This is a genomic window from Paenibacillus sp. OK076, from assembly GCF_900110055.1.
Taxonomy (GTDB): Bacteria; Bacillota; Bacilli; order Paenibacillales; family Paenibacillaceae; genus Paenibacillus.
Genome location: NZ_FOCH01000002.1, coordinates 57,672 through 883,432, shown reverse-complemented (window position 1 = coordinate 883,432; position 825,761 = coordinate 57,672). Strand labels below are relative to the sequence as shown.

Here is an 825,761-nt window from a genome sequence, read left to right as displayed (position 1 = left end):
CTACGCATCGTCGCCTTGGTGAGCCGTTACCCCACCAACTAGCTAATGCGCCGCAGGCCCATCCCCAAGTGACAGATTGCTCCGTCTTTCCAGTTTCCTTCAGGAGAAGAAAACAACTATTCGGTATTAGCTACCGTTTCCGGTAGTTGTCCCAAGCTTGAGGGCAGGTTGCCTACGTGTTACTCACCCGTCCGCCGCTAACCATCTGAGAAGCAAGCTTCTCATCAAGTCCGCTCGACTTGCATGTATTAGGCATGCCGCCAGCGTTCGTCCTGAGCCAGGATCAAACTCTCCAATAAAGTATTGAAAAGAGCGATAAGCTCATTTTGAAACTGACGATTCATTATGAATCAAAAGTTACTATCCATTTGTTCAGTTTTCAAGGAACTTGTTGTCCGTTCGTGTTAATGCTTGTCAACCGGACAGGAATCTTATCTTATCATGTTGACTAACTAACTGTCAACTCTTTTTTTCGTCAGCGTTCAAAGCGTTTCGACAATCATTCGTTTGAGGCGACAAGAAATAATATATCATGATCTAATTTATTTAGCAAGCACTTTTTAATAACCTTTATATAAATGATTTATAATCCACAACTCCCGCTAACTCAAGAGACTCTCAACTACATCATTCGACAGATTATATGAATGCAGAAGGATCAACTCTATTTACATAAAGATACTTCGGGTTACTGAATAAATGAATTCTATTTACTAAAAATAGATGAACACATCTACTTGTGAACAAATAGTATTTAGATAACCACTTAGAGGATACTTTTATATAAGAGGTGTTTCCCCTCCCCTTTTGATGCAAGTGATCCAAACGCTCTATAATAAGGTATATATAATATAGAATAAGGAATGAATATGATACTCCCTCAAGTAGTCACTGACACAATACTCAATAATACTAAATTCAGAACCCTCTCTCTAATCACAATAAGACTTCATTTATATCAAAGATGCTCTGATGAATAACCTATATGGGGTGAACGCAAATGCTGCAATGGCTGAAGAACATTCGAAAGGGTTATGGTAAAAAGCTCGTTTCCATTCATGCCTGGAATGCCTGGATTGTTGTCATCCTCGCGGTAACAGGCCTTATGTTGGTCGGTGGTTTCTGGCGCGAGTTACTTGGGATTGGACGCGTATGGTTAAAGTGGCTACATATTGTCGTCGGGCTAGCTATGCTGGCACCCGTGGTGTATTACTTACTTTTGGCCGGAAAGCATTGGAAACAACTTCGTAATCGGCCTTGGCAAAGAGCAAATACAATCGTTGTTCTTATACTGCTGGTAGGGTGGCTGTTATCAGGAATTGTGTTATGGCAGTTCAAGCTCGCTGGGCCGAGATTGTCGAATACCGCGCTTCTGGTTCATGATTTGCTGACATGGTTTGGCCTGCCTTATATTATCTACCACTCCATCACGCGAACGAAATGGTTAAAAGATCCTGCACGCCGTGCAGTAAAAGCAACGACAGTTGTAGCAGAGGGTAGAAATATGGTGCATCCAGCTGATGCTCCTGATGAAAATACGACGCCAGCTGCGTTAGTTTCCACCGAATCTATACGTACCATTAAGGAGAGTCCTGTCCATCAACCAGAGAAACCTCAACCCGTGTATACACGGCGGGCCTTTATTCGGTCTGCTGTAGGCGTGAGCCTAGCTGTGACTTTAGGGCCTACTTTTATATCATGGGTTGGACGAAACCTCAAACTAGACAACAGTATAGATAGCATGCTGGAGAACGATCCCAATCACATGGTGCCTTTGCCACAAGCACTGCCAGCTTCCTCACCGCCCGTCGGAGGCGGGGCTGAAGGACATTTTCGCGTATACACCGTAACACCGATACCTTCCTTTTCCAATGCAAACTGGTCATTCCGGATTGATGGGCTCGTTGAACGGGCGCAAGTATGGAACTGGGAGCAGTTTGTGAAGCTTGCACGTACCGTTCAGGTCAGTGACTTTCATTGCGTTACAGGCTGGTCTGTATATAAGAACACCTGGGAAGGCATATCTCTTAAGCAACTATTGAACCAAGCCGGCGTAAAACCCGAAGCGCACAGCGTTAAGTTCTACTCCGGCGATGGTGTATATACGGACGCCATTACGATGGATCAAGCTCAGATGGAGGATATTATGGTAGCTGTCATGCATGATGGTAAACCGATTCCAGCAGATCTGGGCGGTCCGGTACGATTGGTCATTCCCCAGATGTATGCCTATAAGTCCGTCAAGTGGCTGAATCGTATTGAACTGATTGACAGCGAACATATCGGATACTGGGAAGAACGAGGTTACGACAAGGATGCATGGCTTACTGGCGCTTCTCAGGCGCGTTCCTGATTGGAGTTACTGTCGATATACAGTTGAGTTTAAATAAATGTGCAAACCAAAGACCCCCGTTCCACTTATCGTGGTACAGGGGTCTTTAAGTTATCTATTACTTATTCGAGTTACGCTGCGATTTAATCAAAGCCTACTCCACATTCAGAATCTATCCTTCTTGATTCAAAAGACGTACAAGTTCGTCCTCATCCTCAATGGTAGGAATGCCGAGATCATGAGCTTTGGTCAGTTTAGAACCTGCCTTCTCTCCGGCTATAACGAGGTCTGTCTTTTTGGAGACACTGCCCGTTACCTTCGCTCCAAGTGCTTCTAGTCGTTGCGTCGCTTCTTCCCGCGTGAGTTGATGCAGCGTTCCGGTCAGCACGACCGTTTTGCCACTGAAGAAGGAATCTTCCACAATCGCTGCTGGTGCCTCAGGTGCCTGGGCTTTCACACCCAAATTCAGCATCTTCTCGATAGCTGCCTGTGTAAACGGGTCTGCAAAGAAAGTCACGATGCTCTCAGCTACAATGCCGCCTACGTCCGGAAGTTCAACGAGCTCCTCTGCCGTTGCATTCATAATGGCATGCAGGTCGCGATAATGGTCAGCCAGCATACGTGTAGTTGATTTACCTGTGTTCGGAATACCCAGTGAGTATAGGAACGAAGCGAGGTCACGATCCTTGCTCTGCTCTAGGGCAGCAATAAGGTTGTTTGCTTTCTTCTCACCAAACCGCTCCAGCTTCACCAAATCATCGAATTGCAATGTATACAGGTCAGCGGGCTCACGCACATTCAATTCATCGTACAGTTGAATCGCCGTTTTCTCGCTGAATGTCTCAATGTCCATTGCATCACGGGAAGCAAAATGAGAAATCCGGGCCACCGTCTGCGGTTTGCACGCCAGCTTGTTGTTACAGAACAAATGCGCTCCACGCTGTTCCAGCGGGAATCCACATGCCGGACATTGCTCAGGGAATACAATCTCCTCGCCGTCACTCTCTTCAGTCACTTTACCCAGGATTTCAGGAATGACATCATTGGAACGACGGATAAAGACACGTGTACCCAAGGCAAATTTCAGATTTTTCCGCTCAATGTCACCTACGTTATTCAACGTGCAGTTCTGTACCGTTACCCCAGCTAACTCAACCGGTTCAACTCGAGCAAGTGGTGTCACTTTACCGGTACGGCCCACATTCCAGACAACAGAGTTCAGAACGGTCGTGGTCTCTTCCGCCTCAAACTTGTAAGCTACCGCCCAACGAGGGAATTTATCGGTGTAACCCAGTACCTCACGGGTGCGCATGTCTGTGATTTTGATAACAGCTCCATCAATCAGGTAGTCCAGTTGACCACGGCTCTCCTGTATCGCAGCCAATTGCTCCATCACATCATCAAACTCATGGAAATACGTAATGGATGGATTGACTTTGAATCGATTCTCACGGAGAAAGTCCATCATCTCCTGATGGTTGGCAAACTGAATATCATCCGAATAACCTACATTATAGAAATAGGCGTTCAACCGCCGCTCAGCGGTAGTCTTCGGATTCAGGTTGCGCAGTGCTCCTGCTGCGGCATTCCGGGCATTTTTAAGCGGCTCTGCTGCTGTTTCATTATAACGATTCAATACAGACAGGTTCATGATGCCTTCACCCTGGACTTCAATCGTGCCGCCTGTATAAGGTATTTTGAGGGGAACCGACTTAATCGTTCTAACCTGAGCCAAAATGCCCTCGCCTACGGTTCCGTTTCCACGCGTAGAGGCTTGAACCAACTCACCGTTTGTGTACGTTAGATTCAGGGTCAAACCGTCAAACTTCAGTTCAATCACATAGCCAGGTTCGGGCAACGGATTGTCCGGATTTTTGGTGTTGTAGTCATTGACCAGCTTGAGCACGCGAGTATTCCAGCTTCGCAGCTGCTCTATATTCTGGGCTTTGTCCAAGCTCCACAATGAGGATAAATGTCGATGCGGTGTAAACCCTTTGAGCAGTTCACCACCCACACGCTGTGTCGGAGAATCAGGCAAAACCATACCACTCTCCTGTTCCAGCGTAACCAGTTCGTCGTACAGAAGATCATACTCCTTATCACTGATCTGCGGCTGATCCATCGTGTAGTACTGATAATTATGCTGGTTCAGCTCGGTAACGAGTTGCTCCATCCGGTGCATCGGGTCCATACAGGGCCATCCCTCCGTTATTATAATTTGGATCTATGTAGAACGAACGTTAGAGCAATCTCTACGTTCGTTCATGAATATCTATTCCACTTTGGTGATTGGGGCAAAGCCTGCAAGCAGACGTTTTAGGCCAACCGGGGCCGGGAATGCGATCTGAAGCTCTGTGTCATTACCCGAGCCTTTCACCCCAACAATGGTACCTGTTCCCCATTTTCCGTGTTGTACTTTATCTCCTGCTTTGAAACCATCAGAACCAGCTCCGGCAGCAACCGGTTTAGATGCCGACGACGGGGCAGGCGTGCTGGATGTGCTGGACGACGTACTCATGGTAACCCGTGAGGAAGTAACTGACGAAGCGGAAGAACCGCTTTGGCTCTGACGATCAAACAGCTTGCTTGCTCCGCCACCAAAATTGCTCCCTCCACTTGCACCAAGTCCACGGCCACCATATGATCCACCTGCGCTGCTACCACGACGATAGCGGTCACGAGCGATGGAGGTATCTTCTTTGAGCTCATCCGGAATTTCATCCAGGAAGCGTGAAGGCGGGTTCGCCGTTGTGCGTCCGAACAAGGTCCGCATTTGTGCGCAAGACAGGAAGAGTTGTTCTTCCGCACGCGTAATGCCCACATAAGCCAGTCTGCGTTCTTCCTCCAGCTCCTCGTTATCCATAAAGGCCCGGCTGTGCGGGAAAACTCCCTCCTCCATACCAACGATAAAGACGACAGGGAATTCCAGACCTTTGGCACTGTGCATCGTCATCAGAGTAACCGCGTCACTCTGATCCTCTTCATCATCGTTCATGCTGTCGATATCCGCAATCAGTGCGAGATCGGTGAGGAACGAAACAAGTGTTTTGTCTTCATTATTTTTCTCAAATTCCATGGTAACGGACAGAAACTCATCAATGTTCTCGAGCCGTGCACGGGATTCAAGTGTGTTTTCATTTTGCATCTCAAGTCGGTACTGGCTCATCTCGAGAATCTTCTCGGTCAATTCGGTCACAGACAAGTATTCTACCATCTGATGCAGCGCGGCGATCATGTCATAGAACTCCACCAGCGCATTCCGCGTTCGACCGGCAAAACCGAGATCGTCCACGACCTGAAGCACACGGTATATTGAAATCCCTCGTTCTCCTGCTGCAGCTGCCAGCTTCGCTACCGTTGTATCACCAATGCTGCGTTTCGGTACATTAATAATCCGGGTAAGGCTGATGTCATCATCAGGGTTGGAAAGCAGGCGCAGATACGCCAAAATGTCCTTGATCTCTTTACGATCATAGAACTTGATGCCGCCAACGATCTGATACGGAATATCAGACTTGATCAGAATTTCCTCTATAACCCGGGACTGGGCATTGGTACGGTACAAAATAGCATGGTTCTGATAGGATTTGCCGTTCTTCACATTTTTACTAATCTCGGACGTTACAAAATACCCCTCATCATGTTCGGAATCCGCACGGTACACCTTGATCTTTGAGCCACCCTCTTTGTCCGTCCACAGTTTCTTCGGTTTGCGCCCAGTATTCAGGCCGATTACCTCGTTTGCTGCATTCAGGATATTCGAAGTGGAACGATAGTTCTGCTCGAGCAAAATCGTATTGGCTTCAGGGTAGTCTTTCTCAAAATTCAGGATGTTGCTAATATCCGCTCCACGCCAGCGATAGATGGATTGGTCACTATCCCCTACGACGCAGATGCGGTGATGACTATCAGCGAGCATACGGCACAGCATGTACTGCGCACGGTTGGTATCCTGGTACTCATCCACGTGAATGTACTGGAATTTCTTTTGGTAAAAGTCGAGAACTTCCGGTACCTCTTTGAAAAGTTGAATAGTTGCCATGATGAGATCGTCAAAGTCAAGCGAGTTGTTAGCACGGAGCCGTTTCTGGTACATCTTATACACTTTCGCCACAATGCCTTCAAAATAGTCAGCAGCCTGCTTCTCATATTGCTCCGGACTGATCAATTCATTCTTCGCGGTGCTCATCATCGATTGAACAGCTTTTGGTTCAAATTTCTTGGTGTCGATGTTTTGGTCTTTCATACAACTACGAATGACAGATAATTGGTCAGATGAATCCAAAATGCTGAAATTGGAGGTGAAGCCGATGCGTTCAATGTCACGGCGCAGAATACGCACGCACATGGAGTGGAACGTTGATACCCAGATGTCACGACCCTGAGAGCCGCCAACCAGTTGGGATACCCGGTCTTGCATCTCGCGTGCTGCTTTGTTCGTAAACGTAATAGCCAAAATGCCCCACGGGGGTGCTTTCCGTGTTGCAATAAGATAAGCAATCCGGTGTGTGAGCACCCGCGTCTTGCCACTGCCGGCTCCAGCCATAATCAATAGCGGTCCATCCGTCGCCTCGACGGCTTGCCGTTGAGGGGTGTTAAGCCGTGCAACGGCATCATGTATATTTACAGGTTGCATGCATGCATGCTCCTTTCGTTGGTTAATCGGTTAAGCAAAATCAGAAGGTTACACTTGTCACTCCGATGGCAGTACCATCTTCCGATCGTTGTTATCCCCAGATTTTTTGATCCCCTTCTTCAAAGGGAAAATCCGGTGATAAACACGACCACTTCGTTTCTTCAGATTGGTTCTGCCCTCTCCGTTATTGTGTAAACGTAATTGTGCTTAATATAACTTTTTAATTAGTAAGGTCAAAGTTCTATTTTAACAGATCAAGAGGGGAAATTGGGGGAATGGTAAACTCAACCGATTAAACAGATTGTTTCACAGCTTGGACCGTCTCCAGCGCCTTGTTCAAATCACTGTAAACAATGTTGCCAACCACTACGGTGTCTGCGACCTGTGCGGCTTGTCCAGCTTTCTCCGGACTATCAATCCCGCCGCCATAGATGAGATGCGCCTTGGTGAGTTGTCTGTGTGTCTCTCCAACCAGCTCCATATCTCCAAACGTTCCGCTGTACTCCATATATACGATAGGCAGGTTCAGCAGACGTTCCGCAGCCTGGGCGTAAGCAACTGCAGCATCCGTCGTTAATTCCGTATCCGCTCCGGTCATTCGGGCAACAGTGGATTCGGCATTGAGGACAATATAGCCTTCTGCAATAAGCAAATCCCATGGAATCAGATATCCGTAACGCTCGATGGCTTGCTGGTGCTGTCCGATCATCCATTTGCTATCCGTTGCATTCAGCACCATCGGAATCAGATATCCGTCAAAACCAGGCACAACTGCCTCCAGCTCGGATACTTCAAGCACGCAGGGCAGCTCGTAGCGACGTACTCTGGACATCAGGTCCACCGTGTTGTCATAGGTAATTCCCGAAGACCCGCCAACAATAATGGCATCGGTTCCCGACATGCAGATCAGGTCGAGTGCTTCATCCGTTATTTCCCGGTCCGGGTCTAGCTTAAATACATGTCTCCACTGCTTAATCATGTCTATCAACGAACATTCCTCCAGAGGTTCTTCTGCATCCTAAAAAGCTTGTAAACTAAGTCTAAGTCAGCAGGCAGTGAGTGTCAATGTTCGTATAAAAAGGGGAACAAAAAAACACAGACTTTTCCCTGGAATTGCAGGAGAAGCCTGTAATTTTAGATGGCAGGGGTGTAATGCAACAAAATTTAAGTCAGCGCCTGGTGTTACTACGAACACGAACATGCATATCTTAGGTGGGGTTAAACAGTCTCAAGTAGGAGCAACTGCATGATTTGAAGCACTATTTAATACTTAAGGCTTCCAGGCAAAACGTGTGTTCATCTCATCCAGTTCCTGCTCGGTTAATACATCCGAATACACGCCGTACACGCCCCATTTCTCATAGTTCGCTACCTGGTCGGTGTCATTAATGGTATGCACGTAGGTGACGGCTCCTGCCTGCTTCAGCTTGGCAACAAAATTCTGGTTTACTTTATATTCCGGCATGGTTACGGCATCGATGTCATTCTTTTGTACAAAATCAACCACCTGAGCTTCAGTATCCTGCGTAGCGTAAAGAGTATAGATAATAGAAGGAAACGCGTAGATTTCTTTCACGGTTTCGAGCATCGGCTCGTTATAGATCTGAACTACAACCCGATTAAGGATTGAAGGGTCATGTTTCTTGGCTGCGTCCACGAGTGATTTTAGCACCTGCTGAATATCCTCGTCCTTCTGTTCTTTGGTATCAGTCACGATATACATATCCGGGTACTTGGCCAGTACATCCATAATGCCTTCGGCATCCATCGGTTGGTACATGCCCAGAATGGGCGTATTCATAAATTCATCATGTGTCAATGCTCCAGCCTGTTTGTCTTCGGGTAACTCCTCGTCCTGTCCCAGCATTTTGCTCATGTTGGCGGTCCATTCATGTCTGGCTACTGCTTTGCGGTCCGAGGTCAGCATAAAGTCAATCTCAAACACCCGTGTACCCTTCTCATAGTTGGCAATCATCGCCTCATAGGCGTTGGTGTAAGGCTGCTCACGGATACTGCCCATCGCATGAGCAATCAGTCGATAGGCCGTAAACCCATCATGCTGCTCCTCACTTTGACTGTCATAGGCAAAAAAGAGTGTGCCCACGGTTACGATGAGTAGTATAATGACGGCGGCAATTCGTTTCATATGGCGTTCACATCCTTAGTAAGGTGTAGGGAAGAAAGAAAGTATGATAATTATGATATGACGAAGCATGTGCGGTATTTCCTTTTTGATAGCTAACTACCCTGATTGGAGAGGTGTAAAACAAAAAGCCGCCCGAAGGCGGCTGTTAAATCTAGGGGTGCAGTATTTCGGATGGATAAGAAGCAGCATCTATTCGGCTTGTTGTATACTCAATTCATTCAGAAATGCGATCAAAGCTTCACGCCAAGCTCTCATGGGTGGCAGACCGTTTGTACGAATAGCGAGATGATCCATTACGGAATATTGAGGTCGAGGAGCAGGACGTGGGAATTGTCCGGTGGTGCACGGCTCGAGAACAGCATTCTGTTTGAATCTGGATTGCTTGGATGCTTCTTCTGCAATCGCCTGTGCAAATTCATACCAGGTGCATGTTCCAGAATTAGAGGCATGGTAGATACCATATTTCTCAGTTAATGAAAGGTTACTCACGAGTCTGGCTAAATCCACAGTATATGTGGGCGACCCTTGTTGATCATGAACCACCTGCAGTCGGGGACGCTTCTCCAGAAGTTCCAGCATGGTTTTGACAAAATTACTGCCGCGTACTCCAAACACCCAGGATGTTCGTATAATAAACCATCGCGTGCAGAGACTCTCGACCAATCTCTCTCCGGCAAGCTTTGACTTGCCATACACGGTCTGCGGGTTCGTCAAATCAAATTCCTGATAAGGTCTCGTTGCGGTGCCATCAAATACGTAATCGGTACTAATATAGATCAGTTTGGCTTTCACTTTCTCTGCAGCAACGGCTATATTTCTAGTGCCTGTTACATTGACTGTGTACGCCATATCCTCATCTGACTCGGCCTTATCAACGGCTGTATAGGCAGCACAATGAACGATGATGTGAGGCTGAAAAGCGTTAATGGTATCTCTGCATTGCTGTTGGTCTGTAATGTCCAATTGATCCCTGTCACAGGCCATGACATCATGACCACCTGCTTGAAAGGTCTTTACAACGTCGTATCCGAGCTGTCCCGCAGCCCCTGTAACCATCACTCTATACTTCATTCTGCAGGATCACCCATTCTATTACCATACTGAAGCTTTACATAATCTTGATACGTACCCGATTGAATTCGTGTCCACCATTCCTGATGGTTCAGATACCACTGGATGGTTTCCTTGATCCCTGTCTCAAAATTGTGCACGGGCTTCCAGCCAAGTTCGGTATGCAATTTGGTCGGGTCAATCCCATAACGTCGGTCGTGGCCCAGTCGATCCTTTACATATTGAATCAAACTTGCAGGTTTGCCTAGTTGTTCTAGAATCTTTTCAACAATATATATATTAGTACGTTCATTATTTCCCCCGATGTTATATACCTCTCCAATCTTGCCATTATGAATGACCAGATCGATAGCACTACAGTGATCTTCTACATAGAGCCAATCACGAATATTAAGCCCATCCCCATAGACAGGAATAGCCTCATCATTTAATGCACGAGATATAATAAGCGGTATAAGCTTCTCTGGAAATTGGAAAGGTCCATAATTGTTCGAACAACGTGTAATGTTTACAGGCAAACCAAAGGTTTCATGATACGCTCTTACAAGCAAATCCCCACCCGCTTTACTGGCAGAGTAAGGACTGTTCGGCATTAGAGGCGTCTCTTCTGTAAACAAACCTGTTGGACCAAGCGAGCCATATACTTCATCCGTAGACACCTGAACATATTTGGTAACCTGATATTTTTTCGCGGCATCCAGCAACACCTGAGTTCCAAGTACATTGGTGCGCACAAAAATATCCGGGGACAGAATGCTGCGATCCACATGAGACTCAGCCGCAAAATTGACGATTACATCGATCCCTTGGGAGATAATTTGTTCCATCTGTTGTACGTCAGTGATATCCGCTCGGATAAACGTATATTGAGAATTCGATTCTACCGATTGCAAATTCTCAAGGTTGCCCGCATACGTTAAGGAATCCACGTTAACAATTTCATAATCAGGATGTTCACGAAGCATATACATCACAAAGTTGCTGCCAATAAATCCAGCCCCTCCAGTAACGAGCAGTTTCATGTTATCTCTCTCCTTCTGCCCCCAGATACTGTACGATCCGAGAAGCTTGTTTTAGTTACCCAAAATTCAGTTCCGCTCCTTGAAGTAAAGGATGCTTCTGATCTTTCTCGGAGAGAATGGGATCCGACACAGGCCAATCAATTCCGAGCGCTGGATCGTTCCACAAAATACCCCTGTCATGTTCAGGCGAATAGTATGCATCCACCTTGTATGTCACCTGTGTATGTGGCACCAGTGTACAGAATCCATGAGCGAAACCTTGAGGGACAAGCAACTGCCGCTGATTATACTCACTGAGAATGACACTTTTCCACTGTCCGAAGGTTGGTGAAGTGGTACGAATATCTACAATAACATCATAAATGGCTCCAGATATAACTCTGACCAACTTGGTCTGTGCTCTGGGCTGAAGCTGGTAATGAAGTCCACGAAGAACTCCAGCTTCTGCGGACAGGGATTGATTGTCCTGAACGAATACATGATGTATACCATTTTCATACAGAACACGTTCATTATAACTTTCCATGAAATATCCCCGATGATCGCCATAAACCTTAGGTTCCAATATAGCTGCGCCATCCATAAACAGCGGAATCACCTTCATGTTATCCCTCCGTTATTGCTATTAACAGCATTTCTTCATATTAATCTATGTATATGTAAGGCGTCGGGCAAGTGATCGTTCATTGGCCTGGTTAAATCATGATATTTCAATACTGTTCCATAAAAGAATAAAAACCCAGCCGGTGTCTAACTTTCGGCTGGGTTTAATCATAGCTATTTCTCTATTTGTTCTGTACTATCTGCTCCAAATACTTCAACAAATCCTCCCGCAAATCCGGGCGCTGAAGTGCATAATGAATCGTGGTTTCAATAAAACCAAGTTTCTCCCCAACATCATGACGTAGGCCATCAAAGTGATAGGCAAGAATCTGTCGTTGGTCATTCAGACGGGACAAGGCATCCGTTAATTGGATTTCTCCACCCACGCCAGCAGACTGCTGACCTAGGATATCGAAGATATCTGGCGTCAGAATATAACGTCCCATAATCGCCAGATTGGAAGGTGATTCATCCGTCTTCGGTTTCTCGATCAAACGACGCGCGCGGTACACACGATCTTCGGTGCGAGAGAGCAATTCCCCATCCACAATGCCGTAACGTGACACTTCGCTCCAATCAACAGGCTGTACACCTACGATCGGAGATTGCAATTCATCATAGACTTCGATCATTTGCTGAAGACAGGGATGATTGGACTCCACAATGTCATCTCCTAGCAAGACAGCAAATGGTTCATTTCCGATAAACTTGCGGGCACACCAGATGGCGTGTCCAAGACCTTTCGGTTCCTTTTGACGGATATAATGGATGTCTGCCATCTCGGAGGGTTTGCGAACTTCATTCAGCAGATCCCATTTCTGTTTACCAGCCAGGTTCTGTTCCAGTTCGAATGAATAGTCAAAATGATCCTCGATGGCCCGTTTACCTTTACCTGTCACGATAATGATATCCTCAATGCCTGAAGCCACAGCTTCTTCAATAATGTACTGAATCGTCGGCTTATCGACGATGGGCAGCATTTCCTTGGGCATCGCCTTCGTGGCAGGCAGAAACCGGGTACCGAGCCCGGCTGCTGGAATAATTGCTTTACGGATGCGCATGCTGAGCCCCACTCCTTTTTTTTGCTAGAGTCATATTTAAATATATTAAATGATGGCAAACTCCAATGTGATTGGACTTCATTATACCATCAGCAGTTCCCGGATATCCTGCTCGGATAAGGTAGTCGATCCTCGATCTCCGGGTTCAATGACTTCGGCAATCAAATCTTTTTTGCGCTGCTGCAGTTCCAGAATCTTCTCCTCAATTGTACCTTCCGTAACGAGGCGGATAACCTGTACGACTTGTTTCTGTCCCATACGATGGGCACGTCCAATGGCCTGTTCTTCAACTGCGGGGTTCCACCACAAATCATATAAAATAACCGTATCTGCACCCGTTAAATTCAATCCGGTACCGCCAGCCTTCAACGAGATCAGGAACAGTTCGGCTTCGCCCTCATTGAATCTGCGGCACATTTCTACCCGACTCTGGGCAGGTGTCTGACCATCTAGGTAGAACAAATCTCTCCCCTGTGCAGCGAGCGTCTGTCGAATCAGATTCAGCATGCTAGCGAACTGGGAGAAGATGAGAATTCGCTTGCCAGCAGCCAGACAATCCTGCACCGTCTCCAGCAGCTGTTCCATTTTCCCGGAATCCCCTTGATACCCCTCCACAAAGAGAGCCGGATGACAGCACAACTGGCGCAGGCGTGTAATACCAGCCAGAATTTTAATGCGGTTCTTCTGAAAACCGTTCTCTTCCATATCCTTTGATGTCTCATCCTGAAGCTGTGACAGGTACGCGGCATACAGTTTCTTCTGTTCGTCCTTCAGCTCGGAGCGTTGTACGGTTTCAATACGATCCGGCAATTCCTCCAGCACATCTTTCTTCAGACGGCGGAGAATAAACGGACGGACCATTCGCGCGATCCGTTCAGGAGGCAGATCCCGGAATCTGCGATAACTTGGAAACAAACCCGGGAAGACGGCTTCAAAGATTGACCACAACTCATCCAATGAGTTTTCCACGGGTGTTCCTGTAAGAGCAAAGCGACGTGGTGCCTGAATCTGTTTAACAGCCTGAGCCGTCTGGGAAGAAGCATTCTTGATCGCCTGGGCTTCATCCAAAATAAGCGTATGAAACGTTCTTCCGAGATATGTGTCCAGATCGCGGCGCAATAGCGGGTAGGACGTCACAATGACATCTGCATCATCCATACCTTCGAGCATACTGGCTCGTTCGTCTTTGTGCCCAGCTGCAATCAGCACTCGCAAATGCGGCGCAAATCGGGCAAATTCATTCGCCCAGTTGTACGTTAATGAAGCTGGTGCAACGACGAGTACCGGGGGATGAGCAGTTTGTTGGTCTAACATTCCGGCCTGCACTTCATCTGGGATGTTACTCTCGAAAGTTCCCTCATCGACAGTGTGACTAGCATCACCTGGATTGCTAATGTGCAGTTTCGGCTTTTCTTTCAGTTCTGCCGCGATATAGGCGATACTTTGCAGCGTTTTACCAAGTCCCATATCATCTGCCAGAATGCCGCCAAATCGGTAAAATGCGAGTGTACGCAGCCACTGGTATCCACTCGCCTGATAATCACGCAGCACAGGAGCAAGCGTATCCGGCAGTGCAAAATCCATCCGCTCGGGATCACGAAGATCATCCAGGAAACGTTTCAGGGAACCTCCCCACTTCACATGGCCCGAAACCTCGTCCCGGCCAGGAAGCTGCAACGCTCGAACTGCCGGCATCCGAATATGACTGCCCTTGATATCGCCCGACGCAAGTCCAAGCGAGTCCGCCATGTGTGCGAAGCTGTCCGCTCCTTCATTTTCGAGAGAGACAAACACACCGCTGCGCAAGCGGAAATACGGTTTCTTTTCTACAATGCTGCGCATAATTTCCTGAAGCTCCAGCTCATCTACACCTTCCATCTCGAATGAGATCTCCAGCCAGTCCAAGCCTTTGCCCAGATCTGCACGAACTTTGGGCGGTGTCGGATAGGATTGCACCATGGCCTTCACCGTATTCGGAATATAGATATCTACCTGCTTCTCAAGCTCTGGAAGCAGATGGTACATCACATCGTATACCGCATCTTCTCGTTCACTTGCCCATACACTGCCATCCCGTTCCAGGAAAGAGCGATCTAGTCGGTCGATCAGGTTACGCTCCGCATGACGGTCACGTACCAAAATCACCTTTTTCTCTTCCTCATCGATCAAATATTCGGCCAGCGGATTAATCACCATTACACCATAATCAAACTCCAGACGCGCAGTAATCCGTTCTCGGTAGAAATCGATATACAACTTTGGCGCAAGCTCCGGTTCTGCGATTCGTTCTCTCACCTGGGAGTCGATGGACAGATGTCCAAGTGTACGTAGTTCCGGCACTACATGCTGCACAAATTCATCCACCTGCTGAGCTGAAATATCGATACTTTCCTTGATTCCATAAGAAGTGAGCGCTCTGCTCAAATCCTCCAGACTTCGCATCTGCATCGGCTCCAACATATGCAATTGCCCTTCCACTACGGCAGCATCATAGGCTGGAAGAAGAATCAACTCACGCAATCCGGAGATCTCCAGCTGATATCCTTCATTAGTCCCCTGTGCAATACGGTAAAATAATGGCAGTGCCCCCTCGCCCAAAGTGAGCGGTCCATTCGCTAACCCTGTTCCCTCCATCCGGCTATCTGCCTGAAGCAGCAAATCCAATAGAGGCTTCCAGACCAGAGGAGCAATCAATATATCTCTTCCGTCTGAAGCACCCAAGTAACCGGAGATGGATTCGCGGTAAGCCTCCTCACTCTGCCTCATCCGGATAAGCATAGACAGGATGGCCTGATCCTGGGGACTAAAATAATGCATTGAAGGGTCATAGAAAAATAGCTTGGTAAACGACATTGGCTCACCATTCTCAATGCAATTCAGGAATTGCTTCACTTTCTGAACGACATACAGGCGTTTATTTCCGACCTTCAGTTCGAGTGCGAGCTTGGCTCCGCCTTTGTGAACTTGCACAAGCTTGCATATAAATTGGAGCTGCAGCTCCTCCCGCAATGAAGACCGGGTTACAGGCGCAGTGTATTTACGATCATTTGATTGCAGGGGGCTGCGTTCTTTGGCAAACATGGAAAGAATCTGATCGGCTGTGCGGTACGAAGGTTTATCTGCTGATCTGCCCCATCCAGGAGCAGAGCTTGGACGACCTGCTTGAGCGAAATGCACAGACGGACGATCCCTATCCGCATGGTCATCAAGCTTGGAATCGGAAGGCAATGGCTCGGCTGCAAAGGCCTGAGCAGATGAAGTTGAATGAGATCCCACATTCATTACTGAGTCGGTATTTGAAATGGAGTTTGGACGCTCCCACTCCTTCTCCTCCACCAGCGTTCCTACTCTGGAAGCGGAGCCACGATCAGGTTTAGACACCAGCTTCGACGATGTTTGAGAGCCCGTGTCACGCTGTTCTCCCCATTCATGGATCGCCAGCAAAACGGCAGCCACATGTTTGCAATAGTCATAATATCTCCCATCGCCCGGACAGCTGCATCCGGCAACCACCTCACCTGCATCATCCAGATCAACCGTTACTTTGTATCGTTCTGTACCTCGAACCACAGCTTCGTAATGGCGTTCATCGTGACTGGCGAACAGGTTGGTCACCCTGCCAGATTGGTTATACGCTTCTCCCCGTTTGAATGCCGTGACCCCGCACAGCAATTTGATATCCATCATCGTGAATGGCGCCACGGTTCTTCGCCTCCTATATTACTCTGACAAACAAGATACCACATACGAATTTAGTATCGGTATAATTCAAGTCTCTTTTATAGAAAAAACCCCAAGAGCTCCGTAAAGCAGAGATTGGGGTTGCTTCAAACTTTCATGCCTGTTGCGTTGCTGATTGTTCCAGTTTCGATCTATTATTTCACCAGTTGACCACGCGTTACGCCAAGCTGGTTTGTTGCTTTCAGTGTTTTCCAAACTTGTGTACCACTGATCTCGCCACGCAGAGCACGGTTGTACAGATCAATAACCTCGCGCACTTGCTCTGGAGTTTCCTCCAGGAATTCCACACGGTAACGGGATACACCCAGATCCATGAAGTTGGTCAGGTATTCAGCACCAGATTGTTCCACTGCATTATACACGGTATTACGGCAGCCTTCGTCCACACGTACCGGGTGGGACATACCGATCCGGTCTTGCAAGGAAGCCCGGTGATCTTCACATGGACGTCCACAGTTCGTATAGTCCGTTCCTTCACTCATAAACGTACAGTACACACAGTGCTCGGTATGGAACATCGGCAGATGCTGATGAATAACGACTTCCGTCTGACTTGTACGGGAGTGTCCCAGCAAATCAACCATTTGCTGAATGTTCAGGTCATAAGAAGGTGTAATCCAGTCACAACCTGCTTCCAGGAACAGTTCCACTGCTTTGTGATTGGCAATGTTCAGCGAGAAGTCACCGATCAATTCAGGGTGCTTCGCATCCGGATTCTCCATCCGATGGCGCAAGTAGAAGTACAATGCACCCGTATTACGTACGAGCACAGCATCCGGCTGCAAACGCAGGATGTTGTTGTGATACCCGTTCTCGCCAGGCATATGAATGCGTGGTGTTGCCAACGCAATCTTGCGGCCTGCGGCACGAACAGCTTCCACTGCTGCCGGGAACTGCTTGATAAACTCGAAGTCGGCATAGATCATGCCGACACCCGCTTCCAGCGCTGCCTCCACTTGTGGCAGGCTGCGGCAGAGCGCGGTCAGCTCCGCATGACCGCGAGCAACTGGCGCTGCCGGTTTAACCGCATCGCCGTAGACTTCCACCGCCCGTTTCACGTAGACGGGCGGTTTAGGGCGCTCGCCCGCGAGTTGTTCCACCGCCTGACGGCGAATGTTATTCAACTCGCGCATCGGGATGATGACGTCACCGTGCAGGTTGACGTCCAATTCTTCCAGCTGGAACACAGTGCCGCCCAGACGTCCGAATTGCTCTTCGAGCAGTTCGTGCGTCATTGGACGCTTCTGGGCAATATCCAGTTCCATCTCGGAATTCACACGGACTGTCGTGCCCTTCTGCACGTCCGTCCACCATGTGCTAAGCGGCTGCCCTGGGCTGCCGATAACTTTTACGTGTACCGGGAAGATACGATAAGGCTTCTCGGTTTCAAAGCTCTGACGCAGACGTTTGTCCAGCGCCGGATCATTCGTTTTCCATACTTTGTCGCCAACTTTCACGCGGCGCAGGTCGACGTCACTACGGCCTGGTACAACGTCCACGATCCAGCCTTCCTCGGCTTCGCCTTCAAGCTTCACGCCTTTGCGACGTACATCGTAGACACGTCCGCCCTCTTCCTTCTTCGTCGGATCTCCGGCATCAAATACGATTCCGTCTCCACGTTTCACTGGTGCATCGAGCTTCAGGACGACACCATCACGCAATACCTGGTCTACACGACCCAAATAGACGCCACGGCTTTTCGGGAACGTACCGTCAACGAGTTGTTTATTGTTCGTTCCGTCCAGGAAACCGTGTGTGAATCCACGAGAGAAGCTCTGCTGCAATTCACGAACTTCTTCCTTACTTGGAGGAGTGTTATCTCCATCAAAGTAACGGTCGATCGCTTTGCGGTATTTACTAACCACGTTGGCCACGTATTCCGGCGTTTTGAGACGTCCTTCGATTTTGAAGGAAGTTACGCCCGCTTCGATCAGTTCCGGCATCAAGTCAATTGCAGCCAAATCCTTCGGAGACAGCAGATACGCCACATCGCCCATCGGTTTATGCTCGCCATCCACCATCAGGTCGTACGGCAGACGGCAAGCCTGTGCACATTCCCCACGGTTGGCGGAACGTCCGCCCCACATTTCAGAAGTCAGACATTGCCCAGAATAAGACACACACAATGCACCGTGGACAAAGACTTCCATCGGCAACTTCGCCTGTTCTCCGATCTTCTGGATCTGCTTGAGGTTGTTCTCCCGTCCAAGCACGACACGTTCCATATCAAACGGCTTCGTAAACTCTACCGCTTCCGGTGACGTAATCGTCATTTGGGTGGAACCGTGAATCGGGAAATCCGGTGAGATCTCGCGAATCATTTTGACCAGACCCAAATCCTGTACAATCACGGCGTCCACACCTGCATCGACACAAGCGTCAATCAGTTCTTTGGCATCCGTCAATTCATTTTCAAAAATCAATATATTAAAGGTCAAAAAACCTTTTACGCCATAACTGTGCAAAAACGCCATAATCTCCGGCAGCTCGTCCATGCGGAAATTGTTCGCCCGTGCCCGTGCATTAAATTTTTCGACTCCGAAGAAAATCGCATCCGCGCCGTTGGCTACCGCCGAACGCATACAATCCCAGTCACCTGCGGGTGCCAGAAGCTCAACGTCTTCTCTTCGTATTGTTGCTGTTTTCATGTGTATCCTCCCCATAACCGGCATAGCCGGATTTCATCCCTGTACCCTGTCTGCTAACATCCTGTACCTTGATCCATACGCCTGCATTGTCACTGTATCGCTATATCTATACATTATGTCTGTATTGCCTGATTCCCAAGCCTACAGTCATTCTTATTTTTCAGAACAGCAGTCATAACTCCTGAACTAGTATAGTGTACCACTTCTGCAACGACTCTTCTACGCTTTCCTGAAAAAACCGTTTATCATTTTCATTTCCATTAAACTTTACACTAGACACTCCGATTGCAGTACCATCTTCCGATCGCTCGATAAACACGTAGCATATGCTTCCGATGCAGCTTTCCTTCAGAAAGCTTGTAGCTTCGCTTCTTCAGATCGGTTCTGCACTCTTCGTTCCAGTGTAAATGTCCATTTTTTTATATAGAAACCAAATAAACCGGAAGGTCTCTCGACCCTCCGGCAAATTGCATCTCTGTTGTTTCAGCATTTTGCATTATTTAATAAAAGTAAATGAGTTCACGGCTTTTTCCAGCGCTGCTGCCTGCACTTCCGTCTTGTTGGCATCATTCAGCCCGCTCGTAATCGTATACGTCGTTCCATTCTGTTCAAACACGATCTGACGTCCGGTATACGGCACACCATTGTCCACTTCATGATAGATAAAGGAAAACGCAGGCACACCCGCAAACGTCAACTCCTCACTGCTAAGCAACTTGAAGTTTTTACGCGTTTTGGTTGCTTCCGTATATGCCTCTCTAAGTTGACTGACGGTCATTTCAATGGATTTGTCCTCACTCGCGGCAATGGAGAATTGACCACCTGTGAAGGTATACACAACAGGAGAATACTCAAACCGATCATTGTACGGCGTCCAGTAACGCGGAATATCAACACTGTAATGATAACGTTTGGACGTTCGTGTCACAGCTTTTGTTTTATCCGTCAAATACGGGTCTTCATCCAGCTGGCCGAAATTATCGGATACAGTATCAAAATCAATCACGACACTCTTCATGATACTCTTAAACCATTCACGGTCCTTTGTCTGCTCCTCAGGGAACGTATACTCTGCATAATAGCGATAACCGTTTTTTTGCAAAAGAACATCGAACTCCGTCTGCCATCCATCTCCAAAGTTATAACGGAACTCATTCACCTCAGCAGTCTCGCCTGATACATCCATCGTATACGAACCTATCGGTTCATAACTATCCGGCGTGAACGTCTCGCGCATCCACTTGTCCAGTTGGCCACTCCACTCTTTGACCGTCGCACCTTTCGGTGCAGATGTAACACGCAGCTGCAGATATGCACCATCCTTGGCTTCGTATATCATCTGGTTGTTGTCCATAGACCAGCCTGCTGGAATCTTCAGTTCAATGCCATAATCGTCATTCCAGGTAGAGCGCATACCCTCATCCACGGTTGAAAGATCCTTAATTGTACGATCGGACTGAACATACGTAGGCTGGAATGAATTGAGCAGTGCTGCACGCTTGCCCAGATCCTTGTAATTCAGAGCTTCATAGTCCGCGAGGTATACGTCATATTGGCGACCATCATGGATATATTGGCGCATTTCCCATAACACCCCGTCCGCATCTTTAACCACAATCCGGGCATAAGGGGTTTTCCCTTTGGCAATCGATTCCCGATCGAGCACCGTATCTCCGGTTTCTTTTGCTTCCTGAACAAGCTGCTGTAACAAATCATCCGAATCCAGACTCACATCCTGGTCACTCACGTACACTTCAAGATAATAACTGCTGTCCTCCGCGCCAAATGTCATCATGCGCTCCTGCTCACCCGTTTGCAAAATCATGAGGTCGGATGGGTAATTAATGGACCAGCCGTAATAACTGTTACCAATTCTCGTTTTGCCTTCGTCCAGATTAATGCCGCCCTCGTCCTCATCCGTCGATTCATCCGTTTGCAATAATCGAATGACCATTTCTCCTGAGCTGCTTGGGGCAAGTGTAGCGCCTATCCCCGCAGCTATTGGGCGAAGTGGTACCATGAGCACGCCATTCACCATTTTTGGAGCAGCGCCCATCTCTTTTTTGACTCCATCCACCCAGGCAATCGAACTGCCAATCGTTAAGGTGACTGTATGCGGACCTTCCTTCACTTTGACCACATCATTCTTCTCCAGTCGGATCTCGCTGCCAAAAGCTTTCTTGAATACACCGACAGGGACCATCGTAACCCCTTTGAACTTATATGGTTTCACGATTGTCTGTTTGCTGCCGTTGATGTAGGCGCTCGTGCTACCTGCTGTGATCCGCAGCTCACTCGTTGTAAGATCGGATGCCCACGCAGGCAATGCCGCTCCAATGCTCAGCATCCCGGCTAACACACCTGTGTTCAGCACACGTAAAAATGTTTTTTTCATTCCGTTCATTCGTCCTCTCTGGATCCGGATGGCTCGCCGGGCTTTATTGATCTTCTTCTACAGGGAACTGCTCATCTTCCTCTTCTTGGATATCCGCTCGATCAGCAAGGACCACCGTACGAGTGATAATATCGCCGTCCGTTTGCATTAACAGTTTGACCTTCTGTCCTGGCAGATACGTTTTGAGCAACTCATTGATATCCACCACAGAGGACACACGTGTGCCTGCCACACTGTATAACACATCTCCCTCTTTGATTTTGGCTTTCTTCGCTTGAGCAGACAGCACGCCCGTAATCGTCAAAGGATCATCTGTAGGCAGGCCCACAATCGCTGACCAGCTCTCTTCCAGTTGCAAGCCGAGGCTTGCACGCTTGATTTTTCCGTATTCAAAGAACTGATTAATAATATATTGGACGGTATCTACTGGAATCGAAAATCCCATGCTCTCGATACCTACTGCTGAAAATTTCATAGAGTTAATACCCACAACTTCACCTTTCAGGTTGACCAGCGGTCCGCCGCTGTTACCCGGGTTAATGGCCGTATCTGTTTGAATCAACCGATATGTTGCCTCCACTCCCCGATTAAGACCACTGATTACGCCCACTGTCGCCGAGTTACGCAAAGAGAAGGAAATCGGTGTGCCGATAGCAATGACGGCTTCTCCAACGGTTGTTTGTGAAGCTTTGGCAAAGGTCGCCGGTTTAAGAGATTTAGCATTAATTTTGATTAGAGCGATATCGCTTAACGGGTCACTGTATGTTTTGGTGATTTTATATGTATTGCCATCCGTCGTCACGACCAAAGGATTGATTAATCCATCAACTACATGGGCATTCGTTACAATCCAGCCGTTGGAGCGGATGATCACGCCCGTGCCATGAGCCAGGTTATAGCGATCCGATGTGACGCCATCCTGTGATTCAGTAGATTTGCCGATAATGCCTACAACAGAAGGAGATACTTTTTCAATTACTTTCGGGACTGCTTCACTGCCCTTATACTGAAACGTTCCAGATTTGGCGTCATATTGCCCACTTCCTCCAAGCGCTTTGACCAAATCCGTTGAACTAACATAGACTTGTCCATCTACCACTTTGGCTTGCATACCTGATGAAGACTCCGCTGCTCCAGCAGTTGCTGCAACACTGATCGAGAGTACAGCAGCCATTAGTATGGCTACACCCTTTTTCCCCAACACTCTCATTCTCTCACCTAACCCTCTCTATATATCCTCCGTTATGCAACCGAACCATATGATCCATGACTGAATCTCTTTCTCTATTATCTGCAATACCGGTATCCTCAAATTTAACATACAAATTATTCCTATACAATCGCTTTAAGACCTAATTTCAATAGAGAAGACCGTATTGTTCGAACCACTCTGCAAAACACAAAAAAACACCCTCCTTCATTCCCTGGAAAGTGTTTGTCTGTTCTTCTACTTGCTGCTTTCAAATAAGTCCAGCCTTGTCTCTACGAACCAAACCAACCGGTAATCATGGCATAGTCCGTCAAAAGAAATACCAACAGACTAACCACTGCAAATCCGATAGCAAACAAATTCTTCTTCGGCGCGCGAATCAGACGGACCACTCCGATGAAAATCAGGATCGTAAATAAGATGACAAAAATATCAAACGCATTAAAATTTGAAGTACTCGCCGCGGCAGCTTCTGCAAACAGCATGGATAGACAGACCTCCTCACCATAGTTGAACAGCTAAACGCATACCCTAATATCTTCCTCTATGTTATCTGTACCCTGCTTGTAATGCAAGCCCTATCATCCAGAAAAATGAAAAAAATCCAGTTTGGCAGTCGATTGTTGGAATGCTTGCTCTACCGCATATGTAAACACTTTCACCGATGTCATATTAAGATTGGCACAACGGCAAAATATCAGAAAACCCTTCTCCTCGGAAGAAGAGGACATCATATCATACACCGATGCCGCCTACTTCATGAAAAGAAGGGTTATATATTCACAAACAAGCTGTAAACTGGAGCATTTATTCCGTCAATTGTAACGTCTTGCTTCGTTCCGTATCCCGCTCCAATACTGGCTTCAAGTACTTACCAGTATAGGAAGCTTCCACTTTAATAATATCCTCTGGTGTACCTGTCGCAACAATAGTTCCGCCACCACTTCCACCTTCTGGACCCAGATCAACAATATAATCGGCTGTTTTGATAACATCCAGGTTATGCTCGATAACCAGTACCGATTCTCCGGAATCCACCAGACGGTGCAGGACGTTCAGCAGACGATCAATATCATCGACATGAAGACCGGTCGTTGGCTCATCCAGAATATATATTGTTTTACCCGTACTGCGACGATACAACTCGGAAGCGAGCTTCACGCGTTGTGCTTCACCGCCAGACAACGTTGTTGCAGGCTGACCCAGGTTAATATAGCCCAACCCTACGTCAAGTAAGGTTTGCATTTTGCGATGAATTTTCGGAATGTTCTCGAAGAACTGCGTTGCATCCTCTACCGTCATTTCCAGCACATCTGCAATATTTCTGTTTTTGTATTTGACTTCAAGGGTTTCGCGATTATACCGTTTGCCTTTGCAGACCTCACAAGGCACGTAGACATCTGGCAGGAAGTGCATCTCAATTTTGATAATGCCGTCCCCACGACATGCTTCACAACGACCACCTTTAATATTGAAACTAAATCTGCCTTTTTTGTATCCACGCACTTTGGCTTCATTGGTCTGTGCAAACAGATCACGGATGTCATCAAAGACGCCTGTATAGGTAGCCGGGTTGGAACGTGGTGTCCGTCCGATTGGCGACTGGTCAATATCAATAACTTTATCGATATGTTCCAGACCCCGAATCTCTTTGTGCTGACCAGGGCGTACCCGTGCGCGGTTCAAATCACGAGCCAGCGTTTTATACAAAATCTCATTAATTAGCGTTGATTTACCCGAGCCGGATACACCCGTTACTGCGGTGAATACACCCACTGGAATTTTTACATTCAGGTTTTTCAGGTTATTTTCCTTCGCTCCGCGTACTTCCAACCAGCGGTCCCCGACACTACGGCGTTCGGTACGTACCGGAATAAACTTGCGCCCACTGAGATATTGACCCGTTAGCGAGTTCTCGTCATTCATGATTTCTTCCGGTGTGCCCTGAGACATGATGGTACCACCGTGGATACCTGCCCCCGGACCAATATCGATAATATAATCGGCGGCCATCATCGTATCCTCATCATGTTCAACCACGATCAGTGTGTTACCGATATCCCGCATGTGAGCGAGTGTGGAGATCAGACGATCGTTATCCCGTTGATGCAGGCCGATACTCGGCTCATCCAGAATATACAGCACGCCCATCAGGCTGGAACCAATCTGTGTCGCCAGTCTGATCCGCTGGGCTTCACCACCGGACAACGTTCCTGCAGCACGGCTCAGGGTCAAGTAATCCAGTCCTACGTTTACCAGGAAGCCGAGACGGCTGTTGATTTCTTTTAAAATAAGTTTAGCGATTATTTCTTCTTTCTCACTCAATTGCAGCGAGTCGAAGAAACGACCAGCTTCTCCAATGGACAAACTTGTCACATACGCCATGTTGTGATCGTTAATCGTAACTGCAAGGCTTTCACGTTTCAGTCGCTGTCCTTTACATGTTCCACAAGGCTTAGCACTCATATAACCTTCAATGAATTCACGGATACCTTCGGATGCTGTCTCACGGTAACGACGCTCCAGATTATTCACAATACCTTCAAAGGTAACCAATGCTTCTTTCCGTTGTCCAAAATCATTCTCGTACCGGAAACGAATTTTCTCCGTACCTGTACCCTGCAAAAGCTTGTTCATTTGTTCAGCAGGCAGGTCTTCTACAGGTACGTTTTGCGGAATGTTAAAGTGTTCGCATACCGATTTGAGGAACTGCGGATAATAGGTGGATGTACCACCTGTCCAGGCATCAAACGCACCCTCTTCAATGGTTTTGCTGCGATCCGGTACCAACAGGTCCGGGTCAACAATCATTTTGACACCTAATCCATCACAATCCGGGCAGGCTCCAAATGGGCTGTTGAACGAAAACATGCGCGGCGCAAGCTCTTCAATACTGAATCCACACACCGGGCAGGCAAAGTTGGAACTGAAACGCAGTTCTTCTTCACCCATAATATCTACCAGCAGTTGTCCACCGGACAGATTAAGTGCAGTCTCAATAGAATCGGCCAAACGTGATTGCACATCTTCCTTGATTACTATCCGGTCAACCACAACTTCAATCGTATGCTTTTTGTTCTTCTCCAATTGAATATCTTCGGACAGATCACGTAATTCCCCGTTCACCCGAACACGGACAAAACCTTGTTTGGAGATATCGGAAAACACACTTTTGTGTTCACCCTTGCGTCCCGAGACAATCGGTGCCAGAATCTGCAATCGGGTCCGTTCAGGATATTGCATGATGCGGTCAACCATTTGTTCTACGGTCTGGGAGCTAATTTCCACGCCATGATCCGGACAATGAGGATGTCCCACACGTGCAAACAACAGACGCAGGTAATCATAGATTTCCGTAACGGTTCCCACGGTAGAACGCGGGTTACGACTTGTCGTTTTCTGATCTATGGAGATGGCCGGAGACAATCCTTCAATGGAATCAACGTCCGGTTTCTCCATCTGCCCCAGAAACTGCCGTGCATAAGCCGATAATGATTCAACGTAACGTCGCTGTCCTTCGGCATATATCGTGTCAAAAGCCAGCGAGGACTTGCCTGAGCCACTCAGACCGGTTAATACAACAAAACGGTCACGCGGGATGGTGATATCAATGTTTTTGAGGTTATGCGCTCGCGCGCCTTTGATGACAATGTTCTCGCTCGCCAATGGGTTTCATCCTTTCAATGTTGAAATTCCAACCTTTTTTAAAGGCTTTTCAATCCCTCCCAAACCCTCCCTTCCAAGGGAGGGCCCCAAAGGGCGCAGCCCTCTGGACACCCGAAACAAGCGGTGCAATGGTGAATGGTCGGGTCTTGCTATGTGAAGGTTGTCGTGTGCCCGCAGCTTCGTCCAAGATCCCGGCCGATCGCCGGTCTCTTGGACGGCCGCTCTACCACGAGAGGGCGCTCACAGCTTCGCCTCGTTCGCGATGGTCGCCATTCCCTTCGGCTCGGCTCCCGAGTACACGACTTCCAAATGTTTTCCCTATAAACCTTTTAACCAATTTCAACTTTTCTATCAGTATAGACCTGATTTTACGTTTTCAACATATCTAATTATCGGTAGATATCACTGATTTCCTGACTCAACAAGAGAACGGCCACCCGGCCGTTCTCTTGTTGCAGATCTATCCTTGTTGCGACACATTCATTAACTGTGCCTTTATCTTATATCTCTACAGTCTACTTAATAAGCTATTCTGCGCGCAGTTCCAGCAATGCATCACGAAGTTCAGCAGCACGCTCAAACTGCAGGTTTTTGGCTGCGTCTTTCATCTCTGCCTCTAGGCGCTGAATAAGTGACTGACGTTCCTTCTTCGACATCTTCTCGGCAGCGCCTGTAAGATAATCTTTCTTGGATTCGGCAACTTTGGTTGCTTCAATCACATCACGCACTTTTTTACGAATCGTCTGTGGTGTAATGCCATGTTTTTCGTTATATTCAATCTGGATTGCACGACGGCGTTCTGTTTCCTTAATCGCCTTATCCATGGAATCCGTCACTTTGTCACCATACAGAATGACTCTACCTTCGCTGTTCCGCGCTGCCCGACCAATCGTTTGGATCAGTGAGCGTTCCGAGCGCAGGAAGCCTTCTTTGTCGGCATCCAAAATGGCTACCAGAGAAACTTCAGGAAGATCGAGACCTTCCCGGAGTAAGTTGATTCCGATCAGCACATGGAACGTACCCAGCCTTAGATCACGCAGGATCGCCATACGCTCCAACGTCTTGATCTCGGAGTGCAAATAACGTACCTTGATTCCAATCTCCTTCAGATAATCTGTTAAATCCTCGGACATCTTCTTCGTTAATGTTGTGATCAGGACCCGCTCGTCTTTCGCAATCCGGTCGTTAATCTCACCGATCAGATCATCGATCTGTCCCTTCGTTGGGCGCAGTTCAATAATTGGATCAAGCAGACCGGTTGGACGAATGATCTGTTGTACCATCGTATCCGTATGCTCTATTTCGTAAGGACCCGGTGTCGCGGATACATAGATGATCTGATTCATCTTTTCTTCGAACTCTTCGAATTTGAGCGGACGGTTATCCAACGCAGATGGCAGACGGAATCCGTGGTCAACCAGTACAGTCTTCCGTGCTTGGTCACCGTTATACATTGCACGGATCTGTGGCAGCGTCACGTGGGACTCATCGACCACAATCAACATGTCATCCGGGAAATAGTCCATCAGTGTGTAAGGTGTATCGCCACGTTCACGGAACGTCAGTGGTCCGGAATAGTTCTCAATCCCTGAACAGAACCCGACTTCCTTCATCATCTCGATATCGTAACGTGTACGTTGCTCCAGTCGCTGAGCCTCCAGCAATTTCCCCTGTTCTCTCAGCACTTCAAGACGCTCTTCCAGTTCACGCTCAATGTTCACCAACGCGACGCGCATCGTCTCTTCTTGGGTTACGAAGTGAGATGCCGGGAATATGGCGATATGTTCACGTTCGCCAACCAGTTCTCCGGTTAACACGTCAATCTCCGTAATTTTCTCAATCTCATCACCGAACAATTCCACCCGAATCGCATGTTCACCCTTTGATGCCGGGAAAATTTCGATAACGTCTCCGCGAACGCGGAACGTGCCACGCACAAAGTTAATATCATTGCGCTGATACTGAATCTCTACCAGACGAGACAAAATCTGATTGCGTGGTTTCTCCATTCCTACCCGCAGGGACAGAAGCATGCTCGAATACGAATGCGGCGAACCCAAACCATAGATGCAGGATACACTCGCTACAATAATGACATCTCTGCGTTCGAACAATGAACTCGTAGCCGCATGGCGCAATTTATCGATCTCTTCATTGATACTTGAATCCTTCTCGATATACGTATCCGAGGAAGGAATATAGGCTTCTGGCTGAAAGTAATCGTAGTAACTGACAAAATACTCAACCATATTATTTGGAAAAAAGTCTTTGAACTCACTTGCAAGCTGTGCTGCCAGCGTTTTATTGTGGGCAATAATCAGCGTGGGACGTTGCAGCTTGGCAATCGTCTGTGCAATGGTAAACGTCTTACCCGTACCGGTTGCACCCAGTAGCGTCTGATATCTCTTCCCCTCCTGAACACCCTTCACCAATTCTTCAATGGCTACAGGCTGATCACCTTGGGGAGAAAACTCTGACTCGATTTCGAACGTTTTGTCGCTCATTATAATATCGCTCATTGCCGTATCTCACCCTATCGTCTAAAATAATAGTCACTATATATTGTCGAAGTTCCCCGAATTTACATATGGGAAAACTTATAGTAATAGGAATATTTGTTCCCGTTTAATTATACCTCGTCTGTGCAAGTGATGCAATCGCGAACTAAAGATAGGAGTGGGTTAATTTATGGATATTGCGACACTTATCGGCATTATTGCCGGGATTGCCGCAGTCATTAGTGGTTTTTTATGGGAAGGTGGCCAATTATCCGGTCTGATGCAAAAGACCGCTGCTCTAATTGTATTTGGTGGAACAATTGCCGCAGTTGTTGCCAGTTTCCCTGCACATCGGCTGCGTACGATTCCTGCTGCCCTCCGCATGGCCTTTGGGCGTAACAACAATGACTCAAGCCAGTGGGTTGAAGAACTTGTAGATATGTCTTCAATTGCTCGCCGCTCAGGCGTGCTTGCACTGGAACGAAAAGTGATGTACCATCCGCATCCATTTTTACAAGATGGTATTCAGATGGTTGTCGATGGCACAGATCAGGATGTTGTTCGCCAGATCATGGAGATGGAAATTGATTCCGTCGAACAAAAATATGAAGGTTATGCCAAAATTTTTGAATCAGCAGGCGGTTATGCTCCAACGATGGGTATCATTGGTACCGTGATGGGACTTATTCAGGTACTTGGCAGTCTGACCGATCCTACCGGACTCGGACCAGCCATTGCTGTTGCTTTTACCGCAACCCTTTACGGGGTCGCCAGTGCCAATCTTATCTTTTTACCCATTGCTTCCAAAATCAAATCCCGTGGAGCAGACGAAATTCAGACGATGGAAATGCTGCTCGAGGGCGTACTATCCATTCAGAACGGGGAGAACCCTCAGCTTGTGCGTAAACGGCTGGAGTCCTTCACACTCTCTCACCGCCAGATCACACGTCCTGTAGTGAAGGAGGGATTGGATGAGTCGGCGCAGTAAACGGCGCGGAAAACGTGAACCTGGAGATCATCGAGATCGCTGGATGATTACCTATGCCGATCTCATTACCCTGCTGCTGATCTTTTTTGTGATCATGTATGCCATGAGCAATCTGGATTCTGGCAAATACGATGTGGTTACTCAATCGTTGCAAAATACTTTCAACCAATCCAACTCCCTGCTTGATCAAGGTGAAGGCATTGGTGGTACAGCTGGACAAGCCATTACCAAAAATCCACCTTCCCAGATTCAGGGCGAAGACCCTGGAGAAGGCGAAGGATCCTCTTCCGACTCCGAAACAGGCAAGCCAGATGATGAAGATCAGCCACTTACGGAGCGGGAAGAGCAATTCAGATCACAGGAGCAGGAGCTGCAAAATCTGTTCAATGTGATTACCCAGTATATCGAGGACAATAAACTGGAAAATCAGATTTTTGTTGCAGACAAGCCGCAAGGCATCTCTATCACACTCAGTGACCGCTTCCTGTTTGATCAGGGAAAAGCTGCACTCAAAAGTGATGCTTCACCCACACTAAGCAAATTGGCAAGCCTGTTCCGTGACCTGAGCACAGTTGTCAGCATTGAAGGACATACGGACAACGTTCCTGTCGGGGCAAACGCTACCTATAAAGACAATTGGGAGCTTTCCGGTGCACGTGCACTGTCTGTATTGCGATTTTTTCTCGATAAAGAAAAGCTTGATCCTGACGGTTTTCAATATGCCGGATACGCGGATACCCGCCCAACCAGTGACAATACCACGGCGGCTGGACGGCAAAAGAACCGCCGTGTAGAAATTACCGTGTTGCGGCAACTCCAGCCATAATAACTGTAATTTCCAATCCAGGATTAGTTCATCACTTCATATTTTTATAAAAGAAGCACGATCTGTCTCAGAACCTGAGCAAGATCGTGCTTTTCTTTTTCCAACGTATGAATATCAATTTCATAACAGAAGGCTATTGTAACGAAAGATTCCAATCTATCTTTTTATAGATGCTGTTTGGATGAACAAACAGATTCTGTAGATAATTCATTTGCCGCTTTACAACCGATTCATCGGTTTTTTCAAGCCAGTATAGCCTCCCTGCCATAAAAGCCACCGTGTAGGCCTTCCAGGACGTATACGCGGATTGTGCGTCTAATGCCGCCTGTAAAACCAGCTGTTCTGATTCAGTTTCAGTTATATAACCCACATGGGCGCTTTGTCGACACAGGTTCGCATAACATCCCCAGTCCCACGCTGCAACTCCTTCGGCTGGTAATTTGTGCATATATGTTTTAACCACCAGATATTCGTGATATTTCCCTGTATCTGGATCCAGTGAGTTCATATAATTCCCCTGATCCTTTTCAGACATTGTACTCAAGAAAGTCCGCTTCTCATCAAATGATATACGATATCCTTCGTTCCGAATCCAATCCAGTGAAGACATCAAACTCTTCCTGTCATGAATTTCCCAGTTTTCCTCTAATTTGGTGCAAAATTTTTCTCGTTGTTCTTCATCTGCATGATACTCATAATCATTGTTAATATCCAGATCGATGATTTCGTTAAGTATAGCAGCCATGCCACGAAACCAAAGTTCTTTGTCCGTAACACGATGTATAGACGAGGATTCTGTCGCATGGTGTCCTCTCAACGCAGTGCCTCCTTATACAAAATGTAAACTCACGACGTCATCAGGCATCAGATGTTGAAGCGGTAACCTGGATGGCCACAGTTCATACGCCGGTTTTGATTTTCTCAATCTTCTCCAAAATGGAAGTCCTCGCTGTTCTGCACGGGCAACGATAGCTTCCCATCTCAGAACGTAGTCTGGATGTTCCGGCTGTTCACGAACTGCTTTTTCGGCATAAATACGCGCACGATCCATATTTCCGATATCGTAATAGACCATGCTCAGGTAACTGCATACATCACCTTCAAGCCCTCCACGATACGCTTTGTCGAGATCAAGCAGCGCCTGATTCAAATCCCCCATACGGTAAGCAGCAATCCCCGCGTACAACCAAATATGAGGATCAATATTCTCTGATGGTTCTCCGTCTATATAAACCTCAACCCAAGAAAGGGCTCGCTCCCAAGAATGACTTTCCACATGATAGCGTGTTATGAAGAGTATTCCCCACAGCTGAATCGAATCGAAGTTAGACATCTCTTCAGCCAGCCGATTCAATATATCATCTCGTTTTTGAACATCGGACTCCATGACGCAAACAATTACCATTCTGATCAGTTCATATGTGCCGGGGTTTTCGTTCAGGCCATTCCTGTACACATTCAGTGCCTCGTTAACCCTTCCTTGCTCACGCAAAATATCCCCTTCAAGCAGAGGACCGTCCGGATCTTCAGGATTTTCCCTGCGAAATGTTCTAACTTCCTCCAGCGCCTGAACGCCCTCCCCCAATCTTGCATGAGCAACCGCCAAATAATAGGGTGTGTTTGTAGAGCACCCAAATGTTTGTGATACTTTAAGTGATTGGAGCGCTTCGGCATATTGCTGCCTTTTCAGATGTGAGAAGCCCTTGCGAAACCAGTCCATCGTGTGATCCGAATCATCAAGTGTAACATGCTCATAGTCAACCAACGCTTCTTCATATCTTCCGTTAATATAGTAACAAAATGCCCTTAATGATCGGTATGCATATACGTGAGGATCAAGTTCAATGGCCTTATCTGAAAAATAAATACATTTCATGTTTTGTTCCTGGCGATGATGTGCAATCGCAAGAGAGTGCCACGCCCCTGCATGGGAAGGATTCAACTGGGTCGATTTATCCAGATCAAGTATTGCCTCTGGGCTGTTTCCCATTTCGAGATGCAACTGACCGCGTTCAAAAAGGATTGCAAAAATATCGCCTTCCGCTTCGATTGCTGCCATTTCCGCATTTTTTAGGATCTCCAGCGCTTCCTCATTTTTCTCCATCCGAATGCATGCCTGCGCCCACAATACATATAAACCTTCATCGAGCTTATCCGCCATGTGAATTTCGGCCATATATCGAAGAAGCTGTTCATCTTCATCCATTTCGACATAACTTAGGGCAACCAGACGTTGAAGCTCTTTGCGAGCACTCCAATCCTTCTCATCCTCTGCCGTTTTCTTCTGCGCCTCAACTAAAGCCAGATTTAATTCTATCAAAGCAATCTGTGCTTCAAAATCAAACGGATGAATGGAGACAATCCGTTGCAATAGATGGATTGCCTTGGCGTCATCTCCGTGATGTTGATGATATCTCGCAAGTCCATTTAAGGCATCCAGATGATTGGGATGAAGCTCCAGAATCTTATTGTACAAATTGACGGACAGCTCAAGATGTCCCGCATTTTCCAACAATCTTGCACGGTGAAGCAATCCGTCTATAGATTCAGGAACCAGTTCAATCAGTCGTTCAAACAACATCTCTGCAGCCATTTCCTCTCGATTCCACAGACGAAATTTGCCTGCCAACAGAAGCATATCGGGATCGTCTGCATATAACTCCATCGCAGCGTCAATATGGGGACTGACTTGTCTCCACTCCCCCTGTAACATCCTTTGAAATACAGTATCCCGGTACCGTATGAACGTTTCATAATCCACTTCTTGTTCAGGATCAAACGTGTCGTAACGCAATTCCCAAGCACGTTCCAGCTCTAGAGTAGGACGATCAGCAATTTCATCCGATAACAACGCTCTTAATTCATCCTGACGCTCCGTCCATCCGAAGAATTCATTTAATATGCGCCAGATTGCTTTCGGCATATAAGGATATTCCACCAGAATCTGCAGCAATTCAGTTCCGGTGTGATATTTCACATCGAGCCGCCATAGCTCCTCTCTCTGTGTCCATTCTTCCCAAACAGTGATTTCTGGGCGCCTAAAAATATCCTCCAGAATACCTCGTGCCTGAGCCAGCAGCAACACTGAATCGCTCAGGTCTCTGGAACCTTCAAGCGATAATGCCTCCATCCACGATGGAGATACCCAATTCGCTCTATTCAGCGGTAAAACAGTAGCACTTAGATCTTCTGCAGGAGCAGAGACTTCAATCCAAGACGGAGGCACCCAGTGCTCTTGTTCTATGGAGGGATACACTGGTTTAACATCAGCCTCATTCTCCTGCAACCATTCCTGATTTTCAATATCATGCTTGGCATCAACTTCGATCAAAGTCTCCCGATCCAAGTTATTTAGTTGTTCAGTTTGTCTATCCTCATCATGTCTTATTTCCTGCCTATGCACGGGTCTCAGTTCAATCTGATCTCGATCACTTAACAGAAAGCCCTCTTTCTCAAGCTCTTTAGCAGCCTTGAGTGCTTGTTCATAAGCGGATCGAAGTAACTGAAAACCGTCCGGATCATCTTCCGGATGAGTCATCCGAAGTTGCTTGGCATAAGCTCGTTTGATAACCCTCACATCCTGCGTCGGCTCGAGTTCTAATCGCGCCCAGAAGTCCATTCACGAATCACCCCCAAACTTTTTCGATTTGATCCAGCACTTCCTTCAACTTCTCAGCTTCTTTCTTGATTTCCTTGTCATCCTGACGTTTAAGGGTCTCTTCATATCCAAGCATGGCCTTGGCGATGATTTCCCGATGCTCAGACAGCGATTCTTCATACATTCGTTCTCCCCGAGCCAAAAGCAAGCGATTCTCCATCCGTTCCCGGGGATGAATCTTGATAGCCTCCAACGCTTTGAAACGTTCGATAATCTCCTCCTTGGACAACTCAGTTTCCTTCGCCTGAATGATCGCTACCTTCTTCTCTCCCGTTCCAACCGCTGTGACTTCCACTTCAAGGATGCCGTTAATGTCATACGTGAACCGGATATCCACAGCTTGCTCTCCTCCAGGAGCTGGAGGTATTGAGATGGCCAGATCCCCAAGCTTCACGTTGTTTTTGGCCACGCGGCTCTCACCTTGGTAAATGTCCGCAGTAAGAGAGGTCTGATTATCGTCTATCGTGTAGTAACGTTCCACTCTACTGACCGGAATCACTGTATTTCGTTCGATAATTGGGGAAAACATCCCGGATTCGTATCGTCCATTTCCGAGTGATACGGAAACCGAAGTCCCCAATGTATATGGACATACATCCGTCAGGATGACTTCCTGTAAATCTTCATGGCGCGATTTCATTGCCGCCTGAATGCCGACACCTAGCGCAACAGCTTCATCGGGATGCAAGTGATTGGCAGGCAATCTACCAAACAGCTTGCCAGTAAATGAATAAATAAGTGGCATGCGAGTAGCTCCTCCCACGAGGATTACTGCATCCAATTCACTTAGTTTAACTGAAGCATCACGCAGTGCCCGTTCAACCGGTTTTTGCAGACGTGCCAGCAATGGCTTCGCCGCCTGATCGAAACTGGAACGATCTATACCAAACTCTTTCAACCCTTTTTCAAAAGTCAGGGACATTGCACCCTCACGTCCATCGCTTAATGCCCGCTTACACAACTCTGCCTGCTTCCATAATGCCGACTGCTCTTTGGCTGACAAGGTATCTTGCTGAATCTGATGCTCCAACGCAAACAAATCCGCGAGCAGACGTGTGAAATCTTCACCACCCAGAAAGTTATCCCCAGCAACCGATTTTACTTCCATAATCTGATCAAACAGCTCCAAGACGGATACATCAAATGTACCTCCACCCAGATCAAATACCAAAAACTTGGTTTCAGATTGCTGTTGATGCAAACCATAAGCAATGGCTGCCGCAGTCGGTTCACTAAGAAGGCGTTCCACCTTAATGCCGGCAAGCTCACCTGCACGCTGAGTTGCCTTTCGTTGAGCATCATTGAAATATGCTGGCACGCTGATGACAGCTTCTGTCACTACTTCTCCCAGAAAAGCTTCTGCATCCGCTTTGAGTGATTTCAAAACAAACGCCGAAAGTTCCTCCGGTAAAAATCGATATGTACCCAAACTAAAGGTTCTTCCAGTACCCATGTATCTTTTGAAAACGGATGCTGTACGCTCAGGATGCGTGATCATTCGCTCCTTGGCCACTTCTCCTACCAGTACCTCTCCATTGTCATCCACGCTGACAACTGAAGGCGTCAAACGATTACCCAGGGCATTCGGAATAATAACCGATTCTCCATTCATCCAGCAAGATACAAGGCTGTTCGTTGTCCCCAAATCAATACCAATAATTGTCATTAACGTATACCTTCTTTCTAATTACAATCTAATCATGCATAGAATAAATCCACATGCCTTGTTGTTATGTGATGGCATGTTAGGCCAATCTTTGAAATCTCAATCTTTCTATAGTTCTAACGATCAATTTATCACATATGAGTAGCACCAGGACATAGGTATAACTTCACTGATTCTTCCCCAGCAATTACACGAAACAGAAATCGGCACGCTCCATGCCTTATGGCAGCTCAAAAAGCCGGATGCATAATTGTGCATCCGGCTCATTTATTAAGCGTTACTCCTGTAAGTTATGCATTCACCCCCGGCTGGCTGGGACGAAGAATCGCAGAACCCACCGTCAGCAAAATGGCTGCCATGCCAAATAATATCAGCAGCGGCAGTGTAATATCCGACAACGTACCACCTGCAGAGATCGTTTCCACCGCTTGAATCGCCCATTTCTGCGGAACAAAATTGGCGAGTTTTTGCATATAATCCGGCATGATCGACAGCGGCCAGAAGCAGCCACCAATCATACACGTCGGTGTAATAATCAGTGAATTCAGCATGGTTGCATTTTTCGATTCACGAATCAAGCCGGCAACCGTACTTGCAATCCCCATGGAGACCAGCATAAATGCGGCCAGAATGAGAAGGTGAATGCCAAATGGGATCCCCGCATCATAATGAAGCACCCATCTGCTAATCCCCAGCACCAAAACAATTTGGATCAAACCGATTGCAAAACTCCCAAAAAAATTGCCCAGTGCAATTTCATAAGCCCGGACTGGCGCCGTGTAGACTCTTGCCATCGTCCGCTGCCTGCGGTCTTCCATAATAACAGCAACTGTACTGGTCAGCAGCCCCATCATGAACATGATCGTAAAACCTGTGACATTGTTCAGACCCGGTTTGGGATACATCTGAAGCTCCGTTGCTTCACCCGAAATTTGATGTTTGCCAAGTTCAAGTAACAACTCTTTCAATTTTGCTTCTGCCAGAGCTGGATCAGGAATCTCACCCGATGCCGCATCTGTTGCTGCCAGTACTGCCGAAGCAGATTGATTCAATCCCGCCGCCAAACCTTCAACCGCAGCTCTCAGCGTATAAGAGCTTTCTCTGACACGAAGTTCTACCAGTTGGACTTCAGGCTGTTTGTCTTGCAGTAGATCGTCCGTGTAATGCGTCGGGATAACGAGTCCTGAACTCCCCGTTTGCTGCGCGATGGCTTCATTAACTTCCACAACGGTTTTCATGGGTTTGAGCAGATATTCCTCTTTGCGGCCAAGCTCATTCAAGATCCATGCTCCTGCTGGACCCTGATCCTCGTTTACATAAGGAATGACCGCACGCGTTCCCTCCTCGCTCCCAAACAGCGCAATTGTTCCTGTGACGACAAGGCAAGGAAGAAGAAAAAACGTGATAAAGCCGCGTTTGCGCAATATCGTGCGCCTGATCATCAGCAAGGCAATATTGAGGCTATTCATACCGATATCCCGCCTTTCTATAGATCAGTCCCGCTGCCGTCACCATTACCGTACATACCGCACCAAGCATCATGATGCTATACATAATCTCACTTACGGGAGCGTTCAGCATCATTCGCAGAAAACTTTGCAGAGCCCAGTGATTCACCGTAAATTCGCTTATTCGCTGTACAAAACCAACGGCAATGGGTGTAAATCCACCGCTAATAAACGTCATGGCAATAATGATGCCTTGAAGAGCGGCGCTTGCGGATGCGGCATTCTTGAAAAGTAGGGCAACGATCACACCGAGAGTCATGGAAGCCAGCGTAATTAGCACACAGATCAGAACAATCAGCCAGGGATGTGTGCCCCAGTTCACACCATATAACCAATGTGTCATCAATACGATGATGATGGCCTGCGAGAAAGCAATCAGGCTGTTGCCTGCAATTTTCCCTGCAAAAATGACCCCATTGCCGATTGGAGCTGCCTGTAAGCGAGTTAGCGTTTTTTTGTCTCTCTCACCAAACAGACTGTTGCTAGTTGTCATGCCTGAGTAAAGCATGAACATGGCGAGCATGGAAGCCGCATAATATTGTGAAGCACTATAAGAGGTGCCCACTTCTCCGGGACTGCTGACGGCTATATATGAAGAGCTCGAACTATGGGTCTGCGAATGCTCAGCCATTGCAGCTGCTGCATCAGGACCTAACACTTTCGCCGCAGCGACCTGTCTGTTCAGTTCATCCGTGAACCGCGTAAACAAAGTTTCACCTATAACATTGAGTGTTCCGTCTTTCCCCAGTATCCATTGTAACCTTGCCTCTTCCCCCTTCATGACCTGCTCTTCCAGATCTGATGGGACGATTACAGCAAAATCCAGATCACCACGTCGCAGTGCACTTACAGCCTCTTTTTCCGTAGGTACGTTCTGTACCTTCATCATTTCGCTTACTGCCAAAGATGTCACAAATGTATTTAAAGCTTCGCTGATCGCATCCGAACCGGAATTTTTTTCAGTTTGAATGATCCCTACTCTCACCGGGTCAGGAATGGCTTCTTTTGCCGTTCCCATTGTACTGGAAAGTGCAGTACCCAATATAAAGATGAGCAGCAGCGGCAGAATAAATAGATTCAGCAGAACCGAGCGAATTCTCAGAATCCGTCTTAACTCAAAGATGCAAATATGCCATATGTTCATCTGAATCCTCCTAGTCCCGAAGCGTACGTCCGGTCAGATTGAGGAAGAGCGTTTCCAGATCAGGCTCTTCGACCTTGAGCGATTGAATGGAGATTTCATGTTTGCTGCAAATGAAGAGCATATCCTGTAGGTCCTGCTGTGCAGAAGGCAGCGTAACGGTCAATGTATCATCTGATACTTCTACCGTTCGCACACGGGGATGAAGTTTTAACTCCTCCACAACATCGGGACCAATGCCCGAAGTGGTGAGCACTATTTTTTCCTCAGATGCAACTCGTTCTCTCAGCTCTGCTTCGGTGCCACAGGCAATGATATGCCCCTGATCCATAATCGCTACCCGGTGACTGATTGCAGCAACTTCCTCCATGTAATGACTTGTATAAATAATGGTTGACCCCATCTGATTAAGCGTACGGACCGACTCCAAAATATGATTCCGTGATTGCGGGTCAATGCCCACTGTTGGTTCATCCATAATGATTAAATCCGGCCGATGCATAATGGCACACGCAATGTTCAGCCTGCGTTTCATACCGCCAGAGAAAGTGGATGGGGCATCCTTCGCTTTGTCCTGCAAACCTACAAATTCGAGGGATTCCTGCACTCTTTCTTTAAGCATTTTTCCACGGAGTCCATATAGTCGGGCAAAAAAAGTGACATTCTCCGCAGCGGTCATCGTTTCGTATAGAGCCAGATCCTGTGGTACCAGCCCGATTTTGCGTTTTACTTCAAGCGGCCGCTCCTTGACTGATATGCCATCCAACCGAATTTCACCCTGATCCATATTTAAAAGACCAGCAATCATGCTAATGGTAGTACTTTTCCCAGCTCCATTGGGTCCAAGCAATCCAAAAATTTCACCTTTACCGACACTCAGATTTAAATGATCCACTGACAGCTTGCTACCGTATCGTTTCACGACGTGATCCACTTCAAGCATAGCCATAGATTATACACTCCTCTTCCGTCCAGCTTCCTGCGACTGGATTTTCATATCTGTATTGTAACGAATTGTGATCTTCTGCGAAGGTACGAAAGGTCATGAAACAAAGGTGACTTAAGTCATCTTCGGTTGGGAAAACTGCCTATGATATAATCGACATACATTACCGGAAGGTATACCTTCACTTCTAAAATAAAGGATGTCTCTGACATATGCCGATGCGGTTGCTGCAATATGGTTTACTCATAGTTCCTGCGGTCCTGTACATTCTGGTGCTACCCCTGGAACAAGAAGATAGCTATACTCTGTATATTATCATTGCGCTAGGACTCACGGTGTGGAAAGACTTCTCCCGTTCAGGTATGCAGAGTTTTCTTCTCGCAGCCGAAATCCTCTTCAGCTGCTGGTTGATCGCTCTATACGGCCCATTTATGTTTTTCCTCTCCTTATCTGCGCTTTATGTATATATGTACAGACTGGATAGGACCCAGCGTTGGTTAATGCTCGCCATTCAGCTTATCGCCAGCAATATTGCGCTACATTGGTATTACGCCCCACCACAGGAGCTTCATGCATGGCTTACACTTCACACAAATACAGCCATTCCTTTTAGCTTCACCCAAGAGACAATGGCTCGGGTTGCAGGTAACTTGCTCCTGCTCATCACCGCAACACTCTCATGGCAGGGGTCTAAAAGCGCGAGCAGCCGTGGGCAGCTTGAACAGGTGTACGATGAGCTGCGAAGTAAACATTACGAGCTTCAGGAGACACGCGAACAATTGCTGCAATTCACGAAGCAGCTTGAAGGAGCGGCACAGGTTGAGGAACGTACCCGGATATCCAGGCAGCTTCATGATGATATTGGTCATCGCCTGATTCGCACCAAAATGATGTCTGAGGCAGCCCTCCTCACCCTCCCTATACATCCAGAACAGGGCACGGAAATGGTGAGACAGATTCGGGATCAATTGGCCGCCAGTATGGATGACATGCGGACCACGCTTCACAAGTTGCGGCCTGACTCTTATATATCCGATGCCTACGCATTAGATCGTCTGCTTGAAGACGTTGGAAGGGAAACGGGTGTGAAGACGAGTTACAAAGTTCGTGGGCATTCACATGTACTTTATCCCAGTATGCAGATTGTCTTGTACAAAAATGCCAAAGAGGCCGTGACCAATGCACTCCGTCATGGTAATGCCACTACGATTAGTGTGGAACTGGAATTTGGGGAAAGAGAGATCTGTATGTCCATCAGCAACGATGGGAAGATTCACACCCTTTCCACCAACGAACAAACGAAAGGAAGACATGAAGGATCTCGTGCTAAACCGGACTTAAAGGCAGAGTCTACAGGACTCGGCATGGGACTTGAAGGAATGCGCCTACGCACACAATTGGTTGGTGGGAAACTGGAGATCAAGTCGGACTATCCCTATACGGTGATTACACACCTGCCCATGACGAACAAAGCTGAACTGATCTGAAAAAGGAAGTGATTTGCTCATGTCTGACCTGAATGAAATAAATAACTCGAGCCATTCTGTCCAACCTCAGTCCATTCGGCTGATGCTTGCGGATGATGATTCCTTTATCCGTGAAAGTCTCAAAGTCCTTCTCGGACTCGATCCTGGTATTAACGTTACAGGTACAGCTTCAAACGGACGAGAAGCTTTGGAACTGTTGGAGTCAGGGACAATTGCCGACGTTGTACTTATGGATATTCGCATGCCAGATTGTGACGGAGTTGAAGGCACCCGAATCATTAAGGCAAACTTCCCTGACGTGCGTGTACTGATGCTTACCACGTTTGACGATGATGAGTACATCATCCAGGCTTTGCAAAACGGAGCAAGCGGTTATTTGCTCAAAAACGTGCCCCCTGACCGGATCATTCAGGGCATCAAGACTGTACATAACGGGGACATGTTGATTCATCCCGATATTGCTCGTAAGCTCGCGAGTCTACTCCGTCCTGCTGCAGCGCCTCAGACACACGAACCCATTGACTCTTACGGGCTAACCCGTATGGAAATGGCTGTTGCAGAGGCTATATCAGAAGGTCTGTCCAATAAAGAAATTGCCGCAAAACTATTCTTGAGTGAGGGCACGGTCAAAAACTATGTTACCGATATTCTTGGCAAGCTTAGTTTGCGTGATCGGACTCAAATCGCCATTTTCATGTTAAAAAAGTAGCAAAAAGGGTATTTCCCTCGCCTAATTAGGCGGAGGAAATACCCTTTCGTCATTACATCTCTACAGATCTTTGCTCCCCCGCCGGGGCGGGTGGCAATGCCAGTGGAGCCTCAACATCTAGCTGATCTTTCCGACGTCGTGCGAACAACTTAAGACTTACGATATGAAACAGCGTTAACGGACGCAAGCGGAGCGCCCAGGCTTCATGATTGTCCGGGGCCATGAGCACCCCGAGCTGATGATGCTCACCTTCATAGATCGCCCGTTGCATGAACTTGCTCTCACCCTGATGATTACGTACCTCCAGCTTACAAAAAGCCGGATTCATACGCAAAGCGCGATGTAACTGCTCAGGCGAATGCACCAATACGCCATTCACCTTGTACAAGGTCTCCCCAGCTTCTATCCCCAGCTCTTCCGCAGGACTATCAGGAATGACGCCCAGCACCTTCAAGCCGTGCTCAGGGTGTACAAACAGCGGGCTGCGGTTTTGCTCCTCAAAGCCGCTGTACCACACCAGGAACTCATGCCCAATGAAAGCAGCCAATGCTGCGACAACCATGAGTGGAGACCACCACGCAGCCAGGAGGCTGAGTACAAGCAGCCCTGTCCCATATAGCAGCAATCGTTTTGCGGAAATCTGGACTTTTTTCCCCGGGAGCATACTTTGCGTAACTTCTCCAAATCCCAGCATAATCGGCAGCGCAACCAGCATGTAGCCATTCCCTCCGCTGATCCAAGCGGTCCATGGCAATTCGGCCCCGCCCGTAACTGGAACAAGAATCAGTAACGGAATTGGCCAGAAATGCTGCAACTGGTATCCTCCAACGAGCTTGCCTCGTTTACCTTCGAAGAGCAAAGGCGATGCCATCGATACCCCTTGCATGCGTACCATCAGTGCTTCACCGATATGTAATACAGCTGCGAGCACAAGCAGTGCAGGCATATCCAGCGCACGTAATGCTTCTGTGACACTTCCTACCCATCCTGCCGGGTGCCAGCCCGAAGCCATATTTAAGCCAAACTGCAACACGCCAAGCAAACCTGCTGCATAAGCAAAACATAAGTATCGGATACGGAATAATGCCAGGAATAACGTAGCTGCCCAAATACAGATCAGGCTGCTCAGTGTAAGATGTGCCCCAAGAAACAGCGACACGATTGAGACCATTACACCAATCACAATACCTCCAAGTACTGCACGAATGGTCTGTGTTATCGAGCTTTGCAGACGAACGTGGAACAATTTACGTTCCTGTAAGAGTTGACGATGATAAACGAGAGCAATCAAGATTACCGCAATATAATAAAACGGCTGAATAAACAACTGCAACAATGCTTCTCCTAATGTGGTCAACCATGGCCAAGCCCATTCCATTGTGGACGGTCACCCCTCTCCTTCAGCCGGTTCAGAAAAAAAGAAGGCTGAAAATCAGCCTTCTTTATGGCTTCGACACTGCGGACGAAATATCCTTTGAGACATTTTCGATCGCGCGCTTCAGCTGTGCATCATATTGAGGATTGGCAATGCGTTCAATCAGAGCCGCTTCCAGTGATTCCGCGGTTTTCTCATCAATCTGGCCAGTTGCCTGAATGCCTTTTTGTTTCTGGAATGCTTTGACCGCTTCTTCTGTCTTCTGGTCATAGTATCCGTCCACACGATCCGGCTTAAAGTCAAGTCCTCTCAGCATCGTCTGCGCACTTTTCACATCCGTGCTATTGCTGTCGTATTTCAAAGGTAATTTTTCTTTGTTGATTGGTGCCACCGAGAAGTAATCCGGCTGGTTCACAGCGATATCCGGTTTAATACCTTTTTCATGAATCCAGTCTCCGTTCGGAGTCAGCCATTTCGCGATGGTGATTTTCAGCAAGCTGCCATCACCCATCTGTTTGTCATAACTCGTCTGTACGGTTCCTTTACCAAAGGAGTTTTCTCCAACCAGCGTTGCGCCTGCCGACTGTTGCAATGCACCAGCCAAAATTTCCGACGCACTCGCGCTCCCCTTGTTCATCAATACCGTAATGGGGTACGATTTACCTGATCCGTTCGATTTGCTTTGTTCCTTTTTACCGTTCTTGTCTTCGACTTGAACAATAACTTTGCCTTTCGGAACAAATTGCTCTGCAATATCAATAACGACCTGCAAAACACCACCCGGGTCATTACGAACATCAATGATCAAGCCCTTCATGTTCTGCTTCTCCAGCTTCGCCAGTTCTTCCTTAAAGCGATCTCCTGTGTTCAGCGAGAATTGGGTGATTGTAATCACACCAACACCATTATCCTCCATGTGGGCGTACACCGTCTCCAGATCAATGTCATCACGCACAATGACAAATTCAATCAGCTCGGAAGATCCGGCACGTTTAACCTGTACCTTCGCTTCACTGCCTTTTGGACCTCTGATTTTATTAACGGCTTTGTTCAGTTCCAATCCTTGCAGGGATTCACCATTCACGGACATGATCATGTCTTTCGCGCGAATACCCGCTTTCTCGGCAGGCGATCCTTTGATCGGTGATACCACTACCACATTTCCATCCTGTGAGGATACCTCTGCGCCGATTCCGGTAAACGAACCTTCAATCGACTCCTCGAACTGGGCTGCTGTTTCCTGTCCCATATAGTTGGAGTACGGATCACCAAGAGATTCCATCATGCCGTTGATCGCACCATCAATCAGTTTGGTTCGATCCACGTCTTTATAATAGTTGCTTGAGATCAAATCCATCGCGGTTTCAATCTTCTTCAAATCGTTCTTCTGCTGCGAACTGCCAGTAACGCTGGCGAGCAATCCTTCGCCAGGTGTCGTCTGTGCCAGGCCAGGAGAGCTCATCAGCACCAGCGTAAGCAGGCTGCCTCCGAGAAGGGCTACAATGACAAGCAGCAGGGCCGATCTTTTCTTCATCATCCGTTTGTCACCGCCTTTAGTATTGAAGCGTGTCAAATTCAATTGTTCTGTGAATCATTCCCTGAACATGCCAGCTTAGTATATGCCTAGCTTGTACGGAATATGTTTGTTCCATTCCAACTGTTGGCTAAAAACTACAAATAGTTGAATGGATTCACTGCTGTTCCATTATCACGTACTTCAAAATGCAAATGCGGTCCAGTGGAGTTGCCTGTATTGCCTGATTCAGCAATAATGTCGCCACGGCTTACCGTGTCACCCTTGCTAACCTTAAATCCGCCTTCACGTAAATGACCGTATAGCGTCCATAATCCGCCTCCATGGTCAACAATGACGGTGTAACCATACCCGCTATACCATTCAGCCATGATGACGATCCCGCCAGAAGCGGCATGAACGGACGTTCCTTGAGCAACAGCAAAGTCTACACCTGCGTGCAATTTACCCACTTCACCCGTGATCGGGTGAATACGAGGTCCAAAACCGGAAGATACACGCGCACCTGATACTGGCATGCCAAAGATGCCGTTACCACTTGAGTATGAAGTACTGCTACTGCTGTTGGAGCTGACCTTGGTCGGTGCCTTCGCAGCAGCCGCGGCACGGGCAGCTGCTGCTGCTTTTGCTTTGGCAGCCGCCGCCGCTTGCTGCTCACGCAATTTATTTTTCTCTTGCAGAAGGGCCGAACGTTTGCTGGCAATCTGCATCAATACATCTTCCTGCTCTTGCGTCAGCTCTTCCGACTCTTCAATTTTAGCATCATAGGAAGCGAGAAGCACCTGCTTCTCCTGCTCCTTCTCATTCAACTGGGACTTGCGCTGTTTCTTCTGTGCATACAGACTCTTGGCTTCTGCATATTGCACATCGAGTTCTGCTTTTTTGTCCACGACGAGCTGCTTGTCCTTTTTGTGTTCATCCAGCAAGTGCTGGTCCTGATCCACAATCGTTTTCAGTGAATCGGCACGAGTCAGAAAATCAGAGAAGCTTGTAGAAGTTAGCAACACATCGAGATAAGAAACGGCACCGTCTGTATACATCAGCCTTACACGCGATTCAAGTAATTTTTCTCTTGCAACGATACGTTCTTCTGCGGCCTGCAGATCTTTTTTCGTTGTCCGGAGATCCTCTTCCGTATTTTCAATCTGCAACGATACGTTTGCCAGCTCATCACTAACTACATTGATCTGCTCCATGACGACTTTCAAGTAAGCATTGGTCTTGTTCTTGTAATGTTGAGCTTCCTTTTTGTTACTGGCAGCCTTTTGCTGCTCCTTTTTGGCCGAAGCCGCCTTGCTCTCCAGTTGCTGAATCTGCTGATCAATGTCGCTAATGCTACTCTTGGCATATCCGTCAGAAGGTTGAAGCGTCAAACTGGCCAATAACGTTAGGGCCAGCAGCGAAGCTGTTTTTTTCAAAATGTGATCCCCCATCCTATGAATTCACAAGAAAGCAACCTGCACAGGTGGTGAACAGCATGTTCTTTTGCTTTCTTACACTAAAGACTCCGTCTTTACTACATATCGTCAAACAGCGTTCAGTTGTGAACCTGCTTTGCCATTCTTTTTGGATTAAACGTTAAGAGACTTTCGGATGGACAATGTGCTTCCCAAAATACCAACCAGCACACCCAGTCCGATCAACAGTGTTCCAAACAGCAGCCAAATATCACCGAGTGGAATCAGGTTAAGCATCTGCATGAATACATCCTGACCGATCGTAGCCATCAGGCGGCTGTAACCGAAGAACAGTACCGCTACCGTAATCGCCGAACCGATCAGTCCAATCAATGCCCCTTCGACAAAGAAAGGCCAGCGAATGAACGTGTTGGTTGCTCCAACCAGTTTCATAATACCGATCTCCCGGCGCCGGGCCAGAATCGTTACGCGAATCGTATTCGAGATCAGGAACATGGACATCAACCCCAGTCCCCCAACAAAAATAAATCCGATATTCCGGACAAGCTTCGTAAATTTGAACAACACTTCCACCGTTTCCTTGCCGTAGTTCACTTTCATGATCGGCTTCTCCGGGTGTTTATCGTTCAATGCTTCGATTTTTTGCGCCACAAAAGTGACGGTTTCCGGTTCAATGACCTCTACTTCAATGGTCTCCGGCAGTGGATTGTTATCCACATCGAAACCGCTTAGCACATTGTCTGCACTTTCTCCGAGACGTTCACGGAACTCCTTGAGTCCCTCTTCTTTGGAAACAAAACGAATTTCACTGACTTCAGGCATGGCACTGATTTCCTGCTCCAGCGTGTTACGCAGGTTCTCATCCACGTTCAGCTCAAGAAACGTACTGATCTCGACCTGACTGTCCACCTGGTTGGCCATGGAATTCACATTAAGCACCAGCAGCATGAACACGCCCAGAATGAGCAGAGACACGATAATGGACATGATGGAGGCCACGGACATCCAGCCGTTGCGGAATACGTTTTTGAATCCCTCCCGTAAATGGCGCAAGAGAGTACTAAAATTCATAACCGTATTCCCCTCTCATCTGATCCCGTACAATCTGTCCCCGTTCAATCGCAATAACCCGTTTACGCATCGTATTAACGATATCCTTGTTGTGGGTCGCCATAACAATGGTTGTCCCGCGAAAATTAATTTCATCCAACAGCTGCATAATGCCCCATGACGTCTCCGGATCAAGGTTCCCCGTAGGCTCGTCCGCAATAATAACAGACGGATTGTTCACGATGGCACGTGCGATGGCAATACGCTGCTGTTCCCCACCCGACAACTGTGAAGGTTCACGATTCGCCTTGCTGCGCAATCCAACCAGATCAAGTACTTCCATCACTCGTTTCTTGATGTGGCGCTTCGGTGCTTCAATAACTTCCATGGCAAATGCCACGTTCTCAAATGCCGTCATGCGTGGCAGCAACCTGAAATCCTGGAACACAACGCCGATATTCCGGCGTACATAAGGAATTTTGCGTGGCTTTAACTTTCCGATATTAAATCCGTTAATGGATATTTGTCCTTTGGTCGGAACTTCTTCCCTGTACATCAATTTCATAAATGTCGATTTGCCTGCGCCGGACGGACCGACGATATAGACAAATTCATTGCGGTCGATCTTCACCGACACCCCTTGTAATGCGTGGGTACCATTGGCGTAGGTCTTCCACACGTCCTGCATTTCTATCACATCATCACTTCCCGTTGCATAGTTAGCCATTATCATTTCGACACAATCCCGGCATTTCCTTTAAAAAGACCTGAATTTCATCAGGGAAAATCCATTTCGCCCTTTTTTCGATGGTGAAGCATGGATTCATATGAATTTTATTGTAACAAATTTGTTACCTATTGAGTACCCGAAAGTTTTCCATCATTGGATCATATATATGGAAAGTGTTACGAAATGCGGAACAACAGAAGTACAAAGGAGCGTACGGATATGAAAAAAATACATTTGATGGTCATTGCACTGTTCTCCATCCTATTAATCGGTTCCGCGTCCTATGGATTGCTGTATATGTACGTGAACCAACCCACCCTACCAGAAGGTGTACGTGTTGGTGAGTGGTCGGTTGAGGACGTGAAGCGCAAGGAAGTTCTACTGGGACTGGATGAACGATTGAAACAAATGGAAGCGTGGCCGATCACCCTGGAGGTTGACGGTTCTACACCCAAAGCAATGACGTTCACCGCCGCCCAGACAGGCGCAAGCTACAGTGCTGACGACTTCCGGACAGCTGTGCAGCAGCTGGATGAAGGCAATCTGTGGGAGCGCGCTTATGCCCGATATCATTTCATCAAGGAATGGCCCCTGAAGCTGACGTATAATTCAAAAACACTGAAAGAGCAGCTTACCCCTGCCTGGGAAAAGGAAACCTTCGGTACACCCGCGAACGCCGTTCGCCGCATTACCGCAAGTGACAAGGTCCAGTACATCCCGGAAAAAGGCGTCCGCCGGATCGCCTGGGATGAACTCGCGAGCCTGATGCAGGCTAAACTGCACCGGGATTTCGCTCCACTGGACCATGATGCGAAGCCCAACCCGCTGTTGATTCAGCTGCCGTTGTATACGCTGCAGCCCGAAGTGACTCTCGATTCGCTGCGCCAAGAAGGAATTGACCGGAAGATCATTCAGTTCTCCACTAGCCTCGGAAACAGCAGCGCAGGCCGGATACATAACGTCAGCGCAGCAGCACAAGCCGTTAACGGCATGATTTTGCCGCCGAATGGTACTTTTGATTATGAGAAGGTCATTAAGAAGGCCGAGGAAGACTATGGTTTTCGGGAAGCCCCGGTAATCGTGAATGGGCAGCTGACTCCTGGCATTGGTGGTGGTATCTGTCAGGTATCAAGCACCGTTTACAACGCAGCCCTGTTGACCGGACTGGACATTGTAGAGCGCCGCAATCACTCCCTGCCCGTCAAATATTTGCCGAAGGGGCTGGATGCCACGTTTGCCTCAGGTTCCATCAATTTTCGGTTCAAAAACAATACCGGCAAGTCTCTGCTCATTCATGCCAAAGTGGAAGGTGGAAGCTTAACGGTCAAATTTTTCGGCACCTTCCCGGAGAACGTCAGTTATGCACTGGAATCCCGCACAATTGAGACATTAAGTGCTCCCGTGAAATATGTATCGAGCAATGTGCTGCCTGAGGGTGCCCAGCAGGTGCTCCAGAACGGTCAACCCGGATATATTGTAGAGACGATGCGCACCAAAAAGGTGGATGGCAAAATTGTCGAATCCAAGACCATTACACGTGACACGTACAAAGCACAGAATCGCCTGATTGCCCGCTCTGGTCATACTAACTTACCTGATCCCAGGGAGCCTTCTGTTGTAGAGGATGGCATCAGCGACACGAAGGAGCCTTAATCTTCATTTCACTTGCGTACACTTGGATAGGCTCAACTCAGCAAGTAATAACAGATAGAAAAAGACACATCTCCCGTTTCCCATTATGGGACCCTCGAGAGATGTGTCTTTGGTTTGTTGTACAGATACATATTAGGTTTGATTAGACTGAAACATCTAATGTCCGCCTGTGTACTCTTTCTGCTCCTCGCCGATAACCATCTTCTCATTACCCATGAAGAAAGCAGCAATCAACGCGAGTGCAGCCGGGATCGCAGCCCAGGCAAAGAGCTGCACGATAGATGAAGACAACGCGTGCGTAATGGCATCCAGCACCTGAGGCGGAATCGCCTTTCTCAGCTCTGGCGACAGCAACGCATGTGGATCGCTCAGATTCACTCCCTGAGGCACGCCGCCTGCTGCAGGAGCACCAGCTCCACCCGCTTCCGCCGCTGATCCGGCGAGGGCATCATTCATTTTGCGCGTAAATACCTGACTCTGCACGATACCAAAGATCGTAATGCCCATCGTCATCCCAAGTGAACGCAAGAAGTTAAGTGTGGAGCTTGCCGCTCCGCGTCTTTGCGGTTCAAACGCGTTCATGGCTGCATTGCTGAGTACCGAGAACGACGCTCCGACACCGAGACCAATCATCACCATGAATAAACGTATCGTCCATAGAGATGAACTTTCATCCAGCGTTGTCAGCAATCCAAGACCAAGCACCAGCAAGGCCAGCGTAGGAATCATAATGTTCCGGTACTTGATTTTGGTCATAAGTACCCCACCCATGGAAGCCGTCACAACGGACCCCAGCATCATAGGCAATAACACGAGACCAGAGTTGGTCGCTTTGCCACCGAGTACCCCCTGGATGAAGATTGGAATGTACACGGATGCGGTAATAAACGCCGCACCACTGAACATGCCAATAACGTTACTGGACCAGTACACCCGGTTGCGGAACATGCCGAAGGAGATGATGGGTTCCTTGGCTCTCGTTTCTGCAAACAGGAAAAGCAGCGCAAGCACAACGAATCCGGTAAACAAACCGAGGATCTGCCATGAACCCCAGGCATACGTTTTGCCACCCAGTTCAAGCCCGAAGATGAGACAGACTACCGCACCAATCAGTGTGATTGCACCGAGCCAGTCAATCTGTTGGGATTGATGCTGATGAGATTCTTTGTAGAAAAATGCAATAAACACAAACGCAATCAGACCAAGCGGCAGGTTGATATAAAATACCCATTCCCATGTCGCATACTCTGTAATGTAAGCACCCAGCAGCGGACCAAATACGCTCGATAAACCAAACACGGCTCCGAACAAACCGCCCAATTTCCCCCGTGATTCCGGTGCGACCACATCAAACATGATCGTAAAGGCAATCGGCACCAATGCACCTGCACCAATACCCTGAATAGCTCTGTACATCGTCAGCTCAACGATTGATGTTGCCGTTCCACATAACGCAGATCCGAGCATAAATACCAGTATTCCGAAAACAAAAAACTTCTTTCGTCCGTACATGTCGGATAACTTACCGAAGATTGGCATACCCGCCATCTCGGCCACCATGTAGGCGGAAGTCACCCAGACGAACTTGTCGAGTCCACCCAACTTCCCGACAATGTCGCCCATAGCTGTTGCCACGATGGTATTATCCATCGAAGCCATCAGTATGCTCAGCAGTAACCCTGCCAGCACCAATCCAATATTATTTCTACGTGTAGCCATTCTACTCAATCTCTCCCATTCACATCCGATTCATATGACTGAATTAGTATATCCGAAAAGTTACGGCGGATAATCAGTCCAAGGACCGATTGCTTTGCACCAAAACTTCCGATTGTGGATGAATTTGCAGAGAAGAGCGGTATTCTACTGTACCAATCCGGCAGCCTGGGCCAATTTTTATTTTATCTCCTCGTACAACCTCGGCCTCCGTGTTCTCAAGTTCAATTTCGTCGCCTTCGATCATGTTCACTTTGAGAATCGATTTGTTACCAGTGAACAAACCCTCCAGCAGTTTCCCCCGCGAACTCTTCACTGAAATGATGGAACCGCCCATTTCCTTCACCTCGGATGGCCCCATAATTTTGAGTGTCATTTGTTCGGCACTGAGCATACCCGTTATCGTAAAACGGCCATTCAACTTCATATTCTCCACCTGACAATCGCCTGCTACATGAAGCTCGCCTACCACTTTCATATGTTCAGCTTTGGCATACAGGTTAGAGGCAAAATCGCCCTCCTGATCTTCGTCGCCGGCAGCAGCCCGCTCTTTCAGGGTAAGGGTTCCTGTAATTTTGATATCGGTTGATTCCAGAGATCCGTATACAACCGATGTGCCAGTGCATTTGAATTGATCACAGCTCAGATTATCGTTAAATGAGGAATCCCCCACTACCTTGACCTTGCCGTACACACCGCCAGAAGAACTGCCGTCGCCGATGATGCTAATATCGTGTTTTTTAGCCAATGAACCAGCAAAATGGTTATTCAAATCGATCAATCCCTTTCTCTCCAGGTCAAAACTTAAACTAAAACTTAAATCCGCTGACTGCTGCCCACCTTGGCGTCTGGATCAACCTCTAGTTCACCCGAATATTCGACCAACCTGATGTTACAGCCACGACCGATATGAACCTTGCTGCCACGAACAATATCAGCCTCGGTATCTTCCAGCACGATTTCATCTCCCTCAATTAAGGCTGACTTAAATGAAGGTGTGCCTCCCAGGCCAATACTTTTCCAAAAACCAGTCTGTTCCTTACGACGAATATCGATGCGTTCCCCGCCGATCTCTTTGGCGGAAGAGGATGTATGCAGCCTGATCTCTACCGTCCCCGCATTCAGAAAGCCACTGATTTTAATATTGCCCTGTACGTTCAGGGACTCACATTGTACGTCGCCTTCAATATCAATCACGCCACCAATATCGATCCGTTCCCCATCTACCCGACCGCGTACAGTACACTTCCCGTTAACTTCGATCTCCGGGCTTCGGAGGTCTCCGTTAATGGTTGTCAAGCCATCCACACGAACACGAGAACTAACCAAGGGGCCGTTCAGCGTGCACATACCGTTGATCGTTGCACTCTCTGAGCTCAAAGCTCCGTGCATCTTCATTGTTCCATTCACATTCAAAGAGGTACAGTCCAGGTTACCGTTTACTTTGGCCATGCCATCGATGGATACCCGGTGAAAATTCCCGCCTGCCGTTTGGCTCATGCCCGCTACATTCAGATCATTGCGCAAATTACGTTCCTCCATATATGAACCTCTCCTTATCCCAATTTGAGTTTTAACTCTTCCATGAACGTGCCCATTGGCTGCCTGAGAACGACCTTCACTCCATTGTCAAAATAAAGCTCTGTTCCTGCCGTTACCAGCAAGAATGAAGGGACACCCATTTTACGAATAAGCACCAGCTCGCTTAATTTGCCTGTGAAACGATAATAATGCTCGGACATGACATCGATCAGCAGCGAACCCTCCTGGCGGGTAATATCCCCGCTCATTAGCAGCTTGTCGAGTACATAAAGCGTCATGATCTGCTCCAAAGCGTACAGCGGCCGCTCCCGACCTGCTTCTTTCAACAGCTCAAGCGAAATATGCGAAACAATGTTTCGCTCTAATAGCTCCTCAGCGGACATTTCCACTTCACCCAACGTTGGTGAAAACACGTCTGCCAGTTCATCCAACGACAAGCCGTCTTTCATATTAAGAATCTTGTCAATCCGCAGTAAAATCTGTTGTTTTGGAAAAAAAGTTTCTTGTCCCGTAAAGGACGACTTCCGAATAAACCATTCCTCCGGAATGAGATTCTTCCGCTTCCAGCGGTACAACTGGCCGTAGGAGATACCCGTCAGGTCCAGCAATTCTTTTTTGGAGATCAAATCATCCGTCATATATGGTCCCCCTTTGTGTTGAAGACAGTGTAACATAACATTGTTATGTTGTAAAGAAGGCGAAGAACATTGGGAATTGAACCCCCATTTTCTATTCATATCTCCTGCTTCCACATTAAAATCCACTCATCTTCGGAAGCGCTTACTTCCCTCTCCCTACAGTGGACCTTGTTGTTGCATCGGAAGAGATTTACGTATAACCTGTTTACTATAAACACTTTGGAGCCATGACGGCTCCAGATCCCATCCCTTGTATCAAATCAGAACACTTCGACAATGAATTATGAAAGGGGTTACTTTAACACATGGCACTTATTCAATGTAATTTTTACTCGGACACGCTTGGTTTAAGCACCAGCATGCATGTCATCCTGCCACAACAGACCCACAATCAGATTGGCATGGAGAACGTATCGGGCCAAGGACTGCATCCCACACTGTATCTGCTGCATGGTCTATCGGACGATGACTCTATCTGGCTGCGCCGTACATCCATCGAACGTTACGTCGCTGACTTGGGGATCGCTGTGGTCATGCCTCAGGTACATCGCAGCTTCTATACGGATATGGCGGCGGAAGGCGGACGTTACTGGACGTTCATCAGTGAAGAGCTGCCTGCACTTGCACGTTCCTTCTTCCCACTATCACACAAACGTGAGGATAACTTTGTTGCGGGCTTGTCCATGGGGGGCTACGGTGCATTTAAACTTGCTCTGCGTAAACCAGATCAGTATGCCGCAGCAGCAAGTTTATCCGGGGCACTCGACATGACGGCGCATCTGGATAATATGAAATCCAGCCCACTCTGGCGGGCCGAAATGGAACGTATCTTTGGGCCGAAGATTGAAGGCTCGGAGAACGACCTGCTCCAACTACTGAAGAATAATCAAGCGAGCAGTGGACCTCGGCCATTGCTCTATCAATGCTGTGGTACGGAAGATTTCCTGTATGATCAGAACCAATCCTTCCGTGAAGCCTGTGCGCAGACCGATCTTCAATTGACCTATGAGGAGGAACCCGGTGAACATGAGTGGGGCTATTGGGATCAGAAAATTCAGAGTGTATTGAAATGGTTGCCTCTACGTGAGCGTAAATAGCCGAGAAGTTTAAATGAAGCCATTGCATTTTAGATGGATGTGTACACTGGCACTCCAATGACAGATTAACCTTCCGATCGCTGTTATCCAGTAAATGTTGAGTTGAACATATCTAAATCGTTGTAACACAAAAAAAAAGCAGGCCCTTGAGAAGAAATTCTCGGCCTGCTTTTGCGTTGTATATCTTTATTTCATTATGGTAAATGCGTCATTATCCTCGATTGGTGATCCATTGCTCCGTAATTTCCAGCACCTTTTCACTACGTGCAATCGCCTCAGCCACCTGGTTCGAAGCTGTTCCGCCGTATACGTTACGAGCATTTACAACCGCTTCCGGTTGCAGCACGTCGTAAATACGCTCATCGAACAACGGGGAGAATTGACGGAATTCATCGATGGTCAGGTCCAGTAGATACTTGCCGTTCTGGATACAGTACAATACCGTTTTGCCGATAACCTCATGTGCCTGACGGAATGGCAATCCTTCGCCCACAAGGAAGTCCGCAATATCTGTAGCGTTCGAGAAATCCTGATTGACCGCTTGACGCATCCGACCCTTGTTGACCGTCATCGTAGCAATCATCGGAGCGAACAATTGAAGTGCGCCTTCAAGCGTCGCTACTGTGTCAAACATGCCTTCCTTGTCTTCCTGCATGTCCTTGTTGTAAGCAAGCGGCAGAGATTTCAGCACTGTCAGCAAACCGATCAGGTTGCCGTACACACGCCCTGTTTTACCACGAACGAGTTCCGGAACGTCCGGATTTTTCTTCTGTGGCATAATGCTGCTGCCCGTACAGAATGCATCGTCCAGTTCAACAAAACCAAACTCCGTGCTGCTCCACAGGACCAACTCTTCGCTCAAACGGGACAAGTGAGTCATGATCAGCGAAGCGGCTGCCAGGAACTCCACAATAAAGTCACGGTCACTGACCGCGTCCAGACTGTTCTCGTACACACCATCGAAGCCCAGTTGTTCCGCCACAAAATGACGGTCAATCGGGAACGTTGTGCCTGCAAGCGCACCTGCACCCAGTGGCAGCACGTTAATGCGTTTGTAGCTGTCCATAAGACGCTCTGCATCCCGTTGGAACATCGATACATACGCCATCAGGTGATGGGCGAACAGAATCGGTTGTGCACGTTGAAGATGCGTATACCCCGGTACAATCGTATCAAGATTGTCTTTGGCTTGTCCGATCAGCGCTTCCTGCAACGAGTGCAGCATGCCAACAAATCCAACTACGCGCTCACGCAAGTACAAGTGCATATCGGTTGCCACCTGGTCATTCCGGCTGCGTCCCGTATGTAATTTGCCGCCTACAGGGCCGATGGTATCGATCAGATTTTTCTCAATATTCATGTGGATGTCTTCATCCGATACGGAGAATTCCACTTCCCCTGCACGGATTTTGTGCAGAACCGTGATTAGACCTTCCTTAATCGTCTCTACATCCTCTGCCGGCAGAATGCCGCATTTGCCCAACATCGTGACATGAGCCAGACTCCCTTGAATATCTTCCTCGGCCAACGCTTTGTCAAAATTGATTGACGCTGTATATTCCTCAACCAGGTGATTGGTTTGTTTGGTAAAACGTCCTCCCCACAGCTTGCTCACAGTGAGTACTCCCCTTTCGCTCATGGACAAAGCCGCTCCTGCCAGATGTGCAAGAACGGCCCGCCTTGTCAGTTATTATCGTGATGCTGTATATGCATAATGAAATTAGTTTTTGTTTTGTTCCACACCGGAATTCACTTTCAAACGCAATGCATTCAGGCGAATAAAGCCCGTTGCATCCCCTTGATCGTACGCTTGTGTTGGATCAGCTTCCATCGTGGCAATGTCCGGGTTGTACAGGCTGACAGGGCTTTTCACACCTGCACCGATGATGTTGCCTTTATACAGTTTCACACGAACGGTACCTGTTACATTTTTCTGGCTTTCGGTCACCAGCGCTTGCAGCGCCAGACGTTCCGGTGCGAACCAGAATCCGTTGTATACGAGTGTGCTGTAACGTGTGATCAGGCTATCACGCAGGTTCATGACTTCACGGTCCATCGTGATGGATTCCATTTTGCGGTGTGCCGTGAACAGAATTGTTCCACCTGGTGTCTCATATACGCCACGACTCTTCATGCCGACGAAGCGGTTCTCTACCATGTCCACACGGCCGATACCATGTTTGCCACCAAGTTCGTTCAGTTGCTCCATCACTTGCAGTGGGCTCAAGCGCTCACCATTCAGTGCAACACAGTCACCTTGTTCGAATTCAAGCTCAACATATTCCGCTTGATCCGGTGCATCTTCAGGTGCACTGCTGAGCAGGAACATGTCTTTGTTCTCGTCCATACTTGGATCGAACCAAGGGTCTTCGAGCACGCCGCTCTCATAGCTGATATGCAGCAGGTTACGGTCTGTGGAGTACGGTTTAGCCGCCGATGCGGTTACCGGAATACCATGTTTTTCAGCGTAAGCGATCATCTCCGCACGTCCCGGGAACTGGTTGCGGAATTCTTCCAGACGCCAAGGCGCGATGACTTGAATGTCTGGTGTCAGCGCAGCTGCGTTCAACTCAAAGCGAACCTGGTCATTCCCTTTACCCGTAGCGCCGTGAGCAATCGCAGTAGCGCCTTCTGCACGAGCGATATCCACCATACGTTTAGCGATCAGTGGACGTGCGATACTTGTGCCAAGCAGATACTGTCCTTCATAAAGAGCACCTGCCTGGAACATTGGATAGATGAAATCTTTGGCGAACTCGTCGCGCAGATCATCGATGTACACTTTGGAAGCGCCTGTAGCGAGCGCTTTTTCCTCAAGGCCGTCCAACTCATCCTTTTGTCCAATATCCGCCGTAAATGCAATAATCTCCGCATCATATGTTTCTTTCAACCATTTCAAAATTACAGATGTGTCCAACCCGCCAGAATAAGCGAGTACAATTTTTTCTTTAGCCATGTGTGGTGGTCCTCCCCAAGTTCAGTTGCTTAATCTATCATCGCGAAATCTGCGCCTAAAATCAACCCATTCAGGCAAACAGCATCTATTCGCTCATTAACGCAGCCATCAATGCTTTCTGCGCATGCAGTCGGTTCTCCGCCTGATCAAAGATCAGGGAGTTAGGTCCGTCAATTACCCCAGCACTCACTTCTTCTCCACGGTGAGCTGGCAGGCAGTGCAGGAACATGTAATCCGGCTTCGCGCCTTTCATCAGTTCCTCATCCACCTGATACGCAGCGAATGCTTGTTCACGAATCTTCTGTTCCTCTTCAAAACCCATGCTCGCCCATACATCCGTATACACGATATCTGCATCTTTCACAGCTTCCTGTGCACTGTACGTTACAGTCACCTGCGACCCGCTCTCCTGTGCGATGCTGCGCGCCTGCTCTACAACTGCGCTGTCAGGCTCATAGCCTTCCGGAGTCGCTACCGCAACATGCATACCCATCTTCGCTGCACCAAGCATTAGGGAGTGCGCCATGTTATTACCGTCTCCGACATAAGCCATTTTCAGACCTTCCAGCTTACCTTTGTGCTCCAGCACAGTTTGGAAGTCTGCGAGTACTTGGCATGGATGTGCTGCATCGCTCAGGCCGTTAATAACTGGAATATCCGCATGTTGTGCCAGTTCAGTCACATTATGGTGTCCAAAGGTACGAATCATGATGCCGTCCAGGTAACGTGACAGGACTTTGGCTGTATCATGTGTCGTTTCCCCGCGACCAAGTTGGATATCGTTTTTGCTCAGGAAGAGCGCGTGACCGCCGAGTTGGAACATGCCGACTTCAAAGGATACACGGGTACGTGTAGATGATTTTTCAAAAATGAGTCCGATCGTTTTGCCTTGGAGTGGCTTATACGGCACACCGTTCTTTTGTTTGCCTTTAATCTCAATCGCAAGGTCCAGCAAATAGCGAATTTCCTCTGCCGTATAATCTGTAAATTCAATAAAATCACGGCCTCTAAGATCGACCTTCTGGACTTTCTCCGTCTGTTGCGTTTGTGTCATGTTCTTTTTGTCCTCCTTATTTCCGGTTCCCTGCACCCGCATGGGCAGAAGAGTGTAGAACGTTAAGATTTTGCCATCCGGCTACTCACTATCAGCTTCCGCTAGTTTACCGCGCGGCTACAGGGATTCATGATTCATCATTATGTTCCGCTTCGAGGCCCGCGAAGGCCCCGAATCAGAAAGGTTGTATAAAGTCTTATTAAGCGTTCTTCGCTGCCACGTGCTCTTCAATCAACGTAGCTACCAAGGATACTGCCTCATCGATCTCTTCCTTGCTCACATACAAGTTTGGAAGCAGACGAATGACATTTGGTCCAGCGGATACAAAGAGAATGCCTCGTTTCTGACCGGCAAGCACGATGTCGCCTACCGCTTCAGCACATTCGATTCCAACTAGCAGACCCATACCCCGAACTTCTTTTACAAACGAGTTGCCTGCCAGACGCTCCCGCAGAGATTTCATCAGGTATTCGCCCATTTCAGCTGCACGTTCTGGCAGGTGGTCTTCAAGCATCGTTTCAATCGTTGCAATGACCACGGAGGAAGCAAGTGGTGTACCGCCAAACGTTGTAGCATGGCTGCCTGCAGTAAACGCATCCTTTAGATAACCTTTACCTAGCATCGCACCTACAGGGAATCCACTACCAATACCTTTGGCTACCGTGAAAATGTCCGGCTCAATGCCATAATGCTCATGCGCGAACAGTTTGCCTGTACGTCCCATTCCGGTCTGCACTTCATCCACAATCAACAGCAGTCCGTGTTCTTCACACAGTTTCCGAACGTGATGGACAAAATCCGGTTTAACCGGATGCACGCCACCCTCAGCTTGCACCATCTCCAGCATAATTGCTGCTGTATTGGGTCCGATTGCCGCTTCGAGAGCGGCTGTATCATGCAATGGTACGGTCACGAATCCGGCTGGCAATGGCAAAAATCCTTCTTTCACCTTATCCTGTCCAGTTGCTGTCAAGGTTGCGAGTGTCCGTCCGTGGAAGGATTGGGCAAATGTAATGACTTCGTACCGACCTGTGCCTTTTACCTTCTGGTGATAGCGACGCGCCAGTTTGATTGCCGCTTCATTCGCTTCTGCACCACTGTTACAGAAAAATACAGCATCTGCGCACGTATTTGCAGTCAACAAAGCCGCTGCTTTTTCCTGACCGGGAATCTGGAACAGGTTGGATACATGCCACAGCTCATCAATCTGAGCTTTCAGCTTGGCTCCCACTTTCTCCGGTGCATGGCCCAGACTCGTTACAGCCAACCCGCACATGAAATCAAGATAACGATTGCCCTGATCATCCCACAGCCAGCTGCCTTTACCTTTGACCAGACTGATTGGATAACGTGCATACGTTTGGAAAAGAGAGCTTTCCGTCTGTGACGCTGCACCTGTCGCTGCTACGCCCGCTACTGCTGTGCCAGAACCTGGCTGTTCATTGCCTTTTGCCATCACCTATCACTCCTATTGGTTGGTGCAACGGCAATCATATAAGAGCTATAATTTACACTAGACCACTCCGATTGCAGGACCATCTTTTGAACGTAAGCATACTCCACTTCGATGACAGAACAACCTTTCGATCGCTGTTATCCCCGGATTTTTTTGATTGATCCTTAAAGGGGAAAATCCGGGGATAAAGGCGCACGCTTCGCTTCTTCAGGTTATTTCTGTCCTCTACGTTATGCATTTTTATTCTTCAGATTGGTTCTGCACCCTACGTTATTGTGTGTGTAATATTAGATTTCTTATATAAAAAAGCGATGCACATATTTTTTTATTTACTATAAGACCATGAAGACACTAGCGCACTGAGAATAATTACTGCATACGGATAATTCGGGTTCCGATCGTTTCTCCGCCAAGCACACGGCTCAGGATCTGTGGTTCGCTGCCATCTACGATGATGACCTCACGCACTTTGCCGTGAATACAAGCGATGGCTGCACGCACCTTTGGAATCATGCCGCCATAGATTTCTCCGGTTTGGATCATATCCTCGATCTCTTGTACAGAGACGGATGGCAGTACTTTTTTCTCGCCACCTACATTTTTCATAATGCCAGGGACATCAGTCACTACGATCATCCGGCTCACTCCGAGGTGGGAAGCTACCGCACCTGCTGCTGTATCGGCGTTGATGTTATAGCGTTGCCCAGATGCATCCACACCAACTGGCGCGATAACTGGCATATAGCCCATTTCCACAATACCTTGAATAATCTCCGCGTTAACGCCCGTTACGTCGCCTACAAAACCAATCTCTGCATGGTTGCTAACCGGTTTCGCCTGGATCAAACCACCGTCCACACCCGACAAGCCCAGCGCACGTCCACCAACACGTTGGATTAAACGTACGATCTGTTTGTTAATACTCCCCGCAAGAACCATTTCCACGACGTCCAGCACAGGTTCCGTTGTTTTGCGCAATCCGTTCACAAACTCGGTCTCTATGCCCAGCTTCGCCAGGTTATTCGAGATCGCAGGGCCGCCACCATGTACGATGACAGGCTGTGTTCCCTGGGACTGCAAGTCACGCAGATCTGCAAAAAAGGATTCAGGCAACGCCGCCAGCGTGCTGCCTCCGCATTTCATGACAAACGTCTGCTTCTCGGCACCTGCTTCAGTTCCGGTACTCTCATTTTGCAATGTTGAATTCATGAGGGCACTCCTTTCGTTCAAATATTCTAAAAGGCCTAACACTTAATTGATGCGATATTCGGTGGCTGACCGTTCCGAATCCGGATCGTTCTTTCGATCGCTGTTGTCTCCAAGTTTTTTTGGGATTCCCCTTCTCTAAGGGGAAAACTCGGAGACAAAGGCGAACGCTGCGCTTCTACAGAATCGATTCCGACTTCTCCACTGCCTTCGCCAGTTATCAACTACCAAATAAAGTTCAATCCTTATACATTTTCTATATATTTACGAAACAGCTTCTCATAGGGAAGCTGTTAGCTTCAATAAAATAAATGCGTAATAATTATTACGTGCGGTATGCCGCGTTAATTCGTACATAGTCATACGTCAGGTCACAGCCCCATGCGATGGCCGTTCCCTCGCCGTGGTGCAGATCGACCACAATCCGTACGGTATCGGTCTGCAAGTAGGCCAGCGCCGCTTCTTCGTCGAATACGACTGGACGGGATTGTTCAAGTACAGAGATGTCTCCCAGACGGATATCAACCGTCTCCGGGTTCACCGGCTGTCCTGCTCGCCCTACGGCTGCAATAATGCGTCCCCAGTTGGCATCCGCACCAAACATCGCGGATTTCACCAGGCTGGACCCAATGACGGTCTTAGCAATAGCTTGCGCAGATTCATCACTTACGGCACCCGTTACGTATACTTCTACCAGCTTGGTTGCTCCTTCGCCATCGCGCGCGATGGCTTTGGCAAGCACTTCGCACACATATGTGAATCCTGCAGCAAAAGCATCCCAATCCGGATGTTCCACGGTCAGCTCTTCGTTACCTGCCAGACCACTGGACATTGCGACCAGCATGTCGTTCGTGCTCGTATCTCCATCCACTGTAATCATGTTAAATGTATGATTGGTCGCCTGGCGCAGCAGGCGCTGCAACGCTTCTGCACTAATGACCGCATCCGAGGTCATGAAGGCCAGCATGGTCGCCATATTCGGATGAATCATCCCCGATCCCTTGGCGGCACCTGCAATGGTAATCGTTTTGCCGTTCACCTCAACGGAGACGCAGGCTTCTTTTTTTACCAAATCGGTTGTCAGAATAGCTTGGGAAAAATGCTCCGCTTCTTCTGCTTCCTTGCCCAAACGTGCCGGAAGTGCGGTAATCCCCGAGTGTACAGCGTCCATCTTCAGCAATTCACCAATGACACCTGTAGAAGCGACAGCAACATCCTCTTCTGCTACTCCCAATTCACGTGCAGCCGCCGTACGCATGGCGTAGGCATCCTCTTCACCTTGCTGTCCAGTACACGCATTGGCATTCCCGCTATTCACGATGACTGCCTGAAGGCGTCCATTGCTCAAGCTCTCACGCGTGACTTTCAGAGGTGCGGCTTGGAACACGTTCGTTGTATACACCGCAGCTGCAGTTGCCGGCACGTCACAGCGGATCGCCCCGATGTCGTTACGAGACGTTTTTTTCAATCCGCAGTGCAGTCCGCCAGCAGTGAACCCGCGCGGAGTTAAAATCGTTCCGTTCTCAACTATAGTAAAGGCCTTTTGCTCCACATTTGTTCCCATATGTTATCCCCCGTTATGCGTTCGGCCGCATGCCGATTGTCCGCTTGCTTAGCCTGATCCGTCTTCCCCACATGGTTTCGGAATTGCGTCTGGACGCTCTCCCAATGATTCAAACCTTATGGATATACTGGAGTCATGTTCAGCCCGAGGTTCTCCTCCCATCCCATCATCAGGTTCATATTTTGAATGGCTTGCCCGGATGCACCTTTCACCAGGTTGTCGATGACCGAAATAATCGTCAAACGACCTGTACGAGGATCAGCCGCAAATCCGATATCACAATAGTTCGATCCGTACACTTCCTTCGTTGAAGGCCAGATCCCCGGCTCACGTACACGCACGAACGGCCGATTCTCATAATATTTGCGGTACAGATCAACGATTTCACGGTCACTATGTTCACCAGTTAGATTGGCATACATCGTACTCATGATTCCACGCGTCATCGGCACCAGTTGAGTTGTGAACGTTACTGTGACTGGAGTGCCAGTGATATTTCCCAGCACTTGCTCGATTTCGGGAATATGCTGATGTTTATTGAGTTTATATGCTTTGAAATTCTCATTCATTTCTGCATAATGATACGCCAGAGCTGTTCCCCTTCCCGCACCCGATACGCCGGATTTGGCATCAATGATGATACTGGAAGGGTCAATCCATCCTGCCTCAACAGCTGGAATCAATCCGAGTAACGTAGCCGTTGGGTAGCAGCCGGGGTTGGAAATAAAGTTCTTGCCCTCCACTTCGTCGCCATACACCTCTGCCATGCCGTATACCGCCTGTTCCAGCAATGAAGCAGATGGTGCCGGATGTTTATACCACTCTTCATACACCGTTCCATCCTTAAGTCTGAAATCTCCAGACAAATCAATGACCTTAAGACCTGCTTCAAGCAGGCTCGGAACGAGCTTTGCGCTTACACCAGACGGGGTCGCTGTGAACACCAGATCTGCACGACTTGCAATCTCAGCCGGGTCTACGCCGTCGAGTGGCCTCTGAATCACGTCCGTCAAATGCGGGAATCCATCTGCGATGGACTCACCACTGCTGGATGAAGAGATTACCGAAGTAATTTCAACCTGCGGATGATTCTGGAAAAAACGAATCAGTTCCACCCCGCCGTAGCCGGTGGAACCGACGATTGCCACTTTTAATTTGTTATTCACTCTCGCTCCCCCAATCTTGTCGTATGCGCTACTTATACTGTTCTCCTGCTCCCAATGAGCTTTCATACAGCAATTCCGTCGCTTCTATGCATATTTGTGTATTATTATACAACTCTAGTTATATAAATACAACACTCTATCATCAATTTTACATGGATTCTCATTGCTTCCGAACATATCTTTCCAACATCTGCGGACGAACCCGTATACTTCTGCTAAAATACGTATTATAGGAAACATTACAACCAGGGTCTATTTCATAATCAATCTACACGATGAAGGGTTTATGAATGGATTCATGATGGTCATTATGAGACATGGGGGACTACAGTGCATATCGAATCCATTTTACTTGTTGTACTCCTGGGCCTGAATATTATTTTTGCAGCAGCGGTCGTTTTCTTCGAACGAAAGGATGCCAGTGCATCCTGGGCTTGGCTGCTCGTCTTAAACTTTATTCCGGTTTTCGGGTTTGTACTCTACTTATTAACAGGGCAAAACCTGACGCGCTATCGGCTTTTCCAGTGGAAAGAGCGCAAGAAGCTTGGGCTTGAAAAACGTATTGCTGCCCAGCTTGATCAGCTGCAAGACAACCGAACACCGTTCCGTAATCAGGCGACGGAGAGTAGTCAGGACATGATTTATATGAACCTGAAGCAAAACGATGCTCTTTTGACCGAAGATAATGCAGTCGAGATTATTACCGACGGAACAGACAAATTTCAGCGGTTGCTCGATGATATCGAGGCAGCGAAGGATCATGTTCATGTGCAATATTACATTTATAGAGGCGACCGACTCGGCAAAAGAATCCGGGATGCACTCATCCGTAAAGCGCGCGAAGGTGTCAAAGTTCGTCTGCTGTATGACGCGCTGGGATCACGGCGCGTATCCAAACGTTTTTTCAAAGAATTGCGCGAAGCAGGCGGTTTGGTTGAGGTCTTTTTCCCATCCAAATTCAGTCTGATTAACCTGCGTATGAACTACCGAAATCACCGTAAAATCGTCATCATTGATGGTAACCTTGGATATACAGGCGGATTTAATGTGGGGGATGAATATCTCGGCTTGAATTCCAAGTTCGGTTACTGGCGCGATACTCATTTGCGTATTCAGGGTAATGCTGTTCATGCTCTTCAGACCCGTTTTCTTCTCGATTGGAATGAAGCGTCCAAGCAGCACGATACACCATATGTTCCGGCGCATTTCCCTCATATTGAGGGCACAGGAACAACTGCCATGCAGATTGTATCCAGCGGACCGGATGCAGAGACAGAGCATATCAAGAACAGTTATCTGAAAATGATTAATGGAGCCAAACATTCGATTCTGATTCAGACGCCTTACTTTATTCCAGATGCCAGTGTATTCGAAGCCATTCGTCTTGCGTGCCTGTCAGGAATTGATGTTCGCATTATGATTCCAAATAAACCGGATCACGCCTTCGTATATTGGGCTACGCTATCTTATATCGGTGAGTTGTTAAAAGTGGGAGCCACCGTGTTCATCTACGATAACGGCTTTATTCATGCGAAAACGCTCATTATCGACAGTATGGTCGCATCTGTGGGAACCGCTAATATTGATTACCGCAGCTTCCGATTGAACTTTGAGGTCAATGCTTTTATGTATGATGAGGCGATTGCGACTGCTCTTGTGCAGACGTTTGAGCATGATCTTCTTGTATCCCGTGAGATGACGCTGGAGGAGTACAATAAACGCAGTGTGAAAATCCGCTTCAAAGAAGCGATCTCTCGTCTGCTATCTCCGATTCTGTAGATACAGGTAGTAGTAGAAGGATTATCAGTCCAAAGAAAAAAGCAGGTGCTTACTTTCCAGCTATGTCTGGTGGAGGAGTACCTGCTTTTTTTCGGATTATAAATTTAATTTCTTATAAGTTAAACGAATGATCTCTACACTGTTCTCCGTTATCTTATGAATGTTAGTTTCAGTTATAAAGCCCCTACTCGCTGTACCTTAAAATTCCCCACGCTTAAAGCCTTCGCCGAGTACTTCATGCGCATTGCTAATAATGACAAAAGCCCCCGGGTCCACGGACCGGATCAACGCTTTCAGTCTAGGCACCTCATTCTGTCCAACGACCACCATGAGTACGGTTCGCTGATCGTCGGTGTAGCCACCTTTTGCCTCCAGCTTCGTCAGTCCGCGATCCAGATCATCCAGAATCACCTTCGTAATCGGTTCGGTCTGGTTGGAAATAATGTAAGCTACCTTCGAGTTACCAAGGCCCATCTCGACGGCATCAATAACTTTACCGGTAACGTATAACCCGATCAGAGCATAGAGCGACTGCTCCAATGACAATACAAAAGCAGCCATAATAATGACCGTAGCATCCATCATCACCACGCAAAGAGAGTAACTTAGTCCACTATATTTTTGTACGATCCTGGCCAGAATGCTCATGCCCCCTGTTGAGCCTCTACCCCGATATACGATTCCAATCCCAAGTCCAACCCCAATTCCGCCATAGAGTGAACCAAGCAGCGGATTCGTTGTTGGAATGGCCCAGTCTTTCGTGAGATAGACAAACAGTGGCAGTACAATACTGCCGAGTACAGAACGTATTCCATACTGCTTGCCAATCAGGAGAAAACCCGCGATCAGAAGCGGAATATTAATAGCCCACTGGGTGTATGCCGGCTCAAGCCCCAGCCAATGTTTGCCCAATATCGATAACCCGGATACCCCACCTGAAGCAATCTGATTCGGAAGTAAAAATAAATTAAAGGCCACGGCAATCAAAAACGAACCTAAAATAATGGATACGGTATCTACAACGTTTCTCCATGGGCCGTTCAGGGGAATGAGCGTGGTTAGCCTCTTCTTGCGGTTATTGTGTAACGGCTGTTGCTGTTGCATGTCATCTTGCTCTCCTTTTTTTGTATATATGCTCAAAAAAAAGCCCCTGTATACACCCAGCATACGCCTACACGTATCGGGTCTATACAGGAACTTTTGATTAATCGGTATCTACTTTAATCTGGCTGCGCAAATAACCATCGATGAATCCATCGAGGTCGCCATCCATTACTGCTCCTGTGTTTCCAGTCTCTACGCTCGTACGGTGATCCTTTACCATACTATAGGGATGGAATACATAGGACCGAATCTGGCTACCCCACGCAATATCCGACTGTTCTCCTCGGATTTCGTCCAGCTGTTGTTTTTGTTCTTCAATTTTACGTTCATACAATTTGGAACGAAGCATCGTCATCGCTCGCTCACGGTTCTTAATCTGTGACCGTTCATTCTGGCACGTTACAACCACACCTGTTGGAAGGTGAGTAATCCGTACAGCTGAGTCGGTGGTATTGATATGCTGTCCACCCGCGCCGCTCGCACGGTACGTATCGATCTTGAGATCTTCTGTCCGAATGTCCAATTCAATCGTGTCATCAATCTCAGGCACCACGTCACAAGATACGAAGGAAGTATGTCTGCGTCCTGAGGAGTCAAAAGGTGAGATCCGCACCAATCGGTGCACACCCTTTTCGGCTTTCAGATACCCATAAGCATTATGCCCCTTGATGGATAGCGTGACACTCTTTATTCCTGCTTCATCTCCTGCCAGATAATCCAGCACCTCAACCTTGAAGCCACGCTTCTCGGCCCAGCGTGTATACATCCGCATCAGCATCTGTCCCCAGTCCTGTGACTCGGTACCACCAGCACCCGGATGAAGCTCCAGAATCGCATTCATCTTGTCATACGGCTGATTCAGGAGAAGCTGTAGCTCGAACTCTTCTACCTTGCTCACGATGGCTGTCACGCTGTTGCCGATCTCCACAGCCAGATCATCGTCGCCTTCTTCGTCAGCCAGTTCTGCCATCATGACCGCATCGTCATAATCCTGCTGCAGCTTGATGTATTGGTCCACAGATCCCTTCACCGCGTTCAGCTCAGCGATTACGGATTGTGCCTTATCATTATTATCCCAGAAATCCGGGGCGGACATCTTCACTTCGAAGTTCTCAATCATCTCTTGCTTAAGATCTAAGTCAAAGAGACCCCCTAAGATTTGTTAGTTTCTTGCCTATTTCACGCAGGTCCTGCTTCACGCTTGGATCGATCATGTGCAATTCCTCTTTTCATTAAGATAAGCTCCCCGCATTCAGGGCATTCCTTCAGATCAAGTATCCGATGCTTCACCTTGGAGTCTCGGTTACCTTAATAACGGCAAGCCTCTTCTCCATGATTATGGTACATAGTTATAACTATGCACCAATTACAGGTTATGCATCCTTCATTTGATCATTTGGAATACCCGGCTGCAAGGAGCCGTTCATGTCATTCTATTTAAGTTGATCCAGCATTCGTTACACCTTATCACTCCGATTGCAGTAGCATCTTCCGATCGCTCTTATCCCCAGATTTTCTTGATTCCCTCTCACAAGGGAAAAATCCGGTGATAAATGCGAACGCTTTGCTTCTCCAGATTGCTTCTGCACTCTCCGTTATGGTGTAAAAATTCAGATCCAACTTATAAACAGGGTAATGTAGAGAGTCGTTTAACTACTCTTGACCGTGGCAGTGTTTGAACTTTTTGCCGCTACCACATGGACAAGCATCGTTGCGTCCGATTTGGTCAGACACTTTTACCGGACGTTTCTCTGTAGGTTCGCCGCTTGTCGAGATCTGACTTTCGTCAACAACCGCTTGACGCTCCTGATTGCTCTCGATTTGTGCTCTCATCACATAGGTTGCCACTTCTTCCTGGATCGAAGCAATCATCTGATGGAACATTTCGAAGCCTTCGAACTGGTACTCACGCAGCGGATCTGTACCGCCGTAAGCACGAAGGTGGATACCTTGACGCAATTGATCCATCGCATCAATATGATCCATCCATTTGCTGTCTACTGCACGGAGTACAACCACTTTCTCGAATTCACGAACCATCTCTTCACCGATCCGCTCTTCACGCGCATTGTACTTGTTCTGAACTTTCTCAAACAGGTAGTCGATAATCTCTTCTGCTTCTTTGCCCCACAGATCATCTTTCGTTACTGAGCCTTCATCCAGCAATTTGCTGTTCATGTAGTCGGCAACTTCCTGCAGCTCCCAGTTTTCCGGAATATCGTCACTGCAATGAGCTTCCACAATACGTTCAATGGAAGGCTTGATCATATCCATAACGATCTGTTTGATATTCTCGGACTCAAGCACCTCACGGCGTTGTTTATATATAATTTCACGTTGTTGGTTCATGACATCATCATATTGGAGAACGACTTTACGTACGTCAAAGTTATTACCTTCAACCCGTTTTTGTGCCGACTCTACCGCACGGGTAATCATCCGGCTCTCAATCGGTTGGTCTTCTTCAAAACCAAGACGCTCCATCATGTTCAGTACATTGTCTGCACCGAAACGTCTCATCAGCTCATCACCAAGTGACAGGTAGAACTGTGTAGAACCAGGGTCACCCTGACGTCCCGCACGTCCACGCAGCTGGTTATCAATCCGGCGTGATTCATGACGCTCTGTACCGATGATATGAAGGCCGCCCACTTCAGCTACGCCTTCACCCAGGATAATATCCGTACCCCGTCCTGCCATGTTGGTAGCAATCGTAACCGCACCAGCCTGACCCGCACCTGAGATGATCTCCGCTTCTTCCGCATGATATTTGGCGTTCAATACCTGGTGACGGACACCACGGCGTTTCAACATATCGGAAATACGCTCGGAGTTTTCAATGGAAACCGTACCAACCAGAACCGGTTGGTTCTTACTGTGACGTGCCACAATTTCTTCCACAACCGCGTTGAACTTGCCATCGATGCTCTTGTACACCACATCAGCCATATCATCCCGTTTGTTTGGACGATTGGTTGGAATCTGCAATACTTCGAGACCATAGATTTTTTTGAACTCTTCTTCCTCGGTCTTCGCTGTACCCGTCATTCCCGCAAGCTTACGGTACATCCGGAAATAGTTCTGGAATGTAATTGTAGCAAGAGTCATGCTCTCGTTCTGTACTTCAATACCTTCTTTGGCTTCGATCGCTTGGTGCAATCCATCGCTATAACGACGTCCTGCCATCAGACGGCCTGTGAACTCATCGACGATCAGTACTTCTTCATCACTCACCACATAATCGACGTCACGACGCATGATTACATTGGCTTTCAATCCCTGTACGATGTGATGGTTCAGCGTAACATTGGCATGATCATACAAGTTTTCGATACCAAATGCTTTCTCTGCCTTCGCCACACCAGCTTCAGTCAGTGCTACGGATTTCACCTTGATGTCCACCGTAAAGTCTTCCTCTGGAACCAGACGCTTCACGAAACGGTCAGCTGCATAGTACAGATCTGTGGATTTCTGAGCTTGTCCGGAAATGATCAAAGGCGTACGTGCCTCATCGACCAAAATGGAGTCCACTTCATCAATGATACAGAAGAACAATGGACGTTGTACCATCTGCTCTTTGTATAACACCATGTTATCACGCAGATAGTCAAAACCAAATTCATTATTCGTTCCGTACGTAATATCACATGCATAAGCATGTTGTTTCAAAGCATGGTCCATACCGCTCAGGTTAACCCCAACCGTCATGCCCATGAATTCATAAATTTGTCCCATTTCCTGGCTATCCCGTTGAGCCAAATAATCATTGACCGTTACCACGTGTACACCTTTGGACATCAATGCATTCAGGTATACCGGGAGTGTTCCTACCAGTGTCTTACCTTCACCCGTTTTCATCTCTGAAATCCGGCCTTCATGCAAGGCAATGCCTCCGAGCATCTGTACGTCATAGTGACGTTTGCCCAGTACACGGCGAGATGCCTCACGTACGGTTGCAAATGCCTCAGGAAGAAGTTCATCTGTCGTTTCTCCCTTTTCAATGCGGGCACGGAATTCCTCCGTTTTGGATTTCAGTTGTTCATCAGACAGAGCCTGAAATTGTGGTTCCAGTTTATTGATCACATCGACTGTCTTCATCAGACGTTTAACATCACGTTCGTTCATGTCGCCGAAGATCTTTTTGACAAGTCCTAGCATGGTATACCCCTTTCGTGCAAAACAGAATAGACCCCCTGCTGCCGCCGCGCGACACCATCGGATGGATATGAACCCACTTGCCCGGGGGTGACAAACGATATAATTTGAGCTTACTGAAGGTTACACTCCATTACTCAGCTGGCAGAATGTCCTTCCGATCGCTGTTATCCCCCGATTTCTTTAACTCCATCTCAGAGGTAGAAATCTGGGGATAAAGGCGAACGCTTCGCTTCTACAGGTCATTTCTGCCCTCTTCGCTATCCGTGTAAAAATCAAATTCAAATTATTATGAAGAAATAATAATATAAATGAATCAACTCCAGGCTTGCCAAGGTTCCCTCATGAAGCTGATTCGGTATTCATCCGGATCCGGTTATTAGAAACAACCGAATACCGAGCCTTATGAATCATGTTCATGGTGCTGTGCCTGTCATTGATTATGATTAGTGATCATTCGTTGACAATTCCTCATCAGGACAATGATTCTCTTTGTATAAATTGTAACAGTTTGTAAGGGTCGCCGCAACACGCCACGGCACACTTCTTTGAACTTCTGAAGCCTCTCCGATGGAGTTTAAGTGCAAAAAATCATAGTCGTTAGCGGAAGCCCTAAATTCTATCGTTTCATTTTCCAGTTGGATAAGGCATGTTAACGAATTTTGATGGTAAATTTGGATGAAAATCTCAATATAGAGAAAAAGAATACATCTTTAACGACTTCTCCGCAAGCACTGAAAATTTTTCATTCAATTTGCACGGATTTGTCTCATTCCTATTATCTATTAGACGCAGTAGCATGGGAAATAGTTTCACAATCTTGCTTCATCCACTTTTTCTAGCCCTAGTACGCACAAAAGAGCCCCATCCCATAAAGGATGGAGGCTCTTGTTAGTTCGAAGTCCTATACAGGAGATAAGACCCCTGTCTTCATTCATTATCATTTAAAAAAATCATTTTTTCATTTCAATTCAATGGTTCAGTCACCAAACTAGTTTAGTATTTTAACTCAATCCATTAACCTTGTTCAATTAAACCGTATTTCCCATCGTTCCGTTTGTACACCACGCTGACTTCTTCATTCTCGATGTTCGAGAATACAAAGAAATTGTGGCCAACCATGTTCATTTGGAGAATAGCTTCTTCCACGTCCATCGGTTTCAACATAAACCGTTTGGTCCGTACCACTTCCAAGTCATCGTCTTCCGTATCCGCATCCAGTTCAGCAGTAGCTACTGTGCCTGTCGGATCTTCCACGAAGAAAGTTTTTAGGCCGCCTTCCTGGCGGAACTTACGGTTAATTTTCGTTTTGTGTTTACGGATCTGACGTTCCAGCTTGTCTACCACCGAGTCAATGGAAGCGTACATATCGTCGCTCTCATCCTCGGCACGGAGCACAAAGCCTTTCAAAGGGATCGTCACCTCTACCGTATGCAAGCCTCTCGTCGTGCTCAATGTAACAGCACCGTCAGAGTTAAGGGGTGCATCGAAATACTTCTCGAGTCTACTCAACTTTTTGTCGACATAATCCTTCAAAGCATCGGTAACCTCGATTTGTTGACCTCGAATACTTAAATTCATAGGGCACTCCTCCTTTTCCTTTGCCACTTCATTATAACACGAATGTAAGCGCCATGTAAAAACTCCCGGTGACCGAATAATGACATCTGTTCAAGTCACATCAGCCAACATAGGCTTACCGCCATATTTCGCGATATTTCACCATTTTGGGGCATAATCGTTCATTAACATGGATGGTCTTATTAGGCGCTTGATGATGTAATTAACCGTTTCCGAGCTCCTTCAATCTATTATGTAAAATGAACATCAATTTACCTGTTGTATCTGCCAGACTCATACGAATATTGACCTCAACTGATTCTCAAATTTCGAATCTATTAGAACAAAAAAAGACCCCGGAAACACCGGAGTCTGATGCTAGCGATAATTCAATTGGTAACCATCTAACCATATATGTAGGTCGGATTGTCCGGATGATTATAATTTGATTACGTTAGCGGCTTGCGGTCCACGCGCGCCTTCGACGATGTCGAATTCTACGGATTGACCTTCTTCCAAAGTTTTGAATCCTTCGGATTGAATTGCGGAGAAATGTACGAATACGTCGCCGCCGTCTTCAGTTTCAATGAAACCGTAACCTTTTTCTGCGTTGAACCATTTTACTTTACCTTGCATGCACTAACATTCCCTTCGTCATCAAATGAAGTGAGGTTGTGTCAAAGACCCTTGCCCACAATTCAGACTATACCATCCAAAGTTATCCATTGTCAATTGGTAAAGAAAATGTTTTATTGTAAAATAATGTTTCTATTTGTGATTATGCCCCCTTCTAATAATAAATTTTTATAAGAAATGAAATTACTAACTACGAAGTACTTTCCATGCTTAAAATCGGAACATTGGATGAGTATTTTATGGAATAGAGATTTATTTCTGTTGCAATTTCCACGTCTCTAAGAATTAATTCTTCTCTGCTTTTGAACTTTAGACCTTTATCTTTCATGCAATAGTCGAATAGCATCAGAAAATCTGCATTTAAACCGTGCTCGATTGATTTAAAAATTTGCCCATTAATATCATTCACATTAACTTCATGTAAAGTGCAATTTTCGATTTTCCCACAAAAAGATCTCTTATCTGCTATAGTAATCAAGCTGTCACCGGAACCGTGAAATGATTGGATCTCGCACTTGTTTTTATTTTGTAAATAAATTTTTTCTAATCTTAGTATTTCTTTGTCTTTGACCATATTTCTAGCTATATAATCAAAGTTTACTACACTATCGTTTAAATACAGCTGTCTTGTAGCTTCAAGATACAACGGATACAACCAAGCAGAATTATCAATGATTAAACTGAACAAATCTGGGGATAGCGCATTCATTAAATACGCCAAGTACCCTCCATGTGAGTGACCATAAGCTATGATTTTACCTGCATTAAAATTCAAGTTATTATCTTTCAGGATCTGTCCGACTATACTTATAGCTGTAATATTATCTAATGCTTGCATTATTCCCATATCATTAAAATTATATCGACTTTCCGGCAAAGGATGACTCTGCATAAACTCCCAACCAAAGTAATTGCATTGAACGGAGACTAGATTATATTCGTCCGCAAACACAGATCTCATTTTTTTATAGACATTAGAGCCAGCATTAGCACCAAATCCAGGTATTAACAAAACAATACCTGTCTGTTGATTCACGCCGTAATCCGGTTCTGAAAAGAAAATTCTCAAGTTTCTTGGAGAATTATTGTTATATATATTAGGATGACCATGAATGGTCAAATCATAGTCTTTAGACACATCTAAATCCTCCTACCTTCTTGTTAAATACATTGAAAAAGACTTTTACTCTATATGGAAGTATGAGTAATCTATTTCATCTCAATTTAGAATATCTTTTAAGTGCCTAATCACTTGCTCTTGCTCTTCCTCACTCATATTTGTACCAGATGGCACACATAGGCCTGTATTAAACAAAAATTGACTAACATCTTGGTTTTCTTCATGGACAAAGTATTCACACTCTTTGAATAAAGGCTGTAGATGCATCGGTTTCCACACATTTCTACTTTCTATATTTAGACATTCAAGATAATTGATAATATCTGAAATTTTAGTGTTTGGTAAATGTGACTCTATTGACAATGCAGTTAGCCATCTGGTCGATTTTCCATAAGATGTTTCTGGCATAAACTGGATTCCTGTTGCTGTATCCGAAAAAGCCTGATGGTAACGATAGTATATAGATCGTTTTTGCTCAATTCGCTCATCCAACACTCTCAATTGCCCTCTCCCGATGCCAGCAAGTACATTACTTAAACGATAGTTGAACCCCACATGACTGTGCTGATAATGCAGGACTTTATCTTTGGCTTGGGTAGCTAAGAATCTTGCCTTGGTCAAGCTTTCAACATCATCAGAAACTAACATTCCTCCACCGGATGTTGTGATGATTTTATTACCATTAAATGAGTATATGCCAAACTTACCAATAGTCCCGCTCATTCGGCCTTTATACGTTGCACCTAGAGATTCCGCAGCGTCTTCAATAATAGGTACGTCATACTCATCGCATATTTTTTTCAGTGAATCGTAGTCGGCACTTTGCCCGTATAAGTTCACTACAATAACTGCTTTTGGTTTTTTTCCTTTATCTGCATATGCCTTCATAGCACGCTCAAGAGCAAGCGAGGACATATTCCAGCTGCCAGGCTCAGAGTCAATAAATACTGGTGTTGCTTTCTGGTATAAGATGGGATTGGCACTAGCGACAAAAGTCAAGGAAGAACAAAAAACAATATCCTCTTCCTGCACATTGAGTAATATTAGTGCCAAGTGGATGGCAGCTGTACCCGAACTTAAGGCAACTGCACCAGCACTACCAACATAATCGGAAAATTCTTGCTCAAATGCATCTACGTTCGGCCCAAGTGGCGCAACCCAGTTACTATTGAAAGCTTCATTTATATATTGTTGTTCCAAACCGCTCATATGAGGAGAAGCTAAATAAATACGATTACGCTCAGTCATCTTCTTTTCATCCCTTACTCTCATTGAATTGTTTGATCACTTTAGCTGGACAGCCAACGGCCAAAACACAGTCTGGGACATTATGAATTACACAGGACCCGCCACCAATTATAGTATCTCTTCCAACCTTGATCTTTGGAATCAAACATGCGGCAATTCCAACATGTGTAGAGAGACCAACCTCAACTCCGCCTGCCAAATGAACGCCTGGTGAGAGATGAACATAATCTTCTATACTACAATCGTGATCAACTGTCGTTCCCGTATTAATAATCACATGCCTGCCTATAGTGGCATCAGCATTGACTACTGAGTTAGCCATAATTACGGTCCCTTCTCCAATACTAGCATCAGCACTGATCACTGCACTTGCATGTACTGCCTTTCCAAAACGAACTTTTTTTTGTTCAAATAATGAAGTTATTTTTTTTCTTACAGAATTTTGACCTATAGCTATAATGAATAACGAATTTGGATACATCTCAACAACCCTGTCAATTTTATCCACCCCCCCAAGAAGCGGAACTCCCCGCCATTCTTTTTCAGACCACTGATCATCCATAACCCCAATAATATCATCACCATTTGATCTCAGGTTATCCAGTACTACTTTCCCATGTCCCCCTGCTCCGAAGATAATGTATTCCAAAATAACCACCCTCTGTCCCTATCAAGGCTAATGATGAATACTTCCAATCAATACGTTATTGTTTTTTGAATTAATTGATCGCTATTCTTTATTCTCCTGAGAATATCAACAATTAACTGGCTTGTGTTATCCTTTGCATAGACATTTTGAGTGGAGGAAACAATCTGCCGAAAATGAGGTGATGTAGCTTCTTCCAGTGCCTTTTTAAGTGCTGTGTGACTCTCATTAATATCTATTACATTGGAAGAACGTTCTCTACGACCTTGACGGGTACCGATATTGATAACAGGAACATGAAAGGAAGCAGCCTCAATAATTCCTGAGGATGAATTTCCAACCAGGACTTCAGCATTTTTCAACATGACCAGATAATCAAATGGCTCAAAATTAGTCACCAATTGAAAACCCTCTGTTTTGGCGAATTGATTGTACACCCCTATAAGTGCATCCGAACCCGCATCGGAGTTAGGCATAATACATATAATATCGTATTCGCTATTTGACAATACATTTAACATATTATTCATCATCTGCAGATCCGCAGACTCCGTAGTAACCGGATGATAAGCGAATAGTATGTAACCTTTAGAATGAATCCGGATACTATATCTATCCATTGTTTTTTGTATATCTGGGAGAACGGTATTCATTATCGTCTCAAGTCTTGGAGCACCTACGACATGAATTCTCCATGGATCTTCACCCAGTTTAAGCAGCCTTTTTTCACTTTGCACAGTGGCCACGAGATGAATATGAGCCAATTTACTGATTGCATGGCGAACAGACTCATCTATTGTTCCTGTAACTTCTCCACCGTGTAGGTGTACAAGTGGAATGTTCATATGTGCGGCAACAACTGCTGCTGCGAGCATTTCTCCTCGATCCCCCAATACGACCACAATATCAGGCTGAATGGATTCCAATGCCTGTGTCATGCCCAATATAGCTAATCCTATTGAACGGGACATGTTCCCATGCGTCGCGCCTTGCAAAAGGCAATCCACCTGCGCAGATATTTGAAATCCATCCTTTCGTATTAGTTCAACGGTATTACCGAATTGAGGAGATAGATGCATTCCTGTTACAAGAAGATGCAGTTCTAGTGACATTTCTTCTTCTATTGCTTTTAGAACAGGATAGTATATCCCGTAATCGGCACGAGTCCCGGTAACAACAGCTATTTTTCTCATTCGAAGTCTTCCCTTGACAAGAGCTGGTCCTCTTCTACATCTCTTGAAAGTATTTTTCCAACAACGTCAAAATAGTATTTGGGTGGAATCCCTGTTCCAGGACGCTTGATGACTACATCCTGTTCTTGTATTTGTTCACCAGCTTGCATAGCTCGTCCCGCAACAAGGCTTTTTCTAGCAACTGACTTTGTGCTTTCTTCGGAAGGCATACAGCGTTTAACCCCATCCCCCATTGATTGTTCAATTTTACGAATCGCCTTCACAAGAGCAGCAAATTCATCCGGCTCCAGGGACGCCTGATGATCTGGACCGGGAAGAGAACGATCTAGGGTGAAGTGTTTTTCTATAATCTGAGCACCTATTGCTACAGCAGCAATGGAGACTTCAATTCCCTTGGTATGATCTGAATAGCCAATAACTTTTTTGAACTCAGCTGCCATAGTACGGATTGCAAGGAGATTTACGTCCTCGATAGGAGCAGGATAATCTGAGGTACAGTGAAGCAAAGAAACATCACTTTTAGCAATAACCTCTAACGACTCTCTGATTTCGTTCAAATTTGCCATTCCCGTTGAAAGAATAATAGGACGTTCATATTGATCAACCTTTTGTAGAAAAGGGATGTTATTCATATCTCCAGAGCTGATTTTAAGCGCATCAACTTGAATCGAATTTAGAAAGTCGGCACTCTCTTCATCAAAAGGGGTGGATAAAAAGTCAATCTCTCTCTTGTCGCAATAACGCTTAATCTCTATGAAATCCGAATAACTTAGCTCAAGCTGCTGTAACATCTCCAGTTGACCCCCAGGATCACCAGTGTTTTCCGTCTGATATTCTGCTTTTTGAGCATGCCTAGTTACTAGTTTCTTGCTGTTAAACGTTTGAAATTTGACTGCATCTGCTCCACACAATAAAGCTTGGTCTACACATTGGAGCGCTCGATTCAATGATCCATTATGGTTGACTCCTACTTCAGCAATAATGTAAACAGCGCCTCCACTGATTCTCGATTGAAACTTACTCATTTCTCTGTTTCCCCCCTCACCGCAATTTCCCGTGCTATTTTGAGATCTGTATAAGAAATTCAGCCCATTTTAAATCCAGTTCATTATCTATATCAACAGATCGTTCTTGTGGCATAAGATATCCGTAATTATTTGAACCAGTCATCGTATTCTGAATCATTAACAAATCTCTTTTAACAATATAAATTGCTCCGTTCAAGATATACATTTCAGACAAGTCTTGTCTCCTAAGATTATCGGCCTTCTCCTTTAAATAAGGTTCAAGCTTCCCACAAGTCCACTCTCTTAGTAAATAAGGATGAGTATCAGTTACAGTAATGCTTTGTAGTGAATCTCCTTCATTATTTATAAATAATTGATAAGCTTCATCAATATCATGAGCATTCCGCAATGGAGAAGTTGGCTGAAGCAACATAATATGCTCAAAGGAGGTGTTCTCCTCCTGTTCATAATAAAGGACGGCATGCTTTAGAACATCAATACTGGCAGCTTGGTCTGTTGCCAATTCAACAGGACGGATAAAAGGTACTTCAGCACCAGCCGACTTAGCAACACGGGCTATTTCTTCACTATCCGTAGAGACAACTACCTCATCAATATAATGACTGTTCAGAGCCGCTTCAATCGTGTAATTAATTAACGGTTTAAGATTCAACAATCTTATATTTTTATGAAGCAAGCCCTTTGATCCGCCTCTAGCAGGGATTACAGCCAAGCATTTCGATTTCTTCATATCAACACCTTCGAGAAGCCTAATCCGTTAGCATCTATCAGGTCCCTAATCTCTGATGTATGCATTCGTCTCGCTGTTCTCGAGGAATATTCCTGATGTATGGCTTTTTTAAATCCAGTGTAATCATATTCTTGTGTATTAAATACGGAGGGAATGATATACATTTGCTCGTTTTCCTGAGCCCTCTCTGATTCTTCAAGTGTCATAAGTTCCTCATATAATTTCTCTCCAGGACGAATCCCCGTTTCAATGACTTCACCTAAGAAACTTCTGCCCTCAGACTGTTCATAAGAATCAATAAGACACTTGGCCAAGTCTGTAATTTTGAGGATCGGCATTTTCAGGACAAACACCTCTCCACCTTGAGAATATTTTGCTGCATCAATTACCAATTGAGCCGCCTGTGGAATTGACATCATAAAGCGAGTCATCTCCGAATGTGTAACCGTTACAGGCTTCCCCTCTGCAATTTGATTTTTAAACAGCGGAATTACTGATCCTCTTGAACCCATTACATTACCAAACCTTACACATGCAAATATTGTGCGTTTGCTACCTTTATAAAATCCAGCAGCTGAAATCAACTTCTCAGAAAGCAGTTTTGTGGCACCCATTGTATTCGTTGGATTGACAACCTTATCCGTGCTTATGGCTATAACTTTCTCAACATTGTGCTCAATGGCTGTCTCAATAACATTCTGTACACCAATAACATTGGTTTTAACAGCTTCCATGGGATTATATTCGCATGCAGGGACATGTTTTAAAGCTGCTGCATGAAAAATAACATCAACATCCTCCATAGCATATCCAAGTCTCTGTTTATCTCTTATATCCCCTATTAAATACCTGATATTATCATATTCTTTGAGTTCTTGTTGCAACTCAAATTGCTTACTTTCGTCGCGACTGAATATGCGAATCGCTTTCGGCTGATAAGTTAATAAGTTTCTTACTATTTCACTTCCTATAGACCCTGTGCCTCCAGTGACCATCACAACTTTACCCGTGAACATACATAACCTCCGGTTCAATAAGATGTTTTATATATTGCATTACGCTATGAACCTAGGCATCCATTATACTATGAATACTATTTATTCTCCTTGCACTTTCCAGTAATAACTCTTCCAAGTGAGGGAGTTTTTTTTCTATCTCATCTAACATCTCACCGATATATTCCTTTACATACCCTGCTTTAATGATAATGTTCTGTTCAACAACAATTGAAGGTAACATCCGATCAAAACGTGCAATCTGAAGGGGAATCAAGGATTCAAAAATTGGTGCAAACCACTCTCTATTGACTATCTCTCCCCATTTTTGTTCTATATCAAATATCACATTATGACATTTTAATGGCTTATTTCTGCTAAGTTCTTCAATAGTTAATAGCAATTTACGAATCGATCTAATCTCTGGAGATAATTGGTTAACATCGTTGATAACCAACTCAATTTTAGCCTTTACATTGGCATACCGCTCGTGACTTATTACTATAGGATGATCATTTATCCAATTTTCAATTATATTTTGCTCTACCATCTTCCCCTTATCAAGACCTCCATAAATTTCTTCTATAGGTTGGAATGGGGCACCTTCAATCACAGCTCCAAGACTTGACGAGTTATTAAATTCAATATGATTGAAATACTTGATTAAACTTTCAATTGATTCTTTCATAGACATAAAACTTGCATCTGTCGAATTCATTCCGCCCTGCACATTCTTAATTTGTTTCACAGCTCTCTGCAGCATTTTAACTTTAGTATCCTGAGAAAAATGCTCCACCCCATCGCTATACACTTTCTGTCCTGGATAAGACAGATCCTGACCTGCAAACACAACCTTTGTTGCTCCCAAAAAAATGGCCGTCTGAATCGCTGTTCCAGCAACAGTTGGTGTAGGCCTCATTAAGATATTACTCTTATTTATTTGTAGAAAGTATTGAGAAATTTGGTCATTTTCCATGATGCTATAAATTTTATCTTTTCCTTTTCGTTCAGAGATCCCATAATAAGACGATGAAGTGAACAACAGTGTGGGCTTAAGGGTTTCATCATTAGAAAAAATTTTATTATTCACTTCATGACCATCCATAATAACACATAGATGAGGCTTGATTCCGTGTTTCACCAAAGCCTGAACACTCGAACCAGCAGCAATAATTAATGCGTGTCTTGACATTTTCCTAATCCAGTCTATATCCTCTGTCAAAGAAGGACCTGACGATACAATAATAGCTGTAATCCCTTTAAATGCTCCAAACATTTTTTCGATAGAGTGTGTTGTCAGAGACTCGTGTAAATGATAAAGATAGTTTTGTGTCCACTCATTTCTAAATCGGTTTTCTACGTATTTATTGGAATGATAATCACTTTTAAAGGTAAGAAAATCTTTTCTCACATCTTGAAGCACTTCAATATGCTCTTCCAAAAACTTACGCAGTCCAATAAAAGCTAGGTTTTCTTGCATATAGCTACATAATAATTGAAATAGCATCCTAAGTTGGTCATCCCCAACAGAAATCCAATAAAGATTGGGGTGACTTAATAATAGACTAATATCATATTCGCTGATAACCCTGCTAAAAGATGCTATATCAGGTTCATATATAAACAACCACCGATCTGGAAATTCTTCTAAGAGGTCTGCAATACTTAATCCCTGTCCAAAACCATATACAAATATAATTTTGGATTCTTCTATCAGTTCTCCTACGGCTTGTAGCCATACCTCGTCCTTGTCAAATATCTCATACATAATTTGATCTTGGTTTATATCCAATGGATTGGATAACTTCATTTTTTCTGCTATATGTGGAAACTTTTGCTCTAACACTTCAAGATTCGCTTTATTCATAACTCATCCACCAATCTGAATTTTCTTCATACCTATTATTATCGGCCTATCTTTGTCAATAATGAAGCTAAATAGAAAAAGCATCGGTCCTTAACCGACGCTCTGCTCCAACTATTTTCGATAGTCTATAAAGACGCTGTCTGCAGAATAGGAATGCTGATATGCATTCTGTTGCGAACGAATATTCCCTCGCTTCTCCAGCCACTCTGCAGCTTCATTTTTAATCTCCAACATTCGTTCAACGATAACTCCTTCTCCAATGAGCAACTGCTTAATTTCAGCCTTCATGTCATCTGTTAACAACAAGGTATAGGAACCTATCTCGTTAACAATGGACTCTCTTTGTTCACTGTAATTAAGCAATTGCTCTTCATCCAGTTCAGATATATTGGCGATAGTATGATTGGATAAGAGACTATATTTATTTACTAGATGTCGTAGTTTTTCTGTATCGGTCATAATGCAAAACCTGCACCTAAAGATTTACTTGCCTCCACCCAAGCTTCTCTTAATTCCTTTAAATGTTCTAATACTTCTTTTGCAGGAGTAACGTTTTTATTCACATTAGATTCAATCAAACGATGTAACATATATTCATATATAGCAACTAGATTATTAGCTAAGGGGTATTCAAAATTTAATGATGAAATTAATTCATGTACGATGGCTTGGGCTTTACATAAATTCTTGTTTGCTAGCTCGTAATTTTTTTGCTCTATCCCCTCAATACCTGCTTGGACGAATCGAATTGCTCCATCGTATAACATAATTAGCAATTTGGGTTTGGAAGCAGTCTGAGTTTGAGTTTGTTGATATTTCTGGTACGGAGAATTAATCAATTTACTGTCCTCCTCACATAAAACTGGACAAATTAGAAGATGTATTATTATATCTATTAATAGCAGTTTCCATAGCTGTGAATTTTTTGTAGTAATTCGTTTCTTTCATATTTAATTTTGACGTGAGGTCACCTATACGAATATCAAGCAACCGTAATGATTCTCCCATAACGCTACTTGCATTGAATGAAGCAGTAATTTCTGTGCTAACTTTAGAGGTTCCCGCTGTGTTTGCCAAACTATCTAAAGTTTTATTTGATATTTTACGTAATCTAGAGAATATACCATCTGAGGAATCATATTCATTATTTAAGTAAGAGGAAGAATAGTTTTTACCCAAGTAATCACTAACAATATCCGGATTTTCTTCCAGAGATGCTCTTAACTTATCGGTATCTAAAATCAATTTCCCTTTTGTTTCATAGGTGCCTGTAGTAATCCCAATATGAGTCATGTTAAGTTCGTTTGTTGTCTTGGTTCCATTTTCTAATGTAATAGTTTTATCAAGCTTGACTGTCTGTACAAGGGCAGTTCTCATTTGTGAGATAGCGCCTTCCAAAATACTGTCACGCTTCAGCATTCCGCTTTTAGCTTTTTGTTCCCAAAGTTTAATCTCATCATCTGACATATCTTTTTTCTGTTCGCTTGTTAGCGGAGTATATTTTGAATTACGCTCTTCGTTAACTTTACCATTCAAGAAAGAAGAAAGTTCGTTATAAGAATCAACAAAATTTTGAACTGTTTCTATGATTTTATCAATATCCTTTGTTACACCAACCTGTGTAGTTGCACCATTACTTAATGCATTAAGGGTGATGTCAACCCCATTCATATTAAACGTATTTGATGCTTTAGTTACTTCAAGCCCATTGATCTTAACTTTTGCATCATCCCCACCAGTAAGTTGGTTGTTCAGCTTCAATGCTGTAAAAATACTCCCGTTAATCGTTATATTATTGGAACTCAAACCTGTATCTCTACTAGTAATTGACATATTGCCTGTTGCTGAATCATAGATTGCTGTTACACCTGTCTTTGTATTAGTGTTGATTTTTCTCACAAAAGAATCCAGAGTTTCTGTTGCACCATCAATTTCGATATCAACTCCATTAACTTGAACAGTTGATGTCCCACTTGTTGCAACTCCTGAACCGGTAATATCCGACAATAGAACTTTACCCCAATTGCTCTCTGAACCACCTTTAGTCGGTGCAGATGAGGATTTAGTAGAAGCCGCCTTAGCAAGTAGAAGAACTTCTATTTCCATATTACCGGCCGCTGTAGCAGATGCTTTGGCGGTTACTGCACTTGTATTCCCACTAATGTTAACTTTTTGAGCGTTAAGTGCACCCAATTTACTAAATGTATCGTTTATTTTGGTTTGTGCGAAAGTGACTAGCTTCACACTTGATTCACGATAACCTTCCCGTTTCCACTCCATCAGTTGCTTATTCTGATTAAGTTTGTTTAGTGGTTGACTTTCAGCGGTCATCAGTTTTTTCACTAATGCGTCGATATCCATTCCAGATGCCATTCCTGATATTCTTGTTACAGCCACTCGAATAACCTCCTTATTTAAGCTTTTTGATCTACAAGCAGACCAACAAATTCCATCATTTTAGCAGCTACATCTAAAATTTTTTCGGGAGGAACTTCCCTAATCAATTCACCTGTCTCCTTATTTAAAACCTTAATCATGATAGCATGTGTATCTTTATGAACAGAGAACTCCAAGAATCTTTGTGGTCCTTGAATAGCTTGAATAGCTTTATTAAGTTCTTCGATAGCCTTTTCCTGATCTTCAATTCTGTCGCTTGAGATACGCATACTTGGTGATAAGGCCGCCATACTCTCTGAAGTGGCCTTGTCTTTTGTTTCTACTGTTGGGGAAACAGACACCTGTGGCAAACCACCCTGAGCAAACGTTCCTGTGGATTTAACTGGCTCCATCGAAACCCTCCATAATTTTATTGTATTTGTATTCACAGCAAAAGATTCATTATCCTATATATCGGTAAAAGATAAGAAATATTTTATAAAAAATTGAAAATAAAAAAGCCCTGTATAAGAAATACAGGGCTCTAAGCAACGATTTAAAATTAACGAAGCAAGGACAGAACGCCTTGTGGAGCAGAGTTTGCTTGGGAAAGCATAGATTGGGAAGCTTGCAGCAAGATGTTGTTTTTGGACAAAGTAACCATCTCTTTGGCCATGTCAGTATCACGGATACGTGACTCGGATGCTGTCAAGTTCTCAATAGTTGTACCCAGGTTGTTGGAAGTATACTCTAGACGGTTTTGAACTGCACCTATTTTAGCACGTTGCTTAGCAACTGATTCAATCGCTTTTGTTGCACTAGCAAGGGTAACATTAGATGTCATAGCTTTGAAGTCTGTAGTGCCGATACCACTGATCGAAATTTTGAAATTGTCATCATCAGCTTGAATTTTAATGCTTGAAGTAATTTTGATTCCATTGAATTTTGTATTCGAAGTGATTGCATCAATTTGTGCACCCAATTGACCAAGTTCCATTTTGATATTGGATTTATCACTTGCTTGGTATGTTTCATTGCTGCTTTGTACCAACAATTCTTTCATACGAGTCAGCATCGAAGATACTTCGTTCATTGCACCCTCAGCTGTTTGTGCGAACGAAATTCCGTCTTGAACGTTACGTTGAGCTTGCTCCAAACCACGGATTTGACCGCGCATTTTCTCCGAGATGGAGAGACCTGCAGCATCGTCTGCAGCACGGTTGATACGCAGACCGGAAGATAGTTTCTCCATGTTTTTGCTTGCATTAGCGTTGTTCAGACCCATATTACGGTGTGTATTTAATGCTGGTAAGTTGTGATTGATAATCATTGTTTATTTCCTCCCTGAAATGGTTATATGCCCACATCCATGTGGTATTAGCGTCTTCACAGGTCGGCCGCCCTGAAGATTACCGCCTTAATATATATATCGACGACATGACATAATTTGTTTATAGCCATCTCAATTTTTTTTCTGTTTTTTTAACATCGTTCAAGGGAGGCTCTTTTTTTAACGTTATTTAGTTAGCCCCCCCAAGTCTTTTATCGTTTTTTGCAATATATCCAGATTCATAGCCGCATTTTGATTGTTTTGCTCAATCGCGTCGAGAACTTCCTTACGATAGATATCAATATCCCTTGGGGCTCTTATACCAAGTTTCACATTCTCACCTTCTACAGATAGCACTGTCAATACGATATCATCTGAAATGACAATAGATTCCCCTTTTTTGCGAGTAAGTACCAACATCAGATACCACCGTCCTTATTGAGAAAATCTTCATTTCTCCATAATGCGTGTTTTGTTTTGTATGATGTATTTTGCAGTACAATTTGCTTGCCCATTTTTTTGTGTGTATTAAACACAACGGGAGCCAATAAGTTAGCTGTTGCATGTCGAATCTCTTCATGCAACGTGACTATGCATCGAACCTGTACATCACTTGGATCGGTTACAGCGAGATCTTCTACACTTTCAGGAGAAAGTTCGAACTCATATTCCGGGTCAAAGTCAAATGGATTTACAGTCACAAAGGCCACTGAATGTTCTTCAACTGCACTAAACAAGCAAAATACTTCATCATGTTGCTGCAACTCAAATGATTTCAGTTCTTCAAAACCTAGGATTCCTTTCGGGAAAATGTATGTTTCTTTCACCAATTGCTCCTGTGGAGTCTCCGTTCTGTTATGTTGACTCATTATGTTCATCCTCCCCCAAATTCGTAAAAAAAGCTACGGACTACTTACTGTCCATAGCTTACAGTCTAAACTGGATTAAAATCAAATGGTTACCTCATAAAGTCCATCAGCGATGGTTGCATGATTTGAGCAGAAGACTTCAGCGCCGCTTCATAGATCGTCTGCGCGGAAGTAGCCTGAATCATAAGACTAGCCACATCGGCATCCTCTGTCTTGGATTGAAGAGTTGTAAAATTCAAATCTTGATCCTGCAAACGATTTTGCACTAATTCAATCCGATTAGTTCGCGCACCAACTTCAGATAGACACGCTTGCATTTTGGTTGAACGGGATTCAATGTTCTGTAGTTGTTGCTGTACCCCTGCCTGATTCCCACTATTTAGCGCAGTTGAAAGATCATCAATAATTTTAAAGACATTATCGGTCTCGCCTTTATTACCAAAAAATTCTGAACCTGAAGTATTAATTTGAAAAGTAACCTGCTCACTAATAGAATACAGCACTCCTTGTGTATCTGTCTCTACATCCGCATAATCTGTCACAGTACCCGTTAATTCATAAGGGGCTTTGTCATACGTTTGACCATTGAAGATAAACTTTCCACGAATCTGCGTATTACCTATATCCACAAGGTGTTTCTTCAATTGTTCTACTTCAAGGTTAACAGCTTCAAGATCTGAGTCAGACAACGTTCCATTAGATCCTTGGACTGCCAGTTCCTTCAACCTTTTCATTACATCATTAGCTTGCTGCATATTTGAATCCGTCGCATCCAGCCAACTTACCGCTGCATCCGTATTAGATTGGTACTGCTCATTCGCCGCCAACTCTGCACGGTAACGGAGCGCGTAAGTCACACCAACAGGATCATCGGATGGTTTATTGATTTTGCGCCCTGTGGAAATCTGGTTGGACATGTTATCCATACGGTTCAGGTTGCGGTTCAGGTTGCTAAGCATCTGAGTGCTCATCATTCCTGAGGTTACGCGAATAGCCATTATTGGTTACCCCTCTCTACGTCTTAGCGACCGACTACACCGGTGCTGTTAATGAGTTTGTTCAGCAGTTCATCGTAAGCAGTCATAAAACGAGCAGCTGCACTATACGCGTGCTGAAACTTGATCAAGTTACTCATTTCTTCATCTAGCGATACTCCACTTACCGATTGACGATTCAAGTCGACCTGTTCAGTGAGGAGTTGAGCATTTTGTGCTTGACGGTTAGCTTCTTGGGTCTGTACACCAAGTTGTCCTACAATTGCGCCGAAAAAGTCATCTACCGTGGTTGGTTTGGACAATGCCGATCCAAAATCAAATTTCGCATCTTTTAAGCCAGCTAAAGCCAGCGCCAGGCTATTATTCCCCAGTACTACACTCTCACTTGTACCTGTTCCGGTCGTACGCATCGAAGTTGCGATGTTATTCGGATCATTTTGGATATCTTTACTTAATGTAATATTTCCAGCCGTGATCGTTCCTGAACCGTCTTTGGTTGTAAAAAAGTCCCCGCCCGCAGTTGGTGTACTCCCACTAAGCGTATAACCCAGTTTATGAAGCCCATTAATCCCTTGAACCGTCACTTTCAGATCAGAAGTTATCGTTCTGTTGTTGTTGGCATTGGAATACGTAACATTGTTCAGGACTGTGCCTTCTGGCAAAACCGATCCCGCTGGAATTGTAATCTCAATATCCCCGGTTGCGAGCGTATTCGCCAGTTGATTGATTTGATTACGATAGTCTGCTACATATTGATCACGAGAATGGATCATTCCGTAGACTTCGCCACCAGTTAAAGTCCCCGCTTGATAGGCATTCTCTAAAATATCAGCCGTGACAGGAACCACCGCAGCTCCAGTGACTGCTACTTGGCCTGCAATCGTTACCTGGTAGCCACTATCCAGTTCTGTTATCTGAACGCCTGCAATCTTGGAGAGCTGGTCTACGGCGTAATCACGTTGGTCACGCAAATCATTGGCATTGTCTCCGAGTTGCTCCACTTTTACGATGTTGTTGTTCAGATCCGCTATGGACTGCAAATATGAGTTGATCTCAGTGGTTTTTAACGAAACGTTATTGGTCAAATCACTAGTCAGTGCATCCAATTGGAGACTGATTTGATTTAAACCATCTGTTAACGCCAAAGTTGTCTCTTTCACAATTTTGCGGTTTGTAACATCCTGTGGATCTTGACTAAGATCGGACCAAGAGTTCCAGAAGTTATTCAGCACTGTGCGAATACCCGTATCCGAAGGCTCATTCATGATGGTTTCAAGCTTTTCAAGTGTACTATTACGAATGGTCCATCCTCCAAGAGAGGTATTCTCATTGCGGAATTGGCCATCCAAAAAAGATTCACGAACACGCATAATTGAGTTAAACTCCACACCCGTTCCAAGCTGACCTGGTGCTGTTGTACGGTAAAATGCCACTGCATCAATTGGATCTGCTGCCGTCATGTTGACAACTTGTCGTGAATAACCTGGTGTATTCGCATTGGCAACGTTATGTCCTGTTGTGTTCAAAGCGGCCGTTTGTGTGATCAGACTGCGTTTGGCCGTTTCAATTGAATGAAATGTTGAAGCCATATTATTTTTCCCCCATTGTTAACCACGAGTATCAAAAAGACCAGAGCGAGCTATACCATAAGATTTCTCTAAAGGATTCTGATACGTGGCTTCTGATTCAGCATGAAATGACATTGTCTCAATAAAAAAGTCGATGTACGAGAGCGACTGCTTAATAAGCTGTTGATTGGATTCATTAAGATATTTCACCTTTTGTAGCACATCTGTTAATGAAGTTTGAGCTTGAAGAAGCCTCTTTTTCTCTGCGGTATCAAAGACCAGTCTTGTCAACTCACTAATGGTCAGATTTAACTTGGACTTAATACCACGTCCCTCCAGAAACTGGTGGACAGCCAGAAATCTTTGCTGCTCGATCAACTCAATCCTTTTCAGCAGTTTAGATTCCTGGTTAATTAGAGAAATCAGTATATCAACTTTGTTGGCAACAACAGCTTCCTTCTTCCGTTCCCCCAGCTCAAGCATCTCCACATGTGCGGCTTCCAACTGTTCAAGTACATCAATTATCGATTCAATTGCCATGTGTCCTCCTATTGATTAGGGAAGTTCTTAAAGTATGGAGCGAGCTTCTCGGCAAGCTTCTGGCTGTCTACTTGATAAGTTCCCGAATTTACCTGTTCCTTTAATTCTTGAATACGTTGTATACGTCCTGCATCCTGTGTACGACCTTGTTCCTCAAGCATCTTCATCGCCTCCGGAGAAATGGATACTTCGTCCTTACGGCGGCTCTTTTTGGCATCAGCCTGCTGATTGGATTCAACGTTTCTCTGATAGGAATTGATAGCACCAATTCTATTTGGTTCATTGATTTTCATACAAACTACACTTCCTTTACCCTAGGATTTTTTACATTATCTTTATGTTATTGAATGATTGAGATAATAAAAAAAACCGATAATCTTTAATAAGTTTATCGGTACGTTCCAAAACATTTGTTATAGCAAAAAGTGTATTTAAGCCCTCGCTCCTATGAATCGCGCAGTTTGTCGACAGCATTGTAGGCTCGCCCGCCTATATTATTGTTATCCTTCTGGCCTACTTCACGGGCTGCTCCTGCCAAATCTTTGGTCAAGCGGCTTCGACATGAATCACACATATGTCCTTCACGAATCAGCGTTCCACATACTTCACAAGGATACATCATGTTAGGGGCGTTTTCGATGGAAATCCGACCCTCCCGAATAAAGCGTGTGATTTGCTTAATCGAAATCTCCGTTGCATCAGATAATTCCTGTATATTGGTACCCTTATTCTCACGTAGGTAGTCTACACATGTCTGGTATTCCTGCTCAATTTCTTTGATACAGTTCGAACATACATCCCGAAAATTCAACGCATATAATCTGCCGCAGCGAGGACAATTACCTAGATTCATTGCTAAAACGCCCCTCTCATACTTCCTTTTCCGAATGGATAATAATTATACATTACCTTATTTTCACACATCAAGCCATAGTCTATTGCAAACATAGCAAGGGGTTAAAATGCATGTATGCGCAATCTTATGGATATTAAACAAGTTGTTTTTGCAGAATTACACATTAATCTTTCTCAGTGAAGAACAGATGAGCATAAACCTAGATATGTTGTTATTTAAAAATTAGTAAAGTGATCCCCAGTAATGGAGACAGGGATCACGTTAAATTTAACATACATTTTCATATATCACTTATCGATTTTCAAACTTAAGATCTGGCCAAAGTCAGCGTGTAAATCTCGATTGGAATGTTCATGGAATATCCGGCGTTCAGTATCACCTGTCCACAAGCATTCAAAGTGCTACCCGTTGTGTAAATATCATCGATTAACAGCAAGCGTAAGGGAGGAATATGCCAGCTTTGTGGGGATGATCTGAAATGTGCAGAGACTCTTTCTCCAATGGCGTATGAATTTGTTGATGGCTGTGAATGTATCTCCTTTTGCGCGAATTGAGAGTTGGCTTGATACAAGTCATGTATCAACTCCAGTCCATCCGGCTGCATTGCAAATGCATCCTGCATGGTCTGAATACGCTCGCCGCGTGTCTTGAAGCTTTGTTTGGTAGTGTTGATCCGACGCTGCAGCAGATCAACTACAGGCAGGCGGACGGCTGCGGCAAGTCCTGCTGCGAGCCGCTCGGCCTGGTTGAAGCCGCGCTCGGCCAGGCGTTCGTCGCTGACGGGCACATAGGTCACCGCGTCTGGCCGCCATCGCTGCTTGTTGTTTTGGAGCAGCGACTGGCGGTGGCGCCTCGCTGCTCCGGGATGAGCCACGGGGGCCAGGGTTTCTTTTGCCAAAACAGGGTTGAGTTCTTCGCTCATTGCTTGAAATGCTTGAATCATAAGAGCTGTTAACAGTGCTGCATAGCGCTCGTGGCCTCTGAATTTGTACATCCCAATCCATTCCTTCATAAGAGCGTTATACTGGACAGCGCTGCGGTTGCATATGAATGAACGGTTTTGCATGTGTGGGCGGACGCAGTCCGGGCAGCCGATCCCTCGACCACAACGCAGACAGCGGATGGAACGAATCCATGGAATTTGCTGCACACAACGCGGACAGATGCCGGGGTAAATCGGAGACAATATCGCACGTGTACCACAGGTTAGACAAGTCGCTCCGGGTGGGGCGAGTAATCCATGCAGGCGATGGGTAAGTTGGTGCACGTGATCAGCGATGCTGCTTAGCCAGTTCGACATTAGATTGTTGCCTCCCTCTGTATCTATTGGTGATTTGGCGGGTGAAGGTAACCTTTGCGTTTTGCGATGATGTTCATTTTTTGGATCTGGGCCACCGCTTTTACCTGGGAACGCGTACGACGGGATGATGCGAAGACGACTCTTCCTGCTGGATCATCCATAGATCGACCCGCTCTACCCGCCATCTGTACCAGAGATGCTTCGTCGAAGAGACCATTGTCCGCATCCAAAATAAATACATCGCTGCGCGGAATGGTGACGCCCCGCTCCAAGATAGTGGTGGTCACGAGCAGACGTATGGTCCGTTCACGAAACGCAATAACTTTGCTCGCGCGATCCGGATCTTGGGATGATGTTCCTTCGATATGGATTTGCGGAAACATGCGACGCATGAGATGTACAAATGCCTCGATCTGAGCGATCCGTGTCACAAAAACAAATACCTGAGCTTCGCGCAGCAAGGAGGTTTGAATACTGTTTTTTAGTGTGGCGGGCAGCTCTCGCTTTCGAATACATTCGGCGACGGTAGCCATTTTCAGTAAACGCGGTACAGGTAAAGGGTGGCGGTGGAAGCGGACGGGAACTTTGGCGTGAGTGAGTTTTCCTTGCGCTGCTTCCCGCTGCAGCCTAGCTGGTGGGGTAGCAGACAAGTACACAAAATGACCATCAGGCTTGCACGAGGATGCAGCCGCATGAGCGAGCATGGGATCATTATGGTAGGGAAATGCATCGAGTTCGTCGATAATGACAAGATCGAATGCCTGGTAAAAACGCATCAGTTGGTGTGTGGTCGCGAGTGTGAGCTGTGCGTCTTTCCAGCGCTCGGTGCTGCCTCCGTATAGCGTAGCGAGCGAGATGTCGGGGAACGCCTTCGCCAAACGAGGGGCAAGCTCCAGAACGACATCCCGGCGCGGCGTAGCCACAAGCGCACGTCCACCGCGCTCCAATATGTATTGGAGCAAAGGGAATATCATCTCGGTTTTACCCGCCCCGGTCACGGCCCACAGCAAAAACCGCCCCGGCCCATCCCCTGCGGATGGCTGGGCCAAAAACGCCAGCGCCGCGGCAGCCGCCGCGCTCTGCGCAGGGCTAAGCCCCCACCGGGCAAGTCCGCCCTCGGTGGGGACAACGGCCGTGCCACGCTGCGATGCCCCGCGTGGCACGGCCCCTGGCGCTGCGCTGCGCAGCAGCAGCGCACAGGCACGGCTGCGCCCCAGCGCGAGGCAGGCCTCGCAGTAGGCGCACGCCGCCAGGCCGCAGGCAGCGCAGGGCACGCGCTGCCCGGCAAAGCTGCCGCATCGGCGGCAGCGGGGCGCGCTCTGCGCGCGACCAAGCCACGCGAGGCGTTGCCGCCGCGTGGCAGGCCCTTCCAGGGCGGCTGTTATGCTCAGCCGCCCACGCAGGTGCGCGAGCTGCGCAGCCGCACGCCAAACCGAGGCAAGCTGCGGCGACGTATCCGCCAGCAGCGCCTCTGCCTCGGCCGCCAGCAATTGGCGGCCGCGAAGCCGCTCAGCCAGCAGGGCAGCGCCCCGCTCCAGGTGAGCCCATTCCCCGGCGGGATATGGCTCTGACATCTCGCCCACCTCCGCACCTCTTTCAGCGACAATCCCTACATTGCCCGCCATGTCTCCCCTAGCCTCCATATCCCCGGAGGCCCGCTCGTACATTTCCAGTTTGCGCTGCATATACACCTGCCAGTGTTCCTCTCCCCACTGATCCATACCTCGCTCCACCTCAAAATTCTCTACCATCCACGAGGCCTGACTTAAAGGTAATTCCCTGCCTAACATCAACCATCGCAACACCCGCCGTCCGCTCACCCCCTCAAGCCACCACGCCACATCCACTCGGATATCCAGTGACAGCGCCATCTTCCACTCTTCTCTCACTCGGCACACATACAACCCAACCTTCATCTGCTCTCCTCCCTCATTCTCCATGTCCCGAAACGCAAAAAAGCACATGCCAACCGACTATTCGTCGGAGCATGTGCTTCATGTCCATATCTCATAAATCCAATATCCATTTGTATTATCACTATATCAATTGTGGAGTCGTCCCACAAGTCGTTTAGTTTCCAAAAGTAATTGTTACGATCATTTTACCCATTCAATGAGTACCGATAATCTTTCTTTGATCATGCGAAACTTTTTCCAATCTGCATCGTCTATACTTTTAACTTAAGAGTTCTGATTTCAAAAAGGTTCATGCAACGCTCCCTACACAACTCTAACAGGGACAATAACCATAGATTGCATAAAAACCCATATTTAATTTAACAGCAAGCTTGGCTACAATGACAAAAAAAGACTACAGCATACGCTGTAATCTTTAACCTCAAACATGATGAAATTCACGCTTATTTGAGCAAGCCGGCATGACTTCATTGAAAGTGCATTCTGACTGATGACACGCTTTAGCCAGTCTGTCTCAGCAGCTTGCACGATGAATGAGCCCAACTGTTGCAAAAAAAAGCATCTACTGCTTTGGCTCACGCAAATCGATAAGGCGAATAGAACGATTCCCGGTCTGATTCCCCTGTTCCATATCAGTAGGGACAGCAGACAAGTAGGATAACTCCATTCCTTGCCTAAGCATAAGCTTTTCAATAATACGAACCGTTTCGGCTTCCGTGCGATCAGCGACAACCGTCAACGTGAAGCTCTTTCCACGGTAAAATAATTCCCGGCAAAGCGCTCTTACAATGCCTTCAATCCGCTGCTCCTGATTGGAAGGAATGAGCATAATCTGCTCGTAGCCTTCAGGGTCTGGACGGGAAAGATGGCGCTGGTGCATGGCATGAACGGCCATTGCCGCCAGGAAGTATATGAGCAGAATCATAGTCAGATGAGCAACCATGGCAACTGCACCTCCTCGGAAGGTCATGCTCACCCATGGCGAACATCCCTGTATACAGCAGTATATGCCGCATTCCCCGAAGGGTTACACTTGCAAATCCCATACGCGCATATTCCATTCTGATCGACACCGGACGAAGAAGACAGGCCAGGTCGTTCACTCATTCATGCCGAAGCTTGCACATAAGTTCTCCTAACTTCACACTTTGCTCATTTGCAGTAATAAAGTCCATTAACCCGCTAACCAGTCCAATATTATGGAATGGGCGCGAGTAAACAGAATCCTATAATTGCTACATCCAAATTACATCTAAATACAATCGTATATTAAAGGGTAACCCAACCATATTTGATCGAGTTGATAACCGCTTGCGTACGATCGTCCACTTCCATCTTCTGCAGAATACTGCTGACATGGTTTTTTACTGTTTTCTCACTGATGAACAGGAACTCACCAATCATTTTATTGCTCTTACCTTCAGCCATCAGACGCAAAACTTCAGCCTCACGACGAGTAAGCGGATTATTGTCGCCAGCGACAAATTTAACGCCTGCTTCCTTCGAAGCTCCTTCGCTCATTGCCCCTGTCTCATTAAGGTACGTCATCCGACGCAACTGCATGATCAGTTTGCCAGTTACTTTAGGGTGGATGAATGCATGCCCTTCATGAACGGAACGAATCGCATTGATCAGGGACTCGGCCTCCATGTCTTTCAGCAGGTATCCGTTAGCACCTTTACGGAGCGTTTCGAACACATAACTCTCATCATCATGAATAGACAAGATAATCACTTTGACATCTGGGAACAGCTCACGCAATTTCTCCGTCGCTTCAACCCCGTTTTCCACCGGCATGTTGATGTCCATTAATACGATGTCCGGTTTATCCTGATTACAGAATTCGAGCACTTGAATCCCATCGCCGCATTCGCCGATGACCTCAATGTCGTCCTCCATATTTAAAATGCGTTTCAGACCTTCACGGAACAGCTGATGATCATCAGCCAAAAGAACTTTAATTGATGCCTTGCCAGTATCACGGTTTTCCATCCTGCTACTCCTTTCCCTTATCCACGTTTGTCGGGATATGAATCACTATTTTGGTTCCTTGATTTTCCGCGGATTCAATCTCTATTCTTCCTTCTAACAGTTCAACCCGCTCTCTCATCCCAATCAGACCGAAGTGGGTATGATCCTTGCTCTTCTTCGCAAGAAGCTCCGGTTTGAACCCAAGCCCATTGTCCTGCACGACAATCTTAACGAGCTGAGCCTGGTATGTAATTTCCACTACAACATAAGTGGGATAAGCATGCTTTGCAGCATTGGACAGACCTTCCTGCACGAGGCGGTAGATCGCAGCCTCCATTGCCGAAGATAAACGGTGTTCCTTGCCTCTCGTTTCAAAAAGCGAGCGGATTTTTGTTTTTTCTTCAAAATCCTGCACGTACTTCCGAAGCGTTGGAATCAATCCCAGGTCATCCAGTGCCATAGGACGCAAATTGAAAATAACTTTTCTCATTTCTCCAAGACTCGAACGAACCTGGCCTTTCAAATCTACTATTTCGGCCTGGACCATCTTAAAATCCTGCTTTATGAGCATTCTTTCTACAATTTCCGTCCTAAGTACTAGATTTGCGAGCATCTGCGCAGGTCCGTCATGGATCTCACGGGCAATACGTTTCCGCTCTTCTTCCTGGGCCAAAATTATTTTCAAACCAATCATTTGTCGATTTTTGGCGGATTCAATGATGCGGGTCACTTGACCCAGCTCACCCGACAGATACTCCAGTACAACCCCCATCTGGGAACCGATCGTCTCGGCGCGCTCCACGGAAGCTTCCACATTTTTGGCACGCTTCTGCAGATCATCCCGACGGGCTTTCAGATACATTTCCTTCTCACGGTAAATCATCAGATCCAGCTGTAACTGCGTCGCTTTCTCATACGCCTGCTTGATATCATGCTCGGAATAACGGACGAAGTCACGGCTAACCTCAGTTAGCCGGATCCGGGAGCGGCGGTAGTTGAGCTCCAATTGATCTACTTTCTCGATCGTTTCCGCCGTCTCCTTCAGAACCGACTTCAACTCCTCGTTCAGCGTTTTCAGCTCATTGCGAGTCGAGTCCATAATCTCAAACATTTGATATTTACTGTTTTCCATGACTTGTATGGCGTTTTTTATGACGCGGTCTATGGCATCGGCTTGTAAATCCACGTTTGTTCGACTCCATTTCTATCGTTTCCGGTATATATCATACCATATCACGATGAGATGGTAACGGTCTTCGTGTTCTGTTCCCATTTTACAGTCAGTCCAAGCTGCTCCGAAACGAGTCTGAGCGGGACTAAAGTCCTACCACCAGATACGTAAGGTGCTACTGTTGCACTTTGTCTTTTGCCATTGATAATGAATTCTTTCTGGCCTACCACCAGATCAATCAGCTTGCCGCCACGTACAACCGTAATCCGTTGGTTTTTGCTATCCCAGCTCGCCTGTCCGCCAAAAGCATCCAATACATGCTTGATTGGAACATATGTTGTACCATTTTTCAGTACTGGCGCAGCATCGATTGCCTTTTTCGTTCCGTTTACGGTCATGGATTTCTGTCCAAGCACGAGCGAAGCAGTTCCTGTAGGCAAGCCCACTTCACTGGATTTGGATGGCATGGTGAAAGCAATGTTGTCAAAAGCAACCGTGCCTGTCTTCGCACGCTCATCCTGACCTTCTTCCACATTCACCACATAAACACGTTTCAGCTTCGCCGGATAAGCCATGTTCAGCCCATTTAGGTCCACATTCAGCTTTTTCCAACCATCCCAATCAATCGCTTTAGCGAGATCGGCATATACCGTTTTGCCATTGGCATCGGTAAATTCGGCACGCAGCCAGTTCAGACTCTTATCTCCCATAACATCCATCGACATGGATGTCGCTGTTGCAGATACCTCTTTGCCAGTGGAACCGTTCAATTGGGCATATGCATACATTTTACCTATTCCTGCGGTCATATCATAGCTCAGCTGCAGCACCTTGGAACCGGCTTTTTCACCTGTTCCCGCTGTCACGGATGCCGATCCAGTTACACCTGATGCGTTGGTCGTGAAGTTGATCGGGTAGCTTACATTCTCGAAGTTCTCCCATATCGTTTCACTTCCCGCAGCAGAGAGCACAACCACCGTGCTGTAGCCGTCATAACGACCGATCGCATAGCCAACTTGAGCACCAGAGTTCACAGAGGATACGGTTAATTGGTCTGCAACCACTTTACCTTTGAAGCCAATAAATTCCCAAGTCAGCGAGTCCGCCGGAACTGTCACACTTTGTCCGTCTTTGGTCTTCGCCGTTACCGGTATGGAAATCGTTGTGCCCGCTTGGAGCGATCCCAAGCCAGACCCTGCTGTCAGGGAAGCCAGTTCATTTCCGCCCAGCACGGTAACTTTAATGGAAGATGAAGCACCATTACTTGTTGCAGTCAACGTCGCTGTACCTGGTTTCACACCTTTGATCGTTCCATTGCTTACACTCACGATGCCGTTGTTGCTCGATTTCCAGGTCATCTTGATATCGCCTGTGGCAATCGGGTTATAGTAGGTGTCATATCCTTTGGCTGTATACTTGCCCTCTTGTCCGACCAGCAACGTTTGGCTGCCACTCACGGCAAAGCCCTTCAGCTTACCTTCCGGAGCCGTAGAGAACACGCCCAGCGTGTTTACGACCTGACGCTGCTCTGTACCATACTCCGTGTTGAACGTAAGCCCTGCTGTCTCCTCACCAAGTGGACGAGTTACCATCGTTGTGGAGCCGCCTCCGTCCAGATTCATGCCTTTCCATACACCAATGCTGGTCATGAAGGATTGCAGTTCAGTCAGCGACAAACCACTGCTGTTACTGTTTTTCTCCGCTGCAATAATGTAGACATACCGACCATCTTGAGAGTAGCCGACTGCTGTTCTCGCACGAATGCCACCAATGCCGGAAGCAGCAATATCGCGGGAAAAAGTTGCCGCCTTGCCACCATTCACCAGAATGGTATGGCCACCGATCATCATCTGCAGGTTGCTTGGATCAACGGTTTCCCCCGTCGTTTTGGCTTTCAGCTTGTAATCTGCATTCAGCGTCTGGCCTACCGCCAGGTGAGTCATAATCCATGTCGCTGCCGTTCCGTGCGCACGCAAAATGTACCCATCCGCCGGCACCGTCATGTTTAACGCCTTTTTATCCGAAATCTGCGTGATCACACCGTTCTGCACAAGGACCTCGGTTGGTGTTGTGGAAGGATCATTCGGCCGCTTCGTTGACGTCCAAGCCGGTGTATAAATATACATCGAATTGGCATGACTGTACTTCACCGAGCTCGATTCGACCGTGTAGTCCTCTTTATTTATCCCACGCAAAGCAAACGTTGAACCATCATCTGCCTTCACGGTGCCATCGAATGAATATTCATCAATCATCGGCTTGCCGTCTTTGGTTACGGTGAGGGCATACATCCCTGACAGTTCTGATGGAGTAGATACGAGGACCCCATCCGAGACCTGTCCACCGATTGGAGCAAGTTCCCCGGATACATTGAAATAATCGCCGTTCACGGCGGCTACTGCACCATTTTCCTTAGCCATGCCACCCGTGCTTTGTTTACTATTCAGATTGCCACCTTTGCCTGTCATGACATCCAGCTTCACATAGGGATTCTGCAAATCCACTTGAATGACGTCAGCCAGTACGTTCACCTTCGAGCCGGAACGTGTTGTTGTATAATTGTATTTCATTAACTTCGCACCCGAAGTCAGAATTTCTTCACTCAATTTGCTTGTTGTTGTAGAGGCCGCTGCAGCCACCGACTGCCATGTACTTCCCGACCACACCTGTTGTCCTGCTCCCAGAACCGGTGCAATCCAGATCACGCCTGCCAGCGTCACAATCGCCCATTTCTTCGCCTTGCTACCCTTAACGTCGTTCAGCCGTTTCCCTTGTTTCCCCAGCATGTTTGAAACGTCTCTCCCATCTTGTATATCAATCTTAGATATCACGATCTCTACCACGTGGCAGCAGATAGCGAGATTTCTAGTATACTCTTCTATTAATAGACTACTTTTTGTGGAAAAAGTTACGCCCCGAGCCTGAATTCAGGTATTTATTGGGTTATACGACATCTTATGATTATGTTATACGAATAACGTATAGAGCAAATAGACTTCCGCTATGCCTAGTTCAGCACATCAGAAGTCTGCTTGGATTAGATTTGACTGTTGAAACTATTGCCGGAACTCAATCGACTCTTTACATGTAACTCCATTTGATATGATGCTATTATTCCCCTGAAGGTCTCGACATGATAAATTCACCGATAATTGTTGTTCCATCTTTCTCGTACACAGGTATGCTTCGATCCATCTTCTGCTGGCTCTGCCATTGCAACGCTTCTTCAGGGGTTCTGTGATCTGGTCCTTGTAAATCCGCCTCTAGCACATAACCGATAGCCCCATTAGTGGCTTCAGCCAATACCAGATCTGGACCTACAAGCTCCTTGCCATAATCGCCAGAATTCCCTCCGTACGTCTGACCTGCCTGGTTTACTGGATAGGTGGTGTTACTTCCTTTCGCTCCATCTTCATTCTGTGCGGAATTAGCAGAGTCGATATAAATAGAACCCGAAATAATTACTACAACAGCCGTTATAGTTAATATAGCTAACAGAGATTTCTTTATTTTCATCGTATCCTTACCTCCCTATCAGTTCAGCATGCCAACACTGTGTAATTTCACATATATATTCTCTCACTATTGACTAGCGTACCACTCTAACCACAATAATGTAAACATTTCCCTCTTTCAAATTAAAAAGGAACACCTCAAGAAATGAACTTTCTTGAAATGTTCCAACCTTGTTACATATCGTTATCATGACCATTCTTGAATAAAATGAATGATGTAATAATCTCGTTTTTACAAATATCCTAACTTATCCAGAACACGTTTCAACATTACCGCCGCTTGTGCACGAGATGCATTCCCCTGGGGTTCAAATGTCTTTGAAGTCATTCCCTGAATAATGCCTTCCTGCACCGCTTTGGCGACAGAATCCTTGGATTGGATCTTTTTATTATCCTTAAACTTAGCTAATGTTGATGCAGCCGAAGCATTCAAAGCAGTTGGTTGACCACCATAATTCAAGGCACGAACCATCATGATTGCCATCTGCTCTCGCGTGATTGGACGATCCGGCTTGAAGGTACCATCGGTATTGCCTGTAATGATTCCCGCTTCAGCTGCAGCACCGATATAGGCACTGGTAACACTGCCACTACGAACATCCCGGAAACGACTTGCTGCGTTTGGTTCTCCCTTCAGCCCCAGACCTCTAGCTACCAATTCTGCGAATTCTGCACGTGAAATATTCTCATTTGGCCGATAGAAGGAACCATTCGACGCACTAATAATCCATTTAGCAGAGAGCTCATTAATAACTTCACTAGCCCAGTGTGAATACGTATCCTGATAACTAACGATGTGGTTAACAGGAACTACTGATTGATTGCCATTCAGCTGTCCTTGGACAACCACACCCCCGGCAGTACTTTTAAAAGAACTTGGTACATTAGATAACATAAAGGTAACCGGATCAATATACGTAAATCCGGATGTTAATCTAGGCGTATTTGCAGACAATTGCATGGCCAACTGGCTTTTGATATTCTGCTCCACACGTTGATCGGCATTTCCATTACTAGCAGACACATATACATCTGTATAATTGCCAAGTTTCTGCGCCCCTGCACTTGCAATCAAACCTTCGATTGAGCCTGATGAAGACACAGGAACCGTTTCTAACTGAACGTACAAGGATGGGGTTGTAGCTCCTGTCGTTGTACTTGTGTTGATTGGTGCTCCTACGTTCTGGCTTATAGCTGCTAAATTCAGATTAGACAGCGGTACAGTCCAGAGCCGCTCCCCATATTTCACACCGATTGTACCCGTTCGATGACTTGCCGCAATCTGAATAAGTGCATTTAATGGGAACCCAACATACGCAGAGGATTCGCTATCTGGAATCTCAATCACAACAGGCTGACTCAATTTCCCGACGGTTGAAGCATATTCAAAAGTCTGGATCAACTTGGTCGCATCCACATTGAATTGACGAGTCGAACGATTATTACGTGATACCGCAGATACGGCAGAAGCCGTATTGTTGTTCATCACAAGTAAAGACTGACCATAGCTCGAAGAATCTAATTCCTCCAACCAGGCAGGACGTGTCCCCGTTTGACCACCACTACCCGAACTATTGCTCGATTGTTGCAGCGTAAGAGGACCGAATGCCGCTATAGTAACATTCGACGAATCCCTTAATGGTACTGCGCCGGGTACATAACTCACCGTTCCCGTCTGAACAGCTGTCGTTGCTCCTGATGAAGTAGAGGTATCCAATTTCAACGTCACCACTGATCCAGAAGCTGAAGCTGACAATACCGTTGTGGATGAATTGCCAAGCAGCACACTGAACTGACCTACCGTTAATGTCGCCTGAGACTGAATTGCATCACGGAAGTTTATCTGAACGGTGTCTCCTTGGAGCGTGGCCGACAGAATTTTACCATTTCCGTAGGTGTACGTTACTGGAGTCAGATTGAGATAGCCCGCAGGGTTATTATTCAGATCCGTTAATCGCAGGACTCCAGGTACATACGATAAAGATATATTTTGTGTATCCTTCACGGCGGATGCCAGTGTTAACGTTACCAGATCATCTTCAATGATGGAATCCGTTACGTACAGTGGCTTGCCATCCACAAGAACCGAATATTGGCTATTGAGCGGCTTATTCGTCGTTTTCAGTGGTTCATTGTATCGAATCCATAATTTATTCCCACTGACCTCAGCGCTCTTGAACTCAGGCGGTTTGGTATCAATCGTATTTCGGACATAGAAGCCACTGAATCCAGCAAGAGCCTGTCCACGAGTATCTTTTACAGGCCATGAACCTGGCGTGTACGCAACACGAACGACTTCACCATCTGTAATAGACCGACTGAGATTCAATGTCACAACAGAACTATTATTGACCGATATGCTATTAATGCCTACAGCTGACTGATCAGCAGTTACACTGAATTGTTTCGCTGCATCACTTGAGGTAATGTACACCGTCTCAGGGTAATACAACGTAATTGTACTGTAATATACGCTACCTTCTCGCGGCTTGGACATGACGGAGTCCAAACTGTTCTCCACATCCCGTGCACCAAAAGCAGCTGCAGCGTTCAGAGACTGATCTGTAAGGCGATTACCTGTACCTGGGGCATAAGCAATCCGCACGACTTGGCCTACCGCTACACCAGTATCCAATACAACATATACACTATCACCTGAAATATAGGTGGAACTAACGTTCCGATTCTCTCCATTTACGGTGACTGTATAACTGCTACTGAGTGAATTAGTGCTGTACAACCATTCATCGTACGTCAGACGAATGGTGTTATTACTATGCATTTTCGCGCTCTTTAGCACAGGTGCCTTTGTATCCGGGCTGAGCGTCCGGAATGTCCATGACGTTGCGCCGTTCAGACCAACGAACAAGTTCCCTGTCGTATCCTGCAAAGCCCCGCCTGCGATATCTACAGTATAGCTCGTATTGCTAGCCAAACTGGTGTTTGGGGTTATGCGCAGCTGCCTTTTGTTAGAACTGATAAATGAAGGAGTAGTCGCTATTATTGAACCATTAGCATTCTTCAGCGTAATCCGTCCAATAAAGCTCTGGTCCAAGTCCTTGTTGAACGTTACAAGTAAATCGCCAGTTAAAGCAACATTACTTGCTCCGTTGGCAGGGGATAAAGTCGCTACAGTCAACGCAGACGGATCGGATTGGAATGCCGTAAAAGTCCATTCCCCCTGTTGGATGGCCGATACGTCATTGCCTTGTTTAAGGTCTCGTAATGCACCTTCTGGAACAATGACCGAGTATGTAGCCTTGTTCTCGAAGTTTTTGGACGGCGTAATTGTAATGGAACTATCACTTATACGAATCCGGTTGGAGTCCTTGACATTGAATTTCTCAAACAAGGTGTTACCCTGCATGATCTGAATTTCACCTGCTCCAGCTTTAATCGGTTCACTGTATGTCAGTTGAATATTCGATGCAAGAGGAACTGAATTAGCCCCTTTCGTTGGAGAAAACGCTGTTGCTTTCGCCGTACCTATTCCCTTCGTGGTAAACTTCCATAGGCGATAAGATGGAGAACCTATTCCTATGGTGTTTGCTACAGTGACAAAAGCTCCTGCATCATACATCACATAATATGTACCACCTGGCAACTCTTTGTGATTAATGGTTACTTCAGTGCCAGTTCCCGTACTGCTTGCAGGGATCGCTGGATCAGCAGAAGGGTCACCGATTAGAACATTTTCACTATTAAGAACAATGCTTTCTTCATATTCGTCATCTTGATAACGTTTGATATACACCTTTGCATCATACTCTGTTTTTCTAACCGCTTCCTTAAAATGTATAACCAGCGGCTCCTTACCGTCTACTTCCTTAGCATCAACAGCTGGAATAGTTGATTCAATAAATATCTCATCCCAACGCGGATCTTCTGCTGCATATGCCTTATTTTCCGCATTCGGGAATCCAAAACTGCCTTGGACTGCCAATAGTGAAACCAATAAGACAATCATGCTTTTACGAGCCAATCTTGATATGCTCACCTTTTTCTTCCCCCTCATCCGTATCAAATGTCCCTAATTCTATTATGTAGACCTCATTGTGTATATCGGGTTTAGGAGCGCTTTCCTTTAGTAATATGGAAAATAACGTAACAAAAAAACATTTAATCGTAATGGTCAGCTAAGCACAAAAAAAGCCTTAACCCCTTTTAAAGGATCAAGGCTCTTATTACTTTCACCATTTTAACTTACAGACCTGCCTGCTCTTTCAAAACGTCTGCTTTGTCCACTTGTTCCCAAGGTACATCGAGGTCTGTACGACCGAAATGACCATAAGCAGCCGTTTGTTTGTAGATAGGGCGACGCAGATCCAGCATACGGATGATACCAGCAGGACGAAGATCGAAGTTGTTACGCACAAGCTCAACTAATTTCTCTTCGCTGACTTTGCCTGTTCCGTATGTATCTACGTTGATCGATACCGGGTTGGCTACCCCAATCGCATAAGCGAGCTGGATTTCCACTTTGTCGGCAAGACCTGCAGCAATGAGGTTTTTGGCTACATAACGAGCTGCATAAGCTGCGGAACGGTCTACTTTTGTTGGATCTTTACCCGAGAACGCGCCACCGCCATGACGTGCATAACCGCCGTAAGTATCTACGATGATTTTACGTCCAGTCAGACCCGCATCTCCTTGAGGACCGCCAATAACGAAACGTCCTGTTGGGTTGATGAAATATTTAGTCTGCTCATCCAGCAATTCAGCTGGAACGACAGGCAGGATTACGTGTTCTTTGATGTCTTTTTGGATCTGCTCCAGTGTGGTCTCTTCAGCATGCTGAGTAGACACGACGATGGTATCGACACGTACTGGTTTGTCACCGTCATATTCAATCGTTACTTGAGTTTTACCATCCGGACGAAGATATTCCAATGTACCGTTTTTACGCACTTCAGCCAAACGGCGAGCGATACGGTGGGATAATGCGATTGGCAAAGGCATGAGTTCAGGTGTTTCATTGGTAGCAAAACCAAACATAAGACCTTGGTCACCAGCACCAATGTTCTCTGTCTCGCGAGCCATTTGTTCCGGATCACGATGCTCAAGAGCTGCGTTAACACCTTGCGCGATGTCAGCAGACTGCTCGTTCAGAGAAGTCAGGACTGCACAAGTATTATAGTCGAAACCGTATTTGGCACGAGTGTACCCGATTTCCTTAACCGTATTACGAACGATGGACGGAATGTCAACATATTCAGACGCTGAGCTGATCTCACCGATGACAAGTACAAGTCCTGTAGCTACGGAAACTTCGCACGCTACACGAGCGTTTGGATCATTCGCCAGGAACGCGTCCAACACGGCGTCCGAGATCTGGTCGCAAATTTTATCCGGATGTCCTTCAGTTACAGACTCCGATGTGAATAGATGTCGGCCTTTAATAGACATTGAAGTTTCAACCTCCCATAACGAGTAGTATGGCGATTGCCCGAACAAAACATTTACGTTGATTCGTTCACTGTACCCTCGAAAGCTTTCCGGGCGGAATAAGGACGCAGGGTCCGCAGTTACGAAGATAAGGATTTTTCAGGTAATGGCCTCAACAAAAAAATCAACCTTTCCCTAGCGGAAAAGGCTGTGTACCTCAACTGCCATCTTAACGTATTTGTCAAGAGGTGTCAAACAAACGGGGATAAGGAAAACATCCTATAAGTGCTGCTCTGCCTGGCGAATCAGCCTTTTGGTAATCTCTCCACCGACCGATCCATTCTCACGAGAAGTCAGATGACCCCAACCTTTATACTGGCCGTAAGAGTGATCACTCACCTCACCCAGTTCAGAACCAAATTCGGTATCTGCACCAGCAAGACCTCGACCGCCATACCCCACATTCAGACCAAACTCGGCGGCAATTTCATATTTCATCTGATCCAGCATCTGACGACTTTCCGGTACCACTTTGCGGTTGTTTCTAGCCATGATTCCTGCACCTCCGGTTATTGGTTGTGTACAGTTATAGAGTGAGCAGGAACAAGGCTGGCTAGCCGTATTAATGTTTGTTAGAACTGGGTAATCTCAGCAACTTATTACGTAATATTGAATAATTTCAGCTTACAATGCTTAAACTACTTCAAAGAATATCCACCGCGAACCATAACGGTCAGACTGTATTTGTTGCCATCGAGAACTGTAATCCCCCGTCCATCCCTTGGAAAAGAAAGCAAGTGATTGGTCGGCGCTGCCTGTCCATTCGTCAGGTCAATCCCGTCAGTCAGATCAGCAACACCATTCGTACCTTCACTAACGATCACAGCTTTGCCGCTGCGTACAATGAACTCCGCGCCGGATTTACCGATCAGCTGTTGACCCGGCTTTACGGTTACGATCTCAACCGCATCTGTCGCACCGGATACCAGTGGTGGAAGTGTTGTGTCTCCACCTGTGGTACCTGTTCCAGTAGAGCCGTTGTTTGCACCCGATGTATTGCCAGTTCCTGCATTGTTGCCTCCACTATTCGTGTTACCACTGCCCGTAGAAATTTTGCCCCCCAGCGCCTGCTGGATTTGTTGATCTACATAACTTTTGGTGACTACAGGATCATCTGCTGTTCCTGGTTGACTTGTGCCTGCACCTATTGCCGTATTGCTGTATACAGACCCAACCCATACGCCAACACCAATTGCCAGCGCAGCCAGGGATACTTTCATATAAGGTTTCATGTAATTTATTTTCCTCCTCTGGAAATCTATTAACTTTAACTATAGAGAAAAAAACACCATGCGACAAGCAAAACCTCGTCTCCATATTGTCGAAGACGAGGTTTTGCTTGCTTAAATAGCAAAAAATAATAGCAAGTATATACGGTACGTATTCTTGATTTGTTGTTATCTGGTTATTCAGCTCCACCCACAGGAATTTCAGGTTCTTCTTTTGGCAACTTGGACACATCGTATCCATAAGCTTGCTCTGCAAGGAGCAAACGTTGTCCTTGGAACTGATCATATATCGCTAAGCGGTAAGACCCACCTCTCAATTTTTCGAAGAAGCTGTCCTCTACGCTCCAACTTAAAGTCTGATTACTTCCTACTTTCAAATCCGTACCTGGAGTCAGTTCTTTCTCGAATACTTTTCCATTCTGAGCTGTAAATGCGAGAATCCATTTGTGTTCATACTCAGCCATTTCGATCTCTTCACTACGATTAAGCGTGTAATTCATGTCAACTTGTACAGAATTGCTGCCCACCAGATAAGCACGAACGCTGTTAGCAGTTAATGCATACGGATAAAGATCAATACTGGTGAAGTTGCCTTGAACACTTATAGTAGTTGGAGGTACCTCGAATGCCATTGCATTCACATAAGCGGTAGCTTCTCCATCACCAGTAACAAACTTGCTATCCGCAATACCTTCACCTACAAGCAGACGCAAATCTGAGAATGTAACTGACTTCGGAAGTTTAGCCGAGAACGTAACAATTGACTTCTGACCCGGCCCAGGAGAACGTTCGGATTGTTTAGACGTTGCTTTGTAATACTGACCATCTGGTGTTTTAAAGTAAGCTACTAATTTGCCAAGTCCATTCTGACGGAGTGATTTATTGGTCATCTCAAACTCAGTATATACAGTATCTGAGGATGTTCCAGGATAACGTATCGTTCTACGCACACTCATTTCGGTCTCTTTATCCACTGTTCCAGTTGTATAAGTCTTGCCAGCTCCAACGTATGATACAGGTTGAATTAATCCAGATGTGTTAAGAGTAATCCACTCATTCGTTTCTTCTTCACTAACCTTCTCAATCAAACTCACTTCAAGACGTCCCATACGCAGTTCTGAAGGTATCTTCGTCAATAGGTACGCTTCGGTACTCATACCCGCGCCAAGGAGCTTCCCGCTTTGAGTGTAGATTAGTTTCTTGTCTCCATCAATCTGAGCCGAATCAATCGTAAACATCGCTTCAAGCTCTGGAAGCTGTACCGTTTTGGTGCCTGCATTACGAATTGTAACTTTAGCCGCCACAATATCACTGTCTAACCATGGTAACCGCTGTAACGAACCTAATGATACCCCAAACGTTCCTTTATTGTTCTTAATTACAGTCTCTGTAGTTAGACCATCACCGCTCGATACAGACTCGGGAATTGCATAGATTCCGACAGGATAGGAAAATACAAAGGTACTAGACGGACTCGTAGTCTCCGTATTCTCGCTCTTATCCACCGGACTCATCGCATACAGCTTAATCTGGCTGGCATCACCATTGCCTTGAAGTGTAGCATTCAGTTTAATGGTTTTGATATCTCCAGGATTTAACTTCAACGCATCTAATACCTTTGTTTCAATCGGATAAATGGTGCCATCCTCAGTCCGCACTTCAAAAGTATAGGTCGGTACCTTAATTGCCTTCTTGCCCTCATTCTTCAATATGAATTGCATATTCAAGTCGTACTCATTGTCAACTACACGGATTTTTGCCGATTCAAGCAAGGTAGACAGACGCTGTCCATCGACAGAGATAATATTCGGTTGATTAACTGCCGTTTCTACATTAGATGTACTTGCCTCTGGTAATTGTAAAGACGCAACAGGCAATACTGTTTTTTCTTCACCCTGTTCCTCAACCAGCAACAATTCTGATTTTTGTAGCTTAATTGATGTTGGCAGGGATGCCATCAAACTTAGTGTTTTGTTGGCTTGTGCCTGGATACTGATGCTTGTATTATCCTTATCTGGAGTTAGAGGATAATTCACTCCGCTTGGCGTGCGCAAAATCCATTTGATATTCGGGTTTTCAAGCAATTTATAACTGATGTTATTCAGGTTTACACCGACTTTGACATATTGATTCTTATTTTCCCCAGGAAACACCTTAATACCTGAAACCTTCACCTTTACAGATGAATCACTGAGACGAACGGTTTTAGTTTTCCCTACAGGTGTTGTAATGCTATACGATGCAGGAACATTAAATTTCCCCAGCGTGCTTTCATAATTAGGCTTATTGAAATCCCACTTCACGATCAAGAAGTTCAGATCACTCAACTTCACTTCACGTCCAACCTTCATCGTGTAGGCTAGGTCTACACTTGATCCAGCAGCCACGGTTTTCTTTTCTTGATCCTTAGCAATCAGTTTAGGTGAGAACAACGTACCACCTTTCGTTTTCACCTTACTCCAGTAATCTAGCATCATTAATGGCTTACTGTCATTGTTCTTATAAGTCAATGTATATGTGACAACATTACCATCATCTTGAGATAGAAAATTCACATCGGTTAACCTAACTGAACTACGTGGGGTTACTTTTACAGGGGATAAATTCCCCAATGTATGTACTACCTTGTTTTCAGATGTTGTTGCTCTTGATGTCGTTTTTGAACTATTGGTAGTAGTTTTATCCGTATTATTAGCAGTGTTCGCTGCTGCTGTAATTCCAGCAGTTGAACTTAATACCAATACACTCGTCAAAAAACTCACTAAAACCTTCCTTTGCTCCACTTTCCAAACCTCCCATAAGTTGCTTATTGCTTTATATTATAAACGTTTGAGAGAGGTTGAAAGTTACGATGTTGTTGGTTTTAGTAAATAATTGATCAATTACTCAGTTATTTTTTGAATGAATTTTCAGTTTTATGTACAAAAAAACCTTTTGGATACTAAGTATCCAAAAGGTTTTTCATTGAAAAATTAATTATGGAGTAGTTACTGTATACGTTACAGACCCTGTTTTAGTAGTGTCATCAGCCGATGTAGCGACTACAGAGAATGTACCAGCAGGAACAGTAGTAGCAACATTCAGTTGGCCAGTTGTTGTAAGTGTAACTCCAGCAGGTGCATTAACCAAGCTCCAAGTTACATTACCAGTAATTGCTTGACCATACTGGTCTTTAAGAGTTGCTGTGTATTGTACTGTATTTGCAGTACCTTCTTCTGAAGTAGATGGAGAAGCACCAGCTACTTCAACAGTAGTTACAACAGCAGTACCTTTAGTAATTGTTACATCTGTTTCTTTTTTAGCACCAGAAGCATGGGTAGCTACAATTGTAACTGTTCCAGCAGAAGCAGTATTGTCAACTGTCAACAATCCAGCAGGTGAGATAGTTACACCAGTTGCAGGTGCTTTCAATGCAAATGTTGTTGCACCAGTTACTGTATTATCATTTTGATCTTTAACAGTCGCTGTATACTGTTTAGTAACAGGAGTTGCACTAGCTGGAACCGCAACAGTAGTATCACCTGCTACAGTTACAATAGCAGTAGTAACGAAAGCAACCTCTTGAGCAGTTTCTCTGTCAGTAAAAGCAGCTACTTCGTTTTTAACTGGGCTCAGATCTGTAAGGTACTTAGATCCTGTAAAGCTTACAATATACTTAGTTGATGCTTTTCTAGTAGCTTCATCTTTAAGTTCGATAGTAACAGATGTAGCACCATTAGTGATTGATTTAACAGCATAATCAATACCAGCAACCAAAGTTTTGTTGTCGGAATAACGAACAACTTTAAAGTCTTTTGCAAGCAAATCAGTATTAGCAGCGCTGTCCAACTGAACTGGCTCAGAAAGTTCAATTACAATGTCACTGCCATTTACTACTTGGAGATTTTTCACAGTTGAAGTGTTATCTACTGCAACTGGAGCAACTTTATCCAATACTTCAGTTGATTGTTGAGGAACACTTGTAGTAGTACCAGCCAAAGTACCAAGTCTATTAACGTCTACTGTTACGTTCACTCCGTTTGTAGCAGTACCAATATCATTTTCAAGAACCAATTTAACAACAGAAGTTCCATCAAGTACAACATCTTTGATAGCAACTACATTACCAGCAGCATTAGTTACAGTAAATGCATTTTTAGGAGCAGATGTTACGCTAGAAGACAATTTAACTTGAATTGTGTTTTTAGCTGTCAGAGCTGCTTTATATTTAGCATCATAATCTGTATCATAAGTAGCCAATCCAACAGTCAAATCAGCAGTTGTTGGAATTACGTTCAATCCACTGTTATCAACGAATTGTTTCAGCAAGTTGCCAGCTGTATCTTTTACACCAAGAACATACAAGTTTTGTACATTTCTTTGTGTAGTAGAGTTGCCCGCTGCGAATACAACAGATTGATTTTTGTAAGTTTCAACGAATTTAATAGAAACAGCTTTGCTGTCATTCAGTACAGTGATATCAGCCAATTCAGGAGTCAATGTAACTCTTTCTCCGTTAATTTGGACATGATAGTTAGAGTAATCAGCAAGTGTTGCAGGATCCATTTTCTTGTCAAAGCCAACAATTACAGTGCGGTTAATAACGCTAACCAATTTCGAATCCAATTTAGGAGTCGTTACATCAGCCAAGTTCACTTTACCGCTGTAGTCAAGCATTGTGTTACCAAGTCTTGTGTTGTCTTTGATGTTTTTAATTGTCACTGTGTTATCACCTGTGGACAATGCAGTGTACAATTCAATTGTAACGACATTATTGTCATTACCACTTCTTACTGCGTCTTTCACAGCAACAACTTTTCCATCTTTATCAGTTACACTATAGTTCTTAGTTTCTTTTACAGAATCATTAAGAAGAGCTTTAGAGAAAGTAACTTGAATGTGTTTGGAATCGATTGCTTCTGCTTTTCTTACTTCAGGACGAGTTTGATCAATTTCAGCGTTAACTGTAACTGAAGTGTCCTTAGCAATTTGGTTGCCGGAGTAATCCTTCACTCCTTCAACATAGATCAATACAGCACCTGTTGGCAGAGCGTTTGCTTTGTCAAAAGTGAATTTGTATTTGTTGTCAGCCAATGCTTTTGGTGTTCCAGTAGCTTTGATTTTGTCAGTACCGGATTTCCAGTATACATTATCAGAATCAAGCGTTTCTGGATCAACTTCTTCAGAGAATGTAAGAGTTACACTTTCCAAAGTTGCTGTTGCTGCAGTAATTGTTGGAGCTTCTTTATCTTCAACAACTGTAATGTCATGTGAAGTTGTCAGGGATACAAAACCAGCATAGTCTTTAACTCCAACTACAGTAAGTTTGTGATCTCCAACAGTAAGAGCGGAAGTGCTGTAAGGTGTCAACACAACTGTTCTCAAAGTAGGTTGAGTGATTTTACCGAAGTATGCTTTACCATCAAGTTCGAAGTTACCTTGTGCTGGCAATTGTACCGGCTCACTGAATACTACTTTAACGGATTTAGTACCCAAAGATTTAACTGATTCAACTTTAGGAAGCTCATTGTCCGCGATTGAGAATTCAACGTCTTTTGCACTTACTACAACATTACCAGCTTTGACATTGGAGACATTCAAGAAATCAACTTTATTGTTGTTCAGAGTGCCTTGCAACTCAACTGTAACTGTTTTCTTGTCATCAGACAATGTAGCAGTTTTGATTGCTTTACCTGATTTCAAAGAGTAGTTAGAGATGTCTGTAGCAGTATCTTCGTCAACAGTACCATCGAAAGCAACAGTTACTTCTTTCAAGTTAGCTGCAGATACTTTTTCTACTTTAGTAGCAGTAGTTACTACATAAGTAACTTTCTCAGTAAACTCTTTATCTTTGTAAGTGAATTTCACTTCAGTTTCTTTGTTAGCTTCGAGAGCTTTATCCAAAGTTACTTTAACGGATTCACCGTCGCTGATTTTGAAAGTAACAACTTTACCAGCTTCGCTCACTTCATAAGAAGCAACTTTCAAGCTTTGAGCTTGATCGATTGCGTAAGCAGCGCCTACAAGCAATTCACGGGAAGCATTAGATTGGAAGTTCAATTTGGAATCAAGCAATCCAGCGTTGATTGCCGCTTGAACATAACCTTTAGCCCAAGTTGTTGCTGAGTTGTTAGTTTCAGCTGGAACTTCAAGTTCCAAAGCGATTGTCAGAACTTTCGCCATTTCTTCAACAGTTACTTTACCGTTAAAGTCGAAGATTTTCTTCTCAACGTTTTTACCTTCCATGATGCCCGCAGCTGTTACTGCTTCGATGTAAGGAGCAGCCCAGTTTTTAGCATTGTAGTTTTTATCGTTGTAAGAATATACACCAGTGATTTCTTTCAGGCCAAGCAATTTAGTGATAACTTTTGCGAACTCAGCGCGAGTCATCTCTTTGTTCAAACCAGCAGTTCCATCTGGGTAACCAGTGAAAATACCTTTTGCTTTCAATGCATCAAACTGTTGTTGTGCTGATACTGCTGTATCACCGAATGCTACAGATGCAAACATTGAGAATGCCATTGCTGTAGACAGAGCTACGGATAAAATTTTCTTCATAACCTTTTTTTCTCCTCCTTGGGCGTTCATAACATTTGAATTTTCTTTAATAGGGTCGCTCGTGTTCCTCATATATTGTTGCACCCCCTTTCCAGAGTTGTGAGCAAGTTAATATAAATGATGTCTGTGAGCATATCACAGAAACTTGTAAACAAGAATAATAATAGAACCATACGAAAATAGAGTAGTTTCCTAATCCTACCTTACGTATTATACAATGGGTCTTCCGTGCCGTAAAGCAATTTTTTCTAATAAATAGACAAGATTCTTCACGAGGTCATTCTTGGTAAGTTCCCCAATGTTTTTGACTCTACATCTTAAACGCAGAAGATTTCAAAAAGTTGCGGATTCAGCAAAAAAAGTTTTGAACTTATTTATGTATTGATGCGGTGCAGGTAAATGCGAGTTTCAAAACCTTTAAAGCGTTGGTAATGATGCAAGCTGTGTGTAAATATACCGTGTATGAATTGAAGGGAACGTTTATTTATACCCGTTAACTCGCTCCATGAAGCGACAAATTATTCTATTTGAGAAAATAAATAAAAGGCATTCCATGAGGAATGCCTTTTGTACCATTCTGGTTATATAGATTAGCGAATCTTCATTGCAAGGTCAATAATTTGAGCTCGCATATTCGGATCACTGTTCAATCTCAGATACATATCATCGATTGGTTGTCTGTTCTCACGGTACGTTTTCTCATGCTTCATCGTTGTATGAGACCATTCAATCAATTCATTCTCAGCCAGAACCAAACTGTTATACGCATCATGGAAGCCAGTTGCCTGAACGAGCCCTTCCATCACTTCTTGGGAAACTTCCTGTACTTTGCGTGTATCTTCTATTTTCTTCTCCAGAATGACTGCCTGCTTCTCGAACTGTGTCTTTGCTTTCATGTAGCCCAGCTGGGCCTTCGAATAAATCGGTTTCATTAGCTAACTTCACCCTCTAGATCATTGTGTATTTACCGTTATTGTATCTTAAACTCTAGCAAATTACAAAAATAGTTATTGGTAAAAAACTTATTTCTTCTATTATAAAAGTGTTCTTTATCAGTTACATAACACTCATAAAAAGGACCTGCCCCTTTAGCGCAAGGGACAGGTCCTTCCTAAAATGCATCCATGCTATCACATAAATTAACTCAAGTTTTTAGGGAATACTTTGGTACTCTTCTTGAGCAATTCAACCGCGATCTTACCTGCTTCTGCACGAGTCAGGTTTCCTTTCGGGTTAAATGCGTACTGTGGTTTGCTTTGGCCGGCAACTGTTACAGGAGATCCTTCCATGATCTTCGCTTTGGTAACAGCTTGCACAGCAGGACCGGCGTAGTTCTCCATACTGCCTGAGTCGATGAAAGACTTGGCCAATGCACTTTGGAGCTTGTTGTCATTTGCAGCTAACTTGAGCTCAAGTGCTCTCGCTATCATGACCGCTGCCTGTTCACGTGTGAGAGGACGATCCGGCCCAAACACACCATCGGTCAATCCTGTAATGATACCTGCTCTGGCGGCTGTCTCAATACTGTCATAATCCCAAGTATACGAACTTGTTCCAGGCGCTACATCTGTAAATGTCCTTCTGCTATCAGAAGTAATCGGAAGATTCAATCCTTTTACCAAAAGTGTGGCAAATTCTCCTCTGGAGGTCCGATCATCTGTTCCAAATTGTTCAAAACGCAATGGTGCCATAAATCCTTTGGCGTATAATGCATTAAGAATATTTCTGGCCCAACCATGGTTCGTGATATCGTTGTAACTTCTTCTAAGCTTCATGACTTTATAGTACCCGAAATTATCGAACGGAACGGTTACTGTATGCTTCTTGGAATCCACTTCTCCACCAATGCGTTTCCATTCTCTACTTGAAGAGTAGTAGAATACCGAGATTGTGGAGCCCGCGTCATCTACCACATTAGAATCGTAAGTCAATGTCAATGTACCACGTTGAGATGGTTTGATTTTGCGCTCAGCAGGAGTTAATGGATTACCATACAATGAATCTATAGTGTATGGACCTAAGCCATTTGTTGGCTCTTTGTAGTTGTCAGTGCCTCTTGTGCCCGACTCCCCTAAACCTCCACTAATCCAGTAAATGTCTGAAATCGGACTAAAGTTCACAGAATCTCCCGTGATCGCCGAGAACCTTCTGTAATAATCATCCGGTACGCTTAATGGATTAGGATCTCCTTCTTCTGTTTTGAAACCAACAATACTTCCGTAATCGTTACGGCGTTCCACAATACCGGTATTCGGATCTGCAATACCAAACAACAGTTTGTTATTCGGATAGAACTTTGCGATTCCACTGGTGTCTAGACTTTCCATTACCGTCCCTTTCGGGAAGCTTAGCTCAAGCTGTTTATTGAACGCAGAGTACTTAGTGGCTACTTTAGGAGCCATATACTGTGAATCCACTCCGGTAGCACTAGTATAGTACACTTCAATTGTATTCGTTGTTTTTACACCATTACGATCAATTGTTAGTTTAATTTTGTTCACTTTATCGGATTTGAGTCCAACATAATCAAGAGCAAAACGGTCCGTTTCTGTTCCTTGAAGCTTTTTAGCTGTCTCTTTATCAATAATAACGGACGTTGCTCCCTCTGCCTCAATATCAAAATGAACAAAGTTTTTGTTGACAACAATTTGACTACCTGAAGTAGGTTGCGGAGCTATAATACGATAACCTGCAGCTTCTCTGACCACTTCTACCTTCTGACTTGTCTTTGCTCCAGTTTTGTTATAAAGGTCCAGTGTATAGATGTATGTCCCTGGTGTCTCAGCTTTCAGGTCTCTTAACCGTACAACAAAGTCCTTTTGATTTCCGGCACGATCCACAATAACATTACCATTGTTCAGGGCATACTCAGGAGAAATTGTTGGATCTTCCCAAGTTGTATTACCTGCCGATCCTTCTGGTATATTCACGTCAAAAATAGTTTGAGTACCCATACTCAGGCTCATTCGAATAGCCCCTGCACCACGGATTGCCAAGTCAAAATTTTTAAGGCTGGTCGTGTATTTCTTGTCTGCAAATGTGAAATCCGTGGACAGGTTAAACAGGTTTTTCACCCATTGATCATCCGGGTTATACGGATCAAGAAATGTGGAGCGATTTTTACTTGGTGCCGGCTGGAAATTGTTGATTGTCGATACATTATTATCATTAATGTAAATGCGCAATTCTTTGGTTACTTCATTCAGCTGGCCTTTATCTCCAATTCCTGTACCCGTTAATACAATGCGGTTTTCCCCAAAGAATAAAGGTCCATTATCCCCGTCAATATCAATTTCAACGTCTTTAAAGCTTCCATCCGCGCCCAAAGTCAACTGTTTTTGAGTCGTGTTCGCTGCAGGATGTGTAGAGTACACTTTTACACCGTTTGCGAAAATCTCTGCTACAAAGTATTTGCTATCTAATGTTGCAAAGTCAACGTACTTACCTTCAACCAACAATTTATCTGTTTTTTTGGAGTTCATGTCATATGTCTGACCATCCGTCAGGTTGCTCACAAAAATATAGTTTTTGGAGGCAAATGAGATCGTCGCATTACGACTTGATGTTGATCCAGCAAACTTGAACTGAACGGTTTGATTTCCGTTTTTGAAGCCTTTGATTTGATAGATGTATTTAGTTGGTGATACTTGTATCGGTGGTGAGAGCTCAATTGCACTTGTACCTCTTGGAAGGTACTCAGCTGTCAACTCACTTCCATTAGGATTTCTGCTGGTTTCTACGAGGATATAAAAATCCGCAGAAGTGACACTTGAACCCGAAAGAGGTACCCCTTCTGGTGCTACACCAGTACCACTGTAGTCTTTAAGATACCTTAAATCCGTAATAACCGTTTCATTCTCTAGATATTGGAAATTCATATTTACACTTGCTGTGTTTTTTCCATACTTCACACTCAACGAATGATTTTGCAAGCGATCGATCGTAGTATCAGGGGCAGTTCCTGATTCTGTAAACTTCAATGATGGTATTTCAAACGAAATCAGAGCATATGAAGGCGTGTTGATTCCCACACTAGGAATGGGTTCAATTTTTGGAACAATGCCACTCAATGCGCCATCCACCGAGATTTCAGGAACAGCAGTTGTTTTATCATCCGGCAAAAGTAATTGAACAGTCACACTGGCTTGTGAAGGGTCACCTCCATAAGTAGGCCTTTCCGAGAGCATACTCTGCGACAGTCCACCTGATCCCTCATTCAAATCCAGTTGAGAGAACGGATTTTCCTCATCATAGTAGAGCAGAGAATAAGTGTATTTATTTTTGTCTACTCCGCTTTCAATAGTGATGACCACATCATTCTTGCCTGCCTTCAATCGAAGCATTGGCGAGAAAAATGCACCGTCTTGTTGAGACAATGATGTTGGTAATGCCTCACCATTATTCAAACTTACTGTTACTTTAGAGGAGTTGTGGGCTACACCTTGAATAGTCACATCACCCGTATCTACAACAACCTGTGATCCTTCATTTAGATCAAGGTTATCAGCTCCACCCAAAACTTGCAGCTTTTCAATGTATGGTACAGAGTCATACAAAATATAGAAGCTTTCAGAACGTTCGCTTGGTCCCTGGGAACCGGTAAACGTTACTTTGTTCATTCCGGGAAACAATGTAAGTGTTGCTTTAAAACGATTGTCTGGTCGATCTGGATCAACCGTTACAACCGCTGGTGCTACCCGCGTGCTGTCTGGAACCCAAGTGCCATCCTTCAGATTCATCAGTTGAACGTTGGCACCCAATGTAGAGCCTGTTACGTTAGTGAACGTACCCGTTACGGCCTGTTCGCTGTTAGTTACAACAAATGCTGTTGAGCGCGATAGCACATCCGTGCCAGTTCCACTCATTTTGAGACCTACTGTATCTTTCAATTGGACGTTCCCAGCATTATCCGGAGTAAAATAACTCGTCTGTCCTGCCGCCGATGCGACTGGTGCAAGGCCTGCTGGTATTAGAGATACAACCAGTGCCACCATCATCAGCCAAATCATCGGCTTCTTCGTACGCTGCATGCAATCATCTCTCCTCTTTTTAAGTCAGTTACCGTTATATATCGGCCGAAAGGTTCCAATTATTTAGTAAAAACAGCAAAATAAACAAAAAACCTTGTCCACGAGGGACAAGGTTTGGGTTGATAGAATATTCAATAAGATCAGTAAACGAGCGTTTCTATTTAGGATTTCGAACGGGTTTCCGGGTTCAACTTGACGCGCATGCGCAACAGGAAGTTAATGACCGGCCTTCTGGTTTTGCTTACAAGTCCGATGACTTCTGCTCCGACCTGGAGGAAGAACATCATGATACAGATCACGACGAACGTTACCCAGTTGGCTTCGAACATCGCAGCGGAAGATTGGATAATCGCCAGTACACCGAAGAATGCGGCAATACCGTAGATGATCAGAACCGTCTGACGGTGACTGAATCCAAGTTCACGCAGGCAGTGATGCAAGTGACCTTTATCCGGTGAGAAAATCGGTTTCCGTTGTACCGCACGACGAATGATCGCGAAGAAGGTATCCGAGAGCGGCACACCGATAATGATCAACGGTGTAATGAAGGACACGACAGCAATTTGTTTGAATCCAAGCATGGACAGCATCGCCAGAGAGAAACCAAGGAATAGCGATCCCGTATCCCCCATGAAGATCTTGGCCGGGTGGAAGTTGAAGAACAAGAATCCAACAATACTACCGAGCAGTACAAGACACATCAAGGCAATCATCATGTTACCCATCAAGAAGGACATCACGGCAATGGTACCAATGGCAATACCGGATACACCGGCAGCCAGACCATCCAGACCATCAATCAGGTTAATCGCATTCGTTACACCAACAATCCAGAGAATTGTCAGCGGAATGGATACCCAAGCTTCCAATGAGGAGTATGCATCCTGAAAAGGAATATTGACAAAGTCTACACGGATATTGAATCCGAATACGACTACAGCAGCAGCAACAATCTGTCCGAGCAGTTTCACTTTGGCTGACAGTTCAAAACGATCATCCAACGCACCAATCAGTACGATGATCGATCCACCAATCAGAAAAGCACTGACAAAGCTCATATCTCTTGTCGTAAACCATGCCGACACAAAAGGAAGCAGTGCAGCAACCGTTATGATAAAGGCCAGGAAAATTCCTAAACCACCAAGACGCGGCATAATCCGAGTGTGCACTTTACGTGCATTCGGCGTATCCATTGCTCCGATTCTGACTGCGAACTTTTTGACAAGCGGTGTCAGGGCAAGAGCCAGTCCCATTGACACGATAAATCCAATGATAAAGATCGCTACCATTTGAACATTCGACCCCCAATTATAATACCTGTAAGAAATTATAAATCCCCTGATCTCTTTTTATATATAAATTATTTGTTAGTTATTTTTGAATACTTGTTACACGATAACGAAGAGAGCAAGGAAAACCTGAAGAAGCGAAGCGGTCGCCTTTATCACCGGATTTCACCCATATAAAAGGGTAATAAAAGAAATCTGGGGATAACAGCGATTGGAAGGTTGCCTTGCTATCGTAGTTGCTCAGTGTAACGTTTTAATTCAAGCAGTACGACACATGTAATCCGGAATGAATTATACGCTGATCACAGGCGAAATGCCAACCTCAATTTTTAGCAAAAACGTGCATTTTACTCGTAATAGCCTAATTTTAACGGACTTTAGTCACGTTTTCTTTGTCCCGCATCACTTTGACAGCAAATTTCGGAAGCGCAAGCATTCGGCCAGCCCGACTAGGTTCGCGAAGCAGACGATAAAACCATTCCAGTCTTAACTTTTGGAACAGTTTAGGTGCACGTTTGGTTTTGCCCGAAATCACATCAAAGCTGCCTCCAACCCCCATCGTAACGGGAACCTGAAGTGCATCTTTGTACTTGTGAATCCACGGTTCCTGTGTGTCTGCCCCACGTGCAACAAACAGCAGATCAGGTGCAGCTTCACGGATGGAAGCAACAACCTGCTCGTCCTCAGCCGGACCAAAATAACCGTCGCGATAACCTACAATTCGAATCGCCGGATATTGCTCTTGTAACCGAACTGCCGTTTCTTGAATCACCTCAGGTGTGGAACCGAGCAGATACACGCCCCACCGATAGTTTTCTCCAACACGCAGCAATTCATGTAAAAGCTCAAATCCAGGCACCCGCTCTGCCACAGGCTCCCCACAATAATTGGCAGCCCATACAACGCCTGTTCCATCAGGAACAATCAACTCCGCAGATTGCATAACCTTCATCATCGCCGGATTCTCCAGCGCGGCCATAACCATGATAGGATTCGCTGTGATGACTTGGTGCGGCTGCTTCATGAGCACAGCTTCGCGTAGTACCTCCACCGTTTCTTTCATCGTTAGTTTGGAAAAAGGAATACCATAGATCGAAACGGTAGGTATTGGTCCGGTCTGATTCATCTTATTTCACCCTTTGCGGCCTAAATATTTAATAATTTGCTGAGCAGGCACTTTGGCTTCCTGCTTCAATTCGGTAATGCCTTCTTCATGTTCCTTCAGCCACTGTGAACGCTGATCCAACAGGTTAGCCACCGTCTTTGCCAGTTTATCCCCATCCAGCGTATCCGTACTGCCCACGGTTTCGCTATCCAGACGCAGCATGAACTGATCAATCTTCGGATCATACGAGATACCAACGGGTGGAACATACTGTGATGCTGCATAGATCAGACTGTGCAGACGCATGCCGATAACGACATCACAATTGCTAACTTCCTGCAGCATCAGCTGCGGATCGGTGAGATCCTTGGTAATGCTGACTTCGCTACCCTTGTTACCGAGGTCACCGAGCATTTCCATGACAAAACGTGAAGCCTGCTCATCAATCGGTAAGTGAAATGGCATAAAGCGCAAGTGAACGGCTTTTTTGGAGCAAAGCTTCTTGAGTCCAGCAGCAATCGCTGTAAGCTCTTTACGATCCGACTCCCAGAAACGTACCGAAACGCCAATCACTGGGAGTTTGGTATGAACGCTTGCTCCTTGGGCATTTAGCGTGACTGAACTTACTTCTTCCGCTTGGGCTTCAGGCAGCGGCAGACCCATCACCGGGTCAGGGACCACATGAATCTGATTCCACTGCAATCCGAGCCCACGCAAATATTCAGCGGATTGTTCATCACGGACAGATACATACTTGCAGGCCTTAAAGACCGAACGAATCATCGGATTGAACATTTTACGATTTACAGGTCCAATGCCCTGCGCATAGATAAATGTTGGCTTTTTCAACCATTGGGCCAGTTTAATGACCCCCAGGTAGTAGGGGATGGATTTTAGTCCGGTTGCATCCTGCAACAAACTTCCTCCCCCACTAATTAAACCATCACTTTCCTTGATCGCTTCGCGAACCTCCTTCAACTTCATCCGATGTACTGAACGTACACCGTACATTGAAGTGGTCCACTCCGGGTCACCGGAGAGCACAATCGGCTCAATCGTGACATTCGATCTGTGACTCTCCTCTTCCAGCGCCGTCAAAATTGACTTTAGTACCGCTTCGTCTCCGCTGTTGTGGAATCCGTAATAACCCGAGATGACTAACTTTTGAGAAGTGGTGACCATTTTTTCCAACATCCTTCCGCTACTTGCCACACACCCACAGCAACGATACCGAAGATTAAGCCAAGTCCCAATCCCATCACTCCACGAATGAGTGACAATACAGCTGGCGTATGGATATGCGCGAACGTATCCACCATGGACAATTGTCCAATTGCTGCAATAATGAGCACAAAGATGACTTTACGATATTTTAAAGCGGCGAACACGCCAACGATAAACAGCGGGTGTCCCAGCATAAATTCTTTGAATCTTGGCCGCACGCCGAACGTATCTTCTAGCGTTGTACGCAGGAACATCTCGAATGGAGTAACCGAACCCGAGTTGCCTGTACGGCTCAAATAATAGTATCCAACCACAGCAGCAACCAGTGCCAATACAACCATCAATACGTTAATCGGTGTACGAAGAATATCCTTAATTTGTTTAATGGAGAACGTACCCGAACCACGGTAAAACACAATATATATCGCTACCAGCGCCATCGGTGCAAAGTGCAACAGACTCACGCCTCGGAACTGGTTGATGACCAGACTGTACGTAATGCTGTTCAGCAATGCGATGACAAAAGGCACCGCCAGGAAAGAAAGAATTGATGTTCTTACATATAAGAAGATCGTTTGTGCCAATCGACGACCCGCAGGGGCGTCTGGCTGACGCTGTTGCTGATAGTTCACTGTTCGAACCGCCAGCACCATCGCAATGGTTGGCGCGCTAATAGCGACCAGCAAGGCGATTCCTTGCTCCAGCAGCGTCGGTTTGAGCAAGAATAATCCGGCACTACCCACCAGAGCCAGTGCAAATACCAGCAATGTCAGCAGTGGTACAAAATATGAAACCATAAGCGTAATCATTGCGATTGCACCAATCAGAGCAACCAGCTTGGCATAACGCTGAATGGAAGAATCTTTCACCGTGAACGCTTCAGCTTGTCCCAGTTCGAAGCCGTGTTTGCCCATACGTTCAATTGCATGACCTGGCTCACCCAAACTGTTGATCAGATTATCAATCGGATCGGTGATCATGGCTTTGGCCGTATTCCGACTTGGCGAAGCATTCATATAAATCATCCGAATGTTACGGTCTTTGGTAGCCAAAACAAAACGGTCAGCAATGGTGTCTACATCCAGATTGGCATCCCCGTCACTTAAGGAGTACAGACGAGTTACATTGTAGTCAATTTTATAGGAGAGAGTCTCAAAACCAGATTGTGGTTTCTTCAAATTCTCAATAGCCGCCAGTCCAATATGATGTTTGTTCAGCAACTGGGCGAACATATCGAGACTCTTCATCTCTGCATTATCATTGTACCCTTTCACAGCATCGCCATCAAACAAGATGCGCTTAACCCCATTCTCTTCAAAGAACGTAAGCAAGCGTTCCATGGATTCCTGATTGTAAGGAACACTGTCAGCGATCCGTGGCAAAATGTAAAATCCTTTATCACGCAGCATCTTCACGGCAACCGGATCTGGTTGCAAAGGCTGCATGTTCGCATTCTCCGGTGGAGTCTGCAATATTAAGCCGCTACGACCTTCATATTCCCATGGAAGCACAGGAATCTCCCGATCGGCGAACGTTTGTTCAATGATAGGGGTATACGTTTGTGCATTTTCTTCATTTGTGAACAGCACATACGTGTAATTATCGTTAGCAGGAATGACATTTTTGGTCATGTTCGCAAGATCCTGCCCGCTATATACCATTAGTCGACGTGACTTCTTCAACTCATCCAGTGTACTTTCGAACACCGCCATCGTTGTCACTCCGGCATCTTTCAAACGAGTCAGTTGTTCATTCATGAAGTCTTGCGGATGGGCCTGATAAGCCGAGATATCCAATAGACCCCGATAATTGAAGACAAGCTCCACCTTTTTGGCGGAAGATTCCGTCTGCACCCGATCACTGATGACAGGGATGGAAGCAATCAAACCGATAATGACAACAATCCACAGCCACTTCCGTGAAGCGGTATTCCAATAAAGCCATTTTTGACGCACTACATGTACCTCCTCAAGTGTTGGAACCAAATGCACGTTCAGCTCATGATTTTCATTGCATAATAGTGAATAAATACCGGATACAAACAGCTTGTGTCAACAAACGTGCATCTATCCGCAATTCATCCAAAATAGACGCAGGAATTCACCCTTTTACCTAAAAGAAAAGCCCCTCCGCCAACCAACCTTACGGTGCGGAGAGGCTTTCTCATGTTCTTGCTCAGTACTGCATTCGTATTTATTGTGCGTCTACACGCGTCATTACCGTAGTAGCCAAACGTTCGATACGGCTTTCGGCGTCTTCCAAGCTCTCTCCACGCACGGCGAAGTATACTTTGATCTTCGGTTCTGTTCCCGAAGGACGCAGGCAGAACCATGATCCGTCTGCCAAAATAAATTTCAGAACATTCTCTTTCGGCAAGCCATCCAAGCCAAGGGAGTAATCCAGCACATCTTGTACAGCGATGCCGGCTACTTCTTGTGGCGGATTAGAACGCCAGTCGGTCATTTTCGCCTGAATTTGAGCTACGCCATCCTTGCCTTTCAGCGTACGGGACTCCAGCTTCTCCAGGAAATATCCGAATTGGCTGTACAGCTCTTGCAGGACATCATAGAGCGTTTTGCCTTGGTTTTTATAATAAGCAGCTGCTTCAGCAATCAGCATTGCAGCCAGGACTGCATCCTTGTCACGTGCGTAGCTGCCTGCCAGGTAGCCATAGCTTTCCTCATAACCGAACAAGAACGTGTGACTGCCGGTTGCTTCGAACTGGTTCATTTTTTCACCGATATATTTAAAGCCTGTCAGAGTGTTCATCACTTCTGCACCGTAATGCTCGGCAATGACCGCTCCCATCTCGCTTGTTACAATCGTTTTGACAACCGCGCTATTTTTCGGCAGTTTACCTGTCTCTTGCAAGCGGCTCAACACATAATGCACCATGATGGCTCCGGATTGGTTACCCGACAGTACGAAATACTTGCCATCATTGTCTTTCACTACCGCACCCATGCGGTCTGCATCCGGATCTGTACCGATCAGAATGTCCGCACCCACGGATTCACCCAGCTTCATTGCAAGCGTAAATGCTTCGCGCTCTTCCGGGTTAGGGGATTTCACTGTGGAAAATTCAGCATCAGGCTGTTCTTGTTCTGCCACAATGTGAACCTGCTCGAAACCGATCTGTTCCAACACACGACGTACAGGCACATTACCTGTTCCGTGCAGTGGAGTGAAGACGATTTTGAAATCACGGCCGACGCCGGATTGAATCAGATCACGACTAAGACTTAGGCTTGCAACGGTATCAACAAATGCCTGATCCTCCTCTTCCCCAAGCCATACGAGCAATCCTTGAGCTTCGGCTTCTTCCTGCGTCAGCTTTTTCACGTCCGCGAGAGAAGGAACTTCCTGAATGTATTGAATGACTTTCTCTGCTTCGTGTGGTACCAATTGTCCACCCTCGTGGTTGTACACTTTGTAGCCATTGTATTCAGGAGGATTATGACTCGCCGTCACCACAATACCGCCGGTTGCTTGCAGATGACGTACACTGAAGGAAAGCTGAGGCGTAGGACGCAGGGATGTAAACAGCTTAGCCACAATGCCATTTCCAGCCAGAACGAGGGCAGCATCCAGTGTGAACTCCGGTGAGAAATGACGGGAATCATGCGCGATCACTACAGAAGGTTTACCTTCTTTGTCGCCATGCTGCTCCAGCAAATAACGGGCAAACCCTTGCGTTGCACGACCTACCGTATAACGGTTCATCCGGTTGCTTCCCGCTCCGATCACACCACGCAATCCACCTGTACCAAACTCCAGATTTCTGTAGAAACGATCTTCCAGCTCTTTCGGCTGATCCTGCAAATCACGAAGCTCCTGTTTCGTCGCTTCATCAATCGAAGCATCCTCCAACCACTGCTGCAATGTTTGTGCTGCTGTTGCGCTTAACTGTTCCATTCCTGCAAACCCCTTCCTTCTATATAAAATTCAATCAAGTACTGAACTAAACAATATTTAGCTTGGGTCAGACAGTGCGAACATGATCTCGCCTTCAGCTACCACTTTGTCGCCTACTCTTGCTGTAGCTTTGCCTTTACCAATTGAACCTTTGAGACGCGTAATCTCCACTTCCAGCATCAATGTATCTCCAGGCACAACTTGTCCACGGAATCGGAAATTATCCAGTCCCGCCAAAAAGCCGATTTTGCCTTTGTTGCCTTCCAAATTAAGAATGGCTACTGCACCGACCTGTGCCAGTGCTTCTGTAATCAACACCCCCGGCATTACCGGATACTCTGGAAAATGACCAATGAAGAAAGGTTCATTAATGGTTACATTTTTTAATCCAACGGCACGTTTGCCATCCTCTAACTCTACAATCTTGTCCACCAGCAGAAACGGGGGACGGTGTGGAATAATTTCTTGAATCTGTTTGATATCGAGCACAGTATAATCTCCTCTCAGGGTCATTTATATGAGATTCTCCATCATGATTGAAGTTAAGCGCAATAGAGGTCGTTACGGTTACGGATCATTCTTTCGATCGCTGTTGTCCCCGAATTTTCTGATACATTTTAGAGTTGTCTAAAATTCGGTGACAAAGGCGAGCGCTTCGCTTCTTCTGAACGATTCCGTTCCCTCCACTTACTTTAGTGCGGAAGCCGTCAACCCCAACATGATCAAGTCGATGCTCATATAAAATGTGTTTTTCATTTTAATTTGTATGAAAAGCATATTTTCAGTTAACACTAGTTATATCCTTCATGACTGCAGTAGTGAAGGTTGAGATAAGGGGTCTCTCTTCGCGATGACGAATGTCTTTCGCAGGGGAGGCCTCTTTTGACGTCAAACGTCATCCATCATTATACTGTTTTCAACGCCAAAAAGAAAACTCCTGCCTGCGCAGGAGTTTTAGCATATGTCGTTCATCTACGGAGCGAACACCAAATCATATACATGTTCCCATGTACTCCACTGCAATACGGAACCGATATCCTGTTTGCCCAGTACCACGTAGCCAGCCACCAATCCGCCAGCGAGGGCAAGAACAAGCAGGACCGGAACCAAAAACCATCTTGCGATGCGCCATCCACTCTTCTTCTTCTTGACTTTCGTCTTATCCGGCTTGCTGTTCTGCTGCTGTGTATCTGTCATCACATTCACCTTTTATGCTCTCATATTGTTGGCAAGACCCGCCATAGAATCACTGGATGTCAGCGCACGTGCCGCCAGTTGGTAAGTCCGCTGTCCTTGCATCAGCAAAGCCATCTCTTGTGTCAAATCCACGTTGGATTGTTCAATGTAGCCTGCACGAATCATAGCTGTCGCTTCACGTGTAGCTGCATTGGCCCCAAATACATCATCCTCGGTTAGACCCGCATCCAGACCAAACAGGTTATCCGCATACTGCACAAGCCCTTCCGGGCGCTCGATATCTACGAGTTGCAGTTGTGCTCCAATCGTTGCATTGGCTTCATTGCCACGACGGATCAACAGATTGCCTTTTTCATCAAATGCAACCTTGCTGTTATTCGGCGCTGTAATTCGATTACCTTGACGATCCAATGCAAAGTGGCCTTCGCCGTTGACCAACACCATCATATCTGGCGCATTGGGATTCGTTTTGGGTCTTGTATCAGGGACAAAATGGAATGCACCCTGACGCGTCCACATTTTCTCACCATTTGCTTCCACGGCAAACATCGCATTGCCTTCAATCGCCAGATCGGTAGGATTGCCTGTCTCATTGAGTGAACCCTGAGTCATATCCTTGGTCACGTCAGCCAAACGTACGCCAAACCCGAGATTGTATCCCATCGGGGTCGAGCGTCCATCCAGCTTGTACTTGTCCGGCTGCTGCTGCACACGTGTCAGTACATCTTCGAAGGCAGCTTGCTTACTCTTATAGCCTGCCGTATTCACGTTGGCAATATTATCGGAAATGACATCCAGTCGCTGCTGTATTCCTGTCATGGAGACCATTGCACTAATCATGGAATTATTCATTCGGTGGTTACCCTCCCTGTTTTCACCCTCCCAAACCCTCCCTGGTAGGGAGGGCCCCAGATGGCGCTGCCCTCTGGACGCCCGAAACAGGCGGAGTGGGTGCGTGGGGTACGATCTTGCTAAGTGACGGTGGTGTGTTTGCGCCGCGACTGCCCAGCTATGATTCTCGCCATGGTTCACATGGCTGAATCATAGCTGGGCACGCTCTTTGTGCGGCGGGTAGCTCCGCGTGGTCTCTCCTTGCTTTGCTTCGCAAAGGGCTGTCGAGACCGTCGCTACGCTCAGCTTAATGCTGCGCAATCCTCGCATAGGCTCGACTGCGTTTAGGCTTTTGCGCTCCGCGTGTTCTCTCCTTGCTTTGCTCCGCAAAGGGCTGTCGAGACCGTCGCTACGCTCAGCTTAATGCTGCGCAATCCTCGCATAGGCTCGACTGCGTTTAGGCTTTTGCGCTCCGCGTGAGCCCCTCTGCTTTGCTTCGCAAAGGGTGTTTGGCTCTCCGCTACGCGGCTATATTATACGTTGGCGTTATACACGCCCAACTTCATTGACGGCTTTATCCAGACTGCGGTCGTAGAATTGTACGACCTTCTGGTTCGCTTCATAAGCACGGAATGCTGCGTTCATATCTACAGTTGCTTGTGATGCATCCACATTCGAACCTTCCAGGTAGCCCTGACGGATCTGCACATTATCACCGGCAGCCATCATCCGGGCCGTTGCTCCATTCTGATCATTCAGGCTGAAATTACCATCGCCTTGACGTACCAGTTGGTTGGGTTGGTCGATGACACTGATTCCCAATGTAACACCTGTGGGTGCACCCGTGTCTGCATTAACAAGACGACCTTGCTCATCCACTTTAAATTGGTCAACCGAGCCTGTCAATACAACAGGTTGTCCATTATTATCCAGGACTTGTGAACCTGTTGAGCTGAGCAGCTGTCCAGTTCCTGTAACGTCGAAGTGACCATCACGTGTGTACCTTGTGTTACCTTCTGCATCCTGTACTGTAAAATACGCCTGAGGTTGGTAAGTTACCGTGCCATCAGCTCGTACAAATTTGCCTGAACCGTCAAACGGGACAGGTTGTCCTGTCTGTGGATCATTCACGGCCAGATTGGACGAAATGGCAAAATCACTCTTTTGCCCACTTTCCATAATGGCTCCCTGCAAATTCATGGACAAACTTTCTTCCGCGAACACACCCGTGTTCAGCTTGCCCAGCCGCTTTGTCGGAAGATTGGCATCTCCGCCTACCAAAGTAATGAGCATCTCCGGGAAAGATCGGCTTACGCTGTTCACTTGTTTATATCCCGTTGTGTTCATATTTACGATATTCTGCGTTGCTGTGTCATGGCGGCGTTGTTGCGTAATCATTCCCGCAGTAGCGGTGTACAGACCTCTTAACATGTATTAACCCCTCTCCTCAAGCGCTTGTCCTGCATTACAAGATGGCTGCTTGTCTGTTCTAATCCCGAGCTTGGGCGAACCTTTGCTTTTTATATCGGCAGATTAGAACTTTTTCTTAACTACTTGATCCAAATTATTCAGCATAATGCCAGTCCCCTTCACGACACAATGCATCGGATCCTCTGCAACCCATACCGGTACATGCAATTCATTGGACAACAGTTCGTCCAGTCCGTTCAGCAAAGCGCCTCCCCCTGTCAACACGACACCACGATCAATAATGTCTGCTGACAATTCCGGTGGCGTCCGCTCCAATACCGACTTGGCTGCAACGATGATGGATTGCACGGAATCCCATAGCGCCTCCTGTACTTCATTTCCCGACACCGTTACGGTGACAGGTAAACCGGATACCATATCCCGACCGCGAATGTCCATCTCCGTTTGACGTCCACCCGGATGCACGGAACCAATCGCAATCTTGAGATCTTCGGCTGTACGTTCACCGATCATGAGCTTGTATTTAGCTTTGATAAACTTGGTAATCGCTTCGTCGAACTTGTCCCCTGCGACTTTAATAGAAGAGGCGGTGACTACGTCGCCCATAGACAGGACTGCAACGTCAGTCGTTCCGCCGCCGATATCCACGACCATATTGCCGCTCGGCTGAAAAATATCCATTCCCGCACCGATCGCTGCCGCTTTCGGCTCTTCTTCCAGAAATACTTCTTTGGCACCGCTGCGCTCTGCAGCTTCACGGATAGCCTTCTGCTCCACGGAAGTAATGTTGGTTGGTGCACAGATCAGAATACGCGGGTGGCTGTACCAGCTTCTTGCCCCCACACGATTAATGAAATGTCTAAGCATTGCTTCCGTAATTTCGAAGTCCGCAATAACACCGTCACGCAGCGGTCTAATGGCAACAATGTTACCTGGAGTACGCCCCACCATACGACGCGCTTCTTCCCCAACAGCAAGGACCCGCTTCGTATCGCTTTCAATGGTCACGACGGAAGGTTCATCGAGGACAACCCCACTTCCTTTCACGTGAATAAGCACGTTCGCCGTGCCAAGATCAATACCGATATCCTTGCTAAACATAAAAGAGCCCCCAAAGTGATATTATTTGGTCAGCGTATCCTGTGAAAAAGAGTCCCTTATCACGTCACCGCTCGTTCGACAAAGTGCAACATATATATGTAAAAATCGGGCTGATAAGATGTCATAATTCGATCCTGTACCAGCTTTTAACATATCATACTTCAGGGGAGGGATTCAATGCATGTGTGAGCTTTTTGGCCTACGTCTTTCCGCAGGTCCCTACGATTTAGCGGAAGCCAGCACCTCGCGTTTTTTACCACTTGTTTTTTTGTATTTAATTTTGGTCGCTTCACCGCCCCGCAAATGACGGATGGACTTGTGATACTCCAGAATGTGTTTCACCTGGTCAGCAAGATCAGGGTTAATTTCCGGCAGACGCTCCGTCAGATCCTTATGCACAGTACTCTTTGACACGCCGAATTCCTTGGCTATGGTACGGACCGTATTCCTCGTCTCAACAATGCAGCGACCAATTTTGATGGTCCGTTCCTTGATGTAATCGTGCACGCTCCCGCCTCCCTACTGTGTGGATAGTTTGGTACATTATATGAGGAGCATGCCTATATATTCGCGGTTTAAAGGTGTGACAAGCTTCGAAGGTCCCATTATTTTCTGAAAAGCACAAAAAGAGCAGAGGAGAATTCCCTCTGCCCATCATGTTGCTGCGGTAAAAATCATTTATTTTTCCGGAAGATATCCTTGCGGGTTAACCGGTTGTCCGTCTTCGTAAACTTCAAAGTGAAGGTGGTTGCCCAGCGTTTTTTCCAGTTCATTAACGCCAGCCGATGCAATTGCATCTCCTTGCTTCACTTCATCATCCTGTTTTACTTTAACGTCAGCCAGGCTTTGGTATACAGTCTTGAGGTTATCACTGTGTGTGATTTCCACAACTTGACCTGTTATTGGGTTTTGTTCTACCCGGGTAACTTTTCCGCCGAGTGCTGCTTTGACTTCGAACGTTTTGTTATCCCCACGTGCCAGATCTACACCCGTGTTCGGAATAAATGTGTCATTGTACTGCACCATCGCTGCTTCATGTTCCTCAGTTGAAGCTTCGTTGTCATAGAAAGGTTTGACTACCGAAATTTCGGACGGAACCGCTACCGGCCATACAAAATTCTCCGACTTTGCAACAACTTCCACACTTTCCTCTTCTCCGTTAACCGCTGTTCCTTCTGTACCCGCCGATGCGCCTGTTTCTACTACCCCGTTAGCAGGGTCCGAGTTCAGCGTTTTGTCGCCTGTGCCCTGATAGACCCACACTAAGGTTAGTATAATGCCTGCTGCTGCGATGTAGGCTGCCGGGAAGACCCAACGTTTGGACATTGCTCTTTTCCATGAAGAGGGCTGGCTAGCCGGTACTCCTTGAGTTGTTTTAGGAGTTTCTTCTTGGACTGTTTTTTTGTTTTGTTCATTCATCTTGATCACCTCAGTAACAAGTGTTACCGGGTGCAACTCTTTTATACACGCGCGACTCTAATTATTTTCACGGAGCTTTCAAAGAGTGCTATATATGCTGAGATGAGTGTTAGTACGTGCACCGCTTCGGGGCCAGAAAACCTTTCGACCGGCTGTTACTCCCAGATTTCTTCTATCACCTTCTTCAAAGGTGAAATCCGGGAGTAAAGGCGGACACTTCGTTTCTACAGGCCTTTTCTGTCCCCTGCGCTCTCCATACGCTCGCACACTCCGCATATATAGCCAAGTCTTGAAAGCCCGGAAGGGGTGGTTGGTAGAGAAACCTGGATTGGCTGTAATAAGCCAATCCTTCTATGAAGTGAGTTGATGAAATCAATTTAACGTGATTATTAGGTAGGATGAGATTAGCTATATTAGGCGATATAAGACGTCTGGGATTCGTTAGATTGCTCCGCTAGAGTAGCGAGAAGAGAAAGCACAGGGACGAAGAGGCCGCTCTAATGGTTATTTCTAACGCAAACAATTCGGGAGCACTATAATACTACCAGATACCTTTCTAACAATACTGTGCGCTTTATTAACAGAAGGACAGTTTTCTGGAAAATAACATATCATCATGTCTTATGACAGTAAAACTTCTAACGAACCTGATCGACGCTATTGCGGCATTTCACGTCCACAAGGTGACTCTGATTCTTTAACTCTCCAACAGAGAAGATGGGGAACCTGCACAAATCACTGTTCAACTGCTGGTTTTATCTTTATCCATTCATTCCAGTGTTTCTACTTCGATGCCAGCATCTTGGATGCCTGTCCGAAGGAGATACCTGTGTAGTAGTGTTTGAGAATCTGGGTCGCTGTGTGACCCTCCTGTGCCATGCCGTTGGCTCCCCACTGGCTCATGCCGACTCCGTGACCGTATCCATACGTTGTAATCTGAACCTCGTCTCCATCGGTCTTCCAGCTGAACTGGCTGGATCGAAGCCCAAGCAGCTTTCGAACCTCCGGCCCGCTAAACGTTTTACCTGCAATCTGCATCTCCTTGATGCGATGGCCCTGCGTTGTAGACAACACTTCCATCCACCCACCGCTCTGCTGCGCGCTCACAGGGATGGCATTTGCCCCCAGATTCAACTTTTGGAGAATCTCATTGCGCTTCATGGTGATGGTTTCCTTAAAGCCCGGAGCCAGGTTTTTATCCCACGGACTCGCTACGCTTTGTAAATAAGGTACAGGGTTGCCCCATACATCCTCAGCATTTTCCGTATACCCATTACTTGTGGAGAAAAAGGATGCAGTAATTGCCTTGCCTTGATATGTCATGACGGAATCTTTGCTTTCGCGTACAGCCTGCTGCAGCTTCTCCCATTCCTTCGCTTTCCCCAGACGTGTCCAGTCGGCTTTTACTTGTTCTGGTGGTATAAATACCTGATGACTCACAGTATCCGTTACATCAGCTTCTCCTGAAGGTACACCGCTTGTATCGTTGGCTGCCAGCCTTCTCACGATAAATGTCCTTGCAGCAATAGCCTGTGCCTTCAGAGCCTCCAATCTGAACTCCGCTGGCATCTCGGCAGCGACAACTCCGGTAACATAATCTTCAAGGGGAAGATTCATCGTTGTACCGGTTGCTGACAGGTAAACCCTTACTTGAGGTTCAGGATAGGTAACAGGTACAGCTGGAGAAGGTGCTGGAGTCGTTACACTGCCTGTACCTGGTGGGACAGGGATGGGTTTAACAGGATCATCCGTCCGAGGCCAGACCAAAATGGCGGGGATCAACAACGCAAGCGCCAGTACTGCCGATACAGCTGCTGCGGGCTGCCAACGAGTATTGTTCTTGCCCCATCTGCGGCCTCGGCCGAACGTACGCATTCGGCGGCGCTTCACACGACGAAACTGATCTAATTCAATGACAGGCATGTGTATACGTGCCGCAGGCTGTTGAGCTGGCTCCTGTTGGGAGCCAGGCCGTCTAGGAGATGTTGTTACGGGCTCATCTGGAACCGTTCTAATGTTCGTTGAAGCAAGCTTGTCTTTTTCCACACCGAAACCAGCAATTTCATCTGGCTCCTTCACTAGTGGACGTGGGACAAGAGGTACCTTAACCTGCACACGGGCTTCTTTCATTTTGATATAACCCTCCGTTGTCCATGGCCGGTCAAACGCCGGTCCTTTTGTTCAAATCCATAGTTTAGGGTATGAGCTGGCTGGATCTGATAGAACCTGATTTAAGAGAAACGAAGGCATTCCATATGTGGCGATTTCTAACTTACTTTTGCTATGTATTATGGAAAAACATTGATCTGTCGCGGAATCCGGTTCCATAAGGTACCACCCGTTCCTCAAAAAGCAGGCTCTTTCATTTGTTCAGAATTGGTACAGAATATGATGTTATGCTATATAAGTTAGGACCAGCTATTAATAGAATCAGGTACTGATTCAATTGATCGTTGAACACAAAAAAAAGCCAAGCCAGATGGCTTAGCTTTTGATCTGAATTTAAAGGACAGCACGCATGCTCTCGTATCCGCAATATACAATGATGTGTGATTCATATTAGAGAGCAGCGCCTATTGTCCAATTCGATGTTATGCCCAGGTCGGTTGTACTTTGAACAGCGGTACTTCTTCCCCGACTTTTTCATTCGATGCTTTAACTGCATCCAGCTTAGGCTCTTCAACCGAAATACGATAAATATCGGCTCCAAGTCCGTTAAGCTTCTCAGCGAGATGTACGTAGCCACGGTCGATGTGATGAACACCGCCCACTTCTGTTGTACCTTCAGCAACAAGACCCGCAATAATAAGTGCGGCACCCGCACGCAAATCGGTAGCAGTTACTTTGGCACCCTTCAGCTTGGCATTGCCCGTGATGATGGACGAACGTCCTTCAACTTTGATCTCCGCATTCATCAATTGGAATTCATCCACATGCATGAAGCGATTTTCAAAAACAGTCTCTGTTACAACAGAAGTTCCTTCAGACGCAAGCAAAAGCGCCATCATTTGGGATTGCATATCTGTAGGGAAACCTGGGTATGGTAATGTTTTCACATCCACAGCCTTGAGGGGACGATCTGCAATGACACGAACGCCATTCTCGTCAGGATGAATGGTTACACCCATTTCTTCCAGCTTCGCAATAACAGAACCCAGGTGGTCTGAAATCGCACCTTCGATATACACATCACCACCGGAGATTGCAGCAGCAGCCATATAGGTACCTGCTTCAACCCGGTCAGGAATGACGGTATGCTTCACGCCAGACAGTTTCTCCACACCTTCGATGCGGATGACTCCTGTTCCAGCACCTCGTACTTTTGCACCCATTCCATTCAGGAAGTTGGCAAGATCCACAATCTCTGGTTCTTTAGCCGCGTTCTCCAGAACAGTTACACCCTCAGCCAATGTTGCAGCCATCATAATATTTTGAGTGGCACCTACGGAAGCCACATCCAGATAAATTTTCGCGCCACGCAACCGTCCTTGGCTGCGAGCTTCTATATAGCCTTGGCCCAAGCTGATCTCAGCGCCCATGGCTTCAAAACCTTTCAAATGCTGATCAATAGGCCGTGTACCGATGGCACATCCACCAGGAAGCGAAATTCTTGTATGACCCATACGCGTCAACAATGGCCCCATGACCAGAAAAGACGCCCGCATTTTACTTACCCATTCATACGGTGCCTCACAGGAAGTAAGTTTCTCCGCATTTACGGTAATCACTTCGTCCCGGTATGTAACACCCGCTCCCAGCGATTCCAACACCTTGTTAATCGTCATCACATCGTCTAGAGGAGGAGCGTCAATAATAACGCTTTGTCCTTCTTCCCCTAAGAGAGAGGCAGCGATGATCGGAAGAACAGAATTTTTAGCGCCGCTAACTTTGACACTTCCGGTCAACCTTTTGCCACCGCGGACGATAAATTTGCTCATCATGGTTCCCTCCGCGCTTTTATTCCCTTTTCTTCATTCCGGAATACATGAGCCCTTCTGTAATAGAAAAGACTGTTGCTGTGTGTGGAATTTCGACATAACCTGGCAAATAATGCCCTTGATGTCTATTCAGAAAAGAATTGGTTTATAATCCATATCGATGATACCACGTGCGTTGCATGATGCCCTCCGACTTGTAAATATAACGCCTTACAGGCCAGCAAACATCTGAACAGACAGATTGGGATGATTATTAGCCGGATTCAACCGGATATCCCGTTTATAACCACAAAATAAGTGAACAATTGTGAATTCCCTAACTTCCATCATAACATTGTTGAATTGTACGATACAAGCATTTTTACATAAAACATCTCAAATCCATCCAATTAAACGTCACACTTTTTTCTTAATTCCTTTGCCGACAACTCATACTCTAATTGTTAACACAATTAATCGATGTTATTCGACATTACACTGCTTGAAGAACCTAACAGATGATTAACCAACCATCTCAACATTAAAACAAATGGTGCAACATTTGTGTCCATGACAAATAGTCAATGACAAAGCCTGAAACAGCATGCCCAAGTATAATGGCCAACAGTAAATGTAACAGTCTTCCCTGTGCTCCTCTTGGCTGCCTGATGATTAAATCCAGCTTGAGATTCTGCAAAGCCCACCACGACAACGCTATACATAAAAGAGAGACGATAATCGAAACTAAGCCATTCGTACTTAATGTCTGGTTCAACTGATTCGTCAGGTCAGTATCCATATATTCATTACCTCCACATTTGTTGCAGCGATCAGCATAATTATGCCTGGCATCCATAACTTGTTAGAACAATGGAATGACTTGAACACAACACACTGAACCTACTGTCAGACTTACTCCTGCTATGCAGGAAATCTGGATGCCCAATCACGGAGCAGCAACAATCTGGCTGTGAATGACTATGGAATTCATCAACGCAGCTTCCTGCATCTGCTGACTCTATGGAATATAGGCTCTTTCATCATACATTGTCAATTACATTGATTTCCACTTTGATAATATTTTAAATTCAAAATGCCGGGATTTTGTGACTAAAACGACATAAAAGAGCGTTATTTCGATATCGATCTTGTCATTTCCTCGGAAATAATTTGGATTTACGTCGTTAAAAATGGTTCCAACAGTGATCATTATCGCCACGACTTTAGTCCTACATTCTATTCAACTGCCCATAAACGGTGAATACAATTAAACTTTATTTCCCGTTAAATCAAGAGCTTCAACCGAAGAAAATGAACATATATTCTACTGTAACTGGAAAAGAGAACGTTCTAAAAACTCAAAAAAGCCCGGCAGACTAAGCCGCCAGGCTCCAATGAACAGTTTATTTGCCGTATACGTTGATCCGGTTAACCGCTTTTTGCAGAGCAATCTCTGCCCGGCGGTGATCAAAATGGTCCTGATTGCTTTGGCTGCTGAGACGGCGTTCTGCCCGCTCTTTCGCTGCACGCGCACGGTCCACATCAATATTTTCCGGGAATTCGGCACTTTCTGCGAGGACAACAACCTTATCTTTACGGACTTCGATAAACCCGCCGCCAATAGCGACCTGCTTGTTCTGTTTTCCGTTTTTGATAATGATTGGTGCGATCTGCAATGGTGTGACCATAGGGATGTGACCTGGCATAATACCCAGTTCCCCTTCAACACCACGAACGATGATACTATCCACTTGCTCTGTAAATACCAAACGCTCAGGTGTTACAATTTCCAACAAAAAGGTGCTCAATTCCATCCCTCCTGAAACTATCCGATAGCTCGCTTCATAAGGACAATCCTGGATTCAGATTATACCAGTGTTTTGGCTTTCTCCACTGCCTCTTCAATTGTACCCACGAAGAGGAAAGCTGCTTCCGGAAGATCGTCATGCTTGCCTTCGAGAATTTCTTTAAAGCTGCGCACCGTTTCTTTAACCGGAACGTATTTACCCGGAATACCGTTAAATGCTTCAGCAACGTGGAATGGCTGGGACAAGAAACGTTGAATTTTACGAGCACGGTAAACGAGCGCTCTGTCTTCCTCACTCAGCTCGTCCATACCCAGAATCGCAATAATATCCTGCAATTCATTATAACGCGCCAAGATACGTTTAACGCCTTGAGCTACGTTGTAATGCTCTTCGCCTACAACTTCAGGGGACAAGATCCGGGAGCTGGATGCCAACGGATCTACCGCAGGGTAGATACCCATCTCGGAAATTTTACGTTCCAGGTTCGTCGTTGCATCCAAGTGGGCAAACGTCGTTGCTGGAGCCGGGTCAGTATAGTCATCCGCAGGCACGTAGATGGCCTGGATGGATGTTACGGAACCTTTTTTAGTCGAAGTGATACGTTCTTGCAGTTGACCCATTTCCGTTGCCAGCGTTGGTTGGTAACCTACTGCGGAAGGCATACGTCCGAGCAAGGCAGATACTTCTGAACCTGCTTGGGTGAAACGGAAGATGTTATCGATAAAGAGCAACACGTCACGGCCTTCTTCATCACGGAAGTATTCCGCCATGGTCAGACCAGTGAGGGCTACACGAAGACGTGCACCTGGAGGCTCGTTCATTTGTCCGAACACCATTGCTGTTTTGTTGATAACGCCGGAATCACTCATCTCGTGATACAAGTCATTACCTTCACGTGTACGCTCACCAACACCCGCGAATACGGAGATACCACCGTGTTCTTGTGCGATGTTGTTGATCAATTCCTGAATCGTTACGGTTTTACCTACACCGGCACCACCGAAGAGACCGATTTTACCACCTTTGGCATAAGGAGCCAACAAGTCGATAACTTTGATTCCTGTCTCCAGCATTTCAGCCTGGGTAGTCAGTTCATCAAATGCAGGAGCCGAGCGGTGAATCGGATTTTTATGTGCAGCAGCTACAGTGCCGCCAGTATCAATGGCTTCGCCGAGTACGTTAAATACACGACCCAGTGTCGCTTCCCCAACAGGTACAGAGATTGGAGCTCCTGTATCTACGGCTTCCATACCACGAACGAGTCCGTCCGTGGAGGACATCGCGATACAACGTACCCGGTTGTCACCCAGATGTTTCGAAGCTTCGAGTGTCAGATTCACACTCACGCCGCTTTCGCTTACTGTAGTGATCGTAATGGCATTGAGGATTTCCGGCAGACCGCCGCGATCAAACTCGACGTCAACAACCGGACCCATGATGCTCACAACGCGTCCTTTGTTCATCTTAACGTTCCCCTCCTACAAGCCTGCTACTTTTGCAAAAATAATGTACCGTTCGTTTATCTTTGCTCTGCAAGCCTTCATTAATAAAAAACGGTTAGCCTTGTGCTGCGTTGGCACCTGCCACAATTTCCGTAATCTCCTGCGTAATCGCCGCTTGACGGGCACGGTTATAGGTCAATGACAAGTCATTGATGAGTTTGGATGCATTTTTGGTTGCATTACCCATGGCCGTCATTTTCGCGCCCAGCTCACTCGCTTTACCGTTCAGAAGTGCACCATAGATCAGCGTTTCCGCATAACGCGGAAGCAAAACCTCCAGTACAGCTTCAGGAGACGGCTCATACTCGTAGCTTGCAGTCGGTCCTTCTGCAGCAGTTACCTCAGGTGTTTCCATCGGAAGAAGACGTTCTACCGTAGGAATCTGGGTCAACGCATTTACAAAGCGGTTATAACAGATGTACAATTCATCAAATTTACCCAATTCAAACCCTTGAACAGCTTCGTGTGCGATGGATTTGATATCTGCAAATGATGGCGAATCGGAAAGATCCGTTGTAGTGGATGTCATCGCCATTTCACGCCGTTTGAAATAATCGCGTCCCTTACGTCCAATGACGAACAATTCGTAGTCATTCTGAGAGTTGTGTTTTTCTTTGAGTGTCAGGTTAACCTGACGCAAAATATTCGCATTGTAACCACCCGCAAGACCGCGGTCCGATGTAATAACCAGATAAGCTGTCTTTTTGACCGGACGACTTTCCAGCATCGGATGCTGAACCCCTTGCGTGCTTTTTGCAATACTTGCCACAACTTCCTTCAGCTTCTCCGAATAAGGACGAGCTGCTTCCGCTTTTTCCTGCGCCTTACGCAGTTTTGCGGCAGCTACCATCTCCATTGCTTTGGTGATCTGCTTGGTGCTTTGTACGCTTTTAATTTGCCGCTTTATTTCGCGCATGCCTTTTGCCATGATTTCACCACCTTCAAGTTTTGACGTAGTCAAAACTACTTCGTAAGCCCAAACTTAAACTTTGGCAGAGCCAAAGTTACTTCGTAAGCATTCACTAGTTTTGACATAGTCAAAACTACTTCGTAAGCATACTGAAACTTTGATAGATCAAAGTTTTACATGCAGACATGCGGAATCGGTTAAACAACTCCGCAACTGCATATCATCTATTTAGACAGAGACAGCAAAGCTCTTTCTGAATTTCTCAATAGCATCTTTCAGAGCGGATTCATTGTCTGCAGTCAATTCTTTTGTATCACGGATAGACCCGAGAATTTCCGGATGGCTGCTCTCCATGAACGCGAGGAACTCACGCTCGAAACGAGTAACATCACCTGTAGGAATCTCATCCAGGAATCCTTTAACCGCTGTGTACAAGCTGACTACCTGTTGTTCTACAGGCAGAGGCTGGTTAACACCTTGCTTCAGGATTTCCATCATACGAGCACCACGATTCAGGCGGGCCTGAGTCGCTTTATCCAGATCGGAACCGAACTGGGAGAACGCTTGAAGCTCACGATATTGAGCGAGGTCGAGACGCAGGGAACCTGCAACCTTTTTCATCGCTTTGATCTGAGCAGAACCACCGACACGGGATACGGAGATACCTACGTTGATCGCCGGGCGTTGTCCAGCATTGAACAAGTCAGCTTCCAAGAAGATTTGTCCGTCCGTAATGGAGATTACGTTCGTCGGAATGTATGCAGATACGTCGGAAGCTTGTGTTTCAATGAACGGCAGTGCGGTTAAAGAACCACCACCAAGCTCATCATTCAGCTTCGCAGCACGCTCCAGCAAACGGGAGTGCAGGTAGAAGACGTCACCCGGATATGCCTCACGGCCCGGTGGACGGCGAAGCAGCAAGGAAAGCTCACGGTATGCTGCCGCTTGTTTGGTCAAGTCATCATAGATGACCAGTACGTGCTCACCTTTGTACATAAAGTACTCGCCCATCGAACAACCGGAATACGGTGCGATGTACAACAATGGTGATGGGTCAGAAGCTGCTGCAGTTACAACAATCGTGTACTCCATTGCGCCTTTACGACGGAGAGTTTCTACGACTTGTGCAACTGTAGATTGTTTTTGACCGATAGCAACATAGATACATTTCATGCCGCTGCCTTTTTGGTTCAGGATGGCATCGATCGCGATCGATGTTTTACCTGTTTGACGGTCACCGATGATCAACTCACGTTGTCCACGACCGATTGGAACCATCGCATCAATCGCTTTGATCCCTGTTTGCATCGGCTCATGAACCGATTTACGATCCATTACGCCTGGTGCTTTACCTTCAACCGGACGGAATTCTGTTGTAGCGATTGGCCCTTTGCCATCAACAGGAATACCGAGCGGATTTACAACGCGTCCAATCAATGCTTCGCCAACTGGCACTTGCATGATTTGACCGGTACGTTTTACTTGGTCGCCTTCACGGATGTCCGAGTAAGGTCCCAGGATAACGACACCGACGTTGCTCTCTTCCACGTTCATGGCGAGACCCATAACACCGCTTGGGAATTCAACCAACTCGTTGGACATGACGTTCTCAAGTCCGTAGACACGAGCGATACCGTCACCAACCTCAATAACCGTCCCGACTTCGACTACATCGATATCGTTCTTGTATTGTTCGATCTGGCTCTTAATTAATGTACTGATTTCTTCTGGTTTGATACTCAAGTGTCCTCACCCCAATCTACTGTACTCGTCTGTTAAAAGACTGCTCAAGACGTTCGAGCTTGCCAGCCAAGCTGCCGTCATAGATCGTATCGCCAATGGCAACTTTCAATCCGCCCAGCAAAGTCGGATCGACAATGTTCTCGATACGGATCTTTTTATTCACACGGCCGCCGAATTCACGGGCTACCGCTTCTTGTTCTTCATCATTCAAGGCATAAGTCGAGTACACGCGCGCATCGGCTATGCCGAGCGATTCGCCCTCGATCTTCACATAATCATTCAGCAGATCTTCCAGCAGTTCAACACGTCCACGCTCAATCAAAAGCAAAACGGTTTTCAGAACAGGTTCAGACACCTTGCCGTCAAGACTTGTGCGAAGTACGTTCTGTTTTGCTTCTTCAGAGATGTTGGGTGACTCGATAAATTTACCGATTTCCGCATCACCTGTGATGGCAATTACTACAGTACGCAGCTCTTGTTCGACTTCGAGCACCTGATTCTGTCCGAGAGCAACTTCAAACAATGCTTTCGCATAACGCTTAGCAACAATCGTATCGCGGCTCATTGTCGGCCTCCTACCTCATTGAGGTATTGGTTCACAAGCTCCTCTTGTGCAGGACCGTTCTCAACTTCTTTTTTGATCAGCTTGGAAGCGATTTGAACGGAAGCTGTACCCAGTTCACTGCGAAGCGCTGCAACCGCTTTGTTCTTCTCGCTCTCAATCTCACGCACAGCATCGTCTTTCAGGCGATTCGCTTCTGCTTTTGCATCCGCCAGAATCGTTTCAGCCTGTTTGCCGCCTGTTTGTTTGGATTGTTCAATGATGTCATAAGCATCTTTACGCGCTTTTTCAAGAGCCTGCTTCTGTTCCTCAACATAGGCAATAGCCTGATCCCGCGTTTGGGCAGCCTCATTCATTTGCGCCAATACGAGCTCACGACGTTTTTCCATAATGGAGAAAAGTGGACCAAATGCATAACGGCTAAGCAGCCAATATAAAATACCAAATGCTATAATCGCCAGAACTGTATTTTCCCATACGAAATTCAATCTGTTCACTCCTTCCTGAAGGTATCCTCAGGCCGCAACTCCGCGTTTACGGACGCTACCTAAAAAGAAGGCGCGGATGGCTGTGGCCTTCCCCGCCAAACCTGCACTGATTTTATTAAGCCGCTCCGTAGAAAATGAACGCGAGTACCACACCGATGATCGGCAATACCTCGATCAAACCTACACCGATAAACATTGTTGTTTGAAGAGTGGATTTTGCTTCCGGTTGACGGGCAATACCTTCCACCGTTTTGCTGATTACCAAACCGTTACCGATACCTGCGCCAAGTGCGCCCAATCCTGCAACAATTGCTGCTGCCAATAATGCCATTGCTCCCATTTGTATATCCTCCTTAGAATGTTCGTTCAAATTTTATAGTTCAGCCCTACAGGGTTAACCGTATTGGACTTGAATCTTAATGTTCCTCGTGCGATTCGACGGTTTGTGATATGTATACCATCATCAAAACCGTAAATACGAATGCCTGTATGGCACCGATGAAAATACTGAACCCCTGCCATGCCGTCAACAGCGGAATTGCTGCAATTGCGCCAATCCATTTGAATGCTGTAAGCTTCATAATCGTGGAGATCAGAACCTCACCTGCAAAGATGTTGGCGAACAAACGCATACCGTGTGTCAACAACTTGGATGCCGTCTCCACAATGTTGATTGGGAAGAACAGCCAGTGTGGTTGGAAATAATGCTTGAGATACGTTTTGGTGTTACGGAAAAGTCCCAATCCATGCGCGATAGCAAATGCAATCAACGCTAGACCCATGGTTACCGAAAGATCAGCCGTAGGTGATTTCCACCAGGCTACTTCGATATGTGGATGAGCTTCAGGATCCTTCTCATGAGCTTCATGGAACGCTTCTTGGACCGAGACAATTGGCTTGCCAAAGATTTCAGCTTGGCTTGCATCAGTAGCCCCAGTTACTACGCCCAAAGGGAGACCCAACATGTTTCCCACAAAGATAAACATAATCATTGTGGTTGCCAAGGTAAGGAAATGCTGCCCCTTCTTCATATCCATCGTGCTCGAGATCAGGTTGCGTACAAACTCAATCGCCCACTCCAGGAAGTTTTGCATTTTGCCCGGATTCTCTACCGACAAGTTCCGCGTAGCCAGCTTTGCAACAATAAATACAATGGCGGATGTTACGATCAGCATCAGCAGAACAGACAAATCCAGATGGAACCCACCCAGGTTAATTATCGGAGATTCATGCATATTTTTCTCACCCCTTTCTCATTCGAAAGCTTGCAGCACCACTATGAGTCTGCTTTGCGGGACAACAATATCCCTATAAATAGTAAGGAAAATTGCGCTATGACCAAGCCAGCTACAACCGCATATAAATTGAAGTATTGCGGATACTGCATCGCCATGAAAATAGCGAGTACTGCGAGAGCTGCTCTAGTCAAAAATCCCAGGTTCACTCGCTTAAGGTTTCCTTCCGCTGCACCATCCAACATTCTCCTGACTTTGCGACCCAGATACGAAGCGTTGATCCAACTGATCACCGTTCCAAGGGCCAGTCCCAAAGCTATTGTTTCCACACGGGGCAGAAAGGCCGCTGCGAGAAAACAAATCATAAGAAAGTACATGATGAAAACAGTCATCCATCTGCGGTATCTGGTTAGTTCACTCATCACTTTCCCCCATGAATTTTTTCGCGATAAAGTAGATGCTTACGCCGCCTGCTGCCAAAAAAAAGAGAACGCTTACGGCGATCCATATTCCGCTACCCCCGATGGTCTTGTCCAACCAGGAGCCAACGTAATATCCGGCAACAGCGAGAATGGCAATCTCGATTCCAAAAGCTGTCACGAGCCCCATCGCTTTCCACACATTATCGTCATGGTTACGGGATGAATTTGGTTTGTTCGAATCGGCCATTTTCCACGCCACCCTTGCAATCCCAGTTAATTTTACTGAATGATGAGAGCCTTTGTCAATTGAATGATTTTAGCGTTTTAAAGGGGAAAACGACGGGAATACAGGCCATCAGAGCCCATAAACCCGCGTAAACCGTACAGTTTAACTGTATGCTGTACCCTTTAATAATCCGTCAGAAAAAATGAATTATTTTTTGAATTTTCTGTGAAATGATTCCGGACGTTCACTATTCACACCAAAATGATGCAAAATCGCATTGACAATTCTTTCCGAAGCATGTCCATCACCATAAGGATTGGCAGCCTGACTCATGCTTGCATACAGTGTTTCGTCTGTAAGCAGAGCTTTGGTCCGCTCATATACACGTTCCTCTTCGGTACCCACCAGCTCCAGTGTTCCAGCCTCGATTCCCTCCGGACGCTCCGTAGTATCCCGAAGGACGAGAACAGGCACACCAAACGAAGGCGCTTCTTCCTGCAAACCGCCTGAATCTGTCAAAATCAAGTGAGTATGCGGGTAAAAGTTATGCAAATCCACCACGTCTAGTGGATCAATAAGTTGAATACGGGGGTGATTCCCCAAGATCGCGTGAGCCGGCTCCTTCACAGCAGGACTTAGATGCACCGGATACACGATGGCAATATCCTCAAACTCGTCGGCAATCCGTTTGACGGCCTGGAAAATGTTACGGTGAGGCTCGCCTTGGGATTCACGGCGGTGAGCTGTCATCAACACAAGACGCTTGCCCTGTGCCCAATCTAGTACTGGATGTGTGTAATCCTGCCGTACTGTATATTGAAACACATCTGTTACCGTGTTGCCTGTGACATACGTACTAGACTCCGATTTATTTTCTTTGGCAAGATTGGAAGACGACCAGTCCGTAGGCGCAAAATGCAAGTCAGCAAGCACTCCGGTTAACTGACGGTTCATTTCTTCCGGGTATGGAGAGAGCTTGTTCCACGTACGAAGACCTGCTTCCACATGACCCACCTGAATCTGCTGCAGGAACGCAGCATAGCTGGCTACAAACGTTGTCAGCGTATCACCGTGAACCAGCACAATATCCGGCTTTGCTTCACGCAAAACCGGCTCCAGGCCTCCCAGCACACGAATCGTAATTTCATTCAACGTCTGACGATCTTTCATCACATCCAGATCGTAGTCTGGATGAATATTGAATACTTCAAGAACCTGATCCAGCATCTGACGATGCTGTGCAGTAACGCATACGATCGATTCAATAGATTCGGGATGTTTCTGCAGTTCCAAAATAAGCGGAGCCATCTTGATGGCTTCCGGGCGCACCCCGAATATTGTCATGACTTTAATTTTCTTGGACATTGAAGCAAAGCCCCTTTTCTATTCAGCATGCAATATGCTTATTTAGTGCCGTACAGACGGTCTCCTGCATCTCCCAGTCCGGGAACGATATAGCCGTGATCATCCAGACGATCGTCCAGTGCAGCAACGTAGATGTCTACATCCGGATGTGCATCCTGAACAGCTTTTACGCCTTCAGGAGCTGCAACCAGGTTCATCATTTTAATTTGCGTGCAGCCGCGTTTTTTGAGCACGTCAATAGCAGCAATGGCAGAACCGCCAGTTGCCAGCATCGGGTCGATGACAATCAACTGACGCTCTGTAACGTCCGTAGGCAACTTGGTGTAGTACTCAACCGGTTGCAGGGTTTCCGGGTCACGGAACAAACCTACATGTCCAACTTTTGCCGCTGGCAGCAATTTAACAACACCATCCAGCATCCCAAGGCCTGCACGCAAAATCGGAACCAGTCCAAGCATACGTCCAGAAATGACTTTTCCTTGTGTTTCAGCTACTGGTGTCTGTACATCAATAGTCTCCAGCTCAACATCTCTTGTAATTTCATAAGCCATCAGTGTAGCCACTTCATCCACCAATTCACGAAAATCTTTCGTATTCGTACGCATGTCGCGTATAAACGTCAGTTTGTGTTGAATCAAAGGGTGATCACATATTACTAATTTTCCCATCTAATTTGTCCCTCCGGTATGTTCTTCATGTTCAGCATTACCAAATATGCCTAATCACCATTCATAGGCCCGATAAATCCTGTATATTATATCATCACCTACACCGAATTACACCATCAAAGGGCACTTAATCATTACAGAAAACCAAATCCTATAAAAATAGGACCGGAAACATGAGTCATCCGGTCCTTTTTGCTCTCGCTGTTATGTCAGTTGAATGTTAAAAAATGTGTAAACACTATGAAGCTCCGCAAACCGAATGACCTTCTGATCGCTGTTATCCCCAGAATTCTTTTGATCCATTAATAAATGGTGGAATTCCGGTGATAAAGGCGAGCGCTACGCTTCTTCAGGTTCTTTCGGTTTGCTCCGTCTGTATGTTTACATTTAGAACATCTCAAATACAAACAGCACGAGCAAGTTTTTTTAGTATTTAAGATCTGTGTAGAGTGGGAATTTGTCGGTGAGCGCCGTTACTTCCGCACGGGCTTCATCCAATTTAGCTGCATCTTTAGGGTTTTTCAATGTTTTGGCAATGATCTTACCAATGGCTACCATTGCTTCTTCGTTCATACCACGGGAAGTAGCAGCAGGTGTACCGATCCGGATACCGCTCGTTACAAACGGGCTGGTTGGATCAAACGGGATTGCATTTTTGTTCACGGTAATGCCGATGGAATCAAGTACATGCTCGGCTTCCTTACCTGTGATATTCACGCTGCGTGTGTCGATCAGCATCAAGTGGTTGTCTGTACCGCCGGATACGATGTTCAATCCTTCAGCAATCAGCGTTTCAGCCAATACTTGTGCATTTTTCACCACGTTTTGTGCATACGTTTTGAACGAAGGTTGCAGTGCTTCACCTAATGCTACCGCTTTGGAAGCAATTACGTGCATCAGAGGTCCACCTTGGGAACCCGGGAATACCGCTTTATCAATGGCTGCTGCCCAAGCTTTGCGGCACAGAATCATACCACCACGAGGTCCACGCAGCGTTTTGTGAGTTGTTGTCGTTACGAAATGCGCATGTGGAACCGGGCTTGGATGCAAGCCTGCAGCTACCAGTCCTGCGATGTGAGCCATATCCACCATGAACAAAGCACCTACATCATTAGCGATGGAAGCAAGCTTTTCAAAATCAATGATACGCGGATATGCACTTGCACCTGCAACGATCATACGAGGGCGATGTTTGAATGCCGCTTTGCGCACTTCATCATAATCAATCAGGAATGTATCTTCTTGTACACCGTAAGCCACGAAATTGTACAGCAATCCGGAAGCGTTAACCGGGCTACCATGTGTGAGGTGTCCGCCATGCGCAAGGTTCATACCCAGAACGGTATCACCTGGTTTCAGAGCCGCAAGGTATACTGCCATGTTCGCTTGTGCACCGGAGTGAGGTTGAACATTCACATGTTCTGCTCCAAACAATTCTTTGGCACGATCACGGGCGATATCTTCAACGATATCAACATGCTCACAACCACCGTAGTAACGTTTGCCTGGATATCCTTCAGCGTACTTGTTGGTAAGTACAGATCCCATTGCCTCAATTACCGCTTCGCTTACGATGTTCTCGGACGCGATCAGCTCAATGTTGTTTTGTTGACGTTTCAGTTCAAGATTCATCGCTTCCAGTACTGCCGGGTCATTCTTGCGCAATTGTTCCATGATTAAATTCCTCCCAGTTATAAGTGAAGTTATAAAGCGAAATCATGTTTACACGAAAACGGAGAGTGCAACACCAATCTGGAGAAGCAGAGCGTTCGCCTTTATCACCGGATTTCCCCTTATATAAGAGATTCAAAAAAATCTGGGGATAACAGCGATCGTAAGATGGTGATGCAATCGAAGTCAGGAGTGTAACCAATCGTTTCGGTTTATACGTTAGTCACAAAATGTCGAATCTGGTTGCTCTTCCATACGATACACTGCACGCTCGCCGCCAATCAACTTCGGACGGGTCAGTGCTGTAGTTACTCGGGCATCACCGATGTAGCGGAGTGATGTTCGGAAGGGTACTGCCACATGCCGCAAGTGCATGCCAATCATCGTCTCCCCAATATCCAGTCCCGCATGGGCCTGCACATGTTCAGCCAGGCATGGATCGGTCAGCGAACGATACGCTGCGGATGCCATGGAACCGCCTGCTTTGGGCACGGGTACTGCACCAACCTCAGTCAATCCAAGACGTGTAAGCAATGAACGCTCCATAACCAGTGCCCGGTTCAGATGCTCACAGCATTGGAATACAACATCAAAACCGAACTCCTGCTGCACCTCGCGTATACCCGCAAGAAGCTGCTGCGCCACTTCAACCGCACCGCTTGTACCAATCCGTTTGCCCGCAACTTCACTTGTACTTGTACCGATCACCACGATCTGTCCAGGTCCAAGCTGTCCGGCAAGCGCCAGTTCACGCAGAATGGATGCGGTCTGTTCATGCAATCCGGGTTGTTCCGAATCTAACTCAATAGTCATCCTATCGCCTCCCGATAAAATCATGCCCGGCTTCCTCTTGGCTGCCCTTGGTATTCTTACATGGCATTTCAGGTACTATTATAGCGAATAATCAGATGAAAGACGAAAAAAAGAGCAGTCTGCGGGTACCGCAGAATTGCTCTTTTGCCCAGGCGACCGGCCGTTTGTTCCGGTGCTCCATCGTGGTTATGCCCACTTCGTCGCCAGTTACACCGGATCCCTGTTTTCCCATTCATCATAAAACAACCTGCGTTTAAAATCAACGGGTAATTTACATCCCGTGTACGTTTTTATATGGAAAACCATCGGCAGCTGGGAATGATTAAGCAAATCCAATTAATCCAGCTTGTCCAAAAGTCTGTCGAGTGCAGTCCGAATCTCTGCCGCAGCGATGTTGTAATCATCACGACTGCCGCCAAACGGATCCGAAATATCAAAGCTCGGTATGCGTTGTCTGATCTCGATCGCCCGCTCACGTTCAGACGCCAAAATTTCCTGACCTAGCGCACGTTTCATTTCCATTGTCGCAAACAGGCTGTCCAGTTCCTGAAGATCATTCAGGACTTGTTCGTCATTTTCCACATACTCTTTCAAGGTATACGTCTTGTGTATAGAGTCAGGAAAAACCTGCATAACATGCTGTTTATGACTGCGTGTCAACGTAAGGATCAAATCGGCCCAACCGACCAGGTTAGAGCTCAAGAGCGTCGAATGAGGCGGTCCCTCAACGTTGTGATCCCTTAATACGGCCTCCGCATGACGGGAAATCGGCATGCCCGTAGTTGCGGCTACACCCGCGGAACGAACGTCCACCTGAATGCCCCGCTCAGACGCCAGTTTACGTAAAAGTCCCTCCGCCATGGGGCTGCGACATGTATTCCCTGTACATACAAACAAAATATGTTTCATTGTGGTTAGCCTCCCCATTTTGCAAATGTTGTCGAATCATGTTTGAAACTCCATCTGAACCAATGAAACTCATAACTATATATCGAAGACTGCACTAGGCTGTAATCATTATTAACGGTGTATTTTAAAATATAAACAAAAGTCCAAAAGCGAGCAAGATCGCTCCGCCGACCGCTTCCCCGTAATCCCCCATGTTTTGACTCACACGCCGTCCCAACAGCAGACCCATGACGGACATTACTCCACCACAGACACCGAAAGCCAGCACCGTTAACACCAAATCACTGCTGAACATGCCAAGCGAGACTCCAACGGAAAACGAATCCACACTGACACTCAGTGAGAACAGAATCACACCGAGCAGAGATCGATGATCCACCAGTTTGGTGTCTCCCTCCCGGAAAGCGTTCAAGATCATATGGGCGCCGAGCAGGACCAGCAGACCGCCAGCTGCATATGTCGTAATGTCACCAAGCAGGGAGCTGACGTATTTGCCCGTGTACATGCCGATGAGCGGCATGATGATGTGAAACAGGGCCGTTACGGTACTGATTCGCAATACGTCTCTCATCCGAATGCCCTTCATACCAATCCCGATGCCGAGTGAGAACGCGTCGAGTCCGAGAGCGACGGCCATAATCAAAATGGTTACCAACTGCCCTACATGGGCAGACACATCCCACATCCCCATACCCCCAAGTCACGTAAAGGTTCTTGTACACCATATGCGGACAAGAACATAAACATGACCTGAGAAGGCGTTTTCCATAGCTGCATTCAAAGAATGATTGGCTAGTCGTGGCTAGAGGTCAGGTGCCAGAGGGAAATATTCATAGCGATATTATGGAAAAAGGGAGCTATCGGTCACCGACCTGAATGAGTCGGTGACCTGCCGCCTTGAGCAGCCGGTTCATGACGGCTGCTCCCAGCCCTTCGCGTGAGCAGGCTTCAGCCACAATATATGTGGCCCCCTGCTCATCGCAGCTGCGCAGCGCGGCGTACAGCCGGCGCGCTGCTTCCTCCAGCTCGCTGGCTTCGCCCAGCGAGAACACGGCATCGGCGCGGTACTGCTCCGCGTGCTCGGCGAACGCCAGCACCGCGGTGCGCTCCCCGCGCTGCGCCGCCTCTGCGAGGGCGGCGCTGATCCAGGCCGCCACCGCTGCGGGCGGCCCCTCCACCACGCACAGCGCACCTGCGGGCGCGTAGTGCGTGTACTTCATGCCCGGCGAGCGCGGCGCCGGGCTGTCATCGCCACCGGGCCCCTCGGCGAGCAGCGCCGGGTCCGTGGCGACACGGGCGGCAACGGCGGACAGCTGTTCCGCCGTAATGCCGCCAGGGCGCAGGATGGTGACGGTACCGTCGTCACCGACCTGCACCACCGTGGACTCGACGCCCACCCCGGTGGGGCCGCCGTCCACGATGCCGCCGATGCGGCCTGCCAGATCCTCGCGCACATGTGCTGCGAGTGTCGGGCTTGGCCGCCCGGAGCGGTTGGCGCTCGGCGCGGCGACCGGGCATTCCGCCGCCGCGATCAACTGCAAGGCCACCGGATGATCCGGCATCCGCACGGCCACCGTGTCCAAACCGGCGGTAACCCGCGGGGATACCGCCCCTGGCCTAACCGGCAGCACAAGCGTAAGCGGCCCCGGCCAGAAGGCTGCCATCAGAGCCTCCGCTGTGCCATTCACATCTGTGACCAGCGAATCCAACTGGTCACGCTGTGCAATATGAACAATCAGCGGATTGTCTGAAGGCCGCCCCTTGGCTGCAAATACAGCTTCCACCGCAGCTGTACTGCGAGCATCTGCACCCAGACCGTATACCGTCTCGGTTGGGAATGCCACGGTCTGCCCTTGACGAAGACAGGCTGCAGCATCCTGTAAGTAAACAAGAGCCTGTTTATACGCACTCCCTTTTGCCACATCATCCGTGTTCTCATTGGCTAGCAGTACATTGACATCCCACATGCTCGTAACCATTTCCTCTGTACGTTCATCGTTCTCCATGCCTTTCATCGAAGACTGATGCAATTGCTTGTTCTCTCTTGTCATATATCCATCATTCCTAAACTTCAGTAGGGTAGTTAATGCAAGACATCACACTTCCGCGATGCCTTATTCACTTATGTTTTCTGATTCCTATAATTATAACATATCTGCTCTGCCCAAGGATGCGGTCTGAATCTTCCCAGCGATTAACATCATGCGATCTTTGACTCGAGCCTATGATAAAACAAAAGGGCACTTCCCTGAATCGAAGTCCCCTGATAAAGCTTATATCCAGCAGCATGTTCATTCAGTTATGCAAACAATCCCGTTACCCAATCCCACAATTTGACCGCCATATCCCACAGGAAGAAACGCGCTTCCGGTGTAGCTGCCTGCACAGATGCTTGTGCGTCCCCAGGCTCTGCGGCAGCTGCTGATGCTGTTGCAGGCTTCGCCAGTGCATCCCCTGTTCCTGCATCTATGAAGCACAATGGTGGAAACAACACACACCACCAGTTTTGACCTTCACCTTTACCCAGTGTTATCCGTACTGCCTCATAATCTCCAGCAGGATATACGGTACCCCCATATAATTTGGTTGGAAACGGAACCACTCCGAGTTCAACCTGATACGAATAGGTTAAGCCACGATTGGCAAGCTCTTCTCCCACACGATCCTCAATTTCAGATAGATGCTGACGAATGACCCCTCGCGCTTCTTCCAGACTTTGCGGATTCTCCAGTTCGGTTACCCACTCATTCATTTGGGCAACGACGGCGTCACGAATCTCGCGTTTGACCAACTGATCTCCCGCTGCATCCGAGTTTGCGAGAATACGTAAGCGAATGGATTGTTCTGGAATCGCTGTGGCCGCCACAGCTGCATCCGTTTTCTGACCTTCCCACATCATAATAGTCATCATAAGACATACAATTATAAGTCCAATTTGTTTCACGACTCTTCTGCTCATTCCGTTCTCCCCCTCGGCTCCCGTAATCATGATCCCTGTAACTCTCTCATGTCTATCAGTATGCCCGGAAGGGGCGGAAGTAAACCTGCTAGATTACAAATCTACTAAAATTTTAATAGGCGGGTTAGACCTAAAACAAAAGACTGTTAGCTCGCTCATGAAACTGACGAAAATCAAAAAAGCGCCTGCCTATGGAACGCTTGTCGGCTGGCACTTCTTTGAACAATCTAAAATCTCTAACCTACCTTGATGTTCCAATTAGCATGCTGTATGGATGCCCTTGCTTCTCTGTTACTTATTGACCCGAAAAGCTTCCCAGGCCCCGCCAACCGAATTGCGGCTCGCTACAAGCTTACCGCCATTATTCAGATCACAGGTTACATACAAGTTATTGGCAAGTGCCTGCAGCGCGATTGTTCCATCACCCAAATCCACACGATTGAACTTCTCCCATTGCTGAATGGTTGTCGCTTTTGCGATCAGGGCACCACCCACATTAACATCTGCTGTGACATATTTATTATTGATTTTGGACTTGAGGGACACCGTTCCATCGGAGTTCGTAATCCATTCAAAAAGCTCCCAGTCTCCTGCGGTCGTCCGATTGGCGACAAGCTGGTCATTGCCTTGATTTTCGGCAGAGACGATTTGCTGATTGGCTTGAGCAACCAGATAGTTGTACCCGCTTGGATTTGGAGGCTGCACCGTCCCACCACCCGTAACCTCTGAATATACGGCCTGAAGCAGCGCACCTGAGCGGTCATTGCTGTACTCCCAGAACATGATGCCACCCAGATTGCTATTTTTCACATATTGCACCTTCAAGCTGAGCGATTGCGGGTCATCATAGGAGATAAAGGTATTTCCATTAAACAGATAAGGAGCTTGGGCACTGCTGTCCCAGTACCGTGTATACCCGTTTTTATTCAAATATTGGCTGACAATAGTGTTGTAGTCGGGTTCAAAACCACCGGAAGCGGGCCTGTCCAGACCATTGTTCGAATTCTGAACACCCGTCCAGGCCCGGCCGTAAAAAGCTCCGCCAATGACCAGTTTATTCGCGGGAACACCGCTATTTCTGAACAGATTGACCGCGGACGTTACACTGATATCTCTTCCGGACAGATTCGTATGATGACCTGTGGTTGCATCCCAGGTTCCATGAAAATCGTAAGTCATCAGATTGATCCAATCGAGCAGAGGCGTGATATTATTGATCTCCACACCATTCAGATAACTGCTGCTCGCTCCTGCGGCAATGGTCAGCAGATATTGCTTGCCATTAATCTGCCCTTGAGCATTCAGCTTCTCACGAACCTTCGAGAGCAGTTGTGTGAAGTTTTGTTTATCCTGCGGTCGCGCAGTTGTTCCGGCCGCAGGGTTGGTCGGATATTCCCAATCCAGATCGACGCCATCCAGATTGTTGGAGGTTACCAGCTGCACAATACTGTCGGCAAAGGTTGTACGTGAGGCGTCCGTTAGCGCAGCGTCTGAAAAACCATTAGCTCCCCAACCGCCAACAGACAATAACACCTTCAGGTCAGGGTTTCTGGATTTCAATCCTACCATCAGTTGCAGTTTGGTACGATCTGAATTTGTGATTGTTGCTTTGCCGTTGGAGATGAGAGCGAAGGAGTAATTGATATGAGAGAGCTGTTCTGCCTTAATATCATTCGCGGTCCAGTTGGCCCAACCAGCCACATAAGCAATAATTTTCTTTGGAAGAGGAGCTGCGTCAGCTTGTTTCGCTGGTCCGATGGCAAATGTTGAAACGGTTAGTGCAAAAGATAAAAACAAGAGCATGAACACGTTGACGATCGAAGGGGTCTTAACAACTCGATTTTTATTCATCTCAAACTCTCCTTTTGGGTTTAAAATTAATCATTCAGCGACCTGATCCTTCGCCCACATCCCACTTCGGCAGGAGGCCCACGTACCGCACTACGCACCTCTTCCTTGATCACAGCCGCTGCACTGCCAAACTTGTTAAAACACATGGCTTCTCATCCTCTCAATTTCAAATCAGATAGAACTAAAAGAAAGTAAGCGTTTACAATTAATTGTGAAATCGATTTCATTTCATTGAGAAATAAACAAGCCATTGGATGTTCTGTACAGGAACCAATAGAATTTGTAGAAGTGTAACCAGGACGATAAGAATGGAATATCGAATGCTGATCTGAGAGACACGAGGAAAACAAGGATTCTCCAGGACTGCTGACTTATTCTGAGTATAGTTAAAATTAGGATAATACAGAATTGAAATATTTGTCAATGAAATTTAAATTTGTCATTCATTTAAAATTCAAAGTTCTCACTGCCTTTAAAAATAAAAAAAGATCTTCGCCTAGCTGCGCAGGCAAAGATCGGACTAACAAACCAAAAACTTACTGCTCCATAACCTACTCCAACATCCTCTGAATGGGAAGCTGGATTTCTATAGCAAAGATGAATCATACCAAAGTTCAGGATTACGCTGTTGTCTTTTCCTTTTTGACCATACTCCACAAACGTTCTAATAAGGTAGGTCGCTGTTCTCCCATAAGAAGCTCGTCCTCGTCTTCCTGACCATACAACTTAATACTCATCACCAGCCCGATACATGCCATATTAATGAGCAGCGAGGTGCCCCCATAGCTGATAAACGGCAGCGTAATGCCCGTAAGCGGCATCAGCCCAAGGAAAGCGCCAATATTTTCAAACACCTGATATAACAGCATCCCGATAATACCTACAATCACCACAGGTCCTGCCCGGTCTCTACAGTGTAATGCGATTAATACCATACGATGAATGAGGATAAAATACAGTAAGAGCAGAACAGATCCGCCTACAAAACCAAACTCCTCGGCAATGACCACAAAAATGGAATCCGAGTATGTATACGGTACACGCCCCGATTGAACAGATGTGCCTTGCATGTAACCTTTGCCTGTTATGCCTCCCGAGCCTATGGCCAGACCCGCATTTTTCGTATGCCAGGAAGCTTTCGACGTTGCTTTATCCGGTACAAGCCAAGGATCAATTCGCTCGGCCCAGTGCTCACGGTTCGCCTTTTCCAGAAAGGTGAAAATCTCATCGTGATACGACGTATATGCTTTGACGAATCCAAAAAAGGTGATCCCCACAATAGCAAGAGCAATTAATGCATGAGACCACTTGATATTCCCTATCCATAACACAGCGACCAGAATCACGATGTATCCGAGGGCGTTTCCCAGGTCATTTTGAGCCATTACTAACGCAAAGGGAACGAACGTCCATAACCCGATGGGCACGATATCTTTCCAGAAACGAAGCGTAGAATTTTTTCTTTTGACCAATACATGCGCCAGAAACAGAATCAAGATCATTTTAAACAATTCTGCTGGTTGAAAAGTGAGACTCTCACTAATCTTTATCCAGCCATTCGCATTATTAATCGTGCCACCTACAAAGTTGACAAGAATCAGCAGGACGATTCCAACTGCGTAAATATAAAACGCATATTGGATATACAGTTTATAATTGACTAATCCGATACCAATGATGGCTACGAATCCAATCCCGTAAAACAGCAAGGTTTTGATATGATGATTTCCAAGTTTCGGATCGGACTGAATCGCACTGTACACCGTAAATACACTCATGACCATAAGCAGCAGCAACACAAACAGAATAACCCCGTCCATCTTCTTCAGCATTCTCAGCATGTTCCCACGTATCCCCCTGAGGCTCAATAACCCAATAATTATTTCCAGTAGTCTTCAATATTACCATTGTATAGAATTGGAAGACAAATTGGAAATCCGTCAAACAACACAACGAAAAACCCTGAAACCCACAGATCCATCTTGCTCCGATCTGTTAATTCCAGGGTTAACTTATATCGTATTCACTCCGCAAAGAGTCTGTCCTTGGATAAAGACTATTGCTCCTGCTGCGTTGATTTGCGTCTAAATAGCTTCAATACCAACTCCGTAATGCTTGGCTGTTCTGCGGAACCGAGAATATCCTCGTTCTCTTCTGTATGCACTTTGATACTCATCACAAGACCCATACTAAGCATGTTGAGAACAAGCGAGGTGCCCCCGAAACTGATAAACGGCAGTGTAATCCCTGTCAGCGGCATCAGACCAATGAACGGACCAATGTTGACAAAGATCTGGTAGAGCAGCATCGCTATAATACCGACAATCAGATATGGTCCTGCCCTATCCTTACATTCCAGTGCAATCAGCACCAGCCTGTGAATCAAAATAAAGTAGAGCAGGAGCAGCACCGATGCTCCAACAAAACCAAATTCTTCACCAATCTGCACAAAGATCGAATCCGCATAGGCCAGCGGCACCCGATTCGACTGAATCGTGGTACCTTCCAAGTATCCTTTACCGCTAATACCTCCAGAGCCTATAGCCAACTTGGCATTGTAGGTCTGCCAGAGCACGTCCCTTGACGTCTGATCCGGTACAAGCCAGGGGTCGAAACGATCTGCCCAGTGAGAGCGACCAATGTCCTTCAGAAATCTTACAATTTCATCATGGTAATGAATATAGGCTTGTGTTCCACCAATCAGAGCGGCCACCGCTATAACAAAACCGATCAGGGCATGCGTAAATTTGATATTGCCTATCCAGAGAAGCCCTATCAGGATAACGACATAACTCAGCGCATTCCCCAAGTCATTCTGAAGCAAGACGAGCAGCAACGGAGGAAGCACACAGAGCGAGATGGGGATAACGTCTCGTCCAAAAAATAACGGCCTGTTTTTCTTTCTCGCCAGAAGTGCTGACAGAAAGACAATCAGACATAGTTTGAATAGCTCGGCAGGCTGCAAGCTCAGGCCAAATATGGATAACCATCCTTGAGCGCCGTAGTACTCCTTACCGATAAACATAACAAGAATAAGCAGTATCATGCCCACACCATAAATGTATAGGTAATTCTTAATGATCAATTTGTAGTTAATCATGGACATTCCGAAAAACACAATAAAACCGATAATGTAAAAAATTACTGCTTTCTGGGGATAAGCCTCCCACTTCGGTCGGCCGAAGGTGGTACTATAAATCGACAAAATACTAATAGCCATCAGAATGAGCAATATAAAAACAATCGAATAGTCTATTTTTTTGAATTTATGCAGCATGTAGTTATGTTCCTCCAAGCATTCAGCAATCTTCGGTATATCTCATTGTAGAGGATTTCACGGCAAAAAGAAAACCTGTGGAACCTTACATTTTCGTCACCTGTTCCGAAGTACGAACACCCAGTACATGCCGTTCAATGCCTGCAAGGTCTGGCACGACGATAATTTCCGACCAATATCCGGCCGATTCAAGCAGAGCTGCGATGTCCCCGGCCTGTCCCTGACCCAGCTCAAAACCGATGATCTGCGGTGGTGCAGGCAGCAGCGCCAGCTGCTCCAGCATGATGCGGTACGGCCCCAGTCCATCCGGGCCGCCGTCCAGTGCCGTGCGCGGCTCATGGTCGCGCACCTCAGGCTGCAACCCGGCGATATCTGCCGCCGGGATGTAAGGCGGGTTGGACACCAAGATGTCCACCCGTGCCCCTGCGAACGGGGCCAGCAGATCGCCTTCACGGAAGTCGATCTGTACCCCGTTCGCGGCCGCGTTGCGCGCGGCCACTTGCAGGGCAGCCGCCGAGATATCTCCGGCGCCTACCTGCCAGCGCGGGCGCTGCGCAGCCATCGTCACTGCGATGGCCCCGCTGCCCGTGCCAATGTCGACAGCGAGCGGAGCGCCGCCGGGAAACACGCGGTCGGCTTCGCGCAGCACAGCCTCGACCAACAGCTCGGTCTCCGGCCGCGGGATCAGCACGGCCGGCGTGACCTCGAACGGCAGCCCATAGAATTCCTGGCTGCCGATGATGTACTGCGCCGGCTCACCCGCAGCCTTGCGCGTGACGGCGTCTTCCCAGCGGCTGCGAAGCTCGCTGGGAAAGGGCTCCGGCTGCATCATATAGTACGCGGCCCCTTCGCGGCCGAGTACATGTTCCAGCAGCAGCCGGGCATTGTTGTTCGGCTCGTACACGCCGCACTTCTCCAAAAAAGAGGAAGCCTCAACGAAGGCTTCCCGACAACTCTGTTCCGGCGTCATGACAAACTGCGCGCGGGTCACAGCATTATTCTCCTCTATCCATCATATCCGTCTGCTCGGCAATCGTCAGTGCAGACACGATATCAGCAATCTCACCATTCATGATTTGATCCAGCTTGTGCATCGTCAATCCGATCCGGTGATCCGTAACACGGCTTTGTGGGAAATTATAGGTACGAATCCGCTCACTGCGGTCACCTGTACCCACTTTGCTCTTCCGTTCACTCGAAATTTTCGCTTCTTCTTCCTGACGCATCATATCGAAGATACGCGTACGCAGAACTTGCAATGCTTTTTCTTTATTCGAGTTCTGGGATTTACCATCCTGACAAGTAGCCACAATTCCCGTTGGAACGTGAGTTACCCGTACAGCCGATTTCGTGGTATTAACCGATTGTCCACCGGCACCACTGGAACAGAACGTATCTACACGGATATCTTTATCATGAATTTCGATATCGAAATCTTCGGCTTCAGGCATAACAGCTACTGTGGAAGTAGACGTATGAATCCGGCCGCCCGATTCCGTTGTAGGAATACGTTGCACACGGTGTGCGCCACTTTCGTATTTCATTTTGCTGTAAGCGCCGCGTCCATTAATCAGGAATACTACCTCTTTGAAGCCGCCCAGATCATTTGTGTTAACGTCCATCAATTCCACGCGCCAGCCTTGGGTATCGGCATAACGTGTATACATCCGATAGAGATCCGCTGCAAACAGCGCCGCTTCATCCCCACCAGCTGCTCCACGAATTTCAACGATGACGTTTTTATCATCATTCGGGTCTTTTGGCAGCATGAGAACACGAATCAGTTCGTCCAATTCTTTCTGGCGAGTGCTCAGTTCATCAATTTCCATTTTGACCATTTCACGCATCTCGTCGTCCAGCTTCTCGCCCTGCATTTCTTTCGCAGCTTCGAGATCCTGGCTTACCTGTTTGTACTCATTGTATGCTTCATAGGTGGGCTGCAGATCCGATTGTTCTTTGGAATATTCCCGCAGCTTCTTGTTGTCACTTGCTACATCCGGGTCACACAGCAGCTCGCTGAGTTTCTCGTAACGGTCGGCTAACGCCTGTAATTTATCAAACATGTATAGTCACCTCACGCGTTATTTTCGTTCCAGCATTTCAACATTCATTCGATTCCGATAGGCATACATTTCATGCATCATCAGACCATTTATATTTCACAAGGCACGGAGTTCTCAGAAATCCCTGACCGTAACATTCATTTTATGATCGACGTATAACATCGCTACAACGTCATCAAATCCTTTACGTTTAAGTTATATAAAAGAAATCGCGTACCCGGTATCAAACCCGCTTCAACCCATTCAGCCGAGCGTGAAATTTAACATAGGTATACGACTCTTAATTATAGCATATTCTTATGCTCCTGAATAGCAACTGTTTGCAGCATCTGCATCCAAATTTTGATTTACTTATTTTAAGCAACCAGATTGATTTGCAAAGGACTATAAGAGCTCATCTTCCATGAGCCTTCTTCCTTTTATTATATCCAGAGCGAGTAAACAATCCAGTAGGATGTACAGGATATAGAGCAATTTTATTGTTGAATGCTTATTGAAGAATATTCTGCCCTATGTAAAAAGCCCTGCCATCTTCAATAGAAGACGACAGAGCTGCTATACTCGTATATTCAAGTATGTTTTCTTATCTAGACTATCGATATTAAACGTTGAAGCGGAAGTGCATAACATCGCCGTCATTGACAACATACTCTTTACCTTCAAGACGAAGTTGTCCACGTTCTTTCGCACCGTTCATGGAACCGGCAGCAACCAGATCCTCGTAGGAAACAACCTCTGCCCGAATGAATCCGCGCTCGAAGTCGGTGTGAATGACACCCGCTGCGCCAGGTGCTTTGGTACCCTTACGGATTGTCCAAGCACGAACTTCTTGTACGCCTGCTGTGAAGTACGTATACAGACCCAGCAATTTGTAAGCAGCTTTGATCAACAGGTTCAGACCGGAATCCTCGATACCGAGCTCTTCCAGGAACATTTGTTTATCTTCGCCTTCAAGCTCCGAGATCTCTTCTTCCACTTTTGCACTGATCGGCACCACTTCTGCATTTTCAGCAGCGGCGAATTCTCTTACTTTTTGCACGTAAGCATTGTTTGCCACATCGCCGATTTCGTCCTCAGCTACATTGGCTGCGTACAGAACAGGCTTCAGGGTAAGCAAATGCAGATCGCGTACAATCAGACGTTCTTCGTCTGTAAGCTCCATGCTGCGTGCTGGCTTGTCTTCGTACAGAACAGCCTTCACTTTCTCCAGTACTTCCACTTCCTGAGCAGCTGACTTGTTGCCGCCCTTCATGTTTTTCTTGGAGCGATCAATTTTTTTCTCGACACTCTCGATATCGGCCAGAATCAGTTCCAGATTGATCGTCTGGATGTCGCTTACCGGATCAATTTTGCCATCGACGTGTGTGATGTTCTCGTCTACAAAGCAGCGCACCACATGTACAATGGCATCTACTTCACGAATGTGTGCAAGGAACTTGTTACCAAGACCTTCGCCTTTGCTCGCACCGCGAACAAGACCTGCAATATCTACGAATTCAAACGCCGTTGGTACCGTTTTTTTCGGTACAACGAGTTCTGTCAATTTGTCCAAACGCTCGTCCGGTACTTCAACGATCCCCACGTTAGGGTCAATCGTACAGAACGGATAGTTTGCCGATTCGGCACCAGCTTGTGTAATTGCGTTAAACAGTGTGGATTTACCAACGTTAGGCAGGCCCACGATTCCAGCTTTCAAAGCCATGTATATGACAACTCCTCATTGATTACTTGTTCGGTATGGATAATCCTATACATTATATATGACAAACCCCAAGGCATCAAGGAACTTCGCCAATTCGACCAGAGCACCCTCCGCTTTCCGAAATCCCCTGTTACAGAGGATGATTCGTTTTGCGTAGATCATACGTTTGACTTAGATTATCCGTGTTTAGATTTACCCTTTGATATCCTTGTACATCGTCAAATCGGTTACCTCATATCCCATTTTGCGATACAGGCTGCTCGCCCGCACATTATGTCCAAACACATGCAGACCAATGCGATCCACGCCAAGACTCAAGGCTTCCCTTTCAAGTGCTTCCATCGTCTCTGTACCATAACCCTTGCCCCGATAGGCTTCTTCGACCACAATATCCAGCAAAAAAGCGTCTTTTCCACGGCGGTTATCCGTAATGTTAAACCAGATATAACCCACATTCCCGTCAACGGCATGTACCAAATTATAGAGGTAAGCACCCGGTGTATTCAGCCCTTCAGGCAAATATCTGTCGTAGGATGCCTCTGCAAGTCCTTGCGCCTCTTCCGCAGCCCAAGTACCCGCCTCCACTTTCTCTTCTGCAAAATCTTTAATCGAGCGAACACGGAAATTTGCATATTCTTCTTGATTCATTGCGGTAAGTTTCATCAGAGTATCCCTCCACATTCATAAATATGTATACAGTTCTGGTGATGTATTTACCAACCAACAGAGCCCTATCTAAATTTGTTATCCTATTCAACAAAATGAAGATTATGGTATAATCACTGAAGCAACAGAAAGGCTAATATGGGCGGTCTCGGCTAACCTCTCGGAAGGGAGGTGATGCCCCGTGGAAGTATACCAAGCGATGACGCTAATGATTTCATTTGCGACTCTTGTTGTCTTGATACTTACAAACAAACGGAAATAGACCGCCCTCGGCAAAAGGAAGCGGTCTATTTTTAGGCTTTCATTCTAAATCCGGAGCCGAACCGCCCTTAAAAGCGGCTGTTGCAACGGGGAGTCGTGTTGGTATCACGGCTCTCTTTGCATTTTATACATTTCCTGACCTTATTATAACACGCATTTTAATGCGCAGTCCACAATTCAAGCCCCTGTTCCAACGTATTCCTATACAACTTTTAGTTACCTGATTCTGTTTATATCTATATGAAAGAAAGGAGCAGAAAACTTATGAATACGCGTCGTCCCTTTTCAAAAAGGAAAATAATCATCCTATCTACACTGATTCTCTTCATTGGATTAGTTATTTCTATGGGTTACCAGGCGATGGACCCCTTTAGACATTTAAGGATCACAATTTATAATCAGTCCGATTATGATCTCTCTAATATTACAGCACGTGTGAGCACCGGCGTTGACTCGTCCAATACAAACAATGAGGGTACTATACACGCCTTAAAGAAAGGTATACCCAGCGGTGAAAAATTGAAGTTCGCTCCACAGCTGCGACTCTCCGGTGAAGGATCCATCTATCTGGAGTTTACGGACAGCCGTGGTGAAACCTATAACAAGACGGTATGCGGTTATACCGAATACTTGTCTGGCAACTCTTATGTGACTGTAACCAACGAAACGATAACTGTGAAAGAAAAATGTATGTAATAACGATACTTCGTCCAAGAACTTATGTTAAAATATAGGGGCGAGCGACCCGCCAAAGTTTCTCGCCCAAAGTCGATTGAATTATTTAATCGGCTTTTTTATTTTAACTTGATTGTATTGATTAATTAGATCATCCAGGACCATAGATTGCTGTATAACATGAGGATGAAGCAGATCTCCGTTATAGTCCATCTTTAGTTGATAGAGCTTTTGTCTCGCTGCTTCGATCTGCAACTTGAGCTCACCACAATCCATATTCACCCCTCCCTGTTGTAACATTCTAGTCCATTCTGCTAATTAGTAGGAAATCAGGCGAACTCCAACACATTTTGGTCATCATCGTCTGTAACCATGTTGCCGAGCCTCACGGCTTCCTAATCTCCCTTCAAAAAAAACAGCAAAAAAAGACATTCCTAATACGAAAAAAAGCCCCCTATAAGGTAGACGGATTAAACCAGTCTGCTTAAGGAAGCATCTCAAATTAAAAAACGCTTTTTTTTGTTATGTTTGTTAACTTCCAAGTCCGTGACTGTTTGTTGTCATTTGGATAGCCGGTGGTTGTCCAGTATCTGCCTGAGTTGTTACTGGAACAGACATTACTACGACAATACTACAAACCACTATAAGCGAAACTAATTTTTTTCTCATTGAGATTTTGCACCTCACAGATCAGATTTTGGTACTGCTGAGTCACTGTATCAGAAGCATAACTTCGATATTTTTCAAATATCCCAACACATTTAAGCATAGATAAGCCACTGTTAATTTCAAGAGAAAAGAATAAACCGTCTAATAACGCTTTGAAACCTTTTTCATAGTCTTTTTTCCTTAAATAATACTCACTTAACCCCATTAATAGACGAACGTAGCGGTCACCTGTAAGCTGAGTGCTAATCTTTCCAATTCGGCTACCCTGTTCCTGATACAGCACAAATGATTCATATTCGTAAAGAACATAGTCAATATCCAAGTCATATTGATTAGCTGCAACGACAATCTCACATAAAGCTGGAAACACTTCATTTTCTTTATTTGAAATATACTCCAGGTATTCGGGTAGTACATGTAGTTGTCCATCTCTCAACATATACATAAAACGATTCGCTTCAGCCCATTCCTGGAATTGTTCCATCACAATTTGTTCAGCTTGACTAGGGGATTTCACCCAACTATGGTCAATATACTGTGTGATATAATCGAGGGCGATCTTGTAATCCTCAAGATAAAAACAGGCACTTCCCATGACTAAATAGGAATACAAAATATAAAATATAATCTCTTTTTTGACTTCTTTCGGCTTGGTGTTGCCCTGGAACTCATAATGAATGGTTGCTTTTACTTTCAGTTTCTCGCCCAATTCCAACAACTTATCCCATCGGCGCAAAGAAGCATACACATTAATCAGATCGTTCAACCCGTCCAGCTGATAAGGCTCGTCAAGCCGATCTACAAAAAACTCAAACTGCGTAGCAAGTGCAAGATTGCTCGTCTGGTCCTTGGAAAGCCCGATCGTGAACAAACGATACTGACTTAGAGCCAACCGTTCAGAGTGTTGCATTTTCTCACTTTCAGCTACACAACGATATAGGGGCTTGGCTGCTTCCAACTTCCCTTCGCGATATAGCTGCTCGGCCAACTCGAACAAAAGGGGTGCATAGGAAAGATTATCCATAATTAGATTAACGGCTTCTTCCATACAATTGACCTTACCGAGTTCGGCACAACGGTATAGAAAAGGCCCAAGTCTTCGCCAATCCGGGCTTGTATGTACAAAACACTCATTTATGTATAATTCATAGAAGTAACCCTCAGTTAAACCCATCCCTGCAGTAAGTCGATCCAGCTGCTGCATGCCTATGGGACGAAGCCCGTTCAGCGTACCACTCAACGTTCCTGAGTTAATTCCCGATATCTCAGAGAATTGATTGAGTGTCATATGGTTAGTTTTTAAATAGTCTGCCAAATGATCACGTATTGTGGTTACTGAGTTCAAAGGTACACCACCTTCCAAGCAAAATTAAGCAATGGTCAATAAAATAATACTATATTTTTGAATTTAATATCAATATTTTACTTGTAAATAATTTACTTTTACTATAAAAATACTTATCTTCATTGCCCATTTGCTGTAATGTGGTTCCAAAGGAGGTGGAATTGGTTATTTCTATAAAAATAAGATTGGACTACACATTAGATGCAGCCAGCGTCACTAAAAATGCACTAGCTAGGGAAGCAAAAGTCAGACCCAATCTTATATATGATTTGTGCGAAAGAAAAACGAAAAGGCTTGAGATTAATATGAAGCCTTCACCTTCTGACTTTAAAGAGAAACACAAACAAACCGTCCATTTTACTTTGGACGGTTTGTTTGGCTTTCTACTGACTCTAGTCATGTTAAAACACACGAAATAGATAAGGCTTTTCTTAGAGAGCTACATTAATTGTAAAAAAAATACAAAATTATCTTGATGAAAGCGCTTTATTTATGTTAGTGTTTATAGGGAAACAAAACCAAAAAAGGGAAGGTGTACAAATTTTGAATTTTAAAAGAAAACTGTTTGGATCGGTACTGTCTCTTGCTCTTATTCTACAGGTTTCACCAGTCAGTGCTACAGAAGATTCCACCTATGATCCTCTAACAGAATCAACTACTATTACTAAAGAATATCTTAAGAAAAAGGCAATTCGTGAAGGAAAGGAATTGGATGTGGCTGAATATGAAAGCAAACTTGAGAATGCAAAGACTCAATCCGAAATAGAAGAAATAATGGAATCTGTTGACGATTATTCAGTGCACACAGAAATTGAATATCAGAATAAGCTATATAGTGTAGATAATGTGGATAGTTTCGATAGATCTATAACCATTATGGCATCCCCTGGAGACACAAGACTGCGTACCGAATATTCTTATGGCGCACAAACATTATATGGAAATGAGCAAGGGGACTTAACTAAGATGGGATTTAAACTGCTTAATATTGGAGCTGGTATGACGCACCCTTATGTAGGAGCATTTATGACCGTCTTAGATCTATTTATCAAAGATAGTGAGTACGATAGCTATAAAAGTACAATCATTAGAACAATGCATGACTATGTAATAATTTATAAATATGTTGACGTGTACCAGTGGAATGGTTTCCAATATATCTGGGCACCAATGGCAACTTCAACTAAGAAAAATAGTTCTGCTCAGCTTAATGTTGTGTACTATAAAAATTCTGTCCGGTATACACCGAGTAATTATGATCTAGGGCAAATATCCGGTCAAGCTGGTGACTATTTTTACGATGAAGCAAGATTAACTCAACTCGCTAAAAATACTCTATCTCCTTTGTATTATGGTTACCAAGCTGGAACTGTTGTACCAGTAAATGTCTCCGGTAAATTTAAGTATTAAATATTATACCTTAAAGAGGGGGCAGAATTTTTTAGATTAAGTCCCCTTATCTTCTTACTTATTGTGGAGGTGTAAAGATGAAGAGAATAATTTTTGTTATTTTCCTTGGTTTGCTTGTTCTTTCAGCGTGCAGCAACAATGAGAAAATTGATATATCATCACCGTCTTATATGTTTAGTGAAGACTACAAAATAAGTAAGGAGATAGAGGTGAGTTTAAAAGGTCATTTCAATAAAGATGATAATAACTATGAGGGTTCGTTATCAATAAATGAAATTAATTTTAAAAAAGTACTTTTTAAACATAATTCCTTATTAATATCATATGAAGGCTCAGAAAGAACAGTACTAGGAGATATTTACTTGAATACTTCGGATAATCAATTTGCAATTGTAATTACTGAACCGTCATTATACAAGCAATTAACTAATGAGGAATACAATAAGGATGGTTTAATCATAAGTTCTCCCGCATCAAGCCTAGAGGAGGCGAGGAGTATAGAAGAAAATTTAAAAGCAATGGAGTGATTATGCAAGACACTCCCACTATAAATTAATATTTTCTCTTGTTTACTCACTCATTCTTAGATTTTTAACCATAGACTATTCGATATATGGATAATTCATGTAATAATTACATTATTTATAGTGGAGCCAGTGGCGGGAATAGAGATTGGAGGAAGTTGTCTCCAACCCCTGGATCATTCTTGTGATCGCACTTGGATATCCACACCTGACTCTTGACGGCTTACCCTCCATTTCACATTGGGTCACTGCCCTTACATTCCTTCGTTCTGCCTCTCAAGACATGGACGCCGTTTCTTGCTCCTTTACAGGGTCGTTGCCCTTATGGAATTGATTCCTGCGGCTGCTCCGTGCTTCCTTTGTCTTAGTTCTTTCATTCCGGTGAGAAACGTAAGTTCGGTTTTTCTTAAGCTGCCATCTGTAACTGAGCCTGACGTACTGGTCCTAGCACGTCGTTTGCATCGTACGGAATTTGCTTGGTGCCGAGCGTATGCAGGACACGTATGAGTTTCCCGCACAAGGCTACGAGCGATTGCTTTTTCTTCAGTGGATTCTGACTTCGCTTCGTGAAGTACTGGTGCAATGCCTTGAATTCCGTGTTTTTTGCTACCATGGGCATGACCGCCCGGAATAGCAGAGCCCTTAAGCGTGCGCGTCCACGTTTCGTAATGCTGGACTTGCCTTTTTTCTTTCCCGAACTATTCTCTTTGAGATTCAGTCCGGCCAGCCGAATAAGCTGCTGTCCATGCTCATAACCGCTCAGATCTCCAAATTCCGCCAGAAATCCCGCCAGCTTATTTATTTCCAATAGGTGTCGCACTTCATATTACAATCCGTCTATTATTAGTTATTTTACAAGAAAGAGATGGACAGTTATGATGGAATAAAATTAGCCTAATCGTTCTACAAAAGCTGTGATAAATGAAAATGTGGACATGATAGAATGCGTGAAAAGATGAAGGGATTCAAGAATACAATAATATAACATCACCAATAAAAGTTTAATTTTACCAATTATATTTATGCAAGTATAACAACAGAGAAACTATTACATATTAATTGTTGGAGGTATTGGATAAATGATCAGCAGAGCGAAAGATTTGATTCCAGTTGTTGAAGAGATAATTCAACTTAAACAAGTATGTGATCAAGCGGCAAGAGCTTTAGAAGAACACTACGGACACCTTAGTTCTATTGAGAAATTCGAAAAGTATGTTGAAGACAAACACAGTCAACACGCAAGAAGCAATATTGAAGATTATTTAGAAATATTATCCAAATACGATATTGCAATTATCCAATCAATAATGTATTCTGGACGCGATCATCACCGTTCTGTCTCTATTGAACATGAAAACAATGTTGAACAAACGGAAAGTTATGACGAAAATGATGGGTATACACCAAGGGATTCGTTTATTGCGTATTATAATAGTGTGAAAAATGATAATAAGAATGGAGCCATACAGCACCTATTGGGAAAGGGGCAGCTTACTCAATACTTAATTAATGGCATTCAAATAATTAGGACAATGTAAGAGAATGTTAAATAATAGAGCAATACATGTGTCGCTCTGTTTTTATAATGAAAGATTAATTTTACCCAGAAGAAAGCAGTCCTAATGGATTGTTTTTTTTATTTTATGAGTGGAATAAATTTCTTCGAACACCACTGTTGCCAAAAGGTCACGAAAACAATGTTTTCGACAAGATTCGAGGTGCCGAATCCCCCAGGGAAATCATGTAGGCTCAGGGTTCGCACCTCCGTTTTCGTCCCCGGCCTAACGCCGCTCCACCAGACGTGGTGTGCCTTTCAAATCCTCGATCCGCCCTGCACCAATGCCAAACATGACGGTACGCAGCTCGAATTCGACCTGCTCCAACCGCTCATTCAGCGCATCATCGGAAGCGACCGCAGATTCCAGCAAAGATCGCCCGAACCCAGCCAGATCCGCACCAAGCGCCAGCGCTTTGGCCGCATCCACGCCAGTGTACAATCCACCGCTGCCAATCAGAACACCTTCCGGGTTTACCGATCTCACTTCCTGAATACACTCCGCTGTCGGAATGCCCCAATCTGCAAAAGCTTCCGCTGCCGCACGACGTACCGGATTAGAATTCCGGAACTTCTCGACCTGCACCCAGCTTGTACCACCTGCTCCAGCCACATCGATAAAGGCCACACCTGCTTCGTACAATCGCTGTGCCGTTACTCCATCGATGCCAAAACCCACTTCTTTCACGCCAACAGGCACATCCAATTGACGGCACAGATCCTCGATTCGATAAAGCAATCCGCTAAAATCCGTGTTCCCTTCCGGCTGGAAAACCTCCTGCAACGTGTTCAAATGCAGCACCAGCATATCTGCGCCAGCAATCTCCACTGCCCGCTGGAAATCAGCAGTGTTGAAGCCGTAATTCAGCTGCACCGCACCGAGGTTCGCGATAACCGGAATATCCGGTGCCCAGCGCCGCACATCAAAGGTGGTTGCCAGCTCCGGCTGTTCCACGGCAGCCCGAATCGAGCCTACGCCGAGTGCCCAGCCTCGGGCGTTTGCCACACGGGCAAGCCGCTCATTGATGGCGCCCGTTGTTTTGCTTCCACCCGTCATCGAACTGATGAGCAGGGGTGTGCGCACCCTTTTACCAATAAACGCAGTCTCCAGACTTACCTCTTCAAAATTCAATTCAGGTAACGGGTTATGACGAAAAGCATACCGCTCCATTCCGCTGGTTACCCCTTCTCCTGCCACATTCTCTTCAAGACAGAGGCGCACATGCTCCAGCTTCCGTTCCCCCGTAGCCACCTCGGGAAGCAGCCGTTCGCCAGCTCGCTCTTGTTCATTCATGATGAGACCTCCTTATGTGAGAATAGTGCTGATGGACAGGATCATTGCCAGTTTCGGCCAGGTTCCGTTCAGGATGTTGCCCAGTGCAGCAGAGAGATTCTCAGAAATATTAATTCTTATTATGTAACGTACAAACAGTATGATTTGGATCTATATTATAAATGATATTTACACTCAATGCGTCAACTCTACCAGTATAACGTTCCGTCCCAGCAATGGAAAGGGTGCCCCGAAACCCAACAATAACTTGAATTTCGAGGCCCCATTTATATTGGCTGCTCAAATATTTGGAGGTTGGATCAGTTATTCTGTTATACGAATTGTTTCTATAACTTACGTTACGATCTCCGATGCAAGCTGCGCGCCAACAAGCTGCCCGGATAACGTCACAATGGGCGTGCCGCCGCCCGGATGCGTCGTGCCGCCCACGTACCACAGCCCTTGCACATCCTTGCTTTTGTTGCCGGGGCGCATGAAGGTCTGCTTCACGGAGTTGGACGAGATGCCGTAGATCGACCCTTGATGGGCCAGGGTTTCCCGTTCTATATCCTGTGGCGTGTACCGGATCAGGACATCCGACTGCTTCAATCCCATAATTCCCCTCTCGGCCAGCTTCTCCAACACCAATTCTCCATAACGATCCATCTGCTCATCCCAATGCCAGGAGTCCGACAAATACGGAGCGTTCACCAGAATGAACAGATTGCTGGCTCCCGCTGGAGCCATACCCGCTTCCGAATAACCGGAATAACAGATGTAGATCGTGGGATCGGCAGGCATTTTTCGGTCACGGAAAATATGGTCAAACTCCAGTTCATACCGTTCCGGAAAGAAGACGGTATGGTGCAGCAGGGATTCATACTGTCTCCGCACACCAGCCAATGTTACAAACCCGGATATCGAAGGCTCATACTTGCGAATCCGTTGATCACTCATCTGTTTCCGATATTCTGGCGCAAGCAGCAGCCGATTGACGCTCAGCACATCTCCATTGGCAACGACCTGATCGGCTTCCCGGAAGCCCTGATCCGTATCCACGCCTGCCACCTTACCATGTCTGACAACAATTTGCCGGACTTCGATGCCAGTAACGATCTGCACCCCTTTTTCCTGTGCAAGCCGTGTCATGGCTTCTATGAGTTGATAGGTTCCACCTTTCACCCCATAGATGCCCTCTTCTGCTTCCACATGACCCATCATGGCAAAGATCGAAGGCGCCTGATAGGGCGATGACCCAACATAGGTCGCATACCGACCGAACATTGCAAGGGTATGGGGGTGCTGGAAATAAGAACGCAGCAGCTTGTCCAGCTTCACTGTAGGCCGTACACGCAACAGACTGCGCAGCATTCGAAGATTATATTTATCCTTGGGCGACAACAGCAGCTTTCCAAGAAAATGACGATTAGCTTCCGCATACAGCGCAGCAGACTCATCCATAAATGCATCATAACGGGCTGCATCCTCTGGGCTGTAGTCAGCAATCTGCTCCTTCATCCACCCTCGATTACCCGACAAATCGACCACGGTCCCATCTGCAAATATATTACGCGTACGTGGTTCCAACTCATATAACTGCACGTAATCTTCCATATCTACATCTGCGTGATCGAAGACAGAACGGAAGCTTGCAGGCATCGTGATCGTACTTGGCCCTCGGTCAAAATGATATCCATCCTGCTCGATCTGCTGCAGCTTTCCACCGACCCGCTCCTGCCGTTCTAGAATGGTGACCCGTACGCCCTGTGAAGCTAACCGAATGGCACACGATAGACCTCCAAAGCCTGCTCCGATAATAATGACGTTACCCTTCAACTGTACCGCCTACCTTTCCATACATACCCCTTGCCGGAACGACCTGCCTGCCAGGAAGCTATACCAATCGCAATGACACAGGCCATACTAATCGGTTGCAGGAAAGCAAGCCACCAGGGTTGTCCTCCAGCGTGATCCGATACCCTTTTGACTGCTATTCCGAGCACGGTTCCCGTAAGACCATAGATGATGGACATAGCATTGCCCGTCAACAAACCGATAACCAGACCGAGCGGAGGCACAATATACATCAGTGTATACATCAGCATCGTGCCCAACAGCAGCACATCTTTACGCCCCATGCCTTCGTACATGTTTTTCTTATACCCGTTCCACACTTCTGCACCATTCTGGTACATGCGCGTATTGGTCACATCATGAACATCGGCCAGCATAACGGGATGTCCCGCACGCTTAACCGCCTTCGCCAGACTCATGTCATCGACCAGATCCGCCTGAATTGCAGCATGTCCGCCGGAGGCCTTATAACTGGAACGATGAATGAGCAAAAAAGCCCCAGTAGCGGCCACAAACATCGGATTAGATGATCTGCGTATCATGAAAATAGGAAGATGACTGATGATGGTGAACACCATCATGGGCACAACGAGCTTTTCCATCCAGGTCTTCGTCACCTGATAGGGGAATCCTGTGACGAGGCCCCCACCTTGCTCACACCCCGCAGCAATCGTCTGCCGAATGGCTGCAGGTTCCAAGCGCACATCGGCATCCACGAACATAAACCATTCACCCTTGGCCTCCTGCACCAGTCGGTGACAGGCATGAGATTTACCCATCCAGCCTGCGGGCAGCTCCACGCCATACAGCAGGCGCACACGTGGATCACGATCAGCAATCCCCTGAACTATAGCAGCGGTCTCATCTTCAGAGCGATCATCCAGCACCAGTACTTCCATCCGAAATCCTGATGTATCGCTGGCAAGCACACTTTCCAGACATCCTTGAATGTGGAGTTTCTCGTTGCGGGCAGGGATCAGCACAGAGACCAGAGTATCCTTGTTTTTCAATTCGTCTGCGTTGAATGAACGCACTTTGGGCAGACAGGAGACGTTCCATACTGCGAACACCAACTGAACGCCCAATACACAAGTCAGTATAATCCATCCTATTTCAGATGCATTCATCGCTAACGGTTCACCCGCTTTCGTGCAGCATCGTATTTTTCACTCGTAGAACGCACATGGCGGATCAGTGGAAAAGCACCCGGCAAACTGCCCTGCCCGATGCGTACCAGCTCTGATTTATGATCATTCAACTGCTGCTCCAGCACCCTGCTCAATCTGGCGGCAATCTCTTCACTCTTCCATGTCTTCCAATCTTCTATCACAGGCGTACCCACCTGCATCGATATTTCCGGCAAATCATGCTGAACCATGCCATGACACAAAGTCACGGGTACAGCTACGGCGCGCGAGGAGCGGCGTAGCAGCAGACCAATGCCTGGACGAAACTCGATTGGCCTGGCATCCTGATGCAGAATTTCCCCTTGGGGAAAGATCCAGACCCTTTTGCCAGATTGAAGCAGCTCGGTCGTATATTGCAAGGAGGTTCGAATGCTGGATGCATTCTCCTTGTTGATTGAATACGCGCCAAGTTTGCGAAAAAAGGCATATTGTCGCAGCTGCTCTTCTTCCATCATGACATAATGATCTCCACGGGAAGTCTGCTGCGACGCATGATAGAGCAGCAGACCATCCCACCAGGAGCTGTGGTTCATGAAATAGATGACCGGTTGATCCGGTTCCATGGGTGAATCCGTATTCGGGAGCAGCGGGTCCAATGAACCTGATAATGTAAACGAGCGAAAACGTCTCCGCAGCAAATAATAATGATTGTATAAGGAAAAAATCCGGTTAAACGGTTTTGATTTTACGGCGCGAATCATATAGCCAGCTCCCCTCAGCAAGAAGCACACCCACAATAGCAATGATAAAGCTGCCCGTAATTCCTTCTTTGAGAGCTAGTAACCCAAACAAAAGAATAAACAGCTGATACAACCATTTCGCACGCAGCAATGAGCTTCGATCTGAAGGCATTGCCGGAAGAAACAAGGAGAGGAACGCTCCCATTACAAACCAGCTTATGTAATTGGTCCAGGGCACACCGTAGAATCCACCTCGAGCCTGCCATTGCCAGAATCCTCTAGCATGCGCAACCGGGTCCAGTACCAGATCGAGCACGATAGCCCAAAATCCGGTCTTAACCGCCCGGATCAGCTTGCCGGTCCAGGTCGAGCCACCGCCACTGAGCAGAGCCGAGTTACCAACTACGGCAATCCAGGCGAAGCCTAATGTAACGGGTACACTGAACAGGTGGATTCCGAAGAAGTCCGAATACGAATACTCGCCAAAGGGCCAGTGTGTATGCACGCCGCCCCATTCTACCCCCATGCCGCCCAGCCATATAATAAAGGAAACCAGCCAGAGTTCAGGTTTCATCCAAATGACTGACTGGTCGGACAACCCTGTCCGTTTCCGTCCTTGATATATCAGATCCAGCACATACAGTGCATAGAAGATTAGAAATAGTCCGTTAGAGAAAGACAGTACATCCGGAACACCGATCGTCAGCATCAGTACCGCTCCGATGATATACCACGCCCAGTACAGGCCCTGAACCATCAGGATACCGCCGTGCGGGAGGCTTGGTAAGCCAGCATTGGATAACGTTTCACAATGGCACCCAGCATCTCCAGTTTCAGCTCATCACTAACAAATGCACGCTTGGTATACACGTCGTAGTCGTTGCGCTCAACCGCATGCAGAATGGTCGAGTAAAAGGCTGCCGCCAGCTCAATGGCAAATGCACTTTCGGTTGGATACGTATCCAGACGGTCCATACCGACTCGGAACCAGCCCAGCGCAGCTGCTTTTAGTTCATGAATAATGGCTTTAAACCTTTCGTCAACCACACCGTTAGTCCAATCCTGTTCGGAATATCCATGCTCCTCCATCAACTCCAGCGGTACATAGCGGCGGGCTCTTGCCCGGTCTTCGCCCACATCACGGATAATATTGACGATCTGCATACCTTTGCCCAGCGCAATCCCGTTGATTGCGACTTCAGCGCCGTTATCATCCCGCAATACAGGCAGCAGCATCTCGCCCACGGTTCCGGCAACCAGATAGCAATAATGCTCCAGTTCCTCCATCGTTGTATAATGCGTGACTTTAAGATCGGTTAGCTGTCCGTCCATTTGACGGAAGAAAGGCCCTTTATCCAAATGAGGGAAGCTTGTAAACAGCCATCGTAATGCCGGCCAAATAAAATGTCCTTCCGCTTCTTCCAACTGACAGAACAGATGGTGGATTTCATGAATTGTATAGGGCGACTGCTCCGGTTCATCCACACTGTCATCGATCATGCGGCAAAAAGCATAGATCACGTACACGGCCTCGCGGCGTGGGCTGGGCAGACCTCTGAAGGCTTGATAAAAAGATGACGAGCCCTTTTGCATTAATTCCTCACATTTGTTCAAAATCGCTTCATTCATGTTTCCATCTCCTTCGTGAGTAGATTTACTGCCATCCGTGCACTTTGCATCACAATAGGAACCCCGCCTCCCGGATGTACAGACGCTCCTGCCGCATATAGTCCCCGAATTGCCGGGAACGGCTTCGGTTGCGGACGATATACACCGGATTGGAACAGTACGGGTGCGATGCCAAAGCTGCCGCCGCCATACAGCCCGTCACGCTCAGCGTCAGCGGGAGTACGTATTTTTTGCCACCTGATCGCTTCACGGAGTCCCGGAAATCCACGTTGTTCCGCTTCTTCCAGCACACGCTCTGCCAGCGCCTCGCTCTCCCGAGACCAGTCGACACCATCGGCATCCGGCACCGGAATGAGGAAGTACAACACACTCTGACCTGGCGGAGCTGCCGTCTCGTCCAATGCAGCCGGATTGAATACATAAAAAGAGGACTTTGCCGGAATGCGGCGCTGGTTAAACACTTCACGTAAACTGCCGTCCAGACTTGGGGGCAGGAAAAACTGATGCGTCGTGGCATCCTCCCAGGTTTTGTCTACCCCCGCATAGATCAACACACATCCCGATGAGGGACGATATGGCTTTCGTTTGCGTGAACCATCAGGCGTCTGACCCAGCAGACCCGACAGGTGGGGGAAATCGCCATTGTAGATAACTGCATCCACATTTTCTGCGCCTGCTGCGGTTTCTATACCTTTGCATACACCATTTTTAATATTCAGTCCCGTCACTTCGGTATTTAATACGATGCGACCACCACGTGATATTAGTTCCTGTTCCAGTATGGCAGGTAATGCCGCATAACCGCCTTTCACCATCCAAATGCCATATTCGTGCTCTGCATAAGGAAGAAGGGAGTAAATGCCCGGCGTACCGAAGGGAGAGCCTCCAATGTAGAGACTTTGCAGCGAATATGCATCCAATAGTTCCTCATGCTGAAAATAATCACCTACAGCCTTCCGTACACTCTTGTGTGCGCGTAATCGGCCCATCAGGGACATCAGAGAGGGAGTGAAGAAATCCCTTTTTCGTGGAAAAGCCCGTTCCAGAAACGCAGCCCGTCCAGCCGGAAACAGCGTGTCCATATCTTTCATAAATTTCGAGAATCCTTGGCTTTCTCCAGGGAAGAGACGTTCAATCTCTTCGGCCTGCTGTTCACGAGCCGTCATTTTGGTCATCACACGTCCACTACTGTAATGCACCCTGTACAATGGATCACAACGCAGCAGCTCAACCTTCGAACGATCCACCCCCGCTTCCTCCAAAATGCCAAGCAGCATCTCGGGCAGAAGTACGATCGTAGGGCCCTGATCGATTCGATAGTCCCCTTCCTGCTCGTAGCCGATACGACCTCCAACTCTGGAACCCCGTTCGTATACCGTTACATCCCAACCCTGTTTATTCAGCAGCAACGCTGAAGTCAGTCCACCAATGCCTGCACCTACGATGGCAGCCCGTTTCATGAATGGCCTCCCGCTTCCGCCGTCTTCACATACGAGGATGGTTTAGAGCTCGTGCGAGCGTCCTCTTCCTGAATTAGCTTCACGCTGATCCGAGCTGATTCGAAGATGGTCGGTAATCCACTGCCCGGGTGGGTTCCGCCACCCACCAGCCACACTTTTTTCAACTCCTCAAACTGGTTATGCGGCCTCAAGTACATCATCTGTCCGAGGTTATGAGCCATGTTGAACGTTGCTCCGCGATACACATCCAGTTCATTTTGCCAGTCCAGCGGCGTAAACATCATGGATTCTTCAATACGGCTGCGGATGTCTGCCAGCTCAGGAATCGATTCCATCCGCTTCATCATCGCCTCCCGCACGTTCTCCCGTTCCACCTCCCAATTGATGTCGCCAGTCAGGTTCGGTGTAGGCATGAGAACATAAAGAGCAGATTTTCCTTCCGGTGCGAGCGTCGAATCGAGTCTGGACGGGTTATGAATATAGAGAGATGGATCAGCAGACAACACTTTGTGCTTCGTAATCTCGTCGACGTTCAGTCGATAGTCCTCGGGAAAATAAATGGAATGGTGCGGCAGATCGACATCACCGTCTACCCCCAGATACAACATCGCTGTGGAGCAGGAGAACTTCTTGCGTTTCATTTTCTCGGGTGTATATTTCTTGAGTACGCCTGGTTCAAACAGATGATTCACCGCATGTGCGAAGTCTGCATTAACAACGACATGATCCGTTTCGATGCGTTCACCGTTTTCAAGCAAAATACCTTCTGCTCTCCCATTGCGAACAATGACCTGTTGAACTGGACAGGATGTATGTATTCGTCCTCCGTACTCCTCCACGACATCAGCCATGGCTTGAAATACGCGATTGACCCCACCAATAGGATGAAACAATCCATAATGGTGCTCAATAAACGACAGAATCGTAAACGTACCCGGGCAATCCCAAGCGGACATGCCGAGGTATTTGGACTGGAACGTAAATGCCCAGCGGAGACGCTCGTCTGTAAAGTAACGGGACAGGATGCCGTAAACTGTATTGTTAATGTCCAGTTTCGGCAGAGCCGATATGGCGTCTTTTCTCAAATAATCGGCCAGTTTTCCGAAAGGCCTGCGCAGCAAAGGCATGACTTTGCCAAACTTCACTTCTTCTTCCTGCATGAACCGAAGGTAATTGTCCTCGTTGCCGGGGAAAAGTTCCTTGATCTGTGCGGCTGTATCTTCACGATTGCGGGAAGGCGTAAACACCTTATCGCCAAAGTTCAGAGCATACAGCGGAGTCAGCTCTTTCATCTCCACATAGTCGGATAGCTTGCGTCCTACAACATCGAACATCTCTTCAATCAGCTGAGGCATCATCAAAAACGTTGCACCCCGGTCGAACCGATATTCGCCCAGCTCCAGTCTGGCGGAACGTCCCCCAATGACTGGCTGTTTCTCATACACATCTACGTCGTACCCCTGGCCGGACAATAACATCGCTGCTGCAAGTCCACCCGGACCTGCACCAATGACAGCTGCACGTTTACGTTGCTGATTCGGTATCATGCCACTCACCTTTCCTATGTTAAGAACTATCTCTAGGACTATAGTCTTCAACCTATATTAAACCGCCCATGAACAGTTCAAGCGGGTAAACGCAAAAACATTATACAAATATAGTACAAATATTATACACCTATTAAAACAAAAAATGACCCGCTGGTCAAATTCTCTTGAAAAGATATTTTGGGATACAAAAAAAACACCCTCTGCGCTCTTGCGTCAAAGGATGTCCTGTATACCTAAACCTATACATTCTATTTTAAAATACATTTCATAAAAGCATACCCATCAGTATCTTCGTCCAGGCGATTGTTCAACAAAATACTCACGTTCCATCCACGATTGCCAATCCGCTGAATCTCCAGGCATAATCCACTGCGGATATCGTGCGTTCTCTGTACGCTCATAGCCCTTGCCTCCAAGTACAAAGCGCATATGCGGGAACTCGTCCACAATTCGCCCTATGAGTTGATCACACCGCTCAAGAAGTTCGGAACTGGTAACCGATAGACAGACCAATCGGATGTTCTGCTCCCGGATTATTGGGAATAGCCCCTCTTCCGGCGTGTTGGCTCCGAGATAGAGCACTTCGGCACCATTTTTACGCATAAACAGGGAGAACAGCAATAACCCCACCTGATGATGCTCCCCTTCTGGGCACAAGGCCAGAACTTTGGGCAAATGCGGATAGATCGGGAACAGATGGAAAAACTGATAAAAGCGCTGTGAGATCAACTGAGTCATAAAATGCTCCTGAGCGACCGAAGCCCTGCCCTGCTCCCATGCATCCCCAACCCGAACCAGAATGGGCACCAGCACATGATAAAACATGGAATCATACCCGTACATGGTAAAGCCAAAATCAATCAGACCATTGGCCCGTTCGCCCTGAAAGTTGTATAGCGAGTCGTAGATCTGATCGGCTATACGTACATATGCCTCTTCCATCGTGGGTACTGGAGGCGTTAACGACGTAGGTAACGCAGCTTCATGTGGACTGGTTTTATTCTCCTTGAGCATGCGTACCGCTTCCGAAATATTCGTCTGGTGCTGCTCCACCTGCTCTTTCAACCAGCGCAGATCTGCAACATTCTCTTCGGTGTACAAGCGATAACCCGATTCCGTCCGCTCAGGGGTGACCGCACTGTACCGATTCTCCCAAGCCCGGAGCGTTACCGTCGGAATACCCAGCATGGCAGCGACTTGTTTGATGGAATACACCTTATTACCCACTTTCTTTCCTGTAATAGCCAGACTTTCGCAGGTTAAACGAATCCTTATCCCGTCCTTGTCAGGTATATGAAAATCCGAACATTCCACAAAAATAATACACTCATTATACACAACGGTCATATTACTGTCGATGCATCCATACTATTCTTAAACCTGCCCGATCCATCCAAATACCATTCAACTCTTTCCCGGGTACAAGATGTAGACGAACGATCTCCTGACGATATAAATAATCCGTTAGTCTCTCTGCGTCAATGTTGTCATCCGGGTGGTAATAGAAGTCAGCACGTTCAGAAAGGGGAGTTATTTTTGTTTTCTTATCGCCGCCAAACATCCGACCGCAAATCTTCACGAGGCAAATTTCCATACATACGAACAGGTCTCCTACTACTGGTGCTATGGCTCATCGGCGTCATGCTCTACCAGACGTATAAACCGTTACCAGCTGGCATTTCCTATGAAAGCCCTGAATACCGTGTGGATCAGGTGCAATTTCTGCATGATCTGACCTATCCATCCGCTGATGGACAGATGGAGCACGAACAGCAGATTTTCCAGCGCATGCAACAGATCGTTGAAGACGCTGAACAGTTCGTCGTCGTTGATATGTTTTTATTCAATAATTACCAGCACAAAGGTCAGCAATTTCCACCCATCAGCACCGAGTTTACGGAAACACTGATTGCCAAAAAGCTTCAAAAACCCGATATGGATATCTGGTTCATTACGGATGAAGTGAACACCAACTACAACTCTGCACCCAACCCGTTACTGGAGCAGATGAAACAGGCCGGAATTCACGTGGCCATTACAAATGTGGACCCTTTACGTGACTCCACTCCTGTCTACTCCGCAGTCTGGCGCACCTTCTTCCAGTGGTTTGGACAATCCGGGAATGGCTGGATTCCGAACCTGATGGCAACCGATGGACCGGATGTTACTGTGCGTTCCTACCTTAAATTGCTCAATGTGAAGGCCAACCATCGCAAAGTGGTGGTCAGTGAGAAGACGGCTATTGTGTCCTCAGGCAATGTTCATGATGCCAGTGCCTATCATTCGAACATTGCTTTTGAAATAAGCGGACCGATCATCGGAGATATCCTTGAGTCGGAACAGGCTGTGCTGAATTTCTCAGGCGGGGGAAAGCTTCCTTCCTACACTGCTCCTTCGACAGATCCGAATAAGGGAGATTTGCGAATTCGCTATCTGACCGAGGGCAAAGTGAATGACGCAGCGCTCCATGAGATCAATCAATCCACAAAAGGTGATACCTTATGGATGGGCATGTTCTACATCGCTTCACCCAAAGTTCTGGACGCCCTGCTCGAAGCCTCGAAACGGGGAACCGAAATACGGCTTGTGCTCGACCCGAACGAAAATGCTTTTGGTCAGGAGAAAACCGGCATTCCCAATCGTCCTGTAGCTGCGGAGTTGCATGATAAATCGGATGGCAAAATCCAAATTCGCTGGTATAACACAACCAAGGAGCAATATCATACCAAGATGATGTACATTGCCAAAGGCACCGGGGATCACATCGTCCTTGGAGGATCGACCAACTTCACCCCCAGAAACATGAATGATTATAATTTGGAAAATGACCTCTGGGTGGCTGCCCCACCAGACAACTCATTTACTCAAGATATCGCGAATTATTTTGATCGAATCTGGAATAATGAAGATGCCGAGTTCACCCTGAACCTGGATGAATTTCAGGAGAAGACTACATTTTTGAAAGAAATCGTATATAAGCTGCAACTGATTTTGGGTTTAACGACCTTCTAATTGAAGATAAAATCTCAAGCATAAACCCGCCTGTACACTATCGTGCAGGCGTTTTTTGTGCCTTGACAGCGAATGTAAAATGTGAAAATATAGGTTACCTAACGACCGTTAGGAAGGTGATATTAATGACTGCACATTCGATTCGGGATGCTGCCCTGTTCTATTTTGCAAGAGATGGATATGAAGGAGCTTCCTTAAGAGCTATTGCTGACGAAGTCGGGATTAAAAAACCGTCCATATATGCACATTTTAGCGGCAAGGATGACTTGTTTTTGCACACCCTTGCGCATGCCTTCAAGGAGGTTCAGCGTCGAACGCTGGAATACTTCCGTGACCACGCCGATCTTCCTCTGGAACAAAGGTTGAAGGGTCTGCTGATATGGTTTGAGCAAGAGTATAACTGTAACGCCTCTGCCCGCTTTATGCTGCGTATGTGCTATTTCCCGCCGCTTTCGCTATATAACGAAGTGATGGATCTAGTTTATCCGTTTCTCGACGGTATGGAGCGGTCACTGACACGGCTGCTGCAAAGAGCGACACGCAAGGGAGAATTACAGGCTGTTCCAGCGGAACAAGCTGCGATTGCCTTTATGACTTTTCTCGATGGCATCACAGTTGAGATTATTTATGGAAGTTCACGTCGATACAAGAGACGGATTGAAGCTTCCTGGCCTGTTTACTGGCATGGCATTCATCATCTGAAACAAGAGGCACAGCCCGTTGTGCCGAAAGGAGATTCATCATCATGAACCGCAACTGGTTATATGTATTTGTCGGAGGGCTCATTGAGATTGTATGGGTAAGTGGGCTGAAACACGCCTCCAATGTTTGGGAATGGGCTTTGACGGCCCTGGCCATCATCCTGAGCTTTGGATTAATCATCGCTGCTTCCAAAAGATTGCCTGTGGGTACGGTGTATGCCGTATTTACCGGGATTGGTACCGCAGGTACGGTACTGACTGAAATGCTGCTATTTGGTGAAGCATTCTCACTAGCCAAAGTTTTGTTAATCGGTCTGCTGCTATGTGGTGTGATCGGACTGAAACTGGTCACGGATCAACAATCGGCAAAAGGAGGTGAAGCATAATGGCTTGGATGGCAATTGTGGGTGCAGGCATATGTGAAATTTTTGGCGTCATCGGCATTAATGGTGCTTCTTCCCGGAAGGGCTGGCCTTATATCGTGCTCATGCTTGTATCGTTCGTATTCAGCTTCTCCCTGTTATCCTATGCGATGACGTCCATTCCCATGGGTACCGCGTATGCGGTGTGGACTGGAATTGGTACGGTGGGCAGTACGCTTACAGGTATGTTCCTGTTCGGTGAGCGGAAGGAAGCAAAGCGGTTGCTGTTTATTGCCATGATTTTGGTGGCGGCGATTGGATTGAAACTGATTACGTAAGATATAATGTAAGGAAACACAGAAGAGGTTTTGCCGGAGGTAGTTTCAAGATGCTAACGAACCTACCGCACCTTAATAGGTGGATTATTGCAAATTGTAAAGTTTAACGAACTTCAGGCAACTTATTGTGGTACAAAACTGGGCAGAACTTGCAAAAACAACCCATTTGACGAAATAAAGCCTCTACGATTCGTTAGAACTCATACTTGAGCAAATAGGAGCGAATAGCGTGTGCTCGGTTCGTTACACCGCTTTAAGCTCAGTTATAAATAAGACGACTTCGTTCAGTAAGTCGTCTTTTTGGGATATGATATAAAAGGAAACCTCCTCACACTCTGTTACGTAAGAAAGGATGTCGTGTTGATGAAGAAATTGTTCGCGCGCATGGGTTCTTTAACCGGGTACATCTTCCTGATTGCTGTGGGAGCCTTTTATTTGTTTGCTCTTGTAGCCATCATTCTCCTAGCCATTTACGTCTTTAAGGGCGGAGCCTGAAAAAATTATTTTGAACTCATCATGCCAACTTCTTGCGCCCTACCTTGGATACTCATGATTATGATACATATTGCATTGCAATGAACATATTGTCACTCATTATACTGCCTTTATGGCGTCTTCATTACGTAGAAAAAATGCTCCAGTCCCCTTAAAATACACCCTCTTCTTTTTCCATTTTTCTCCCATTTGAATTCCATTGTCTTTATCGCTTATACTTAATTTGACCCTAAAGTCAATTCAAGAACTCATAAGTTCCGCAGGTGAGGTGGATGTATCGTTAATGAACCCTATCCATGAAATGAATGAGAAGAAAAAGCTCATTATTACCACAGCACTCAAGCTGTTCTCCGCCAAAGGCAGTGCTGCAACCTCCATGCAGGAGATTGCAGAGATATGCGGGATGTCGAAAGGCAGCCTCTACCTCATGTTCAAATCCAAAGAGGAATTAGAGGCCAGTACTATGGAGTACTGCATATTCACGCTCATGGACGAAATGTCCCAGATTGAACACGAAGCTGGGCTCACTTCGAGAGAACGTCTGCACAAACAGATTGAAACACTGCTTGGCCATGTATCCGAGCTGAAGGAATTTTTACGCGTGCAAATGCGCAGCATGATGATGGATGAAGAGCAGAATCGCAAGGAAAAGTGCAAACCGCAGAACAAGGATCTGGAGGTCCGTACCTTGCACTGGTTTAAGGACAAACTGGAGGATATGTACGGACCGGAGATTGAACCCTATACCATAGACCTTATTTTGCTCACGCATGGTCTGTTCCTCTCCTACATCAAAATCTGGTTTACGGAAATGCCTTCCCTTACCGTATCCAAGATGGCAAGCAACATGCTGCAAACGATTGATTATGCAGCTCGCGGATTACTCGATCAACGCCCCGCCCCTCTGGTTCCTTTGGAACATTGGCCAGCATGGAGCAGCGATTCAGATACAGATTCCACAATGATGCGTCATCCCATTCATATCATCAAACAGATGAAGGATATCATCACTTCGGATATGCCTCCAGGGCAATTGCGCAATGACGCGCTGGAGACCATCGCCATCCTGAGACAGGAAATGATGGAATTCACACCGCGACGTGCCATTATTCTGGGCATGATGCGCAATCTGGATCACATTCCTGTCATCCAGCCATTGCACTCCGAGCTTCAGCATATTATGGATGCCATGTATAGCCGGTTCATCCAGGCTGACTCGTCACAACAATAAAGAAATACAGGGAGAAACAGAGAGGAGAAGAAACCATCGTATGAAAGGAATTATTAATTTTTCACTGAACAACAAGTTTGCGATCTGGATTCTGACCATCATCGTTTCCTTCGCCGGTTTGTACAGCGGACTGACGATGAAACAGGAGACCATTCCAAACATCAATGTGCCCTTCTTGAGTATTACGGCCATTGATCCAGGGGCAGCTCCAGAAGGTATTGTCGAGGATGTCACCAAGCCACTCGAACAGACCTTAAGAAATGTAGAGGGAATTAAGACACTCACCTCCACCTCCATGGAGAACGCCTCTTCCATCACCCTCGAATTTGACTATGGTACTGATCTGGGCAATGCTACCGCAGCGGTACGCGAAGCACTGAATGAGGTGCAGTTGCCGGATGGGGTACAGAAACCAACTATCTCGAAGTTCAGCATCAACTCCTTCCCGGTTGTCTCGCTCAGCTTGTCTGACAAGGACGGCGGCGATCTGGAACAATTGACTCGACTTGTTGAAACGGATATCCAGCCTGCACTCGAAGATATTGAGGGTGTAGCTCAAGTCCAGGTTTCCGGCCAATATGTTAAGGAAGTTCAACTGAAGTTTGACCAGAAAAAAATGAATGAACTCGGTTTGACTGAAGATACAGTCAACGGTATCGTTCAAGGCTCTTCTGTCCGTGTACCACTCGGACTGTTCGAACTGGACAAAGCGCAGAAAGCTGTTGTTGTTGATGGCAATATCATCGATCTGGATGATTTGAAAAATCTCGCCATTCCGGTTGTACCAAGCGGTGCAGGAGCAGGCAGTAGTTCTGCCACAGCACCACAAGGCGCCGGCGCACAAGCTGGCGGGGCAGCTCAAGGCTCTGCGCAAGGTGCTGACCAGGCTGCAGGACAAGCCGCTGGCGGAAATGCCAGCGTGGGCAGTACTTCAGGTGCCGCTAACGCACCTGGAATTCCAACGGTTAAATTAAGCGAGATCGCCAAAATTGAAGTCATTGGTCAGGCGGAATCCATTTCCCGGACAGACGGTAAGGAATCCATCGGGATCTCCATCGTTAAGTCCAATGATGCCAATACGGTAGATGTCGTTAAGGCGGTTAAAGACAAAGCGGAAGAATTGCAAACGCAGTTCAAAAACGCCGATTTGACTGTTTTGCTTGACCAAGGTAAACCTATTCAGGACTCCGTAAACACGATGTTGTTCAAAGCGATGTTTGGTGCTTTGTTTGCCATTTTGATCATCCTGTTGTTCCTGCGTGATATTCGCTCCACCATTATTTCCATTGTCTCTATCCCGCTCTCCTTGCTCATTGCATTGACAGCACTGAATATGATGGACATTACGCTGAACATGATGACCCTGGGTGCCATGACGGTCGCGATTGGACGGGTTGTCGATGACTCCATCGTTGTTATCGAGAATATCTATCGCAGACTGACACTCAAGGGAGAAAAACTCAAAGGCCGTGATTTGATCCGGGAAGCTACCCGGGAAATGTTCATTCCGATCCTCTCTTCCACCATCGTAACCATTGCGGTATTCCTGCCGCTGGCACTGGTAAGCGGTATGGTCGGTGAGCTGTTCATGCCATTTGCCCTGACGATGGTCTTCGCTTTGCTGGCATCCCTGATTGTGGCAGTTACGATTGTACCAATGCTGGCACACACGCTGTTCCGCAAAGGTCTGAAGAACAAGCAGAATCATGAGGAAAAACCAGGTAAGATGGCAGAAGGTTACAAACGACTCTTGAACTGGACATTATCACATAAACTCATCACGGTCGGCGTTGCTGTATTGCTGCTGGTCGGCAGTTTGTTCCTCTATCCGTTCATCGGTGCAAGTTTCTTACCGGAACAACAGGATAAATATGTGACCATTACGTACAGCCCGGAAACTGGAGCTCTGCGTGAGGATGTAGAAAAAGAAGCACTTGTAGCCGAGAAGTGGTTGCTAACGCAGCCAGGTCTGGAGAAAATGCAGTACTCCATCGGCGGCAGCAATCCACTGAGCAGCATGGGTGGAGGCAGCTCCAACTCTGCTCTCTTCTATATCGAATATAACGAAGATACGAAAGACTTTACAAAAGTGAAAGAACAACTTGTGGAAGGTCTGAAGAAAGAAGTTACTGTAGGAACCTGGAGTGAGCTTGACATGTCCGGGGGTCTGGGAGGCAGCAGCTTGAGCCTTTCCATCTATGGTGACAATGTAGATCAGATCAAACCTGTCTCGGATGAAATTCTGAAACTGGTTGAAGCAGATACGGAATCTTTTGAAAAAGCCGACACCACACTCTCCGATACCTACGGGCAATACACACTCGTCGCGGATCAGGAGAAACTGAGCTCGCTGGGTCTGACTGCAGGCCAACTGGCTATGACGCTCAGCCCTGCACGTGAACGCCCTGTGCTCACAGAAGTGGATATCGACAACAAAACGTATAAAGTCTATGTAGAGACTGACAAAAAGACATTTACCAGCATTGCTGATATTGAAAACGAAAAAGTCACTTCACCACTCGGCATCGAAGTACCAATCAAAGATGTCGCCAAAGTGGAAGAAGGCACCTCACCGAACTCCATCATGCGTATTGACGGTAAGGTTGTCGCACAGGTGACTGCCAACATTCTCGCTTCCGATGTACAAAAAGCATCATCAAACTTGCAGGCGAACATCGACAAACTGGATCTGCCAGATGGTGTTGAAGTGAAGTTTGGCGGTACAACCGAACAGATTAATGACACGTTCACCCAACTTGGTCTGGCCATGCTGGCAGCCATTGCAATTGTGTACTTTGTGCTTGTCGTAACGTTCGGCGGTGGACTGGCGCCATTTGCTATCCTGTTCTCCCTGCCATTTACCGTCATTGGTATTATGGTCGGCCTGTTCGTGGCTGGTGGTACGCTTGATGTATCTGCCATGATGGGTGGACTGATGCTTATCGGGATCGTGGTCACCAACGCCATCGTCCTGATCGACCGTGTTATTCACAAGGAAAAAGAGGGAATGCCTACTCGTGAAGCCTTGCTGGAAGCCGGAGCAACGCGTCTGCGTCCAATTCTGATGACAGCTCTGGCTACCATTGGTGCCTTGCTGCCACTGGTGACAGGACTCGAAGAAAGCGCAGGGATCATCTCGAAAGGTCTCGGAATTACCGTAATCGGCGGTCTGATCAGCTCCACGCTGCTGACTCTGGTTATCGTGCCAATCGTGTATGAGTTCCTGATGAAGTTCAAAAAGAAAAGAATTGAAGATTAATCGACACCTTCTGTTGATCAAATCAAATCATCAGTCAGAATTAAGATGAGCTTCTAACTTAGAACACCCCTTAGTCCACATTAGAATGGTTTGTACATTCTGATCTGCGGCTAAGGGGTGTTTTACATTTACTATAATTTCTTAGCCTCGGTCATAGAAACATCTAGATGTCAGATAGAACTACATAGAAATAATCCATTTTGTTTTATTTCATAAAAGGAAGAGATCATTTTGTTAAATAAAACAAATGGACGTTAGATTTCAACCCATCTGCTGTAAACGGACTTATAATATGGCTTAATTATGTAAGTTCACGGCTTCCGGTCAGATGATGCCTTCAATACATCTCATCAAAACAGTACGCTCTTCAGAAGCCCGACTTACAAAGCGGGTATGTAAAACTGCATGTATTTGTGGGAAGGACGGTGATGGTGTGGGGGAAACGACGCTGCATATTCAGATGAGAGACATGCTGAAACGCCCCGTGTTCCGCAAGGCTGAGGTGCTCGCCAGTGAACGGGCATTGGAGCGATATGTGCGTTGGGTGCACATCATGGAGGTTACCGAAGTAGGCAATTTGCTAAATGGCGGGGAACTGGTGCTGACGACCGGCATTGGCTGGCAGGAGGATGAAAAGCAGGGACTGTCTTTCATGCGCCAGTTAATTGCTCGTGGAGCTGCGGGACTCTGTATCGAACTGGGGGCTCACACCAAGTCCCAGCTTGGACCCATGAAAGAACTTGCAGCAGAAGAGGATTTCCCACTGATCTGGTTTCACGAACAAGTACGTTATATCGATATTACACAGGACCTGCATTTCGCCCTGATTCGCAGCCACCAGCGTATGCTTGCCGAGCTCGACAGCCTCACCACCTCGTTCAACCAACTTCTTTTGAATGGAGACGGTGTACAACCACTGCTCCGACTATTGTCTCGCACAACGGGTTACCCTGTAGTGTTATATCCACTGGATGGGGAAGCAAGTGCCGTTCCCTACTGCCCTCCAGCCCAATTGGAGATTCGTCGGCAGGAGTGGTTGACACGTCGTGGTCATTCGGACGATGGAGATCATTTGGGAGATCATTCCGTGCAGAGGAATCACTCGGTGCATTCACTGGATGCACTCACCCTGCCTGTTCAGGCGCTTGATTATGCATTTGCCGATCTGGTGCTGACGCTCGACAAACTGCCGGATTACGATCAGGATCTGCATAACAGACCCTCTGATGAGTTCATCATTCAGGCACTTGAACGTTGTGCAGCCGCCATTGCTCAGGACTGGATGCGCACCAAATACATGGAGGAAAAACGACGCTATAAGGAAGATATGTGGGTCATTGACTGGCTTAACGGGCATCATTCTGCGAAAGAAATTCATGAATATGTATCTGCTGCCAACGCCCAGCTTGCTTCTGGAAACGGTACTGTCATTTTGTTCGATAGCAACCCCAGCTACACAGACAGTCTCAAACTACAGAAACTGCTGATTCAACGTAACATCGTTGCCCGTTCCGTTTTCTCGCGGGAAGGATTCGCCCTATATAGCACGGTTTTAAACCACCAGATCATTCTGATTATTATTGACCCTTTGCCTGGATCGCAGCGTAAAAGCAGTCTTTGGCGGTGCATTGAACAGTTACAGCAGCATGAACAGGAACAGACCCATCGCCTCTTCTCGGGTCTGTTCGGCATCGGTCACAGCTGTGCTGATCTATCACGTCTGAAAGACAGCCTTGAGGCAGCCAAGGATACCCTGCGCATTCAGAAGGACATCGGTGTGATGCAGCAGCCCTTTTACAGCAATCTTCACTGCTATCGCATTATAGCCAGCATGAAGCAGAGCGGCAGTCTGGATAACTTCATTGAGGAATATCTCGGGCCGGTCATTCGTTATGATGCCGAAAAAGGCGGCCAGTTGTTACGTACGCTTAAACAATATTTTATTCTGTGCTGCTCCAAGCAGGAGACGGCCACGGCTTTGTTTATCGTCCGACAGACGTTATATCACAGATTACACAAAATTGAGACACTCCTGGGTGATGACTATACCCTCCCCGAGAAACGCGTCGCCATCGAACTGGCCATCTATGCATATGAATACGTTCATGGGCCACTTGCGTGACCCTCTACGCTCCTTTTTGCTCCTGAAGCTGCCGGATCAGGATCTGGCTGAACCACTTCCGCCCAGACGCCGTACCCACATATTGCTCCTGTTTCTCTCCGGGAAGGTCGGGGTGCCCCCACACGACATGAGCACCCTCCAGATGTTCCCGAACGGCATAAATGCGATAACCCTGCGCCACCATTCGTTCAATCGCTATCTTTTCCGCTTCAAATACAACATGGTCAGACATCAGCTTCACCCTCCATTCACTGCCGTCACTGGCTGTCTCACAGGTAATGGTGCACCGGCATCATATTTGTCACGCTTCACATAACGGCCCGCGCCTGCCACTCCGGCAAACTGCCGGTCCCGAATCACATATTCCCCGCGGCATAGCACTGTCACCGGACATCCATGGATTGGCATGCCTTCAAAGGCGCTATAGTCCACATTCATATGGTGGGTAGCTGCCGAGATTACCCTTGAGATCGATGGGTCAAAAATAACGATATCTGCATCTGTTCCCACAGCAAGGGTTCCTTTCTGCGGAAATAAACCAAATAACTTGCTTGCCCGTGTAGAGCATAAATCCACCCACTGATTCAGCGAAATCCGCCCCTTCATTACCCCTTCGGAATATAAAATGCTGAGCCGATCCTCAATGACTGGCCCACCATTTGGGATTTTGCTGAAATCATCCCGCCCCAGATCCTTCTGTCCCTTGAAGTTAAACGAACAATGATCCGAGCCAATGGTCTGCAATTGACCGTTCTTGAGTGCATTCCACAGCACTTCCTGATGAGGGGCTTCACGCAGCGGTGGGGACCAGACATACTTCGCACCTTCAAAATCCGGTTGATCCATCTTGGATTGATCCAGAGTTAAGTACTGCGGGCAGGTCTCGCCCCAGATTCGGTAGCCCATGTCTCGCATACGCGCAATCTGCTCCACGGCTTCCGCACAAGTAACATGCACCACATAGAGCTGTGAATCGGCAAGTGCTGCCAATCGGGCCGCACGTCCTGTAGCCTCACCCTCCAGAATGGATGGTCGGGTAAGCGCATGGTGGATCGGCTCGGTTCTCCCATCCGCCAGCGCCTGCCGGACCAGCAGATCAATAACATCGCCGTTCTCGGCGTGTACCATGACGAGTGCGCCGTACTCTTTGGCCTTTTGCAGCGTCTGAAAGAGAATGCCGTCATCGGCCTGGAACTGGTTTTTGTACGCCATGAACACCTTGAAGGAAGACACACCCTCTTCTTCAATGATCTGTGGCAGTTCCTCCAGCACCTGATCATTCATCTCGCCAATCATCAAATGAAACCCGTAATCAATGGCGGCTTTGCCCTCGGCTTTGGCATGCCATTCCTGAAGGGATTCCAGCAAAGGTCGGCCTTTTTGCGTCAAACAGAAATCAATGACCGTCGTTGTGCCGCCGAAGGCAGCAGCTGCGGTTCCTGTTGCAAAATCATCCGCCGTCACCGTTCCGCCGAACGGCATATCCAGATGAGTATGCGGATCTATCCCGCCAGGAATAACATAACAGCCGGACGCATCCACAACCTCCGTTCGTTCATCCGGCACAAGTCCCATGCCAATCTGCACGATCTTTCCATTTTCAATGCAGATATCCGCTTCAAACGTATCCGACGCCGTGACCAACATTCCATTACGAATCAATTTGCGGGTACTCATGATATCGCCTCCTTGGTGGATTGATCTCTGGCCGATTGCAGCAGGGCAATCGCAGACTGACGGTCATTCCAGGTTAACGGTTCCTGTTCATGTGCGATCTCTACCATCTCAATTGCGCCGTCCACCGGACAGACAATCGAGCACAGATTACATCCGACGCAATCTTCCTCAACGACCTCCAGATAGGAGCCAGAGGGATCAGACAGCATATCAATACATTGATGCGAGGTGTCTTCGCAGGCGATATGGCATTTGTTGCAGTTGATGCAGACATCGCGGTTGATGCGGGCTACCACTTTGTAATTCAAATCGAGATTGCCCCAATCGGAATAACGCGGAACCGTTTGGCCAATCAATTCAGATACACTTCGCAGACCTTTCTCATCCAGATAGTCGTTCAAGCCATCGATCATGTCCTCCACGATACGGAAGCCATGATGCATGGCTGCGGTGCATACCTGAACCCCCGTCGCACCCATAAGTAAAAATTCTGCGGTATCCCGCCAATCGGATATGCCTCCGATGCCGGAGATGGGTACCCCAACTGCCGGATTGCGCGCGCACTCGGCAACCATGTTCAAGGCAATCGGCTTCACAGCCGGACCGCAGTAGCCGCCATGCGCCCCTTTGCCACCTACATGAGGCACAGTATTCCAGGAATCGAGATCCACACCCGCCAGGGAATTGATCGTATTAATCAGGGAAATCGCATCCGCACCGCCGCGCACGGCCGCCCGGGCAGTTGCCGTAATATCGGTGATATTGGGCGTTAGCTTCACAATGACAGGTGTGGTCGCCACTTCCTTCACCCACATCGTCTGTAATTCAACCAGATCCGGTTGCTGACCAGACGCTGCCCCCATGCCACGCTCAGCCATGCCGTGCGGACAACCAAAGTTCAGTTCCAGCCCGTCTACGCCGACAGCTTCGACTTTCTTCACAATCTCATGCCACTTCTCCCGTTTCGGTTCTACCATGAGAGAAGCAACCACTGCCCGATTCGGGAAACGCCTCTTGGTCTCGGCAATTTCACGCAGATTCACCTCTAGCGGACGGTCGGATATTAACTCAATGTTGTTAAAACCAGCGACGCGCTGTCCGCCAAAATGAACGGCTGCAAATCGCGAAGAGGTGTTAATGATTGGCTCGCCCAACGTCTTCCAGACGGCACCACCCCAGCCTGCTTCAAAGGCGCGCTGAACCTGATATCCGGTATTCGTAGGCGGCGCCGAGGCCAGCCAGAATGGATTGGGCGATCGAATACCTGCCAGATTAATGGATAAGTCAGCCATAACGATCCCTCCTTGGTGTGGTTTGAACTCACTAGTTACACTAGAATATTTGGTCGTGCTCAGGCTCTCTGCGTAGTAATGGTGTTTCTGGATAGCACCTAAATTCTAACGAACCGCAGACCTCTTATTTGACTCATATGTGGTGAATTCAAAATCTAAGGAATCGTAGAAGTCTTATATTGCTGTAATAACTCATTTCGGCTTTATTTCAACGGTTTTTCATCAAAGTAGGACGTGTGAGATTCGTTAGATTTTTCAATCCTTCATAATCGCCACTATAAGATGTGTGGGGTTCGTTAGCGCGTCAGGGACACGAGAATTTGATGCACACCCCCACCTCTTGCTCAGCTTTATTCCTCTGTCACTCTCGCTGTCCCCTTGCGCTCTCCCACCCGTACTCTCTCCTTGCACCCTTTCATTGCACGCTTTCCGTGCAATCTCCACTTTCCCTTGTCTCCCTCGCTGCTCACGCCGTCTCTTCCACCTGTCCGGGCAACACCTTCATCACCGATGCAGCCGCCAGCTTGCCCTGCTGTGCTGCGGAGACCACCATCGCTTCACCCTGCCCCTGTCCGAAGATCACATCACCTGCCGCATAGATCTGTGGATGGGACGTACGGTACGTCTGTGGTTCCACTTCAACAACACCCCAGTGATGATGCAGGCCAAATGCCTCAATTAATGGCAGCAAACGGTTCTGTCCAATGGCTCGAACAACAGTGTCACATTCAAGCATGAACTCCGATCCCTCTATCGGCACAGGCAGTGCCCGACCACCTCCAGGTGGAGTAACCAGCTTCATTTTCACACACTCTATCGCCTGAACTCGCCCATTCTCGTCTCCAATAATGCGCTTCGGCATGGTAAACCAGCGGAATTCCACACCTTCCTGCTTCGCAAATGTATATTCAAAGGCATAAGCCGTCATCTGGCTCTCCCCGCGTCGATAAAGCATCTGCACACGCTCGGCACCCAAACGCACCGAACAGGTTGCTGCATCCACTGCCGTATTGCCCGCACCAATAATGGCAACCTTCAGACCGTTCAGCGCCGGAGGCACACCCTGCTTCGTGGATTCCACCAGCTCAATGGCATCATAGACGCCCTCCAGCGTCTCTCCTTCAATGCCAAGCATCGGAACAGCGCCCATTCCGCAAGCCAGAATAACGGCTTCGTGCTGCTCCAATAACTCTTCAGCGGACACATCCACCCCGATACGCACACCATACCGAATCTGCACACCCAGTGCTTGCACCTGTTCGACTTCCCATAAAGCTACGGATTCCGGCAGGCGAAAGGACACGATACCATACGTGTTCAGCCCTCCGCCTTTCGCTTTGGCTTCATAGATCGTCACCTCGTACCCTGCACGCCCCAACTCTCTGGCCGCAGACAATCCCGCAGGCCCTGCTCCTACAATCGCAACAGTTCTTCCGTTGGCAGGCGCTGCCTTGAATAACGGTTCATTCTTCGTCCGTGCCCAGTCTGTTGCATATCTCTGCAAATCACCAATCCGAATCGGTTTGGATGACTCGTTCAGTACACAAGCGCCTTCACACAGTTCCTCTGTCGGGCACACCCGCGCACAACTTGCTCCCACCGGGTTGGCTTCCATAATGGTCCGAGCCGAGCCTTTGAGGTGACCTGTCGATATTTTTTTGATAAACGAAGGAATATTGATGTCGGTTGGACATGCCTTGATACAGGGTGCATCATAACAGTACAGACAGCGGTTCGATTCCTCCATCGCTTCCTTGCCCGTCATTGCAGGCTTCATTTCGGTAAAACGGCTCTCCCATCCGTAATCGGACAACGTTGCTCCTGTGCTGTTCATCATGTCTTACACCTCCAAGATTGATCTCTGTTATCCTTTCGCCGCCGGATCAAGGTAACGACTCACTCACACTGGGTAATGCAATGGCTGAACGATCATCGATCCATCGCTGTTAGCTCCGGATTTTTATCCCAGGTCATTGCTACAAGTTAACGAGATGTTCGTAGGTCTCGGGCCGTCGATCCCGGTAAAATTGCCATACATTGCGTACTTCCCGAATCAACTCCGTATCCATCTCGCCAATGATGACCTCATCCTGATCCCTGCTGCCTATGGCCACCATCCTGCCTCGCGGGTCCACCAGATACGACTGACCATAAAATTCACCCATATTCCATGGCGATTCTACGCCCACTCGGTTGATGGCAGCCACATAATAGCCGTTAGCCACCGCATGGGCAGGCTGCTCCAGCTTCCACAAATATTCCGATGTTCCGGCTACCGTTGCGGAAGGGTTGAATACAATCTCCGCACCCGCAAGCCCGAGCAGCCTTGCTCCTTCCGGAAAATGACGATCATAACAGATATACACGCCCACTCTGGCGTAGGCTGTATCAAATACCGGGTACCCCAGGTTGCCGGGCCTGAAATAATATTTTTCCCAGAACCCATTCGTGCCTTCGCCCGCTTCTACATGCGGAATATGATGTTTGCGGTATTTTCCCAGGTAGGAGCCGTCCGCATCAATAACAGCAGCCGTATTGTAATACGAAGCAATTCCTTCCACCTCGTATACAGGCAAAATGATTACCACCCCAAGCTCCTTCGCAAGCTCCTGAAAACGCCTGGTCGTCGGTCCTTCCGGCACCTGCTCGGCAGATGCATACCACTTGGGGCTCTGCTCTGTGCAGAAGTAAGGTCCGTAGAACACTTCCTGCAACCCAATAATCTGTGCTCCCCGAGCAGCCGCTTCACGCACCAGCGCCATGTGTTTCTGAATGGCGGCCTCCTTATGCACTTCAACTGGGGCCGAGCCCTCCACCTCGTGAGAGGCTTGAATCATCCCGATGCTGATTTTACCCATAACGCCACGTCGCCTCCTCTAAGAAACTGTCCGTTTATATGAAAATCACCATCATCTTATATGACTGTAAATCCCACCGATTCTATTGCATTTGAAGTATCCATCGGATCGTTACCAAAGAATTGAAAGAAATGAACTTCCATCGTCCTCCCTCCTGTATGTTCCCCTCGTTATTCGCCAATTTCCGGGCTGCACATCTGCCTGATCGTGCGGTACAGCACTTCTGTACCGAGAGCAATGTCCTCGGGCGAAGAATACTCACTTGGATGATGGCTGACCCCATCCTTGCTGCGAACAAAGATCATGCCATAGTCACACACGTAAGAAAGGGCCAACGCATCATGGAACGGTCCACTCATCAATTCCGGTAAAGGCAGGCCGATCTCTTCGGCAGACGAGCGAATGGCATTCTTGATCCGTTCTGCACAATATCGCGGCTCGCTGTTGGTATCTTCGGTCAAGGAGTAGGTCAGGCCGTATTGCGAGCTGACGTCATCCAAGAGGCTCATTAACCTTCCTTCAAGCCGATTTCTGCGCTCCATCTCCATATCTCGCAAATCAACCGTAAAGCTGACCTGCTCAGCAATGATGTTGCGTGAGTCCGGGAAGACACGGAGGCTCCCCACGGTCCCTACTGTCGGAGCTTCCGGTTCTTCTCTGACCATATCGTCAAAAGCCGCAATGACCTTGGCGCTGCCCACCAGCGCATCATGACGCATCCCCATCGGTACAGACCCGGCATGCCCTGCCATGCCTTTCATGGTCACCGTGAGCCACAGCGGGCCCGAGATGCCAGTCACCAGACCTACCGGAGCGGCCAGCGATTCGAGAACAGGTCCTTGCTCAATATGCAGCTCCAGATAACTGCCGATGGAACCTGCCGGATAGATCGCTTCTGTAAATTGTTCTGGTTCACACCCAAAGGCCTCCAAGGCCTCCAATGCCTCTCGTCGGGTCACCCCATTTTTGTCCTCCCGCTCCAATTCTCCCTCTTCCAGCTGTCCCGTTATGCCACGTGAGCCAAATAATCCTTTATTGAAACGCGACCCCTCTTCATCACAAAAAGCAATGACTTCAATCGGCATCCTTGGGCGAATGCCTTGTTCCATCAGACACTGCACAGCTTCCAGCGCGCCAAGGACGCCGATGGCCCCATCATACCGACCGCCATACGGCTGGGAATCGATATGCGAACCGATCATGAGGATCGGCAGGGACGAATCTGTACCCTCAAGACGTCCAATCAGATTGCCAAACGGATCAAGCCGAGTCACAAGTCCGGCCTCTTCCATCCATAGACGAACCTGGATAATGCCCTCCATATCTTCCGGAGTTAAGGCTAGTCGACAGACACCCGTCTCCACTATTCGGCCAATACGGGACAGCTGTTCAATTCGATCATCCAGACGCAGCTGATTAATAATTTTGCCGGTGGTGGTCTGCATCCTCCATCGCCTCCTTATGCCTATTCAAAATCACGATATATATAGAAATCCCACCTGAATTTCCGCTTCGACACCCTCACTACCCTGCATCCAGACTGCGTAGTGCAGCCAGCAAACTGCCAGCGATCAGGTCCAATTCCTCCTCAGTGGTGACAAACGGCGGAGAGATGGTCAAAATATTCGCAAATCCCGGCACCGTATCGCCGTTCTTGCCAATCAGGATGCCGTCCTTTTTGCAGCTTGCCAGCACGTTCATGACCTTATCCGCATGAGCAGGCGAACCATCGGCTTCAATCAGCTCCACCCCGCAGGCGAAGCCAAATGTGCGGATATCTCCAACCACCGATAGCTCCAGCAGCGGCTCCAGCTTATCCCGAAGCAGGTATCCAAGTTCATCGGCACGGCTGACCAGATTCTCTCGTTCCAGAATTTCGAGATTCGCCAGTGCCACACGGCAGGATACAGGATTGCCCCCGAACGTATTCACATGACGAAAGTGTGAATCGGTTCCGGGTTCTCTGAACGTGTCATACAGATCCGCTCGAACGGCTGTCGCCGATAGTGGAGCGTACGCACTCGTCATGCCCTTTGCCATCGTGACGATATCGGGCTGCACGCCATAATTCTGATGACCGAATTTTTGCCCGGAGCGACCAAACCCGCAAATGACCTCATCCACAATCAACAGCACACCATAGCGCTGACAAATCTCCTGTACAGTGCGCATGTAATCCGGAGGCGGGACAATCATGCCGCCCCCTGTAATGACCGGTTCCATAATGACCGCAGCTACCGTCTCCGGCCCTTCCCAGCGAATAACCTCCTCATAGATGGTGGCGCATTCCAATCCGCATCCATCCTTGTTTCGTCCAAATGGACAGCGGTAGCAATAAGGAGGCGGTACATGAGAGAAGCCTACGCCCAGCGGCTCGTATTTGATTTTGCGGGCGGCTTGCCCGGTAGCGCCCAGTGCGCCCATGGAGTTGCCGTGATAGGCACGGTGACGGGAGATGAATTTGTGACGAGTGGGCTCACCATTCTGGTGATGAAACTGACGGGCTATTTTGAACGCCACTTCATTGGCATCCGAACCTGAATTGGAGAAGAAAATGCGATATTCCCCCTCCAGCCAGTCATTCAGCTTCTCTGCCAGCAGAATCGCCGGCTCATGACTCTGGGTCATGGGCACGTACGCAAGAGCTTTCATCTGCTCATAGGCACTTTGGGCAATTTCCTCGCGTCCATGCCCGACGTTCACACACCACAGTCCCGACATCGCATCCAGATACCGTGTGCCATCCTGATCCGTGATCCAGCTGCCCTCCCCGCTTACGGCAATCATCGGATGATCGTTATGAGGCGAGATGTGATGCCACACATATTTGCGATCCTTCTCCAGCCACTCTTCCTTCGTACCACCAAAAGGCTGGGGTTGCTGATCCACTGAGCTCATTCGTCATCCTCCTCTCCAAGCTGAACCTAAGACTTTACAATTGAACACTTCGATTGCAGTACCATCTTCCGAACGCTCCACACTTATTTAGTTCGTCACATCCTTCACCGCTTCTTCATAGATGCTTTTCTCCAATGCTTCGTCCAGATTAGCGGCTTTCTTGATCAGGCCATACTTCAGGGCAATATCCGCAGTCCGGGTAAAAGACTCATCCACGAAACTGCCCACCTGTTTCTCCGTAAATCCTTCCGGTCGAATCAGCTTCGCAATCTCTTCGAGCATGGTCACCTGATGTTCACGGGTCGTGCTGCCGTCGGTTACGTTCTTCATGACGATATCCACCGTTTCATTCTGATTGTCGATAGCGTAGTTCCAGCCTTTCAGAACGGCACGGGTCACTTTCACCGCGAGCTCTTTATTACTGTCCACCCAATCCTTCTTGGCGATCAGCGTATCCTCCAGCATGCCTACCCCGGCATCCTCAATGTTGAATACATCCAGGTCGGACTCCTTCGTCCCACTTTCCAGTACCACGTGATATTCGTTATAGATTGTCGCCGTGGCAACATCCACCTGATCGTTGAAGAACTGATCCATCGTGAAGCCCTGTTTCACCAGTTCAATATCCTTCTTGGGATCAAGGCCGTTCTTCTCCATAAAAGCGAGAACCTGAAACTGCTGGCTGCCAAACCATGTGCTCACTTTCTTGCCTTTCATCTGGGCGGGATCGGTAATACCTGCGGACTTCTTGGCAATCAATCGATAACTGCTCTTCTGCGAAATCTGGGCGAGGGAGACGAGCGGAAGACCGTTATCCCGGCTGACCAGCAAACTGTCCACCCCGGTGATGCCCACATCGGCTGCGCCGTTGACCACCTGCTGTTCGATCACGATATCCGGGCCACCCGGAATAATCTCGGCATCAATACCTTCATCTGCAAAAAAACCTTTCTCCTTAGCGGCGTATATCCCGGCGAACTGAGCCTGCGGTACCCATTTAAGCTGAATTTTCACTTTGGTTAAGGGCTGATCTGACCCTCCCGCTCCCTCCGAGCTGGCAGCAGCAGGAGTGACAGGCTCTGATTTTGCGGAGCACGCTCCCAGCATCGCAACGACCAACAGTACCCACACCAGAAAACCCGGTTTTAACGTTTTGTACATATACAGAACAACCCCCTGTTTATATAAGGATTTTCAATCAGGTACTGTGAAGCGCTGCTTCACGAGTCAATCGATCTGTGGAAGGTTGGCACCTTGATGAGCTTACGGGTCTGTATGTGCACGATTCCACGGGGTCAGCCGTTTTTCGGCCAGAACGACGGCTTCATACAACACAATACCGAGCGCGGCGGCGATAACAATACAGGACCAGGCAAGTGGCATGTTTGCCAGTCGGATCTGATCCGAGAGCAAGTATCCCAGCCCCTGGGAGGCGATGAAAAATTCACCCACAATGGCGCCAATAATGCTGGTCGACATATTAATTTTCAGACCCGCGAAGAGGGAAGGCAGCGCATGTGGCCAGCGCAGCTTCACGAAAACCTGCATCCTGCTGGCAGCAAGACCACCCATCAGATCACTGTATTGCGGCTGAATGGAGGTTAATCCCTTGAATAAACTCACAGCCATAGCAGCCATCGTAATTACAGCTACAACGGCGATACGGGACCATATCCCGTCCCCGAACCAGTTGTTCATAATCGGGGCCAGCGCAACAATCGGAACGGCATTCAGTGCTGACATCACGGCAACCGCCGCCCTGCCGCTCGTCGGAAAGAAGGATGCACCCGCAGCGGCCAAGGCTCCCAGCAAGGAGCCGAGCAGAAATCCACCCAGCATCTCGGTTCCGCTGTACATCGCATATCGGAAAAGCATCTCTGCATTTTCCCTGATGGACGCTGCAATCGCTGACGGAACAGGCAATTGGTAACTTTCAAGCGAGAATAACTGATGGAACAATCGAAGCTGCCACAGGGTTAGAAATAAGGCTCCTGCAAGCCACGGCAATAGGCGCAATCCAATTGATCTTTTGCGAACACTACTGCCCAGCGGCCTCTGTGCGGCTTGTCCCTGATGTCCATCGATATCCGCACTTGAAGGAGATGGTACCCTAACCGAATCCGCGATAGACTCCCCCATGGAGGCCGTGCCAGAGACAGAGACAGTCGCACCCTCCTCACCTTTGCGACTTACCATCACACGTTCATTCATCATGCAGCACGCCCTCCCTTGGCCCTAAATTCGGGCTGCCATGGGGTTAGCCAGCGCTCAGCGAGGCTGATGGCAAGGTACGAGATAAGTCCAATGCCAATGCTGAGCATGATGGTTGCCCAGAACATGCCGATTTGGGCACTGCCGTAATACAAGGAACTGACCATTAGTACACCAAGTCCATCCGGGGCTCCCATCAGCTCCACCACAATGGAAGAGGTGACTGCGAGTGGAGCAGCTATTTTCATACCCGAAAACAGACCCGGCAGCGCAGAAGGCAGCAGACATTTGATATAACGCGCAGGCAGGGAAGCTCCACAGGAACGCATAAGCTCCAGATGCTCCGGCGCTGCACTTTTTAATCCTTTGAGTGTGTGGATGATAATCGGGAAGAACGTAACGTAAGCCGCCATTATAATTCGGGCCCACTCGGCGTTATGGATAATGCCATAGACAATGGGCGCAAGACCGATTACGGGAACCATCTGGGAAGAGATGACATACGGGGATAAGGTACGTTCCACCCAAACCGCCACACTCATGAGCAGGGCCAGAAGCAGACCTAACACAGTTCCACCGGCAAAACCAATTGCTGCATTCCCAAACGTTACGGCCCCCTGTTCAGCCAATGTGCCTGAGTAACGAAACAGGGCTGCGAGAACCTCGTGCAGATAAGGAAGACGGGATGCTGCCTGCTGGGGTGACAAGAACAAGTGGAGAATCCAGGCGATACCTTCCCACAGCAGCAATACGGACAAAATCCAGATCACTACCCATGAGCGAAAACCCAGCTTATTGGTGTGCAGGAACATGGATTGGATCACGCTCCTCATAGAAACAATTGCGGATGGTGGTCATCATGCGGTAAAAGGCTTCGGTTTCCCTCAGCTCTCGATCCCGCTCGGCTGGCAGGTTAACGGAATGAATGGAGTGCACCTGACCAGGGTGTGCGGAGAGGACGATGATGCGGTCAGATAGAAATACGGCTTCGGGGATACTGTGTGTAACAAAAAGGAATGTCTTGCCTGTAGATCGCTTAATATCAAGCAGCTCCAGTTGCAGCTTCTCCTTCGTGAATTCATCCAGTGCGGAGAAAGGTTCATCCATAAGCAGCAATGGCGGATCAAGCGCCAGTGCCCGTGCGATGGAAACACGCTGCTGCATGCCCCCACTGAGCTGCCATGGATAATGGTCAGCGAAGCGGGTCAGCCCGACCATTTCAAGCAGTTCACCACTCAAGCGGCGGCACTCCTTCCGGCTTGTGCCGAGCAGCTCCAGGGGAAGCTCCACATTGTGACGTACCGTGCGCCAATCGAACAGAGCTGGCGTCTGAAAGACAATACCGAACTGGCGCTGCAACCGCGCCCGCTCCGGTTCTTCCCCGGCAACCCGGATGCTGCCTGTCGTTGGCTGGAGCAAATCGGCTACAAGTCGAAGCAGTGTAGACTTGCCACACCCCGAGGGGCCAAGCAGAGAGACAAATTCATTGGAATGGATTTGAAACGAAACGTCAGACAGGGCGGTAACTTGTTGTGCTCCACTGCCAAATACAACGGACACGTGATCCAGCTCAATATGGCAGGTGTCGGGGACGATGATTGAGGACATGGGCATTCTCCTTTTCGCGGGAAGCTCGCAATCTTTTCACACCAAGGCTGAATGGAAGGTTTATATACACGAACGTAACAGGTTTTGCTTGTTAGGTAATACTATATATCTTTGGGCAGGGATTACATTATACAGACTGTTTTGAGTATGGGCCTGTTCATGTTACACAGTGTAAAATGATATCGATTCTCAGTCCTAAGCATGTTAATTTTCGTGTATGTTATCTTACATCTGCTTCACTCACACAGAATTCTTGTCATGTTCAATAAAGGCGGATAATCATTTGTATTTATTGAATAAATATTCGGAAAATATGACATATACCCTCGTATTCTTGTTGATTTTCTTGTATAAACATTGATAACAGCATTTTACAAAATGCTCATATAGAAGGACGTGAACTCTCGCCCCGATACGGTGTCTGGTTCCGGGATCATGAAGGCGGTGTCATTGATTCCCTTCCACCACCCATAGTGGCTGGATAATCGCGTTTCCGAACAGTCTCGCAAAGGATTTTCAAAATCAGAAATCGGGGTGGTCCGTATGTTTGATTGGCTGGGATGGAGAAAAGGGTGGCCGCTGTGGCGGTCGTATCGGTTGAATGCAAGTATGAAGCAAGACGTAGAGGAAATCTTTGAGGGCATCGCCGAGACCCGGCGGCAGCTCTTGATGGATTGGGCTGAGGAGCAGTGGAATCATCTGGATCGATTGCTTCAGCAGGTACGAGCTGTTCATCCGCAAGGTATGTTGCAAGGCACGGAAGATGTACACGGATTGGAGGTATGGTTCGCAGCAAGTTATGCACGCGCTACTGATAGTACTGAGCTTTTTATGCTGAACGAGCAAAACCAGGTTGTATTTTCTACATATAAGAAACATATTGGACAAGTCTACGAAGATGGAAATGCTTTGATTGGGCCAGGACTGAGGTATACCCAAGCGGATATCAACGGACAAAAGTGCCTGTTTGGACATTATTCTGATCCGCTCACACTAGAAATTGGACCACGTTCTTCCACGTTTCACGATGATGTAACCCTGATGTTTATCGTACCGATCATGGAAAACGGCCGTTACATCGGCTCCCTATGCAATCGCGTGCCTAATGATGTCTTGGGCGATCTTATCCAGCGTGAATCAGGCCACATCTACCCCGATTCCGGGGATAATTATCTATTCATGGCTGAGTCGAGACTGCGACCCACGCTTCAACCCGGGACTGCCCTGTCCCGCAGCCGCTTCGAGGATCATACATTCACCCATGGGGAGAATCTGAAAGACGGCGTAACCACCGAATGGGGCGTGGTATCTGTTAAAGAACATACCGAATTGGAACTGATGTTTACCGATCCTTCCACCAACGAACTTCGTCCTGGTGTAGCGAATACCATTCGCAATGGCTCCAATCTGTTTGTAGCATTTCCGGGTTATTCGGATTATCGTCATATTTCAGTTATCGGTAAAGGCATCACGTTCCAGCTTCCCCACTGTCCGGATCTGTGGGGCATGATGTGTGAAGGCGATCTGGAGGAAGTGTATCGGATACGCAGCATTGGCTGGCGCCAATTCAAGCAGCACAGCTTGTACATCCTGTTGTCAGGCATTGCAGGAGCGGCACTTGTATATGCGCTGACTGGAAGTGCATGGAGCGCAGCAGCCATCGCTGCCTTTAATATCATCTATGGATTCCTGACTGCAAACCAACTGCAACGCAAACATGTTCAACGGGTCCATGAGGATTTGCGCCGCATTAGCCGATTTATTCGGATTAACGCCGAAGGCAAAGGCGATCTGACCCAGCGTCTGGACACGTCGGCTTTTGCCCAGGATGAATCAGGTGAACTGGCGAAATGGATCAACAATATGATCGACTCTCTGGAAGGAATCATGCTCAAGGTACAGCTTGCCACCGTGGATGTGATGAACAACCAGCACCAGATGCGAGCCTCAACGGAAACTACACAGGGTACAACCGAACGTGTAAATCTCAAACTTGGCTCCATGATCAAGGGGATACGCAAGCAGCTAGAGGACCTGGATCAGGCCAAAGTAGCCGCCGACGAAATGCGCCTCACTCTACAGCAGCTTGAAGTGTCTGCCACAGAGCAGATTGACGTTGCCCGTCAGGAAGTGGAGCGTATCGGAGACAAAATGACCCAGATCTCGGGAGCCGTGTCTGACACCAACCATACGATTTTATCCTTTATGGCGACCATGCAGGACATCTACCGCGCACTTGCTGTCATTGATGAAATTTCGGCACAGACCAACCTGCTTGCACTGAATGCTTCCATTGAAGCAGCCCATGTCGGCGAACATGGACGCGGATTTGCCGTCGTTGCTGGTGAGATCCGCAAGCTTGCGGAATTATCTCGTTCCTCCACGGAAGATATTCATCAGATTCTGGATAATATATCTGTAGCAGCAGGAGCAGCCTCGCAATCCATCAAGGAAGGCGATCAGGTGCTGGCTGAAGGCACCACGCTTGTTCAGGCTGCTTCACGGTTACTGCAAAGTGCTACGGCTGAAGAACCCCAAAGAACACAGGTTGTAGATCAGGTCGTGGTATTGATGGAGAATATCGCCGCCATCAGCCACAAAAACAGTTCCACGTCTTCGGAGGTGGAAGCCGAGATGGTTGAGCTTATTAACGACATGCTGCACGTTCAGCATTCATCGCACAATGTAGAAGCCATCACGGTCTTCTTGCAGCAGCTTGTGGGGCAATTCCAACTGACCCATCCCGATAAAAACGCGATTATCTGACGTTATCATTGACGCGGATTGGAGAAATAGCTAAAATTTGATGCAACTGTTCGTTTAGTACATTGTCGGTTCATTTCATATAGAAGCTTTCCAATCTGATTCAATGAAAGGGTGGTCTGCATGGAAATGCTCCAGGATTCTTTTGGCAGAATACATGACTACATCCGTATTTCTGTTACGGACCGCTGTAATTTGCGTTGTGTGTACTGTATGCCCGAAGAAGGCATGGAATTTGCCCCGCATGACCAAATTATGAGCTATGAGGAAATTGCCCAGGTGCTCAAAGTGCTGGCTCCAATGGGGATGCGGAAAGTCCGACTGACCGGAGGCGAGCCTCTGGTACGGAAAGATCTGCATCAACTCGTAAGTATGATCTCGGCCATTGAGGGGATTGAAGATATTGCGTTAACTACCAATGCATTGCTGCTGGACAAACAAGCTCAGGCCTTGAAAGACGCTGGACTGAACCGAATTAACATCAGTCTGGATTCCCTGCAGGCGAGCCGTTTCTCCATGATTACTCGCGGCGGGGATGTAAACAAGGTGCTGAAAGGCATTGAAGCCGCCACGGCAGTTGGACTTGCTCCGATCAAGCTGAATGTCGTGTTAATGAAGGGCATCAATGATGATGAGATCAAAGATTTCATTGCCATGACCATAGATCAGCCACTGCATGTGCGCTTCATTGAATATATGCCGATTGGGCAGGCTTCGGACTCATGGCGCAAATCGTATTTGCCGCTGGAGGCAGTCACGGAGGTATGTGCTGAGGCTGGCTGGACGGTGGAAAATACGGCAGGTCCTGCAGGTAATGGTCCATCACGAAACATGAAGATTGCCGGTTCACAAGGGACATTCGGATTGATCCATCCGGTCAGTGATCACTTCTGTGACAACTGCAACCGTCTCCGCCTGACAGCAGACGGACATATCAAAGCTTGTCTGTACTGGTCGGATGAATACAACGTGCGCCGCTACGTAGATGCTCCCGATGCTATGGCGGCACTCTTCCTTAAGGCACTTGGCACCAAACCGAAGAACCATGAAATGGCGCTGGCCCTGGAGCAGAAAATGCAAAGCCATACACCGACGGTACGACGCATGTCCCAGATTGGTGGATAGGCAAAGCGTGATCTGGCGGGTACCTGCTCATCATTTAAATGCATCAGAGCAGGAAGAAATAAAGAATATAAAATTTCGATTTACTTCATGATTGTAACAATCATTGTTGTACAAAAAGCTGCTGAGGATGTTCTGTCTTCAGCAGCTTTTTGGATTATGTATTTATCTTTTTTCTGTACTTGTTCAACTAAACATTACACTATAACGGAGAGGACAGAAATAACCTGAAGAAGCGAAGCGTTCGCCTAAAAGCTTTCTGAAAGAAAGCTACATCGGAAGCATACACTTATCCCCGGATTTTCCCCTTTGGAAAAGGAAATCCAAAAAAAATCTGGGGATAACAGCGATCGGAAGGTTGTTCTGTCATCGGAGTACCTGTGTAATATTCATTAGTTGAACTTATATAGCATTCCTGATTCCAAGATTAAAATAAAATTAATCTGCCATATGCCCACTTCAGGCCTTCAAGAATCCCGCAATTCTGACGATGAATATACAATACATCACGATCATACGCACACATATATAGGAGTTGATCCAATTGAATATTGTTGAAGCACTTGTTGCAGCAAGCCCGTATTTTAAAATCATGCTCAAGGAAAATGATTTGATGATTGCCGTTACCGATATGGAGCAGTTCCGGTATTACGTACGGAGCGAAGATCTTGATCTGGGTATCAAGGCTGGAGATCCGATCTCGCTTGAAGATCCTACACTACGCCGGGCACTTATGCATGGTGAGACTTCAGCCAATCGTATTGAAGCGCATCACTACGGGACTCCCATTAACTCGGCGGCTACCCCGCTTCGCGATGAGGCAGGCCAGATCGTAGGCGCATTGGCCATTGGATTTTCACTCAAAAACGAGGAAAAACTGGAGCACTTCACCGAATTGATCGGGGAAATCAGCGGTAAGTTAACCGATATGGTTCAGACCGTAGCTGCTCAGTCCCAGCAACTGACCGCTTCATCTTCACAGATTTTGGACAACACACGGATGGCTGTGCAAAATTCCAGTGAAGTCACCAAAGTGGCTTCATTCATTCGTGAAATTTCGGAGCAGACGAACCTGCTAGGTCTGAATGCTGCCATTGAAGCGGCTCGAGCAGGAGAAGCAGGAGCTGGCTTTGGCGTCGTGGCTACCGAAGTACGCAAATTATCCACCGGAACCAAAGAAGCTACGGTGAACATTGAACGCTCCTTGAAGGAAGTACAGCATTCCATTCGTCAGATGGAACAGGAGATTACCTCCATCGCCCAATCCAGCAACCAGCAGGCCGAACTCGTCACCGAGTTCAGCGAGGTGATTGATCAACTGAACAACGCATCCAAGGATCTCAAGTCTTTCATTGAATCCATGCTATTGCAGGCAGAATAAGATAGAATACTCATTTGGCGCATTAACTATAAGGCCAGCATATAAACAATAGGGATGTCCCATAAGTCATGAATATGACAGGGACATCCCTTGTTCGTGTTATTTTGTTTGAATGAACCTGAGACACGCTATTCGCTTCCATTGGCCCAGATCTGAGATCTAACGAATCACAGAGACGTTATTTCGTCGATTTTTAGGTTTTGACAACGTGTTATGACGAAATAGCGTTACGGAGGTTCGTTAAATCTTGCAAACGTTGATGATCCGCCTTTTAAGGTACGGTAGGTTCGTTAGCGCTTGGAGCGAGGCAGAATTCCTTCTGAGACAGCCTCATTCTTTTCTATTTTTACGATACGATCAGCTTCCACAGCATCATGCCTGCCATTCCGACCATGACTACAGCAGACAATCGATTGAAGAAAATACTGATCCGGCCTGTACGATCTGTTCTACCTACTAGCCTGCCTGCACCTGCCAGTCCCAGAAACCATACCCATGATACCACTGCCGCCGTTATTGCAAAATAAAAGCGTGCCACCCCCTCGTATTGAAGTGAACTGGTGCCGATTACGGCTACCGTGTCCAGCAGGGCATGTGGGTTAAGTAAGGAAACGGAAGCAGCAAAGGCGATCTGTCTTCCCGCAGACAGCACTGCTGCTGAACTATTCGCAGGCCCGGAAGACTTCCAAATGCTCCATGCCATATAGAGCAAAAACACACTCCCTCCTGCATACAATACATTCGCCAGCACCGGCCATTGCAGTAAAATGAGGGACACCCCTCCGACGGCTGCTCCAATCAACAACGTATCACTGAGTCCTGCGGTTACTATCGCTGGCAGCGCCCGTGCATAACTTCGCTGACTCATGCCCTGATTAAAAATAAACACATTTTGTACACCGAGTGGCAAAATCAGGCCAAATGCCAGCACTGCCGCGTGAATAATTACCCCCATCGTTCATCCCCCTTAGATATGTCTCCATAGTAGTAGAGATAACATCAGGCGTAACCAACCACTTGGATGGCACTGGACCCAACCAAATGATATAGTGTTCAAAATAAGAGGAAACGTAAATCCCATCAATCATTCTATAAAGGAGGCAAAACTGCCCATGAATCGTTCTGATTCTCGACAGGGGGGCAGCTGGAAGCCGGACCCCTCCCATTCCCTACCTCTGTACCGACAGATTGAAGTCTATATCAGCGAGAAAATTACTGCCGGCGAATGGACAGCTGGATATCGGCTTCCTTCACAACGGACATTGGCTCAAACCATGGGTGTGAATCGCAGCACGCTGGTTACTGCGCTGGAAAACCTGGCCGCCTCAGGGATGATTGAAGGCAGACATGGCGGCGGAACATATGTCTGTGGCTCTGGCTGGCATGCGCTGGCTCACGGAGCCCTACCCAACTGGGAGGAAGCCATAGAAGAAGGCTGGTATTACCCCAATCTGCCAGAGGTACAGCAGATTAACCGGGCTGAGTTCCAGCCAGGCATCATCAGGCTTGGTACAGGTGAGCTTGCGCCTGAGCTGATGCCCCAGGAGGCTTTTAACGACATCCTCCATGCTCTATCCAGTCGTTCTCGTACACTAAACTACCTCGAACCTCAGGGTAGTCTGGAGCTCCGTCAGGCTTTGTCCGTTTACTTGCAAGCAAGAGGCATCCAAGCCTCCCCTGACTCCATTCTGATCGTATCCGGCTCTCTCCAGGCACTGCATCTTATTTCAGTTGGGCTTCTGCCCCGCGGATCGGCAGTCCTGCTGGAGAAACCGTCTTATCTGTATTCCATTCATGCCTTCCAATCCGCCGGATTGAAAATGAGTGGCATTCCGATGGATGCCCAAGGATTACACACTCCGCGTCTGGAAGATGCCGTACAGAACAATGCAAACAGGGACAGCATCTCGCTGCTCTATACGATTCCGAGCTTCCACAATCCTACCGGCTCCGTCATGAGTGACAGCCGCCGGGAAGAACTGCTCGCCACAGCGCGGAACACCGGCATCTCCATATTGGAGGATGCCGCCTACAGCGACCTGTGGCTGGACGAGCCCCCGCCGCCATCGCTGAAGGCGCGTGATAAAGAAGGAAGGGTGCTGCACATGGGCACCTTGTCCAAGGCGGTCAGCCCAGGTCTGCGCCTCGGCTGGCTGGTTGGGCCGGAGCCGGTCATCCGTCGCCTCGCAGACATCAAGATGCAGACGGATTATGGCACCAGCTCCCTCGCTCAGGAGGCTGCTGCACTCTGGTTTGCCGATGGATACCACAAGCAGCATATGGATCGCCTGCGGCCAGAACTGCGCAGACGCAGGGACTTTATGCTTGAGCTTCTGCAACGCAATTTCGGTGAACTCGCCGAGTGGAGCATACCTGCCGGAGGCTTTTATATCTGGCTCCGATTTACCGCCAGTCCTCTATCCATTCGCGAACTGTTCCATGCCTGTCTGGAGAATCATGTGCTGATTCATCCGGGTTATCTCTATGACCGCCTGGATGCAGAGCACATTCGTCTGTCCTATGCCTATGCTTCACCGGATGAGATGGAGCGTGGTCTTCACTTGCTGGCACAGGCAGTCAAGAAGCTAATGTCATCATGAAATAAAAAAACGCCTTGACCGGAAGGAATATCATCCCTCAGATCAAGGCGGCTCTTTCATGTTTTGTTATTAATAAGACAGATACGTCTCGTCTAGATCGCAGACAGATTTCCTTTATCCTTTTACCGCACCTTCTGCAATACCCTCCATGATGAACTTTTGGAAGAACGCATAGATGAGAACCACCGGAATCGCAGTCAGTACCAGAGAGGACAGGATCAACGGCCATTCCTTATTGTACTCGCCAAACAGCATGTTCGTGGACAGAATCAGCGTATAACGATTCACATCCGTCAGCATGAGCAGTGGCAGCAGGAAGTCATTCCAGATCCATAAGAAGTCCAAGATGGCGATGGTGACCGTAATTGGCAGCAACAATGGGAAGATGATCTGGAAGAACGTCTGGAACTCATTACATCCATCCATCTGTGCCGACTCTTCCAATTCACGCGGGATGGACTTAACAAACCCGTGATACAGGAAGATCGCCATGTTCACACCAAGTCCGATATAGATCAGAGCCAATCCGTATGTGCTTCCTTGGACGTGAAGTCCTTTGGCAACCCGTGTCAGTGGAATCATGATCGAGTGAAAAGGAACGAGCATGGATGCCACGAACAGGAAGAAGATCAGGTTGCTCAATCTGCCTGAAGTACGCGACAGCTTGTATCCGGCCAATGAAGCGCAGAATACAATACCGCCAATCCCCAGGAAGGATACAATCGCCGAGTTCAATGAGCTGCCCAGCAGGTTGATTTTGTTAAACGCATCCGAATAGTTTTCCCAATGAAAGGTTGTTGGGAGAGCTATAAAAGACTGGAACATTTCGCCTTGTGTTTTGAATGAGTTCACAATCGCCATGTAGATTGGCAGCATTGCGACGAGGGAGCCCAGCACCAGCAGCAGTCGAATCAGGTAGCTGTTAATTCGTTGCATCCTCATGCTTCCACCTCTTTCTTCTTCATCACCGTAATCTGAATGAGTGTGAAGATGAGCACGATGACGAATAACACAACCGACTTGGCACTGGCATATCCGTATCTAAAATTGTTGGAGAATGCCTCTTCATAAATATTCATCGTAATCACCTGAGTGGCTCTGCCTGGACCGCCACCTGTCAGACCGTACACAACTTCGAATACTTTGAAAGCACCGTTCAGTGTCAGGAAGAAACAGATCGTCACGGCATGAGTAATCATCGGCAATACGACATTACGAAGTACCTGGAACGCATTGGCTCCATCAATAACAGCCGCTTCCTTCAGACTCTTCGGCACACCCTGGAGTGCTGCCAGATAGATGATCATCATATACCCCACACCATTCCAGAGCGATACGATCAGGATGGAGTAGAATGAAAATTTCGGATCACCCAGCCACTGTTGGTCCAAAAAAGAGACCGCCAACTTCTCGGCCAGCTGCGGCAGCACCTGGGAGAAGATGAACGTCCACATAAAGGCGCTGATGATCGTACTGATCATGTTCGGCATGAAAAACAGGGTCCGGAATAACCCCTTGCTGCGCGTCCGTGTCTCAATGAACACGGCGAGCAGCAAGGCAATTCCATTTTGCAGAATCAGCATAAACACCACATATTTTAACGTGAACCACAGGGAATTCAGAAAGTCGGGATCTTCCTTGAACAGCTCCACGAAGTTTCCCAGACCGATAAAACTGTAATCCCGGTTCAGACCATTCCAGTCCGTCAAGCTGTAGAACAAACCGCTAAATGTGGGATACAGCAGGAAAATCGCATAGATGACAAAGGCAGGCGCAGTGAACGCTAGCAGCGACAGATACTTCTTGAATACATTCGTAGCCATTGGTTCTCCCCCTTTTCACTATAAGCAGACTCGCGGAAACGGGGGAACGAAGACCGTTCTGCCAGCCGTTTCATCTGCTTACTTGTTGACTTTGTTGTAGGATTTCCACGCCTTGTCGAGCGCATCGATCACCTGCTGCTGGTTCAGTTGTCCGGAGTAGTAACCTTGCAGCGCTTTGCCTGATTCATCTTTAACCGCTTGAGGAATGGATGGATCTTGATACGCTTTGCCTTCATTCACATATTTCAGGGCATCGTCTACCCAAGGGAAACTTTTGAAGTCATGAATTTTGGCAACCGGATTGAATTTCAGTGCTTCGTAGAATGCACTTGAATCCTTGTCATCGAGAATATAGTTTACGAAGTCGAGCGCCACTTCTTTGTTTTTGCTGGAGGAAGATACCGCCAGTGAAGTCGATGTGCTCAGGTTGATTTTGGTATCATCCGGGTTGTCATTGATCGGCAGTGGAGCTACGCCGAAGTTGATATCCGGATTGGACTTCAGGATGGTTTCCGCGAACCAAGGTCCTTGAATCCACATTGCTGCTTTGCCTGTTGCAAAGGCTGCTGAACCATCATCGCCGCCCACTTCAAGCGCTTTCTCCGTTCCATTGGCATTGACGAGATCGAAGATGTCGAACAAGGCTTTCATATCCGAGAAGGAACCTTGATCCTGATTCATCTTATCCAAGAAGTCTTTATGCTCTGACTGAGTCAGTGCACCTACGGTAAGTGGCAAGAACAGTTGCGGAATCCAGGCCTCTTTGTACGAAAGTTCAAACGGTGTGATGTTGGCTGCTTTCAGCTTTTCCACGACTGCTTTCATTTCCGTCAAAGTGGTTGGAACCTCTAGCCCCTGCTCTTTGAAAATATCCTTATTGTACAGGTATCCCCAAGATAACGTTTCCAAAGGAACGGCCACGACTTTGCCCGACGCATCTGTTACGGAAGGCTTAACGGAATCCAATAATTTATCGACAAAAGGCTGACCCGACAGGTCTTCCAGATAACCTGCTTTGCTGAACGGTGGGATTTCATTGACCGCATGAAGTGCGAACACGTCCGGTGCATCATTGGAGGCAAGTCGTGTTTTCAGAATCTGCGGCGCATTATCTGCTGGCGGCATCTCCAGTTGTACGTTGACCTCAATATTCTTTTCGGCTTTCTCCTTGGCTTTGAACTGTTCTATATATTTATCGTAATGTTCTTTCAGCCGCGGCTGTGCAATGAATACTTTGAGGGACACCGTACTGCCCGATGCAGTTCCCTCTTCCTTACCATCCGTACCCGCATTGGAACCGCAGCCTGCGAGCAGAACACTCACCAGTACCGCACTTGCTACGCTTTTCCATACTTTCATCTCTTATGACCTCCCGGTGTAACTGGTTTGTCTTTCATAGGATCATTATATATCACGAAATGAAAGCGCTTCATTGGACATTATTAGACTCGTTTATTGGATTATTTTAAACCTTAATCCAATAAGTAAACTGTCTGTGAACGAATTATTTGGGGCTGTTATCTGATTTACGAGGTTGTCCCTTTCGCATCTCTCCAGGCGAAATCCCGAAGTGTTTCTTGAATACCCGATAAAAGTACGATACATCCTCATACCCCGTCATCTCGGCAATATGTTTGAATGGAATCTGATCATCGAGCACCCACTCCCTGGCTCTTGCCATGCGTAACTGGACAATATAGTCGGTCACATTCACGCCGTATTCTTTTTTGAACACCTTGCTGAGATATTCTTTGCTGACAAAAAAGATCTGGGCAAGCTGCTCCAGTGTAATCATCTCCATGCAGTGCTGCTCAATGTATTGCTTCACCTCATCCAGGTTCAGCTTGTTCTTGAATTTGCGCTGCGCAATCAGCTGCTCCAACGAAGTATAATAAGGCGCTGATATCCAGTCCACTGCCGATGTGATGGACGCCAGAGCCGTTGGCGGCGGGAGTACAGCTGCTACAGGTTGCTCGCATAAGCCGTTGGAAACACACAGCTCGCCCAGCAGCGTCTGCAATTCGTATGCGACCCGTCCAAGCTGTTGCGGTCTTCGGATATCACTGGTATCAAGGCGGTGCTCCAGCTGCCCGAACAGCTCATGCAATCCCTGAACGTTCAAGTCGTTAAAACGTAAGCGCGCCTGCTGCTGAAACAGCGAGAACTCGCCAGAAAAAGCGGAAGGATAAGGTTCCCAGGATTCCGGCCCGGACTCGGTCTTTTCCAATTCACGTTTACACTTGGCCAGAACGTTATTCAATTCATCGGGATTCACCGGCTTGAGCAGATAATCAGCGGCACGGTGGCGAATGGCATGTTTCGCATAATTAAAATCATCATAACCGCTGACCACAATCACTTTGATATGCGGATATTGTGCACTCAGCGTCTGGAGCAGTTCCACGCCATCTTTACCCGGCATACGCATATCTGTAATGATAATATGGGGCTGATGCTGCTCAACCAGCCGGATCGCCTCTCCGCCATCCTCTGCCTCACCTGCTACCACCATGCCAAGCTCATCCCACGTGCCCAAATTGCGCAAAATATCTCTGTTCCATGGCTCGTCGTCCACTATTAGCACTCTATAATGATCCTTGTTCACGTGATCTCGCCTCCTGTATGGCAAGGAATTCGAACAGTGACACGGGTTCCCTGTCCTTCCCCACTCTCCATGTTCATACCGTATGCAGGCCCAAAGTGCATCACGATGCGTGATGCGGCATTGACCAGGCCAATGCTGGTGCCCGAGCTCCATACTCTGTCTCCTTGCCGGGACAGCTTGGACAGTCTCGATTGCATCTCGGCCAACCTCTCTTGATCCACACCCACCCCATTATCGGAAATGCGGATGGTTACCTCATGATCTAGTCGGACAACTTGAATGTTCAATTTCCACTCTCCCTGCTTTTTCTCCAGACCATGGACAAATGCATTCTCCACAATCGGCTGCAGGGACAACTTCGGAATGTAGCAGTCACTGAGCACGCCTTCAATCTCCAGTTTATATTCAAGTCTGCTGCCAAAACGCTGCATCTGGATGAGCATATAATGCTCCAGCTGGTCCAATTCGGACTGCAATGGCACGAGTCCATCCGGCGCTCTGACAATATATCGGAACATCTCACTTAATGCACGAATCACTTTATAACTGTCTGCCGGCTTCTGCGAGTACACCATACCTCCGATCATCTGCAGCGTATTTTGCAGAAAATGCGGGTGAATCTGAGACTGAAGCGCTTTGAGCTCGGCCGTCTGTTTCTCCAGATTCATGAGATAGTTATCCCGGATATGCTCCCGAATGCGGCTTGCCATACCATGCAGATTTTTCTCCAGCAGGCCAATCTCATCCACCCGACCACTGCGGACCACTTCCTTGTCCTTGATCAACTGGATTCCCTTCATGGAATTCGCCAGTCTGACAATCGGTTTGGATGTTCGCCAAGCCACAAATGCTGCCAACAACACCGAAACCACGGTAGCCAGCCCACCCACAACAAGACCATATTTCATCGTTTCCAGTGCACTCTCATTGATGACATGGGAAGGGACAATTTTGATCAGACGCATCCCTGACGGATCAATGGCATGATAGAATACATATTCCTTGGCTGTTCGAATGAAACCGGAACTGTCCTTCGTAACTGCAAGCTTTTCCAGTGCCTCTGCTGAAGGCTGTATCTCCTTGTTTGGCTGATAGACCGGACTTCCCGTACTATCCGCGATGTACACCGCATAATCCCCCCGGCTGTCCAGCAATTCCAGCGTCTGATTGAATTCGGCCCACTTGACTTCCAGACTGATTGCGCCAATCTGCGCCTGATCCTCGAAACGGTTCATGCTGCGGGTCATATGAAACTTCTCCGGATCATTCGGATCATTCATAATCGTAAAGTCCTTATGCTGCTCAAAAAGATCATGGTATGCCGCAGGAATGTCCGGCACCGATCGGATTCGGCTTTCCATCGAGTTGAAGGTGAACATTGTGTCCAGTTCCTTTAGGTATAATTCCACGCCAAATACATAGTTGCCAGCCGAATAATATACACTGTTCAGCATGTTGAACACGGCCTTCTGCTCATCGAATCGGCTGGCAGCTGGAGCATCCTGATTTAATGCCAAATACTGATGCAGCTCATCACTGATCTGAATGGAATAGATGAGATTGTTCATCCGCGCGAATTGTTCACCCAAATAGATAGAGGCCCAATTCATATTCGCACGGTTGGTCTCCATGATCTCTTCTTCCATGGAAGAGCGGGTATTTTCGGCCGCTACAACTGTCATGGCGATTACGGGCAGAATGGCCAGAAACGTCATGGTGAGGATTAATTTGTTGCGAATGCTGCGTTTGAACGGATCAGTAAGCTTCCGGTATAATTCGGTAAACACAAGGCATCCACTCCTGAGCTATGAGCTAAAATAAGATAAACGCCCCAGCATGAAGCCGAGGGCGCTTTGGTCTTTGTATTCTTTTTATAGTCATTGAACATGAACTTGTCAATTCATTTATGATTTCCCATTATTGCTCAATAATGCGCACACCCCAAGGTTCCAGGTCAATATTCTGCTCTCCGGACACCGCTGTTCCTGCCAGAAGTTCCGTTCCGTCTCCGTAGGCATTTACGAACGAAGTCGCATGATCGGAGTAGTTAAAGAAATATCGAATCGTATTCCCTTGCTCATTCACGCCGCTCTTCACGATGATTGGAAAAGCCAATTCCTGATCAGTTCCCCATAGTCCAGCTTCCTTCATGACTCGCTCCAGCACGCTGCGTATCACCGCGGAGCTGGTATAACATCCAACGTACGTTGCTTTGCCCTTGCCATAGGTATTCTGGGTAATTGCCGCATATTCTCCCCAGTGAGGATGATCATACCAGGCCAGCACTTCTGCAGTTGTTGGTGTGATGAGCTCCATCCAGGTGTGAATCTGATTCTGTTCCTCTCCAACCTCGAACGGATCATCTCGAAGCGAAACATTTTTCGGCTCTACAAAAAGGTTGTAACTGATGCCACAAGCCTCACTGATCAGTCCAGGCTGGCGGGTAGAGCGGACCTTAATATGCTCATTGGCGAATCCGCTCTTGAAGGAGTAAACGACATGCCCACCATCCTGTACGAATTGGTTCAGCCTCTCAAGCAAGACATCGGAAGCTGCGTACAAAGCAGGCACAACGATCACATCATAGCCTTCATAACTCTCCACGGACGGATCAATCAGATCACAGCCAATATTCATTTTGTATAATTCGTCATACATCCAGCGGATAACGTCGTTGTATTTTTTGTCACTCGTAAAATTAAACCCGAACCACTTGATCGACGTCAACGCCTCATTGCTGAACAGCACGGCTACCCGATTCGTTTTCTTCAAATTCACCAGTTGTGGGCTAAGTCTGGCAAAATCCCGGCCGATCGTTTTGGCCTCATTGTAGACCGGATTTGGTTCAAAATCATGGCTCAGCAATCCTTTCCAATACGTCTCGAATGAATTATGCAAGGAATGCCAGTGCCAATAGGCGACCATGTTTGCTCCCGATGCCAGGTGGCTAAACGCCTGAAGGCGAAGCTGTCCCGGGTAGGGAACCCAATGCCAGAAAGCCTGCGCTTCCGTCTCCAGTACGAGATAGTTCGATTGTTTGGTGGAACGTGCCACGTCACCGCCGAATGAAATCTCAATGCCGGTCAGATCATCCTGCGACGGATGGTAGATGTCCACACTGGTGATGTCAAAAGGTTTGGATGCGGCAAAATGGTCCACATCTCCCTGAATGCCGTACGAGTATCCACGCCAGTCGAAGTCAAAGTTCTGGGTGACGAACTGACCCTCCTGTTTGTACTCATTTACAATTCCGACCTGCCACGCTAGAAAGTTGGTTACCAGTTGGCGCTGGAACTTGGCAAATTCAGCTCCCAGACTGCCGTTGATTGTACCGACAACAGACGGGAAGTCCTCCCAGCTATTGATACGGTTACTCCAATAGTCGAGACCAAATTCCTTGTTCAGATCATCCAATGAGCTGAACTTGTTACGCATATATTTGACGAATTGCAATTGTACGTTATCACCGGCAGTGTTGTAATGCTTCGTTTCGTTATCCGTCTGATAGCCAATCACGGCAGGGTGTTTGCTAACACGGGAGATCAGCTTGCGAATAATGCGTTCCGCATAGAACAGATACGTTGGATGTGTGATATCCATGATCTGCCGCGCTCCATATTTCCCCGGTCCCTGTACCGTTGTGGCCAGAACATCCGGATGCTCCTTCACCATCCACGTTGGAACAGCATACGTAGGCGTACCCACAATAACCTGAATGCCCGCCGCATGCATGGCATCCAGTACACGATCTACTGAGGAGAAGTCGAATACGCCATTCTGTGGTTCATGCGTACTCCAGGTGGATTCCGCAATCCGCACCACATTGATGCCTGCATCTTTCATCATCTGGATATCCTTATCCAATCGCTCATAAGGCATATATTCATCATAGTAGGCTACTCCGTACAATAACTTGTCCATGTTAAAATCTCCTTTTCATCGGGAAGTATGTTTTGCTTGGCATTTATACAAAATGAAATGATTCAATTGAAAAATGATAACGTTTACATTAATATCTATTGAAGTACATTAGATGCTTAGCAATCTGGTCGAACGCCCTCCGTTCTGCCATTTTTCAATGTTGGCGTTAAACTGATTATAATGAAGTATACTATGGGTGCCGATTGTACAAGGCGAGTTGTTTTTACCCTTTTCCGAGGTGAATGTCATGGATATCCGATCGCAGCTTCGAGAAATGCCACATCATACACTGGCTCACTGGCTGCCTATTATCGACTGTAACATTAAATTCTATGGAGCGCACAGCCAACAAGTTCCATACGGTTGGGCGATGCCGGAGGAATCCCATCCGGGCTTTGAAATTATGCTAATTATAAAGGGGACCCAGGAAAGCGTGATTCACGGGTATACCTATACGGTTGAGGAAGGTTCCATTTTGCTGATTCCACCGGGATTCAAACATACGAACCAATGTGTATCATCAGAGGGCATGACGTATTTCAGTGCTCATTTCAATGTGGATGATCCCGTATTTACCCTGAAGCTGATGTCACATCACAGCCGAATCTATGAGGCAGGCACCACAGATAATATGCAAATGCGCCCTGTCCTGGAAAACTGGATGAACATGATCAGAACATCGGAGGCATACACTTCCACAGACAAATTTATCATGCAGGCAAGCATGTTTGAATTGTTTGCCCTGTTGTCCCGGGCGGCCGACCGTGAACCACTGACCACCCGCTCTGATGCTTCGCCCAGTGCTCCAGCTCCCGCAGCCATGCATTATGCAGGGGCCATCGCAGAAGCCATCAAGCAGGCGTTCCATACACAGCTTCGAGTCAAGGAGGGAAATGTATCCACCGTCAAAGTGGAGCAGATCATATCCTCGTTTGGCATCAGTCCGGGATATGGGCTGCAGATCTTTCGCAAGGTGTACGGACAATCTCCACGGGCCTATCTGTCCAGCCTGAAGCTGCAGGAAGCCAAAGTGCTGATCGAACAGCCGAAGCTCTCTTTGGGCGAAATTGCGTGGAAGCTGGGTTATACTCATCTGTCGCACTTCAGTCGGCAATTTAAACGATGGACAGGCCAGAGTCCGCTTCAATATCGCAACGCCGTTCAGGATCTATCCAACGGATCGGGTCCAATGGACCAGAGTTGGGAGTCGGAATCAGAATGAGGAAGAAATGGGAAGATGGGCTATATGTTAAAAGAGGCCATGAATGAATGAATGTTATGGGTTAAGGGCCGTAACATCGGTTACGAATATGCTCGTACTCTTCCGGGGTATTCATATTACTAAGCTGAATGGCCACCTCATGGACGCCAGCGCTTTCCAGCTCATCGACGTCGACATATTGGCAGCGGATCTCTTCAAGCCATTGGGTTACTTTCAGTCTGTCATGGCGTAAACACTGTTCAAGTTCGGGGAGAACACATCTATGATATGCACCTGCAAGCGGATGAACACGTCCTGCCAATCGTGGAACGATTGCCTGATGCTCTTGACCTGATTCGGTGAGCCACTTCATGCCTTTGAAAAAGGATGGCTCTAGCAGCGGCATATCACAGGCGCAGATGAGGTTCCAGTCTGTCTCCGAGGCTTCCAGCGCGGCATGCAGCCCTGCGAGCGGCCCTTTCCCCGGGTAGTGATCCTGAACGCAGTTGTAGGGCAATGCGCTGTATGCAGCTGTGTTGGTTCCTGCGGAAATGATAATACTATTCACAGCTGGTGCCATCGCTTGAATGATCTGCTCCAGCACGCTGGAACCATTCCATTGCAACAATGCCTTATTGGAACCCATACGACGGGATAAGCCTCCTGCCAGTGTAATACCTGTCCATTCCATCGTGCTCATGGTCATCCTCCTCGTTCAATAAACTTATTCTATACATTGAATACCCTTTCAACAAATGATACATTGAAGAATATGATTCTGAAAGGAATGGCTCTAATTGGACAGATCTGCACCCGGAAGAGGCAATCCCTCTTTGGTTTCGCTGAAACTATATAATTTTTTCATTTATGGAGCCATTTCAATCTTCGCCGGTTTTCTTCAGTTGTATTTGCAGGAAATCGGAATGACCAAATTGGAGATTGGCAGTCTGATGGCGATTGGTCCGTTTGTCTCCTTGTTTGCTAATCCGTTCTGGGGCTTCTGGAGCGATAAATCACGCAATATTCGCATTATTCTGATGATGATGATGGGTGGCACCTTTGTGCTTGCTCAGGCCGTATTTTATGCACCTACGTATGCCTGGATCTATGCAGCCATGATCTTTTTTTATTTCTTTCAAAGTCCGTTATTCGCCCAAACCAACAGCCTGATTCTCGGTTATATCGATGGCACGACTCAGAAATTCGGTACGTTTCGGCTATGGGGATCACTCGGCTGGGCTCTAACCGCGGTGGCTGCCGGACCGCTGATTGACCGCTTGGGAGCGGGCAGTGTATCGATTGTCTTTGCCTTTATGATTGTCATTGCCTTTATCTTTGCCTTGTTTCTACCCAGACAGCCAATCGCTTCAGATACACCTGTAGTGAGCTTTCGACGTTTCGGCAGGGTGATGTTCAATCCTTACTTTATGATCTTTATCGGGCTTGGGGTGCTCGTTTCCGTACCCAACGCCATGAACAGTACATTTATGTCATTATACATCGTGGAAATGGGTGGCGATAAACAGATGGTTGGCTGGGCCATCTTCACATCATCCATCCTTGAAGTGGGTGTATTCTTGCTCCTGGACCGTTTTCTCAAACGCAAAATGAGCATGCTTCTCTCATCACTTGTCCTGATCAGTCTGTTGTTCGCCATCCGCTGGGAGCTCATGGCCTTAGCGAACAACCCGTTAGAGATTGTGTTCATTCAGCTCATGCACTCCATTACGTTCGGCGGGTATTTCTATGTAGGTACCCAACTGACGATGCTGTTCATTCCAAGGCCGTATCGCTCCTCTGGTCAGGCGGTGTATACGATGGCCTGGGGCGGCATATCCGGTGTCATTGCCGGCCTGTTCGGCGGCTGGCTGTTCCAGAGCTTCGGTGCTGAGGTGATGTATAACATCGGAGTGTTCTTCTCCCTGATTGGTGCCGTTGGTTTTGCAATCATGTGGTTCTCGAACCGCCGCAACGGATATCAGCCAACTGTGTTGACGGAAATGGGTGAAAGGTAATCTTTTGTTGGCAAAGGTTGAACCTTTCAAGATTTACACTGGAGCACTACGAGGACAGAACAATCTTTCGATCGCTGTTATCCCCGGATTTTTTTGGATTCCCTTTTTCAAAGGGTAAAATCCAGGGATAAAGGCGAACGCTACGCTTCTCCAGCTTTATTCTGTCCTCTCCGTTATGGTGTAAATAAAGTTCAAACAATCAAACAAAAGATTAAGAATAGTAGTAATAAAAAGAAAGGCGTCTCCATGCGTTTGTCGCCCCTAACGAACCTTAGACGCCTTATTTACAGCAATTTCACGAAATTCTAAAGCTAAGGAATCTCATCCACCTTATTTCGCATAAGAGACGCTAAAAATCCAATAAAGACAGGCCAAACGAGGAAATAAGGTGTCTACGATTCGTTACGTTGCTGGAACGCCCGAATACACATGAATAGCGTGTTCTCGGTTCGTTAGATTCTTACCTCATACGCACAGATACGCTTGTTCTCATGTTCATGCCGTATTGTAGGCTCAGTCTAAAACTGAACCTGACTGTACCTGAAAAACAAAAGGGCATCCTTCGCCATGAATCATGACGAAGGATGCCCTTCATTTAACTAATAACTTGGCTGCTTACCAGCACACTGATGAACAACCTTAATTTCATCCATCGACCTTATGCCTTCGGCAGTTGGAACGAGCTTTTCAGGGATACGACCCGGTTAAATACCGGACGGCCTGGCTCGGAATGTTTGGGATCAACGCTGAAGTAACCGTGACGGAAGAACTGGAATTTATCCTGTGCTTTCGCTTCCTTCATCTCTTGCTCCACAAACCCTTGAACCACTTCAAGAGAGTTTGGATTCAATTGATCCAGGAACGTTTTCTCCGGTTGCTCTTCCACAACCTCCACCTCAGCGCCTGCCACGGCCACTTCTGGCTCGGTATCGGCTTCCGGTGCTTCTGCGGAGATCAGAGGTTCATACAGACGGAATTCAGCCGGTACCGCTTGAGTCGCTTCTACCCAGTGGATGGTCCCTTTAACTTTACGGCCAGTGAAGCCACTGCCACTCTTCGTTTCCACGTCATAGGTACAATGGATTTCAGTCACATTGCCTTCTGCATCCTTAATTACATCGTTACACTTGATGAAATACGCATGTTTCAGACGAACTTCGTTGCCCGGGAACAAACGGAAATATTTGTTCGGCGGATTTTCCATGAAATCGTCTTGTTCAATATAAATCTCACGAGAGAACGGAATTTGGCGATTGCCCATCTCCGGGTTCTCCACATTGTTCTCCGCTTCGAGCCATTCGACTTGCCCTTCAGGGTAGTTGGTAATGACCACTTTGAGAGGATGCAGGACAGCCATCGTACGCGGAGCTTTCAGCTTTAGATCTTCACGGACAAAGTGCTCCAGCGTTTGCAGATCGATAACCCCTTGGCTTTTGGAAATGCCTGTTTCGAATACGAAATCACGAATGGCTTCCGGTGTATATCCCCGGCGGCGCAGACCTGAAATTGTTGGCATGCGCGGATCATCCCATCCATCCACATGGCCTTCATCCACGAGCAGTTTCAGCTTCCGTTTACTTGTCACCATTTGCGACAGGTTCAGGCGCCCAAACTCATATTGATGTGGTTGGTTCTCCATCTCACATTCGGCAATAACCCAATCATAGAATGGTCGTTGGTCCTCAAACTCCAGGGAGCAGAGGGAGTGGGTTACTCCTTCAATGGCATCTTCAAGTGGATGTGCAAATGCGTACATCGGATAGATGCACCATTTGTCGCCCGTATTATGATGATGTGCATGAGCAATACGGTAAATGACCGGATCACGCAGATTGATGTTCGGTGAAGCCATATCAATCTTGGCTCGCAGCACTTTCTCACCGTTCTGGAACTCGCCTGCACGCATCCGTGTGAACAGGTCAAGGTTCTCTTCTACCGGACGGTCACGGTATGGGCTGTTCTTGCCCGGCTCGGTGAGCGTTCCACGCATAGCACGGATTTCGTCGGCGCTTTGATCGTCGATGTAAGCTTTGCCTTTTTGGATCAGCAAGACCGCGCGTCTGTACATTTCATCAAAATAATCGGAAGCAAAACGTTTCTCGCTCCACTCATAGCCGAGCCATTTCACGTCTTCCTGAATCGATTGGACATACTCTACATCTTCCTTGACCGGATTCGTGTCATCGAAGCGCAGATTTGTTTTGCCGCCAAATTCGCCGCCTAGCGCAAAGTTAATCCAGATCGCTTTGGCATGGCCGATATGCAGATAACCGTTCGGTTCCGGAGGAAAACGGGTAATGACTTCCTGGACTTTCCCTGACCGGAGATCTTCGGTAATAATATTTTTGATAAAGTTAGGTGGGGTTGTACGATTGTCCACAGGTATCAAACCTTTCATGAATTGATTGGAGCTTTCAGGAATTGCAGCAATTCCGGCTAAAATTCCTTTATAACGAAGTCATTTCCTGAAAAAATCTATTTTCTTGGAAAGTTTCGTACGCGTTTCATTTAAATATACCTTTAACGAGGGAGGAGTTCAATAAATAACGCCCCAAAATCAGGATCAGTTACACACAAGATAGGCCCAAAACCATTTTGACGGGTTCGCGCGAATCATGTAGCATGATAGAAAAACAGAATTTAAGGGAGGGTTTCCCATTGAACGCGCTAAAACTGTCCAAAGAACAACAGGATGAAGCCATACGTACCATCCAGTCGTATTTCGAAGAGGAACGCGGCGAAGAACTGGGCGATCTGGCAGCTTGGGGTGTGCTGGATCTTTTCATGACCCAGTTGGCTCCCTTCATATATAATCAGGCACTGGGTGACGCCCGTACTACGGTGAATCAACGCATGGCCTCGATGGAAGAAGACCTGTTTGCATTGGAGCGCAAGCTACCGAAGACTTCCCGATAATACATTATTTCAAAGAAAGAAGGTTGCACTCATGTTTACCTATTCATTGGATGAATATACCGAACTCCGCCCACTTGCCATGGAGCACACCAAACCGTTGTTCGAACTCACGGACCGCTCGCGGGATCAGTTGAGACATTGGTTACCGTGGGTGGACAACGTGACCGAGATTGAGCACACTTCGAATTTTATCAGCAATGCACTGAAACAGGGCGCGGACAACGGCGGTTTCACCGCAGGTGTCTGGCTGAAAGGTGAACTTGCAGGCATCATCGGCTTCCACGAAATCAACTGGACCAACCGCTCGGTAAGCATCGGATACTGGCTTGGCAAAGGTTTTGAAGGTCAAGGCCTGATGACCAGCGCATGCCGTGTTCTGGTGGACTACGCTCTCGTCACTCTGGATCTGAACCGTGTCGAGATTCGTTCAGCAACCAACAACAAGCGAAGCCGGGCCATCCCTGAACGGCTTGGATTCGTCCTTGAAGGCGTCATTCGTCAGGCTGAGAAGCTGCCTAAGGGCTATGTTAACCATGCGGTGTATGGCATGCTGCAGCATGAATGGGAACTTTTGCGCTAATTAGACTTACATAATTTAAATGGTTGGAGGACCATTTCTTATTGCGAATATGGTCCTCACACAATGGCATAGGCATACATTAAATCTTAAAGCCCCTCCTCCTCCACAACATGTGGAGATTAAAGAGGGGCTTATCTTATTTGGCATTTATGCATCCATATAACTTGTAATCTCTCGATCCAACTTCTTCTTAGAGCGCACGTACCATGCCACCGTCCACCACAAGAGATGTACCTGTAATGTACGTATTCGCTCCTGATAAGAGGAACACAACCGCTTTGGCGAACTCCTCGGGTTGACCATAACGTCCCAGTGGAATTTCCTTACGGAATTGCTCGGCAACCTCTTCCTCACTTATTCCGTTCTGCTCTGCACGCGCTGCGTCCAGTTCATGTATCCGATCCGTCCCGATTCTACCCGGTGCAACCGTATTGATCAGAATGCCATATGGCGCAAGTTCCTGTGACAAGGTTTTGGCCAATCCGAACACACCCGTACGGAACGTATTGGACAGAATCAGACCTGGAATCGGCTGCTTCACAGAGGTGGAGGCAATGTTCACGATATGTCCGCCGTTCTCCTTCATGTAAGGAAGTGCACCGCGAATCAGTCTGACATAGCTGAGTACATTTAACTCAAATGCACGTTCCCAATCTTCATCCGTCAATGACTCGAATGTTCCTGAAGGCGGACCGCCTGAATTGTTCACCAAAATATCAATCTGCCCAAACTGTTCGCCTGTCTTGCGAATCAGGGCATCAATATCCTCCTTGCTTGTCACATCGGTGGCACAATATTCGATACGTCCGCCACCACCGAGCGCCAGCAGCTCCTGCTTCACCGCTGCAAGCTTCTCTTCGCTCCGGCTGGCGAGCATGACATCAGCGCCTTCTCCCGCCAATTGAGCGGCTACCTCTTTGCCCAGTCCTCGACTGGATGCAAGCACCAGCGCCTTTTTACCTCGAAGTCCCATGTCCATTGTTGTTCCTCCTTCGACTCTGTTCTATCCGTTGGCCTGGATGAAATAACTCATAAGAATATCGTCCACATACTTGCCTGCAATATAAAATTCCGACACCAGTCTGCCTTCCGTCACAAATCCGCACTGTTTATAAAAAGCAATCGCCCCCGGATTGCTGGATAACACCCGCAACCTAAGCTTGGTGATCCCTTGTTCAGAGGCATGCTGCTTCATGGCATCCATCAGAGCTGTGGCAATACCACAGCGACGATCATGGGGATGAACGGCGATATTAATCTCGTATACATGGCGGTTAACGGGCATTCCTGTTGGCAGATAAAAGCCCACATAACCACATACCCGCTCTCCCTGAAGGGCAATCAGCTGACTTCCTGGCGGACAATGCTGCAAATATTGTTGTCTGGATCGCCACTGAAACGGGGCCGGAGAGGTATGCTTATCCCATACCAGTGCATCCAGTTCCATTAGTTGGGCAGCATCCTTGATCTCGGATGGCCGAATGGTATACGTATGGCTGATAAGCATAAAAATTCAACCTTTCGTGCAATAGTCGATAACACTGCGCAAAGCAGCGTTAGAAAAATGGCTTGTTCCTTACTCATTTCGACATTTTGCAGCTGAATACGTGCAAAATGCTCCTTTGCCTTATATTGTAGCATAGCCTCAGGTTTGACTAAAATTTCACTGTGTAGAATGAAATTCATGCTTAACCTTCACGTAACGTCATCGTTTATACTGATTCGATAAGGAGGTGTATGTAATGAACATCAAGGAAGCCGCGGACAGACTCGGCATATCGGCGAGAGCCATTCGCTTCTATGAGGAAAAAGGACTGATCTCCCCCGTCAAACAGACAAATAACGGATACCGTACATATACCGAGAATGATATCTGGCGGCTGCAAACCATTACAGCCCTGCGTGAGATTGGAATGTCACTTCAGGATATTACCCAAGCACTTGGAGAGATTGACCAGGGCAATCAGCAGCGGCTGGAAGAATATCTGGAGCTGCAGCAGGCAGTCATGTATGCCCAGTGGGTCGAGCTCAAACGCATGCTGGATACAACACAGCGCATGATTGATCTCAACCGCCAGGAGGGGCCACTGGATGTCAGCCATCTGCATGATCTTGCAGACAGTGCACGCCGCCTCAGGGAAGCCCGTCAGAACTGGCATGATCGCTGGAACTACGATACGCAGGCGGCCATCCACGATCAGCGGGTGCAGGCGGCGAATGGCCGTATGACCGGTCAAACTGCTTCTAAGGGCAGCATTGATTCGGGGCCTGGAGCCATGCAAGCAACGGTTGAGTCAGATCGAGAAGGAGGACCAGATCATTATGGCGATGAAGTTCGCAGTCAGAAGAAAAATAGCCTGACAGCACACAGATCAAACAGCGATGCAACGTATCCAGAAGATGCAGGATCAGGATTGAAAGAATGCGGAGTAGGAGTAGATACAGCACCTTTCAATATATATAACAACTATGACGAGGCGCTGGAGCAGACGGCAAGCTGGATATCTCCTGTGCCCGGCGAAAAAGGAATCGATATCGGTACAGGCACGGGGAATTTGGCAGGCAAACTGTTAGAGCGCGGCGCAGCAATGACCGCCATCGATCAATCCCGGGAGATGCTGCGTACATGCCGCACCAAATATCCAGAGATGCACGTGAAGCTTGGCAACTTTCTGGCGCTGCCTTTCGCCGACCATTCCTTCGATTTTGTTGTATCCAGCTTCGCCTTCCACCACCTGAGCCCAGACCAGCAGCTACTGGCTTTACAGGAAATGCAGCGGGTGTTAACTGCACGTGGACGGATCTGCCTGACAGATCTGATGTTTGCTGATGCAGCTCACCGACAGGCGTATATCCAACAGGCTGAGGCAGCAGGTCATGAGGACCAGCTGCAAACGATAAGGGAACGCCATTTCCCACTGCTGGACGGGCTGTGCGGCTCGCTGGAGGGCGCAGGCTATGTGACGAAGCATATACGCCATAATGCGCTTCTGCACACGGTACTGGCCGTTCCTTTGCGTTAGAATGATCATCCCACCGTAACAAGTTCCTCTGACCCGCCAATGAATCCTTCTCAAATAAAAAAAAGGTCACCCTGCCTGTTAAGGAGGATGACCTTCCACTCTAGTGAAACATCGAGCTTGTATTAAATTTACATATAAATTTCAACAATCGTGCGCTCCGAAGCATTACGCGCTTGTTTGAACTCATCCAGCGAGATACGAGCCCCACCTTGACGGTAACGGTTCGCCGTTTGCTCGGTGCGGATGTCCTTGCCATTTACCGTTACACGGTTAACCGAACCTTCGTTCAGATGGTAGATAAAGGTTACTGGCTCTCCTGCATATTCGAATTCGAATTGCATGCCATTCAGCTCAGCCGGCAGTACCGGGTCAATAACCAGATCTCCGCCTTCCTGACGAATGCCAAGTGCGTTGGAGATCAGTTGGTTCATGTAGATTCCAGGGCCGCTGGAGTAGATTCTCCATCCACCTTTCACCTGTACTGTTCCTTTGCGTAGTTGATCAAAGTGCTCCTGCGCCTCGTAGCGCGTGTTGAACTTGCCGTCGGAACTGCTGAAATACGCGTTCGCCTGACGAATCTCTGCATTAGGTACAACTTCGCCGATGCCAACCGGGTTAATCATGGCAAGACCATTCCACACCTGATCCGTCTTACCGAGCTTCGCCATCGCTTCCACGTAACGGATATGGGCGTGTACATATTGCAGACCAATTTCCCTACCGAAGTTGGACGCTTGCTCTGCCCGTTTGAAGTGGCTGCTCACACCGCCTGCATATTGAGCCGGACGATTCATCAGACGCACGCCATCCGGACACAGGAACTGCTCACGAATCAATGCGTAATGCGACTCTGCCTGTTCTGCATTCAGCAATTCACCGATCATGCTGCGCGTCATCGGCAGAAGGCGATATTGAATGCCTGTCTCCGTATCTGTTGGGTGAAGCATCAGCTTGGCCTGATCCGCTTCTTCCATGTATACGAAACCTGGGATCACATCTGTACCCAGCATGTAACGATTAAAGTCTTCACGGATGCCTTGAGCCAGAACGTCCAGCTCCTGTGCAAATGCAGCGTCTTTATGTTGCAGCGCCTGTGCGAGCACATTCACGGACTGATAAGTCAAAGCAACGGTCCAGCTGCTCACCATATATTGTTTGAGCTGTGCATTGGCTGGCTGGAGCGTATCATCCCAGTCGCCATCTCCGTAGGAAGACAGGAACGTATCATGCAGGAAGTGTGAACGGATATATTCGATCTCTTTTTTCGCGTGATCCAATACAGTTGCCGTTTCTTCCGTGAATCCGAAGCTGTGCTTTACAGTATAAGGTACTTTCTCATCTAGAATCGCATAGTCACGAGTCGCTGTCAGGTAGTCCGCCAGCACTTTTAGCGGCCATACGATGATATCACCGTGGCTCTCTTCCTGCTGAATGGCAAAATACTTATCGAACATGAACCATTGCGGCCAGTTGCCATCATCTTCATATTGGTGGGTATATACCATTTTGATGATATCGCGAACCTGCTCATATTTTTGCGTTGCCATGAAGTATTCAACCGGACCTTGGCACACATCCCGTGTACCCCATGCCGCGCCGCCATACTGTTCCAATCCGTGAGGCACGGAGTAGTGAACCAGCATGTTGTGTGTGTACCACCAAGCCAGCGCATTTACTTTGAACAGATCCTCTGCACTTTGCCCTTCACCACGAGACAAACGGAAACCGTTCATTACGCCTGCGAAGAATTCGCGGTACGCCTGAACTTCCTCTTCAAAAGTAAGGCTGGAGCCTGCTGTTACAGAACCTTCTGCTTCTTTAGCTTGACCTTCCAATACGCCTTGTACCTTCAGCGTCCATTCTGCACTTTCTTCCAGACTAAGTGTAACCAGCGATGCAGATCCACTGCGGATGCCACTCGCCAGCAACGTTTCGTCTCCAACATTTACGGCTGCGCCATCCACCGACATGCGGTATTGCAGGTCAGGATACGTTCCGGCACTAATCGCTTGCGGATCAGCCTTGAAGATCAGCGTGTTGCCATCTTGCGTCATATGCAGCGGGTACTCGTATTCATTTACATTCATCGTAATTTGGTTGGTTACCAGGTAACGATATGCTTTGCCACTTGTCGAGCGTACGTTCATGCTCACTTCAGTGGTGTGTGCTCCGGTGTAGTTGGTCACGATAATGGTATCCGATTCGGTTTTGTAGATCCAACGTACATAGTTGAAGCCAATCTCGAACAGGGAAGGCATCGTCAGCAGACGATATTGTGCGTCCATTTCCACATAAATGCGTTGTCCAGCCGTCTTCGGCACGTTCAATGCGTTGCGGGCATTACTGATCATTTTATTAAAATTGGTGTTACCAATTACGAGTTGTGAGTTGAAAATACCGTACATATACGATGTCGTCGTAATAACCTGCGCACCAAGCTGCACATTGCCACCACTCATCAGGATATGGCCGTGCGGACGCTCTACGAGCAATTCTTTCGCTTTCAGGACAATATGTTCATAACTGCCTGTGAAGAAGGATAACAGCGAATCACCGCTACGTTCTTCCTGATGACGGTCAGGGAACAGATCATTAATTTCATCTTGCGTCAAATCAAGCGCAGCAAGCGGTTCACCCAAGAAGGATGACAGTTTCACCTGTTCCAACGTCTCGCCTTGCTGAGCAGTCAATGCTTGTACTTCGTTCCATGCTGCAGTCACTTCATCCCCGAATTCCAGAGCGGAAATTCCGGACGGATGATCTGCTTTGGCCAGTCCGTAGAAGACCACTTGGGCTTCCCCATCCAGGTTTACGCGCTCCGATTGCAATGCTGTGTAGGCAAATTCATACTGGTATGTCTCATTTGCCAGTGTATTATGGCTCAGGCTCTCAGGCTGGTTCGTTTCCTTGTAGGACAGACCGAAGAATTGGAATCCGTCTGTAGAGTAACCAACTGCCTTAGTCAAAGAACCTTGTTGCATGTAAGGGAAAGCACCACCCTGAGGCTGGTTTTGACGGGAACATACCACATATCCCTTCGCTTCATCCTCGAACACCGTATGGTCAATATACTGCGACAGATAGGCTTCATTGCTGCGTACTGCACCTGGATCAGCAAGACCTACATCTTGTCCATATACCACGTCAACGTGATGTTGCTGTCCTGTAAGCTTCACATCCCAGAACCAGACGCCTTGCGTTGTGGCTGTAAACACAACCTGATAGCCAATGCCTTGTTCTTTGCCTTCAAGCTGTACTGTACCTTCCCAGATCAGTTGATTTCCGGATTGCGCTTTGCTTGTGATCACTTTGCTGTTCGAACGCACACCCAGCAGTGGGAACGAGCTGATTTTCTCTCCCTCGTGTACACGCAGATACAGGTTATTCAAAGATCCATCAATCTGGTTGCTGAGCAATTGATTCAACATAGTCGTACCGGATTTAGCTTGGTACAGGTCCCCACTGTTCAAAAAGGTAAAGTCTAAATCCCCGGCAGTCAGCCGGATTGGTTCATTAATCATCGTTGTCATGCAATTCACTCCTTCAATTAGTATAAAATCGAAACGTTTCGATAAATCTGAAAAAGAATAGGGGTCCTCTGCGAAATGACCTTTGTCTGGCCAATTCGGACGGTGATCCCCATCATTCAACTCTCCATTCAAAGAGGGCTAATCCCTTTTACAACCATATGAGTTGGAAAAGAACAACTTCACAAATTTAGACAGATCGGATATGGTATGACTTCTGTAAGCAGAATCCAAACCATATCCCGTCTGACGAGTTACATCCTAGGCCGGCTGGTTTCCTGACTCTTCCTTTACCGATCGTACAGACTCGCGCTCCACCAGATCAATGGTTAACGTATACGATGGATTCACAGCTTCGCCGTTCAGCATCTGGAAGAGCAAATGCCCTGCCAATGACCCTGCTTCATGCTTGGGCTGCCGTACTGTCGTAAGCGGAGGATGAACATATTCGGACAGTTGAATATCATCAAATCCGATGACCGAAATGTCTTTTGGTACCGAAATACCGCTCTCTTCAAATGCCTTTAGTCCACCAATCGCCATTTCGTCATTCCCGTAAAATACGGCTGATGGAAGCTCGCCCTGCATAACCATCATCTTGGTTGCACTATATCCGCCTTCACGTACAAAGTTACCGCTTAGGCGCCATTTGGACTTCTCTTCCAGGCCTGCCTCCTGCATCGCTCGCAAATATCCTTGATAACGCAGCGCATTATCATAAGAATTGGATGGCCCGCTGATATAGGCGATGGTCTTATGCCCCTTCTGAATGAGGTGACGTGTAGCCAGGTATCCACCCTGCTCCCCATCTACCAGCACGTTGACCAGATGGCTGCTCGACAGCTGCCGATCCATCACAATGATAGGGAAACGTTCACCTGCAGATTCCACCAGAATATCATCATGGATGTTATGAGCCAGGATAATAGCGCCATCTACCCTTTTCTCTCGCAAGAAACGAACTGCTGTAGAGTCGCGTCCTCCCATAGAACTGCATGCAATCAGATCATATCCGTTAGCCAGTGCTACGTCCTGTACGCTGCGAATCAATTCGGAGTAATATGGACCCGACAGATCTGTAAGAATCAATGCAATCGTGTTCGTCCGGCTCCGTTTCAGGTCCATGGCAAAGCCGTTTTTGCGATAATTCAGTTCTCGTGCTGCCGCCAGCACTTTAGCCTTGGTCTTGGCACTTACCTTGCTGTCCCCATTCAGTGCATAGGAAGCGGTCGAGAGCGCCACGCCTGCCAGCTTTGCCACATCCTTAATCGTTGCCATTCCACGTTCGCTCCTTCTAACTTTCTTGTTACCTATCATTTTATACTGTAAATGGTTGCAACAACCACCCATTCCTATTCATTAATTCAATAGGAGTGACATCAATCCCTCATCTATCGAAACGTTTCGAAGTATTTTCAAAAAAAATCTCTCTTCACGTCTTTTAAGCATCAGTGCTGAATCATACACCCTTTAATTGTACATATAGCTTGGTCGATTGACAACATTTCAATATTAGACTAGAGGGAGAATTCATTATAAATCACAATGAACATGCCTGTAAACCATAGATTGAAACGTTTCGACATTTTCATTATAGTCGGTGTTGATAGCGATTTCAACCTCTTTATCCATTTTCCGCAGAAATATATGAAGGGAATGATTCCAAGGTCCCCATTCCACCTTTGTGGTATTATACTGCTTAATAGTCCAATCCTCTATAAGGAGTCCGTTATGTTATGAGCAATCTGGATCTAACCTTTCATAAATCATCCCTGAACAAGCTCGGCCGCTTGCATCAAATCACAACCGTGCCTCCGGCTATGTTCAGACTTTGTCATCTGGTGCAGCTCCATGATCGGGAAGCCTTCTCCCGTATCGATGAACTGTGGAGCAGCAAGCATGTTCTTTATGTCATCACCTCTGGTCAGTCAAGACTGATCAGTCCGAATGGTCAATTGATGGTAAATACCGGCTCCGCTGTTGTACGCCAAGCTGGAACCCTGCTTCAGCATGAAAATAGACGAGGCTCGCTATCTCCCGTCCAGGGCATAGCCGTTGCCTTTGATTACACCGATAACAGCCAACCAATCTGGCCGTTCGGACCTTCCGTTCCTATTACGAGCCGCGTCATTGCCGAACTGGTCTCCGACTTATTTCTGGCCTGTTCCAAAAGCGATGAGTCAGGACCATTCAAACCTCATATGCTGTTTTATCAACTGCTGGAAACGTTGCGAGATCATGCTGTGCGTTTGGCTCATGAGGATCATTCCTGGCTGGATCTCGTTATCACGCACATCCATAAGATGGTTACTCATTCCCTCACTCGGGAGCAATTAGCGAGAGAGGCTAATGTGAGTCCAGAGCATTTTTCAAGAGAATTCAAGAAGTACACCGGACTTACGTTTGTGGAGTATGTCACCCGACTAAGAATTCGAATTGCCCAGGAACACCTGCTATTTGACAATCCCACATTGCAGGAACTTGCGCAATTGACGGGATACAGGGACACTTTTTATCTAAGTCGAAAATTTAAACAAACGGTAGGTTGCGCACCGACCCTCTATCGAAAAATGCCAAAAAAAATCGTAAGTCTTACATACAACTACACGGCTTCCTTGCTGGCACTGGGCCATATCCCGCATCTGGGTGCCGTTGCAGGATGGATGAAAAGTAGACTTATTGAAAATGGACAAGACCAATTTGATCAGTGTTATGAGCATGATCTTATGAATCATCCGGATCTGATTTCAGAATCCCGCCCCGACCTCATCCTTGGATATGCACCTCATTCCGGCATGGATGAATTAAGGCAGATTGCCCCAACTATTTTAATGCCTTTTGAAGAACTTGACTGGCAGGAGCAATTCATTCATTTAGGACGCATCACAGGCCTGGAAGCCAAAGCTCGTGCGCTGTTAGACCACTATGATACGCTTCAGCAAGAGGCCAATCGTACACTTGATCAGATCATGGGTGAACGTGGTTCAGCAGTATGTATATTCATGATTGGTGAGAGTGGAGCGTACATCTATGGTCATGGATGGGGCAGAGCTTCTCATATTTTATATCAATCGTTGGGCTTCACGCCTCCTGCACGGATGAAAAAGGATGGCCAACTGCTCACAGGCTACATCCATGTTCCTCTAAATGAGATTCATTTGTACGCTGCAGATCATATTTTTATTGATTATGACAGGGAATCATCAGAGCAGCCTGTGGACAAGCTGTTCGCTCAGGACTCCTGGAACACCTTGAGTGCTGTAAGGGAAGGGCGACTGTACGAGATTGATGCGGATATGTTTTATGGATTCGACCCCATCTCGGTTATGGAGCAATTACAGCACATCATGCACAAGCTGACATCACATCTGTCCATGCAATAGTCATCATAGATGTCCATGTACAAATGTTACGTCATCCTCTATGTTAGTAATGAGAATAATAATCATTATTGATTACATACACAGGGGGAACAATCATATGTTTACTGCAAAAAAACGCTTTTCCGGCTTGCTGCTCATGCTCGCCGTCATCATGATCCTGGCTGCCTGTAACAGCGGTACGGGTTCCGGCACAACGGAACCCACAGCGGCGGGTTCAGAAGCGACAACAAGTTCGACCGAAACAAATACCGACTCTTCGGGTGCTACGCGGATCTACAAGTCATTAAGTGGAGATGTGGAAATTCCGGCTGAACCGAAACGGATTGTTACGGATATGTACGTTAGTGATCTGCTCGCACTCGGTATAAAGCCCGTTGGATCTATTCAATATTATCTGGAAAATCCATTCTACGCAGATCAGGTAGAGGGTATAGAAAATATTGGTGATCGGGGTGCTGTATCTCTGGAGAAGGTCATCGCGTTGGACCCGGATCTGATCATTACCTACTCTGATCAAGCCGAAGAGATCGAGAGTTATCAAAAAATCGCACCTACTGTTGTCATCCCCTACGGTACATTTACAAACGTACATGATGAGATCCGGGGATTCGGTGAACTCATGAACAAATCGGAAGAAGCCGAAACCTGGCTGAAAACGTACGACGAACGTATTGAAGCCGCTCGCTCCAAAGTAAAAGCAGTCATTAAACCCGAGGAAACCTTCTCCATCCTCGAAGTATCAGACAAGAGCTATTATGGTTATGGAGACAACTTTGGTCGCGGTGGACAGGCCGTTTATCGCGCTTTGGAACTTACACCACTCGAAATTACGAAGAAAGAACTGATGGGTGATACCCAGTGGAAAGAGATTTCGCGTGAAGTCGTTGGTGATTATGCAGGAGACCATATCTTCCTGACGGTAGGGGAGAACAATAAAAATTACCAAGGTGACGCCATCTGGAAATCACTCCCGGCTGTGAAAAACAATCAAGTGTATGAATTGCTGGAGGACCGTTACTGGTACTTCGACCCGATTGCGATTCAGGGTCAGGCTGAAGAATTTGCCGATATGATCGTAGAACGTGCACAGCAAAATCGTAAATAAGAGGATGGATTCAATGATCATTTCATAGGAAGAAACGTAATGTCCGGACAGGCCGATGAGCCTGCCTGGGCTTTTGCGTTAGAGAGGAGTGGCTACATATGCTTCGCCGTTTCATGGCTTATTATCGTCCTTATCGGGGACTCTTTATATTGGACTTCTCCTGTGCCATTCTGGCTGCACTGCTGGAGCTTGCGTTTCCCTTGGCTGTAAACAAAGTTGTCGATCAGCTGCTTCCCGCAGGCAACTGGTCCATGATTTTATCAGCCTGTGCCGGACTGCTGGGCATCTATCTGCTCAGTTCCTTTTTCCACTATGCAGTCACCTACTGGGGGCATAAGCTGGGTATTAACATCGAATCCGATATGCGGCGGGAACTGTTCCAGCGTGTGCAGAAGCAATCCTTCCGCTTTTTCGATAACAACAAGACGGGACACCTTGTATCACGCATGACCAATGATCTGATGGATATTGGTGAGATTGCGCATCATGGACCCGAGGATCTGTTCATTGCCCTGATGACGCTGGCCGGAGCCTTCGGCATTATGCTGGGCATCAACTGGCAACTGGCTGTGATGACGTTTATCATTGTGCCGCTGATGATCTACCTGTCACTGTACTTCAGTCGCAAAATGTCCAAGGCATTCAAACGTATGTTTGCAGATATCGCCGATTATAATGCACGGGTAGAGAACAATGTGAGCGGCATCCGTGTGGTACAGGCTTTTGCCAATGAAAAGCATGAAGTAGGCCGTTTCGTTGAGAACAACGAACGTTTCAGACTCACCAAACTGATCACCTACCGCATTATGGCCTGGAACTCTTCACTTAGCTTCATTCTGATGAAATTTGTATCCCTGTTTGTACTGGTATGTGGAACCTGGTTTGTCATTCAAGGAAGTATGACTTACGGGGAGTTCATCGCTTTTGTAATGCTGTCCAATGTATTCCTCGGACCGATCGAAAAGATTAACTCCGTCATTGAGACTTATCCCAAAGGCATCGCCGGTTTCAGACGTTATCTGGAGTTGCTTGAGGCTGTACCGGATGTAGAAGATACTCCTCAGGCGAAACCGATTACGAATGTCAAAGGCGATATTACCTTCCATAACGTTACCTTTTCTTATGGAGAACACAAACGTACGCTGTCTCAGGTCAATCTGGATGTTCAGGCAGGCCAGACGGTTGCTCTGGTTGGACCTTCGGGCGGAGGTAAAACGACGCTATGCAGTCTGATCCCACGTTTCTACGATGTGGATGCGGGACATATCTCCATCGATGGTATTCCAGTGAAGGACATGACCCTGGAATCACTGCGCTCCCATATCGGGATTGTGCAGCAGGATATTTTCCTGTTTGACGGAACGATTCGTGAAAATATTGCATACGGCAAGCTAAATGCTTCCGATGAAGAAATCTGGCAAGCCATTCGCCGGGCCCAATTGGAAGAGCTGGTACAATCCCAACCAGATGGACTGGACACCATGATCGGTGAACGTGGCGTGAAATTGTCGGGTGGACAGAAGCAGCGTCTATCCATCGCAAGAATGATCCTGAAAAACCCGCCTATTCTAATATTGGATGAAGCCACTTCCGCACTCGATACCGAGACGGAAGCCGCCATTCAGCTGGCCTTATCCGAGCTGGCGCAGGGACGTACAACATTAGTAATTGCCCATCGACTGGCGACCATTAGACACGCGGATCGCATCGTAGTCGTGGAGAATGGCAGCGTCACTGAACAAGGAAGTCATGAAGAGCTACTCGCGCGCAAAGGCTCGTACAGCCGACTGCATCAAGCCCAGTTTGGATAAACTAACATAGCAACCATCGAAAAAAGCAAATACGGAATGAAAACAACCTTCCCTCTGCAAACGAGGTGAAGGTTGTTTTATTCATTTCAGGTATCCTTTGGATTTCCAAAATCGTTTTGCAAATGATTCAGCAGCGTAAGGCAGCTCCCCATTCAGTAGATCCTCATTTGCTTGAATGAGCACTTGGCGTCCACGTTCGAGCAATTGAACGGCATGTAGTAATTGAGAGCCGCCAATATAATGAAGTTCAAGCAACAACGATTCTTCTTCTTCATCCTCGTTCTTCTGAGCCGAGTATTCGATCAACACACTTTCCGAGCCGTCCGCATGTTGGTGCAGGGTATAATAGTATTTCTCCACCTGCGTCTCCCCTTGAGCATCCACATACTCTCTTCCAATACGTAGCATGGCTGGCTGGGGAACACCATTAAACATCTGACCTGCTTGTCGAAATGCATAATATAACTCTCCAATCCACAGTCCGTGCCGATCATCATCATAATAATCGTCATATGGCTCCACGACAGGCAGTGCTAATAAATCATGGATCAGTTGTTGCGAAATTAAGGAACGGGCATACTGATAATTCGATACAGACTGCAACAAGGTGCTCCATCCTTGCTCGCTTAACTGCTGAATATCAGCAGGTGAGTTCTCCGAGAATACGCTCCATTCCGAATTCTCATTGTGCAGATAACGATATGCTCCTGAGATCATCCAGACAGGTTTACCCGATTGTACGATATGTTTATCAGGAGAGTTGGAACCTTGATCTGATGGCTCCATCTTAAGCAACAATGCACAATTGTGGTCATCCTGAAAATACAGACTGCGGAAATACCCCTCCGTATGCTCATCTCCATAGACCGATACTCGGCAAAATTGCTCATCCAACCAAAATTCATAGCTGTTCAGTAACTCATCGTCCTCTCTTACAGGTAACAAAGATGGGTGAGTAAGACGCTCTATGTTCTCAGCGGTAACCCGATGATCTTCGAACCAATCCGGCACATCTGGCTCTGATTCATCAGCATGAATGTAGTTTCGGTTGATTACAGGTTGTCCTTGCTGCAGCCTCCTTAACATTTCTTCTCGCCAAGGAAACGGCTCTGTATCTTCATCAATCACACATTCAGGAACCAATAACGCCAACATGTCAAAGCCCCGCCATGGTCCGAGATCCTCCCATTCTTCAAGCTGACGCTTCACATTACGCTGTCCTTGAACCTGAATCGTATATTGCTCGGTACTTATTAGCAATCCACCTTCTACATTCCCTCTCACTGTCAATTCTCCATGGTTATAATCCCCCCAGAACATATCCTCCACATAGAGATTACCTGTAATATATATTTCCTGCCCACCCACGATCATATAGGGCGTCACAAGATTCCCAAGTACAACCAGATTTGAACTGGCCGCGTCGGAACTTGTATTTCCAATATAACGATCCACTGTCAGATTTCCTTCAACCAAGATCAAGAAAGGTCCTTCATCCAACAACAGTTCACCGATATGAAGGTCACCAGAATGTAACCATACTTCCTCGGCTTCAAATTCACCGTTGTGCGCTTCATTATGAGTGTACATCCAACTTTCCTGAGGCAACTTCGTTTGTATATCTGCAAAAGAAACCTTGTGACCTATCTGATGTATGGACATGTCCTGACACTCCTCATCCAATAATATATGGATAGAATCTATCTAATCTACAGATAGGACGACTACCCATTTTTATTATACTAGAGGAAATATACACCATTCCATAACAAAAACCCTCACCCGAGTAGAATGAAGGTTGAGCTTGTGAACGACAACAGCCCCAAGCCCATTAAATACATATATGATCTAGTTCATTCTTATAACTTCCCACCCAGAATTGCGTTTGCCCGCTCACGGAAATGCTTCGCCGCCTGTTCAGGCGTAATTTTGCCAAACAACAGCAGATCATACAACTCCCGCAGCACCGCAGTGACCTCGGGTGCACCTACAGGATCAGGCGGGTCCATCTGGGTGCTGTGATCGGCAACCCAATCAATATAATCAAACACCTGCGCCAGCTCCGGTTCAACCACCAGCTTCATCCGCTCTTTGACACGGGACGAGACAGGCACCCCCCGCTCCCCTTTGAGCAACAGATTGGCATCCAAATCATTCACAAAAAAGTTGATGAACTTGGCAGCTTCTTCCTTATGTCTGGAATTGCCCGCGATGGAGAAAAACATGCCTGGCTTCAAAAACAACCCCTCCTGGCTGTTTGGCCCAGGCATCGGGGATATAGTTAGGGGTTTGCCATAACGCTGAGCGGTACTGATAAATTGGTTGGAATACCCCCAGCTAAACAAAGCCTCTCCCAGATAAAACGGGTCATTGTCGGGTTTGCCAATATCGGATGTCCAGATATCCGGTGCAAAAATAAGTTTCTTCTCCGCGAGCTGCTGCATCCTGCCAAAGTAATCAATAAACAATCCATCATCCTCATAACCCAATCTTCTGCCATCCTCGGCGTATAGCTTGGAACCATACTGTCTCAAGTAATACGCGAAAAACTGTTCCGGCGTGAAGTAGGTTCCCAGATAGATGCCTTTCCCCAGCAATTGCTCGCCCATGCGGTCAAAATCCGCCCATGTCCACATATCCGTTGGCAATTCAATATCATTGGCCTTCAACACTTCCGGATCATAGATGCTGAGCATGGCGTTAACCCCCAAACTGAGACCATAGGTTTTGCCATTCAGGCTTCCACTCTCCAGCTGTTGCTTCTCAATATCTGTCGTGTCAATCAGTCCGCTCTGCATGTACGGCGTCATATCCTCCAACAGTTGCAACGAACTGTACTGGGACAGATAGGAGATGTCCATCTGGATGATGTCGGGCAACGCATTGCCTGCTGCATGTGGGGCAAGTTTTCTCCAGTATTCGTTGAAACTGCTATATTCGTATTCAATGTTTACATGTGGGTTCAACTTCTCATACAGATCGATAACGGCAATCGTTGCATTGTTGCGAAACTCCCCACCCCACCAAGCGATGCGCAGCGTTATCGGTTCTTCGTCAACGATCATGCCTGGCCTTTTATCCAGTTGGCTCACACAGCCAGGAAGAGTCAGCAGAAGACAGATCATGCCTATGATTCGCAACAATCTTCTCATGGCCTATCCTCCTTACCTGGTGATGGGGGTGGCAGCAGCACCGTCACTCTCGTTCCAAGCCCCGGCCTGCTCTCCAGCAGAACATCATATTCTTCGCCAAAAGCCAGACGTACTCGCTCCCTGATATTCAGGAGGCCAATACCTGTTCCTCTCGTTTTCACTTTACCGCGCAGTACCTGTTCCACATATTCGGGTTCCATGCCGGGACCGTGATCCTCCACGATAAGGGCCAGCTTGCCACCTGATATCTCGGCATACACTCGAATTAGACATGAACCAACCTGTGGTTCCAATCCGTATTGAATGGCATTCTCCAGTAATGGCTGTAGGGTTAACTTGGGAATGGCACATTCCAGATAAGGAGCGGGCACATCCAAGCGGAAATCCAGCCGCTGCCGGAAACGGTAGGTCTGAATGGTGATGTAATGGCTGACGATCTCCAGCTCTTCGGCAAGGGTGATGATATTTTGCTTGAAGCTGATGGAGGAACGCAGCAAATACCCGAGTGACAGCACCATACTGGAGATTTGCTCCTGCCTGTTCTTTTTGGCAAGCCAATGGATTGAATCCAGCGCATTATACAAAAAGTGTGGATTGATCTGCGCCTGAAGCGCCTTAAACTCCGTTTCTTTAATGACCAGCTGACTTGCATAATTTTCTTTGATCAATGTATTAATATGTGTAATCATCAGTCGATACGTACGCTGTAGCAACCCCAATTCATCCATGTGCTGGTGGGTTGGAATGGACAGATTGGCGTCTATGTTCTCCAGATCCCCATACTGAACCTCCTTCATCTGACTGATAAGCTGCCTGATCGGCCTTGTCAGACTGCGTGCGAACACCATACCAAGCGCGAGAACAACCAGAATGGCGATAAGATAAACGACAATCAAACTATTTTTCAGCCATATGATACGTTCAAAAATCTCATCATAAGAGGCCATATTATAATAAACCCAGCCGGTGTAGGCGGATTTTTTCTGAGAAAGGAATATCTCCCTCCCATCCAGATTTTTAATCTCATATCCCCCACTGCCTGGAAGTGGATTGAGCCCCGCGGACACCGCTTCTGGAAGCTGACGATAAGGATAGACCACCTCACTGCCTGCTTTTAAAATAATGTCACTGTCCCGGCTATCCATGCCCGCATACTCCTCAACGAGTCGCTCAATATTAATACGCAGAAACAGTATGCCTACCGGTTCCAGGGTCATCGGTTCGTAGGCCCGCACCTGACGCACCATAACCAGCATCGGGTCATCGTCATCCGGGTATAGCCAGCGCACTGCACCATTGGCCTGCTCCGCAGCCGCAATCATCCGATCATATTTCTCAGGAGATACGGTTAGTGTTTCGCCATATTTATTCACTCTTCCCCTGGAATCAATCAGATGAACGGACTGCACATATCGTGCAGCCCCACTAATATGCTCCCATAGCCGATCTGTGATCTTCTTCCGTTCAATAAAGCTTGAATATGCGCTATCGTCATCCAGCAATGACTTCAAAGCCCTTTGAATCTGCGTATCAGAGATCATGTTTAATGATAACGCTTCCAACTTCTGAAGTTCAACATCCACTGTAGACGAGGAAAGGTTCAGAAGACGGGAAGACTTATCAAACAGCTGTTTGTCATACACCGAGTACGTATAATACAAGGAACCAAACGCAAGGATGATGATAAACGCCATCATGACCATGATCATCAGAAACATTTTCATTTTGATGCTGAGTTTGCGGTAGGCTTTCATGACCAAAGCGCTCCTTTGAACCACGTGATACTACTAGGTATATCACATGCAGGAAGGTTTTCCCAAAGTTTTAGCGCTCGATTTCTCACGGTTTATTTGGACTGATATCGGTCATAGGCCGCCTGATGAACCTCAATCGCACGCTCAATGTCCATGCTCTTGATCGTTTCGGCCATGGTGTCAAAATCGGAGATCGGCTTCTGTCCGCTAATGATGGCTGTCATCGTCTCATTTAAATACGTATTTACCTGGCTCATAATGGACGTACTTGTGCTTACCTCATCTGTTGACAAACGAATTGGCGGAAGCGTCAAGGCAGAGCTTGCTTTCATCCATTCCGCATTCGCTGCACGCTGTCCATCATCAAACAGTAATGCATCCAGATAACGGCTATCCTGATTGATTGGACCGTCCATAATGGATAAAGCATAGGAAGCCAGTGCCTGGTCATAGGTCAGACCGTTCGGATTATTAATGATGGTATCTGAGAATTTGACACCGTCCCCATCGCGAACATAGCTATCATTTTCGATACCGAAGTTGAACAGATCACTACCCTCTTCGCTATAGTTGTAGTCCATCCACTGCACAATATATTTCAGTTTGTCTTCGTCTGCGGAAGCCGTAATGGCCTCACCATAACTCAACACTTTGGTGTCCATATTAAATGTCGCATAGGAAGTCCCATCCGGAGACACAGGCCACGGCACGCCGGTCACATTAAAGCTCGGATCGGTATCTCTCATCAGATTGAAATATTTACCCATACCGCTGAACACACCGCCCTGATACGCTCCTGCGAGATTGCTGGTGATCTTATAGTCGAACGCCTTGCCATCATTGGTCATAATCTCGGGATCAATTAGCCCTTCCTTATACCACTTGGCCATCGTCTCCAAAAAGTCACGGTAGCCCGGCTGGATGGGTCCAAACTCCACCTGGTCTCCATTCAGCTGGAAGCCCCCAATCACGCCAAAGGCTGCAGCAAAATCATGGAGCTTGGTCAGGTTGCCCGGCCCCCAGTTTCCGGTGAACGGCAGCTCATCTGGCTTGCCATTACCGTTAGGGTCCTGTTCCTTGAATGCCTTGAGGACCGTATACCACTCATTGATGTTGGTAGGTACCTTAAGGTTGAGTTTATCGAGCCAATCCTGGCGGATAATCAAACCGGATGTGGCATTCAGCTTCAAAGCATCCAACTTCAGGAGCGGGAACATATAAATCGTTCCATCGTCGAGAGCAATCTGCTTCTTCACATCCGGATCGGATTCTATGATCCGCTTCAAATTCGGTGCATAACTGTCAATCAATTCATTCAATCGGATGATCCGGCCGTCCTTGATCATTTTTTCCGGTCCGCCAACGGCATCTGCCCAGTTATAATAAATCACATCCGGCAACTCCTTCGTGGAGATCAACAGATTAAACTGGTCACGCTGTTGTCCAAGCGGAGGATGTGTGAACTTTACTTGGATGCCCGTCCGCTTCTCCTTCTCCTTGTAAGCCGCCATATCGCCAAAATTATTCAAGGAAGCCGTCAGTTTGGCATCACTCGCGCGCCAGTAGTCAATGGTAAATGGCTCGCTTGTAATCGGTAGCGGAATCTCGGTTAATGCCTGAACCGCAGGTTCTGTTCCTTCTACTGGCTCTGTGTTACCTGGCTCCTTATCCCTCGTACAGCCGGCTAGTAAAGACATCGTAAGTAGGGATGACAACAGGATGGACCCCATTCTCTTTTTCACGTAATTCGCCTCCATAGGATACATTTTTTATTGTTTCACAGCACCGATTAGAGCGCCCTGAACAAAATAACGTTGGATGAACGGATATACCAGCATAATCGGCAGCGTGGAGATAATGATGGTCGCATATTTGATGTTCTCTCCAATGGCAAAGCCGGTATCGGCTCCAGCGCCCATGGCCTCCGTACTGCTGCTGATCAGAATATCGCGCATAATAATCTGGATCGGATATAGCTCCTGACTGCGCAGGTAGAGCATCGGTCCGACATAATCATTCCAATGGTCCACCGCATAATACAGCATCATGACCGCCAGGATTGGCTTTGACAAAGGCAGTACGATTCGGAACAAAATCAGAAAGTCATTGGCGCCATCAAGCTTCGCCGATTCGATCAGACTGATCGGAATGCCCTCAAAGTTTGTTTTCATAATGAGGAAATAGAACGTACTGATGGCACCCGGAATAATAAGCGCGAAACGGGTATCCACCATCCCCAGATTCTGAATTAACAGAAAAGTCGGGATCATTCCCCCGCCGAAAAACATCGTGAACGTAATTAATTTCATCAGCGTTTTTCTGCCCATCAGATCACTGCGTGATAAGCCATAGGCTGCCAGCGAAGTCATGAGCAGATTGATGGCCGTGCCGACCACAACATAGAACAAGGTGTTCATATATCCGGTATAGATGCGAGTATCCTGAAATACCGACTTGTACGCTCCCAGCTGGAAGCCTTCAGGAATGAGCATCAGTGACCGGGAACGCAGCATCTGATCCGGATCACTAATCGAAGAATTGAACACGTACAGCATCGGGTAAAAGCATAAAATCATGATCACCACGAGCAGCAATGTATTGAATGCATCAAAAAGTCGTTCCCCTATAGACTGTTTCATCGCTTCACCTTCCAATTACCAGAGACTGGTTGAGTTAAGCTTTCTGCTAATCGCATTGGCCATAATAAGCAGTGCGAAATTAATGACGCCATTGAAAAGTCCGATGGCCGTGGAATACGTATAATTGCCCTCCAAAATACCGGATCGATAAACAAAGGTGGAGATGACATCCGATGTCTCATAGGTCGGTGCCGTTTGCATCAGCAATATTTTCTGAAAATCAGCGTTCATCACCGCCCCCATGCGCAAAATCAACATGATCACAATCGTTGGCATGATTCCCGGCAGTGTAATATGAAGCAGCTGTCTCCAGCGGCCTGCGCCATCAATTTTGGAAGCCTCATACAGCTGTGGATCAATCCCGCTGAGCGCTGCCAAAAAGATAATCGATGCCCAGCCCGCCCCCTGCCAGATGTTGGACAGGATGTACATCGGACGGAACATATCCTTCTCCGCCAGAAACATGATGGGTTGCAGGTCGAAAAAGTCACGAATGACGTTAAATAGTCCGCCATCCAATGCGGAGAACGTTTTCAACATTCCGACCACGACGACAACCGAGATGAAATGTGGCATGTAACTAATCGTCTGCACCGTGCTTCTGAACCACTTTTTCCGTACTTCGTTCAGTAACAGGGCCAGGATGATTGGAGCGGGGAAACCAAACACAATGCTGTAAAAACTCAAAATCAGCGTGTTCTTGATCAGTCGCCAGAAATAATAACTTTCAAAAAACATGGTGAAATTATCAAAACCAACCCATTCGCCTGCCAGGATTCCTTTGACCGGGCTGTAGGATTCCTGAAATGCCATCAGCAGCCCGTACATCGGCCCATAGCTAAAAATCAGATAGTAGGCTACAACCGGAACGAGCATCAGATACACGTATCTGTTGCGGACAAGCTCCTTTTTCATCGAACTCCATTTGCCAGCTGGCTTCAAACGCCCAGGTTCGATCCCCCGGCTTCGATTCAGCTCCATCCACTCAACCTCCACTCTCGATGTTCATTCACTAACATGACACCTCTAATAATAGAAGCGAGCGCCTTTTCTTCCCATGCTCATTTCCGTTAAATGGATGTTCAAAACCGAGTTCCGTCCGACAAAAAAAGACCCTGCTGCCGATGAAGGCAAACAGGGCGAGGTATGTAGATAAGGTACAAGTGAAATATGCCAGTGAGATATGTTCATGCGACAGTAACGCTGTTCTAGGGCACTTTCTTGTACTCGGAAGGGGAGAAACCCGTGTATTTTTTGAACATTTTGCTAAAATACGGCCAATTGGAGCCAAAGCCCGTCTGTTCGGCAAGCCAGGATACGGTACAGTTTCCGTCCTGCTCCAGCAGCTCCAATGCTCTTTGGATGCGGTAACTTAACACATAATTGGTGAATTTCTCACCTGTTTCTTTTTTGAACATTTTACCAATGTAGTCCGGATTCATATATATTTCTCCGGCGATGGACTGGAGCGTCAGTGTTTCGTCCCTGTAGCGCTTCTCTACGATCTGCTTCACACTGCCCACCATCTGTGATTGTCTGGAGCGGTGTTGTTCGTAGCGGCGAAGCGTAATTTCCTTGGCAACGGCAAGCAGAAACTGTTGAAAGGAATGCAACGTGCTGGATTCAATCATACCTGGCAATTGGTCCATATACCTTTTCATCTCGGTAGAGCCGCTGAGCCGAATCATTTCCATAAATATTTGAATAAGATAGGACTTCGTTTGAGATATATCGTATCGCAAGTCAGCGAGCAGCTGAAACACTCTGTTCAGCTCTGTTCCGGCTTCTTGCCAGTGTCCAGCCTTGATCGCCGTAGCCATCCGCTCTGGATCATATTCGAATTCAGGAAGAGTCCGCTCGCCTGGCGAGTAGACATCCCGCTTCATAATAAGACTGCCTTCACCGAGGTAAAAGCGGTAATTGAGATAGACTAGCGTCTGCATGTACAATTGCCGTGCCTGTGGAAGATCTCCTGGTTCGCTAAGAGCAATTGTGAGATCATCATGATAGTATCGGGTAAATGTGGCGCGGATCTCATCAATATTATGGAACAACTGCGTTTCAGACAACTTGTCCTCCATCATCAGTAGCACATGACCTCCAACCGTGGTACTTAAGATCGGATTATGAAAAATATCCTCGGCGATGTTCTTGACCGCGAACAAGTGCAAATACTCATGATCTCCCTCAATCTCTACCAACAGCAACCGCACACGCTGATCCTGAATTTTTACATCGAACAGCTCTCCGAAATACTTCCATTCCTTGACCCCATAAGTTCTGTTACTGACCAGCTCCTTTAGAAAATATTCCTTGGCATGCGGTAGTACACGCTCCAAATTATATTGGATCGATTGTACAAAACGCTCCTGATCCGTCCACTCCCGCTTCTCACTAACCAGTTCACCAATGGCCTGTACGAGATGCTCCTCACTGCAGGGCTTGAGCAGATAATGCTTCACGCCATACTGCATCGCTGTCTTCGCATATTCGAATTCCGTGAACCCTGTGAGCAGGATAAACGAGACATCTGGATACTTCTCCGCCACAGCTTCAATCAGCTGTAACCCATCCATTCCCGGCATGCGAATGTCCGAAATGATAATATCTGGACGCTGCTGTTCTATAAAAGATAACGCTTCCAATCCTTCCTGCGCAATGCCGATCAGCTCTGTCCCCAATTGGGACCAGTTCACGACACTGGAGATCCCATCTGAGATGATAAATTCATCATCGACAAGCAATATTTTGTACATCGTCCCCCTCCTCCTGCCTTTAACCAGATCCATTCTATTATATGAGCATTATGCACAAATGGAGGGCAGCCAGCCGAATGGCAAGGTTTTGAAGCTAAACAGGTCTGATCGTTAACGCTAACTATACAAGCGTCAACACTTGCAGGAACAATTTATTTTTTTACCGCGTGAATAAAATGTATCGTTTCAAATGCCATCAGATGATCGGTTCGATTCTGGAAAAACTGTTCATGGATCGCTTCTGGAGTCAAATGCTCATATATAAGCAGTCCTGCTTCATCAAGCAAGGCCTCCATCTCCACATAGGCGTACCCAGATTTCATCGGCTCACCGCCAGCGGCAGCCATCTGGACCATATGGTCCACACGATTATATATGCCCTTCGTTTCAAAAAGATGCTCGTCAGCGTAGTCAAAAACAATTGAACTCCCGGACGGTAGATTCGTAAACAACACTCGCAACAGCTCGGACAGGTCTTCTTTGGTCCAGTAAAAAGAGACGCCAAGTAGACTCAAAAAGGACTTCTCCCCACTTAACTCTTCGTCCAACGTTGGAAGAGAATCCTTATTGGTTAAATCCATGGCCACAAAGCGCAGATTCAATGGAACAGGCTGTTTTAAGGACGCCAGCCGACTGAGCTTGAATTGCTGTGTGGGCGGGGCGTCCACCTCAATAATCCTCAGGCTATTCTTTAATTCCATATGCCGCAGCGCAAACGTATCGAGACCGGCTCCAAGAATCACATATTGTGTGCTTCCCAATGCCAGTTCATGAAGCAACACCCTTTCACAATATGCAGCACGGGCCAAGGGGGTTGGAGCAAGCTGGGTCTGTACAATCCACCTCAATATTTTGTCCGGGTCGTCCTTGATCAGATGAGCCATGTCCGGGTTGAAAAAATGGATGCCTTGAATCATGTTCTCGCGGATATCCGCAAACTCTTGAGGAGTGATAAGCGCTTTGGCTAAATAATCATTAAAAATAAGCGGTGTATCGTATTGGCAGTGATAGGCTCGACCAAAAGCCGATATCAAGGATGTAATGCTGGACTGATTTTGCTTCATATTTCATCCTCCCGTACAAACAAAAATAAGATTCCCCCTGGCCAGGAGAACCTTAGTATATACGGAATATTTTTATATGTAAATTATAGCACAAAAAGATTATTTTGTCAATCTTAATTTACGGGATGATCCGACAGATTTAAGTGGCTTTCTTTGCCCCTCCACTCCAATCTGCCCTCTCACTCCTTCATACCACTCAACCCGAAAAGGCTAAGCGTCCAATCCGTACTCCTTCACTTCACGGTTGCGGTTCAGCACCGCATGCAGTACAAAGCCAAGCACCGCAATACCCGCCGTGCCAGTCGCCAGCCACGCTACAGGGATCAATCCCTGTTTGTCATACATGACCCCCATTACATACGGCCCGATAACCCGTCCAACCGCACCGATACCACCGGAGATCCCGATGTAGAAAGGTGCCGCTCTTCCGGCATGCTCTGAGATGAATGCAGGCGTAGCAGGTGAGATCAGCATTTCCCCAAAGGTAGCCAGTACCATTGCAAGCACCATGCCCGGATAGCTATACATGGTGATCATGACGATGTATGCCATGCCGTAGAACACGGCACTTGCAGTCATCTGAGCAGTCGATGTACGGGCCATCGTGCGCTTAACCCAGCTGGTAAAGGGTTGTCCTACAAAGATCAGCACCCCATTCAGGGTCCAGAGCAGACCGTACATTCTTTTCTCCATACCCTCGGAAATAATATACGGAGACACACCCGTATTCCAGATGGAATTACCGAACAGCAGGAACAGCACGCCCAGGCTCATGAACAGATATAATCTGGTGTTGCCCAGCAGCGCCCAGACCCCCGGCCCACCTTGAACCGTTTTGCGTTTGGTCAGATGTACTTCGCCCTGATCCGGTTCTGCCCGCGACAGATAATACCAGAAGAAAATCGCAAACCCGGCGGAGGTCACCCCGTTCAGTACAAAGCTGAGGTGATAGGAAAAGTCAGCGAGAAAACCACTCAGTGCTGTACCAATTGCCACACCGATATTGTTGGCGACATAGATCACATTGAACAATTCCCCGCGTCGCTCTGCAAACCGGAAGCCGATAAAGGCTTGAATCGCTGGTAACGACAATGAACTGAATAGACCGATCCAGCCCATGGCACATATAAATACAACCCAATACGCGCTAATCCACGGCAGAGCAAACAGCCCTAGAGCGTTCAACGCCAGTGATCCGATGATCAGCTTCTTGACCCCCACCCGGTGGTACAATGCACCGCCGAGCAATTGCCCGAAGATGCCGCCCAGGGACTGGATCAGAATAACAAACCCCGCGTTCGCCATCGTGCGTCCAAGCTCGTCAAATACATACATCGTGGTCAGCGGCCACATCAAGGCACTGCCTGTCGCATTGACCAAACTTGCCAGCAAAAATATTTTTACTTCTTTTGGATACGTATCCAGCCATCTCATCATTGTGTTTATTCTCCTTAGTACCTTCAAAAAGCATATTGCCATAAAAAATAGACCCTTGCCCTGACAGCATGATTAGCCAGAGCGAAGGCCATTTGAACTTAGAAATTTAGAATGTAGTACTTTGAATTCCGAATTTTGCTCTTTATCATTCTGCTTACGATCTATCCTTTGTTCATCTTACCTGAAAAGATCCGATCTGCAAGCACATTCATTGACGCTTCACTTCGACAGTGGCCGAGAAGAATGTGGCCCCGTTCCCCATGTCAGACAGACGATTGGACGTGAGCGAATTCGCCCGCTGTTTTTTGCCATTGCCATCCCACCATAAGCCTTGACTGATCACCGTTCCTGGCAGCATGGATTCACTCACCTTGGCGGTTAATTCGATCCGGCCACGGTCGTTCCATACGACCACCGCATCCCCGTCTTCCACCTGTCTGCGGGCTGCGTCCTCCGGATGCATTTGCAATAATGGCAACTTCTCCAGACGTTGATGTTTGGGCGAATTGGCAAAGGTGGAATTCAGGAAATTATGATTTGGCGGCGACAGAAACATCAGCGGATAAACATCTCCAGGTCCAGCTGGGTTTTCCCCGTCATACCCCTCCACGAGAGCACTATACGTAGGCAAAGGAGGCAATCCCTTCTGTGCCATCGTTTCCGAATACAGCTCGATTTTCCCCGAAGGCGTGGGCAACTGATCCAAATAGGAGTCATGTGCAGACATATCCAGCTTGACAAAATGGTGCTGCTTCAGCCCCTCCAAGGTTACTCCGTTCATGTAGGGATTACCCGTACCCTGAAGTGCTTCCTCAATCATCTGTTCCGGTGTCTCACCGAAAATCTCTGGGTCATACCCCATCGCCTGTCCAAGCAAAGAGAACAATTCAACATTGCTCTTGCTCTCACCCAAAGGCGCAATGACGGGCTCTTGCAAATGAACATACTGATGCCAGTAGGACGTATACAGATCCGTCGTTTCAAATGAAGACGTCGCAGGCAGCACAATATCCGCGTATTTCGCCGTATCCGTCATGAACAGGTCATGGACAACCGTGAACAGATCCTCCCGTGCAAAACCTCGCTCCACCCGCTCGGTATCCGGTGCCACCACCAGTGGATTGCTGCAGTAGACCATCAACGCCCGGATCGGCTGCTCCGCCTCCAGCAGCGCTTCGCCAATCCGGTTCATGTTCACTACGCGCGGCTCCGGGTTCTGCCGCAGCTCCGGACGCTCCAGCGCATCGCTATTGGTGCTCGCGTAGCTGTTGGTACGAATGGCGCCACCGCCGCGCTTCATCCACTGCCCTGTAATGGCAGGCAGACAGGCTACGCTGCGGACGTTCATGCCACCGTTGTCGTGATGCTGGAGGCCATTGCCGATATGAATATGGGCTGCCTGTGCGTTGCCATACAGCTCAGCCAGCTTCACGATGTCTGCTTCCGGCACGCCTGTAATACGTGCAACGCGCTCCGGGGTGTAGCTGCGGACATGATCACGCAGTGCCTCATGGCCGACCGTATACTTTTGCATAAAAGCCTCATCCGTCAGTCCCTGCTCGAACAGTACATGCATTAATCCGAGTGCCAATGCACTGTCTGTACCGGGGTAGAGTGGAATGAACCAGTCTCCCCATTGGGCGGTCCGATTGCGATGGACGTCGATGACGACGATTTGGGCTCCCTTTTTGCGGGCTTTCTCGGCCAGAACAACCTGATGCATATTGGTGCTGACGATGTTGCCTCCCCATACCAGAATGACATCCGCATGCTCTGTATCCTCGGGCAAGGTTCCCCGGTTCGCACCCATCGTATATTTCCACCCGGTATTTCCCGCTGCATTACAGATGGTCTGTTCTAGCATGCTCGCACCTAGCGCATTGAAAAATCGACGATCCATGCCGTCCACACCAAGAATGCCCATGTTTCCATAGAAGCTGTAGGGCAGGATGCTTTCTGGTCCGTAGGTATCTGCCAGTGAACTGAATTTCGCCGTAATCTCGCCGATGGCTTCGTCCCAACTGATTCGCTCGAACTGGCCTTCGCCCTTGGCTCCGATGCGTCGCATCGGATATTGCAGCCGCTCGGGATGATACACCCGCTCCGTCATATTTCGAACTTTGTTACAGATGGCGCCTTTTGTAATCGGATGGTCCGGATTGCCCGCTACCTTCACGATCTTACCGTTCTCCTTATGAAGCAGCAGGCCGCAAGTATCCGGACAATCGAGCGGGCAAACCGCCGGGAATACGCCATTCTCCTGATCGATCATATACAAGTTCCTCCCCCTTCAAAGCTATCCTTATATCATATCCTCTTCCTGGTAATCGCGTAAAGAGAACAGTCTTTTTTACCGCCACAACCGCTCCACATTTTTTTCAAAAAATCTTTTTTCCCCTTGATTCAATCTCGAAATCTAGGGGTAAATTAAAAATAAGGCATTAGGCTAGTGTTTCCCCACTTCCTCCTCATGCCATATCATGGACCACTCCCGAAATTCGCCATGAACAGGTTTCGTTCCCCCGAACCTTGTCATGGCGAATTTATTTTGCGTGGATAATTGTACATTAAAAAAAAGCGATTCCTCTCCCGCCCATCACAGCAGACAGCCATGACTTGAACGAGATCAGAATCGCCTCTCCTGTTAAATTTTGCACTCGCCTTTCCACTCGTTTTTGCACTTGTTGTACCACGGTTACAACGCTACTCGATAACTCGGAAAATGCCGCTACGCCTGCTTGCTCCACATCGGTCTGGCTTCCGTCTCCACAGGCTGGGCCGCCGCCATGGCCACCTCAGGCTTCACTTCCGGCTCATGCTTGCGCAGGTACACCATCCAGTAAGCAGCCGCCACAAACAGCGCCCCGCCCGTCAGGTTGCCAAGCCATACCGGAATGAAATTCATGATGTATTGCCCCCACGAATAATGCCCTTCGAAGATCGCCGCAGGAATCAGGAACATGTTGGCGACAACGTGCTGGAATCCAATAGCCACAAAGGCCATCGTTGGGAACCAAATGCCCAATACTTTTCCGCTCATCGTATCCGATGCATAAGACAGCCAAACCGCGAGAGCTACCAGCCAGTTACACCCGATCCCGGATATAAAAGCCTGAAGGAAGCTGTCGTCCAGCTTGTGTCCAGCCATATCAACCACTTTGGTCAAATAAGCCCCCTCTGCCGTCAGACCGAGCACATGCCCAAACGCATAGGCTACAAAGATCGCCCCAAGGAAATTACCTATTGTGACTAAGGTGAGATTCTTCAGCATGTTGCCTGCGGACAGTTTGCGTGCAATCGTCGCGAGTGGAACAGCCATCATATTACCTGTCAGCAGTTCCCCGCCGCCAATCAGCACCAATATTAAACCTACCGGGAACACTGCTGCACCAATCAGGTTAACCAAGCTGCCCCACTCGGCCGGAGCAGAGGCAATGACCCGAACATCCAGCAGAAATCCGAGCGCAATAAAAGCGCCTGCCAGAAAACTGAGTATCAGTACGGAGGACACCGGATTCCGGGCTTTCTTCATCCCCGTATGCGCCGTATATTGTGCAACCTCAAGAGGTGTTTTTGCTGCCATAACGATCCTCTCCTTCACAGTTCATGAACATCTAATTCAACTTGTTTGGTTGATATGTTCATTGTATCGCGAAGGTTTCGTGAGGTTTGTTACTTTTATCACAAAGTCTAAAAACTACATTTTAATATTTCCTTTGTATGTTGCTTGATGTGCAGAAAAAGTAAAAAAGAACTGCCGCAGAATGAATGCGGCAGTTCTCAGATATTATGGTTACACCATCGCTGGTGCTTTTACTTCTACTGGTGGCAGTGCTTGCAGACCAGCCGAGTTCAGGAAGTTCCAAGGTTTGTTGTAATGTGGCTGGAAGAAGAAGTCGACGAAGGCCAGCTCATCTACCGTCATGTTGTTCTGGATGCAGACAGAGATCGTATTGATCGACTGTGTCAGATCAGCCTGTGACATCACCTGCGCACCAACAATGCGGCGTGTAGCCTGTTCATAGATTACTTTGAGCAGCAGCTTCTCTGCCGTTGGCATGAACTCCGGACGGTAAGCATCTTCAAGCGTTACAGCTTCAACGACCAGGCCCTCATCCGCAGCAGATGCTTCCGTCAGACCTGTACCTGCAATATTTTGCTCATAAATTTTGATACCTGATGTGCCTTGTGTACCCATATACGGTGTCGTAGGACGAACCAGGTTCCGTGCTACGAGTGTGCCCATCCGCACGGCGTTGGTTGCCAGAGGAATGTACGCTGCCTTGCCGGTTGGGTTGTAATGAATCGCACAGCTGTCTCCAGCAGCGAAGACGTCTTTTTGGCTGGTTTGCATATATTTATCGACGATGATTGCGCCGTTCGGCAGCATATCCACTTGGCCTTTGAGCAGCTCCGTATTTGGACGGAAACCAATGCACAGAATAACGAGGTCCGTTTCGAACTCTCCTTTGGATGTAATGACCTTGTTCACTTTGCCATTCTCTCCGGTAAATTTCTGAACGGTTTGGCCCAGCGCCAGCTTGATGCCGTGTCCAGTCAACGTCTCTTCAATGGCATCCGTGAACTCGGGGTCGAGATATTTATTCAAGATCCGGTCTACGCTATCGATCAGTGTAACTTCCTTGCCGTTCATTTGGAAAGCCTCCACCAGCTCGATCCCGATATATCCTGCCCCTACCACGGTAATGCGTTTGGCATGTTTGGCTTTCTCAATGATCGTGTTGGAATGGTTGTAGTTTTTGCATAATAAAATGTTGTCCATCTCGATGCCTTCCAGCTTCGGTACGACAGGCCATGAACCTGTGGTCACGATCAGCTTGTCGAAGGTATCTTCGAATTCTTCCCCTGTTTTCAAGTTTTTAGCCTGAAGTTTGTGACCTGCAGCATCTACTGACGTCACTTCGTGAAGCATTTTGGTAACGACACCGAGCTCAGCCAGTTGATTTGGCGAAGAATAGAACAGTCCGTCCGGATCTTTCACCACGCCACCTACATAAAGCGCAATCCCACAGGATAAGAAGGAAATATTGTCATTGCGCTCATACACTGTAATGGTAGCATCCGGGTACAATTTGGCGGTGTTAACGATGGCTGCGGTTCCTGCGTGTGTACATCCGATAACTGCGATTTTCATGATAAGGTTCCCCCTTGGAGTATATAAATATAAGCATTTTCTTCATCTATCATTAGTTCCTGAATAACTGAAAATAGGCTGCGGCACTTGCTTTAACAGTTGTGAATATATTCACTAAACAATTTAGCAAAGTATTGTGAAAATATTCACTACCAATCTGTCATCTTTGTGATTAATTTCACTTCATGTACTCATTATAATGTGAACTTTTTCACATTTCAAGTCTTTTCTCAAATAAATTTAAATTTTAATCTATTTGTAACACCTATGCCCTACTCATCATTCATCGCATGAAGCAAAGTATGCCCGCATTTGTCGGGGATTATGCCTTTTTGACGCTCTTGCAGACAGGAATAAAAAAGTGTATTCGAGCAGCTTCCACCGCTGCCAAACGCTGTTATACTAGTACCACCGGAGACGGTAACGCTAATGTACATTTCAATGAATCTTCTCCCGAAAGGAAGGATTACACCATGCTGAGAGCCGTTGTATGTGATGATGAATCCATCGTTATTCAGGGTCTGCAAGGAATGATTGACTGGACAAGGTACGGAATTGAGTTAGTTGGGACCGCTGGGGACGGGCTATCTGCACTCCATATAGTCCAGGAGCTTCAGCCTGACATTATTCTTACCGATATTCGCATGCCCGGATTGAATGGACTTGAATTGATCGAGAAGCTTACCGCTATTCATCCCGATATTGCCTGTATTGTCTTCAGTGGCTTTAATGAATTCGATTATGTAAGGCGTGCCATCCATTTGGGAGTCATCGATTATCTGGAGAAACCCATTACGATTGAACATGTTGAACAGGCACTCGTAAAAACGGTTGATCGGCTTCAGCGTCATCAGACTCTTGTTACACTTCAAAGCCAGTGGTCAACTGGGAAACAGGAGCTGCTGGAAAAGGCAACGATGGATCTCATGGTTCTCGGAATTGAGGCTATCCCAAAATGGAAGGAACTGTTCGGCCCGGAGGCCGACCAGATTACAGAAATTCGTGCAGTCGCTCTGAGTTCCCCGCTCTCCCCTTCTGAGCCGAATTGTCCCGGTTATCAATGCATACATACAGGAACTGGAGGAGATTATTTGCTGGCTATGTTCCCTGTCATGCCTGCTGTCGAAGGAGATGTATCTGTGACCATCAATGAAATTCATTCCACGCTGTCACCTTTGTCGGATCACAGCCCTCTCGTTATCGGGTTAGGCAATGTGTATTCGCTCCATCAGGCGCAGCAAAGTTACCAGGAGGCCCGCAAGGCGTTACGACATGCTCAATTCACCGGGCAGCCCTGGGTCGCATATTCGGATATGGTCCAGATGGAACAGTCTGTCATGGATGTTATGACGCAGCATAGAAACGACCTCGAGCTATGTCTGCGAACCCGTGACCGCCGAGGGCTGCTGATCGCCTTGAAACAATTCCAAGCCTGGAGCAAGACTTCAAAGATTGGACCCGAACCGCTGGAAAAAGAATCGCTGCGACTCATCTACACAGCGCTGGATGCTGTCCGTAAACAAGGGGTTGACCCTGTTGCCCTCTCTCCTGTGCTTGAACAGATTCATGGCTTACATACACGCGATGCCATGTTTGATTGGCTTCGCGAGCAATTGGACCTCGTTTTTCAGGCCATCTCCACTGAACCGAATGTAACATCTAGGCATCCTGCTATTTTGAAAGCGCTATCTTATATGAACGAGCATTACTCCTCAGATATTTCATTACAGGAGGTTGCACAATATGCCGAATTGAATCCGACTTATTTCAGTCTTCTCTTCAAAGAACAGACGGGAACATCCTATATTAAATATTTGACCCATATGCGGATTGATCTTGCGAAGTCCATGCTGTCTCAAGGATTGCGTGTCCATGAAACAGGTACAAGGGTTGGGTACCCCAATTACAGACATTTCACAGACACCTTCAAGAAAATTACGGGCATAACGCCTGGGCAGTACAGAAGCAGTTGTGAAGAAGACAGATCTCATCAGGAGCGTGAGAAATGATGAAGCAATGGATGTATACGTTATCTATGCCACGCATTAAACGTGTCCGTACCCGTTTTCTGATCGCCATGATTATGCTCTCCCTGCCCTCCCTGTTTTTGCTCGGCTTCATCTCCTACAATGTTGCCAAACAAACCCTGGTGGAGATTAGCACACAAACAAACCTGGAGCAGCTGCAGATGTCGGGTGAAGTAGCTGATCTGCTGTTCAAAACAATAAACAATCTGCACATATCCATTGTCATGAATGATGGCATTAAGGACGCTCTTCGCGGCAGCAATGCGCAAGGAGGCAAGCAAACAGCGGACGGCGTAACACTCCAGCGTCTAAAAAACGTTCTGAGCAACAGCTCCATTGACAGCAAATATATTTCATCCGTCTGCCTGCTTGATCTAGATTTTCGCACGTATTGCGAGGGGAGATCGGATGAGGCAGGCATCTACGAAATTCCAGACAAAGTTAGCGCCATTACCGCTTCGGATTGGTATTCACGTGCCGTTACAGCCAAAGGAAAAATTGTATATTATCATTCTGATGTGTTTGGCACCTCTGATGACTCCTTCTCTACTGTCAAGCTATTCCGGGATGCGGACGACCCGGAGGGAAGGACGATTGGACTGCTTATTATCAACATTTCGGACGGGATCTTTAACAAAATTTTCAGCACCAGCCACTACGGCTCCTACATGGCTCTGGACACTGCACAAGCGAAGATTCAATCCGTATATGGTACAAACACCGGATGGGAATCGGATTCAGGCACCATGCCAAGTGTCATCCAAAGTCTGGAGCATGAAGGATACCTGGTCAACACATATCGCAATAGCGTGACTGGCTGGACGTTCATTCACATGGTCGAATCCAGCGAGCTGTTGAAACAATCCCGTTCAATTGGCTGGGCAACAACACTTATCGCCACCTTCATCGGTATAATAGCGCTTGTCTCTTCCTACACCCTCTCAGGCACCATTACACGGCCGTTATTACGGTTAAAGAAAATGATGGTGGACTGGACACTTGGCCATAGCAAATTCCCTGAACGATTTGCCCCGGACGAAGTGGGCGTCATTGCGGAAACCTTCAGGCGAGTAGCCCTCGAAAGGGACGAACTGAACGAACGCCTCCTGCAATCGAAACTTAAAGAGCGTGAGGCAGAGCTTCGAGCTCTTCAATCACAGATTAAGCCTCATTTTTTGTACAATACCCTCGATTCGATCTACTGGATGGCCACGCTGAAGCAAGATACAGCTATTGCCCAAATGGCGGTATCCTTGTCTGAAAGCTTTAAGCTCAGCCTGAACAAAGGACAGGAACGCATTCCGGTGTACATGGAGCTCAAGCATATTGAGCATTATTTGAATATTCAGCGCATTCGCTTTGGTGAACGGTTCACTTACATTGAAGAGGTGGACGAAGCAATCAAGGGAATGAGCATGATGAAGCTTATGCTGCAACCCCTGGTGGAAAATGCAATTTATCACGGCCTGGAGCCCCAGGTGGGTGAAGGCACCTTGCGTTTGAGGGGAATTCTGGATGAGGGATATATGCTGTTTATAGTGGAGGATAACGGTGTCGGCATGAAGGATATATCCCGCACTCAGCAAGGCTTCGGATTGCGCAATGTGCAGGAGAGGCTGGATCTAACCTATGGTGCAAGCAGTACATTTCAGGTGCAAAGTGAAATGGGACAGGGCACCCGGGTCACCCTCCGCTTTCCCGCCACCTAAAAAAAACAGACATTTATCCAAATAATAAAGCGCTTACATATATATGATCGCTCCCTTAACATATAAGCATCGGCAGCGCCTACCTTTTGGCAGCTATCAAAAATCTCAACAAGGGGATGAGAATATGTTCAAGAGAAAAACGGAGTCCGCATCTGCCCTCCCGAGAAGCAGGCAGCGTTCAAAGCCCACTATTATGTTCTGTGCCATCGCCATGCTGGCAGCTGTGCTGTCCGCCTGCTCTGGTACAACGGAGAGTAGTTCCAGCTCCTCAAGCGGAAGCTCAAGCAATCAACAGGAGCAAGTTACACTTACCCTGCTTGTCGATAATTCGCAGGATGCTGTAAACCAGGCCAATGCTTACATCAGCGCTTTTCAAAAACTGAATTCGGATATCAAAATCGAGCTGGAGACCCGTCCTAACGGTTCAGAGGGGGACAACACCGTGAAAACCCGGCTCGCCACCGGAGATATGGCTGATGTGTTTTTCTACAACTCCGGTTCTCTGATGCAGGCACTATCCCCGGAGAAAAATCTGCTGGACCTGACGGATGAACCACTTATGGACAACATTATGGATGCCTTTAAACCGGCGGTAACCTATAAAGGACGCATTTATGGTGTACCCTCGGGCTCCACTACAGCGGGAGGCTGGTTCTACAATAAAAAAATCTACAGCCAGCTCAACCTGACGGTACCCAAGACATGGAACGAGCTAATGGAGAACAGTAATAAAATCAAAGCCACCGGTATTACCCCCGTCATCGGCACCTATAAGGATTCCTGGACCTCTCAACTGGTCGTTTTGGCGGATTATTACAACATCCAGACCCAGGTACCGGATTTCGCTAATCAGTTTACATCCCATCAAGCGACGATTGCAGGCACACCTGCCACACTGCGCAGCTTCGAGAAGCTTCAGGAACTGCATGACCAGAACTTCATGAACAAGGATTTCCTAGCAACGACTTACGATTCCGGATTAAAAATGCTGGCCGAGGGCAAGGGAGCACAATATCCAATGCTATCCTCCGCTATTCCAGCCGTGGCTCAAAACTTCCCCGATCAAATAGAGGATATCGGTTTCTTCGCACAGCCGGGGGACGATGCATCAGCTAACGGCCTGACGATCTGGCTTCCAGGTGGAGCATACATCTACAAAGAAAGTGAGCACATCGAGGAAGCCAAGAAGTTTCTGGCCTTTATCGCATCGGTCGAAGGAACGAAGACTGTAGCTGCGGCATCCTCACCTACGGGACCCTTTCTGATTCAGGGGGCCTCGATTCCCGATAGTGTACCTACCGTTGTTAAGGAAATGCTGCCGTATTTCGATTCGAACCAGACGGCACCCGCGTTGGAATACCTCTCACCCGTCAAAGGCCCAAGCCTGGAGCAGATTACCGTCGAGGTTGGCTCAGGCATCAAAACGGCTGCAGAAGGCGCTGCCGCCTATGACAAGGATGTTGAGAAGCAGGCCAAGCAGCTTGGATTGGATGGATGGTAACCTCAATCTACGTTCATTTCATAAGAAATCCAGTTAACCCAGAGGAGAGAGCGATGTGAATAAAACCGTCAAACAGACGTATTCTTATTGGTTTTTGCTGCCGGCGGCACTCGTCTATCTGGTGATTTTTATTTTGCCGACGGCCCTGTCCTTCTTCTTCAGTCTGACACGATGGAATCTGACCGAATGGGAATTCATCGGGCTTGAGAACTTTGTTACTTTCTTTCAAGAGCAATCCCTTAGCATCGGATTCAAAAATACATTGATCTACGCTGTGGTGACCTGCGCTCTTAAAGTGGTCATCGGCCTGCTGCTCGGCGTGGTGCTGACGTCCAAAATTCGCTCCAAAAGCTATCTGCGCTCCGTCATATTTTTCCCGACCCTGATCAGTACGATAGCCGTTGGCATTGCCTTTAGCGCTATGATGCATCCGACAGAAGGGATCATTAACTCAGGCCTCGCCTTGATCAGAATAGAGGGACCAGATTGGCTGGGAGACGTCAGGCTCGCCCTGCTCTCGGTAGCTTTTGTAGATGTGTGGAAAGGCCTCGGCTTCGCGACCGTCATCTATATAGCAGGCATACTCAGTATCCCGGAAGATTACTATGAAGCTCTGCAGATGGATGGCGGCAACGGCTGGCACAAATTCTGGAACATTATTGTCCCACTTTGCCGCCCAGCTACGCATTCGGTCATTATCCTGTCCTTTATTGGCGGATTGCGTTCCTTCGACCTGATCTGGACGATGACCAAGGGAGGCCCCGGCTTCACCACCGACCTCATTGCTTCCATTATCTATAAACAGTACCAGGGAGGCTTTTACGGTCTTGCCACGGCAGGCAATGTGATTCTCTTCATCCTGGTTACACTGCTCGCCTTACCACTGTATTCCTATATGAATCGAAAGGAGGCCGAACTGTGAAGCTGCATCGCGCTCGCAACTGGATATTGGAAGCAGCGGGAGTGCTGTTCACTATCGTTGCTTTCTGGATACCGTTCTACTTCATCATCACCAACGCTGCCAAGGACGTGAAGGAAGCATCACTGCTCAATCTGGCGCCGCCCACCGTGTTCCAGTTGTGGGATAACATACAAACCGTGGTTTCGGCCCGCGATTTCATGCTGATTCGTGCCTTCTTTAACAGTACTGTATTAACCGTTGCTTCCATCGCCTTCATCATTGTTTTGTGTGCCATGGCTGCATACGTTATTCAGCGCAGACGTGACCGGCTTACGCCGCTGTTCAATTTTCTTGTGCTCGCAGGACTTATCATTCCTCCGGCCATCGTACCGACAATCTGGGTACTGGATGGGCTGGGGCTGTTCAAAACACTGCTGGGACTGATTCTCGTGGAGGTTGCACTGGGTTTGCCATTTGCAATCATTCTGTACCGTGGCTTTATGTCGGCGATACCGCGGGAATTGGATGAGGCGGCTGTGATCGATGGATGCAGCGGCATACGGCTGTTCTTCAGCATCATTCTGCCCCTGCTTCAGCCGGTAACAGCCACGGTAATCGTCCTGTCCTCCGTTACCATTTTCAATGATTTTACAAATCCACTCTATTTCTTGCCTGGCTCCAAAAATGCGACCGTTCAGCTGACCATGTACAACTTCCAGAGTCAGTATGTGACGCAGTACAACCTGTTGTTCACCAATATTCTGCTTATTACTCTGCCGCCGCTTGTCCTGTTTCTGTTCTTCAATAGACAGATTGTATCAGGCATGACGGCAGGCTCCGTCAAGGGCTGACCTTCAATCTACAAATACCCGAATGATACGGGTCCTGGGAGGAATTATTCATGTCTGATCTTTTTATTGAAACCTTAACCTGTGAGTACAGGGAGCATTGCCTAGGCACAGATGTCCGTCGCCCACGTTTCAGTTGGATCACACAGTCAAGTCGGCGAGGAGTTGTACAATCAGGCTACAGAATCCAGCTGACAGCAGGGCATGACTTCGAAGCTCCCTTATGGGATACAGGTCATGTGATCTCGTCGAATTCCGTTCATATCGAATATGCTGGTCCAGAACTCCAGCCGCGAATCGCATACCAGTTCAGAGTCCAAGTCTGGGATACCAACGGAAGCGAGTCGGATTGGAGTGAGCCTGGTCAATTGGAGACAGCTCTATACAGCTCGAATGCCTGGCAAGCGAAGTGGATTACGCCGGATACATCAAGGATTGATGCTGATGCACACCCTGCCTTTCTTCTGCGACGTGAATTTGGCCTGCGTTCATCCTCCCCTGTCGTGTCTGCCCGGGTCTATTCTACTGCTGCCGGCCTATACGAGCTGTACCTCAACGGTTCCAAAGTATCCGCAGATCTGCTGACACCGGGCTGGACAAGCTACCATCACCGACAACAGTACCAGACCTACGACGTGACTCATCTGCTGCATCAGGACGCCAACGCAATAGGGGTCATGCTGGGAGATGGCTGGTACCGGGGCGGGCTTGGATTTGAAGGGCGAAACTATATGTACGGGCCGAATCGCGCCGTACTGATTCAAATGCATATCCGCCATGAGGATGGCACGGAATCCGTTGTAATCTCCGACGCCGATTGGCGATGCTGCCTGGCGCCGATCCTATACAGCAACATCTACCATGGAGAAACGTATGACGCAAGGCTGGAGCAAAGTGGCTGGATGAACCCTGCCTTTGACGATTCGCAATGGGTGGAGGCTGAGCAACTGGATTTATCCTATGATCATCTGGTTGCCCAAGAGAATGTCCCCACCCGCGTTACAGAGGTCGTGAAGCCGATTCAATACCTGTTAACACCTGCGGGTGATCATGTGCTCGACATGGGACAGAACATGGTTGGGCGCATTCGGTTAAAAGTTCAGGCCCCTGCCGGGACGCAAATTGAACTGCGACATGCTGAAGTACTTGATCGGGATGGCAATATTTATTTTGGCAACCTTCGTCCGGCGAGACAGACGATTACTTATATTACCAAGGGTGAAGGTACGGAAGCATATGCCCCCTACTTTACCTTCCAGGGATTCCGTTACGTTAAGGTTGAGGGGTTCCCTGGTTCGGAGCAGGGGCTGCCCTTGGACGCATTTCAGGGAGAGGTCATTCATTCGGATATGGCTTCAACAGGGGACTTTGCATGCTCGGATGAGCGGATTAATCAGCTTCAAAGCAACATACGCTGGGGGCAAAGAGGCAATTTCGTCGATGTGCCTACCGATTGTCCACAGCGGGATGAACGATTGGGCTGGACTGGTGATGCCCAGGTGTTCATCGGCACCGCCCTGTTCAATTATCACGGTGGACCGTTCTTTACTAAATGGCTGCGAGATGTAAAGGCAGAGCAGCACTTGGATGGTGGTATTCCTTTTGTCGTGCCTGACATTATTGGCGGAGCCAGTTCGGCGGCCTGGGGAGATGCAGCCGTCATCTGTCCGTGGACCATCTATCAATTTTACGGTGACCTGAGGCTTCTTGCAGAACAGTATGATAGTATGAAACGCTGGGTCAACTATATCCGTGTCCAGGGCGATAACGAATTTCTGTGGAATACCGGATTTCACTTCGGAGACTGGCTGGGGCTGGACGCGAAGGAGAACAGCTATAAAGGGGCGACACCAGAAGATCTGATTGCCACCGCTTTCTATGCCCATTCGACACGGCTGGTACGAGATACGGCAAGTATACTTGGTAATGAAGAAGAGGCACGGCAATACGGGGAGTTGCTTGAGAATATTGTTCAGGCCTATCGGGATGAGTATATGACGCCGACAGGTCGGGTCGCCGTTCCTACGCAGACAGCTCATGTGCTCACTCTGATGTTTGATCTGGCAGAGCCGGTATTACAGCAGCGCGTGGCCGCAGACCTCAACGATCTCATTATTCAAAATGACTACCATCTGACGACAGGGTTCGTCGGGACACCATATCTGTGCTTTGCACTCTCAGGCAACGGTTACCATAGCACAGCGGTCCGATTGCTCATGCAGGACAGTTATCCTGGATGGCTGTACTCCGTCTCCAAAGGTGCAACCACGATCTGGGAGCATTGGGACAGCATCAAGGAAGACGGCTCCTTCTGGAGCGATGACATGAATTCCTTTAACCACTATTCCTATGGAGCCGTTGGCGAATGGATGATCCGCAGCATTGCCGGTCTGGACATGGTTGCTCCCGGATTCAGGGAGGTACGGATTGAACCGTTATTCGGCGCGAATCTGCTCACTCATGCCAGCGCCTGGCATCAGACCCCTTACGGTAAGCTGGAGTCAGGTTGGCACGTCCGAGGCAAGGAAATGGAAGTGAGCGTCACCCTGCCTGTTAATACAACTGGCCGAATCATTCTCCATGGCGCAAAGCTCGCCTCCCTGCAAGAGGGCGGAAAAGCTGTCACAGGCAGGGAGGGCATCACTTCCGCTAAAGAAACCTCCTCCGGTGTAGAGCTGATTGCAGGCTCAGGAAGCTACACCTTTATTTACGAGTACGGCGACCTGTTTGTGGAAAGCTACACTGAAAAAACAAGATTAAATGAGCTGCTTATGGACCCTCATGCGAAAGAAGTCGTAGAACGACATGCGCCCCAGTTATTGACCGGAGCTACCCATAACATCGTACGTACTTCCTCCTTCCGTGAGATTAGGGAAAATGGCATGTTTCAGATGTCACCGGATATCCTGGATGGCATTCTGGAGGAATTGTCTGCAAATCCCTCAGCCAAACAAAAAGTTGAGATGTGATGAAGCTTGGTAGAGCATAGCCTTCATTTCAAAATAAATTCAAAAAAAAGCCTGTCCTCCAATCGGGAGGCAGGCTTCTCGTTCATTTTATACGCCAAGCAGCTTTTCAATCTCAGCAGACATGGCTTCAGGGGATTCTTTTGGTTCAACACGCCCTACAACTTCACCATCACGATTTACGAGGAACTTGGTGAAATTCCATTGGATGCTGTTGTCTTCGCCAACACCAGGTTGCTGCTCACGCAGATACTTGAATAATGGATGCGCATCTTCACCATTTACGTCGACCTTGGCAAACACCGGGAAATTAACGCCATAGTTGATTTGGCAGAAGGATTCTGCTTCCTCACTGGTACCCGGCTCCTGGCCGCCAAACTGGTTACAAGGGAAACCCAGTACAACCAAGCCTTGATCACGATAGCGATCATAGAGCTTCTGCAATTCACCGTATTGTGGAGTCAGTCCACACTTGCTGGCTGTATTGGCGATCACCAACACTTTGCCTTGATACAGATCGAGTGGAACTTCCTGATTTGCGGTCGTTACCGCCTGATACGAATATACGGACATGACTGATTCCTCCCATGAGTATGATGTAGGTTGGGCTGCTGTATGTACTGTACCGAATGATCATGCGGCACACAGCCTGTCTCTATATTATAGACCTGAGGCGATCAATTACCAAATCTTTGATTACACCCTGCTCAAGTTTATTTGCAGAACCACAATTCCTCCATCAACATGGACAGACCTTTCGCCAATCATCCCGGTTGTTACTCGTCCACATTCCCGTAACCAGGTGTAGCTGATTGCTCCCATCCTGTAGAACTCCTAGAATGCGAATGAGCCGCGTGCATAACGCACAGCGGCTTCATTCTATCGTTTAGGACCACATACGGCCCGTTTCATTTAAATTCCTGTCGCGTGACGAACGCGTTGCTCTGTCCGTGCTCCAGCATGAACCATTGCACTGTTCATGACCACTTGTTCTGGAGGTGCTGGTTGCTGACGTTCACCCGCAAGGGCGTAAGGCAAGCAGAGCGGTACACCGGAACGTGGATCAATCACGATATCAGCTTCAATGTTAAATACTTCGCGAAGCACATCGGAGTTCATAACCTCTACAGGTGAACCTGTAGCGATGGCTTTACCTTTTTTGATACCGATCATGTGATGCGCATAACGGGAAGCATGGTTCAAGTCATGCACAACCATTACGATCGTACGGTTTGCTGTGGCGTTCAGCTGCTCCAGCAATTGCAGTACTTCAAGCTGGTGAGCCATATCCAGGAACGTTGTCGGCTCGTCCAGGAACAGAATGTCTGTCTCCTGTGCAAGAGCCATGGCGATCCAGGCACGCTGACGCTGTCCACCGGACAGTTGATCGATTGGACGATCATGGAACTCCGTCATGCCTGTCACTTCAATAGCCCACTCAATCATGCGTTTGTCTTCAGCACGCATTGATCCAAAACCTTTTTGATAAGGGAAACGTCCGTAGGACACCAGTTCGGTTACGGTAAGTCCTTCGGGCGCTGTTGGATTTTGTGGCAAAATCGCAAGCTGCTTGGCTACTTCACGCGTGGACTGCTTATGGATGGACTTCCCGTCGAGCAATACACTACCTGCTTTTGGATTCATGATCCGTGCCATCGTTTTCAGGATCGTAGACTTCCCTGAACCATTGGCTCCAACAAGTGCTGTAATTTTTCCTTGGGGAATTTGAATATTCAGATTATCAACAATCAGTCTTTCCTCATAAGCGATATCCAACTTGGACGTCTCCAGACGAAACATGCGATCATCCCTCTCTCATTTATCCCGGTTATGTATTCCGGCTATGACAACGAAAACGAAATTGTAGTTCAGCGTATTTCCGGCGCAACAAGATCTTATACTCTAAAGATACTGATAATCATTATCATTTGTCAACAGTAAATACTAAATTCCTTGACGGTTAAGAGCTATTTTTGAGGTGTTTTACTAGAAATCGATCAGATTGTCCGCACTTTATGTGAGAGCTTTTCTCATCGTGTACGTGCATTTCATCGCTTTGCGTTGGCCGAATTTACCCAGCATCTTAATAATGTGTCCGAATTGTGAAAAATAGACCTATATTGATTCATTTTGTAAAACTCACATCCATCGCTTGAACAAAAAAATACAGCCCCTACGAAATTCTTCGAGGTGGCTGTATTCACATTAATAGTATATTCACGTAATACCGCTTAGAGCTTCGGTTCCGGGACTAGGTTAATCACAGTCGTTCCACTCTGAACACTTACGATGTCCTTTAGATCAAAATCGGCCGGAAGTTCGACTTGGTGCCCATAAGGATACAGACGATCTGCTTCGGCAACAGTCAGGTTTTCCACTGAAGATGAATCTGCTCCTGTAGACTGAGACGAATCAGAAGGCGTGCCATCTACATCTCCCTGTCCTGTGCCTTCATCCGCAGTGTCAGAGGCTGTGCCAGTACCTGCATCCGTCGATGTGCTCCCTGCTGCTGGATCTGAAGTGTTGCCCTCCGTTGAGGCTGAATCTGCTCCTTGCTCGGTTTCTCCGCTCGGCTGAGTATCATCCGCAGTATCGGTAGAAGAACCTGCAGAGCTGCCTTCAGGCGTGCCTTCTGAGCTGTTCCCAGCAGTAGCTCCCCCATCCGGCTCCTCATTTCGGTTGAAACTCTCCCATTCACCCTCAGCATGGAGCTCCTGTGTCGTACCATCTTTCAAGTTCCATTGGAGAGTGCCCGTTTGCAAAGCATTGCTGTCCGTTTCATTTCTGTACCGGATCACCAACTGGGCAGGTGTTTGTGTACCGTCGTCCCCTTCGGATGCCGGAACGAGGTAGGCGATCTGTTCAGCGAGCTCCACCTCAGGTTCAGCAGGAACAACGGGCTCCTGTGTCGGTGGAGGTGATGCCGCAGGTGTCTCCGCCTTATCCCCTATCAAGGCATACGTGCCTCCTGCAATACCAAGAATCAGGATGATAATGACCAATCCTAGAAAAAGATTCTTCCTTTTACCTGTCAGTATGCGCACCAGCGGCGAAGACAACTCTGTTTTGGCGCGGTCGTAGGCCGGCTTCATCGTCTTGCTTGCTCTGGCATAATAGGGCTTGAAAGCTGCCTTTGACTTAAAGGCTTCGCGATCATGGGCCTTGAAATAGGCCACGATTGCATCCGCGTATCCCTTATGTGCGTTGGAGCCGCGAATAAACATGCGTTGATTCCCTGACCACTCCATAAATTGATACAAAACTTCTGTACGTCCTGAACTACTGTAGATAAATTCAATCAGGCCTGGATAATCGAGTCTGTTGCTGCCACTGCCACCGCGATAGAAAGCCAGCGGCAGTGCTTCAAATGAAGCCGTATCTGGGCGATCGCGAAGCTCTCCGGCAAGCCAGCGACGCGTCCAGCGCTGGAGCTCATTACGTTCGGCCAAAGAGAGGGATTCCAGTTCCTCTTCGTCACGCCCCTCACCGCTAAGCCATGCTCTCGCTGCCAACATCATGTTTGTACGCGCAGATACATCTGAGCCCTGGCGAGCAGCCCAGTCCCGAACCTCGTTTCCGTGCAGCAAAATATCAATGCTTAACAGCTGCTCACGGTTAACCCGCTCCAGATCGAGATCCTGGATCATAAATAAGTTAATGACGTAAGCCAGCTTATCTGCGAGCCGGGTTAAATCCTCCTGATACGCCGGTGGTTGGACAGCGGACCCAGGTCCACCTTTCCGATTAGCGCGTACTGCAGCTCCAGACTGCCCAATTCGGGCGGTAATACCTGTATCTAAGGAGCCTGCAGCTGGTACACGATCCAATATACTAACCCGCTTAAGTGCCTCATTGGCAGACTGAACGGGGTTGGGCGCCGAACACAAACGTTCACGCAGTTCGGTTGCTGTCCGTTCCAGCAAGAAGTTATTGTGAATGGCAGACGGGTGAGATGTAATCCATCTCTGGATCACTTCCACGACGTCGGCAGCTGATTCTGTGCGTTTCAACTGATTATCCAGATAGGGCTCGAACAGCAGCTTGGTCAGTGAGTCGTTCGCCAGCACTTTGTCGAAGAAAGCACGGCTTAACAGACTGTCCCGATCCAGCAAGCCATACAGTTCCTGTACAGCACGCATACGTTTCTGCGAACGGGCGTTATTGACGCCATAGATGAAATAATCCACGATTCGGGACTGTACGAGTGGCGCAGCGACCCGGAAATACTCCCCGATGCGTGCTGCAACCGATTCTTCAGGTACATTCTCCCGTTTGACGCTGTCCAGCTCACGACTGAGCAGCGTCAGGAACAACTCATTCAAACGTGAACGTTGCTGCGCTCCACCTTCCGGTTTCAAGTAGGTGAGCAAGCCACTCAGGATCTCGCTTTTGTTATTCAGGTACAACTCTTCCATACCCTGCTCCAGACGATAGAACATAGAAAGTTCCCCGTACGCTTCAATGGAGAGCTCCCGCCCAGGCTCCATTCCGGACAGCATCTCATCCGCAAAAGTATAAAATGAATCGCCGGCCGCAGGTTCGTGCAGCAGTGACCAGGCGAATTCGGCATAAGGAAGCTTCGCCACAGATGCATCTGCATGGGTAACTCTGCCCGATACCAGATCAAAGGTGAAATCCTTCTCCGTGTTCCGATCTTTCGGACGCAGCGTACCCCGCTCCACAAACTGGAGGTGGATGCCTTTCTTCGCCTGCGGCTCCTTCGCAAACGTCATAAAGCCGAGCTGCCGCCGAAACGCGTAAGGCAGCGCCGTATATAACAAACGCAGCAGTCCCTTGGCTCCGGTTGTAACTTCTTCAGCAGGCACATCAAGTGCAATATATACCTTCCGACGTGTCGCTACAGCTTGCATGACAGCGTAGAGCAGACGCTTGAATACGACCTCGTCCATTTTCAGAGCGCTAAGAATCTGGCTTGGAGAGCTTTGTCCAACACCAGCTGCTCGTGGTAATTCATTAAGCGATGGCAGCACTGTACCTTGTTCGATGTCATATGACGTGGCGAACACAGCATCCAGCCAGCCGCCTTGCTTCATCTGCTCTTCCGAGCGTTCAGGAGACAAGACATAGTTATGAGCGAAAAAGGCACTGCGCAGCCCAGTAAAGTCAGCAGACTGGTACACATTTTGCCCAAGGATCGTCTCTCCACTCTCCAGATGCAGCAGATGAATGGACGGGGGAAACTTCGTCTCATCCTTCTCACTCCGGCCCGTCAGCTCCGCTGGAGCGTCATAGACGCAGTAGGGATGAAGCACTTTTTTGATAAAAGAAGGGTCCAGTCCCGGCGATGCGGCAACCGTATCGAACCCCTCCGTTGTGCGGAACACCCCGCGCCGCTCTCGAGTATACAGCTGTTGTTCAATTGGCGGGGTTACGGAAGAACGCATCATCCCACTCTCCCCTCAATGTACTTCAGCTTGTACAGCAGCCAGAGGAATGGCTCATCGACACGGATTGGGCTGACCACACCTTGCAGCTTCATATCCACCGGATTGCTTCCCAGCGCAGACACCGCAAAGTAAGCTGTATCCTTAAAGTACACATCCATCGTGCCTTTAAACGGACGGTCCACCTTCTCGATAAAACGCCGGATCTCCCCGTCGATATTCTCGAATTCGGTAAGATCAAACCAGTCGCGGTGCACCATGTTGCGGAACACATTGCTGTTGGATTTGATATAATCACCCTCTTCGTCCTTGAGGGAATGCAGCATGTCGCTTTTGGTGAGTACAACGGCTGTTGGAATATTCGTCTTGGCTTTGTCCTGATACGCGATAAAGTCACCGAACATCGTTAACACCACGTCACGCGGCTCATCGTATCTTGGCGTCCACTCGCCTGGCTCGTTGCCAAGGTTGATGCGGATTTTGTCCCGGATCGAACGAATCTGAAGCGGGTCCACCATAAACAGAATGCCTGCCGAGTTCTTGATATGCTGCCCGTGAAGTCCCAGATAGTCCTGCTCCACCATACCTTCACCAGCGACGTCAAAGAACACCAGTGTAAGCGGCGCTTTATCTTCATCCTTGAACACAAATTGGAAAATAAACGGCTCCTGCAGCTTCTCCTTCTGCGTTGAATCCAGCAAATCGCCCCGCTCGAATAATGGTTCTTCATAATCGGCACGGAACCGGCGGCTAATCTCCGCATTCAGCGGCATGCAGGCCGCATCAAAATGATCGGCTGTGTAATGCTGCAATGTATGAATTAATGAAGTCATGTAGACGGATTTACCCACCTGGGATGCCCCGATAATGGAAATGATATTGCTTGGTGCTTTGCCTGCTGTGACAGGCAGCTCGTTGTGGCACTGTGGACATAGCCGACGCCGCGTAACGACACCGTAACGGTCGTTCAGGCCCATTACAATGTTATCCGAATAGATGCGATGTTCCTCCGGTACATCATGCGGAGCCAGCACGGCCTCCATATCAAACACCGTATCCAGTCCAAACCGTTCGCGATATCGATTGAGCTTCGCATCTTCCCCAAGTGCGTAGTCCTCATCGTCGTCGCGATGATGCGCAGCCCGGAACACAACCTCCTCCGGTGAAAACTTGCTGAAACAATACGGACATACGATATCGTAAAACAACGGCCGCTCTTCCGGCTGCTGTCTCTTCAAAAACCGACTAAAAAAGCTCATAGCCACTCCCCTCCCCTGATCCGTTAGACAACGTTGATTTACACTTGCACTACGATGACAGAGTTTCTGTGTAAGAACTCGCCTAACTATCTAGTCTGATATAAGCCGATAGGCGGCTCCATATTTCGGTCCATCCGTGAAGAACAACCTTACGTAATCGTCCTTGGCGACCTCGACGGGCGGCATCTCATTTCTCCCGGGAGCAAAATCACTCACAAAAGGGTACACCGTGCCATCTTCCTTATTCAACGGAACCCCGCCTTGCTTGCGGACATAACAGAGCGCTTCCTTCGGAACAGGTGCTTCCGTTGTGACGGTCATCAGTACACTTTTTCGTTTCTGAAAAAAACCGCTCTTGTACCGGATCGAAAAGCGAATATCCGCCTTGCCTGCACTGGCAACGACCGTGTTGTCCCCATCACGCTGACGCACCAGAACTGGCCCGTCCTCCTCCATCTGACACACATACACTGTATAACGGATGGCACCAAAACCCGTGATTCGATCCATATATCCATTGCTCGCCTTATATTCTTCTTTTGTGTATAACTTCAGCTTGCCCTGTGCAGCCTGTTCCCCGGTACGATCATCACCCATCATATCGAGCTCCAGCCGTTCAACATATACAGCTTCCACGCTCTCTGGCCAGAGCCAGCGAAGTGTACACTGGCTCTCGTCCACTGCAAGTGTCAGTCTGCGAATCAGGGGCGCTGAAGGGTCTGCATCCATAAAACGCATCTATCGCCTACCTCCAGACGTCAAAATCCTTTGCTGCGCGAATCTCTTGCCCGCTGACCGAATCCTTCCACCGAATTGGTTCCTCCACCTGCATCGCGGCGCCCACGCGTCTTCCGCGGTGTATTCTCCTTGATCGGAATGATCCAGCTGAACAGGGTTAACACACCAGATAAGATGAGCATCGCTCCAAATCTCACAAATGTATCACCAACTGTTGATCCGTCCAGACCCCATTCGAGCAGAAGTCCAGCCAATAGACCAGACACGGCACCCCCAATTCCGAAACTGAGTGCAAGATGACGGTTATCGAATACCAGTCCAAGCGACACGCCTAGTGCGACACCAATCAACAGTAAGGCAGCCACTCTAAAGATAGCCAGATACGTACTATGCTCCATCATGCCTGTACGTTCGGTCACCAGCGTTCGTTCATCAATCGTATCGTAAATTTGCTGGAATGCCAGATTAAGTCCACCGGAATCTGGTACATCATAGTACATACCGCCCGTCTGCTGGGCGATATGACGCAGCAAGTCGGTTCCGGAAGGGTCCACCAGACTCAGTCCCACCGTATTGACGGCAATCTGTTCATTCGCATACTCAGACAAAATGCCGGATGTGTCTGCATCACTGAATCCATCGGATAACAGGATCGCTACCGTTCCACGTTTCGGGTCCTGTTTGCCCTTAATCTGTTCCATCGCTTCCCGCAGTGCTGCATCGAAATTAGTTCCGCCCGAGGTCGTCACGATGCCGTCTATTTTGCTGTACACCTCATTTTTGGCAGCTTCGCTGTCCAACGGGGTGAACGGCTGAAGCAGCTCGGGGTGATCATCAAAGGTAATCACCGCCACCTGTTTGTCGCTTTCCATTTGGCTGATCAGTGTTTTGGCCGCTTCAAAGCGACCGTTATCCGGGTCTGTCTCACTCATACTGCCTGAGTTATCAATCATCAGTACGATGTCTTTGACTTGTTTCACACCGCCTGGGTTAATCTGATACAGCAATTGCAGGGCAAGTCCAACGACAAACAACAGCGCCAGCGTTGCTGGAACAAGCAGTTTCCAAGATAGTCCTAGATATCGAAGCTTCCAGGAAGCTCCGTTCAGCTTTGGCGAGATCATCTCTGCGAGTAAACAGAATAATCCAACACTAAGCGCCAACACGCCAAAGTATAATCCCATCAGCAATAGACGGGGCATTTCCCCGAGCCACTGACGCAGCATGATTTCTCCAGCCGCAAAGCCCACAGCTCCGCCAATTAGGCTGAACAGGACCAGGAGAAGATTGATTTTTCGCTGCATGTTTGCATGCATCCTTTCCAAACCAGCCGTTGAACAGCTGAATTAATACGAAACCGGATGAAGAAAAACAAGAATCTTCATGTTCATGAACGGAAAACAGATCGACGACGTCAAGCCACTCCCGGACACAGCGAGCCAATGAGATGCACTGTGCCCGGCTTTAGGCCCCTGGTTCCGTCGTCCATCTGTACCTCCCTCCCTTCCGTCCATATGAGATACAGCCTTATGTTTTAACGCATGGGTGACAGCTTCTCGGCCAGACCGGACGGATGGAGTTCATAACCATTCTCCGTATACGAATCGTAATACAACCGACCATTGCGATACACCATCAGGTCTTCCAGATGGAAGCCCCCCATCAGATTCAGCTTCTCCACACCACTGCTTCGTTCTTCGTATACCACACCCAGCTTATAGATCCGTGACGTTTCTTCGGCATGCGCCGCGTAGTCCATGAAGGCACTATGGTGATCACCAAAGAAATATTTTTCTTCATACCGATGTTCCTGCGTATAGTCGAATACTCTTACCCGAACCACTGCCTGTTCCTCCAGTGTACGATACAATCGGCGGAACAGATCATCACGGGTCAGTACATTTTTGTCTCCATAGGTAATGGTAACATTCGCTCGTAACAGCAATTCTTCCTCAAAAGGTACCCGGAGCGGTTCTGCTGTAAGCAGCATCACATGACATACTTCCATCAGACGTTGCAGGAGCCGCTCGTTTCCTTCTGTGGCAAGCTGGTTCATATCCCCCATATAGCGGTCCTCGAACCAGACATCCCGTCCACGCTTCGCCTCCAAATCTGCGATCAACGCTTCCGTCACTTTGCCGTAGTACTCCATTACGTTCTGACCGATATATTCATCTGCAGCCGCTATGCTCTCTACCGCTGTCTCACGCAAAACACGTTCCAACGTTGCCAGTGTCTCCGTTACACTGCGGCTGAACGTATGCAGTTGTTCCATCTCTGTGTCGTAGACACGAAGCAGCTGCAATTCATTCTCAAGACGCAACAATTCAACTTTGGGCACATACACGCGTTCCAGCAAACAATCGATTAAATTGCGCACGTTCTGTTTGTCACGGAAGAAGGCACGTTTGAACGACTGATCCTCTACCCGCTCCTGCTGACGCTGCTCCAGTAAGGCCCGTGCGGATTCAAGCTGCACCGATTTATCACGAATCAATCCAAGCAATGCCTCACGCACACTGCCGAACCCATTGTCACTCCAGGCGGCCCATTGAAAATAGCCAACCTCAGGATGCTCCGTGCGCGATTGCTCGGCCTTACGACGAAGGGAGCCTTCTGTGCTGCGCTGGCGTACTCGTTCCTCGGCAAGACGGACCACGTTATCACGGTAGTACGCCTCTGCCCCATGCCCGAACAGTGCTCTCTCCGCTTCACGCAGCGAGAGCGGCTTCAGATCGGTGAAGCTGACGTTATGCGTCATAATGCCGCTCATACCGCTCACCAGATCCTCATCAGGAAGAATCCCTTCCACTTTGCGCTCTACCGAAGCTCCATCCAGTCCGAAAAAGGCAAGCTTGTCCTTGATGCTCCACTCGGGTTCCTGCCGCATCCGTTCAAGCAAATAACGATACAGATGGTACAACACCGCGAGTGCAATGGGTTTGTTCGGCCGTCTAATCTCGGCAAAACCTGCACTGGCATAACCATGCTGATCCGAGGTCGTACGGATGTTATTTTTGAACGACGTATTGTTATACGTGTTGGCCCCTGTGCTCAATACGGAACCAGAGCTATCCCCATCCTGCTTCCGGTTCTTGAGCAGACAGATTCGGCAGATGATCTCGGCATTTTCGATCCACCCGCCGGGTACGCCAGTTCCCCGCTCATTCTTGTCTGACAAAATATATACGAGATCAAATAACGGAGAAGCGGGATGTACAACCGGAATGGAGATGCCGTCCTCCGTAACCAACAGATTGCCACTGAACGTATAGTCCAGCCCCTGCATGTAATCCAATTCCCGCAGAAAAGCGAGTCCCGCCGCGCTTGCATAACCGAAGGAATCGACCTGCTCCATCTCGCTGACCAGCACATGCAAATCGGTCTGTACCGACTTGAAGGATTGAGCCAATATTGTTTCGGTCAGCTTGGTAAGCTCCGGCAACAATACATTCAACGGATCATCTGCCCTGGTCACGACAGTCACGTAGATTCGATCGAACGATGAATATAGGCGTCCGTATTCGGCAATACGATTACTCACCCGCCGCAAGGTACGATTCAGACCAAAGAGTGCCTGATCTGAATCGTGGAAACTGCGATGTACGTCCTTGCGAAGCGTTTTGGAAGGTCGATCTGTCTGTATGGTGGACAAGGGAAGCACGTGACGTGTCACCTGACCCTCATCGGAAGTGCTGCCATTCCTTGCATCACTCAAGCCGTTAACACGTGCATATCCTGAATGAGCACCAGCGCTGTATTTCTTCGGTTGCACGGGGTCATGCTCACGATGACGGGCATCTTCCTGATTTTCCGTCCCAATCTGTACATAGACTACACCTTCTCCGTTATCCCACTTCAGCCGGTTGATTTCCTGGACAGCAGACACTGCCGGAGCGACCTGGTCACCCACAAACAGGAACAACGCGGGGTAATGGATGCTGCTGCGACCATCACCCAGGCTGCCTTGACGCTCCTGCTCTGCTGCATACTGTGCTGCATACTTCTCCAGATTGCGTTTCAGAGCATTGTTCGAGCTGAACTCCATCCCGGCCGCCACCCTTACTTCAGCCTTCTGCGAATGTCATTCAGTTTCGATGACATCGTTCTGTAGAACTGGTAGATGTCTTCCCCGTTCGCCAGTTCCACTCGCTCGTATTCCAGACGATCACGTGACTCCATGAACAATGCAGCCAGATCATCCAATTTCGTAAGCAGTGGCGTGATATCTTCGGAAGCGGTGAGGTCGTTATCACGGCGGGAAGCTTTGCGCAGCAACGTGCTGCGATCCTTCTCTACCAATCCACGGAAGTTGCCAAACACTTCATATTCGGCAAAGTTGCGGCTCTTCATCAGGTTCGCAAACGGCTCCCACGCGTCTTCTTCCGGATCACGGTCATAGACGTACAGCGCGCCTTTCTTCACGATGGTATCGGTGTATAGTGCTTCGATGAAGCGGTCGTACCACTGCTCCTCGTCCTGATGCTGGGCGAGAATGCCTTCCAGCTCGGTGACTTTGGCCGAGATGGCGTTCATCTTCGCCAGTTCTTCACGTACCCGCGCGATCAGCTGCGGGGAACGCACCAGGTTTTCTTTGGCCATATCTTCATTAATACTTCCGAAAATGTCCTTCACCGACACCCGTGGCAATCCTTCGGATTGCAGGCGTTTCAATTCCATGACTGCCCGCTTCACTTCACCCAGGTTCGGCGTGGTGGACGTCAGGCGCATGTCGTAGGCACCCAGCTTCGCAGACAGGTCAAACGGTTCTGTTGTCACAATTGCATAGCGGTTGCTTGTATTCTCATCAATGGATTTGGCTGTCACAATGTTGTATCCAAGCGCCTGCTCGAATTCGGTACGTACACGGGCGTTGTACTGCTTCACCCGGGCGTTCTCGTACACATCCCCCCATGACTTTTCTGGAATTGGCGACGGCAGATAGGTCCAGTTATTCTTTTCGGTTTGCACCAGATGGCGTCCGATACCTTCTTTGTCCAAAATGGTACGTTCATAACTTTCCTCATATACTTTGAGTGGTGTGTACACAAACAATGGTACCCCGTTGCGAGTGTTCAGCCAGAAGATCCGGTTGCGCACTTCACTTTCCTTAACGGTAAAATGAGATTTGCCCACCGCATTATTCTGATAATTGCGAATCCCTCTCAGAATGCCCGGCGCCTGTGCCGGCACCGATACGAATCCCCAGGATGGGAAATGCAGACTGCCTGTGCTGTTGCTCAGATTGAACACCGGAACGGCCTCATCATCCAGTTTGCCTGCAATGAAGCGTTCCACGAATTTCTCGACCGACTCGTCCTGTCCATATTTGATAACCAGGAAGTCCTCCATCGAGCGGGTAATCAGATCTCCGAACTTCTCGGTCAGGAAATCAGAGATGGAGCTGACGATATCGATCTCATTCTCTTTCACCCACTGGCTGGAGTTCTCCAGCAATTCACGCGAGAAGTCGCGGATCAGGTCATCCGTATCGCGCTTGTCCAGCAGTCCATCCACCACACTGACGATATCCGGCACACTTACAACGTTCCAGTAATACGTTTTGTTGCCTTTATGATCGGACTGTTCTTCGCCGCGTGTAAGGATATCCCCGTTTTTGGAGAAGATCGAGCTGAGTGCGTTCAGCGTTTCGGTAAATACGTTATAAATGCGGCTGTTCTCCTGGTTCAGCAATTCGTACAGGTCCTCGTAGAACTCGATCATCTGATCGTTGCGTTCCACATCGGCATGCAGCCAGTACTCATGAATTTTTGCTTCAATATAAGCATTCTTCTTCTTCTCTTTGGAGACAAACGCACTCTTCGCATCGCCCAGCTTCTCTTCGGACTGCTCCTGAGCGGCCTCAATGTCACGCGGAATGCGGAAGGCATTCTCACGCAGGGTTTCAATGTACGACTGAATCATCTTCAGTACACAGAAGCCTTTTTCCGTGTAGATCAGACGGGAGACATAGAACGGACCCTGTTCAGGATGCAAAAACATACGGCGGATCTGTTCGGTGAACTGACCCGCAATCTCACCCGGCAGCTGTTTCTTCGCCTTGATATATTCCTCACGGGCACGAGCCAGGAAGTTCTGCTCCAATTCGGTATCCATGTTCACAACCTGTGATTTCACCACATTGCCATAGGACAGACGCTCGCTGTTCTGATAACCTGGGAGCGGCTCCGGCACACGGGCTTCAAAGGACTTGACCACACTTTCGAGATCAATGCCGAGCTTGCGGGCAAATTTCTCGGTATCCTCCTGGTTTGGCGCTTTGGAGAACATGGTGTTCATTTTGTCGAACATGCGGTAAGCCAGATAAGTCGTCATTTCTTCAATCGGCAGTACCGCTGAGGATGCACCGATAATGTTGTAATCATAGTTGGCCGGATAGGCTTTGTTCATCTGTGCAATGTTCGTGCGAATGTTGCTAATATAATCGTGGATGGCAAACTCCTCGCCGGATTGCTTTTCCTCACTCGCCATAAAGTTAGTGATGTTCTCGGCGGTGACGTTCATGCAGTAATCATAGGCGTTCTCCAGCAGTTTGCCTTCCGTGTTGGTTGCGGAAATCAGATGACACAGGTTGAAAGGCGGCAGCGGTGAATTTACGGTCAGAATATTGCCGTATTTCTGAGAGAAACGCTCTCCCCGGCTATCCACGTTCATCCAGTAATCCAATTCCTTGAGCGCAGCGTATCCATTCTTGCGGATATATTCACGAGTGTGTTCACTCAAGCTTTTGTTGGACAGATTCACGTCTGGGGTGAACAGATAACCAAGCGTATTCACGCGGTCAATCCCGGCAGAGCCGTGATCACGTTCGATAATCCCGCGCACGATATAGGAGATATCGAGGAAACAACCACTGCCTGTACCGCCGGAAAGACCTGTCAGCAGGAACACCATCAGTTTTTTGTTGGTGCCTACAGATAATGTTTTGATCTTTTTGTCGATCGCCTGTACGACCTGGTTAATCTTCGTAAACAGCAGCAGACGTCCAGCCTGACGCACCCCTGCGGCTCCGTTCATGCCATCGGTGATGCTCAGCTCCGGAGACAGCCAGTCCGTAATGTACGGCTCCAATACGCTGCGGTTCTGAAGCAGTCCCCCAATCTCGGCATTGGACAGCAATACGAATTCATTAATTGGATCAAGTCCGATGCCTTTATACTTTTTGGCGCGATCCTGTTCATTCGTTTCAAAAGCAAGAAACTCCACGTTGGACGGTTTGTCCATTTTTTTCTTAGATACCGGGTCCTGCGGCAGCTTGAAACGTCGGTTAATCTGGTATTTAAGACGCAACAGTGCATCAATACCTGTTCCTCCAAGACCGATAATCAGAATCGGGTTATCAATTGTATCGACTCTGATTTTCTCACTGACAATCCCTCCGCCAAGCGATACATCCAGTTGCTGAATATGTTCTCTAACAATCGGTTTCATTCGTTGTCCTCCCTTTAGTTAACGCAGTCGGAACTACACATGATTACACTTGCCACTCCGATGACAGAACAACCTTCCGATCGCTGTTATCCCCAGATTTTTTGATTCTCTTTTTCAAAGGTGAAAATCTGGTGATAAAGGCGAGCGCTTCGCTTCTTCAGCTTTTTTCTGCCCTCTACGTTCTTGTGTAAACGGTTATTCCAACTTCTATTGGCAATCATTTTCAGACCAAGTACTCGATCAAAATCGTTTTGTCCGCCTGTTGCAGCGGGATGCTCAGTCGGTCACCGTTCTTCAGTTCAACGCCTGAGCTTGCATCAACGGCACGGCCGGATTTCTCCAGCGTTCCACCTGCAGTGTTACGGATTATAATTCGATCCCCATTGCCAGGTGTAAATACATATTTCTCGGTTTCCTTCAACTCAGGGTCCAGCTGTAACAGCTGGTGCAGATGGAATCTGCCCCGGAAGGATGTCAGCTTTTTATATTGCGGGTACGACTTGTCCCCGGTATTCTCATCACGAATTTCGACAACCATCTGTCCGACAAATCCACGGTTTTTGCGTTTCAACCAGCCTAACAGGAACCAGACACCCACAGCTACCACGATCAATGCGATCACGCCCAAAATAACAGGTATCCATGGAAATGGCTTGTCCTGCTCGCCCGCAGGAGTCGTTGGCTGAGTTCCGCTACCAGCTGCTCCGCCCGCATTGATCGTAATTGGAGCACTTTCCCGGTAGAAGCTGTCTTCTTCTGCACGGATAACAAGCTCGTAGTTATGGTTGTCCGGCACTTCAAACGTTCCGGCGAACCCGGTACCCGTGTTTTCAAGCGGCTGTTCTGTGCTTTTGCCTGTATCCTGATCGTTTACGACCAATGTCGCCTTCATATCGGCATACAGGTCATTATCCTGCAGCGGTTGTCCCCCATTCTCCAGCTTGGCAGTCAGATCGACTTTGTCACCCTTCGTATAGGACTTGGTCTTAATTGGGTCCACGACGAGCTGGAGATCATAGTTGAACAACAGGTTGATATCGATGCTGTCTTTCGGAGCCCCTTTTACCCGAAGTTTCCAATCGCCTTCCTGAGGCTTGAGCAGCTTCACCAAGGAATAACTCTTTGAAGTCGAGAGCTTGGCTGCGTCAGAGTTCAGATCTACGGCCTTGCCTGAAGGATCGGTCAATTCAATCTGGACTTGCTTTGAAGACATAATCGAGATGTTGGCTTCAAGTACACTGTCGTTCGGTACGTTCACGGTAACTTCCTGATAACTGCCGTTTCCTGTAATGGAGGGCAGCTTCACGACATTCAGTTTGGCATGATCGGCGAAAATCTCACTCAGAATCTGTGGCAGATCATCCGGTGTATCTGTGATAAAGGACTTGCCTCCGGTCTGCTGAGCCAGATCTGCAAGTGCGTCCTTGTTCAGTTTGCCGTCTGCGTTCAGTCCAATCGTATAGACGGGAATCCCCTGATCTTGTGCTTCCTTGACGGCCTTTGCCAGATCCGCATCGGACTGAGACTGGGTGCGACCTTTAGTTTTGTTAAAATCGTTGTTGCCGTCAGCCAGCAGCACGATCATTGGCGAGTGAGATGCGTCTGCTCCATGGTTCAGCACATTCACCGCTTCAGCCACCCCGACAGAGATATCGGTATATGGCCCTCGGCCGAGCTGATCAATAAAATCTTTCAGGCTGCTCTTGTCCGCATCGGACTGAATCTCCAGCAATGCCTTTTCCCGCTCCACCTGATCGGTGTAAGCGACAATCCCTACCTTGTCCCCCTGGACCGGCAGCATATCAATAAACATTTTCATGGCTTCATTGCTGATCTTGTCACGGTCACTTGTATTCATTGAATTACTGACATCGGCTACAAGTACCGCATCGATTCCGCTTGTCTGTGCCTGAGCCGCTGCAGCATGTGGCAGCAACGCCTGAGGTAGCAGCAGCGTTAGAAATGCCAGCAGAACCAGAGTTCCGCTGAGCCAGCGTATTTTGCTTGTCCGCAGCATTGGGTGTACTCCTTCACGTTTGAGATTAAAATGGGAATAGTTTATTATAGGCGTCAAGCCTTAAGGAAATCTTAACAGTCTACTAATAAATTCTGAAAAGCACCCCTATCTTCAGTTACAGTTTTGTAATGACTGACAAAAATCGACGAATTCATGTCAGTAGCTGGCATGAAAGTTCCAACTATGGAAATATGATATAGTTATTGCCAGCAAACTGCAATATAACGACGCTTGATCAGTAAACATTATCGTTTATAAGATGAATATAAGAATCACACGCTAACGGAGAGGTCAGAAAGGTTGTTCTGCCATCGAAATGGCTCGGGTGTGCAAACAATAGTTCATCTTACAACATAAGCAAAATGATCAAGCCATAGAAAGGAACGGATTATGGTTACATACGGATGCCTCGCCATATTGTTTCTTTTTGTCATTATAAAGGTGATTGCGTTCCTGCTTCATCGGCGCAAACCCGTTTCTCGGGAAGATGCCGATCGAACCCTCTACACTATTCTGAATGGCGAGCGTGATTGACCATGAGCAATAAACAAGTTGTATCCATCAGACCTTTTATAAGAACAACGCATGCGTTTCAAAAGTTGCGTGTCTGCAAACGATGCGGCCAGTATACCTGCCTGTGGGAGGATCACTGTACTGCCTGTGGGCGCGGCACCCTTGCCACAGTGGAAGAACGCGCCTCTTCCCGCGTGAAACGTCGGATTGCACGCGACCTGTTTATCACGGTAATCCTTGGTGCAGCGGCCACCTATTTTGGTGAAACCATAGACCAAACGATGGCGGCGGCCAGCATCTCACTGCTGCTCCTGATTGGATTGATCTTCATGCAAAAGCGATCGTTCCAGGTCGAACAGCAGCGTGAACTCAAACGCATGCTGCATCAGGATGAGGAAGCAATTCGCCAGGGCATTAACCGAAATTGGGCCCTTGTCGCTGAAGCACGCAAGCAGGATGAAGCGCTAGCCTACGAAATGCTCCGGGAGATCGGCTCACTCGTCTATAACGACCGGATTCGTCTGCAGCAGGTTGCGCTGCTGCAATCCTTTGTGCTGCGCAGTGATATGGACCTGCAGCTCAAACCTCTGCTGCTGCACAGCTTCGAGCGGCTGCTCGCTGAATATATCGGTGAAATCGCACGGCTGAAGCCCGAATTGGTCCGTGAAGATGCGATTCGATATGTCGCCACGTACGAAGTGAATATTTTGCAGCTGCACAACGGGATTCAGATTCTGACGGCAGTAGCCGCCGCTGCTGTACGCAAAAGTAAATATATTGAGTTGTTCCCCAGTCTTATTACTCGCTACGCCCGCTTTATGCCCAAAGATCGGTTTATGCGGCTCTATCGAACTCTGGAGCTGTATCCGGGTAAGGCACGTGGAGGTCTGGCGGAATCGGTTACTCGGGTGTATAACGAGAAATATCGGGATTCATACGCAGATGTTCGTGTGTAGAGCTGTTGTATATGGAACCGAAATGTAAATTAGTGCAAACTCAATCCCTGTATATAGACGAACCACAATTCGTTTACCCCTGCATGCGTACTGGAATTACACGTGACATTGTATAGTTTTTATCATATAAGCTTCAACGAAAAAACACCCCATCCTTAGGTCTAGGATGAGGTGTTTTGATATTTGGAAAATGTATGGCGTTCTTCCAAACTACTTGTTATGGGTTTGATCGTTTACCGTCCGCGACGAGAATCGCGGCGGTCGCTCTTGGCCGGCCCGCGTCCTACGGAGTCCGTCCGGCGTGAACCTTCACTGCCGCGCCCGGAGCTGCGCTTATCGGCGCTACGGCCGCCCCAGCCGCTGCTGCGCTCATCGCCGCTGCGACCTGCACCACGCCCGCCTTGACCCGCTGCACCGCGACTGCTGTCGCTGCTGCGCGCGGAACCACGGCCTGCGCTGCGCTCGTCGCCACTGCGGCCGCCACTACGACCACCGCTGCGTCCACCTTCGCCGCCACGGGAACCACCACGACCGCCACGTCCGCCTTCGCTGCGGCCGGTACGACCTGCACCACGACGGGCACTGCCTGTCCCAGCGGAGCGTCCGCCAGAACGTTCTTCATCACCCTGACTGTTGATGGAACGTCTATTTGCTCCAGTTGATGCTACCGGACCTTCACTTGTCCACTGGATACGGGACAGCTTCTGATTGGTGCCTTCCTCAATACGAGCAAGCTCCGGTCTGTCGTGCTGTGTTGCAAATGTCACGGCAAGGCCCGTGCCGCCTGCACGACCCGTACGGCCGATCCGGTGGATATAGCTTTCCGCATCATGCGGCATATCGTAGTTGAATACATGCGTTACGCCTTCAACATCCAGTCCGCGTGCAGCAACATCCGTAGCAACGAGGATTTGCAATTTCGCGTCGCGGAATGCTTTCATTACATTCTCACGCTTGGATTGGGACAGGTCCCCATGAAGTTCATCGCTCGCATAACCTGCTTCACGCAGATCTTCATTCAGCTTGGATGCACGGCGCTTGGTCCGGCAGAAAACAATCGCCAGGTACGGGCGATACGTATCAATCATGCCGCGAAGTGCCTCAAGTTTGCCACGATCCGTACACTCCAGCACCTGCTGGCGAATCTGATTGATCGGAATCACAGATTTGGAGGATACTTTTACATCTTCCGGGTCTTTCATGTAGTTCTTCGCCAGGTTGCGAATGCCTTTTGGCATCGTTGCCGAGAACAGCATCGTCTGACGTTTGTGTGGCAGTTCACGAAGGATAGTTTCCACATCATCCAGGAAGCCCATGTGCAGCATTTGGTCAGCTTCATCCAACACGAGTTTCTTCACATTATCCAGCTTCAACGTGCCACGACGCAGATGGTCCAGGAGACGTCCCGGCGTACCAATCACGATCTGTGTACCGTTTTGCAGTTTGCGGAGCTGCTTGTCCACATCTTGTCCGCCGTATACCGCAAGAACATGCAGCTTATCGTCGTTTGCAGTCAGCTTCTTCGCTTCTTCCGTAATTTGCAGCGCCAGCTCCCGCGTAGGGGCAATAATCAGTGCTTGCGGCGAGCGGTCGGATACGTTAATTTTCTGAATAATCGGCAGCAAAAAAGCCAGCGTTTTCCCTGTACCCGTCTGTGCCTCAGCAATAATATCACGCCCACCCAGCAATACCGGAATCGAACGCTCCTGTACCGGAGTCGGCACGGCGATGCCCTGATGTTTCAGGATCTCGCACCATTCCGGGCGAATGCCCAGTTGTTCAAAGTTTGCCAATCGTTACACCTCTGTATATTCATTTAGATAAGTCCATTTCATAATTGCTTTCACTTGGCTTCAATCAAGACTAGTTTTCCGTATATCAATCATGATTATGAAATGAATTTTTTAAAAAGCAATCGGTCCGTTGCTCTTCTTCTCCATACCCTGTAGTTTACACGTTAGTCAAGCAAAACAAAAGGGGATCAGGAGTTACTTTCCTGCATTTGTCCACAAATGTCTCGGATCGTTGTGTTTAAAGCGTTAACGAATCATACAGACCTTATACCGCAGTCATGACACTCTGAGAAATTGTAACGAACTTCAGCCCTGCTATTCCGGCTAGATTTAGCGATAGAATACAGATAGCGGGCATATAAATCGCCTACGGCTCGTTAGAATATAACAAAAAAGTGCCATCCCTGTCATGATCCATCATGACTTGCAGGACAGCACCTTTTATCATCTATTAATGTTACTCATTTGGATTCAGCTATAGCTATTAAATTACGAAGTGTGCCCTTGCACCGTGGCAAAACCACTCTTCTCAAGCAAACGAGAGCTTTCCTCGTTCAGTCCACGCAGATGCACTGTTTTTCCCAGCTTCGCATATTTGAACTTCACTTTACCAATGGCGACGACCGCCGTGTTATCCCAAATATGTGATCCGCCAAAATCAATCATGATTTCCTGCGGATCAGTCTCCGCATTGAACTCATCAACGAAGCGGGAAGATGAACCGAAGAAGAACGGTCCGTGGACACGGTACACCTTCTGCCCCTGCTCCTCCTTTGCCTGAACACGAATCTTGGTCTGTTTCCAACCAAAATGAAGCACACTAAGTACAACGCCGACCATTACACCGATAGACAGATCGTGGGTATACACCACAATAGCAACTGTGACTACCATAACAATGGCTTCCGCTCGTGGCACACGCGCAATGTTCTTGATAGAACCCCAGTCAAACGTACCGATGCACACCATAAACATGACACCTACGAGTGCACCCATCGGCACCTCTTTCACCACACCACTGAGCAATAACAACAATATGGCCAGAAAAGCGCCAGCCGTAAATGTGGATAATCGACCTCGACCACCAGATTTCACATTAATAACCGACTGTCCAATCATCGCGCAGCCACCCATGCCGCCGAAAAGGCCATTAACAAAGTTGGCAATCCCCTGACCACGTACTTCACGGTTTTTGCTGCTCTTGGTCTCGGTCATTTCATCCACAATCGTTGCAGTCAGCAAAGATTCCAGCAAACCTACCAGAGCCATCGTGAACGAATACGGCAGAAGGATCATTAGCGTATTGAGAGACCAGTCGATATTCGGCAGATGGAACATAGGCAGGGTACTCGTGAGATTCCCCATATCTCCTACCGTTTTGACATCCAGATGTAATAGCGCCGTAATGATCGTCATGATTACAATAGCAATCAGTGGAGCCGGAACGCTTTTGAAAAAACGTGGCAAAATATAAATGATCGCTAGCGTACCTGCTACCATCGCATACATGATCCAGTTAGCGCCCGTGAAATGGGTAAGCTGAGCCATAAAGATGAGAATCGCCAGTGCGTTCACAAATCCGGTCAACACCGAATGCGGCACAAACGTAATAAACCGCCCAACCTTGAAAATCCCCAAAATAAACTGAATGATGCCTGTCAAAATCGTAGCAGCAAACAGGTATTCCACGCCATAATCTTTGACGAGTCCCACCATCAGTACCGCCATTGCGCCCGTTGCTGCCGAGATCATGCCCGGTCTTCCGCCCGCAATTGAAATCACGATGGCAATCGTAATCGAAGCGTATAATCCGACCATCGGATCGACACCCGCAATGATCGAGAAGGCAATGGCTTCCGGAATCAGCGCCAAGGCTACCGTAATACCTGCCAGCACATCTCCGCGAATGTTACCAAACCATTGTTGTTTTAAAGTATTCATATCTTCCTTTGCCGGTCCTCCTACGTATTTAAAATCAAATTTGTCTTATCGCCTGAACGGCAAGAGAACGGTTCGTCACTGACCAACTTACAACAGACAACATAAAACAGCGGCATACCCTCCCGCAAAAATCCGTCTATATAAGTTGAATTACATGTTGCATTGAACATGATCCGAATATGTTATCCGATATCATGTCTGAACATGTCTCATCCGTTCCAGTGTGCACCTCTTATTTCCACTACAGCATTCAGGTGTCTTGCTTTCGAGACGTTGTGAGCCAATCACAATTTCTCTAGGTTTTACCCTCTCAGAAAACCGGGTCCGTTAATGTACTGACCTATTATTATAGTCATAGGAAGCGATATGTACTAATACAATTGAACTGAAAAAACAGGAGCATATCTCGTATTATCTTAATCTTGCGTTATTTAACTCGGAAATACTCTGTTCTTAAACAAACTATTCTCATAAAAATTGGTTGCGACTCTATCCTTTAGCCCGACGGTTTTTGTTTAATAAATAGCTTACCAGATAAAACATAGCCAAGATTCCTGTAATTGCTAAACAAACAAACCTCTCCCTTTCACAAATAAAAATAACCCGCAAAGATCCTTTTAAAAAGTCTCTTTACGGGTCTTGTTACTAATCTAAAATCTCCCCGATTTAAATATAGAATATAGCAGGAAGGCCACCATCAGAATGGCTACCAGAAAACCAATCTCAATGACCGGAATATCCCACAGCATGGTGGACTGGTGACTGATCGAAGAACCGATGATCAACCCGACCATAATGATACAAAATGCCAGCAGTACAATACTGAAAGACAGCCGATTACTAATCTGGTCCAGCCTGCGCAGGAGTGTTTCCAGTTCAGGTACGCTGACCTCCAACCGCAGCTTTCCTTTGCTGATGATCGATGAAATCTGTCTTAACTGTCCCGGAAGACCCATGACACTCTCGGCCATATCCGCCGCACCGCGGAACAGACGATTCTTGATCCTCCCAGGATTGAAACGTTCCTTGATCAGCTTTCGACCAAATGGCTCTGCCATGTCCACGATACTTAAGGAAGGATCGAGATGTTCAATGACACCTTCCATGGTGAGCAGCGATTTCCCTAGCAGAAGAATGTCGGCAGGCATTACGACCCGATGTCGCTGAGCCACACCGAACAGATCATTCAGTGCTTGACCCACGCTTATTTTGGAAAAGGGAATATCGTAGTATTTGCTGCGCAGCTTGTCCAGATCGCTATGAAGCCCTCGCAGATCCATATCATCCGGCATCATGCCCAGCTTCTCAATTGCCCGGATCATGCTGTCCGTATCTTTGCGCATCAATCCGATAATGAGCGAAGCCAGATGCTGCTTCATCTCATCACTCAGACTGCCCACCATGCCGAAATCGATAAAGGCCAGCCTGCCATCCTTCAACACCATCAGGTTGCCCGGATGTGGATCGGCATGAAAGAATCCATGAATGAAAATCTGATTCAACAATGAATCTACCAGTCGCTGAGCAATGTTATTTAGATCATGCCCACGTTTAATCAACTCGTCACGGTCATTCAGCTTGATGCCTTCGATGTACTCCATGGTGAGCACACGAGAGGAAGTTTGATCCCAGTAGATCACTGGTATTTTCACTTTGTTATCCTGCTGATATTGCTGTGCAATCTTCTCCGTATTACGGCCCTCGACTGTATAATCCAGCTCGGCCATTAGTGCCTGGGCGTACTCTTCTACCATTTGCGGGATCTGATATTGCTTCACCCAATCCCAGCGTTTCTCCGCCATCGCAGTCAATTCTCGTAAAATATCCAGATCGCGCTGAACAATACGCGATATGCCGGGCCGTTGGATTTTAATAGCTACGGCCTCACCGCTTCGAAGTTTGCCCAGATGCACCTGTCCAATACTAGCCGCAGCCACAGGGGTATCCTCGAACCGGGAAAAGATGTCCTCCAGCGGTGTATCCAATTCCTGTTCCAAAATACCCCGTGCCGTCTCCGAGGAAAACGGCGGGACCTGATCCTGCAGCTTCACCAATTCCCGGATCACAGACTCGGGCAGCAAATCTGCCCTTGTGCTTGCCAGTTGCCCCAGCTTGACGAAAGCCGGCCCCAGCTCCTGCAGCACGAGTCTTATGCGTTCACTCAGCGTCTTGGTGGTGTGGGCTTCACGCGACATCCACCGCCGGGGTATGGCCAGCAACTGGAACAAACCCAGCTCCTCGACCATATAACCGAAGCCATGACGCACCAGCGCCATGGCAATTTCCCGGTATCTGCCGACATGTTTGATTCGCACAGCCATCTACTCGATCTCGTTTCCTTTGAGAGGAGGAACTTCAAGTGGAGCTGGGGATACATCAGGTTGAAGCTGTGGTGTGTGACCCAGTTCTGCAAGCTTTTTCTCAAGGACGGCAACACGCTGTTCCAATCTGGTTACATCACTCTCGGATGGAACGCCCACTTCCTGAAGGACGCGCTTAACCTGTTCATGAATCATTCTTTTGAACTGGCCCTGTTCTTCATCGCCCCGTTCCATCAGGCGTTCGACCAACGCTTTGGATTCACCAGGCGCCAGTTCCCCACGCTTGACCAGATCATCCACGGTTTTCTCAATTTTCTCCTTGCTTACAACAGTAAGACCGAGCCCTAACGAGATTGCCTTTTTGAACAAATCGCTCATTCTTGTCATCCTCCTCTTCGTTGATCTCTATAGTATACCCTTAATTCATCCGCACACAAAAGAAACGGTCCCGCTATACGTAACGTGCAGCCCATTTTCCTGCCTGCAAAATCAACTGACGATAGGTTTCATGTGCAAACGAAGGTACATGATGTCCTGGCATCAGGTAAACAATGCGTCCAATGCCGTATCTATGCGCCCAAGCTGCGGGCTTTGGCCCTTCTTCGGATTGATACTCCAGCAGAACTTTCGTTTCGGCAAATGAACCAAACTCGAACTGATAAGGCTCTTCCTCCATCGTAAATCCCGATATGCCTTCCGTCACTGGATGACTCTCTGTCGTTACTGTGAACTCCAGTGGTGCATAAGGTGGATGATGCAGGAATTTGGCACCGATCATCTGTTTCAGCTCATAACGATTCTGGAGCGAAATCCCGTTATGTATGATGACCAGTCCACCTCCATTACTAACATAGGACAATAAGCCCGCTGTCTGCTGTGGAGAGACTTTCCCCTTCCAATCGTCCATGTAAGAGATACACACGTCAAATCCGGTTATATTTTCTTGCAGCAGCATGTTGCGATTCTCACTGCACTGCACAGTCATAGTATCGTGAAAAATCCGACTGATCTCCGCATCCACTCCTTGCAGCGGATGCCAGTCCGGATGAGTATAATCACCAAGTAACAACGCTTTTTTACGATGATCCATCAATAAAAACTCCTTTCAAATTACCTAGAACAGAATTACCAAGGAAGGGCTTCCCCCTTGTAATCTACATACGCGGGCTGATCTCCCATGAACTCCTTATGGCGATCAATGAGTGCTGTGATATGCTGAGCCGATTGATCTGGCGTAAGGTCTGCAGCGGTATTCAATTCCCCGCTCATATAACTCTGTACCCACCCGGGATGAATCAGCATCACTTGTCCACCCTCGTTCTTCAGACCATTATGCACAAGGCGAGCCTGCATGTTTAACGCTGATTTGGACATACAATAGGCAAACCATCCATCCCGGCTGCACTGCTCAATACTACCTGCCTCCGAAGAGATATCGACGATCAGCTTGTTTTCCCCTTGAAGCAGGAGGGGCAGCAGGGCATGAGTCACGCGCAATGTTCCCAAAGTATTGACGTTAAATACTTCTGCCATCTCCGCCATGTTTAACGGTCCGCGGATATGATCCGTAATACTTCCTAGTATAGCCGCATTATTAATAAGCATATCCAAATGCTCTGTATCCAGCTTCAGTGTTTCCGTGAACAAAGCTACGGACAGATCATCCGCAATGTCGAGTTCGATGGCGCGCAAATGTTTAGGATAGGCATCCGTCAGAAGACGAATCCCTTCGGACTTTTCCATGTCCAACCCTGCCGCATAAACGATATAACCTCTCTTCAGCATTTGTGCCGTCAGAGCCAGTCCCAGTCCACGTGCCGCCCCGGTAACACATACGGTTTTCATCATGCTGTCCCTCCCTCACAAGCTTAATCTGTCTTTAATTCATTCCACATTATTATCCAAAAACCTTTAATTATGAATGGGTACAACTAACTTCACGACCAAAGTCTCAGGTGAATTACCATGAATCAGAGTCGTTCAGCTTATAGAAAATATAAAAAAGTTCTGATCCATATATCAGACCAGAACCGGGAACCATTTGGCATCTTACATGCGTTTCATTTAACACTTCAATAGGAGTCCAGGCGGCTTCACATCTTATTGCAGAAGATGGGCCTTGTCCGCAGATTGGGCAGCGTAATAACGCCCCAGTTCAACGATTAGTGCCCCCATCTTCTCATCTTCCGGGACCACGAGCGCCTCAATACCTTCTTCACGCATCGCGTTTGCCGTAACCCTGCCCACTGAAGCAGGCACCACGCCTTGCCGGAAGGCTTCCTGCATGGCTTCGAGCTTGCCCTTTGACGCCGCATATTCAACCAAAAACCGCACTTGTGGTCCGCTTGTAAACGCGACAGCATCGACCTCATGCAGCAAAATCTCATTCAACAACTGTTCCAGCTCGCCCTCTTCGGGCGGAACGTGACGATATGGAAGCACCTGACGTACTTGAGCCCCTTGTTCCTCCAGCCACCCGACCAGCTTGGGCGCAGTTTCCCCGTGCAGTTGCAACATGACCTTCTGTCCCGCAAGTTCATGAGGCGCGAATTCACGAATCAGCCCGTCTGTACTGCCATCATCATCCCGCACCAGCGGGGTCAGTTTACGTTTTCGGAGTGCATTAACCGTTTTGTACCCTCTTGCGGCAATCAAGGATGCCGATAATACGTCCAGCAATTGATCAGCAATTTCCATATCCTCAGCCATATCAAAAATAGCATCCAATCCCATACCTGTGGTTAATACCGTCCAGTCTGGTGGATCGGATATCCAGGATACCAGACCATCCCGAATGTTACGATCGTCCAGAAAAACAGTTCCCTGTGCAGGCCGGACTAGTGGAATCCCGCCCAATTTCTCAACCAGCAAGGACATCTCTTTGGATTTTCGTGGTCCTGTCAATGCTACGCGTATACCTGCCAAATGTTGAGCCATCCATGTTCCCCCCGTTTATTCAGCCGAATGTCATCAGTCTGACTACAGTATACAGGGTACTTCTATGGAGGGAAACCGAGTTTCCCCTCTTTTCGGCGGTTCATCTATAACGATTTTTGATGGAATATATCAGGAAGGCTGTAGTTCTCCACCCTGATGTCCTTCCCGTTTCCCTTTGTCAGATTCATCTCGTTCCTGTGATGTTTTGTTTGATTTCTCCTCGTTGGAGTGCTGCTTCGGCTTTGTGCCATCCGTTACCTTCCGGTCGTTCATCCCCTTTTTGCGGGGACGAAGGAATATGAAAATGATGATGGGTAACAGCACCTCGAACAGAATCCCAATCCAAGTCCATTCCCGTGTAAAGCGGAAGAGCTGAACGGCGTTTTTGAAAAACCAGAAGGCGCAGACAAACCCGATCAACGCAACCGGCCCTGTCATGACTTTTCCTGAGACCTTCGGAATCATTCGTTTCAGGCCCCAACATACAAAATACAGGTCAAATGCAATCTTTGTAATTAACGTAGGTAGCGTTACCGCTGCTAGTGCAAGGTCAAACCGATCAAGGAAATCACTAATTTGAAGTTGCCTTGCAAGCTCATAGGAGGGATATACCAGTCTGGATGCAATGGGTACCCCCACCGCCAAGATGGTTTCGATGACAATCAGCATCATGATCAGGGCTGAGAACGTAATCCCCCCCATGACTGACTTGAATCGAAAATCACTGCCTTTAACTACAAAGGGGATGGCAATCATCTCTCCAAAAAAGGAAAATATGTACCAGCTTCCCTTGCCAACACCAGCAACATCGATGTCAAAATACGGCATGAGATTGTCCATGTTAATTTGCTTAATGAGCATAAATGGCAAAATTAATGAATTCAGCACAAACAATGTAACATACAGCTCGGACATTCCTATTAGGGATCCCAACCCTCCCCTCACGATAAAGACAGCCATGACCAAGAGGGTCAATACAATGATGGAAATCGGGGTCGTCTCCAGCAAGGTAATGCTTATATAGTCACCAATTAGCCGGATATCGCGGGCAAATATAAAGAGGAAAAACAGGATATACAATATACCTGTCATACGACCGAAAAAAGGGAATCGCTCCACCAGAGATTCAAACAGATCCTGATCGGGGAACCGTCGCTGAACACGGCTTAACATCCATAGGGATGCCACCATGACAAGAAACACAGGTATATAAGATAAGTAAGCGTGCTGTTCAGCATAAAAAATGGCTTGTGCATGGGGCTGCATCAACGTACCTGTAATGCTGAGCAGCATGATGAGCAGCACCAACTGACGATTGGTCACATTTTGATTCATGGAATACCTCCTTTCTGTCTGATCATTTATGCTTCAAAATTCGTTAGATAACCTTACGGTAACGGTAGCCAACGTTGAACCAATTGGGTAATCCATGTGGAGACAAAGACGGTTTTGCTCAAGGTGGTTACATAAAACCAAATTCCGGCGCTGACAGCGATCAGTCCGTAGGATAACCAGCGATTAATGGCCGCTGCCTGCTTCACATGTTTGAAGTCCATGATGATTACGGCAATAACCATACCCAAATAAGTGAAGAGCAGCGGCTTAATCATGGACAATATCCTCCTCTTGTAATCCAATCGGTTTATTGATAACCCCTACATTTTCAATAAGGATATGTGGCACTACGATTACCTTTACATCTGGATAAATATCATCCCAGCGATCCTTTATTTTTTTCCATTCCTGGGGGAGTTGCTGATGAATGGAACGGCCCAGACCCAAAATATCCGCAGGATATTGTTTTTGAATCAGTCTGACCCCTTCCTTAATGTCCTCTTCGATTTTCTTATGAAGGGCCTGAGTAAGGCTCTTCATTTCTTGGTCTCGCAAATCACCATAATTGGATTCGTTATCTACCAAGACACCCTTCGCATACAGCTCGATCGTCACCGTGACTTTTCCGTTTTCAACATGAGGATGCAATGAAGAGTTATTTTCGTTCAATTTGATGAAAATATCACCTTTTCCACGCGGAGCCTTGACCATCACTTCTGGTTCGTTGGCTTCACCCATTGCCAGTATAAGTGCACCAGCAGGTTCTTTTTCAATCATGCCTATCAGTTTGTCCTTCTTAAAGATGGCGATTCCATCCAACTTGATGTTCGTCTTGACGTCCTTCCAGTTGCCCGGTACATTGTCAGCAGTCGAAGCAACCGGAAGAAATGGATCTACTCCTTCGGAAAGAATCGCATCCGTGAATGTCTTGAGTGAACGCGGTTTGCGCATATTCAGAAAGCACAGTTCGCGTACCATTTCGGAAGGGAATTTTTCGATTGGCGCGTCAGTATCCAGCACTTTGTATGCATATCCTTTAGTCACAATGGGTAACGCTGAAAGCCGGTTAAGCGGATAACGTGTTAGTAAATCAAGCATGGGGGCCACACCATCTCGTGCGAGTTCCTCACCAATCAGCATGGTCCGCCGATGGGCATAATATAGTTCACGAGAGAGTGACTTTTGGCCTTCAACGGATGTTCCGCGCAAGGTTTTGGCTGTATTAGACAACATAAACCACGATTTATCCCCGCTTGTGCCTCCGCCGCCTCCTTCACTTCCAGAAGAACCAGATTGGCCTGGAAGAGCAATTTGAAGGCTGGACCTGTAATTGTCCTTTTCTTTGTCGATAGCAATTCCAATCACAAAAGCGATATCATTAATTTCCTTCCGGTCCCAGCATCCCGATATGAACATAGTACATAGGAGCAGTACGGCTATCGCACGTCGTTTACGGATGAGAACCATGCGCTCACCACCCTTCCTCAGCGTCAGGAGAACCGTTAATCTTTTCATTCATCCGCTGCTGGTCACGATGAACCGTTGATGGACGATGGATCATCTTCCACCATGGTGTACGAATCACAATATCCTTGGTATCCGTCTTGCTATAGGGACTGAGACCTGACAGATAAGGCACCCCAAAAGAGGTCATTTGCGTTAGATGTACGGAGATCAACACCAGTCCGATTACAATGCCATACAAGCCAAGCGCACCAGCAAGCAGCATGATCGGGAAACGCAATAAACGTACCGTAATGGCAAAGTTAAAACGTGGGATCGTGAATGACGCAATCCCTGTCATGGATACGATAATAACCATGGGCGCGGACACGATTCCCGCCTGAACCGCTGCCTGTCCAATCACAAGTGCCCCCAGAATACTGACGGCCTGACCTACCGTTTTGGGTAACCTGACCCCCGCTTCTCGCAAAGCCTCGAATGACAGCTCCATAATGAGGGCTTCCACCAGTGCAGGGAATGGAATGGCCTCCCTTGCCCCGGCAATGCTCAGGATCAGAGTCGTTGGCAGCATGTCCTGATGGAACGTTGTAATCGCGATATAAAGCGCAGGTAGAAATAGCGCGATGGCAACAAACAGAAATCGAATCCATCGCACCAGATTACTGATGAAGAACCGTTCGTAATAATCCTCACTGGCCTGAAGCATCTGCCACATGGTCACTGGCGCAATAAGGGCAAACGGACTGCCATCTACAAAAATGGCAAACCGACCTTCCAACAGGTTGCCCGCCACCGTATCCGGACGTTCGGTATAATGCATCTGCGGAAAAGGAGAATATGGATGATCTTCAATAAGTTCCTCTATATATCCCGTTTCCAGAATGCCATCAATTTTAATTTTATTGAGTCGTTTTTTGACATCCTTAATCAGCTTGGGATCGGCAATATCGTCGATGTAGGTCAGTACTACATTGGTTTTGGTTTCGGTCCCAATTGTCATGCTTAACATCTTCAGTGCAGGAGTTTTCAGTTTAAAACGAAGCAAAGCCGTATTGACGCGCAATGTCTCGGTGAAGCCTTCGCGTGGTCCACGAATAACCGACTCGGTCTGGGGTTCCTCGACACCGCGCCGTACGCCGCCCTTGACGTTAAATAGCCAAGCCTGCTTACTTCCGTTGATCAACAGCAGCGCGGAGGATTCAAGCACCCCATCCGCTGCATCCGCCCAGGTATCTACTTTCTTCACCTGCGTCAGGGCGATACGTGTATCATCCAGAGGAGCCGCAGGCTCATCCGTACGTTGCTCGACCAGACCACGAATTAAAGGCCGAAGCATATGATCCTGAATATCCGTCGAATTCACGATGCCTTCGATGTACACCAACAGTCCTTCCACTTCAGGTGAAATCTTGACATTGCGGAAGATCACATCCGAGCAATCTGAGAAAATGTCTTCCAGTGCCAACATATGGCTTTCATGTGAAAGTCCTATCGGTTGCCTCAGAATAGGGGGAGACGGCAGCCCCAAGGGGATGTGTTTCTTCTTTTCTGAATCCTTGGAACCATCTTTCCCTGATGTTTTGTCTGCCATATGCCGCCCCTCCGTTCCTGTTTTTTTATACAAGGTAGCTTGTGCCAGATCATGCGGAATTATGTGGTCTTTTTTTTCGAATCTTGTTGAACACATTTCTCCTCGGAAAGTGAATTATTAAAGTACAGTAAGCAGTGAGCAATACTATTATGGCTGACCTAGTATGCAAAAAGAGCCCTTAAATAGGGCTCTTTATCTTTCCAGTTTTAAACTTCCGAATGAATTGCCGTCGGTTTCTCCAGCATCAGTTCCTTGTTACATACATCATCAAATTCCTTGCCATGGTCTATAATCAGACAGATGTGATCTGACAACTGATGTTGGATCAATTCCTTGATGCTATTTTTCCCTTCATGATCCATGTGAGAGACTGCTTCGTCAAAAAGCAAGACACTTGCCCCTTTCAATAAGGCTCTCGCAATAGCAATTCTTTGAATTTGCCCTCCCGATAAATTCTTTCCATTTTCTTCAATCATTTTGTTATTCTTCTCCGGGAACGACTCCATAATCCTGTCCAGCCCCGTAATTCGAAGCACTTTTTCATACTCCATTACTTCAATATGTTCTGCTCCATATTTTATATTGTTCTCGATTGTATTATTGAACAAATATATTTTTTGAGAAACTACAGCCACTTTTTTACGAAGAGAACGTCTATCAAGTGTACGGATAGACACACCATTGATCAGAATATCGCCGTTGTTCTCTTTGAGCTGATAAAGCCCCGTAACTAGCCTGAAAACGGTTGTTTTCCCGGAGCCATTCTCCCCTTTAATGAGAAGTTTATCCCCGGAACTAAGACTGAATTTAACGTTATTAATAACATGTTCTTGTTCCTCATTATACCGGAATGACACATTTCGAAATTCAACTTTGTGAATAGAGTCTACTTTGTTCTTATCATCATCATACTCACCGACCTGGTCCAAGAAAATATGCAATCTTTTTAGGCTGGCTAATGCTGGCTGTATCGTCAGAGCAGTTGTTGATATACTTTGAACAGGTGCATACATTTTAGGTAAGTAATTCATAAACACCATATATCCCCCGAGTGTCATCCCACTTGTAATTACATCTCTTCCCCCAAGGATAATTAAGAGTACAGAAGATAGTGTTCCTAACAGGACAATTAGTTCAATACCAACGGAGTAAAGAATAGATTGCTTAATACTTGTATTCACCAAATCCTTAGTAGCCGTATTGATTTTTTTCGTTTCCTTGTCTTCTACTGAAAGATGCTTAACCTCTTCGATTCCCTGGACTGACTGCTGAATCTTTTCATTAAGGATTGAACTCTTCTCTGCAGCGTCTAAAGAAATACGGTGTATGGATAACAGGTATCGGTTAGATATGAAGTAATATACCGGCATCAGCAGACACAGAATTAATGTTAATTTTATGTTGATGTTAATAAGGATAATGAACGTTGCAATCAATTCAAAAAAACTTAGTATGACTTTAAATGTGTTTGCTGAAATGAGGCCACCAATAGCATTAACTTCATTCAGTCTGGATGTCAAATACCCACTTGAATATAACCCAAAAAAGTCCATTGGTGAATTAAGCAGTTTCGAAGATATGTCTGTACGAAGATTCAGAAGAATATTTTGGCTAACATTAGTAAATACCACATTAGATAAATAGTTCAAAGTGCTTTTAACAATATAAATGACGGCTAGAATTAACCCCAAGCGGACGACATAACCAAAATCACTCTGTGAAATCCCCTTGTCAAATATATTTTTTATAAGCAAAGCTGGTATAACAGACAATGCCGAAAGAACAATGAGCAATGAAACAGCTATCATCAGCTTACCTTTAAATTGCTTCATATAGACAAAGAGAACTTTCATATAATCGCCCATCCCAGATACCTCACTTCAGTTCACAAGTTTTAACCCCTGTATTCAAACGCTCACAATAGTACATGCCGTTTAATTTTTCGGATTTAAAGCTATCTAAAGCTCTACAATCAAAACAAGATAAGTTTTTTGGACAATCTGAACAACCTTCAATTTGTGTTTTAGACATTTCCCAGAATGGTTTATGGGATTTGCGGAAAAATATTTCCCATAATAACTCAGAGCGTAAATCCCCCAACTTGAATTGTCTCATCATCATACATGGATAGACCTGTCCTTCGGAGGAAACAAATATTTGTCCATATAGACAGTTATTATATTTTTTTAAGTACGGTACTGACTGAATGTTGATTGGAAATTCTCTACTCAAGGGACTGTACATTTCCTGTAGATATTTCTGTGAATAAAAATCATTAGATGGATATATATATATTTTTTGCAAGTTTTCATTACTATTATTATTAATTCTATTTACAGACTCCTCATTTAATGAGCATACAATTACAGAAGTAGTATAGGGTATCTGTTCTTTTACGATAATCTCCATAGCCCGCTTAACCTTCCCATAGGCTTCTTCATCTCCGGTAACTCTTGTGTATACTTCCGCATCATCTCCAAACAACTGAAGTGCGAGTGAAACGTTATTCCGTTTGATAAAGTGAATCATATCCTGTTCAAGCATTGTAGCGTTTGTAAACAAAGTTATATTAATGCTGTGCATAGTCAGAAATGAGATTACTTTTTGTAGAAGTTCTTTCTCAACAAGAGGTTCTCCTCCTGAAATGAAACACTCCTTAATCCCTAGTTTAATAGCCTGTTTCAGTACATCCCTCCACTTATCAAAACTCATTTTCTGTTCATTCGGCCATTTTTTACAGCCACAAGATCTATACACAATAGTACTTTCGGTACAGAATTTACAGTTAAGGTTGCACTCCCCCGTTAATTCAATAACAATTCGATTCAAATGGAACGGTACCAATTTATCGTATTTCAATGTTGTTACTCGGGTTGTCTTTATTTCTTCCACAAATACTTTCCCTTCAAATATTGATCCCAAATTCTGTTCTAGTAAGTTATGAAGTATATGGTCTTCAGGTAAATCCAAATCGATTGCTCTATCACTTAATAATTCTTCGAATGCCATCATGTCGTTCCCTCTAAAATATGCTTTCTTTCCTGATATGAGATCCGTTAAAGTGTATTGATCCAGTTCCTTTACTATTATAATTTCCGGATTCAATTTAAAGTACATCGACTCACCACCTACTCTCTTATTTCCATGAACAGATTTGGATTAGTCTCCATGATTGAATAATAAGTAGACAAAGAATTTAGAATGCCCTCTCTAAATTTCCTGCAAAAATTTTCTTTAAGTTTAAAGCCATTACCATCTGTTTCCGTTGTAACATAGCACAGATTACATATGTTCTTCAGGTTGCAATTATTACATTCACTGAGGCTTTCAAAAAACTGGTTCATATATTTAGCCTGCATTGAGAAGTCCAATCCTGTATTGACATCTCCAACAGGATAATGCGGATTAATCTTTTCACACATGTGAAACTTCCCATCAGAGTCTACAGCAAGTTTATGAATACCTGGTATACAACCTCCTCGCATGAGATTATCGTTGTAGGCGAGATTCATCATCGGTTCAAATATAATACTTTTCAATATAGTTTTCGAAAAATTTGTTGCCTCAGATTCAAACCTTTCACACTTACTAGCTTCAATCAAATCTCTAATGAATCGCTCTCTTTCTTTCAGATGACTCTGGTCTGACTGGGATACTCCATTATAGTACTCAGTATTTAAATCACTTACCCTATTAACTCTCTGAATGCGGATATCCATTTCTTTGTTTTTTTCAAAAAAATCGTCCAATTGTTTAAAATGAGTCAAATTGTCAAAAGTAACTAGAATCCCATAAGGAAGTGGTGTATCTCCTTTGTCTAAGTATTCTCTATACATTTTCTCTAATAAATTCAATTTTTTGAAGACCAAATCAAAGGTTCCCTTATTGTTAAGCGTAACTCTATTCCTATCATGATTTTCACGATCACCATCTAAACTAACTGATATTGAAAAATTATTCTCCAACATATAACGTATCTTGGACTCAGTTAGCAAGGAAGCGTTTGTTGTTAACGAGAAGCTAATATTCTTAAAAAATTCCGTATATTTATTTCGCACATATTCAACAGTTCCTTTCATTAATTCCCAATTTAACAGTGGTTCTCCTCCATAGAATCCGAGAGAAATACTTAGATTGGGGTTATTTTGAATACTCTTTAGATTTACATGCATAAAATAATCCACTGCTTTGAAGGCAGTAGAAGAGTCCATAAACTTATTTGAATAGCCTTTTGTAAAAAGGTAATGGTCAGAGTAGATACAATACTTACATCTTAAATTACAGGAATCTGTAACTATAAGACATAAGTGGGCAATTCCCTCTGTCTCCAGTTTGTTTTCAATGTATGCTTTGTCTATGTAAGGCATGTGAAAATCCGTTTGAAACAGATTGTACTTCTTTATTTTAGCCAGCAGGCTTTTGAGGTTATTATGAAGAAAGTACGAATTCTCCACTTGAGATCCACAATCCATTCTTTGCAGAAAATCTTGTTCTTTTTGTTGTAAAGGTATTACAATTCTCGTACTGTTATCAAAACAATAATGAGCACTCTCTGTTTTAAAAAGTAGCGGTTTAGATAGAAATGTAATCATCTATGCTCCTCCTTTAAGACAATCATGAAAAGGAACGCCGGGCCCACAACGTTCCTACGCCTCCATATTACATGCTAAAAAATCTTGCTTCCCCTGCAGCAAAGCCAAACACATCTGCAACCGGCGATACTAGGTCAGCAGCACAAGCTGCTGCACAGGTACCTACACACTTCACTTGACAAAATAATACAGCCACACTTAACACTCCTCTCATTTTATTTAATATAAGTAAATTTAATCAAAGAAATTGCAATTTCTGGTTATAATTTTACAACCAACCATTTACTTGAACTATGATTTTTTTTACATTTTATCAATTATAATCAATAGAATAAAAAAATGGCCCTAGTGGATTTAAGAGCCATTTTTTTGTTCATTATTTTAGTTAGTCGGCAAAATAATCTTCAGGAACATAGCGAATCTCCGATTCCGCATATATCGTCAATGTTTGGCTTTCTCCATCGTACTGCACCCGGTCTCCCTGAACGTAATACCAATGCTTCACCAAGGGCTGATCTTTACGCTGTACAAAGCGAAACACGTTGAGCTCCTGTCTAAGCTCCATAATGCTATCTACCACCTGTTGTTCCAGACCCGTAACGGTAAAAACAAATCCGGTGCCTTCTTTTTGATAGCGATAGGACATCGAATCTGTTTTGCTGTTCACCAGCCCTCGTCCAGTCACTGCATGCTTAACCATGAACCATTCCTGCTGCGTCATAAAAGTACATCCTCCTTTGATCTTGGAGTTTCATTGCATTTCAGTAATCTAGGGCAGATCGATCAACATATAGAAAGCGTCCTCGCTTGCATCCAGATTCATGGATGTCGTCTGTTCCACACGAGCCGTATCTCCTTCATTTAGCTGATACTCTCCGTTCAAGCCAAGCTTGCCTTCAATAGCAAAAATGTACATGCGGCGATCTTCCGCCTGTTCATATGTTAATGTCTGGCCTGCAGCCAATCGGCCAAGATAGATGGTCATATCCTGTTGAATGGATGCGATACGCGCCCCACCTTCAGGGGATACCACAGGTACCAGTGCTCCCGCAAGCGCGTCTGTATCAAAAGAAGTTGTCTCATAAGAAGGCTCAAGCCCTTTCGTATGTGGCATGAACCAGAGCTGAAGTATACGCACTTCTTCAGAATCGGAGGCATTGTGTTCGGTATGGATCATGCCACTGCCTGCTGACATGCGCTGAATTCCACCAAATGATGTAACAGCCACATTGCCCAGGTTATCTTCATGACGCAGCTTCCCGTTCAGCACGATAGACACAATCTCCATATCACTATGCGGGTGTGCCCCGAAACCACGACCAGGAGCAATTATATCGTCGTTAGCTACCCGCATGGGTCCAAACGCAGTATTCTCCGGGTCCTGATATTCACCAAAGGAAAAGCTGTGATTGCCGCGCAGCCAGCCCCGGTCGAAGCTGGAGCGGGAATCGGATGGAATGACGTTAATCATAAAGGCATCCTCCTATATGTTCTCTTATTTTTTCTTAGTAGCATACTTATTCTCATTGTACCAAATCGATGGGCTAGTCGTCCAAAACAAAATCAAAAAGCCTTTTCCCGGTTCGAACGGTTCACACGAATAATTACGCGTATTCCGAACTAGCGAGAAAAGGCTTGTATGCAGGATTACCTGCTTGAATGAACTTGTTATCCATCCCTATTGGATGATAATAGATATGTTATGCACTAACGTTCTGCCGAGCGTTCCCTTGTCTGGAGAAGAAATGATCCACCGCCAGAAAACGGCTGCCTGTAAAGAGTAGTGTCAATGAACCCGCCAGCAGCAGGTAATCGAATTCGGTACCACTCAAGAACGGCTGTCCCACTTTGGCAGTAAGCAGAACCCCGCCCATCACGACGATGAACAATGCAGCAAATACACGTGTTCCCAATCCCAGAATCATGGCTGCACCACCCACCAGCTCAATGATTGCGACAACCGATGCGAGAAAACCAGGAATGCCGATACTTTCAAAGAAACCAACTGTACCGCTAATTCCACCTTCGAATTTGCTCCAACCATGTAATACAAAGATGAGACCAATCATGATCCTTGAGAAAAACAAGCCAATCTCCACACTTCTATTCATATTCATCTTCCTCCTTGGAGTTTAAGTTCAACGTTACATTTCACCCAATTGACCAAACGAACAAGACAGACAGCAGCAGGATCACTGTGGCAGAAATAAATACCGCATAGCGGGGAAGCGTCAGCGTAACATCCTGTTCCGGGTCTAATAGACGGGAAATCCGCACATTCACCGAAGTATCGGCAAAAGATGATTGTATAGCTGTCTCTCTGATTCTCCAAGGTTCAGGGCAAGCCCGGATCAGTTTGAGCAGTGCACTACCGATGCCCGCAGCGTTCCCTGTACGTTCAATCGCTTCATTGTCAGCCAGAATTTCTCTAATGATACTGTATTGTTTTGAAGTATGCTTCAACACCGGAATATAAGGCATCATGACGGAAAATACCGACAGCAATGTCGTCTTGAGTGGATCACGATGCCACAGATGATGCACCTCATGGTACACAACCGCTCGTTCTTCTTCAGCATCCAGCATCGTGAGCAGGCCTGTGGAAAGCACTATACAGGGTTTCCACAAACCAATCGTAAATGCAACTGGAGACGGCTTGTCCACCACAATGAATCCAGGTTGTCTCAGATGACGGTACCTCGCCTCAAGTTTCCGAGACATGGCCCTATCTTCCATTGACCGAAGCTTCCGTACCGCTGCACGTGTCTTGATCATGCGATCAAACAGCAGCCAGCCTGTACCAGCAAACGTCAGGAGCACCAGTGCCATAAGAACATGCCCTATGGATAACCAGCCCAGCCTGCTCATCCAGTGATTACATAGCCAGAGCAAGTTAAACGGAATGTCCCAACCGAATATTTTGTACATCGCGTACATGAACATCTGCATGAACACGAATAACGGAATGCCAAACCCGACGGTAAACAACAGCTTCGAGCGGGCCTTCCACATGTCAATCGCTATCCTTTTTCCATTGCTTAATCTTCTGCTCCAGACGCTCAATCAACCCTGCATCTGCTTCATCCAGCGCATCCAGCATGTGATTCACAGCAAGTACCCCGAATTCATCCACCAGCTCATGTGACAATTCCTTGGATTGGTCGTTCATAAATTCCTCCCTGCTCTGCACCGGATGGTACAGTGACGTTCGGCCCTTCTGTGACTTGTGGAGCAGCTCCTTGTCCACGAGACGATTCATCACCGTCATGACTGTATTGAAATTAACGTCTTTATCTTTTTCTAGTGCGGTTTGCACTTCGCGAATGCTGCTGCCTGGGCGCGCCCATAAAATGTCCATGATCTTCGCCTCCAGCGGACCGAAAAACCGGTTCAGCCCACGCTCACCCACTTTAAAATTGTGTATTCTCATGTTCAGACACCCCTCACACTACCCATTGTAGTGCCAACAAACGAGAAGTCAACCTCTATGTCAGCTATTTATTGTAAATGATTTGTAAATATGTTTTCCATTTCAGAATATTATTTGGATGCACAAGGTCTGATTATAAGTAAAAAAATGCCTAAAGACCGGGAGGTCTGCTATTCTGCAGTCCCACCCGGCCTCATTCATAAATCGATTATTCATTTCTGAAATAATGATGAAATCAGTGCTTTATTTATTTACGATCCTGTGATGGCATAAATGCGGAGATGTCCACACCCAGTCCATGGGCCAAACGACCACCGAGCTGTCCGTCTGCCTGGAAGAAATGGCACAAGGCACGCAGCTGGGTCTGTTCCGGTACGGCCTTCAGGTCATTGATCAGGTTATCAAGCAAATGCTCCTGCTCAACCGCCGTGAATGAACGGAACAACTCCCCTGACTGCGTATAGTTATCGGTCTTCTCAATTTTCTCACGCGTAACATGACCCTGTAACGGAGCTTGACTGTCGCGATATTCAGGTGCTTCCTCCGGGCTGCTGCCCGAGCTGTTCGGTTCATAGTTTACCGGAGACGGGTCCTGATTCACATTCATGAGGCCATCACGCTGATGATTGCGAACCGGAGCATAAGGGCAGTTCACCGGAATCTGCAAATAGTTCGGTCCAAGCCGGTGGCGCTGTGTATCCGGATAGGAGAACAGACGGCCTTGCAGCAATTTATCCTCAGAAGGCTCAATCCCAGGCACCAGAGCGCTTGGTGAAAAAGCTGCCTGCTCCACTTCTGCGAAGAAGTTCTGTGGATTACGATTCAACGTCATGGTTCCAATCGTCTGGAATGGCAGTACATCTTCCGGCCAAGTCTTGGTTGGGTCGAGCGGATCGAAGGCGAAATCATCCATCTGCTCCGGCTTCAACAGTTGTACCTGCAGCTTCCACTGCGGGTATTGACCGTTTTTGATATGCTCGTGCAAATCCCGGGTGGCATGGTTGAAATCCTGTCCTTGCACCTCAGCCGCCTCTTGACGCGAAAAGCCTCGTACGCCTTGAGCCGATTCCCACTTGTATTTCACATAATGGACTTGCCCCTGAGCATTAATCCATTTGAAGGCGTGTACGCCGAATCCATCCATTTCACGATAACTTGCTGGTGTGCCGAGATCGGAGAACAACCAGGTCATCATATGAGTCGACTCGGGAGATAGTGTCATGAAGTCCCAGTAGCGTGCAGGGTCCTGGATATTCGTATCCGGCGCAGGCTTCAGGGAATGAACCATATCCGGGAACTTTATGGCATCGCGGATGAAAAAGACGGGTAAGTGGTTCCCCACAATATCATAGTTCCCTTCTCGGGTGTAGAACTTCACGGCAAATCCACGTGGATCACGTGCTGTCTCCGGTGAACCTGTACCGTGAATGACGGTCGAGAACCGCACCAGTACATCCGTCTCAGTGCCTGGTTCTTGCAAGAAGTCCGCTGTTGTATAAGCCTTCATGCTCTTCTCCAGTGTAAACACGCCATGTGCACCGGCACCTCTCGCATGAACGACCCGTTCCGGAATACGCTCACGGTCAAAGTGTGCGATCTTCTCAAGCAGATGATAATCCTCAAGTAATGTGGGGCCTCTTCTTCCTGCGGTACGGGAGTTTTGGTTGTCACCTACGGGTGCGCCCTGATTGGTTGTCAAGCGTTCTGTCATATCGTTATCCTCCTTATGTTGGTCTCATGCCTGCTGTATATACTCTATTAAAATCATATTCACCATCGGTTTAAATATACATTTAGACTTGATCTAACTGTTAAAATGATTCTAACATGTCCCACTTGCCTCTTGCATGAGGTTCGTATGAGATTAAGATGAGTTTCTCGCCCGTTTCATGAATGAAACATGAACATCAGCTTGGAGAAAAATGAGCGTTGATCCATTCCAAATGGTTTGATCTACTCTATCTATTGGATATACCCGCATAGGAGTGACATGAACAGCATCATGTGTGCACAAAAAAAAGCGGACTAATCCGCCAGGCGGTAGCCCACTCCTCTTACCGTTACGATATATTGAGGCGAAGCCGCGTTATCGCCAAGTTTTTTGCGCAAGCTTTTGATATGAACATCCACCACATTGCTTCCACCCGTAAAATCAGTCTCCCAAATATCGCTGAGCATCTCCTCACGGGAAATCACTGCACCTTTGGCATCAATCAGCTTCAGCAGCAGATCATACTCTGTCTTGGTCAGGTGAATGCGGTCATTATTCCGGTGCACACTCATCCGCTCACGATCCAGCCATAGATCCTTGAACCCGATGCGTTGGCCTTCCTGTGGAAGAAATCCGCGTTTCGGTGCTGCAGGGCTATTACCAATCATGCGTTGCACACGATACAACGCTTCCTGCGGACGTGCCGGCCAGACCAGTAATTCCTCCTGAAGCATCGGGCCACTGGCACTGCCAATCATCTTCTCCCCCACCAGATACAGACAGGGTGTTGCATGTTCCGCTTCACGATTCAAACGGCTGCTGATGCCCGCAAAAGCATCAATCGTTCCAGCAACAGACAGGTCATAGATCAACAGATCAAATACAAGCCGTTCATGCAAATCAGGCTCCCAGCGGTGGAACACCAGCACATCGAAGCAGCTATCCGTAAGTGCCTTAACCAGCTCATGTACTTGGCCGGGCATCGGACTGATCAGAATGACCCGTCTTGTAACCGGGCAATTATCCACAAGAGGAGTTGGATCTGTCAGGGCAGGCTTGACCCGGAGCGGCAAACGACGACCGGACAGGTTGATTTTTACTTGACCCGTTTGTTTCTGCATTCCGCGCAGACACCTCCAAAGACCACATGAGCGTGATCAATCGCATATCCGGTTTCCTCCGCGACTTGCTTCATCCATTGCGGAGGAACTTCCGTCATGACTTCATCCACCTTGCCGCATACTTCACACATAATATGTTGATGTTCGTCCATGCGGGCGTCATAACGACTGGCTGTCTCGCCCAACTTGAGCTCTCGAATCAATTCTTTATCTGTCAAATATCGGAGCGAATTATATACTGTACCATAAGCCAAATTATAACCTTGCTCCACCAGACGGTTCATCACTTCTGCTGCCGTTGGATGGTCTTCCGAATGACGGACTACATCATAAACAGCTTGACGCTGTATCGTCAGATTTAGAGTTCTCACCAGCAATTCTCCTTTATTTACCCATTCAATAGTATATAAGATGACACAGCAATCTGCTGATTGCTATGATTCCCGGAAATATCAAAATCAATTTTGATTTAGATTAAGTATAAATCTCATTGTATAATGAAGTCAATATCCGACTATTTTATTCATGAATAGCGATAACCAAGGCTCTTCTCCGTATCCACCTCTCCCATTTGGGATAATATGGTTCGCTACTAGACTGCTTTTCAGCTAAAATATAGTAATGTGCGCTAAAGGGGGGATGCTGGTTGCTAAGCACGTTTTTTGTCAATCTCTGTGTTATGATCACGTTCATGTATGTGTCCGGAATCGTAGCCAAATTCTATCGTATCCGTGTTCCCTTTCCCTCAATGCGTATTCAGATGATTGGTGGTCTGCTGTTCGGGATCTATGGAACTGTACTGATGAACTATTCCTTTCCTTTGAATGAAACGACCATTGTGGATTTGCGTCATTTGGCTATCGTCACAGCAGCCGTATATTTAGGAGGACTAGCTTCTGTCATCTCGGGGCTCGTCATTTCCATCCTGCGTATTGTCATGTTTGGAATGTCCTCTGCTGCCATCGATGCAGCATTTGTCATGACAATCATCGGATTGTCCGGTGTATATTTTGCCTATGCTCCCTGGTCCCGATTAACCAAGATTATTACCATGAACCTGCTGGGTATGACGCTGATCTTTGTGATCCTGATGCTGAATACAACCAGCATGAACTCATTAATGAAAGTATATCCGTTACAGATGACCATTTCTTTTGTCGGTGGAATCTTTATCTATTTCATCGCAGAATTCATTAATAAATCCAATGAGATGTTGTTCCTGCTCGAACGAAAAGCAACCACAGACCATCTTACCAACCTCAGTAATCGCAGGCAATTTGAGAAATCACTTGAGCTTGAACTGGAACGGGCACGTGAGTACAAGCAAAAACTATCGCTATTGGTCATCGACATTGACCGGTTCAAAAAAGTAAATGATACCTTCGGTCATACTTCAGGTGATGCGGTCCTGAAACAGCTCGGACAATTGCTCATTGAGCATTCCCGTTCGGCGGATATCGTCTCTCGAAACGGAGGCGAGGAATTCGCTATACTATTGCTCGATTGTGGTCATCATCAGGCCTTGGCCATTGCCGAGTCAATCAGACAATCGGTTGAGAAATACCATTTCGCTCTGCCTGATGGCAATACAATCCGGCTGACCATCTCGATCGGAGTCGCTGTTTTTCCAGATCACTGTGACGACCGGGATGATAACGATTTCTTTGAACAGGCAGACCGTGCATTATATGAAGCCAAGAATACAGGACGGAACCGGGTATGTGCCATTCCGCTGCGTTCCAGGTCACTCTCCGGCAGCCAAAGCCCATTCTAATCTCAAACCCAAAAAGGGATGTTCCCGCAGCCTATTAGGTTAGCCAGGACATCCCTTTCTTTCTTATCTCACCCATTTTGCAATCATTCAACTCAACTCGCTTACGGGTACAAGAGCCACCTGTGCGGTCGAGTATGACTGAGTTTGCCTTAAGCTAAGATTTGTTCGATTTCTTCAACGATGGCAGCATCCAGCTTCACACCGGAAGCGGCTGCGTTCTCTTTCACCTGTTCAGGGCGGCTTGCCCCTACAAGCGCACTGGAGACGTTATTTTGGCGCAGAATCCACGCCAGAGCCAATTGACCGACCTTCAGGTCCAGCTTGTCCGCCACTTCAATCAACTGGCGAACCTTGCCGATCCGATCAGCGTTAATTTTCCCTTCATCCCAGCCAAGCTTCGCTGCGCGGCTGTTCTCAGGAATATCGGACACCGAAGTGTATTTCCCGGTCAACAAGCCTTGCGCCAGCGGGGAGTAGACGACTTGTCCAATACCTTTACGCTCACCCAGCGGAATGATTTCACTTTCAATGTAACGGTCAAACATGTTGTATACCGGCTGGTTCACCACGATATGATCCAGCAGCAGGCGATCAGCGGTACCCAACGCAGCTTCCATCTGTGCCGCGGTCCACTGACTAACACCTACGTAGAGCACCTTGCCTTGACGCACCAGATCGTCCAGTGCTCGCAGTGTCTCTTCAATCGGTGTTTCGGTATGATAGCGATGGCAATAATATATGTCTACATAATCAACACCCAGCCGTTGCAAGCTGGCTTCGCATTGTTCCTTAATATGTTTACGGGATAACCCTTGGTCATTTGGACCGTCACCCATTTTGCCAAAAACCTTGGTTGCTAGCACATATGAATCGCGGGAATACGCTTTCAACGTCTGCCCCAGCAGTTCCTCTGCTGCACCCCGCTCGTACACATTGGCTGTATCGAAAAAGTTGATACCTTCATCGAATGCGGCTTCAATTGATTTCACCGCGTTTTCACGTTCCACATATCCTCCGTATGTCAGCCAGCTACCCAGGCTGATCTCGCTTACTTTCAGTCCGCTTCCACCCAATCTACGGTATTCCATTGAATGCACATCCTCCTCTAAACTGATTAATGATGAAGTTCCCTTTCTATTGTATCGTATTCGGCTCGGATTAAAAGGGCTTTGGTGAAGAATTTGGCAAATAGATAAGGTTGCATATGAAAAGCTCCGCTGCATGAGCGGAGCCACGATGCACATTAAATATTACCTAGTCACCACATTCTAATGAATGCACGCTAGTTTGACTTAGTTAGCTGTTACGATAAATTGTTCCCATGCTCCGCCCACGGCGTTACGATTGGCGTACAGTACGCCCCCGTTATTCAGATCTGCACTGACATATTTACCGTTCGCCACGGATTTAAAGGCAACCAGTCCCCCGCCCAGCTCTTCACGGGTAAACTTCTCCCATGTAGATGGATACGTGGCTGAGGCAATCAAGCGCCCGCCATTATTCAAATCAGCTTGCACATATTTGATATTGCTCATCGACAGCAAAGATACCGTTCCATCTGAATTCTGGATGATTTTGAATCGTTCCCAATGTCCGGCAGTGTCCCGATTGGCTACCAGAGCATCTGCACCGCCATTCTCTGCGCTGACAAAAGTGCCATTGGCGTTGGCTTTCAGACTGGACCATGTCTCTGTGAAGGGAGCCGTTCCCGTATGCTTCTTGACCACATTCTGGAACGAGGTATTAGAGGCAAAGTTCGCCGTTGTGAACTTGCTCCATTTGGAAGCAATCGTTGCCGCGCTGTCCGTATTCAGGTTAGGTGCCGGATTGTTGTTATTATTGTAATAGCCCCAGGTTCCGCCCCCTTTAACCTTATAACTCCAGTTCGTCCATGAAGCATTCAGTGCATTCAGACCAGACAGCCACTTCTCGGTCAGATCATCCTGACCAAACGAGAACTCGCCCGCTAACACCGGAACGTTCCAATTCTTCTGATAGGACGCCATATCCTTCAGCCAGCGATCCATCTCCGAATTGGTCAGATCCCAATTGTTATAATCCGTGAATTGATAATGATGCGTCTGATACATCACATTCGTCCAGCCATAAGTTGTTGGTGGTGAAGCTGCCCACCAGTCGAAGAATGCCGCGATGATGATCATGTGATCGGCATCCTTGGCACGGACGGCTTTGTACATCCGGTCATAGAAATCCATTTTTTGTTTGATTTGAGCTGCATTTTCACCTGTTCCCATCGTTACGAGAGGTTCATTGAGCAGGTCGTACGCGGCAACGGTTGGATTGCCTTTGTAACGTGTCGCCATCCGTTCCCAGATCTGAATCGTCCAGTTCTGGTATGTAGAGTTGGTCCACAGTTGGTTAGAATTCTCCTGACCGCAGGAATGCCATGGACAGGCTGCTCCCGGTGCACCGTGCAGATCGAGAATGACATACAGGTTCCGTTTGCCCGCTTCATCAATCAGCCAATCCAGCTTGCGGAACGTAACCGAATCAGGCTTCATGACACCGCTGGTGTTCATAAAATCCTCCCAATAGATCGGCACACGCACAACGTTCATGCCCCAGCTCTTGATGTTATCCAGATCACCAGCCTGAATCCAGTTGTCCTGATATCCATTGATCAGGCTCTGTGCACCCGATTCTCCAAAACGATTCGTCAACGTGCGACGCAGCGTGTATTCATCTACCGCGCCGGATGGCGTCATCCATTCTTCCTGCAGCAGCCACCCACCCAAATTTGTTCCACGCAGGTTTACCACGCTGCCTGTACCCGAATTATTACGGACAACTGTCCCGTTAGCCTTCAGGAAATCCCCTGGTCCAAAAGCCGCACTTGCCTTCGGTGAACCTACGGCCGAAGCCAGCAGTCCAAGCAGCAGACAGCTGCACAATAGCATGATGGTGCTCTTCTTCAACATGTTGACGCCTCCCTTAAATGGTCATATTTTGAGGTATGACTGAACCAGGATGCAGCACTCACGACGAGTAACGTAATGCTATAGAAACAGCGGGTACGAGCGGTATTATCCAAAGATGACCCCGCTATTTATCACAACCAAGGGATAGTGAAATCGATTACATTATGTTGAACGTTAAACCCTTTATTCCTGCACTATCCCAATTATTGTTTCAATCGGTTATAACTTGTAATCGTTTTCAATTGGAATTATAATGAATTTGAATTAATTGTCAATCACTTATTTGGAGTTGTGAAGAATATGGATGTCAAAATCATTGATGTAGCTGCCATTGCAGGTGTGTCCCCGGCAACCGTATCGCGGGTCATTAATCAGCACAGCAAAGTTAGCACCAAAACCAAAGATAAGGTGATGCGCGCCATCGAGCAATTGGGATATCACCCCAACGCAGCAGCCAAAAACCTTCGTTCACAGAGAACCATGACGATTGGCGTCATCGTTCCGGACATCAACAACTCCTATTATGCCGAAATTATCAAAGGCATTGAGAATATCGCCTACGCCCGACACTACAAGGTCATTATATGTGATGCCCATAACCAGAAAGAGCGAGAAGTTGATTATCTTAATTTACTGCTGGATCGGACCATAGACGGTGTTATCATTATCACGCCCATGCTGGCGGATGAGGAATTATTCCAGCTTGCAGATAAAGGCTATCGCATTGGCATCGTTGGCAAATACATCGAACATGATCAGATCCCGTGTATATATACGGACAACGTGAAATTCTCCCAGGAAGTTGTTCAGCATCTCGTTGAGGCCGGACATCGAAATATCGTTTTCTTAAACGGTTATCCTGAAGCGATCGACAGCTATGAACGACTTGAAGGTTATTTGAAGGCCCTGCGCAATCACCAGATTCCGTTCCGTCCCGAATTGATCGAGAATGGGAACTTTAATGAGGAAGGCGGGTACGAGGCTATCAAAAGACTGTTTAACAAAGGCCTGTCCTTCACCGCTGTATATGCGGCTAATGATGAAATGGCTCTAGGCGTTTACAAGGCATGTACGGAATACGGAATACGCATTCCCGAGCAATTGGCTATCGTAGGTGTGGACAACAATCGAATCAGCAAATACATCCATCCTACGCTAAGTTCGGTGAACCAGCCCAAGTATACGATGGGGGCCATTCTTATGGAGAAGATGATTGACACGATGAATACGAATGAATTTCAGGACAAACGTGTCTTTAAAGTCGACTCAGAGCTGCTTGTTCGAGGGTCCTCGTCCTTCAAAATAACAACATAAAGCGCACCCGTGAAAGGTGCGCCTAATTTAAACTATGTTCTCATGTTTTTAATGCACAATGATGCTTAATGCATTTAACAAATCAGCCTGCTTCACCGGCTTGGTCAGGACCGCATCGAAGACTTCCGCTTCATGCGAATCGATATGCATGCCATACGGAATCAGAACAATAACTGGTGAATCTGTAACCAGGCGTTTCAGCTTGTGTACAAAATCCACAGCGCCGCCCTCCAGCAGTCCCATATCCACAACAGCCACGTCCGGTTTAAAGCCCCCCTGAATCCAGTCGTACGCCTCGGTTGTAACCGAGGTCATGTGCACATCCATCTCCCATCTGCGCATCAGGGATGAGGCCCCTTGCAGAATGTCAGGATCCTTGGCAAGCAGCACCTTTTTGCCCTTCAGTCGATGCTGAATATTGGCAAGCTGAGGCAGTTCCCAATGTCTGCGGAGCGGCAGTCTAATTTCGAATTCTGTCTCCTTGTCGCCCATACCATGTACCTGAATACGCCCATTCATAAGGATGGCAAGATTCTGGCTGACCGCCAAACCGAGATTGGTCCCTACCAGCTTCTGTGTACTTATATTTCCGTCCAAACTGTTAAATGATCTAAGCTTTTTGTCCGAAGACAACATGCGGCCAGTGTACTTCACATGGAGTAGAAGCGTACCCGCCTCTTCTGTATCTCCACCAGCTACGGTTGCCGTAACCAATACGGAGCCTGTCCGTGTTGAATCTAGGGCATACTGCATGACATGGGCCAATAGTTGTCCGATCTTTATTTCATCCCCGACGAAAACCTGAGATACGTTCAGATCAAGGTTCAAACCCAGCTCAATGTTCTTGCTCAGCGCCAGTCCCGCGTAGAGATAAACGGTATTTTCAATCGTGGCGACCAGATCGAATGGATCATCATGCACAACCGTTTGGCCTGCGTCATTGACGTTAAAACTCATCATGTTATTGAGCAGGGAGAGCAGAATGTTCCCGCTGGTTTCGATCATATTCACATATTCTATCTGCTCGTCCGACATATCCGGTGTACGCATCAGATCCGTTAATCCCAGAATGCCGTTCAGCGGGTTACGAATTTCGTGGCTCATCAGCGACAGCATCTGTGTCTTGGTCAACGCCTCAGACTCCGCACGTTCCTTCTCTGCCTGCAATTGCTCTTGCAGTTGCTCCGAATGACTCAGCTTCTGTTCCTGAACTTGCAGCGTATCTTCCAGATCCACGACATACCCGAGAAAAACGGCCATGGCTTGCAGTGTTTTCATATCCGTTTCACTAATCACATAATCGGGATCATCCATGAGGCAGATCGTGCCGAACGTTTCCCCTGACCTCCGCATAATAGGAATCCCCACAAAGTAACGATTGCCCAGTCCGCTTGTTACGTCCATGGTTTTCGTAAGAGGATGTTCACATGTATCCGTAATGATCAGACTGCTGCCCTTATCTCTTAAGACCAGGCTGCAGTATGACGCTTCAAATGGAAGTTTACTACCTTTGGCGACCAACTCTTCCTCGCGGTTAAAAGCTTCCATAATAACATTGGTCACTCCATCGTTCGTGGCAACAAAAATGGTGTTCACTTTTAAGATGCCGCTTAATACGTCTACAATATGGGACGCGGCTTCCTGTATATTTTCATAGAAGCCCCTTGTAACACCTACCGTTCCCATGATTCACCCCTCTTGTCTTAGCTGCATTTTCAATTCATAGTGCACTGTATGATTCAATCCATTAACGAGGGTTCAAAAGTTGCGAAAAAGTGGTCACAACCTATACATATATAAAGTTTTCTATCTACTTCTAAGCATCGTCAACTGTAATTACACGGTAAATAGAAATTATACGCTTACCCTCCAGCTTTGAAAACCTCTATCATTCTGAGCGATGAATCATGACGAACGATCAGCCACTCACATGTGATCATTATCACACCAAAATAACAATATATAGTTTATAAATGAATAAAGAAACTCTACATGTAGTGTTCAATGAATGGACATTATCCCATACATTTCAATTTTATTATTTTTAGGAGGAACTGAGATGAACATGCTTGAGTATGCCTCTCCACCGGCATCCGACCTGCTATCTGACCTGGGAAGACGAATTATAGGTGCTGAAGACGCCGATACGCTGAGGGAGAATGCCAATCTGAACGGAGACTCGTTCAGCGGCAAGATGAGCAGGCTCGGTTCGGAGACCGCCAAGTGGCATGCTCTGCGTCATGTACTGCCTAAAGAGCTCGCTCAGGCTGTGGAGAACGGCGATCTGTATGTACACGATCTGGATCAGTATGCCCTCGGAACAACCAACTGTATCTTTATCCCATTTGACCGGCTGCTGGCCTCCGGATTCAACACCGGCAACGGTTCGGTTCGTACACCTCAGACGATCATGTCTGCCATGGCACTGGTCGCCATTATTTTTCAATCCCAGCAGAACAGCCAGTATGGCGGTGTATCCGCCAATAAAATCGATTGGGATCTCGCACCTTATGTGAAGCGTTCGTTCCGTAAGCATTACCGGAAGGGACAACGGCTGTTTGGAGAGAATGAACGAATTGAGGATGAGCAGCTGCATCTGGATAGTGATGAAGCGAAGAAGAAGTGTGCACGAGCCTTTGCCTATGCCTGTGAAGAAACGGAACTGGAGACCGGGCAAGCTGCGGAGTCCCTGATCCATAACCTGAACACCATGAGCAGTCGTGCTGGCGGACAGATTCCGTTCACTTCGCTGAACTACGGGCTCTGTACTTCAGCCGAAGGTCGACTCGTATCCCGGTCGTTGCTGGAAGCGACCATTCGTGGACTTGGTAAGGGGGAAACACCCGTGTTCCCTCAGCATATTTTCCAATGCAAGCAAGGAATTAACCAATCGGAGGCAGATCCGAATTACGATCTGTTCCGGCTTGCTGTGACCTGCTCCTCACGGCGCATGTATCCGAACTTTGTCAATGTGGATGCTTCCTTCAACCTGCCCTATTATCAACCGGAAGATCCCGATACGATCATTGCGACGATGGGATGCCGGACACGCACACTGGCTGATCGCTTCGGACGCAATCGTCAGAGCGGCAAAGGCAATCTGTCCTTTAACACTATCAATCTGGTCAAGCTCGGCATTCGATATGGAATCTGCCAGGGCGCAAGAGCCATCGCTGACCGGGCTGGATTCTATACGGCGCTGGAATCCGTCATGCACAATGCTACGGATGGACTGCTGCACAGGTATCGAATTCAGAGGAACCAGCCTGCCAAAGCATCGGACTTCATGATGCGGGAAGGGGTATGGGAAGGCGGTGAACAATTGGCTCCGAATGAACCGGTGGCCGATCTGTTGAAGCATGGTACGTTATCCCTTGGTTTTATCGGGCTTGCGGAATGTATGACCGCTCTATATGGCCGTCACCATGGACAAGACCTGCATGTACATCGAGAAGCCTTGAATATCATTCGTACGATGCGAGAGTTCTGTGACCGGATGAGTGAGCAGCATAACCTGAATATCACCTTGTTCGCTACGCCCGCTGAGGGTCTATCCGGCAAATTCACCAAGATCGATCGTGAGCGATATGGCGTCATCGCGGGGGTGAACGACCGGGAATACTACACCAATTCATTTCACATTCCGGTCTATCATACGCTTCCTGCCTATCGCAAGATTGAGCTGGAAGCTCCCTTCCACTCACTATGTAATGCCGGAGCGATCTCATATGTCGAACTCGACGGGAATGTAAGGGCCAATACCTCAGCTTTCCAACGAATCGTGCAATTCGCGCTGGCCCAGGACATCGGGTATTTCTCCATTAATCATCCGATTGACCGCTGTCCGTCCTGTGGCTATGAGGGCGTTATTGGAGATGTATGTCCCGGATGTGAGGCTCATGAAAACCATGTACATTTCCAGCGGCTGCGCCGGGTGACGGGATATCTGACCGGTGACTATAAAGTGCGCTTCAATGCGGCGAAGCAAGCCGAAGTGAGAGACCGGGTGAAGCATCAATGAATCTGTATGGTTACATCCCGGAATCGGTGAATGAGGGGCCTGGCCTGCGTGCCGTGTTGTTCATCAGCGGATGCCGCCATGCCTGTCCGGGCTGTTTCAGCCCCGGCTCATGGAGCTTCCGTGCAGGGGAACCATTTACGGAGAAGCAGCAGCAGCAGATTTTGCATGAAGTGTCTTCGCATCCCTTGCTGGAAGGGGTTACGTTATGCGGAGGTGATCCTTTTTTCTCTGCCGCAGCATGTGCCTCCTGGGTTCGGCAGCTTCGGGCTGCTCGGCCTGATCTGACCGTATGGGCCTACACGGGGTTTGTGTATGAGGAGCTGATAACAGACCCGTCACGGATGGAGTTATCCCGGCTATGCGACGTCATTATCGATGGACCTTATATCGCAGCTGAGCGTGATGTGTCACTTCCTTTTCGCGGCAGTCGTAATCAGCGCATCATCGATGTGGGGGCAACAACGGCTCGCCAGACAATCGTTACCATGCAGTTAGATGCATGGTAACGATTTTTTTATTGGGTGGAGTCAGCACTGCATATGCTGGATTTGATTCATTTTAATGAGCACATTCTGCCAATAAACCAAGGTTTCACAGGGCTCTATTTTTATTTCCAATCGGATTAATGATATATGTTGCAAGCCCTTAGGTTATCGTCTATGATTGGTAGCATAAGAGCAAGTATACGACGATTGCAGCATGATACAATCTATCATCTATGCTTGGTCACCAATTTCATAGCCGGAGATGTGTACGCACATTTCTGCACACGGAAACAGGTGCCGACCGCGCTGCATGCGTGGTCAGGCTTAAAAGGGAAGCACGGTGCAAATCCGTCGCGGTCCCGCCACTGTATACGGGGAGTCTATGCATATAATCCACTGGGGTAAACACCGGGAAGGAATGCATATGGCCATGATCCGCAAGCCAGGAGACCTGCCTGTTTCGACAGCATCGCATGACCTACGGAAGATAGGGAGGTGTTAGAGCAGCCGCTACAACGACTTATAGCAGGTGTTCTTTCCCATTCTATCTTTGTGCACAGTCGTCATTCATGATGCCTGTTTCTCGGGGGTATGGAATCGGAAGGAATGCCTTTTTTTGATGCTTTCAAATGAAACACAACACAATAGCTTCAACCGGATGATCATCATTATTAATGAGGAGGAATTTTACATGTCGCAATCACAGCAACAACAGCCACAAGTACGGACAGGCAACCTCGGTTACCCCCGCATCGGTGCGGGACGCGAATGGAAAAAAGCACTGGAGTCCTTCTGGGCTGGCCGAATCGATGAATCCACGCTTCATCAGGAGCTGACCTCGCTTCGGTTGCAGGATCTGAAGAAACAGCAGGCACAGCAGCTCGATCTGATTCCTGTGGGCGACTTCTCCTATTATGATCATATGCTTGACGTATCCGCGATGTTTGGCGTCGTTCCTGAGCGCTTTAACCATGCAGGCGGACCGGTATCCGTATCTACCTACTACGCCATGGCCCGGGGTAATGATGAGGCAACCGCCTGTGAGATGACCAAGTGGCTGAACACCAACTATCACTACATCGTACCTGAGATTCATAATGATACTGCATTTGCATTGCTTGAAAATAAACCCCTTGCCGCCTATCGCGAAGCGAAGCAGGAGCTTGGGCTGGAAGGTAAACCGGTTGTGGTCGGTCCGTACTCGTATGTACGGTTCGCCAAAGGCTATGACGCGGAACGCTTTGCAGAGATCGTCACACATCTCGTTCCAGTATACGCCCAGCTTCTGTCTGAGCTTCAGGCAGAAGGCGTACAGTGGGTACAGATCGACGAGCCTGCTCTGACGCTGACTGTCTCTTCCGAAGATGAAGCCTTGCTGCAGCAGGTGTATGCTGCCTTGGCACAAGCTGCACCGGAATTGAAGCTGCTGCTTCAAACGTATTTCGAATCGGTGGAAGCTTATCCGGTCGTGACAGCTCTGCCTGTTGCCGGAATCGGCCTGGACCTGGTCCACGGCTATGAAGGCAACTTCACCAGCCTGCGGGAGCATGGCTTCCCGCAGGATAAATGGTTGGGCGCCGGTGTCATCGACGGGCGCAACATCTGGCGCGCCGATCTCGCAGAGACGGCGAAGCTGCTGGAGCAGGTAGCTGAATTCGCAGCCGAAGGCAAGCTGATCATTCAGCCTTCCTGCAGCCTGTTGCATGTACCGGTTACTGCCGCTCAAGAGAGCGCGCTTGATCCGGTACTGCGCAATGCCCTGGCATTTGCCGACGAGAAGCTGGAGGAAATAGCGACGCTCGGCACGTTGTTGTCCGGCGGTGCAAAGCAGGCGGACCAAGCAGCGGCTTTGGCTGAAGCCCGCCGCCGCGCCCAGGCAAGCACCGAAGCGGTGCGCCTGCTGAGCGAGTCCGAATCACGGACACGCCTGAGTGGTGCACCTGCAGGGGTGCATGCTGATGAGCAGCTGCTCCGAAACGCGTCATTCTAGGAGCGACGCGAATTGCAGCAGCAAAAATGGTCGCTCCCGCTGCTGCCAACCACAACCATTGGCAGCTTCCCGCAAACGGCGGACGTGCGCAAAGCACGCGCACTCTTCCGTAAAGGGGAATGGAATGCGGAGCAATATGACGCCTATGTACGTGAACAGATCCAGGAATGGATTACCATTCAGGAGGAAATTGGTCTGGATGTGCTGGTACACGGTGAGTTCGAACGTACCGATATGGTTGAGTTTTTCGGTGAAAAGCTGACTGGATTCGCCTTCACCAAAAATGGCTGGGTACAATCCTACGGCTCACGCTGCGTGAAGCCACCTGTAATTTACGGAGATGTGCTGTTCAATGAACCGATGACGGTGAAAGAAACAGCCTATGCCCAGACACTGACCAGCAAACCGGTGAAAGGAATGCTCACAGGTCCGGTAACGATCCTGAACTGGTCCTTTGTACGCTCGGATATTCCACGCAGTGAAGTATCCTACCAGATTGCTCGCGCCATTCGGGACGAGGTTGAAGCGCTGGAGCAAGCAGGCATTGAGATGATTCAGGTCGATGAGCCAGCTCTGCGCGAAGGACTTCCACTCAAACGAAGCAAGTGGGATGAGTACCTGCAATGGGCCGTGGAATCCTTCCGTTTGGCTACTGCAACCGTAAAACCAACAACGCAAGTGCATACCCATATGTGCTACTGCGAGTTCGATGATATTATTGAAGCGATCAGCGACCTGGATGCAGATGTGATCTCGATCGAGACATCCCGCAGCCATGGGGAACTGGTAGGCAGCTTCGAGCAGAATACGTATGACAAAGGTATCGGACTCGGTGTATACGATATCCATAGTCCGCGTGTTCCGGGCAAGGACGAGATGTTGAATATGATTGAGCGTGCACTTCAAGTGCTGCCAGCAGATCTGTTCTGGGTGAATCCTGACTGCGGACTGAAAACACGTGGTAAAGCGGAAGTTGTGGATGCATTAAGCATCATGGTAGACGCTGCTCGTACGGCAAGAGAACGAGTAACGGCAGAGTCCTCCATATAAACGAAGCTTGTGAATGCAAACAATGGGGCTGTTCCCAAAGGAATTCCGCCTCGCTCCAAGCGCTAACAAACCTACCGCACCTTAACAGGCGGATCATCAACGCTTGCAAGATTTAACGAACCTCAGTAACGCTATTTCGTCATAAAACGTTGTCAAAACCCGAAAAATGGACCGATTCGCCGAAATAACGTCTCTGTGATTCGTTAGATCTCAGGTCTGGGCAAATGGGAGCGAATAGCGTGTTTCAGGTTCATTCAAACAAAATAAGACGAACAAGGGATGTCCCCTGTCATATTCATGACTTCTGGGACATCCCCTTTTCATTTACCATCATTATATTTGTTTATCTGGTTGAAACTACAGCTAACTCTTCTAAAGGTACACATATTATCATTTCTCTCTATTTTATTCTCTATTGCATGACGATATATGATATAGACAGTTATTAAATAACCATTTAAAACAATCATTTATCAGATCAAAAATTGAGGAGATGGAACTTTCCAATGGATATGATTCAATCATTAATCGCATGTATGCCCTTTTTTCGGGATACGATTCGCCAAGATGTAACCCTTTCCATTATTGACCGGGAGAAATTCCTGTATTTTTCCGCAGGAGAGTCGTTGAAACAACTGGAGTTCAAAGCAGGTGATCCACTGCTCGAGCCTAATCGAAATTTTGCCGATCTGAAAGGCGGTACGGACAAACAATTTGATCATTACCCGAAGGAGTTATTTGGAGTACCGTTTGATGTCGCCTACCTTCCGATCAAAAATGAACAGGGCGAGGTCATCGCTATATTCAACCTGCTCTACAGTATGGATGATCAGGATCAGCTGCAGCAGCTCATGAATGTGACCGAAAATTTGACCAACCAGTTGATTGACAGCGTTCAGCACGTGGCTGCACATTCGGAGGAGCTGAGCGCCACCACCGAAGAGATTCGCAACAACTCCAAACAAGCTGTACAGAAATCAGGCAACGTGACTCAGGTCGCCAGCTTCATCCGTGAAATCTCGGAGCAAACAAATCTGCTCGGCCTGAATGCCGCCATCGAAGCTGCTCGTGTCGGTGAAGCAGGTGCAGGATTTGGCGTGGTCGCCAAGGAAATCCGCAAGCTGTCCGTAGATACAAAGGAAGCGACTACGCGTATTGAAGAGTCTCTCCTCTCCGTCCGCCAATCCATTCAGGGGATGGAGAATGAACTTGGGGAGATCACCGCGAGTTCTCAGGAGCAAGCGGAACTGGTTAACAATTTTATGAGCACGATCGAGCAGTTGAATGCAACGAACCAGCAATTGAAAAAATTTGTGCACAAACTGATTACGTTTGACGGAAAGTAAAAACGAAAACGAAAACGAAACTCCTAACCCACTCAACCAAACGCACAAACAAAAAGCCTCCGAATCTCTTCGGAGGCTTTGTCATTTACTATCATTCCAATTTGGTCATCTTGCTAATGTTATTCTATCGACTTAACGAATCTGGAAATGGCTGACACGAACTCCTGCGGACAACACGAGGTATACATCCTGTTGACCTGATGCGCCTTGCAGGTCTGCCTTAACCGTGGACCACTGCTGTGCCTCGCCTTGTGCCAGTTCCACGCGTCCAGCCAGTGTACCATCAGGTGCGCCCAGTCGAACTTCCAGTACCGCATCTGCCTGCTCTGATGATACACGAGCTTCAAGCGCTGCTGCGCCGCCGCCCAGATCTGCATCCTTGAAGGCAACCCATCCTTGTTCACCAATCACACGGACAGAAGTTCCACCTTCCTTGCTCTCATCCAGATCCACACCGAAGTATGCATCGTAATTTTCGGCGCGTGTAGCCACACCCAGATTACGTGAAGGAATGGTCTCCCCTTGTACTGTCAGATCAGCAACAAGCTGAACATCAGCAGAAGATTTGGCCACCATAATGGAGTACGTGCCGCTTTCGACCACATAACGATCACGGGTTACATCCCAGATCGCCAGTTCTTGAACGGGCAGTGTGAAGCTGACTTTTACTGTAGCTCCAGCTTCGATATAAAGACGACGGAACCCTTTTAACGTTTTGAGTGGACGTTTCACACGGGACTGTCCGGCACGCACATACAACTGCACGACCTCATCACTAGCGATCTTTCCTGTATTCGTCACGTCCACTTGCACAGTAATGGTTTCGTCGACTCCAGCTTGGGCCGGGTTCAGTTCCAAATTACTGTATTTAAACGCTGCATACGTTAATCCATGTCCGAATGGATACAGTACGTCACCTTCAAAGTACTGATACGTACGTCCAGATTGAATGATATCGTAGTCTCTGATATCGGTCAGCTGATCTGCAGATTGTACCCACGTCATATTCAGGCGGCCTGCAGGCGCATAATCGCCATATAATACGTCAGCCACAGCGTTCCCCAACTCTTGTCCAGCATGGGATGTATACAATACAGCCGGGATGTTCTCCTGCACCCAGTTGGACGTGAACGGGTAACTTCCCACGATAACTACAACGGTATTTGGATTCGCTGCATAGACGGCTTCAATCAGACGCTGCTGGGATTCAGCCAGATCCAGACCTGGACGGTCGATCTCTTCTTTACCATTCACAAGCGGATTATTGCCGACAAATACAATCGCCGTCTCCGCTTCCTTCGCGGCCGTTACCGCTTCCTCTAGTCCATTCACCACAATATCCTTTTTGAACGTTTCCGTAGCACCGAAAGATTTCAACTCTTCGGATACCGCAAACGCATCGTTTCCACCATTGGGTGCTGTTACTGTTTTACCGTTCCAAGTGGTCAGCCCCACGCTTCCGTCCTGTTGAGGCAACAGATGGAATACTTCCTTCACAAACCAGCCATACACTTCATCCGCCGATGCCGTAACCGTTTCTTCATCTGTCGTCAGGTATTTCCCATTACGGTCTGCCTTCAGTGTGTAACTGCCAAAGCCCCAGTCACTCAGTGTAAATGTCTCAGCATTCCCAGAAGCAATGATGGATGATTTCTCATCTTCAGCCAATCCGACAGCTTTGCCACTTGCCACGGAAGTCAAAGTAATGCGGTCGTTGCCGTCCTTGAATGCAACCTTGTCGCCGCCTACTTTGCCACTGATCGCTTCAAGCGGGGATACACTATATGGCATGGTTCCTGCATACCAGTCACGATAGACTGTTCCGCCCAGTTGACCAATCACAGCCACTTTGCCGGATTTTGTTTTATCCAGCGGCAGCGTGCCTTGAACATTTTTGAGCAGTACCACTTGTTCTCTCGCTGCTCTCAATGACAGGGCCTTTGCCTTCTCCGTCATCATCGCTTCTTCACCAATCGAAGCATATGGATTGCCCTCCGCCGGATCGAATTCACCCAGACGGAAACGCACACGGAACGTATTGAACAATGCCAGATCGATATCTTCCATTGTGAGTGTGCCTTGCTCCAACCCTTCGCGCAGCGCCTGCTTCGACAGATCCGCATCATCGGTAATGCTGTCAATTCCGGCTTTGACGGACTCCACTGTACCTGGTGTGTGCGAATCATAGTATTTATGATCGTTCTTGATCCCCATGACATCGCCTGCATCACTGACGATGAAGCCATCCATGCCCCATTCGCCCTTCACAATCTCGTTTACAAACGGATGCAGCAATGCTGGTGTACCATTAATAGAGTTGTACGCGGTCATCATGGACTGCGCGCCGCCCTCTTTGAACGGTTTCTCGAACGCCTTCAGATAATATTCACGCATGTTGCGCGGATCAATGCTCGATGAACCACTGCCCCGGTCCACTTCATTATTGTTAGCCAGGAAATGCTTCAACGTGGCAACCGCCTTGTAATACTTCGGATGATCGCCCTGAATTCCCTTAACCAAGGCCGTTGTCAGCTCAGCAGTCAGTTCCGGATCTTCACCATAAGCTTCTTCGTTCCGACCCCAACGCGGATCACGCTCCATATCAACCGTAGGTGCCCACAGCGTCAGACCGTTTACTGCGGGATTGCGTTTGTAAAATACACGTGCCTCGTCTCCGATCACGGAGCCGATCTCTTTCATCAGGTCCGCATCCCAGGTACACGCCAGCCCTACCGGCTGCGGGAAGGAAGTCGCTTCGCCAAGCCAGGCCAGGCCATGTGCTGCTTCTGTTCCGTGTTTGTATGCTGCGATTCCCAGTCGTTCTACTGCGGGTTGGTATTGCAGCATGGATTCGATTTTCTCATCTTCCGACAGACGGGACACGAGGTCCTTTACACGTGTATCCAGTTCGAGCGTTGTATCCTGGAAAGGATATTTCGTTTGGTTGGTCATGATATGGAATCTCCTTTGGGCATTCATTGATTTATTTGGAATGATAGCGGATACATAATCGATAAATTAATACGATAAAATCTTGATGTATCCGACCTCTCAATTCGAAGATTTAACCTTTTATAACAAGCACTTTACAAACCTTCGTTAACTCTTCTTTTGATTTACTAAAACGATTTCGGTGAATCTATCATATAGCATGTTTGGCAAAAAAAACAGGGGGCTTCACAGGAAAATGTGAACTTTCCTCAGGAAAGTATGCGGTCAATCGTTTTATTCTGGCACAGGATGGTAATCATGGATAGAAGTATAGATATGACGTACTTATTGAGCTAAGCATAGTCCTTAATGAAGAAGAATATTGAAGGAGGAACATCGAGTGAGTGACCATCAACAGCCCCCGACAGGTTTGCCTTCCATACCGGAATCCCTGTGGAGAGCGACAAACACATTCAATGAATATCCGAAACTGACAGAAAATACAACCGCCGATGTCGCCATTATCGGAGCAGGAATTGCAGGTATCACAACAGCCTATTTGCTGGCCCAGAAGGGCATGCGTGTCGTTGTGCTTGAAGCCGGAAAAGTACTGGATGGCACAACCGGCCATACAACGGCCAAGGTATCGGCGCAGCATGGCGTCATATTTGATGAATTGCTTCACCATTTTGGAGAAGAACAGGCCCGCATGTATTATGAAGGCAATGCAACAGCTGCCAAGTGGATGCGCGATCTGGTGAAAGAGAAACAGATTGATTGCCAGTGGGCTGAGGAAGATGCCTATGTCTACATTCAATCCGAGGAGAATCTCAAGAAGCTGGAGATCGAGCTGACTGCCTATGGCAAGCTGAATATTCCTGGTCAATGGGTTGATCCCCTTCCCATCCCTGTTCCGTCCAGGGCAGGGATTAAAATGCCGGGACAGGCTCGCTTTGACCCGCTCCGTTATTTGCATTACCTGCTGGAATCCGCAGTCAAACAAGGTGTCCGCATCTTCGAACATACAACGGTAACCGATGTGGAGGAAGACGCCTCACTGCATGTGCGTACACATGAGAATGGTCCATCCGTAACGGCCGAACATGTCGTTGTGGCCTCCCATTTCCCGGTCTATGACCCTGGATTTTATTTTTCACGGCTTCACGCTGAGCGTTCCTATGCTGTTGTTGTTGAACCTCAGAAACCTTTCACAGGTGGCATGTACATCTCTGACGATGAACCCTATCGATCCCTGCGTACCGTCATTCATAAAGAGAAGGAACACATCCTCTTTGGAGGGGAAAATCACAAAACCGGACAGGGCATCTGCACGGCCGGTCATTATGAAAATTTGGAGCGCTATGCAGCAGAAACATTTGGCATTCGCAGCATCCCTTTCCGCTGGTCAGCCCAGGATCTGATCTCCATCGATAAGGTCCCTTACATTGGGCCAATTACTGGACGACATGAATGTGTCTATGTGGCTACCGGCTTTGCCAAATGGGGCATGACCACAGGAACGATGGCTGGTCATATCCTTGCGGACCGGATTACCGGACGCGACAACGCTTACGCTGCTGTATTCGATCCTGCACGATTCAAGGTAGACCCTGGTGTGAAAAACTTCCTTGTAGAGAATGTCAATGTAGCCGCGGAACTGATCTCTGGCAAAGTCGGCATTATTCACAAAAACACGGGAGAACTCGGCAACGATGAAGGGGCTGTTGTTCGCCATGACGGCAAACGTGCTGGCGCCTACAAGGACCCGACTGGCAAACTCTTTCTGGTGGATACTACCTGCACCCATTTGGGTTGTGAAGTGGAATGGAATGCCGGGGAACGTTCATGGGATTGCCCATGCCATGGATCACGCTACGATTATGCGGGCAAAGTCATTGAAGGCCCTGCCGTTAAAGACCTTAAGGTGCTGGAAGCACAAGAATAAACGAAGCTGATACCCCCATCAGCGTATATCTTCATCCCATAGACCCGAATCGGAATCCGTCTGCAGACGGAAGTAATCGATTCGGGTTTTGCGTATGCTGATCTATAGGTAAATTAGCGAGACAACGAAATGAGTCCAACTTAGCGGGACATCGTGATATGGAACTATTTTAAAATCACTACCTTGCATTAAACAGTACCGGATGCTATGATGAATTCACGACTACTGAACAATACACACTAGTGATTGGATAGGGAGCAACAAGGAGGAACCCAAGTGAATGTTAATATTCAATTCAAAAAAGGGGTGCTGGAACTATGCGTCCTCGTGCTGATCAACCGCCAGGATCGTTACGGCTACGAACTGGCTCAGGCTGTATCCCAGCATATTGAAGTGGCGGAAGGTGCGCTGTATCCCCTTTTGCGAAGGTTGGTCAATGACGGCTATTGTACGACTTACCTGCAGGAATCCAGTGAAGGCCCACCACGTAAGTATTACAAACTGTCTGATACCGGACGGGACTATATGAAGACTCTCACGAATGAATGGAATAGTTTTGTGCGCAATGTCGCAAATCTTATAGAGGAAGGTACCCCCAATGAATAGACAACAATTCATGCAGGCAATGGAGATTCATCTAAGACCGATGGACCCGCTGGAACGGGCCGAATTGCTCGCTGATTATGAACAGCATTTTGAGATGGGATTAAGAGAAGGAAGACCGGCAGAAGAGATTGCACGGGAACTGGGGCATCCGATCGAGATTGCCAAAGAAGCGTTAGGTGATCGGTATGATGCACATACGCCTGGATCCGATCCGTTCTATGCGCCAACATTCGAAGAAATGCGTTCACAGCAAAAGAAGGGAAATCGAGCTGCACGCAACTTCTTCACAGCCATCGGACTTTTTTTCCTGAACATCATATTGGCCATTCCGCTAGGATTGACTCTGTGGTCGGTATGGCTCACCATTGCCAGTTTATCGCTGCTGGTATTAGCCCCGGTTGCTGCTGCTGTGGATTTCTTATATTTCGGCCATTTCGAGTATTCTGAATTGTTCGTTTCGATTGGAGTATTCGGTATAGGCATTCTATTCGCCATTGCGACAAAATCGGTGTTTAAATCCTTTAAGTCAATCACTCTTCAGTATATAAGATGGAATCAAAAGACGATGAAAGGGGATGATGTCTAGTCATGAGCACCAAAAAATGGATCGCTTTAGCCATACTATGTATCGGCATCGGTTTGCTCGGAACCTCCATTTACGGAGTTCAGTTCGGAGACAAGAGAGAACCTTACTCCAAACGTTGGGAATTCAAAAATGATGAGCTGCACAATATCATGATGAATGCCAACTTAAGCGCAGATATTGAATTCGTTGTCAGTCCGGATTCCAATGGCTACATTGAAGTCGACGGAAAGTGGGATCCGGCCGTAATTGAAGGTTTTAAACAGGCTTCGATCAAGGATGGAACCTTTACGTTAAACCAGGAAGCGCGTTTGCGTTTGCAATTTTTCACCCTTTATTGGAATAATCAGCAGCAAACGATCACAGTTGCGCTACCTGAAGGACATCAGCTGGATGAAGTTAATATCACCTCTTCTTCCAGCGATCTGGATCTGAAGGGTCTGCATGCCAATACCTTGGACCTTAATAATACGTCTGGAAGCATTCACCTTCAGGATATTACCGTACCAACCATTCAACTCGATCTAACTTCAGGAGACATTAAAGCAGCGGCAATTGCGGGAGATATGGAAGTCAAACAAACTTCCGGAAGTTTCACGCTGAATGGCATTGATGGCGATGTGACCCGAAGTGTACAGTCGGGAGATACCAATATTACGCAATTGAACGGTGCAGCAAATGTTAAGTTCACTTCCGGCAGTGTGAAGATTGAGCAGGAAGTTTCCGGTCCTATTGATGTATCGGGACAGTCAGGAGATATTTCCATACAGGCGGCGCCTGATTTTGACGGCATTTACGATGCACAGGCCATTTCTGGTGATGTAAATATACCTGATTCCCCCATGGTAAGCCGGGATGTCATCAAAGCTCGCACTACCTCAGGCAGCATCAAAATCAAACAATCTTCATAAATCATGATGAAGCAAATATTCGAACTGTGGGTAATATAGTATAATTAAATGCTAGTCCAATTCTAAGGAGGAGTTACCCACATGGAACTTAAAAATAAAACGGCCGTCATCACTGGCGCCGGTAAAGGTATTGGCCGTGCCATTGCTGAAGCACTTGCCAAGGAAGGTGTACATCTCGGACTGATCGCTCGGACGGCCTCCGATCTGGAGGCTCTCCAGCAATCGCTGAGCCAGGAATATGGTGTAAAAGTAACCAGTGCCATAGCGGACATTTCCGATCGTACGCAGGCTGAAGCAGCCGTAGCTGCAATCGAGATGGAGCTTGGCGCAGTCGACATTCTGATCAACAATGCAGGCATTGCAAGCTTCGGCACACTGCTGGACATGGACCCGGAAGAGTGGGAACGTATTCTTCATGTGAATGTCATGGGTACATACTATGTAACTCGTGCTGTACTGCCAAGCATGATTAAGGAAAGCAGCGGCAGCATTATCAACATCGCCTCCACCGCAGGCGAGCGTGGATTTGCTACAGGCTCAGCTTACTGTGCTTCCAAATTCGCACTGCTCGGCATGACCGAATCCCTGATGCAGGAAGTGCGCAAATCCAATATCCGGGTTACTGCGTTAACACCAAGTACAGTGAACACGGAGCTGGCAACCAATGCCGGACTCAAAGTTGGTGACGAAGACCGTATGATGCAAGCAGAAGACGTAGCTGAACTGGCTTTGGCGACGCTCAAGCTGTCGGACCGTGTATTTGTTAAAGCCGCAGGCATCTGGACAACTAATCCACAGTAGGTAGGATCAGTCATACCATATATAGAGAACAATGAATGACGGAAGCAACCATTTCTAATGATGCACTCCGTCGCCATCCGGCCGCCCGAGAAACCTCTGGGCGGCCTTTTACATATTCGGCAGCCGCCATCGTGTCCCGAATACGATTCATTACGCTGATTCTCTATCCTTACGATTAATGCAGCGTTACTTCTCTCATTCTCCATTCAATTATCATCTTCTTATGCGTTCCACAAATGGTCCAAATCCAACTCCTTGGACACGGCGATCAGCACTACCGCCGGCTCATCCCCAATATTGGTTACTTCGTGGGGAACGATGGCATTCCAGCTGAATGAATCCCCCGCTTCCAGAATCTCTACATCCTCACACTGCTCTGCGCGAATTCGGCCTTGCAGAACCAGATGGCTCTCTTCTCCGGCGTGCTTATTAACTCCAGTCGATGCACCTGCTGGCAGCTCCACAATGGACATGCGCATGGCGCCCTTGGCCGTTAGATGCTGTACTTTGATCTGCCCACTTCCGGCAGTCGTCTCCTTGCGCTCATCCTTGCGCACCACGTTCATCCGCTGCTCCGGTGACAGCAGCAAGTATGGCAGTGGCACTTCCAGATAATCCGCGATACTTTCGAGTGTCGCGATGGACGGTGATGTTTTATTATTTTCCACGTTGCTGATAAATCCCTTGGACAGCCCCGTACCCTCACACAATTGCATGATGGTGATCTGTTTTTGTTTGCGGATCGTACGAATGGCTAGACCAATATCCATGCTGCAATCTCCCCCTTTTTGATCTGTATATCCGATCTGTATATCCCGAACTGAATATTCATTACTTCATCTTATTCTGCGTTAGGTTCATAAAAAACAATCCGGTTGCCAAATGGATCAATCACTGTCATTTCCCTTAGATTCCACGGCGTGTCGGTAATGCCAGGTCTGGAATGCTTGTACTTTTTCCGATTAAGCTCCTCACATAATGGATCGAGCGCGTCCGTTTCTATTCGTAAAGCCGCTCCAGGTGTACAATCGCCATGATGTCCGGATAGATGCAATTGAATGGAGTCCAGAGATACCTGCATATATAGCGGCAAATCTGGCTCAAACCGATGTTCCCAATCCAATCGAAAACCTAGATATTCCAGGTAGAACTCTTTAGCCTTGTCTTCATCAAATATCCTCAGAATAGGTACGATTCCGCTGACCATAATTATCACGTCCTTGGGAGTAATATGTGGATTCCTTTGGCGATCCGCCTGATACATCGTTATCGAGCATTATAGAATTCGTATACGGAACATATTTTCATAATACAAAAAAAATATTGACCCTACAATGGAATCATGATAAATTTTGTTCATATATAAGAATATTAATTTCATATTAGTGAACTTTATTTTGATTATACCTATTTCTTATCAGGTGGTGTTTGCATTGAATTATTCAATGACTTACGAGGTTCGGCTTCCTTCCGATTACAATACAGAACAACAATATCCCGTTATCTTTGCCCTGCATGGTATGGGTTCGGATGAACAGGATATGCTTCGTTTAATGGAGCCTCTTCAGTCCGATTTTATTATCGTCGCCGTACGTGGGCCTATTGTTCAGGGGAGCGGCTACGCCTATTTTCAAATTAAAAGCATTGGCAATCCCGTCCGTGAGTTGTTCGACGCCTCTGTTCAGGGACTGCAGCAGCTAATGGTTGACCTTTCCGCCAAATATGCCATTGATCCCGCACGGCGTTACATCGCCGGATTCAGTCAAGGAGCCATTATGGCGATGACGCTTTCGCTGATCATGGGTGATGCAATCAAGGGAATTGTAGCCATGAGTGGTTACATTCCGCAATTTGTAAAAGACGAATACAAGATACAGCCCAACTTGGAGTTATCAGTATTTATATCGCATGGCGATCAGGATCATCTCTTCCCGCTGCAACTTGGCGAAGATAACGCCAGCTTTTTCCGTGAACAGACCACTAACGTTACGTACGTTCCATATCACGGTGGACACCAAGTCACCCCCGACTTATATCAACAATTTCAACAATGGCTTCGGACGGATGCCAAGCTGACTGCCGAAGACCCGAAAGGACTGAATTCATAATGATGCCATCCCTGTTTATCGCTCACGGTGCACCATCACTCGCACTGGAGGAAAATGCCTACACTGAGTTTCTGCAACAACTTGGACAGGAACTGCCGAAACCCAAAGCGATCGTATTGTTCTCTGCTCACTGGGAATCTACAACTCAATTGGTTTCTTCAGTAGCCAATTACGAGACCATCTATGATTTCGGCGGCTTCCAGCCCGAGCTGTATCAGATCAAATATCCTGCTCAGGGACGCGAAGAGACAACAGCGGAAATCCAGCGCCTGTTCGCAGATGCTGGTATTCCGGTAGAAAGTGACTCCGTTCGTGGTTTGGACCACGGTGCATGGGTCGTCCTCCGTCTACTCTATCCGAATGCGGACGTTCCGGTCGTTGCTTTATCCGTGAATCGTTATCTTTCCAATGAACAGCAATATCAGGTAGGACAAGCGCTGGCTACTTTGCGTGAGCAGGATGTTCTCGTCATTGGCAGTGGAGGAACGGTACACAACCTGCGTCAGTTAAACTGGGAAAGCGCAGGCGTTGACCCTTGGGCGATGGCGTTTGACAACTGGCTGCAAGACAAGCTGGTAAGCTGGGATACGACGTCCCTCTTCGCATATGATAAACTGGCACCATCAGCCCAAGCAGCCGTGCCTACGCCAGAGCATTTTGTACCATTGCTGCTCGCCATGGGTGCGGGAGATCAGAACAAGAAGGCATCGCTCCTGTTTAAAGCCTATCAGTATGGTAACCTGAGCCTGTCATGCTGGAAATTTGATTGATCGATTGATATAACACCTTATATAAAAATAACCAGACACTCGTGCGAACTCGCACGGGTGTTTTTAGTGATATGACCTTTTTTGCATAATGCTGGGAGTTGTAAAGCAAGCTATAATAACATTTAGTGGAAATGACCAAGCTGTAATTAAGGAATACTCTTTCTACACCTATCACATCTTTCTGGGAGGAACATTCGAAGTGGCTGAACAACCAAAGTCTGAGAGCTTAATGTCTCTCGTCAAAAAGGGAAACACATCCTCGGCCGTAGCGATGGCAGGAAATGCTGTACTTGCACTGTGCAAAGGAGGAGCCTTTCTATTCAGTGGCAGTGGCGCCATGTTCGCCTCGGCGATGCACTCTTTGGCCGATGCCATCAACCAAGGGTTTGTCTTTGTCGGGAGTGTGTTGTCCGAGAAAAAACCTACACGCCGCTTTCCGACCGGATTCGGGCGAGTCATCAACATTTTCTGTATGATTGCCGTTATCGTTGTTACCATTATGGCGTATGAAACGATTCATGAAGGGATTCATCTACTACTGCATCCGGCTGCTCATTCTGGCGGTATCTGGATTAACATCGGCGTGCTGGTGCTTAACATTGTGATCGATGGAGCCATTTTGATCAAAGCGATGAAAGAGATTCTACACGAAGCACGCGCGCCCAAGGCGTCAGGCCTGGCCCTGTTCCCTGCCGCGATCAAAAATGTAGGACGCGCCGCACCGCCAACACGCCTTGTATTTTACGAAGATATTGTAGCGGTACTCGGTGCAACACTCGCTCTGATCTCTGTCGTTGTCATTGCACTGACGAACTTTGCATTGCTCGATGGAATCGTGACGACGATCATTGGATGTCTGATGATTGCTGTCGCTTTCCGTGTTGGTTATGACAATATGATCGGACTGATTGGTGTAGCAGCACCACAGGATGTTGAGGATAAAGTATCCCAGACCATTCTGGCGGACACTCATGTTGCAGATATCCAGATGATGCGCATTATTCAGGAAGGTCGTTATTACCACGTCGAGGGTCTGATTGAACTGACCAAAGGACTGAGTCTTGCCGATGCAGATGATATCAAGTTCCGTATCCAGGAAAAGTTAATGACAGATCCGGACATCGCCGATGCAGTCATCTCGATTATCGAAGATGATGGCGTTAACAGCTGGGGCAAGAAGCATTCGGATGCGGTGAAATAGGGTATTACCCTGTTTTCATAATATAAAAAGGCCCACTCTTTGCGGAGTGGGCTTCTTTACATAGCAAACTACATGGCTGCTAAAGCTTGCGCTAAACTTGTTGGTTGGAATTCACTGACTGACTATCACGGGCTATGTTTCTGCCACCCTGCTTCATGCCCATCTCCATCATTTTATTCAGCCATTTCAGACGGAATGCCTCAGTGGAGCCTTTAATTGGACTAACCTCAGTTACACGTACTGGGGAGATCCCGCAGAATTTGAGAACATTGGATTTCATGACCCGGTGCCCTGCATGTCTGTAAATGAATCGATTGTACAAGCGTGGTGTGTCCATGGTCACAATGATATGGGCAGACCTTCCTTTCAGCAATTTGTCCCACAGAGGCGAGTTCTCCCGATCTTTCATCGCGAAGCCAGGCAAAAATACCCGATCAATAAACCCTTTCAAAATAGCGGGCATCACACCCCACCATGTCGGATATACAAACACCAGATGGTCCGCCCATCGAATCAATTCCTGAGCTCTCACCAAATCAGGTTCCAATTCTGTCCGCTGACGGTAGCCGTACTGAAGATTGAGATTAAACTGAATATGGCTCAGGTCGATCAGTTCCACAGAACTGCCTGATTTCCGTGCTCCTTGTACATAGGCTTCCGATAGTGCTTTGCAGTAACTTTGCGGATCAGGATGGCCATTAATCACCAGAATATTTGATTTCATACATCTGTTCCTCCTGTATAATCATATTCATGAAGGCTGAAGAAGCTGGCATATCACAAGCATAGAATGAACGCATACATAAACAAATGATCAACGGCGCCGAAACATTGCTGATTCGCGCAAAAGGGGGTAGCATGAACAACCATAATCACGGTGTGTCCATTTCCATGTTGTATCCGATTATGAAGACGCTGGTGAACAAAGGGTACGAATCCGAAGCGTTTTTCGAGTACGTCAGCTTAGATCCTGCTATGATGCAGAATCCGGAAGCCCGTATTCCAGTTGAAGAGTTAGAACGTATTATGCAGTATGCTGCGAGATACTCGGATGATCTGTATTTTGGATTGAACCAGGGACAACTGCTGGACTTCGCGGACCTGGGACTTCCCGGTTACGTCATGATGCATTCCAAGACGATTGGAGATGCACTCGCTGCTTATCAACGATATAACATCATTCTATATAGTGGATTTAATCTCGATTGGGAAGTAGCCGGAACGGATTTGATCCTTCAATTGTCTTTGCAACATTCGGAGAAGCAGATGTCCCGTCATTGTGTGGAAGATATGGCTGTCTCAATGGTGTATTTGATCAGCAAACTGGCGAATCGCCGGGTGGAGTTAAAAGAGGTACAGTCATCAAGCCCCTGCTGCTTCAGGCGATCTGTCTCCTTATGTTGGCATGTTCGGAATAGAGCCGCGATTCGAGGCTACCCGTACACTCCTGCGAATGCACAAAGACATTCTGGATCAGCCCGTATTATATTCGGATGCAAGAATGCTGAAGGTCTTTGAAACCATGGCTCAGGAAAGCAAAGATGAGCTTCATTCATCTCAATCATTCTCTGACAAAGTAAGTCGGTGGATGATGGAGAGCCTACCAACCTTCTTTCCCACATTACAACACACCGCAGAGTATCTGGGCGTGAGCATTCGCACACTTCAGAGCAGATTGCGTGAAGAAGATACAACGTTTCATGAGATATCTGTTCAGGTACGCAAGGAAATGGCATTGCGATATTTGCAGAAAGGAACCTATTCCGTGGGGGATATTGCGTATGCCTTACATTTTTCGGAGCAAAGCGCGTTTCAGAATGCCTTCAAAAAGTGGACCGGACAGACGCCCGGGCAATACCGTTTGAGCCTCAAGCAGCCCATGCAGCCCGTGGCTGAATAATTACGACTTCAATCCTTCTAAGGGGAATATGGATTACATGTTTTGAACCTAGACTAAAGTCTAGGTTCACTTTAACTCCAAAGACCGAGGATACCCATTTGCGGTTCATGGTATGCTGTGAATAACGAGAATACATACTCCATGATTGTTCGGGAATTGATCTTGTATTGAAAAGGAGAGATATCATGGCTAAACGCACCATCCTTGCGCCTGTGCTTATTTTGCTCGGCGTGTACCTGATTTTGAACCAGGGAGGTTCACTTGGTCCGGGTACAATCTTCGCCACGTTCTGGCCCACCCTATTTGTAATTCCACTGGGGCTATTCTTCCACTGGCTGTATTTCTCCATGATTGGACGAGGGATTGGATTGCTGGTGCCCGGTGGCATCTTGCTTACGGCAGGTATTGTCAGCCAGATCGCCATGCTCTTCGGTAACTGGAGCACGATGTGGCCTGGCTTCATTCTTGCGGTAGCAGTAGGTTTGTTTGAACTGTATTGGTTCGGTGGCCGTAACAAATGGTTGCTGATTCCGATCAACATTCTGACGGTTATCTCATTGTTATTCTTCTCCGTGATGTCGATTGGCACGATGCTGAACAGCCTGTCCTTTGTCCAGCCGTTCGTGGCCATTGTGCTGATTATGGGCGGGGCATGGATCATTGTGGGTCGCAAAAAGCGCATGTAAATCTTATGTCGTTTACACTTGACCACTGCGGTGACAGAACAACTTCGGATCGCTGTTATCCCCAGATTTTTTTGAATCCCATCTAGAATGGGAAAATCCGGGGATAAGCGTATGCTTTCGAAGTAGCTTTCTTTCAGAAAGCTTTTAGGCGAACGCTTCGCTTCCTTCGTTTGTTCTGTCCCCTCCGTTAACGTGTACACGAAAAAAAATTTGACATGTGCTTTTGCTCTGAGGCAGGGTAAAAAAATATAGGGGTGCAGCTCGTCATTCAATTGAAATGACGAGCTGCACCCCTATTTATTCTAACGATCTTTACACACGCTATTGGTGATTATTTACTCCCATTTGAGTTTTAACGAATCAGAGAGACGCTATTCTTTGTAAATAGCAGTTTATTGCCGTTTGACACCTGTTTTATGGAAAATAGCTTCGCTGAAGTTCGTTAGCATTCGTAACCCTCGGAAATCAGCCCAATAAAGTGCGGTAGATTCGTCAGCGCTTTGAGCCGAGAGAACAGTCACTTCCGGGACTCTATGCAGGTACTTGTTGGCAGTCTATCCGTTCAAAATATAGCCATGTATCTGGCATTTTGACAAACACCTTCCTTGCCGTACCGCTTACTTGCTATGCATTTTAAATTCGAGGAACAAATCGTTATAATGCGAGAGCATTTTTTTGCCCAGATTATCGTAGACCTCAAGTTTACCCGTCAGTGTCTCATCTGGATAGAATCGCTCATCCTCGGAAATATCCTCTGGCAGCAGCTTCAATGCCTTGGCGTTCGGTGTAGAGTACCCGACATATTCAGCATTACGAGCCGCATGATCCGGGTCCAGCATGAAGTTGATAAACTGATGAGCGCCTTCAATATTACTGGCAGTCTTCGGAATAACCATGTTATCGAACCAAAGGTTTGAGCCTTCCTCCGGAACCACGTAATCCAGCTTGTCGTTCTCATCCATAATTTCTGACGCATCCCCCGACCATACAAGTCCAACAGCCGCTTCCTCGTTTGCCAGCAGCATCTTGATCTCGTCCCCGACAATCGCTCTAACGTTAGGCGTCAGGGTGGACAGTTTCTTCAAAGCCTCCTGCAGATGATCTTCGTTCGTATCGTTCAGCGAATACCCGAGGCTGTTCAGCCCCATACCGATGACTTCACGTGCACCGTCGAGCAGCAAGATTTGATTTTTCAAACGTGGATCCCACAGGTCGTTCCAGCTCTCAAATGTTAACCCATCGACCAGTTCAGGATTGTACACAATACCCACCGTTCCCCAGAAGTAAGGGATGGAGTACTTGTTGCCCTCATCAAAGGACAGGTCCATGAACCGGGAGTCGATGTTGCTCAGATTGGGCAGCTTGCTGTGATCCAGCGGAATGAGCAGGTTTTCCTCTTTCATTTTGCTAATCGCATACTCGGAAGGAATCGCTACATCAAACGTCGTTCCGCCCTGCTCAATCTTGGTTAACATCGCTTCGTTCGAATCAAACGTCTGGTAGATCACCTTGATGCCAGTCTCTTGCTCAAATTCCTTCAGCAAATCGGGGTCGATATAATCGCCCCAGTTGTAGATCGTCAGCGTGTTGCCGCCGGAATATCCCTGACTCTTGTTCAGATACGAAGCGAGAATCATCAAGGCAAAGGCAGCCACAAATACAATTGCAAATGTCCGAACCAGTTGCTTCATGGACGCAGCCCCCTTCCCGCAGGCGTACGCGCGGCACGGCGGTTAATGAAGTAATACCCAACCACCAGCAGCACTGTCAGCAGGAACAGCAGGGTCGACAGCGCATTGATGGACAGTGACACGCCCTGCCTTGCTCTAGAGTAAATCTCCACAGAGAGCGTGGAGTATCCGTTACCCGTGACAAAGAATGTTACCGCGAAGTCATCCAGCGAGTACGTCAAAGCCATGAAGAATCCGGCAAAAATGCCTGGTTTAACGTATGGAAGCACCACACGAGTCAGGATCTGCCATGATCCAGCACCCAGATCGCGTGCCGCATCCATTAAGGTCGGGCTCATCTCCTGAAGCTTTGGCAGTACCATAATGACGACAATCGGCACGCTGAATGCGATATGTGACAATAATACCGAAGTGAATCCGAGCTTGATGCCAATCATGGTGAACAGAATCAGAAAGGACGCACCGATGATGACATCCGGACTAACGATCAGCACGTTATTGAGTGACAACAGCGTATTCTTGGTCCGTTTGCGCCGCACATGATAGATCGCCAGTGCCCCTGCCACACCAAGCATCGTCGAGATCGCCGAGGACAAGAGCGCAATAATAAACGTATTGAGTACAATGATCAGCAGCCGGGTATCGGCAAATACTTCCCTGTACCATTCCAATGTAAATCCTTCGAAGCCGCGCATATGACCGCCACTGTTGAAGGAATAGAAGATCAGATACGCAATCGGTGCGTACAGGATGGCGAATACAACGGCCAGATAGACGTTAGACAGCTTTCCGTTTCTTCCCATTACGCACCTCCTTCTTGCCTGATCCGGTCAGGAACATAATGATCGCCATCGCAATAATCAAAAAGACGGCAATGGTCGAACCCATCCCCCAGTCCTGGGTGACGAGAAAATGCTGCTCAATCGCTGTTCCCAGCGTAATTACCCGGTTCCCCGCAATAAGGCGGGTAATCATGAACAAGGATAGCGCCGGAATAAATACGGCCTGACAGCCGGATTTCACTCCGCTGAGCGTCAACGGGAAGATAACCCGGCGGAACGTCAGCCATGACGATGCCCCGAGATCCCGTGCTGCATAGATCAGCGACGGATTCATCTCTTCCAGCGCGTTGAAGATCGGCAGGATCATAAACGGAATGAAGATGTACACCGAGACAAAGATAAAGCTAAAATCGGTGAACAAAATCTGTTGTGTGCCAATGCCCACCACTTCAAGCAGGGAATTGGTCAAGCCATACGTGCCGAACAGGCCGATAAAGGCGTACGCTTTTAACAACAGATTGATCCAGCTTGGCAAAATAATAAGCAGCAGCCACAGCTGCTTGTGCTTTGTACGAGTCAGTAAATACGCCGTCGGATACGAGACCAACAGCGAGAACACTGTGATCAGAAATGCATACCAGAACGAGCTCAGGGTCATCTGCATGTACACAGGTGTAAAGAACCGAGCGTAGTTACCCAACGTGAAATGGCCCTCCACATCGAAGAACGAGTAATACACCACCAGCAGAACCGGAGCAACTACAAACAACACCATCCATAATACATATGGAATCAGATACGCATTGCGTGTACTCGCCTTAGTCTGCATGAACGGCCTCTTGGTAGGCTTCCAGACGTTTATCGAACTCTTCTTCCGTCTCGTTAAAGCGCATGACGTGAATGGCTTCCGGGTCAAAATACAGTCCAATCCGAGCGCCTACGACGGCTTTCTTGGTGGAATGCACCAACCACTCATTACCCGCATCATCGTATGTGGATATCTCGTAGTGCACCCCACGGAACAGCTGAGAGTCCACGTTGACCTGCATCTTGCCCTGCTCCTCGGTTGTAATCTCCATATCCTCTGGACGAATCACAATCTCCACAGGCTCGTCCCGCTGCAAACCCTGATCGACACATTCGTACTCTGCGCCAGCGAATTCCACCACAAAGTCCTGCTTCATTTTGCCGGATACAATGTTCGATTCACCAATAAAGTCCGCCACAAAACGGTTGATCGGCTCATCATAGATATCATTCGGTGTACCGCTTTGTTGAATGACGCCGCCGTTCAGGACAAAGATCTCATCCGACATCGCCAAGGCTTCTTCCTGATCATGCGTGACAAAAATAAACGTAATGCCGAGCCGTTGTTGCAGCTCACGCAGTTCATACTGCATTTCGGTCCGCAGCTTCAGATCGAGCGCCGAGAGCGGCTCGTCCAGCAGCAAAATCTCGGGTTCATTCACAATCGCCCGCGCAATGGCGACACGCTGCCGTTGTCCGCCGGACATCTCGCCAATTTCACGGTTTTCATAACCGGAGAGATTGACGAACTTGAGTGCTTCCAGCACTTTGCCGCGAATTTCAGCGGTTTTCATTTTTTTGATCCGCAAACCAAAAGCTACGTTCTCAAATACGTTCAAATGTGGAAATAACGCGTAATCCTGAAATACAGTATTCACCTGCCGCTGGTGAGCCGGCACTTGGTTAATCAGTGCACCGTTAAAATAAATACTGCCCTGTGTCGGCTCCGCAAAGCCGGCGATCAGGCGCAATATCGTTGTTTTCCCGCAGCCTGACGGGCCGAGTAGCGTATAAAATTTACCCCGCTCAATCTCGAAGCTGACTTCCTTCAATACGGCTTCATCCTGATCGTATTGCTGGGTCACCCGGTCGAACCGGATAATCGGTTGTTGTTCTGACATGCTTCATTTCGCCCCCTTTAAACTTGAGGTATACGTTGAGCCTGTACACTTCTTTTCATGCATGCTTCATTACAAATCCCATCTATTATATATGATTCAGCTATATCCGCAATGGTTTTGATGTAAACGCCATGTGTTATTTCTTCTTATTCTCACAAATACAGCATACATTACGGGTATATGTCGATATCTACGCATCCATGTAGAGCGATTTCATGAGGATTTCGGATCAAGTCATGTGAGAGGAGGCCTGTTGGTGGATATCCGCCGTAACCTGCCTTTGCTGATGATCATTTGTTTTCTGAGTCAGATGGGCGGTTTCATGATCCTGCCTCTGTTCCCTCTGTTTATTGAGGAATTCGGCCTGTCCGGCTGGATGATGGGGGTTATTTTTGCACTCTTTTATGTGGGCAAAGTGATTGGCGGGGTGCCCGCTGCGGCACTCTATCGGAAAATTGGGGGCAAGCGGGCACTTATTGCCATGCTGCTGCTGCTCGCTGTTTGTATGGGCGGTTTCGCGGTATCTTCTGCCGCGTTAGTATTCGGCCTGCTGCGGCTGCTGCAAGGGCTCGCTTCTACCGGACTTACGGTCGTCGTACGTTCCATCATTGGGGATGAGGGGAACGTCGACAACCGGGGGCTGTACAACGGTTATATCAGCAGCAGTGAAGGCGGGGGCATGGTGCTGGGTCCAGTCATCAGCGGTTGGATCTCATTGCATTGGCCTTTATCGGTGCCTTTTTTACTCGTTACCGTGTGCTGCCTGATGGCTGTGGTTGCAGCAATGGGGATGAAGACAGCAGCAAAGCCCAATCCTGTATCTGAAAATGTGGCGGACGGCCACGACTTAAGCAAGTCTCCAACGGATGCTAAACCAACGCAAACGCCTGCCGACTATACAGTTTCTCCAGTAAACACTACTCTTAGCCCAATCACTCCTGAACCGTCCACCGGACTTACCCGGCGGCAGCAACTGATTGGCTACGGTACGGTTCATTTCCTGGAGATGAGCGCTTATGCCGTGTTTCTGACTTATTTTGCGTTGTATGCGGCTCATATCATGCACTGGGACCCGTTTGCGATCAGTCTTGCCTTTACCGTCGTTGGTATCTCTACACTCGCGGCTGCTCCGGTAGCCGGTTACCTGTCTGATCGGATGGGTGATCGTCTGCTGCTCTGCATGTTTGGCATGCTGATGATTGGCATCGAAGTGGTCGTTTTTATGAGCACATCTTCGTATGTGCTGGTTTACGTGGGCATGCTGATCGGCGGCGTAGGCGGTGCATGTTACATGGATTCGTTCTTTGCTCATATCGGGGATCATATCCCGGACGAGGGTAGGAGCTCCGTCATAGGCAAAATTGTCTCTGCGGCAGAGATCGGTTCCATCGTATCCCCTCTGGTGGCTGCTCTGCTTGTAGAGCGTGGATCGCTGTATACCGTGTTTGTGTTCAATCTGCTTCTGATTGCTGCTGCCATTGCCGTTCAGGCTGTGATGCGCAGCCGTTACAGATCGAAACGAGTGTAGACGCACAAGACTGCCCACATCAGTGGGCAGCCTCCAATCATTTTTTACCCAATAGCGCTGCGATATGTAGTGCATTATCTTCGATTTTACTTTTCAAATAAGGGTCTGTGTTCTCAGGCAATTCCGTCGGCTTGTAAAACTTTGCTTCTAGAACTTCCACTCCATCGGGCTTCAGCTCGCCTTCAAACTCCGTGCAAATATAACCAATGACCACATTATAATATTCATGTCCGTTTCTTAATTTCGTATATAACTCTTTCCCCGAAAAGACGCCGTATAGCTCAAGTTTCTTGATCTGTATTCCAATTTCTTCTTTGACCTCTCGTCTCGCCGACTCTTCCACCGATTCGCCCAACTCCATAAATCCACCCGGTACTCCCCAGGTATGATCCACATGTCGAACCAACAAAATTTTACCCGATTTATTCAAAATCAAAATACTCGGTCTCACCAGAATAACCGGTGCATTGCCAACCATTTCTCGAAGCGATTCAATATAGCCCATAGCTAACCCTCCTATACTAAGTCATGACCCTCATTATAGAAGTTCAATTAATTTCCATATAGAGAAAGAATATTCAGCTTTATTTCCTATTTTAGAGCCTGTGCTTTGATGAAAAAACAGCAAAAAAAAAAAAAACCGCTCGCACCTCAGTGTGCAAACGGGCATTTCATTGGTGAATTCTCAGGCTGGGGCTGATGATCCCCCTCAGGTTGTTGTTTTCCCCCGTCCATCCGTTCAGCTTCCGTTTTCTCTGTATCCAGTGTGTAGGAATGATCTCCATAGAAAAAGTTAGGCTTCACAATCTCATTGCGATAGGAACTGTGGAAAATATGCGTCGTTGCCGGAGACACCGGCGGAATCAGCCAGACCCAATCACCTGTCAGTTCACGCCCGGCCTTCTCTTCTCGCTGCTCAAACAGAGCAAATTGCGCTGCCGCCGTGTGATGATCCACAATGCTGACGCCTGCCTTCTTGAACGAATGAAGCACAGCTACATTCAGCTCTACCAGAGCCCGATCCTTCCAAAGTGTCGTTTCACTCGACGTATTCAGACCAAGTGCTGCCGCTACCGCTGGTAGTTTATTATACCGAAACGTATCCGCCAGATTGCGTGCGCCAATCTCAGTCCCCATATACCAGCCGTTGAATGGTGCTGCCGGATAGGATATGCCACCAATCTCCAGCCGCATATCGGCAATCATCGGCACACCGTACCAGCGCATGCCCAGTTCGGCAATTTCTGGACGTTCCGGATGTTCAATCCTCACTTCCACGATGTCTTCCTCGGGCACAGGATACCACTCGGGAGCTTGTCCCTGAGCCTGGATAATCAATGGAAGCACATCATAAGGCGTACCTTCCCCCTGCCAGCCAAGCGACATTGCTGTCTTCGTGAGCTCAACGGATGCAGGGTCACCTACAATGCCTTCCGTCGTCTCATATCCGGCATAACGGATCAACTGGTGATTCCAGATTCGCACGGGGGCTCCATTCGGTCCATCAGGTGGAAGGATCGTAATCATGGGAATAATCTTCCCTTTGTTGGAGGCCGCTCTGATGTGCGTCATCACAGCATCCGCTGCCGTTCCAACCGTATCTGCATGACGTGCATCAACGATGCGCAGTTTATCCCAGAATAGCCGCCCGATGCAGCGATTGCTGTTCCGCCATGCCATTTTACAGCCATGCTCCAATTCATCCGCAGTATGCACATATGTGCCTGTGTGCTCAATCTCGTTCAAAACGGCAACAAGCCGGGCCTGCGCGTCTTCACGCGAATGGCCCAGCTCTTCATAACATCTATATATAAACCGTTCAGCTTCTTCCCGCAGTTCATCCAGGTCTGTCCGCATTATTCACTCCACCAATCTATACATCTTGAATGCCATCATTATACGGCAAGCACACCGGATTTGTAAGCGAACGGGCACTTTGTTCACGGACTCTACATATCGTTTGTTCAGGATGCATGCTAACTTTGCTTATTTGCCCAGAAATGCGTTTAACATCCAGACCTCTTTATCCAATGCAGCAGTAAATCCAATCAGCATATCTTCGGTCGCATGATCCTCAGCTTCGCCTGCTGCTTGAATACCCTGGTTAATTACACCCACCATCGCTTGCAGATCAGCAACTACGGTTTCTACCATTCCTTCAGCCGACAACTGTCCCTGTGCTTCCTTAACAGGTGACAACCGCAGTTGCTCAGCCATCGTTGCGACCGGACGTCCACCAATGGCCAACAAACGTTCTGCGGCTTCGTCCATATTCGCCGTAGCCAAGTTATACAACTCTTCGAATTTGGCATGCAGTGTGAAGAAATGAGGACCTTTCACATACCAGTGGAAGTGGTGCAGTTTGGTGTACAGTACAGACCAACCTGCGATCTGGCGGTTCAGGACCTCTTGAAGTTCAGTGACATGGTTTGCAAAAGTATTATTTCTAGTTTGGATTGTGCTCATGGAATTTATCCCCTCTCGAATACGATATAGTTTTGATTTTGATAACGTAATTTAACTTGGTTCCATTTATTTAATTTAGACTTAATCTAAATCTTGTTTTAATTATAACACTGCCCTTATCCTTTGTGAAGGCTTTAGCCTACTCTTTCGAATGAAGATTCCATGAAGCTACGCTTCATGTTTGGCTTGGGTAGGAAGACCATTTTAAACACCTTTACACACAGTATCTATACCTCGATTTTCACCTTTGTACAATAACAATCCTCACGTCGTATATAACAAAAAACAGCCCTAATCCTCATGGAGGGTCAGGACTGCACCAACGCACATAGCGTACGCTTTATTGTTGAATCAACTCGGATGTAAGGATACGGCTTACCTCTTCATAACTGCGCGCTACATGATGTGGCTGATGCTCTGATTCTGGCAAAGCACCACGATGGTTGAACCAGATCACTTTCCATCCGGCATCCACTGCACCGACAACATCATTGCGCCAGGAATCGCCGATGTAATAACTGGAACCGGAATCCGATCCCGTCTGCCTGCTTACATGCTCAAATAATCTGCGATCCGGCTTGGCGTAACCAAGGGTACCCGATATGAAGATCCGTTCCTTGGGAATAAGGCTGAATACATCCAGCGCTTCGAGCTTCCGCTGCTGATGTTTTCCTTCTCCGTTGGTGATTAATCCTACCCTATGCCCTTCTGCAAGAAGTCTTCGGATAAGTTCATATACTCCATCAAAGGGCTGAATCTGAAACTGTCTACTCAAATACTGTACTTGCAGTTCTTCAGCCTGCCCCTGTTGTAGGTGATATCCAAATTCCGCCATAGTCAGCTCAAATCTGCGATGTCGCATCCGTTCCACCGCTTCCGGTTCGGGTACAGCAGACAAGTCTTCTTGGGCAGACAGCCAGTCGCTATAATAACGGAAGCGATGGTATGCCTGATCATACGGAAAATCATCTGATAAACCAAGAACCTCCTGTAGTGCTCCTTTCAACGGTTGCAAGTGGTCATACAGGGTATCGTCTACATCGAAAAAGATGGCTTTTGTTTTATTTAATTTTTTCATAAATGCTACTTATCCTCCTGGCGTTGGCTCCGAACATTCTCTTCTTACTATATATGTATTCATTTGCTTCGTCCAAATAATGAATCACTTCCAATTCCTCTCTGTTTGATCCTGCACAAAAAAAACACCCCGTCTCACAACATGATGATAGTGAGATGGGGTGTCACCAATTTTTTAATTTAACATTAATTCACGATCAACAATCTAATTGGAGATACATCACAAAATGTGTGTATTCGAATTAAAGTATCAACGGAACAACCTTGCCTGCATTCACATCAATCAGGCCGTGATCGGTAATTTTCAGAGCCGGACTTACCGCAAGGGAATGGGTACTGATGGACATGATCGGGTTATAGTGCACGTAACCAAGAGACAACATCGCTGCACGGAGTTCTTTTACTTGGTGTGACACCACCGCCAGCGGTTCCTCCGTCAAAATGCCACCCACAGGAAGTTCGAGATGGGACAACACTTTCCCGTCTTCCACCACACAGAACCCACCCTGACTCGAAATCACCGTGTTAGCTGCCAAGATCATATCTTCACGATTGCGCCCTACGACCAATAGGTTGTGGTTATCATGTGAATATGTTGTCGCAATGGCACCTCGCTTGATCGTGTCTCCACCAATCAATCCATGTGCCCGATTACCATTCACTCCATAACGTTCAAAGGTCGCAATCTGTCCATATTCGCTCTCTTCCCAGAGCAGTTCACCATTCGCAGCCTGGACCTGTGCAATATGCTCTTCCACAAAGGTTGAACCATCCTTCACCATCATAACCCGGCAGTTGTTTAAACCATTTTCAGATAACTGTGCGTCTGAGTCTGATGCTACACTTTGCCCATTCACCTTCGGATCAGACAAACGGATTGCAAAATCCTCGGCTCCCAGCAGATCCAATTGTACGCTCTTGTAAAAGTGAGGTGGGAACTGTCCACTAATTCGGTCCTGCTTGTACGGTTCGTAGTCGTCATAAGCTTTACGGCCATTTTTGTATACCTGCTCTACTGCAAGTGTATCTAAGTTGGACAGCAGCACATAGTCCGCCACTTTGCCTGGGGCAATGCTACCGCGATCGGTCATTTTCATCCGGGATGCAGGGGTTGAGGTTGCAGCGTAAATCGCATCTTCCGGGCGCATACCCATCCGAATGGCCTTACGCATGATATGATCCAGATGTCCCCGTTCCACCAGCGAATCCGGCATAACATCGTCCGTTACGAAGCAGAAATGCTGAGCGACATCATGCTGGATCAGGTATTCCATGACTTCTGGCGTCATCGATTTTTCCTGAATTTCAATGAACATACCGGCCGCAATTCGCGCCTGCAAGCCCTCAATGCTCTGATGTGTATGATCCGAATCGATGCCCGCATAGATCAGTCGGTGCAGATCAAGCCCAAGCAATTTCGGTGTATGACCTTCGATCACAAGATCTGGATAGTTTTTGCGAATATGCTGGAGAATCTGATTGGTCTTGCATTCCGGATCACGGATGACGTCCACATAGTTCATGATCTCACCGAGACAGATGATCTCTCCAGTAGCGAGCAGCACATCCATGTCTTCGATTTCGATTGAACCACCTGTTGTTTCCATCGGTGTCGCCGGAACGGAGCTTGGGATAGCGTAGAACATGTCCACCGTTGTCTCACGACTTGCAGACATCATCTCCTGCACACCTTCCAGCCCAAACACATTGGCCATCTCATGCGGTTCCGCCACAATGGACGTTACTCCGCAGCGGATCAGGCCATGGGAAAAGGTTGTCGGTGTCACCATCGTACTCTCAATGTGCAGATGAATATCAATAAGGCCCGGAATCATGTAACGTCCGCGTGCATCAATCACTTCATCGGCTTCAATCATCTCCGGTCCGCCTGGACCAACATACATAAATCTACCGTCCAGTACAGCCACGTTGTTCATTTCGAATCGTTTATAATAACTGTTATACACATGTACATTCTTAATTAGTTGATCTGCACGCATGGGGCATAATCTCCTTCTTCATGAGCATTTTACAGCGATCCAGAGCAGCATTTACAACTTGCCTTAATGCTCTGGATTCAGCTGATAAAATGCCTCTTTTGCTGCTTCTGCTTCCTGCTGCTATTCCACAAGGACAAGTTTATCCTGCGGGAAAATCAGATTAACCCGCTGTCCGCTGAGATAAGGTGTCTCCATCTCCTGATTGGCTGTGAAGTCGCCAAGTTCTGTCTCAATGACGTACTGATAACTGCGTCCAAGGTACGTGCTTACTTTGATAATCCCTGGCAAAGCATTTGCCATGTCCCCGGAGGTATCTCCACTAACCATCAGATCATCCGGGCGAATCGCACCTTTGCGTGCACCGGGACGTGCTGTTCCGGGATGCGCTGTTGCCGTGAACAAACGACCACCCGCTTTCAGCGTGATCACCTCTCCTGCATCACTGCGCTCTGCGAATTCAATAAAATTGTGGAAGCCGATAAATTGGGCTACAAATTCCGTGGCCGGGTATTTAAAAATGGTTTCCGGACGGTCGAGCTGCTCGACTACGCCTTTGTTCATAATCGCTACCTGATCCGAGATGGAGAAGCACTCCTCCTGATCATGAGAGACATACAGCGTCGTGATGCCCAGCTCCTGCTGAATCCGGCGGATCTCCACCCGCATGTTCAGCCGCAGGTTGGCATCCAGGTTACTGAGTGGTTCATCGAACAACAGCAAATCCGGTTCAATGACGAGTGCGCGGGCAATCGCCACACGCTGACGCTGTCCACCCGACAGTTCCTGCGGGAAGCGTTTCTCGAAGCCGTTCAGGTTCACCACTTCAAGGATGCGCATTACACGTGAAGAAATATCCTTATCTTTTACCTTGCGCATCCGCAGGCCGAAGGCCACGTTGTCATAGACAGACAGATGCGGGAACAACGCATAACTCTGAAATACAAATCCAAAATTCCGCTTGTTTACCGGAACCTTCGTGTAATCCTTGCCGCCGAACATAAACTTGCCCTGTGTTGCTTCCAGGAATCCGGCGATGAGGCGCAGCGTAGTTGTTTTACCGCAACCGCTCGGTCCGAGCAGGGAGAGCAGCTTACCTTTTTCCAGCTCCAATTGAAAATCCTTCAGGATCGTCTGGTTATCGTAAGCCACCGATACGCGATCCAATGTCAGCAATGCCATAGCGTTCTGCGCCTCCAATTAACGTTTAGTAAAGTATGAGAATCCGCCCATGATCCGTTCGATCACGAACATTAAAAGTCCAGTCAATACCATCAAAAGCACGGAAATGGCTGCAATGGTTGGGTCAAAATAATTTTCTACATAGGTCAGCATCTGAATTGGCAATGTGCTTACCCCTGGTCCGGTCATAAACACGGAAATGTCCACGTTGTTGAACGACTCCAGAAAGGCAATCAGCACCGCCGCGAGAATCCCTGAGCGAATGTTAGGCAGCACGATCTGGAAGAACGTTCTAACCCGTCCTGCGCCGAGACTCAGGGCTGCTTCTTCTACCGCAAAGTCAAAGCTCGACAGACTCGATGCGATAACGCGAATGATAAATGGAAGCATAATAATCGTGTGACCGATTAGCAGACCTAGATACATCGGCAAATGATAGATCACGATCAGGTATTTCATCAATGTAAAACCAAGCACGATTCCCGGAATGAGTACCGGAGACAGGAACAATGCATTCAGCACCGACTTGCCTTTGAAATCATAACGACTAAGTGCGTACGCAGCCGGAACCCCGAGCAACAGCGCCAACAAGTTTCCCAGTAGGGAAATGATGATGGACGTCTGGAACGTGCGGAGGAAACCGCCTGTGTTGAAAATATTCTCGTACCAGCGGAGGGAGAAGCCCTCCGGCGGAAATTTGAGTACCGTCCCCGGTTCAAACGAAGTCACCGAGATGATCAGAAGCGGGCCCAGCAGAAAGATAAAGACCAGCAGACTGAACAGGCCCAGCCCGATATGTTTCTCCCGCATATGTCTACCCCTTCGGATTTAAAGTTTTGGCCATTTTGTTCATGACACCGACCACGACAAACGTAATGACAATCATAATCGCAGCAACGACCGAGGCCAGATACCAGTCGTTCAGGGTCATGGCGTTCTGATAGAGGAACGTCGCAATTACGCGCTGTTTGCCTCCCAATAGTGCAGGCGTCGTATAAGCCGTCAGGCTTCCGACAAAAACAAGTACGGCTCCGATCACAAGCCCTGGCACAGCCAGCGGGAACACCACCCGGCGGAATGCCGTAAAGCGGGATGCACCGAGGCTCTGCGCTGCCTTAAGCAGATCACCATCGATGTTCTCAAGCACACCGACCAGGGAAATGATCATGAGCGGCAGGAACAGATGGGTCAAACCAATCATCATGGCTGCCGGCGTATACAGAATATCCAGCGGCTTGTCCACGATACCAAGCCCAACGAGGGCGTTGTTTATCAGCCCTTTGCGTCCGAGAATAATCATCCAGCTAAACGAGCGCACAACCGGGCTCGTCAGCAGCGGGAAGATGGCCAGCGCGAGCAAAATGCCTTTGCGGCGCGGCGCTTTCCGTGAAATATAATAAGCTGTCGGGAATCCGAGCACCACGCAGACGATGGTGGTGACCACGCTGACCTGCAGCGTCGTAAGCAATATTTTCAAAAAGTAAGGGTCTCTGAAAAAATGCATGTATCCTTCAAACGTGAAGGAGTTTTCCTGAAAAAACGTCGATCCGATCGTCAGGACAATCGGAATGATCATAAATGCCGCCAAAAACACAAATCCCGGCAGCAATAGCCAGTATACTGATTTCTTCATCGCGGTACTCCTGACTTATAAAATGGTTTTATTCACACGTTTCATTGGAGCACATTTCAAAATAAATGCTACACGTTAGTCGCACCAGCCGTTACGGTTACGAATCGTTCTTTCGATCGCTGTTATCCTTGGATTTTCTTGATCTCCTTCTGTTTAGAAGGAAAAATCCAAGGATAAAGGCGAACGCTTCGCTTCTACAGAATCGATTTCGTCCCCTCCACTACCAGCGAAATACGTAAGGATTGATTTTTAGACTGTACCCCAATGCCGTGAAGATCATAGCTACGCATTTAATGCGTTAATAAACAGTTCAAGGAATGCTTCGGCATCTACCGTTTCGCATACCAATGTGTTGGGTTGTTCGCCCAAACGGTTTTGGAAGTCACATACCATCTGACCATCACACAGGCGGCTGGCCGTCTCTACATCGACGTAATACGATTTGCGTCCAACCAGTTCCGGGGCAAGAGCGACGCCTACTGCCAGCGGATCATGCAATGCGCAAGCGCGGACGCCGTTCATTTCTTCATACCGCTTGATGTAAATCTCTGTGCTCTGTGCCACGTAATCGCGCAATACTGGATCAGTCAATCGTCCGATGGCTTCTTCATTCAGCAGTGTTTGGCGGGTAACATCCAAGCCCACCTGCGTAAGCTTCTCGAAACCTGCATGTAATACAATGCGTGCGGCTTCGGGATCAGCGTACGTGTTGTACTCCGCAGTAGGTGTAATGTTGCCATGCCCACGAACGACACCACCCATGAAGATGACTTCCTTCAATAATGTAGGTAGTTCAGGACACTTCATTAAAGCCAGAGCCAGATTCGTTAACGGCGCGGTCATGATCAGTGTTAGTTCGCCTGGGTACAACTTCGCTTGTTCAACGATAAATTCCGGGGCAAAACCTTCATCCGCCTGCTTGGACGCGGCCGGATCAGGCAGCGCACCACCCAATCCGTCTTGTCCATGTACCCGGTGCTCATAGTGAGACTTGCGTGTGAGTGGCCCAGCCGCTCCGGCAATGACCGGAATGGAGGGTGCTCCCACCAGCTCGAGAATTTTGCATGTATTATCCGTTGCCTGCTGAAGTGATACGTTCCCGCAGACGGTGGTAATCCCGAGAATGTCCAGCTTCCGACTCTTGACGGCCAGCAAGATCGCCAGCGCGTCATCAATACCGGTATCCACATCCAGAATGATGCGATTTCCTGTTTCACTCATACATTCCCAACTCCTCTGCCGTTAAATGATTGCTTGCTGCAAATTTTTGTTTGTCGAGTACAATCATACCTGTCTCTAAACCTTATCGTTCTAACGATAATTAAGCTTATTGTGCAATCTCGCGGTTCCAACGATCTGTCCATGCTTTAGCCTGTTGATTCACAAATTCCATATCCAGCTTGTTCAGCTTGCCAACGACGTCAGCACCATACGTTACGCCTTCTGCTTCTTCGGCATTCAATTCAACCTTCGTATTTACCGGGGAATCCACTTTAGCTTTGGCAGATTTGCTTTGTACATCCTGGCTGAGCTGCCAGTTGATGAATTCTTCGGCGAGTTCTTTGTTCTTACTGCCTTTCACGACATTGATCGTATTCATGACGGCATACGCACCTTCGCTAGGCGTAACAAACTTCGCATTTGGCACTGCCGCTTTCAAATCTTTGAAGTACATTTCCATAATCGGTCCGCCAGCAATCTCTTCCTGGGAGAACATGTTCACGAATTCGGAGGTTTGCGTGTAAAATTTAACAACGTTGCTGCTTAATTTTTTCAGTTCCGCAAAAGCTGCATCTTCATTAAATGTTTCGTTTCCGGCTACACGTGAAGCTGCATCCAATACCATTGGGCCTGCTGTTGCCGTAATGTTCGGAATGGTCAGGTTACCCGCAAACGCTGGATCCCACAGATCAGCCCATGAAGTGACTTCTTTGTTAACGAGGTCTGGGTTATAAGCGATACCGAGCTGTCCAACCGTGTAGGCCGGGCCATAATCTTCACCAAGTGGTGCTTTGGCAATATCATAAATGTCATTTACATTTGGAATTTTGGAACGGTCGATTTTCTCAAACAGACCTTCATCGATACCTTGTTGTGCATAGTAATCGGACAAATAGATCACATCAACATTGGATGTACCTTGGCGGATTTTGTTCAGACGCTCAGCGTTGTTACCCACTTCAAGCACAATGTCTACATTATGTTCTTTTTCAAATGGACCAAATACTTCTTCATTAAAGAAATCTTCCGAGAATCCCCAAGTAGAGACGACCAGTTTGGTTGGCGCTGTGCCTCCGCTGCCTGATCCGCCTGTTGCGCTCTCTGTACTGCTGCCGCATCCTGCAAGTAATACCGATGTCATTGCCACTGCCGCCAAACCGCTAATCCACTTTTTCATCATGATCCTGATTCCCCCTGATATGTGTGATATTACAACCCAAACCATTAAGTTGAACTAGCTTGATATTCTCAACTAAAAATTTTACACAATAACGTAGAGGACAGAAGAAACCTGAAGTAGCGGAGCTAAAAGCTTTCTGAAAGAAAGCTGCATCGAAAGCATACGCTTCGCCTTTATTCCCGGATTTCACCTTTTCTAAATACAATCAAAGAAATCTGGGAATAACAGCGATCGGAAGGTTGTTCTGTCATCGGAGTGCCAGTGTGAATATTTGTTAGTTGGGCTCATATAGTTCAACTTAAAAAAACAAAAAGAAAAGCATTCTTGTATAAACAAGAACACTTTTCTTCGTAAACAAAGGAAAGCGACACCCGCTGCCGGTACATCATCGGTTTCTGCTTCAGAATCAATCCGAAGTCAGACGCCATCATATGAAATTGTTCGGAATCAGAATGATGAATTAGAATCGTTCGCAACACATGCATCGAACCTGTCGATCCATCCTATGCTTGTTCCAATATCACATTCGTAATGGCCCACTGCGTGGACGCATCGTAATCCCGTAATACAGCTTCGATTGGCAAACCCATGTGCTGCTCCAACTTCTCCCTGAATTTCTTCTTATACAAGACAGACATGCGGAAGTCCACTTCCAGCTTCAAGCCGGGGGCCTCCCCTTCCAGGGCGTCAGAGCGCGGTGAACGTCGGTGCTTCGCGTAGAAGGTCACAATGTTCTGATCAATGGTCACTCTCAGGAGAGTGGTGCCAAAGCCGAACAGTTCCTTCGAAATTTCGTTATAATACTGGCACATCTTCTTCTTGCTCTCATTGCTGTCCAGCAGTTCCATGAACTCACCCACATCATTTACTACCGTACGTTCGACGTGTTAACACGATTGATTATACATATATCTACGATTTTAGGCAACCCAAAAGATATAGTTAACATGCAAATAACACATAAAAGCGAACGATAGGTATAAACTAGCGAAAACAATTCGTAAATGTTCACCGTAAGCGTGCTTGGAGATAACTGCACCCCTTTTCTCTATTATTGTTGCTTAATAACCCACTTTTGATACTCATTCTCTTGACGATACTCATCCATTACCAGCTCAGCCCCATCCTCGGATATGCCAAGTGCTTTCCCGTTATGAGAACTTGTAATGCGCATCGTCCCGTCCTCATTCTTTGAAATGTTCCAGCGTTGATTCGCATAACCAAGATACGAATAGAGCTGAATACGATTCTGTCCTACATCCCAATCAAGAGACATTCCGCTCAAGGTTCGAATGGAGTAAGAGCCGGAATCATCGCCTGTCGGTACAAGTACCCATTTGAAGCCTTCACTTGCATTCTCTGTCTCCTCAGCAACCTTTATCACTTCTCCTGCTTCAGATGGAACAGCCTGCACCGTAACGGGACGTCCTGCGTTATAAATCATCACCTGCTCCAATTCTGCTTTCTTCCTATGGATTGCATTCACATTCTGGAAGGACGCATTCCCACCGAACACATGAAGTCCAAAATGTCCTTCGGCAAACGTTCCATCCTGAAGATCCAGGACTCGCTCACCGTCTACATCAACCTGGATTCGAGGACCGTTCGCCTGAATCTGGATGTGATACGTATGATCTTTACGAACGAATCTCGGGATTTGAGCAAGTACCTGTCGATTTTCGATTTTTCCATCCACTTTATAAAATAGCCGGATGGACTTCAGGTTCGGGTCCATATTCAAATAGTAGCCGCTTCGTCCATCCTCACTTGCACGGAATACAATAGAACCTGCTCCCCCCTGTGCTCCCAGCGTCAGATCAGCATCATATTGAAAATCCCCTGCCGTTTCCTGTGCGATATATTGTGTATCTCCACTATAGTTGCCCTGTATGCCTTGTTTGGAAATAAGCCATTGGGCCGATGACTTATCCGACTTCCAGCCGGACAAGTTGGTATGGAATATGCCACTGGATACCGTTATCGGTATTTGGGCAGAAGCTTTGCCGTCTGCCGTTGATACCGTTACTACTGCTTCGCCTCCACCCACAGCTCGAACCGTCGCTTTCGTTTTATCAGAATGAACGATTTGCACCACTTTAGGATTGCTTACCTTCCATTTCAACGTTTGAGTGGCACCTTTTCCGGGTCTGCCTTCCACCGTGGCGTACAGCGTTTGTGTCTGCCCAACATTCGCCGTTCTTCTTTGTATATCTGCAATAACCTGAGCCTTGGAGGAAGTGCTCTTTCTCCAGATGTTATCTAAGGCGTACACCTTCATGGAGCTCACCTTCACTTCCCCACCCAGGCTATAGAAAGCCATTGCCCTTCCCGCCGGATCTGGAAAAATGACATCTGAGAAGGCAACCTTGCCATCATTACCAAAGACCTCTATAGAGGATTCATCGACGAATATACGTAACTTCACCTTTCGATTTTCAGGTTGTAACGGGGCCTCGTGTACCTTGGTGAATAAGTCGGAGAAGCTTACGTCCCCCGAAGCGGTGCGATCCACGAACATGTTCTGCGTATTTACTCTGTATCCTACGGTGGTCTTCTGCCCTTCTCTTTGACGCAGTTGAAAGCCAAACTCGGTTACAGAGCTGTTAGCCGGAATTTCCACTTCAGCTTCAATCTCATATGCCCCTGCCGTTAGCCCATCAAGCGGATTTTTTGTTTTTGGGCCAACGATCATTTGTTGTGCACTATACAGGTTATGCCGCAGTGTCTGGAGTTCAGTGATTGGTGTTTGTACCAAACGTACTCCTTCATCCGTGGTTCGAAGAGAGATTTCTCTTGGTATGGTCAGTTGCCCTTTCCATGAGGAAGTTGGGAATTCAAACGGATAATCCCAGTTCGTCATCCATGCCAGCATGATTTTCCGCTGGTCCTGCATATTCGCAAAGGACATCGCTGCGTAGAACTCCTTACCGAAGTCCGTTCTCAACACTTGCCCCGACGGATGATCGTTCAGGAATTTCCCATCAGCTGTTAGCTGGCCTACAAAATATTCCGCATCTGATCCCTGAGTTTTCGGATTGGCCCCTGTACTGATCATTAGCACCCACTTACGTTGCCCCGTTCCATCTACAGGCAGCTGAATCAGATCGGGACACTCCCACACACCACCTCGAACATAATCGCCATATCCGAAGTTATCGGTTAAGGTCCAATCGAGCAGATTGGTTGAAGTAAAGAACCGGATGTGATCCCCGCCGGACACCACCATCACCCAACGGTTGTGATCTTCATCCCGGACGACCTTCGGATCACGGAAATCCCAGCTTCCCGGATCATCACCATTCTTGCCCGGATTCTCAATGACAATCGGACGATCTTTGGCGTATTGCCAATTCCGGCCTTGATCAGTACTATAGGCGAGGCCGATACGCTGATTGCCACCAGGTTTATCTGGATGATAGGAAGTGTAGTACGCAATCAGACCTTTTCCGCCCGAATCCGTGAACAGACCGGAGGCATTATTCAGATCAGCAATTGCTGATCCCGACCATACATGGCCCTGATCATTCCAAGGTAACGCAATAGGTAAACGCTTCCAATTTACCAGATCAGAACTGACGGCATGAGCCCAGGTGCCTCCATCCTGATGAAACAGATGATATTCTCCTTCGTAATAGACCAGCCCGTTTGGATCACTTGCCGATCCTCGAATCGGAGAATAATGGTACTGGGGACGATAGTTTTCTTTATAGTACACCGACTCTTCCGTTACATAGATATCCTGAAAATAAGCGATGCCTTGTTGCACGACAAGTCCAGCATTTCCATTAGCGTAGCTTTTATCTGTTACCTCAACAGCCGCAGGCGTGTACCCATCTACATAGATTTGAATCAAGCTGCCCGAGGCTATAACTTCGATGTGATGCCTCGCTCCCGGTTGGCTTGGAACCTTGCTATTCGAGCTGGCGAGCACGGTACCGTCCGCTTTTCGAAGTTGCACCCGAACTTCTTCTCCTTCCCGAATCAGGGCTGCTTCATATCCCTTCGTTCCATCTGCATTTGCCCTGAATAGCAGCGCTGCTGAGGTACTCGCATTGGCAAGAGATATATTTCCTTCATATACAAAATCAGATGTCGCTTTCTCGTAAATGACCCTTCCTTTCCCCTGCGCGTTTGCTTTCCCTTTATATCCTTTCAAATCCGGCTGCCATTCACCTACGCTGCTAATCGTTTTGCCGATATTGCCATTCATTGTACTAACCTGCACATTCTGGAACAAAGCCGACCCATCCCATACATGGAGCCCCAGATTCCCTGACGAGTAGGCACTGTCTTTCACATCAATCACCGGGTCATACCGATTATCCCAATATACCTGAAGGCTTTCTCCGTCCGCCTTCACTTTCAGATGATAGATACTCCCAGATTCCAGGTTTTCTTTATGTTCTACATTTAACGTTCCCGGCTGTCCACTGGCATCTCTTAGACGTATTACACCAGCCTGAGGAACCACTTGCAGCATATATGAAGACCAACCTGTATCATTGGATCGAAAAACAAGACTTGTATCCGCTTTCATATTCTGAATCATCAAATCAGCTTCAAAGATAAAATTATCGGCTCGTGTAGCCGATATGGCCATCACATTCTCCCCGGCGTCCGAAGTCAGACGAAGTCCATCATCCGTATCTTCCAGATTGCCTCTACCTTGCAATGTCCAATCTGACAAATTCGTTATTGCCTTAGACACTTTGGTTAACATTTGAACCACCTCCCCCTGTTTTGCTGATTCCTTGGAGGTCTGTTCTATCCTTTGCGAGGCAGTTGTCTCCATAACAGATGTTGTGAAATAGGCTCCAGCAGCAGAAGATCCAAGGACACATGATAATAGAACACAACCAATGGAACGGAAGATGATTTTCATGAGCATTCCCTCTTTTCATATAGTAGATGAGACAAAAATCCCACAAAGGGCGGCGCAGTCTCTTAGATAAGTGAACCTGCATCCGCCCCTTCTGGGACGTCCATACATATCAAACGCTATGAAACATATGTTTCATGCTGCAATGCTTCTAAACCCAATGCGAGGGCACCGCATAGTCCTGCGTGCTGGCCCAATCCAGGCTGGACAATATATTGGTCAATATGTTGCGTTATTGGGGCTGCATTCACATAACCATTCAGATTCCGTACAACCTGATGCCGGATCATGGGAAACAGATGACTTTGCTGCATCACCCCTCCGCCCAAGATGACCTTTTGAGGGGAGTGAAGCAGAATGCCCGTTGTGATGGACTCCGCAATGTAAAAGGATTCGATCTCCCAGGCCGGGTGGTCTGCCGGCAGTTCGCTGCCAGGGCTCTGCCAGCGGGCTTGAATGGCTGGCCCCGCAGCCATTCCCTCCAGGCAATCGCCATGATACGGACATAATCCGGCAAAATGATCCTCCGGGTGCCGTCTCGTCCGGATGTGTCCACCTTCCGGGTGCAGCATTCCATGCACACGTTTACCTCCCGCCACAAGCCCAATCCCAACACCTGTGCCAATCGTATAATACACACAATTGTCCAGTCCCTTTGCTGCTCCCCAAGTGACTTCTCCAAGGGCCGCTGCATTCACATCCGTATCCCATCCGAAGGGAATCGGGAATTCACGCTTCAATGACCCAATAACATTACAGTTTTCCCACCCTGGCTTGGGCGTTGTCGTAATGTAACCATAGGTGGGGCTATCCGGTTGCAGATCAATCGGACCAAAGGAGCCGATCCCGATCGCCACCACTCCTTTGTCCCTGAAATAGTCGATCACCTTCGCCAGTGTGGTCTCGGGATGTTCCGTTGGAAAGCTGCACCAATCTTCAATTTCCCCTCGTTCGTTACCTACACCACATACAAACTTCGTTCCACCGGCTTCTATTGCTCCTATACGCATCTTACTGTCCCCCTCACGATCATTCTGACTGACCTTCAACTCGGATGGGGGATAGCTCGTAGATATGAAGCGAAGCAAATACTAAATCCTTATTTTGGGACTGAACAGAGATTCCCTTGGAACCCGCATCCGGATAGATCAGATCGGTAATAACCGCTTGACCGTCATTGGCAAATACCTCTACAGATGAGTAATCCACATAAATACGCATATGTTGGTTGCTGTCCACTGCTTTTAATCCCGCTGCATGGCGGCCCAGGAAATGTTCATGGAAATCGCTAATACCCGATCGACTGCGATCAACATATACCTCATTCTGGCTAGCGTCCACGCCGATGAGCGTTTCGTTGCCTGCACCACTTCGTAATGCAAATTGAACAGATTGATCAGAAGCCCATTCCGCATATATCTCATAGTTTACAAGGCGCAAAGTATTCAACTGTTCACTCACTTGTCTAATAGAAGCATTCTGTAAGGACAGTACTGGGGTGCGGGCTTGCTCCAACTCGCGTGCAGGACGCTGAACCAGCAGGACTTCCCCGTCCCTTTTCTCCAATGTCAGCTCTCTCGCAATGGTCATCGCGCCGCGGTATGCTTCGGTTGGTGTCTGATTGGCATACATCCAGTTGCTCATCCAACCCATAAACAGGCGTCTGCCGTCTTCTGCCGGAATGTCAGACCAACTGACCCCTGCGTAGTTATCCCGACCATGATCAAGCCAGCGAACGGTATGGGAAGCTTCATCAGGAACAAATGTAATCCCATTAAAATCTCCGGTGAAGTATTGCGTTCTGGAGCCTTCCTTGAAGGCCGGATCTGCACCAATGCTGACAAGCATCACCCATTTCTCCTGGCTTGCATCCCCATCCACGGATAGAGGGAACAGATCAGGGCACTCCCAGACGCCATCATGCGAACCGATCCCGGCGCCGAATTCACTGCCCAATGTCCACTCCTTCAGATCGGGAGAATGGTACAGACATACCGTCTGACCACAAGCGATAATCATAATCCATTCCTTGGTCTGCTCATGCCAGAACACTTTGGGATCACGGAAATCCACGAATGACTCATGCTCCAGTACCGGATTGCCCTCGTATTTCATCCAAGTTCTGCCGCTATCCTTGCTATATGCGAGGCTCTGCCGCTGAATCGGATGATCGTTTGGCACCTCCTGATGATGGGTAAAAATAGCCACCAGTCCTGGCTCATCGTCAAAGAATCCAGACGTATTGTTCCAGTCCACCACGGCACTGCCAGAGAATATCATGCCATGTTCATCCGGCGCCAAAGCCACAGGAAGCTCTTCCCAGGTCACCAGATCCTTGGTCACCGCATGTCCCCAATGCATCGGTCCCCATGTGGTGCCAAACGGATGATGCTGATAGAACAGGTGATACTCACCTTTGAAAAATACCATACCATTGGGGTCATTCATCCACTTCTCCTTGGGTGAGAAGTGATAGACGCCCCGGTAATCGGTTGTTGAAATGGTAGACATATTGGTTTCTCCTTTGGATCAAACCTTTGAAGAGGACACTTTGCTTCACTCACGCACCTTAATGCTAGTAAGGCAAAGCTCCTCATCCAGTTTGTTTTATTGGGTGTTGCGGTCATATCCCGCTTGTTTAATCTGCAGCCACTCTTGCAAGCCAAGACGATCCAACTCTTTCAGATAAGCGTCCCACTCCTGATCGATCTTTCCATTCTGATACCATTCCGTGCGCATACGCAGCACATAGGCGAACAAATCCGTCTCAATGGTGGAAAGGCGGTCGAGTTCATCGATCGAGAAGAACACGCTTGGATAGACGTTTTCTGCTTTCATGTGTGGAACCATATATTTATCGAGCAGTTCCATACGCCATGCAGCATCTTCCGGTTTGGTTGTGTATTTGTCATAGTAACTGTCTAGAATAGCCAGCGGTCCTGCAATGCTCGTTTTCTGTCTGAGCTCAACAGGTGCAGCGCCTTCCAGCGGAAGATGCTTCAGCATGCCTTTGGCTTCATCCAATTCAAAAATATTCTGTTGTGTCTCATCACCGTAAGTTCCCCAGTTGTTCTGCACGGATTGGAGCGGATCGTACAATTGGTCGACCCACTTCGCTGTGGATTCCAGATTTTTATTGCTGCTCGTAACAACCATGCGTCCTCGGTCTAGACCGATACCGTTTGTACGTGCGACATTAATTTCTCCATTCGGTCCGGCGACAGGAGGCAGAACATCATAGGTATCATTCATGCCTGTAATGTTGGCCTTATCCCAAGTGAAGTACATACCATATTTGTTGTCTTTGCCCTTGGCCAGATACGTATTCCAATCCTGCTGATATGCTTCCACATCCACAAGACCTTCCTGAACCAGTTCGTGAATGTATTTGACCGCTTCCTTGTAGCCTTCATCAGCTGCCGTAAAGACTACTTTTCCATCGTTGGTCACCACGGTGTGGTCCCAGTTCTCCCCGAGTCCAAATGCTGCAAATAGAAATGTCAGATCTTCTCCGCCCGGCTTGTTAATGAAGGACAACGGAATTTCGTCAGCCTTGCCATTGCCGTTCGGGTCCTGGGTTTTAAACGCAATCAGCACTTGTTTCAGTTCTTCGGTTGTCGTTGGCATCTTCAGTCCGAGCTTGTTCAGCCACTCCACGTTGATCCAAGGTAAGTCATCAACCGCCTGTATGCGCTGCTTGCCACTTCCGAGCTCCTCAATCCAGGGAAAGGAATAAATATGTCCGTCTGGAGCCGTAATCATGCTCTTGTATTCGGGAGCTTCCTCCAGCACCTTTTTCAGGTTCGGCATGTATTGCTCAATCATGTCCTCCAGTGGAATGATGGCACCGTCCTTCGCCAGTTTCAGGAGATCATAATCCCCATAACCTGCGTCAAAAATGGCATCCGGCAAATCACCGCTGGCTATCGCCAGGTTTCTTTTCTCCGCAAACACATCACTCGTATAGTTCTTCCAGTTGATATGCACATTGGTTTTCTCTTCGAGTCTCTTGTTAATCAGCTTCTCGTTCGGATCAGCAGGGGCCAGCGGAGAACTCTGTGTTATAAAATTCAATGTCACTTTGCCATCAGGTGACTGGGCTTCACTTGCCGCACCGCCTCCTCCCCCGCCACACGCCGAGAGCAGGAGCATGGCTGACAACATGGAGATGGATGCCGTTGTAGCGGCTTTTCTGGACTTGTTCACTTTTTTCATGATAATGACCTCCGTGGATTATGTTGGGTCGAGCGCGCTATATTTCAGACTGTTCACTATTTGAGCGAACCTACCATGACACCTTTTTCGAAGTATTTCTGAAAGAACGGATACATGATAATGAGTGGCAGACTCGAAATGACAATGGCTGAATATTTGATCATTTCCGAGAGACGTTTCAGTTCCGCCATCGCAAGCTGATCACTGATCATGCCCGGTGCAGCCTGATTCTGAATCAGAATGGAGCGCAGAACAAGCTGGAGCGGATGGAGGTTCGGATTGTCCAGATAGATCATGGCGTCAAAATAGGAATTCCACTGGCCTACAAACGCGTACAACGCGAGAACAAAAATGATAGGTTTCGATAACGGAATGACGATCTGGAAGAAAATCTTCATCTCGGAGGCACCATCCACATTGGCGGCTTCTTTCAGTTCTCGCGGCACCCCTTTGAAGAAGGTTCTGGAGAGAATGATGTTCCAGACATTGACTGCGCCTGGGATGATAATGGCCCATACCGTATCCAGCATGCCTAGATTACGAACAAGCAGATAGGTCGGGATCAAACCGCCACCGAAGAACATCGTGATGATAAAAATAATCATGAAAAATCCTCGCCCAGCCAGCCTTTCATCAGACAAGGCATACCCTGCAAATATCGAGACGGTCACCGTCACTAGTGCAAAAGAAACCGAGTACAGCACCGCATTGGCAAACCCTCGAATCATGGCCGGATTGGATAGAATCATCTGATACCCATCCAGACTCCAGTCGGATACATTGAAGGACAGCCCGCGGTTCAGCAGTACCGTCGGGTCCATGAATGAGGCAACGACGATATAAATCAGGGGGACAACCACAACCAGTACGGCACAGGTGAGAAAAATCGCGTTCAGCGTGAGGATCAGTCGATCCAGTCCCGTATGTTTGACTACCATGGATAACACTCCTTTCCTAATAGAGGCCTTCGCCTTCATTCAATTTCTTCACGATCAGATTCACAGTCACCAGCAAAATGACATTGATGACGGAGTTAAATAATCCTACTGCCGCAGAATAAGCGTAATCTCCGGACTGCAAGCCCACCTTGTACACATACGTGGCAATGATTTCGGAGGAAGGCAAGTTCATGGATGTCTGCATCAGGTAGGCCTTCTCAAATCCAATCGACATGATCCCGCCAGCGGCAAGAATAAATACGATGGCCATAATCGGTCGAATCGTCGGAAGGTCGATATGGCGAATACGCTGAATGAGATTCGCTCCATCCAGGTTGGCTGCATTGTGAAGTTCCGGATCGACATTGGCCAAAGCAGCGACATAAATGATGGAAGCCCAGCCCGCCCCGGTCCAAATATCCGACAAAATGTATATCCAGCGGAAGTATTCCGGTTCGGACATAAACATAATAGGATGCCCTGTAATTGCTGTGGCTATCTGATTGATCGGCCCTGTTGGGGATAGAAAGATAAACAGCATACCCACAACGACAACTACCGAGATAAAGTTGGGTGCATACAGAAACAATTGGATGTTTTTCTTCACTCCGGCTTTACGTACCTGATTGAGCATGAGAGCAAGCAAAATCGGGACCGGAAAGCTGAATATCAATCCAAAAAAACTGAGTTTAAGCGTATTCATAAAGATGACGTCAAAATTGGGCGAAGCCAAAAACTTCTCAAAATGCTTCAAGCCTACCCACTCACTGCCCATAATACCTTTGATCGGACTAAAATCCTTAAATGCGATAATGGCTCCGTACATCGGGATGTATTTGAAGACAAGGGTCAGGATCAGAGCTGGTGCGAGTAACAAGTACAAAAAATAATTCTTTTTGAACTGCTGCATCCTGTGACCGGTAGATGCCCTCTCTTTCAACGCCCTTCCTGTACCCTTTTTGGTATCCACTGTGTTATCCAACACATTACCTCCGTTCATTCCTGAAGTTGACAATTGTTTGCAGTAAGGGCTTTCAATATTTACAATTGCTCATTTAATAATTTACAATTTATCAGGTAATCTAGGCATTAGTCAATACATTATGTAAAAAATAATTGTGCATTTGATAACATTTAGTGTGTTTTCCAAGTTCTAAATGTGCATTTCATTGTATATATAACGTTTGTTTATTTCCCTTCAACCTGTCATTCCCCTTATCAGCAGTAGGATATTTCAAACTAATGATCATTTGTAACAAAACTTCTGAATACATATAAAAGCGCTTAATTTAAATTAAAAATGTAAACTTAATTGTGCATATGTAAAATCGAGATTGCTATTTGTTCCGATCTATTATACATTTGACTAAGATAATACTATGGACGACGATATGATCATTAGAGGTGAAGCACTAGATGGCAAAAGAAAAAGTTACGATACAGGACATCGCAGATGCTTTGGGCATCTCCCGGAATACAGCTTCCAAAGCCTTGAATGATAGCGGAAATATCCCGGATGAGACACGTAATCGTGTAATTAAAAAAGCAATTGAACTTAAATATAAACAGTTTGCCTATATGGAAAATGAGCATGTTCTAACCAAAGCTCCAAACAATATCGCCCTGTTAACGGAGAATCTGCCCAATACATCTCACTTTGGTTCGATGTTAATCAGTGGTCTGGAGAAAAGAATCAGCGCAGAGGGATACAATCTCTCCATTCATATCGTACGTGAGGTTGATCAGGACTCACTTACACTTCCCAACAATTTTGATATTTCCAACGTGGACGGTATCATTTGCATTGAGTTGTTCAATCTGAAATATACTCAGCTTATTACCGATCTCGGAATTCCCACGATCTTCATCGATTGCGCTTCCGACATCTGTTATCCGGAATTTCATGCAGATTTGCTGCTCATGGAGAATGAGCACAGCACGTATCAGTTAACCAGAAAATTAATTGAGAGCGGCTACAACCATGTTGGATTTGCCGGGGATTACAATCATTGCAAAAGCTTCAATGAACGTTGGGTAGGATATCAGCGGGCGATGCTGGAAGCGAGGCTGCAGGTCGATCCATCCCATTGCATTGTGGATGATGACCGCCTGTTTTTCTCAAAGCCTGGCTGGTTGAACGAACGCGTGGCAGAGCTGAAGTCGCTGCCTGATGCGTATGTGTGTGCCAACGACTTTATCGCAGTCGACTTGATCAGAGCTTTGAGAGCGAGGAATGTTAAAGTGCCCCAGGATATCGTCATATGCGGATTCGATAACGCACCTGAATCACGAATTATTGAGCCTGCATTAACGACGGTTCATATCTACAGCAACGAAATGGGCATTAAGGCTGCGGAGATGCTGTTATCCCGGATTGATCATCCGTCACAGCCTTATCAGGTCTCGCATATCGTAACCAAACCGATCATACGGGAGTCCACACCCACACTTATGAAAGCCAATCCACAGACCGTTTAACTTATCTCATAGATCTCTAAAAAAATAAATAGCCGTATCTTTCACGCAGAATAGAACGTGAAGGATACGGCTTTTTCTATAGGGACTTATAGATGCCCTTTTTATGATGCGGTCAAAATATGACGCGAGCAGGACGCAGCCTCTAATCGGGATTCGTAGCTCTGTGCTAAACGGAGGCCTTGGATGCTCCTTTGGCTGAACGTACCTCTGTACGAATCAAATTGAAGATCATAAAGACGAGCACAACGAGTTGTGGAATAAAGGTCTCCCATGTCGGATACATACCAAGCCAGCCAATCGTCGGCAGACTCGGTGCGATATGAGCCCCCAGCGCTGCTGAGACTTGAAGGGAGTGAATACTCTCTCCAAGGAAACGAAATACCAGATAATAGATCAGCAGCGTAGCGGTCAGGAAAAACCATCGTACAGGCAGACGTACACTGAACTGAATAATGGCTACAGCTAATACAATCAGGATGAGCAACGCTGCCCCCATACCGATCAACATCTGCGAGGTCTCAATTGCAGGCGCCATGCCGATATAAAAGATCGCCGTCTCCGCACCTTCCCGCAATATGGCAAGACCCGCCACAGCGAAGAGTGACCATAGACTTCCCCGGGCCAGTGCACCACCTACCTGTCGCTGTACATAGCTATTCCAGGAGCGGGTATTTGATTTGCTATGCATCCAATGCCCAACCGTCAACATTAGTACAACGGCTGCAAGCCCCGTATACCCCTCAATCATCTCCCGTGTGCTGCCCGATGATGCCACAGCAAGAGTCAGCGACAGTACAACGGCTAACGCCGCACTAAGCAGCAGACCACTACCGGCACCAGCCCAGATCCAGCGCCGGGCCGCAGTCTCGCCACTCTTCTTGGCATAAGCGAGCAATGCAGAGAGTACCAGAATGGCTTCCAATCCTTCGCGAAGCAAAATCAATGCCGCATCCCATGCCGTGTATGAGGTGGTAGCCGTTAACGGCGCCAGCCGATTGATCATTCGGGTTATAACCTCGGTTGCCTTCGCCGTATTTGGCGGATTGGAGACGACATATCCCGATGCTTCGGCCATTTCATTCTCAATGGCCGTATATGAAGCTGGAGATGATATCTGCACCTGACCTTCAACCAAAGGCCAGGCCACGATAAACTGCTCCAATCCGGTTGCAGCAGTAGTGGTATCCCCGGCTTGAATCTGCTGCTCTATTTGCTCCAATAATTTCAGCAGGTCGGACAATGAAGAAACATCGGAGGATGCTGACGTATCCTCAACTTCCCCTTCCTTGAGGGTCCCTGCAATGTAATCTGTGAGCAACGTGACCAGTTCCTGCATACGCGCTGTTGCCTGTTCTTCCTTGCGGGGCTCGGCCTGCATTGCAATGCGAACCAGACTGATGTCTTTCTCCAACTGGCTGTATACGCCAAAATGATCCTGACGAATCGGAGCTTCGGTGCCTTTCCAGGCCGTAACAATCCGTTTATAGGCAAGCTCTGCCAGGGTCCAATCGCCCTGTTCCATTGCACTCAAGCTTTTACGTGCGTCTGGCAGCAGCCTTTCAGCCGCTTTACGGCCTGCATCGTCGCTCTCTTCTGCCACCTGAAACGCCTCAATGTACTGATTGGTCGCACGGGCAAGATCCGCCAATGCTTTCTTGGCAGCATCAGAATCATTGCTCGACAGTGCCTGTTCCGCTTTGGACAAGGCTTCACCTACAACGCTGGCGGCCGTCGCAACCTGATCTGCGTTCTGTTCCGGCACCAACGTGCTGGCAGCATCCCACAGTTGCCGGAACTCAGCGACATCCTCCGTCGCTTCTGTCAGCTTGCCCTGTCCCGCTTCAACCAAGGCGCTGCCCACAGGCGGCAATAGACTATCCAGTTGTTTTTGCACAGACTGCTCATTGTTTTGGAGCCCTTCTCCAGAAGCATGTGCCATGCCAGGTAAGCGAATTACCCCGGACCCCACCATCAGGAACACCAGCAGCATCAGCAAGGAGCGCATCAACCTTCCTTTGTACATCCGCCGCTTCTGCGCCTTCCGATCTGCGATCCTGCCCATCATTGTCATCCTCCCCATTAAATTAAGGTGTCCCCAATATATCCGCCATTCATAATTCCCGGGAAACAGGCAAATACAGCACTGCCTGTGTGCACGGTATATTCGTTCAGCTTGTCGTTCTTTGCCAGTCGTTTCTGAATCGGAATAAACTGTTTCTCCAGGTCCCGTTGATAGCTAATGAACAGCAAACCTGCATCCAGCTGCCCGGTCTTGGCATCGAGCCCACTCGAATACGAGTAGGAGCGTCGTAAAATTTGCTGACTGCCGTCCCCCTTCGCGAGACGCAGATGTGACGTTGCCGGAATTACAGGCTGCCCATCGGCAGACTTGGCCTTCAAATCTACCGGATCGAACTCGCCGCGGCTGCCGAGCGGCGCTCCGCTGTCCCGGTGGCGTCCAAATGTCGCCTCCTGGTCCTTCAGTGTGGAGCGGTCCCACACCTCCACACGCATGCGAACCCGGCGGACGGCCATATAGCTGCCGCCAGCCATCCACCCCGGACCGTCAGCCGGCTGCGCCCAGACGGTCTGGTCCATCAGCACCGCATCCGTTGTATCCGGATTGCCGGTGCCATCCTTGAAGCCGAGCAAGTTGCGCGGTGTTCCACCCCCAGGGTCAGCTCGGCCCGTGCGCTGGAAGCCTTCCTGCGTCCAGCGCAATACCGCATGCCCGCGTGCGATGCGCGCGAGATTGCGGATGGCATGGAAGACGACCTGCATATCGTCTGCGCAGACTTGCACGCACAGGTCGCCACCACACCACTGCGGGTCCAGCGCATCTCCGGCGAATGCCGGCAGATCGCGCAGGCCCTTGGGCTTCCGGCCCTGCAGCCCGAAGCGCCCGTCAAACAAAGAGGGCCCCACACCAAACGTCAACGTGGTTCGTGACGGTGTCAGGCCTGCCGCTTCGCCCGTATCGGTGGGGGGCGTATTCAGCGTTGTATTATGTTCGCCAATCATCTCTCCGGCGGCCATGGCTGCGGCAGCCGCCGTCCAGTTCTTGAACAGACGGCGGAGATCATCCGCACTTCCCGCCGTCACATCAAAGGCGGCGAAGCAGATGAAATCCTGAGCCGGGGTAATAATGCCCGCCTGGTGCTTGCCATAAAAGGGCAGGCCTTTGTCATTCGGCGAGGCTTGCTCCACAGCGGACGCCGGACTCTTTTTGCGGCCCAGCGCCATCAGACCGCTGGCACCGCCTCCGCCCAAAAGCAGACCCAATCCGGCCACGCCGGTCAGCTTCAGCATTTCACGCCGTGACAACGGCTTTTTCAGCGAATCCTTTTTCTGCTCGGTCATCGTTCTACACTCCCAGTACTTGTCCCATATTCGACAGCGGCTCGGCCAATGCATCCAGGTTCTGACTCAACTTCTTCACGTCTTCATCCTTCAGCTTCTCATAGGAAACGTATCCGTCTCCATCCTTGAATGGAGCAAGCTCTTTCTCCAGTGCATCGAATCGGTCCGCAATTTGCTGATTCAGATCCTTGTCTTTGGCAGCCAGATCATCCTTGAGCAGGTTATAAATCTCGCGTGCTCCCTCTACATTCGCTGCAAAATCATACAGATCCGTATGGGAATAACGTTCTTCTTCACCGGTTACCTTGCTGGAGGAAACCTCATTCAACAGTTCTACCGCACCCGTTACCATCAGACTCGCATCGATGTCCATCGTCTCCACTTTGGCACGCAGGAGCTTCGCATCACTCAACAAGGTATCCGCAAAGTCAGTCATGCCTTCGGTCGTTTTGTCTTCCCAGAGCGCTTTCTCAATCCGGTGGAATCCGCGCCAGTCGGCAGCCTCCACATCTCCGTCACGTGCATCGATATTCGGGTCCAAATCCCCAAGTGCCTCGGCTACCGGTTCAATACGTTCATAATACATACGAGCTGGTGCATATAATGATTTGGCAGTCTCCAGATCACCAGCTTTCACGGCATCCGTAAACTTCTCCGTTTGCTTCACGAATTCATCAATCTGCTCAATTGCAAACGTGCGATAGCCATCCACTGCGGTTGTATAATCGCTCCCGGCCGCTTCCTGATCTGCTGCATCCGTAGTTTCTGTGGAAGTTTGATTTTCGCTTTGAGCAGCAGGTGTTTCTGCCTTGTCCGTAGCCGCTTCATTATTGCCGCAAGCGGCGAGTAAAACCGAAGTTGCCAGCACAACAGCCGGCAGTGCCAATATTTTTTTCAACACGATACACTCCCCATTGGTTAAACTGATATGGTTGTACACCTGCGATAAATATGTCGATGAGTACAAACCCTTAGATTAACGTTCATTTAATGATAATGATTATCAATTTCGGTAAAGACATCATAATTCCGGCGCATACTTATGTCAATATGAAAATAAGAGGACCTGTTTAATCAATACTCAGGTGGAAAATACCGGGTATTAATTCCCCTGAAAACATAGACAAACTTCGTCATCACCCGTTAAAATGAGACAAAATGTCTATATTATCTTAATTTTATGAAATTGGAGGCTCATGCCATGAAATGCCCAGTATGTAATCATGAAAATGGAAATGCCAGCTTTTGCGAGAGGTGCGGCGCTAATCTAACTCCTTCTTCCCCTACTGCAAATTCCGCTCAGGAGCAACAATCCGCTGCTGCCGAACCTGAATATACCCGTTGGTCGAGCACACAGGCGACACCTCCTCACGCTCCCATTTCTCCCAACACACCTTCTGCTTCCAGACCTGTACAACATGCATCCGACTCTTCCAGCACAGAGGGCGCTTCAGCTTCAGGAAACAACAACACCAATCAGTGGAACAACATTGTACAAAATGAGAAAGTTCAGCAAGCCAAAGAAGTAAGCAAACAGTATCTATCCTATTTCCTTAGTGTGCTCACCCGCCCTTATCAAACCATGAAAACCGTTGGTGAACAGCATTCTCTTAACGGTTGGATCACGATGGCTCTGATTGCGGTTCTATCCTCTACATACTTTTTGATTACATTCGCCCGGATGGATATGGACGGATTGTTCATTGGTGGGTTTATCAGACCACTGTTGTTCACCGCCATTTCATTGGTCGTAGCGATCGCGTTGATGTATGCCATACTTAAGATTGAAAAAATAACGTTCCGTCCCAAAACACTGGTTGCCCAGTTCGGTACATTGCTTGTGCCCGCTGTAGCGTCGCTCGTTCTGGCAAATCTGTTTATTGTTATCTCGTATTCCATCGCTATCTTCTTCCTCATTGTCTCGTATTTGATTATCTTTGTATCTCTTAACACGGTGCTGTTCCAGTATCCGCTGAATCGTACGAAGGCAGCCATCGATAGCATGTACAGCGTGTTGATTGCCAATGTGGTATTGTTTTTTATTCTCTCTCGCTTTCTGGGCACTACAATCATTGGATTGATTAGCCTGATGTATTCTCCATACGGTCGTCTGTAGCATCTAATTTAAAAGCTCTTACGAAGGCTCTCCCTCCTTATCCGAGGAGGGTCTTCTTTTGTTTCAGCGTCAGCAGATTGCACTCGTTACATTCCATACACTATAATGTGTAGTGTAAAGGTATGTTCTTTTTTACGTAAGGATATGAGGTGAGAACCCCCCCCATGCTTATATGGGATCTGTACCATTTTCATTAACACTACATTATGTAGTGTATTGTTATGATCATTCATTTTATTACGAAGGGTAGAGGAAATCGATATGGACATGAATATGAATCATATGCAAATGGACCACGAGGCAGGCACATCCTACCTGTGGCTTATCGTTGGGGCAATCGTTCTATTGTTCTCCATCGCAGCTTATATCTGGTCTTCACGCACCCAGAAGTCTGTACTGGCACATATGAAGAAGAATGAACGAGCTGTGATTAAAAAGAAAACCCGATCCATCCGCATGGCTGCTCATGCACTACTGGGGGTGTCGATCATTGCGTTTGTTCTTTTCTTCATGCAGGGCGCACTTACTACATATGATGTTGCGGATCTGAAGGCTGGTGCTGCGATCGACGTGACCGACGATAAATACTACGGTGCCGATCATACGGAAGAACCGATTCAATATGAGATGACCATCCCGACGTCGGGGCCTCATAACCCGCATGATATCAAGTTTGGATTTTACACCGATTTCCCCGGCTATCCATATCTGGTACATAATCTGGAGCATGGGGATATCATCATTTATTATCGTGAGAACGCAAGTGATGAGCTGAAGGAGCATCTGAAATACCTTGCCAAGTTCCGCAAAGCTGGATCAGGTATTCTCGCTGTACCGAACAAGGACATCCCTGAGGGCAGTGAGGTCGTTGTGACGGCATGGACCAAAACGATGAAGCTGGACCAATTCGATGATGCCAAAGTAGGCACTTTTATTAATAAATATATTAACCAGGGACCAGAGAAGATCCCTGCCTCCATCCGCCAAGGTGGCGGGACGATGTAATATTTTAACAACAAATATGCGATTGTTATCGTCTAGAAAGACGAGACAATAATGCTTGAAATCTGTGTCCAAGATCCAAGCAAAAATGAAAGTGGGTTGGTTTTCAATGAAAAAAACAGTAACAGCATTAATCTTATTGGGAGTTGTTACGGGATGCAGCACCACGTCTTCAGATGCTCCTTCACCAACGAATAATACTACCAGTGCAACGGAGCAGCCTGCTGCGAATGTAGTAACACCAGAAGCAAAGCAGTTTCAGTTGAAGTATACAACGTCCTTAACTGCCGAGCCACTAACCAAAATCAATGCAGTAGAGCAATCTAAACAATTGAAGAGGCAAGCAGTTGATGAGTCCAAGGTTTTAACGTATAAAAAGAATGATGATGTAGAGAAAGTTTATGCTGCACTTCAATTTAAAGACGGAACTTATGATATGGGACAGATCGGGTATGAAGGAGCCAACGACTATTCGACAAGTACAGTTGATGTTTTGGGGCAATCTTACGTAAAAGTGAGCAGCTCTGTTGGAGCTAATGCACCAATTTCTAATTATGTGTCTCTCAGCACTTCCCCCCAACGGTGCTACATATAGAAGCACATACTGTGGAGGCTGATGTAGATCAGGACGGGATTAAGGAGATTGTTGCTACCATTGGTACAGCAGCGGAAACATCCATCTATAAAATGGATAAGGAATACCTGGTAAGCGCAAATCTGAATAAAGTCATGAATGCCGCTATAGTGATGTATGACCAGGAATCCAACACTTTTAAAGCAGAAGTGACTAAAGATGAGATGTCACAATGGAAGATTGAAGATGACCAACTAGTGCCAATTCCTTAAAAAGCCTTCGCGATTTTTTCATGGACTGTAAAAGATCCATGCCTAATCCACTAGAGCTCCCGGATCATCTTGATTCAGGAGCTAATTCTTTACCCTCCCGATGCCGATATTTCAGATAGAAATGAATACATATACGTTCGTATGCAATTGAGAAAGGCTAACAGTCCTACATATCAAGGGGGAACATTTCTACTAATGAACAGTTTGTTTATGCGTATCTTTTTATTTTTTTCCTGTCTGATGCTAGCGGCAGGAGCCGTTCTTGGCATTACCATGTATCGCTCATCTGCACAGCTGGTTGAACAATCAATGGGCATGCAGGCGCAGGCTGTTGCCGAACGAGCAGCGCAATCCGTCGACACCTCCCTGTATGCACCGCTCAGTACAGGACAGGATCAAACCGAGTATTACGACATATTGCGCGAACAACTCAGCCAGCTTCGCCAGGCCAATGGGTTGAAGTATCTATACACGCTTGGTAAGCGTGAAGAGAACGGAGCCGCATCGTATTATTACGTGGTGGATGGCGCTGCTCCAGATGTGGAAGAGGATGATTTCTCGCCTTACGGGTCTCCTGAAGAGAACCAATATGCGGGAATGCTGCAAGCCTTTGCACAAAACGAACCTTTCCGGGGCGATCTGACCCAGGATGAATACGGCGCAACGATTACAGCTTATGTACCCATTCATGGGGCTAATGGGGAACTGCTTGGTCTGGTTGGTGCCGACCTCGACTCTACTGCCGTCTACGAGCTAATGACACGCAATCGGATGACCATGATCTGGACTGCCCTTGCCATCGTATTACTCAGCGTGCTGCTGGTCTATGGATTTGCTCATTATTTGACCCGTCCTCTGGTGAAACTGAAGAAGATCATTGCTGAGGTAGGCAAAGGTGATCTGACCGTCGATGTCGAGCTTGGACGGAAGGACGAGGTTGGACAACTGGCTTCGGAGTTCAAACATCTGGTCACGGATACACGAGATGTCATGACAGGCATCCGCAAAAGCTCCGATTCCCTGCTGCAAGCAGCCGAAGGGGTATCCAGACACTCGCAGGCGACAGCGGAAGCCAGCCAGCGCATTGCTGAGCACACAGACCACACAGCCAAAGGCGCTGCGGAGCAGGTTGCACGGGCAGGCGAAGTTACTGTAGCGATGGAGGAAATTACACGCAGCATGCAGCATATTGCGAATTCATCTTCCATGGTGGCTGATGTATCCGAGGAGACGACCCATAACGCGATGCAGGGTCAGACTAACATCAACACAGCGATCGACCGCATGGACAAAATTCATCAGGCCAACGCCCAGATGGAAGCAACTACCTCCCAGCTTGCACAATACTCCAGCAAAATTGAATCGGTAGCCCACATGATGAAGGGCATCGCTTCCCAGACCAGTCTGCTGGCATTGAATGCAAGCATTGAAGCTGCTCGGGCCGGGGAACATGGCAGCGGATTCGCCGTTGTTGCTTCCGAGGTTCGGAAGCTTGCAGGGGAATCCGAGCAATCGTCCCAGCATGTGGCTGAACTGATCGCCGAAATGACGCGTCAGACTGCCGTTTTATCTTCGCATATGTCGGCCAGTACCTCAGAAGTTCAGGCCGGTCTGGCTGTTGTTCAGGAAGCAGGACGCTCGTTCACGTCCATTCATTCCGGCATTGAGACGATGAATGAACGTCTGCACGAAGTGTCTGCCGCTTCCGAGCAGCTCTCCGCCAGTGCCGAAGAAGTATCCGCCTCCGTTGAGGATATGGAACATATCTCGCGCAAGTCTTCTTCCAGCATTCAGGAGGTTTCCGCTGCAACTGACGGGCAGCTGCAATCGATGGATGAGATGAGTACATCTGCGGAATCCCTTCGTGTGTTGTCCAGTGAATTGAACGGGTTGATAAGCCGATTCAAAATATAAATCTGACTGCAAATGGGCAATCAATAGCCCACCAGATGAATACAAAAAAAGCCGCAAGGCAGGGAACGGAAACATGGGGATTACCCCATTCCTGTTCACTCTGCCTGCGGCTTTTTTTTGGTTGTACCTTTAATGGAGGCTGGCCTTGCGGCCGCCTGAATTAATAACGCTGCGGAGCAGCTTTTTTGCCCAAATCCGTCATGTATGTGAAGAACGCTTCTGGATCGGTATCATACACGAGTTGTACTGGACGTCCGTCTGCTTGTTCCACCGTACGCCCCTGGCTTGGACCATCCGGGATAACAATACAGTTCACCGTTTTCTTCTTCACGATGTCTTCACGTCCAACGGAAGCCGTAGTCAACACATCCCACAGATAGTACGTGGAATTCGTTTCGCTGTATACCAGTGGCGGACATCCTGCATAACAGTTACCCAGGAAGTCAACGCCTTCAAAGCGACGCTCTGCAGCCCAACGGTTACGTACAGCAGGTGTCAGAGGTACTTTGTTCGTGCTTTCCAGGGCTACCAGATCAATCTGGATACCGCTCTGCCATACACGGTAAGCCGCTTCCGGGTCCCAGAATACGTTCCATTCTGCTGTACCATCATGCTCAGGCTCTTCAACGTTCCCTCTTTCGAACGTTCCACCCATCCATACAAGCTTGTCAATTTTCTCTTCAATGTCTGGTGCTTCATCCAGTGCACGCGCGAGGTCAGTCAGCGGTCCTGTGAACAGGAGCAGCGTTTTGCCTTCGGTGCTGCGCACTTTCTCAATCAGATGCTGGTGGGCCGGAACGGCAGACAAAGGAGCTTCCATTTTGCCGGATTCGTTCAGTACTGGAAGTGCATCTACATAGAAGGAATGCAATCTCCACGCCGCAGGAAACGGATTCTTCCCTCTGGAGTTGGATTTCGCTACCTCTACGGAATATGTGCCGAAGCGATCGATAATTTTACGGCTGGCATCTGTAGCTGGCTCCAGATATCCGTCTGCCGGAATAACCGATACACCGGTTACATTTACATTGTCCATTTGTAGAAGCATGAACAGCGATACGAGGTCATCCACGCCGCCGTCATGGTTAAAGTACACATTAAGTTGGTTCGTCATGCTTGTTTTCATCCTTCCCCCTGGTTGTCCCATTGATGTTCATCCCGTCCGTCTGCCTGTGGCTGACGTTACCTCTATTATGTCCCAAAACCCTTGGCCACGTAAACCTTCCATAACTAAAGAAAGTAGGAAACACGCCTCATTCTGCGGATATTTTACAGTTCCCCCATTCCATCTCAGCATTTGCCCGAAGAAGCCTGCACTCCAATAGGAAAATGGTAAAAAACAAGGACAACAGGCTTGAGCTCCCACTGTCCTTGTCTGAATCCATCCATCGTTTACATGGATTGTTTTTGTCTCTTTTTGGCTTTCTCTGGAACAGGCACGTACTTGCCTGGCCAGAAAGCCCATTTGCCCAGCAACGTGGTAATGGCTGGCACCATGAACGGTCGAACAAGGAACGTATCGAGCAAGACACCCGCAGCCGTGATAATACCGAACTGCACCAGTACCTGTATAGGCAGTGTTGCCAGTACGGCAAACGTACCTGCGAGAATCAGACCTGCGGAAGTAATAACAGATCCGGTTTCCCCCACACCTTCCTTGATCGCTTGGCGAAGTGGCATCGTTTTGCGTTTTTGCCAAATGCTCGAGATCATGAAGATGTTGTAGTCCTCACCCAGCGCCACGAGGAATACGAAGGAATACAGCGGAATCGCTCCCTGAATGGCGTCTGCTCCTAGTCCATAGTGAATAATGAGCCATCCCAAGCCCAATGCAGAGAAGTAGGATAGTACTACTGTCGCGATCAGATACGCCGTTGCTACAACGGAACGCAGGTATAACAGCAGCAGCAACGTGATCATCCCGATCACCACCGGGATAATGATGCTGGCATCCCGCTCTCCGGTGACTTCGATGTCATACTGCTCAGCCGTCTGACCGTCGATCCAGACATGGCTGTCCACGCTTGTTATGCCAGCATCTTTCAATGCCTGTTCAGCCGTTGCCCGCAGATCCGGGATATGCTGCATCGCCTCCATCGAGTATGGATTCAGATTGAATTCCACATCGTAAGCGGTGATGTTCGCATTCTCAGCACCCTGCTGCGCTTCACCTACCTTGCTTACGTAATCCAGCGATTCCAGACGCTGCTTCAGATCAGTTTCGCTGCCTTCTGTATCGATAATCACTTTCGCCGGAGCGAGTTCACCTTCCGAGAACTGTTCTCCAATGACTTTGAAACCTTCACGAGATGCAACATTCTCCGGGAAGGACGATAACAGGTCATACGTGAATTTAATTTGGCTAGAGAAAGCAGCCAGTCCACCCAACAACACCAGCGTAATCACCAGTACCGTCCACGGTTTGGTGACTACTGTACGGCCAATCCAGCTTTCCTTGATTTTACGCGGAGCAGGCGCTGGTTTGCCTTTTTTCTTCGCACGTTCCACTTCCATATCATGCGTACGCGGTACAAATGGATAGAATGAACCCCGTCCGAAGATCGCCAGCAAAGCCGGGACCAGCGTCAGGCTCGCAATAAACATGATGAAGATGGATAAACTGAATGGTACGGCAAAACGATGATATGCACCGTACTCTGCGAACAGCAGTACAAGCAGTGCCGCCACAACTGTAAATCCACTCATGGCAATCGCACCCGACGATCCAGTAATCGCCTGGAAGAGTGCTTTCTTTTTATCCGGCTCATGATAGAGCATTTGACGGAATCTGGAGATCATGAACAGGCAATAGTCCGTTCCTGCACCGAACAACAGGACCGTCATAATCGAGATGGACTGCGCGTCCACTGTAATCCAGCCCTGATCCGCCATAAATCCGAGAATCGGACTGGTGACCATATAAGCGAACCCAACTGCAATAATCGGGATAATCGCCAGTACTGGCGAACGGTAGATCAACAGCAACAGCACGAGTACCAGCACAACGGTTGCAATCAGCAGGGATACATCCGCAGATGAGAACAATCCGCTCGCATCAATCGATATCCCAACCGGACCAGTAACCCGTGCACTTAGTGCGCTGACATCATCAATGGCAACATCAAATGGGTCGGAGCCAAAAATGTCTTTCGTTTTCTGCTCCAGTGCTTCAATGCCTTCCTTCAGCTGTGACGAATCAGCTTCCTGATTGAAAAAGAGCGGCATAACCAAGGTGCTTCCGTCTTCCGAAAGCTGACCTTTCAGGGCCTGTGGCGGCAACTGATATAGTGGTACAACAGATTGCTGCTGCTCCACCGGATCTTGATCCAGTCGCTCGGTTAACGCCTGAATGTTCTCAATCTGTTCATCCGTCAGCCCCCCGGCTTGACGCCATACGATGAGCGCAGGAACACCTTCGCCGCCGGGGAACTCTTTCTGGGCAACTGCTGCCGCCTGCACCGATGGCTTGGAATCACTCAGATCCTGTGCGTTATTCGTTTCACGGTCACCTACCGCAGGCCACACTACACCAAGAACAACCGCGATGATGATCCATACCAACAATGTAATCCATTTGCTTCGTTTGCCGGCAACCCAGCGGCCGTAGCCCGAACGTTCTTGCATTGTCTCTTCATCTCCCTATTTTGGTTCTATGAAGCCGTTTTTATGTGATAAATATAGAAATGAACCACGGGTCATAGTATAATTGGCTTAATTATATATACCAGAAGGTTAATATTGCAAATACTAATTTTGTGAACAATTTTGTACAGCCAACATGAATAAGTAAAGAGGTATGCAATCATGAGCAAAAAAAAGAACCCGCCCCGCTCGCCCGGCAGGCCCAAAGCAGGCGCTGATCAGGCATCAGCCCAGTCGAAAATACTGATGACCGCCTCGCGGCTATTTATGGAATACGGGTATGAGCCCGTCTCTCTTCAGCAAATTGCCTCGCTATGCGGCGTGACCAAAGCATCGATCTATTATCATTTTTCCAGCAAGCCACAGCTGTTCACCGTCGCCATCACCAGTATGATGGCCATGAGCATGCAGCAAACAGCTCTTCGTATGGATGCACCCGGTACATTGCAAGAGCGGCTGGAGAAAGTTGCGGAAGGACGGATGCAACACTCCCACGTCGATACCGAGACCATGATGCGTGAAGCCAATACCTATCTGGATGCAGATCAGCTGGCCCAGATCCGTGAAGCCGAAGTCCGCATTTATGAAGTCCTTGCCACCCACTTCAAGCGGGAGATGGACAACGGTTATTTGCGATCTGCCAATCCGATACTGCTTGCCCACGCGTTCACTTCCTTGCTGATGCTGGCAAACCGCGAAGGCGTACGCGACATGTATGCAACGATTGCCGATCTGGCACGTGAGCTGGTAGCTTTATTTTTGGACGGAGCCGCTCACAAGGCGTAAAGATCTCTCCATGCTTTTGCCAATGCGGCGATACCCGGTCCAATGCGTTCCGCTTCAATACCAGCAAACCCTATAATGAATTCCCTTTTGCCATCTGCTGGTTCACTCCCATCCGTCCACAGGTATTCTGTTGAACTAATCTGTATACCAGCGCTTAACGCCGCAGCTACCAGCTCCGCGGCTGTTTGTGTTGAAGCAATTCTAAGCACCAGATGAAATCCGGCATTCTGGCCAATTATCTCAACCTTTTCTCCGAAATACTGCCGAATTGCCTGAACAATCAAGTCATGTTTGCGCTTATAAACATTACGCATTTTACGAATGTGTTTACCCAACTCTCCCTCATGCATAAACATTTCCAACGTGCGCTGATGAAGACGGGAGGCGGACTGTTCAAACAGGATCGTCTTGTACATCTCCCGAAAGGAACCCATTAGCTCCTTGGGAAGTACCATATAATGAACACACAGAGCAGGAGCGAGAACTTGGGAAAATCCGCCCATATAAATCACCCTGCTGCCCTCTCGCAAACCCTGCATGGACGGAATAGGCCGTCCATGATACCGAAATTCGCCGTCATAATCATCCTCAATGATGTATGCACCCGTTCGCTCCGCCCATTCCAGCAAAGCCAATCTTCTGGCAATGGGCATAGTCATGCCCAGAGGAAATTGGTGCGAAGGTGAGACACTTATTATTTTCACTCCCACACGATCCAGTTCTGATATATCTAATCCTTCATCATCTAGGGAGATTGGAACCACTTGATAACCATAATTCCGGAATGTGCCCGGCAGCAGCCGATAGCCAGGATTTTCTACCCCAATGGTTTGTAGTCCATTCTTGTGAGTTAACGTCTGCACAAGCAAACACATTAACAAGTGCTGCTCTGCACCCAATACAACCTGCTCTGGAGAACAGTTTACGCCCCTGAACTGTCCAAGATAACGGGCAATCTCACATCGCAGGCCCCACTCGCCCTGTGGATCTCCGTAGAACAATAATTCCTCTGCCTCTTCACGCCAGATCCGGTTCGCATACTGGTGCCACTTGCCAAACGGAAACAGGCTGAAGTCATTACGTGACATGTGAAAATCAAATTCGACCACTCTTATTGGACGAATTGCATTTCCCTCTATTTTACGTTCATGATGGTGGTGTTCATGAACTTGCATATCCTTAGGCTCGGTTCTCGCCGGAATTTGAATTTCACTATAACGATCCGTGATGGGACGTACCCGATATCCTCTTCGCGGCTGACTGTATACATAACCTTCGGCAATTAATTGTTGATATGCCCATTCTACGGGAGTTGTACTTATGCCCAGCATCTCGGCCAACTTGCGTACAGAAGGCATTTTGCTATGTTCCACCAGCTCCCTCTGAATGATTTCCTTTTTGATGTGATCCGAGAGCTGTACGTAGATTGGGATGCTGTCGTTTCCCATCAGTTTCGGTAATTGATTCATGACTTGCACCTCATCTGTCCTGTTGAATTTGTCCAAACTGCATATTTGGAAGTATACAGTATTCAGCTATACTGATGGCATGACGATTTGAACTCACAGGAGGAATAACCCATGTCTCAACCAACACCATCCCCTCGCATCCCACGTCTGTTGGAAACGAAGCGCATCTATCTGCGTCCATTTGAATCGACTGATGTTGATACCTATTTCCCCGGATTGTTTGACGCCGAGATGCGCAGACTCACCGGGACACAAAACAGCTTCACCCGCCCCCAAGTGGAGCGCTACATCGAAAACGCAGCCCAAGATGACTCACGCTTGATGCTGCTGATTGCCTTGCAGGAGAATGACCAGGTTATCGGAGAGATTGCACTGATGGACATGCATACCAAAAATCGAAGTGCGCACATCCGGATCGCCATTGATCAAATAGAGCATCAAGGAAAAGGCTATGGCAGCGAGGCACTGCTGCTTATGCTGGATTATGGTTTCGGTATCTGCAATCTGCACCGAATCGAGCTTGAAGTGTATGCCTTCAACCAACGTGCGATTCGTACATATGAGAAGCTCGGATTTCAACGCGAAGGCGTACGGCGAGATGCCTTGTATTACAATCATCAATACCACGACGCCATTCAGATGAGCATGCTGGAGAATGAATTCCGAGAGCAACATGTCAGCAGACTTGGATAACGTAAACTACGCGCTACCGGGAGGGAATCTCTTCCGGTTGGTTTACGTTCCCGGCAAATAACCATGCTCCAGTGGATTTATCCACTACAGCAACCATAAATGGACGATTAACCTCCATCTTGGTCCAATCTGTGGGCGGAGCACTTCCAGCCGCCATTCCCACTAATGTTGAAGCAGCAGCTACAGTGCCTTGTTCGCTCACTTCCATCACGGCACGATGCAGTACCTGACCAATGTATACTTGCAAGTTCGGCCCGGGAGAAATCATTTCCGTGAAATTAGCGGCATAAGGATCAAAGGCCATTTCCATCCCCATCTGCTGCAACGTCTCTTTCAGGTTCATGCCATACTCCGCACGAAAACGCGGCAAGGACAGCTCAACTAAGCTGTATTCGGAGCCAGTATCTAGCCGTTCAGGGTCATCCAGCAACTGCTGCTGAATCTCATCCAGCGTACGTCCCTCTCGCGGCAAAACGACAAGCAGATGCATCTGGCCATCTCCGTAAGGAAGCCTAACCGCCTGCCAGTCCTCATTCTCCGAGTATTGGAACTGCTTCTTCTGATGCATCATCCGCACAGACAGCTCCTTTCCATTTGCCAGCTTGAATTCTTCGTCCGTCGTGTACTCCGGGTCAAACTCATCCATCCAGTTACCATCAAATGCAATGGCATTCACCAGAATCATTAGGGCTTCCTTTTCGGGGGGCTCCTGCATCAAGTTTGGAATCATACCTTCGGTTTGCTGCTTCACCCATTGATTGATCTCTTCCTTTGCTTGTGCTGGTTGTCCATTGAGTGTCCTAATTTCGGCTTCATACGTTTGCTGTAGGGATGTTTGGTACGTTTCCTCTACCGGGATTCCGTCCTTCATCCACATGGAGTTCGCAATACCGATCTGTATTCCTTTTCCCGGATGGGTCAACAACTGCTGCAAAGCCGCTTGAGAAGCATTCACTTGCTCCATTTCTAGCTCCGACCACCCCATGACCTCTGCCATTTCCCGCCTAGTCTCACCTACGCTGCCGTTATATGCCATGCCAATCGCCGCCGCAATGCTGTAAGGAGAGATCAGCAGATTATTCCCGTCAGCTTTTTCTTTTGTACCCATCTGTTGAAGAATATGCAGCCCCATGGTGTTCATGGCTTGGATTCTTTTGGGTTCGATCTCTTTCAGAGCAGCTTTTCGTTCTGACTCGGATAACTCCTGATTCGAATTAAATTGCATCTTGTTTGGGTCCTCCTTTGCTGAACAGCTCGTAATGATCAGCCCACTTATACAGCATAATAACAGTAACACTCTTAACCGTGCATGCATCGTAATCCCCCCTCATCCGTAATACTCAGATACCGTCATAACAATTCGGAGATTTCCTTTTTTTACTAGACGTTCGGTTTAGAAAAAAGGTTACTTTACACTCATATGCCAAGGTCACCAATTTCTACTGTAACAAACACCATTCAAAACGAGTCAAAACGGTTATATCTATACCATATACGAATGGAGGGATTCTCTATGATTCCGGCAACGTTGGAACAATTGGAGCAAGTTCGCAAGGAATGCCGCACCATGGTCAAAAAGAGAGCTACCGCTTCCGCAGGTACAACACTCGTTCCTCTTCCAGGTACAGACGTCCTGGCTGATGTGGGAATGCTCATGCAGCTACTGCCCGCCATTAACAATAAATTCGGATTATCGCAAAAGCAGCTCGACGGTATGGACCCTGAGACCAAATCCATGATCTACGGATTCGTCATGTCCATCGGAAGTAAAGTCATTGGACGTATGGTAACCAAAGAACTGGTCGTACAGGTGCTGAAAAGGGTCGGAGTGCGCGTAGCTACCAAATCGGTTGCCAAATTTGTCCCTTTTGCAGGTCAGGGATTGGCAGCCGCGCTCAGCTTCACGGCCATGCGGTATGTCGGCAACAAACATGTCGAGGACTGTTATGAGGTCGTGAAACGCATGATTGAGCAGGGTGAGGTGATACCAGGTGAGTCGGCACCTTCTGCGCTTGATGAGACAAACGAAGAGCCAAAGCTGGAGGTAAAGACGTCATCCGACGTCAACGAAGGTAAAGCTCCAGAAGATTCGAAAGAGCATTAAGGAAAGAAGAAACGATATTGTGGACTTGCCGCGGTAGCAAACAAATAGCCGGGTGCACCCAAAGGGTGCACCCGGCTATTATGTTAACGCCATCTAGGATCAGATTGCCTGTGGCTGTTGCTCCGTAAATTGGCTGTTGTACAGATCAGCATAGAAGCCTTGTTTCTCCATCAGTTCCTCATGATTACCCTGCTCAATCACGTTACCATGATCCATGACGAGAATCAGGTCGGCTCCGCGAATGGTGGACAATCTGTGGGCAATGACAAAGCTGGTGCGATCCTTCATCAGATCATTCATCGCTTTCTGGATGAACACTTCGGTCCGTGTATCGACACTGCTCGTTGCCTCATCCAGAATCAGAATGGCCGGATTCGCCAGAATTGCTCTGGCAATCGTCAGCAATTGCTTCTGCCCCTGTGAAATGTTCGAGGCTTCTTCATTCAGCACCGTATCATATCCATCAGGCAAGGTACGAATGAAGTGATCGGCATGGGCCGCATCGGCTGCCTTGATGACTTCCGCTTCCGTTGCGCCTTCTCGGCCATAGGCAATGTTGTCACGGATCGTTCCGTTGAACAACCATGTGTCCTGAAGCACCATCCCAAACAGGCTGCGCAGCTTGCCGCGTTCCATGTCCACGATATTAACACCGTCAATGGTAATTTGGCCGTCCTGAATTTCGTAGAAACGCATCAGGAGGTTGATCAGCGTTGTTTTCCCCGCTCCAGTCGGCCCGACAATGGCTACCGTCTGTCCCGGTTTTACATCAATATTCATATTTTGAATGAGTAACTCATCCGCTTTATATCCAAAATTCACACCATGGAATGCAACGGCACCCTGTGGTTGCTGCAATTGTACTGGTTTCGAAGACTCTGGAACCTCTTCCTCTTCATCCAGCAATTCAAATACCCGCTCCGCCGAAGCGATGGTGGACTGAATGATATTCGAGATGTTGGCAATCTGGTTAATCGGCTGAGTGAACTGACGGGAGTACTGTGTGAATGCAAGGATATCCCCGATGGAGATAGCACCACGTGTAACAAAGATCCCGCCGACCACACAGATCAGCACATAACCAAGGTTACCTACAAACGTCATCAGTGGCATGATAATCCCCGAGATAAACTGGGCTTTCCAACCGGATTCATACAGTTCTTCGTTCACTTTTTCGAACTGTTCAACCGAATGTTCTTCCCGTCCAAAGGCTTTGACTACCTTGTGTCCGGTGTACATTTCCTCGACATGGCCGTTCAATTCACCAAGTGATTTCTGCTGGCCTGCAAAGTGTTTTTGCGAGCGGGATGCCACCAGCATAACCACTACCACGCTTAATGGCAGAGTCAAAATGGTAATCAGGGTCATCCATGGACTAATGGTCAACATCATGATGATAACCCCGACAATGGTGACTACAGACGTAATAAATTGCGCCAAACTTTGCTGGAGTGTATTACTGATGTTGTCCACATCGTTTGTCGCCCGGCTTAATGTTTCCCCGTGAGTACGGGAGTCAAAATATTTCAGCGGCAGACGTCCAACCTTGGCACTGATCTGCTCACGCATGTCGTACACAACCCGCTGAGCTACACCAGCCATCAGGTATTGCTGAATGTACATGAAAGCTGCACTAAACAGGTAGAGTCCCCCAAGCAGATACAATACTTTTATCAAGGCAGGAAAATCAATCCCGGCCCCCTGTACACCCTGAAGGATGGCAATAGCGCCTTTACTGAGAATATCCGTGCCTTCCGCCATAATCTTAGGACTGATAATGCTGAACACGGTACTTAGAATTGCAGCGACCAGCACACCCAGCAATCGATAGCTGTGGGGCTGAAGATACCGCATCAAACGCCGCAGTGTACCTTTGAAATCCTTCGCTTTCTCCACAGGAGGCCGCATGCCCATTCCGCCTCCGGGATGCCCCGGTCCGCCAGGGGGACGAGGTGACTTGCGTTCTGTACGTTCACTCATGCGATCTCCTCCTCTGTCAGCTGGGAGGATACAATCTCGCGATACACTTCATTGTGCTCCATCAGCTCTTTATGTGTTCCTGAACCGACAATCCGTCCTTCATCCATAACCAGAATGCGATCCGCATCCATAACCGTACTTACACGCTGAGCTACAATTAGCACTGCTGCTTCAGTCGTTTCGGACTTCAGGGCAGCACGAAGATTGGCATCGGTTTTGAAATCGAGAGCCGAGAAGCTGTCGTCAAAAATATATACTTCCGGACGGCGAACCAGTGCGCGTGCAATGGACAAACGCTGCTTCTGTCCACCGGATACGTTGTTACCTCCCTGTGCAATGACGCTGTCGTAACCGTCTTTCATCTCCGTAATGAAGTTCTCTGCCTGAGCCGTTTGAGCGGCTCGAACAATCTCCTCCATCGTGGCGTCATCCTTCCCGTGGCGGATATTCTCCGCAATCGTTCCGGTGAAAAGAACCGCTTTTTGCGGTACAAATCCGATTTTGGCCCGCAGATCTTCCTGCCGCAGCTCACGGACATCTGTACCATTGACCCGTACACTGCCCTCCGTTACATCATAGAAACGTGGAATGAGACTGAGCAATGTGGATTTCCCTGAGCCCGTACCCCCGATAATAGCTGTGGTTTCACCCGGGCGTGCCGTAAATGAAATGCCTGACAACGCAGCATTTTCTGCACCCGGATAACGGAATGTCACATTATCGAATTCAATGGTGCCTTGCAGCGACTTCATATCACGAGGCTGCTCTGGATTGCTAAGATCGGGATGCATATCCAATACTTCGTTGATCCGTTCTGCCGAAGCCGAAGCTCTTGGAATCATCACAAAGATAATGGAAACCATAATGAGGGAGAACATGATTTGCATCGCATACTGAATAAAGGCAATCAATGAACCAATATTCATATTCCCGCTGTCGATACGCTGTCCACCGAAATAAAGGATGGCAATCATTGAAAAGTTCATAACCAGCATCATCACAGGCATTAATGTTGCCATGAGCACATTCACTTTAATGGAAACGTCTCTCAGATCCGTATTGGCTCCATTAAAACGAACACGCTCATGTTCCCCACGATTAAAGGAACGAACCACGCGAATCCCTGTTAGTTGCTCACGCAGGACCAGATTGAGTCGGTCGAGCTTTTTCTGAATTTGTTTGAACAAAGGCAGACCCTTCGCACCAATCAGTGCGATGGCCCCGGCCAGTACAGGCAGGACAACCAGGAAAATGGTTGATAATTTGGCATCCTGGGATACCGCCATGAAGATACCACCGATACACATCATCGGTGCCATAACCATCATGCGCAGCATCATTGTTAATACGTTTTGAACCTGCGTAATATCATTGGTGGTACGGGTAATCAGCGAGGCTGTACCCAATTTATCAAATTCCTGCAGCGAAAAGTTCTCCACATGGCGGAACACTCTGCTGCGCAGCTGTTTGGCAAATCCACCCGCTGTACGGGAGGAGAGATAACTGGCTGTTACAGAACAGGCCGTGCCTGCTACGGCAATTAACAGCATCCAGCCACCAATCTGCCAAATGTATGGAACATCTCCTTTTACTATGCCGCCATTAACGATGTCCGCCATCAGGGTTGGCAAATACAGTTCAGCCAGCGACTGTAACAGCACCAGACCCAGTATGAAGAAAATGGGGACTCGGTAAGGCTTAAGCATGCGAAACAATTTCATCATGGCTTATCATCTCCTTGTGTGGACGCATCCATCTGTTGGGAAACCTTTGTATCAAAAAAGGTGTACACCTTGGTCAACAATTCCGCTAATTGAAGACTGTCTTCCTCACCCAGATGCTCAACGAGCTTATTAAATATCTCCATGCGCTCCTGATGAGCCGCCCGGATAATTTCACGACCTGCTTCGGTAATCGTAATGCGGACTGCGCGACGATCCTCTGGGTCCATAGTTCGTTCAACCAGGCCCTCGTCTTCAAGGCCTCGAATGACGGGAGTAATCGTCGGTGATTTCACACGCAACAATGCACTAATTTCCGATACTTTCAGTCCTGGATGATTTGAATGCAGTGTGTCTTCGAAATTAGGAGGATTATCCTGCCAATTCAATTGTTCTCCCGGATGCATGCCGTGGAGCAAACAACCCAGAACCATAATCTCATTGTGATTACGCCCATGTGGTTTATGCTGCCTCCATTTGCCTTTATTAAACTGCATGATGGAATACAAAAGCTTCTGGGCAACCGGATCTATGCCAGTCATTATTGTCCCCCCCTTATTTTCATTATCATTCCATAGACGTCCAACATCATAGGACATCTATTAAATAGCATTCCAATTAAATAGCCAATCAATTAATTAGGTGTACTAAGTATATTCCTGCAAAAGTTGAATGTCAAACAGCAAATGCACAACAAAAAACCGTGACTTTAAAGCCACGGTTTTGAACCAAATATAGAAGAATTAAGACTGCGAAGCAGATACAGTTTTGAGGGCGGAAGCAAAAGGGAAATACTCCTTCGCATTGTTGTAGGCAATGCCCTGCACGATCTGTCCAAGTAGATCCATATCATGCGGTACCTCGCCTTGTTCGGCCCATTCACCGATAAGGTTGCAGACCAGGCGGCGGAAATACTCATGTCGTGTATAGGAGAGAAAACTGCGTGAATCGGTTAACATGCCGACGAAACGGCTAATTAAACCTACATTCGCCAGCGCTTTCATTTGAGCGAGCATGCCATCCTTCGTATCATTGAACCACCATGCTGCACCAAGCTGAATTTTGCCTGGAATGCCGCCGCCCTGGAAACTGCCGATAATCGCTGCGAGCACTTCATTGTCCCGAGGATTTAAGGAATACAGGATCGTTTTCGGCAGCGCTTGCTGCTCCTCCAGTGCATCGAGCAAACCGATTATAGCTGAGGAAAGCGGCGTATCATTAACGGAATCATAGCCGGTATCCGGACCAAGCTGGGCAAACATCCGGCTGTTATTGTTGCGGGCCGCATTAATATGAAACTGCATGACCCAGCCCCGATCTGCGTACAGCTTGCCGAGGAAAGTCAGCGTTACCGTCTTGTACTTGTCCTCTTCCTCACGGCTAACCTTCTGCCCAGCGAGAGCCTTCGCAAATATTGCCCCTGCTTCCTCCCGTGTAGCGACACCGAAAGGTACATAATCCAGTGCATGGTCAGATACCCGGCCTCCTACGGAATGGAAGAACTCTACCCGTGATTCCAGAGCGGAGAGGAACGAGTCATAATCGGAAATGGCCGTTCCGGCTGCCTGCGACAGCTTGCCTACCCATTCCGAGAAGGTATCGCGGTTTAGTTCCAGCCCTTTATCCGGACGGAATGAAGGCAGTACAGCAGTATCGAATCCTTCAATCTCCTGAATCTTCAGGTGATATTCCAGGGAATCACATGGATCATCCGTCGTGCATACCACGGTAACATTGGATTTGGTAATGAGATCACGTGCACCGAATCCGTCACTGTTCAGCTTGGCATTTACTTTTTCCCAGATCGCCGGGGCGCTCGTCTCATTCAACACTTCATAGACACCAAAATAACGCTGTAATTCCAAATGAGACCACGCGTACAGCGGGTTACCAATCATCATCGGGACGGTTTTGGCATACGCCAGAAAACGATCGTAATCGGTTACGCCCTCTCCACCCGTAATGTACTGCTCTTCAATTCCGTTTGCGCGCATCAGCCGCCATTTGTAGTGATCACCGTATAACCAGGCCTCTGTAATATTGCCAAAGGTTTTATTCTCGTAGATCTCCTGTGGACTCAAGTGGCAGTGATAGTCAATAATCGGCATGTCCTTCGCATAGTCCTCATATAACTTGATCGCCGTTTCACTGTGCAGCAAAAATTGTTCATCCAGAAAAGACTTCATTCGCCTCGCACGCTCCCTTTAGGTGAGTTTACGTTCATATGGGTTCACTTCCCAATCTTTACGCTACACTGTTTGCCCACAAAGTTCAATATAAAATGATAGCGTTATCACAAAAGGTTGATTTAGGCATATTTCCTGGAACGAGGTATACTGGTTTTAATCTAATTGATGCTGATCTGAAGATGATAGAAGGAGATGAAATGGATGAAAATAACATTTCTCGGTACGGGAGACATGTTCAGTGTAGAGCAACACCACAACAGTATGCTGGCCGAATTCAGCGATACACATCTGGTGATTGATTTTCCGGAATCCAACGCAAAAGCATTAAAGGAATACGGCTATCCCATGACGGATATTCATAATGTGTTTATCACTCATCTGCATGAAGATCATATTAACGGAGTACAGATGCTCGGATATTATTCACAGATTGTGGGCGACCGCAAGCCACGTCTGTTTATCCACGAAGAACTGGTTGATCCGTTATGGAGCATTTTATCCCCAGGCATGCGTTATACAACCGATGGGGAGCGTACGATGAGCGACTATTATGATATCGTACCTTTACCGGATGGAGGCACATTTGAGCTGGGGGGCGTGGCGTTTGAGACTTTTCGAACACAGCACGTGCCGGGTATGGTTAGCAATGGCCTTCTTGCAAAGCCCTACTTCTACTATAGCGCAGACAGCACGCTGGATCAGAAACGGGTAGAGCAGGCTGCCGCAGATGTACAGCTGATTTTCCATGAATGTCATATGCATGATCTGGTGATCAAATCACACACCTCACTGAAGGATCTGCAACAACTGCCTGCCGAAGTGAGACAGAAAACCGTGCTCATGCATTATCATGATGAATACGCGGATGCGGATATACGGACACAGTTCAACCAAGAACATGATCTAAGAATGGTGGGCACGCTGGAGTCGTTTGAACTGGAAGTGTAGTACGTAACTTGACCTATATGTATTACCAAAATGAAGAGGCAGCATCCATTCAGGTTCCTTTGCAGGAGCTTTTCGGGTGCTGCCTTTCTATTGATCTGTTTTCCATGATTTCATATATTCAATAGTTTCAGGAGATGGTTCAGCTTTCACATGAACGTAATCTTCCGTACGCTGATCATTTGGTCCGTAAGAAATTTTGATATACATATCCTGATAAGTATGAATGATGTTGCTATGGATCTCCGCTTTGGGCTTCAAAATATAATCTCGGAGTAAACTCAATCCCAACGGTTCTTTTCCAGGACCCAGAGTCGTCTCGTGCGTATTTCCCGTATTGGAGTTAAGGAGCTCTGTGGCGTTAATGCTATTCATCAAGGATGGATCAAGTGTAAAAGACTGTATCACATTGACCATTGGTACCCGGACCTCTTTAACAGAAATCTCATATATAATGCGGTCCAGATCCGATTCATGATGAACGCTAACAGTAGCAGTCAAGCTATAATCATCTGGCAAACGCTCCTGAAAGGAATCTGGATTTTTCAGCAAACGCTGGGTCAAATCTCTTCGCTCGGTATTCAGTGTATAATCATCCGTTCGCTTTGGTTCTCCCCTTGGCCCTTTGTTTGTTCCCCAACTGCAAGCCCCCAGACAGACCGCCATTACAAGCAGCCACAGTCCTAAGTGTACTAATCTCATCATCCGATTTCCCCCTCGGTATGATCTATCTAAGATGAACACGAATCCATTTTAATAGTAATCATTATATTGGTTTATTATTCCATATAAGGATAACACGAATAGGTTCACTCCACCTAACATAAAAAAACCACCTGCCTGGCAGATGATCACCAGTTCAGATGGTTTAACTGTCTATATGAAGATTCACTGATCAATGATCCCAACCGTTTTACTCAGCGTCTGCACGATCCTCACCCTGATCCGGGAGAGCCCACACGGAGACGCCCCCACCACATACATGGAAGGTGGCCCAGCCGTCTTTCTCAATAGTAATGCTATCCTCGCAGCTGTGCGTCAGATCGGTCCAGACTTCACCAGCACGGTGTTCGCCAACAAACATTCGTTTCTCACCATCATCACCATTCGAGATAACTACTGCACAACCGGAGCCTTCGATTTCGTCCACCCCGCGGCGTACCCACCCAATCGTGTTCGCGTGATCGAAGTAATCCTCCTGCTCTCCATAAGCTTTGTCGTAACGGGCTGACATCAGAATGTCGAGAATGTCCTTCTTACCCTCAACAGGTTCGGGACCTCCAATGCCGTAATAATCACCGTAAAAGACAACCGGATAACCGTCACGACGCAGCAGCGTCAGCGCATAGGCGCTCGGCTTGAACCAATCGCCCACCCAGGATTCCAGCGCTTCATGCGGCTGGGAATCATGGTTATCAACAAACGTTACGGCATGCGTTGGATGTGTCTGCACCAAGGTGTCATCAAAAATTTTGGAAAGATCAAAGTCCCGGCCAGCCAGAGAGGCTTCATGAAGTTTGTAATGCAGGGACACATCGAACAGATCAATCTGATAGTCCACCGTATCCAGAAATTCACGGCATGCATCGAGATTGGAGTTCCAGAACTCGCCTACAATGTAGAAATCCTGCCCCCGTTTGCGGAGCATCTCAGCTGCGAATTCCTTAATGAATTCGTGATTGATATGTTTGATCGCATCCAGTCGAAAACCGCTGCATTGCAGCGTATCGATGAGCCATTTTCCCCATTGTAGCATTTCCTGCCGGACATCCGGGTGATTGTAATCAATATTGGCGAACATCAGGTAATCATAGTTGCCAAACTCATCGTCGACGTTCTGATTCCAGTTCTTGTTCTCCCCTACAATGCGGAACACACCATTTCGTTCTTCCTTGGCATTAAAGTCGGTACCGTTGAAATGTTCGGCGTTCCATTTGAAGGAGGAGTACTGATCCCCGCGGCCCGGAAATGTGAATTTGGTCCAGCCCTCAATCTCGAACGGTTTGGAGATTTCCTTCAATCGATCATTGGGATCAACCTCAATCACCTTGAAGACTTCCGTCTCATCCGCACCCGCCTTATGGTTCATCACCAGATCCACATAGACGGCAACACCATTCTTCTGGCACTCGGCAATCGCATCCACCAGTTCCTGCTTGGTACCGTATTTGGTGCGCACGCTGCCTTTCTGGTCAAATTCGCCCAGATCGTACAGGTCATATACGCCGTAACCGGTATCCTCAGGAGATACGGCTTTGGTCACCGGAGGCACCCACACGGAGTCAATGCCTTTGGCTTTCAGTTCTGGCGCCATTTCGGCCAATCGTTTCCAGTGGTTTCCGTCTGCGGCCAGGTGCCATTCAAAAAACTGCATCATCGTATGATTTCTCTTCATTCCCAACCGACCTCCTTGATTGCTTTCGAAGCGGACCACGGCACGCATCTGTATCGTCCTTGTTCGTTCGTATGCTATCCAAGTAATACCCTTTTCGGCCTATCCTTCAATCATGCACAGAAAAGAAAGCTGAAAAGTCTACGATCGATCTTTTAGCTATAAATCGTTATTGGGGTGAAATTCGTGTGTAGTCCTGCCATTCCTCGGGTAGCAATGATCGATACGGTTCCTCGGTGAAACGATCGTCAACCAGCACCAGTACGCCCTTGTCCTCTTCCGTACGTATCAGCCTTCCACCTGCCTGCAATACCTTGTTCATACCGGGGAAAACATAGGCATAATTGAATCCGTTACGCCCTGTCCGACTATAATAATCGCGGAGTACGTTGTTCTCCAGACCAATCTGGGGAAGTCCGGCCCCGACCACCACAACTCCATTCAGACGATCACCCGGCAGATCCACACCTTCGGAAAATACACCGCCCATAACAGCAAATACCAATCGTGTTCGTTCAGGATGTGGCTGGAACGCGTTCAGGAACGCCTCCCGTTCCTCTTCACTCATGCCCTGCTCCTGCATCACGACTTCTGCCTCGCCAGGCTGTTCCATATACGTGCCATGTACTTCGCGCATATAAGGATAGGATGGGAAAAAGACGAGCAGGTTGCTATGCGGCCACTCGGCAACCAATTGGCGCAGCATATTGGCAATAGGCTGTCTGGATCTTTCACGATCCCGGTAGCGAATCGATAATGGCAGCAATCTCACATCCAGCTGCTCCCGCTGGAAAGGCGAAGCAATACGCAGGGTATAATCCTCTTCCTCCGCACCTAGCATATCCCGGTAATAACCAAGAGGTGACAATGTCGCAGAGAAATGAATGGTAGAACGGAACCCTTTGGCAGTCTGGCGCAGCAGCACGGATGGATCCAGGCAGAACAGCTTCACTCGCACTTCACTTCGTACACATTCCGCATAAGTAATGAAGCGTTCATCGTAGAGCTTGGCAATACGCAGGAAATTCTGTGCGGTGAAATAGGCTGCCAGCAGCAATTCATCCGTCTCGGCATTTCCCGAACCGCCTTCAACAAGGCATTGCTCCGCAACCATGACAAAAGGCTCCAGCAGTTCAATCAGTTCCTCCGGCGCCTCCTGTTGCAGCAATTTGCCCTCATCTCCACCGTTTTTGCGGAGCGTAATCAGGTATTTGTCTATGGCGCCCGTTCGATCCGCAATAGCTTTGGCGGCGGTCACACTGCTGCCCAGCGTTTGGAATTCCCTTTTGACATCCAGAAAGACGGCCTTCTCCAGCTCTGCCGAAAACATCATCCGTCCCCGATCGACCAGATTATGTGCCTCATCGACCAATAATACCGTCTTGCGCTTCTGCTCCTCCAACATGCGTTTGAGCGAGATACGCGGATCGAAAATATAGTTATAGTCGCAGATCACCGCATCGGCTGCATACGCAGCATCCAGTGAAAATTCAAACGGACATACCCGATGCTTACGTGCGTACTGTTCAATAACCGGGCGTGTCATTAACGTCTCATGTTCCAGCATATCCAGCACAGCTCCGTTAATACGGTCATAATATCCTTCACACATGCCACACTGTCCCGTATCACAGGCTTCCTCTTCCTTGAAACAGATCTTGTCCTTCGCGGTCAGACTGATCACATGCATCTTCAATCCTTCCGCCTGCATCCGGGCAAAAGCCTCTTCTGCCGCCACTCGCGTCGTCGTTCTTGCGGTCAGATAGAACAATCGTTTGGCTTCTCCTTCACCAATGGCCTTGACCGTGGGAAACAGTACGGACATCGTTTTGCCAATACCTGTTGGCGCTTTCGCCATCAGACCCTGTCCCTCGCGAATTGTCTTGTATACGGCTCCTGCCAGCTTGCGCTGTCCCTCCCTGTATTTGCGAAAAGGAAAAGGCAGCTCTCGCACGCTTATATCGCGCTTCTCTTCGTACGCCACAATCATCTCTGCATATGGTGCGTAACCAGCGACCAACTCTGCTGCAAACTGTTCCAGCTCCTGCCGTTCCAGCATCCGCCGAAATCGTCTTTCCTCATTATTCACGGTGTGCACGTATGTAAGCTGTACCTGCATACGGGGTTCATCATGCTGAACGGCGTACATATAGGCATACATCATGGCCTGCGCCCAGTGTACGGGGGCCCCATCGCCCAGATCGTCCAGATTGCCGGCAGTTGATTTGATCTCATCCACCGTCAGTTGACCATCCAGACGAATCAGTCCGTCACATCGTCCCTCCACCACGTAGGTCAAGTCTCCGTGCTGCAGTTCCACTTCGAGAACCACTTCTTTCAAATCCTCTTCTGTGTAATCCTTCTGCACCCGTTGGTGTATCCGAGTTCCCTCCTGCATCGATGCATTGGTGCGGAACCCTGGACGTATGCTGCCACTACGGTACACATATTCCACCAAAGGCCTGACTGATATTCGAATTGCGGTTGTCATGCGATCACCCGTTCTGTTTGTAGTGACTATACTTTATCACGAAAAGCAGTGCTCAAACCAGCCAATCAGCGGATTGGACTCGTCCCTTCCCATATGCTATGTTGAAGTGGAATGTACTTAAATGAGGAGGCATCTTCTATGTATATCTATTTGGTTCCTTCACCAATGCCGGATGCACTTGCTGCATATCCACATCTGACGTTGCGCAGTGAGGAACAAGTTCGTTTAGCTATTGAATCGACAGAACGTCTGATGAACATCGAGTCCGATGACAACGTAGCGGCGTATGAAGCCTTCGATGCCGCAGGCTCCTGGACAGGCGGCGGTTATGCCGTTCTCAACAATATACCCGTAACCGAAGATGGACGGAATGACTTTGAGGAACGATTCAAGAACCGTGCGCGTAAAGTGGAAGACGAACCCGGCTTTGTCGGCATTCGTGTGCTTCGTCCTTTAAAGGACGATACGTATGTCGTACTTACACTTTGGCAGTCCGAAGATCATTTCAAAAACTGGAAACAGTCTCAAGCCTATAACCATGCTCACCGCAACCGCAGTACGAGTGAAGGGCTAACCGCACAGAAGCCCACCATGTTTCCAAGACCTTCTTTCGTCACGACATTCACCATAGAGTAACGAACGGGAGCAAACCTGATCTAATGGTCCAGGATTTGTGTACAAATTTGCAGATATACTGTGATCACATTTGGACAAGCATCATTTAATTATTTATACTTTAAAATGATTCCCCTTCCGCCTCTTCCTCAATGGAAGGGGCTTTTTGTATACGTGAGGTCATGAATGACCCAAATTCCTCTCTGCTTTTTTCCAATAATTTAAAAAATTGAGCAACCAAGAAGTTCGGTGCTTTTGACACGACATGCCATGAGATAGCATAATACTTGTTAAATGAAACTTCGGAAAGGAAGGAAGGTGGTAACTTGTCACGCAATTCACTCACCCGGTTTCTAAGCGGACCGTTTATCGTGTTCACCGTTATTATGATGATCAAAAGCTCTCTGGCCTGGATTGTGATCTTCGATGACATCCCCGTCTGGAAACCGCTGCTGACAGAGTTGCCGCTGATCTGGATCTGCTTCTGTCTGATTGAATGGTTCGCAGCCAAACGCCGGATGTGGCTCTATCTCGGACTAAATCTGGTGTTATCGGGCATCTTCTTCGCAGCGATCATGTATTACAAATATTATGGTGTCATTGTCAATTATCACGCGCTCGCACAGGTTAATCAGGTAACCTCTGTCAAGAGCAGCATGTTCTCTTTGCTCGATCCGTATTATTTGTTTATTTTTGCAGATGTTCTGGTTATCGCGGGAATTCTGATTCGTCGGCGGATCAAGCTCGGCGGGACTGAACGTCCAGGCAGAGTGCCGCTTGAACGAAGCGCCAGAAGACGGATCGCCTCGGTCATTCTGGTTCTGTCGATGATGCTGTGCATGCTCAACATATACCCCAATCGGGCGAGTATGAGCGAGATTACACAGGCGGAGCAGATGGGGATTCTCGGTTACGAAGCGTACACCATCCTGGCTGATCGGCCTGACAAACCCGTGCCCCTCGATCAAATCGATCAGAATCATATCGACGAGATTAAACAAACGACAGCACTACCCGCTGTTGTGGAGGAAGGTGCAGCCAAAGGACGCAACGTCATTGTCCTCCAGCTCGAATCATTTCAGAACTTCCTGATCGGATTGCAGGTGGATGGACAGGAAGTCACACCCCATCTGAATAAGCTCGCTGGTCAAAGCCTGTATTTCCCGAACTTTTATCAGCAAGTGGGACAGGGAAATACGTCGGATGCCGAGTTTGTGGTGAATACATCGTTTTATACACCGCCTAACGGAGCCGCAGCTACTGTCTATGCCAATAAGGAATTGCCAAGTCTGCCCAGACTGATGTCCGCGAACGGTTATCAGACAGCCACATTCCATACGAATGATGTGCACTTCTGGAATCGCGATCAGTTATACAAGGCGCTTGGATTCGACCAGTATTATGACATCAATTATTTCGGAACAGAGGATTCCATCGCCTTCTCGGCATCGGATGAAGTGTTGTACAGCAAAACACTCGACAAACTCGAGGCCATGCAGGCATCAGGGTCACCTTTCTATGCACAAATTATATCTATGTCTGCACACCATCCTTACCATTTGCCAGAAGATAAAAAAAGTCTGACGTTGCCGAAACGGTACGTTAATACGTTGCCAGGGGATTATCTTGTGTCCCAGCATTATGCCGATCAGGCGGTGGGGCAATTTATTGAGGGACTTAAGGAACGTGGACTATGGGAAAATAGCTTGCTGGTCGTTTACGGTGACCATCTGGGTCTGCCTATCTACTCGCTGGATCGGACTGACGAGAAGCTGATGCAGGAAATCTACGGTCGGGAGTACACATCTGCGGACATGATCAATATTCCACTCATCATCACGGCTCCTGGCATCACGCCGGCAGCTCAGCTGGAACAGATCGGAGGACAGGTGGATATTCTGCCAACGATCGCCGGGTTGACCGGTGCCTCTCTCCAGAACCAACTGCATTTCGGGCAGGATTTGCTGCGTGAGGGAAATAATCTGCTGCCAGAGCGCTATTATCTGCCCTCCGGTTCCGTACTGAACGACGCTTCACTGTTCGTTCCTGAGACGGGGTACGGTGATGGTACACATTACTCTCTTGCGGATGCCGGGAGACAGGATGTCGTTTCGGCAGAGCTTAATCAGAAGAAGGGGACGAATCCGGACAGTCTGAAGGATGAATCGTCCGTGCCCGCATCTGCCATACCATCTGAAGAGGAATCAACCTCTTCCGAATATATTACGAAGGAACAGTACGAACGGGCTTTGGATCTTCTACACTTGTCCAACAGTTATCTGAGTCAGTTACCGAATCGAAATGACGTTAAATAAAAATTAATCGTTAAATATTTGTTTATAGACTTTATTAACAATGAACTAATTATCTAGGGTATGTCCTCAAATTCAGGTAAGCGATATGATGAGAGATGTCAGGATGTCAGCATACCGAAAGTAATGTTTCGCCCCTCTGAGGTACGATCTTGCCGATCCTGGCGAATGGGTAGACGATTTTCTAAGGAACTCGGGACGTCTTATTTGACCTTTAGGTCCTCTTTATACATTGTTAAGAACATCAGACACGTTATTTTCCAAAATACCCCGAAAAAACGCTGCAAACAGCTGTTTATTCTGATATAGCGTGTCTCAGGTTCCTTAGATTTCGGCAGACGTTTCAAATCCCTGAATAAGGCACCTCAGATTCGTTAGGGCAATAACCTTAATGAAACCGGAAAGGCCCATTGAACAGAACCGATCACGGTCTGATTAACGGGCCTTTTCTTGGTTTTATTGCTGCTCAGAACATTACAATCACCAGTGACGGTCCTGCTCCCGTTTACAACGGCAGTAGTGCAACCGACTTGCGAGCAGTCAATTTCTCTACCATGGCAAGCCATTCTTGCGGTTTGTTCGGTAGCACCGCATAATATCGATTCAGGAAATCAGCCACCAGACTGGCTGGCAGTTCACCAAGCGACTCATCTCCTGGCATAAAGCACAGGTCCAAGCCGCCAACCGCTTCCCCGTCCCCTTGCCAGGATGGATGAACATACGGGAAGTCCAGACGCTGGTATCCCAGATGAGACAATACTTCGCGACGTACATACGGGTCCATTGGCTTGATGCCGCCAAACTCGTGATCTTGACTCAGATAAGGGTTATAGATTTCGGCAAACATGCCGAACAGCTCTTTTCCGTTTGCCGCAGCCAACTTTTGCAGATCACGCTTGCGGTGATTCGCCAGGAAACTGCCGATCCCCAGTCCTTCGCGACTAATAATGGTAAAGTCTGTCATGGCTACGTTCCAATCCTCGTAATAACGGTACTCTGTCGCTCCCACAACTTGTCCTTCATGCACAGCCACGAACACCCGAATACCCGGATCTTCCAACGGTTCTGCCCACAGGGGGAAGTCCAGCACTTCTTCTCGCGGGAAGATCTCCTGCATCAGCTTGTGCATCTGGGCAAACAGTGGATCGTTGATGGATGTAATGCGCGTGAATTCCATGGAAAAATGCCTCCTCAATTGATGATGTATTTCATTTGATATTTTTTATTTAAACGGATTCCGCCACTCCATCAGGGCTGCATAGTTGCAGGATTCCTCATCGTCCAGATAGTCTGCGGTCACACCAACCGGCATGCGGCCACAGCGAAGCAGGAACGATATCACCGGATCACGCCTCTCGCCCGCCGCCACTTGGTCCAAATATTCCTGCGCAGACAGTTGGTCTGCAACCAAATGATAACCGGGCATTCTACCAGCACCTAGTAACCGATCCATACCCTGTGCAATCACTAGGTGGTACATCGCCTGCATCATAAGCTGAGCCAGTCCCCATTTGCGGTACTTTGGACGAACATTGAGATCGACAATATACAGCGTGTTGCCATCCGGGTTGTGGTTACGAATATAGCCGTCATCCGTTACTTCGGCCCAGGTATGACTTGCTGGATGTGCAGGGTCCCACTGCATCCGCAGCGAAGTCATCGAGCCGGCCAATTCTCCATCCACTTCAATACAGATGGCACCTTCCGGGTAATGCTGCACATGACTGGTGAGCTGCTCGTGACTCCAGAGCAGCTCTTCCGGATAAGGTGGAGGGAAACTCTCCGCCTGAATGCGAATGAGTTCCTCATAGTCGGCTGCAACATAATTGCGAACGACTGCCTTTACCCTTTTGCCACTCTGGTCTGGGTCGGTAATCAGCATTTCTTTGGTATACATGTTGCCGGATCTCCCCTTTCCACTGACAAATAAATTCCAAGCTCTGTTTCGTTCGGTTATAAAAGTAGCTCGCTACTTCCAATCGGTATACAGATCAGTGCGGCGGTCACGCCAGGTCGTTACCGATCCACGTTCGCGCACCTCATACAACAAGTCCAAATCCAGATCGGCGGTCACGATCATATCATTGTTAATCTCACCCTCGGCCAGAATGCCACGTGGCGGGAATGGGATATCATTCGGCGTAATAATTGCAGCCTGTCCGTAGTTGGCACGCATGAAATCAACCGTCGGCAAGTTGCCTACCGTTCCGGTTAACACAACATACACCTGATTCTCCACCGCGCGGGCATGACTCGTATAACGCACACGGTAGAATCCGTGACGATCGTCCGTACAGGAAGGACAGAAGATCACGTCAGCGCCTTTGGCTTTGGCCATCCGTACAATTTCCGGGAATTCAATATCGTAACAGGTCAGCATGGCAATACGGCCTTTATCCGTGTCGAACACCTCAAGTCCATCTCCGGGAGCCATATTCCATTCCTGTACTTCGGTTGGTGTAATGTGAATCTTGTCCTGGCGCGCGATGCGACCATCCGGATAGAAGAGATGGGCTGTGTTGAACAGCTTCCCTTCACGGCGAATGACGTGGGTTCCCCCAATGACATGCATGCTGTACTGGGCAGCAAGTGATGTGAATAGTTGCTCATATTGCTCCGTAAAGTTCGGCAGATCCTCAATTGTCAGCGCATTACCTTGTTTGTCCCCAATGGACATTAACTGCGTTGTGAAAAATTCCGGGAACAGCACAAATTCGGTTCCGTATTCACTCGCTGTCCGTATGTAATGCTCAGCCTGAGCGGCGAACTGCTCAAACGAGCTGATTGTGTGCAATTGGTATTGTACAGCGGATACCCGCAGTTTCATGTTCGTACACCTCCACTATAATTATGCTTCCATTGTAACAACGATCCGGGGTCAACAAAAGAGTTTACTCACTCAGCATGGACTGTGTAAAACTGATCCACTCCCGGGTTGCGAAGGATAAATATCGGTCTTTCCGCCAGATCATGCCGAGCTGCCAAGGAATCACAGGTTCCATCACGGGTATAATGCGCACACGCATATGATCCACCTCACGGCAGATCGTCTCTGGCAGCAACGCCACGCCCAGATTGGCCGCTACCATCGCACTGAGCAGATCCCACTGGGAGCTCTCATACACTACCCGAGGTTGAAATCCCACATGCTGACAAGCGGCGATAATCCGGTCATGCAGCGCAAAATCCTCCCGGAACAGCACAAATGAGTCATGCTCCAGTTCACGCAGCGCGATCGACTCTTTACCCGCAAGCGGGTGCGAAGGATGTACGAGCAGATTCAGCTTCTCTTTTACAAAAACAAAATGATCCACCAATTCATCCACCGTCGGAAGAACGGCAACACCAATATCCAGTGCACCGCTGATCACGTCGGCCTCCACTTTTTTCGCACCATCCTCGAACAGCTGAATGGTCACCTGCGGATAGGCTTTGTGAAACTCACCGATAATCATTGGGAAAAAGCTGGACCCCACCATCGGTGGCAGACCAATCCGAAGATGTCCTTTCTTCAGATTCATTAGATCGTCCAGCTCGGACGATAAGCTGCGGAATGACTTTTCAATCTCCAGCGCCTGCCGGAAAAAGACATGCCCAGCATCCGTCAGCGCTACCTTCTTGCCATACCGATCCAGCAGCGTTACGCCCAATTCGTCTTCCAAGCTTTTGACGGTTTTACTAATGGTCGGTTGTGTAATGAACAGCACTTCGGCCGCTTTGGTGAAGCTTTGCTGCCGAGCGACTTCCAGAAAATATTGCAAATGGCGGATATCCATCGTCTGATCCCCGTCTCTCATAGATAAATGGAATGGTAAACATTCTTAATATGCATTTTACTCATGAAAGAATGCGATGTAAAATTTGTGATATCAAGTGAAACATTTTCATAAACAACTCAAAATCATCACGTTCATTATACAAGGAGGGATTGAAGTGAAGAAATGGGGCCTTGGCATTTTGCAAGTTGCGCTCTTGATGGCCTTTTCACTGCTCATGGACCAGTTGGCCCGTGCTCTCCATCTACCTATACCAGGTTCCATACTTGGCATGATCGTACTGTTCATTTTGCTTCAGACCCATGTCGTGAAGCTGCGCTGGATCGAAATTGGAGCCGCCTGGCTGCTCGGTGAGCTGCTGCTGTTCTTCATCCCGTCAGCCGTTGGAATTATGAACTACATGCCCATGCTGGAGCAAGACGGATTGCAAATTCTATTTATTGTTCTGCTTAGCACATTTCTGGTCATGGCCTGTACGGGCCTTGTTGCCACCCGAATCGCCAAACGAAAGGAGCGTCACACCGGATGATTGGGTTCCTCTGTCTCTTGTTAACCGTCGGTATTTACTGGGTCGCCAAACGCATGTATCGCAACCTTCCCAAAGTGTATCTGTCTCCGCTGCTGATTACGCCACTTCTTGTCGTCGGTGTGCTGCTCGCAACAGGTACGGATTACGCTGCCTACAGCAGTGGTGGTAAATGGCTAAGTTTGCTGCTTCAACCGGCAACGGTGGCCTTCGCCATACCGCTTTATACGTTTTTCCATGTACTCAAAAAACATATTTCCGAGATCGTCTTCAGCGTTATGACAGGCTCCGTGGTAGCGGTCCTCTCGTCTGCCCTGCTCGCCAAATGGCTGCGCCTCGACTCCGGACTCATTCATAGTCTGATTCCGAGATCGATCACGACCCCTATTGCGATGAACGTATCGGCTACCATTGGAGGCATTCCGGCCGTTACCGCGGTTTTTGTCATCATGACCGGTCTGCTGGGGGCGATTATGGGGCCATCCATTGTAAAAATGCTGCGTATTGATGGCGAGATTGCACGTGGTACGCTGCTTGGAACCGGTGCCCACGGAACAGGCACATCCAAAGCATTTGAGCTCAGTTCACTGACTGGAAGCATCTCCAGCATCTCCATGGTACTGGCTGCATTGTTCACATTGGCGGTTGCACCCCTACTATCTAAACTTATTTTCCCATAATAGATGGAATTAACCCTATTTCTTGAAATATTATTGTTGTATTAAAGCCCTTTCTTCCTTACAATAAGGACAGGTTTTAATTGTGAATATTGCGGGGGAGATGCGATGAAAAGAACCGGAATGAAGAGATCTCTGGACCGCCTTGGACGAATTGTCCTTCCCAAAGAAATGCGGGATACGATGGAAATCCATATCGGCGATCCGCTCGAGTTTTTCATTGAAGGGAAAGAGTTGATTTTGAGAAAGTACAAATCAACGTTGTGTGTGTTTTGCGGTGATGTGGATACGGAAATGTATTTCAAAGAGCAATTCATCTGCCGGACGTGTGCAATTCAATTAAAACACCCGGATGACACTCCCGAATGGTTCGTTCCTCAGAACAAACAGGCTCCTGCACCCGTGGAGCGTCCTGCTACCGAATCCGCCACAGTCTCGTCTCCCGCATGGGAAGAAGGGGCTACAGCTGCCAACCAAGAGTACCCGGACCTGCGGCCGAAGACGGCACGCATGCTGCAACAAATGAAGGAAATCGTTGAACAGAATCCCGGTTTGGCTCAACAGCAAATTGCGGAAAAGCTTGGCATTAGCCAAGGACGCGTCTCCCAACTTAAAAAACTACTATAATAGGAATTAATTCGATTATTTATAATCAGGAGACCTTCCGTTTCAAGAAGTCCCGTTGCAAGAGAACCCGTTGAACTCCGTGGGTTCTTCTTTTTTTTATTTTCATTCGGTAAGGGAAAGGAATGCTATGGATAAAATCCTCTATTTATCACAATTCAATCTGATGTCCTCTTTGTCCGAGGCAGACCTGATCGAAATGGACAGCATGACGTCCATCACGACCTTGGCCAGGAATACGCTGATCCAGACACCGGATACATATTCGGAAGGTTTTTATTTTGTGAAAAAAGGGAAAGTCCGCCTGTACACATTATCGGAAGAAGGGAAACAGTTTACTCTCGATATTTTGAAGGAAGGAAATGTGTTTGGGGAAATGAACGGCATTTCACTTGGCACACGTTCCGTATATATCGAAACCCTGGAGGAATGCGATATTTGCCTGATGAACAGGCAGCGTTTCGAACAATTTCTGATTGAACACCCCGAGTTTATGTTGAATCTGATGAAAGTACTCAGCGAACGGATCAAGGGCATGAGTGCATTGACACAACAGCTGGCCTTGGGTAATCTGCATGACAAAATTATGCATAATCTTACTCGACTGGCGGATCAGATGGGGTGGGTGAACGAAGGAGATTATGGTCGGATCAACCTTGTACTGACCCATCAGGAGATTGCCTGGATGGCTGGGGCCACGCGTGAGTCTGTCAGTGTTGCCCTGCAAGATCTTGCACGGGTTGGCCGTATTCGTACCGGATTCAAATCCGTCGCTCTGCATCGTAATGAACTATCCGCTTCATGCACAGCTAACACCCAGTTGTAAGCCACATTACATCTCTATCCTGCTGCCAATTGTATCGTGTAGATGATGAATCCACATACATGCAAGGAGGAGTACGGCGATGGATGTACAGAAAGAACTGCATATACCCGAGGATGTTCTGCTTCGCAAAGGCGCCCGTAAAGGGATTGAGATCCCGGATCATATCCGCAACCTACTTCAATCGGGGCATATCGAATCCGTAAATTTGACGGAGTGGCTCGCCGTTGATCACATTCTCCTTTTTCAGCAGGTCGCTCATGAACGGGGAATGGATGTCGATACCCGGGAAATGAAGGAACAGCTAACACAGATGAATGAGCAGCGAATCATGAAAATCATTCCGACCATCGCCGCGAACTGGCTCAACCTTCTGGAACGAATGGAGGAAAAGGAGCGAGTACGTCATTTTCGTTCCTTTGCAGAGCACCGTTCAGACAGTGTACGCTGCTGGGCAGCCTATATCATCGGATTGGATTCCCGCTTAAGCTTGATTGAAAAACTGGATCGTATCCGTCCCTTTGCCGCAGATCATCACTTTGGTGTACGAGAAATTGCCTGGATGGCTGTTCGACAGCCGATTACGGCTGAATTGTCGGAAGCGCTGGCGTTTCTCATGGACTGGGCGATCGATCCCGACCCACTGGTTCGGCGGTTTGCCATAGAATCGACAAGACCGCACGGTGTGTGGGCCAAACATATTCAGGAGTTGAAAGAAAACCCTGCGATAGCTCTGCCTCTGCTGAACCATGTGAACTCTGATGCTCATAAATATGTACAGGACTCTGTCAGCAACTGGCTGAACGACGCCGCCAAAACCAACCCGGATTGGGTTCGTCAGGTGTGCGACACCTGGATCGAGCAATCGGATACCAAGCATACGCTGCGGATTATCACCCGTGGCCAAAGAAGCCTGTAATCTCAAAGCATTCCTTTCGAGGGACAGCCCCTTCGATAATAAAAAAGATGACTACCGCTCCATTGCAGTGGTCATCTTCTTCATATTGGAACATTTGAATCCAAATCAATCAAACTCTTAGACCTGCACGAGATCCATATCCATTTCTTCTGCTTCCAGTTTACGCATCCCCATAATCAGAACGACAATGTTGGCAACCAGCAATACCGCCGGGAAAGGAACAGCCGTATATTGCCCGTAAATTAGATGACTCCCCACAGCACCAATCAGAATGAACGTCAATACGCCTGAAGCCAGAATACGAGTACGTGGAATCAACAGACCCACCGCACTGAGCAGCTCTACTGCACCAATGAGATACATCGTCCATATAGGATAGGAGAAACCTTCGAAAGTCTGTACCATCATCTCTGCTCCACTAACCTTGTTTAAGCCTGCCATTACAAACATACCTGCAAGCACAACCAACGCAATATATCCTAAAATTCTTATGCCTTTGTTCATATGTATAATCCTCCTGAAAGTGAATGTCCATATCCATCTGTTGTATAAAAAGCAATCTATGTAAAAGTTACAACGTAACTCTATTTTTAAAATGGGTAATTTGCACTGCGAAATTGATATGTGCTGATATTATACATATTAATAATCATTAACTTACTTTTATGAAGTGAGTATATAATAATAACATTATTTATTCAAGTAATTTTTTGACGAATAGTGTATAATACATACAAAAGGTATGTTACAGTACATTTTGTAGTAACATGTTGACTTCATTGTCCCTTACTTTGGTCAGAGCGGCAGAAAGCCACGCACTTTTATATATACGAGGAAATCCATCCATACTTAATTGAATCGAGGTGAACACGTTGAAGCTGAGAAAAGTAAAATCACCAAGTCCTTGTCTCATTACTCAGGCCATGGATATCATCGGTAAGAAATGGGTGCTGCTCATCATGTACCAACTGTTATCCGGACCCAAACGATTCACAGAACTGGAAGCAGAAATGGCGATTAGCGGTCGGTTGTTATCCGAACGTCTGAAGGAAATGGAAATGGAAGGTATCGTAACCCGGCATATGTATCCTGAAATTCCGCCTCGCGTAGAGTATGAATTGACGCCCAAAGGCAGAGCTATTGAACCCGTCATCAATCAGATTTACAACTGGTCCTCAGACTGGTTGAAACAGCAGCAGTCTACTAAGTAGCCAGATTCTGATTCATGTACAACACAAAGACGCCTGAATTGAACTGATCTTCGGATCAGTCCAGATTCAGGCGTCTTTTTCACGCATTTATATTTCTTGTTTAAGTTATAAAAAGGATTAATGCGAGAGGTGTTTGGATGGCTGAAGCTGTACCGGCAATCCCGAATCTGCCGACACCAATGCCGCCGTTGTAATTTCCTGCGTACGGCAGGCATCCGCATAATCGGACAAAATCCGTGAACGATCTCCGGTACGAAGGGCGTGAATAAACGCTTCATTTTCCCGCTCATACGGGTTATGCCCTGCGGGAATCTCCAGACCTGCCATCGCATGAGGGGCAGCACTTGGCAGAAGAAGACGTTCAGGTGTCCAGTCCCATACTCCGGCATCCGTGTAGAACTGGAGCCCTGCACCGCCCTCACCATCTGGCAGCAGGCAGGTGTTGGCAATGCTTGCGATCGCTCCATTCTCCAGCTTAAGCGTTACATTCGCCACATCAGCTACCGTGACATGCTCATGCTTTTCATGCATACTGCGTTGGGCCGCTACAGCGTATACCTCTGTCACTTCACCCGCACAATACCGCAGCAAATCCACGATATGGGTCGTCTGTTCCACAAACTGTCCCCCGGAGCCTTCCTGACGGCGCCACCAGGCGACTCCTGGCATTCCGCCCATCCAGCGCCCAAGCGCCATGCCGACGGTCTGCTCTTTCATCGCTTCTTTCAGTACCAGTGCAGCCTCCTGATAACGGAAATGATAACCTACCGAGGTCAACAATCCAGACTTTTGTACCTGATCCAGCACCTGACGAGGGATATCCATGCCTGTACTTAGCGGTTTCTCCACCAGGAACGGGATACCCCGACGAATCAATTCAGTTTCAATCGATCCATGAGACATCGGAGGCACACAGATATAGACTGCATCCAGCTTTTCACCATCCAGCATATGTTCAAGTTCACCGTAGCCAACAGCATCATAGACGGAAGCCATAGCCTCCGCCTTCTCCAGCGTTGTTCCACAGACAGCTGCTACACGAACGCCTTCCATTCGTGCCAGAATATCTGCATGTACCTTGCTGAACCAACCTGTTCCAATGATTCCAATCTGTAAAGTCATAGATGTAATCCCCTCTCCTTGTTACACGCTTACATGTTCCATTCGACCCCCAGATGCGAAATCCTGCATTACATTTTGCCCGATGCTTCCAAGAGCAGCTGATCCAGTTCATTCGCAAACCGTATCGCTTGTTCCTCCGGCCAATCCAGGCGTTCAGCCATATACTGAATAACCGCTGCCTTATACTGACGGACTTCGTCAATGCGGAAAAACAGGTCTCCGGTGCGTCTCACAAAAAAGTCCGCCGGTGTCACAGCCATCTCCTCGTCAATGGCATAACGCAGCATTAGCAGCAGTTCCTGTGGCATACCATGCAGCTCGGCCTTTGCCCGCGGATCAGGCATCCGCTCATACAATGCGTCCACATTGGAACCATATACTCGTGCTAATCGCTCAGCAGCAGATCGATCAAGTCCAAGTGCGACGCCATCCTTAATCTTGCGTTCAGCATACGCACCAAATCCGGCGGAACCGCCAACATGACCTCCAGAGATCGGCATCTTTTTCGTTATACATGGTCCAACGGATCTCCCCGTCTCCTGCTCCAATTGGCGAGCAGCGAGATCAACAACCATCTCGGCCATTTTCCGGTACCCTGTTAATTTACCCCCGGCAATCGTGATCAACCCCGAATGGGCTACCCACACTTCGTCCTTGCGCGAAATTTCGGAAGGCCCTTTACCCTCCTCATGGATTAACGGACGCACGCCTGCCCAACCGGACTCCACGTCCTCGGCTCGAATCCGAACACCCGGAAACATGCCGTTGACGGCATCGATGACATAATCACGGTCTGCCTCGGAGATTAGCGGGTGTGCGGGATCATCTTCGAAGACGGTATCTGTGGTTCCTACATAGGTTTTCCCATCCCTCGGAACAGCAAAGACCATTCGTCCATCCGGTGTATCAAAATATACAGCCTGCCTTAACGGGAACCGCGTACCGTCGAATACCAGATGAATACCTTTCGTCATCTGCAGCGTTTTGCCCTGGCGGGACCCATCGATCTTGCGCAGCTCATCCACCCATGGACCGGAAGCATTAATCACCTTTGTTGCCTGCAAATCATACGATTGACCGCTGATCTGGTTCACAGCCTGAATACCTGTAATAACGCCATTCTCCTTCAGGAATGCTGCTGCTTTTACGTAGTTCACGGCCTGTGCACCGCGCTGCACTGCTTCCTTCATCACTTCAATGGTAAGCCGGGCATCATCCGTTCGGTATTCCACATAGCGTCCACCACCCAGCAGTCCGTCCTTGCGCAGCAAAGGTTCACTGTCTGAGACGGCCCCGGCTTTTAACATCTGACGTCGTTCACTACGTTTTACTCCGGCAAGTCGGTCATACACCATCAGGCCAATGGATGTGCTGAAGCGGCCAAAGGTACCCGCCGTATAGATGGGGAGCAGCATCGGTTCGGGTGTCGTCACATGCGGTCCATTCTCGTACACCACCGCTCGCTCCCGTCCCACCTCAGCCACCATTTTCACTTCAAACTGCTTCAGATACCGTAGACCGCCATGCACCAGTTTGGTCGAACGACTGGATGTGCCTGCCGCAAAATCCTGCATTTCCACCAGTGCTGTCTTCAATCCGCGGGAAGCTGCATCGAGCGCAATCCCGGCTCCCGTGATTCCCCCACCAATAATCAATATGTCAAAATGTGCATTCGCCATCCGATCCAAATATTCCGTACGCTTTTCCGCCGAGAACGATGCTGTCATGCCGATCCCTCCCATTCATTACCTTTGTTTTACCCACAAAAGCACAAAAAAAGACCACGTCATTCGCTTCAGCAATTGCTGAGCGGTACGTGGTCTCTCCCGATCTCCAGACATCATTTTTTTAACTTGTGACTTAATCCTATCACACATTTAAGGCGGCGTGAAGGCCTGAAATGACACATTATTCAAAAAAATTTCAAAAAGTTGTTCTGCCTGCGGATGGAATTTCAAACTGATCCACTAATCATTTATTTTTCCTTATAGTGGGTATATGTTTTCTCTTCTCCAGGAAAATAACCCCTGTAAGTTATGCATCATTTTCCACCAATAAATATCATTTATTGTAGAACTTTATCGAAAAAGTACAAATGCCCATTTGAAATATAATTCACTCATTTGAACACCATCGCTGCCTTCACAGCACGTTGCCACCCTGCATACCGTTCTGTACGCTCTTCCTCCGCCATAACCGGATGGAAGACACGCTCCGTATTCTCGTGATTCGCCAATTCATCCGCGCTGTCCCAATATCCTACTGCCAGTCCTGCCAGATAAGCCGCACCTAATGCCGTCGTTTCGTTCACATTGGGGCGCTCCACAGGAATATTCAGAATATCACTTTGGAATTGCATCAGAAAATCATTGGCAGCCGCTCCCCCATCCACACGCAAGGCATTCACCGGCATACCTGAATCGGATTCCATTGCCTCCAGTACATCCTTGGTCTGATACGCCAGTGCTTCCAGAGTTGCACGGATAAAGTGTTCTTTGGTGGTTCCACGCGTCAAACCAAACACCGCTCCCTTAACTTCACTGTCCCAGTAAGGGCTGCCCAGACCCACAAATGCAGGGACCATATAAACACCGTCTGTAGAGGGTACACGTGCCGCATAGTCCTCACTGTCTTTTGAGGAACGAAGCATCCGTAAGCCGTCACGCAGCCACTGTACCGCCGAACCTGCGACAAAAATACTGCCTTCCAGCGCATACTCGATCTTGCCATGAATGCCCCAGGCGATGGTTGTAATCAGCCCATGGTTGGACTGTACGGGTTGTTCTCCAGTATTCATGAGCATAAAACATCCGGTGCCATACGTATTTTTCATGCTCCCCTTCGTATAACAGCCCTGACCGAATAATGCCGACTGCTGATCTCCTGCTGCTCCGGCAATCGGAATCCGATGACCGAAGAAGTGGTAGTCAACCGTATGTGCGTAAACCTCGGATGAACCGCGCACTTCCGGCAGCATGGCTTTGGGAATATCCAGAATGTGCAGCAATTCCTCATCCCATTGCAGATCATAGATGTTGTACATTAAAGTGCGAGAAGCATTGGATACATCAGTGACATGTGTACCACCGCTCAGCTTCCAGATCAGCCAACTATCGATCGTACCAAACAGGAGCTCACCCTTCTCGGCACGCTCGCGAGCATCTGGCACATGATCCAGAATCCACTTTACCTTGGTTCCCGAGAAGTAAGGGTCAATGAGTAAGCCCGTTTTGCGATGAAAAAGGTCACCCAGGCCCTTCGCCTTCAACTCATCACAAATGTCAGCCGTTTGTCTGGACTGCCAGACCACTGCATTATAGATGGGCCGGCCCGTTTCTTTGTCCCATACCACAACCGTTTCCCGCTGGTTCGTAATGCCGATGCCGGCAATCTGGACCGGCTTGATTCCACTTTCGGCCAGACATGAAGCCATCACTGCCAGAATGGAGCTCCAAATTTCATTGGCGTTCTGCTCCACCCAGCCCGGCTTGGGAAAATACTGCGGAAATTCCTGCTGTGCAATATGCACAATCTCCCCGCTCCGGTTAAATAAAATCGCCCGGGAACTCGTCGTCCCCTGATCCAGTGCCATAATATATTTTTCCATACAGACAACCTCCTGTTGTGGGATTACTGCTTATATTCTGTATGCGAGTTCTTGTAGTGCCGAATCAGATCCACGTTGGAAGTGGTTACTGCGGTAGCCCCGGCTTCCAGCGCCAGTCCAACCTCTTCCGTTGAGCGGATCAACCCACCTGCAATAATGGGTATACCTGTCCGTATGGATACTTCTGCAATAATATGCGGGATAACACCGGGCAGTACTTCAATATAATCCGGCTGGGTCTTGGACAGCAAAAGATAACTTTTCTCCAGTGCATTTGTATCCAGCAAGAAAACGCGCTGAATGGCCGTGATCCCTTTTTGCTTCGCCTTCTGAATTACACTGGCCCGCGTCGAAATCAGTCCTGCCGGGCGAATATGCTGGCATAAATACTCTGCTGCATATTCATCGTTCTTCAGCCCCTGTACCAGATCGGCATGCAGTAATATTTTCTTCTCACGCCGCCGCGCTTCCTTCATCACACTGTGAAGCTGCGCGATGTGCGTATCCAGCATAACCCCATAGGTGTAAGGGCCTTCAATCATTGCTTCGAACTGCTTCATGCTCTTGGCAGCCGGTAACACATACTGTCCCTCAAATGGCACCTTCGTTCCTCCCGCATAAATCAGATGCCTATATTGTATAGTTCGTATGGTATGAACGGCAAGCAAAGTCAGGACCGTCAGATTAATTCTTGGCGTGAGACGGGGCCATTCCATTCTCTAAACTCAAAAAAGCTGTTCATGTATACCCGGAGGAGTATACACAAACAGCTTAAATTGTCTTGTTTATTGGACCGTATGGCAAACAGGCTTTATGCCAAAATCATATTGAACAATCGATCGGGATCGGGATCAGCCTTTTAGGCTTGGGCATGCGGAAGCAAGGTCTCTTCACCAGCCCATGCATCATTTTCTGCCAAGTGACCGGAACGGCTCACTTTGGTCTGCAAATATTTTTCGTTGAAGGACGAGCGATCTCCCCACAGTGGCACACGTCCACCCACATTCAGTCCCGCTTCCTGCAAAGCAGCGAGCTTGCGTGGATTGTTGGTGATCAATGTAACGGGTGCTGTACGAAGCGCACGCAATACGGCAATGGCATCATCATAATTACGCGCATCGTCTGTGAACCCAAGTTGCAGGTTCGCGTCAACGGTATCCAGACCTTCCTCTTGCAGCAGGTACGCCATCGCTTTGCTGAACAGACCGATGCCACGACCCTCATGGTTCGCCAGATAGAAGAGTGCACCTGCTCCATGGGCAGCAATCATCTTCATCGATTGCTCGAGTTGGAAACCGCAGTCACAGCGTTTGCTACCAAAGATGTCGCCTGTATGACAGATGCTGTGCATCCGAATCAGCGCTTCCTGTGCTTCGGCAAACTCACCGTACACCAATACGCTGGATTGCTGACGTTCAGCCAGTTCGGCAGTAGCGAGAGATTCAATCAACTCGCGGCTTTCCATGACTTTCTCCGATTTCATCCAGCTGTACCACTGGAAGGTATGTGTCTCTCCATCCAGATTCACTGGGAGTTTAATCGGCCCAACGAGATAAATGAATTCTTTTCCACTCGGAAAAGTCTGAATTTTGGGGGCAAGCAGTTGAATAATATGTGAATTAATCATTAGTAAGTTCCTCCTGTTAAGCCATCTTGTTATGAATTGATTCGCATCCAGACGGAAAATGGATCACTGAATTGCATATCATACGTATCTATATTATTGTCATCATCATTAGTTACTTTATGTAAGCAAGTTTAAAATAAAAATTATGTTGTGTCAAGTAACTTTTGTTTCTAAAGTAACTAATAAATTTATGATACGCAACCGACACAAATTTGTGTTTCATTTCAGGAATATTGGGTATGAGTTTATAAACTGCTCATACACTTATGTTGTAGTCCATCGCACTTCATGCCTCGAACTTAACGATGAGGGGGTTATCACATGATCCGCCGGAAAAGAACATGCTGGACAGCCATTCTGCTAGTCTGTGTCATGCTGGTGAGCGGATGCTCCATCTGGCCGGGACAGAACGATTCATCGAGCAACAAAAAGGTAACGCTTACATTATGGTACTGGAATCGTTCCATCGATGATAAGCTGATTGCCAAGGCCAAGGAAAAGTTCCCCAATATTGAACTGACCGCCCAGAAAATCGGTGGTGATTTCAAGGCAAAACTCAAAACGACACTCGCTGCGCGCTCAGGTGAGCCCGACATTGTCGCATTGAACGATTGGATCATGGAGCTCTTTCCCAGCGAGGACCGTTTCTATAATCTGTATGATCTCGGCGCAGGTGACGTCGAAGACCAATACCTGGCGTGGAAATGGAAACAAGGCGTTACACCGGACGGACAGATGATCGGCTTCCCCATGGATACGGGACCGACAGCCCTCTTCTACCGTGCAGATCTGTTTAAGGAAGCCGGATTGCCTTCCGAGCCTGAAGAAGTGGCTCGTCAGATCAACAACTGGAATGCCTATTCTGCTGCAGGAGAAAAGATCAAGGAAAAGTTCGGAGGCAAGGTTTTTCTAACCGACAATATTGGAACCGTTTACAATCAAGAGTTATCCCAAGGAACCGAACGGTATTTCCGTCCTGACGGCTCGTTTATCGGCATGGATTCTCCACTCGTCAAGCAGAGCTGGGATACCGCCGTATCCTTCAAGCAAAAAGGGCTGCTTGCTAATGCAGACGGCTGGACCCCGGGCTGGAACGCAGCGATGAATAATGGTGAGATCGCTTCCTTTGTGGGGGCGGTCTGGATGAAGCAGGTACTGCAGGAAGCCGCGCCGGATACATCTGGCAAGTGGCGAGTCACTCGCGCTCCTGGTGGAGACGGCAATAACGGTGGATCATTTCTGTCCATTTTGAAGTCGAGCAAACACCCAAAAGAAGCGTTCGAAGTCATTCAGTGGCTGCAAAGCCCGGATAACCAGCTTGAACAATATAAAACGTTGAACCTGTTTCCTTCGGCACCTGGTGTGTTTGATACACCGGCGATGAAAGAAGAAGAACCCTTCTTCGGCGGGCAGGCAACAGGACCTGTATTTGCTGAATCGGCACAGCATGTGCCAGAGGCTTTCTTTGGCGAACGATACCCTTCGGTACACAACATCATTACTCGGCGGCTGAATGATATTGCGAAGCAAAATGCCAACCCGGAGCAGGTCTGGCCTGATACGGTTCACCGTGTTGAGCGGGAGTTACAGCGTTAATTCAGACACTCTAATGAGATGGCAATCCGCAAAGGAGGAATTCATATGGCTGTAACCGAACCACGCCTCACTCCGGATCCGGGGAAGGTAAGTCCGGATTTGGATCGGCAGAAACCACTCTTGTCCCGGATGTGGGAACATCGTGCACTCTATGTGGCGATCTCCCCGTTCTATATTCTGTTTGCCGTGTTTGGACTGTTTCCCATCGGTTTTTCCTTATATCTGGCCTTCCACAAATGGGATGGCATTGGTGTGATGACCTATAACGGACTAAATAACTTTAAATATATGCTGACTGACGCTGAATTCTGGCAAGCGGTGGGCAACACGTTCATGATCTGGGTTTATTCCACCATCCCCATGTTGTTCTTCGCCCTAATCATTGCGTTTCTGCTGCATGCACCTTTTGTGAAGTTCCGTACGCTGTTTCGGGTGGGGTATTTCCTGCCGAACGTGACGTCCATTGTGGCCGTCGCCATTATCTTCGGTGCCCTGTTTGCCAACAACTATGGCTTCCTCAACTATCTGCTACAGTCCGTCGGACTTCCCGTGGTGGAATGGCTGAATGCACCGTGGGGCATCAAAGTGGCAATCTCCTCCATGGTGGTCTGGCGCTGGACAGGATACAACGCAGTCATCTATCTGGCCGGACTTCAGAGCATCCCGCAGACATTGTACGAGGCAGCCAAAATTGACGGCGCATCCGGGATACAGTCTTTTTTCCGAATTACGATTCCGATGCTGCGTCCCGTCATTCTGTTCACTGTGATCACATCAACAATCGGCGGCATGCAGCTATTCACCGAGCCACAAATTCTCGTAGGTAACGATGGCGGCGCAGGTGCAGCCGGGATGACCATTGTATTGTACCTTTACCGCGAATCTTTCATTAATAACTACTTTGGGTACGGTGCTGCGGTTGGTTGGGGCATGTTCCTCATTATCGCCCTGTTCTCGATTGTGAACTGGAAGCTTGTTCAAGGCAAGTCATCCTGATGTGACAAGGGGGGAGCGCTCATGACGTCCAAATCTCTCAAATCGCTGGTGTTGTATATCGGTCTTATCGGGGGCATGCTCATTTCCATGTTCCCGTTCTATTGGCTGATTGTCATGTCTACCCGGACGACGTCCGACATCTATAAATTCCCGCCTCAGCTCTGGTTCGGGGGCGAACTGTGGAACAATATCAGTCGGGTGCTTCAGCAGATTGACTTCTGGGGCGCATTCATGAATACGTTGTTTGTGTCGGGCCTGGTGACGGTACTGGTGCTGTTTTTTGACTCATTGGCGGGGTTTGCGTTTGCGAAGTTTGAATTTCCGGGTAAAAAATGGCTCTTCGTCCTGCTGCTCGCCACCATGATGGTGCCTTCCCAGCTGTCGCTGGTACCTTCCTTCGTGCTCATGGCGACATTCGGTTGGGTCGGCTCCTTCAAAGCCCTCATTATTCCGGGCATGGTGAACGCCTTCGGCATCTTCTGGATTCGCCAATATGCCACGGAGTCCATTCCGAATGACCTGCTGGATGCCGGACGAATCGATGGTTGTAATTTTTTCCGGCTCTATTGGAACGTGGCGTTGCCTATTCTGCGGCCTGCATTTGCCTTCCTCGGTGCGTTCACGTTTATTGGCGTATGGAATGATTATCTCTGGCCCCTGATCGTCCTGACGGATGCGCGAAAGTATACGCTGCAGATTGCGCTGTCTCAATTAAACGGACTGTACAATACGGATTATGCGATGGTTATCGCGGGTACACTGCTGGCTGTTATTCCGTTGATCGTCATGTTCCTGTTCATCAGCCGCCAGTTTATCTCCGATATTGCCGCAGGAGCTGTGAAGGATTAAGGATAGCCGCATTTTGATCCATCCCTCAAGTCTGATATTCTTATCTATAGATAAAATACCAGATGCCATATAAGTTGGATGAATAGCGACAAGCGACACGTTGACGGAAGCTTTCTGTACCCGGAGTGTAACGTGTAACAGCATTCATTTCACTTATATATTCAAGAAAGAGGGATGACAAAATGGCTTCTTCACCCTATATGATCGGCGTAGACATCGGCACCACCTCCACGAAGGCCGTCCTGTTTGAAGAGAACGGAACCATCGTGGCACAAGGCGGTGCCGATTACCCGCTGTATACCCCTACCCCTGCGATTGCAGAGCAGGATGCGGAAGATATTTTCAAAGCGGTAGTTGAATCGGTTAAACAAGCGACCTCCAAGGCGGGCATCAAACCGGATGAAATCCTGTTTGTGTCGTTCAGTTCAGCCATGCACAGCATTCTGCCTGTGGATGAACACGGCAAACCGCTGATGCGGGCAATGACTTGGGCAGACAATCGCAGTGCCGAGTGGACGGAAGCGCTCAAAACCGAAATGAACGGTCACGAAATCTATTTGAGAACCGGTACACCGATTCATCCGATGTCACCTCTGACCAAAATCATGTGGCTAACCAGAGATCAACCGGAACTGTTCAAACAGACGCACAAATTTATTTCCATGAAAGAATACGTATTTTATAAATTATTCTCCGAGTATGTGATTGACCACTCCATGGCCTCTGCCACGGGAATGATGAATCTCGAAAAGCTCGACTGGGACGAGGAAGCTCTACATGTCGCAGGCATCACCCCGGATCATTTGTCCCGCCTTGTGCCGACGACACATGTCCTCAAGAAAGGTTTGAATCCTGAGTATGCCAAGGAAATGGGTATTGCGGATACGACGCCATTTGTCATCGGGGCAAGTGACGGCGTGCTCTCCAATCTGGGCGTAAATGCCATTGATCCAGGCGTCGTGGCCGTCACTATCGGAACCAGCGGAGCGATTCGTACCGTCGTGGACAAGCCAGTCACCGATCCGAAAGGGCGTTTCTTCTGTTATGCGCTCACTGAGGATGCGTGGGTAATTGGCGGTCCAGTCAACAATGGCGGAGTCATTTTCCGCTGGATACGGGATGAATTTGCAGCGTCCGAGGTAGAAACAGCGAAACGACTCGGGATTGATCCGTATGAAGTATTGACCCGTGTCGCCGAAAATGTACCCCCAGGCTCGGAAGGCCTGCTGTTCCATCCGTACATGACCGGTGAGCGGGCTCCACTATGGAATCCGAATGCACGCGGCTCATTTTTTGGCCTGACGCTGCATCACAAGAAGGAGCATATGATTCGCGCTGCTCTTGAGGGTGTCTTGTTTAACCTGTATACCGTCATGCTGGCAATTGAAGAGAAAATCGGGCGCCCCAAAAAAATTCAGGCTACGGGCGGCTTCGCCCGTTCCGAGCTATGGCGGCAGATGATGGCTGATATTTTCGATCAGGATGTTATCATTCCCGAAAGTATCGAGAGCTCCTGCCTCGGGGCAGCTGTGTTGGGGCTATATGCCCTTGGCCGCATCGATTCCCTCAGTGCCGTCTCCGGCATGATTGGATCGACGCATCGGCATCAGCCAGACCCGGATAGCGTTCGCATCTATCGCGAACTGCTGCCGATCTTCATCCGCATCTCCCGCAAGTTTGAAGAGGAGTATGCCGATATCGCTGCTTTTCAGAATAAAACGATGCAGAAGTGAGCGGCATTGGGCCGTGAGTGAGTGGGCAAGTGGGTGGGTTCATCACAGACCGCGCCTTCCTTCTTCCAAACGCCATACTCTAACGAACCGTGTACACCTTATTAGAGGTTTATTGCTTGATTTAGTATTCTAACGAACTTCAGCCACTTTATATCAGCTGATTGAAGCATATATCTGCCTATAATTTGAAAATACAGGGCAATAGCCTGCCTGAGATTCGTTAAAAATTTGATTATGCCGAATACCCTCCAATAGCGTGTGTGAGGTTCGTTGGAAGCAGCCGTCCACCCTATCCATTCTAGAATGGCCGCTGGGGGGCTGTGCCCGGTTCGTAATAACATATGACATCCCGATGACCGGTCAGATGAACATTCATGAGGGCCGTCCCCCTGGTGCAATGGGGGACGGCCTTTTTCATGCAGACTTTTTTCCACAACGTATAATCAAGAATGATCCACGTTACTCCTTCGCTCCCTTCACACTTCATAACGTGCCGATGAGCATGTTTAAGCAAAATAGTGCAATCAGCATGCTGAAAAAAAATAATGATTAATATATATGGGCATAACAAAACTCCACAGCATGGAGCTGCTGTGAAGTTACAGGTTCTCTTCAGGTTACCTGCGAATTACTGGTTATATTTACTGAATGCATCCTTGTCTGCCTGCACATTTTCCAAATATACAATCTGCCCCGCCTCGTTCACACGAGCGATATCGATGCCTGTTTTGGCATATACGGTTCCGTCCGCCGCTTGTCCGCATACCGCCCAGTTTGTTTGATAGCTGCCATCCGGTTGAAGCTTCCACTCGTCCCACATGTGTTTCACATCGCTATTGTATTCATAGAAAGCCTTCATAAAACCATCGAATCCTGTTCTGCTGGTGCCGTTCAGCACAATCTCGGCATCCGGTGTAAACAGGGACAACAGATCCTGCATCGCACGTTCGTCTGTACGGGAAGCGTCAAATAAACGGAAATAGTTGTTTAACAAGGTAGTCATGAGTATTCCTCCTGAGATGTATAAGCCGATTTGGATTTCACTTCGAAAAATTTCAAACTAACTGAGATGAAATGTACCACACTTTCCGTCCCCAGAACAACCCTCAGTTCGAAAAAAATCAAACATTGAAAGAGATTGTCGAATATGCTACCGTCATAGATATGAAAACTCCCACGATACCTATGGCTTCGGAATTGAATTTGACCGCGGTCTGCAACGCACTGGGCGATCCGGTACGGATGAAAATTGCACACTGTCTGGCCAGCTCTGGCGAGAAAAACTGTTCCGCCTTCGAAGTAGACCATATTTCCAAGTCAACGTTGTCTCATCACATCAAAATCTTACGTGAAGCAGGCCTTATCCGGCCTCGCATTGAAGGTAAACAGCACTTTTATTCTCTGCGAAAGGAAGACTTGAGCACCCGTTTCCCCGGTCTCGTTGAACTGATTCTGAATACAACCGAGGAATATGTACATTAAGGAAAACGAAGCTTGAATCATGCGATACATCATCTTATGGATTGCATAGAGGAGGATGATTTCTTGGATAAAAAAGCGGCAAAAATTCTGCTGGGCACCTTCTGGGGAAGCGGCGGCTGGAAAACAGCATCTCTTCCCTTCTCGGGGGATGACTTTGAATATGCCAAAAGCAAAGGCGTTATGTTCGATCCGCTAACCATTACCCATGATGAGATTGTCGCACGTTTGCATGAGATTCATCAGGACAACTCCATCAAGCGACGGGTAGTATCGGCATTTTTACACAGTTTGTCTACCAAAAAAGTATATCTGCGGAGCGCGCTTTCCAGCTGGGCTCTAACATCACAACTGCCTTTACATACCTACGAGGAACGCCGTGCACTGCATGCCAACACCAGCTCCTGCGGGGATTGCAACTTCCTTCACCTGCAATCGGACAAGACGTACACGGACGTCGATCTGAACGTATTGAACTTTGAACGGGTGAAATGGGGCGGGGTCCGCCATAATAACCTGTTATACTGCCTGATGGATCTGGAGCTACTGCTGGCTAGCAAGGAAGCCACCTATGAAGTCACTGACGCAGACATCGCAATACTTGTGAGCATGCTTGAAGCAGCGCAGACCTGCGAGCCTCATGAGAGCGCACGCGGGCTAGAAAAACGGTGGAAAGGCTTGTTTCCTTCGAGCAAACAGGAACGCGACGCCATCCTCGAAATCTGGGGTGCATCCGGTCTTCTTGAGCCGCAGGATACGCCACGGAAAAGCCGAGGTGGGTACAGCGACTTCCACTTTGCCGCAACCTGGCAGGGCGATGACGGTTATAGCGCAGATGCGGCAATTTCCATCTTTGGCTCCTATCTGCCCCAGAAACTCTAAGACCTTAACCAGCCCTAGGTCTGCTTAAACCTGGTTATATGAATGACAAACAAATACTTAGGTGGATATAGTAAAAACACTGTAGCTCGAAGGCTTGCAGTGTTTTACTGAAAACTGACCGATAATTTTCCGATAGGCATCAAGAATCAAGACATATTTGAAGGACAACTTACTATGTGTGGAATCAATCACACTTGTCGTTTTTATATAATTGGAAATAATTCACTCTTTATTGCCCGATTTATTCTAAACTTTTTAACGATTCAATCATATTAATTCGAGAGACCTTTCTCTGAAGCATCAAGTTAGAGAGCGTTGTAAGTAAAAATGCAATCATGATTGATACCAGCATAACCAAAATATTTATTTGATCTGGGATTTGTTGATGGGTACTCGACAACGCCTCAATAATAATCGAATACATGTATACACTGATCGGCAGAGCTATAATGACCGCAAAGGTGGTGAGTATCATATTCTCGGAAAAGATAAGTCGATTTATTTTATATTTTTGATAACCCAGTACCTTAAGAGTAGCCAGCTCACGATTCCTTTCGTAAATGTTGATGGAGGATATGGTGTAGATGGCGCCAAACGAAAGAATAACAGCACTAATGATAAACATAATGAAGATAAAACTATTTTGCTTCATAATAAATTGTGCGGACTTTTTCAAATCATCTTTATCCGCGATTGTATCTACCTGGTTATCTTGTTCAAAAAACTGTCGAACGTTGGGAAGCTCTGCGGCATCGTTGGCTTTTACTAGAATCGATGTTGGCTTATAGTCGATGTCAAAACTATTCAGATACGCTATCGAACAAAAGAAAGATGGATTGGAATACTGATTGGATATTTGTGCAACCTTCATATCGACCGTTTTATTTTCAAACGACGGATCGGTAAATCGAATTTGAATCGTGTCCCCTATCGCAACTTTATATTGATTTGCATACGATTTGGGTATCAGCACACCATTGTCCATGAGTGTCATGGGATTATCTTTTTCGTCGAAAAATTGGATAAGAGTATTGTCCTTCTCCGTAACGGTCAACGTGGCATTCTCATGTTCATCGCCCTTGGTAAACTCCACAGGAAAGGTTGATTGAACATAGCTGCTTTTAATCCCGGTGGGTAACTCCATCTTTTCTAGCTCTGCCCCTTTCCCAAATTCGACCTTCAGATCATAAGTATTCACTTCTTCGATCTGGTCGGCGACCCTTTGTAAGGACGTTTGAGTACCGAACGCAGTGATTAACAACACTGTGCTCACCACAACACCTACGGAGCTTGCTATTGCCTTTTGCTTGTTAAGAAAGATGTTTCTCAAAATAAGTTTATTGCTATAGGAAATACGTCCCCACACTTTCGGAAGCCGTTCAATAAGCAATTTTTTCATCTTCCTTGGCGGTTTAGGCCTCATAGCCTGTGCTGCGTGTTCTCGCAGAATACCTATGCCGCTCAAATAACAAGCCAGCATGCCGAATGCACTCGAGAATAGGATAGGCATAATGATCGAGAAGGGGGATAAGGAGAATGTTATGTTCGGCAACGAGTAGGATCTAGCATTTGAAGCCTCAATCATTGGAACAAATATGATTGCCGAAATGATACAACCAAGAATGGAACCTATGATACCGACAAGTATCGGGAACCCCATGTAATGGAGCATAATGCTGCTGTTCTTCACGCCTAATGCCTTCATAATTCCTACCTGGTTCCTTTGCGAATCGATGATTCGAGACATGGTTAGGAAGAGAATGATCGCTTCGATGATAAAGAGAACCAGCGGAATAACCTTGCTCATCAATTTATTGTTATAGACTGTTTGTTGAAGCTGCGAGTAATTGAATGTTCGCTCTTTACTTATTTGACTTACATAAGAAAGTTGTTGAGACTGCGCTTCAACATTTTGGCCTAATCGGTCTATATCGTACCCTTCTTCAGCGTCAATCAAAACCTCATTATAATAAAGGTTACCTGCGATTCGAGGAATTCCCGCTTCAGCCATATATGCAAATCCCGAAGTTTTATGATCCTGGGTTTCGTTCTTTTTGGCATATTCCACATTTTCGCCCAAGCCGCTAATGGTGAATACCACATTCTCGTTATTGACGCTTAACTTCATTTGATCCCCGACTCTGTACTGGTGCTCCTTGGCGTAATGGGAATCAAGCAAGATTTGATCCTGGCGAGACGGAATGTTGCCCTCAATTATAGTAGGCGTATTAATGCTATTGATTTCGGGGATGGAGTGGATCTTTAAAGTTGCTTTCGTATCGCCAAATGATTGCGTCGCATCAAAGGTATACCGTCCCTCCACCTTCTTTATCCCTTCAATTCCACTCAACTTCGACATATCCTGCTTGGATACTTGGTCGTAGTAAACGTTTAAGTCACTTAAATTATGAGTTTGAAAGTAATTCTTTGAATAAGAGCTAAGGTTATCACTTAACGTTACCAGCCCCGTGTAGAAAAAAGCGCCTATGGTGATAACCAACACAAAGGCCAGAAATTGACCGATGGATTGCTTGATATCCCTTATCAATTTTTTGAATAATTTCATCACCACTCAATCCCTTCAACGCTTTGTTTATGCTCATTGACCGTTACGCTTTCAATTTTTCCGCTTTTCACCCGAATGATTTTATCCGCCATCGGCACAATCGCAGAGTTATGCGTGACCAGCACAACACATTTTTTCGTTTCCGTATTCAAATCCTGAAGCAGCTTCAAAACCGACTTGCCAGTTACATAATCCAACGCACCAGTGGGCTCATCGCATAGCAATAGCAGAGGGTTCTTTGCAACGGCGCGTGCTATAGCAACTCGCTGCTGCTCTCCTCCGGAGAGCTGAGACGGGAAGTTTTTTATCCGATTCTTCAAGCCGACTTTATTTAATATCTCTTTGGCATCCAAATGGTCTTTGCATACTTCAGTGGCGAATTCAACGTTCTCTAAAGCATTCAAATTGGGGATTAAGTTATAGAATTGAAAGACAAAACCCACCTTCTCGGCGCGATATCCCGTAAGCTTCTTTTCGTTGAAGCTAGTAATATCCTTATCGCCAACAGTCACTTTACCCGAGGTTGCTGTATCCATGCCACCAAGTATATTGAGAATCGTGCTTTTACCGGCTCCGCTTGCACCTAGAACAACAACGAATTCACCCTCGTTAATGGTAAAGTCAACACCGTTCAGCGCTTTGATCGGTACTTCGCCAATTCTGTATTCTTTCGTTACGCTTTTAAATTCGATTAATGTTTTCATAAATTCTTCTCTCCCCGTTATCTATTTGTCATACTTCTTGAGCACTCCCTATTGCAAGTGTATTTTTATTTATGTAAGTATGTTAGTGTATGAGTATGTCACTCATGTAGCATACTATAATTCCACCGCAACCAATTGTCAATAACTGGACTCCGTGTAAAAAAAATCATCATCTACCCCTACCGAATTGTTTATTGACAAATTTTCGCATATAAGTTATGTTTTCCTGCTAGATGTGTAACAAACTACAATGCTGAGTGGTGAGGTAATGAGCGTCAATTTCGACGAAAAGCAGCCAATTTTTCAACAAGTTGCAGATATCATTGAGGACGATATTCTCAACGGAACTTACCGAGAGGACGAGCAAATTCTTTCCGTTGCTCAGTTTTCTCAGCTCTTTCAAATCAATCCAGCGACTGTTGTGAAGGGAATTGGCCTGCTCGTAAATGAAGAAATATTGTATAAAAAAAGAGGGCTTGGCATGTATGTCTCGTCTGATGCCAAACAAAAGATTAAGAATAAGCGAAGAAATCGTTTTTATAAGGAATTGCTGTCCAATCTCATTTGTGAAGCTGACAAACTTGAACTGGCAACCGAGGATATCATTGAGATGATTAAACAATTAAGGAAGGAATGAATTCATTGTGAGCATCTTGGTGAGTTGCGACAAATTGAATAAGAAATATGGTCGAACCTACGCATTACGGGATCTGGATATACAGCTCGAGGAAAACGTTATTTATGGCTTGCTCGGACGAAACGGCGCAGGCAAAACTACCTTGCTAAACATCATAGCAGGTGGACTCTTCGCGAATGACGGCACCATTGAGATAAGAGGTGAAAAGTTGGGTAAAGGAGCCCTACCAGAAGATTGCTGTTTCGTACGGGAGAATAACAAGCTATTTGGCGGAGCTAGATTGATTGAGATTTTGCAGTTCGCTGCAAATTTCTATCCCAATTGGGACTGGACGTTTGCTCATAAGCTTCTTCAAACGTTTGAGCTTGATCCCAACAGAAAAATCAAACAACTCTCAAGAGGCACAGAATCACTCGTAGGAAACATCATCGGTCTGTCTAGCCGATCGTCGTTGACATTATTTGACGAACCGTTGCTTGGACTTGATGTATTGATGCGGGAAAGGTTTTACAAGGAGCTTTTGGAGGATTACGCCAATCATCCTCGTACGATTTTAATTTCTACGCATTTGATTGATGAAATCGCCCCAATCGCAGAAAGAGTCTATATCATTGATGAGGGCTCTCTCCTGCTTCATGACGAGATGAATCGGATACGGATGGCAGCTTATTTGATTCGTGGAAATTCAGATGCCGTAGCTTTGTTCACAAAAGGAAAGCGAGTATTACATACAGAATCTTACGGCCACGGAAAGCTTGCCGCCATCTACGAAAAATTTAACGATGAGGACAGGCTTCAGGCACGCAAACTAGACATAACTATTGAAAATTTGACGCTTCAGAAGTTTTTTTCGTATTTGATCGAAGGAGGTCGTTAAATTGGGTGCATTGACCGTTCATTTAAAGGCGACCTATTTGCAAATGAGGATTTATATATGGATGGTCATTACTTTAATCCTCCTTGGCAGGTTGGCGGAATTCATTGTTGGCCTCTTTATAGACAGCAGTCAAAACACAGGAATCGCGGATGGCAACCTGCTGCTGCTTATTTTGCTCATTTTCGCAATCGTACTTCCGCTTAGCTATTACAACCGCATCGTACATTTAGGAGCAAGCCGAAAACAATATTTTTTCGGTCTTCAATTCGTTTATGCTGTGTGGGCAGTGGCCCTCGCTTTATTTAATTCTTTATGGCCTATACTCGAAGTGAACCTACTCCACAAAAGCACCATAAACCTTATAGAAGCGTTTCATTGGAATGACTTTGGCGTGGCAGGTTCTTTTCTCTATCAAACCGTTTTTTATTTAATGACGATGGCGCTCCTAAGCATGCTGATCTCCGGCTACCACCACCTTGTTGGTTGGCTGCTGTGGGTGCTAATCATTGTGGCGATTCCAACCGGAACAGCGATTCCTGCGCTACGCGTTCATGTTGTTTCTTTTTTTGAAGCATTGTTATTCAATGGCTCACTACTCAAGGGTGTTGGATTTAATCTTGTACTTTTCATCGTGTTCGTGGCCGGTGGTTGGTTTTTCACAAAGGGGAGAACATACTAACGATCTGGGTAGAAGCTTTGGTTACAATAATGACATCGACAGATTTCCTGTTTAGCTCGTATAATAGGGGGAAATGGGTAGATAGGAGTGAATCAAGCGAAGTTATGGTATACATACTGGCTTTTATGCTGTCTTTTGCTGTCGTGGTTCTGCTTATTCCGCCGCTTGGTCGACTGGCACATCGGCTCGATTTTGTGGACAAGCCCCGAGAAGATGTGGAGCGCAAGCTGCACAGGCAGCCCATTCCACTGACGGCAAGTTACGCGATATTTACTGGATTCTTCCTGACATACATTGCTCTTACGAAAGAAATTTCATGGGAAACGGCGGCCCTGGTCGCCGGCGGAATGCTTCTATTAACGATTGGTACAGTCGATGACTGGTACAAAACGAAAGGTAAAGATTTTCCTGCCCTGCCCAAGATGCTCGTACAGGTCTCTGCCGCAGTGCTCGTATTTGCTTCCGGCATTGCGTTCACAGGATTTGTGAATCCTTTCAACTCCGAATACATCATGCTCCCGATCTGGCTGCAATTCATTCTGACGATCCTGTGGATCTTCGGTGTAACGACAGTCATTAACTTCACGGACGGCATGGACGGACTGGCAGGTGGTTTGTCTGCTATCTCAGCCATTACACTGTTTATTGTTGCAATGACCAAAGGCCAAACCGATTCTGCTCTCATGGCCATTACGCTAGTCGGTGTAACCCTTGGTTATCTGAAATATAATAAAGCTCCCGCCAAGGTGTTCATGGGCGACGCAGGAGCGACGTTTCTCGGCTTCATCCTGGCGGTCATCGCCCTGGACGGTGCTTTCAAACAAGCAACTATGCTGTCCATCTTTATCCCGATTCTGGCGCTCGGTGTGCCGATCTTCGACAACATTTTTGTGGTCATCAAACGCTTCATTCAAGGCAAAGCCATCTATCAGGCAGATGCAAGTCAAGCTCACTATCGCTTGCTGCGTGCTGGCCTGAATCACAAACAGGTGGTTGGCGTCCTGTATCTCATAAGTACCTGCCTTTGCCTCTCGTCCATTATTTTGATGCTGGTGGAGATGTAATATTAGAAACAAACGTTTCAACAAAAGGTGCAAAAAAGAGACGAGCCTACTGATCCTGTGGCTCGTCTCTTTGCTATGCCGCTGATGAATCGAACTAACATTATAAGAGGGTAACAGCTACCATGTCGTACACAAGCCTCTGCAAACGCCCCATACCCTTCCGATACTCGCCCCTGCCTGCACCTGCACCTTATATTCGCTATTATCTGGAGGCTACAGGTGGTAGCGGGACCACAGGTTGCTGCCCATCAGACCATCCCGGTCGATCCAGTTCGAGCAGACGGCGATAACGCTCTTCCCGGGCCAGCAATTGTTCGTGAGAACCCTGCATGGTGATCTGTCCATTTTCCATAAAAATAAGTTCGTCCATCCGTTCCGCTCCCATCAGGTGATGGGTGACCCAGATCATTGTTTTGCCCTGCATGCTGTCCAGAATCGTCCGCATCAGCGCTCGTTCCGTCACAGCATCAAGTCCTACCGTCGGTTCATCGAAAATAACGACAGGTGTTTCGCGAAGAAGCACCCGGGCTAATGCAATTCGCTGTCTTTCTCCACCAGAGAAACGAAGTCCTGTCTCCAGCATCGGGGTATGATAACCCTGCGGCAAAGATTCAATGAGATCGGATAAACCTACTTGCGCAGCCACTCGCTGGATTTCTTCGTTTGTGGCATGCGGACGGCCGATCCGCAGATTGTTGGCTACCGTAGTATCGAATAGATGTGGACTTTGGTTCAGCACCGCAATGACATCCGTTATATTTTCACCCATCGTTTGTACCGGAAGATCATTGATGAATACATTCCCGGCGGATGGGAGTAACGCTCCCTGAATGAGCTTCATGAGGGTTGATTTCCCACCGCCGCTGCGACCGAGTACAGCCAAGCGTTTACCCTGAGGAAGATGTAGGGACACCTCCTGCACCGCATACGGAGCATCAGGCGTATAACGATAACTCACCTGATCGATCTGAATGTCGGCTCGCAGCCTGGGCGGAATGCGCAGGCGGATACGTCGGTCCGAAGCTTTTTCCTTACGTTCCAGAGAACCCCGCTGTTGTCCAGCTACCAAATTGCTGCCTGATACACCTAAGTTCATGTCCTCTTTGGCTCCAGCCGCTGCATTCGCTTCTTCGGTTCCAGACTGTTCTGGTTTAATCTCTCCACCTTCCAAGTTCTGCAAGCGTTCCAGCGATTCACGATACTGCGGGATATGCTCCACCGCATCTCCTACGGGCAGCAGCGCTTCCGTGAGTGGAAACAACACCAGCACAAATGCTGCAATCATAACCGCAGGCAGCTGTCCGGCAGAAGCCGCACTTCCCGCCCATAAGGTCACGGATACCACCATTAGTCCAATCACGCACTGCGCAACCAGATCACGCCAGCGCGTCCATTGCCGCAAGCGAAGTCGAATCATATCTGCCTGACCTTCAGCCTCATCCTGCCGACGCATAAATTCTTCAGCTCGTCCACTCGCTATCCAATCCCCGAGGCCAAGCACACCATCGGTCAGACGAGTGTACAACTTGGCATTTTCCCGCTTCAGCCGCACCCGCAACTTCCACGTCACTCGGAGGGAAATGACAGGAAGCACAGCAACCAGAAACAGCATATACAACCCCATCCACAGTGCAAATCTCAGATCAACGCTGCCAAAAGCGACAACAGCTCCACCGTACATCATGAGCGCTGTAACCGCCGGAAATACCGTACGCAGGTAAATATCCTGCAGTCGTTCTACGTCCTCTGCAAGAGCACCAAGTACGTCTCCTGTCTGCATACGAGAGCGCAGGAACAGTGCCTGCGGCTCCAAAATCCGATACAGCTTCACGCGCTGATCCGCGAGTATGCGCAAAACCGCATCATGTCCAGCCAGACGTTCGACATACCGGAATACGGCACGAAAAATCCCAAATGCACGAACACCCACGATCGGTACATATACCATCAAAATATTTTCAGGACGGAGCGCTGACTTGGAGATCAGAAACCCGGAGGTGAAGAGCAGCAATACGGCACATAGCGTAGCGCAAATCCCCAACGCAATGACTGCTATGAGTCTCCAGCGGTACTGTGCCACGTACGGAGTGATCCAGCTATTCTTTTGGCTCCCGCTCCGGGCTGTTTCTGTCTGCTCGTATCCGGCTTTCATCTTACACCGCCTCCATCTGGGCCTGAATCATCTGGTAATATACGCCTTGTCGGGCCAACAATTCTTCATGTGTTCCTGTCTCTGCAACCGTACCGCCATCCATCACGATAATCCGGTCCATATGCGGCATCCAATGCAGTCGATGTGTTGCCAGAAACACCAGCTTGCCCTCAAACAGTGGTAACATCGTCTGTTTCAATTCATACTCGGTCTCCACATCCAGATGCGCAGTCGGCTCATCCAGCAGCAGAATCGGGCGCGCACTAAGCAGAGCTCTCGCCAAAGCCACCCGCTGCTCCTGCCCGCCGCTGAGCTGCCTTCCCCCAGCCCCAATCGGCTCCTGCAACCCATTCGGCAAGGAGGAGGCAACCTTATGCAGACCTGCTGCGTGAATGGCATCAGCCACCTCCGCATCCGAAGCCTCGGGCATATAGAACCGAACATTATCCACCAGACTTCCACTGAAAATAGTTGGATGCTGCGGGATCGCCGCCGTTTGTTTTCTCCAATCTTCCATCATCTCTGGAGATAAGGGCTGACCGTTATATAAAATCTGACCCGAAGTAAGCTGCTGAAAACCTGCAAGTACATCAATCAGGGTTGATTTCCCTGCTCCGCTCGCTCCGATAATCCCTACTTTGCCCAGACCAGAAACCTGAAATGTCACATCGTTCAGCGAGCATGGCCCGTCTTCCTGATGTCGTACCTGTACGTTGGTAAGCGCCAGTCTACTCGTCGCCTCCCAAGAGGGTTTCGATGAGGAAGCAGCCATGCCACTTCGGGCATTTACCTCACGTAAAACCACCCGTATGGTGGATGCGGACACGTCACCTTGCCCAAAAGTAGGCTCAGGCGAAGAGAATTCTCCGTTCTTTTCTGACACACCATGTATAACAGCACTCGTGTATGCTTCCTTTTGCTTACGTTCGGCCAATTTACCTCGTTCAATCATCTGGCTGATCGCTTCCCCGGCCTCTTTGCCGTCCAGTGTGGCGTGGTAATCTGCGCCTACCATTCGTACAGGAAGGAAGTATTCCGGTGCGAGAATAAGTACGGTCAGCGCTGGTCCAAGCAGCATATGTCCTTCCGTCAGGCGCAGCCCCAAGCCAACCGCCACCGAAGCCACCGACAGCATGGTGAAGAAATCAAGTGCGAAGGAGGACAGAAAAGCCATACGCAACGTAGACATCGTGGCCTTGCGATAACGCTGACTGACCCGAATGATCGTTTCTCCATGCTTACCGCTTTGTCCCAGTGTTTTGAGTGTTTCCAGTCCATGCAGCGTATCCACAAAATGGTTGGCCAGCGCTTTGTACGACTTGAACTGTCCATCGATCTTGCGTTGTGCAGCCAGTCCCACCAAAATCATAAACACAATCAGGATCGGCAGCGTCAACGTCAAAATAACCCCGGACATCATATCCAGCTTGAAGACATAGAACAGAATAACGATTGGCGTGAACCCCATCCCTAGCATTCGGGGAATAAACAGTTCCAGATACGTCTTATACTTGGCTGTTCCTTCGCGTGCCAAGGTTACCAGGTGCCCTGTTCCTTCCGTTTTGGCAAAACGCGGCCCCAGCCGAAACCACTGCTCCACCATCTGTCTGCGCAGATCGTTTCCTGTCTTCTCCGCGTACCGCGAAGCGATGAGCTGCAACCAGAACGACAGGGCATAGCGGGCGGCAAAAGCGGCCAGGAACAACAGCAGTACCGAGTACTGCTCTGTTACGGGTGAACCTTCAAACAATGCCGTAATCGCCTGTGCCAGCCATTTGGCCTGCATGATAATCGTCATCGCCTGCAACAGTACCAGCGCTGAGGCCAGCGCAAGTACTGGCCGGATGCCCGGCAGCTTCAACAGCCCCCGTCCCATGTCAGTACTCCAGGTGATGGTGATCGTTCAGACGTTTGCGGAAAATGTAATAACTCCAGATCTGATAGCCGAGTACAAACGGAAGCAGCGTACAAGCCACAATCGTCATCACTTTGAGCGAATATGCACCGGATGAAGCATTATAGACTGTCAGGTCAAACGCCGAACCCATTGAACTCACCATGACCCTTGGGAACAGACCGATAAATACGGAGGCAAACGCGATTGCAATTACAGCTCCCGTCATGCCGAAGGCCCAGGCTTCTCGTTTCTGACGCACGAAGTAAGCCGCCAGACCCAATGAAGCAGCACCCAGAACAACCATAATCCAGAGAGCCCAGCCGCGTACGGCGAACACATCGGTCATGAAGTATGTCATCACAGCGTAGATCGCGAGGATCGCGGCGAGCGGCAGCATCAGTTTTTGGGCCAAATTCAGGGCACGTTCTCTAAGATCTCCCACGGTCCGCAAGGAAGCAAACAGCAGACCATGCACCAGACACAACAACGTCACGCTCAACCCACCTACCACCGTATACGGATTGACGATGTCCAGGAAGCCGGGACGAAGCTGCATCTGCGCATCAATAGGCAGGCCTTTCATCAAGGTAGCGAAAACAACGCCGAACAAGAATGGCAGTAACGCACTGGAGACTACAATGATGATGTCCCATGTTTTGCGCCAGCGTTCATGTCTCATTTTGCTGCGGAATTCAAAGGCAACTCCGCGTCCGATCAAGGCCAGCAGCACGACGACCAGCGGCAGATAAAACCCGCTAAACAGCGTGGCATACCAGTGCGGGAAGGCTGCAAACATTGCACCCCCTGCCGTAATCAGCCATACTTCATTGCCATCCCAGAACGGACCGATCGAGTTGATCAGGGTACGACGTTCACGATCCGTTTTGCCAATCATTGCAGTAGACATGCCCACACCAAAATCAAAACCTTCCAGAAAGAAAAAACCAACAAACAAGACGGCAATCAGCAAAAACCACAACTCACTTAGTGACAACAGAATAACCCCCATCCACGCCGAACGGATCGGCCGATTCATCATGCTCCTCCGGCTTTTCGACTGCATATGGCCCTGCCTTGATTTCACGAACGAACAGGTAGACCATCACAATGCCGAGAACCGTATACGCTGCTGTAAAAGCAATGGTGGAGAACAAAATCTGGCCTGCGCTTACGTTCGGGGATACCCCGGCTGAAGTTGTCATATAACCAAATACCGTCCACGGCTGCCTTCCCACCTCTGTCATAATCCAGCCCGACGTATTAGCGATAAACGGAAGGGAAATGGCAAACACCATCAGACGCATAAACCACTTGCCTGCTCCCTCCAATTTGCGGCGCATCGCCAGGAATGTACCGTATATCGCTAGCAAAATCATCAATCCGCCCGCAGCAATCATGATGCGGAAGCTCCAGAACGTCGTCCGTACCGGAGGAATGTAGTCTCCTGGACCATACGTCTGCTCATACTCCGCCTGCAATTCTTTCATGCCTTTGACACTGCCAGAGAACTTGCTATAGGACAGATAACTGAGCAATCCAGGGATTTTGATTTCTCTGGAATTCTCCTGTTTGTTCGGGTCGATAAAGGCTACCACGGTCCATGGTGCAGGGTCTTCCGTCGTCGTCCATGTTCCTTCACTGGCTGCCATTTTCATTGGCTGCGTCTCCACCAGATATTGCGCCTGGAAGTGACCCGAGAAGGCAACCCCCAGCGAGGAAACCAGGCCAATAATGATGGCAATGTTGAACGATTTGCGGAATATTTCCACATCCTGCTTCTTCATCAACTTGTAGGCACTAATCCCGGTTACGACGAATGCACCTGTCATCAGGGCACCAAAGATCGTATGCGGGAACTCTACCAGCAGTTGACCATTCGTAATCAGTGCAAAGAAATCATTCATCTCGGCGCGGCCATTATTAATCTCGAAGCCAACCGGATGCTGCATGAATGAGTTGGCTGCCAGAATCCAGAGCGCGGACAGGAATGTGCCGACAAATACAAGCCAGATACAGGCCAAGTGCACCTTTTTGGACAAACGATCCCATCCGAAAATCCAGAGTCCAATAAAGGTAGACTCCATAAAAAACGCCAATAAGGCTTCCACAGCCAGTGGCGCACCAAATACATCCCCGACAAAACGGGAGTACTCCGACCAGTTCATGCCGAACTGGAATTCTTGCAGAATGCCTGTGACTACACCAACGGCGAAGTTAATCAGGAACAGTTTGCCCCAGAATTTGGCCATCGTTTTGTAAACTTCCTTACCCTTCACTACGTACAACGTCTCCATAATCGCTACCAGCAGCACAAGACCGATGGACAGCGGCACAAAAAAGAAATGGAAAATCGTTGTGAGCGCATATTGGATACGCGATAACATAATCGGATCCATACCGTTACCCCTTCTTTCTGTTCATATCGCAGTTTTCGTATTTGGCATTGAAGCCCCTTCTTCCGTTTCTGTCAGCCAAACACGTATTGATGAACGTATTGTGCCAGATAGACTATTTTATACATGTGACAATTATCACAAACCCTGCCATGACAGCAAAAAAAAGTGACGATGGTCACACAATAGAAAAAATTAAACCTAATCTTTGGGCTTGCCAGCTTCGTCTATTCACGGAAGATGCTCATGTTTGGGACGGAACGCCCATATGTTAGTGTCAGGCATAAAATACGCTGGGCAAAATGGGCATTACATATTGAATCAATCGATTCATTGATATCATTCAAAGCAGCTCCAATCCGATATTCATCAGATAGTGCTGCTTCAATCCATGAACGGACAAAAATGCAAATCAAGTGAGGTGATTCATCGATGGAAGAGCTGTCTCCGATCCCGGACCCGGAGCCTCATCAAGGGGTAGATGCAGAACAGCCAAGTACGGACCTGCCTGCCTTTCGTTATATTCTTTTTCCCCGGAAGGGAGGATGGTCTGCTTTTCCTTATCCAGACATCGCTGCTCTGATGGTTGCGGAAGGACCTGTCTACTATGTCAGCAGTCTGGAGCGCTCCGAGGAAATGCCTGCGAATATCACCGTCATCACGCTTCCCGAAGCAGAACAATTGCTGCAGGAGCCCCATACGGTTGCTGTGGTTGCTCATCCCTACTGGCTTACCGCCACAGCCTCGCTCCATCCGGAGCTCTGTATTGTACTTCTTCCCGAGCCGGTTGGTGAAGAAGCCGAGTCCCCCTTATGGGAGAGCTGTATTTCAAGACTGGTCGGTATCGCCGATCTGGTGGGCACTACTTCAGAAACACGCTACATGAAGCTGGTATTCCAGGGTGTACGTGCCATCTGGCTGAATGGAGAGGATTCCTCCCCTGCTGGCGTCATGCAAAAGGATAACCTCGAAGTCCCTCTCCGGGACTATGAACTGCTATTCCTGCATGCGCTGCGACAGACCCTCTCGGGTGTTCAGGATACGGTCACCCAGCTGCAATGCAGTGTGCGGGCCGACTTCTATCGTCAGCTTCGTTCCAAAGCTGGAGCGCATGAGACGATTTCCTTTTTGCTGGCAGCCTATGAATATGTGCTAGAGGATTCCAGAGCGGCCGCTTCACTCAAGGAGGCCTTCTCCCACGCGGTATTAAACGGGCGCAATGATTGTGTAAGCTCCCACTATCGATTCCTCTCCGCGATTCATGCAAGGGCCGGGGAAATCGAGAACGCGCTGCAGGTGTATGGAATCAGCGCAGGTAACGAGCAGGAACGGCACCATTATGAACAACTCTGTCGCTGGCTGGAGGCCGGGGAGGAACAGCTTGTCCGGGCAGAACTGCTGCGTCTGAATGATGATTATGGAAACGCATTGCGCATTTTGGATGAACTCGGAGGCGAAACGGCACGGCATTGGAAATTTCGTATCTTTCAGGAGACTGGACGTGTGGAAGATGCATTAGATTTGGTGCATGCAGTGGATATTCAGGATAGCCCCAGCCGACAGGATTATCGGCAATTATCAGGTCTAGCTCTGGCTCTGGTCGGAGAACGTCACGGGGCGGTGAGACAATTTCTGGAGACGGCACTGGAGGATGAAGATGTTCTTGCGCGAATCGTCGAGATGGATCTGTTGGATCAAGCCGTCCAGCAATTGCTGGGGGAGGTGCCATGATGCTGGACCCGAAGAAGCGCAGACAACATGTGAATGGACCGATGGTGCATAAGGATATACGATCCGAAACAACTCATACTCTAACGGAAGCGCCGGAATCACCACACGCTGAGCCACTGGAAACTGGCGATAAGCATCTGGAAAATGCGCTGAGTCCGTTGGATATCCGAAGTGAAACCCATCAAAGATATAGCACAGAGCACCCAGGGAACCAGGATGCTGTAAAGCACAGAGATATAGGCCAATTCAGAGAGCCGTTTTCCGTTCGTCGCGTTCGTAAAAGTCAGGGCAATAAACTGACCGCCATGCTTCAGGTACGCAACGAGCGCGGGCGATATCTGGAGGAAGTGCTGGACGATTTAAGTGAATTTGTGGATGAGATCGTCATTGTGGACGATGCCAGCACAGATGGAACACCCGATATATGCAGAGCCTATCCAAAGGTTGTTCGTCTGGAAGTGCTGGAGAAGCCGTTATTTGCGGAGGAATGGCGATTACGTAACGCTCTATGGCAAGCAGCAGCAGGTACCTCGCCGGATTGGCTGCTATCGGTTGATGCTGATGAGCTATACAGCACAGATGCGAAGAAAGCGATACGCGCTCTGATTAACCAGGACCATGCGGACTGGATCGCTTTCCGTTTCTACGATATGTGGGGCGGACGAACCCACTATCGGGAGGATGACCTTTGGGGGCTTCACCGACGTCATACCGCTTCCCTGGTCCGATATATGCCGGGTTACCCTTACTTTTACCCGCAGCAAAATCATCATGTGCCTCGCCTTCCCTTGCCCTGCACTGTATTGCCCGGAATCAGCACGGAATTGAAAGTCCAGCATCTTGGCTGGGCAGGAAGTCTGGAGGATCGGGTTCGGAAATATTTGCGTTATAAACGAATTGATCCACACGGCGAGTGGGGCAGCCTGGAACACTATGAATCGATTCTTGATCCGGAGCCAAGGCTGATTCCGTGGAAGGAGGAGCAGTGAGATGGGCGTGGTCAGCATATTGACACACAGCTTCACCGACGGATATAACCGGGAATTCAGCCGGGTGTTCGGGGGCGGTCTGGAGCGTTACGTCCTGGATTTGTGCAGTGTAATCCGCGGATTGGGACACATCCCCGAGGTCCATCAGTTGTCCTATTTTGAAGCTTTTCAGACTCGTACGGAACAGATCGATGTATACGGGTATGCCTACGATATGAATGATGTGCCCGAAGCTTTTGCCCGAATGGCTGCCGCAGCGCGAGGGCCTGTGATCTATGCAAGCTGCCTGTGGCAGCCCATTGCCTACAAGCCGGGCAGCCTCGGCATCTGCCACGGGATTAACTGGGATCGTCCCGCGCTGCCGCTGGGGACCAAGCAGCAAGTCGCGGAGCATATTCAACTGGCACTGGATGGACTTGTACGCATCGTGTCGGTGGATTCACATTTTCAGACCTTTTGCCGTGCTGCTTGTACGTTTGCCGATCCAGGTCAGGTCGTGCTCATTCCCAATGCAGTGGATACCTCCTACTTCACACCTGCTCCGCCAAGGCGTACGTTCGAGCATGAACAGGAAGAAGAATGGCTGGCAGCATGGAAGAAAGATCTTGCAGGCCATGAAGAGCATGCTGAAGCTGCCATCTCGGGGTTGAATGCTGCGTCATCCGTGGGGGAAAGAAACGTTGGAAACGGCATGGTGCGGGCGGACAGATCCGAGGTGACAGTAATCGCTGAAGAACTGGACTCAGCAAATATTAGACAGGGGCTAGCTGGTCGGCAGCCAAATGATCTATCGGATGATTATTTGAAGGAGCAGGATGAAGATGTAACAACTGCGATTCAAGTGAGCCCTTCGCGTCCACTGCGTATTTTATATCCGCGTCGGATCAGCATGGAACGGGGCATTATTCCGATGATGCTGGCAGCTGACCGACTGCTTGGTGCCTTTCCCGATCTGGAGGTCGAATTTGCTGGAGAGCTGGTTGAAGGCAGCACGGTGGGCCGCTCCTTCCGGTATTGGCATCGCACGCACCCCCATGCAGATCGAATCAAACATCGCACGTATGATTTTCGGGATATCCGCGAGGCCTACCATCAGGCAGATATCGCCGTGATCCCGACCGTCTTCTCGGAAGGAACGTCCTACGCTTGTCTGGAGGCGATGAGCTGTGGGCTTCCGGTTGTTGCTTCCAATGTTGGCGGACTGAATGATTTGATTCAGGATGGCTTCAACGGACTGCTGGTGCCTCCAGGGGAAGAAGCGCTGACCGCCGCGCTGGTGCGTCTCGTTCAAGATAGAGCCGAACGGGAGCGGCTGGGTATCTATGCCCGCGAGACAGCGCTGTCCTACGACATATCCCACTGGCGGCGCAGGTGGAGTTCGGTATTGGAATCTTTTTTGGCAGAAGCAGGATTAAAGGAGGGAATTCGGGGATGAGGGATACGCCAAATGCAACGGATTTCATGGAATCAAGATACATTCGGGAGGGTGATCCCAAAACGGATACATTGGTTTTTCCACTGCATCCTGCGTGGTGGAGCCGTCCGTACGAGTACGAATGGGCACGCCAGTTTGCGCAGCAGGAGGACGTCGTACTCGACGCTGCCTGTGGTATATCCCATCCATTCAAATTTTGGCTGGCAGAGCACTGCCGGGAAGTTTATGCCTGTGATTGGGATGAGCGTATTTTGTCCAGAGAAGCGATCAGGCTGGATATCGCTTCTGATTTTGGCGAGCAGGCCGCACGCGACCTGCCGGAATCGAGCCTGGACCGACTGCATCTTGCGCAGGCCAACCTGGCTCAGCTTCCGTATGAATCCGAGATGTTTGACAGCGTATTCTGTATCTCTGTGCTGGAGCATCTGGATACAGGCACGATGCTGCGGGCCTTTCGCGAATTCGCCAGGGTGCTGAAGCCAGACGGACGGTTGATCGCCACGTTTGATGTGCCCGAGATGCGTCCGGACCTGCTGGAGACTATTATGGCTGTCACCGGACTGACGATCGAGGGCAAGCTAAGCGTGAAAGAACCGGAGGATGCCATCTGGTCTGACATGTATGGGCCGGTAATCCGTTGTTTTCGTGCTGTGATCCGTAAGGAATAATTGGGATGGATAAATGGGATCACTGATGAGGGCATGGATTGAGATTAACTCTATATCCTTAAATCCTTTGAATACCGGAGCCGTTAGAGATGAACCAGCAGCATGCTGCACTGGTTTACGTACGCTTCGGCGGATGCTGCGCCGGGTGATGTCAGGCGCAGCAGGGTGTGCAGGCCCGGCGGGATTGTCGCCGGGCTGCCGGAGGCGGCAGGTTGCCGTACAGTGACTTGGGCCGATTCGGCCCAATCACGCGCTGTGCGCCGCCGCCCGGCGAGCAAAGCGAGCGTGCCCGCCAGTACCATGGCGGGCACTTCGTGCGTGAAGGGCTGCTGCGCGCCATGCGGTGTGCCGAACAGCGCAAGCAGCCCTTCACGCACGCTTGCGGGCGCGCGCAGCAGCCCGCAGCGGGCCGCAGGCGGAAGCGCCGCGAGCAGCGCCGGCGCTTGGCCGGGCGCCTGGGCCTGCAGCAGGCGCAGCCATGCGGCCCAGGCGCCTACGCGCGCGAGCGCAAGCGCCGCGGCGTGCACGGCCTGCGGCGCTGGCGCGGCGCTGCTGGCCGTGGCGCCGCGCAGCAGCGCATCGGCTGCGCGGGCTGCGGCGGGCGCGGCTGCCTGCTGGCGCGCCTTACGCCACGCCGCTGGCGCCAGTGCGAAGCCTTGCGCTGAGCCCGCCGCTGCACTGGCGCGATGCTCGCCGGGCTGCTTGTGGCCGAGCGCCCACAGCGCCAGCGCCGCCTCTGGCCCGTGCTGCGCATGCGTCGCCCAGGGCTGCAAAGCCGCCCGGGCAGCGGCGTCCTCGCCGAGCTGGGCCAGCGCCAGCCCGGCGGCGAGGGGCTGCGCCCGCAGCGCGGCGGGCAGCGATGCCGCGTGGCGCAGCAGCCATTCCGGCCGATGCGCATCCAGCGCGGCCGGGATCAGCGCCTGCCAGGCCGCAGGCGGCAGGCTTATCCGCTGGGCTGCGCTTGCGATGGCATACGGCCGCCCAGTAGCTGCGGCCAGCAGCAACAGCCGCTGCCACGCTGGCAAGCTGCCGGGCTGTACGGCGAGCGCAGCGGTATAGGCCCTAGCTGCCTCCTGCCCGCAGCCCAGCCGTTCATAGGCCATGCCTTCCAAAGTCAGGCTGCGATACGTTCCGGCACCGGAAACGGACGTATATCGACTGGCAGTGGAAGCTGCCGCTTTGGCCTGCTTGAGCCAGTCGAGCGCCGCAGCATCCCGACCCTGATCCTGCTCCAACACAGCACCAAGCTCCAGCAGATCGGGGAAGTCAGTATACACCGGCCTCCATTCCTCAACGATAGCGAATGCTCTCTCTGGGCGGCTGCATTCCCGCCAGGCATAAGCCGTTTTGAGTACCAGATCCGAATGATATCCGCAATCCGGCGTAAGCTTTGCCAGCAAAGGCTGCAGCAACCTGAGCGCTTCATCGTATCTCGCTTGCTGAAACCACTCGGCGGCCATCGCATATAACAGTTCCGGTTGATCCGGTGACTGCTGGAGAGCGGAACGAATCAGCCGCATATTCCGCTCAGGTTTATTTTTGCCAACAATAACGTGCTCCAGATATCCATCATGAATAATCTCAAGCCCGGAATCGACCACACCCCACGGAGCGAAGGACAGAATCGAAGATGCCACTTCTTCATGAATCATCCCTTGAAAAGCAATTCGGGGGTCATTCCGAAATAATCGACACACCGCATCCGTCACACGCTCTTCTCCAGACATTCCGAGCAAACTTGTGACCTGTATCCAGTATCCCCATACGTCTTCCTGACTTGAGGTCAGCAGCCGCTTCATCTCCGCCAGATTGTACTCGGTCTGCATCCAGACTTCATCTGCATCCAGTACCAGAATCCAAGGATGAGTCGCAGCGGCAAGGGACCGGTTACGAGCAGCGCTAAAATCTCCGGTCCATGCTGCATTAATGACAATCGCACCATAACGACGGGCAATGTCGATCGTCTCGTCCGTTGATCCCGTATCCACGATGATGATCTCATCCACAACATCCTGAATGGCATCCAGACACCGCTGAAGCGACCGGGCCTCATCCTTCACGATCATGCACAGGCTGATTCCTGTCTGCATGTTCATCCTCCGTCCTTCCTATACGGGGTTCTGCTCTCTTTCATTCAACCCTCAAAACTCAAAACCATCCGGCCCCGGTAAATCCAGTCTAATCTGCTGAACCACAGGCCAACAACGATGTCGCTGACCTTCTGTCCCTTGAGCGAACGCCTCCAGGTGATGATCGGCAGCACTGACAAGCCCTTTCACCAGCCAGCTGGTTCCCACACGTGAATCGGAGGCTCCGACAAAGAGCTCTCCCGCTTCCTGCCGATTGCCTTCCACCAATGGAGACACTCCTTCTGCCAACTGTCCCTGAGCAAGCTGAACCAGCGCATGCAGTACACCCCATTTCCCGGATTGCACACACCCCTCCATCATCAGTCCTATTGCCTGCCAGCCATTATACGCTGTTCCAGCAGCCACGTTTGAGTCGTCATTTTGGGCAACGGCTTGTGAACTCCCGATTCGTTCTGTCTGTTGATATCGCTCCGACTTCCTACCCGGTTGCGATTGACGATACAGCCACGCAGTCAGTTGATCTTTCCCCTCTATTGGTCTTCCTTCAATCCAGTTTAGTCGCTCCATCCAATGGGCAGCTGGTACAGAAAGCTCTCCTTTTTTTCGCCGTACCGTATCCAGCTTAAGGCGTGCCTTGTTCCATTTCCCCTGTTGAATCTGGAGCAGAGCCTCAGCCATGGATAACCTCCCCCTCATCTCCGCTGAAGGATGTGAAGACATGTCTGGCAACAACTGCACAGCTGTATCATAGCAACGGCACTGCTCCAGAATGCCCAATACTTTCTGGATCGCCTCTTCTGAAGTGATTGCAAATCGCTCCTTAATCAGCTCCACCAGATGTTGCTCTTGACCCGAAATCCGCATGATCCGAAAAATCCGGTACAACGGCGGCAGCAGGCTCGATTTGGCACGGACTGCTTCCACATAAGCATCCACTGCGCCTTCAAGGTCCGCCCGACCTTCCAGCAGCCTCCCCAGCGTATACCAGGTTTGATAGGTTCCGATTCCTTCTTCTGTATGAAATATGGGTGGTGGCGGTCCCATACGAACTGCTTCACGCAGCGATAGCTCTGCCTTTTCGGTCTCGCCCAACGCTTCCTCACATACTCCGCGATGATGCATCAGGTCCGTGTATTCTGGGAAGAGTTCAAGAGCAGCATGGATGTGATCCAATGCTTCCTGCCAGCGACTCAAATGCTGGAAACAGCGAATCTCATATTTGAACAACAGATGTGCATAACTTGTCAGGGTGGGATCAATTCCCGCTTTAGCTACGCCAAACGTCTTCAGCGCCTGTTCCGTTTCCCCCATCCGCAGATACTCGACGCCCAGGTTATAGTGATGGAACGGCTGCTCCGGCTCTTCCTCCACCGCCTGTTGAAGCAAACGCAAATTCCGGTTCACCTTATCCTTGAGCTCCACGATGGCTGTCTGATACCCGTAATGGTGAATGATCATGTCTGTCACGTGAAAAGCAGCCTGAGGATTCTTCCGACAGATTGCCACCGCTATCTGCTCATGAATCCGACCCTCGAACCGATGCTCCGGCTCGTTCCTGAAGAGGCGCAATACCGGATTTACCGTCACCCCTTGCTGACCCGAACCTGTATAGTTATGGATATTTAAAAACAATCCGTCACATCCGCTGGCTGCCGTCCAGCTTCTGATCTGCTCCCGCGCAATCTCATCCAGCGCCTCGTCCGCATCCAGAAAAAGAATCCATTCGCCCGATGCTCGCTCCAGGCCAGCGTTCCGTGCCGCGGCAAAATCGTCGCTCCACTTAAAAGGCACAACCACTGCCCCATATTCCCTGGCAATGGCAGCACTTCGGTCCAACGAACCGGTGTCCACAACAATAATCTCGTCCACCGCCCCGCGGACACTTTCGAGACAATGAGGCAGCAGTTCTTCTTCATCCTTCACGATCATGCATAATGAAATGTGCTTGGTCGGCAAGCTGGTTCCTCCTCTCCCTTGCACAGAACACCGTGCGCCAAGGGATACCCTCTGCGGTGCGTAGTTGCTGCTCCAAAACAGTCTGTTGTGCCATAAGCACCTTATCAGCGGGAGATCGAGTTCGTTCCTGTCTGATAACCCCCAGCGCCAGCTGCATATAACAGACAGCAGCTCCAGCACTCGCCTGCCGCTGTTCTGAATCCTTCTCCAATGCCTGCTGGAAAAGAATTAAGGCCTGATCATAGTGCCCTTTGGCATAAACGGCTTCCCCTAGGTAGAAGAGGCTGTCCGCATCCATATCGCCTTGTGACATAGATTGAATCAGCAGCTCTGCAGCCGCCATGGTGTATCCCTGGCGGTAAAGAGCCGCGGCCAGCCATCGGCTATGAACACCATTTTCGTGGTGTTCAGGGTTAATAGCAGCCACCTTCTCATACAGCATCCTGGCAAACGCCAGTTGCCCCGTCTGCACTGCCCGAATCCATATGTTCTTACTTAGCTCCGTTGCAGCCTGGAGCGTCTGGTGAACTATTTTTCCATCTCTGTCATCCTCGACATGCACCCTTTTCCCCGTATCCAACAGGTCATTCAGCAGTCTCCAGCCTTCCCTCTCCTGTGGTTCTGCTGCTGCCATAAATGATTCGGATACAGATAACTCATTTGCCCAATAGGTCAATGCCAAATCCAATCGTTGCTCAGGCTGGAGGTTTACACCCGCACGATGCTCCTCACTCCACTGATTCTGCACATACTGCAGCGCATCTGAAACCCTGTTGGCACATAACATCCAATACAGATAATCTTCATGTTCTATACGCGTATTTCGGGCATCTCCATGTAGCAAGTTCAATGCCTGCCCATATGCACCGCTGGAGGCAAGTGCGTAAACCACAAGCGCCAGATCATCCTCGTATGTTATTACGCTCGGATCTGAATCCTCTTTCTTTGAGCCCTCTTTCTTTGAATGCTCTTTCCAGTGTGCAAGTAAAGTCTCTGCTATGCTCTCATCCGTCTCTCCGCATTGCTGCAATACATCGGCTAACCCTGTCCATGCAGGAGCATACGTGATCTCGCTGCTCAGAGCCAGGCTGTACAGATGAGCAGACTCCTGTAGAAAGCCTCTTTTCTGTGCAAGCCTTCCCATGGATGTATAGGCTTTGTAGCTATCGCAACCTACGTCCGTTACGTAATGTCTTTCCATTTGGGCCGGTTCTTGTTGGACTTCATCAAAGGACTTGCCCTCACGTAATTCAACGCTATCCGGTTTACCTGTTTGCTCAATTGCCTGCTGATGTATGCCTCGAATCTCTGCCTTGCTTTCGCCCTTGAGATCAGCTCCATCGAAGCCCTCCCGGCAATCTGTTGCTCTTGCATAGGATTTGTAGGCCCTCTCCTCTAGACCCTGTTGCTCCAAAATCTCTCCATATATCAGATGCAGGTCGGCATACTCCGCATAACGCTGTATTTCTCCCGCCAACAGCCCATGAGCTTCGTCATAGCGTCCCATCGCCAGAAGAACCTTGGCGTAGTCCCGAACCAGGGTGGAGCGATACGGCGCGTGCAGCGGTGTATGAAGAAAGGATTCAGTAAAGGCTTCTGCTGCCTGTTTGATATGACCTAGCTGGCAGTACGTCACCCCCACATTATAGAGGTGGAAAGGCTGCCCCGGATGATCGGCTAGTTCCCGCTGCAAAAGCTTTAGATTACGCAATGGTTTATGTCCTTGAGCAATCGTGGACGGCAGATAACCATCATGGACCAAACGCAGTGGAGCCAGGGGTTCATGCTCAGCAATCCAGCCTTCTTCACGGGTAAAGAAGTCGTTTATGTCCGGATCGTCTCCTTCCTGTTCTCCACCATCCCTTCTACCGCTACGAACCAATTGCTCATGGATACGCCCCGCATACCGATATCCTTGTTGAGCGCGAAAAAGACGCACAGGATGGAAGATGACATTCTCTCCCGTTCCCTCACCAATTCGGTTCTCTATCGTAATCCGCAGTCTCGAAACGCTCTTATGGACCTTGGGAAGATAATTCAAAAGCTCTTCCAACCCCTGTATGACATACTCATCGGCGTCCAGACACAGAATCCATTCCGTGCTCGCGAGAGGCAAACTTATATTTCTGGCATATGCAAAATCATCTTCCCAACGGGCGTGAAGCACCGTTGCTCCATAATGTCTGGCGATCTCCGGTGTACGATCTGTTGAGCCGGTATCTGTAATGAAGCATTCGCTGCCAATCGGCTTGAAGCTGTCGAGACAGCGGGCAAGTTGATGTTCTTCATTTTGCACAATCATATGAATTCCGAGTAACCTGTTCTGCATATGCAGCCACCTCCAATGCAAAAAAAAGTACATGAAGCCCATCAAAGGGACTCCATGTACCTATATGACGATAAACCTGGTTATGTGCCTTGTCCATTGAAGAACACGTCAATCGTGCTGGGTGCTCCCAGCAGACTGGAGCGGTAGGAAAGACGTGTATATTTGAGAAAACGCTGCGGCACCAGAACATCCACCGAACCTGGCAAAATCCCGGTCACCGTGTCCACATCATCGTACCAGTTGGTACCGTTAGCACTGATTTCGACGCGGGCATCAACCCGGTTAAGCCCCGGCCCCCTGTTATATACAAAGAAAGAATAAGTGCCAAACACACTCGTCGTGACCGCCGGAAGAGGTGTAAACGTGTTTGCCGTCGGCGTGCTAAGAAGCTGTGATTCCTGAAAGCTCTTTTGCGAGATGGACGTTACGCTGCTGAGTGTACCCGCTGTAATGGTGGCTCCCAATACGCTGGTAATGGTACCATTCAACAAATTGGTCAACGTTCCGGCTGTCACGGTAGCTCCCAAGACACTGGTGATTGTACCCGCAGTGATTGTTGCTCCAAGCACACTCGTGATCGTTCCGGCTGTGATTGTCGCTCCGAGTACACTCGTGATGGTACCATTCAGCAAGTTCGTCAGCGTTCCTGCAGTCACCGTAGCCCCAAGCACACTCGTGATCGTCCCTGCGGTAATCGTCGCTCCGAGTACACTCGTGATGGTACCATTTAACAAGTTCGTCAGTGTTCCTGCGGTAATCGTAGCTCCAAGCACACTGGTAATTGTACCCGCAGTGATTGTTGCTCCAAGCACACTTGTGATCGTCCCTGCGGTAATCGTCGCTCCGAGTACACTCGTGATGGTACCATTCAGCAAGTTCGTCAGCGTTCCTGCGGTCACCGTGGCTCCAAGCACGCTGGTGATCGTTCCTGCGGTAATCGTCGCTCCGAGTACACTCGTGATGGTACCGTTCAGCAAGTTCGTCAGCGTTCCTGCGGTCACCGTGGCTCCAAGCACGCTGGTGATCGTTCCGGCTGTAATCGTCGCTCCGAGTACACTCGTGATGGTACCATTCAACAAGTTGGTCAACGTTCCTGCGGTGATTGTAGCTCCAAGCACGCTGGTGATGGTACCATTGAGCAGGTTCGTTAATGTGCCCGCCGTCACGGTTGCCCCGAGTACACTCGTGATCGTTCCGGCAGTAATGGTGGCTCCCAAAACACTGGTGATCGTACCATTGAGCAGGTTCGTCAATGTTCCAGCTGTGATGGTTGCGCCAAGCACGCTGTTAATTGTACCCGCCGTGATCGTTGCTCCGAGGACGCTGGTAATCGTTCCGTTCAGAATATTTGTGATGGTTCCGGCATTAATGGTAACGGTAGTGAGACCTGATATATTACTGATCGTACCATCCAAAATAATTCCGATTACGTTACCGCTTGTATCGGTGTGAACCGGCTGGGCTGTGCCTGTACTATCTTGACCAAAAATCAAGGTTCTGAGATTATCCGGATTCGTATTAAACGTTGTAAAGTTAGGCATATGCCTCGTCCTCCTCCCTGGTCAAATCAGTTGTATTCCACGTTCTTACGGCATACGCTGCGCCTGAAAATAAACATCGAGCCGGGTCGGCTGATCCGGTTCAACCGATTGGATAACCAGCCGGGTATAACGCAGGAATCGCAGCGGCACCAGCGCTTTGGTCTGGCCTCCGGCGATCACCTCCTGGCTGTCCACAGCATAGTCCCTGGCATTAGGGCTGATCTGAATCTGCACAAGAGCCGGATGTTCGCCCCGATTTACAATGCCATATGTGTACATACTGAACGATGAGGTGTCTTGAGCCGGAAGAGAATTCATACTACCGTTTGTCTCGGCTCCGACATACGTATGCTCTGTAAAACAGTGAGTAGCACCAGGGAGTGTCGTACGTGAGGAAGTACCCTGCTTGAACCGGGGACGAGTAATCCGAGAACAAGGAGGTTTCAGCAATTTAGCGCGGCAGGAACGACGGGTTTGGCGACGGCTGACATATTTAGTTGGTTGGTTCGTTCTCTTCTTGCTACGCTTCGCTGTTCGACTCATATCGATTTCCCCTTAAAAAATGTGCTTCCGCATCGTATGCCTGCATGTAAAATACGGGCACGGCATACGCCGTTATTTGAGGATTTACTGTTTGTATCCCAAACCCTTACCTCATCCCCCACATACACTGTAAGTACAACCTCTTCACGTTCCTATTTCAAAATTTCCATAAAAGCAGCCCATTCCAAAATTCGCTTTGGTTATCTTTATTCATGCAGATTGGAGGTGGATTAGTTGACCAATTCCAATGTATTTAATCAATCCAACGATCCTTTATATACTCAACTGACCAATACATTCTCCGCCCCCGGCATTGAGTCCTCTCCAGAGGGAGGAGCGGCAGCGGCAGGCAGCTCTTTTACACTAACAACAGGCAGTGTCAGCGTGGGAGCTGGACTAAATCTCCTGTTACAGGTAGTGAATGCAACGGGCAGCGGGCGCACACTTTACGTCTCCCGGATTAGCGGAGGCACAACGGCAGCGGCAACGCTTATTGTCTACTCCGGTGGAACCATAACGGGCGGCACTACATCTGCTCCGGTCAACACATTGCTAGGTAATGCCAATACAAGTGTAATGACAACGAGACAAAATACAGGAACGTTAACGGGAACATTCACAAGCCTGATCAGCATCCCCCTTACGGCAGGCATCTATATGTTAAACCTGAACGGCTCAATCATCGTCCCTCCAGGGCAGACGTTAACCATTAGTGTGGGAACGGGTTCCCAAACCGCGGCAATCAATCTTTCCTGGTGGGAATTCTGAATGGTATATTGAAGAAAGGGCGGTGTATGTACAATGCCGAATCATAACGTATTCAACCCGCAGAACAGCCCTGTCTATACTTCCATCACAAACACGTTTACTTCACCCGGCATTGTCGCTCCGCCTGAGACAAATGCCGGCAGTACGGGAAATCTGTATAATGCAGGTTCAACCAACTCCACGACACTAGGATTGCTGGGTGGCAGTGTTATTGCTACTGTACAACTGACAAACCCCGCCGGGAGCGGTAAAACTGTATATATATCACGGCTCTCCGGCGGAATAACCATCGCACTAAATCTGCTCTCTTCCTTTAGCGGCAGTATGAGTCTAAGCACAAACGGAACGATAACATCACCAACCACTCTAACACCCGTAAACAATAATTTATCAAGCAGTAACACCAGTATTGCAACAGTACGATTCTCCGCAGCTGCCCCCACGGGTAGCACAACCTTATTGGCTATGCCTTTGCAGGTAGGTCCTTTTTTATCCAATGAACTAGGACGCTACGTAATTCCTCCCGGTCAGTCCATTAACCTATCCGTTAGTGGTTCCCTCACTGTTGGGGGACTAATGGCCTCCACCTCCTATTTCTCCTGGTGGGAAGTATGATGTACTGCCCTATTCGATCGAAATAGCCGCTTACGGATAAGTCCGTAGCGGCTGTTGATCGTTTATATTCTTTTTACCGTAACGATGGTAATCATGGCTGTCAGACTGACTTCTGCCCAAGTTCTCCAGTTGACTCCGCCGGATGCGGTTGTTTCCCCTCCCATAAGATTCGTTGCAGCAGCATGCCTGCCAAACCAATAGCCAGTGTCGCCATTCCGATATATTGAAATGTGGGACTCGGTCCCACGCTCCGAATCAAGGCACCGCCTGCAAGTGGAGCTACGACCAGCACGACACTGGAAAGCGAGTTTTGAATACCGAATACACGACCTACATAGGTAGGAGGGGTTTCCTTTTGCAGCAAGTAATTCAACGTCACCATAAACAGGCCATTACCCACTCCGATGCATAAGCCCCAGATGATGATCCAGAACTCGGACGTTTGGGAACTGACCCAGCCAAGCGCAGCGATTCCGGCACCAATCAGTACATATCCTCCACCCAGCCCCCAGCCATATCCGATTCGGGGAAGTCGATTCAACAGTAGAATGATCACAACCGCACCTGCCCCAGCGGATGATCCCAGCCAGCCGATCAGGGCTTCGTTGCCCGGCTTGATCTCACGAAACAGCGTCGTAAACTGGTAATCGATCATCAGGATCGCCATTAATCCAAAGCAACCAAACAGAATCGTACTCAGAAGGGTGCGGCTGCTCTGGATAAAACGCCAACCCTTCTGCCATTGAGTGAATAGGGATTCCGTGGTCTCCCCCGTTTCCAAAGGACCTCCGTCCGATGAAGATGATTCTGGATTCTCTGTTAGACACCGTAAAGGCCATAATACGGCTCCGGACAACAGACGTGTACAAGCATTGATTAAAATACAGACTTGTGGTGAAAATACGGCCACAATGACTGCACCTAACAGCGGCCCCGCTACTTTGGAGCATTGGTTCACAAAACCGTTCAGTGACGATGCCTGGAACAAATGCTGCTCTGCTACCACTTGGCGCGTAAGTGCCTGCTGCGCAGGAACATGGAATACCCCCATCATCGCTCGTAAAGCAAGAAGCGGCAGCAGCCAAGCCGCACTTGGCGCGAACAGAATGGCAACCGTTAATACAACGGTGATCCCATCACATATCATCATGATTTTCACCTTCTGCAAACGATCAGCCAATGCACCTGCCACCGATCCAAGTACGATACCCGGAACAGCCATACATACCGGAATAAGGGCAATGATCAGCGGATCAGCACCCCAACGATAAGCGACCATTACCTGGATGGCGAGCGCGTCAAACCAATCTCCAAATGTCGCGAGTGAATACGCAATAAACATCCGCATAAAGCGGAAGTTGGCCCATAGGCTTTTGGAGGAGCCATTGGACGAAATGGATGATGGATTGGGTTCATTTGAAATGACGGTCATACGTTATACTTCCTCCCCTGATTACAGCCTTGTTGCTGGCTTATATGTTCCTTGGCTGTAATCATAAGGGTGTTATATCAGAGGAAGATCAGAGGATGGAGCAAACGGGGATAAAAATGTGCGGATTTCATCCACAATTTGCTGTCCATAAACAGGCACGCCGTAACTTTTGGAGATATCCGCATAGACTTGACGGTATTTAGTTCGAAGACGCCCCTCTATGCGATGGTGTGCCATGAACAACAATATCTGGTAGGCCGAATTGAGATATAGCGGTGCGTTCAATGTCATTTTCAATACGTCCAGACCATCGTCCATTCTCGGCTCTGCCTCTCGGATCCTCCCTTGTCTAAGCAGCCATAGGCCTTCCATAACTTGAAAGCGTCCGATTTCCCGCAAGTATGGCGCATCTTTCAACCCGGAACGCAGAGCAGCCATCTTATCCTCTACCGCTTCTCCGCTGCCACCCCACAGTTCCACATACAACGCTGAGAGTTTTACCGGAAGTCTGAAATGGATCAGTTCATCTTGTTCCATCACATGATACGTTTCAATAAGTCGAGCTTTGGCTCGTTCATACTGGCCCACCTCTGCGTAGACTTCAACAATGTTCAGAATACGAAGTTCTCGAAGCTGTTCGGCAGACAATGCGGATGAATTCAGAGCCTTTTCGTACAAGGGCAAGCTCTCCGATGGTTCAATCAGGGTATGTGTAAAAATCAGCAGCCAGTACAAACGTTCCTCGAAGGGAATTTCCGTTGTGGTAATCAGCCATTCCAGATCTCCCTGAATAAAGTGGATATACAACTGATAAAATGGATCAATCTCAATACCCAGCGCTTCTTGCTGATCCAGCAGCGTGAGCATCGATTTGCCCTGCCCATACAGATGGTATTTGCGGAACAATCCATGTATCACTTCTCGCATCTCCTGATCTTGGGCGGAAGGGTTAGAAGGCAATATCGCAACATTCGATCGAATGTTAAGCCGGTAACCATAACCACGCACGGTCTCCAGTGCAATTTCTTCCCAACATTTCAGCTTCTTGCGCAGTCGATACACATGGTCGTCCACGGTGCGTTCAACCGGATATTCCAGGGGCCATACCCGGTCCAGCAGTTGGCTGCGAGTAAAGGCTTTTTCCTTGTTTTCATACAAAAAATGCAGCAGTGCAAATTCCTTCGCCAGCAGGCGAATCGAATCGGTACGCCGGGTTACGGTGTATGTTCCTTCATCGAATTGTAACGACATGCTCGGCCCTCCTATGTATGCTTACTACTTGTAGTCCTTATTCTGTTCAACATACCACAAAAACCCTTTGCGAGAACGCAAAAGGTTTCTGTACTGAGATGTACTGGCTCTCTTGGTTGATCGCAAGATGCTCCTGGATTTAACCCAGCACCACGCGATCATCGGCCATTTTTTTACCACTGATACGTTCAAACTCACCCAATAGCTCAGGTACGGTAAGTGTGCGCTTGCGCTCTTCACTAACGTCCAAAATAATCCGGCCTTTGTCCATCATAATTAGACGATTGCCCAAACGTATGGCCTGCTCCATATTGTGTGTGACCATCAACGTTGTGAGTCTCATCTCACGTACAAGCGTCTCTGTCAGCTCTGTGATCAGCTCCGCACGAGAAGGATCAAGCGCAGCCGTATGCTCGTCTAGCAGCAAAATTTGCGGCTGGGTGAATGTTGCCATCAGCAGGCTGAGCGCCTGGCGCTCACCGCCAGATAGAAGACCCACTTTGGCATTGGGGCGTTTGTCGAGTCCAATGCCGAGTTTCTCCAATTGAGCGTTGAAAATCTCCCGTCTGGCACGGGTCACTCCAAAGCCCAGTCCACGGCCCTTGCCGCGTTTGTACGCCATCGCCATATTCTCCTCAATGGACATATGCGGTGCTGTACCCGCCATCGGGTCCTGAAACACACGGCCAATCCAACTGCTGCGTTTATGCTCAGGCAGGCTTTTGATAGAACGGTCATTGATAAGCACATCGCCCATGTCGGGCTTCATGACGCCTGAGATAATGTTCATCAACGTTGATTTTCCTGCGCCGTTACTGCCAATCACCGTCACGAAATCCCCCGGATTCATGGTCAGATTTACACCAACCAGTGCGGTCTTCTCGTCCGTCGTTCCCGGATTAAACAGTTTGGTTACTTGTGTAATCTCAAGCATGATCACATGCCTCCCTTCGCCTGTTGGCTCGACGAGCCCATCAGCTCTTCGGTTCGTTTGCGAGCCAGACTTTTCTGCTTCATGGAGCGCTGCATAGTTGGGAAAACAAGTGCGATAATAACGATCACCGCGGTGATCAGCTTCAGATCGGATGTGTCGAACCATTCGACCTGGAGTGCGATCGCGACCACAATCCGGTAAATAATTGAACCGACGACGGCCGCAAGCGTGGCCCAGAATACGGTTCTTGCACCCAGAATGGCTTCCCCGATAATAACGGAGGCCAGTCCGATAACGATCATCCCAATTCCCATCGTAATGTCTGCAAAACCGGATTGCTGTGCAATAAATGCCCCAGACAGCGCAACAAGTCCGTTGGACAGACTGACACCAACGATGGTGGTCACATCCGTATTCGCGCCGAAGCTGCGAATCATGCGTTTGTTGTCACCTGTAGCACGCAGTGCCAGTCCGATATCGGTTTTCATGAATAGATCCAGCATGATTTTGAATACCAGCACAACCACGATAATGATAATCATGACATGCTCTCCCGAGAAGGGATTATCCATGCCCATAATGGATTTATTAGGTGCACCAAGAATACGCATATTAATCGAATACAAGGCAATCATCATCAGAATACCGGATAACAGCCCGTTAATTTTGCCTTTGGTGTGCAGCAGACCCGTACAGGCGCCAGCCACCATTCCTCCAGCCATTGCTGCCAAGCAAGCGAGCCAAGGAGAGAAGTCGTTGGATATCATGACCGCCGCGATTGCGCCTCCAGTTGTAAAACTTCCGTCTACGGTGAGATCGGGGAAGTCCAGTATGCGGAATGTAATATATACACCCAGTGCCATCAGTGCATACAACAATCCAAGCTCGATTGCCCCTTCAATTGAACCCCAAGTCAAATTCACATTGCTTCCTCCCTGTCTATCGAAAAGAATGAGGCGAACCCGTCTGCACGTCCGCCTCGAATCCCTACTGCCGGAGGATCTCCGGCCAGATTATTGAATAATGTTGGTATCCTGGTCCTTCACTTCTGCCTTCATCTCATCCGTAACGGTAATGCCTTGAGCTTCAGCCGCTTTCAGGTTCAGAATCAAATCCAGCTTGTCCGGCACGGTGACTTTCATGTCACCGGGTTTCGTACCATTTTTCAAAATGTCCGCAGCCATTTCACCCACTTGGTATCCGTGATCGTAGTATTTGAAACCTACAGTTGCGAAAGCTCCTTTTTCCACGGTATCCCGGTCACTAGAGAAGAACGGAATTTTATTTTTGTTCGCTGTCTGGATGATTGTATCCACTGCGCTAACTACCGAGTTATCCAGTGTGATATAGAAGGCATCTACTTTGCCAACCAGAGAATCGGTTGCCTGTTTTACTTCGGATGTGTTCGTAACTGGTGCTTTGACCAGCTTGATATTATGTGTAGCCAGTGCTTTTTCTGCATTGTTCGCCATCACAACCGCATTCGGTTCGCCCTCGTTAATAACCAGTCCTACCGTCTTCACATCCGGCAAATATTTGGCGATAAAATCAGCCAATTGCACAATCGCCTCCGGGTTCGTATCCGATGCACCTGTTACATTGCCGCCTGGCTTGTCCATGTCACTCACCAGTTTGGCACCCAGCGGGTCCGTCACTGCCGCGAACAGCAATGGCTTATCCTTCACTTGTTGAGCCAGAGCCAGTGCGGATGGTGTTGCAATCCCCAGGATCAAATCATTTTTGGAATCCCCGGCAATCTTCTGGGCAATGGACAGGTTGTTCGTTGAATCGCCTTGAGCGTTATTGTAGTCAATCGTCAGATTCTTGTTCTCTTCAAGACCAGCATCCTTCAGCGCTGCAATGAATCCTTCACGTGTGGCATCCAGCGATGGATGCTCGACGATTTGCGAGATCGCAATGCGATACGATTTTTCTGCCGTACCTTCATCTGTTGTGCTGCCTGATCCCTCGGTCGTTGTGCTACCGCCGCTGTTATTTCCGCAACCTGCCGCTACGATCATAGATGCAACCATCATCAGAGACATTAAGAATTTCTTTTTCATGTGTGAGAACCCCTCTCCATCTTCTAAAATGTTGATGCCCTCATCGTTATCCAAGTGACACGATAGGGCGGGACAAAACGAACGCTTCAACGCATTGTTGCTTTGATCGACAAAAGCAGACAAATATAGACTTTTCTCATGCGACTGAAGTCCATGACTCGTGTTGGTATTTTATTGTTTCCCTAATATTAAGGTGCGACATGTTTCCCGTCAATGGTTGAACCGCTTCCAATTTGGATTCATTGCAGATACGTGAGAGAAAACATTACATAAAACAAAAAACCACCCACAACGTTCTGTAGATGGTACCGTTGGCAAAGCTAATAGATAGGCTATTATTCATGGATATGGAGTATCGAGTCTTCTTCTAATTTCATCTATGAGCATTTTTTTCTCCGCATCGGATATCCCATCCGCAATCAGTTTACGCGCTGCAACAGGAGCAATCCAGGGTTCAATGTCTGCGTAACCAATACCGGAAAGATTCTCATATTCTTCCATAAATATGTGGATACTTGCCTCTCTCGTAGCATCAAGAGCAACCATCGCCTCATGTGGCAGATGAGGTGGCAGTATGGCGTATCGAATCATAATGATATATTCGGCCAAGTCAGCTTCGGGATTTCCGGTAGAGGCATTGTTCCAGTCGATAATGACTGCATCATTGTCCCTAAGAAGTATGTTACCCGGATTGGGATCACCGTGACATAGCTGCTGCTTCATTGGTAATCGATCCAATTGGTCAATCACGGCAGCCTTCTCCGTTTCAGTCAGATATTGTGCTGCTAGAATATTATGCTTGAAATTTTCCCGCTGACTCGGCATATGGGCAACCGAATGCGAATGAATCTGGTGAAAGAGCTGTGCTGTAATTCGGGCATTTACAAAGTCCTCCCTGATATCCAAAGGCTGCTGCATACGGTACTGCTCTACTGATCTGTCTACAAAGCGCTTCATGATCGTCTCGCCATCAATCCGTTCAAATACAATACCTGATCGTCCCTCAACAGTCACCAGGTCATATGGCTGGGGAACCGGCAGCCCACACGAGGAAGCTATTCGACAGTGATGAAGTTCGGCCTCCAATGCAGCCGTAACGGTATTGGGCTTCGCCAGCTTGACGATCTTGCTTCCATCTTCCCATTCGAACACCTCCGCACATCCACCTTCACCAATTTTGTGGCCAAGCCTATGGACCATGCTGCTCACCCCTTCAACGGATTTAATAAGTGAGACCTTCCTTATGCAGCAACATCTCGTACATTTCCCGGATCATTTCAATCGCTTCCTTTATGTCCAGCTCCAAGGTGTGCGAGTTCAGAAGTGTTCCGATGCCGATTAAATAGATCATGAGCTTTAAGAAAATGCGCTTGAGTTGCTCGACAGATACATTCTGTAACCGTCTGCTATATCGCATATAGAACGTAGTTAACTCTTCGCCCAGAAACTGATCTGTGTGAGGGTTATATTGCCGATAACCTGATAGATACAAGGCTCGAAATAGCTGCTTCTCGTTCTGTGCAAAGTACAGGAAACCGATGGTCAGGTTCAACGCAGGGGAATTCGCATCGTCCTTATACTCCACCATACTGTGACGGGCAAATTCGGCAGCCTTGTCATACACGTTTGATTTCAACTCTTCGATGTTATTAAAGAGACTATAGATCGGTTGGGTGGAACAATGGAGCGCCTGAGCAACGTTTCGTGCAGTTAGCGCCTCCAAGCCTTGGGTCCGTACAAGCTCAAAGGCGGCAGACAATACTTTGTCCTGCGTAATGTCGGATTTGGGTGGCATTTCTTTCTCCTCCCCTCGTTGATAACACATGTTATATAACGTATGTTATTACGGTTTAATTCATGTGTCAAGTCAACTTACTAGCCGAGATTTTTCATATTAAAAATCTTCAAAAAAAAGAGACTGTTTCGAGTGATCGAAACAATCTCCATACATGCTAATTCCCAGCCGCTTCGCGAATCTGGTACGTGCATTTTTTGCCGCCCTCTGCATAACATTCGGTGCGTTCCACATCAGCCTGTAGCAATGAACGGAACAGCTCCAGTTCACAACGGCAAGCCTGTTTATAGACACTCGCTACCTGCACAATGGGGCAGTTCAGCTCGGTAAGCACATAGGTGCCATCCTCTTCCTTGGAGGCATCCGCCATATATCCGTTTGCATTCTGTATACGCGCGAGTTCCTCGACACGTCCGGCCAGATCCTGACCTTCCATCTGCGGCTGTCCGCTGCGAAGCAGCTTGTCCCGACGGCTCTCGAACAATGCATCCACGACACCGCTGCCCGCTGAATCCGACAGTTCCTCCAGCAGCTCCAGGGTTAGTGATGAATATGATTTTGGGAAAAAGCTATCCCCGCGTACCGTCAGATGGTACACAGCCGATGGACGTCCTGCTGTCGCTCTGGCTTCCCGAACTTCTATCCATCCATCCTGCTCCAGTGCCGTGAGGTGACGGCGAATCGCCATGCCGGTCAGACCAAGCTCAGCTGTCATTTCCCTTGCGGTCATTGTGCCTTGCTGCTTCAGCATGAACAAAATCCGTTCACGCGTCGTTCGTTCCTCTTCGCGCTTCACGTTCAGCACCTGCTCTCCCTGCTTATGCGGTTACCGGTGCTGCCTCCCGGCAGGCATCCGAGCAAAAGCGGTTATGCGTCTCTTCGCAATCCTCACAGCATACATGCTGCAGGTTGCAGGTTGGACAATTAATATAACGGTCATGTGTCGTTCCACAGTGATAACAGCTAGCAATCACGATATCTTCATCCGTCCGGTTAATCGGCACGGAAATACGCTCGTCAAATACATAACATTTGCCATCAAACAGACGACCTTGTACCTCATCGTCCTTACCATAGGTAACAATTCCGCCATCAAGTTGTGCCACGTCCTGGAAACCTTCGTTAATCATGAACCCAGTCAGCTTCTCACAACGGATGCCGCCAGTACAGTAGGTAATGATCTTTTTGTCCTTCATGTCACCCAGGTTCTCCCGAATCCATTCCGGAAACTCGCGGAACGACTCAACGTCCGGACGAATCGCACCTCGGAAATGACCAATTTCGTACTCGTAGTCATTACGGCCGTCAATTACAATAACATCCTCCTGTTGAAGATGCTCGTAAAATTCTTTTGGGGACAACCGTTTACCGCTAATGACGTTCGGGTCCAATTCTTCGTCCACACGGAACGTAACCAGCTCGGCTTTGTGACGAACAAATATTTTTTTGAACGCATGCTCTTCGACATCATCAATCTTAAATACCATATCGCTGAACAGCGGGTTGGCATGCATATCCTTCATATACTGTTCGGTTTGCTCTGGTGTACCGGATACAGTACCGTTGATGCCTTCCGAGGCAATCAGAATACGGCCTTTTACCCCCAGGTCCTTACAGTATTGCAGATGCTCTTGCGTAAACGTTTCAGGGTCTTCAATCTTCACGAACTTATAATATAAAAGCACGCGGTACGCGCTGTTACACATGTGTATCACCTGTTCCTATTCCATGTTGTTATTGGCCGGATCATCCGACAAGACTACAACGTTGCAACCTTGCTTATTAAAAAGAAAAGAAACAGCCGTCCGAAACAATGTCTCGAACTGCTGCTTTGAACATTCGACTTTTATTCCTGCATTCTAGTTTATCGGAAGCGGAATAGCTTAGTCAATATAAATGTATAGAAAGGGATGAAAGTTATGGAACATATTTTACATATATGATGTGCTTCTGGAAAATCCGAAGAATTATTTTAAATTTGGACGAAAAATTTATTTTTTTTTGAATAGGGATCATTTAAACTAAGCTCATCCTTATATGGCCTACCCCTGTGAAATTAGAAAGTGCAGTAGACAGAACTAAGCATAACGTAAACATATTTGTTAGGAAAGCGGGTGTAAAATTGGTACGTTTATCACTATTCAAGAAAATAAGCATCATCGGGCTGGTATTCCTCATTGGACTGAGTGGCCTGTGGAATCTTTCGAGCATTGTACAGCCGGCGCACGCTGCGGCAGCAGTTCCCTATGTTGGTGAGATCCGTTTATTCCCGTATAGCGCCGGCCCGACAGGATGGATGCCCGCCAGAGGACAGACGCTCTCTATAGACCAAAATACAGAGCTCTACTCGCTGCTAGGAAATAACTATGGCGGTGACGGAAAATCAACATTTTCCTTACCTGACCTTACCCACGCTGCACCAGAAGGGATGGGCTATTACATAGCTATGAATGGTACATTCCCTCCCCGAAACACAGACCATCCATTCAGCCAAAATGCGGTGTTAGGCGAGGTTCGCCTATTTCCTTATGCCTACTCTCCTACGGGTTGGTTATCTGCTGATGGCCGGAGCGTTAATACATCCGTATACTCGGCTCTATATGAAATGATTGGTACAACCTACGGATCAGACAAACCGGATGAATTCAAGCTGCCTAACCTCCCAGAGATTAATGGTGTACATTACGCTATATTTACGGACCCAACCAACCAAGCCGAGAAAGGTACAGGTAATGAGTTCATAGGTGAGATTATTCCCATGTTAGTCAATCTTCCGTTAAAAAACTGGATATTGGCGAATGGTTCCACTCTTACCACCAACAATAATCAGCCCCTGTTTAGTCTATTGGGCACCAAGTTTGGCGGCAATGGTTCGAGCGAATTTAAAGTGCCCAATCTGAATGGCAGCCAGCCTGACCTCGTATATTACATTTCAAATGAAGGAACATTCCCCATTTTAGACGGTGTGCGACTTCCAGTAGCAGCCGAAGACACCTATACCACCAACTCAAACTCGGCTTTGGTTGTGCCTGCGCCTGGTTTGCTTGCCAATGATAGCGATGCATCTTCCGTTATTTTGAAAAGTGGCCCGATGAACGGAACACTGGTACTGCATGCGGATGGAGCGTTTACTTATACTCCAAGCACCAATTATGTGGGCAGCGACAGCTTCACCTACAGTGCCAAGAATCAATGGGATACAAGTATTCCAGTGTTAGTGACCATAAACGTTAAGCAAAGCATCCCCCCAATAGTCAGCGGTGTATCGGACGGCGGATTATATAATCATACGGTGACACCAACCTTTGATAACGGTACGGCTACGCTGAATGGCGCTGCATTCACGAGTGGCACTACAGTAATGGCCGACGGCGTTTATACTTTGGTGGTGACCAACAGTATTGGCATTACAACGTTGACTTTTTCCATTGATACAGCAGCTCCTGTTGTATCGGGTGTCACCGATAATGGAAAATACAATGAAGGCCCAACAATCACTTTTAATGAAGGAACAGCCACTCTGAACGGTTCACTCTTCAGCAGCGGAGAAACGGTCCAATCTGAAGGAGAATATGTACTGATTGTTACCGATAGTGCAGGCAATACCACAAGCCTACATTTCAGTTTTTATACACCGCGTACTGTAATGTTTAACAGTAACGGTGGTTCTGAAGTAACCGAACAAACGGTATATTACGGTGACAAGGTTATTGTTCCAGCAGATCCAACTAAAGCAGGATACACTTTCGCTGGCTGGCATAATGACTCAGCTTTGAACCAAGTTTTCGATTTCGATAATACAACTGTCACCCACAATCTCACCCTGTATGCGAAATGGACGGTCAACTCCTATACCGTTAACTTCGAAACTAATGGTGGGTCAGTGGTTCCTGATCAGACAGTCACGTATGGTGAGTTGGTGAAAGCTCCTGACGTTCCAACCAAAGCAGGACACACTTTCGCTGGCTGGTATACTGAGCCTGAATGGAGTACGCCATTTGACCTGAATACTAGATCGATTGTCCAGGACACCACATTGTATGCAAAATGGACACCAAACACATATAAGGTAACGTTCAATACACTTGGAGGATCAGCAGTATCCGATGCAGCTGTTGAATACGAAAAGAAACTTTCAGCACCTGCTTCGCCAAGCCGTTCTGGCTATACGTTTGCAGGCTGGTATGCAGATCCCGAGTTGAAAACTCCATTCAACTTTACTCAAACAGAGATCACATCCGATCTGACCTTATATGCCAAATGGAGTGTTAATTCCACGCCACCATCAGGTGGTAATGATGGTAACAGCAGCGGCGGCGGCTCTGGTAACCAGAATAACAACGGGTCGAGCAGTCCCCCTTCGCCGCCTGATACCCTAACCCATTCGTCCACGAATGGACGTTTAACACTTGCAGCGGGGCACGCCGGGCAATTAAGTTTGGGCAATGACATTATGATATCCATCCCTGCCGGGGCGATGAACCAGGAACTCAAGGTTACCATTGAACAGATTGCAGATCCTTCTGCCTCGCTGACCCACCAGGTCCAGCTGCTCAGCCCGGTATATGAACTGCTCAAGAACGCTCCTCAAAACTTCACTGTGCCCGTAACCATAACCCTGACATTTGATCCATCAAAGTTGCAGAGCAATCAGCAGGCTAAACTATTCTACTTTGATGAAGAAAAACAGGTTTGGCTTTCCGCTGGTGAACCTACTGTGGAAGGCAAGCACATTCGGGTGAACGTAGATCATTTTACCAAATTCGCCGTGTTGGCGGTTGATCAGCCCAAAGAGCCAGCAGACATTTCGTTTCATGATGTCGAAGGACACTGGGCGAAAGAAGTCATCCAGCAAGCTACTCTTCAAGGCATCGTTAAAGGATATGCTGATGGAACATTCAAGCCGGATGCATCCATTACACGTGCAGAGTTTACGGTGATGCTGATGAATACCCTGAACACAGAGTACACGGAAGCGACATTATCTTTTACCGATCGTTCAAACATAGGAGCTTGGGCACAGTCTGCTGTAGCGCGTGCTTTACAGGCGGGATTTATTCAAGGAGACTCAAAAGGGGCTTTTCGCCCGAATGAAGCTGTCACTCGTGCAGAGATGACTGTCATGGTCGCCAACGCCATGCAATTAAAGGCAGACTCTGGCACCCAATCATCCTTTGCAGATGATGATCAGATTCCGTCCTGGGCCAAAACAGCTGTTGCTGGCTTGCAAAAGTCCGGGCTACTGAACGGCAAAGGGTTGAACTCCTTTGCTCCTAGAGACAACACTACACGTGCAGAAGCGGTTAAATTATTGCTGAGCATGCCAAAATAAAAAACATAGATAAAAGCCTGCGTTCTGGCAGTACCCTTTCGAAGTTTGAGAGGGGCTCCATAGAACACAGGCTCTTTGTTTTTCTAAGAATACTGAATGGCATTCGCAATAAGCATAAATACAATACCCATAGCGATCCACATCACCATCAGCGGCCAGAAGAATCTAACCCATTTCTGATACGGAATACCGGATACCGCGAGACTGCCCATCAAGGCTGAAGACGTTGGCAGAATCATGTTGGTAAAACCGTCTCCGAACTGGAACGCCAGTACGGCAGTCTGACGGGTAACTCCGAGCAGGTCCGATAATGGAACCATAATCGGCATCGTTGTTACGGCCATACCTGTACCCGAGGTGATGAACACGTTCATGATATTTTGGAAGAAGTACATACCCAATACCTGCACGGAGGACGGCAATTCGCCAACCGCTGTAGACATCCCGTATACTACGGAGTCAATTACGTTGCCTTGATCGAGGACAACCATAATTCCTCTCGCCAGACCGATGATAAAGGCACCATAGGCAATGCCACTTGCACCTTTGACGAATTCACTCGCAATTCGGCTAGGACCGAACCCGGAGACAAGACCAGCGATCACGCCCATGCTCAGGAAAAGAGCCGCCAGTTCTTCCATCCACCAGCCTTCTTTGGACACACCCCAGATTAACAGGGCAAAGCCAGCTACAATTGTAATGATGGTCAGAATATGTGTGATGCGAATCGTTGGCAGTTTGTTCAGGTCGACCGCAGGTGTATCTGCTGCCTGCTCCTGTTCCAGCTCATGCACCAAACCGCGAGTTGGATCAGACTTCACTCTGGACGCGTACCGCATAATATAGATACTTGTCACGGCGATGAGGCACACCAGTATAATGGCGCGCAGCCACATGCCCGAGAAGATCGGTACTTCTGCAATGGCTTGAGCCAGTCCCACATTGAACGGATTAAGCAATCCCGCGGTAAAACCACACGAGGCCCCCAGCGAGATCATCGCCGTACCCGTTAAAGCGTCATACCCCAGCGCACGCGCAATGGCGATCCCGATTGGTACAAAGACCATGACCTCTGTGGACATCCCCATCGTAAAGCCACCAACTGAGAACAAGGTGATGAATACCGGGATGACCCATAATCCTTTATTCGCGAACGAACGGGCTACCCTACCTGTAAGAGCTTCAATCGTTCCCGTGCTCGTAATGATCTGAAATGCTCCGCCGATGATGAAAATAAAGAATACAACGTCCGCAGAATCAACCAGTCCGCGAACGATAGACTTGGGAATATCCCATAGTCCCGTTGGATTGGCCTCTACATGATGGTAAGAACCCGGAACGAGCAAAGATTTGCCTGTCGCCTCATCCTTGACCCGATCAAATTCCCCAGCGGGAATAATGTAGGTCAGCACGGTAGCTACCAGCACCAAAATGAACAAAATGACGAAGGTGTGAGGCATTTTGAACCATGTACGCCGTTGTTGTGTTTGTTTTGTTATGTTTTCCAATTCATCATCCCTCGTCCTTCTGTTGTTTCCATGCTTCAAACTCATCCCGTACCTGCTGCAATGCTGCCTTGTCTGCGTACAGGTCGAACGCTGTCAGTGCAAGGGCCTTCGCCGCACGGTTTAGCTCAATCATGCCTTCCTCTGCTCCGGCAAGCCGGGCAAATTCAGGTGTGTGTGTTGTCGCATCTCCTAACCGAATATACGGATGGATCGCGGCTGTGATCTGGCTTACGTTACCAATATCCGAGGAACCCACACCGCCTGTTTGCGGTGGATCATGCACTTCAATGCCCATATCCTCCAGGTTCTGCTGGAACAGACCCGCCAGAGTTTTGTTGTTATTCCGCTCGGCATAGATCAGACCTTCTGTAATATCTACCGTAGCGCCAACGCCTTCCGCAGCATGGCGCACGACGCGGTAAACTTTGTCCATGACGACTTTCAGTTCTTCAACGGTCTTCGCCCGAATGATATATACGGCTTCAGCCAGCTCAGGCACCACGTTGGGCGCATCTCCACCCTTGGTAATAATCCCGTTCACCCGAACGTCATCCTTCAAATAAGGACGGAGTGAATTTATTCCCGCGTACGCGTTGACCAAGGCATCTAGCGCACTAATGCCCTTCTCAGGAGATGAGGCAGCATGTGCCTGTTTGCCGTGGAACGTAAAGGTTGCGTCCACACAAGCCAGCGCACCTCTCAGTACCATCGTTTTTTGCTGCGGGTGACACATCATGACGGCATCCATCTCATTGAATACGCCATCGTTCACCATAATGATCTTACCGCCGCCCTCTTCTTCAGCCGGTGTGCCAAGAACGATGATCCGTCCCGGAAGATCAGGGCAAGCTTCCTTGAGCGCCAGTGCTGCACCTACAGCAGAGGTTCCGATCAGATTGTGTCCGCAGGCATGTCCGATGCGGGGCAGTGCATCATATTCAGCGAGCAGTGCAATCGTGGGTCCACCTGGCTGGCCTTCCCATACAGCTCGGAACGAGGTGTCGAGGCCTGAAATGCCTTTTTCCACCTGAAATCCGGCTGCTTCCAGCGGTTCGGTTAACCATTGTTGTGCTTGGACTTCCTGAAAGCTAAGTTCAGGGTTAGCGTGAATGCGCAGCGATAATTCCCGCAAGTCGGGGTCCAGCCGATCTACAGTTTCTTTGATTTTTTGCTTCATATGAGCTGGGTCAGGATACATATTGTTTGGCCGCCTTTCTCCAATTACAGCATTTCTATATTCAATTCAATCGAATAAATATACAATCAGATTGGATATATTGTATGTGCGGCCAAGCCATAAGTAAATTCAAAAAAATTAAGGAATAGCCCATAAAAAATTTTATGGACTCGCTAGATCATGACATATGAATATCATTAGATGTTAGTATAGGACTGGTTTATTTGCATGTTAGCTAAGACTAAACCGGTATACATTTTGATCTTATGTACATCCTTCGAACGGGTACTCCCTATGAAAACGACACTGTCCAATAGCAATAAATCACCCTTTTTCACAATAAAACACCGGATAATTATGCATAAAGCAATGCATCGATTCCGCTATGTCTGTACCTAGCTTCCGTCCACAACATGCTGTGTTCCAGCCGTTTTCATCAAGTCAACAAAGCGACCCACCGTTGCCTGCTGCAGCACACTTTCCTTATACACCAACCACGTATTACGCCGCACTCCCTGTCCATTCTGTCGGATTAGCTCCTGCTGATGAAGGCCATCCGAAGCAGATACGAAAATGCCCGGAATAATCGCATAACCCAGCCCATAACGCACCATTTCCTTGCATGTCTCATAGCTGTCCACACGCATCGCTACAGTTGGTGAACATTCATAGCGCTCATACCACCAGGCCGCCACTCCCTCGCGGAATGGGCTCACGGGAGATCCACCCGTTTTCGTCAAGGGCTCCTGAAATGCGATTTGCGGAAGCTCGGGAAGTTCATCTAGATTGATGGGTTCACGGGATACAATGCAGACCGGTTCATCGTGCAGCAGATGTTTCCCCTCATACCATGGATGCTCCCCCCGTATGACACCTACCTGAATTTCATCCCGCATCAACAGTTCCATAACCTCCACACTCAGTGCACAGGTCACAGCAAACTGAACCTCAGGGTACAGCTCCTTGAACTGCTTCAATAAGGGAGGAAGCTTGTACAACGAATAATGATTGGCAATCCCGAGGCGCAGCGTTCCTTTGACTTCATTCCGAATGTTCGACAACTGCTCCTTGACCTGGTTAAGCTCATTGAGCATTTTACGGGCATAAATTGCGAGATGTTCTCCTTCGGGAGTGAACCTGGCGCCTTTTAACGTTTTATCGATAAGTGGCACGCCAAATTCCTTCTCCAATTGCTGCAAACGGTATGTCAAAGCCGGCTGGGTCATAAACATGCGCTCCGCAGCCTTGGTCAGACTGCTTTCCTCGGAAACGCTCAGCAGCAGACGGCAGTCCTTTTCATCCATGATCATGTTCCCCCTTCACTTCTCGTCTCTTCAGTATAACCCAGAAAACCAGCGTTACAGGTACAGAAAAAGCCCAACTCAATAGGAGTCAGGCCCGCCCTGCTGATTTGTTTCTTTTTCGATGATGATTTACTGCGAAATCGTAATGACCGAGGTGACAAAGTGGTACGATTCATTTTCCTGCACTGCCTGTGACAGCAAAATTCGGTTGCCCTCCGGACTCCAGCTCAACGGATCAGATGCGTTATCCATTTCGGCCGAGACCTGGAACTGCTCCGCCGATTCCGTATTGGAGACGAACAGCCCTTTCTCCTCATCACTCTCTGAATTGATCGTGTAGGCGATTTTGGAATCGTCACCAGACCAGCTCGTGCCGAAGATCTGCGTGCCTCTGGCAAGTGTGGCTTTTTCATTCCCTTCCAGATCGGTTAGCACCAGCGCCCGTTTGGTATCGGCTGTTTTTTTCACAATCGCCAGTCTTGAGCCATCGTTGGACGGGATTACCCTCTCTACACTTTTCAACACCTGCTTCACTTCCCTGGTCTTCGTATCGTAGCTATTCAACTGTCCGTCCGTGCCTGTGATGTAGTAAATCACATTCCCTGAAACGCTGACACTGCTTACATTGAAGTTTCCCGTCTTGACCAGCGCTTTGGTCGTTCCATCTACACTTGCTGATATAATATCTCCATTCATGTTTGGAAAGACGACATGCTCCTGATCCAGCCATGCGCCTTCAAAAACAAATCCATCGTCCTTGCCCGCAGGTACCACTTCCCCGTTGTGCAGGTTCAGAATGAAGCCTTTGCCTGTCGATTCCTCTGGTTCTCTGTAAAAAATATACTGACTATCCGGTGACACCAGTGGTGAGCCCAGACTCGCTTCACTTTCCTTCACGGGTGTATCTGTACCCTTCGTAAGATCGTACATGTATAAGTTATGTGGGTAACGTTTCTCACCCTCAACCGTGACAGGCTTCATGGACTCGTTTTCTTTATCCGACAAAATCAAGTCATTACTCAGCCACGCTACCCCGCGCATATTCGGCAGTTTATCGATTTTCTCCAGTTTAAAGCTCTGGTATACCGACGTATTTGTATTATCCTTCACCGTAATATCCGTGCCTGATTTCCCGTTCTGTGCATGATCCCCTGGTTTCGCTGTTCCCCCGCATGCTGTTGCCGATAATAGGACGATTGCCCCGAGCGTGCCCATAGCCGCCTGCTTCCAATTCATCATGGTCCCTCCTGAGTGCTTTCTATAGACCAAGCATACACATCGCATACTTCCAAAGTTATTCAGACTTGTTTCCAACTTGTAAACTTGAATGCGCCAAAGGGAAAACCAGCTGGAACGTTGTTCCTTCTCCATGTTTCGGATCGCCCGGCAACAATGTAATCATACCGCCCTGCTTCTCTACAAATTGCTTGACAAGGGATAGTCCCAGCCCGGTGCCCCCGGTTTTTCTGGCCCTGTCTTTGTTGACGGTGTAAAAGGGTTCAAAGATTTTCTCGCGCGCCTCATCCGGAATGGGCGTACCCGAGTTGAAGATGCGAATCACCGCTTGTCGCTCCTGCATTCGCAGTTCATTGCTTACCCGGATGACACCTCCCGGCACATTATATTTGATCGCATTATCCAACAGATTGATGAAAATATGCATGAGGCTCTCCCGATCGCTGCGGATCACCGCAGGCAGTAACGCCAGCTCCATGTTCAGCGCAAACTTCTCGGCTTTGCCCCGCATCCGGCCACAGGCATCCTCCAGTAGAGCTCGCACCTCCACGTCTTCCGCCTGATTCTCAAAATCATATTTCTCCAGGGCAGACAAATGTAATACCTTCTCAACCATCTCGTACAGCCGCTCGGTTTCCTTGCCAATATTGCTCGTGGCATCATCCAGCAATTGTGGATCATCTTTATACATGTCCAGCAGCTCCACATACGCCTTAATCGACGTAAGTGGCGTCTTGAACTCATGGCTGATGTTGCCGATATATTGTTTCTGCTGCTGCTCCAGGGCCTGAAGCTTCTCGATGGCGAGCTGGAGCTTCTGCTGCTCCGCATGCATGGCTTCAATATTTTGCTGAATCGATGTGCTCATATAATAAATGCCCTGTCCCAGCTCACCTAACTCATCCTTGCGACTCACGGGTGATTTGGTAATATAATAACCTTCACGAATGGAATCGGCAGACTTCTTCAAGCGGGTTATGGCAACGGCAAAGCGATTGTAGAAGAGATATCCCAGAATGAAGCTTAGTCCAACAACCGCAATCCCTGCCCACATAAACAACTGAAGAATACGGGCATAGAATTCATGATAGCTCTGAACCGGATACTGCATGCGTACAGCACCCATCTGTCCATCCGGGCCGTCGAGCGGTGCCATATATAGCAGGGTATCCCCCTGTTCGTGGTAAGCAATTTTATTTTGCAGCGCATAGTTCAGCGTCGCTGTGATATCTGGACTTTCTTCAGACATGATTGATGAACCCACCTGCTGTCCCTTCATATCATAAAGCGCGATGGGCAGACCTGTGGAGCTTGCAAGCTCCTGCGCCAGCCTGCGGCCATTTTGCTGTAAAAAAACCTCCTGCTCCAGACGAACAGACTCGGTATAGTACGACTGCCGCACATTCAGATTCACCAGACGGGTCTGCTGAGACAGAATAGTCTCGATCTGCGTCTGCTGGTTGCGTTCAATACCGCGCAGTACAAGAGAACTGAGCACAACGACGGTCAGGATCAGCAAGGCGGCCAGAAAAACGCTAAACTTCAGCTTGATGCTGACTCTCATACCAAGCCGCCCGGTTCAGGGGCTGAGGCCTTATAACCAATGCCGTATACCGTCTGCAATTTTTGCTGGTCGGTATCGCCGATCTTTTTGCGCAGCCGCTGAATATGAATATCCACCGTGCGTGTGCCCCCGGCATACTCCATGCCCCACACCCGGTCCAGCAGATCATCCCGCGTGTATACACGCTCAGGGTTGGACATCAGAATGGTCAGCAAGTCGAACTCTTTTGGCGTCAGATCCAGCTTCTCCTCATTCACCGTCACGGTGCGGTGAGCGATATGGATGCGCAGTGTTCCATTGACGATAGCCTGATTCTTGGGATCATCAGAGGGTGAACTGCTTTTCTCTACACGACGCATCAGTGCCTTTACCCGGGCGAGCAGTTCGCGGATCTCAAACGGTTTAGTCATATAATCATCCGCGCCCATTTCCAGGCCTACGATCTTATCCACGATGTCATTTTTGACGGTCAGCAAAATAATGCCGATATCCTCCCGATCCTCCAGCCTGCGGCATACGCCGTATCCGTCCAGTTTGGGCATCATCACGTCCAGAATCATGACCTGCGGATGGAATGAGGCCACCTTGACCAGCGCTTCTTCGCCGTCATTTGCTGTCTCTACTTCATATCCTTCACGCCGCAGCGCGTAAGCAATGGCACTGACGATGCTTGACTCGTCATCCACGACCAGCACTTTTTTATTCATCGGAATCATCCTCTATTATGTGTCATGAGTTATCGTATTCTTTGGATCTATGTTAACAAGGTATCGCCTGATTAGCTATGGAGGACTTTACGATTTGCGGGAAAACGTGAAAAAGGCCTGTACCCTCTCAGCTTGGACTTCGCTCCACTTTTTTTATACCCCAAACACAACAAAAAGAGCCAACCCGTAATTGGATTAGCCCTGGAAAGTGTAAATTCAGTTTCACATCACTGCTTAGGCAACAGCTTTTTAATTTCCTCTGCAGAGAGTCCGGAGGCTTTCACCACAGCTGACATATCTACGCCAAGTGCAAGCAGCTCACGGGCCATTTCCACTTTACCCTCTACTCTGCCTTCTACTTTCCCTTTGGCCTCACCCTCAGCACGTGCACCTTCTATCATCGACTTTTCATCGCTTAGTGCTTTCATCCGTGCATCATAAGCCATTCTCGTAGCTGCATCCTGACTCAGAAATTCCAGCGTGTCCATCGCCTTTTTTAGCATCGGTTCATTCATCGCCAACACCTCCCAGTTTGATGGATCAATCCCTTTTAAGAATAAAAGCCAGTTCACCAGGCCGCCCTTGTCCATGGGGACAGGGTGTTGATCCAGTTTGGTCAATTCCATCACATGAATTTCTATATCATCTGTCAAACCAATACCTGTATGATCTTCGCGTAAATGAAAAACATTGTGATATCGCTCATTGTCCAGACATGAGTAATTTAAAATATTGATCGTCACACATTTTTTCAAAAGATTATAGTTTTCGCCCTTCTTGATCTGGTGAGAGTACATTTCGCTCCAGTAGAACAGCGTCCTTTTTTCCATATTATACGGATTAAACAGCTGCATCTCAATGTTGATTAACTTGCCCTCCACCGTACGCGCTTTGATATCCAAAATGGATTGTTTATCTTCCGGACTATCTTTGTCCGTAAACGTGTTAATAAGTGTAATCTCCGTAAGAGGCGACTCACCGGTTTCAATAAACGTGCTGTTAAGGAAAGCTAACAAAACATCTTTACTTTGCTCACTTCCAAAAATACGTTTGAATACAAAATCCACTCGAGGATCGAGCAAATCCGTCATCCAGCATCAGCTCCATTCTTACCCAAGATTATATCATAATTCCCATACTTTCTTCAGCTTAACGTTGGACCTGCATTCACAGCTTAATCACTCTTCAAAGGACAAATTCATTGGCTCGTCCGACATCTCATACTCCGTCTCCATATGAGTCAATGGTGTATTCGGATCAACCTCTTCGAAGCGGAAACTATCCACCCACACTTTGCCTTTGCCGTTCAAAATAACCCCGAATGAGATGACCGCACTGCCTTGCGGAACATTTAGTACAATATGGTACTGATTCCATGGCTGCGTTCCCGTAATCGGTCGATCATGCATGTTATCGAATTGGAGCACATCCAGAGCGTTGTTATCCACACGCATCCATAATCCGCAGAATCCTTCAACGCGGTCCGTCTTCACAAAACCGGATAATCTCATCCGTTTGCCCACATACCTGTCCGCTTTGAACTGCTGCATCATGGTAGCAAACTCATTACTCTCCATCGGCGTAACAGCTTTCAGATAGCCCGATGACTTGCCCTGGTGTACTTCGGCAGGATCAATACCCATCTCATAATTTTGCGGATGACTTCCGGTTAACATCCACCCTTTGATCATTGACATCTCATTCATCTGTATTTCTCCTCCTCTGGTTCTTCCTTCAAATAATCTTAGATCGAACAATTTGCGAAAACGACCAGGCGGCATACCGTATATTTTCCTGAATGCCCGAGTAAAAGCTTCCTGACTATCAAATCCGCACTCCAGAGAAATGTCCAGAATACCCACATTGGTGGAACGCAGTGCAGCGGAAGCATAGCTCATTCGACGATGCCGAATATATTCCACAACGGTCATGCCAACCTCCCTGCGGAACACCCGATGATAATGATAGGGTGACAGGAGAGCTTCGGACGCCACTTCTTCAAGTCCAATATCCTCGTACAGATTCGTTTCAATAAAGTAGAGACTTTGCTGAATCAATTCACTGTATGAATTCAAATAAAGTCCAGCCCCTTTCCATATCCTTACTATACGTGAGGCTGCACATCTCGTTTTGATCATTTTTGCTAAATTGTTCTGGGGACAACCTCCGATACAAACCGCGCCCATGATCTGCACCTCTCCAAGGCAACAACGTAATGACGCACAAATTAACGAAAAAAGAGCCAACCATAAGGAGAAATGCTCCATCCCATGATTGACTCTTCTTGAATAAGACTAACGGCTCCAAGTGCGGAGCCTTTTTATTTCTATACCCCGATCAAATCGAAATTATTTTCCAAACCATCATTATACTGCTGGCACCGGCTGAGCTCCAACTTCCTCCTCATGATCCAACAGATCATGTTTCTCCCAAGCCCGGCTCTTCCAGCGGAAATACATAATGACAGCGCGTGTCCACTCGTCTGCGGCAATCGCAAGCCAGACACCGGCGAGCCCCATATGAAGCTTGAACACCAGCAGGTAGCCCAGCGGCAGACTCATGCAGACCATGGAGATCAGTCCCATGTATACCGGGAACTTCGCATCCCCTGCGGCTCGTAGCGAACCAATAATCACAATATTGCAGGTTCGCCCGGTCTCCAGCAGAAGACTGAGCAGGATGACCTGTGCGCCCAGCCTGATAATTTCCGGATTATCCGTGAACACACTCATCAGCGGAACACGGAAGAGAATAATAATCACATCGATCACAATGGTGGCGAGCAGCGCCCACTTCACACTGTCGAATACACGTTTGTATGCATCATTCTTGCGCCGCGCACCGACCAGCCGACCAACAATAATGGATGTCCCCATTCCGATCGCCATGCTGAATAGATAGATATAGCTTGAAATGTTACCCGCATATTGCCGGGTTGCCATCGCTTCAGCCCCCAGATAGGTCACGTACAGTGTGAAGACGAGCTGGCAGGACTGATACACAACGGATTCAAGCGCAGAGGGGATACCGATTCGTAATATTTTGCCAATAAACTTCTTCGAAAGGTTGATGTAATAGCCGAACTCCACCCTTACATCCATAACCCGATAGAGCAACCAGAAGAAAATAATCAAGCAGATCAGACGGCTTCCCACCGTAGAGATCGCTGCCCCTTCCACACCAAGCTTTGGCAAGCCGAAATGGCCAAAAATAAGGGCGTAGTTACCAACGACGTGAATCACGTTCATCAGAACAGAAACATACATTGTTTCTTTGGTATAACCATGCGTCCGAATCGTCGCGGCCAGCGCGTTAATCAGCGCCTGGAGGAAGATCCCGCCTCCGACAATACTTATATAAGAACGGGCAAAATCGTATATTTCACCTTGGATATGAAGCAGTGTAAGCAGATGACCTCCGAACAGAAGGAAGCTTCCGCTCAGAATCAGTCCGACAATTAGATTAAGCGTAATCGCATTACCTGTGACCTGTGCCGCCTCACTCAATTTCTTCGAACCAATATATTGTGCCACTACAATAGCAGCGCCATGTCCAATGACTTCCAGTACAAGAATCGCAATGGAGATAATCTGGTTGGCTGCTCCGACTCCGGATACTGCATTATCGGACACCGAACTGAGCATGAACGTATCCACGCTCCCCATCAACATAAACAAGAAGAGTTCCAGGAAAATTGGCCATGTTAGCCGAATCAGATTCAGATCCTTGGCATCCGAACGCAGGGACTCTTGGGTTGAGGATATTGCTGTCATTTTCTCACCTTTCCCGTGTGGGCTTTAATTCTTAGGGTATGTTAGCACAGGTAGTTTGAAAATGCAGTAGTTTTGCGAAAAAACTTGAAAGTTTTTTGAAATTCCAATAATAGGTATTTTCAGATCTTTCATTTATATAAATTGAACTAATATTATTTACACTTGCCACTCCGATGCCAGAACAACCTTCCGATCGCTGTTATCCTAGATTTTATTCCTTTCAATTTATCTAGCGCCGGGGCGATGAGCAAAAACCCTTACACATCCCTTTAGGATCGGGATATGTAAGGGTCTAAGGTTTAACTTATTTCGATGACAAGTATTTTATACGCAGGGCTTTAAACGCTTACTGATTATCCTTTTACCGATCCGGCAGCGATGCCCTCCACAATTCGATTGCTCAAAACGAGAAAAGCGATCAGGATCGGCAGGATGCTGATCATCAGTGTCGCACCAATCGCTCCCCAATCGGTTGTATACTGTCCAATAAAATTCTGCACCCCAACGGTCAGCGTTTTGTACGCATCTGTGCTGATGAACGTATTCACGAAGATGAATTCATTCCAGTCATAAATCATGTTGATAATCGCTGTCGTAGCGATCACCGAAGCTGTCATTGGCAGGACGATACGGAAGAAAATCCGATGGACAGAACAGCCGTCCATCACCGCTGCTTCCTCCACTTCCCGCGGAAGGGCGTAGTAGAAGCCAAGCAGAATCATAATGGTGATTGGCATATTAAACGCGATGTATGACAAAATGACCGACAATGGATGATCCGTAAGATGGAGCTTCAGAAACAGGCTGAACAACGGAATCAGCGTAGAATGCACAGGGATCATCATACCCACCATGAACAATCCGAGCACCAGAGAACGCCCTTTCCAGCGCATGCGGGTTATTGCGAAGGTGACCAGACTCGCGAACAGGACGGTGAACACAACGGACACCACCGTGATCCAGACACTATTGAAGAAATATAAGCTGATGTTGCCTTCCGTCCACACCTTCACATAGTTCTCCCAACGCGGAGTCGCGGGAAGGGCAAACGGTGCCATATCGAATACTTCCTGATTGTTTTTTAGCGAAAACAGCAGCAGCCATATCAAGGGCAGAATCTGCAGCAGCGCCACCAAGATCAACAGGCTGTAGAGCAGGACATAGCCGAGCCTTCTCAGCACAGTGGGTCCTGTGCCTGTTCCCGGATAGGCTGGCAACCGAACCGCAGTATCGGTCTTCACAGGGATGAACCTCCTTTCATTTCACTTGACTCAAGAATACTGAATGGTGTCCTTGGATGCTGTAGCTTTCCGAAGCAGCCAGGTAACGACCAGACAGATCACGAGCAGGAAGAAACCAACGGCACTCCCATAACCAAAGTCGAATCCCCGGAAAGCCTGATGATACATATAAGAAGCCATCACTTCACTGGAGCCATTCGGTCCACCGTCCGTCATCACATATATGAGGTCAAAGTACTTCAGCGAGCCAACGACAGCCAGCACGATCGTCACTTTGATCACTTCCGTAATCAGGGGCAGCTTGATGCGAAAGGCTATCTGCCAAGGGCTTGCTCCATCAATCCGCGCTGCTTCAATCAACGATTCCGGGATATTCTTGAGCGCAGCATAGTAGATCAGAATATAGAATCCGGCATACTGCCACAAGATCGGTACGAACAGGGCATACAGCACCAGGGATGGCTCCGCCAGCCAGGCTGGCGGATTGGCAATCCCGATTGCTTCCAGAAAGGTGTTTAACACACCATTGCTGGGATGGTAAATCTTTAGCCACAGCTGTGCGATTGCTACAGAGGACAGCAGCATCGGAATCAGATATATTTTCCGAAACAGGTTGGCTCCCTTAATTTCACCTGACAACACCAGGGCAATCATAAGATAACCGATCAGACTCAGTGCAGAGAACAAGGCCAGCAAAAAGGTATGATATGCACTCTGCCAGAACGTTGCGTCATGAAGCAATCTTGCATAATTTTCAAAACCGATAAAGGTCATTGCGCCGATCCCGTCCCACTGCATCAATCCGTAATATCCGGTCAGCACGATCGGGATATAGATCAGTACCAATAACAGCAGCAGTGCGGGAAGCACGTACAACGCAGCGACTAAACGGCTGGACATGACTTTATCCATACAATATCCTCCCTATGAGCGTTGTACGTTAGTTGCCTTTGTCAATCGCTTCCTGATGATTCTTCACAAATTCCTCAGGAGTGACCGCTTTTCCGAACAACGCCTGGATCATGTCCAGATGGACTTGAGCTGCGGTCGGTTTCATCTGCACGTCGGCGAATAATGTCAGGCTGCTGGCCTGATTCAATTCATTCAGCAGGTCAGTGTAAAGCTGCGGCAGTTTTACTTCGGCTGTATCCACTTTTGTTGCCGGAATTACACCCGCCTCGGTTACAGAGCTTTCGCCCCATTTTTCTACAAAATATTGAACGAATTTTTGAGCTTCATCCTTCACCTTGGAGTTCTGTGCGACGAACAAGCCTACACCCGGGCCGCCAACCCAACTGTTAATATCGCTTTTGCCAACATCCATTGTCGGGAATTTGAAAAATCCGATTTTATCCTTGAACTCCTGCGGGACATCCGGATTGGTGGTATAGTTCGGCAGTTCCCAGGTGCCCATGAGGTACATGGCAGCTTTCTCATTCATGAATTCCGATTTGCCTTCATCATTGGACAGGCCGTTGTAGCCTTTGTTAAAGGCGTTCATATCCACCAGCTTCTGTACTTCGGCTGCCGCCTGGATCAGGGCAGGATCGTCAAACTTGCCTGTGCCGTTGATGGCCTTCTCCAATGCGTCCCCGCCCAATCGATTGGCCAGATACATATACCAGAGAGATCCGGTCCATCGATCCTTGTTGCCGAGAGCGATGGGAACCACACCATTGTCTGTCAGCGTTTTCACAACATTCAGGAATTCATCATATGTGGCCGGGGGCTGCAGATTATATTTGGCAAAAATGTCTTTGTTGTAATAGATCGGAGATATGTTCAATTCAATCGGGAGCGCATAGGTTTTGCCGTCTACGGCATACGCTTCGGTTGTTCCGGCAATGAATTTTCCTTCGAGCGAACCACTCAGGAGGTCATCCAGCGGAGCAAACAGATTGCCCTTCACATAAGGCTCCAAAAAACCCGCTGCCCATGTTACGCCTACATCCGGGAGTTCATTGGATGCGGAAAGGATTTTCAATTTGTTCTTATATTGCTCATTCTCCAGCACTTCCTGTTTGATGGTCACGTTGGGATGATCGGTCTGGTACTGTTTGATGATCTCGTTGACCAGCTTATTCTGCTGTGCAGAGCTGCCTGCTGGCCAAAGATGCATAAACTTGAGGGTCACTTTTCCGTCAGAGCCACTACCGCTCGCTTCACCCTCTCCGTCAGAACCTGAATTGCTGCATCCGGATAAAAACACGGCGAGGATAAGTGTCAATGTCAGTAGCATTGCTATTGGCTTTTTTCTCATATTCCTAACCCCCTGTAATGGTTATTCGGTTGATGTAACCGCTTTAATAAAATTGTAGCATGGGTACATCTCCCCCATAAGACCAGGATGATTTGGAAAAACTCCACTATTTTATGGTAATTCAGTCTCTTTACGAACCGTAATGGAATGACGATATTTGCTTGGGCTGAGCCCTTCGAGACTTTTGAATACCTTAATAAAATATTTATCCGTCTGGTAGCCGACCTGTTCGGCAATCTCCGAGATGGGCAGAGTCGTCTGCACAAGCATCTCCTTCGCCCGCTGAATACGCGTACGGGTTAGAAATTCGCTAAAATTAATCCCGATCTGCTCCTTGAACAGAACGCTAAAATAACTTGAGTTCAAATGCAGCATATCAGCGATTTCCCGCAGAGTAACATGCTCGCTGAGATGGGCTTCCACATAAGCAACAGCTTCACTGATCTGGGGATTAAGCCTCTGGTCTCCCCGTTCCTTGGCATCCAGCAGCTTTGGGTCAACCAGCTTCTGCATCGTTTGAATACGCCGCTGTTGGTCCCTGAGTTGCAAAGCTTTCTCTACCGTCTGAATCAGCTGTTCCTTCTCAATCGGTTTAAGCAGATAATCAACCACACCCAGTTTGATGGCCTGCTGGGCATATTGGAAGTCGGCATGCCCAGACATAATCAGCACGACTGGCTTGCTCGGAAACTGCTGCACGGCTTCAACGAGCGACAGACCAGAGAATTCTGGCATGCGAACGTCTGTAATTAAAAGGTCCGCCGTCTGTTCCCGGAGCCATGCCGCTGCCTCTACTCCACTTGCCGCAGTTCGAATTTCATTACGACCTGCTGACCAACCTTCCAGCGTCTTGCGAATGCCTTCTCGTGTACGCGGCTCATCATCAACGATTAGAATCGTTCTGCCATGAATCATATGCACCCTCCGTATCCTTCGGAATCTCAAAGCGAATAACAGCCCCTTCACCGACCTTGCTCGTAATGGTAAGTCTGCACAATTCCCCAAGCTGACTGCCAAAATAAAGCTTCAACCTGCGATGCACGTTAATCAGGCCCACGCCTGTTCCCTTGTCGGAAACAGCAGGTCCACCATTCAATGCGCGAACAACAGATTGAAGCCGAGAATCATCCATGCCAGGTCCATCATCCCGAACTTCGATATGGACCAGACCCTCCTGCGTGGAAGCATCTACATGGATGCTTACCTTTCCCGGTTCGATTTTGCTCTCGATCCCGTGAAGGATGGCATTCTCCACCAAAGGCTGTATGAGCAATTTGGGAATTCTCACGGTGCGCATCGCTTCACTCAGTCTGATCTCCCATTGCAGCCTTTCTCCCAGCCTCATCTCCATAATTCGAAGATAACGCTCCGCATGCTCCAGTTCTTCGGCAACCGTAACCCATTCATCCTGATTGGGACTGGAGATAATGTAGCGAAATAGGCGGGACATTGCCACAACCATACGCGCCATTTCCTCATCTCCCTTGTCATCAAGTGACCAGTAGAACGCCTCCAGCGTGTTAAACAGAAAATGAGGATTAATCTGCGACTGCAGAGCTTTCAGTTCTGTTCGTGACTGCATGATTTCCTTCTCGTAGATCTCCTCGGTCAACTCGTTCAGACGATAAACCATCTGATTGTATACTTCATTGAGCCTGTGAATCTCCATCGTTGAGCTGAACATAATGTTAGGCTTCATGGCTCCCGGACGTGCACTGCGCATGGCCCTCATCAGACGGGTGATGGGACGTGTAATCATGGTCGACAAGAGAAATGACATAATGAGGAACAGCACGACGCCAAACAAACCGGAAATAAGCAGTGCCATCCGAAGAATCGATACGCCCTCCGTCGTCTCGCTCACAGGAGTAAGAACCGCGAGTGTCCATCCCGTCATTTCGGAATGCTGTCTGACGACGATATAAGGCTCATCCCGGGTCTGGACAACAGAGCTGTCACTGCTTAGGAGTGCCTCCACATCCAGACTGGCCTCCAGATTGGAAGTAACTACGCTTCCTGCCGCATCCACCAGCAGAATTGAATCCTCTACGTCGTCCTCAGCATCCAAGTCATTCAGTTGAAAAAAGCTGCGCTGCATCCGCACCACGACATAACCGCCAGGTTCAAAAGCCCGGTCCATCAGACTGATTCGCCGAATAGCCATAATGACTCCGGGATCTTCCGGGTCGGGGCCGACCCAGACCAGCCTGCCCTTTTCCGCGTCTGCCTCCGCTATCCAGTTACGTCCGAGCCTTCCATCCAAAGATCGGTCATCCATGGGAAATATTCTGCTGTAAGTTGTCGTATAGATTTCCAGACTCTGCACACCGCTCATAAAGGAGGGATAGCTGCTCACAACCTGCAAGAGCGCTTGACGTTGATTAAACGTAGCCTGTTCCCCACCCTTCTCATTGCTCAGCAAACGCTGCACATAAGAATCATCAGCCACTTGGGCCGTCAACGAGTTAACCTGTGCGATTAAGGCATCCAGTCTGCCATTGGCCTGAACAGCAGTTTGATGGATATGCTTCTCCGCATTGGTTTTCAGCAAACCGGATACCCGATCATAGGCGACGATTCCTGCAATAAATAACACCACCAGCATCACCAGTACAAAACCAACAAAGATCTGATTGCGCAACGAGTTCCATCTGCCCCAATTCACTCGCAAACTCCATTCTCCTCCCCGCATGTAAAAGAAATCGCCACCCGTTTCTCATGTTGGGTGACGATTGAGTACAAGTATGCCGGAATCCATCATCGCCAATTATTGAAGCGTTTACACTTTGGCTTATTGTTCTCCTTCACCAATCTTTGTTTATTGATTAAACTAACGACTAAAAAATAGCACAGATTCCAATCTTAATCAATCACTTAAATACAGGGCAGCACCACAAGCCAGAAGCTCATGAAAACAAAAAAGGAACGGACTCCAAGAGTCCGCCCCTATTCTTCATTATTTCACTGAGCCTTGCGTTACACCGTTGATGATCCACTTCTGTGCAAACAGATAAATGATGATCATTGGCAGCAGCGCCAGCAGGTACGATGCAAACGCCAGGTTGAAGTCGGTATTGAATTGACCCTGGAACACATATTGTACCAGTGGTAGTGTGTATTGTGCCGGGTCGCTAATAATAATGAGTGGCAGCAGGAAGTCATTGTAAGTAGACAGACAAGTTAGGATACCAACCGTGGCACTGATCGGCGCCATCAATGGGAAAATGATTTTCCAGAACGTGCCCCAAGTTGTCGCTCCATCTACAAAGGCTGCCTCCTCCAGCGCTACCGGAATGGACCGAATATAACCTACATACACAAATACGTTAAAGGCGAGACCATACACCGTATGCAGCAGGATAAGACCCAGCAAATTGGTCATTTCCAGTGATGCAGTCAACTTAACAATCGGCAGCATAATGATTGGAAACGGAATGAACATCGCGCTGACGAAGTAATAGTACAGCCCTTTGAAAAATTTCCGTTTCTCCATATTACGCGCAATGGCGTAAGCGACCATGGAGTTACTGAGCAAGGTCAGAATGACTGTTGACGCAGTAACAATGGCACTGTTACGGAACGATTGGAAGAAGTTTGTCATATCTATTGCACTTGCAAAGTTCTCCCAGTGAAGCGTCGTCGGAATAGCAAAGACGGATTGGGCCATTTGCTCCGGATTCTTCAATGCGATCGTAACCGTCATATATAAAGGGAACAGAATGAATAAAGTACCCAGAACAATCAACAACATAACGGGCCAGTTGGTACGTAAACGGCTTCTCATTACAGATCCGTCTCCCTTCTTTGCAGGAACCGGATTTGCAGAATCGAAATCACCGCAATAACGATGAAATAGATAACCGAGTTCGCAGATTGATATGCATATTCGCCGCCTTCAAATCCACCCGTGTAGATCAGGTGGGAGATGGACTGTGTTGCCCGTCCCGGTCCACCATTCGTCAAGGCTACGATCTGGTCAAAGACCATCAGTGAGTTTTTCATCGCCAGCACCATATTAATTGTGAAGAACGGGGCAATTAGCGGAAACGTAATGCTCCAGAATTCACGCCATTTGCCGGCGCCGTCCAGATTTGAGGCTTCATACAATGTCGTAGGGATCGTCTGCAATCCCGCCAAATACAGAATCGTATTCAACGCGACGGATTGCCATACCGCCACAATCACGATCCCAATCCATGCCAGGCTTTCGCTGCCCAGAATGTTGGTGGATAAGGCGTTGATGCCTAGGTTCTGTCCCCAGATTGGGAATACGTTGGAGAACAGGTAGTTAAATATGTAACCCACGATCAATACACTCAGGATATTCGGCAAGAAGTAGATGCCACGGAAAAAGTTACGGAACTTGATCTTGGCATTCAGCCCGAGTGCAATGAGCAGGCTCAGAATATTCGTCAGGATCGTTACAACGATCGCAAACTTGAAGGTAAACCAGTAGGCATTGCCTACATTGTCATCTTGAAACAGATTGAAATAGTTTTTGAATCCAACAAAATCATAACCTTTACCGAATCCGTTGTAGTTCGTAAATGAATAATAAATCCCCTGGAGGGCCGGCAGCGTCATAAACACGAAGAACAATACTACCGCCGGAACCGTCATCCAGTAATAAGGCGCGATGCGCTTGTTCATACTCCATCCTCCTTCGGACAAGGCGTTATCGCCGATTCGCTACCTTGTCCCATTCTTTGTCGAGTGTATCCAGATAGTTGTCGATATTCTTGTTCTGCAAAAAGGACTGTACGATGGAATTCAGCTGCACCGCAGCCGGAATATAGTGATCGGCGAAATCGATAACCTTGCCCTGCTCAATGTAAGGTGTCAGTTCCTGTACAGCAGGATCGTCTTGTTTTACACCTTCCACCGCAGAGAACAGCGTCTGTTCCTTAATGTACTTGCCTATATTCTCAGGCTCCAGCAGAAACGCGATGAACTGCTCGGCCTGCTCCTTGTTCGGTGTATCTGCTGCAATGGTAAACAGGGAGTCGATTCCGTTCACCAGCTTGATCTTGCTCGGATCGTTGCCTGTCGGGAATGGGAAGAAACCAATGTCCACATTCGGGTTGGCTTTGCGAATCTCGGAGATGGCCCAGGTACCTTGGATGTACATATACGCTTCGCCATTGGCAAAGGCACGGTTACCATCCGAATACGCTTTACCGAAGTTGTCGCCGTGACCGTAATTCATCAGCTCCAGCTGCTTCTCCGCAACCTCGCGGTATTTCTCCTTGAAGGTCACCTTGTTCTCGCGACGCTCCAGGTAGAAATCAATACCAACCAAGTTAGGTCCGAGTGCATTGAACGGCAGATTGGTCTGCCAGTCATCCTTGTATGTGAAGTAAAACGGAATTTTACCCGCATCCTTAATTTTTTGGGCTGTAGCAATCAGCTCGTCCCAGGTCTTGGGTACGTCCAGACCCATCTCTTTAAACAACGTTTTGTTGTACATGATGCCGTTTGCATTTGTTGCGTAAGGGACACCTGTTACTTCATCCATACCCGTGACATCCTTTAGCATCTGTATGTAGTTGGGATCAATCGTTTTCAATAGTTGGCTGTCTGTCAGATCGGCGAAAATATCACTCTGTGCAAGAATGGAATAGGTATCGGTTGCCCCCATTGCCATAATATCTGGCACATCGTTCTTCACCACACGTGTCTTCAGCACCGTCTCCGCGTCAGGTGGATTCACCTGAGTGACCTGAATATCGGAGTGTTCGGCGTTGAACATTTTGATTAACTCGTCAAAGGTTCCTTTGGCTTCGGGTTTATTCTGAAAAAATTCAACCTGCACTTTGCCGTTGGCATGATTCCCGCTGGTGCAGGAAGACAGAAGTACAGCCGTTATTCCACAAAGCAGCATTATCCCGAGTGCCTTGGTAAGCGATGTTCTCATTTTGTACCTCCCTCAGCTTATATACGTAAAGATTTACCCATTAAATTAGTGAAATAACCACGTGGTTAATCCTTCCATCGTTTTATACTTAGAGCGTTGACTATAATGTGTCCTATTATTCCTAAAACGGTTTCGATCAAATTGAATCAGGCCCACTGAGCGCGAGTCCGTTCATCGACATAACAAAAAAGGACATCGGAATATCTCCAATGTCCCTCATGTATTCAGTTACCACTACTTACATCAAAGCTGTTGTTAACTCTTTATCAACGCTCTATTTTCGGCAAAGCATTACGTAAACGCTTGGCTCGGTAACTCTGAAATGCACGGATTAACATGCCGATGACCAGCATAACCACACCAACATTAATGGCTACATCCGCCAAATTGAGAATACCACGTCCCGACGGAAATACAAGAAAATCCGTTACGCGTGCGTAGATAAACCGATCGATTGCATTACCCAAAGCACCACCGACCATGAAACCGGCACCTGCCTGCATCCAGAAACCGCGAATCTCACCTTTTCTCCGATAATACATTATGCCCGCCACGAACAGAATGGCAACCACACCGAACAAACGCGCATTCCCTTGAAACAGGCTGCCTGCCATTCCGCTGTTCTCATAATGCTGCAATTGCATTCCCGAGTCGCCAAGCCTCATCGTGTCGCCAACTTCCATATACATCCTCACCGCCATCTTGGTTCCCTGATCAACCAAGGTCACCAGCAGTGCTACAAAATAAAATAACATCGTGCCACTCCTCCTGCCGGACGCTCCAAAGTTAAACTAAAGGTCTCCGCTGTAACTTTTCCTTCACTTTAACACACCCGAAGCGTAGTCACCAAGTGGGTAGCGCACGCGCATTGCAAACCATCAGGAAGGATTTTTCCGTTTTAATATATGATAGGTATTGCTGAACATGCCGAACAACACACCTGTAATCGGAAATATGGCCCAGTTAACGTCCCATCGCTGGTATACAAAGCCCGTGAACAGAAATAACGCCGTAGCCAATGGCCATACGATTGCCCCCACTGCGCCTACCATTCTTTCCTGCTCCTTCTTATCAGCACTAAAGTGTGGCTCCTCCAGCAATTTCGTGTAAGCCCCCTGGATATTGCCGTAATAAATGAACAGGAACACGCCCACCGCTGCCATTAACATAAAGAGAGAGACACCGTAAGATGCGTAGTCATCGTTAATATATGCACCCGCGAAAATAAAAACGGGTGACAGCACGCACAGACCGACGCCTGTAATGATTGAAACGCGGTACGTCAGCGCGAAATGGGCCTGACTGCGTTGAAGTGACATCTTGAGCGCATAGGGCAACTGAAATCCCTTCTCCATATACTTAAAACGATCAAGCTTCATCCCGCTGTGAATAAACATGCCGACTGCAAAGGCAATCAGTACAAACATCCCGATGAGCCCCAGCAGGCTGCCCGTTTCCATCGACCCTGTCATGGACTTGATATTGTTGTGTTCAAAAAATGTATCAAGGAATATCAGGAAGGCCACCCCGGATGCGCAGAGAAAAACACCAAGTCCTGTCCACAGACCCACACTGCGTTTGACAGCAGCATAATCATAAGCCTCTTCCTCCGTCAGCACAGGTGCTGCTTCCTCAATCCCGGCTGGTTGAATACCAAGCTCAGCTGTTAACTCCTCGATATTGCCAAATTCCGAAATCACAATACCAATCGCCTCATTCTCCGATTTACCCGCCCGCTTCAGTTCCAAGTATTTATCTTCCATCCCCGAGAGAAGCTCCTGTTTCAAATGCTCCACCTCGGAGGTCTTCGGCAGACCAGCAAACATGTTTTCCAGATACACCATAATCGTCTCCATGCTCTGTCACCACTCCCTGATAAATAGATTCACAACCTCCTGCGTAACCTTCCATTCCTCGCATTTTTCCTTGTAATAATCGAGGCCGAGCGGCGTGATCCGGTAATACGTACGCCGCTTCCCAAGACTCTCATCCTGGTAGAATGATTCAATATACCCGTTCTTCTCCAATCGGGTGAAGGCAGAGTATAGTGTCGTCTCTTTCATCACATACTTCTCATCTGTCAGCTGCCTGATGTTTTTGGAAATCTCGTACCCATACGACTCCCCTTCCAGCAGCATATAGAGAATTAGCGTATCGTTGTAGCCGCGTATAACGTCACTGCTGATCACAAAAGGTAATCCTCCTCCGTTACTTCATCTGTCGTAGTAGATGAAGTATATCACAATTTACTACGACAGGTGAAGTAGTTAGACCTAAAATAGGCAAAAAAATCCGTACCTGGAATAGGCACGGATGATATATACGTTTATTTGAGTTGAAATCCACCGTTTTATTGAATAGCAGAGAGCACATCCAGCAGCATGGATTTGAACTTCGGACGGTCAATGGCCTCACAGACGCGTACATTCGGCTCTTTGCCAAAACGTCCGTTGATATCTACAACGCTATATCCACGTGTTAACTCTCCTGCTGCTTCTACATCCACATAATACTGACCGGATTGGGTCATGAGCGACTCATCTGCGGCAACAGCCATCAGCAACGTATCCGGGTGAGTGGTGCCATCCAGTTTATGTACCGATTTGTTAAACTGCATAACCACTTTGTTGATGGCTGTGAAGAAATCGGCACCAGATGTACTCAGTGCTGCAATTTCCGCGTGATCATCATCATCCATAACAGAATACTGCGTACACATCTCCCAGCCAACCATGGTGGTCGGAATGCCTGCATGCAATACAATTTTGGCTGCTTCCGGATCTACATAGAAGTTATACTCCGCGGCTGGTGTGATATTACCCAGTGCATTATTCGTTCCACCCATGATGTAGAGGTGGGCAATCTCCGGAATAATGGTTGGGTCCTTCTGGATTGCCATCGCAATGTTGGTCAGGGGTGCAATGGCCAGAAGCGAGATTTCGCCCGGATGTGCGTGTACCTTTTCAATGATAAAATCAACCGCATGCCCTGCCTCTGGACGCTGGTCTGCCTTCGGGAAATGGGCTCCGCCCATGCCGTCATCGCCATGTACGTCTTCCACCGTGCGGTGCTGGGCCTTGCCATAGGCCATCAATGGGCGTTCGCACCCTTTGTACACAGGCACCTTGCCGCCTTGCCCTGCTACCTGTACCGTGTACAGCGCATTTTCAACCTCCTGGTCAAACTGTACGTTCCCGCCGGTAATCGTAATGCCCTCCACCTGGAAATGGTGCAGTGCCGTCAGAATCGCAATCGTATCGTCTCCTGCTGTATCTGTATCGATGATGACTTTTCTCATGATGCCGCGCTCCTTCTTGGTTGGATATCATTTAGAACGAACATATAACACTACACTTCAGCACTCCGTTTACAGAACAATCTTACGATCGCTGTTATCCTCAGATTTTCTATATACCTTCTCTCAAAGGTAAAAATCCGATGATAAAGGCGAACGCTCCGCTTCTCCAGATTTTTTCTGTCCTCTTCGTTAATGTGTAATTATGATATTCAATCTAACTTATCGTTTATCGCTAGGGTTTATTTTACATCAAAAACGTACCGATGACGATGGAAACGCCGATGATAATCGAACGCAGCAGCTGAGCTACCGCCATATTGCCTCGTGCGATTTCGTCACATACCCGCATCTTGGGGGTAAGGAAGTCAAATATAATATAGACCAGACACAAAATAATGATTCCCAGCGCCGACCAGAGCAGCATATCCAGCCACGAATGCGTAGAAAAGGACACCATGCCCACAATGATACACAGGCCCAGCAATTTGCTGCCCATATACATACCTGCCGCCTCGTTGCCCTTCGCGATTTCCTCGCTATCGTTATACCGGGTCAATTGGCTAAAAGCGAAATACCCGCATACCAATACAACCAGCAAAATGCCTATACCTACCGCTACATTCAGCAGGTTCAATCCCAAATTGTCCATTCCTTCTCCTCCTCATCATCCATCCGTTCATTGACCACAGCCGCACAATAATAGGCCATATCTCCGGTTACCTTCTCCCCGATCCGGGGCAGCACACCGGCAAAACGTCCACCGATGACAAAGACCCCTGTAAGCAAATAACCGCTGTATTCGCCATCCTCTGTCTGAATCACGGCCTGTTCCATCGGTACCAGCTGCTGATATATTTTAGGCTGATTATTATAGTAGGCTGCGATTTCCTCATCTTCTTCCAGGTCGACTATGGTGTCGGAATTCGTGTGGACGTGCAGCTGATGAAAAGCAGCCGTTTGGCCCGCATGATGATCCGATCCCTCACCCAGCAGCGAGGTGCCTCGACCTTCTCGGCCCCAATAGCTTTTGGCCACATAAGGCATTGCGCTCCATTCAAATGGCCCGGCTTCAAAATAAGTCGGCAGCAGATAACGTGAAATCGTCGCTAATTCTGCATCGTTAAACAGCCGAAACCCGCAATACTCCGGGGTTTGTTCATTGCGTTCATAGAGTGACCAGATCGCCGCCATGAAGCCCTTGCTCTGCATCAGCACATGCTGTGCAGGATTCATCAGGCCCAGGCGGCCATTCTGAACCAATTCAAGCAGCGCTGCGCCGATGTCCACGCCGGTCGTTTCATCTCGATCATCGATTAGATATTCCAGGGGATAGAGCCGGTACAGAAGGTTGATCTCGCGTCCTTGATGGTAGAGCGCCTCCCCTGGAACAATCTCCAACTCCTCCAGTGGAGCGTAAAACGTTTCATACCCCGCCTCCTGGCACAGCTTCATCAGATACTCGGTATTGGTCCGATCCTCCACATGCTCCCCAAACGAAGTAAAGGTCACCGAGCCCAGCAAACCCTGCTGTGCGTAAGCATCTAGCCAGCGGCGAAAGCATTCCCGGATACATTCATCCATTCCTATGGACGGAGCATGGAGCGATGTTTTTTCAGCCATCCCCACCAAAAACCCTTCCAATGCAGCTGCTTCAGGTATGCCGGTTGGGGTATCCGTATTATTCTCAATACATTTAGGCCCGGCTTCTCCGATAATCCAGTCCTGCCGAGTGATCCCGCCTGTCACCATCTCCATACGCGCAGTCGGAATCAGCCCGGGATGAATGCCCAACTGCTGCTCCAGAAATGAGTCGGGCATGTATTGCTGAATAAAACGCATCACCTTGCAATAGATCCCGTCTACAGCCTCAACTGCCGTACGCAATTCCTGCATCTCCTCAGGGGAATAGACCGTCAACGCAGGCACACAATATTGCTTGCCATACATCCGATGGTAAGGAACCTGCTGCCCTGCTTGGCCTCTGAATACTTCTTCATGACTGAACGGCAGCTGGTATATATGCCTCATCAGGTTCTAACCTCCTGAACTGCGGAAGAAGCTGCCAAAGCCGCTCGATTTTGAACTGGATTTGCTGTAGGAGCTGCTGTCCTTATTGCTCCGATAGGACGACCCGCCACCGTAGTAATAGTGCCCACTGCTGGAGTCATATTCACATCCGGTATCGTATTCCGGGTCACATTCGTCGCTATTGCTGCTGCAACCGGATAATACGGCTGGCACTGCGAGCATTAGCGAGAAGGCAACCAGCTTGGCACGTGATCCGGGTTTGGGTTTGGAATTGTCATCCATTACAGATCCACCTCCTTCATCAAAAACAACACTTTCTTGCGATCCGCATCCAGCACGGAATACACAAATTCATAGGTCGTACCGCCCCGCACCATGTAATGGTCCAGCAGTTGCTCGGCAAGCTCCATCGTGTACGATGAGGATTCTGCCAAGTCCAATTCCTGAAATGCACTCCCATTCCAGAGCATATATTCAGCACTGTACATGGAGGTCATTTTGCACATCGCCAGTGCAGCGTCCGCAATCGCTGTACCGTATTCCGCAGGTTTTTGATTGTCATACTCGGTCACGTAGACTGCATGCTCCCGACGATCCTCGCATTCATTGGATAGATGCACCCATAGCTTATTTTTCATCAGGGTCGCATCGACCAGCTTGCGCATGAACAGCTCATCGCGAGTAACCGACACCTGCTCCAGTACACCCGTCTCCACCTGCCGGTCATCCGACCAGTTCCGATAAGTCATTGAATAATAAATAACGATAACCTGCCTTTCTGTGAGCTCTAAGAGGAGCCGTTTCCATACACACAAACGTATTAAACGCATGAGAAGGAAAAAAGTTACACTATTCCCGATGACATGTAAAAAAGAACAGGTTATCGATTCTGTTCCCCAAGCATGGGACTCAAGCGTTAACGAATCTCACAAGCCTTATATGGGGATTACATGTGAAATACAGATTTTAGCGAACCTGAGAGATGTTATTACGGAAAAAAACGGCCCAAAACAACGATAACCTCCACTTTATGAGGGATTAACATCTCTGTGGTTCGTTAGATATTCGATGTGTGGATTTTGAAGCCAATAGGATCTCCTCGGTTCGTTAGAATGTCGGATACTTGAATCCGTTGAATCATGGGGAGTCGTCCCTGAAGCGCAAAAAAACTGCCCCAAAGCCAATACATGACTTATGAGACAGCCTCCTTGCTTGCTCAAGATGCTAGCTCCTATTCTAATCCTATTGCTATTGCTGTTTCTGTTGCCAATGCCCTTCCAGCTGACACGTATGGCTTATAATTCGGCCCATTGGGCGAGCAGTTCATTGTATTCCGCCGACAATTGCTCTCGCTCGTTCCACATCTGTTCCAAAGCAAACGGATCATTCGCCACCGTTTCGAGCTGTTGATCCAGTTCCCGGAGCCGGGTCTCCAGGTGTGCCATGATCTGCTCCAGCTTCTCCGCAGTACGCTCGCTGTCACGGCTCTTTCCAGTGTTCCCAGCCTGGAAGAAGGATGGATTATTCAGCTTGCCTGATCCCGCTGCAGCCGCAATCCCGTGAGAAGAACCCCCTGCTCCTGCCCCAACGGCAGTACCTCGGGGTGACGTCTCCGCTCCTGCTGTAGCCTGATTTGTCGCGGCTGCGCGGGCTTGCAGATCAAGCTTCTTCTCGCGATAGGCTTCATAATCTCCAAGATAAGCAGTCATCCGCCCATTCTCCAGTTCCCAAACACGGGAAGCGAGTCGATTGACGAAGTAGCGATCATGGGAAATGGCAAGCACCGTGCCTTCAAAATCAACCAGCGAATCTTCGAGTGCTTCCCTTGAAGCAATATCCAGATGGTTGGTCGGTTCATCCAGCAGCAGCACATTCGGCTTGCGCTGCACCAGCAATGCAAGCCTTAGCCGTGTCCATTCACCGCCGGATAACTGTCCTACCGAGCGAAATACATCTGCTCCATAGAATAGATACCGGGCCAAAATGCCGCGTGCTTCTCCTTCTTCCACGCCCGCTTCCAGACGGAAGTACTCCAGCACATTCAGCTTCGGATTGGAAGGCTCCTCCTGCTGGGCCAGATAACCAACATCTACACGTGCACCCCACTCCAGGTTGCCTGCACTTGGCTGTTCCTCTCCAAGCAACAGCTTGAACAACGTTGTTTTGCCTGAACCATTACGTCCAATAAGGGCAATTTTGTCGCCATATTCGAGTAATCCTGATACACCGCGCAGAATCTGGCGTTCTCCATAAGCCTTTTCGACCTGTTCCATAACGGCCACCCGTTTTCCCGTACGGTCTGTAGGATGTACATCGAAGTCGGCGTTACGCCGCTCCAATACCGGGCGTTTCACCTGTTCCATCCGTTCGATTGCTTTACGCATCGAAGCCGCGCGCCGGAAGAACTTTTCATTACCCCCGACTCGGCCCCATTCTTCCAGTTGGCGGATCGTTTCTTTCATTTTTTTGATCACCTTCTGCTGCTCCTTGAACGCCTCAAATTGCTGCAGCAGTCGTTGTTCCTTCACTTTCATATATTCCGTATAACCACCAGCTGACGTCTGCGCTTCTCCATCTTCCAGCTCCAACGTCCGGGATGCTACACGGTCCAAAAAGTAGCGATCATGTGAGATCAGGATAATCGTACCTGTGTACTCGCGCAAAAATCCTTCCAGCCATTCCACCCGCTCCAGATCAAGGTGGTTGGTCGGCTCATCCAGCAATAACAGATCGGGCCTTACAATTAGCTGTGAAGCCAGCACAACCCGGGTCTGTTCACCACCAGACAACGAACCAAAACGCCATCCGTAATGCTCCTTGGCAATATCCAGACCGCCCGCCACCTGATCGATCCGGGCATCCATCTCATATCCACCCTCACGCTCAAACTGTTCCTGCAATGCCGCGTACCGCTTTAATAGTCGTTCCAATTGGTTCGGATCGGCTACACAGTCTGGATCGGACATCTGCTGCTCCATATCCTTCATTTGACTCCGGCACGCCATAAGCTCTCTGAATCCAAGACTCAGCACATCAAGCACCGTGTAATCGTCCATTCCTTCCGGCACCTGAGCAACGTATCCGATACGTGTATCCTTCTTGATCATCAATTGTCCTTCATCTGGCTGGTTCAATCGTGCCATCAGACGCATTAATGTCGTTTTGCCGCTTCCGTTGCGACCGATCAAGGCGACCTTGTCGCCTTCCATAATTTCAAACGTAATGCCATCCAGCACCAGATGTGCTCCGTGGTATTGGGTCAGTTGTTGTGCACTAATTATCATCATAATAAGGTTCCTCCTATGGATTGGAAGATCCTGACCGCAACACAAAAAGAGCCGCAGGAGGTTAGCTCCGCGGCCCTTCAGAATTCAAGCAAAATTGCTTATCGTCCGAATGAGGTCAAGGCAGGCATCTTCTCGCAAATGTTAACTTCCGTATATTCAAAATTGGACAGACTTCTCCCGTTGGTCAGAAAAGTATGAACAATGCCAGCCATAGCAATCGGCAGCTGGCTAATACGGTTGTTAAACATCTCGTGATTCACCTGTCTTCACCTCCCTTGTCATAATTAATGTCAATATATCACAGACGAATGTATTCCTGCAACCCTCCCGTCCGCCCAATTCACTCTAACTGTACCGCAGCTTAACCCTGCGATTAATTCCTTCTCCGACGCCGAAACACCACATCCATGATCGCCACCGTAATGAGTGTCAACATCCCCGCTGTACCCAGCGATACGCCAAGCAAGGCATAACCAATGCCGTTCCACCCGCCAATATCGATGCTAATCATGATCACAACGGCTCCGCCGAGCAAGGCCACACATGGCAGTATATATTGGACCCCGGTCATTCGACGTCCCTGCAATCGATAGATCACCCACTCGATCAACAGCAGTACAACCCAAACAAGGAGTATCCATAGAACTAGTCCTGTCATTGAAACGCCCCCTTCTCCTAAGCTCAGCTCGTTTCTCACGATTCCAAACTGAAGCTGATATCCGTTGACTTGAGATATGAATATGACAGGATTGTATCACATCATAAAGCCCTTCATTCCACAAACATTTGAGTTCGTGAATGAGGGCTTCCTGATTTTTATGTGATGATGAGATTGGCCAATTACTCAGGGTTCCTTGCGCCTGGTCACCAGCAAGCGCAAGCCTCAGTAAAGGCTGACACTTTCAGCCTGGCGCTGTTCATAACGCAATCCTTTGTACAAATCGGCTTTGCCGACCGAATGGAACAGCTCCATTTTATAGCGAATGACGTTTCGGGCCTCAGTAATGCATTCCGGGTAAATCGCGTTAGGGTCCCATAACTCGGTTGTGCTTAAAATCTCGCGAGCTTTTTTGAAATATGCGTGCTTCATATCGCTGGATATATTGATTTTGCAAATGCCCAGCTGAACGGAGTCCGATACCTCCTGATCCGGGTTGGCAGAGCCACCGTGAAGAACGAGAGGAATATCGACCAATTGGCTGATTTCTTTCAGAATATCCATTTGCAGCTCCGGTTTGATGTGCTTTGGATATATGCCATGGGCTGTACCGATAGCCACCGCGAGAGTATCGATTCCCGTACGGGCTACAAAATCCTGCGCCTGCGCCGGGTCTGTGTAAGTGACCACCGATACGCCGCCTTCAATCGAGTTGCCGGTCTGACCGATCGTGCCCAATTCCCCTTCAACCGATACGGAAGCAGCGTGCGCAATCTCCACCGCCTTTTTGGTCAACGCCACATTTTCTTCATAAGGGAGCAGAGAGCCGTCAATCATGACAGACGTAAATCCACACTTGATCGCCCGGATGATATCAGCAATGGAGCCGCCATGATCGAGATGGATCACCAGCGGAACATGGCTGGCGAGTGCACGCTGTCTGGCATACGCCAGAAATTCATCCGTCAGAAATTCAAGCTCCGTGGGGTGAATGGCGATAATTGCCGGGGAATTGGAATGCTCCGCCTCCTCAATGACCGCCCTTAAAAAGGTGCTGTCCGCTACGTTAAACGCGCCTACTGCAAATTTGTGTTCTTTGGCTGCTTTAAGCAATTCCTTCATCGTAATCAACATAAGCTCACATCTCCCTTGGATGGTATTCAAATTAATATTCGTCATGAAACATGACCAGCGTGTGCTCGCGCCCGGCCCATCTTTAACAAACCTTACTCTACCTTGAACACAATGTCGTCGAAGCTTACGCTTTCGTCTTCGGTATCGTCGAATTCTTCATCCATCGCTGTAACCGGCTTCTTTAACAGCGATAAGGTTACGCCACAGATGCTGGTTCCAATGAGCAGCGACAACATAAACAGCCACGGATGCGTGAAAAGAGGGACAACAAACAGCCCGCCATGCGGTACCGGAGCTTCAACACCCCAGATCATAATCAGACCGCCCGCTATCGCTGAGCCGATGACACAGGAAGTCACCACCCGAATCAGATCTCTTGCGGCAATCGGAATGACGCCCTCCGTCACCATACAGATGCCCATGGGAAATGCTGCCTTTAATGATTCCTTTTCTGCCGCCGTATATTTGTTTCTCGTCAGGAAATACGACAGGGTAATGCCGAGTGGTGGAATGATTGAGCCGACAAACTTGACCGCCTCCGGCCCGTAGATGCCCTGGACCAACATGCCATCCGCAAACAGCGACATCGTTTTATTGACAGGTCCTCCAAAATCAAAGGTCGCCATCAGGCCAAGAATGGCCCCCAATACAAATTTGGAACCGCCCTGCATCGATTCAAGCACATGGGTAAGGCTGTCCTGCAGCCAGACAATCGGCTGACCGATGACGAGGAAGATACCCAAACCGGATATGAGTGTAGCCAGAAACGGAATCACAAGCACAGGCATTAATCCCTGCATGGACTTGGGCAGCTTCACATATTTTCGGATGGCAACCACGACGTAACCCACCAGAAAACCTCCCAGCATGCCACCAATAAACCCCGCCTGAATCTGACTGCATATAAAACCAACAATCAATCCCGGAGCAATGCCTGGGCGGTCAGAGATCGAATACGCAATCGCTGCGCAGATTAAAGGTACAACCAGCCCCATGCCCCAACCGCCGATCTGGTTGATCATATACGGAATCGTTCCTTCCGCCTTGCCCACATCCGCCCCGCCCAACACCTGACCCAGCGCAATACACAGACCTGATGCAACGATCAGAGGAATCATATAGGAAATGCCTGTTAACAGATGGCCCTTGATGACTGAACCCGCGTGATTGGATTTTGCGCTCATCGTCCTGCCTCCCTTTTATGAGGATATGCCTAAAGTCTGCTCCACCTTTTCAATAAATTTAATCGGGGCTTTAATGACCGTTTCCGTTTTCACTCGAATGATTCGTTTGCCTTTGAACCGTTCTTCTCCACCAATCTTGATATCTGCGGCCACTATAATCACATCAGCATCTCGAATTTCTTCCCGGCTAAGCTCGTTTTCTGTGCCAATGGTGCCCTGGGTCTCCACTTTAATCTCATGTCCGCGGGCCTTTGCACCTTTGATCAATTTTTCCTTGGCAATATAGGTGTGGGCAATACCTGCAGTGCATGCGGCTACAGCTACAATGTTCATCCGTATCCCTCCAAATGATGATGTCGTGCATTTCTTTTTAATCAACGTCAAAATTACGCTCTGTTCTACGACACACTCTCTCTGCGCGCAAACAGATCCATAATCATGGCCGGATCAGGCTCGTGCAGCAAACGCTCCAACACCTCCTCATCGGCAAGCATCTCTGCAACCTGGACCAGCAGTTTCATGTGGGTTGTATTTCGGTCCACCAGCCGTACGGCAAACATAATAATGACATGCACCGGTTTGCCATCCAGCGTTTCCCATTCAAGCGCATGCGCTGTCCGCCCGATGGCGAGCGAGGTTTTGAGTACAGCGGCTGATTTGCCGTGAGGAATAGCGACATGATTCTCCAGACCCGTCTGGCCTTCTTCCTCTCTTAAATACACGTCCTTGATAAAAGCCTCCTTGGAGGACAGGGCGCCGTCCTTCTCCAGCAAATCTGCCAGCTCCTCAATGGCTTCATCCTTGGTTCGCGCCTGGAGATCCAGCTTGATCAACCGTTCATTGATAATTTTGGTGATATCCATACGTCTCCTCCTTCTGGGTATGCCCGGACTTGCCGGACTGACGGGATTGTAATATCTCTGCAAGCTCCAGAGGTGTGTTCACCCTCATAATCTGGTCATATATCCACTTGCACTTGAACAAGCTGTTTATCTCCATCAACAATTCAATGAATGGTCCGTCGTTAGAGAAAGCGATTACAATTTCAAGTTTGCCTTTTCCCGCTTCGCCCTTCGTTACATTAAAACCGACGACCGGATTGGCGGTCAGCTCACTGCGCAGCAGGAAAATGGACAAATGCTTGTTCAGCCTGGCCTCGGCAAACATTCGGTTATGCAGGTTACCGTCCGCACCTGCGGCTGCGAGTACGGATGCAAACAGCTTCCTACGGGATGTTATCTCTTCTGCCGCCTGCTCTTTTGTATTTGTTTCCATATGGAAACAAGAGGGCTGGAAGTACGCTTCGAGCAGTGAAAACGACGGCATCTTGTTGGGATCGGGAATGACCCTTTCCTCATCAAGCTTGGCCTTGATCAGACTGACATCGGTGTCATTCAGGAGTGCTGACACATACACAATCGGCAGATTCTGATGCTCCAGTTTCACGGTCGATATGATCAGATCGATATCTGCCCAATCCTCCATTTGCTTGAACCAGCTTGCTGAAATGACGTCCACGACCTCCCATTCAGGGAATGAACGATTGATCCGGCTTTTCAGCAAATGGGAGGTGCCTATTCCCGTAGAGCAGACCAGAACGACTTTTTTCTTTTTACTGTTTTTCTCAATGGACGCCTGAAAATAAAGGACCAGGTAACTGATCTCATCATCACTGAACGAGTTTAAACCGGAGGCCTCAGCAATGGGCAGCATTCCCAGGCTAACCAAGGTAAAAATCTCGGCATACTCCCTGCGAATATCCTCCAGCAGAGGATTATGAATGGCGATGTTGTATTTGAGACGGTTCAGCATCGGTTTGAAATGAATGATCAGTCCCTTATACAACTGCTCGTCTGTTGTGAGGTCACGATGAATCATTACGGACACAGTCTGAATCAATTCCCGGACCATCGCTTGGGACTGTGCACACGCCTTGTCCATCAGACCCGACAGCTCCAGGTTCAGGGAAGGCAAGCTCATGCCTGAAGAGATCAGATACTGATAGATAAAATAAATTTCTTCTCCCGGCAGCTCCAGCTCGCATTGCTCACTGATCCTTGCGGCCATATTTTTGGCAATGGCATACACACTGGGATCGGTTACCGGATGCTCAGAAACACCGTCGGCCAGGCGAAGGGCTTTGCCATTCTTCAATCTGCGGATGCAAATCAGCAGGTGAGTCAGCAGGTTGATGTAATATGGATCACCGATGGTGTACCCTAATTGCTGCTCGGTTTCTTCCAGAATGCAATGTATACCTTCTACCGGATCGGAGCCAAAATGCCTGACCAGCTCTCCTAGCGTATTGCCATCGATCCGGGCTTCATGCTCCTCTTCCTGCTTCTGGTCCTCATTGACAAGCTCGTGAATCAGAGAGGCCATCGCTTTGCGGATATCGATCTCTGATCCGATAAGACGGGTCCCAAGCTGACTTTTCTCCAGCCGCAGTTGAAAAGGTGCAATTCGTTTTTCAATCGCCTTGAGATCATTCACAATCGATGCCTTACCAATAAAATATTGATCCGACAGCTTGTTGATGGAGGTTTCCTCAGGTGAATCGTATAGCAGATTCGTCAATATTTTGATTCTCCTGGCCTCGACTGAAAGGCTGGGCACCATCTTTTTTCCAGACATCAACTGCGTGCTTCTCAGCTCCATCGTCTGCTCCTGCGTTAATGCAAGTGCAATCCCCGTTCCCGGCTTTCGTTCAAGGTGAATCCCGCGACGATTCAAGCTGTGCTCCAACGCATTCAGTTCCCTGTAAATCGTTTTTTCAGACCAGTTCATCTGACTGGCCATTTCTTTGACCGGAACGAAATCCCGACGCTCCAACAGAAAATGCAGAATCTGATATTCTCTCGCAGATAGCGCTTTCATTAGGAAATCACTCCTTCCTTACGCCCAAAGCATAACACCCGGCCTTTTTTTGATAAATACTAAAATATGTCCATTTCATTCGGGTCAAATTAATACAGCTCCTGTTCAGCGCTATCGGAACACCTATTGATTTCGGCACAACAAAAAGGCTCCTGATCGGGTGCCCTGCCCAATTAGAAGCCTTTTTAGAAGCCTTTTTAGATGTCTTTTTGTCTCCGTTTTCTATTCACCACTGGCTGCTCATCCTGCACCTGTCCTTCTGGCCCTGTTGCCTCGTTGCTATTGTTGCTCCAATAGAACCCGACGTCGCTAGAGCCTGCATCTGCAAGTTTCACTTCAACCAGCTGGCAAAGAACTCCCGATATCCTTCTTTCATGATCGTGCGCGAAAAAGCACCAAAGGCATACTCCCGGTTGTCTTCCGACACACTGCGCGGCGCAGCAGCAGCCATGTTCACCAGTTCAAACCAGTTATCCTCGTTGCCTGCAAAGGCATGCGTTGATCGAATGTGACCATAGCAGGCATGCTCCGGTTTCACCACCATTTTGCCCATCGCCATCGCTTCGGTCAGCGGCATTGCAAACGTATCAAAGGCAGAACAGCTCCAATACACCTTGGACGAGTTCATCAGGGTAAATACTTCATCCTGTGTCAGCGCGAATTGCAATTTTACATTGTCCGGAATGTTGTATTTCTTCATGCTTTCCTCATAGCGGCGACCGCCGAATACCATATATACTTCCTTGTCCGGGTTCTGCCGGGCGTATTCCAGCACCAGATCCGGGCGACGATTCGCTTCATCCCGACCGATCCAGAGCACGCGATTATGCACAACCTGACTCGGGTCGTAGTGGCGGTTTGCGAGCTCTTCGCTGAAGCCAATCGGGATGACGTTCACGTCATGTACACCAAAATTGCGGCCCAGTTCCGTTTTCAAAAACTCTGTCTGCACAATTGCTTTATCCACCATCGTATAAAATGGCTTCATCATCTCGTACCCCGTCAGCGCCGGGTCGGGAAAGCTGTGCGGGAACAACACACTCTTCGGTAAAAACATCTTCAGGAACGTAAACCCGGATACGGTGTAGATGACATGCTCTATATTTTGGCTATATATCTGGTCCAGTACAATATCATAGTTCACCAGGTCGCCCTTCTCATGCTCATAACCCGGCAACCAGTCATACCCGCTGACATGGCGCTCAGGCGAGATGAACACAATCTCCACGCCCAGCTCCAGCCCGATCTGCTTCAGACGATCTGCAAATACGCGCGGGCCCTGGGCCTCCGTGAATTGAATTTTACGCATTACGAGTCCTACTTTACGCATGTTCTGCACCCCTCATTTCTATTCCCTACAACACTGCTTCATGCACTGTTCCAGCGTCTTTGCCGTCTCGTGCCACTGGTTCCACAGCTGTTCCTCAGGCCATACACAGTCTACACTTCTCAGATCTCCATCAATCAGACGCAGCATCCAGAGCGAGAATACAATGGCATATGCACAGTACCACCTTTTAAAAGAAACCCGGTCAACCTGAACGCTATGCCGCTCCAGCCCGTCCAGATAAACATCGATCATCCGCTCCCGCAGCTCAGACGTAACGGTTCTCGGGAACAGTGGATGTGATAGATCCACCAGATGATACACGTCCCAGAGAGCCGTATTCAGATGCGCATGCTCCCAATCGATAATTACCAGCCTGCCATTCACATTCGCCATGTTGCCGGGATGGAGATCTCCGTGACACAAAACACGAGGTAACTCCTCCTCTGCCGTATGGATTAGCGCGGCGATGTTGTGCCAATCCGATGGTGACAGCGTGATCTCCAGCTTGGACAACAAATCAGCAGTGGATTCCTTCTGCTCAAGCAGATCATCCAGCATGTCTCGGATTGGCGGTTTCTGACCCACCCGGGGCAGTTCACCCCAATCTGTAACAGATAACGTGTGCCACTCCGCCATATGTACAGCAGCAGCCAGCATCGTCTCTTCCCGCGAATCATGCACCAGTTCACCCAGATCCTCATAGATGATCCAGCTCTGTTCCGCGTCAATTTCGCAGTCTGATGCAGCAATTAATTCTGGATATATGGGCGGCAGTACAGACAGCACATGCCTGGACATCCATTGTTCACGTCCATATTGTGCGGGATTGGTCAGTGGTTTGAAAATATAACTTTCCCCGGTATGAACAGTGAAACGCTCCACATATTTACCATTCATTCCTTTGTAGAGCCGTTCCCTGCTTGTTATATATTGTTCATTCAACGTCCCTGCGGGAGTCACCCAGCGATGCGCCTGCACGTCTTCATTCACGCCATTCACCTTCCATTTCGTTCCCCAGGCTTGGAGCTGGTTCTATTCATGCTTGCCTTTGCAGACCTACATCTGCCCATGCTCCGCGCCCGTCTATCCGTTATTATTTCTATCCATCATACGTTGCCGTTCACAAGCCTGCAAGCTTTGAGCGACAGCACTTTTCGTAGCATTAAATAAGAGATTTCAAAATGGCAGTTGCAATTTAGTTAGTAATCACTTACTATACAATCATGAAGAACAAACCTCATGTAGACAGCAAAAAGAAAGACATCCTACAAGCGGCGATGCGCTTGTTTGCAACCAAAGGCGTTGACGGCATTTCCGTCAAAGAGATCGGTGACGCCGCCGGAGTAACGGATGCGGCGATCTACAAACATTTTAAAAACAAAGATGCTGTTGCCCTTGAGGCCTTCACCCAATATTGCGCGGACTATACCGCCTTGATTGACGGGTATGTTCGCCAGGAAGGTCCGGTGCTGGAACGCTTCCGGCAACTGATTACCGAAGTTCTCCACCTGCATGATGAAGATCCCTATGGACTGCTGCTGATTTCACAAAATCATGAGATTTTCATTGAAGCTGGAAGCAGTGAGGATTACCGCCAACCGCTGGATGCGTTGATTGATCTCATCGATCAGGGAATTATGCGAGGTGAACTGCCCGCTCAGGATTCACGGCTCACGGCCGTTCTGGTCATTGGTGCCATTACGCGCATGGCTGTCTCCAGTATGCAAGGTGAACTGCCAGAGCTGCTTGTTCCATACACTGGAGAGACCGTTCACCGACTCGCATCGATGTTGGGACAGGGGGCAACTAATATGGGGCAGAAGCGGGCCGAATAGCTTTGCGAAGGTTGTTCCGGTCTGTCAGGGATCAAGAGATGCATCTAATCGCCCAGTGCTCCAGTGTAAAATCATTCGTTTAAAATAGAAGCTCCGGCTTCAACTAACGTTCAGGAGGTTCCTGAACGATGGCCAGGTCATTCGTGACCTTTTCTTTTTGCACATGAGGTTAGTGTTCATTAACTAAAATAGTCAGGACGTGTCATCATTATGAAGAAAATATTAATTATTCAAGGCAACCCCGTCTCCCCAAGTTACAATGGCGCAATCGCCGAAGCTTATCGTAAAGGCGCTGTGCAGGCAGGTGCCGAGGTTCGCATGATCACCCTGAACGAACTGGAGTTCAACATGAATTTAGAGGGAGGCTATCGTAATAAACTGCCGCTCGAACCGGACTTACTGGAAGCCCAAGAAGCGATTAAATGGGCAGAGCATCTCGTATGGGTGTTTCCGATTTGGTGGGGAGGACCACCAGCTTTGTTCAAAGGATTCATCGACCGCATCTTCATGCCAGGCTATGCCTTCAAGTATCACAAAGGTAAACTTTTCCCGGATCAACTGCTCAAAGGTCGCACCGCACGCATGATAACCACCATGGATGGTCCGAACTGGTACTACAAATGGTTCCAAGGTGAGCCCGCACACAAAATGATGAAGATCTCCACCTTTGCTCTGACAGGCATCAAACCTGTGCGCATAACACCTGTAGATCTCGTGGGCAAACAGTCCGAGGAACAGAGAAAGAAATGGTTGGAGAAGATCGAGCAGCTTGGGCGGAAGATGGGTTAAAAACTTTCTGCAAGAAAGCTACATCCGAAGCATATGTTTATCTCCAGATTTTCACCTTTGTAAAGTAAATCAAAAATTTGGGGATAACCGCAATCGAAAGGTATATTTAATCCGTCGTGGCGAGTGTATTCTTAGTTTTCCAACTTATATATGAAAGCAGAATATTGCCTATTCTAGATACAAAAAAGGGATGTCCTCACGTCATGTTCAAGACGGGACACCCCTTTTAGCATTCATGCTGCTCTGACCAACCGTACACACGCTATTAGCCCTCACTAGGTTCGTTAGCGACTTACACTTAGAGAGACAAAAGAGGCAGGTCAGCGTAATACGCCAAACCCCGCCTCTGGAAAGTCGACTTCGCATCAGTAATGCAATGGAGCAACCATGGTAAGCAACTCCAACGAACAGCCATCTACACCCATACAAGCAACCATTACCCAAACGAAATACGACCCGAAGGATGCTCAGGCAAAATAGCTTTAACCAACTGCTGCACAGCCGGATGATCCGACTGCAGCACTGAATCACCTGCATCTCCGCTATAGACCAGCCTGCCCTGATCCAATACGGCAATGCGGTCACAGATGGTCATGGCAGCCCGAATATCATGCGTGATAAAGAGATACGACAACCCATACGATGCTCTGAGCTCCGCCAATAAGGACAGGATTTGCGTCTGGTGCACCATATCCAGGCTGCTGATTGATTCGTCCAGTACGATTAACTTCGGCTTGAGCGCGATAGCTCGTGCGATGTTGACTCGCTGTAATTGCCCACCGCTGAACTGGTGTGGAAGCTTAATCCCATCCTCAGATGTAAGTCCAACCTGTTCAAGCAGTTGTCCAACCACACGCAGTTGTTCTTTTGCCGACAATTGCTCGTAATTATCCAGCGGCTCACCGATGATCTGCGCGGCAGTCATAAGCGGATTCACAGCCGAATAACAGTCCTGGAACACGACTTGCAGGTCACGTCGTAATCCCTTAAGTACGGGTTTGCTGGCCCGGTATATATCCTGACCTTGAAATAAAACCTGACCCTGGCTGGGCTTTTCCAAACCAAGAATGATTTTGCCCAAGGTACTTTTACCTGCCCCACTTGTACCCAGCAGCCCTAGACAAACACCCTTTTCAATCGTAAGCGAAATGTCTGACAGCACAGGAGGACGTGCCCCCGAACGATCCATCCAGTTGCGTTTGCCATAGCTATGGCTTACTTCACGTACCTGAAGCATCAGGTCATCCTCCTCTCTCGTACTTGGCAGAATCAATCTCCGAAGAAGCCGAAATTACACATTACCCTGTCCATTCCAACCTACGCCTACCACTCAAAATACAATTCATACCCGCTCCATATAAACACTCACTGAACAATTCAATTCATTTGTGATTCGCTATCGTCCTAAAGGCAAACTGGGCCTGGCATTTAACAACATCCGTGTATACTCATGCTGCGGGTCATCGAACAGTTGGTACACATCCGCCTGCTCCACAATTCGACCCTTCTGGATAACCGCGACTTCATCCGCCATTTGCGAGATCACACCCAGATCGTGAGAGATGAGCAAGATGGATGTGCCGTATTCCGTACGTAGCCGATCCAATTCCTGAAGCACCTTCAACTGATTCACGACATCCAGTGCCGTCGTTGGTTCGTCAGCAATTACCAAGGCGGGTCGCAGGCACATCGATATGGCAATCATCACCCGCTGTAACATACCACCACTCAGTTGGAAGGGATATCGCTTCATCAGCTTGGCTGGCTCGGGCAGGTTCATGTCTGCCAAGGCAGTAATAGCCCGCTCTCGGGCCGCTGCTTTCGACATCCCCGTGTGCGTACGCAAGGTTTCAATGAATTGAGATCCGATCGTATATACGGGTGTAAAAGCATTCATCGGATTCTGCATAATAAATCCGATATCCTTGCCCCGGATGCGCCGCATCTCCTCACCTGACAACGAGCCAAGCTCCTGTCCATTTAGACGGATGCTGCCCGACACTTCCATCCTGCGCGGATCAAGCAGATGGAGCAGCGCGTTACACGTAACGGTCTTACCGCTACCACTCTCGCCGACCAGACCGAAGACACGGCCTTTTTCCAATTCGAAATCAAGGGGCTCCAGTAACGGGACTAAACCCTCCGCTGTTCTAAGATTCACTTGCAGACCACGAACTTCGAGCACCTTCGCTGCATCATCCATCGTTACGTTCACCCCTTATATGCCTTCGGTTCCGAACCAACTACCTTTTTGCAATGCCATAACGCTCGGATAACGCTTCTCCCAAGATGTTGAACGTAATGACGACCAGCAGAATCAATGCACCCGGGTAGATCATCAACTCCGGATGACTGCGAATATAACCTGTTCCTTCATGAATCATGGCGCCCCATTCTGCATTCGGGGGTTGAATACCGAGTCCCAGGAAGGACAGTGCAGATATATCCATAATCGCCCAACCCATCTCCAGCGTACCCATCACAACGATCGGACGCTGCACGTTGGGGATGATATGTCTGCGGATAATTGTCCACGAAGAGGAACCGCTAATTCGCGCCGCTGCGATGAAGTTCCGCTCCTTCAGACTAACGACCATATTCCGGCAGATGCGTGCATAATACACCCACTGCACCATCATGAGGGCTAGAAGCACCTGCATTAGACCTGGACCAAAGATCCCCACAATGCCCAGAACCAGCACCAGATTCGGAAACGCCATAATGCCTTCACACAAGCGCATCAGCAGACTGTCCACCCAGCCACCAAGGTAACCGGAGATTGAGCCTACAATGACACCTATAAGCAAAGAAGACAGAAAGATCAGGGTCGCAAAACCGAGCGATACCCGCGCTCCATACATCAGCCTGGTGAGATTGTCGCGTCCCAGATGATCTGTTCCCAGCCAATGCTCAAGCGATGGACTCGCCAGCTTCTGTAACAGATTCACCTTCACAGGGTCATGAGGAGCAATCCATGGGGCTAATAACGCCATCACGAAAAAAAGCAATATGATCACCGAGCATATCTGGATGGCTCTCTGTCCTTTAAATACCGCACGCCATTTATTTATCAATGTTCGGCCCGTCCTTTCGCTGAAATCCGTGGGTCCATCACAAACTGCACCAGATCAACGAGCAGATTGCAACCGATGAACAGGCATGCTGCCAGAAAGACATAACATTGTATTACGGGGATATCCCGGTTAAATATCGCATCGACAAAATAACGCCCAAACCCCGGCCAGGAAAATACCTGCTCCACAATAATGGTGCCCGTGAGCAGCTTGCCCATACTCATCCCCATCCCCGTAATGAGGGGCGATATGGCGATTTTCAGGACATGTTTCAGCATGATGACTCGTTCGCGAATCCCGCGTGTTCTCGCGTACTGTACATAGGTCTCCTGCAATTGCTCCAGTACACTGGAACGCAACAATCGGGTGTAGATCGCAATAAGAATCAAGGAGAGTGTAATCGTAGGCAGAACCAGATTCTCCCACGATCCACGCCCCTCCACAGGCAGCCAGTCCAATTTCACCGAGAAAAAGAAGATCAGCAGATAACCGAGCCAGAATTGCGGAATAGATGCTCCAAAATAGGAAATGGCCCGGCTGACCATGTCAATCCAGCTATTCTTGTACACTGCGGCCAGTATTCCCAAAGGGATGCTCACCAGAGCCGATAACAACATACTCCAGAAGGCCAGTTCAGCCGTAGCCGGAAGCCTTAATTTCACTTCATCCCATACGGGTTTGTTGGTGAGATAGGAGGTGCCGAAGTCGAGCTTGGCAATCTTCTGAAGCGTATGCGCATATTGGGTTAACAAGGGCTGATCCAGTCCGAATTCATGCCGCTTTTGCGCAAGCAGCTCCGGTGTTGGATAGATATGAGCTGCTGTCAGATAAGCCTCGGCCGGATCAACTGGTGAGATATGAATAAGCGCAAAGGTAACAAGTGTAGCGATAAAAACGATAGGAATGATCGCGATCATTCGTTTACCAATATAACCGATCACCAAACGTTCCTCCCCTTTATCAAGCTACATGACCTTACCAAGGCCTTACCACTTCCAAAATTAAAGTAATTGCTACTTCTTATTGATTGCCTAATTCAATGCCCACAAACGGATTTTCATCACGGTTCGCCGGGAAAATAAAGTTGGAGATTTTCTTCTGATATACAGCTGTTTTCTTAATATAAGAGATTGGTACGATCGCCGATTGCTCCTGAAGTGTTTTCAGGATAGAGCCATATAACTCCTGGCGTTTCGTCTCGTCTGTAGATGACAGTGCTGCATGCACCTGCTCGTCCAGTTCCTTTTTCATCGGCAGCGCACTCAGGGTCTCGGAAATCCCGAATCCAGGGCTCGCTACAACGTTAATGAAGGAATGTGGATCATACGGAGCACCATAGTTGTACCAGAAATACAGGTCGAAATCATTAGCTTTCAAACGTTTGATCTGTACCGTAAGTTCCAGTCCAGTGAGGTTTACTTTAACCCCCAGCTCGCTCCACTCAGCCTGAATGGTCTCAGCCATCGCTTTCTGAATCGGGTCCGTTTTGTCAAAAATCATCTCGAAATCAAGCTGCTGACCGTCTTTCTCACGAACCGTACCACCAGCCGGCAGCTTCCAGCCCGCTTCATCCAGTAAATCTTTGGATTTCTCCACATCATACGTGATCGGTTCCAGGTTTACATTAGTGTACGGGTAGTTTTTGGATAATACCGTATCGGCTGGTTCTTCCAAACCGGAAGTGACGCCTTCAACCATCGCTTGTTTGTTAAACCCTTGCTGGAGCGCCATCCGCACTCTGACATCGGACAGCTTTGGATTGGAAGAGTTCAGCAGCAAGCTGCGAGTACCCACCGGATCAGACAATTGGGTCACATATTTATCATTGTCACGCAGCTCCTGGAACGCATCCAGACTGATCATACCTTCACCATAGATCAGGTCGAGATCGCCTTTTTCAAAAGCAAGTACACGGGTTTCACCGTCAGGAATGATTTTGACCGTAATCTGGTCTACCTTCGGTGCTGTCCCCCAATAATTCGGGTTACGTTTGAAAACAGCATATTCGTCCTGCTTGTAATCAGCCAGCATCCACGGGCCCGTTCCAACCGGCTCTTTGATGCCTTGGGATGTATCTCCATCATCCGGGAATCCAGCTTCACCCAGGAAGCGGAAAGGACGAACCACCGACAAGTCCTGAAGAACAGGATAATATGGCTCTGTGAGTGTCAGTCGGAAAGTCTGGTCATCCACAACCTCCGTCTTGTCGAGCACGCCTACAATGCCCAGCCAGCTATGTGTGTCTTTATTTTTCATCACAGCATCAAAATTCTTTTTCACGATCTCAGCATTAAATGGCGTACCATCTGAAAATTTCACACCTTGGCGAAGCTTGAATGTATATACCTTGCCGTCATCGGAGATGGTCCATGATTCTGCCAGCGCAGGTTCCAGTTTTCCGTCCTTCTGGTAACTGATTAGCGGCTCATAGAGCATGGATTGGGCAAATAATTGCGAAGGATTGTACGTGTGCGGATTCATTGTACCGATATCACGTGGCCATGACATCGTAATCGACTTCGTAGACGTTTGATCCGAAGCAGCAGATGAGGATTCATCTCCACTTCCTGTATTGCTGCAGCCCACGATAACGAATAGCAACAAGAGCATCGTTGCCAGCGTGAGGGCCGAAGATTTGCGATGTTGTACAGACATGGATGTAGAACCCCTTTTCTCTATTTCATGATAATGATTATCATATTCATCCATTAAGAATAGGCAGGAGTCCTTCTTTTGTCAACAAAATTCGATATTGTATATGTGGTTTATTAAAACAGCCAAAAAACCCTTCCTGCAGGCGGGAGGACGGGCTTCTTGACCTGATTGAGATTCATATTCAGATATGTCTCCTGACTTGCGTTTAAACTTCTACTTAAATGCACTCATAGAACTGGCAAATCACCTGCTCAGCAGGTTTACCGTCAACTTTGTATCCGTCCCTGCAATGAACATCTCAAAATCTCCCCTTCCACACATCCAGTCAAATGTAAATTCCTTAATGCTCGATATGCATTACAGCTTGCCTTCCTCACGGTCTCCTGCAATGACTTCGTCGGTCTCAATGACGTAGTTCACGATCTCTTCGACAGTGGTATAAGCTACTCCAACGTATGTGTCGGCTGCACCATAATAGATGGCAATCCGTCCGGTCTCTGCATCATGCAATGTGGCGCACGGGAAGACGACATTGTCTACAAACCCTTGCTCCTCGTACCACTTTTCCGGTGTCAGTACAAAGTTGGAGGAACGATATTTTACTTTCGATGGCTCCTCCAGATCCAGAATGACCACACCCATGCTGTAGACAAAACCATTACAAGTCCCGGTTACGCCGTGGTAGAACATCAGCCAGCCTTCGGACGTTTCGATCGGTGCCGGACCGCCGCCAATTTTGACCGACTGCCACCAGCCCTGACCGCCTTTGCTCATGACATGACGGTGCTTGCCCCAGTACACGAGATCCGGACTTTCGCTCAGAAAAATATCCCCGAACGGCGTATGTCCACTGTCGCTTGGTCTGGACAACATCACATAGTTATCATTCATTTTGCGCGGGAACAACACGCCATTACGGTTAAACGGCAGCATCGGGTTTTCGAGACGGACAAACGTTTTGAAATCCTCGGTCTTGGCCAGACCCAGCGCAGCACCGTAGAAATCGGTACACCAGATGATGTAATACGTATCTTCCACTTTCACCAGACGTGGGTCGTATGCATAGTTCGGCATGAAGGGATCGCCCTTCTCATCCACAAAAGTAATACGTTCCTCTTCAATTTTCCACTCCAGACCATCCTCACTCGATCCCATGTGCAGGTGTGGGCGGCCATTGATCGTTTCTGCGCGGAATACTCCGATGAATTTCCCTTCATAAGGAATCACTGCACTGTTGAAAATACGGGCAACTCCTTTGATCGGGTTACGCGGCACAATCGGGTTGGCGGAGTGTCTCCATACTGGACCTTCCGTTCCCTCCGGTTTATCCTCCCAAGGCATATTCGGCAATGCATCTCCAACAATGTGTACGTTTTTCGTACCAACAACTGTCATCGTTTCATTTCTCCCTTCGTTTTTTATTTAACAGAGCCTTGTGCGAAGCCGTTGTAGATGTACTTCTGTAGCAGCAGGAAGATGATCATCGTTGGAATGATGGCGATCATGATGCCTGCGCTGATAACTTCCCACTGTGATCCGAATGGCCCCTTGAATTTGAACAAGGCCGTAGATATGACCTGCAAGTCCGTCTTGGGCATGTACAGGAATGGTGTGTAAAAATCGTTGTAGATGTTGACGCCCTTCACGATAATGACCGTTACAATCGCCGGTTTCAGGAGGGGCAGAATGATTCTCCAATAGATCGTGAAGTAGGAAGCACCGTCCAGCATGGCGGATTCATCCAATGCATTCGAGATGGAACCCAGGAATTGCAGGAAGATATATACCGCGATGATATCTGTACCTAGGTACATCACAATGGCTGCCCAGCGAGTATTGAACAGGTCGAGCGCATTGATGATCTGAAATGTAGCGACCTGCGTTGTCACACTCGGGATGAGGGTAGCGAGCAGAAACGCGGCGACCATGATTTTCTTGCCTTTGAATTTGAACCGGTCCAGCACATACGCGATCATGGAACCCGTTAAAGTGGCACCTACGATGGAGATGATCAGGATGATAATCGTATTTTTAAAACCGACCAGCATGTTGCCGTCCACAAAAGCCTTGGTATAGTTTGCAAAGTTCAGCCAATTGGCTGGTGGGGCGAGCGGACTGCTGGTCGCATACTCTGCATTGGTTTTAAGCGATGCAAACAGCACCACAACAATGGGTACAAGCGCAATGAACGCTGCGAGAATGAGTGAAGCATATTTAAATATGCTCGCTAGGGTGTATTTGAATGATTGCACGTTCATTCCTCCCCTTTCATGGTGAAACGCTGAACCAACGTAACAAGAATGACGATAAAGAGCAGCACAACAGCCATCGCTGACGCCAAGCCCAGCTTGCCGTATTTGAATGCGAGGTGAACCGTCTGGATGACAAATGTCTCACTACCGTTGGAACCATCGGTCATAATATATGGAATATCGAACGCACTGATTGCGCCGCTAATCGCCAAAATCAGGTTGAGCTGCAGGATGCGCGTAATGCTCGGCAGGATGATATGGCGGAACTGCTGCCAGCGATTGGCCCCGTCAATATCTGACGCTTCATAGACATCTTTTTGGATGGAAGAGATCGCACTCAGGAAGATGATGAAGTTAAAGCCCATGTATCTCCATACCGATGCGCCTGCGAGCGACACGTTAATAATATTCGGATTCCCAAGCCAGAGCTGAGTGTATTGTCCAAGCCCTACGGCCTGCATGAGTGTATCGAGGGTACCATCTGGTTTGAAGAAAAAGAGGAAGATAAATCCGATGGCTACGCCATTCAGCAGATAGGGGAAGAACAATATGCCTTTGAAAAAGTTTTTGCCGCGGATTTTGAAGCTCAGAATCGTTGCAAAGTAGAGGGCCAAACCCATTTGTACGAATGTGGCTACAAAATAATACAAACTGACAATAAACACTTTAAAATACTCAGGGTCACTGAATATCCGCGTGTAGTTTTCAAATCCGACATAGTCAAACCTTTTGCTGTATCCGTTCCAATCGGTGAAGCTGTATTTGAACATGTTAATGACAGGCAAATAAGCAAACGTGAACAGCAGTGCCAGTGGAATGATCGAGAAGGCACAGATGATAAATATGCGTTGCGCTGAGTAGCCCCAGTTCGAAATCTTCAAGTATTTCATGCTCTCCACACCTCCAAGCGGTTCTGCCGCTTTTATATCGAAAGACTCCAGTCCAAATCACAAATGATGTTAAATAATCAACCACCAAAGGTGGCATTTTACATCTGATTTTTCCTGCATCCAGATGCAAAATACCGTACCAAAAGAGAAATTCTCTCCCCTCAGCCAGGGCGTTCTGCCTGGCATCATTTCAGCGGTGGTCGGACACTGGTAGCACCTTTACAGATCGATGTATACCCATAATCTGCTTATTTCGTCAGTTCTGTCCGTGCTTTAACCCATTTGTCATTCAGATCCTTCATAATGTCGTCGTACGATTCGCTGCGATTACCGATGGCAGCTTCGATAATGCGTTTCTTGAAGTCAGGCTGCCAGAGGCCGATCTCGCCTTCGTTGTCGATTTTGTCAACCAGACCTTCCTGTCCTTCTTTGGCAGGAGTCAGCGTGGAGAATGTAACGTCTTTGTATTGATCCAAAATCGGTGGCAATTCCGCATTTTTGTCTGCGCTCATGCCCCCGCCTTGCTCAACCGCGTAATTCGATTTCGCCAGGAACCAATCAATCCAGGCTTTCGCAGCAGGTTTGTTCTCGCTGTTCACGTTCATGCCGATGTTATAGTCTGCTGCGAGCGGAACGACTACATCACTTGCATTCGTAGGGAATGGCAAGAATCCGATGTTGTCTGGTGTATCCGTCAAGCCTTGAATTTGGGTAATCGCCCATGATCCAAGTGCCATCGTTGCAATTTTCCCATTCGCCAGATCAGCCTTGGAGCTTTCCCAGTCGGTTGTAGTTGGATCTTTCTCAATCAGGCCATTCTTGGCTGCATCATAAAGCACTTTGTACAATTCATAGTGCGGCTTGCCAGCCACAAAGTTTTCATCCGTGTTCGGTTGGTCAATGTTTACGTAATCCACACTGCCTGCAACCGTCGGCAGATCAGCTTCCCATTGTGTCAAAGCCCAGCCGGATGCATAGTTGGTATACAGTGGAATCGCGGCTGTATTGTCTTTCACCAGTTGGAGTGCAGCCTGGAATTGCTCAGGTGTTTTGGGAACTTCCGCAATGCCAGCATCCTTGAACACCTGCTTGTTATACATGATGCCGGAGAACGTGATAACGGTTGGAATACCATAGACTTGGCCGTCAACCATACGCTCTTCAATGGCTGTGTACTTATCTTTCAACTCATCGTACGTGCCCAACGGTTCAAAAAAGTCCGGAATGTCCGCAATCGGTACGCTGGTGGGGATCATCAGCACGTCACCATAATCTTTGGTACTCATACGAATCTTCACTTGTCCCTCATAATCGGCCAGTGCCTGGAAGTTTACTTTGACATCCGGGTATTCCTTATTGAACTCCGCAGCATAGTCTTTGAATACGGTATCCACAATATCGGTACGCTGTGTAAGGACGGTGATTTCTCCCTTGATATCCGCAGGATCTGTGCTAATTTCCTCTCCTGCCTGTGAGGAACCACCTCCAGAAGAGCATGCTGCGAGCAGAGAAGTGATGAGCAGCATGGTGAGCAGCAACATCCAACCTTTGTTTTTATTCAATTGATCCGACCCCTTTCTTAAGTTAATTTAAGTTATCGTTAAGGTTACAAAATGAATTTTATTATGGTAACGCTTACCTGTCAATTAAATTATTTATTACTTAACAACAAGTTTTTATCCCCAGACGCGTTGACAATGCTTTTTCCCGACACTAGTATTATAAAATAAGGTTAACGTTAACTTAATTAAACTTTATCCCTGTACTTTGAAGGAGCGCTCACTTATGACTCACATCAATGACATCAGAACTGAAATAAAAGAACACTGGGAAGGTCATATTCTACCATTCTGGTCTGCCCTCAAAGATCATAACTACGGCGGATTCTACGGTTGGGTTGGCAGTGACCTTCAGGTCGATCCACTCGCTCCCAAAGGTGGAATCGCCACGGCACGACAATTATGGTCCTTTGCAGCTGCCTACCGGGTAACCGGAAATGAAATCTGGCGTGATCACGCTGAACATGCTTACCGTTTCCTTGTGGATCATGTGATGGATACGGAATATGGCGGCATGTACTGGATGGTCCACGCCAATGGAGAACCAATGGACACAAGCAAACATGTGTATACGCAATCCTTCGGCGTCTACTCATTGAGTGAGTACTATCGTGCCACCGGGGATGCATCTGCTTTGGAACTTGCGAAAACGCTTTTTGCTCTCATTGAGGATCAAGGGCTGAATGCCGAACTACCTGCATATAAGGAACAATTTGACCGCTTTTGGAATAAACAGCCCAATGAAATGCTGAGCGAGAATGGTGTGATTGCAGATTACACGATGAATACGCATATTCACGTGTTGGAGGCCTACACCACACTCTACCGAGTGTGGCCAGATCCGCAGGTGAAGACGGCGCTGGAACGCCTGCTCGGCATCTTATATGAACGGGTGTATGACAAGGACACGACGTTTCTCGGGGTATTTTTCAACGAGGACTGGCAATCCATCATTGATCTGCGTTCATTCGGCCATGACATTGAAGCCAGCTGGCTGATTGACGAAACGTTAAAAGTGCTGGGCTTGGACCAACACCCGGAGTATTCCGCGATGGTTACGGATATTGCCTATAACATTTCCAATGTGGCTGTACAGGACGATGGCTCCCTAATGAATGAACAAGAGGGCGATCATGTGGATGAGAAGCGGATATGGTGGGTTCAGGCCGAGGCAATGGTCGGATTCTATAATGCCTATGAACGTACAGGTGACCCTTTGTTTTTGGAGAGAGTGGAACGCTTGTGGACCTATACGAAGGTACATATTGTCGATCACCGTGCTGGCGGCGAATGGTACTGGTCGGTAGACGGGGACGGCACGCCGGATCAAAGCGAAATCGCCGGACCTTGGAAATGCCCGTATCACAACAGCAGGTTTTGTATTGAACTAATGGAGAGGATGGGATAGTGATGATACACCCCAAATACAATGAATTGTTGGAGCAACAGGAACAGCTGCTTACACGCCAAAATGAAATTGATCCTTCCTTCTACAACGGCGTATATGATCGGTACCGTTATCCGGTAATCACGCGCCATCATGTACCGCTGCACTGGAGATTTGATCTGGACGAAACGACGAACCCCCATTTCATGGAGCGTCTGGGCATTAACGCTACACTGAACCCGGGTGCCATCTATTTCAATGGCAAATATGTGATGGTCATCCGTACCGAAGGATTGGACCGTAAATCCTTCTTCGCTCTAGCTGAAAGTGATAACGGCATCGACGGATTTCGCTTCACAGGCAAACCATTAGTGTGGGAAGATATCGATGCTGACGAAACGAACCAGTATGATATGCGATTGGTCCAGCATGAAGATGGCTGGATTTATGGCATCTACTGCTCGGAGCGCAAAGACCCGGAAGCTCAGGCATTTGATACATCCAGTGCCATAGCCCAGGCTGGGCTTGTGCGGACACGTGATCTGGTCAGCTGGGAGCGTCTACCCAACATCAAGACCAACTCCCCTCAACAGCGAAATGTTGTACTGCACCCCGAATTTGTAAAGGGTAGATATGCCTTCTACACCCGTCCACAAGACGGATTCATCTCCACAGGCAGCGGTGGCGGGATTGCCTTTGGTCTGTGCGATGATATCCTGAATCCAGTGATTGAGGAAGAGACAATCATCGATGAACGGAAATACCATACTGTATACGAAGTGAAAAATGGCCAGGGCCCTGCTCCGCTCAAAACGGATCGCGGCTGGATTCACATTGCCCACGGGGTTCGCAGCACGGCAGCGGGCCTTCGTTATGTGCTGTACACGTTCGCTACGGATCTGAATGATCCGGCACGCATCATCGCCAAGCCGGGTGGACACTTCATTGCTCCTTATGACGACGAGCGTGTGGGCGATGTGTCCAATGTTATCTTTTGCAACGGTGCAGTGGTCAACGAACAGGGTGAGGTTTTCATTTATTATGCATCTAGCGATACGCGCTGTCATGTGGCAGCCACAACGCTTGATCAATTGATTGATTACACCTTCAATACCCCGGCCGATCCGTATCGTTCCCTGGATTGCGCCAGCCAGCGCGGTGACCTGATTGAGCGGAATGAGAAGCTTCTCCAAAAGCAATTGGTATAAACCGACGATCAGCCTTCAGGCGGAAAATCCAGCATGCTGAAAAATTAGCGCAGCGCTAACCAGAATTTCTTTATTCCATGTGGGTAACGATGTATACTAATATGGATTGTTGTTATGTTTGAAGGAAGCGTTAACCATAATGACAGCACATTGTACGTAAACCGGCTTGAAGGAGGCGACCAAAGCTGAAGAACAATATCACCATGCGGGATATCGCCGACAAGCTCGGAGTTAGCAGTGTGACGGTCTCGAAAGCATTAAACGACAAAGATGGCGTCAGTGGCGAATTGAAGGAAAAAATTAAATTGCTTGCCGTTCAGATGGGCTATCGGTATAACGCCGCGGCTCGTTCGATGAAGGAAGGCTTAACTCATAATATTGGTGTTATTATCCCGGAGCGGTTTACCGGACCTACACAATCGTTCTATGTACGTGTATTCCAGCGCATCACCAAACATCTGGAGGATCAGGGATACTACGGCATTCTGCATATTCTGAATGTGGAGGATGAAGAGGAATTAATCCTGCCAAAGCTCTATAGTGACAACAAAGTGGATGGTTTCATTGTGCTTGGACAAGTCAGCAAGGAATATATCGAGCTGGTCCAGTCGATGGAGGTACCTAAAATGTTTCTCGATTTCTACGATGAGCATTCTGATATCGACTCTGTCGTAACCGATAACTTTTACGCTGCTTATGAGCTGACAAACGTTCTGGTACAGCAGGGACACCGCCACATCGCTTATGTGGGGAATCTCTATTCGACAAGCAGCATTCAGGACCGGTTCCTCGGTTATTACAAATCATTGCTGGAGCATCGGTTGCCGATGAATCCGGATCTCGTGCTTAATGACCGCGATGAGCGAGGTACGTTTATTGAAATTGATCTGCCAGAGCAGCTGCCTACGGCTTTTGTATGCAACTGTGATCAGGTGGCCCATCTGCTTGTTCAAAAACTGACTTCACTGGGTATTCAGGTGCCTGCACAATGCTCTGTGGTTGGGTTCGATAATGATATCTATGCCACACTCTCCGAGCCCAAATTAACGACGGTTGAGGTCGATGTGGAACAGATGGCGCGTACTGCGGTTCATTCCATGCTCAAAAAGATTGATAACCCGAGTCGCAGCTTCGGCCGCGTACACGTGAAGGGCAATATCATTTATCGTGATTCCGTGAGTGCTGCACCTGCACTTTCGGATGACGAATCTAACTAAAAAGGAACGAAGACTCTCCGTTCCACAAAAAGAGTGCTCCCGGCCATTACGGCTGCAGGAGCACTCTTTGCTTATGAAAAAACGATAACGTGGCTTAAAATCCTTGTAGGCACAGCCATTCGTTTCAACACCCGGATCCTGTTGCTGCCTAGCCTAGTAGCTCGTCTTCAGCCAGTTGTCTTTGGACCAGGATAATTTGCCTGCACCTGCTCCGCTTGAACCGGTGAGGCGTGCATTCAGCGTCGCTGGATCATCGGTAGTGTAGCTGTAAGGAAGTGTCGAGAATCCGTTCCAGGAGAAAGCTTTCACTGCGGCCGGAACCGGGCTGAGCGGACTGCCGGATGCATCACTGTTTCCACGGAATGAGCTTCCATCCAGAGAATACATCGTGTCATTCACCTGAATTTTACCTGTATACGTTGCATCGGCCGGATCGGTCTGGTTATTGCGGACCGGGAACAGTACGTCCTTGATCACGGATTTTTCGACCAGCACTGCACCATCTTCAGTGGAAATCGCTCCGTTGCCGATGATATCAAAATGATACCCTTTGGACGAAATCGCCGCTGCCATCGCAGAAGTGATTCTGGATTTGGCTGCACGCGCCCCTGTCGCATCCATCACAATATTGTAGGCATGCGCATTGCCTCCGCGCAGACGCGGCATGCGATCCTGGATATCTTTGTACAAGTTATGGTGCAGGGTTATGGACAGATTGGCATTGGCCGATTCGAAGCTGGTCGAACCTACCAGATGACCTTTTTTCTGAGGAGATGAAATGGCAATGATATCGGCTTTGCTGAGCCCAACCGCGCTGCTGCGCAGGTAGTTGTACATTGGATAGGAAGCCTTGTTCGCTTCCAACTCGTTAACCTGCTGGGTAACCCAGCTGTTTGAGCTGCCGTCATCGCCCTTGAAGGTAGACCAGGAGATGGTCACGCCGCTTGTTCCTTTTTTCGAATCAACGAGTCCGTCATAGGCTTTGTTAAATGTACAGTGATCAATCCACACACCGCTGCTCTCCTCCAGAGTGATGTAATCCCAGTCGTTCTTATCATAATCACCCTTGGTGGATTCATCCCACTCCCAGAGCTCATCAAATTCGAGGTTACGGATAATGACGTTGGAGCTTCGTTTCACGCTAATGGCAGCATGTTTGATTTTGGAACCGTTAGCGGAGAAAATAGTGAGTCCATTAAAACCGTCAATTGTAATCTTGCTTACGCCAGTCTGTTTCAATACAGGATGCGTTAAGGCATCATTGTGTTTGGCAAAAGGTGATGTCTGCGCGGCACTCGGAATTTCGTTCCACCCTAGATTCAAATCATTCATAATCTCCACCACTTTGACGCCGGAGTTCTTCTTCAACGCCAGTGCCAGGTCAGTCGCATTGTATACCTTCTTATACGTGGACGTGTTCGACTCACTGATGATGCCACCGCCCGTGTTACCTTGGGAGAATCCCGTGAGATTGTAATCTGCATTCCCTGCTGCCTGCACACTTGCAGGACCCGACATTAGTGTGATCCCCAACGTTACAGCCACGGCTGCACTGCACCAGCTTCTTAATTTTGTTTTCATCCCATTCATTCCTCCCATTTCATAATTGATAAGGCTCGTCCCTCGCTGCCATACCGTGTCATGAAGGACATGTCCTCACTGTATATTTTGAAAGCGATTACAACAATAATCTTAATCTCACATCCATGTGGAAAAACCAAATCTGGTAAGAGGTTATACTGTAATCAACTATGAATCGTATAGGTTTAACTTGGTTTCAGGATGACTACATTTCCGATATATATAGTTAAGTCCTACTTCCTGTGATAAAGTAAGAGAGCAGCAGGCAATTCCACATTGTGGATAGAGTGTATTAATAGGACAAACAGCCGCTGACTTATCTATAAGTTACATAAAATGGAGTGAAACAGATGAAGTTTAGAAAGATGCTCTTGATATCGTTTATTTCTATTTTTATTTTTGGCAATTTGGGCCTTCACAGCGTAATTGTGCACGCTGCTGATTCCCTTGAATTCAGGGAGCACGATGATTTAATCAATATTCTAAAAGATGGTGATGGAGAAAACCGCGTCTTCGGATTTACAACGAAGAACAAGTTGACCGCATCCAATACCACTTTGCGCTTGTATGTCAATGCGATAGAAGTGGACTCCAAGGACTATGTTGTGGATTATGCCAACTATAGCATCACCTTCAATAAAGCTCCCGACAGAGGTGCCGAGATTCATATTAAATACGGCATTATTCCCGGATTTGAGTGGGAAGAAGGTGCCAATATGGGTTTTGCCTTGCCTGAGGGAGATGGCTCCACACGGAATTTTCCAGTGTCGTTAAACTATACGCTAAATTCAACCAAACAGATCAGTCTTTCCATTGACCTAACGAAGGTAGCCACGTCCCGATTTACCTTCAACGCAACAACGAATACCGTAACCCTATCCGAAAAACAGCAGGTTCCGCACTCCGGTGCCAAAGTCTATTTCTATATCCCTAAGGCTTCTATTTCCAGTAAACCCTCTCCTTCCGAAGAAGTGATTGAGAGTCCGAGTCCGAGTCCAACTCCAAACAAACCATCGGAGCCTCTTGTTCAAATTCCAACAGGAGAGCGCTATCCCGGCAGTATTACGATCAGATCAGGCAATACCATTACCATCAAACTGTCTGAATCGGCCTCCGTTTCCGGGTACACCTCCTATTTAATGGTGAAAAATGCAAGCGGGCAGGTGGTTAGGCAAATAAAGATTGAGCCAGGAAAGACCTTCAGTTTCTCACTAAGAAAGATGGGGCTTCCAACAGGCGGATATTATTTTTACCTAAAATCGGCCAATCAGTCAGGTGAATTGTCTGCTTCTATTCCTCAATTCGTTATAATCAACCATGAGCCTACGAATATTCAGGTGTTTATTGAAGGTGAGAAGCAGGTTTACAAGCAACCCCCGACTAATTTCAAGGGGAGTGTGCTCGTGCCGCTTCGAGGAATCTTCGAATCGTTGGGAGCCGATGTTAAATGGAACAGTTCCACTCAAACGGTTACGGCAATTAGAGAAGGCCGGACTATCGTGCTGACGATCGGCTCTAAAATTGCCTACATTAACGGTGTCGCTGTAACCTTAAGTGCAAAACCACAGATCATTAACGGCGTAACCATGGTGCCACTACGGTTCGTCAGTGAAGCATTCGGAGGAGAAGTAGAGTGGCACGGAGAAGCTGGTTCGGTTACCATTTTTCTAAATAAGCCATCCATTCCTACATCTGCTGAAAGCGAAGAACCGGCTTCGGGAGCAACAAAAACAACAGAATCTGGGTCTTCAAGTACCTCGCCTATTTTAAATAATATATCGAAGGGAATTAATACTCCGTCTGATATTATATTTGTTATAGACGTGACGGCCAGTATGGGTGAAGTGATCGACTATATCAAAGAAACGGTTAAGAGCTTCGTTGATTCCGTACCTGCCGGTTCGAATTTTGCGGTTATCACCTATCGGGACGTTAACATTTACAGAAATGGCGATTACAATTTGAAGTTCTTTGATTTTACCCAGGATAAAGATAAGTTAAAGGGGGATTTGAATACATTGGTGGCTTCTGGCGGAGGGGATATAAGAGAATCGGGACTGGAGGCTATTAACTTAGCTACTAATAAGCTCTCGGAGTTCAGCAGCGACAACGCCAAACGGATTATATTCATTACCGATGCCCCTGTCCATGAGTCACTCCCCTTGTCTTCCTTTAGCATTAAAGAAATAGCTGATAAACTGAAAGCAGACGAGATTGTATTTGATGCCATCGCCCCATCAGACGGTGATGCCTACAGACAGATTATCCAACTCGTTAAAAGTACCCCTGACGGAGTTCTCTATGATATCAAAGATGCTTCGGTACTCTCGCTGAACAAGTGATACGTTAGCTGTGCGATCTCTCCCATTCATAAATGAAACGGAATCCCGGACATGATGTGCCGGGATTCCTTTTTGTTCGCGGTTATGGTAGCACACAAATTTATGGTTATAAATGCACCCTGAAGTGGTACATTAACCATAACATATAACCTACAGGTGTGATAAATAGTGTATCTTATTCAAAAAATTAAAGAAGTGACTATGCAATATAACGATGCCAGAAAAGTCATTGGCGAGTTTTTTGATTCTACCATGTTGCATCATTACAAGTTATCGCTTAATAGAACGTGTCCAGAAGCCACCATGGAATTGTTTTGGCTCCACCGTAATAACGAAGGCTTTGGGGTCTAACCCGAGAATCGTCTGGTAGAGCAGCTTTTGGTTTTTGCGTTTCGCCAAAATCTCCATCACCAGTCTGTCCCCATCGCGCCCACTGCCTACCCATGCGGTAACGCCATATCCTTTGTCCCGCAGAGAATTGGCGACATTGCCATCCATCTGATTACAGATCACCTTCACCGTAACATAGCCAAGCGCAATCTTCTCCTCAATCCAAGCACCTAGTAACACACCAAGTCCATATCCTACTGCATAAACAATGAGTGCAACCGTCTGATCCAGATAGCTCAGCACCAAGTTCAATCCGAGTACATAGATCACAATCTCCCCCGTACTGATCAGTGCGGCGATGTATTTCTGACCTTTAAGCGTCAGTATCATACGCAGCGTGTACGCCGATACGTAAACAATTTGAATCAGAAAAATAAACACGAGTATTTTAAACAATTTGCATCCCTCTTTCCTAGGGCGTGTCTGAAAACTCCGCAGGACGCAGATTTTGCCGAATTTCCGTTCCAAGTCAGGAAGTTTTCCGCAGGCGTGCCGAGGCACATCAAGGGAGACTGACGCAGCAAGGGGCGAAAAGGCGGTGAAAGATACACTTCAGCAAGTTTTGAGACACGTCCTAATGATCAGACCTGTTACTGCCAGCCTAAGTTCCTGATCTTCCGTTTGCTCTCAGACTAACCAAGTATTATTAATTCTTATCTTCATCATTGGACGTTATGGTGTGATTTTAAACGGTCTACTTGCAATCGATATGGTGCCAGAACTGCCATTATAGAATTGTTTACTGCGATTATCAACCCGGTAACAGACCTAGGGGCGAAAGGCTCTATCGTTGAATATGCTGAAGCATTAGTAATCGCCGAACACCATGGGATACACCATGCGAACAATCGATACCCATCAATGATACATCAAAAAGGGGGGAGCATCCATGCAGCTATGGCAGGAGATGGAGCAGGAAGGGATGGAAGAACTCCTATTTTGTCACGACCCAAGTAGCGGGCTGAAAGCAGTGGTCGCAATTCATAGTACGGCACTCGGGCCAGCGCTCGGAGGATGTCGCTGCTGGGCATACGCCTCAGAAGAGGATGCAATCCGCGATGCTATGCAGCTTGCTAGAGGTATGACCTATAAATCAGCCGTTTCCGGTCTGCCTTATGGCGGCGGGAAAGCGGTTGTCTGGAATATCCCCACGGAGTGGAAGGTAAACACTTCCCCTGCACAGCCTAAATCCCAAGCTAGTTCTTCATTCCCCATTAAGAACGTCGTGGATTCCGATTCTAGTTCCCATCAACTCACCATTCCCAACACCAACACAGGGCGAGCCCATATCTTTCGAGCCCTTGGACGTTTTCTTGAACGACTGAACGGTCGCTATATTACCGGTCTTGATCTAGGCACCACGTCCACTGACATGGATCAGATCCGATTGGAGACTTCCTATGTGACCGATATGACCGGATCACTGGGCGCACAGGATGACTTCACCGCCGAGATGACCGCTTACGGTGTGTACACCGGCATCGTGACCTCGCTAAGTCATCAAGGCATCGCCACATTACAGGGCATTCCCATTGCTGTCCAGGGACTGGGCAAGGTTGGGTATGCCCTGTGCCGTCACCTGCATGCAGCCGGGGCACGGCTCATCGTGGCAGACGTTGTACCGGAGCGTGTACAACGTGCCCTTCTGCAGTTCAGCGGCGCCACCTCGGCCGATCCGGCCCATATTCACGCCGCTGACTGCAAGGTGTTCGCCCCCTGTGCCCTAGGGGGCGTGTTAACCCCGGCATCGGTGGAGGAGCTGCGCTGCTCCATCGTTGCCGGGGCGGCGAACAACCAGCTCAGCCACCGGGAGCTGGTTGTTCGCCGCTTGCAGGCGCGCGGCATCCTGTACGCGCCTGACTATGTGCTCAACGCAGGCGGAATCATCAGCACCGCCTACGAGCTGGAAGGCGCAGGGCCCGACCTGATCCGCCAAAAGGTGGCGGGGATTGCGGGCACGCTGTCCAAGGTCTATGCGATAGCAGCGCAGTCTGCCCTCTCCACGGCGGATGCAGCCGATCAGCTGGCAGTGGCTGTCCTGCAAAGCGGAAACCCCCATGCTTAACAACCAATGCTACCGATTTAGCACACTAATTCAATCTTCTAATCTTTTAAGGGCTCCAGAATCGAGATCTCTGTTACCGTTCGCCCTATCATTTATTTTCTCCATTTTTAAAATTCAGCGAGTCACATAAAAAATGGGAAATAACGTAAAAAGCCAATCCAGGTCATCAAAACCGGATTGGCTTTAGGCTTTAAGCCACTTTTCTTCACATACACATCTACTACACTTCACATTCAATCTCAATCTGCTACCGTCCGCCTTACCCTTCAACCGTTACAGAGGCCCGCTTCACCCGATGCAGCATCGCCCAGAACAGCATATTGATCACGACCAGGAGCGCTACATAGATCCAGATGCCTGCTGGTAGGGTGCGGATAAATACATGTAATCCCCATAACAAACCCATGAGCGGAAAGAAGGCAAAGACGAGCCAGCCATCACTCTGCCCGGCCACACTAAAGGATTGGGAGAACGGCGGTTTTCGCATCAACAGCTTTCCAGACAGCGGGATAAGTGCGGTTGCCACTAAAAATATAACGACCAAATCAGGAAGAACTCTTAACCCGAAGGTCCACACAAATACGATAGCGTTCAATATAAATACAGGCAGAAACATATTGCATAAGAAAGCTTTCAGCGCTCCACTATATAGCACATTCTCGTTGGCCAGAGGGGCTGCCCGGAAAGTCCAGAACGCCTTGTATTGCCCGGAATACTTCAGCATAGTCACAACTGAGACAATCAGCAAGAGCACAATATATAGCGTGTAAAAGAAGGAGCTTTCCCTGAATTCTGCCCACGAAGAACTCTGCAATTGGGTGAACCAGAATACATAGGGCAATACAAAAGCTAAACCGACTGAAGGGTATACCTTCAGCTTAAACTCCCTTTCACTTCGCATCATACTGGCAGATAAACGAAAGCACGCTTGCTCCTCTCTGGAACGGGAGAATACCTTCGCCATGATGCGATCCCAACCCCCACGTCTTCGTCCAGAGGCCTGACCTGCGTGTGCCATTTTCTCCAAATACAATTCGAACGAAGGCATCAGCTTCACGTACACCAACAGACTGACCAGCGGAACGATCACAGCAAGCGCCGAGAAAGTATACAGCCAGGCATTTCCCTCGCCGCCGAACAGCAGCTCAAATGCTGCTGCATACCATACCGGAGGCAGCAGCAACTGCCACCAGGCAGGTGTGAACACCATATTAAAATCGATGATACTAAATGAACGTATGACCAGCTGATAACCTGCAGCGATCCCGATGGAGAGCAGAATCTGCACCATATTGATCATGTCCTTCAGTTTCTCCCCATCCAGAAACTTCATCATGAATAGATAGATCAGGGACGTGGTCACCAGAATTAACATATTCATCAGAATCAGTTCCACCAGAAAAAGCAGGAAAAAGCCGATTCCGTGGGTAATCAATCCCGCTATCAGCGGTGCAGCCGTCAGGGAGCCTGTCAGCAGCAGCAGATAAACTCCTGCGTGGATGGCACGGGCCAAGCCAACAGTGCGTCCATTTACCGGCTTGGTCATGATAATATTACGATCCCGAATATCGAGCAGCACCGAAGAAAAGTCGGAGATCATGGAGGTCATGATCATAAACATCAGCATGGCAGTCACTAGACCCATCTGGAGCATATAATGTCCCGTATCCCAGACAACAAACGGAACCATAATCAGCCCCATCAGTGCATACAACCAGAGGGAACGCAGATACAGGTTGCCTTCTTTCTGCTCCTTATTGCCATTGCGCGCTGACAATACCGTTGGCACCCTCCGCTGATCCATCTGGAACTTCACCCGTAGAATCAAACGCAATACATCATAATCCGCCCCTGTTTTGACGATGACAGACCGAAAACGATCCAGAATCTTCAGCGTGCGGAAGTCGGAGGATTCCGCCATATCAGTACACCTCCTGCACGATGGACACGAAGCGTTCTGCAATTGCTCGATGCTCATTGAAGCCCGTCAGTTGATTGAATACTTCCTCTAGTGAGCCTTCCATGGATTGCTGCTGAAGCTGCCTGAACGTACCATCAGCCATCACACGTCCTTCGGCAATCAGAACGATTCGGCTGCTGATCTTCTCCACCACATCCATGATGTGTGACGAATAGAATATGGTTGTGCCTTTGGCCGACAGCTGTGTCAAAATCTCCTTTACCACCATTACACTGTTGGCATCCAGACCGCTGAGCGGTTCATCCAGGAACAACAAATCCGGGTCATGCAGCAGCGCGGAGATCAGCAGCACCTTCTGACGCATGCCTTTGGAGAAGGAAGCAATGCGGGAATGATATGATTTTTCCAGTCCAAAACAGTCCATTAACCGCTTTGCCTTATAATCGGCATCTTCATAGGACAGCCCGTACAATTCTCCTATAAAGGTCAGATACTCTGCCGGGGTTAATTGCTCGTATAGCTCCGCGACTTCCGGTACATAACCGATTCTGCGCTTATATTCCGCGTCACCATCCGCGATATCCTTGCCAAAGATGCGGACCGTACCCACATACCCCTCAACCAGTCCGAGCAAAATCTTGACCGTTGTGCTTTTACCCGCGCCGTTCGGACCGATGTATCCGATCATCTCCCCCCGATTCACTTCCAGATCAATCCCATTGAGCACATAACGCCCGTTATACCGCATACGCAAGCCTTCAATTGACAGTACTTGTTTTTCACTCACTTCGTTATCCAGCCCCTGTCTCTATTATTTCTACAATTCTACTAGTTTACCACAGATTGGGATGTTCATGATCGGAAATACATTGCAACACATGAAATCATCTGGATATCTTCTCAGTATCATTATTCACGTAACAGGGGTGAACACACGAAAAAACCCTTGTCTCACCTAGAGGTGCCGGACAAGGGCTTCACAAGATCATCTCGATGAATAATCTCTCACCTTAACATAAACTCTTATTGAACCTTAACAATCTGGAAGTGTTGATTCGTACCGCCATTATCGGTCCACTGGATTGCAGCAGCGCCGTCTGCCAGAGATTGTCCTGAAATATCAAGCACCTTGCCTGTGCTGCGGTTTTTCAATTTATAATAACCACCGCCCACACTAACCAACTGCCATTGCTGACTGGCCCAGCCGCCATCGTTCCACTGCTCGATAACAGCTCCATCCGCTGTGGAACCATTTTCTACACCGATCAGCTTGCCGCTGGAACGATTAATGATTTTGACATAACCACCACCTGCATCCGTGATCTGCCACTGCTGGCTGGTTGTGCCGCCGTCTGCCCGCTGCTCCAGATCCGCACCATTATCCGCAGAACCTCCGATGACACTAAGCAATTTATTGCTTTTGCGACTAATCAGCTGATACGAGGCATTCGGGTCCCAGACATCGGGCGTATCCACTCCGGTTACGGAACCCGTGGCTGCATCAATGATAACCGTGCTTGCCCAGTTCATCGCCAGACTGGTTGCACTTGGGAAAGACAACGGCAGCCATACATACTTGGAATCCTGCACTGGCCCGCTCCAGGCGCCAGCCCAGCGATCACCCATATAGAGATAGGATGTTGTCTGTGAGCCTTCGACCGGAAGCACGTATGCGGATTGGGAACCGTAGGTTGTACTATCTCCAAAGTTGCTCAGGCCGCTCCAGGTGCCCGTTATGCTGGTAGCGGTCGCATATTTGGCCTGATTCGGATTCCATCCCGTAGCCCCGGATGTGATCAGGAAGTAGACGCCACCCTTTTTGAACATGGCAGGTGCCTCACGATATTGACCCGGCCACAGCGTCGTTACGAGCGATTCCACACCGAGGAAATCAGGAGTCAGCTTGTAAATATTCAGGTCGGCATTCACTTTGGTCGCGGAGATGAGATAAGCCGTTCCGTTGTCGTTGTACACCGTCATGTCTCTCGAATCATAGCCAAGCGGACGATAGCTGCCCACATACGTATAATTGCCATCCACTGTACTTGAGGTGGCTACAGCCACTCTGGCTTCACCATAGTCGACTCCGTTTTCCTTATGCATCCAAAGAACATACTTACCTGTTGCACTGTTATAGATGACTTTCGGACGTTCGATGTTGGAAATGTTCAACTCGGCAGCCGAGCTGCTGGTGAGCACATCATTGCGATACTCCCAGTTTTTCAGATCTGCTGAGCGGTATACAGAAACCGCCTTGAACGTCCCATTAGGATTGCGATTCTCCCCAAACCAGTAATAATACCCGTTAGCCTTAATCATCCCGCCCCCATGGGCATGAATGACATTGCCGTTTGTATCCTTGAACTGTACCCCGTTGGTCACACTGAGTGGAGCAGCGGAAGCCTGTTGTCCCGGAGCGACCAGCATGCCCAGCGATTGCAGCGCCAAGATTAGAGCAAGCAGATAACATAGACGACGAGTGAAACGATGTGAATTTGTTTTCTTTTCCAACCAACCCTCATTCATGGAATGATACACCTCCGTAATTTACTTATAAAGCGCTTACAATAAAATCGATACGTCTCTTCTTCCTCCGATCGATGATGCATTTCATAGACTACCTATATCTCAGATTGGCTCGGCACTCACCTCCTGATTACGATTGTATCCGCCCTCCTCCTGCTCGAATAGTGAACAATACGGCGGAACATGTACGATTACACACTGAACTTATGGAGTGAACAGCAAAAAGACGCTTCATCCGAAGCGTCCTCTGTTATACATAAGCCAAATCCCTATAATATACGTTATCTCCAGCTAAACTTAGATTAGCTGCAACAACATGTTGTTCATATTCGTTAGCTTGTGTAATAACATTGTCCTATGTGCTAACGCTTTTCTTAATTTTCGTCGTCAAAATCCTGGTCAACCGACAGCACTTTGCCTGTATTGGCATCGATGTCTACATCGGCTTCGCCATTTGCAGTTCTCAGTTCCACTTCATAAACATAACGGCCGTTATCATGATCCAGTTCGATTTCGGTTACTTTTCCGCCTGTCACCTGTTTCAGGGCAATGTTCGAAGCTTGTGCCTCTGTCAGTTTAACCTGTTTTGAAGCAGAGTGATTGGAAGACGTACCTGCCACAGTGCCTTTATAATCATCGTCGTCATCGTAATCTTCATCATCGACTACTGCAAGGATTTTACCTGAGTAAGCATCCAAACGAACGACAACGTCGTTGCTTCCTTTTTTGTCGATTTCAACTTCATAGAACGTTTGGCCGTTTCTGCGCTCCAGATCCACATCATCCACTTTGCCATCCGTTGCTTTCAAGGCTGCTTCTTTTGCCTGTGCGACTGTCAGCAATGTATCTGTGTTCTGGGTCTGTGTTACTGATTGTGTAGTGGACGTTTGCGTAGGCTGAACCGATTGTCCATTTACACTCCCACTGGCCAGAGCGGCTGATCCTCCGAGCAGCACCGCTGCCGACAAGCTGCCAATCCATAGTTTATGTTTGTTCATCATCATCATTCATCTCCTCGTTGTTGTTCTCGTTCTCGTCTACAGTTATAGATTAACCTGTACGAATGAGAGATCAGCGAGAGTCAGATTAGAATTTGATGAGAAAAGGAGTGAGCACCTCACATTATTCCTTAGAATAGCAATGTGACTGGCTTCATGCAGAGCTTTTAAACCATCGTGAAGTCCCTAATCCTCGTCCTCATCCCAAGTAACCGAACGAATCGCGCCTGAAATGGCATTCACCTGCACAATGGCCTCACGACCGTCCTCCAGGTCAATTTCAACCAGATAATACGGATTGCCACTATTCGTTCCACGGAGTTCGATATCATCCACTTCCCCGGGAACCTTAGCCAGTGCCTTCTGCTCTGCTTCTTTCTCGCTCAGAAATGAAGTCTTGGTGCCTTCCCCTGTCGTCGGGTCGGGTGAAGAGGATTCCAGCGTCTTTGAAGACTGTTTCTCTCCGTTATACGGGTCAATGGTCCATTGCTCCCGACCATTGTCCTTTATCTTGAATACCGCCAAATACACCGGGCTTCCCTGCTGCTCGACAAGTTCAAGGGATACCAGTTCGGCATCTGTTTGTTTCAGCAATTCCGTCTTGATCTGTTCCCGGCTCCATAACGTCTTCTCCTCGGCTTGCGGGTTGGACTCCAGCCGTTTAATGGAATTCACGGTCGCCGTAACCGCATCAACTTGTACGTCATACAGTCCGGTTTCGGAGCGGAGCTGCATAATATAGGTTCCGTCCTTCAACGTGGAATTCACGATTTCTCCCGGATATTGATCCAAGACCGATTGGGCCGCTGCTTCTGCTGTTAACATCACGCGGTCTGATTGCCACGGATTCCACCACATAATCGCTATAACGGCAAGGAGAGCCAGGAATCCCGCACCCCACCAAAATGAACGTCTCGGCTTCGCCCATCCTTTGCGTCGTTGTTCTTCCCGTTTCATTTCCGGACGCCCCTCATGCTCTTCCATCACGTTTCCTCCCTTACGCACTCTCTTATGATCCGAAATCGTACTGTGTTACTAGTATATAAGAGAAGAATGAGATTTTCATGAGAGTGATCCGTTCTGTAGGGATGTGGGCAAAATAATCGAAGCCTCGGTTCCTCTACCCTCGGTGCTGTTCAATTCAATACGTGCGCCCACGGCCTCTGCGATATCTTTGGCAAGGGATAGCCCCAAGCCCGAACCGCTTGCTCCGCCGCTGCGTGTTCTGGCCTGATCTACGCGATAGAAACGGTCAAACACCTTGGACAATTCCTCTTCACGCATGCCGATCCCCTTATCTACAATACGAATTCGGCATTCCTGCCCCTTTGCCTCCAGCCGAACTTCAATGGCATCCTCACTATACTTACGAGCGTTGTCCAGCAAAATAAAAAGCAGCTGCTTCAGCTTGCTCACATCGCTAATCGCCCATATCCTGCCTGGATCATCACAGTGGACTTCCCGATGATAGGCTTCGCGAAATGCACGTGTGGAATCCAGTGTAAGCTGGGTGATATCCACCCGCTCCAGCTGCACATTCCACTGCTCCGGCTGCTTTGCCAGCAATAGCAGCTGCTCGGTCATCTCCCGCATGCGCACGGATTCGGACAGAATGGCTTCCACCGCCTCGTCGAATACTTCGGGTCGTTCCTTACCCCTTCGTTGCAGCAGACTGGCATAACTTTCAATGATGGTTAAAGGTGTTTTCAGTTCATGAGAAGCATCGGAAACAAAGCGCTCCTGCCGCTCGAAGTTGGATTCGAGCAGATCCATCATGCGGTTGAACGTCTGCCCCATCGTTTTCAGCTCATCCTTTGATTTTTCGTCGAGCGGAAGGCGCTTGAACTGTCCGCTCGACTGAATATCACTCATCGTGCGTGTCATCTGCTGGATCGGCCGTGTCATCCGGTTCGCCAGAATACGGCTGGAGATGATGGCCGGAATCAGCGCGATGATGGTCACGGCAACAAGAACTGTACGAAGCACAGACAGGCGATTCTCGGTATCCTCTATGCTCTCGGTGACTTGTAGATTCACCACTTCTCCGTCCGGCCAGATCACTGGAACAGAGACCCAGACATAGCCGATTGGCCCAACGTGGGTGTATTCGGATTTTTTTTCGCTTTCGTACTTGTAGGACAGCTTGCTCAGCTGCTCCTCTGCCGAGGTCGTCACCGGCGGGGAGCTGGTGCCGTCTTCATTGACGATCCGCAGCATGCCGTCCAGCGGCGCGTAGGCCCGGAGCAAGTCATCCGGCGGAATGGAGCCGGCAGACTGACGCACTCCTTTTACAATAGACTCGGCCTCAGCCTCTACCCGCTTGATCTCGTTATCGATCGACATTCGTTCAAACACGATATACACCGACAGATTGACAGCAATCAGCAGTACGGCGAACAATACGGACGAGTATCCGTAGATTTTGCTGCGCAGGCTCATACTTGCTCCTTCAGGACGTAACCAACACCCCGAACGGTATGTATTAAGGGTGGTGTGAATCCGTTATCGACTTTTTTGCGCACATAACGGATATACACATCCACCACATTGGTATCTCCATAATAATCGTATCCCCATACGGCTTGGACAATCTGGTCCCGGCTCAGCACCTGGCGCTGGTTTTGCAGCAGATACACCAATAGATCGAACTCACGCGGGGTAAGCTCAATCGGTTGACCATCCCGGGATACCTCACGGGTTCCTTCATTCAGCTTCAATCCACCTGCGGTGAGCCAGCCTGTCTCATTATCCGCCGTGTGCTCCGATGATTGCGCTGTGTCCCGTGTGACCGAAGAGGAAGAATGGGCAGCAGCCGAGGCAGCACTCAGGCGCAGTGCAGCACGTACTCTCGCGAGCAGTTCTTCGATCCGGAACGGTTTTGTAATATAGTCATTGGCCCCCAGATCGAGTCCGGAGACTTTGTCTTCCACAGAGTCTTTGGCTGTGAGCATCAGAATGGGCACGGTCGCATCTTTGGCACGTATCCGCCGCAGCACTTCAATGCCACTCAGACCCGGCAGCATAATATCCAGCAGAACCAGATCCCATTGCCCGTCCCCATACATCTCCAGCCCTTCCGTTCCGCTGCCTGCCTTGCCTACCTGATATCCCTCATACTGTAATTCCAGTTCAAGCAGGCGTGCAATTTTGGGCTCATCCTCGATCACCAGCACGGCTTCATTCATGCAAAGCTCCCCCTCATTCCGTCATTCCATTCTCCCGTTATATTACAATACGAATTACAATTTACCTAAGGCATCCTCTACGAAGTCATCCCCGGCGATCAGATCAAAAGCCATTCGATACGTCTTCTCCTCCTGAAGGGAAGCAGCGATTACACTTGCCACATCTTCACGTGGAATACTACCCGGTTTCAGATCTGTTCCTACAGAGATTTTGCCGGTTCCCGGCTCATTTTTCAAACCGCCAGGACGGATAATGGTGTAATTCAGATCACTTGCGAATAACGCCCGATCGGCATAGTGCTTCGCCACGTAATACGGCTTAATGGCGTCTGACCATTTCTCCCGCTGATCTGCCCCAAACGCACTGACCAGAATATATCTGGTAATTCCCTGCTGCTGCGCCGCCTCCATGGTTTTGACTGCACCATCGAGATCTATGAGCAATGTTTGGTCTGCACCCGTAGATCCACCGGAGCCTGCTGTAAATACAATGGCATTGTGATCCTTCATTGCCTCGGCCAGATCATCCACGCTGCCTTCCAAATCGCCAATTACGACATTGGCACCGAGCTGCTTAAGTAGGTCTGCCTGCTCCGGTTTCCGAATCATCGCGGTGACCTGATGTTTCCCTTCCTGCGCCAGTTGCTGCACCAGAAATTTGCCAATTTGTCCGTTCGCTCCAATTACGAATACGTTCATATGTCATTCTCCTCTCGGTTTTCCTTTTTATAAACCAGCTTTTTATAAACCAGACTTGTCTTTAATTTAAACGAAAGCCGACGCTTCTAAGCGCCGGCTGCTATGTATACTACCGTTCAGCGCATCTGCGATGATGCGGGTAACACGTATTTCCTTTAATATACCATACACCCTATAGGGTTTATACCGAGCACTTTTTTTAGTAAAACATTTCAGATAACAACGATTACACTTCATATATCACTTCAAGGAGCTTAGTCCCTATGCCAGCCGATGTTGGTTAAAATAAAAAAGGCACCCCAGGAGGGGTACCTTTTGCTGCATGGCGTACAGGTATTAGTAAGCCAGTGCAAACAAACCGTGAATATGAGCAAGGTAACGGATGTTACTTGCTTCTTTCATCATGGTTGCTGGCAGACCTTTCAGACGAGTCTGGTTGCCACCGATCATGCCGACAGCATCCTTACGACCCAGACTTCCCAGTGTACCGGAGAATACTGGTGTGAAGGATTCCATTGCGCCACCTTTGAACATTACGCCCAAGTTGTGACCAATGGTTTCACCCATTTGCCAAGCCAATTGTGCTGTTGGAGGGTATGGGCGAGCGCCTTCGCTAGGGAAGACCACTGCACTGTCACCAGCAACAAACACGTCTTTATGAGATGTGGATTGCAGTACTTCCGTAACTTTCGCACGGCCACGATCCACTTCAATTCCGCTGTTGGCAACAACTGCATTACCTTGAACGCCACCAGTCCATACGAGTGTGTTCGTAGGGATCGAGCTTCCGTCTTTCAGCAGAACTTCATTTTCTTTCATTTCGGTAATCGCTACGCCAACGATGAAGTTAACGCCACGTTTTTCCAGACTCGATTTTGCACGCTCAACCAGTTCTGGCGGGAATCCTGCCAGGATGGAAGGACCTGCTTCAACCGTGTACAGGGAAACTTCTTTGAAGTCGATACCTTTTTCTTGGCATACAGCCGGAAGAAGGTCTGCGAATTCACCAACAAGCTCGATACCTGTCAAACCACCGCCACCGATAACAAACGTAGCGTCTGCTTTGTTGCCGGATTGTTTGTAAGCATCCAAGCGAGCTTCCACGTGTGCACGAATGCGGTTAGCATCACTAACGGATTTCAGCGTGAAGCTGTACTCCTGCAATCCCGGAATTCCGAAGAATGCCGTTTCACTGCCCAAGGCAACAACGAGTGCATCGTAAGAGTAAGTAGAACCGCTGGTCATGAGAACTTTTTTCTCGTCCGGCTTGATTGTGTCCACCGTATCGATTTTCAAGTTCACATTTTTACCACTCAGCAATTTTTCGAGTGGAAGGGCAACTGCTTTTTCAGCAATGCTTCCTGCTGCAAGACGGTGCAGTTCCGTAATAATTTGGTGCGTAGGGTAACGGTTCACGACTGTAATAGTCGCTTCTTCCGGTGTCAGGTATTGACGCGCAGTCAGCGCAGTCAACAGACCACCGTAACCTCCGCCCAAGATCAAAATTTGCTTCGACATATCCATCCTCCGTTCTTCTAATCTTAACGTTGCTGTTGTTGACGCTCGTTCAGGATGCTCAGGAATGATTGAGCAAAACGCAGCGTTTGTTGTACGTTTGGATCTTTAAGCATTTTGAGCATAGCGAACAAACCAACCGAAGTTTGCTCGGCTTGCGCACGATCATTCGCTTCGATGGCAGCAGAAGCTACACCTTTAGCTTTGTCTACAACAGGTTTAGCAAACTCGCCCATTGCGCTCATTGTGTCGCTGATCAGAACTTTGTCTGTAGCTACGCTTTGTGCAAAGTCATAAGCTTTGGTCATTGCAGTGACCATTTCAGCCAGTTTAGGCAGGTTCTCCACCAGAACGGTCAGAGACTCCTGTACCTCAGGCTTCATCAGTTGATCCAGTACGTCCAAGGACTGGCGTTGGGAAACGTCGGCACCTTCTGTAACCGGCACCTCTTGTTGAGTAGGCGATTGTGACATAAGAGAAAGTCCTCCTTTACTTTGGGATAGAAGTCCGCGACTTTCATGATGCCTGTCAAGCAGAGCCGAACCACAAATACATCCAATACAACTAAATGTACCAAATTTCACACAATAGAATGAGCATAGCCCAAGGGCCGTTCCCACATCGTGTATTGTATCTTGGGTCTATTGCGGACAACATGTGTTGACGCAAAACGACAAGCAGGCCGAAACCGAACTCTATACCCCTATATTACACCTCTTACACATGAACATGAAAAAGAAATTTTTTACACTTGTGAAGATATTGTGAACATTGTAACAAAATCGATTTTTTTGTCAAGCATTGCGGTCGGTTTAAAATCGACTATTCTCCTGTCCCAGATCCGTAATCCTACCACATGTGGTATGAAGACAAGATCCCATATGACCATATGTGCGATATGTACACAAGGAAGGATTTTTTCAACTGAATTTTTCAGGAATTGTTTTCCAAAACCATGAATTTCATGCAACGAAATTGGTCACTGTCGTTATTATGCAGCTAGGGGTGCAGCCTTATTCCTGAAATGACATCATTTCTTGTTCAAGTATGAACCTATCCTGGCATGAAAGCAAAAAAGACACAAAGAAGGCCTGACGAATCGTCCTGCCTCCTGATATTTGCTTTACTATTCGCCCGATTGGATCGTTACTTTAGGTCACACCATAACTATTTCTGGGGAATGCTGAGCCATTCCATCAAGCAACGCTTTTATTACAACGACAGCGGCACGCTCCAATTCCTCCACCTCCAGAAGTATCGAGATAGCCTGATCGGCATGAAGCTTCTCATTAGGCAGTCCTCCATCTGGAAAAGGACATAATTCCGCGAGTATATTTAACTTTTGGGACATGTTTCGATATAACTCTTCCGCCTGAAGACAGAATGGAATCAAGCTGGAATAGCGGGCAGTCGAAGCCCACTTTAGAGAAAGTTCTTTGAAAAACTCACTTGCATAACGTCTTGCATCCCACAAAACCGCAATGTTATAGGCATGACCGTTCGGTTCTACCCGTCTATATTCTAGGGCTTCTCTCCAGACCGCATAGGCAGCCAGACCACTGACTGTGTTCGGCAAGGTATACGGGTCCTCCCCACGATAATGAGCCAAAGCATCTGTCAGTGCCGCGTGCAAGTTCAGTTCTCGTATCATGCCATCTGATTCCGCTGCCAGTACAAATACTTCCTGATTCACACCCCGGCCTACATGATCATAGGCAATTGTTCCTGATTTAATGAAATCTGTACCGTATAGGGTCCGGGCTGCATCATCATAGCCATAGATCAATCCGAACTCGGGAATATGCAGGTCCCATACGACGGCCGGAATTCCCCGATGAATGGAGTAACGTATTAGGGAGAGGGCCCGAACAAGTCTTGGATTAAGCAACCTTTTCCCCTTCGCTTTCTCCTCTAGCATCGAAGGATCGACCAGATTGGCATTGAGTCCCGCTTGGCTCGCCAAAGCCTCAACCGCATGGGAACGATAACCCATATGTTGCAATCCTCTGGTAAGCACCTCTTTGAAGTTATAGGCGGTGGGGCCAGCGATATGTATATCCTGAGGTAGGATGGTTAGACGAAAAGAGAGTCCGCTCATCCCCATAACCATGGGGAGAGACGGAGATGGACCGATATAACCTAACATCTCGTGAATGGATGCTGCTGCCGAGTTCCAGGTTTGGGGAGCCCGAAACGAAAGGGGTTCCTCCAGAATCACTCGATTTTGCCCGAGTGAATTCCACTCTGCCAGCATTTCTTCTACAGATAAATGAATATGAAGCTGAGACACTTTTTTACGTGAACGGGACAGGATTTGATACACATTGGCAATTGTCAGATTGAATTTGCAGGCCATTTCTTGCGGTGACAGCTGCTCCATAGAATACGATGTGAAGACCTGTTGTTCTCTTTCATTCAGACAACCCAGCAGCATGTGGAGATTGTTCCTCATTTCCTGCTGAGCAACAGCTTGATACGGATCATAGCCTGTCTCCTGGGATCTCCGATCGGTGTCATTCAAAAGATGATTCAGCGTCATGTCGAGCGAGTCTTGATCGCTCCATGAAGCGTCATCGGCTCCAAATGCAAGGAACGAAGAAAAATGTTGTTCCCGCTGCTGTTCTTGGCGCTGCATATGTGAGTAAGCCTGATTACGCACAATGCGCTGCATCCAGGCCATGAAACGCTCAGCATTCTGAAGCTGTCCCATATGAATGAACGCACGAATAAGCCCATCCTGTAAAATGTCTTCTGCGAGATAAGAATCATGCGTAAGTGCTCGCACATAACGAAACAATTGCCCACGGTAACGGTGAATCAACTCCCCAAAGGCCTCTGTATCGCCAGTTTGGGCTCGTTGGATAAGCGCGATATCCGGCTCCTTTTGCCGATCCTCTAATGTCTCATCTTCCCCTGGCCTGATATGGCGATTGTCAGTTAATCCATCCATGTATATCTCCCTTTCTTATAGCCTCGCTTTACTTTCATTACTCCATCTTCACTCCATCTTCAAAATAGCAGCTTCGATCATGGCTTCCGTCTCCGCGAGTGCCACCATGATTGTCGCAGCAGCCTCCCAGTTCCGGGAGACAAGACGGGATTGGCATTCCCCGAATTGGCGAGATTGTGCGTATTTCAAAACAGAAAGGTCAGGATGGATTGTTTTAAAAAACAAACCATAATCATGGGCACGACGCGCGCCTACTGGCAGAGCAAAATACACATAATGAGCCCACTCATTACCATCGATTGCTCCAGCACGAACCTGTTCCGCCTTATGCAGAATGGCTGAAGCTCCGGTTCGTCCTTCCTGTGCAGCGATATCATGGAGCTGTTCTGTAAGGGTTGATTTGAACCAAGTAAACGCCCGGCGGTTAATCTCCTCCAGATCAGGCTGTTCAATGCGTTCAGGACTCCACCATCGTCGATACACACCGCTACTCCATGGGAATTCAGACTTCCATGCTTCCTCAAGTTTATCCAGTGTCAGAAAAACATTCGGAAATCCAGCCGGGTCATGCAGGCATATTTCATCGCCCTCCATATTCAGCGCCACTACATAATGATCGCAACCACCCAGGTTGGGAGAGTTGGGATTGTAGACGAGTTTGCCCATATCCAGCGGACCCATCATCACAGGACCCTGCTTCAAAGTCTCTCTTAGCTCATCTACAGGCATCTCTGTACCCCGTGATTGCACACTTTCGCGCACACGAAATCCCAGAATGCTCATCGCCTTGCTGATGGCCAGATCAGGACTAGAAGTACAGTTATCAAAAAAGAGAAGGTCTTCCTGCGTTCGAAAGGCCCCTAGTGAAAAGCCACCGATGGTTTCAAGCAGACCAGGGTCTACCTTTTCTCCAATGGACGACAGCAGCATTGAAGCTGAATTGGCGTAGCAATATGCACCATTTCCGATATAATTGCTCATATCATAACATCCTCTCATTCCTTTAATGAAGCACGCGATTATGCAATGCCTATACTTATACTGACTCTTCGTACAGATCATTTCTGACAGAATATTCAGAACAAATTTCTGCCCGCATAAAATAGCGAACGTTTAGAATGCGGACATCCCGGTTAATAAGAACTACACCAGAAACGAAGGAGATGTTCGATATGAGTAATTCAACTAGCGATAAAATCAAAGCAGGTATCAATAAGGCTAAAGGCGAAGTGAAGGATCAGATCGGTAATGCAACGAATAACAGATCCCTTCAGGCTGAGGGTAAAAAAGACAAAGCCAAAGGTGCTGTGCAGGACAAAATTGCAGATGTTAAAAAACATCACTAGATCGATTCGTTTCAACGTGAACACGCACGATGATTCGTGTAGTAAATATAGAGTCATTGCCCGACCGTCCATATCGGTTGAAAGCCGGGATTCGACGGGGGCGCAAAAAAGCCAAGGAAGGTGTTATTCACTACACCCTTCCCTGGCTTTTTTTGTCCTGTTTAGATAGCCGGAACTGCATATCTCGCCATATCGATAATAAAGCTGCGTGCTTCTCTTGTCGTGTGGTATTCTCGGCTGAATTGTCTTACCCATTCGGGGTGTTCCTGATACCATCGAAAGGTCTGCTCCAGTCCCTGCTCCAGCGTCGTCTGGGGGAACCATCCCGTCTCTGATCGTAATCTTCCAGAGTGAACGACCAGGCTCGAACCTCTGGATTGGGTGGGCTCCTGCTCCCGAATCTCCGCCGTTCCATTAGAATTTTGCAGTTGTTGCAAAAGCCCTCCGATCTCTTGCATGGTCGTTCCTTGCCCTGTCGAAATGTTATAGATCTGCTGATCTTGTCCATTCAGCATAATCTGTTCAATCGCTCGCAGCGCATCATCCACATACAGAAAATCACGTACAGCCGATCCCTGAATATCCAGAGGAAGGCCATCCATCATTCGCCCAAAATTACGCGGGATAATCCGATCCGGCAACTGCCAAGGACCATAGAGATTGGTTAAACGAAATAATTTCACAGGAAGCTGGTAACATTGAGCGTAGGATCGTGCGAGCATCTCACAGGCTACTTTGGAAGCGGAGTAAGGGGATACCGGAGCATATTCATCGGATTCGTGATACACTCTGCCCATCTCCCCTCCGTATACCTCAACGGATGAAGCCAGCAGCACGGGAATATGGTGATCGGAAGCGTATTGCAGAATAGTCTGTGTACTGAGGGTGTTGTTACGAAACACTTCTCCGGGGTGATGATACGAATAATCTACGTGTGGCATCGCTGCCAGATGAATAATATAGTCTGTTTCGTGCGGCAAGCTGAATCTGTCCTTCGCGAGATCACAACGGATAAAGGCCATTTCATGAAGTGGAGAGCTATGTACAAGCCTCTGACAATAATCATCCTGATCCACCAGGGTGATTCGATGTCCTTTTTGCGCCAAATACTGAGAAAGGTTAAATCCTACAAATCCAGAAGCCCCTGTAATGACAATATTCAAGCACATTCCCCCTTGGATTAATACAACAAGTTCACTGAAGAGAGTCTATGTTCTGATTATAATCTTATAGTGATACATTTTGTATCATTTTACAATTGTTTTTTGTTCTTCTCCATAAATAAATGGGTAATGCCATAGGGAGGTGATACTTACGATGAAAGAGGACATGAACAATGTACAGACAATGTTATTCCAGGACGATGGTGTGATCCCCAATCATTCGAGTCTGCCTGTACTTCTGTATAAGGGAATTTGGGCAACAGATTCCTCTCGTGCGGAGTCGTTGCTGAACCAAAACGGATGGGGAAACAGTTGGATAAACGGCGTGTTTAATTATCATCATTATCACAGCAATGCTCACGAAGTACTTGCGGTGGTGAGTGGTTGGGTTGAGCTCATCCTTGGTGGGGAACATGGAAAGGTTGTGCGGCTTCAGGCAGGAGATGTCGTCGTATTACCTGCGGGAACCGGACATAAACGGCTGAGTGCGAGCCTTGATTTCCGCATTGCAGGGGCCTACCCAGGTGGCATGAGTTATAATACCCGAACAGGTGAACCGGGAGAGCGTCCCAAAGTTCTGCGTGAAATTCAGGAGGTTCCCATCCCGGATACCGATCCGGTCTATGGGCAAGAGGGGCCACTATTGGAGTTATGGAATCAGAACAAGACATGAAAGAATAAATGGACTGCTCCTGGATAAAAAAACTACCGGGAACAGTCCATATTTCGGTTACTGGGGAAGCCTCACACTGTAGAATCGCATGGCATGTGGCTTCCCTTCCATCTCAAGCCGTCCTTGTATGATCAACTGTCGAACACGGTATTCAATGAATGCGTCTCCGACAGCTTGTTCGAGATGGCCCAACACCTCACCTACGAGGCGGGCTGATTTTATAAACTCGCCCGGCTGTCTGGTTAACATAACTTCTCTGGCTTTCTGCATAATGTACTCATCAATCGCGTCTTCGGGCACACTCTGAATCTCGCCATCCTTCATTAATCGCAGAAGTCCAGGCTGTACAGCCAAATCCACCCACTCTTGCTCCATTTGTCTGCGTTCCTCCAAAGACAACGGTTCGGCATTCACACCGTGTTGCCACATCGCTAACAACTTCTCAGAAAAAATTTCACCTGTTCTAAGAACATCATGCTGAACTTCAGAATTATGAAATAATTCCTGATATAATGCACTGGTCTCGATCAAATAGATAGGCCCCAGCCTATCACGCAGCAAATGCATGGCATATAAAAGCCCTGTTCTCTCATGAGCATTATTCGCATACCAGATGATGATTCGGGTATCTTCATTAATTGAACTCACTACGCTGTTTAATTGAATCAGCTCATTCATGCCTTGGACGGCATAACTTCCATTCTCACTCAAATAAAGTTTCTCAAGTAGCCATAGGTGCCTGCGGTGTAAATCCGCCTTGTTCGTCAAATCGCCCAATGGACCGATGGCATAGTAGTCATTCATAGAGAAAAACCGCCGCTCCGAGCGCCCTGGAACCTTGCCCATCGCAACCTTAATGCTACCTAACGGCGATTCTCCAATCGCTATATGAATTTCACGTGGTTTCTGTGCCATCAATGCCTGTTTCTCAGCTTTCTCCCGGTTCCGATTCTCGTCCAATGTATTAAATATCGACTGAATTTTCGTTGCAAAATGATCGGAATGTTCTTTCGCTGACTGAACACTGACTTCCCTTTCTGCAATGAGATAAAGCATACGCAATAGCGAACGCAGCTCATCCTCATTCATAAGGTGCAGCTCCTTTTCAAAATCAAAGACATTGTCAATCATGTTTATCCCCCTCTAAACAGTCTTAACAGACCAGACGGTCTTCTCCGACTAAACCATACAAAATCAAACGTACGTATCTGTATCATCGTAAGTTTACGACGAAATAGACTTTCCAGAGGAGTGACTCAGATCATTCATTTCCTCACGATTGGATGACGAACGGGTGAAGTGCCGCTCCAGCTTCCGACTTGCCCACAGGGATACTACGATAAACAGCAACACGCCGCCCCACCGCACAGGGTGTTCCATAAACTGAGCTACATTGGAACCAATATACGTCACACAGAAGATCATAATGGCTTTGCCAAAACTCACCGCAAGCAGGAAGGACATTAATCTCATTCGTGCAATACCTGCCGCTACATTGATAATGACGAAAGGGCCAACCGGAAAAATACTCAACAAAAACACATAACTGAACGCATTCCGCCGAATCCATACCATGCTGCGCTGCACACGGGGTTTGTTAGCCCAACGTTCCACAAAAGCCGATTTTCCAATCTCTCTTACAATCAGAAATGTAACGGTACAGCCAAGGACCATCCCGATCCATGAATATAAAAACCCTGCCCATAGCCCGTACACGGCTCCGTTAACCCCAACAATGAGCAGCGTAGGCAGCGGGGGCACGAAGGATTTCATAAAGGTAAGCAAAATTCCCGGTAAAGGGCCCAGGGAGCGAAACTTCTCCAGCCAAAAACGAATATTCTCTTCCGTAATATAGGACATGATGTCCAAAGATGCCGGGTTCATCTGCTTCCCTCCAATCTATACAGTTCACATTTTCTAAAGAGGTGGTGCCCATAATAAAATACATCTGGTAAACCGATGTGAAGTTTCACGACTCACTTCCCCCAGTATAACGTACATATGAACGCTGTACCGTTGTCAATTTGAAGAAATTTCACCCGCGACGCTGAATAACAAAAAAGCACACCCGGACCTGTTCAGTCTTGGTGTGCTCTCTATATCGGATACCCCGCTTGAAACCCATGGTGAACAAGCTTAGGGCAGTATTTTGCTTACCGTTTATTCTAGCTGAGCTTCCTGCATTGCCAATTCATTCAGCTCTTCCTGATGCGCAGCATTCCACTCGGGAATACCGGAACGCATGAATTCCTCGGCATCCATCGCTGCTTTGGACTGATTGCACAGATTGCAGGCGCAGACACAGTTAAGTGGGGTAGTATGCCCACCTTTGGCTCGCGGCAGAAGATGGTCAATCGTATCTCCATACGAGCCACAGAAGTAACAGGTATAGTTATCACGGGTCAAAATAAACCGCTTGAAATCCTTGTTGCTAAACAATCGGCGGATCGTGTACCGATTAACCACAACAGCAGCTTTTTCCTTGACCAGCGTGACCGCCAGCTCCATATCCACTTCCTGATGCCAGCGCCGTCCTTTGTCCGTCTTGCCGCGCATGCGCACCATACCCTGCCGGTTCGTCCGAAGTGATGCCGGATCTTCCGGATCAATCGCTACAGGCACCGCCGGCGTATGACGGCGGGGGCGGCTTTCCGTTCCAGCCCCGTGACTGCGGCTGGAATGTGCTGGCGCCCGCTGCCCGGATGATCCGGCGCGGGCTGTGTCTTCGCCGCCCGCCTTAGGCGCACGCTCCTTGCGTGCCGGGCGCGGCTTCGACCCGGGCGAGCCTGGCTGGCGCCCGGGTGCAGGAGGCGCAGCCTCCATGGCCGCGCCCGGCGCTTGGCCGGGCGCGGGCTGTGCAGCAGCGGCAGGCTGTGCGGCCGCTGCTGGGGGTCCGGCGACCGAGGCATTGCCACGGTCGCTCAGGCTCGGCGCACTGGCCTCAGCTATGCTGCGGGCCTGTCCTGCGCCGGACGGCAGCGCGACAGCACGTTTGCGGCGCCGCTTGCGTTTGCGCTTGGCTGCGGTCGGCTGATCCGCAGCCCCTGGCTCTGCTGCCAGGCCTTGCGGCTTGGCGTGCAGCAGAGCCTTGGCCGCCGCAATCTCCTGCTCGGCGGCCTGATCCGTGCCAGCGGCTATACGCGCGCGGGCACGCTTCGCAGATGGATCAGCAATCGCTGTATGCACCTGCGAATCCCTGTCTTGCAGATCAGCCCCCGTCTGCGGCTGATCTACAGCCTCGCTCTCCACCTCAGTTCGGGAGAGCGATTCCTTACCGGTATGCAGCTCTGGTCGCTTCGCCTTTCTCCTCCTTCTCCTCTTCTTGCGGTTGCCCGAAGGGGAAGAGACAGTTGAAGAAGCAACGAAGTCAGCCGTTTCACCTTCCGACGAAGAAGATGAACCTGTGGATGCCTGTGACTCCTCGCGTCTTTGTGAAGTAGCAGCAATAGAAGGTGTTCCATTAACGGCATCGACGATCCGTTCAGCTCTATGATTCGCAGATGCAGAAGGTCTGGCAGCCGCAGCACCTTGATGGCTCTTTATCGCCTCATCCGAAGTCCGGAGTGAGGTGTTATCGTTATCCGCTCGTCCACCGAGCTGACGACAGTGGCGACAAGCGCCACGTCTGGCTCCCGGGCCAGCCCGCTTTCCGGTTCTTCGTCGAAATTCGGACAAAGGTCGCTTTTGCCCGCAATACATACATGTCTTGGTCAGTTGCGCTTCATGTTCCGTCATTTCCTGCCGGAAAGGGGCCGAGCCCGTCTCCATGTTGTCACCTCGGTTCCGTATGAATCCGGTTTCTTTCTATTGTATCACATCTGCTCGTTAACACACTCATAGCCAGATGTCCCATAGTCTTTTGTCTTGTACTCCTGCGTCTGTCCCACGCATTCGTGAAGGATGTGTTCCACATATTCCAATATATCTTGCATCGGTTTCCCGCATTGTTCACATGTTGTCATTGTTCTCACCTTAATCCTGTTCTTAAAGTTCTCTGCTTATAAAAAAATAATTGTGTTCCGCCTTCTCATTACCCTTCGCGTGTAAAAAAGAAACATCCGTTCCCCATATATAAATCAAATTGGGAATCAAAAAACCGTTTCCTGCTCAACCCTAATGGTCGACCAAGAAACGGTTTATTATTCCTGTATTGGTGTAAATCTTTTAACGAACGTCGAATTGTCCCGAGTTTTGTTGCGGTACCAGACGTGGCTTCGGTTTTGGCAAATTGCCGAAAATCACCCATGCAAACGGAATGAATTTTGCCGTGAGTCCAACCACAATCCAGGAAGCGATTAACGCCACACCAAAACCTCCGGCGTACCACAGGTGAATCAGCCAGGAAACCCCGGTTTGTGGTGGAAAATTCCGATAGACCAACAGGAAGAATGGATGAATCAGATAAATACCAAAGGACAATGCCCCAAGCCGATTGAGCGGCTTAACAATCAGCGATGGTCCTTTGCGATAAAGCAGGTACGCGATTTGAATAAGCACCAACGCACATGCGAACGTATGCAGATTCCAGAAAAACTCGTACCACAGCGTGTTATACGTTGCGATCTTCATGCGAAGCAGATAATAAATGTACACATGACCGAGTCCGGCAAAAATCCATACCGCCCACAGCACAATCCATGAAACTACACGAGCTTTGGTTGCATTCTCCCGACTGATGACAAACCATTGTTTAATCTTCGGAAAATATACCCCGATAAAAGCACCCAGCATGAAATAGGAGAAGTACGAGAACGCCCAACTTCCCTTGTTCGGCACCTGGAAACCATATTTATTACTTACGATAAATGCCCACTGAATGAGCAGCCCAATTGGTACCGACCATTTGACGACTGAGGGATATTTCTTGAGCAGCCACAATACCAACGGGAATAACAGATAGAATTGCATATTAATAAATACAAAGTACAGATGCGTATACGCCTTGCCCGTGAACAGTTTTGTTATGAAGCTTACTGTTGATTCTCCGAACGGACGGCCCTGATAATGCGTGAAGTGCAGGATTACAAAATACATTAATGAAAATAGGAAATACGGCAGTAAAATGTAAACAAATCTTTTTTTGTAAAAGTTGCTGACCAGCTTCTTGTCGAGCGGGCGAGAATAATAGTTATAGAACAGTACAAAACTGCTCATAAAAATAAACGTTGGTGTACCATATTTCATAAAAATATTAATAAAATTGTACAGCCAGTAATACCCTGAACCTGTCATGTCCACCGTCGCGTATGAAGTGGAATGTACACACAGCACACCGATGATCGCCATTGCCCGTACGAGATTCAGCTCTGGGATTCGCTCTCTTTTGATTGTTTCACTCATAATTAGCGTTTCTCCTTAATATGTTTCGTTGATATGTCTAAGATGACTTAATATGATAAGCTCACTATCTATTAAAAAGCATAAAGCTTAAGATGGGTAGTCCAAATTCTTAAAAGTTCCTAAATAATCAATATGTTTCACAGTCTTTTCATGTCTATATATGTAAAAAAAGACCGCTATCACGCGGCCTGTGGGCATGTTTCGTACCTGTCCAAAATATTGCTGGTTCACTGGGATGAAAATGGTAAACTTCAATGCTGACGACTGGCCAGAATCTGTTTATAGATCTCTATAGCCGACTGTCTTGATATTTTCAGATCAACAATGGCATTCTGACGAGGCTGATGAATCTCTTTACTATGCAAATCCTTCAGGTCAGGCAGCCATTTGCGGATATAATCCCCTTGGGGATCATACTTCTCTGACTGTGTCACCGGATTGTTCACCCGAAAGTATGGAGCTGCATTCTCGCCAAGTGATGCACACCACAGCCAGTTGCCCCGATTTTGAATATTATCATAGTCACGAAGCTTGCGTCTGAAATAAGCTTCACCCAGTGTGAACGGGCATCGCAGATTTTTGGTAAGGAACATCGCGGTCAGAATACGAAGCCGATTCGGCATATGTCCAGTCTCATTCAGTTCCGTCATCGCTGCGTCGATAATCGGAATGCCCGTATCGGCCTTGCACCATCGTTCAAAGTGGACCTCGCTGAGTGCCGACAGATCATAAACTTTTTCATATGTAAAATAATGACTCTCATATACAGCCCGATACAGATAGAAGTCGCGGAAACATAATTGTCTGATCCATTCATCCGAATGCTCCGTACGTTTTGCAGCATCGTACATCTTGCGAATGGATACAGCCCCCACAGCTACATATGAACTGAGACCACTCGGTTCATATGCTTCATATTCATCCCGATGATCTCCGTAATCGGCAATTCTGTCAGATAAAAAGCCATCCAACAATTGATGAGGTTCATTCAAATCCGAACCATCATATGCCAGCAATTGTTGTGGTACCTGGAATGTCTCTGACCATTCTATCTGCTGATCACTGACCTTCACCTCTGCAACCGTAGTGGTTGAAGCTGGATTGGGATGCTCATTCATGAATTCCACCCAGCGTCGGTGGAAGGCAGCAAATACTTTATATGGCTCCGACTTGCCCGTAAAATCAGCAAACCCCTTCAAATCCATCAACAGATGATCCGTCAGCTGGGTAAATGTGACTTCTCGTTCCTCGGTTACCTTGCGTATTCCACGATCCCGTTCCATTGCATATGGGGTCATATCCCGATGAACAATAACTTCATCTATACGACCTTGCATCTGTTCGAGGATATAATCAATCACCTCAGCCGGTTTGCCATAAGCTACGTGCAGCTTGCGACCAGAATCGCGATACCGCTTACCAAGATCAACAGCATGCTGTAGAAAATTCACTCCGCTATGTTCCTGTTCACGACCCTGCCGCAGCAGAAATGGATCATAGATGAGCACATGCAGACTCTCTGCATTCTGATGCCGCAAATAATCGAATGCCACCAGATCATCTGTACGCAAATCTTTGCGATGTATGAATAACTTCATGCTTCATCCTCCTGCCTGAGCTTCTGCCTACTTTGCCGTTAAATCTTCATACAGCCTGCTTGTCTCCGGCTCCGGTTGATGCCCCAGTTCCTCAAGCAGGGTCAGCTTAAATGACTGATATATTCTGAGTATGGCTTGTTGATCATCCATGGATGCACTTACTCTCATCATTAATCGGCAGATTTCTTCGGCGTACGGCTCCCGTTCCTGTAGTTCGCTCAATTTCTCCATCGCTTCCTTGCCCCGTCCATGCTCCATGTCCCATTCAGCGATATCCATAACCAGTGCTACATATTTACGTCTCAGATCTCTCGCTCTGGATTGAGCCCAGTGATAATCATGCTCCTCCAGATAATCACCGCGATAGAGCGAGACGATATCTCTCAGTTGATCCACATTATCTGACGTAACGTCCGCGTATGCCGTTCCTTGCTCGAACTGCTCTACATCACTTACCAGATTACCCGATAACAAACGATAACGGTTCATGTTGTATTCCAGCTTGCCCGTCATGTTCCATTCCCTCAGCAGTTTGCGGATTTGATAAACGGATGTATGCAGATGCGTTAGCCCTTTCTCTTGCGAGACATCCGCCCACAATTTATCAAGTAGAATCTCTTTGCTTACCCAATCTCCTCTATGGTGAAACAAAAAAGCAAACAATTCCTGCGATTTGGCTGTGCGCCACTTGTGCTTCTGTGCTTCCTGATCCAGGCTTCGGTAGATGTCCAGATGTTTAAAAGTAAGCAGTCCAGGCATGCGGGTATCCACCCCCACAGCCTCAGATTCCTGAACCTCGGCAGTTGCTGCAACCAGTGAGGATATGGACATCATTCCTGCGGCAATACGATCGATTGTTTTGCCAAGCCTCGCTGAACTTACCGGCTTGAGCACATAATCCAGCGCCTGGAGCTCAAAGGCTTCAACCGCATGATCAGCGTAAGCCGTTATAAATATAATACGAATACTGCTGTCCAATTGTTGTATATATTCAGCCGCTTCCAGTCCATTCATTTCCGGCATGCCAATGTCCAGAAACACAACGTCCACACGCTCTTTTGCCAGAAAATCCAGACCGGCACGGGCTGTCGAAAAACACTGCACGGGGGTAATCCGTCCATCTGATCGTAACAGACGCTCCAGATGAAGCTGCGCCGGCTTCTCGTCATCGATTACAATGGCTTTCATCGCTCTTCCAGCCTCCTGCCGTGAATTATTCAATAGGAATACCGCTTATATTGGCACCCGCTTATTAATCTGTTAACCAGAATTGCCTAAATCGGCCCATTATTTGGAGTTAATTTCCTTCTCCACAGGTATACGAAACCGTATTAGCGTTCCTTTCCCCGAATGACTCTGAATCTCAAGCCCTTGACCATACAAGGACAGCAGGCGTCGATTTATATTCTGTAGCCCTACACCCCCAGGACCTTCCGTTCGCCCTGAATTCACCTGAGCCAAACGCTCAGGAGGTATGCCTACTCCATCATCCTGTACCACAATGACGATGTGCTCGCCTTCCCTGGTAATGCCAAGGTTAACCGTGCCGCCTGCAGCACGCACCATTACCCCGTGACGAATCGCATTCTCCACAAGCGGTTGAATGCTGAGCGGTGGCAGGTAAAGACGCACATCTGGGTCAATATCATAACGGACCACCAAACGCTCCTCGAACCGTGCTTGCTCCAGATGTACATAGGACTCCACCAACTCCAACTCCTTCGCGAGCGGAACCAGTTGGTCACGGTTCTGGAAGTCGAAGCTCCCCCGCAGGTATTGACTCAGTTCAATAAGCAAATCGGTCGCTTTGTCTGGATTGACCGCGCACGTTGCAATAATGACGTTGAGCGCGTTATATAGAAAGTGCGGTTTGATCTGGGCTTGCAAGAAAGCCATTTCCGTACGAATAACTTCCTGTACGGAGGCACGCATCTCAATTAACGTCCTCACCCGGGCACGCAGTTCACCTGCATCCACAGGTTTGCTCAGAAAATCATTTGCTCCTGCCTGGAAGCCCATTCTAATATCCTCAGGCAGCCCGCGAGCTGTCAGCATCAGAATAGGCAGTTCGGACAAGGAACTGTTCTCACGCAGCTTGCGACACAGCTCAAGCCCGGACATTCGCGGCATCATCCAGTCTGTAATAACAAGATCAATGGAGGGGTGTTCTTCACGAAGCTTCAATGCTGCTGCCCCACTATCCGCTGCAATGACACGATAACGTTCCGTCGATAACAAATTGAACAATACCTGTCGATTAACGGGATCATCATCCACAATTAGAATGGTATGCTCTGCTTCCAGGATATCATTCGTCTCATCCCAATCCATTGCTGCTGCCGTATCCTGCGCTCTTCTTTCTTGGGTAGACACATAATGGGCTGCAACAGGCCTCGAACTCGCTTGCAGCAAAGGAAACTGCACAATAGGCAGGGTAAAATGAAAGGTCGAACCCTCACCTGGCTCCGATTCTACCCAGATGGTTCCTCCCCCAAGTTCGACCAGTTTGCGAGTGATACTCAGTCCAAGACCAGTTCCCCCGTTAACCCTCTCACTTGTTCCGTTGCCCTGTTCGTAAGACTGAAATATGTCTTCCAATTTATCTGGGGTGATACCGACACCTGTATCGGCGACAGATACCGTTACCAGAGCTCCATCCACACGAGCATAGAGCCGAATCTCCCCCTGCTTCGTGTACTTATACGCATTGCCCAGCAGATTGTACAGAATCTGTCTCAGCCGATCCTCGTCCGCCTCAACCAGCGGTAACGCTGGAGGCCATTGCTGAATCAGTACAACCGGTTTATCTTCAAAGGTAAAACCAGAGACTTCAACGACCGTTCGGGCAACGGACTCGAGGTCCACAGCACTCCGTTTTAATTCAATTTCACCATTTTTAAGCTTCGAAAAATCCAAAATATCGTTTACCAGCAGTGAAAGCCGCTTTCCAGTTGAGGTGATCATGGACAAATTTTTGGCCTGCTTGGGTGTAACCGCCCCAGCCGCCCCTTCCAGCATCGATTGAGCAATATTAATAATGCCATGCAAGGGTGTCCTCAGTTCATGTGACGTATTCGCCATAAACTCGTCCTTGAGGCTGTCGATGGCAAGCAAACGTTCAGACAACGCTTCAACTTCACGGAATGATTGTGCGAATCGGATCGCAGTTAGAATCATCTGTGCAAAGACAAATAACAACAGCTCATACAGCGCTAGAAATGTCGTATCCACGGTAGTGAAAGCACCCACGGTGTGCAGCACAACCACCATAAATATACTCATCATGCTCATCAGGACAAAATGACCGTCATTCGGTCGATTTTTCAGCCAAAGGAGCATAGCTCTCAGCGTGTAACCAATCACCACGAGTGAAATCAGCAGCATGGGCAGCTCCAGCATGGAGAACAGAACAGGAGACAATGTAACACCCACCGTGCATTGGACGAGTACCAGAACTACACCCAAGCGGACAAACCATTGATGAACTGCTCCAGGTACAAGCGCATCCATATAACGGAGCAAGAAATAATACGCAAGAGCCGCGCTGATTAATTGAATCCGCAGAATTTCATTATTCGGTAAAAACGGTAACAGGGTTCCCAGCAACTTCTCGCCATGAGTCAATGCGTACATCGCACCGGACAGGCTGAATAACCCCAAATAGTGAAGCTCTTTTTCACTGCGCCGCAGCCGGAAGAGCATCAGAAAGAAGGCCGCTGGCAGAATAAATCCGAACAGTGTCATCAGATCCTTGAGCCAGTCCTGCTGTTGACCTTTCAGAATGCTGTGCTCGTCTCCGAACAAAATGGATGCGATAATGCCGCCTGACGAGTAGCTGTAATTGGATACCTGAATGATAATATCTGCGATGTCGCCTTCTATAGAGGTAAATCCCGTAAAAGGCAAATTGAGCTGAATATCGGTATTTTCCGTTGCACCTGGCAGCCCTTTGCCGCCAATCTCTTTGCCATCGATGAATAAACGATGGGCCATGCGGATATTTTGCGTACGTATCCCATAATCGTTCTTCTCTAATCTCTGGGGAATGCGAACACGCAAATGATAAGTTCCATACCCGTGCGCCTCTCCAAGAGTGCCATTCCATCGGGATGGGACATGGATAGGGACAGGCCTGGAAAGCGGCTTGCGTCCGGATAAATCCGCCTCAAAGTCAACAGGTGTCAACAATTGGCCCGGATAGAAATCCCATGTACCATCCAGAGAAGCAGCCCCCTGCCTGTCGAAATTCCAGCCGGTCAGGTCCATGACCCCATCCCTCGCATGAGGGTTGCCGCGTTCGGTAAAATACGTTTGTACAATGAAACCCAGAGGAAAAACAACAATACATATAAAGCTAATGGTGAGCATAATCCAGTGTTTTCTCATCTATGTAATCCTTCCGCCTCTATAGCGAGAGACGTCTAATTTTGTCGTTTTATTCCTATAACTCCATGTTACACGTTTCTGTTGCTGACGGAAATAGTTCTCACATGATATTTTAACGCCAAAAAAGCCACAGGCTCTGCTGCCGGAATGAAGACCGGAGTAAGACCCGTGACTTTTTGAATTTGTTGAATATCTATTTTACTTTCTTGTTTCCTTACGCTTGTCCAACGACCTGAGCCAGTTTCTGCACAATTCCAGCCCAACCCTGCTCCATTCGTTCACGAACCATGGCATGAGCTTGTCCGAATTCAGTCAGTTTGTCCGCGTCCCAGCCACTGTGAATCAAGGTAAAGTTCGTGTCTTGTCCTTGCTCCGTCAGTTCAAACGTAAGCGTCCAGTCCTTACCCCATTGGAATGACAGCTTGTGTAGTGGCTGAACTTCCGTGACTTTGCACGGTGATTTACCGAAAGGGCCTGCTTCCAATATAAATTCATGCCCTTCCACTGGCTCCAGATTGCTTGGCATAAACCACGATTCCAAACCTTTCGATGTCGATACAATCGCCCACACGTTCTCCACAGGTGCGTGAAGCAACAGTTGTTCCCGAATATCTGGCAATGCACTTGAAGATTCCATCATATCTCCTCCTAGATATATATCAGCATTTTGCATCATTCCATTTATATCTCATGGAATTGATGCAAAATCCCCTTTTATCTTATTGTTCGAATTTAAGTGATGAGTGTCAAATATATTCCGCTAACAACAGGTATTATGGCAGGCGCTTTGTTGACCGGCTCTCAGACCCACCCTATAATTGGAACATATTACATAAAAGGTGTGTGATTTCTTATGATAGTCTGCTCTGAAAAATTCAATTCCAACCGTCGTCGGGAGGGATAAACATCTGACAACCACTCCCTTCCACATTCTCATTTTAAATATGTTGTGGAGGAAACGTTACATGTCTTTTAGTTATTATGGTCCGTTATGTACCGAGGTTTATAATGCCACCAAACCCGTTGGCCAATCCCTTGGAGGCGATATTGAATTTTACCGTGATTATCTGAAGAACTGCAATGGACGCATCCTGGAAGCGATGTCTGGCTCAGGACGAATGCTGATTCCATTACTTGAGGCTGGTTTGAACGTAGACGGTCTTGATTATTCATCAGATATGCTCAATTCTTGCCGTACTCTTTGCACCGAGCGAGGATTGCCCCTGCCTGAATTGTTCGCTGCTGATCTGGAGACACTTGATCTTCCTTATCGGTATGAATTTATTATCATCGCCGCAGGCTCCCTGCTGCTTATTCAAGACAGACTGGCTTCCATAAAGGCCCTGCGTAATCTGTATCACCATCTGGAACCGGGAGGCCGGCTTGTGCTGGACCTCTTTCTACCCGATGTAATGAATACGACTTCACACTACTCAGGTACCTCGACTGTTCAATTACCGGATGGCGATACGATCACAATGGAGAGCAAAGACATCGAAGTCAATATGCTTCAGCAGTACAAAGTAAGTCTGATTCGCTATGAAAAGTGGCGCCACGGCACCCTCATAGCCACGGAACTGCAACAGCTTGCATTACGTTGGTACGGTGTGGAGGAGCTGCGCATGATTCTGGAACAGATCGGTTTCATTAACGTTGTTGTATATGCAGACTTCGATCCCGAGCAGGCACCTTCGCGTTCTGATCAGAAATTTGTGTTTGAAGCTACACGATGAATACCCTCGGAAGTGGTTTCACTTTCAGATCAAAGCGCTAACAATCGACCGCACCGGGAAAGATCCAAGATCGAGGAAGTAACGTGCCTACGATTCGTTAATACGTAAACCTGTAAAAATTGCAGCTAATAACAGTTGCTCGGTTCGTTAGATTGTAATGATGCTAAAAAAGGGATGTCCTCCGTCATGTTCATGACTTATGGGACATCCCTTTATCATTGCATCTATATAAATGTTCTAATTAAGATCAGTATCCTCGGGAATATGGCTGTGCGATAGCCGCTTGATCTTTGCTAACACCCAGTTCCAGCGCTGCATGAGTCGCCCAGTAAGGATCACGTAGCATACCTCTGCCAACCGCGACCAGATCTGCATCACCGTTGCCGATAACTGCTTGAGCCAGAGCTGAATCCTCAAGCATGCCTACCGCAATGACAGGAACGTTCAGTTCTTCACGGAAACGACGAGCAAACGGCACTTGGTAACCAGGGTAGTTACCCGGTTTACGTTGTCCGGAAGGTCCTTCACCGCCAGAGCTAATGTGGAACATATCCACGCCTGCTGCCTGATAGGCACGAGAAATTTCAATGGTATGATCAATATCATACCCGCCATCAGCGTATTCCACTGCCGAAATCCGCATAATCAGCGGCATATCTTCCGGCATTTCTTTTTTCGCTGCACGAATAATCTCGACACCAAAACGGGAAAGATCCTGTCCATACTCATCCTCGCGATGGTTCATCAGTGGAGAATGGAACTGGTGAATGAGGTAACCATGCGCACCATGCAGCTCAATGGCATCGACCCCGGCAGCTACTGCACGGCGTACACCGTCCGCAAACTTCTGTACCATGGCTTGTGTTTCCTCTGTAGTTAAAGCGTGCGGTGTATTGAAGCTCTCTCCAGGGAAGGTAACCACCGATGGAGCTACAGGTCGAGCTGCATCCTCTGCTTTACGTCCAGCATGCGCGATCTGAATCGCCACCTTGGAGCCATAAGCGTGAATGCCATCCACCAGCTTGGTAAAGGCAGGAATGTGTTCATCTGACCAGATGCCCAGATCATTGTCGGTAATACGTCCGTCCGGATCCACATCCGTCATCTCGATCACGATCAACCCTGTTCCCCCAACCGCACGGCTTACATAGTGTACCTGATGCCAATCGTTCGGAATACCGTCTTTGGCAGTAACGGAATATTGGCACATCGGTGCCATGACGACACGGTTATTTAATTGAAGTCCCTTTATTTGATAGGGGGAAAATAATTTATCTGTCATTCCAGGTACATCTCCTATTCAATATGGTATATGTTAAGGCATTTAATTGTTTTGCTGATCGGAAAATAGCTTTCCATTCTTGCCGTAGTTACTCTTTTCCAGATCCTCAATGAATATGAATACGTTGCTCGGATCGACGTCCAGTGTCTCACAAGCCACTTGGGTCATCCGTTCAATCAACTGGCGTTTCTGCTCCGTCGTCTTGCCTTCCAGCACTTTAACGGTTATAAATGGCATGGGAAAATTCACATCCTTTTATTAATCATATTATGAACTTAACCTACAGGAAAACAAGTACGTACTTTATTGTGCGATAGTACCCTTTTTGATACCTAGTCTGCATCCATCTCTGATTGATCCATTACTCGAAACCGTTCCAAAACATGATATGATAGTCATACGGACACTCAGGAAATAATATACCCAACTATAATAAACCGAAGCCAAAGGAGCGATTACTGGTGAAAGATATTTTAATTCAAAGACTGACAACCTATGCTCAAATGGATACGCAATCCGATGAAAATAGTGAAACCTGCCCTTCCACACCAGGCCAGCTAGTTTTGGGTAAATACTTGGTTGACGAATGCAAAGCCATTGGTTTGCAGGAAGTGACCATGGATGATAACGGCTATGTGATGGCGACATTGCCATCCAACACAGACAAGGATGTTCCCGTGATCGGTTTCCTTGCTCATCTGGATACAGCCACCGACTTCACAGGCAAAGATGTCAAACCACAGGTCATCGACAACTATGATGGACAAGATATTGTACTGAATCAGGAGCTGGATGTGGTGTTATCCACCACGGATTTCCCGGAACTGCGTGAATATAAGGGCCACACCCTGATTACAACAGATGGTACAACACTGCTTGGTGCGGACAATAAAGCAGGCATTACCGAGATCATGACGGCGATGGCTTACCTGATTGAACACCCGGAAGTAAAACACGGAAAGATTCGTGTTGCTTTTACCCCGGATGAAGAGATTGGCCGCGGGCCGCATAAGTTCGATGTGCCTGCTTTTGGAGCCAAATATGCCTACACGGTAGACGGCGGACCACTCGGCGAGCTGGAATACGAAAGTTTCAATGCGGCGGCTGCCAAAATCACAGTTCGGGGCACCAACGTGCACCCGGGTACAGCCAAAAACAAGATGGTCAATTCCGCTAAAATTGCGATGGAGTTGAACCGCCGATTGCCTGCGGAGGAAGCTCCCGAATTCACAGAAGGGTATGAAGGATTCTATCATTTGTTATCCATCGAGGGAGACGTCGAACTAACCAAGATGAGCTACATCATTCGGGACTTCGACCGGGAGAAGTTCGAGGAACGCAAAGCATATTTGTTAAAAGTCGTGGACGAATTGAAAAGCAAATATGGCGAGAAAAGCATTTCCATTGAACTGAATGATCAATACTATAACATGCGTGAGAAAATCGAACCTGTGCGCCAGATCGTCGATATTGCACATGAAGCGATGACTCGACTGGATATCGAGCCTGTCATCCATCCGATTCGCGGGGGTACAGACGGTTCCCAACTCTCATACATGGGTATGCCTACACCCAACATCTTCACGGGCGGAGAGAACTACCACGGCAAATTCGAATATGTATCAGTGGATAATATGGTGAAGGCCACACAGGTCATCGTGGAAATTGCTCAATTATTTGAACAGCGTGGAGATGTTTAGTTCGACATAAACATAAAGCTACAGCACGGCAATACAAATAGACCATCCACCAACAGGTGAAAGCAAGATACCCTCTGGCATATCACATGCAGAGGGTGTTTTTGTTGTATTAATGGTTTAAGAAAGCAATAGCACATCTATCCTTATTTATTCGTACATATTACCTCCCGCAATTTCACGCAGCTGCTCCAGATTGCAGATGACAATGTTGCGATTTTCTTTGCGGATGATTTCACGGTCGCGGAGGTCATGGATGACCCGGTTCAAGTGTCTGTAGCTCGTGCCCAGCATATCCGCCAGCTCTGTCAGCTTGGAGGTCTGGATTTCTTCCGTGATCTGCTCCCCCTGCTCCATCGTGGACAGCAAATAACTTGCAAAACGGCTCTCGACGGGATATAGCAGGTTGAGACTCGACAGATTCGAGAAGGTATATAATTTGTGGGTCACATGGCTGAGCATAAAATGGAGAAACTTCGGGTTTTCAGCATATGTATTCTTGAGATAGCGATAGCTTACACCGAGCAGCAAACTCTTGTTGACGGATTCCACCGTGTTTTTGGCTTCCTTGCCATTGACCAGCTCCAGATCACCTACCAGCGCAGGCGGCATACTGAAACGAAGCAGCAAAGACTTGCCGTTCGGCAGTGTTGTATAAATCTTGAGCTTACCCTGGACGAGAAAATATAATCGCTCGGGACGTTCACCTTTGGCACATATAATCTCGCCTTTGGAGGCTTCAAGCAGCCTTAATTCAGCAAGCGCAGGTTCGTCGAGCACCTGATCCAGACCATGCTCCCGCGCAAGCTGGCGCAGCAATTCAAAGTCCATGATTTCTCTCATCTCGGATAACCCCCCTTTGTGGTTCTACATATACACTGGACACATGTCCCATAAACGATATACGTCCGTACGAATATCTTGATATAAAAATAGTTACAACTAGAAGTTATATCCAAAACATTAAGCTAAATGGAAAAAATTTTAATATTCAGCCCTAGAACTGACAATATTTTATGAAAAAAGGAGTACATGATAGCGCACTCTTATCCGATGAAAGATAAAGTAATAAGCATAGTTACAACTGCTAATTTCGAATTCAAATCGTGAAAGGATGGTTAGACGTACCATGAACATTGTAGATGCTCTTTTGAAAGTAATGCCTTATATCCGTCTGATTCTTAGAGAACCAGCAAGTCTAACGGTGTATGATCACGAGAAGGTATTGTATTCTGTCTCCACCGATAAGTTTAATCTTGGATTCAGCGAAGGCGATCCTCTTTTGGATGGATATAAGAACTTCACAGCTCTCAAGAACGGAAACGAAGCCTCTCTCACCCACCTGCCGGCAGAATACTACGGTATCGAGCTGGATGTCCTTAATATACCGATCTTTGATGACAATCATCAGGTCGTTGCTATTTTCTGCGTATCGTATGATCAATCGAACCAGAATCAGCTTGAAGCTATTATACAAGAAAACCAAACGATTAATGGAAACCTGGTTGAAATGGTCCAGCACGTTGCCGCTCATGCGGAGGAATTGCAGGCCACCAGCGAACAGATTCTGGAGAATACACGTCTTGCGGTACAGAACTCTTCCCAGATCAACAAGGTTGCCGGATTCATTCGTGAAATCTCGGAACAGACCAACTTGCTTGGGCTGAATGCCGCTATCGAAGCTGCGCGTGTAGGTGAAGCGGGAGCAGGATTTGGTGTGGTCGCAACGGAAGTACGCAAACTTTCTGTCGATGCCAAACAGGCTACCAGCGATATTGATATTAGCTTGAGAGATGTACAACAGGTTATTAAACAGATGGAAGTCGAAGTTTCTCAAATTGCAGCTTCTTCTCAGGAGCAAGCTACGCTTGTATCTTCCTTTACGGATGTCATCGAGAAGCTGAATGAAGCGGGAGAACGCATGAAAGCTCTGTCTGAGCAACTCATCAGTTACTCTGTGAACGAATAAGGGATAACAAGTATAACCTGATGGGATGGTTACCACTCCACCAGAGATACCTGAACCATACTGCTATATATGTAACAAACAGGACTTGGGCGTCCCCTCGTGGAGATTCCAAGTCCTGTTTTCATTTGTCTTTTTATCGTGATGTATGTGGATCTCGTATTGTATCTGATTCCATAATCCCTTCGTTATTTGGCAGATTCATTTAATTTTGTCCCAATTACCTCAGCCTCCGACTCCCAGCATTCCACTTCACCCGGAATGTGAATACGGTCCCGAGTAAAGATCGGGTCACGTCCTTCGGCCTTTTGTTTCTTATAATCCTTCAGTGCATCGAATGTCACCTTGGACAGCATCAGGATGGCAATCAGATTCACCACAACCATCAGCCCCATGAACAGATCCGCCAAATCCCATACCAGCTGTACCTTGGCAACGGCACCGAACAGCACCATCGCGATGACACACACACGGTATACCCACAGCCAACCTTTATTGGATTTGATAAACTCAATATTGGTCTCCCCGTAGTAATAATTCCCGATAAGCGTACTAAAGGCAAACAGGAACACCATGACTGCCAAAAATCCGGACGCCCATGAACCCATATGCACACTTAATGCCGCTTGAGTTAATTCAATGCCACCCAGATTGGAACCTTTGTACACCCCAGATAGCAAAATAATCATGGCCGTGCTTGTACAAATGACCAAGGTATCCGTCAACACGCCAAACGCCTGAATAAGCCCTTGTTTAACCGGATGTGTTGTATCCGCCGTAGCCGCAGCATTCGGCGCACTACCCATACCAGCCTCGTTGGAGAACAAACCACGTTTGACACCATTCATCAGCGCGGCTCCAAGTGTACCCCCAGCGACCTGTTCTATGCCGAAGGCATTTTTCACAATCAGCGCAATCATGGCCGGAAGCTGTGTGATGTTCGACAGAACAACAAATGCAGCCACGCCAATGTACAGCACAGCAAGAACAACGACGATATATTCGGATGCCTTGGCAATCCGTTTAACACCACCCATAATGATTCCCGCAAACACAACGGCCATAATAATACCTACAGTCAACCGATCAATCCCAAATGAATTTTTGAATGCCACTGTGATTGTGTTGGACTGCACCGCATTAAAGACCAAACCGAACGACAACGTGATGAGAATTGCGAACAATATCCCCATCCAGCGTTTCCCAAGACCACGCTCCATATAATAAGCAGGGCCCCCGCGGAATCCACCCTTATCCTTGATTTTATAAATTTGAGCAAGTGTACTCTCCACAAAACTCGAAGCCGAACCAAAAATCGCGATAACCCACATCCAGAATACAGCCCCGGGTCCCCCCAGAGCGATTGCCAGTGCAATACCGGTAATATTCCCGGTTCCCACGCGGGCTGCCATACTGATACAGAATGCCTGAAACGGCGAAATTTTGCCGGGCTCCTTACTTTTCGGCTCCTTGAGCACTTTCACCATATCCCCAATCATGCGGAATTGCATGAACCGGGTCTTGGTCGTAAAATACAAACCACATACGACCAACAAGATGATTAACAGCTTGGACCACAGAAAATCATTGAAAACTGCAATAATATCTTGTATTGTTTGCTCCATTGGCAATGCCCCTTTTCGTTAATGGTTCGTTAAAAAGCGTTCCCAGCTGTATGACTGAGCGAAAAATTCTCATACTACTTCATAAAGGCATGCAGTTCTATCACCTCATACGGACAACTTCCAGCTGAAGTTCGATAGGTTAAGAGCATCGTTTGTACCATTCTGCATATCTCAGAATCCACACTTTCGCATGTTACCTATACTACAGGGACATCTACGTAAATCGACAAATACCTACACAGAATCATTTAAATTTTTTATAAATAAGCAACGTTTATCCATTCACTGTCACTTTATCTGACATATTGATCAACATACACGGGTCTTCACATCGGGATATACAACCAAGTATGATAATAGGGGACATTACCAGCAGGGAAAGATCATTTATAGATGCAGAGAACGAAATATATAGGCTGTAGACTTAATCAGAGAGGAGGACACGGAAATGCGTTATTTTATTGTGGATGATGATCCCGGGGTTCGATCCATGCTGATGGATATTATTGAAGATGAGGGGCTCGGGGAGATCGTGGGGGAAGCCGATGACGGAGCTCATATTCATGCTGAACTGCTGGAGCTGCATAAGGTGGATGTACTGCTGATTGATCTGCTCATGCCGCAGCGAGACGGGATTCAGACGATACGTGCGCTGGAAGGAAGGTTCGATGGCAAGATCGTGATGATCTCCCAGATTGAGTCGAAAAATATGATCGGGGAAGCCTATTCGCTTGGCATCGAATATTATATTACGAAGCCGATTAATCGGCTGGAGATCCTGTCTGTTCTGCGTCTGGTGGATGAACGTCTGCGCATGCAGCAATCCATCGCAGATATTCAGCGTACGCTGCAAGGACTGTCCAGATTACAATCTTCTGAACGTGCTTCAACACCAGCCCCCGACAAAACGATCACGACAGCAGGACATTTCCTGTTATCCGAGATGGGCATGATCGGAGAAGCCGGCAGCAGAGATCTGCTGGACATGCTGGAATACCTGGAGCAGATTGAAACGGAGGAACACAAGCTCTCTCCATACACGTTCCCGTCACTTAAAGATATCTTCCAGAATGTAGCCCTACGCAAACTGGGTTCCGATGCTTCATCGGCTGAAATAACGAAGGAGATCAAAGCTTCTGAGCAGCGCGTTCGCCGTGCCATTTTCCAAACATTAAGCCATGTCGTATCGCTTGGACTCACGGATTACACACATCCGAAGTTCGAGAATTACGCGTCGAAGTTCTTTGACTTTACGGAGATTCGCAAGAAAATGCTGGAACTGCAAAACAATGTGGAGCCCTCCTTGTCCCAAACACGCATTAATACCAAAAAGTTCGTTCAGGTACTGTATCTGGAAGCCAAGCGGCTGTTGCATTGAGGATTAAACAAAAAAACATGCGCTCATGATTGAACTGGAATGATACAGCATTCGTTCTTCCTGCTGCCTATTCCAGCTATTATCATGTGCGCATGATTGCAAAAAAAGCTCATCTATATCCATCAAGCCCTCGGCTTGCTGAGATTCATTCGATTATACTCATTGATCAATTCATCCAGTACCATGGACTGCTGAAGCACATCGGGATGTCCAAATCTACCCTCGTTATGCTCTACCAACATATGAAGGTTACGTCTGGCTTTCTCTATTTGATTTTTTAATTCCAAACTCATAACCATCGCACCTGATCCCTCCTTATTTCTGTGTTACATTTTAGGTTTTCCTGTCAATCTATAGTTGGATTAACATATGGCATAGTTCACATGGATGTTTTGTATCCTTCTCCAATTTTTGAAAGTCTCTATAGCTATTCCTAGAAGACGATCCGAAAATGGCTCTGCTATGCCTAATATAAAGAAGAGATTCCAATTCCACGAGCAAATTTCCCCCACTAACTTCATTTTCAAACAAATGTGTCATTATTGTGTATGTTAAAAAAACAAAAAGCACCTCTCCATCTACAGGCTTACCCAAGGGGATACCCTATATCAATAGAGAGGTGCTTAAACGTTAAATCACTTTAATCATGTGTGACCTTCACTGTGATGACTTCACTTGAAACCGATCCACTTTCGTTAGTCCATTCCACAACGTATTCATATTCGCCAGGTGCACGATCCTTGATCACTGCGCTTGCTGTCTGTGCATTCGGAGATGCTGCAGTCAACGGTTGGCTGTCGATCTCTTGACCGTTCTCATACAGACGATAGGAGGTGGCATTTGTGCCCCACCACATGTTCATCGTAATGGTGTAGTTTCCATCCCCATCCCAGTTGTCATGAGAGAGCACCGGCTTCCCTGGTGCTGCATCACGAACGATTACGGTATGCGGAGCGCATTCGGTCGTTCCCTTTGAATTGATCAGTTCGCAAGTATATACATACGTACCGTTTACCCGTCCCGAAATATCGGTGGATGCCTTTTGGGCAGCAGGGCTTGAGACCGTGAGTTTTTGCGTATCGATCAGTTCACCGTTCTCATACAATTTGTACTGTGTACCGTTATTCCCCCACCACATATTCATCGTGATGGTGTATGTTCCATCGGCCAAACCGTCGCCATGTTGATTATCGTCGGACAAGGAAGGTACACCCGGTGCACCTGTGGCTTGGTCTGCGGCGATAACTTTCACTTCCACGGAAAGCTCAGTGATGAGTCCCGCGCCGTTAACTGCTTTGGCTGTAAAGGTGTGTTTTCCCACCAGTCCCGTCAGTGCAATCTCATCACCCTGTTCTACGGCCTCGCCATCCCAAGTCAATTCCAGAAGAGTGATTCCCGACTCCGGATCTTCTGCCTTCACTCCAACTTGGAGTACATCCTCTTCACTCATCTGTTCCGCAGGCATGCCGGTAATGACCGGAGGTGTCGTATCTTCTGTTTCTTGCGGAGCACCGACATAACGAATATTCGGTGCTGCTGGCTGCTCCATGCCTACTCCCAGATGGAAGCCGGTATGTGGCGGCTGGTTATAGGCTACATTTTGCCAAGCTACCCCAAGGCGGTAGACCGGATCATGCATCAACGTGCGAATACGCACATCCGTCTCATCTGTCGTCGTATAAATGCGTAATTCCGAGCTGTCCTGACCGCGCCACATCACTTCTTCACGCCAGTCTCCAAACAGATCTGCCTGCAAACTCGGGTTGGCTTTGGTGCCATTGTTTGAAGCAGCACCTGTTGCCGTCAGCAGATTAACTGTCGTTTGGTTCTCATAATCCCATTTGTCGATACGAATATCATCCTGAAGCTCACGCAGCAGGTCACCGTCCCACCAGATACCGAAGTTGGTGGACGATGGAATCTTCGTCGTGATCAGTTCCCCCTGGGCACTGTAGAGCCCGGTGATTGGAATATGCTCGGCATTGGTAATGGTCGCGGCCCACACCTCAGACCCCGGATAATTTGGATCAATATCGGCAGCCATGCCACGTCCGGTATCGACGCCTGTGAACACACCCCAGAGGATTTCACCTGTAGCTGCATCACGCATTTCCATACCGTACTGCGAATCTTTATGTTCGTGTACGTCGAACACTTCCAATCCTGGACGAGTTGGGTCCAGATCACTCAGATGCATGGCATCGCCATGACCGAGTTTCGTATTGTATAGCGGTTTGCCATCATCATCGATGGCCATTGCACCAAATGTAATCTCATCCTTGCCGTCGCCATCCACATCTGCAACCGAGAGGTTATGGTTTCCTTGGCCTGCGTACTCGCCGTAATCATCATCATTGGAGTCAAAACGCCATACTTTGCTCAGCTTGCCATCACGGAAATTGTAGGACGCGAGCACGGTACGTGTATAATATCCACGGCTGAACATCGCACTTGGATGCTCACCGTCCAGATACGCCACCGCTGCCAGAAAACGGTCCACCCGATTTCCATAGCCATCACCCCATGAGGCTACATCTCCACGTGGCGGATCATATTCTACCGTATCCAGTGCTGCTCCGGTTTCACCATCGAACACCGTCAGGAATTCATCACCAAGCAGGACGTAACCGGAACTGTTCCGGTGGTCTGCATTGGCGTCTCCAATGACTTTCCCTTGTCCATCGACGGTACCATCTGCGGTACGCATCATCAGTTCCGCTCTGCCATCGCCATCAAAGTCATAAACCAGGAATGGAGAGTAATGCGCACCCGCACGAATATTCGGTCCCATATTGATGCGCCAGAGTCTTGTTCCGTCCAGTTTATAGGCATCCATATAGACAATACCGGTATATCCGGACTGGGAGTTATCCTTGCCGTTGTTTGGTGACCACATCAGAATAATCTCATATTCGCCATCACCATCGACATCACCCACGCTGGCATCACCCGCATAATACGAATACGGCTGTCCGTCTTTCGTATAAGCATCAGCAGGCTTTTGCAATGGTACAGACAGATACTGCTCCTGCCAAACGCCAAATTCCTTCGTTGCTGCTTTTTCAATACCATTTTCCACCGTCATGACACGGTATCTGGACGCATCGGTGCCTTCGGCATCCGTAAAGTTGGTGCTTCCCGTTATCGGTTCATCGTTAAGCTTCGCACCATCCCGGTACAGATTGAAAGCAATGGTCTCGGCATCCAGGCCCAGCATGCGCCAGCCAATATAGTTGCCGTTTTCTGTTTGTACAGCGACCGGAGCACGGTCCAGATACTCCATTTCCCGATTCAGCGTCGTAGCTACTGGGGTTTCGAGTGCAGCCGAAAGTTCGGATACCCCTCCCGCATTCACAGACGCCACTTTATAGAAATAAGGAATGGTGCTAAGGATGGTTGAGTCTGTGTATGTCGTCTCTTTGGTGCGCGCGATTAAGTCATACGGCCCATCCTGCTTCACAGCACGATAGATTTGATATGCACGTGCTCCTGCTGATTCCGTCCAAGTGAAGGAGACGTCATTTTTGTTAATGCTTAGTAACGACAGACCTGAAGGGACCTGTGCCTTCTCTACAGATGAATCAATCGTCGAAACAGGTAATGCATTGGATGCTACCGATTCCGTACCTGTACGATCTGCAGCCGATACCGTATATACGTAATTCATGCCCAGGTCAATCTTGTTATCGGTATAGGTTGTTGCATCCGTAGTTGCCAGCAGCTCGCCCTTGGCCGCTCCAGTTGACTGACGGTATACCTTATACTGTACGTCATCAGCAATAGCATCCCACGATAATGCAGCGGTGATCGGATCACTCTCCAGATCCAGGCCATCCAGTTTCAGATTGGAAGGGGCCACCAATACAGGTGTAATCTCAAGTCCGTTGAGATGCGCCGTAGCCCCACTGAAGACCAGATTCATCTGCCCGTCCTGGACGGTAATCTGGTTGATCACTTTTTCGGCAATATTCTGAGCACCGGAGGATACGGTCCCATAATCTTTGCCTTCGATGTTAATGTTGGTTTTTGCTGATCCAATCCAGTCCCCAGTATACGTCTTGACTGAATAGGTACCATTCGGCAGATCCACTTTGAATTCATATGAGCCGTTAAAATAGATCACGAAGTCACGACGCAGGTTATCTGTCGCACTGCCACGATCCCGATCCGCCATATTAGCCGAAGACGTTAATCCATAACCGCGTTCTGGTGTATACAGCGTATTCCGGTTGACTTCCGTATACCCTTCAGCAACCGGAGAACCTACCGGACCAAAGTCATATCGATACGCTGCCGATTTGGTGGTGAAGCTGACTTCATCCGAAGGATCGGATTCGCCGCGGCCATTCACAGCGGTTACTCGAACCGTGTACGACTTGCCTTCGACCAAACCGCTTAGCGTCAAAGTAGGTACAGTTGCTGTTCCTGCCAGCTTGTAGGCAGTTTCCGGCTCTGTTGAAAGCTTACGGTACACTTTGTAGATGTCTGCGGTGTCATCCGCTGTCCATTTCAATACCGCTCCCGCGTTGCTGATGCTGCCTGCCTTCAATCCAGCAGGTTTGGCAGGCAATTCAGCCGGAACTTCAGCATCCTGAACCGCTTCTGATAATGGCAGATCCAGTTCACGAACCGCACCAGCAACCAGACGAGCAATCTGAATCGCTCCATATTCCTGGAAGTGGGTATTATCCGCTGCCCCGTTCGGGAATGCCTGATAGATGCCTGGTGATACATGAAGGAAGACAGACAACGTCGCTTCCGGTCCAATGGAATCATAGTACGCAATACTGAGTGCGCTCAGATCGATCAGCTTCACATTTTTCTCCGAAGCCACCTCTTTCATCGCCTGCACATATTCAGGGAAGGACACATTGAACTTGCCTGTGTCTGCGTTGAAGTCCCTGCGCCCCATTGGGGTGACCAGAATTGGGGTAGCTCCCCGCTGCTGCACGCCGTCTATGTAGGTTTTCAAATAGTTTTTGTAATCGGCAGGTGAAGCATAGCGGTCAGGAACACTGATTGTTGCATCGTTGTGTCCGAACTGCACGAACAGATAATCTCCCGGACGAATGAGGCGCAGAATCTCATCCAATCGCCCTTCGAAAATAAAGGATTTAGAGCTGCGTCCACCGATGGAATGGTTCTTAATCTCCACGGCATCACTGAAAAAGGACGGGAACATTTGCCCCCAACCCGCTTGGGGCTCCCAGTATGGATTATACGTCTGCATTGTGGAGTCACCCGCAAGGTACACCGCAGGTTTGTTACCTGCCTCGCGTTCCTGTTGTTTGGTGATCACGAGCGCATTGATATTAGCGGCCGTTCCGGAGAATTCAAAGTTCATCTGCCCATCCACCAAGGCAATATCGAAGCTCATCTCCAGATATTCACCCGCGGGCTTGGTATTCTGCTGAACCTTGTTCATGCTCTCCACTTTGATTGCAATATCTGTGCTGCCTGCACTGTCGCCAGCGACAAGGGAGACGGTATAATCACCGCTCGGCAGATCCACCTTGAATCCGGCCCCATCGGCAATTTTGGCAAAATCGGATTTAATCGGATCATTTGTACCCCGATCCTGTACCGTTACTTTGGACACATCGGTGAAGCCATAGCCACGTTCCGCCGAATACGCAGACGTTGCGTCCACACCTGTATATCCATTCGCAACAGCTCCTGAACCAAAGTCGAATCTATAAGTGCCTCCACCCGCAGTTTCATCAGCCGATACGGCTGCACTTGCTGCTGGTGTGCCAAACATGGTCCCCCACCCCAGACTGGAAATTGTAAATACCCACAGGAGCATAACCAGGCCAACCCGCCGCGTCTTAGCGATCATGAACACCCATCCTTTCGTTTCCTCATCATTGAATGATTAAAGCCAGAACGATGGTACAACTCAAAAGTAAGCGCTTGCATTTCTATTCGATACTATCCCTTCTTTCAGGGAATGAACATGTAATTTTCCGTCTTTTTCCACCAAAAAACCGATCTCTTCGTTCCTGATCTCTAACACAAGCCTTACAAGGGAACGGATCATGCTCCAAAAGGTAATAAAACCCCTTTTCATACGTAATTCATTCAGGTACAATAGGGCGATGTGTGTGTCCGGACCAGGCGGATACGAATTACGAAGTATAGAGGACGGTTCGGTTCGAACGGATCATCCTGATTTGAATATTTGGAGGCTCATCAACACCATGCAAACCGATTCACAGACTAAAGTCAAAATCATAAACGCCGATCCCAGCGCGATGGGATTATTTGGGTTGGCCATCGTCACTCTGGTCGCTTCCTCCCAAAAGCTTGGCATTACAGACGGCCTAAGCTACGCTATTCCTTGGGCGATTTTCCTCGGTGCCTTTGCCCAGCTGTTCGCTTGTATTCAAGATTCCAAACGCAACAATACTTTTGGCACAACTGCCTTCGGCGCATACGCATTCTTCTGGTTCGCGATGGGTGCCAACTGGCTGATCAAAATGGGCGTGTTTGGCTCCACTCTTGCGGAACAGGCAGATGGCAAGCAGCTCGGATTTGCTTTTGCCGGATATCTCGTGTTCACCCTGTTCATGACGCTGGGTGCCGTGGAAGCCAATAAAGTATTGCTCATCATTTTCATTCTCATTGACTTCCTGTTCCTTGGTCTGACCTTTGACGCGTTCGGCGTAGCTCCTCATATCTTCCATACCATCGCAGCTTATGCTGAAATGGGAATCGGAATCGTGTCGTTGTACGGCACAGGTGCTTCTGTACTGAACGCTCACTTCGGCTATACGTTCTTGCCTATCGGCAAGCCGTCTGGCATTTTCAGACCCAAGGCTTAATATACAGCATCAAACCGCCCGCGCGCCGGTCCGCGCCTGGCGGTTTTTTTGAATCACGCTTCACTTGAATAGGGATGGGACCGAAACCTATACTAGAACTAACATATAGAGATGATGGGCGCGACATTTCTTGCAGAGTCCATCAGCCATACTGTCAGGAGGAAGACATATGAGAGAGATACCGAAGCCTACGGAACTGGATCAGATGGAGAAAAAGTACATGCGTGAAACACGTTGTTTCAAGACGTCTCGGGTGTTCCCGACGGACGTGAATAATCACAACACATTATTTGGTGGGAAGCTGATGTCCTATATTGATGATATTGCATCCATCACTGCTTCCAAGCTGTGCCGGGTGAACACCGTTACGGCTTCAACCGACTCGGTCGATTTCTTGTATCCGATTAATCCGACAGATTCGGTGACACTGGAATCGTTTGTTTCCTGGACAGGACGCAGTTCCATGGAAGTTTTTGTGAAGGTCATCCGTGAGGATCTGAAGACGGGGGAGAAGAAGATTGCGGCGACCGCATTCCTTACCTTTGTCGCTTTGGATGAAAATAACCGTAAACTCATTGTTCCTCGCATCATTCCGGAGACGGAGGAAGAGAAGAAATTATACGAGACTGCTCCAGCTCGGGCAGCCATGCGGAAACAACGGCGGGAAGAAAGCAAAAAATTCGCCGACTTCCTCACCGTTAGTTATCCCTGGGAATAAGAGAACCGGGCACGCTATTTAGTCCTGAAGCATGCGTTCATGAATGGTCCGACCTTTCTGCCCTGGTTCAATCAGGAGACGGGTCGGTTTGATGTTAATTAGCGCAGTCAGCTGCTCCCCCATGTAGTGGGCAGAATACTTGAACCCAATCTCTGCCCAATGCATAATCACACCAACGGTCGCAGATACCAGGTAACTTAGCATAATGTCGTAATTAATGGTGTAGTCGCTGTTTTCGGTCACCAATACAAAGTCTTCGGTTAAATATGTTCTGAACATGTTGCAGAGTCTGGTTCCCATATCCCCGTGCATCGTCATCAAGGCTCGAAAGATGTCTTGGTGCGCTTCGATATATTCAAATACAGGCATCGTTGATGGCAGTAATGCCGTCATATCCACTTCTTTTAACTCCGCGTAAGGTGATGCATAAGCTTGTCCCACGCCCTGCATGAAATCATCCAGAATGAATTGCAATAACTCGGGTTTGCCGGGAAAATGTAAATAGAACGTTCCCCGGTTATAATCCGCCCGTTCCGTAATGTCACGAATCGTGACGGCTTCAGCTCCCTTTTCCAATATCAAAGAAACCGCCGCAGCAATGATGGCATCCTGCGTTCTTCGTGCTCTCCGATCCTGAGGGTGTTCGATAATCAACATTTCCACCTCCTCTGTTCATTATTGTAACCTAAATGAACACCGCTTACATCTCTGTCCGATAGCTGACATTTGCGCTGTCAATGATTATTGTCACATTACTATGTATATCTTAACATTGAGATAGGAACGATAGACCACAGGTTGAACGTTCACACACCGTTCACCTGATTACATTTTATAAGGAGCGAATACATGATGAGTACATCATATACCCAAACAGCCGTTATTACAGGAGCAGCCGGAGGCATCGGTAAAGAATTGGCACGCCGCCTTGCTGAACGCAAAATTAATCTGGTCCTGGTCGACCTGAACGAAGAAGCCATCCAGCAAACCATCACGGATCTGAAACTCGACAAAGAGCACGTCATTGCGGTGAAAGCAAACGTATCTCAGGAAGCTGATGTGAAAAACTATGTGCAGCAAGCACTTGATACATTTGGTCGTATCGATTATTTTGCCAACAATGCCGGCATTGAAGGTCCAACCGGACTGATCGAAGATCTGAGCGTTGAAGCTCTCGACCTCGTATATAACGTCAATGTGCGCGGTGTATTCCTTGGTTTGCAGAACGTCATCCCTGTCATGAAAAAACAAAAATCTGGTGCGATTCTGAATACCTCTTCCCTTGCAGGTCTGATGGGTGCTCCAGCCGTATCTCCATATATTATGTCCAAACATGCCGTTGTTGGTCTTACCCGCACAGCAGCAAATGAACTTGCGCCTTATGGTATTCGGGTTAACGCGGTATTGCCAGGCACCATCAATACCCGCATGATGCGTCAAATCGAAGCAAACTCCGGTAATGTGGAAGATTATCAATCCGCTACCGTATCCGCAATTCCGATGGGCCGCTATGGTGAACCGGAAGAAGTCGCAGCCATCATGAACTTCCTGTTGTCCGAAGAAGCTTCGTATGTCACCGCTTCGCTCTATACTGTTGATGGCGGTATGATGGGTCAATAAGAAGAATGAGACCAGCCCAACGGAGGCTGGCGGTTTAAAAGGTAATTTCCAAGGCACAATCCAAAATGACCTCAAATTCCACAATAACGTGGAGGCTGAGGTCATTTTTTCAATTTATTGATTTAAATTAATCCACGTAGCCTGCGAGCCCTTTTTCCATCAAATAGTCCATTTCAGCATCCAGAATGCTTTCAACGGTCAGCTCATCCAGCTTCACATCTTTACGGCTCAGAATATAGTCGGCCAGATCGTCACCGTCGATATCCACGTCACCTTTGGCATTTTCATGCGCCTTGTTGATGTACGCCTGCTCATGCTTCAGGACAAGAGCGATATTCGCTTCGCTTGCCTTCGTCTTCTCTGCAATATATGCCTTCATTTCCTGTTCATTGATTGAATTTGTTTCAGTCACGTTAAAGTCAGCTCCTTGATTCTTACGTTCTGTTGCCATTGTAGCATAGGTTAACCCAGAACAGACATGCATTATTCCTTATCCCTAAGATAAACGAACGTAAAATGTTGCACCTTCCCCTACCACACTGCGGGCGTAAATCTCACCTTTGTGCTGTTCCACAATCGACCTTGCAATCGCAAGACCCAATCCATGTCCACCATTTTTCCGTGCTCTGGAGGCATCCGTGCGATAGAAGCGATCGAAGATCCGGTCCAGATGCTCAGGCGCAATGCCCTCTCCCGTGTTGGAAACGGCCAGCAAAACGTCATTGTTCTGTTTCTTCAACGATACGTTGACCGAGCCTTTGGCTCTGGAGTATTTCACAGCATTATCGAGCAAAATCAGAATGACCTGCTTGATCTGTTCGCTGTTGCCATGGACCATGAGCTGCGGCTCAATGCTGTAGTCTAGAGATATATTTTTCTCAAAAATCACGGCTTCCATCGTCAAAATGATCGTCTCCACCGCATCGCTCATATTGAACTTGGTATGAATCATCGAGGATCTTGAATCGTCAATTTGAGTCAGATATAACAGATCATTCGTCAGTCCCGACATGCGTTCCGTCTCCGACTTGATGTAATGCAGCCACTTGGCCTGATTCTCAATCGTATCCTCCCGGTTCGCGAGAAGCACATCCGTGTTGGTATTGATGATCGCCAGCGGCGTTTTCAACTCATGTGAAGCATCGGCTATGAACTGCTTTTGCTTCTCAAAGGCTTCCTTGACCGGGGTAATGGAACGATTGGCGAAATAGCGGCTCAGGAAGTAGATGACGATCAGCATGATCAAACCTACGACGGCAAAAGTATAAATCAGATTCGTAAGAATGCCCTGTTGGGCCGTCACATCGATAAACACAATCATGTGCCCTGTGCTGCTCGGGTCGATCACATAAGCCCAGTCCGTTCCATTCAGTGTAAACTGTCCGGTCTTCCGATCCACATCGTCGACTTTATTCACCTTTTGCAAAGCTTCCGTATAGAACGTGTCATCCATATCAAACCTGGAGTGCGCATCGGTGATTTCCCACTCACTATCCGTCTTGACCATGAACGATACCGAGCGTCCTGGCGGTGAATTCGGATCACTCCCCGACGCTCCATTGGCACTGGAATCGGATGGCTGAGATCCTGGCACTGAATCCCTGTCATCACCGCGCGGCATCTTGCTGGAGTTGTACGGACCATGATAGAAATCCGACACTTTGAACAGCTCCATGTTGGTTTCCCGCTGTACATTCTGATACGTAATGATGTAGATCGTGGCAAAGGCAACCAACATCATAAACGAGATGGACACCAGGTTCACGATCAGAAATCGGTTTCTGAGTTTCTTGAACATCAGGACGTCACCTCAAGTACGTACCCCACACCCCGAATCGTATTGATGCGAACCGCGGAGTTCAGGAAGGTTAATTTTTTGCGTAAAAACGAGATGTACACCTCCACATTGTTATACTCCACTTCCGAATCGAAACCCCACAGCTTCTCAATAATCTGCTCTTTGGAAGTAATGGCCTGTTTACGCGTGATTAGCAGCTCCAGCAGTTCATTTTCCTTCAGATTCAGCTTGATCTCCTTGCCCTGAACACTCAGCTTCAGCTGCGTGGTGTTCAGTTCAATGTCACCGAACTTCAGTCCATCCTCCGGAACGACTTCTCCCTTCCTTCTCAGGGCTGCCCGAATCCGTGCGAGCAATTCCTCCGTGGCAAAGGGCTTTGCTATATAATCATCGGCTCCATAATCCAGCCCGGTCACTTTGTCTGAAATTTCTCCTTTGGCTGTGAGCAGAATGACAGGCGTATGATTGCCTTCGCTGCGCAGTTTCTTCAGCACGGTAATCCCGTCCATTTCCGGCATCATGATGTCCAGCAGCAACAGATCATAGATTCCGCTCAGCGCATAATCCAGACCCGATCTCCCGTCATGCACCATGTCTACAGAGTAATTGTTTTTCTTTAATATTTGTGACACGGCTTCCGCCAAATGAACCTCATCTTCCGCAATCAGTATTCTCATCGGTTCTTCATTCCTCTGCATGAATTGGTTTCGATATAAGTCAATCTATTATACCAGCGATTGTATCAACGGAACCTTGAACCAATCTTAATTCATTATTTTTGGAGAACTATTAAAGGAAGGTAAAAAAAGATCAACGGAATGTAAAATCATTTAAGATTCATTCAAGGTTGGGGCTCTAAGATACAGACATGGAAGCAATACACGATGCAACAAAACATACAAAACATGGATGAAAGGACTGAACCCAATGGCAATTGAAGTATTCAACCGATATGAGAGCAAGTATCTACTGACAGATGAGCAATACGAGAACTTCTACACCGATCTGCTGAAGTATATGGAGCTGGACGCTTACAACAAGAAACACGAGTTCTACTCCATCAGCAATCTGTACTTCGACACTCCGCAGGATTCCCTGATCCGCGCCAGTCTCTCCAAACCCAAATACAAGGAGAAGCTTAGGCTGCGGGCATACGGAGTTCCTGAAGAGAATGCGAAGGTATATCTGGAGATCAAAAAGAAAGTATTTGGCCTGGTAAACAAACGCCGAACTGCCCTGAAGCTGGATGAAGCCTACGAATTCGTTCAGACAGGCAAGGCGCCTAATCTCGCAGATTACATGAACAAACAGGTTGTGGAAGAGATCAAGTACTTCCTCCGGCTGTACGATCTGGAACCAAAAGTGTATCTGGCTTATGAACGCAAGGCGCTGTTCGACAAGAACAGCCGCGATCTCCGCATCACTTTTGATACCAACATCCGCAGTCGCAGATACGATCTGAAGCTGGAGCAAGGGGATTACGGTGAACCACTGGTGAAAGATGGACGCTGGCTGATGGAAGTCAAAGCCGAGAAAACCGTTCCGATGTGGCTCTCCCAACTGTTATCCGAACACGGCCTATATCGCACCGGATTCTCGAAATACGGCAATGAGTACAGACATCTGGCCAGAACCACCAACCTGAACTACCAGACTGAACGAGAATTGCTGCCGGGTACCGATTTCAACCCATCCATAGAACAAGAAAAAACAATCACAGAAAGAGAGCGTGTAGTATATGCTTGATTCCATTTTCAGCTCAGCTTTAACAGACACCACCCTAACTTTTAGTAATGCGATTCTAACGATTGGACTTGCCATCATCATGGGGGTCATCATCAGCCTGACATACATGAAGACAAATCAGAGCACATATTCCCAAAGCTTTACACTAACTATGGTCGTCTTGCCTGTCATCGTAGCCATCATCATTCTTCTGATCGGCAGCAACATTGCCCGTGCATTCAGCCTCGCGGGTGCCTTCTCCATCATCCGATTCAGAAGTGCGCCTGGTGACCCGAAAGACATTGCTTATGTTCTGTTCACCATGGCTTCCGGTCTTGCCTGCGGTGTAGGCGCATTCGGTTATGCTGTAATGTTCACCATTATCCTGTGTGTACTGATGTTTGTCCTGAGCCGCTTCAACTTCGGAGGGAAGAAAGCCCAGCAAAAAACGCTGAAAGTAACCATTCCGGAAAACTTGAGCTACGAAGAAGCACTGAACGAAGTGTTCCATAAATTTAACGTACCTTTTGATCTCAAAAAAATCAGAACCACCGAACTCGGCAGTCTGTACGAGCTTGTCTACAGTGTTACCATTCACGAAAGTGTAAGCCAGAAGGAATTCTTGGATGCGATTCGTACACGAAACGGAAATCTAGATATCTCGTTAACGATGAGTCCAACACCAGAATACTAAATTGAATCCGAAGGGAACGATATACTATGAAAAAGAAAATCATAACTGGCAGCAAACTATGGTCCGTCGCGATGATTACGGCCATGGTTACGGCTTGCAGCGCTCCGGCAGCCACTAGCACTACTGCAAACGCCGCAGTTTCAACGACAGGGACTACCAAAACCGTATCCGTCAGTGAACAAACCTCTGTAAAGTATGCCGATCTGGTCACGATGGATGAAGACGATACCAACGTGAGCTGGAGTGCAGCAGACTCCACAACGATTAAGCTGAACGGGACGACCGCTTCCATCACAGGTTCGGGCGCAAAAGCAGCAAACGGATCGGTAACCGTCTCCGCAGCGGGTACCTATGTACTTAGCGGCAAGCTGACCGACGGACAGATTGTAGTTAATGTGGCAGATAAGGGCACCGTACATCTCGTATTAAACGGGGCAACCATCAATGATAACGACAGTGCAGCTATCTATATCCAGAAAGCAGGCAAAGCCATTATTACGCTGGAGGAAGGAACCGAGAATGCTGTCTCGGATGGCAAAACTTACGTATACGCCGACGATACAACGGATGAGCCGGATGCAGCCATCTTCAGCAAGGCAGACCTGACGTTCAATGGTACAGGCAAGCTGACAGTTACGGGTAACTACAATGAAGGTATTACGAGCAAGGATGATCTGAAAATCGTCAGTGGCACAATTAACGTCAAATCCGCCGATGACGGCATCAAAGGTAAAGATATGGTGGCGATTCAAGCCGGGACCATTACCATTGATTCAGAAGGTGACGGCATCAAATCTACAAACGATACGGATACGACCAAAGGCTTCGTGGCCATTGCTGGAGGTACATTCAACATCCAGAGCGGCAGCGACGGCATTCAAGCGGAAACCGCATTGGTTACGGATGGCGGCACATTTAACATCGTAACCGGAGGCGGCAGTGCCAATGCACCAGAAAAAGTAGAAGAAGGACCATTTGGCGGCGGTGGCGGCGGATGGGGTGGCGGTACACCTCCAACCGATATGGGCACACCACCGGATGGGGAACCACCTGCTGATATGCCGAGCAATAATGGAACGAACGCAGCAGGCGCAGCACCATCCAGCTCTACCAATGCAACAGCACCTACTGATTCCATAGCAGATGCAGACACAAGCACAACGGCTGCAGAAGAAGAAACAACGAGTGCCAAAGCACTTAAAGCAGGAGCAGATCTTACCGTCAATGGCGGTACGTATACGATCAATTCCATGGATGATTCCCTGCACAGCAACAACAATGTAATCGTCAATGACGGCAAGTTCAGCATTGAATCCGGGGATGACGGGATTCATGCAGATCAGGCGCTCACCATTAACGGTGGAACGATCACCATTGCCAAGAGCTATGAAGGTCTTGAAGGTGCAATCATCACCTTGAACGATGGGAATGTGGATGTGACTGCATCAGATGATGGCGTGAATGCTTCCGGAGAAATAACTGCAACTGACGCTGATGCGAATGCGGCAGCCACTGCAGAGGACGGTACTAAAGCAGCCAATACCGATACAACTGCAGTCTCCAACACTTCTGTTACAGAGACGACTGGCACAACATCTACTACGGATCAGTCCAATCAAAGTACAGACACGAATAGCAATACTCGCCCACAAGGCGGTGGGCCAGGTGGTATGCCGGGTGAATCTGCCAGCAACAGTGAGCTTCATATCAACGGCGGCTCTCTCACCGTCAATGCAGGCGGCGACGGACTGGATTCGAACGGCTCCATCTATATGACAGACGGAACCGTCATTGTGAACGGTCCAACAGATAATGGCAACGGAGCACTGGACTATGACGGCAACTTCGAATTGAGCGGCGGATATCTGGTCGCTGCGGGAAGCTCCGGCATGGCTCAGGCAACATCTGAAGCATCGACTCAAAATACCATTGCCATGACGTTCCCTGAAACGCAAAAAGCAGGAACACTGGTACATGTGGAAGATAGCGAAGGAAACAACATTCTGACCTTTGCTCCAGCAAAAGATTATCAAACGGTGGTTGTCAGCTCCCCGGATCTGAAAAAAGACGGTTCTTATGTGATTTACTCCGGCGGATCATCGACTGGTAAAGCAGTGGATGGACTCTATACAGACGGAACGTATAGTGGCGGAACCAAAGTGGTTGCCTTCCAATCCACAAGCAATGTAACTTGGGTGAACGAATCTGGTGTTACAACTGCCAACTCGGGTATGGGTGGTCCAGGCGGAGGCCGTGGCCAAGGTGGATTCGGAGGCGGTAGAAACAGAACAGAATCGGGTACAACAACCGATACCACAGGTACAACGGGCACTACGGATACCACGAAGTAAGTGAAGACTCAGGCCATAAGAGCCAACAAATAAAGGTGATTTAATAACAAGGGATGTCCCATACGTCATGAATATGACGGAGGACACCCCTTGTTTTTGTTATTTTATTCTAAAGAACCACCTGGTACACGCTATTCGATTCGATTTGCCCAGGTCTGAAATCTAACGAATCACAGTGACGTTATTTCGTCGATTGGGCCGATTTTGTAGGTTCGTTAGCGCTCAAAACGTATATACATACACCTTGGTACGCAGCGTATCCCGGCATGTAATCGTCCGTAGCGGTATCTTGCCTGGCAATGCAAAACAGACGCTAATCACCTTCGCTCCCGGAGGCAGCTCCCGATTGAATTTGTCGACTAGCCGATTCATCGCTCCAGGGAATAAATAACAGATGACGCAATCTGCGTGTTCATATGAACTGGTATAGATGTTGCCACGGATGAATCGCAGCCGCCCCTCCAGAGAGTGGCGTTTCCCCTTCGTTCGCCGGAAACGGACACTTAAAAAAGCAATCAGTTGGGAGGTCCATAAGGGAACAATTGAATTCTCAATACCCGTTAATCTTTTGCCTGGGCATTGCCTCACCACGTCCAGTGCCAGCGTTCCCCACCCGGAGCCTGCTTCAATAACGTCACCGTAACCGGGAATGCGGTTGACCTCCTGAATGACTGTCTGCCTGACGATGCCGGAAGTCGGCATCGGTGAGATTCCATTTTTCCAACTGACCAGCACGATGGATATTACAGATATAAGTGTCACCACAGCAATCAGCCATGGTAGTAGTTGAACTATGAACATAACCTCAACCCTTTGGAGTTTAATTAAGAGGCGGTATTTGCACCTTCATCATAACAAAAGAAGCTTCCCCAGGTCCAAAAAAACCCGGCAGAAGCTTCCTTCTTCTTATTCTATTTAGGCTTCATCCCAATCCATAGCGTAACTCGTTCAATTCATTCAATCCGGCACATGGGACTTCATGTAAACGCCCTTTTTGTACACCGACTTGATTGTAAAATGTACGCCCAGCTTGCGATTCGTCCGGTAGATCAGCGAGTTAATCTCGTCAATGCCCACCGGCTCACTCTCCAGCATGCTTCGCTCCGGCCACACCTGGCCGACAATCTGCTCCCGTGTCACAAAGTGATCCAACTGGCTGTACAGCAGCTTGAACAGTTGGTACTCCTTCTTGGACAGTGGAATCTCCACTTCTCCAATCTGCACGGTTTGCAGGTGATCCTGCAAACGCACACCCTCGCCCAGCAGGTCAGATATCCGATATTCTCTCGTTTCTTCGAGATCCCCTTCTACGCGAAGCTGAATCAAACCGTTGACCAGCGTCAGGCTGTCTCCTTCGGCAAACGGGTATTTCTCATAAGGAACGAGGCGCTGCCCGTTCAATTCCGTTCCATTTTTACTATCCAAGTCCTCAATCCACAGCTGATACTGAGCATCATAATGAATGCGGCAATGCCGCTTCGATATCAACTGATTGTAGACAGACAAGTCCAATTCATCTCCACCCGTATAACGCCCCACTGTAATGGAACGCCCCTGGCTGACATAAGCAAACGAACCGTCACTTTCCTGCCCTGGCGTACGAATGACGATTTTTGCCGTCTCCCGCATGTTATTCTCCCACCTTCAAAATATCACTCTATCTCTATGAGCGCTTTCGTTCATAAATAATGATAAATTCATCAGATTTGTTCCATTGTTTGCATCCATAACAATTTATATAGTGTATACAGGCATCGTCATATGCTTTTCTCTACTATACCAGACGTTGTGCCTTTTTTCTCATAACGGTCGTATGCATACCTTAGCCCAATCAACAAGAGAGGTCCCTCATCATGAACAAAAAAAACATTTTCATATATGTGCTGCTCGCCTTCACCCTGTCCATTACCTTAACAGTGCTCTCCCGCATCAATGATGATCGCGGAGAATCACTGAAAGGTACAACCACAACCGAAACTTCATGGTTGCAACTGAATACCCAGCGGTAAGTATACTCTATTATAACGTGATCAACAGAAAAAACGTTTCACGAATGTCATCTTATGCTGGGTCATGCCATCCTGACTGAGGATCAGATCATAATCCATTCATCAGAATAAGGCCCCTGGACGCTAACAACCAGCGCTCAAGAGCCTCATTTTAATGTATTTTTACATATGGATACCGATCAGTGCATCCGATAATGAAATTTTGTCAAAAGCGATGTTGCAACGGCATTTTATGCCCTTAGCGCCGCTTTTTCCTGATACCAAGTTTCCTCCACCCATAGACAATGAGCGCTACAGGGCCAGCAATCCATAATAATTGCCATAACATGATACTCAGATCAAATCCCATGTTATATCCCTCCCCAAAGATTGTGAATGCTGTATCAACTATCCTAAAATTGGTTCTTTTCATCCTCCGGCAGATCAGATTCATTAGACTGCTCGGCCTCTCTAGCCTGAATTTCCTCCATCCGGCTCGACACCTTCTGATACAGATAAGAAATTCCAAGCAGCAGTACGCCAAAGCTGAAATAGGCAATGATCTTGCTACCGGATGTAAGCAATCCCACATCATAGAACACCATTTTCCCGGTGGAAAACAACGTCAGTCCCAGACCTAGGCGCCGAATCATTACATATTTTCTGCGGAACCCATAGGCAATGTACAGGATAGCAAGCAGCAGATAGATTAGGCTGAACATCAGCCCTACATCTCCCCATTGGAACTGGACCGTCATGAACACGGTGATGACACCCAGCAGATAGACCCCTGCGATCACCGGATACCATTCAACGCTCTTGAACTGCCCGCGGATTGCCGTGATCAGCAGATCCCTTCCTGCAAAGAACACGCCCACATTAAAGATGATTAATACGAGTAAACCTACGACTTCAGCCGCTGTGTGCTGCTGAACATCCGGCTGAAGTGCCGGCATGGATAACGTTACTGCCAGTGCAATACAACAGCCCACCGCATGCAGGAAGACGATATAACCCTGCACGATCCGATCACGCAAAAGCCTCACTTTACCCAATCCATAGGCCATGGCAATAGTCAGCGCAGCGAACATCAGCCATTTGTAGAACAGGTATAACAGAAATGAGTCATCGACGGCTTTCATATACAATTCATTCGATTCATACAGCACATATAACCACAGATTGGCGAGTGTGACGTACTTGAACGCATTCAAAAAGCCAAGCTCTGTCTGGCTATAATGATATTTCTCCCCGGATAGGGAGCCCTTCCGATCCAAGGCATAATAGAGCGTAATAAGCAGCGCACCAAGCGTGATGCAGGAGTATTTTAACATGAAATAGGATTGCTCCCCCATGATGAACAGCACCAGCACGTCATAGTACACAAAGGTAAACATGCACAGAAGCACGATTCCCCATCCGGCAAGTTCCACCAACTTGAACCGCTTGAGATGTCCGAGCGTAACCAGCAGAACTCCTTCGATCAGCCAGCCCATAGACAGCCACTTCGCACCAAACTGGAACGGTATAATCAGAATGGCAAAGGTCAGGGAAGTCACGTAGAACAATAGAAGGGTCTGCTTTTCCTGAGGCATCCTCTGCTGGATAAAACGGGCGAGCCCGAAATAGACCAGAGCAAAAATCAGAGCAAGCAAGCCCTGTGCGTCATTCCAGCCCGCTGCATCGAACAATACATACAACATCAGACAGCTGATGCTCGTATTCATGGCCAGCAGTGCGAAGTCCAACCAGGTCAACTTCACTCGATGTTTGAAGGGGTACGCCAGGGTGATGCCGAGATATAATGCAAATGTCACAATGGAATACAACATGCCGATCTTCTCACTTGGTGAGAGCCATAACAGGATGAGCATGGACGGTGTGTTGAACAAAAAACTGATATAATGCACAATCGGCCACCGTTTGCCAAATGAAATTAATACAATAATTCCGTTTAAGAGCAACAGATAGATCATGGCAACATACACAGCCGAACCTTGAAGACCGAAATAGGCCATATAGGAGATTAACGGTAGATACCCTCCAACCAAACCAAGTGAGCAGATGGTCCTGGACTGATACCTCAACGATAACAGCACGGATAAGGCCGAAACCAATATCGACAAGGCAAGTCCCGTATATAACCCGATCATATGCAGTAAAAAGTAACTGTAGAAGATCGAGCCAAACAGCACGGAAATCCCGCCTCCCAGCAGCCCCATCGCGAACGTTTGACGTTTGCGCCGGAACAGCCATTCACCCCCGGCAAGCATAAGCGCGCCAAGCAGGAAGAACGCTCCACCTTTCACCTCATCGCTGAACCAAGTCTTGTAGGAGTACTGAAAGGCTGCACCAACGCCGAGAATTATAAGCAGGATGGCGACCTTATTGATCCAGCTTAGGCCAATTTTCATCTCCATCCGGTTCTGGCGAATGCGCCGCTGAATGGTCTCTTCGCTTAAACCTTCCTCCGCCATATGCTCATATCCTTGTTGCAACTGGCCACGTAGCGCCTCTTCTCTCTCCCACAAGGTCTGTCTATGCGCCTCAATTCGTTCCTGCACCTCAGCAGCCAGATAAGCAATTCTCTCCTTCATCTCATTGGCGTCGCCCTGAAGTTCCTCTGAAGCCCTGTTGAATATCGCATTTAAATTCACTTTGGTGCGATGTTCATGCGCTGCGAGCCGATCATTATGTACACTCGTCTTTCCTCGGAAATACGTCTCCATCTTCTCCTGGGATACACGAATGAGATTCAATTTCTCATCCAGCATCTGTTCGGACAGAGCCATGCGAAGACGGGCATTCTCTTCTTCCATTTTGCGTGTGCGTACTTCAAGCTGTTGCAGCTTGAGTTGATGCGCTTCATATTGCGCACGCAGTTGTTCATTCTGCACGATCAGATCATCTGATTGATACTCCTGAAGCAGGGCATTGTACTCCTTTACCAGCTGCTTCTGCTGCTCCTGAACCTGGTGAAGCCGATCCTTGAACTCTTTCATGAGCTTCCTCCGTTGGTTGATGTTGAATTCATTCCCTATATTTTACTATATGTATGCCATAAAATGGGGTTTAAGGAATAGAATCATTTACCGTTCTCTGTGGATTGGAAGTCGTTATGGGATTTATACAAAATGCTTACATAACAAAAAGCCCGGGAAGCATCAGCTCCCAGGACTCTCATTCATTGATATAGTCATTCTGCACACGTATACAACTTCCGGTCATCTTACTGAGCCTCGGATACTTACGCCGGATCTTTCGTATCCGCCGTCTCCGGCTCCATAATTTCGGTGGTATCCGGGTCCAGCCAGTTGGCAAGCAGGGTTCGCACATATTGCAGATCACTCTCTGACAAATCATAGTACCATGTGCCGCTACGCGTTGCGCCCTCACCCTTCAGCATGTAATTGCTGATTGTTGGTGCGTTGTCTTTCATATATAGAGACTCGGCAAATTTCATAATGAAATCCGAGTTCATGTTGGTTGTAAAATTCGATCCAGCGATCTGGATAACGTCCGGGATCTTGGTGAGATTTTTGACCTCAAGCGCACGATTCATGAAGGCACTTAGAAAAAGACGGTGCCGCATCGTCCGATTGAAATCGGAATCTTCCCGGTAACGTACATAGCCCAGCGCTTCCTCTCCGCTGTAGATCGGTTTGTTCGCTTCAACAAACAGCTTCTCATGCGTTTTCAATTTGTTCTCAATATTTTTCTTAATTGGCAATTCAACACCGCCAACCGCATCAACAATATCCTTGAGTCCGTTAAAATTAATTGCGGCATAGAAATCGACTTTGTTTTCCAACAGATGTTCTACGGTATCCATCGCCATCTTGGCTTCACCATGCGCATACGCAGAATTAATCTTCGATTTCACATCCCGGCCGATAATATCGGTATAGGAGTCACGCGGAATCGACAGCAGCAACACTTTATTTTCTTCCGGACGAACGACAGAATAGATGATCGTATCCGAACGACTAGGTTCGTTATCCCGTTGGTCAATCCCTAGCAGCAACAGCGAGAATGGATCGGTATGTTCTACAACGGGTGCATCCTTATCGCCAACCGGCTTGAAGGATTCATCAAGGGCTTCCTTTACAGTACCCGAGGCAAACAGGTTAAATGCCAGCAGGACGAGTTGTTTTTGATAGATAAATCCGACTCCTCCCAGCACAATGAGTGTGCTCAGGATGATAATTAGAGGCTTCTTCCATCTCTTCTTCGGCTTCTTCGGCTTCCGTCGGGTTAAATGTGCAGCATTGTTCTCCATCATATCTCCTTTAATAACGGTCTTAGAATCATTTAACTATATTAATAACACGTTTTCAATAGATTACGTTATAATCTGCTATACAAGAAATGACAGAGAAGGAGCGATGAACGATGGAATATCGACTTTTGGGGAATAGCGGTCTGCGGGTTTCCGCACTTGGACTCGGCACCAATGCCTTTGGTAAACGGGCGGACGAGCCGACTTCTATCCGCATTATTCATGCGGCACTGGATCAGGGAATTAATTTTATCGATACCGCCAACATCTACGCCGGAACAGAATCGGAACGGATTATCGGACAAGCCCTGGCAGGCAGACGGGAAAACGCTGTGCTTGCTACCAAAGCCGGACTTCCCCGGCATGAGGGTCCCAATGGGCGCGGTTCATCCCGCTATCATTTGCAGCAAGAGCTTGAACATAGCCTGCGGCGTCTGCAAACGGACTATGTGGATCTGTATCAGATCCATACCTTTGATCCGCACACACCGCTGGATGAGACGCTGCGCACATTAGACGATATGGTCACTTCCGGCAAAGTCCGCTATATCGGAGCTTCCAACTATGCAGCCTGGGAGCTGATGAAAGCTCTTGGTACCAGCGAGCTGAAAGAATATGTACGTTATATCTCGACCCAAACCAGCTACTCTCTGGCTGATCGCACACCTGAACTTGAACTCGTGCCGATGTGCCTTGATCAAGGTGTCGGCATCATCCCGTATTTCCCGCTGGCTGGTGGCATTCTGACAGGCAAATACAATGGCGAAGCTGGTGTACCTTCCGGTTCCAGAGCGGATACCGATCCGGCCTTCAATCGTTTCCTCCTTGAACACAACATTCAACTGGGTGAGCAGGTCAGTGAAAAGGCATCGGCGTATGGCTGCTCCCCAAGCGTCCTGTCGCTTGCATGGCTGCTGGAACGCCCTGCTGTTTCGACAGTTATCGTTGGGGCAACAAGTACGGAACAGCTGGAGCATAATCTGGCTAGCCTGGACATGAAACTAACCAATGATATGATTGCCGAGCTCGACCAACTTAGCGACTCTTTCCGCCATGGTAAGCCATTTGCGACTTATCGGATTGATTGAAGCAACAGAAATAACCTCCCGGCTAAAAAGTCCGGGAGGTATAACTTCACTACACACTGTAGTCTAATAAAGCATAGAAAAAATCTTTTTATTGAATTAAACATCTGTTTTATATCGAATAAATTCCTGCATGATTTCCATGTATTCGTCCTTACGATCACTTAACACATCAAAGAACACCTTGTCCGCAGTTTCAACTAGATGAATACCTTCAAGGGCCAAGCGGGTTCCTTCCGGCGTTGTTGTAATAATATTCGCACGGGTATCGGTAAGATGACGCTTGCGAGTTATTAGCTCTCTCTTTTCAAGAGCACGGAGCACTTGAGAAGTAACGTTAACATCCACATTGGCAAATTGCGCAAGCTGGACCTGGGTTACTCCCTTACCCTCTGTATCGCGTTCATTGAGCCACACACAAGCATGCAATAATACAAATTGGGGTTGTGTTAATTCCAGAGGTTCGAGCACCCTCCGTATTTCCCTTTGCCACATCGTAGTTACCTGCCATAGCAGATATCCCGGACTTTCCTGAGCATTTTTATACCGTGAGCTTTCCATCTCATATACCTCCATCATTACACCTTGAGCTTCATCTTATCTTATAACGCTTGTCGGAACGCATGCGTTTCAACGTTGTACATTTTCAGGGAAACATTAGCGTGAAGGAATAAATTGCTTGACCCATTGACCAAATCCATGCGGATTACGGCTCTGAATCAGGACTGTCCCTTCACCACGGAATCGGCATACTAATCCTTCTCCACTGGTCACGCTGGATAACCAGCCTTGTGAAGCTTTCTCAATGCGATAATCCATATAATTGGGCCATGCAACCAAGTGGGCATTATCCACGATCACTTCTTCACCCGCAGCCAGATGGATCGCATGGATTGCACCATAGGATGATAGAAACACCGTTCCTCGACCACTGATCTCTATAATAAAGAATCCCTCTCCCGAGAAGAGACCTTTCTTCAGGTTTTGCATTTTGGTATTCACCTGGATGCCTTCCGTTCCGGCCAGGAATCCATCTTTCTGTACGTAGAGCGAATAGGAACCATCCAGTTCAATCGCCTCCACATCCCCCATGCTGGAGGGTGACAACAGAATCTCCGCAGATCCCCCTGCAGCCGTCAATTCCTGAAAAAAGAATTTCTCGCCGCTGATCATTCGTCCGAATCCGGCAAACATGCCGCCTTCAGCAGAGCCCTTCAATTCAACGGTTGGTGTCATGGATACCATGGCCCCACTTTCTGCCTTGAACCGTTCTCCCCGTTGCAACTGCACCTTAAGCATCGCAAATGCACCATCGTATAGAATTTCATAGTTCATGGCTTCATCAGCTCCTTGTTGTCCGTGTTAAAGTCGTTTAACCCATTATCCTCCAAGACTGAGGATTTGTCTCCGTATTCCTTAATAATGTGCTGATCTCCCCAGTTACATAGGGCATTCAGGATCGGTTCCAAACTTCGGCCATATTCACTCAGTTCGTACTCCACCTTGGGAGGTACCTGATTATACACAATGCGGTTCACGATCCCGTCATCTTCAAGCTCCCTTAGCTGCTGGGTTAACATTTTCTGCGTAATTGCGGGCATAATACGCTTGAGATCACTCGTCCGTTTCTTCCCGTGTGTCAGATGGCAGAGAATGACACATTTCCACTTGCCGCCGATGACTTCAAGCGTCGCTTCAACTGAAATATTATATTTCTTTCTGATCATGCTGCATGTCCTCCCTGGGATTGTTATTCATAAAAGCAATGGCTATATAGGCACTAAAAAGTACGTAGGGTACTAAAAAGTACGTACTATTCATTTTATGTCGAATAACTCATAATAGCATTTGCCGGTACGTAAATCTACATTCTGGGGAGTTGAACAAGACATGTTACATGATTCAAAACGCAGTACCTGGGCATTGCTGGCGCTGGCAATCAGTGCGTTTGCCATCGGCACCACTGAATTTATCAGCGTTGGTCTGCTGCCCCTTATTGCAGATGACCTGGGCATTTCCGTAACGACAGCGGGACTGACCGTTACTTTATATGCATTAGGCGTAACCTTCGGGGCACCGATACTGACCTCATTGACGTCAACGGTGTCACGCAAGACGCTGCTGCTTGCCATTATGGTTGTTTTTATCGCTGGTAACACCATGGCGGCGCTCTCAAGTGGAATTACCATGCTGCTCATAGCACGAATCATCTCCGCTCTGGCACACGGCGTATTCATGTCCATTGGTTCTACCATTGCGGCAGACCTGGTTCCTGCAAACCGTCGGGCGAGCGCCATTGCCATCATGTTCTCTGGCCTGACCATTGCGACAGTCACCGGTGTACCCCTGGGTACCCTCATCGGTCAAAACTTGGGCTGGCGCGCAGCTTTCATTCTTATCGTTGTCGTAGGTGTTGTGGCCTTTATCGGCAACATGCTTCTCGTGCCATCCACGTTGCAGCGCGGAACGCGAACTGCATTCCGTGAACAACTGAAGCTGGTCACAGGCGGACGGTTGCTGCTGGCTTTTGCCATTACAGCTGTGGGATATGGGGGAACGTTTGTGGTGTTCACTTACCTGTCCCCACTATTGCACGATATCAGCGGATATTCCGAGAAAACGGTCGCGGGAATTCTGCTGCTGTACGGGATCGCCATTGCTATCGGTAATATTATTGGAGGGAAAGCGGCCAACCGCAATCCGCTCCGAGCACTCTTCTATATGTTTATCATTCAGACCGTCATTCTGGGCATATTGTATTTCACAGTTCCCTTTAAGCTGGCAGCATTACTCACCATACTCGGCATGGGCCTGCTTGCCTTCATGAATGTGCCAGGGCTTCAGATGTACGTCGTGACGCTCGCAGAACGTTATGCTCCACAGGCCAAAGACGTCGCCTCCGCCTTTAACATCGCAGCCTTTAACGCAGGTATCGCAATTGGTGCATATTTAGGCGGTGTAATTACGGACTCCATCGGTCTGATTCATACCACATGGGTTGGTGCAATTATGGTTCTGGCTGCTGTGCTTCTGACTGGCTGGGCAAGAGCGCTGGATCGTAAAGATCCCTACTCTCCATCAGAGACATAAAACAGGTTCAGTCAGAGCATCAGGCTAAACATGGGTCTTTCCAGCATTGAAGCCACAACTCGGAACCGGTTTCGCCTAATATTTCAATCTAGTATAATACGTTAATTCGAATTTAATCTACTATGACTTAATGAAGGATACTAGGATTTATCGTTGTACAACTACCTATTATTTTGATTCATAATATGAGGAGGACTTCACATGACAGCAAAACATTTACAATCTACAGTAGCTTTAAATAACGGCGTTCATATGCCTTGGTTCGGACTTGGCGTATTCAAGGTAGAAGAAGGAGCTGAACTTATCGAGGCCGTTAAACAGGCTATTGCTCACGGGTACCGCAGTATTGATACAGCCGCTATATATGGCAACGAATCCGGAGTAGGCCAAGCGATCGCAGAGGCTTTGAAGGAAAATAATCTGAAACGTGAAGATCTGTTCATTACATCCAAAGTGTGGAACGCAGATCTCGGATATGAAGAAACGCTTGCGGCATATGAGACAACGCTGAACAAACTTGGACTGGAATACCTGGACCTGTATTTGATTCACTGGCCAAAAGCAGGCAAGTACAAAGGGGCATGGAAAGCGATGGAGGAGCTGTACAAAGCAGGCCGCATTAAAGCCATTGGCGTAAGTAACTTCCAGATTCATCACCTTGAAGATCTGATGGAGGATGCCGAAGTGAAACCAGTGATCAATCAGGTGGAGTACCACCCTCGTCTGACTCAGGCCCCGCTTAAAGCATTCTGTGAGAAAAACGGAATTCAATTGGAAGCTTGGTCCCCGCTGATGCAGGGTCAACTTCTGGACAACCCAGTCCTGACCGAGATTGCCACTGCGAAAGGTAAATCGGTAGCACAAATCATCCTCCGCTGGGACTTGCAGAACGGTGTTATCACGATTCCGAAGTCTACCAAGGAGAAACGTATCGTTGAGAACTCTTCCATCTTCGACTTTGAATTGTCCACTGATGAGATGGAACGTATTAGCGCCCTGAACGAAGATGTTCGCGTAGGACCTGACCCGGACAACTTTGATTTCTAATTGAAGTTTTCCACATGATTCAGGGTTGATTTACAGCAAAAATAAGTAGGTAAAACCTCCAACTCTCATTACGTATGAGAATTGGAGGTTTTTTGACGTGGATTCACATCAAAGCCGATATTTCTATAAAGTCTGTTCTAAGCACATGCACTTTCGAATCATGTACTCCACTCCCTTTGCCTTGGATCAGAACAATGACAGCTTCATCTTGCCCATCTGCATCCAAATCAACGACCGATAATTGAGGATAAAAGGAAGGAATTATTACATTGCCCCATTTGAAGGTCTCGTTTCACCATTTATTACGATCTGCTGAATCTTAGCTGCCTCGCCTTCCAAATTCTTAAGGTTAACGTCTGTAGATTATATCCATTATAGCGAATGATGTTAGTTCTCGTATCCCTTACGTTCGATGGGCTTGTAACGATTATCAACAATTATGTTTATGTTAATATAGAGACAGTCGCCTCATTCACTACCTCGGCTGCGAGCGGGTATGCCGCGCCAGGGGCAAGTGGAGCAAACAGGCTGCGCTTCTTATGAACACGATGACGCAGAGGAGGAGAGTTGCAATGTATCGCATATGGATTGTGGAGGACGATCCGAATTTGGCTTCGCTTTTACAGGCTTGTCTGGAAAAGTACAACTTAACAGCGCAGTACGCGCACGATTTTGAAGATATAATGGCGCAGTTCCAACATTATGAGCCCCATCTTGTACTGCTGGATGTCAATCTGCCGAGTTACGACGGGTATTACTGGTGCCGGCAGATCCGCAAAGTGTCCACCTGTCCGATCATCTTCATCAGCGCCCGCTCAGGCGATATGGATCAGGTAATGGCGCTGGAGTACGGAGCCGATGACTATATGACCAAGCCGTTTCACCATGAGTTGGTCATTGCCAAGGTACGCAGCCAGTTGCGGCGGGTGTACGGCGAATATGCAGGGGATGCGCGGGAAAAAATGGTCGAGCGAGGCGGGCTCGCCCTCTATCCGGAGCGGTTGGAGCTGAAGTGGCGGGGCGCGAGTGTCGCATTAGCGCGCAAGGAGGCGGATCTGCTGGACCTGCTGCTTCTGCGCTACCCGCTGGTCGTTACCCGCGAAGCGCTGCTGGATAGGCTGTGGGACGACCAGCAGTTCGTGGACGAGAACACACTGAACGTGAATATCGCGCGTGTCCGCAAGAAACTTCAGGAGATCGCGGTTGCGGGCAGCATCGAGACGGTGCGCGGGTCCGGATACAAGCTAGTGCTGGAAACGGACGAAGAATTGGGTGAACCCAAATGAAGCTGCTGATTCGCGAGCATTGGCCCCTGTTTGTCATGCATCTTGTTCAGCTGACGCTGGTTGTGGCGGTCTACTGGCTTGACGGTTATCGCAACGTGTACACCGCCCTCTATTCGATATTTCTTGGCATGGTTACCTTGCTAGCTTATACCGGGTGGCGCTATATCAGCCATCGCAAGATGTACGTTCGTCTTGCGGAGCCGCTAAACGAGCTGGATAAGTCGGCGGCTGGTTCCGGCAGCAGTGCCCCCTTCGCACAGGCAGTCGACCAACTGCTGCAGGCGCAGTATGCACTGTACATGACTCGTATCACAGAGATGGAGCGGCGACGCCGTGAGCATTCGACATTCATTACCCAATGGGTCCACCAGATGAAAACGCCGCTTTCGGTTATCCACCTGCTAACCGAAAACGAGAGCGACCGGCGGCAGGTCGACATCCGCGACGAAGCAGACCGAATCCAGTGGGGGCTAGAGACAGTGCTGCACGCGACCCGGCTGGAGACGTTTGAGGAGGATTTCCAAGCGGCGCATGTGCCACTTAAGCGTGTTGTGCGAAAAACGGTGAATGAACACAAGCGGCTGTTCATTGTCAATAATCTATACCCTCAAGTTCAAATGGACGACGAACTGACGGTGCCGACCGACGAGAAGTGGATCGGGTTCGTGTTGACCCAATTGCTGTCGAACGCGATCAAATACTCTGCTGGCTGCGGCCGGACCGTCGCCATTCGCGCCTGGCGGCAAGGCGCGAAGACAGTGCTGGAGGTGGCAGACGAAGGCATCGGAATTCCTCTAGCCGACTTAAAGCGGGTGACTCGGCCGTTCTACACTGGTGAGAGCGGTCGCAAGTTCAGGGAGTCGACGGGAATGGGGCTGCATCTGGCGCAAGAAGTTTGCAACCGGCTGGGCCACGAGCTGGAGATCGATTCTACCGTTGACGTTGGCACCCGGGTGCGGGTTTATTTCCTGACTGCGGTCAAGCTTACATCGATGTAAGCTAAATGTAATCTTCGTCGATTGGTTGCTCGGCGAGCCCGCCATATACTTGAGGTGGAGAACAAGAAATCAACAGCTACATGAAGGAGCGAGGATATGGAACTTCTGCGAACAACTCATCTGGGCAAGATTTACAGCGGCCAGGTTGTGCACCGGGCACTCGACGATATATCGTTCAGCGTCGAGAAGGGCGAGTTTGTCGGCATTATGGGGCCATCGGGCAGCGGCAAGACGACGCTACTACAGTTGATCGCGACGATCGACAATCCGACTTCCGGTGAAGTGCTCATCGACGGCCAGGACCCACACCAATTGGGCCACAACGCGCTCGCCCGGTTCCGCCGACAACAGCTTGGATTTATTTTTCAAGACTACAATCTGCTTAACACTCTGACAATTTTAGAAAATATCGTGCTGCCGCTGACGCTGGAAGGTGAGAAGGTGCGCACGATGGAAGAGAAGGCTCATAGAATAGCTGACAGGCTTGGGATCGCCTCCATTCTGGACAAGTGGCCCTATGAAGTATCCGGTGGACAGGCGCAGAGGACGGCCATCGCCCGGGCGATCATTCACGAGCCGAAGCTGCTGCTGGCTGATGAACCGACAGGTAACCTCGACTCCAAATCATCTCGGGACGTTATGGAGACGCTGACGGCGATCAACCGGGCGGACGGGGCGACGATGCTGCTTGTCACGCATGACGCGCTGGCAGCCAGCTACTGTCACCGTGTGCTGTTCATCAAGGACGGTGAACTGTACAACGAGATTCACCGCGGGGACAGCCAGCAGGCGTTCTTCCAAAAAATCATCGATGTGCTGTCACTGCTTGGAGGGAATGCGCATGACCTTTCAACAATTCGCGTTTAATAACGTCATGCGCAACAAACGCCTTTACATAGCGTATTTTCTCAGCAGCGCATTTGCGGTGATGGTATTTTTCGTCTTTGGCGTTTTCGCCTTTCATCCGGGGCTGGCAACGAGAGAAATCGGCAGTCCGGTAACGATCGGATTACTTGTGGCGCAGATGCTCATCTACCTATTCTCATTCTTCTTTGTCCTTTATTCGATGAGCGCTTTTATCAAGTCGCGCAGCCGGGAGTTCGGATTGCTGGTCATGTTCGGCATCACCAATATGCAGCTCCGGCGGCTCGTATTTATCGAAAATATTGTGATTGGCTTCGGCGCCACGCTGACTGGCGTCGCGTCCGGGCTGGTGCTATCCAAGATATTGTTGCTTGCGGCGGAGTCGCTGATTGGGATGGAGGAAGAACTCCCCTTCTACATGCCGTACCGAGCGCTTGGTCTGACCTTTGCCGCGTTCATGCTGCTTTTTCTAGGCATCTCGCTGTTCACGGTGCTGTTCTTTCGCGGCAACAAGCTGATCGACCTGCTCAAAGGATCCACCAAGCCCCGGCCTGAGCCCCGCGCTTCGATCTGGCTGTCACTCGCGTCGCTCGCACTGATCGGTTGTGGATATGGTGTGTCACTGGTCGTCGAAGGCTTGATGGTCGTGTATGCATTGCTGCCAGTGACAGCGGCGGTCGTCGTCGGGACGTACTTTTTGTTCACTCAATTAAGCGTATATACGATCCGCGGCTTGAAGCACAACCGGAGGCTATTCTGGCGAAGAACGAACTTGTTGTTTTTCAACGATCTTGCTTATCGGATGAAGGACAATGCTCGCACTTTTTTCCTTGTGACGATCCTGTCGACTGTCGCTTTCTCAGCAATCGGTGCCCTAGTCGGGTTCAAAACGATCCTTACTGAGTCGATTGAAAAACCGTTCGCCTTTGAATATATCTCGTATGCGGGGAACTCTCCGGAACAGGCCGCCTCGGCGGTGGATGTGATCGAACATAAACTTTTCGAGGAGGGAATTCCCTTCAAGAAGCTGCAGGCCGAGCTGCGCTCTTACAAACGAGCCGAGAGCAACGAAACGGTAATGATCGTCAGCGAGACAATGTACAACACATTTGCCGTTGTCGCCGGGGATCAGAAGTTGAAACTAGGGGCGAACGAAGCGGCTATCGTCCAGTACAACTCAATAGACGGAAGAGGCGAATCCTTCGACGAGCAGGAGCTGGCAGTGGAAGGCGGCGGGAAACCACTGTTGATCACACAGAGCGCCTCCTTCTTAATGTCGGAGTACATGTCGAAGTACAACAAGTACTATGTCTTGAATGATGACCGCTACGAGCAGCTGCCGGAGCCGCAATCGTCCGAGGGCTACTATGTGTTCGCGGTCAGTGACTGGGAGGCGACAGAAGCAGTCGGCCAGCAGCTGGACGGTGAGATTGGCCATTCCAAGAATGGTAGCTTCTTCTCACTGGCGTTCCACATCAAGCAGTTGCTTCAGAGCTATAGCGCAGTGATGTTCGTTGGGTTTTTCATTGGCGTGGTGTTCTTTGTGGCGTCCGGCAGCTTCCTCTATTTCCGACTGTACACGGATCTGGATGATGACAAGGCGAAGTACGCTTCAATCATGAAGCTCGGGCTGACCAGCCGTGAGCTGTCGAAGATCGTCACTCGCCAGATGGCTATTCTGTTCTTCCTGCCGATTGCCATCGCGCTCATTCACGGTGCAGTGGCACTGACGGCACTGCAGGGCATGTTCAATTTTTCGCTCATCAAAGAGTCGATAATCGTGTTGAGTGCATTCGCGATCATTCAAATCGTGTACTTCCTGGTTATCCGCAGCGGCTATTTGCGGCAACTTCGGTCCGGTGGAACCGGATAATCTCGTATTAAAGAACGGTTACAAGTGGACGATTTGTACGACCTGTTCGTGCAAAGAGACAGAAGAGTATAGCAAACTGCTGATAGAGGACGTCCTGTAAACGTATTATCGTAATGCTAATGTTTCTGTTTTTCGGGATTGCGTCATGAGGCGTCATCTAACAGCCATGAATCAGCATTACGTTGGGTGAAGTTAGCTGCTTCTATTGTCGGCCCCGACGATGTTTATTACAAACATGTGCAAAAAACTAACTGCGTGCAAACCATTATTTTTACAGTTGTGATCAAGATGGGAATATAGCATTGGCAAACTATGACTATAAAGCGATTTTTCCATGGTCAGTCGTGCATTTGATTGCGGAGTTCCTGCAATCCCTTCGTTCTATTCCTATGTGTCGCTTTATGCTGCTGCCGTTAGGACTAGTGGCAACAATAGCCTACTTCGAAAAAAATGGATAATCACTGAGGTAGGCTGGTTGGAGTTCTCCATTGTAAGTTGGAAATTCAGGTGGAGGTGGGATTTTGTTTCAATGGGATATTGATATGTTTCGGACGATTAACGATCTGGGCAAACAGTTTACTTTTCTGAATCCCGCTGCTGTCTTTGTGGCGGAATATATGCTGTATGTACTAGCGTTAGCAATGCTTGTTTATTGGTTCACCCGCAGCAGCCGGAATCGGATGATGGTTATCCAGGCAGGGCTTGCTTTTGTTCTGGCAGAGATCATCGGTAAATTGGCAGGCAAGTTTTATGAACATTATCAGCCGTTCGCGGTATTGCCACATGTCAACAAACTCCTAAACCATGATATAGATAATTCTTTTCCAAGCGATCATACGATTTTGTTTTTTTCCATCTCTGTCTCCTTCTGGCTTGTCCGGAGAAAGGGTGGGTGGCTCTGGCTGGCGCTTGCTTGCTGTGGTGCTGTCTCCCGCGTTTGGGTTGGAGTTCATTATCCAATAGATATCGCAGTGGGAGCGTTGATTGGCATCATTTCAGCTTTATTCATCTATTGGTTGGCACCAAAGCTCGGGATTATCAGGCGGTTTCTGGCTTTATATGAAAAAGTGGAACAGCGCGTATTACCTGTCCAACGTAAGTCTGGTAGTATGTAAATTCCCGCCAGTACCAGGTTTGTTACGATATGTCGAAACAATTGCTATGTATCTGGTCTTAAACAAAAATGCGCAAAATGTACACTGTGTAATTAAATCCAGTAAACTCACCGATTTCCGTACACTAAGGAGCGCAGCACAAAGTCAATTATGTTGTATTTCTTCTTGTTATTCAGGCCGAACCAACTAAGGAGAAATAAGCAGATATTATCTTTAGTGGTCTGGGACGGGTACGAGAGCACAATAAAAAGCAGTAGCAGGTCTAGAACTTCTTGGTTCCTAGAACGGCTACTGCTTTTTTAACGAGTCTGTAATAAGTGGATTTATGATTTTGATCCCTATATTTTGCCGAATGATTGTTCCTTTCAGCGTAGAGTACAAAAAAAAGCCTAGTCATGTTGGCTATCATAGCCACAAGGCTTCAAGTCATCCTACAGCCCTTAAGCTCCGAATGATATTTATTCTGCCCCTCTCTCCTTAACGAAGAACCATAATCCAATTGCAAAGAAAAATATAATATAGATGATGTCTATCATTAACGATATAGGTAAGCCAACTAATTCTGATCTATGTTGTGATGTGCTCCAGTAGACACTTAAATCATCGTGATGAATGAATAGAATGTGCGTCCATGATATGGATAAGAGGCTATTTCCAAATATTAACTGAAAAAAGTATAACACTAAGCTTCCGCCTACCCCGAAAGCAGCTGATCTCGTCCATACGCCTATAAAAGATGCTAAGCTTGCATATAGGCAGCATTGCAATACGAGAGCTCCGATAGTGTATATAACAACTGTCATGTCCCCCCATTGAATGTTTTGTGGAACTGCCAAGAGATTCAATACCAAAGAAATCAAGAATATACTAAAAACACCCGAACTGATGAGCAAGATCATCGCAACAATTTTGGCAAAATACAACCGTATGCGCGAAGAAGTATGCAGAAATAGCTGTTTCAGAGTACCATAAAGATACTCATCCGTCCAAATAAGAGGGGACATAACTATCGCCCAAGGTAAAATAACAAGCATTCCCGATAAACTAAGCAAAGAACCTACCATTTGAGCCACTGTAACATCAGCCTCAAGACCACTGATGTACGACGAAGACAACAGTAACGTCATCACAATAAAACCAAGGTGTGAAAAAATAAAGACTTTTTTATTCACTATCTTCAAACATTCATTCCATATCAACTTAACTCACCCCCACCTTGCACAGTTGTCCATTCTAAAAACTTATCCTCTAAACTGGTATGTGCCGGAAACACCCGATGAACGTTCACATCAGCATCACATAATGTTCGGATGAGCTTTGGAACTTGACCTTCATCAATAGCTATTGTAATAGAATATAGACCATTGGATAATTTATCCATATGCTTATATTCCAATGTATTTTTTTCATGCCTATATAAGTTGGCCATAACTTCTCTTGATCGCTCAATGTTATCAATATGAAGAGTAATACAGAAGGTGTCATCATTAATACCATTACCAATTTGCTGTTCTGTCACTAAACGACCATGCTGTATAATGATCACTCTGCGCGCCATCTGCTCGATCTCTGATAGTTGATGGCTGGAGATTACAATTGCTACGCCCAAGTCGGCAGCAATTCGATTTAAGTAGTTTCGTGTTTCCCGCACACCAGCAGGATCGAGTGCGTTCATTGGCTCATCCAAAACTAGCAACTTTGGTTTACGGAGTAGTGCTTGTGCTATACCGAGTCTTTGCTTCATTCCCATGGAGTACGTGCCTACTCGCTGCTTAAGCGCATATTCTATCCCGACTAGGCCAGCCACCTCTAACAGCCAATCTTTACTTGCATTTCTGTGCAACCGCTGATATTGGCGTAGATTTTCATATCCGCTTAAATATGGATAGAATGCAGGGGCTTCAATCACTGCTCCGACATTAGGGAGGGCTTTAGAGAAATTAGTCTTAATACTATAACCTGCAATATGAACGTCCCCGGCACTTACTTTGCTTAGACCAACCATCATCTTCATCGTGGTTGTCTTGCCCGCTCCATTGGCACCAAGTAGTCCGATAATCTCCCCTGCTGCCACATCAAACGATATGTCTTGCACAATCAACTTGCCCTTAATTTCTTTCGTTAGGTGCTTTACCGATAATATGGTTTTCAAATGTCTCCCTCCTCAATGTATCTGTGCAGCCTAATTTTGTTTAATTCAACAAGAACATCCTGTATATTACAGATTGCAATATCCGTTACAGCATCTTTTCTAAAAAAATAAAAGAGCCCATGGTCTAATCCGTGTAGAATAAAGTCACAAACAACTACATTCACACAGGAGAATAAGTCCATGAGATCCTCAAATCTACTTGATTGAAAAGCCGTCATATAAAAACCAGTTATGAACTCATTTCTTTATAATAATATTGATAATAGTCTGAAGTATGTAACAACTGATTGTGATTTCCTACATCACAAACCCTTCCATTCTCCAAGACAATAATCATGTCACTGTTCATAACCGTCGATAACCGATGGGCAATCACAATTCGTGTGCATTTAATACTTGATAAATATGCATCTACTCGAGCCTCAGTTATATGATCCAATGCGCTCGTTGCTTCATCTAATACAAGTACAGATGGGTTATTTAAAATTGCTTTGGCTAAAGCAATTCTTTGTCTTTGTCCTCCTGAAATATTTCTACCCATTTCAGCTAGAACGGTCTGATATTGCATAGGCATCGACATTATTTCATCGTGGATATTTGCTGCTTTTGCTGCCCGAACTACCTCATCCATAGTTACACCATCCTGATGCATGGCAATATTATCAAACACACTACGATTGAATAATGATATATCCTGCGGCACTATACCCATCTGTTTACGTACGTATTGCATGTCCAAATCCGATGTTCCATAACCATCATAGTATACCTCACCGGATAACGGGGCAAATAACCCAATGATCAAATGAGCTAAAGTTGATTTTCCAGAGCCGGATTGTCCAATAATGGCTATCTTCTGTCCTAATTTGATGTGTAATGAAATGTCATTTATAACGATCGGACTATACTTTGAATAGGAATAACTAACATGTGATAGTCTGATGTCACCTAGTACTTTTAATTGCAGTTTACCTTCATTCTGCTCAGGTGGAGCTTCCAACACGTCATGAATTCGTTTCAAAATAGTAGTCGTAAGAATATATGAATTTATCGTATTCATGAGGCTTGATGATGTAGTAAAAAGAAGAGTCGCAATCGCTTGAAATGAGACTACCATACCAACAGTCATAGAACTGTATTCCCCTGTAATTAACATAACGCCGATACTTAGCACAATGAGTGGTGACATAAATTGCAATCCATTGCTAGTTGTTGTAATGTAGCTATTCAAATTTTCCTTACGGCGGTATACTTGCAATAAATGTTTGAATTTATTAAGCCATTGGGAATATACTTGTTGTTCTGTCCCCGATATTTTCACACCCATAATACCGTACAGCATCTCTGTCTGCACTGCTTGTACTTCTGTCGTAGCCACCACTTGTTGCTGATTAATCTCGGCTACGTATTGTTTAGTGAAAATTACTAACAAAATATTTATGCTCACAAGCAAAAATACAATCATCGCAAGCAATGGAGATATGAACAACATATAACCAGACAATACAAATAACATGAAGCTATCCAATATACCTGTAATCAGAGCGCCTGACAGCTGATTTCGAATTGTGACCAAACTATTCATTCGAAAAAGCATGTCCCCATAAGAACGCAGTAAGAAGAACGGAAAAGGTAACTTCAATAAATGTGAAAAAAAGCGTGTCTGCATCTCATAGTCCAAAGCATTGTGTAATCGAACCAAAACACGACTGCGCACGAATGTAATTATCATGTAAGCAAGTAGAAAACCGACTACAGATATAAAAATCGTTATAGATAAACTGGAGTTTTTAGGGATCATAACTTCATCAATAACATGCTTCATGAATAACGGCATACCTATAACTATGAATTGCAAAGCTAGTGTAATAAGAAAAACATATACAAACAGATTTTTATGTGCTTTTACATGGACTAAAACATCTAACCAAATATTTGGGCTTTTCTCAATGTCGATTCGTTCGGTTAATCCCACTGTCATTAAAAATCCAGAAAATTGCTCGCTGAAATTCTTTAATGACAGCTTAATTCTCCCAAAACGCGGGTCAACAATACGAGCATAATTGTTATCTATCTTTTCCAGAACTACAAAATGCCCTTGATTCCAATGTAGAATTGCTGGTAAAGAAACTTGCTTTAAATGAAATTGATCCATATGTTCAATGCGATAAGCTTTAACATCAAAGCCTATGCTCACAGCAATTTTCTTTAGTTGCAACAACGTTGTACCATCCCGTCCAACGTCTGCCCGTTCACGTAGTCGAGATAATGAAACTTCCTTTTTATGGTATGCGGATATCATTGCAAGGCAACAAAGTCCACACTCTGACTGATGCATCTGCTCGACATAGGGTACACGCCGACGAGCCATTACACTCTCTCCCTTCGGACTTGATTTAAGATCGCCATTTACCCAGAAATGGAAGAGAAAAATTTATCATTTTCCAGATTTAAAATGTTAGGAACTCTTTCCGGAAATGCCTGTTTTAATAGCCCAAATCCAATACCCGAAAGACCACCCATTAATCCTTTAATATCAAATGCACGGTGAACACCTGTGTTATTCCATGGCTGGTCATTTAGAAGTCTGAGCAGATACGCTCTGACTACATCGATAGTATCCTCATTACGATCCAGAACTGAATTAGCATAAAGTAATATTTCCAATTGTCCAAAATCTCCGTGACAATAAACAGGTTCTGTCCCAAAGCCTAATTTAAGAGTTGTTTCAAGCGCAATACTAATCTCTTGATCAATATGTGCATCCCAATACCCATTTTCCAACAATCGTAGTCGAGATAACAATATACCTGGTGCACCATGACACCATGTTACCCTTGCGGTATCATTAGGAGTAATCCAATTTTTCAATTCAGCACAATAGTTTGTACGCTCATACTGTAGTCCTTTTTCGATATATTCAATGTACTTTTTATGTTGAGTTACTCTGTACAACGATGATAATGATGCAATAATTCCAGATACGCCATGAGAATAGCCTACGTAAGGCTTACTATTCGGTGTCGTCAACCAAACCATACTACCATCTGGCAATGTTTGAGCATTCTGAAGCAAATGTTCTGCACATTTCTCTGCTCCTTGCAGTGCCTGTATCCATCCGGTTCCATGATATACATGTAAAAGTACATCAATAGCTCCAGCTGCTCCACCGATATAATCGAATGAGTTATCTTCATCAATAAGGTTACAGTAATAAGGAAGGAATTCTTTAACCGTTTGGAGTAGCTCTTCATCATTCCATAAGCGTGACAATTGATAGGTAGCAAATACGCCACCGCCAATGCTACCAACTTCAAATACCCCAATGTTTAACGATACAGCATTTGATCGGTACGTATTCCTCATAATTTCTATCAACGGCTGTAATGCTTTTCGGGCCATATATTTATAATTGTTATTTGCAGTTAGTTCAGATAAATAACCCAAAAACAGGGCAATTCCACCATTCCCATTATAAAGATCATTTCCTACTGGAATTAGTCTCAGTTTTCTTTCATCCTCACCATGGGCTACTAAACCAATCCATGTTATATCATCAGCTGCTGGATTTGAAGATATAACTGCCGATTGAACCAAACTTTCTCCAATTGAAGTAGCTAATTGGACATACTCGTCTTTCCAATTAGACCTTAGCACATCGTTTGAATTTTTTAATTGAATTTCAGGAAAACAATAAGTATAAAGATCAGGCTTAGATGCCAAAACAGACATATTTAATAACTGTAACTGTTCTTTTAGGTCCTTCTCGCCCATTTTATCGATTTTGTTTATTACAACCTCTATACCTGATTGTTCAAATAACTGGGGAATTCGTTCACTATTAGATGACCAAGCATCTCTTTCAGACGGAGAAGTGTAAAAGATAGGGATATCACCGTCTTCAATATCGCGCATCTCGTGGGAAACAAATTTTAAATGTTTGGGATCAGCTAAGCATTGTAACCATAATCGATGCAAAACAACTTTACGATCTAATTCGTCTCGCAATAAGTCAGGATGGTATAGGGTACGCATTAGTTCCCCATACGCTCTAGTATTTCGCACGATTACTCTAACTCTAACGCCATCAAAATCTCGGATCATTTCTTTCAGTTTGTGCTTATTTCCCATCATAATCCTGTAAGCCTGAGCAAAACCTTGTTCAATGTCGCTAGTATAACGATAACTATCTACAACTTCATTATTATAAACTGGAAGATTGCGGGTCTTTCCGGATTCCCCCATTCCTCTTTCTAGCCTCATTCGATCCGTCCCTCTGTGAGTGAGGTTCAGTACATTCGGTACTTTTTTTCCACCGTATCCGAAAATACCACTAATATCTACACCTGAGTACGTATCTGACTTAAAAATGTACTGTGGTAACATACCAGAAGACATCACAGAATTAGATATAATTTCATAGGCATGACCATTGGCATCATGTTCAAATTTCTTCGTACTTATATGTCTATGAAATAAGGATTCTAGATCAATTACAACAGGGCTAGATCTATGCGCAATAATATTCTCATAATGGAAGTCTGTGGCGTTAAACATGTACATAATAGCCAGGTTCACGCCCATGTTTTTGTAAAATTCACTAATTTCCTCAATGGATTTGCACTCAGAATGCTCTACAAACTCTGTCCAGCCGTAACTTCCACAATCTATATTTTCTATCATTTTCATGTGTGGAACACCAAACTGTCGCATCCACGACAAAATTCGATAATATCCTATATCAACCCTTAGTGAACGAGGTTTATATACTAATTTGCGTCCCGTTGTAAACTCTAAAATCGTCACACTTCGTCCATCATGAGTATCGCCTACCCCAATATGCAGCTGGACAAGCTTTCCGAACTGGTTCACCTCAGGCATATGTGAAACAATTTTCGAATAATCCGCCTTAAACCTATCTAATACTTCACTAACATGGGCTGCCCATCTTTCAGTTATACGAAGCAATGAACGTATTAGTACTGGGTATTCATTGGCTAGTTGTCTTAAATACTCTCGATCATGTAGCAAATTTTCAAAGTACTGGTACCTCTTTTCTGGAGTTTCTCCTTGTAGAAGTCCCTGATTACTTAATACATTCAATTCCAATATTAAAGTTTTGTAACTGCAATCCATGATTCTTTCGAATAATGAAGGAAGCAGCCTTTTAAAAAAAGAAATACTTGTATGTAAAATAAGAGAATCTGAATCACTTATTTTTATATTTTCTCCCAATTTATTGATAGCAAGTAAGAAAAAACGTTCAGCAAATCCCCAAAATGCAGGCGGAGTAGCAGGAAGATAGTCTTCCAATGAGTCACTCAACAACAACTTTTCCCACTGCAGTTCCCATGATGAGTCTATTCTTTTTGAATTTACAATAGTCTCAACTTCGAGATTCGACACTTCTTTGAGACTCTTTTCCAAATATTCTTCCTTATCATAGAAAAATTTTGCCCAATATTTTATCTTTTCACTAGTATTTATCACCGTATAATAACAACCTTTCGATAATTTAGAAACCATACCTACAAGGATAAGAGGGCATTTCTAGCTGTATACTCGGCAGCATCATTTATAATGCTCCGATAATATCAGCAGAATGCCCTCCTTATAGAATCCATGTCAAACCTAACTGCATTATCATTCTGTTACTACCGTGTATCAACTAGCCTATTATTCCCAAAGATTGCACTAACCTCTGAATTCAGCTGTTTATTAACATACCCATGTCCATCCTGGAGTACAATCAGCCGTAATGGTAGAAACACAATTACCATCTGTAAAGCCTTGTGCTTGAGCACCACCAGCCACTGTATCCATCTCAGTGTCTGTCAATTCAGATAGCACACTTCCCACTGGATTATATGTAGCTGCATTAGTATTTTCCATTTGATTTTTCAATTTCATAGTTTTCACCTCCTTTCATAACTCAACCTGCTTAGCAGGGTATTCATTGTTCAATATGATAATAGTGTTCCTATTGACGTTTAAGGTCTAAATCCTTATATGGGTAATATTACCACATGGGTATATGGAAGTAAATAGGTTTAATAGATATATTTAAGAATAATGCGATATAATGAGTTTATTCGGAAATTCATATACATTTATATCGAAATTTAGGAGATATACACTTCGAATTTTTTAACCTCATCAAGCTAATTAAAAGACTGAGCCTAAAGAAACTAAAACAATCACGTAAAATTCTTTGAATAGGAGATTGCTCAGAATGAGCAAAGGATTAGGATTAAGCGAAGTAGAGCAACTTTCTGTAAACCTCTATGTGAAATCTGTATCGACCAAGGGAATCGCATATACGGACGAATTCAAACAACTATTTATTGCATCAAATCAACAAGGAAAGCTGCCCAGAGAAATTTTGAGTCTGTGGATTCGATGTTCAGATCATCGACATGACCCGGATTAAAGTCGCAGCCGACCGATGGAGAGCAGGTTACCAGGAGCAAGGAGACAAGGAACTCACTACACTCATCCAGATTTTCAGAAGACAGTGAAACGTATGGGGCTTGGTCAATCGATGTCCAGACTAGGGAACTGCTGGGATAACGCACCGCAGGAGTCGTTCTTTGGTCATTTTAAGGATGAAATCTCGTTAAAGAACTGAGCCAAAACTGGATGAAGCCAAACAAGAAGGTAAAGCCTATATGATCTACTACAACCAATGGACTAAAAATCCCCAGTGTTGGCCTGTTGGCCTCAGCCTACCTTTTGCAGAATGCTAACCACGGCGAGAGTTTCGTTCATATGAACAAAAAACCACCGGATCAAAGATCGGTGGTTTTTCTTGTCTACTGCGCGCTTCAATTAAAAATATTGCAATTAAATTTTTAACTATTGCAGCTGCCACAATGCGGGCACGTTGGATGGTTCCCACCCTGGCAAGGAGGTGTGTGGCTGCAAGCATTTATACGTCTTGCCGTTATATGTGACCAGTTGTCCCGCAGTATAAGCTGTGTTGGCCTGCCAAGCCGATACGCCAGGATTCGTCGTTTCAGCGGCCGTCTTCACGCTTAACGCGTTGCTCGCTGCAGACACATTGCCTGCCGCATCCTTTGCTTTTACCGTAAATGTATACGAGGTATCCGCCGCAAGCCCGCTGATCGTTGCCGTCGTTCCGGTTACCGTTGTTGCCAGTGTCGTTCCGTTGTACACGTCATACCCCGTTACACCCACATTGTCAGTGGATGCTGTCCAGCTCAGCGTTATGCTGGATGTGGTTTGCGCCGTCGACGCCAGGTTCGTCGGTGCAGTTGGCGCTTGCGTATCGCCTCCCGGCTGAGCCGTTGTGCTTACAGTTACAGCATTACTGGCCGCAGACAGATTGCCTGCCGCATCTTTTGCTTTTACCGTGAAAGTATATGAAGTCCCCGCTGTAAGTCCACTGATCGTTGCTGTCGTTCCGGTGACGGATGTCGCAAGATTAGCGCCATTATAGACGTTATAACCGGTAACGCCTACATTATCCGTTGAAGCATTCCAAGCCAGCGTCACAGAGTTTGCCGTCACACCTGTCGAACGAGCATTCCCGGGTACGCTTGGTGCCGTCGTATCTACTGGTGGCACTGTACCTCCGGTAGGCAGATCTGCTTTCAGTTTGTTTTGGAGTGTTTTGTTACGGTCACCGCTGATCTCCCAGAACATCGCTCCGCCGAGTCCTTTGCTCTTGATATAAGCCGTTTTATATCCAACGGACTCTGCATCGTCATAACTGATAAAGCGTTTATTGGACGCATTATAGAGATATGGCACTTTGGCCGTGTCATTCCAGTAACGCGTGTATCCGTTTTTGTTGATGTAATTGGCTTCCAGATCGTAGAAGTCAAAGGAACCTGCTTCCCATGTTCCAACGGAAGAACCACCTGTGCACGTCTGATACTGGCCGTTGCCTGCCTGTGCACATCCATCCCAGCCACGGCCATAGAATGGAACACCAAGCACGAGTTTAGCGGCCGGTACGCCTGCATCCAGATGCCCTTGTGCTCCGGCTGCCACATTAAATGTATTGGCATCTGGCACGCCAGCGGCTGAAGCCGCAGGATCATAGTTCAATGGCGCATTATGTGCGCTGATTTTTTGCCAAGCCCCGTTAAAATCGTATGTCATAATGTTAATCCAGTCGACGATGGCAGCAATTTTTGCAAGCTCGGTATTGGCAGCATAGGTCGCAGACGCGCCGCTTGCAATCGTAAGCAGATACTTCTTGCCGTCTACAGCTCCCGCTGCATCCAGCTTTTCACGGATTTTGCTTAGGAGCAGGGTATAGTTTTGCTTATCTTCAGGACGTTTGCTGTTACCATCAAGTCCGCCTGATACCGGGTACTCCCAGTCCAGATCCACTCCATCAAAATTGTACTTCCGCAGGAAATCGACGGCGGAATTCGCAAAGACCTCTCGGGTTGCAGCCGTGGCGGCTACATCAGAGAAACGGTTGGACCACGTCCATCCTCCGACGGAGATAATAGTCTTCAGGTTAGGATTGGTTTGTTTCAGCTTGTTAAGCTGATTGATATTGCCTGCAATGGGCTGATCCCACGTATCCCCTGCAAATGTCTTGCCTGTATCGATCCATGGATCGCCGAGCACGATCGTTCCGTTCGGGACATTGATCGTTTGACTTTTTTCATTCTGACATGTCCAGGTTACAGGATTGGGGCCCGAAGGGTCCGGATTTCCATGAATGCCGTTCCAGCAAATATCAGCAAACGCATAGTTGATATGCGTCACTTTGGTCGGGTCGATGTCAGCTACATTATAGTTTCTGCCGTACGCCGCCCAGGATGGGTAGTAACCAACGATTTTATAAGAATCTGCTGCTTCGGCCGTGGCAGGTTGGAGCGCGAAGGAAGGAACAATGACGGATAAGAGCAGGGACAGACCAAGGAAAAACTTTGCAGTCTTCTTAAAAGCAGTGTGTTTATTTAAATGGATCATTTAATACACAACCTCCTCTGTCTTTTGCATGCTAAGTCCATTCAGGAATGGACGATGTGCGTTCGAGAACTGGTTATTCGTATACGCGTCCCAGTTTATTGACCAGGTCATAATGCCCTTGAGACCGGCATAGCCCGCAGGCTGGCGCAAGGTATAGGAACCGCCGTATGATACTCCTTTGATCAGATAGTTCAATGCCTTTTGCAGCTCGGCTGGTGCCGTATAGCCGCCTCCAGCCGCCTGCTGGGAAGCTGGTACTCCAATCGCAATCTGGTCCGGGCGGAGAGGACTAAAGAATGGACCTGAGCTTCCGCCTACGTTAAACCCTTGAAGCAGCATTTCGGCCATGGCGACATGGAAATCGGCTGTCCCTTGAGCGTAAGAACGTCCATCCAGCCCCACCATCGAACCGGTGTTATAGTGCTGCACATGAAGTAGGGTCAGGTCATTGCGCAAGGCATGAATCACTGGAAGATACGCCCCCCAAGGACCACCATAGTTCAGATATCCGCCCTGTACGTAGGCCGTTTCCGGTGCAGCGGTCAGAACAAAATTGGCACCAAAGTGTGATTTAAGCGCTTTCACGCCGTTAATCAGGTTAACGATCTTCGGAGTCGTTGGACTGCGAAAGTCGGTATCACCCGCATTTAAAGACAGGGAGCTTCCTTCAAGATCGATGTCGAGACCATTGAATCCGTAAGTCGAAATAATGGATTTGAGGGAATTCTCGAACTGTTGTCTCTTGGTCGCATCGGTGAGCTCAATCGTGCCATTGGCTCCCCCCATGGAAATCAGTACCTTCTTCCCTTGGCTTTGAAGGTATGCAATGTCCGACTTGAACTCTTCTACCGTAGCGTTATACGGAGAAAAAGCGAGCGTTCCGCTGCCGGGTGAAATCGGCTCGGCAAAGGAGACATTAATAACGTCATAGGCTGTTGACACGTTGCGCAGTTTAATATTGGTAGAGCCATTGTCGAAGTTGTGCCAGTAGCCGATCAGCCATTTGCTGCCGCTAGGCCCAGGATTCGAAGATCCGGTGGAAGTGGTAACGCTGAGAGAGGTGCTTGCAGCGGACAGATTGCCTGCCGCATCTTTTGCTTTCACTGTAAAAACATATGTGGTGCCAGCTGTCAGTCCTGTGACTACAGCCGTAGTCGTTGAAGTGTTCGCCGCGAGAGTACCGTTCCGGTACACTTCATATCCGGTTACGCCCACATTGTCCGTGGATGCGTTCCAGGTAAGATTGACTGATGTCTCTGTGACGAGGGATGAGGTTAAACCTGCAGGAACGGAGGGTGGTGTCGTATCCGGAGTTGGGGTACCCCCTCCAGTACCTTCCCCGACGTATTTCCACAATGCAGGTACATTTGAGGGCTCCCATCCGGTCAAAGCCGTATGGGGCTGAATACATTCATAATCTTTATTTAAATAAGTTACTAGATCTCCTTGTTTGTATGCGGTGCCTGCCTGCCACTGGGCAGCGGCGTCTGCTCTTGGTGCAAACCACGTAATAATCAGAAGAAATGCCAAAGCGAATGTAATGACCGGGCGGAATCGAACAGCTTGATTCAAGCAAAATCCCTCCTGTATTCAGGTTATTTTCACCTTGCAAACAATGCTTCACTGGTGCGCTTACATGTGATCCGCAATCTTAGAGCTTATAAAGCCGTCTGACAATGAGCGTCGCTTCACTCCCTTCCCTTATCAAAAATGGACCTTCCCTCTCGCTTTCTCTTTTTGCAGACACCATCCAAATTTTACAGGGAATTTACAGATCCTCACCCTGTATTTAATCAGTAAAATGCAATTGAGATAAGGGATAAATTATTTCTATGGGGGGCGAAAAATGTAATATACCGCACAAAAAGGCCATCTACCAAGTCATTAAGAGACTTGATAGACGGCCTTTTTTTTATTTTATAAATAAACGGATGTATCACCACGCTTATTTTAACTTCGAGGAGACTAGTTCAAATGACAGCAGACCTTCGAAAGGTTGCCACCCATCCTCACCGGATAAAATAACAGGCACAGTATATTCGGCCGCTTCCTGATCACTGAGTATTTTCGTCCACGGAACTCTCCCCATCACACTTCCGGCCCCAGGTCCGGCACTATGATATTCGAAGTACGCTACCGTCGCTTCCGCATCGTTCTTGTTCCAGTTATGCCAGCCCTCCTGCTTCACATGCGCCCCCATCCAGCAGTTCAGGAAGCAGACTTTGGCATGATTTCGCCACGGTCTGCCTAGATATACGGACTGAGCGGGGGCGTTGCTGGTCAGGTCACAATCGATAAACACATAGCCATAACGTGCATCCTCTGGTGTGGAAGCAGCCGTGATCCAGCCATTCACTTCTCCCTCTGCAGCAGCAGCATCGCTCAAGCGATTCTTCGCAAAAATCTCACAGCCCTGAAACACAGCCGTAGCCGAGCCAAAAATAAAATCCACATCGCCCTCAATGAAACAGTCCTCATAATATTGGCGCAGCTTCCGCCGCTCTGCCCCGTCACGCGGCCCCCCGAAGAAACTCCGGTCAATGGGCTGCTCGGGCAGCGGTCCGGTAAAGATCGTGTCCTGGTGACCTATAAATCGGCAATGCCGAAAGGCCGCCCGATCCCCATCCACGTAGACAGCCAACGCCTGACCGACCTCACGGCCAGGCCCAGCGGAGTTGATGAAGGAAAGTCCTTCAGCGGTGAAGTCATCTGCCCCGATAAAGGCTGTGTACGAATGAAAGGTATGATACAACTCCCCGTTCGGGAACTTTTTGAGCGCATAATCATCATATGTGATGATGGTCTGATCAGCTCCTGCACCGACGAGGTGAACCCTCGGCTTCTCGATGTGCAGTTTTTCAACATAGGTGCCTGGCTTTATGCGAATCGTATACTTTTCAGTACAGTCGGCCGAAATCGCATCAATGGCAGCCTGAATGGTGGGAAAATCGCCGCTTCCGTCCGCAGCAACCAGGTAACCATTCCTGTACAAATCCAGATCTGGCCCGTGTGACAGAGGTTTGTTCATGGCAATCGCTCCATTTCCAGCGCAGCCAACAGGAGCGGCGCCACACCCATGAACGAGTCACTCACAATCTGCTCGCCGACATAATAACTGTACGAACCATCCCGATCCAGACTGAGTCCTGCCCCGTGACAGATCGCGTTCAGCTTCACGCCTTTCTCCGTTTCCTCCATCAATCGGGAGGTCAGTCCCTGCCATCCCTTCTCTGCAGCCTGCCTGAAATGAGGCTCCAGGTAACGCAGGCGGACTCCCTTCGCCATGGCGTACACAAACATGCTTGAACCGGAAGCTTCCAGATAATTGCCCTTGCGGAATCCCTGATCCAGCACCTGGAACCAGAGTCCGCTCTCCTGCTCCTGTACACGTACCAAGGCATGACACATACGCTCGAAGATGCCAATGATTGTGCCCCGTTTCGGATGATGGATCGGGAAGTGCTCCAGACTATCCACGATCGCCATCGCATACCAGCCCATCGCGCGGCTCCAGAAGTGTGCGGAGCATCCGGTTACGGAGTCGGCCCAGATCTGCTCCTTCGATTCATCCCAGCCATGATAGAGCAGACCCGTGCGCGGGTCACGCGTCTTGCGTTCGATTAGCAAAATCTGATGAGCCACTTCATCCCACAGATCTGGCCGATCAAACATCTTGGCATATTGCGCCAGAAAAGGCGACGACATATACAATCCATCCAGCCACATCTGGAACGGATAGATTTTTTTGTGCCAGAATCCGCCCTCCGACGTTCGAGGCTGTCCTGCGAGCTGGGCTGCGAGCAGATGTGCAGCTTCAGCATATCGCTGATCCCCGGTAGTTTCCAGCAGTTCGAACAGGTTCTTGCCCTGATTGATCTGATCCAGGTTGTACTCTTCCAGGGAATACGTTCCGATGGAACCATCCTCCTGAACATACAGATCCATATGTCTTTTCATAAAAGAAACATACTCGTCCTTGCCGTATTGCTTACCAGTGCGTGCCATTGCCATTAACGTCATTCCCTGAACATATGCCCACCGTTCCGAAGGAAACACATGATAGCCATCACCATCGCATTGCTGGCAAATCATCTCCGCTATTCGCTCCGACCAAGATAACTGCGTCTGTACTTGCATAAAAGAACCCTCCCTGGACCTTGAATGTTGTACTTAGCCTATCCTTAATGTTCAGACACTTGCTGCCGACAAATCGCCGTCGAATTGCGGTGATTCAGCTTCGGTTGGATAATGACCGGATAATCCACCTGCTCATCACGGATCAAAGATACGATCAGCTCTGCTGCCTGTGCGGCCAGTTCATCCAGGGGCGGGCCAATGGTGGTTAGCGCCACCTCGGCATACTGCATATCCGGCAGATCATCATAACCGATTAACGAAATATCATTGGGCACACTGTAGCCCGCTTCCAGCAAAGCCCGCAGCGCACCTCGGGTCACCAGGTTGTTCAGGCCAATAAATGCCGTTGGCGAATCCGATTCAAACGTGTACTGCCGAATGGCAAAATAACCATCCTCCCAGGAGGAATGTGCAGGCAGCACATGGCGGTGGTCAAATTCAAGTCCTGTGCGCTGCAACGCTTCCCGATACCCTTCAAGCTTGATATTTTGGGAGTTGCCAATGAAACCAATCCGGTGATGTCCCAGTGATTTCAGATGCTCAACCGCTTTGTATATGCCCTCTTTCCGGTCAATCTTGATGTAAGGGGAATTCGGGGCTTCATCTGTACCAAGCACGAAACATGGCATGTTCAGTGTTTCAAACTTTTTCCAGAAGTCATCCCGATTGTCCAGCGCATAGTCCCACAGGATACATCCATCCACGCGAAGCTGGCTAAAAACATCCAGCCCATCATCCGCGACGACCAAAATCATCTGGTATCCCCGCTCCTTCAGCTCCGCATGCAGATTGCCCGATATATTTGAGAACAACGGATTGCTCAGTTCATCAAGAACAAAGCCAATAATGTTGCTTCTGCCGGTGGAAAGCTGCTGTGCCATAATGTTTTTTCGATATTGATGCTTCTCCGCAACCGCGAGCACCTTCTGCCGCGTCGCCGGTTTGATGCGGGGATCACCGTTGAGTGCCTTGGATACCGTGCTGTAGCTCACTCCCGCCAGTTTGGCAATGTCCTTAATGGTTATCAAAATCAATCAACACCTCTCAACCCTTGGGAAGCTTATTGCTGTGCAGCCTTATACCGGTCATATTGCGCCTGTCTGCCGGCAATAACCTGCTCAATGTTCATTTTTTTCAAAGTCTCGATATAACTGTCAAACTGATCCAGACTGGTATCACCGCTTATAAATTTGAAGTTCATCTCTTCCACATACGTCGTAATATCCGGCATGGACATACTCTCTACACTCGCTTCATCCGGCAGAGCATATACGAATGGAAACGGCTCGTGGATGTATGGCTCCAATTCCTTGTCGAGCTTGGCATGCCATTCGGCCACAACGGAATCGGCCGAATCCGTAGACTGAATGTTCGGCAGATTCACGGGACCAATGCCGAGTTTCTGGATATAGTCATTGTCCTTGCCTTTGTCCGTGAATGTCTTCACGCCATTTTCTTCGGTATACGTATCACCCTTGATGCCCCACGTATAATACGTCTGCGCTTCTTCACTTACTGCATAATCCAGAAAACGGAAGGCGAGCTCCGGATTTTTGCTGTCCTTGGAGATTCCAAAAATGCCGCTCACAGGCGTACGTCCGATATAAAACTGATCTCCATGCGGGCCTTTCAGTGGCAGAATGCCCTTGAAGATAGGCTCCGCCGGGTCATAATCCTTGAACAGCGGACTGTAGACCATCGACATGTACCAGCTAAAATTAAACGTAGCTCCGGTTACATCCTGCGAGATGCGGGAGGTCACCTGATCACTTGTGGTACTGGCATAGTCCACCCCGAGCAGTCCTTCTTTGTACAGCCCATTCAGATATGTCAGATATTCCTTGTAGGCAGGCTCATAATAGCTGAAATGCACCTTACCCTGGTCATCCGCATAGAACTGATTGGATAGATCAAGACCAAAAGCAGGACCAAATGCCATCGGCACAAACTTGGATTCCATGGACAACGGTATTTCATCCGCTTTGCCATTACCGTTCGGGTCGTCTGTCTTGAATTTGCGCAGCATCGCTGTGAACTCATCCAGTGTTGTAGGTTCATTCAGTCCCAGCTTCTTCAACCAGCGTTCATTCACCATGAACACCGGCATGTAGTTTTTCGTAAGCGTTTGCTGCGGAACATAATACATTTTACCATCTGGCGTCGTTAAACTGGCTTTGACGGATGGGGATTTGTCGTATATTTTTTTGAGATTCACACCATACTTCTCCACCAGGTCATTCAGCGGAATAAACAGACCACTGTTAATGTATTTCATGAGCTGATCCTGATCCGGCAGATAGACGATATCAGGCAATCCTGTTCCGGCCGCAAGCCTTGGATTCACCGCATCCGCGTAGTTCTGTGGGGGAATGAGATCCCAATCGACCGTTACCCCGGCATTGCTCTCAATTTTTTTCACAATCTCGGCAGTAGAGAGATCCACGTTGGTCGTCCAGGCGTTGGTCCCGAGAATCGACAGCTTGGCATCTTTCTGGTCCGTTACCGGACCTGCTCCGGTGTAGTTGAACGCTGGCTCCGAGCTTGGTGAAGCACTGCCCTTATCTCCCCCTGCTCCTGTACTGCTGCTGCATCCTGCAAGACTGATGGCAAGTATCACCGCGAGAACACTTTTTCTTCCGGCCCCTCTGATTATCATCCGTTATTCCTCCTTGTTATGAACAACCTTGGGTGGTGCATGGTGATCAATAAGGCTATCCTTTCACGGCTCCGAGGGTGATCCCCTTGACGAAGTACCGCTGGATAAAAGGGTAGATCGTAACGATTGGCAGAATGCTGACCACAATCGACACATACCGGACCTGAAGGGTGGACACCGCGAGTGCGCCTGTGGTCATTGTGCCACCCATTTTTTGCATGACCTCCGGTGATGCCATGATCAGCACCCTGCGCAGGAACATTTGCAAGGGCTGCATATCCTGTTTGCCCAGATATAGCAGGGCTGAGAAGAAGTTGTTCCAATGGAATACGGCGTAATATAACGTCAGCACAGCAAGCGTTGGCTTGATAATGGGTATCGCCAGGCGATACAGCATCGTCAGTTCATTAGCCCCGTCTATACTTGCACTCTCGAAGATTTCATTCGGAATCCCCTCAAAGGCTGAGCGGCAGATCATGACATTAAACGTAATAACCAGCACAGGAAGCACCATCACCCAGCGGGTGTTATATAGCCCCAGCGACGTAATCAGCATGTAGACCGGGATGAGCCCACCCGAGAAATACATGGTGAAGGCGATGAAAAAGTTCAGCTTTCTGCGCAGGAAAAATTGCTGTCTGGATAACGGAAATGCAGCGAGGCACGTAGCTACAATATTCAGCAGTGTACCTATAACGGTGTACCACAGGGTGTTATAGAAGGACACCCACAACTCCCGGTATTGCAGCACCATTTTGTACCCGGACAAGGTGAAGCCTACCGGCCACAACGCAACCTTTTGTTTGTCGATCGCATCAACCGAGCTGAATGAAACGCTGATCACATACAAGAAAGGGTACAGCGTAACGACAACCGCCAATATGGTCAGCAGGTAGACAAATCCGTAGAATAACCGGTCACTTCTCGATTTTTGCATACAGGTCTCCTTTGGGTCGGGATATGGTCTTACCAGAGTGACATCTTGGTCAGGCGCCGGGTCATCGTATTAGCCGCGAACACAAGCATAAAGGTGATGATAGAGTTGAACAGGCCGACGGCTGTCGCAAATCCGTAGTTCTGTCCTTCAATCCCCATCCGGTACACGTAGGTGGATAACACGTCTGCGGTCTCATAAGTAGCACCGTTATAGAGCAGATATACTTTCTCGAAGCCTACGCTCATAATGCCGCCAAGCGACAGGAGCAGCAGGATGACAATCGTTGGTTTGATGCTGGGAAGTGTCAGGTGCCATAGCTCCTGGAATTTGTTGACGCCGTCAATTTTGCCGGAATCGTACATTTCGGGGTCAATGCCCATAATGGCTGCAATGTAGATAATGGAGCTGAAGCCAAAGCTCTGCCAGATATCGGAGCTGGTGAATATCGTTCGGAACCATCCGGCGTCCATCATGAAGTTCACTTTCTCCATACCGAGCTTGGCAATCAGGGTGTTCACGATTCCGTCCGTGGGTGACAGGAAGTTAATAATCATGCCCGCGACAACGACGGTCGAGATGAAATGCGGAAGGTAGGTGACGGTCTGGGCGAAACGCTTGAACGTCTGATTCTTGATCTCTACAATACAGACGGCGAACAGAATGGGAATAGAGAAGCCGAACAGGAGTGGCAGAAAGGCAAGTAAAAACGTGTTGCGCAGCAGCCTCCAGAAGTAGATGGAATTCACGAACTGATCAAACCACCTCAGGCCCACCCATTCCCCGCTGAACATTCCCTGCCCAGGCATAAAATTACGGAAGGCCAGCAGCATGCCAGGCATGGGAACATACATGAAGATGACGTAATACAGAAAAATGGGTGAGAACATCAGCAGCAAATATTTATCCCGTTTGATCAGGCTGAACAGCGTGGACATGCGATTCTTCACCTTTTAGACTCCCCTTCGCATTAAAATTACAACGTTTGAATTTTTGGGAATAAACATACCACTTCATGCACAATTCAGATCATTCCCTTAAACAAATAATCCATAAAACCCCTTTCAAAATAGAATATTACAACAAATAACAAACAATTGAATACGTAGATATAAACACAAAACCAAAATTACAACGTTGTAATTTAACCCTAAATGTATACGCTTACAAAAAACTATTTTTCCCATCTTAGCAAAGACCAACTGGTTTGGCAACAACAAAAATCAGTGTTTGCTTGCGAAGAGATCTACATGCTGTTGCCGATCTGGGAGACATATTAGCGGGTAAAAAGGCGAGAAAAAAGGGCAACGAACGAATATCTCCCGTTCTGCCCCGCTACTGTCCTGCCTCCACCAGCGTTCTGGTGCAGCGCAGGATTGTTCTATTTTTGAAACGTGTGCCTGTGGCTTCAACCTCTTCGGATTCTACATCTGGTTCCGATACTCCATCGGTGTTACACCCGTCACGCGCTGAAACGCTCTGTAGAACTGACTGACGTTGGAGAACCCCAACCCAAAGCTGATAGTGGTCACAGAATCTGTTGTATGGCGCAGTCGTCGGGTGGCTTCCTCCACACGCAAATTCAGCACATACTGATACGGCGTTGAACCCGTCAGTGCCTTGAAGGAACGCATAAAGTGATATCGGCTCTGGTGCGCAATCGCCGCCATCGATTCAATATCCATTGGACTTGTATAGTCACTGTGTATATACTCCAGCACGCGCCGCAGATGGGGGTCAATGAACGCTCCGCCGTTGCTGCTTGTTCGCTGAAGCAGATTCTGAAACTGTCCGTAAACCAGACCAGCCCCCACGCTCCCCGCCATACCTGTTCCTGAAGTTGCCAGCGTCAGGTTACGGTTACTCCCATTTGGTTCACCTGTCAGCATCCGTCCAAGATAGGTCTCTACGGCAAGCTCCGTTTCCTGTATCTGCAATGGTTCAGGCGCATCGTCCAGCAAAATGGCGTTCCAGCCTCGAAACAGTCTGCTAATTTCAGCAGGATCGAAGCTTTGTGTGGTCCGAAATTCGGTCTGCGCCCCTTGCCTCCCTGAATCCTCCAAGCCGCCAACTGGCGGATTACGAAACTTGATCACGATCACCGCGGAATCCGAATCAATCTCGAAAAAGTGCTCCATCCGGGGATGCGCAATAATCCCCAGTCCTGCTTCTAGTGGATAAGCATGCTGTTCCTGCACCAGATGGCATTGTCCTCTTACAGGCAACGTAACCTGATACCAGTCATCATGCACATGAGGTTCATTGGCGAATCCGCCAGAAGCCTTCCACAATTCCAATCCATTCAGCATCATGTATAATTCCATCGTTTCCTCACCTGCTGACATTATAGCAAATCGTGCTCACTTTCCAAGCACTTTTCACAAAGACAATATCTGTCTGTATCTTTTATCATGGTAAAAAAATAATTCGAGGTGATCTCCCGTGGCACAAGCCGCTGTAAGCAAAATGCAAATCAATCACTCCGCCAATTGGGCGCTTGCCGGAGTCAGCTTCGCCCATCTGCTGAATGATGCGATGCAGACTGTTGTCCCGTCTGCTTTTCCGCTGTTCCAGCAAACGATGCAGCTCAGTTTCGCCCAGATGGGCTGGATTGCCTTCACATTGAATATTACCGCATCGGTCCTACAGCCGCTGGTCGGTTATATGTCTGATCGCAAGCCGATGCCGATCCTGCTGCCCGGAGGCATGTTGTTCTCCCTGATCGGTGTTCTCGGCTTTGCCTTGTCTTCCGAGTTATGGATGCTGCTTGTCTCCGCAGCGTTGATTGGCATAGGATCATCCATTCTCCATCCTGAATCCTCACGCGTCGCCCATCTGGCAGCAGGTCGCGGACGCGGAATGGCACAGTCCATCTTCCAGGTCGGTGGCAATACAGGTCAGGCTCTCGCCCCGCTGCTGGTTGCCTTTATCCTGCTTCCGCATGGACAGCTTAGTTTTCTGTGGCTCATGGCTTTTGCTCTAATCGGGATCGTTATCCAGTCTTCCGTTAGCCGTTGGTATAGAGACAAATTGGCGGATAATCGCAGCCGTCAGCAACAGCCTGTACAGGCAAATGGCATTGTGCAGCCTGCTGCCCAGCTTGTAAGTCGGGGATTTGTCGCTTTTACAATGGGTATCCTCATCCTGCTGCTGTTTTCCAAATTCGTGTATATTGCCGGTATGACCGGATACTATGCCTTTTATTACGCCGATGCGTATAACCTGCCTCTTTCGCAGGCCCAGATCTGCCTGTTCGTTCTGCAATTCGCGGGCATGGTTGGAACCCTGCTCGGAGGCCCACTGGCTGACCGTTATGGACGCAAACCGATGATCTGGTTCTCCATCGCGGGTACTGCACCATTTTCACTGCTGCTGCCTTATGCGGGACCTGCTCTCTCCATGGTATTGTGCGGCATCATCGGTTTGATTCTGATGTCCGGTTTCAGTGTCATCATTGTCTACGCACAGGAACTGCTGCCGCGTCATATTGGGACGGTATCGGGATTGTTCTTCGGCCTGTCGTTCGGCATGGCGGGACTCGGCTCGGTTGTGCTTGGTTCCCTGATTGATGTGACCAGCATTTCATTCGTCATCAAACTATGTTCTTTTTTGCCGCTGCTCGGGGTGTGTGCTGTATTCCTGCGCCGGGATCGGCCAAGAAACGCCTAATATACATTGAAACGTCGTTCGTTTTGTGACTACAATAAGGTCAGAATAATGAAGACAGAGGCTAAACAGAAGGAAGGAATAACCCATGATCATTGATGTACAGCATGTTACTTGGAAAAGGGGACCGATCACCCTCCTGAACGATGTCAGCTGGCGTGTAAACGAAGGCGAGCATTGGGCATTGCTTGGCCTGAATGGTTCCGGTAAAACCACACTCCTGAACATGATCACCGGATATCTCTGGCCCACAGAAGGTACGATATCCGTGCTCGGACACCGTTACGGGGATGTGGATTTGCGTGAGCTGCGGAAGTCGATTGGCTGGGTCAGCTCCTCCCTTCAGGAGAAATTGTATGGCACCGACCGCACCCAGTATGTCGTGATCAGCGGCAAACACGCCACGATCGGACTGTACGATAAACTGTCCGACGAGGATTTGGATCAGGCACGAGAATTAATGCATACACTCGGCTGTCAGCATCTGTGGGATCGCGAATATCGTACCTGCTCCCAGGGGGAGAAGCAGAAGCTGCTCATTGCCCGAGCCCTGATGGCTAACCCGCGTGTACTCATTCTGGACGAACCCTGCAATGGGCTTGATCTGTTCTCCAGAGAGCGGCTGCTCGAAAGTATCAGTGAGCTGACGCAGAAGCCGGATACCCCTTCGCTCATCTACGTCACTCATCATACCGAGGAAATATTGCCTGTGTTCAGTCACAGCCTGCTGCTCCGGCGGGGTGAGATCGTGAATAGCGGATTAACCAGCGAGTTGATGAACAGAGACGTACTGAGTAACTTTTTTGAATCACCTGTGGATGTAGATCGGCATGGAGAGCGTGTCTATGTCAGAGCATCGGATAAATAATTTTTATGTTTATATCTATTCACAGTCAGAACAGTCGAAGCAGCCCAAAATCTTATCCACATGTGGACAGGTTTTTGGGCTGTTTGGCTATGTTATGAATTATCCACAGTATTCTGTGTACTATTTCCGGGCAGAGAGGAATAAAAACAACGGAATCCGCTGTCTGCGCAGGTACGTCTCCTCGTTCACAAAATGCTGACGCTGAGGCGCCGATTCCCGCAGATGCTGTACTTGAAATCCTGCCTGCTGTAATGCCATGTAGTAGGATTCGATGGAACGATGCATTTTTTTCACCGTACCCCCAAGCCATTGCTGCTCCCGAAATCCCTCCACAAAATACTGATCAACGATCCAGTTGGTCCGGGTCCCCGAAGGCTGCAAGGTCGACGTGATCACAGGATGTTCTACCGAAAATACGAATGTGCCATTCTCCTTTAACGTGTGGTATACCTTGAGAAATAGGATGTCCACATTTTCAATATAATGAATCGCCAGTCTGGATATGACCAGATCATATGTATCCGCAGGATAGCTCCAATCTTCCATATATCCTTGCTCAATCTGTGCGTTCTGGCCCTTTATCGATTCATGGGCAGCCTGAATCATATTCACTGAACCTTCAATTCCCGTATAACTGCCACCACGGTGGTCGGGACCGAGCAGTTCTGCTCCGAACCTCGCATCCCCACAGCCGAGATCCAATATGCTCTTGCCCTCAACGTCTCCAATCAGCTCCAGCATTACAGGCTTCTCCAACGTATCATTGGCATTCTCCTGCCACTGTCGGCGCTCCATATACTTCTCGAAATTGGCCCCATTTTCGTAAAAATCCGATCCCCGTTCGCTCATTGCACAACCCCTCCATTAAGTGATGAAGTTCAGCTCTCATATCAGCCTGGAAGATTATACACCTTTGGAAGCTATAGTTGAAACCCTTGCCTGATTCAACCTCGGTAGACCTGAAACCAAAAAAAGTACAGCCAGCGCTATCTTGGCGCCGCACTGTACTTCTTTTTTTATAGAAAAGCATGGATCAGGAACAATACAGCAAAAGCGAGACCCGACCTCAGATGCCACTGCCGATCTAGTTTCTTGTAACGGAAAATCCCGGCAATCGGAACAGGAAGCAGAGCAATCCCAGCGAGCAATCCCGTAATATGATTAAAATCCAGCTTGAAGTTAAACAAAAAAGCGCCAATCACATGAAGGGCTATCAATCCCATTGCAACAATGGCTATCGGGACGTGTAACCGCCGGGCTATGCCCAGAAGCTTTACAGCTAGTTTCCTGATTTGCGTCCAGGCGTCAAGCCATTTACGTTTCATTACAAACAGGATCACGTAATAACCCAGTACGATAAAGAGCAATATCCGGGCCTGAGAGCCATAACCCTTATAAGCCTCGCGGATGTGGTGGTCGTTCCAGTTCGGGGTACTGATATATAGATGCAGCATGCTCCACAGGCCGTAAACCAAGATAACTGCTGTCACCACCAGACTGAGCAATACCCATTTACGGTCTTTCTTCGGTATATACGATTTCTTCTTTACGGCTGCTTTGTTCATGATCGTTGTTCCTTCCCCTTCACAATGAATGGTTTATTCCTGATGAGGAGAAGTATAGCACCGCTTTCTGTGAATTTTCTAAGAAAAGCATCTATCGACAAAGAAACCATAACTCTTTTGGCGGATGTTTTCTTGCAATATCAGGAAGCGAATGCTTCGAAGTTTATACTTGCTTAAATTATAAGAATAAGCAGCCCTGCTATGCAAAATCGCCTGGTTTGTGGTTTGTCAGATGACTAGCTCAACCAAAGCGCTGCGTTTTGTACCATTTACTCTCACGTTTCTTGATCTTGTCCATGACCAAAGAGTAAAAGGCTTTGATCGAGATGAGAATAAACAGCTGCGCATACGTAAAATAGGATACACAGGCGTATATGAAATTACGAGTATTACTCTGCCCAATGTCTGCCGCAAGTGCAAGATTGATCTGCAATACATATATAAAGTACATAAACGCCCAGCCAATGACGAGAAAGACATACGCATCTCCGGCAAATTGAAACGGTGAACTCACTCCCGGTTTGAACATCGCAATGATCTGGTAGACCAGATTAACGAGAAAAATGATATCCGATACAATGATGGCGAGCATAAACCAAAAGTAACTGACCGCATAATACAAAACCAACAACTTGTTACGCCAGCTGGACCGGTTGAACAGGTTATGGATATTATCCAAAACAACCTGGTAGTTCCCTTTTGCCCATCGTTCCCGCTGCTTCATGTACACGCTGACCTTTTCCGGCTCCTGTTGATAGGCTTCTGCCTGAGGTGCAAGGGCAACGAACTGCCCTCGATTCAAAATCTCAAAGGATAATGCCGTATCTTCCGTGATCGCCGTGACATCCCAGCCGCCAATCTCACGAATCAGCTCCGTTTTAATAATATAATTAGTCCCCGGAATAGAACCGAGCTGGAATAATTCCCACAGCCCTGTGTGGTAGACTCGTTGAGATGTAATAATCTCCAGATTAATGCATTTGGAAAGGAAGTTCTGCCCCCGGTTCCTTGCTTTATTTCTGCCAAATACGACACCGTATTGCTCCGGGTTTTCCAACGACTTCTGTGTCAGAAACATCAAGGAATTTCGCTCAGGGGCAGCATCTGCATCAAAGATGCAAATCCACTCACCCGTGGATATCTCCAGACCGTCATTTAACGCACCAGACTTGCCTCCCGTACCCTTACGCTCCATAATGGTCACATTCCGATGTACATAACTGGTTTGGCTGAGAAATGTCCGCAGCTTCTCCGCTGTATCGTCCGTGCAGTTATCCGCAATAACGATGACCTGAACCTTATCTTCAGGATAATTCAGACGCAGAATATGCTCCACGGTAGCTACAATTACCAATCCTTCATTATGTGCAGGTACCATGACGGTTACAGTGGGATAATGATCCATGTTCTCAGGAATCTGAATCCCCTTTTTATCCTGTTTTTGAATAAAACGAACGGCTCCAGCCATAATGACTATGGATTCAAATACGGCAATCCATATACTAAATATGGAGAGTAGTAATATAAAATCAGCCACTTACCTTCCTCCGATCATACTTGCGATTGACCTTGGATCGAAAGCGAAGAGTAGCAATCGTTAATACAATTGTAAAAACCGCGAACATACAGCTGACGGCGATACAAATCGGGATGAACCATGACATGTAGTCCACAGAGCATCTCTCCTTTCACGCTAGTTTTATATATACTCTCCAATGAGATCTGTCTCCGTGTTCCGTTCCAGCGCGGCAATAACAGTATCAATATCCTCATACTTGCCGAACTGTTCCTTCTGGAATACCAGTGCACCGGATCGAATAACCGTCTGTAGTTCATTGCCTTTTTTATCAATTATCTGCAAGTCCATCATCGCTTTTTTGATCCGTCCTGTAAGCACTGGCAAGTACCCCGCATCGGTCATCGGGCAAATGATCACAAACCGTCCCCGATCCACATAAAACTTGTAATCCTCATACCGGATTTGCTTCTGGATCGTATTGGACAGCTCCAGCAGAAACTGTGCATATCTTACGGAACCAAGTGACTCCAGTACCAATGGCAAAAATTCAATCTTGAACATAGCCATGCTGAACCCATATTGCTCCGAATAACGTCTGGCAAGATTGCTTTGCTTAATGACCGTATCAGCAAGAGCTTCCTTGTTACCCAAGGATGTATCCGGATCAATCTGCGGATTACGTTCCTGCAGCTCCTGTAGACGTTCCATGACACGGGCACTGCGCACAAGACTTGCCTTAATAAAAGCTGCCACAGCCACATTAGCCGGGATCAATAACCACCATGAGAACGTCAGCACATTCACATCCGCATAGGTAACAAGCCAGACAAAGTAAGAGACCAGATATACAAATCCGGCGACGACAGACACTCCGACAGGTATCACAAAACCAAGAACCAGCGCACCAAGCGATGCAATACTGAACACCACATCCAGTGTGGTATAACTCTGATTCATATAAATTTTAAGATAGACAACGAGTTGCTGGATCACGGCTAGTCCGATCAAACTGGCATATCCCCATGCAATACGACGAATGGGCGCTTTATTCCTCATAAGTGCCTTCTCTCCAGTAGAATTTGATAGTGATCATTAGAATTCAACAAATTACGACATGAATAGACAAATATTATGCTAACACAATATTAAACACATAAAATGACGGAATTATCACTTTTCAAGAAATTTTTGTAATTCAGTCTCGCCAAGCAAAGGGAACAGGTTATCAAACATATGTGTATCGCCATCAAATACGTACCCTCCTGGATAAGCGTTATCCAGACTGCGAAAGGTGATCATATGGTTATACAGCTGCTTGGCCCATTTTGGATCACTGGATTGAACAGCGAGTAGCAGGGCAAGTCCATAAACAGATGGAGATTCATAGGATACGGCGGGTGTACGACCCATACGTTTATATTGGCCCGGCAGCTGATGGCGGGTATCGAACTCTTTTTTCAAAAAGGCAATTAGCTTGTCCGGTCTCCGATCGGTTGCCGTTAGATGGTTTGCGACAATTAGCTGATCGATCAGGTTGACCGTGTCATCATATGTATATTCTTTCGTTACAACATTAAAGGTTTTAGGGTAAAATACGCCGTCATCCGGCATGTTTTTCAGCAGGGATTCATATTTGATGTAGGTTCCGGGCTCCAGCATTTCATGCTCTTCCATCGCTTGCAGCGCCTGCAGATCAACATAAACCAGACTTAATGTTTCCGGGGAAGAACCATTGGCGAAATCATGAAAATCAACATAATATCCCTTATTCTGAACGGATTGCGTCAGTGTACGGACAATATGAGTGGCTGTTGCCAGCTTCTCCTCCCGGCCCTGCTCCCATTGATCTGCCGCCTTCAATAATGCCCCGACGATTCGAACATCATCGCCAAGCGCATTGGTGGTCACATGTGATGTTCCATCCGCGTCCAGTTTCCAGGCAATATAGTTTTGAGGCATCAGGAAATAGGTCGTTAACAAATCATAACTCTGCTCGAATAACACCTGATCGTTCTTGGTTACGGCATATTGCATCCACAGTCCGATGGATTCAGACAATGCCTCCCGACCAGCCACGATATTTGGATCTTCTGACGAAGCATCCTGAAGATAGGTGGCCAGAGTGCCATTCGAGTTGGTCATATGATTCTGGACAAAAGAGACTGTTGGAGATGGGTCATTGATCACAAACCTCTCCTTTATGAAAATAATCCATGCTGCTGCTATACTGACTGCCAGTATGACCAACCACATTAGTCTTTTCCGGTTCATGACCTGCATACTTTCCTCCTATGTTGTTTAAAACTCTGGAAAAATCACTCTTAGCTCATTCAGATTGATCCATATAAGGCCGGCGGCCGCCCTTTTTGACGAATTTCCAATCCACCTCAATGTTGTGGCGCATACGGCGCAGCAGATTAACGGCTGTCTCGATCTCTTCCTCCGTTAAGCCCTCCAGCGTTACCTGATCGGAATGAACACCCTCCCTGCGAATAAACTCCCAAGCTTCAAGACCAGCATCAGTCGGATATAACAGCTTATTTTTCTTATTACCCATTGCCGACTGTTTGACGACAAACCCGTCCGCTTCCAGTTTGCTGATGGCTCTGGCCGCCGTGGTCCGATCCACTTTGATTAGTTCAGCGAGCTGGTTGGGAATGATACCGGGATTCTCACAAATGCGATAAAGATACAAATACTGTCCACGAGACAAGTTTAAATGTTGGAATTCAACGTTGCTGATCGAATCCAGACAGCGGGCAATCATGCCGATTTCACGGAGCACTTCTTTTTTCTTAGTCATTGCATTCACTCCTCTACAAAATTGTTGCATTCGCAACATATATGATGATATAACTAAATTAAATCCGTTTAAATTTTAACCATGATAACACGTGGAACAGGTATACATTTTCAAGCTCTCTACCAGTTTACCATGTCAGGATAAGAATACTATTGACTAAAGGAGAAACATTCATGAATATAACTATTGTTGAAGCTAATAACCAGGAATTGCTCGACGCCTGCTTCGCCATTCGTACCGCTATTTTTGTTGAAGAGCAAGGGGTGCCGGCTGAAGACGAATTCGATGCTTATGATGCACTGGAGACGGAAGCAAAACATATTCTGCTCTTCGTAGACGACGTTCCTGCTGCTTCATCCAGACTGCGTATAGTCGAAAATGTTGCCAAATTGGAACGGATCTGTGTCATGATCGATTATCGGAAACATGGACTTGGTCGTGTGCTGATCGATAAGCTGGAGCAGATGGCTCTCGCTCAAGGGCTTGAGAAGGCCAAGCTGCACGCACAGGTACAAGCCTCAGGGTTCTATGAACGTCTTGGATACACGGCAGCCTCGGACGTATTCATGGAAGATGGCATTCCTCATCTGCTGATGACCAAGAACTTAAAATAAATACAAAAAGAAGAGCACCCTCAAAGTTCAAGAACAAGACTTTGGGATGCTCTTTTTGGTTTCTAATGAACCCAGTCAGCGCTATGAATGGGGATTCACCCATTTTGAAAATGTAACGAACCGTACACACCTTATTTTCTGTTTTGCAAACTAAATTGCACCTTTTTCTGCTACTTTTACCGTATTAACGTGGCTGAAGTTCCTTAGGATTTCTAATTCGTATCATTTGCCACAATAAGGTGCGGTGTGTTCGTTAGATGTAGCGCCACATTGGGAGGGGTCTAGTAAACGTGTACTGATAACGGGCAGGTACTTCGGGGACTTCGACCTGTGCGAAATCAAAAAAAACTCGCGCCACCCCATACGCGGATGGGCGACGCGAGTTGCAGGAGTTCCACCACTCGCAGACTCGCAGAAGCCATGCGCTAACCGAGCGTTGGCTCTTGCATTCTTATCCCAAAGCCAGACGACCTGACTGAGATTCAGTGGCGTTATTTTTCATCTGTTTACTGCGCAATTGTCCACAGGCTGCATCGATATCGGTACCATGTTCCATGCGTACAGTTGCGTTAATGTTATTCTTTTTCAATGTATCATAGAAGCCCAGAATGGACTCTTCTGTACTCCGTTGATACTGACTGTGCTCATCCACCGGATTGTACGGAATCAGGTTGATACTGACCATACTCTTGCGGCTGGACAACAGTTCAGCCAGTTCGGCCGCATGTTCACGCTGATCGTTAACGTCCCGAAGCAAAATATACTCAAACATAATACGCTTGTTCGTCGTAGCCAGGTAATAATCCACCGCGTCCATCAATTGTTCAATCGGGAAGGCTCGGTTGATCTTCATGATCTGTGTCCGCAGTTCGTTATTCGGTGCGTGCAGGGAGATCGCCAGATTAACCTGCAGATTGCTGTCTGCAAATTCCTTGATCTTGTCAGGCAGTCCACTCGTGGATACGGTGATCCGTTTGGCGGCAAGAGCCAGCCCTTTACGATGCTTGATCACTTCGATGAAGTCAGTCATGTTCTGGAAATTGTCAAACGGCTCGCCAATTCCCATCACGACTACGTTAGTTACCCGCTCGCCTTGACCAGCTGCATCAAGATACTGTTGTACATGCATGATCTGTTCCACAATCTCACCACCGGACAGATCGCGGCTCTTCTTGATCAGCCCGCTCGCGCAGAAGCTGCAACCAATGTTACATCCCACTTGAGTGGTTACACATACAGTGAGACCATATTTTTGGCGCATTAAAACTGTCTCAATTAGATTCCCGTCCTGCATACGCAGCAGAAATTTCACCGTGCCGTCTGCCGATTCCTGCTTCACATGTTCACTCAGTGAGTTCATCGTGAAATGCTCCGAAATGACATCCAGACATTCCTGACGCACGTCTGTCATCTCTGTAAAATCGTGCACACGCTCCTGATATAACCATTCCCAGATGCGGGAAGCACGGGATTTCTTCTGTCCGTGCTCCGGCAGCCAGTCACGTAATTGCTCTAATGTTAATCCATATATAGATGATTTAATCATGTTATTGTCCTCTTTTCGCAAAAAGCATATGGCTCATCGGTCTATCGAAAAAACCTCTACTCTGTATTGTCCCAAAATTGACGAGCGAACACAAGGGCTTTTGCATTTCTTCCAAGAGGTTTTATCAATGGCAAATCTGCACAGTAACTTATTTCTTCACTTCAATTCCCAGACGTTTAGAAGTGAATAATACCGGAGGTGTGCAGCAGAACCAGAAGCACCAGAATTGGCGCTACATAACGCAGCATGAACAGCCATACCCGGAACCAGCCTGCACGCAGGCCGGATGCTTCGGCAGCCTTTTTCCAGAAGTATCCGGCAAAAATAGTAACCAGCAATCCACCAATCGGAAGTAAAATGTTGGATGCTACAAAGTCCATCCAGTCGAACACACTCTTCGAGCCAATGGTCCATTCAGGGAACAAACCGAGCGACAATACCGAAGGAAGCCCAACGATGAAAACGGCAAGTGAAATGGTCCATACCGCGCGGCTTCGGCCCCAGGACAATCTCTCCATGAAATATTTCACCGGAACTTCCAGCAAGGATACCGCCGACGTTAATGCCGCAATCGCCAGAAGCACGAAGAACAACCCGCCAAACACGAAGCCCAGCGGCATAGCCGAGAAGGCTGCCGGAAGAGCTATAAAGATCAGCGACGGACCCTGATCGGGTGCAATTCCGAAGGAGAAGGTCGTTGGGAATATAATAAGACCCGCAATGAACGCATAGATCAGGTCACCCGCACCGACAGCAACGGTTGCTGCACCGAGTGATTGATTTTTATCAACATAGGAACCGTATGTCACAAGAATACCCATACCCAGCGATAGGGAGAAGAAGGCATGTCCAAGCGCAACCAGCGCAGATTCAGTCGTAAGCTGCGAGAAGTCCGGATTCAGGAAGAAGGAAACTCCCGCACCAGCTCCTGGCAAAGTCACTGCACGAACCATCAGAATAATGAGCAGAACCAGCATCGCCGGAATCAGCACTTTGTTAAACTTCTCAATTCCGTTTGATACCCCTTTGGCTACGATCCAGCCTGTAATCAGAACCGAAATTAACTGCCACACAATCGGCATATAACCGCCTACAAATTCACCAAATTGCCCAGCATAATCCGGATTGTTATACAGCGTACCGCTGAATGATGTCACTGCATATTGCAGCGTCCATCCTGCAATGATGACATAAAAGGAAAGAATGATAAATGGCGTCAATACTTGCAGCAAACCAGCCGCAAGCCACCCTTTTTGCCCGCCTGCCTTGATAAAGGCTGTTGCCGCGCTTCCTCTGCCGCTGCGGCCAATCGCAAGCTCAGCCAGCAATACGGGTAGACCAATCAACAGGAGACAGACGATAAAGAGCAGGAAAAATGCAGCGCCCCCGTTCTCTCCCGTAATATAAGGAAACTTCCACATGTTGCCGAGACCCACTGAACTACCAATGGCAGCCAGAATGAATCCAGCCTGTGAGAAGCGTTCACCTTTGCCCGGTCCGTCTTGATTCAAATTGGAATTATTGGACTTACTGAAATTCATTATATCTACTCCATCTGTTCTAAGATTTTCCGTTATTATATAACAGTCATCCCCTCAGGTCATTCGAAAATCGAAATTAATCGAAATGTTATTTATTTACAGGAATATCCACATTAAATACGCTGCCCTTGCCTTCTTCGCTTAACAAAGCAAGCAGCCTGTGATATGCAGTCCACTGAACCTCCTCATATGCAGTATGTGATAAAAAAGACTACGCCAACCCTGGTCTGTAATTTGGAAATTCCGTAGATGGCTGCAAACTCAACTTTCCCCTCACTGGTCTTCAGCAAACTTTAAGCTTCTGCAGGGGCGACGTATGCCAAAAATTCATCCCTTTTTCAGCTTGGTCACCTATACTTGCACCAATCTCAATCGACATGCTGAGGAGGAGAAGGATGAACACACTGAGCTACAGAGATCCAAACACCCGTTGGAACAGGCATTTCTGGCTGTATGCTGCACTAATTTTTACTGGCGGTCTATTGCTGCGTTTGTACCTTGGAACACAATTCAGGGGTTATATCGGAGATCAGTCCCTGTTCGTCGATTGGATGAATGCCGTCCACCAATACGGGGTTCGCGAATCATACCTGTATGGAAAAGATCAGAACTATCCACCCTTGTTTATCTTCATTCTGGGGTTGTACCGCTGGATACTGGATGGACTCGGCATAACCGCCTCAGCTGGCCATCTATCCATGAAAATACTGCCTATCGCCTTCGATATGCTGTCCATGGCGGTCTTGACCCTCACATTCAAAAAGCTAAGCTCTGGTGCACGGTTGGTTCTGCTTGCAGTTCTTTCCTTCAACCCGGGTCTGCTGGTCGACAGTGCCATGTGGGGACAGATCGACATCCTGCACAGTACATTAATGGTGCTGTCAACCGTTCTGCTGCTAAGTAATCCTCTATTGGCGGGTGTATTGTTCTCCGTTGCCCTGCTGGCAAAGTTTCAGGCGATTGTCATTGCTCCGGTCATCGGTATTGTATTACTACGCCAGCTTTATCACAGGCAATTTCGGGCCACGCTTCTATTTGTAGCAGGATTAACGATCGCTTCCCTGCCTGTGCTTCTCTATTTTGCAGCAAATGGAACCCTCGGCACCATGCTGACCAACGCTTACGGAAGCGCCGTTAATATGTATCCGCAGCTTTCCCTGAACGCCATGAATATCTGGTATCACCTGCTTGGTGATCCGGGAACCAGCGATGCTACGGTGTTGTTTGGCATAGTGACGTATAAAATGCTTGGTCTGCTGCTGCTTGCCATTGCCGTGGTTGGAGTAGCGGCCTATCTACTGCTGATTAAGGAAATTCGTATTTCATCTCTGCTCATTGCAGGTGTAGCGGTGAATCTCGCCTTCTTTATGCTGCCAACGGAAATTCATGAGCGCTACAGCATACCTGCTTTGTTATTCTTGATTCTGATTCCGTTCTTTGAACGTAAATGGATGTACGCAGCAATCGCCTTCTCCCTGACGACCTACGTAAATATTGCCATGATCATGAGTACGGGCTCTGGTGGCGACTTTGGAGCCGAGGAAGGACAATCGCGCATCGGTGATGGGCCTGGTAACTTTGGCGGAGGACATGGAGCGAGCTTCAGCATGCACGGTTCAGGACTGAGCAATGATTTGATGTATGGCATAGGCATTTCCATTGCGATGATCCATATCGTGATTCTGCTCTGGGTTGTATATGCCATGACCCGTGAAGTTCTGGATGGACGAAAAAAACGTAGCTGAATATTATTTTGCAAGAATAAAAAAGAGGTGTTTCAACAGCCATCTCCATGGTTGCCGAAACACCTCTAATTCGATTAAATTTTAATTTCAAGCAACTCATATTTGATAATGCCCATCGGCGCATTTACATGAATGACACTGCCTACTTCTTTGCCCATCAGTTCTTTGCCAAGCGGGCTTTCGTACGATATTTTATTATCTGCAACATCCGCCTCGGCCGGACCCACCAGCATGTATTCAATCTTCTCGGCGAATTCAATATCATTCAGCAGAATGGTTGAGCCAATGCTTACTTTGTTCGAGTCGATATTGTCCGAAGTGATAACTCTTGCTTTGGTCAGCATTTTCTCCAGAATCAAAATGCGGGTTTCCATAAAAGCCTGATCATCTTTGGCTGAATGATACTCACTATTTTCCTTCAGGTCACCGTAACTGATCGCGAGTTTCAGACGCGCAGCCAGTTCCTTACGCTTCACCGTCTTTAAATCCCTCAGTTCGTCCTCCAGCTTTTCCAAGCCTTCCTGTGTCAAAATCACTTCATCATTAGCCATTTTTTCCATCTCCTAATCCTGCTTTCTATCTATATTCTAACCTATATCCACTCCAAACGGTTAACATACCAAGAAAAAGAAATAACGCTCCCATTGATGGAAATATGTGCATGTATCTCCTTAGACTGTACCGGTACAATTGAAGCAAATCTGTGTATTCATTTCATCCGTTCACTTTTACAATGAATTCAGGGCAGCAGCCGTTTATAATACGCCCACTACATGATTCGAGGTGATCTGGATGAATGTTACACTGACTCCATCTGAAATACAGGCCTACCTGAAACGGATAGGCATTCAAGATATCAAGGAACCCACCCTGGAATTCCTATCCGAAATCCAGCAGGCACATGTGCAGCATCTATCCTGGCAAACGGTCGATATTTTTGCAGGTCAGCATGCGGGCATCGATCTTCAAGAATCGGTCCAGCTTATCTTGCAAGGCCGCAGTGGTTACTGTTTTCATCTGAATGGCGCTTTCAGCGTCCTGCTTCGTTCTCTGGCATATACGGTGCACTGGCATCGTGCCGGAGTTCAGCCATATGGAGAGCAGCCACGTGTGAACTCGTTCCATCTCGGTCTGTCGGTCTCTTTGCCAGATGCAGACCCGAATGTGGAACGTTGGATTGTGGATGTTGGTCTGGGTGGCATGCCCTTCGAACCGCTTCCTCTTTGTTATGGAACCTATGGATCGGCGCCGTTTACTTATACATTAGTGCCTTCATCCGTAGCTCCTGGCGGATGGAGACTTGAATATGAACCCAACGGGCCAAGTGAGGGTGTCGACTACGCTCCCGAAGAGCTTACCAGCCTGGAAGAGTTCATTCCCAAGCATGAATTCTACAGCCAGTCAGCTGATTCACCTTGGCATAACACATTTTTGCTCCGTCAGAGGCAAGCTCTCCAAAGCAACGAACTACGTGGATGTATGCTCCGGACGCATGACCTTGAAGGTATCCGCAAAAAGGAAATTCAAACCTACACCGAGTGGAAAGACGTATTGGCTGAGAAATTCCACGAACCGTTGGTGAATTACACAGAAGTGGAACGCCAAGAAATGTGGGCACGGGTACAGGCTGCACATGAAGAATGGAAAAGAACACAACAGGTATGAATCGGCAAGGGCAGACCCGATAAACCGATGGAGATAAAGGAAAGTCTGCAATCGATGCCGAATACATCGTCAGGTGATAAATGATGATAACGATTCAAGTTCTTCAAGTTCCGGCAGAATTGCCGGAGGCATACTGGAACCTTTTTCTGTCCCGGGTATCTGAGGAAAGACGAGGACAAGCTTCACGTTTTGTACATCAGGCGGATGCCTATCGCTCTGTTCTGGGTGAAGTGTTGACCCGTGTGACGCTGAGCAAGTTGACTGGCCTAAGGCCAGAAGAACTTTCCTTTACCCGTAACAAATACGGCAAACCTGCACTCAGTCAGCATGCAGATGTTCAATTTAATGTCTCGCACTCCGGCGATTGGATTGCTTTAATCTCTGGCGGTGACGCTGATCTGGGTGTAGATATGGAAAAAATAGCGCCCATCGATATGAAGATTGCGGAGCGATTCTTCTCTCTTACGGAGAGTCAATTTCTGGATGCAGAGCCCACTGAGATGCAGCTGGAAACCTTTTACCGTCTATGGACGTTAAAGGAAAGCTACATCAAGGCCGTAGGCATGGGCCTGTCCATGCCACTTGATTCATTCTCCATGATCCGTAATGCTGACGGGAACTGGCACTCGCCAGAAGCAGCCGCTTATCCATTCCTCAGCCTGCGACTGGATCATGGGCATATGTTAGCAGCTTGTTCCGCAGGAGAAGCTTTACCTACCCAGCCGGATATCATCACAATCGAAGAGTTGTATCAGGCATTATTATGAAGGAGGGGTTATAAACCTCACTCCTCCAATAACATCAAGCTTAAAACCCTGGCGAACCCGCCAGGGATTTTTTCGAAACGTGGAACTATTGTGAATCCTGCGTCAATGATGGAGATTTCTTTTGCCTCCGGAAGAGACCCTGACCGCCTTTTTTCCGTATCGTTGCAGCCGCGTCAGTATCGCTGATGTACACAGTTCGATGTTAGGACTATCCCATAAAAGGCAAAAAAGCTAACTGCGTGTTTGGGGCACGAGTTAGCTTTTGATGACGAATTATGCAACATTAAGTTTGTAAAGATTTGAAGCAATTAATCCCGGCTCCGCAGCTTACCCAGCAGACGGATAATCTCAATATACAGCCATACCAGCGTAACCATCAATCCAAATGCACCGTACCACTCCATATATTTCGGAGCACCGTTGTCGGCACCACTTTCAATAAAATCAAAATCAAGTACCAGATTCAGCGCAGCCACAATAACGATGACGACAGAAATGCCGATTCCGATCAGGCTGTTGTCATGCAGATAGGGAACGGTAATCCCGAACAAACCAAGCACAAAACTGAGGAGATACATAATCATAATACCTCCGGTTGCTGCCACAACCCCCAGCTTGAAATTCTCCGTAGCTTTAATCAATCTGGTCTTGTATGCCATCAGCAGAGCAATAAAGACAGCCATGGTCAGCAAAGCGGCTTGCAGCGTAATGCCGTTATACAAGTATTCATACGTAGCCGAGAGTGCACCGAGGAACATCCCTTCCGCCACGGCATAGATCGGCACAAGGTAAGGCGCTGCAACAGGTTTGAACGAAATAATCAATGCGAGAATAAATCCGACGATCGCCCCTCCATATGCAAGAGGAAGCACTTCCTCTCCATTGAAAAACATCATCCAGGATGCAAACGCACTGCCCAGCAGGATGACCAGCGTAATAAACGCCTTGTTTACCGTACCATTGATCGTCATTCTGGTTTGATACCGATCATCTCCATATCCTCTGGAGTCTTCAAACGTACTATCTTTGAGTGTAGGGTTACCGCTACGTCCGATCACAACAATCACCTCTTCTATGTATTTGGTTAATCCTGTATTACCATCTCTACGTTCTACATTGCCATTTCTGCGAACTACATATTAAATTGCATATTGAAAAAAATTCTATTGCTTCCAAGCAGACGTGAGATGCAATCCGCAGATCGCATCCTTGTCTGTTTACGCAAGGTATAGGCTATATGTCCCAAACGTTGCAAAGAGTGATTTTTACTATATTCAGCACATTTCAATCATTTGATTCCAATTGTTAACGCTCTTGGGGTATATTCGAGATACTTTATTTGTACAACACTTTATCTACATTGTATTTCGCACGCATCGTGTTGATGATATAGGTCTCGTAAATTTCGCGATCCACCGGATCTTCAATAACGCATACTTCGATGGTGGTTACTTCCTCGCGGTGTGACTTCATTGGTGATACCGTATCTTCAAAATGTTTCTTGATGCGCGGTCTTAATTTTCGTGCTTTCCCGACAAATAACAACTCATCATCGGCATTGTAAAACATGAAGATACCACCTTTTTCTCGTGTAATCAGGTGGAAATCGGTGAATCCATAAATGTGGCTAAGCTGTGGATCAGCCTGCTTCGTGATGATGACATCTGGTGTTGGCACAGTAATATTAATCAATAGGCTCACTTCCTCATTATCTATAGGTCTACATCCTATCATATATCCCAAAAGGACACCATTTCATTCTATAAGCAGCACTATTCACGCTTTTTCCAACACTTACGACAAATATTTCAAAAAAAGGTTAACTTTCCTGATTCAAAGTGGTACTATAGGGGTATGAGGAAGAATTTGGGCACTAAGACATATGTCTTTATATCTACTTCCGTCTATTGTACCCTATGATTGATCATCTTTTTCATACTGAATTCTGTTACGTGCGCACGACAAGAGTACAGTTAGCAAGAACCTAGCTTTATAGCTTTACGATTCATCATCTATTCGACCCTTGCAGCAAGCAAACGTAGAAAGATCCTAGATTTTCGAAGATAGTATAGAATTGGATTGACCTAGAAAGCCTGCAATTATAGCCGTACGAGAGTAAATAGACACACGTAGAAGGACAGATAGCTATCGATCCTAGAGAGACTAGTCATGCAACGCCAACCTAGAAAGTTATAGCAGCAGCACTATAAAAGAAATGGATCACGTTTCACCCCAGCCCGGCATGATGCTAGGGCTTTTTTACGTTTGCGCAAACAACCAACCACCTCCGCAGGCAAACAGAGGTATCGTGGTTCTTTCTGCGGGGGTTATAATATGGCAAGATAGCAAAAGAGGGAGTGATGGGATGTATTCCGATCTGCAACTGACGGAGGACCGCCCTGTATATATACAAGTCAAAGATTATATGAAGCGATTGATGCTCAAAGGCGGCCTGCAAGCCAAACAAAAGCTCCCTTCCACCCGCGAACTCAGCACACTCATGAAAGTAAGCCGCAGCACGATTCTGCTGGCCTATGCTGAACTTGAGGAGGAAGGCCTGATCTACGCGGTCAAAGGCAAAGGCAATTACGTAAGTTCCACCATCGATGCACCTGAGGCAACTTCCGGGTGGCAGCTGGACTGGAACGAACGTGTCAGCGACTACGCAATCCAGGCAGAGCAGTATGATCTGATGAAGCATGGCTCTGGCTCGGAGCGCGGTGAGATTTCATTTACCAGCATCGCGCCCGATGAGAAGCTGTTCGACATGCATAATGTCAAAAGAGCCTTCCTCGACCGAATGTCGCTTGAAGGGGAAGTGCTGCTGAATTACGGATATGCGCAAGGCTACAGGCCTCTTATGAAGTATCTGCTGCAATATATGGAAAATAAAGGTGTCGACCTATCCGGCAAGGATATTCTGATTACCAACGGATTTACGGAAGGTTTTGATATGGTACTGGGCGCACTTCGCAAACAAAGCGGCAGGGCTCTGTGTGAAAACCCGACACATCATACCGCTGTTAAAAATCTGAGACTTCATCAATTCCATCTCACTGGTGTGGATATGGAATCAGATGGTCTGGACCTGAAGCAGTTGGAACGGGAACTTGCAGCAAACCCGTATGATCTGGCCTACCTTGTGCCCTCCTACCACAATCCAACCGGGATCGTCACATCACCTGCCAAACGGACAGAGATCATTCGGCTGATGAACCATTACCATGTGCCGATAATTGAAGACGGCTTTAACGAGGAACTGCGCTATTCCGGTTCCCATGTCTCCCCTCTGATTGCCAGTGTGGGCAAAGGGAACGGACTCGTGTATCTGGGCAGTTTCTCCAAGGTATTGTTTCCGGGATTGCGCGTAGGCTGGGTCATTGCGGATGCGGCACTGATTGATTATCTGGAAAGCATGAAACGGGCGCGCAGCATTCATACCTCGACGCTGGATCAGTCCCTGCTCTATCAGTATCTGAGCAACGGCAATTTCGAGAAATATTTGAAGCGGGCTCGCACAGAGTACAAGCGAAAATATGAGCTGGTCGTCCGCTGCTTGCGGCAGTATCTGCCGATGTGCCGGGTTTCCGGCGAAGGCGGACTTCACCTGTTCGTACAATTCCCACCAGAATACCGCACGAGGGAGCTGCTGGCGGCTTGCAAGGCAAAAGGCGTTACCTTCATGCCCGGGGATACTTTTTATCTTGAACCTGGCCAGGGACAAAACACAATGCGTTTGGGCTTCTCCCGGGTCAGCGATGAGAATATTCGCAAAGGCATTCGCATCATTGGTGAGACGGTTGCTCAAATGAGATGAGGAGGATTCACATGAAAGTTGGCGTGATTATGGGTGGCACATCTTCGGAGCGGGAAGTTTCCCTGCTCACTGGACAGGAGATGATCAACCATCTGGATGGACAGAAGTATGAGGTTATTCCGGTGGAGATCAATAGCAAACGTGATCTTATTGAGAAAGCCGCAGGATTGGATGTGGCACTGCTCGCTCTGCACGGCAAATACGGCGAGGATGGCACAATTCAGGGCACGTTAGAGTCGCTGGGTGTTCCTTATACAGGCTGTGGTGTCCTCGCGAGCAGCGTATGCATGGACAAAGATATGTCCAAACGCCTCATCCAGCATGCAGGTGTACCTACTGGCGAGTGGCTTCAGGTAAGCAGTTTGGATGAATTGTCATCAACCGCTGTGCAGCAGTTAACGTATCCCGTCGTGGTAAAGCCCAATTCAGGCGGTTCCAGCATTGGTACGCAAGTGGTGCAGGAATCCTCGGCTCTTCATGCGGCTGTAGAAGCAGCACTCGTCTGGGACGAAGTCGTCATGATCGAGCAATATATTGGGGGCGAGGAGATTACCTGCGCCATTCTGGATGGTCAGATGCTTCCTGTTATCTCGATTCGTTCAAATGCCGATTTTTTCGATTACACCTCCAAATATAATGACGGCGGCGCTGATGAGCAGGTCGTTCATTTGCCTGCGGATTTGCACAAACGTGTAGAAGCCGCGGCACTAACCTGTTACCGGGTGTTAAAATGCAGTGTCTATGCTCGCGTGGACATGATGATTCGGGATGGCATGCCCTATGTGCTTGAGGTGAACACGCTGCCGGGTCTTACCCGAAACAGCCTGCTGCCCAAAAGTGCTGCTGCTGCTGGTATTTCCTTTGCCAGTTTGCTGGATTCCATCATTGATCTCTCGTTAAAAGAACGCCAAAAGGAGGCAACACGATCATGAGTCTGAGTGTAACGATTCGTAACAGTTCCCCTGCAGATCTGCAGGATATGGTCATTCTTATGGATCAACTCGGTTATCCAACTACGTATGCCGAAATGAAGGAGCGTTATTCGCACATCGCTGCGGATTCAAACTTTGCAACGTTGGTTGCCGAAGTCCGTGGCCGTGTCGTTGGACTGATTGGACTCCAAACATCTTACCTATATGAAAAAAACGGAAAACACTGCCGTATTATGGCTCTTATCGTGCATGACCAGTTCAGAAGCTCCGGCATCGGTCGTCAGCTTATTCTGGAAGCAGAGCAATGGGCAGCCACTCATGGCGTGGATTCCTTGTCTCTAAACAGCGGCAATCGCCCGGATCGTGAAGCTGCGCATAAATTCTACCAACAGATGGGCTTTACCGCGGGAAGCACCGGCTTTAGCAAAAAGCCGCAGGCTTTGCAGCACAGCTGACTGTTTACAAAGTAACATCAAAAAAACGCCCATTTCCAACACAAAGGTCGGAAACGGGCGTTCTCTTTTTGCTATATAAGTACATTTATCTATTTGCCTTCATGGACTCATACGCAGCAAATAACTCCTCTATAGCCACTCCATTAATCTTCATTCCTGCCACCTGACACTGTTCCAACTGTACGTCGGACAGATCACAGTCATTGAAATGACTGCCCTTGAGGTCACAATGTTCCCAACGCATGGGTACTCTATCTGGGCCGAGATGTGTATCCTGGAAATGAACACCATCCAAAGCGCAGAATTCAACCTTGCTATCTGTTAAACGCAAATCGGCCAGTAATATGCTGGTCATATTCAGATTGGTGAATTTGCCCCCACTCAGGTTGCAATCGGTCATCCGGATATCCCGAAGATTGCTGGTGCTGAAGCGAACTGAATCCAGATCAGCTTGGTAAAATTCAGTAACTGTCTCACCCTTAACGTTGGATAATTCCTCAGATGGGAGCTGGATTACAGGCTCTATTGTTATGATTTTCTCATATCCATATTCATCTTCAGACGCATGGAGACAGACATAACCCATTTTCTCATAAAAATGATGATTATCCCGATGTCTTCCCGAGGTCTCCAGCTTCCATACCCCAATCTCGGGAAATTCGGCCTCAACAAGCCTGATGACCTGAGATCCTATACCCCGACCATGACAAACGGGATCAATAAAGATTTTATCCAGTCTCGCATGCCTGCTTCCCAATACATTGACACTGACTCCACCAATGGTACACCCATCCCATTCTATAACGTAATAGTCCCATTCACGGATCACGTAACTGTGCATACGAACAGACGAATAGCCTGGTGGACAAAGGTTGCTGTCCGGAACTGTGTCTCCTTTAGCCCAGACTCTAATCGCATGGTCAAAGGCTCTGGTGCATATCTCCGTAAGCACTTCAGCATCCTCTTGGCATGCACGACGAAGCTGAACTTGAGATTGCAGCCCCAGTGAAGATGCTGGTGCCGGCTGTACTTTATGTCGCTCAAAGTAATCGTAATCTGCCTGATCCGAAAGTTTTCTGCGAGAGACATAACGAAATTCGGCATGCTCAAGCACCTTGCGTGAAGGCTGGTTAAACGGCTTCACAATACCCACGATTCGGTCCAACAGAGTATTTTCGAACAAGTATGTCGTTAAGGCATTCACTGCTTCTGTAATATACCCTTTATTCCGATAATCGCGTGAAATGGCGTAAGCCACTTCACGATCATCACTATCCAGCATGTCATTGGGAAACACACCACACCAACCAATGATTTGCTGGTCTTTGTTGTGTACAACTGCCAGCATGACCCGTACATCTTTTGGATCGAACTGCTCGTAACTGCCAACAACAAATTGCAGAAAACCATGCAGCTGTTCCTCTGTCATCCTCCATTCGGGAAGAATATCCGTGATTTCAGGTTGTCGGGTTAATGCATACAGCGCGTCCTGGTCTTCCAGCGTTAGTGGACGTAATGTAATCGAACTGGATTGGATGGTCAATTGACTTTTCATATATAACACCTCTGGGGGATTTATTTGGGATGACACGACAAAGAGGAGCACCTCCAATAGAGGCACTCCCCGATTCGTTTCATCATTTCAGAAACGCCGAAGCTCCTCGTAATGGGTCAAAAAGGACACACGTATCCCGTTAATGGTCTAACGGAATTTTTTCATTGTGTTCTTTCATGATCATTACGAGAAATCTGGCATACTCTGAAATCCCCTCTCAACTAAGGCTTACATACAAATCTTAATTATGGCCGGTCGATGAAAATCCAGCCTGTTTCTTTTTCCTTATCTACAGATGCCCCAAGAGATTCTGCCATAAAGCGCAGCGGGACGTAAGTTTTGCCGTTTTTGCCCACAAAGGCGGGTTCGACCATCGTTACTTCCTTGCCTGCAACGGTTGCCTTCTTGGAACCTACAGTCAAGACAATCTCATCACCGGTGATATCGTCAATCACGACGATTTTATCCGACCCTTTGGTCCATTTCACTTCAGCATCCAATTCTTCGGACAGATAGCGTAGAGGAACAAATGTTGTATTTTTAACAGTGATTGCGCCATAGGATTCGTCGTCCGGATACAACATGACATATTTACGGGTGATTCCCGCTTCATCTTTCAACAGCTGATACACAAGTGAATTGGAATCGAAATTGCGCAACATCTGACCTGGCGTGATATCTCCCTGCATCAGATCTATTGCACCCGCCGTTTTGTCCACGGCATCCACAGTCACTGGTCCACCAATATTCCACAGTTCGCTGTCACCGTATACGGATACCGATTTGATCGGCAGATCTTCAGAAGCAGGCAACGCTACTTTGAAATCATAGTTCTGTTTACGGATATTCAGTGCGCTGTCCAGATAAAAGTCCAATTTGAGATTGGTCTCCGTTCCGAACACCGTCTTCAATTCAGGTGTTTCGGTCAACAAGTTGGCTAGTTCCTTGTCGTAATTGGCAAGAATCTCGTCAAGACCACCCTTAATCATTTCATACAATGAAGCAACTTCGGCATCCCGTGATTCGCTAATCGTAGAAGGAAGGGCACTGCCGTCGCCAGTATCAACCGTGTTGAATGTAACGAGGATAGGGTAGAACACATCATACAGATCTCCAATCAGATCTTTGAGTCCTTGCTCATCCTGAGCAACACTTGTCAGAAACGGTTTAACCATGGCAAGAAGCTCTTCTCCACTGATCTCCACATGCAGCTTGGAGAGACTCAGCGATTCACCATTAACCGATTCCTGTACCGGAGTTACGGAAATATTTTTCGGGTTGGACAAATGTTTGAGCGCAAAAGTCAGCAATTTCGGGGAAAGCTCCTCGATCTGCTTCTCCAACGCCTTCGTATCTAGCATAGGAAGCGTGTCATCCTCCAAAGATATGTATAGAGGCTTTTGCGCTCCGTCTACATCAATGACCATTTCCGATTGATCCATCGACAGATGGAAAGGCAATTTCTTTCCTTGCATACTCAGTGTACCTTTGACAGACGCCGTGCTGGAGTCCTTTACTTTGGCATCTTCAATATCCAATGAAACGGAATTAATGAGTTCAATCATTTGAAGCGCATCCTCATCGACGAGGTTTGCTGTAGGTTCAATTTTTATATGCATCGACTGTTTGGATTCACCGGACTTGACGGTTGTACTGTTGACAACGGCTTTGCCAATATCTACGCCACCTACGGCCTGACATCCCGTTAGCGCAACCATCATCAAAACGAGTGGTACGGCAATCCACTTCACTAGCTTGTGATTTTTGATACGATCTCCTCCTTAGGAAAAATGTGGTTCACTCCTATTATGAGGGTTATAGGTAATTGTTGTAAACCGGGTCCATAAATAAATACCAAAAAAGGCCGAACAATGGTCCGACCTCGGGTATGACGTATATTTAAAATTTGGTGTAATTGGCTTCAACAGCACTATGCCTAGTCGAACCATAAACAGTTCAGTTTATTCTTTTTCCGTATCCTTGGACTCAGTGTCCTCATCGGATTCTTTACCATCGGTACGTGCAGGGGTTTCAAATTGATCCGGCTCGTCGTCTTGAATGGCTTTGTTCTCTTCATTCTGGTCTTGTGTCATATCGTATTCCCTCTCTTCTACCGGATTTTAGGCACAGTCTGTGCCTTGTTTCTATCAATAACCGGAATAATGACAAATTAAACAGACGGAGGTGGGAACTTAGAAAATATAAAAGACAATTCCGTTCCCGCTTGCAGCCGTCGCCTGATATAAAGCCTGAACATCATTCAGTGTCTGAACGATCTCATCGAATGTCTCCTCTGCATCCCAATCTTCCATGACAGGATACACGCCCTCAGCTACCATTTGTTCCAGGCTAAACCGTTTCTTCAATTCTTCAGGTGTCAGTTGTTCTAACGCAATATACGCCTCAAGCACCTGTTCATTGTTCAGCAGGAACAGATCCATGTCTGAATAGTTGCCCAAATATTGTTCGCCTGACAAAGGGACCACATAACCCAGAGGGGGCTGCCCCTCCACCACTTCACCAGTCAACGTAAACTGAAGCATCTGCCACGTTTTATCAATATCCAGCTCGACCGAACAATCATGAACACTGACTTCACCTGATTTAATGGATTCAACCAATTCCTTGGTGACAACAAGATATCTGCCGGACATGCCCATACCCTTATCCCTCCTATGTATGTACTGCTCTTCTTTCCATTAACCGTGCTTGTTGTACAAGAATCGGGGTAAAGAGGTGGAAAGGAACAACAATAATCTTCAAGAAGGAGCGGAGTCCATGAAAAAGTTTGATTACAGCCTCAATTACGAGGAGCTTGATCTGCGCAAGCAGCCTGAACTGTATACCGTTGGCCGGGGAGAGCAAGGGGTATTAATGGTGGAGCCCTACAAAAGCGAGATTTTACCATACTGGCGGTTCAAAACACCCGAAATTGCGACAGAATCCTCGCAGAAGATCTACGAACTATTTTTGGAGTATAAGAAAAAGGATGACTTTGTCGGTATGGATATGGCACGCAAGTTTCTGCAAATGGGCTATTCGCGGGCCCGGCGGTATACGAATCATAAAGGCGGACGCAAATATTCGAAGGAGGACGGCTCCATCCTGCCTTATCAGAATGATAAGGTGAAGGCTGAATCCGCAGCCATTTTCAAAGCACAATGGGAGATCGCCAAAACGGACCCGGATTATGTGAAAATGAAGCAGGAGCACCGGGAGAAGTATGAGTCGAAGAACGCGCAGGAGCAGGGGTGAAAATACATGATTCATGCAGATGTTCATTTTGATATAATGCAATACATCAAGCTTCACACACGAGATTAACGAGTATACCCATCCAAAGGAGCCCTCATGAACCCACCTAGCCACCATTTCTTTTTTACGCTTGTTTGCATCACCCTGTGTCTGTTTATTCTGCTTCCTTTGCCTGCATCTGCAGCCAAGTCTGAACTTGCCAGACAACATGAAACGACGGCTTTGGGTCCACTTCAAACCTATGTTGACGGGATGCAGCCGGGATGGAACCTGGGAAATTCCCTGGATACGGTCGGTCCTGACGAAACGTATTGGGGCAACCCGCGAGTTACCCGCGAACTGATACAGCAGATCGCTGCTCAGGGATACCGAAGTATTCGCATTCCCGTCACATGGGATGGGCATATGGGTGACGCACCAGACTACACTGTTGATCCGGCCTACATGGCGCGTGTTCAGGAGGTTGTCCAATGGGCGCTTGACGCCAACCTCTATGTCGTCGTGAACGTTCACCATGATTCCTATCTCTGGATCAGTCAACTGGAGGCGGACCATGATCAGGTGCTTTCCCGTTATAAAGCAGTATGGACTCAGATTGCCAAGCAGTTCAAAGATGAACCACGTAAGCTGATGTTTGAAAGTGTTAACGAACCGCGCTTTCACCGCGGAGCAACAAATGCAGGCGACATGGGCTCAGGCAGCAATATTGATGAGGCGCGACAGTTGGAGCTTTTGCATGAATTGAACACTGCATTTGTTAAGTTGGTACGAGAAACAGGTGGAAATAACGCTGAGCGCCCGTTGGTCCTGCCTACGCTGGAAGGTTCACCAACACAGGTGAGACTCGACAGTTTGCAGCAGACGATAGCTGGGCTAAAGGACCACAACCTGATTGCTACGGTGCATTATTACGGATACTGGCCGTTCAGCGTCAACATTGCGGGGCATACCACCTTCGATACGGATACGAAAAATGATGCGGCCAGTACGTTTAATAACGTGTACAACACGCTGGTTATTCAAGGTATTCCGGTTATTCTGGGCGAATACGGCCTGCTCGGTTTCGACAAACATACGGATGTCATCGAACAGGGAGAGAAGCTGAAATATTTTGAATTCATCGGTCATCAGCTAAAAGAAAAAAAGATCGCGTCCATGTTATGGGACAACGGTCAGCATCTGAATCGACAAACATTTCAGTGGGCTGACAACGATTTATTTCAGATGATCCAAGCGTCTTTGACAGGACGTTCTGCCGTGGGAGAATGCGATCTGCTCTATTTCAAACAAGGTGCGCCTGTGGGAGACAGACCATTGACGATCAAGTTAAACGGAAACAAGCTGGTTGCCCTGTATGCGGGTGAGGAGATGCTAAAAGCTGGCACGGATTATTCGTTCAACGGCAACACGTTAACCGTCAAATCCGCTGCGTTATCACGGATGATCCGCTCAACTCAGAAAATTGGGAACCATGGGATACTTACAGCAAAGTTCAATCGGGGCGCAGAATGGAAATGGAATGTAATTGTGTCTACGGAGCCCAAGTTGGGCGGGGCAACAGGTACGGTAGACACCTTCTCCATTCCGACCCAGTTTCAAGGTGATCAGCTTGCCACGATGGAGGCTGTGTATGCTTCCGGTGAGAATACAGCGTCACAGGACTGGACACCGTTCAAAGAGTTTTTGACCACATTTGCTCCTTCTTATGAAACGAATGAAATTAAACTACAGCCCGATTGGCTCAAAGAACTGCACGACGCACAGATCGAGCTAACATTTCATTTCTGGAGTGGTGAGGTCATTCGCTACACCCTGATTAAGAACGGAAATCAGGTGACTGGCAAGGTACAAAATAATTGAAATTGTTCGCGGGTTGAGATTGTACGACCTGTTGATTGCAATGGGCGCTGCTGGATGCAGCATGACCTACACAGTATTGAAGATTGTTCAAATAGAGACGCTGCCAGTTGGGTATTTCAGCTGGCAGCGTCTTTGAGTTTGGTAGGTTTGGTAGGTTTGGTAGGTTTGGTATGGTTTGGTATGGTACGCCTAAGCCTGTGCCTTTTGCGGCTTGCCACTCTTCGAACGGGGCCGAAGCATGCCCCCTACGATGCGCAGCATTTGTCTGCGCGGCATAAGGCGAGCGAACTGGGCCGTCCAGTAATTGGAGGCACCTGGCACAGCATACGGCTTGCCTGACGCCAACGCCTTCATCGCCACTTCCACAACATGCTCTGGCGTATCCCGTTTGCCTACCGAGGCCTCTTCGGCTCCTACTACGTCGAAGAATGAGGTATCGGTCGAGCCAGGACATAAAGCCAAAAACTGAACGCCTCGCTTCCGGTTCTCTTCATACAACGCCTCTGTAAAAGAAAGAACGAAAGATTTCGTAGCCCCATATACAGCCATGTATGGATCAGGCTGAAAAGCAGCCGTTGAAGAGACATTGATGACGGTACCGTTCCGTTTTTGCAGCATGCCTGGCAGGAAAAGATGGGTCATGTTCATGACTGCGAGTACATTCAGCATAATCTCTTCCTGCTGCCGTGCACCATCCACCTGCTCAAACATTCCATGCGTGGCAAATCCCGCATTGTTGATTAATACATTGACCTGTATTCCTCGATTCATACATTCCTCATAAACGTGTTGTGGTGCATCCGCCTGGGATAGATCCGCTACAATTACTTCCGTCTTCACTTGATAGGTTCGCTCAATCCGTTCTGCTAGTTGACGCAATTTGGACTCCGATCGGGCCACCAAGACCACATGTTTGCCTTTTGACGCCATCTCCAATGCAAAAGTCTGCCCAATTCCTGAAGAAGCCCCCGTAATGAGGACCCATTGATTTTGAACCTGCTTCATATCTCATCCACCTTTTTTAAACACTCGTTTTTTATTGGAAACACTGTTTCCTAATGAAACCATCGTACTCTCTTGTCTTCTTACTGTCAACTTCTTTTGATCATTTGACGATTTCCAGCGTAAAACAGTAGAATGACGATAAGAAACACAGTTTCCGTTAAACAACAATATGGATGTATGAGGATGAGATAGATGAAAGATCACAATTCGGGTTCCAAAGAATCCGCTCACACGGTCACTACCTTTCAGGAAGCCAGACTCCAGCACTCCGAAAACCTGCGCCAAAATATTGTGCATGCCGCCGCATCTTTGCTGCAAGAGCACGGTCCCGAAGCCGTCACGGTTCGGCGTGTGGCAGAACGAATGGAGTGCTCCACCAAAATCATATATAACCTCTTCGGCAAGAAAGAAGGGTTAGCTAAATATCTATATATGGAGGGGTGCGCCCTCCTATCCCAATCGTTTGAATCCGTGCCTCAGCAAGCATCATTCGAGAATTATTTTCGCGATCTCGCTTATGCCTACTGGGATTTCGGGATTACACAATCCAGCTTCTATCAGCTGATGTTTGGTGGTTCTTTTGCAGAATTCAAACCAGATGCAGAGAGTCTGCAAGGAACAGCAACTGCCCTCAAACAAATTACTTCCTTGGTTGCGGCCTCAATTGAGCAGGGAATGCTTAAGGAGAACGATCTCCTGCTTGCAGTCCGTATGATTTGGGCCCCTCTGCATGGTGTCATCCATCTGTACCTGGGAGGCCATATTGAGAGTGAAGATGCCGCGAAACGGCTATATGATCATACGTTGTCCATGGTTATTCTTTCACTTGTTGGAGTATCCTCCAATGGCTAAGCCATGAATGGATAAGGAAACGAAAGAAGGAGCAAGCACTTCATCGCTCGGATGAAGGAACCTGCTCCTTTTTATAATTATATATAAGGGATTACTATCGCTAATTAACGCGCGGCTTCGTTCTCAGCTTCCCAACGCGAGATTTCAGCACGGACTTTGGGAGCGACTTCTTTGCCGAGCAATTCAATGGCTCTCATCACTTCTTCATGCGGCATCGTACCGAGGGGAGTGTGTAGCATGAAGCGTGTAATACCCACTTCTTTGCGCAGATAGATAATCTTCTGAGCCACGGTATCCACATCACCCACATACAATGCGCCTTCCAGACTGCGTGCCGCGTCAAAGGTTGCACGGCTGTAGTGTCCCCAGCCGCGTTCACGGCCCAGTATGTTCATTACAGCCTGAGCTGGAGGGAAGAATTTCTCCACGGCTTCATCTGTTGTATCCGCAATGAACCCATGAGAGTGGGAAGCCACAGTCAGTTTGGAAGCGTCGTGACCTGCATGTGCGGCTGCTTTTTTGTACAACTCCACCAGTGGCGCGAATTGAACAGGACGACCACCAATAATAGCGAGGACAAGCGGTAATCCAAGCAGACCTGCGCGGACAACCGATTCCTGGTTACCGCCACTACCGATCCATACAGGCAGCTTCTCTTGTACCGGACGTGGGTAGATGCCCAGATTGTTAAAGGAAGGGCGGTGTTTGCCTTCCCAAGTTACTTTTTCCGAGTCACGCAGCTTTAAGAGCAGCTCCAATTTTTCATCAAATAATTCATCATAATCATTCAGATCATAGCCGAACAATGGGAATGATTCGATGAATGATCCCCGCCCTGCCATAATTTCCGCACGCCCATTCGAAATGCCATCCAGCGTTGCAAAATCCTGAAAAACCCGTACCGGATCAGCCGAAGATAGCACCGTTACAGCGCTGGTTAGGCGAATGCGTTTGGTCTGTGAAGCTGCGGCGGCCAGAATGACAGCTGGTGATGAAGCGGCATAGTCGGCACGATGATGTTCTCCCACGCCGTATACATCCAGCCCCACCTGATCTGCCAAAACAATCTCTTCAACGACGTCGCGAATACGCTGCGCATGGCTTATAAGTTCTCCTGTGTTTACATCTGGGTTCGTCTCCACAAATGTACTGATTCCGATTTCCATTGTCTATTCCTCCCTGGTATGAAGCGATCCGTCGTTCATCTAACCTATTGTAAGTAGATCACCTTTTGTTATTTATCTTAATATTGAACTATTTTGATGAAAAATACAAGTGCCCCCTGTTTCCAGAGGGCACTTTCGTGAAATATTCTTCTCAGAATCCAATGATTTCATGATTATTTCTTTTTCCCAATGTACAGCAGATGAGACGAGATTCCCAATATCGATGGGTCTTTGGCCGCCTCAATCATGTAGTGAATCAACTCATCGTATTCCCCGCGTTCTTTCCAATATTGCTGCTGCTCTTCTGTGAGCATAGCTCTCAGACTGGACGATCCAATCAGGTTTACCGTTTCGAATCCGTGCTGCTCCATAAACGGGTTAATATCCTGAATGTTGAAATAGTACGCCCCCGTAAACCGTCCTTGATCCAGATGATCGAATGTCCCCTTTTCCACAAAAGACCGGATAGCTTCCATATGGTCATGTGGTTTCCATTGCTGCGGGAATTGCAAAGAGGTAATGCCCATTCGCATGCGGCTCTGCATCGCTACAAACACAGTTCCCCCACGCTTGGTGACCCGATGCAGCTCCCGTACCGCGGCCACTCGCTCTTCTTCCGTCTGCAGATGATACAACGGCCCCAGCATCAGAGAGGCATCATACGTCTCATCTGCAATGCCGTTCAGATGGGTCGCATCCAATACATGGAATCCATCAAACTGCTGTGTTAAATCCAACTCCATTGCCTTCTGCCGAGCCATATCCACAGATGCAGGGGTCAGGTCTGACAGTGTGACATGGTATCCGAGCCTGGCAAGCTCCATCGCATATTTGCCTGGTCCGGCGCCATTGTCCAGCACAAGTCCGGTTGCCGGAAGGGACTCTCGGATATAATGCATGTTAATGATGAACTCGAGTGGCTCCCGGTCCAGCCTCCCCCACTCATCAAATCTGGAATAATACTCAATCACACGTGATCTTTCCATGATTCTGCACCTGCCTTTTCTCAACATTAAGGCCATATAAAAAAACAAAAAACCTGCCGCCTCAACTAAGAGGCGACAGGTCTGACCTTCGCGGTACCACTCTTTTTTGATCCATGAACAGGATTGGATACATCGTGCTCCAACCTATCCTGCCATAACATCTCAGGACCTGATGACGGAGGTTAACCGTCAGGATCTACATGAAGTCAGCGTATAGCATCATTTTCAACATCCAGCCCTTCCCTGTGCTGAACAATGACGATACTTACGTAACTACGATTCGATCCTGCTGCTCACAGGTGAGTTGGGGATAGGTTGGACTGCCTTGCACCATAACGACAGTTCTCTGGACCAAACCTTGTGCCTTAATACTCCTGATCAATGCATTTGACTGTTAAATTTTACTCAGTATAGTACTTCTAAATATTTCCTGTCAATTCTTATTTTCCAGTTGCACAGCTACTTCACGTTCCGGTTCTTCTGTGCTGTACATCCACGGATATACGATTGCTGAATCCGATGTGTAATTATTATACCGATCAATACCCAGGTTTTTTCCGTCACCCGCAAATTGAGTCTTGGCCGGAGTACCATAACTTCGTTTGCCCTTCTGGATCGTATAGGTCTGATTAATTCCACCAAAATGTAGATCATCACTATATCTCTCCACGTACAAATCACCGTCCTTACGGTAATATGTCCAATGGATTATAGAATCGCCCAGATTCGAATTAATGTATTGTGGTTTCTCCCCAATCTCGGATAAGGTAATTGGCTCAAATTCACCCTGAATATAATTGACTTTATGGCGGGCATACAAGGTCATTGGGGTATCCTGATTAACTTCCAATCCAGAGGTTACTTCGAAGCGCAGTTCCGCTTCATGTGCCGGATCGTCCGACGGCCATACCCCTCCAATTAACTTGCTGCCATTTACATCAAGTGTGTATTTCAAATATGGTAATTGCATGAAATATTCGCTATGAGTAACGATCAGCCTGATTTGGGTGGGTGTAATTATGGCTTCCTTGATGACTGCTCCATCCGACTGATCCTCCAGAGGTATATTTAGCACTCTTGTACTCGTACCACTAAGCATCTCTGTTTTATCCAGACGAATACCGATATCCAGTGGTTGGTCCATTTTTCTTTCTTCTTTACTATAAGCCAGTACATAACTTGCTGCTTGTTGCTTCAACGTCTCCAGGTTATAGAACTGTTCTGATATATATTCACCATGTTCTCCAGGCTTGCCATTTATGCTCGGTGCATTCTCCTCCACCATCTGTCCATTCTGATCATATATCTTTAAATGCGGAAAGGCGTAGTCACGAACCTCCGGTTGATCAAAGGTTAATGATGTAGACAACATCATCTTATTTTCCTTCTCGTTGAATGCGCTAACTACAAGTTCACCCAAACCATCCTTGTTGATATTGAACATCTGTGATTGTGGCTGTAACGGATCTAGGGTAATTTCCTTTTCTTCCGGAACTAACACTTGGATTCCACCTACAGTGAATTCGACATTCGCTTCTTTTCCTGATGGTGTCCACTCCGTCTCAAAGTACCCTTTAAACTTCCCATCAGTCTGATCAGGAACATGGTAGTATCTCCCTTCAATTAGCTTGCCGCTCTCATCTCGCAGGCCAATAGAAGGGAATCTTACGGTATCACCTTTATACTTACCAGGGTCCAGTGTATACAAAATAACTGTGCGATTATCATCGGAAAAGGCTGTATCCAGAGTTAATGTTACCCCTTTTACTGTTACGGACTGATTCAGTTTCTGTCCAAGCTCCTTTTGCATGGCATTCTGGATACCACTGCGGTGATTTAAAAGATCACCCCAATTGTAGTGGACTGCTGCATATACCGGCGTCGCCATGAGAATAACTGCAGCGGTTCCGATCAATGCAGTCTTTTTCCATTTGAAGTGTTGTTGCACATGTGCTTTATTCTCTGATACATGAAGTTCAGGGCAACGCTCCCGATCCTGTACTATCTGATCCCACATGGCATCGAAATCGGGATAGCGAATATCCTCATCATTTTTCAGATGACGAGACAACAGATTTTCCGTATGCTTCACTATACATTTCCCCTTTCTGATGTTGCTTTCTCGCTTGGTCCCATTTTTTCCTAAGCAATCGAATTCCCTTATAAACTCTTGACTTCACCGTGCCCAGTGGTACTTCCAGAATCTCTGCAGCTTCGGATAAACTTAATTCATTCATATAACGCAGCAGAATCGCTGAACGTATTTTCTCAGGCAGCTCATGAACCCATTGTGCCCAGACCTCGGACTCCTCCACATGCTCGATCAACGTATCAACCGGATCAGCCGTTCGTTGAGGCGTGAGAATAAACTGCTTTTTCTCCCGCTGCTTGGCTGTGCGCTCCCTCTTCAGAAAGTTAAGACAATGATTCACCGTAATTCTCATCAGCCATGTCTTCATGTATTCAACCTTCTGCCAATCCTGACGAAACACCGTAATAAAAACATCGTGGCATACATCTTCTGCATCCTGAGCGTGATGGAGCATGTAATAACAAGTTCGGTACACATCCTTGTTGTACTTTTCAAACAGTTCCTTTTCGTTCAAAAGGTTCCCTCCTTTCTCTGCATCAGCCTTTTCAAATCTATAGACAAAGCCGATCCTTCAAAGGTTCATTCTTACCCTTTCTCCACACAACAAAAAAGAACCTTCACTTCCACAGCATTGCAGAAATGAACGTTCTTTATGGTTTAAGACAAGACCAGTAACATGGCAATCCAGCGATGCCTAAGAGGAGATGCTAGATTTTTTTCACAAACTCGGACTTCAGCTTCATTGCGCCCAGGCTGTCGATTTTGCAGTCGATGTCATGGTCACCGTCAATCAGACGAATGTTTTTGACTTTGGTGCCCTGCTTAACTACCAACGAGCTGCCTTTCACCTTCAAATCCTTAATGACCGTAACGGTATCGCCATCATTCAGGACATTACCATTTGAATCGCGTACTACTTTACTTTCTTCTGCATTCTCTTGTTCAGACACTAGCCTCCATTCGTGCGCACACTCTGGACACACCAACAGATTACCGTCCTCGTACGTGTATTCGGAATTACATTTGGGGCAATTAGGCAAATTAGACATATGTATTAAACTCTCCATTCATTTTGTGGCTTCCTCGCAAGTATACGGGAATGCAGTCCATTGTTCCACATCGGCACGAGGTTAATTGATTTTAAACTAAATTTAAGATTGCCCCGCCCCCTGATTTAAGGAAGGCTTCTTATACTAAAATTCCAGAAGAACAATTGATAACAAATACTATTCTTAAAGTCGTGTCTCACACGAATTGCTGATATCCATTTCCGATTAGAAGGAGTTTCTGCTTATGTCACCCTATGTTTTTCCTGTCCAAACGGCTTTTTTTATTTTTGTCCTTATCGCCATGTTTTTGCTGGTGCCTTGGTTGATCTACGGATATCGGAAAGATGGATTTTTTAGCTGGCCACGATTTGGCGTCAGCTTTTCATTTATTTTCTACCTGCTGGCTGCGTATTGTCTGGTTATTCTTCCTTTCCCGACCACGCGTAATACATGTGCACAGCAAGCAGCGGATACCGTATATTACAACCTTTTTCCGTTCACCTTTGTAAAAGATATTATGAAAGAAACACCGATCGTCTGGTCTCAACCCGCCAGCTATATGGTAATGATTCAGGGCAGAGCTTTTCTGCAAGTTCTGTTCAACGTAATGCTTCTCATGCCACTTGGCGTGTATATCCGGTATTTTTGGCAAAATAGATCGTACTGGAAACAGGCTTTAATAAGCGGATTCGGCTTATCCCTGTTCTTTGAGATTACCCAGATCACAGGCTTCTACGGTTTTTATGATTGCCCGTATCGGTTGTTTGACGTGGATGATCTCCTGCTGAATACTTCAGGAACGGTGCTTGGATTCTTCGCAGCTCCCATCCTGCTTGCCTTATTCCCATCTCGTGCAAGTATTCAGGCGAAAAGCGAACAAATCCTCGAACAAAACAAGGTCTATCCTGTACCTCAATTACTGGCGCTTATCATTGATAGTGTAGTTGTTGTGTTTGCAACCAATTTAATGTCTATTTTCAATCTAACCCATACAAATGCTATGACCATTATGCTAAATACCATGATCGCGATGCTGTTTGTATTTTTCTTTATCCCATCCCTGAAAGAAGGCAGAACACCAGGTTCAGCCCTGATGCGATTCAGATATGTTGATCAACGGACTGGCGAGCCTTCCAGCAGTTCCCTGTTCAAAAGATTGCTCGCGCTTTACGTCCCTTGGCTGTTTGTGACCATTGCTCAAATCATAAACGAGTATGCTTTGCTAAACAAAAACGCGATGCTTGAGCCCTATAAAATATGGCTCTCTGTCGGCATTGTTGGTTTGCATGTGCTGATTCTCCTGGTATTGTTCGCTCATGTCATACTGGTGCTGTTCTCCCGGGGCAAGCGAGCGTTTTACTGTGATGATGTGTCTAAGACAAGAGCATCCCGAAAGTAAATGCTGGACTCATTCCACCTCACAGCACATAGGTTCGGGTGAAGAATAGTACCGTATCGTTTGCCATTAAAGTCTTCAAGTTTGATCCATCGTAAAAAAAGGTGTGCCTCGTCAGCCAATGACGAGACACACCTTTTAACTATGTTAAGATGAAGTCCAGAGGTGGTCGAACTATAGCCCCAGCAGCTTACGTTTGGAAGCTTCCGGGTCATGGACCAACTCCACTTCATGATTGAAAATTAGCGTAGCGCGATCATCTTCGTAGGCAGGCCAATTTACTCCCGCTGTCTCAGGCTTGCCCTGCTTGGCAAACGAAATCCATGCATCCTGCACTTTACCCGCAAGTTCTGCTGCTGCGGCATCCGGTTCGGCATTCATAAACTTCAATACAGGCAATGTATTAAAAGCAAAGAAGATATCGATACTATGAATTGATTTTTGCAGCAGTGGATGCTCTGGCATCACCCAATCAAAGCGATACATCCATACAGGTGCATGCTTCTTCTGAGCTGCCGCATATTGCACAGCCGAGCGCCAGAAGAACAAATCCGTCATTACCTGGGCCTGGCCATCTGCAGTCTTCGGATAACTGTCCGCAATGGCAGCCCGATTCTCCAGATCAGGTGTCATGAAATCAACAGCCTTCACCATATTGATCTCTTCGGAGTAAGGCACCTGAGGCTGAATGAACAACGAGCCTTCATGCAAAGTGGTTCCAATTAGTACAGGGATATCCTGTGCTGCGCCCTTTTCTACCGCCTGGAGAGGCGAGTTCGGAAGTGTATCTCCATCCAGTACGGGCTGGAACAACAGGGCCATCCCTGCACCGCTTTGTTGTTTGACCGTCTCGCCAGCAGCGATGATTTGCTCCACTGGAATGGTTTTGAGTTTATGCAGGTCATCTGGTGTCACACCCAGAACCTTCAGCATGCCTTCACGAATGGCTGAAGCCTGCTCTGCTGGCATGACTTGCGAGGCTCCACTTTGCATAATGGCACGGTGGAACAACCCTTTGGCTGCTGGCATCGCCATCAAAGCCGCAATACTCATGCTGCCCGCAGATTCTCCGAATACAGTGACGTTACCCGAGTCGCCGCCAAAAGCCTCAATGTTGTCCTGTACCCATTGCAGTGCAGCAACCTGATCCAGTAAACCCACGTTGGATGCAAAACCTTCTCCCAGCGGGGCCATATGCAGGAATCCAAGCGGCCCCAGGCGGTAATTGATCGTCACGACGATAACGTCTCCCCGGAGGACGAGTTGTGTTCCATCGTACATCGGCTGGCTGCCAGCGCCTGAAACGAACGATCCACCATGAATCCATACCATCACGGAAAGTGGATCATGGCTTTCTTTTTCAGGTGCCCAGATATTCAGGTAAAGACTATCCTCCGATTCCACCGGCGGCAGTCCGGATATGGCCTCGGTTTGAGGATTTCTTGGCTGTATATTTTCAGGGCCGAATTGCTTCGCCTCTCTGACTCCATCCCACGACTCGGGTGGAACCGGAGCCTGAAAGCGTAATTCACCCACGGGTGGTTTAGCATAAGGAATGCCTTTCCATACATTCACTCCATGCAGAAGCTCTCCTTGAACCGTGCCATATCTTGTATTCACTTGAAGTTCCCTCATGCGCACATACATCCTCTCTACTGATCGATAGTTCCAGTTTACGACTGGTATTGTTCAGATCTGGGTGTAACTTTGAGCTGATGAAATTCTGTCTCAAGGTTTGTTTAATAACGTACACAAAGAATGACCTTCTATTGCTTCAACGCCCTTTTGTATGTACTGGCTGGCGCGTTTCCAATAATTTGAGTATAAATCCCAGCTGGTCCCATTTACAAGTTTGCCCAAAATCAACCGCCATCGCTACGTTTCACGTGGAACTTTTGCAGTAATAATAAAGACTCCGCTTCAATTAACGAGCGAAGTCTTCTATTGCTGCCCTGGATATTCCATCAACTTACACGATGTATGGATCAATTACCGCCGTTTACTTTTACCGGATAATGAACCGTATATTCTGCACCTTCAATCCAGCTCCCGGTTACATGATTACGACCCTTAACGACAACCCGATCGCGGTACACATCCACATGTAGACTCTCACTTCCCTCCAGATGCTCATCCTCATCCGTCCAGAGATAAGCTACAGAGGAAGCATTAAACATCGTTGGCAGCTGTCCGCCACCTTCGTACATGGTGCGCCGAGCCTCTAATTGCCAATGGGTGTGCCCAGAGAAGAGGATGACCTGAGGATAACGACTTAGCACAGCCTTTAATGCTGCGTCCTGATTCACGCCATACCAACCCTGTTCCTTCATGGAACCCGCAACAGTATCCATCAGTGGTTGATGGAGAAAGACAAAAATCGGCTGCTCCGGCAATGCTTGCTCCGATAGTTTCGTTTCCAGCCATTGCAGTTGATCGGCAGACATATCACAATCTTTTGGATGAGGCTGCTCCGTACCCAGGAAGATATAATGATAACCGTCGATCCAGTGGTCGTGATACGATCCGTTCATACCTGTGATTGCTGTAAAATCGCTCAACCGCTTCTGCCATAACTCTTCAATTGAGATGGAATTCTGTGGTTTTTCAATATCATGAGCCTCGACTTGGCCCATATCCCCTGAATGCCCTAATACCTCGCCCACCTCATGCTGGGTCATGGTGGTCAAATTCAGCGGCGGATCTCCCCATAGAATGGCTCCGATATCATGATTGCCTACAGTGTAACGTATTTCAGGCAGTGATTCGCTGTGAGTCTCCAATATACGCTGCAACTCCTGGTATTCTTGCGGCAGTCCACGATCAGTCACATCACCCACATGCATAATTCCACTGCTGCCATGACTATATGTTGCGATGTCTTCCAGTGCTTTCTCCAGATGACGGTTATGGATATGATCGGCCTGCTCTCTTACATGAGTATCGGTGATGACCTGGAAGCTGACGATCGGTTGTTCGTGTTTATTTTCATTTCCCATCAGGAATCACTCCATTTCAGTCCAATAATGCCAATCAGAATAAAGCCCATCCAGACGATCGACATCGCCTTCAGACGTTCTCCCAGAAAGTAATGTCCCACGATCCCAATCAATGTAATGCCTACGCCTGACCAGATGGCATAAGCAACACCCAGCGGCATATACTTCACAGCAAAATTCAACAGGGTAAAGCTCGCTCCATAACAGGCAAACATAAGAATGGAAGGCCATAAGCGGGTAAACCCATCCGATACCCTCATCAGAATCGTACCGCTCAGCTCCAATCCAATCGCCAGGGCAAGCAGTATCCAGCCGGTATACGAATGACTCGTCATCGGTTTACCTCGACTTCCAGCAATTCATCAAACGAACGAACCGTAAGATCCGCGAGCTTGATATGAGCAGGGTCACCGACAGCAATCTTCCAGGCAGCCCCCGCAGCACGAGCCATCTCCATATCACCATCCGTATCGCCGATCACGACAGCTCTTGCAGCAGGTACACCCAGCCGCTCACACGCCAGCAACAACATGTCAGGAAACGGTTTTCCCCGTCCAACCTGATCCGTTCCTACAACTACAGTGAAAAAAGAGTCAATCCCCATCCACTTCAAATGACTTAGGGCATTTTCGGTCTCATCCGCTGTGACGACGCCCATTTTCAGTCCTTTGCTGCGACACTGCTCAAGAAAGGCAAGGACACCTGGGAGAGGCTGAGCAGGGCGCTCCTTATTCATTGCATATTCTGCCTGTAGCAAACATTCCCTCACGATAATTTTCGCTTCCGCCCAGCTCAATCCTGCACGATAGCCATGCCAAGTTAATACGGCGTAGACCTCCTCCATCGTTCCCATGGCAAGGGGGCCTCGCACATCATAACCGTTCATTCGACCCTGCTCATCATGGAATGTCCCCCATATATGAGGAATCTCTGCTGCGTTGAACTGAAGGGCACGAGCAGCAAGCTCTTCCCGGAAGTTCTCCATCACACAATCGGTCCAGAAGCCCCACATGGCTGTAAAATCAAGCAATGTCCCATCCTTGTCAAATAAAATAGCCTCAATTGGGGTCGAAAGGTTCCCCAGCGTTAATTCGGGCATCGGTTACGCTCCTTGTCTGCTAAATTAAGAAGTCAGAAAAGCGGTACATGACTGCACCGCTCCTCCAAGTTAAGCTTGTTTCCCTTGTTATTTCACGCGATCCAATTCTTTTTGAGCCTTTTCTTTGGCTTCTTTCAGCGCTTGTGCGGCTGGAATGTTATTAATCTGAACCTGATCTGCTGCATCCTTCAGCGCAGCATTGATTTTGCCTCCGGTCGGGTCCTGAAACGGAGCCGAAGCATGGGAAGCCTGCTGCAATGGAACCTTAATTTGCGGATTCTCTTCACTGAACGTTTTGAAAGCAGGATCTTCTTGAGCAGATTGACGAACTGCAATATAACCTGTGTTCATGGACCACGCGGCTGTATTCGCTGTTTCCGAGAAATACGTCAACCATTTATAAGCTGCTTGCTGCTGTTCCGGACTTGCTTCTGCCGGTATACCTGCCATGATTGCACTCGCTACAGGTTTGCCTTGGCCTACACCTTCCCAGCCCGGTTGTTCCATGGCTGCAACGATGCTGAAATCCAGATCTCCTTGGTCACCGCTGGAACCTGTGTATCCGGCTGCTTTATTTTTCATCACGTCATCAATGGTTTTGTACCAGTACTCCCAGCCTTGTCCGCCAAAGTGAATCCCCATGGTCTTGTCCTCATTAATCCACTTGCGGAACAGTTCCCACGTCTCTACCCATTCCGGTGAATCGATCGTTACGGTCTTGCCGTCATCACTCAGAATCTTCCCGCCTTTACCCAGCACGGCGTCAATCATGTTATCGCTACCCCACATCGGCTCCCAGCCATAGAAGGTTGTCTTGCCATTCTCCTGCTTGCTCATCTTCGCTGCCGCTTCAGCAAGTGCCTCCCACGTCGTCAGAGTGGCAGGATCGATATTATTCTTTTTGAGCGCATCCATACGGTAATACATGATCTGAGTTGTTCCGTACATTGGTAAGAAATACTGCTTGCCGTCTACTTTTCCCTGCTCCAGGAAGGTCTGAACGTAATCTTCCTTGTTAAAGCTCTGATCGGCAGCGATCAGCTCGTCCAGTGGTGCATAGTACCCTTTGCGCGCCCAGTCGATATTGGAGCTTAGTACAGCGGCGGGTACTTTTTTCGAGGCAATAGCTGCCTGCAGTTTTTGTTCCGTCTCCGTGTAATCGGCTTGTACAATCCCTTTGACAACAACGTCGCTCTGGGATGCATTGAAGGCGTCAATCGTCTTCTTCATGTTATCTCCCAGGTTACCACCCAGACCATACCAGAACTCAATCTCGACCGGACTACTTGATGCAGAATCCGCTCCATTCGCAGCAGCTGCATCTGAACCCTTCCCTGTGCCGCTATCGGCTGAGGAACCACATGCGGTGATCAGGGCGAAACTTGCAGCCAGTACCAGCGACATGCCCCCTCTCCACCTGAGCTTTAATTTGTTCCGCCATTTCATACTCGCTTGACCCAGTTTCATTTTGATTCCTCCTATATAAAGTATGTTGTGAAAATCAGTTCTTGTTCACGCCGGCAGTAATATTCACACTTTGCATGATCGTTTTCTGGGTAAACAGGAAAAGGATAAGCAGCGGTGCGATGGTAAAGGCACTGGCAGCCATGATCTGGGGCCATGCCAGACCGTAGGCTCCACCCTCCACGAAAAAGCTGCGCAGACCTGCGGATACCAGCTGCAGATTCGGGTCTTTGGTAATGAGCATCGGCCAGAAATAGTTGTTGTACTGGTCAATGAATGTAATCAACACCATCACGGCAAACGATGAACGAACCAGCGGTGTCATAATGGTCCACAGAATGCGGAAGTGCGACGCTCCATCCAATTGTCCGGCTTCTACCAGTTCGTGCGACACCTGCATGAACGCCTGACGGATCAGGAAGATGGAGAACACACTGACACAGTTGGACACAATCAGTCCGGTATAGGAATCCAGTAATTTGAGTTCGCTGAGCACCAAATAACTGGGCAAATACACGGCGGTACTCGGTATCATGTAGCCCACCAGGATCAATCCGGTGAGTACCCCTTTTATACGAAAACGCATATGGGTAAGTGCATAGGCCATCATGCTGGAGTTAATGACCTGGATCAGACAGATCGCCGCCGCTACCCCTGTACTGTTCAGAATGTAACGGGCAAACGGAGCAGCTTGCCAGGCATCCACATAATTATTCCAACGGAACGTTTCGGGCCAGAAGGTTGGCGGGAACTGCCAGATCTCGTCATTCGTTTTGAACCCGCTAATGACCATCCAGTAGAACGGAAATGCCATTGTCAGACTCACCAGCGCAAGCAGCAGATAGCGGAGTGCGGTAGCAAATCCTTTTCCTGCACGAGGGACCTTCTGTTTCTGCACTTCCTCACGACGATTATCTTTTCTTGTTTGGTTGCTTAGAGTGGTCATGTTCATCAGTAGTGCACCAGGCGTCGGCCGAGCAGGAAAGATACTCCTGACAGCAGAACGCAGATCAGAATAATAACGACGGCGATGGAAGAAGCCTCGCCCACATTGAAGGACTCAAATGCAGATTGATAATACATGTAAAGCAGTGTTCTTGTTGATCCCGCCGGTCCCCCTTGCGTCATCACGTTGATCTGGTCATAAGCCTGAAGCGACTGGATCGTCAGGATGATGGACAGGAAGAACGTGGTGGGTGAAATCAACGGCAGTGTAATGCTTCTGAACTTGTCCCAGCTGCCTGCCCCATCAATCGATGCGGCTTCAAGCAGATCGGATGGCAGATTACGCAAAGCAACCAGGTAAAATACCATGGACCAGCCAATCGATTTCCACAGCGTGACGATGAGCACAGCTACCAGTGCCCAGTTCTGATCTTTCAGCCAGCCGATCGGGGATATGCCGACCCAGCCAAGCAGCAGGTTGGCCAGCCCCACTTCAGGTTCGAAAATCCATGACCACGCAATGGAGACTGCGACAGTCGGGGTCACCCAAGGGGAGAATAGCAGCGTCCGGAACAGGCCGGAGGACTTAATCTTGCTGTTCATGAGCATGGCCAGCGCCAATCCGCCCACTATCGTAGGCACTACACTTCCAAGACCGAACAACAGCGTAACTTTTAATGAACGATAGAATTCAGAATTGGTTAGCAGATAGCTGTAGTTATCCAAACCGACGAATAATTTGTCAGGACTCATAAAGTCCCAATCCGTAAAACTCAGATATACAATGTATCCCAAAGGCCCCAGCCAGAAAATGAGTAATGGGATAAGGGCAGGAAGGGTGAAGAGAACCGCTTCTGTCTCCCTCCATAGTTTCACACGCAATTTGCACACTCCTAATCGTCCAAATTTTATTTAATTTTTCTAAAAATCATGCTTTCAAACTCCCTTTAATCTCTTCTGTACAAAAATGATTGTATAATACATTTGAAAAAACTAATTCCGGGTTATGTTAAAATAACGCGAGGTCATGTAAAATATGAAAAGGAAACAGGGAGTCCCATCCATATACTAGAGGTGAGATTGTGGGAAAAGAAGCTGCCGAGGACCAGAACCATTCGTCGTTGTCCTATCGGCCCGAGCTGAGGGAAAAAGTCATTGACGCCATTGCCAATACCATGGATCTGTACGGAGTCAATCATTCATTTGGCCAACTGTATGGCATTATGTATTTTGAGGATCGCCCCATGACACTGGAAGAGATGAAAACGTCCATGAACATGAGCAAAAGTAATATGAGTTATGCTGTACGTTCGCTTACCGAATCTCAGATGATCTATAAATTGGAGGAAAAGCGGGAACGGCAGGATCAGTATCTGGCCGAAACAAACTTTTTCCGTACGTTTCAGAACTTCTTCGGGGCCAAGCTTCAGCGGGAAATCGACGTGATGCAGGAAAGCCTTCGGGAGGTCATTCCGCAGTTATCGGAAATTATTCTCGCCAGAACAACTCCACCGGAGGAACGGGAAGATGCTTTGCGCGATTTGCATAAACTTCAGCATGCCGAGCAGTATTATGAGTGGTTGCAGGGATTTGTAGATCAACTGCGGGAAGGTGTTTTTTACAAAGACGCTCCGCATGAAAGTGATTGATGCAGCGTTGCGAAGAATCTCCAGTATAACGATCTTAATGAAACAAGCTTCTTACGAAAAAACCAGCAAAAGGCCAACCCCAGGGATGGCCTCTTCTTTGTTACCACTCGTGGATTCTCGGGTGTTTCGTTAGATCAAAATGTATACGTGCCATCTCGATCGCCACCGTTGTGCCGTCGCCAAAATGCCATACAGTCCAGTAACGGACTAACCAAGGGTACCTCTCACTTCTTTATGAACGCCCCCCTCCCCGGAAGCATCCACAAGCGATGCACCGATCCTCTGCCTCCATCCGCCATCGCGTCTTAATTTTGTTCAGATTTTGTTCAGATGCACTTCGTTAAATTAAGGACATATCTATCAAACTGAAATTAAATCACGAGGAGGAAGTAGTAGGATGAATAAAAACACCGTATTATATGACAAATTTTTTAAAGTAGCACTTGCTACAACGATTGCAACAAGCGCACTTACCGTTGTGGCACCGGACTATATAAAAGCGAGTGAGAATGGGGAAACGTTTACAGATATCAAAGCTGCTTCGGATTATTATGAATATGTGAATGAATTATTTGAGCGTGGTTTTGTTAGTGGTTATAAAGATGGTTCATTCAAACCAGGAGGATTGTTAACACGAGCAGAAGCCTCAAAAATTCTGGCACTCAATCTAGGCTTAAATGTTACCAAATCTTTTAATCCTACGTTTAAGGATGTTTCAACGAGTGACTGGGCATACCCGTACATAGAAGCATTAAAAGAAGCAGGTGTTATCGATGGCTTTCAGGATGGGACATTTAAACCGAACTCACCTATTACACGAAATCAAATGGCAAAAATTATTGTCAATGGCTATGGTCTAGAACCCGCCAAAGAAATTAATTTACCATTTACGGATACACAATTAAAAAATAATTGGGCCGCTCCATATATTCAAACCTTATATGATCTAGGTATTACAACCGGACAATCCGCCCTAAAATATGGTGGAATTTCGACACTAACTCGCGGAGATATGGCAGCATTTACAATAAGATCCGAGAAAACAACAGATTATCGTGATAACCGCCAACCAGATGAGAAAATTATTTCTGAAATTAGCGGCAATAAAATGACTATGGGTGGTCAGGTATTTTACATCAAAAAAGAGCTCCAGCCATTACTTCATTCAAAAAATTTAGCAGCGTTGAATGAGGCAAATTTAGATTTTATCAAAATTGGCACAAAAATTATCGGTATTCGTAACCTGGAATTGACCAATGGAGGAACTATTGATAACCCGCTAACATTGGATTTGGCTGGAGGTACTGTCGAAGCCAATATAACCATTGCAGGCGATTATATTAAGCTGGCAAATGCTAATATTACTGGTGATATTACGGTTAAAAAAGGTGACCAAAAGCAAATTGAATTAAATGGGCTTGCATTAAACGGAAACTTGATCATTGAAGGGGAAGCAAAGCGTGAGCAGAAATCAGTTATTAAGCTTACGAACACAACAGTAGATGAAATTGTTGTGAATCGTGACAACACTGAAATTGTCACGAACAATGCTACACCATCTATTAAGGTTGGTAATAATGTATCGGGTATCGAAGTTGCCGGTAAAATTAATTCAATCCATTTTAATGGGAATCTGAACGTAGTCGTCAAAGGACAGCTTGAAACAAACCATTTAACAATTGAAACGCCAATAAAAGTAACGCTTGAAAACAAAGCCCAACTGTCGACAGTAGAAACGAAACAATACGGAAGTCAACTGATTGTCCCAAAAGACACTACAATTGATACTTTAATTAAGCCAGTAAATATAAAGCCTGAGGAAGCTGTAAAATACCCGGGAGGTATATCTTCAGCAATAAAAAATGTGACGAATACCGCGCAGGTAGAACGCTCTACCCCCCCGATAACTCCAACAACACCGACTGCGCCTTCGAGTGGAGGCGGATCTAATGGTGGCGGATCAACAGACGGTGGAAACAATGGGGGCACACCGAATCCATTTGTTTCACAAACTTTAAAAGCCAATAATATTGAAGATACAGACAACGAAGATCCACTTGCTGTAGGCATGATTGGTACAACAGTTACATCAAGTAATGGAACGGTCGCAACCGCTACCTTAAAGGATGGAGAGATCGTCATCACATCCAAAGGTCCGGGTACAGCTACTATTTCGATTAAAGAAGATGCACCTTCCTTAAAGGAAGCACAAATTATCGTAACAGTGGATGCTAGTGGTAAAATGACACATACGATTAAACGCCCTGTAGAGGTAATGCAAGATAAAATCAATGCAACACCAGCACCCGGTGCAGATGATTTAGTAAAACTATTTGAAGGTATTGATATTAAAGGTGTTACTCCAGAAAATATCACAGATGTAACAACCGCAGTGAAAAAAGCGATTGCTGAAAAAGGGAAGCCTTTAACAGAGAATGAATTAAAGTTAGTAGTCGATACGGCATTGCTCCCTTCACTTATTAAAAAAGAAAACCCAAGCTTAGAGCAGGTGTCCACTCCGCTTGATTTAGTTACAGTGGGACCGAATGGTACAAGCTTTAAATGGGATTCAGCTACAAAAGTGGGCGACCATAACGCAAGCATTGATCTTTCAACAGGAAACGTAATGCAAGATGATGCGGATAATGAGAATGATCAACTTTTGTTAAAGGTTACAGCAACGAATGGAAATGCAATCAAGGAGACTTCCATCGAAACTACAGTGTTAGAATCGAAAAAGCCTTACCTAGTGAGTGCCATTTTAAATGATATCGATAAAGACGGAGATTCTTCACCAGGAGATACAATTACATTTAAATTTAGTGAACCCGTTCGATATAGCGGGAACACAGAGGATCACAGTATTGATGAGCATCTTTTTGGGAAAGATTTCGTTTTTGGGATGGGTACTGATCAATATCCAATCAAAGCGGTTTGGTCTCAGGATGGGACAAGCCTCACCATGACCATCGGTGGAGACATTACCAGCGCTAATGTTTTTAAAGTTGGCTCTGATATTTCCCTAGTGGAAGGCTCAGTAAAAGATGCAAATGGTGGTCAAAGTATAACCAATTCGGTCAAATTACAGCATGTTCCATTTGCTCATGAAATTGTTCAAAATGATTTAACAGGCGACTTTATTTGGGAGAATGGCGCAGTTGTCAGTGAAGCAGCTGGGAAAATACAAAATTCAATGACTTTCTCACAGAATGGGGAACCAGTTGAAGGCTTGGAAATCTCATACACAGATGAAGATATCGCTCAAGGTTCCATCGCATCAGGTTCATTTTCACTCAAGTCTGTAACTGTTACAAAAAGCGGTAATTCGCAAAAAGTCGCTTTTGCAGACGGGGAAACTCTTAAGGTTACCACTTCGACTGTTTTACGTGTAAAAGACAGTACGGAAGTCGTAAATAGTGTTAATCATAACTATGTGAGAGATGGTTTGGTAAAAACAATAACAGTGGATGATACCGTAACAAATCCTATTTCAGTTCCTAAAGTAGCTTTAGCAAACCCTGTTATTATTGATGGTCAGAATAAATTGGAATTTACGGCTGGAGTGGCGGTCACAGCTTCTCCAAGTGAAGTTTTACTGAAAAATCTAACAGTTAAAGGTAGCTATTTAGGAACAGCACAAGATGGTGAACGTGGACCAGTTTATATAAGTGGATCTGCGGACGTTATACTTGATCATGTAACGGTGGATTTTCCAGCAGGTGGTGGTTATGGAGCTTCAGGGATTCTATTAAAAAATGCTAATGCAAAACTAGAAATAAAAGATACAACTATTTCAGTTCATTTTACGAATTCTGACAATAGTTCTTATTATGCAATTGGAGTACGAGCTGATGTAGAAGGTGCTTCAATAGACATTATTAATTCTACAATCTCATCAAATGGTGCAAACGGAGGTGCCAATGGTATTCAGACTTCCAAAGGTGCTACTGTAAATATCACTGATAGTACAATAAATGTGAAAACAAGTACTTTCCCTGGTACCGTATATGGGATTTACCTGGGAGAGGGCTCTAGTTTAACAACGAGTGGTGCTAGTGAAATTGTTATCACGGCTCCAGCCGCTAATGGATTTGGGATTGGAAATAACGTCAACTATGGAAATTTAAATATTTCAGATACTACTATATTTGATTTAGATGCTGCTGGTGCTGGAAAAACTAAAGATGCGTATGAGCATAATCCTGATGACTTGGCAGTACTTGATGAGGCACGGGCAAAAATGGATGAAAACTTAATTAAAGCCAGTAATCCAACCTTACAGGGAGTAACAGAGGCTTTAAATTTACCAACAGATGTAGATGGTGTTCTAGTCGAATGGACTGCAGATACAGTTGATGGTGCAACAGTCCATGCTGATGGAACGGTTACTAGAAGCAGCAATGACGATGCAGATGATCTGGTGACATTAACAGCTACATTTACACACAATGGGATGAAGAAAACGAAAGTTTTCCCTGTCACTATTAAGGAAAGTAAAGTTCCAACCCTTACATCAGCAGCATTAGTAGATCATAATGTTGATGGAAAAGCTAGTATGGGTGAAAGTGTTGAGCTGACATTTAGTGAACCCGTAACTTTCAGTCTACTATCTATCGGTGACCAAGAGATCGATCCGGGATCGGGAGTTTGGTCGGAAGATAAGAAAACGTTGACAGTAACATTACAAGCTGATATTACAGCGGCTGGTACAGTAACTGTAAAGGTTAATAACCTAGAAGATGCTGCCCATAATACTAAGGATGAAGACGTGGTGGAATTAACCATCCGATAGGTGTAAGTGCTGCAAAAGTAATATCTGTAGCTAAGAAATGTAGCTAAAGGAAACACCCAGTCTAGGATCTTAACCTTGACTGGGTGTTTTTGATATGAATACATGTTTTAGGACCCTGATCCGTTGTTCAGATTTTGTTCAAGCGCAGTATGATAACATTCCAAAAGGAGTTGATTGAAAAAAACATTAACCCTATGATGTAAACATACATAAGAATTCACTCATATATGGAGGCATGATAGTGAAAAGGAATATCCTAATCATTTTGAGTATTATCATGCTGTTTGTTAGTGTCTTTTCACTTGGCAATTGGCATTATATTACCAGTAACCATTCCAAAATTGTACAAGATGGAACGGTAAAGATATCCACTGAGCAATTACAAAGACCGGTTAAGCTGGAAGGTAATTGGTATTTTTATCCAAATGTTTTAATTCCTTCTTTGGAACAGATCAATAACGATCAGAATAAACGAATCACACTTGATGTGCCATTTAACTGGAGAGAGTATGTAGAGCCCAACAAAGAGGGAATTTCAGTTGGGACCTATTATGTCAAGGTACATGTACCAACGGAGGGGTTCTACGGTTTGTTTATACGGACTATTCGTCAAGCGAATCGTGTGTTTATAAATGATGTAGAGGTAGGAGCAAAGGGGAAGACAAGCACAGTTTTAAGTGAATATGGGTCCGAGAATGATGATAAATATACAGTTTTTGCTCGTAGCGAAAATAAAGAACTGAATATTGTTATCCATGTAACCAACTATAATTCCCCACAGGCTGGTATTGTCTATCCTATTGAATTTGGTACGATGGAAGTCATCCAGCACCAATATCGTTGGAAAGTATTTCTAGACGCATTAGTATCTATTGGGCATGTGTTGTTCGGAATCATTTATATCTTTACATTTTTACAGAATCGTAAACGCAAAGAAGAATTATTTTTTGGTCTTTTTACCATTTCATTGGGACTGTATATGTCATTTATTAATCAAAAAGTGTTTTTCCTGTTATTTCCCGATATCTCCCCCTTCAATCAATTGCGTCTACAGCTCAGTATTATTCCGATAGCGCTACTAACTTTAACGCTGTTTATTCATTCCATGTACCCGCAAGTACAAAGAAGAAAAACAATATATATGTTTATGATTTTACTTGGGGTTGTAATTATTTTTTATGGTATTTATAACCCAATTACCCAAAATCACAGAGCTTCTTCAGATTTGGAGTTGTTCCTTAGAAAAATGGCATATATCTGTGTTACGGCTCCAGTCATATTCTATAATCTATGGACTCTTATTAAAGTAATGTTACATCACCTTGAAGGCGTTCGTTATGTTCTAATCGTGATTTCGGCTATTAGTTGTTATACCATTTTACTGACTTTTAACTTTATAATGGGCGTTCCCATAGATTACACAGAATTCGCATTATTTTTACTAATATTATTCGGATTTGCTTCGTTATTAAATTCCCGTGCAAACCAGACTATTTTAAAAATCCAGGCCTTATCAGAGGAATTGCTCACACATAATCAAATGAAGGATATATTTTTACTGAAAACTTCTCATGAATTACGGACACCCCTTAACGGTATTTTAAATTTATCAAAGTCCTTAATGGAAGGAGCTCAAGGCCCTCTAAAACGGACTCAACAGGAGCAAGTCATTTTAATTCATAGTGTGACTCAGCGTTTAGGACATTTAGTAGAGGATTTGTTGTTCTCTTCGAATCAAATGACAGGAGAAGTAAGGGTTGCCCCTTCTAGTGTTTCACCCTCTGTTATTACGGAAGTTGTGTTAGAAATTCGTAGTGTGATGCCAATGAATCACCTAGTAAGTATTGATGCAGAGGTTGGTTCGAATTTACCGAATATGTACACAGACGAATTACGTTTTAAGCAGGTTCTATACAACTTGCTGCACAATGCCATTAAATATACAGAAGTTGGAGAAATCATTGTGAAAGCCTATGTCCATCAACATCAGATGGTCATCCAAGTAAGAGATACAGGCTGTGGTATTCCGGCACCAGATATAGACCGTATCTTTGATGCCTTTTATCAAGGAAATAATCATAAAAAAGAAGGGCTCGGTTTGGGATTAAGTATCACTAAAAACATTGTCGAAAAGTTAACAGGCGAGATTTATGTTACAAGTACGGTAAGAGAAGGTACTACATTTACATTTACAATGCCACTTGCTAATGGAGAGCATATGAGCATTGAGCAATCATCTACCGGGCATAGAACCAAAGAATTACAGCTTCAATTGCCACTCATGTATAAAGGAAATAATAAAAAGATACTTGTGGTGGACGATAACCATGTCAATATACAAGTTTTAGCCGAGGCGTTACGACTTAAGGGATATACTGTAATTGCAGTAGATAATGGTTTCGATGCAGTAGACTATATTAAGACGAATCAGGTAGATTGTATGTTAATCGATTTAATGATGAATGGAATGTCAGGTTATGAGCTGTGTAAGCAAGTACGAAAACAATATGATATGTTGGAACTACCGATTATTATCTTAACAGCAATCATGAAGCATTCTGATTTAGTGTTATCTTTACAAGTTGGTGCAAATGATTACTTACAAAAACCTATTTTAATGGATAAACTATTTATTCGTATTGAATCTCTGTTAGCCATCCGTCAATCTTCAATTGATGCAATTGAAGTAGAACTGAATTATTTGTATTCACAGGTCACACCGCATTTTGTCTACAACACGCTGAATACAATTATTGGTTTAAGCTATACGGATATGAACAACACACGAGAAGCACTCTACTGTCTTGCAACCTACTTCCGTGCCAAACTCAATGTCCATTACCGAAATAGCTTTGTCTCTGTCGAAGAAGAGGTAGAGCTTGTCAAGGCATACTTATATATTGAAAAGATGCGTTTTGGTGATCGTTTAAATATTAAATATGATATTGACGAGTCCATTCAATTTATGATTCCAGCACTCTCCATTCAGCCATTAGTTGAAAATGCTGTTTTCCATGGGATCTCTAAGAAACAAGAAGGCGGTACAATTGAGGTAAGTATTCAACGGGAAGGCCAATTTGTCCGAATTAAAATCTATGATAATGGTGTAGGTATTCCTGAGGAAAAACTTCAGAAGCTGATTAATGAAGAAAGCACACGTATTGGTTTTATGAATCCATTAAAGAAATTCAAATTAATGAAAAATGCAAGTTTACGTCTATACAGCGAGGAAGGAAAGGGAACAACTATTGTCGTTTTATTACCAGAGGGTGGTGGAGCATGAACATAATTATTGTTGATGATGAAAAAATGGCAATCGATGTATTAAGTATTATGATTAAACGGCTAACGCAATTCCAGGTTTCAATCCAAGGGACATTTACAAATGCAGTAGATGCCCTTGGTTTTCTGGAGAAAGAGGCCATTGAACTTGTATTCCTGGATATCGAAATGATCGATGTGCACGGTATGCAAATAGCTAGACAAATGTTACAAAAACACCCCTCCTTACAAATCATTTTTGTGACAGCACATTCGCAATTTGCAGTGGATGCTTTTGAAGTAGAGGCTACCGATTATTTATTAAAGCCCGTACATGAAAAGCGCTTGATTAAAGCGCTAACAAAAGCACAGAAAAAATCGCAATTACAAGTTAAGGTGCCCCCTATGAATAAAAAAAGCCTGTTCTACGCTCATACTTTAGGCAGTTTTTATCTGCTTGATCCTCAGCAAGAGGTAGTAAAATGGCGTACAAGGAAAGTACGCGAACTTTTTTTATTCTTATTATTTAATCAAAAAAGACCAATGTCAAATGCCATCATCTCAGAAGAGCTATGGATAAATTTGGACTTTGAAAAGGCCTCAAGTAATTTACATACCTCCATTTATCAATTGAGAAAGCTTTTAAAAGAAAAGGGAATACAAGACCCGATTCAATTAGTGAATAATCACTACCAACTAAATGCTGAAATTGAAAGTGATTATGAGGAGCTCATTCAATTGCTCGAACGGGAAAAACATGATGAAAAATCTATTCAACAGTTAATGAATTGCTATGAGGGAGATTATTTAGTAGAGGAAGATTATTTATGGGCTGTTCAAATAAGACTCCGGTTAAAGCAAGGTGTACTGCATGCACTTGAACAATATGTCACTAGCACAAACTCAGTTAATTCCTTATTAAAATTCAATTCTTTACAAATGATGCTACAATTGGATGAATTCAATGAGCAATATATGTTTTTATTGTTGGAATTCTTAATTGAACAAAACAAAAAACAAGATTGTTTAAAATTCTTTGAAACTATACAAGCAAAACTAGCTGAAATTGGTCTCTCTGTTCCCGAAAGGATTCATAGAAGATATAATGAATATTTGGTCAATGTATAAATTAAAGTAAAGACCAAGATAACGATGATGTGAAAAGCTTCAATACAGGCATTGTCATAACAGATTCCCAGCCTGCTCATACCCGCTTTCATACCATACACTCTGAGTTTGCTACGGCACTCTTTGGAAGCATGCTGAGCTCCACGATCCAAATGATGAGTGAGTCCAGATTCACATCTTCTCCACTCGAAAGTTCGTTAAACTAAAAAAAGCAGCTCAGTGAGCAATGCTGCATCCACAAAACTTGTTCTGGCTATAGACGAGTAAAAGGGGAGCCCCGCTATGTCTTCATGGTTGGGGCTCCCCTTTTGTTATAGATATGGTTATCTTATTTCTGTGCCGCAGCCTCAATGTCTGCATAAGCCCAGTGTGTTGCAGGTACGTCTGTAAAAGTTGGCGTAGTTACGCCTGCTGCCGGCGTCCGTTTGAACAGTACATTTAGCACTTTCACGGCTTCAGCACGAGTCAGTTGGCTGTCCGGTTTAAATGTACCATCGTTATATCCGGTCATCAGGCCAGCCGATTGTACGTAGGCAATTGCATCAGAAGCCCAAAGGTCAGCGGACACATCTGTAAATCCAGCACCACCTGTTGCTTGTGTTGTGCTGCTTGTTGCGTCTGCGCTTTGTTTCTGTATCCAGCGGTATGCAATGGTCGCCATTTGTGCACGGGTAATTGAACCCTCTGGCGCAAATTGAGTGGCCTTCATACCGTTCATAATGCCTGCGGATTGCGCTTTTTCAATATCGCTTGCTGCCCAATGAGTTGCAGATACATCGTCATAGTTTACAACGTTCGCAGATGCGGTTCCCACTTCATCAGACAGATTACGAGCCAGCATTGCTGCCATTTGCGCACGGGTTACGAATGCATCCGGACGGAAATCCGCACCAAATCCGTTGATATACGGGCTGTGCGAGCCTTGAGAAGCTTTCAGTCCATCCACCACAACGAGCGTGAACGTGCTGAATTGGTTAACTGTAAACTCGATGCCTTCACTGGAATCGCTGAGATTCACCCGTTTGCCTTGAATCAACTCTTTCGTACCGTCACTGTGTTCAATGTACACAGCCAGGTTGTCCAAAGCTTGCTGGCGGGCAGCAGGGTCAGTTGGCAGACTGTCGCGCAGCGGCAATGTCAGTGTTACTTCATGGCTTTGCATATTTGTTTCGATTTCAACGGGACGAGCCAGTACTTTCACGTTTGAATTTGGAGTAATCTGTTGAATCAACTGCTCTTTCTTCGCACGTTCTTCCACTTCTTTGCGCTCGGATTCCTTCTTCAACGGAACAACGCGGAAGTACAGATCCTGGTCGAATCCGGCAATTGAATTCGTTGGAACCGAGATAATAGCGTTCTCTGTGGAAATCTCAAGGTTAAGCCCACCATCATTCAGCTGTTTCACCGCTGCTTTTGGCAGTTCAATGCGTGTCTCGGACACAGCATCTTTGGCGTCAGGGATGACAATGCGTGCCGTGTTCATGTTTAATTGCTTCGCTTTTTCCACCGATTCCTTGGCAATCGCCTCAGACATTTTCACGAGGTCCTTGATCGTGCCGTCGGCCTCGGTTGTACGTGTAATTGGCGTTTTGGTCAGGTTTGTTCCATTAACCCCGTTCACATCAACGACGATCTGTTCCTGCTTGGTTGTTGGCGTAGGTATGGAGGTTACCGGTGCAGTTGTGGACGTTCCACCACCTGTGCTTCCACCCGAGTTAGGTGTTGAACCATTACCATTACCACTACCACTACCATTTCCGTTATTGCTATCGCCATTTGCCGTGAAGACAATCTTCACCGCGCGTCCTGGCAATAAGTCACTGATGGCTTTGTGACGAACCCATACCGTTTTGTCACCGCTAAAATCAAATTTCTGCATAGAGGCAACATCAATCCAGGTCAGTTTGCCGTTAAGAGAAATCTCCATCGTGTCATCCAAGCCAATTATGGTGTTGTTGATGTCATTTCCCGTTACATTCGGGGCCGTAAAGAATCGGTTGATCACATATTGTAGATTCCCAACATCCTCGTAGCGGTCTTGTTCATTAAGCACCCATTCGGCCAGTTCTTTTTTGCCTTCCGGGCTAAGTTCAGCTCTTTTGGACAAATCAAGTTCACCTGTAAGATTGAATTTGTATTGGTCAAAGAAGTTGTGTCCATTAAACTGTTCATTCATGGTTGTCTCAAGCCATTGATTCATCTGATCTATAGTCGTGGCATTCTCGATAGGTTCGAAAGGCATTGATAGCAGTGCCAGCAGAAAGCGCGGATCTGCAATCTCTACTTGAGCCTGTTTTGCAATGCGTTCCAATCCCAATAAATGCAGGTACTTAAAAGCGAAAATTGGTTTGTTTACTTCGCTTAATTGTAGATGATGATTTCCAACAAGACGAAGCATATCTGTCTCAGGGTCTTTAAAATGATCGGGTCCTTCAGACAGTTTCTGCGCAAATAGGTCCAGCTTGTCCTGAAGTACGCCCAACCCTCTCTGCTCCCAGATCAACTGAGCTTGTACAGCAAGTTCAATCATATATTGAACCTGTTCCTTACTTTCATAGTTCTTCTTGATATTATCAATCAGGAACCCAGCCACATAATCTTTGACCTGCTTAGATAAAGAACCATATTCATTGGGGAAATCAATACCTAATTCCTGGTTCTCCATAGCCAGACGCATAGCGTCTATATTTTTGTCGACCCTTGCAGTATTTACAGCAGCCAATGCATCAGCTTCATTTCCAGGGAAAAATTGATTAAACGCGTTCTGAATGGCTTCAAAGCTGGTATATCCACCAATCGGTCTCTCAGTAAGCATTTGATCAGCCAACTGCTCCTTCTGTTCTTGCGTCAGGTTATCCATTTTTCTTGTATCCAAAGCGAAGCTCGTTATCGAATTTCCTGGATTCGCTTCGTTATAAGTCAGAATATTCTCATGAATTTTATTCAATTTATCCAGTGACGTTACCATTTCCTCAGTCGTGTTTGCACGATTAATGAAAGGTGTTTCTTCCACAAATGTGTCTATATACCTCAAAACACTTGAAATGGAAGATGTTGTTTTGAGTTTAAGTTCGTATAGATAAGCCGTTGTGCGTTTATCTACCTCGGAAGCAGAGCGATATGCAGCAATAAGTTGATAGAAATTAGCTTCAGCACTCGGAAAATCAAAATGATTTATTCTTTCTGCTTGCTTATTATACAGGTCATTAAGTGCAACTACTGCATTCGGTCCATCGATTTGGCGAGTCACTTCAAGAGCTGTCAGAGCTAATTGCACAAAGAACTCAACTTGCTCCTTGTTCTCATATCCTTTGCTTGTTGGCGCCTCGATATCTAATAAGTATTCTGCAATAGCCTCCTGATCTTCTGCAGGCAAAGATTCAAAATCAGGCGTTTCAATGAATTGCTTGTTACTAAGCAGCAAGATAGCTTCTTGGATAAAATCATTGCTGTTACCCCGGTCTGCTTTCTTTTTGAGCTCATTATACTGATCCAGTGCACTCAACTGCACAGTGAATTCAATGGATTGCATTTGATATGCAGCTGCCAAATATCGATCTTTAACAACGACATTGAAATAGTACGTATCGCCTTCGATTAGATTTGTAATTATTTTTGAATATGTACCAGTTGTAGATTCTGAACCATTAATAGGATCACCGTAGGAATGTCCTGATGTTCCGCTAATTTGTTGCATGTCTGTAAGATCAGGAGCATTAGATATGTAAACCTGGTAATTTACATCAGGTGGGGTAGAAGATTCGGATCGTGCATACTCCCACTGAAGTTCTATTGAGTTCTCGTCCACATACTTTATCGTTAATAGACCATTATTCCCTGGTACCGGATACGATGCCCCTGCATTTACCTTTCCTGCTGGTGCTGCCAACCATGGAGCTACCAACACCAATATGAGCAACATGCTAATTATTTTCCTGTACTGCATATAGCTTTCCTCCTTCATCTCGCTTATCTAAATATAGGCCTATTGTAGTACACAGTTCTGAACGGATTCTGAACATCCGCTCCAATAAACGGAAAAAAATCCGGCCTGTAGGTGAAAAACAGGCCGGATTTCAAATATTTTTCGTCATTATTCACCATTTTTACTGCTGCAAGTAATTATAGAGACCTACATTGCACAAAATTTAAGATAAGTTTCACGTTCTCCGCAACCCTTCAACCGCTCCTCGCACAAAAAACAAGTAGACGCATCAAATCATCGTATATCCGCCATCCACAAACAATGTGCTTCCTGTCGTAAATGTATTTGTCATGAGATACGTAACCGTATGTGCGATCTCCTCATTGTAGCCCACACGTTTGAGCACAGACAGTTTCTCATAGTCTTTGAAATGTTCGCCGCGAGGTGTACCCTCCTGTCCCTCACGCCAGATGGTTCCGGGGGATACGACATTCACGCGAACAGGCGCAAGCTCCACTGCAAGTGCTTTGCCCAGACTTTCAATTGCTCCGTTACACGCAGCGTAAGAGGCACCGCCCTCCAGTGGGCGTTGGCTAAATCCGCCCGACATTAATGTGATCGAACCCGAAGCTGATAGATATGGAGCTGCGTATTTGGCAGCAAAATATTGAGGCCAGAACTTGCCCTTGAAGCAGCTTTCGGCCGTCTCCCGATCTGAAATTAACGGGCCACGGGTGTATGCAGCTCCAGGGGTGAACAAATGATCGAACTCGCCAACCTGATTGAAAAATTGTTCGATTTGCTGTTCATCCTGATTGTCCAACATATAAACTTCGATGGACACCGCACCAGTCTTGGCTTTGCCTGCGATCTGAGCAATCTGTTCCCTCGCTTCTTCCAGCCTGATCTCCGATCGACCTGCGATAACTACATGTGCACCAGCTTCAGCAGCCTGAATTGCCGTTGCCAACCCAATCCCAGAGCTTCCTCCTATAATCACGACACGTTTATTTTCCAATGTAAATGGACTCATTCTGCATCTTCCCCTCGTATAGCTGGATCTTTCGTTTTTCTAGCATTTGTTCATTATTATTGAAAAGATTAGCCCTGAACAGTACGCAATTGGATCGTACCAGGTACGAAAATTCGTACTATGGGAACCAGATGACACAGTTATTCCTGCCCAATTCACATAGACAAACAAGCGGAACGCGAAAAAATCAGGTATGATGGAGTTACATATCGTTATTTAAATCGAGGTGAATACTATGGATTTACAGGAACCACGGTTACAAGGTGTACTCATTACGTTGGAAGCCATTAATGGAAAATGGAAACCGCTTATTCTGTTTATTTTATTGAAGGAAGGCACGAAGCGATTTGGTGAACTAAGACGCATGATTCCCGATGTAGCGCAGGGCACGTTAACGAAACAACTTCGCGAGCTGGAACACGATCAGATTATTGTGCGCACTCTCTATGGCGATGTTCCACCGAAGGTCGAGTACAGCCTGTCCGAACACGGGCAGACGATTGGTACACTGTTGGATGGCATGTGCGGCTGGGGCAAGGCACATCTGGAATACTTGAACGGAACCAAGCAAATATTTACTGCGGAGAAATTAGTCGGGGAATCACATAACGAAGCGAAAACTGAATAAAAACTCATGCCTTCCTCTCTGTTATCAGACAGGACGCCAGTATTGCCATCTGTTATGAACAGGCTACCCCGCATAACCGAACCACAGAATGTTAAGAAATCAGACCCAATTTCAGCACTCTCGCAATATTCTCGGTTGTACGCTCCACATTCTCCGGGCCCTCACGCAGAAGTCGCTCCAGATCAGCCGCACCCGGCACAATACCGAACACCGCGTCAATGCCTTCAGTGTACAACGTATCTATCCCCTCACCAACGTAACCTGCAATGGCGATAACCGGCTTGCCTGCTTCCTTGGCAGCCCGCGCTACACCGTAAGGGGTCTTGCCAAATTTCGTTTGAAAATCAATGCCGCCTTCGCCCGTAAACACCACATCCGCATGTACCAACTTGTCACGCAATCCAGTGTATTCAATGACAATTTCAATTCCTTTACGCAACACAGCCTGTGTAAAAATCAAAAGCCCTGCGCCCAAACCACCTGCCGCACCTGCACCCGGCACATCACGTATATCCTTGTGCAGCTGCTGCTTCACCACATCCGCATAATGGGAAAGATTCGCATCCAGCACCTGCACCATCTCCAGTGTAGCCCCCTTCTGCGGCCCAAACACCCGTGAAGCGCCATGATCTCCGCATAACGGATTAGTTACGTCACAGGCGACAATGAGCTCCACATCCTGCAATCGCTCATCCAAGCCGGACACATCGATATGCGCCAATTGGTCAAGCGCGCCGCCTCCGCGTGCAAGTGGCTGTCCGTGCGCATCCAGAAACGTTGCGCCAAGCGCTTCGGCCATGCCTGTACCGCCATCGTTGGTCGCACTACCACCGATTCCGATAATGATTTTGCGAATACCCTGATCCAGACACACCCGAATCAGCTCTCCCGTGCCATAGGTTGACGTGCGAAGTGGGTTCCGCGTTTCCTTGGTCACCAGATGAATGCCGCTCGCTGATGCCATCTCAATCGCCGCGGTTAACCCATCGCCCAGAATGCCATATTGCGCTAGTACAGGCTGTCCCAGTGGCCCGCTTACCTCTCTCTGGTGAATTACACCGCCAGAAGCATCCACCAGCGACTGCACGGTCCCTTCGCCTCCGTCAGCCATCGGTACATGAACATAGTTGGCGGCTGGGTAGATTTTACGCAATCCTTTTTCCATCGCCACACATACTTCTTTCGCTGTCATGCTCTCTTTAAATGAATCCGGTGCCAGTACAAATGTCGTCTCTCTCATCTTCTCCCACCCCATCCGTGTTATTAAAGGATAGATCGTACTTGTTGAACACGCTTTCATTATAGTTGCTGGTGAGCCAAATAAATATTGATGAACTGACGAAATTCATTGTGCATATGCACAATGAATAGTGGCAGGACCGAATATCCTGCCACCGTTACACTATCGTGCTTTGCTGCTTCCTAGAGAAGCACACGGTGTTCCATTATACTTTTCATACTAATATGGGATTTGGATGGACCAAGCTTCACAAGCGAGTCCTGGAACTCAGCAAGCTCTTCAATGGTTGCCGTCTGTACCTTGATCAGATAGTTGTACTCACCGCTAATCCGATATAAATCCGTGACCTCAACAGCCTGTTCACAGAAGTGAACGAATTCCTCACAATGCTCTGTCTTAAGCAAAATAAAAGTCGTTGTTCCACGATTTAGTTTGGCCAGATTATAGATGGTTGAATAGCCCGATATGACCCCATTTTCCTCCAGTTTGAGAATTCTCTCCTTGACCGAAGGTTGGGACATATTCACCTCTTTGCTAATCTGTACAATCGGCATGCGTGCATGGTGCTGCAGCAAGCGCATAATCTGCTGGTCGATCTCATCTATAACATAACCCATTTATAGTCCCTCCCGAGAATCAGGCTAATTTAATAAGTTTTTTGGGTTAAAAGAGCTCATAAATTACAACTCTTACTCCATTATATCCTTTGATATCGCATGGTTCCAATGCAGCGTTCCCTTTATACTTTAGAAAACAATCTGAAGAAGGAGTGACGAGCATGAGTGTAAATGGACTTGCTCACGTAGCTATTCAAGCACGTAATTATGAGGATACCCTCTCATTCTATACCGATGTATTAGGATTTAAAGTTGGTCACTCTTGGAGTCTGCCGGCCTTCCAAATTACCGAGGCATGTATGCTGATCTCACCGGATCAACGGACCTGCATTGAACTGTTTGACCCCGGAGCCGTAATCGCGGCCGAAGGCGAACCAGCAGACTCTCCCGAAGCAGTTAAACATGGGGCATTGCTGCATTTCGCCTTTTACGTAGATAATGTGGAAAAGATCTACGAGCAAGCGCTTGCTCATGGTGCTAAACCTTATGTTCAACCCGATTGGATCTCACTTGGTGAACTTCCGCTTCAAGTTCGAAATGCGATTGTGCACAGTCCGAATGGTGAAGTCATTGAATTCCTCGAAGAGGTTGATTTTGATCGTTCATCCACACCATCGATCTAGCGTTACACAAGCCGAACAGCCTGTTGCCCGCAAATCCGTGGCGGCAGGCTGTTTTATACTATGTTTTTTGAGCGATAGGAAAGCGAGCATATTAGCATATGACATACTCCTTGCCCTCATTCCCCCTCTTCAATTCCCGGTTTATACTCTCGTAACTTCCCTTCATATACCAGCTGCAGTTGTTCACTTTGGCGAAAATCATCCGGGGTCACCAGCGCAGGCAGCTTGTTCCACAGCTTGATGCCTGAACGTTGTAGAATCTCGGCAACAAATTGCGAGCAAAAGTAGGAGTTGCTGAACTCGACTGGCTCCTTCAACGTAATACCAATCACACCAAGCAGATTGTACATATATTTCTGGCGGCTGCGGATGAAGATGTGCAGCACCCGTTTCATTTTTTCCACTTCACGCTCCGTCACCTGAAGCTCATAAATCACACATGTGGTATTTGGATACTTACTGTATGTACCTGTCTGAATATCTTCCTTCACGAACCCGCCGTTCAGCGGATTGCTAGGATGCTTGCGACCAAAGCTATACAGCTCGGATAATTCTCGGTCATATGAGATGGAGGCGTGATTGTATGGTGCTCTGGTGTAACTCTGAATGACTTTGGTAAACAATGTTCCCGTATTCGTAAGCAGGATATAGATGGAGCGTGGTTCTGTCATAACTAAATTTCCCCTTATCAAGTTGGCACTATTCCTTCATAATAACATAGGTACCCTATATTGGAATCTTACTTCTGGATAAGCAGGTGATTGTACTTGAGCAGTTCACTCTTTACCTTAACACTGATTTTTATTGCTTTACTGGTCATACATATCGTGTACAAAATCATTACGAAGCTTCAGCCGGACAAGGATTATTCGGGCATTGGCAACAAAATCAAAACCTGGTGGGGCATGTTGGTCATTTTCTGCCTCGCCACTCTCTTCAATCCGATTGTCTCCCTGATCTCCCTCATGGTACTTACCTTTTTCGCGCTGAAAGAGTACTTCTCCATGATCCGCAGTACCCGCAAAGCGGATCGCAGGTTGTTTCTATGGGCGTATCTGGCGATTCCGGTACAGTTCTACTGGATCTATATTGGATGGTATGGGATGTTTATTGTGTTTATTCCACTATATGTCTTCCTGGTGCTGCCCCTGCCACGTCTGATTAATAAGGGAACGGTTGGTTTCCTGCGCAGTGTGAGCTCGACGCAATGGGGATTGATGCTGATGGTATTTGGACTTAGTCATCTGGCCTACTTCCCGTTCGCAACACCGGAATATGGCTCAAAGCTGGTCCTGTTCCTGGTCGTGTTAACCCAGCTGAATGATGTGGTGCATTATCTGGCCTCGCTCTATCTGGGCAAACGCAAAGTGGTGCCCACGGCCAATCCTTTTTTGACATGGGAAGGGTTCGCCTGTGCATTCGTTGTAACCACCGCTGCCTCTTATTTCATTCACCCTTACCTGACTCCGTTTGATGCACGTTTCGCGCTTTTCATCGGTGTGTTAATCGCTCTGGCTGGGTTCTTCGGAAGTCTGACGGTTTCTGTTCTGAAGCGTGATTTGTTAATCGGGGATGACAATAAGTTCGATGCGTTGAAAAAAAGCTACCTGAGCCGGGTCGACAGCCTGACGTACACCTCTCCGGTCATGTTCCACGTGGTGCGTTATTTCTTCGACTTCATGTAGACGGAGTATCCATTACAGATACGGGGTGCGGAAACACTCAGTGGATAGAACAAAGTGAGAGCTCGCGTCATCAATAAAAAGCAGCCTTTACGGCTGCTTTTACGCATTTATGGGAGAAATGAAGGCGCATGTATATTGTGCCTATTTCATTTTCCATTTTTGAATCAACAGAATGCACCGCACAAGGCTATGACTTGCCTGATTATTTTAATTTAATTTCCTTCTCCGAGGTCACTTCTTTCCCCTCTTCATTGGTAAACACAAACGTCGCCTTGCCGCGTTCACCCTTCATCTCATCCGAATAGATAAATCCGGAGAATTGCCCGTCACCACTGATATAAAACCCTTCTTTTCCATTTGCGCCATGCTCGATCGCTTCTTTGTAGGAATTCACAATCGTTACCGTGTTGGACGTCCAGCGCATCTCGGATAAAGCATAGCCCTCAGGAATTTGTTTTATCGCAAAATCAAAGCTATTGCCCTCGGACGGCTTATCCGTCTGGTCAATGACGATCATGACCTGTCCTTCCGCATCAGCGGAGGATTTTGATTGGGCCGTAGGCTTGCCTTCATTCCCACTTTCGCTCGCCTGATTATTGTTATTCTTGGCTTCAATATTGGGAATGGAACTATTTCCCGCTTCCTCTATGGGCTGCTTTGATTGTGGATAGGCGTGTTCCTGTACGGATTCGTTGTTGTTTTTCGCCCCACATGCACTGGTCAACAGCAGAATACATAGAGCAGACACCCAGAGTATAGATTTATTTTTATTATTTTTCATCATTGGAACTCCCTCCATTGATCTAAAGTAACAAGCACGATGCATTCATCCAAAGAGAACTTTCCATTCAGCACCTTCTATAGTAATTACTACACCATATCGTCTCACATTAAGCTCCATATTATGTAAATGAGTTATAAGTTAGCTCGATTATTTCATCGATTGTGCGTGTTCACCAGCATGGATCAGGCGCAAAAGGGGCAAAGCAAGCGATCGGACGTTCCCGGGGAGGACTAAGCACCAAAATTCATGCCGTAGTTGATGCGCTCGGAAACCCACTTCATTTCGAATTAATATTGTGATCTAGATAACATAAAGTTAACCTTATTCATAAATAATGTTAATTTTATGTCATTCATCACTTAAATTGCTCTGATATAATTTCTGCTAGGTAGATAAAAGGGGAATAAATTGTTGAAAAATGAGCGACATCGAAAAATAAAGAAAATGCATCCCCCATTTGTTATACAGCAGTGAAGGATTACTCGCTGTATGGAAGTAGCTTTTAGCACATGGTGATATAAAAAACAATGGAACAGGAGATTTTAATCCATACGGGGATTAACTCAGTTATCAAGCGAGTAAACATGCGAAAACATAACTTTATAGTAGGAGTGTGAGATATGAAAAAAACATTATTGGCTTGTATGATGATAATGCTGATGTTAGCATCAGCTTGTGGAAAGGTTGAAACGACTTCAAGTTCAAATGCATCTAGTGAGCCAAAACCTGAAGCAAAGGAGTCTACCAGTCCAGCTAGCACCTCCGAGTATTGTTCGCAAGGACGTGTAAAATTGGATAGTGAAACTGAAAAATTTATTTACGGAACTTGGAAAGTTAAGAAGCACCTTGGGTTTGCAAATTCTTATAATGATGCTTCTGAATATCCAACAGGGCAAAAATTTATCGGGGATGAAATTGTAATCGAAAAAGACTTTTTTTCATCAAAAGGACTAAAAAACTATAGTGATTATCAATATGAGCTGAAGAATCCATTATATCAGAATATAGCGACATGCTATAACTCTACCTCTTTTTATAGATTGTATAAAATTCAAATTCCAGACTTAAATATAAATGATGAGGTAAAGGCAATAGATATAAGTGACCCTTCTACAAAAATGAGCATACCTGTAGGTTTAAGCTTTTTAGCTGTTAATAACGATAGGCTTATCTTGTTATCAGAGGCAACTATTTTTGAGCTCAAAAAAATTAATGATTAAATGAATTAAGGTTATATTTTCAAAACAAGAAAGGTCAGCCTCTTTAGGCTGACCTTTCTTGTTTATGCCGTAAACCGATTGAACTATAGTGTATATACTGGATATTTATGAGTATAACCCGAGCCTTTACAAAATAGTTCTGCTTCTTCATTTCTTCGTCTTTGCAAATTTATATCATATGAAAATGCTTTGCTTACTAATTTTGAACAATTATCAAGTTCTGTTTGAGAACGTGGACCTTGAAAAGATGAATAGATTAGCTTGTACGCAAGCAGACTTTTTACGTCATTGGTATTGAGCACCCCAGCACCTGCATTAAAAGTGAGCGAAACAAGTGCATCAAACTGATTTTGTGAAAGAGACATACCTGCAGGAAGGGTTACATTATTTACTGCTGCTACAGCACTTGCAGTATCATTGGTAAAGAATGTATTTGCCTGAGATTGAGTAATTGGAGAAGTATAACTGAGTCCCAAAGATTTAGATAGAGCATCAGCTTGTGCCTGGGTTAAAGTTGTATTTTTTGTGTATGTTTTAGACTTTGTTATCAGATGTCCATATCCAACTGTTGGAAAACCTTTTGGATCGGCATAGAATTTTAAGTTAAGTCCCTCATGCCCTTTCATAAAAGTTGCTCCATTAGCGCTTAGATTTGCCATAATAAATCACTCCTAAAGTTATTTTTATTAGTTATGAGAGCAATAAGGAGGAATCATAGCCAGAACAACCATTCCCAAGTTTTCTGCAATGCCGTATCGCCTTCACATATATATAAAGAGAAATGAGTCTCTTTTTTTACAACCACGCTCCAAATTTTATTTCAATTCACTAGTATCGAAAGTCTGTATCACCTCAATCATTTTGACATAGAGTTCCTGTCTTAAATCATCTCGATGATCGGGGGGACTTGTCGCAAGGAGGCTTTGATCTTTGGTATAAAAGATTCTAGGATATGTAATGTTGCCTCCTGATCGTGGTGTTGCTGTGCTTGTACTAAAAGTTCGGACAAGGCATTAATGACATCGCTTAGATCAGATATTTTTTTCGCCCTGTCAAATAGTGAACATTATCCTTTAAAAAGTTGTTGTGCCGCAGGTGGGGCAATCGGTGTCTTATCCGGCTGGCTGCTTTTTGGCGAAGTTATTCGGAATTACGTCTATATGGGTGGGCTATGCGCATATTCCTGGGGATCTTTCTGGTAAACTGGACTGGACGAGCGAATATAAGGAAGTATTGAAGAAATAAAAATATTCATGCCTGATTTTCGGCGATGCCCTGTGCATCGTTTTTTTATAATATTAACAAGGATAAACTCTACTGATATAAGGACGTGCGCCCAATGATTTCTGCTGAACTGAAAGAACAATACTATCAGGCTCTGGTTGCCAAGGATTCGGAATACGAAGGTCTATTCTATGTCGGGGTCAAGACCACGGGGGTATTCTGCCGGCCTACATGCCCCGCCCGAAAGCCAAAATTCGAAAATTGCGAATTCTATGAGACGGCGCAGCAGGCACTGCTTGCTTCGTATCGCCCTTGCCAGCGCTGCCGCCCGTTATCTCATCCCAATCAGGTATCTGATGTGGTCCGCGTATTGGTGGAAGCCGTGGAGAACCATCCGGAGAAACGCTGGAAAGGCCAGGATTTCAAGGCATTATCCATCGACGAATCCACGGCCAGACGTCAGTTTAAGAAGCGATTTGGCATGACCTTTGTGGAGTATGCCCGTGCCCGCCGTATGGGACTGGCTCTGAAAAATATTCGCTCCGGTCGCACGGTCATTGATGCCCAGCTGTCCACCGGTTACGAGTCCGGCAGCGGGTTCCGGGATGCCTTCTCGCGAATCATGGGCGCAGCACCTACACAAGTAGATGAAGAACATGTCTTGAAGGCCTCCTGGATCGACACACGCCTTGGACCCATGATGGCTGTAGCCGATGAGAAAGCATTATATCTGCTCGAATTCGTAGATCGCAGAGGACTGGAGCGTGAGGTGGAACGATTGCGCAAACGGACGAAGTCAGCCATTGTACCTGGAGTAAACGAACCGATTCGTTCAATCGAACGGGAACTTGCGCAGTATTTTGAAGGCACGCTAACTGTATTCCACACCCCGTTGTTCTGGTTAGGAACACCATTCCAGAAGAGTGTATGGGAGCAATTGATTGCGATCCCACCGGGGGAGACAAGATCATATCAGGATATCGCGAATGCATTGGGTAAACCCACAGCTTGTCGAGCGGTAGCACAGGCCAACGGAGCCAATCAACTGGCCATTGTTATTCCATGTCACCGTGTGATCAATGCCAGCGGTGAACTGGGTGGATACGGAGGAGGCCTGACACGCAAAAACTGGCTTTTGACTCACGAGAAGCAGGATACCTGAATAACTCAAGAGATAAGAGAAGAACGGCAAGTGGTATGAAGAGGATTACAGCTATGTAACGGAGGAGATAAATCTTATGAGTACCCTACAAGAAAAGGCGGCGTTATTCCACCAATCCCATGTGAAAGGTAATCCATTGGTGCTGGTCAATGTATGGGATGCCGGGAGTGCACTCGCCATCCAATCTGCTGGAGCAACAGCAATCGCTACTGGCAGTTGGTCTGTAGCTGCTGCCCACGGTGAACAAGATGGCGAAGCGATGCCATTCCAGCTGGTACTGGACAACCTGGCCAGGATTACAGCGAGTGTGGATTTGCCCGTAACGATCGATATTGAGGGAGGGTATGGCAGGTTTGCGTCAGAAGTGAGGGGAAATGTGAGCCAAGTAATCCATCACGGTGCGGTAGGAATCAATATCGAGGATCAGCTTCCCACTGGCGCGGGACTGTACGCTGTGGATGAGCAAAGTCTGAGACTGTCGGCTGCCAGGGAAGCTGCGGAGCAGGCAGGCATTCCGCTGTTCATTAACGCCCGCACAGATATCTTTTTGCAAAATGCTCCTGAACGACACAATCATGTTCTCCTGGAAGAAGCACTTATTCGTTCCAAGGCTTATGCAGAAGCAGGCGCCAGTGGTCTGTTCGTTCCAGGCTTACAGGATCGACAACTGATTCAGCAATTGTGTGAGCATTCGTCGCTTCCGGTCAACGTGATGGTTACATCCCCTGAGCCTTCACCGAAACAACTTGCCGTGCTGGGTGTAGCACGCGTAAGTTATGGGCCTTATCCTTATCTGCAAGCAATAAAACACCTGAAAGCACTGGGGCAAAGTATTCTATGTGGAAATTAAGAAATTAACACGAGGCGCGCTTCTCATTTTTCACCAGAGGGAGGCGTACTTTCTCACGATTTCAATAAAAGCACTATTATAAGCATCATCTATGATGTGAATCCTCAAACAGGTGCTAGACTGCGCCTGTTTTTTGATGCTTATCTTTTCACCTATGTATGTTATAATCACCACTACCCAACACTAACAGGAGGAAAATATGCTTAACGTTGAACAAAAGCTTGAATTGCTCCAATCGTATCCCCAACTGCAACGCAAAGATGTTTCTCTCGGCCGTGTTAATTTCCACTACGAAGAAAGTGCGTACGAGAAAAAGATTGTTGCTCTCCATATTCATCCTAACGGTAACGGTTATATCTATGCAGGGCTGCTGCCCAACTATGAGACCGATGATAGAGGATTCGTCAATATTCGTGATTACTCCGAAGCAGATCTACGTACGCTGTTAGATGAGACAATCAAAGCGATGTCAACCAATCCCAACGCAGTAGAATCAAAAGAACCAGAACCAGCAAAAACTGCTCCTACATTAGCTACAACCTCTACTGGCGGCGGAACATGGATCGATGAGGATGGACATACACTTACTTTGAAATATGAAGATGACATGTGGTATGTGTATTCTGGTCTTAATCTGGATATGGCTTTCGAATCTCGTAGCGAAGCGGGCGAATATCTCAAAGAAGAAGGATTCAAACCCCAAGCTCAAGCTTAACTCATACAAAAAAACACGAGGCGTGTATGTACGCACTCGTGTTTTTCTGATCTGATCAGTCTTTTCTGCCTTTCATTGTAAGCGGCGCATTCTTCATCATCGGGTACGTGCTCAGAAGCAAAGCACCTCCAATGACTCCCAGTGCGGTGAACAATGCGATAAAATTGACATTCGTAAACCACTGGACCCACGTGCTCAGATCTGATAGAACAATTACCAGCGTGACGATTAAGCTAACCCCAAAGAACAGGACGAAAAAATTGCGCATCCCCAATCTAATCCAACAAACAGTTGAGAAGATGGATAACCCCAGCACCAGAAAGCCAATCATCAGATCGATCCACAGATAAGAGAAAAATTGATATTGACTTGAGTACAGCATGCCTGGTTGATAAAAGGTTACCCCAAGCGTCCCATATTCATGGAGAAGATGCATAATGAAATAGATGACATTCAGTATCGTAATGGTTCCTACGACCATCCATATCGAAATGATATAAAAGGATTTCATAAACTGTATTCGTGTACTACCCATACCTATGGCAACTGGAAACAAGGTGATGATGCCCGCGACCGCAAAAGCACAGATTCCTCCGTACATTGGACCAAATAGTTGAGTAGTATACGTCACATCAAAGATGAATCCAATGGCCAGATAGACAACTGTAAGCATGAGTGTAATTGACGAGAAAATCATTAAATACCAGCGCATATCATCCAGAATCAGCCGATTCGTACCATTCACCGAGTTCATCGCTTAATCCCCTCCTGATTACGCGTCCTGTTGACCAAATAATCCTGTAATGTTGCCTTCTCCATGGAAAGCCCCTGCGTATGTGCGATGTCCTTCCACGTTTTCGAGTATGGCTCATCAATCATCACTTTCAAGGTAGATCCCATCTGGGAAGATTCTATGACCTTCACGTCTGCGGTGACTCGATTGACATCTTCAATTCTCCCTGTTAGAAGAACTCCTTTTTCGCGTATCTCTTCCATCGGCTGATTAAACAACACTTCGCCGGCTTGCAGAACGATGAGGGACTCACATAAAGGCTGAATCTCCTCAATATGATGGCTTGATATTAGAATTAGACGCGGGTTCTCTTCATAAGTCTCCAGTAAAGTATTGTAGAAATATTTACGTTTCTCAGCATCAAGTCCATTGGTGGGCTCATCCAGAATCGTTACTCTTGCGTTACTGGCAAGACCCAATATCATCTGAGCTGCGGTCTTCATGCCTTTTGAGAATTTGGTGATCTTCTTCTTCACTGGTAATTCGAACATGTCGATTAGTTGCTCAGCAAGATCCTGATTCCACTGAGGATGGAAGTATTGACCGAATCGAACCATGTCATTGATCGTCCAATTTCTGCCCAGGGGATGGTTCTCCTGGATATAACACAGATTCTCCTGCGCAGCCAAATTGTTGTACGGGTCCTGCCCCATCACTTGGATGGTTCCAGCATCAGGCCGGTTATGGCCTGCGAGCAGACTCATCAGGGTTGTTTTGCCTGCACCATTTCTGCCCCACAATGCACTAATAATCGGCTCACTCTCATGCAAAGTAACGTTGTTCAGAACTGGCGTTTTTGTTTTCTGATAACTGTAGTTCATCTGATCGATCTGAATCATAACTCACTCTCCTTATCCTTCTTGCCGCGGATCAAATCAATAATCATGTCCTCATTCATGTGAATCCGTCTGGCCTCTTCAAGTAAAGGCTTAATATATTCCTCGTAGAAATGCTGTTTTCGCTCAACAAGCAACGCTTCCCTGGCTCCCTTCGCAACAAACATTCCAACACCTCGCTGTTTGTAAATGATACCTTTGTCCACGAGCGTTTGAAGCCCTTTGCGTGCCGTGGCTGGATTAATATTGTAAAAGCGAGAGAGTTCATTGGTTGAAGGGACCTGTTCCTCCACCTTCAATCTGCCGTCTACAATGTCATCCATGATCATCATGGATATTTGATGAAAAATGGGCTGAGATTCATCCAAATTCGATTTCATGCGATTCCAACTTTCGTCCATCGTTAATTAGTTAGTCGGTTAGTTACTTATGTAACTAACTATAGTACACGGAAACCCATATGTAAATAGGCGAGCCACTAATTAATCAACTTTTTCATTTTGACTCGATTGTATTGATTAATAAGACCGTCCAGAACTACAGATTGCTGGATGACTTCAGGATGAAGCAGACTGCCGTATTCCGACTGCAAGCGGTGAAGCTGTTGTCTGGCTTCTTCGATCTGTGACATTAACTCCAGGCAATCCATAGTACCCCTCCTTTTTGTCATATTTTAGTTTATTATGCCAATCGATAGGCCGCAAGGGGTACGACATACTTATTTTTCCACCAGACGAAAAAAAAGACGCCTCTGAATGAATATTCAGAAGCGTCCCTTACCAATTTTTTAAGTTCCGAATCCGTGGTCAGCAGTTCTCATAATTCCGGGGTCTGGAACTTCCTTGCCTGAGACAGGTTCCGTAGCAGGAGCTACAATGTAAATAATAATACTACATGTAGCTATCAGCAAAGCCAACTTTCTCTTCATTGAGTTTCTGCACCTCACTAATGATCAATTTGTATTGCTGTTTCGCCGTCTCAGTTGCAAACTCCCTATATTGCTCAAACAGTCCGACACCTCTAAGCATACCTCGTCCACTGCTAATTTCAATAGAGAATCGCAAACTATCCAGAACAAATTGTATTCCTGTGAAATACTCGTCTTTCTTTAGATAATACGCAGCGAGATCTGCTAAAAGACGTAGATATCGATCATCTGTAACCTGTCTGCTGACCTTTCCAATTCGGTTGCTCTGTTCCTGGTACGTAAAGTATGATTCATACTGTTCGAGCACATCATCAATATTTTTATCATAGCGATTGGCAGCAGTCACAATATCACAAAGCGCCGGGAAAATTTCATTTTCTTTTGTTGAGATGTAATTCAAATATTCAGGCAATACATCAAACTGTCCGCTCATTAATTGATATATATAACGGTTGCCCTCAGCCCATTCCTGAAACTGATTCATAACTACCATTTCGTCTTGATTAGGGTTCTTCACCCAACTGTTGTCCGTGTATAAAGAAACATATTTAAGCGCGCCTGGATAGTCTTTAAGTTGATAGCACGCACTACCTGAAGCCAAATAAGAATACAGAATGTAAAACACAATCGGTCTTTTGGTTTCTTCCTGTTTCCTTCTCCCATTGAGCTCATAATGGATGGTTGCTTTCACCCTTAGCTTCTCGGACAGCTCCTGAACTTTATTCCATCTGTGCAAGGCACCAAAGGCATTGATCAGTTCATTAAGCGCATCCAGTTGATAGCGTTCATCCAGCCGATCCACATAGTATTCGAATTGGGCCGCAATGATTAGATTTCGTTGCTGATCATTGCTCAGCCCCAATCTGAATAGTCGATACTGACATAGTGCAAGCCGTTCAGAGTGTTGCATTTTCTCACTTTCGGCTATCGTTTCATATAGTAGAACGGCTGGTTCGAATTTACCTGCATGGTAGAATTCTTCAGCCAGATCAAATAACAAAGGAATATAAGACAGATTATCCATCATTAACCGAATAACCTCTTCAATACAGTTCAATTTATTCAACTCAGCACAACGATGAAGGAATGGACCCAGTCTTCGCCAGTCAGGAGCAGCATGGACAAAACACTCATCTATGTACAATTCATAGAAGTAACCTTCTTCAAGTCTCATAGCTGAAGTGATTCGATCCAGCTGCTGCATCGCAATCGGACGATTCTTGTTCAAAATATTGCTCAGTGTACCCGAGTTAATTCCTGACGTTTCCGAAAAAAGACTAATGGACATCTGCTCACGCTTCAGATAACTCTCTAAATGATCGCGTATCGTGGTTGTCGGCTCCAAACTAACACCACCCTCCAAAATAAAAAAACCATAAACAGGATTAACGGTATGCAAAAGTAATTATATGTAATAATTAAGCAAGGGTCAATAAAATAAATTCAACTAATTTGTATTAATTACAAAAAAATCCTTTTGTTAAATTAAAGGCCCTATCCTTATTTTATACCGGGAACGAATAAGCATCAAATAAAGGATAAAATAAAAACACGAGCGGCATATACGCTCGTGTTTTACATGCAATACAGCAGATCATCCTGCTATGGTAATGATATTAGTTTAAGGCAGCACATTGCCAGCTGCACGATAAATTTCGTACCACTCTTGGCGTGTAAGGTGAACATCACCAGCTTTGATGCAATCCTGCAAACGCTGGATATTCATCGTACCTGTCACGGGCTGCATTTGCGCCGGGTGACGCAGCAACCAAGCAATTGCGATGGTCGTGTTGCTCACTTCATATTTTGCAGCAATTTCATCGATCTTCGCATTCAGTTCCGGGAACTTGTCGCTACCCAGGAATACGCCTTCGAAGAACCCGTATTGGAACGGGGACCATGGTTGAATCGTGATATCGTGCAGGCGACAATAATCAAGAATTCCGCCATCACGGTTGACCGCGGCATCGTTCTCCATATTTACGTTGATTCCACTGTCAATCATCGTGGTATTGGTAATACTCAACTGCAGCTGGTTGGCTACCAGTGGCTGTTTAACGTATTTTTTCAACAGTTCGATCTGGTTCGGATTCTGGTTGGATACCCCGAAGTGACGCACTTTGCCTTCACGTTCCAGTTGGTCAAAGGCTTCAGCCACTTCTTCTGGCTCAACCAATGTATCCGGGCGATGCAGCAACAGAACGTCCAGGTAATCGGTTTTCAAGCGTTGCAGAATGCCATCCACCGAATTCAAGATGTGCTCTTTCGAGAAATCAAACATGCCTTTGCGGATACCGCATTTGGACTGAAGAATCATATTTTCACGAACCTGGGGATTCATCTGCACAGCCTCTGCAAAGATCTCCTCACACGCTCCGTTTCCATAAATATCAGCATGATCGAAGAAGTTCGCGCCTGCTTCCATGGCGGAATGAACAAAATGTTCAGCTTCTTTGCTGCTTAATGAATTAATTCGCATGCAGCCAACGGCTACAACCGGTATTTCGAGTGCGCTGCTGCCAAGTTTAATTGTTCTCAAGATGATTTCCCTCCATATTCGAATAGTATCGTGCATTCATTCTTATGATCACTGCCAACTAGTATATACTTGTCTTCCGTCTATGATTGTGACACAGAACTGCAATCGGTTTCAATGGCATTTTAGAATTCTTATATGGAATAATGGAGGTTTTTTTCTGCATCGTTCACCCACCTATACTTCTTCCGGAACTATCACATCAATATGCCGAGGCAATACACTGATTTGAATGGGCAGAGAAGGCCCTTCTTCTCCATCCACATTTGTGTGAATGGCTTCTGTAGAACGGACGTGAACTTCTTTTGCCGTAAAATAATCAACATCCTTATGGTTCATCAGATTGCCAAACAACAGGGACGTTCCGAGTGTTACCGTATTAAAGACATTCATGCTGCGGATCACAAAACAATGAATTAACCCATCATCCACCGCTGCTTCCGGGGACAATTTCTCAAAACCTCCAACCGAATTGGTCAGTGCCGCGAGAAAAAGTGGAGACTCCCCTTCCCAGAACTGCCCGTCATACTCAATCGTGAGTGGCTTGGCCGGTGTATTCATTAGATCTTTCAATCCTTCTTTCAAATAAGCGAAGGAACCCAGCTTCGACTTCTCTTCCGAGGATACCGAGAACAACGCCTCTGCCAATGAGCCGGCTGCCACCACGTTGGCAAACAGACGATCATTGATTTTACCAAGATCCACCTTATGGATCTGCTCCGAACGCAACTGCCGAATGGCTTCCTCCGGATCAAGCGAGATATTCAGCGCACGCGCAAAATCATTCACCGTACCCAGCGGCACCACACCCAGTCTGGGACGATGTTCCTGATCCATCATGCCGTTGATCGTCTCATGCAGCGTCCCATCCCCTCCGATGGAAATGACGAGATCACAGCCATCTTTGCAGGCACTTAGACAGTAGTTGGTCGCATCTCCCTCACCGGCCGTCTCATTAACCACCACTTCATACTGCTGTGATTCAAGAATTTCTTGTACCTGGGACACATATTGCTGAGCCTCTTCTTTACCCGACGATGGATTACTAATGATCATGGCTTGGCGCATACCTGCATCTTCTCCTCCAAATGGCATTCTTACTTCATCTATACCCTTTCTGCCATGGAGTTGAATAGCATCTGGGGGAGTTGTACAAATTTTTTTGAAAAAGATGGCTGGAAGAGTGCAGTATGGGGTTTGTATCATATAGAATAGAAGTAGATGTTCTGCCTGTCATGAATTTCTTGTTCCTTTTGCCTGATGATGGGTTAATAACTATAGATGTGTTTTTCTATTCTATCTATCCATATCGTAACTATAATATTTTATCGACATAAATTGGTACTCACAAAGTACATAAGAACGGTACACTTACCTATCCTCAAAATCGGAATCGGAGGGAATTCATGCAATGAGAAGAATGACTCTACTATTTCTAGTCTTCATCCTGAGTCTCGGGGCGGCTGGGCAAGCGATGGCCTATAACACAGCAGACTTGGGCGAAGGAATCATCAAAGATCCTGCACTGGAGAATGGACTGAAGCTGATCCTGAACAAACCGGTAGATTCCCCTCTGACCTCCTCCGATCTGGAGCAGTTGAAGGTGGTGGATCTGAGCAATGCAGGCATTCAAAGCCTGTCCGGTCTGGAATACGCCACGAATCTGACTCACCTCCGGTTATATGGCAATGAGATTGATGACCTAACACCGCTGGCGCATCTGACTCAGCTTCGCGAGGTTGACGTTCGCAATAATTACATTACATCGATTGATGCACTGGCTGATTTGAAAGACCTGGGACGGCTGTATATCAGCAATAATTCCATTTCTTCCATAGAAGTTTTACGTGGATTTAACCGACTACATACGTTTCACGCCAGCGGTAACCAGATTACCAGTCTCTCCGCACTGTCGGATGCAGATCATCTTCAATGGCTCGAAATCTCGAACAATGCGATAACCGACCTGACACCACTCGCGGATAAAAGAAATCTGAAACAGCTCAATGTGGCCAACAACCACATTCATACACTGGATGTACTGGCTGATCTGCCAAATACACTTCAGAAGCTAAATGTGGCAGGTAACGAGATCTCCGATCTGATGCCCTTGGAGCATATGACACGCCTGCAGGCGCTGGACTTCTCCGGGAATCAGGTTGAGCATCTGGCACCCTTGGAAGACCTGGTAGGGTTGAAAGAACTGAATGCGGAGTCCAATCAGATCTATGATCTGGAGCCGTTACACCAGCTGTCCAAGCTGGAAGTACTGAAACTGTCCAATAACCGGGTGTGGGATCTGACACCGATTGCCGGTTTTACTTTTACAAGAAACAGCTCTGCGAATACGAATACCATAACGGATATCTCGGCTTCCACTTCCTCATCCTCCGGTACGCTGACCTCGGTCTCTGAACCGGAACCTGCTGGACTCACAGTGCAAAATAATTATCTGGATGTTGCGAGCGGCAGTGACACGATGCGCCTGCTAAACCAGATGAATGTACGGGAGCAGAAACGTACTCCACAGGGCAACTTTCAGCGGCTTGTTGAAGGCTCTACCACGGCCTATGTCGGGGATCGTGCTTACGCACTGGAGGCTGCACCTTTTATCGATGAAGGACGGACCTATGTACCGCTCCGGTTTGTCTCCGAGCAATTGAATGCCAGCGTGAACTGGAATCCGGATACACAGGAGGTTCAGATTGAGCAGAATGGTACTGTGGTTCGGTGGACTGTGGGCAACAAACAGGTGCTTGTAGACGATACGCTTGCGATAAACGATGCCCCCCTTTTGATGAAGGATGGAAAGGCGTTTGTCCCGGTACGTTTTATTTCGGAGCAATTCAATACGACGGTTGCGTATATCGGAAGCAGCAAAACAATTCTGATCTTCGAAATCAAAGCGCAGGCCGAGAATGTACAATCTTAATTAAGCCATTCATAATCGAGCATCAGGCACTTATCTCAACTTTTCTTAATGCACAATTCCAATTCAATTCATATGCCATTATGAAGACTGTTTCATGCACAGCGAAGTCCCCGTCTGAACATCAGCGGGGATTTTTGATGAGCATAAACTGGATACGAGCTGGCAGGAATGGGATTGGCGTAATAGCGATTGTTTAATCGAAAAAACGGATGCTGCCCAGGGTCTGTCTGTATTCACTGGGACTCATGCCAGTCCATCGCCTGAACTGCCGACTGAAATGCGCAAGACTGGAATATCCAAGCATGGTGGCTACCCGAGTGAGGTTAAGATCAGGCTGGTGTATCAGCTGCTTGGCCTCGTGGAGCTTCAGTTCAGACAAATATCTGCGCGGAGAGATGCCGTATACTTTCTGAAATGTCTCCAGTGCATATCCAGGGCTGATTTGAAGCGAGGCCGCAATCTCTTCAATCCGAATCTCCTTATCCCCCAGCCCTTCCCGCTGGATATTCCCGGCATTGAAACGGCTTTTGATTTTCTCGGCAATCAGTGTTGCATAGTGCGCCACAGTAGGCGATACGGCTTCTTGGGAACGGGAGGAACTTTGCTCTGCCAATATCGCCAAAATCTCCAGCAAACCAGCCTGCATACGGAACAGATCTGATGTTGTATACTCTTCTTTGTGCTGAAGCAGATCCACCCATTTCATCATGACTTCCGTTAATCGCTGATTCTCCTCGCCGCCACATGGAAACAACATCTGCACATGTCTACTCATCTCCTGGCGAAACAGAACCTCATCTACATTGAAATGGGCAATAAAGTAGGTCAGCCCCTGCTCCTGATTGCATTCATTGGTATGTTTGCATCCAGGCGGGATAAGCAATATATCTCCTGCTTGGAGCTCATAACGGATGTTCTCCAATATCGTCGTCTGCGATCCTTCCAGAATCAGTATCAATTCAAAGGCCAAATGCGATTCCAGCGGTACTTGCCAGCCCTGCTTCACCTTCTGCATGTGAGCACCAAACAGCTTAACGTTCCAGTCCGTCGCAGGTAGCCATCGGCTCTCCGGAGATAGATAAGAACGGTATGGTTCAGGAATAATCATGGATTCTCACCACCTTGGATTAGGGCAAATTTTACGCGGTTCAGCGTATCTTCTTTTGCAATGAGACTTGATATACTGACTGTACATCATACCTGAGATTCAAGCGAGGAGGAAATTCCAATGTCCCTGACAATACACGGTTATTCCACTACACCAGATCATGCGTGGAAAGAGATCTCTTATACAACTACAAATGAAGACGCTAACTTAAAGCTCACAGGTGAACAGCATCAGCTTGTCGAAGGATTTGGCGGTTGCTTTAACGAGCTTGGTTATATTGCCCTGTCCCACTTGAATGAGGAGCAGCGTCATGACGTATTTCATTCCCTCTTCCACCCGGAAGGTGAACATAAATTCAACATCTGTCGCCTGCCTATTGGCGCGAGTGATTATGCAGAGCAATGGTACAGTCACAATGAGGTGGACGGCGATGTGGCCATGGAACATTTTTCGATCGAACGTGATTTTAAATATCTGATTCCATACATCAAAGAGGCCCTGACCTATAATCCGAATCTGCAATTCTTCGCCTCCCCGTGGAGCCCGCCTACCTGGATGAAGTCACCAAAAGCCTATAACTATGGAACGCTGCGCTGGGAGAAGGAGATCCTGGAAGCTTATGCGCTGTATTTCGTCAAATTCGTACAAGCTTACCAGGACGCTGGCATTACCATCCATCAGGTCCATGTACAGAACGAAGTCATCGCGGATCAGAAATTCCCTTCCTGCATGTGGACCGGGGAGCAGCTGCGCGAGTTTATCGCCGACTACCTGGGCCCTGCTTTTGACCAGCATGGTCTAGATACGGAAATCTGGCTGGGAACGATCAACGCACCTGATCCATGGGAAGAATTGATCAAGAAGAAAACAAATGATTTTGACGAATATGCCGGACTGGTGCTTAGTGATCCCAAAGCGTACGCCTATATCAAGGGAGTTGGTTATCAGTGGGCAGGCAAAAATGCCATCCAACGTACAGCCGCGAGCTACCCGGAGCTTCGTTACATGCAGACCGAGAATGAGTGCGGTGACGGCAACAACTCGTGGAACTACGCCAAGTATGTATTTAACCTGTACCAGCACTATTTCAGCAATGGAGTGAATGCGTACATTTACTGGAATATGGTTCTGGAGCCGAAAGGCCGCAGCACATGGGGGTGGGAGCAAAACTCCATGATTACGGTAGACCCGGATGCCAAAGGAATCATTCGGAATCCCGAGTATTATGTGATGAAGCATTTTGCTCATGATGTCGTGCCTGGTGCGCGAAGAGTAGGACTGTCTGGAGCCTGGAGCGGCAAAGCCGTGGCTTTCCGCAACCCTGACAATAGTCTCGTCATTGTCATCAACAATCCGTTCAAGGACAACCGTGATCTGCATTTGGCATATGAAGGGCAGACACTCCGGTTCGAGCTGGAGGCTGATTCCTTCAACAGTATTGTCATTTCTTAATCGTAGACAGGACATGATGAGTAAGAAATAGCGCTCTGCTCCGCTGCTTGATCTGCGGAACAGGCGCTATTTTTTGGATACAAGTGATAACAGATGAGCGTGATTATAACAGCTTACGGATTGTTCGCAAGGTAGTTTCTCAACCATTGGAGCGCTGGACGCTCTGTACCGTTGCTGTTCACCAAGTGAGAACCGGATACCCAGGTTTGATTCTGGTTATAGCCCCACAGTGTTACACCTTTAACAGCGGAATGCTGCCATAGTACAGGGAATTTCTGTTGATAACGTTGTAATTGGGTATTGTCATCGCCCGTCATGTCCAGTTCGGATACATAAATCGGCAGACCGGTCGCAGCCAGCTTGTTCAATACCGTATTCATTGTGCTTACGGAAACGTTATCCATGTTAAAGTAATGGGCCTGAATACCAATGCCATCGACAAGACCTCTGCTTTTCAGGATATTGATAATCTGTATATATTGATCCGCTTTAGCCGGATCACCGATGATGCCGTATTCGTTGATCAGCAATTTGGCGTTTGGAAAGGCTTGTCTCGCTTGTTGGAAAGACCAGATGACCCAGTCCCAGCCGGTTGCTCCATCTCCACCGATCGCATTGCGGTATGAAGGCTTGGCATGCAGCGGTTCATTGACCACATCAACGAATGCTGCTTTGGGGTAACGTTGGCCTGCCGCCTGAATCCACTGTGTGACTTCAGCTTTCTGATCAGCAGCCGAAAGACTATTTATCCATCCAGGCTGCTGATTTCCCCACACCAAAGTATGGAACTTGAAAGGAAATCCATTATTGACGGCATGATTGTATGCCATGTCTGCCTGAGACCAGTTCATGACGTTGCGTGTACCCTCAACCGCATCCCATTTGGTTGAATTCTCGGGAGTCACCTGATTCCAGTAGGGATTGAAATTGGTAGGTACACTGCTTGCGATGATATTCCCTAGAAATTTGCTGCCTTTTGCAAGACCGGCACTCACACTACCAACGGCTACTGATGCAGCAAGTAAACCCACTAAAGCGAGCGAACTCACCGTTTTGAACCATTTGGACTTGGACTTAAACATGATCTTCCTCCTTTAAATGTATAGTACGCAATGTAAAGTAAGCGCTTGCAATTTCATTCTACTGGATAAATTTGTAATTATCCATGTAGAAAGTATAGCTTGTCCCTCAAAAAGTATAGATGTTGGGCACTAACATGATGGCTTAACCACTAAGTTAAACCTATTATATTTACAAATCTATAAATATAGATATAATATAATCCTGAGAACTTATTATATCGGCCATATATTTTTATACAGGTAAGGAGGTTTCTTTAGTTCGTTATATCTACTTTTCTATATATGTAAATAAATTTGGAGGTCAACACTTTATATGAAATCAACATCACAACAGGTTAATCCATTACTCACTCTCATTCTGGCACTAGGTGTATTCGCCATCATCACTACAGAAATCGGTATTATTGGCGTGCTTCCTCTGATCACCCAGAAATTCAATATCACCGCTGCACAAGCTGGATGGCTGGTAAGTATTTTCGCTTTAGTCGTTGCCGTGTCTGGCCCTTTCCTGACTTTGCTTGTATCTGGTATCAATCGTAAAACCATTTTGTTAACTGCTGTGCTATTGTTCGCCATTTCGAATGTAGTCTACGCCTACACAACCCGATTCGACATGATGTTGATCTTTCGGATTATCCCGGCCATTTTCCATCCGGTCTTCTTCTCTGTTGCTCTCGTCACGGGTGCCAAACTGGTCCCGCCGGAAAAGAGCAGTCAGGCGGTTGCTAAAGTGTTTACCGGGGTCACTGCCGGCTTTGCATTTGGCGTACCCCTAACTTCCTACCTTGCGGAAAACTTCTCGCTGGAGGCTGCGTTTTGGTTCGGAGCGGTTGTCAGTATCATTGCTTTCGTCGGGATATGGGTTTGGCTGCCCTCGATGCCTGTGCAAGAGAAGATGTCTTATGGGAAACAGATTGGCATTCTGCGTAAACCTGCGCTGTGGCTAAATATTGCTACTGTCATTTTTATTTTTGCAGCAATGTTCTCCGTATACAGTTATTTCGCCGAATATCTTGGGCAAGTCACACGTATGGGCGGTTCATGGATTAGTGTGATGCTCTTGGCCTTTGGTGTTATTATGATCGCCGGAAATTTGGTATTCGGACAGCTTCTGCATCGGAATATTCCGAGGACCGTTCTCCTCTTTCCGATACTATACATGGCGGCTTATATACTCGTTTTCTATGCAGGCTCCTATTTCATTCCGATGATTATCATGGTGTTCGTCTGGGGTGCAATTCACTCTGGCGGTCTGATTGTCAGCCAAACTTGGCTTACGACGGAGTCTCAGGAAGCACCTGAATTCGGAAATAGTCTCTTTGTCTCTTTCTCTAATCTGGGGATTACTCTCGGCACCTCCATTGGCGGGTGGTTCATTGCCCAACTTGGAATTCATCAGGTCATCTGGAGCGGAATAATCTTTGGTCTGCTTGCTTGGGTAACCATCGTTGTCAAAATAAAATTCTTCACCTCTCGTAGTCGTAGTTCAATAGAGACGGTTTAAGAGTAAGGGCCCCGTTATTCTGGAGCAAAGTGCTCTCTCTTCCATAACGAGAAAATCCCTTCTTCATCAGTAACATTCTCATACTGAATTGCCAAGCTTCATATACAATTAATTATGATTTGGATGTTGTTGAGGAAGAAGTTTAACATATAAAAATACGTACAGAGACCACTCTGATCATTTTCCAGTCAATTCCTATGGAATGATCCAAAGCGGTCTCTTTTATTTGTCATTTTGTGGTTTACATTTACCAAATGTTTATCTAGTATTAACTCCAATGACACATATCTTTACATAACACTAGATAACAAGGGAGATTACAACATGCGCAAATTTTCGCCGAAACGTTATGCCGGATGGCCCTTATCCTTCCTCTTATGTGCCTCCATCCTCTTCGCACCTTTTGCCTCCACTCCGGCTCAGGCTGCTGAAGCAGACAAGGAAACCAAGATTACGTTGCTGGGAACATCGGACATTCATGGCCGATTTATGCCGTGGGACTACGCTCTGGACGGTCCGAATCCGACAGGCAGCATGACACAGCTCTACACCATCGTGAAAAAAGTACGTGCAGAGAATCCGAATACGATTCTGCTGGATGCAGGCGACATGATTCAGGACAACTCGGCTGAACTGTTCAACGATCAACCTCAATCTCCTATGATGGTCGCAATGAACGAAATGAAATATGACGCATGGGTTATGGGAAATCATGAATTTAACTTTGGTTTGGACGTATTAGAGAAGATTTCCTCACAGTTCAAGGGACAACCCTTGGTAGGTAACATATTCAAAGAAAACGGCGACCGCTACATGCCTGCTTATACAATTATTGAGAAAGACGGTATCAAGGTTGGCGTCATCGGAATGAACACACCTATGATTACCGAGTTCGAGAAAGGTACAGACCACCTGGACGGCATCATTGTCAAAGACCCGGTGGAAGAGACCAAGAAGGCCATCGCTGAGCTGAAAGGCAAAGTGGACGTCATGGTTGGACTTATGCATATGGGACTGGATAACGAGAACGGGAACCCGGGCACCGGGGTTACGGATATCGCCAATGCCAACCCGGAGCTGGCTGCTATTTTTGCCGGACACATGCATACGCTGATTGAATCTCAAACGGTTAACGGCGTATTGATCTCCGAGCCGAACAAATATGGTTCACACATTTCACGGATTGACCTCACGTTTGCCAAAGAAGGCGACAAGGTTGTACTGAAAAGCAAGGAAGCTCAAGCACTCGCTGTAAAAGCAGCTGATGGCTCTTATGAAGTGTCCGATCCCGGACTGGAAGATACACTGCATCCATTTCACGAGTTCGCTCGTGCAGATGCCAACATTGAAGTAGCCGAACTAAAAGGAACCAACCTGGTACCAGCAGATGAGATCAAAGGCATTCCTGCTGTGCAGATCCAGGAGACACCACTCTCTGACTTCTTCACTGAAGTCATGCTGCATTATAGCGATGCCGACGTAGTCGCGCACCAGATCGATAACGATAAGGCCAAGCTGGATGTCGGACCGATCAAGAAAAAGGATATTGCGTTCAACTACCAATATACCTTTGGTGAAGTAACGGTATATGAAGTGACCGGACGTGATCTGAAGGATTACATGGAATGGTCTGCGGGTTATTTTAACTCCACACGCCCTGGCGATGTGACGATCAGTTTTGATCCGAAACGACGTGCCTCCAAATACAGCACCGACGATTTCTTCGGCGGAGTGACGTATGAGATTGACCTGACCAAGCCTTACGGCAGTCGGATTACGAACCTCAAATACAGCAATGGCAAAGTGGTTAAAGAAGACGATACACTCAAGCTCGGCATGAATGCCTACCGGATGGAAGCCCTGATTGCCAAAGGTGGAGCGCTGGAAGGACGTAAGTTCAAGCAGTTGTGGTCCTCCAAGGATGCTTCGGCATTTGGCGAGATTCAAGGTACGATCCGTAATCTGTCCATTGCTTATCTCAAAGACGTGATGAAAGGCGTTTATGAACCGAAAATCCAGTACAACTGGAAAATCACCGGTGTCGATCTGACAGCACCTGCACGTGCAGATATCGTAGAGCTGATTAATGATGGTATCCTGTCTGTTCCGACAACGGAAGATGGCAAGTATACCAATATTGCGTCCATTAACATTTTGGATGCGGTGACTGAAGAAGAAATGACTGCACTTGCCGCCAAAGCGAACGTAAGTGTCGCGAAATTCTCTGGCGTGAAAACCAAAGGGGAGTTCTATCAAGAGCTGAATAAAGCTCGCAAGGCGTCCCCTGGCAGTGGTGAAGAAGAGACTTCACCTGAGAAGCCGACGACACCAACGGTACCGAAACCAGACACATCGAAACCCGGTAAACCATCGACATCACCAAGTACAGATAAACCAGCTACAGTCGTTAAAGGTAAACAAGCCAAGGTTACTGCGGCCTACCTAAATATTCGCTCCAGCGCTTCATCCAAAGCCAAAGTAGTTACTGCCGTACCGAAAGGCACCGTCCTTGAGGTAATCAGTACAGATAAGTATGGCTGGGTCAAAGTGAAACTGGATGGACGCGTATCTTATGTCTACGGAAAATATGTAAGTATGCTGAAATAGATTGCCAGTTGACGACTCTAAGTAATTAATCTATTCATAAGAAAGACCTCCTCCACAGTGCATGTGGAAGAGGTCTTTTTTTTATTTTAGAGCCAAACGTTACGTGTTCACTTACTCCTGCGCCAAGCTTCGAACCTTTTTCACAAACTGATCCAGCTTGATTCCATTTGTTTGTTTGGTGAATTCAAGCGCCTCGTTGGAGAACCCCTCGTAGGCAGAAAGGACATAATCCCCATCTACGACATAGTACGTGCCATAACGAGAGAAGGAATAACCTCCACGTTGCTCGGACTCTACCCCCTTTTTGACCGCTGTAACTAGTCTCTGACCAGGCATAAGTTTAGGCTCAAGCGCCGCAAACGCTGCGTTATAGAACAGAAATGTTTCCTTGGCTACATCTGCTCCTGTAATCACTTCGTGCACCTTTACTTTGTAAGAGACGAACTCAGCTTCGTAGGGAGTCATTCCCGTAGTCTCCTGCTTTTCTGTCATTGTTCGTTCAGGTGTATCCGGTTCAGTGGTTATCAACATACTGAAATTCGGCAGCACGCTCACAACCTCTGCCACAACAACTGCATCTGCGAAGTCCATAATCTCTCTATAGGTCACTTTTTTCATCCATGGAGTAACGAGAGACTGTGGCGAGAATGGGTACTCCTCCCTCAGTTCCTGTAACCGATCTTGGGAGAGAACATCTAAAACATCTGATTGATCATCATCTGAGTTAGAAAAAGGGGCCGAGCAGCCCAATAGACCGACTGTAAACGTGATTGCAAACAACCAACACACTACACGAAATTGTGTCATGCACCCTTCTCCTCACTAGCGTTTTCTCGCCTTATATTAGTCCCGCTTCACGTACCAACTCGCAAGCATACCTCTCGCCATTTCCATATTGGATTCTTCCCCAGTGATTAATGCAAACTGTGCCACAATTGCCGGGTATGCCGCCCACTGCTCCCGAATATGCTCCAGCATCCGCGTCCATGTCCTTCCCCCTGCCTTCTCATAGCGATTGAGCAAATCCCGCAAGCCTTCCTCTTCGAAGAGCGCATAATAGATGACAAAATCCTTACCCGGGTCGGCAATCTCCGCCTCTGTCCAATCAATAAGTCCGGTAACCCGCTGGGCATCGTCGACGATAATATGCGGTGGATGCAGATCACCGTGATTGAACGTTGAGTGCTCAGGCCAATAGCTGTCCGTTGTCAGCCACGCTTCCCACCGCTCGGACAGTTGAACTGGCACCTCAAAGCTTTGTTTAATCTCTTCAATATTGGCTGCAAAAGCTTTACGAGCTTCTGTAGGCGTCTTGCTGCGCACTCCGCCCTTTATCGCCTCATCAGGATCAATGTTATGCAATGCCACTAGTGAAGTAGCGAGCGAATCCAAGAAATTATCGGATAAGTTTTCCTGTGGAAATCGCCATGTGTACCCTCCCCCTGCCGGATCAACGACCGCAATCGGTTCTCCATCAAGTAAAGGATAAGCGATCAGTTCGGGTGTACAAATCCGCCACTCTGGTACCTCTACCGGTAGACGGCTTTTTACAACCTCCAGCACCTTGCGCTCATTTTCGGCTCTTTCCCATACATCCTCGCGCCGTGGCTGGCGCAGTATCCACTGTTGTCCCTGTTCATCGGTGGCAAACGCTACCCGAAAGTCCATACCGGACTCATTGATTTTTATGGATTCCTCAGCAATATGAAGCCCATTCTTTGCAGCTAAAGATGTTAGTTCCTTTTGAAATTTCAACTGCTCATTCACGTTCAATTTTGTCATTTCAGGATCTCCCCTTTTCCTCAATAAATTAAAAAACACAGACATCCATGCCTGTGCAGTTCATTGCGGATATGGGGTGTACCTGAATGCTCGCCAAAAAATAGTAGTACACTAAAGAACCACTCTAAAAGAGCGTTTCTTTAATGACTAGCGGCATACGTGTAAATAGGCAAACCTATCCCGATGAGCTGCACACAGGCAGAAATACAGCAAGCGCAAACAAACGTTTCGCCATACTATCTCCATCGGATAAAATTTGCCACACGTATCCCTCCGTTCCGTAAGTTACCCATATGTTAACATATTCCATTTTCCAGTTCCAGCTTCAATGTAGATTTATACTTTTTTTCAGCGATGTGCAGGAACTTTAGTGGCTCAGCAACCGTCTTACGTATAGATACATCACAAAAAGAATGAGGTGAGCAACGAATGTCCATTGTACGAAGCTTATCCCTATTACCGCTCGTTTTGCTTCTGTTAACGCTAGGATGCGCTTCAGAATCAGCAGAAAAGGAGGAAGGGACAGCTCCTGTTAGCGGGGTGATCACGGATTTTGTTGAAGAAAAGGGACAGGTCCTCATCGATAATGAAGAAGATAACGGTAATAAATCAGGATCCGTCTTGATTTCTCTTCATACAAATGCCGAACTTATCATTAATGGTGAAACCGTCACTGCCCCTTTGGATGCAACATTGGTTGGACGCAGGGCTGAAGTGTGGACAGGTCCGTCTATCGCCAAATCTTCTCCCCCGCAGACCACAGCCTTGAAGATGGTTATTCATTAAAAAAGGTATTGAGTCCGATACATTTCGTTTCACGTGAAACGACTTGATACACCTTCACCCTTAGGAATTTATGCAATTCCCATAAGTACAGCCGCATAATTTTTCTCAGAAAATGAAGTTTGGCAGCATTAAACTAGATGCTCATAGCAATTACTCCGTTAGCGCACCTATATATGGAGTATAATGAAGAGGTATACGATAAATGTACGGTGCAATGCTTATATGTAAGCATATCGCAAAATGCGATTCCAAACGCCCCTGTATTCAAAACTAACGTAAAAGAGGTTAACGATGAGTAAGCAACAATTTAAAGATTATGGACTTGGCGAAGAAATCGTAAAAGCGCTGGATAGCCTGGGCTATGAAACTCCAACGGAGGTTCAAACCAAAGTTATTCCAGTCGCCCTTGAAAATAAAGATCTTGTGGTCAAATCCCAAACAGGCAGCGGGAAAACAGCCGCTTACGGCATTCCAGTCTGTGAGCTGGTAGATTGGAACGAAAATAAACCCCAGGCTTTGATTCTCACGCCAACCCGCGAGCTGGCTTTGCAAGTGAACGAAGACATTACCAATATCGGACGCTTTAAGCGTATTAAAGCAACCGCACTATACGGTCAGTCTCCTTTTCATGTTCAAAAAGCCGAGTTAAAACAAAGAACACATGTCGCTGTAGGCACACCTGGACGGGTACTGGACCATATCGAACGTGGCACCCTGCCGCTGGATCGGATCTCATACCTTGTCATTGACGAGGCCGATGAGATGCTGAACATGGGCTTCATCGAGACGGTGCAATCCATTATTCAAGCACTGCCTAGTGAGCGAGTGACGATGTTATTTTCCGCGACGTTCCCTGAAGATGTAGCCAAGCTGTCACGCAAATACATGAACAATCCGGTCGAGATTGAGATCAAGGCAAGTGGTCTTACCACAGCCACGATTGAACATGCCGTGATTCACGTGTCAGAGGTGAACAAAACGGCGCTGCTTCAGGACTTGTTTATTGTTGAAAACCCAGATAGCTGTATCGTGTTCTGTCGTACGCAGGAGAACGTGGATAAACTGTTCCGGGTCATGGCTGATCTCGATTATCCAGCGGATCGCATCCACGGAGGCATGGAACAAGATGAGCGCATCGAAGTGATGAATGCATTCAGAAGAGGACAATTCCGTTATCTGATTGCAACGGATGTAGCCGCGCGCGGGATTGATATCACGAATATTACCCATGTCATTAACTACGATATTCCTTTGGAAAAAGAGGGATACGTACACCGTACAGGCCGTACGGGTCGCGCAGGTAAAACAGGTAAAGCCTTTACTTTGGTTACCCCGAAGGATGGCAGACGCCTGGCCGAGATCGAATCGTATATCGGATTTGAGATCCCTGTCGTTAAAGCTCCTTCCGAGGAAGCTGTGGACCGTCGCCGGGAAGAGTTCGAGAAGCGATTGAAAATCGTGCCTGATCGCAAAAAGGACAAGCGTGAACAGTTGAACCAACAGATCATGAAGCTGAACTTCAACGGAGGCAAGAAAAAGAAACTTCGTGCGGTAGACTTCGTGGGCACCATCGCCAAGATTGAAGGCGTCACTGCAGACGACATCGGGATTATTACCATTCTGGATAATGTAACCGATGTGGAAATTCTGAACGGCAAAGGACCACTTGTGCTTGAGGTAATGCAGAATACAACGATCAAGAAAATGCAGCTCAAGGTTCGCAAAGGTCATAAATAGATTTTGAACCCGTTAAAATAGAGTGTTATTCAATAAGGGATAGTGGCTTATTTTATAAGTCGACTATCCTCTTTTTTATATATTGAAATGAGATAAAATTACTCGCTATCCCCGCTATATTCGGGATAAAGTTCCATTTGTTCATCAGGGTACACATTGTTCACTTGTACAAGATTCCATTTTAATTACACTAAATATGTAAACGCTTCACAAAGGACCGATATTAGGAGGTGTGTGTAATGGGCAACAGGAAAGCAGTCTGGTTTCTGGTCTTCGCGCTCACGCTAACCATGTTTGGCCTTCATCCCGAGCGGACCAGCGCGGCAAGCGTGACGATCACCAACGGTTCCGATTGGCTGGATACCGCAGGCAATCCCATTCAGGCCAATAGCGGAAACATTCTGAAAGTCGGCAGCACGTATTACTGGTATGGCGAGCATGCGGTCAGCGGCAAGTTTGACAGCGTTAATGTCTATACTTCAACCGATCTGAAGAACTGGACGTTCAGCAATGCCATCCTGACCAAGGATTCAGCCACCGAGCTGGCCTCCAGCAAAATCGAACGTCCCAAAGTCATCTACAACGCCGCCACAAAGCAGTATGTGCTATGGGCACATTACGAGAACGGTACAGATTACAATCTGGGACGGGTCGCGGTAGCAACGAGTAGCACACCAAACGGTAAATACACGTATGAGGGAAGTTTTCGGCCTTTGGATTACGAGTCACGAGACATGACTGTTTTTATAGATACAGACGGTACAGGTTATCTGATCACAGCATCCCGCAAGAATGGCGGGGCTAATGATACCATGGCTATTTTCAAAATGAACGCCAGCTATACCGGTGTGGAATCCTTTGTGGGTTGGCAATTCGAGAACGCCTATCGTGAAGCTCCTGCCGTTGTGAAAAAGGGCAATCGTTACTACCTCTTCACCTCCCAGGCTGCTGGCTGGTATCCAAACCAGGGCGCGTATGCAACCACATCGTCTATGACAGGCCCATGGTCCGCTCTTACACCTTATGGCAATCCATCGGCCTTCGGCTCCCAGATCCATGATATTGCCACCATTACAGGCAGCAGCACCACATCTTATATTTATATGGGCGACCGCTGGAATCCACTCAATCTTGGTGAACATAAACATATCTGGCTTCCTTTAACCTTAGATGATTCAAACGGAACCGCCTCACTGGAATGGTACAAAGAGTGGAATATCGATGCTGTAACAGGCACGGTAACGCCACCTTCTCTTGTTAATCACGCCCAAGGCAAAACAGCTACCGCCATCTCCATAGCCTCCGGCTCATCTGCATCCAATGTTAATGACAGCAACTATCAGACTTCTTGGGCAGCATCGTCCAATACTTGGCCAGCCTGGTGGCAGGTCGATTTCGGCGCACCGAAGACCATCACGGAGATCGATATCTCCTGGTTTATGTATAAAGGCTCGGAGGGCTATTATAAGTACAAAATTGAGATCAGCAACGATGGCGTCAACTACTCCACGCTGGACCGAACCAGCAACACCACCTATGGGTTTACGACCGACGCTGTTCATTTTACCGCCCGTTATGTGCGTATTAATATGGTCAATGCTGTCCTGTGGAACAATCCGGGTAACTGGTACATCCCAACCCTGCATGAGGTCAAAATGTTAGGCCCAGCAACACCTGATGCGACAAATTACAGCCGTTTCAGCTCCTTCAATTATCCGGATCGGTACATCCGTCATTCCAACTTCACTGCACGGATCGACGCCAACGTCTCACCTGTACTGGATTCCCATTTCCGCGTTGTGCCCGGCTTGGGCAGCTCTACAGGCACCTCCCTGGAGTCCATCAACTTTCCTGGCTACTTCCTGAAGCGCAATGCCAGCAACAAAATCGTACTTGAAGCGTACACGGATACCGCCACCTACAAAGGAGATGCCACCTTCCTGAGCAGCCCCGGCTGGGCTGACAGCTCCAAAGTATCCCTCCAGTCGTACAGCCAGCCCGGATATTACATCCGGCATTACGACTATGTATTGCAGCTGGATGCCATCAATGCCTCCAGCAGCGCAACGGTGAAGGGTGACGCCACGTTTGGGCGAAGCGATTTTTAGTTTAGCACTCGGAGATGAGAATGAGCATCTACTTCTCGAAAAAGAGGCTGCTTCTTCAGAACTCACAACTGAAGATGTAGCCTCTTTTGTCTACTATTCGTCATTGTTATCGGCTGCAGCTGAATACATAAGCAGGCGGCAGGTTACGGTAGACCCTTGTCATGCTTACGTTTTCGAAAAATTGCTTGAGTAATCCTCGTTTAAGTAACGTGTACTGAAAAGTAATGAACTTGCCATCTTGTTTCAAATATTGCCTTGATTTAGCTAAAATGTCCAGTGAAACCTCCGTAGGCAGACTCGCAAAAGGCAGTCCGGATACAATGTAATCAACCTTGTTCAGTCCGTATTGTCGTATGTGCTGATCGACATGCACGGCAGAATTATGAATGATGTGTACATTCGGAAGATGACCGTACTTTTTGCGCAGCAACTGGCAGAAACGGGCGTTGTTTTCAATCAGGATCAGGAGCGTCCCTGACTGTATGTTCGCAAGCATCATTTCCGTAAACACCCCCGTGCCCGGCCCATATTCCACAATGCAGGATGCACGGTCAAATGCGATGTCTTTCACCATTTTCGCTGCTAAATATTTTGAGCTGGGGGCAATCGCCCCAATCCATCGTGGACCCTGGATGTACTGATTAAAAAAAGATAACCATTCCATGCTGTCCTACCCCCAATTTTGATTTCTGAGCTCAGTATAGAATCCACATTTGAAGAAGCAGTCGATGAAACGATGATGAAGAATAATGAAGATTGGCGACCTTGGCATGCTATATCATATTCCGATAGGACAAACCTTGCGAATGCTGCGGGTTAAATGCGTAGAAATATCCATAAACAAAAAAAGAGCCCACCGGATTACTCCTTTGGCCCTTAAACATAATAAAACTAAAGTATCTAAAATAACGATTAACGATTTGAAAATCTAAAGATCACCTTTTTACCATCATGGGTTTGGTCCAGCAGCTCCTTATAATTTCCCTGGGTATAGTTCGATACGGTTTTACGCCAAAAGTGTTGACCCACTTTATTTTTCTCTGAAGGATTCGTGAACAACTCCCATCGGCCCCGAAATCTCCGGAATACCTCTTTTGCAGCGTTCTCTGCAATCCCCATACCTCTGAATGGCTGCATCAGAAAGAATTCATGTACAAAGAAATCGGTGTCTGCCGAACAATGAGGCGCAGTAGCCACAAATACAAAACCTGCTGGTACGCCATCTACTCTAATCAAAAATGTATAGAGAACGTTCGGTTTTTCCCACCATATGTTCTGGACATCATATTGATCTTGCAACGTTTTGTAATCATCACCCATTTCAAAAATCCCGTGTTGATTCGGGGTGTGTTCTGCATCCAGCCCATAATGTCCAGATAAATCATGAAGGTATAAAGGATACATATTTTTGATGATATATGACTCGTTGTTATGCGCTATCTGCACGTCAATTTTCAAATGTAACTCCCCCCATGGCTAGTGTACTGTTTTGTTAGTAAACGTTCTGTAATCTCATTGTATTGGTCTTCTCCTGCACAATATAGGCAACAAATTATTTAATCCAAATCCTGCACAAAAAGCCACATTCGATTTCTCGAATGCAGCTCTAAGCCTTAAATCACTTTTTGGAATATACAATTTTCTTGATACTGTCGATGGACAAACAAAATTGCTCTATGAGTTGGTCAATGGACATGCCCGCAGCGAATAGCTGGCGGATTTCATCGTTCCTTTGCTTCAAAACCATCCGGCTGCCTGAATTCTCGCCCCACTTTTGATGGGCTTCCTTCGGTTTGGGGATATACACCAATCCACCAGGGATGTGGCGCTGGATCTCCTTTAGCAATGATTCCGGAAAGATGGTGTCTGCGTTAATATATTTCATATTTGCTCCGCTCCTTAAAAGTTAAAATCTTTAAGGCAGCAGAGTCAACCGATGAACACTTGTTATACGCATTATACGGGTGTGGCGGAAATGAATTTCAAGCTCTATACAAACAACCGCCGTTGTTCATCGCATGGACTCTGCATAGAGCGGATCGTGAAACTTCTTATGAATTGAATCATGGTAGCCCCCCATTCAGTAAATCCTATTATAAGCTGTTTTCATGGTACTCTTATATATATGTTCCATATGAGAACGCGATATCCTTTTACAACGTATTGTACTGATTCAAACTCCGTTCCAGCATCTCTCTCACTTGTTGTTGCAGCTCCAGCGGCTCAATCACCTTCACTTCAGGCCCATAGGAGAGCAGCTTCCGCGCTGTAAAAGGAAACTCCTCATGCGGAACCAGTCCTCGCCATTCATTCCCTTCAACCGACTTGAACAGTACATCTGATCCTGCCAGTCTCGCCCCAAAATCCGTGAATTGCAGCACAACTTCTACGCTTTCTCTCTCTTCCTTGAAATTCAGCCACTCTTGCAAAGTAGGAACCGACTCGTCGATGGAATCCAGTATAACCAGCTCCTGCATGCGATCCACCCGATACAACAGCACCCGATCCTTCCTCCGGGCCGGCATATACCAATACCCGTGATCGTAATAGATGCCGATGGGGAAGACCTGTACTGTTTTATGTCCCTGCCGGGAATGATATATAAATTCAATCTCTCTTTTATCTACTGCTGCGCCTAATATCTCTGTTGTTACTGCCTCGGCCTGTACAGCATGATGTTGAAGGAACGTAATGTGCTGCCTCATCCGTGTAATCAGATCCTGTACATCCTGAGGCAAAGTTGAATAATATTCCTCGGCGAGATGCTCACGAATCGATCCATACGGAAAATCCGGGACGTTCTCCAAATATTCAATCATCATAAACAACCCCAAAGCCTCATGCTGTGTGAGTTGAAGAGGTGGCAAAATTCGATTAGGAAGTACTCGGTAACCCCCGTTCACTCCAACCTCCGTATACAAAGGAAAGCCCAGCTCCTGCAGATCATTCAGATCTCGCTGGATCGTACGGATCGACACCTGAAAACGCTCCGCCAATTCACGAGCCGTAAATTTCTTTCTCGAATCCATGAGTCGCATCAATGCGAGTTTTCGATTATTCATATTCACCCCACCTAACTACGTCAACATTTGTCATAGTTGGAGTGTATCATACATTTCAGAAGGGAGCGATTGATATGTCTAACAATAAAGTCGTGTTATATATTGCGATGAGTCTGGATGGGTACATTGCAAGACCGGATGGTTCGGTGGATTGGCTGTTCGATGTGGAAGGCGATGGTGGCGATAACGGGTATGGCGAGTTCTATTCAACGATTGGATCGGTGGTCATGGGACGTCTTACGTATGAAGAGGTGCTCAAGCTGTCAGAGGATTTCCCCTATGCGGATCGCCCGACGTATGTACTTTCCCGTTCCAAACAAGCCCCTGCACCACATGTACAATTTACGGACGAGGCTGTGGAGAACCTGATTCCCCGATTGAAGCAGGACTCCAGCGGTGACATTTGGATTGTTGGCGGAGGCCAGCTGGTGCAAGCCGTTCTGGAACAGCAACTGCTCGATGAGGTTGAGATTGCCATTATTCCTAAGGTTCTTGGCAAAGGAATCCCCCTGTTTCCAACAGGGACTGTACCAACTCATTTCAAAATGATTCATACGCAGACGCTGGGACAGATCATTTCGATTCGCTATCAGGTACAAGGGGAGTAACCGTAGTATAAACATCTCCTCCGATGTACAAGGCGCACTAAATTAAGAGCCAGGCCCCTCTAATTCAAGAGAGGTCTGGCTCTTCCGATTTCAAATGTAAATTAAAATTTTAAAATTCCCTTTAGATACTCCGCTAACGCATCAGCAGTCTTTCGATGAGATAACTCACCCGGATGACTTCTGGCGCCTACCGTCTCCTCGGTCGTATTGGGAAGCTGTATCACCGAGACTTTCGTATCTCCGGACTGTCTCGTATAAGCGTCAACAGCACGATAAATCGCTGGCATCATCGGGAATCCAAGCATGCCGTATGCCCATACAAGATGCGCTTCTGGATTGTTTTTTCGAAGTTGGGTCAAGAATCGGGTCACGGCATTCTCAAAAGCAGCCAGATCCTCTTCATGGTAAGTGCCGTCTTCGTTCAGGCGTTGCTTGTACACCTTTCCGGTAACGGGGTCCTGCCACGCCGAGGTTTGAAAGGCCCCTCCATCATTGCTTCCCAGATTAACGACCACTACATCCGGCTGCCAGGAGTTAAAATCATGCTTGTCCCCTGCGCCAAGTGCTGCGTTCTTATCTCCGGTCACCAATCCACAGACTTGCTCGTAATAATCAGGGATATTTGCATTCGGATTGTTATCCCAACTCGTCAGCACACCCCAGCCGCTCTGCGAGATGACGCGGTATTCTGCATTCAGCGCTTCTGCTGTCATAGCCGTATAATTATGTATGGCACTGAACCACATCGGAATCCAATCCTCTTCTGTCTTGGCTCCAATTGCACCTTCTCCGGATGTAATACTGTCGCCGATAAATTCAATCTTGTACGGTTTTTCCTCTACAGGTACGAAGACACCATCGGACTTCACCGCATGAATCTGCAAGGAACAGCCCGGATCTCCATTCATGGCCTGTACATCTTTGACGATGCGTACATTTTTCACCACATTCTCGTTCATTCCTCGGAATACACAGATCCAATACCTACCCGCCGTTAACATCTGTCTGCTCACCGGGACACCGTTAATCAGAATGCTGATCCAAGGTTCATACAGGTCATAATCGGACTCGATCTCCACCCACAACTCAGAAGCTTTTGCATTAAGTTCAACCGCACTTCCGGTCCAAAACAAAGTTAAGGGCGGCCGTTGTCCTGTCGTTCTGCCATGTACTTTGAGATTGCTAACATCAGACAACGCGTACGATTGTAATCTCTCATTAACTCCCACGATGTGTTCCTCCCGCATGATTATTGCCCCAAAGGGGCAGTCTCATCTAACTAGATTTTGAGAAAACGATCCACATGCTGCTGGTATTTCTCGTACCAGATTTTCCATTCTGCTTCACGAGATTCCAATGTACGACCATCCAGTAATGCCTCAATGACGTTCAGGCAGACATGCCACCCCGCTAAATCTTTAGGTGTATGGCTTGTGATGTGATGGATGGTTTCGAGCAGCAGCAGACGACACCCATTCGGCTCTGGATATAACTCAAACCGAACACGGTCTTCTGCCCAGGTATATTCGAGAATAGTGCCAGGGATAAGCTCGATAATGTTGAGTTCCTTAAAGGTACCATCCGGCATATTAAACTTGATGCTTCCACCTTCTCGCAGGTCCGTTACTTCGAGTTCGGAGAACCACTTTGCAAGCTTTTCGTTATCCGTCAAAAAGGACCATACATCCTCCGCAGCGTGCTTCCAATGACGTTCAAAACAAGCTATGGTGCCATTCGGTACTGACTTCAAATCTGCAATCATAATGGTACCTCCTCCATAAGGATTAATCGATGGCTTACCGCTCTGAATGTGGAATTAATCGATATTATGTAAAGCCTGGAGTGCTTCCTCTTTGTTTTTCAAAAAGAAAACATGCTTGCCATGGTTGCACTCATAGATGAAGTCTCTGAGACTTTTGCTGTTGTATCCGTCAAAATCTCCGACTATGGCAATTTTCACCTGGTAGTTCACGTATTTCTGCAAGATATCACCTGCAAGTTTGGTCTTCAGTTCGAAGAAATCTTCGGTGAGATTGGATTTATCAATCAAGATTTTATGTGCGTCATCCGTGTATTTCACAGAGGCCATCAGATCCAGAGCGTCTTGAGTATTGTTAATAACGATGTCATCACTTTCGATGATGGCAACCTTGGAGTTGCCCTGTTGATCAATAGTTATATTCAATTTATTTCTCCTTTCTCGAGCCTTTCTCTTTATAATATCTCGCAGTTTCCTAATGAATAGCAACGACTTTTTGAGTGTATTTATTTATTTACTTATCCATTTGAACCATTTGGTTTGCACCGTCCCCATTGACCAGATTTGCTTTCGGAATGGATACGACAAATGCGGAGCCCTTATCCCCTTGCGGAGCCGATTCCACACTGATTCGTCCTTCCAGGGACTGAACGATATCACGTACATGGGACAGGCCAATTCCGGTTGCTGCAATGCCCACTTCATTGAATTTGGTTGTATAACCGGGTTCAAAGATTACATCTCGCTTCGCCTCGGGTACACCTTTTCCCGAATCAATGACTACAAATTGCACATCGGCTCCCTCTTCCAATACTCGAATCCGAATCGTTCCGTCGTTTTCAATAGCTTCCACGGCATTGGCGATCAGATTATTCATGACAGTCAAGAGAGGAATATAGTAAGGCGAGTCACAGTCATACTGCTGCTCGATGCGAATCTCAATCTTTCTGTTCAGCATTTCGCTATACTTCCGGTTTCCTTTGATCGCAAAGTTTAATACCTCGGAAAGACTCATATTCACTGCTTTTTCGCTATCATACAATTTCAACAGACCTGCAAGGATACGTTGGGAGTCCTTTTTGACCTCATGAATCTGTTGAGCAATGCCGAGCGTCCGCTGGCTATATTGGTTCAATTCCTGCTCTCTCAGATCCCGATAAAGATCGTAGCTGTCTACAGCAATGCCTTCAATCGTATTCATGGCTTTTTGCAGATAAAAGGCTTCGCCATACAGACCCGAATTCACGCTCAGCATCTGCTCCATTCGCTTCTCCTGCTCTGCATGCAAGAGCCGCATCTGCCTCACCGCAAAACTGTTGTAGAGCCCAATCACAAAGTAACTTCGCAGACCGCCCACCACAAGCAGATACAACCATTCCTTCATATAAAAGATATTGGTCCCACTTAACATTCCGCGAAGAAGCAGCTCAACAAAATTAGATGAGAAATCGATACATGTGATCAGCCCGCCGAGCAGAAGAGGCTGCATCTCATGAAATCGATGCCTGAACTTGCTCAGCCCATAGGCAAAGACCACGTAATACACGCCTGCCCCCAGATTGTCCCGCATACTTTCCAGAATGGACACGGTCTGTACATGATTAATGAGATCTGCCGACTGAAACAGCAAATTCGCGATGCCTGTCAAGATTCCTGTCTTCACATAAGACAGGTGCGGCATAATCATCAGCAGAAATAAAAGGATGCTGACCCCCAACCCGATTCGGAAATAATCTTCTCGGAATGGATTAATCTTGAATTGCGCACCTACCGCTGTGGCAAAGGCAATGGCCGTCATCTGCACATTCTCATTTTTGACCCAATTGCGCATCGATCTCTTCACCCACTATAGCAACGTTTAGCGCCAATACCGAAACCTGCGCTTCTAATGTTAAATATACTAACATATGTAAGAAGCATTAGAAAATAATAAAAATTAGGGAATCGACGTGCAAGCAAAACAAAAAGGCCGGAAGTCTTCACTTCTGCGGCCATTTCCTTATATCTCATCCGGAATATCAAATGACACCATTGTTCCCTCACCGGGCTCACTTACAATAGATAACCCCTGACCATACCGTTGCAGCAATCTGCGGTTCGTATTCACAATGCCTATTCCGCCTTTTCCACCTGGCGTAGCATGTAGCAGCTCTGCAACCTTCTCCGGTTCGATGCCTTTGCCATTATCTTTCACCTCAATACGGGTATAACCCTCATGGCGAGAGATGGACAGGCATACCGTCCCGCCCACATTTCGGCTTAATAGCCCATGTCTTACGGCATTTTCAATCAAAGGCTGAATCGATAGCGGCGGGAGAAGCAACGAAAGATCCGGCTCTACGTTCAATACCACCGACAAGCGATCTTCAAATCGCGTTTTCTCAATAAAAAGATAGGCTTCCACGAGTTCCAGCTCGTGTGATAATTTCACCAGTTCCCCTGTATTGAGATAGTTGAAGCTGATCCGTAAATAGGATGAAAAGGCTTCACCGAGCTTCCGCATATGCTCTGTATCAATATCACTTAAGACCATAAGCGAATTCAGCGTATTGAACAGGAAGTGGGGCTGAATCTGAGCCTGCAAATAGGCGGCCTCCATGCGCAGGCGCTCTTGGATGGACTGATTTAACATGGTCAATGCACGTATCCGATATTTCAGCTCCAACGCATCTACAGGCTTCGTGACATAATCATTTGCCCCCGATGCAAAACCGGTATATATATCCGGTGGCTGGCTTCGTGCAGTCAACAATAACACCGGAAGCTCTGACATGGAGAATTGTTCCCGCACCTTCTGGGTTAATTCATAGCCGGACATATTGGGCATCATCACATCCGTAATGAGCAGATCCCACTGGCGTGTGCCCAGCAATTCCATCGCTTCCTGGCCTGAACGGGCCGTAGTTATCGTGTAGGGTTCGGTTGAAAGAATACTGACCAGCACATCCAGATTCACCGGATCATCATCCACAGCCAGAATGGTGGCTCTCCCCTCTTTTAACAACGGGGCCATCTCCGCTGTCGCCGAAGATTCTACGTCGCCCATACCGGGGCGAGGTAGCAGAAATCCACCAGGAGCATCTTCCATTATCTCCATCGCCTGTTCCCAGATCAGGGGGAGCTGCGACTGAGCCTGACGGGTTTCATGCGCGAGCGGCAGATCGAAGCTGAATACCGAGCCCTTTCCGATTTCCGAGTGAACCGTTAGTGCCCCGCCGTGCAGTTCTACGAGCTGTTTGCAGATATTCAGTCCAAGCCCGATGCCTTGTCCATCACTTATTCCATACGACCCTTGTTCATATGGAAGGAATATCCTCATCCTAGTATCCTCATCCATGCCAATGCCCGTATCCGTCACATGGATCAGGGCATGTCCTTCACGAATTTCGGCGCTTACGGAGATCGTCCCTTCCTCCGTATGTTTGAGCGCGTTATGCAGCAGATTATACAAAATCTGCACAAGTCTTTCTTCATCAGCCAGGACCAGAGGGAATGATTCTGGAATTTCCATATGAAGGCGGACCGGTTTCCGTTCTGCCATGAATTGCAGCATAGCGATAATACCAGGTACCACTGACTGTATTGAAAGGGGGACCTGACGCAGCACAATTCGATGCTCCTTCAGCCGGACTACATCCAGCAGGTCCCCAAGCAGATGGGACATTCGTCGACCGATCGTGATGAGCAGTTCCATATCCTCCTGGCTCCGTTCATCCAACCTGCTCTTCTCTCGGGTGACCACGTTGTGAGCGATGTTAATGATTCCGTGCAGCGGAGTCCGCAGTTCATGGGATGTATTAGCCAGGAATTGATCTTTAATTTTGTCACTCTTCTGCAATTCTGTATTCAGTCTCATATTCTCTCGGACATTCCTGAAGTACTTCTTGAACCAGTAGGCTGAGAAGCCGGTAATCGCAAAAATGATATCGATTGGATAGTACACTGTCGTCACATCTCTGACAGTCTCGGCCACACTCCATAACAGGTTGGATGTAATGCCTCCTGCGGTAAGCAGCAGAAACACAATGTCCCGATCCCCCTGTTTCCTGAAGATCATTGTTCCGACGATGTATAAATACCAGATTAATGATAGAAGAAAGAATACGTTAATGACGTTGTAATGGATCATGGCAAAGGTAATATGAATGGGCACCACCACAATCACGGCCGTATAGATCAAGGTCATGACAACATGCCACTGTAGCCATGCCTTTCGTACATGAACCATCGTTAATCTCTGGAATAACAGAAGGATACATATATTTTGCAACAACAATGAGATTAATCGAATTTTAATGCCCCAGGTATAATTAATCGGAAGCCATAACATCAAAATATTATCATGACCCATCATAACTGCGGCGCCCACAGATAAAGTTAATATGGCCGCAACCAGCAAGCCGCGTTCCTGCGGATTAAATGCATAGAGAATACAGGCATATATACCGTGAAGGAGCAAAATCAGAAAGGTAACCATCTGAAACCCAATGGAGTACCACCGCGAAAAATCAATGGCTGCCTGTGAGCCGAAGCGAACAGGCTTACTAATTCCGCCCATATACGGGCTGTCGTAATTGGCTACGCGGATCAATAATTCAATAGATGTTGTTCCTTCGTGATCGTAAGTCGCTGTATATGAAGTACTTCTGGGTATATACGTACTGCTATCCGCGGATACCTCACCCATACCCCCGTCGTTGTATCCATTCATCTCAATCTCGGATGAATTTCGGATTCCCTTAAACCAGAAGGTGACAGGCGTCTGAAGCGGATCTGTCAAAATGCGCAAGCGATATGTTCCGTAACCGTACGAACTCTCTTGTTCCTGATTCTGTGCAGTCCCCCAGTCTCCTGGGACCTGGACACTCTTCGCACCGCCATTCCTCTTCGCAATATCTTGTTGGGTCAGCAACTCATCCGGGTAAAGTTCCCATTCCCCATTCAAGTACATGACCGGGGACTGATCCAGATCCACGCCCCTTAAGTCAAGCACTCCATTAACGACGCGATGCTCATCAATCGTATGGAAAAACGCCGACCATGCCGAGCGCATGCCAATCAATACGCCAACAATGATTAGCATGATGATCATATATCTGTAACGGTCCATACGTTTCGTTTGAAGTAATTTCATCAATTATATTTTCATGACTTTGGTTAAACCGAGCTTCCAGTCCTGATACCATTCGGTAATGTTCTCACTGATCGGTATCTCCAAATCTTGTTCCATTCTGGTGGTTAAGAGACGATACTGCTCCTCCACACCGAGATCGTTGTGCATTTCATCGTATAACTTCATTAGAATAAAATAACTTTCTTCTTCATCCGGAAGCATATGCTGGATACGTTGTGTACTCTCGATCACTTTTTCCGCCAGCCCATGCTGCTGGTAATACAGACTTAGTTGTCTCATATGGTACAACCACAGATAGCGTAATCTTTCCCGCTCAGGTTCAGCCCACATGTATTCATAATTGCCAAGATAGGTACCCTTATATAGATAAAGCGCTTGCTCATACGCATGAACGGTACTTGCGTCTACCACTTTCCATTGCCTGATTTCCCGTTCCCACTGCTCACTATCCAACTGAGCTTCACCCAATTCGAGTCTATATCCCGCTTCCAAGTGTCCACTCTGAATGGTGACCATATCCATATTGCATGCTTTCAGGGTTTGACGGACATGATACATTGCGGTATAGAGTTGATGCACCGTCTTGTCCTCTTCTAATTCAGGCCACAGCATCTCCAGCAACACACTGCGATGAATTGTGTGATTCCGGTGATGAAGTAAATATGCAAACAGCTCCTGCGCCTTGCTTGTGCGCCATTTGGCAACCTGGATATCCTTGCCTGGAAGCTTAAACTGAATCTGATTAAAACAGCAAATTAAAGGTACGTCCGTATCCTTTGACCGCAGCTTGCGTTTTACGCTCAGTTTCTCCCGGACTCGGCTCACCGTCTGCATCAATCGATCTTTTTGGATGGGCTTCATCACATAGTCCAAAGCCTGTAACTCGAAGGCATGCACCGCATATTGGTCGTAACTGGTCACAAATATAATTTCGGTGCCCGGTGTTGCTGCCTGAATCTGTCTTCCCAGATCCATACCATCCATCTCTGGCATATGAATATCCAGAAATACAACATCAGGGCGGTTCTCCACAATACCTGCCATGGCCTCTGTAGAGTTCATATATGTAGCGATAATTTCGATGCCACTTACTTCTTTTTCTAGTAATTTTTGAAGGCCTATCAACGCTAGACGTTCGTCGTCAACCAATATCACTTTCACAGGAGCTTCCTCCTCGACCCTAGAGTCTTGAGATTTATTTCCACTATTATACCATGTAAGTTTAAGTGTTTTGGGTTGAGATTACCTTATTTTAATTTCCCACAATTTAATTGTATAATACTTATATAGAGACGGGTCAACCGACCTGATCCAGAAGAAAGGAAGATTCCACATGGCAGATGCTAATCAAAGCTTTGGACAAGCCCTTGTCAAATCATTGGTGGGAGAACGCGGTCATATCCGCATCGCTCTTGCACTACCCGATATCGATGTCACACTTGCTGCTCGTACGCACGAGGCCATGCCTTATACGATCTATCAGTTGGTGAAGCATATGCATTATTGGCAGCAATTCATGCTCGAACACTTGGAAGGGCGCAAGCCCCAGCCCCCTTCTAACGTGAGTGAGAGCTGGCCTGAAGAGAAAGGTCCTCAGGATGAAGCCACGTGGAAGGCAGATATTCAGGCATTCTTGGATGGGGTTGATCAAGCCGTAGCCATTGCAGAAACAGCACAATTAGATGATCCACTGCTCTATTTCCCTGGGGAAACCAAAGCAGGGCTGCTGCGCAATATCGCCTCCCATAACTCGTACCATCTGGGCGAGATTGTTCTGCTTCGTCGTTTCTACGGCGCATGGCCACCACCAGGTGGCGGATATCCGGCGTAAACCATATTTACAACAGATCTATTAAACGAATATACAGACACATCTAAGCTGTGAAAGGACGATTATTCCTTTTACAGCTTCTTGTGGTTATAGGCAAGTAACATCCATTGAAATGCAGATTATAAGGCTCATATCCTGCACCAGGCTCATATATTACTTCAAAGTACGTATATGACTTTGAGGTGCGTACTTCTCATCCTTCTTTTTCTGACCCACAATATGAACAGAAGAAGAGAGGAGCATGTCCATTGAAAACCGAACAATTGGTTAACCGTTACACCGCGCTTGTCATCGGTGCTGGAGGTGTCATTGGAAGAAACCTCATCGATTATCTGATGACACTTCCGCAATGGGATATCATTGGTGTATCTCGCCGCGGAGGAGAAGATGTCCCCAGGTTACGTTATATATCAGCTGATTTACTGAACGAAGCAGACACACAAGACAAACTGAGTCATTTAACGACCGTTACGCATATTTTCTACGCCGCGTATCAGGATCGACCAACCTGGGCCGAATTGGTACAGCCCAACTTGGCTATGCTCGTCAACGTGGTGAATACCATCGAACCGATCGCTCCAAATCTCCAACATATTAGCCTAATGCAAGGTTATAAAGTGTACGGTGCACATCTGGGTCCATTCAAAACACCTGCCAAAGAAACAGATGCACATCATATGCCCCCTGAATTCAATGTCGACCAGCAGCAATTTCTCGAGGATCGGCAACCCGGAAGTAGCTGGACCTGGTCAGCCCTTCGCCCGTCTGTGGTATGTGGATTTGCCCTGGGTAATCCAATGAACCTTGCCATGGTTATTGGCGTGTATGCGTCTATCTCCAAAGAGCTTGGCTTGCCATTACGATTTCCCGGGAAACCAGGAGCGTATCATTCGCTTCTTGAAATGACTGATGCGACATTGCTGGCTCATGCAACCGTATGGGCAGCAACCGATCCGCGATGTGCCAATCAGGCATTTAATATCACCAATGGCGATCTGTTTCGCTGGAACGAGCTATGGCCCAGAATCGCTGCATTTTTCGAATTGGAAACGGCACCACCCCTGACTCTCTCGCTTGCAACCGTTATGGCAGATAAAGAAGATCTTTGGAAATCCATGATTGAAAAGTATGGTTTGGTAAACACCCCTTATGATGATGTCTCTTGCTGGGTATTTGGTGACTTTGTCTTCTCGTGGGATTATGACTTCTTCGCAGATGGTTCCAAAGCTCGCCGCTTCGGATTTCATGATTTCATTGACACTGAGGCTATGTTTATGGATATTTTCAGAAATCTACGTGAGCGCAAGATCCTTCCGTAAAGTAAATAAAATGCATAATAAGCCGATTCGTGAATTCCAGAATCGGCTTATATAAGTTCCTCAACGGTCCGTAGTAGTTGGCGGCTTAAACAGAATTTTTCCTCGATCACCATACACATTCTCCACGTGTATATCTCCCCACCTACACATCAGATGAAGAATCTCTTTAAGACTCCACCCATACTCTGTTAATTCATACTCCACTTTAGGCGGGACCTGGTGATGTGAAATACGGACAATGACCCCCGCCTCCGTTAGTTCACCAAGTTGCTGAGTCAACACTTTCTGGGTGATTGCAGGGATCAGCTTCATCAGCTCACCATTACGTTTCTTGCCAAAGGTAAGATGGAATAGAATAACGGGCTTCCACTTTCCTCCGATCACTTCAAGAAAAGCTTCAACTGCGGTGTTATATACTTTGAGCGGTTCCTCCATATCACCTTCTGTCTCCCTTCCAGGCTATTGCTCAATCTTCCCGATTCATCTTCTCAAAAATGTTTACTAATTGGGCACGATCCTCTTCGGTCAGTTTCTGGAATAAATTCTTGCGCAGCTTCTGCCCCTCCAAGATTGCTCTTTCAAGCACTTCGGTTCCTTTGTCGGTAATGTTCAAGTATATAATGCGGCGGTCAGCTTCATCTACAATCCTGACAGCTAATTCCTTGGCTACCAGCTTGTCAGCTAAATAGCTGAGTGTAGGCGGAGTCAGACCCAATAGTTTGGCAATATCCGAAGGTCGGCTTTTTCCATTTTGATTGAGATGACTGAGTACGAGCACATGAGAGACGCCGAGGTCCTCATTAAACGATTTGTTCCACTGTATAATCAATTTATTGGTGAAATTGTCCATGTTGTGTATAAGCTCAAAAATATTCTGTTCTTCCATGTGATCCTCCTTGCAAAAATAAAACAACAGCCCTCATTCAACTTAAGGGCTGTCATCATTTTACACGCTATTGGGCTGAGTATCCACCATCGATAACCAGCTCAGATCCTGTAATGTACGAAGAATCATCCGATGCCAGGAACAATGCAGCGTTGGCAATATCGATAGCCTGCCCCAGACGTTGAAGAGGCGTTGCCTGAACGAGTCGGTCTAGCAATTCCTTCGACGTGTTCAAGGCTTGAGTCATTGGTGTTTCAATAATCCCCGGGAAGAGAGCATTCACCCGAACACCTTGACGGCCAAAGGTTGTCGCCGCCGCTTTGGATAACGCGCGTACCGCGCCTTTGGATGCTGAGTAGTGGTTGAAGCCTTGTCCAATCAATGCGGTGTATGAAGAGATATTGACGATGGAACCTTTCTTTTGTGCTGCCATATACGGGGCTACATGTTTCATGCCAGCAAATGGGCCAAAGCCATTAATGGAGAGCATTTTCTGCCAGTCCTGTGCATCAATCTCCTCAAATGGCTTCTCGGAAGAAATGCCTGCATTGTTGACCAGAATATCAATTTTACCAAAACGTTCGTTAACTACTTTCGCTAATATCTCCCAATCTTCATCCGAGGAAACATTCAACTTCATTCCGTACACATTCTCTTTTTGGCTTGCTTTCTCCAGTGCTTTCTCATTAATGTCTGCAGCAATAACGATGGCGCCTTCCTTTGCAAAGAGATCGACCATGCCTTCACCAATTCCTGAAGCTCCACCAGTAATAATAGCTACTTTATTATCTAATCTTCCCATATGAAAACGCTCCTAACGTATTTTATTTGTACAACGCTGCTTTAATTGCTAGGCGTATGGTGTGATTTCATAAACTCTTCAAAATCGGGAACGGTTGGGTTGGCAATATAATGGCCGCCCTCAACCTGGATGGTCTGTCCCGTAATGAATTTGGACTCATCTGAGGCCAGGAATACGACGGTGTATCCAATATCATTGGGTTCCCCGTGATAAGGCAGTGCGTTATATTTTGCGAACATATCCAATACATCCGGAGGCATATTATTCTGGGCTGCCGGGGTCAAGATCAATCCGGGTGCGACAGCATTGCAACGAATGTTATGCTTGCCATATTGGGTGGCAATATACCTTGTCAGATTCACGACTCCTGCTTTTGAGGCACCATAAGCAACCCGCACCGCATCTCCTGTAAAACCAGCCATGGAGGCTGTATTAATGATGGAACCTTCACCCGCTTCAATCATATGAGGGATGGCGAATCTACAGCCGAGCAGCACGCTTTTCAGATTCACGTTCATCAGCCGATCCCACTCGTCCAGATCTACGTTAACCACGTCCAAATCCTTCTTCAGGTTGGTCAGGCCAACGTTGTTGAACAGACTCGTGAGCTTACCATATTGCTGCACCGTAAACTCCACAGCTTCCTTAATCGAAAATTCGTCTCTGGCATCAACAAAAACGGCCACTGCCTCTCCGCCTTGAGCCTGAATATCCGCTGCCGCTTCTTTTGCACCATTGACATTGAAATCAGCAATAACGACTTTTGCTCCTTCTCTCGCCATCAATTGGGCTGCGGACAATCCTATTCCAGAAGCGCCTCCAGTTACAAGGGCTACTTTGTCTTTCATTCTCAACATGGTTCTCAAGCTCCTTTCATAAAGAAACCGAAAATAAATAACAGCTCTAATATTTAGATGACTAAATATTAGATGTCTAAATAATAGCAGAGGAATGGTCGTTCTGCAATGCATACGGTCCTGTATCCTTATTTTGGATATCTTTAGCGAAGCAAGTGAAGTGTTATAAAAATACAGCCCTCATGGATTTGAGGGCTGTATAGCATCATGTTTTTTAATCAATGTATTGATCCATGTTTTTGAAAATTTTGATAATGTCACTTTTCATTCTCCATCCCAGATTCAGGATAAGGCTTGCCCACCGTATCATCTGGTGTCTGAACGTACCATTGAGCATATGTTCCGTTACCACAATCGGATTCGGATTTCTCTGGCTTACAAGTAAACTGGTACGCAGATATATCCTTTCCGCGTAAGGTTACAGTTACGGCAAGCTCCGGGTCACCCCAGCTTGGATATTTCCTACGGTACTGTGCATCAATAATTTCACTTTGAAAAGAAGGGCTGGTCATAAATGCTGCGGTTTGAGTGAAAAGTCGATGAATCTCTTCTTCATCCGGTTCTGTTTTGACCGTATATACGACTTCGACCCGAGGTGTGGAATAACGAATCTCCGTCTTTTGAATAACAGGAAAATCTTGCTCGATATCCTGCCGAAAAGATTTGACTTCTTCTGAAGAGACGTTGGTGTAAGAAGTACATGCCGTCAAGAAAAGAATCAGAGCCAGAATATTCACTACGTGCAATATTCCTGAACAATGTTTGATGCCAGACATACAATCACCGGCTTTGTTTAGAATATATAAATCGTATGCAGATAAACGTCCCTCAGCACTCCTACTAAATTAATTCAACAATTCAACACAGTCATACACCCACCCAGCACTTAACCAATTGCCTAAATCGCTGGAGCCGCTGATTGGCGTAATGGTTATCGAGTTGGACCCATTAACGAAATAGGATGCCGGGATATTCCAGGAAAAGGTTGAATTGTTGCCCCGATAGGTCCCAATCGTAAAGCTCCGCGAATTCGGTTGGGATGAGGCTGCCGGACTCGTTAACGTTTGACCGTTAATCGTTACGCTGGGTCTTCCATTGTTATATGCTGCCGTTATACCGATGTTAAGAACATGCGAAGATGCCGCTTGGGAAGAGTTCAGGCTAAAGGTAACGGTTGTCGGTGAGTTTTGCCCACGGAATTGAATCGCTGGAAACTTGTTGGTTGCACTGCCAGTGGCATAACTGACGGGGCCCCAACTTGGATTACGGCTATCGGAAGGATGACGGATCGGAATCGTCTGGCCATTCAGGAACTCCGATGGCGTACCATCCCAATTCCCAATGCGCCAGATGCTGGATGCTTTACTTGGGTCATTGTTGATCGTACGCGTATTCAGCGTTGTCGTTGATCCTCCAGTGACGTTCACACTTTCCGTATAGACCGCCAGTTCCCCCTTATACACCGTCATGGTGTATGTACCCGGAATCATGCTGTATTTGGCAGCTGCCCCGCTTGAAGAGGCATTCACCCAATATTGGGCGTTGCTGTTGGCAAAACCAACTGTATACGCATAACCCGTATCCATGCCAGAAAGTCCATTAAGCACGACATTACCTCGGCTGGACACCCAACCTGTCAGGTTCAGACCCGACATCCAGCTAAAATCAGGTACGCTTGGCGTTGCACCGGTGGTGAAAATCAAGGCATACGGCCCATGCAGGCCCATACGCCAATTTTCGGTCTGGGCATGTCCTGAATTCATGTAATTGTAGACCTCCGTATCTCCACCACTCTGGAACTGAATATCACGGAAGAACGGACCTCCCGAACTTTTCTCTCGATTGCCATAGGCCATAAACACGCCCACGCCACTGCCCGTAACGCCTCGAATGGTCAGATCCTTAGCCTGATCATTGCCGTAATACTTCGAGGTGCTCTGTCCGTTGGCGTAACCAAAAACATCCTGGCTCTCAATCGCCCCTGTATTATTTCGAATATTCGAGTTGGCCGGAACCCCTGTCAATACGCTACCGTTGCCCCGGAAAATATAACGCAATTCACCCACAGACGGTTCCGCTGTGACGTACGTTGCCATATAGATAATGTTCTCACCGCCACGTGATGAATAATAGTGGGTAAGCGTGCTGGTTGATACGGTGATCAATACGGTTGATCCCGAAGGAGATGTGTTCCAGGTTACATTGGCTGAGCCCAAACCAGAGCCGATATGGGACCCCTTGCTGGAGCCGTTCAGCTCCGTTCCGTTCATTTTGGCAGATATGATATCGCCATTGGTTTTATTCACCGTGTATACCAGTCCTGCTCCCGTGTTCACTTCAATCCTCGACCCGTTATCCGTAACATAGATGGTGGCTGCGTGTCCGGTGGATGTTGGATATAATACCGCTGCTGTCATCATCACCAGGAATAGAAACGAACTGATTCCCTTTTTCATTAGACGTTTGCTCACGAGCGAATTCCTCCCTGGAATCGTTTTTTAACGTTTTCGTCATGGGCCAAAAACAGATTTAAATATCGTATAATAGATATCTGAATCATAAGTAAAGCGCTTACGCTATAATGTATGACAAACGAGCCTGTGTCTCATCTCGGTAATTCTGCTGCATGCGCATATCCACGGGGTCACTTTCTTCCATATCATTCGCTTATACTACCGCCTCCTATATAGGAATAATCTGCATCTAACTTACTGGTAATATCATTAAAATAATACCATTATATTACATAATGTTGCAATGAAAATAGCTATCTACCTATCAGCAGATTCCTCCCAAATTCGAGTACTCCATCACGGAGTACGGTCAATAAATGACCCCTTTATTAAAGGCCATGAATGACTGGGGCGAGGGTCACATCGATCATTTGGACGAGCTTTATGGGGAAGATTCGACGACAGAGCTCCTGAACGCAGCCAAACAAAACAGACGATGATCTGGCCCTCAACATGACTTGCTTCTTTTACCACACGGAATGAGAGGTTTTCCAACTGAAGAAGCTGCACCCTTTGTTACGGATGCAGCTCTTCAATATTTTATATAACAGGAAGCTATAACCTTCTTTTACACTGAACCCTCAAGGTTTGCAGGTTGATTTTCCTCATTCACCAGGCCTTGAATAAAGGTCTCCACATTGGGTGCGAGCCAAGTGATTTTATGGCCTTCTGCTTTATTCACATGAACCACCTCGGGCTCACCGGCATTGCCGGATTCGCGATAATCCAGCATCACGACCTCTGAATCGGAAGGGCACTCACACAGAATGACACCAATTTCGGGGTAACCCCCCTGCTCAATAATCACTCGACTGCCCGCTGCTCCACACAATGAACGGGCCTTGTCCCGTCCAACACCCAGAATATTCCTAATTTCAACAAGAATCTTCTCATCACTCTCCGCCTGACTAACCGGAAAATAGCGATAGTGGGGCACACCACCATTATGTAGTTTCATCATGTTTATATAGAATGCCGGCAGCTTGAACACCAGCTGCTCTTCCACTGCTTCAATTTGCTCATCGGTAGGCGGGGATAATACATATTGATCGACGTTTGCTCGACTGTCATTCCAAAAGCTCGTCGATTCTGGATGGATACCAGGTGCAGCTTCGATGGTGATTCCAGTAACAGAGTGGACTGTATCCACGGGCTCCTCTACCACTTCCTCTGTGAGCTCGCCTGCTGTTTTATTCCGAATCCATTCCAGGAACTCCTGTGTATCCTCATCTCCCGGCTCTAATCGGTCCGCTGCTTCGAAAGCTTCACGCGCGTTCTCATATTGCTCCAAATAATAATATGCCAGACCAATGCGGTAATGCCAAAGCGGGTCATTCTGTCCCTCTGCTTCAACCGACAGGAATTGCTCCACAGCCTCCTGGTAACGCTCCAAATTATTCAACGCTCTACCCAGATGGTTGACCAGAATATAATCCCGCTCCTCTTCCGGAACCTCTGTAATCGCATCCACAATCTCTTCATATTCATCCTGTTCATGCCAATCCTCTAGCCGTTCCAAGAGTTCATCATTCATTGATCTTGCCTCCCTCTCTTATTCGTTGTAGAAATTATATCATTTTGTGTGTCTTGATTTAAGTCAATGCCCCTCAGGCCGCTCCTGATTAAAATAAACATCAACCCTATTGCACAGGAGGCAATCTACTTATGTCTACATCCATACAAGAACATTGTTACGAGCGAAAAGCTGCTGTATCTACAGGAATTACGCTCATTATTATGGCCCTGGCTGCATTTTTTTCCTATAGTTATATCCACGGAAAACTGGTTGTACCCGGCGATGCCAGCACTACATTCAACCAAATTACTGCATCATATGGCCTGTTCAAGGCCGAGATTTTGGGATGGGTCATTATCCTGATTAGCGATGTTGTCGTTTCGTGGGGGCTGTATATTTTCCTGAAGCCTATTCATAAATACCTGTCCCTGCTCGGAGCTTGCCTTCGTCTCACCTATTCATCGCTATTGGGCATCGCTATTCTGAACCTGCTCAACGTCATGCTGCTCACGGGAAATTCTGATCAAGCCTTGCTTCCAATAGAGCAGACACAAGCACTGATGTTGCTCTGTCTGGAAGCATTTGAACGGATCTGGTCGGTGGGCCTTATCGTTTTTGGTGCACATCTGTTGATCGTGGGCTATGTTGCTTTAAAATCAAACCGTATTCCCAAAACAATCAGTATTTTGGTACTGCTCGCTGCTGTAGGCTATATTGTCATTCACCTATGCAAAACGTTTCTTTCCCCATATGATGCCCTGATTACAGTGCTTCAATTGGTATTTGCTATACCCATGGTTGCAGGAGAACTGGGGTTGGGCATCTGGATGCTGATTAAAGGCGGAACGCAATCCCAAAGAGCATGATGACCTGTTTATCCACGAAACACATTTTCATCTATCATCACGGCTATGAACTCGCTTCTTAATTCTGCTTAATGACTCTGGGGTGATTCCCAGATAACTGGCTAATTGATGTTGGGGTACACGATCGACAAGATGGGGTCGTTTTCGCAATAACGCTTGATATCGCTCTTCTGGTGAAGACGCAATAAATGATGTCCATTCATCCTGAACCTGGCCCAGGTTTTCCTCTACCATCTTGCGTATCATCGTTTCCAGTGGGGGATATTGCAGAATAATGTCGTTCTCAGCTTGAAAATCACCAACAACCAATACACAGTCCTCCAGGCAGGTTAAGGTATAGGCCGATGGTTGATTGTGCTGATGACGATTGAAAATGGAGACTGCTTGTTCCTCAGTATAGAAATTGGAGGTCACTTCTTTGCCCGCTTGATCTATCGCGTACTGCCGCACACATCCCTTAAGCACAAAATAACATTTGGCGGGAACCTCCCCTTGTCTAAGGAGCACGGTTCCCTTTTTATAATCCTTCACGAGGATATCTTCAACAATAGCCTGCTGTTCCTGCTCGTTAAGAGATGTGAATTGACTCATATATTTGAACAGTATGCTTTTCATTTATACCCCTTTCATCTGGCACGGTTCAACGTGTTTTGACACAGTCTCTTTTTATCCAGGCTAACCCTTGCAACGACGAACTTCATTTACTCTCAAAATATCTCTTTTTGCACACCTTGGCAAGATTGGTCCACTCAGCTAAAAAAGAAATAAGAGCGCCACCGGAAAGGTAAGCGCCCCAATATTCTTCCATCAATGTTCATCTTGTAAGTATGCTTATTTAATCCTGCCTGAGATATGTAACCCCCCCAAGAAATAAGCATATTAGAGTCCTCTCTTTGTTTCAAGGCGGGGGCTATCTTTACGCTCACGTTTGACTATGGTGCCGCAATCGGAGTTTTAAGAGGTTCTGACACCTAAAATTGGCCTAAAACAACGGGACAGAACTAACCTTTGTCGATTACTATAGGGTTTTGGCAGCTCGCTTGAGAGCGTACCGTTTTTATGGGTTAGCTTGGCTCCGTCCCTTTTTTGCCATTTCCACGTCCTGCGGGTTGGTCGCAAATGACAATACATAAGCGTAGGCCATTTGAAGGGCAATTTTGATAGGACGGGTCGATTTGCGGGTCTTGGTTAAGAGCTGCCCTCCCTGTAGACTGGTCATAATTGCACAAGCCAGTTCAGCTGGGTCAGTCTCGGCCCGAAGATCACCCCGCTCTTTCATCTTGCTAAATCCATCAATAAAGTACTGCTCCCATTCGTCAAAAGAATGCACCAGGGCCACCCTGGCTGCCTCGTCCTGGTCGGCTAGTTCGCTAGCCAGTGAACCGAGCGGGCATCCTCCCCCGCACTCGCGGCTTTCCTGTGATTCTATAATCATATTAATCCATTTTTCCAAGTTTTCCCATCTGTCCAGATGTTCCAGGAGAGGCCGTTGCACACCCAGCACATTGACGGTTTGCCGCTCAATAACCGCAAGGATCAAATCTTCCTTATTAGCAAAATAGTGATATATCTGGCTTTTACTGGCGGAAGCTGCGACCCGCATATCGTCCAGACTGGTACCCCGGACGCCCTTTTCGTAAACAAGTTGGGCTGCCTGAGTCAGAATACGCTCTCTACTGTTCTGCCCGCGTGAAGTTAAAGACCCGTTGTTTGGCATAAGCTTTCTCCTCTCTTTCTTTTTCATTCTTTTTGCAGTAATCTCCTATCCTGAAAGTATAGGACCGCGAATTTTCACCAATATTATACCATGTACTGGACTATTCGTTCCACAAATGTTACTATGGACTAACTAGTCCAGTTTGTATCACACACAGTTTATAATCTGCAAATCAACCCTAACCTCAGGAGGAGAATACGCATGAAACATTCGATCGCACTCGTCACCGGCACCACCTCTGGGCTAGGTTATGCGGCAGCCCGCAAGCTCGCCATCGAGGGCTACCGCCAGGTCATCATCACCGGGCGCAGCCTGGCCCGGGTTCAAGAAACGGCCGCTCAACTCGCGGCTGAGACCAAGACACAGGTTTTCATTCCGCTGGAGCTGGATCTGGACGCTCCGACCAGCGTTCAATCCGCCCTCGCCGAGCTGGTCAAACGAGGTCAGCCGGTTGATTTCTTGCTGCTCAATGCGGGGCTGGTTCCCTTCAAGCAGCGCGATATTACTGCGACGGGCGTCGAGGCATCTCAGGCCCCGCTCATTGGTCATCATGAACTGACTGTCGGGTTGCTCAATGCCAACCTACTGAGTCCCGACGCGCGGATTGTTATCGCCGGCGCGGAGCCTGCCCGAGGGGGCGTGCCCATGTTCAAATACACCGATCTGCCCGCCTTCGCGGCCAAATACCATCAAGGTGACAGAACCGCCGCTGTTGAAGCCCTGATTCGCAACGGGCCGAACGTGAAGTACGTGCCCAACAATGCGTATGCCGACGCGAAGCTGATCATCGCTTGGTGGGTCGCGGCGCTGGCGCGCCGGCTGCCGTCCGGCATGGCTGTGTACGCTGTATCGCCCGGTGGGGCGACCGCCACCAACGTGAAGCGAAGCGCTAACCCGCTGTTGAAGTATGTGTTTATACCAATCGTGAACCTCATTCCCGGAATGAACCAGACGCCGGAGACCGCGGCCAATCGCTATATCCAGGCGTCGGAGTTCGGAACCGACGTCTCAGGGCAATTCTTCGCCTCGGCCAAAGGGAAGTTCTCAGGCCCAATCGTGGTGCAGCTCGAGCCCCACCTCCACGATCGCGCCAACCAGGAAGCCGCGTGGCAGGCCGTCGTCAGTGTCTCCGGCGTCGACTTGTCTTAGCGTACCAAAAAGTTCACAATCAGCTAGGCGCCGCTGGCGTCGCAAGGAGAGTACGCATGGAACGGTACAAAGCGAAGCGGGCGGTGATCATTCGCGGCACGAGCGGCATATGGCTCGCGACGTCGAAGATGCTGAAACGCATAGCGGCGCACGGTATCCTCAATTACTACGTAAGCGGCTTATCCACCAGTTATAGATGCGACCCGCCGCTTGCATCAAGCAGTTGTCCCGTGACCCAGCGACTGTCCGGCGAGGCCAGAAATGCAGCAATATCTGCAATATCCTCTGGCTCACCCCATCGGCCAAAGGCGGAAAGGCCAGCCGCATATTTTTGTCCCTCGGTATTCTGTAACGTCCCAGCATTCATCTCGGTATTAATAATTCCCGGCTGGATGGCGTTCACCGTAATATTGCGGCTCCCTAACTGCTTGGCAAGAAGCAGCGTAAACGTATCAATTGCTCCTTTTGACATGCTGTAAGTAAATACTCCCGGGGAAGCAACCCTGGTCACAAAAGACGAAATGTTAATGATACGACCCCCATCATTGATTCGGGACAGAGCCTGCTGCGTCACAAAAAGTGGTGCTTTTACATTCAGATTCATGACCTCCTCGTAGGATGCTTCTGTCGTCTCCTCGATCCCAACGATCTGCCCAATCCCCGCATTGTTAACCAGAATATCGAATCCGCTGGCCCCTGTCTGATTCCGGATGGTCTCATCCAGCTCAGCAAATAAGTGATCAATACCGTCCATCGTTCTTAGGTCAGCACCAATCATGCAGGCGTTGCCTCCCTCTTGCTCAATCTGGCGAACAACGGCTGCCGCATCATCCTGTCTGTTTCCATAATGGACTGCCACATATGCGCCCTCCTGTGCCAATCGGAGCGCGATGCTTCTGCCGATCCCTCGGCTCGCCCCAGTAACTAAAGCCATTTTACCTTTCAAGCTGTTCATGTGCTCATCTCCTCTATCCTAATTTCAAGAACAGTTATATCACGGAGCCATTTTTGAAATGTTGCTCTTTAATTTCCCCCCGAAGAGAGCAGCATCTAAAACCATATATTTTCATCGTTTGTACCGCTCAGACATGATGAATATATCTCCAAAACATATCAAAAAGGGCAGGATGGTTCGCATTACACGAACCATCCTGCCCTTTCCATTTTTGAGGAAACACTTTTCTCTTCAGTTAAGTCTTCCACTCTCGCTCAGAGCATACACAATCTTTCAACCACGAAGTTTACAATCCTTCGATAAGTGCCTTGATTGAGCTGTCGCTCTCCAGTGCGCGGATAATAATCGTCACGGCTTCAGCCCGTGTAGCTTTGCCGCTCGGTGAGAACACGGAAGAGGATAACCCTTGCACCAGATTGGCCGATGAAGCCTGCGTAATTGCCTCCGCTGCCCAGTTACTGCTGTCCACATCACTGAAGCTTGTCGGAGCATTAGTAGCAAGTACGTTCAGATCAAGCACACGAGCAATAATCGTCACCATCTCGGCGCGGGAAATCGTCGCATTTGGTTTGAAGCTGCCGTCCGCATAGCCAGTAATGACTCCCTTGTCAGCCAGTGCGCTGATATATCCGGCAGCCCAGCTTGACTTCGTATCTTTGAAGCTAGCCGAAGCCGAATTCTCGCCAAGACCAAATGCCCGGGCAATCATTGCGGTAAATTCAGCTCGGGTAACGGACGCATTGGGCCGGAACGAACCATTCTCGTAACCCTCCAACATACGTAATTTCACGGCAGCCCCAATGCTTCGGTTGGCCCAGTGACCAGAAATATCGCTGAATGTCTTTTGTTCATTTTTCGTTGCGGCAATGGCTTCATTAACCGTCTTCAGTACTGTTTCCTGGCTCACAACACCTGATTTGAACGGATTCACCTGTGTTGCTGGCGGTACCGTTGGTTCTGTTGTAGGAGGCGTGGTCACCGTACCCGAATCCGTTCCAGGACCCGTTGATGGTGTGGACGGTGTTGGTGTAGTGACCGAGCCACCACCTGTACCCGGTGTAGTTGGGGTTGTCGGCGTTGTGCCCGGACTTGTTGTATCCGTAATCGCCAGGGCGATGCGGTTGCTCTCATACTTCACCTGGGCATTATATTTGCTTGGCAGGCCATCCACCTGAACAGAGGTGAATTTTCCGCTTTGCTGATTAGCGCCATGGCTTACAAGCGTAATCTCACCCGCACCAGGTACATAGCTGCTGGCAAAATTCACATGCAGTGTTCCGGCGGTGTTCACTGTACCTTTAATGTCGAGCACGTCATTTGCGGAAGCTACGTTCAGCTCCAGCGTACCGTCAGCAGCCTGCGCGAAGTTGCCCTCGATGTTCCATTTGCCAGTTACGCTCTCGGTAACCGTACCCCCGTTGTTGACCACATCGCCACTACCAAACGCAGTAGCTGTATCGCCTTCCAATGTACCCGCGCTAACCTGAGTACCACCAGAGTACGTATTCGCCCCCCGCAGTTTCAATGTACCGCTGCCTTCCTTGGTCAGCTTGCCGGTACCGGAGATGTTATTCCGCCAAACGTCCACCGCGTTAAAACCACCCTTGCTCGCATCCATCACTACCGTTACATCGCTGTTAAATGCACCATATCCATCTGCCGCAGCGAACAGATTGAGGCGTCCCCAGCCCTCGGGATCATCCAGTACAGGATAGCCTGAGGCAATTCCGGTTGTCGCCAGTACCGCACGACGCTGATCCGCACTCAGGTAAGGCTGTCTGGTCTCAAGCAGCACTTCTGCGCCTTTAGGGACTGGCATAGGCTCCGTTGTGGAACCGATCTGCGGGAAGCCATAGGTCAGACGCTCGGTATACTCAGCCTTATTTTTCTCATAGTCGGTAAATCGGTCTTCTGCTGTTCCGGTCTCCTTCAATAACACGTCATGCGCCTGTTGGTAAGCCTCTTGTTTCAATTGCTGATTTTCCGGATCATTCAGGGCTGCCGCAGCAAGTGCAGTTGCCAGAACGCGGCCGCCGATTACATCAAGCGGGGAGTGCATTCCAGCTACGATCCGGTCATCGCCCATTTCTGAAGCACGGGTCACAAGTTCTTGGAATCGCTCAGGAACGGAATACGCCAGTGCAAGTGCAGCAAGATAGGAGGCATTGGTATGTCCACTAGGGAAGCCTCCATCTGATGCAGCCTCTGTGTCTGGTTTAATTAATGGTCTCAGCGTAGGCACAACAACCTCGTCAGTCTTCAACCAGCGAAATGGACGCATGTACTGGAAGAAATTTTTTGAAGGGTTGGAGGAAGCTGAGTTGCCACGCACGGCTCCGATCAAGTCAACCATTTTGCCAAGCCTGGAATCTGAATCTCCGGCCTTATTCGTTCCGTTTTCATCCGTATACTTGGTTGTTGTGGCATCTTCCGGAATACTTTTAATGGAAGTAAATGTACCTGATATCTCACGATAGACGTTGGCAAGTGAACCCAAACCATCTACAGCACCATACGATTGGTTAGTACGATCTGTATAATAAGCGGCCTCTTCGTCTGCCTTGGTTCGGGTTGCAGCACGATCGGCTACATACTGAATGTTATAATCCAGGATATCCGCTCTAATCTTGGTCCCGTTATCCCAGGAATTACCCGGTGTCCATAGATCCAAAAACTTGGACAATGTACCAACAGCCGCATTCGTTTCAACGGTTGTATTTGAATTGCTGTTGCTCTTATACGTATCTACAAAATAACCCCAAGCCGGCTCCTGCGGTAATGGAACTTGCGAATCACTTGGCGCCGCAAGCGCAGCACTTGATGCAATTGAATTGGATATGAGCACGACACCCATAGCAGCGGTCAACATTTTCTTTTTGTTTTTGTTGGCTTTCGTTTTCAAATCTTTTCGACTCCCATCGTTTTGTAGTTGGTCTCGAATCGGTCTCAATGTAGCACCCGGCACGCTTAACCAGCAATAAAACAATTTCGCGATTGTATCAATTTCGGAGAAATATCGCCTATTTTCGACATTTAACATTCACTTAATATAAATCGTGAACTTTGATGGAATCAGGTAGTGTATAATCGTCGCCGGGAGGAATGCCTCATGAAAAAATGGAGCTCCGCATGGGCGGGTTTGGCGATTTCGTACGGTTCCATCGTGGTCGTCATTGTGCTGCTCGTCTGCTCTTTCTTCTATATCTATTTCTCGCGCAGTTACAATGAGGAATTGCAGAACAAGAATCAGCTGATTCTGGAAAATACAACACGAACCATTGAAGGAACGATCCTGCAAAGGGTGCAGCAAATGTATGTAGATCTGTCACTCGACAAGTCTGTGGATATTCGACTGTTCGCGGAACCATCTACCCGGAGCGGGCTGGACAGCGTCATTGACCTACAGGAGTTACTTAAGTCCAAGGTTGCCGGCAACGCGGACATGATTCAGGCCATACATCTTTATTATCCTGGACATAACATTATGCTTTCCTCGCTTTACGGCCTGCGCTACAACGCCGATCAAGGGGAAGGCTCGGCTTATTATTCAGATTGGCTTCAGGACATGCGCACCAGCAAGCAAAATAGCCTGTGGACGGCTTCACGCCAGGTGCCGCAGGACATTTTCTCCAGTGTGCCAGGTGGCACAAGTGGCGGCAGCAACGCCCTGTTGACGTACACGCACAGCTATCCTTTTCAGTCCACTGGCGAGACCGGAGATGTCTATATTGCAATAGATGTTAAAGAAAGCGCGATTAGCAGCATCATCGAGAATATGATGCCCTCACAATACAAAAGCACATTTATCGTTAATCCGATGGGTAACACCATTAGCAATGCCAATGCAGATACTCTTGGGCAGCCGCGGGAATACGATGCCAGTATCAGGAAAGCACTGCAGTCCGGAAACGCCAAGGGCAGCTTTGACGATAAGATTGGCAATACATCGGTTGTTGTGTCCTACCAGACCCTGCCTTTGACAGGATGGACTATCTATAGCGCAATGCCGTCCAGCTTCTATTATGAGCAGTCGATCATGGTACAGAAGCTCATCCTCGGCATCTGCATGATCGCCATCGTGATCGGTCTGGCGCTGTCAGCCGTTTTGCTCAGAGCCAACTACAGCCCGATCAAACGCCTCGTCAGCCGGATTAAGGACCTATCCGGTGCGGCAGCAACGGAGATTACGAATGAATACCGGCTGATCGACAATGCCTTCATGCAATTAAACGATAAGGTGAGCAGCCTTGAGGAAACGCTGCTGGCGAACAGTCCGGCAATCAAGCACAACGCTGTACTGAATCTGCTGCATGGCGGCTATAGCCGAGAACAGTGGGCAGAAGAACGGACTGCACTGGGCATCTTACACCCATATCATGCATACAGCTGTTTGCTTCTAAATACCGGAGTATCCCACATCGGACTTAGCTCGGAGAACCTGCCATCCGTCATATCGAGATTTATCCATGGGCTGGAGTCCCTGTCCTTACCGGACAGCCGCCTGATTGCCGAGGAACTGCCGGACAAGAAGCTGGCGGTTATTCTGTGTACGGATATAGCGTCTGAACCGCTGCTGGACAAGCTGTCCCAGCTTCTATTGTCAGAGGCACGACAGCAGTTCCAGCTTGATCTCCAGCTGTCGTCAGGCTCCTGGGTGCAGGAGCTGGCCGATGTGCACAGAAGCTTCAGCGAGGCCCAGGCGTTGATGAAATATGCGTATTTCATGCCCGAGCTCCATATTCTGAAGGACCGCAGCATTCTCCAGCGGGAGCACAATATGGATGAAATTCCTCAGGCGATGCTAGCCAAGTTCAGGGACAAACTCCAGAGCAGGCAGATGGATGAAGTGATAGTGACTGTTGAACAGGTGGTTGAACATATGCAGGAAGGGCAATATCCCGCTGACTATTGCCATTTTATCCTGTCGAACATGGTATTTATCTATTCGGATGTGGTGAAAAACGTACGCTACAAGCACCCCCTTCAGTTCGGCCACCCTGATCTGTATCATGAATACACGAATCTCCATGATGTTCTCGCGTACCGCAGCTGGCTGGTGGAGTCGGTCACAACATTTGTTAAAGAAACCGAGAAGCGCAACAGTGAGCGGGCCGTATCGACCATTGAACTGGCGAAGCAGTATATTGAAGCCAATCTGTCCGAAGACCTCTCGTTGGAAGCTGTTGGAACGAAGGTATTTCTTAGTCCAAAATATCTGAGCAAGCTCTTTAAGGAAGAGATGGGTGTTACCTATACCGACTATGTGACATCCCGCCGAATGGAACAGGCAAAGGTATTGATGGAGAACAACAATATGACCATTGATCGGATCGCAAGCTCCGTCGGGTATGGCACCACAGCCTACTTTATAAAACGCTTCAAGGAAATGTACGGCTGCACACCGGGTCATTATGTACGCAACCTCTCTTCGGCAGTGATGCCAGAGGCCGGATCATGAGTATGAGGAGGATGGGCGGGATGAATATGAAGGAACCGAAGGCGAAGACGCCTTATGGCTATCAGCTGTTCCTGACTACTGCACTGCTGACAATGATGGGCGTTGTTCTTGGCGGCTGCAATCTGCTGACCGCGCCCAGTGCCATTGTAGAATCGAAGCAAGGCAGCGCGTTATCCCCCCTCACGCCGAAAGCCAAATACCATATCTCGTGGACGATGCATCAGAATTTGCCTGTACCGCAAGATGCCGAGATGTTGAAGGTGGTGGAGGATCAATTCGGTGTGGATCTGGACATTTGGAATATGGAAAACAATAAATACGAGTCACTTCTCGACATGAAGCTAGCTCAAGGTAACATTCCCGACCTGTTTCGCATTCGTCAGCCACAGGACCTGCTAAAGTACCAGCAGCAAGGGGTGCTTGCCGATATTCCTGTAGAGACGCTGAACACATATGCCCCGAATCTGATGCGCATCATCCATGAACAGGCGCCTGCTTATGAGCAAACGGGTGTAATTGACGGCAGATATTACGGAATTCCTGTCATTAATCCGACCAACATCTACCGTACACCTGTGGTGTATCGGCAGGATTGGCTGCACAAGCTGGGGTTGTCTGTTCCGCAGACACTGGCGGAATTCGAGAAAGTCATCTATGCATTTACCTTTGATGATCCCGACGGCAACGGCATCCAGGATACGTACGGCTTGTCCAGTGAAGGCATGAACGTTGTATTTGGTGCCTTCGGTCAGATTGTTTTTGCAGATCAGCTGTACTTTGGCTCAAAGGATGGGAAGAAGGTCATCGGTGCTCTCGAGCCCGAGATGAAAGAGGCGCTGACTTACCTGCGTAAATGGTACAAGGATGGCGTGATCGATCCTGAGTTTGTCACAGGCGAGAATAAAGGCGGCTACAAACACCTGTCTCATGCATTCATTAACGGTAAAATTGGGATGACCTCGATGGGCAACTACTACCACTGGATTCAGGATGGCGATTATGAGGATTGGCGTGTTGAGCGTGACGGTCAAGTGGTACAAAGTCCCGCACAAGCTGTGTTTAATGTGAAAGAATTAACGGCCAAGTTCCCTGAAGCACGGGTTGTTTTCGGTAAACCGTTCACCGGACCCCACGGACAACGCGGCTCCAAAGGAAATGACATGTTAATGAGCTTCACCGCGATTGGAGCCGATGCGGTCAAAGAACCCGGCAAGCTGGAGATGATACTGCGCATTCTGGACGAAGTCAGTGCAAGCCCAGATCCAGATAAAGCAGCACGTATGACCTACGGGGTAAAAAATAAACACTGGGTCTGGACACCAGCGGAACCCCGAAACATCGTCATCATGCCGCCATATGACACCATGTTCGGGTATCAGAATACGATTGGCGCCAATATCGGCATGACTGTGCCGCTGAAACAGACGGGAGAACGGGAACAATGGGCGGCCACACTGCACCTCGATCAGGACGGTATTTATAATGCGCTGGAGGTCGCTACCCCCGCTTTGGCCAAATACAGTGATTTGTTGATCCGATTGAAAAATAAAGCCTATATCGCTTTTATCTCAGGGGAGCGGCCGATCAGTGAGTTCGATGAGTTTGTACAGGAGTTCATGTCCGCAGGAGGTGCGGAAGTGGTGAAGGAAGCGAATGAGTGAATGAACCAAAAAAAGAGCAGCTCACCGCTGCTCTTTCCTGTCTCGGCCTCCATATTCACATGTGATGGACTCAAGCCAAATACTCCGCCATAATCTGCTCGATATCATACGGGGTCACGCCTTCATCGACCGCATAGATGGTATCGGCCTGCTCCTTCGTATCCACCAGTTCACCCCGGGCCTTGGCGTGCAGCATGAACAAGTCGTATAGATCCGGTTTGCGTAGTGTGGTCAGGGCTTTGCCCATCAGGACCATCCCTTTTTGATTTCCTTCGACATTATTGTAATAATCCGGGTGCCTAGTCAGCGCCAAATCGGTCCAGATGACTGTACGATCTACTAGATCCATAATGACGGGAATCGCGATCTGTGTATCTGCCGTGATATCAATCTTGTTCGCCACCGTGGACGGCTCGAAGATCTCGCCAGAACCCGGCTTCTTCCGCATCATCCAGCCTACAAAGCATTCCGGCAAATCGCAATATGGATGACTCGTGAAGGAAAGCAGACTCGCCACCACATAACGTCCGCCATAATCAACAATCGACGGAATATGCAGGTCAATGAACTCGCTCGCACCATGAGGGGCTGTCACAATATCTCCGCTGTGAGCGGCCCGGTATTTGGACGAACGCAGATTCGTATAGGAGATATGCTCCACATAGTTCCAGTTCTCATCGTACATCACCGCAGACAGATCAATATCTACACGCCCCGTTGCTTGACCGTTCACAGTCCCTTCCTTCCACCAGTTGAAGAAACGAATCGTATCTCCCTCCGCCATCGGCACACGGCTTCCCCGAACAATCGTATGAAGGGCCTTGCTCGCCGATCTTTGGGAAAAGGGAACCAGATAATCCTGGAGCTGTGGATCGACATACGTCTTCCCAAGCGAAGGAAGGGCAGCGAAACGCTGCACCAGCGCCTGTTCACACATCTGCACGACGGCACGACAAGTGTCATCGTCCATCTCGGGAAGCTGATTCGGAATGGCGAAAGCCTTCGCTACGTTGCCTTTCGGGAAAAATACACGCAGATCCTGCGGCTCATTACGCCGGGCAAAATGCTGCTTCACCTGCAACAAAACCGGGGTCGATACGTGCTCCAGAATTTCTCCGAACGCCAGCAATACATACTCCTTATCCGTGGTAGAGCGCAACAAATGATCCAATCTTCTCGCAAATTCACCAGGGCGCTGCTTCAACAGCTCAATCAAACTCCATACATTCTGGTATTGGAAGGCAAGCTCCACACTCCCGTTAAAGGTCGTAAACGGCTTGTTATTACGCAAAATATCAAAAGCTTCCTCGCATCGCGGGTACCGCAGCTTATATTCAGATGGATGCAGAATTTCGCCCAGACGAATCCAGCGCTCCTTGTAACGGAGCATATCTTCTGTAATCGAACCGCACTGCTCCAGAAGACCAAGCAGCAGGCGTCTCTCCCGCCGCTTGAATTTACGGAAAGGCGAAGCCAGAGCCAGGCTGACATCGCCATCCGACCAGGCCACAGCAAGACGAAGGACATCCGTTGCCGTTCTGAAATACGGGCCGATTCGGTCGATATTGGCTTTTTCATACGTTAATAACGAAGCTACCACGAACCCCACATTTTCCTTGAAAGGAATCTCGGCTGGCAGCAGCGCATCTACTTCATCCGGTTCCGCATGTTCAAGCACCGTATCGATATCTGCTTTGTCTGTCTCCGAGATGGAGCCCTTGGCTTCGATCAGTTGGCGCATGAGCGTCTGAAAGTCTGCTTTGTTGCCAAGGCCAATGACTTTTAGATTTATTTTATCCAGCAAAGGTACTCTTTCCACGGATTCATGATTCGGATATACCCAGGTCAGATAATGAAGGATGGCATTCAGGTAAAGCTCCACCTCATCTTCCTCCATCACCTGCGCCGGGAATCCAGGGTACATCGGTTTGTAGTCCACATGCGCGCCGACCATGGTTCTCAGATCAACCACAACCTGGGCCACCAATGCTTCAAATGATTCCTTGGATAACATTCGCACGGCTTGCATCAACTCATCCGAGAAGGTGTATCCAAGTGTTTCTATATTTTTAAGGGCAGTCGCCAAATAAACCTTCGGCAGCTGATTCTCCCCTTGTTCTTGCTCGATCATGAGTTTGTTCGCTCTTCGCAAATAGATGGTATTGTTCATGATAAAAGAGTCCAGGAAAGCCATATCCCTAATAGCTTGGTCTGATGTAGAAGGAAGGAATATGATAGCCTGGACGCCTCCTCTCTGAATTGAGATCTTCAGGAGAGCGGCGACCCTAATTTCGCCAATGAGTTAGAAGGAAGGATCGCCATAGCCTGAAGGCCAAAGGTCCGAAGCTTGTGACCCGAACCTTTGATGAACCCATCATCTCAGATTCCACGATCTCCCAACAGGGCGAAAGTATTACGACTGGTTAAATCACGAAATAAATTATGTGTTTACAAGTTCCTGTTAGCTCGTTGCTGAACACCACCGTTAAGGGGGATTGCTCAGCTATGCGTCGAATAGATGGAAGAGAGAGATCTGTAACTAACGGACGTTCAGGAATCTAAAACACGATTAAAGGATGGATAAGAAGATGAAGGCAAAACTTCAAACCCTATATAACGATTATCTCAATATAAAGTGGAAAAGAGGGCTAACGCCTGTCCATTCGGAGCCTTTTGAATATGGCTTATATGAAGACGATAGCGCAGGCTTATTCCTTTCCGGTCATTCTGAAGAAACCTTTACGAACTGGATGAGTGAGCTCCGTCCAGAAGATCCATACTATGGCAGCAAACCAATGGGGAAGCCCGTTCTCGCTGAAGTTTTCAACCAATTGGATGTATACGACGAACTCGTTTTGTATTATCTGCTCTTTACCTTGAATACCACCATGTCCATTCATACGCATAACTCCTACAGCGCGATGAATGATTTTATGAAAAACTATAGCTTCTTTCAGCTTGCCCAACTGAATGGACTGTCCAGCTTAAAGGATGAACAGAAGCGTGAACTGAGAGACTTTTTCTTCTTTTTTTATCTTTATACGCATCCGGTTAACGAGGAAACCCTTTACGCCTGTTCGTTTAGCGGGCAGGACCTTATACATACCAAAACCAATATCAAGCTGGAGCACTACTTCTCGGCGTTCCACGAATACTACATTGAAAATCAAGATAAATATGGAGAGCAAATCCTCATCTCCCCACATGAAATACAGGCTTGCAAACATCTTACATTGGAGCTGATACGAACCATCGAGGGTAAATCTCCCAAGCTAATCATGCCCATGGAAGAAGGATTAGAGGCTGTAGTCGAATTAATTAATAACGTGGATCAGATGCTGCATATGTACGCGAAAAATAAGACTTTGCTGTTTGATGTCATGAGGAACTTTCTCGCTACACCCCACACTAGCCCCTATCGGGATCATTGCTTCACGACGCTGCTTCAGAATTATGTTTCATATATCCTGTATTTTAACTTTGATGAGATTCATGCATTGGTGGATGATTTCAGAGACACGCCAGAATGGTGCGGGATCGTCATCAATAAAATCTTTACGGATGCTATCTTTACTCATAAGATTATGAGGACGAGCGCTATTGAGATTACAGATTATCCGGATGTCATGGAGTTCTTTAACGAGGAATCGAGAAAGTTTTATCTGTAATTCGGAATAAAAAAAGAGCTAAGCGCGGGTTTTAGCCGGCTTAGCTCTTTATCACACCTGCTATAGAGCAGGCTGCATATATCTCGTTACATCCGAACGACTGATTTCTCAGCCGTCAGCCCAAGCACCCGAGCGGTTGAAGCATGTACCTGGTTCAGTAGACTAAGATTGTCAACCAGTGATTCGCCATACGAAGGAACCATTTCCTTGATCTTCGGTTCCCAGGCATCCATGTGCTGCGGGAAGCACTTTTGGAGGATCTCCAGCATCACGTGAACCGCAGTTGAAGCCCCCGGTGAAGCTCCGAGCAGTGCCGCAATCGAGCCATCCGCCGCCGTGACTACCTCTGTGCCGAATTGAAGCGTTCCTTTGCCGCCTTGAGCCGTATCCTTAATCACCTGCACACGCTGGCCCGCCAGTACCATATCCCAATCCTCGCTCTTCGCATCCGGAACAAAGTCACGCAATTCGGCCATGCGTTGTTCTTTGGATAACATGAGTTGTTGGATCAGGTATTTGGTTAGTGAGATTTCTTTGACACCTGCCGCGAGCATCGTGAGCAAGTTGTGCAGCTTCACGGACGTAATTAGATCGGCATTGGAGCCCGTTTTTAAGAATTTTGGTGAGAATCCGGCAAACGGTCCGAATAGCAGCGACTTCTGATTTTCAATAAATCGGGTGTCCAAATGCGGAACAGACATTGGCGGAGCACCGACCGAAGCTTTTCCATATACTTTGGCATGATGCTGTTCCACGACTTTCGGATTTTTGCACACCATAAAGATGCCGCTAACCGGGAAGCCGCCGATATGTTTGCCTTCAGGAATGCCGGATTTTTGCAGCAAATGCAAGCTGCCGCCCCCTGCACCGATAAAGACGAATTTCGCCGTATGGCGTTTGACTGCACCACTGCCCAGATCTTTCACTGTTAATTCCCAAGATCCATTGCTTGTGCGTTTCATATTCTTCACGCTATGTTGGTAGTGGATATCCACGTTTTGGCTCTTTAAGTGTTCCATTAGCATACGCGTTAAAGCACCAAAGTTAACGTCCGTACCGGAGTCAATTTTGGTGGCTGCAATCGGTTCATTGCCCGTGCGGTTTTTCATCATCAGCGGAATCCATTCCGCCAGTTTTTTCTTATCATCCGAGAATTCCATGCCAACAAATAACGGATGCTTCGATAACGCTTCAAAGCGTCTTTTTAGAAACTGGACATTCTGCTCTCCATGCACATAACTCAAATGAGGGAGCGGCATAATGAAGTCCCGCGGATTACGAATCAGATTGCTTTTGACGAGATAGGACCAAAATTGCCTTGAGATTTGAAAATGCTCATTCACCTTAATCGCTTTGCTAATATCTACGGATCCGTCTGGTCGTTCAACGGTATAGTTAAGTTCGCACAATGCTGAATGCCCGGTTCCGGCATTATTCCATTCGTTGGAGCTTTCCTCCCCCGCACTGACGAGCTTCTCAAAAACCTTAATATTCCAGTCTGGTGCCAATTGTTTAAGCAAAGTTCCCAAAGTTGCACTCATAATTCCGGCACCAATCAAGATAACATCTGTACTCGTTTGTCCCTGGCTCATGTCTACCGTCCTTATATCCTATATTTGCCAAAAGGATGTAAGCGTTATCGATTTGGCATTGCAGCAAGCCCCATTCTTGAATAGGCCCGCCCCTTCTCTGAATGATATAACCTTGATCTAGTGTATCAATAATATGGGTTAATTTAAATATGCAATTTGAAGATATTTGCTATTCCATCAGTATACGCTAGTTTATGTCAGATAGATAACCCGGTTATAGGGCTGAAAGATTAATTTGTTCATTAAAAAGAAAGGAGCCCGGTTCTAGTTGAACTTGAGTGATCAAATGGATGCACCAAAAGCCGCTTTGGAATCGCTTCGCAAGGCGGCTTTATATTTAAGAGTGACCCTTACCACCCACGGCGGCGTTTCCGGGAGTACTCAGAAGATCGAAATCAGTTCCTTCGTATACGGATGGCGTTCTTCAGCGAACAACGCATCTGCGCCAAAGCGGTCAACGATCCGACCTTCCCGCATGACGATGATGCGCTGGCTCATACGATGTACCGCAGCCAGATCATGCGAGATGAACACGTATGACAGACCAAGCGATGTCCGCAGATCGGTGAGCAACTGCAAAACTGCACCTTGCGAGATTACGTCCAGGCTGGCCGTCGGTTCATCCAGCACGACAACGTCTGGTTCAATCCCAATGGCACGTGCGATCGTGACGCGCTGACGCTGTCCACCACTTAACTCGTGCGGATATCTTCCAGCCAAATCGCTTGGCAGCTCGACAGCTTCAAGCAGCTTTTGGACGTAAGCATCCTTCGACGTGTAGGTAAAGTGGGACAGCTCGGCGTTCCGTCCAAGTTGTTCGTACGGATCGATTAGCGAATCGGCAATCTTGAGCTTCGGATTCAGGGCAGCCATCGGGTTCTGGAATACAATCTGAACCTTCCGCCGATGAGGTCGCAACCTTCCGCCGCTCATCCGCGCGATATCCTGTCCGCCCAGTGTAATCGAGCCTGTATCTGCATCTTCGATTCTCAGCAGGCAGCGGGCGAGCGTACTCTTGCCACAGCCGCTCTCGCCAACCAGGCCAAGACATTCGCCGCGGTTCAGGGTGAAGGAAATATCATTCACTGCCGGTCGGTCTGCACCTGCATACGTTCGGCTGAGATGTTCCACGCGAAGCACGGGCACACCGGATTCTTCGGACTGCACTAGTCCACGGCGTTCATCATTTGCGGTTGTCTTCATTCCGTTCCTGCCTCCTTCAATCCCGACTTCAGTGAGCGGCTCAGAACGGGAGCTGCTTCGATTAACTGGCGTGTATATTCATGCTGAGGATGGTCAAGAATGCGATGCTTGCCGCCCGATTCGACGATCTGTCCTTCCTTCATGACTGCCAAACGGTTGGCATAGCGGCGTACATGACGCCAATCGTGTGTGATAAACAGAATCGCACAGCCTGTCTCCGCTTGTTTGCGTGCCAGCAACTCCAACACCCGATGCCCGGACACACTGTCGAGCGCCGTTGTTGCTTCGTCAGCGATCAGCAGACGAGGGGAGAGCATCAGCGATGTGGCAATCGAAGCCCGCTGAAGCTGTCCACCGCTCAACTGAAACGGATAGCGACGCAGCAATTCAGCACCAAGCCCAACCGACTCCAATGCTTCCTCCGCCCGTTTCTTACGGATGGCAGAGGACTTTTCCCCATGTACCTTCTGGTATTCATCAAAGTGCCCACCAATACTGCGAAATGGCGTAAATGCTCCCTGATAGTCTTGAAAAATATATGAGATGCGGCTTCCCCGCAGGGCTCGCATCTCCTTTGGCTTCCGTTCGAGCAGATTGCTGCCCTCGAACATGACTCGCCCCGACGCATGCAGGTTGGGCGGTAGCAGACGACCAATGGCTTGCGAGAGCAAGCTTTTGCCGCTACCGCTCTGTCCAACGAGTGCCATGAATTCACCTTCGCGAACAGCCAGAGAGACTCGATCTACAATAGTGCGATCCCGGCTGGAGATGCTCAGTTCCTCAATGGAGAGAATCACGGCTGCACCTCCTTCTTCACATCGAACCGGTCTCGCAGATAGTCGCCCAGCATGTTGGCAAGTAGGACTACCGAGACAATAGCGAGACCCGGGTAGATCATCAGCTCCGGCCGAGACTGGAAGTAAGGCCGTGAGTCGTTCAGCATCGCTCCCCATTCAGGTGTTGGCGGTTGTGCGCCAAGGCCGATGTAAGACAGTGACGAGATGAGCAGAATGATTTTGCCCAGATCAAGACTGGCCAACACGAGCACATGGCCTGCGATATGTGGAAGCAGATGTTTTCTCATGATACGACCGTCGGATAGTCCGTTGGTGCGGGCAATGCGAATGTAATCCTTTTGTGACTCCGATAAAACCGTACTTCGAACGAGACGCGCATAACTAACCCACTTCACGATCACGATCGCCAACACCAGATTACCGATTCCAGCCCCTAGCAGGCCACTTAGCACGATGGCGACGATGGTATCAGGAAAGGCAAGAAAGGCGTCCGCAATCCGCATGAACAGCTTATCGACCCAGCCACGTTTGTAACCCGCGATCAAGCCAAACGGAATGCCGATTAACAGTGCAGCACCAAGTGCCAGCAGGCTATAACCCAGCGTTTGGCCGCCGCCGAGCAGCAGACGTGTCAGTACATCGCGGCCCAGGTGGTCCGTACCGAACGGATGGAGAGCACTAGCGCCCTGTAATCGTCCGCGCAGATCGGTTAAGGTGTGATCATGTTTCAGAACTACAAAGGCATATACGGAGGCCCCGATGACCAGCAGGGCAAATAACAAACCAATAATCGCCTGCCAGCTATGTTTTTTAGATTTTCTAGTTGGAATGGGCAGGGGCATGAATTTCATCGGTGGGCCTCCTTTTCCTTCAGTTTCATTTCGGGATTCAAATAACGGTACGACAGATCTACCGCCGTATTCACGAGGAACACCACGATAGCCATGATGAGAATGTAACCCTGAATCAGTGGATAATCACGCTGGCGGATGGCGTCCACGACGAGCTTGCCGATGCCCGGATAAGCGAACAACACTTCAATCACGACAACTCCGCCAATCAGGCTGCCAAGACTGACACCGAATACCGTAATGACAGGCGGCAGACTGTGCCGAAACGCGTGTAACATGAAGATCCGACCTTCGGATAACCCTCTTGCGCGGGCGGACCGAACGAACTCCTGACTTAGAGAATCTAGCAGGCTGGAGCGCAAAAGACGCACATAGACGCTGGAGATGGCAAGTCCCAGCGTCAGAGATGGCAGAATAAGCGAGATGAATCCATCCCGGCCCATGGTCGGCAGATTACCGAAGCGTACGCCGAACATGTCGATCAGGATCAACCCCAGCCAGAAACTCGGCACCGCCGCACCCACAATGGAGAGCATGCGGCTGCCGCGGTCAATCCAACTGCCACGATGGAGCGCCGACAGCGAGCCGAGCGGGATCGCTATGACGAGCATGACCAGCAGTGCACCAATGGTCAGTTCAGCTGTGGCAGGCAGCGCACGCATCAGGGTCTGCATGACGGGCTGACCTGTCGAATACGATACGCCGAAGTCGAGCCGAACGAAATCGAGCAACCAGCTGCCGAACTGGACAGGAAGCGAATCGTTGAAGCCCATCTCCTCGCGTACAGCTTCGACCTGCTCCTGACTAACAGACAGTTCGTCCACGTTCAGGATCGTCAGTACCGGATCTCCAGGAGCAAGACGAATGAACAGAAAGCTCACAAACATAATGAACAACAGAAAGATAAATACCTCAAGGAATTTCCGAAGCAAAATGCGAAACATTACATCACATCCAGCTTATTGGTAATCATGTAATATTCACTACGGGTGGTAACCCAGTTCTTGATCTTCTTACCGTTATAAGCAACGATCGTACCTGGATGCAGCACGAATGAATTCAGCACATTGTCATGCACATAGTTGGCTGCCTTCTCGGCAAGCTCTGCGCGCTTCTCCGGTGCAACTGTGAGATTCAGTTCGTCGATGATCTTGGTCAGCTCCGGATCTTCCGATCCACTGAAGTTAAGGGCACCCTTCGGATGGTACGTTGCATTCAGGTAATATCCTGCATCCCCACGAGGGGCTGTCAGATTACTGTAGGTCGCAATATCCCAATCGCGGTTGGACGCCATGTAATCTTCCGGTGTGTCGATCTGGCGGATCTGCACGTCGATACCGATTTTCTTCGCATCAGACTGGAACACTTGAGCAATCAGCGGCAGATCGGCACGAGCCGAATAGGTCAGCAGCGTCAGCTGCAACGGTTTACCGTCCTTGGTCATCACGCCGTTTTGCTGCGTGTAACCTGCTTCGCCAAGATATTTTACAGCGACATCGGCTCCGGATTCCGTTGACATATCCGTATAGGTTGGCGCGAATGGAAGTGATGGCAGAAACGGTCCAATGGCCGGTTCACCATAACCGAGCAGGATCGTGTCCACGATACCCTGACGATCAATCAGCGCATCCAGTGCACGACGAACATTGAGGTCCTTCATGCTCTCCCGCTGCATGTTCATCGTTAGCTGATGTACGCGGAACGTCGACGTGGACTCAACCTTCATGCCGTCCATCGCTTTGAGCGATTCGAGGCTCTCAACCTCAGGACGGTATACGATATCAACCTGTCCAGATTTGAGCGCGAGTGTGCGGGCATTGGCATCTTCATTGAATGAGAACGTGATGGAATCCAGTGGCGATGCTCCATCCCAGTATTCATCATAGCGATCCAATTCCAGCTTGCTGCCTGGGGTAAAAGAAGTCAGCTTGAACGGGCCTGTACCAATGGGCTTGTTCACAACGTCCGGCTCACTCACGTCGATAATCGCCGTGTTGGGGTTCACCAGTTCGGAAGCGAACTCCGGGAACGGCTGAGTTGTGGTAATCTCCAGCTTGTCGCCCTCGGCTTCAATTGTATCGATCTTCAGCGCGTTCTGGATCGCTACATTCTCTTCCAGTGCCCGCTCAAGGGATGCCTTAACGGATTCACCTGTCATTGGCTTGCCGTTCTGGAAGGTCACATCATCTCGCAGGTCGATCGTCCAGTGCTGCCCGTCTTCGCTTTCCCAGCTCTCAGCGAGCCATGGAGCAACCGTCAGATTCTCTTCATCGAGACGCACCAACGTCTCCGTAATGCCCGCGCGCAGCGGCACATAGCTGGAATCCACATGTGGATCTAGTGAACTGGTGGAGAAGTTATATAGGAAGTGAACATTTTTATTATCGGTGGATGGCTGCGCAGCGGGACTGGATTCAGATGATCCGCAGGCGCTCAACAGTCCAGCGCTCAAGGCCAAGGAGACCAGCGCTAGCAGTGGCGTCTTTTTATTCAAGGTAATGCCCCTCTCTCTTAATCGTAATCATTATCATTTGAACAATGAGTATTATCATATCGTAATGATTACGTTTTGACAAGAGTTATGTTGGTGGTGAAACGAGAAAAAATCCGACTCTCGGATGAGAGCGGATTCTTCATGTTTTTTGTTACATATGAGGGTGTAATTAGTGGGCATTTCCTTTGCGATCCGCGATTGTTTACATGTAGAACCATGCAAGATTACTCGAAGAGTTACAATCCAGTTTCGTAGTCTTCCAGCAGATGTGATCAGTAACCTTCGATGTTGTTATCACAATTTTAAAGGCTAACCTTCTTCAGAAAACGTTCTAATAACTCAGCGTACTCTTCCTGATCTTCTTCATCAGCCCATTCGAACTGAGAAAGATTACTCTTGATAGTCTGGAGTAATTTTTTCAGTTGTAATAAGTCTCTAAAATTACTCGTTTCAATAGAACAAAGAAGCTTCAACAGATGTCCATCATACATCTCCCCAGCAAGGGGATCTTCTGATAAAATTTCTATAGCCTTTTCTATACCAAGATCTATAAATACATGTTGGCCCAACATTCTACTAACATCTTCTAAGTCAAGCTCATCCACTTTTTTATTTATAAGTCTATCGTACCAATGATCCAAAGGTGAATCAGAGTTATCAGTCTGGATATTTTGATCTATTGAATATATTTCTTTAATTAATTTACTCATTTATTTTATTCCTCCAAATGGTTCAAATAAATCCTCGATTTTTTTCAAATTAGTATTGGCCTTGTCCAAGGCCCCCTCCAATGTACTTTTCAGTGAAGGCGATAGATTAGGGTTCTGTAGAGAACCTTCCAATCCGCGTTTTATTTTACTTAATCCTTTGTATGAGTCCTGCATCTCTTGTAAATGATTCCAATACCCGCCTGTTTTTTTGTTCGGCACTGGGTTTCCTTGCAAATCACGTAAAGTACCGGAAAAATCCATCTCAGTAAGATGCTTATCAACTATATTATCCAATGTTGTAAGGTTCCTTTGTTGCGCTCTAGAAAGATCCTCGACAATAGGAGAGCTTGGTGTTCCCTCAACTGTTTTCTCCGCTGGCTTATTAACCAATTTCGCTTCCGATTCAGCCTTCTTTATATTATTCTGAATCTTAGATGCCAAACCAGATGACGACGTTTTAAATGGGCCTGAACGTCCCGGCATACTCCCACGAATCATCTGAATTGCCATGAAAACTTGACTAAATTTCAGAGAGGTCACCATCATCCGGGCATATTTATCTGATACAGGCTCTCCTGTCGTAGGATGAATGCCCATCTCAAACGCCTTGATCTGTAAAGCAAAAATATCTTCCCCAGGCGGTTCAACGTTCACAGCTTGCATGCGATTAAAGTCCAGATTTCCCTGATCCCTCTGATAAGCTTGAAGGGCAGCCTGATCCGCAACACCATTCTCGTTGACAGGCATCCATACCAATTTACCAAACATATTGACTTGCGCCATCCGATAGCCCTTATCACCCGAATTTGAATCACCTGATGATTTGGTCATCATAGCTGCGGCACCGACTGCTCCAAACGCACCACCCAGACTTCCCTTCTGGGCATCGGCATCCTGGAATCGCGTGGCGATATCCTTCAATTCCTTGGATGTATTCACCATACTCTCCAGCGCTTTATCCAGTATAGGTCGTGACTGCTCGAACTCATAGTAAAATCGCTCCTGCGTCGCGCCCATCCACATCATCTGAACGAACATGATCTGTCTCGTCAGATCATTTCGTATACTCTCCAACTGTTGTCTGGCTTGATCCACCTGATTCGATACGTGATGTAGTTGTTCAGGGGTAACTTTGATTGTACTCATACGTTTCTCCGCTCATTCGAAATAGGATTATCCTATGTTAGCAGAAGTGTAATATGTAAACTATCCGGCTAACATCCTGATTTCACCATGGTAAGACAAAAGCTGTGCTCCTCATCAGTGCTATGGTCCTATATGCATATACCCACTTCAAGGCATATCCTACCATTTTCAGTAAACACCTCCCCTACTTCATTTCCTCCAACATCATCCTATACCGCCCAATCTGCTCCCCTGTCGCCTCTTCCCGCAATGATTCCAACAATGCCGTGCACCTTATAAAATACCGATCCATCTCAAGCTTATACGCTAACCGAATCGCCTGCAAAATGAACTCCACGGCCTCCTGTGGCCTTCCCATCCACTGTTCATACAAAGCCCGCTGATAACAGTAACGGTACATATCATCGTTGTTTGAAGAATCTATTTCTCTGCCATCGCCCTTTATCTGATCCCCAAACATATGTAAAACCCGATCAACCTTCCACCTATACCGCACTGCTGCTTCCGTAATCACTTTCAGACCTGTCAGCCATTCCTCCGGATACTCAAGCAAAAAGTTCACAAACTCCTCCAGGAATTGCACCTGCCCGGCTTCAATCTCAAGAGCATACCGATTCACCTGTGCCTTATGCCTGAACTCCTGCACCACCTGCATACCTACCTCATCCAGTTCCTTCATCCATCCCAGTTCTGCATACTGTTCTATACATGCCCGCGCCTGATCGGCTTCCCCCATCTTCTGGTGAGCCATCCCCCGCATCTGGAGGCTGAACCCGTGATAATAGATCAACGGATGCTCAGTATGGATGTATGATAAAGGTAATCCCTTGGTACGGTGCTCCTGTCGCTCTTCATGAATGCACTGCACACATTGATACAACATGTCCGCCCTCTCCATCACCTTGTTCCAATTTTCAAAAGCCACAGCCATGTCCAACATTTCAACAATGATGTCCGGTTTGAGTGATTTTAGGATAGATTTTCGCAAAGGTGAGCCCCCTTAATTATCCATTTATATATAATTGTATAGATAAACCACAAGGTGGTCAATCTAAATTGTACTTATAAGTACTATTATTCGTTAACACAGTTTGTACATATTAGTCTGTAAGGATTCTATAACCTCTTCTAACCTTAAGTGGAGGTGATCACATGAATTTACCAGAAAGTGTCGGAAATCGGATACGCGAGTTAAGAAAGGCAAAGGGTTGGACTCAAGAACAACTGGCGGAAGCAGCAGGTCTTCATTACAGCTATATTGGTGGCGTTGAACGGGGAGATCGTAACATTTCTTTGGAGACTCTTGAGAAAATAATTAATGGATTGCAGGTCACTGCTGAAGAAATCTTTAAATTCAAAGAAGACTCTGAGTACAAAAGAGCCTTGGATGAACATATAACTTTAATAAGCGGCAAAAGTACAGATGAAATCGTATCATTGACTAAAATTAGCAAAGAAGTTTTAATTGCTATCGAGGAATCACATAAAAATTCCGATTAAAATATATCTACAACAGAATCATGCGCTAACACCAAAAAGAGTGGAGTAACGCCCCCACTCTTTTTTATATTCCTTTTCAAACAACTCCCCGCTCAAACGCCGCAAACTCAATCCGATTACGCCCATTCTGCTTCGCCTGATACAACGCCTTATCCACCGCAGCGAACAGTTGAGTCAAATACCCTTCTGGATTCTCCGGTACATGATCAACTTCAAAATCCTCAATGGACAGAATTCCTATGCTAATCGTAATAGAAACCTGTTCGATCTCATGATCCACCACAATAAGGTTCGTCTCCACCGCTAATCTCACACGCTCCGCTATTTGTTGGGCTAACTCGCGCTCCGTGTGTGGAAGGTAGATCATGAATTCCTCCCCGCCATATCGCGTTAGAATATCGGTACTCCGAATGGATTCTTTCACAGCCTGAGCCGTGCGATGCAGCACTTCATCCCCGATAACATGTCCGTAGCGATCATTGATCGCTTTGAAGTAGTCAATATCCAGCAGTATGAGTGAAAAAGGCGTTTTATATTGAATGTTGGTGATAACCTCGTGATTCAGGTGTTGGGTCAGATAGCGGCGGTTGTAGCAGTTCGTCAGACTGTCCGTCAGGGCGAGTTCTTCCAGCTTCCGATTGGCCTCGGACAACTCCAGGCGAATGCGATCCAGGGCATGATTACGCTCCTGAAGCGTCTCATTCTGCCTATTCATTTCTTTGACATAGAAGCGCTCTTGAGAGACATCCTGGAACGTAAGGATATGTCCAATAGGCGCACGAGCAGCATCCACAATGGGAGACGCTTGGAGGATATAATGACGGATGTCATCCCGCCCTACAATCACTTCAATTTGAGACAAGGTATTGTCTTTTTGCTTATACGCCTTAAGAAACTTCTGGCGGCTGCCCTCTACACGAACAGAACCCAGAAATGCCTCCATATCAAAAGTATCCCCCACATGCAGATCCATGAAGGATCGGGAGGCTTTGTTCAATTCAATAATCATCTCATTCTCATCCAGTACAAGGATGCCGTAAGGAATGGTATTGATCACATCCTCATGGGCGATAGAAACCAGATCGAACACATTGTACCTTTTGATGACATAGACGAAGAAAAGGTCGGACACGAAAATCCCCAGCGAAGTCAGTCCGGGAATGATGAACGGTAAATACGCTCGTAGAACCACATTAAGCAGAGCGTCGATTGTTGCAAAAACAGCCAGCACAAATATGCCCCATAGCGTAACTTTCACCTGATTTTTAATCATGGAGGACGTTCGCGAAGAATAAAGTGCCCGAAATAAAATAAAGAGGGACGTTACAAAGTAACTCACGAGTATAGCCATGACAACCCAGAACCAAGGTCCATATGCCCGCTCGACATAACCGCCTTCCAGCGGAGTTACAAACCAGCTCCACGGGTTCAGGATCACGCCAACGGCTCCAATAACCGCAGGGATGAACAAGAGGAAGGATCTTTTTTGGCCTAATCGCTCTGCCTCACCCGTAATGAAGATCGTAAGCAGTAGCCACCCACTCCCGAGCAAGGAAACGGCGACAAAAGATAACGTAACATAGAACAGCTGCAAGCCGGGATCATCCGTCAACGTACTCGCAAATTGACAGAATGGCCAGAGCATCATCAACCCATGAAACGAAAAGTAAACCTTATGTAAGTTCGTAATTCTAACCGTAGCAAAAACATATACGTATACACCAAACAATAGGACGAATAGAAAGAGATCATACCATACTAATGGGCTCACGAATCTTCTCCTTTTTGCATGCGACAACGAAGATAGTATTGAACTGAAATTATTCCTTAACGCTATGTGAACCTTCAATAAACCTATAAAGATATTCCTATACTATTGCTGTTGGTTAAATTAACCATATCTTATCACACCGCTAATGGAGTGAGTAGCCCATACAATGGAAGTCCAACCAACCTCTGATTGAATTCTGCTCTATTTTTGCGTTTTTGTGAATGAAATTGAACGTTTGGATGCAAAAAGGGAGGGAAAAAGACCTTGTTAGCTGTCGTAAGAAGGCAAAGAGTACGTAGGTAGAGCCCTCCGTCGCCGGACGGCCCTCTCCTCATTCGTGTACAGCAGCCAAAGGCAAATTGTCTGAGAACAAATCGGGATTATCTTGGAGCATGCCCGTCATCACTTCCGTCAACAAGGCGGCATCACACACTCTGACAACCGCATCGCCAAACATCCCCTTACGCATCGCTCCCTTACGTTCAAGAACGTCATCCACTTTCCAAAAATGCTCCGACCACGACAATCCGCAATGTCTCCGGGAAGGCACCGAAATTTCGGTTCCATCGGGTAAAACCGTCTTTAACATCTCATGGCTGTCCGTTAATCTACCCGGGATGTCCACCCATTCTTCAATACCATGGATAAACGTGTTCCGTTTCAGATCAACGCCGACCAAAAGGATGGTAGCCTTCCGATCAAGCAGCTTCCCCCAGGCTGAGCCTCTCGCACAAGGTGTATCGAAAAGATGATCATCCTTCGTAAATGCTTCGGCATCCCGTCCTAGAGCAGCTACCGAATGCGTAGGGTGCCACGAACGAACCACGCCCGGTCGTTTGCGAAATAGCTCAGGCAGAATACCGACGCAGCATGGCGAGGATTCCACGTGGAACATCGGATTGTCCGCATTGATCGTGGACCACGTATGCGTTGGCAACACCAACAGCCCGTCCTTCATATACTCAGTCAACGCATCCAACACCGTATCCGCACCGCCTTCGACTTCGCCCATGCTTTTCATGGAAGAGTGAACGAGCAGCGTCCCTTGGTCGTCAATGCCAAGCTGGCGCAGTTGGTGGAGCAAACTTTCTTGGGTATGCATCATTATTGGATAACCTCCTTTGGGCTATTATAGCAAAATAGAACGCAGACGACGGTACTAACGTTATCCTGTTATACCATGTAATGTTTGCTATTATATAACATAAATTTTACTTAAATCATAAATAATGTTAATTCTGTGTCACTAATATGTTTATTTGCTCTGATATAATTTCTGCTAGGTAGACGAAAGGAGATTATAGGGTTGCAAAAAGAGCTTGGTGTATTGATGGTGTTGAGTGTCGTTTTGCTTTCAGGATGTGGATCAGATAAGCCCACAGCCGATCCGCAAGGTTCGGGTGAGTCTCCCAGTAAACAAGTAACAACACAGCCAGTGCGCGGTACGAATGAAAAATTGCTGGGATCTTCAGAGGATGAAAAAGTAAAATTTTATAAACAAACCGACGGGGTAACACTGGACATTAACGGTAATAAAAAAGACTTTTCTTGGAATGTCCCTGGTGATACTGGAACTGCCCCACAGGTATTTTATACGGATGTTACAGGCGATGGAAAAGAAGAGGCCGTAATTATTATCCAGACTGGACGAGGAACAGGTTTAAACAATTATGATATTCATGTCGTTAGCGCCGAGGACCTATCCGAAATTAAAGTACAAAGCTATGAGGAGATTGTTGCTGATCAGATTGAGACGCATGTTGCTAAAAATGGCGACAGTACATTAGCGATCTCCGTTAAAGCACAAGGAAGAGAATATGATTTCAATTATGGGTTTGATCCAGCGCCGGATTACAAGCAAGACAGCCTTGCTTTTGGTGGTGTAAATATTTATTCATTGGAGAATCAAAAAATAAAATTGAACCTTGGAGGATCTGTAGGTGTGTCTCCCACATATGTATGTGATTTCAATATCACATACATATTCGATAGTGCTAAGAATGAATTTCTTGCTGATCAAATTGAAGTTAAACCTATTGAAAAATAAAAAAAGGCTGACCACAATTGGTCAGCCTTTTTTGGTGGGTAATTAAATTAAACGACATAATCAAAAAATGTGTGTCCACCGACTACGATTTTAGCGCTGACTTGCACCGTGCTTCCACCTGGAAACTTATAATAGAGTTTGTTACCTGAAGTGTAACTCAGTTCTGAAAATCTAGTATTAGCAGTGTAAAAACACTTACCGCCGATTGGATTTGAGTAGCTACTTAGGTTTGATGCGAGGCTAACAATGTTTTTCCAAGCTGCACTGTCTTTATCAGGTTTCAGACATTCAGCCAGGTTAGGATTACCTTCGTTAAAGCAACTAAAAGCTTATGGAGCAAGCACGACTGCTTCAATCCGAGTTGAGATTTTTAAATTCGTTGTAAGTGGAATTATTTTTACGGTTGCTGATGACATAAGCAACGCCTACACGAGAATCTGAATCGCCCCTGGTTTCTCCCCAAAGAGTTCGGGCCAACAAGTCCACGCTGTCACGTCCGTAAAGCTGAGATTTTGAAGTTAATGCTTCACCAATTGCCATAAATATTACCTCCATTAAGCTATTTTGTGGATTTACCGGCCTCTCATGATATAAAGAGAAATGAGTCTCGGATTACAACCACTCTTCAAATTTTATTTCAATTCACTAGTGCCAAAAGTTTGTATTACCTCAATCATTTTGACATAAGAGCTCCTGTTTTAGATCTTCACGATGATCGGCGGGTACTTGTAATAAGAAGGATTTTAAATTTGGTGCCCCATTTCAGATCACAGACCCAGTGTCTCACAGCAAGACAAAATGGCCGGGGAACCCCCCGGCCATAAGGAAAGAATTTGTATAAGTTCATGAATAACAAAACTATTTAATCACAACATACTCCAGGTTCACCAATTTCGCATAGGTTACGATTTGATCCGTAGTCAGGTTCAAGGATACAACCGTATGGTGACCACCACCATTTTCGATCCATGCTTTCACTCCATCTTGGAAGTTAGGCTTCACGCTCCACAGAACACGTGCTACCGGCAGGTTAGGTGCTGGAACGGTTGGCTCAAATGCGGATACTTCGTTGATCAGCAGTTTATAGTGGGTACCGAAGTCTGCCATGGATACCACAACACCTTCGCCTGCTTTGCCATCGAATACAAGACGCGCCGGATCTTCGCGATCGCCAATGCCCAGTGGGGACACGATGATTCTTGGTTTCGTGCTAGCCAGTGTTGGATCTACTTCAAGCATGTGGGATTGCAGGATTGCTTCCTGTCCAGCAGCCATCTCGTAGGTGTAATCTTCCATGAAGCCCGTGTTCTCGTTATGGGCCATGATTTTCAGCAAGCGATCCAGCGCAGCCGTTTTCCAGTCACCCTCACCGGCAAATCCGTACCCTTGAGCCATCAGGCGTTGTACAGCCAGACCCGGAAGCTGCTTCATGCCATGCAGATCTTCGAAGTTGGTAGTGAAGGCACTGTACCCACCTTCGTCCAGGAAACGTTTGATCGCAATCTCATAACTTGCTTGCACACGTACGCTGGCTTCCCAAGCTTCCTTGCTGTTTGTGCCATAATCGAATTCATACAGGTCTGCATACTGAGCGATCAAATCATCGATTTCTTGCTCCGTTACGGCATTCACGTACTGCACGAGGTCGCCAATGCCGAAGTAATCAACGGTCCATCCGAATTGGATCTGTGCCTCTACTTTATCACCTTCGGTTACACCCACGTTGCGCATGTTGTCGCCAAAACGCGCAACCTTGATGTTGAAGCTTTCGTTGTAGGCTACCGCTACGTCCATCCAATCCGCAACCTGCTGCTGCACTTCTGGACGCTCCCAGTAACCAACGACGATTTTGTTTTGTTTTCTCAGGCGTGCATTGATGAAGCCATATTCGCGGTCACCGTGAGCCGCTTGGTTCAGGTTCATGAAGTCCATATCGATGGTTGCCCACGGAATGCTTTCATTGAATTGGGTTGCCAAGTGCAGCAATGGTTTTTGCAGCAATTTTGTACCCCGAATCCACATTTTTGCCGGGGAGAATGTATGCATCCAGGTGATTACACCCGCCACTTCGTCGCGGTAGTTCACTTCTTTCATGATGCTCGTGATTTTATCTGCGCTTACCGCCAAATCCTGCAATACGAGCGGGTACGGCAGAACGCCGCTTGCATTAAGGGCATCCGTGATTTTCTGTGCGTTAGCTTTTACTTCGCCCAGTGCTTCTTCCCCGTACAAGTGCTGTGAACCGACCACAAACCAGAATTCTTTTGCTGCTGACATATAATCATCCTCATTTCATTTTTTTATAGTTGAACAATATGGGTTTACACTAGAACACTGCGAAGCCAGAATAATCTTTCGATCGCTGTTATCCCTGGATTTTTTTGAATCCCTTATCTTAAGGGAAAATCCAGTGATAAAGGCGAACGCTCCGCTTCTCCAGCTTTCTTCTGTCTTCTCCGTTATCGTGTAAAAAGTATAGTTGAACAAGTCATTCCAACACTAAACCACTTGGAAGCCAGAACATGCTTCCAGTCACTGTTATAACCTAATTACTTCTGTCCGTAATACGCGTCTTTGCCGTGTTTACGCAGATAGTGTTTATCCAAAATGCCTTGCGGCAGTTCCTTCGCGAAGTTATTCAATTGGCGCGCGTACAGGTTCATTTTGCACACTTCCTCCAGTACGACACTGTTTACCACCGCTGACTTGGCATCTTTCCCCCACGTAAATGGTGCGTGACCATGGAGCAACACTGCCGGAACAGCCATAACATCAATCCCGCGCTGTTCAAACGTTTCAATAATGACACGTCCTGTCTCCGCTTCGTATCCGCGATCAACCTCGTCCTGGTTCAGGAAACGTGCGCAAGGCACCGCCCCATAGAACGTGTCCGCATGTGTGGTTCCCATTACAGGAACATCAAGCCCGGCTTGCGCCCAGATGGTTGCCCATGTGGAGTGTGTGTGCACAATGCCACCAATCTCCGAGTAATGCTTATATAGTACGGCATGTGTTGCAGTGTCCGAGGAAGGTCTCATCTCACCCTCCACCACGTTACCGTCCAGATCAACTACAACCATGTCGCTTGCTTTCATCGTATCGTAGCTAACGCCACTTGGTTTAATGACGAACAGACCGCTTTCCCGATCAATTGCACTGACGTTACCCCAAGTGAATTTCACAAGTCCATGCTTTGGCAGTTCCAGATTCGCCTGGAATACCTCTTCTTTCAGTTGTTCTAACAATGTTATTCCCTCCCGTTCTCTAATAGTGCGTGTTCAAAAAGTCAGTTTTCAGTACCGAGAAGATGGGATGAAGCTAGAAATGGAGTAGCGGAGCGTAGATAGAGCTACGTGAGCAACGGACATTTCGGCTGAATTCCATATTCGATGTTGATGATGCCACTAGGCATCCTTCGTAATCAAAAGCGGTCTTTTTGAACATCCTCTACCAGATGATCTACAGCAGATTGCTCAATTGTGAGCCCATTCCGGTAGCGTTCGATAAATGCTTCAAACCCTTTGACATCCGATGCATCCGGCGCCACTTCGACTCCCTCAACATCGTTAAAGACCTTCTGCTCCAGGAACACATCCAAGCTCTCCTCTTGATCCTTGTTGATCATGTACGAAGCCAGAAGTGCCATGCCCCATGCGCCGCCTTCACCAGCGGTAGACATGACCGAGACCGGTACGTTCATCGCAGCAGCTACAATCCGTTGTCCGACAACAGGGGTCTTGAACAGGCCACCGTGAGCCAAAATGCTATCAATGGCTACATCCTCTTCCTCCGTCAGGATGTCCATACCCAGCTTAAGTGCACCGAATGCACTGAACAGATGTGTCCGCATGAAGTTCGCCAGATTGAAGTTGCTTTCCGGGGAGCGGACGAACAATGGACGGCCTTTCTCAAGTCCCGTAATATTCTCACCTGAGTAGTAACCGTAGCTGAGCAAGCCGCCACCATCAGGGTCTGCCTCCAAAGCCTTATTGAACAACACGCTGAACAACTTTCCGCTATCCACTTCATATCCCATCGCTTGAGAAAACTCACGGAACAGTCCCACCCATGCGTTGATATCACTGGAACAGTTGTTGGCATGCACCATCCCTACTGGGCTTCCATCCGGTGTGGTGACCATATCGATCTCCGGATACACTTTGGATAGTTCCTTCTCCAGTACGATCATGGCAAATACCGAGGTGCCGACCGAGATGTTCCCCGTACGTTTCTTCACGCTATTCGTTGCTACCATACCCGTTCCGGCATCGCCTTCTGGCGGACAGAGCGGAATGCCTGACTGCAAATCATTCGAAGGGTCGAGCAGCTTGGCTCCCGCTTCGGTTAACTCACCAGCGTTCTCACCTGCGAGATATACCTTGGGAAGAAGATCCTCGACCTTCCACGGATAACCTTTACTTGCAATGAGTTCATCGAACTGCTTGATCATGGACGGGTGATAATTATGCGTAGACTCGTCGATTGGGAAAATGCCCGAAGCATCGCCGATACCGATGGCTTTATTGCCCGTCAGCAGCAAGTGTATGTACCCGGCCAAAGTTGTCAGATGATCAATGCGAGGCACATGCGCCTCTTCGTTCAAGATCGCTTGGTACAAATGAGCGATGCTCCAGCGTTCCGGGATATTGAACTGTAGAAGATCCGTCAGTTCTCTCGCAGCCTTCCCAGTAGTCGCGTTACGCCACGTCCGGAAAGGTACCAGCAGTTCTCCCGCGCTATCCAATGCGATATATCCATGCATCATGGCGGAGAATCCGATAGAACCTACCGTTTGCAGCGTGATTCCGTATTTCCGCTCTACGTCTTGCTTCATCTCACGATACGCAGTCTGAAGACCTGTAATAATATCCTTCTGGTTGTACGTCCAATATCCGTCTTTCAGGAGGTTCTCCCACTCATAACTGCCTGACGCGATGGTCTCAAAACGTTCATCAATCAACACAGCCTTGATCCTTGTCGATCCAAATTCGATGCCTAGTGAAGTCGCTCCCTTGGTAATCGCTTCTTTCATATCCACATGACTCATGATCACGTAGTCCCCTCTCTGACCACAGTAGGTAAAGTAACAATATAATTGCCTTAAAGATGATTAAATTGGATTCATATTTCGGTTCATTGAAAAGAATGCGCTTTCCTTTTCTGACAGCCTTAGTATATTTTTTGTACGTACATTTGTCAATAATATATAATAGTTATACTTACATTAGTCATAATATAACGTCTACACGATCTCATTTCTGTGCTCAAAAGGTGATGTTGTAGGGTACACATCTCTATTTTATGACGGGATTTGTACGGTTTATTTTGTAAAACTGGCTGCTTTATTTCCATTCAGATCGATTCATGATAAAATATGTACGTACAACTATGGATATAACGATGTTTTCTTATAGATAAGTAACGATGAAAGAAGTGGAATGCGTGAAGCCAAAGTATCAGGTCATCATTGACGATATCAAAAGCAATATCCTATCCGGAACCTATAGCGTAGGCGAACAAATCCCTACCGAATCCGCATTGCAGGACAGCTACACTGTGAGCCGCCAGACGGTGCGGAAGGCTATTTTGGAGCTATCGAACGAAGGATTTTTGAGAAGTGAGAAAGGTTCCGGCACCTATGTAAGCAATCTGTATCGATCCAGAACCGGCGGGAACACGATGAAAAAAACAATCGGCGTTATCACGACGTACATCTCCGATTACATCTTCCCTTCCATTATCCGCGGCATTGAAGGCCGGTTGAATGAAGATAATTATTCGTTGCTGTTAGCCAGCACCAATAACGATGTCGCACAAGAGAAAAAGGCGCTCGAAATGATGCTGTCCTACGGTGTGGATGGCCTGATTGTCGAACCGACCAAGAGCAATCTGTACAATCCCAACATTGCTTATTACCTTTCCTTTAAGGAGCAGGATGTACCATTTACGATGATTAATGCCTTTTATGAAGAGCTGGAGGTGCCTTTCTTCTGTCTGGATGACGTACAGTCCAGCTATCTCGCTACCCGTGAACTGATCGCCAAAGGACATAGCCAGATCGGCATTATCGCGAAAATGGATGATTTACAAGGGAAATACCGGATGAAGGGATATATCAAAGCTTTGGGCGAAGCCAAGCTGCGGTTTCATCCCGAGCAGGTGCTTTCGTTCGATACGGCATCGAAGCCAGACCTCTCCACCAATCTGGAGGTGTTCCTGGAGGATAACAGAGATGCGCTGACATCCCTTGTCTGTTACAACGATGAGGTGGGGTTGGAGGTCGTACATGCATGTAGAAAGTTGGGCATTTCCATTCCAGACGAGTTATCCATTATCGGTCAGGACAATTCGTACATCGCCAAGAACGCGAACATCAAACTCACGACGTTAACTCATCCCCAAGAGCAAATGGGCCGTGATGCAGCAGATTGGGTCATCAAGAAACTGCAAGGCAAAAAGGATCTGCCCACCAACACCTACTACCAGCCTGTGCTGGTTGAGGGCGAGACCGTAAAAGAGATTGAGTTGGAATAGTATTGGGACTACGCATGAAAAAAGGGCCGTTGAATTGTTCAACGGCCTTCTATCCATATTTAAGTGACTAACTTACTCCCACCGAAGAGAAACCTATTCTACTTCGTTTCAGCTTCATCGTCATCTTCCAAACTCACGATAACACCTTTCTTCTCCAGTTTTTTTATAACCTGCTCCGCCTGTTCATTCAACGGATTGCCGGCCAACGATACCTCTATTAAATGGGGTATGGTTTCGAGCACTGCAATATCTTGAATGAGGTTATCCTCCACATAAAGATACTCCAATGTCGGATGGTTCTTTAACGGACTTAAATCTTGAATTTTATTTCCAGCCATAATGATCCATTCTAGATTCAATTTCTGAAGAGGGCTTAGGTCTGCTACCTGGTTGCCGCTGGCAAGCAAACTGGTCAACTTATGTAAATTTTTCAATGGCGTTAGATTTTTAATTTGATTATCACTAATCAATAGACTTTCTAGATTACTTAACCCAGAGAGTGGGGATAGATCTGAGATCTGATTCCCTTCAAGAACTAAGAACTCTAGTTTTTTCAACTTGCTGAGCGATGCAATATTTTTTATTTTATGCCCAGGCATAATTAGGTCCACCAGGTTAACGGCATGTTCAAGCCCTTGCAAATTGGAAATCTTGTTTTTGGTATCCTCGGCATATAACGATTTTAATTTCTTCAGATCGCTCGTCTTCACTTCTTTTTTAGATGATATCTTCAATGTGGTCCGAATAACTTTTGCCAGAGCCACATCTTTAATAACAGGTGCAGCCGACATGGTTGTTGCCGGTAATACTAAGAGAACCAAACAAAATACAATCATATTTTTTACGAATTGAGAGGGCATTTCGAGTCTCCTTTAAGCATCTTAGATTATTTGTCATATGTATATATGAAATTCCCAGAAAAGTATATCTTTTACGATGGTACTTCCTTTCTATACCTTTGTCCATAAGATCCTGTCATTCTATCATCAGTAGCACAGGTGGAATGCAATATAGCTATTTTGTTCAAATAAACTTCGAAACATCATATAATAACCTCTTAACAAACCTTCATAACTGGTATATTATACAATTGTAGCAAAATTTTATTGTATTCGAGAGGAGATTTTATACTTGAAAAAGACGCTTTCAATGGTTGTCGTCGTGAATTTATTTCTCAGTTTTGCCTTCGCCTTTCAAGCGTTTGCAGACGATGGCATGGCCGAATCGGGAGTTCACCCTGATGCCCATGTCACAGAACAGATACTGCAGCCAAGTGGGGAAATGATACCCGAACTTACCAAGGATGCTTCTGAGTTGGATTCGTCCAAACTGAAAAAGCATCGGGTAAAGGCATCTGTAAATTTGGAATCGGCTACCGCGTCTTCAGAATTACAAAAGGGACTCATTTCGGCTCCGCAATCGGTTATCGCTACAGCCACAGCAGAGACTAATACATACACGGGCTACATCCAACAAGAAGGTACGTCCAGCTTTTTATACCCTATCTATGTACAACCGGGGAGCATACTGCAAGTACAAATGGATAATCCTGCTTCGGCGCAGCTAGATTACGATCTATATCTCTACGAATTTGACATGTCCACTGGGGAATTGAACCCAACTCCAATTGACTATTCAATATATGGCACGTATCTGAATAACTACGGAAATGGATCAAGAACCTTGTCTGAAAATGTCGGCACGAAAAATAGCACGGCCAGTTCCAAAGCCTACTTCATTGAAGCCTACGGCGCAGTTGGAGGCAGCATCAATGAACCATTCACGCTAACCGTCTCAACTAGCTCAACCTATGATTCGTACGAGACGGATGAGAATGCGCTTCATGCTTATCCTTTCACGGTGGCAACTGGTGGCTCTACTCTTTCAAGCCGCTCCATTAATTCGGAGGTCGATCAGGATTGGTATAAGATCACGGTTCCCGAAAGCAGAAATTATGACGCCATGCGTATCGATCTGGATCAAGCCTCTGTAGGTAATGGCTATAAAGCTGAATTGTATGGTGCATTAAGCAACAATCGAATGGCATTAATGCCCTCCGCCAACGGCAATGTGTCTCTAGGCACGGGCACATATTATTTGCGGGTGTATACCACAAGTAATTATTCGGATAACAACTATTTATTACACCTCCAGCCCGTGTTACGAGCCGATAAAGTCGTGATTACAGGTTATAATTCCAATGGTGGTCCGAATGACTACCCCACATATGCCTATGGTCGCTACTACCGGATAACGGGAACCAGTTTTACGGTGACTGGCGTTGCGGCAACTTCAGATAACTATGCGGTGGCCAATGCGGAAGTAGAAGTCATTTGGGAGAATGATTATTGGTCCGAAGGCAGCAACAACAGATTTCGGAGCGCCAAGGTGATGACAAACAGCAGCGGTCAATTCACTGCTACGTTGTCCCTTCCTCCTTCAACCGGGAGCATAAGTCAATACTTGCCGGGAGCCATAAGCTTCACGCACTACTATGATATTTGTGGTGTGCTGGCGAGGGTAACGAGTCGTCCGAGTGCAAATGATACGGATATTGTGTATCACTTTGCCTACAGTATTTACGGAGGTTAAAACAGAACGAGAAGAAGCAATGGGCGATTCGTCAACATGCCTGTTGCTTTTTTTGTCCAATCATATTAAAAATATGGAATATTATTCCGATACTATGATGAGAAGAGAATATTTGGAATATATCAAAACGAACAGGAGTGTGTTCATGATGAAAATTCAAAGCTCGCCCCAGCTTGACTTCAATGCCAAGATCAACTCGAGACAGCAGGCGGATAAGCCATCTTTGGTCACAGGAACGATACCCGGACTGTCACATAACAACGACACAGTGGAGATCAGTCAGGCTTCCAGACAGTTAGCAGCATCCGATATTGTAAATCATGCCGCTACATATTTTGGAACCGTTCAAATCAATGATTCCTTAAATCGCCTCCTCACAGATCAACCCTCAGAGGTGAAGGAAGCTGTCTATGGCATCATTCAATCCAATTTCATTACTAACGTAACCGGGGAAGAGGACAGATCAGCATTGCTGGAATTGGGTCTCACTCAAGCAAAGTATATCGCGGATAACTATATGAAAGGGGATCAAGCGACGGAATTCATGAATACGATTGGTCAAATCGCCGCCATCTCCACAACCAGAACGATAGACCCTGAGACGAAAGAAATCCATTACGAGACTCCTCCTCAGAGACCTGTTGGGGCTCCAGATGATTATATCGATCTAACTTATATGATGAAGAAATTTGAACCGAAAACGCTGGACAAGCTCCAGGATGCAATTGTGAACGGAAAAGACTGGAACAGCATCCTGCAGAGCTTCGCCAAAAATGTATCGACTAACCAGGACTGGTTGAAGGAATACAAAGAGGACGTAGCCAAATCGACCGGGAATATCGCTGGGGAGAACAGATTCGAAAAAGCCTCTACTTCCAGCTTGTCTGAGTTTGTCGAAGATATCAAGAACATGATTGCCCATGCTGGCTTAGAAAATAGCGATTTTCTGACAAACAATATAGAAGCATTTATGCGAACTTTGGTAATGCCGAAATCCAATGGAATATAGAGAAGATTCACCAACATGAGTGATAAGCATGCCACTGAGAATCAAGATAAGCATGCTGTATATGCCTATAATTGATTCTCAGTGATGTCATGCTTTACACCATTTTTCTCCTATTTGAATTTAATGTCAGCCACTTGACCACATTCAACAAAAAAAGCCCCATCCGTCGCCAAAAAGCGAATCGTAACGGTTGTTCCTACACCTTTCTTACTGTCATAATGAATTTCCCCGTCATATTTTTCTACAATATTAAAGCAGATCATTAATCCTAATCCGGTACCATTACTTTTTAATGAATAAAACGGCATCCCAAGCGATTTCACCTCATCCTCTGACATTCCGCTTCCTTCATCCATGATTTTGATCTCGATATAATGTTGATTTCGTTTGGCTATTACAGTGACGGGAGTACCCATATTCGAGGCTTCCAAAGCGTTTTTAATTAAATTCATCAGCAGCTGCTTAAACTCAATTGGATTAATAAAAATGAAGCAACCCTCCTCTGCCTCGATATGCATCTGATTATCAGATAACATCGCATAGGAACGGACCAGCCCTGTTACGCTCTGAAGAGCATCCTTCACATCCACCTTTTCTGGCTTCTGATCTCGATTAGGCTTGGAAAGGGTTAGAAACTGAGAGGTAATCTGTTCAACAGTATTTAATTCATCAATCATTAATTTGAACTTGTTTTTGACTGGATCATCAAATGCAGGATCTTCTCTGTATAACTGCAAAAAACCTCGAACAACGGTGACTGGATTTCTAATCTCATGCGCCACAGCCGCCGTCAAATGGGCTATCATCTTCAGTCGCTCCGATTGTTGTAATTGCTCATGATAAAGCTGCTGCTTTTTCATACGACTAAAGGACAAATGGAAAATAAGAAATAATAGTATCTGGCTCGCTATAATATTAATGAGGTTCCCCAGGATATCATGATGTAAGTACGCATATATATTGCCTTGATCAATCAGGATGATGTAGCCAAACGTGAGCAAAATTAAAACTCCATTCATAATGATGGAGAAATAAAACAATTTTAAATCAAAGAACAGAATGGCAAGTGAGGGAATCAGGCAAATGAGAATGTACGTAGTCCAGGTCTCTGGATATAAGAAGAACAGGTTATAGAAATAAGCAAAGGCAAACAGGATGATGATCTTTCTGAAAACATAGGTTTCATGCTTGGGGTAGATCAACAAACAAACCGCTAGAATAGCCACACACAAAAAATGGATAACATATCCCACGGTAATTCCGCTTAATTCTGTCGTCGATAGGATTAGTCCAGATAACATAAGAGCAATGAGCGTTAACATGGAAATATAATATGTTTTTCGGTTCACCTGACTGTACAATTCTTTCATCCGCTCACCACTTTAAATTAATGTCGACACCTCGGTATGTATTAGCTCTTTTCTTTCCTATATTTAAAGGCATCCAACTGGATGCCCATATCTATAATAGCATTGTATCTCATTTAACTTGCTATACAATATGAAAATTTGAAATAAACGATTCCCAACACCATAAAGGCCAACATTGGTCAAACTAAGGCAAGGCTCGGAATGCCAAGTAGCCGTACGGATCACTGCCCGTACGGCTACTCTCGGGTAAAAAATGCTTTTAGCTTACGAATTATTTCCAGATCTCTTCAGCAATTTCTTTGATAAAAGCAAGCTTCTGCCATTGCTGCTCTTCTGTCAGATGGTTGCCTTCTTCCGTGGAAGCGAATCCGCATTGCGGGCTCAGGCAAATCCGATCCAGATCAACATATTGCTTCGCTTCTTCGATACGCTTCAGAATATCTTCCTTGCTTTCAAGCTCACCAAATTTGGAAGAGAACAAACCAAGCACAACCTGTTGGTTGTCTTTCAGGAATCGAAGTGGCTTGAAATCGCCTGCCCGTTCGGTATCAAACTCCAGATAGTAGCCGGAGTAGTTATCAATGTTCAGGAGCGTTTGGGCGATCGGCTCATAACCTCCACCAACACCTGCATATGTTGATACGTAATTCCCACGGCATACATGTGTCGTTACTACGAGGTCCTCCGGCAAACCGGATACAACTTGCTCGTTCAATTTCGCAAGTTCGTTTGCATAATCGGCCACATTAACGCCAATCTGCTCCATGAATGCCATGAACTGCTGGTCGCAAAGTGCACCCCACGTGCAATCGTCAATTTGAACGCTGCGGCAGCCCGCGTCATACAAAGCCAGAATCGCCTCTTTGTACGCTTTGGCAATATCCGAAAGCAGCTCTTCCCGGTTCGGGTAGATGGCTTCCGTACTTTCCTTATTTTCTGCCCGGTCCAATTCAAACAGGAACTGTGCAGCAGCAGGAATGGATTGACGCGCAACGACGTCATCGCCAGCAACACCTTTTAAGAATGCATAATGCGAAACGAACGGATGGCTGCTGAAGCTTACTTTGCCGGTCAGACGTGCTGTTTCGGGTCTGGATTTGGCACCGTTAAACTCGTAACCTTGATCAATGATAGTCCGGTCAACACCGTCAAGTCCCCAGAAGAAGTCCAGATGCCACCAAGAACGACGGAATTCCCCGTCGGTTACAGCTTGAAGGCCAACTTCTTTTTGTTTTTGCACGAGCTTCACAATTTCAGCGTTTTCTACTTCCTCTAGTTGCCCAGAAGTCATTTCACCGTTTTGGTATTTCGCTCTGGCCTCTTTCAACGCGCTTGGGCGCAAGAAACTGCCTACAATATCATATCGAAATGGAGTGACGGTCCGCTGTTTAGGTTTGGTTTGAATGCTCATATTTTAATCTCCCCGTAAATTAATTATAAGATTAAATATAACATATCCGATCGGATTTACTGTTCTATGAAAGAGCTATAGCAGGTTATAGTTATAAGCTATAGCTGAATCCAACTTTCCTTTACCCATGAGGTCTCTTCCATCCAAAAGATAAATTTATTTACCTTATTGACTTAAACCATAGTTTAAGTCGTATGCTATTCCTGTCGACAGAGTTAACACCTATTTGGAGGTCTCCAACATGAAGTATTTTTCCATTAGCGAAGCATCAGCCCAATTGAATATTCCAGATTCAACGTTACGTTTTTATGAGAAAAAAGGACTTCTACCCTTGATTGAACGTGATGATGCTGGCAGGAGATTATTTTCAGAAGTTCAGATGGCCTTATTGGAAACCCTTGTTTGTTTAAAAAACACGCATATGCCCATTAGTCAGATTAAGCAATATATGGACTGGATCATCGAAGGGAACTGTACGCTCGAGGACAGGCTTGAAATGATGCAAAATCACAAGCAAGCAGTACTGGATGAAATTTTGTTGATGCAGGAATCCCTAAAGGGCATTGATTTTAAAATTACACGTTACACCCGTCAAATACAGGAAAGAAACGAAGAAAAAGATACCTAAGAGGAGAGATACTATAATGAAACTTTCGGGAAATACAGTACTTATTACTGGCGGAAGCTCCGGGATCGGATTAGCATTTGCAGAACGCTTCTTAAGAGCTGGAAATACAGTTATTGTTACTGGACGACGTGAAGCTGTACTTCAAAACGCAAAAGAAACACACCCGGGCCTTATTACGTATGTGAATGATCTGAATATTGAATCCGAGCGGGTAGCGTTGTTTGATTGGGTAACCACAAACTATCCGAAAGTGAATGTGTTAGTCAACAATGCTGGTATCCAACAACGTTTTAATATGCTGACAGCGGATGCGAAGAATGATTGGAGTTATTTTGCCAAAGAAATTACAACGAATATTGAAGCTCCTTTTCATCTGTCCATGCTGTTCGCTCCTTACCTTTCAACCAAAGAAGAAGCCACAATGATTAACGTGACCTCCGGATTAGCCTTTACACCGTTTGCCATTGCTCCGATATACTCAGCAACCAAAGCCGCACTTCACTCCTTTACAATCAGCCTGAGACACCAGCTTTCGGATACGTCTGTAGAGGTCATTGAAGTTGCTCCTCCTGCAGTAAGTACAGATCTGGGTGGAGCAGGATTGCATACGCATGGAGAACCATTGGATGCCTTTGCAGATGGAATTTTCGAAGGATTACAGGAGGGTCATAAGGAAATTGGCTATGGTACCTCTATCGCTCGTTTGCGCATGTCCCGAGATGAAGTCGATGAATACGCAGAAACTATGTATAACGCAACGAAAAGTCTAATTGAATAACTCGCCTACGAGACACGTGCGACTCACCCGTTTCGCTGTATATTAATAAAGAGGCCATTCCAGCTACGGAACGGCCTCTTTAAATTTTATATAAAACTCATGCATCTACTAACCTTGAATACATATGGAGATCGTTAAATGTTCCTTCTAATGTGAAACGGAGCTTTTGTAAGAGCTTTATCGAATTCACATTTTCGGGATCAACCTTGGCTTCGACTCGGTTCAGTTTTAAAGATGAGAATGCATGATCTACCAAAGTAGAGACCGCCTCTGAAGCATATCCTCTTCCCCACGATGATTTAGCAATATCATATCCAATTTCTGCTTTTAAGTTGTCAAAATCCAAAGAATTATAACCGCAAGAACCTATAATTTCGTTGGACTCTTTTTTTATTATGGAGAAACGAATAGCCTTACGATCTTGAGAGAGATCATCCAGAAGTTTGATCATTTCTTTCGCTTGCTCTACGTCAGTAAAACAACTAACATTCATAAATTTAGTAACATCAGGATCAGACCAAACGGTGAACAAGCTCGAAGAATCCGACACCTTCATTTTTCTCAATTGTAAACGTTCTGTGTGTAACTCTGTAATCAATTCTTTTACCTCCATTAGGATTTAATAGTTAGGTTTAAGATATTGATATCTGCGCATAGTTCAGTCCCTTCATTTTCAGGCTATTTACATTATACCAAGAATTTTGACCTAATCAGAATCCAATCTAATGATCTCAAGTCAGCGTAAGAATGATCTGTTCTCCGGAACGGGTAATCTTGTAGATACCTTCCTTCATGTCAATGCCATAGTGCTTTTTCAGCAACCACTTTGCGTTACGATCCGTCTCCACGACGACCAGATAATCGTATCCGCTCAGGAGATTATCCATATTATCCTCATAGAACAGCACGATCCCGTCCACATGCGGAGCATACAAGAAATACTTCCCGACATACTGCATGTAGTAATTCGTGACCTGCTGGTCCCTGTCCGAGGCGTAGAACAGATATCTGTTGTTGTCCTCCTGACCATCTTTATACCAGCGATCACCGGTAACCGCATGGATTTTGTAAGGGAGCGTCGTATCGTAGGTTCTGGCAATCGAGACAATCCCGTTGTATTCCGATAAAAGAATGGTCGCCGCAATCGCCATACAGCCAATAATTCCTTTTTGATAATGCCCCTTCGTCTTGACCGTCTTGAAAGCTTGATAATCAGGCACCTCACCAATCCGATAATGGAATGAACGCTCCAGGTCAATTGCAGCGCACAGCACCAGGCCACCTGCGAACAGCACCACGATACTCGACGCATAACGCTCGAATCCTGCCAGTCTGACGGCCTCATCCAGCGGCATGGAGAAGAGATACAACGCCAGAATGCCTGCATAATACAGCAACAATACAACATCCAGCGCAATCAGTGCTTTCCACAAATTCCACTTCTTCTTGAGCACCACATAGGCAAATATCGAAGCCGCAATCGCTACAAGCTGGAAAATGACTATACCGATGACCGGCCGGGTCGTAATATCCGTACTCGATTTTAAGAACAGCCAGAGAATCTCATGCATCTGCTCCGCCGTTTTGCCGGATTGAATCCCGGAAGTGGCCACATCGAATTTGTTATCGACACCCTGAAACACCGTTGCCATCCGCCAGCTCCAGCCGAAGTATGGAATCAATGTACCGCAGATGGTGCCCACTACGGGGAGTGCATCTTTCCAACTGGACTTTTGTCTGTGTTTAAGCCATGTATACACCAGGAAAATCAGGCCGATAGCTGCAAAAATAATGCCTATACTTTTAATGACTGTCAGCACACCTGCAAGTGGGAGCATGATTATACATGCTCGCTTGATGTCATGACGATATTGATATATCACCGCCAGGATAGCGAGCGCATAGATCGGAAGCAAGAAATCCACGAGCAGGTTGGTAATCCGAATCGTAAGGTTGAAGAAAGACAGTGTAGATAACCCAAGTCCGAGAAATGCATACAGCAGAAAACGTTTCTTCTCGGAAACGATGCCAAACATGGCGTAAAAACAGGAAAAGATCAGCAAACCTTGTGCCAGAAGCATCACGGACTGGTCATGCCCCATGAAGCGACAGACGTAATAAATAAACGACGAGGTCCCTAGTGGATAATTTTTAAAATCAATTAGATTCGAATCCGGTGTCGGAAAAGCATCTGTGCTGAGCATCTGCTTCAAAACAATCGCCCAGTGGGAAAAATTATCGTAGTGCGTCAATTGATTTTGGAAGAGGACCAGCAAGAAAATGAACGCGCCTGCCAGGAATGAAAATTGGAATAAGGAAAAAGAAATGCGAAAGGATGCCCCTCGGCGCATTCCGAGAAACACCATTCTCCCATACAATAGTAATCCGACGAGAAGCAGGATAAGGCTGCCAACGTAGAGCTGACCTACCAAGCCGCTAAGAAAGACAATACATGCTATGGAGGAAAACACAAATACAGGGATGAACTCCCAACGTATAGATAGTGCCTTTCGAACAAACTGCATGTAACCAATAAAGGAGAATATCAATAAAACTCCCATCACAAATTGAAGCATATACAGCATATCTATCTCTCCTAACCCTCTCTGGTGAAACGATCGGCATGTGGATGGGTCAAATCACTCAGCAATTGATCTATCAAACCGCGCTCCACGATATCATCCATATTCTCCACCGAGAGAAGCACTTCGTGACGATTGGCTGTTGTTCTCCCTGTATGCTGCAAAATGACTTCAATATTACTCTTCGTATAAAAAGTAACGATCGCTCCTGCCGTAATGTCACCATGGAGACCCGTAGCGGAAAAGAAACGATAATTGAAGCTGCGCAGCGTACAGCCCGCATTATTGGTGAAATGAATTGGAAGCTGAAGAGAAAGCCTCGGCATTTTTCGCTGATCCGATCTAGGTTGAACAATACGTTTTTTCACATTGCGAAGCATATCGTCGTATGCCGTATCCCACAGATTCATCTGCTCTGGCAACGAGTGTTTACGGTCGTAGATAATTTGCATGTATTGACGGTTATCCGTCTCATCAATCGGCTGAACCGTCGCGGAATAACGCCAGCCTTCCCCATCCTGCTTCACATAAACGATGACCGCATTGAGATTGGCCTCGTACCGCTCGGATTTTACGACCAGAGAGATCGTCTTCTGTTCAGGTAGATAAATGGGATACGGGACATAAAAGGCAATACCTTGTTCGGATACATCTACTGTCTTGGCCTCATAGCGCAGATTCGTGTCCTGATCGTGGATCGTGACATCTTCCTGTGCCCGAATCCGCTCTGTCTCCCGATACGCACGACGGCCGATCATGAAGAACAGAGCATAACACAGCGCAATCATATTATGAACGAGCCAGAAAATAATGATACTGCTGAAGAACAGCGCGATGCCATACTTGCCATTAACGTACCGAATCACAGCCGCAATCGAAAGCAAAAGCAAAAAGATATGCGGAAGTGCGTATAACAGAGCAGACATCCATTTCCGGCCTTTCGCTCTGCTTTTGTTCGTAACCTTGAATTTTTTCTCGCGGATACCCAACGTTTCAAGGAGAACCGGCCATATCAGATAAGGCATAAATATCGTATCAATAACCTGACTCCAGCGCTGATTCCGAATATTGCTCGACAGATAACGCATCGATAGACTGTAGAAGAAATAGGACGGAAGCCAGAATATTAAGATTTGCCAGAAGGTTGTGTTTACAATCTTAAAATCGAATAGTGCAAACAAAATGGGTGCCAAAATGAAAATCAACCGGTTAAAGAAGGACCACCAGTATAAGAAACTGCTTAAATAGGTTACTCTCGTCCAGAAAGGAAGCTTTTCGGATAAAGGAGCACGCGTATTCTGCAGACTCTGGATAATACCTCTTGCCCAGCGAATTCGCTGCTTAATCATGCTCGGAACTGTTGTTGTCGTCTGCCCGGCAGCTTGAACCTCTTGAGTCGCATAGGTAATATAGCCTTCCTGCTGTAAGCGGATGCTTGTCTCAAAGTCCTCAGTGATCGTGTTCAGCGGGAAACCGCCGATATCTTCCATGCCTTGACGGGAAATGATCGTATTACTTCCCGTATAGGCTACTGCATTGGAGGCATTACGCAGGATGTTCACTTCTCTGGAGAAGAAATCCTGCTCATTCGGAATGCCTTGCTCCGCATACAGGTTAAACTGGAACAGATCCGGATTGTAGAAGCTTTGAGGGGTCTGTACGAGCCCCAGCTTGAACTTCTTGTCCATTTCATCCTCACGGCGAAGCCGCCATTGCCCGTTCTCTTCTATAAATGTGGAGAGCAGGAAATACGGTATGGTTTTCATCAAGAAGGTGTGCTGCGGGATCATGTCTGCATCAAAGGTTGCAATGAGTGGAGAAGTGGTTTTGCTCAGGGCATTATTCAGGTTCCCTGATTTGGCATGCTTGTTGCCGGGGAAACCCAGATATCCAACGCCAAACTGCTTCGCAAGCTCCTCCACCTCAGGTCGTGCTCCATCATCACACAGATAGATGTGAACCTTCTGCTTGTCCGGATAATCCATGAACGTACAGGCATTGACGGTTTTATACAACAGATCGACCGGCTCATTATGGGTGGCAATGAACACATCCACATCCGGGTAATATTCGGGAGGGACGATGGGGAAGTCGAGTTGCGTACGTTCCTTTTGCATCTTTTGAAAAAACAATTCAAAAGTGGTCAGTACGGTTACCATCTCAGCCACAATGAGCAGAATGCCGAAGATGACGTTCAGTACGCCTTCCCCCCATGGCAGGGTAAAGAACATCCGCCATAGCAAATAAATGGACATCAGGATCATGGTGATGACAAAGAAAATATTCTGCCTTTTTTCGTTTTGCACTACAGCTGCTTCCTCCTTGCTGCAAATACCCATCTTCGCTGCAATTGAAAACTGAGCAGGAACAGCAAGGCATCACAGACAAATTTCGCAATTTTTTCATCCACGAAGAAAATCGTATGGAACAAATATACCCCCGTACTGGAAAGCACAATCACGAATCCGCACAACGTCAAATAGCGCCATAGACTGCCCTGACTATCCTCTTTGCGGAATACAAAGTGCCTATTCAGTACATAGTTAACGACAATCGAAATAATTCTCGCAATCACGGTTGCGAGCAGAATTCTTAGATAATCCTGCTGACCCAACATGGGCCGCAAAAAGTCGATCAAAAACCACGCAATTCCCAAATCGACGACCGAACTCGCCACGGAAGAGGAAATAAACCGCAGGAAGTTAGAGAACAGTACACCCATTACCCGAGCGCTGTCCTGAATCGCTTTAAAGTGTGTCCCTGCATTTCCATTCTCATAGATAACTTGAATCGGCATGGTATGAATCGGTATACCGGATTGAATACATGAGATGAGCATCTGCAGCTCGTATTCGAAACGAGTGCCGCGAACATCTTGCATGAAAGCCAGCAGCCCGGGGCCAAAGGCTCGAAGCCCGGTTTGGGTATCTGACAGTTTTTTGCCGTAAAGCATAGCAAAAATAAAGGACGTCATCCGATTACCCAGCAAAGATTTCGGCGGTATGCCTCCCTCGCTGAAGTTCCTTACCCCGAGAACCAATGCATCAGGATGCTGTCTGGCTTCTTTCGCAAGTCTGTAAACATCCTCGGCTGCATGCTGCCCATCTGAATCCGCTGTGACGACGTAAGAAGACGCATCGAACTGCTCTCCGATATACTTAAACCCAGTCTTAAGTGCAGCACCCTTTCCCAGATTTTCCACATGCCGCAGCAAAACACACCCGTTCACACTCAGCTCTTCGAAAATCGACTGATACGCTTCACCAGACCCATCGTCCACAATGACAATATTAGTCAAGCCATATTCTCGCAATTGCCGTACATAGGCTAGAAGTCTCTCATCTGGCTCAAGCGATGGAATAAGGATGATCGTTTTGCCGTCTTCACTTTTATCTATAATCATCCTAGTTAAGCCTCAATTCGACATATTTTCACAAATTCTTTTTGAATACTGAGAGTATAACATCGAAAGAGTAGACAGTAAACGAACAAACTGTATATATTTTGGTAAAAAAGTTGTATACACATTCGCATTAGTGTATAGGCAAAAAATACTAGGAATAGGACTGTGGTATACACAACGAAAAACTCGCCACGATTATGGGCGAGTGGATGTTCAGGTATCATGTAACCATGCTAATCTATTCGAATTGCCTCGATATAAAGCTCGATGTTTACTTCATTTCCAACGACAATTCCGCCCGTTTCCAGAGGCGAGTTGAAGCTCAAACCAAATTCATTACGATCGATACTGGCATTCGAATGAAATCCTGCACGTTCCCGGCCACGAGGGTCTTTATTAAACCCTTCAAAAACGGTATGAAAAGTGATAGGTTTTGTTACGCCATGGAGCGTTAGATTGCCTGCAAGTTCATATTGCCGTTCGCCAGTAAGAACGCAGTTGGTGCTTTGAAACGTAATCGCTGGATAGTTGGCGGCATCAAAGAATTCTTCGCTCCTCAGGTGTTCATCGCGTTGCCGCTGGCGAGTAGTGACACTATTTGCGTCGATGGAAGCCCGAATACCCAGGGTTGTTACATCGTTGGGGTCAAAACTTAAAACCGCTTCGAATTGCTCGAATACACCTTTGATTTTATTGATCATTAAATGCGCCACCGAAAACTCGACGGAGCTGTGATCAGGATCTACTTCCCATTGGATACTGTTCATAAATAAATTCCACCTCGATAATCATATTATGAGAAAGGTTACCCTATCTCCAAAACACTGCGTTATTCGCATACCGTTAATATATAAAAACGCTACTGACAACGTAATGTCAGTAGCGTTTTTGCATTCCAGCATTTTATAATTTCCTCGTAAATCTGATGTCGGACTGACTCAGGCCCCTCTACCTTTACATTTCCTGCTGGATACGAATACGCCGCCCTATTCCCTACTGCAAAGACAATTTTCCATCTTCCATCCGGTATACCTTGTCGCAATATTCAAGCATACGTTCATCATGAGTAACCATAATCGCTGCTTTCTGACGTGAATTCACCTCTTGGGCGATGAGACTGACCACTTCATGGGCACGTTTGGTATCCAAACTTGCTGTCGGCTCATCCGCCAAGATGATGTTGGGATTATTAATTAGAGCACGAGCAATCGCTGTCCGCTGCTTCTCACCACCCGATAGCTCCTCTGGGAAGCTTCTCAACTTCGAGCCCAGACCCAGCTCTTCCAGCAACTTCGTGGCGAAAACCTTATCCTCCCTTTCAACCTTTCCCGACATCCTTTTTATGATGAGCAATTGATCCAGAACATTTAGATAAGGAACCAAATTCGAGGATTGCATAATAAATCCGATTTCTTGTAGCCTTACATTCGCCAGCTCTTTGGCAGTAAGTGTAGAAATATGATGTCCATTTAGCTTAACTTCTCCTTCTGAGGCTTGAAGTAGCGCTCCAGCAATAGACAAAAACGTACTTTTACCAGAACCCGACGGTCCAACTACAGCCACAAATTCACCCGGCTCCACTGAAATGGACACATGATCAAGTGCTGCGATCCGATTGCTTCCTTCGGCATAATACTTTGTGACTTTACTCATTTGCAATCCCTTAGTCATTATTCAACCCTCCCGAGCGCCTTGAGGGGATCAATCTTTGTAATCTTTCGAACAGATATCATCGAACTTAACATAGCGATAATCAGCAAGATAACAGAATACGTGACGACAAGACTGGTTTCCAGCTTGAATGGCATGCCCTTAGGCATAATGGCTGCTGTCCCATAAGTAAGCAAGATTCCAACGACAATACTGGTCAGCGAAAGCACAAACACTTGAGATACAATGGATTTGCTCAAAAATCGGTTACTAGCGCCTATCGCTTTCATAATGCCGAACTGGTTAGTCTTCTGCATCGTCATTACATAAAAGAATACCCCAAGCACGAAGGCGGAGATAGCGAGCAGAAATGCAAGCATCATTAAAATCGTACCATTCTCTTCTTTGTACCCTGGCATTCCTTGAACTGCTGCCGTTCTAGTCACCGTGTCCGTACTTGTTAGCATGTTATTCATTACGTTTGGATCGATATCCTTGCCTTGTAACATAATTGCATTAACGGGCCCTGCAACTCCCTTATCCGAACCCGGGGCCGCAAAGGTGATCTTTCGCCATTCAGCCATCGGAGTAAATACCGACGCTACATGGTTATATGTCTGATTCTCGACAAATCCGATAATTGTCAATGATTCTGTCGTGCCATCTAATTGAAAAGTATCACCAATGTTATAGCCCTCATCCTTCATGGTCGAATTCACCACGACACCAGTAGGGTTCGCAGAGGATAGACTTTCCCCTTCCACGACAGCAGGTTCCAAGAAGCTGCCTGGGTTGATGCCTATAATCGCAATATCCAACTTCTCCTCATTTTTGATGCTTTGTTCCTTCAACGCCGTTGCCATCGTGCTTCCCATAGGTGTGGCAGCACTCACATTTGGTAGCAGCTCCACTTCCGCCATTAATTGATCCGATAGTAGCGACTTGCTCATTGATGACTGCGACCCTTCTTCAAAAATGACATAATCCGCCTTCATCGTCTTGAATGTTGACGCAGCTAACGTAGATAAACCATTTCCCAAACCGGATAAGATAAATACCAACCAAGCTATTAGTACAAAAATGATGATGATCATTAAAAACCTTGTTTTACTATGCATCAATTCCTTCATAGCTAAAAACATTCCTATTCCCAACTCCTTGCCTTTATTTTTCTGACACTTGTGTCATATTTAAGCGGCTATTACACTTTGCTAGCTACTTCATTAAACAATATAAATGACACTAGTGTCAAATTAAATCCAAGACCGATGTTAGCTCTTGGCTCCTCCGATCCACATTTGAAACAACAGCTTCCCCCAATCAGGTGCAGGGATATTCAGCATATTTGGCGTATCAATCAAGTTAAAAAAAACACTAATAAGTACAGGAAGTGGCATATCTTGTCGCAAGCTTTTATCCTGTTGTGCGCGTTCAAACAATCGTGATAATTGAATTTTAAGAGTCGTATGTGCTTCCTCAATATATTCAAGATCTCTTGCTGCCGCCGAAGAATTAGTAGTATTAATTTTACTGGCATTTCCCAGAAGTTGATGAAGTGTAGATTCTTCTACGTAAACGAGAAGTAACTGTTCGAGAGCGTCCATAGGATCAGTCTCATCAATAGCTAACGCATTTTCTAATACCGTTACCATTACGCGCTTCATACAAGCAGCCACGATCTCTTCTTTATTAGAGTAATATTGATAAATAGTGCTTCGGGCTCCTGACAGATGCTGTGAGAGCAACTTGAGATGAAAACCGTCGTATCCATGCTCAAGCACTAATTTTTTTGTCGTATCAAGTAGCTCTGTCTCCGTAAAAGATTGTTTTCTTCCCATTGAATCTCTTCCTTTTTATCATTTAAGATCTGTTTTATTAGCTATCTTCACCTAATAGTTTGATATTGTAAATTTAAAATGAGTCCTATCTCTGCTCTTATTTATTATCAGTTTAGCATATGTTTATGAGCATTTCCCAAAACAAGTGGCCCAAACATTTTGAAGGGAGCCATCGTTGAACGCCCTCAACCGCAAGTGGACGAAGTGCTCGTTCGCATCGTGTATGCTGCAGTCATTCCACTTGACTATAAAATTCGTAACGGTTGGCTTCAAAATGTTTTTCCTGCGACATTCATGAACTCCATCTAACAACGAAACAACACGGGTGCATAGCGCATAACGTGTTGTTTCTTTATTCCATAGAACCAAGCTAACTTCGATCGTATGGCTGCGTTTCTCCCAAGAAAAAACTTTCCCCTGTGATGGAAACTCGACTTTTCCATAAGTAACAGGATAAGCAATTCGCCAGGCGAGCCATGTTGTGTTATAACATGGTTCCCATACTTTATTTATGATACGTTACACAACAAAGAGAACAGCCCCCAGGCTGTTCTCTTTCGAAGTCTGTCTTAAAAGCATGTGAACGAGCTAATCCGATTCAAATCAATACCGAAGTATCCCCAGAAGAAACCGAACCATCTGAACCCTGCAACAGAATTACGCCCGACGAATACCGGGAAGAACCAGAATTGCTCGCCATTGTTCAGCCAAATGTATGTGTTGCGGAACATGCAGCGTCTGATCCCGCCAGGGTCGATAGCATATGTGGCGGTCTGCATTTGTGGTATGAACTGCGGTGGAGGAGCCGTCGGCGGTTGAACGCCTCCGGGTGCACCCCCTGGAAAACTCGGCCCTCCCGGTCCGACTGGTCCACCTGGAAACCCTCCACCAGGCCCCGGCATTGGAAAAAATCCCATATGTGATCGCTCCTTTCAATGAGTAGGCATAATCATCATATGCATTCGCGGAAAGGGCGACTGGGCAAATGTAAAAAAAAACGCCAAACACGTCCATAAACTGCTGGCGAGCAGCTAGATAGTCCATTTCGGCTTGCTCAGCCAAGTTAAAATCTACTGCATGTAAACATAAAAAACACATCCTAAATTGGGATATAGCTTTCACCTGGAAAGCTTATTTACCCAATAGGATGTGTTTTCCTGTTTTAATATAAGGTTTGAATCAGTTCTACATTATGAAGCTTTTGCTGCAACAGCTTTTTGAATTAAAGCTTTGGCATCGTTAGCAGAAAGACCTTGTTTAGGTTGAAGCAGGTTCTTCTCTGCTGCACTAAGAATACCTTTGTCAATCAGTTTTGCCATCGATTTTACCGCATAGGTAGAAACGGTTTTGCCATCTTCAAAGCCTGCAATGATTGTAGCTGCATTTTTATCAGAGGATTGGTCTTTTACCAATTTAGCAAGAATGGTAGCCGCTTCTTCACGTGTGATATCACGATCAGGATTAAAGTTACCACCGTAGCCTTGAATGAATCCAGCATGAGTCGCTTCAGCAATTGCATCTGCATATGCAGCGTTAGCAGCAACATCCTTGAATGCAGGTGCTGTCGCTACTTCGTTCAGTTTCAACAGGTCTACAAGAGCACTTACAAATTCAGCACGGGAAATGAATTCTGTGCTTACAGGTGTTTCTGTTTCCTCTGTAGATGCAGCTAGATTCGTGATACGTCCTTCCGTTTTAGCCACAATGTCAGCGCCTTTATACGTATCTACAATGTACTGGTAGAATACATCCAGATCGATAGGACCAGCCAAGGATGATTTAGCATCTACTAGCACTTTATAGTTATCTCCACCTGCAGCCATAAAGTTGTTAACTACAGCCGTATATGTTTTTGCAGGATCAACAGGTGTGCCATCTTCAAGAGTGAGACCAGTAACACGTTCTGCCACTGGCTTATTGAAATCGGCAGTATATTTCAAGCCAGAGATCTGTAGAGTTTTGGTGTTTGGTGTACCGTCAGCGTTGGTACCCCATTGTTGCTGCAACAAGGTTTTAATTTGTTCGCCAGTCAGCTCCAGTTTCACTAGAGTGTTACCAAACGGTTGGATTTTAGCAAGATCAGCAAAGGTCACATCGCCTTTTGGCAGATCCGCACGAATACCACCTGGATTCATAAATGCAAAGTCAGCAGCGCTTGCCTTATCTCCAAAATCTGCATGACGCATTGAATCTGCAATGAGGTTGCCAAGAGCGGCTTCGTTATTATAAGCATCTGTACGGGTAACAGAACCATCCGTTGTACCTACTGGCTTCGTCAGCTCAGGATGCTTGTCTAATGATTTTTTAATAATAGCTAAAGATTCAGGGTCTTCTTTTACACCCTCTTGGAAAGTCGTTGTAACGCTAGCTGATTTCTCAGTTACATCCCCAGTAGCAGGGTCAATCATCAATTTAATATCTTCAAATGCCGTACCATAAGAATACGCTTGAACGATCAATTTTCCATTCACTTCACCGTTAGCTAAAGCATGGTTGTCACCTGCGACGATAACGTCAACAGGGGAATCTGCTGGCAAAGCTTTTGCCAAATCAGCCGCTTCTCCAGTGGTTACGCCTTCTTTGGTTGTTGCTGGATCATGCGCCAAAACGATGATCGTTTCTACACCTTGATCTTGCAACTCTTTTGCATATTTATTAACGGCTTCAACTTCTTCTTCTGCACTTAGGAAACGCACGCCAGCTGTCCCAGATGGGGATACTTTGGCAGGTGTGGATTTCGTCACTAACCCGATGAATCCAATTTTGACTCCGCCCACTTCTTTAATAACATAGGGTTTAATCAATGTTTTGCCAGTGGCAGTTTCAATGACGTTTGCATTGACGTAATCAAATTTAGCACCCGCATGAGTTACTTTGCCTTCTTTTGGATCAAGACCACCGAAGATTTGTGCCTTCAAAGCAGCGATACCTTGGTCGAATTCATGATTGCCCAGAGATGCTACATCGAAGCCCATCATATTCATCCATTCCATGGTAGGCTCGTCCCGATCGAGAGATGAGACTGGAGCAGATGCACCCACAGAGTCTCCATTATGGAAGAGAAGGGAATGTTCATATTTTGCTTGTGCTTCTTTTAAGTAGGTTGCTAGAATTGGAGCCGTTCCTGCCTTTTTATCACTAACGATCGATGTGGTATCTAACTGACCGTGGAAGTCATTGATACCAATTAAGTGTACTTCTACATCGTTGCCTGCGGCAGAGACAGAACCTGCTGCGCCCAATAGTTGGGTGAGTAATAGTGCAGCAGTTGCCACACGAATTGTGCTTTGGCCCAAAACTTTTTTCCAATACATGAATTAACAAAACCCCTCTCCAATTTTCGATCCTGAAATATTTTACCATAGTTCAATTCATAAAAATCATAAAAAATATAAAATGGATGTAAAAAATTTAGAAGATTGATAGAGGAGATGCAAACCTGTATCTCGAGCTGCACCAAAATTAGTGTTGGCTTCATTTTATTGACGCGAATGCTAGGTTTAATCTAGTTCAGGAGACAAGAGGTTATGACACAATGGACATGAGTGATAGATTCAGAATTTTATATAGAAAAATATGGATTTTATATTTTTTGTTGCTATAATGGAAAATAAAGTATGTATTCTCGCCTGATGATGCGACTCCTCTACTAAAGAACACTTAGCTTCCATCTCCTAAAAAGCACACATTCCATTACATAATATGTATCAAAAATTTTCACACTTTCTTTAAAAGGAGGTGACCGTTGGGAGCATTTTAGATCTTCGTTCCCGTCTTCCACCAATTGGGGCTAGCGTTAACCATTATAAAGAACATAGGAGCGTGTCCAATGAACAGACAACTTTTCCCCAGATCTTTTCGAATTCTTATGGCTTGCTTGTTGATTCTTGCATTTGCCGTACCAGCAACTGCTTCTGCTGGCTATATTGGAGATAAGCTCACGATCGGCCAAAGTATGGCCAAGGGTGACTATCTCACCTCCCAAGATGGCAGGTTCTCAGCCATTTGGCAGAATGACGGGAATTTCGTTATCTATCAGAATGGTTCTTCTCTTTGGAGTAGCGGTACCAGTAACAGTGGGGCTCTTTCGTTCAAATTTGAACCACAATACGGGAAACCTGTCATCTATAAATATGGCATGAAATATCAAGATGTTTACCAATATGGTTATCGTTATGGTTTCAACCCGGCTACAGGTAAATTCGAATATTACACTGGTTGGGGATGGGATAAAGTTTTGATGATTGATACTTCTGTACAGATAGCTGCTTGGTCTCCCAATACCACCTCATGGATTCCAGGTCATCACGGGAGCAGCTTACCGGCTAACACAACAGGTGATACACTGGTCATGCAAAGTGATGGGAATTTAGTTCTCTATAACACAACCCTGACCAATGACTATTATCCTAACAGTTGGATTCCTGTTTGGGCTTCCAATACGGGCGGGCGCTAAATTTAGATCGAGAGCCGCATGATGTGCGGCTCTTTTTTTGTTTCCCCAAGGAAGTTGATAGATTACTTACATGTAGCGAGGGATATTTACATACAAGGAACTTTAACGAGTATTTTTCGTATTAAATAGACTAATTAACATATACAGGATGTGATAGTTTGACAGGAATTATAGGTGTTTTAGTCTTAATAATAGGATTAATTATGGCGATTTGGCCTTACTTTGCTTGGTATTTACGACTGGGATGGAACTTTAAAGATGCGGAGCCAAGTGACTTAGCATTAAATGCTGGACGGATCTTAGGTATTGTCTTAGTGATTGTCGGTTTTATACTAATCGTTTCAAGTTGCTCCACAGGAAGCGGAGCGGACAGCAAATGGGCAGAACAATTTAAAGAAAAACTTGATACAGGGCAAGTAAAAGAAATCAGTATCGGCATGATTAATCCCACCATATTAAGCGAGGAAGAAAAAAATACGGTTATCCAAATGATACAAGATGCAGAACTTAGACCTTTTGATGCAGGTGATGTTGTTGGATCGAACAATGCTGGGAAAATTACATTTACAGATGAAACGAGCCTAGACATCGTTATTTTCGGACCATCTGGAGGAATCGAATTGCATTCGAAGGCTCCCGAGATGGAGTATAAGATAATGAGTGAAGAGTTAAAAAATTGGTTTCAAACAAATTATAGTGATTAGTATTGTCATTATATTTAATACTAAAGAACGCTGCTCAACTGGATGCAGGCAGTTATTACGATAAACGTAGTTAGAAAGGAAACCCCATGAATAGTTCCTTGAAGCAACTAATGAAATCATTATTAGCACCAGTGTTTCCCGGTGGAATCATAACCATTCTGATATTTTATCTTGATTACTTTCAATTCGAACTTGTTGAGAAATTTCTACTGTTTGCGGCTTTCGTCATTGTACCTCTTGTGATTTTACTTTTGAACCATGACGAAAAGAATAAACATCAACGAATGATATATGCTGCTATGAAATGGCTTCAATTTCCCGCTGCGCTTTTTACCCTGGCCTCGGTAATGAGTAGTAAGATGTGGGGGTTAGAAAGTACGGCAATCCCAGGGATTCTGTCCCTTGGATGGCTACTGTTTACCCTGCTGCTTGGTATCTATGGCTTGACCACTATCGTGATCTCTAAAGGAAAAGCAGCGGAAGTAGCGATTGGAGCGGGGCTCGTTTATTTTTTTGTCGGGGGCATTTGGTTTACCTTATATCAATATCAATTGAACCTCTTCCAGGCTAATCCTGCAACGCACGCGTTAAGCTCGCTCCACTTCCATTTCTCATCTGCTATCGTTCCAATTTTTATTGGTGCACTGGGACGCATCATGACGAAGAAAAGCTGGTATCCCTGGGTTGTTGCCATCGATATCATCGGACCCATCTTGATTGCTATTGGTATGATTTTCTCCAAGCCGATTGAATACATTGGTGTCAGTTTGTTCGCCTGCAATATTGTGGTATACACCGCTTATCTCCTTGCTTACTTGAGGAAAAATGCTTTGGATATTAAGGCAGCCTTCTTCTTAGGCCTTTCTTGCCTAGCCTTTTACACGGTTGTTGTCATTTCCATCTTCTATCCGTTACTGAAAAATATGTACTCCTTAACCATACTCGATTTTATTCCTATCTATGGATCTCTGCATGCGTTTGGTTTTGTCTTATGTGGACTAATTGGTTGGGTGTTTATGGTAGACTTCATTAAGGAAAAGGCTAACCAATCGGGGCTCTAGCGGATTTTCTTCACGAGGTGATAGATTAGCTTGATCATACTCAGGTTGATTTTGAAGTGCCAAAAGCCTACGGAATGAATCCCGTAGGCTTTCGATTATATAAATTCAAGGAGGAAATGTAGAATTAGCTTAATGCTTTTACTAAAGCTTCTCCAAATTCTTTAGCGCCATCCGGACCATCGCCAGTGATAATATCTTCATGAGCAACAACATGTTTTTCAACATATGTTACTTTATTCGCTTTTAATTGGTCTTTTTGTACATCTACTGGATAGCAAGTAGCCTCTCTTCCGGTAAGTAAACCGGTTTTAGCTACAGTAACCGCACCTGCACAAATTCCTGTTACCAGAACTTTATCAGTATACGCTTGTTTCAAGTAATCTTGTAATTCTTGATTCCCCCATAGATGATCGTTCGTACCAGATCCACCAATCACTGATACAACATCATAATCAGAAGCAATAACGTCAGAGAAAATGACCTCAGCAGTTGCTTTGCCTTCATAATCCCCTATGATTTCACCTGTTTTTGTACTTGCAATGGTCACATCAATTCCGTTGCTTTCCAATTCGGCTTTTGGTTGAGATAATTCATCCTCATTGAAACGTTCTGGTGGTATAATAAAGAGTGCTTTTTTACTCATTTGTAGTTCCTCCTAATTAGTGAAAAAGATTGTCGGTCAGACGACTATTTTAGTCTACTGCTTGTTTTCTTCACTGTGAAGTATGCACTTTTGTGTAAGAAGGTTACCTACAGGTTACAATTGATACGAGTAGGGAGGTAAGAGCTTATGCCAGATACGTTTAGAGATGAAGTTAAAGAAAAGATCATAAATGGTGATTATAATTGTGAAAAAGAACTTACCTTATCCATTCTAAGTGGTAAATGGAAAATTGTTATTTTATGGCATTTAGGTGTAGAAGGACCGTATCGATTCAGTGATCTCCAAAGGCTTTTTCCAAAAATATCTCATAAAATATTAACGAATCAATTAAGAGAACTGATGGAAGATGGAATAGTTCATCGCGAGGTTTATCCAGAAGTTCCACCCAAAGTGGAATATTCCATGACTGAATTGGGGATGACTTTACTTCCTATCGTTGAAATGATGTATGAATGGGGAAAAAATCGGATAGCAGAAATCATAAAAGAAATGGATATACCGGAATCAAACAAATAATCCCTTACTCTTCGACAGCTTCTTGAATACACTCTGAGACCTTTTGCTTCGTTACCCTTGCTTTATGAGCAATCGTTCCTTCCTTTACAGGATCTCGGGCGCTACTTTTCAAATCAATTTGGCTACTTGTCCAATAGTGAATATATTCTTTTGTATTAGAACAGCAATCGAAATTTCATCCGAAAATTACTAATGAACTCTAGCAGTGAACTTAAGGTGATATCTTCTATACTATTAACACTTCATTCACCTCTATATTAAACTAAAATTCACTTATGCTTAAGACCTTAAGTCTAATAGTGATCATGTCAATATAGTACTAATTAAAGGGCATACTAATAAGGAAAGGATGTGGTTCATCGTGACTACAATGAAGGCGGTAGGATTAACTCGTTACCTTCCAATTGACAATCCCCAAAGCCTGGTGGACATAGTTGTTGAAAAACCAAAAGCAACAGGTCGTGACATTTTGGTCAAAGTTACAGCTATATCGATCAATCCTGTTGATACAAAGGTACGAGCGCCTAAGGAAAAAGTTGAGGAAGTTCCTAAAATTCTAGGTTGGGATGTGGCAGGAGTCGTCGAAGAGACAGGGCCAGACTGTTCATTGTTTCGTCCGGGAGATGAAGTTTTTTATGCTGGCAGTATTGCACGACAAGGCGGAAACAGTGAATACCATCTGGTCGATGAACGAATCGTTGGGCGCAAACCTGTTTCCTTAAGTTTTGTGGAAGCCGCAGCTCTTCCCCTAACCTCCATTACAGCCTGGGAAGCATTATTTACCCGAATGTCTATTTCCCAAGATCCGGGTTTCAACAAAGGAAAGGCTCTGCTGATTATTGGTGCAGCCGGGGGTGTAGGTTCCATTGCCACTCAGCTTTCAAAACAAGCGGGGCTTACTGTAATCGGGACTGCTTCCCGATCGGAGACGGTTAGCTGGGTTAAATCAATGGGCGCGGACTATACCATTAATCACCATGAGCCACTCCTTCCACAACTTCAATCAATTGGATTTACAAGCGTTCCCTATATTTTTTGCCTGAATGCTTTGGAAAAACACTGGACCGGTATTAGTGAAGCTATTTCTCCGCAAGGAGTTGTATGCGCAATTGATGATCCGACCTCTCCGCTGGACCTCACATTGCTTAAGCAAAAAAGCGTCACCTTCGTGTGGGAGTTTATGTTTACTCGCGCTGTTTACGAAACAGATGATATGATTGAGCAGCATTTATTGCTTAATCGTATTGCTGATGCTGTGGATAACCAAAAATTAAAGACAACACTGGCCCAGGTCCTTGGACCCATCTCAGCAGAGAATCTCCGGCAAGCCCACAAATTTTTGGAGAGCAATAGGACGATTGGTAAAATTGTACTGGAAGGTTTTATTTAAAAACCTGGTTGCATCTTTCGGGTTTTTGATTAACCAATCGGCTTATATGAAGTAGTTTAGCCAGGTTCGTGGTATAATGGTGTTTACCTGATTAACATTCATCATTCTGCCGAGATGGCGATGATTAAGGAGATTGAACTTTGACGAACAACCATGATATTGGAGCAATTAACGAACTACCGGAAAACTTTGAAGAGCTCAAACGAGCGGCTAATCGTTCGGCAAGCTGGAGAGACCGACTGAATGCAGTGAACGAATTGGGAAACTGGGATACAGCCCCTACCATACAGTTACTACATTATGTTTTGAAAAATGATCAAGTGTTTCAAGTGCGCGAAGCCGCATATCTTAAGCTTAAGCAGATGGATGAAGATGTACAAATGCCTGCCAAAAACAAAGGCGATTTGTTTAAAGGTCTTAACAAAATTTTGCTGCGGATTAAAAAAAGCCTTCCCGAAGGTCACACATTTGAGCAATTTAAGGAAAAACTGCAAAAGACACGTCTGGATATCTATGATACTTACGAGGGCGACAAAGATGCTGAGTTCGACTCCTGGCTCCATGGAATTTGGGAGACACTAGGTAGAAGATAGCCGCCGTTACCGTATAATAGCTGAGTACAAAGCCACTCCAAAAAATGGAGTGGCTTCTTTATTTCTTATTATTTTGATTTCCACCAGAAATAAGTTAGAGCGTATGGATTAATTCCAAACTTCTTCTGCAATTTCCTTTACATAACGAAGTTTACGCCATTGTTGTTCTTCCGTTAAAATATTGCCTTCTTCTGTAGACGAAAAACCACATTGTGGGCTCAAACAAAGTTGCTCAAGTGATACATAGGTTGCCGCCTCTGCAATCCGAGCCTTAATTTGTTCTTTATCCTCTAACTCGCCTGATTTCGATGTGAGTAAACCAAGTACGATTTTCAAATCTTTTCGATTCACATATTGTAATGGCTCGAAACCACCTGAGCGCTCATCATCAAACTCTAAGAATAATCCATCTACGTTTAAGCCTCCAAAAATAACTTCAGAAGCGTACTCGTAACCACCCGTTGAGAAATAGTTCGATTTATAGTTACCACGACAAATATGCATCGTCACAACTAAATCTGCCGGTTTATGAGCCAAGGATTCATTAATCATTCGCTGCATCGTTTTCAACTCTTCCGCCGGTTCCAGACCTTTAGCACGCAGCTTATCGTGACCAGCTTCTGAGAATAGATCTGCCCAAGCGGTATCATCCAATTGCAGGTATCGACATCCCGCATCATAGAAGGCTTGAATGGCTTTTTGATACGCCGCAATCGTATCCTGAAGGAATTGCTCCCGATCCGTATAGGTATTGGCACCATTTTCCAACCGATATAGAAGCATGTTGGGACTTGGAATGGTCTGTTTCACCACTGCGTCACCTGCATGCTTTTTCAAAAACACAAAATCCTCAACAAAGGGATGACTCGAGAAATCAACTTTACCAACAACACGAATCCCACCCTTGCGAGTTTGCATGTTATGGAATTTTGGTCCATCTATTTGCTCATATAACTCTACGCCATCCAAGCCATCCAGAAAATCAAAATGCCACCAGCTTCTGCGGAATTCACCATCGGTAACGGCCAATACGCCATTTTCCTTTTGCTTTTCAATAATTCGAATAATCTCTTTATCTTCCACAGCTCTTAATTCCTCATATGTGATATTGCCTGATTTATATTGTTCACGTGCCTGACTTAAATTTGCAGGACGTAGAAAGCTACCTACATGATCATTACGAAATGGTATCATAACTATTTCTCCTTCTAGCTTTTTGGTTCACTGAGTATAGCATGATTGGAATGATAGCATGTTATATGAAAAATGCATGACTGGTCATAGCTTTTAACAATAGCTAAAAGACCCCAAAAGCAAAAAACACAACCTCATAGGGTAGTGGATGTGGTTTACCTTATATCAGTATCAATTTAGCCTAACATTCACCTTCCTATCTCTCCCATTATATTTATTTTCTAGTATAATAACTGGATACAACAATAATTTTAAAATAGAAGGAGAGTTGTTATGGAATATCATGTATCCATACATGGGAATGATCAAGGAAAAGGAACAGCGGATCAACCCCTTCGTACCATATCACGCGCTGCGGCTCATGCCATGGCTGGTGATACAGTTATTGTTCGTGCGGGAATATACAGGGAATGGGTTAACCCGGCTAATGGAGGAACAGCGGAGCATAGAATCGTCTATCGATCCGCAGGAGACGGCGAAGTCGTCATTACAGGAGCTGAACGGGTTACCAACTGGAAGTCTGAAGGAGACGATGTTTGGCGTACAGAAGTACTCAATTCCATCTTTTCTGTTCGCAATCCCTTTGAAGTTGAACTCAGTGGAGACTGGTTGTTTGACGGGCCCTTCCCGATTCATCTCGGCGATGTCTATTTGGATGGCAAATCATTGTATGAATGCGATAACATTGAAAGCGTTAACAACCCTGGAATTTGGTCCGAAGCCAAGTATCCCAAAGATTCATTGTTAAAATGGTATGCCGAGGTTGGTTCTACAACAACCAAAATCTGGGCCAACTTTGGTGGAAAAGACCCTCGTACGGAAAATGTAGAAATTAATGTACGTCCTTATTGCTTCTGGCCTGAGAAAGCGGGAATTAACTACATCACCGTAAGCGGTTTTACTCTTCGTCAAGCCTCCCCCCAATGGGCGCCACCTACAGACTACCAGGAAGGATTGATTGGACCTCACTGGAGCAAGGGCTGGATTATTGAAAACAATATCATCAGTGAATCCAAATGCGTTGGTATTAGCCTGGGTACCGAAATCGGCACAGGGCACACCAAGTCTTTGGAGAAGCATAGTAAAGGCGGCACTCAACGCGAGCAGGAGGTTATTTTACGAGCATTACGCTCCGGCTGGCATAAAGATCGCGTCGGCAGTCACATTGTTCGAGGTAATGTGATTCATGATTGCGAACAGGCAGGTATTGTGGGTCATATGGGAGCAGCCTTCAGCCACATTGTTCAGAACCGTATTTATAATATTCACCACAAACGACTCAGACATGGTGCCGAAGTAGCCGGAATTAAACTGCATGCTTCACTGGATACTCAGATTAGCGAAAATATAATGTATAGCTGTTACCGTGCGCTTTGGCTGGACTGGCAGGCACAGGGCACTCGCATCAGCCGTAATGTATTTTTTGACAACCTTTCGGAAGATCTCTTCGTTGAGGTTTGCCATGGTCCGTATATGGTCGATCACAATCTATTTCTCTCTCCGATGAATTTCAGAAATATGGCTCAGGGCGGGGCATTTGCTCATAATTTGTTTGCAGGCCGATTTGTAGTCCGTTCTGAAATTACTCGTATTACGCCATATCACTTCCCTCACGAGACGGCCATGGCCGGATACTCCAATATCACTGGGGGCGATGACAGGTACTACAACAATATATTTATTGGTGACAATGATCCTAATAAGGAACCTGTGCCCATCACCTTTTTTGAGCATCTTCCACTTAAACCAAGGGATGAAGTTGGAGAGGACGGGAAGACGGTCATGGACGGGGTTCCGGACAATTCCATATGCTATCTGCATGCTGTGGGACTTGGCGGCTACGATCAACATCCTGATGTGAAAGATAAGAAATGGTGGGAATACACCAAAGAGGAGCTTATGGAGCTTGGCGATGCCGCGAAGGATCTCTTTATAGGCAATGCCGTTCTTCCGGTGGCTATGGGTGGCAATGTATTTCTTAACGATGCGGTTCCAAGTCGTCACGAATCCCAAGCGAAGATAGTTGCACAGAAGGGCGTAAAAATTGAGATGAATCCTGCACTAGGCAAAGTGCACATTCAGATCCATGATCCCGAATTGCTTCGGGGAACCTCTGCAATGTTAGTTACCACGGATCTGCTTGGAAAGACTTATCATGCCAACATGAAGTTTGAGGAGCCGGACAGCAGCCCATATCATTTTGACTCCGACTTTTTCGGAACAAAGAGACCCGATGCAGTTGTCACACCTGGTCCCTTTGAATTAACCGAAAAGGGTACGATTGATTTTGAAATTTAATTTATGATTGAGGATCCAGTCATTCTAAATGATTGGATCTTTATCCTGACTCATATCAATCAATGATTCCAACACTTAAAGACGAACTCCCCAGTGACAAAGAAGAAACCAAAACCTTCGGCCATTTCAACCCCAGTTCATTTTGACAAATAAAGTGAGAGAGTGCTAGATTCTAATTATATTCATTCTTTAAATGGGGTGGGCCTATGAGAAAAAAACTACAAATTTACATATCGTCTACTTACTACGATCTTATTGAGGAAAGACATACCGCTGTTGAAGCCGTACTTCAAGCTGGTCATATCCCTGCGGGAATCGAGCAATTTTTCAAGGAAAGTCCAATGAAAATTAGGAAGAGATGGATCGACGAGTCCGATGTATATGTCCTGATTCTCGGAGGATTCTATGGTTTAACACTTCCTGAAGATGAATCCAAGAGCTATACCCATTGGGAGTATGAGTATGCCGGAGAAGCGGGCAAACCTAGATTTGCTTTTGTTGTCACAGATGAAGCATTAAGACAAAAGCCATACGACTTCGCAGCAATTGAATACTATCAGAAGTTTCAAGAATTTAAGCAATCCGTCATGGAACAAATCCCTATCTATTATGTTGAAGATGTACGGCACATTAAAATGGTACTTCATGATCAATTGCCGGAGTATGCAGCAAGAGAGGATTTGTATGGCTGGCTTTCTGGCAAGAATGTCCCGGAAGTCCAAAAGCTGTTGGAAGAGAATGCAAGATTAAAGGCGGAGTTGGAGAAAATGAAATGAAAGTTGGTCTAAAGGCGACAGCTCCCAGCTATCGTCTTTTTCAATTTTTTTAAATAATCGAAGCTCCTGGTAATCCTCACCTTTCATTTGAGGTCGCACTTTGTTCTTTACCCCATAGCGAAGATTCTTTCTTTTCCATAGCCAGAATGCTATGCCCAGGTGACCTCTTACGTGTTCACTTTTCATTGAACTACCGCACACGTTAGCTTAACGCAAGTCGTAACGGTATCTTGTCGTTAAATCCCTCGTCCGCCATTCATAACCGTTCTATACATTTTTTCTGCTTCAATTGGGCTTTCTTTTGCCGTCATATGGTGCGGAATAACACGGTACACTTGAACCGGTCCGCCGAATACGGCCGACCTATACTTGTCCACATGCTGCTTCGACAAGGGGCGGTTATAATAGCCAGGTACGTATTTATTGATCATTTCCTGAAGTACATGGGTGGCTTCATCCAAATCAGTGATTGGCTCTGCTTGCCCAAATACCATTACGCTCATATAAGCCGTATCCGTTTTGGCAGGTACCGGGTCAGTGATGGTCCCATATTCCTCACATACCGTAAAACATACCTCTGGATTTTCACTCATGACATGATTACGCCTTCCATCTCCAGCCCCGTGAAAATAGAGCTTCTCCTCAGCCCACACATAATTAAGCGGTACAACATAGGGCAGGGTCCCATCAACCAACCCAAGATACCCAATTCTCGCCTGATGAAGGAAACATTCAATTTTCTCTTGATCCCGGCATTCCCTGATCTTGTAACGAACCGAATTCATTTCTAAACCTCTCCTTTCACTCATAACACACTCATCCCACTCTAAACCCCGATACTCTTCTAGAGTGCAGCTACGACTAGATTGCAAATATCAGGGTTATTACGGTAGTATATCAGTGAATGGATTGCATTAAAACATCCAAAGATATAGGTTATAAGCAATCCATAATGAGCATTTATAATTGGAACTTCTATCTGGAGGTGTATACGATGATGAAAGTGAATCGTAATGACAAGAGACCAATCTGGCAGCAATTGCTTGATCAAGCGATTCATAATATTATGAGCGGGATCTGGGCGCCAGGGGAATTGCTGATTCCTTCCCGCGAACTTGCTCATATGGTAGGTGTCTCTCGCTCAACAATACAGATCGTCTATGAGGAATTGCTAAGTCGAGGCTATACGGTTACATCTCGCCGAGGAGGGACGCGGGTTAGTAAATGGCAACAAGTCACTGAATCAACAAAGGAAATAATAGCAGATGGCCCCATTCCCCCCTCACTTCCTTTGTTGAACTCGGCTGTCGATCAATTACACGACTGGTTCGAAGGCCAAGAACATCCTGACGTGGATATTGATTTTAGTCCCCATGAACCCTATGTAGACGGACAATTTCAAAAGAACTGGCGACAATCGCTTCTGCACGCATCCGCTGCAATGGATTTATCCAACTGGTCTTACGGTAATCCCTGTGGTTTCACACCATTACGTGAGCAGATTCAGCGTTATTTATCACTTGAACGAGGCATCCATATCCAAACCAATCAGATTCTGTTGACCTCAGGAGCTCAGCATAGCATTGACTTAATCGCACAATCGCTTTTAGCTGACGGAGACACTGTCTCTGTAGAAGATCCCGGTTTTCCAGCTGCCTGGATGGCGATGAAATACCGGCGTATGAATGTGGTGCCCGTTCCCGTGGATAAGTATGGTCTAGTGGTTGAGCATATTCACCCGCAATCCAAACTGATCTTTACAACCCCTTCACACCAGTGCGCGGTCGGAGTCGTTATGTCGGAGCCGCGTAGGCAACAATTGTTACATAAGGCTGCTCAAGAACAATTCTGGATTATTGAGGACGATTATGATAGTGAATTTCGATATCGCGGCGAACCACTTCCAACGCTGTTTAGCCAGGCACCTAATAATACCTTGTACCTCATGAGTTTTTCTAAAATGATTGCTCCAGGCATTCGTATTTCGGCTATCGTTGGCTCTGTGGAGGCCATTGCTCAACTAGCCAGGGTACAGGAGCTGATTTACCGCCATCTTCCGATTATGGACCAGTTGACTCTAACCCACTTCATCCAGAATGGGCATTTTATGCGCCATATGAGAAGAGTCAGAAATGTGTACCGACGAAGACATGAAGCCATGACAAAAGCTATAGTGGCAAGTGGTTTGGGAGAGCGTTTCACACTAAGTGGGGTAGAAACGGGATTGCATATGCTCCTTGAAGCTGAAGAGTCATACGACGAAGACACTGTAACTAAGTTAGCTCTTCAAAAGGGAATACGTGTATACCCTCTTCGACCTTATTGTTTGGAAAGCAAACGAAAAGGATGGGTGTTGGGGTTTGCAAAAGTAGATGAAGCATCGATTGAGCAGGGGGTTCATCGTCTTGCGGAGTTGATCCTATAGGGTCATCATGTGGGAATTGAGGAGAAAGCAAAAGAGACAAATGGTTGCAACCATATCCGTTGTCAAGAATTTCGCCTTCAATGGGGAGATTATCGCTAAGCATGTAAACCATAGGCAAACAATGATATAAAAAACAAGTTTGTCCGGTACCTTCTTTTTCTGGGTATCATCCCCCCCTCAATCGATTGAGGGGGGGTGTGTCAACAGTTTTTGTTTGCCGTATTGTATGAATCCTTCAATTGCAAGCTCCGATAATTATTTCAAATTTTCGCCTTACTTATGATACGGTTCAGTCTAACGGGTCTATCGGCGAATCATTAGCCGAAGCGCTTAACCGCCAATCCTTTATACCCGGTTCCAGGGCTGTGATCCTGCCTGCCTTTGCGGGTTTTTGAGGGCAGGCAGCAGGATGCCGTCGATTAGCGCTGTGAAGAATTGCTTCTTCAACATTCTCCAAGCTTTTCGCAACAAAATTGGCTTCAGGTCAAAAGTGATCAATTAATCACAATTCTGCAACCCTTTATTTCCTCTGCAGTGCTTTTATCGTTGAGGCGATTCCCTCCTGGAAAGGGGTTGCAATGACCGGACCGATGAGTCGTTCGTACTTGTCTCGACTTAGAGTCAACGGTTCTTCGGTCAAGTAAAGCATCTCCACGACTTCCTTCATGACGGGCAAGCCGATTCCGAGCAGGGACAAGCCCAGCTTCTTCAACGGAATGACCGGTTTGACGCTGCCACTCGCCGATTGCGCGATCTTCACGATTTCTCTTCCAGCGATCGACCCGGCCCCCGGTATATTCCAATTTTGCTCGTAGGCGAAGTCTTTGCCGGCCAACTCGACAATCATTGCCGCTGCGTCCGGCAGATAGATGAACTCGCGAGGAGTATGCATATTGCCGATGTGGAACGCCATCTTGCCGGCCGCGATTGCTTCCAGAGTCGAGCCCAAATAAGAAGCTTCGTTGGCCGTAGGTCCGTAATAATCGGGCAGACGGGCGATCAGAACCTTGGCCCGGTTCCACCGCTTGCTGAATAACATCCGTTCATATTCCAAGCGAACTTTGCCTTTTCGAGTATGCGGTTGCTTGGGATGCTCCTCGGTCACCGGGTTAGCCTGTCTCCTGCCGTAAGGGTAAATACCGTCAATCGCGACGACTCGGACAGCCATGCGCTCAGCCGCCTCCATCACCGACACGCCCAGCGGAATCAACTTGCTCGCCATCTCATGGTAAGGAACATTCGCGCAATGGAACCATACGTCCGCGCCGCCTGCTTGAGAAGCAATATCCTCGGGTCGCATCGCGTCCCCTACGACAAGCGTCAGATGCCCAGGGTTGCCTAGCCGAGCTGCGAACTGTTCTAATTTCTGACGTGAGCGCCCGAATGCAATCGTATCGACCCCTCTTCTTACCAGCTCTTCCGTAATCGCGGCTCCCGTTCCGCCCGTTGCTCCAATCACCATTGCCTTTGTCATCGTCATTTCATCACTGCTCCTTTATATCATTGGTTATTGACTAATTATTGATTGATTACTAACTGGATTAAAGCACTGCCCGCTCTCTTTAACTATCCTTCAGTTCCGGCAAGTGGATAGCCTCGGCAATGTTGCACAGCATCCCTCGAGCTAGGAACAGCATCGTACTCTCTTCGGGATTCGAGATCTCCGCTTGGCGGAATGCTTCAAGCACCATTCGGTGCACCTCCCGGAACCCATAACGCATGGCATCTTGAATCGGGACTTCTTGAATCGTCTGCGCCTGCATCTGCAGGCGCATTTCATTACGGTGGCTCTCCGAGATTTTCTCGTAGGTTTCAATGAATTCGGCTTGCAGCCGCTCCGAAGTCGCGGACTCGATTACTTGGCGGAAGGACTTGATGATTCGCAGCCAAGATACCTCAAGCGCTGACAGCAGCAGCTGTTCCTTCGTGGCGAAGAAACGGAACACGTAAGGCTGCGAGATTTGTGCCCTCTGCGCGACTTGTGCCGTAGTGGCTCTGTAGTAACCGGTCTCGGCAAACACTTCAATCGCCGCAGAGATGATGTCGATTCGGCGGTTGATGGATATCTTCGCGTCTTTGGTCATGACATGAAGCTCCTTTGCGAATAACGAAAGTCTTTAGTTATAGATCGGGTAGATTGCCTGACTTGGTTCCTACCCGGTATGGCGTCGTAATGCCTTCGTAATTCAGCATCATGCTCATGCCCATCGAGGCATGCTTGAGGTTGTGGCAATGGATCATCCAGAGGCCCGGATTGTCTGCTTCCAGGTACAGCTCGTAGGTCTCGCCTTCCTTCGTCAGAAGCGTATCGAGATAAACCGGGCTGCCTTGCAAGGCAGAGCCGTTCTTACTCAAGACTCGGAACACGTGCCCGTGCAGGTGGAAGGGATGGTCTCCTCCGCCTTCGTTGGTTACGGTAATGAGAACATGGTCTCCCTTCTTCACGGTCATCGGAGGAATCTCATGGAAGGACTTCCCGTTAATTGACTTGGTGAAAAGAGTTTGGCCGAGCTTAAGCTCATAGTGCCGATCGGGTTTGATTTGCAAGACGGGGTCGTTAGGCAATGGGGTGCCGTAATGGACGAACGAGAACAGCTGCCCCCCTTCCTTATGCTGCGGCTGGCTTCCGCTGCCTATCGTAACCGGCAAGCCTTTAGCCGAAGGGCTGCTGACGACGACTTTGCCCGACTCCGGAACTTGGATAAGCAGATCATAACGCTGGCCCGCTCCTATCGGAACTATCTTCCCTTCCAGTAGTCCGGGTTCATGCAAATCGTGGCCATCCATCGCCATGACCCGGAAGGGTGCACCGTCGACGCCGAATTCCATCGTTTCATTGCCCGAATTGATCAGCCTTAGCCTGACCTGTTCGCCCGGTTTGCCCGGGATCGACAGTCCGATCACGCTTCCGTTCACCAGCATGGAAGAGCCTAGCTGTTGATAGAGAGCCGTTGCCTCAGATGTTGAAGGATCGGATTCGGAACCTTTCTTGGGCTCGACGATGAGCGCACCTAGCAGTCCCTTGCTCACCTGAATCGAGCTCATCTGGTGGGAATGGTACCAGTACGTACCTGGAGTCGTCGCGATAAACGAATACGTGAACTGTTCCCCCGGCGGCACGGCGTCTTGCGTTACTCCCGAAATGCCGTCTTGCGAGCACGGGACCGCAAGTCCGTGCCAATGAATCGTCACGCCGTCCTCGATGTCCTTGTTATGCAGAGTAACAACTATCCGATCGCCCTCCGTGACGCGGAGTTCCGGCCCCGGGGATATGCCGTTGAAGGTCCAAGCTTCGACGGTCTTGCCGTTGTCCAGCTTCAATGTCGTCTTGGCGGCCGTCAGATCGAACTTGCGGATCGGAGCCGATGACTCCGGGATTGTGATAGAAGCACAAGATACCCCGCCTTCTTCGGAAGAAGAAGACTCCCTGCCCTCCATATGCTCCATGCCCGTCATATCGGCCATGCTTGTCATACTGGCCATGCCAGCCGCCATCTGATGGTGAGCCATGTTGATCTCTTCTGGCTTCTGAAGCCTCATTTGCCAGAAATAAGTGCTTAGCGCCGCTCCGAGCAGAAGCACCAAAGTCAAAGGAAGTCCGATATAAATCAGGCGTTTGCCGATTTTTCTTTTATTCTTCAAGAGTTCTTCCACCTCACACGATGATTGATTAGTCAATTACTTGTCTCCCGAAGTCAGCTGCAAGCTCTCGGCTGCCGTTTTGAGAGCGGCGAGCCAGGCGCTAAGCGAGGCCTCGAGTGCAGCGCTCATTCCGTCGGGGTCGGCGGCAACGGGCGGGCCGTCCCAAGACTCCGTGGTGTGCACGAGTACTCCTTTAGGCGTAGGGGTGATGCTCCATACATGGACGCCTTCGATACCGTGTGCCGGACCTCCCCATACGATACGATTCATGGGGTCAACCTCAAGGATGGTGGAGACGATCTGTAACCCATGAGTCTCCCACCGGAACGTGCTGCCAATCGCGATCGGTCCGGATAATCGCACTTGTGCGATGTCCTTCTGCCAAGTCGGCCACTGCTCGATGCCAGTCTGTATCCCCCATACGGTCTCCTGCGAGGCCTCGATCTCAATGGACAGGTCGACGATGACCTGGGCGTTCCGGTCAACATCGATTGCTCCCCCCCGTACAGACATTCCTTCCGTGTTCTCTGATCCCGTCACGCCGACTGCCTCTTTCGATTTTTTCATTTTCAACGACCTCATTTCGCTGGATTTGGAATTGAATGATTGTACTTTGTACTTCGCCAACATGCGTTTTACCGTTGATGCTATACCTTCTTGATAAGAAATCGATACGCCGCCATAACCTTTGCCATATGTTCCAAGAGCGTCCCAGCGCTTCTCGTAGCGATCCAACATTCCCTTGACCTTCGGCTCATACAACTGAAGCAGTCGCCGCTGCCACCCTCCGATTGGCTCGAACCGCGGTGCCGCTTGGACGACTGGGCTCGTGAAGTCAAAGAGCTCCGCTTGCGAGATCTGGCCTGTGCCGCGCAGATGCCAATCCCCCCCATATGCGGACTCCATCGAAGCCAATTCCAGAACATACCGGGCGGCATCGTCCACGTAAAGGTAGTCTCTTCTGACGGACGGATCGATGAGGAGCTTGACGGGTTTCCCTTGAACGATTTTGCGAAGCGCATAATGAATGAGCGTGTTGGAGACGGCGTCGCCGTACAACTCCGGGCTGAAGATTCGCATGGAAGTCGCGCCGGGAAGGTTCGGGTTCATCGGTTCCTCCTCATCGGCGGGAAGATATACCCCTTCGAGGGTAACCGTCTTGGCTCCGGTCGCCGCTGCGACGCTTCGAACGGCTTCCAGCATGCGCCGTACCTTCTCCGGGTTATCATCGTAGGTCAAGTAAACCCCGCAGAAAATCACGTCAACGCCTTCCGCGGCAGCCAGCAGCTTGCTCCGATTCCCGGCCTCTCCTCTCGCCGTTCGCAGAAGCGATGAGGATGAAAAGGCCTCCTTCAGCGCTTCCAGCTTCCTTTGCGATCCCGAATAGGCAACGACTTCGACATTAGCCCCGATTAATTGCTTAACAAGCGCCTTTCCCCACCCGCTGCCTGCTCTCACTACCATTGCTTTAAGCATTCTGATCACTCCTAGGTTAAGGTATCTAGAGATTCTAAATCATGTTGACTTGGTTCCTAGCCGATACGACTGCAATTAGCTTGTGATTGATTAGTCACTTACTTTGGAAGACGAGGTTTCCGCACAATCGCTAGAACCACTATCGCTCCGATAATCGAGAACGCGGCCGCTCCAAGGAACACCCAGGAGAATCCTCCGGTCAATGCTTGCGCTTCGGCTACGCCGCGGCCCATCAAGCGATCGATTCGACCCGACGCCGCCGTTGTCAGCACCGCAAGTCCAATGGCTCCGCCGATCTGTTGGCTCGTATTGACCAAGCCGCTGGCAAGCCCCGCTTCCCCATCCGCCACGCCGTGAACCGCAAGCTCCGTTCCGGAGATGAAGGCGCCTCCCAGTCCGACCCCGATCAAAATAGATGGCCCCAGCAGATTAGCTGCGAATGTAGCGTCGCTAGGCGAAAAGGATAGCCATATTAACCCTGCGGCTAACAGAAGCAGCGATGCCGCCAGAGTCTTGCTCGTACCGATTGCCTTGATCGCTGCAGGAACGACTCCGGCGATGGCGACCAGCGCTCCGGCGAGCGGGAGCTGGGTGAGGCCTGCTTTTAACGCATCATAATGAAGCACTTGCTGCATGTAAACCGAGAGCGCGAAGAACAATCCCGTCGTCGCTCCTCCGATGAGGAACATGGCTAGATTGCCGCCTGTAACCGACTTGTTGCGGAAGATGCCGAACGGCATAAGCGGGTTCGAAGCACGCTTCTCGAGGAAGAGAAACAATCCGAGCAGCACCACCGCCAAGCCTGCGAGAATCAGCGTCTGTGGAGCCGTCCAGCCGACCCGCTCTGTCCCGGAGAGCGCAGCTACGAGCGCTACGATGCCGGCTGTTACAGTAGCCGAGCCCGAGATATCCAGGCTAAGGCGTTCGCCTAACGAATCCTTGGCGATGAGGAAGGGAACAGCCACCAGAACCAATGCGGCTACAGGAACATTCACATAGAACACCGCGGACCAGCCAAGCGAAGCCGTCAGCACGCCTCCCAACAAGACGCCCGCCGCGCTGCCGATACCCGCAACCGCGCCCCAGATGCCGAGCGCCTTCGCCCGATCCTTCGGATCCGCGAACAGCTTCGTGACGAGAGCAAGCGCGGCCGGGGCCAGCAGAGCAGCCGATGCGCCTTGAATCGCTCTCGCCATGAGCAGCCAGGCTCCCGAGTTTGCCATTCCGGCTGCGGCCGAAGCAAGCGCGAATCCGGCGACTCCGGTCATGAACAACCTTCGATGTCCGAACCGATCTGACAGCCTTCCTCCGAAAAGCAACAGGCCCCCGAAGGGCAATACATAAGCCGTAATAACCCAGCTCAGAGTAGTTGTGCTGAGGTGAAGCTCTGATCCGAGAGAGGGAAGCGCGATATTGACGATGGATGCATCAAGCACGACCAGGAATTGCGCGAACGCCAGCGCGATCAGCGCCCACCATCGTAGTGAAACAGCGCGAGAATTCGCGATTGCCGATTGAACCATGAAACTCATAAGAATCCCCTCCTATTATTGATTAATCACTTACACTTTTTCAAAAAAATATTCGACCCGCCAAACCGCTTATCCGTATTTATTAGAGTCCCTTTACCCACTGTTGCTCGACTCGTGACCAACAGGTGGATCGTGCTTGATCCCTCGCTTTCTCTGGTAGTGATTGATCAATTACTAACTTGTTGATTTCACTATATCAGAATGTTAGTAATTGATCAATAACAATTTTAGAAAAATTTCACCCCTCACCCTTTCATCAATTCAGGCAAGTTAATCGCGACGGCGACGTTGCACAGCATTCCGCGCGCGAGGAACAGCATCGTCCGCTCTTCGGGCTTCTCGATACCGGCTTCACGGAAAGCGGTCAGCACCATATCGCGAACACCCTTAAGCCCGTTGCGCATCGTGTCCTGGATTGCTTCCTCCCGAATGGTCTGTGCTTGCATCTGCAAGAACATTTCGTTTTGGTACATCGCCTGAATGTTCTCGTACTCTTGAATAAGCTTCGCTTCCAGCAATTCCAGCGAAGTCGTCTCCACCACCTGGCGGAACGATTCGATCACCCGAGACCAAGAGACCTCCAACGCGGCCAGCAGCAATTGCTCCTTGGTCGCGAAGAATCGGAATACGTAGGGCTGCGAGATGTTCGCCCGTTCCGCCACCTGCGCTGTCGTAGCTCGGTAATATCCGGCTTCCGCGAACACTTCGATCGCTGCGGATATAATGTCCGATTTGCGATTGACTGACGTTGCTTCGGATTTAGCCATCCTTTAATTCCTCCTGTCGATAGTGATTGATCAATAATAAATAAAGTATACAATGGCCGACGGATCGATGCAAATCGGTCTGCAACAGTCCCGTGAGTGCCGATCGGAATCATCCGTATCTCTACGGCACCGGGACAAGATCGATTATAGTATACATATGTAATATTATACAATATGATTTACAAACGTTGCTATTGGGCTAAACTGCCCTTTAGCTGAATGATTGTTACAAAGATACGACCGGATTTAGTGTACTGCGCTCCTGTCGTATCTTTGTTAACTACTAGTCAAACTCACCGTTAATTCCACCTTACGCTTTACCCACTACATGACTATTTATATAGATAGAAATAATGGGGCAATAAGTTCTCCAGCTATTGCTGTAGACTTACAAAAGCACTACTCTTCCCAAACTTTACAAAGGCCCCATACTCAGTTAAAAGATCGACTTTACAACTACCTACATCGCCCAATTTAGGTTACAGCCTTATTTTTACGCAATAGGAGTACCATTAGGTATTTCAGTATCCGGCTTCAATAGAATAACATCTCCTTTTTCCGGGACTCCTCCCAAAACTAATACCTCCGATTTGAATCCCGCAATGCGCCGAGGAGGAAAATTGACGATTCCTATAATTTGCTTCCCTACAATTTCCTCAACCTTGTAACGCTTAGTTATTTGTGCACTTGAGGATTTCATCCCGATCTCCGGTCCAAAATCAATCTTAAGCTTTATCGCAGGGACCTTTGCTTCTTCAAAAAACTCCGCTTCCTTAATCGTTCCGACACGAATATCCAGTGCTGCGAAATCATCAATCGTTGCCAACGTTTTGCCTCCTCCACTAAAGTCTTTAACCGCTCACGAAAATATCTCTCACGCTTTCCGGCAGAACTTAATGAGTTCCGCTCGGTGTTGCGTTTACTGCGCTGGGCGGAACGGCTGCAGGAGTCGAATCCCTTCCTCAATGGATCCCTCCATCAGTTCTAAGAGCTGGGGCACCAGTTCCTGCATCCGGGGGGCGCTCAGGTGCCGATCGAGGGCATCCCGGTTTTCCCAGCGCTCGTAGATGATGAATGTGCCAGGCTGGCCTTCTACCTCGTGAGCCTCGTAGTCAATGTTGCCCAGGTCGTTGCGAGACGGGGTGACAGCAGCAGTCATGAAGGCCTTCATCTCGGCTTCTCTCCCTGCCTTAGCTCTCGCCTCCCAGAGTACAGTAACGTAACGGTTCTTTGTATCGTTCATACTAATTCCTCCTAATTTATAAATACTTCGTATTTTTTGCTTTACCGTTTTCTCAAATGGGGGAATTCCCCGTTTATGCTTGAAAATCTTGACGAACCACATCTAAACGCCGTGTTTGGTATTCACCCAAAGCTTTGGTTATCGAATTCGGATACTGTTTAATGGAGTCCATGATGGCAACCGTATCATCAAGTGAATCATTAAAGCCTGCGCCAGTCATTGGTGACATGGTATGAGCTGCATCGCCGATTATGGCTATTCTTCCTTTTGACAATATATTAGGGATGTATTCATTAACAGGTGCCCCGATCAAACTGCGGTCCTTAATCGCGATTTGCAAAATTGCATCATCTTCTTTATTCCAATTGGCTTGGCTGGTTTGTGATAGTTCTTCTAGTAGCGAATCCGGAATATCTTCACCGTATAAGGAATGCTGGGCAATCCCTCCCTTTAATACACCTAATTCAGACAGCAAATGATTATGCGAATGATCAAACCAGCAAAAGCCAATCCATCGCTGGCCAGGATTAGTTCCCCCTTCTATACCTGGCATCACCGCAGTTGTTAATGTACCAGCAGCACTATTTTTAAAATAAGCACTCGAAAGTTTCCGTTTTTTCCAGTCTTTCTTTGGCAGCAGTTCTTCGTCCACCTTCCCTACCCAAACCAGATGACCAGCATAATCTGCAAATGGTTTGTCAGGGTTTAAATAGCGGCGGACAATACTGCGATATCCATCTGCGCCAATCAAAAAGTCACCTTTAAACGTCTGCTCCTCTTCACTGGTAGCCCAAGCAGATGATTCATTTTGCCCAACACTAACAATTCGTGTATTATGCCGAAGGGTAATACCCGGTTCTTTAGCAACCGCATTGCGCAAACGTTCTTGAATGGCTGACCAGGCTTCGACATTGTTGTTACCATTGGATGCCAAGTGTCTTAATTCTCGTTCAATTTCACTATTACTATAAGGCTTTGTTTGCAAACGAATAAAAGCACCATTTCTTAATGATGAATCTGCACGTTCAAGAATGGTAACTGTATAACCAGAACGAGATAACGCAAGCCCCATCATTAGACCACCTAAAGATCCACCTACAATGATGGCATGTTCAAACTTGTTTTGTGGCATATTTCATTCCCCCATTTTAGCTTTCTGTCCAAGAGGATTCCTGAAACTGCCGTTACTGCAGCTTCATCTGGCTGCGGAGCATCCGGTCGAGGAGTTTGTCTGGGAGAATGCGGACCAGTCGGGTCAGCAGTGCCGAATCGCGACCGACCGTATAGCGGGTTCGTGGCTTTCTTGCGTGGATTGCGCGTGAAATCACTGCTGCCACTTTCTCAGGGCGGATACCGTCCGTTGCCCACGTTTCAGCCTGAGCCTTCACGGCGTCAAAAAGACGATCATGGCGTCGATGCTGGTCCGGCGTCATCAACTTGGCCAGCCGCTCCGCTGTCGTAATCCCGTGCTCCGACAAGCCAGTGCTTACGCCACCCGGGGTGATCATGATTACCTTGAGGCCAAACGAGGACATCTCCCTCCGGAGACTGTCATTGATCGCTTCCATAGCATACTTTGCTGCCGAATATATCCCGAAACCAGGCATGGAGACCTTGCCGCCAACTGAACCAATATTAACTACGCGCCCGCCGCTGTTCAGCAAGGCCGGGGTGAGCGCCTGAATAACCGCGACCTGTCCGATCACGCTGACTTCGATCTGGCGGCGAAATTCATCGAGCGGAACCATCTCAAGAGGTGCATTAACGGCGATGCCGGCATTGTTGACCACTGCCCGCAAAGGGCGACCAAGCGGATCTTGCTCCACCCTTTCGGCCAGTGCCTTTAGTGTGTCGATGTTGGTAACATCGACGATCACCGGCTCGATATTTTTGCGTCTGATTTTGTCAGCGTCTTCCTGACGACGAACCCCGGCCAAAACGTGAAATCCTTCATCGGCGAGCTGCTCGGCGGTAGCCCTGCCGATACCGCTGGACGTACCTGTGACGACGACCAGTTCTTGAGTTTTGAATGACATAGTATCCCTCCTAGGTTTGATAAGATATGGATCACGTTATAGCACCGCTATACAGGTATTATAGCACCGCTATACAAAGTTGTATATAGCGGTGCTATATATTTTCTAAATTGTTGCCCTGCGGCCTGAACATCGTTTTAGCGGGCGGTGCGTGATGCACTCGGCGTACTACATTTCACTTATCACACAACACAAATCCGAGCGAACTAAAGCTCGCATCCTCCAAACATAAAAAGATCGCCATCCTCTGGAGGTCCAGTTGGATAGGCGATCTTTATTATGCGTCTTCTAAATTGGGGCTTTGCCTGGAGTCTCCAGGCTCTGTCATCGAATCCCTCATTTTAAATCGGCGTCCGGCCTTTGGATCAAAATGATCTGCATTACGCTTTCCCGAATGAGATCAACGACGTCGGGTTGGGGTGGGGGTGCCTTACGGATCTGGGCCGTCACATAGAGCCAAGAGGCCGTATTGGCGGAAGCCCAGACCAGATCTGCCGCAGCCTGAGCTGACACAGCCAGTTTACCTTCGGCGGCAACTCTCTGAATATTTTGCACCAGTGTTTGGTACGAATGATCTGCCGCCTCGATATGGGCGCCCTCCAGCAACCGCCCCATCATCGCTGCATAAATCCGAGGACGGGCTGCCGCGAAGCGGACATAGTCATCCCATCCTTGACGAAGAGCCATCTCTGGAATGGTGGACTCCACTGCGGCAATCTTGCTTTCAAATAACTGTTTGAATGCTTCCACTATAGCTGCACTTAGAAGTCCATCGGCATTGCCGAAATGGTGGTAGAGCGTAGGAGCCGTAACCTGCGCGATCGCAGTTACGGCTCGCGTCGAGAACTGAGCTCCGCCCTCCTCTTCGAGTACCTGAAGAGCAGCTGCCAATATTTTATCATATGTGTTCATACGCCCATTATAGCAGTGCTATATGCGGATGTCCATGACGAAGGTTGTACATCGGTGACCATTATCCCTGTAGCCAATAAATGTACTGAGCATTTTTCTTTCAGATTAACTTCCTCATTGTTTTGTTCATTGGCTGAGATTAGGAATAATATCGACCGCTTCCTTAGGGTCTGCTCCGATCTCCGTTCTCTAGCATATCAAACAGCAGGCTGGCAAGCGGAGCCTGGAATTGTGCGCTATGCGCCGCCGACAGAAAGAGACCGACATCCTTCTGCGGAATTTTGCTTTCGGATAAAGATGCTGACTTTTCGGCAATCATTTTGCCGTAGCTTTGATAGATTGGGGCGGTAAACAGTGTGCTCGTAAGCATATTAACCGCCGCAGTGGGATCAACACCGCTGCGCTCAGCTATTCCTAGTGCTTCTTCCATTGAGCGTGCGGCGGAGACAATAAGGAAGTTACCGATCAGTTTGATGATTACAGCCGAACCGGCTTCCTCGCCAAAGTCAAAAATCCCCTTAGCTCCCATCGCATCCAGCATCGGCCGGATCCGCTCCTTTGCTTCCTTGGGACCCGCTATTGGAATCCACAATTGCCTGGCAGCGGCTGCTTCCGGCCGTCCAAAGATAGGCGCCTCAACATAGAAGGAGCCATGCCGCGCGTGCAGATCCGCCAGCTTCCTGCCCGTATCCGGCGACACCGTACTCATTGATACATGAATACCGCCTATGCCCAGGCGTTCTAGGAAATCTTCGCTTTTGACGACGTCTTCCAATGCTTCATCGTCCCAAACCAAGGTGACGACGATGCCGCCGGTTGTCATGGTGTCAGCTGGACGGACCGCCTGCAGCGCACCTTGGGCCACGAGCGGCTCCGCTTTTTCTGGGGTGCGGTTGTATACGGTCAATGCATATCCTGCTTGGAGCAGATTGGAAGCGACTGGAACACCGAGCAGTCCGAGTCCGATAAATCCAATGTTTTCTCTCATGAATTTAACCTCCTTAAATGCTAAACATTACGTTAACGTCATGTTTAGAGCAAAAAAAATTAATCGCTATCATTGGCCTCGAGCCATCGCTCGAAACGTTCTATATGTGACTGCAAATCGCTGCGGAACTGCCCGAGCGCTTCAAGCCTTTGATCCGTGTCGTCCAGATGTTGGCGCAGTATGCCGAGGACTTTCCGCTTCGGCAGCACCCCGCTCGTATCCGTAAAGTAAAGCTCAATTACGTCCCGAATTTCCTCCAAACTTAGGCCAAGCTTCTTCAACTGATCAATCTTACGCAGACGAGCAACCGTTTCTTCCGTATAGTAATGATGACCATTGCCTTCGCGCTCGCCTGAAGGAAGCAATCCGATGCTCTCGTAATAGCGAACCGTGCGCTGGGTTACCCCTGCTCGTTCTGTCAAATCTCCAATGCGCATGCGGTTCATGATGAACACTCCTTTCAAGACATAATATGACGTTAACGTCATGTTTGCATGATAGCATTTGAAATGGAAAATGTAAATTCACCTAAACTTGCCCTTATTTATGATAAGGTTCACCCCCATTACTCGAACGGGTTGCATGAAAAGCATAATAATGGAGATTCATCAGTCGATCTCATCCTATTACTCCTCTTTCTTTAAGAATATGACATAATGTTGTCAAGTTACCCATGGTACAATCCAATCGAATTCAATCATTGGAGGTTGAGCCGAATGAGCGAGAACCAAATGTCGCAAACTGAGAACCGTACCATTACCCCTTGGATCACTACAAAAAGCACAGAAAAATTGATTGCCTTTTTAGTTTCCGCATTTAATGCACAGGAACTTGGCCGGGTATACAATGCTGACGGAAGTATAGGGCATGCAGAGGTACGCATCGGCGATTCAAAAATTCTAATGTTCGATTCTCCTGCCGAATGGCCGTCGTTTCCTTGCTTTATTCGTCTGTACGTAGATGATAGCGATGAATTTTATGATCAGGCCATAAAAGCCGGCGCTACATCCATGACGAAAGTGATAACCCAGGCATGGGGGGAGCGGGGGGGAAGAGTGGTTGATCCATTTGGAAACATATGGTGGATAACATCTAAAATAGAGGACGTTAGTCCTGAAGAAATGGTGGAGCGTTCAAAACAGCAAAAGTATATCGATGCTATGGAATATGCACAGAAGAGCTTTAATCCATTATTGAAGGATGTGAAAACTAGCTAAGTTATTTAGCGCGACGCCAATAAGAGTATGCCACTGTACTGTTTTTACATTATGAGCAGAAAGCTAAAGCTGAACCTTCAGAAAGAGGATTTTTGCAGCCATTTTTCGCCGTCACTTATGATACGGTTCATTCCGATTAATCTTCACTGCGCGATAAATCTGCTCCACCAGCACCAGCCTCATGAGCTGATGCGGCAGGGTCATGCGCCCGAAGCTCAAGCGCTGCTTCGCGCGGCGCAGCACCTCATCGGAGAGCCCATGGCTTCCTCCGATGACAAACACGACATGGCTCGTCCCATACGTGCCGAGCTTGTCGATCTCTGTTGCCAGCTCCTCGGAACTCCAGAGCTGGCCGTCCAACGCGAGCGCGACGACATGCGCCTCGCTCTTCACATGCGCGAGGATGCGTTCACCCTCGCGCTCCTTCACCGCCCGCACCTCAGCTTCGCTCAGGGTGTCGGGCGCTTTTTCGTCTGCGACCTCGATCATCTGAAATTTGATGTACGGGGCGAGCCGCTTGGCATATTCCTGAATGCCCAGCGTCAAATATTTTTCCTTCAGTTTGCCTACGCCAATAATCTGAATCAACATGAAGATTCATTCCTCCTAAATTATCTTTTTTTCGCAATAATCTATAAGTAGATGCTTCACAGCATCATTCGTTCCAACTGTGTTACCTTTACTACATATCTCTCCAATTCTAACGAACCCCACACACCTTACTCAGCCTCATTTCGGCTCCTTTAAAATCTAACGAATCTGAAACACGCTATCCCATTCAAAACGAGCTCTTCCCACCTGTCTCGAGGCCTTTTCAGTAATGTAACGTGTCTACGATTCGTTAGATTTTAACCAGACGGTATTTGCCACGAATAAGAAGTATCAGGTTCATTAGAGCTACTAGGCTCGTCTACATCCACGTCCCTACCCACATCAAGGTTACCCAACGTCACTTTCTCCCATGCCCAGGCTTCGATTACCTGCACCTTGCACCGTTGCTACAACCTAGCTGGCTCCCATCTCGGAACTTGGCACCTACCTAACTTTAACTCCTACTCTCGCCTAATTCCACATTAGCCCCTACGATCCAAGCCCAACTCCACGCTGCCTACCAACCCCACCACTCCCCAACAAACACAAAAAGAGCGCTCATCACGCTCTCCTTGGCTTCTTGCTGTGATGTTCATACCGGATGGAAAGTGATTTCTAGCTCGAAGCGCCACCTAAAGTCACACCTCCAGCCATCCATTTCCTACAGTACGCTAAACGACAAGGAATTCTGCGTGCTGTTCGCACTCGGCGCACTTCGCAGGCGGGTCCCAATCGGCAAATTCCGTCTCCTTCAGATCAACGATATCCGGAGCGTCCTCATACTCATCAACAAACATGTCAATGGCGATGTCCACGTGTTCTTTGCATACAACGTACATCCGTTCAAGCATCCTTTCTGTATCCAGCTATGCTCCCGATTCACAACCGCTTATCCATACAGGATAGCCACTTCTCTGTTCTATCACACCTGCCGCGGAAAAGAAACCCCTAGCCCCCATTTATCGTGTCCAACTTCCACCAGTCCTCTCATTTCAGCACAAACAAAACCAAAAAAGCGTCACTTCTCGACACCCGGTCGGCATCCCAAAGTAACACTTCTCCAAATTCCGAATCTATTCCATGCGGTCGTTACTATTCAGATTAACGGACACATGAAAGCAATCATCATATCTATTGTATTCGAATCCATACTCAATGAATATCGATCTTACTCCAGCCCCGACTGCGCCTTCGTCAGCAGCTTGCCACCCTGGAACGCGATTACTGCATTGGCTCCCGAACCGCCGGTGCCTTTATAATTGTAGACCACCATATTTTCCGCCTCGCTCAATGCCTCGCCTTCACCGCCAAGGATATCGATAACTTCCTCTACCGCCATGCCAACCTCTAGCTTTTCATACTGGGCAAACGTAATCAGCACCCCATCGCCCTTTCCAGCCGATCCGTTGTTTCCCGAGCTAACAGGTGCTTTACCTCCAGGCTCATTCACCGCAATCACGGTGGAGCTCAGCTCCTCCAGCTTTTTCTCCAGATCCGCGATCTTTTTGTTCTGCTCACTATTCTTCTCGCTCTGGTCCGCAAGCTTCTTCTCCAGACCTGTAATCTTCTCCTGTAAACCACTAACATCAGCAGTCCCTGACGGGGACACCTCAGAAGTACATGCGGACAAAACAAACAGCGCAGATACCAGGCCTGTTCCCCCCAACATGGTTTTCGTCAAACGTTTCATTGAATTAACCCCTTCCACTCCAGATTGAGAATACCGATCGACAAACAGATGTTACTCGCACAGCCGCCCATCACCAACACATTCCCAACAGTTTACCATAAATGAAACCCTCTATAATAGAGACTTTGGCTCTGGTCCTAACTATCATAGGGAAACGACAAAATCCCCCCTGTAACCTCATGAATTTGGTTTATATGTAAATCAAGATTAGTGCAATAAAAAAGAGCGGATCAACGAGTTGATCGACTCTCTTTTAATACCCTATCTCTGTGTGCCATGAACATGAGAGCAATTCTCTTACTCCGGTTTATCCGTGAGCTTCACCGATACCTTCTCGGCGTTGCCGTCCCGGTAAAAGGTGATTTCAATCATATCGCCGATCTTCTTCTTATCGTACAGATATTTCCGCAGATCAAGCGTAGAGGTAATTTTTTGCCCATCAAATTCCGTAATGACATCATTCAGCTTCATGCCCGCTTCGGATGCTGGACCGGACGCCTCCAGTACAACCACACCGCTGTCCACGTGGGATGGCAGCTTCAGGTCTTTACGCTGCTCGTCATCCAGTGGGGCGTACGGATTGCTCAGATCGACGGTATACACACCCAGATATGGGCGAGATACTTTACCATTCAGCAGCAGGGAATCGACTGTTTTCATCACTTCGTTCATCGGAATCGCAAAGCCGAGGCCTTCAACGCCTGTATCCGAGATCTTCATCGTGTTGATGCCGACCAATTTGCCGTTAAGATCGGCCAACGCCCCACCACTGTTGCCTTCGTTAATCGCCGCATCCGTCTGAATCACGTTTTGTTCCCAGTCGTACACACCATCCTGATTAATGGATACCGGCAGAATACGATCTGTGTAACTGACAATACCGGATGTTAGCGTACCACCCAGACCGAGCGGATTACCGATCGCCAGCACCGTTTGACCACGCTGAAGTTTGCTGGAATCACCAAGCTCTGCCGCTGGACCGATGCCCTTATCATCTTGCACAGACAATACGGCAATGTCACTCACTCGGTCTTTGCCCACCAACTTCGCCTTATGCGTTTCCCCATCCACCGTTACAATCTCCAGATCACTCGCGCCTTCCACAACGTGATGGTTGGTCATGATGTAGGCTTTGCCATCTTCCTTCTTGAAAATGACCCCTGATCCCAACGCGGAATCTTCCATCGACAGGCTGCTGCCCGTCTTATGATTCACAATGCTCACCACGGAAGGGCGGACCTTCGCCGCTGCCTGGATAATCCGGTCGTACGGATCAGCCGCCTGCGCTGTTTGTGTACCGCCTCCGCCGTTCCCTGCAGCGTTCGCCAGAGGTAATGATGCAGGCTGCATGATAAAGCTGAACAGCGTAACGGTCACGATGGAGCTGATTACCGAACTGATCACGGCTACCTTAACCGTGGAGCTAAAGCCCGAGCGTGACTTGCGTGGATTCTGCCAGCGGTCCCGTCCCCTGCCCCTGCCTCCAGGGCGAATGATCTGAAGTTTACCTTTCTGTTCAGGTTCGGCGCGTCTTGATACTTTGGTTGAATAAAAATCGTCTCCAAACAATCCCATCGTGATCCTCTCCCCTTCGTTGTCACGCATCAAGACCCTGACTGCCGCCCGATCGTTGCCGCATGGCCAACGACTGTGTCCTTACGTTACCCCACTCCGGCCACAGCCGAGCTTCCGATCGCTGTTATCCCCAGATTTCCTCGATCCCTTTCCACAGGGTGAAATCGGTGATAGCGTATCCTTCCGAAGCAGCTTTCTTTCAGAAAGCTTTCAGGCGAACGCTTCGCTTCTCCAGCTTCGTTCTGTGTCCTCCGTTACGCGGTTACCGTAAACACCAACTCATTCTTCCATGCGTTCCTGCATAAAAAATCGTTTTGCATATCGCTACCATCCCTACTAACTCGAAATGAAGCGTCTATGTACAACAGAACGGACATCCCATTCTGCCTGTGACTCTATCAGAAATGCTCTCGCATTCTACGACATGCCTTTTTGCGCGCAAAACAGCCTCTACTATTAAAAGCTCCTTATATACTAAACACGCCAAATCTTAAAAAGTTGCATAATTACGAAGATTATCGGAAATTTCCGCTATAACGCGCTTAACAATAAAGGTCCATAGTATCTATCACCACAAAATCCAGTTCGTTAAGCGCAATTTTGCCTATTCCCGTGAACTTTTTCATCTTCTTAAGCAAAATGCGGCCCCTGGTTCAGCATACACGTCCCTTACGTGTAATTATAGCGGCAAAAAGAGGAATGTTTTCCATCAAGCCTGACTACAATAATAGTAAAAGACAATTCGAAGCTTCATAGAAGGAGGATTCACATGATGGATCGCACGCGTACACTCACAGCCATGGATGAAGTTCATATGGCGGCCAAGCTGGCCGATCTCAAGGAAGAGCATTACCGCAATACCCTTGCCCTAAGCACGATTATTGAACTGCTCGTCGACAAAGGCATTCTGACCCGCGAGGAAGTGGAGCGCAAAGCTGCCGAACTCGACAGCTTTATGGCTCACCCACCCTATCCCATGGCGTAGGCCGATCATAATACGTATCACAGAGCTTGAACTCATGATCCCGATAAAAGCAACCACGACTCTCCATCGCATCACGCACCGTCATTTTCGCCAAGTCCATCATATTATGATCCCGGCTCAAATGTGCCAGATACGTACGCTTGATGCGTCCGTTCATCAGTTCACTAAGCGCTGCTCCCGCCGCTTCGTTCGACAAATGCCCAATGTCGCTCAGGATGCGGCGCTTGGTGTTCCATGGATACCGCCCCATACGCAGCAATTCGACATCATGATTCGCCTCCAGTACAAGTACATCCGAATCCGAGATTGCATCGCGAACCTTGTCGCTCATATACCCGAGATCGGTCGCGACGGACAACTTCTCACTGCCATCATCGAATGTGTACCCTACCGGCTCCGCCGCATCATGGGAGATGCCAAAGGATTCCACGCGAAGGGAGCCAAAATCATGCTTCTCTCCCGTCTCAAACACCCTCCGGTTTTCCTCTGGAATCGCCCCAACGGACTTCTCCAGTGCCGCCCACGTATTCGTATTTGCATAGATTGGTAAATTATATTTCCGAGACATCGCGCCTAGTCCTTTAATATGATCGGAATGTTCATGTGTAACCAGAATCCCGTCCAGCTCTGTTCCCGAAATCTCCCGTTCCAGGAACAATGCCTCCAGCCGCTTCGCACTGAGACCTGCATCAATCATGAGGGACGTGCCCCCATGCTGTATAACCGTGGCATTGCCTGTCGAACCGCTGGATAACACGGTAAAATAAATCCCCATAACGCATTACTCCCCTGGTTTGTCTGTCTTGGGACTGAATACATCCCCGCTGATGCCCTGCACGTACAACACTTCGCCACTTTCCAGCACGAACCGCCATGCCGGCATCGCCACCTGCATATCTGAATTGAACAACTGGCCGTAATAGCCCAACTGAATATCTTTGACAATCGCATCATTTGGCAAAAAGTTCTCGATCAGCGTACCCAGCGCCTTCGACGCGGGAAGCACCTGCTGATCGCTTTCCTCCGCTGTCGTAATCCGCACCGGAGTCTGACGGTAACCCGTAATTTTCTGATCGCTGTAGAATAGCTCCAGACTAACATTAAAGAGCGGCCATTTGCCATCCACCAACGGATGAAGCACAAATGCCCCATCCTCCGCCATCAGCTGATCCCATCGATACGTACCAATCTGGGGAATCTCGTCCTGCAGTGCATCCTCCAGCTCGCTTTGCGAGAAAATCAGCTTGCTGTCCACAGGCTTTTCCAATTCAACCTCAATGCCTGTCTTGTTATCTTCAATGAACTCATACGACAGCTTCGGCAGCTTCGGCGTCTCATTCGGAATAGGAGCCAGCACCTGAATGCCCTTCTCCTCCATCGCCTGCTGTGTATTATCCGCCAGCGAGGTGAAGTCCAGATTGGCTCCGGCTGTCTCCCGTGCATCCATCCAGATCTGGTATCCCAGCACCAGATTGAGCAGCAGGAAGGCATAGATCAATACATTTTTCGCCCGTCCCCAATCCAAAACATCCACCTCCCTAGAAGTTAACTGACTGAAATATTCTCTACAACTCACACAAAATACAGCCGTATGTCCACGTTAGCGCTATTTGTTCCACACGGTAGAATGTCCACCTCAAATAATACGCTTCACCAACAATATCACAGGTACGTACAAATGGCTGAACACCTGTGGACATACAGCGTTACACCATGCGTTGGGAAACTCATCGTATTTACGTAACATGAGCTTGGAGCGTCAACATGAAGATGACACGCTTATAACGTTATTTCCGACTAACGAACTGTACACGCCCTATTTGCGCTATTTTCCACAAGTTTGTAATCTAACGAATCTGAGAGAAGTTATCTCAATTATTTATAGGTTTCCCATCCGTTTTCACTCATTTTCGATGGAATAACGTCGCTGAAGTTCGTTAGATTTCGAGTTTGATGCTAATCCGCGATTTAAGGCTTGTCAGATTCGTTAGATCTCCGACCCGGCGAACCTGCCTTTCAAAAAGCCCACAACAGCCATCGAAAGGTTGTTCTGACCGCGGAGTGCGATAGTGCAGCCCACCTTATGTTTAATGACTATAACCCATCAAGAAACAGTGGTCTCCTCCCCATTTCCGAAACGGATTACCCATACCGGGATCAGCTTCAGCCCATCCTCAATGCTGGACGGACGGTACGCCGGATACACGTCTACAACCTTCCGATTGGTTCCCGCCACCTTCTGGATGAGCGCCTTCAGCTTGTCCCCGCCGGGCAGGGTGACTGATTTCTTCGTCTCCGCGCCTTCATTCAGATATTCGAGCGAACGTTCATAGCTGGATACCGTTTCCTGCTGCATCTCCATGCTGATCGTACCGAACCTGAACTGCATCGAGTCCATAATCGGGAAGCTGCTGTAATATTGCTGGAACTGAAGCTTCGTCTTCGTATCGGTTGTATCCAGCATCATGCGCGAACGACCTTTCCAGCCACCGTGCTGATTCACAAAATCAACCGCGGACAGCGCATCCTTCGCTGCATCAATCTGTCCCGCAGGCGGCGCCGCCGGATCGGTGTAGCTAATCCAGCGCTGTTCTTGCTTCACTTGCAGACTGCGTTTGCTGTCTGTATAGATCTCCGATCCATCCTTTTCCCGAATGTTTCGGGTCATGCTTGGATCAAAGAATAAGCTGCGCTGCATTTGCTCGACAGTGAACTGGCCTGTAGGCACGTCAGCCTCAATCGTTTCCAGTGGTTCTGCCGGGATATAATACCCGCCGTCCATCAGCATATAAGGTGTCCAGCTGCTGCCGAAGTCGACATGCTGCTGCACGTCCTGTACCGTCAGATCCGCCTGCGTCGCCTCGTAGACCACATCGCCTTTGGCGCTGAAGAACAGTGCGTGAGCCTTTGTTTCATTTTTGGCGGTATAGATCGAGATCCGGTTAATCGTTTCCCCTTGGAAGAGGGAGTCTGTCCCGAGCCGCATTACGCGCTGCAACAACGCTACAGGGATGCCTTCCTTGAACGACAGCTCAAAGCCAGGATTCTCCTTCCGAATCTGATCCCAGTTGACCGATTGCACGCTCCGACGCTGGAAATCATCAAACGTACGTCCCTGCAACCGTGAATAGATCAACTGATAGAATGTATTGCCCGGATAAAACACCGTATGTTTGTCCTCTCCCAGATGAATAACCATCTGATCAGGGAATATTAAATCTTCAATATTGCGCTCCTGGCCCATATTCTCGGTTTTCACATAGTTCGTCTCTGATGTCACAATCGAATCACCACCACCGGGCAAACGATAGATCAGGAAGTAACTTTGTACCAAACTGGCAACGACGAGGGAAGCAAGCACCAGGGATTTAATCCGCTCTTTCAAGGTGCTCACCTCCTTCCTCACGCATAGGCAGTGTGAACGTTACCGTTGTCCCCACGTCCACCTCGGACTCCAGTGAGATATTGCCATCATGGGCCTTCACAATTTCCCGGGCAATGGACAACCCAAGCCCTGTGCCGCCCATACTGCGGGAACGAGCCTTGTCTACCCGATAAAACCGTTCAAAAATGCGATCCAAATCCCGCTGTGGAATTCCCATCCCCGTATCGGTCACCGATATGGCGAGAGTATGATCATCATTGCGTCTGGCTGCAATTGTAATCGTGCCACCTTCGAGCGTGTATTTCAGCGCGTTGGACACAACATTATCAAGCACCTGATCAATTTGGTCGCGATCCAGCGGAACCGCTGGAATCCCGTTCTCTACAGAAAGCACAGGTTGAATATCCTTCTGATGCATCTGGAACGAAAAACGATCCGACACTTCTTCCAACATCTCCATGATGTCGGTTGGCTGTTTGCGCAGCATCGCTTCCTTGGAATCGAGCCTGGACAGATGCAGCAAATCCGTAACCAAGCGAATCATACGCTCCGTCTCATTCTGGATTACCCCAACGAATCGTCCAGCGAGCTGCGGATCTTCCAGAGCTCCATCATCCAGCGCTTCCGCGTAGCTCTTAATGGTGGTCAGTGGTGTACGCAGCTCATGAGAGACATTCGCCACGAATTCACGTCGTGAAGCTTCCAGTTCTTCCTGCTCCGTGACGTCCTGAAGCACAGCGATCGTACCCGTAATGCCTAGCTCACGACGATGAACCGGTGTAAACGTCATGCGGATGACAACGGGATCTTCCTGTCCCGCAGGCGCAATCTGAAGCAGCGTCGAACCTGTAAATCCACTCGCTAACGCTTCTGCATCTTCCGGATCTATGCCCAGCAATACCGCAAAATGCCTTCCTTCAATGTCCGCCGGACGCATGCCCAGAATGCTGCTCGCACGGCGGTTCACCAGAATGACTTTGCCATATTCGTCCGTGGCCACCACGCCATCACTCATGTTGGTTAGAATGGACGTAAGCTTCTCCTTCTCCTCTTCGTTCTGGGAGAGTGCATCCCGGAGCCTGCTCGTCATATAGTTGAATGCCCGGCTGAGCTGTCCAATCTCATCCGTTCCGAATACAGGGGTCTGCTGATCAAAGTTTCCTTCCGCGACCGCCGTCGCCCTTCGGGTAACTTCCTTGATCGGCTGCGTTATCGTATGTGACAGAATGACACCAAGCACTGCGGTTAATACCAAGGCAATCAAAATGCCGGAGATAAAAATCTTGTTAATGCCCTCCATTGTGGCATATAACTCATTCATCGAAGCGGCGATGTAGACCGCGCCGACAATCTTGCCACCGGACAGTACCGGCTTGGCAACGACCTTTTTGCGAACATTATCCTCGTCCACAATATATTCCTCATTGTCCCGAATGCCTTGCAGCGCACGGCTGACAACGGTCTGGGTGTTTTTGCGCCCAACATAGTCTGAATGGGAACTTAGCGAGGTGGTCAGCACTTTGCCGCTGGCATCCAGCACCTGAATCTCGGCGCCGTTAATGTTGAACAGGTTGTTTACCAACACACGCAGGTTTTCCGTTTTGTCCTCGCCGGCCTCAGCTTCCCCACCAGCCATCGTCTCCCCTACAAGCACAGAGAGCATCTCAGCCCGCGCCTGCAAATCCTCAGTGAAGTTGCTGGTCAGTGAGTTCTTCATTGCACTGACAAAATAAACACCGATCAATTGCATCGCAATCAGAATCAGCAGTACATAGATAATAATCAGTTTCGCCTGAATCGTTCGAAAGAACGAAAATCGCGAGAAACGTCCCATTATATCCCCACGCTTTTGGGACTGCGCACGAGATATCCCAGCCCGCGGCGAGTCAGAATCGTTTCCGGTTTGCTCGGGTTCTCCTCAATCTTCTCACGCAGACGACGAATCGTAACATCCACGGTACGCACATCCCCGAAATATTCATATCCCCATACCGCCTGCAGCAGATGTTCACGTGTCATGACCTTGCCGGAATGCTTCGCCATATAATAGAGAAGTTCGTACTCACGGTGGGTCAGATCCAGCGGTTCGCCGCCTTTGTAAGCTGTATACATGTCCATATCAAACGCCAGATCAAATAAACGCATGACCTGCTTCTCCTCGTCTTCTGGCGCTTCAGCTGTGATGGCAGGCTTCTGGCGTCTGCGCATCTGTGCTTTCACCCGGGCGAGCAGCTCGCGCGTACTGAAAGGCTTTGTCACGTAATCATCCGCGCCCAGCTCCAGACCGAGCACCTTGTCGATCTCGCCATCCTTTGCGGTCAGCATAATGATCGGCATCTCCAGATGGGCACGCACCTCGCGGCACACATCCATACCATCCTTACCTGGCAGCATCAGGTCCAGCAGCATCAGATCCGGCTTCTCGGATAACGCCAATTCAACCGCACGAATGCCATCAAAAGCGCAGATGACCTCGTACCCCTCTTTTTCCAAATTAAACTTCAGAATGTCCGCAATGGGCTGTTCATCGTCCACCACCAAAATCTTCCCCTGCATCGGCTGTCTTCACCCCTATATCCTGCTTGATCCGCCTGAGCGGTCTATCTCTCTTATTCAACTTATATAAATTGTGTTTCCTACGATTTCATTGAATATGTCTATATCATATGGTTTGTTGCCTATAGTCTATAGTTTAACATACCTGGAGCACCGTCACATCCCGATCAGGGCCAATGTACAGCCCAAACTGAAAAATTTTTACAGCAGCAAAAAACAAGGCCAGCATCAACTGCCAACCTTGCCCCGGGTTGCGATATAACTAGTTCAAGTATGTCAACGGATTTTCCACCGTTCCGTTCTTGATAATCTCAAAATGCAGATGCGTTCCGGTCGAACGGCCCGTGTTGCCCATGACGCCGATGCTCTCACCTTTTTCGACGACTTGACCAACCTTAACACCGATGCTGTTCAAGTGCCCATATAGTGTTTCGTATCCATTACGGTGGTTAATAATAATCACATTGCCATAACCACTCTTTTGTCCTGCAAAAGTAATCACGCCCTCATCAGACGCTTTCACGTCCCGGTTACCGACAAGATCCACACCTTTGTGCTGGCGACCCCAGCGTTGTCCAAAGCTGCTGCTCATCGTAGCGTTCGATACTGGCCAAGCAAATTCGCCTGTACCTTCACCGACCACTTTGGTTCCACTCAGGACTACTTCAGTAACCGCTGCTTTGATGACTTCCTGGCCAAGCCATTCTTCCTGAACGACTTCTCCATTTTCCTTCGTTATCCGATATTGCATGCTCTTCAGACCGCTTTGACCTGGACGCACCACTTTGGTTGTGCCTGCTTTGAGCTCAGCACTTTTGCGTACTTCCACCTGCGGTTTAATCTCAATCTGTTCAACCACCTGCTCAACCGATTTAACCGTAACGGCTGGCTTTGGCACCGTCAGCGTAAGCTCGTCCCCAATTTGCAGCGACGTTTCTTTGATGCCCGGATTATGTTTGCGAATCTCGCTTTGCGTAATTTCGTATTTGGCAGCAATGGAAGAGATCGTATCTCCTTCACGCACGACATAGGTTACAGGCGCGTCTTTACCAACGGTTAAAGCTTTAACCGCCTCGGACACATCCCATATTTTGTTTGGATCAGCCTTCACCACATCTGTCGCTACATCTTCCTTGATGCCTACCGACTTCAGCGTAGTACTCGGCCCCTCGGCTTTCTTCGATGAGTTGGCCGATACCGACTTCGTCTTGAGCGAACTGCGCACAGCCGATGCCGATATGTACTTGTTCTGCACTTGTTCCAGAATCGCGTCTGCTGTTGCCTGATCCTTCACAATGCCGATCACTTCACCGTCTACCTTGAGCTCTACACCCTTAGCATAGGCGGTAAGCATGTCGCCGAGCTTGTCCAGCGTCTCATCACTGTTCACTACGGGTTTGTATGCTTTAATGGTTTCGGTCGTGATGCCGTCTGTGTTCAGCACCATTTCCGCTTCTGGATATTTATTTTGGAATTCCTCGGTTTTGTCTGCAAATAATTTCTGTAATTGCGCCTCATCCGTGATGGTGCCAATCTCATTTCCTTTAACCATCACTTTATAATATGGAACGGTGTTTGCAGCAACGTATTGTTTGCCTGCGAATCCGATCGATGCAGCGATGAATAAACCGCATGCTGCTGTAATGATCCATTTGCGCGAGGCCAGAACGCGCTTTTTGTTACTACTGAAGTTGGACATGCTCATGTTGTTTTTGTCTTCGGCCGTCCGGTGTTCCCCGGATTGTTCGTGTTCCCGGTTCTTGCCCGGTTGGCGTATGCCTCTGAAACCTTTCATGATTCTCTCCTTTTCAGCACTTCTCAGTTCGCATTTCTGTCAAGACATCACCCATTGTGTCTGTCCCATGCTTGTCGATATTTGTATTCGGGTGTCCGCAAATCAGGACTTTAGCTGCGCTCATAAAAGTGTCAAAATTTTAACCTTTTATCACACCCGTATACTTTAACACAGGTTTTACACTCATTTCAACTGTACACGTCATAGGGCAAAGCCGCGCCACGCTTGGTTTTCCTGTATTATCCATAAGATGGAAGATCAATATTCTTCCCCGTAACCCTCTACTTCAGGTATACTATGTACTTTTGATCATTTTTTAAGACTAGGTTCTAAGACCCACTGAAATGTGTTTTCTTTTTCATAAAAATACAAATAGAAAATCCCTCGCCAGATCATCTCTGGTGAAGGATTTTGTTAAACTCTTGCTATATAGTGCCTCATATGGTTGAATTGTATGCTTATTCCGCCTGAAGGACTTCCATCAGATTATCGTATTCTTCGCTCGTCAGATATTTGGAGATCACCTGCTCAATATCGCGCAGCTCCTGCTCAGTCAGGCCACCTTCCATGGCGCCTGAGATTTGCTGCATTTCTTTCTGAGGCAGCTTGTTCATCAGCAGGCTGAAAATCTTTTCTTTTTCCTCCAGCGGCAGCTTGTCCTTCTTGCCTGTGATGTCATCGGGAGATACTACAATCTCATCATTTCCTGAAGAAGACGTACCATTGGAATTCGTACCTGTTCCGTTGCCCGATGCTGTACTGTTGCCCGTTGTTGTCCCTGAATCGGTTCCAGCATTTGAACCAGCATCTGCGTCTGTTCCCGTGCCTGAGCTCCCCCCTGGACTCAATCCCGTAGCAGAAGAGTTCGTTCCCGAACCTGCTCCTTGGCCCTCGTTTGTTCCCGTACCCTGTCTTGAGCTGTTGCCTGTATTCGCGCCTGTTTCTCCACTTTCTGTTCCATTGACCATGACAGAGATCGCATCTTCTGGAACGTGTTCCTCCTCCGCTCCTGCTGGCTGATCTGTCGTGCCCGTTCCCGGCTTCTTCTCTTCACTGGATTTACCACCCAGTGCACCCTGGAACATGGCCGTTAATCCCATGGGCTGGCCTTCCCACTGAATATTGAAACTCGCCAGCAGCGATTTTACATATGACTGAACGATTAATCCGGTTGTCAGCAGGGTCAGTGAACTGACCAGCATCACGGTAAGCAATATTTTAATGAACCATTGAAGCAACTTCATTCCCGTTCTCTCCCTCCGTTTTCCGACCCTATATCACATTCGATGTTCAGGATCTATGAGTCTACTGTTAACCAGTATTGACGGAAATTCGGGGATTATATCAGGGAGATGTGCGAAAAACCCCAGATATCGCTATTTGAGCGATATCTGGGGCTCTATGATGCCTGTATAGGCATATCATTTGGATGAACGTTTAACTTCGTATTGCCAGGTTAAGCTAGCTGCTTATTCGTAGATAGGAAGAACCTGATTCGTTTGCTCACGGTTACGGCCTACAGAGAAGATGGCAATTGGAATGCCTGTCAGTTCGGAAACACGTTTTACATAGTTCTGTGTGTTCACAGGCAGGTCTTCCAGCTTCTTCGCCGAAGTGATATCTTCGCTCCAGCCTGGAAGCTCTTCGTATACCGCTTCACATTCTGCCAGCATTTTCAGGCTTGCTGGATAGTGAGTGATAACCTCGCCACGGAATTTGTATCCTGTGCAGATTTTCACCGTATCCAGACCTGTCATTACATCCAGGGAGTTCAGGGACAGACCCGTAATTCCGCTGACACGACGAGCGTGGCGAACAACAACACTGTCGAACCAGCCCACACGACGCGGACGTCCAGTTACAGTACCGTACTCATGTCCGGTCTCACGAATTTGGTCACCAACGGCATCATGCAGCTCTGTCGGGAAAGGACCATCTCCTACACGTGTTGTATAGGCTTTAGCCACACCGATAACCTGCTGAATACGGGCTGGGCCAACGCCAGAACCGATACATACGCCGCCTGCGGACGGATTGGATGAAGTAACAAATGGATAAGTTCCTTGATCAAGATCCAACATCACACCTTGTGCACCTTCGAACAATACTTTTTTGTCCTCATCGATGTATTCGTTGAGCACAACGGATGTATCACGCACATAAGGACGCAGAATTTCTGCATATCCCAGGTAATCTTTCAAAATTTCTTCTACATCTACAGGCTCGCCGCCATAGACTTGCTCGATTACACGGTTTTTTTCTTTTACCAGATGA

Annotated in this window: 675 protein-coding genes, 1 rRNA gene, 6 pseudogenes and 2 riboswitches (1 of these 684 only partly in view); of the genes and pseudogenes, 187 read left to right on the top strand and 495 right to left on the bottom strand. The window is 47.4% G+C overall.

The annotated features are described in order from the left end of the window. Positions 1–299: ribosomal RNA gene (locus BMY78_RS22555) — 16S ribosomal RNA — on the bottom strand; the annotation flags it as partial. A gap of 701 nt (positions 300–1,000) precedes the next feature. On the opposite strand from BMY78_RS22555, the gene BMY78_RS22550 reads away from it, so the two are divergent. Then, a complete protein-coding gene (locus BMY78_RS22550; RefSeq protein ID WP_090903601.1) occupies positions 1,001–2,353 on the top strand; it encodes a molybdopterin-dependent oxidoreductase in 1,353 nt (450 codons plus the stop codon). A 151-nt stretch (positions 2,354–2,504) separates the two neighbouring features. Here the strand turns inward: BMY78_RS22550 and ligA are convergent, their stop codons facing one another. The 15 genes from ligA to uvrB form a co-directional block, all read right to left on the bottom strand. Further along, positions 2,505–4,523 carry an NAD-dependent DNA ligase LigA gene (gene ligA / locus BMY78_RS22545; protein ID WP_090903600.1) on the bottom strand — a complete coding sequence of 673 codons (2,019 nt, stop codon included), beginning with the start codon at positions 4,521–4,523 and terminating at the stop codon, positions 2,505–2,507. 81 nt (positions 4,524–4,604) lie between these two features. Beyond that, on the bottom strand, positions 4,605–6,968 hold the full coding sequence (pcrA, locus tag BMY78_RS22540) for a DNA helicase PcrA (RefSeq protein ID WP_090903599.1): 2,364 nt from the start codon (positions 6,966–6,968) through the stop codon (positions 4,605–4,607). Between the two features lie 292 nt (positions 6,969–7,260). After that, complete coding sequence (locus tag BMY78_RS22535) at positions 7,261–7,947, bottom strand: heptaprenylglyceryl phosphate synthase (protein ID WP_371129187.1); 687 nt, start codon at positions 7,945–7,947, stop codon at positions 7,261–7,263. Positions 7,948–8,238: 291 nt separating this feature from the next. Then, positions 8,239–9,114 (bottom strand): phosphatidylinositol-specific phospholipase C/glycerophosphodiester phosphodiesterase family protein, encoded by an 876-nt coding sequence (locus BMY78_RS22530; protein WP_090903597.1) that lies wholly within the window; start codon positions 9,112–9,114, stop codon positions 8,239–8,241. 189 nt (positions 9,115–9,303) lie between these two features. After that, positions 9,304–10,185 carry a dTDP-4-dehydrorhamnose reductase gene (rfbD, locus tag BMY78_RS22525; RefSeq protein WP_090903596.1) on the bottom strand — a complete coding sequence of 294 codons (882 nt, stop codon included), beginning with the start codon at positions 10,183–10,185 and terminating at the stop codon, positions 9,304–9,306. Then, positions 10,182–11,207, bottom strand: coding sequence for a dTDP-glucose 4,6-dehydratase (gene rfbB / locus BMY78_RS22520; protein WP_090903595.1), 1,026 nt, complete (start codon positions 11,205–11,207; stop codon positions 10,182–10,184). Before rfbB ends, rfbD begins: the two co-directional genes overlap by 4 nt. 55 nt (positions 11,208–11,262) lie before the next feature. Continuing rightward, the gene (rfbC, locus tag BMY78_RS22515; RefSeq protein ID WP_064641968.1) at positions 11,263–11,811 is read right to left on the bottom strand and encodes a dTDP-4-dehydrorhamnose 3,5-epimerase; all 549 of its coding nucleotides are present in this window, start codon (positions 11,809–11,811) and stop codon (positions 11,263–11,265) included. Positions 11,812–11,992: 181 nt separating this feature from the next. Further along, entirely contained in the window at positions 11,993–12,871 is an 879-nt protein-coding gene (gene galU, locus BMY78_RS22510; protein ID WP_090903594.1) for a UTP--glucose-1-phosphate uridylyltransferase GalU, read from the bottom strand. An 81-nt stretch (positions 12,872–12,952) separates the two neighbouring features. After that, complete coding sequence (locus BMY78_RS22505; RefSeq protein ID WP_090903593.1) at positions 12,953–16,573, bottom strand: DEAD/DEAH box helicase; 3,621 nt, start codon at positions 16,571–16,573, stop codon at positions 12,953–12,955. Between the two features lie 173 nt (positions 16,574–16,746). Continuing rightward, the gene (locus BMY78_RS22500; protein WP_090903592.1) at positions 16,747–19,260 is read right to left on the bottom strand and encodes a U32 family peptidase; all 2,514 of its coding nucleotides are present in this window, start codon (positions 19,258–19,260) and stop codon (positions 16,747–16,749) included. A 496-nt stretch (positions 19,261–19,756) separates the two neighbouring features. Beyond that, a complete protein-coding gene (locus BMY78_RS22495; protein ID WP_256222280.1) occupies positions 19,757–21,655 on the bottom strand; it encodes a stalk domain-containing protein in 1,899 nt (632 codons plus the stop codon). Positions 21,656–21,698: 43 nt separating this feature from the next. Beyond that, entirely contained in the window at positions 21,699–22,865 is a 1,167-nt protein-coding gene (locus BMY78_RS22490) for a S1C family serine protease (RefSeq protein WP_256222278.1), read from the bottom strand. Positions 22,866–23,137: 272 nt separating this feature from the next. Further along, the gene (locus tag BMY78_RS22485) at positions 23,138–23,350 is read right to left on the bottom strand and encodes a hypothetical protein (RefSeq protein WP_090903589.1); all 213 of its coding nucleotides are present in this window, start codon (positions 23,348–23,350) and stop codon (positions 23,138–23,140) included. A gap of 322 nt (positions 23,351–23,672) precedes the next feature. Continuing rightward, a complete protein-coding gene (uvrA, locus tag BMY78_RS22480; protein WP_090903588.1) occupies positions 23,673–26,531 on the bottom strand; it encodes an excinuclease ABC subunit UvrA in 2,859 nt (952 codons plus the stop codon). 527 nt (positions 26,532–27,058) lie between these two features. Next, positions 27,059–29,050, bottom strand: a complete 1,992-nt coding sequence (gene uvrB, locus BMY78_RS22475) for an excinuclease ABC subunit UvrB (protein WP_090903587.1) — start codon at positions 29,048–29,050, stop codon at positions 27,059–27,061. Between the two features lie 169 nt (positions 29,051–29,219). Here uvrB and BMY78_RS22470 point away from each other — a divergent pair, with 169 nt between their 5' ends. Both BMY78_RS22470 and BMY78_RS22465 read left to right on the top strand, forming a co-directional pair. Beyond that, positions 29,220–30,017, top strand: a complete 798-nt coding sequence (locus BMY78_RS22470) for a flagellar motor protein (protein WP_090903586.1) — start codon at positions 29,220–29,222, stop codon at positions 30,015–30,017. Further along, positions 30,001–30,843 carry a flagellar motor protein MotB gene (locus tag BMY78_RS22465; RefSeq protein WP_090903585.1) on the top strand — a complete coding sequence of 281 codons (843 nt, stop codon included), beginning with the start codon at positions 30,001–30,003 and terminating at the stop codon, positions 30,841–30,843. Before BMY78_RS22470 ends, BMY78_RS22465 begins: the two co-directional genes overlap by 17 nt. 133 nt (positions 30,844–30,976) lie before the next feature. On the opposite strand, the gene BMY78_RS22460 is transcribed toward BMY78_RS22465, so the two are convergent. The 6 genes from BMY78_RS22460 to BMY78_RS22435 form a co-directional block, all read right to left on the bottom strand. Beyond that, positions 30,977–31,660, bottom strand: coding sequence for a DUF1266 domain-containing protein (locus BMY78_RS22460; RefSeq protein ID WP_090903584.1), 684 nt, complete (start codon positions 31,658–31,660; stop codon positions 30,977–30,979). Between the two features lie 12 nt (positions 31,661–31,672). Next, positions 31,673–34,462, bottom strand: coding sequence for a J domain-containing protein (locus BMY78_RS22455; protein ID WP_090903583.1), 2,790 nt, complete (start codon positions 34,460–34,462; stop codon positions 31,673–31,675). A gap of 7 nt (positions 34,463–34,469) precedes the next feature. Further along, on the bottom strand, positions 34,470–36,167 hold the full coding sequence (locus BMY78_RS22450; protein ID WP_090903582.1) for a molecular chaperone HscC: 1,698 nt from the start codon (positions 36,165–36,167) through the stop codon (positions 34,470–34,472). Positions 36,168–36,457: 290 nt separating this feature from the next. Further along, positions 36,458–37,636 (bottom strand): ABC transporter permease, encoded by a 1,179-nt coding sequence (locus tag BMY78_RS22445; protein ID WP_090903581.1) that lies wholly within the window; start codon positions 37,634–37,636, stop codon positions 36,458–36,460. Further along, positions 37,629–38,819, bottom strand: coding sequence for an ABC transporter permease (locus BMY78_RS22440; protein ID WP_090903580.1), 1,191 nt, complete (start codon positions 38,817–38,819; stop codon positions 37,629–37,631). Before BMY78_RS22440 ends, BMY78_RS22445 begins: the two co-directional genes overlap by 8 nt. Positions 38,820–38,829: 10 nt before the next feature. Next, positions 38,830–39,765 (bottom strand): ABC transporter ATP-binding protein, encoded by a 936-nt coding sequence (locus tag BMY78_RS22435; RefSeq protein WP_090903579.1) that lies wholly within the window; start codon positions 39,763–39,765, stop codon positions 38,830–38,832. A 209-nt stretch (positions 39,766–39,974) separates the two neighbouring features. On the opposite strand from BMY78_RS22435, the gene BMY78_RS22430 reads away from it, so the two are divergent. Further along, positions 39,975–41,249 (top strand): sensor histidine kinase, encoded by a 1,275-nt coding sequence (locus tag BMY78_RS22430; protein ID WP_090903578.1) that lies wholly within the window; start codon positions 39,975–39,977, stop codon positions 41,247–41,249. 19 nt (positions 41,250–41,268) lie between these two features. Further along, entirely contained in the window at positions 41,269–41,958 is a 690-nt protein-coding gene (locus BMY78_RS22425) for a response regulator transcription factor (protein WP_090903577.1), read from the top strand. Between the two features lie 52 nt (positions 41,959–42,010). On the opposite strand, the gene BMY78_RS22420 is transcribed toward BMY78_RS22425, so the two are convergent. From BMY78_RS22420 to ftsE, 5 genes are all read right to left on the bottom strand, one after another. Continuing rightward, positions 42,011–43,336: a PDZ domain-containing protein gene (locus tag BMY78_RS22420; protein ID WP_090903576.1), complete on the bottom strand. Its 1,326-nt coding sequence runs from the start codon at positions 43,334–43,336 to the stop codon at positions 42,011–42,013. Positions 43,337–43,400: 64 nt separating this feature from the next. Next, positions 43,401–44,870, bottom strand: coding sequence for a S41 family peptidase (locus tag BMY78_RS22415; protein ID WP_076287642.1), 1,470 nt, complete (start codon positions 44,868–44,870; stop codon positions 43,401–43,403). Positions 44,871–45,004: 134 nt separating this feature from the next. Then, positions 45,005–46,285 (bottom strand): murein hydrolase activator EnvC family protein, encoded by a 1,281-nt coding sequence (locus BMY78_RS22410; RefSeq protein WP_090903575.1) that lies wholly within the window; start codon positions 46,283–46,285, stop codon positions 45,005–45,007. 153 nt (positions 46,286–46,438) lie between these two features. Continuing rightward, on the bottom strand, positions 46,439–47,356 hold the full coding sequence (gene ftsX, locus BMY78_RS22405) for a permease-like cell division protein FtsX (RefSeq protein WP_063567509.1): 918 nt from the start codon (positions 47,354–47,356) through the stop codon (positions 46,439–46,441). Continuing rightward, a complete protein-coding gene (gene ftsE, locus BMY78_RS22400; protein WP_024631580.1) occupies positions 47,346–48,032 on the bottom strand; it encodes a cell division ATP-binding protein FtsE in 687 nt (228 codons plus the stop codon). The genes ftsX and ftsE overlap by 11 nt, the downstream gene beginning before the upstream one ends. Positions 48,033–48,284: 252 nt before the next feature. Here ftsE and BMY78_RS22395 point away from each other — a divergent pair, with 252 nt between their 5' ends. Then, positions 48,285–49,718, top strand: a complete 1,434-nt coding sequence (locus BMY78_RS22395; protein ID WP_090903574.1) for a VanW family protein — start codon at positions 48,285–48,287, stop codon at positions 49,716–49,718. Positions 49,719–49,874: 156 nt separating this feature from the next. On the opposite strand, the gene BMY78_RS22390 is transcribed toward BMY78_RS22395, so the two are convergent. The 4 genes from BMY78_RS22390 to BMY78_RS22375 form a co-directional block, all read right to left on the bottom strand. Then, positions 49,875–51,437 carry an MDR family MFS transporter gene (locus BMY78_RS22390; protein ID WP_090903573.1) on the bottom strand — a complete coding sequence of 521 codons (1,563 nt, stop codon included), beginning with the start codon at positions 51,435–51,437 and terminating at the stop codon, positions 49,875–49,877. A gap of 73 nt (positions 51,438–51,510) precedes the next feature. After that, entirely contained in the window at positions 51,511–52,215 is a 705-nt protein-coding gene (locus BMY78_RS22385; RefSeq protein WP_090903572.1) for a hypothetical protein, read from the bottom strand. 35 nt (positions 52,216–52,250) lie between these two features. Then, positions 52,251–52,976, bottom strand: coding sequence for a polymer-forming cytoskeletal protein (locus BMY78_RS22380; protein ID WP_090903571.1), 726 nt, complete (start codon positions 52,974–52,976; stop codon positions 52,251–52,253). 14 nt (positions 52,977–52,990) lie between these two features. Continuing rightward, entirely contained in the window at positions 52,991–53,614 is a 624-nt protein-coding gene (locus BMY78_RS22375; RefSeq protein WP_090903570.1) for a YhbD family protein, read from the bottom strand. A 305-nt stretch (positions 53,615–53,919) separates the two neighbouring features. Here BMY78_RS22375 and BMY78_RS22370 point away from each other — a divergent pair, with 305 nt between their 5' ends. Continuing rightward, positions 53,920–54,711: an alpha/beta hydrolase gene (locus BMY78_RS22370; protein WP_090903569.1), complete on the top strand. Its 792-nt coding sequence runs from the start codon at positions 53,920–53,922 to the stop codon at positions 54,709–54,711. Positions 54,712–54,922: 211 nt separating this feature from the next. On the opposite strand, the gene argH is transcribed toward BMY78_RS22370, so the two are convergent. The 7 genes from argH to argC all read right to left on the bottom strand — a co-directional run bounded on the left by argH (position 54,923) and on the right by argC (position 64,113). Beyond that, complete coding sequence (gene argH, locus BMY78_RS22365) at positions 54,923–56,326, bottom strand: argininosuccinate lyase (RefSeq protein WP_090903650.1); 1,404 nt, start codon at positions 56,324–56,326, stop codon at positions 54,923–54,925. 105 nt (positions 56,327–56,431) lie between these two features. Further along, positions 56,432–57,667 carry an argininosuccinate synthase gene (locus BMY78_RS22360; RefSeq protein ID WP_090903568.1) on the bottom strand — a complete coding sequence of 412 codons (1,236 nt, stop codon included), beginning with the start codon at positions 57,665–57,667 and terminating at the stop codon, positions 56,432–56,434. Positions 57,668–57,752: 85 nt separating this feature from the next. Next, the gene (gene argF / locus BMY78_RS22355) at positions 57,753–58,721 is read right to left on the bottom strand and encodes an ornithine carbamoyltransferase (protein ID WP_090903567.1); all 969 of its coding nucleotides are present in this window, start codon (positions 58,719–58,721) and stop codon (positions 57,753–57,755) included. A 199-nt stretch (positions 58,722–58,920) separates the two neighbouring features. Continuing rightward, entirely contained in the window at positions 58,921–60,177 is a 1,257-nt protein-coding gene (locus BMY78_RS22350) for an aspartate aminotransferase family protein (RefSeq protein WP_090903566.1), read from the bottom strand. A 369-nt stretch (positions 60,178–60,546) separates the two neighbouring features. Then, positions 60,547–61,386, bottom strand: coding sequence for an acetylglutamate kinase (gene argB, locus BMY78_RS22345; protein ID WP_090903565.1), 840 nt, complete (start codon positions 61,384–61,386; stop codon positions 60,547–60,549). A gap of 322 nt (positions 61,387–61,708) precedes the next feature. After that, positions 61,709–62,947 (bottom strand): bifunctional glutamate N-acetyltransferase/amino-acid acetyltransferase ArgJ, encoded by a 1,239-nt coding sequence (gene argJ, locus BMY78_RS22340; RefSeq protein WP_090903564.1) that lies wholly within the window; start codon positions 62,945–62,947, stop codon positions 61,709–61,711. A gap of 116 nt (positions 62,948–63,063) precedes the next feature. After that, the gene (gene argC / locus BMY78_RS22335) at positions 63,064–64,113 is read right to left on the bottom strand and encodes an N-acetyl-gamma-glutamyl-phosphate reductase (RefSeq protein WP_090903563.1); all 1,050 of its coding nucleotides are present in this window, start codon (positions 64,111–64,113) and stop codon (positions 63,064–63,066) included. 330 nt (positions 64,114–64,443) lie between these two features. Here argC and cls point away from each other — a divergent pair, with 330 nt between their 5' ends. Beyond that, complete coding sequence (gene cls / locus BMY78_RS22330) at positions 64,444–65,892, top strand: cardiolipin synthase (RefSeq protein WP_090903562.1); 1,449 nt, start codon at positions 64,444–64,446, stop codon at positions 65,890–65,892. Between the two features lie 198 nt (positions 65,893–66,090). On the opposite strand, the gene BMY78_RS22325 is transcribed toward cls, so the two are convergent. The 80 genes from BMY78_RS22325 to BMY78_RS21930 all read right to left on the bottom strand — a co-directional run bounded on the left by BMY78_RS22325 (position 66,091) and on the right by BMY78_RS21930 (position 163,088). Beyond that, on the bottom strand, positions 66,091–66,996 hold the full coding sequence (locus BMY78_RS22325; RefSeq protein WP_090903561.1) for a YitT family protein: 906 nt from the start codon (positions 66,994–66,996) through the stop codon (positions 66,091–66,093). A 100-nt stretch (positions 66,997–67,096) separates the two neighbouring features. Next, positions 67,097–68,210, bottom strand: a protein-coding gene (gene prfB / locus BMY78_RS22320) for a peptide chain release factor 2 (protein ID WP_143067070.1) whose coding sequence is annotated in 2 segments (ribosomal slippage) — positions 67,097–68,137 and positions 68,139–68,210 — 1,113 coding nt in all. Because the reading frame shifts where the segments join, the coding sequence is not laid out codon by codon here. A gap of 439 nt (positions 68,211–68,649) precedes the next feature. Continuing rightward, positions 68,650–71,154 (bottom strand): preprotein translocase subunit SecA, encoded by a 2,505-nt coding sequence (gene secA, locus BMY78_RS22315; protein ID WP_090903559.1) that lies wholly within the window; start codon positions 71,152–71,154, stop codon positions 68,650–68,652. A 1,014-nt stretch (positions 71,155–72,168) separates the two neighbouring features. Beyond that, on the bottom strand, positions 72,169–72,732 hold the full coding sequence (hpf, locus tag BMY78_RS22310) for a ribosome hibernation-promoting factor, HPF/YfiA family (RefSeq protein ID WP_062329707.1): 564 nt from the start codon (positions 72,730–72,732) through the stop codon (positions 72,169–72,171). Between the two features lie 417 nt (positions 72,733–73,149). Beyond that, entirely contained in the window at positions 73,150–73,347 is a 198-nt protein-coding gene (locus BMY78_RS22305; protein WP_024631599.1) for a cold shock domain-containing protein, read from the bottom strand. A 190-nt stretch (positions 73,348–73,537) separates the two neighbouring features. Next, positions 73,538–74,485, bottom strand: a complete 948-nt coding sequence (locus tag BMY78_RS22300; protein WP_090903558.1) for a DUF2920 family protein — start codon at positions 74,483–74,485, stop codon at positions 73,538–73,540. Positions 74,486–74,566: 81 nt separating this feature from the next. Further along, positions 74,567–75,715, bottom strand: coding sequence for a DegT/DnrJ/EryC1/StrS family aminotransferase (locus tag BMY78_RS22295; protein WP_090903557.1), 1,149 nt, complete (start codon positions 75,713–75,715; stop codon positions 74,567–74,569). Between the two features lie 7 nt (positions 75,716–75,722). Next, the gene (locus tag BMY78_RS22290) at positions 75,723–76,364 is read right to left on the bottom strand and encodes an acetyltransferase (protein ID WP_090903556.1); all 642 of its coding nucleotides are present in this window, start codon (positions 76,362–76,364) and stop codon (positions 75,723–75,725) included. 47 nt (positions 76,365–76,411) lie between these two features. Next, the gene (gene neuC / locus BMY78_RS22285; protein ID WP_090903555.1) at positions 76,412–77,554 is read right to left on the bottom strand and encodes a UDP-N-acetylglucosamine 2-epimerase; all 1,143 of its coding nucleotides are present in this window, start codon (positions 77,552–77,554) and stop codon (positions 76,412–76,414) included. After that, the gene (gene neuB / locus BMY78_RS22280; protein ID WP_090903554.1) at positions 77,551–78,579 is read right to left on the bottom strand and encodes an N-acetylneuraminate synthase; all 1,029 of its coding nucleotides are present in this window, start codon (positions 78,577–78,579) and stop codon (positions 77,551–77,553) included. The genes neuC and neuB overlap by 4 nt, the downstream gene beginning before the upstream one ends. A 34-nt stretch (positions 78,580–78,613) precedes the next feature. Continuing rightward, positions 78,614–79,312, bottom strand: coding sequence for an acylneuraminate cytidylyltransferase family protein (locus BMY78_RS22275; protein WP_090903553.1), 699 nt, complete (start codon positions 79,310–79,312; stop codon positions 78,614–78,616). Then, positions 79,309–80,328 carry a UDP-N-acetylglucosamine 4,6-dehydratase family protein gene (locus BMY78_RS22270; RefSeq protein WP_090903552.1) on the bottom strand — a complete coding sequence of 340 codons (1,020 nt, stop codon included), beginning with the start codon at positions 80,326–80,328 and terminating at the stop codon, positions 79,309–79,311. Before BMY78_RS22270 ends, BMY78_RS22275 begins: the two co-directional genes overlap by 4 nt. A gap of 52 nt (positions 80,329–80,380) precedes the next feature. Next, a complete protein-coding gene (locus BMY78_RS22265; protein WP_090903551.1) occupies positions 80,381–82,174 on the bottom strand; it encodes a motility associated factor glycosyltransferase family protein in 1,794 nt (597 codons plus the stop codon). A 111-nt stretch (positions 82,175–82,285) separates the two neighbouring features. Next, positions 82,286–82,633 (bottom strand): hypothetical protein, encoded by a 348-nt coding sequence (locus BMY78_RS22260; protein WP_090903550.1) that lies wholly within the window; start codon positions 82,631–82,633, stop codon positions 82,286–82,288. Next, positions 82,630–83,013, bottom strand: a complete 384-nt coding sequence (gene fliS, locus BMY78_RS22255) for a flagellar export chaperone FliS (protein WP_090903549.1) — start codon at positions 83,011–83,013, stop codon at positions 82,630–82,632. Before fliS ends, BMY78_RS22260 begins: the two co-directional genes overlap by 4 nt. A 13-nt stretch (positions 83,014–83,026) precedes the next feature. Further along, the gene (gene fliD / locus BMY78_RS22250; RefSeq protein ID WP_371129181.1) at positions 83,027–84,571 is read right to left on the bottom strand and encodes a flagellar filament capping protein FliD; all 1,545 of its coding nucleotides are present in this window, start codon (positions 84,569–84,571) and stop codon (positions 83,027–83,029) included. Positions 84,572–84,588: 17 nt separating this feature from the next. Beyond that, entirely contained in the window at positions 84,589–84,963 is a 375-nt protein-coding gene (locus BMY78_RS22245; protein ID WP_090903548.1) for a flagellar protein FlaG, read from the bottom strand. A gap of 149 nt (positions 84,964–85,112) precedes the next feature. Next, positions 85,113–85,880 carry a flagellin N-terminal helical domain-containing protein gene (locus BMY78_RS22240; protein WP_090903547.1) on the bottom strand — a complete coding sequence of 256 codons (768 nt, stop codon included), beginning with the start codon at positions 85,878–85,880 and terminating at the stop codon, positions 85,113–85,115. Positions 85,881–86,066: 186 nt separating this feature from the next. Further along, positions 86,067–86,300, bottom strand: coding sequence for a carbon storage regulator CsrA (gene csrA, locus BMY78_RS22235; protein ID WP_090903546.1), 234 nt, complete (start codon positions 86,298–86,300; stop codon positions 86,067–86,069). Then, positions 86,300–86,749 (bottom strand): flagellar assembly protein FliW, encoded by a 450-nt coding sequence (fliW, locus tag BMY78_RS22230; protein WP_090903545.1) that lies wholly within the window; start codon positions 86,747–86,749, stop codon positions 86,300–86,302. The genes csrA and fliW overlap by 1 nt, the downstream gene beginning before the upstream one ends. A gap of 89 nt (positions 86,750–86,838) precedes the next feature. Next, complete coding sequence (gene flgL, locus BMY78_RS22225; RefSeq protein ID WP_090903544.1) at positions 86,839–87,747, bottom strand: flagellar hook-associated protein FlgL; 909 nt, start codon at positions 87,745–87,747, stop codon at positions 86,839–86,841. Between the two features lie 23 nt (positions 87,748–87,770). Continuing rightward, positions 87,771–89,333, bottom strand: a complete 1,563-nt coding sequence (gene flgK / locus BMY78_RS22220; protein WP_090903543.1) for a flagellar hook-associated protein FlgK — start codon at positions 89,331–89,333, stop codon at positions 87,771–87,773. A gap of 18 nt (positions 89,334–89,351) precedes the next feature. Beyond that, positions 89,352–89,852 (bottom strand): flagellar protein FlgN, encoded by a 501-nt coding sequence (locus BMY78_RS22215; RefSeq protein WP_090903542.1) that lies wholly within the window; start codon positions 89,850–89,852, stop codon positions 89,352–89,354. 8 nt (positions 89,853–89,860) lie between these two features. Next, positions 89,861–90,145 (bottom strand): flagellar biosynthesis anti-sigma factor FlgM, encoded by a 285-nt coding sequence (gene flgM / locus BMY78_RS22210; RefSeq protein ID WP_062329757.1) that lies wholly within the window; start codon positions 90,143–90,145, stop codon positions 89,861–89,863. A gap of 152 nt (positions 90,146–90,297) precedes the next feature. Continuing rightward, on the bottom strand, positions 90,298–90,705 hold the full coding sequence (locus BMY78_RS22205) for a TIGR03826 family flagellar region protein (protein ID WP_064641917.1): 408 nt from the start codon (positions 90,703–90,705) through the stop codon (positions 90,298–90,300). A 310-nt stretch (positions 90,706–91,015) separates the two neighbouring features. Next, entirely contained in the window at positions 91,016–91,702 is a 687-nt protein-coding gene (locus BMY78_RS22200; protein WP_256222273.1) for a ComF family protein, read from the bottom strand. A gap of 329 nt (positions 91,703–92,031) precedes the next feature. Further along, positions 92,032–93,924, bottom strand: coding sequence for a helicase-related protein (locus BMY78_RS22195; RefSeq protein WP_090903540.1), 1,893 nt, complete (start codon positions 93,922–93,924; stop codon positions 92,032–92,034). 562 nt (positions 93,925–94,486) lie between these two features. After that, positions 94,487–94,867: a hypothetical protein gene (locus tag BMY78_RS22190; protein WP_090903539.1), complete on the bottom strand. Its 381-nt coding sequence runs from the start codon at positions 94,865–94,867 to the stop codon at positions 94,487–94,489. 326 nt (positions 94,868–95,193) lie between these two features. Beyond that, positions 95,194–95,916, bottom strand: a complete 723-nt coding sequence (locus BMY78_RS22185) for a response regulator transcription factor (RefSeq protein ID WP_024631627.1) — start codon at positions 95,914–95,916, stop codon at positions 95,194–95,196. A 4-nt stretch (positions 95,917–95,920) separates the two neighbouring features. Then, a complete protein-coding gene (locus BMY78_RS22180; protein WP_024631628.1) occupies positions 95,921–97,081 on the bottom strand; it encodes a sensor histidine kinase in 1,161 nt (386 codons plus the stop codon). Positions 97,082–97,128: 47 nt separating this feature from the next. Further along, positions 97,129–99,852, bottom strand: coding sequence for a stalk domain-containing protein (locus BMY78_RS22175; RefSeq protein ID WP_090903538.1), 2,724 nt, complete (start codon positions 99,850–99,852; stop codon positions 97,129–97,131). Between the two features lie 325 nt (positions 99,853–100,177). Beyond that, the gene (locus tag BMY78_RS22170) at positions 100,178–100,582 is read right to left on the bottom strand and encodes a hypothetical protein (RefSeq protein ID WP_090903537.1); all 405 of its coding nucleotides are present in this window, start codon (positions 100,580–100,582) and stop codon (positions 100,178–100,180) included. Positions 100,583–100,813: 231 nt separating this feature from the next. Next, entirely contained in the window at positions 100,814–104,578 is a 3,765-nt protein-coding gene (locus BMY78_RS22165; protein ID WP_177185836.1) for an Ig-like domain-containing protein, read from the bottom strand. A gap of 206 nt (positions 104,579–104,784) precedes the next feature. Beyond that, the gene (gene metK / locus BMY78_RS22160; RefSeq protein WP_090903535.1) at positions 104,785–105,987 is read right to left on the bottom strand and encodes a methionine adenosyltransferase; all 1,203 of its coding nucleotides are present in this window, start codon (positions 105,985–105,987) and stop codon (positions 104,785–104,787) included. Between the two features lie 258 nt (positions 105,988–106,245). Next, on the bottom strand, positions 106,246–106,518 hold the full coding sequence (locus BMY78_RS22155; protein WP_090903534.1) for an alpha/beta-type small acid-soluble spore protein: 273 nt from the start codon (positions 106,516–106,518) through the stop codon (positions 106,246–106,248). 146 nt (positions 106,519–106,664) lie between these two features. Next, positions 106,665–107,258, bottom strand: coding sequence for a hypothetical protein (locus tag BMY78_RS22150; protein WP_090903533.1), 594 nt, complete (start codon positions 107,256–107,258; stop codon positions 106,665–106,667). A 173-nt stretch (positions 107,259–107,431) separates the two neighbouring features. Continuing rightward, complete coding sequence (locus BMY78_RS22145) at positions 107,432–110,038, bottom strand: hypothetical protein (protein WP_090903532.1); 2,607 nt, start codon at positions 110,036–110,038, stop codon at positions 107,432–107,434. 193 nt (positions 110,039–110,231) lie between these two features. After that, entirely contained in the window at positions 110,232–113,864 is a 3,633-nt protein-coding gene (locus BMY78_RS22140; protein ID WP_090903531.1) for an S-layer homology domain-containing protein, read from the bottom strand. Between the two features lie 518 nt (positions 113,865–114,382). Then, on the bottom strand, positions 114,383–114,724 hold the full coding sequence (locus tag BMY78_RS22135; RefSeq protein ID WP_090903530.1) for a hypothetical protein: 342 nt from the start codon (positions 114,722–114,724) through the stop codon (positions 114,383–114,385). Positions 114,725–114,931: 207 nt separating this feature from the next. Next, the gene (locus tag BMY78_RS22130; protein WP_090903529.1) at positions 114,932–118,822 is read right to left on the bottom strand and encodes an S-layer homology domain-containing protein; all 3,891 of its coding nucleotides are present in this window, start codon (positions 118,820–118,822) and stop codon (positions 114,932–114,934) included. A gap of 161 nt (positions 118,823–118,983) precedes the next feature. Then, on the bottom strand, positions 118,984–120,111 hold the full coding sequence (locus BMY78_RS22125) for a glycosyltransferase family 4 protein (protein ID WP_090903528.1): 1,128 nt from the start codon (positions 120,109–120,111) through the stop codon (positions 118,984–118,986). A 367-nt stretch (positions 120,112–120,478) separates the two neighbouring features. Then, entirely contained in the window at positions 120,479–121,237 is a 759-nt protein-coding gene (locus tag BMY78_RS22120) for a WecB/TagA/CpsF family glycosyltransferase (protein ID WP_090903527.1), read from the bottom strand. Between the two features lie 6 nt (positions 121,238–121,243). Further along, entirely contained in the window at positions 121,244–122,398 is a 1,155-nt protein-coding gene (gene csaB, locus BMY78_RS22115) for a polysaccharide pyruvyl transferase CsaB (protein ID WP_090903526.1), read from the bottom strand. Then, complete coding sequence (locus BMY78_RS22110) at positions 122,374–124,395, bottom strand: DUF5693 family protein (RefSeq protein ID WP_090903525.1); 2,022 nt, start codon at positions 124,393–124,395, stop codon at positions 122,374–122,376. Before BMY78_RS22110 ends, csaB begins: the two co-directional genes overlap by 25 nt. A gap of 238 nt (positions 124,396–124,633) precedes the next feature. Further along, positions 124,634–126,355 carry a phospho-sugar mutase gene (locus BMY78_RS22105; protein WP_090903524.1) on the bottom strand — a complete coding sequence of 574 codons (1,722 nt, stop codon included), beginning with the start codon at positions 126,353–126,355 and terminating at the stop codon, positions 124,634–124,636. Positions 126,356–126,412: 57 nt separating this feature from the next. Continuing rightward, entirely contained in the window at positions 126,413–126,844 is a 432-nt protein-coding gene (gene fabZ, locus BMY78_RS22100) for a 3-hydroxyacyl-ACP dehydratase FabZ (protein ID WP_024632705.1), read from the bottom strand. Between the two features lie 483 nt (positions 126,845–127,327). After that, positions 127,328–127,552 (bottom strand): DNA-directed RNA polymerase subunit beta, encoded by a 225-nt coding sequence (locus tag BMY78_RS22095; RefSeq protein ID WP_024632706.1) that lies wholly within the window; start codon positions 127,550–127,552, stop codon positions 127,328–127,330. Positions 127,553–127,564: 12 nt separating this feature from the next. Beyond that, a complete protein-coding gene (locus BMY78_RS22090) occupies positions 127,565–128,404 on the bottom strand; it encodes a flagellar hook-basal body protein (protein WP_090903523.1) in 840 nt (279 codons plus the stop codon). Between the two features lie 525 nt (positions 128,405–128,929). Then, positions 128,930–129,814: a flagellar hook-basal body protein gene (locus tag BMY78_RS22085; protein WP_090903522.1), complete on the bottom strand. Its 885-nt coding sequence runs from the start codon at positions 129,812–129,814 to the stop codon at positions 128,930–128,932. A gap of 102 nt (positions 129,815–129,916) precedes the next feature. Beyond that, positions 129,917–130,915, bottom strand: coding sequence for a rod shape-determining protein (locus tag BMY78_RS22080; RefSeq protein ID WP_090903521.1), 999 nt, complete (start codon positions 130,913–130,915; stop codon positions 129,917–129,919). 219 nt (positions 130,916–131,134) lie between these two features. Next, positions 131,135–131,422: a sporulation transcriptional regulator SpoIIID gene (spoIIID, locus tag BMY78_RS22075; protein ID WP_024632710.1), complete on the bottom strand. Its 288-nt coding sequence runs from the start codon at positions 131,420–131,422 to the stop codon at positions 131,135–131,137. A 171-nt stretch (positions 131,423–131,593) separates the two neighbouring features. Continuing rightward, positions 131,594–132,334: a M23 family metallopeptidase gene (locus BMY78_RS22070; protein WP_090903520.1), complete on the bottom strand. Its 741-nt coding sequence runs from the start codon at positions 132,332–132,334 to the stop codon at positions 131,594–131,596. 783 nt (positions 132,335–133,117) lie between these two features. Then, a complete protein-coding gene (gene spoIID / locus BMY78_RS22065; RefSeq protein ID WP_090903519.1) occupies positions 133,118–134,464 on the bottom strand; it encodes a stage II sporulation protein D in 1,347 nt (448 codons plus the stop codon). 461 nt (positions 134,465–134,925) lie between these two features. Continuing rightward, positions 134,926–136,272 (bottom strand): UDP-N-acetylglucosamine 1-carboxyvinyltransferase, encoded by a 1,347-nt coding sequence (murA, locus tag BMY78_RS22060; protein WP_083678749.1) that lies wholly within the window; start codon positions 136,270–136,272, stop codon positions 134,926–134,928. 520 nt (positions 136,273–136,792) lie between these two features. Continuing rightward, positions 136,793–137,050 carry a DUF1146 family protein gene (locus BMY78_RS22055; RefSeq protein ID WP_090903518.1) on the bottom strand — a complete coding sequence of 86 codons (258 nt, stop codon included), beginning with the start codon at positions 137,048–137,050 and terminating at the stop codon, positions 136,793–136,795. A gap of 604 nt (positions 137,051–137,654) precedes the next feature. Continuing rightward, positions 137,655–138,059 carry a F0F1 ATP synthase subunit epsilon gene (locus BMY78_RS22050; protein ID WP_090903517.1) on the bottom strand — a complete coding sequence of 135 codons (405 nt, stop codon included), beginning with the start codon at positions 138,057–138,059 and terminating at the stop codon, positions 137,655–137,657. A gap of 59 nt (positions 138,060–138,118) precedes the next feature. Then, on the bottom strand, positions 138,119–139,522 hold the full coding sequence (atpD, locus tag BMY78_RS22045) for a F0F1 ATP synthase subunit beta (protein ID WP_024632716.1): 1,404 nt from the start codon (positions 139,520–139,522) through the stop codon (positions 138,119–138,121). A gap of 94 nt (positions 139,523–139,616) precedes the next feature. Then, a complete protein-coding gene (atpG, locus tag BMY78_RS22040; RefSeq protein ID WP_090903516.1) occupies positions 139,617–140,489 on the bottom strand; it encodes an ATP synthase F1 subunit gamma in 873 nt (290 codons plus the stop codon). Positions 140,490–140,699: 210 nt separating this feature from the next. Next, on the bottom strand, positions 140,700–142,214 hold the full coding sequence (atpA, locus tag BMY78_RS22035; RefSeq protein ID WP_090903515.1) for a F0F1 ATP synthase subunit alpha: 1,515 nt from the start codon (positions 142,212–142,214) through the stop codon (positions 140,700–140,702). 16 nt (positions 142,215–142,230) lie between these two features. Continuing rightward, complete coding sequence (locus BMY78_RS22030) at positions 142,231–142,779, bottom strand: F0F1 ATP synthase subunit delta (protein ID WP_090903514.1); 549 nt, start codon at positions 142,777–142,779, stop codon at positions 142,231–142,233. Then, entirely contained in the window at positions 142,776–143,264 is a 489-nt protein-coding gene (gene atpF, locus BMY78_RS22025; RefSeq protein ID WP_063568355.1) for a F0F1 ATP synthase subunit B, read from the bottom strand. The genes BMY78_RS22030 and atpF overlap by 4 nt, the downstream gene beginning before the upstream one ends. A 115-nt stretch (positions 143,265–143,379) precedes the next feature. Next, positions 143,380–143,604, bottom strand: coding sequence for a F0F1 ATP synthase subunit C (gene atpE / locus BMY78_RS22020; RefSeq protein WP_090903513.1), 225 nt, complete (start codon positions 143,602–143,604; stop codon positions 143,380–143,382). Positions 143,605–143,680: 76 nt separating this feature from the next. Then, positions 143,681–144,499 (bottom strand): F0F1 ATP synthase subunit A, encoded by an 819-nt coding sequence (gene atpB, locus BMY78_RS22015; protein WP_090903512.1) that lies wholly within the window; start codon positions 144,497–144,499, stop codon positions 143,681–143,683. Positions 144,500–144,540: 41 nt separating this feature from the next. Then, positions 144,541–144,921, bottom strand: coding sequence for an ATP synthase subunit I (locus BMY78_RS22010; RefSeq protein WP_090903511.1), 381 nt, complete (start codon positions 144,919–144,921; stop codon positions 144,541–144,543). Further along, positions 144,914–145,168: an AtpZ/AtpI family protein gene (locus BMY78_RS22005; protein ID WP_076287589.1), complete on the bottom strand. Its 255-nt coding sequence runs from the start codon at positions 145,166–145,168 to the stop codon at positions 144,914–144,916. Before BMY78_RS22005 ends, BMY78_RS22010 begins: the two co-directional genes overlap by 8 nt. A 186-nt stretch (positions 145,169–145,354) precedes the next feature. Then, positions 145,355–146,512, bottom strand: coding sequence for a non-hydrolyzing UDP-N-acetylglucosamine 2-epimerase (wecB, locus tag BMY78_RS22000; RefSeq protein ID WP_076287588.1), 1,158 nt, complete (start codon positions 146,510–146,512; stop codon positions 145,355–145,357). Positions 146,513–146,550: 38 nt separating this feature from the next. After that, complete coding sequence (gene upp, locus BMY78_RS21995; protein ID WP_053782842.1) at positions 146,551–147,180, bottom strand: uracil phosphoribosyltransferase; 630 nt, start codon at positions 147,178–147,180, stop codon at positions 146,551–146,553. A gap of 426 nt (positions 147,181–147,606) precedes the next feature. Continuing rightward, complete coding sequence (glyA, locus tag BMY78_RS21990) at positions 147,607–148,854, bottom strand: serine hydroxymethyltransferase (RefSeq protein ID WP_143067069.1); 1,248 nt, start codon at positions 148,852–148,854, stop codon at positions 147,607–147,609. Between the two features lie 216 nt (positions 148,855–149,070). After that, on the bottom strand, positions 149,071–149,664 hold the full coding sequence (locus tag BMY78_RS21985; RefSeq protein ID WP_090903509.1) for a TIGR01440 family protein: 594 nt from the start codon (positions 149,662–149,664) through the stop codon (positions 149,071–149,073). A 139-nt stretch (positions 149,665–149,803) separates the two neighbouring features. Further along, positions 149,804–149,885: riboswitch (ZMP/ZTP riboswitch) on the bottom strand. Positions 149,886–150,000: 115 nt separating this feature from the next. Further along, entirely contained in the window at positions 150,001–150,573 is a 573-nt protein-coding gene (locus BMY78_RS21980; RefSeq protein WP_090903508.1) for a low molecular weight protein arginine phosphatase, read from the bottom strand. A 124-nt stretch (positions 150,574–150,697) separates the two neighbouring features. Further along, positions 150,698–151,258, bottom strand: a complete 561-nt coding sequence (locus BMY78_RS21975; protein ID WP_064641890.1) for a manganese efflux pump MntP — start codon at positions 151,256–151,258, stop codon at positions 150,698–150,700. Positions 151,259–151,430: 172 nt separating this feature from the next. Continuing rightward, positions 151,431–152,540: an L-threonylcarbamoyladenylate synthase gene (locus tag BMY78_RS21970; RefSeq protein WP_371129186.1), complete on the bottom strand. Its 1,110-nt coding sequence runs from the start codon at positions 152,538–152,540 to the stop codon at positions 151,431–151,433. Between the two features lie 332 nt (positions 152,541–152,872). Continuing rightward, positions 152,873–153,532 carry a stage II sporulation protein R gene (gene spoIIR, locus BMY78_RS21965; RefSeq protein ID WP_090903506.1) on the bottom strand — a complete coding sequence of 220 codons (660 nt, stop codon included), beginning with the start codon at positions 153,530–153,532 and terminating at the stop codon, positions 152,873–152,875. A gap of 291 nt (positions 153,533–153,823) precedes the next feature. Continuing rightward, complete coding sequence (locus BMY78_RS21960) at positions 153,824–155,383, bottom strand: glycosyl hydrolase family 18 protein (RefSeq protein ID WP_256222269.1); 1,560 nt, start codon at positions 155,381–155,383, stop codon at positions 153,824–153,826. Positions 155,384–156,003: 620 nt separating this feature from the next. Next, the gene (locus BMY78_RS21955; protein ID WP_090903505.1) at positions 156,004–157,224 is read right to left on the bottom strand and encodes an FtsW/RodA/SpoVE family cell cycle protein; all 1,221 of its coding nucleotides are present in this window, start codon (positions 157,222–157,224) and stop codon (positions 156,004–156,006) included. 215 nt (positions 157,225–157,439) lie between these two features. After that, positions 157,440–158,660: an FtsW/RodA/SpoVE family cell cycle protein gene (locus tag BMY78_RS21950; RefSeq protein ID WP_090903504.1), complete on the bottom strand. Its 1,221-nt coding sequence runs from the start codon at positions 158,658–158,660 to the stop codon at positions 157,440–157,442. Between the two features lie 85 nt (positions 158,661–158,745). Continuing rightward, entirely contained in the window at positions 158,746–159,630 is an 885-nt protein-coding gene (gene prmC / locus BMY78_RS21945; RefSeq protein ID WP_090903647.1) for a peptide chain release factor N(5)-glutamine methyltransferase, read from the bottom strand. Positions 159,631–159,655: 25 nt separating this feature from the next. Further along, positions 159,656–160,723 (bottom strand): peptide chain release factor 1, encoded by a 1,068-nt coding sequence (gene prfA / locus BMY78_RS21940; protein WP_090903503.1) that lies wholly within the window; start codon positions 160,721–160,723, stop codon positions 159,656–159,658. Positions 160,724–161,324: 601 nt separating this feature from the next. After that, complete coding sequence (gene ychF / locus BMY78_RS21935) at positions 161,325–162,425, bottom strand: redox-regulated ATPase YchF (protein WP_090903502.1); 1,101 nt, start codon at positions 162,423–162,425, stop codon at positions 161,325–161,327. A gap of 192 nt (positions 162,426–162,617) precedes the next feature. After that, on the bottom strand, positions 162,618–163,088 hold the full coding sequence (locus BMY78_RS21930) for a GNAT family N-acetyltransferase (RefSeq protein ID WP_090903501.1): 471 nt from the start codon (positions 163,086–163,088) through the stop codon (positions 162,618–162,620). Positions 163,089–163,272: 184 nt separating this feature from the next. On the opposite strand from BMY78_RS21930, the gene BMY78_RS33800 reads away from it, so the two are divergent. Then, a complete protein-coding gene (locus BMY78_RS33800; RefSeq protein ID WP_350338859.1) occupies positions 163,273–163,353 on the top strand; it encodes a putative holin-like toxin in 81 nt (26 codons plus the stop codon). Between the two features lie 263 nt (positions 163,354–163,616). Continuing rightward, positions 163,617–164,048 carry a hypothetical protein gene (locus BMY78_RS21925; RefSeq protein ID WP_090903500.1) on the top strand — a complete coding sequence of 144 codons (432 nt, stop codon included), beginning with the start codon at positions 163,617–163,619 and terminating at the stop codon, positions 164,046–164,048. A gap of 81 nt (positions 164,049–164,129) precedes the next feature. On the opposite strand, the gene BMY78_RS21920 is transcribed toward BMY78_RS21925, so the two are convergent. Beyond that, positions 164,130–164,303 (bottom strand): aspartyl-phosphate phosphatase Spo0E family protein, encoded by a 174-nt coding sequence (locus tag BMY78_RS21920; protein ID WP_090903499.1) that lies wholly within the window; start codon positions 164,301–164,303, stop codon positions 164,130–164,132. Between the two features lie 355 nt (positions 164,304–164,658). Beyond that, entirely contained in the window at positions 164,659–166,041 is a 1,383-nt protein-coding gene (locus BMY78_RS21915; protein ID WP_090903498.1) for a transcriptional regulator, read from the bottom strand. 161 nt (positions 166,042–166,202) lie between these two features. Here BMY78_RS21915 and BMY78_RS21910 point away from each other — a divergent pair, with 161 nt between their 5' ends. The 3 genes from BMY78_RS21910 (at position 166,203) to BMY78_RS21900 (ending at position 167,978) form a co-directional block, all read left to right on the top strand. Continuing rightward, on the top strand, positions 166,203–166,460 hold the full coding sequence (locus tag BMY78_RS21910) for a hypothetical protein (RefSeq protein ID WP_090903497.1): 258 nt from the start codon (positions 166,203–166,205) through the stop codon (positions 166,458–166,460). Positions 166,461–166,584: 124 nt separating this feature from the next. Next, the gene (locus BMY78_RS21905) at positions 166,585–167,451 is read left to right on the top strand and encodes a hypothetical protein (RefSeq protein WP_143067068.1); all 867 of its coding nucleotides are present in this window, start codon (positions 166,585–166,587) and stop codon (positions 167,449–167,451) included. 77 nt (positions 167,452–167,528) lie between these two features. Continuing rightward, positions 167,529–167,978, top strand: a complete 450-nt coding sequence (locus BMY78_RS21900) for a membrane lipoprotein lipid attachment site-containing protein (protein ID WP_090903495.1) — start codon at positions 167,529–167,531, stop codon at positions 167,976–167,978. A gap of 403 nt (positions 167,979–168,381) precedes the next feature. Here BMY78_RS21900 and BMY78_RS21895 read toward each other — a convergent pair. Next, positions 168,382–168,768: pseudogene (locus BMY78_RS21895) on the bottom strand (transposase); the annotation flags it as partial. A gap of 286 nt (positions 168,769–169,054) precedes the next feature. Between BMY78_RS21895 and BMY78_RS21890 the strand changes: the two are divergent. Next, positions 169,055–169,513, top strand: a complete 459-nt coding sequence (locus tag BMY78_RS21890) for a hypothetical protein (RefSeq protein WP_090903494.1) — start codon at positions 169,055–169,057, stop codon at positions 169,511–169,513. A 243-nt stretch (positions 169,514–169,756) separates the two neighbouring features. On the opposite strand, the gene fni is transcribed toward BMY78_RS21890, so the two are convergent. From fni to BMY78_RS21845, 9 genes are all read right to left on the bottom strand, one after another. Continuing rightward, positions 169,757–170,824 carry a type 2 isopentenyl-diphosphate Delta-isomerase gene (gene fni, locus BMY78_RS21885; RefSeq protein ID WP_090903493.1) on the bottom strand — a complete coding sequence of 356 codons (1,068 nt, stop codon included), beginning with the start codon at positions 170,822–170,824 and terminating at the stop codon, positions 169,757–169,759. A 333-nt stretch (positions 170,825–171,157) separates the two neighbouring features. Further along, complete coding sequence (locus BMY78_RS21880; RefSeq protein WP_090903492.1) at positions 171,158–172,639, bottom strand: phytoene desaturase family protein; 1,482 nt, start codon at positions 172,637–172,639, stop codon at positions 171,158–171,160. Beyond that, entirely contained in the window at positions 172,636–173,784 is a 1,149-nt protein-coding gene (locus BMY78_RS21875; RefSeq protein WP_090903491.1) for a glycosyltransferase family 2 protein, read from the bottom strand. The genes BMY78_RS21880 and BMY78_RS21875 overlap by 4 nt, the downstream gene beginning before the upstream one ends. Positions 173,785–173,786: 2 nt before the next feature. Next, positions 173,787–174,545 carry a lysophospholipid acyltransferase family protein gene (locus tag BMY78_RS21870; protein ID WP_090903490.1) on the bottom strand — a complete coding sequence of 253 codons (759 nt, stop codon included), beginning with the start codon at positions 174,543–174,545 and terminating at the stop codon, positions 173,787–173,789. Next, entirely contained in the window at positions 174,514–175,281 is a 768-nt protein-coding gene (locus tag BMY78_RS21865) for a carotenoid biosynthesis protein (RefSeq protein WP_090903489.1), read from the bottom strand. The genes BMY78_RS21870 and BMY78_RS21865 overlap by 32 nt, the downstream gene beginning before the upstream one ends. Continuing rightward, the gene (locus BMY78_RS21860) at positions 175,281–176,153 is read right to left on the bottom strand and encodes a phytoene/squalene synthase family protein (RefSeq protein ID WP_090903488.1); all 873 of its coding nucleotides are present in this window, start codon (positions 176,151–176,153) and stop codon (positions 175,281–175,283) included. Before BMY78_RS21860 ends, BMY78_RS21865 begins: the two co-directional genes overlap by 1 nt. Further along, positions 176,150–177,613, bottom strand: coding sequence for a phytoene desaturase family protein (locus tag BMY78_RS21855; protein WP_090903487.1), 1,464 nt, complete (start codon positions 177,611–177,613; stop codon positions 176,150–176,152). The genes BMY78_RS21860 and BMY78_RS21855 overlap by 4 nt, the downstream gene beginning before the upstream one ends. Next, on the bottom strand, positions 177,610–179,160 hold the full coding sequence (locus BMY78_RS21850; protein WP_090903486.1) for a phytoene desaturase family protein: 1,551 nt from the start codon (positions 179,158–179,160) through the stop codon (positions 177,610–177,612). Before BMY78_RS21850 ends, BMY78_RS21855 begins: the two co-directional genes overlap by 4 nt. Positions 179,161–179,445: 285 nt before the next feature. Further along, complete coding sequence (locus BMY78_RS21845) at positions 179,446–180,378, bottom strand: MerR family transcriptional regulator (RefSeq protein WP_090903646.1); 933 nt, start codon at positions 180,376–180,378, stop codon at positions 179,446–179,448. 321 nt (positions 180,379–180,699) lie between these two features. Between BMY78_RS21845 and BMY78_RS21835 the strand changes: the two genes are divergently transcribed. The 8 genes from BMY78_RS21835 to BMY78_RS21805 all read left to right on the top strand — a co-directional run bounded on the left by BMY78_RS21835 (position 180,700) and on the right by BMY78_RS21805 (position 190,683). Beyond that, on the top strand, positions 180,700–182,175 hold the full coding sequence (locus BMY78_RS21835) for a phospholipase D family protein (protein ID WP_256222267.1): 1,476 nt from the start codon (positions 180,700–180,702) through the stop codon (positions 182,173–182,175). A gap of 125 nt (positions 182,176–182,300) precedes the next feature. Next, positions 182,301–182,924: a TetR/AcrR family transcriptional regulator gene (locus tag BMY78_RS21830; RefSeq protein ID WP_090903484.1), complete on the top strand. Its 624-nt coding sequence runs from the start codon at positions 182,301–182,303 to the stop codon at positions 182,922–182,924. Further along, on the top strand, positions 182,921–183,262 hold the full coding sequence (locus tag BMY78_RS21825) for a DMT family transporter (protein WP_090903483.1): 342 nt from the start codon (positions 182,921–182,923) through the stop codon (positions 183,260–183,262). Before BMY78_RS21830 ends, BMY78_RS21825 begins: the two co-directional genes overlap by 4 nt. Then, a complete protein-coding gene (locus BMY78_RS21820) occupies positions 183,262–183,576 on the top strand; it encodes a DMT family transporter (protein ID WP_090903482.1) in 315 nt (104 codons plus the stop codon). The genes BMY78_RS21825 and BMY78_RS21820 overlap by 1 nt, the downstream gene beginning before the upstream one ends. Positions 183,577–183,939: 363 nt before the next feature. Next, positions 183,940–184,071 carry a hypothetical protein gene (locus BMY78_RS33485; protein WP_256222266.1) on the top strand — a complete coding sequence of 44 codons (132 nt, stop codon included), beginning with the start codon at positions 183,940–183,942 and terminating at the stop codon, positions 184,069–184,071. A gap of 283 nt (positions 184,072–184,354) precedes the next feature. Then, complete coding sequence (locus BMY78_RS21815) at positions 184,355–185,302, top strand: TetR/AcrR family transcriptional regulator (protein WP_090903481.1); 948 nt, start codon at positions 184,355–184,357, stop codon at positions 185,300–185,302. Between the two features lie 40 nt (positions 185,303–185,342). Continuing rightward, positions 185,343–188,561, top strand: a complete 3,219-nt coding sequence (locus tag BMY78_RS21810; RefSeq protein ID WP_090903480.1) for an efflux RND transporter permease subunit — start codon at positions 185,343–185,345, stop codon at positions 188,559–188,561. A gap of 433 nt (positions 188,562–188,994) precedes the next feature. After that, positions 188,995–190,683: a PucR family transcriptional regulator gene (locus tag BMY78_RS21805; RefSeq protein ID WP_256222265.1), complete on the top strand. Its 1,689-nt coding sequence runs from the start codon at positions 188,995–188,997 to the stop codon at positions 190,681–190,683. A gap of 4 nt (positions 190,684–190,687) precedes the next feature. Here BMY78_RS21805 and BMY78_RS21800 read toward each other — a convergent pair whose 3' ends face one another. The 11 genes from BMY78_RS21800 to BMY78_RS21745 form a co-directional block, all read right to left on the bottom strand. Next, a complete protein-coding gene (locus BMY78_RS21800; RefSeq protein WP_090903479.1) occupies positions 190,688–190,915 on the bottom strand; it encodes a hypothetical protein in 228 nt (75 codons plus the stop codon). Positions 190,916–190,920: 5 nt separating this feature from the next. After that, entirely contained in the window at positions 190,921–192,360 is a 1,440-nt protein-coding gene (gene hydA, locus BMY78_RS21795) for a dihydropyrimidinase (RefSeq protein WP_090903478.1), read from the bottom strand. Further along, positions 192,357–193,652 (bottom strand): NAD-dependent dihydropyrimidine dehydrogenase subunit PreA, encoded by a 1,296-nt coding sequence (gene preA, locus BMY78_RS21790; protein WP_090903477.1) that lies wholly within the window; start codon positions 193,650–193,652, stop codon positions 192,357–192,359. The genes hydA and preA overlap by 4 nt, the downstream gene beginning before the upstream one ends. A gap of 466 nt (positions 193,653–194,118) precedes the next feature. Next, positions 194,119–195,486, bottom strand: coding sequence for an NAD(P)-dependent oxidoreductase (locus tag BMY78_RS21780; protein ID WP_090903643.1), 1,368 nt, complete (start codon positions 195,484–195,486; stop codon positions 194,119–194,121). A gap of 142 nt (positions 195,487–195,628) precedes the next feature. Continuing rightward, positions 195,629–196,510 (bottom strand): nitrilase-related carbon-nitrogen hydrolase, encoded by an 882-nt coding sequence (locus BMY78_RS21775; RefSeq protein WP_090903475.1) that lies wholly within the window; start codon positions 196,508–196,510, stop codon positions 195,629–195,631. Between the two features lie 170 nt (positions 196,511–196,680). Further along, positions 196,681–197,955 carry a M20 family metallo-hydrolase gene (locus BMY78_RS21770; RefSeq protein WP_090903474.1) on the bottom strand — a complete coding sequence of 425 codons (1,275 nt, stop codon included), beginning with the start codon at positions 197,953–197,955 and terminating at the stop codon, positions 196,681–196,683. Positions 197,956–198,034: 79 nt separating this feature from the next. Continuing rightward, positions 198,035–199,408, bottom strand: coding sequence for an aspartate aminotransferase family protein (locus BMY78_RS21765; RefSeq protein ID WP_090903473.1), 1,374 nt, complete (start codon positions 199,406–199,408; stop codon positions 198,035–198,037). 87 nt (positions 199,409–199,495) lie between these two features. Continuing rightward, complete coding sequence (locus BMY78_RS21760) at positions 199,496–200,569, bottom strand: ABC transporter substrate-binding protein (RefSeq protein WP_090903472.1); 1,074 nt, start codon at positions 200,567–200,569, stop codon at positions 199,496–199,498. A gap of 102 nt (positions 200,570–200,671) precedes the next feature. After that, the gene (locus tag BMY78_RS21755; RefSeq protein WP_256222263.1) at positions 200,672–201,622 is read right to left on the bottom strand and encodes an ABC transporter permease; all 951 of its coding nucleotides are present in this window, start codon (positions 201,620–201,622) and stop codon (positions 200,672–200,674) included. Continuing rightward, positions 201,619–202,443, bottom strand: a complete 825-nt coding sequence (locus BMY78_RS21750; protein WP_256222262.1) for an ABC transporter permease — start codon at positions 202,441–202,443, stop codon at positions 201,619–201,621. Before BMY78_RS21750 ends, BMY78_RS21755 begins: the two co-directional genes overlap by 4 nt. Beyond that, positions 202,412–203,227, bottom strand: coding sequence for an ABC transporter ATP-binding protein (locus tag BMY78_RS21745; RefSeq protein WP_256222261.1), 816 nt, complete (start codon positions 203,225–203,227; stop codon positions 202,412–202,414). Before BMY78_RS21745 ends, BMY78_RS21750 begins: the two co-directional genes overlap by 32 nt. Before the next feature lie 543 nt (positions 203,228–203,770). On the opposite strand from BMY78_RS21745, the gene BMY78_RS21740 reads away from it, so the two are divergent. From BMY78_RS21740 to BMY78_RS33655, 3 genes are all read left to right on the top strand, one after another. Beyond that, entirely contained in the window at positions 203,771–205,993 is a 2,223-nt protein-coding gene (locus tag BMY78_RS21740; RefSeq protein WP_090903469.1) for a methyl-accepting chemotaxis protein, read from the top strand. 120 nt (positions 205,994–206,113) lie between these two features. Continuing rightward, the gene (moaA, locus tag BMY78_RS21735; RefSeq protein ID WP_090903468.1) at positions 206,114–207,115 is read left to right on the top strand and encodes a GTP 3',8-cyclase MoaA; all 1,002 of its coding nucleotides are present in this window, start codon (positions 206,114–206,116) and stop codon (positions 207,113–207,115) included. Positions 207,116–207,656: 541 nt separating this feature from the next. Next, positions 207,657–208,493 carry a methyl-accepting chemotaxis protein gene (locus BMY78_RS33655; protein ID WP_090903467.1) on the top strand — a complete coding sequence of 279 codons (837 nt, stop codon included), beginning with the start codon at positions 207,657–207,659 and terminating at the stop codon, positions 208,491–208,493. A gap of 346 nt (positions 208,494–208,839) precedes the next feature. On the opposite strand, the gene BMY78_RS21725 is transcribed toward BMY78_RS33655, so the two are convergent. Next, on the bottom strand, positions 208,840–209,448 hold the full coding sequence (locus BMY78_RS21725; protein ID WP_090903466.1) for a LysE/ArgO family amino acid transporter: 609 nt from the start codon (positions 209,446–209,448) through the stop codon (positions 208,840–208,842). A gap of 157 nt (positions 209,449–209,605) precedes the next feature. Between BMY78_RS21725 and BMY78_RS21720 the strand changes: the two genes are divergently transcribed. After that, complete coding sequence (locus BMY78_RS21720; protein WP_090903465.1) at positions 209,606–211,093, top strand: aminotransferase-like domain-containing protein; 1,488 nt, start codon at positions 209,606–209,608, stop codon at positions 211,091–211,093. A 114-nt stretch (positions 211,094–211,207) separates the two neighbouring features. Here the strand turns inward: BMY78_RS21720 and BMY78_RS21715 are convergent, their stop codons facing one another. The 6 genes from BMY78_RS21715 to BMY78_RS21690 form a co-directional block, all read right to left on the bottom strand. Then, the gene (locus BMY78_RS21715) at positions 211,208–212,035 is read right to left on the bottom strand and encodes a carbohydrate ABC transporter permease (RefSeq protein WP_024632759.1); all 828 of its coding nucleotides are present in this window, start codon (positions 212,033–212,035) and stop codon (positions 211,208–211,210) included. Continuing rightward, complete coding sequence (locus BMY78_RS21710) at positions 212,032–212,916, bottom strand: carbohydrate ABC transporter permease (RefSeq protein ID WP_064641854.1); 885 nt, start codon at positions 212,914–212,916, stop codon at positions 212,032–212,034. Before BMY78_RS21710 ends, BMY78_RS21715 begins: the two co-directional genes overlap by 4 nt. Positions 212,917–212,994: 78 nt before the next feature. Beyond that, positions 212,995–214,275, bottom strand: a complete 1,281-nt coding sequence (locus BMY78_RS21705; RefSeq protein WP_090903464.1) for an ABC transporter substrate-binding protein — start codon at positions 214,273–214,275, stop codon at positions 212,995–212,997. Between the two features lie 145 nt (positions 214,276–214,420). Beyond that, positions 214,421–215,521 carry a response regulator gene (locus BMY78_RS21700; RefSeq protein ID WP_090903463.1) on the bottom strand — a complete coding sequence of 367 codons (1,101 nt, stop codon included), beginning with the start codon at positions 215,519–215,521 and terminating at the stop codon, positions 214,421–214,423. After that, positions 215,518–217,308, bottom strand: a complete 1,791-nt coding sequence (locus BMY78_RS21695) for a sensor histidine kinase (protein WP_090903462.1) — start codon at positions 217,306–217,308, stop codon at positions 215,518–215,520. The genes BMY78_RS21700 and BMY78_RS21695 overlap by 4 nt, the downstream gene beginning before the upstream one ends. Positions 217,309–217,438: 130 nt before the next feature. Beyond that, positions 217,439–219,442, bottom strand: coding sequence for a beta-galactosidase (locus BMY78_RS21690; protein ID WP_090903461.1), 2,004 nt, complete (start codon positions 219,440–219,442; stop codon positions 217,439–217,441). A 247-nt stretch (positions 219,443–219,689) separates the two neighbouring features. Between BMY78_RS21690 and BMY78_RS21685 the strand changes: the two genes are divergently transcribed. Then, positions 219,690–220,664, top strand: coding sequence for a helix-turn-helix domain-containing protein (locus tag BMY78_RS21685; protein ID WP_090903460.1), 975 nt, complete (start codon positions 219,690–219,692; stop codon positions 220,662–220,664). 61 nt (positions 220,665–220,725) lie between these two features. Here the strand turns inward: BMY78_RS21685 and BMY78_RS21680 are convergent, their stop codons facing one another. Continuing rightward, positions 220,726–221,343: a molybdenum cofactor guanylyltransferase gene (locus BMY78_RS21680; RefSeq protein WP_177185834.1), complete on the bottom strand. Its 618-nt coding sequence runs from the start codon at positions 221,341–221,343 to the stop codon at positions 220,726–220,728. A gap of 133 nt (positions 221,344–221,476) precedes the next feature. Here BMY78_RS21680 and BMY78_RS21675 point away from each other — a divergent pair, with 133 nt between their 5' ends. Next, entirely contained in the window at positions 221,477–222,658 is a 1,182-nt protein-coding gene (locus BMY78_RS21675; RefSeq protein WP_090903458.1) for an MFS transporter, read from the top strand. A gap of 658 nt (positions 222,659–223,316) precedes the next feature. On the opposite strand, the gene BMY78_RS21670 is transcribed toward BMY78_RS21675, so the two are convergent. Further along, positions 223,317–225,056, bottom strand: a complete 1,740-nt coding sequence (locus BMY78_RS21670; protein WP_090903457.1) for a glutamine--tRNA ligase/YqeY domain fusion protein — start codon at positions 225,054–225,056, stop codon at positions 223,317–223,319. Between the two features lie 260 nt (positions 225,057–225,316). On the opposite strand from BMY78_RS21670, the gene BMY78_RS21665 reads away from it, so the two are divergent. Beyond that, positions 225,317–225,574: a DUF2164 domain-containing protein gene (locus tag BMY78_RS21665; RefSeq protein ID WP_024632769.1), complete on the top strand. Its 258-nt coding sequence runs from the start codon at positions 225,317–225,319 to the stop codon at positions 225,572–225,574. A 31-nt stretch (positions 225,575–225,605) separates the two neighbouring features. Next, a complete protein-coding gene (locus tag BMY78_RS21660; RefSeq protein WP_090903456.1) occupies positions 225,606–226,154 on the top strand; it encodes a GNAT family N-acetyltransferase in 549 nt (182 codons plus the stop codon). A gap of 190 nt (positions 226,155–226,344) precedes the next feature. Here BMY78_RS21660 and BMY78_RS21655 read toward each other — a convergent pair whose 3' ends face one another. Both BMY78_RS21655 and BMY78_RS21650 read right to left on the bottom strand, forming a co-directional pair. Beyond that, positions 226,345–227,133, bottom strand: coding sequence for an SDR family oxidoreductase (locus BMY78_RS21655; protein WP_090903455.1), 789 nt, complete (start codon positions 227,131–227,133; stop codon positions 226,345–226,347). Between the two features lie 24 nt (positions 227,134–227,157). Then, entirely contained in the window at positions 227,158–227,661 is a 504-nt protein-coding gene (locus BMY78_RS21650; protein WP_090903454.1) for a GNAT family N-acetyltransferase, read from the bottom strand. A 235-nt stretch (positions 227,662–227,896) separates the two neighbouring features. On the opposite strand from BMY78_RS21650, the gene BMY78_RS21645 reads away from it, so the two are divergent. Beyond that, complete coding sequence (locus BMY78_RS21645; protein WP_090903453.1) at positions 227,897–229,177, top strand: methyltransferase domain-containing protein; 1,281 nt, start codon at positions 227,897–227,899, stop codon at positions 229,175–229,177. A 128-nt stretch (positions 229,178–229,305) separates the two neighbouring features. On the opposite strand, the gene BMY78_RS21640 is transcribed toward BMY78_RS21645, so the two are convergent. Both BMY78_RS21640 and BMY78_RS21635 read right to left on the bottom strand, forming a co-directional pair. Then, positions 229,306–232,707, bottom strand: a complete 3,402-nt coding sequence (locus BMY78_RS21640; protein WP_090903452.1) for a GH36-type glycosyl hydrolase domain-containing protein — start codon at positions 232,705–232,707, stop codon at positions 229,306–229,308. A 258-nt stretch (positions 232,708–232,965) separates the two neighbouring features. Further along, complete coding sequence (locus tag BMY78_RS21635; RefSeq protein WP_090903451.1) at positions 232,966–233,982, bottom strand: LacI family DNA-binding transcriptional regulator; 1,017 nt, start codon at positions 233,980–233,982, stop codon at positions 232,966–232,968. Positions 233,983–234,440: 458 nt separating this feature from the next. On the opposite strand from BMY78_RS21635, the gene BMY78_RS21625 reads away from it, so the two are divergent. The 3 genes from BMY78_RS21625 to BMY78_RS21615 all read left to right on the top strand — a co-directional run bounded on the left by BMY78_RS21625 (position 234,441) and on the right by BMY78_RS21615 (position 239,003). Further along, a complete protein-coding gene (locus BMY78_RS21625; protein WP_090903449.1) occupies positions 234,441–236,087 on the top strand; it encodes an ABC transporter substrate-binding protein in 1,647 nt (548 codons plus the stop codon). A 97-nt stretch (positions 236,088–236,184) separates the two neighbouring features. Further along, entirely contained in the window at positions 236,185–237,192 is a 1,008-nt protein-coding gene (locus BMY78_RS21620) for an ABC transporter substrate-binding protein (protein WP_090903448.1), read from the top strand. A gap of 98 nt (positions 237,193–237,290) precedes the next feature. Next, positions 237,291–239,003, top strand: coding sequence for an ABC transporter ATP-binding protein (locus BMY78_RS21615; RefSeq protein WP_090903447.1), 1,713 nt, complete (start codon positions 237,291–237,293; stop codon positions 239,001–239,003). 81 nt (positions 239,004–239,084) lie between these two features. Here BMY78_RS21615 and BMY78_RS21610 read toward each other — a convergent pair whose 3' ends face one another. From BMY78_RS21610 to BMY78_RS21555, 13 genes are all read right to left on the bottom strand, one after another. After that, complete coding sequence (locus BMY78_RS21610; RefSeq protein ID WP_090903446.1) at positions 239,085–240,665, bottom strand: hypothetical protein; 1,581 nt, start codon at positions 240,663–240,665, stop codon at positions 239,085–239,087. Between the two features lie 197 nt (positions 240,666–240,862). Then, positions 240,863–242,155, bottom strand: a complete 1,293-nt coding sequence (locus BMY78_RS21605; protein ID WP_090903445.1) for an ABC transporter substrate-binding protein — start codon at positions 242,153–242,155, stop codon at positions 240,863–240,865. Continuing rightward, a complete protein-coding gene (locus BMY78_RS21600) occupies positions 242,152–243,909 on the bottom strand; it encodes a sensor histidine kinase (protein WP_090903444.1) in 1,758 nt (585 codons plus the stop codon). The genes BMY78_RS21605 and BMY78_RS21600 overlap by 4 nt, the downstream gene beginning before the upstream one ends. A 92-nt stretch (positions 243,910–244,001) precedes the next feature. After that, entirely contained in the window at positions 244,002–245,651 is a 1,650-nt protein-coding gene (locus tag BMY78_RS21595) for a type 2 periplasmic-binding domain-containing protein (protein ID WP_090903443.1), read from the bottom strand. A gap of 27 nt (positions 245,652–245,678) precedes the next feature. Beyond that, a complete protein-coding gene (locus tag BMY78_RS21590; RefSeq protein WP_090903442.1) occupies positions 245,679–246,548 on the bottom strand; it encodes a carbohydrate ABC transporter permease in 870 nt (289 codons plus the stop codon). 15 nt (positions 246,549–246,563) lie between these two features. Then, positions 246,564–247,463: an ABC transporter permease gene (locus BMY78_RS21585; protein ID WP_371129185.1), complete on the bottom strand. Its 900-nt coding sequence runs from the start codon at positions 247,461–247,463 to the stop codon at positions 246,564–246,566. A 293-nt stretch (positions 247,464–247,756) separates the two neighbouring features. Next, positions 247,757–249,304, bottom strand: coding sequence for a response regulator (locus BMY78_RS21580; RefSeq protein WP_090903440.1), 1,548 nt, complete (start codon positions 249,302–249,304; stop codon positions 247,757–247,759). Between the two features lie 152 nt (positions 249,305–249,456). Next, on the bottom strand, positions 249,457–250,368 hold the full coding sequence (locus BMY78_RS21575) for a class I SAM-dependent methyltransferase (RefSeq protein WP_090903439.1): 912 nt from the start codon (positions 250,366–250,368) through the stop codon (positions 249,457–249,459). Positions 250,369–250,578: 210 nt separating this feature from the next. Continuing rightward, the gene (locus BMY78_RS21570; protein ID WP_090903641.1) at positions 250,579–251,802 is read right to left on the bottom strand and encodes an MFS transporter; all 1,224 of its coding nucleotides are present in this window, start codon (positions 251,800–251,802) and stop codon (positions 250,579–250,581) included. Positions 251,803–252,013: 211 nt separating this feature from the next. Further along, positions 252,014–254,077 carry a molybdopterin-containing oxidoreductase family protein gene (locus BMY78_RS21565; RefSeq protein WP_090903438.1) on the bottom strand — a complete coding sequence of 688 codons (2,064 nt, stop codon included), beginning with the start codon at positions 254,075–254,077 and terminating at the stop codon, positions 252,014–252,016. Positions 254,078–254,372: 295 nt separating this feature from the next. Next, on the bottom strand, positions 254,373–254,552 hold the full coding sequence (locus tag BMY78_RS32630) for a hypothetical protein (protein ID WP_143067067.1): 180 nt from the start codon (positions 254,550–254,552) through the stop codon (positions 254,373–254,375). Continuing rightward, positions 254,534–255,388, bottom strand: a complete 855-nt coding sequence (locus BMY78_RS21560) for a formate/nitrite transporter family protein (RefSeq protein ID WP_090903437.1) — start codon at positions 255,386–255,388, stop codon at positions 254,534–254,536. The genes BMY78_RS32630 and BMY78_RS21560 overlap by 19 nt, the downstream gene beginning before the upstream one ends. Positions 255,389–255,598: 210 nt before the next feature. After that, the gene (locus BMY78_RS21555) at positions 255,599–256,960 is read right to left on the bottom strand and encodes an FAD-dependent oxidoreductase (protein ID WP_090903436.1); all 1,362 of its coding nucleotides are present in this window, start codon (positions 256,958–256,960) and stop codon (positions 255,599–255,601) included. Positions 256,961–257,433: 473 nt separating this feature from the next. On the opposite strand from BMY78_RS21555, the gene BMY78_RS21550 reads away from it, so the two are divergent. The 6 genes from BMY78_RS21550 to BMY78_RS21525 all read left to right on the top strand — a co-directional run bounded on the left by BMY78_RS21550 (position 257,434) and on the right by BMY78_RS21525 (position 266,915). Beyond that, positions 257,434–258,969 carry a response regulator gene (locus BMY78_RS21550; RefSeq protein WP_177185833.1) on the top strand — a complete coding sequence of 512 codons (1,536 nt, stop codon included), beginning with the start codon at positions 257,434–257,436 and terminating at the stop codon, positions 258,967–258,969. Further along, positions 258,966–260,696, top strand: a complete 1,731-nt coding sequence (locus BMY78_RS21545) for a cache domain-containing sensor histidine kinase (RefSeq protein WP_256222256.1) — start codon at positions 258,966–258,968, stop codon at positions 260,694–260,696. Before BMY78_RS21550 ends, BMY78_RS21545 begins: the two co-directional genes overlap by 4 nt. Positions 260,697–260,820: 124 nt before the next feature. After that, positions 260,821–262,197 carry an ABC transporter substrate-binding protein gene (locus BMY78_RS21540; RefSeq protein ID WP_256222255.1) on the top strand — a complete coding sequence of 459 codons (1,377 nt, stop codon included), beginning with the start codon at positions 260,821–260,823 and terminating at the stop codon, positions 262,195–262,197. A gap of 55 nt (positions 262,198–262,252) precedes the next feature. Then, positions 262,253–263,119: a carbohydrate ABC transporter permease gene (locus tag BMY78_RS21535; protein ID WP_090903434.1), complete on the top strand. Its 867-nt coding sequence runs from the start codon at positions 262,253–262,255 to the stop codon at positions 263,117–263,119. Continuing rightward, on the top strand, positions 263,116–263,949 hold the full coding sequence (locus tag BMY78_RS21530) for a carbohydrate ABC transporter permease (RefSeq protein ID WP_371129180.1): 834 nt from the start codon (positions 263,116–263,118) through the stop codon (positions 263,947–263,949). Before BMY78_RS21535 ends, BMY78_RS21530 begins: the two co-directional genes overlap by 4 nt. A 50-nt stretch (positions 263,950–263,999) precedes the next feature. Beyond that, complete coding sequence (locus BMY78_RS21525; RefSeq protein ID WP_090903433.1) at positions 264,000–266,915, top strand: alpha-L-rhamnosidase; 2,916 nt, start codon at positions 264,000–264,002, stop codon at positions 266,913–266,915. 87 nt (positions 266,916–267,002) lie between these two features. Here the strand turns inward: BMY78_RS21525 and BMY78_RS21520 are convergent, their stop codons facing one another. After that, positions 267,003–267,485, bottom strand: a complete 483-nt coding sequence (locus BMY78_RS21520) for a glutathione peroxidase (protein WP_090903432.1) — start codon at positions 267,483–267,485, stop codon at positions 267,003–267,005. Here BMY78_RS21520 and BMY78_RS32625 point away from each other — a divergent pair. Then, positions 267,484–267,720 (top strand): hypothetical protein, encoded by a 237-nt coding sequence (locus BMY78_RS32625; protein WP_143067066.1) that lies wholly within the window; start codon positions 267,484–267,486, stop codon positions 267,718–267,720. The genes BMY78_RS21520 and BMY78_RS32625 overlap by 2 nt on opposite strands. A 104-nt stretch (positions 267,721–267,824) precedes the next feature. On the opposite strand, the gene BMY78_RS21515 is transcribed toward BMY78_RS32625, so the two are convergent. The 8 genes from BMY78_RS21515 to BMY78_RS21480 form a co-directional block, all read right to left on the bottom strand. Then, a complete protein-coding gene (locus tag BMY78_RS21515; protein ID WP_090903431.1) occupies positions 267,825–268,712 on the bottom strand; it encodes an ABC transporter ATP-binding protein in 888 nt (295 codons plus the stop codon). Positions 268,713–269,143: 431 nt separating this feature from the next. After that, entirely contained in the window at positions 269,144–272,320 is a 3,177-nt protein-coding gene (locus BMY78_RS21510; RefSeq protein ID WP_143067065.1) for a GAP1-N2 domain-containing protein, read from the bottom strand. Continuing rightward, complete coding sequence (locus BMY78_RS21505) at positions 272,317–273,576, bottom strand: TRAFAC clade GTPase domain-containing protein (protein ID WP_024632789.1); 1,260 nt, start codon at positions 273,574–273,576, stop codon at positions 272,317–272,319. The genes BMY78_RS21510 and BMY78_RS21505 overlap by 4 nt, the downstream gene beginning before the upstream one ends. 90 nt (positions 273,577–273,666) lie before the next feature. Next, positions 273,667–274,314, bottom strand: a complete 648-nt coding sequence (locus tag BMY78_RS21500) for a beta-mannanase (protein WP_090903429.1) — start codon at positions 274,312–274,314, stop codon at positions 273,667–273,669. Between the two features lie 20 nt (positions 274,315–274,334). Continuing rightward, positions 274,335–275,618: a vWA domain-containing protein gene (locus BMY78_RS21495; protein ID WP_090903428.1), complete on the bottom strand. Its 1,284-nt coding sequence runs from the start codon at positions 275,616–275,618 to the stop codon at positions 274,335–274,337. A gap of 230 nt (positions 275,619–275,848) precedes the next feature. Next, entirely contained in the window at positions 275,849–278,362 is a 2,514-nt protein-coding gene (locus BMY78_RS21490; RefSeq protein ID WP_256222254.1) for a transcription initiation factor TFIID, read from the bottom strand. A gap of 14 nt (positions 278,363–278,376) precedes the next feature. After that, on the bottom strand, positions 278,377–281,766 hold the full coding sequence (locus tag BMY78_RS21485; protein WP_090903426.1) for a tubulin-like doman-containing protein: 3,390 nt from the start codon (positions 281,764–281,766) through the stop codon (positions 278,377–278,379). Positions 281,767–281,989: 223 nt separating this feature from the next. Next, on the bottom strand, positions 281,990–283,783 hold the full coding sequence (locus tag BMY78_RS21480; RefSeq protein WP_090903425.1) for a vWA domain-containing protein: 1,794 nt from the start codon (positions 283,781–283,783) through the stop codon (positions 281,990–281,992). A 536-nt stretch (positions 283,784–284,319) separates the two neighbouring features. Here BMY78_RS21480 and BMY78_RS21475 point away from each other — a divergent pair. Then, positions 284,320–285,252 (top strand): hypothetical protein, encoded by a 933-nt coding sequence (locus tag BMY78_RS21475; RefSeq protein WP_090903424.1) that lies wholly within the window; start codon positions 284,320–284,322, stop codon positions 285,250–285,252. A 233-nt stretch (positions 285,253–285,485) separates the two neighbouring features. Here BMY78_RS21475 and BMY78_RS21470 read toward each other — a convergent pair whose 3' ends face one another. The 23 genes from BMY78_RS21470 to BMY78_RS21365 all read right to left on the bottom strand — a co-directional run bounded on the left by BMY78_RS21470 (position 285,486) and on the right by BMY78_RS21365 (position 309,859). Beyond that, positions 285,486–287,045 (bottom strand): DEAD/DEAH box helicase, encoded by a 1,560-nt coding sequence (locus tag BMY78_RS21470; RefSeq protein ID WP_090903423.1) that lies wholly within the window; start codon positions 287,043–287,045, stop codon positions 285,486–285,488. A gap of 489 nt (positions 287,046–287,534) precedes the next feature. Further along, positions 287,535–288,986, bottom strand: coding sequence for a SulP family inorganic anion transporter (locus BMY78_RS21465; RefSeq protein WP_090903422.1), 1,452 nt, complete (start codon positions 288,984–288,986; stop codon positions 287,535–287,537). A 650-nt stretch (positions 288,987–289,636) separates the two neighbouring features. After that, positions 289,637–291,307 (bottom strand): ABC1 kinase family protein, encoded by a 1,671-nt coding sequence (locus tag BMY78_RS21460; protein WP_090903421.1) that lies wholly within the window; start codon positions 291,305–291,307, stop codon positions 289,637–289,639. Further along, positions 291,308–291,685 (bottom strand): phasin family protein, encoded by a 378-nt coding sequence (locus tag BMY78_RS21455; protein ID WP_090903420.1) that lies wholly within the window; start codon positions 291,683–291,685, stop codon positions 291,308–291,310. Positions 291,686–291,758: 73 nt separating this feature from the next. Then, the gene (locus BMY78_RS21450) at positions 291,759–292,397 is read right to left on the bottom strand and encodes a ThuA domain-containing protein (protein WP_090903419.1); all 639 of its coding nucleotides are present in this window, start codon (positions 292,395–292,397) and stop codon (positions 291,759–291,761) included. A 35-nt stretch (positions 292,398–292,432) separates the two neighbouring features. Continuing rightward, positions 292,433–293,155: an SDR family oxidoreductase gene (locus BMY78_RS21445; RefSeq protein WP_256222253.1), complete on the bottom strand. Its 723-nt coding sequence runs from the start codon at positions 293,153–293,155 to the stop codon at positions 292,433–292,435. Between the two features lie 252 nt (positions 293,156–293,407). After that, positions 293,408–294,244 carry a uroporphyrinogen-III synthase gene (locus BMY78_RS21440; protein ID WP_090903418.1) on the bottom strand — a complete coding sequence of 279 codons (837 nt, stop codon included), beginning with the start codon at positions 294,242–294,244 and terminating at the stop codon, positions 293,408–293,410. A gap of 129 nt (positions 294,245–294,373) precedes the next feature. Next, positions 294,374–295,579: a GerAB/ArcD/ProY family transporter gene (locus tag BMY78_RS21435; protein WP_090903417.1), complete on the bottom strand. Its 1,206-nt coding sequence runs from the start codon at positions 295,577–295,579 to the stop codon at positions 294,374–294,376. Between the two features lie 53 nt (positions 295,580–295,632). Continuing rightward, positions 295,633–295,854: a hypothetical protein gene (locus tag BMY78_RS21430; protein ID WP_090903416.1), complete on the bottom strand. Its 222-nt coding sequence runs from the start codon at positions 295,852–295,854 to the stop codon at positions 295,633–295,635. Next, on the bottom strand, positions 295,847–297,046 hold the full coding sequence (locus BMY78_RS21425) for a Ger(x)C family spore germination protein (RefSeq protein WP_177185832.1): 1,200 nt from the start codon (positions 297,044–297,046) through the stop codon (positions 295,847–295,849). Before BMY78_RS21425 ends, BMY78_RS21430 begins: the two co-directional genes overlap by 8 nt. A 4-nt stretch (positions 297,047–297,050) precedes the next feature. Further along, entirely contained in the window at positions 297,051–298,511 is a 1,461-nt protein-coding gene (locus BMY78_RS21420) for a spore germination protein (protein ID WP_256222303.1), read from the bottom strand. A gap of 329 nt (positions 298,512–298,840) precedes the next feature. Next, a complete protein-coding gene (locus BMY78_RS21415; RefSeq protein WP_090903413.1) occupies positions 298,841–300,499 on the bottom strand; it encodes an ABC transporter ATP-binding protein in 1,659 nt (552 codons plus the stop codon). A 10-nt stretch (positions 300,500–300,509) separates the two neighbouring features. Further along, entirely contained in the window at positions 300,510–301,751 is a 1,242-nt protein-coding gene (locus BMY78_RS21410; RefSeq protein WP_090903412.1) for a radical SAM/SPASM domain-containing protein, read from the bottom strand. A gap of 11 nt (positions 301,752–301,762) precedes the next feature. Beyond that, positions 301,763–303,226: a radical SAM protein gene (locus BMY78_RS21405; protein ID WP_090903411.1), complete on the bottom strand. Its 1,464-nt coding sequence runs from the start codon at positions 303,224–303,226 to the stop codon at positions 301,763–301,765. A gap of 67 nt (positions 303,227–303,293) precedes the next feature. Next, entirely contained in the window at positions 303,294–303,440 is a 147-nt protein-coding gene (locus BMY78_RS32930; RefSeq protein ID WP_177185831.1) for a huazacin family RiPP peptide, read from the bottom strand. 171 nt (positions 303,441–303,611) lie between these two features. After that, positions 303,612–303,947, bottom strand: a complete 336-nt coding sequence (locus BMY78_RS21400; RefSeq protein WP_090903410.1) for a hypothetical protein — start codon at positions 303,945–303,947, stop codon at positions 303,612–303,614. A gap of 48 nt (positions 303,948–303,995) precedes the next feature. Further along, on the bottom strand, positions 303,996–304,697 hold the full coding sequence (locus tag BMY78_RS21395; RefSeq protein WP_090903409.1) for a pirin family protein: 702 nt from the start codon (positions 304,695–304,697) through the stop codon (positions 303,996–303,998). Between the two features lie 229 nt (positions 304,698–304,926). Then, on the bottom strand, positions 304,927–305,337 hold the full coding sequence (locus BMY78_RS21390; protein WP_090903408.1) for a DoxX family protein: 411 nt from the start codon (positions 305,335–305,337) through the stop codon (positions 304,927–304,929). A 40-nt stretch (positions 305,338–305,377) separates the two neighbouring features. Beyond that, on the bottom strand, positions 305,378–306,238 hold the full coding sequence (locus tag BMY78_RS21385; RefSeq protein WP_090903407.1) for a M56 family metallopeptidase: 861 nt from the start codon (positions 306,236–306,238) through the stop codon (positions 305,378–305,380). Position 306,239: 1 nt separating this feature from the next. Further along, a complete protein-coding gene (locus tag BMY78_RS21380) occupies positions 306,240–306,656 on the bottom strand; it encodes a BlaI/MecI/CopY family transcriptional regulator (protein ID WP_076287498.1) in 417 nt (138 codons plus the stop codon). 247 nt (positions 306,657–306,903) lie between these two features. Next, entirely contained in the window at positions 306,904–308,367 is a 1,464-nt protein-coding gene (locus tag BMY78_RS21375) for a catalase (RefSeq protein ID WP_090903406.1), read from the bottom strand. A gap of 314 nt (positions 308,368–308,681) precedes the next feature. Then, positions 308,682–309,488, bottom strand: a complete 807-nt coding sequence (locus BMY78_RS21370) for a winged helix-turn-helix transcriptional regulator (protein ID WP_090903405.1) — start codon at positions 309,486–309,488, stop codon at positions 308,682–308,684. Further along, on the bottom strand, positions 309,464–309,859 hold the full coding sequence (locus BMY78_RS21365) for a Fur family transcriptional regulator (RefSeq protein WP_076287495.1): 396 nt from the start codon (positions 309,857–309,859) through the stop codon (positions 309,464–309,466). Before BMY78_RS21365 ends, BMY78_RS21370 begins: the two co-directional genes overlap by 25 nt. A 275-nt stretch (positions 309,860–310,134) precedes the next feature. Between BMY78_RS21365 and BMY78_RS21360 the strand changes: the two genes are divergently transcribed. Further along, positions 310,135–311,262 carry a GGDEF domain-containing protein gene (locus BMY78_RS21360; RefSeq protein WP_090903404.1) on the top strand — a complete coding sequence of 376 codons (1,128 nt, stop codon included), beginning with the start codon at positions 310,135–310,137 and terminating at the stop codon, positions 311,260–311,262. Between the two features lie 149 nt (positions 311,263–311,411). Here the strand turns inward: BMY78_RS21360 and BMY78_RS21355 are convergent, their stop codons facing one another. Continuing rightward, on the bottom strand, positions 311,412–312,350 hold the full coding sequence (locus BMY78_RS21355; protein WP_063567219.1) for an aldo/keto reductase family protein: 939 nt from the start codon (positions 312,348–312,350) through the stop codon (positions 311,412–311,414). Positions 312,351–312,554: 204 nt separating this feature from the next. Further along, a complete protein-coding gene (locus BMY78_RS21350) occupies positions 312,555–314,201 on the bottom strand; it encodes a cellulase family glycosylhydrolase (RefSeq protein WP_090903403.1) in 1,647 nt (548 codons plus the stop codon). Positions 314,202–314,501: 300 nt separating this feature from the next. Here BMY78_RS21350 and BMY78_RS21345 point away from each other — a divergent pair, with 300 nt between their 5' ends. Beyond that, entirely contained in the window at positions 314,502–315,515 is a 1,014-nt protein-coding gene (locus BMY78_RS21345) for a LacI family DNA-binding transcriptional regulator (protein WP_090903402.1), read from the top strand. Between the two features lie 48 nt (positions 315,516–315,563). On the opposite strand, the gene BMY78_RS21340 is transcribed toward BMY78_RS21345, so the two are convergent. Then, entirely contained in the window at positions 315,564–317,201 is a 1,638-nt protein-coding gene (locus tag BMY78_RS21340; protein ID WP_090903401.1) for a histidine kinase dimerization/phospho-acceptor domain-containing protein, read from the bottom strand. Positions 317,202–317,574: 373 nt separating this feature from the next. Here BMY78_RS21340 and BMY78_RS21335 point away from each other — a divergent pair, with 373 nt between their 5' ends. The 4 genes and pseudogenes from BMY78_RS21335 (at position 317,575) to BMY78_RS33650 (ending at position 324,407) form a co-directional block, all read left to right on the top strand. Then, positions 317,575–319,536: an anaerobic ribonucleoside triphosphate reductase gene (locus BMY78_RS21335; protein ID WP_090903400.1), complete on the top strand. Its 1,962-nt coding sequence runs from the start codon at positions 317,575–317,577 to the stop codon at positions 319,534–319,536. Next, complete coding sequence (gene nrdG / locus BMY78_RS21330; RefSeq protein ID WP_090903399.1) at positions 319,533–320,042, top strand: anaerobic ribonucleoside-triphosphate reductase activating protein; 510 nt, start codon at positions 319,533–319,535, stop codon at positions 320,040–320,042. The genes BMY78_RS21335 and nrdG overlap by 4 nt, the downstream gene beginning before the upstream one ends. Positions 320,043–320,296: 254 nt before the next feature. Further along, positions 320,297–320,495: riboswitch (cobalamin riboswitch) on the top strand. Between the two features lie 217 nt (positions 320,496–320,712). Then, positions 320,713–323,061: pseudogene (gene metE / locus BMY78_RS21325) on the top strand (5-methyltetrahydropteroyltriglutamate--homocysteine S-methyltransferase). 506 nt (positions 323,062–323,567) lie between these two features. Next, the gene (locus BMY78_RS33650) at positions 323,568–324,407 is read left to right on the top strand and encodes a methyl-accepting chemotaxis protein (RefSeq protein WP_090903398.1); all 840 of its coding nucleotides are present in this window, start codon (positions 323,568–323,570) and stop codon (positions 324,405–324,407) included. 132 nt (positions 324,408–324,539) lie between these two features. Here BMY78_RS33650 and BMY78_RS21315 read toward each other — a convergent pair whose 3' ends face one another. After that, complete coding sequence (locus tag BMY78_RS21315) at positions 324,540–327,359, bottom strand: glycoside hydrolase family 3 C-terminal domain-containing protein (protein WP_090903397.1); 2,820 nt, start codon at positions 327,357–327,359, stop codon at positions 324,540–324,542. Positions 327,360–327,738: 379 nt separating this feature from the next. Between BMY78_RS21315 and BMY78_RS21310 the strand changes: the two genes are divergently transcribed. The 6 genes from BMY78_RS21310 to BMY78_RS32925 all read left to right on the top strand — a co-directional run bounded on the left by BMY78_RS21310 (position 327,739) and on the right by BMY78_RS32925 (position 332,363). Beyond that, the gene (locus BMY78_RS21310; protein WP_090903396.1) at positions 327,739–329,283 is read left to right on the top strand and encodes an FAD-dependent oxidoreductase; all 1,545 of its coding nucleotides are present in this window, start codon (positions 327,739–327,741) and stop codon (positions 329,281–329,283) included. Between the two features lie 276 nt (positions 329,284–329,559). Further along, complete coding sequence (locus BMY78_RS21305) at positions 329,560–329,889, top strand: PadR family transcriptional regulator (RefSeq protein WP_076287486.1); 330 nt, start codon at positions 329,560–329,562, stop codon at positions 329,887–329,889. After that, positions 329,882–330,475 (top strand): HAAS signaling domain-containing protein, encoded by a 594-nt coding sequence (locus tag BMY78_RS21300; RefSeq protein WP_090903395.1) that lies wholly within the window; start codon positions 329,882–329,884, stop codon positions 330,473–330,475. The genes BMY78_RS21305 and BMY78_RS21300 overlap by 8 nt, the downstream gene beginning before the upstream one ends. A gap of 2 nt (positions 330,476–330,477) precedes the next feature. After that, positions 330,478–331,383, top strand: a complete 906-nt coding sequence (locus BMY78_RS21295; protein WP_090903394.1) for a DUF4097 family beta strand repeat-containing protein — start codon at positions 330,478–330,480, stop codon at positions 331,381–331,383. An 81-nt stretch (positions 331,384–331,464) separates the two neighbouring features. After that, the gene (locus BMY78_RS21290; protein ID WP_090903393.1) at positions 331,465–332,184 is read left to right on the top strand and encodes a 3-ketoacyl-ACP reductase; all 720 of its coding nucleotides are present in this window, start codon (positions 331,465–331,467) and stop codon (positions 332,182–332,184) included. Positions 332,185–332,219: 35 nt separating this feature from the next. Then, the gene (locus tag BMY78_RS32925; RefSeq protein WP_177185830.1) at positions 332,220–332,363 is read left to right on the top strand and encodes a hypothetical protein; all 144 of its coding nucleotides are present in this window, start codon (positions 332,220–332,222) and stop codon (positions 332,361–332,363) included. Positions 332,364–332,405: 42 nt separating this feature from the next. Here the strand turns inward: BMY78_RS32925 and BMY78_RS21285 are convergent, their stop codons facing one another. After that, positions 332,406–332,954 (bottom strand): helix-turn-helix domain-containing protein, encoded by a 549-nt coding sequence (locus BMY78_RS21285; RefSeq protein ID WP_090903392.1) that lies wholly within the window; start codon positions 332,952–332,954, stop codon positions 332,406–332,408. Positions 332,955–333,025: 71 nt separating this feature from the next. Continuing rightward, a complete protein-coding gene (locus BMY78_RS21280) occupies positions 333,026–333,391 on the bottom strand; it encodes a glyoxalase superfamily protein (RefSeq protein WP_090903391.1) in 366 nt (121 codons plus the stop codon). 226 nt (positions 333,392–333,617) lie between these two features. Between BMY78_RS21280 and BMY78_RS21275 the strand changes: the two genes are divergently transcribed. From BMY78_RS21275 to BMY78_RS21265, 3 genes are all read left to right on the top strand, one after another. Beyond that, the gene (locus BMY78_RS21275) at positions 333,618–334,292 is read left to right on the top strand and encodes an alpha/beta hydrolase (protein WP_256222248.1); all 675 of its coding nucleotides are present in this window, start codon (positions 333,618–333,620) and stop codon (positions 334,290–334,292) included. Continuing rightward, positions 334,292–335,062, top strand: coding sequence for a DODA-type extradiol aromatic ring-opening family dioxygenase (locus BMY78_RS21270; protein ID WP_090903389.1), 771 nt, complete (start codon positions 334,292–334,294; stop codon positions 335,060–335,062). The genes BMY78_RS21275 and BMY78_RS21270 overlap by 1 nt, the downstream gene beginning before the upstream one ends. 199 nt (positions 335,063–335,261) lie before the next feature. Further along, positions 335,262–336,263, top strand: coding sequence for a cation diffusion facilitator family transporter (locus BMY78_RS21265; RefSeq protein ID WP_090903388.1), 1,002 nt, complete (start codon positions 335,262–335,264; stop codon positions 336,261–336,263). Positions 336,264–336,354: 91 nt separating this feature from the next. On the opposite strand, the gene BMY78_RS21260 is transcribed toward BMY78_RS21265, so the two are convergent. Continuing rightward, positions 336,355–336,987 carry an NAD(P)H-dependent oxidoreductase gene (locus BMY78_RS21260; protein ID WP_090903386.1) on the bottom strand — a complete coding sequence of 211 codons (633 nt, stop codon included), beginning with the start codon at positions 336,985–336,987 and terminating at the stop codon, positions 336,355–336,357. Between the two features lie 134 nt (positions 336,988–337,121). Here BMY78_RS21260 and BMY78_RS33470 point away from each other — a divergent pair, with 134 nt between their 5' ends. The 3 genes from BMY78_RS33470 to BMY78_RS21250 all read left to right on the top strand — a co-directional run bounded on the left by BMY78_RS33470 (position 337,122) and on the right by BMY78_RS21250 (position 338,849). Beyond that, positions 337,122–337,781, top strand: coding sequence for an AraC family transcriptional regulator ligand-binding domain-containing protein (locus BMY78_RS33470; RefSeq protein WP_256222247.1), 660 nt, complete (start codon positions 337,122–337,124; stop codon positions 337,779–337,781). Next, entirely contained in the window at positions 337,765–338,163 is a 399-nt protein-coding gene (locus BMY78_RS33465; RefSeq protein WP_256222246.1) for a helix-turn-helix transcriptional regulator, read from the top strand. Before BMY78_RS33470 ends, BMY78_RS33465 begins: the two co-directional genes overlap by 17 nt. A 185-nt stretch (positions 338,164–338,348) precedes the next feature. Continuing rightward, positions 338,349–338,849 carry an NfeD family protein gene (locus tag BMY78_RS21250; protein WP_076287481.1) on the top strand — a complete coding sequence of 167 codons (501 nt, stop codon included), beginning with the start codon at positions 338,349–338,351 and terminating at the stop codon, positions 338,847–338,849. A 617-nt stretch (positions 338,850–339,466) separates the two neighbouring features. Here the strand turns inward: BMY78_RS21250 and BMY78_RS21245 are convergent. Genes BMY78_RS21245 through BMY78_RS21230 form a run of 4 tightly spaced genes read right to left on the bottom strand, consistent with a single transcriptional unit; the run spans position 339,467 to position 343,250 of the window. Next, positions 339,467–340,540, bottom strand: a complete 1,074-nt coding sequence (locus tag BMY78_RS21245) for an ABC transporter substrate-binding protein (protein ID WP_090903384.1) — start codon at positions 340,538–340,540, stop codon at positions 339,467–339,469. Continuing rightward, positions 340,537–341,343, bottom strand: coding sequence for an ABC transporter permease (locus BMY78_RS21240; RefSeq protein ID WP_064641797.1), 807 nt, complete (start codon positions 341,341–341,343; stop codon positions 340,537–340,539). The genes BMY78_RS21245 and BMY78_RS21240 overlap by 4 nt, the downstream gene beginning before the upstream one ends. Continuing rightward, positions 341,318–342,151: an ABC transporter permease gene (locus tag BMY78_RS21235; protein ID WP_090903382.1), complete on the bottom strand. Its 834-nt coding sequence runs from the start codon at positions 342,149–342,151 to the stop codon at positions 341,318–341,320. Before BMY78_RS21235 ends, BMY78_RS21240 begins: the two co-directional genes overlap by 26 nt. Beyond that, positions 342,141–343,250: an ABC transporter ATP-binding protein gene (locus BMY78_RS21230; protein ID WP_079695543.1), complete on the bottom strand. Its 1,110-nt coding sequence runs from the start codon at positions 343,248–343,250 to the stop codon at positions 342,141–342,143. Before BMY78_RS21230 ends, BMY78_RS21235 begins: the two co-directional genes overlap by 11 nt. A gap of 256 nt (positions 343,251–343,506) precedes the next feature. Here BMY78_RS21230 and BMY78_RS21225 point away from each other — a divergent pair, with 256 nt between their 5' ends. Beyond that, positions 343,507–344,778: an MFS transporter gene (locus tag BMY78_RS21225; protein ID WP_090903380.1), complete on the top strand. Its 1,272-nt coding sequence runs from the start codon at positions 343,507–343,509 to the stop codon at positions 344,776–344,778. A 37-nt stretch (positions 344,779–344,815) separates the two neighbouring features. On the opposite strand, the gene BMY78_RS21220 is transcribed toward BMY78_RS21225, so the two are convergent. The 17 genes from BMY78_RS21220 to BMY78_RS21135 all read right to left on the bottom strand — a co-directional run bounded on the left by BMY78_RS21220 (position 344,816) and on the right by BMY78_RS21135 (position 366,476). Then, positions 344,816–345,283 carry an NUDIX hydrolase gene (locus BMY78_RS21220; protein ID WP_090903379.1) on the bottom strand — a complete coding sequence of 156 codons (468 nt, stop codon included), beginning with the start codon at positions 345,281–345,283 and terminating at the stop codon, positions 344,816–344,818. 146 nt (positions 345,284–345,429) lie between these two features. After that, positions 345,430–346,635: a nitric oxide synthase oxygenase gene (locus tag BMY78_RS21215; protein WP_090903377.1), complete on the bottom strand. Its 1,206-nt coding sequence runs from the start codon at positions 346,633–346,635 to the stop codon at positions 345,430–345,432. Positions 346,636–346,764: 129 nt separating this feature from the next. After that, positions 346,765–347,244, bottom strand: coding sequence for a Dps family protein (locus tag BMY78_RS21210; RefSeq protein WP_090903376.1), 480 nt, complete (start codon positions 347,242–347,244; stop codon positions 346,765–346,767). A 340-nt stretch (positions 347,245–347,584) separates the two neighbouring features. Beyond that, positions 347,585–348,322 (bottom strand): HAD family hydrolase, encoded by a 738-nt coding sequence (locus BMY78_RS21205; protein WP_090903374.1) that lies wholly within the window; start codon positions 348,320–348,322, stop codon positions 347,585–347,587. A 241-nt stretch (positions 348,323–348,563) separates the two neighbouring features. Further along, entirely contained in the window at positions 348,564–350,321 is a 1,758-nt protein-coding gene (locus tag BMY78_RS21200; protein WP_090903372.1) for an adenine deaminase, read from the bottom strand. A 120-nt stretch (positions 350,322–350,441) separates the two neighbouring features. Continuing rightward, the gene (locus BMY78_RS21195; RefSeq protein ID WP_063567191.1) at positions 350,442–351,500 is read right to left on the bottom strand and encodes an ABC transporter ATP-binding protein; all 1,059 of its coding nucleotides are present in this window, start codon (positions 351,498–351,500) and stop codon (positions 350,442–350,444) included. An 18-nt stretch (positions 351,501–351,518) separates the two neighbouring features. Continuing rightward, positions 351,519–352,310, bottom strand: coding sequence for an ABC transporter permease (locus BMY78_RS21190; RefSeq protein WP_024632851.1), 792 nt, complete (start codon positions 352,308–352,310; stop codon positions 351,519–351,521). A gap of 4 nt (positions 352,311–352,314) precedes the next feature. Beyond that, positions 352,315–353,133: an ABC transporter permease gene (locus tag BMY78_RS21185; protein WP_090903370.1), complete on the bottom strand. Its 819-nt coding sequence runs from the start codon at positions 353,131–353,133 to the stop codon at positions 352,315–352,317. Between the two features lie 282 nt (positions 353,134–353,415). Continuing rightward, entirely contained in the window at positions 353,416–354,354 is a 939-nt protein-coding gene (locus BMY78_RS21180; protein WP_090903369.1) for a nucleoside hydrolase, read from the bottom strand. 106 nt (positions 354,355–354,460) lie between these two features. Beyond that, positions 354,461–355,531, bottom strand: a complete 1,071-nt coding sequence (locus BMY78_RS21175; RefSeq protein WP_090903635.1) for an ABC transporter substrate-binding protein — start codon at positions 355,529–355,531, stop codon at positions 354,461–354,463. 506 nt (positions 355,532–356,037) lie between these two features. Further along, positions 356,038–356,382, bottom strand: coding sequence for a Na-translocating system protein MpsC family protein (locus tag BMY78_RS21165; protein ID WP_024632855.1), 345 nt, complete (start codon positions 356,380–356,382; stop codon positions 356,038–356,040). Positions 356,383–356,585: 203 nt separating this feature from the next. After that, positions 356,586–360,254, bottom strand: a complete 3,669-nt coding sequence (locus BMY78_RS21160) for a GH32 C-terminal domain-containing protein (protein WP_090903634.1) — start codon at positions 360,252–360,254, stop codon at positions 356,586–356,588. 278 nt (positions 360,255–360,532) lie between these two features. Further along, a complete protein-coding gene (locus BMY78_RS21155; protein WP_090903365.1) occupies positions 360,533–361,423 on the bottom strand; it encodes an ROK family protein in 891 nt (296 codons plus the stop codon). Between the two features lie 19 nt (positions 361,424–361,442). Next, positions 361,443–362,924, bottom strand: coding sequence for a glycoside hydrolase family 32 protein (locus BMY78_RS21150; protein ID WP_090903363.1), 1,482 nt, complete (start codon positions 362,922–362,924; stop codon positions 361,443–361,445). A gap of 96 nt (positions 362,925–363,020) precedes the next feature. After that, entirely contained in the window at positions 363,021–364,628 is a 1,608-nt protein-coding gene (locus BMY78_RS21145; protein ID WP_090903361.1) for an ABC transporter substrate-binding protein, read from the bottom strand. Between the two features lie 56 nt (positions 364,629–364,684). After that, positions 364,685–365,566: a carbohydrate ABC transporter permease gene (locus BMY78_RS21140; RefSeq protein WP_062321441.1), complete on the bottom strand. Its 882-nt coding sequence runs from the start codon at positions 365,564–365,566 to the stop codon at positions 364,685–364,687. 16 nt (positions 365,567–365,582) lie between these two features. Then, entirely contained in the window at positions 365,583–366,476 is an 894-nt protein-coding gene (locus BMY78_RS21135; RefSeq protein WP_240342996.1) for an ABC transporter permease, read from the bottom strand. Positions 366,477–366,982: 506 nt separating this feature from the next. Here BMY78_RS21135 and BMY78_RS21130 point away from each other — a divergent pair. Beyond that, positions 366,983–368,044, top strand: a complete 1,062-nt coding sequence (locus BMY78_RS21130) for a LacI family DNA-binding transcriptional regulator (RefSeq protein WP_090903357.1) — start codon at positions 366,983–366,985, stop codon at positions 368,042–368,044. Between the two features lie 166 nt (positions 368,045–368,210). On the opposite strand, the gene BMY78_RS21125 is transcribed toward BMY78_RS21130, so the two are convergent. The 3 genes from BMY78_RS21125 to efeO are packed head-to-tail and all read right to left on the bottom strand — an operon-like array spanning position 368,211 to position 372,302. Continuing rightward, a complete protein-coding gene (locus BMY78_RS21125; RefSeq protein ID WP_256222244.1) occupies positions 368,211–370,109 on the bottom strand; it encodes an FTR1 family iron permease in 1,899 nt (632 codons plus the stop codon). A 14-nt stretch (positions 370,110–370,123) separates the two neighbouring features. Further along, a complete protein-coding gene (gene efeB / locus BMY78_RS21120; protein WP_090903355.1) occupies positions 370,124–371,404 on the bottom strand; it encodes an iron uptake transporter deferrochelatase/peroxidase subunit in 1,281 nt (426 codons plus the stop codon). 4 nt (positions 371,405–371,408) lie between these two features. Beyond that, positions 371,409–372,302 carry an iron uptake system protein EfeO gene (gene efeO / locus BMY78_RS21115; protein WP_090903353.1) on the bottom strand — a complete coding sequence of 298 codons (894 nt, stop codon included), beginning with the start codon at positions 372,300–372,302 and terminating at the stop codon, positions 371,409–371,411. A gap of 303 nt (positions 372,303–372,605) precedes the next feature. On the opposite strand from efeO, the gene BMY78_RS21110 reads away from it, so the two are divergent. From BMY78_RS21110 to BMY78_RS21090, 5 genes are all read left to right on the top strand, one after another. After that, complete coding sequence (locus BMY78_RS21110; RefSeq protein WP_090903351.1) at positions 372,606–373,520, top strand: zinc ribbon domain-containing protein; 915 nt, start codon at positions 372,606–372,608, stop codon at positions 373,518–373,520. Positions 373,521–373,787: 267 nt separating this feature from the next. Continuing rightward, a complete protein-coding gene (locus BMY78_RS21105; protein ID WP_177185827.1) occupies positions 373,788–374,525 on the top strand; it encodes a DUF3105 domain-containing protein in 738 nt (245 codons plus the stop codon). A 55-nt stretch (positions 374,526–374,580) separates the two neighbouring features. Next, the gene (locus BMY78_RS21100) at positions 374,581–375,117 is read left to right on the top strand and encodes a type 1 periplasmic-binding domain-containing protein (protein ID WP_143067064.1); all 537 of its coding nucleotides are present in this window, start codon (positions 374,581–374,583) and stop codon (positions 375,115–375,117) included. Between the two features lie 11 nt (positions 375,118–375,128). Continuing rightward, complete coding sequence (locus BMY78_RS21095; RefSeq protein WP_090903345.1) at positions 375,129–375,368, top strand: hypothetical protein; 240 nt, start codon at positions 375,129–375,131, stop codon at positions 375,366–375,368. A gap of 195 nt (positions 375,369–375,563) precedes the next feature. Next, on the top strand, positions 375,564–377,282 hold the full coding sequence (locus tag BMY78_RS21090) for a methyl-accepting chemotaxis protein (RefSeq protein WP_090903343.1): 1,719 nt from the start codon (positions 375,564–375,566) through the stop codon (positions 377,280–377,282). Between the two features lie 160 nt (positions 377,283–377,442). Here the strand turns inward: BMY78_RS21090 and BMY78_RS21085 are convergent, their stop codons facing one another. Together BMY78_RS21085 and BMY78_RS21080 are read right to left on the bottom strand one after the other, a co-directional pair. Continuing rightward, positions 377,443–378,396, bottom strand: coding sequence for a nucleoside hydrolase (locus tag BMY78_RS21085; RefSeq protein WP_090903632.1), 954 nt, complete (start codon positions 378,394–378,396; stop codon positions 377,443–377,445). 278 nt (positions 378,397–378,674) lie between these two features. After that, positions 378,675–380,906, bottom strand: coding sequence for an MMPL family transporter (locus BMY78_RS21080; protein WP_090903341.1), 2,232 nt, complete (start codon positions 380,904–380,906; stop codon positions 378,675–378,677). Between the two features lie 180 nt (positions 380,907–381,086). On the opposite strand from BMY78_RS21080, the gene BMY78_RS21075 reads away from it, so the two are divergent. Continuing rightward, complete coding sequence (locus BMY78_RS21075) at positions 381,087–381,710, top strand: TetR/AcrR family transcriptional regulator (RefSeq protein ID WP_090903339.1); 624 nt, start codon at positions 381,087–381,089, stop codon at positions 381,708–381,710. Here BMY78_RS21075 and BMY78_RS21070 read toward each other — a convergent pair. Next, on the bottom strand, positions 381,698–383,179 hold the full coding sequence (locus BMY78_RS21070; protein ID WP_090903337.1) for a MocR-like pyridoxine biosynthesis transcription factor PdxR: 1,482 nt from the start codon (positions 383,177–383,179) through the stop codon (positions 381,698–381,700). The genes BMY78_RS21075 and BMY78_RS21070 overlap by 13 nt on opposite strands. A 111-nt stretch (positions 383,180–383,290) precedes the next feature. Here BMY78_RS21070 and BMY78_RS21065 point away from each other — a divergent pair, with 111 nt between their 5' ends. Next, on the top strand, positions 383,291–383,872 hold the full coding sequence (locus BMY78_RS21065; protein WP_090903335.1) for a GNAT family N-acetyltransferase: 582 nt from the start codon (positions 383,291–383,293) through the stop codon (positions 383,870–383,872). Between the two features lie 13 nt (positions 383,873–383,885). Here BMY78_RS21065 and BMY78_RS21060 read toward each other — a convergent pair whose 3' ends face one another. Then, positions 383,886–385,097, bottom strand: a complete 1,212-nt coding sequence (locus BMY78_RS21060) for a serpin family protein (RefSeq protein ID WP_177185826.1) — start codon at positions 385,095–385,097, stop codon at positions 383,886–383,888. Between the two features lie 288 nt (positions 385,098–385,385). On the opposite strand from BMY78_RS21060, the gene BMY78_RS21055 reads away from it, so the two are divergent. Continuing rightward, the gene (locus BMY78_RS21055) at positions 385,386–385,976 is read left to right on the top strand and encodes a hypothetical protein (RefSeq protein WP_090903331.1); all 591 of its coding nucleotides are present in this window, start codon (positions 385,386–385,388) and stop codon (positions 385,974–385,976) included. A 99-nt stretch (positions 385,977–386,075) separates the two neighbouring features. Here BMY78_RS21055 and BMY78_RS21050 read toward each other — a convergent pair whose 3' ends face one another. The 4 genes from BMY78_RS21050 to uxaC form a co-directional block, all read right to left on the bottom strand. Next, positions 386,076–387,956: an ABC transporter ATP-binding protein gene (locus BMY78_RS21050; RefSeq protein WP_090903329.1), complete on the bottom strand. Its 1,881-nt coding sequence runs from the start codon at positions 387,954–387,956 to the stop codon at positions 386,076–386,078. Then, the gene (locus BMY78_RS21045; RefSeq protein WP_090903327.1) at positions 387,953–389,680 is read right to left on the bottom strand and encodes an ABC transporter ATP-binding protein; all 1,728 of its coding nucleotides are present in this window, start codon (positions 389,678–389,680) and stop codon (positions 387,953–387,955) included. Before BMY78_RS21045 ends, BMY78_RS21050 begins: the two co-directional genes overlap by 4 nt. After that, positions 389,677–390,219, bottom strand: coding sequence for a MarR family winged helix-turn-helix transcriptional regulator (locus tag BMY78_RS21040; protein WP_090903325.1), 543 nt, complete (start codon positions 390,217–390,219; stop codon positions 389,677–389,679). The genes BMY78_RS21045 and BMY78_RS21040 overlap by 4 nt, the downstream gene beginning before the upstream one ends. A 201-nt stretch (positions 390,220–390,420) precedes the next feature. Further along, the gene (uxaC, locus tag BMY78_RS21035) at positions 390,421–391,863 is read right to left on the bottom strand and encodes a glucuronate isomerase (protein WP_090903323.1); all 1,443 of its coding nucleotides are present in this window, start codon (positions 391,861–391,863) and stop codon (positions 390,421–390,423) included. A gap of 204 nt (positions 391,864–392,067) precedes the next feature. On the opposite strand from uxaC, the gene BMY78_RS21030 reads away from it, so the two are divergent. Then, complete coding sequence (locus tag BMY78_RS21030; RefSeq protein WP_177185825.1) at positions 392,068–392,814, top strand: MBL fold metallo-hydrolase; 747 nt, start codon at positions 392,068–392,070, stop codon at positions 392,812–392,814. A gap of 87 nt (positions 392,815–392,901) precedes the next feature. Here BMY78_RS21030 and BMY78_RS21025 read toward each other — a convergent pair whose 3' ends face one another. From BMY78_RS21025 to BMY78_RS21015, 3 genes are all read right to left on the bottom strand, one after another. Next, a complete protein-coding gene (locus BMY78_RS21025) occupies positions 392,902–393,516 on the bottom strand; it encodes a hypothetical protein (RefSeq protein WP_090903319.1) in 615 nt (204 codons plus the stop codon). A gap of 208 nt (positions 393,517–393,724) precedes the next feature. Beyond that, on the bottom strand, positions 393,725–395,206 hold the full coding sequence (locus BMY78_RS21020) for an alpha-amylase (RefSeq protein ID WP_090903317.1): 1,482 nt from the start codon (positions 395,204–395,206) through the stop codon (positions 393,725–393,727). Positions 395,207–395,372: 166 nt separating this feature from the next. Continuing rightward, entirely contained in the window at positions 395,373–397,694 is a 2,322-nt protein-coding gene (locus BMY78_RS21015; protein ID WP_090903315.1) for a helicase C-terminal domain-containing protein, read from the bottom strand. Between the two features lie 138 nt (positions 397,695–397,832). Here BMY78_RS21015 and BMY78_RS21010 point away from each other — a divergent pair, with 138 nt between their 5' ends. Beyond that, entirely contained in the window at positions 397,833–398,330 is a 498-nt protein-coding gene (locus tag BMY78_RS21010; RefSeq protein WP_090903313.1) for an antibiotic biosynthesis monooxygenase family protein, read from the top strand. A 365-nt stretch (positions 398,331–398,695) separates the two neighbouring features. Then, the gene (locus BMY78_RS21000) at positions 398,696–400,624 is read left to right on the top strand and encodes an LTA synthase family protein (protein ID WP_090903631.1); all 1,929 of its coding nucleotides are present in this window, start codon (positions 398,696–398,698) and stop codon (positions 400,622–400,624) included. 502 nt (positions 400,625–401,126) lie between these two features. On the opposite strand, the gene BMY78_RS20995 is transcribed toward BMY78_RS21000, so the two are convergent. From BMY78_RS20995 to BMY78_RS20980, 4 genes are all read right to left on the bottom strand, one after another. After that, positions 401,127–401,798, bottom strand: a complete 672-nt coding sequence (locus tag BMY78_RS20995) for a GNAT family protein (protein WP_090903309.1) — start codon at positions 401,796–401,798, stop codon at positions 401,127–401,129. 45 nt (positions 401,799–401,843) lie between these two features. Beyond that, the gene (locus BMY78_RS20990) at positions 401,844–402,518 is read right to left on the bottom strand and encodes a GNAT family N-acetyltransferase (protein ID WP_090903307.1); all 675 of its coding nucleotides are present in this window, start codon (positions 402,516–402,518) and stop codon (positions 401,844–401,846) included. A 72-nt stretch (positions 402,519–402,590) separates the two neighbouring features. Beyond that, positions 402,591–403,448 (bottom strand): carbon-nitrogen hydrolase family protein, encoded by an 858-nt coding sequence (locus BMY78_RS20985; protein ID WP_090903305.1) that lies wholly within the window; start codon positions 403,446–403,448, stop codon positions 402,591–402,593. Positions 403,449–403,512: 64 nt separating this feature from the next. Then, positions 403,513–404,397: a cidABC operon transcriptional activator CidR gene (locus BMY78_RS20980; RefSeq protein WP_090903303.1), complete on the bottom strand. Its 885-nt coding sequence runs from the start codon at positions 404,395–404,397 to the stop codon at positions 403,513–403,515. 157 nt (positions 404,398–404,554) lie between these two features. Between BMY78_RS20980 and BMY78_RS20975 the strand changes: the two genes are divergently transcribed. From BMY78_RS20975 to BMY78_RS20955, 5 genes are all read left to right on the top strand, one after another. Further along, the gene (locus BMY78_RS20975; protein WP_090903301.1) at positions 404,555–404,926 is read left to right on the top strand and encodes a CidA/LrgA family protein; all 372 of its coding nucleotides are present in this window, start codon (positions 404,555–404,557) and stop codon (positions 404,924–404,926) included. Continuing rightward, complete coding sequence (locus tag BMY78_RS20970) at positions 404,923–405,603, top strand: CidB/LrgB family autolysis modulator (RefSeq protein ID WP_090903299.1); 681 nt, start codon at positions 404,923–404,925, stop codon at positions 405,601–405,603. Before BMY78_RS20975 ends, BMY78_RS20970 begins: the two co-directional genes overlap by 4 nt. Positions 405,604–405,708: 105 nt before the next feature. Beyond that, the gene (locus BMY78_RS20965; protein ID WP_090903297.1) at positions 405,709–406,227 is read left to right on the top strand and encodes an AbrB/MazE/SpoVT family DNA-binding domain-containing protein; all 519 of its coding nucleotides are present in this window, start codon (positions 405,709–405,711) and stop codon (positions 406,225–406,227) included. Between the two features lie 127 nt (positions 406,228–406,354). Continuing rightward, a complete protein-coding gene (locus tag BMY78_RS20960; protein WP_090903295.1) occupies positions 406,355–407,050 on the top strand; it encodes a Crp/Fnr family transcriptional regulator in 696 nt (231 codons plus the stop codon). A gap of 79 nt (positions 407,051–407,129) precedes the next feature. Next, positions 407,130–407,966, top strand: coding sequence for a DNA alkylation repair protein (locus tag BMY78_RS20955; protein WP_090903293.1), 837 nt, complete (start codon positions 407,130–407,132; stop codon positions 407,964–407,966). A 117-nt stretch (positions 407,967–408,083) separates the two neighbouring features. On the opposite strand, the gene BMY78_RS20950 is transcribed toward BMY78_RS20955, so the two are convergent. Then, positions 408,084–408,470, bottom strand: coding sequence for a DoxX family protein (locus BMY78_RS20950; protein ID WP_090903292.1), 387 nt, complete (start codon positions 408,468–408,470; stop codon positions 408,084–408,086). A gap of 419 nt (positions 408,471–408,889) precedes the next feature. Here BMY78_RS20950 and BMY78_RS20945 point away from each other — a divergent pair, with 419 nt between their 5' ends. Beyond that, positions 408,890–409,177 (top strand): winged helix-turn-helix transcriptional regulator, encoded by a 288-nt coding sequence (locus BMY78_RS20945; RefSeq protein WP_062321783.1) that lies wholly within the window; start codon positions 408,890–408,892, stop codon positions 409,175–409,177. A 117-nt stretch (positions 409,178–409,294) separates the two neighbouring features. Here the strand turns inward: BMY78_RS20945 and BMY78_RS20940 are convergent, their stop codons facing one another. From BMY78_RS20940 to BMY78_RS20920, 5 genes are all read right to left on the bottom strand, one after another. Continuing rightward, a complete protein-coding gene (locus BMY78_RS20940) occupies positions 409,295–410,299 on the bottom strand; it encodes a Gfo/Idh/MocA family protein (RefSeq protein WP_090903290.1) in 1,005 nt (334 codons plus the stop codon). 68 nt (positions 410,300–410,367) lie between these two features. Next, positions 410,368–412,026 carry a glycerol-3-phosphate dehydrogenase/oxidase gene (locus BMY78_RS20935; RefSeq protein ID WP_090903288.1) on the bottom strand — a complete coding sequence of 553 codons (1,659 nt, stop codon included), beginning with the start codon at positions 412,024–412,026 and terminating at the stop codon, positions 410,368–410,370. A gap of 392 nt (positions 412,027–412,418) precedes the next feature. Further along, complete coding sequence (glpK, locus tag BMY78_RS20930; protein WP_090903286.1) at positions 412,419–413,906, bottom strand: glycerol kinase GlpK; 1,488 nt, start codon at positions 413,904–413,906, stop codon at positions 412,419–412,421. Between the two features lie 23 nt (positions 413,907–413,929). Further along, entirely contained in the window at positions 413,930–414,508 is a 579-nt protein-coding gene (locus tag BMY78_RS20925) for a glycerol-3-phosphate responsive antiterminator (RefSeq protein WP_090903284.1), read from the bottom strand. A 257-nt stretch (positions 414,509–414,765) separates the two neighbouring features. Beyond that, entirely contained in the window at positions 414,766–415,533 is a 768-nt protein-coding gene (locus tag BMY78_RS20920; RefSeq protein ID WP_090903282.1) for a GTP cyclohydrolase II, read from the bottom strand. Between the two features lie 321 nt (positions 415,534–415,854). Between BMY78_RS20920 and BMY78_RS20915 the strand changes: the two genes are divergently transcribed. From BMY78_RS20915 to gntK, 4 genes are all read left to right on the top strand, one after another. After that, the gene (locus tag BMY78_RS20915; RefSeq protein WP_090903280.1) at positions 415,855–417,129 is read left to right on the top strand and encodes an ABC transporter substrate-binding protein; all 1,275 of its coding nucleotides are present in this window, start codon (positions 415,855–415,857) and stop codon (positions 417,127–417,129) included. Positions 417,130–417,258: 129 nt separating this feature from the next. Continuing rightward, complete coding sequence (locus BMY78_RS20910; RefSeq protein ID WP_090903630.1) at positions 417,259–418,125, top strand: carbohydrate ABC transporter permease; 867 nt, start codon at positions 417,259–417,261, stop codon at positions 418,123–418,125. Between the two features lie 21 nt (positions 418,126–418,146). After that, the gene (locus BMY78_RS20905) at positions 418,147–418,974 is read left to right on the top strand and encodes a carbohydrate ABC transporter permease (protein ID WP_072733733.1); all 828 of its coding nucleotides are present in this window, start codon (positions 418,147–418,149) and stop codon (positions 418,972–418,974) included. Between the two features lie 182 nt (positions 418,975–419,156). Continuing rightward, positions 419,157–420,707, top strand: coding sequence for a gluconokinase (gene gntK, locus BMY78_RS20900; protein ID WP_090903278.1), 1,551 nt, complete (start codon positions 419,157–419,159; stop codon positions 420,705–420,707). Between the two features lie 628 nt (positions 420,708–421,335). On the opposite strand, the gene BMY78_RS20885 is transcribed toward gntK, so the two are convergent. Next, positions 421,336–421,710 (bottom strand): polyketide cyclase, encoded by a 375-nt coding sequence (locus tag BMY78_RS20885; RefSeq protein WP_090903272.1) that lies wholly within the window; start codon positions 421,708–421,710, stop codon positions 421,336–421,338. A 125-nt stretch (positions 421,711–421,835) separates the two neighbouring features. On the opposite strand from BMY78_RS20885, the gene BMY78_RS20880 reads away from it, so the two are divergent. Next, positions 421,836–422,189: an ArsR/SmtB family transcription factor gene (locus tag BMY78_RS20880; RefSeq protein WP_371129179.1), complete on the top strand. Its 354-nt coding sequence runs from the start codon at positions 421,836–421,838 to the stop codon at positions 422,187–422,189. Positions 422,190–422,252: 63 nt separating this feature from the next. Next, entirely contained in the window at positions 422,253–423,068 is an 816-nt protein-coding gene (locus BMY78_RS20875; RefSeq protein ID WP_090903271.1) for a hypothetical protein, read from the top strand. Positions 423,069–423,309: 241 nt separating this feature from the next. Here the strand turns inward: BMY78_RS20875 and BMY78_RS20870 are convergent, their stop codons facing one another. Both BMY78_RS20870 and BMY78_RS20865 read right to left on the bottom strand, forming a co-directional pair. Then, a complete protein-coding gene (locus tag BMY78_RS20870) occupies positions 423,310–425,634 on the bottom strand; it encodes an ABC transporter permease (protein ID WP_090903269.1) in 2,325 nt (774 codons plus the stop codon). Then, positions 425,634–426,338: an ABC transporter ATP-binding protein gene (locus BMY78_RS20865; RefSeq protein WP_090903266.1), complete on the bottom strand. Its 705-nt coding sequence runs from the start codon at positions 426,336–426,338 to the stop codon at positions 425,634–425,636. The genes BMY78_RS20870 and BMY78_RS20865 overlap by 1 nt, the downstream gene beginning before the upstream one ends. 268 nt (positions 426,339–426,606) lie before the next feature. Here BMY78_RS20865 and BMY78_RS20860 point away from each other — a divergent pair, with 268 nt between their 5' ends. The 4 genes from BMY78_RS20860 to BMY78_RS20845 all read left to right on the top strand — a co-directional run bounded on the left by BMY78_RS20860 (position 426,607) and on the right by BMY78_RS20845 (position 429,595). Further along, the gene (locus tag BMY78_RS20860; RefSeq protein WP_177185824.1) at positions 426,607–426,975 is read left to right on the top strand and encodes a GntR family transcriptional regulator; all 369 of its coding nucleotides are present in this window, start codon (positions 426,607–426,609) and stop codon (positions 426,973–426,975) included. Between the two features lie 7 nt (positions 426,976–426,982). Continuing rightward, on the top strand, positions 426,983–427,852 hold the full coding sequence (locus tag BMY78_RS20855) for an ATP-binding cassette domain-containing protein (RefSeq protein WP_090903262.1): 870 nt from the start codon (positions 426,983–426,985) through the stop codon (positions 427,850–427,852). Between the two features lies 1 nt (position 427,853). After that, entirely contained in the window at positions 427,854–428,531 is a 678-nt protein-coding gene (locus tag BMY78_RS20850) for a hypothetical protein (protein ID WP_090903260.1), read from the top strand. A gap of 104 nt (positions 428,532–428,635) precedes the next feature. Then, entirely contained in the window at positions 428,636–429,595 is a 960-nt protein-coding gene (locus BMY78_RS20845) for an MraY family glycosyltransferase (RefSeq protein ID WP_090903258.1), read from the top strand. Between the two features lie 202 nt (positions 429,596–429,797). Here the strand turns inward: BMY78_RS20845 and cydC are convergent, their stop codons facing one another. From cydC to BMY78_RS20825, 4 genes are read right to left on the bottom strand one after another with little or no spacing between them, the layout of a single operon-like run. Further along, on the bottom strand, positions 429,798–431,747 hold the full coding sequence (gene cydC, locus BMY78_RS20840; protein ID WP_090903257.1) for a thiol reductant ABC exporter subunit CydC: 1,950 nt from the start codon (positions 431,745–431,747) through the stop codon (positions 429,798–429,800). A 1-nt stretch (position 431,748) separates the two neighbouring features. Continuing rightward, entirely contained in the window at positions 431,749–433,623 is a 1,875-nt protein-coding gene (gene cydD / locus BMY78_RS20835) for a thiol reductant ABC exporter subunit CydD (RefSeq protein WP_090903255.1), read from the bottom strand. A 1-nt stretch (position 433,624) separates the two neighbouring features. After that, positions 433,625–434,641, bottom strand: a complete 1,017-nt coding sequence (gene cydB, locus BMY78_RS20830) for a cytochrome d ubiquinol oxidase subunit II (protein WP_090903628.1) — start codon at positions 434,639–434,641, stop codon at positions 433,625–433,627. Then, complete coding sequence (locus BMY78_RS20825; RefSeq protein WP_090903253.1) at positions 434,625–436,040, bottom strand: cytochrome ubiquinol oxidase subunit I; 1,416 nt, start codon at positions 436,038–436,040, stop codon at positions 434,625–434,627. Before BMY78_RS20825 ends, cydB begins: the two co-directional genes overlap by 17 nt. 429 nt (positions 436,041–436,469) lie before the next feature. On the opposite strand from BMY78_RS20825, the gene BMY78_RS20820 reads away from it, so the two are divergent. The 4 genes from BMY78_RS20820 to BMY78_RS20805 are packed head-to-tail and all read left to right on the top strand — an operon-like array spanning position 436,470 to position 440,860. Next, on the top strand, positions 436,470–437,768 hold the full coding sequence (locus BMY78_RS20820; RefSeq protein WP_090903251.1) for a hypothetical protein: 1,299 nt from the start codon (positions 436,470–436,472) through the stop codon (positions 437,766–437,768). After that, positions 437,765–438,757, top strand: coding sequence for a glycosyltransferase (locus BMY78_RS20815; RefSeq protein WP_256222241.1), 993 nt, complete (start codon positions 437,765–437,767; stop codon positions 438,755–438,757). The genes BMY78_RS20820 and BMY78_RS20815 overlap by 4 nt, the downstream gene beginning before the upstream one ends. A gap of 1 nt (position 438,758) precedes the next feature. Continuing rightward, entirely contained in the window at positions 438,759–440,192 is a 1,434-nt protein-coding gene (locus tag BMY78_RS20810; protein WP_090903247.1) for a glycosyltransferase family 4 protein, read from the top strand. Further along, the gene (locus tag BMY78_RS20805) at positions 440,189–440,860 is read left to right on the top strand and encodes a class I SAM-dependent methyltransferase (RefSeq protein WP_090903245.1); all 672 of its coding nucleotides are present in this window, start codon (positions 440,189–440,191) and stop codon (positions 440,858–440,860) included. The genes BMY78_RS20810 and BMY78_RS20805 overlap by 4 nt, the downstream gene beginning before the upstream one ends. A gap of 83 nt (positions 440,861–440,943) precedes the next feature. Here the strand turns inward: BMY78_RS20805 and BMY78_RS33095 are convergent, their stop codons facing one another. The 5 genes from BMY78_RS33095 to BMY78_RS20775 form a co-directional block, all read right to left on the bottom strand. Then, the gene (locus tag BMY78_RS33095; RefSeq protein WP_090903243.1) at positions 440,944–442,956 is read right to left on the bottom strand and encodes a glycosyltransferase; all 2,013 of its coding nucleotides are present in this window, start codon (positions 442,954–442,956) and stop codon (positions 440,944–440,946) included. Positions 442,957–443,001: 45 nt separating this feature from the next. Continuing rightward, positions 443,002–444,906: a glycosyltransferase gene (locus tag BMY78_RS20795; protein ID WP_143067063.1), complete on the bottom strand. Its 1,905-nt coding sequence runs from the start codon at positions 444,904–444,906 to the stop codon at positions 443,002–443,004. Next, entirely contained in the window at positions 444,863–447,235 is a 2,373-nt protein-coding gene (locus BMY78_RS20790; protein ID WP_177185823.1) for a TPR domain-containing glycosyltransferase, read from the bottom strand. The genes BMY78_RS20795 and BMY78_RS20790 overlap by 44 nt, the downstream gene beginning before the upstream one ends. Before the next feature lie 80 nt (positions 447,236–447,315). Beyond that, positions 447,316–448,776 carry a DUF6385 domain-containing protein gene (locus tag BMY78_RS33460; RefSeq protein WP_256222240.1) on the bottom strand — a complete coding sequence of 487 codons (1,461 nt, stop codon included), beginning with the start codon at positions 448,774–448,776 and terminating at the stop codon, positions 447,316–447,318. Between the two features lie 45 nt (positions 448,777–448,821). After that, on the bottom strand, positions 448,822–449,319 hold the full coding sequence (locus BMY78_RS20775) for a DUF6385 domain-containing protein (protein WP_090903239.1): 498 nt from the start codon (positions 449,317–449,319) through the stop codon (positions 448,822–448,824). A gap of 234 nt (positions 449,320–449,553) precedes the next feature. Between BMY78_RS20775 and BMY78_RS20770 the strand changes: the two genes are divergently transcribed. Next, positions 449,554–450,087, top strand: coding sequence for a hypothetical protein (locus BMY78_RS20770; RefSeq protein WP_090903237.1), 534 nt, complete (start codon positions 449,554–449,556; stop codon positions 450,085–450,087). Between the two features lie 33 nt (positions 450,088–450,120). Further along, positions 450,121–450,702, top strand: coding sequence for a hypothetical protein (locus BMY78_RS32620; RefSeq protein WP_143067062.1), 582 nt, complete (start codon positions 450,121–450,123; stop codon positions 450,700–450,702). A gap of 100 nt (positions 450,703–450,802) precedes the next feature. On the opposite strand, the gene BMY78_RS20760 is transcribed toward BMY78_RS32620, so the two are convergent. The 9 genes from BMY78_RS20760 to BMY78_RS20720 form a co-directional block, all read right to left on the bottom strand. After that, entirely contained in the window at positions 450,803–452,134 is a 1,332-nt protein-coding gene (locus BMY78_RS20760) for an MFS transporter (protein ID WP_090903232.1), read from the bottom strand. A gap of 72 nt (positions 452,135–452,206) precedes the next feature. Continuing rightward, positions 452,207–453,385 carry a winged helix-turn-helix domain-containing protein gene (locus tag BMY78_RS20755; RefSeq protein ID WP_090903230.1) on the bottom strand — a complete coding sequence of 393 codons (1,179 nt, stop codon included), beginning with the start codon at positions 453,383–453,385 and terminating at the stop codon, positions 452,207–452,209. A 139-nt stretch (positions 453,386–453,524) separates the two neighbouring features. Beyond that, positions 453,525–454,319, bottom strand: coding sequence for an ABC transporter ATP-binding protein (locus BMY78_RS20750; protein WP_063567603.1), 795 nt, complete (start codon positions 454,317–454,319; stop codon positions 453,525–453,527). Positions 454,320–454,321: 2 nt separating this feature from the next. Continuing rightward, positions 454,322–455,182 (bottom strand): ABC transporter permease, encoded by an 861-nt coding sequence (locus tag BMY78_RS20745; RefSeq protein ID WP_064642035.1) that lies wholly within the window; start codon positions 455,180–455,182, stop codon positions 454,322–454,324. Between the two features lie 150 nt (positions 455,183–455,332). Beyond that, positions 455,333–456,382 (bottom strand): ABC transporter substrate-binding protein, encoded by a 1,050-nt coding sequence (locus BMY78_RS20740; protein WP_090903226.1) that lies wholly within the window; start codon positions 456,380–456,382, stop codon positions 455,333–455,335. Positions 456,383–456,721: 339 nt separating this feature from the next. After that, positions 456,722–457,582, bottom strand: coding sequence for a phosphotransferase family protein (locus BMY78_RS20735; RefSeq protein ID WP_090903224.1), 861 nt, complete (start codon positions 457,580–457,582; stop codon positions 456,722–456,724). Positions 457,583–457,604: 22 nt separating this feature from the next. Then, entirely contained in the window at positions 457,605–458,177 is a 573-nt protein-coding gene (locus tag BMY78_RS20730) for a TetR/AcrR family transcriptional regulator (RefSeq protein ID WP_090903222.1), read from the bottom strand. 157 nt (positions 458,178–458,334) lie between these two features. Continuing rightward, positions 458,335–458,982, bottom strand: a complete 648-nt coding sequence (locus BMY78_RS20725; RefSeq protein ID WP_177185822.1) for a helix-turn-helix transcriptional regulator — start codon at positions 458,980–458,982, stop codon at positions 458,335–458,337. Between the two features lie 13 nt (positions 458,983–458,995). Then, positions 458,996–459,883: an oxygen-dependent tRNA uridine(34) hydroxylase TrhO gene (locus BMY78_RS20720; protein WP_062321303.1), complete on the bottom strand. Its 888-nt coding sequence runs from the start codon at positions 459,881–459,883 to the stop codon at positions 458,996–458,998. 416 nt (positions 459,884–460,299) lie between these two features. Here BMY78_RS20720 and BMY78_RS20715 point away from each other — a divergent pair, with 416 nt between their 5' ends. Further along, positions 460,300–463,509, top strand: coding sequence for an InlB B-repeat-containing protein (locus BMY78_RS20715; protein ID WP_090903220.1), 3,210 nt, complete (start codon positions 460,300–460,302; stop codon positions 463,507–463,509). Between the two features lie 83 nt (positions 463,510–463,592). On the opposite strand, the gene BMY78_RS20710 is transcribed toward BMY78_RS20715, so the two are convergent. From BMY78_RS20710 to BMY78_RS20540, 35 genes are all read right to left on the bottom strand, one after another. Next, positions 463,593–465,017 carry a YfcC family protein gene (locus BMY78_RS20710; RefSeq protein ID WP_256222239.1) on the bottom strand — a complete coding sequence of 475 codons (1,425 nt, stop codon included), beginning with the start codon at positions 465,015–465,017 and terminating at the stop codon, positions 463,593–463,595. A 4-nt stretch (positions 465,018–465,021) separates the two neighbouring features. Continuing rightward, positions 465,022–466,215 carry a M20 family metallopeptidase gene (locus BMY78_RS20705; RefSeq protein ID WP_090903217.1) on the bottom strand — a complete coding sequence of 398 codons (1,194 nt, stop codon included), beginning with the start codon at positions 466,213–466,215 and terminating at the stop codon, positions 465,022–465,024. A 374-nt stretch (positions 466,216–466,589) separates the two neighbouring features. Further along, positions 466,590–467,498, bottom strand: a complete 909-nt coding sequence (locus BMY78_RS20700) for a LysR family transcriptional regulator (RefSeq protein WP_090903215.1) — start codon at positions 467,496–467,498, stop codon at positions 466,590–466,592. 129 nt (positions 467,499–467,627) lie between these two features. Continuing rightward, entirely contained in the window at positions 467,628–468,737 is a 1,110-nt protein-coding gene (locus BMY78_RS20695) for a hypothetical protein (protein WP_143067061.1), read from the bottom strand. A 55-nt stretch (positions 468,738–468,792) separates the two neighbouring features. Next, positions 468,793–470,298, bottom strand: coding sequence for a sensor histidine kinase (locus tag BMY78_RS20690; RefSeq protein WP_090903211.1), 1,506 nt, complete (start codon positions 470,296–470,298; stop codon positions 468,793–468,795). Then, positions 470,295–471,005 carry a response regulator transcription factor gene (locus tag BMY78_RS20685; RefSeq protein WP_090903209.1) on the bottom strand — a complete coding sequence of 237 codons (711 nt, stop codon included), beginning with the start codon at positions 471,003–471,005 and terminating at the stop codon, positions 470,295–470,297. The genes BMY78_RS20690 and BMY78_RS20685 overlap by 4 nt, the downstream gene beginning before the upstream one ends. Before the next feature lie 227 nt (positions 471,006–471,232). After that, on the bottom strand, positions 471,233–472,096 hold the full coding sequence (locus tag BMY78_RS20680; protein WP_090809149.1) for an Rpn family recombination-promoting nuclease/putative transposase: 864 nt from the start codon (positions 472,094–472,096) through the stop codon (positions 471,233–471,235). Between the two features lie 87 nt (positions 472,097–472,183). Beyond that, entirely contained in the window at positions 472,184–473,080 is an 897-nt protein-coding gene (locus BMY78_RS20675) for a helix-turn-helix transcriptional regulator (RefSeq protein WP_256222238.1), read from the bottom strand. A gap of 291 nt (positions 473,081–473,371) precedes the next feature. Further along, a complete protein-coding gene (locus BMY78_RS20670) occupies positions 473,372–474,778 on the bottom strand; it encodes an MATE family efflux transporter (RefSeq protein ID WP_090903207.1) in 1,407 nt (468 codons plus the stop codon). Positions 474,779–475,131: 353 nt separating this feature from the next. Continuing rightward, the gene (locus tag BMY78_RS20665) at positions 475,132–476,019 is read right to left on the bottom strand and encodes a carbohydrate ABC transporter permease (protein ID WP_177185821.1); all 888 of its coding nucleotides are present in this window, start codon (positions 476,017–476,019) and stop codon (positions 475,132–475,134) included. Between the two features lie 30 nt (positions 476,020–476,049). Further along, positions 476,050–476,931, bottom strand: coding sequence for a carbohydrate ABC transporter permease (locus tag BMY78_RS20660; RefSeq protein WP_090903205.1), 882 nt, complete (start codon positions 476,929–476,931; stop codon positions 476,050–476,052). 28 nt (positions 476,932–476,959) lie between these two features. After that, complete coding sequence (locus BMY78_RS20655; RefSeq protein WP_090903203.1) at positions 476,960–478,279, bottom strand: extracellular solute-binding protein; 1,320 nt, start codon at positions 478,277–478,279, stop codon at positions 476,960–476,962. Positions 478,280–478,390: 111 nt separating this feature from the next. After that, positions 478,391–479,194, bottom strand: a complete 804-nt coding sequence (locus BMY78_RS20650; protein WP_090903201.1) for a response regulator transcription factor — start codon at positions 479,192–479,194, stop codon at positions 478,391–478,393. Further along, the gene (locus tag BMY78_RS20645; RefSeq protein ID WP_371129184.1) at positions 479,163–480,944 is read right to left on the bottom strand and encodes a cache domain-containing sensor histidine kinase; all 1,782 of its coding nucleotides are present in this window, start codon (positions 480,942–480,944) and stop codon (positions 479,163–479,165) included. Before BMY78_RS20645 ends, BMY78_RS20650 begins: the two co-directional genes overlap by 32 nt. A gap of 291 nt (positions 480,945–481,235) precedes the next feature. Continuing rightward, a complete protein-coding gene (locus tag BMY78_RS20640) occupies positions 481,236–482,063 on the bottom strand; it encodes a carbohydrate ABC transporter permease (RefSeq protein WP_076287389.1) in 828 nt (275 codons plus the stop codon). Next, a complete protein-coding gene (locus BMY78_RS20635; protein WP_090903199.1) occupies positions 482,063–482,929 on the bottom strand; it encodes a carbohydrate ABC transporter permease in 867 nt (288 codons plus the stop codon). Before BMY78_RS20635 ends, BMY78_RS20640 begins: the two co-directional genes overlap by 1 nt. Before the next feature lie 25 nt (positions 482,930–482,954). Next, on the bottom strand, positions 482,955–484,193 hold the full coding sequence (locus BMY78_RS20630; RefSeq protein WP_371129178.1) for an ABC transporter substrate-binding protein: 1,239 nt from the start codon (positions 484,191–484,193) through the stop codon (positions 482,955–482,957). Between the two features lie 266 nt (positions 484,194–484,459). Continuing rightward, the gene (gene lspA / locus BMY78_RS20625; protein WP_076287387.1) at positions 484,460–484,948 is read right to left on the bottom strand and encodes a signal peptidase II; all 489 of its coding nucleotides are present in this window, start codon (positions 484,946–484,948) and stop codon (positions 484,460–484,462) included. 123 nt (positions 484,949–485,071) lie between these two features. Then, positions 485,072–486,049: a permease prefix domain 1-containing protein gene (locus tag BMY78_RS20620; RefSeq protein WP_090903197.1), complete on the bottom strand. Its 978-nt coding sequence runs from the start codon at positions 486,047–486,049 to the stop codon at positions 485,072–485,074. 6 nt (positions 486,050–486,055) lie between these two features. Then, positions 486,056–486,382: a PadR family transcriptional regulator gene (locus tag BMY78_RS20615; RefSeq protein ID WP_090903195.1), complete on the bottom strand. Its 327-nt coding sequence runs from the start codon at positions 486,380–486,382 to the stop codon at positions 486,056–486,058. Positions 486,383–486,543: 161 nt separating this feature from the next. Beyond that, positions 486,544–487,491, bottom strand: a complete 948-nt coding sequence (locus BMY78_RS20610; protein ID WP_090903193.1) for a nucleoside hydrolase — start codon at positions 487,489–487,491, stop codon at positions 486,544–486,546. Positions 487,492–487,735: 244 nt separating this feature from the next. Further along, a complete protein-coding gene (locus BMY78_RS20605; protein ID WP_090903191.1) occupies positions 487,736–488,140 on the bottom strand; it encodes a DUF350 domain-containing protein in 405 nt (134 codons plus the stop codon). Next, positions 488,122–489,519, bottom strand: a complete 1,398-nt coding sequence (locus BMY78_RS20600) for a glutathionylspermidine synthase family protein (RefSeq protein ID WP_090903190.1) — start codon at positions 489,517–489,519, stop codon at positions 488,122–488,124. Before BMY78_RS20600 ends, BMY78_RS20605 begins: the two co-directional genes overlap by 19 nt. A gap of 6 nt (positions 489,520–489,525) precedes the next feature. Further along, complete coding sequence (locus BMY78_RS20595) at positions 489,526–489,801, bottom strand: hypothetical protein (protein ID WP_090903188.1); 276 nt, start codon at positions 489,799–489,801, stop codon at positions 489,526–489,528. Next, on the bottom strand, positions 489,801–490,235 hold the full coding sequence (locus BMY78_RS20590; protein ID WP_256222237.1) for a hypothetical protein: 435 nt from the start codon (positions 490,233–490,235) through the stop codon (positions 489,801–489,803). Before BMY78_RS20590 ends, BMY78_RS20595 begins: the two co-directional genes overlap by 1 nt. A gap of 579 nt (positions 490,236–490,814) precedes the next feature. Further along, positions 490,815–492,806 carry a ribosomal protection-like ABC-F family protein gene (abc-f, locus tag BMY78_RS20580; protein WP_090903182.1) on the bottom strand — a complete coding sequence of 664 codons (1,992 nt, stop codon included), beginning with the start codon at positions 492,804–492,806 and terminating at the stop codon, positions 490,815–490,817. Between the two features lie 98 nt (positions 492,807–492,904). Next, complete coding sequence (locus tag BMY78_RS32915) at positions 492,905–493,066, bottom strand: hypothetical protein (RefSeq protein WP_177185820.1); 162 nt, start codon at positions 493,064–493,066, stop codon at positions 492,905–492,907. Positions 493,067–493,179: 113 nt separating this feature from the next. Continuing rightward, complete coding sequence (locus BMY78_RS20575; RefSeq protein WP_090903180.1) at positions 493,180–493,464, bottom strand: YesK family protein; 285 nt, start codon at positions 493,462–493,464, stop codon at positions 493,180–493,182. Between the two features lie 225 nt (positions 493,465–493,689). Further along, positions 493,690–494,598 carry a ketose-bisphosphate aldolase gene (locus tag BMY78_RS20570; RefSeq protein WP_090903179.1) on the bottom strand — a complete coding sequence of 303 codons (909 nt, stop codon included), beginning with the start codon at positions 494,596–494,598 and terminating at the stop codon, positions 493,690–493,692. 92 nt (positions 494,599–494,690) lie between these two features. Next, on the bottom strand, positions 494,691–495,782 hold the full coding sequence (locus tag BMY78_RS20565) for a PTS fructose transporter subunit IIC (protein ID WP_090903177.1): 1,092 nt from the start codon (positions 495,780–495,782) through the stop codon (positions 494,691–494,693). A 15-nt stretch (positions 495,783–495,797) separates the two neighbouring features. Then, positions 495,798–496,115, bottom strand: a complete 318-nt coding sequence (locus BMY78_RS20560) for a PTS fructose transporter subunit IIB (protein ID WP_090903173.1) — start codon at positions 496,113–496,115, stop codon at positions 495,798–495,800. Positions 496,116–496,180: 65 nt separating this feature from the next. Then, complete coding sequence (locus tag BMY78_RS20555; RefSeq protein WP_090903171.1) at positions 496,181–496,645, bottom strand: PTS sugar transporter subunit IIA; 465 nt, start codon at positions 496,643–496,645, stop codon at positions 496,181–496,183. Continuing rightward, on the bottom strand, positions 496,620–498,659 hold the full coding sequence (locus BMY78_RS20550; protein ID WP_090903169.1) for a BglG family transcription antiterminator: 2,040 nt from the start codon (positions 498,657–498,659) through the stop codon (positions 496,620–496,622). Before BMY78_RS20550 ends, BMY78_RS20555 begins: the two co-directional genes overlap by 26 nt. A gap of 331 nt (positions 498,660–498,990) precedes the next feature. Further along, entirely contained in the window at positions 498,991–499,989 is a 999-nt protein-coding gene (locus tag BMY78_RS20545) for a glycosyltransferase (RefSeq protein WP_090903167.1), read from the bottom strand. An 18-nt stretch (positions 499,990–500,007) separates the two neighbouring features. Further along, positions 500,008–500,979, bottom strand: a complete 972-nt coding sequence (locus tag BMY78_RS20540) for a phosphotransferase family protein (protein ID WP_218152284.1) — start codon at positions 500,977–500,979, stop codon at positions 500,008–500,010. 233 nt (positions 500,980–501,212) lie between these two features. On the opposite strand from BMY78_RS20540, the gene BMY78_RS20530 reads away from it, so the two are divergent. Together BMY78_RS20530 and BMY78_RS20525 are read left to right on the top strand one after the other, a co-directional pair. Further along, positions 501,213–501,824, top strand: a complete 612-nt coding sequence (locus tag BMY78_RS20530) for a TetR/AcrR family transcriptional regulator (protein WP_090903163.1) — start codon at positions 501,213–501,215, stop codon at positions 501,822–501,824. A gap of 207 nt (positions 501,825–502,031) precedes the next feature. Next, positions 502,032–502,613, top strand: a complete 582-nt coding sequence (locus tag BMY78_RS20525; RefSeq protein ID WP_090903161.1) for an NAD(P)H-dependent oxidoreductase — start codon at positions 502,032–502,034, stop codon at positions 502,611–502,613. A 436-nt stretch (positions 502,614–503,049) separates the two neighbouring features. Here BMY78_RS20525 and nikE read toward each other — a convergent pair whose 3' ends face one another. The 9 genes from nikE to BMY78_RS20480 all read right to left on the bottom strand — a co-directional run bounded on the left by nikE (position 503,050) and on the right by BMY78_RS20480 (position 513,046). Beyond that, positions 503,050–503,850: a nickel import ATP-binding protein NikE gene (gene nikE, locus BMY78_RS20520; RefSeq protein WP_090903159.1), complete on the bottom strand. Its 801-nt coding sequence runs from the start codon at positions 503,848–503,850 to the stop codon at positions 503,050–503,052. Positions 503,851–504,009: 159 nt separating this feature from the next. Beyond that, positions 504,010–504,816, bottom strand: a complete 807-nt coding sequence (locus BMY78_RS20515) for an ABC transporter ATP-binding protein (protein WP_090903157.1) — start codon at positions 504,814–504,816, stop codon at positions 504,010–504,012. A gap of 40 nt (positions 504,817–504,856) precedes the next feature. Then, positions 504,857–505,687, bottom strand: coding sequence for a nickel ABC transporter permease subunit NikC (gene nikC / locus BMY78_RS20510; protein ID WP_090903155.1), 831 nt, complete (start codon positions 505,685–505,687; stop codon positions 504,857–504,859). Then, the gene (gene nikB, locus BMY78_RS20505) at positions 505,684–506,628 is read right to left on the bottom strand and encodes a nickel ABC transporter permease subunit NikB (protein ID WP_090903153.1); all 945 of its coding nucleotides are present in this window, start codon (positions 506,626–506,628) and stop codon (positions 505,684–505,686) included. Before nikB (BMY78_RS20505) ends, nikC (BMY78_RS20510) begins: the two co-directional genes overlap by 4 nt. Positions 506,629–506,707: 79 nt before the next feature. Then, the gene (gene nikA / locus BMY78_RS20500; RefSeq protein WP_090903151.1) at positions 506,708–508,342 is read right to left on the bottom strand and encodes a nickel ABC transporter substrate-binding protein; all 1,635 of its coding nucleotides are present in this window, start codon (positions 508,340–508,342) and stop codon (positions 506,708–506,710) included. 357 nt (positions 508,343–508,699) lie between these two features. Then, positions 508,700–509,737, bottom strand: a complete 1,038-nt coding sequence (locus BMY78_RS20495; protein WP_090903149.1) for a glycoside hydrolase family 130 protein — start codon at positions 509,735–509,737, stop codon at positions 508,700–508,702. Positions 509,738–509,760: 23 nt separating this feature from the next. Continuing rightward, positions 509,761–510,600 carry a carbohydrate ABC transporter permease gene (locus BMY78_RS20490; protein WP_076287377.1) on the bottom strand — a complete coding sequence of 280 codons (840 nt, stop codon included), beginning with the start codon at positions 510,598–510,600 and terminating at the stop codon, positions 509,761–509,763. Beyond that, complete coding sequence (locus BMY78_RS20485) at positions 510,597–511,484, bottom strand: carbohydrate ABC transporter permease (RefSeq protein WP_090903147.1); 888 nt, start codon at positions 511,482–511,484, stop codon at positions 510,597–510,599. The genes BMY78_RS20490 and BMY78_RS20485 overlap by 4 nt, the downstream gene beginning before the upstream one ends. A gap of 248 nt (positions 511,485–511,732) precedes the next feature. Next, on the bottom strand, positions 511,733–513,046 hold the full coding sequence (locus tag BMY78_RS20480; RefSeq protein WP_090903145.1) for an ABC transporter substrate-binding protein: 1,314 nt from the start codon (positions 513,044–513,046) through the stop codon (positions 511,733–511,735). 232 nt (positions 513,047–513,278) lie between these two features. On the opposite strand from BMY78_RS20480, the gene BMY78_RS20475 reads away from it, so the two are divergent. From BMY78_RS20475 to BMY78_RS20465, 3 genes are all read left to right on the top strand, one after another. Beyond that, positions 513,279–514,451 carry an AGE family epimerase/isomerase gene (locus tag BMY78_RS20475; RefSeq protein WP_371129183.1) on the top strand — a complete coding sequence of 391 codons (1,173 nt, stop codon included), beginning with the start codon at positions 513,279–513,281 and terminating at the stop codon, positions 514,449–514,451. Positions 514,452–514,453: 2 nt separating this feature from the next. Further along, positions 514,454–515,638 (top strand): glycoside hydrolase family 130 protein, encoded by a 1,185-nt coding sequence (locus BMY78_RS20470; protein WP_090903142.1) that lies wholly within the window; start codon positions 514,454–514,456, stop codon positions 515,636–515,638. Between the two features lie 203 nt (positions 515,639–515,841). Then, a complete protein-coding gene (locus tag BMY78_RS20465) occupies positions 515,842–516,855 on the top strand; it encodes a LacI family DNA-binding transcriptional regulator (RefSeq protein ID WP_090903140.1) in 1,014 nt (337 codons plus the stop codon). Between the two features lie 153 nt (positions 516,856–517,008). Here BMY78_RS20465 and BMY78_RS20460 read toward each other — a convergent pair whose 3' ends face one another. Further along, positions 517,009–518,436, bottom strand: coding sequence for a pectate lyase family protein (locus BMY78_RS20460; protein WP_090903139.1), 1,428 nt, complete (start codon positions 518,434–518,436; stop codon positions 517,009–517,011). A gap of 350 nt (positions 518,437–518,786) precedes the next feature. On the opposite strand from BMY78_RS20460, the gene BMY78_RS20455 reads away from it, so the two are divergent. After that, the gene (locus BMY78_RS20455) at positions 518,787–520,778 is read left to right on the top strand and encodes a stalk domain-containing protein (protein WP_090903137.1); all 1,992 of its coding nucleotides are present in this window, start codon (positions 518,787–518,789) and stop codon (positions 520,776–520,778) included. A gap of 270 nt (positions 520,779–521,048) precedes the next feature. Here the strand turns inward: BMY78_RS20455 and BMY78_RS20450 are convergent, their stop codons facing one another. Continuing rightward, a complete protein-coding gene (locus BMY78_RS20450; protein ID WP_090903135.1) occupies positions 521,049–521,564 on the bottom strand; it encodes a DUF2179 domain-containing protein in 516 nt (171 codons plus the stop codon). Positions 521,565–522,057: 493 nt separating this feature from the next. Between BMY78_RS20450 and BMY78_RS20445 the strand changes: the two genes are divergently transcribed. Further along, positions 522,058–523,233, top strand: a complete 1,176-nt coding sequence (locus tag BMY78_RS20445) for a Leu/Phe/Val dehydrogenase (protein WP_090903133.1) — start codon at positions 522,058–522,060, stop codon at positions 523,231–523,233. A 259-nt stretch (positions 523,234–523,492) separates the two neighbouring features. Here BMY78_RS20445 and BMY78_RS20440 read toward each other — a convergent pair whose 3' ends face one another. The 12 genes from BMY78_RS20440 to BMY78_RS20385 all read right to left on the bottom strand — a co-directional run bounded on the left by BMY78_RS20440 (position 523,493) and on the right by BMY78_RS20385 (position 538,008). Then, positions 523,493–525,154 (bottom strand): hypothetical protein, encoded by a 1,662-nt coding sequence (locus BMY78_RS20440; RefSeq protein WP_090903131.1) that lies wholly within the window; start codon positions 525,152–525,154, stop codon positions 523,493–523,495. A 1-nt stretch (position 525,155) separates the two neighbouring features. Then, positions 525,156–525,941 (bottom strand): ABC transporter ATP-binding protein, encoded by a 786-nt coding sequence (locus tag BMY78_RS20435; RefSeq protein WP_090903130.1) that lies wholly within the window; start codon positions 525,939–525,941, stop codon positions 525,156–525,158. Positions 525,942–526,177: 236 nt separating this feature from the next. Continuing rightward, positions 526,178–527,680, bottom strand: coding sequence for an RICIN domain-containing protein (locus BMY78_RS20430; RefSeq protein WP_090903128.1), 1,503 nt, complete (start codon positions 527,678–527,680; stop codon positions 526,178–526,180). 374 nt (positions 527,681–528,054) lie between these two features. Beyond that, entirely contained in the window at positions 528,055–528,687 is a 633-nt protein-coding gene (locus BMY78_RS20425) for a PepSY domain-containing protein (protein ID WP_090903126.1), read from the bottom strand. Positions 528,688–528,864: 177 nt separating this feature from the next. Continuing rightward, positions 528,865–529,662, bottom strand: a complete 798-nt coding sequence (locus BMY78_RS20420) for a PepSY domain-containing protein (protein WP_090903124.1) — start codon at positions 529,660–529,662, stop codon at positions 528,865–528,867. Positions 529,663–529,740: 78 nt separating this feature from the next. After that, complete coding sequence (locus BMY78_RS20415; RefSeq protein ID WP_090903122.1) at positions 529,741–531,117, bottom strand: sensor histidine kinase; 1,377 nt, start codon at positions 531,115–531,117, stop codon at positions 529,741–529,743. Further along, complete coding sequence (locus BMY78_RS20410; RefSeq protein ID WP_090903120.1) at positions 531,114–531,863, bottom strand: response regulator transcription factor; 750 nt, start codon at positions 531,861–531,863, stop codon at positions 531,114–531,116. The genes BMY78_RS20415 and BMY78_RS20410 overlap by 4 nt, the downstream gene beginning before the upstream one ends. A gap of 54 nt (positions 531,864–531,917) precedes the next feature. Beyond that, on the bottom strand, positions 531,918–532,562 hold the full coding sequence (locus BMY78_RS20405; protein WP_090903118.1) for an SDR family oxidoreductase: 645 nt from the start codon (positions 532,560–532,562) through the stop codon (positions 531,918–531,920). A gap of 336 nt (positions 532,563–532,898) precedes the next feature. After that, a complete protein-coding gene (locus tag BMY78_RS20400; protein WP_076287362.1) occupies positions 532,899–534,080 on the bottom strand; it encodes an NAD(P)/FAD-dependent oxidoreductase in 1,182 nt (393 codons plus the stop codon). A 23-nt stretch (positions 534,081–534,103) separates the two neighbouring features. Beyond that, complete coding sequence (locus BMY78_RS20395; protein WP_090903116.1) at positions 534,104–534,550, bottom strand: DUF1641 domain-containing protein; 447 nt, start codon at positions 534,548–534,550, stop codon at positions 534,104–534,106. 683 nt (positions 534,551–535,233) lie between these two features. After that, complete coding sequence (locus BMY78_RS20390) at positions 535,234–537,027, bottom strand: RNA polymerase sigma factor (protein ID WP_090903114.1); 1,794 nt, start codon at positions 537,025–537,027, stop codon at positions 535,234–535,236. A 48-nt stretch (positions 537,028–537,075) separates the two neighbouring features. Continuing rightward, complete coding sequence (locus tag BMY78_RS20385; protein ID WP_090903112.1) at positions 537,076–538,008, bottom strand: hypothetical protein; 933 nt, start codon at positions 538,006–538,008, stop codon at positions 537,076–537,078. A gap of 191 nt (positions 538,009–538,199) precedes the next feature. Here BMY78_RS20385 and BMY78_RS20380 point away from each other — a divergent pair, with 191 nt between their 5' ends. Further along, positions 538,200–538,373, top strand: a complete 174-nt coding sequence (locus BMY78_RS20380; protein ID WP_090903111.1) for a CsbD family protein — start codon at positions 538,200–538,202, stop codon at positions 538,371–538,373. 161 nt (positions 538,374–538,534) lie between these two features. Here BMY78_RS20380 and BMY78_RS20375 read toward each other — a convergent pair whose 3' ends face one another. Then, the gene (locus tag BMY78_RS20375; RefSeq protein ID WP_090903107.1) at positions 538,535–539,542 is read right to left on the bottom strand and encodes an NAD-dependent epimerase/dehydratase family protein; all 1,008 of its coding nucleotides are present in this window, start codon (positions 539,540–539,542) and stop codon (positions 538,535–538,537) included. A 148-nt stretch (positions 539,543–539,690) separates the two neighbouring features. Here BMY78_RS20375 and BMY78_RS20370 point away from each other — a divergent pair, with 148 nt between their 5' ends. Further along, positions 539,691–540,209, top strand: a complete 519-nt coding sequence (locus BMY78_RS20370) for a cupin domain-containing protein (protein WP_256222234.1) — start codon at positions 539,691–539,693, stop codon at positions 540,207–540,209. A gap of 57 nt (positions 540,210–540,266) precedes the next feature. Here BMY78_RS20370 and BMY78_RS20365 read toward each other — a convergent pair whose 3' ends face one another. The 8 genes and pseudogenes from BMY78_RS20365 to BMY78_RS20330 form a co-directional block, all read right to left on the bottom strand. Next, entirely contained in the window at positions 540,267–541,340 is a 1,074-nt protein-coding gene (locus tag BMY78_RS20365; protein WP_090903105.1) for a DUF1835 domain-containing protein, read from the bottom strand. Positions 541,341–541,433: 93 nt separating this feature from the next. Further along, the gene (locus tag BMY78_RS20360; RefSeq protein ID WP_090903103.1) at positions 541,434–542,093 is read right to left on the bottom strand and encodes a TVP38/TMEM64 family protein; all 660 of its coding nucleotides are present in this window, start codon (positions 542,091–542,093) and stop codon (positions 541,434–541,436) included. A gap of 276 nt (positions 542,094–542,369) precedes the next feature. Beyond that, positions 542,370–542,807: pseudogene (locus tag BMY78_RS33455) on the bottom strand (HNH endonuclease); the annotation flags it as partial. A 1,566-nt stretch (positions 542,808–544,373) separates the two neighbouring features. Next, positions 544,374–545,549 (bottom strand): acyltransferase, encoded by a 1,176-nt coding sequence (locus tag BMY78_RS20350; protein ID WP_090903101.1) that lies wholly within the window; start codon positions 545,547–545,549, stop codon positions 544,374–544,376. Between the two features lie 251 nt (positions 545,550–545,800). Further along, positions 545,801–547,147, bottom strand: coding sequence for a cryptochrome/photolyase family protein (locus BMY78_RS20345; protein ID WP_090903099.1), 1,347 nt, complete (start codon positions 547,145–547,147; stop codon positions 545,801–545,803). A gap of 27 nt (positions 547,148–547,174) precedes the next feature. Then, positions 547,175–548,335, bottom strand: coding sequence for a response regulator (locus BMY78_RS20340; RefSeq protein ID WP_090903098.1), 1,161 nt, complete (start codon positions 548,333–548,335; stop codon positions 547,175–547,177). A gap of 99 nt (positions 548,336–548,434) precedes the next feature. After that, positions 548,435–551,533: an ATP-binding protein gene (locus tag BMY78_RS20335; protein WP_090903096.1), complete on the bottom strand. Its 3,099-nt coding sequence runs from the start codon at positions 551,531–551,533 to the stop codon at positions 548,435–548,437. Between the two features lie 214 nt (positions 551,534–551,747). Further along, complete coding sequence (locus tag BMY78_RS20330; protein WP_371129177.1) at positions 551,748–552,173, bottom strand: SRPBCC family protein; 426 nt, start codon at positions 552,171–552,173, stop codon at positions 551,748–551,750. A 325-nt stretch (positions 552,174–552,498) separates the two neighbouring features. On the opposite strand from BMY78_RS20330, the gene BMY78_RS20325 reads away from it, so the two are divergent. Beyond that, positions 552,499–553,266 (top strand): class I SAM-dependent methyltransferase, encoded by a 768-nt coding sequence (locus BMY78_RS20325; protein ID WP_090903092.1) that lies wholly within the window; start codon positions 552,499–552,501, stop codon positions 553,264–553,266. Between the two features lie 247 nt (positions 553,267–553,513). On the opposite strand, the gene BMY78_RS20320 is transcribed toward BMY78_RS20325, so the two are convergent. Beyond that, the gene (locus tag BMY78_RS20320) at positions 553,514–554,548 is read right to left on the bottom strand and encodes an NADH:flavin oxidoreductase/NADH oxidase (RefSeq protein ID WP_090903090.1); all 1,035 of its coding nucleotides are present in this window, start codon (positions 554,546–554,548) and stop codon (positions 553,514–553,516) included. Between the two features lie 42 nt (positions 554,549–554,590). Next, positions 554,591–554,785 (bottom strand): tautomerase family protein, encoded by a 195-nt coding sequence (locus BMY78_RS20315; protein WP_090903088.1) that lies wholly within the window; start codon positions 554,783–554,785, stop codon positions 554,591–554,593. Positions 554,786–555,009: 224 nt separating this feature from the next. On the opposite strand from BMY78_RS20315, the gene pepT reads away from it, so the two are divergent. Further along, complete coding sequence (gene pepT / locus BMY78_RS20310) at positions 555,010–556,248, top strand: peptidase T (RefSeq protein ID WP_090903086.1); 1,239 nt, start codon at positions 555,010–555,012, stop codon at positions 556,246–556,248. A 147-nt stretch (positions 556,249–556,395) separates the two neighbouring features. Here pepT and BMY78_RS20305 read toward each other — a convergent pair whose 3' ends face one another. After that, positions 556,396–557,088, bottom strand: a complete 693-nt coding sequence (locus tag BMY78_RS20305) for a Crp/Fnr family transcriptional regulator (RefSeq protein ID WP_090903084.1) — start codon at positions 557,086–557,088, stop codon at positions 556,396–556,398. Between the two features lie 286 nt (positions 557,089–557,374). On the opposite strand from BMY78_RS20305, the gene BMY78_RS20300 reads away from it, so the two are divergent. Continuing rightward, a complete protein-coding gene (locus BMY78_RS20300; RefSeq protein ID WP_090903082.1) occupies positions 557,375–558,214 on the top strand; it encodes a methyl-accepting chemotaxis protein in 840 nt (279 codons plus the stop codon). 185 nt (positions 558,215–558,399) lie between these two features. Here BMY78_RS20300 and BMY78_RS20295 read toward each other — a convergent pair whose 3' ends face one another. Beyond that, positions 558,400–559,836, bottom strand: coding sequence for an alanine/glycine:cation symporter family protein (locus BMY78_RS20295; protein WP_090903080.1), 1,437 nt, complete (start codon positions 559,834–559,836; stop codon positions 558,400–558,402). Between the two features lie 448 nt (positions 559,837–560,284). Between BMY78_RS20295 and BMY78_RS20290 the strand changes: the two genes are divergently transcribed. Continuing rightward, positions 560,285–561,214, top strand: a complete 930-nt coding sequence (locus BMY78_RS20290) for a response regulator (protein WP_090903078.1) — start codon at positions 560,285–560,287, stop codon at positions 561,212–561,214. A gap of 122 nt (positions 561,215–561,336) precedes the next feature. Here BMY78_RS20290 and BMY78_RS20285 read toward each other — a convergent pair whose 3' ends face one another. Both BMY78_RS20285 and BMY78_RS33645 read right to left on the bottom strand, forming a co-directional pair. Continuing rightward, entirely contained in the window at positions 561,337–561,513 is a 177-nt protein-coding gene (locus BMY78_RS20285; RefSeq protein ID WP_090903076.1) for an aspartyl-phosphate phosphatase Spo0E family protein, read from the bottom strand. Between the two features lie 341 nt (positions 561,514–561,854). Beyond that, entirely contained in the window at positions 561,855–567,053 is a 5,199-nt protein-coding gene (locus BMY78_RS33645) for a rhamnogalacturonan lyase family protein (protein ID WP_090903074.1), read from the bottom strand. Positions 567,054–567,414: 361 nt separating this feature from the next. On the opposite strand from BMY78_RS33645, the gene BMY78_RS20275 reads away from it, so the two are divergent. Both BMY78_RS20275 and BMY78_RS20270 read left to right on the top strand, forming a co-directional pair. After that, complete coding sequence (locus BMY78_RS20275; protein ID WP_062322933.1) at positions 567,415–568,038, top strand: acetate uptake transporter; 624 nt, start codon at positions 567,415–567,417, stop codon at positions 568,036–568,038. A gap of 205 nt (positions 568,039–568,243) precedes the next feature. Beyond that, positions 568,244–568,756 carry an acyl-CoA thioesterase gene (locus tag BMY78_RS20270; protein ID WP_090903619.1) on the top strand — a complete coding sequence of 171 codons (513 nt, stop codon included), beginning with the start codon at positions 568,244–568,246 and terminating at the stop codon, positions 568,754–568,756. An 18-nt stretch (positions 568,757–568,774) separates the two neighbouring features. On the opposite strand, the gene BMY78_RS20265 is transcribed toward BMY78_RS20270, so the two are convergent. Further along, entirely contained in the window at positions 568,775–569,413 is a 639-nt protein-coding gene (locus BMY78_RS20265; protein WP_090903072.1) for a TetR/AcrR family transcriptional regulator, read from the bottom strand. 195 nt (positions 569,414–569,608) lie between these two features. Between BMY78_RS20265 and BMY78_RS20260 the strand changes: the two genes are divergently transcribed. Beyond that, positions 569,609–570,376: an SDR family NAD(P)-dependent oxidoreductase gene (locus BMY78_RS20260; protein ID WP_090903070.1), complete on the top strand. Its 768-nt coding sequence runs from the start codon at positions 569,609–569,611 to the stop codon at positions 570,374–570,376. 127 nt (positions 570,377–570,503) lie between these two features. Here the strand turns inward: BMY78_RS20260 and BMY78_RS20255 are convergent, their stop codons facing one another. The 3 genes from BMY78_RS20255 to BMY78_RS20245 are packed head-to-tail and all read right to left on the bottom strand — an operon-like array spanning position 570,504 to position 572,851. Further along, positions 570,504–570,827, bottom strand: a complete 324-nt coding sequence (locus BMY78_RS20255; RefSeq protein WP_090903618.1) for a hypothetical protein — start codon at positions 570,825–570,827, stop codon at positions 570,504–570,506. Between the two features lie 45 nt (positions 570,828–570,872). Beyond that, a complete protein-coding gene (locus BMY78_RS20250) occupies positions 570,873–572,174 on the bottom strand; it encodes a sensor histidine kinase (protein WP_090903068.1) in 1,302 nt (433 codons plus the stop codon). Continuing rightward, positions 572,174–572,851: a response regulator transcription factor gene (locus tag BMY78_RS20245; protein WP_079348070.1), complete on the bottom strand. Its 678-nt coding sequence runs from the start codon at positions 572,849–572,851 to the stop codon at positions 572,174–572,176. The genes BMY78_RS20250 and BMY78_RS20245 overlap by 1 nt, the downstream gene beginning before the upstream one ends. A gap of 250 nt (positions 572,852–573,101) precedes the next feature. On the opposite strand from BMY78_RS20245, the gene BMY78_RS20240 reads away from it, so the two are divergent. From BMY78_RS20240 to BMY78_RS20230, 3 genes are read left to right on the top strand one after another with little or no spacing between them, the layout of a single operon-like run. Then, a complete protein-coding gene (locus BMY78_RS20240; protein WP_090903617.1) occupies positions 573,102–573,920 on the top strand; it encodes a polyphosphate polymerase domain-containing protein in 819 nt (272 codons plus the stop codon). Then, the gene (locus BMY78_RS20235; RefSeq protein WP_076287340.1) at positions 573,913–574,593 is read left to right on the top strand and encodes a DUF4956 domain-containing protein; all 681 of its coding nucleotides are present in this window, start codon (positions 573,913–573,915) and stop codon (positions 574,591–574,593) included. The genes BMY78_RS20240 and BMY78_RS20235 overlap by 8 nt, the downstream gene beginning before the upstream one ends. Positions 574,594–574,619: 26 nt before the next feature. Beyond that, complete coding sequence (locus tag BMY78_RS20230) at positions 574,620–576,944, top strand: carbohydrate-binding domain-containing protein (RefSeq protein WP_090903066.1); 2,325 nt, start codon at positions 574,620–574,622, stop codon at positions 576,942–576,944. A 222-nt stretch (positions 576,945–577,166) separates the two neighbouring features. Here BMY78_RS20230 and BMY78_RS20225 read toward each other — a convergent pair whose 3' ends face one another. Together BMY78_RS20225 and BMY78_RS20220 are read right to left on the bottom strand one after the other, a co-directional pair. Beyond that, positions 577,167–577,745 carry a class I SAM-dependent methyltransferase gene (locus BMY78_RS20225; protein ID WP_090903063.1) on the bottom strand — a complete coding sequence of 193 codons (579 nt, stop codon included), beginning with the start codon at positions 577,743–577,745 and terminating at the stop codon, positions 577,167–577,169. Between the two features lie 156 nt (positions 577,746–577,901). Continuing rightward, the gene (locus BMY78_RS20220; RefSeq protein WP_090903061.1) at positions 577,902–578,573 is read right to left on the bottom strand and encodes an FHA domain-containing protein; all 672 of its coding nucleotides are present in this window, start codon (positions 578,571–578,573) and stop codon (positions 577,902–577,904) included. A gap of 224 nt (positions 578,574–578,797) precedes the next feature. On the opposite strand from BMY78_RS20220, the gene BMY78_RS32910 reads away from it, so the two are divergent. Then, positions 578,798–578,953: a hypothetical protein gene (locus BMY78_RS32910; protein ID WP_177185819.1), complete on the top strand. Its 156-nt coding sequence runs from the start codon at positions 578,798–578,800 to the stop codon at positions 578,951–578,953. A gap of 392 nt (positions 578,954–579,345) precedes the next feature. On the opposite strand, the gene BMY78_RS20215 is transcribed toward BMY78_RS32910, so the two are convergent. Next, positions 579,346–581,934: a DUF2339 domain-containing protein gene (locus tag BMY78_RS20215; protein ID WP_090903059.1), complete on the bottom strand. Its 2,589-nt coding sequence runs from the start codon at positions 581,932–581,934 to the stop codon at positions 579,346–579,348. 245 nt (positions 581,935–582,179) lie between these two features. Next, complete coding sequence (locus BMY78_RS20210) at positions 582,180–583,214, bottom strand: LCP family protein (RefSeq protein WP_306459231.1); 1,035 nt, start codon at positions 583,212–583,214, stop codon at positions 582,180–582,182. 110 nt (positions 583,215–583,324) lie between these two features. Between BMY78_RS20210 and BMY78_RS20205 the strand changes: the two genes are divergently transcribed. Then, positions 583,325–584,299, top strand: a complete 975-nt coding sequence (locus tag BMY78_RS20205) for an aldo/keto reductase (protein WP_090903055.1) — start codon at positions 583,325–583,327, stop codon at positions 584,297–584,299. 96 nt (positions 584,300–584,395) lie between these two features. Here the strand turns inward: BMY78_RS20205 and BMY78_RS20200 are convergent, their stop codons facing one another. The 3 genes from BMY78_RS20200 to BMY78_RS20190 all read right to left on the bottom strand — a co-directional run bounded on the left by BMY78_RS20200 (position 584,396) and on the right by BMY78_RS20190 (position 586,023). Continuing rightward, a complete protein-coding gene (locus BMY78_RS20200) occupies positions 584,396–584,857 on the bottom strand; it encodes a MarR family winged helix-turn-helix transcriptional regulator (RefSeq protein ID WP_177185818.1) in 462 nt (153 codons plus the stop codon). Positions 584,858–584,953: 96 nt separating this feature from the next. Further along, a complete protein-coding gene (locus tag BMY78_RS20195; protein ID WP_090903051.1) occupies positions 584,954–585,631 on the bottom strand; it encodes a TIGR00266 family protein in 678 nt (225 codons plus the stop codon). Beyond that, positions 585,628–586,023, bottom strand: a complete 396-nt coding sequence (locus tag BMY78_RS20190) for a winged helix-turn-helix transcriptional regulator (protein ID WP_024629739.1) — start codon at positions 586,021–586,023, stop codon at positions 585,628–585,630. The genes BMY78_RS20195 and BMY78_RS20190 overlap by 4 nt, the downstream gene beginning before the upstream one ends. Before the next feature lie 163 nt (positions 586,024–586,186). On the opposite strand from BMY78_RS20190, the gene BMY78_RS20185 reads away from it, so the two are divergent. The 7 genes from BMY78_RS20185 to BMY78_RS20155 all read left to right on the top strand — a co-directional run bounded on the left by BMY78_RS20185 (position 586,187) and on the right by BMY78_RS20155 (position 594,569). Further along, positions 586,187–587,386 (top strand): MFS transporter, encoded by a 1,200-nt coding sequence (locus BMY78_RS20185; protein WP_090903049.1) that lies wholly within the window; start codon positions 586,187–586,189, stop codon positions 587,384–587,386. A 201-nt stretch (positions 587,387–587,587) separates the two neighbouring features. After that, positions 587,588–588,433: an aldo/keto reductase gene (locus BMY78_RS20180; protein ID WP_090903047.1), complete on the top strand. Its 846-nt coding sequence runs from the start codon at positions 587,588–587,590 to the stop codon at positions 588,431–588,433. A gap of 572 nt (positions 588,434–589,005) precedes the next feature. Further along, a complete protein-coding gene (locus BMY78_RS20175; protein WP_090903045.1) occupies positions 589,006–589,719 on the top strand; it encodes a response regulator transcription factor in 714 nt (237 codons plus the stop codon). Further along, on the top strand, positions 589,716–590,717 hold the full coding sequence (locus BMY78_RS20170) for a sensor histidine kinase (protein WP_090903041.1): 1,002 nt from the start codon (positions 589,716–589,718) through the stop codon (positions 590,715–590,717). The genes BMY78_RS20175 and BMY78_RS20170 overlap by 4 nt, the downstream gene beginning before the upstream one ends. Before the next feature lie 96 nt (positions 590,718–590,813). Then, a complete protein-coding gene (locus BMY78_RS20165) occupies positions 590,814–591,584 on the top strand; it encodes an ABC transporter ATP-binding protein (RefSeq protein ID WP_090903039.1) in 771 nt (256 codons plus the stop codon). Continuing rightward, complete coding sequence (locus BMY78_RS20160; RefSeq protein ID WP_090903037.1) at positions 591,559–593,454, top strand: FtsX-like permease family protein; 1,896 nt, start codon at positions 591,559–591,561, stop codon at positions 593,452–593,454. Before BMY78_RS20165 ends, BMY78_RS20160 begins: the two co-directional genes overlap by 26 nt. 542 nt (positions 593,455–593,996) lie before the next feature. Then, a complete protein-coding gene (locus tag BMY78_RS20155) occupies positions 593,997–594,569 on the top strand; it encodes an undecaprenyl-diphosphatase (protein ID WP_371129182.1) in 573 nt (190 codons plus the stop codon). 458 nt (positions 594,570–595,027) lie between these two features. On the opposite strand, the gene BMY78_RS20150 is transcribed toward BMY78_RS20155, so the two are convergent. The 5 genes from BMY78_RS20150 to BMY78_RS20125 all read right to left on the bottom strand — a co-directional run bounded on the left by BMY78_RS20150 (position 595,028) and on the right by BMY78_RS20125 (position 602,631). Beyond that, positions 595,028–595,768, bottom strand: a complete 741-nt coding sequence (locus tag BMY78_RS20150; RefSeq protein ID WP_090903033.1) for an ABC transporter permease — start codon at positions 595,766–595,768, stop codon at positions 595,028–595,030. After that, a complete protein-coding gene (locus tag BMY78_RS20145) occupies positions 595,765–596,721 on the bottom strand; it encodes an ABC transporter ATP-binding protein (protein WP_090903031.1) in 957 nt (318 codons plus the stop codon). Before BMY78_RS20145 ends, BMY78_RS20150 begins: the two co-directional genes overlap by 4 nt. Before the next feature lie 229 nt (positions 596,722–596,950). Further along, complete coding sequence (locus BMY78_RS20135; protein WP_090903026.1) at positions 596,951–599,092, bottom strand: peptidase domain-containing ABC transporter; 2,142 nt, start codon at positions 599,090–599,092, stop codon at positions 596,951–596,953. A gap of 38 nt (positions 599,093–599,130) precedes the next feature. After that, positions 599,131–602,211: a type 2 lanthipeptide synthetase LanM family protein gene (locus tag BMY78_RS20130; protein ID WP_090903024.1), complete on the bottom strand. Its 3,081-nt coding sequence runs from the start codon at positions 602,209–602,211 to the stop codon at positions 599,131–599,133. A 228-nt stretch (positions 602,212–602,439) separates the two neighbouring features. Then, positions 602,440–602,631 (bottom strand): plantaricin C family lantibiotic, encoded by a 192-nt coding sequence (locus tag BMY78_RS20125; protein ID WP_090903022.1) that lies wholly within the window; start codon positions 602,629–602,631, stop codon positions 602,440–602,442. 322 nt (positions 602,632–602,953) lie between these two features. On the opposite strand from BMY78_RS20125, the gene BMY78_RS20120 reads away from it, so the two are divergent. Then, on the top strand, positions 602,954–603,151 hold the full coding sequence (locus BMY78_RS20120) for a hypothetical protein (protein WP_090903021.1): 198 nt from the start codon (positions 602,954–602,956) through the stop codon (positions 603,149–603,151). A gap of 45 nt (positions 603,152–603,196) precedes the next feature. Beyond that, positions 603,197–603,467: pseudogene (locus BMY78_RS33795) on the top strand (integrase core domain-containing protein); the annotation flags it as partial. Positions 603,468–603,576: 109 nt separating this feature from the next. Here BMY78_RS33795 and BMY78_RS20110 read toward each other — a convergent pair. The 9 genes from BMY78_RS20110 to BMY78_RS20070 all read right to left on the bottom strand — a co-directional run bounded on the left by BMY78_RS20110 (position 603,577) and on the right by BMY78_RS20070 (position 615,727). Next, the gene (locus BMY78_RS20110; protein ID WP_090903017.1) at positions 603,577–605,676 is read right to left on the bottom strand and encodes a glycosyl hydrolase family 18 protein; all 2,100 of its coding nucleotides are present in this window, start codon (positions 605,674–605,676) and stop codon (positions 603,577–603,579) included. Further along, positions 605,677–607,248: a chitinase gene (locus tag BMY78_RS33640; protein ID WP_090903015.1), complete on the bottom strand. Its 1,572-nt coding sequence runs from the start codon at positions 607,246–607,248 to the stop codon at positions 605,677–605,679. A gap of 373 nt (positions 607,249–607,621) precedes the next feature. Further along, positions 607,622–608,704, bottom strand: coding sequence for a pectinesterase family protein (locus BMY78_RS20100; protein WP_090903013.1), 1,083 nt, complete (start codon positions 608,702–608,704; stop codon positions 607,622–607,624). Then, positions 608,701–609,813 carry a glycoside hydrolase family 88/105 protein gene (locus tag BMY78_RS20095; RefSeq protein WP_090903011.1) on the bottom strand — a complete coding sequence of 371 codons (1,113 nt, stop codon included), beginning with the start codon at positions 609,811–609,813 and terminating at the stop codon, positions 608,701–608,703. Before BMY78_RS20095 ends, BMY78_RS20100 begins: the two co-directional genes overlap by 4 nt. A gap of 44 nt (positions 609,814–609,857) precedes the next feature. Then, complete coding sequence (locus tag BMY78_RS20090; protein ID WP_177185817.1) at positions 609,858–610,841, bottom strand: LacI family DNA-binding transcriptional regulator; 984 nt, start codon at positions 610,839–610,841, stop codon at positions 609,858–609,860. 32 nt (positions 610,842–610,873) lie between these two features. Continuing rightward, on the bottom strand, positions 610,874–612,469 hold the full coding sequence (locus tag BMY78_RS20085) for an extracellular solute-binding protein (protein WP_090903007.1): 1,596 nt from the start codon (positions 612,467–612,469) through the stop codon (positions 610,874–610,876). Between the two features lie 55 nt (positions 612,470–612,524). Next, positions 612,525–613,406 carry a carbohydrate ABC transporter permease gene (locus BMY78_RS20080; RefSeq protein ID WP_090903005.1) on the bottom strand — a complete coding sequence of 294 codons (882 nt, stop codon included), beginning with the start codon at positions 613,404–613,406 and terminating at the stop codon, positions 612,525–612,527. A gap of 29 nt (positions 613,407–613,435) precedes the next feature. Next, positions 613,436–614,353, bottom strand: coding sequence for an ABC transporter permease (locus BMY78_RS20075; protein ID WP_256222231.1), 918 nt, complete (start codon positions 614,351–614,353; stop codon positions 613,436–613,438). A 474-nt stretch (positions 614,354–614,827) separates the two neighbouring features. Further along, on the bottom strand, positions 614,828–615,727 hold the full coding sequence (locus BMY78_RS20070) for a helix-turn-helix domain-containing protein (protein WP_177185816.1): 900 nt from the start codon (positions 615,725–615,727) through the stop codon (positions 614,828–614,830). A gap of 118 nt (positions 615,728–615,845) precedes the next feature. Between BMY78_RS20070 and BMY78_RS20065 the strand changes: the two genes are divergently transcribed. Together BMY78_RS20065 and BMY78_RS20060 are read left to right on the top strand one after the other, a co-directional pair. Further along, positions 615,846–617,072, top strand: coding sequence for an MFS transporter (locus BMY78_RS20065; RefSeq protein WP_090903001.1), 1,227 nt, complete (start codon positions 615,846–615,848; stop codon positions 617,070–617,072). 85 nt (positions 617,073–617,157) lie between these two features. Continuing rightward, on the top strand, positions 617,158–617,937 hold the full coding sequence (locus BMY78_RS20060; RefSeq protein WP_090902999.1) for an ABC transporter ATP-binding protein: 780 nt from the start codon (positions 617,158–617,160) through the stop codon (positions 617,935–617,937). A gap of 120 nt (positions 617,938–618,057) precedes the next feature. Here the strand turns inward: BMY78_RS20060 and BMY78_RS20055 are convergent, their stop codons facing one another. The 6 genes from BMY78_RS20055 to BMY78_RS20030 form a co-directional block, all read right to left on the bottom strand. After that, positions 618,058–618,786 carry a class I SAM-dependent methyltransferase gene (locus tag BMY78_RS20055; RefSeq protein ID WP_090902997.1) on the bottom strand — a complete coding sequence of 243 codons (729 nt, stop codon included), beginning with the start codon at positions 618,784–618,786 and terminating at the stop codon, positions 618,058–618,060. Positions 618,787–618,953: 167 nt separating this feature from the next. Continuing rightward, on the bottom strand, positions 618,954–619,502 hold the full coding sequence (locus BMY78_RS20050) for a hypothetical protein (RefSeq protein WP_090902995.1): 549 nt from the start codon (positions 619,500–619,502) through the stop codon (positions 618,954–618,956). A 241-nt stretch (positions 619,503–619,743) separates the two neighbouring features. Then, positions 619,744–621,039, bottom strand: a complete 1,296-nt coding sequence (locus BMY78_RS20045) for a glycosyltransferase family 2 protein (RefSeq protein WP_090902993.1) — start codon at positions 621,037–621,039, stop codon at positions 619,744–619,746. Between the two features lie 162 nt (positions 621,040–621,201). Next, positions 621,202–622,077 (bottom strand): diguanylate cyclase domain-containing protein, encoded by an 876-nt coding sequence (locus tag BMY78_RS20040; protein WP_090902991.1) that lies wholly within the window; start codon positions 622,075–622,077, stop codon positions 621,202–621,204. 114 nt (positions 622,078–622,191) lie between these two features. After that, a complete protein-coding gene (locus tag BMY78_RS20035; RefSeq protein WP_371129176.1) occupies positions 622,192–623,292 on the bottom strand; it encodes a glycosyl hydrolase family 8 in 1,101 nt (366 codons plus the stop codon). 55 nt (positions 623,293–623,347) lie between these two features. Continuing rightward, entirely contained in the window at positions 623,348–623,824 is a 477-nt protein-coding gene (locus BMY78_RS20030; RefSeq protein WP_090902987.1) for a MarR family winged helix-turn-helix transcriptional regulator, read from the bottom strand. A 173-nt stretch (positions 623,825–623,997) separates the two neighbouring features. On the opposite strand from BMY78_RS20030, the gene BMY78_RS20025 reads away from it, so the two are divergent. Then, positions 623,998–624,438, top strand: a complete 441-nt coding sequence (locus tag BMY78_RS20025) for a GNAT family N-acetyltransferase (RefSeq protein WP_090902985.1) — start codon at positions 623,998–624,000, stop codon at positions 624,436–624,438. A 451-nt stretch (positions 624,439–624,889) separates the two neighbouring features. On the opposite strand, the gene rlmN is transcribed toward BMY78_RS20025, so the two are convergent. Both rlmN and BMY78_RS20015 read right to left on the bottom strand, forming a co-directional pair. Next, positions 624,890–625,984 carry a dual-specificity RNA methyltransferase RlmN gene (gene rlmN / locus BMY78_RS20020; protein WP_090902983.1) on the bottom strand — a complete coding sequence of 365 codons (1,095 nt, stop codon included), beginning with the start codon at positions 625,982–625,984 and terminating at the stop codon, positions 624,890–624,892. Positions 625,985–626,160: 176 nt separating this feature from the next. After that, positions 626,161–627,525, bottom strand: coding sequence for a sodium-dependent transporter (locus BMY78_RS20015; protein ID WP_090902981.1), 1,365 nt, complete (start codon positions 627,523–627,525; stop codon positions 626,161–626,163). 395 nt (positions 627,526–627,920) lie between these two features. On the opposite strand from BMY78_RS20015, the gene BMY78_RS20010 reads away from it, so the two are divergent. Then, complete coding sequence (locus BMY78_RS20010; protein ID WP_090902980.1) at positions 627,921–629,270, top strand: hypothetical protein; 1,350 nt, start codon at positions 627,921–627,923, stop codon at positions 629,268–629,270. A 74-nt stretch (positions 629,271–629,344) separates the two neighbouring features. On the opposite strand, the gene greA is transcribed toward BMY78_RS20010, so the two are convergent. Beyond that, positions 629,345–629,821, bottom strand: coding sequence for a transcription elongation factor GreA (gene greA / locus BMY78_RS20005; RefSeq protein ID WP_090902976.1), 477 nt, complete (start codon positions 629,819–629,821; stop codon positions 629,345–629,347). A gap of 241 nt (positions 629,822–630,062) precedes the next feature. Between greA and BMY78_RS20000 the strand changes: the two genes are divergently transcribed. Both BMY78_RS20000 and BMY78_RS19995 read left to right on the top strand, forming a co-directional pair. Further along, positions 630,063–630,935, top strand: coding sequence for an arylamine N-acetyltransferase family protein (locus BMY78_RS20000; protein ID WP_090902974.1), 873 nt, complete (start codon positions 630,063–630,065; stop codon positions 630,933–630,935). Positions 630,936–631,015: 80 nt separating this feature from the next. Then, positions 631,016–631,702 carry a 4'-phosphopantetheinyl transferase family protein gene (locus tag BMY78_RS19995; RefSeq protein WP_090902972.1) on the top strand — a complete coding sequence of 229 codons (687 nt, stop codon included), beginning with the start codon at positions 631,016–631,018 and terminating at the stop codon, positions 631,700–631,702. Between the two features lie 308 nt (positions 631,703–632,010). Here BMY78_RS19995 and BMY78_RS19990 read toward each other — a convergent pair whose 3' ends face one another. After that, positions 632,011–632,760 (bottom strand): Bax inhibitor-1/YccA family protein, encoded by a 750-nt coding sequence (locus BMY78_RS19990; protein WP_090902970.1) that lies wholly within the window; start codon positions 632,758–632,760, stop codon positions 632,011–632,013. 277 nt (positions 632,761–633,037) lie between these two features. Beyond that, the gene (locus tag BMY78_RS19985) at positions 633,038–633,394 is read right to left on the bottom strand and encodes a nucleotide excision repair endonuclease (RefSeq protein ID WP_090902968.1); all 357 of its coding nucleotides are present in this window, start codon (positions 633,392–633,394) and stop codon (positions 633,038–633,040) included. Between the two features lie 673 nt (positions 633,395–634,067). Between BMY78_RS19985 and BMY78_RS19980 the strand changes: the two genes are divergently transcribed. Genes BMY78_RS19980 through BMY78_RS19970 form a run of 3 tightly spaced genes read left to right on the top strand, consistent with a single transcriptional unit; the run spans position 634,068 to position 636,906 of the window. Beyond that, complete coding sequence (locus BMY78_RS19980; RefSeq protein ID WP_090902966.1) at positions 634,068–635,519, top strand: MocR-like pyridoxine biosynthesis transcription factor PdxR; 1,452 nt, start codon at positions 634,068–634,070, stop codon at positions 635,517–635,519. Between the two features lie 11 nt (positions 635,520–635,530). After that, a complete protein-coding gene (locus BMY78_RS19975) occupies positions 635,531–636,451 on the top strand; it encodes a D-alanine--D-alanine ligase (RefSeq protein WP_090902964.1) in 921 nt (306 codons plus the stop codon). Then, positions 636,448–636,906 (top strand): GNAT family N-acetyltransferase, encoded by a 459-nt coding sequence (locus BMY78_RS19970; RefSeq protein WP_254790096.1) that lies wholly within the window; start codon positions 636,448–636,450, stop codon positions 636,904–636,906. Before BMY78_RS19975 ends, BMY78_RS19970 begins: the two co-directional genes overlap by 4 nt. Before the next feature lie 85 nt (positions 636,907–636,991). Here the strand turns inward: BMY78_RS19970 and BMY78_RS19965 are convergent, their stop codons facing one another. The 4 genes from BMY78_RS19965 to BMY78_RS19955 form a co-directional block, all read right to left on the bottom strand. Beyond that, positions 636,992–638,461 (bottom strand): GNAT family N-acetyltransferase, encoded by a 1,470-nt coding sequence (locus BMY78_RS19965; RefSeq protein WP_090902963.1) that lies wholly within the window; start codon positions 638,459–638,461, stop codon positions 636,992–636,994. A gap of 245 nt (positions 638,462–638,706) precedes the next feature. Beyond that, complete coding sequence (locus BMY78_RS19960; protein ID WP_256222230.1) at positions 638,707–640,212, bottom strand: copper amine oxidase N-terminal domain-containing protein; 1,506 nt, start codon at positions 640,210–640,212, stop codon at positions 638,707–638,709. 210 nt (positions 640,213–640,422) lie between these two features. Next, the gene (locus BMY78_RS33420) at positions 640,423–640,554 is read right to left on the bottom strand and encodes a hypothetical protein (RefSeq protein ID WP_256222229.1); all 132 of its coding nucleotides are present in this window, start codon (positions 640,552–640,554) and stop codon (positions 640,423–640,425) included. 99 nt (positions 640,555–640,653) lie between these two features. Beyond that, on the bottom strand, positions 640,654–641,121 hold the full coding sequence (locus BMY78_RS19955; protein WP_090902961.1) for a YfbM family protein: 468 nt from the start codon (positions 641,119–641,121) through the stop codon (positions 640,654–640,656). A 118-nt stretch (positions 641,122–641,239) separates the two neighbouring features. Between BMY78_RS19955 and BMY78_RS19950 the strand changes: the two genes are divergently transcribed. Continuing rightward, positions 641,240–641,716, top strand: coding sequence for a DUF4385 domain-containing protein (locus BMY78_RS19950; RefSeq protein WP_090902960.1), 477 nt, complete (start codon positions 641,240–641,242; stop codon positions 641,714–641,716). Positions 641,717–641,812: 96 nt separating this feature from the next. Continuing rightward, positions 641,813–643,576, top strand: a complete 1,764-nt coding sequence (locus tag BMY78_RS19945; protein ID WP_090902958.1) for a cellulase family glycosylhydrolase — start codon at positions 641,813–641,815, stop codon at positions 643,574–643,576. A 189-nt stretch (positions 643,577–643,765) separates the two neighbouring features. Here BMY78_RS19945 and BMY78_RS19940 read toward each other — a convergent pair whose 3' ends face one another. Then, positions 643,766–644,581, bottom strand: coding sequence for an SDR family NAD(P)-dependent oxidoreductase (locus BMY78_RS19940; protein ID WP_090902956.1), 816 nt, complete (start codon positions 644,579–644,581; stop codon positions 643,766–643,768). Positions 644,582–644,773: 192 nt separating this feature from the next. Here BMY78_RS19940 and BMY78_RS19935 point away from each other — a divergent pair, with 192 nt between their 5' ends. Next, the gene (locus tag BMY78_RS19935; RefSeq protein WP_090902954.1) at positions 644,774–645,433 is read left to right on the top strand and encodes a TetR/AcrR family transcriptional regulator; all 660 of its coding nucleotides are present in this window, start codon (positions 644,774–644,776) and stop codon (positions 645,431–645,433) included. Positions 645,434–645,537: 104 nt separating this feature from the next. On the opposite strand, the gene BMY78_RS19930 is transcribed toward BMY78_RS19935, so the two are convergent. The 5 genes from BMY78_RS19930 to BMY78_RS19910 form a co-directional block, all read right to left on the bottom strand. Beyond that, positions 645,538–646,599, bottom strand: coding sequence for an LLM class flavin-dependent oxidoreductase (locus BMY78_RS19930; RefSeq protein ID WP_090902952.1), 1,062 nt, complete (start codon positions 646,597–646,599; stop codon positions 645,538–645,540). Positions 646,600–646,772: 173 nt separating this feature from the next. Then, complete coding sequence (locus BMY78_RS19925) at positions 646,773–647,585, bottom strand: class I SAM-dependent methyltransferase (protein ID WP_090902950.1); 813 nt, start codon at positions 647,583–647,585, stop codon at positions 646,773–646,775. Between the two features lie 433 nt (positions 647,586–648,018). Further along, positions 648,019–649,677 (bottom strand): DUF4179 domain-containing protein, encoded by a 1,659-nt coding sequence (locus BMY78_RS19920; RefSeq protein ID WP_090902947.1) that lies wholly within the window; start codon positions 649,675–649,677, stop codon positions 648,019–648,021. Next, positions 649,634–650,191 carry an RNA polymerase sigma factor gene (locus tag BMY78_RS19915; protein ID WP_090902946.1) on the bottom strand — a complete coding sequence of 186 codons (558 nt, stop codon included), beginning with the start codon at positions 650,189–650,191 and terminating at the stop codon, positions 649,634–649,636. Before BMY78_RS19915 ends, BMY78_RS19920 begins: the two co-directional genes overlap by 44 nt. A gap of 193 nt (positions 650,192–650,384) precedes the next feature. Beyond that, positions 650,385–650,726 carry a zinc ribbon domain-containing protein YjdM gene (locus tag BMY78_RS19910; protein WP_090903613.1) on the bottom strand — a complete coding sequence of 114 codons (342 nt, stop codon included), beginning with the start codon at positions 650,724–650,726 and terminating at the stop codon, positions 650,385–650,387. A gap of 244 nt (positions 650,727–650,970) precedes the next feature. On the opposite strand from BMY78_RS19910, the gene BMY78_RS19905 reads away from it, so the two are divergent. Then, positions 650,971–652,125, top strand: coding sequence for a VanZ family protein (locus BMY78_RS19905; RefSeq protein ID WP_090902944.1), 1,155 nt, complete (start codon positions 650,971–650,973; stop codon positions 652,123–652,125). Between the two features lie 171 nt (positions 652,126–652,296). Here the strand turns inward: BMY78_RS19905 and BMY78_RS19900 are convergent, their stop codons facing one another. The 7 genes from BMY78_RS19900 to BMY78_RS19870 all read right to left on the bottom strand — a co-directional run bounded on the left by BMY78_RS19900 (position 652,297) and on the right by BMY78_RS19870 (position 659,508). Next, positions 652,297–653,757, bottom strand: a complete 1,461-nt coding sequence (locus tag BMY78_RS19900) for a carboxylesterase/lipase family protein (RefSeq protein ID WP_090902942.1) — start codon at positions 653,755–653,757, stop codon at positions 652,297–652,299. A 350-nt stretch (positions 653,758–654,107) separates the two neighbouring features. Beyond that, the gene (locus BMY78_RS19895) at positions 654,108–655,118 is read right to left on the bottom strand and encodes a metallophosphoesterase family protein (protein ID WP_090902940.1); all 1,011 of its coding nucleotides are present in this window, start codon (positions 655,116–655,118) and stop codon (positions 654,108–654,110) included. Next, the gene (locus BMY78_RS19890; RefSeq protein ID WP_090902938.1) at positions 655,118–655,453 is read right to left on the bottom strand and encodes a DMT family transporter; all 336 of its coding nucleotides are present in this window, start codon (positions 655,451–655,453) and stop codon (positions 655,118–655,120) included. Before BMY78_RS19890 ends, BMY78_RS19895 begins: the two co-directional genes overlap by 1 nt. Next, complete coding sequence (locus BMY78_RS19885) at positions 655,450–656,217, bottom strand: HAD family hydrolase (protein ID WP_090902936.1); 768 nt, start codon at positions 656,215–656,217, stop codon at positions 655,450–655,452. Before BMY78_RS19885 ends, BMY78_RS19890 begins: the two co-directional genes overlap by 4 nt. 87 nt (positions 656,218–656,304) lie before the next feature. Then, on the bottom strand, positions 656,305–657,684 hold the full coding sequence (locus BMY78_RS19880; protein ID WP_090902934.1) for an ABC transporter substrate-binding protein: 1,380 nt from the start codon (positions 657,682–657,684) through the stop codon (positions 656,305–656,307). Positions 657,685–657,718: 34 nt separating this feature from the next. After that, positions 657,719–658,633 carry a carbohydrate ABC transporter permease gene (locus tag BMY78_RS19875; RefSeq protein WP_256222228.1) on the bottom strand — a complete coding sequence of 305 codons (915 nt, stop codon included), beginning with the start codon at positions 658,631–658,633 and terminating at the stop codon, positions 657,719–657,721. Further along, positions 658,633–659,508 carry a carbohydrate ABC transporter permease gene (locus tag BMY78_RS19870; protein ID WP_063565861.1) on the bottom strand — a complete coding sequence of 292 codons (876 nt, stop codon included), beginning with the start codon at positions 659,506–659,508 and terminating at the stop codon, positions 658,633–658,635. Before BMY78_RS19870 ends, BMY78_RS19875 begins: the two co-directional genes overlap by 1 nt. A 200-nt stretch (positions 659,509–659,708) precedes the next feature. Between BMY78_RS19870 and BMY78_RS19865 the strand changes: the two genes are divergently transcribed. The 4 genes from BMY78_RS19865 (at position 659,709) to BMY78_RS19850 (ending at position 669,456) form a co-directional block, all read left to right on the top strand. After that, a complete protein-coding gene (locus BMY78_RS19865; RefSeq protein WP_090902932.1) occupies positions 659,709–660,275 on the top strand; it encodes a GbsR/MarR family transcriptional regulator in 567 nt (188 codons plus the stop codon). Positions 660,276–660,672: 397 nt separating this feature from the next. Then, complete coding sequence (locus BMY78_RS19860) at positions 660,673–665,067, top strand: S-layer homology domain-containing protein (RefSeq protein WP_090902931.1); 4,395 nt, start codon at positions 660,673–660,675, stop codon at positions 665,065–665,067. Positions 665,068–665,308: 241 nt separating this feature from the next. Then, positions 665,309–668,350, top strand: a complete 3,042-nt coding sequence (locus BMY78_RS19855) for a sensor histidine kinase (protein WP_090902929.1) — start codon at positions 665,309–665,311, stop codon at positions 668,348–668,350. Beyond that, entirely contained in the window at positions 668,347–669,456 is a 1,110-nt protein-coding gene (locus BMY78_RS19850; protein ID WP_090902927.1) for a response regulator, read from the top strand. Before BMY78_RS19855 ends, BMY78_RS19850 begins: the two co-directional genes overlap by 4 nt. A gap of 328 nt (positions 669,457–669,784) precedes the next feature. On the opposite strand, the gene BMY78_RS19845 is transcribed toward BMY78_RS19850, so the two are convergent. Together BMY78_RS19845 and BMY78_RS19840 are read right to left on the bottom strand one after the other, a co-directional pair. Continuing rightward, positions 669,785–673,402: a DUF4073 domain-containing protein gene (locus tag BMY78_RS19845; RefSeq protein WP_177185815.1), complete on the bottom strand. Its 3,618-nt coding sequence runs from the start codon at positions 673,400–673,402 to the stop codon at positions 669,785–669,787. Positions 673,403–673,670: 268 nt separating this feature from the next. Beyond that, a complete protein-coding gene (locus BMY78_RS19840) occupies positions 673,671–674,414 on the bottom strand; it encodes an SDR family oxidoreductase (RefSeq protein WP_090902923.1) in 744 nt (247 codons plus the stop codon). A 235-nt stretch (positions 674,415–674,649) separates the two neighbouring features. Here BMY78_RS19840 and BMY78_RS19835 point away from each other — a divergent pair, with 235 nt between their 5' ends. Continuing rightward, positions 674,650–675,042, top strand: coding sequence for a winged helix-turn-helix transcriptional regulator (locus BMY78_RS19835; RefSeq protein WP_090902921.1), 393 nt, complete (start codon positions 674,650–674,652; stop codon positions 675,040–675,042). A 91-nt stretch (positions 675,043–675,133) separates the two neighbouring features. Here the strand turns inward: BMY78_RS19835 and BMY78_RS19830 are convergent, their stop codons facing one another. Further along, complete coding sequence (locus BMY78_RS19830) at positions 675,134–676,282, bottom strand: glycerate kinase (RefSeq protein WP_090902919.1); 1,149 nt, start codon at positions 676,280–676,282, stop codon at positions 675,134–675,136. Between the two features lie 182 nt (positions 676,283–676,464). Continuing rightward, positions 676,465–676,899: an Lrp/AsnC family transcriptional regulator gene (locus BMY78_RS19825; protein ID WP_090902917.1), complete on the bottom strand. Its 435-nt coding sequence runs from the start codon at positions 676,897–676,899 to the stop codon at positions 676,465–676,467. Between the two features lie 161 nt (positions 676,900–677,060). On the opposite strand from BMY78_RS19825, the gene BMY78_RS19820 reads away from it, so the two are divergent. Continuing rightward, positions 677,061–677,522 (top strand): VOC family protein, encoded by a 462-nt coding sequence (locus BMY78_RS19820; RefSeq protein WP_090902915.1) that lies wholly within the window; start codon positions 677,061–677,063, stop codon positions 677,520–677,522. A 116-nt stretch (positions 677,523–677,638) separates the two neighbouring features. On the opposite strand, the gene BMY78_RS19815 is transcribed toward BMY78_RS19820, so the two are convergent. Further along, positions 677,639–678,193, bottom strand: a complete 555-nt coding sequence (locus tag BMY78_RS19815; RefSeq protein WP_090902913.1) for a hypothetical protein — start codon at positions 678,191–678,193, stop codon at positions 677,639–677,641. Between the two features lie 96 nt (positions 678,194–678,289). Here BMY78_RS19815 and BMY78_RS19810 point away from each other — a divergent pair, with 96 nt between their 5' ends. Continuing rightward, positions 678,290–679,207: a phosphatidate cytidylyltransferase gene (locus BMY78_RS19810; RefSeq protein WP_090902911.1), complete on the top strand. Its 918-nt coding sequence runs from the start codon at positions 678,290–678,292 to the stop codon at positions 679,205–679,207. A gap of 202 nt (positions 679,208–679,409) precedes the next feature. Here BMY78_RS19810 and BMY78_RS19805 read toward each other — a convergent pair whose 3' ends face one another. Next, entirely contained in the window at positions 679,410–679,991 is a 582-nt protein-coding gene (locus BMY78_RS19805; protein ID WP_090902909.1) for a hypothetical protein, read from the bottom strand. 146 nt (positions 679,992–680,137) lie between these two features. Here BMY78_RS19805 and BMY78_RS32610 point away from each other — a divergent pair. Next, positions 680,138–680,281, top strand: a pseudogene (locus BMY78_RS32610) (IS5/IS1182 family transposase); the annotation flags it as partial. 330 nt (positions 680,282–680,611) lie between these two features. Then, entirely contained in the window at positions 680,612–681,211 is a 600-nt protein-coding gene (locus BMY78_RS19800) for a hypothetical protein (RefSeq protein WP_090902907.1), read from the top strand. A gap of 83 nt (positions 681,212–681,294) precedes the next feature. On the opposite strand, the gene BMY78_RS19795 is transcribed toward BMY78_RS19800, so the two are convergent. Further along, on the bottom strand, positions 681,295–681,870 hold the full coding sequence (locus tag BMY78_RS19795; protein WP_090902904.1) for a lysozyme: 576 nt from the start codon (positions 681,868–681,870) through the stop codon (positions 681,295–681,297). A 448-nt stretch (positions 681,871–682,318) separates the two neighbouring features. On the opposite strand from BMY78_RS19795, the gene BMY78_RS32605 reads away from it, so the two are divergent. The 4 genes from BMY78_RS32605 (at position 682,319) to BMY78_RS19780 (ending at position 685,162) form a co-directional block, all read left to right on the top strand. Further along, complete coding sequence (locus BMY78_RS32605) at positions 682,319–682,456, top strand: hypothetical protein (RefSeq protein ID WP_177185814.1); 138 nt, start codon at positions 682,319–682,321, stop codon at positions 682,454–682,456. A gap of 94 nt (positions 682,457–682,550) precedes the next feature. After that, positions 682,551–683,597 carry a bifunctional transcriptional activator/DNA repair enzyme AdaA gene (locus BMY78_RS19790; protein ID WP_090902902.1) on the top strand — a complete coding sequence of 349 codons (1,047 nt, stop codon included), beginning with the start codon at positions 682,551–682,553 and terminating at the stop codon, positions 683,595–683,597. 76 nt (positions 683,598–683,673) lie between these two features. Further along, the gene (locus BMY78_RS19785) at positions 683,674–684,447 is read left to right on the top strand and encodes an isocitrate lyase/PEP mutase family protein (RefSeq protein ID WP_090902901.1); all 774 of its coding nucleotides are present in this window, start codon (positions 683,674–683,676) and stop codon (positions 684,445–684,447) included. A 199-nt stretch (positions 684,448–684,646) separates the two neighbouring features. Next, positions 684,647–685,162, top strand: coding sequence for a hypothetical protein (locus BMY78_RS19780; RefSeq protein WP_090902899.1), 516 nt, complete (start codon positions 684,647–684,649; stop codon positions 685,160–685,162). A gap of 55 nt (positions 685,163–685,217) precedes the next feature. Here BMY78_RS19780 and BMY78_RS19775 read toward each other — a convergent pair whose 3' ends face one another. The 7 genes from BMY78_RS19775 to BMY78_RS19745 form a co-directional block, all read right to left on the bottom strand. After that, positions 685,218–685,916 carry a hypothetical protein gene (locus BMY78_RS19775; protein ID WP_090902897.1) on the bottom strand — a complete coding sequence of 233 codons (699 nt, stop codon included), beginning with the start codon at positions 685,914–685,916 and terminating at the stop codon, positions 685,218–685,220. Beyond that, positions 685,913–686,794 (bottom strand): ATP-binding cassette domain-containing protein, encoded by an 882-nt coding sequence (locus BMY78_RS19770; RefSeq protein ID WP_090902895.1) that lies wholly within the window; start codon positions 686,792–686,794, stop codon positions 685,913–685,915. The genes BMY78_RS19775 and BMY78_RS19770 overlap by 4 nt, the downstream gene beginning before the upstream one ends. Continuing rightward, positions 686,791–687,171 (bottom strand): GntR family transcriptional regulator, encoded by a 381-nt coding sequence (locus BMY78_RS19765; RefSeq protein WP_064642001.1) that lies wholly within the window; start codon positions 687,169–687,171, stop codon positions 686,791–686,793. Before BMY78_RS19765 ends, BMY78_RS19770 begins: the two co-directional genes overlap by 4 nt. A 98-nt stretch (positions 687,172–687,269) precedes the next feature. Next, on the bottom strand, positions 687,270–687,440 hold the full coding sequence (locus BMY78_RS19760) for an aspartyl-phosphate phosphatase Spo0E family protein (protein ID WP_090902893.1): 171 nt from the start codon (positions 687,438–687,440) through the stop codon (positions 687,270–687,272). Between the two features lie 241 nt (positions 687,441–687,681). After that, positions 687,682–689,064 (bottom strand): transcriptional regulator, encoded by a 1,383-nt coding sequence (locus BMY78_RS19755; protein WP_090902891.1) that lies wholly within the window; start codon positions 689,062–689,064, stop codon positions 687,682–687,684. Between the two features lie 276 nt (positions 689,065–689,340). Further along, positions 689,341–690,258, bottom strand: a complete 918-nt coding sequence (locus BMY78_RS19750; protein WP_090902889.1) for an aldo/keto reductase — start codon at positions 690,256–690,258, stop codon at positions 689,341–689,343. 174 nt (positions 690,259–690,432) lie between these two features. Then, positions 690,433–691,323, bottom strand: coding sequence for a diacylglycerol/lipid kinase family protein (locus BMY78_RS19745; RefSeq protein ID WP_090902887.1), 891 nt, complete (start codon positions 691,321–691,323; stop codon positions 690,433–690,435). A 343-nt stretch (positions 691,324–691,666) separates the two neighbouring features. On the opposite strand from BMY78_RS19745, the gene BMY78_RS19740 reads away from it, so the two are divergent. Beyond that, positions 691,667–693,187: a leucine-rich repeat domain-containing protein gene (locus BMY78_RS19740; protein ID WP_090902885.1), complete on the top strand. Its 1,521-nt coding sequence runs from the start codon at positions 691,667–691,669 to the stop codon at positions 693,185–693,187. Between the two features lie 193 nt (positions 693,188–693,380). Here the strand turns inward: BMY78_RS19740 and BMY78_RS19735 are convergent, their stop codons facing one another. After that, entirely contained in the window at positions 693,381–694,295 is a 915-nt protein-coding gene (locus tag BMY78_RS19735) for an AraC family transcriptional regulator (RefSeq protein ID WP_090902883.1), read from the bottom strand. 120 nt (positions 694,296–694,415) lie between these two features. On the opposite strand from BMY78_RS19735, the gene BMY78_RS19730 reads away from it, so the two are divergent. Then, a complete protein-coding gene (locus BMY78_RS19730; RefSeq protein WP_090902881.1) occupies positions 694,416–695,747 on the top strand; it encodes a glycoside hydrolase family 30 protein in 1,332 nt (443 codons plus the stop codon). Positions 695,748–695,860: 113 nt separating this feature from the next. Here the strand turns inward: BMY78_RS19730 and BMY78_RS19725 are convergent, their stop codons facing one another. Further along, positions 695,861–696,829, bottom strand: coding sequence for an endo-1,4-beta-xylanase (locus BMY78_RS19725; RefSeq protein WP_090902879.1), 969 nt, complete (start codon positions 696,827–696,829; stop codon positions 695,861–695,863). A 313-nt stretch (positions 696,830–697,142) separates the two neighbouring features. Between BMY78_RS19725 and BMY78_RS19720 the strand changes: the two genes are divergently transcribed. After that, positions 697,143–698,333: an MFS transporter gene (locus BMY78_RS19720; protein ID WP_090902877.1), complete on the top strand. Its 1,191-nt coding sequence runs from the start codon at positions 697,143–697,145 to the stop codon at positions 698,331–698,333. 324 nt (positions 698,334–698,657) lie between these two features. Next, positions 698,658–700,940, top strand: a complete 2,283-nt coding sequence (locus BMY78_RS19715) for a 5'-nucleotidase C-terminal domain-containing protein (protein ID WP_090902875.1) — start codon at positions 698,658–698,660, stop codon at positions 700,938–700,940. Between the two features lie 111 nt (positions 700,941–701,051). Here BMY78_RS19715 and BMY78_RS19710 read toward each other — a convergent pair whose 3' ends face one another. Together BMY78_RS19710 and BMY78_RS19705 are read right to left on the bottom strand one after the other, a co-directional pair. Then, a complete protein-coding gene (locus tag BMY78_RS19710) occupies positions 701,052–701,747 on the bottom strand; it encodes a hypothetical protein (protein ID WP_090902873.1) in 696 nt (231 codons plus the stop codon). Positions 701,748–701,783: 36 nt separating this feature from the next. Continuing rightward, positions 701,784–702,722, bottom strand: a complete 939-nt coding sequence (locus tag BMY78_RS19705; protein ID WP_090902872.1) for a macrolide 2'-phosphotransferase — start codon at positions 702,720–702,722, stop codon at positions 701,784–701,786. A gap of 429 nt (positions 702,723–703,151) precedes the next feature. Between BMY78_RS19705 and BMY78_RS19700 the strand changes: the two genes are divergently transcribed. The 3 genes from BMY78_RS19700 to BMY78_RS19690 all read left to right on the top strand — a co-directional run bounded on the left by BMY78_RS19700 (position 703,152) and on the right by BMY78_RS19690 (position 707,353). Beyond that, on the top strand, positions 703,152–703,508 hold the full coding sequence (locus BMY78_RS19700) for a hypothetical protein (RefSeq protein WP_090902870.1): 357 nt from the start codon (positions 703,152–703,154) through the stop codon (positions 703,506–703,508). Positions 703,509–703,799: 291 nt separating this feature from the next. Next, the gene (locus BMY78_RS19695) at positions 703,800–705,245 is read left to right on the top strand and encodes a DEAD/DEAH box helicase (RefSeq protein WP_090902868.1); all 1,446 of its coding nucleotides are present in this window, start codon (positions 703,800–703,802) and stop codon (positions 705,243–705,245) included. 290 nt (positions 705,246–705,535) lie between these two features. Further along, positions 705,536–707,353 carry an AbfB domain-containing protein gene (locus BMY78_RS19690; RefSeq protein WP_256222289.1) on the top strand — a complete coding sequence of 606 codons (1,818 nt, stop codon included), beginning with the start codon at positions 705,536–705,538 and terminating at the stop codon, positions 707,351–707,353. 106 nt (positions 707,354–707,459) lie between these two features. Here the strand turns inward: BMY78_RS19690 and BMY78_RS19685 are convergent, their stop codons facing one another. The 4 genes from BMY78_RS19685 to BMY78_RS19670 all read right to left on the bottom strand — a co-directional run bounded on the left by BMY78_RS19685 (position 707,460) and on the right by BMY78_RS19670 (position 710,415). Then, positions 707,460–708,017: a class I SAM-dependent methyltransferase gene (locus BMY78_RS19685; RefSeq protein WP_090902865.1), complete on the bottom strand. Its 558-nt coding sequence runs from the start codon at positions 708,015–708,017 to the stop codon at positions 707,460–707,462. Between the two features lie 248 nt (positions 708,018–708,265). Further along, the gene (locus BMY78_RS19680; RefSeq protein WP_090902863.1) at positions 708,266–708,811 is read right to left on the bottom strand and encodes a GNAT family N-acetyltransferase; all 546 of its coding nucleotides are present in this window, start codon (positions 708,809–708,811) and stop codon (positions 708,266–708,268) included. Between the two features lie 160 nt (positions 708,812–708,971). Beyond that, positions 708,972–709,238: a CD3324 family protein gene (locus tag BMY78_RS19675; RefSeq protein ID WP_090902861.1), complete on the bottom strand. Its 267-nt coding sequence runs from the start codon at positions 709,236–709,238 to the stop codon at positions 708,972–708,974. Positions 709,239–709,506: 268 nt separating this feature from the next. After that, on the bottom strand, positions 709,507–710,415 hold the full coding sequence (locus tag BMY78_RS19670) for a helix-turn-helix transcriptional regulator (RefSeq protein WP_090902859.1): 909 nt from the start codon (positions 710,413–710,415) through the stop codon (positions 709,507–709,509). A 74-nt stretch (positions 710,416–710,489) separates the two neighbouring features. Between BMY78_RS19670 and BMY78_RS19665 the strand changes: the two genes are divergently transcribed. Next, positions 710,490–711,023, top strand: a complete 534-nt coding sequence (locus BMY78_RS19665; RefSeq protein WP_371129175.1) for a dihydrofolate reductase family protein — start codon at positions 710,490–710,492, stop codon at positions 711,021–711,023. A 101-nt stretch (positions 711,024–711,124) separates the two neighbouring features. On the opposite strand, the gene BMY78_RS19660 is transcribed toward BMY78_RS19665, so the two are convergent. The 6 genes from BMY78_RS19660 to BMY78_RS19635 form a co-directional block, all read right to left on the bottom strand. Further along, positions 711,125–712,270, bottom strand: coding sequence for an SGNH/GDSL hydrolase family protein (locus BMY78_RS19660; protein WP_371129174.1), 1,146 nt, complete (start codon positions 712,268–712,270; stop codon positions 711,125–711,127). Positions 712,271–712,302: 32 nt separating this feature from the next. Next, on the bottom strand, positions 712,303–712,785 hold the full coding sequence (locus tag BMY78_RS19655) for an SRPBCC family protein (RefSeq protein ID WP_090902855.1): 483 nt from the start codon (positions 712,783–712,785) through the stop codon (positions 712,303–712,305). Positions 712,786–712,839: 54 nt separating this feature from the next. Next, the gene (locus tag BMY78_RS19650) at positions 712,840–713,208 is read right to left on the bottom strand and encodes a DUF4180 domain-containing protein (RefSeq protein WP_090902853.1); all 369 of its coding nucleotides are present in this window, start codon (positions 713,206–713,208) and stop codon (positions 712,840–712,842) included. Between the two features lie 88 nt (positions 713,209–713,296). Continuing rightward, positions 713,297–714,613, bottom strand: coding sequence for an ATP-binding protein (locus BMY78_RS19645; RefSeq protein WP_090902851.1), 1,317 nt, complete (start codon positions 714,611–714,613; stop codon positions 713,297–713,299). A gap of 168 nt (positions 714,614–714,781) precedes the next feature. After that, positions 714,782–717,916 carry a hybrid sensor histidine kinase/response regulator gene (locus BMY78_RS19640; protein WP_090902849.1) on the bottom strand — a complete coding sequence of 1,045 codons (3,135 nt, stop codon included), beginning with the start codon at positions 717,914–717,916 and terminating at the stop codon, positions 714,782–714,784. 3 nt (positions 717,917–717,919) lie between these two features. Next, complete coding sequence (locus BMY78_RS19635) at positions 717,920–719,077, bottom strand: response regulator (protein ID WP_090902847.1); 1,158 nt, start codon at positions 719,075–719,077, stop codon at positions 717,920–717,922. Between the two features lie 172 nt (positions 719,078–719,249). On the opposite strand from BMY78_RS19635, the gene BMY78_RS19630 reads away from it, so the two are divergent. After that, positions 719,250–719,747, top strand: coding sequence for a DinB family protein (locus tag BMY78_RS19630; protein ID WP_090902845.1), 498 nt, complete (start codon positions 719,250–719,252; stop codon positions 719,745–719,747). Positions 719,748–719,995: 248 nt separating this feature from the next. Beyond that, positions 719,996–721,066, top strand: coding sequence for an SDR family oxidoreductase (locus tag BMY78_RS19625; RefSeq protein WP_090902843.1), 1,071 nt, complete (start codon positions 719,996–719,998; stop codon positions 721,064–721,066). Between the two features lie 60 nt (positions 721,067–721,126). Here BMY78_RS19625 and BMY78_RS19620 read toward each other — a convergent pair whose 3' ends face one another. The 6 genes from BMY78_RS19620 to BMY78_RS19595 all read right to left on the bottom strand — a co-directional run bounded on the left by BMY78_RS19620 (position 721,127) and on the right by BMY78_RS19595 (position 726,082). Then, positions 721,127–721,501: a winged helix-turn-helix transcriptional regulator gene (locus BMY78_RS19620; RefSeq protein WP_063565814.1), complete on the bottom strand. Its 375-nt coding sequence runs from the start codon at positions 721,499–721,501 to the stop codon at positions 721,127–721,129. 31 nt (positions 721,502–721,532) lie between these two features. Beyond that, on the bottom strand, positions 721,533–721,952 hold the full coding sequence (locus BMY78_RS19615) for a MarR family winged helix-turn-helix transcriptional regulator (protein ID WP_090902841.1): 420 nt from the start codon (positions 721,950–721,952) through the stop codon (positions 721,533–721,535). 67 nt (positions 721,953–722,019) lie between these two features. After that, positions 722,020–722,754, bottom strand: a complete 735-nt coding sequence (locus BMY78_RS19610) for an SDR family NAD(P)-dependent oxidoreductase (protein ID WP_090902840.1) — start codon at positions 722,752–722,754, stop codon at positions 722,020–722,022. A 41-nt stretch (positions 722,755–722,795) separates the two neighbouring features. Beyond that, complete coding sequence (locus BMY78_RS19605; RefSeq protein WP_090902838.1) at positions 722,796–723,611, bottom strand: SDR family NAD(P)-dependent oxidoreductase; 816 nt, start codon at positions 723,609–723,611, stop codon at positions 722,796–722,798. A 257-nt stretch (positions 723,612–723,868) separates the two neighbouring features. Then, the gene (locus tag BMY78_RS19600; RefSeq protein WP_090902836.1) at positions 723,869–724,348 is read right to left on the bottom strand and encodes a hypothetical protein; all 480 of its coding nucleotides are present in this window, start codon (positions 724,346–724,348) and stop codon (positions 723,869–723,871) included. A gap of 108 nt (positions 724,349–724,456) precedes the next feature. After that, complete coding sequence (locus tag BMY78_RS19595) at positions 724,457–726,082, bottom strand: rhamnogalacturonan lyase B N-terminal domain-containing protein (RefSeq protein WP_090902834.1); 1,626 nt, start codon at positions 726,080–726,082, stop codon at positions 724,457–724,459. 359 nt (positions 726,083–726,441) lie between these two features. On the opposite strand from BMY78_RS19595, the gene BMY78_RS33415 reads away from it, so the two are divergent. Further along, the gene (locus BMY78_RS33415; RefSeq protein WP_256222227.1) at positions 726,442–726,564 is read left to right on the top strand and encodes a hypothetical protein; all 123 of its coding nucleotides are present in this window, start codon (positions 726,442–726,444) and stop codon (positions 726,562–726,564) included. Positions 726,565–726,692: 128 nt separating this feature from the next. On the opposite strand, the gene BMY78_RS19590 is transcribed toward BMY78_RS33415, so the two are convergent. Then, positions 726,693–727,658, bottom strand: coding sequence for an SMI1/KNR4 family protein (locus tag BMY78_RS19590; RefSeq protein ID WP_090902832.1), 966 nt, complete (start codon positions 727,656–727,658; stop codon positions 726,693–726,695). Positions 727,659–727,789: 131 nt separating this feature from the next. Between BMY78_RS19590 and BMY78_RS19585 the strand changes: the two genes are divergently transcribed. Then, on the top strand, positions 727,790–728,506 hold the full coding sequence (locus tag BMY78_RS19585; protein WP_090902830.1) for a DUF4386 domain-containing protein: 717 nt from the start codon (positions 727,790–727,792) through the stop codon (positions 728,504–728,506). A gap of 27 nt (positions 728,507–728,533) precedes the next feature. On the opposite strand, the gene BMY78_RS19580 is transcribed toward BMY78_RS19585, so the two are convergent. Then, a complete protein-coding gene (locus BMY78_RS19580; RefSeq protein ID WP_090902828.1) occupies positions 728,534–729,121 on the bottom strand; it encodes a Crp/Fnr family transcriptional regulator in 588 nt (195 codons plus the stop codon). A gap of 442 nt (positions 729,122–729,563) precedes the next feature. Continuing rightward, the gene (locus tag BMY78_RS19575; RefSeq protein ID WP_177185813.1) at positions 729,564–730,223 is read right to left on the bottom strand and encodes a TetR/AcrR family transcriptional regulator; all 660 of its coding nucleotides are present in this window, start codon (positions 730,221–730,223) and stop codon (positions 729,564–729,566) included. A gap of 201 nt (positions 730,224–730,424) precedes the next feature. Between BMY78_RS19575 and BMY78_RS19570 the strand changes: the two genes are divergently transcribed. Further along, positions 730,425–731,372 carry an SDR family NAD(P)-dependent oxidoreductase gene (locus tag BMY78_RS19570; protein WP_090902822.1) on the top strand — a complete coding sequence of 316 codons (948 nt, stop codon included), beginning with the start codon at positions 730,425–730,427 and terminating at the stop codon, positions 731,370–731,372. Between the two features lie 190 nt (positions 731,373–731,562). Here BMY78_RS19570 and BMY78_RS19565 read toward each other — a convergent pair whose 3' ends face one another. Together BMY78_RS19565 and BMY78_RS19560 are read right to left on the bottom strand one after the other, a co-directional pair. Beyond that, a complete protein-coding gene (locus BMY78_RS19565) occupies positions 731,563–732,327 on the bottom strand; it encodes an SDR family oxidoreductase (protein WP_090902820.1) in 765 nt (254 codons plus the stop codon). A 286-nt stretch (positions 732,328–732,613) separates the two neighbouring features. Beyond that, positions 732,614–735,196, bottom strand: a complete 2,583-nt coding sequence (locus BMY78_RS19560; protein WP_177185839.1) for an S-layer homology domain-containing protein — start codon at positions 735,194–735,196, stop codon at positions 732,614–732,616. A 240-nt stretch (positions 735,197–735,436) separates the two neighbouring features. Between BMY78_RS19560 and BMY78_RS19555 the strand changes: the two genes are divergently transcribed. Together BMY78_RS19555 and BMY78_RS19550 are read left to right on the top strand one after the other, a co-directional pair. Continuing rightward, entirely contained in the window at positions 735,437–737,785 is a 2,349-nt protein-coding gene (locus tag BMY78_RS19555) for an AraC family transcriptional regulator (RefSeq protein ID WP_090902816.1), read from the top strand. A 20-nt stretch (positions 737,786–737,805) separates the two neighbouring features. Beyond that, positions 737,806–739,446: an extracellular solute-binding protein gene (locus tag BMY78_RS19550; protein ID WP_256222226.1), complete on the top strand. Its 1,641-nt coding sequence runs from the start codon at positions 737,806–737,808 to the stop codon at positions 739,444–739,446. Positions 739,447–739,516: 70 nt separating this feature from the next. Here BMY78_RS19550 and BMY78_RS19545 read toward each other — a convergent pair whose 3' ends face one another. Beyond that, positions 739,517–741,616 (bottom strand): TerD family protein, encoded by a 2,100-nt coding sequence (locus BMY78_RS19545; protein ID WP_090903609.1) that lies wholly within the window; start codon positions 741,614–741,616, stop codon positions 739,517–739,519. 418 nt (positions 741,617–742,034) lie between these two features. On the opposite strand from BMY78_RS19545, the gene BMY78_RS19540 reads away from it, so the two are divergent. Then, positions 742,035–743,114 (top strand): hypothetical protein, encoded by a 1,080-nt coding sequence (locus tag BMY78_RS19540; RefSeq protein ID WP_090902814.1) that lies wholly within the window; start codon positions 742,035–742,037, stop codon positions 743,112–743,114. Positions 743,115–743,200: 86 nt separating this feature from the next. On the opposite strand, the gene BMY78_RS19535 is transcribed toward BMY78_RS19540, so the two are convergent. From BMY78_RS19535 to BMY78_RS19495, 9 genes are all read right to left on the bottom strand, one after another. Then, entirely contained in the window at positions 743,201–744,706 is a 1,506-nt protein-coding gene (locus BMY78_RS19535) for a malate:quinone oxidoreductase (RefSeq protein WP_090902812.1), read from the bottom strand. 381 nt (positions 744,707–745,087) lie between these two features. Next, positions 745,088–745,909, bottom strand: a complete 822-nt coding sequence (locus BMY78_RS19530; protein WP_090902810.1) for an ABC transporter ATP-binding protein — start codon at positions 745,907–745,909, stop codon at positions 745,088–745,090. Next, a complete protein-coding gene (locus tag BMY78_RS19525; RefSeq protein ID WP_090902808.1) occupies positions 745,906–746,706 on the bottom strand; it encodes an ABC transporter ATP-binding protein in 801 nt (266 codons plus the stop codon). Before BMY78_RS19525 ends, BMY78_RS19530 begins: the two co-directional genes overlap by 4 nt. After that, positions 746,703–747,557, bottom strand: a complete 855-nt coding sequence (gene nikC, locus BMY78_RS19520) for a nickel transporter permease (protein ID WP_090902806.1) — start codon at positions 747,555–747,557, stop codon at positions 746,703–746,705. Before nikC (BMY78_RS19520) ends, BMY78_RS19525 begins: the two co-directional genes overlap by 4 nt. After that, positions 747,554–748,501: a nickel ABC transporter permease gene (nikB, locus tag BMY78_RS19515; RefSeq protein WP_090902805.1), complete on the bottom strand. Its 948-nt coding sequence runs from the start codon at positions 748,499–748,501 to the stop codon at positions 747,554–747,556. Before nikB (BMY78_RS19515) ends, nikC (BMY78_RS19520) begins: the two co-directional genes overlap by 4 nt. Next, positions 748,501–750,051 carry a nickel ABC transporter substrate-binding protein gene (gene nikA / locus BMY78_RS19510; protein ID WP_090902804.1) on the bottom strand — a complete coding sequence of 517 codons (1,551 nt, stop codon included), beginning with the start codon at positions 750,049–750,051 and terminating at the stop codon, positions 748,501–748,503. Before nikA (BMY78_RS19510) ends, nikB (BMY78_RS19515) begins: the two co-directional genes overlap by 1 nt. Positions 750,052–750,353: 302 nt before the next feature. Next, complete coding sequence (locus BMY78_RS19505; RefSeq protein WP_090902802.1) at positions 750,354–750,761, bottom strand: contact-dependent growth inhibition system immunity protein; 408 nt, start codon at positions 750,759–750,761, stop codon at positions 750,354–750,356. Continuing rightward, positions 750,762–751,907, bottom strand: coding sequence for a WXG100 family type VII secretion target (locus tag BMY78_RS19500; RefSeq protein WP_090902800.1), 1,146 nt, complete (start codon positions 751,905–751,907; stop codon positions 750,762–750,764). It abuts the gene before it with no gap. 184 nt (positions 751,908–752,091) lie between these two features. Beyond that, the gene (locus tag BMY78_RS19495; RefSeq protein ID WP_090902798.1) at positions 752,092–752,895 is read right to left on the bottom strand and encodes a DNA-binding protein; all 804 of its coding nucleotides are present in this window, start codon (positions 752,893–752,895) and stop codon (positions 752,092–752,094) included. 164 nt (positions 752,896–753,059) lie between these two features. On the opposite strand from BMY78_RS19495, the gene BMY78_RS19490 reads away from it, so the two are divergent. Continuing rightward, positions 753,060–753,407, top strand: a complete 348-nt coding sequence (locus BMY78_RS19490) for a helix-turn-helix domain-containing protein (RefSeq protein WP_090902796.1) — start codon at positions 753,060–753,062, stop codon at positions 753,405–753,407. 76 nt (positions 753,408–753,483) lie between these two features. Here BMY78_RS19490 and BMY78_RS19485 read toward each other — a convergent pair whose 3' ends face one another. Beyond that, positions 753,484–755,178: a histidine kinase N-terminal 7TM domain-containing diguanylate cyclase gene (locus tag BMY78_RS19485; protein WP_090902794.1), complete on the bottom strand. Its 1,695-nt coding sequence runs from the start codon at positions 755,176–755,178 to the stop codon at positions 753,484–753,486. Positions 755,179–755,509: 331 nt separating this feature from the next. Continuing rightward, positions 755,510–756,280, bottom strand: a complete 771-nt coding sequence (locus tag BMY78_RS19480; RefSeq protein ID WP_090903608.1) for an AAC(3) family N-acetyltransferase — start codon at positions 756,278–756,280, stop codon at positions 755,510–755,512. Positions 756,281–756,484: 204 nt separating this feature from the next. Here BMY78_RS19480 and BMY78_RS19475 point away from each other — a divergent pair, with 204 nt between their 5' ends. Further along, a complete protein-coding gene (locus BMY78_RS19475) occupies positions 756,485–757,225 on the top strand; it encodes a hypothetical protein (RefSeq protein WP_090902792.1) in 741 nt (246 codons plus the stop codon). 351 nt (positions 757,226–757,576) lie between these two features. Here the strand turns inward: BMY78_RS19475 and BMY78_RS19470 are convergent, their stop codons facing one another. The 4 genes from BMY78_RS19470 to BMY78_RS19455 form a co-directional block, all read right to left on the bottom strand. Then, a complete protein-coding gene (locus BMY78_RS19470; RefSeq protein ID WP_090902790.1) occupies positions 757,577–757,765 on the bottom strand; it encodes a hypothetical protein in 189 nt (62 codons plus the stop codon). A gap of 318 nt (positions 757,766–758,083) precedes the next feature. Continuing rightward, complete coding sequence (gene araA, locus BMY78_RS19465) at positions 758,084–759,502, bottom strand: L-arabinose isomerase (RefSeq protein ID WP_090902788.1); 1,419 nt, start codon at positions 759,500–759,502, stop codon at positions 758,084–758,086. 272 nt (positions 759,503–759,774) lie between these two features. Then, complete coding sequence (locus BMY78_RS19460) at positions 759,775–760,470, bottom strand: L-ribulose-5-phosphate 4-epimerase (RefSeq protein ID WP_036611813.1); 696 nt, start codon at positions 760,468–760,470, stop codon at positions 759,775–759,777. Positions 760,471–760,646: 176 nt separating this feature from the next. Beyond that, complete coding sequence (locus BMY78_RS19455; protein WP_090902786.1) at positions 760,647–762,272, bottom strand: xylulokinase; 1,626 nt, start codon at positions 762,270–762,272, stop codon at positions 760,647–760,649. A gap of 395 nt (positions 762,273–762,667) precedes the next feature. Between BMY78_RS19455 and BMY78_RS19450 the strand changes: the two genes are divergently transcribed. Then, complete coding sequence (locus tag BMY78_RS19450) at positions 762,668–763,759, top strand: GntR family transcriptional regulator (RefSeq protein WP_090902784.1); 1,092 nt, start codon at positions 762,668–762,670, stop codon at positions 763,757–763,759. A gap of 98 nt (positions 763,760–763,857) precedes the next feature. On the opposite strand, the gene BMY78_RS19445 is transcribed toward BMY78_RS19450, so the two are convergent. Then, on the bottom strand, positions 763,858–764,619 hold the full coding sequence (locus BMY78_RS19445; protein WP_090902782.1) for a leucine-rich repeat domain-containing protein: 762 nt from the start codon (positions 764,617–764,619) through the stop codon (positions 763,858–763,860). A gap of 271 nt (positions 764,620–764,890) precedes the next feature. Here BMY78_RS19445 and BMY78_RS19440 point away from each other — a divergent pair, with 271 nt between their 5' ends. Beyond that, the gene (locus BMY78_RS19440; RefSeq protein ID WP_371129173.1) at positions 764,891–766,351 is read left to right on the top strand and encodes a hypothetical protein; all 1,461 of its coding nucleotides are present in this window, start codon (positions 764,891–764,893) and stop codon (positions 766,349–766,351) included. A gap of 145 nt (positions 766,352–766,496) precedes the next feature. Continuing rightward, positions 766,497–767,360: a hypothetical protein gene (locus BMY78_RS19435; RefSeq protein ID WP_256222225.1), complete on the top strand. Its 864-nt coding sequence runs from the start codon at positions 766,497–766,499 to the stop codon at positions 767,358–767,360. Positions 767,361–767,470: 110 nt separating this feature from the next. On the opposite strand, the gene BMY78_RS19430 is transcribed toward BMY78_RS19435, so the two are convergent. Continuing rightward, entirely contained in the window at positions 767,471–768,730 is a 1,260-nt protein-coding gene (locus tag BMY78_RS19430; protein ID WP_090902778.1) for a sensor histidine kinase, read from the bottom strand. 271 nt (positions 768,731–769,001) lie between these two features. After that, positions 769,002–770,141, bottom strand: coding sequence for a 5-methyltetrahydropteroyltriglutamate--homocysteine S-methyltransferase (locus BMY78_RS19425; RefSeq protein WP_090902776.1), 1,140 nt, complete (start codon positions 770,139–770,141; stop codon positions 769,002–769,004). 241 nt (positions 770,142–770,382) lie between these two features. Between BMY78_RS19425 and BMY78_RS19420 the strand changes: the two genes are divergently transcribed. Next, entirely contained in the window at positions 770,383–770,769 is a 387-nt protein-coding gene (locus BMY78_RS19420; RefSeq protein ID WP_090902774.1) for a MerR family transcriptional regulator, read from the top strand. Between the two features lie 16 nt (positions 770,770–770,785). Beyond that, a complete protein-coding gene (locus BMY78_RS19415) occupies positions 770,786–771,547 on the top strand; it encodes an SDR family oxidoreductase (RefSeq protein ID WP_090902772.1) in 762 nt (253 codons plus the stop codon). A 97-nt stretch (positions 771,548–771,644) separates the two neighbouring features. On the opposite strand, the gene BMY78_RS19410 is transcribed toward BMY78_RS19415, so the two are convergent. From BMY78_RS19410 to BMY78_RS19375, 8 genes are all read right to left on the bottom strand, one after another. After that, on the bottom strand, positions 771,645–772,145 hold the full coding sequence (locus BMY78_RS19410) for a GNAT family N-acetyltransferase (protein ID WP_090902770.1): 501 nt from the start codon (positions 772,143–772,145) through the stop codon (positions 771,645–771,647). A gap of 133 nt (positions 772,146–772,278) precedes the next feature. After that, complete coding sequence (locus tag BMY78_RS19405; RefSeq protein WP_090902768.1) at positions 772,279–774,132, bottom strand: hypothetical protein; 1,854 nt, start codon at positions 774,130–774,132, stop codon at positions 772,279–772,281. Positions 774,133–774,143: 11 nt separating this feature from the next. Then, entirely contained in the window at positions 774,144–776,435 is a 2,292-nt protein-coding gene (locus BMY78_RS19400; RefSeq protein WP_177185812.1) for a glycosyltransferase family 2 protein, read from the bottom strand. Then, on the bottom strand, positions 776,435–777,532 hold the full coding sequence (locus tag BMY78_RS19395; protein ID WP_090902764.1) for a bifunctional glycosyltransferase family 2/GtrA family protein: 1,098 nt from the start codon (positions 777,530–777,532) through the stop codon (positions 776,435–776,437). The genes BMY78_RS19400 and BMY78_RS19395 overlap by 1 nt, the downstream gene beginning before the upstream one ends. A gap of 233 nt (positions 777,533–777,765) precedes the next feature. After that, the gene (locus BMY78_RS19390) at positions 777,766–778,299 is read right to left on the bottom strand and encodes a YceI family protein (RefSeq protein WP_090902762.1); all 534 of its coding nucleotides are present in this window, start codon (positions 778,297–778,299) and stop codon (positions 777,766–777,768) included. Positions 778,300–778,525: 226 nt separating this feature from the next. Continuing rightward, positions 778,526–779,203, bottom strand: a complete 678-nt coding sequence (locus tag BMY78_RS19385; RefSeq protein ID WP_090902761.1) for an ABC transporter ATP-binding protein — start codon at positions 779,201–779,203, stop codon at positions 778,526–778,528. After that, a complete protein-coding gene (locus tag BMY78_RS19380) occupies positions 779,203–780,324 on the bottom strand; it encodes an ABC transporter permease (RefSeq protein WP_090902759.1) in 1,122 nt (373 codons plus the stop codon). The genes BMY78_RS19385 and BMY78_RS19380 overlap by 1 nt, the downstream gene beginning before the upstream one ends. 129 nt (positions 780,325–780,453) lie before the next feature. Further along, positions 780,454–781,020: a TetR/AcrR family transcriptional regulator gene (locus tag BMY78_RS19375; protein ID WP_090902757.1), complete on the bottom strand. Its 567-nt coding sequence runs from the start codon at positions 781,018–781,020 to the stop codon at positions 780,454–780,456. Positions 781,021–781,179: 159 nt separating this feature from the next. On the opposite strand from BMY78_RS19375, the gene BMY78_RS32590 reads away from it, so the two are divergent. Next, complete coding sequence (locus BMY78_RS32590; RefSeq protein ID WP_177185811.1) at positions 781,180–781,329, top strand: hypothetical protein; 150 nt, start codon at positions 781,180–781,182, stop codon at positions 781,327–781,329. Between the two features lie 260 nt (positions 781,330–781,589). On the opposite strand, the gene BMY78_RS19370 is transcribed toward BMY78_RS32590, so the two are convergent. After that, positions 781,590–781,937, bottom strand: coding sequence for a transporter (locus tag BMY78_RS19370; RefSeq protein WP_090902755.1), 348 nt, complete (start codon positions 781,935–781,937; stop codon positions 781,590–781,592). A gap of 273 nt (positions 781,938–782,210) precedes the next feature. Next, positions 782,211–784,334, bottom strand: a complete 2,124-nt coding sequence (locus tag BMY78_RS19365) for a 5'-nucleotidase C-terminal domain-containing protein (protein ID WP_090902753.1) — start codon at positions 784,332–784,334, stop codon at positions 782,211–782,213. Between the two features lie 515 nt (positions 784,335–784,849). Here BMY78_RS19365 and BMY78_RS19360 point away from each other — a divergent pair. From BMY78_RS19360 to BMY78_RS19350, 3 genes are all read left to right on the top strand, one after another. Next, complete coding sequence (locus BMY78_RS19360) at positions 784,850–785,476, top strand: hypothetical protein (RefSeq protein WP_090902751.1); 627 nt, start codon at positions 784,850–784,852, stop codon at positions 785,474–785,476. A 158-nt stretch (positions 785,477–785,634) separates the two neighbouring features. Next, positions 785,635–786,180: a DUF6199 family natural product biosynthesis protein gene (locus BMY78_RS19355; RefSeq protein WP_090902749.1), complete on the top strand. Its 546-nt coding sequence runs from the start codon at positions 785,635–785,637 to the stop codon at positions 786,178–786,180. An 86-nt stretch (positions 786,181–786,266) separates the two neighbouring features. Beyond that, on the top strand, positions 786,267–787,241 hold the full coding sequence (locus BMY78_RS19350) for a YndJ family transporter (protein WP_090902747.1): 975 nt from the start codon (positions 786,267–786,269) through the stop codon (positions 787,239–787,241). A 124-nt stretch (positions 787,242–787,365) separates the two neighbouring features. On the opposite strand, the gene BMY78_RS19345 is transcribed toward BMY78_RS19350, so the two are convergent. Then, entirely contained in the window at positions 787,366–787,884 is a 519-nt protein-coding gene (locus BMY78_RS19345) for a DJ-1/PfpI family protein (RefSeq protein ID WP_090902745.1), read from the bottom strand. A 147-nt stretch (positions 787,885–788,031) separates the two neighbouring features. On the opposite strand from BMY78_RS19345, the gene BMY78_RS19340 reads away from it, so the two are divergent. After that, the gene (locus BMY78_RS19340; protein WP_090902743.1) at positions 788,032–788,421 is read left to right on the top strand and encodes a winged helix-turn-helix transcriptional regulator; all 390 of its coding nucleotides are present in this window, start codon (positions 788,032–788,034) and stop codon (positions 788,419–788,421) included. 13 nt (positions 788,422–788,434) lie between these two features. Here the strand turns inward: BMY78_RS19340 and BMY78_RS33410 are convergent. Continuing rightward, positions 788,435–788,595: pseudogene (locus BMY78_RS33410) on the bottom strand (LytTR family transcriptional regulator); the annotation flags it as partial. 196 nt (positions 788,596–788,791) lie between these two features. Between BMY78_RS33410 and BMY78_RS19335 the strand changes: the two are divergent. Both BMY78_RS19335 and BMY78_RS19330 read left to right on the top strand, forming a co-directional pair. Continuing rightward, a complete protein-coding gene (locus tag BMY78_RS19335; RefSeq protein ID WP_256222288.1) occupies positions 788,792–789,811 on the top strand; it encodes a zinc-binding alcohol dehydrogenase family protein in 1,020 nt (339 codons plus the stop codon). Positions 789,812–789,951: 140 nt separating this feature from the next. After that, the gene (locus BMY78_RS19330) at positions 789,952–790,404 is read left to right on the top strand and encodes a HEAT repeat domain-containing protein (RefSeq protein ID WP_090902740.1); all 453 of its coding nucleotides are present in this window, start codon (positions 789,952–789,954) and stop codon (positions 790,402–790,404) included. A 108-nt stretch (positions 790,405–790,512) separates the two neighbouring features. Here the strand turns inward: BMY78_RS19330 and BMY78_RS19325 are convergent, their stop codons facing one another. Continuing rightward, positions 790,513–791,598 (bottom strand): 5-methyltetrahydropteroyltriglutamate--homocysteine S-methyltransferase, encoded by a 1,086-nt coding sequence (locus tag BMY78_RS19325; RefSeq protein ID WP_090902739.1) that lies wholly within the window; start codon positions 791,596–791,598, stop codon positions 790,513–790,515. Positions 791,599–791,871: 273 nt separating this feature from the next. Between BMY78_RS19325 and BMY78_RS19320 the strand changes: the two genes are divergently transcribed. Together BMY78_RS19320 and BMY78_RS19315 are read left to right on the top strand one after the other, a co-directional pair. Further along, the gene (locus tag BMY78_RS19320; RefSeq protein WP_090902737.1) at positions 791,872–793,896 is read left to right on the top strand and encodes a right-handed parallel beta-helix repeat-containing protein; all 2,025 of its coding nucleotides are present in this window, start codon (positions 791,872–791,874) and stop codon (positions 793,894–793,896) included. A 206-nt stretch (positions 793,897–794,102) separates the two neighbouring features. Beyond that, positions 794,103–794,672 carry a DUF4062 domain-containing protein gene (locus BMY78_RS19315; protein WP_090902735.1) on the top strand — a complete coding sequence of 190 codons (570 nt, stop codon included), beginning with the start codon at positions 794,103–794,105 and terminating at the stop codon, positions 794,670–794,672. Between the two features lie 236 nt (positions 794,673–794,908). Here BMY78_RS19315 and BMY78_RS19310 read toward each other — a convergent pair whose 3' ends face one another. Next, positions 794,909–795,457, bottom strand: a complete 549-nt coding sequence (locus BMY78_RS19310) for a pyridoxamine 5'-phosphate oxidase family protein (RefSeq protein WP_090902733.1) — start codon at positions 795,455–795,457, stop codon at positions 794,909–794,911. A 209-nt stretch (positions 795,458–795,666) separates the two neighbouring features. On the opposite strand from BMY78_RS19310, the gene BMY78_RS19305 reads away from it, so the two are divergent. After that, positions 795,667–797,097: a MocR-like pyridoxine biosynthesis transcription factor PdxR gene (locus tag BMY78_RS19305; protein ID WP_090902731.1), complete on the top strand. Its 1,431-nt coding sequence runs from the start codon at positions 795,667–795,669 to the stop codon at positions 797,095–797,097. A 520-nt stretch (positions 797,098–797,617) separates the two neighbouring features. Here the strand turns inward: BMY78_RS19305 and BMY78_RS19300 are convergent. From BMY78_RS19300 to BMY78_RS19240, 13 genes are all read right to left on the bottom strand, one after another. Beyond that, positions 797,618–798,571, bottom strand: a complete 954-nt coding sequence (locus tag BMY78_RS19300; RefSeq protein ID WP_177185837.1) for an NAD(P)H-binding protein — start codon at positions 798,569–798,571, stop codon at positions 797,618–797,620. A gap of 88 nt (positions 798,572–798,659) precedes the next feature. Beyond that, positions 798,660–799,181 (bottom strand): TetR/AcrR family transcriptional regulator, encoded by a 522-nt coding sequence (locus BMY78_RS19295; protein WP_090902727.1) that lies wholly within the window; start codon positions 799,179–799,181, stop codon positions 798,660–798,662. Positions 799,182–799,218: 37 nt separating this feature from the next. Further along, positions 799,219–800,775, bottom strand: coding sequence for a multicopper oxidase family protein (locus BMY78_RS19290; RefSeq protein ID WP_256222224.1), 1,557 nt, complete (start codon positions 800,773–800,775; stop codon positions 799,219–799,221). Next, on the bottom strand, positions 800,776–801,819 hold the full coding sequence (locus BMY78_RS32585) for an SRPBCC family protein (protein WP_256222287.1): 1,044 nt from the start codon (positions 801,817–801,819) through the stop codon (positions 800,776–800,778). A 494-nt stretch (positions 801,820–802,313) separates the two neighbouring features. After that, positions 802,314–803,738, bottom strand: coding sequence for a DHA2 family efflux MFS transporter permease subunit (locus tag BMY78_RS19280; protein WP_256222285.1), 1,425 nt, complete (start codon positions 803,736–803,738; stop codon positions 802,314–802,316). Positions 803,739–803,992: 254 nt separating this feature from the next. After that, a complete protein-coding gene (locus tag BMY78_RS19275; protein ID WP_090902724.1) occupies positions 803,993–804,514 on the bottom strand; it encodes a TetR/AcrR family transcriptional regulator in 522 nt (173 codons plus the stop codon). A 493-nt stretch (positions 804,515–805,007) separates the two neighbouring features. Next, positions 805,008–805,340: a chaperone CsaA gene (csaA, locus tag BMY78_RS19270; RefSeq protein ID WP_090902722.1), complete on the bottom strand. Its 333-nt coding sequence runs from the start codon at positions 805,338–805,340 to the stop codon at positions 805,008–805,010. A gap of 93 nt (positions 805,341–805,433) precedes the next feature. Beyond that, positions 805,434–805,757: a putative quinol monooxygenase gene (locus BMY78_RS19265; protein WP_013312741.1), complete on the bottom strand. Its 324-nt coding sequence runs from the start codon at positions 805,755–805,757 to the stop codon at positions 805,434–805,436. Positions 805,758–805,830: 73 nt separating this feature from the next. After that, entirely contained in the window at positions 805,831–806,889 is a 1,059-nt protein-coding gene (locus tag BMY78_RS19260; RefSeq protein ID WP_090902720.1) for an FAD-dependent monooxygenase, read from the bottom strand. A gap of 52 nt (positions 806,890–806,941) precedes the next feature. Continuing rightward, positions 806,942–807,793, bottom strand: a complete 852-nt coding sequence (locus tag BMY78_RS19255) for an SDR family oxidoreductase (RefSeq protein WP_090902718.1) — start codon at positions 807,791–807,793, stop codon at positions 806,942–806,944. Positions 807,794–808,129: 336 nt separating this feature from the next. Continuing rightward, positions 808,130–808,705 carry a TetR/AcrR family transcriptional regulator gene (locus tag BMY78_RS19250; protein ID WP_090902716.1) on the bottom strand — a complete coding sequence of 192 codons (576 nt, stop codon included), beginning with the start codon at positions 808,703–808,705 and terminating at the stop codon, positions 808,130–808,132. A 163-nt stretch (positions 808,706–808,868) separates the two neighbouring features. Continuing rightward, positions 808,869–809,693, bottom strand: a complete 825-nt coding sequence (locus tag BMY78_RS19245; RefSeq protein WP_090902713.1) for an NAD(P)-dependent oxidoreductase — start codon at positions 809,691–809,693, stop codon at positions 808,869–808,871. A gap of 59 nt (positions 809,694–809,752) precedes the next feature. Further along, positions 809,753–810,139, bottom strand: coding sequence for a MerR family transcriptional regulator (locus tag BMY78_RS19240; protein WP_062327780.1), 387 nt, complete (start codon positions 810,137–810,139; stop codon positions 809,753–809,755). A 270-nt stretch (positions 810,140–810,409) separates the two neighbouring features. Here BMY78_RS19240 and BMY78_RS19235 point away from each other — a divergent pair, with 270 nt between their 5' ends. Next, complete coding sequence (locus BMY78_RS19235; protein ID WP_090902711.1) at positions 810,410–810,910, top strand: VOC family protein; 501 nt, start codon at positions 810,410–810,412, stop codon at positions 810,908–810,910. Between the two features lie 111 nt (positions 810,911–811,021). On the opposite strand, the gene rlmH is transcribed toward BMY78_RS19235, so the two are convergent. The 4 genes from rlmH to BMY78_RS19215 all read right to left on the bottom strand — a co-directional run bounded on the left by rlmH (position 811,022) and on the right by BMY78_RS19215 (position 814,766). Further along, positions 811,022–811,501: a 23S rRNA (pseudouridine(1915)-N(3))-methyltransferase RlmH gene (gene rlmH / locus BMY78_RS19230; RefSeq protein WP_072733920.1), complete on the bottom strand. Its 480-nt coding sequence runs from the start codon at positions 811,499–811,501 to the stop codon at positions 811,022–811,024. A gap of 671 nt (positions 811,502–812,172) precedes the next feature. Then, on the bottom strand, positions 812,173–812,340 hold the full coding sequence (locus BMY78_RS19225) for a CxxH/CxxC protein (protein WP_017691462.1): 168 nt from the start codon (positions 812,338–812,340) through the stop codon (positions 812,173–812,175). 329 nt (positions 812,341–812,669) lie between these two features. After that, positions 812,670–813,191: a hypothetical protein gene (locus tag BMY78_RS33405; protein WP_256222223.1), complete on the bottom strand. Its 522-nt coding sequence runs from the start codon at positions 813,189–813,191 to the stop codon at positions 812,670–812,672. A gap of 297 nt (positions 813,192–813,488) precedes the next feature. After that, positions 813,489–814,766 (bottom strand): S1C family serine protease, encoded by a 1,278-nt coding sequence (locus tag BMY78_RS19215; RefSeq protein WP_090902709.1) that lies wholly within the window; start codon positions 814,764–814,766, stop codon positions 813,489–813,491. Positions 814,767–815,538: 772 nt separating this feature from the next. On the opposite strand from BMY78_RS19215, the gene BMY78_RS19210 reads away from it, so the two are divergent. After that, complete coding sequence (locus BMY78_RS19210) at positions 815,539–815,751, top strand: hypothetical protein (RefSeq protein WP_090903604.1); 213 nt, start codon at positions 815,539–815,541, stop codon at positions 815,749–815,751. On the opposite strand, the gene BMY78_RS19205 is transcribed toward BMY78_RS19210, so the two are convergent. The 8 genes from BMY78_RS19205 to BMY78_RS19170 form a co-directional block, all read right to left on the bottom strand. After that, entirely contained in the window at positions 815,720–816,526 is an 807-nt protein-coding gene (locus BMY78_RS19205; RefSeq protein WP_062327768.1) for an MBL fold metallo-hydrolase, read from the bottom strand. The two genes, BMY78_RS19210 and BMY78_RS19205, sit on opposite strands and share 32 nt — an antisense overlap. A 6-nt stretch (positions 816,527–816,532) precedes the next feature. After that, positions 816,533–817,276, bottom strand: coding sequence for a two-component system regulatory protein YycI (yycI, locus tag BMY78_RS19200; protein WP_090902707.1), 744 nt, complete (start codon positions 817,274–817,276; stop codon positions 816,533–816,535). A gap of 579 nt (positions 817,277–817,855) precedes the next feature. Further along, positions 817,856–819,136, bottom strand: coding sequence for a YycH family regulatory protein (locus BMY78_RS19195; RefSeq protein WP_090902705.1), 1,281 nt, complete (start codon positions 819,134–819,136; stop codon positions 817,856–817,858). Continuing rightward, positions 819,120–820,970 (bottom strand): cell wall metabolism sensor histidine kinase WalK, encoded by a 1,851-nt coding sequence (gene walK, locus BMY78_RS19190; RefSeq protein WP_090902703.1) that lies wholly within the window; start codon positions 820,968–820,970, stop codon positions 819,120–819,122. The genes BMY78_RS19195 and walK overlap by 17 nt, the downstream gene beginning before the upstream one ends. Continuing rightward, positions 820,970–821,692, bottom strand: a complete 723-nt coding sequence (gene yycF / locus BMY78_RS19185) for a response regulator YycF (protein WP_062327757.1) — start codon at positions 821,690–821,692, stop codon at positions 820,970–820,972. The genes walK and yycF overlap by 1 nt, the downstream gene beginning before the upstream one ends. A 262-nt stretch (positions 821,693–821,954) precedes the next feature. Then, positions 821,955–823,487, bottom strand: coding sequence for a peptidoglycan DD-metalloendopeptidase family protein (locus BMY78_RS19180; protein ID WP_090902701.1), 1,533 nt, complete (start codon positions 823,485–823,487; stop codon positions 821,955–821,957). Positions 823,488–823,945: 458 nt separating this feature from the next. Then, on the bottom strand, positions 823,946–824,731 hold the full coding sequence (locus BMY78_RS19175) for a dermokine domain-containing protein (protein ID WP_090902699.1): 786 nt from the start codon (positions 824,729–824,731) through the stop codon (positions 823,946–823,948). Between the two features lie 225 nt (positions 824,732–824,956). Beyond that, positions 824,957–825,761 carry the 3' portion of an adenylosuccinate synthase gene (locus BMY78_RS19170; protein WP_090902697.1) on the bottom strand. 482 nt of this gene lie beyond the right edge of the window, so 805 of the gene's 1,287 nt are visible here — the last part of the coding sequence; its start codon lies off the right edge, out of view — the gene reads right to left on this strand; its stop codon occupies positions 824,957–824,959.

Coding starts and splice junctions, on each gene's coding strand:
- BMY78_RS22550 (WP_090903601.1), top strand. CDS start 1,001: ATGCTGCAATGGCTGAAGAACATTCGAAAGGGTTATGGTAAAAAGCTC.
- ligA (WP_090903600.1), bottom strand. CDS start 4,523: ATGGACCCGATGCACCGGATGGAGCAACTCGTTACCGAGCTGAACCAG.
- pcrA (WP_090903599.1), bottom strand. CDS start 6,968: ATGCAACCTGTAAATATACATGATGCCGTTGCACGGCTTAACACCCCT.
- BMY78_RS22535 (WP_371129187.1), bottom strand. CDS start 7,947: ATGATTAAGCAGTGGAGACATGTATTTAAGCTAGACCCGGACCGGGAA.
- BMY78_RS22530 (WP_090903597.1), bottom strand. CDS start 9,114: ATGAAACGAATTGCCGCCGTCATTATACTACTCATCGTAACCGTGGGC.
- rfbD (WP_090903596.1), bottom strand. CDS start 10,185: ATGAAGTATAGAGTGATGGTTACAGGGGCTGCGGGACAGCTCGGATAC.
- rfbB (WP_090903595.1), bottom strand. CDS start 11,207: ATGAAACTGCTCGTTACTGGAGGGGCTGGATTTATTGGCAGCAACTTT.
- rfbC (WP_064641968.1), bottom strand. CDS start 11,811: ATGAAGGTGATTCCGCTGTTTATGGATGGCGCAGCTATATTGGAACCT.
- galU (WP_090903594.1), bottom strand. CDS start 12,871: ATGCGCATCCGTAAAGCAATTATTCCAGCAGCCGGGCTCGGTACCCGG.
- BMY78_RS22500 (WP_090903592.1), bottom strand. CDS start 19,260: ATGAAAACAGCAACAATACGAAGAGAAGACGTTGAGCTTCTGGCACCC.
- BMY78_RS22495 (WP_256222280.1), bottom strand. CDS start 21,655: ATGAAAAAAACATTTTTACGTGTGCTGAACACAGGTGTGTTAGCCGGG.
- BMY78_RS22490 (WP_256222278.1), bottom strand. CDS start 22,865: ATGAGAGTGTTGGGGAAAAAGGGTGTAGCCATACTAATGGCTGCTGTA.
- BMY78_RS22485 (WP_090903589.1), bottom strand. CDS start 23,350: ATGCTGTTTGCAGAAGCTGCCGCGGCGAGTACTTCAAATTTTAATGCG.
- uvrB (WP_090903587.1), bottom strand. CDS start 29,050: ATGAGCGATATTATAATGAGCGACAAAACGTTCGAAATCGAGTCAGAG.
- BMY78_RS22470 (WP_090903586.1), top strand. CDS start 29,220: ATGGATATTGCGACACTTATCGGCATTATTGCCGGGATTGCCGCAGTC.
- BMY78_RS22465 (WP_090903585.1), top strand. CDS start 30,001: ATGAGTCGGCGCAGTAAACGGCGCGGAAAACGTGAACCTGGAGATCAT.
- BMY78_RS22455 (WP_090903583.1), bottom strand. CDS start 34,462: ATGGACTTCTGGGCGCGATTAGAACTCGAGCCGACGCAGGATGTGAGG.
- BMY78_RS22450 (WP_090903582.1), bottom strand. CDS start 36,167: ATGACAATTATTGGTATTGATTTGGGGACAACGAACAGCCTTGTATCT.
- BMY78_RS22445 (WP_090903581.1), bottom strand. CDS start 37,636: ATGAATAGCCTCAATATTGCCTTGCTGATGATCAGGCGCACGATATTG.
- BMY78_RS22440 (WP_090903580.1), bottom strand. CDS start 38,819: ATGAACATATGGCATATTTGCATCTTTGAGTTAAGACGGATTCTGAGA.
- BMY78_RS22435 (WP_090903579.1), bottom strand. CDS start 39,765: ATGGCTATGCTTGAAGTGGATCACGTCGTGAAACGATACGGTAGCAAG.
- BMY78_RS22430 (WP_090903578.1), top strand. CDS start 39,975: ATGCCGATGCGGTTGCTGCAATATGGTTTACTCATAGTTCCTGCGGTC.
- BMY78_RS22425 (WP_090903577.1), top strand. CDS start 41,269: ATGTCTGACCTGAATGAAATAAATAACTCGAGCCATTCTGTCCAACCT.
- BMY78_RS22420 (WP_090903576.1), bottom strand. CDS start 43,336: ATGGAATGGGCTTGGCCATGGTTGACCACATTAGGAGAAGCATTGTTG.
- BMY78_RS22415 (WP_076287642.1), bottom strand. CDS start 44,870: ATGATGAAGAAAAGATCGGCCCTGCTGCTTGTCATTGTAGCCCTTCTC.
- ftsX (WP_063567509.1), bottom strand. CDS start 47,356: ATGAATTTTAGTACTCTCTTGCGCCATTTACGGGAGGGATTCAAAAAC.
- BMY78_RS22395 (WP_090903574.1), top strand. CDS start 48,285: ATGAAAAAAATACATTTGATGGTCATTGCACTGTTCTCCATCCTATTA.
- BMY78_RS22390 (WP_090903573.1), bottom strand. CDS start 51,437: ATGGCTACACGTAGAAATAATATTGGATTGGTGCTGGCAGGGTTACTG.
- BMY78_RS22380 (WP_090903571.1), bottom strand. CDS start 52,976: ATGGAGGAACGTAATTTGCGCAATGATCTGAATGTAGCGGGCATGAGC.
- BMY78_RS22375 (WP_090903570.1), bottom strand. CDS start 53,614: ATGACGGATGATTTGATCTCCAAAAAAGAATTGCTGGACCTGACGGGT.
- BMY78_RS22370 (WP_090903569.1), top strand. CDS start 53,920: ATGGCACTTATTCAATGTAATTTTTACTCGGACACGCTTGGTTTAAGC.
- BMY78_RS22360 (WP_090903568.1), bottom strand. CDS start 57,667: ATGGCTAAAGAAAAAATTGTACTCGCTTATTCTGGCGGGTTGGACACA.
- argF (WP_090903567.1), bottom strand. CDS start 58,721: ATGACACAAACGCAACAGACGGAGAAAGTCCAGAAGGTCGATCTTAGA.
- BMY78_RS22350 (WP_090903566.1), bottom strand. CDS start 60,177: ATGGCAAAAGGCAATGAACAGCCAGGTTCTGGCACAGCAGTAGCGGGC.
- argB (WP_090903565.1), bottom strand. CDS start 61,386: ATGAATTCAACATTGCAAAATGAGAGTACCGGAACTGAAGCAGGTGCC.
- argJ (WP_090903564.1), bottom strand. CDS start 62,947: ATGGGAACAAATGTGGAGCAAAAGGCCTTTACTATAGTTGAGAACGGA.
- BMY78_RS22325 (WP_090903561.1), bottom strand. CDS start 66,996: ATGCAACAGCAACAGCCGTTACACAATAACCGCAAGAAGAGGCTAACC.
- secA (WP_090903559.1), bottom strand. CDS start 71,154: ATGCTAGGACTTGTCAAAAAGATCTTCGGCGACATGAACGAACGTGAT.
- hpf (WP_062329707.1), bottom strand. CDS start 72,732: ATGAATTTAAGTATTCGAGGTCAACAAATCGAGGTTACCGATGCTTTG.
- BMY78_RS22305 (WP_024631599.1), bottom strand. CDS start 73,347: ATGCAAGGTAAAGTAAAATGGTTCAACGCAGAAAAAGGTTACGGTTTC.
- BMY78_RS22295 (WP_090903557.1), bottom strand. CDS start 75,715: ATGACTGAGCGTAATCGTATTTATTTAGCTTCTCCTCATATGAGCGGT.
- neuC (WP_090903555.1), bottom strand. CDS start 77,554: ATGAGAAAAATAGCTGTTGTTACCGGGACTCGTGCCGATTACGGGATA.
- neuB (WP_090903554.1), bottom strand. CDS start 78,579: ATGAGTAAGTTTCAATCGAGAATCAGTGGAGGCGCTGTTTACATTATT.
- BMY78_RS22275 (WP_090903553.1), bottom strand. CDS start 79,312: ATGAAGAAATCGAAATGCTTGGCTGTAATCCCTGCTAGAGGCGGATCA.
- BMY78_RS22270 (WP_090903552.1), bottom strand. CDS start 80,328: ATGTTCACGGGTAAAGTTGTGATGGTCACTGGAGGCACAGGGTCTATA.
- BMY78_RS22265 (WP_090903551.1), bottom strand. CDS start 82,174: ATGAATAAAGCGAATCTTGAAGTGTTAGAGCAAAAGTTTCCACATATA.
- BMY78_RS22260 (WP_090903550.1), bottom strand. CDS start 82,633: ATGACCGATACAGAAAAACTACGACATCTAGTAAATAAATATAGTCTC.
- BMY78_RS22245 (WP_090903548.1), bottom strand. CDS start 84,963: ATGGAGCCAGTTAAATCCACAGGAACGTTTGCTCAGGGTGGTTTGCCA.
- BMY78_RS22240 (WP_090903547.1), bottom strand. CDS start 85,880: ATGATTATCAATCACAACTTACCAGCATTAAATACACACCGTAATATG.
- csrA (WP_090903546.1), bottom strand. CDS start 86,300: ATGTTGGTACTTACTCGCAAAAAAGGGGAATCTATTGTCATTTCAGAT.
- fliW (WP_090903545.1), bottom strand. CDS start 86,749: ATGAGTCAACATAACAGAACGGAGACTCCACAGGAGCAATTGGTGAAA.
- flgL (WP_090903544.1), bottom strand. CDS start 87,747: ATGGCTATTCGCGTAACCTCAGGAATGATGAGCACTCAGATGCTTAGC.
- flgK (WP_090903543.1), bottom strand. CDS start 89,333: ATGGCTTCAACATTTCATTCAATTGAAACGGCCAAACGCAGTCTGATC.
- BMY78_RS22215 (WP_090903542.1), bottom strand. CDS start 89,852: ATGGCAATTGAATCGATAATTGATGTACTTGAACAGTTGGAAGCCGCA.
- flgM (WP_062329757.1), bottom strand. CDS start 90,145: ATGAAAATCAATGAACCAAATAGAATTGGTGCTATCAATTCCTATCAG.
- BMY78_RS22205 (WP_064641917.1), bottom strand. CDS start 90,705: ATGAATCTAGGTAATTGTCCTCGCTGCGGCAGATTATATGCGTTGAAT.
- BMY78_RS22200 (WP_256222273.1), bottom strand. CDS start 91,702: ATGTACAAATTCAGAGGCCACGAGCGCTATGCAGCACTGTTAACAGCT.
- BMY78_RS22195 (WP_090903540.1), bottom strand. CDS start 93,924: ATGAAGGTTGGGTTGTATGTGTGCCGAGTGAGAGAAGAGTGGAAGATG.
- BMY78_RS22190 (WP_090903539.1), bottom strand. CDS start 94,867: ATGGTTGCTCATCTGACTATGATTCTGCTCATATACTTCCTGGCGGCA.
- BMY78_RS22185 (WP_024631627.1), bottom strand. CDS start 95,916: ATGGAAAACCGTGATACTGGCAAGGCATCAATTAAAGTTCTTTTGGCT.
- BMY78_RS22175 (WP_090903538.1), bottom strand. CDS start 99,852: ATGCTGGGGAAACAAGGGAAACGGCTGAACGACGTTAAGGGTAGCAAG.
- BMY78_RS22170 (WP_090903537.1), bottom strand. CDS start 100,582: ATGAAAATAAAGAAATCTCTGTTAGCTATATTAACTATAACGGCTGTT.
- metK (WP_090903535.1), bottom strand. CDS start 105,987: ATGTCTATTAAAGGCCGACATCTATTCACATCGGAGTCTGTAACTGAA.
- BMY78_RS22155 (WP_090903534.1), bottom strand. CDS start 106,518: ATGGCTAGAAACAACCGCAAAGTGGTACCGGAAAGTCGTCAGATGCTG.
- BMY78_RS22150 (WP_090903533.1), bottom strand. CDS start 107,258: ATGAAACCTTATATGAAAGTATCCCTGGCTGCGCTGGCAATTGGTGTT.
- BMY78_RS22140 (WP_090903531.1), bottom strand. CDS start 113,864: ATGAGGAACACGAGCGACCCTATTAAAGAAAATTCAAATGTTATGAAC.
- BMY78_RS22135 (WP_090903530.1), bottom strand. CDS start 114,724: ATGAAACCGATTTATTCGAAGGCCCAGCTGGGCTACATGAAAGCAAAG.
- BMY78_RS22130 (WP_090903529.1), bottom strand. CDS start 118,822: ATGCAGCGTACGAAGAAGCCGATGATTTGGCTGATGATGGTGGCACTG.
- BMY78_RS22125 (WP_090903528.1), bottom strand. CDS start 120,111: ATGGTAGCGATCTTTATCATTGGATTTATCGTGTCAATGGGACTGGCT.
- BMY78_RS22120 (WP_090903527.1), bottom strand. CDS start 121,237: ATGAATCAGACCGGACCAATACCTACCGTTTCGATCTATGGTATTCCT.
- csaB (WP_090903526.1), bottom strand. CDS start 122,398: ATGGTCACCACTTCTCAAAAGTTAGTCATCTCGGGTTATTACGGATTC.
- BMY78_RS22105 (WP_090903524.1), bottom strand. CDS start 126,355: ATGGAACAGTTAAGCGCAACAGCAGCACAAACATTGCAGCAGTGGTTG.
- BMY78_RS22095 (WP_024632706.1), bottom strand. CDS start 127,552: ATGACAGATACACAGCAGCAGAACAGCAAGCCGGATAAGACGAAAGTC.
- BMY78_RS22090 (WP_090903523.1), bottom strand. CDS start 128,404: ATGAATAATTCCATGATTAGTGCAATGGTCTCCATGACAGGAATACAG.
- BMY78_RS22085 (WP_090903522.1), bottom strand. CDS start 129,814: ATGTTAAGAGGTCTGTACACCGCTACTGCGGGAATGATTACGCAACAA.
- BMY78_RS22080 (WP_090903521.1), bottom strand. CDS start 130,915: ATGTTTAGCAAGGATATCGGTATTGATCTTGGCACGGCGAACGTGCTT.
- BMY78_RS22070 (WP_090903520.1), bottom strand. CDS start 132,334: ATGAATGAACAAAACAAAAAAACAGTCCAAGAAGAAACTCCTAAAACA.
- spoIID (WP_090903519.1), bottom strand. CDS start 134,464: ATGAAAGAAGCCCGTGTGCAGGTTAAGGTACCTCTTGTCCCACGTCCA.
- murA (WP_083678749.1), bottom strand. CDS start 136,272: ATGAGCAAATTTATCGTCCGCGGTGGCAAAAGGTTGACCGGAAGTGTC.
- BMY78_RS22055 (WP_090903518.1), bottom strand. CDS start 137,050: ATGGATACTGACCTGACGAATCAGTTGAACCAGACATTAAGTACGAAT.
- atpD (WP_024632716.1), bottom strand. CDS start 139,522: ATGAACAAAGGACGCGTTGTGAGCATCATGGGTCCGGTTGTTGACGTC.
- atpG (WP_090903516.1), bottom strand. CDS start 140,489: ATGGCAAAAGGCATGCGCGAAATAAAGCGGCAAATTAAAAGCGTACAA.
- BMY78_RS22030 (WP_090903514.1), bottom strand. CDS start 142,779: ATGAGCCGCGATACGATTGTTGCTAAGCGTTATGCGAAAGCATTGTTT.
- atpE (WP_090903513.1), bottom strand. CDS start 143,604: ATGGGAGCAATGGCATTATTGGCAGCAGCAATTGTTGCAGGATTGGGC.
- atpB (WP_090903512.1), bottom strand. CDS start 144,499: ATGCATGAATCTCCGATAATTAACCTGGGTGGGTTCCATCTGGATTTG.
- BMY78_RS22010 (WP_090903511.1), bottom strand. CDS start 144,921: ATGAGTGAACTAACCAGATACCGCAGATGGATGACTGTTTTCATCATG.
- BMY78_RS22005 (WP_076287589.1), bottom strand. CDS start 145,168: ATGGCCGATTCGAACAAACCAAATTCATCCCGTAACCATGACGATAAT.
- wecB (WP_076287588.1), bottom strand. CDS start 146,512: ATGTCCAAGAAAATTAAAGTCATGACAATATTCGGGGTGCGCCCGGAA.
- upp (WP_053782842.1), bottom strand. CDS start 147,180: ATGGGAAAATTAGTAATATGTGATCACCCTTTGATTCAACACAAACTG.
- glyA (WP_143067069.1), bottom strand. CDS start 148,854: ATGGAACAATTGCGCAAGAATGACCCGGCAGTACTGGAAGCGATGAAT.
- BMY78_RS21985 (WP_090903509.1), bottom strand. CDS start 149,664: ATGACTATTGAGTTAGATTCGGAACAACCCGGATTGCATGAACAGACC.
- BMY78_RS21980 (WP_090903508.1), bottom strand. CDS start 150,573: ATGAAACATATTTTGTTTGTATGTACAGGGAATACATGTCGCAGCCCC.
- BMY78_RS21975 (WP_064641890.1), bottom strand. CDS start 151,258: ATGTGGGATGTGTCTGCCCATGTAGGGCAGTTGGTAACCATTTTGATT.
- BMY78_RS21970 (WP_371129186.1), bottom strand. CDS start 152,540: ATGTGGGATGTCAATGTACTGCTAGCCAATGAGAACACGGATGATGTG.
- spoIIR (WP_090903506.1), bottom strand. CDS start 153,532: ATGAGCAGAAGAGTCGTGAAACAAATTGGACTTATAATTGTATGTCTT.
- BMY78_RS21960 (WP_256222269.1), bottom strand. CDS start 155,383: ATGAATAAAAATCGAGTTGTTAAGACCCCTTCGATCGTCAACGTGTTC.
- BMY78_RS21955 (WP_090903505.1), bottom strand. CDS start 157,224: ATGCTGAGAATGCTGAAGAAGATGGACGGGGTTATTCTGTTTGTGTTG.
- BMY78_RS21950 (WP_090903504.1), bottom strand. CDS start 158,660: ATGCTGCATAAATTCAAAAAAATAGACTATTCGATTGTTTTTATATTG.
- prmC (WP_090903647.1), bottom strand. CDS start 159,630: ATGACGCCGGAACAGAGTTGTCGGGAAGCCTTCGTTGAGGCTTCCTCT.
- prfA (WP_090903503.1), bottom strand. CDS start 160,723: ATGTTTGATAAATTACAGGCGTTAGCCGACCGTTACGAGAAACTCAGC.
- ychF (WP_090903502.1), bottom strand. CDS start 162,425: ATGGCTTTGAAAGCTGGAATCGTGGGCCTGCCTAACGTTGGTAAATCC.
- BMY78_RS21930 (WP_090903501.1), bottom strand. CDS start 163,088: ATGAAACTTACCGCAATGAATCAAGAAGAATATGCAAATTTCCGTGTT.
- BMY78_RS21925 (WP_090903500.1), top strand. CDS start 163,617: ATGAATACGCGTCGTCCCTTTTCAAAAAGGAAAATAATCATCCTATCT.
- BMY78_RS21920 (WP_090903499.1), bottom strand. CDS start 164,303: ATGGATTGTGGTGAGCTCAAGTTGCAGATCGAAGCAGCGAGACAAAAG.
- BMY78_RS21900 (WP_090903495.1), top strand. CDS start 167,529: ATGAAGAGAATAATTTTTGTTATTTTCCTTGGTTTGCTTGTTCTTTCA.
- BMY78_RS21890 (WP_090903494.1), top strand. CDS start 169,055: ATGATCAGCAGAGCGAAAGATTTGATTCCAGTTGTTGAAGAGATAATT.
- fni (WP_090903493.1), bottom strand. CDS start 170,824: ATGAATGAACAAGAGCGAGCTGGCGAACGGCTGCTTCCCGAGGTGGCT.
- BMY78_RS21875 (WP_090903491.1), bottom strand. CDS start 173,784: ATGAATGCATCTGAAATAGGATGGATTATACTGACTTGTGTATTGGGC.
- BMY78_RS21870 (WP_090903490.1), bottom strand. CDS start 174,545: ATGATTCGCGCCGTAAAATCAAAACCGTTTAACCGGATTTTTTCCTTA.
- BMY78_RS21865 (WP_090903489.1), bottom strand. CDS start 175,281: ATGGTTCAGGGCCTGTACTGGGCGTGGTATATCATCGGAGCGGTACTG.
- BMY78_RS21860 (WP_090903488.1), bottom strand. CDS start 176,153: ATGAATGAAGCGATTTTGAACAAATGTGAGGAATTAATGCAAAAGGGC.
- BMY78_RS21855 (WP_090903487.1), bottom strand. CDS start 177,613: ATGAAACGGGCTGCCATCGTAGGTGCAGGCATTGGTGGACTGACTTCA.
- BMY78_RS21850 (WP_090903486.1), bottom strand. CDS start 179,160: ATGATACCGAATCAGCAACGTAAACGTGCAGCTGTCATTGGTGCAGGT.
- BMY78_RS21830 (WP_090903484.1), top strand. CDS start 182,301: ATGACTGCACATTCGATTCGGGATGCTGCCCTGTTCTATTTTGCAAGA.
- BMY78_RS21825 (WP_090903483.1), top strand. CDS start 182,921: ATGAACCGCAACTGGTTATATGTATTTGTCGGAGGGCTCATTGAGATT.
- BMY78_RS21820 (WP_090903482.1), top strand. CDS start 183,262: ATGGCTTGGATGGCAATTGTGGGTGCAGGCATATGTGAAATTTTTGGC.
- BMY78_RS33485 (WP_256222266.1), top strand. CDS start 183,940: ATGAAGAAATTGTTCGCGCGCATGGGTTCTTTAACCGGGTACATCTTC.
- BMY78_RS21815 (WP_090903481.1), top strand. CDS start 184,355: ATGAACCCTATCCATGAAATGAATGAGAAGAAAAAGCTCATTATTACC.
- BMY78_RS21810 (WP_090903480.1), top strand. CDS start 185,343: ATGAAAGGAATTATTAATTTTTCACTGAACAACAAGTTTGCGATCTGG.
- BMY78_RS21800 (WP_090903479.1), bottom strand. CDS start 190,915: ATGTCTGACCATGTTGTATTTGAAGCGGAAAAGATAGCGATTGAACGA.
- hydA (WP_090903478.1), bottom strand. CDS start 192,360: ATGAGTACCCGCAAATTGATTCGTAATGGAATGTTGGTCACGGCGTCG.
- preA (WP_090903477.1), bottom strand. CDS start 193,652: ATGGCTGACTTATCCATTAATCTGGCAGGTATTCGATCGCCCAATCCA.
- BMY78_RS21780 (WP_090903643.1), bottom strand. CDS start 195,486: ATGAACAGCACAGGAGCAACGTTGTCCGATTACGGATGGGAGAGCCGT.
- BMY78_RS21775 (WP_090903475.1), bottom strand. CDS start 196,510: ATGGGTAAAATCAGCATCGGGATGATTCAAGCCTCTCACGAGGTGGAG.
- BMY78_RS21770 (WP_090903474.1), bottom strand. CDS start 197,955: ATGCAGACCACCACCGGCAAAATTATTAATCAGCTGCGTCTGGATGAT.
- BMY78_RS21765 (WP_090903473.1), bottom strand. CDS start 199,408: ATGAGCTCAGTGGATCAGCAACCCCAGCCTTTTGGTGGTACGAAGGAA.
- BMY78_RS21760 (WP_090903472.1), bottom strand. CDS start 200,569: ATGTACAAAACGTTAAAACCGGGTTTTCTGGTGTGGGTACTGTTGGTC.
- BMY78_RS21755 (WP_256222263.1), bottom strand. CDS start 201,622: ATGATGAATGAACGTGTGATGGTAAGTCGCAAAGGTGAGGAGGGTGCG.
- BMY78_RS21745 (WP_256222261.1), bottom strand. CDS start 203,227: ATGTCCTCAATCATCGTCCCCGACACCTGCCATATTGAGCTGGATCAC.
- BMY78_RS21740 (WP_090903469.1), top strand. CDS start 203,771: ATGTTTGATTGGCTGGGATGGAGAAAAGGGTGGCCGCTGTGGCGGTCG.
- moaA (WP_090903468.1), top strand. CDS start 206,114: ATGGAAATGCTCCAGGATTCTTTTGGCAGAATACATGACTACATCCGT.
- BMY78_RS21725 (WP_090903466.1), bottom strand. CDS start 209,448: ATGGGGGTAATTATTCACGCGGCAGTGCTGGCATTTGGCCTGATTTTG.
- BMY78_RS21720 (WP_090903465.1), top strand. CDS start 209,606: ATGAATCGTTCTGATTCTCGACAGGGGGGCAGCTGGAAGCCGGACCCC.
- BMY78_RS21715 (WP_024632759.1), bottom strand. CDS start 212,035: ATGAGGATGCAACGAATTAACAGCTACCTGATTCGACTGCTGCTGGTG.
- BMY78_RS21710 (WP_064641854.1), bottom strand. CDS start 212,916: ATGGCTACGAATGTATTCAAGAAGTATCTGTCGCTGCTAGCGTTCACT.
- BMY78_RS21705 (WP_090903464.1), bottom strand. CDS start 214,275: ATGAAAGTATGGAAAAGCGTAGCAAGTGCGGTACTGGTGAGTGTTCTG.
- BMY78_RS21690 (WP_090903461.1), bottom strand. CDS start 219,442: ATGGACAAGTTATTGTACGGAGTAGCCTACTATGATGAATATATGCCT.
- BMY78_RS21685 (WP_090903460.1), top strand. CDS start 219,690: ATGGATATCCGATCGCAGCTTCGAGAAATGCCACATCATACACTGGCT.
- BMY78_RS21680 (WP_177185834.1), bottom strand. CDS start 221,343: ATGAGCACGATGGAATGGACAGGTATTACACTGGCAGGAGGCTTATCC.
- BMY78_RS21670 (WP_090903457.1), bottom strand. CDS start 225,056: ATGAAAGGTTTGATACCTGTGGACAATCGTACAACCCCACCTAACTTT.
- BMY78_RS21660 (WP_090903456.1), top strand. CDS start 225,606: ATGTTTACCTATTCATTGGATGAATATACCGAACTCCGCCCACTTGCC.
- BMY78_RS21655 (WP_090903455.1), bottom strand. CDS start 227,133: ATGGACATGGGACTTCGAGGTAAAAAGGCGCTGGTGCTTGCATCCAGT.
- BMY78_RS21650 (WP_090903454.1), bottom strand. CDS start 227,661: ATGCTTATCAGCCATACGTATACCATTCGGCCATCCGAGATCAAGGAT.
- BMY78_RS21645 (WP_090903453.1), top strand. CDS start 227,897: ATGAACATCAAGGAAGCCGCGGACAGACTCGGCATATCGGCGAGAGCC.
- BMY78_RS21640 (WP_090903452.1), bottom strand. CDS start 232,707: ATGACAACGATGATTAATGAACCAATCCGGCTGACTGCCGGGGATTTA.
- BMY78_RS21635 (WP_090903451.1), bottom strand. CDS start 233,982: ATGGCAACGATTAAGGATGTGGCAAAGCTGGCAGGCGTGGCGCTCTCG.
- BMY78_RS21625 (WP_090903449.1), top strand. CDS start 234,441: ATGAGCAATCTGGATCTAACCTTTCATAAATCATCCCTGAACAAGCTC.
- BMY78_RS21620 (WP_090903448.1), top strand. CDS start 236,185: ATGTTTACTGCAAAAAAACGCTTTTCCGGCTTGCTGCTCATGCTCGCC.
- BMY78_RS21615 (WP_090903447.1), top strand. CDS start 237,291: ATGCTTCGCCGTTTCATGGCTTATTATCGTCCTTATCGGGGACTCTTT.
- BMY78_RS21610 (WP_090903446.1), bottom strand. CDS start 240,665: ATGTCCATACATCAGATAGGTCACAAGGTTTCTTTTGCAGATATACAA.
- BMY78_RS21605 (WP_090903445.1), bottom strand. CDS start 242,155: ATGAGAAGATTGTTGCGAATCATAGGCATGATCTGTCTTCTGCTGACT.
- BMY78_RS21600 (WP_090903444.1), bottom strand. CDS start 243,909: ATGAAAGCCTACCGCAAACTCAGCATCAAAATGAAAATGTTTCTGATG.
- BMY78_RS21590 (WP_090903442.1), bottom strand. CDS start 246,548: ATGAAACAGTCTATAGGGGAACGACTTTTTGATGCATTCAATACATTG.
- BMY78_RS21585 (WP_371129185.1), bottom strand. CDS start 247,463: ATGAAAAAGGAGCTTGTCCGCAACAGATACGTGTATCTGATGCTCGTT.
- BMY78_RS21580 (WP_090903440.1), bottom strand. CDS start 249,304: ATGTACAAAATATTGCTTGTCGATGATGAATTTATCATCTCAGATGGG.
- BMY78_RS21575 (WP_090903439.1), bottom strand. CDS start 250,368: ATGAAGCAAAATCAGTCCAGCATTACATCCTTGATATCGGCTTTTGGT.
- BMY78_RS21570 (WP_090903641.1), bottom strand. CDS start 251,802: ATGAGATGGCTGGATACGTATCCAAAAGAAGTAAAAATATTTTTGCTG.
- BMY78_RS21565 (WP_090903438.1), bottom strand. CDS start 254,077: ATGATCGATCAGGAGAATGGCGTATTCCCGGCGGTTTGCCCGCTCGAT.
- BMY78_RS21560 (WP_090903437.1), bottom strand. CDS start 255,388: ATGGCAGCAAAAACACCTCTTGAGGTTGCACAATATACGGCGCATACG.
- BMY78_RS21555 (WP_090903436.1), bottom strand. CDS start 256,960: ATGAAAATCGCAGTTATCGGATGTACACACGCAGGAACCGCAGCCATC.
- BMY78_RS21550 (WP_177185833.1), top strand. CDS start 257,434: ATGCTGAGAGCCGTTGTATGTGATGATGAATCCATCGTTATTCAGGGT.
- BMY78_RS21545 (WP_256222256.1), top strand. CDS start 258,966: ATGATGAAGCAATGGATGTATACGTTATCTATGCCACGCATTAAACGT.
- BMY78_RS21540 (WP_256222255.1), top strand. CDS start 260,821: ATGTTCAAGAGAAAAACGGAGTCCGCATCTGCCCTCCCGAGAAGCAGG.
- BMY78_RS21525 (WP_090903433.1), top strand. CDS start 264,000: ATGTCTGATCTTTTTATTGAAACCTTAACCTGTGAGTACAGGGAGCAT.
- BMY78_RS32625 (WP_143067066.1), top strand. CDS start 267,484: ATGACTGATTCCTCCCATGAGTATGATGTAGGTTGGGCTGCTGTATGT.
- BMY78_RS21520 (WP_090903432.1), bottom strand. CDS start 267,485: ATGTCCGTATATTCGTATCAGGCGGTAACGACCGCAAATCAGGAAGTT.
- BMY78_RS21515 (WP_090903431.1), bottom strand. CDS start 268,712: ATGTTTCGTCTGGAGACGTCCAAGTTGGATATCGCTTATGAGGAAAGA.
- BMY78_RS21510 (WP_143067065.1), bottom strand. CDS start 272,320: ATGATGCGTTCTTCCGTAACCCCGCCAATTGAACAACAGCTGTATACT.
- BMY78_RS21505 (WP_024632789.1), bottom strand. CDS start 273,576: ATGAGCTTTTTTAGTCGGTTTTTGAAGAGACAGCAGCCGGAAGAGCGG.
- BMY78_RS21500 (WP_090903429.1), bottom strand. CDS start 274,314: ATGCGTTTTATGGATGCAGACCCTTCAGCGCCCCTGATTCGCAGACTG.
- BMY78_RS21495 (WP_090903428.1), bottom strand. CDS start 275,618: ATGCAGCGAAAAATCAATCTTCTCCTGGTCCTGTTCAGCCTAATTGGC.
- BMY78_RS21490 (WP_256222254.1), bottom strand. CDS start 278,362: ATGGAGTTCAGCTCGAACAATGCTCTGAAACGCAATCTGGAGAAGTAT.
- BMY78_RS21485 (WP_090903426.1), bottom strand. CDS start 281,766: ATGAAACCGATTGTTAGAGAACATATTCAGCAACTGGATGTATCGCTT.
- BMY78_RS21480 (WP_090903425.1), bottom strand. CDS start 283,783: ATGCTGCGGACAAGCAAAATACGCTGGCTCAGCGGAACTCTGGTTCTG.
- BMY78_RS21475 (WP_090903424.1), top strand. CDS start 284,320: ATGAGCAATAAACAAGTTGTATCCATCAGACCTTTTATAAGAACAACG.
- BMY78_RS21465 (WP_090903422.1), bottom strand. CDS start 288,986: ATGAATACTTTAAAACAACAATGGTTTGGTAACATTCGCGGAGATGTG.
- BMY78_RS21460 (WP_090903421.1), bottom strand. CDS start 291,307: ATGGCTGTGCGAATCAAACATGTCGGCAGATACCGGGAAATTGCCATG.
- BMY78_RS21455 (WP_090903420.1), bottom strand. CDS start 291,685: ATGAGCGATTTGTTCAAAAAGGCAATCTCGTTAGGGCTCGGTCTTACT.
- BMY78_RS21450 (WP_090903419.1), bottom strand. CDS start 292,397: ATGGATCATCGTAAAAAAGCGTTGTTACTTGGTGATTATACTCATCCG.
- BMY78_RS21445 (WP_256222253.1), bottom strand. CDS start 293,155: ATGATGAAAACCGTATGTGTTACCGGGGCGGCACGTGGACTGGGACTG.
- BMY78_RS21440 (WP_090903418.1), bottom strand. CDS start 294,244: ATGGCTCAACATTTGGCAGGTATACGCGTAGCATTGACAGGACCACGA.
- BMY78_RS21435 (WP_090903417.1), bottom strand. CDS start 295,579: ATGAATCAAAATGTGACCAATCGTCAGTTGGTGCTGCTCATCATGCTG.
- BMY78_RS21430 (WP_090903416.1), bottom strand. CDS start 295,854: ATGATTAAGCCGCTGCTCTTCACTTATTTGGGTATGGTTATTGCCGTA.
- BMY78_RS21425 (WP_177185832.1), bottom strand. CDS start 297,046: ATGGTTCTCATCCGTAAACGACGTGCGATAGCCGTACTGCTCCTATGT.
- BMY78_RS21420 (WP_256222303.1), bottom strand. CDS start 298,511: ATGTTGGCACTGGAAGACATTTTCTCAGATTGCTCGGATGTGATCTTC.
- BMY78_RS21415 (WP_090903413.1), bottom strand. CDS start 300,499: ATGGGCGATTATATGAAAGTTCTCTTTGTCTATATGAAGCAATTTAAA.
- BMY78_RS21410 (WP_090903412.1), bottom strand. CDS start 301,751: ATGTACTTTAAATTGAATCCGGAAATTATAATAGTAAAGGAACTGGAT.
- BMY78_RS21405 (WP_090903411.1), bottom strand. CDS start 303,226: ATGATTACATTTCTATCTAAACCGCTACTTTTTAAAACAGAGAGTGCT.
- BMY78_RS32930 (WP_177185831.1), bottom strand. CDS start 303,440: ATGAGAGGAGTGTTAAGTGTGGCTGTATTATTTTGTCAAGTGAAGTGT.
- BMY78_RS21400 (WP_090903410.1), bottom strand. CDS start 303,947: ATGACGCAGCAGGAATGGTTCATGGTTAAGCATGCAGTGACTGGACGA.
- BMY78_RS21395 (WP_090903409.1), bottom strand. CDS start 304,697: ATGATTAACGTCATTCCATCCGATTCCCGCTCCAGCTTCGACCGGGGC.
- BMY78_RS21390 (WP_090903408.1), bottom strand. CDS start 305,337: ATGAATAGAAGTGTGGAGATTGGCTTGTTTTTCTCAAGGATCATGATT.
- BMY78_RS21385 (WP_090903407.1), bottom strand. CDS start 306,238: ATGTGGAAGGCCCGCTCGAAGCTGTTGTTTACCGTCGGGTTTGGCATT.
- BMY78_RS21380 (WP_076287498.1), bottom strand. CDS start 306,656: ATGAGAATACACAATTTTAAAGTGGGTGAGCGTGGGCTGAACCGGTTT.
- BMY78_RS21375 (WP_090903406.1), bottom strand. CDS start 308,367: ATGACAGAACGCTTGACAACCAATCAGGGCGCACCCGTAGGTGACAAC.
- BMY78_RS21370 (WP_090903405.1), bottom strand. CDS start 309,488: ATGCAGAAACAAACGGGTCAAGTAAAAATCAACCTGTCCGGTCGTCGT.
- BMY78_RS21355 (WP_063567219.1), bottom strand. CDS start 312,350: ATGGAATACCGTAGATTGGGTGGAAGCGGACTGAAAGTAAGCGAGATC.
- BMY78_RS21350 (WP_090903403.1), bottom strand. CDS start 314,201: ATGTTGAAGAAGAGCACCATCATGCTATTGTGCAGCTGTCTGCTGCTT.
- BMY78_RS21345 (WP_090903402.1), top strand. CDS start 314,502: ATGGATGTCAAAATCATTGATGTAGCTGCCATTGCAGGTGTGTCCCCG.
- BMY78_RS21340 (WP_090903401.1), bottom strand. CDS start 317,201: ATGGGAACGGTAGGTGTTACAAGGGGCTTCTATGAAAATATACAGGAA.
- BMY78_RS21335 (WP_090903400.1), top strand. CDS start 317,575: ATGAACATGCTTGAGTATGCCTCTCCACCGGCATCCGACCTGCTATCT.
- nrdG (WP_090903399.1), top strand. CDS start 319,533: ATGAATCTGTATGGTTACATCCCGGAATCGGTGAATGAGGGGCCTGGC.
- BMY78_RS33650 (WP_090903398.1), top strand. CDS start 323,568: ATGGATATGATTCAATCATTAATCGCATGTATGCCCTTTTTTCGGGAT.
- BMY78_RS21315 (WP_090903397.1), bottom strand. CDS start 327,359: ATGACCAACCAAACGAAATATCCTTTCCAGGATACAACGCTCGAACTG.
- BMY78_RS21300 (WP_090903395.1), top strand. CDS start 329,882: ATGAATAGACAACAATTCATGCAGGCAATGGAGATTCATCTAAGACCG.
- BMY78_RS21295 (WP_090903394.1), top strand. CDS start 330,478: ATGAGCACCAAAAAATGGATCGCTTTAGCCATACTATGTATCGGCATC.
- BMY78_RS21290 (WP_090903393.1), top strand. CDS start 331,465: ATGGAACTTAAAAATAAAACGGCCGTCATCACTGGCGCCGGTAAAGGT.
- BMY78_RS32925 (WP_177185830.1), top strand. CDS start 332,220: ATGACGGAAGCAACCATTTCTAATGATGCACTCCGTCGCCATCCGGCC.
- BMY78_RS21285 (WP_090903392.1), bottom strand. CDS start 332,954: ATGGATATTGGTCTAGCCATTCGTACGATCCGCAAACAAAAACAGATC.
- BMY78_RS21280 (WP_090903391.1), bottom strand. CDS start 333,391: ATGGTCAGCGGAATCGTACCTATTCTGAGGATATTTGATGAAGACAAG.
- BMY78_RS21270 (WP_090903389.1), top strand. CDS start 334,292: ATGATGCCATCCCTGTTTATCGCTCACGGTGCACCATCACTCGCACTG.
- BMY78_RS21260 (WP_090903386.1), bottom strand. CDS start 336,987: ATGAAATCAAATATTCTGGTGATTAATGGCCATCCTGATCCGCAAAGT.
- BMY78_RS33470 (WP_256222247.1), top strand. CDS start 337,122: ATGAACAACCATAATCACGGTGTGTCCATTTCCATGTTGTATCCGATT.
- BMY78_RS33465 (WP_256222246.1), top strand. CDS start 337,765: ATGCTGAAGGTCTTTGAAACCATGGCTCAGGAAAGCAAAGATGAGCTT.
- BMY78_RS21250 (WP_076287481.1), top strand. CDS start 338,349: ATGGCTAAACGCACCATCCTTGCGCCTGTGCTTATTTTGCTCGGCGTG.
- BMY78_RS21245 (WP_090903384.1), bottom strand. CDS start 340,540: ATGAAGCAACTGGTTCGGACATTTGCAATTGTATTTGTGGCTGCCTTT.
- BMY78_RS21240 (WP_064641797.1), bottom strand. CDS start 341,343: ATGGGAAGAAACGGAAAGCTGTCTAACGTCTATCTGGCCGTTGTATTC.
- BMY78_RS21235 (WP_090903382.1), bottom strand. CDS start 342,151: ATGCAGACTAAGGCGAGTACACGCAATGCGTATCTGATTCCATATGTA.
- BMY78_RS21230 (WP_079695543.1), bottom strand. CDS start 343,250: ATGTCAGAACAACAACCGATTATCCGGTTCGACCGGGTGACCCAGCAA.
- BMY78_RS21220 (WP_090903379.1), bottom strand. CDS start 345,283: ATGGGCTATATTGAATCGCTTCGAGAAATGGTTGGCAATGCACCGGTT.
- BMY78_RS21215 (WP_090903377.1), bottom strand. CDS start 346,635: ATGCGGACAGACCTGGATGAACTGCGGGAAGAAGCTGAACGGTTTATA.
- BMY78_RS21210 (WP_090903376.1), bottom strand. CDS start 347,244: ATGAGCACAATCCAAACTAGAAATAATACTTTTGCAAACCATGTCACT.
- BMY78_RS21205 (WP_090903374.1), bottom strand. CDS start 348,322: ATGAAAAAATTAAATAAAACAAAAGCCATCTTTTTCGATGTAGACGAT.
- BMY78_RS21200 (WP_090903372.1), bottom strand. CDS start 350,321: ATGCGTGCAGATCAACTAATTAAGAATGTACATGTGTATAACAGTTAT.
- BMY78_RS21195 (WP_063567191.1), bottom strand. CDS start 351,500: ATGGCATTGCTGACATTGGATCGCGTATCGGTGGCTTACGATAACCAG.
- BMY78_RS21190 (WP_024632851.1), bottom strand. CDS start 352,310: ATGCGGGAGAAACATATCGGGCTGGGCCTGTTCAGTCTGCTGGTCTTT.
- BMY78_RS21185 (WP_090903370.1), bottom strand. CDS start 353,133: ATGAAGAAATCAGTATACTGGCTATTGCTGCCGGGATTTGTGTTTTTG.
- BMY78_RS21180 (WP_090903369.1), bottom strand. CDS start 354,354: ATGAGTGAAACAGGAAATCGCATCATTCTGGATGTGGATACCGGTATT.
- BMY78_RS21175 (WP_090903635.1), bottom strand. CDS start 355,531: ATGAAAAAGTGGATTAGCGGTTTGGCGGCAGTGGCAATGACATCGGTA.
- BMY78_RS21165 (WP_024632855.1), bottom strand. CDS start 356,382: ATGGAACTGCTGGACAGCAATGAGAGCAAGAAGAAGATGTGCCAGTAT.
- BMY78_RS21160 (WP_090903634.1), bottom strand. CDS start 360,254: ATGTTAACCAAAGTGTCTAAGGCAATAACGAATTTGTCAGATTGGACA.
- BMY78_RS21155 (WP_090903365.1), bottom strand. CDS start 361,423: ATGCGTATAGGAGCAATAGAAGCCGGTGGAACGAAGTTTGTATGTGGT.
- BMY78_RS21150 (WP_090903363.1), bottom strand. CDS start 362,924: ATGTCTACCATTTCAACAACCGATTACCGGGGCGTCTATCACTTCTCA.
- BMY78_RS21145 (WP_090903361.1), bottom strand. CDS start 364,628: ATGAAAAAAGTGAACAAGTCCAGAAAAGCCGCTACAACGGCATCCATC.
- BMY78_RS21140 (WP_062321441.1), bottom strand. CDS start 365,566: ATGGTAGTCAAACATACGGGACTGGATCGACTGATCCTCACGCTGAAC.
- BMY78_RS21135 (WP_240342996.1), bottom strand. CDS start 366,476: ATGCAGCAGTTCAAAAAGAATTATTTTTTGTACTTGTTACTCGCACCA.
- BMY78_RS21130 (WP_090903357.1), top strand. CDS start 366,983: ATGGCAAAAGAAAAAGTTACGATACAGGACATCGCAGATGCTTTGGGC.
- BMY78_RS21125 (WP_256222244.1), bottom strand. CDS start 370,109: ATGATGGGCAGGATCGCAGATCGGAAGGCGCAGAAGCGGCGGATGTAC.
- efeB (WP_090903355.1), bottom strand. CDS start 371,404: ATGACCGAGCAGAAAAAGGATTCGCTGAAAAAGCCGTTGTCACGGCGT.
- BMY78_RS21110 (WP_090903351.1), top strand. CDS start 372,606: ATGAAATGCCCAGTATGTAATCATGAAAATGGAAATGCCAGCTTTTGC.
- BMY78_RS21105 (WP_177185827.1), top strand. CDS start 373,788: ATGAATATGAATCATATGCAAATGGACCACGAGGCAGGCACATCCTAC.
- BMY78_RS21090 (WP_090903343.1), top strand. CDS start 375,564: ATGAACAGTTTGTTTATGCGTATCTTTTTATTTTTTTCCTGTCTGATG.
- BMY78_RS21085 (WP_090903632.1), bottom strand. CDS start 378,396: ATGACGAACCAACTTAATGTGTACTTTAACCATGACGGCGGCGTGGAT.
- BMY78_RS21080 (WP_090903341.1), bottom strand. CDS start 380,906: ATGCAAGAACGTTCGGGCTACGGCCGCTGGGTTGCCGGCAAACGAAGC.
- BMY78_RS21075 (WP_090903339.1), top strand. CDS start 381,087: ATGAGCAAAAAAAAGAACCCGCCCCGCTCGCCCGGCAGGCCCAAAGCA.
- BMY78_RS21070 (WP_090903337.1), bottom strand. CDS start 383,179: ATGAATCAATTACCGAAACTGATGGGAAACGACAGCATCCCAATCTAC.
- BMY78_RS21065 (WP_090903335.1), top strand. CDS start 383,291: ATGTCTCAACCAACACCATCCCCTCGCATCCCACGTCTGTTGGAAACG.
- BMY78_RS21060 (WP_177185826.1), bottom strand. CDS start 385,097: ATGCAATTTAATTCGAATCAGGAGTTATCCGAGTCAGAACGAAAAGCT.
- BMY78_RS21055 (WP_090903331.1), top strand. CDS start 385,386: ATGATTCCGGCAACGTTGGAACAATTGGAGCAAGTTCGCAAGGAATGC.
- BMY78_RS21050 (WP_090903329.1), bottom strand. CDS start 387,956: ATGAGTGAACGTACAGAACGCAAGTCACCTCGTCCCCCTGGCGGACCG.
- BMY78_RS21045 (WP_090903327.1), bottom strand. CDS start 389,680: ATGATGAAATTGTTTCGCATGCTTAAGCCTTACCGAGTCCCCATTTTC.
- BMY78_RS21040 (WP_090903325.1), bottom strand. CDS start 390,219: ATGACTGGCATAGATCCGGTTGCCCAGAAGCTTTTGTATTCCATCATG.
- uxaC (WP_090903323.1), bottom strand. CDS start 391,863: ATGAAGTCTTTTCTGGATGAACAATTTTTGCTGCACAGTGAAACGGCG.
- BMY78_RS21030 (WP_177185825.1), top strand. CDS start 392,068: ATGAAAATAACATTTCTCGGTACGGGAGACATGTTCAGTGTAGAGCAA.
- BMY78_RS21025 (WP_090903319.1), bottom strand. CDS start 393,516: ATGATGAGATTAGTACACTTAGGACTGTGGCTGCTTGTAATGGCGGTC.
- BMY78_RS21020 (WP_090903317.1), bottom strand. CDS start 395,206: ATGAAGAGAAATCATACGATGATGCAGTTTTTTGAATGGCACCTGGCC.
- BMY78_RS21015 (WP_090903315.1), bottom strand. CDS start 397,694: ATGACAACCGCAATTCGAATATCAGTCAGGCCTTTGGTGGAATATGTG.
- BMY78_RS21010 (WP_090903313.1), top strand. CDS start 397,833: ATGTATATCTATTTGGTTCCTTCACCAATGCCGGATGCACTTGCTGCA.
- BMY78_RS21000 (WP_090903631.1), top strand. CDS start 398,696: ATGATGATCAAAAGCTCTCTGGCCTGGATTGTGATCTTCGATGACATC.
- BMY78_RS20995 (WP_090903309.1), bottom strand. CDS start 401,798: ATGGAATTCACGCGCATTACATCCATCAACGATCCACTGTTTGCCCAG.
- BMY78_RS20990 (WP_090903307.1), bottom strand. CDS start 402,518: ATGTATACCAAAGAAATGCTGATTACCGACCCAGACCAGAGTGGCAAA.
- BMY78_RS20985 (WP_090903305.1), bottom strand. CDS start 403,448: ATGAAACTGCGGGTATCCGCTGTACAATACCAATTGCACACAATCAGC.
- BMY78_RS20980 (WP_090903303.1), bottom strand. CDS start 404,397: ATGGATATCCGCCATTTGCAATATTTTCTGGAAGTCGCTCGGCAGCAA.
- BMY78_RS20970 (WP_090903299.1), top strand. CDS start 404,923: ATGATTGGGTTCCTCTGTCTCTTGTTAACCGTCGGTATTTACTGGGTC.
- BMY78_RS20965 (WP_090903297.1), top strand. CDS start 405,709: ATGAAAAGAACCGGAATGAAGAGATCTCTGGACCGCCTTGGACGAATT.
- BMY78_RS20960 (WP_090903295.1), top strand. CDS start 406,355: ATGGATAAAATCCTCTATTTATCACAATTCAATCTGATGTCCTCTTTG.
- BMY78_RS20955 (WP_090903293.1), top strand. CDS start 407,130: ATGGATGTACAGAAAGAACTGCATATACCCGAGGATGTTCTGCTTCGC.
- BMY78_RS20950 (WP_090903292.1), bottom strand. CDS start 408,470: ATGAACAAAGGCATAAGAATTTTAGGATATATTGCGTTGGTTGTGCTT.
- BMY78_RS20945 (WP_062321783.1), top strand. CDS start 408,890: ATGGATATCATCGGTAAGAAATGGGTGCTGCTCATCATGTACCAACTG.
- BMY78_RS20940 (WP_090903290.1), bottom strand. CDS start 410,299: ATGACTTTACAGATTGGAATCATTGGAACAGGTTGGTTCAGCAAGGTA.
- BMY78_RS20935 (WP_090903288.1), bottom strand. CDS start 412,026: ATGACAGCATCGTTCTCGGCGGAAAAGCGTACGGAATATTTGGATCGG.
- glpK (WP_090903286.1), bottom strand. CDS start 413,906: ATGGAAAAATATATTATGGCACTGGATCAGGGGACGACGAGTTCCCGG.
- BMY78_RS20920 (WP_090903282.1), bottom strand. CDS start 415,533: ATGATTAATTCACATATTATTCAACTGCTTGCCCCCAAAATTCAGACT.
- BMY78_RS20915 (WP_090903280.1), top strand. CDS start 415,855: ATGATCCGCCGGAAAAGAACATGCTGGACAGCCATTCTGCTAGTCTGT.
- BMY78_RS20910 (WP_090903630.1), top strand. CDS start 417,259: ATGTGGGAACATCGTGCACTCTATGTGGCGATCTCCCCGTTCTATATT.
- BMY78_RS20905 (WP_072733733.1), top strand. CDS start 418,147: ATGACGTCCAAATCTCTCAAATCGCTGGTGTTGTATATCGGTCTTATC.
- gntK (WP_090903278.1), top strand. CDS start 419,157: ATGGCTTCTTCACCCTATATGATCGGCGTAGACATCGGCACCACCTCC.
- BMY78_RS20885 (WP_090903272.1), bottom strand. CDS start 421,710: ATGACTACCTTGTTAAACAACTATTTCCGTTTATTTGACGCTTCCCGT.
- BMY78_RS20870 (WP_090903269.1), bottom strand. CDS start 425,634: ATGAAATTATTCAAAAAATTGATAAGGGATATCAAGCAATCCATCGGT.
- BMY78_RS20865 (WP_090903266.1), bottom strand. CDS start 426,338: ATGAAAACATTAATCGAATTTAAAAGCGTAACGAAAGAATACAGAATT.
- BMY78_RS20860 (WP_177185824.1), top strand. CDS start 426,607: ATGAGCGTCAATTTCGACGAAAAGCAGCCAATTTTTCAACAAGTTGCA.
- BMY78_RS20845 (WP_090903258.1), top strand. CDS start 428,636: ATGGTATACATACTGGCTTTTATGCTGTCTTTTGCTGTCGTGGTTCTG.
- cydC (WP_090903257.1), bottom strand. CDS start 431,747: ATGAAAGCCGGATACGAGCAGACAGAAACAGCCCGGAGCGGGAGCCAA.
- cydD (WP_090903255.1), bottom strand. CDS start 433,623: ATGGGACGGGGGCTGTTGAAGCTGCCGGGCATCCGGCCAGTACTTGCG.
- BMY78_RS20825 (WP_090903253.1), bottom strand. CDS start 436,040: ATGGATCCGATTATGTTATCGCGTATCCAATATGCGCTCACAACGATT.
- BMY78_RS20820 (WP_090903251.1), top strand. CDS start 436,470: ATGGAAGAGCTGTCTCCGATCCCGGACCCGGAGCCTCATCAAGGGGTA.
- BMY78_RS20815 (WP_256222241.1), top strand. CDS start 437,765: ATGATGCTGGACCCGAAGAAGCGCAGACAACATGTGAATGGACCGATG.
- BMY78_RS20810 (WP_090903247.1), top strand. CDS start 438,759: ATGGGCGTGGTCAGCATATTGACACACAGCTTCACCGACGGATATAAC.
- BMY78_RS20805 (WP_090903245.1), top strand. CDS start 440,189: ATGAGGGATACGCCAAATGCAACGGATTTCATGGAATCAAGATACATT.
- BMY78_RS33095 (WP_090903243.1), bottom strand. CDS start 442,956: ATGAACATGCAGACAGGAATCAGCCTGTGCATGATCGTGAAGGATGAG.
- BMY78_RS20790 (WP_177185823.1), bottom strand. CDS start 447,235: ATGCAGAACAGGTTACTCGGAATTCATATGATTGTGCAAAATGAAGAA.
- BMY78_RS33460 (WP_256222240.1), bottom strand. CDS start 448,776: ATGCCTAACTTTACAACGTTTAATACGAATCCGGATAATCTCAGAACC.
- BMY78_RS20775 (WP_090903239.1), bottom strand. CDS start 449,319: ATGAGTCGAACAGCGAAGCGTAGCAAGAAGAGAACGAACCAACCAACT.
- BMY78_RS32620 (WP_143067062.1), top strand. CDS start 450,121: ATGCCGAATCATAACGTATTCAACCCGCAGAACAGCCCTGTCTATACT.
- BMY78_RS20760 (WP_090903232.1), bottom strand. CDS start 452,134: ATGACCGTCATTTCAAATGAACCCAATCCATCATCCATTTCGTCCAAT.
- BMY78_RS20755 (WP_090903230.1), bottom strand. CDS start 453,385: ATGTCGTTACAATTCGATGAAGGAACATACACCGTAACCCGGCGTACC.
- BMY78_RS20750 (WP_063567603.1), bottom strand. CDS start 454,319: ATGCTTGAGATTACACAAGTAACCAAACTGTTTAATCCGGGAACGACG.
- BMY78_RS20745 (WP_064642035.1), bottom strand. CDS start 455,182: ATGGCACTGGGTGTATATATTACATTCCGCATACTGGACTTCCCCGAT.
- BMY78_RS20740 (WP_090903226.1), bottom strand. CDS start 456,382: ATGAAAAAGAAATTCTTAATGTCTCTGATGATGGTTGCATCTATGATC.
- BMY78_RS20735 (WP_090903224.1), bottom strand. CDS start 457,582: ATGGTCCATAGGCTTGGCCACAAAATTGGTGAAGGTGGATGTGCGGAG.
- BMY78_RS20730 (WP_090903222.1), bottom strand. CDS start 458,177: ATGCCACCCAAATCCGACATTACGCAGGACAAAGTATTGTCTGCCGCC.
- BMY78_RS20720 (WP_062321303.1), bottom strand. CDS start 459,883: ATGTGTAACAGCGCGTACCGCGTGCTTTTATATTATAAGTTCGTGAAG.
- BMY78_RS20705 (WP_090903217.1), bottom strand. CDS start 466,215: ATGTATCCTGACCCAGCTCATATGAAGCAAAAAATCAAAGAAACTGTA.
- BMY78_RS20700 (WP_090903215.1), bottom strand. CDS start 467,498: ATGGATGAAAAGGACTGCCGTCTGCTGCTGAGCGTTTCCGAGGAAAGC.
- BMY78_RS20695 (WP_143067061.1), bottom strand. CDS start 468,737: ATGATGAATTGGAAGCAGGCGGCTATGGGCACGCTCGGGGCAATCGTC.
- BMY78_RS20690 (WP_090903211.1), bottom strand. CDS start 470,298: ATGAGAGTCAGCATCAAGCTGAAGTTTAGCGTTTTTCTGGCCGCCTTG.
- BMY78_RS20685 (WP_090903209.1), bottom strand. CDS start 471,005: ATGAATAAAAAAGTGCTGGTCGTGGATGACGAGTCAAGCATCGTCAGT.
- BMY78_RS20680 (WP_090809149.1), bottom strand. CDS start 472,096: ATGACGGATTTGCTCGATCCTCGAGTGGATTTTGTATTCAAACGTATT.
- BMY78_RS20670 (WP_090903207.1), bottom strand. CDS start 474,778: ATGACAGCAATATCCTCAACCCAAGAGTCCCTGCGTTCGGATGCCAAG.
- BMY78_RS20660 (WP_090903205.1), bottom strand. CDS start 476,931: ATGGATAAAGTCATGTCCAGCCGTTTAGTCGCTGCGTTGTACGTGCTT.
- BMY78_RS20655 (WP_090903203.1), bottom strand. CDS start 478,279: ATGAGAAAAAAGCCAATAGCAATGCTACTGACATTGACACTTATCCTC.
- BMY78_RS20650 (WP_090903201.1), bottom strand. CDS start 479,194: ATGATTCATGGCAGAACGATTCTAATCGTTGATGATGAGCCGCGTACA.
- BMY78_RS20640 (WP_076287389.1), bottom strand. CDS start 482,063: ATGAGAAGCCGTTTACGTACCAACTGGCCCGTTATGTTGTTGATTGTT.
- BMY78_RS20635 (WP_090903199.1), bottom strand. CDS start 482,929: ATGAACAAGCGCATCGCGCCTTATTACTGGATGACGGTTCCGGCGGTA.
- BMY78_RS20630 (WP_371129178.1), bottom strand. CDS start 484,193: ATGAGAACATCGCTTACCAAGGCACTCGGGATAATGCTGCTTTGTGGA.
- lspA (WP_076287387.1), bottom strand. CDS start 484,948: ATGTTATTTTATTTTGTAGCACTGCTGGTGACCTTGGTTGATCAGGGA.
- BMY78_RS20620 (WP_090903197.1), bottom strand. CDS start 486,049: ATGGAGACGATTATGGTGTATCTGGAAAACATGTTTGCTGGTCTGCCG.
- BMY78_RS20610 (WP_090903193.1), bottom strand. CDS start 487,491: ATGAGAAAAGTCATCATCGATACAGATACAGCAGGAGACGATACGATT.
- BMY78_RS20605 (WP_090903191.1), bottom strand. CDS start 488,140: ATGGACAATTTGGGATTGAACCTGCTGAATGTAGCGGTAGGTATAGGC.
- BMY78_RS20600 (WP_090903190.1), bottom strand. CDS start 489,519: ATGAGGCATATATACCAGCTGCCGTTCAGTCATGAAGAAGTATTCAGA.
- BMY78_RS20595 (WP_090903188.1), bottom strand. CDS start 489,801: ATGGATGACAATTCCAAACCCAAACCCGGATCACGTGCCAAGCTGGTT.
- abc-f (WP_090903182.1), bottom strand. CDS start 492,806: ATGATGATAATTAGTGCACAACAACTGACCCAATACCACGGAGCACAT.
- BMY78_RS20575 (WP_090903180.1), bottom strand. CDS start 493,464: ATGACAGGACTAGTTCTATGGATACTCCTTGTTTGGGTTGTACTGCTG.
- BMY78_RS20570 (WP_090903179.1), bottom strand. CDS start 494,598: ATGTTGATTACGATGAAGGAATTGCTTAAAGCAGCCAAAGAACACAAA.
- BMY78_RS20565 (WP_090903177.1), bottom strand. CDS start 495,782: ATGAGCGCAAAATCCAATCACGCGGGTTCAGTCATCAAGGGCCATCTG.
- BMY78_RS20560 (WP_090903173.1), bottom strand. CDS start 496,115: ATGAACATTGTAGCTGTAGCCGCATGCACTGCAGGTATTGCCCACACC.
- BMY78_RS20555 (WP_090903171.1), bottom strand. CDS start 496,645: ATGGATATCACCAAAATTATCAATGAACGGTTGATCAAGCTGGATCTC.
- BMY78_RS20550 (WP_090903169.1), bottom strand. CDS start 498,659: ATGAAAGCGCTATCTGCGAGAGAATATCAGATTCTGCATTTTCTGTTG.
- BMY78_RS20545 (WP_090903167.1), bottom strand. CDS start 499,989: ATGCGTAAAGTAGGACTCGTAATGCGTAAAATTCAATTCACGGAGGCC.
- BMY78_RS20530 (WP_090903163.1), top strand. CDS start 501,213: ATGAAGAACAAACCTCATGTAGACAGCAAAAAGAAAGACATCCTACAA.
- nikE (WP_090903159.1), bottom strand. CDS start 503,850: ATGCTTCAGGTACGTGAAGTAAGCCATAGCTATGGCAAACGCAACTGG.
- BMY78_RS20515 (WP_090903157.1), bottom strand. CDS start 504,816: ATGGATGATGCAGCGAAGGTGCTCGAAGTTCGTGGTCTGCAAGTGAAT.
- nikA (WP_090903151.1), bottom strand. CDS start 508,342: ATGTCTGTACAACATCGCAAATCTTCGGCCCTCACGCTGGCAACGATG.
- BMY78_RS20495 (WP_090903149.1), bottom strand. CDS start 509,737: ATGACAGTTGTTGGTACGAAAAACGTACACATTGTTGGAGATGCATTG.
- BMY78_RS20490 (WP_076287377.1), bottom strand. CDS start 510,600: ATGAACGTGCAATCATTCAAATACACCCTAGCGAGCATATTTAAATAT.
- BMY78_RS20485 (WP_090903147.1), bottom strand. CDS start 511,484: ATGAAATACTTGAAGATTTCGAACTGGGGCTACTCAGCGCAACGCATA.
- BMY78_RS20470 (WP_090903142.1), top strand. CDS start 514,454: ATGATACACCCCAAATACAATGAATTGTTGGAGCAACAGGAACAGCTG.
- BMY78_RS20465 (WP_090903140.1), top strand. CDS start 515,842: ATGCGGGATATCGCCGACAAGCTCGGAGTTAGCAGTGTGACGGTCTCG.
- BMY78_RS20460 (WP_090903139.1), bottom strand. CDS start 518,436: ATGAAAACAAAATTAAGAAGCTGGTGCAGTGCAGCCGTGGCTGTAACG.
- BMY78_RS20455 (WP_090903137.1), top strand. CDS start 518,787: ATGAAGTTTAGAAAGATGCTCTTGATATCGTTTATTTCTATTTTTATT.
- BMY78_RS20445 (WP_090903133.1), top strand. CDS start 522,058: ATGCAGCTATGGCAGGAGATGGAGCAGGAAGGGATGGAAGAACTCCTA.
- BMY78_RS20440 (WP_090903131.1), bottom strand. CDS start 525,154: ATGGCGGAATCCTCCGACTTCCGCACGCTGAAGATTCTGGATCGTTTT.
- BMY78_RS20430 (WP_090903128.1), bottom strand. CDS start 527,680: ATGAATGAGGGTTGGTTGGAAAAGAAAACAAATTCACATCGTTTCACT.
- BMY78_RS20425 (WP_090903126.1), bottom strand. CDS start 528,687: ATGATGATGATGAACAAACATAAACTATGGATTGGCAGCTTGTCGGCA.
- BMY78_RS20420 (WP_090903124.1), bottom strand. CDS start 529,662: ATGGAAGAGCATGAGGGGCGTCCGGAAATGAAACGGGAAGAACAACGA.
- BMY78_RS20415 (WP_090903122.1), bottom strand. CDS start 531,117: ATGAGCCTGCGCAGCAAAATCTACGGATACTCGTCCGTATTGTTCGCC.
- BMY78_RS20410 (WP_090903120.1), bottom strand. CDS start 531,863: ATGAATGAAGCCGTGCTGGTGATCGAGGATGAGCCCAAAATTGCACGC.
- BMY78_RS20405 (WP_090903118.1), bottom strand. CDS start 532,562: ATGAACGTATTCGTAATTGGAGCGAACGGACAAATTGGCAAATTTCTG.
- BMY78_RS20400 (WP_076287362.1), bottom strand. CDS start 534,080: ATGTCGAAGCAAATTTTGATCTTGGGCGGAGGTTACGGTGGTCTGTTG.
- BMY78_RS20395 (WP_090903116.1), bottom strand. CDS start 534,550: ATGTCACAATCGCCTACTCAACAAGAGGTGCCGGTTACAGAAGGTGCC.
- BMY78_RS20390 (WP_090903114.1), bottom strand. CDS start 537,027: ATGGATGGATTAACTGACAATCGCCATATCAGGCCAGGGGAAGATGAG.
- BMY78_RS20385 (WP_090903112.1), bottom strand. CDS start 538,008: ATGAGCAATTATATCGGAAATGGTGCATATTGCTACGCCAATTCAGCT.
- BMY78_RS20380 (WP_090903111.1), top strand. CDS start 538,200: ATGAGTAATTCAACTAGCGATAAAATCAAAGCAGGTATCAATAAGGCT.
- BMY78_RS20375 (WP_090903107.1), bottom strand. CDS start 539,542: ATGTGCTTGAATATTGTCATTACAGGGGCTTCTGGATTTGTAGGATTT.
- BMY78_RS20370 (WP_256222234.1), top strand. CDS start 539,691: ATGAAAGAGGACATGAACAATGTACAGACAATGTTATTCCAGGACGAT.
- BMY78_RS20365 (WP_090903105.1), bottom strand. CDS start 541,340: ATGATTGACAATGTCTTTGATTTTGAAAAGGAGCTGCACCTTATGAAT.
- BMY78_RS20360 (WP_090903103.1), bottom strand. CDS start 542,093: ATGAACCCGGCATCTTTGGACATCATGTCCTATATTACGGAAGAGAAT.
- BMY78_RS20350 (WP_090903101.1), bottom strand. CDS start 545,549: ATGAGTGAAACAATCAAAAGAGAGCGAATCCCAGAGCTGAATCTCGTA.
- BMY78_RS20345 (WP_090903099.1), bottom strand. CDS start 547,147: ATGAAGTTATTCATACATCGCAAAGATTTGCGTACAGATGATCTGGTG.
- BMY78_RS20340 (WP_090903098.1), bottom strand. CDS start 548,335: ATGAAAGCCATTGTAATCGATGACGAGAAGCCGGCGCAGCTTCATCTG.
- BMY78_RS20335 (WP_090903096.1), bottom strand. CDS start 551,533: ATGAGAAAACACTGGATTATGCTCACCATTAGCTTTATATGTATTGTT.
- BMY78_RS20330 (WP_371129177.1), bottom strand. CDS start 552,173: ATGATGGAATCTTCAAGTGCATTGCCAGATATTCGGGAACAACTGTTG.
- BMY78_RS20325 (WP_090903092.1), top strand. CDS start 552,499: ATGTCTTTTAGTTATTATGGTCCGTTATGTACCGAGGTTTATAATGCC.
- BMY78_RS20320 (WP_090903090.1), bottom strand. CDS start 554,548: ATGACAGATAAATTATTTTCCCCCTATCAAATAAAGGGACTTCAATTA.
- BMY78_RS20315 (WP_090903088.1), bottom strand. CDS start 554,785: ATGCCATTTATAACCGTTAAAGTGCTGGAAGGCAAGACGACGGAGCAG.
- BMY78_RS20305 (WP_090903084.1), bottom strand. CDS start 557,088: ATGAGAGAAATCATGGACTTTGAATTGCTGCGCCAGCTTGCGCGGGAG.
- BMY78_RS20300 (WP_090903082.1), top strand. CDS start 557,375: ATGAACATTGTAGATGCTCTTTTGAAAGTAATGCCTTATATCCGTCTG.
- BMY78_RS20295 (WP_090903080.1), bottom strand. CDS start 559,836: ATGGAGCAAACAATACAAGATATTATTGCAGTTTTCAATGATTTTCTG.
- BMY78_RS20290 (WP_090903078.1), top strand. CDS start 560,285: ATGCGTTATTTTATTGTGGATGATGATCCCGGGGTTCGATCCATGCTG.
- BMY78_RS20285 (WP_090903076.1), bottom strand. CDS start 561,513: ATGGTTATGAGTTTGGAATTAAAAAATCAAATAGAGAAAGCCAGACGT.
- BMY78_RS33645 (WP_090903074.1), bottom strand. CDS start 567,053: ATGATCGCTAAGACGCGGCGGGTTGGCCTGGTTATGCTCCTGTGGGTA.
- BMY78_RS20275 (WP_062322933.1), top strand. CDS start 567,415: ATGCAAACCGATTCACAGACTAAAGTCAAAATCATAAACGCCGATCCC.
- BMY78_RS20270 (WP_090903619.1), top strand. CDS start 568,244: ATGGAGAAAAAGTACATGCGTGAAACACGTTGTTTCAAGACGTCTCGG.
- BMY78_RS20265 (WP_090903072.1), bottom strand. CDS start 569,413: ATGTTGATTATCGAACACCCTCAGGATCGGAGAGCACGAAGAACGCAG.
- BMY78_RS20260 (WP_090903070.1), top strand. CDS start 569,609: ATGAGTACATCATATACCCAAACAGCCGTTATTACAGGAGCAGCCGGA.
- BMY78_RS20255 (WP_090903618.1), bottom strand. CDS start 570,827: ATGGCAACAGAACGTAAGAATCAAGGAGCTGACTTTAACGTGACTGAA.
- BMY78_RS20250 (WP_090903068.1), bottom strand. CDS start 572,174: ATGTTCAAGAAACTCAGAAACCGATTTCTGATCGTGAACCTGGTGTCC.
- BMY78_RS20245 (WP_079348070.1), bottom strand. CDS start 572,851: ATGAGAATACTGATTGCGGAAGATGAGGTTCATTTGGCGGAAGCCGTG.
- BMY78_RS20240 (WP_090903617.1), top strand. CDS start 573,102: ATGGCAATTGAAGTATTCAACCGATATGAGAGCAAGTATCTACTGACA.
- BMY78_RS20235 (WP_076287340.1), top strand. CDS start 573,913: ATGCTTGATTCCATTTTCAGCTCAGCTTTAACAGACACCACCCTAACT.
- BMY78_RS20230 (WP_090903066.1), top strand. CDS start 574,620: ATGAAAAAGAAAATCATAACTGGCAGCAAACTATGGTCCGTCGCGATG.
- BMY78_RS20225 (WP_090903063.1), bottom strand. CDS start 577,745: ATGTTCATAGTTCAACTACTACCATGGCTGATTGCTGTGGTGACACTT.
- BMY78_RS20220 (WP_090903061.1), bottom strand. CDS start 578,573: ATGCGGGAGACGGCAAAAATCGTCATTCGTACGCCAGGGCAGGAAAGT.
- BMY78_RS32910 (WP_177185819.1), top strand. CDS start 578,798: ATGAACAAAAAAAACATTTTCATATATGTGCTGCTCGCCTTCACCCTG.
- BMY78_RS20215 (WP_090903059.1), bottom strand. CDS start 581,934: ATGAAAGAGTTCAAGGATCGGCTTCACCAGGTTCAGGAGCAGCAGAAG.
- BMY78_RS20210 (WP_306459231.1), bottom strand. CDS start 583,214: ATGATGGAGAACAATGCTGCACATTTAACCCGACGGAAGCCGAAGAAG.
- BMY78_RS20205 (WP_090903055.1), top strand. CDS start 583,325: ATGGAATATCGACTTTTGGGGAATAGCGGTCTGCGGGTTTCCGCACTT.
- BMY78_RS20200 (WP_177185818.1), bottom strand. CDS start 584,857: ATGGAAAGCTCACGGTATAAAAATGCTCAGGAAAGTCCGGGATATCTG.
- BMY78_RS20195 (WP_090903051.1), bottom strand. CDS start 585,631: ATGAACTATGAAATTCTATACGATGGTGCATTTGCGATGCTTAAGGTG.
- BMY78_RS20190 (WP_024629739.1), bottom strand. CDS start 586,023: ATGATCAGAAAGAAATATAATATTTCAGTTGAAGCGACGCTTGAAGTC.
- BMY78_RS20185 (WP_090903049.1), top strand. CDS start 586,187: ATGTTACATGATTCAAAACGCAGTACCTGGGCATTGCTGGCGCTGGCA.
- BMY78_RS20180 (WP_090903047.1), top strand. CDS start 587,588: ATGACAGCAAAACATTTACAATCTACAGTAGCTTTAAATAACGGCGTT.
- BMY78_RS20175 (WP_090903045.1), top strand. CDS start 589,006: ATGTATCGCATATGGATTGTGGAGGACGATCCGAATTTGGCTTCGCTT.
- BMY78_RS20170 (WP_090903041.1), top strand. CDS start 589,716: ATGAAGCTGCTGATTCGCGAGCATTGGCCCCTGTTTGTCATGCATCTT.
- BMY78_RS20165 (WP_090903039.1), top strand. CDS start 590,814: ATGGAACTTCTGCGAACAACTCATCTGGGCAAGATTTACAGCGGCCAG.
- BMY78_RS20160 (WP_090903037.1), top strand. CDS start 591,559: ATGACCTTTCAACAATTCGCGTTTAATAACGTCATGCGCAACAAACGC.
- BMY78_RS20155 (WP_371129182.1), top strand. CDS start 593,997: ATGTTTCGGACGATTAACGATCTGGGCAAACAGTTTACTTTTCTGAAT.
- BMY78_RS20135 (WP_090903026.1), bottom strand. CDS start 599,092: ATGGCTCGTCGGCGTGTACCCTATGTCGAGCAGATGCATCAGTCAGAG.
- BMY78_RS20125 (WP_090903022.1), bottom strand. CDS start 602,631: ATGAAATTGAAAAATCAAATGGAAAATACTAATGCAGCTACATATAAT.
- BMY78_RS20120 (WP_090903021.1), top strand. CDS start 602,954: ATGAGCAAAGGATTAGGATTAAGCGAAGTAGAGCAACTTTCTGTAAAC.
- BMY78_RS20110 (WP_090903017.1), bottom strand. CDS start 605,676: ATGATCCATTTAAATAAACACACTGCTTTTAAGAAGACTGCAAAGTTT.
- BMY78_RS20100 (WP_090903013.1), bottom strand. CDS start 608,704: ATGAACAAACCTCTGTCACACGGGCCAGATCTGGATTTGTACAGGAAT.
- BMY78_RS20095 (WP_090903011.1), bottom strand. CDS start 609,813: ATGCAAGTACAGACGCAGTTATCTTGGTCGGAGCGAATAGCGGAGATG.
- BMY78_RS20085 (WP_090903007.1), bottom strand. CDS start 612,469: ATGATAATCAGAGGGGCCGGAAGAAAAAGTGTTCTCGCGGTGATACTT.
- BMY78_RS20080 (WP_090903005.1), bottom strand. CDS start 613,406: ATGCAAAAATCGAGAAGTGACCGGTTATTCTACGGATTTGTCTACCTG.
- BMY78_RS20070 (WP_177185816.1), bottom strand. CDS start 615,727: ATGGAATTATACATGATGCTGAATGGATTGGAATTGTGGAAGGCTTCT.
- BMY78_RS20060 (WP_090902999.1), top strand. CDS start 617,158: ATGATCATTGATGTACAGCATGTTACTTGGAAAAGGGGACCGATCACC.
- BMY78_RS20055 (WP_090902997.1), bottom strand. CDS start 618,786: ATGAGCGAACGGGGATCGGATTTTTACGAAAATGGGGCCAATTTCGAG.
- BMY78_RS20050 (WP_090902995.1), bottom strand. CDS start 619,502: ATGAACAAAGCAGCCGTAAAGAAGAAATCGTATATACCGAAGAAAGAC.
- BMY78_RS20040 (WP_090902991.1), bottom strand. CDS start 622,077: ATGAGGAATAAAGCGCCCATTCGTCGTATTGCATGGGGATATGCCAGT.
- BMY78_RS20035 (WP_371129176.1), bottom strand. CDS start 623,292: ATGAACCGGAAAAGACTAATGTGGTTGGTCATACTGGCAGTCAGTATA.
- BMY78_RS20030 (WP_090902987.1), bottom strand. CDS start 623,824: ATGACTAAGAAAAAAGAAGTGCTCCGTGAAATCGGCATGATTGCCCGC.
- BMY78_RS20025 (WP_090902985.1), top strand. CDS start 623,998: ATGAATATAACTATTGTTGAAGCTAATAACCAGGAATTGCTCGACGCC.
- rlmN (WP_090902983.1), bottom strand. CDS start 625,984: ATGATTAAATCATCTATATATGGATTAACATTAGAGCAATTACGTGAC.
- BMY78_RS20015 (WP_090902981.1), bottom strand. CDS start 627,525: ATGAATTTCAGTAAGTCCAATAATTCCAATTTGAATCAAGACGGACCG.
- BMY78_RS20010 (WP_090902980.1), top strand. CDS start 627,921: ATGAACACACTGAGCTACAGAGATCCAAACACCCGTTGGAACAGGCAT.
- greA (WP_090902976.1), bottom strand. CDS start 629,821: ATGGCTAATGATGAAGTGATTTTGACACAGGAAGGCTTGGAAAAGCTG.
- BMY78_RS20000 (WP_090902974.1), top strand. CDS start 630,063: ATGAATGTTACACTGACTCCATCTGAAATACAGGCCTACCTGAAACGG.
- BMY78_RS19995 (WP_090902972.1), top strand. CDS start 631,016: ATGATGATAACGATTCAAGTTCTTCAAGTTCCGGCAGAATTGCCGGAG.
- BMY78_RS19980 (WP_090902966.1), top strand. CDS start 634,068: ATGTATTCCGATCTGCAACTGACGGAGGACCGCCCTGTATATATACAA.
- BMY78_RS19975 (WP_090902964.1), top strand. CDS start 635,531: ATGAAAGTTGGCGTGATTATGGGTGGCACATCTTCGGAGCGGGAAGTT.
- BMY78_RS19970 (WP_254790096.1), top strand. CDS start 636,448: ATGAGTCTGAGTGTAACGATTCGTAACAGTTCCCCTGCAGATCTGCAG.
- BMY78_RS19965 (WP_090902963.1), bottom strand. CDS start 638,461: ATGAAAAGTCAATTGACCATCCAATCCAGTTCGATTACATTACGTCCA.
- BMY78_RS33420 (WP_256222229.1), bottom strand. CDS start 640,554: ATGACACAAGACCAGAATGAAGAGAACAAAGCCATTCAAGACGACGAG.
- BMY78_RS19955 (WP_090902961.1), bottom strand. CDS start 641,121: ATGGGCATGTCCGGCAGATATCTTGTTGTCACCAAGGAATTGGTTGAA.
- BMY78_RS19950 (WP_090902960.1), top strand. CDS start 641,240: ATGAAAAAGTTTGATTACAGCCTCAATTACGAGGAGCTTGATCTGCGC.
- BMY78_RS19945 (WP_090902958.1), top strand. CDS start 641,813: ATGAACCCACCTAGCCACCATTTCTTTTTTACGCTTGTTTGCATCACC.
- BMY78_RS19940 (WP_090902956.1), bottom strand. CDS start 644,581: ATGAAGCAGGTTCAAAATCAATGGGTCCTCATTACGGGGGCTTCTTCA.
- BMY78_RS19935 (WP_090902954.1), top strand. CDS start 644,774: ATGAAAGATCACAATTCGGGTTCCAAAGAATCCGCTCACACGGTCACT.
- BMY78_RS19930 (WP_090902952.1), bottom strand. CDS start 646,599: ATGGAAATCGGAATCAGTACATTTGTGGAGACGAACCCAGATGTAAAC.
- BMY78_RS19925 (WP_090902950.1), bottom strand. CDS start 647,585: ATGGAAAGATCACGTGTGATTGAGTATTATTCCAGATTTGATGAGTGG.
- BMY78_RS19910 (WP_090903613.1), bottom strand. CDS start 650,726: ATGTCTAATTTGCCTAATTGCCCCAAATGTAATTCCGAATACACGTAC.
- BMY78_RS19905 (WP_090902944.1), top strand. CDS start 650,971: ATGTCACCCTATGTTTTTCCTGTCCAAACGGCTTTTTTTATTTTTGTC.
- BMY78_RS19900 (WP_090902942.1), bottom strand. CDS start 653,757: ATGAGGGAACTTCAAGTGAATACAAGATATGGCACGGTTCAAGGAGAG.
- BMY78_RS19895 (WP_090902940.1), bottom strand. CDS start 655,118: ATGGGAAATGAAAATAAACACGAACAACCGATCGTCAGCTTCCAGGTC.
- BMY78_RS19890 (WP_090902938.1), bottom strand. CDS start 655,453: ATGACGAGTCATTCGTATACCGGCTGGATACTGCTTGCCCTGGCGATT.
- BMY78_RS19885 (WP_090902936.1), bottom strand. CDS start 656,217: ATGCCCGAATTAACGCTGGGGAACCTTTCGACCCCAATTGAGGCTATT.
- BMY78_RS19880 (WP_090902934.1), bottom strand. CDS start 657,684: ATGAAACTGGGTCAAGCGAGTATGAAATGGCGGAACAAATTAAAGCTC.
- BMY78_RS19875 (WP_256222228.1), bottom strand. CDS start 658,633: ATGAACATGACCACTCTAAGCAACCAAACAAGAAAAGATAATCGTCGT.
- BMY78_RS19860 (WP_090902931.1), top strand. CDS start 660,673: ATGAATAAAAACACCGTATTATATGACAAATTTTTTAAAGTAGCACTT.
- BMY78_RS19850 (WP_090902927.1), top strand. CDS start 668,347: ATGAACATAATTATTGTTGATGATGAAAAAATGGCAATCGATGTATTA.
- BMY78_RS19845 (WP_177185815.1), bottom strand. CDS start 673,402: ATGCAGTACAGGAAAATAATTAGCATGTTGCTCATATTGGTGTTGGTA.
- BMY78_RS19840 (WP_090902923.1), bottom strand. CDS start 674,414: ATGAGTCCATTTACATTGGAAAATAAACGTGTCGTGATTATAGGAGGA.
- BMY78_RS19835 (WP_090902921.1), top strand. CDS start 674,650: ATGGATTTACAGGAACCACGGTTACAAGGTGTACTCATTACGTTGGAA.
- BMY78_RS19830 (WP_090902919.1), bottom strand. CDS start 676,282: ATGAGAGAGACGACATTTGTACTGGCACCGGATTCATTTAAAGAGAGC.
- BMY78_RS19825 (WP_090902917.1), bottom strand. CDS start 676,899: ATGGGTTATGTTATAGATGAGATCGACCAGCAGATTATGCGCTTGCTG.
- BMY78_RS19820 (WP_090902915.1), top strand. CDS start 677,061: ATGAGTGTAAATGGACTTGCTCACGTAGCTATTCAAGCACGTAATTAT.
- BMY78_RS19815 (WP_090902913.1), bottom strand. CDS start 678,193: ATGACAGAACCACGCTCCATCTATATCCTGCTTACGAATACGGGAACA.
- BMY78_RS19805 (WP_090902909.1), bottom strand. CDS start 679,991: ATGATGAAAAATAATAAAAATAAATCTATACTCTGGGTGTCTGCTCTA.
- BMY78_RS19800 (WP_090902907.1), top strand. CDS start 680,612: ATGAAAAAAACATTATTGGCTTGTATGATGATAATGCTGATGTTAGCA.
- BMY78_RS19795 (WP_090902904.1), bottom strand. CDS start 681,870: ATGGCAAATCTAAGCGCTAATGGAGCAACTTTTATGAAAGGGCATGAG.
- BMY78_RS19790 (WP_090902902.1), top strand. CDS start 682,551: ATGATTTCTGCTGAACTGAAAGAACAATACTATCAGGCTCTGGTTGCC.
- BMY78_RS19785 (WP_090902901.1), top strand. CDS start 683,674: ATGAGTACCCTACAAGAAAAGGCGGCGTTATTCCACCAATCCCATGTG.
- BMY78_RS19780 (WP_090902899.1), top strand. CDS start 684,647: ATGCTTAACGTTGAACAAAAGCTTGAATTGCTCCAATCGTATCCCCAA.
- BMY78_RS19775 (WP_090902897.1), bottom strand. CDS start 685,916: ATGAACTCGGTGAATGGTACGAATCGGCTGATTCTGGATGATATGCGC.
- BMY78_RS19770 (WP_090902895.1), bottom strand. CDS start 686,794: ATGATTCAGATCGATCAGATGAACTACAGTTATCAGAAAACAAAAACG.
- BMY78_RS19765 (WP_064642001.1), bottom strand. CDS start 687,171: ATGAAATCGAATTTGGATGAATCTCAGCCCATTTTTCATCAAATATCC.
- BMY78_RS19760 (WP_090902893.1), bottom strand. CDS start 687,440: ATGGATTGCCTGGAGTTAATGTCACAGATCGAAGAAGCCAGACAACAG.
- BMY78_RS19745 (WP_090902887.1), bottom strand. CDS start 691,323: ATGCGCCAAGCCATGATCATTAGTAATCCATCGTCGGGTAAAGAAGAG.
- BMY78_RS19740 (WP_090902885.1), top strand. CDS start 691,667: ATGAGAAGAATGACTCTACTATTTCTAGTCTTCATCCTGAGTCTCGGG.
- BMY78_RS19735 (WP_090902883.1), bottom strand. CDS start 694,295: ATGATTATTCCTGAACCATACCGTTCTTATCTATCTCCGGAGAGCCGA.
- BMY78_RS19730 (WP_090902881.1), top strand. CDS start 694,416: ATGTCCCTGACAATACACGGTTATTCCACTACACCAGATCATGCGTGG.
- BMY78_RS19725 (WP_090902879.1), bottom strand. CDS start 696,829: ATGTTTAAGTCCAAGTCCAAATGGTTCAAAACGGTGAGTTCGCTCGCT.
- BMY78_RS19720 (WP_090902877.1), top strand. CDS start 697,143: ATGAAATCAACATCACAACAGGTTAATCCATTACTCACTCTCATTCTG.
- BMY78_RS19715 (WP_090902875.1), top strand. CDS start 698,658: ATGCGCAAATTTTCGCCGAAACGTTATGCCGGATGGCCCTTATCCTTC.
- BMY78_RS19710 (WP_090902873.1), bottom strand. CDS start 701,747: ATGACACAATTTCGTGTAGTGTGTTGGTTGTTTGCAATCACGTTTACA.
- BMY78_RS19705 (WP_090902872.1), bottom strand. CDS start 702,722: ATGACAAAATTGAACGTGAATGAGCAGTTGAAATTTCAAAAGGAACTA.
- BMY78_RS19700 (WP_090902870.1), top strand. CDS start 703,152: ATGTCCATTGTACGAAGCTTATCCCTATTACCGCTCGTTTTGCTTCTG.
- BMY78_RS19695 (WP_090902868.1), top strand. CDS start 703,800: ATGAGTAAGCAACAATTTAAAGATTATGGACTTGGCGAAGAAATCGTA.
- BMY78_RS19690 (WP_256222289.1), top strand. CDS start 705,536: ATGTTTGGCCTTCATCCCGAGCGGACCAGCGCGGCAAGCGTGACGATC.
- BMY78_RS19685 (WP_090902865.1), bottom strand. CDS start 708,017: ATGGAATGGTTATCTTTTTTTAATCAGTACATCCAGGGTCCACGATGG.
- BMY78_RS19675 (WP_090902861.1), bottom strand. CDS start 709,238: ATGAAATATATTAACGCAGACACCATCTTTCCGGAATCATTGCTAAAG.
- BMY78_RS19670 (WP_090902859.1), bottom strand. CDS start 710,415: ATGAATAATCGAAAACTCGCATTGATGCGACTCATGGATTCGAGAAAG.
- BMY78_RS19665 (WP_371129175.1), top strand. CDS start 710,490: ATGTCTAACAATAAAGTCGTGTTATATATTGCGATGAGTCTGGATGGG.
- BMY78_RS19660 (WP_371129174.1), bottom strand. CDS start 712,270: ATGCGGGAGGAACACATCGTGGGAGTTAATGAGAGATTACAATCGTAC.
- BMY78_RS19655 (WP_090902855.1), bottom strand. CDS start 712,785: ATGATTGCAGATTTGAAGTCAGTACCGAATGGCACCATAGCTTGTTTT.
- BMY78_RS19645 (WP_090902851.1), bottom strand. CDS start 714,613: ATGCGCAATTGGGTCAAAAATGAGAATGTGCAGATGACGGCCATTGCC.
- BMY78_RS19640 (WP_090902849.1), bottom strand. CDS start 717,916: ATGAAATTACTTCAAACGAAACGTATGGACCGTTACAGATATATGATC.
- BMY78_RS19630 (WP_090902845.1), top strand. CDS start 719,250: ATGGCAGATGCTAATCAAAGCTTTGGACAAGCCCTTGTCAAATCATTG.
- BMY78_RS19620 (WP_063565814.1), bottom strand. CDS start 721,501: ATGGAGGAACCGCTCAAAGTATATAACACCGCAGTTGAAGCTTTTCTT.
- BMY78_RS19615 (WP_090902841.1), bottom strand. CDS start 721,952: ATGGAAGAACAGAATATTTTTGAGCTTATACACAACATGGACAATTTC.
- BMY78_RS19610 (WP_090902840.1), bottom strand. CDS start 722,754: ATGGGAAGATTAGATAATAAAGTAGCTATTATTACTGGTGGAGCTTCA.
- BMY78_RS19605 (WP_090902838.1), bottom strand. CDS start 723,611: ATGTTGAGAATGAAAGACAAAGTAGCCCTTGTAACTGGAGGCGCTTCT.
- BMY78_RS33415 (WP_256222227.1), top strand. CDS start 726,442: ATGACCCCTTTATTAAAGGCCATGAATGACTGGGGCGAGGGTCACATC.
- BMY78_RS19590 (WP_090902832.1), bottom strand. CDS start 727,658: ATGAATGATGAACTCTTGGAACGGCTAGAGGATTGGCATGAACAGGAT.
- BMY78_RS19585 (WP_090902830.1), top strand. CDS start 727,790: ATGTCTACATCCATACAAGAACATTGTTACGAGCGAAAAGCTGCTGTA.
- BMY78_RS19580 (WP_090902828.1), bottom strand. CDS start 729,121: ATGAAAAGCATACTGTTCAAATATATGAGTCAATTCACATCTCTTAAC.
- BMY78_RS19575 (WP_177185813.1), bottom strand. CDS start 730,223: ATGCCAAACAACGGGTCTTTAACTTCACGCGGGCAGAACAGTAGAGAG.
- BMY78_RS19570 (WP_090902822.1), top strand. CDS start 730,425: ATGAAACATTCGATCGCACTCGTCACCGGCACCACCTCTGGGCTAGGT.
- BMY78_RS19565 (WP_090902820.1), bottom strand. CDS start 732,327: ATGAACAGCTTGAAAGGTAAAATGGCTTTAGTTACTGGGGCGAGCCGA.
- BMY78_RS19560 (WP_177185839.1), bottom strand. CDS start 735,196: ATGTTGACCGCTGCTATGGGTGTCGTGCTCATATCCAATTCAATTGCA.
- BMY78_RS19555 (WP_090902816.1), top strand. CDS start 735,437: ATGAAAAAATGGAGCTCCGCATGGGCGGGTTTGGCGATTTCGTACGGT.
- BMY78_RS19550 (WP_256222226.1), top strand. CDS start 737,806: ATGAATATGAAGGAACCGAAGGCGAAGACGCCTTATGGCTATCAGCTG.
- BMY78_RS19545 (WP_090903609.1), bottom strand. CDS start 741,616: ATGAACAATACCATCTATTTGCGAAGAGCGAACAAACTCATGATCGAG.
- BMY78_RS19540 (WP_090902814.1), top strand. CDS start 742,035: ATGAAGGCAAAACTTCAAACCCTATATAACGATTATCTCAATATAAAG.
- BMY78_RS19535 (WP_090902812.1), bottom strand. CDS start 744,706: ATGAGCCAGGGACAAACGAGTACAGATGTTATCTTGATTGGTGCCGGA.
- BMY78_RS19530 (WP_090902810.1), bottom strand. CDS start 745,909: ATGAAGACAACCGCAAATGATGAACGCCGTGGACTAGTGCAGTCCGAA.
- nikC (WP_090902806.1), bottom strand. CDS start 747,557: ATGAAATTCATGCCCCTGCCCATTCCAACTAGAAAATCTAAAAAACAT.
- nikB (WP_090902805.1), bottom strand. CDS start 748,501: ATGTTTCGCATTTTGCTTCGGAAATTCCTTGAGGTATTTATCTTTCTG.
- BMY78_RS19505 (WP_090902802.1), bottom strand. CDS start 750,761: ATGAGTAAATTAATTAAAGAAATATATTCAATAGATCAAAATATCCAG.
- BMY78_RS19500 (WP_090902800.1), bottom strand. CDS start 751,907: ATGAGTACAATCAAAGTTACCCCTGAACAACTACATCACGTATCGAAT.
- BMY78_RS19490 (WP_090902796.1), top strand. CDS start 753,060: ATGAATTTACCAGAAAGTGTCGGAAATCGGATACGCGAGTTAAGAAAG.
- BMY78_RS19480 (WP_090903608.1), bottom strand. CDS start 756,280: ATGCATACCCAAGAAAGTTTGCTCCACCAACTGCGCCAGCTTGGCATT.
- BMY78_RS19470 (WP_090902790.1), bottom strand. CDS start 757,765: ATGGCAATTGGTGAAGCATTAACTTCAAAATCTCAGCTTTACGGACGT.
- araA (WP_090902788.1), bottom strand. CDS start 759,502: ATGTCAGCAGCAAAAGAATTCTGGTTTGTGGTCGGTTCACAGCACTTG.
- BMY78_RS19455 (WP_090902786.1), bottom strand. CDS start 762,272: ATGAGTCATGTGGATATGAAAGAAGCGATTACCAAGGGAGCGACTTCA.
- BMY78_RS19445 (WP_090902782.1), bottom strand. CDS start 764,619: ATGCCCTCTCAATTCGTAAAAAATATGATTGTATTTTGTTTGGTTCTC.
- BMY78_RS19435 (WP_256222225.1), top strand. CDS start 766,497: ATGATGAAAATTCAAAGCTCGCCCCAGCTTGACTTCAATGCCAAGATC.
- BMY78_RS19430 (WP_090902778.1), bottom strand. CDS start 768,730: ATGAAAGAATTGTACAGTCAGGTGAACCGAAAAACATATTATATTTCC.
- BMY78_RS19425 (WP_090902776.1), bottom strand. CDS start 770,141: ATGAGCATTCAAACCAAACCTAAACAGCGGACCGTCACTCCATTTCGA.
- BMY78_RS19420 (WP_090902774.1), top strand. CDS start 770,383: ATGAAGTATTTTTCCATTAGCGAAGCATCAGCCCAATTGAATATTCCA.
- BMY78_RS19415 (WP_090902772.1), top strand. CDS start 770,786: ATGAAACTTTCGGGAAATACAGTACTTATTACTGGCGGAAGCTCCGGG.
- BMY78_RS19405 (WP_090902768.1), bottom strand. CDS start 774,132: ATGCTGTATATGCTTCAATTTGTGATGGGAGTTTTATTGATATTCTCC.
- BMY78_RS19395 (WP_090902764.1), bottom strand. CDS start 777,532: ATGATTATAGATAAAAGTGAAGACGGCAAAACGATCATCCTTATTCCA.
- BMY78_RS19390 (WP_090902762.1), bottom strand. CDS start 778,299: ATGAACAGTATCCAATGGGAAGTAGATCCTGATCACAGCTCCGTCGAG.
- BMY78_RS19385 (WP_090902761.1), bottom strand. CDS start 779,203: ATGACTAAGGGATTGCAAATGAGTAAAGTCACAAAGTATTATGCCGAA.
- BMY78_RS19380 (WP_090902759.1), bottom strand. CDS start 780,324: ATGTTTTTAGCTATGAAGGAATTGATGCATAGTAAAACAAGGTTTTTA.
- BMY78_RS19375 (WP_090902757.1), bottom strand. CDS start 781,020: ATGGGAAGAAAACAATCTTTTACGGAGACAGAGCTACTTGATACGACA.
- BMY78_RS19370 (WP_090902755.1), bottom strand. CDS start 781,937: ATGGGATTTTTTCCAATGCCGGGGCCTGGTGGAGGGTTTCCAGGTGGA.
- BMY78_RS19365 (WP_090902753.1), bottom strand. CDS start 784,334: ATGTATTGGAAAAAAGTTTTGGGCCAAAGCACAATTCGTGTGGCAACT.
- BMY78_RS19360 (WP_090902751.1), top strand. CDS start 784,850: ATGAACAGACAACTTTTCCCCAGATCTTTTCGAATTCTTATGGCTTGC.
- BMY78_RS19350 (WP_090902747.1), top strand. CDS start 786,267: ATGAATAGTTCCTTGAAGCAACTAATGAAATCATTATTAGCACCAGTG.
- BMY78_RS19345 (WP_090902745.1), bottom strand. CDS start 787,884: ATGAGTAAAAAAGCACTCTTTATTATACCACCAGAACGTTTCAATGAG.
- BMY78_RS19340 (WP_090902743.1), top strand. CDS start 788,032: ATGCCAGATACGTTTAGAGATGAAGTTAAAGAAAAGATCATAAATGGT.
- BMY78_RS19335 (WP_256222288.1), top strand. CDS start 788,792: ATGAAGGCGGTAGGATTAACTCGTTACCTTCCAATTGACAATCCCCAA.
- BMY78_RS19325 (WP_090902739.1), bottom strand. CDS start 791,598: ATGATACCATTTCGTAATGATCATGTAGGTAGCTTTCTACGTCCTGCA.
- BMY78_RS19320 (WP_090902737.1), top strand. CDS start 791,872: ATGGAATATCATGTATCCATACATGGGAATGATCAAGGAAAAGGAACA.
- BMY78_RS19315 (WP_090902735.1), top strand. CDS start 794,103: ATGAGAAAAAAACTACAAATTTACATATCGTCTACTTACTACGATCTT.
- BMY78_RS19310 (WP_090902733.1), bottom strand. CDS start 795,457: ATGAATTCGGTTCGTTACAAGATCAGGGAATGCCGGGATCAAGAGAAA.
- BMY78_RS19305 (WP_090902731.1), top strand. CDS start 795,667: ATGATGAAAGTGAATCGTAATGACAAGAGACCAATCTGGCAGCAATTG.
- BMY78_RS19300 (WP_177185837.1), bottom strand. CDS start 798,571: ATGACAAAGGCAATGGTGATTGGAGCAACGGGCGGAACGGGAGCCGCG.
- BMY78_RS19295 (WP_090902727.1), bottom strand. CDS start 799,181: ATGACCAAAGACGCGAAGATATCCATCAACCGCCGAATCGACATCATC.
- BMY78_RS32585 (WP_256222287.1), bottom strand. CDS start 801,819: ATGCGAATCTTCAGCCCGGAGTTGTACGGCGACGCCGTCTCCAACACG.
- BMY78_RS19280 (WP_256222285.1), bottom strand. CDS start 803,738: ATGGTTCAATCGGCAATCGCGAATTCTCGCGCTGTTTCACTACGATGG.
- BMY78_RS19275 (WP_090902724.1), bottom strand. CDS start 804,514: ATGGCTAAATCCGAAGCAACGTCAGTCAATCGCAAATCGGACATTATA.
- BMY78_RS19265 (WP_013312741.1), bottom strand. CDS start 805,757: ATGAACGATACAAAGAACCGTTACGTTACTGTACTCTGGGAGGCGAGA.
- BMY78_RS19260 (WP_090902720.1), bottom strand. CDS start 806,889: ATGCCACAAAACAAGTTTGAACATGCCATCATTGTAGGTGGATCTTTA.
- BMY78_RS19255 (WP_090902718.1), bottom strand. CDS start 807,793: ATGTCATTCAAAACTCAAGAACTGGTCGTCGTCACAGGTACGTCCAGC.
- BMY78_RS19250 (WP_090902716.1), bottom strand. CDS start 808,705: ATGAACACATATGATAAAATATTGGCAGCTGCTCTTCAGGTACTCGAA.
- BMY78_RS19245 (WP_090902713.1), bottom strand. CDS start 809,693: ATGAGAGAAAACATTGGATTTATCGGACTCGGACTGCTCGGTGTTCCA.
- BMY78_RS19240 (WP_062327780.1), bottom strand. CDS start 810,139: ATGAACCGCATGCGCATTGGAGATTTGACAGAACGAGCAGGGGTAACC.
- BMY78_RS19235 (WP_090902711.1), top strand. CDS start 810,410: ATGAGCGAGAACCAAATGTCGCAAACTGAGAACCGTACCATTACCCCT.
- rlmH (WP_072733920.1), bottom strand. CDS start 811,501: ATGTTGATTCAGATTATTGGCGTAGGCAAACTGAAGGAAAAATATTTG.
- BMY78_RS19225 (WP_017691462.1), bottom strand. CDS start 812,340: ATGTACGTTGTATGCAAAGAACACGTGGACATCGCCATTGACATGTTT.
- BMY78_RS33405 (WP_256222223.1), bottom strand. CDS start 813,191: ATGAAACGTTTGACGAAAACCATGTTGGGGGGAACAGGCCTGGTATCT.
- BMY78_RS19215 (WP_090902709.1), bottom strand. CDS start 814,766: ATGGGATTGTTTGGAGACGATTTTTATTCAACCAAAGTATCAAGACGC.
- BMY78_RS19210 (WP_090903604.1), top strand. CDS start 815,539: ATGGATCGCACGCGTACACTCACAGCCATGGATGAAGTTCATATGGCG.
- BMY78_RS19205 (WP_062327768.1), bottom strand. CDS start 816,526: ATGGGGATTTATTTTACCGTGTTATCCAGCGGTTCGACAGGCAATGCC.
- walK (WP_090902703.1), bottom strand. CDS start 820,970: ATGGGACGTTTCTCGCGATTTTCGTTCTTTCGAACGATTCAGGCGAAA.
- yycF (WP_062327757.1), bottom strand. CDS start 821,692: ATGCAGGGGAAGATTTTGGTGGTGGACGATGAACAGCCCATTGCGGAC.
- BMY78_RS19180 (WP_090902701.1), bottom strand. CDS start 823,487: ATGAAAGGTTTCAGAGGCATACGCCAACCGGGCAAGAACCGGGAACAC.
- BMY78_RS19175 (WP_090902699.1), bottom strand. CDS start 824,731: ATGAAGTTGCTTCAATGGTTCATTAAAATATTGCTTACCGTGATGCTG.